Below are 922,746 nucleotides of genomic sequence, written 5' to 3'. Positions count from 1 at the left end.
GGTCCGGAGGGTCCCGACGCGACTCCGCCGGCCTGGGCGACGGTCGCTCTGCTGGACGATGCGATCAGGGCGGCTGCCGGGCGGGTCTCCGTGCCTGTGGCGGCCTCCGGGGACTTCCCGGCCCGGACGCTGCGGTGGGGGTCCCAGGTTGACGTGCAGCCGATCGGCGCCCTGGGCCAGGAGGAGCTGACGGAACAGGCGGTCGCCTCGTACGTGGCCAAGTACGCCACGAAGGCGGCCGAGACCACCGGGACCGTGGACCATCGGATCGGGGAGCTCTCCGAGCTCGACAAGCTGCCGCTGCCCGCGCACACCCGGCGTCTGATCGAAGCCTGCTGGGACCTGGACGACGCCTACCCGGAACGGATGCTGGCGCGCTGGGCTCACATGCTCGGTTTCCGCGGGCACTTCTCCACGAAGTCCCGCCGCTACTCGACCACCCTCGGCGCGCTACGCCAGGTGCGGGCCGACTACCGGGCCCGGCAGGAACGCCGCGAGCGCGGGCTCTCCGAGGACCTCGACGACGCGGAGGGCTCCACGTTGGTGCTCGCGCACTGGGTCTACGCCGGACAGGGCCACACGCCGGGAGAGTCCTGGCTGGCCGAATCGATCGCGAAGGAGATCCGACTGAACCGAGAGACCGCACGTGAAGCACTCGCCGACATGCCCGATCACGAGACAGAGGGGGAGTGGTGATGGCCGACCGGTTACTGACCGTGCAGCAGGTAGCCGAACTCCTCGGCACCGGGGTGCGGTTCCCCCGGCGTCTGATCGAGGAACGTCGGATCACGTTCGTCCGCGTTGGGCGGCACGTCCGCATCCCTGAGAGTGCGGTGTCGACCTACATCGCTGAGCACACCGTTCAGCCCGTGACCGTTCGGCCTGGAGCGCTTCGGAGGGTGGCCTGATGGCGAACAACCAAGGCAGGCGTCGCCGATTCGGTTCCGTCCGTCAACTCAAGTCGGGTCGTTGGCAGGCGCGTTTCCGTGATCCCGTCACGGGGCAGCTCCGTACGGCGGAGGAGACATACCCCACCAAGACTGACGCGGAAGTCGCGCTGACTCACATTGAGGCGGACATCACCCGTGGCCAATGGTCTGATCCCGACGCGGGCAAGGTCCAGTTCGGTCAGTACGCCACGGGGTGGCTCAATGATCGGAAGCTCGCTGCGCGTTCGCGGGAGCGGCACGAGTCAGTGATCCGGCTGCACCTGCTGCCGACCTTCGGTGAGCGTCCGCTGGCCACGATCACCACGGTGCAGGTGCGGGCCTGGCGTACGGCGTGCCTCGCGCGGACCGGTGAGCCGACCGTGGTCAAGGCGTACCAGATCATGAGGGCGATCCTGAACACGGCCGTCGATGACGAGCTGATCCGCCGCAATCCCTGCCGGATCAAGGGCGCCGATCGCTACGACGTGCCGGAGCGGCCCGTCCTCACCGTGGCGGAGGTGTACGCCGTGGCCGACTCGATCGTCCCGCGGTATCGGCTGCTCGTCCTCCTGGCCGCGTTCACCGGACTGCGATTCGGAGAGCTGGCCTCGCTCCGCCGGCGCGACGTCGACACCGAGAACGCTGCGCTCATGGTCCGCCGGTCGCAAGCTGAGATGCAGACCGGAGCTCTCTTCGACAAGGCGCCGAAGTCCGACGCCGGGGTCCGGCCCGTGGCTTTCCCGACCGAGCTTCTGCCGGATGTGAAGGCGCATCTTGACGGCTTCTCCGGGGCGGGGCGTGATGGGCACGTCTTTCTCGGTCCCCAAGGTGGCTGGCTCCGCCGGAGCAACTTCCGGGATGACTGGATCAATGCGCGGACGAAGGCAGGCGTCACGGCAGACGTGCACTTCCACGATCTTCGGCACACGGGCAACACGCTCGCTGCCTCCGGTGCGAGTCTGCGGGAGCTGATGACGAGGATGGGCCACAGCACCCCGCGCGCGGCGCTGATCTATCAGCACGTGGTGAGCGGTCGCGACCGTGAGATCGCTGATCGGCTCGGCTCGATGATCCGGGAGGCGGAAGGGAGACGCGCTTCTAGGGAAGGGGAGGAGTAGGGGCCGCTGCTCTTCTGAGGGATCGGCGCAGGGCTTGTCTGCTGTGTATGCGCAGCAAGTCGCTCGCTTCGAAGGCTTCCCGAAGGGCGGTCTCCGTCGATTCGAGTGTCTGCTGAAGGCGGGCTGCCTCGGCCCGCGTCTCGTCGGTCCAGTCACAGACCGGGCCATTCGCTCGGACGTAGTCAGCCATGGATAAGCGAGCCGCGTACGCAGCGGATTGCAGGGCCACAAGCGAGTCGGGAACCTGTATGTCGTCCACCTTCACATGCTAGGCACGGCCGGGGGAGTGCCATAGGGCAGTGGCAGGCTCCGGACGTAGTGGCACGCGAGTGGCACGGCATCGGAAACGGCAAAGGGCCAGCCTGGGAGGAAATCCCTCCTGAGCTGGCCCTTCATGCTGTGCCCCCGGCAGGATTCGAACCTGCGACACCCGCTTTAGGAGAGCGGTGCTCTATCCCCTGAGCTACGAAGGCGGGGGGATCTCGGTGGAGACCCGGCGACTAGCGTAGCGGATTCGGTGGGGTGGGGGTTCTGGCGTTCGGTCAGTGGGTGATTCGGGTTTCCAGGCCGTCCAGGACGCGGTCGAGGCCGTACTGGAAGTTCTCGTCGCGGGCGGTGCGGGGATCCTTGCCGCGTTGTTCGGCGTAGCCCTCGCGGAGGTGGGGGTAGGACTCGGCGGCCTGTTCGGCGGTGGGCCAGAGGCTTTCCACGTACTGCTGTTCGGTGTGGCCGCTGCGGGCGAGGACGTTGAGGTAGGCGGCCTCGCTGGTGGCCATGCCGGTGACGTAGGCGACGAGGGTCGAGGCGGCCTGGTCGGCCTCGGTGGTGGGCAGGCCCGCGCGGGTGAAGAGGGCGAGCAGGAACTCGGCCAGGCGCATCGCGTTCGGGCCGAGGTACGACATGCCCATCTCGCCGAGGACCGAGGCGATCCACGGGTGGCGCAGCATCGTCGCGCGCAGGCTCTGGGCGCAGTGGGTCGCGTCCGTGCGCCAGGTCGCGGGGTCGGTGGACCGGGGGATCTCGATTTCGCCGTAGATCTCGTCGATGGCCAGCTCGATGAGCTCGTCCTTGTTGGCCACGTGCCGGTAGAGCGAGGTGGCTCCGGCGCCGAGGCGGGTGCCGAGCTTGCGCATGCTCAGGGCGTCGATGCCGTCGGAGTCGAGCAGGCGTAGCGCCTCGGCGACGATCTGGTCCCGGCTCAGCGCCGGCTGTTCGCGACCGGCCCGGGGGCGGGTCCACACCGACTGGACGGGCGTCGGCGACCCCGCTTCGGCCTGCTCCTGGGGGGACATGCGGCTTCCTCTCTCCCGGTCCCGCCACCGTAGCGCACAGCATGCGCAGAGTGCGTACGGGTGGCCATGGAACGGTACGCCGTTCCCTCTTGCGTACGGTGTGCGCATCGCCGTACGGTGTTCCACGGAGCGCACGGTGTGTGCGGCTCAGTTCACCGTTCGAGAGGTTGTGAGATGGACCGTCATCCGCGTCGCTGGCTCATCCTGATCGTGTTGTGCCTCAGCACCCTGGTGCTGGTCGTCGACAACATGGTTCTCACCGTGGCGATCCCGACGATCGCCGAGGACCTGAAGGCCAGTGCCCAGGACCTCCAGTGGATCCTCGACTCGTACATGCTGGTCTTCGCCGGGCTGCTGCTGACCGCGGGCAGCCTCTCCGACAAGTTCGGGCGGCGGAAGGTGATGGTCATCGGGCTCGCGCTCTTCGGGGCGGCCTCGGTGGTGGCCATGGAGGCCGCCACGCCCGGGGCGCTGATCCTGGGGCGGGTGCTGATGGGCGTCGGGGGCGCGCTGATCATGCCCAGCACGCTGTCGATCCTGGTCACCGTCTTCGACGACGCCGAGCGGCCCAAGGCCATCGCCGCCTGGAGCGCCGTCGCCATGGTCGGGCTCGTCGGTGGTCCCGTCGTCGGCGGTGCGCTGCTGGCCCACTTCTGGTGGGGGGTCGTCTTCCTGCTCAACATCCCCATCGCCGGTCTCGCGATCGTCGCCGCGCTGGTCCTCATGCCCGAGTCCAAGGGGCCCTGGCGCAAGGCCGACCCGATCGGCATGGTGCTGTCGATGGTCGGCATGACCGCGCTCATCTGGACGATCATCGAGCTTCCCAAGGGCGGGCTGGGTCAGCAGGGCACGCAGCTCTCGCTCGGCGTCGCCGTGCTCGGGCTGGTCGGGTTCGGGGTGTGGGAGAGCCGCTGCTCCTCGCCGATGATCCCGGTCTCGCTCTACCGCAACCGTGTCTTCACCGGCGCGAGCTTCTCCCTCGTGCTGCTGACCCTGGCCCAGGGCGGCCTGATGCTGGTGCTGACCCAGTACCTGCAGTTCGTCCTCGGCTACTCCGCCACCCAGACCGGTCTCGCCTTCACCCCGCTGGCCCTCGCGACCCTCGCCTTCAACAGCGTCGGCGCCGCCCTGCTGCCGAAGACCGGCAACCGCGCCATGGTGGTCCTCGGACTCCTCGTCATCGCCTCCGGGTTCGGGCTGCTGTCCACGCTGAACCCGGAGAGCGGGTGGGGCGTCCTCGCCGGTGCCATGTGTCTCATGGGCGCCGGTGGCGGGTTGACGATGCCCGCGGCGATGGCGGCCATGATGGGCGCGATCCCGGACGAGCACGCCGGTGTGGGCTCCGCGCTCAACGACACCGTCCAGCAGGCCGGCGCCGCGCTCGGTGTCGCCGTCCTCGGCGCGGTCCTCTCCAGCACCTTCACCGGCCACATGCCCGCCGCCGCCCCGGCCGCCGCCCGTCACTCGATCGGCGACGCCCTCGCCGTGGCCGCCCGCACCGGCGACGGGTCCCTCCTCGCCTCCGCCCACCACGCCTTCACCAGCGCGATGTCGGCGAGCTTCCTGGCGGGCGGGGCGGGAGTCCTGGTCGCGGCCGTCCTCGCCGTCTTCCTGATGCGCGACGGCAGGCCCGCCGAAGCCTCGGACCAGAGTGCGCCCGAGGTCGCGCCGGAGAAGGGTGAGACGGAGAAGAGTGGGGCGAAGGGTCAGGCGGACGAGGGTGCGTGGGGCGAGGGGGTGGCGGAGGTCGTGTCGGCCGGGGGCGCGGAGGTCAGCCACTGACGCCCGGGGGGACCCCCCACACCTGCTCCCGCCCGTGTCCGGACCACGTTCCCGTGGCCCGGACACGGGCGTTCACGTGCTCAAACGGTCGTCACAAGGGGTACGCGCCGGCGCGTCACGTCCGAGGTACCCGGCGGAACCGTCCCGCCACCCACAGGTCCTCCTCGATCCGCCCCACCGCGGCCCGCAACTCCGGCAGCACCTCGGCGACGCACTCCTCGGGCGTACGGCGGCTGCTGTGCATCGCGACATTGACGGCGGCCACGACCCGCCCACCCCGCTCGCGCACCGGCACCGCGACCGAGCGCAGCCCCACCTCCAACTCCCCGTCGACCAGGGCGTATCCCTCTTCCCGTACGCGGTCCAGGACGGCCTTCAGCCGAGCGGGGTCCGTGATCGTGCGGGGGGTCAACGGGAGCAGTTCGGTGAGCGGGGGCTCGGGCAGGTCCGCCAGCATCACCCGGCCCAGCGCGGTGGGGTACGCGGGCAGGCGGGTGCCGACGGTGATGTGGACGCTCATGACGCGGCTGGTGGAGACGCGGCCCGTGTACTGGATCTCGTCGCCGGTCAGGACCGCCAGCGAGGCCGAGTCGTGCAGCCGCTGCGAGAGTTCGGTGAGGTGCGGGGCGGCGATCTCGGCGAGCGAGGTCCGCGAAAGGGGAGGGAAGCCGAGGCCCAGCACGCGGGGGGTGAGGCGGAAGACGCGGTCGTGCGCGGTGACGTATCCGAGGTGTTCCAGGGTGATCAGTGCGCGGCGGGCGGTCGCCCGGGCGAGTCCGGTGGCCTGGGCGACCTCGGTGAGGTTCAGTGCGGCGCGGCCCTCGCCGAAGGCGGTGATGACGGTGAGGCCCCGGGCCAGCGACTCGATGAACTCCCGGCCCAGTTCCTGCTTGGAGGCGCCGGTCCAGACGGCGAGACCGGAGGGGGCGGCGGTGGTGCGGGGCGTGGGCGTGGCGGATTCGGCGTGCTGTGCCTCGCGCAGTTCCCGTTCCATCGCGGCGACGGCCTCCCGTAGCCGGGGCAGCAGGGTGTCGCGCAGATCGGCCGCGGTGTGCCGGCTGGTGTGGCTGACCACGCTCACCACACAGGCGATGCGGCCCGCCTCCCGTACGGGCATGGAGAGCGCGACCAGACCTGGTTCGATCAACTGGTCGTCCAGCGCCCAGTCGGCCTCCCGCGCCTCGGCCGTACGCTGCTCGAAGTCCTCGCCGAGGGTGGGAAGTCGACGTGCGCTTCGCCCGGCGCCCGGCTCCTCCGGCCTGTCCGCCGCGAGGCCTTCCCCGACGGTGAGGTCCTTGGCGACGGTGGGATCCTTGCCGACGGTGAGGTCTTTGGGGACGGTGAGGTCTTTGCCGTTTCTGCGGTTCGTGCGGTTCGTGGGGTTCGCGCCGATCCTGTCCTTCTCGTCGTTTCGGTCGTCCTCGCCGTACTCGATCGGCCGGCTCCGCGCCGGGACCGCCGGAAACCCCCGGTCCTCCGGGTCGGCCGCGCGCCGCTCGTGCCACCGTGCCCACTCCCGATCGCCCCACTCGGTGGCGAACAGTGGGCCGGGCGCGGTGCGTTCGGCGGGCAGCAGGTCGCCGATGCGGAAGCTCAGCGACATGGCGCGGCGCCGGGTCGCCTGGTGGATGAAGCGGATGCCGTCCTGGTCGCCGACCGCGAGCGAGACGGACTCGTCGAGCTCGTCGGCGAGGGCGTCGGCGTGCGCGTCGAGGAGGCGGGGCAGGCGCAGGGCGGCCAGGTAGGCGTTGCCGAGTTCCATCAGACGGGGGGCCAGGACGGCGTCGCGGCCGTCGAGCCGTACGTACCCCCGGCGCGCCAGGGTCGCGGTGATCCGGTCGACGGTGGAGCGCGCGAGCCCGGTGGACCGCTCCAGACCGCTGAGGCTGGACACTCCGTCGGCGTCGGTCAGCCGCCGCAGTACGGCGATACCGCGGATGAGGGGGGTGACGGCCTCGGCGGGCACCGCGGCCTCGGCGCCTGCGGCGCTGCTGGTGCCGGTCCCGGGGGCCGGTGCGACATTCGATGGCATGGGCTCTCCGTTGCGGATCTCTGAAGAGACGCAGTCGCGGATCTCCGAAGAGACTCAGGACAGACACCGTAGTCCTTGCACGGCCAGGTCAGCAGGTCGGAGGCCGGGAGGGGCGGGTGAGAGAACGGTCGGGGGCCGGGGGAGCGGTCGGGCAGGGACCGAGGGGGCGGCCGGTGAGGGAAGGGGGGAGCGGACGGTCAGCGGCGGGTGACGGACACCCGGTAGTCACCGTGGGGATCCGACGCCGTCACCGCGATCGTGATGCCGGTCTTGGGGTCCTTGAAGGACTCGCCGGGGGTGAAGGGGGCGTCGGAGAGTTCCGCGTGGACGTTGGGGCTGCGGGTGCAGCCGCCGCTGTGGCGCTTGGAGTCGTAGACGGTGATGGGGCCGTTCCCGGTGTCCACGCCCGCGTCGACCTTGTAGATGAGGATGCCGGGGCGGCAGACGGCGGAGTCGTTGCCGTCGTGGGTGCGCAGTTCGAGGGCGTACCCCGTCTTGGTGCTGGTGGGTACGAAGACCAGCTTCTCGCCGCCGGGCCGGGACAGCGGGGTGAGGGTGTACTCCGTCGTCCCGGACGACGCGGCGCATCTGACCTGCGACTCGTCGAGCCAGCCCAGCTTCCACTTGTGCCAGCCGAGGAGGTCGTTGTCGGCTCCCCAGTCCTCGCTCATGATGTCCCAGTGGCCGACCGCGCCTCCGCCCTCCGGGGTGTAGAGGTCGGGCAGGCCGAAGGTGTGGCCGTTCTCGTGGGGGAGTACCCGGTAGCCGGTCTCGGCGTAGGAGCCGGAGCCGTCGTCCTGGCGGCTGTAGACGAAGGACGCGTTGGAGACGGGGACGCCGTCGGCTATGGGTGCCTCGGTGTTGCCGGCGAAGGTGACGGACAGGACGGTGTCCAGGGCGGAGGGTCCGGCGTTCGGCGTCACCAGCACGTTCAGGAGGTCGTACGAGCGGAAGTCCACCTCGGGGTCGGCCGTGGCCACTATGTCCTGGACCAGATCGCGGTAGCCGGGGTCGAAGGGGGCGCCGCGTTCTATGCCGTACGCCTTGAAGGGCTTGGGCATGCGCAGCCAGTGGTGGATGGGGGTCTCGGGGCGGTAGTCGAGACGGCCGTAGGAACTGGTGCGAAACCAGTTCTGGGTCTGCGGGAAGAACTCGGCGAGCCGGTCGAGTGCGCTGCCCGGGCCGGGCGCGTCGGAGAAGTCGACCATCAGGGTGAGGGCTCGGACGATGCCGGTGGAGCGGGCGTATCCGGGTTGGGTCGGTATGCCCTCGCCCATCTGTACGCCCATCGGGCCGGTGATCATGCAGGGACCGAGCGCCGTGGCGCGGGCCAGCGCGATGGAGCCCGCCGTCGTGGAGCCCGGCGGGAGGTGACCGGTGCCGGCGGAGGTGCTGACCGTCAGCGTCAGAAGGGTCACCGTGGCGAGGGCGGCCACGCGGCGCGAGCGTATCCGGCGGGTGGTGGGCTGCATCGGCTGCATGCAAGGGCCCTTCGCTCACGGCAGCCGCCCGGTCACCGGCTGCACCCTGTGCGATCACCCTGTGACGGGGGATGCGGGGGCGCGCGCTGGAAGAGCCCGAACGTGGGTTTCTTGCCGGGGGAAGGGTGAGGGGAACCGCGTCGGAGGTTTGGCCATGGGGCGGGGTGGGGCGGATGTGCGGGCGTGGGGTGGGGCCGCCCCCCGCCTCCAATGCTCAGTGACGCAGGTCACATCAGATCTCTGGGAATGCGGGAAATAACCGGGGACCGTTTCCCCGTTTAGCCATGTGTCCGAGCGAAACGGGGACGGATTCCCCGGATCGCGCCACAGTCTTCCTACACCTACGTCTGAGGAGTACGCCGTGGAGACCGCCACCCCCGTGAAGCGTCGCGTGCCCCGGCCCCGCGCCGATGCCCTGCGCAACCGGGAGCGGATCGTCGCCGCCGCGCGTGAGATGTTCGTCGAGTTCGGCCCCGACGTGCCGTTCGACGAGATCGCCCGCCGCGCCGGTGTCGGCAACGCCACGGTGTACCGCAACTTCCCGGACCGCGACGCGCTCGCGCGGGAGGTCGTCTGCTCGGTCATGGACCGCACGTCGGAGTGGATCGAGTCGGCTCTCATGGAGGGCGGCGACGCCTTCCAGGCGCTGAGCGACTTCGTGCACTTCGCGGCGGACGAGCGGATCGGCGCCCTGTGCCCCATGCTCTCCGAGGCCTTCGACCAGCACCACCCGGATCTGTTCGCCGCACGCGAGCGGACCATGGAGATGGTCGACGCGCTGATGAGGCGCGCCCGCGAGGCCGGACAGTTGCGGCCCGACGTCGAGTCGGGCGACCTCATGATCGCCGTCAGTCAGCTCACCCGGCCGCTGCCCGGCACCGCGTGCCAGGGCATCGACCGCTTCGTGCACCGTCATCTGCAGCTGTTCCTGGACGGTCTGCGGGCACCGGCCCGCTCCGTACTGCCCGGAGTGGCGGCCACCGTGGAGGATCTGCGAACAGCCTGACCAGCAGCCCGATCAGCCCGATCAGCCCGAACAGCCCGACCGATGAGATCAGCCCGACCGATGAGATCGGCGCACCGCGCCAGTCCTTAGTCCGACAAGCTTCCGGAGGCTTGCGGCCGTCGACGACGACGAGCCGCCGGCTCCCGTGACCTTCCCTCACCTTTTTCACTGCGAAGTACCGGAGTGGGTATCCCCATGTCTGAAACAGGCACCTCAGCCTCGGCGAAGTCGGCGGCCGAACTCGCCGACGCACACAGCAACCGCTGGAAAGCGCTCGCGTTCATCGCGCTCGCCCAGCTGATGGTCGTCCTCGACGCGACCATCGTGAACATCGCGCTGCCCTCCGCCCAGCAGGACCTGGGTATATCGGACGGCAACCGTCAGTGGGTCATCACGGCCTACGCCCTCGCCTTCGGCGGTCTGCTGCTCTTCGGCGGCCGTATCGCCGACCTGTGGGGCCGCAAGCGCACCTTCGTCACCGGTCTGATCGGCTTCGCGGGCGCCTCCGCCATCGGCGGCGCCGCGCAGAGCGAGGCGATGCTGCTCGGCGCCCGCGCCCTGCAGGGCGCCTTCGGTGCCCTCCTGGCCCCCGCCGCGCTCTCGCTGCTCGCGGTGATGTTCACCGACGCCAAGGAGCGCGCCAAGGCGTTCGGCATCTACGGTGCGATCGCCGGTGGCGGCGGCGCCGTCGGCCTGATCCTCGGCGGCTTCCTCACCGAGTACCTGAACTGGCGCTGGACGTTCTTCGTGAACATCCCGTTCGCGATCATCGCCGCCCTGGGCGCGTACTTCGTCATCCGTGAGCCGGCCGGCGGCCGCAACCGCTCGCCGCTCGACATCCCCGGTGTCATCCTCTCCACCCTGGGCCTGGTCTCCCTGGTCTACGGCTTCACCCGTGCCGAGTCCAACGGCTGGAGCAACTCCACCACCATCGGTCTGTTCGTCGCCTCGGCCGTGCTGCTCGCGGCCTTCGTGTTCACCGAGTCCAAGGTGAAGGCCCCGCTGCTGCCCCTGCGCGTCATCACCGAGCGCAACCGCGGCGGTGTCTACCTCTCGCTCGGCCTCGCGATCATCGCGATGTTCGGTCTGTTCCTGTTCCTGACCTACTACCTGCAGATCGTGAAGGGCTACTCGCCGGTCAAGACCGGCTTCGCCTTCCTGCCGATGATCGCGGGCATGATCACGGGCTCCACCCAGATCGGCGCCCGCCTGATGACCCGCGTCCCGCCGCGCCTGCTGATGGCACCGGGCTTCGCCCTGGCCGCCCTGGGCATGCTGCTGCTGACCCAGATGGAGATCAACTCCTCCTACGCGGGTCTGCTGCTCCCGGCCCAGCTGTTGCTCGGCCTCGGTATGGGCACGGCGTTCATGCCCGCCATGTCCCTGGCCACGTACGGTGTCCAGCCGAAGGACGCCGGTGTCGCCTCCGCGATGGTCAACACCTCGCAGCAGGTGGGCGGCGCGATCGGTACGGCCCTGCTGAACACGATCGCCGCCTCGGCGACCACCTCGTACATCAAGGACCACATCGCCGGTGCCACCTCCAAGCCGCAGCAGCAGCTCGTCCAGCTGCAGGGCATGGTGAACGGTTACACCAACGCCATCTGGTTCGCCGTCGGCATCCTGGTGGTCGCGGCCACGATCGCCGCGACCCTCGTCAACACCGGCCGCCCGGACATGTCCGCGGCCTCCGGCGCGGGCGACGGTGTCGAGGACGAGGTCAAGGTGCCGGTGATCGCCCACTGATCACCCGTACCGCCCGTACCGCCGCTGGTACCTCCGGTGCTTCAGGTGCTTGGAGTACGGGCGCGGGGTGGGGACGCCTCGCCCGTACGATTCCCAGGGTCCGCCCCGGTTCCGAGTTCATCGGGACCGGGGCGGACCCGCGTCCACCCGCCGGTCAACCCGGTCACCCCACCCCCCGGTCAACCCGTCCGCCCGGTCACCCCGTCAACCCGATCAACGCAGCCAAGGCAGGTCCGCGCCCGCGTCCTTCGGCTGCAGCCCCTCGGCGATGATCCGCATGGCCTCGCCGAGGGATTGGTGCTGTTCGGGCGTGAGCCGGTCGAAGAAGGCCTGCCGTACGGCGTCGACATGGCCCGGCGCGGCCTTGCTCAGCACCTCGTAACCGGCGTCGGTGAGGACGGCGAACTGGCCCCGCTTGTCGGAGGGGCAGTCCTCGCGGCGCACCCACCCGTTCTTCTCCAGGCGGGCGATCGCGTGCGAGAGGCGCGAGCGGGTGATCTTCGCGTTCATGGCCAGCTCGGTCATGCGCAGCCTTCTGCGCGGCGCCTCGACGAGCTGGACGAGCAGACCGTAGTAGACGTGCGGCATGCCCGCGTCGCGCTGCAGCTGACGGTCGAGATGGTCCTCGAGGAGGGTGGCGGCGTTCATGTACGCACGCCAGGTGCGCTGTTCCTCGTCGGTGAGCCAGCGCGGCTCTTCAGCGGATGCGGATGCCGTAGTCATGTACTCCACTGTACGAGCCCCTTCTTGAATATTAAACAAATCGGGAGTAGTGTTCTGGGTGGAAACTTGAGACTTCAAATAACTTCCCCATCGGTCTTACGATGGCCCCCCGGAGGGAGTAGCCGCCATGTCTGTCGCCACGTCTGCCGTCACCGAGGGGCGTGCCCCACAGGAGCGCATGCCCGCCCTCTACCTCAGTCATGGCGCCCCGCCGCTCGCCGACGACCCGATCTGGCCCGGAGAGCTGGCCGCCTGGTCCGCCGAACTGCCCCGTCCCAAGGCGATCCTGATGGTCTCCGCCCACTGGGAGGAGGCCCCGCTGGCCCTCGGAGCGGTCCAGACCGTACCGCTCGTCCACGACTTCTGGGGCTTTCCCGAGCACTACTACCAGGTCCGGTACGCGGCTCCCGGCGCCCCCCAACTCGCCGAGTCCGTAAGGAAGCTGCTGCGCGCCCCGGGCATTCCCGTCCAGGACGTCCCCGACCGCGGCCTCGACCACGGCGCCTACGTCCCCCTGGTCGAGATGTTCCCCGACGCCGACATCCCTGTCCTGCAGATCTCCATGCCGACCCTCGATCCGGTGAAGCTGATGGAGATCGGACGCAAGCTGGCGCCACTGCGCGACGAGGGCGTCCTGATCGTGGGCTCCGGCTTCTTCACCCACAACCTGGCCGCGCTGCGTCAGGGCGGCGTCCCCTCCTGGTCGGTCGAGTTCGACGACTGGGGGCACCGCGCCCTGGACGCCCGTGACTGGGACGCCCTGCTCGACTTCGGCCACAAGTCCCCGGCCGGCCTGCTCGCCCACCCCCGTACCGAGCACTTCGCCCCGCTCTTCGTGACGATGGGCGCGGCGGACGCCACGGGCGAGCTGGACGAGCAGCGGTCGGTGATCGACGGGTTCTGGCTGGGGCTGGCCAAGCGGTCGGTCCAGTTCGGTTAGAGGTCCTTCTCGTACCAGGCCACATCCCAGTACCGGCCGAACTTCCGGCCCACCTCCCGGTACGTACCGACGTACCGGAACCCGAAGCGTTCGTGCAGCCGCACGGACGCTTCGTTGGGTTGGGCGATGCCCGCGTAGGCGCGGTGCACGTCCTCGTGGGCGAGCGCCTCGAAGAGGGCCTTGTAGAGCAGCGTGCCGACGCCGTGGCCGCTCGCGTCCGGGGCGAGGTAGATGGTGACCTCGACGGAGGTGTCGTAGGCGGGCTTGGGGCGGAAGGGGCTGGAAGTGGCGTATCCCAGAATTCGCTGTGCGTTCCCGGGAACCCCCTGTGAGTCCGTGTCCGTGGCAACCATCAGGCGGTGCGAGCCGTCTTCAGGGTGGGAGAGCAGCCAAGGGCGGCGCTCTTCCGGGGTGAACACGGCGGTGTCGAAGGTGATGGGCGTCTCGCGAACGTAGTGGTTGTAGATGGCCGTGAGAGCGTCGAGGTCGGCCGCGACTCCTGGCCTGACCTGCGCCTCTGTACGTTCCGTTGACATCCGACCTCCCGCTGTGGCGGCACAGGGTACTGCATGATCAGAAAAATAGGAGGGCGGGTTGGGAATTCTGTCCGGATTCCAGTCGTTGTTTCCTTCGGATGCCGGGCACTCGGAAGAGTGTCCGAGCCGCCACTAGGACCCGCAAGCCCACCATCGCAAGGGAGCACGCATGGCAACCCGTGCCGTCGCCCGTCGTCAGTCCGCCACCGGCGAGACCACCGACGCGGCACGCAGTGTTCGCGCCGGAGGCGGCGAAATCGCCGACCGCGACCTGGTCGGCATGTACCTCGACGAGATCGCGCGTACGCCGCTGCTCGACGCCGCCAAGGAAGTCGAGCTGTCCCAGATCATCGAGGCGGGTGTGTTCGCTCGGCAGATCCTCGACGACGAGGTCGATGCCCCCCAGGCGGACGCGACCCGCGAGGAGCTCGAGGCGCTGGTCGCCGAGGGGGAGCGGGCCAAGGACGTCTTCATCCGCTCCAACCTGAGGCTGGTCGTCGCCGTGGCCCGGCGGTATCCCCGTAGCGGCCTGCCCCTGCTCGACCTGATCCAGGAGGGCAACGCGGGCCTGGTGCGCGCGGTCGAGAAGTTCGACTACCGCAAGGGCTTCAAGTTCTCGACGTACGCCACGTGGTGGATCCGTCAGGCCATCACCCGCTCCATCGCCGACCAGTCGCGCACGATCCGCCTCCCCGTGCACCTGGTCGAGGAGCTGGGCCGGATCCGTCGCGTGCAGCGCGAGTTCAACCGCAAGAACGGGCGCGAGCCCGAGCACGCGGAGATCGCCGCCGAGCTGGACTCGACCCCGGAGCGTGTGACGAACGTCCTGGACTGGGCCCGCGACCCGGTCTCGCTGAACATGTCGGTGGACGACGACGGTGACACCCAGTTCGGTGACCTCCTCGAGGACACCTCCGCGGTCTCGCCCGAGCAGTCCGTCCTCACCCTGCTGCGCAGCGAGGAGCTCGACGACCTGATCGGCCGCCTCGACCAGCGCACGGCCTCGATCATCAAGATGAGGTACGGCATCGACGACGGCCGGGAGCGCACGCTCACGGAGGTCGGCAAGGAGCACGGGCTCACCCGTGAGCGCATCCGACAGATCGAGAAGCACGCGCTGCTGGAGCTGAAGAAGCTGGCCCGCGACACCGGTTTTGACGCGGCGGCTTAAGAATGTCCGCGGTTCGTGCGGTTTGCGTGGTTCATGTGGTTGGTGTGCCACGTATGGTTCGTACGGGTTCGACGGATCTGACGGATCTGATGGCCCGAGGTCGGCCATAAGTCGACCGGACATGGCCATGTAACGCCGCTTAACTCGCTGGGCTCTGGGCACAAGACTTCAGGGCCCAGGGTTCAGGGTCCCGGGGCGCAGCCCCAAGACCCCCCCAGAACCGAGTCCCGACGCACTCCCCCCCGCGCCGGGACTCTCCAGAGCCGAGCTTCGGCGCCTTCCCCCTGGCGCCGGGGCTCGGCTCCTTTTTGTGCAGGGTTTCTGTGCAGGGTCCGGCGGGGTCGGTCGAGGCTCGTCCGGGGATGGGGCGGGGTTCGTTCGGGAGTGGTTCGGGCCTCGCTCCGGGGGAGCGGTGGTTTTCGGGCAGGCCGACGGGCCACCCCGTACCTGAACCCCGGGGTGACCCGGATGGCAGATTGTGCCACAGAGGCATAACCTGCCGTCCGTGACCGGTACCGACCGCGCGGCTGCCGCTCCCGGGCTCTCGCTCATGGAGCGACGCAAGGCCGCCACCCGGATGGAGATCGCGCGGGCCGCCGCCGGACTCTTCATGAGGCACGGTCTGCGCGCCACCCGAGCCGAGGACATCGCCCGCGCCGCCGGTGTCGCGCCACGCACCTTCTACCGCTACTTCGCCGGCAAGGAGGAGTGCCTCGCCCCGCTCTTCTCCGCGGGCGTCGAGAAGTGGGCCGAGGCCGTGCGCGACGCCCCGGCCGACCTGTCCGTGCCGGAGGCGCTTCGCCACGCCGTCGTCCAGACCCTCACCCCGGGCGTCGGGGTGCGGCCGGAGTCCATGGACTGGGTCCGCGCTCTGCTCCGGTTGGCCGAGGGGAGCCCGGCGCTGCTGAGGGTGTGGGGCGAGGCGTGTCGGGGGGCGGAGCGGACGCTGGCGCGGGTACTGGAGGCGAGGGCTTCCGTGACGGGCGGCGGGGCGGAGTTCCGGCTCGGCGCCGCCGTGGCCGGTGCGGCGGTTCGCGTGGCGGTGGAGGCCTGGGCCGCCGGTGACGAGCCGGCCGACGGTCCGGCCGGACCGGTCGCGCTCGCGGTACGGCATCTGGAAGCGCTGCGTGACTTCCCCTGGGGCGCCGCGTGACTTCCTCCGAGGAGCCGTATGAGCGCGCCGCGGACCGGTCAGGCCCGCGCGGGGCTCACCCGGCCCTGACGCCGCGCCCTTCCCGGCGACCGTCTCCCGCCCCGCCTTCCGCCCCGCCCTCCGCCCCGTCTTTCGCCCCGCCCGCCGCCCGAGTCAGGCGACCGCCCAACTCTCGTACGCACGCCACCAGTTCCGCCGGTCGTCGCACCGCGAACTCGCAGTCGACCATCGCGAGCCGTACCGCCAGCCACTCCACGGAGTCCCCGGCGGAGGAACGCAGCAGACAGTTGCGCTCGTCGATCGGCTCGGGCGCGCCGAACCACTTGGGCAGGCGGGCCGCGACGAACGCGGCGGGCGCGGCGAAGGCGACCTCGAAGTCGTACGTCTCCTGGCGTCCGTACATCGACTGCCGCAGGTACTCGGCCGCGTTCCCCGTCGGCAGCTCGCGTGGCGTGTAACGGACCCCGGTCGCGAAGGGCTCGGCGATCCGGTCGACGCGGAAGGTGCGCCAGTCGTCGCGGTCGAGGTCGTAGGCGACGAGGTACCAGCGACGGCCGGTGGAGACGAGGCGGTAGGGCTCGGCCAGGCGTCGTGAGGGGGTGTCGTCCCCCGAGCGGTAGGCGAACCGCAGCCGTTCCCGCCCGGTCACCGACGCGGCGATCACGGTCAGTGTCTCGGGCGCGATGCTCGCCCCGTCCCCGCTGGTCAGTGGGGTGGTCGCGGCCTGGAGCGTGGACACACGGTGGCGCAGCCGGGACGGCAGCACCTGCTCCAGTTTGGCGAGGGCCCGTACGGAGGCCTCGTCGACGCCCTCGACCGCGTGCCCGGCGCCGGCCCGCAGCCCCACCGCGATCGCCACCGCCTCCTCGTCGTCGAGCACGAGCGGCGGCATCGCCTTGCCCGCCACCAGCCGGTACCCGCCGTCGGCCCCCTTCGTCGCCTGCACGGGATAGCCCAGCTCCCGGAGCCGGTCGATGTCGCGGCGGACGGTACGCCGGGACACGCCCAGCCGCTCGGAGAGCTCGCCGCCGGGCCATTCGCGGGGCGTCTGGAGGAGGGAGAGGAGCTGGAGGAGCCGGGCCGGGGTGTCCGTCGTCATGTTTCCCAGAGTGCCGCACATCTAGGACGTGATCTGACCTAATGGGGGCCTACCTTCAAGCCATGACCTCCACCGAGACCACTCTCAGCAGCCCGGCCGAGCCGCCGCGGGGCCCGGCAGCCGGGGCCGACCGACGGCGCTGGTTCGCGCTCGCCATCGTGATGACCGCGGCCTTCATGGACCTGGTCGACGTCACGATCGTCAACATCGCGATTCCCTCGATCCAGCGGGACGAGGGCGCGTCCTTCAGCCAGATCCAGTGGATCACCGCCGGCTACGCGCTCGCCTTCGCCGCCGGGCTCATCACCGGTGGACGGCTCGGCGACATCCACGGCCGCAAGCGGCTCTTCCTGATCGGCATAGGCGGCTTCACGATCGCCTCCGCGCTGTGCGGCTTCGCCGCCAACCCGGAGATGCTCGTCGCCTCGCGCATCCTGCAGGGCGGGATGGCCGCGCTGATGGTGCCGCAGGTGCTGTCGATCGTGCACGCGACCTTCCCGGCGCACGAGCGGGGCAAGGTCTTCGGGCTCTTCGGCGCGATCGTCGGCCTGGGCGCCGTGTCCGGCCCGCTGCTCGGCGCGCTGCTCACCGAGTGGAACCTGTTCGGTCTGGAGTGGCGGCCGATCTTCCTCATCAACCTGCCGGTGGGCATCGCCGCGCTGATCCTGGGACGACGCTTCATCAGCGAGTCCAAGGCCCCCAAGGCCCTCAAGCTCGACCTCGTCGGCGTGGCCCTCGTGACGCTGGGCCTGCTGATGCTGCTCTACCCGCTGACGCGCGGGCGTGAGCTGGGCTGGCCGCTGTGGGGGTACGTGTCGATGGGCGGCGCCCTCCTGGTCTTCGCGGCGCTGGTGGCCTACGAGAAGCGCAAGGCGGCGCGGGACGGATCGCCGCTGGTCGAGCTGTCCCTGTTCAAGGTGAAGAGCTTCGCCGCGGGCATCGCCGTCCAGACCGTCTTCGGGGTCGGCCTCGGCATCTTCTTCCTGGTCTGGACGCTGTACATGCAGGTCGGCCTGGGCTGGAGCCCGCTGCGGGCGGGTCTGACCGGGGTCCCGTTCTCGATCGCGGTCTCGGCCGCGGCGGGCATGTCGGTGCAGCTGCTCGTCCCGCGCTTCGGGCGCAAGGTGCTCCAGGCGGGCGCGCTGATCATGGCGGTCGGGGTACTGCTCTACATCTGGGAGTCCGAGCGGTACGGCCTGTCCATCGCCTCCTGGCAGATGGCGCTTCCGCTGGTCGTCATGGGCGCGGGCATGGGCTTCATCGTGGCCCCGCTGACCGACGCGGTGCTGTCGGAGGTCCCGCGCGAACACTCCGGTTCGGCGTCCGGGCTCATCAACACCGTGCAGCAGATGGGCAACGCGCTCGGACTCGGCCTGGTGTCCGTGGTCTTCTTCGGCGAGATCGGCGACCGCCTGACCCCCGCCCAGGTGGGCCCTGCCTTCGTCAACGGCTTCCAGCACGCGTTGGGCTGGGTCGTGGCGGTGATGGTCGCGATCTTCCTGCTGATGTTCGCGCTGCCGAAGCGGCCGGCGCAGCATGTCGAGGGGGCGGAGGACACCGCGGTCGGCGAGCAGGAGAGCGCGAACCCGGCGGAGGGCGCCCCGGTGTCCGGCAGTGAGCCGGCGTTGATGGGCTGAGGTTCTGGTGCCGATGCCCTCGTGCTGACGGCCTGCTCCTGATGTCCCGGTGCTGACGTCCTGGTTGTGTGCCCGTCCTCCCGCTTTTGGAGGGCGGGCACACCGCGTTGGTGCCGTGGTTCAGCATTTCTTGAGAGCACACGTTGATATACGGTGACGCCATGTCATCGAGGGAACACGTCACCTCCCGTGAAGCGGCGGTGTCCGGGACGCCGCAATCCTGGCTTCCCACGTTGTCGGCACTGTCGCTCGAGGAGGTCGCGGCCCTTGATGACGCGGTTCTACGGCCGTCGATCGAGCGCCTGAGGCTTCGGGTCGGTCGCCCTCTCTCCACCATCGCGGGCAGCGACGGCAGTTAGGGCCCCGTCGCGATCCGCCGCGGAGTGCCCCAGTCACGGCCCTGTGAACAAGGAATCGTCGTGCCGATGCGCCGTCACCACCTTTCCGAACCCGTCCTGGACGCGCTGAACTCCGTCACAGAGGACGAGGAAGCCGTCGGTTTCCTGCTCGACGCGGAGTCGAGCCGACGCCTGTTGCTGTTGCGTGCGATCCGCGACGCGGCAGCGGACGCCGACGACGTACGGCGGGCCTGGCCGCTGCTCGAAGCCGCCGAGCGGGCGGACCCGGCGGTCTTCCGGACGGTGCTCCTCGACCCGCAGGTCGGTGTGTGGGCGGCGAGCCTGCTGCGCAGACTGTCCCGCCCGGATCCGGCGGCGACCGCGGATGAGCCTCCGCTGCGTGTGGAACTGGGGTTCCTCGGGCAGTTGGCGGCGGCCGTGTTCATCGCCGCCGGCGTCGACTTCCGCGCGCGCGTGCCGGTGCGGGACGGCCGGGTGTTCCTGCCGGGCCTCGGCCGGGCGACCGTCGGTGGCGAGTCCTGGGGCACCGCCGAGGTGTGGGGGCAGGATGGCACGATCCGGGTCGCCGCGGCCGACGTCACCGTGACGTTGCCGGACGACACCGAGAACGACGTCCCGGGGTGGGAGGGGCAGCGGCGGCTGCGCGCGGAGCACGCGGGCATGCGCCTGACCCTCACCCTCGACGACCTGGGACCCTACGCACCGGTGCCGGCGCTGGCGGTGCCGGGACGGCTCTCCTCCGCGCAGTTCGCTTCTTGGCAGAACTGGTTCGCCCGCCTGTGGCCGGTACTGGTGAACGATCACGTGGTCAGCGCCCGGGCCCTGGCCACGGGGTTGCGCTCCGTCGTTCCGCTGCCGCGGGGTGAGCGGCTGCGTGCGCGGGCGGCTTCGTCGAGCGACGCGTTCGGGTGCCTGTTGCTCTCCGAGCCCGACGAGGACGAGGATGTCCTCCCGGCGCAGCTGGGCGCCGCCGTCGTACATGAGTTCCGGCACACCCTGCTCAACGGCCTCATCTTCCTCATGCCCCTGTTCGAGGACTGTGACGAGCTGTTCTACGCCCCCTGGCGAGACGATCCGCGCCCTCTCGGCGGGCTTGTGCATGGGGCCTATGCCTTCTCCGGGGTCGCGCGCTACTGGCGCACACGAGGTGCGGAGGGGCTCGCGGGCTTCGAGTACGCGCTGTGGCGCAGCGCCGTGCGTGGGGTGCTCGGGACCCTGCGCGAGCACCCCACGCTCACCCCACCGGGGCACGCGCTGGTCGACAGCCTGGACGAACAGACGACCGGCTGGCACGCGGAGCCGGTGGGAGTACGCGAACAGCGCCTCGCGCACCTCGCGACGGTCCACCACCGTGCTACCTGGCGCGCACACCATCTTCAGGTGCCCACGGCGCATGCGGAGGAACTGGCGGAGGCCTGGTCCGCGCGCCAGCAGCGCGGGCACGCCGTCACGCGGCACCCCGAGCCCGCGCTGCGGGCCGATCCGCAGGCCTGCCGACTGGACACGCTCGCGTTGCTGGCGCGCCTCAGCCTTGTCGCTCCCGGGGAGTTCGACGCCCTGCGCGCGGCGGAGGACCCCGCGAGGACGGTGCCGGGTGTCGTCCCCGCCGATCTGGCGCTGGTGGACGGCGACGCCACGACGGCGGTCAAGCTGTACGGCGAGGAGCTCAGCGGTCCGGGCGCCAGGCCCGCTGCCTGGGCCGGTCTGGGCCTGGCGCTGACCGAGTGCGGCGAGCGAGCCGCCGGGAACGCCCTGACCAGACACCCCGAACTGGCCCTTGCCATCGGCCATGTGCTGCCCACCCCGCCGGATCCGGTGCTCCTGGCCCACTGGCTCGCGCAGTAGCGACGTCGGCACCGGCCGGGCCGGTGGCCGTGCTCGACGATCGCCGCGCGGGGTCCGTCACAGCGGCATCGGGTCGATGTCGCAGTCCGCTCGGTGGTCCCAGTCGAAGGCCTGGGCGACCGCCGGGTGGCCGCTGCCCAGGGTGCGCAGCAGACGGTTGTGGGTGTCGCCGTGCAGTGCCTCCGCCTCCTCGACGCGTCCCACGGCCCGCAGGTCCATCGCGAGGTTCGCGGCACAGGCCAGGGTGGAGGGGTGGTCGGCGTCGAAGACCTCCCGCGACCTGCCCACCGTTTCGGTGTCGAGGTCCAGTGCGCCGGCCGGGTCGCCGAGTGCGTAGCGGTCGCTCGCGAGATTGGTGCGGCACACCAGCGTCGAGGGGTGCGTCGCGCCCAGCATCTCCGTGAGCTGTTCCAGCGCCACGGCGTCTATGTACTGTGCGGCCGCCGCGTCGCCCAGCAGCCGGTAGGTGATCGCGAGATTCACGGCGGCGGACAGGGCATGCGGATGGTGCCTGCCGTAGGCGTCCTCGTAGCGACGGCAGATCTCGGTGCCCAGGCGCAGCGCCTCGTCCAGGTTTCCCCGGTGCCGCAGGTGGATGGTCAGCTCGAGCGTGGCGGCCATGGATTCGGGGTTGTGATCGCCGTAGCGGCGCACGAGCTCGGAGTGGATGTGTTCCGCCGTCGCTCCCGCCTCCTCGTGCTCGCCGGCCTTGCGCAGGGCGACGGCGAGGAGACGGACACAGGACAGGGTGAACGGATTGCTGTCGCCGAGCAGGGTGGTGGCCTGCTCCGTGATCTCGCGGTGGTAGGTCAACGCGGCGTCGTAGTCGCCGAGTTCACGCAGGTCGACGATCATCCCCAGCCAGGTGCGCAAGGAGTCGATGTGGTCCTGGCCGAAGGTCTGAATGCGGTTGTGCCGAGTCTGTTTGTCCAGTTCGTAGGCGCGCCCGAACTGGCCCACCAGGCGCAGGCTCACGCCCAGGTTGTGCGCGGCCCGCAGGGTCTCCGGGTCGTCCGGACCGATGAGTTGCACGTACTGCTGGTGCACGGAGTCGGAGAGCTGGAGGGCCTCGGCGAACGCGCCGCGCACGCGGTGGTCTATGGCGACGTTGCCGAGCGCGTCGAACGTGTCCTGGTGGTGGGGGCCCAGCGACCTGAGACAGGCCTCCAACGTCGTCGCGTTGAGCTCGGCGGCTTCCTTGTAACGGCCCATGTTGAACTGGAGGAATCCGAGCCAGCGGGCGACCTGCAAGGTCTGGGTGTGTTCCTCGCCCAGTCGGCGGGACCAGTTCTCGTAAGCGGAACGGGCGAGTTCCAGGCAGGACTCGTAGTCGCCCCAGCGAAGGAGGTACTTGACCTCGTTCACCACCAGCCTGCGCACCCAGGTCTCGTCGGACTGCACCGCGCCGGAGACCACCACGTGGGGGTAGAGCGCGCCGTACCGATCCCAGCGCAGCGCGTTGCTGGGGTCGTTGGGGTCGCTCGCCACCAGCAGCATGTGCGCCCCGTGCCGCATGGTGGACCGGTCCGCCTCCGTCATCCGGAACTGCAGGGCCGCCTGCACCAGCCGGTGCATCTGGAGGGAGTTGGTGCGGTGGTCGAAGCGGGCCAGGGAGTAGCGGCCGATGTCGCGGATGGCCTGGCCGAGCCGGATCGGATCTTCCAGGGCGGCGTCCAGCTCGGGGGTGATGGGACTGGGCGGCATCCGCATGAACATGGTCCGCGCGATGGGTTCGGGCGCGTAGAAGGAGCACACCTGAAGCAGCTGGTACGCGGCCGGGCTCTTGGCCTCCAGCCGGTCCAGGGAGATGTTCCAGGCCGCTATCACCGGATGCTGGTTTCCGAGCGGTGCGGTGCCGCGCAGCAGGTCCACGCGCTTCTCGTCGAGCAGCCGCAGATACTCGTCCACGGGCATGCCCGTCTCCGCGTGCCAGGCGGCGGCCTGCTCGATGGCGAGCGGCAGGTCACCGAGTGCCTCCGCGAGCCGGTCGGCCTCCGCGTCGCCGATCTCCGGGCCGCGTATGCGCAGCAGCTGTTTGCTCTCCTCGCGCATGAAGACGTCGACCTCCAGCGGCCGGGCGACGGAGGCCCATTGGGGATTGCGCGAGGTGACGAGAATGTTGCCCGGCCCTCCGGCCGGGAAGAACTGCCGTACGGATTCCGGGCTTTCGGCGTTGTCGAAGACCAGGATCCAGTTGGCGTGGGGCACGCCGATGCGCAGCGCCTCCAGGACCGAGGCGACGGTCGAGGAGACGTCGGACCCGGTCGGCAGGCCCAGGCGCGGGGCCAGTTCCACCAGGGACAGGGAGATCTGTGCGGTGCGCTCCGCGGAGATCCACCAGACCACGTCGTACTCCGCCATACGACGGTAGAGGTACTCGACGGCCAGCAGGCTCTTGCCGACGCCGCCCATACCGTGCAGCGTGTGGGGCAGCACGGCGGTCGCCTTCTCCCGCAGCAGCCGCTGGTGCAGCTTGTCGAGGAGTTCCTCGCGGCCCGTGAAGTTCGGATTCCTGGGCGGGATGTTTCCCCAGATCGTGGGCGTGCTCCTGGTACGTCCGTTGCCCACCGTGCTCGCCGGGGCCTGCTGCGGCATCACCGGCCTCCTCTTCCCCTGATCGGTCCGACGGTCGGCGTCGCCCGGGGGCCGGACGACGGCATCGCTGGGTGCTGTGGGTGCCATGGGTGGTGCGGGTGTGGTGGCGGTGCCGTGGTGCTGTGCGTGCTGCGGGCGGGTCCGATCGGCCGGGGCGGCCGCGAGGGCCTCGTCGACCTCCCTCGCCGGCTTCAGGAACGGCCCGGACAGGGCGTGGAGCACAGCGCTCTCCGCCATGAGCCACGGCCCGGACTCCGCGTCGACCGGCGGGAGTCGGTGCACGGCGGCCCCGCGCAGCAACCGGGGCAGTCGCCACAAGTGTTCCCCGCCGGATCCCCGGCGATCCCCGATCAACTCGACTACCCGCACCACATCGGTACGCCGTCCGGTGGCCAGCAACTCCTCGCGGATCCCGGGGGCGAACGCGAACGTGGTGTGCCCGCCGTCGGCCGGCCGGACCAGGCCGTGCACCAGCAGGTGTGCGACGTCGGTGAGGGAGGCGCCGGGCAGGAGCGCGCCCCGCACCTCCTCGATCAGCCCGGCGTCGAGGGGTATCGCGGAGAGCATGGTGGCGAGCGTGAACACGCTCCGGGGCACGGACGACTGGAAACGCGCCACCCGAACCGCCGGGGTGAGGTCGGGCTCCGCCTCCGGAGCGGCGGGTACGCGCGCGCGGGGGAACATCACCGTCATCGGCAGCCACGACGGCGGGCCCCCGCCCAGCAGACCGGACCAGGCGTCCAGCCAGCGGGGAGCGAGTTCGAGCACGGGCACCGCCACGTCGGGACGGTGGGCAGGCGGCAGGCCGTGGAGATCGGGGCCCAGGCCGCGGGGCCGCCACCGCATCCGGTGGTTGGCCGCGCCCGGGGCGGGCGAGCGCAGCAGCACCTGCCAGCCGCGCAGCCCCGTCGTGTGCCACACCGGGTGCGGCAGCACATGGATCAGCGCGAGCGGTCCGGACTGGCCCCAGCGGCGCAGCAGCGGTTCCACCTCGTGGGTGCGCCAGCGCGGGCCCGCGCCGTCGGTGAGGAGCAGGGTCAGCCGGGTGCCCGCACGGTGACGCGGCAGGGTCGCAGGGTCGGCACTGTGCCCGTACGGCAGCCTGTGCGTGGTGATCCGGCCGAAGGCCCCGCACCGATGCAGCGCCGTGGCGAACTCGTGGACCGTCCGGTGCCAGATCCCCATCGTCGGCCCCGCGTCGGCCACCACCGCCACGTCCCGGACAGCGGCGCGGCCGACCGTGGTGCCGAGCGCGGTGCCGATGTGCCGCAGGGACTCCGGGAGCCCCGGCGGGAGCGCCGCGGGAAACGGGCCGGCCCCCGTCATGGCTCCTCCGGCGCGGTCCACTGCCAAAGGGTGTCGACGGCCTCCTGCCAGTTGCCGCCCTCCGCCACTGCCTGGAGGACACCGTCGGCGGCCAGGCGGAGTGCGTCCAGGAACCGTTCCAGCACCGGTCCCTCGGTGGCGGTGGCCCGTTCGACGAAGGCGTCCACGGCGTCCGGCGCCGGGCCGGGACGGCCGGGCTCCGCAGGGAACCGGTTCGCGGCGATGGCGCGCAGCAGGTCCGGGCCGGGCCGCTGGGTCCGCAGGGTCACACAGCGGCGTACGAGATCCCATGGCAGATCCCGCTCACCCGTGGTGGTGATGACCACCACGGGGAAGGCTCGGCAGCGCACCGCTCCGCCCGGCAGGAAGAATCCTCCGGCCGTCAGTACGGTGCACAGGTCCTCGGGCAGACCGATCTCGGCCCGGTCCAGCCGGTCGATCAGCAGCACACGGGGCCTGCGGTACGGCAGGAAGGCGGTACCCAGGGGCCCGAGCCGGACCCCACCGTCGTGCCCGCCCTCGTCACGACCCTCGTGCGGGCCGTCGTACGTGGCGTCACGCGTGCCGCCGTACGTGGCGTCATGCGTGCCGTCGTACAGGCCCTCCCGCAGTGTGCTCACGGAAGTGATCTGCCAGCGCAGGACCGGACCGAGGCCGAGCTCCCCGCTGATGCGGTAGGCGAGGGACGACTTGCCGGTGCCGGGCTCGCCCGTGACGAGCAGGGGACGGCACAGGTGCAGCGCCACGTTCACCCGGGCCACCTCGTCAGGCGGAGCCGGCAGCGGCTGCCTGATGGTGCCCAGCACCGCGGGGGCGCACGGGTCCTCGACGGGTGGTGGGGGCAGCTCGGGGCCGCCGCCGAAGCTGCGCCAGGCCGGTGCCTGAGGCCATTCCTTCGGTGTCGCACCGGGCAGTCCCGTGCCTCGGTACAGTCCCCACGACTGGCTGTTCGGCGGCACGAACGGCCTCCCTCCGTACGACGACTGGGGTTGCGATGCCCGGACCGGTGGCGCCGGTCCGCACTGCTGGTCCGTGGTCACGTGGTCCGCGGTCACGGTGGCTCGGGGCGCACGGGTTTGCGGTCGGGGTCGTCCCACAGGACCGCGAGGTGGCGGCCGATGTGTGCGGCGTCCTCGTCGTCGGCGGCGTCGATCGCCGCACGGCGCCGGTAGGCGGCCACCTTGGCGGGAAACCGCGACAGGCCCTCGGTGAGGAGCCCGTCGAGGACACCCCGGAACTCCTTGGTGGAGCGGCCCGCGCGGTGCCAGATCACCACGGGCAGCCCGCTGCGCAGGGCCGCGTGCAGTTCCCGGCGGCCGTTGCCGTGGTCGGGCAGCGGCGGCTCGCTCAGCACCAGGGCCACGCAGTGCTCGTTGTCCCCGAGGCGGGCCTCCAGGCCGCGCAGATGGTTGCCGTTCTGGTGTGCGACGTTGACGTACACCGACTTCGACGGGTGTTCGTCGCGCGCCAGCTGCTGCCAGCGGGTGCGCCAGAACCGGTACCAGTCCCGGTTCTGCAGCCGGTCCAGGCTGCGCACGACCACCGGGTAGTCCACCGCGAGCGGCACGTTCGGTACTTCGGTGGTGTCCCGGGGCCACCAGTCGACGGGCAGGTTGAGCAGTTCGAAGGGGAGCACGAACTCCAGCCACACATGGGCCAGCCGGTCGCCGCCGCCCCCTTCGACCGCTTTGATGATGCGGGTCACGGCGTGCTGCAGCCCGTCGGTCGGCACCCGTTGCATCGGATCGCCGTGCTGCCAGTTCGGGCCGCCCGCGTCGGACATGAGGGAGTGCGAGACCGTGTAGCGCCCGTTCTCCAGCGGGTCCGGAGCGATGTGGATCGCCAGGTACTCCCGGCCCGGCCTGACCGCCGGCGGTGGCGCCGGAGTCCGGGCGCGGTCGAGGTCGAGCAGCTCGGCCAGGCCGCAGCTCAGGGCCCACTGCCGGTTGCGTGCGAGCAGCTCGACCGCGACGGGGTGGCCCATCGCGTCGGCGGTGCGGTCGAGGTAGACCATCCACGGTGGCAGCCCGCCCCGTGGAGCTCCCTGCCCGGCCATGTGCAGGAAGTCGTGCCAGCAGGTGTCGGCGTGCGGCGGCGGTGCGGAGACCCTGGCCTCGGTGGCCGTCCGGACGAGGGCCGTCCGCATGGCGTACGACATGGCCAGCGTGGTCAGGGTGGCTCCGAGGAACTGCCAGGAGCCGGTGACCTCAGGCAGGCCGTCGAGTGAGTCCACGGCCGTCCATTCGTCGGCGAGCCGTTGCACGACGGGTCCCTGCGGGCAGCCCGGCTCCAGCATCGGCAGTTTCCGCGCGAGCACCGACAGTCCGTCCTGGTGACGCGCGCAGAAACGGAACAGTTCCAGCAGCTGCAGCGGCACGGTGGACTGTTCCCGCAGGTCGGCCCGGTGCCCCAGCGCCTCGCCCACCAGATCGGTCAGCAGGGCGCGCGCGTAGCGGTCGTGGAGCGCGGGCACCGCGAGCAGTGCGTCGAGGGTCTCCTCGCCGATCCGCTCCCGTATCCGTAACGCCGGGTTGTGGCGGCCCGCGCCGCCCTGTCCCGTCAACGTCGGCCCGCCGGGTCGGGGAAGCGCGGAGGTGCGGCGTGCCTGGTGGGGGCGGTGCGGGTGACGCCGACGGCGTCGAGCAGCCGGGCGCGGGCCGCGTCCTCGCCGAGGCCCGTGAGGTCGGTGTACGCGACCGTGGACAGCGGCCATGGGGGCCGGCACGGCTCCACCATGACCGGCACCAGCAACTCGGCGATGCCCTCCGGGTTCCGACGGTGCACGGCCTGCCAGGCCTGCTGGACGGGGGCGGAGCCGACGTAGGCCGGGGACAGGACGGCGAGGACGCGTGCGCACTGCTCCGGACTCTGTTCCAGGCCTCTCTGCTCCAGGCCTCTCTGCTCCAGGCCTCTCCGCTCCGGACCTCTCTGTTCCAGACCGCTCAGCGGTCCGTCGAAGAGGCCGAGGCGTAAGCCGACGCCCGCGTCCTCCAGGTGCCAGGCGATCCAGGACGCCCATGCGAGGTCGGTGACGGCGCAGGAGAGGAACAGGTGAACAGGACGGTCGGTGTGCGAGGGGTCATGCGGTGGTCCGGCCCGTACGACGTTCTCCCGTACGGCGTGTTCCCGTACGGCGCGTTCCCGCACCAGCTCACTGACGGCGTCGGCCGTCCGGCTGTGGCCCTCCAGCAGTGACACCGCGTCGGCCAGCGCGGACAGTCCGTGGTTCGCCGCGATCTCCTCGCGGACGCAGAACCGCACCAGTTCGAGCAGCTGCAGCTGCGTGGTCGCCTGTTCCCGCAGGACCACCGGCCGCCCCAGCCGGTCGCCGATCAGCTCGGCCAGCATCGCGCGGGCGCCGCGGTCGCCCAGGACCGGGGAATCGCACAGCGCCTGGACCACGGACTGCTGCCAGTCATGGTCCGGGCGGGCGCGGAAACCGTCCCTGTCCACAACACCCCCCGAGAAGTTGTGTCCCACAGTCCAGGATACGGACGCGATGACACGGCGTCAGGGCTTCTGCGAGGCCGGAACGAGCGGGGTGGAGGGGCGCACGTCGATGCCCGTTTGTGTCCACCTGACACCCGAACCTGTTTACTTTCCGGAAATCTGGGCGTAGCCTCCGAGCGAAACCACAAGTTCGGGCATCGGCGCACAGGTAATCGGAGGCGAACGGGCATGTACGCACCGGAGCGGCAGCAGGAGATCCTCCGGCTCGCCCGTGACGGCGGTCGGGTGGACGTGCTCTCGCTGGCCGAGGAGTTCCAGGTCACCGCGGAGACCATCCGCCGCGATCTGAAGACCCTCGACCGTGCGGGACTCCTGCGGCGGGTGCACGGCGGTGCCATACCGGCCGGGCGGCTCGACTTCGAGCCCGACCTCGCCGAGCGCGAGTCCACCGCGGCCGACGAGAAGGACCGCATCGCACAGGCCGCCGTCGCCGAGCTGCCGGACCAGGGCACGATGATCCTCGACGCGGGCAGCACGGTCGCCCGGCTCGCCGGGGACCTTCCGCTGGAGGCGACGCTCACCGTCGTCACGCACAGCCTGCCGATCGCGGCCCGCCTCGCGGATCACCCCGGCATCCAGCTCCACCTGGTCGGAGGGCGCGTCCGACACCGTACGCGCGCCGCCGTGGACGCCTGGGCGCTGCGCGCGTACGCCGAGATCCGCGCCGACGTCCTGTTCGTCGCGGCCAACGGCTTCTCCGCCGAGCACGGACTGACCACCCCCGACCTGGCCGAGGCCGCCGTGAAGCGCGCGGCGATCCGCGCCGCGCGCCGCGTGGTGCTGCTCGCCGACTCCTCCAAGCACGGCCAGGAGCACTTCGCCCGCTTCGGCGACCTGAGCGACGTGGACCTGCTGATCACCGACAGCGGGCTGAGCCCCGAAGACGCCACCGACATCGAGCGCGGTGGCACGGAAGTAGTGCGCGCATGATCCTCACCGTCACCCCCAACCCCTCCCTCGACCGTACGTACGAGGTCCCGTCGCTCGATCGCGGCGAGGTCATCCGGGCCACCGGCGAACGCATGGACCCGGGCGGCAAGGGCGTGAACGTCTCGCGCGCGGTCGCGGCGGCGGGGCAGCGCACGATCGCCGTACTGCCGCTGGGCGGTGCGCCCGGCGCACTCGTCGCCGAGCTGCTCCACGCGCAGGGCATCGAGGTCGCGCCGGTCCCGGTCACCGGAGCCACCCGCTCGAACATCTCGATCGCCGAACCGGACGGCACGCTCACGAAGATCAACGCCCCCGGCCCCGAACTCACCGCCGCCGAGGCGGAGCTGCTCCTGGAGACGGTGCGTCAGCAGTATCGTTCCGGCGACACCGACTGGATCACCTGCTGCGGCAGCCTGCCGCGCGGACTCGGTCCTTCCTGGTACGCCGACCTCGTCGCCCGCGCCCACGCGGCCGGCGCCCGGATCGCCCTGGACACCTCCGGCCCCGCGCTGCTCGCGGCGCTGCGCGAGCGGCCCGACGTGGTGAAGCCCAACGCCGAGGAGCTCGCCGAAGCCGTCGGGCGCCCTCTCGTCACCGTCGGTGACGCGGTCAAGGCCGCCGAGGAGCTGCGTGAGATGGGCGCCGACGCGGTGCTCGCGAGCCTCGGCGCGGACGGGCAGCTGCTCGTGGACGGCGCGGGCGCCTGGTTCGGCAGCGCACGGGTGGATGCCGTACGCAGCAACGTGGGCGCCGGTGACTCCTCCCTCGCCGGATTCCTGATCGCCGGTGGCCGCGGCCCGGAGGCCCTGGCCTCCGCCGTCGCCCATGGCGCCGCGGCCGTACAACTGCCCGGCAGCGTGATGCCGGGCCCGGCCGACCTCGACCCCTCCGCCGTGACCGTCACGTCGGAGGTCCCCGCGGACCGCGTACTCACGGAGCCCGTGTCATGACGAACCAAGCTGTCCTGACGAACCCGGCCGTTCCGACGACCCCAGCCGTTCCGACGACCGGCGCCGCCGCACCCCCTGAGCAGGCCCTGATGAGGCGGGGTTTCCCCGGCCCCGCCTCCGCCACACCCGCAGACCCCGCCCTCCTTGAGTGCGACACCCCCGTCCCCACCCCCGCCCACGACTTCCCCCGGGCGATACGCGTGCGAAGGAGCCCGCGATGAGCGAGATGATCACCGCGGACCTGGTCGATCTCGACCTGTCCGCCGAGACCAAAGAGGCGGCGGCACGCGCCCTCGCCGAGCACATGGTGACCCTGGGGCGGGTGACCGACCTCGAAGGCTTCCTCGCCGACGTGGCCGCCCGCGAGGCCCAGATGCCCACCGGCCTTGACGGCGGGATCGGCATCCCGCACTGCCGGAGCGTTCACGTCACCGAGCCGACGCTCGGCTTCGGGCGCAGCGCGGCCGGGATCGACTTCGGCGCGCCGGACGGCCCCGCCGACCTGATCTTCCTGATCGCCGCCCCGGCGGGCGCCGACGACGCGCATCTGACGATCCTGTCGTCGCTGGCCCGTCAGCTCATGAACGCCGAGTTCACGTCCGCGCTGCGGGCCGTGGACGACGCGGCGGCCGCGGCCGCGCTCATCCGCGGGGACGAGTCCCCGGCGGCCGCGGCCTCGACCGCACCCGAGGGCACCGAGTCCGCTGACGGCTCCAAGAACTCCGTGGCGGTGTCGGCGGCGGCCTCCGCCGACACCGCCACGGGCACCACGAGCGACACCACCGCGGACGCCGGAGCCTCCGGTGAGCGTCCGTTCCGGATCGTCGCCGTCACCTCCTGCCCCACCGGCATCGCGCACACCTACATGGCGGCCGAGTCGCTGGAGAACGCGGGCCGCGAGGCGGGCGTCGAGGTCGTCGTCGAGACGCAGGGCTCGGCCGGCTTCACCCGGCTCGACCCGGCGGTCATCGCGGCCGCGGACGGTGTGATCTTCGCGCACGACGTGCCCGTACGGGACAAGGACCGGTTCGCCGGCAAGCCCACCGTCGACGTCGGCGTGAAGGCGGGCATCAACAAGCCCGCCGAGCTGATCACCGAGGTGCGTGGCAAGGCCGCGCGCGGCGAGGTCAGCGCGGGCTCCGCCCCCGGTACGCCGGTGGAGCGCTCCGGCGACTCCACCGAGGGATACGGCACCAAGCTCCGCAAGTGGCTGATGTCCGGCGTCAGTTACATGGTCCCGTTCGTCGCCGCGGGCGGTCTGCTGATCGCCCTCGGATTCGCGATCGGCGGCTACAAGATCAACAAGGCGCCGTCGGTCGTGGACCACTTCATGTGGCTGCAGGCGGACAGCTGGGGCGCGCTGTTCTTCCAGATCGGCGTCGTCTCCTTCGGCTTCCTCGTCCCGGTCCTGGCCGGCTACATCGCCTACGGCATGGCGGACCGCCCGGGTCTCGTGCCCGGCTTCGTCGGCGGCGCGATCTCCCTCACCATCAACGCGGGCTTCCTCGGAGGTCTGGCCGCCGGACTCATCGCCGGTGGTGTGGTGATCGGGATCCAGAAGGTGAAGATCCCGCCGGCGTTGCGCGGCATCATGCCGGTGGTGGTGATCCCGCTGATCTCCGCGGCGATCGTCGGGTTCCTGATGTTCGTGGTCATCGGCAAGCCCATCGCCTCCGCGCAGAAGGGCATGACCGACTGGCTCAACGGCCTCACCGGCACCAACGCCGTCCTGCTCGGCGCGCTGCTCGGCCTGATGATGTGCTTCGACCTCGGCGGCCCGGTCAACAAGGTCGCGTACACGTTCGCCACCGCCGGTATCGCGGTCGCGAGCCCCAGTGACTCGGCGATGAAGATCATGGCGGCCGTGATGGCGGCGGGCATGGTCCCGCCGCTGGCCATGGCGCTCGCCACGACCGTGCGCGGCAAGCTCTTCACCCGGACCGAGCGGGAGAACGGCAAGGCGGCCTGGGTCCTGGGCGCTTCCTTCATCACGGAGGGCGCGATCCCGTTCGCGGCGGCCGACCCGCTGCGCGTGATCCCCTCCGCCATGGTGGGCGGCGCGGTCACCGGCTCCCTGTCGATGGCCTTCGGCGCCACGCTGCGGGCCCCGCACGGCGGCATCTTCGTGGTCCCGCTGATCGGCAACCCGTTCCTCTACCTGATCGCCATCGCGGCCGGTGTCTGTGTCACCACCGCCCTGGTGGTCGTCCTGAAGGGCATGCGCAAGCAGGCCCCCGAGGGGACCGGTGCGGGGGTCGCCGACACCGCGATAGCGGCGAAGGTCGACTCCAAGGAGCCGGTCGCGGCCTGAACGGCCAACTACTCGCCCTTTTAGGGCATCTGCGAGATACGTCACGGTCCGGGGCCAAAGTCCCGGACCGTGGTGTCTACTGGAGGGCATGCCTGAGCATGTGTCGATCCTCCAGCTGATGGGCGTGGCCGTCCTCGCCCTCGCGACCGTCATCTGGGTCGTCGGCCTGTCCCGCCTGCTGCGCCGCGCGCGCACCGGGGCCGCCGTGCGCCACCATGGGCAGATGCTCCGCGCCATGCCGCGTCAGCGCCGGTCCGGCCCCGCCGCGGAGACCGTGGAACTCACCCCCGAGGAGCGCACCGCGTTCGCGGGCCTGGTACGTCAGTTCAGCGACAGCCGCCCCTGACGAACGGGGGCTCCCCTGAGGAACGAGGGCTCCGCCCCGACGAACGAGGGATCCCCCCGACGAAATGGGTGTTCGGCTCACTACGCCAGGCTCTAGGCGAGCCGCGCCGCCCGGCGTTCCATGGCGGCCCGCGCCGCGTGCTCCGTCGGATAGACCTCGCACATGTGCCGGCCGTCCGGCGTCGCCGTGTGCTCGACCTCCCACAGGGAGATCTCCTGGCCGTCGCGGAGCAGGAACGCGTGCTCGTAGAGCGAGAAGCACAGCCCGACCTGGCCCGCCCGGCAGGGGCGCCCGAAGGCCTGGGTGATCTGGTGCGCGAACGCGGTGCGCAGCAGCGGCGTCGTGATGTCGGCCCCCGGCCGGTCCGCGTTCTCCGCCCGCCGCAGCAGCCGCCGCGCGTGATCCGCCGAGTCGTCCGTCAGATAGACGTGCCGCGGCTCGGGGACCGGTGACGGATGGACCATCACGGGCAGTTCGAAGTCCGGCGCGTCCGGCGGCAGCGGCAGCCGGGCCGTGGCGGCGCGCAGCTCCTCCTCGTCGACATACACCTCGTGCTGCGGCTCGCTCCCGGGCGCCGTGTTGTGCACGAGCTCCCACAGCGTGACCGCCGAGCCGTCGGCGAGCAGCCAGGTGTGCCGGTACGTCTCGCGGTGCAGCCCCGCGCTGTGGTGCGCGGAGTGCAGCGAACTGTCGTGCGCCAGTGCGCAGTCGAGCCGCCTTATCGTCTCGTCGGGCAGCTCGAAGGAGTTCAGGGCACGGCCGAGGAGTCGCTCGAGGTGCTCCTCCGGAGACTCGGGCGACTCGGGTGGTTCGTACGCTGCTGTCTCGTACGGAACGCTCAAGGTTTCTCCCGGCGTTGCTGCATGTCACCTTGTGGGTGCATACCGTAGCCCCTCGGTCGGACATCAATCCCGCGAACCGAGAAAACGTACGGACAGAAAACGAGCGGGCCGCGCGGCAAGTTCCCGCGCGGCCCGCCGTGACGTCAACGGCCCCAGGTCAGACCGTACTTCCCGCGGTCCACGCACTCCAGGACATGTTCCAGCCGTTCAGTCCGTTGTCCGGCGAGACGGTCTTGTCGGGCGAGTTCTTCACCACCACGACGTCCCCGACGAGAGAGTTGTCGTAGAACCACTTCGCGCTGGTGTCGCCCTGCGCGCCCTGTACGTCGGCGAGACCGACACATCCGTGGCTGGTGCCCTGCTGCCCGAAGGGCGGGTTCCCGCGGTTGTACCAGTAGTTGCCGTGGATGAACGTTCCCGAAGACGTCAGTCGCATCGCGTGCGGCACGTCCGGGATGTCGTACTCGCCGCCGTAGCCCACCGTCGAGCCGTTCATCCGGGTCTGGACGAACTTCTCGGAGATCACCATCTGACCGTTGTACGTGGTGTGCTCCGGGCTGCCCGCCGAGATCGGCACCGTCTTGAGCGTCTTGCCGTCACGCACGACCGTCATGGTCTGCGTGTTGACGTCGACCGTGGAGACCTGGGAGCGGCCGACGGTGAAGGTGACCGTCTTCTTCTGCACCCCGAAGACACCGTTCGCGCCCTCGACGCCGTCCAGGTCGATCTTCATCGTGACCTTGGAACCGGCCTTCCAGTACGTCTCGGGCCGGAAGTCGAGCCGCTGCGAGCCGAACCAGTGCCCGGCCACCTGCTGCCCGCTGCTGGAAGTGACCGTGATGTGCGACTGCACGGCCTTCTGGTTGCTGATCACCTTGTCGAAGTTGAACGACACCGGCATTCCGACGCCGACCGTGGTGCCGTTGTCGGGCGTGTACGTGCCGATGAAGCTGTTGCTCGAGGAGACCGTCGTGAAGATGGAGTTGGCGGCGGCCGTGCGTCCGTTCGCGTCCTTCGCGGTCGCCGAGATCTGGTACTTCGTCCCGCGCTCCAACTGCGCCGTCGGCTTCCAGCCGGTCCCGTCCGCGGTGATCGCCCCCGCCACCGCCGTCCCGGACCCCGACACCGTCATCTTCACCTCGGTCAGCTTGCCGTCGCTGACCTTCACGCCGGTCGCGTTGATGGACGCGTCCGTCGCACCGTCCTTGGCCGAGATGACGATCTTCGCCGTGGACGTCTTGGCCGAGCTGCCGCTGTCCTTGCCGCCCTTGGCTTCGGCGCTGGCGTTGCCGCCGCAGCCGGTCAGGGTGAGGGCGCCGACCATCAGGGCGGCACAGGCCCCCAGTGCGCGCCGCGCTGTCATGTTCGGCGTTGTCACGGGCTACTCCAGTTTCTCGTGATGTGCGTGATCCGCTCCAGTGCGTGGATAGAGAGCGAGCGGTGCCGCGAAGGGTTCCCGCCGTCCCCGGCCCAACACCGTCGCGTGACAGAACCGGGACAATCACCCACCGGCCCACGACGAACTCCCCCTCCCCCTGGCGCGACTTGACGTCGGTGAGGGCAGTGGAACACCCGGAACCACGGACCAGGACCCGCCCTAGGCGCTCCCGTACAGCTCCCCGTACGACGGCCACACCCCGCCCGGTCCGTCCACCGGGTCGGCCGCTCGTACCGCGCGGACGATCGCCCGGGTCACCAGATCCGCGCCCGCCGCGAGGATCTCGTTGAGGGCCAGGGGATGGTCGGGAGTGAGCGGGCGGGCGCCCGTGGCCAGGGCGAAGACCGTGTCGCCGTCGTTCAGGAGGTGGACCGGGCGGACGGCGCGGGCGATGCCGTCATGGGCCGTGCCGGCGAGCTTGTGGGCCTGGGCGCGGGTGAGGTCGGCGTCGGTGGCGACGACGGCGAGCGTGGTGTTCAGCGGGGGAGGCGCGTTCTTCGCGGCGGCTTCGGCGAGCCGTTGCCGCGCCGCCTCGTGGACCTCGGCGGAGGGATAGGCCGTACGACCGTCTCGCAGCAACTCCCCGTACAACACCCCCGTCTCCGGATCCACCGCCGAACCCGCCGCGTTGGCCACCACCAGCGCGGCCACCGTGATCCCCGAGTCGAGCACGGCGCTCGCCGTCCCGATCCCCCCCTTGATCCGCCCCACCGCCGCCCCCGTCCCGGCGCCCACGCAACCCTCCGGCACCGGCGCACCCGGCCCGCTCGCGTCGGCAGCCTCGACCGCGGCCCGGCCCGTGGCCGCGTCCGGCCTCGCCCGGAAATCGCCGCCGCGGCCCAGGTCGAAGACACAGGCGGCGGGCACGACCGGCACGACGTGCGCCGGGTCGAGGCCCACCCGCACCCCCCGGCCCCGCTCCTCCAGCCAGGCCATCACCCCGGACGCGGAGTCCAGCCCGTACGCGCTGCCGCCGGTCAGTACGACCGCCTCCACCTTCTGCACCAGGTTGCGCGGGTCGAGCGCGTCGGTCTCCTTGGTGCCGGGTCCGCCACCGCGTACGTCCACGGCCGCGATGGCGCCGCCCGCAGGGGCGAGCACGACCGTGGTGCCGGTGAGCCAACCGTCGCCGGTACGCGTCGCGTGCCCCACGCGCAGCCCAGCGACATCCGTCAGAGCGTCAACTGTCATGTCTCCAGTGTTTCCCGCCCCGCGGTCCCCGCCCCCTTCGTTGTGACCATCCGTGCCGTCAGGGCGACTCCGACCGTCACCGACAGCGCCGCCACGACGCCGGCCGCGAGCACCGCCCAGCTGCGCAGGAAGGTGCACAGGATCACCAGCAACGCCGTCGTCGGCAGGACGAGTTGCTCTGTGATGCCCATCTTGAAATGGCGCGCGTGCAACAGCCACACCGTGAGGAAGTACAGCGCCGTCGGCAGTGTCACCGCGGCGGACGCGGCGAGCGTCGCGATCTGTGTCTTGCCGACCGCCTGCTCGACCGCGACCTCCAGGCCCGCGCCGATCGCGGCCGCCGACGCGAAGATCAGGTAGTGGCCGTATCCCCACAGGAACGCGTGGGCCTTGGACCGCAGGTGCCCGTGGATGGGTACCACGAAGTAGATCCACCAGGCGGAGAAGACGATCAGGAGTCCGCCTGCGGCGATCGGCAACAGCTCGCCCAGCGCGTCGTGCTCGTCCACCGCCGACTTCACGGCCATCGTCGACGCGGCGATCGTCTCGCCCAGCACGATGATCGTGAACAGGCCGAACCGCTCGGAGACGTGGTGCGGATGCCAGGAGGTGACGAAGTCCTTCTCCGCGTACGCGGGGACGCACATCTCGGCGATCGCCATCACCAGGAACACCCAGGGACGCCCGGGCTCCGGCAGGACCAGCAGCCCCAGCCAGCCGACCTGGCACAGCAGCACACCGCCCGCGTACCGCAGCGCCATGGTTCTCTCGGGGCCCTCCGTGCCGCGGGCCACCCGCAGCCACTGGGCGATCAGCGCGAAACGCATGATCGCGTAGCCGAGCCAGACGGCCAGGTACACATGGTTCTCGAATGCCCGCGACACCCCGGCGGCGAGGACCAGGACACCGGCGATCTGCACCAGCGTCACGACCCGGTAGAGCGCGTCGTCGTTGTCGTACGCCGAGGAGAACCAGGTGAAGTTCATCCACGCCCACCAGATGGCGAAGAAGATCATCGCGTAGTTGAGGATGCCCTCGCCCGCGTGTCCCGCCGCCACGGCGTGCACCAGCTCGCCGCCCGCCTGGGCGATGGCCACGACGAAGCACAAGTCGAAGAAGAGCTCCAGCGGCGACGCGACGCGGTGCGCCTCGTCCCTCCTCCGGGCGGTCATTCTGCGCAGGGGCCCGAGTCGGGCCGTCCTGGGCGTCGGGGTGGGTTCGGAAGCGGCGCTGGACGTCATACGGCCAAGCACAGCAGAAAAGAGTCCAGGTCGCTCGGGTTGACGGCCGCGGGACGCGGCCGCACCGGGGTGGGCCGGGGATCCCTCGGCGTACGCTGGTGCGCATGAGTACCGGCCCCGCCCCCGCCTCCGCCTCCGAACCGCGTGACGCGTCCGCACCGCGCGATCCGAAGTCCGCGCTGATCTTCGACGACCCGCTGAGCCAGCAGTCCTCGGACGACACGGACCGGGGATGGGGCGAGCAGTCCGGCGGTGACGGTGACAGCGTGGCGGACCTGAAGCGGTTCCTCGACGAGAAGCCGCCGCACCACCTCTGAGCCGCCGCACCTCGGCGCCGTCTGACGCCGAGCCCGGCATGGCGAGCGCCGGTCCCGAGGCTGCCGCGGCCGGATCCGCGGTCGTGGATCCCGGCCTGGAGAGAACGAAGGACGATTCCGAGCGTCCTCAGTCGGCCCGCGATCGTGCGGAGACGGCCCCCGAGAGTCTCAGGCCCGGCCCGGATCGTGCGGGGTCGACTTCCGAGCTTCCCGGGCGGGCGCCCGACTGTCCGGAGCGGACCTCCGAGCTTTCCGAGCCTGACGCCGACGGTCCGGGATCGGGCTGCGAGCCTCGGGAGCAGGCAGCCGGGCTTGCGTAGCCCTACGGCGACAGCCCGCCGCCGGCCCGGGCGTTTCCGGGGTCCGAGCCCGGCCCTCATTGCCTGGCGTCGGCCCCCGGGCTTCCGTAGGCCGTCCCCGGTCTTCTCCGTCAGTTCTGGCTGTTGCCCGAACCGCGCTGGGCCAGCAGCGCGTCGCGGATCTCCTTGAGCACCTCCAGTTCGGACACCTCGATGACCTCCTGGGTGCTCTCCTTCGCCTTCTGCCGGGCCGCCTGCCGGGCCAGGAACTTCGACATCGGCAGGACCATCAGGAAGTAGACGACGGCCGCGGTGGTCACGAAGCTGAGTGTGGCGCCCAGCACGGAGCCCCACATGATCCGTATGCCCGTCGCCGTGTCCCCGGTGCCGGTGCAGTGGGGTTTGAGGCAGGAGCTGTAGCTGTCGAGGTTCTGTGTGCCGATCGCACCCACCAGCGGGTTGATGATGCCCTTCACCACCGAGTTGACGATGTTGGTGAAGGCCGCGCCGATGACCACCGCGACGGCCAGGTCGATGACGTTGCCCCGCATCAGAAAGGCCTTGAAGCCCTCCCAGACACCGGGTTGCTTCTTCTCGCTCACCAAGAGGCCCCTCTGCACAAGTTGTGGAACAAACAGCTCCGCAACCTACGGCAGGGCCCGCCGGACCTGTCCAATTCGATAGCACGATCGAGCGAGTTGACACCGATTCGATATCGAGGAGGGCCGTCAGTACGGCATTGCGCACGGCGTTCAACACAGTGTCACCGCCAGCCGTGCCGTCGTGCCCGCGCCCGCCAGTCGCGCCGCCGTGGCCCGGGGCACGGAGAGGACGACCAGCGCCCCGCTCTCGGTGGCGGCGAAGTCCGGGACCTCGGCCACCCGCGCCCCGGCCGCGACCACGCGGCCCTCGCTGCCCCCGTCCGCCGCGATCACGTCGACCCGGTCGCCCGGCCTGAGCAGCCGCACCGTGGCCGCGTCGGCGATCCGCACCGGCGCCGCCACCGTCTCCACCGTGTCCCGCCCCCGCACGGACGCGGTAGCGGAAGGGGACGAGGGAGAAGGGGACATGGGGGCGGAAGCGGACGTGGACGGGGGAGCCGTCGTCGGATGGCCCCGTGCCCGCCCGGCGTCACCGGGGCCCGCAGCCACGAGAGCCGCCGCCGTGACGGCGAGTCCCGCGGCCACGGCCCGCCGCTTGTGACGGGTCAGGCGCCGCAGCCCGTACCGTCCGCCGCGCACGTGCACGGGGGCGAACTGCGGCACCTCGCGGATCGGAGGCGCGTCCACACCGGGCGGACGTACGGGATCCGCGCCGGGCGCCCGTACGAGATCAGTGTCCGGCGGGCGTACAAGAGGAGCGTGCTGTGCCATGGGACCACCACCTGCGACGAGAGATCGGCTTGCGATCCCACGATGAGGCCTCGCGGCGGAGCCCGTCGGAGCCGGTGGACTACCGACGAGTTGTGGACAACTCCCCCACCCGAACGGGAAGTTCCACGGCGTGGAAACGCCCGTCAGCGCCCGTCAGCGCCGGTCAGTGCCCCTCGGCGCCCGTCAGTGCCCACCGAGCGCCCGTCGAGGTCATCGTCACGGCAGCTCGAAACCCGGGTCCATGCCACCCAGCGCCGTCGTGCACAGACAGTCCCGCGTCCCGTTCCCCGGCAGGGCAGCCACCGCGTCGTACAGCACGTCCCGCAGTCGGTCCACGTTCGACGCGAACACCTTCAGCACGTCGTCGTGCGAGACGCCCTCGCCGGCCTCCGCGCCCGCGTCGAGGTCGGTGACCAAGGTCAACGAGGTGTAGCAGAGCTCGAGTTCACGAGCGAGCGCGGCCTCGGGGTGGCCGGTCATGCCCACCACGGACCAGCCCTGCGCCTGGTGCCACAGCGACTCGGCGCGGGTGGAGAACCGCGGTCCCTCGATCACCACGAGCGTGCCGCCGTCCACCGGCTCCCAGTCACGCCCGCGCGCCGCTTCGAGGGCGGCCTTGCGGCCGACGGGGCAGTAGGGGTCGGCCAGCGACACGTGCACGACGTTCGGCACGGTGCCGTCCGGCAGCGGCAGCCCGTCGAAGAACGTCTGCGTCCGCGTCTTCGTACGGTCGACCAGCTGGTCCGGCACGATCAGCGTTCCCGGCCCGTACTGGGGGCGCAGTCCGCCCACCGCGCACGGTCCGAGGATCTGACGGGCGCCTACGGAGCGCAGCGCCCAGAGGTTGGCCCGGTAGTTGATGCGGTGCGGCGGCAGATGGTGGCCGCGGCCGTGGCGGGGAAGGAAGGCGACCCGTCGCCCGGCGATCTCGCCGAGGAACAGGGAGTCGCTCGGCGGCCCGTAGGGGGTCTCGACTTGTATCTCGGTCACATCGTCGAGGAAGGAGTAGAAGCCCGAGCCGCCGATGACACCGATCTCTGCGTTCGCCATGACGATCACATTAGCGGGCTTCGAAGATCTGCCTCCGAAAACGGCGAGGCCCCTGTTTTCCGAAAGCGGCGAGGACTCCGTCGTCCGAAAGCGGCGAGGACTCCGTCGTCCGAAAGCGGCGAGGACTCCGTCGTCCGAAAGCGGCGAGGACCCCGTCGTCCGAAAGCGGCGAGGACCCCGTCGTCCGAAAGCGGCGAGGACCCCGTCGTCCGGAAACTCCGGGGAACCCGCCCTCGAAAAAGCCGAGGACCCCATCGTCGTACGACGACAGGGTCCCAGCGAGAAAGTCCTAGGCGGCCGAGCTGCTGCTCGACGAGCCGCTGCCCGACGACTTCGAGTCCGACGAGGACGACGAGCTCGTCGACGAGGACGGCGTCGAAGAGGTCGACGGCTTGGAGGCCGGCGAGCTGCTCGACGAGGAGCCACGGCTGTCGTTGCGGTAGAAGCCGGAGCCCTTGAAGACAATGCCGACGGCCGAGAACACCTTCTTGAGGCGTCCACCGCAGTTGGGGCACTCGGTCAGGGCATCGTCGGTGAACTTCTGCACCGCCTCGAGGCCCTCGCCACACTCGGTGCACTGGTACTGGTAGGTCGGCACTTGTCTTCCTCCTGGCACTCTCACTCAATGAGTGCTAACGACGATCCATAGTGACGTATTCCGCGAGATCAGTCCACTGTCAGCGGCACTCGGTGACCGACGCCACGTGCGACGGTGCGCCCGGTGGGCCGTGTGGCCAGCCGAGAACGCAGGGCCAGCAGGGTCACCAGCGCCAGTGCCGTACCGGCCATCGGCACCAGGAATCCGGCACCGTTCCACAGGCGGTCCTCCAGCTGTCCGGCGACCGTGACGGCTGCCGCCTGGCCGAGCGCGACGGCGCCGGTCAGCCACGTGAAGGCCTCGGTGCGGGCGCCCGCCGGGACCAGGCCCTCGACCAGCGTGTAGCCGGTGATCAGGGACGGAGCGATGCACATGCCGACCAGGAGGCCGATCGCGGCGAGTACGACCACGGAGTGCGCGGCCCACAGTCCGGACGCGACGAGCGCCAGGGCGGCGTAGCCGATGACGAGCCGCCGCTGCGGGGCCACCTTCCAGGCGACGGCGCCGCAGACGATGCCGGAGAGCATGTTGCCCGCGGCGAAGACGCCGTACAGGACGCCGTTCAGACCGGGCTCGCCGATCGACTCGCTGAACGCGGCGAGCGAGACCTGCATACCGCCGAAGACGGAGCCGATGCCCAGGAAGGTCACGATCAGCACGCGCACTCCGGGGACCCGCAGCGCGGAACCGTGCTCCACGCGCGTGTGCCCGGCGGCGGCGACAGCGGGCTGGGTGCTCTTCTGCGCGGCGAAGAGGAGACCACCGATCAGGGTCAGCCCGGCCTCGGCCAGCAGGCCCGCGGCCGGGTGGACGGCGGTGCACAGCGCCGTGGCGAGGAGCGGGCCGAACACGAAGGTCAGCTCGTCCGTGACGGACTCGAAGGCCGCCGCGGTGGTCATCAGGGGCGAGTCCTGGAGCTTCACGCCCCAGCGGGCGCGCACCATGGGCCCGACCTGGGGCACCGAGGCGCCGGTCGGCACGGCGGCGAGGAAAAGGGCCCACAAGGGGGCGTCCATCAGCGCCAGCGCCGTCAGGGAGAGGCCTGCCACGGTGTGCACCAGGACGCCGGGCAACAGGACGGCCCGCTGGCCGTGGCGGTCGGCGAGACGGCCGGTGAAGGGTGCGAACAGGGCCATGGAGACGCCGGTGACGGCGGCGACCGCGCCGGCGGCCCCGTACGAGCCGGTGGTGTGCTGGACGAGGAGTACGAGGGAGAGCGTCAACATCGCGAAGGGCTGACGTGCGGCGAAGCCGGGAAGCAGGAACGTCCAGGCGCCGCGGGTGCGCAGCAGCTGTCCGTATCCGGGGCGGGAGGTGACCGTGGATGCCACGGCCCGTGCCTTTCTGCCGCCTGGTAGCGCGGCCCCCTTTGTCGAGCGGTTCGCCTCCGGGGTGCTGTGGTCGGTGTCGGGAGGCCGACCGTGCTCAGCCCTTCGGGCCTCCGCGCGTTCGACCTCTCGACACCGTCGTACCCCTTTGGCCCACTCGCCCTGCGGGGGGCGCCGAGAGCTGTCCTCTTGCGCGGAACTGCGGTAGATGCCGCGCCGCCCACTGCGGGGGCGTCGCGACCGCCATACGGTCGCGCCAGCTCTGCTTCAGGCAGAGTTGGTTCGATCAAGGTGTGCCTTCATCGTACAGGGGCGAGTGCTGCGGTGCCTGTGAAAGTGAGCACCATGACGGTGTTCGCCTGCGAATGCACATCGCCCCTTCATGTCCCGTTTACTGTCCTGAATGTCGGGAGTGCGGTCCTGTGCCGTTGCCCGCGAGGCCCAGCCAGCCCGCCAGCTTGCCGCCCTGGCCCACCGCGCGCAGCCGTCGCTCGGCCGCGTCCCGGACCGGGTCGGTGGCCACCACGAGCAGCTCGTCGCCGCGTCGCAGGACGGTCGTGGGCAGCGGCACGAAGGAGGTCCCGTCGCGCACGACGAGGGTGACGGCGGCCCCCGAGGGCATGCGCAGCTCGGCCACCTCCACGCCGTGCATGCGGGAGCCCTTCGGGATCGCGACGGACAGCAGATGTCCGCGCAGTCGCTCCAGGGGTGCCGACTCGATCCCGAGGTCGGCGGCGCCCTCGGACTCGCCCAGCCGCAGCTTGCGGGCCAGCCAGGGCAGCGTGGGGCCCTGGATGAGGGTGTAGGCGACGACCAGGACGAAGACGATGTTGAAGATCCGGCGGCTCTCCGCGATGCCGCTCACCATCGGGATGGTCGCCAGGATGATGGGCACGGCGCCGCGTAGGCCGGCCCAGGACAGCAGCGTCTGCTCCTGCCACGGGATCCGGAAGGGCAGCAGGCTGACCACGACGCTCAGGGGGCGCGCCACCATGGTGAGCACCAGGCCGATGACGAGGGCCGGCATGATGTCGTCGCCCATGTCGTGCGGGGTGACGAGCAGTCCCAACAGGACGAACATGCCGATCTGGGCGATCCAGCCGAGCCCCTCGGCGAAGCCTCGGGTGGCGGGCCAGTGCGGCAGTTTGGCGTTGCCGAGCATCATCGCCGCGAGGTAGACGGCGAGGAAGCCGCTGCCGTGCGCGAGCGCGCCGGCGGCGTAGGCGGTGACCGCGATCGCCATCACGGCGATCGGGTAGAGGCCGGAGGCGGGCAGCGCCACGTGCCGCAGCCCCCAGGAGCCGAGCCAGCCCACCGCGAGGCCGATGGCCGCGCCGATGGCCAGTTCCAGCGTGATCTCGCCCAGCAGCACGTACCAGTGCTCCACGGGGCCCGCCGTGCAGAACGCGACGACGAGGATGACCACCGGGGCGTCGTTGAAGCCGGACTCGGCCTCCAGGATGCCCGTCACGCGCGCGGGGAGGGGTACTTTCCGCAGCACCGAGAAGACGGCCGCCGCGTCCGTCGAGGACACCACCGCGCCGATGATGAGCGCCTGCCGCCATTCCAGGCCGATCAGGTAGTGGGCGGCCGTGGCCGTCACTCCGACGCTCACCGCGATGCCGACCAGTGCCAGCGAGGTGGCCGCCGGCAGGGCCGGCTTGATTTCCTTCCACTTCGTGCCGAGGCCGCCCTCGGCCAGGATCACGACCAGGGCCGCGTACCCGATGACCTGCGTCAGTTCGGCGTTGTTGAAGTGGACGTTGCCGACCCCGTCCTGGCCCATGGCGACGCCTATGCCGAGGTAGACGAGCAGGCTGGGGAGCCCGCTGCGCGAAGAGATACGAACCGCTGCCACCGCGACTAGCAGAACGAGCGAGCAGACGAGCAGGAGCTGGTTGAGGTGGTGGACAGTCAGCGGCTGTTCCCTTCTCGCCAATCCGGGCACTGGATTCGAACGTGTGGATGTGAACGCGTCGATTCGATGTGATCGCGTCGAGGTCAACGCGTGGAATCGAGGTGAACGCGTGGATCCCAGCACGTCGATCCGAACACCCGAAGTCGGTACATGAGTCCAAGTACTTCGTTACCTTACCTAACTCTTGACGCTTTCTTGACACTCCAGGGGCCGAGATCGAACGCTCGTCCGTCCTGTACCCGACTCCGCGTCAAGGCGCGTCGGGCCCTGCGCCTATGGTTGCTCCAGCACTCCAGGACCGCCTGCCGCTCGCGTTAGGACAGCAAGGACAGCGATGCCCCCCAACACCACCGCCTCTTCCGGCCAGAAGCCGGGCAAGTCCGGCAGGAAGAAGGGGCGCAAGGCCCGACTGTTCCTGATCGTCCTGGTTCTGGCCCTCTTCGGAGGCGTTGCCTATGGCGGCTACTGGGGGGTCAGTACCGTCCGTGCCTCCTTCCCGCAGACCAAGGGCTCACTCACGCTCGACGGGCTGTCGGGTCCCGTGGACGTCAAGCGGGACGGCAACGGGATCCCGCAGATCTACGCCTCGTCCGACGAGGACCTGTTCATGGCGCAGGGTTACGTCCAGGCGCAGGACCGGTTCTACGAGATGGACGTACGCCGTCACATGACCTCGGGCCGGCTGTCCGAGATGTTCGGCTCGGGCCAGGTCAAGAACGACGAGTTCCTGCGCACGATGGGCTGGGACCGGGTCGCCAAGGAGGAGTACGACAAGAAGCTGTCGGCCTCCACGAAGAAGTACCTCCAGGCGTACGCCAAGGGAGTCAATGCCTACCTGAAGGGCAAGGACGGCAAGGACATCTCCCTGGAGTACGCGGCCCTTGGTTTCACCAACGACTACAAGCCCCAGGAGTGGACCCCGGTCGACTCGGTCGCGTGGCTGAAGGCGATGGCCTGGGACCTGCGCGGCAACATGCAGGACGAGATCGACCGCTCCCTGATGACCAGCCGCCTGGGCCCGAAGCAGATCGCCGACCTGTACCCGGAGTACCCCTACGGCCGGAACAAGACGATCACCCAGGAAGGCCAGTACGACAGCGTCACGGGGTCGTACGTCCAGGGCAGCAGCACGACGCTGGGCAGCGGGACGCAGTCCACGGCGGGCACCGGCCTCGCGGGGAACACCACCGCGCCCAACGGCCTGCAGAGCCAGCTCTCCAAGCTCTACAACGTGCTCGACAACGTACCCACCGCCGTCGGCGTGAACGGCAACGGCATCGGCTCGAACTCCTGGGTCGTCGCGGGCAAGTACACGATCACCGGTAAGCCGCTGCTGGCCAACGACCCGCACCTGTCGGCCTCGCTGCCCTCGGTCTGGTACCAGATGGGACTGCACTGCACGAGCGTCTCCAGCAAGTGCCAGTACGACGTCTCCGGCTACACCTTCGCGGGCATGCCCGGCGTGGTCATCGGCCACAACCAGGACATCGCCTGGGGCATGACCAACTCCGCGGTCGACGTCACCGACCTCTACCTGGAGAAGATCACCGGCGAGGGCTACGAGCGCGACGGCAAGGTGCTGCCCTTCACGACCCGCAGGGAAACGATCAAGGTCGCGGGCGGCGCCGACAAGACGATCGTCGTCCGGGAGACCAAGGACGGGATGCCGCTGCTCTCCGACCGCGACGACGAACTCGTCAAGGTCGGCAAGAAGGCCACCGTCGACAGCGGGGCGCCCGACCGCGGCGACGGCTACGCCATCGCGCTGCGCTGGACCGCCCTGGACCCGGGCAACTCCATGGACGCCGTCTTCCAGCTGGACAAGGCGTCGAACTGGACCGAGTTCCGCACGGCGGCCGCGTCCTTCGACGTGCCCTCGCAGAACCTGATCTACGCCGACACCAACAACCACATCGGCTACCAGCTGCCTGGCAAGATCCCGATCCGGGCCAAGGGCGACGACGGCTCGCTCCCGTCGCCCGGCTGGGACTCCAAGTACAAGTGGACCGGCTACATCAAGCAGTCCGAGCTGCCCTACGAGTACGACCCGAAGCGCGGTTACATCGTGACCGCCAACCAGGCGGTCGTCGACAAGGACAAGTACCCCTACACGCTCACCACGGACTGGGGCTACGGGACGCGCAGCCAGCGGATCACCGATCTCATCGAGGCGAAGATCAAGGGCGGCGGCAAGATCTCGACCGACGACATGCGCCAGATGCAGCTCGACGACAGCAGCGAGATCGCCAAGCTGATCGTGCCCAAGCTGCTCAAGATCGACGTCGCCGACAAGAACGTCCGCGACGCGCAGAAGCTCCTGGAGGGCTGGGACTACACCCAGGACGCCGACTCCGCGGCGGCCGCGTACTTCAACGCGACCTGGCGCAACATCCTCAAGCTCGCCTTCGGCAACAAGCTGCCCAAGGAGCTGCGGGTCAAGGGCCAGTGCCTGAACGTCGCCCCGGTCGACACCACCGGCCCCGCGGACGAGAACCAGACGGTGCGCGAGTGCGGCCAGCGTGAGGCGGACCAGGCGCAGCCGGACGGCGGCGACCGCTGGTTCGAGGTGGTCCGCAAGATCATTGACGACCCGAACAACGACTGGTGGAAGGCGCCCAAGACGCGCCTCGACAAGGCGGCCGACAACCGGGACGAGCTCTTCGCGCGGGCCATGAAGGACGCCCGCTGGGAGCTGACCGCCAAGCTCGGCAAGGACATGGACACCTGGAGCTGGGGCCGGCTGCACCGCCTGTTCCTGAAGAACCAGACCCTGGGCACCGAAGGTCCCGGCGTCCTGCAGTACATGCTCAACCGCGGCCCCTGGAAGCTCGGCGGCGGCGAGGCGACGGTCAACGCGACCGGCTGGAACGCCGCGGGCGGCTACGGAGTGGTCTGGGTGCCGTCCATGCGGATGGTGGTCAACCTCGACGACTTCGACAAGTCGAAGTGGATCAACCTCTCCGGCGCCTCCGGGCACGCCTACAGCGCCCACTACACCGACCAGACGGACAAGTGGGCCAAGGGCGAACTGCTGCCGTGGTCCTTCTCGGGCAACGCGGTCGACAAGAGCACGAGCGACACCCTGGTGCTCAAGCCGTGAGCCGATGACGGCGACCACGAGTGACTGAACGCGACCATGAGTCACTGAAGGCGACAGGTGAAAGGGCCCTCCACGCACGCATGGAGGGCCCTTTCGTCCACCCGGACCCGTCAGCCGAAGCGACGCACCCCCGAAGGCGTCACCACCGCGTGTACGGGACGGTCGTGAGGTTCCGCCGGGACGTGCTCCACGACCTCCGCGTCGTACAGCAGCACCACCAGTGCGGGATCGGCCCCCGCGCGCTCCAGGCGGGCCAGGACGCGGTCGTACGAGCCGCCGCCGCGCCCCAGACGCATTCCGCGCCGGTCCACGGCAAGGCCGGGCAACAGGACGGCGTCGGCCTCCTGGACGGCCTCGGGGCCGAGCCGCGCGCCCGCCGGCTCCAAGAGAGCCATCCTGCCGCCGTGTTGGACACGCTCCACAGAGCCCTCTCCGGCGTACGCGCCCCAGTCCAGGTCGTTGTCCGCCAGCAGGACCGGCAGCAGCACGCGCACCCCGCGCGTGTGGAGCGCGTCCAGGAGCGCGAGGGTGCCCGGCTCGCTCCCCATGGAGACGTACGCCGCCACCGTGCGCGCGTGCGCCAGCTCCGGCAGCTCCATCGCCCGCAGGGCCAGGGCCCCGGCGGATTCTCGCAGGTCGTAGGGTGTCAACCTGCTTCTCACCGCGAGGAATCCTCGCCGCAACATGCGCTTGTCAGGCTCTGCCGCACGTCCCACGTGGCTCACAGCTCACTCCGTACCGTTCCTTATGCGCTCATATGAGAGCTATTTAACGGGACCAACAGATTGCGCTCATAGCCACCGGATATGGTTACGCGCATGACTGAGTCGCACCCCAGGATCAGCAAGGCTGTCATCCCCGCAGCAGGCCTCGGAACCCGGTTCCTGCCGGCCACCAAAGCCACTCCCAAAGAGATGCTGCCGGTCGTCGACAAGCCGGCGATCCAGTACGTGGTCGAAGAGGCCGTGTCGGCGGGTCTCGATGACGTCCTGATGATCACGGGCCGCAACAAGCGCCCCCTCGAGGACCACTTCGACCGCAATTATGAGCTGGAGTCCGCCCTTCAGAAGAAGGGCGACGCCAACCGGCTCGCCAAGGTCCAGGAGTCCAGCGACCTGGCCACCATGCACTACGTGCGCCAGGGCGACCCCAAGGGCCTCGGCCACGCCGTCCTGTGTGCGGCGCCGCACGTCGGCCACGAGCCCTTCGCGGTGCTCCTCGGCGACGACCTGATCGACCCCCGCGACCCCCTCCTCGCCCGCATGGTCGAGGTCCAGGAGCAGCACGGCGGCAGCGTCATCGCGCTCATGGAGGTCGAGCCCGAGCAGATCCACCTCTACGGGTGCGCGGCCATCGAGACCACCGGCGAGGGCGACCTCGTCAAGGTGACGGGCCTGGTCGAGAAGCCGGACCCGGCGGACGCGCCCAGCAACTACGCGATCATCGGGCGTTATGTCCTCGACCCGCACATCTTCGACATACTCCGCAAGACCGAGCCGGGCCGCGGCGGCGAGATCCAGCTCACCGACGCCCTCCAGCAGCTCGCGCAGGACGAGAAGGTCGGCGGCCCCGTGCACGGCGTCGTCTTCAAGGGCCGCCGCTATGACACCGGCGACCGCGGCGACTACCTGCGTGCCATTGTCAGGCTCGCGTGCGAACGTGAGGACCTGGGCCCGGACTTCCGGACCTGGCTTCGCAGTTACGTAGCCGAGGAGATGTAGGAATTTGAGCAGCGCCGCGACCCGTGTCACCGGCCAGGGCCACCTCTGGTCGGTGACCGAGCACCTGGAGGACATCCTCGCGACCGTTCGCCCGCTCGAACCCATCGAGCTGCAACTCCTCGACGCCCAGGGCTGTGTCCTGGTCGAGGACGTCACGGTGCCGGTCTCCCTGCCGCCGTTCGACAACAGCTCGATGGACGGGTACGCGGTCCGGGTCGCCGATGTCGCGGGCGCGAGCGAGGAGTACCCGGCGGTCCTCACGGTCGTCGGCGACGTCGCGGCCGGCCAGGGCGAGCAGCCCCATGTGGGCCCCGGTGAGGCCGCCCGCATCATGACCGGCGCCCCGCTGCCGCCCGGCGCCGAGGCCGTCGTCCCGGTGGAGTGGACCGACGGCGGCCTGGGGGAGGGTCCCGTCTCCGGGATGCGAGCCCGCAGCGCGGCCCCCGACGGCGCCTCCGGCCAGGTGCACGTCCACCGCCCGGCCGAGGCACGCGCGCATGTGCGCGCGAAGGGCAGCGACGTGAAGGCGGGAGACCGCGCCCTCGAAGCAGGCACGATCCTCGGCCCGCCGCAGATCGGCCTGCTCGCCGCGATCGGCCGCGGCACCGTACGCGTGCGCCCGCGCCCGCGTGTGGTCGTCCTGTCCACCGGCAGCGAACTCGTCCAGCCCGACGAGCCGTTGGGCAGCGGTCAGATCTACGACTCCAACAGCTTCGCCCTGTGCGCCGCCGCCCGTGATGCAGGCGCCATCGCCTACCGGGTGGGCGCGGTCGCGGACGACGCCGAGACGCTTCGCGCCACCATCGAGGACCAGCTCATCCGCGCGGACCTGCTGGTCACCACGGGCGGCGTCAGCGTCGGCGCCTACGACGTCGTCAAGGAAGCCCTGTCCTCGGTGGGCGACGAGGACGAGGAGGGCAGCGGCATCGACTTCCGCAAGCTCGCCATGCAGCCCGGCAAGCCCCAGGGCTTCGGCACGATCGGCCCCGAGCACACCCCGCTGCTCGCGCTCCCCGGCAACCCCGTCTCGTCGTACGTCTCCTTCGAGCTGTTCGTCCGCCCCGCGATCCGCACCCTGTCGGGCCTGGACGACATCCACCGCCCCACCACCAGAGCGACCCTGGAGACGGACAAGGCGCTGACCTCGCCGGACGGCCGCCGGCAGTTCCTGCGCGGGAGGTACGCCGACGGCAAGGTGACCCCGGTCGGAGGCGCCGGATCCCACCTGGTCGCTGCCCTCGCCCACGCCGACGCGCTGATCGTCGTGCCGGAGGACGTCACCTCGGTCGAGCCCGGCACCGAGGTCGAAGTGGTCCTGCTCGGCTGAGTGCCCCGAGTGGCGGTACCGTGTCGCGCACAAGAGGCCCGACCGGGAGCGCCGCGCAGACATGAGTACGCAGGACCGACTGACCCACATCGACGAGGCGGGCGCCGCCCGTATGGTCGACGTCTCTGGGAAGGACGTGACCGCGCGCACCGCCCGCGCCAGCGGCCGTGTCCTGGTCTCGCCCCGTGTGATCGAACTGCTGCGCGGTGAGGGCGTCCCCAAGGGCGACGCCCTGGCCACCGCGCGCATCGCGGGCATCATGGGCGCCAAGCGCACCCCGGATCTGATCCCGCTCTGTCACCCGTTGTCGGTCTCGGGTGTCAAGCTTGATCTGTCGGTCGCGGACGACGCCGTCGAGATCCTCGCCACCGTGAAGACCACCGACCGTACGGGCGTCGAGATGGAGGCCCTCACCGCGGTCAGCGTGGCGGCCCTCACCGTGATCGACATGGTCAAGGCGGTCGACAAGGGGGCGGTCATCACGGACGTACGGGTGGAAGAGAAGACGGGCGGAAAGTCGGGCGACTGGAGCCGGACATGACGGCACCGTCCTACCGCGCGCTCGTGGTCACGGCCTCGAACAGAGCCGCCGCGGGGGTCTACGAGGACAGGGGCGGCCCCCTGATCGCCGAGGGGCTCACGGCGTACGGCTTCGAGGTCGACGGCCCCCGGGTGGTGCCGGACGGCGACCCCGTGGAAGCGGCACTGCGCGCGGGCGTCGACGCCGGGTACGACGTGATCGTGACGACGGGCGGTACGGGGATCTCGCCCACCGACCGGACGCCCGAGGCGACCCGGCGCGTACTCGATCACGAGGTGCCGGGCATTCCCGAGGCCATCAGGGCGTTGGGGAGAGAGAAGGTGCCCACGGCGGCGCTGTCCCGGGGGCTCGCCGGAGTCGCGGGACGGACGTTGATCGTCAACCTGCCGGGTTCCACCGGCGGGGTGAAGGACGGCCTGGCCGTTCTGGAGCCCCTTCTGATCCACGCCGTCGACCAGATCCGTGGCGGCGACCACCTCAGACCCAGCGGCAGTGGGGGTGCGAGCTGAACAGCCCATCCTGGCCCGTCGAGCTGGTGGACGGCGATGTCGTCCTTCGGCCGATAAAGGTGCGCGACCAGCGGGCCTGGCGCGAGGTGAACCGGCGCAACCGGGACTGGCTGCGGCCCTGGGAGGCGACGATTCCGCCCCCCACGCCCAGCGGTCCGATAGCGCACCGGCCGACCTACCGTCAGATGGTCCGGCATCTGCGCGCCGAGGCCAACGCGGGCCGGATGCTGCCCTTCGTCATCGAGTACCAGGGCCGTCTGGTCGGGCAGCTGACCGTCGCCGGGATCACCTGGGGATCGATGTGCTCCGGGCACATCGGCTACTGGGTGGACCAGTCGGTGGCGGGGCGCGGAGTGATGCCGACGGCCGTGGCGATGGTGACCGACCACTGCTTCCGCACGGTCGGACTGCACCGCATCGAAGTCTGCATTCGCCCGGAGAACGGGCCGAGCCGCCGGGTGGTGGAGAAACTCGGATTCCGCGAGGAAGGGCTCAGGCCGCGCTATCTGCACATCGACGGGGCCTGGCGGGACCATCTCGTCTTCGCGCTCACCGCGGAAGAGGTGCCGGAGGGGTTGTTGGGGCGTTGGCGGCGGGCACGATCGATGCAGGCCCGTTCGGAGAACCAGAGCAAGCCCGGCACTCAGTAAATGAAATGTATGTTCGAAATTGATCGGTGCGTGATCGGCTCGGGGCATTAAATTCGCGCTCCCTGCGGCCTGCTGATCGCATCGGTCACAAAAAAAGCTCGAAATATCAGCCGGATCGTGCGACACACCGGCCGAATTGGCAGATGGCCTCATGCAAACCCCTCTACCGTGTGAGACGTGAGCAGCAGCGGCCTCATCTACGCAGTCATCGTCGGGGCCTGGGCCGCCTACTTGGTGCCGATGTGGCTCCGTAGGCAGGACGAGCTGAACGAAGCCCGTCCGACGGAACGCTTCAGCACCGCCATCCGGCTGCTGTCCGGACGGGCGGGAATGGAGCGCCGGTACGCCAAGGACCTGCGGGCGCGCTCCGCCGAAGAGGGGGAGCCCAGCGCCGAGCCGGGCGCCGTCACCGATTCGGTGGACGTCCGGGCCTTCGCCATGCCTCCGGTCCGGCAGCAGACCAAGGCCCAACTCCCGCCGCCCGCCCAGCCCGAACCGCAGCAGGCGCCCCAGGCCGCCGCCCGGCAGGGTGCCCCACAGGGTTCCCCGGCCGCCGGCCGGGCGGTGCCGCAGCAGTCGGCCCAACCCGAGCCGAACTCGGGATCGGGCCCGGGATCTGGCGCGGGATCGGATTCAGGATCGGGTTCGGCCAACTCCCGGCCCTCCAGGGTTCCGGCCGCTCGGCGGGCCTCCGCGGCGGAGGCCGCAGCGCGCGCGCGGCGCTCGAAGGTGCTCGCGCGCCGACGGCGTACGACCGTGATGCTCTTCCTCGCCTTCACGCTCGGCGCGATCGTGGCGGCCGTCGGGGGACTCGCGTTCCTGTGGGCGCCCGGCGTGCCCGCCGTGATGCTGAGCTCGTACATCGTGTACCTGCGCGCCCAGGAGCGACGCCGCTTCACGTACACCATGGACCGCCGCCGGGCCGAGGCCGCGGCGCAGCGGCTCAGGGAGCGGCAGCCGCGCCGGCGGCCCACCCTCGACCCCGGTGCCGACGAGCCCGACGACAGCCCCGAGCCGGAGACCGACCCCGGTCTGTCCGCGCTCGCGGCCGACCGCCGCGCCCTCGTCGAGCAGACCGACCACGCCGAGTGGGTCGACCAGCAGCGTGAGCGTCAGCGGGGCCCCGGCCGGGGTGACAGCTGGGATCCGGTGCCGGTTCCGCTGCCTACGTACGTGACCGCGCCGGTCGCGCCCCGGGCCACCTCCAGTGTCGATCTGGGGGCGCCGGACGCGTGGAGTTCGGCGCGCTCCAGCGCCGCCGAGCCGAGCGAGCCGGAGGCGGAGCCCGCCGCCGAGGAGGGCCACGAAGCCGCCGAGACGGCCGAGGTCGCCGACGACGGTCGCAGTGACGCCCGGCGCGCCGCGTCCGCCCGGCGGGCCCGTGAGCGCGGTCGCACTCCGCTGTTTGACCAGTACGAGGACGGCGAACGGCCGCGCGCCGCCAACGAATGACCAGGCGCTCGGGAGCCCCGGCTGACCTGCCAGGAACGGATTTCCAAGCACCCCGACGGGGATGCTAGAGTTTCACTCGTTGCAAGGGCCTGTGGCGCAGTCCGGTAGCGCACCTCGTTCGCATCGAGGGGGCCAGGGGTTCAAATCCCCTCAGGTCCACTGCAATTCAGAACCCCGTCGGATTCGTCCGGCGGGGTTCTTGCCTGTTCGGCCGCACTCTCTCGTTCACTGAATGGTCAGCGGCTTGGCGTAGCAGAGGCTCAGTTCGTGGAAGCGGTAGTAGCCGAACTTGGCACAGGGCTCGTAGCCGCTGGAGAGGTAGAGGGCGACCGCCTCGGGCTGCTTGGCGCCGGTCTCCAGGACCATGCGGGTGCGACCGGCCGCGCGGGCGTCGTCCTCCAGGGCGGCCAGGATGCGGCGGGCGAGGCCGAGACCGCGGGCCTCCGGGGTCACGTACATGCGCTTGAGCTCGGCGTCGCCGTCCGCGTACCCCTCGTCGTTCCTGTCCTGGCCGCGCCAGCCGCCGGACGCGATCGGGCGGTCCCGCTCGTCGTAGGCGAGGAGGTACAGGCCGAGCGGCGGCTTGAACATCGACGCCTCGAGCGGTGTGACATCACCCTCATCGCCGTAGCGCTCGGCGTATTCGGCCTGCACTTGGTCGTTCAGTTTGACGGCGTCGGGGTGGTCGTACGGGACCGGGCGGATACTCATGCGAGGTATTGTACATCTATGCGCCCGCTGGGTGGAATGGATTAAGTATCGTGCCCGGGTGCTGACTGTTACCTCGGTGAATGTGAACGGGCTCCGGGCCGCCGCGAAGAAGGGCTTCGTGGAGTGGCTCGCGGAGACCTCCGCGGACGTGCTGTGCCTTCAGGAGGTGCGGGCCGAGCCCGGGCAGCTGCCCGAGGAGGTGCGGGCGCCGGTGGGGTGGCACGTCGTGCACGCCCCCGCGGCGGCCAAGGGGCGCGCGGGCGTCTCCCTGTACACCCGGCGCGAGCCCGACCGGGTACGGATCGGGTTCGGGTCCGAGGAGTTCGACTCCGGTGGACGCTACGTCGAGGCCGACCTGCCCGGTGTCACCGTCGCCAGCCTCTACCTGCCGTCCGGCGAGGTCGGAACCGAACGGCAGGACGAGAAGGTCCGGTTCATGGACGAGTTCCTCGCCCACCTGAAGGAGCTGCGTGAGCGCGCCGCCGCCGATGGGCGCGAGGTCGTCGTCTGCGGCGACTGGAACATCGCCCACCAGGAGGCCGACCTCAAGAACTGGCGTGCCAACAAGAAGAACTCCGGCTTCCTGCCCGAGGAGCGCGAGTGGCTGGGACGGGTCCTGGACGCGGACGACGGCGGGTACGTCGACGTCGTACGGGCACTGCACCCGGACGTCGAGGGGCCGTACTCGTGGTGGTCGTACCGGGGACGGGCCTTCGACAACGACAGCGGATGGCGCATCGACTACCACGTCTCGACGCCGGGGCTCGCGGGCAAGGCCGTGAAGGGGTTCGTGGAGCGGGCGGCGACGCACGCGGAGCGCTGGTCCGACCATGCGCCGGTGACGGTCGTCTACGAGTTGTAGTCCCGCAGCCGCCGGTGACGGCCGTCTACGAGTTGTAGTCCCGCAGCCGCCGGTCCAGAGCCATCGACAGTTCGGCCTCCACCACGCTCTTCGCCAGGGGGCGCAGGCGTTTGAGGTCTTCGGTGGTGCGGTTCTCCGTGAGGACGATGCCGGCGAAGAGGTCGGCGAGGGCGTCGGCGTGGTCGCGGACGCGGCGGGCGGCGGTGAGGACGTCGGCCAGGGGGATGCCCTCGCGGACCAGGGCCGCCGAGACGTCGAGCAGGCGGCGGCTGATGTGGACGATCTCGCCGCCGTCGGTGCCGAGATAGCCGAGGTCGAGGGCCGCGGCGAGGTTCTCCGGGGTGGCCTGGCCGGCGAAGACGTCGGCGAGTTCCTCGGGGGAGAGGCGGACGGGGGTCTCCTCGGTGGGCTCGCCCAGGCCGAGGAGTTCACCGACGTCACGGCCGTGGTCGAAGGCCTCGGCCAGCTCCGCGATGCCGTTGAGCGTGTGGCCGCGTTCGAGCAGCGCCGAGATCGTGCGCAGGCGGGCCAGGTGTGTGTGGTCGTACCAGGCGATACGGCCCTCGCGTCGGGGCGGCGGTATCAGCTTGCGTTCCCGGTAGAAGCGCAGGGTGCGCACGGTGATGCCGGCCTCCTTGGCCAGCTCCTCCATCCGGTACTCACGCTTCTCCGCCACGTGCGAAACCCTACGTCGTACCGTCGGTAACTTTCGTGGTCGCAAGCCTACCCATCAGTACGGAGCTGCTCTACGCTCCCATTGCGCCAGTGTTCACTGGCAGAGTCGGGCGGCTAGGGAGGCGTGGGATGGTCGGGATGACCGAGCACGAGCATGTGCGCGTCGCGGTGATCGGGTCCGGGTTCGGCGGTCTGGGGGCCGCGGTGCGGCTGCGCCGCGAAGGGATCACCGACTTCGTCGTCCTGGAACGGGCCGGAAGCGTCGGGGGTACGTGGCGGGACAACAGTTACCCGGGGTGCGCCTGTGACGTGCCCTCGCACCTGTACTCGTTCTCGTTCGCGCCCCACCCCGACTGGCCGCGCACCTTCTCGGGGCAGGAGCACATCCGGGCCTACCTGGAGCACGTCACCGACGTCTTCGGGCTGCGCCCGCATCTGCGCTTCGACTCCGAGGTGAAGATGATGACGTGGGACCAGGAGAAGCTCCGGTGGGGGATCGAGACCAGCCGTGGCTTCCTCACCGCCGACGTCGTCGTGTCCGCGACCGGACCGCTCTCCGATCCCAAGATCCCCGACATACCGGGGATCGACTCCTTCCCCGGCAAGGTCTTCCACTCGGCCCGCTGGGACCACGACTACGACCTGCGCGGCAAGCGCGTCGCCATGATCGGCACGGGCGCCTCCGCCATCCAGATCGTGCCCGCCATTCAGCCCGACGTGTCCCGGCTGACCCTCTTCCAGCGCACGCCGCCGTGGGTGATGCCCCGCGTCGACCGGGCCATCACCGGCGCCGAACGGTGGCTGCACCAGCAGCTGCCTTTCACCACACAGGCCCGGCGCGGACTGCTGTGGGGGATCAGGGAGCTGCAGGTCCAGGCGTTCACGAAGCGTCCCGACGAACTCGGCCTCGTCGAGCGGCTGGCCAGGCGGAACATGGCACGGGCCGTCCAGGATCCGGCGCTGCGGGCCAAGTTGACCCCCGACTACCGGATCGGGTGCAAGCGGATCCTGCTCTCCAACACCTACTATCCGGCGCTCACCCGGGCCAACGTCGACGTCGTGGCCTCCGGGCTCGCCAAGATCGACGGCTCCACGCTCGTCGCCGCCGACGGCAGCACGGCCGAGGTCGACGCGATCATCTTCGGTACGGGCTTCCACGTCACCGACATGCCGATCGCGGACCGGGTCGTCGGCACGGAGGGCAGGACGCTCGCGGAGGTGTGGCGCGGCGGCATGAAGTCGCTGCGCGGGGCCACCGCGGCGGGGTTCCCCAACTGGATGACGATCATCGGTCCGAACACCGGGCTCGGGAACTCCAGCATGATCCTGATGATCGAGTCCCAGCTGAACTACATGGCCGACTATGTGCGGCAGTTGGACGTCCTGGGCGGACGCGCGGCTCTCGACGCCCGCCCCGCCGCCGTGGAGGGCTGGAACGACAAGGTCCAGAAGCGGATGCTGCGCACGGTGTGGAACACCGGCGGCTGCACCAGCTGGTACCTCGACGCGAACGGCCGCAACACCACCATCTGGCCCGGCACGACGACCGAGTTCCGTAGCGCCACCCGGCGGGTGGACCTGGGAGAGTACGAGGTGCTGCGCGCCCCCAAGTCGAGCGCAACCGAACCGAGTGCAACCGAACCGAGTGCAACCGAACCGAGCACAGCCGAGCCGAGCACGCCCGAGTCGCGCACCAAGAACTCCGGCACAAAGGGCACCAAGAAGGTGGAGGCGGGAGCGTGAGTCGACTGACGCAGGTGGAGCACGGGGCGTACGCGCCGCCCGCGCCCGCGCGCGAACTGACCGCCGTCTCCGCCGACGGCGCCCGGTTGCACGTGGAGGTGCACGGACCCGAGGACAACCCGGCCGCGCCCGTCGTCGTCCTCGCGCACGGCTGGACCTGTTCGACCGCCTTCTGGGCGGCGCAGATACGGGACCTCGCCGTCGATCACCGGGTGATCGCGTACGACCAGCGCGGGCACGGCCGCAGTCCCGCGAGCGAGACGTGCACCGCGGACGCGCTCGCCGACGACCTGGAAGCCGTGCTCGCGGCCACGCTCGCGCCCGGCGAGAAGGCCGTGCTCGTCGGGCACTCCATGGGCGGGATGACGCTGATGGCGGCCTCGGCGCGGCCGCGTTTCCAGGAGCACGCGGTGGCGGCCCTGCTGTGCAGCACGGGCAGTTCGCGGCTGGTGGCCGAGGCGCGGGTGGTGCCGATGCCGGCCGGGTGGCTGCGGACCCAGGTGACCAAGAGGATCCTCGGGTCGGCCGCGCCGCTCGGGCCCGTCACACCGCTCGCCCGGCGGATCCTCAAGTACGCGACCATGGGCGCCGGTTCGTCACCGGGCATGGTGGAGGCGTGCGCGCGGATCGTGCACGCCTGTCCGCGCACGGTGCGACACGCCTGGTCGAAGGTGCTCGACCTGCTCGATCTCGACCACGGCGTCCGGGCGTTGACGGTGCCGACGGCCGTGGTGGTGGGTACGGCGGACCGGCTGACGCCCGTGGTGCACGCGCGCGCCCTGGTCGCGACCCTGCCGAACTGTGTCGGCGTCACCGAACTGACCGGGCTCGGGCACATGACACCGGTGGAGGCGCCGGAAATGGTCACCGCCCGCATACGCGAACTCGTCTCCACCTACGCAGAGATCAAGGAGGGCAGCGCATGAGCAAGGTGAGCCTGGAAGGGCAGGTCGCGGTCGTCACGGGGGCCGCGCGGGGCGTCGGCGAACTCCTCGCCCGCAAGCTCTCCGCGCGCGGTGCCAAGGTCGCGCTGGTCGGCCTGGAGCCGGACGCGCTCAAGCAGGTCTCGGACCGCCTGCACGGCGAAAGCGGCTTCTGGCACGCCGATGTCACCGACCACGAGGCGATGGCCCAGGTCGCGGCCGAGGTGAAGGAACGGTTCGGGAAGGTCGACATCGTCGTCGCCAACGCCGGTGTGGCGAACGGCGGTCCCTTCGTCGAGTCCGATCCCGTCGCCTGGCGGCGGGTCATCGAGGTCAACCTGATCGGATCGGCGGTCACCGCGCGGGCGTTCCTGCCCGTGCTCATGGAGAGCCGGGGGTATCTGCTGCAGATCGCCTCGCTCGCGGCCATCACCCCGGCGCCGATGATGACGGCGTACTGCGCGTCCAAGTCGGGCGTGGAGGCGTACGCGCACAGCCTGCGTGCCGAGGTCGGCCACAAGGGCGTACGGGTCGGGGTCGGTTACCTGTCCTGGACCGACACCGACATGGTGCGCGGGGCCGATCAGGACGAGGTGATGCGGGAGTTGAGGCAGCGGCTGCCGTGGCCGTCCAACAAGACGTATCCGCTGGGGCCGGCCGTCGACCGCATCGTCGCGGGGATCGAGCGGCGGTCCAGTCATGTGTACGCACAGTGGTGGCTGCGCGGGATGCAGGGCGTCCGGGGCTACCTCCCCGGGATCATCGGGGCGGTCGGACAGCGGGAGATGCGGCGGTTCGAGCCGCGGCTCAAGGGTGTGAGTACGGGGCTCGTGGGGGCCGGCGGGGCCGCCGACGAGCAGCGCCAGCAGGGGATATCACCGTGAGTGACTGATCGAAATGCGTGCGTAGTCCGTGCGTGTAAGTCTGGTCGAGCCCGATCCCCCTCACCCACAAATGGGAGTGAAACCTCATGGGCAAGAAGGACCAGATGCAGAACAAGGCCGAGCAGATGAAGCAGCAGGGCAAGAAGAAGATGGGCCAGGACATCGGCCACGAGAAGGCCCGTCCCGGCGAGCACTCCCCGCAGCCGGGTGCCCGCACCTCGCAGCAGGGTGCGCGTTCCCCGCAGTCGGGTGAGCGCTCCCCGCAGAGGGGCGACCGGACGATCCCGGAGGCCGAGCGCATGCAGCGTGAGGCGAAGGACCGGCTCGACCAGGACTACGACGTCTGACGGTTCGCTGCGCCGGCTTAGGCCGAGTTGTGGGGCGCCCCTGATTGTTGGGGGCGCCCCACGCTTTTGGTTGGCGTCGGGGTGCGTGTCTGGTGCGGTTTCTATGTGGCTGGTCGCGCAGTTCCCCGCGCCCCTGACGGGGCGCCTCCCCGCCCCCTATTGAGACAATGCCGTTGCTTTTGGGGTGTGCGTGGTGTTGAGCCATGCGTGTTGGTGTCGCGTCTGGAGCGGCTGGGGTTGGGCATCCTGACTCGGTCGTGTCCTGCTGAGCTGGTGGACCGGGTCGTTGCCGAGGCTGGGTGTGCGGAGAAACGCCGACGTGTGCTGTCGGCCCGGTTCACGGTGTACTTCGTGCTCGCACTGTGCCTGTTTCCGCAGGCCGACTACCTGGAGGTCCTGCGGCTGGTGAAGGCCGGCGAACCGACGCTTCGGCCTTGGGCGGGGGTGAACAAGTCATCTCTGACGCGTGCGAGGCAGAGGCTGGGCTGGCCGGTCATGCGAGAGCTGTTCCGGGCCGTGGCCCGACCGTTGGGCCACAGGACGGAACTCTTCCACGGGCTACGGGTCCTGGCCCTGGACGGAATGCTGCTGGCCGTCCCCGACTCGCCCGGCAACCGGGAAACGTTCGGCAAGTCCGGCTCGCAACGCAGTCCGATGGGCTATCCGCAGGCCCGGGTGGTCGCGGTGTCGGAGTGCTCGTCGCACGCGGTACTGGACGCGGTGATCGGCGGCTGGAAGGACTCCGAGCGGATCGTGTCCGACGAACTGGAAGCCCATATCGGGGCCGGGACACTGGTCTTGGCCGACCGCGGACTTTGGGGCCTGGCCCGCTGGCACCGCTTTCGCGACCGGGGCGCCCACCTGCTGTGGAGGATCGAGCGGCGGGCCGCCCGCAGGGTCCAGGACGTCCTGCCGGACGGAAGTTACCTGGCCCGGATCCAGGCGAACAAGCACGCCAAGGCTGCCGGAACCGTCAAAGCTCCACCAGCTCTGGTGAGAGTGATTGAGTACCGCGTCGACGGCCAGGCGGACGTGATCCGGCTTGTCACCAGCCTGACGGACCATGAGGAGTATCCGGCCGCCGAACTCGCCACCCTGTATGCCCGGCGCTGGGAGATCGAGATCGTCTTCGACGAGATCAAGACTCACCAGCGCGGCAGACCGGTCCTGCGATCGCAGACTCCGGACGGGGTCAGGCAGGAGATCTATGCCCACCTGATCGTCCACCACGCGACCCGCGACCTGCTCAACGAGGTGGCCCGGATCGCGCAGACTTCCGCCGATCGGACATCGTTTACCCGGGCCCTGCATGTGGTCCGCCGCTCGGTGATCGCGCCGTGCGGCTTTTCCCCCCTCAGCCCGAAATCACGACCGTCTGCTCGGCCTTGCCGAGATCCGCTGGTCTCTCCTGCCACGACGACGCTCACGCGACTGCCCCCGCAAACTGAAGTCGTCGATCACCCCGTTCAGCAGCAAGGCCCCCGACGAACCTGCTAGCCACCGCCGCCCATCAGCCGTCATCACGGTGAACCACAGATGGCAGTAACCACCAAAAGCAACGGCATTGCCCTATTGAGATCTGGGGGGGAGTTTTGGTCTTGATCTGTCGGGGGCGTTTGTGTAGTCGGGTGGGGAGGCCGCGTGGTGGGTGGTCAGGAGGTCGAGGGCCAGTTGGATGGCGGTGTCCATTTCGGTGTGGTGGCCCTCCGCCCAGTCCAGGGGGGTGCGCAGGACCGCCAGGTCCGGGGGGACGCCCTGGTTCTCGACGGACCAGCCGTACGCGTCGAACCAGGCCGCGTTCATCGGCACCGTGATCACCGTGCCGTCGCCGAGGCGGTGGCGACCGGTCATGCCGACGACTCCGCCCCAGGTGCGCTGGCCGACGACGGGGCCGAGCTTCAGCAGCTTGAACGCGGCGGTGATCATGTCGCCGTCGGAGGCGGTCGCCTCGTCGGCGAGGGCGACGATCGGGCCGCGCGGGGCGTTCGAGGCGTACGACACCGGCTGGGCGTTGCGTGTCAGGTCCCAGCCGAGGATCGTGCGGGTGAGCGTCTCCACGACGAGTTCGCTGATGTGGCCGCCCGCGTTGCCGCGCACGTCGACGATCAGCGCGGGGCGCGAGACCTCCAGGCGCAGGTCGCGGTTGAACTGGGCCCAGCCCGAGCCGCCCATGTCGGGGATGTGGAGGTAGCCGCACCGGCCCCCGCTCAACTCCCGGACGACCTCGCGGCGTTTGGCCACCCAGTCCTGGTAGCGCAGGGGGCGCTCGTCGATCAGCGGGACCACGGCCACCCGGCGTGAACGGCCCTCGCCCGCCTCAGGGGTGAACGTGAGCTCCACCGTCGTACCGCCCGCGCCCGCGAGGAGGGGATAGGGGCCGGTGACCGGGTCGACCGGGCGGCCGTCGACGTGGGTGAGGACCGCGCCCTCGCGGATGCCGGTACCGGCGAGCGGCGAGCGTGCCTTGGAGTCGGAGGAGTCGCCGGGAAGGATCCGCTTCAGCGTCCAGCTGCCGTCGCGCCGGACGAAGTTGGCGCCGAGCAGGCCCTGCCAGCGCTGGTACTGGGCCGGGCCCTCGTTGCGGCGGGCGGCGGCGACGTACGCGTGGGAGGTGCCGAGTTCACCGAGGACCTCGCGCAGGAGGTCGGCGAAGTCGTCGGGGGAGGCGACCCGTTCGACCAGCGGGCGGTACTGGGCGAGCACACCGTCCCAGTCGATGCCGCACATGTGGGGTTCCCAGAAGTAGGCGCGGGTGAGGCGGCCCGCCTCCGCGTAGGCCTGGCGCCATTCGGCGGGCGGGTCCACCTCGTGGATGATGCGCCGCAGATCGATCCAGACCGTCGAGTCGGAGTCACCGACCTCGGTCGAGGGGACCGCTCGCAGGTCGCCCTCGTCCACGACGACCAGCCGGGAGCCGTCGCCGCTGACCGCGAACCAGTCCAGGTGCTGGACGAGTTCGGACTTCTTCGCCTTGCTGATGTTGAAGAACTCCAGCGTCGGCCGGCCGGAGGTGTCGTCGGGGTTGACGAAGGTCTCGCCGAGGGCGCCCGAGATCGGCCAGCGCAGCCAGACCAGGCCGCCGCCCGCGACCGGGTGCAGCGCCGAGTACTTGGAGGCGGTGACCGGGAAGGGGGTCACCCGGCTCTCCAGGCCTTCCAGTTCGACGCTCACCGCGCCGTCCGCGCTCTCGTCCTCGATCGGGTCCAGGCCTCCGGCGACCGGCCGCCCGTCGGGGTTGAGCGCGAAGGGGGAGGGGGTGGCGGAGGACAGGGGGACGAGGTAGGGGCGGCAGCCGAGCGGGAAGGAGAGGTCGCCGGTGTGGACGTCGTACACCGGGTCGAAGCCGCGCCAGGAGAGGAAGGCGAGGTAGCGGCCGTCGCGGGTGAACACGGGGTTCTCGTCCTCGAAGCGGCCGTTGGTGACGTCGACGATGAGCCGGTCCTTTATACGCGCGATCTTGATCTGGCGCAGGGAGCGGCCGATCCCAGGGTGCGACCAGGTCAGCCAGGCCCCGTCCGGGGAGAAGGCGAGGTCCCGGACCGGTCCGTTGATCGACGTGATCAGCTCGGTGACCTCCCCTCCCTCGGCCCCGGTCGGCGAGGTGTCGCCGGGCTCTGTCCCGGCGGCTTCCTCGGCCCCCGTCTGCGAGGTCTCCTCGGACTCTGTCCGTGAGGTGTCCTCGGGCTCCGGCTCCGAGGTGGTGCTGTCGGGTTCTGTCGGGGAGGCTTCCTCGGGCTCCGTCCGGGACGTGGACGTGTCCCCGGCGGACTCCTCCGTCGCGTCGAGGATCAGCAGGCGTCCGTCGTTCGAGGCGATCGCGAGGCGTTCGCCCTGCGGGTCGGAGACCATCTCCAGTACGCGCCCCAGCTCGCCGGAGGCGAGGCGGCGCGGCTCGCGCTGGCCGGAGGCCCGGGGAGGAAGGCGATCTCGACGGCGTCCTCGCCGTCCGCGTCGGTGACGTAGGCGATCCGGCCGCCGGAGCCGAGCATCTCGGGGAGCCGGACGCGTACGCCGGGGGTGTCCGCGATGGTGCGCGCGGGGCCGTCGCGATGGGTGAGCCAGTGCAGGCTGCCGCGTACGACGACGGCGCTGGCCCGGCCCGTCTCGTCGACCGAGATGCCGTCCACGTGCTGCGCCGCGGGCACCTGGTACGTACGGCGTCCCGCCCGCGGACCGCCGAGGCGGACGTCGAGGCGGCGCGGGACCGAGTCCGGGGACAGGTCGTCGACGATCCACAGGTCCCCGGCGCACTGGTAGACGACGCGGGTGCCGTCGCTGGAGGCGTGCCGGGCGTAGAAGGCGTCGTGGTCGGTGTGGCGGCGCAGGTCCCCGCCGTCGTACGCGCACGAGTACAGGTTCCCGATGCCCTCGTGGTCGGAGAGGAAGGCGATACGGCCGCCGACGAACATGGGGGAGTCGAGTTGGCCGTCGAGATCGGCGAGCAGTCGCCGTCCGTGCAGCCAGAGCCGGCCGGTGGCGCCGCCCCGGTAGCGCTTCCAGGCGGCGGGTTCGTGCGGCGGGGTGCCGGTGAGCAGGAGCGTCTTGTGTTCGCCGTCGAGGTCGGCGACCTGGATGGCGGAAACCGGGCCCCAGGGGAGCGCGCCGCCGGGGTCGCCGTCGGTGGGGACCTTGTAGGCCCAGGTGAAGTACGAGAAGGGCTGGCCGTGGGAGGCGACGGCGAGGATGTCGCTGTGTCCGTCCTTCTCGGGCGGCGACCAGCCGCAGACCTGGGTGTCCGCGCTGCCCCAGTAGGTGAGCCGGCGGGAGGGGCCGCCGTCCACCGGTACCAGATGGATCTCCGGCACGAGGCTGCGCCAGCTCGTGTACGCGATGAGCCGGCCGTCGGGGGAGAAACGGGGGTGGCCGACCTTGGTCCGGTCGACGGTGAGCCGCCAGGCGCGGCCCGGCGCGTCGAGGGGGGCCATCCACAGGTCGTCCTCGGCGGCGAAGCAGAGGTGGTCGCCGCTGAGATGGGGGAAACGGAGGTAGCCGGCGTTGTCGTCCGTCTGCGGAGGGTGGGAGGTCCGCGGGTGGTCTGTGGCTGGTCGCGCGGTTCCCCGCGCCCCGGACGGGGCGCTGTGCGCCTTCTCGTACGCATCGCTCACCTACCCATGCTTTTCCTCCCGGAGGCGCCCGGCAACTTGTGAGTAGGTGTCTTTTCGGATTGCGTGACCCAGCACACGTACGAAACGGTTTCGTTTCTTTAAATCCCGGGGTATCTTCATGGGTGTACGAAACCGTGTCGTCCGGAGCAGAGAAGGTGAGTGGGATGGCTGAAGCCGCAACGGTGCGTCGCAGTCGGATCACCCCCGAGCGCGAGGCCGAGCTGTACGCGGCCGTGCTCGAACTGCTCCGAGAGGTCGGCTACGACGCCCTGACCATGGACGCCGTCGCCGCCCGCACCCGGTCGAGCAAGGCCACCCTCTACCGCCAGTGGGGCGGCAAGGCCGAGCTCGTCGTGAAGGCGCTGCGGCACGAGAAGCCGATCACCAGTGACATCGACACCGGGTCCCTGCGGGGCGACTTCCACGCCATGGTGAGGCGTGAGGACGACTGCCACATGGAGCAGAACTCCGCGCTGATGCGGGGTCTGGCCACGGCACTGCACGGGAACCCCGATCTCCTGCGCGCCTTCCGCGAGTGGATCATCGAGCCGGAGACCGAGATGCTCCGCGAGATCCTGCGGCGGGCCGTCGATCGAGGTGAGGTCCGGGCGGACAACCCCGCCCAGGACTACGTGCTGCACATGATGATCGGCGCCTTCGCGGTGCGCGGCATCGTCGACGAACTGCCACCCACCCAGGACTTCCTCACCTCGTACATGGACGCCGTGATCCTCCCCGCTCTCGGCGCCTGAGCCTGCCCGACCTTCAGTAACGCCTACGTGCACCTGACGCGACCGCTCACGTCGTCGGGCTGATCTCCCCTGCCCAGCTGCCAGCAAACGACCTGACCGGGAGTACGCCCTCGTGGCCACATTCCTTTACAAACTCGGCCGATTCGCCTTCAGGCGACGCCATTTCGTCGCCCTGATATGGGTGGCCCTGCTGACGCTGGCGGGTGTCGGCGCCGCCTCCGCGCCCACCGCGGGAGCGTCCTCTTCTCGATCCCCGGCACCGAGGCGCAGAAAGCTTTCGACCTGCTGGAACAGCGCTTCCCCGGGATGAGCGCCGACGGCGCGACCGCCCGTGTGGTCTTCAAGGCGCCCACCGGCGAGAAGATGGGCGACAAGACCCACAAGGCGACCGTCGAGAAGACCGTCAAGGCGCTCGGCGACGGCTCCGAGGTCACCTCCGTGTCCGACCCCTTCAAGTCCCACGCGGTGAGCAAGGACGGGTCGGTCGCCTACACCTCGGTCAAGTACAAGGTGTCCGGCATGGAGTTGAAGGACTCCTCGAAGACCGCCCTGGAGGAGGCCGCGCGGCAGGCGCGGGACGCCGGGCTGAGCGTGGAGGTCGGCGGTGACGCGCTCCAGGCGACGCCCGAGACCGGGTCGACCGAGGTCATCGGTATCGCGGTCGCCGCGGTCGTGCTCGTCATCACCTTCGGTTCGCTGATCGCGGCCGGGCTGCCGCTGCTGACCGCGCTGATCGGCGTCGGTATCGGCGTCTCGACGATCACGGCGCTGGCGAACGCACTGGACCTGGGCACCACCACCTCCACCCTGGCGATGATGATCGGCCTCGCGGTCGGCATCGACTACGCCCTGTTCATCGTCTCCCGCTACCGGGCCGAACTGGCCGAGGGCCGGGAGCGCGAGGAGGCGGCCGGACGGGCCGTCGGCACGGCGGGTTCGGCGGTCGTCTTCGCCGGTCTGACGGTCGTGATCGCGCTGGTCGGTCTGTCGGTCGTCAACATCCCGATGCTGACGAAGATGGGTGTCGCGGCGGCGGGCACCGTCGCCATCGCGGTACTGATCGCCCTGTCGCTGATTCCGGCCCTGCTGGGCTACGCGGGCCGCAAGGTCCAGCCCGCGGGCAAGAAGAGCAAGTTGCTCGGCGGCGGGCGGGCCGCGAAGAAGGAGGGCAAGCCCAACATGGGCACCCGCTGGGCGAGCTTCGTCGTGCGCCGGCCGCTCGCGGTGCTGGTGCTCGGCGTGATCGGCCTGGGCGCCGCCGCGCTCCCGGCGGCCTCGCTCCAACTGGGTCTGCCCGACGACGGTTCGCAGCCGACGTCGACCACGCAGCGCCGGGCGTACGACACGCTGTCCGACGGCTTCGGTCCCGGTTTCAACGGCCCCCTGATGCTCGTCGTGGACGGCAAGTCCAGCGACGACCCCAAGGCCGCGGCCACCAAGGTCACCGACACGGTCAAGGACATGAAGGACGTCGTGTCGGTCAGCCCGGCGGCGTTCAACAAGGCCGGGGACACCGCGACGATCACGGTCATCCCCGACTCCAAGCCGTCCTCCGTCAAGACCGAGGACCTGGTGCACGCCATCCGTGACGCGGGCGGCAGCATCACGACGGAGACCGACGCGAAGGTGCTGGTCACCGGTACCACCGCGATGAACATCGACTTCTCGCAGAAGCTGAACGACGCGCTGATCCCGTATCTCGCACTGGTCGTCGGCCTCGCCTTCCTCCTCCTGATCGTGGTCTTCCGCTCGATCCTGGTGCCGCTGAAGGCGGCGCTCGGCTTCCTGCTGAGCGTGATGGCGGCGCTCGGCGCGGTCGTCGCCGTCTTCCAGTGGGGCTGGCTGTCCGGCCTCCTGGGCGTCGAGGAAACCGGCCCGATCATGTCGATGATGCCGATCTTCATGGTGGGTGTCGTCTTCGGTCTCGCGATGGACTACGAGGTGTTCCTCGTGACCCGGATGCGCGAGGCGTACGTCCACGGGGAGAAGCCCCACCAGGCGATCGTGACCGGGTTCAGGCACGGCGCACGGGTCGTCACGGCGGCCGCGGTCATCATGATCGCCGTCTTCTCCGGCTTCATCGGCTCCAGCGAGTCGATGATCAAGATGATCGGCTTCGGCCTCGCGATCGCGGTCTTCTTCGACGCGTTCGTGGTCCGCATGGCGATCGTCCCGGCGGTGCTGGCCCTGCTCGGGAAGAAGGCCTGGTGGCTGCCGAGGTGGCTGGACCGGGCGCTTCCCAACGTGGACGTCGAGGGCGAGGGCCTGCGCACGGCGGAGGAGAAGGCCGGCGGAGGCCGGGACGAGGACCGGGAACTGGTACGGGTCTGAGGCCTGACCGCCTGGGCGTCCGGTTGGCCGGCTGAGGTGGTGAGGGGCACCCCGCGTTGCGGCGGGGTGCCCCTTCGCCATGTCGAGCGCGTGCCGGTGCGCACGGTGGCGAGGGCGTCGGCGTACAGGCCCAGGATGTCGGCGTCGCCCTCCGCCGGGACCCATTCGCGGATCGCGGCGTCCGAGCAGCCGAGGGCGGCGGTGACGAGGGCGCGGGCACGGGCGTCCGGGGGGCCGACGTCCGCGGCATGAACGGCTTGATCGAGTCGGCGAAGTACGAGGACGGGACGGCTGTGGGGCTCCGGCGGAGCCTTCAACGGCCGTCCGGTTTCGGACCTGAGGCAGCTCCGGGTCCTCGAATTGCGGTATGGCATCATCCGAGCTCAGGCTCTCTCGCCACGGGAGTCGCAAGCCTTCGTTGAGCAAGCGCTGGGGGAACTATGAGCACTCCGGAACTCCACTGGTTCAAGAGCGGCCACAGCAGCAGTGCGGGCGACGACTGCGTCGAGACGGCCGCTGCCCCCGTCTCCATTGACGTCCGCGACTCCAAAGCCCCCGAGGCACCCCACCTCACCGTCGCCCCCGCCACCTGGAGGCGGTTCGTGGCGCACGTGTCCGTCCGCTGATCGTGTTGCACGAGTCGGTCTTCAAAACCGCGGACCTGCCGGTCGGTGACCGGTTCGAGGCGTGGACGCAGCGCATGGGCCGTACGCACGCGCCCATGCAGCTGGCCAGCGACCGTGCGGCGGACTACCGCGCGCACCAGCGCATGATCGGGCTGGGGGAGGTCACGGTCTGGCCGGCGACCTTCGACCATCTGGTCTTCCGTCGGACGCCGAAGCTGATCCGCCAGTCCGATCCCGAGGTGTACCACCTCTCCCTCCTGCTGCGGGGAGAGGGAGCGGCGGCCTGGGGCAGACAGCAGGCCGCGTACCGGGTCAACGACATCCACACGAACTGTTCCTCGCGGTCGTACGAGATACACACCGGCGCCGAGCCCGTCAGCCTCGTGGGAGTCGAGATCCCGCGGTCGCTGGTGGCGCTGCCCGCGAACCGGGCCGACCTGGTGATCGGCAGCCGGATCTCGGGCCGGGAGGGAGTCGGCGCGCTCCTGGGGCAGTTCCTCGTCCAGCTGACCTCGGACACCGGTTCCTACCAGCCGTCGGACGGACCCCGACTGGGAACGGTCCTCGCCGACCTGGTCACGGCCGTCTTCGCGGGCGCCCTGGACGCCGAGGCCCTGCTGCCACCGGAGACCCGCGGCCGGACGCTGACCCTGCGCATCAAGGCGTTCATCCGCCGGAATCTGGGCGACCAGGAGCTGACCCCCGCCCGGATCGCCGCCGCGCACCACATCTCGCGCAGCCATCTGTACCGCCTCTTCCAGGCCGAGGGCCTCACCGTGGCCTCCTACGTCCGAGACCAGCGGCTGGAGAACGCCCGCCGCGACCTCGCCGACCCGGCGCTGCGCGCGATGCCGGTCCATGCCGTCGCCGCCCGCTGGGGTTTCCCCCGCGCCGCCGAGTTCACCCGGGCCTTCCGCGCCGCCCATGGCGTCCCGCCGAGTGAACTCCGGAGGCAGGCGGTGGCGGAGGAGCGTGCGGTACGTCCGGAAGGCCGTGGACCCTGCGCCAAGTAGGTGGCGACGGTGCGCCAACGACAGGCGGGCGGTCGGCCGCGCATTCTGGTGATCGCCGCGCGGCGAGGGACGGGCGGACCGGAAGGGGCGGGCCAGGATCGCGGGGGTGTCCTGGCACGGCCCCGGCCGGATCGACCACGACGCGGCCCCGGCCCGGTCGGCTCCGACATGTACCCGGCCCGGTCGGCCGGGACATGTACCCGGCCCGGTCGGCTACGACGACAGCGCCGACCGTACCGCCCGTACCAGCGCCTGCGCCCGTGGATCCGCCGTCACCGTCTTGCGGAAGCCGTTCGTGATGTAGCCGAAGGCGATGCCCGACTCGGGGTCCGCGAAGCCCAGTGGTCCGCCGCGGCCGGGGTGGCCGAACGAGGCCGGGCCCAGCAGCGGGGAGGCCGTGCCGTGGAGCATGTAGCCGAGGCCGAAACGCGTGGTGATGACCAGGGTGCGGTCCGGTCCCGCGGACGCCTCGGCGCGGGCCAGGTCGACCGTGGCCGGGGTGAACAGCCGGGTGCCGTCCGGCTCGCCGATCAGCGCGGCGTAGAAACGGGCGAGACCGTCGGCCGTGGCGATGCCGTTGGAGGCGGGGAGGGCCGCCGCGCGATAGGCGGGGTCGTTGTCGTCGGGGGGCGGGGTGATCGCGGCGAAGGCGCGGACGGTCGTCGAGTCCGGGTCGTTGTAGGCCTCGGCCACCGACCGCTTCGGGCGGGTGCGCAGGGCGCTCGACGGCTCGGGCGCATCGACTCGGCCCGCGCGGCCCACCCGGTGGGCCTCGGCCCCCGGCAGCCCGACCCAGAGGTCCAGGCCGAGCGGGGCGGCGATCTCCGTCGCGATGAACTCGCCCACGCCCCGGCCGCCGGTGACGCGGCGGACCAGTTCGGAGAGCATCCAGCCGAAGGTGTGGGGGTGGTAGCCGTGGTCCGTGCCCGGCTCCCAGAGGGGGGTCTGTGCCGCGATCGACTCGGCCGTACGGTCCGGGTCCGCCGCCTCGGCCGGGGTCAGCGGCGCGTCGACCACGGGCACGCCCGCCTGGTGCGACAACACATGCCGGACCAGGAGGTGTTCCTTTCCCAGAGCCTTGAACTCGGGCCAGTACTTCCCGACCGGAACGTCCAGGTCCAGCTCGCCGCGCTCGTGCAGCATCAGGAGTACGGCGGCCCCGACCCCCTTCGTCGCCGAGTGCATGACGTGGGCCGTGTCGTGCTCCCAGGGCGCCGAATCCGCCGTACCGTCCACGTCCCGCGTGCCGCCCCACAGGTCGACGACCTTGCGCCCGTGCCGGTACACGGAGACCGCCGCACCCCGTTCTCCGAGTGTCTCGAAGTTGCGTGCGAACGCCTCCCTGACCGGCTCGAAGCCCTCGGCCACTTCGCCGTTCACGTTCACGTCCGTACTCCCTGTCGCCCGGGCACTCCCCACAGGGGATGCAACACACACGCGGAAGGCTCGATTCCTAGCCGAGCAGGATCGTGACCTCGATGTTGTTCCGCGTCGCGTTCGAGTACGGGCAGACCTCGTGCGCCGCGTCCACGAGCTTGGTCGCGACGTCCTGGTCGAGGACGGGCAGCGAGACGCTCAGGGCGACCGCGAGGCCGTAGCCGTGCTGTTTGTTGGGTCCGATGCCGACCTTCGCGGCGACGGTGGAGCCGGTCAGGTCCAGTCCGGCGCGGCGGCCCACCAGCACCAGCGCGTTGTGGAAGCAGGCGCTGTACCCGGCCGCGAAGAGCTGCTCGGGGTTGGTGCCGTTGCCGTCACCCCCGAGCGCGGGCGGCATCGCGACCTTCAGCGCGATCTGGCCGTCCTGGCTGGTGACATAGCCGTCCCGGCCGCCGTGCGCGGTGGCCTCGGCGACGTACATGATTTTCGTCGGACGATTGTCGACGGCGGTGTCGCCGACAGCGGTGCCATCGATCATGGCGGGACCTCCCCCAGGACGGAAAACACAGAAGTGCGCAAGTACATCGTGCACAAAGTACCGGCCGGTACGGAAGGTGTGCTTAGCAGGGGGCAGAAACCGCCGGTAACCCCCGCTCCCCCCGGACGGGCGGGTCAGCGCCCGCGCCCCGCCGCACCCTCCGCGCGCTCGGCCAGCCCCCACAGCTCCTGTCGCATCCTGGCCACCTCGTCCTCGGTGAGCCCGGTCGACGCCAGCAGCGCCCGCGGCACGCCCGCCGCGCGCTCCCGCAGCGCCTCACCACGCCCGGTGACCGCCACCAGCACCGACCGCTCGTCGCGCGGCGAGCGTTCACGGCGGACCAGACCGGCCGACTCCAGACGCTTGAGCAGCGGCGACACCGTGCCGTAGTCCAGCCGCAGCGCGCCCGCCAGCTCCTTGACCGTGGTCTCGCCGCGCTCCCAGAGGAACAGCAGGACGAGGTACTGCGGGTAGGTGAGGCCGAGCTCCTCCAGCAGCGGGCGGTACGCGGCGGTCACCGCGCGCTGGGCCGCGTACAGCGCGAAGCACAACTGGTCGTCGAGGAACAGCGACCCGGCCGATCCGAAGTCCTCTTGGTCCCCTTGTTTCGTCACGCGCCCATTGTCACGGAGTACGCACAGCTGTCGAGCGCGGGTCGAAACCGAAGGGCAGCTCCAGGCGGTGGGTGCGCATCAGCTCGTCGTCGGAGAGCAGCTCGCCGGTCTTCCCGTCCGCCGCGATCACGCCGTCGCTCAGGATCAGCGCGCGGGGGCACAGTTCGAGGGCGTACGGCAGGTCGTGCGTGACCATGAGGACGGTCACGTCCAACGACCGCAGGATGTCGGCGAGTTCGCGGCGTGAAGCCGGGTCGAGGTTGGAGGACGGCTCGTCGAGGACGAGGATCTCCGGCTCCATGGCGAGGACGGTGGCGACGGCCACCCGGCGTCGCTGCCCGAACGACAGATGGTGCGGGGGGCGGTCGGCGAAGTCCGCCATGCCGACCCGCTCCAGGGCCGTGCGGACGCGTTCCTCCAGCTCGGCGCCCTTCAGGCCCGCCGCGGCCGGCCCGAAGGCCACGTCCTCGCGCACGGTCGGCATGAAGAGCTGGTCGTCCGGGTCCTGGAAGACGATGCCGACCTTGCGCCGGATCTCCGCCATGTGGCGCTTGCCGACCGGGAGTCCGGCCACCGTCACGGTTCCGGCGCCGCCGGTCAGGATGCCGTTGAGATGGAGGACGAGGGTGGTCTTGCCGGCACCGTTCGGGCCGAGCAGCGCGACACGCTCGCCACGCCCGACGGTGAAGTCGACGCCGAAGAGGGCCTGGTGGCCGTCGGGGTAGGCGAAGGCCAGTCCGGCCACTTCCAGAGAGGGGGTCACAGGGTCCATCCCAGCAGGCAGACGACAAGGGCGGCGAACGGGAGGGCGAGGGCGTACGACCACTGCGCCCGGGACGCGGTCACCTCGTCGATGACCGGCATCGAACCGGCGTACCCCCGGCTCACCATGGCGAGATGGACGCGCTCCCCGCGCTCGTAGGAGCGGATGAACAGCGCGCCCACCGACTTCGCGAGGACGCCCCAGTGCCGTACACCCCGGGCCTCGAAGCCCCGCGACTCGCGCGCGATCCGCATCCGTCGCATCTCGTCCGTGATGACATCGCCGTAGCGGATCATGAAGGAGGCGATCTGCACGAGGAGCGGGGGCAGCTTCAACCGCTGGAGCCCCAGCAGCAGTTCGCGCAGTTCGGTCGTCGAGGCGAGGAGCACGGAGGCGGCGACGCCGAGGGTGCCCTTGGCGAGGACGTTCCAGGCGCCCCACAGACCGTTCACGCTGAGCGACAGACCGAGGACGTCCACCCGCTCGCCCTGCGCCACGAACGGCATGAGCACGGCGAAGGCGACGAACGGGATCTCGATCAGCAGCCGTTTGAGCAGGAAGCCGGCCGGCACGCGGGCCTTGTACGCCACCGTCGCCAGGAGCGCGGCGTACAGCGCGAAGGCCCACATCGCCTCGCGCGGGGTGGAGACGACCACGACGACGAAGGCGAACGTCGCGGCGAGTTTCGTGTGCGGGGGCAGGGCGTGCACGGGGGAGTGCCCGTGCCGGTAGAGCCGGTGTGCGTGACCCGCGCCCACCTCAGGCCACCTGCGAGGGTGAGATGTCGGCGGTGCGGCGCCTGCGTACCGCCCAGAAGATCCCCGTGCCCGCGACGACGGTGACGCCGACGCCGATCACGCCCGCGAGACCGCCGGAGATCCGGGCGTCGGAGATGTCCTTGACGCCGTACCCGGCGAGCGGGGAGTCCTCGGTGTGGTGCTTCTTGGTGTTCTGGTCGATGCCCTGGTCCTTGGCGACCTTCTCCAGGCCGTCGGGGCTCGCGGAGGCGTAGAAGCTGACGAAGCCCGCGAGGACGAGGGAGGTGACGAGGCCGACCGCCCACACCTTGCGGCGGGAGGTCCGGGCGGCCACGGGGACGGCGGCGGGCGCGGGTGCGTCGACCAGGTCGCCGCCGACGCGCAGCTTCAGCCGCTGCTGCAGACCGCGCGCCCCGTACACGAGGTCCGGTCGTACGGCGACGACCGCGCCGACCGTGAGAGCGGTGATGGTGGCCTCGCCGATGCCGATGAGGACGTGCACGCCGATCATCGCGGTGGCGACCTTGGTGATCGGGACGTCGGTGGTGCCGCCGAGGGCGTAGATGAGGGTGAAGGCGACGGCGGCCGCCGGGACGGAGAGCAGCGCGGAGACGAAGGCCGCCACGGTGATGGAGCGCTTCTTGCGCGGCAGGACCTTCACCAGGCCCCGGAAGACGGCGTACGAGACGACCGTCGTGACGATCGCCATGTCGGTGATGTTCACGCCGAGCGCGGTCAGGCCGCCGTCGGCGAAGAGGATGCCCTGCATCAGCAGGACCACGGAGACGCAGAGGACCCCGGTGAAGGGGCCGACGAGTATCGCCGCGAGCGCGCCGCCGAGCAGATGTCCGCTGGTCCCGGCGGCGACCGGGAAGTTCAGCATCTGTACGGCGAAGATGAAGGCGGCGACCAGGCCGGCGAGCGGCGCGGTCTTCTCGTCGAGTTCGCGGCGGGCGCCCCGCAGGCTCACGGCGATGGCGCCGGCGGCGACCACTCCGGTGACCGCGGAGACCGGGGCGTTGATGAATCCGTCAGGCACATGCACCGTTCGATGATAGTGCCTTGTTGCGAACGACTTGCAAGAGAGAGGTGCCCATGAATAGCGGCGAGGCGGTGATGCATGGCGAGGGCCGATCCGGGAACCCGAGGGTTATGGGAGTCCGTGGGCGAAATCTCCGAAATGTGCGACATTGGAGAGGTGACGGATTCATCTATTCCACACAGGTAACGCAGCGCAAGGAGTCGGTTCATGTCTGCCGTCGAACAGTACGCACGCGCCCACATCGTCACCGACACGGCAGACTCCGCCGAGGACGAACACCAGGTCGTCCCGGTGGCCCTCAGCTACGACCCCGATGCTGATCCCCGCCAGGTTCACATGACGCTGCCCGGCCCCCACGAGTGGGCCTTCCCCCGAGAGCTCCTCGAACGAGGCCTGCGCGGTCCGGTCGAGTCCGGCGACGTACGCGTGTGGCCGTGCGGCCGGGTGCAGGCGGTCGTGGAGTTCCACTCCGCGCAAGGGGTGTCGGTGGTGCAGTTCGACTCGAAGGTTCTGATCCGCTTCCTGCGCCGTACCTACACAGCGGTGACCCCGGTGGCCCACTGACGGTCGGCCCACGCCGCGTGCGGTATCGCCCCGCTTGCGGCGCCACCCAGTGCGCGGCATCACTCCAGTCAGCCCGCGTGCACCATCAGACCGATCCCCACCACCAGCAGCCCCGCCGCGATCCGGGGCACCCCGAACCGCTCCTTGAAGAACACCAAGGACGAGGATCAGACCGGAGTCGACCGACAGGAACGCATCTGCGGGAGAGCGCCGAACGACTTCAGCTCCGCGTCGAGGCGACCCACATCTACGTGGACAACAACCGTTCGGCGTGGCAGCGCAACCGCAAGCGGCCCGGGTGGGAAGAGATGCTGAGGGCGATGGGGGAAGGAGAGATCCGGCGCGTCATCGTCCACCACCCCGACCGCCTCATGCGGCAGCCCAAGGACCTTGAAGAGCTGCTCTCCCTAGCCGACGACAAACGGGTTCTCTTGCATGGCGAGGCGAACCGGCGTGATCTCTCGGACCCCGACGACCGGTTCACCTGCGTATCGAGGTGGCCCACGCCTGCCGCTCCTCCGACGACTTGTCACGACGGCTGAAGGACGCCCTGAAGGACAAGACCCGCGAGGGCAAGCCGCATGTGGGCAACCGTCCCTACGGCTACACGGGCAACGGTCAGGCGATCATCGAGGAAGAAGCGGAGATCGTCCGCGAGGTCTTCCGTCGGTATCTGGACGGTGAGTCACCCTTGGGCATTGCCCAGGACCTGACCGCGCGGGGAGTGACGACATCCAAGGGCAAGACGTGGCAGCCGGAGAACGTCCGACATCTGTCGTCCAACTTCGTGGCGGGTGTCCGGATCCACCAGGGCGAGCAGGTGGGAACCGGGACGTGGCCCGCCATCATCGATCGCGGCCAGTGGGACGAGGTTCAGCGATTCAGGGAGTATCGGGCCGCGCCAACACGATCGGCAAGTTCGGAGAGAAGATATTCAGCGCGCCGGTCGCTGCGGTCGCGACGGGGATCGACTTCTCCCACACGCCCAACCAGCCCAGGACCCCGGGCGACACCCATGTGGACGCCCCGGCAGAACCGGGAAAGATGAGAATACCGATGACGCACTCCGCCGGCCCACCCACGCGTGGGCGCCGCCGCCCGGACCTGCGGCACTGGCTGAAACCCCAGGGTTCGCGGTTTCTAGCCCTCGGCATGAGCATGTCCGTCGGCGGACTCGCCGGTGGGGTGCGCTCTGCGTTGGACGGCAAGGGGATCTGGACGATCCTCGGCACCTTCGCCGTGGGGATTTTCGGCTTGCTCATTGTTGTGAGCTTCTTCGTCAACTACGAGGACCGGCGAGGCCGCCGCTGAACTCCTTGGAATCAATCATCTTCTAGGAATCCTTCCCTGCAGGGCCGAAAGCCGCGCGAGACGCGTAGCGCTTTTCGGCCCTATCCGTGTGGGGAACTGTACGAACTGGCTTCACCAGCGCCCTGACCAGCGACGTTATTACCGCAGGCCCGCGTCCATGGTTGTCGTCAGCGCCCCGACTCCCCGGCCCGCACCGCAGCCTCCTGATCGCGGTAGTACGAGCGCCAGATCAACCGGTGCACTCGCGTCCAGCGCGGGATGGACCGAACGCCGGGGATGAAGGGGACCAGCACCAGCCCCAGGCTGAGCAGCACCATCACGCCCCAGATCAGGGCGTCGGCGTTGCCGGACGACTTGAAGGGTTCGATCTGGTACCAGAACGTGAAGAGCCACAGCCATGCCTGGCCCGGGTAGTTGCCCGTCTCGTTCATCATTCCCCATTGGTCGCCGCCCAGGTGCTCGGTGCGTGCCAGGGACTCCAGGTAGGAGCCGTCGGAGAGGAAGAGCAGAGAGCGGGTGTAGTCGGTCTCGTAGAACTTGCCGCCGCCCGGCAACTCTCCGTCCAGGGCACCCGATCGGGCCAGGTCGAGAAGGCGCGCGGTGAGCACAGGGACCGGACCGTAGTCGCCCTTGGCCACCTTGGCGGGGTCGCCGCCGGGAGACTTGGCCAGTGCGTCGGAGTAGGCCTTGCTCCAGTCCTGGCGGCGGGAGACCGGGGCAGCGGCCCAGGCCGCGAGGGCGGCTCTGACGCCAGGCGGTTCGGGGGCATGGGCCAGGGGTCCGATGACGAAGTCGTTGGCGGTGTCCACCGGGATGCGTACGCCGGCGGCGTTCTGCAAGCCGACCGGGCCGAGCTTCTGCGCCGCGCCCGGCGTGTGGTTGTACGGGGGCCCGTACTCGGCGGTTCCGCTGGTGCCGGCGAGTTCGGCCACGGCGGTCGCTGTGAAGTCCGGGCCGGCCGCCCGGGACCAGGAAGCCAGGGTCACCGGTCTGACATCGGGCGAGGAGAGGACAGCGGCCAGACCCGCGGTGAGAAGTGCGACAGCCACCAGGGCGATCACGAACTCCTTGATCAGGTCGTACCGCCGGGCGGGGAAGGCGGCAGGGTCGGGCACTGCCGCCTTCCGGGATCGCCGGCCCGTCACCGCGCGTCCCGTGCCGCGGGCGCCGCCGCCCCGCCGGCCGCGGGGTCGGTCGCCCCGATGGGCGGGACGATTCCGCGCCACCGGACCAGCAGGATGTGCCCGGCGGTCAGCAGACCGAGGACGAACGGAAGCAGCACGATGTGCCACATCAGCATCTGCCCGAAGTTCATCACGTTGAAGAACGCGCCGATACCGACCGCGTTGAGCCCGTCCTTGGCCTGCCCCGCGATCCACTGTGAATCGAAGTTCTGCTGTACCAGATAACCGGTGAAGGCAGTGCCGATCGCGGTGAAGAAACAGACCGCGCCGGTGATCCATGTCAGTGCCCGACCGCCGCGCCAGGCAGCCATGAAGAACTTGCCCCACAGGTGGATGACCATGAAGAACATCAACAACTGGACGCTCAACAGGTGCAGGCTGTTCACGTATCTGCCGGTCGTCGAGACGTGCCACCAGCCGGGTCCCTTCAGCGCGAGCAGCCCGCCGCTGACGAGTGCCACGATCAGCGAGGACAGGGTGAGCACGCCGAAGACGTAGATCCATGAGGCCATGTACGCCGGCTGTGTGTCCGGCAGAAGTTTGGCCGGGGGCAGGGCCTTGACGGCCCTCCGACGCACCGCGCCGGTCCAGCCGCCGGAGGCTGACACGTTCGTGTAAGGCCCGGTGGCCGCGCCGTCCTCACCCGGAACGCTCATCTGCGGTCTCCCGGGAAGGGCAGGAGGAGGGCGGCGACAAAGACGATCACCATCAAGCCGATGACCACGAGGTTCGCGACGGACACCTGGATGACGCCCCAGTGCACATAGCGCCCGGCTCCGTTCAGATCGACGGGCGCGGCAAGCGCATGCCCGCCCGGCAGCAGTAGTCCCGTCATCGTCACGACCTGTCTTCCCATCCCTCGCCGTACCGCTGGCGACAAGCCAAGCGCCTCGTGGAGCTCTCGGCATCCGGGCCAGCACGGACCATGGGCTGAAAGGCCCAACCGGAACATGCTTCAGTGCGGGGCCCGGTGGGCTTCGGCCGCACTCCAGGCTGCCGAGGCCACCGTCCGTTCCCCGCGACGCCGCTCAACCGCACGTCTGACCAGGCCCGGCAGCGGCTTCCCTCGCCTCGGAGCGTCACGTCGAGGTGAGCAGTCGGCGACGGGCGGGTCACCTGTAACAGGGTTTGACCGAGGGCTCGCGCAGGGCGGCGATGGGGCCAGTTCCCCGCGTGCGCGGCCCAGTTGGGGCGCCGCCCGCGCATTCCCCGCAGCGCGACCCCGGTCAGTCCCGTGCACGACACCGCGATCCCCGCCGCCGCCCACGCGTTCGGCACCTCGTGCGCGAACATGGCCGCCAGCACGGTGACGACCAGCGGGGCGGTCCCGCGGGCGATCGGCTACGCCTGCCCGAAGTCGCCCAGCCGGAACGAGCGCATCAGCAGGACGTCGTACAGAACGTGGATCGCGGCCGACGAGCAAATACGGCCACGCCCCGGCCGCCGACGCCGCCACGAACGGCATCAGCGCCAGCCCGATCAGCACCCCGCCCCCCGCGATCAGCGTGAACTCGACGAGCTTGTCGGTGATGCGGTGCGCGATTGCGTTCCAACTGGCGTGGGTCACCGCGGCGAGCAGCACCGCCGCGGTGACCAGCGGGGTCACAGGTGCTGCTCGCGCACGTCCACCAGCGTGCCGCCCGCATGCGCGACCAGCGTCTTGGGGTCCATGGGGAACACGGTGTACGGGGTGCCGGCCGCGGCCCACACCACGTCGTGGTCGAGCAGCGAACGGTCCGCGAGCACCCGCGTCCTCGTACGGTGGCCGAAGGGCGGCACCCCGCCGATCGCGTACCCGGTCGTCTCCCGTACTCGACCCTGGCCCGTGTCACCTTCTCGGCCCCGAGCTCCCGCCGTACGAGCTCCACGTCCACGCGCGACGCCCCGTCCATCAGCACGAGCACCGGCACTCCTCCCCCACGCTCTCGACTCCCCTCGAGCAGGGGGACCCCCATGCGGCGAAGATCAGCGACTTGCAGATCTGGCTCAACTCGCACCCGATCGCGGCGGCGGCCTGGGTCCGGCGGAGGTTTGTCGGAGCGCCACATGACGGGGAGCCGTCGGGGACGGCACGGCCTGCGGGCAGTCCTGAGGGCACTCCCGCGGGCAGTCCCGCGGGAAGGGATAACGTCATGCGCGGAGCGTAGAGAGGCCCCACTGACATCGCTCCAGAGTCGCGTTCGAGTCGCGTCCGAGGCGCGTCCGAGTCGCGTCCGAGGCGCGTCCGAGTCGCTTCCGAGCCGACCCGCTCCCCGCTCGGAGAGGCTCTGGCCTCCTGCCCGGACAGGTCCCAGTTCCCCCGCCCGAACAGGTCCCGGTTCCCCGCCCGGCTAGCTTCCCGCCTTCAGGAGTGCCGCCACGATCGGGCCCGCCGTGTCGCCGCCGTGGCCGCCCTGTTGGACGACGCCCGCCGCGGCGAGGTCGCCCTTCCACGCGGTGAACCAGCCGTTGGGCTTCTTCTGGCCGTCGACCTCCGCGGAGCCGGTCTTCGCGCCGTAGTCGGGGCCGAGACCGGACATCGCCTGGGCGGCGGTGCCGTACGCCGCTGTGTACGTCATGAGTTCGCGGAGCTGGGCGAGGGTGGTGGCGGACAGGGTGCGGGAGGCCGTCGCCAGCTTGCGGTTGTCGACCGTCGGAGACACCAGGTACGGCTGGTGGAAGACGCCCGTCTTGACCGTGGAGGCGACCGAGGCCATGTTCAGCGGGTTCATGCGGACCCCGCCCTGGCCGATCAGCGAGGCCGCCATCTGGGCCGCCGACTGGACCGGGACCGAGCCGTCGAAGGACGGGACGCCGATGGCCCAGTTGTTCATGGACAGGCCGAAGTACTGCTGCGCCTGGTTCGTCAGGTCGGAGTTCGACAGCTTCTGGGCCTGGCTGATGAAAGCGGTGTTGCAGGAGCGCGCGAAGCTCGCCTTGAACGTGCCGCCCTTGATCTCGAACTTGTCGTCGTTCTGGAACTTCCAGCCGCCGTACGTCACGTACTTCGGGCACGGGTGCTGCTTGTCGGCCGAGGCGAGCCCCTTGTCGATGAGCAGCGACGACGTGATGACCTTCATGGTGGAGCCGGGGGCCAGCGAGCCCTGGAAGGCCGTGTTGAAGCCGTGGCTGGTGTTGGCGACCGCGAGGATCTCGCCCGTCGAGGGGCGCATCAGGACCACGGACGCCCGGTCCTTCTTGGCGACCTGCTGCTCGGCGTCGGCCTGGAGGGTCGGGCTGAGCGTGGTCTTCACGGTCCCCGGGGTGCCCTCGCTGAGGGTCACCAGGGTCTTGTCGGGCGTCTTCTGGGTGCCCTTGGTCGCGGCCTTGCGGACCACGCGCAGTTCGATGCCCGCCTTGCCGCCGGCGATCTTTCCGTACTTCTCGCGCAGCCCGTCCAGCACCGTGCCGAGCGAGGGGTACTTGGCCGTGGTGATCTCGCCGCCGTCGCGGTCGAGGGCGGTGACCGGGGCAGTGCCCGCCGGGCCGGTGACCAGGCGGTCGCCGTCCTGGAGGTCGGGGTGCACGACCGACGCCTTCCAGCCGACCAGCGCCGCACCGTCCTTGGCGCGCCGCACGACGGTCAGCTTCGAGTCGTACGCCAGGGGCTTGCTCTTGCCCTTGTACGTGACGGTGGCCTTGACGGAGAAGGGCACGGAGGCCCCGGACGCCGTGCCCGGCGTGAGCTTGACGCCGGTGATGTGGGCGTCCTTGCCGTAGCCGGTCAGCAAGGTCGTCGCGGCCGCCGAGTCGTCGGTGGCCGCGGCCGCCTTAGCGACGTCACCGCTCTGCCAGGCGGTCAGGAACCGCGTGGACAGCGCCGTGACCTCGGCCGCTGACGGCGGACCGGTCTTCACGGCCTTGTGGGCGGCGGTCTCCGACGTACGGTCCTCGGCCGACGCCCCGCCGCCGTACAGGCTGTAGGCGCCGAACGCCCCGCCGCCGACGACCACCGCGATCAGCCCGCCGACCACGGCGGGCTTCGTCTTTCGTCGCTCGGCGACGCGCCTTCTGTTCCCCACAGCTTTCGATCCTCCGCCTGTTCCCCAAGTCCCCCGGCACCCTCATGCTCCTCAACGAGAACCCCCACCCTAGGGTCCCGCCCTGTCAAGGGTGACTTCAGCCGCCCGTTCGTAGCACAGCTGCGACGATAGGACCGGCCGCGTCCACCCCGTGACCGCCTTGCTGGGTCATCGCGGCGGCCGCGATGTCGTTCCGATAGCCGGTGAACCAGCTGTTCGACTTGGACTGGGCGTCGACCTCGGCGGAGCCGGTCTTGGCGCCGATGTTCCCGCCGAGTCCCGCCATCACCTGGGCGGCGGTGCCGCTGGTCGCGGTGAGGTTCATCATCGCGCGCAGCTGCGCGGACGTACTGCTGGGCAGGCCCTTCGCCGTCGCCAGTTCCCGGTCGTCGAGCTTGGGCGAGACGATGACCGGCTGCCGGAAGGTGCCCGTCATCGCCGTCGCCGTGACCGACGCCATGTTCAGCGGGCTCATCTGGACCTGGCCCTGGCCGATCGCGTTCGCGGCGCGGTCCGGGCCGCCGGAGGCGGGGATGTTGCCGTCGAAGGAGGGGATGCCGGTCTTCCAGTTGTTCTGGCCGAGGCCGAAGCGGGTCTGTGCCTCGGTCGTCAGGGACTCGTCCGTGAGCGGCTTCTCGTCGATCAGTTTCACGAAGGCCGTGTTGCAGGACCGCATGAAACTGTTGGCGAGGCTCGCCTTCTCGTTCGGCGCGAGGTTGGTGAGGTTGTGGAAGGTCTGGCTCTGCCAGGTCGCGGTCGGCGGGCAGGGCGCCGGGCCGTTCATGGTGGTCACGCCGTTGTCGATGAGCATCGCCGCGGTGATGATCTTCATCGTGGAGCCGGGGGCCAGGGTGCCCTGGAAGGCCGCGTTGAATCCGTCCGCACGGTGGTTGGCGACCGCCAGCACCTCACCGCTGCTGGGCTGCACGGCCACCACGGAGGATTCGGCGTACCGGGCGACCGCCTTCTCCGCCGCGGCCTGCACGCTCGCGCTGAGGGTGGTGCGCAGCTTGCCGGCCTTGCCCTTGGCGAGGGTCACCAGGGCGGTGTCGCCCGCGCCCTCGGTCGCGTGATGGATCGCCAGTTCGACTCCGGCCGTACCGCCCGCCGTGTCGCCGTACTTCTCGCGCAGCGCGTCCAGGATCGGTCCCAGCGAGGGGTACTTCTCCTTCGTCAGGACAACGTTGTTCCGGTCCACGGCCTCGATGGGCGGGCTCGCCGACTCGCCCGTGACCAGGGTGTCCCCCTCCTGCATCTCGGGATGCAGGACGGACGGCTTCCAGTCGACCAGCGCCTTCCCGGTGGTCTCGCCGCGTACGACGGTCAGCCGCGAGTCGTACGCGAAGGGCTTGGACTTCCCTTCGAACGACACCGTCGCTTTGACGGAGAACGGCACGGTGGTTCCCGTCGCCGCCCCCGGGGTGATCTTCACACCGGTGAGGTGGGCGTCGTCGTGGTAACCGGCCAGCAACTCCTGCGCCTTCTGGGCGAAGTTGGTGTACGCGGCGGCCTTGGCGGCGTCCCCCTGCTCCCACGCGGCGAAGAACTTGGTCGAGGTCTCCTTGACCTCCGCGCCGCTCGGCGGCCCGGTCTTCACGGCCGCGGGTCCGCCGCTCCCCGAGCCCCCGCCCTCGCTCCCGCTGAGTGCCGACATCACATTGAAGGCGCCGTATCCGGCACCCCCCACCATCACGGCGAACACACTGCCGATGACGGCGGCCTTTGCCCCCTTGCGCATCGCGCGAAACCCTCCCCGTGGACCCCTCTCCCGAACTTCTGAACGCGTTCAGAAAAGCGGGTCTGCAGGGCACTGTATGCGGGAGGAGTGGTGGATGGGGCGGAGGTTCTCCGAATCGTTAGACCGGGTGTCCAGTCGCATCCGTGAACGCCGGTCAACAGCCGGGACGGTCCGGTGCGATCCACTCGTGGCCGGAGAGCTGGGCCACGGGGTCGGCCCGCTGTGACCGGGAGGAGGGGTTCGCTCCAACGCGCCCTGGACGGAACGGACTTGGGAAAGCCGAAGGCGGATTCGCCGAGCTCTCAGCCCACCCGGATGTCAGCGCTCGCATCAGCGGAGACGCACGTCGAGGTCGCGAGGGCCAGACCGGGACGCGGTCACGGGCGGGCCCGGCGGGAGCCGCACGCCGCGGCGGCGACCTGGACGCTGTACCGCCTCCCGCCCGAGGATGTGGAGTTCTTCCAGGGCGATACGGCCCGCAGGCACGTACGTCTGGCCTACCGTCGCAAGAACGACTCGGAGGGGTGGTCGCGGCAACTGCTGTGGCCCTGACGGGGCAACCCCGAAGGTGGGTCGGAGGTCTGAATCGGCATGCGCATGTACCGGACCGGCGCCTTTCTCGGCGCACTGCTCGTCGCTCTGCTCACCGTCACCGCGTGCTCGCCCCGGGCGGGGAGCGGGGGAAGGCCCCGGACCGGCCCACGCCGTGGACCATGCCGACCGGGCCGGGCGGTTACGGCGGGCGGCTCCTGGGCGCACGCTGGCGGGTCGACTGGGTCACGGTCGACGGGCGCAACATCGACGCACCGCCGGACGCCGGCGCGTGGGTCGAGTTCGGCTACGACAACACGGCCGTGGGCGACTACGGATGCACGCCGTTCAAGTCGTCGGCCACGGTCACCGCCACGACGCTCACCGTCGGTACGGACACGTCGGGGGCGACGCCGGACGACGCGTGTCCGGCGAAGGAGCGCGCCTTCGAGCAGCGGATGCGGAAGATCTTCACCGGCGGCCCCCTGGCGGTGGCCGAGCGGGTCGACGAGCTCTCGATGACCCTGAAGAACCAGAGGGGCGACTATGTCGCGCTGCAAATGCTGTGGCCTCAGGGGCTCTTCGGAGCGCCGTGGCGAATCGAATATCTGAACGTCGCCGACACCCCCGTCGACATGACGGCCGGCAAAGAGGTCTACTTCGTCTTCCACCGGGACGGCACGGTCACCGGAAAGGGAGGCTGCAACGGCTTCAAGGGCCGGGCCGCCTTCGCAGGCGAGCACGTCACGCTGTACCCGCTCACCCGCACCACGCACCGGACCTGCTCACGGAAGATCATGTCCCAGGAGGACGGCCTGCTCGACCAGGACCCGCGCACGTTCTCGGTCGTTGCCTCGCGCGACATTACCTTCGTAGACCGCACCCCCGGCCTCGACGGCCTCGCCTACAACTTCATCCGGGTGAGGTGACCGGCACACCGCCGCGCCCAGGGGGCTAGATTCACAGTCGGTGCGGCTCGCCGGCCGGCGGTCCGCACCCGAGCCTGAGGGAGCCTCTGGGGCATCCATGGGGAACCAGGGCTTTTCGGCCGAAGACCCTGCTCACGTTCTGACTGCCGCGCGGTCTGTAAATCTCCCGGGCCCAGAGCTGGGCCGTCCTCGGGCCGTGCGAGGGCGACCAACGACAACCGTCAACGGCCAACAACGACCAAGGGGGCGCGGCAGATTGCCGCGTCCCCTTGCTACGTCTGCCCAGCTAGACCCAGGTGTCCAGCCACATCCGCGACCGCCACTGGTCTATGGGGATCGCAGTGCCCATGTACAGGGGCCAGAAGTAGATGAAGTCTGCGCGATCCGGCCCCGGAGGGCCCCGACCAGGGCGTTCGGTACTGATCGGGGCCGTGTCAGGCTGCCTGGGCCGTCTCTGGGCCGTGATCTTGTGGAGTGGAGGCCAGATAGAGGCTGTCGACAGCCTTTCGCGTGCGTCCCTCGCTACTCGGCATCAGGTGCGTGTACGTCCTCAGCGTGAATCCCGGATCGCTGTGACCGAGGTACTGACTCAGGGCACGGATGTTCTCGCCCGCGTCCAGCAGCACTGACGCGTAGAAGTGCCTGAGCGCTGCTGCGACTGGCTGAACCAGGAGACATCGAAGAGGGCACCACGCGGTGCCTGGCTGAACGAGGCATCGAGCAGGTGAGCCTCAGCGAGAATCATTCCTGCCCAACCGGACGATGTGGCCAAGCTGCTTGCCTTCCGAGAGGAGGCGGCGGCTTGGCTCACTCGTCTCGGCATCGACCAGTGGCAGCGTCCGTACCCGGCTGACCGACTGCTCGCGACCATCAAGGCAGACACCGTCTTCATGGTTATGGAGGGTGACGAGACCGTGGCCACCATCACTCTCACGCCGGAAGCTGAGGAAGGGCCATGGACGGAGGCACAGTTGGATGAGCCGTCCCGGTTCATCAATAAGCTGACGGTGGCCCGCACCCATGTCGGCCAGAACATGGGCGGTCGGCTGCTCGACTGGGCGGGGGATCGCGCGTACCGCGAAGGGGCCAAATGGCTGCGGCTCGATGCGTGGACCGCGAACGAGGCTCTCCAGTGGTACTACTTTCCGCAGGGATTCGAGTATGTGCGCACGGTCCGCGAAGGGGGCGCGGTGAACGGGGGCCCTCGTGTCTCCGGCTGGCTCGCGCAGCGCCGAACTGCAGCCGCTGACCACGGCTTTGAGGATTCCACCCCTGACATCATCCGCTGACATCAACGACCACGTACCTCAGCGCACAAGCACGGACTGCCGTTCCCGCAGAACGCCGTAAGACGGCTACGGCGAGGCTGATGGGCGGCACCGGTAGGCGGGAGGAACGCGCCTACGGACAAGGGGCGTGGCGCTTGCTGCAGGCGGTCGATGGATGCTCCTGGAATCGAATGCATGAACGATAACTCGCCGTCCCGGCTCGAGGCCGGTCCGAAACGCTTTCGCCCTCACCGGTGACTGACCGGCGAGACCGTCGTCGCAGGCCTTCGAGGGTTGTTGTCGCCAAAGCCCTGCCGGATTGTCAGACAGATGTAGATTGCAGCGTTTCGCCGCGTTTTGTGTTCTTTTGTCAGGTTCCATTACCTGCGCGACAGCGGTGTTTGCGTGTCATCGCTCTATCGCCCCCGGGCCGTTTTCTGACGTAGCGGGGAATTGCTTCAGGAGAGGATCGGCGTGTTGTGACCAATGACGTTCACAGATCTCAAAGTTGGGGCGAGCGGGGCCTCTGGCGTGTCACTGGTCGTCGGGCGGCGCAAGTGTCGGCTTCAGCGGCATCGCCGGCCCGGCCCGGGCGGAGTTGGTGGCGTACGGGCGTCACCGTAGCGGTGTGTGCCGTGCTCACCGGTGCGGGGGTGCCGGCGGCCGTCGCCGACGCTCCGACGTCAGGTCATCGCAGCGGCAGTCGGGCAGCCGCGCCAGTCAGTCAGACCTTCACCTTCACCGGCGCTCCGCAGACCCTGACGGTTCCTGCGGGAATGGTGGTGACGATCACCGCGGACGGGGCCGGCGGTGCCGACAACACCGGCACCCCCTGTTCCGTCACGGGGACCGGTGGGACGGGGGCGCGGGTCGTCACCACGCTCCCGCAAACCGCCGCACCGACGGCCTTCACCATCGACGTCGGCGGCACCGGCGGCAAAGGCTGCAACGGCACCGGGACGCCGGGTGCCGGCGGGTTCAACGGCGGCGCCCCAGGTGGGAGTTATCCGCTCAGTGGTTTTCATTTTGAAGGGCCGGGTGGGGGCGGGGCCTCCAGCATCAGCACGGGCGGCTCCTTGCTGGTGGTCGCCGGGGGCGGCGGTGCCGCCGGCGGCACCGGAGCGGGCTCTAGGGGAGGGAACGGAGGCAACGGCGGGACAACGCCGGATGCCACCGGCGGTACCGCGGGAAGTGCCACCGGCCCTGGGGCTTCGCCGGGGCAGGGTGGGGGCGGTGGCAGCACCAGCACCAGCACCGGCGGTGCCGGCGGGGCCAGCGGGGCCGTTCCGTCCTGTGCGGTCATGAACGGCGGGCCAGGGAGCGGGTTTTCAGGTGCCACGGTCGGTACCGGTGGCACCGGCGGCAGCTTCGACGGCGGCTGCGCCGCCACTGCCATCGCTGGTGGTGGGGGCGGTGGTGGTGGGTACTTCGCCGGCGGGGGCGGCGGCAGCGGCGCCGTCAACAACACGGGCATCTCGGCGGGTGGGGGCGGTGGTGGTGGGGGCAGCAGCTTCGCCACCACGTCGAGCACCGGTACACACTATGCGCCGTCCACGATCGGGACGGCGAACAACAACGGCCAGGTGACCATCTCCTACGGCCCCCCTGGCCCGAGCTTGACCATCGGCAAGAGTCACAATGGCAGCTTTGGGCGGGGTCAGTCCGGCTCCTACACGCTCACGGTCGGTAACAACGGGATCGACGCGACCGATGGCACCGTCGTCACCGTGACCGACACTCTCCCGGCTGGGCTTACCGCGACGTCGTTGAGCGGTACCGGGTGGACGTGCACGCTGGCCACGCTGACCTGTACCCGCAGTGACGTCCTCCCCTCAGGGAGCAGCTACCCACCCATCACCCTCAAGGTGGAGGTCTCCTGCAAGGCCCCCAGCACCGTCACCAACAGCGCCTCGGCCATTGGCGGCGGGGACACCGCCACTCACACCGCGACCGATCCCACGACCGTCACCGGCGCCTGCCCGCCCACGCTGGCGATCAGCAAGAGTCACAGTGGCAGCTTTGGGCGGGGTCAGTCCGGCTCCTACACGCTCACGGTCGGTAACAACGGGATCGACGCGACCGATGGCACCGTCGTCACCGTGACCGACACTCTCCCGGCTGGGCTTACCGCGACGTCGTTGAGCGGTACCGGGTGGACGTGCACGCTGGCCACGCTGACCTGTACCCGCAGTGACGTCCTCCCCTCAGGGAGCAGCTACCCACCCATCACCCTCAAGGTGGAGGTCTCCTGCAAGGCCCCCAGCACCGTCACCAACAGCGCCTCGGCCATTGGCGGCGGGGACACCGCCACTCACACCGCGACCGATCCCACGACCATCACCGGCGCCTGCCCGCCCACGCTGGCGATCAGCAAGAGTCACAGTGGCAGCTTTGGGCGGGGTCAGTCCGGCTCCTACACGCTCACGGTCGGCAACGACGGGACCGGCGCGACCGATGGCACCGTCGTCACCGTGACCGACACTCTCCCGGCTGGGCTTACCGCGACGTCGTTGAGCGGTACCGGGTGGACGTGCACGCTGGCCACGCTGACCTGTACCCGCAGTGACGTCCTTGCGTCCGGTGGCAGCTATCCGGCGCTCACCCTCGCGGTCAACGTCGCCTGTACGGCCTCCGGTCAGGTCACCAACAGCGCCTCGGCCATTGGCGGCGGGGACACCGCCACTCACACCGCGACCGATCCCACGACCGTCACCGGCGCCTGCCCGCCCACGCTGGCGATCAGCAAGAGTCACAGTGGCAGCTTTGGGCGGGGTCAGTCCGGCTCCTACACGCTCACGGTCGGCAACGACGGGACCGGCGCGACCGATGGCACCGTCGTCACCGTGACCGACACTCTCCCGGCTGGGCTTACCGCGACGTCGTTGAGCGGTACCGGGTGGACGTGCACGCTGGCCACGCTGACCTGTACCCGCAGTGACGTCCTTGCGTCCGGTGGCAGCTATCCGGCGCTCACCCTCGCGGTCAACGTCGCCTGTACGGCCTCCGGTCAGGTCACCAACAGCGCCTCGGCCACTGGCGGCGGGGACACCGCCACTCACACCGCGACCGATCCCACGACCGTCACCGGCGCCTGCCCGCCCACGCTGGCGATCAGCAAGAGTCACAATGGCGCGTTCCGGCAGGGCAAGAGGGGCACCTACAGCATCACGGTCACCAACAGTGGCACCGGCCCGACCGACGGCACCACCGTCACTCTGACCGAAACCTTGCCCAAGGGACTCACCCTCGTCTCGCTCAGCGGCACTGGATGGGCCTGCAGCCGATCCACCCTCACCTGTACCCGCAGCGACGTCCTCCCCTCAGGGAGCAGCTACCCACCCATCACCCTCAAGGTGGAGGTCTCCTGCAAGGCCCCCAGCACCGTCACCAACACCGCCACTGTCACCGGAGGCGGCGACACGACCACCCACACCGCCACCGACCCCACCAAGATCAAGCGTCACCAGCACGACAAGCACTGCGATCACCACGACCACTGGTAGGGCGACTCCCCTTGATGAGATCCGGCTAGAGCTACGGATCAGAAGCTGCCCGTGCCCCATCCGCGCAACAACACGGCCCCCTGACCGTCTCGTCCGGTCAGGGGGCCGTGTTGTTGCGCGGTGGGTGTGGGATTTGAACCCAGGGTGGCTCGCGCACGACCGTTTTCAAGATCTGTCTGTCGTTGGCGGGCCGGATCTGGCGTCCGGCTGATCCGGCACCAGACTTGTGACTGGAGTCGCCCGATCCCGTTACCTTCACGTTCCTGCGCTGTGATGAGGTGCGGCAGAGGTTGCGCCGCTGGCCATGGACAAGGCCTGGACGGCAAGCGTTGCCCTTTGGTGAGAAGAACACGTTTCTACTGGTCAGACGAAGAGCGTTTGTGTCGACCTGGGAGGTCTGTATATCTCTCAGGGGCAAGAGCTGGGCCGTCATGGGGCCGTCCGAAGGTGACCAACGACACCCACTAACGACCAACAACGGCCAAGAGGGCGCGGCAGACTGCCGCGCCCTCTTGGTGTGTCTGTGCAGCTAGACCCAGGTGTCCAGCCACATCCGCGACCGCCACTGGTCTATGGGGATCGCGGTGCCCGTGTACAGGGGCCAGAAGTAGATGAAGTTCCAGGCGATCAGGAGGACCAGGACGCCCGCGCTCGCCGCGCCGATGACGCGGCGGCGTTCCGTGGAGCCGGGTGGGCCGAGGATCGCGCCGATCATCATGGCGACCGCCAGGCACAGGAACGGGACGAAGATGATGGCGTAGAAGAAGAAGATCGTGCGCTCCTGGTACATGAACCAGGGGAGGTAGCCGGCCGCGATGCCGCAGGCGATCGCGCCCGCCCGCCAGTCGCGGCGGAACGCCCAGCGCCACAGGACGTAGACGATCGCGAAGCAGGCGGCCCACCAGAGGAGGGGCGTGCCCAGGGCCAGGACCTCGCGGGCGCACTTGCCGCCCGCGTCCGCCGGGCAGCCGTCCTTGCCGGGCAGCGGGGACTCGTAGAAGTACGAGACCGGGCGGCCCAGGACGATCCAGCTCCACGGGTTCGACTGGTAGGTGTGCGGCGACGAGAGGCCGACGTGGAACTCGTACACCTCGTGCTCGTAGTGCCACAGGCTGCGCAGCCAGTCGGGCAGGAAGGTCCAGCTGCCGCCCTTGCCGTCGGTCGCGGCCCAGTTGCGGAAGTAGCCGCCCTTGCCGTTGGTGGGGGAGAGGATCCAGCCGGTCCAGGAGACGAAGTACGTGGCGATCGCCACCGGGACCGTTGCGAGGAACGTGATGCCCGTGTCGTGCTTGAGGGCCGCCATGTACGGGTGACGGGCGCCCGCGACCCGGCGCGCGCCGACGTCCCACAGGACCGCCATCAGGCAGAACGCGAAGAGCACGTACAGGCCGCTCCACTTGGTGCCGAGGGCCAGGCCCAGCAGCAGACCGGCCGTCCAGCGCCAGGGGCGCCAGCCGAGGCGGGTGGACTCGGCGATGTGCGCGTCGGGGCGTACGAGCCCGTCCGCGTCCGTCGGCAGGGCGCCCGCCAGTCGGGCGCGTGACCGGTCGCGGTCCACGATCAGGCAGCCGAAGGCCGCCAGGACGAAGAACATCAGCACACCGTCGAGCAGCGAGGTGCGGCTCATCACGAAGTGCAGCCCGTCCACCGCCATCAGCGCGCCCGCGAGACAGCCCAGGAACGTGGAGCGGAACATCCGGCGCCCGATCCGGCACAGCAGCAGCACCGACAGCGTGCCGAGCAGCGCCGTCATGAAACGCCAGCCGAACGGATTGAAGCCGAACATCCATTCGCCGAGCCCGATGACGTACTTGCCGACCGGGGGATGCACCACATAGGCGGCGTCCGAGGGGATGCCGACGTGCCCGCTGTTCTGCAGGATCAGGTCATTGGCGTTCTTGTCCCAGTTGACCTCGTACCCGCGGTGGATCAGCGCCCAGGCGTCCTTGGCGTAGTACGTCTCGTCGAATATCACCGCCTTCGGGCTGCCCAGGTTCCAGAACCGCATCAGCCCCGCCATCAGGGTCACGAGCAGCGGGCCGCCCCAGCCCGACCAGCGCGTGATGCGCTCCGCGACCTCGTGGCGCAGCCCGAACGCAGCCCAGATCCGGGGGCTGGGTTCGGCGTACGGCGGCACGAGCCGATCACGCACATCGCTTCTGGGTGGTGCGTTGTATCCGAAGCGGCGCAGCCGCTGCTGCCACGACGGCCGCCGTTCTTCGGCTGCCTGGCCCTGCCGGGTGTCCGTGGAGGACGCGGTACTGGTCACCGCGCCATCGTAGGGAACAGGTCTGTGGGAGTCCCGTGCACGGGCCTAATGGGTGGATGCGGCTGCCGCCGAATGCCCCTGCGAGGATGGAACCGTGACAGGAACCCTTGTTTTGGCCGGCACCCCCATCGGCGACGTGGCCGACGCCCCGCCCCGGCTCGCCCAGGAGCTGGCGGGCGCGGACGTCGTCGCCGCCGAGGACACCCGCAGGCTGCGCCGGCTGACCCAGGCGCTGGGCGTGCAGCCCACCGGGCGCGTGGTGTCGTACTTCGAGGGGAACGAGGCCGCCCGCACGCCCGAACTCGTCGAGGCGCTGGCCGGCGGGGCGCGCGTGCTGCTGGTGACCGACGCCGGGATGCCGTCCGTCTCCGACCCCGGGTACCGGCTGGTCGCCGCGGCCGTCGAGAAGGACATCAAGGTCACCGCCGTACCCGGCCCGTCCGCCGTGCTCACCGCGCTCGCGCTGTCCGGGCTGCCCGTCGACCGGTTCTGCTTCGAGGGGTTCCTGCCGAGGAAGGCGGGCGAGCGGCTGTCGCGGCTGCGGGAGGTCGAGGGCGAGCGCCGCACGATGGTCTACTTCGAGGCCCCGCACCGCCTCGACGACACCCTCGCGGCGATGGCCGAGGTCTTCGGGGACGAGCGGCGGGCCGCCGTCTGCCGGGAGCTGACCAAGACGTACGAGGAGGTCAAGCGCGGACCGCTGGGCGAGCTGGCGGCCTGGGCGGCGGAGGGCGTACGCGGGGAGATCACGGTGGTGGTCGAGGGCGCGCCGGAGAAGGGCGCCGAGGAACTGGACGCGGGCGAACTGGTGCGCAGGGTGCGGGTGCGGGAGGAGGCGGGAGAGCGCCGCAAGGAGGCCATCGCGGCGGTCGCGGCCGAGGCCAAAATTCCCAAGCGCGACGTCTTCGACGCGGTGGTCGCGGCAAAGAACGCGGCGCACAGCGCCCCATAGAAGAGCAAAGGGCCCGCACGGAAAGCAAAGCTCAGGCCGTGTCTCCGAGGCATTCCGACAAGGAAAGGCCAAAACGACTCCAATAGTCGACAGGCCTGATGCGTTCCCGCTCGGAGAAGCGTCCACTGGTTGAAGGGACGTACCCGTCCCTCGCCCCCGCCGACCGGGGGCGCTTGTCCAGCGGAACAGCAGGAGCTGGCATGAGTGAGATCGCAGGGCAGACCGGCAACCGCAGCGCGGCGACCGCCGTCGTCAACGAGTCGTATTCCTTCGCATGCATGCGCTGTGGGCACGGCTGGGAGCAGTCGTTCGAGATAGAGCACCACCGCGACGCCGAGGGCGGCGAGTTCGTGATGTACGTGGCGGACGGCCATGTCGTGCCGTCGCCGCTGAGCCGGCCCTCCTGCCAGAACTGCGACGGACACGTGGTGCGCATCATGCGCGCCGGACAGGTGTCCTCCGTCCAGAACTCCATGCACCAGCACACGCACCGACCGGTGCCGGCCCACCCCGAGCAGGCCCACGGCGAGCAGGCCCACGACGAGGCCGTCGACCAGCCGGCCCTGCCCAGGGAACCCCACCACTGGCACCTCTCCGACCTGCTGCACCCCTTCCACCACCGCAAGGCGGGCTGATCGCGGAAGTGCGGTGACCTCGCCCGGGTGAGGTCCGGTCCGGCGTGCCCCTTTCGTAGGATCGGGGCATGCCCTCCGACAAGACCGAAGCGCCACCGCTCCCCGAGCCGCTGCGCGTTCCCGTCGCCGACTCGCACACCCACCTCGACATGCAGTCCGGCACCGTCGAGGAAGGCCTCGCCAAGGCCGCCTCGGTCGGCGTGACCACGGTCGTCCAGGTCGGCTGCGACCTGAAGGGCTCCCGCTGGGCGGCCGAGACCGCCGCCGCGTACGAGGCCGTGCACGCCACCGTCGCCCTGCACCCCAACGAGGCGCCCCGTATCGTGCACGGCGACCCCGACGGCTGGTCCCGCCAGGGCGCACGGCAGCCCGGCGGCGACGGCGCCCTGGACGAGGCCCTCGCCGAGATCGACCGCCTCGCCGCCCTTCCCCAGGTCAAGGGCGTCGGCGAGACCGGGCTCGACTACTTCCGTACGGGCCCCGAAGGCAAGGCCGCCCAGGAGCGCTCCTTCCGCGCCCATATAGAGATCGCCAAGCGGCACGGAAAAGCCCTGGTCATTCACGACCGGGACGCGCACGCCGACGTGCTGCGCGTCCTGAAGGAGGAGGGCGCGCCCGAGCGGACCGTCTTCCACTGCTACTCCGGCGACGCGGTGATGGCCGAAATCTGCGCCCAGGCCGGGTACTACATGTCCTTCGCCGGAAACATGACCTTCAAGAACGCCCAGCCCCTGCGCGACGCGCTGGCCGTGGCCCCCCTGGAGCTCGTCCTCGTCGAGACCGACGCGCCCTTCCTGACCCCCGCCCCGTACCGCGGACGGCCTAACGCGCCCTATCTCATTCCGGTCACGGTGCGCGCCATGGCGGCCGTGCGGGGCATCGACGAGGAGACGCTGGCGACGGCGCTCTCGGCGAACACGGCGCGGGCCTTCGGTTACTGAGGGATAACGCTTCCGGCCATTTTTCGGGGTCACACCTCAGGGCAGTGTCGCGACACAGCGTAGCCGCGTTGCTTGGGAGAGTGACGGCCGCTCCGCTAGGTTCTGGTCGCCCGCCCGTCTCCCACCACCGCCCTGAACGAACCCTCCGGGCGCCCCTTTTACTCCACCGGACCCCCCTGGAGCGTGTTGTCGTGAGCAACTCGCAGTACGAGACGTTTGGCCTGACGGGAACGTCGTTCGAGGACCGAGGAACTGGTGGGCAGCCGCCGTACGGTGTCGGAATCCCGGACCGCGGCGGCTACGTGGACACCTACCGGCCCGCGTACGAGTCACTGGCGGTGTCCGAGGCGCCGACCGAGCCGATACTGCCCCGGCAGACGCCGACGTTGGTGCGGACGCAGGCGCTCGGGGATCCGGCGGAGGAGCCCCGGCCCGGCGGGCGGGCCGCCGCCCGGCGCGCGGCCCGGCGGCGGCGCACCGCCGAGCGTCCCGACCCGCTGCGGCTGCTGCCCCAGGCGCTGGTCGTCGCCTTCCTCGCCGGCGGCGCCTCCGCCTTCGTCGCCAGCGACAAGGCCATCGAGCTCAGTGTCGACGGGAAGGCGCGCACGCTGCACACCTTCGCCGACGACGTGACCGAACTGCTCGCCGAGGAGGGCGTGCGCGTCGGCGCGCACGACGTCGTCGCGCCCGCCCCCGGCGCCGAGCTGACCAGCGGTGACGAGATCGCGGTCCACTACGGGCGGCCCGTGCGGCTCACCCTCGACGGACAGCCGCACGAGGTGTGGACGACGGCGCACACGGTGGACGGGGCGCTCCAGCAGCTAGGGGTGCGCGCCGAGGGGGCGTACCTGTCGACCTCACGCTCCCAGCGCATCGGCCGTCAGGGCCTCGCGCTCGACGTCCGCACCGAGCGGGCGGTGACGATCATGGCGGACGGGCGGGCACGGACGATCCGGACGAACGCGGCGACCGTCGGCGAGGCCGTCGAGGAGGCCGGGATCACCCTCCACGGCGAGGACACGACGTCCGTCCCGTCAGGGAGCTTCCCCGGGACGGGCAGACGGTCAGCGTGATGCGGATCACCGGCTCCCAGGAGGTCCGCGAGGAGGCGATCCCCTTCCGGACGACACGGACGAACGACCCCTCGCTGTTCCACGGCACCGAGATCGTCGACCGGGCCGGGGAGCCCGGGACCCGGCGGGTCACCTACCAGGTGCGGACCGTCAACGGGGTCAGGCAGAAGCCGCGGAGGGTCGGGGACGAGGTGGTCCGGGAGCCGCGTGGACAGGTGGTGCGGGTCGGCACGAAGCCGCGGCCCGACTCCACGCAGGATGCGGACCATCTGAACTGGTCCGGGCTCGCGGCGTGCGAGTCCGGCGGCCGCCCCGGCGCCGTGGACCCCTCCGGCACCTACGGCGGCCTGTACCAGTTCGACACCCACACCTGGCACACGCTCGGGGGGTCCGGGCGGCCCCAGGACGCCCCGGCCGCGGAGCAGACCCGCCGGGCGAAGAAGCTGTACGTCCGCCGGGGCACGAGCCCGTGGCCCCACTGCGGAGCCCACCTCCACGACTGACCGGTTCATCGGCCCGAACGGCCTCGTCCTCAAAACGCCGGACGGACCGAAGACGCGCGCAGCGCCGCTTCAGGTGTGCGGGGAACTGCGTGGCTGGCCCCCGCACGCCCGCAGTCGAACCATGCACCCGGGGTCCGGGAAAACGGCTCGCGCCGTCGCACCCGTACGCTTGGGGCGTGAACAGCCCCCCCTCCGACGCCCTCCTGGGCCCCGCCGACGTCCGCGAGCTCGCGGGTGCCCTCGGTGTGCGGCCCACCAAGCAGCGCGGCCAGAACTTCGTGATCGACGCCAACACCGTGCGCCGCATCGTGCGTACCGCCGGCGTGCGGGCGGACGACGTGGTCGTCGAGGTAGGCCCCGGCCTCGGCTCGCTGACCCTCGCGCTGCTGGAGGCGGCCGACCGGGTCGTCGCCGTGGAGATCGACGACGTACTCGCGGGGGCGCTCCCGACGACCATCGCCGCCCGTACGCCGGCCCGCGCCGACCGCTTCGCACTCGTGCACTCCGACGCCATGCACGTGAACGAGCTCCCCGGCCCCGCCCCCACCGCCCTCGTCGCGAACCTCCCGTACAACGTCGCCGTCCCCGTGCTGCTGCACATGCTCGACACCTTCCCGACCATCGAGCGCACGCTGGTGATGGTGCAGGCCGAGGTCGCCGACCGGCTCGCCGCCGACCCCGGCTCGAAGGTGTACGGCGTGCCGAGCGTCAAGGCCAACTGGTACGCCGACGTGAAGCGGGCCGGCTCCATCGGACGGAATGTCTTCTGGCCCGCGCCGAACGTCGACAGCGGCCTCGTGTCGCTCGTCAGGCGCGCCGAGCCCATCAGGACCACGGCCTCCAAGCGCGAGGTCTTCGCGGTCGTCGACGCCGCCTTCGCCCAGCGGCGCAAGACGCTGCGCGCCGCCCTCGCCGGGTGGGCCGGGTCCGCGGCCGCCGCCGAGGTCGCGCTCGTCGCCGCCGGGGTCTCACCGCAGGCCCGCGGGGAGTCGCTGACGGTGGAGGAGTTCGCCCGTATCGCCGAGAACAAGGCCGAGAGCAAGGCCGAGAACAAGGAGAGCGCTCAGCCGTGACGGAGTCGAAGACCGAGCCCACGACGCACACGGGCAGGGGCACGGGCACGGACGTCGTGACCGTACGTGTCCCCGCCAAGGTCAACGTCCAGCTCGCCGTCGGCGCCGCCCGCCCCGACGGCTTCCACGACCTGGCCAACGTCTTCCTCGCCGTAGGGCTGTACGACGAGGTCACCGTGACGCCGGCGGACGAGCTGCGGATCACCTGCGAGGGCCCGGACGCCGACCAGGTCCCCCTCGACGCCACGAACCTGGCGGCCCGCGCGGCCCTCGAACTCGCCCGCCGGTACGGCGTCGAACCGGGGGTCCACCTCCACATCGCCAAGGACATCCCCGTCGCGGGCGGCATGGCGGGCGGCAGCGCCGACGGCGCCGGCGCGTTGCTCGCCTGCGACGCCCTGTGGGGGACGAACGCCTCCCGCGAGGAACTCCTCGACATCTGCGCCGAGTTGGGCAGTGACGTGCCGTTCAGCCTGGTGGGCGGGGCGGCGCTGGGTGTCGGACGGGGCGAGCAGCTGCGGACGCTGGAGGTCGGCGGGACCTTCCACTGGGTCTTCGCGATCGCCGAGCGCGGGCTGTCGACCCCGGCGGTCTTCCGGGAGTTCGACCGGATGAACGAGGGCGTGCGGATCCCGGAGCCGGTCGCCTCGCAGGAGCTGCTCGACGCGCTGGCCAAGGGGGATGCCGGGGCCCTCGCCCGCGCCGTCTCCAACGATCTCCAGCCCGCCGCGCTCTCCCTCTTCCCGGCCCTCGCCGACACGCTCGCCGCCGGGCGGAGCGCCGGTGCGCTCGCGGCCCTGGTCTCCGGCTCGGGGCCGACCACGGCCTTCCTCGCGGCGGACGCCGAGTCCGCGCGCGCGGTCGCCGACACACTGCGCGCCTCCGGCACCTGCCGGACGGTACGGGTCACCGACGGCCCCGCCCCCGGCGCGACGGTCGTCTGACCCGCACGGACACGTCACGGGCACCCGCTGCTGAGAAGCACGTGACGGGCACCCGGTACACGTCACGAGCGCCCGGTACTCAGAGGCGAATTGAGTACGGGCGCGCTGACGCCGTAGCGGCGGACGGCGCGACCGTACTCGTATGGCATCAAGCGCTCACGCCCTCGCCGAGGCCACACCCGCCTCGCGCGACAAGTACGTCGACCTGCTGCGGGTCGCCTCGCTCGGCACGGTGGTGCTCGGGCACTGGCTGATGGCCGCCGTGTCGGTGCGCGGCGACGGACGGGCCGAGGTCGGGAACCTGCTCGCCGTGGAGCCCCGCCTCCAACTGCTCACCTGGGCCCTCCAGGTCATGCCCGTCTTCTTCTTCGTCGGCGGCTTCTCGCACGCGCTGTCGTACCGCTCGCTGCGACGCAAGGCCGGGGAGAACGGGGAGAACGGAGGAGCGGCTCTCTACTCCGTGTTCCTGCGCGCCCGGTTGCAGCGGCTGCTGCGGCCGACCGTGGTGTTCATCGGCGTGTGGGGAGCGCTCGCGCTCGCTCTGCAACTCGTCGGCAGGGAGGGCGGGTTGCTGGACGTGACGCTGCGACTCGTCGCCCAGCCGCTGTGGTTCATAGGGATCTATCTGGCGATGGTGGCCTTCACCCCGCCGCTGCTACGGCTGCACGAGCGGTACGGGTGGGGCGCGTTCGGCGGGCTCGTCGCCGCGGCCGGGCTGGTGGACGTGCTGCGGTTCGGGTCCGGGGTGCCGTACGTCGAGTTCCTGAACTTCGCCTTCGTCTGGCTCGCCGTCCACCAGCTCGGATTCCTGCGCGCGGACGGGAAGCTGCGACGCCCCCACCTCCTCGCGGGCGCCGGGCTCGCCGGGGCGGTGCTGCTGGTGGCGTACGGGCCCTATCCACGGTCCATGGTGGGGATGCCCGGCGAGAAGATCTCCAACATGGCGCCACCTACCTTCGCGCTGCTGTGCCACGGGCTGTGGCTGGTCGGCGGGGTGGAGTCGCTGCGGGGCCCCGCGCAGCGGTGGCTGCGCCGGCCACGGGTGTGGCGTGCGGTCGTCGCGGCCAACGGCGTGTCCATGACCGCCTTCCTGTGGCACCTGACCGCGATGCTCGGTGTGTACGGGGCGCTGCTGGCCCTCGGCGTACGGCTGCCGGAGCCCGCGACGGGGGTGTGGTGGGCCCAGGTGCCGGTGCGGGTGGTGGTGGCCGGTGTGGTGACGGCCCTGCTCGTCACCGTGTTCCGGAGGTTCGAACAGCCCTCTGCCGTGGTCCTGGGGGAGTCGGGGGTGTCGCCCGCGGGTGTGCGGTCGGCCGCCGCGCTCGGCGTGACGCTGTGCCTCTTCGGGGTGCTGGGGCTCTCCATGGTCGGGTTCGGCGGGTTGCTGGAGGGGCGTACGGCGGTACTGATCGCGGTCCGGGTGACGGCTCCGGTCGCCGTGGCCATGACGCTCGCGGGGTGGCTGCTGGTGGAGCGGGCGGGACGCGGTCGGCCTGCGGCCGCGTAAGTATGTGGCGCGGTGCGTTGTCCGCGGGCCGGTGGGGGCCGGTCGCGGGGTTCCCCGCGCCCCTGGGGGCCGGGGCTGCGCCCAGGGCCCCGACCACCCGCAGCCGAGGGAGCCACCCGCAACCGCAGGACCCACCCGTGTGGCTCGGGAGGTGAGGGAGCCGGACTACCCTTGAGGGTCGATCGTCCCCCTTGTTCAGGAGAGAAATGGCCGTCAACCTGGTCAATGTCGAGTCCGTCAGCAAGGTGTACGGCACCCGTGCCCTGCTCGACGGAGTCTCCCTCGGCGTCAGCGAGGGCGACCGGATCGGTGTGGTCGGGCGGAACGGCGACGGCAAGACCACCCTCATCCGCATGCTCGCCAAGCTGGAGGAGGCCGACACCGGCCGTGTCACGCACTCCGGCGGGCTGCATCTGGGAGTGCTGACCCAGCACGACTCCCTCGATCCCAACGCCACCGTCCGGCACGAGGTCATCCGGGACCTCGCCGACCACGAGTGGGCGGGCAACGCCAAGATCAGGGACGTCCTGACGGGACTGTTCGGCGGCCTTGACCTGCCGGGGTTCCCGCAGGGGCTCGACACGGTGATCGGCCCGCTCTCCGGCGGTGAGCGCCGCCGTATCGCGCTCGCCAAACTGCTCATCGAGGAGCAGGACCTGATCATCCTCGACGAGCCCACCAACCACCTGGACGTGGAGGGCATCGCCTGGCTCGCCCAGCACCTGCGGGAGCGTCGGTCGGCGCTGGTGTGCGTGACCCACGACCGGTGGTTCCTCGATCAGGTCTGCACCCGTATGTGGGACGTGCAGAAGGGCGCGGTGTACGAGTACGAGGGCGGGTACTCCGACTACGTCTTCGCGCGCGCGGAGCGTGAGCGCATCGCCGCCACCGAGGAGGTCAAGCGGCAGAACCTGGTGCGCAAGGAGCTGGCCTGGCTGCGGCGCGGCGCCCCCGCCCGTACCTCCAAGCCGCGCTTCCGCGTCGAGGCCGCCAACGAGCTGATCGCGGACGTGCCGCCGCCCCGCGACAAGAGCGAACTGATGAAGTTCGCCAGCTCGCGCCTCGGCAAGACGGTCTTCGATCTCGAGGACGTGACGGTGCAGGCGGGCCCGAAGGTCCTGCTCAAACACCTCACCTGGCAGCTCGGGCCCGGCGACCGGGTCGGGCTCGTCGGTGTGAACGGAGCCGGCAAGACCTCCCTTCTGCGCGCCATGGCCGAGGCCGCCCGCAGCGAGGGGGAGACGCAGCCCGTCGCCGGGCGGATCAGCACCGGCAAGACCGTCAAGCTCGCCTATCTGTCGCAGGAGGTCGCCGAGCTCGACTCGACCTGGCGGGTGCTGCAGGCCGTGCAGGCCGTCCGCGACCGGGTCGACCTGGGCACGGGGCGCGAGCTGACCGCGGGGCAGCTGTGCGAGACGTTCGGCTTCAACAAGGAGAAGCAGTGGACGCCCGTCGGGGACCTCAGCGGTGGTGAGCGGCGGCGGCTTCAGCTGCTGCGGCTGCTCATGGACGAGCCCAACGTCCTCTTCCTCGACGAGCCCACCAACGACCTCGACATCGAGACGCTGACCCAGTTGGAGGACCTGCTCGACGGCTGGCCCGGCTCGATGATCGTGATCTCCCACGACCGGTTCTTCATCGAGCGCACGACGGACAACGTGTTCGCGCTTCTCGGCGACGGCACCCTGCGGATGCTGCCGCGCGGGATCGACGAGTACCTGGAGCGGCGCAAGCGCATGGAGGAGGTCGCCGCGGCCGCGGTACTCGCCGCCGCGCCCGCGCCGTCCGCCAGGGCCGCCTCCTCCGCCGACGCCCGCGCCGCGAAGAAGGAGCTGCAGAAGATCGAGCGTCAGCTCGACAAGATCTCCGAGAAGGAGAGCAAGCTCCACACCCAAATCGCCGACAACGCGACGGACTTCGAGAAGGTCGCCAAACTCGACGCCGAACTGCGTCAGTTGATCGGTGAGCGCGAGGAACTGGAGCTGCGCTGGCTGGAGCTCGCGGAGGACGCGTAAGCCCCTGGAAGGTGGCGCGCGCGTCCCGTGAAGGGCGCGTGAAGGCGCATAACGAGGGCGTCACGGGCCGGTCCTCCCTTGGGAACAGGGGGAGTACCGGCCCCTTGTTCGAGGTCTCCAGAGTGATAGAAAGGTCCGTCTGAGAACAGTCTGAGAACCACCGGTGTGGCGCGAAATCGGCGCCGCCGACCGCGCCGCCGGTGGGGCGCCACATCAGTGAACTAGGGGGAACGCGCTGATGAGTCAGCCGCCGAGTGAGCCGCCGCAGGGTGGCTTCGGAGCACCGCAGGACCAGCCACCGACGCCGTCGACGCCGCCGGTTCCACCGGCGGCACCGGCGCAGGGCGGGTTCGGCGCACCCCCCAACGCGCCCCAGGGCACGCCTCCTCCGCCCGCCGGTCCGCCGGCGCCCGGTTACGGATATCCGCAGCAGTCCGGGCCCTACGCCCAGCCCGGCCCGTACACACAGCCGCCGCAGCAGCCGGCGGGCCCGTACGCGCAGCCGCCGCAGCAGCCGGGGCCGTACGCCCAGCCCGGCCCGTACGGTCAGCAGCCCGCATACGGTCAGCAGCCCGGATACGGGTCCGGGTACGGCTATCCGGGCCAGGCGCAGTATCCCGGCGGCCCGGGTACCCCTCCGCCACCTCCCGGTGGTTCCAAGAGCCCCTTCAAGGGCCGCCCGGCCCTGGTCGTCGGCGCCGCCGTGGCCGCGCTGCTCGTCGTCGGCGGGACGGTCTGGGCCGTCAGCGGCGGGGGCGGCGACGACGGCAAGAAGCCGGTCGCCCAGGACAGCAAGGGCGGGAAGGCCTCCTCCTCCGCCGATCCGGTCAACCCCGGTGACGGCAGCGGCAACGGTGGCGGGGACCCCGAGAACCTCAACGCGGGCCGCCAGGCCGGTGAGGCGAAGGTGCTCTGGTACAAGCAGGCACCCGACGCCCCCGGTTCCGGCGCCGACGCCCCCGGCCTGTGGATCACCGACAAGGCGGCGGTGAAGGCCGCGTACAAGCAGGTGTTCGCGTACAACGTCGGGGACGGCAAGCCCGCTTGGGACCCGATCACGTTCCCGCAGCCGATCTGCGCGGTCACCCCGCAGAAGACGTCCGACGACAAGGTCGTCGTGGCGTACAAGAGCGGTGCCGGCGACAACGCCAAGTGCAACCAGCTCCAGCAGATAGACCTCGGCACCGGTGCCAAGGGCTGGAGCGGCAAGGTCGCCGACGGAGCGCTCTTCGACAGCACGCTCACCATCGAACTGTCGGTCACCGGCAAGACGCTGATGGTCGGTCGTTCGCAGTCCGGCACGGCGTACGACATCACCAGCGGCAAGAAGCTCTGGGACAAGACGAATTACGGCCAGGCCTGCTACCCGTCCGCGTTCGCGGGCGGCGCCAAGCTGCTGTCCGTCGCCTCCTGCGGTGCCGCCACCGACACCGAGCACGACGAGGTGCAGCAGCTGGACCCGGCCACCGGCAAGGCCCAGTGGACCACGAAGATCCCCAAGGGCTGGACGGTCGAGCGCACGTACTCCGTCGACCCCGTCGTCATCTACATGACCAACAAGGACCAGAAGAAGGTCAACGTCACCACGTTCAAGGACAACGGTGCCGTCCGTTCGCAGCTCAAGAGCAGCGACGCCTTCAGGCCCGAGTGCGGTTTCGCCATCCTCGACCGCGATCTGACGGGCTGTTTCGGCACCACCGCCGACGCGAACACGCTCTATCTGCCGACCGAGGCGAAGAGCGGCGCCAACGAGATCGTCGCCTTCGACCTGTCGACCGGCAAGGAGAAGTGGCGCGTCAAGTCCCCGGCCGACGAGTCGATGCTGCCGCTGAAGATGGACGGCACGCGGTTGATCGCGTACGTCGAGCCGTCGTACGACGCCGGTGGGCAGATCGTGTCGATCCCCACGACCGGAAGCAGTCACCGGCCCGCCAAGCTGCTGCAGAACCCGCAGGGCACGGCGTCGGTCGAGAACGGCTTCTTCTCGAAGGCGGTCGACTACGTGGACGGGCGCTTCTACCTCTCCACCACCCGGCTGACGGGCAACGACCAGTCGAAGGAGAAGTTGATGCTGGCCTACGGCAAGTGACGCACGCTCACGCCACCCTCGCTCCGTTCGCCACCTTCTTCGTCTCCCGCATCTCCGTCCCCAACGCATCCGCATCCGAGGTAGACACGTCATGAGCCAGCCGCCGCCCCCACCACCGCCGAACCAGCCCCCACAGGGTGGCTTCGGCGCGCCCCAGGACCCTCCGCCGGGCGGGTTCGGCGCGCCCCAGGCTCCGCCGCCCGGTGGGTTCGGCGCCCCGCAGCCTCCGCAGGGTCCCGGTTACGGCTACCCGCAGCAGGCGCCCCCGCCGGGGCCCCCGGCCCAGCCGGGCTACGGCTACCCCGGTCAGCAGCCCGCGCAGCCTCCGGGACCCCCGTACGGCTACGGCTATCCGCAGCAGCCGCCGACCTACCCGATGCAGCCCCAGGTTCCCCAGGGCGGGGGCGGCGGCCGGAAGCCGAACAGCCAGGTGGTCATCATCGTGGCGGCCGTCGTGGCCGTCGCGCTGATCATCGGTGGCGGGGTCTGGTACGCGAACTCCGGCAAGGACGACAGCAAGAACAACTCCTCCGGCAGGAGCGGCGGCACCGGAGGCAAGGGCGGCACGGGCGGCGACGGGACCACCGGTTCCACCGGCAAGGAGAAGGTCCCCGCCAACACCACCTCCAAGGTCCTCTTCCAGGTCCCCGCGCCCGCCGTGCCCGCCGAGAGCAGCGTGTCCACCGTCGGCTCCTGGCTCACCGACAAGGTGTACGCCAAGAGCGGCGACGCCGAGATCAACGGCTACGACCCCGACTCCGGCGCCAAGCTCTGGACGATCAAACTCCCCGGCCCGGTGTGCACGGCCAGCCGCCACACCACCGACTCCGGACGGACCGCGATCGTCTACGAGCCCGCCATGCCGACCAAGGCGAAGCCTTCCCACGGCTGCAGCGAGGTCTCCGCCCTCGACCTCGCCGCGGGCAAGCTGCTGTGGACGAAGTCGGTCAAGTCCGGTGACCAGAAGACCAGCCTCAACAACGTCACCACCAGCGCGAACACCGTCGCCGTGGGCAGCACCAACGGTGGCGCCGCGTTCGACATCTCCACCGGCAAGGCGCTGTGGGCACCCAAGCCCACGGACAGCTGCTACGACGCCGGATACGGCGGCGGCGACAAGCTGGTCGCGGTCCGCAAGTGCGGCGAGTACGGCAGTACGCGGCAGTTGCACATCCAGACCATCGACCCGACGTCCGGGAAGGTGATCTCGGAGTACAAGATGTCGCCCGGCATCGAGTACGCGAGCGTCGTGTCGACCAACCCGCTGGTGGTGGCCGCCGACGTCGGCGACTCCGCCGGTGACGGCAGCGGCATCTCGGACTTCTTCTCTATCGACAACAAGACCGGCCAGCTGCGCACCAGGATCTCCGCGCCGGGCAAGACCTACGCCGCCAAGTGCGACGGCATCACCAGGATCGAGGGCTGCGCGAAACTGGTGGTCGGCAACGACAGGCTCTACATCCCGACCGAGCAGCACGACGGCGGCCAGTCCGGCCGGATCAACGAGATCGTCGCCTTCGACCTGGGCACCGGCAAGCAGACCGGCCAGCGCGCGGACGCGGGCGACGGCTACGACATCTCCCCGCTGCGCATGGACGGCGGCAACCTCCTCGCGTACAAGCGTCCGCCCTACGACAAGGGCGGTCAGATCGTGAGCATCGACGGCACCTCCTTCAAGGAGACCAAGCTCCTGGAGAACCCGGCGACCCAGGCGGTCCGCGACGCGGAGACGAGCATGCTCCCGGACTACGCCGAGATCCTTTACAGCGAAGGTCACCTGTACATGTCCGCGATCTACGCCCACAAGCCGTACAGCACCTCCGAGAAGGAGTACCTGGCGATCGCGTTCGGCACGCAGTAGGTCAACTTCTTTTGACCATGGCCCCGTCCCAGCTCAGGGACGGGGCCGTTCGCTTACCCCTCATCACTCCCGAATGCGAGGAATTTCGATATTCCGGGGCACTTCTCACCAGTAGGGGAAGCGCAACGTCGAACAAGCGTGTAGCTTCCGGGGGATGGAGAGCCGGGGGGCTCCTAATCCACGGGGAACCAGTGGGGATGCTTGGGGGGACTGGGGGGTTGCTCGATGGGAGTGCGGCTCATGGTGGTCGACGACCACCGACTGCTCGCCGAGGCGTTGGCCTCGGCGTTGAAACTGCGGGGGCACCGGGTGCTCGCCGCGGCGGCGCCCGCCGCGGGAGCGGCGGAGCTGGTGATCACCAGGGCACCGGAGGTGTGCCTGATCGGCACGGCGACACCCGCCGAGCCGGGAATCTTCGACCCGGTGATCAGGATCAAGCGGGAGCGTCCGCAGGTAGCGGTCCTGGTTCTGGGGCCGGTCCCGAACCCGCGCGGCATCGCCGCCGCGTTCGCCGCGGGCGCGTCGGGCTACGTACGCCACGACGAGCGCATAGAGGGAGTCGAGCGCGCCATCATGAAGGCGAGGGCGGGTGAGGCGGCGGTGGCCCCCGCCCTGCTCCAGGGTGCCTTCAGTGAGCTGCTGAACCCCGCGGCCCAACCGGACGACGAGGGCCAGCGGCTCCTGCAGATGCTCACCCCACGCGAGGTGGAGGTCCTGGTGAGGGTCGCGGACGGGGAGGACACGAGGCTCATCGCGGCCGGTATGGGGATAGCCCCGTCGACCGCCAGGACCCATGTCCAGCGGGTGCTGATGAAGCTGGGGGTGGGGTCGCGGCTGGAGGCGGCAGCCCTGGCCGCGCGGACGGGCCTGCTGGACCGGGCGGGGCCGATGACGGCGGTGCTGGGCAGTACGGAAGACCCTCGGCCCACGTAGTCACCCTGTCGAGGGTGTGGCGAGTCGACCGCGTACGCAAAAGGCGTTGGGCTCGACGGTGAAGTACCGCCGAACCCAACGCCATACGTTCAGGCCGCGATGTCAGGCGTGTTCGTGAGTCGCCGACACGGCGTGCGGTGAACGACCGGTCACGTGCAGGCCTCGGAGAGCTGCGCATCGGTGGCGAGCACCGCGTTCAGCGCCGCGGTGATGTTGGCCGGGACCTGTGGGACGGCCGCCAGGGCGGCGGTGAGGACCTGCAGGTCCGCCTGCAGCTGCACGGCGAGGGTCGCGCAGGTCGGCCGCGTCGGAGGCGCTGCCGGGAGGCACCCGGCGGCGCGGAGCTGTGCGACCGTGGTCTGGGCTGCGGCGACTGCCGCCTGGGCCGCGGCGACGTCGGGCGTCGGCGTGGCGGCCAGAGCCGTCGCGGCGGCCTGCAACTGCGTGGCGAGCTCACCGCTCAGAGTGGCGCATGCCCTCGGGGGCGTCGGGGGCGTCGGGGGCTTCGGGCCCTTGGATTCCTGGACGACGGGCGTGACGGGCTGCGGGTTCGTGGCCGCCATGGCCGCCGGGGCTATGACCAGGGACAGGGATGCCAGGGCCGCGGCCGACGCGACAGCGGACCCGAAGCGCTTGAAATGGAACATTCCGCGCCTTTCTTTGTGTGTGAGTGAGGGAGTCGGGGAGGTGTCCCCCAGCTCAGGAGGCCTCGTGGCGTGGCCAGGGGCAACTCCATTTGTCCTATTCACTCCGGGTCGTGGCACCCGCCGACGCCCTCGATGGGAAGAAGAGTGCAGGTCGGAGGCGTGTGGCGGAGATGACCCGAACGCGGGTGCGCGCTACTGTGAACGGGCGACCACCTAGAGTGATCATTCCTCGTCGGGCAACGGCACGGGCGGAGCCAGCGGGCGCAGCCACAGCCACAGCAGGAAGAAGACGCCCAGGGCGAGCATGCCGAGGCCGGTCCAGAGGTTGATGTTGACGCCTTGGGCCTTGGCGAGTTCGGCCTTGGAGGCGGTCAGGCCCGCCAGGGTGACGATGACGCCGTAGACGACGAACAGGCCGCCGATGATGGTGCGGATGTCGAAGAGGCGGGTCGCGGTCGCGGACTGATGCTCCAGCTCCGTGACCTCGCGCTGGACATCACGGTCCGAATAGTGGTCGGACATGGTTGCTCAGGCCTCCTGCGTCAGAACGAGAACGGGATGTAGCAGGCCGCCGCCAGGATCAGCGCGCCCCAGCCCAGCAGTGCCGGCCTGCGGTACCACGCGTCGTCACCCACGGCGGGCGGCTCGGCCATGCCGGGGGAGACGGTGCCGTAGACCAGGCCCTGGAGGTCCTCCGCCGGTTTGGGGGCCGTGAAGAGGGAGACCGCGACCATCACCACCGCGCCGGCCACGAAGCCCGCGATCGCCGAGACGAAGTTGGCTCCCTGGTCGGAGGGGATGGCGATGATCCCCTGCTTGTAGATGACGAAGTAGTTGACCATCGCGGCCGTCGTGCCTGCCAGCAGTCCCCAGAATCCCGACTTCGCCGACGCGCGCTTCCAGAACATGCCGACGATGAAGGCCACGAACATCGGCACGTTGAAGAAGGAGAAGAGGGTCTGCAGGTAGGCCATGATGTTGGAGAAGGACGACGCCAGGAAGGCCGTGCCGATCGACGCCAGGACGCCGATCACCGTGATCAGGCGGCCGAAGCGGACGTAGTAGGAGTCCTCCCGGTCGGTCACGACGTACCGCCGCCAGATGTCCGACGTGAACACCGTGTTGAACGACGAGACGTTGGCCGCCATGCCCGCCATGAAGGCGGCCAGGAGCCCCGTCACCGCGATGCCCAGCACGCCGTTCGGCAGCAGTTCCTGCATCAGGTACGGGACCGCGTCGTTGTACTGGAGGTTCGAGCCGCTCGTACCGATCCTGGGCACCAGGACCGCCGCCACCAGGCCCGGGATCATCACCAGGAAGACGATGAAGATCTTGGGGAACGCCGCGATGAGCGGGGTGCGCTGGGCTGCCGACAGGTTCTTCGCCGAGAGCGCGCGCTGCACCTCGGCGAAGTTCGTCGTCCAGTAGCCGAAGGAGAGGACGAAGCCGAGGCCGAGGACGATGGTCAGCCAGTTCGCGCCCAGCGGGTTCACATGGCCGATGCCCGTACCGCCCCAGGCGGTGGTGAAGTCACTGCCGTGCGTCGTGTGGAGCGAGTGGGTCAGGCCGTCCCAGCCGCCGACGCGCTTCAGGCCGAGCGCGGCGATCGGGATCAGGGCCGCGAGGATCACGAAGAACTGCAGCACCTCGTTGTAGATCGCCGAGGACAGGCCGCCGAGCGTGATGTACGCCAGGACGAAGAACCCCGCGATCACGATCGCCACCCACTGCGGCCAGCCGAGCAGGGCCTCGACCACGATCGCCAGTGAGTACAGGTTGACGCCGGCGATCAGGATCGCCGCGAAGGCGAACAGGATCGAACTCAGCAGGTGCGCCGCCTTGTCGAAGCGCAGGAGCAGGAACTCCGGGACCGAGCGGACCTTCGAGCCGTAGTAGAACGGCATCATCACCAGGCCCAGGAACACCATGGCGGGGATCGCGCCGATCCAGTACCAGTGCACGGTGTAGACGCCGTACTGCGCGCTGTTCGCGGCCATCCCCAGGATCTCGGTCGCGCCGAGGTTGGCGGAGATGAACGCGAGGCCGGTGATCCAGGCGGGCAGCGACCGCCCGGAGAGGAAGAAGTCGAGGCTGGTTTTGACCGAGGCCTTGGCGGCGAAACCGATGCCGAGCACGACGACGAAGTAGATGCCGAGGATCGTGTAGTCGAGCCCGTTCGTGGGGAGCCGGAGCCCTGCGGCGAGGTATGTGGGGGCATGCATGCCCGTATCCATGCCCCGTGAGTCCCACGATGCTGCCCAAGCTTCACAGACACCCCCCAAACCCCCGAAGGCATTGACGTCCCTGTTGCTTTGTGGTTTGTTGTGTTCGGTTATGTTTGATGGTTGGGTGTGGTGTGGATGAGGAGTCCAGCGGTGAAGAAGACCTCGACCCGGCTCGCCGACGGTCGTGAGCTGATCTACTACGACTCACGCGACGACACGGTGCGCGACGCGGTGGACCGCCGCCCGCTGGAGCCCACCGTCACCAGCTCCCAGGTGCGCCGAGACCCGCTGCTCGGCGACTCGGTCGCGATCGCCTCGCACCGCCAGGGGCGCACCTACCACCCCCCGGCGAACGAGTGCCCCCTGTGCCCCTCGCAGGGCGACCGGCTGAGCGAGGTCCCGGACTCCTCGTACGACGTCGTCGTCTTCGAGAATCGTTTCCCCTCGCTCGCCGGCGACTCCGGGCGCTGCGAGGTCGTCTGCTTCACCTCCGACCACGACTCGTCCTTCGCCGACCTCACCGAGGAGCAGGCGGGGCTCGTCCTGGAGGCGTGGACGGACCGCACGGCGGAGCTGTCCCACCTCTCCTCCGTCGAACAGGTCTTCTGCTTCGAGAACCGCGGCGAGGAGATCGGCGTCACCCTCGGCCATCCGCACGGGCAGATCTACGGCTACCCGTTCACCACCCCGCGTACGGCCCTGATGCTGCGCTCGCTGGCCGCGCACAAGGAGGCCACCGGCGGCCAGAACCTCTTCGACGACGTCGTCGCACGCGAACTCGCCGAGGGCGACCGGATCGTCCTGGAGACCGAGCGATGGGTCGCCTTCGTGCCGTACGCCGCGCACTGGCCCTACGAGGTCCACCTCTACCCCAAGCGGCGCGTGCCCGACCTGCTCGGGCTCGACGAAGAGGCGCGCACAGAGTTCCCCCAGGTCTATCTGGAACTCTTGAGGCGCTTCGACCGGATCTTCGGTGAAGGGGAGCCTCCGACGCCGTACATCGCCGCCTGGCACCAGGCGCCGTTCGGCGCGCTGGCGGAGTTCGAGGGTGTGAACAGGGACGACTTCGCGCTTCACCTCGAGCTTTTCACCATTCGCCGCACTTCCGGCAAGCTGAAGTTCCTCGCGGGTTCCGAGTCCGGCATGAGCGTGTTCATCAACGACGTGCCGCCGGAAGCCGCGGCCCAGCGATTGCGAGAGGTAGCGAGTTCATGAGTGGGAAGTACCTGGTCACGGGTGGCGCGGGCTATGTCGGCAGCGTGGTCGCGCAGCATCTGATCGAGGCCGGTCACGAGGTGACGGTCCTCGACAACCTGTCGACGGGCTTCCGCGAGGCCGTCCCGGCGGGGGCTGCCTTCATCGAGGGCGACATCCGCGACGCCGGTAAGTGGCTGGACTCCTCGTACGACGCCGTGCTGCACTTCGCCGCGTTCTCGCAGGTCGGCGAGTCCGTCGTGAAGCCCGAGAAGTACTGGGACAACAACGTCGGCGGCACCATGGCACTGCTCGCGGCGATGCGCGAGGCGGGCGTGCGCAAGCTGGTCTTCTCCTCCACGGCCGCCACGTACGGCGAGCCGGAGCGGACCCCGATCGTCGAGTCCGCGCCGACGAGGCCCACCAGCCCCTACGGCGCCTCCAAGCTCGCCGTCGACCACATGATCACCGGCGAGGCGGCGGCCCACGGACTGGGCGCGGTGTCGCTGCGCTACTTCAACGTGGCCGGCGCCTACGGGGCGCAGGGCGAGCGCCACGACCCCGAGTCGCACCTCATCCCGCTCGTCCTCCAGGTCGCGCAGGGGCGGCGGGAGGCGATCTCCGTCTTCGGCGACGACTACCCAACGCCGGACGGCACCTGCGTCCGCGACTACATCCACGTGGCGGACCTGGCGGAGGCGCACCTGCTGGCGGTCGAGGCGGCCACCGCCGGTGAGCACCTCATCTGCAATCTCGGCAACGGCAACGGTTTCTCCGTCCGCGAGGTCATCGAGACCGTCCGCCAGGTCACGGGGCACCCGATCCCCGAGGTCATGGCCCCGCGCCGGGGCGGGGACCCGGCCGTGCTCGTCGCCTCGGCGGCGACCGCGCGCGAGCGGCTCGGCTGGAACCCGTCCCGCGCGGATCTCGCGGGGATCGTCGCGGACGCGTGGGCGTTCGCTCAGAACAAGGAGCGGTAGGTAATTCGGTGGGCGTTCGCGAGGGGTTCGAGGAGCTGTACGGGGCCGCACCGGAAGGCGTCTGGGCGGCGCCGGGGCGGGTCAACCTGATCGGCGAGTACACGGACTTCAACGAGGGGTTCGTGATGCCGCTCGCCCTGCCGCACACAGCGGTGGCGGCGGTGTCGCGGCGCACGGACGGGGTGCTGCGGCTGCACTCCGCCGACATCGAGGGCCCGGTCGTCGAACTGCATGTCGACGAGCTGGCGCCGCTGACCAACGCCAGCTGGGCCGCCTACCCGGCGGGCGTGGTGTGGGCGCTGCGCGAGGCGGGGCACGCGGTGACGGGCGCGGACGTGCACCTCGCCTCGACCGTGCCGACAGGGGCGGGCCTGTCCTCCTCCGCCGCTCTGGAGGTCGTGACCGCACTCGCTCTGAACGACCTGTACGAACTCGGCCTCACCGGGCCCGAACTGGCCCGGCTCGCCCAGCGCGCCGAGAACGACTTCGTCGGCGTGCCCTGCGGGATCATGGACCAGACGGCGTCCGCGTGCTGCACCGAGGGGCACGCCCTGCACCTCGACTGCCGCGATCTGTCCATCCGGCAGGTCCCCTTCGATCTGGCCTCCCAGGGGCTGGAGCTGCTGGTCGTCGACACGCGGGTGAAGCACGCGCTGGGCGACGGGGCGTACGCCGAGCGGCGCGAAGGGTGCGAGGAGGGCGCGCGGCAGCTCGGGGTCTCGCATCTGCGGGATGTCGCGTACGCGGAGCTCGACGCGGCGCTCGCGCGCCTGTCGGACGAGCGGGTACGCCGATACGTCCGCCATGTCGTCTCCGACGATCACCGAGTGGAACGGGTCATCGCGCTGCTGGACGCCGGGGATGTCCGGGCCATCGGTCCGGTCCTCACGGAGGGGCACGCCTCGCTCCGGGACGACCTGCGGATCTCCTGCGAGGAACTGGACCTGGTGGTCGCCACGGCCAACGCCGCGGGGGCGCTGGGTGCGCGGATGACCGGGGGCGGCTTCGGTGGCTCGGCGATCGTGCTGGTGGAGTCGGCGGATGTGGACACGGTGACGAAGGCGGTGACCGAGGCGTTCGGCAACGCCGGCCACACGGCTCCTCGGGTCTTTCCGGCGGTGCCTTCCGCGGGGGCCCGGCGCTTGAGCTGACGCTCGGGTGCGTTCTTTGTCTGCGGACCGTGGGGGCTGGGCGCGCAGTTCCCCGCGCCCCTGAAAGCTTCGGGGTGACCGGTGTTCGCAGGCGGGGGAGTCATGGTCAGGACAACGGCTTGGTCAGGGTGTATTCCGTGATTCCCGGGGGATAGTCGGGGATCACGCATACGACCTCGTAGCCGTGTTTCTTGTAGAAATCGGGAGCCTGGAAGTCCCAGGTTTCCAGGCGGGAGTCGCGGCAGCCGCGCTCCTCGTGGGCGAGGCGCTCGGCCTCGGCGAGGAGCCGGCCGCCGAGGCCCGCGCCGCGGTGGGGCGTGTCCACCCAGAGGTATGTCACGTGCAGCCATGTCGTCCAGGTGTGTCCGACGAGCCCGCCCGCGAGCGCCCCGTCGGCGGCCAAGGCCCAGACGTGGAGCGGAAGTTCCCGTTCGGCGGGGGTGCCGCGCAGAGCGCGGAGGATCGGGGACGCCTGTGTGTTCGTGTCGCGCAGTCGCCGGCGGAGCAGATCACGCCGGTCTTTGTCGTCTCCTGTCTCCATACGAAACATACGGCTCACCATAAACGCGTCGGCCAATCAGTTCTGCAAATTGCCTTCCGCTGCCCGCCCCCGGTCGTACCCTGTGAACAGCGCCGGTGGGGGCCGGTGCTGATCAGGGGGCGAGACAGTCGGGTACGACGCCCGAAGTGGGGGTAGCAGTTCCAGCACGGCGGCGGCCGTGCGGCTGCGGCACCCCGTTTTCCGAGTTCGAGCGGGCTCGGGATCACTTCGGGTGTCGTACCTGCGCCGGTCCGTCCCCCGACCAGTGGGGGTATCAGTGGTTCGCATCCGTGTCCTGGTCGTCGACGACCACCGCATCTTCGCCGAGTCGCTCGCCGCCGCCCTGGCCGCCGAGCCCGACGTCGACGTGTCCGCCGCGGGCAGCGGCCCGGCCGCGCTGCGCTGCCTGGAGCGGGCGTCCGCGGAGGGCCGCAGATTCGACGTGCTCCTCGTCGACGCCGACCTGGGCGGCAATCTGCCCGGCGCCCGTCCTGCCGTACCGGTCCAGGAGGGCAACGAGGACGGGCTCGTCGACGGCATCTCGCTGGTCGCGGGCGTCCGTTCGGGGCAGCCGAGCGTGCGCATCGTCGTCCTCGCCGAGAAGGACGATCCGCGCCGCGCCGCCCTCGCACTGCAGGCCGGCGCCTCGGGGTGGGTCGCCAAGGACTGTTCCCTGTCGCGGCTGCTCACCGTCATACGGGGTGTGCTGCGCGACGAGACACATCTGCCGCCCGCCCTGCTCACCGGCGTCCTGCGGGAGTTGACCGCCGCGCGCAAGCACCGCACCGAGAGCGAGCGGCTGGTCGAGTCGCTCACGCCGCGGGAGCGGGAAGTGCTGCGGTGCATGGTCGCGGGGCTGGGGCGCAAGGCCGTCGCGGAGAGGTTGTTCCTCTCCCCGCACACCGTCCGGACCCATATGCAGAACGTGCTGGGGAAGTTGGGCGTCCACTCGACGCTCGCCGCGGTCGCCCTCGCCCGCCGGGCCGGGGTCGGGCCCGTCGACCTAACCGGGGATGTTGTCGAACGGGGCGGTCAGCTGGCGTAGCAGGGACGCGAGCTCACCGCGCTGCGCCCTGCTGAGTTCGGCCAGGATCGCGCGCTCCTGGTCGAGGAGTCCGGCGAGCGCCTGGTCGGCGCGGTCGCGTCCCTCGTCCGTGAGGCGCACGAGTACGCCCCGGCGGTCGCTCGGGTCCGGGAGGCGCTCCACCAGGCCCTTCTTCGTCAGCCGGTCGATGCGGTTGGTCATCGTGCCGGAGGTGACGAGCGTCTGCGTGAGCAGCTGGCCGGGGGAGAGCTGGTACGGGGAGCCCGCGCGCCGCAGTGCGGTCAGCACGTCGAACTCCCAGGGCTCCAGGCTGTGCTCGGAGAACGCCAACCGTCGGGCGCGGTCCAGGTGCCGGGCGAGCCTGCTCACCCGGCTGAGTACCTCGAGCGGTTCCACGTCGAGGTCAGGGCGCTCCCGGCGCCATGCTGCGACCAGCCGATCGACCTCGTCCTCCATGACGATCAGTGTAGTGGTTGTGTCGACATGAAGTCTCTTGATATCAAGTCTCTTGACGTCGAGATATACGTGAGGGGAAAGTAGCAGACATGACCACTCCCACCTGGGACCCCGCCCAGTACCTGCGCCACGCCGGCCACCGCGCCCGCCCGTTCATCGACCTCCTCGCCCGGGTCCCCGACCTCCCCGGCACCCCGCCCCACATCGCCGACCTCGGCTGCGGCCCCGGCAACGTGACCGTCCTCCTCGCCGACCGCTGGCCCACCGCGCGCATCACCGGGTACGACAACTCACCCGAGATGCTCGCCAGGACACAGCCGTACGCGGGCCCCACGGCCGGCGGCGGACGCCTCGACTTCGCCCACGCGGACGCGGCGACCTGGACGCCCACGGAGACGTACGACCTGATCGTGTCGAACGCGGCGCTGCAGTGGGTGCCCGGGCATCTGGAACGGTTCCGCGACTGGATCGCCGCACTGGCGCCCGGCGGCACCTTCGCCTTCCAGGTCCCCGACAACATCGACGCGCCCCTGCACGCCCTGATGCGCGAGCTCGCCGCCTCCGCCCGCTGGAAGGACCGCCTCGAAGACGTCCTGCGACACGAGGACTCCGTCCACGAACCGCTGGTCTACCTGGACCGACTGGCCCGCCTCGGCTGCGAGACGGACGTCTGGCAGACGACGTACGAACAGATCCTGACCGGTGAGGATCCGGTACTGGACTGGGTGAAGGGCACAGGGCTGCGCCCGGTGCTGACGGCCCTCGCCGACGACCCGGAGGCCCGCGACGCCTTCGTCACCGCATACCGCGACCTGCTGCGCGACGCCTATCCGGCCGCCCCGTACGGCACGGTGCTGCCCTTCCGCCGCCTGTTCGCCGTGGCGCACAAGGGAGCGTGAGCGGATGCTCGCCGCCGTCCACCACGTCCAGCTCGCGGCCCCGCCCGGCTCGGAGGACCTCCTGCGCGGGTACTACGTCGAGGTGCTCGGCATGACCGAGATCCCCAAACCGCCCGTCCTCGCCGCCCGAGGCGGCTGCTGGTTCCGGGCGGGGGCCGTGCACCTGCACCTGGGGATCGAGAAGGACTTCCGGCCCGCGAAGAAGGCCCACCCCGGGCTGCGCGTCACCGGCATCGAGGAGTTCGCCGCCCGCCTGCGGGCCCACGAGGCCGAGGCCACCTGGGACGACAACCTCCCCGGCCACCGCCGCTTCTACTCCGAGGACCCCGTCGGCAACCGACTGGAGTTCCTGGAGCCACTCGGATCCGTGGAGCCGTTCGGATCCTGGGAGCGGCTCGGGTCCCTGGAGCCGTTCGGGTCCGTGGAGCAGCTCGGATCCATGGAACAGCCCGGGTCCTAGGACTTGCGATGCCCGATCAAACGCGGCTTCGGCTCCAGACCGTCCAGGCCGTGCCAGGCCAGGTTCACCAGATGGGCCGCCACCTCCGCCTTGCGGGGCTTGCGGACGTCCAGCCACCACTGACCCGTCAGAGCGACCATGCCGACCAGGGCCTGGGCGTACAGGGGAGCCAGTTTCGGGTCGAAGCCGCGCAGCTTGAACTCACGGCCCAGGATGTCCTCCACCTGGGTGGCGATGTCCGAGATCAGCGAGGCGAAGGAACCCGTCGACTGGGGAATGGGCGAGTCGCGGACCAGGATCCGGAAGCCGTCCGTGTACTCCTCGATGTAGTCCAGGAGGGCGAACGCGGCCTGCTCGCACAGCTCGCGGGGGTGACCGGCGGTGAGGGAACCGGTCACCATGTCCAGCAGACGGCGCATCTCGCGGTCCACCACCACCGCGTACAGCCCCTCCTTGCCGCCGAAGTGCTCGTAGACCACCGGTTTGGAGACGCCGGCCTTCGCCGCGATCTCCTCCACCGACGTCCCCTCGAAGCCCTTCGCCGCGAACAGGGTGCGACCGATCTCCAGCAGCTGCTGACGGCGCTCCGCACCGGTCATGCGGGTGCGGCGCGCACGCCGCGGCTTTTCACTGCTGCTCGGGGTGCTGCTGGAGTCGGTCGCCACGCTGTCAATCATGCCGCTTCAGCGGTTTCCGTCTTGCCCCGGGAGGCCGACCCCTCCGTGTTGCGCTTCGAATCGATACGCGAGCGTGACGGCCAGCGCACGTCGTACGCCCAGCCGAGCTGCTCGCACCAGCGGATGATCCGCGCCGAGGAGTCGACCTGGCCACGCTGTACGCCGTGCCGCGCCGAGGTCGGGTCGGCGTGGTGCAGGTTGTGCCAGGACTCACCGCAGGAGAGCACGGCCAGCCACCACACGTTGCCCGAGCGGTCCCGCGACTTGAAGGGCCGCTTGCCCACCGCGTGACAGATCGAGTTGATCGACCAGGTGACGTGGTGCAGCAGCGCCACCCGGACGAGCGAGCCCCAGAAGAAGCCGGTGAACGCGCCCCACCAGGACATCGTCGCCAGACCACCGATCAGCGGGGGGAGAGCGAGGGACAGCATCGTCCAGTAGATGAACTGGCGCGAGATCGCGCGGATCGCCGGGTCCTTGATCAGGTCCGGCGCGTACTTCTCCTGAGGGGTCCGCTCCTGGTCGAACATCCAGCCGATGTGCGCCCACCACAGGCCCTTCATCAGAGCCGGCACCGTCTCCCCGTAGCGCCACGGCGAGTGGGGGTCACCCTCGGCGTCGGAGAACTTGTGATGCTTGCGATGGTCGGCGACCCAACGGACCACAGGGCCCTCGACCGCCATCGAACCGGCGATCGCCAGCCCGATCCGCAGCGGGCGCTTCGCCTTGAAGGAGCCGTGCGTGAAATAGCGGTGGTAGCCGATCGTGACGCCGTGGCAACCCAGGTAGTAGAAGAAGACCAGCAGGCCGATGTCCAGCCAGCTCACCCCCCGGCCCCAGGCCAGCGGCACCGCTGCCACGAGGGCTACGAACGGAACAGCGATGAAGAGAAGCAGCGTGATCTGTTCGAGTGACCCCTTCCGCTCGCCACCCAGCGTGGCAGCGGGGAGCGAGGCGTCGTCGGGCGACCGCGGGGCGTCGTCGATCACGTCGGAACTCGTGGGCATGAGCATCCCCTGTGGGGTTCGAGGGCGGGGGAGGTGGCCGGTCACGGGATCTCAGAGTCCTCCTGTCAGCTGACGGGAGGTCCTACGCATCCGTAACTTACGGCGTCGTAAGTATGGCAGCGCGCAGCCTGGCGGCAAGAGCCCAACAGCCTGCGCGTCCGCATGGACACCTATCCTTGGATTCGGTCGGACAGCGCGGTCCGTTCTGTTTTCTTCCCGGATGCCACGTCCCTAAGCGGCACCCCGCCGCGCGACCACCATCCGGGTTCCCTCCCTGACGAGCTTCAGACGAGCTTCCACACTGCAAGGAGCCGCACCTGTGAGCAGTGCCGACGACCAGACCACGACGACCAGCAGCGAGCTGCGCGCCGACATCCGCCGCCTGGGCGACCTGCTCGGTGAGACCCTCGTCCGTCAGGAGGGCCCCGAGCTCCTGGAACTGGTCGAGAAGGTCCGCCGCCTGACCCGCGAGGACGGCGAGGCAGCCGCCGAGCTGCTGCGCGGCACCGAACTGGAGACCGCGGCCAAGCTGGTCCGCGCCTTCTCCACGTACTTCCATCTGGCGAACGTCACCGAGCAGGTGCACCGCGGCCGCGAGCTGCGCGCCAAGCGAGCCGCCGAGGGCGGACTCCTCGCCCGAACGGCGGACCGGCTCAAGGACGCCGACCCCGAACACCTGAAGCAGACCGTCAAGAACCTGAACGTCCGCCCGGTCTTCACCGCCCACCCGACGGAAGCCGCCCGCCGTTCGGTCCTCAACAAGCTGCGCCGTATCGCCGCGCTCCTCGAGACCCCCGTCATCGAGGCCGACCGCCGCCGCTACGACACCCGGCTGGCCGAGAACATCGACCTGGTGTGGCAGACGGACGAGCTGCGCGTGGTCCGCCCGGAGCCCGCGGACGAGGCCCGCAACGCCATCTACTACCTGGACGAGCTGCACGCCGGCGCGGTGGGCGACGTCCTGGAGGATCTCACCGCGGAGCTGGAACGCGTCGGTGTGCGACTCCCGGACGACACCCGGCCGCTCACCTTCGGCACCTGGATCGGCGGCGACCGCGACGGCAACCCGAACGTCACCCCGGCCGTCACCTGGGACGTCCTGATCCTCCAGCACGAACACGGCATCAACGACGCCCTGGACGTCATCGACGAACTCCGCGGCTTCCTCTCCAACTCCATCCGCTACACCGGCGCCACCGAGGAACTCCTCGAATCCCTCCAGAGCGACCTGGAACGCCTCCCCGAGATCAGCCCCCGCTACAAGCGCCTCAACGCCGAGGAGCCCTACCGGCTCAAGGCCACCTGCATCCGGCAGAAGCTGGAGAACACCAAGCAGCGCCTCGCCACGGGCACCCCGCACGACGAGGGCCGCGACTACCTCGGCACCGGCGAACTCCTGCGCGACCTCACCCTCATCCAGACCTCGCTGCGCGAGCACCGCGGCGCCCTGTTCGCCGACGGCCGGATGAACCGCACCATCCGCACCCTGGCCGCCTTCGGCCTCCAGCTCGCCACCATGGACGTACGCGAGCACGCCGACGCCCACCACCACGCCCTCGGCCAGCTGTTCGACCGCCTCGGCGAGGAATCCTGGCGTTACGTCGACATGCCCCGCGACTACCGCGCCAAGCTCCTCGCCAAGGAACTCCGCTCCCGTCGCCCGCTCGCCCCGACCCCCGCGCCCCTCGACGCCGCCGGTGAGAAGACCCTCGGAGTCTTCGGGACGGTCAAGAAGGCCCTGGAGATCTTCGGACCCGAGGTCATCGAGTCGTACATCATCTCGATGTGCCAGGGCGCCGACGACGTGTTCGCCGCGGCCGTACTCGCGCGGGAGGCCGGCCTGCTCGACCTGCACGCCGGCTGGGCCAAGATCGGCATCGTCCCGCTCCTGGAGACGACGGACGAGCTGAAGGCCGCCGACACGATCCTCGAGGACATGCTCTCCGACCCCTCCTACCGCCGCCTCGTGGCGCTGCGCGGGGACGTCCAGGAGGTCATGCTCGGCTACTCCGACTCCTCGAAGTTCGGCGGCATCACGACCAGCCAGTGGGAGATCCACCGCGCCCAGCGCCGCCTGCGCGACGTCGCCCACCGCTACGGCGTACGCCTGCGTCTCTTCCACGGCCGCGGCGGCACCGTCGGCCGCGGCGGCGGCCCCTCCCACGACGCGATCCTCGCGCAGCCCTGGGGCACGCTGGAGGGCGAGATCAAGGTGACCGAGCAGGGCGAGGTCATCTCCGACAAGTACCTCGTGCCCTCGCTCGCCCGCGAGAACCTGGAACTCACCGTCGCAGCCACCCTCCAGGCCTCCGCCCTGCACACCGCCCCCCGCCAGTCCGACGAGGCGCTGGCCCGCTGGGACGCGGCCATGGACGTCGTCTCCGACGCCGCCCACAACGCCTACCGACGACTCGTCGAGGACCCGGACCTCCCGGCGTACTTCTTCGCCGCCACCCCCGTCGACCAGCTCGCCGACCTGCACCTCGGCTCGCGGCCCTCCCGCCGCCCCGACAGCGGGGCCGGTCTCGACGGACTGAGGGCCATCCCCTGGGTCTTCGGCTGGACCCAGTCACGGCAGATCGTGCCCGGCTGGTTCGGCGTCGGCTCCGGCCTCAAGGCCCTGCGCGAGGCAGGCCTGCGGCAAGAAGGGGACGCCGTGCTCGACGAGATGCACGAGCAGTGGCACTTCTTCCAGAACTTCCTCTCCAACGTCGAGATGACCCTCGCGAAGACCGACCTGCGGATCGCCCGCCACTACGTCGACACCCTCGTCCCCGACGACCTCAAGCACGTCTTCGCCACCATCGAGGCCGAACACGAGCTGACCGTCCGCGAGGTACTGCGCGTCACCGGCGGCAAGGAGCTCCTGGACACCAACCCGGTCCTCCAGCAGACCTTCTCCATCCGCGACGCCTACCTGGACCCGATCTCCTACCTCCAGGTCGCGCTCCTCAAGCGCCAGCGCGACGAGGCCGCGGCCGGCGCCGAGCCGGACCCGCTGCTCTCACGCGCGCTGCTCCTGACGGTCAACGGAGTGGCGGCCGGACTGCGCAACACCGGCTGACGCCCGCGGGACCCACGCAAAAGCGGTGCCCCGCGTTCGTACGAACGCGGGGCACCGCTCATTTCAAGCAGCCTTGATTTCGAGCACCCGTCACTTCAGGACCAGGTCACAGAAGCAGGAACGTGGCCGTCAGCTGCGCGATCCCCGCCCCCGCCAGCACCCACGCCGCCCGCCGCAGTCGCAGGCCACCCGCCACCACCACCGAGGCGAGCAACAGAGCGCCACCCAAGGGGACCCAGGCGTAGAGAACGCCCGCCGGACCACTACGGACGACATCACTGCTGCCGGGTTTCACCGTCACCGTGTACGTCCGGCCCTTGCGCACCGCGACCGCCTCGTCGATGGTGACGCGCGCCCGCGCCCGCGACCCCGTCGAGGTCGGCGCGTACGTCCCCGTACAGACCTCGCCGGAGCACCCGGTCACGGTCATCGTCCCCTGCTCCCGGCCCTTGCTCAGCATCACGTGCTGAGCCGTGCCCCAGGAACCCCAGACGCCCGCGATCAGGATCAGCGCCGCGACCGTACCCATCGCCGCGAGCCGCCCGAACCGCAGCGCCGGATGTGTGCTCCGACGGGAGCCTCGATGTGCGGCGACGGCAGGCATGGCGGCGATCCTTGGCCATGGCTGTGCGCCCGGTCAACTCCGGTCGGTTCCGGTGGGCGACAAGTCGGCAGTTGTGCGCGTACATCGACCGCCCCGAAGATCACCCGGGGCACCGCCCCGGAGAGCCGCTCAGGAGTTGTACGTGCCCTGCGCCCGCTCCAGCCCCTCGATGACGAGGCACTCCACGGCGTCCGAGGCCCGGTCCACGAAGTAGTCGAGTTCCTTGCGCTCCGCCGAGGAGAAGTCCTTCAGGACGAAGTCGGCGACCTGCATCCGCCCCGGAGGCCGCCCGATGCCGAACCGCACCCGGTGGTAGTCGGAGCCCATCGCCTTCGTCATCGACTTCAGCCCGTTGTGGCCGTTGTCGCCACCACCGAGCTTCAGGCGCAGCACACCGTAGTCGATGTCCAGCTCGTCATGGATCGCGACGATGTTCGCCGTCGGCACCTTGTAGAAGTCCCGCAGCGCGGTCACCGGGCCGCCGGACAGGTTCATGTACGACATCGGCTTGGCCAGGATCACCCGGCGGTTCGCCGGGCCCGGCGGGCCGATACGCCCCTCGATCACCTGCGCCTGTGCCTTGCCGGCCCGCTTGAACCTGCCGCCGATCCGCTCCGCCAGCAGGTCGGCGACCATGAAGCCCACGTTGTGCCGGTTCATGGCGTACTCGGGGCCCGGGTTGCCGAGGCCCACGATCAGCCAGGGGGCGCCCGCATCGGTCGTCACGTCGGTGTCTCCCATGTGTCCTTGATACGCGGCAGCCGCCGCTCCTGAGGGGAGCGGCGGCTGACACAGATGAAGATTCCGGGGGAATCAGGCCGATCAGGCCTCGGCGGCCTCGTCGCCCGCGGCCTCGCCCTCGGAGGGCTCCTCCGCCTGGGCGGACAGGACCTGCAGGACGACCGCGTCCTCGTCGATCGCCAGCGTGGTGCCCTTGGGCAGCGGGATGTCCTTGGCGTGGATGGAGGCACCGGCCTCCAGGCCCGCGATGGAGACGGTGACCGACTCCGGGATGTGGGTGGCCTCGGCCTCGACCGTGAGGGTGTTCAGCACGTGCTCGAGCAGGAAGCTGCCCGGGGCCAGCTCGCCCTCGGTCTGCACGAAGACCTCGACGGTGACCTTCTCGCCGCGCTTCACGAGGAGCAGGTCGACGTGCTCGAGGAAGCCCTTGATGGCGTCGCGCTGGACGGCCTTCGGGATCGCCAGCTGGGTCTTGCCCTCGATGTCCAGGGAGAGCAGGACGTTCGGGGTGCGCAGGGCGAGCAGCAGCTCGTGGCCCGGCAGCGTGATGTGGACGGGCTCGGCACCGTGGCCGTAGACCACGGCGGGAACCTTGCTGTCACGGCGGATGCGGCGGGCGGCGCCCTTGCCGAACTCGGTGCGGGTCTCGGCGGCGAGCTTGACCTCGGACATGTGCACTCCTCGTAGAAATCTGGGGAAGGTGGTCACCCGGCCAAACAATCGGCCTGCTACGAAGAGCGCGTCGATAACGGACCGCCGCACAAAAAAGTGCGGCCTCCCTCGCCGAGCAACTTGGGCAGTCTACTCGGCAGGGAGGCCACACCCAAAAGGATCTTTACTGCTCCTCGAACAGGCTCGTCACCGAGCCGTCCTCGAAGACCTCACGGACCGCGTTGGCGATCGTCGGCGCGATCGACAGGACCGTGATCTTGTCGAGCTCCAGCTCGCCCGGGGTCGGCAGGGTGTCCGTGAAGATGAACTCGCTGACCTTGGAGTTCTTCAGACGGTCGGCCGCCGGGCCGGAGAGCACACCGTGCGTGGCCGTGACGATGACGTCCTCCGCGCCGTGCGCGAAGAGGGCGTCGGCGGCGGCGCAGATCGTGCCACCGGTGTCGATCATGTCGTCGACGAGGACACAGACGCGGCCCTTCACGTCACCCACGACCTCGTGGACGGTGACCTGGTTGGCGACGTCCTTGTCGCGGCGCTTGTGCACGATCGCCAGCGGCGCGTCCAGGCGGTCGCACCAGCGGTCGGCGACGCGCACCCGGCCGGCGTCCGGGGAGACGACGGTGAGCTTCGACTTGTCGACCTTCGCCCCGACGTAGTCCGCCAGGATCGGCAGCGCGAAGAGGTGGTCGACCGGGCCGTCGAAGAAGCCCTGGATCTGGTCGGTGTGCAGGTCGACCGTGAGGATCCGGTCGGCGCCCGCGGTCTTCATCAGATCGGCGATCAGACGCGCCGAGATCGGTTCACGTCCACGGTGCTTCTTGTCCTGCCGCGCGTAACCGTAGAAGGGCACGATCACGGTGATGCTCCGAGCGGAGGCCCGCTTCAGAGCGTCGATCATGATCAACTGCTCCATGATCCACTTGTTGATGGGAGCCGTGTGGCTCTGCATCAGGAAGCAGTCGGCGCCGCGCGCGGACTCCTGGTAGCGGACGTAGATCTCACCGTTGGCGAAGTCGAAGGCCTTCGTCGGGACAACCCCGACACCCAGCTTATGGGCGACCTCCTCGGCAAGCTCGGGGTGGGCGCGGCCGGAGAAGAACATCATCTTCTTCTCGCCGGTCGTCTTGAACCCGGTCACAGCACTGTCTCCTCAGAGGTGTCTCAGCTGGGGCGTGAGAAGCCTTCTCAACCGGAGTGCGAGAAGCCTTCTCAGCTGGGGGTACGGGTGCGCATTTATGCGAGGTGTGCACTTATCACGGTACGCCGTGTCAGACGCACCTGTTTCCGATCAGGCTTCGCCCTCCGGCTCCCGGGAGGCCGCCTCCGCCGCCTTCGCGGCCGCGCTTCCGGGACGCTTGCGGGCCACCCAACCCTCGATATTCCGCTGCTGGCCACGGGCCACGGCCAGCGAACCGGGGGGTACGTCCTTGGTGATCACGGAGCCCGCCGCGGTGTAGGCGCCGTCCCCGACAGTGACAGGAGCCACAAACATGTTGTCCGAACCGGTACGGCAGTGGGAGCCCACGGTGGTGTGGTGCTTCTCCTGCCCGTCGTAGTTCACGAAGACGCTCGCCGCACCGATGTTCGAGTACTCGCCGATCGTCGCGTCGCCCACGTAGGACAGGTGCGGGATCTTGGTGCCCTCGCCGATCGTGGCGTTCTTCGTCTCCACGTACGTGCCGATCTTGGCCTTCAGACCGAGGCGCGTGCCCGGACGGAGGTACGCGAACGGACCCACGCTCGCCCGCGGCCCGACCTCGGCGCTGTCGGCGACGGTGTTGTCGACGCGGGCCCCCGCGCCCACCGTGGTGTCCTTGAGGCGGGAGTTGGGGCCGACCTCGGCGCCCTCGGCGAGGTGTGTGGCGCCCTGGAGCTGGGTGCCCGGGTGGACGATCGCGTCCTGCTCGAAGGTGACGGTCACGTCGATCCAGGTCGAGGCGGGGTCGACGACGGTCACTCCGGCGAGCATGGCCTCGGTGAGCAGGCGGTCGTTGAGGATGCGGCGGGCCTCGGCGAGCTGGACGCGGTTGTTGATACCGGCGATCTCACGGTGGTCGCCGGCGACGGCCGCGCCGACCCGGTGCCCGGCCTCGCGCAGGATCCCGAGGACGTCGGTCAGGTACTCCTCACCCTGGCTGTTGTCCGTCCGCACCTTCCCGAGCGCGTCCGCGAGGAGCTGCCCGTCGAAGGCGAAGACCCCGGAGTTGATCTCACGGATCGCGCGCTGCGACTCGTTCGCGTCCTTGTGCTCGACGATCGCGGTGACCGCGCCGCTGGCACCGTCCCGCACGATGCGGCCGTAGCCGGTGGCGTCGGGGACCTCGGCGGTGAGCACCGTGACGGCGTTGCCGTCGGAGGTGTGGGTGGCGGCGAGCTGCCGCAGGGTCTCGCCGCTGAGCAGCGGGGTGTCGCCGCAGACCACGACGACCGTGCCGTCGACGACGCCGCCCAGCTCTTCCAGGCCCATCCGTACGGCGTGGCCGGTGCCGTTCTGTTCGGCCTGCACGGCCGTCCGTACGCCGGGGTCGATCTCGGCGAGGTGCGCGGTGACCTTCTCGCGGGCGTGACCCACCACGACGACCAGGTTCTCCGGCTCCAACGCGCGCGCGGCCGCGAGCACATGGCCGACCAGGGAGCGGCCGCACAGTTCGTGCAGGACCTTGGGTGTGGCCGACTTCATACGGGTGCCCTCACCCGCTGCGAGAACGACGACGGCTGCCGGAGGATTGACGCTCACTGGTATGCCCTTCGGCTTCGGATGGCTGGGGTGTGGACATCCGCAGGATACCGGGGCGTTTCAGGGGGGACATGAGAGCGGGCCCTGACAGAGCTGTCAGGGCCCGAACCAAGGCCTTGTGTGCTGTGGCTCCCCCGCAAGGATTCGAACCTTGTCCTACTGGTACCAAAAACCAGTGTGCTGCCAGTTACACCACGGGGGATGGCCCTTGAGACCTTACCCGAGTCGGGTCTGAGTCTGGGCCACGATTCTGCCCCACCAGCCTTCAATGCGGCAGTAGAGCTCGGCTCCTTGCAGAACCCGGACGACGAGGCAACCGCGGTACGCGTCGCCGACGTTCTTTCGGACGGTCTTCGGGTTGTGCTTCTTGAGCGTCGTCGGCTGGAGGGCGGCGGCGTCGATGTCGACGAGGTCGGCCCAGTACCGCTCGGCGGTGGTCACATCCGCGGTTTCGTGGATCATGACGCGGAAGTTCAGCCGTTCTCGTGGCACGTCCAGCAGATCCAGCCACGCGAGGTAGACCTGAATCACTCCGGGATCGCTGTTGATGAAGATCACGGCTTCTCGACGTTGATACGGCTTGCTCTTCTGCCCCTCGGCCCAGTAGAGGGCGACTCCGGCCATGAACAGTTCCCGGTCGGACAGTTCTCCGATGGATTCGGCAGCCTGGCGCTTGGTCTCCTCGCGTACCCGCTCCTGCTCGGCGCGCAGTCGTGCGAGCCCCGCGTTCATGCGGGCTCGCTGTTCCTCCGGGGTGCAGCGGGGTTCCGGGTGGGGCAGATCCCGCACCCACAGCGAAACCGAACTCTTCGAGCAGCCCAGCTCCGCCTGGATCTCGTTGTACGTCCAGCCCTGCCCCCGCAGCTCTCGGGCCCTGTCCCGCAGGTCGTCCTTCGCGTTCGGGCGCTTCGTCCACTCCGGGGGCGGCTCGCCCGCGACGAGGCGTTGGAGGGTCTCCTTGTTGTGGACCTGAAGTTCGTCCCGGATCTGCCGGAGGCTCAGTCCCGCCCGGCGCAGCGTGGTCGCTCGTTCGCGCAAGGTCTCGAAATCCGCGTACTTGTTCTGTGGATGTGCCATGGGCATACCGTCCGGGCTGAATGTGATCTTCCGTGGCCGAACGGGGAGTGAATCAGCAGTTCGAGGGATATTGGTGGGTTTCGCTTCTGTTCGATTGCGGGGTGTGGTGGAGGCCAGGAGGTGAAAGTCACCGGAAATGGGGCGGGGTGCGACCGTAGGCTGGAGGCATGACCACGACGGGGGAAGAGCACACCGCGGCCGGTATCGGGCCGTGGTGGTGGGTCAGATGGCGTAGTGCGGTGTTGGACGCGAGCCTCGCGTCGGCGTCGGCGGTGGAGTGCGCGGTCGAGGGGATTCCGTTCGCGCGCGACGCGGGCCTGCCGGTTCCGGTGGGTGTGGGGTTCGGACTGGTCGCCGGCTCCGTGCTGCTGTTGCGCCGGCGCTGGCCGATCGCGGTCGTGCTGGTGTCGATCGCCATCACGCCGGCCCAGATGGGGTTCCTGATGGGACTCGTCGGGCTGTACACGCTGGCCGCGTCCGAGCTGCCGCGCCGGATCATCGGGGCGCTCGCGGGGATGTCCTTCGCGGGGATGCTGATCGTCACGTTCGTGCGGGCGCACCAGGGCATGGTCCGCGGGGACGTGACGATGGGGGACTGGTTCGTTCCGTTCGTCTCCATCACGACCGCGATCGGGATGACCGCGCCGCCCGTGCTGCTCGGGTTGTACGTGGGGGCGCGGCGGCGGCTGATGGAGAGCCTGCGGGAGCGGGCGGACTCGTTGGAGCGGGAGTTGCAGCTGCTCGCCGAGCGGGCCGAGGAGCGGGCGGAGTGGGCGCGCAACGAGGAGCGGACACGGATCGCGCGGGAGATGCACGACGTGGTGGCGCACCGGGTGTCGTTGATGGTGGTGCACGCGGCGGCGTTGCAGGCCGTGGCGCGGAAGGATCCCGAGAAGGCCGTGAAGAACGCCGCGCTGGTGGGGGACATGGGGCGGCAGGCGTTGACGGAGTTGCGCGAGATGTTGGGTGTGCTGCGTACGGGGGACGGGTTGTCGTCCGTGCGGGTGCGGTCGGTGCCGTTGGCGGCCGTGGGGGTGGCGGCCGCGGTGGCGGCCTCGCGGGCGGTCGATGACGGGGCCGAGGGGCCGAGTCTTGCCGAGCTGGACGAGCTGGTCGGGCAGTCGGCGGCTGCGGGGATGGTGGTGGATCTCTCAGTGGAGGGTGACACCCGGGGGTATGCGGCGGAGATCGAGCAGACGGCGTACCGGGTGGTTCAGGAGGCTCTGACCAACGTGCACAAGCATGCGGCGGGGGCGAAGACGCATGTTCGGCTCGCTCATCGCGACGCGGAGATCGCGATGCAGGTGGAGAACGAGTGTCCGCCGGAGCCGGGGTCGGCGTCGGCCATGCATCTGCCCAGTGGTGGTAACGGTTTGGTGGGTATGAAGGAGCGGGTTGCCGCGCTGGGGGGAGTGTTCGTGTCCGGGCCGACGGATTCGGGTGGGTTCCGGGTGTCGGCGGTGATCCCGGCGTAGGCCCTTCGGGGGGTGCGGTCGTTGGGTGCGGGTGGGTGGGGGCTGAGCGCGCAGTTCCCCGCGCCCCTGGGGGCGGGGCTGCGCCCCGGCCCTCACTCACCCGCAGCGGAAGAACCCTCCCTGGGGGTGGCCGGCCGGCCGTCAGCCCGCGGTCAGGCGGACGGGGGCGATGCCGGACAGGAGGGTGGTGAGGGCGGTGTCGATCTCGGGGCCCAGGTACCAGTCGCCGGTGTGGTCGAGTGCGTAGACGCGGCCCTCGGAGTCGATGGCGAGCAGGGCGCGGGAGTCGGACTCCTCGCCGAGGGGGCAGACCTCGGTGTCCAGGGCGCGGCCGAGGTCGCCGAGGGTGCGGGCCATGTGGAGGCCGTGCAGGGGGTCGAAGTGGAGCGCGGTCGGCGCCAGCTGACGGCCGGGCCCGGAGGGCTTCACGTGCAGTCCGCCGAATTCCGCCCACGCCTCCACCGCCGCGGGGAACACGGCGTGCCGGTGTCCCGCGGACGACTCGTGGCTCCGCAGCGCGTCGGCCCAGTACTCGGCCTGCTTTATGTCCCAGCGCCCGGGTTGCCACCCCGCGGAGCGCAGCGCGGCGTCCACGGGTACGGGGAAGCGTGTGGTGGAGGAGCGGTCGGCGTGCATCTGCCCTTCGTTCGTCGAGGGTCGGGACATCGGCGCGCTGGCGGGGGCGCCGTACGTACGGGTGCGGGGATGGGGGAGGTCAGGAGCCGCCGGTCGTCGCGGTCGGGTCGACGACGCGGACGCCGAAGTGGTCGCTGAGCGCCGTGCAGGCGCGGCAGGGCGCGGCGAAGCTGCCGTGCAGCGGGTCGCCGTCCTCGCGGATCCGGCGTGCGGTGAGTTTGGCCTGTTTGAGGGCTTTGCGTGCCTCGCCGTTGGTCATCGGCTTGCGGGCGGCGCGTTTGCTGCGGGTGGCGTCGACGGTGGCGATGTGCCGGGAGATGAGGATCGCCTCGGCGCAGCGGCCGGTGAAGCGGTCGCGTTGCGCGCTGGTGAGGGTGTCGAGGAAGTCCTGGACCAGCGGGTGAAGGGCGGGCGGCTGGTCGCCGCGGGCGGCGGTGCCGGTGAGGGTGGCGCCGCGTACGGAGAGGGCGGCGGCGACGGTGGGAAGTATGCCGTCGCGGCGGTGCAGGAGGGTGGGTGCGTGGGCCGCTTCGGCGCTGCTCCAGCCGACGCGCGGGTCCCCGGACGTGCCCGTATGTGTCGCGTTCATGATCGTTCTTCCCTCCCATGCATCCCCCGATGCGGCTACAGACTGCCAAATGGCGTGGCGGGTGCGGTAGCTGGGGCGCGCGACACGCCCGGGCTTCGTCATACCGTCACGGCGGGGTGACGGCAGGTCACGGAACCGGAGGCCCGGTGACCGGTGTCTTCCCACCGCATAGGCTGTCGATATCCGCGATCCACACAGCCATTGAGAACGCCGCAGGGGGCAACCGCCATGACGACAGGTCGGCTCGGGCAGCAAGCCGCGCCGCCGAACGCGGCCTACGCCGGGCAGGTCGTGCATTTCCCGGATCCGGTCCGGGCCGCTCGCCACCCCAGGGGTGTGCGGGTCGACGCGCACGGCTACCCCGACTTCTCGCCGTACGCGCGTGCCGCCGCGGAGATCGCCGAGCCCCCGGAGGGTTTCGGCGTGGACGAACTGCGGTTGACGGACTATGTGTCGGCGAACGCCGCGCTCGCCACCGCGGGGCACGACCTGTGGGACACGATTCCGTCCGTGGCCACTCCGCATGGCTGGACCTGGCACCATGTGCGGGGCACACGGCGGATGGAGCTCGTCCCCGTGGAGGTCAAGGCGCTGTTGCGGCATCACGGCGGCATCGCGACGGCGGCCGTCGATCACGGCAAGCGGGGGACGCGTCCGTTGCAGGACACGCGGCCCGCGCACTTCGGGCTGCCGAAGTCGTCGGTCGCGGTGAGCGAGCAGCAGGTGCTCGGGGTCGAGGAGGATCTCGGCTATCGGCTGCCGGGCGCCTATCGGTCCTTCCTGAAGGCCGCGGGCGGGTGCGCGCCGGTCGGTGCCGCGCTCGACGCGGAACTGGGTCTGCTGGTGGACCAGCCGTTCTTCACGGTGCGCGAGGAAGCCGCCGTGAACGACCTCGTCTACATCAACAAGTGCCTGCGCGACCATCTGACCAAGGATTATCTGTGCGTCGGATTCGTGCAGGGCGGCCTGCTCGCCGTCAAGGTGAAGGGTGACGCGATCGGGTCGGTCTGGTTCTGCGCGTACGACGATGCCCGCGACCAGGACGCCTGGCCGCCGGCCGAGCGTGTGCAGCGGCTGTTGCTGCCCTGCGGCGCCGACTTCGACCAGTTCCTGTCCCGACTCGCGGGCAATCCGCCGGAGTTGGAGACGGTGGCGAACCTGATGGTGGACGGTGGCTTCGCGCGCGCCGTTCCTGTCTCTTCCCTGGGGGAGTGAACGTCCGATGGTGACCTTCGCGCAGGCGCAGGAGCGCGCGGAAGAGTGGATCAACGGCGAGGTGCCCGGGTACCAGCACCGTGAGGTGCGGGTGCGGGAGTTCGAACTCGGGTTCGTGGTGTGGGCCGAGGACCGCGTCGACGGTCCGCGTTCCGACGGGGGCGCGCAGCGGCTCGTCATCGCGCGGGACAGCGGGGAGGCGACGCTCTGGCCCGGGCTGCCGGTCGGTGAGGTGATCCGCCGGTACGAGGAGGAGTACGGGGTGCCGCAGGCGTCCCCGGAAGCGGCCCCGGCGCCTCCGGCCCGGGTCGATCTGAACCAGACGTCGTTCTTGCTGAGCCCTCCGGAGTGGTTGCAGGAGGCGGCGGACAAGCTGGGTATTCCGGATCGGCGGGCGGGTGCGACGGCCGGCGGTGCCCATGGCGCGGGTACCGGGGGCGGCGTCGGTGCGGGTTCCGGTGCGGGTTCCCACGCGGGTTCCCCTGCCAACCGGGCTTCCGCGGCGGGTGGTTCGATGCCCCCCTCCCCGTCTTCTCCTCCCGCTCCTTCTTCTCCTTCGGACGCGCCGCCGCCGTGGCCCGCCGCCGCGACCGGTGACGAGCGGGACGCGGGTCCGCGGGATGCTGTGGGGGCGCCGGGCGTGCCCGCTTCGGCGACTCCGTGGGCGGGAACGGACACCGCCGGGGACGGGGGCGAGGACCGTTCCGTGCCGCTGCCGGCGACCGTGTTCGCGCCGCCGCTGACCGACGCCGACGACAAGGCGGGTCCGGGTGCGCCGCCCGGTGTGACCCCGGACGCCAAGACGGCTCTGATGTCCGGCGGCAGTCAACTCCCGCGCACGGCACAGGCGCCCGCGGTCGACGACCGCACGGCCCCGCCGGCGTACGGCTACCCACAGGCAGGCCCGGGCGCACCGGGCATGCCGGGCACGCCGCCTCCTGGTGTGCCGGTTCCTGGTGTTCCGCAGGGCACGCCTCCTTCTGGACCGCCGGCCGCGTACGGCTACCCGCAGGGGCCCGGTGGCGCTCCCGGGACGCCTCCTCCTCCTCCGCCGCCCGGTGTTCCGCAGGGCTCGCCTCCGCCCGGTGGGCCCGGGTACGGGTACCCGCAGGGGCAGGCCCCCGTCGCGCCGCCGCGGCCGCTGCCGCCGAACGCCGGTGACATCGCCGACGCCGCGACGAGCAAGGCGCAGGCGCCGCCGAGGGGCGCGCGGGGTGGTGGCGTGAGCGCGCCGCCTCCGCCGAGCGCCCCGGGTGTTCCGGGTGTGCGGCCGGGGAGCGCCCCGCCGCCCCCGCCGCCGTCGTCCGGGCCCGGTGCTCCGGGCACCCCGGCGGGCGGGTACGTACCGACGCAGCTCGTCTCGCAGCTCGGCCCGAACGGGCCAGGGGCTCCTGGTGTGCCTGGCGCGCCCGGCGCTCCGCAGCCTCCGGGTGGTACGCCGCCCGGGGGTGTCCATCACGCCGCGACCATGTTGGCGGGTCCGCCCGCGGGTGCTCCCGGCGCGCCCCAGCCTCCCGGTACGCCCGGTACGCCCGGTGCACCCGGTGCACCCGGTGCGCCCGGTGCTCCGCAGCCTCCGGGCACCCCGCCCCCGGGCGGTGTCCACCACGCCGCCACCATGCTGGCCGGTCCTCCGGCCGGTCCTCCGGTCGTCGGTCCCGGCGTACCGCCGCCCCCGCAGGCCCCTGGCATGCCTCCGGGCGCGCCGCAGCCGATGCCGGGACAGCCCATGGCCGGACAGCCCATGCCCGGACAGCCCATGCCCGGTCAGCCGATGCCCCCGGGGCAGCAGCCTCCGGCGTACGGCTACCCGCAGGCAGGTCAGCCGACCGTCGGGCCGGGGTATCAGGCCGTACTGCGCTACCGCGCGCAGGACGGTTCCGAGCAGCAGTTGATCCGGCGCTCGGCGCCGGGGACCCCGCACCCGGAGTGGCAGATCCTGCACGAGCTGCGCGCGATGAACGTGCCGCCGCAGCAAGTTCTGGAGCTGCACACGGAGTTGGAGTCGTGCGAGCTGCCGGGCGCGTACTGCGCGCGGATGATCCGGGAGAGCTGGCCGCAGGCGCGGATCACCAGCATCGCGCCGTACGGCACGGATCACGCGAGCCGTCAGCAGGGTATGCACCAGCTCCTCGCGCATCAGGGCGAGTTGCACCAGGTGGCGGACGGTCCCGCGCGTCCGGCGCCGGTGCGGGCGCCGATTCCGCCGGTGCAGCCCGCACCGCCGGTTCCGCCGGAGGCGATCGGGCAGGAGCTGGCGGCGGCGTTCGGGCCTGGTCTGTTCCGGTTCGACCAGGCCGCGGTGTCGCGGCAGGGTGTGCCGAACATCGTGGCGCACACGCTGGTGGTGGCCGGACTGCCGGTCGACATGGGCCCGTTCTTCTGGGCGCAGGCGCAGCCGGGCCGTCCGGTGCCGACGCTCGCCGAGCTGGCGCAGGAGCGTGGGGTGCAGCCGGCCGCGGACGCGGGCTCGTACCTCGTCATGGGCAGTGACTTCGGCAAGGCGATCTGTGTCCAGTACGGCACCGCGAACATCGTGGCCGTGCCGGTGGAGGCGGGTCCGGGCGGTGCCTCGGTGCCGCCGCAGTTCGTGAACACGGGGCTGCCCGAGTTCGCGCGTTGTCTGGCTCTGCTCGGCCGGATGTGGCGGCTGCGGTTCGGGCTCAACCAGGAGCAGGCGGGCCGTTGGACCGTCGACTTCCAGGCGCAGCTCGCCTCGCTCGACCCGGCGGCGCTCGGCTCGCCGGAGAGTTGGTGGTCGGTGCTGCTGGAGCAGATGTGGGACGGCCTGCTGTGATGCGGCGCTGAGGGTCCGTCAGGGAGCCGAAAGGGTTGGACCCGGTCGTATGACCGGGTCCAACCCTTTTTACGCGACTGGCCGCTACGAATGCGCGGAGTGTCGCGTTATGAACACTTACGCCTGATCCACCAAGATGTGCGCCACATCGTGTTGTACGTCGCACAGTGGAGAGGGGCCCAGGGATGAGCAGCGCATCGGTGTCGCCGCACGGCTTCGTGACCGTACGGGGACGCGGTTACCGTCCCGAGCAGGTCGACGCGTACTTCGCTGCGCTCTCGCGGGTCCGCGACACCGCCTGGGAACGGGCCGCACGGCTGACCGTCCTGGCCAAGGAGATGGACGCTGAGGTCGGGCGGCTGCGGGAGGTCGTGGCGCGGCTGGCCCCGCAGACGTACGAGACGCTCGGCGAGCGCGCCTGCCGGATTCGCGAGCTCGGCGAGGAGGAGGCCGCGGCGGTGCGCGAGAACGCGCGGAGCGCGGCCCGGCTGGCCGTCGAGGAGGCCGAGGCGGAGGGGCGGCGCATGCGTGAGGCGGCGCAGGCGTACGCCGACGAGTTGCGCGGCGAGGCCGAGGAGCGCGCCCGGCACCGTCTCCTCGCCGCCCGCGCCGAGGCCGACGAGATGCGGATCGCCGCCCGTCGCGCGGTCAAGGAGGGCCGGGGGAGGCGCTGGCGGCGTTGCGCGAGGTGCGGCAGCGCACCGAAGGTTTCCTCGCCGAGCAGGAGAGGGAACACGCGGAGCGCTGGGAGGAGGCGGAGCGTGCGGCGGTGGAGCGGGCGGCCGGGCTCGACGCGCACCACGTGAAGCGGGGGGTGCGCGCCGAGGCCGCGTTGGCCGAGGCCGAGCGTGCCCTCTCCGAGGCCGAGGAGGCGGCCAGGCTCGAGCAGGAAGGTGCGATGGCGCGAGCCGCTGAGGTGGTGGCCGAGGCTCGTGTTCGTGAGGAGCGGATCGTTCGGGAGACGGAGCGGGTGCTGCGTGAGCACGGGGAGCGGTGGGACGACGTACGGGCGCAGATGGAACACGTGCGGAGGAGTCTCATGACGCTGACCGGGCGGACGCCGGTGGAGTAGTGGGCGAGGTGTGGGTCGTTCTTACGCTGCGGGCGGGTTGCGGCTGCTCGCGCCCACGCGGCGGAGCCGCACGACGTCAACGCCTCGCGCCCCTTGCGGGGCGTTGACCCTTACGGCGTTCTCCGTACCGCCCCCGCCAGGATCCACCCCTCCACCGCCTCGTACTGTCTGCGCTGTTCCTGCGCCTTGCGGCGCCCGGAGATCACCGTCCCCAGCCATCCGTAGGCGAAGCCCAGGGGAATGGACACGAGGCCGGTGGTGGTGAACGGGAACCAGTTGAAGTCGGCCTCGGGGAAGGCCGAGGTGGGGGAGCCGGAGACCAGGTTGGTGCCGGTCATGAGGATCAGGACGGTCAGCGTTCCGCCGATGAGGGTGCACAGGAGGCCCGTGCGGGTGTAGCGGCGCCAGAAGAGGCCGTAGACCAGCGCGGGCGCTATGGCCGAGGCGCCCAGGCAGAACGACAGCGTGACCAGGGGTTGCAGGCTGCGGTGCTGGACGAAGGTGGCGAGCAGGATCGCCGGTGCGCCGACCGCGAGCGCGGAGACGCGGGCGAGGGTCATCTCGCGGCGCGGGGACAGCTCCCGGATCCGCCCGGCGAACACGTCGTGGGCGAGGGAGTTGGCGCAGGCGAGGATCATCCCGGCGACCGAGGCGAGGAGCGTGAGGAAGATCGCTGTCGTCACGGTCGTGAAGAGGAGGGTCTCGGCCGTCGACACGTCCGGTCCGAACGCGGCCCTGGATCCCAGGAGGTACGCCGTGTTGCCCTGCGGGTCGGCGGCCGCGATCACGGTCCGTCCGATCAGCGCCGTGGCCCCGAACCCGACGACCGTGATGACCAGCACGAAGACGGCCACGCAGGGCACCGCCCAGGACATCGAGCGGCGGACCTGGCGGGCGCTGCCCGCGGTGTACATGCGCATGGTGATGTGCGGCAGGCAGGCGCCGCCGAGGACCACGGTCAGCTCCGAACTGATCATGTCGATACGGGGGTTGGGTCCGCCCGCGAACTGCAGGCCGGAGTGCAGGAACGCGGTTCCGACGCCGCTGTTGCGGGCCGCGGTGTCGAACAGGGCCCCGGGGTCCCAGCCGAAGCGCTGCAGGATGAGGGCGGAGACCACGGTGCCCGAGCCGAGCAGCATCACGATCTTCAGGATCTGGATGAGGGCGGTGCCCTTCATGCCGCCGATCGCCGCGTAGCTGATCATCAGTGTGCCGAGGCCGATGATGCAGCCGGTCTTGAGGGAGTCGCTGGAGAAGCCGAGGATGAAGGCCAGCAGATCGCCCGCGCCGGCGAGTTGGACCAGCATCAGCGGCAGCAGGGCGACGAGGGTCGCGGCGCACGCCGTGATGCGTACCGCGCGCCCCGGCATCCGTCGTGCGAGCGCGTCGCCCATGGTGAACCGGCCCGCGTTGCGCAGCGGTTCGGCCAGCAGGAACATCAGCAGCATCAGCGACAGGGCGGTGCTGAGGGCGAGGACGACACCGTCGTACCCGGCGAGGGCGATGACGCCGCCGGTGCCGAGGACGGTCGCGGCGGAGATGTAGTCCCCGGCGATGGCGAGGCCGTTGCGCATCGGCGACAGGGAGCCGTAGCCCGTGTAGAACTCGTCGAGGTCGTCGCGGTCCGGTCCGGTCATCACGCACAGCAGCAGCGTGATCGTGGCGACGGCCGTGAACGCCACCAGCGACATGGCCCGCGCGGAACTGCTGAACCCGACCATGCTCGTCAGGGCGGTCACCTCGGACACCTGGCTCATCGGGCCGCCTCCCGCTTCGCGTCCAGCTGGGTCTGCCGGCGGATCCGGTCCGCGATCGGGTCGACGCGCCGGCGCGCGGTGTACTCGTACAGCCCGATCGCCAGGCAGGTCACCGGCACCTGGAGCAGGCCGAGCAGCAGCCCGGTCGGCAGTCCGCCGGAGACTTCGCTCGCCATCAGCCCCGGCGCGAACGCCGACAGGAAGAGGAAGAGGGTGAAGTAGCCGAGCGCGGTGAGCGTCGCGACCCGTCGTTGCCGGCGGTAGGCGCCGCGCAGGACGCGGATGTCGCTGTGCCGGCCGAGTGCGTGGTGACGCGGTTGTCGCTTTCTCTCGGGCTCGGGTGGCTGGGGCTGCGGTTGCCAGGGATAGGTGAGGTACGCGGGCGACGTGTGGTGGGGGAACGGGTGCGGGGACGAGTGCGGCGGTGGGTGGAGCGGGTCGTACGGCGGCTGGTGCCGCCTCTGGTGCTCGGGGGACGAGAACGCGTCTTGCATCCCGTGATCTCCTTGCGTGGCTCGGGTCCGGTGCGGACCGCAGGGAGTTGGGGGGTGGGCGAGGCACGCACGCTACTCGCAGGTAGTCGGTATGCGTGAGGCTTTCACCAAACTGAGCGGTCGGTATGCGCTTACTTCGACGACCCGCGGTGTTACCCGTATGTGCACCGGGAGTTAACCGACAGTTCCACTCCGGCCCTGCCGCCCAGGGCGGCCGGCTCTTCTCAGTCCCCGGGATTCCCGAGGACCGGAAAACGCCGCGGTGCCACGAACAGCAGGACCAGGAAGGCGAGTGCGGCGGCGCCCGCCGCGCCGAGGTAGACGGCGTGGACCGCGTCGGCGACCGCGTGGCGCACATGCTCGGCGGGCGCGCCCGAGCCCAGCGCCCGCGTCACCGCGTCCAGGTCCCCGGCGCCGCCGAGCCGCGCGGCCAGCACCCCGTTGGCGATCGCGCCGAACAGGGTCGCGCCGATGGTCTGGCCGGTCTGGCGGCAGAAGAGGACCGACGCCGTCGTCGTGCCGCGCTCCTCCCAGCCGACCGTCGACTGGACTCCGATGATCAGGGGGAGTTGGAAGAGGCCCAGGGCGCCGCCCAGCAGGAGCATCAGCAGGGCCGGCTGCCAGGGCTCGCCGGGGTAGGGCAGGAAGGGGAAGGCGAGCAGGATCAGGGTCGCGGTGCCGATGCCGAGCATCGCGGTGTTGCGGAAACCGATCCGCCCGTAGACGTGCTGGCTGAACGCCGCCGACACCGGCCAGCTCAACGTCCATACGGAGAGCACGAATCCGGCGGCGACGGGCGCCAGGCCGAGGACCGCCTGCGCGTACGTGGGCAGGAACACCGTGGGGGCGACCATGAGCAACCCCAGTGCGCCGAGCGCCAGGTTGACGGCCGCGATCGTGCGGCGCCGCCACACCCAGCCGGGGATGATCGGCTCGGCCGCCCGGCGTTCGATCAGGACCACGGCACCGATCAGCGCGAGTCCCGTACCGAACAGGGCGAGCGACGGGGCCGACAGCCAGTCCCAGGCGACCCCGCCCTGCACCAGCGCGGTGAGCAGCACACCGCCGCAGGCGAAGACGGCCAGCGCGCCCGCCCAGTCGATCCGGGGGCGACGGCCGGAGGACTCCCGTACCGGCTCGTGCAGATGGCGGACGATCAGCCACAGCGCCAGCGCGCCGATCGGCAGGTTGATGAGAAAGATCCAGCGCCAGTCGGCGTACGCGGCGAGAACCCCGCCGAGGGAGGGGCCCGCGATCGCCGAGGTCGCCCACACCGTGGACAGCTTGGCCTGGATCTTGGGGCGCTCCTTGAGCGGGTAGAGGTCCGCGGCGAGCGTCTGCACCGTGCCCTGCAACGCGCCGCCGCCCAGGCCCTGCACGATCCGGAAGGCGATGAGCGCGGCCATGTTCCAGGCGGTGGCGCACAGCAGCGAACCGAGGAGGAAGACGGCGGCGCCCGCGACGAGGACCGGCTTGCGGCCGAAGGTGTCGGACAGCTTCCCGTACACCGGCAGGGTGACCGTCACCGCGAGCAGATAGCCCGAGAACAGCCAGGAGAAGACGGAGAAGCCGCCGAGGTCGCCGACGATCTGCGGTACGGCCGTGGAGACGATGGTGGAGTCGAGCGCGGCCAGCGCCATGGAGAGCATCAAGGCGGCGACGACGGCACCCCTGCGGCTGCGCGAGGCCGATGGGTGCTTCGTCGCCGCGGCCCGTATTCCGGTGTCCCCCTGGCCCACTGGAGCGCCTCCCCTGATCGGTTCCCCCTGCAACTATCCGCCGTCCCCCACCATCTCACTTGACCTTCACGTAGCGGGAGGGTGGAGGCTGACGGGCACCGAGGGTGGAGGCAACCCCGAGAGGGACTCCACCGAAGGGTGGACCGCCCCTAGGGGTCTCTCCCCACTAGGGCTCGGGGGGCGTTCGTACCGGCGGAGGACGAGACGGGGCGAGGCCGTCCTTAACCTGGCTTTATGCCGCTGAGGGCGGTGGGCCGAATCCACGGGGGTGGGGTTTTCCCCCGTAGAAGACTGCGCTGGGCACCAGCGCGCCGGACCACCCCCCGCCACCAGACTTACCGACGTAGCGAAGAGCACTTCATCCGCTGACCGACATAGGAGATACACCGTGACATCGGCTGTGACCATTCCCAGGCACGGGGGCACTGGAGGGCGTACGGCCGTTGCCGCGCGGGCGCGGCAGGTCGTCAAGGCGTACGGGTCCGGGGAGACCCGGGTCGTCGCCCTGGACCACGTCGACGTGGACATCGCGCGGGGGCAGTTCACCGCGATCATGGGCCCCTCGGGGTCCGGCAAGTCCACGCTGATGCACTGCCTCGCCGGACTCGACACCGTGACCAGTGGCCAGATCCACCTCGACGAGACCGAGATCACCGGGCTCAAGGACAAGAAACTCACACAGCTGCGCCGGGACCGCATCGGGTTCATCTTCCAGGCGTTCAACCTGCTGCCGACGCTGAACGCGATAGAGAACATCACGCTGCCGATGGACATCGCGGGCCGCAAGCCGGACAAGGGCTGGCTCGACCAGGTGGTGGAGACCGTCGGACTCGCCGGACGGCTCAAGCACCGGCCCAGCCAGCTCTCCGGCGGCCAGCAGCAGCGCGTCGCGGTGGCGCGGGCACTCGCCGCGCGGCCCGAGATCATCTTCGGGGACGAGCCGACCGGAAACCTCGACTCCCGGGCGGGCGCCGAGGTGCTGGGCTTCCTGCGCCGCTCGGTGGACGAGCTCGGCCAGACCATCGTGATCGTGACGCACGACCCGGTGGCGGCCTCGTACTCGGACCGCGTGCTGTACCTCGCCGACGGCCGGATCGTCGACGAGATGTACCAGCCGACGGCCGATCAGGTCCTCGACCGCATGAAGGACTTCGACGCGCGGGGGCGTACGTCATGACCGTCCTGAAGACCTCGATGCGCAACTTCTTCGCGCACAAGGGGCGGATGGCGCTGTCGGCGGTCGCGGTGCTGCTGTCCGTGGCCTTCGTCTGCGGCACGCTGGTGTTCACCGACACCATGAACACGACGTTCGACAAGCTGTTCGCCGCCACCTCCTCCGACGTGACCGTCTCGCCGAAGGCGGCCAAGAGCGACAACACCCCGCAGAACGGCAGGCCCGACTCGCTGCCCGCCTCGGTCCTGGAGCGGGCCAAGAAGGCGCAGGGCGTCAAGTACGCCGAGGGCGCGGTCAGTTCGATGAACGTGACCGTCGTCAACAGCGCCAACAAGAACATGGGGTCGAGCACCGGGGCCCCGACGATCGCCGGCAACTGGACGCGCAACGACCTGCGTTCCATGGAGATCACCTCCGGCCACGCCCCGCGCGGGCCGACCGAGACGATGGTCGACGCCGACACCGCCGACAAGCACCACCTCAAGCTCGGCGACGAACTGCGCACCATCGCCGTCACCGGTGACTTCAAGGCCCGGATCGTCGGCATCGCCACCTTCAAGGTGACCAACCCCGGCGCAGCCGTCGTCTACTTCGACACCGCCACCGCCCAGCGCGAACTGCTCGGCACCACCGGCCGGTTCACCCACATCAACCTCTCCACCGCCACCGGTGTCACCAACGACGCGCTCAAGCAGAGCGTCATCTCCTCGATCGGCGCCGGCGCGTACAAGGTGCAGACGCAGAAGGAGTACTCCGACGAGAACCGCTCCGGCGTCGGCTCCTTCATGGACGTCATCAAGTACGCCATGCTCGGCTTCGCCGGGATCGCCTTCCTGGTCGGCATCTTCCTGATCATCAACACCTTCTCCATGCTGGTCGCCCAGCGCACCCGCGAGATCGGTCTGATGCGGGCCATCGGCTCGTCCCGCAAGCAGGTCAACCGGTCCGTCCTGGTCGAGGCGACCCTGCTCGGCGTCTTCGGCTCGATCCTCGGCGTCGGCGCGGGCGTCGGCCTCGCGGTCGGCCTGATGAAGCTCATGTCGGCGGCGGGCATGGACCTGTCCACCCGCGATCTGACGGTCAAGGCGACGACCCCGGTCATCGGACTCGTGCTCGGTGTCGTGGTCACCGTCCTCGCCGCCTATCTGCCCGCCCGCCGGGCAGGCAAGGTCTCCCCGATGGCCGCGCTGCGCGACGCCGGTACACCGGCGGACGGCAAGGCCGGTCTCGTCCGCGGCATCATCGGCCTGGTCCTCACCGGCGCCGGAACCTTCGCGCTCTTCACGGCGGCGGGCGCCGACAAGGCGAGCGACGGCTCGCTGGTACTGGGCGCGGGAATCGTCCTGACCCTGATCGGGTTCGTCATCATCGGCCCGCTGCTCGCGGGCGGCGTCGTCCGGGTGATCAGCGCGGTGCTGCTGCGCTTCTTCGGCCCCGTCGGACGGATGGCGGAGCGCAACGCGCTGCGCAACCCGCGCCGCACCGGAGCCACCGGCGCGGCCCTGATGATCGGCCTCGCCCTGGTCGCCTGCCTGTCGGTCGTCGGCTCGTCCATGGTCGCCTCCGCGACCGACGAACTCGACAAGACGGTCGGCACCGACTTCATCATCCAGGGCAACCAGCGGATCGTCCCGCAGGCGGCGAAGGCCATCGAGACGACACCCGGCCTGGAACACGTCACGCACTACCGTGACATCGAGGCCAAGATCGTCGCCCCCGACGGTTCCTCGGACGGCGACGGCGTCACGGCCGCCGACCCCACCTACGCACAGGACCTGCACCGCAAGACGACGGCCGGTGAACTGACCGCCGCCTACGGCAAGGACTCCATGTCCGTCGGCTCGAAGTTCGCCACCAAGCACCACGTCAAGCTCGGCGACACCCTGACCGTCGCCTTCAAGGGCGGCAGCACGGCGAAGCTCAAGGTCGCCGCGATCACCGACGACAACGTGGCCATCGACCAGGGCGCGCGGTACCTCAGCACCGAGACCATGCGCAAGTACCTCCCGGCCGACCGGATCCCGCCGGACCAGATCATGTTCGCCAGCGCCAAGAACGGCCAGGAGAAGCAGGCGTACGCGGCCCTGAAGAAGTCCATGGAGCAGTACCCGCAGTACCAGGTCCGCGACCAGAGCGACTACAAGCAGGAGCTCAAGGACCAGATCGGCCAGCTCCTGAACATGGTCTACGGCCTGCTCGCCCTCGCGATCGTCGTCGCCGTCCTCGGCGTGATCAACACCCTCGCCCTGTCGGTGGTGGAGCGGACGCGCGAGATCGGCCTGATGCGCGCCATCGGGATGTCCCGCCGCCAGCTGCGCCGCATGATCCGCCTGGAGTCGGTCGTCATCGCCCTCTTCGGCGCGCTGCTCGGCCTCGGCCTGGGCATGGGCTGGGGTGCCACCGCCCAGAAGCTCCTCGCCCTGGAAGGCCTGAAGGTCCTGGAGATCCCCTGGCCGACCATCATCGGGGTCTTCATCGGCTCGGCGTTCGTGGGCCTGTTCGCCGCCCTGATCCCGGCGTTCCGGGCGGGCCGGATGAACGTACTGAACGCCATCGCCACCGACTAGCCGGCAGCAGCCGCCGCGAAGCCACCGTATACGGGGGTTACGGGGACGGGCCCGGCCCGGGAGGACATCACCTCCCGGGCCGGGCCCGCGGTCGTACGCGGTGCCTCAGGTCCGCCGCTCCAGGAGTACGTAGCCGTAGGCGGCGCCCACGACGTCGTACGCGGCGTGGGGGTGCAGACGGCCGGCGTACGCCTGGACGTCCTGGATCGCGTGGTCGGAGTCGTCGAGGGCGATGAAGTCCGGGGTGACGCCACCGGTGTCGCCCGTCCAGAAGACCCGGCAGCGCGCGACGAGCCGACTGCTCGGGCCGACGTTCGCCTCGACGCTCGCCCCGTCCGGGACACGCGCCAGCAGCCGTTCCACCGCACTCACGCGCGCGGGCTTGCGATACGCGGCGGACTCGCTCAGCACGGACAGCGGGAGCGAGGTCGTCAACGCGAACGCGGCCGCGACGACGGCCGTGGGCAGGTGCAGCGCGTACGAGCGCAGCCAGGGGCGCGGGCTCCAGCGGACCCGGGAGAGCGCGTCGGCGAGCGCGAGGGAGAGGACCGGCATCAGGACGGCGCTGTAGTGCCAGTCCGTTCCCCAGTAGTGCCGGTCGGAGGAGAGGAAACGCCAGCCCAGGGTCGGCAGGGCGACCAGGAGGAGCGGGGAGCGCGGGGCCAGCAGACCGGTGGTGGGGATCAGCAGCCAGGCGAGGGTGCGGAGTTTGGTGCCCAGGCCGTCGAGGGGATCACCGCCGGCCTTGTTCCAGTAGGCGTAGGTGTCCGCGGTGTTGAAGGCAGGGATCACCACCGCAAAGGTGAGCACCGCGACCAGCACACCGAGGACGGCGACCCCGAGCGCGCACAGGGCCGTACGCGGGGCGGGCTTCCGGGCCCGCACGGCCACGACCAGGGCGATCGCGGCCAGGGTGAGCCCGAGGTCCTCCTTGACGAGGACCAACGGCAACGCCCACAGCAGGGCCGCGCGCCACCGTCGCCCCAGGACCCCCTCCAGGGCGAAGGCGATCAGCGGGACGGCGAAACAGATCTCGTGGAAGTCGAAGTCGACGGCGCGCTGGATCCCCCACGACAGCCCGTACGCGAGACCCAGCGCGAGTCCCCGGGAGCGGCCGAGGAGCCGTGCGGCGGCACGGGTGACCGGGACCGCGGACAGGCCCAGCAGCGCGGCCTGGGCGACGAGGAGGGTGACCGGGGTGGGGAAGAGACGGTAGGCCGGCGCGAGGAGGGCGGTGACCGGGCTGAAGTGGTCGCCGAGAAGGTTGCTGCCCGGACCCCTGAGATCGGCGACGGGGGCCCGCAGGTGGGCGTAGGCGCGGACGGCCTGCTCGAAGATGCCGAGGTCCCAGGAACGGGTCGCCAGATGCCGCCAACGGCAGACCGACAGGGTCGCGTACGCGGTGAAGAACAGGACCGCCAGGAGCTGGGGGTCGCGGGAGCGCCGGTCACGGGCGGGGACTGCCGTGACCGGCGGGGGTATGGGGGCGCCGTCGGTTCTCGGGGCGCTGTCGGTGGCGGTGTCGGCGGGGGTCGGGTTCGAGCTCATGCGGCTCCCGGTACGTGATCACGTGTCACGGGGTATACGCCGGGGACGTGGGGTGTGGTTGACGTTCGGGGGTGGGGTGTGGCGCGGGTCACTCCCCGTGGGGTGGGGCGGGGGCTGGGTTGTCGGCTGCGGGGCGGTGGGGGCTGGTCGCGCCCCGCGGCGGAGCCGCATATGGACACAGCCTCGCGCCCCTGAGGGCGGGGTTGCGCCCCGATTCCCCCGACGGGCTGTCGAATCGGGACCGGGGCCGGGGCCCGTCCACCTCTTGCGTCTCACAGGGAGCGCGGCGCCGTCGTAGGCTGGACAACCCCGGCCCGTCGAGACGTGTCGGGCGGTTCGCGTTGCCCTCTCTCCGGGATGGAAGCCCTTCATGAGCCTGCACGGTCTGCTCGACGCCGTCGTCAAGGACGCCGCCCTCGCGGAAGCGGTGAAGGCCGCCACCGACGGCAACCGGATGCACATCGACCTGGTCGGCCCGCCCGCCGCCCGCCCCTTCGCGGTGGCGGCCCTGGCCCGCGACGCCGGCCGCCCCGTACTGGCCGTGACGGCGACGGGACGCGAGGCCGAGGACCTGGCCGCGGCGCTCAGGTCCCTCCTCCCGGCCGACACGGTCGCGGAGTACCCCTCGTGGGAGACGCTCCCGCACGAGCGGCTCTCCCCCCGCTCGGACACCGTCGGCCGCCGTCTCGCCGTGCTGCGCCGCCTGGCGCACCCGCGCCCCGACGACCCCGAGACCGGCCCGGTGTCGGTCGTCGTCGCCCCCGTACGCTCGGTGCTGCAACCGCAGGTCAAGGGCCTGGGGGACCTGGAGCCGGTCGCGCTGCGGACGGGCCAGAGCGCGGACCTGGGCCGGATCGTCGAGGCGCTCGCGGCAGCCGCGTACTCCCGGGTCGAGCTCGTCGAGAAGCGCGGCGAGTTCGCCGTGCGCGGCGGCATCCTGGACGTCTTCCCGCCCACCGAGGAGCACCCCCTCCGGGTGGAGTTCTGGGGCGACGACGTCGAGGAGATCCGCTACTTCAAGGTCGCCGACCAGCGCTCCCTCGAGGTCGCCGACCACGGACTGTGGGCGCCGCCCTGCCGCGAGCTGCTCCTGACGGACGAGGTGCGCCGGCGGGCGGCCCGGCTCGCCGAGGAACACCCCGAGCTGGGCGAACTGCTCGGCAAGATCGCCGAGGGCATCGCCGTGGAAGGCATGGAGTCACTGGCTCCGGTCCTCGTCGACGACATGGAACTGCTGCTCGACGTCCTGCCCAAGGGCTCGATGGCCGTCGTCTGCGACCCGGAGCGGGTGCGGACGCGGGCCGCGGACCTGGTGGCGACCTCGCAGGAGTTCCTGCAGGCGTCCTGGGCGGCGACGGCCGGGGGCGGCGAGGCCCCCATCGACGTCGGCGCGGCCTCCCTGTGGGCCATCGCGGACGTCCGCGACCGGGCCCGCGAGCTGGACATGATGTGGTGGTCGGTGTCGCCGTTCGCGGCCGACGACGAGCTGGACGCGGACACCCTCAAGCTCGGCATGCACGCCCCCGAGACCTACCGCGGCGACACGGCCAGGGCGCTCGCCGACACCAAGGGCTGGCTCGCGGACGGCTGGCGCACGGTGTACGTCACCGAGGCGCACGGCCCCGCCGCCCGCACCGTCGAGGTCCTCGGCGGCGAGGGCATCGCGGCCCGCCTCGACGCGGAGCTGACCGAGCTGACGCCCGCCGTGGTGCAGGTCGCCTGCGGTTCGATCGACTACGGCTTCGTGGACCCGGCGCTCAAGCTCGCCGTCCTCACGGAGACCGACCTCTCCGGCCAGAAGGCGGCCGGCAAGGACGGCGCGCGCATGCCGGCCCGCCGCCGCAAGACGATCGATCCCCTCACGCTCGAAGCGGGCGACTACATCGTGCACGAGCAGCACGGTGTCGGCCGCTACATCGAGATGGTGCAGCGGACCGTCCAGGGCGCGACGCGTGAATACCTGGTGGTGGAGTACGCCCCGGCCAAGCGTGGCCAGCCCGGCGACCGCCTCTACATCCCCACCGACCAGCTGGAACAGATCACCAAGTACGTCGGCGGCGAGGCCCCCACCCTGCACCGCCTGGGCGGTGCCGATTGGACGAAGACCAAGGCGCGCGCCAAGAAGGCGGTCAAGGAGATCGCGGCGGACCTGATCAAGCTGTACAGCGCGCGCATGGCGGCCCCCGGCCATGCCTTCGGATCCGACACCCCCTGGCAGCGCGAACTCGAGGACGCCTTCCCGTACGCGGAGACCCCCGACCAGCTCACGACCATCGCCGAGGTCAAGGAGGACATGGAGAAGACGGTCCCGATGGACCGCCTGATCTGCGGCGACGTCGGCTACGGCAAGACGGAGATCGCGGTCCGCGCGGCCTTCAAGGCGGTGCAGGACGGCAAGCAGGTCGCGGTTCTGGTGCCGACGACGCTGCTGGTGCAGCAGCACTTCGGGACCTTCTCCGAGCGCTACTCGCAGTTCCCGGTGAACGTCCGCGCCCTGTCCCGCTTCCAGACCGACACGGAGGCGAAGGCCGTCCTGGAGGGTCTGCGGGACGGCTCGGTGGACGTCGTCATCGGCACCCACCGGCTGTTCTCCGCCGAGACCAAGTTCAAGGACCTGGGCCTGGTCGTCGTCGACGAGGAGCAGCGCTTCGGCGTCGAGCACAAGGAGCAGCTGAAGAAGCTGCGCGCCAACGTGGACGTCCTGACGATGTCCGCCACCCCCATTCCCCGGACGCTCGAAATGGCGGTGACGGGCATCCGGGAGATGTCCACGATCACCACCCCGCCCGAGGAGCGGCACCCGGTGCTGACCTTCGTCGGCCCGTACGAGGAGAAGCAGATCGGCGCGGCCGTCCGCCGCGAACTGCTGCGCGAGGGCCAGGTCTTCTACATCCACAACCGGGTCGAGTCGATCGACCGGGCGGCGGCGCGGCTGCGTGAGATCGTCCCCGAGGCGCGTATCGCGACGGCGCACGGCCAGATGGGCGAGCAGGCTCTGGAGCAGGTGGTCGTCGACTTCTGGGAGAAGCGGTTCGACGTGCTCGTGTCGACCACGATCGTCGAATCCGGCATCGACATCTCCAACGCCAACACGCTGATCGTGGAGCGCGGCGACAACTTCGGCCTCTCGCAGCTGCATCAGCTGCGCGGCCGGGTGGGCCGAGGCCGTGAGCGCGGCTACGCCTACTTCCTCTACCCGCCGGAGAAGCCCCTGACGGAGACCGCGCACGAGCGGCTCGCGACCATCGCCCAGCACACGGAGATGGGCGCGGGCATGTACGTGGCGATGAAGGACCTGGAGATCCGCGGCGCGGGCAATCTGCTCGGCGGCGAGCAGTCGGGTCACATCGCGGGCGTCGGCTTCGACCTGTACGTCCGTATGGTCGGCGAGGCGGTCGCGGACTACCGGGCCTCCCTGGAAGGCGGAGTCGAGGAGGAGCCGCCCCTGGAGGTCAAGATCGAGCTGCCGGTCGACGCGCACGTCCCGCACGATTACGCGCCGGGTGAGCGGCTGCGTCTGCAGGCCTACCGCGCCATCGCCTCCGCCAACACGGAGGAGGACGTCAAGGCCGTACGCGAGGAACTCACCGACCGCTACGGCAAGCTGCCCGAGCCGGTGGAGAACCTGCTGCTCGTCGCGGGCCTGCGGATGCTCGCGCGGGCGTGCGGCGTCGGCGAGGTCGTGCTTCAGGGCAACAACATCCGCTTCGCGCCGGCGGAGTTGCGCGAGTCCCAGGAACTCCGCCTCAAGCGGCTCTACCCGGGCACGGTCATCAAGCCGGCCGCCCACCAGCTCCTGGTGCCCCGCCCGAAGACGGCGAAGGTGGGCGGCAAGCCGTTGGTCGGGCGGGAGTTGCTGGGGTGGACCGGGGAGTTCCTGGCGACGATTCTCGGGTCGTAGAGGTCGTGGGGGCCATAGAGGTCGTACGGAGTCGTCGCGGCTGGTGGTGGAGGCCGAGCTCACGTCGACGGTGGCTGGAACAGCATTCCCGTCAGGGTGCGGAAGACCTCCTCGGGGTCCTGGCCCCGACCGCGCCGTCCAGGTCAGTGGCCGAGGAGCAGCGTGGCGAAGCCGTGGGCCAGGGACCAGGCGGCGACTCCGGCGAGGCGGGGGTCGGTGCCGGGCCTTCGCGGCGATCGGTGCGGCCTCCGTCGAGCGCTTCGAGAGCCGCGGCTGGAGCCCGCAGGAGTGGAGCGCCGTTCGTGAACGCCTCGCCCCGCGCGGCCTGGTGACCGAATCCGGCACCGCCACACCCGCGGGCCGCGAGCTCCGCGCCGAGGTCGAACGCCACACGGACGAACTGGCCGCCGCCCCCTGGCTGGCCCTCACCCCGGCCGACCGGGGCCGACTGACCGAGCTGCTCGGCGAGTTCCGGGTCGCGGTGCTGGGTTCGGCGCTGCCGCCTTCGGAGTCCACGTTGGGGATCGGGAAGGTGTGAGGGGAGGACGTGGGGGTGTGGGGGTGTGGGGGTGCGGTCGTGAGAGCGGGCGACGCCGGGCGACGCAAGTGAAGCCGCCCGCGGGAGTGGGACTTCGCGGACGGCCTCGGTGTCACGGTCCATCAAAGGGTGTGTCGTGCCTCGCGCGCCTCCGCGGCCACGGCTGATCGGGGTCTACGGCTGATCGGGCCGGTCGGTCGGTTCGCGGTCCATGCCCGTCGCGCCCTCGATCTTCTGCTGGGCGTCGTCGACCCGGTCCGGGTACTTGTTGCCCGTCTTCTCGTTGATCTCCCGTTCCCCGGCGTCGGACATGTCCTTGCCTTTGGGCTTCGCCTGATCCTTGAATCTGTCGAAGATGCCCATGCAGGAACTCCTTCCGGAGGTGGGTCACCACCGACGATACGCCCGGCGTGCACCTATTGCCCGTTGGAGGAGGGTATGGGCTGGGCATGCCCGCCGCTACCGTGGGCACCAGGGAAACGCGCCCTGTGCAGGGCGGACCCGGGGAACAAAGGGGAGGGGCGTCGTGGTGCGTCTGAGGGGTGGGGCGGCGGCTGCCGCACTGGTGCTGTTCGTCGTCGGCGCGGGGGTCAGCGGCTGCAAGAAGGACACCACGGGCTCCGCCGGCCCGCAGGGCACGGCGGCCGGCGGCGGCGCCGCGCTCACCGCCGTGGACTCGCTGACCGTCAAGGGGCGCGCGCCCAAGACGGGCTACAGCAGGGCGAGGTTCGGCACGGCCTGGGCCGACACGGACTCCAACAAGTGCGACACCCGCGACGACATCCTCAAGCGGGACCTGAAGAACGTGAAGTTCACCGGCGGCACCTGCAAGGTGGTCTCCGGGGCGCTCGATCCTGACCCGTACTCCGGCAAGGAAGTGACGTACAAGCGCGGCCGCAGCCTGGTGGACATAGACCACCTCGTCGCACTCTCCGACGCCTGGCAGAAGGGCGCCAAGTACTGGGACGCCGGCAAGCGGATAGCGCTGGCCAACGACCCGCTCAACCTGCTGTCCGTCGACGCGAGCACCAACCGCAGCAAGGGCGACGGCGACACCGCGACCTGGCTCCCGCCCAACAAGGGGTATCGCTGCACATATGTGGCCGCGCAGGTGGCCGTGAAGAAGAAGTACGGGCTGTGGGTCACCGGCGGGGAGAAGGCCGCGATGAAGAAGGTGCTCTCCGAGTGCCCCGGCCAGAAGCTCCCCTCGGGGGGCAATCCGACCCAGGCGCCGAAGCGGTTCACCGCGAACTGACGTCATTTCATGCGCCGCGGCGCAAGGGCGAGATGACGAGAATCTGTCAAGAAGGTGAGGAGCCCGCAAAAGAGTTCACAAGAAGCAAAGGGGCGAGTCGAAACAAGTCGACTTGGTTCAGCAAGACCAGGTCAAGGTAAGGCCAAAAACGCTCCTCGTGCCTGTCCACGGCATGTTCACAACAGTCAAGATCAGCGGGTTTTCTGTGCTTCCCCTGCGCGTTCCCCCTGCCTGATCTCTCTTGACTGTTGGAGTCGAAGCCGTGCGCATTCGGCCTGCCCGCCTTTCCCGCCGTCCCGTCAGCCGCATGCACCGCATCCGGCGGCAGGTGGCCATGGTCGCCCTGACGGCGCTCGCGCTGATGCTGACGACCCAGCAGGCAGTGGCCGACGGCGCCGAGTTGGGCCGTGTGTCCCTCTCGATGCCGAGTCTGTCCTCCGTGGTGGCCTGGTTCCAGGACCCGCACTGGGGCCGGGTCCCGCACCAGAAGTCGGGCACCGCGGCCGGACACGCCCACCATGTCTCCGCGCAGACGACCGACGCCAAGCGCGGTGTGGGCAGGGCGCCGGGCAAGGGGAAGGGCGAGCTCGCCGCCTACCAGCCGCACAAGCCCGCCGTTCAGCAGGGCAAGAGCCGCGGCGGCACCTACAACCCCAGGACCAGCAAGCGCAACGCGGCCAAGTCCTCGCGCACCGACACGGTCTACGACAACGCCGACGGCAGCACCACCCGCCGAATATCCCCGACGCCCGTCAACTACCAGGTGGGGAAGGGGAGATGGGCGCCGATCGATGTGGACGTGAGAGCCGGTCCCGACGGCCGCTGGCACGAGAAGGCCAACTCCGTCGGTGTCGACTTCGGCGCCAAGGCCAGTGATTCCGGCCTCGTCTCCTTCGCCGCCGACAGCGCGCACTCCCTTTCCTATGGACTCAAGGGCGCCGCCTCCGTCAAGGGCACGGCGGACGGCTCGCGCGTCACGTACGAGAACGTCCTGACGGACACCGACCTCCAGGTCGCCCCCACCGCGACCGGGGTCAAGGACGCGGTCGTCCTGCGTTCCGCGGACGCGGCGAACAGCTGGACCTTCCCCCTGGACCTCAAGGGCCTCACGCCCGTCCGGACCAGGAGCGGGTCGATCGACCTGCGTGACTCCACCGGCAGGACCGTCGAGCGCATCCCCGCGTCGTACGCCTACGACTCGAAGGTGAACCCGCGCTCCGGGGACCCGGCCACCACCCACGACGTCAGCACCGAGCTCGTCCACGACAAGGACGGCTACGCGCTGAAGGTGACCCTCGACGACAGCTGGCTGCACGACCCGCGCCGCGTCTTCCCGGTCACCGTCGACCCGCAGGTCACGGACGGCTGGACCACCACCTACGCCGAGTCCGCTGCCGCGGGCGACCACTCCTACGAGCAGACCGTCAAGGTCGGCTCCTACGACTCCGGCACCCACTCCGCGGTCAGCTACGTCAACCACTGGGACACCGCCTGGGACGGCAGCGGTGTCACCGTCTCCTCCGCGACCCTGCACCTCTTCGACACCTGGGCCGCCACCTGCACCGCCGAGCGTTTCGACGTCGCGCTGGTGACGAAGGCCTGGACCCCGGAGGGCGTCACCAGTTACCCGGGGCCGACGTACGGCTCCTCGATCGGCAACGCGACGCCGAGCGTGCCCAACGCCTGCGCCAACACCGGCGCCGACCGCACCGTCGGCGACAACGTGACCGTCTCCCTGTCCACGTCCGCCATCCAGGGCTGGATGAACGGCACCACCGCCGACTACGGCCTCGCGCTCTACGCGTCGACGACCGACAACCTGCACTGGAAGCAGTTCGGCTCCTTCAACGACCCCGGGCTCGGCCCGTACATCGTGGTCACCTACACGGGCAACACGGCGCCGCAGCTGTACGAGCAGTTCCCCGCCGACAACGCGGTCGTGGGCACCACCACACCCGAGCTGACCGCCTGGGCCGGCGGCGCGAACTCCAGCGGCAGCGCCGGCCAGTACGTCTTCAAGGTCTACGACGCGACCAACACCCAGGTCGCCACGTCCGGTCTGATCTCCACCGGCGACTGGACGGTCCCGGCGGGCAAGCTGGCCTGGGGCAAGCAGTACACGTGGACCGCTCAGGCGTACGACTCCACCACCGCTCTGTACTCGACGGCGGAGCCGTACGCGCTCTCGGTCCAGGTGCCGCAACCCGTGATCACCTCGGGTCTGTCGCAGAACAGCAGTGACCACGGCTTCGACGCGTCGATCGGCAACTACACCACCTCCGACACCGACGCCTCGATCTCCACCGTCGGCCCCTCGCTGGACGTGGAGCGCGACTACAACTCCCGCGACCCGCGCTGGACCGGCGCGTTCGGGTCCGGCTGGTCGAGCATCTTCGACGCGCGGGCGACCGAGCAGTACACGGCGTCGGGCGCGGTCTCCAGTGTCGACGTCACCTACCCGGACGGTTCGCAGGTCGGGTACGGCAAGAACAGCGACGGCACGTTCGCGCCGGGCAACGGGCGGTTCGCCACCTTCACCACGGTCACGGGCGGCGGCTACAAGCTGACCGACAAGGACGACACGGTCTACACGTTCACCCAGTCCCTGGGGTCGGGCGCGTACGGTCTGCTCTCCGTGACGGACGCCAACGGGCGGTCCATCACCTTCACCTGGACCAGCGGCCACATCACGAAGATGACGTCCGGGGTCTCCAGCCGTTCCCTCAACCTGACCTGGTTCACGCCGTCCGGCGCGTCGGCCGCGCACGTCCAGACCGTCGTCACCGATCCGGTCACCGCGGGCGACTCCTCCACCGCGCAGACCTGGACGTACGGCTACACCGGCGACCAGCTCACCAAGGTGTGCTCGCCGCTGTCGTCGACGAAGTGCACGACGTACGGCTACACGAGCGGCTCGCAGTACCAGAACGCCTCGCTCGACCTCGACCCGCACGCCATGTGGCCGCTGTCGGAGGCCTCGGGCGCGACGACCGCCAAGGACGCCGTCCTCGCCAATGAGGGCACCGACAACGCGACCTACGAGAACGTGACGACGGGCCAGAGCGGTGGCCCGCTCACCGGCTCCTCCTCCACCGTCGCCACCTTCAACGGCACCTCCTCCGACGTCTCGCTGCCGAAGAACACCGGCAACGACACCGACTCCGGCGCGCTCTCGCTCTGGTTCAAGACCTCCGCGGGCCCCGGCGTCCTGTACTCGTACGCCTCCCAGCCCATCGGTTCCGGACAGGCCGCGGGCTTCTACACCCCCTCGATCTACGTCGGCACCGACGGCAAGCTGAACGCCGAGTTCTGGTACAGCGGCGGCATCAACCCGATCGTCACGACCGCGTCGGTCGCCGACGGCAAGTGGCACCACGTGGTGCTGTCGGCCGCGGGCAACTCGCAGACCCTGTACGTCGACAACGCGAAGATCGGCTCGCGCACCGGCACCGTCTCCATCCAGAGCGCGGTCGCCTTCGGCAAGAACCAGTCCTTCAACTATCTCGGCACCGGCTTCCTCGGCGGCAACTGGCCCGACGAGCCGCACCAGAGTTCCAGCGAGAAGTCCGGCTACGCCACCTACTTCAACGGCTCGGTCGCGGACGCCGCCTGGTACGGCCGCCCGCTGGTCGCCGCCGACGTCAACGCCCTCTACCAGTACGGCACCCACGCGGCGAGCCTGCTGACCTCCATCACCCGGCCGTCCGGCAAGACGTACGCGGCGATGCAGTACGACCCGGGCACCACCACCCTCACCCAGCTCACCGACGAGAACGGCGGCGTCTGGAAGCTCGGGGCGCCCACGGTCACCGGCTCCAGCCAGACCTACCGGGGCGCGGTCCTCGGCGCGGCGCCCGCCGGCTACTTCCGTCTCGGTGAGGCGGCCGGCGCGACCACCGCGGTCGACGAGGTGCGCGGCGGCAACGGCACGTACAGCGCGGTGACGCTCGGCGCGACGGGCCCGTTCAGCGACCAGAAGGCCGCGACGTTCGACGGCAGCACCTCGTCCATGGCGCTGCCCGGGGGCATCCTGCCCGGTACGGGCGCCGAGTCGGTCAGCATGTGGTTCAAGACCTCCACGGCGAACGGCGTGCTGCTCGGCGCGTCCAAGGACCCGCTGAGCTCAGGCACCACCACCGGCAACTACACGCCGGTCCTCTACGTCGGCAGCAGCGGAAAGCTGTACGGCGAGTTCTACTTCTCCGGCGGATCCACCAAACCCATCGGCTCCGCCGCCGCGGTGACCGACGGCAAGTGGCACCACGTCGTGCTGTCGACGGCATCCGACAGCCAGGCGCTGTACCTCGACGACGCGCTGGTGGCCTCGCAGACCGGCACGGCCGCGATGAGCGTCCAGACCAACCAGTACGTCGGCGCGGGTTTCATCGGCGGCAACTGGCCCGACGAGTCGCACGCCAGCACCACCAGCAACATCGGTTACGCCACCTACTTCAAGGGCTCCCTCGCCGAGGTCGCCGTCCACCGCTCCCAGCTGGCCGCGGCGGACGTGGCCCAGCAGTGGGAGGCCGCGAAGAACTCCACCGGCCTCCTCCCGGTGGAGACGGTCAAGGTGACCTCGCCGGCGAACGCCACGCTCACCTACACCTACGACGTCGACAACGGCAACCGGGCGCTGACCGAGACCGACGGGCTCGGCAACAAGACGAGCTTCGGCTACGACTCCGCCGGTTTCGAGCACACGGTCACCGACCCCAACGGCTCGATGAACATCACCGGTCACGACGTGCGCGGCAACATCGTCTCCTCGACCGCCTGCCAGGACGAGTCCGCGAACAAGTGCTCGACCGAGTACTACACGTACTACCCGGACGACACCACGGCCCAGCTGACGACGACCGACCCGCGCAACGACCAGCTGCTGACCGAGCGCGACGGCCGTTCGGCGTCGGCGACCGACAACACCTACCTCACCTCGTACGCGTACGACGCGCAGGGCAACCAGACCGGTATCACCGGCCCGGCCGTCCCCGGATTCCCCAAGGGCCGCACCACCACGACCGTCTACAGCGACGGCACCAGCACCTACCCGTCCGCCGACGGCGGAGTGGTGCCCAAGGGCCTGCCGGTGAAGACGATCAGCCCCGGCGGCGCGGTCAACCAGGTGGCGTACTTCAAGAACGGCGACGTCGCCTCCACCACCGACGCCATCGGTCTGGCGACGACGTACACCTACGACGGCCTCGGCCAGGTCCTCAGCCAGAAGGTCGTCTCGGACACCTACCCGAACGGTCTGACCACCTCGTACACGTACGACCTGAACGGCCAGGTCGTCGAGGAGCACGACCCGCAGCTCACCGACCGCGTCACCGGCGCCACCCACGCCGCCGTCTCCTCGACCGTCTACGACGAGGACGGCAACGTCACCTCGCAGACCGTCGCGGACGCGAGCGGCGGCGACACGGCGCGCACCGAGACGCAGACCTACGACGGCTACGACCACCTGCTGACCGAGTCGGACGCCAACGCGGTCGCGGGTGCGAGCAACGGCAACACGACCACGTACACCTACGACAACCAGGGCAACAAGACCAAGGAAGTCACCTCGGCGGGCAACGAGACCCGCTACACCTACGACGACAACGGCAACCTGCTCACGCAGGCCCTGATGTACACCGGTGACCCGGTCAACCCGGGGACCGCGACCGTGCTCACGGAGTCCTCGCGCGCCTACGACCCGGCGGGCCGCCTCCAGTCGGTGACCGACGCGATGGGCAACACCACCTCGTACACCTACCTGGACGACGGTCTGACCGCCTCGGTGAAGCGGACCAGCTCCGACGGCACGAAGAGCTACGTCCTGGAGTCGGACACCTACGACGCCGCCGGGAACCTGCTCACCTCGACCTCCGACAACGGCGAGACCGTCACCAACTACAAGGTCGACGCGGCCTCCCGCACCACCTCCACCACGGTCGACCCGACCGGCGTGGACCGCGTCTCCACGGTCTCGTACACCCCGGACGACCAGGTCGCGAGCCAGAACGACCACGACGCCACGGGCTACGACCGCACCACCACCAGCACGTACGACGCCATGGGCAACGTGCTCAGCGAGACGCTGTACGGGGACGCCTCCGGGCACCCGGCCGGCTGGTGGAAGCTCAACCAGGACTCCGGCACCAACATCACCGACTCCTCCGGCACCGGCAACACCGCCACCGCCGGATCGGGCGTGACCTGGTCGGACAGCGCGGCGAAGTTCGCGGGCACCACCACCGGCACCGGCAACGTCATCGACACCACCGGCCCGGTCCTGGACACCACCGCCTCCTACACGGTCTCCGCCTGGGTCAACCTCAGCGACACCTCCACCTACCGCACCTTCGTCGCGCAGGGCGGCACCAACCGGGCCTCCTTCTACCTGCAGTACTCGAAGGCGGACAACGCGTACCGCTTCCACGCGGCCAACGCCGACGTGGCCTCTCCGACCGCGTTCTACGACGCCACCGCCACCGCGGCACCCACGCTGAACACCTGGACACACCTGGTCGGCGTCTTCGACTCGACGACCGGCTCCATGAAGCTGTACGTCAACGGCGCCCAGGCGGGCTCGGGCACCGACACCGCGCCCTGGACCGGCACCGGACCGCTCTCCATCGGCGGCACCGAGAAGGCGGACGGCACGACGAGCGACGTCGTCGCCGGTTCGGTCGGCGACGTGCAGGTCTACCAGCGGGCCCTGTCCGCGACCGACGTCACCTCCCTCTACGGCAAGGGCCGCACGGGCGGCACGGTCGGCTCCTCCACCGAGCAGACCACCAAGTACACCTACGACAAGCGGGGCCTGCCGACGTCCACGACGGACGCCGAGCAGAACACCACGACGTACGCCTACGACGAGGCCGGCAACCTCGCGGTCTCCACCGCGCCCGCCGTCCAGTCCGAGCCGGACGGCACCACGGCGGCGACCGTCCACCCCGTCACCACCAGCGGCTTCAACACCTTCGGCGAGGGCGTCGAGGAGGAGGACCCGAACGGCCTGGTGACGACCACGGCGTACGACGCCAACGGCAACAAGGTCTCCGAGGCGCTCCCCTCGTACACCCCCGCGGGCGCCTCGACGCCCAACGCGGGCACCACGGTCTGGAAGTACGACAGCGAGGGCAACCAGACCGACGAGATCAGCCCGAGCGGCACGACCACCTCGTACCTGTACGACCAGATGGGCAACCTCGCCCAGATCACGGCGCCCGACGGCACCAAGACGCACGCGCTGTACGACACCAACGGCGAACAGCTGTCGGCGACGGACGCAGCGGGCGCGCAGACCCAGGCGACGTACGACTTCATGGGCCGCCGGCTGACCTCGACGACGATGGAGCGCTATCCGTCGACGAGGACGCTGACGACGACGAACTCGTACGCGGTCACGACCGGCAACCCGTACGGCGCCCACACCGCGTCGACGACCTCGCCGGGCGGTGTCACGAACACCTACGCCTACAACCGGGCCGGTGACATCACCTCGGTGACGGACGGCGCGGGCAACACGACCCGCTACGGCTACGACTTCGAGGGCAACACGACGAAGACGACGCTGGCGGACGGCACCTGGACCGAGACGGACTACAACGCCTCGGACGACCCGACGGCGACACGTGAGTACGACGCGAACGGCGCCGTGCTGTCGTCGACTTCGCAGCAGTACGACGGCGTGGGCGACCTGACCGCGTCGACCGACGCCAACCAGCACACCACCCGCTGGACGTACGACGCGTCGGGCGCGATCACGCAGCAGGTCGAGTCGGTGGACGCCTCGACGTCGATCACCACGACCTTCGGCTACGACGCGGCGGGCAACCGCACGCGCTTCACCGACGGCCGCGGCAACTCCTGGCGCTACACGTACACGCCGTGGGGTCAGCAGGAGAAGGTGATCGAGCCGACGACCGCCACGTACACCTCGGCCGCCGACTCGACGACGACCTTCGCCTACGACGCGGACGGTCAGCCGACGACGGCCACTCTTCCGGGCGGCGTCACGACGTCGATGACGTACGACGTCAACGGCCGGCTGAAGACGATGTCCGGCGCGGGAGCCGACGCGGCGACGGCGAAGCGCAGCTTCAACTACGACGCGGACGGCCGGGTCCTGTCGGCGGACACGGACGAGGCGGGCATCGCGGGCGCGGCGGACCACCAGGCCGCCACGCACGACGCGTTCACGTACGACGACAGGGGTGACGTCCTCACGGCCTCGGGCTCGGCAGGCTCCTCCAGCTTCACGTACAACAACGACGCGTCGATGCTGACGCGGACGGACGCGGCGGGCACCACGTCCTACGGCTACGACACGGCCGGCCGTCTGTCGTCCCTGAACGACGCGGCGACGGGCACCCAACTCACCTACACATATGGTCAGTTGAACGAAGTCAAGTCGGTCAAGTACGGCTCGACGGGCCAGACCCGCACGTTCGGCTACAACAGCTCCCACGAGCTGACGAGCGACGTACTGGTCCAGGGCGCGTCCACGCTGGCGAGCCTCTCGTACGGCTACGACAACAACGGCAACCTGACGTCGAAGGCGACGACGGGAGTCTCGGGCGCCTCGTCGAACACGTACACGTACGACTGGTCGGACCGCCTGACGTCGTGGAACAACGGTTCGACGACCAAGAGTTACGCGTACGACGCCTCGGGCAACCGCGTCCGCAACGGCTCGGACGTCTACACCTACGACGCCCGTGACGAGCTGACCTCGGACGGCACGCACACCTACGACTACTCCGCGCGCGGCACGATGACGCAGGAGTCGCAGACGTCGGGTTCGGTGGCGTACAAGACGGACGCGTTCGGCGGCCAGATCGCGGCCGGCACGCAGTCCTACACGCTGGACGCCCTGGGCCGGAACATCACCGACACGGACACGACGGCGCAGTCCACGCGCACGTTCGCCTACTCGGGCGCGGACAACACGATCGCGTCGGACGGCGACAACACGTACACGTACGACCCGGCGGGCGGCGTGATCGGCGTCACGCCTTCGGGCGGCAGCGGGGTGCTGGCCCTGACGGACCTGCACAGCGACGTGGTGGGCACGTTCACGTCGGGCGCCACCTCGCTGACGGGTTCGGCGTCGTACGACCCGTTGGGCAAGGTGGTCTCGCCGACGAACACGGTGACGGGCCATCTGGGCTTCCAGTCCGGCTGGACGGAACCAGGAACCGGCGATGTCGGCACGGCCTCGCGCTGGTACAGCCCGGACACAGGTCAGTTCCTGAACAAGGACAGCATCTCGCTGAACGCGGTGCCGAACTCGGTGGCGGCGAACCCGTTCGCCTACGTCGACGACAACCCGATGGCGGGCACGGACGAGTCGGGCAACTGCTCCTGGTACGACGTGGTGTGCGGTGCGAAGAAGGTCGCGCACAAGGTCAAGCACGCGGTCTCGCACGTGGCGCACAAGGTCTACCACGCGGCCAAGCACCTGGCCCGCAAGGTCGTCCACGCGGTGAAGCACGCTGCGCACAAGATCGTCCACCATGTGCGGGACGTGTACCACGCGACGGTGCGGGTGGTGCGGCGCGTGTACCACTACGCGGCGCGACATGTCAGACGCGTCTATCACGCGGCCGTCCATGCGGTGCATACGGCGTATCACAAGGCCTCACGTGTGGTGCATCGCGTGGTCCACGCGGTGAACAACGCGGCGCACAAGATCGCGAGCCATGTGAAGAGGGCCGCGAAGGCGGTCGCCCATGTCGCCCGGACCGCGTACCACGCGACGGTCAAGGCGGCGAAGGCGACGGCGACGTACGTCAAGCACCACGCGGCGGCGATCACCTCCTTCGTGGTGTCCACGGCGGTGTTCGCGGGCTGCGAGGCGTTCACGGCCGGCCTGGGCACGATCGGCTGTGCCGCTGCCGCGGGCGCGGCGGGCTCCCTGGTCGAACAGGGCTTCAAGTGCGCCGAGAACGGTGGCGGCGACTGCAGCGCGGGAGCGTTCGGCGAGTCCGCACTCGAGGGCGCGGTCTCCGGAGCGCTCGGCGGCGCGCTCGGCAGCCTCGGCGGCAAGATCCTGGCGAAGGTGGCGCCCAAGGCCATGAAGGTCGTGGGCGGGCTCTTCGGCAAGGGGGCGACCGAGGCCGGGGATTCGGCGGCGGCCGATGCCACGGACGAGGCGGCTTCGGCGGCGGAGTCGGAGGGGGCGGGGACCAACAGTCAGTCGGAGTCGGGCGGGAGTTGCAAGATCCCGGGGGCGAAGGCGCCGACGCACAGTTTCACGGGTTCGACCAGGGTGCTGATGGCCGATGGCCAGGCGAAGGCGATCGACCAGGTGCGGGTGGGCGACACGATCGCCAATTCGGTGCCGGGGGTTGCGGGTACTGAGGCGCACAAGGTCACCGCGGTGATCGTCACGCACACGGACCACGACTTCGTCGACCTCACCGTCAAGAAGGCTGCCAAGTCGGCGACGAAGCAGACAGCGAAGGGCGGGGCGAAGTCCCTGGGCCGGAAGGTGGCGCACAAGGCCGCGTTCGGGCTGGCGGCTTCGGCGGCGGTGCTCGGTGCGCTGGCGGCGAGTCACGGACACGGACACGGCCAGGAGCCGGCGGCGGCTCCGGTGGCGGCGGTCAGCACGGTTTCCACTCAGGACACCAAGGCCGTTGTCGGTACGGAGACTGCGCAGAACGCGCGTCTGACGACCACGTTCCACCACCCGTTCTACGACGAGACCCAGTCGGCGTTCGTCGACGCCAAGGATCTCCACACGGGGGATGTCCTCCAGACCCCGACCGGCACCACCAAGGTCACCGGTGTCCGTCTGTACCACGCGAACACCACCACGTACGACCTCACCATTGGCACCCTCCACACGTATTATGTGGAGGCTGGTGACACGCCGGTCCTCGTACACAACTGTCAAGTTGAATATGGCAGTACGGATCTCAGTGCTGCGACTGCCCAGGAGAGGCTGAGATTGGGAAAAACCGCGAATAACTTCGCGGCAGCACGATATAAGGACGCCGAAGGGGTTGAACGGATCGCAGTTCGATATTCCTCTGCAGGGCGCGGAAACCATGCTGAAGCGAAGTTGCTGCGGGACCTCGGAAAAGAAAATATTTCGGAGATCTATTCGGAGCTTCAACCTTGTCGTGGTCGAGAAAATTGCGCTGCAGCTGTCGGGTCTATTCCGACTTCATGGTCTTGGAATTGGACGACATCCGCTGAAGGTGCGGCGTCTCGCAAGTCCCAACTGGCGGCGGTGCGTGGGATGTTTGCTGATGCACTAGCGGGGAAATGGTAATTTTCCTAAGGGAGAGGGTGGCCGCTGACGATTTGCAGCGGCCACCTTCTCGTGAAGGATGGGAAGGAGTTCAAAGTGTCGGCTTACCACCTGTATGCTCCGCCAAGCGTCTCGTCCGTGCGTGACGTACACGCGCGAGAGTTTCTCCAGGACGTCGGCCTGCCCGTAGACCATCTCCTCTTTGCCTCTGCGGAACCGGAAACTCGAATTGTCGAGAGTGATGGCATCAAGCGGAATCTTCTCAAGATCGGGGAAGGTGGAGACTATGAAGAATTCTGCGTCGATATTGAATCGGGTGAGATTGTATCTCTCAGTACGTCGGATTCGAGCATCTGGCACGTAAACGATTCCCCGGTCATGTTTCAGAGATGCCTCGAAGAGTTTATGGCTCGCTTTCCGTACGGGGGTGAGGGTCTCGATCTCGCTGAGAGGGAGGCCCTGGCGGATGAATTGGGGAGAGCTCTGATCGGGATTGACGCTACGGCACTCAGAGATGATCCCGGGTTCTGGTGTGGCCTTCTTGGGGATGTTGCTATTGGCGATTATTCCGAAGAGTGACCATGACCGATTCGCGACCAGGACTATCTTGAAGTCGTACTCGACCATGAAACTGTATCTTGCGGAGCGCCTTACAGGTGATCCTGCGTCGAGTGGCGGGTGCCAGAGTTCCGGTAATTCCGCTCTGATGGGCAGTTGGCCACGGTAGTAACCCAGGCGCTTGACGGCAACGCTGGTGGGTTGCGGGGTGGGTCCCTCCTCGGCCGGACACCGGAGGCGTACCAGCCGAGGAGGGACCCACCCGCTCCGGCCTGTCGTATGCCGGCAGGCCGGTCGGCAACCCGCAGAACGAACAAGGTCGTTGACGGCAACGGTGACGGCAACCGGGACGCACTCCAGCACACATCGGCGGACGCCGACGCACCGTTGATTCGTCCCTCATCTGCGAAATCCCAGGCAGGAAAGGCCCGCCTTCCACACGTATTATGTGGAGGCTGGTGACACCCCGGTACTGGTGCACAACTGCGGACCAGGTGGCCCGGCGCTGGAGGGCGATCCATACCACCCGGACTCGGTGGCCGAGCGCAGCCAGCAGTTCAACGAGCAGTACCAGCCCGACTACGCTTTTCTGACCGGTGGAGAGGGGAATCGGGTTCCAGCTTCCGAGGGACTACTAGGGCCTCGTGAGTGCTTATGGACGAGGTGGTTTTGCTCGATTCATTCACGTGTTCCAGTCGGATTCTTCCCTCCCAGCCATCGATATCAGGACTGCGCCCGCTGAGATCCTCGAGACACTCGCTTGTCCCTCGGCTCGCTCGCTGGTTCCGTCACGAGGTCGGTGACGTGGGCTGGGCCGTCGGCGGCGAGGCCTTGTGGACGTCCCTGGACCGGCTGCGGAACGATCTCGTGTGAGCTGGTTGACGTCCGCGCGGCTTCTGGAAGGCGACTGAATGGCCGATGTCGTGACCGTCGAGGTGTGGAACCCCTCGTACCAGCACTCGGAGATCGATCTGTCAGCCCTCCCGGAGGTGTACAGGTCGATTCCGGAGAGTGCGTCCATCGGCCTGACTCTGGCCGATACGGAGGACGACTGCGTCATCGTGACCGTGGAGCCGGAGTTCTCCACCGTCACGAGGCTCAGGGACCGGACGTTCTACAACTTGCAGATCTCGACGACTCCGACGAGACCGTGATTCTCGTCGGCGACGGGGAGATCACCTGGCCAAAGGGGTGTCTCCTGCCCCGGCCGATGGGCGTCCGGGTCCTCTTGGAGGCCGAGGACCGGGAAGCGGTGTGGGCTCGGTACACATGGGTCGAACAGTGAGCATCGCCGGACCGACGCGGCGCCGGCTGCCGCGCTTGGCTCCACTGTTCCTGGGGCGAGGCCAGGAGAACGGCCCCGCGAGGGGAGTGCCTTCTGAACCCCGACGACCACCTTGGCGCCGCGTTGTGGGAGTTCCGCCGGGGTTCAGTCGAGAGTGGCCGCGGCCGACTCGTACTGTGCGGCCTGCTTCGGGGTGAGGTAGTGGGAGACGCGTACGAGTACCGAGCCGTGGACGTAGTCGTACTCGGCCAGGGCCGGGAGGGACTTGGCCACGCCGCGGATGTACGCCGCGCGTGCCTTGGCGTCCGCCGGGTTGGCGAACGCCTCGATGGCGCCGCCGCGTTCGACGTCGCCGGGGTCCGCGCCGGTGACCTGGACGGCTGGTACCCAGCTGTCCGAGAACGTGACTTTCGACGTGTATTCGTGGGGGCGGCCGAGCAGGTGGTTCGGGTCGTTCTCGGCGGTCACGGTGCCGGTGAGGTTCGCCGTGGGCACCGTCGTGGACATCTTCTGGAACGCGGCGCGGGCGGTGAGTGGTTTGCCCGCGAGCGTGCCGGGCCTGGCGGGTTCGTGGGCGTCGGTCGTGGAGTTCGAGGGGGCGTTGCCGCCGCCGCACGCGGTCAGGGAGAGCAGGAGGGCGACGACGGACGCGGTTGTGAAGGTTCGGTGCATGCCGGAGATGCTGACGTTCACGGAGGCGTGGTGGGTCCGTGTAGCGGAGCTGTGACGCGGTGTTCCCTTGTGGCGTGCCGTGTTCGAGCGTTTCTGTGACGCCGGCTACAGAGCCGCTTCCAGGGTCACCGACTGGGACGCGAAGCCGTTGCGCTCGTAGAAACGGATGGCCTCGGCGTTGGTCGCACAGGCCGTCACCTGTGCCGATCCGGCGCCCGATTCCTTTGCCCAGGCCCGGAATGCGTCGACCATGCGTCCGCCGATCCGATCGCGCCGGTATGCGGGTCGCACATACCTGCTCACCAGCGTCGCGACCTTCACCGGTTTCATCGCGGAGGGCTCCACCAGCGTGCCCGCGAGACAGCCGACCACTTCGCCGTCGTCGCCATCGGCGACAAGGAGCAGCCGGCCCGGGTCCGTCAGGCCGGACGAGAAGCGCTGCGGTCCGTGCTTGCGTGGCCAGTTGATGTCGACGCCCGGGTCGCGGGCACCGTCGTCCTCGGCGAACAGCGCGCTGCTGCGGGCGACAAGCCCGTCGATGTCGGTTTGTTCGGCCCTGCGGACGATCACCTCATGCCGTTGATCACTCATGGGTTGTGACACTAACGGCGGGTACTGACACGACCGACTGCATCCATGGGTGGGGGAGGGGCCGCGGGGAAAGGGTCCCGACCGGTTCCCTCGGCGACAATGCGTCAACGCGCCGCATGCCCGCTTTCGGGAGGGCTCGGGCGAACAGCTCCGGGTCCTCCCTGAAGATCTGATGCATCGCCTCAAGCGTTGAGCTGACCATGTGACGGAAGGTAGTGACTCGGATGCTTTCCGGCGGGGCGGCTTGGGGTCGGTTCAGCCGTTCGAGTGACTATGCCGCAGGTCTATGTCGCGAACCGACGAGGGAGAGGCGCGTCAGCGCGTCACCGGCAGGGCCGTCGCGAAGCGGTGGCCGTCGGTGCGGGTCTGGACCGGGAAGTCGACCTTGAGGGCGCCCTCCTGGCCCTCGACGGTCAGGTGGGTGACCACCTTGAGGCCGAGGAAGGTCTTCTTGGGCGCGCTCGCGGTGACGTACGGGCGCGGGAGGTTCATCAGCAGCTTGCCCGGCTTGCCGCCGCGGTTGCCGTCGAAGAACAGGATCCGCTGGTTCGTCAGGACGAGATACATCGGGCGCGGGGTGACCGTCGCCATCACCGTTCCCGCGCTGAGTACGCCGACCACCGCCGCGGTGAGGGCCTGCTTGCGCACCGAGACCGTTCCGATGCCGGCCAGGCTCGTGAGTTCGACCTGCTCGCCCTGGAGCAGCAAGGGGGCCGAGATCTCGAGCAGTTGTCTGGCGCGACGGGCGTTGAGTGCCACGGGTGGGCTCCTGGTGACGGTGGGGTGAGAGTGGCGAAGAGGTGGCGGTGACAGCGGTCGCATGGATTGTTCCAAGCCAGGGGCAAGGCGAGAGGTCACCTCACACAAGGCGAACTCAAGTTCGAGTCATGACACGGTCAAGATCAGTCATCGCATGGTCAAGGCGGTGCCCGTATGCGCTGTTTGGGCCTTGTGTTCCCACAACCTCCCCACACCTGGGCGAAAACCGTCTCCAACCCGCCACTTACCATCCGCTCCATGTCGACCGACGCATCCCTCCCACCCCCCGACTTCGAACTCGCCTCCGCCTTCCCCGAGGTCGGCTGGCTGCGGCAGGCCACCGCCGCGCGGGACTGGGCGGGAATCCGGCGGTACGCCGACGGGCTGCCGCAGGGCACCGACCGGGCGTTCCTCGTCCGGGTCGTCGCCGAGGTGCCCGGCGTCGAGCACTTCCTGCGGGAACTCGTCGCCGCCGCCCCCGACGACGTACTGGCCCTCACGACGCTCGGGACCCGCGAGATCGAGATCGGCTGGGAGATCCGGAGCAGCGCGCGCGCCGAGCACGTCAGCCGGGAACAGTTCCGGCAGCTGCACGAGCACCTGCGGCAGGCCGAGCAACTGCTCATCCGGGCCACCGCCCTCGACCCGTCCCACGACGCGGCCTGGGCCGCGCGCCTGACCACGGCCATGGGGCTGCAGCTCGGGCAGAACGAGGCGCGGCGGAGGTACGACCGACTGGCCGCGTACCACCCGCACCACTTGACCGGGCAGGCCCGGCTGCTCCAGCAGCTGTGTCCCAAGTGGAGCGGGAGCTGGGAGGCGGCACACGGGTTCGCCCGCGAGTGCCTGCTCAACTCGCCCGAAGGGTCGCTCAGTGGTGGTCTGGTGGCGGAGGCGCACCTGGAGCGCTGGCTCGATCTGCCGTCCGCGGGGAATGAGCGGACCGACTATCTGCGCCAGTCCCACGTCCACGCCGAACTCGTCGAGGCCGCCGAACGGTCCGTCCTGCACCCGCACTACCGACCCGCGTACGGGTGGGTCACCATCCAGGGCGTCTTTGCCGCGCTCTTCTCGCTGATCGGCGACACCGCACGCGCCGCCGCACACTTCCGCGCCCTGGGCAACCTGGCCTCCGAGTACCCGTGGAGTTACCTCGGCAAGCCCGCGGACGCGTACGTCAAACACCGTTCCGCCGCCCTCGGAAGAGGCTGAGCGGATGCCGCACAAGACAGGCAGAGGCAGACGATGAGCCAGGGCATCCATCACACCGAGGTCGACGGCATACCCACCCTCTTCGCGTACGCCGCCGGGCCGATGCGTGCCGGACTGGTCTTCCGCGTCGGCGTCGCCGACGAGACGCTCGCCGGGGCCGGGATCACCCACCTGGTGGAGCACCTGGCGCTGCACCGCCAGGGCCTGGCCGACTACCACTTCAACGGCGCGACCAAGGCCGCGTTCACACACTTCCACGTGGAGGGCGCCGAGCACGAGATCGTCGCCTACCTCGACGGCGTGTGCACCTCCCTCCTCGATCTGCCCATGGAACGGCTGGAGACCGAGAAGGAGATCCTGCGCACCGAGGAGGCCGGCCGGGAGCCCGGACAACTGCCGCTGTGGCGCTACGGGGCCCAGGGGTACGGGCTGGTCAGCTATCCGGAGTGGGGCGTACGGGGGTTGCGGCCGGACGACGTACGGGAATGGGCCGGGACCTGGTTCACCCGGGACAACGCCGTGCTGTGGATCGCGGGGGAGCGGCTGCCGGCCGGGCTGTCGCTCAAACTGCCCGCCGGTCGGCGGCGCCCGATGCCCGCCGTCACCTCAGCCCTCCCCACCGCCCCCGCCTACTTCTCCGACGGCAAGGGCGGCGTCCTGCTCGACGCCGTCGTCACCGACACCACCGCCGCCCGGCTCTACGCAGGTGTCCTGGAACGCGCCCTCTCCCGCTCCCTGCGCCAGGAGGGCGGCTACTCCTACACGGCGGCCAGCGACTACACCTCCCGCCGGGACGGTTTCGCGACCGTCACCGCCTTCGCGGACGCGCTGCCCGCCAAGCAGGACGCGGTCCTCGGCGGGTTCGTCGACGTACTCGCGGGCCTCCAGGTCGGCCGGATCGCGCAGGCCGACCTGGAGGCCGTACGCGGGCGCAGCGACGCCACGCTGACCGCGCCCGACGCGGCCGTACGGCGGCTGCCGGGCGCGGCGGAGGAACTGCTCGCCCACCGTCCGCCGCGCGGGCTCGACGAACTGCGCGCCGAGCTGTGGGCGATGACACCGCAGCATGTGCACGCGGTGGCGCTGGAGGCCGCCGGGACGGCGTTGCTGCAGGCTCCCTCGGGGCACCGGGCCGACTGGGCCGGGTACACGGCGGCCCCGACCACGTCGTCGTACGCCGTCACGGGCACGCGGTTCGAGGCCGTACGCAAGGACGGGCCGGCCATGGTCGTCGGGGGCGAGGGGGTCAGTCTGACGGCGGGTGGCGAGGCGGCCACCGTGCTCTATCGCGCGTGCGCCGCCCTGCTCAGCTGGCCCGACGGCGGGCGCCGGCTCATCGGCACCGACGGCCTGTCGGTGGAGGTGGAGCCGGGGGAGTACGGGATCGACGCACACACCATGGCGACCATCGACGCGGCGGTGCATCCGAGCGCGGTGGTGCAGTTGCCGCCCCGTCAACGGCAACAGCAGCAGCGGCGGCAGGGGGGTGCCGCTTCGGCGGGGCAGGCCGGAGGATCCGGTGCGGGTCAGCAGGCTCAGCGCAAGGCGTCGGCGCGGCGTACCGGCGGGCAGACGGCGATGCTCGTCATCTTCGGGCTCCTCGCGGGACTCTGGTCCCTCCTGGCGCTCTCGTACACCGTCTTCGGCGCCTCGGACCCGGAGACCAGCACCGGGGAATGGGCCGGTCTCACCGTCTTCCTGTGGGCTGTCGGGGCGCTGCTGGCCTGGCCGGCCGTCAGGGTCGTGCGAAGCACCCGGCGGGGGTGAACCGCCGGGTGCGTTGAGCGTGGACGAAGGCTTCCGGGTGACCTCAGCGTGGATACGGGCGACCCTCGGCGCAGATATGGGGGACCCTCAGCGCAGATACGGGTTGCCCGGCGCCGGGCCCGGCACGGGCCCGGGTGTCCGCCCCGCGTTCGCCGTGGCGTACTTCGGCGTGCGCTTGTCGAACAGCGCGAACAGCAGCAGCCACACCGCCATCGCCAGAGTGACGACGGCGACCGCGCCGAGGACGGGATCGCCCGCGTCCGACTGAACGGTCGCCCACGGCAGCGTCACCAGCTCGTACAGCAGGAACGCGGCGAAGGCGCCCCAGTCCGAGCCCCTGCCGCGGCGGATCGCGGCGTACAGGAACGGCACCCACACCAGCAGACCCAGCGACGCGACCACCAGGACCGACCACGCGATCCGCTGGGCCCAGCCGGCTTCCAGGCGCTTGTCCACGCTCATGCCCATGCCCCTCACACCCCCCGAGCACCCACGAGCGCCCTACGAGCCCCCCCGAGAGCTTTCTCGGGTCCCGAGAAACCTCTCGGGGGTGTCATGTTCCCATCTGGCGGGTCACACGCGCTGGTGTTCGCCCTTCAGGGACGTCACGATCCGGGTCGCCAGCTTCTTGGCCGTGGCGGCGCCGTTGTCGTGCCCGTCCGTGGACATGACGCTGACGACGTCGGTGCCCGCGCGCACGGCGATCAGGGTCGTGCCGTTCTGCCAGGCGCTGTTGGTCAGGGTGATGGTGTACGCGGAGTCGCCCAGGCCGGGCGTGGTGGCGCCGGTGACCTTCACCTTGGTGTGCGTGTCGGAGTCGGTGAAGGTCGCGCACGCGGTGGCGGTCTTCTCCAGGTCCGTCAGCACGGTCGTCGAGGTCGTGCCGCGGTAGGTGTCGATCTCCTGGGCGATGTCCTCGGAAGTGTTCTTGCTGATGTAGTCGTTCTGGGCGAAGGACACCCCCGAGTCGCCGGTGATCGTTATCCAGCTGGTGCCGCCCAGCAGGGAGCAGTCCGGCTTCGGTGCCGGGGAGGAGCTCGGCGGGGTGTACGTGGTGCCGGAGTCCCGCGCACCGCTGGGGTCGACCGCGAAGCCGGTGGCGAAGAAGGACGCGGGCGCCAGCGCCTTCTTGAGCTGCGCGCCCGTCAACAGACCGGCGTTGGGGTCCTTGGCCTGTTTCGTCTTGGCGGACGAGGGCTGGACGGTGGTGCCGGAGGAGCAGGCCGCCAGGGCCAGCGGGAGCACGGCTGCGGCGAGCAGCGCCTTGGCCGCGCGGGAGGGGTGACGCATCGGGATGTCTGAGTCCTTCTTTGAGAAGTGGTGCTGTTGAACCGAGCGGACTCTATGGGTGCACAGGCCCTGCACAGGCATCGGGGGGGTCCCAAAGATCGGTGAAAGAGGGGGTCCACCGGTCCGGGGTTCCACGGACTCCCCATGTTTTGCCGTGGCTTGAGGGATTCTTGTGGCGATTGAGGTACAGGGTTTCCCGATCAAGGGGGTGGCGTCGGTTACGGTGCGATCCGCCCCGCGCGCCGGGGGCCGGTCACCCTCTCTCGTCGGTGAGCCGGGATGGGCGCCGACGGGGCTCAACTGTCTTGAAGTGTCTTGAACTGTCTTGTTTCGATCTATATGTCCGCACGTCCCGCGCGCTGTGACGTGCGTGCGTCATGAATGGGGTGGGGATGTCCAGCCATCGGATGTCTAAGAAGGGCCGTTACCTCGCTTGGGCGACGGCAGGCGCGGCCGTGGTCGCCGGAGCCGGGATCGCGGCGCAGACGTCGATGGCGGCGACCACCTGGCCCGCCCAGCGGACGTTCACGGGCCGGGCCTTCGACACCTGCACCGCACCCTCGCTGACGGCGATGAAGGCCTGGCACACCGGCTTCTACGGAGCGGCCGCCGTCTACATCGGCGGCAAGAACCGCGGCTGCAACCAGCCCAACCTCACCGCTTCCTGGGTGAAGTCGGTCAGCACCCTGGGCTGGAAGCTCATCCCGCTGTACGTCGGCGCCCAGCCGTCCTGCCAGACCGGCTCCAACCCGGAGAAGCTCACCACCACCAACGCCGCCTCGCTCGGCGCCACCGACGCCGCGGACGCCGTGGCCAAGGCGTCCACGCTGGGCATGAAGGCGGGCAGTCCGATCTACCTGGACATGGAGTCGTACGACATCACGAACGCGGCGTGCAACAAGGCCACCCTGACGTACGTACGCGCCTTCGACAAGGTGCTGCACGCCAAGACGTACCGGACCGGTTTCTACGGCTTCACCAGCTCCAGCGCCAAGGCCATCGCGACCGCGACCGACAAGACGGACCTGCCGGGCAACCTCTGGTACGCGCTGTGGGACAAGGTCAACACGACGACCTCGGACTGGCCGTGGGGCTCCACCCAGTTCACCGGCCACAGCCGCGCCCACCAGTACATGGTCAACAGCAAGGAGACCATAGGCGGTGTCACGATCACCGTGGACCGCGACGCCTGGGACGCGCCGGTCGCCATCACCGGCTGACATCCGCACTCCTCCGGAGGACACCGCAAGATCCGGAGAACACCCCAAGAGGAGCAGGGCATGAGGGTCGAAAGGCTGCCGGCGGTCGTCGGACCGTCCGCCGTCCGTGCCGGGCTGGCGGCGCTTCCCGTCGTCAGCCTGGGGCTGTTGTGTCCTGTTCCGTCCCTCGTGATCGCCCTGCGGCGGGGCACCCGCGCGGACTGGGCGGTCTTCGGGGGGTTCTGCGCGGTGCTGGTGGCATGGGTCATGCAGCTCTCGCTCACCCCCGAGACCACCCACGGCCTCGAGTTCGCGGACGACGTGCTCCTGATCCTGGCGTCGATGGTCGGCGCGGCGGTGCACGCCTGGACGGTCTGGCCCCGGAGCGTCGGGTACTAGCGGCGCACCGGCCGGACGAAAGCACGGAAGAGCGGAAGTACGGGAACCACGTGGTCAAGCGGGTCAGGCAGGTGCCGCAGGCGCAGCGCGCGAAGGCGGCGCGCGACGCCACGCAGGAGTCGAGGCTCGCCGCCGGTGTGCGGGCGGTACTCCAATGGCCGCGTGTACTGGGCGGCAGGGGGGTCGCGATGGTGGCGGGTGCCGTGATCGTCGCGGTCGCGGTCGCCGTCACCGGCTACCTCCTCTCCCGTACCGACACGAAGCGACAGGTCCCCGACACCCGGGCCCGCCACTACAAGGACGTCGACGCCTGTCTGCTGACCGGCAAGGACGGGATCACGGCCGGGACCACCGCGGCCGAGGTCTGGCAGGGCATGCAGGACGCGTCCCTCAAGACGCACGCGCGCGTGAGCTATGTCCCGGTGACCGGTGACCAGTCCGCGGCCAACGCGCGGCCCTACCTCAACGGCCTGCTCCAGCGGTCCTGCGACGTGGTCGTCGCGACCGGAAAGCCCGAGGTCACGGCGGCGACGCAGACCGCCCCGCAGTACCAGAAGGTCGACTTCGTGCTGGTGGCGGACGCCGGAGCCGACTCCACGAGCGCCAAGAACATCACCGTGACGCGCGTCGGCGACGGACTGCGCGCCGAGGTCGCCGGGGTCGTCGAGCGCGAGGTCGAGGCGCGCGGTTGACCGGGGCCGGCACGCCAGGACGCGATCGGCCGTGCGCCCCGACGTGGCCGGTCGTGCGACCGGACCTGATCGGTCGCACGAGTCGACGCGATCGGTCGGACGAGCCGATGTGAACGGTCGTACGAGCGGACGGTGGCCGTCCCACTCGTCACGGCGGCCGCGCCGGTATCGGAAGTCTCCGCGAATCGTTGGTCGAATGGCTGGCCGAGAGCCGGGCCACTGCCTACCATCGATCACCGCAAGACTTTGTGCACCGTCGCACAATCTCCTCGGGAGGTTTCCTTGCACCGCCGCCGTCGCACCGCGTTCGTCCTCTCCGCTGCGATCGTCGCAGCGGCCCCCCTTCTCACGGCGTGCGGTGGCGAGGCGCACCCAGGCGCCGCCGCCGTCGTCGGTGGCCGGCGGATCACGGTCGCGCAGTTGGAGAGCCGGGTGAACGAGGTGCGCGCGGCACAGCGGGCCGCCGTCAAGGACGAGGCCCAGTACGAGCAGGCCATCGCCAAGACCGGCAGCCTCACCCGCGACACCCTGCACACCATGGTCCTCGACCAGGTTCTCGACCAGGCCGCCAAGGACGCGGGCGTGAGCGTCACCCGCGCGGACACCCAGCGGATGCGGGCGACGCTGGAGGGTCAGGCGGGCGGTGCGAAGGCGCTGGAGACGGCCTGGCTGCAGCAGTACGGGGTGGTGCCCCAGCGTCTCGACGACAACCTCCGTACCGAGATCGAGGCCCAGAAGCTCGCCGCCGCGCTCGGTGCCGACATGAACACCACCGACGGCAAGGCCGCGTTCTGGAAGGCCATGTCCGACGCGTCCAAGAAGCTGAACGTCGACCTGAACCCGCGCTACGGCGCCTGGGACGTGCAGAAGAGCAGCCGCGTCGATGTGAAGACGCCGTGGCTGCGGGAGGTCACGTCGACGGGGACGCAGCAGACGGCGTAGTAGCTCAGTGGGCCAGTAGCTCGGTGGGCCAGTAGGTCAGTAGGTCAGTGAGAGTCCAGTGGGCCGTAGGCCAACGCCAGGTTCTGGGCTGGGGGTGGGGCTGTGGACAAACGGTGCGACCCCCTCCCGGCCTGTGGACAACTCCTGGGGGCGTCGGTGGCGTGGGTTACGTTCGTGGGGTGAACGCAACCAGCTCCGACGCCACCGCCCAGGTTCCCGACCCCGGCCGTATCGTCCTGCTCACCACCAGCCACCGCGTCGCCCCCGGGCTGCTGTCCTGGCCCGCCTGGCAGGCGCTGCGCGCCGCCGACCAGGTGGTGTGCGCGGACGGCGCGCATCCGCAGCTGCCGTATCTGCGCGAGGCGGGCATCAGCGTCGACGAGGCTTCCCCCGATGCCCAGGACCTGGTGGACGCCTGCGTCGGTGGCCGCACGGTGGTCGTCGTCGCCACAGGGGAGGGCGAGCCGCGTCTCACCGACGGACTGGCCCGCCTCGCCGGCTCCGGCCGCATACAGATGCCCGACCTGGAGTTGCTCCCGGCCTCGTACGACCTGCCGGGCGCCCGACTCCTCGACCTCGTCCAGGTCATGGACCGCATCCGCGTCGAGTGCCCGTGGTCGTCCCAGCAGACCCACAAGGGCCTCGCGAAGTACGGGATCGAGGAGGCGTACGAGCTCGTCGAGGCGATCGAGGAGGGCGACCGGGACGAGCTCAGGGAAGAACTCGGCGACGTTCTGCTCCAGGTCGTCTTCCACGCCAGGATCGCGGAGGAGGACGCCGAGGCACCCTTCTCCATCGACGACGTGGCCGGCGGCATCGTCGCCAAGCTGATCCACCGCCACCCGCACGTGTTCGGCGACGAGACGGCCACGACCCCCGAGGAGGTCAAGGAGCACTGGCTGCGCACCAAGGCCGAGGAGAAGCGGCGGACGTCCGTGACGGAGGGGATACCACTGGGCCAGCCGGGCCTGGCCCTCGCGGCGAAGCTGGCATCGCGCGTGCGCGCGGCGGGACTTGATGTCGAACTCCCCCGAGGCGAAGGCGTCGGCTACGAGCTGCTGGCCATCGCCGCCCACGCGGAGGCCGGGGGAGTGGACCCGGAGGCGGCCCTGCGCGCGGCGGCGCGGGCCTACCGGGACGCGATCCGGGCGACGGAGACGGCCTGAGGAAGCGGAAACGGGGAGGGGGAGGGAGGGGGGAGGGGGAGGGCCCCAGGGCTACGTGTGAGGGGCGCGGCTTGTCGGGTTGTGCCAGTTGGGGTGGGGGCGGTCCAGGAGCCATTCCGCGGGGCCCAGGGGGCGGGGGCGGCTGGGGTCGGCGGGTGGCAGGAGATCGTGGAAGATCTGTTCCGGCGGGGTGCCGAGGGCGGGCAGAGACTCGGCGATCTCCTCGACGAGCTGGGGCGGCCCGGCGAGATAGACGTCGTGGCGTGCCCAGCCGGCGCGGTTGCCCAGCGCGGTCAGCAGTCGCTCGGTGGCCTGGGCCTTGGGGCGGCCGGGTGCGGGGGTGATGAAGGTGACGCCGAGGCGGGGTAACCGGGACTGGAGTCGTTCCACGGCCGACCGGTCGTAGAGGTACGAGGTGTCGCGGGCCACGAGGAACAGCCGGGCCTCGTGCGTGGCGTCGAGTTGCTGGAGCAGCGCCTTGACGGGAGCCCATCCGGTGCCGGCCGCGATGAAGGTCAGCGGCCGTTCCACCGGCACCCGCAGGGTCAGGGCGCCGCCCGGTGCGCCGAGCCGCAGGACATCGCCCTCCCGGGTCTGCCGGACCAGGGCAGTGGACAGCACCCCGCCCTCGACACGGCTGACGTGCAGGTCGACGGTGTGGTCGGCGCGGGGCGCGTTGCCGAGCGAGTACGGGCGCCAGATGCCCGGCAGGTGGGGGACGCTGACGCTGACGTACTGGCCGGGGGAGTGGCGCAGCCGGTGGTGCGGGCGGAGGGTCAGTACGACGAGGTCGTCGCCGTGCCGGGTCCGGGACACGACCTCGGCGTCCCACCAGGGCGGTTCACCCTCGTGCTGTGCCTCCCACGCGCCCTGGAGCATGACGTTCGTGATCGCCCCGTACGCCTCGGCCCAGGCCTTCTCGGCCTCCGCGTTCCACGCCGACCCCGCGACGGCGGCGAACGCGGCGATCAGGCTCGCCCCCACGGCGGCGTAGTGCTCCGGCTCGGCCAGGTACTTCCGGTGGTCTCGTCCCAGCTCCCGCAGGTACCCCGGCAGCGTCGGATCCTCCAGCCGCTCCATCACATAGGTGAGTGCCGCGAACAACCGGTCCCGCTGTCGCTCCATGTCCTCCGGGAAGTCCAGGGGGAAGAGCCCGCGGACGTCCGGGTTGTGCCGGAAGAGATGCGAGTAGAAGTACTTGACCGCGAACTCGGCCCGTCTTTCGACGACCGCGAAGCTGGATCTGAGTATTTCGGGGTCCACGGCGCGAATTTAGGGAGGAGGCGAGCCGTGGAGTCAAACAGCAGCCGATTTCGGGATGGCCCGGGATGAATGGGGCACGTTCTGCACCGCCCCCCGTGCACATGCCGCCCTCGCCCCCGCACCCCCGCGTCCCCCGCACCCACCCCGCCGCGGCCCGCCCCTCCGCTCCCTCCGGATACCGTCAGGGAGTGACCGATCAGCCGCCGCCGTTCAGCCCCGCCCCGGAACTCTTCACCTGGGAGTTCGCCAGCGATCCCTACCCCGCGTACGCCTGGCTGCGGGAGCACGCCCCCGTGCACAGGACGCGGCTGCCGAGTGGGGTGGAGGCCTGGCTGGTGACGCGGTACGCGGACGCCAAGCAGGCGCTCGCCGACGCGCGGCTCAGCAAGAATCCGGCGCACCACGACGAACCCGCCCACGCGAAGGGGAAGACGGGTATCCCGGGGGAGCGCAAGGCCGAGTTGATGACGCATCTGCTGAACATCGACCCGCCGGACCACACCCGGCTGCGGCGGCTGGTCTCGAAGGCGTTCACGCCGCGACGGGTGGCCGAGTTCGCGCCACGCGTGCAGGAGCTCACCGATCAACTGATCGACCAGTTCGCGGCGAAGGGTTCTGCGGATCTGATCCACGAGTTCGCGTTCCCACTTCCTATTTACGCCATTTGCGACCTGCTGGGCGTGCCCCGCGAGGACCAGGACGACTTCCGGGACTGGGCGGGGATGATGATCCGGCACGGTGGCGGACCGCGGGGCGGGGTCGCGCGGTCGGTCAAGAAGATGCGCGGGTATCTGCTCGAGCTCATTCACAAGAAGCGGGAAGGTCTCCCGGATACACCCGCGCCCGGTGAGGACCTCATTTCGGGCCTCATCCGCGCCTCCGACCACGGCGAGCACCTCACGGAGAACGAGGCCGCCGCCATGGCCTTCATCCTGCTCTTCGCCGGATTCGAGACGACCGTCAATCTCATCGGCAACGGCACGTACGCCCTCCTCACCCACCCCGAGCAGCGCGCGCGTCTCCAGCGGTCCCTCGCCGCCGGCGAACGCGGACTCCTCGAGACCGGCGTCGAGGAACTCCTCCGTTACGACGGGCCCGTGGAACTGGCCACGTGGCGGTTCGCGACCGAGGCCGTGTGCATCGGCGGTCGAGGCATCGCGCCCGGCGACCCCGTCCTCGTGGTCCTCGCGGCTGCGGACCGTGACCCCGCGCGGTTCGAACGACCGGACACGCTCGACCTCTCCCGCCGTGACAACCAACACCTCGGCTACGGGCACGGCCTCCACTACTGCCTCGGCGCCCCGCTCGCCCGCCTGGAGGGCCAGACCGCGCTCGCCACCCTTCTCACCCGTCTCCCCGACCTTCAACTCGCGGGAGATTCGGCCGATTTGCGCTGGCGCGGTGGGCTCATTATGCGTGGATTGCGCACGCTTCCAGTGGAGTTCACGCCTCCGGTACCGGGCGCGCGGTAGCGGGCGACCCTACACCTGTGGGCGCTCAAACCTGACGCGCACTCAACTCTGTGATCTTCACGTGATCTACGCTGCATCGACTTGTGACAAGTGTTCGGGTGCGGATACGTTCACTCGTCAACGCGACTCACACGTCGCGTAGTCACCTGCTGTCACGTGAAAGGCTTCCGCATGCTCTCCGGGAACGGCCGCCATCGTCGCCCCCGTCAGGCCCCGGCCCTCATCGTCGCGGCAGGAGTGACCGGATCCGCCATCGCGATCCCGTTGCTCGGTGCCACCAGCGCGAGCGCGGCCGACGGCACCACGTGGGACCGGGTCGCCGAGTGCGAGAGCGCCGGCCAGTGGAGTGCCGACAGCGGCAACGGGTATTACGGCGGGCTCCAGATCAGCCAGGCGGACTGGGAGAAGTACGGCGGCCTCACCTACGCGTCGAGCGCCGACGAGGCCAGCCGCTCGCAGCAGATAGCCATCGCCGAGAAGCTCCTCGACGACCAGGGCCTCACCCCCTGGCCGACCTGCGGACCGCTCTCCGGGCTGAGCAAGAACTCGGGCGACATCCTGGTCGACACGGGCGTGGCGAACGACTCGTCCAGTACACCGGATTCCTCCGGTTCATCCGGTTCGTCCACGAATTCGACTCCGTCCGCCTCTTCTGGCTCGAAGTCCGATTCGTCTTCGTCCGGTTCGTCCTCGAAGGCGACCGGGAACGCTGCCGGAAACACGACGAAGGCCGACATCAGCGGCGACGCCCAGGGGGCGGGCGGCTCCGGCACGGAAACGACGAAGAGCGGCAACTCGGGCAACTCCGGGCAGGGCGGCGACTCTTCCGGTACGTCCGAGAATGCAACGACCGGTGCGGGGCGCCACCGCGGCGGCACCGCGGCCGAGAACACCACTGACGGCGCCGTGGACGGCCGTGGCGACGACTCCACCGGGCGGCACGCCTCGCGTGGCGCGGGCGCCTCCCGCGATGTCGTCGACGGTTCCTACGTCGTGCGCGCCGGAGACAATCTCTGGACCATCGCGGACGCCCTTGACCTCCAAGGCGGATGGGCCGAGCTGTACGACGTGAACAAGAAGACGGTCGGCGTCGACCCGAACCTCATCCTCCCCGGTCAGAGCCTTGCAGTTGGTGCTGAATCGGGCGAAAAGTAGAGGCAGTTCGCGTCACGGTTCGCTGTGTAATGTCCGGTTTGGTGCGAGTGAGAGATGGATCTCAAAGGCCCTGATCGTCTTTGGAATTCAGCCGATCGACTGCTTACGGTCGTCACCGCTCGCCACAGCGGGCCCCGACGGTCGTCAACGCCGAATCCTGCCAACGGCCGTACGGGAACAGTCGACGCGTCAGCGCCGTAGGCAGGAGCGGGGGAACCAAGGTAGGCGCCGCGCCCGGTAGTTGACCGGGAGCGGCTTGGGGTGAAGCCGAGCGCTCAGTGCGTACGGCCGGGCACTCACCCGCCCGAACCCGACAGCTCACCTCGCAGGCGTCGGTGAGGGGATCTCTCCATGCTGTTTTCCAGCAAGGGCAAGCACCGCCGTCCGTCCAAGGCCACTCGTGTCGCCACGCTCGCCGGTGTCACCGGTGTCGCCATCGCCGCTCCGCTGATGGCGGCCGGCAACGCCTCCGCCGCCACCACTTCCGAGTGGGACGCCGTCGCCCAGTGCGAGTCCGGCGGGAACTGGTCCATCAACACCGGCAACGGCTACTACGGCGGTCTGCAGTTCTCTGCCTCCACCTGGGCCGCGTACGGCGGCACCGCGTACGCCGCGACCGCCAACCAGGCCTCCAAGTCCCAGCAGATCACCGTCGGCGAGAAGGTCCTCGCCGCGCAGGGCAAGGGCGCCTGGCCGACCTGTGGCACGGGTCTGTCGAGCGCCGCGTACACCGGTGGTGCGAGCGCCCCGTCGACCTCGTCCTCCTCGAACAGCTCCTCGTCGAACAGCTCGCCGAGCACCAGCACCACCACCCGCTCGACGGACACCGCGGCCTCCCGTTCGGCGTCCCGCCCGGCCGCCGAGAAGACCGTCTCCACCCCGACCGGCAAGAAGGTCAAGAAGGGTGACGGCGAGTACAAGGTCGTCAAGGGCGACAGCCTCAGCTCGATCGCCGAGAAGAAGAAGGTCAAGGGCGGCTGGCAGCGGCTGTTCAAGCTGAACAAGGACATCGTCGACGACGCCGACGTCATCTACCCGGGTCAGCAGCTGCACCTCAGCTGATGACCGGCTGTTTCACCCCAGCTGAATGACAGGTCCCTCATGAAAGGGGTCTCCACACCGGAGGCCCCGGTGAGGGCCACCCCCGTCCCCACGGGCTCCCCGCTCCGGTGCGTCTTCCCCGTACGCACCGGAGCGGGGTTTTTCGTATCCGGCATTTCGTACCGAGCGTTTCGTCCGAGCGTTTCGTCCGAGCGTTTCGTACCCAGATTTCCGTACCCGTTTTTGTTCCGTTCTGGAACAATGTGTACGTTCAGTTCTGCCCAAGGGGTGGGCGACCGGCTGGCCGATCCCCCCGGGGCGGTTAGGCTCATGTCGCGAAGCCATCACAGGCTCCGCGTACCCGCGTCACATCCCAGAAGGAGATGCTCGTGCCGTCCATCGACGTCGTCGTAGCCCGGGAAATCCTGGACTCCCGAGGCAACCCCACGGTCGAGGTCGAGGTCGGCCTCGACGACGGCAGCACCGGTCGTGCCGCCGTCCCGTCCGGCGCCTCCACGGGCGCCTTCGAGGCCATCGAGCTGCGTGACGGTGACCCCAACCGTTACGGCGGCAAGGGTGTCGAGAAGGCCGTCCTCGCCGTCATCGAGCAGATCGGCCCGGAGCTCGTCGGCTACGACGCCACCGAGCAGCGCCTGATCGACCAGGCGATGTTCGACCTGGACGCCACCGACAACAAGGGCTCGCTCGGCGCCAACGCCATCCTCGGCGTCTCGCTCGCCGTCGCGCACGCCGCCTCCGAGGCGTCCGACCTCCCCCTCTTCCGCTACCTGGGCGGCCCGAACGCGCACCTGCTGCCCGTTCCGATGATGAACATCCTGAACGGCGGCTCGCACGCCGACTCCAACGTGGACATCCAGGAGTTCATGATCGCCCCGATCGGCGCGGAGTCCTTCTCCGAGGCCCTGCGCTGGGGCGCCGAGGTCTACCACACCCTCAAGAAGGTGCTGAAGACCAAGGGCCTGTCCACCGGCCTGGGCGACGAGGGCGGCTTCGCCCCGAACCTGGAGTCGAACCGCGCCGCGCTCGACCTCATCCTCGAGGCCATCAAGCAGGCCGGCTACATCCCCGGTGAGCAGATCGCGCTCGCGCTCGACGTCGCCGCGTCCGAGTTCTACAAGGACGGCAAGTACGAGTTCGAGGGCAAGTCCCGCTCGGCCGCCGAGATGACCGAGTACTACGAGGAGCTCGTCTCCGCGTACCCGCTGGTCTCCATCGAGGACCCGCTGTACGAGGACGACTGGGCCGGCTGGAACGTCATCACCGAGAAGCTGGGCGACAAGGTCCAGATCGTCGGCGACGACCTCTTCGTCACCAACCCGGAGCGCCTGGCCCGCGGCATCGAGGAGGGCTCCGCGAACGCCCTGCTCGTCAAGGTCAACCAGATCGGCTCGCTGACCGAGACCCTGGACGCCGTCGAGATGGCCCAGCGCAACGGCTTCAAGTGCATGATGTCCCACCGCTCCGGCGAGACCGAGGACGTCACCATCGCCGACCTCGCCGTCGCGGTGAACTGCGGCCAGATCAAGACCGGCGCCCCGGCCCGCTCGGACCGCGTCGCCAAGTACAACCAGCTGCTGCGCATCGAGGAGATCCTCGACGACGCCGCGGTGTACGCGGGCCGCAGCGCGTTCCCGCGCTTCAAGGGCTGACACCCGCGGAGGGTCAAGCCTTAGCCAGTCGTACGTACGTCCCCGTCCCCGGTCCCGTACCGTGTCCGGGGACGTACGCGCGTGTGAACGGGAGGCGGGACATGGCCGTGAAGGACCGGGACCGGTTCTCCACCGCGACCAGGCTGAAGCTGCTCGGCGAGCAGACGGCGGCCCGGGTCTACCGCTCCCAGACCAAGCGTCAGGCCCGCCGCTCACGCCTGACCGGCCGTGCCGCGCTGCTGGCTCTCGTACTCTGTTCTCTGATCGTGGCCCTCGCGTACCCGATAAGGCAGTACGTGTCCCAGCGCGCCGCGATCGCCGATCTGGAGCGACAGCGGCAGCAGGCCCGCGCCCGGGTCGAGCAGCTCCGTGACCTCAAGGCGCGCTGGCAGGACGACGCGTACGCGAAGCAGCAGATCCGGGAACGGCTGCACTATGTGATGCCGGGCGAGACCGGATACGTCGTGATCGACCCGGACGCGGCGAAGCAGTCGCGTACGGATCTGGGGGTGGCAACCCGCCCCTGGTACGCCAACGTCTGGGACGGCGTCGACAAGTCGGACCACTCCGACCGGTGACCTGACGACCGACCTGACGACCGGTGACCTGACGACCGGTGAATCGAAGAAGAAAGAGACTTGAGCACAGGCATGGAAACGCCCCCGCCGCCCACCCCGCGCACCGAGCCGACCGACGCGGACGTCGAGGCCTTCAAGCAACAGCTCGGCCGGCCGCCGCGCGGGCTGCGGGCGATCGCGCACCGCTGTCCCTGCGGTCAGCCGGACGTGGTGGAGACGGCGCCCCGGCTGCCGGACGGTACGCCGTTCCCGACGACGTACTACCTCACGTGCCCGCGCGCGGCCTCCGCGATCGGCACGCTGGAGGCGAACGGCGTCATGAAGGAGATGACGGACCGGCTGGCGACCGATCCCGAACTGGCCGCCGCGTACCGGGCCGCCCACGAGGACTACATCGCGCGGCGCGACGCCATCGAGGTGCTGGCGGGCTTTCCGAGCGCCGGTGGGATGCCGGACCGGGTGAAGTGTCTGCATGTGCTGGTGGCGCACTCGCTGGCCGCGGGGCCCGGGGTGAATCCGCTGGGCGACGAGGCGATCGCGATGCTGCCGGAGTGGTGGCGCAAGGGTGCGTGCGTGGTGGCGGCGGAGCCGCCGTCCGAGGGGGAGTGAGAGGGCTGCGCCCCCTCCTCCCGGTGCGTGTCCTGTCTGCGGGGTGGTGGGGGTTGAGCGCGCGGTTCCCCGCGCCCCCCGAGGAAACGACTTCACGAGCAGGAGACAACAACCGATGACCAGGGTCGCCGCCATCGACTGCGGTACGAATTCGATCCGCCTCCTCGTCGCCGACGCGAACCCGGTGACGGGGGAACTCGTCGATCTGGACCGCCGGATGACGATCGTCCGGCTCGGCCAGGGCGTCGACCGCACCGGACGCCTCGCCCCCGAGGCCCTGGAGCGCACCTTCGAGGCCTGCCGCGAGTACGCGGCGATCATCAAGCGGCACGGCGCGGAGCGACTGCGCTTCGTGGCGACCTCCGCCTCCCGCGACGCGGAGAACCGGGACGAGTTCGTGCGCGGCGTGCTGGACATCCTGGGCGTCGAGCCCGAGGTCATCACCGGCGACGAGGAGGCCGAGTTCTCCTTCATCGGCGCGACCAAGGAACTGACGGGCCGGGACGACCTCGCCAAGCCCTACCTGGTCGTGGACATCGGCGGCGGGTCCACCGAACTGGTCGTCGGTGACGACCACGTGCGCGCCGCCCGCTCCGTGGACATCGGTTGCGTACGGATGACCGAGCGGCACCTCGTGCACGACGCGGTCGTCAGCGACCCGCCGACCCCCGCCGAGATCGAGGCCATCCGCGCCGACATCGAGGCGGCCCTCGACCTCGCCGAGCGGACGGTCCCGTTGCGCGAGGCCCACACGCTCGTCGGCCTCGCGGGTTCGGTCACCACGGTCGCGGCCATCGCGCTGGACCTCCCCGCCTACGATTCGGCCGCCATCCACCACTCCCGCTTCCCGTACGAGAAGGTGCGCGAGATCACCGACCGGCTGCTGGCCTCCACCCACGCCGAGCGCGCCGCGATCCCTTCCATGCACCCGGGGCGCGTCGACGTCATCGCCGCCGGTGCCCTCGTCCTGCTCGCGATCATGGAGCGGATCGGTGCGGCGGAGGTCGTGGTGAGCGAACACGACATCCTGGACGGGATCGCGTGGTCCATCGCGTGAGGGGCTGACCGGAGGGGGCCGCGGGCTGCCGTTTCCGAGTGCGGCTTCTGCAGCGAGGAAGCCTTTACTACCCGCTGGTAGCCTCCCTTGAGCAGGTCGGATAACGTATGAGCGCGCCCTGGGGGCCATTCGGACCCTCTCGGCGACGCGCCGCCGGAAAACTTCGTGAAGTTCTTCACAAGGAATTCGGCCCAGTAGGGGGACGATGGGCCCCCTTGAGTGCTCTTAGGGGCCTCACCAGGCTCGGGAGGGTGCTCGACGGAGTGTTCCAGGAGCGTTTCCGGCGGGTGAAGCGGAGGGGTGGTTCGACCGGTTCGGACACCCGGAGCGGCAGCTCACGCGGTGTTGACAACGGTCGCCACTACACGGTGGTTCCCTCTCGCCGCCATGACCTGGGTCACGTGAGCGGCGCAGTGTAGCAGAGGCCCCACCCAAGCTTGTGAAGGGGCGCACGAGCGACCCTCCAGGGGCGGGTGGATACTCGATGGCATGAGCACCACGGAGCGTCCCAGGATCCTCGTAGTAGGCGGTGGGTACGTAGGCCTGTACGCAGCTCGGCGCATTCTCAAGAAGATGCGCTACGGCGAGGCGACCGTCACGGTCGTCGACCCCCGGTCGTACATGACCTACCAGCCCTTCCTCCCCGAAGCCGCCGCCGGCAGCATCTCCCCTCGGCACGTCGTCGTCCCGTTGCGACGCGTCCTGCCCAAGGCGGAGGTCCTCACCGGCCGGGTCACCACCATCGACCAGGACCGCAAGGTCGCCACGATCGCCCCCCTCGTGGGCGAGGCGTACGAGCTGCCTTTCGACTACCTCGTCATCGCGATGGGCGCGGTCTCCCGCACCTTCCCGATCCCCGGCCTCGCCGAACAGGGCATCGGTATGAAGGGCATCGAGGAGTCCATCGGCCTGCGCAACCACGTCCTCGAGCAGCTCGACAAGGCTGACTCGACCACGGACGAGGACATCCGCCGCAAGGCGCTCACCTTCGTCTTCGTGGGGGGTGGCTTCGCGGGTGCGGAGACCATCGGCGAGGTCGAGGACATGGCCCGCGACGCGTCGAAGTACTACACCAACGTGTCCCGCGAGGACATGCGCTTCATCCTCGTCGACGCCGCGGACAAGATCCTCCCCGAGGTCGGCCCCAAGCTCGGCCAGTACGGCAAGGAGCACCTGGAGGGCCGTGGTGTGGAGATCTACCTCTCCACCTCCATGGACTCCTGCGTCGACGGCCACGTCGTACTGAAGAACGGCCTCGAGGTCGACTCCAACACCATCGTGTGGACGGCCGGCGTCAAGCCGAACCCCGTCCTCTCCCGCTTCGGTCTGCCGCTCGGCCCGCGTGGTCACGTGGACACCCAGACCACCCTCCAGGTGCAGGGCACGGACTACATCTGGGCCGCCGGCGACAACGCCCAGGTGCCGGACGTCGCCGCGCGCAAGGCCGGGGTCGAGAACGCCTGGTGCCCGCCGAACGCGCAGCACGCGCTCCGTCAGGCGAAGGTCCTCGGCGACAACGTGGTCTCCGGCATGCGGGGCTTCCCGCAGAAGGAGTACTCGCACTCCAACAAGGGCGCTGTCGCGGGTCTCGGCCTGCACAAGGGCGTCGCGATGATCGTCATGGGCAAGATGAAGATCAAGCTCAAGGGTCGTCTGGCGTGGTACATGCACCGCGGCTACCACGGGCTGGCGATGCCGACGTGGAACCGTAAGATCCGCGTCTTCGCCGACTGGACGCTCGCGATGTTCCTCAAGCGTGAGGTCGTCTCGCTCGGTGCGATGGAGACTCCTCGTGAGGAGTTCTACGAGGCTGCGAAGCCGGCTCCGGCTCCGGCTCCGGCAGCCGCCGCGGCTCCGGCCGCCGCCAAGACCGAGGAGAAGGCCAAGGCCTCCTGACCTCCGGTCACCTGCTCGTCCCTGAGGGACCTTCCGCCATCCGTGGTGCGGGGGGTCCCTTTGGCATTGTTCGGCCGCGGGCCGGTGCGGGCTGGTCGCGCAGTGCCCCGCACCCCTGAAAGCCTGGGGAAGTCCGGCGTTCCGGAGCGCGCGATCCTCCCGCCCCCGCGAAAGAACGTGGTGGGTACAGGTATTTTGCCCAGCCGTAACGCGGAAGGGGGACTGCGCGCGAGGCCGGTTGGTGTTTACGTGGTGTTGGAGCGTTCGGGAGTGTTGTCTCGGAGGTGTACGCCATGCAGGACGCCGCGCCGCGGCTGAAGAGCCTTGTCGAACAGTTGGTGGGAGCCCCGCTCCCGATCCGCGTCCGCGCCTGGGACGGCTCGGAAGCGGGCCCTCCCGGCGCCCCCGCCGTTGTCGTCCGCAACCGGCGCGCCCTGCGCCGGCTGTTGTGGAAACCGGGTGAGGTGGGGCTCGCCCGGGCCTGGGTCGCCGGGGACCTGGGGGTGGAGGGCGACCTCTACACCGCGCTCGACCTGCTGTCGGGGCTCGTCTGGGACCGGGGCGAGGACGCGCGGGGCGTCGCGGAGGCCCTGCGCGATCCGGAGGTACGGGCCGCCGTCCGCGGACTGGTGAAGATGGGCGGCCTCCCGTTGCCGCCCAGCCCGCCCCAGGAAGAGATGCGCAGGCGCCGCCGCCACCTCCACACCAAGCGCAGCGACCAGCGCGCCATCAGCCACCACTACGACGTGGGCAACGACTTCTACGAGATCGTCCTCGGGCCCTCGATGGTCTACTCGTGCGCCTACTGGGAGGACGGCGGCACCCTTGAGGACGCCCAGCGCGACAAGCTGGAACTCATCGCGCAGAAGCTCGATCTGAGGCCGGGTCAACGGCTCCTCGACGTCGGCTGCGGCTGGGGCTCGATGGCGATCCACGCGGCCCGCGAGCACGGCGTGAGCGTCGTCGGGGTCACGCTCTCGCACGAACAGGCCGCGTACGCCCGTAAGCGGGTCGCGGACGAGGGGCTGACCGACCGGGTGGAGATCCGGGTGCAGGACTACCGGGACGTCGCCGACGGGCCGTACGACGCGATCTCCTCCATCGGTATGGCCGAACACGTGGGCGCCGAGCGCTACCTGGAGTACGCCGAGGTGCTGTACAGCCTCCTCAAGCCGGGCGGACGGTTGCTCAACCACCAGATCGCACGGCCGCCCCGGCGCGACGAGTCGGCCTACGACGTCGACGAGTTCATCGACGCCTACGTCTTCCCGGACGGCGAGCTCGCGCCCATCGGCACGACCGTCACCCAGTTGGAACGCGCCGGGTTCGAGGTCCGCGACGTCGAGTCGATCCGCGAGCACTACGCCCTCACGCTGCGCCGCTGGGTCACCAACCTGGAGGCGCAGTGGGCGCGGGCCGTGGCGCTCACCGGTCCGGGCCGGGCCCGCGTCTGGCGTCTCTACATGGCGGCCTCCGCGGTCGCCTTCGAGCGCAACCGCATCGGCGTCAACCAGGTACTGGCGATCAGGACCCCCGAGCCCTCCGGCGCCTCCGGAATGCCCCTGCGGGCCAGAACCTGGAACCCGGCCCACTGACAGTGGTCCGCCGACGACCGGGGCCCCGTTCCGATCCGGAACGGGGCCCCGATGTTCGTCACCGCTTCTTCGCTACTCCGACTTGATCGCCGACAGCATGTTCAGGCGGGACGCCCGGCGGGCCGGCCACAGCGCGGCCAGCACGCCGACCGTCCCCGCGAGGAGCAGGAACAGAGCCATCCGGTCCCAGGGCAGGACCAGTTCGTACGTCGACATCTTGCTGCCGACGAGCTCGCCGGCCGCCCAGCCGAAGAACACGCCCAGGCCGATGCCGAGCACGCCGCCGAAGAGCGAGATGACCAGGGACTCCAGGCGGACCATCCGCTTGATGCCCTTGCGGTCGAGGCCGATCGCGCGGAGCATCCCGATCTCCTGGGAGCGCTCGAAGACCGACATGGCCAGGGTGTTGATGACACCGAGGACGGCGACGACGACCGCCATGGCGAGCAGGCCGTAGAGCATGTTCAGAAGCAGGGTGAACATCTGAGCGATGTTGTTGGAGATGTCCTTCTTGTCCTGGACCTGGACGGCCGGGTTGTTGCCGAGGGCCTTCTCCAGCTTGTTCTTGGTCGCGTCGGACGTGCCGTCGGCCGTCTTCAGCATGACCTGCATGTCGGCGACGTCCGTCAGGTGCGGGGAGAGCGTCGCGTTGTCGACCATGATGCCGTTGATCATCATGTTGCCGTGGTAGATCCCGGCGACGGTGAGGCGCTGCTTCTTGCCGTCCTCGTAGGAGACCGTGAGGTCCGAACCGGCCTTCCATCCGTGCGACTTGGCGGTGTCGTCGTCCACGACGACCTGGGTGCCGCCGACCTTGAAGGCGCCCTCGTCGAGCGTGAGGTCGGTGAGCTTGGCGATGGACTCGCCGTTGACGCCCGCCAGCATCTCGGACGTGCCGTCGATGCGCGAGGGGGAGGTGCGCAGGGGGCTGGTGTCGGTGACACCGTCGAGGCCGGCGAGGGTCTTCGCGACCTGCGGGGAGAGGGGGACGCCGTTCGCCATCGACACGACGTAGTCCGCCTTGATCGCGGAGCTGGCCATCTTGTCGATCGACTTCTGCAGGCTGCCCGCCATCACCGTCATACCGGTGATCAGGGTGAGCCCGATCATCAGGGCGGAGGCGGTGGCGGCCGTGCGGCGCGGGTTGCGCACCGAGTTCTGGCGGGCCAGCTTGCCGGAGACCCCGAAGACACGGAGCACCGGGGCCGCGGCCGCGATCAGGGGGCGGGAGAGCAGCGGGGTCAGCACGAAGACGCCGATGATGAGGAGGACCGCGCCGAGACCCATCGGGGCCTGGCCGTCCGAGCCGCTCATGGTCGTCGCGTACAGGACGACGGCGACGCCGGCCGCGGCGAACAGGGCGCCGATCGTGTTCCGCACGACCAGGGACTTCGTCGTCGCCTGCGCGTGCACGCTGCTCATCGCGGCGACCGGCGGGATCTTCGCGGCGCGACGGCCGGGCAGCCAGGCGGCCAGCATGGTGATGAGGATGCCGACGAGCAGGGCCGTGGCGATCGTGCCGGGCGAGATCAGCAGCGGGCCGTCCGGGACGGTGGCGCCGAGCGAACCCATCAGCGAGCGCATGCCCGCGCCGATGCCGATGCCCGCGAGCAGACCCGCCACCGCGGCGACCGTGCCGACGACGAAGGCCTCGACGAGCACGGAGCGGGTGACCTGGCGGCGGGAGGCGCCGACGGCGCGCAGCAGGGCGAGTTCCTTGGTGCGCTGGGCGACCAGCATGGTGAAGGTGTTGGCGATGATGAACGTACCGACGAACAGCGCGATGCCCGCGAAGACCAGCAGGCCGGTCTTCATGCCGCTCATCGCGGAGGCGATCGCGCTCGCCTGGTCGTCGGCGAGCTGCTGGCCGGTGGTGGTGGTGGCGACGCCCTTCGGGATGACCTGGTCGAGGGCGGCGCGCAGGGCGGTCTGGCTGGTGCCGGACGCGGCCTTCACGTCGATCTCGTCGTACTCGCCTACGCGGTGGAAGAGCTGCTGCGCGGTCGCGGTGTCGAAGAGGGCGAGGCTGCCGCCGGCCGCGACGTTGCCGTCGTCGGTGGTGAACACGCCGGCGACGGTGGGGGCGAGGACGGGGCCGTCGACGGACAGCCGTACGGTGTCGCCGACCTTGTAGCCCGCGCGCCTCGCGGTCTCCGAGTCGATCGCGACCTCGTTCTTGCCCTTGGGCGCGTGGCCGCTGGTCAGCGGGTAGCGGGCGTCCTTGGTGCCCCAGTAGTTGCCGCCCTGCGACTGGAAGCCGCTGCCGACGAGTTTGCCGTCCTTGTCGGCTATCGCGGTGAAGCCGGTCACGACGCCCGTGGTGGCGCCGGCGCCGGGGACCGTGGAGGCCTTCTCGAGCAGTGCCTGCGTGAGCTTCTGCTCCTTGCCGACCTTGTCGCCCTTGTCGTCCTGGGCCTTGGGCTGGATGGCGACGTCGACCTGGTCGAAGCCCTTGGCGGAGCTCTTCTGGTAGGCGTCGGAGATGGTGTTGGTGAAGACCAGGGTGCCCGATACGAACGCCACGCCGAGCATTACGGCGAGCACGGTCATCAGGAGCCTGGCCTTGTGCGCGAGCACGTTGCGCAAGGCGGTTCGGAACATGGGGTTTCTCAGTCCAGGAGGGTGAGGCGGTCGGCAGGCGGAGGGTGTGGCTGTCTCTGCGGTGAGTCCGTCGGACGCGGGCCGGTGGGGGCTGGGCGCGTAGTTACCCGCGCCCCTTGAGAGCGCCGGCGCGCGTCTTTCTCGGTCAGCTGGTGCGGCCCTTGGCGTCGAACTGCTTCATGCGGTCCAGGACGGAGTCCGCCGTCGGTCCGTACACCTCGTCCACGATCCGTCCGTCCGCGAGGAAGACCACCCGGTCCGCGTAGGCCGCCGCCACCGGGTCGTGGGTCACCATCACCACGGTCTGCCCCAACTCCCGTACCGAGTTGCGCAGGAAGCCCAGCACCTCGGCACCTGAGCGCGAGTCGAGGTTTCCGGTCGGCTCGTCGCCGAAGATGATGTCGGGCCGGGAGGCGAGCGCGCGGGCGACGGCGACGCGCTGCTGCTGGCCGCCGGAGAGCTGGGAGGGCCGGTGGCTGAGGCGGTCGGAGAGACCGATCATCGTGATGACCTTGTCCAGCCACTCGCGGTCGGGCTTGCGGCCCGCGATGTCCATCGGGAGGGTGATGTTCTCCAGGGCCGTCAGCGTCGGCAGCAGGTTGAACGCCTGGAAGATGAAGCCGATCTTGTCCCGGCGGAGCTTGGTGAGCTGCTTGTCCTTGAGGGAGCCGAGCTCGGTCTCCCCGATGCGCACGGAGCCGGAGGAGAAGGTGTCGAGGCCCGCCACGCAGTGCATCAGCGTGGACTTGCCGGACCCCGAGGGGCCCATGATCGCGGTGAACTCGGCCTGCCGGAAGTCGACGGAGACCCGGTCGAGGGCGACCACCTGGGTCTCGCCCTGTCCGTAGACCTTCGACAGTTCCGTGGCGCGGGCGGCCACGGTGGTGGCCCGGTCGGCGAGGGGCGTGCTGGTCACGGGAGGGTGCTCCTGTCGGGACGACGGCGTTTCTGGGGACGTGTCCCATCCTCGCGGCCGTTCGGCGCCTTGGAGTCAGCCGCTGTTCCGGTTCCGGGGGCAGCCTCGGGTCGGACCGCGGACGGTCTTGTCATACCTGGGGATGAGGGCGCGCCCTGAGTGCTCCCTGAGTGCTTCCCGAGCGCCGTCCGGGTCCGACTCCTGTGGGTGCGTCCGTTCGGACGGTGAAATTCCGTCATTCCGTATACGCGGGTCTGTGCCGCCCGAAAGCCTATTGGCAAGTGCGGATGGCCCGTACCGGGGGCTGATGCACCCTCAGACGTCAATAAAATAAGACAACATCGGTTCGCTCGCCCACAGTTCGAGGGATGCGCCCCGATAGGCTCGGATCCTCAATGCGGAGCCCATGGCCTGCCCGGATGGTGGAATGCAGACACGGCGAGCTTAAACCTCGCTGCCCCTCGCGGGCGTACCGGTTCAAGTCCGGTTCCGGGCACCTCCTCTCATATGACACCTGACCCGACAAAACGGCAGAAGGCCCCATACCTCTTTCGTGTCGCGGGAACACCGCGGGAACGCATCGTGTTCGTCCTTCACCTCGACGGCTGCCGTTTCGCGGGTTCCTGGAATCGCGTCGACCGCGACCTGGTCGCGGCGAAATGGAGCCCCCGGCGGCGAGGCGCTCCCGCTGCCGCGCGCCGTCGTCGCCAACGGCGACTTCGAGCAGTGCCGACGGTTCCACGTCCACCGTGAACACCGGCGCATCAGCGCGACGCTCTTCAGGGGCAACTCGGCATCGCCGCATGGCCGTTCGAGCTTCGCCCACAGGAAGAAACACGGCCCTTATGATCTCCATCTGACATGTCATGTTCCGAACGGAGGCATGCTCCGTTCATCCGATGGAAGGGTGCGTGTGGCACTCATACGGACACTGAGACCGCTGGCGGTCCTCGCGGCGACGGCAGCCCTGTTCGGCGGGCTCACGGTGCAGCCCGCGACCGCGGACGATCCCGTGGTGTCGAAACTGACGCTCGGCACCGACCAGTTCAAGATGACCGACACGAGCTACGAGTCGGCCACGAACAACCTCTACAACAACGTCCTGACGAACCACGTCGACCTCACGGACGTCGTCACCACCGACTTCACGAAGAACTCGTCCGGGGCCACCGACACCTGGATGAATCTGCGTTCCATGCGCGCGTGCGCCGGCGACGAGACGAAGGCGCTGCCGCCGGTGACCAAGAAGGTCGCCTGGTGCTGGTCCTCGGCGCATGCCGACGACAACACGCCGCGCTGGTTCCCGCAGGGCATGAGCACCACCGGAACCGCCGACGGGGGTGACGGCGCCATCCAGGGCAAGCACGTCACAGCGGTCGCCTGGCACTACAAGACGTTCAAGACCGACTCGGCCGGCGACCTCGAGGCCAACGACGGCTGCAAGACGAACAACCTGCTCAAGCTCACCTTCATCGACAGGGACACCGGCAAGTACCGCCACGTCCTGCTCGCCGAGCCGACCAGCACCTCGTCCAGCGCCTCGAACTTCAAGTTCGTCACCGGTCACGGCGGCGGCATCGCCTGGTACGCGAACTACATCTACGTCACCGACACGGCCCACGGCATCCGGGTCTTCGACATCAACAAGATGGCGAAGGTCGACACCTATGGCTCCGGCCTCAACTCGTACGGGGTCAGCGGCGGCACGTCCAGCGCCTGCGGTTACCCGTACGTGCTGCCCGAGGTGCACTACTACCAGCAGTCGGGCACGCCGGACTCGTGCGCTACCGACGCGGGCGACGGCACGCCCGACGCGCAGCAGCTCTGCTACTCCTGGCTCTCCCTCGACAAGACCGGCGGCAGCCCCTACAAGCTGGTCACGGGCGAGTGGTACGGCTCGGCGGCAGGCGGCCGCGTGGTGCGCTACCAGCTCAACCCGACGAGCGCCTCGACCTACCCGGGGCTGCTGAACATGTCCGGCGGCAAGACCGTGATCCAGGACGCCTACACGCTCCCCGGCTACTGGGGTCTGCAGGGCGGCATGACCTGGACCGACAGCGCCGGCCTGCTGAACTTCGCCTTCAGCAAGGGCTGCGGCACCAAGCCCGCGGTGTTCTCCCACACCTGGGTGGGTGACACCCGGGCTGTGACCAGCTGCGCCTCCGGCGGCAACTGGGCGGTCGGCTCGCCGCAGGCCCTCAGCTACTGGCCAAAGCTCGACGCCACCCAGGTGGACGAGCTGTGGGGGCTGACGGAGGGCATCTGCGCCGGCACCTCGCTGCGGGCCTCGTACCCGTACGAGTTCCCGGCCATCTCCGAGAACGGCAACGCCTGCGACGGCTACAACGGTACGGACAATCTGTCGCTCCGCTCGGTCTTCGCCGTCGGTTTCACCGACTCGGCTGTCCAGAACCTGCATTGACGTACGGCGGGCACGCCTGACGCACACCGGGGCGGGACCCGGACCCAGGCGCCGCTCGGCGCTCCGGGCCCCGCTCCGGATTTCTTCGTGAACCGTTGACAGTGAGCGTGTGCGATCGGAGACTCTTGCGAAGATGGTGAAGTAAATTTCACCAGACGAACAAGCTGCGCAAGACGAGCAACATGAACCACCGTGCGGCGAAGTCGAACACCGCGAACACGTCATGGGTTGAGCGGAACGCGAAGGGGCGTGCCGAATGCGTACCACCGTAGGAATCATCGGAGCCGGGCCGGCCGGCCTGCTGCTGGCGCGGTTGCTGCGCAACGCGGGGATCGACTCCGTCGTGCTGGAGAGCCGAGACCGGGCGTACGTCGAGCAGCGCCAACGCGCCGGGATCCTGGAGCAGGGGACGGTGGACGTGCTGCGGGCCGCCGGGGCCGGCGGGCGGATGGACCGGGAGGGGCTGCGGCACGACGGGATCGAGCTACGGTTCGCGCGGGAGCGGCACCGGGTCGACTTCCCCGCCCTGACCGGCGGCAGCTCCGTGATGGTGTACGCCCAGACGGAGGTGTGCAAGGACCTCATCGCGCTCCAGCTCAAGGAGGGTGGCCCGCTGCTCTTCGGGGCCGAGGCGCTGGCGGTGGAGGGGCCGGAGAGCGAGCGGCCGCGGGTCCGCTTCCGGCACGAGGGGCGCGAGGACGTGCTGGAGTGCGATTACGTCGTCGGCTGCGACGGGTTCTGGGGGGTGGCCCGGCGGGCGATACCCGCCGAGCGCTCCCGCGTATTCGAACGGACGTACCCCTTCGGCTGGCTCGGGATCCTCGCGGACGTGCCGCCCTCCCACGGCGAACTGGTCTACGCCCGCCACGACCGCGGCTTCGCCCTGCTCAGCATGCGCTCGCCCGTCGTCTCCCGGCTCTACCTCCAGGTGCCCGAGGGCACGGACGCCGGTTCGTGGGCGGACGAGGAGATCTGGGACGAGCTGGAGCGGCGCTTGGAGACCGCGGACGGATGGAGTCTGGAGCGCGGGACCATCACCTCCAAGTCCGTCACCCCGATGCGCAGTCACGTCCACGAGCCCATGCGGCACGGGCGGCTCTTCCTCGCCGGGGACGCCGCCCACATCGTTCCGCCGACCGGCGCCAAGGGACTCAACCTCGCCGTCGGCGACGTGGTGACGTTCGCCCGCGCGTTGGTCCACCTGGAGGAGACCGGATCGGCGGAACGTCTCGACGCGTACTCCGAGACCTGCCTGCGCCGCGTCTGGCAGGCCGAGCGGTTCTCGTACGACATGACCACCCTGCTGCACCGTGCCCCGGACGCGACCCCCTTCGAGGACCGCGTCCAGCTGGCCCGGCTGCGCCGGATCGTCACGTCACGGGCGGCGGAGACGGACCTGGCGGAGGGTTACACCGGGTTTCCCCTGGACTGATCGCCGCGGACTCCCGAGACCCCCGCCGGGCAGGGCGCAAGGGGCCTGTCACGGCTTGGTACCAGTGCGCGCGGGCCGGGAGACACACGCGTACCTTGGCAGCGTGAGGGAAAGATCCTCCTCAAGCAGTAGGGTCGATCCTTTGCCTACCCATTACCCTTGAGCCAAGGCCCACGCACGGTGGCCATGGAGGAGTGAAATGAGGAGCAGCAACCCGGTCTTCTCGCGACGGGGGTTCAGCCGCGACAACGGCTACGCGGGATTCAACGCGGCGCCGCAGGCCGGGGGACCCGCTGTCGGCACGCAGGCCAATCCGTACGCGCAGGGTGGCAACCCCTACGCGCAGAACCCTTACGCCCAGCAGGACCTGCAGCAGGGTGCCCCGCCGCAGGCCCCGGTCTCCACCGGCCGGATGACGATGGACGACGTCGTCATGCGCTCGGCCATGACGCTCGGCATCGTCACCGTGGGCGCGATCCTCGCCTGGGCGCTGCTTCCGGTGTCCAGCACCAGCTACGGGCTCGCCATCGGCGCCGCGCTCGTCGCGTTCGTCCTCGCGATGGTGCAGTCCTTCAAGCGCACGGCCTCGCCCGCGCTGATCCTCGGTTACGCCGCCTTCGAGGGCGTCTTCCTCGGGGTCATCAGCGAGATGTACAACAGCCGGTGGAGCGGCGCGCCCTTCCAGGCCGTGCTCGGCACCATGGCGGTGGCCGGAGCGACCCTACTCGTCTACAAGGCGGGCTGGATCCGGGTGACCGCGCGGTACGCGCGCATCGGTATGGCCATCGCGATCGCCTTCGTGGTCGTCATGGCGGTCAACCTGCTGCTCGTCGTCTTCGGCGTTGCGGGCGACGGCGGACTGCGCAGCATGGGCCCGCTGGGCGCGATCGTCGGCATCCTGGCGATCCTGATCGGCGCGTTCTTCCTGACCCTCGACTTCAAGCAGATCGAGGACGGCATCGCGTACGGGGCGCCGAAGGAGGAGGCCTGGCTGGCCGCGTTCGGCCTGACCATGACCCTCGTGTGGATCTACGTCGAGATGCTGCGGCTGGTCGCCATCTTCAGCGGCGACGACTAGCCGACCCCGCCGGCCGAACGGGCCGGTGAGCGACCTGAAGGGCCCGCGAACCGACGGTTCGCGGGCCCTTTGCCATGGGGATGCCTGGTCCTGGTGGTGGTGCGCGCTCAGAGCAGTTTGCGCGCGGCCCTCCTCAAGTCGTACTCATGAATGATCGCCTTGGCGTGGCCGTACGCGAGGTTGTGCTCGGCGCGGAGCCAGCTGACCTTCTCCTCGAAGCGGAAGAGAGCGGGGCCTTCGTCGACGGTGCGCAACCAGTCGGACACTTCACGACCGGTGCATTGGGGAATGCGGGCGAGCAGATTGCGATGGGTCTCCTGGGAGAACACTTGGGACATCGGCGCCTCCGGACGCAATGGGGTGTAAGCCGGTCCTTCACGCCACGGTGCCTGAGGGTTCGGTTGTTGGCAACAGTCCCGTCGCGGCGCGTAGTCTCGCGGCGTGCTTGATACGACGCCGCTGACCCGAGCCGTGGACCACTTCGCCGACCGGTTGCGGGCCGCGCCGCAGAGCCGGCTGCAACGGGGGGCCGCCGCGGAGGCGCTGGGGCTGGCCAGGGAGTTGGCGCGGTGGGCGCAGCGTGTGGAGGACCCCGCGACTGAGCCCTTGGAGATGCCGGACGCGGGGATGTTCGCCGTCGCCGATCAAATCACCGTCGCGGCGCATGATTTGGCGGTCGTCCTGAGGAACGAGGGGGAGCTCGCGGAGGCGTTGATGTTGGTGGAGGAGGCGCAGAAGAGAGCCGGGGTGTGAAGCCGGCACAGGGACCTACAGCGACGCTATGACCCTGTCCGCCAGGATGTAGATGCTCTCCTCGCCGCAGGCGAAGGTCAGGGCGTAGGCGCCGGAGACGCCGGAGCCGCCGAGGAGGACCGGAGTCTCGCCGGCGCGCAGGGCCGCGGCCAGCCGTTCCGCGGTTTCGCGGTGGCCGGGGGTCATGCACAGGGTCGTACCGTCGGCGAAGACGTAGACGTCGAGGGTACCGAGCGGCCCGGGGCGGACGTCGGTCAGCTCCGTGCGGGACTCGGCGAGCTCCTCCAGGCAGGAGACCGTGCGCTCGTGGTCGTTCACGACGGGTGACTGGACCGGGACGAAGTCCGGGTGCGAGGGGTGACGGCGACGGGCCGCGGCCAGTTCGGGCGAGTCACCCGCGTACTCGTCGGCGTCGAGGCCCGCCTCGGTGACCGGCTCCAGGGGCTCCAGGCTCAAGAAGTCCGACTCGCGGGGCATGAACAGTTCGCTGTCGGGCAGACCGAGCAGCGAGGGCGCGTCCGAGACGTCACGCGCCTCCTGGGCGGCCCAGAACGCCCGTGCCTCGGCGAGTTCCCGCTCCCGCTCCTCGGCGAGCGCCTCGGCGACGGCAGCGCGTATCTCGTCCGTGTCGGAGGCCGAGCGCGCCGCCGGTACGAGGCCGTGCGGGACGGTCGCGGCGCGGCTCTCGGCCAGCTCGTTGTGCAGGGCCGCGACCTGCCGGCGCAGACCCTGCAGGGTGCGCAGAACGGCGACGCCCACGGCCGCGGTCGCGGCGGTGGTGAGCAGCAGAGCAATTGGCATGGCGCTCACTGACGTACTCCCGGTTCAAAGTCGACCCCCCGACTTCCTACATCAGCTTGAAGGGCGGACCATCCTGCTGTCAGTGCGTAACGTCACGAATAGGACAGGACTTTGGCCCTGGGGTTTAGTCGCGCAGCGGCTCTGACCTGCGTAAATCGCTCTCCGAGGGGAGATAGGTCACATCTTGGGGGGGATTGGATCACAAATCGGCCCAGAGTCCCGGTGGTTACCGGGCTCTGGGCCGATTCGGTCACGCTGGGCTCAGCGTTGGTTACCCGTACGGACTAGCTGAGGCGCTCGATGACCATCGCCATGCCCTGGCCGCCGCCCACGCACATCGTCTCCAGGCCGAACTGCTTGTCATGGAACTGGAGGGAGTTGATGAGCGTGCCGGTGATGCGGGCGCCGGTCATGCCGAAGGGGTGGCCGACGGCGATGGCGCCGCCGTTCACGTTCAGCTTGTCCAGCGGGATGTTCAGGTCGCGGTAGGAGGGGATCACCTGGGCGGCGAAGGCCTCGTTGATCTCGAAGAGGTCGATGTCGTCGACGGTCAGGCCGGCGCGCTGGAGGGCCTGCTTGCTGGCCTCCACCGGGCCGAGGCCCATGATCTCGGGGGAGAGGCCGGTGACGCCGGTCGACACGATGCGGGCGAGCGGGGTGAGGCCGAGCTCGCGGGCCTTCGTGTCGGACATGATCACGAGGGCGGCGGCGCCGTCGTTGAGGGGGCAGCAGTTGCCGGCCGTGACCATGCCGTCGGGGCGGAAGACGGGCTTGAGGCCCTGGACGCCCTCCAGCGTCACGCCCGCGCGCGGGCCGTCGTCCTTGCCGACGACCGTGCCGTCGGGGGTGGTGACCGGGGTGATCTCACGCTCCCAGAAGCCGTTCTTGATGGCCTCCTCGGCGAGGTTCTGGGAGCGGACGCCGAACTCGTCCATGTCCTGGCGGGTGACGCCCTTGATGCGGGCGAGGTTCTCGGCGGTCTGGCCCATGGCGATGTAGGCGTCCGGGACGAGGCCGTCCTCGCGCGGGTCGTGCCAGGTCGAGCCCTCGGACTGGGCGACGGCCTCGGTGCGGGCCTCGGCCTCCGCGAAGAAGGGGTTGCGCGTGTCGGGGAGGGAGTCGGAGTTGCCCTTGGTGAAGCGGGAGACCAGCTCGACGCCGGCCGAGATGAAGACGTCGCCCTCGCCGGCCTTGATGGCGTGCAGGGCCATGCGGCTCGTCTGGAGGGACGAGGAACAGTAACGGGTGATGGTGCAGCCCGGGAGGTGGTCCATGCCCATCTGCACGGCGACGATGCGGCCGAGGTTGTTGCCCTGCTCGCCGCCGGGGAGGCCGCAGCCGAGCATCAGGTCGTCGATGTCCTTGGGGTCCAGCTCGGGGACCTTGGCGAGGGCGGCCTGAATGATCGTGGCGGTGAGGTCGTCCGGGCGGAGATCCTTGAGGGAGCCCTTGAAAGCGCGGCCGATGGGAGAACGGGCGGTCGAGACGATCACGGCTTCGGGCATCACGGCTCCATGGGCGCTATGGGGAGGACGGGCAGGGCTGCTTGGGAAGTTACCCGCCCGTACCGCCCGGGTCACCGCTCCGACGGTGTGACTAGGACCGCATTTCTAAGCGCTTGCTTTCCTCGCCTCGGTTGCTGGAGGCATCCAGGGCGCCGGGATCCGGGGCGCAGCCCCGGCCCAGGGGCGCGGGAACTGCGCGACCAACCCCCACCCACCCGCAGCGGCAGGACATACCCTCGGCGCCCGGCGTCGCACGCGCCCGGCGTCGCACGCGCCCGGCGTCGCACGCGCCCGGCGTCCCACGCGCCCGCCGTCTCACGCGGACGGCGTCGGCGCGGGAGCCGGGTCCGTGGCGGGGACACGCCGGCGCCGGCGGCGCTTGAGGAGGGCCCACGGGCCCCGCGGCCCCGTGGGCATGGCGGCCGTGACCTCCGTGCCCGGCTCGGACGCCGCCTCCGCCGCGGCCCGCGCGACCGGCAGGAAGCCCTCGCGACGGGAGACGTCCGGGCGTTCCTCATCGGCCGGCCAGAGGCCCAGCGCCGCGCAGACGGTGGGCAGGACGGCCATCGCCGCCGTCGCGTACCCCTCCGCCGAGGGGTGGTAGTTGTCGGGGCCGAACAGCTCGCGCGGATTCGCCTCGAACTCGGGTCCCAGCAGGTCGCCCAATGAGACGGTACGGCCGCCCTGCTCGACCGTGCCGATGGTCTGCGCGGCGGCGAGCTGGCGCGAGGCGCGGCGGGCCAGCCAGCGCAGCGGCTGCTGGACCTGCTCCACCGTGCCCAGGTCGGGGCAGGTCCCGACGACCACCTCCGCCCCCGCCGTACGCAGCCGTCGCACCGCGGCCGACAGATGGCGGACCGACCGCGTCGGGGGCATCCGGTGGGTGACATCGTTGGCGCCGATCATGATCACGCAGACGTCCGGCACCCGCGAGGTGTCCGCGAGGGCGATCGCGACCTGCCGGTCGAGGTCGTCGGACTGGGCACCGGGCAGTGCGACGTTGCACATCTCCACGGGGCGTTCGGCGACCGCCGCGAGCCCGGACGCCAGCAGCGCGCCGGGCGTCTGGCGGGCCCGGTGCACGCCCTGCCCGGCCGCCGTCGAGTCACCCAGCATGGTCAGCCGCAGCGGCGGCCCGTCCTGCACGGCGTACGCGTACCCGTAGAGACCGTCCGCGCGGGGCGCGTGCGCGTGCCCGTTGCCCACATGGCGCTTCGCCAGCTGCACCTCGGCCAGCACCAGCCCGACCGCCGCGGCACCCACCAGCCCGATCCCGCCGCCGCCGTACGCCGCGCCCGCCGCGATCCGCCGTGCCACCCTCGCCCTCGACAAGCTCGACATACGTCGCCGCCACCTCCTCGTAGCCGTACAAACACTGCTTGCCCCGTGGAGCAGGTCGGCCAATCTCAACGGCGAGTGAACCGTCACCCAGGGCCTTAGGCTGACGGGACCATTCCTGTTAAAACGCAGCTCCGGAGACAACGGTGCAATTCCACGACTCGATGATCAGTCTCGTCGGCAACACCCCGCTGGTGAGGCTCAACAACGTGACCGCGGGTATCCAGGCGACCGTCCTGGCGAAGGTTGAGTACTTCAACCCCGGCGGGTCCGTGAAGGACCGCATCGCCCTGCGCATGATCGAGGCCGCGGAGGAGAGCGGCGCCCTCAAGCCCGGCGGCACGATCGTCGAGCCCACCAGCGGAAACACCGGGGTCGGGCTGGCCATCGTGGCCCAGCAGAAGGGCTACAAGTGCATCTTCGTCTGCCCCGACAAGGTGAGCACTGACAAGATCAACGTGCTGCGGGCGTACGGCGCCGAGGTCGTCGTCTGCCCCACGGCCGTCGACCCGGAGCACCCGGACTCGTACTACAACGTCTCCGACCGGCTGGTCCGCGAGACGCCCGGCGCCTGGAAGCCCGACCAGTACTCCAACCCGAACAACCCCCTCTCGCACTATCACTCCACCGGCCCCGAGCTGTGGGAGCAGACGGAGGGGAGGATCACCCATTTCGTGGCCGGCGTCGGCACCGGCGGCACGATCTCCGGGACCGGGCGCTATCTGAAGGACGCGAGCGACGGCAAGGTCAAGGTCGTCGGCGCCGACCCGGAGGGGTCCGTGTACTCCGGCGGGTCCGGGCGGCCGTACCTCGTCGAGGGCGTCGGTGAGGACTTCTGGCCGACGGCGTACGACCGTACGGTCGCGGACGAGATCGTGGCCGTGTCCGACAAGGACTCCTTCCAGATGACGCGGCGGCTCGCGAAGGAGGAGGGCCTGCTCGTCGGCGGCTCCTGCGGGATGGCCGTGGTCGCCGCGCTGCGGGTGGCCGAGCGGCTCGGACCCGACGACGTCGTGGTCGTGCTCCTCCCCGACAGCGGGCGCGGGTACCTCAGCAAGATCTTCAACGACGAGTGGATGGCCGACTACGGGTTCCTGGAGGACTCCGGCCCGAGCGCGCGCGTCGCGGACGTGCTCAACGACAAAGTGTCCGGCGCCATCCCCTCCCTCGTCCACATGCACCCGGACGAGACGGTCGGCGAGGCCATCGAGGTGCTGCGCGAGTACGGCGTTTCGCAGATGCCGATCGTCAAGCCGGGCGCCGGTCACCCGGACGTGATGGCCGCCGAGGTCGTCGGGTCCGTCGTCGAACGGGAGCTGCTCGACGCCCTGTTCACCCAGCGGGCCTCGTTGCAGGACCCGCTGGAGAAGCACATGTCGGCGCCGCTGCCGCAGGTCGGTTCCGGCGAACCGGTCGGCGACCTGATGTCCGTGCTCGGCAGCGCCGACGCGGCGATCGTGCTCGTCGAGGGCAAGCCCACCGGTGTCGTCAGCCGCCAGGACCTGCTGTCCTTCCTCGCCAAGGGCGGCGCCAAGCAGTAGGCGCCGACGGGCGGCCCGCGGGCAAGAAGGCGCCGGTCGGGGCGCTTTCCGCAGGTGGCAGGAGGATATTTCCCGAAGTTCCCCTCCTGAGGGGGATCTTCCTGCCTTTCGGCAGGGAACTTCGCGGAAGTGGTACGAGCGCGTCACGTCCGCGCAGCACCCGCTTAACACGGGTCCGGCACATTAGTGGGTGTCGGCAGGGCGGGAGCGGCTCCCCGCCCCGGCCGACGCCAAAACGGCGCCAAGGACCTCCGGAGCGGCTCCCGGACCTCCATGGACGCCACGGACGCGCAAGCCCGGCCCTGACCCGGCCCGCGTCCCTCGCGGGGACCGCCGTCGTCCCGCCCCCCGGTAACGGGGGTGCGGCGGTCCCCGCGCAACACGTGGAGAGGGCCCGGCACCTGTCACAGGTGCCGGGCCCTCTCCAGGTGCACGACGATGGACCGCGCTGCAGGCCCCGGTCCTCCCAGTCGGAGTCCCTAGTCCTCCCAGTCGGAGTCCGACTTTGCCCTGCGGCGGCCGAAGAAGTTCGGGGTGACGCGCGCGGCCTGGACCACGTTGACGCCCACGATGCCGGCCCAGGCGACCAACAGGCCGGGCAGATGCGCCACGCCGCCGATCGCGGACAGAGGGACCGCCAGGACCAGCGACACGATCCCGAAACCGAAGCGCTCCCCCCACGAGTCGGTTGTCCCCTGCGGAGAGCGCGTACCGCGGGCCACCACCATCTGCTGCTCGGCCAGCTGCCGCCGTACCCGGCGGTCCACCGCGCCGTCGAGGCGCTGTTCGACCTTCTCCAGGAACGAGTCGACGAGCGCGGACTCGTACTCCTCGCCCAATTCCCTGCGCGCGTGCAGGGTGGCGTCGAGTTCCTTCTTCAGTTCGGCGTCGCCGCCCGCTTCCCTACCGGTCATGCCGTTCACGTTAGGGAGTGACGGCCCCCGTGGCACTGGGGATAGCCCCCCTGTTGGGACTGGGCTGCACCCCCGGGGGACATCCGGCCCGACACCCGCCGGACAGGCCCTAGGGGAGGAGGGTGACCAGGCTGGAGTCGAGGTCGAACCGTGCGGCGGCCACATGCGCCGCGGTGAAGGCCGGGTCCGCCCGGATCGCGTCCCGGACCCAGGCCGCCTGCGCCCGTACGGTGTGGTCGGCCCAGTCCCCGGGCACCGCCCGGGTACGGAGCGCCGCGGGCGTGATCTCGTCCACCAGGAGGGCGAGATGGCCGGGCGCGGGTTCCCCCGTACGGAGGTGTTCGAGCGTCGCCGTGACGGCCCCGCAGCGCTCGTGCCCCAGCACCAGCACCAGGGGAACGCCCAGCTCCTCCACCCCGTACTGGACGGATGCGAGGACCGCCTCGTCGAGCACCTGTCCGGCGGTCCTTATGCACAGCAGGTCCCCGATCCCCTGGTCGAAGACCAGCTCGGGCGGGACGCGGGAGTCGATGCAGCCGACGACGACCGCGAACGGGTGCTGCCCGGCGGCGAGGACATGCCGCCGGGCGCGCTCCTCGTGCGGATGACGGGGTTGCCCGGCGGCGTACCGCCGGTTGCCCGCGAGGAGTTCGTCGAGCGCAGCGCGGGCGGTCGCCGGCCGGGAGCGGGGAGCGGCGACGGCGGGAGTCGATGCGGTGGTGGTGAGTACGGAGGCGGTGGTCGCCGCCAGAAAAGCCCTGCGGTTCGGGGGCATGACGCTCCCTCAGGAGGTGTGCTTGTAGCGCTCGACCACCGTACGCACACGCACACTCACCCTGAGTGTCGATTTAATGATCCTTGGTTGAATCGTCGTCGGATCATCGCTGCCGCGATACCGCCCCTTGATCAGGCGGCCGAGCTGTCCACGGGGAGGTCCAGGGGTCGCAGCTCGTCCGCGTACGAGACGGAGATCCGGCGCATCAGGCCGTCCTCGGTGATGTCGTACTGGCCCAGGCGCCACAGCGGCGGCGAGTACGCGTGGATCGACACCGCGTCGTCGGTGGCGCCGGTCAGGCGGTGGATGTGCTCGGGGCCGAAACAGAAGGACTCGCCCGCGCCGACGGTGACGGACAGGTGGCTGCCGCCGATGCGCGGGTTGGACTCGGTCAGCGCGCCCTGGACGACGCCGACCGCGCCGGAGGAGATGTCGTGGTCGTGCCAGCCGGTGTCGTTGCGCCGGGTCCAGCACAGCAGCCAGACATCGACGTACTCGTCGCGGTACAGCGACGCGTAGTGGCGCTCCTCGTCGGAGAACGCGACCTGCTCGCGCCAGAGTTCGGGGCGGGTGGCGAGGTCGTCGACGAGGGCCTGGAGCTCGCGCTTGTCGAGCGTGCGGTCCGGCAGGGCCTCGTACGTCATGGGGTGGCTCCCTTCAGGAGGCGGGCGGGGTTGACGGTGCGCAGGGCGTGGACGGCGGCGGCCGCGCCGAGGTCGGGGACGGTGGGCGAGGCGTAGGGGCGGTCACTGCCGCTGACGACCACGTCGATGCCGACGGCCCGTACGAGCGCGTCCACGGCACGCGTCCCGTACGACGAGGTCTCGTAGAAGGCGTCGAAGTCGACCTCGCCACGCCCGCCGCCGCGCGCCGCGAACCGTTCGCCGTGCAGCGGCGCGAGTCCCGCGAGGGCGGCGAAACAGACGCGCAGGCGTGGGTGACGGGCGCGGCCGAAGGCGCGGAAGGCGAACCAGGACGCGTGCATCTGGTGGACGTAGGGGACCAGCGCGGGCCACCAGGGCGGGGTGCCCGGGGTGGGCGGGGCCGTGCCCGGGTGGACGAACAGCGGCGTGTCGTGGCGGGTGAGGACATCGAGGAGGGGTGCGCAGAAGTCCCAGCCGGCCGCGTCCAGCAGGGCGGTGGCGGGGAGCTGGAGGCCCGCGCAGCCCCGGCGGAGTTCGCGCTCGACCGCGCCCGGGGCTGTCTCCGGTGCCGACAGGCAGGGCGAGGCCCAGACGCCGAAGGGGGCCGGGAGTGCGAGAGCGCCGTCATGGAAGGCGGCGAGCAGCGGGGCGGCCTCGGCGGGCGGCAGGTGCTCGATGCCGAGCGGGCTGGAGAGGGAGACCAGGGCCAGGTCCAGGCCGTCGGCGTGGGCGAGTGCGGTACGGGCCGCGACGTCGTGGTCGGCCGGGTCGACCTCGTACGGCGGCTCGCCCGCCAGGTGCAGGGTCCAGCCGTCGAGGTACGGCGGTGCGGTGCGGGCGCGCAGCAGCTCGACGAAGGCGGGCGGCCAGATGTGCTGGTGGACGTCGGTGGGCACGCGGCGGTCCTCGCTGGGTGTACTGAGGTTAAGCGCTTCACTGATGCGATTAACTTAAGCGGTTAACAAGGGGGCGTCAAGCGGTCGGACGAGGTGGGGGCGGGGCTGGGCGGGAGCGGGGTGCGGCAGGGGTGGGGACGGAGTGTGGGTGGGGGGCGGCCGGGGGTCGGCCGGGCCTTGCGCTCACAAGGTGGACGTGTCCCGGTAGGCTTCCCGGCATGGCCAGGCCCAATAAGCGCACCACCCTCCGGGAGGTGGCCGAGGCCACTGGTCTCTCCACCGCCGCCGTCTCCTACGCCCTGCGTGGCAAGCACGTCTCGAAGGAGACCGAGGAACGGGTGCGCAAGGCCGCCGCCGAGCTCGGCTACGAGGCCGACCCCATCGCCCGCGCCCTCGCCAGCGGGCGCACCAGCATGGTCGGTGTCCTCGCGGGCGACCTTCAGGATCTCTGGCAGCAGCAGCTGATGGCCGCCATCGGCCGGGAGCTGCTGGCCGGCGACCGCTACGCGCTGATCCTCGACGCGGGCGGTGACCCCGACCGTGAGCTGAAGCTCGCCAAGCAGCTGCGCGACCAGCGTGTCGACGCGTTGCTGGTGTCGCCGGTGAACCCCGCGGCCGAGGAGTGGGCGGCGATCGCCGACGCGTTGCCGGTGGTGGCCGTCGGGGACTCGCTCAGCACGGCCCGTACCGCCGGGCAGGTCATCTTCGACAACCGGGCCGGCATCGACTCCGTCCTGGAATATCTGTACGGGCTCGGCCACCGCCGGGTGACCGTGCTGACCCCGACCCGGCCGAGCACGCCCGACCGGCCCGCCGACGTGTACGTCCGCGAGGCCGCCGAACGGCTCGGGTTGCGTGCCGAACTGGTTCCGTGCCCGCAGGAGTTGGGCGAGGCCACGGTCGTCGCCCGGCGCCTCCTGGACGGGCCCCGGCCCGCGACCGCCGTCTTCTGCTTCTCCGACTCGCTGGCGTACGGGGTGTACGCCGCCGCCGCCGAGGCCTCGCTGTCCGTCGGCCGGGACGTCTCGGTGGTCGGCTTCGACGACCATCCCGTGTCCCGGGTCCTCACCCCGCCGCTGACCACGGTGGACTGGGGTCTCCCGGAGATCGCCGCGGAGGCGGCACGCCTGACCGTCGCGGCGATCGAGGGGAAACGGGTGCGGAAGAAGCGGATCCTGTGCGCGCCGAGGATGAGCGAACGGGGCTCAGCGGTCCGGGTATAGCCCCCAGATCTCCCGCCCCCGCCGCCGCCCCTACCCTCCCCCAAGTTCTCGACTTGGCTCGAGCAGGGGGACCCCCATCATCCCTGGGGCTCCGCCCCAGGCCCCGGACACCCGTAGTCGTTCGGCTGCCGCCCGGTGGGGGCCGGCCGCGCAGTTCCCCGCGCCCCTGAAGACCTCGGCCCGACCGGTGTCCGAAGACGAGGCCGACAGCCGTACCCCGCGCTACCGGCTACGCCCACCCCGGCCCACACCTCCAGCCCGACGACTGGCCCCGACGACTTCCGACCGCTCACGCCAGCTTCTTGGTCTTCAGCCAGGTGTTGGCGACCGCGTCCGGGTCCTTCTTCTCCTTGTCCACCAGGCGGTTGAGCTTGGTCAGTTCCTCGGAGGTGAGGACGTTGCCGAGGGTGGCCAGGGCCTTGCGGACCTTCGCGTCGGCCTTGCGGGAGGCGATGAGGGGGACGACGTGCTGGGAGGGGATCAGGTTGAGGGGGTCGGTGAGGACGACCCAGCCGTTCTCGATGACGTCCACGTCCGTGGTGAAGACGTTGGCGACGTCGATGTCGCCCTTCTTCAGTGCGCCCTTGACCAGCGGGCCCGAGGAGTCGAGGGACTTGAACTCCTTGAACTCCACCCCGTAGCGGTCCTTGAGGCCCACGACACCGACGACCCGCTTCTTCATCTCGGCGGCGGCACCCAGGACCAGTTCGCCGTTGGCCTTGCGCAGGTCGGCGAGCGAGGTCAGACCGTACTTGGCCGCCGTCTCCTTGGTGACGGCGAAGCTGTCGCGGTCCTCGGCCGCCGCGTAGGGGAGGACCTCGAGGCCGCTGGGGAGCACGGTCGTCAGCGTGTTCTGCATCGCCCCGGCCTCGGTGTCCGTGGCCTTGTCGTCCAGGTACAGGAGCAGGCTGCCCTGGTATTCGGGGAGGAGGTCGATGTCGCCGCCCTCCAGCGCGGGCACGACGATCTCGCGTGAGCCGAGGTTGGGGCGGACCTTCGTCTTGATGCCCGCGGCGCCCAGGACACCCGCGTACAGGTAGCCGAGGATCTGGTTCTCGCTGAAGTTGGCGGTGCCGATGGTCAGCCCGCCGGCGCTCGATCCGGAGCCGCCACCGCTGCCGCCGCCGGAACTGTCGAGCGAGGTGATGCCGCTGCTGCAGGCGGCCAGGGCGGGGACGGAGGCCGCGGCGAAGAGGCCGCCGAGCAGAGTCCTACGGTTCATGGTTCTTCGGCTCCTCAGTGGGCGGCGGTGCGGCGGTGACGGAACAGGTGGCGCTGGAGTCCGGCCAGCGCGAGGTCGAGCACGACGGCGACGATCGCGACCAGCGCCGCCCCGCCGAGGACCTGGACGAGATCGCGCTGCGCCAGGCCGTCGAAGACGTACCGGCCGAGGCCGCCGAAGCTGACGTACGCGGCGATCGTGGCGGTGGACACCACCTGGATGAGGGAGAGGCGCAGGCCTGTCATGATCAGCGGAAGGGCCAGCGGGATCTCGACCTGGAACAGGACCTGGTGGCCGCGCATGCCCTGGCCCCGCGCCGCGTCCTTCACCTCCGGGTCGACGGCGCTCATGCCGGCGTAGGTGTTGGTGACGATGGCGGGTACCGCGAGGACGACGAGGGCCACGTACACCGACCACAGCGACAGGCCGCTCACCAGGAAGACCAGGACGACCAGGCCCACGGTCGGCAGCGCCCGGCCGAAGGAGGACAGGTTGATGGCGAGGAAGGCGCCCTTGCCGGTGTGACCGATCAGCAGGCCGAGCGGGAGCGCGATCGCGGCCGCGATGAGGGTGGCGAGGAGCGAGTACTCCAGGTGCTCGGCGATCCGGTGCGCGATGCCGTCGGTGCCGGCCCACTGATCGCCGCTGACCAGCCACTTGGCGAGGTTCTTGAAGAGTTCGTACATGTCAGGCTCGCCGCCTCGTCCACGGAGTGAGTACGTACTGGATCGCGACCAGCAGCGCGTCCGCGACCAGCGCAAGCAGCAGGGTCAGGACCACGCCGACGATCACCGGTGTCGGGAAGTTGCGCTGGAAACCGTCCGTGAAGAGCTGGCCGAGTCCGCCGTCGCCGATGTAGGTGGCGACGGAGACCAGGGAGATCGACATGACCGTCGCGATCCGCACGCCCGCCATGATCACGGGGAGGGCGAGCGGGAGTTCGACGGTGAGCAGGGTCCGCAGCGGGCGGGTGCCCATCGCCTTGGCGGCTTCCTTGGTCTTCGCGGGGACCGAGTCGAGGCCCTCGACCGTGTTCCGGAGCAGCACGACCAGGGTGTAGACCGTCAGGCCGATGACCGTGGTGGTGCGGGTCAGGCCGCTCACCGGGAGCAGGAGGACGAAGATCGCGATCGACGGGATCGTGAAGAGGACGTTCGAGAGGCCGAGGAGCACGCCGCGCAGGGCGCGCACCCGGTGGGCCACGACGGCCAGCGGGAGGGAGATCAGCAGGCCGAAGAAGACGGCCAGCAGCGCGGCCTGGAGGTGGGAGAGGGCGAGGGAGGTGAGGTCGTGGGTGTGGTCACCCATCCAGGACCAGTCGACGGTCATATCGCCACGCTCGCGGTGCCGGGGGTGCCGTGCGTCTTGCTCGCGTGCTCGTGGATGTCGTCGCGGGAGGTGACGCCGGTGAGTACGCCGTCGGCGTCTACACGTGCCACCAGTCCGGTGGGCGAGGCGATCGACTCGTTGAGCGCCGCGAGCAGGGAGTCGGTGTCCTTGAGCGGTCGTACGGGGAGTTCGGCGTCGTCCGCCGTCGCGCGCCAGTGCCGCGGCTTGCGGGCCTCGTCGAGGACGAGGGTCCAGGCGCCGCCCTCGGGGGCCGGGCCCTGCGGCACGTCGGTGAGGTGCTGGAGCGAGAGGAGCTTGAGGCCCCGCTCGGCGCCGAGGAAGTCGGCGACGAAGTCGTCCGCGGGGCGGGCGAGCAGGTCGGCCGGGGTCGCGCACTGCACCAGATGGCCGCCGGTGCGGAAGATCGCGATCTGGTCGCCGAGCCGGACGGCCTCGTCGATGTCGTGGGTGACGAAGACGATGGTCTTGCTGAGCTCCTTCTGGAGGCGGAGCAGTTCGTCCTGGAGCTGGGTGCGGACGACGGGGTCGACCGCGCCGAAAGGCTCGTCCATGAGCAGGACGGGCGGGTCGGCGGCGAGCGCGCGGGCCACGCCGACGCGCTGCTGCTGGCCGCCCGAGAGCTGGTGCGGGTAGCGCTTGCCGGCGTCGGCGGCGAGACCGACGGTCTCCAGGAGCTCGGCCGCCCGTGCCCTGGCCTTCTTGCGGCCCCAGCCCAGCAGCAGCGGCACGGTGGCGACGTTGTCGAGCACCGTGCGGTGCGGGAAGAGGCCGGCCTGCTGGATGACGTACCCGATGGAGCGGCGCAGGTCGGCCGCGTCCTGCTCGAGGACGTCCTTGCCGCCGACGCGAATGGTGCCGGAGGTCGGATCGACCATCCGGTTGATCATCCGGAGGGTGGTGGTCTTACCGCAACCGGAAGATCCGACGAGGACGGTCACGCCGCCTTCCGGCATCTCCAGAGAGAGGTCGTGGACTGCGGTGGTGCCGTTGGGGAAGCGCTTGTGGACCGTGTCGAACTGGATCATGAGGTGTCCCTTGCCCGGTCTGCATATCGTCATGCAGAGTTCTCTGTACCTGAATAGGTTGTCAACGGTCCGGTGTTAATCGCTGGTTACTTATGGCCACCAGGCAAGATCCAATGTCCGGATTGAGGGGAGTTTTTGCTCTATGTCGTCTCGGAATGCGGACACGTCGCGTGCGGTGGTGGCCGGTCTCACCGCCGGTCTCGTGGTGCTCGACGGGCGCAGCACCGGTGTCACCGACATCGTGCGGCTCGCCGACGGGGCCGCGCGGCCCGTTCCCGGCACCGAGGCGATGAAGCGCGTCGAGCAGTCCTGGGACGCCGCCCGGCAGATCGCCGCCACCGGTCGCGTCTACGGGCGTTCCACCGGCGTCGGCGCCAACCGGAACGAGGACGTGCCGACCGAGGCCGCCGCCGAGCACGGGCTGCGCCTGCTGCGCAGCCACGCCGGTGCCATCGGCGAGGAGCTGCCCGCCCGCCAGGTCCGGGCCATGCTCGCCGTCCGCGCCAACCAGCTCCTGGCGGGCGGAGCGGGCCTGCGGCCCACCGTCGTCACGGCACTGTGCGAGGCCCTGGAGACCGGCGCGTACCCGGTCGTGAACGAGTTCGGGTCGGTGGGTACCGGGGACATCGCGGCACTGGCCCAGGTGGGCCTTGCGCTGGTGGGGGAGCATCCCTGGCGGGGGCCGGACGCCTCGCGGACGCCGCCCGTGCCGGCCGCACCGTCCGGGCCGCGGTCCCCGGAGCAGGGCGTGCCGCCCCGGGTACAGGCTCCGTCGGTCCAGGCCCAGGGGCCGTCGCCGCTCGGTCTCGGGGAGAGGGTGACGTCCTTCGGGGAGGAGGTGTCGTCCGGGGGGCAGGGCCTGCCCCCCGAACCCCAGCCCCTCGACAACAACGACGCCCTCGCCCTCATCAGCAGCAACGCCCTCACCCTCGGGCAGTCCGCGCTCGCCCTGGACGAGCTGCGGGGGCTGATCGAGGCCACCCAGGTCGTCGCCGCGCTGTCCCTGCTGGCCGTCGACGGATCGCACGAGGCGTACGCGGCTCCCGTGCACGCCGCACGCCCGCACCAGGGCTCGGTCGAAGTCGCGCGTCGGATGCGGGAGTTGATCGGAGCCGCGGACCGGCCCACCCCGCCGCTCGGGCGGATCCAGGACCCGTACGGCTTCCGGTGCGTCCCGCAGATCCACGGGCCCGCGCAGGACGCCGCGGACGCCCTCGAAGAGGTCCTGGTCGTCGAGATCAACGCCGCCGCCGAGAACCCCCTCATCTCGCCCGAGGACATGGCCGCGTACCACCACGGCGGCTTCTACCAGGCCCAACTCGCCCTTGCCCTGGATCACTTCAGGCTCGCCGTCACACAGGTGGCGCGGCTGTCGACCTCCCGGCTCTCCACCCTCAACGAACCCGCCTACACCCGCCTGCGCCCCTTCCTCGCCGACCACGAGCCCGCGTCCTCCGGCGTGATGATCCTGGAGTACGCCGCCGCGGCCGCCCTCGGCGACCTGCGCGCCTTCTCCGCGCCCGCCTCGCTCGGCCACGCTGTACTCTCCCGGGGCGTCGAGGAACAGGCGAGCTTCGCCTCGCTCGCCGCACGGCAGACACTGCGGGCGTGCGGTGCCTACCGTCTCGTCGTGGGCTGCGAACTGGTCTCCGCCGTAAGGGCGCTGCGTCAGCGCGATCTGCGGCCCGACCCGGAGTTGCCGGTCGGACGGGCGATGGAACTGGCCGAGTCCGTGCTCGGCCTGGACCAGACCGACCGGCCGCTGACGGACGACGTGACGGCGGCGGCCGCGCTGCTCGACCGGTTCACGGACATCTGGAGGGGGAGCGAGTCATGAGCGTGGACAGGAGCACGGACGTGGGCGCGGAGGCGAAGGCCGGCATGAAGGCCGACGTGAAGGCCGACGTGAACGACGGCGTGAAGGCCGGCATGAACGTGACGGCAGGCGTGAAGGCCGGCCTGAATGCCGACGAGAGCGTGATGGACAGTCCCGCCGGGCGCCTGCAGGCGCTCTTCGAGGGGCACCGGCTGACGCCCACCCAACGGCGCATCGCGCACAGCATGGTGCGCAGCGCCGCCGACGTGCCGTTCCTCTCCAGCGTCGAACTCGCCGAACTCGCCGGGGTCAGCCAGCCCTCCGTCACCCGCTTCGCGGTCGCGCTCGGCTTCGACGGCTACCCGGCGCTGCGCAAGCACCTGCGCGAGGTCGCGCCCAGCGAACAGACGGCGGCTCCGGGCTCGTACAACGAGTACCAGCAGGCCGTCGAGGCCGAGATCGAGAACCTCAAGCACCTCGCCGAGGTGCTCGCCGACCCGCGCCCGGTGCAGCGTGCGGGACGGCTGCTCGCCGCCTCCCGTCCGCTCCCGGTGCTCGGGCTGCGCGCCGCCGCCTCCCAGGCGTACGGCTTCGCGTACTTCGCCGCCAAGGTCCACCCGGACGTACGGCTGCTGCACGAGGGCGGCACCATGCTGCACGACCGCATCGACGCGGCCGTCCACGCCGGAGCCACCGCCCTGCTCTGCTTCGCGCTGCCCCGCCACCCGCGCGAGGTCGTGGACTCGCTCGCCTACGCCAAGGAGGCCGGGCTGACGGTGGTGACGGTCGCGGACTCCGCGTTCGCGCCGGTCGCCAAGGTCTCGGACCTCCTCCTGCCCGCCGCCGTCGGCACCGGGCTCGCCTTCGACACGGCCTGCTCCCCGATGCTCCTCGGGCGCGTCCTGCTGGAGGCGATGTGCGACGACATCCCGGACGCCCAGACGCGGCTGGAGGAGTTCGACGCGCGGGCGGCGGCCAGAGGCCTGTTCGTGGAGTAGTCACGATTCGGTGGAGTGGCCCCGCTTCTCAGACTCGTCTCACCTTCGCTCGTTAGCGTGCGCGCCCAAAGACGCTGAAGACGCAAGCACGGGAGGCGGAGAACGTGGCGCGCGGAGGGCAGGGGCTGGCTCGGGTGGCCGTCGTGGTGAGAGCGGGGGCGGCACCGCTGTGGTGGTTCGGGGTGTTCGCGGCCGGTATCGGGGTGCTGTTGCCGGGGCTGACCGGACGCCGGATCGGGGTCATGGCCGGGGCCGCGCTGTTCATCCTCGCGGCCGTCGTGGTGGCGTACACCCGCAGGAAGCGGTACGCCGCGCTCGTCCGCTCGGCCGCACGCGCGAGCAAGCAGGACGTGCTCCAGGATCGGGCCGTGACGGTACGCAACTGGCGCCGGGGCCACCGCTGGTGGCTGCTGCTCGCCTTCGTGGCCGCGCTCGGCAGCTCCTTCGCGGTGCCCGCCGCGGGTGGCATGCTGCTCGCCGGTGCGGGCGTCGGGCTGTGGCTCAAGGCCGGCTGGCTCGGGCGCCGGGAACGCGCCGAGGAGGCGCTGATCTGGGTGCGCGTCGACTGGCTCGGCCGACGTGCCGGGGCTCCCGCCGGAAAGCCGGTCAAGGCCTGCCGGGCCACCGGAGTGGCGGCCGGCGACGCCGCGCCCGGCGGAGCGCGACGCCGCTGACCCGAGGCGGCGACAGGGGGTCGCTACACCTCGAGGTCCGCCTCGATCCTCTTCAGCTGGTGCCGGGCCATCGCCAGGTTGGACCGTTTGGCGTCGAGCACCAGGTACAGGAAGAGCCCGTTGCCGCCGCGCCCCTTGATCAGCCGGATCAGGTGGTACTGGTCGGACAGCGTGATCAGGATGTCCTCGATCTCGCCCTTCAGTCCGAGGTGCTCCATGGTGCGGATCTTGGCGCGGACGACGTCGGTGTTGCCCGCCGCCGCCACGGTGAGGTCGAAGCCCTTGCTGCCGCCGATCGTGCCCAGCGCCATTCCGCTGGTGTAGTCGACGAGGGCGGCTCCGGTCGCGCCCTCGATCGAGGCGAGTGCTTCCTTCAGCGCGGTTTCGGTGTTGGTCATGGTGTGGTTCTTCCTTTCGGCTTGTCGGTCCGACTTTTCGGTCCGACTCTTCGGCCCGACCTTCGGTCCGACGTTGCGGTCCGACTTTTCGGTCAGCTTTCCGATGCGGTAGGGGTGTTGGGGGTGGGGGTCGAGGGCGTTCGGGGAGTGCCGCGCGCCGTACGGGTGCGCGTCGGCATGGAGGCCTGCCGCGCGGGAGCCCGCGCCGGGGCGACCGGTTCGCCGCGCGCCGTCGCGGCCTCCACGAGCTCGCCGATCCGGGTACCGGAACGGCGCCCCTCCAGATGCAGCCGGCCGACGTTGACCCGGTCCTGGGCCAGCAGCGTCAGCACGGCGGAGCCGCCCGCCGCGTACGTCGCGACATAGCCGTCGACGCCGCGCACCAACAGCTCGCGGAACTCGCCCTGCCCGGTGGCGTCCGCCATCCGCACGGCCACCCCCAGCGCGGCCGCGGTGAGCGCGGCCACGCCCTCGGGTTCCACTCCGGGTGTGTCGTGGGCGAGGACGAGTCCGTCGACGCTGGCCGCCAGCGCACCGGTCAACTGGGGCACGCGGGCCCTCAACCGGTGCAGCTCGTCGAGGACTTCGGGTTCCGCCGCCATCAGCAGTCTCCTCTCGGCACGCTGTCGCAGCGCGCGGATCACAGGGCCTCCAGCGCGTCTCGGAGCCGGCGCAACAACGCGACGTCGGGATCGGCGGAAGACTGGGTGAGCACCTTGGGCAACGGCGCACGCTCGGGCGCGTTCGCCGCCGTGACGAGCCCGGCCGCGGCCAGCCGGCGGACGTCGACGAGGGTGTGGAACGCGGGCCGCCCCAGGGCGAGCGAGATGTCCGACGCCGTCCGCAGACCGTCCACCCGGCCGAGTACGGCCCACTGGCGCAGGGGGACCGACGGTTCGGCGGCGCGCCGGGCGCGTGCCAACGGGGCGGTGTCCGTCGCCGGGTCGGGCCAGACCCGGTGCAGCAGCTGGCGGCGGCGCAGCGTCTCACGCTCCACCGCGGCCACGGGCACGGGACGCACGGGGCCGAGCCAGTGCGCGGCCCCGTACCGGAACCGGGCCGGAGTGCTGCTCGGCCCCAGCACGAAGTACGCCGCGTCGTACAGCGCCCCGAGATGGCACAGCTCCAGCGCGCCCTCGGCGATCCGCCCGCGCTCGACCAGGAATCGCCCGACCCGTCGCCGCGCCCCGGCCTCGGCGACCGCCTCCCGCCAGGACTCGGCCGCCAGCACTCCGCGGGCGGTGAGCAGCACGTCGAGCGAGGGGGTGGCGGGGCTCTCGGCGTGCACGACCTCTCCGTCACAGAGGTAGAGCACCCCGCGCTCGCGCACCAGCACTCCGGTGGCCCGCTCGGCGGCGAGTCGGCTGAGCATGGGCGAGAGGCCGACGGGGGCCGCCGCCCTGTCGTTGGCGTTGTTGCTGCCGTTGTTGCTGTCGTTGTCGTTGTCGTTGTCGCGGTCGTGGTCCTGGCCGCTGTCCCTGTGCACGGCGCGTTCGAGTGCGGGCGGTGTTCTGACCGTCGTCATCCCAGTACCAGCCGTCCGGCCATCTCGCCGAGCCGGATCCGGGCCAGCGCGAGATTGCCGTCAGCCCGGTCCAGCCACAGATGCAGGAACACGCTGCTGTCGAACGTGGTTCTGACGAACCGCAGCAGGTGGTAACTGTCACGGTTGCTGACGATCAGGTCCTCGACCGGGGTCTCCTGCTCGGACCAGTCGGACCCGTCGGACGGGGCGAACGCCTTGTGCTCCGCGGCGAGCCGGGCGAGCTCGGCCGCCTCCGCCGCGGTCGTCTCGTGGTCACCCCCCGGGGCGTCCCCGACCGTGCCCAGGGCCAGCCCGCTGGTCCAGTCGACCACCGCGGCGCCCCGGGCACCGGGCAGTCGCATGGCTTCCAGTAGGCACTCGTCGATTCCGGGCACCACGTATCCCCTCCCGCCAAAGGGTTCGGCCGAGTGACGCCGAAGTTACGCAACGTGTGCGCGACGGGTGAGCGATCTGGCATTTTCCTGTGGAACATGCGCGCGGTGACTAAGGTGGGTCAACTGACCATATTTTCAGTCCTCTTGAAGCTGTTCGGATGGCGGTCAGGGCGTTGCGATGGCGCGCCAGGGGGCGTTCGCAGGTCCGCGGGGGTGCGCGACGAGGCCGCGCACGCCGTGTTCTATTTCGGGGTGCCAGGTGCCAGGTGCCAGGTGCCAGGTGCCAGGTGCTAGGCGTCGGGTGCCGGGGGCTACAGCGCCGTGAGTGCCGTCGGCCGCGTGCCGCCCGACTCCGCGACGATCTCCTCCACGCCCTGCGGCTCCCGTACGACCGCGAACCGCACGTCCCCACCCCCGTTGCCGTTGCCGCCCTCGACCGACGCGAAGCCGTAAACGCCGGGCCGGGCCAGGGAGTTGTACGCGTAATGGTGGGCGAAGTAGTACGCGCCCGTGTCCAACGCCGCCGCGTAGTCACCCTGTTCGAGCAGCGGGAGCGCGCGCCCCTCGGCGAGCAGGTCGCCGGCGAAACAGGCGGGCCCCGCGATGTCCTGGACGACGTCCGGACCCGCCTTGGGGCGCCCCAACGCGTCGTACGCGGCGATCCGCAGCGGCCAGGACCCGGGCGCGTACACCGTACGCGTCGCGATCTGCACCCCGGCGTGCGTCACCGCGACCGGCCGACCCCCGGCGGACTTCGCGTACTCGACCCGCGCGACCACCGTCCCGTGCTTGGCCAGCAGTGACCGCCCGAACTCGGTGACCAGCCCGTACCGCCCGTCGAAGAGTCCCGGCACCGCCTCGGCGAGCAGCCGTGCGTACTGCGCGTACGTCGGGGTCGTGACGTCGGAGCCGAAGTTGACCGGCAGTCCGCCGCCGATGTCGAGTGTGTCGATCTGCCGCCGCCCGACACGCCGGTTGATCTCCTCGGCGAGCGCGTACGTCTCCGTGATCCCCCGCGCCATCAGCGAGAGCGGGATGCCCTGTGATCCGGTGTGCGCGTGCAGCCGGGTCAGCCACGGACGGTCGGCGTACGCCTGGACGATCCACTCCCGGGCACCCTCGTCGCGCAGCGCGACCCCGAACTTCGAGGTCGCCGTCGCCGTCGACAACGCCTCGATGGAACCCCCGCCGACCTGCGGGTTCACCCGGATTCCGATGGGGGAGCGGGGGGCGGGGACCCAGCGGGACCGCCGTTCGGCCGGTCGGGCAGGTCCCCCACCAGGCCGTCGATGCGGTCCAGCTCCTGCGGATTGTCCACGTTGACGGCGATGCCCAGCGCCAGCGCCTCGCGCAGCTCGGCGATCGTCTTGGCGGGTGAGTCGAGCACGGTCTCGGAGGGCGGCACTCCGGCCGCCCGTGCGAGGGCGAGCTCACCGGGGCTCGCGACCTCCGCGCCGATGCCGTGCTCGTGCAGCAGCCGCAGTACGGGCACCAGCGGGGTCGCCTTCACCGCGAAGGCGTGCAGCACGGGTGTGCCCGGCGCCGTCACCGCGTCGAAGGCGGCCCGCAGCTCCGCCACCGAGGCCTTGATGCCGGGAACGTCGAGGAGGGCGATGATGGGGGCCTCGGACCCCAGCAGTCCATGCTCCACGGCGGCCCGGACGGCATCGTCGCGTCGCGCCCCGCGGTCGGAGCCGGACTCGCCCGCCGTGGGCGCCTGACCCGAAGGCGCTCCGCCGGTCGAAGCCCCACCCGAAGGCGCTCCGCCGGTCGAAGCCCCACCCGAAGGCGCCGCCGCTGAAGACGTCCCGGTCGACGGCGTCCCCGTCGAAGGCACCCTGGTCCCCGCTGCCCCGTCGCTCACTGAATCCTCCGTCGTGTCCCTGTCTGTGCCCATACATCCCAGCCAAACATCCGCGCCACGCCCCCGCTGGCCCACTCATCTATTGACTAGCTCTATTCAAGAAGTCAGGATGTGAATATCTACTGCAACAGTCCGCTAGGAGGCAGACCATGTCAGGACCCCGCCCCGTCCGAGCGCCGCGCGGTACGGAACTGAGTGCCCTGGGATGGCAGCAGGAAGCCGCCCTGCGGATGCTGCAGAACAACCTCGACCCCGAGGTCGCCGAGCACCCCGACAAGCTCGTCGTCTACGGCGGCACCGGCAAGGCCGCCCGCGACTGGCGCTCCTTCGACGCCATGGTCCGCACGCTGCGGACCCTCAAGCAGGACGAGACGATGCTCGTCCAGTCCGGCCGTCCCGTCGGCGTGATGCAGACCCACGAGTGGGCCCCGCGCGTCCTCATCGCCAACTCCAACCTGGTCGGCGACTGGGCCAACTGGGAGGAGTTCCGCCGTCTGGAGGCCCTCGGCCTCACCATGTACGGCCAGATGACCGCCGGCTCCTGGATCTACATCGGCACCCAGGGCATCCTCCAGGGCACCTACGAGACCTTCGCCGCCGTCGCCGCCAAGAAGTTCAACGGCACGCTCGCGGGCACCATCACCCTGACCGCGGGCCTCGGCGGCATGGGCGGCGCCCAGCCGCTCGCCGTGACGATGAACGACGGTGTCGCGATCTGCATCGACGTCGACCCGCGCGCCATCGAGCGCCGCATCGAGCACCGCTACCTGGACGTGAAGGCAGACTCCCTGGAGCACGCCCTCCAGCTCGCCGTCGAGGCCCGCGACCAGCGCAAGCCGCTCTCCATCGGCCTCCTGGGCAACGCCGCCGAGCTGCTGCCCCGCATGCTCGCCGAGAGCGCCCCCATCGACATCGTGACCGACCAGACCTCGGCCCACGACCCGCTGGCCTACCTCCCCATCGGCATCGACTTCGACGACATGGCCGACGCGGCCGCCAAGGACCCGGCGGGCTTCACCACCCGCGCCCGTGAGTCCATGGCCAAGCACGTCGAGGCGATGGTCGGCTTCATGGACGCCGGCGCCGAGGTCTTCGACTACGGCAACTCGATCCGCGGCGAGGCCCAGCTCGCCGGGTACGAGCGGGCGTTCGCCTTCCCCGGCTTCGTCCCCGCCTACATCCGCCCCCTCTTCTCCGAGGGCAAGGGCCCCTTCCGCTGGGCGGCCCTCTCCGGCGAGGCGTCCGACATCGCCAAGACCGACAAGGCGATCCTCGACCTCTTCCCGGAGAACGAGTCCCTGCACCGCTGGATCAAGCTGGCCGGCGAGCGCGTCCACTTCCAGGGCCTGCCCGCCCGTATCTGCTGGCTCGGCTACGGCGAGCGCGACAAGGCCGGCGAGCGCTTCAACGACATGGTGGCGTCCGGCGAACTCGCCGCGCCCCTGGCCATCGGCCGCGACCACCTCGACTGCGGCTCCGTCGCCTCCCCGTACCGCGAGACCGAGGCCATGCTCGACGGCTCCGACGCGATCGCCGACTGGCCGCTGCTCAACGCCATGGTGAACGTCGCCTCCGGCGCCTCCTGGGTCTCCATCCACCACGGCGGCGGCGTCGGCATGGGCCGCTCCATCCACGCCGGGCAGGTGTCCGTCGCCGACGGCACCAAGCTGGCCGGCGAGAAGATCCGCCGCGTGCTCACCAACGACCCCGGCATGGGCGTCATCCGGCACGTCGACGCCGGCTACGACATCGCCGAGTCCGTCGCCCAGGAGCGCGGTGTGCGCATCCCGATGCGCGAAGGTGACGAGGGCGGCGCCGCGTGACCTTCCACAGCATGTGGGCGGAGCTGCTGCCGATCGGCCGCAGCTCCGCCTCCGGCGGCTACCGCCGCTTCGCCTGGACCGGGGCCGACGCCGACTGCCGGGCCTGGTTCCGGGCTCAGGCCGAGTCCCGCGGGCTGCGCTACGAGCTGGACCGCAACGGCAACCAGTGGGCCTGGCTCGGTGACCCCGCCGAGGGCGACGCCGTCGTCACCGGGTCCCACCTGGACTCCGTGCCCGACGGCGGGGCCTTCGACGGGCCCCTCGGCGTCGTGTCGTCCTTCGCCGCCCTGGACGAACTGCGCGCCAGGAAGGCCGAGTTCACCCGTCCCCTCGCCATCGTCAACTTCGGCGACGAGGAGGGCGCCCGCTTCGGACTCGCCTGCGTCGGCTCCCGGCTGGCCGCCGGACAGCTCACCGTCGAGCAGGCCCACCGGCTGACCGACGGCGACGGCATCACGCTCCCGCAGGCCATGGAGCGCGCCGGATACGACCCCGACACCATCGGTCCCGACCCCGAGCGCCTCGCCCGCATCGGCGCCTTCGTCGAACTGCACGTCGAGCAGGGCCGCGCCCTCGACCTCAGCGGCGACCAGGTCGGCATCGCCAGCGCCATCTGGCCGCACGGCCGCTGGCGCTTCGACTTCCGGGGCGAGGCCAACCACGCGGGCACCACCCGGCTCGTCGACCGCCGCGACCCGATGCTGTCGTACGCCGAGACCGTGCTCGCCGCCCGCCGGGAGGCCCAACTCGCCGGTGCCGTCGCCACCTTCGGCAAGATCTCCGTCGAGCCGAACGGCGTGAACGCCATCCCCTCCCTCGTGCGCGGCTGGCTCGACTCCCGCGCCGCCGACCAGGCGACCCTCGACACGGTCGTCACCGGCGTCGAGAAGGCCGCCCGCGAGTACGCGGAGGCCCAGGGCGTCGAACTCGACGTCGTCCGCGAGTCGTTCACCCCCGTCGTCGAGTTCGAGCACGCCCTGCGCGACGAGCTGGCCCGCATCCTGGGCAAGGACGGGGAAGGGGCCGCGGGACTCACGGTTCCCGTCCTGGGCACGGGCGCCGGACACGACGCCGGAATCCTCTCCGGGACCGTCCCGACCGCCATGCTGTTCGTACGCAACCCCACGGGTGTCTCGCACTCCCCGGCCGAGTACGCCGCCGAGGACGACTGCGTGGCCGGGGTGACCGCACTCGCCGACGTACTCGAAGGGCTGGCCTGCAGGTGACGCAGACGTACTGGCTTGAACACGCCTGGCTCGACACCCACGTCGAGCCGGGCGTGGCCCTGGACGTGACGGACGGGCGGATCACCGCCGTCCGCGAGAACACCGCCACCCCGCCCCCCGGCGCCGAGATCCTCCGCGGACTCACCCTCCCCGGCCTCGCCAACGCCCACTCGCACGCCTTCCACCGCGCCCTGCGCGGCACCGTCCAGGTCGGCTCCGGCACCTTCTGGACCTGGCGCGAGATCATGTACTCCTTCGCGGACAGGCTGACCCCGGACACCTACCACGCGCTCGCCCGCGCCGTGTACGCGGAGATGGCGCTCGCGGGCGTCACGGCCGTCGGCGAGTTCCACTACGTGCACCACACCCCCGGCGGTACCCCCTACGCCGACCCGAACGCGATGGGCGAGGCGCTCGTCGCGGCCGCGGACGAGGCCGGCATCCGGATCACCCTCCTCGACACGGCCTACGTGTCCTCCGGCTTCGGACAGCCGCCCAACCCCCACCAGCGCCGCTTCTCCGACGGCAGCGCGGAGGCCTGGGCGGAACGCTCTTCACTTCTCAAGGACCGTGATCACGCACGGATCGGTGCGGCCATCCACTCCGTACGGGCCGTGCCCGCCGGACAGCTGGCGACGGTAGCGCGCTGGGCCGAGGAGCGGCAGGCCCCGCTGCACGTGCATCTGTCGGAGCAGACGGCGGAGAACGACGCCTGCCAGGCCGCCCACGGGTGCACCCCGACGCGGCTGCTCGCCGACCACGGCGTGCTCGGCTCCCGCACGACCGGCGTCCACAACACGCACCTCACGGACGAGGACATCGCGCTGCTGGGCGACTCCCGGACGGGCACGTGCATGTGCCCGACGACGGAACGGGACCTGGCGGACGGCATCGGCCCCGCCGCCGCCCTCCAGCGAGCCGGCTCGCCCCTCTCCCTCGGCTCCGACAGCCACGCCGTCATCGACCTCCTCGAAGAGGCCCGCGCGATGGAGCTGAACGAGCGCCTGCGCACCCGCACCCGCGGTCACTGGACGGCGGCCGCCCTGCTGCGCGCCGCCTCCGCCGACGGCCACGCGGCCCTCGGCTGGCAGGACGCGGGCACCCTCGAAGCGGGCGCGCTCGCCGACTTCACGACGATCGCCCTCGACTCGGTCAGAACAGCGGGACCGGTGCCGCGCCTGGGCGCCGAGACGGCCGTATTCGCGGCGACGGCGGCCGACGTACGGCACACGGTCGTGGGCGGCCGGCACGTCGTACGCGACGGGGCGCACGCCCTTGTTCCCGAGGTGCCGCAGGCCCTCGCGCAGGCAGTCGAAGCCCTGCGCGCCTAGAGACGACCGCCGAACTCCGCCCCCACGAGGACGCCATGAGCAGCATCACCGGCACGACCACCGTCATCACCAACATCGCCAGTCTGGTCACCAACGATCCCTCCCTCGGCGACGGATCCCCCCTCGGTCTGATCCAGGACGCGGCCGTCGTCATCGAAGGCGACCGCATCGCGTGGACCGGTGACTCAAGAAAAGCACCCGCCACTGACAACCGGGTCGACGCCGGTGGCCGGGCCGTGATTCCGGGCTTCGTGGACTCCCACTCGCACCTCGTCTTCGCGGGCGACCGCACCCAGGAGTTCAACGCCCGCATGTCGGGCCGCGGCTACACTGCGGGCGGCATCCGCACCACCGTCGCCGCCACCCGCGCCGCCAGTGACGAGGACCTGGAGCGCAACCTCACGCACTACCTCCACGAGGCGCTGCGCCAGGGCACCACCACCTTCGAGACCAAGTCGGGCTACGGCCTCACCGTCGAGGACGAGGCCAGGGCGCTGCGCATCGCGGCGGCGCACACCGACGAGGTCACCTACCTCGGCGCGCACATCGTCTCCCCGGACTACGCCGACGACCCGGCCGCGTACGTGGCCCTGGTGACCGGCGAGATGCTCGACGCCTGCGCCCCGTACGCCCGTTGGATCGACGTCTTCTGCGAGAAGGGCGCCTTCGACGGCGACCAGGCCCGCGCGATCCTCACGGCGGGCAAGGCGAAGGGCCTGCACCCGCGCGTCCACGCCAACCAGCTCTCGTACGGCCCCGGCGTCCAGCTCGCCGTCGAACTCGACGCGGCGAGCGCCGACCACTGCACCCACCTCACGGACGCGGACGTCGAGGCCCTGGCGAACGGCCGCACGGTCGCGACCCTGCTCCCCGGCGCCGAGTTCTCCACCCGCGCCGAGTGGCCGGACGCCCGCCGCCTCCTGGACGCGGGCGTGACCGTCGCCCTCTCCACCGACTGCAACCCGGGCTCGTCCTTCACCTCCTCCGTCCCGTTCTGCATCGCGCTGGCGGTACGGGACATGGGGATGACCCCGGACGAGGCGCTCTGGTCGGCCACGGCGGGCGGCGCGGCGGCCCTGCGCCGCACGGACATCGGCCGCCTCACCGTCGGCGCCCGCGCCGACCTCGCCCTCCTGGACGCGCCCAGCCACGTCCACCTCGCCTACCGGCCGGGTGTACCGCTGGTCACCGGCGTCTGGCGGCGCGGCGCGCGCGAGGTCTGACGCCGGGGTCACGAGTCCGAGGCCGCGAGGCCGGGGTCAGGACGCGGGGGTCACGAGGCCCCCGCCCGCCACCGCTGACTCGTGCCCCCGTCGAGCGGCAGCAGGGACAGGCTGTCGCCGTCGCTCGGCGTGACCGCGGTCTCGACGGCGATGGCCGGGCGGATCACGCCGTCGTCGTCCACGGTGAACCTCAGGTTCTGGCCGTGGCTGCCGTCGATCGAGCCGCAGTCCCAGATCCCGACGCCGTTGTCGACGGAGCCGCGGCTGTCCAGACAGAAGTCGGAGTCGGCGTACGACTGCAGGACGCCGCGCCCGGAGTCGACCCGCCACCGCTGGGTGCGGGCCGAGGTGCAGGGGGCCGTGACGACGTCCGTGCCCTGTGTCAGATCACCGTCCCGGATGTCCAGGCACAGGCCCGAGGCGAGGTTCACGACCTGTGCGTAGTCGCTGCCCGGCGGGTGGGCCGGGGCGGGCGTGGGGGACGGCGTCGCACTGGCCGATCTCGACGGGGAGGGGCTCCGCGTCGGGGAAGGGGACTCGCTGGTCGCGGACGGCAGCGGGGCCGGGGGCGAGGGGGTCGCCGAGACGGTCGCCGTCACCGTCACCTGCGGCACGCTCGACGGGGTGGTGACCGAGCCCGCCGTGTTCTGGGACGGCGAGCCGCCCGACGACAGCACGACGAACAGCAGCGGCACCAGGGCGACGCCGAGGGCCGCCGCCGAGGTGAGGACGAAACGGCGGGACGGCGGCCAGGGCCCCGACGAGGCGGGGACGCCGGGCCGGGGTTCGCCCGCCTCGCTCATGACGTACGCCGTGCCCGACCACGGCAGCAGTCCCTCGGCCAGGGCGGTGCGCGGATGGTCGCGCAGGGCGGACAGCTCCTCGTACGCCGTCGTGCAGTGCGCGCAGTGCGCCATGTGGGCGTGCAGATCGGGGCTGGAACGGGGGTTGTCCGGCCGTAGCGACTCCTCGATCAGCCGTCGGAAGTCCCCGCAGCGCGGGTCGTCGGAGGCGGCGAGCCGGGACCTCAGACAGGCCTGGCCCAGGGCGTGCAGCGCGGGCTGCGCGCCGTACGTCACGTCCTCACGGGTGAGGCCGAGCAGGACGGCCGCCCGGTCGGCGGCTTCCTCTTCCACGACCCCGTACCAGAGCAGGCCCTGGGTGCGGGACGGGAGGGACCGGAACGGGGCGAGCATGGGCGGCACGGGCCCGCCGGGGCCGGCCGCGCTCAACACGAGGAGCAGACCGGGGTCGAGCCCCGCGGCCCGTTCGTCCCTCGCCCAGGAGGCGGCCACCCGCCCCGCCAGCAGCAGGAGCCGGTGGCGCCAGGGGACGCTCGGGTTCGAGCCGCGCGCCGTTTCCTGGGCCGCCAGGGTGAACGCCTGCGCCGCGAGCTGCCGCGCGGCCGACTCGCTGCGGGTGCACAGGCGCGCGTAGGCGAGGACGGACAGGCGGTGCCGCTCGCGGAGCTCCTGGAGGGCCGGATACGCGCTGGGGGTGTCGGCGCTCAGCAGTTCGGTGAGCCGCGTGTCGGACGCGCCCGCGTCGTCCTGAGCCATCTGCCGGCCTCCTCACATACCAGCCAGTTTGGAGTGCTCATAGTGACGGGAGTGGCCCTTTGAGGAAAGAGGGAGGAAGGAGACGCGAGAAAAAGCGGCCCGGCGCCGTCGGCGCCGGACCGCTCTCAGCTGAGAAGAGACGCCGGAGGGGGCGGGGAGCCTCACTCTCCGACCGTCACTCCCCGAGTGTCACTCCTCGACCGTCAGTCCCTTCCGCAGGCGCACCAGCGTCCGCGACAGCAGCCGCGACACGTGCATCTGCGAGATCCCGAGCTCGTCACCGATCTCGGACTGGGTCATGTTGGCGACGAAGCGCAGCGAGAGGATCTGCCGGTCGCGCGAGGGGAGTTCGGCGATCAGGGGCTTGAGGGACTCCACGTACTCGATGCCCTCGAGGTCGTGGTCCTCGTAGCCGATGCGGTCCGCGAGCGCGCCTTCGGAGTCGTCCTCCTCGGGCTGGGCGTCCAGCGAACTGGCCGTGTAGGCGTTCGAGGCGGCCATGCCCTCGACGACCTCGTCGTTGGAGATGCCCAGGCGCTCCGCCAACTCGCCCACCGTGGGCGCCCGGTCGAGCTGCTGGGCGAGTTCGTCGCCCGCCTTGGCCAGGTCGAGACGGAGTTCCTGCAGTCGGCGCGGTACACGCACGGACCAGGAGGTGTCGCGGAAGAAGCGCTTGATCTCGCCGATGATGGTTGGCATCGCGAAGGTGGGGAACTCGACCCCGCGGCTCAGTTCGAAGCGGTCGATCGCCTTGATCAGGCCGATCGTGCCGACCTGGATGATGTCCTCCATAGGCTCGCTGCGGGAGCGGAAGCGGGAGGCGGCGAACTTGACCAGCGCGAGGTTGAGCTCGACCAGCGTGTTGCGCACGTACGAGTAGTCGTGGGTGCCTTCTTCGAGGGACTCCAGCCGCTTGAAGAGGGTCTTGGACAGGGCCCGTGCGTCCACCGGTCCCACCTCGTCGTACGGGGGGATCTCGGGAAGTCCGTCGAGTCCGTCGAGTCCGCTGGTTCCGGGTTCGTCGAGACGCTCCGGGCGTTCCAGAGAAGGTGTCGACGTCGCCGTCTGGGTCTGCGATGCGTCGAGCCGGGGTGACATGGTGTCCTCCATCGTTCTCGGCATATGGCCGCCGATGCCAATGCGTGCACTGCGGTGTGCGGCGCCTCCGAAGCCGGCCGGGTCGAATAGGTGTCGCTACTAGCCCTACCCGCTTTCGCGCGCCGCCCGCAAGTGCGTTGCGTGCCGAAATGTCCATTTTCGGGGGGTTGTTCGGGTGTCGGGGATCGTGAGGAAGGCGTAGTGTTCGAGTGCGTACATCAGCAGTCGCGACGCTCGGGAGAGAGACGGCATGGACCGCCAGACGGTCGGCAGCGCACAGTCGGGCCGGCTTCTAGTCGAGGTGCGGGAAGAGGGCTCAAGCGCCGTCGTGACCCCCGCGGGTGAGTTGGATCACCACACGGCTGAATTGTTGCGTGAGCCACTCGAGGACTGCCTTGACAAGGGGCACTCGCGACTGGTTGTGGACTGCTCGCGACTGGAGTTCTGCGACTCCACCGGGCTGAACGTGCTGCTCGGCGCCCGGCTGAAGGCCGAGGCCGCGGGGGGCGGAGTCCACCTGGCGGGGATGTTGCCGGTGGTGGCCCGGGTCTTCGAGATCACCGGGGCCGAGGCCGTCTTCACCGTCCACGAGACGCTCGATGCGGCCCTGGCCGACTAGCCGGGGCGGTCGCGGCCCCGCCTCGGCATGCCCCGGAGTCCCCCCTGTGGTCGCCGCATCGCCGGCGTCACACGATCCCCGTCGCCCAAAGGGGGTGTTCCGACGGATCGGTCGGGCAGGAGACATCCTGACTATGTCGGCAGCAATCGGTGGGAACGTCGTAGGTGATCATCGTAGATATTCGTCCGGAACGCCCTGAGTGCGGAAGCGCGCGCGGTGCGTACCACATGGTGAGTACTGAGTCTTGAATCGTGAAACTGGTGAATCGGTGAGGTGAAGCGCTGATGAGCACCACCCGGCCTTACTCGCCGGGCGACCGCGGCCCGGAGTCGGGCGACGGCGGCGCTTCCGGGGCGCCTGGGGGCGGCGGCCTGGCCGTCCCGTCCGGGGGGCGTCAGGCCCGCAGACTGAGCTTCGACGGCGAGAGCGGCGTCGTGCCGCTGGCCCGCGACTTCGCGCGCCAGGCGCTGCACGCGTGGGGCTGGCTGCCCGCCGAGAGCGCCGACCGGCGGGCAGCCGCCGAGGACGTCCTGCTGGTCGTCTCCGAACTCGTCACCAACGCCTGCCTGCATGCCGAGGGCCCGGACGAGCTCCGGATCTCCTGCGACAACAAGGTGTTGCGCGTCGAGGTCTCCGACCGTGGCGCGGGCCAGCCCGCCCCGCGCACCCCGCACCGCGCCGGCCGCCCCGGCGGCCACGGCATGTTCATCGTGCAGCGGCTGTGTCTGGACTGGGGAGTCGTGCGCACTCCGGGGGCCACCGGCAAGACGGTGTGGGCGGAACTCGGGGCGCCCGCGTAGCCCCACCCGATCCCGGGTGCGACTCCCACCTCGGGTTACCCGCGGTTCGAACCCTTCTTCGTACGTGGCCGAACGCGCGCCGGATCTCCTCGGATCCGGCGCGCACTTTGTCTTCCCTCCACAAGGCACCGGGCGTACCTTGACGGCCGATCTGATGTTCCGTCAGGAATGAGGCCCCGAGGTGTCGTACCGGACGTACCAGAAACGAACCGCCGCGCTCGCGTTCGCCGCGGCCCTGGCCGGCTCGGCGGTGCTGATGGCCGCCCCCGTCGCCGAGGCCAGCGTGGTGAACGTCAACTACCAGTGCAAGACGCCGATCGGCGACAAGAGCGCCGTCTCGCCCATCGACATCAAGAGCGTCAAGAGCGGCAACGGCTACAAACTCACCATGTCCTGGCAGAAGGGCGTCTCGTCCAGCCCGGTGGAGCTCGGCAAGGGCGCGATGAGCCCGAGCGCCGTGATCAAGGTGGGCGGCGCGGACAGCGGCACGGTGGCCGTGAGCGGCCCCGCCAACGCGGCCGCGATCCCCGCCAACACCCCCATCAAAATCAGTGACTTGTCGGGTACGTACACGCCGGAGAAGACCGGCAAGGTCACCTTCACCGCGGGCGTGCTCACGATCAAGGCGCTCGGCACGACGACCACCTGCACCCCCACGAACAACCCCGGGCCGTCGCTGACCCTCGACGTCACGGCGGCGGGCGGTGGCTCTGGAAGCGGCGGATCCAGCGGATCCAGCAGCTCGGGCGGCTCGACCGGCACCGACTCCGGCGGCCGGCTCCCGCAGACCGGCCCCGCCGACTCGGCGATCGCCCTCGGCACGTTCGGCGGCACGGTGCTGCTCGCGGGCGCGGCGGGCACGCTGTGGCTGACCCGCAGGCATCAGACGACCCGCCGCTGAGGGCCGCCGCGCCTCCGTACGACGGTACGACCGTACGACCAGCAGGAGCCGCCGATGCCGTCCGCCCCCTTCCTCCGCTGTGCCGTCGCCGTGCTGCTGTCGGCCGCCGCCCCGGTGGCCGCGGCCGACGACGGCTGGTCCCTCGCGCCGTCCGCGAGCGCGCCGGGCGGGCGGCCGTACGTCTACGCGGAGGGCGCGCCCGGCACGGTGCTGCAGGACTCCGTGTCCGTGCTCAACCCGGGCGCACGGCCCGTGACCGTGCGGCTGCGCGGCGCGGACGCCGACAACACCGCGGACGGCGACCTCACCGTGCGCGCCGCCGGGAAGTCTACGGACACGGGCGCGTGGATCGCCTTCGCGGGAGACCGGGGCGGCCGCCGGGTCCCGGTGCGCACGCTCTCGCTGCGGGTGCCCGCGCACACCCGGGCCGACGTGCCGTTCACCGTGAGCGTTCCGGCGGGCGCGACGCCCGGCGACCACCCCGGCGCGGTCGTGGCGGGCGCCGGCGGCCGGTCCTCGGCGGTCCGGGTCCAGCTGCGGGTCGGCGGTCCCGCGGTGTCGGCGCTCACCGTCGAGCACGTCGCCGTGCACGGCGGGCGCATCTCGTACGAGCTGGTCAACCGTGGCAACACCGTGCTCACCCCGAAACTCGCGGTACGCGCCGACGGCGTCCTCGGCCGGGCCCTGGACCGTGCCCCGCGCACCCTGCCCCTCGACCTGCTGCCCGGCCGCCGCGTCACGCTCACCGAGCCCTGGCGCGACCCCCCGACGCTGGACGCGGTCGACGTACGGCTGACGGTGACGGCGGCGGGCGGGGCACGCGCCACGGCGTCCGCGTCGGTGCGGTTCGTGCCGTGGGGCGCGCTCGTGGCCACCACCGGGGCGGCGCTCGCGGCGCTGGGTGCCCGGTGGGGCGTACGACGTCACAGGCGTCGTACGACGGACGACGGGACGAGTGAACGGCCGCGTACGGAAGTCGAGTGGACGGGAGCGGTGTCGTGAGCGGAGTCCTGAGCGGCAAGGCGCGGATGTCGGCGCTGGTGGCGGCGCTCGCGCTCGTCCTGGCCCCGCTGGCGGGACCGGTGTCCCCGGCGTCCGCGGCCGGGAAACCCGGCGTGAGTCTGTCCAGGTCCGAGGCGGGGACGGGCGGTTCGATCACCGTGACCGGCAACGGATGGCGGCCGAAGACCCTGCTGATGATGCTGATCTGCGGGCAGGCCGTGCCGTCCCGGGGGGTGATCGGCGGCACCAACTCCTGCGCCAACGCCGACGGCCGGGCCGTCACCACCGACGCGCAGGGCCACTTCAGCAAGGAACTGCCGGTCACCGAGCCGCCCCAGCCGTGCCCGTGCGTGGTGCACGTCGCCACGGTCACGGGGGAGAAGGCGGAGGCCGACGCGATCTTCATGGTCGCCGGGCACTCGGTCGAACCACTGCCCAAGGAGGTGGGCGGGGGCGGCTCTCGGTGCTCACCGACACCCGCCTCGACGGGACGAGCGGGCTGCTGACCTGGTTCGGCGCGCCGCCCTCCCGCGGGCTCGTCTTCACCGTCGGCAACATCGGCACCGCCGCCGTCAAGGACCCCGTCTTCCAGATCGGCACCTCCCACGGCGTGTTCGCGCCGCAGTGGGAGGAACAGGACTGGCGCGGCACGATCGCACCCGGCAAGAAGGCGCAGATCAAGCTGCCGGTCGAGCTCGCGGCCGGGGCGCACGGCGACTACACGGTCTCGCTGCGGTACGGCGGCAAGGTCCTCGCCGAGCAGCCCTGGGGGGTGGGCCGTCCCTGGGGGGTGACCCTCTTCTGGATCCTGCTCGCCGTGGTGGTGCCGGCCGCGGTCTTCCGGGTCGGGATGGCCGTGGTGGACCGGGTGCGCCCGCGCAGGTCGGCGGGGCGGGCGGGGCGCCATCGGGGCCTGCGCCTGCCCGAACTCGCCTCCCGTGTGCCGAGGCCGGTCCCGTTCCGCATGGCCAAGGCGAGCCCGTCCCGTGTGCCCGGAGCGAGCGCGTCCGCGGCCACACCCGTGCCACCCGGCACCGTCATGAACCCGACCCTGCCCTGGTTCACGCCGGACAACGTTCCGGGGACCGCGGCGAACGGTCAGCTCTCCGCACCGCACGACACCGGTCCGACGACGAAGGGGAACACGTGAGCATGCGACGGAGAGTTGTGCCCGGAGGCCGCAGAACGAGTGCGGCCGGGATGGCGCTGATGCTCGGCGGCGCGGGCATCCTGTTGGGAGTGGCCGCGGTCCCGGCGCAGGCCGCCGAGGTGTCGTACAAGACGGAGTGCGTACCGCCCGCGGCCTCCGGCCTGGGCCCCGTCGAGGGCACCACCAAGGTGGAGATCACCGCACCGGCGACGGCGAAGGTGGGCGACGAGATCCAGGTCGTGTGGAAGTTCGTCCAGGCGGCGTCCAAGAATCCGGACCTCATCGTCCTGCCGAAGGACTCGGTCAAGCCCACGGGAACGCTCAAGGCGTCCGGTGCGCAGACCGCGGACATCGCGATGGAGGGGCCGCAGAAGAACCCGGAGATTCCCAAGGGCGGCGACATGGTGCTGTCCGACATGACGGGCAAGGTCAAGCTGACGACGGCGGGTGATGTCACGTTGACCCCGGACGCGTACACCATCACCGCCTACTCGACGGACACCAAGTGCACGCCCCAGGAGGCGGTGCCGGCCGCTGCCACCATCAAGGTGACGGCCGCCGAGGGCGGTTCGACGACCTCGGGCGGCTCGACCTCCGGCGGGACGACCACCTCCGGAGGCACGACGACCGGTGGTGACACCGGCGGCACGACTTCGGGGGGATCCACGACGTCGGGTGGCACGACGTCCGGTGGCACGACGTCCGGTGGCACGACGTCCGGTGGTTCGAGCTCCGGTGGTTCGACCTCCGGCGGCGATGGCGGTCAGACCGACTTCGCCGGCAAGACCGTGACCACGTCGTTCGCCTGCGCCTCGCCCGGCCCCGCCAAGATCGACTCCTCGGCGACGATCAACGCCAAGAAGAACGGCGGGAGTTACGACCTCACGGTGAAGACCGCCAAGGGCGTGATGAACAGCCCCGCCCCGCTGCCCGCGGGCGCGCTGAAGCCCTCCATGGTGATCACGGTCGGCGGCGATGACAGCGGCTCGCTCAAGGTCGAGGGCCCTGCCAACAAGGACGCCCTCAACACGGGCGACCCGGTCTCGCTCGGCGATATGACGGGTACGTACAAGCCCGGAGCGAACGGCAAGGCCACGCTCAGCCCAGGTGATCTGACGATCGTCGTGACGCTGAGTGCCGGATCCGACCCGATCACGATTCCCTGCAAGGCGACAAAGACCGCCGTCTCACTGGAGCTTGACGTCCAGAAGCAGGCGGGCGGCGTCTCCGGCGCGACGACGTCGGGCTCCGGGTCGTCCTCCGGGTCGTCCTCGTCCTCGTCGTCGTCTTCCGGCGGAGGCTTGGCCGAGACCGGCGCGAACGACCACGGCGGGCTTCGGGCACTCGGCTTCGTGGCCGGCACGGCGATCCTGCTCGGCGGAGCGGTCTTCACCTTCCTGCCGCACCGCCGCGTGCGCTGACGCCCCCCCTCGCACCGTCCGCACCCCGAGGTCCGCTTGACCGGGACCCTGGGGTGCGGGTTCGGCGTCGGGGCACGGCACGAGACTGGACCGGCTCCCCACCGGAGGTACGCGCTCAGCTCCGTCCCCCGACGAAGAGCACCGCAAGCAGCACGGACATGCTGAACAGCGTGAGGACCCCGCTCCAGAACGCGTCGTCGAGCGGGGTCCGCCGTCTCCTCCTCACCCGCCGTGCTCCTGCCGCAGATGCGCCCGCATCCGCACGTTCGCGTCGCTCACCGCGCTGTGGTCGAACACCGTGCGCGCCGCGTGGCGCCGCGCGTCGAACTCCCGGCAGGCCTCGCAACCGTCGACGGGAACGGGGGAGCGGCTCACGTCGTACGTCGGCCCGGTCATGGCGTACGCCCCTCTCCGTGTCCGCCGTGCGCCCGCAACTCCCGGTCGCATTCGGCGACCTCGCCCGTGCGGCCGGCCTCCCTCGCGGCCGTCCGCTGGGCGAGCAGCGCCGCGCACACGTCGCAGCCGGCGCCGGACGGGGGCCTGGGCGCCGCCACTGCCGTACGCGCGGTCACGCCGACCACTGCGCGAGCGCCGCCTCGATCGCCCGCAGCGCCGCGGGGGTCGGACGCGCCCAGCCGCCGGGCGGGGTCCAGGGGGAGGAGGTGGTGCCGTGGGTACGGGTGCGGCGGGGGAGTCGGGGGAGGGGCGTGGTGGTCATTGGGGCTCACTCCTTGGTTGGACGCGCCGCCGTTCCGCACCATCCTGTCCGAGGCTGTGCTGCGCACGCCGTTGCGGGACGCCACGGCGTGGAAGGAGCAGCTCGAACACCTAGCGGAGATGACAGAGCGCCCGAACATCACGCTTCAGGTACTGCCCCAGGGTTCCGGCCTGCACGGCTTGGTGAGCACCGACGTGATGTTCCTGAGGCTGCTCGACGGCCAGACAGTGGCCTACACCGAAACCGCCTACCACGGCGAACTGGTCGAAGAAAACAGGGAGGTTGAGCGTCTGCAACGTGCGTACGATTCGATGCGCGACCTGGCGCTGTCCCCGGCCGAGTCGCGGAAGTTCATCGGGCAGATGCTGGAGGAAGCACCATGCGATCCGTCGACCTGACAGCCGTGACATGGCGCAAGAGCAGCTACAGCAACCCGGACGGCGGCCAGTGCCTCGAAGTCGTCGACAACCTCCCCACCCCCAGCCCGCTCGTCCCCGTCCGCGACTCCAAGAACCCCCACGGGCCCGCCCTCGTACTCCCGGCGGCGGCCTGGGCGTCCTTCGTCACGGCCGTACGACGTGACGAGCTGCCCGGCGCCTGAGGCTCAGTGCTCGACGCAGAGGTTGGCCCGGACGTAGGCGACCGCGCGGGCCGTGCGCCCCCCAAGTGAATACCGAAGGTCGCCGGGAAACCCGAAGGGTCGCCGCACCCTTCGGTGCAGCGACCCTTCGGTGGAACGCCAGGTTCAGGCGTGCGTCAGTGGACGTCGCCCATCAGGACCTTGACCTTCTTGCGGTACATCCAGACCGCGACACCGGCGATCACGGCGAGCGTGGCCTCCAGGGCGACGATGCCCGTCTTGTTGAGGTCGACGTTGGCGATGGACAGCAGACCCGTCGTGGCGTCACCGGCGGTGACGGCCAGGAACCAGACACCCATCATCTGGGAGGCGTACTTCGCGGGAGCCATCTTCGTGGTGACGGAGAGGCCGACCGGCGAGAGCGTCAGCTCACCGACGGTCTGCACGAAGTAGATCGCGACCAGCCACATCGCGGCCGCCTTGTGACCACCCTCGGCGATCGTCAGCGGCGCAAGGAACAGGAAGAACGAGGCACCGATCAGGATCAGACCCGAAGCGAACTTGGTCGCCGTGCTCGGCTCCTTGCCGCGCTTGTTCAGCGCCAGCCACGCCCAGGCGAACACCGGCGCGAGCGCCATGATCATGACCGGGTTGACGGACTGGTACCAGGAGACCGGGAACTCCCAGCCGAAGATCGTGTTCTCGGCGGAGGAGTCGGCGAAGATCGACATGGTCGAGCCGCCCTGGTCGTAGATCATCCAGAAGACGGCCGCGGCGACGAAGAACCAGATGTACGCGGACATCTTCGACTGCTCGGCGCGGTCGAGGTCCTTGTCCCGCTTGATGCGCGCGATGACCATGACCGGGATGATCAGACCGGCGATGGTGATCGGGACCAGCAGCCAGTTCAGGGTGTAGTGACCCGAGAAGCCGACGATGCAGTAGAAGACCACCGCGACGGCCGCCCACAGCGCGGACTTGCGCAGCGTCGCGGCCTTCTCCGCGGCCGACAGCGGCGTGGGGACCTCGTGCGAGCGCGGGTTCAGGTGACGGCCGCCGAGCAGGTACTGGGCCAGACCCAGCGCCATGCCGAGCGCGGCGAGCGCGAAGCCCAGGTGCCAGTTGACGTTCTCGCCGACGGTGCCGATGACCAGCGGAGCGGCGAAGGCGCCGACGTTGATGCCGATGTAGAAGAGCGTGAAGCCACCGTCACGGCGCGGGTCGTCCGGACCGTCGTAGAGGTGACCGACCATCGTGGAGATGTTGGCCTTCAGCAGACCGGAGCCGATCGCGACGAGTCCGAGGCCGCCGTAGAACGTGCCGGACGACGGCAGGGCCAGCGTGAGGTGGCCCAGCATGATGATGACGCCCGCGACGGCGACCGTCTTGCGGGGGCCGAGGACACGGTCGGCGAACCAGCCACCCGGCAGGGCGAGCAGGTACACCAGCGACAGGTACACCGAGTAGATCGCGGTCGCGGTGGCCGCGCTCAGGTGCAGGCCGCCCGGTGCCACCAGGTACAGCGGGAGCAGAGCCTTCATGCCGTAGTAGGAGAATCGCTCCCACATCTCGGTCATGAAGAGAGTGGCCAGTCCGCGGGGGTGGCCGAAGAAGGTCCTCTCGGAACCGGGGGTGCCCGGAGTCACCGAGTCCTTCGTCAGGCTGGACGCCATGGTCGTTCCTTGCTGGTCGGGACGCGCTGCTTGAGCGTTACGCGCCCGGTGGGGGCGGCCGGCACCGGCGGGATTCGACCGTCCTTCCCCACGCCCACGGGGAGTCCGCTCCGGATTGCGAAGCGGTGGACGGCGACCACCGGGATCCACGCCCATCGCGCAGTGATGCGCTGGGCCCGGCCACAGGTCATTCCTTTCAAGGCTGGCGAACACCAGCCCGCACATGAAAGAGACCTTCAGCGTCAAGTACGCGCCAAAGGTCCCCTAGTGGTGCTACAGGCGTCTGGTCACCATACGACATCCCAATGCGGCATATGGAAGGACTTGAGACATGGATCACAGGTAATAATGGAACCACGGACACCTATTCGAAGGTGTCAGGCAAGATCGCTTCCCACAGCCGCAGGCAAGAAACCGTAAGGCCCCAGGTAAGAATTACGGTTGGCGATCACACCACAGGCGCTGTCCGCGGCGGACTACCATCACCCCATGACCCGTGTACTGCTCGCCGAGGACGACGCGTCCATCTCGGAGCCATTGGCCCGCGCCCTGCGCCGGGAGGGTTACGAGGTCGAAGTGCGCGAGGACGGACCCACCGCGCTCGACGCCGGAATGCAGGGCGGCGTCGACCTGGTCGTCCTGGACCTGGGCCTGCCCGGTATGGACGGCCTCGAAGTGGCCCGCCGCCTCCGTGCCGAAGGCCACACCGTCCCCATCCTCATCCTGACCGCGCGCGCCGACGAGGTGGACACCGTCGTCGGTCTCGACGCGGGCGCCGACGACTACGTCACCAAGCCCTTCCGCCTTGCCGAACTGCTCGCCCGTGTCCGGGCCCTCCTGCGGCGCGGCGCCGCGGAGCCGCAGCAGCCGCCCGCCACGCACGGGGTGCGCATCGACGTCGAGTCGCACCGGGCCTGGATGGGTGACGAGGAACTCCAGCTCACGGCGAAGGAGTTCGACCTGCTGCGGGTCCTCGTCCGCGATGCCGGCCGGGTCGTCACGCGTGACCAGCTGATGCGCGAGGTCTGGGACACCACGTGGTGGTCGTCCACCAAGACCCTCGACATGCACATCTCGTGGCTCCGCAAGAAGCTCGGCGACGACGCGGCGAACCCCCGCTACATCGCGACGGTACGAGGAGTCGGCTTCCGCTTCGAAAAGAGCTGAGGCCCCGCGGCGGCGGGTGGCGGAGGGACAGGGGGCGGCTCCGGGCGGGCCGGGGATGCGGGGCGAAGCCCCGCCCCAGGGGCGCGGGGAACTGCGCGCACAGCCCCCACCGGCCCGCGGACAGGCAACGACCTCACCTGCACCCCACCCACCCGCGCCGAAGAACCCCGGGTTACCCGAACGCCGTCCCCCGCCCCGGCCGAGCGCAGCGTCAAGGCACACTGGTCCACGTACAGCCACCCGCCCGGAGGACCCCGTGCGTCGCCGTCTCATCCAGTCCACGCTCGCCGTCGTGCTCGTCGTGATCGCCGTCTTCGGCGTCTCCCTCGTGATCGTCGAGACCCGCACGATCAGCAACAGCGCCCAGGAACGCGTGGACTCCGAGGCCCTGCGTCTGGCCAGCATCGTCGACAGCCGCATCCTCGGCGACGAGCACATCAACGCGGAGATCCTCAAGAACCAGATCGCGGAAGACCGGTACGCCGTGATCCGCATCCCCGGCCAGGCCCCCGTCGAGCTCGGCCTCCAGCCCAGCGGTGACGTCATCCACTCCACGGCCAAGGGCGAGGAGGGCGAGACGGTCACCGTCCAGGAGCCCCGCTCGGCCGTGACGCGCGAGGTCGGCCGCACCCTCCTGATCATCGCCTTGGTCGCGCTGCTCGCGATCGTCGCCGCGGTCCTGCTGGCCGTACGGCAGGCCAACCGCCTCGCCTCCCCGCTCACCGACCTCGCGGAGACCGCGGAGCGGCTCGGCTCCGGCGACCCCCGCCCGCGTCACAAGCGCTACGGCGTCCCGGAGCTGGATCGTGTCGCCGACGTGCTGGACGCCAGCGCGGAGCGGATCGCACGGATGCTCACCGCCGAGCGCCGCCTTGCCGCGGACGCCTCCCACCAGCTCCGTACGCCGCTGACGGCCCTCTCCATGCGCCTGGAGGAAATCACCCTCACGGATGACCCGGACAACGTGAAGGAGGAGGCGACGATCGCCCTGACCCAGGTCGAGCGCCTCACTGACGTGGTGGAGCGGCTGCTCACCAACGCCCGCGATCCCCGTACCGGCTCCGCCGTCACCTTCGACCTCGACGAGGTCATCAAGCAGCAGCTGGAGGAGTGGCGCCCGGCCTACCGCAGCGCGGGCCGCGCCATCGTCAGCTCGGGCAAGCGGCATCTGCAGGCCGTCGGCACCCCGGGCGCGGTCGCCCAGGTACTGGCCGCGCTCATCGAGAACTCGCTCATGCACGGGGGCGGCACGGTCGCCCTGCGCACCCGTGTCACGGGCAACCAGGCCGTCGTGGAGGTCACGGACGAGGGCCCCGGTGTCCCCACCGACCTGGGCGCCCGCATCTTCGAGCGCACGATCAGCGGTCGCAACTCCACGGGCATCGGCCTCGCGGTCGCCCGCGACCTCGCGGAGGCGGACGGGGGCCGTCTGGAGATGCTCCAGGCACAGCCGCCGGTGTTCGGCCTGTTCCTCTCCCGCACCCCGCTGAAGAGGCCACCCCTGGTGGACGAGGACGAGGAACGAACGGTCAGATAGCCCCGGCGGGCAGCCCCCGGGGGGCTCAGTTCGCCCGGGCCCGTGCGCGGGACCGTCGAGACTCCGGCTCCTCGTCGAGGAGCGCCTCGGCGCTCTCCAGGACCTCACGCGCCTCGTCCGGGACCGTACGGAACACCCACGTGCGGTACGACCAGAACCGGAACAGCGTCGCGATGCCGATGCCGAGGAACTTGAAGATGTTGCTCTGCAGCGGGCTGTCCCAGCCGAAGCCGTACGTCGCCACGTACAGCACGCCGTTCTCGATGACCAGCCCCACCGCGCTGAACAGCACGAAGAGGCCCATCTCCTTGGTGCGGCCACCACGGTCACGGTCCCGGTACGTGAAGTAGCGGAACCCGATGTAGTTGAAGACGATTGCGACGATCGTGGCGATGACACTCGCCCGTACGACCTGCAGCCCGGTCGCGCTGCGCACCAGGTTGAAGGTCACCAGGTTGACGAGAAGCCCCGCTCCGCCGACTGCCCCGAACTTCGCGATCTCCCGGAACAGCTGGTCGAACCGGCGGCGAACCGCGCTGCGGGGCCGTACGTGAAGCCCCGAAGAAGCACTGCCCATGGTGTCGCCAGCCCCCGTAGGTCGGACATCGGTCGAAAAATTCAACCCAGCCACTCTAACCAGCGGGCCGCCCTCGTGCCTGTGGAGGGCCTCACGGGACCGGAAAGAGCGGGTCACAGCGAGGGAAAACCGGGGCCGTGCCGGGATCACAGCCGGACCGCGGGCACGGAAACCGGCCCCATGGCGCGACCGATACCCTTGCAGCGTGACGTTCCCGGTAGTCGGCATGGTCGGCGGGGGCAGCTCGCTCGTATGACACACGAGGCGGGCATCCCGCTCGGCATCAAGTTCAAGCTCCTCAGTGACACCCCTCAGGATTCCGCGGCGCAGGTCGTCGGCGATGTCGTCATCGGCGACTACCGCGACCTCGACACGCTGCGTGAGTTCGCGCGGGGCTGCGACGTGATCACCTTCGATCACGAACACGTACCCACCGAGCATCTGCGTGCCCTGGAGGCGGACGGCATCCCCGTCCGCCCCGGCCCGGACGCGCTCGTGCACGCCCAGGACAAGGGCGTGATGCGCGCGAAGCTCGACGCGATCGGTGTGCCGTGCCCACGGCACCGGATCGTGACCGACGTCGAGGACGTGGCCGCGTTCGCGGCGGAGGGCCTCGCCGAAGGGGCCGGGGGCGACGGTTTCCCGATCATCCTCAAGACGGTCCGCGGCGGCTACGACGGCAAGGGCGTCTGGTTCGTCCGGTCGATCGAGGAGGCGGCCGAGCCCTTCCGGGCCGGCGTGCCCGTCCTCGCCGAGGAGAAGGTCGACTTCGTACGGGAACTCGCGGCGAACGTCGTCCGCTCCCCGCACGGCCAGGCGGTCGCGTACCCCGTGGTCGAGTCCCAGCAGGTCAACGGCGTCTGCGACACGGTGATCGCCCCCGCGCCCGGCATACCGGACGAGCTGGCCCTCCAGGCCGAGGAGCTCGCGCTGCGCATCGCCAAGGAACTCGGTGTCGTCGGTCACCTGGCCGTCGAGCTCTTCGAGACCACGGACGGCCGCATCCTGGTCAACGAGCTGGCCATGCGCCCGCACAACTCGGGCCACTGGACCCAGGACGGCGCGATCACCTCCCAGTTCGCCAACCACGTCCGCGCGGTCCTGGACCTCCCCCTCGGCGACCCGCGCCCGCGCGCCAGGTGGACGGTCATGGTCAACGTCCTGGGCGGCGACTACCCGGACATGTACTCCGCGTACCTGCACTGCATGGCCCGCGACCCCCAGCTGAAGATCCACATGTACGGCAAGGACGTGAAGCCCGGTCGCAAGGTCGGCCACGTCAACACCTACGGCGAGGACCTGGACGACGTCCTCGAGCGCGCCCGCCACGCAGCCGGTTACCTGAGAGGCACGATCACCGAATGAGCCCCGTCGTAGGCATTGTCATGGGGTCGGACTCCGACTGGCCCGTCATGGAAGCGGCCGCGCAGGCGCTGGACGAGTTCGAGATCCCCTACGAGGTGGATGTCGTCTCCGCGCACCGCATGCCGCACGAGATGATCACGTACGGCGAGCAGGCCGCGGAGCGCGGGCTCAAGGCGATCATCGCGGGCGCGGGCGGGGCGGCCCATCTGCCCGGCATGCTCGCGTCCGTGACCCCGCTGCCCGTCATCGGCGTGCCGGTCCCGCTGAAGTACCTCGACGGCATGGACTCGCTGCTCTCGATCGTGCAGATGCCGGCCGGCGTCCCGGTCGCGACCGTGTCCGTCGGCGGCGCGCGCAACGCGGGCCTGCTGGCCGCCCGGATGCTCGCCGCGCACGACGAGGAACTGCTCACCCGCATGCGGGAGTTCCAGCAGGAGCTGAACGACCAGGCCACCGAGAAGGGCAAGCGGCTGCGCGCCAAGGTCGAGGGCGCGGGCGGCGGCTTCGGCTTCGGCTCCGGGAAGTGACGCCCATGGCCTCCCCCACGTCGTCCGCCACGTCCACGGCATCCCTCGACGAGGCCCGCGCCCTCCTCGCCGACTTCCCCGTCGTCGACGGCCACAACGACCTCCCCTGGGCGCTGCGCGAACAGGTCCGCTACGACCTCGGTGCCCGCGACATCGCCGCCGACCAGAGCGCCCACCTGCACACCGACCTGGCCCGGCTGCGCGCCGGCGGCGTCGGCGCGCAGTTCTGGTCGGTGTACGTCCGCTCGGACCTGCCGGGCGCGGTCGCCGCGACGCTCGAACAGATCGACTGCGTACGGCGGTTGATCGACCGTCACCCCTCCGACCTGCGGGCCGCGCTGACCGCCGCCGACATGGAGGCGGCGCGCGCACAGGGCCGTATCGCCTCCCTGATGGGCGCGGAGGGCGGCCACTCCATCGACAACTCCCTCGCCGTGCTGCGGGGGTTGTACGCGCTGGGCGTGCGCTACATGACCCTCACCCACAACGACAACATCGCGTGGGCGGACTCGGCGACCGACGTGCCCACCGTGGGCGGTCTGTCGGCCTTCGGCCGTGAGGTCGTGCGGGAGATGAACCGCGAGGGCATGCTGGTCGACCTCTCGCACGTCGCGGCGACGACCATGCGGGACGCGCTCGACACGAGCTCCGCGCCGGTGATCTTCTCCCACTCCTCCTCGCGCGCGGTGTGCGACCACCCGCGCAACATCCCGGACGACGTCCTGGAGCGGCTGCCCGCCAACGGGGGAGTGGCGATGGTGACGTTCGTACCGAAGTTCGTCCTTCAGGCGGCGGTCGACTGGACGGCCGCGGCCGACGAGAACATGCGCGCGAACGGCTTCCACCACCTCGACACCACCCCCGACGGCATGAAGGTCCACCGCGCCTTCGAGGAGTCCCACCCGCGCCCCGTCGCCACGGTGTCGACGGTGGCGGACCACCTCGACCACATGCGCGAGGTCGCCGGTGTCGACCACCTCGGCATCGGCGGCGACTACGACGGCACGGCGTTCACCCCGGACGGCCTCGACGATGTCTCCGGCTACCCGAACCTGATCGCCGAGCTGCTGGACCGCGGCTGGTCGAAGACCGACCTCGCCAAGCTGACCTGGCAGAACGCGGTACGGGTGCTGGGTGCCGCGGAAGACGTGGCGCGCGGTCTTCAGGCCACCCGCGGTCCGTCCGTCGCGACGATCGAGTCCCTCGACGGCGACGGGGCCTGAGCGTCCAGGGCGGGGTAGTCGGTGTAGCCGTCCGCCCCGCCCACGTACATCAGGTACCGGTCCCGGACCGGGTTGAGCGGGGCGCCCAGGCGCAGCCGTCGCACCAGGTCCGGGTTGGCCAGGAACGGACGGCCGAGGGCGACCAGGTCCGCGCCGGCCGCCAGCATGTCCCGGGCGGCCCGGGTGACGGCCTCGGTGGTGAGGTCGGTCAGGACCGGGTTGCCGATCAGGACGCCGGGCCAGTCGGCGCGGATCCGCCGGTACACCGTCGTGTCCGGGTCGGCGTGCACGAGGTGCAGATAGGCGAGGTCCAGGTCCTTCAGCCGGGCCAGGAGCGCGGAGTAGAGGGCTTCGGTGTCGTCCTCCCGCACGCCGTTGACGGTGCTGCCGGGGGAGATCCGCACGCCCACCCGGTCGGCACCGATCGCGTCGGCCACCGCCTCGGTGACCTCCGCCGTGAACCGCACCCGTCGCCCGGCCGGGCCGCCGTACCCGTCCGTCCTGCGGTTGGTGTTGCCGGCGAGGAACTGGTGCAGCAGATGCCCGTTGGCCGAGTGCACCTCGACGCCCTCGAAGCCCGCCGCGACGGCGCGGCGGGCGGCCGCGGCGAAGTCGGCGGCGGTGGCGCGGATGTCGCCGCGGGTCATCTCCCGGGGCACGACGGCGGGCCGGTGCCCCCGCGGAGTGAAGATCGTCTCCGGCAGTGGCACGGAGGAGGGCGCGACCGGGGTCAGGCCGGTGGTCGCCGGATGACTGACCCGCCCACCGTGCTGGAGCTGCAGGAACATGTGCCCGCCCGCCGCCCGCACCGCCTCGGTGACCCGCCGCCACCCGACCTCGTGCCGGTCGGTGTGGATCGCGGTGATGTTCGGGTACGTCTGGCCGACCGCGTTCGGTGTCGACGCCTCACCGATGAGCAGACCGGCCGTGGCCCGCTGGGTGTAGTGGGTGACCATGAGGGGACCCGGGGTGCCGTCCGCCTCCGCGCGGTTGCGGGTGAGCGGGGCCATCACGAGGTGGTGGGGGAGCCCGAGCCGGCCGAGCCGGGCCGGGGCCAGGAAGTCCGTCGTCCGTGTCATGACGGTACGCTAGAACTTAACACTGATGTCAGATTCAAGCCCCGGAGGGCGGAGGCGGCATGCGGATCGGTGAACTCGCCCGGCGCACGGGCGTGAGCGAGCGGTCGCTGCGCTACTACGAGACCCAGGGGCTGCTGGCGTCCGAGCGCACGACCGGCGGACACCGCGCGTACCCCGAGGCGGCCGTCGACCGGGTGGTACGGATCCAGGAGCTGTACGCGGCCGGGCTGCACAGCGCGAAGATCCGGCAGCTGCTGCCGTGCATGCGCGACCAGGACGGCGGGCCCTCCGCGATCGCCACCCCGCGGCTGGTCGCCGATCTCACCGCGGAACGCGACCGCATCGACCGGATGATCGCCGACCTGGTCCGCTCCCGGGAGACGCTGGACGAGGTGATCGACGCGGCCGGAGACGCCTGACCGAGGTACCCCCGAACGCCCCACTCGCCAGGAGGGATCCGCGCGCTGCGTGCGACCGTGGCCGTACGCCGGCCGCAGCACGGCGTAGCCCGCGACCGACGCAGCTCACGACGACGTACGGAGCCCGCCATGGCCGACCTCCAGAACGGCATGCCTACGACCACCGAGGCAGGCGGGGGCGACGGTCTGCCGGACGACCCCTTCGTCGAAACGGCACACGCTCCGGACGAGGAGACCCTGGCCCGGGCGCACTGCCTGCTGGCCGGCCATCCCGTCGCCGATGGCTACAGCGGACTGCCGTGGGCCCTGCGCCATCTGCCCTGGTACGACCTGGAGCTGGGCGAGACGGCCGTCGACACCGACGTGCCGCGGATGCGCGAGGGCGGTGTGGGCGCGCTGTTCTGGTCGCTGCACCTGCCCGAGGGGCTCACCGGGGACCGGGCGGTGGGCGCCACGCTGGAGCAGCTGGACCTCGTCCACTCGGTGATCGACGCCCACCCGGAGGGCCTGCGGCCGGCGCGCACCGCCGGGCAGATCATCGACGCCCACCACTGCGGCCGGGTCGCCGTCGTGCTGGGCCCGGCCGGGGCGCCCGCGCTCGGCGACTCCCTGGGCATCCTGCGCATCCTGCACACCCTCGGCCTGCGCCTCCTCACCCTGACGGGTACCACCTGGGCGAGCGAGGCGGGGCTGACCCGGTTCGGCGAGGAGGTCATTCGCGAGATGAACCGCCTCGGCGTCCTCGCCGACCTCTCCGGGGCCTCGGACTCCACCGTCCGCCGGGCCACCGCCCTCTCCAAGACCCCCGTGCTGTGCACCCGGTCGGCCGCCCGCGCGCTGCGCCCGCACCCGGCCAACCTGTCCGACGACCTGCTCGCCGAGCTGGGCGCGGCGGGCGGCCTGTGCATGGTGCCGCTGACCGCCGAGCAGACCGGCCCGACCGTCCGGGACGTCGCCGACCACCTCGACCACGTCCGCGCCGTGGCCGGCCCCGAGTGCGTCGGCCTGTCCGGCACCTACGACTCCGGCGCCACCCACCCTCGCGACCTCGCCGACGCCTCCCGCTATCCCCATCTGGTCGCCGAGCTGCTCCGCCGTGGCTGGTCCGAGGCGGAACTGTCCCTGCTGACCTGGGGCAACGTCCAGCGCGTCCTGCGCAGCGCGGACTTCATGGCCCGCGCCGCGCAGTGCCGGCGGGAACCGTCGACCGCGAGGATCGCCGAACTGGACGGCTAGGCCCCCTCGGCCTCGCCCGCGTCCGTCTTTCCCGCTCGTCCTCAGCAGGCGCAGAGACAGAAGGGGTGTCCCGCCGGGTCGGCGTACACCCGCCAGGTGCGCGAGCGGTCCTCGGTGTCCAGCGGCTTCGCGCCCAGCGTCAGCACCTCCTTCTCGGCCGCGTCCAGATCCTCCACCACCAGGTCCAGGTGGAACTGCTGCGAGCCGTCCGGCGCGGGCCACCGCGGCGGGACGAAGCCGGGCGCCTGCTGGAAGGCGAGCGCCTGACCGCCCGGCACCTTCAGGTCCACCCACGAGCTGTCCCCGGGGTCCTCCTCCACGCTGCCGCCGAGCACCTGCGCGTAGAACCCGGCGAGCGCGCGCGGGTCGGAACAGTCCAGGACGACGACACCCAGCTTGGCGAGAGCCATGACTTCCTCCGAGGGGTTTACCAACGACACGACGAGTTACCTCAAGACCTCTTCAAGAGGTAACGGTTACTGCATGCTCCCGCATAAGAGGTAACGTCGCAACCATGAATGACCGTGCGCCCGCGCCCGGCGGTCTGGCTCTGATCCAGTCGCTGGTGAACACCCTGGACATCGAGTCGGGCGCGGACTCGCTGGACACCGCAGAGGGCCGGGCGACCTTCGGTCTCGCGGAGGGCGAGGCGGAGGCGGCCCGCGAGCTGCGCGAGTCGTTGCGCGCGGCCTGCCTGGCGCACGCGGGCCACCCGGCGCACCGCGCGGTGATCCCTCTTGGCGAGCTGCTGGCCCGGGCCCCGCTGCACGTGACGGTCGACGAGCACGACGGCGCGGCACGGCTCGTCCCCGCGGGCGACTCACTCGCGGCGCGCGTCGCGGGGGTCCTCGCGGACGCGCTCGTCGAGGGCACCTGGCTGCGGCTGAAGGCCTGTGAGGCACCGACCTGCCACTGGGCGTACTACGACCGCTCCCCGGCGGGCCGCGGCCGTTGGTGCTCGATGTCGGTCTGCGGGGCGCGCGCGAAGATGCGCCGGTACCGCGCGAAATAGCCCGTCCGTACGCGCGAAGTGGGACAACCGGCCGCACCGGTCGCCGGGAGCGTGGAGAATGTGTGGTGACGGCGGTCCGGCCGACTGAGCCTCGGCCGGACCGCCGTCACCTGCGAAGCGCTACGGGGTCACCTGCGAAGCCCCCTCCAGGGCCACTGGGGCCACTGGGGACTGTCCGGCCCTAGGCGTTCGGGCGGCCCATCGCCCGATACGTCCATCCGGCCCGGCGCCACACCTCGGGGTCGAGCGCGTTGCGGCCGTCCAGGAGCAGCCGGGCCGAGGCGGCCTCGCCCAGCACGGCCGGGTCCAGCTCGCGGAACTCCCGCCATTCGGTCAGGTGCAGGACGACGTCGGCGCCGCGCACGGCCTCGACTGCGGAGTCGGCGTACCCGAGCGTCGGGAAGAGGCGCTTGGCGTTCGCCATGCCCTTCGGGTCGTAGACGGTGACCTGGCCGCCCTGGAGGTGGATCTGCCCGGCGACGTTCAGTGCGGGCGAGTCCCGGACGTCGTCCGAGTCGGGCTTGAAGGTCGCGCCGAGCACGGCGACCCGCTTGCCGAGGAAGGATCCGCCGCCCAGCGCCTCCCGGGCCATCTCCACCATCTGGCCGCGACGGCGCATGTTGATGGAGTCGATCTCGCGCAGGAAGGTCAGCGCCTGGTCCGCGCCGAGCTCACCGGCCCGGGCCATGAAGGCGCGGATGTCCTTCGGCAGACAGCCGCCGCCGAATCCGATCCCCGCCCGCAGGAACTTCTTCCCGATCCGCTCGTCGTGGCCGATGGCCTCGGCCAGCAGGGCGACATCGCCGCCGGCGGCCTCGCAGACCTCGGCCATGGCGTTGATGAAGGAGATCTTGGTCGCGAGGAAGGAGTTCGCGGAGGTCTTCACCAGCTCGGCGGTCGGGAAGTCGGTGACGACGAAGGGCGAGCCCTCGGAGACGGGCGTCGCGTACACCTCGCGCAGGATCTTCTCGGCCCGCTCGCTGCGCACGCCGACCACGAGACGGTCGGGGTGCAGCGTGTCCTGGACGGCGAAGCCCTCGCGCAGGAACTCCGGGTTCCAGGCGAGTTCGGCGTCCTCACCGGCGGGGGAGAGCTCGGCGAGCGTGCGCGCCAGCCGCTCCGCGGAGCCCACCGGCACGGTGGACTTGCCGACGACGAGGGCGGGGCCCAACAGGTGCGGGGCGAGCGTCTCGAAGGCGGCGTCGACGTACGACATGTCGCACGCGTACTCCCCGTGCTTCTGCGGCGTGTTCACGCAGACGAAGTGGACGTCGCCGAACTCCCCCACCTCGGCCCAGTCCATGGTGAAGCGCAGCCGGCCGGTGGATCCCTCGATGCCCGCCACATGCTTGCGCAGCAGCTCCTCGAGCCCCGGCTCGTACATCGGGACCTCGCCCCGCTGCAGCATCTCGATCTTCTCGGGGACGACATCGAGCCCCAGCACCTCGAACCCGAGCTCGGCCATGGCCGCGGCGTGGGTGGCGCCGAGATAGCCGGTGCCGATCACGGTGATCTTGAGGGCCATGGGTACTCCTGGGATGAATGGGCTCGGTGCGCTGCCCGAGCATAGTCGGGGCATGTTCGGGCCCCTCGTCGGGCAGGCTCCCCCTGTCGCCAAGCTCACGTATCCCTCCCGTGGGCGGACCCCTAAAATTTGGGTTACTTAACGGTAATTAGCGTCCTTGGAGCGTGAGAGACCTTGGCCGGATCGGCTGATTTCGACCTGTACCGCCCGTCCGAGGAGCACGACATGCTCCGTGACGCGATCCGCTCGCTGGCCGAGGCGAAGATCGCGCCGTACGCGGCCGTGGTGGACGAGGAAGCCCGTTTCCCGCAGGAGGCCCTGGACGCACTGGTCTCCTCCGACCTGCACGCCGTGCATGTGCCGGAGTCGTACGGCGGCGCGGGTGCCGACGCGCTCGCCACGGTGATCGTGATCGAGGAGGTGGCGCGTGTGTGTGCCAGCTCCTCCCTGATCCCGGCCGTGAACAAGCTGGGCTCGCTCCCGGTGATCCTCTCCGGTTCGGAGGCCCTGAAGCAGAAGTACCTGACCCCGCTCGCCCAGGGCGACGGGATGTTCTCGTACTGCCTCTCGGAGCCGGACGCGGGTTCGGACGCCGCGGGCATGAAGACGAAGGCCGTCCGCGACGGCGACGACTACGTCCTCAACGGCGTGAAGCGCTGGATCACCAACGCGGGCGTCTCCGAGTACTACACGGTGATGGCGGTCACCGACCCCACCAAGCGCTCGAAGGGCATCTCGGCCTTCGTCGTCGAGAAGTCGGACGAGGGCGTCTCCTTCGGCGCTCCCGAGAAGAAGCTCGGCATCAAGGGCTCCCCGACGCGCGAGGTCTACCTCGACAACGTCCGCATCCCCGCCGACCGCATGATCGGCGAGGAGGGCACCGGCTTCGCCACGGCCATGAAGACCCTGGACCACACCCGCATCACGATCGCCGCGCAGGCGCTCGGCATCGCGCAGGGCGCCCTCGACTACGCCAAGGGCTATGTCCAGGAGCGCAAGCAGTTCGGCAAGGCGATCGCCGACTTCCAGGGCATCCAGTTCATGCTCGCCGACATGGCCATGAAGATCGAGGCCGCCCGCCAGCTGACGTACGCGGCGGCGGCCAAGTCGGAGCGCGGCGACAGCGACCTCACCTTCCAGGGCGCCGCGGCCAAGTGCTTCGCCTCGGACGTGGCGATGGAGGTCACCACGGACGCCGTCCAGCTCCTCGGCGGCTACGGCTACACCCGCGACTACCCGGTCGAGCGCATGATGCGCGACGCCAAGATCACCCAGATCTACGAGGGCACGAACCAGGTCCAGCGCATCGTGATGGCCCGCAACCTTCCGTAACCCACCCCCACCACGAACTCGAGGGGCACCCCACCGGGGTGCCCCTCGCTCTGGTCCCCGGTCCTTGTCCGCGGTCAGCCCACTCGCGCGCCAGTTGCGTGCCCCTGCTCGGCGTCGAACCATTCCTTCTGCGCGGCCCAGTGTCCGACCCACCCCGCGAACCCCGGTGCGGAGGTGGTGAACCCGAACTCGGCACCGAAGGGAACGGCGCCCTCCCCGGTGATGTGCCAGATGTGCCCCCGGTGCGGGCCCGTGACGACGAGATGCCAGTTGATTCCGCACCCGTCGGTGCCCAGCACGACGGACCCGTGGTCGAAGACCCGCTCGACGACCGGATCGATCTCCTCGGCCGGCCTCGGGTCGTCCTCCCACCGCCACGCCTCCGTGAGCGGGAACGGTCGGCTCAGGTCGCGCCCCTGCCCGTCGTCGCCCCCGTCCTCGGGCAGCTCGGCCAGGGACATCAGCCTGTACTCCGGCGGCCCGGAGTACGACCCGTCGGTCACCTCGGCGACGAACGTCCGGTAAGGCTCGGGCAGCACGATGCCGTGCTTCGCCTCGAAGGCGTGCACCGCCGCCCAGCCGAGCGCCGACTCCCCGTCGTCGTCCATGTCGAACGCCCCTCGCAGCGCCGCGAGTCCCGCCGGGGTGGCCTGATCGTTGTTCATGCGGACATGGATACCAGCCGGCTCCGACAGCGCCCGGTGCGGTCGGCCTCACAGGCCGTTCAGGGCGTTCAGGGCGTTCCCTAGATCCTCCGGCGTGCGGTAGTGGACGGTCCGCATACCGAGTGCGGCCGCCGCCTCCACGTTCTCCAGGGTGTCGTCCACGAACAGGCAGCGCTCGGCAGGGACGCCGGCCCGCGCGACGGCGATGTCGTAGATGCGCCGGTCGGGCTTGGCGATGCCCACCCGCGCGCTGCTGACCACGTGGTCGGCGAGGTCCGTCAGGCCCAGGGCCTCCAGGTCCTCCTCGAGCTGGACCGAGGTGTTGGTGACGAGGACCAGGGGCATGTGGGTACGGGCCCGGCGCAGCAGCGCCACCACCGTCTCGTCGGCGTGGAACGGCGAGCGTATGAGCGCGGTGCTCAGCTCCACCGCCGTCCCGTCGGCCACCAGTCCGGTCAGGCCCCGCAGGATCGACCCCGCCCACTCGTCCGGTGTGATCCGGCCCAGCACCAGCGGAAGCACCGTCTCCGGTGCGAAGGCCACCTTCATGGTGGTGCCCTCGGTCAGCCCGGCGGCGCGCTCCAGCGCGTACAGGTGGGCCGGTTCGTAGACGCGGATCACGTTGTCGACGTCACAGAGCACCGCGTCGAAGGGGCGTCCGCCGGAAGCGGACGGGGTGGCGGGGGAGAGGGTCATGACGTCACCCTGGCATCCGCCCCGGAGCCGCCCTCGGCCAGGGCCACCGGCCGGGGTGACTTCCCGCCCCGGCCCTCGGGCGTCCAGCATCGCCGAACCCCGACTGGTCCGGCCCCTCGCGTTCCTACTGGTCCGGCCCCTCGCGTCCCGACTTGTCCAGCCCCTCGCGTTCCTACTGGTCCAGCCCCTCGCATCCCGGCTAGTCCAGCCCCTCCGCCGCCCGCTTCTCCCGCAGTTCCATGATCGCCCGACGGCGTGCCAGCCGGTGGGTGCGCCGGATCTGGGCCTCCTGGTAGCGCCGCTCGTCGCGCTCGGTCTCCGGGAGCACGGGCGGCACGCGCCGCGGTTTGCCGTCGGCGTCGACCGCGGCGAAGACGAGATAGGCCGAACCGACCTGCTGGGGCGGCGTCGACTCGTTCCAGCGCTCGGCCAGCACGCGCACGCCGACCTCCATGGACGTCCGCCCCGTCCAGTTCACCTGGGCCTTCACATGGACGAGATCACCGACGCGGACCGGCTCCAGGAAGACCATCTCGTCCATGGAGGCGGTGACGGCGGGCCCGCCGGAGTGCCGCCCGGCCACCGCACCCGCCGCGTCGTCCACGAGCTTCATGATCACTCCGCCGTGCACCGTGCCCAGAAGGTTGGTGTCGTTGTGGGTCATGATGTGGCTGAGGGTGGTCCGGGACGCGAAGGTGGGCTTGCCCGGAATATCGGATTCCGGGTTGGGTGCCAGGTCTGTCATGCCGTCCACCCTATGCGGGGGCGTGCGAGAGTCGCTTTGCATCAGCTCTGCAACAGGCGTGACCCAGATCTCCCCGGGCTCTTGTTAGGCACACCGTGCGGACCTGCACACTGGTCCGCATGAACGATTGGCCCGACGGGTGGTCCGACAGCAACCGCAGCGACCGTTACGGACGCGGCAGCGCAGGCGCTCAGCCTGAGGGCGCCCGCGTCATGCGGCAGGTTCAGCGTGGCCCGGGAACGCCCGGTCCGCGCCCGTCCGCACCGCCGTACGGCGGGGTGCCCCAGCAGCCGACGTACGACGACGGCCAGGGGTACGACAACGGGTACGACTCCGGTTACAACACCGGGCAGGTCTACGGTTCGCCGGGCGGCCCCGGTGATCCGCAGGGTCCCGGCGGTCAGGGCGGCCGTGGCCCGCGCCCGGCGCCGAACTGGCGCCGGCGGATCAAGTGGATAGCGATCACGCTGGTCACGCTGTTGGTCGTGGTCTCCGTGGGCACCTACTTCTGGGCCGACTCCAAGCTCCACCGTGACGTGGATCTCTCGCAGGTCATCGACCGGCCCGACGCGGGCAAGGGCACGAACTACCTGATCGTCGGCTCCGACAGCCGCGCCGGCATGTCGGCCGAGGAGAAGAAGAAGCTGCACACCGGGTCCGCCGAGGGCAAGCGCACGGACTCGATGATGATCCTGCACGTCGGGAGCAACGGCGACACTCTGGTCTCCCTCCCCCGCGACTCGAACGTGACGATCCCGACGTACAAGGGATCCGCGTCCGGCAAGACCTTCCCCGGCACGGGTCGCCAGGTGAAGCTCAACGCGGCGTACGCGGAGGACGGGCCGACGCTGCTGGTCCGCACCATCGAGTACAACACCGGCCTGCACATCGACCACTACGTGGAGATCGGTTTCGCCGGGTTCGCGAACATCGTCGACGCGGTCGGCGGTGTGGAGATGACCCTCGACCAGGGCTTCAAGGACAAGTACTCCGGCGCCGACTTCAAGGCGGGCAAGCAGACCCTCAACGGTGAGCAGGCCCTCGCCTTCGTCCGTACCCGCCACGCCTTCGCGGCCTCGGACCTCCAGCGCACCAAGAACCAGCAGAAGTTCCTGTCCGCCCTGGCCCACCAGGTCGCGACCCCCGGAACCGTCCTGAACCCCTTCAAGCTGTACCCGACCATGGGCTCCGGCCTCGACAGCCTCACCGTCGACAAGGACATGAGCCTGTGGGACCTCGGCAGCATGTTCTGGGCGATGAAGGGCGTCACCGGCGGCAGCGGCAAGTCCATGAACATGCCGATCTCCGGCTCCACGGGCGGGAACCTCGTCTGGGACAAGGCCAAGGTCAAGACGCTCGTGGACGAGCTGAAGAACGACCAGACGGTGACGGTGTCGAGCAACTGACCCGCACCACCACGAGGGGCCCCGCCGGACGATACGGCGGGGCCCTGCGCGTGTCCCGTGGACGCGCGCGTCACCTACGTGCACACCACCTGATCCCCCGTCACCACCCGGGTCTCGGCCTGGTAGGGATCCTGCACCCGGACCCGTGTGACCTCCTTGAAGTCCGCCCCGGCGATCACCTTCAGCAGCGGCCCCCGCCCTTTGACCTCGCGCAGCTCGCTGCCCGGGAGCGCGGCGGCGAGGGACTTCGCGGAGCGGTCCCAGCGCGGGTCGTAGACGATGACGCTGTGCCGGGCGCCGCGGTCCTGGGCGTTGACGGGCCGGCCCGTCGTGCGGAACCCGGTGGCGGCCAGGGCGCCGTCCATGCGTTTGCCGAGGCCGTCCGTGGGCGTCCCGTTCTCCACCTGGACCTGGATCTGCTGCGGCGCCACCTCGACGCGCACGGTCTTGGCGTGCGCGGCCTTGTGCGGGGGAGCGAGCGGCTTGTCGTCACGCAGAGACTGGAAGAGCGCGGCGGCCTTGTTGTCGTCCCACTTCAGTGTGGAACCGATGCCCTTGACCATGTAGGCCATCTGTCCGATCGGCACGGTCGTGAACTCGGAGGAGGAAGGGGAGAAGTTCCGCATCGCCCGGCCGAGGTCCAGCAGCTCGTCCGTGCCGAACCCCTGGTCCGCGCGGACCGAACCGAGCACGGCCCGGGTGACATCACGGAACTTCATCGGGTTCAGCAGCACCCCCGACGACGTGGCCCGCTCGATCAGCGCCGCCAGGAACCGCTGCTGGCGCTGCATCCGGCCGATGTCGGAGGCGCCGTCGACATGCCGGGACCGTACGTACTGGAGTGCCTGCCCGCCGCTGAGCGTGTGCGTGCCGGCGCTCAGGTCGAGTCCGGTGTACGAGTCCTTGAGGGGCTGTGCGGTGCAGATGCTCACGCCGCCGAGCACGTCCACCGTCCGCATGAAGCTGGTGAAATCGACCTCCAAGTAGTGGTCGATCTTCACATGGGTCATGTTCTCGACGGTGCGCACGGTCAGCTGCGGGCCCCCCTCCGCGTACGCCGCGTTGAGCTTGATCGGGTGGGGGCCGTGCTCGGCGCCGGTGGTCTGGTCGGTGTGCGCGGGCACCTCGGCGTACGAGTCGCGCGGCAGGCTCACGACGCTGGCCCGCTCCCGGTTGGCGGCGATGTGCACGATCATCATCGTGTCGGTGCAGTGGCAGGGGGCACCGCCCAGACGGTACTTCCGCCGCTCCTCCTCCGTGATCTTGTCGCGGCCGTCGGTGCCGACCAGCAGCACGTTCATGCCGTGGCCCCCTGCGGGGCGGTTCTTCATGTCCTTGAAGGGGTCGACCCGGGCGATGTTCTCGCCCAGGCTGGTGACCACCGCGTGCCCGATGCCCGCCGAGGCGAGGACCACCACCGAGATCGTGGTGACCACCCGCATGGCCCAGCGCGGCTTCTTCCTCCGTACGGGGGGCCGTACGGTGGACCGCACCGGAGGCCGCCGGGAGCGGGGCGGCTGCGGGCGGCTCTGGGGACGGGGCTGCGGGCGTGCGGGGGAGCGGGGCGGCGTGGGCAAGGGGGACACCTCCGCGGGGGTGAACGTGGGGATCCGTGAGCACCGTAGGCCCATACGATCTGCTGCCCAGCCCGTGGACCGGGCGGCGCGCGCCCGTGTCCCCCATTCGCGGTAACGTGACGTCCGATGAGTGAGAAGTCTGACGTGCGGCCCCCCGCCGTTTCTGTGATCATGCCCGTCCTCAACGAGGAGCGGCATCTGCGCGGGGCCGTCCAAGCGATCCTGGCGCAGGAGTACGACGGCGAGATGGAGGTGGTCATCGCCATCGGTCCGTCCTCGGACCGTACGGACGAGATCGCCGCCGAACTCGTACGCGAAGACCCGCGCGTCCACACCGTCCCGAACCCCACCGGGCGCACCCCGGCCGCGCTGAACGCGGCGATCAAGGCGTCCCGGCATCCCGTCGTCGTGCGCGTCGACGGGCACGGCATGCTCTCCCCGAACTACATCGCGACCGCCGTGCGCCTCCTGGAGGAGACCGGCGCGCAGAACGTCGGCGGCATCATGCACGCCGAGGGCGAGAACGACTGGGAGCACGCGGTCGCCGCCGCGATGACCTCGAAGATCGGGGTCGGGAACGCCGCCTTCCACACGGGGGGCGAGGCCGCTCCCGCCGAGACCGTGTACCTCGGTGTCTTCCGGCGCGAGGCGCTGGAGCGCCAGGGCGGCTACAACGAGGAGTTCATCCGCGCCCAGGACTGGGAGCTGAACTTCCGGATCCGGGAGGCGGGTGGTCTCATCTGGTTCTCGCCCGAACTGAAGGTGTCGTACCGGCCCCGGCCCTCGGTCAAGGCGCTCGCCAAGCAGTACAAGGACTACGGGCGCTGGCGCCATGTCGTCGCCCGCTACCACGAGGGCTCCATCAACCTGCGCTACCTCGCCCCGCCGACCGCCCTGTGCGCGATCGCGGCGGGTGTCGTGGTGGGCGCGGCGCTGACGCCCTGGGGCTTCGTGATCCCCGGTGGCTATCTCGCGGCGATAGGGGTGGGCTCGCTGCCCGCGGGCAAGGGGCTCCCCCTGAAGGCCCGCCTGCAGATCCCCGTCGCCCTCGCGACCATGCACATGTCGTGGGGCTTCGGCTTCCTCACCAGCCCGAAGGCGCTGGCGAAGAAGGTCATCGCCTCCCGCCGCCCGGCGGTCCTCGGCTCCACGGAGCCCGCGAACTGAGCCTCATCCATGAGCAGTTGGGCCCCTCTCGACGTCGAGAGGGGCCCAACTGCTTTCTGCCGACCGGCCTACGGCCAGGTGCGGCTTCCTACGACCAGGTGTAGTCCTTGTTGACGTGCATGCAGGCGTCGGTCTTGGCGCCGTTGAGCACGTCCGCGGACGCCGGCGTCGTGTTGTCCTGCGCCTTCGCCTTGTACGCCGTGCCCTCGCGCCAGTCGGCGCCGACCACGAGCGTGACGCCCGAGACGTCCGTCGACTTCTTCACCGCGCTCAGCGGGACCCCCAGCGCCTTGGCGACCGCCTGGGCGTCGCCCTGCAGATCGGCGCTCGGGTAGCGGATCACCGTCGTCTCCTCGGCGGTCGCCGCCGAGGAGTCCGCCTCGGCCTTGGTGAAGCCCTTGCCGACGAGCAGCTGGGACACCGTGCGCGCGCGTCCGCCGACCGGGCCCAGCGCGGCCGTGCGGGTGCCGTTCTGCACGGTCACACCGATCTGGTCGTCGGCGGCGGCCGGGTCCGTGGAGGCCTTCACCGCGGTCACCGTCTTCTTCTTGTCCTTGCCGTCGAGCGCGATGTCCTCACGGACGAGACGGAACAGCTGCTCGGCCTCGACCGGCTTGGGCTCCACGCGGTTGCTGTCCGACACGGCCCACTGCCAGGGCATCGTGGTCATCGTGATGCGCTTCGGCTCGACCTTCTTGAGCTCGTTGCCGAGGTCGTAGAGCTTCAGCACGCTGCCCAGGCCCTTGTCGACGGTCAGTGCCTTGGTGGCCGTCTCCGCGAGGCTGCGCAGCTTGCCGGGGTTGCTGATCGTGGCGTTCTCGCGCAGCTGGCGGACCATCGAGTTCATGTACTGGTGCTGGGCCTTGGTCCGGCCGATGTCCGTGTTGTCCTCGAAGCCGTACCGCGTCCGCAGCCACGCCAGGGCCTGCGTGCCCTTGACGGGGGTCGTGCCCTTCTTCAGCTTCAGTCCGGAGCCGTGGCCCTGACTGTCCTTGGAGTAGATGTTGGCGTCCACGCAGACCGGCACACCGCCGATCGCGTCCGCCATCGACACCACACCCGAGAAGTCGATCTTCATGAAGTGGTCGATGTGGATCTTGGTGAGCTTCTCCCAGGTGGCCACCGTGCAGCCCGGACCGCCGCGCCCGAGCGAGATGTTGGTCATCACCAGCCCGACGGTCGCCGGGTAGACCTTCTTGGTGTCCGGGTCCGTGCACTTGGGCATCTTCAGCAGGGTGTCGCGCGGCATGCTGATCACCGACATGTTGCTGCGGTCGGCGGAGAGGTGCAGCAGCATCTGGACGTCCGCGAGCGGGGTACCGCCGAAGGTGTCCTTGGCGCCGCCGAGGGACTGGTTCTCCTTGGTGTCCCGGGCGTCCGAGCCGATCAGAAGGATGTTCAGGGGGGTCTGCCCGGCCGCGTTCGCCTTGCTCTTGGCCGCCCGGTCCTTCTCGTCGCCGAGGTTCAGGTCGTCCTTCTTGATGTTGTTGTTCAGGTGCTGGTAGTAGAGGTAACCGGCGCCCGCGGTGCCAAGTATCAGAAGCGCCAGGACCGACGCCGACCAGCGCAGTATGCGGCGTCTGCGCCGTGGGTGCCCGCCGTCGCCGCCCCCGCGCCGACGCCCGCCGCCACCGCCGTGCCGGCCCTGCCCCCGCGGTTCGGCCGACGCGTCGTCGCCGTCCTTGTCGACCGGACGCCCGTTGCGCCTGTCGCTCCCGGCGCCTCGGCCGTCGGCGTCGGCCGCATCGCGGCCTGTGCCGCTGGAGCCGCTGTCTCTCCTGGCGGAGCCACTGCCTTGACCGGTGGCATCGCCACCTCTGCCGCCGGAAGCTCCGCCTCCGTCGGCGGGATCGCCGTTCTCTTCGTACAGGCTGTCGTCCCAGCCCAGATCGTCGGCCTGCCGGACACGTGGTCGAGCCCCCTCCCCACGCACACCGCTTCGCGCCATCTCCCTGCCCCTCCCCACCCTGCGCCTGACAAACGGGTCCGTCCCGCGCCCGATCGGACGCGTACGTCTGGCCGGACACCCCTAGCGTCCGGCCCGGACGCCCCCGCGCCCTGTTAGACGTCTGACAGACCCGTTAGGTCATCAACTGGCGCACACTGTCTTGTCCGCCGTGGACTTGTCGACCTCGGGCGCCTTGGTCGGAGTGGTCAACGACACCCCTGCGCCCTTGAAGTCCTTGCCCAGGGTCAGCACGATCGCGGGCAGACCCTGTGAGTTCTTCTCGCTCTTGCCAGGCTTCAACGCCGAGGCGGACAGCCCCATGAGGTCCGCCAGTTTGCGCGCCTGATCGGCCTGGTCGGGAGAGTACTCCAGGGTCGTCTTGCTCAGTGGTGCGTCGGCGTTACCGAGCTGGCTGGACTTGGGCACGCCCTCAGTATTCTGCAGCCAGTTAAGAGTCTCCTGTGCGCTGCCGCCCGGGGCGCCGCCGTTGTAGATGTCCACGCGGATGTCGGCGGCGGCGGAACGGGTGCCCTTGAGGCGGGCGGCGACCTCGGCCTTCTCCTTCTTCTCCTTCTGCTTCACGGCGGTGAAGGAGACGTCGTTCTTGATCGCGTCGAAGACCGCGGGGGCCTGTGACTGGTTGACGACGACGGTCGCCTTGACCTTCTCGGCGGGGTTGTCGAGCACCGGCACCGTGGTGAAGGTGATGTTCTTCGTGGGCACCTTCTTCAGCTCCAGGGCCACGTCCTTGAGGGTGCTGACGTTTCCTATGCCGGTGTCCACGGTGAGCGCCTTGGTGGCGGCCTCGGCCAGGCTGATCAGCTTGGCCGGGTTGGTGAGGGTGTCGCTGGAGGACATCTTGCGCATCAGCGAGCCCAGGAACTGCTGCTGCACCTTGATGCGGTCGAGGTCGCCCTGGTTGCCGAAGCTGTGCCGGGTCCGTACGAACGCGAGAGCCTGCTCGCCCTCGACCTTGGACTTGCCTGCGGGCAGCTTGAGGTGCGACTCCTTGTCGTTGACGGCGTGCGCCACGCACACGTCGACGCCACCGACCGCGCTGGTCAGCGTTTTCACCGCGTTGAAGTCGGCCATCATGAAGTGGTCCACCGAGATCCCGGTGACCGCCTTGACCGTGCGCATGGTGCAGCCCGGGTCCCGGCCGTCCTGGCCGAGGCTCGTGTTGAAGCGGACGTTCTGCGTGCCGGGGACGACCTTCTCGCTGCCGTCCGGCTGCTTGGTAGGGCAGTCCGGCACATTGACGATCAGGTCACGCGGGATGCTCAACGCGGTCGCGTTCGTACGGTCCTTGGAGACGTGCAGCAGGATGTTGGTGTCGGCGTGCCCGACGCTGCCCTTGTCGCCGTAGCCCTCGTTGCCCTTGCCGGTGCGCTTGTCGGTGCCGATGATCAGGATGTTGAAGGCCTCATCCTTGCTGAAGCCCTTCTTGCCCGCGCTGCCGACGTCCGTCGTACTGACGTTGCCCTCAAGGTGCTTGAGGTAGAGATACCCCGCGGCGGAGACGGCGACCAGCACGAAGGCCATCGAGCCGCCGGTCCACAACAGTATCTTCTTCGCCTTCGACTTCTTCGGCTTCGTGCGCCCCTTGCGACGGCCCGGCGGTGGCTCGGCCGGCGCGCCGCGGCGCCGCCTTGGCCCGGGCACATCGGGGCCGGGCGTCGCCGGACTCTCCCGTTCCGGCGCCCGGCGCGCGCGTGTCCCCGCTCCCGGTCCCGCGTTCGCGGGGCTGCCCCGACGCGGTCTCGGGACTCCCGACTGCGGAGCGGAAGGAGTCAGTCGCAGTTCGTATTCACCGGTGTTCGGGTTGAGTACCCACTGGTCTGCGGGGTCGATGTTGTCCGCCCGCCCACGGCCTTGCGCGTCCACGGTTGTCTGAATCCTCCGTCGGGGCCACGCGGCGCTCTTCCCCCTCAAAGAGCGCTCGGGTCTCGGTCAGCAGTGCGCGACCCCCAGGACGGACCTCGTGGCCGGGTGCACCGGATCGCTCACACTATCCGGCCGGTTCGGGGTCAAGCGACGGTGGTGACAAATTCCACCTTCCTACAACTGGGCAATCCGCCCTATTTCTCAAAGACTTCTCAGCTCCGCAGTTCCCGCCTTGGCGCACGCTTTACCCGCAGACGTCCTCAGCCGCCGTGTTACCGCGAAAAGTCGGCGCGGATGTGGGAGCGTCGGGCCGCTTTCCCGTCGACTTCCCGTTGCCGCGCGACTCCTCTTCGTAGTCGAATGCCGAGTCGTGGCCGCTTGCCGGGTCCGTCGGGAGGTCCTTCGCGACCGCCACCGGAGCGTCCGCGCGCAGCAGGGCGAAGAGTTTGTCGGCCGCGGGTTTCACGAGCTGGTCGCGATTGGCGTTGTAGACGTACGACGTTCGGGGCACCGTCAGGAATTGGACACGTTCCGTGGGGATATTGCGCATGCCGCGGACCAGGTCGTACAACCCGCGCAGGCTCGCCAGATCCGGGTCCGTGGTGAGCGAGGAAGTGGCCGCGTCGAGCATGGGATAGAGCCGTGCCGGGTTGAGCAGTACGTCGTTGCTCTGCACCTTGTTGACGAGCGCGCCGAGGAACCGCTGCTGGCGCTCCATCCGGTCGGTGTCGCTGCCGTCCCCGATGCTCTTGCGGGCGCGGACGTAGCCGAGGGCCTGTTCGCCGTCGAGCATGACCTTGCCCGCGGGCAGCTTCAGCTTGGCCGCCTTGTCGTCGATGGGCTCCTTCAGGCACACCTCCACGCCGTCCACGGCGTCGACCATGTCCTTGAACCCGTGGAAGTCGACGACCACGTGGTGGTCGACACGGATGTTCGTGAGCTTCTCGACGGTCCGGATCGTGCACGCCGAACCGCCCACCTCGAAGGCGGAGTTGAACATCGCGAACACGGGCCGGCTACGGGTGCCGTCCGGACGCCGGCAACTCGGCACGTCCACCATCAGGTCGCGGGGCAGGGAGACGGCGGTGGCGCTGCTCCGGTTCGCGGACAGGTGCAGCAGGATCGTGGTGTCGGAGCGCTCGGTCCCGGAGTCCCGGCCGTACTTCTTGTTCCCGTCCCCCGACCGCGAGTCCGACCCGATCAGCAGGATGTTCTGCGCGTCGCGCACCAGCGCGGTGGGCCGCTCCTTCTCGTAGCGGGCGAGCTCGGCGGCGGCTTCCTCGTCGGCCGTGATGTTCCGGCTCAGCTTCTCGTACGCGACCAGACCGACGCCGACGGCACCGAGGACCACGACGGCGACACCGAGCGCCGAGTACTGCACCCAGCGTCGCCGTCGCCGTCGTGCGAGCCCGGCACCGGTGGGCGAAGCCCCCGTTCCCGGCCCTGTCCTGTCGGTCACGTCGGAGTCCACCCCTCATGGCGTGCGAGCGTGCGGTGCTCCTACGACCATGGCTCGGAGGCCCGGCGACGGCGGCAGATAAGGGGCCGAACGGGTGACGGGATCGGTCGGGGGGCGCGGAGCTCCGGCAGGTACGGATCCGCGGCGGGACGGCGGTCGCGACCGGCCCCACGGGCCCGCCCCGACAGGCGACCGGTCCCACGGGCCCGCCCCGACAGGCGACCGGCCCCACGGGCCCGCCCCGACAGGCGACCGGCCCCGACGGGCCGGCCCGGGCGGCGACGGCGACGGCGACTACCGAACCGTCGAAGTCACCCGCTCGCTCTCGATCCGCTTGGCCAACGCGTCCTCGCCCAGTCGCTCCAGATGACGACAGAGCACCACGGACCCCCCGGAGGCGAGCGGCGCGTACAACCCCGCGCTCAGCCCCTCCCAGGTGTCGTACGGCAGCGCGGACAGGATCCGCGACCCGGGTCCCGTCAGATCCAACGAGGCCGCCTCCGCCCGGGCCCGCTCGACGACCTCGGCCCCCGTGTGTTCGGCCCCGGCGACGATCAGCGCGGCCTCCTCCGGGTCCACCGGCGCGTACGGCTGGAAGCGGTCGCCCTGGCTCGGCACCTCGACGGCGTAGTCGGCGTACCCGGCGGGCGGTGTCGTAAAGCGGCGCCCCAGCGGCGCGAGCGAGAGGGCGACGCGCTCGCCGGAGCAGGCGAGCCCGGCCTCGAGCGCGTCGGGCCCCGCGACGACGAGATCAGCGGCACCGGGATCGCCCCCGACGTCCGCGACGACCCCCACCGAGGAACACGCGAGCAGCCACACCGCCGTCTGCCAGTGCGCGGGCAGCAGCAGCGCCACCCGGTCGCCGGGCTCGGCGGACAACTCGCCCTGGAGGAGGTTGGCGGTCTTGGCCACCCAATTGGCGAAGGTCGCGACGGACAATTCGACACGTTCGCCCGTGGCGTCGTCGTAGAAGGTCACCAGGGGGCGCGCGGGGTCCGCGGCGAGCGCGGATCGCAGCAGGTCGGCAGGGGTGCGGTCGGTGGCGTTCACGCGCGCAAGCGTACGCGGGGGCGCCCGGCGGGACGCGGCGCCCGCGCCACCGGTTCGGCCGAGCGCGACTCGACGGTCCGTCACATCCGCAATAGACAGATATGTATGATTATGTCCACGATCGGGGGCATGCATGGAATCCTTGCTTCCTCGGTCGGCGTCACCTGCGCGGCCGCACTCACCCTTCCGCTGGCCCTGTCCGCACCGGCACAGGCCCGACCCCAGGCGGCGAGGACCGAGCCCGCCGCGCCGGGCAGCACCCAGTCCCTCCCCTTGGTCCCGCTCTCAGGCGACCGCTCGCTCGGACCCGCCGCTCCCGAACAGGGCCTCGGCAGACGGAACGTACGGACGTTCTCGCTGGTCGGGGTCGTCTGGGACGACCCCGACACCGAACTGCGCGGCCGCGTCCAGGTTCGTACCCGCGCCACCGGAGCCAACCGCTGGTCCGGCTGGCAGGACATCGAGACCCACAACCACGAGCACGCGGCCGACCCGGACAGCGCCGAGGGCAACTCGGGCCGGGTGCGCGGCTCCACCGCGCCCCTGTGGGTGGGCGACTCGGACGGGGTCGAGGTCCGCGTCCAGGCGCAGGTGGACGAAAGAGCCACAGCAGCCGGCGAGTCGCCGCTCCCCAGAGGCATGCACCTCGAACTCGTCGACCCCGGCGCGGAACCCGCGCCCCGGGGCGCGCTGACGGGCGAGGGGAGCGCGGGCGCGGAGAGCGCCGAGACGTACGCCACCTTCGCCACGAACGCCGAGCTCGCCCCGTTCGGCGCGACCGAGATCCCGGCACTGTCCAGGGCCGAGACCGAGCGCGAGGCCCCGGCCCTCCGCGACGGCGCGCCGCTCGGGCAGCCGTACATCGGTGAGCGCCCACGCATCGTCACCCGGCGCGGCTGGGGCGCGGACGAGAGCCTGCGCGAGGGCGGCTTCGTGTACACCAAAAAGGTGAAGGCCGCCTTCGTGCACCACACGGCCTCGGGCAACAACTACCTTTGCTCCCAGGCCCCTTCGCTCATCCGCAGTATCTACCGCTACCACGTAGTGAGCAGTGGCTGGCGCGACATCGGCTACAACTTCCTCGTAGACAAGTGCGGAAACATCTACGAAGGCCGCGCCGGGGGTGTGGCGAAGCCCGTCATGGGTGCCCACACCCTCGGTTTCAACAACGACACCATGGGGATCGCGGTCCTCGGCAGCTTCGGCAAGACCAAGCCGGCCGCCGCCGCGGTGACCGCCATCGCGCGGCTCACGGCATGGAAGCTCGGTCTCTCCGGAGCCGATCCCCGTGGCAAGACATACCTGAAGTCCGGCGGTGGCAATCTCTACCGAAAAGGTAAGAACGTACGACTGAACGTGATCTCCGGCCATCGGGACGGGTTCGCCACGGAGTGCCCGGGGAAGCTTCTGTACGGCAAACTCGGCTCGGCCAGAACGGCCGCGGCCCGCTACCAGGGCCGCTGAGGTCTGCGCGGAGCCATCGAGGACACCCCACTGCCGTCGAAGGCCTCTTACTACGGACTGCATACACTGGCCGGCCGAATCATCCTTCGGCCGGTCCCGGCAGGAAGCAGAGACGACAGGTGACAGAAGCGATCCTCCTGGTCGGGGGCAAAGGCACCCGGCTGCGCCCGCTCACGGTGAACACCCCCAAGCCGATGGTCCCGGCGGCCGGTGTCCCGTTCCTCACGCACCAACTGGCGCGGGCGAGAGCGGCGGGCGTCGAGCACATCGTCTTGGCGACCTCCTACCTGGCCGAGGTCTTCGAGCCGTACTTCGGTGACGGTTCCGGGCTGGGCCTCCACATCGAGTACGTCACCGAGGAGGAGCCCCTCGGCACGGGCGGCGCGATCCGCAACGTGGCCGCGCGCCTGCGCTCCGGGCCCGACGAGCCGATCCTGATCTTCAACGGCGACATCCTGACGGGCCTGGACATCAGGGCCCTGGTGGCGACCCACGAGACGACCGGCGCGGACGTCTCCCTCCACCTCACCCGCGTCGAGGACCCACGGGCGTACGGCCTGGTCCCCACGGACGCGACGGGCCGCGTGACGGCCTTCCTGGAGAAGCCCCAGACCCCCGAGGAGATCGTCACCGACCAGATCAACGCCGGGGCGTACGTCTTCCGCCGCTCGGTCATCGACACGATCCCCGCCGGCCGCCCGGTCTCGGTGGAACGCGAGACCTTCCCCGAGCTCCTGGCCACCGGAGCCCACCTCCAGGGCATGGTGGATTCCACCTACTGGCTGGACCTGGGCACCCCCCAGGCCTTCGTACGAGGCTCCGCGGACCTCGTCCTGGGCCGCGCCCCCTCTCCGGCGGTCCCGGGCCGCTGCGGGGACCGTCTCGTGCTGCCCACGGCCAGGGTCGCCCCCGACGCCAAGCTGACCGGCGGCACGGTCGTCGGCGACGGCGCGCGCATCGGCGAGGGCGCCCGCATCACGGGCAGCACGATCCTGTCCGGCGCGGTCGTCGAACCCGGCGCCGTCATCACGGACTCCCTCATCGGCACCCGCGCCCACATCGGCGAACGCACCATCCTCTCCGGGGCGGTCATCGGCGACGGCGCGGTGGTCGGCCCCGACAACGAACTCCGCGAGGGCGTAAGAGTCTGGTGTGAGGCCAAGATCCCAGCGGGGGCGCTCCGCTTCTCGTCGGACCAGTAGAGCGGTTGGATCGGCTGCGGGCGGGCGGGGGCTGGTCGCGCAGTTCCCCGCGCCCCTGAAACCCCCGGTCGGTCAGAGGCCCTGCCTGGGTGTGTCCGGCTGCGGGTGGGTGGGGGCTGGTCGCGCAGTTCCCCGCGCCCCTGAAGGCCTCGGTCCGCACGGCGATGCGCCTGTCGGGTGTGTGAGGACGGGGCTGGGGGTCGATGCCCGCCCACCCCTCGGTCCACCCGCCCACTCGGGTCCGTATCAGTCGGCCTGTCGGGTGTGTGAGGACGGGGCTGGGGGTCGATGCCCGCCCACCCCTCGGTCCACCCGCCCACTCGGGTCCGTATCAGTCGGCCTGTCGGGTGTGTGAGGACGGGGCTGGGGGTCGATGCCCGCCCACCCCTCGGTCCACCCGCCCACTCCGGCCCGTGTCAGTCGGCCTGTCCGGCGTTTGAGGACGAGCCCTTTGGGCGGTCGGGGGTTCGGGGGCGGAGCCCCTGGCGGGGTTGAAGGGGCGGAGCCCCTGGGGATGGGACGGGTAGGGGCGGCGGGGGCGAGAGACTCCCGGCCCGCACCCGGGACGACTACAGCCGCCCGATATCCCCCCGCGGCATCCGCGGAACCCGCCGCGCGGGCGCCCGCCCCGACAACAGAATCAACCGAGCCGCCCGATGCCGCTGCCCGGCATACGGCTCCAACAGCGAAAGCATCACGGAGTCGTCCGCATCCCGATCCCCCGCCAGCGCATACCCCACGATCCCCGGCAGATGAAGATCCCCCACGGTCACCGAATCCGCCGCACCATGACTCCGCTGCACGGTCTCCGCCGAGGTCCACGGCCCGATCCCGGACACCAACTCCAACCGAGCCTGCGCAGCCCCCGGCTCCATCCCCACCGCCTCCTCAAGCCGCCCCGCCACCCGAACGGCCCGCAGAATCGTCGACGCCCGCTTGTTGTCGACCCCGGCCCGATGCCACTCCCAGGAGGGAATCAGCGCCCACGTCCGCGGCTCCGGCATGACGGACATCCGCTCCGGCGCGGGCCCCGGCGCAGGCTCCCCGAACTTCCGTACGAGCAACCGCCACGCCCGATACGCCTCGTCCGCCGTGACCTTCTGCTCCAGAACGGACGGAATGAGCGACTCCAGCACCAGCCCGGTACGCGTCAGCCGCAACCCCGGTCGCCGATGCCGCACCACGGCGACCAGCCGATGACGAGGCTCGAAGGCATCGGGATCGTCGGCCGCGCCGAGCATCTCGGGGAGCTGTTCGAGCAGCCATTCGCTCCCCGGCCCCCACGCCTCGCCCCGCACCACCCCACCCCGCGCCGAGACCCGCAGCGTCCCGGCCCCGGCGGGCGTCCGGCTGGTCCGCCACACGGCCCCGTCCGGCGTCGCACGGAAGGTCGGATCGCCGGGTCCACGGCGCAGCGGCCCGAGCACGAGCCCGAGATCGACCGGCCAGGGCGGCGTCCAGGTGCGCGTACGCCCAGGTGCGACCGCCTGTCGAGGCACCCCGCCGGAGGCGTCCGCGGGCACGGCGACATGCCCGCCGCGCACAGTCGTACGCGTCGGCCGAGGAGCGAAACGTCCAGCCACGAAAGGGGTCCTAGGAAACTCGGGGTGCCCTACGAGAGTAGGCGCTCACCCTCCCGAACACCCGACTCCCGACGTACGACGCACACACCTCTCACCACACCTGACGCACCACACCCGGCCCCAGACCCCCGCGCTCCTCGACAAGGACTGTCACCACCCCCCGGCAACCACTCTCACCGCACCTCGACAAACGCCCCGGCATCCCGCGAGGGCCGAGCCCGCGGCTCCTCCGCCGCATGTCCGACCGCCACGGCCCCCATCGGATCCCACCCCTCCGGCAGCTCCAGCACGTCCCGTACGACATCCCGGCAGAACATCGTCGACGACACCCACGCGGACCCGAGCCGCTCCCCGGCGAGTGCGACGAGGAAGTTCTGCACCCCCGCGCCGAGGGCGACCACGAACATCTCCCGCTCGGCCCCGTCCCGCCGCGGATCGCCGTACGTGTGCGACCCGTCCATGACGAGACACGGCACCACGAGGTAGGGAGCGTTGCGCAGCACATCACCGCGCCGCACCCGCTTGGCGATCGACTCCTCGCTCTTCCCGTCCCGCCGAAGATCCGCGATCCACGCGTCCCGCATGGCGTCGAGCAGCCGCGTACGCGACTCCTCGGACTCCAGGAGCACGAACCGCCAGGGAGTCGTGTGATGCGGCGCGGGAGCGGTGACCGCCGCGGCCACGGCCCGCCGCACGGCGCCCGGATCCACCGGCTCGTCGGTGAAGGCCCGTACGGTACGCCGCTGGGTCACGGCCTCTCGTACGGCCTCCGACGTGCCGAGCCGGAACATGTCGTCGCGCGCGCCCCGCACCATGGCCCGTGTCCCCTCGCCGTCGTCCTCGGCCACCACATGGGGCAGTCCGCGCACGACGGCGACGGGCAGCCCGGAGGCCTTGCCCTTGACCAGGTCACCGGCGGCGGCGAGCTCGTCGGCGGTGGCGACGACGGTGGCGCTCAGCGGATTGCCGTGCGCGTCGGTGCCGCCGCGCAGATCGTCCAGCACCCGTACGCCCGCGGCGCCGATGGCGACATCGGTGAGCCCGGTGCGCCAGGGCCGCCCGAACGTGTCGGTGATCACGACGCCGACATCGACCCCGAGGGTGTCGCGCAGCTCGTCCCGGATGGCGCGCGCGGACGCGTCGGCGTCCTCGGGCAGCAACAGGACGGTGCCGGCCGGGGTGTTGGAGGCGTCGACCCCGGCGGCGGCCATCACGAGCCCCTGCCGGTTCTCGACGATCCGCAGGGCCCCGCGGCGCGCCACGACCCGTACGGTCTCGGCGTCGATGGCGGCCTCCCGGTCGGCGGCCTCGACCAGGCGCCCCTCGGCCTTGGACACGATCTTCGAAGTGACGAGGAGAACGTCCCCGTCGACCAGCCCGGGCTCGGCGACGGCGATCAACTTGCCGAGATCGTCGCCCTGTCGAACCTCGGGGAGTCCGGGCAGCGCCCAGACCCGGTAACCGGGAGAGGCGACGAAGGCGTCCACCTCCTGGTCGCCCGCGCGCCCTCGTCCGGGAGCGTGTTCGGAAAGATCTTCCGGAGCCTGTTCCGGAGAAGCCGGAGAGAGCCGTCCGCTCATGACTCCCGCACCTCCTCCGCCAGCGTCAGCGCCTCGCGCGCCATCTGCGCCGCGGTGTCCAGGTCGGACATCATCAGCGGCACGGCCCGGCACCGGATCCCGGCCGCCTCGACCTGCTCCACGGCGGACGCGTCCACCGTGTCGACGAGCCAGCCGTCGAGGAGCCCCGAGCCGTAGTGCTCGGCGACCGCCGTGGCCGTGGACTCGACGCCGACCGCCGCCAGCACCTTGTCGGCCATGCCCCGCACGGGCGCGTCGCCGACGATGGGGGAGAGGCCCACGACGGGCACGCCCGCGTCGGCGATGGCCTCCCGGATGCCGGGCACGGCGAGGATCGTGCCGATGGACACGACCGGGTTGGACGGCGGGAAGAGGATGACGTCCGCCTCGGCGATGGCTTCCAGGACACCCGGTGCGGGCTTGGCCTGCTCGGCGCCGACCGGCACCACGGCCTCGGCCGGCACGGATGCCCGCAGCCGCACCCAGTACTCCTGGAAGTGGATCACCTTGCGCTGCCCGTCGATCTCGACGGCGACATGGGTCTCCACGCGGTCGTCGGACATCGGGATCAGCCGGACGCCCGGCTTCCAGCGGTCGCACAGGGCTTCCGTGACCGCGCTGAGCGGATAGCCCGCGCTCAGCATCTGCGTCCGCACGATGTGCGTCGCGAAGTCGCGGTCGCCGAGCCCGAACCACTCGGGGCCGACCCCGTAGGCCGCGAGCTCCTCCTTGAGGTGGAAGGTCTCGTCGGTCCGGCCCCAGCCCTGTTCCTCGTTGATGCCGCCGCCGAGCGTGTACATCACCGTGTCGAGGTCCGGGCAGACCTTCAGGCCGAAGAGATGGATGTCGTCGCCGGTGTTGCCGATGACCGTGATGTCCGCGTCCGGCACGGCCCGCTGGAGACCACGCAGGAACCGGGCACCACCGATACCGCCTGCCAGAACCACAATGCGCATGGGGTTCAGTCTGACAGGCGGGTACGACAACGCGTGAGGCGGTTACGAGACCGCGGGCGCCCTCAGGCCGTGACCACGGCCGCGGCGCACTGGGCCGAATGCATCGGCATCTCGGTAAGACCCGGGTAGTAGACGTGCAGGCTCACGGCCGGTTCCAGGGAGTCGTTCACGACCTCGTGGATGTACCCCGGCGCGAACACCCGCTGGGATCCTGCCCCCAACGCGCGGGTGTCGCGCTCCGTGCGCTCGGTCAACGCGCCCTCCAGGACGGTGAGTACGCCGGAGGAGCGCCCGTGGTCGTGGAGTCCGCTGCCCTGTCCGGGCACCCAGGACAGCAGCCACACCTCGTAGCCGGGTCCGGTGCGCAGCCGGTGGTACCAGCGGGAGGTCGCGTCGTACTGGACGAGGTGCTCCCACTGGGAGCGGTCGGCGGCGATGGAGCGGGCCAGGCCGACGAACTCGGACACGGTGGCGGGGTGCTCGCGCGGCGGCTGGAGCAGGTGCGGTACTTCGAGGATGTCGCCGGCGATCTGGAGGTCGCTGTCGCTGTTCATGGGTGCGGTGGTTCCTCGGCGGAGAGCTGGGGTGTCGCGGGGCCGTTTCCGTCCGGGTCACGGACGGGGAGGGTGCCCTGGTACGGGCGAGCGCCCCGGAAGCGGGGCGGGGATTCGCCTCAGTGGCGGCGAGGCAGCCGGAGCGCGGTACGGCTCAACAGCTGGGACAGCAACAACAGCTACAGCGAGCGCGGGCAGCACCGGGGGACCCGGCGGTGCGGGTCGAGGTGAGCGCCAAGTTCGCGAGCATGCCCATAAGCACATCGGTTCACACCTCGACTGTCAACTTCGTGTCCGCCATATGGGAAATGTTTCACCTCATCCGGTCCATCTGTGTGACGAAAGGTTTGCTCTGGAGCCACCCCGGACACATGGCGCACAACCGGGCGCGCAAACCTCGATGCGATCCCGTGATCCAAATGTGATCCGGTTCGCTTCGGAGTCCGCGTCGGAACGAGATCGAACTTCTGGGCGTCCTTCCCGGTAGCGGGTCGGGAGTCCGGACGGGCCCTTTGAGGCTGTCAGGGTTTATGCCGATTTGAACACTTTCCGCATAGCCTTGGTTCCGCAGAGTGAATAAGGGGCCCAATAGCAGATCTCGGCTTGACTGGCCCGTATCGGCACACTTGTAATTTCACTCGTGTCGTTCAGCCGAAATCGGGAACGGCAGCATCACGGGGACGCGAAAGACAGACGAGGGGCGCACATGACCGAGCTGGTGCAGCAACTGCTGGTCGACGACGCGGACGAGGAACTCGGCTGGCAGGAGCGCGCGCTGTGCGCCCAGACCGACCCCGAGTCCTTCTTCCCCGAGAAGGGCGGCTCCACCCGCGAGGCCAAGAAGGTCTGTCTCGCCTGTGAGGTCCGCTCCGAGTGCCTGGAATACGCGCTCGCCAACGACGAGCGGTTCGGCATCTGGGGCGGTCTGTCCGAGCGCGAGCGCCGAAGGCTGAAGAAGGCCGCCGTCTGACCGCACGGCGCGCACCCCTCGTACCGATACCGGCAGGTAAGAACGGCCCGTCGCAGGTGGGTTATCCACAGGCGGCGGGCCGCTGTGTTGCCCAGCCGTTAGTGTGGGCCCTCGTCCGAGACGTCCCGCTGTCCCCGCCGGACACAGGCGTCCACCGCAGTCCATCGAACCGGGGCCCGTACCTCGATGTCCGTGCACAGCCATTCGGCAGTCCCACACGACGCCGCCACACCTGAGTTCCCGCGCCACGTGGTGACCGCGGTCCTCGTCTCCCACGACGGCGCCCGCTGGCTGCCCGAAGCGCTCGCCGGGCTGCTCGGCCAGGAGCGCCCGGTGCAGAACGCCGTAGCGGCCGACACCGGCAGCGCGGACGACTCCGCCCAGCTGCTGACCGACGCACTCGGCGCCGACCGGGTGCTGCATCTCGCCCGGCGCACAGGCTTCGGCCAGGCCGTCGAGGAGGCCATCCGCGGGGCCCGCGTGCTCACCCCGGAGGACCTGCCCTATCTGAAGCGCCCCAGCGGCTGGGACCCGGTCACCCGGACCTGGCGCGACGACGCCTACGACATGCCGGAGCTCCCGCACGGCGAGCCCGAGCAGTGGCTCTGGCTGCTGCACGACGACAGCGCCCCCGAGCCCGACGCCCTGGCCCGGCTGCTCCGGGTCGTGGAGAGCGAGCAGGAGTTCGGCAGGGAAGTCGCCGTGGTCGGCCCCAAGCTGCGCGGCTGGTACGACCGGCGAGCGCTCCTGGAGATCGGCGTCACCATCGCCAACTCCGGCCGCCGCTGGACGGGCCTGGACCGCCGCGAGCAGGACCAGGGCCAGCACGACCACGTCCACCCCGTGCTCGCCGTGTCCACCGCCGGCATGCTGATCCGCCGCGACGTCTACGAGGAACTCGGCGGCTTCGACCGCCGACTGCCCCTGATGCGTGACGACGTCGACCTGTGCTGGCGCGCCCAGGCCGCCGGACACCGCGTCCTCGTTGCCCCCGAAGCGGTCGTCCGGCATGCCGAGGCCGCCTCCCGCGAGCGCCGCACGGTCGACTGCGTGGGCCGCACCGCCGCCTCCCCGCACAAGGTCGACAAGGCGGGTGCCGTCTACACCCTCCTCGTCAACGCCCGTACGGCACAGGTGCCCTGGATCCTGATCCGGCTCGTCCTCGGCACCCTGCTGCGCACCGTCGCCTACCTCGTGGGCAAGGTCCCCGGACAGGCCGTCGACGAGATCCGCGGCCTGCTGGGAACCCTGCTGCGCCCCGAGCGGATCCTCGCGGGCCGCCGCAGACGCGGTCGCCCCCAGGTCGACAAGGGCGAGCTGCGCCCGCTGTTCCCGCCGCCCGGCGCCACCGTGCGCGCCACGGTCGAGCAGATCGCGGGCAACTTCATGGGCGGTGACGACCCCGACGCCACCACCGGCGCCGGACGGCACGGCGGCGCCGTCGAGTCCGGACCCGGCGGCGACGACGCCGACTTCCTGCAGATCGAACAGTTCGCCCGGCTCAAGCGCATCGCCCGCAACCCCGGCCCGATGCTCTTCCTGGTGCTGCTGTTCGTCTCCCTCCTGGCCTGCCGCGGCCTGCTCGGCAGCGGGTCGCTCGCCGGTGGCGCGCTGCTGCCCGCGCCCGCCGACGCCTCCGAGCTCTGGTCGCGCTACGCCGACGGCTGGCACCCGGTGGGCGCCGGCGGCACGGAGACCGCGCCGCCGTACCTCGCGCTCGTCGCCCTGCTGTCCTCCCTGCTCCTCGGTTCCACCGGGCTCGCGGTCACCGTGCTCCTGGTGGCCTCCGTCCCGCTGGCCGGCTTCGCCGCGTACTTCGCCTCGCGCCCCCTCGTCGAGTCGCGCCTGCTGCGCGCCTGGTCGTCCGTGACGTACGCCTTCCTGCCCGCCGCCGCCGGCGCCCTCGCCGGCGGCCGCATCGGCACCGCCGTCCTCGCGATCCTGCTGCCGCTCATCGCGCGCGCGGGCGTCGCCGCCAGCGGGCTGACCCACTCCTCCGGCGCGCGCGGCAGCTGGCGCGCCACCTGGGCGTACGCCCTCCTGCTGACGTTCACCACCGCGTTCACGCCGATCGTGTGGCCCATCGCGCTGGTCCTCGGAATCGCCCTCCTCGTAGTGCGCCGAAGGGAAATCACCGCCTACGGGCCGCGTTTCCTGGCCCAGCTCGGCACCCCGCTGCTGGTCCTCGCCCCCTGGTCGCTGACGCTGCTCCCGTTCGGCTTCTTCAAGGAAGCCGGGATGCCCTACGGCGCGGGCGCGGCCTCCGCGCTCGACCTGCTCGGCGCCAGCCCCGGCGGTCCCGGCACGGTCAGCGGACTGATGCTCATCGGCATCGTGCTGGCGGCACTGGCCGCCCTGATGCGCAGCGAGCGGCAGCGCGCGGTGTGGGCCGCCTGGGTCGTCGCCCTGGTGGCGCTCGTCTTCGCCGTGCTGTCCAACAAGTCGGCCTGGGCGGGACCCGCCACCCTCGTCTACGGCCTCGCACTGCTCGCCGCCGCCACGCTCGGCGCAGACGGGGCACGCGCGCGGGTGGCCGAGCAGAGCTTCGGCTGGCGCCAGCCGGTCGCCGCGCTCATCGCGTTCGCCTCGGCCGCCGGCCCACTGCTGGTGGCCGCCGGATGGGTCCTCGGTGGCGCCGACGGCCCCGTGGAGCGCCGCGACCCGGTGCAGGTGCCCGCGTTCGTCGCCGAGGAGAGCGGCACCCGCGACCAGGCCCGCACCCTCGTCCTCGACAGCGACTCCGGCGCCCGCGTCGGCTACACCCTCGTCCGCGGCTCCGGCGCCCGCCTGGGCGACGGCGAACTCGCGGCCGAGGGCGGCGAGAACAAGAAGCTCGACAAGGTCGTCGCCAATCTCGTCGCGGGCTCCGGCGCCGACCAGGCCAACCAGCTCGGCGGCTTCGCCGTGCGCTACGTCCTGGTCCGCAAGGGCGCGCCCCGCGAGATGAGCCGCGTCCTGGACGCCACCCCGGGCCTGACGCGGCTCAGCCAGCAGGACGGCAGCGCCCTGTGGCGCCTGGACAGCCAGGTCTCGCGCGCCTCGATCGTCCCCAAGTCCGGCGAGGCCCTGTCCATCGCCGCCGGGCCGGTCGACCTGCACACCACCATCCCCTCCGGGGGAGAGGGCCGCGTGCTGCGCCTCGCCGACACGGCCGACGCGGGCTGGACGGCGACCCTGGACGGAAAGCCGCTCACCCGCACCACCGTCGACGGCTGGGCGCAGGGCTTCGAACTGCCCGCGAGCGGCGGCAGGCTGGACGTCACCTTCGACGCCCCGATGAGCCACACCGGCTGGCTGTGGGCCCAGGGCGCGCTCGCCGTCGTCCTGGTGGTCCTCGCCCTGCCCGGGCGGCGCCGTGACGTCGACGACGACCTCCCCGACGAGCCGGTCGTCCCCGCCCAGGACGTCACGGGCGAGGGCCGCCGCGCCCGCCGCCTGCGCGCCCAGGCCGAGGCGGAGCAGTCCGACCAGGCCGTCCAGGACGAGGGCGCCGCCCTTCCTCCTCCGGAGGAGGAGGCCGAGCAGACGCCCGTATCGGTCCCGCGGCAGCAGGCGTACGACGAGTGGGACGCGTCGACCTACGCGGGCGCCGAGTACGGCACCTACGGCGGCGAGCAGTACCAGGGCCAGCAGCAGTATCCGGCGGGCACCTACGAGCAGCAGCCGTACCAGGCGGACCCCTACCAGGCAGGCCAGTACGACCCGTACGCCTACGGGGGCACGGCACCGTACGACCCGATGCAGACCTACCAGGGCTACGACGGGACGGGCCAGGGCTACGACGCCTCCTACGACCCGAACACGCCCCCGCAGCCGCCGCACGGCACCGACAGTGAGCGCCCCGACGGGAGCCAGCAGTGAACCGCACCACCCTGTCCCTGATCGCCGGCGCGACCGCGCTCGCCGCCGTCACCGGATTCGCCTCGCTCAACGCGCCGGCCGCCTCCGGCGACAACACCGCCAAGGCGGCCACCCAGCAGCCCGTGGAGCGCACCAGCCTGCTCTGCCCGCAGCCCAGCACCTCCGAGATCGCGAATACGTCGTACACGTCGTACACGCCCGTCACCCAGGGCGCCGCCGACAGCGGGAAGGCCGAACTGCAGGCCGCGGCCGTGGAGTCGGCGGACTCCACGAGCGGCAAGAAGACCGGCAAGAAGACCGTCAAGCCCGCCCTGAAGCCGGCCGAGCCCGGCAAGCCGGCCACCGGTGACGGCTCCGGAGCCGAGCCGCCCGCCCTCGTCGGCACCGCCGAGGGCAAGTTCGCGCCCGGTTGGACCGTCCAGGAGACCACCGCGGTCGCCGCGGGCACCGGCCGCGGTCTGCTCGGCACCAACTGCGCGGCTCCGGACACCGAGTTCTGGTTCCCGGGCGTCAGTACCGCCACCGGCCGCACCGACTATGTGCACTTGACCAACCCCGACGACTCGGCGGCCGTCGTCGACGTCGAGATGTACGGCAAGGACGGCACCCTCAAGTCCACGGTGGGCGATGGCATCACGGTCCAGCCGCACGCCAGCGAGCCGATCCTGCTGAGCACGCTCGCGAGCGGGCAGCAGACCGACCTCACCGTCCACGTGACGGTCCGCAGCGGTCGTGTCGGCGCCGCCGTCCAGGCCCTGGACGACAAGATCGGCGGGGACTGGCTGGCCGCCTCCACCGACCCGGCGGGCAGCCTCGTCATGCCGGGCATCCCCAAGGACGCCACGGCCGTGCGGCTGGTGGCCTTCGCGCCCGGCGACCAGGACGCCGATCTGAAGGTCCGCCTCGCCTCGCCCTCGGGCCTGATCACACCGGCAGGCAACGAGACGCTGCACGTGAAGGCCGGCATGACCGCGGCGGCCGACCTCGGTGACGTCACGCGCGGCGAGGCGGGCTCCCTGGTGCTCACCTCCACCGGAACCTCGGCGCCGGTCGTCGCGGCCTTGCAGGTGGTGCGCGGCAAGGGCAGCAAGCAGGAGATGGCGTTCATCCCGGCCACCAGCCCGGTCGGCGCGCGCGCGACGGTCGCCGACAACAGCTCCAAGGGCACCACGCTCGCCGTGTCCGCCCCCGGCCAGAGCGCCCAGGTCAAGGTCACCGCGTCCGCCGGCAGCGAGGGTGGTACGGCGGCGACGAAGACGTACACGATCAAGGGCGGTACGACCCAGGACGTCGACGCACCGGTCCCGGCCGGTCTCAAGGGGACGTACGCCCTGACGGTCGAGCCCGTCTCCGGAGGCCCCGTCTACGCCTCCCGGACCCTCGCCTCCGCCCAGGAGGGCGTCCCCGGGTTCACGATCCAGACCCTTCCGGACGACCGCGGGACGGTGGCGGTGCCGGAGGCGGACCAGGATCTGTCGGTGCTGCTGAAGAAGTGATCCCGTACGGGTGATCCACCGGGTCCTCGAAGGGGACCCGGTGGCGCCGTGACCGTGCTCCCGGTACCGCTCGGGCGGGCCTCAGTCCTCGCCGTAGCGCGGGTCCACCGTCTCCGGTGTCAGCCCCAGCAGCTCCGCGACCTGCTCCACGACGACCTCGTGCACCAGCGCCGCGCGCTCGTCGCGGCCCTTGGTGCGGATCTCGACCGGGCGACGGTAGACGACCACGCGCGCGGGATGGCCCTCGTACGCCGGGATGGTGCCCCCCAGGGGCACCGCCTCGTCGCTCCAGCCCTCGCCGGAGCCGTCGAGGCGGGGCACTTCGAGGATCATGAAGTCGATGTCGGCGAGTTGGGGCCAGCGCCGCTCCAGCCGCTCCACGGAGTCCTGCACCAGGTCCGCGAAGACCTCGGCGCGGCTCGCGGCGAGCGGCACCTGGGGCGGCGCGACGGGGCCGCGCATGCCCCTTCCGTGGCGATCGCGACGGCGGGGCCCGGGTGCGGCGGCGGTGGGCGGTACGGGGGTGTCCATCACTGACGAAGAGTAGTCCCCACGAGGTCCGCGTGCCCGGCCCCCACGCGGCTGCCCGCGGCCCGGGGCAGGAAGCCCGGCGCATGTTCCGGATGTCGCAGGATGACCATTCCAGCCAAGCTTGGGCTCGATTCCGTATCCCTCCAGGACCGTCGCTCACATGGCAATTGACGTGGTTTGCACCAAGTGGTGACCGGATTCAGGTCTGTTCGGCGTCTCGGTGCGGGATGTCGCCCCAGGTCAGGGCGGGTGGTCCGAAGGCTTGTGTGGGCGGACTCACAGCACGACACGGTGGGGTGACCTGGGGGAGAGTCGTCGCGGCCCGCTCAAGAGTGCGGTACCGTCCAACGTCGTGAGCCCTGTACGTCGCTGTTCGCGAACCGCTTGCGGCCGTCCCGCCGTAGCGACGCTGACGTACGTCTACGCCGACTCGACCGCGGTCCTCGGCCCGCTCGCCACCTACGCCGAGCCCCACTGCTACGACCTGTGCGCCGAGCACTCCGAGCGTCTCACCGCGCCGCGCGGCTGGGAGGTCGTCCGGCTCGCCGACGCCTCCGCTCCTTCCCGCCCCAGCGGTGACGATCTGGAAGCGCTCGCCAACGCGGTGCGCGAGGCGGCCAGGCCGCAGCAGCGCGCCGCCGAGGCCGGTGGCGGCGCCCGCTCGGCGGACCCGATGGAGGTCGCACGCCGCGGCCACCTACGGGTGCTGCGCTCGCCGGACAACTGAGCGTCCGCCCCCTCCGTATCCAGGGTCGCCCCCGAGCTTCCTCCCTCGGCTCCACCGAGTCGTGCACGCCCATCGACGAGGGCTGGTCGCGAACACGACGATTTCCCACCCGTGAGAAGGTGCTTTCCGCATCGCGGAACCCCCCCGCGCGGCCTGATCCGGGGAGGCGTCCGGGTACGTCCAGGAGCTGGGACCCGTGGCCGACTCGCTCGCCCTCTTCGCGTCGAGGCCCTCCTCCGCCTTGCAGCTGCACGCACCAAGCCCCGTTCGCCTGTGCCGATAAGGCACCGCTGCTTTCCTCCGACGTGATCCGCCGGACAGGCTGCCCCCCAGTCGCGCCCCTGCCCCTCGCGATCTCCTCGTCCAGCTCGGCGGCGTCCGCACGGAGGCGCACCGGGCCGGCCTCCTAGGCCTCCTGGGCACCTCGCTGGTCGCCTGGCTCGCCTACGGCATGCCGGTCGGCCAGACACGGGAAGCCCTCGCGGGTTTCGGCGCGATGGGCACACCGGTCGTCACCCTCGTCCAAGTCGCCTGCCACCGGATCCACCGCCTCCGCAATGGGCCGTCAGACCCCGCTGCCGGCCCTCGTCGTGTTCCTGGTGCTCGTCGGACTGGTCGACGGCCGGCGCGGGTCGCGCGATGCCTGGGTGCCCGCCCTGGCGTGCGGAGTCACCTTCGCCGCCGCCCAGTTCGCCGCCTCGAACTAGGTCTCCGCGAATGGGCGGCGACGGTACGCGAGTTGAGGTTCGCGATCCTGACCGTGACGTCCGTGCCGGCCCTCGCCTCCGTCATGAACCTCTCCGGTCAGGCGGCCACGATCTGCCACTTCGTGGCGGCCGGAGCGGGGCTCGCCTTCATGTCACCCGTTCTGGGCTGGTTTCGGCGCGGCGGTGTCCGGCTCCGACACCTCGGCGAACGCCCTTTTCGGCGCCCTCCAGGACAGCGTGGCCCACGAGTCGCGGCTGCCTCCCGAACCGCTCGCCGCCGCCAACAGTGCGGGCGGAGTGCTCGGCGAGATGGTCTCGCCGCAGAGCCCGACCATCGCGTGCGCGCCGGTCGGGCTCGCGGGCCGTGAGGGCGACCTGCTGCGCGAAGTGCTCCCGTGGAGCGCCGGGCTGCTGTTGATCATGTGCCTGATCGTGCTGGGCCGGAGCTGACCCCTCCTCGACTGGATGCTGCCGTGACGGCCGGAGCCGCCCCCGTGCGTTACTCCCGGGTGACGGTTGGGGCTCCCAGGTGACGGGTGAGCGTCCGATCGGCCCCTTCACGGCGGGCTGTCAGCCGGTACGGGTAGTTTGGGGCGACCGAAGTGGACTTCTGGAAGGTTGGCCGTGACTGCTGATCTGTCGCAGCTCGTGAAGGCGTACGACGTACGCGGGGTGGTCCCGGACCAGTGGGACGAGTCGATGGCCGAGCTGTTCGGGGCGGCCTTCGTCCAGGTGACCGGAGCGGACGCCATCGTGATCGGACACGACATGCGGCCCTCGTCGCCCGGCCTGTCGCGTGCCTTCGCACGCGGGGCGGCGGCACGCGGTGTCGACGTGACCGAAATCGGCCTGTGCTCCACCGACCAGCTGTACTACGCGTCCGGTGCGTTCAACCTGCCGGGCGCCATGTTCACGGCCTCGCACAACCCCGCCCAGTACAACGGCATCAAGATGTGCCGCGCGGGCGCCGCCCCGGTCGGCCAGGACACCGGCCTGGCCGAGATCCGTGCACTCGTCGAGTCCTGGCTCGACTCGGGCCTCCCGGCCTCCGACGCGACACCGGGAACGATCACGCAGCGTGACACGTTGGAGGACTACTCGGCGTACCTCCGTTCGCTCGTCGACCTGACCGACATCCGCCCCCTGAAGGTCGTGGTCGACGCGGGCAACGGCATGGGCGGGCACACGGTGCCGACCGTCTTCGCGGGCCTCCCCCTCGACCTCGTACCCATGTACTTCGAACTGGACGGCACGTTCCCCAACCACGAGGCGAACCCGCTGGACCCGGCGAACATCGTGGACCTCCAGCAGCGCGTGCGCGAGGAGAGCGCCGACATCGGCATCGCGTTCGACGGCGACGCCGACCGCTGCTTCGTCGTCGACGAGAACGGGGACCCGGTCTCCCCGTCCGCGATCACGGCCCTGGTCGCCGCCCGCGAACTCGGCAAGCACGGCGGCGGCACGGTCATCCACAACCTCATCACCTCCTGGTCGGTGCCCGAGGTCGTCCGCGAGCACGGCGGCACCCCGGTGCGCACCCGCGTCGGCCATTCCTTCATCAAGGCCGAGATGGCCCGCTCCGGCGCGATCTTCGGCGGCGAGCACTCCGCGCACTACTACTTCCGCGACTTCTGGAACGCCGACACGGGCATGCTGGCCGCCCTGCACGTCCTCGCCGCCCTCGGCGGCCAGGACGGCACGCTCTCCCGGCTCGTCGCCGAGTACGACCGCTATGTCGGCTCCGGCGAGATCAACTCCACGGTCGACGACCAGGCGGCCCGCCTCGCCGCGATCAAGGCCGCGTACGAGGGTCGCGAGGGTGTCACCATCGACGAGCTCGACGGTCTGACCGTCACCTTGGACGACTCGTGGTTCAACGTCCGCCCCTCCAACACGGAACCCCTCCTCCGCCTGAACGCCGAGGCGAAGGACGAGCCGACGATGGCGAAGCTGCGGGACGAGATCCTGCTCATCATCAGGGGCTGACCCCCTCCCGGGGTGCCGTTTCCGTCCGCCGGTTGTCCGGCTGCGGGTGGGTGGGGGCTGGTCGCGCAGTTCCCCGCGCCCCTGAAAGGCCTCGGTCCGCACAGCGTCGCGAGGCCGGGGCCAGGGCGCCGAAAACCAGACCCCACCCACCCCAGGCCCACCCCCTCAGCCGGCCCGAAGGCCGCACCCCGCCCACTCTGCCCATCCCACCCACCCCGCCCCGCAATTCCGGCCTGTCGGGTGTCTGAGGCCGGAGGTGGGAGGCCGTACCCCACCGACCCCGGCCTGCACCTCCAGCCTGTCCGGCGTGTGAGGCCGAGGCTGGGGGTCGAAACCCGACCCACTCCCAGGGTCCACCGGGGGGTCGATGCCCCACCCACCCCCCGGTCCGCCCTCCCACTCGGGCCCGTATCAGTCAGCCTGTCCGGCGTGTGAGGACGAGGCTGGGGGTCGATGCCCCACCCACCCCCCGGTCCACCCACTCATCCCGGCCCGTATCACTCAGCCCGTCCGGCGATTGAGGACGAGCCCTTCGGGCGATGCGGGGGTCCGGGGGCGGAGCCCCTGGCCGGGTTGAAGGGGCGGAGCCCCTGGGGATGGGACGGGTAGGGGCGGCGGGGGCGAAATCACCACGCCCACACACCCCGCCACCCCACCCCCCACAGCGGTACGCTGACCAGGCCGCATCCACCCCGTTCGAAAGGACACCCCATGCCGCTCGAAGCCGGCCTCCTGGAGATCCTCGCCTGCCCGGCCTGCCACGCCCCGCTGAAGGAGCAGGAGAGCGAGCTGCTCTGCACGGGACAGGACTGCGGCCTCGCCTACCCCGTCCGCGACGGCATCCCCGTACTCCTCGTCGACGAGGCCCGCCGCCCCGGTTAAACACCCCACCGGCGACACGCGCCACACAGGCGCATCAGGCGACAGAGGCAACACACCGGCGATCGGGAGGCTGCCGACCCATGCTCGACGAATCGCTGCTCGACGACCCAGAGGCGCTCGCCCGCGCCGACCGTCGCGAGCTGCTCCGGGGCGCCGCGGAGGCGGGCGCCCGTGTGCGTACCGCAGTCCGGCACGCCACGGAAGCCGGAATCGCGGAACTGAAGCCGGACGGCCGCCCACGCGCCGTCCTGATCGCCGGCCCAGGCCTGGCCGCCACCGGCGTCGCCGAACTGCTCGGCACCCTCGCCGGAGCCAGCTGCCCCATCACCCGGCTCACCCCCACCGGCGTCGCCCCCGCGTCCGGCGCCCTCCGCTGGGAACTGCCCGGCTGGGCGGGCCCGGTGGACCTCCTGCTGATCGCCACCCCCGACGGCAGCGAACCAGGCCTCGAACTCCTGGTCGAGCAGGCGTACCGGCGCGGGTGCTCCGTCGTAGCGGTGGCCCCCGCCGGCACCCCGATCGTGGAAGAGGTGCAGGGCACGCACGGCCTGTTCGTACCGATGGCGACCGCCCCCTACGAGCCGACCGAACCCTTCGCTGCCTCCGCCCCCGGCGTCCTGTGGGCCCTGCTCACCCCCTTGCTCGCGCTGCTGGACCGCACCGGCCTGGTCTCCGCCCCGCCCGAGGCACTGGAGAAGGTCGCCGACCGCCTCGACCGCGTCGCCGAACGCTGCGGCCCGGCCATCGCGCCCTACAGCAACCCGGCCAAGACGCTCGCCGCCGAGCTCGCCGAAGCACTCCCGGTGATCTGGACGGAAGGCACCTCCGCGGGCCCCGCGGGCCGCCGCTTCACCGCCGCGCTCGCGGAACTGGCCGGCCGCCCCGCCCTCACCGCGGAACTCCCCGAGGCGCTCGCCGCCCACAGCGTGCTGCTCTCGGGCGCACTCGCCGCCGGCGCCGACCCCGACGACTTCTTCCGCGACCGTGTGGAAGAGGCCCAGGTCCTGCACGCGCGCGTGGTGCTCCTGCGCGACCGCCCGGCCGGCGGCCTCACCGCCGCCCCGGCCGCCCGCGAGCTCGCCCTCAGCCACGACACCGCTCTCAGCGAGCTCGAACCGGAGGAGGGCCCCGAACTGGAGACCCTCGCGGAACTGATCGCCGTCACGGATTTCGCCGCCGTTTACCTGGCGCTCGCTTCAGGGGCCTGATCTTGTAGCCAGGCACCCGGGTCGGCCTCGGCCGACCCGGGACTCTTGACCAGCGCAGCGCACGTACGGAGAGAACGACACACATGGACCGCCTCGACAACACCGTCCGCCCCTACGCCTGGGGCTCGACCACCGCCATCCCGCGGCTGCTCGGCGTCGAGCCGACCGGTGAACCCCAGGCGGAGATGTGGATGGGCGCCCACCCGGGCGCGCCCTCCCGCACGGCGCGCGGCCCCCTCGACGAGGTCATCGGCGAGGACCCCGAGAAGGAACTCGGTCGCGCGGCCGTCGCCAAGTTCGGCCCCCGCCTGCCGTTCCTGCTCAAGATCCTCGCCGCCGGTGCCCCCCTCTCCCTTCAGGTGCACCCCAACCTCGAACAGGCGAAGGAGGGGTACGAGGACGAGGAGTTCCGCGGCATCCCGATATCCGCCGCCCACCGCAACTACAAGGACGCCAACCACAAGCCCGAACTGATCTGCGCCCTCACCGAGTTCGACGGCCTGTGCGGCTTCCGCAGCCCCGACGAGACCGCCGAACTGCTCGCCGGCCTGGACGTCGACTCCCTCAAGCCGTACGTCGACCTCCTGCACGCCCACCCGGAGGACGCGGCGCTGCGCGAGGTCCTGACGGCGGTGCTGAGCGCGGATCCCGACGACATGGCCCACACGGTCACCGAGACCGCGGCCGCCTGCGCCCGTCTCGGCGGCGCCTACGCCCCCTATGCCGGCCTCGCCCACCACTACCCGGGCGACCCCGGCGTGATCGCCGCGATGCTCCTCAACTACGTCCAGCTCCAGCCCGGCGAGGCGTTGTTCCTGGGCGCCGGCGTCCCGCACGCCTATCTGAACGGCCTCGGCGTCGAAATCATGGCCAACAGCGACAACGTCCTGCGCTGCGGCCTGACGCCCAAGCACGTCGACGTCCCCGAACTCCTGCGCGTCGTCCGCTTCGAGGCGAGCGACCCCGGCGTCCTGCGCCCGGAGGCGTCCCCCGACGGCGAGGAGGTCTACGCGACCCCCATCGACGAGTTCCGCCTCTCCCGGTACGCCCTCGCGGAGGGCGCCGCCCCGCACGACCTCACGCGCGACACCCCGCAGATCCTGCTCTGCACGTCGGGTTCCGTACACGCCGACGGCAACACGCTCGCCCCCGGCGCGTCGGTCTTCGTACCGGCGGGCGAAAAGGCGGAGGTGTCCGGGTCCGGCACGATCTTCCGTGCGACAGTGGTGGCCTGACGAGGCGACTGTGGCGGCCAGACGTACCGCCGTCGGACCGGGCTGCAACAATGGCCCACCGCAAAGGGCGGGCAAAGCCCGGACCGGCGTACGAGCGTACGAACGGGGCCCGGACGGCGTACGAAGGGACAGCAGGAGCACATGAGCGCTTCAGGCGGCACCAGGGCGATCGTGGCGGCACTCGGCGCCAACCTCGCGATCGCGGCATCGAAGTTCGTGGCGTTCGCCTTCAGCGGCTCGTCCTCGATGCTCGCCGAGGGCGTCCACTCGCTCGCCGACTCCGGCAACCAGGCCCTGCTCCTGATCGGTGGCAAGAAGGCCCAGCGCGAGGCGACCCCCCAGCACCCCTTCGGCTACGGCCGTGAGCGCTACATCTACGCCTTCCTCGTCTCGATCGTCCTCTTCTCGGTCGGCGGCATGTTCGCCGTCTACGAGGGCTACGAGAAGATCAAGCACCCGCACCAGATCGAGCACTGGTACTGGCCGGTGGGCGTCCTGGTGTTCGCGATCATCGCCGAGGGCTTCTCCTTCCGTACGGCCATCAAGGAGTCCAACGAACTGCGGGGCGCGCACTCCTGGTCGCAGTTCATCCGCCGCGCCAAGGCCCCCGAGCTGCCGGTCGTCCTCCTGGAGGACTTCGGCGCGCTCATCGGTCTGGCCCTCGCCCTCGGCGGCGTCGGCCTCGCCCTGCTCACGGACGACGGCGTCTGGGACGGCATCGGCACGCTCTGCATCGGCATCCTGCTCATCCTGATCGCGCTGGTCCTCGCCGCCGAGACCAAGTCCCTCCTGCTGGGCGAGGCCGCAGGCGTCGAAGAGGTCAAGAAGATCGAGGCCTCCATCGTCGACGGCCACACGGTCACCGGCATCATCCACATGCGCACGCTCCACCTCGGCCCGGAGGAGCTCCTGGTCGCCGCGAAGATCGCAGTCCAGCACGACGACACGGCCGCCGAGGTCGCCACCGCGATCAACGCCGCCGAGTCCCGCATCCGCGCCGCCGTCCCGATCGCCCGCGTGATCTACCTGGAACCGGACATCTACAGCGAGGCGAAGGCCGCGAAGGGCCCGAACCCCGAGGCGACCCCCGGGGGCCCCGCCCAGACACCTTCCGAGCACTGACCCGCCCGGCACTGACCCACCGAACTCACCCGCCCGAAGACGAGCCGCACACCTTGCCCGGAACGACCGTTGGCCGGAGCCGGACTGGGGCGGCCCGGGGCGACCGGTGTAGCTTGGTGGCTGAGCCAGACGTCGCTGCTGATGGCGGTCGGGCGGTCCCCCCGCGGACCGGCCGAGGGAGAGAGGGCCTCCGACGGACTGCGCTGCGCGCACCAGGCACACCTGTGCCCTGCTGCGGGGCACGTCCGTGCCCCGCTCGGGCATGCGTATGCCCCGCGCCGCGCAGACAGCCGTATCCACCTCGCCCCAATCCAGACCCCGAGGAGCAGCTCTCAATGACGACTGTCGACAACCGACAGGACTTCAAGGTCGCCGACCTCTCCCTGGCCGAGTTCGGCCGCAAGGAGATCACCCTCGCCGAGCACGAGATGCCCGGCCTGATGTCGATCCGCAAGGAGTACGCCGCCACGCAGCCCCTCGCGGGCGCCCGCGTCACCGGCTCCCTGCACATGACGGTGCAGACCGCCGTCCTCATCGAGACCCTCGTCGCCCTCGGCGCCGAGGTCCGCTGGGCCTCCTGCAACATCTTCTCCACCCAGGACCACGCCGCCGCGGCCATCGCCGTCGGCCCGAACGGCACGCCCGACAACCCGCAGGGCGTCCCGGTCTTCGCCTGGAAGGGCGAGACCCTGGAGGAGTACTGGTGGTGCACGGAGCAGGCTCTGACCTGGCCGAACACCCCCACCGGCGGCCCGAACATGATCCTGGACGACGGCGGTGACGCCACCCTCCTCGTCCACAAGGGCGTCGAGTACGAGAAGGACGGCAAGGTCCCGTCCGTCGACACGGCCGAGTCCGAGGAGCACCGCTTCGTCCTCGAACTCCTGCACCGCACCATCACCGACGGCTCGCAGAAGTGGACCCAGCTCGCTTCGGAGATCCGCGGCGTGACCGAGGAGACCACGACCGGTGTTCACCGTCTCTACGAGATGCACCGCGACGGCACTCTCCTGTTCCCGGCGATCAACGTGAACGACGCCGTCACCAAGTCGAAGTTCGACAACAAGTACGGCTGCCGCCACTCCCTGATCGACGGCATCAACCGCGCCACCGACGTCCTCATCGGTGGCAAGACCGCAGTCGTCCTCGGCTACGGCGACGTGGGCAAGGGCTGCGCGGAGTCCCTGCGCGGCCAGGGCGCCCGGGTGATCATCACCGAGATCGACCCGATCTGCGCCCTGCAGGCGGCGATGGACGGTTACCAGGTCACGACCCTCGACGAGGTCGTCGACAAGGGCGACATCTTCGTCACCACGACCGGCAACAAGGACATCATCATGGCCTCGGACATGGCCAAGATGAAGCACCAGGCGATCGTCGGCAACATCGGTCACTTCGACAACGAGATCGACATGGCCGGCCTCGCGAAGATCCCGGGCATCGTCAAGGACGAGGTCAAGCCGCAGGTTCACACCTGGAAGTTCCCCGACGGCAAGGTGATCATCGTCCTGTCCGAGGGCCGCCTGCTGAACCTGGGCAACGCCACCGGCCACCCCTCGTTCGTGATGTCCAACTCGTTCGCGGACCAGACCCTGGCCCAGATCGAGCTGTTCACCAAGCCCGACGAGTACCCGACCGACGTCTATGTGCTGCCCAAGCACCTCGACGAGAAGGTCGCCCGCCTCCACCTCGACGCCCTCGGCGTCAAGCTCACCACGCTCCGCCCGGAGCAGGCCGCGTACATCGGCGTAGAGGTCGAGGGCCCGTACAAGTCGGACCACTACCGCTACTGAGCACCGCGCCGAGCAGCGGTACCACCGCTCGGCGTACGGATGTCAGCAGGCCCCCGCCCCCGTGGCGGGGGCCTGTCCCCGATGAGGACCTGAACGCCCATGCCCCGCGGTCGCTATTCGCTCCATGATCCGCACGATCACACCCCCCTCGCCGAAGAACACTTCCACTGCGCGCCCGGCCCCTCCGGCTGGCGCTACGTCTCACAACTGACCACCCCCTCCGGCGACCATGCCGGCTCGGTCGACCTCGCCCTCGACGAGCTCGGCCGCCCCATCCGTCTCGAACTGCACGCCGCGAGCTGGCAGGTCCGTGGCGCCGCCCTCGACGGCGTGACCTGGGTCCGCACCGACCCCACCGGCACCGAGGCCACCGAAGGCAATGTCCGCGCCCACGCCTTCACCGGCACATCCCCCGCCTTCCTCGTCGCCACCGCCCGTCTCCTGCGCCTGACCCCCGATGCCTCCGCAACCCGCGTACGCCTCGTCGCCTTCACCGACCCGGTCCTCGCCCCACGCACCGTCGACCAGTCCTGGGCCTTGATCTCGAGAGAAACACACGCCACTGACAACGGCCCCCTGACCGTGGACGAATACCAGGTCACAGCCCTGGACACGGGGGAGCAGCACGCCGTACACCTCGCGGGGGACGTGGTCCTGGCGGCGCCCGGCGTGGAGCTCGAGCACCTCGAATCCCCGCCGTCGTTCTTCGCCTGACGACGCCGGGGACACCGTTCGCAGCGGGTTCAGGCGGGCGGCGCGAACCCGGTCGACGGGTGTTCGACCGGCTCGTCCCGCGATGCCGCGGGCGGCGGCGTCTGCTGCGCCGACGCGGCCGGGCCCTCCGAGGCCGGGCCCTCCGAGGGATAGAGGTCCCGCGCCGAAGCGGGCGAGGAAGCACCTGCCTGCGGATAGGCCTGCGGATAGGAGTGCGCGCCTGGCTGCCCCAGGACGGGGCCGCCGCCCGCGCCGGGCATCCCGGCGACGAACCCGCCCGGGCCCCCCGGCACCGCCGGAGCGCTCCCGCCGCCGAAGGCCCGCCGAGCGTCCCGCGCCTGCCGTTCCTGCACCACGGCCGCCAGATAGGCGGCCGCCGGCACCCCCTGCGGCGCCGGAGCCCCCGTACGGGCGGCCAGATCGGACGCGAGCCGCTCCGCCATCGCCCCGCCGACCTGAGGGTCCAGCTGCCGCATCCGCGTCAGGTACTGACGAATGGCCAGCCACAGGCCGTCCGGCACGGCCGACAGATCAAGTCCGGAGAACCGCCCCGCCAGCCAGGGCGGCGGCGGAGGCACGAAGGCCGTATGTCCGACGGGAATCCGTTCCCGCACGACAAGGGTCCCCGCGAACACGTCACCGAGCCGCCGCCCCCGAGCCGACACCAGCGAGGCGATGCACGCGATGATCCCGAACGTCATCAGAATCTCGACCACACCGATCGCACCACGCACCAACGCGTGCCGGAACCGGATCGGCCCTCCGTCGTCCCGCACCACCCGCAGCCCGAAGGCCAGCTTCCCGAGCGAGCGGCCGTGACTCAGCGTCTCCACCGCGATCGGGCCGCCCACCAGCAGCAGAACGAAGCTCGCGATCGACACCGCGATCCGCGCCGCATCGTCCAGCGCCGCCGTCGCGGCCAGCAGGCCGATGGTGACGATCAAATAGGCGGTCATCGACACGGCCAGATCGAGCAGCACCGCCAGCGCCCGGCTCGGCAGTTTCGCGGGGCGCAGCTCCAGCGCCACCGCCTCGCCCGTCACTAGCTCACTCACACGCGCCGTCCTTCCCCTGACCTGCCCTGAGAACGGTCAGTCTGCCAAGCTGAGGGCACATCGCGCCGCAGTACGACAAGCTGACACGCAGTACGAGAGGACGAGGAGCAGCAGAACCGATGGACCTCGACGTCTTCGTGTCCGCCCACCGCGCCGAGTGGGACCGTCTCGATTCCCTGCTGCGCCGCCAACGCCGGCTCACCGGAGCCGAGGCCGACGAACTCGTCGCCTTGTATCAACGTACGGCCACGCACCTCTCCCTGATCCAGTCCAGCGCGCCGGATCCGCAGCTCACCGGTCGTCTGAGTCAACTGGTGGCACGCGCGCGTGGTGCCGTGACAGGCAACCGCCGCGCCTCCTGGCGCGATGTCACCCGCTTCCTCACGCAGGGTTTCCCGGCGGCGGTGTACCGCTCACGCCACTGGTGGGTCCCCACGGCGCTCCTGTCGACGCTGGTCGGCGTCGTCCTGGGGTGGTGGATAGGCACGCATCCCGAGGTCCAGTCCTCGATCGCGGCCCCCAGCGAGCTGCGCCAGCTCACACGCCCCGGCGGCGAGTACGAGACCTACTACTCGAGCCACCCGGCCGCGTCTTTCGCGGCCCAGGTCTGGACGAACAACGCCCAGGCCGCCGCGATGTGCCTGGTCCTGGGCATCTTCCTGGGGCTACCGGTTCTCTGGATCCTCTTCCAGAACATGCTCAACCTCGGCGTGGGCATAGGCCTGATGTCGTCGGCGGGCCGCCTCGACACCTTCCTGGGTCTGATCCTTCCGCACGGCCTCCTGGAACTGACTGCCGTCTTCGTGGCCGCGGGCACCGGTCTGCGACTGGGATGGACCCTGATAGACCCGGGCCCCCGCTCGCGCCGTACGGCACTCGCCGAAGAGGGCCGCGCCGCTCTCGGCATGGCGATCGGCCTGGCTCTGATCCTCTTCGTCTCGGGCGCCATCGAAGGCTTCGTCACCCCGTCCGGTCTCCCCACCTGGGCCCGCGTCGGCATAGGAATCGCCGCTGAACTGGCCTTCCTCACGTACGTCTATGTCCTGGGCGGTCGCGCGGTACGGGCCGGCGACACCGGTGACGTCGACGAGTCCGAGCGCAGCGCGACTCTTCCGACGGCCGCCTGATGTGCGTTCACCGCCGTTGACCTGCTAGTCTCCTCTTCGCCCCACAGGAGCCGTTGACACGGAGCCGATGGGGAGGTAGATTCAAACAGTTGCCTAGAGCTGGACAAGTCCAGACGGTGGCAGTGAGGATCTACCAGCTTCTTGTGAATGTGATTCCCGAGAAGCACCTCCCGATTATTCAGGACTGAGTGGCCGGTAAGGCCGGTCAAAAACTTCTGATAAAGTCGGACTCGCCGAAAGAGAGCCGGAAGGCAATCAAATAGGCAAAGGCCTTCCAACGGCCACCGGAAATGAATTCCGACCGGAAACGGAACGGAAAACGGATCTGGTAAGGTTGGAAACACAGAAGGGAAGCGCCCGGAGGAAAGCCCGAGAGGGTGAGTACAAAGGAAGCGTCCGTTCCTTGAGAACTCAACAGCGTGCCAAAAATCAACGCCAGATATGTTGATACCCCGTCTCCGGCCGATCGGCTGGGGCGAGGTTCCTTTGAAAAAGTCCTGCCGGGCATGGTCTCGGTGGGCGCACAGCGAGGATGCTGTGAACCGTGGGGATTATTCCTCCCTTCGGTTCCGCTCTCGTGGTGTCGTCCCGATTACGGGAAAACATTCACGGAGAGTTTGATCCTGGCTCAGGACGAACGCTGGCGGCGTGCTTAACACATGCAAGTCGAACGATGAAGCCCTTCGGGGTGGATTAGTGGCGAACGGGTGAGTAACACGTGGGCAATCTGCCCTTCACTCTGGGACAAGCCCTGGAAACGGGGTCTAATACCGGATAACACCTGCCCGGGCATCTGGGTGGGTTAAAAGCTCCGGCGGTGAAGGATGAGCCCGCGGCCTATCAGCTTGTTGGTGAGGTAGTGGCTCACCAAGGCGACGACGGGTAGCCGGCCTGAGAGGGCGACCGGCCACACTGGGACTGAGACACGGCCCAGACTCCTACGGGAGGCAGCAGTGGGGAATATTGCACAATGGGCGAAAGCCTGATGCAGCGACGCCGCGTGAGGGATGACGGCCTTCGGGTTGTAAACCTCTTTCAGCAGGGAAGAAGCGAAAGTGACGGTACCTGCAGAAGAAGCGCCGGCTAACTACGTGCCAGCAGCCGCGGTAATACGTAGGGCGCAAGCGTTGTCCGGAATTATTGGGCGTAAAGAGCTCGTAGGCGGCTTGTCACGTCGGGTGTGAAAGCCCGGGGCTTAACCCCGGGTCTGCATTCGATACGGGCTAGCTAGAGTGTGGTAGGGGAGATCGGAATTCCTGGTGTAGCGGTGAAATGCGCAGATATCAGGAGGAACACCGGTGGCGAAGGCGGATCTCTGGGCCATTACTGACGCTGAGGAGCGAAAGCGTGGGGAGCGAACAGGATTAGATACCCTGGTAGTCCACGCCGTAAACGGTGGGAACTAGGTGTTGGCGACATTCCACGTCGTCGGTGCCGCAGCTAACGCATTAAGTTCCCCGCCTGGGGAGTACGGCCGCAAGGCTAAAACTCAAAGGAATTGACGGGGGCCCGCACAAGCAGCGGAGCATGTGGCTTAATTCGACGCAACGCGAAGAACCTTACCAAGGCTTGACATACACCGGAAAGCATTAGAGATAGTGCCCCCCTTGTGGTCGGTGTACAGGTGGTGCATGGCTGTCGTCAGCTCGTGTCGTGAGATGTTGGGTTAAGTCCCGCAACGAGCGCAACCCTTGTTCTGTGTTGCCAGCATGCCCTTCGGGGTGATGGGGACTCACAGGAGACTGCCGGGGTCAACTCGGAGGAAGGTGGGGACGACGTCAAGTCATCATGCCCCTTATGTCTTGGGCTGCACACGTGCTACAATGGCAGGTACAATGAGCTGCGAAGCCGTGAGGCGGAGCGAATCTCAAAAAGCCTGTCTCAGTTCGGATTGGGGTCTGCAACTCGACCCCATGAAGTCGGAGTTGCTAGTAATCGCAGATCAGCATTGCTGCGGTGAATACGTTCCCGGGCCTTGTACACACCGCCCGTCACGTCACGAAAGTCGGTAACACCCGAAGCCGGTGGCCCAACCCCTTGTGGGAGGGAGCTGTCGAAGGTGGGACTGGCGATTGGGACGAAGTCGTAACAAGGTAGCCGTACCGGAAGGTGCGGCTGGATCACCTCCTTTCTAAGGAGCACTTCTTACCGATCCCTCCGGGGTGAGGTCAGAGGCCAGTACATCGGCGAATGTCTGATGCTGGTTGCTCATGGGTGGAACGTTGATTATTCGGCATCTTCAGTCATCTCAGGCTGTGAGTACTGCTCTTCGGGGCGTGGAAAGCTGATCATGAGTGGCGGGGGTTGCCGGGCACGCTGTTGGGTGTCTGAGGGCACGGCCGATTGTTGGCTGCCTTCAGTGCCGGCCCCAGTGCACTCGATCCGGAAGGTTCGGGGTGATGGGTGGTTGGTCGTTGTTTGAGAACTGCACAGTGGACGCGAGCATCTGTGGCCAAGTTTTTAAGGGCGCACGGTGGATGCCTTGGCACCAGGAACCGATGAAGGACGTGGGAGGCCACGATAGTCCCCGGGGAGTCGTCAACCAGGCTTTGATCCGGGGGTTTCCGAATGGGGAAACCCGGCAGTCGTCATGGGCTGTCACCCATACCTGAACACATAGGGTATGTGGAGGGAACGCGGGGAAGTGAAACATCTCAGTACCCGCAGGAAGAGAAAACAACCGTGATTCCGGGAGTAGTGGCGAGCGAAACTGGATGAGGCCAAACCATATGCGTGTGAGACCCGGCAGGGGTTGCGTATGTGGGGTTGTGGGATTTCTCTTTCACGGTCTGCCGGCCGTGAGACGAGTCAGAAACCGTTGATGTAGGCGAAGGACATGCGAAAGGTCCGGCGTAGAGGGTAAGACCCCCGTAGTCGAAACGTCAACGGCTCGTTTGAGAAACACCCAAGTAGCACGGGGCCCGAGAAATCCCGTGTGAATCTGGCGGGACCACCCGCTAAGCCTAAATATTCCCTGGTGACCGATAGCGGATAGTACCGTGAGGGAATGGTGAAAAGTACCGCGGGAGCGGAGTGAAATAGTACCTGAAACCGTGTGCCTACAAGCCGTGGGAGCGTCGCGCATTGAGTTTACTCAGTGCGTCGTGACTGCGTGCCTTTTGAAGAATGAGCCTGCGAGTTTGCGGTGTGTTGCGAGGTTAACCCGTGTGGGGAAGCCGTAGCGAAAGCGAGTCCGAATAGGGCGATTTAGTAGCGCGCTCAAGACCCGAAGCGGAGTGATCTAGCCATGGGCAGGTTGAAGCGGCTGTAAGAGGTCGTGGAGGACCGAACCCACCAGGGTTGAAAACCTGGGGGATGACCTGTGGTTAGGGGTGAAAGGCCAATCAAACTCCGTGATAGCTGGTTCTCCCCGAAATGCATTTAGGTGCAGCGTCGTGTGTTTCTTGCCGGAGGTAGAGCACTGGATAGGCGATGGGCCCTACCGGGTTACTGACCTTAGCCAAACTCCGAATGCCGGTAAGTGAGAGCGCGGCAGTGAGACTGTGGGGGATAAGCTCCATGGTCGAGAGGGAAACAGCCCAGAGCATCGACTAAGGCCCCTAAGCGTACGCTAAGTGGGAAAGGATGTGGAGTCGCACAGACAACCAGGAGGTTGGCTTAGAAGCAGCCACCCTTGAAAGAGTGCGTAATAGCTCACTGGTCTAGTGATTCCGCGCCGACAATGTAGCGGGGCTCAAGCGTACCGCCGAAGTCGTGTCATTGCAGCAATACGCCCAACGGCGGCTGTGATGGGTAGGGGAGCGTCGTGTGCCGGGTGAAGCCGCGCCGGAAGGCAGTGGTGGACGGTTCACGAGTGAGAATGCAGGCATGAGTAGCGATACACACGTGAGAAACGTGTGCGCCGATTGACTAAGGGTTCCTGGGTCAAGCTGATCTGCCCAGGGTAAGTCGGGACCTAAGGCGAGGCCGACAGGCGTAGTCGATGGATAACCGGTTGATATTCCGGTACCCGCTGTGAAGCGTCAAACATTGAACCAGGCGATGCTAAGTCCGTGAAGCCGCCCCGGAGCCTTCGGGCAAAGGGGAGTGGTGGAGCCGACGGACCAGACCTGCAGTAGGTGAGTGATGGGGTGACGCAGGAAGGTAGTCCATCCCGGGCGGTGGTTGTCCCGGGGTAAGGGTGTAGGCCGTGCGATAGGTAAATCCGTCGCACATCAAGGCTGAGACCTGATGCCGAGCCGATTGTGGTGAAGTGGATGATCCTATGCTGTCGAGAAAAGCCTCTAGCGAGTTTCATGGCGGCCCGTACCCTAAACCGACTCAGGTGGTCAGGTAGAGAATACCGAGGCGTTCGGGTGAACTATGGTTAAGGAACTCGGCAAAATGCCCCCGTAACTTCGGGAGAAGGGGGGCCATCACCGGTGATGAGTCTTGCACTCTGAGCTGGGGGTGGCCGCAGAGACCAGCGAGAAGCGACTGTTTACTAAAAACACAGGTCCGTGCGAAGCCGTAAGGCGATGTATACGGACTGACGCCTGCCCGGTGCTGGAACGTTAAGGGGACCGGTTAGTCACTCTTCGGGGTGGCGAAGCTGAGAACTTAAGCGCCAGTAAACGGCGGTGGTAACTATAACCATCCTAAGGTAGCGAAATTCCTTGTCGGGTAAGTTCCGACCTGCACGAATGGCGTAACGACTTCTCGACTGTCTCAACCATAGGCCCGGTGAAATTGCACTACGAGTAAAGATGCTCGTTTCGCGCAGCAGGACGGAAAGACCCCGGGACCTTTACTACAGTTTGATATTGGTGTTCGGTTCGGCTTGTGTAGGATAGGTGGGAGACTTTGAAGCGGCAGCGCCAGCTGTTGTGGAGTCGTCGTTGAAATACCACTCTGGTCGTGCTGGATGTCTAACCTGGGTCCGTGATCCGGATCAGGGACAGTGTCTGATGGGTAGTTTAACTGGGGCGGTTGCCTCCTAAAGAGTAACGGAGGCGCCCAAAGGTTCCCTCAGCCTGGTTGGTAATCAGGTGTTGAGTGTAAGTGCACAAGGGAGCTTGACTGTGAGACCGACGGGTCGAGCAGGGACGAAAGTCGGGACTAGTGATCCGGCGGTGGCTTGTGGAAGCGCCGTCGCTCAACGGATAAAAGGTACCCCGGGGATAACAGGCTGATCTTCCCCAAGAGTCCATATCGACGGGATGGTTTGGCACCTCGATGTCGGCTCGTCGCATCCTGGGGCTGGAGTCGGTCCCAAGGGTTGGGCTGTTCGCCCATTAAAGCGGTACGCGAGCTGGGTTTAGAACGTCGTGAGACAGTTCGGTCCCTATCCGCTGCGCGCGTAGGAATATTGAGAAGGGCTGTCCCTAGTACGAGAGGACCGGGACGGACGAACCTCTGGTGTGCCAGTTGTCCTGCCAAGGGCATGGCTGGTTGGCTACGTTCGGGAGGGATAACCGCTGAAAGCATCTAAGCGGGAAGCCTGCTTCGAGATGAGTATTCCCACCCCCTTTGAGGGGTTAAGGCTCCCAGTAGACGACTGGGTTGATAGGCCGGATCTGGAAGGCGGGTAACCGCTGGAGGTGACCGGTACTAATAGGCCGAGGGCTTGTCCTCAGTTGCTCGCGTCCACTGTGTTGGTTCTGAAACCACGAACAACCCCATTCCCAGGGCCACTGGGTGTGGTGCGGTATTCACAGTTTCATAGTGTTTCGGTGGTCATAGCGTGAGGGAAACGCCCGGTTACATTCCGAACCCGGAAGCTAAGCCTCACAGCGCCGATGGTACTGCAGGGGGGACCCTGTGGGAGAGTAGGACGCCGCCGAACTACTTGTAGGGAAAACCCCCGTACCGGGAAATCGGTACGGGGGTTTTCTGCGTTCGGGATCATTTTTGGGGCCTCTCGATTCGAGAGGCCCCTTTTTGTGCCGGCTTACAGCCGTCCCGCCGCCTTGAGTGCCAGATACGCATCCGCGAGGGCCGGGGCCAGGTTGTCCGGAACCGCGTCGACGACGGTTACTCCGTGGCGCTGGAGTTGTTCGGCCGTGCGATGGCGTTCCGTTTGGGCCTGGGCCGCGGCTGCCGCCTCGTACACCGCCTCGGCGCTTCCCCGAGCCGTAGCCATGTGTGCGATATGCGGGTCGGCCACTGAGGCCACGAGGACTGTGTGGCGGTGGGTGAGACCGGAGAGTACGGGGAGCAGGCCCTCTTCGATGGGGGCCGCGTCGAGGCTGGTCAGCAACACGATCAGGGAGCGGCGAGGGGCGGTACGCAGGGCCGTGGCGGTGAGGCCTCGGGCGTCCGTTTCGACGAGCTCCGGCTCCAGGGTCGCCATTGCGTTGACCAGGGAAGGGAGGACGTCGCCGGCCGAGCGGCCCTGGACCAGGGCGCGTACTCGGCGGTCGTACGCGAGGAGGTCCACGCGGTCGCCGGCCCGGGAAGCCAGGGCGGCCAGGAGGAGTGCCGCGTCCATGGAGGCGTCGAGACGGGGAGCGTCGCCCACGCGACCGGCTGAGGTTCGGCCCGTGTCGAGGACCAGAAGGATGTGGCGGTCGCGCTCGGGGCGCCAGGTGCGTACGGCGACCGTGGTCTGGCGGGCCGTGGCGCGCCAGTCGATGGAGCGGGTGTCGTCGCCGGGAACGTACTCGCGCAGGCTGTCGAATTCCGTGCCCTCGCCGCGGGTCAGGACGCTGGTGCGGCCGTCGAGTTCGCGTAGGCGGGCCAGTTTGGAGGGGAGGTGCTTGCGGCTGGTGAAGGGTGGCAGGACTCGTACGGTCCAGGGCACCTGGTGGCTGCCCTGGCGGGAGAAGAGACCGAGGGGGCCGTACGAGCGGATGGTGACGCGGTCCGCCCGGCGGTCGCCTCGGCGGGTGGGGCGCAGGCGGGTGGTCAGGCGTCGACGCTCACCGGCGGGGACCGTCAGACGGTGGCGGGAGGCGGCCACCTCGGTGCCCGGCTCCCAGCTGCTGGGAGGCCAGGCGTCACGGAGGCGGGCGCGCAGGAGGCGGCCGGAGGGATTGGTGACGGTCAGAGTGACATCGGCGGTCTCGCCGAGGCGTGCGGAAGTGTCGCCGGAGCGCGCCAGGCCGAGACGGCGTACGGGTGCGGCCAGGGCGGCGTCGCAGGCGCAGGCCAGGGCCAGGGGAGCATTCACGGCGAGGATGCCCGTCCAGCTCGGCTCCCAGATGCCGACGGGGAGTGTGCCGAGGGCCGCCAGCAGAGCGGCGCGTCCGGTGAGTGCCATCAGCGGGGGACGGGGACGTGGGCGAGGATCGCGTTGATGACCGAGTCGGCCGTCACGCCCTCCATCTCGGCTTCTGGGCGGAGCTGGATGCGGTGGCGGAGGGTGGGCAGGGCCAGGGCCTTCACGTCGTCGGGGATGACGTAGTCGCGGCCGGTCAGCCAGGCCCAGGCGCGGGCGGTGGCGAGGAGGGCGGTCGCGCCGCGCGGGGAGACGCCGAGGGTGAGGGACGGCGATTCGCGGGTGGCGCGGCAGATGTCGACGACGTAGCCGGTGATCTCGGGGGAGACCGATGTCTTGGCCACGGCGGCGCGGGCGGCCTCCAGGTCGGCCGGGCCCGCCACGGGGCGTAGGCCGGCGGCACGCAGGTCGCGCGGGTTGAAACCCTCGGCGTGGCGGGTGAGGACGTCGATCTCGTCCTGACGGGACGGAAGAGGGATCGTCAGTTTCAGGAGGAAGCGGTCCAGTTGGGCCTCGGGCAGAGGATACGTTCCCTCGTACTCGACCGGGTTCTGGGTCGCGGCGACCAGGAAGGGCTCCGGGAGCGGGCGGGGGGTGCCGTCGACGGTGACTTGACGCTCCTCCATCGCTTCGAGGAGGGACGACTGGGTCTTGGGCGGAGTGCGGTTGATCTCGTCGGCCAGCAGGAGGTTCGTGAAGACCGGGCCGGGCTGGAACGAGAACTCGGCGGTGCGGGCGTCGTAGACGAGAGAGCCGGTGATGTCGCTCGGCATCAGGTCGGGAGTGAACTGGACACGCTTGGTGTCGAGTTCGAGCGCGGAGGCGAGCGCGCGGACGAGCAACGTTTTGGCGACTCCGGGGACTCCTTCCAGCAGAACGTGTCCGCGGCAGAGGAGGGCGACGACGAGGCCGGTCACGGCGGGGTCCTGGCCGACCACGGCTTTGGCGATCTCGGTGCGCAGGGCTTCCAGGGAGGAGCGGGCGGTGCCCGGATCCCCGGCGTACCCGGCGTTGTCAGTGGTCGGGGCCATCATGGACGGCGTACCTCTCTTTCGAGGGCGTCGAGTTGGTCGGCGAGGGAGATGAGGGCCGCGTCGTCGCTGGGCGGCGGCCCGAAGAGGAGGGCGTGCAGGGCCTGTCCGTCGCCGTCGAGGCGGGCGGACAGGGCGGGGAGCAGCGCCTCGGGCGCGTGCGCCTGAGAGGGGGATACGCCGATGAGGGGGGCGAGTCGGGTGCGGGTGGTGGAGCGAAGAGCGATGGCCGCGCGGTCGCGGGCGTTGGCCTTGCGGTAGAGGCGGGCGCGGCCCTCGACGGTTTCGGAGGCGCGGATCGCGACGGGGAGGCGTTCGGGTACGAGGGGGCCGAGTCGGCGTGCCCGCCACAGGGCGGCCAGGCCTGCCGCGATGAAGAGCTGAAGGGTGCCCCAGAGCCAGCCCGAGGGGAGCAGGTCGAGGAAGGTCTTTTTGCCCGCGTCGGTGGCCGAGGTGTCGGAGAGGGAGGGGAGGTACCAGACCAAGTGGGGGCGGGAACCGAGCAGTTGGAGGGCGAGCGAGGCGTTGCCCTGCTTGTCGAGACGGTTGTTGTAGAGGATGTCGGGGGCGCCGAGGACGACGGTGTCGCCGTTCCCGGTGGCCGCCGGGATGCGCAGCAGGGTGGGCAGGCCGTCGCTGGGGTAGCAGACATCGGCGCCGGGGTCGCTGGTGCTGTAGCGGATGCCGCCGGTGTCGGCGCTGCCCGCGCGGCGGGCGGCGGGCAGGTCGCAGCTGGGGAAGAGCGTCGAGTGGAAGCTGATCGCGGGATCGGCGGTGACTCCGGGGGCGAGGGTGCCGAGGGAGGGCGAGTCGGGGGCGATCAGGATCGTGCGGCCGCCGGAGTTCTTGGTCGCCGCGCGGAGGTCGGCCTGCTGATGGTCGGTCAGCAGGTCCGGGGCGGCGACGAGGAGAGTGGTGTCGGCGCCGGCCGCGGAGCGGGCCTCGTCCAGGGTGGTGACCACGCGCGTGGAGACCCCGCGGTCTCCGAGGAGTTCGGCGGTGGCGCGGCTGCCGTAGGGGTCGGCGGAGCGTGGGTCCAGGCTGCCGTGTTGGGCGCCGGAGCGGATCACGGCGATCGCGACGGCGGCCGCCAGCAGGATCACGACGGCGAGGACGATGCCTCGGGTGCGGGTCCACACCTGGCGGGCGGTGGGCGACGTCGAGGTGGATGTGAGGGTGGCCTCGGTCATGAGGCGGCCCCCTGGCGGCTGTTGTGGTCCGTGCTCTGGGCGCTGCTGGTGAGTACGGGTTTGGTGCGCTCGAGGTCGCGGTCGAGTTCGGTGAGGCGGTGGTATGTGTCGGAGCCCGCGGACCGGCCGCCGTAGGTGACCTCGTCGAAGTCCCGGGCGGCGGCGCGCAGTCGGTCCGTGTGGGAGGGCAGTGTGCGGCCCGCTTCGGCCGCGGCCTCGTCCGCGGTGCGGCCGGGGCGTGCGTCGAGCAGAGCGCGCTCCTCGAGGGAGCGCACGACGGCCCGCATGCGTTCCTGGACGGCTTGGTTCCAGTGGCCCTGGGCGGCGTGTGCTTCGGCCGCCGCGCGGTGTTCGGCGGCGCTGCGGGGGCGGTCGTCGAAGAGCGTGGCGGAGGAGGTGGGGGTGCGGTGCGGGGTGCCGAGGCGCCACCAGAGGGCGGCCACGACCGCCAGCACCGCCACCACGATGACGACAAGGCCGAGCGTGCCGCCGGGAGTCGCCGTGGAGGCGGCGCTGAACAGTTTGTCGACCCAGTCCCAGAAGGCGTTCAGAGCGCGTTGCACCGGGCTGGGGTCGTTCTCGTGGTACATCCGTTTGGACAGTTCGCGCTTGGCCGCCTCCCGCGCGGGGTCGCGCGGGATCGTCACCGGTGGTTCGTCGTCGCGCGGCAGCGCGAGTACGGCCGTGGCGCCCGTGCGTGGCAGTGCCAGTACCGCTGTGAGAACTCCCCCCGCCGGACTCACCGCATCAGCTCCCCGGAGTGGTGCCGGGGGTGCTGGAGCCGTAGTCCTGGACACCGGCGGCGCGTGCCAGGTCGAGGTCGAGGGCCTCGCGGCGGATGCGCTGGTCGATGTAGAGGAGCACGGTGACGCCCGCGGAGATCGGGAAGGTGATCATGGAGCCGATCACCGAACCGATTCCGCTGACGATGAGGAACGTCCAGCCGGGGCTGCCGCCGCTGCCGAGGAAACCGGCGACGCCGTCGCCGCTCAAGGCGGAGGCGATGATCGCGAAGGGGATCACGACGATCGACGCCACGATGTTGGCGATGATCGTGGCGAGCAGCTGGATGCCGAAGACTCGCCACCAGGAGCCGCGGACGAGCTTCGCGGAGCGGCTCATCGACTTCAGGACGCCTTGCTTCTCCAGCATCAGGGCGGGCGAGGCGAGCGAGAAGCGGATCATCAGCCAGAGGGCGACGACGCCCGCGCCGAGCCCGCCGAGGACCGCGAGTGCGGCGCCCGCGCTGCTCGAGCCGGCGACGGCGACGAGCAGACCGGGAAGCGTGCCGACGGTGATGATCGCGACGGCGATGAGCGGCAGCAGGAAGGTCAGGGCGAACAGCTTCGGCAGCCGGGGTCTGGCGTCGCGCCAGGCCTCGGCGGTGGTCACCGACTTGCCGAGCACCGCGCGGCTGGTCACGGAGGTGAGCAGGGCCGTGGCGACGATGGTGCCGAGCAGGCCGATGACCACGACGACGCCGGAGCTCAGCAGGGTGTCGCCCAGGGCGCGGCTCAGCTCGCCGGCGGTGGCGCTCGGGTCGTTGAGGACGTCCGTGCTCGCGCTGTCGTCCAGGACCAGGCCCTGGAGCAGGATGACCGCGATCTGTGTGACGACGGCGACGGTGAGCGAGATGCCCAGAACGGTGCGCCAGTAGGTCCGCATCGTGGAGACCGCGCCGTCGAGGATCTCGCCGACGCCGAGCGGGCGCAGGGGGATCACGCCGGGCTTGGCGGCGGGCGGCGGCCCGCCCCAGTTGCCGCCCCAGCCACTGGGACCTCCTGGGCCTCCGTAGCCACGGCCTCCCCAGCCGCCGCCCTGGCCTCCGTAGCCGCCCGCGCCAGGGGGCTGCCGGACGCCCCAGCCGGGACCGGGGGGCGGTGGTGGCGGGGCCTGGCCGGGACCCTGTGGGCTGGGAGCGGACCACTGGCCGGGCGGGGGCTGCTCCTTGGACCACTTCGAGGGTGGCTCCGGCTGGTTCGTGCGACCTTGGTCCGCGGGCTGCTCCGGGGGCTCGGCGGTGCCGGAGTTGTCCGGCTCCTGCCCGTCGGAGGGGGCAGATCCGGGCGAGGCCCAGCCCGGAGTGTCTTTCATCGTCGCTCCTTCACGGTGCCCGTCCGCGGTCGCGGCGGCAGGTTGGCAGCCATCGTGCCACGGTGTGCCCGGCATGGGACCGGCCCCCGTATCGGGTGGACACCTTCAATTGTCCGCCTGCTACGGGGCAGACTGGGCGGATGGCTGATCAGTACGCGCAATTCCGCGAGGGCGACGGGCCACTGGAGATACCGGCGATCCGCTGGGACGAGCCGCCCGAAGGGCCGGTGCTGGTCCTCCTCGACCAGACTCGGTTGCCGGCCGAGGAAGTCGAGCTGGTGTGCACGGACGCTCCCGCGCTGGTGGAGGCGATCCGCACGCTGGCCGTGCGAGGGGCGCCGTTGCTGGGTATCGCCGGGGCGTACGGAGTCGCGCTCGCCGCCGTGCGCGGCTTCGACGTGGACGATGCCGCCCGGGCGCTGGCGGGCGCCCGGCCCACCGCGGTGAACCTCGCTGTCGGTGTGCGCCGGGCGCAGACGGCGTATCGTTCCGCGCTCTCCGGCGGCGGTGATCAGCGGCAGGCCGCCGGGGCGGCGCTCGAGGCGGCGCGGGCGTTGCACCGGGAGGATGCCGCGGCCAGCGCACGGATGGCCGGGCACGGGTTGGCGCTGCTCGACGAGCTGTTGCCGGGTGGTGGGCACCGGATTCTGACGCATTGCAACACCGGGGCGCTGGTGTCCGGCGGGGAGGGCACGGCCTTCGCGGTGGCCCTCGCGGCGCATCGGGCGGGGCAGCTGCGGAGGCTGTGGGTGGACGAAACGCGTCCGTTGCTGCAAGGTGCTCGCCTGACGGCTTATGAGGCGGCGCGCCGCGGAATGGCGTACACCTTGCTCACGGACAACGCGGCGGGATCACTGTTCGCGGCGGGGGAGGTGGACGCGGTGCTCATCGGGGCCGATCGGATTGCTGCCGACGGTTCGGTGGCGAACAAGGTGGGGAGCTATCCGCTCGCGGTGCTGGCCCGGTATCACCATGTGCCTTTCATCGTGGTGGCGCCGGTGACGACGGTGGACCCGGACACCCCGGATGGAGCATCCATCGAGGTCGAGCAGCGTCCCGGTCATGAAGTGACCGAGGTCACAGCACCCCAGGTGCCTGTGGCGGGAGTGGAAGCGGGAGGCGGGATACCGGTGGCACCCCTGGGGACCCAGGCGTACAACCCGGCATTCGATGTGACGCCCCCCGAGTTGGTGACGGCGATCGTGACCGAAGAGGGCGCTGTGTCGCCCGTGACAGCAGAGGCACTCGCTGAGCTGTGTGACAGGTCACGCCAGGTAACGATTTAGTTAATGGGATGATGTCGTTTATGAAGGGACGAGTCCTTGTCGTCGATGACGACACCGCACTGGCCGAGATGCTCGGCATTGTGTTGCGTGGTGAAGGTTTTGAGCCGTCTTTCGTAGCAGACGGCGACAAGGCGCTGGCCGCTTTCCGTGAGACCAAGCCCGATCTGGTGCTCCTGGACCTGATGCTTCCCGGCCGGGACGGTATCGAGGTGTGCCGCCTGATCAGGGCGGAGTCCGGGGTGCCGATCGTGATGCTCACCGCGAAGAGCGACACCGTCGATGTCGTGGTCGGCCTCGAGTCCGGCGCCGACGACTACATCGTGAAGCCGTTCAAGCCAAAGGAGCTGGTGGCGCGGATCAGGGCGCGGCTGCGTCGTTCCGAGGAACCGGCGCCCGAGCAGCTGGCCATCGGCGATCTTGTGATCGATGTGGCCGGTCACTCCGTGAAGCGGGAGGGGCAGTCGATCGCCCTGACGCCGCTGGAGTTCGATCTGCTCGTGGCACTGGCCCGCAAGCCGTGGCAGGTGTTCACACGGGAGGTGCTCCTCGAACAGGTGTGGGGCTACCGGCACGCGGCGGACACCCGACTGGTCAATGTCCACGTCCAGCGGCTGCGCTCCAAGGTCGAGAAGGACCCGGAGCGGCCGGAGATCGTGGTGACCGTCCGTGGTGTCGGCTACAAGGCCGGACCGAGCTGACATGTCCCGGGACAGTGCCGCTTCGGCGCCCGGTGAGTCGGGAGTCCGTTCGGGGCGGCCTGTCGGCCGGAAGGTGACGGGCTCCCGCTGGGGACGTTTCTTGGAGGGCGGGCTGCTGCAGGGCGGAGTCCAGGGCAGCCCGGTCCTTCGGTTGTTCATGCGCTGGGTGCGCCGTCCGTTGCTGCCCGTGATGCGGCTGTGGCGGCGCAACATCCAGCTCAAGATCGTCGTCACGACGTTGCTGATGTCGCTGGGTGTCGTGCTGCTGCTCGGCTTCGTTGTCATCGGGCAGGTGCGCAACGGTCTGCTGGACGCCAAGGTCAAGGCCTCGCAGAGTCAGGCCACGGGTGGCTTCTCGGTCGCCAAGCAGAAGGCGGACGCGGCAGCCACGGCCAACGGCGACGACGGTTCGACTGCGGACGGCCGTCCGTCCAAGAACGTCAGCCAGTGGATGAACGACCTCGTCGTCTCGCTTTCCAGCGGCGGCCAGGGCGCCTTCGACGTGGTGACGCTCAGCTCCACCGTGGCCGGCAACGGCGGTGCCGGGCGGGGTCCGCGTTCCTCGGGTGACGTCGATCCGACAGTGAGCATCCCGGAGGACCTGCGCGCCCGAGTCGACAGCAACACGATGGCGGCCCAGAGCTACACCAGGGTCGTCTACAAGGACGGCACGGAGTCGCAGGCCGCGCTGGTCATCGGCAAGCAGGTCCTCGACCCCAACGGAGACGCGTACCAGCTCTACTACCTCTTCCCGCTGACGCAGGAGGAGAAGTCGCTCAGCCTGGTCAAGGGGACGCTCGCGACCGCCGGACTGTTCGTCGTGGTGCTCCTGGGGGCCATCGCCTGGCTCGTGGTGCGCCAGGTCGTCACTCCGGTGCGGATGGCGGCCGGGATCGCCGAGCGGCTCTCCGCCGGGCGCCTGCAGGAACGGATGAAGGTCACCGGTGAGGACGACATCGCGCGGCTCGGCGAGGCCTTCAACAAGATGGCGCAGAACCTTCAGCTGAAGATCCAGCAGCTGGAGGACCTGTCGCGGATGCAGCGACGGTTCGTGTCCGACGTGTCGCACGAACTGCGTACGCCGCTCACGACCGTCCGGATGGCGGCCGACGTCATCCACGACGCGCGTGTGGACTTCGATCCGGTGACCGCTCGGTCGGCCGAGCTCCTCGCCGATCAGCTGGACCGGTTCGAGACGCTGCTCGCGGACCTGCTGGAGATCAGCCGGTTCGACGCGGGTGCGGCGGCGCTGGAGGCCGAGGCGATAGACCTCCGGGAAGTCGTACGGCGTGTCGTCAGCGGGGCCGAGCCACTCGCCGAGCGCAAGGGCTCGCAGATACGTGTCGTCGGCGACCAGCAGCCGGTGGTCGCCGAGGCGGATGCCCGGCGGGTGGAGCGGGTGCTGCGCAATCTCGTCGTCAACGCCGTGGAGCACGGCGACGGCAAGGAAGTGGTGGTCAAGCTCGCCACAGCGGGCGGCGCGGTCGCCATCGCGGTGCGTGACTACGGCGTCGGCCTCAAGCCCGGAGAGGCGACCCGGGTCTTCAGCCGCTTCTGGCGTGCCGACCCGGCACGCGCGCGTACCACCGGCGGCACGGGGCTCGGGCTGTCCATCGCCCTGGAGGACGCCCGGCTGCACGGCGGCTGGCTGCAGGCGTGGGGTGAGCCGGGCGGCGGTTCGCAGTTCCGGCTGACGCTGCCGCGTACCGCGGACGAGCCGCTGCGGGGGTCTCCGATACCTCTGGAGCCCATGGACTCGCGGCGCAATCGTGGACTTAATGACGCGGGACTGCCCTCCGGCGGCGGCGACAAGCTCGCCACGGTGCCGATGCAGGCCGCGGGCGGGAAGGCGGCACCGCCGATGCAGCGGACGTCCGTGGTGCCGCGACTGGCCGGGGCGTCGCCCACGGCCGATCCGACGGCGCTGCCGGGCAACGGCGCGCGTGTGGTGCCAAGGCCCTCCGGGGCCGTGCGGCGGCCGGACGACATGCCCACCGCGGGTGGGGAGCGGAGCGTGCAGGAACGTGGCCGGGACGGCGGCGGGCCTGAAGAACTCGGACAAGCAGAGCCCGAGGAACTCGGGCAAGGGGAGGCATTTCGTGGTCGCTGACCGCGAGGGGAGCGGCCGTCGGCGTCCCGCGCGCGTGGGGGTGTACATCGGCTGCGGCGCACTGCTGCTGACCGGGTGCGCCTCGATGCCGGACAGCGGAGATCTGCGCGGGGTCGAGTCCACGCCGAGGCAGGACTCGCAGGTCCGCGTCTTCGCGCTGCCGCCCCGCGAGGACGCCCCGCCGTCGGAGATCGTGCAGGGCTTCCTGGAGGCACTGACCAGTGACGACGCGCAGTACGAGACGGCGCGCAAATATCTGACGGCGAGCGCCCGCAAAACGTGGGATCCGTACCGCTCCACGACCGTCCTCGCGGACGGGCCCAACCCCGAGTCGGAGCGCTCGAGCACCAGGGAGGGCGACGACTCGTACACGCTCTCCGGCAGCAAGGTCGCCACGGTGGACGAGCAGCACGCGTACACGCCGGATGCCGGTTCGTACCGGACGACGGTGCACCTCACGCTGCAGAAGGACAGCAAGCAGTGGCGCATCGACGCGCTGCCGCAGGGTGTGGTGATGGGCAACTCCGACTTCCAGCGCAACTACGTGTCCGTCAACAAGTACTACTTCACCTCGAATGTGCCCTCCGGGTCGGGCGGGCCGCTCGGGACCGTCGCCGATCCCGTCTATGTGCGGGACAAGGTGGACCCGATGACGGAGATGGTCCGGTCGCTCCTGAAGGGGCCCACGCGCTGGCTTGATCCGGTGGTGACGTCGAGCTTCCCCTCCGACACGGAGCTGAAGAAGGGCGTCACGTCACTGTCGCCCGACGACCGCAACAGGGTGACGGTCCCGCTGAACAAGAAGGCCGACCGGGTCGGAGAGACCCAGTGCAACAAGATGGCCACCCAACTCCTCTTCACGCTCCAGGACCTGACGCCCACGGGCGTCGACGAGGTGGAGCTGCAGCGGTCGAACGGTTCGCAGTTGTGCGTGGTCACCGAGAGCCGGGCGGTGACCGTCGCTTCGCACGGCACGGCCAAGCACCCTGAGTACGAGTACTTCATCGACGCCAAGCAGCGGCTCGTACGGCTGCCCAGCGGCAACCGTGACAAGCAGCCCGAGCCGGTACCCGGTGCGCTGGGAGTGGGCGACAAGAAGCTGCGGTCGGCCGCGGTGTCCCGGACCGAGGACAGCGCGGCCGGTGTGTCGGCGGACGGGAGTTCGCTGTACGTCGGATCGCTGGTGTCGGGTGCCTCGCTGGGGGACGCGGTGCTGCACAGCCAGGGGGCGAAGGCGGACGACCGGCTGACGACGCCCAGTTGGGACGGGCAGGGCGACCTGTGGGTGGCCGACCGTGATCCGAAGAACCCTCGGCTGCTCCTGCTGGAGAAGGGCGCAGGTATCCCGCTGGCGGTCACGGCGCCGGGCATCGACGGCCGTGTCCAGGCAGTGCGGGTGGCCGCCGACGGGGTGCGGATCGCGCTGATCGTGCAGAAGGACGGCAAGAGCTCGCTGCAGATCGGGCGCATCCAACGCGACACCAAGACCGGCGGACGGCCCCTCATCTCGATCCTCGAGCTGAGCTCCGTGGCGCCGCAGCTGGAGGAGGTCACCGCCATGTCGTGGGCCGGGGACAGCCGGCTCGTCGTCGTCGGGCGCGAGTCCGGCGGGGTGCAGCAGATGCGCTACGTCCAGGTCGACGGCTCCACGCCGGTGGGCGCCGCGCCCTCCGCGCTGACGGGGGTGAAGGAGGTCGCCGCGTCCGAGGACGAACGGCTGCCCCTGGTGGCGCACTCGGAGGAGGACGGGATCGTGCGGCTGTCCTCCGGGGAGCAGTGGCAGAAGATCGTCAAGGACGGCACGGCACCGGTTTATCCCGGGTAGCGGCCTCTTTCTTCCGGGTACGGACTCGCCGGGCCTGCCTTTTCGGGCAGGCCCGGCTGCCGTACGGGTGGATCTGGCTGCCGTACGGGTGGATCTGGCTGCCGTACGGGTGGATCCGGCCGTCGTACGCGGCGGACCTGGCCGTCGTACGGGGCGGACCTGGCCGCCATTGCGCGCTGGGTCCCCCGGACGGGTGATGGCCGTGGAGTTGTCCACAGGCGGTTGTCCACAGGGGTGGCCGGTCGGCCCGCGCGTTGGCACAGTGGTGGGCATGCGGGGGTGGTGGCAGGACCTCACCGATCTGGTGCTGCCGGCCGAGTGCGGAGGTTGCGGAAGGCCTCGCACGGTGCTCTGCCCGGAGTGCCGTGCCGCCCTGAGCGGGGCCGCGCCGCGCCGGGTGCGACCGGATCCGGAGCCGCCCGGGCTGCCGGTGGTGCACGCGGCGGCGCCATACGAGGACGAGGTGCGCGCGACGCTCCTCGCTCACAAGGAACGGGGGGCACTGACACTTGCGAGACCTTTGGGGACGGCCCTGGCGGGGGCTGTACGGGCAGGGCTGGGGCACTTGTGCCTCCCGGTCCCGGAGGGGCTGCCCACGGCCTGGGACAGGCGCCTGAGGGGTGGCAACGGGCAATTGCGGCCCGGGGGTGGTCGGGGGTGCGCGCCGATTTCCGGCACGGGTTCTCTGCTGCTTGTTCCCCTGCCGTCCTCGCGGCAGGCGGTGCGGGCGCGCGGGCATGATCCGGCGCGGCGGATCGCGCTCGCGGCGGCGGGGGAGCTGCGGCGCACGGGGACACCGGCCCGGGTACTGGCCGTGCTGCGGCAGCGGCGCGCCGTGGCCGACCAGGCGGGGCTCAACTCGCGGCAGCGACTGGACAATCTCGCGGGCGCCCTGGAGGTGGCAGCCGGAGGTGCCCGGCTGTTGGCGAGCGGGGGCCGGGTCGTGCTTGTGGACGACCTGATGACGACGGGCGCCTCGATGACGGAGGCGGCCCGTGCCGTACGGGCGGCGGTGGCGGAGATTGATCCATACGTGGACGTCGATGCATGCGTCGCGGAAGCGGGGGAAGCAACGGGGGAACGGATGACCGAGGCAACGACAGTGGATACCGACCGGACACAAGGAGCCTGGGGAATGGCGGGTACGAGCGGAGTCGGCGACATGATCTGCGCGGCTGTGGTCGCGGCCCCGCCGGACTCTTTCGAAAGAAACCGGAACTGACCGGGAACTTCCATCGTTGCAGGTAATGACCAGGTCAATTCACCTGAACGGAGGTACACCGCAGGAGAGGGTGACGACATCCGTCCGGGCGAGATATGTTCGGTTGTGAGGCAATGGCGCAGGCCGTACCTCGCCCATCCGAATGCTGTGCTGCGGGTTTCTGAATCACCCGTAGCGATGGGGTGTAGATCTTGCCCATGGGGGAGGAGGAGGTGAAAGTCACCAAGTCCGAGGTTCCGGCACTCACCGGGGCCTGGTGCAAAAGGGAGATGCTCCGCCAGTGCAGCGGAGCAATCCGGGAACGGAGTTCTGCGTGGACATCGTCGTCAAGGGCCGCAAGACCGAGGTGCCCGAGCGGTTCCGCAAGCACGTGGCCGAGAAGCTGAAGCTGGAGAAGATCCAGAAGCTCGATGGCAAGGTGATCAGCCTCGACGTGGAGGTGTCCAAGGAGCCCAACCCCCGGCAGGCCGACCGTTGCGACCGAGTGGAGATCACGCTCCACTCCCGCGGTCCGGTGATCCGGGCGGAGGCGGCGGCGAGTGACCCGTATGCGGCACTCGACCTGGCGGCGGACAAACTCGAAGCCCGTCTGCGCAAGCAGCACGACAAGCGCTACACCCGCCGCGGCAACGGCCGGCTCTCGGCCGCGGAGGTCGCCGACCACGTTCCCGGCGCCGCGACGCTCAACGGGAACGGGGCCGTCGTCCACGAGGACGACACGGACAGCGTGCCGACAAAGAAGATCGGCTCCCTCGAGGTCATGGGCGAAGGCCCCCTCATCGTTCGCGAGAAGACCCACGTGGCCGCCCCGATGACGCTCGACCAGGCGCTCTATGAGATGGAGCTGGTCGGGCACGACTTCTATCTCTTCGTCGACTCCGAGACGAAGGAACCCAGTGTCGTCTACCGGCGGCACGCGTACGACTACGGCGTCATCCACCTCAGCACGGACCCCATGGTCACCCAGGCCGGACCGGACGCGCCGGGCGGTGCGCTCGGCGGCTGATCCGCCCCGATGACGGCTGAGCCGGTGCCCCTGGAGCGCGCGTGCGCCCCCAGGGGCACCGGTGTGCGACCACTTCGCGACCCGCTCTGTCACCCCACTGTCGTCCGGGCATGGAATCATGGCCGAACCGGCCCCAACCGGTGGGTCGTTGCCTCGGATTGGCAATGGCACAGGAACGCAGGCCACGGCCTTCAGGGGGAGGAACGATGGCGGACAGCTTCGGACCGATGCGTGACGGGGATGCCGACGGCGGCGTCGTCGGCATGGGCCCGGACGCGGGCTCTCCACGCAAGGAGCCCATTCGGGTCCTCGTCGTGGACGACCATGCCCTCTTCCGCCGCGGACTGGAGATCGTGCTCGCGGCCGAGGAGGACATCCAGGTCGTCGGCGAGGCGGGTGACGGGGCGGAGGCGGTCGACAAGGCGGCCGACCTGCTTCCCGACATCGTGCTGATGGACGTACGTATGCCGAAGCGGGGCGGCATCGAGGCGTGCACCTCCATCAAGGAGGTGGCTCCGAGCGCGAAGATCATCATGCTGACGATCAGCGACGAGGAAGCCGATCTCTACGACGCGATCAAGGCGGGCGCTACCGGTTATCTCCTCAAGGAGATCTCCACGGACGAGGTGGCCACGGCCATTCGCGCGGTGGCGGACGGGCAGTCGCAGATCAGCCCGTCGATGGCGTCGAAACTTCTCACCGAGTTCAAGTCGATGATTCAGCGGACGGACGAGCGCCGGCTCGTGCCCGCGCCCCGGCTCACGGATCGCGAGCTGGAGGTTCTCAAGCTCGTCGCGACCGGGATGAACAACCGGGATATCGCCAAGGAGTTGTTCATCTCCGAGAACACCGTGAAGAACCATGTGCGCAACATCCTGGAGAAGCTGCAGCTGCACTCCAGGATGGAGGCGGTGGTCTACGCGATGCGGGAGAAGATCCTCGAGATCCGGTGAGCCTGCGTGAGGCTGGTCAGGTCGGCCAGTCAGCCCGGCCGGTCAGGTCAGGCCAGTGCGCGGGTGAGTTCCTTCGTGAGGGGCTCGCGGAGGTCCGGGGCGTCCACCCGTTCCACGCGTACGTTTGTGCAGTCCACCCAGCTCGCTGCCTCCAGGAGGGCCTGGGCCACGGCAGGGACCGCCTTGGCGCCGTCCAGCGTGACCTGTTTGGCGACCAGGGTGCGGCCCTCGCGGGCGGGGTCCACGCGGCCGACGAGCCGGCCCCCGGCGAGGACCGGCATCGCGAAGTAGCCGTACACCCGCTTCGGCTTGGGCGTGTACGCCTCCAGGCGGTGGGTGAAGCCGAAGATCCGCTCCGTGCGGGCCCGCTCCCAGATGAGTGAGTCGAACGGGGACAGCAGCGTCGTACGGTGGCGGCCGCGCGGTGGTGTCTCCAGGGCCGCCGGGTCCGCCCACGCGGGCTTGCTCCAGCCCTCCACCGTCACCGGGACCAGGCCCGAGTCCGCGATCACCGCGTCGACCTGCTCGCCCTTGAGACGGTGATAGTCGGCGATGTCCGCGCGCGTGCCGACGCCCAGGGACTTGCCGGCCAGGCCGACCAGACGGCGCAGGCACTCCGTGTCGTCCAGCTCGTCATGGAGCAGGGCCTCGGGGACGGCGCGCTCGGCGAGGTCGTACACGCGCTTCCAGCCGCGGCGCTCCGTGCACACCACCTCGCCGTACATCAGCGCGCGCTCCACGGCCACCTTGGTGCCCGACCAGTCCCACCACTCGCTGGTCTTCTTCGCGCCGCCCAACTCCGTGGCCGTGAGGGGGCCTTCCGCGCGGAGCTGCTTGATGACCTGGTCGTAGGTGCCGTCCGGCAGGTCGTGGTTCCAGTGCGGGCGGGAGCGGTAGGCGCGGCGGCGGAAGGCGAAGTGGGGCCATTCCTCCACGGGGAGGATGCAGGCGGCGTGGGACCAGTACTCGAAGGCGTGGGTGTCGGTCCAGTAGGCCTGGTCGACGGTTTTGCGGCCCACCGCGCCCAGGCGGGCGTACGGGATGAGCTCGTGGGAGCGGGCCAGGACGGAGATCGTGTCGAGCTGGACCGCGCCGAGGTGTCGCAGGATTCCGCGGACGCCGGCCCTGCGGTCGGGGGCACCCAGGAAGCCCTGGGCCCGTAGGGCGATGCGGCGGGCTTCTTCGGCGGAGAGCTCGGTGGTGGGACGCGGGAGGCTCGTCATGTCCCACACGGTAGGCGGTGCCACTGACAGTGGACTCGCCCCCGCCGCCCCTACCCGACCCATCCCGGGGCTCCGCCCCCGGACCCCCGGCGGGGCTCCGCCCCCGGACCCCCGGCGGGGCTCCGCCCCCGCACCCCGTCAGGGGCTCCGGCCCTGGATCCCGGTGGGGCTGCGCCCTCGGATCCCGTCGGGGACTGCGGCCCTGGATCCCGGTGGGGCTGCGCCCCTGCACCCCGGTGGGGCTGCGCCCTCGGATCCCGTCAGGGGCTGCGGCCCTGGATCCCGGTGGGGCTGCGCCCCTGCACCCCGGCGGAGCTCCGCCCCGGACCCCGCCAGGCGCTCCGACCTCGGACCCTGGCGAGGCTGTGCCCCGCACCTCGGCGGGGCCGCACCTCTGTACCGCGTCACGGGCTCCGGCCCCGGACCCCGGCAGGGCCCGTGCCCGGACCCTGGAGGGGTTGCGCCCCTACACGCCGGCCGGGCCCCTGCATCCCTGGAACCCCGTGCGGCTTCGCCTCCGGATCCCGACGGGGGCTGTGTTTCGTGGACTGGGGCGGGGCTGTCGCACCAGATCATTGCTGGGCTTCGCGGCGCACCCTGCCAGGGCTGCCTCCGGGCTCCTGCCTGGTACCTCGCCAGGGTTGTGCCCCCGACCTCGCACCGAACCGCCGGGCTTCGCCTTACCCCAGCTCCCGCCAGGGCCAGTGCGCCCGCCCCCGCGGGGCCGCTATGCCGTGCAGCCTCCTGGGGAGCTACGGGGTGAAGGGTGGGGCGGGCAGGTACGGGGCCGTTGAGGGCAGGCCCAGGTCTGAGGGGAGTAGGGAGCCGATCCAGCAGTCTCGGCGTACGCCCTTGTTGTTGAGGGCGGAGCGGAGGGTGCCTTCCAGCGTGAAGCCGGCGCGTTCTGCGACCGCGCGGGAGCCCTTGTTGCCGACCTCGGCGCGCCATTCCAGGCGGTCGACGGCGAGGCTGGTGAAGGCCCAGCGGGCGGCGGTGAGGGTGGCCTCGGTGATGTAGCCGTTGCCGCGGTGCTTCTTGGCCGCCCAGAAGCCGACCTCGCCGACGCCCAGGGAACGCATGCTGATGGAGAGCATGCCCGCCAGGTCCCCCGACAGGAGGAAGGCACCGAAGGTGAACATGGAGCCGTCCGCCCAGCCCTCCGGCACTATCTGGTCCGTGAAGCCCGTCGCGTGCTCGCGGAGATAGGGGGAGGGGATCGTGGTCCAGCGCTGGATGTCGGGGTCCTGGACGGCTTCGTACACCGAGTCGGTGTCGTGTGAGTCCACGGCGCGTAGGAGCAGCCGGTCGGTGGTCAGCGTGACGGGGTCCATCGGCCGATTCTGCTAGGACCACCGAAAGGGCGCCATTCCTTTGCGGCGAGTGACGGTTCGGTTACTTTTCGCAGCGCGGACGCGGCACCTTCCGCAACCCCTGTCCGTTGTCCTAGTGGCTGTCACTGGCAGACCTCCCGGCGCGGTGGGGTCCTCGCTTACGATGGCCGTTGCTCAAGCTGTGATTTGAATCTGACATTGAACCCGACCGTCCCAGGCCCGACCGGCAAGGAGACAAACCCCCGTGTCCGTCCTCTCGAAGATCATGCGTGCAGGCGAAGGCAAGATCCTGCGCAAGCTGCACCGCATCGCGGACCAGGTCAACTCCATCGAAGAGGACTTCGTCGACCTCTCCGACGCCGAGCTGCGCGCCCTCACTGATGAGTACAAGCAGCGGTATGCGGATGGGGAGAGCCTGGACGACCTGCTCCCCGAGGCCTTCGCCACCGTGCGTGAGGCCGCCAAGCGTGTCCTCGGACAGCGTCACTACGACGTGCAGATGATGGGTGGCGCCGCGCTCCACCTCGGCTACGTCGCGGAGATGAAGACCGGCGAGGGCAAGACCCTCGTCGGCACGCTGCCCGCGTATCTGAACGCCCTCTCCGGAGACGGCGTTCACCTGATCACGGTCAACGACTATCTGGCCGAGCGCGACTCCGAGATGATGGGTCGCGTCCACAAGTTCCTGGGCCTGACCGTCGGCTGCATCCTCGCCAACATGACGCCGGCCCAGCGCCGTGAGCAGTACGCGTGCGACATCACGTACGGCACGAACAACGAGTTCGGCTTCGACTACCTGCGCGACAACATGGCCTGGTCGCAGGACGAACTCGTCCAGCGGGGCCACAACTTCGCGATCGTCGACGAGGTCGACTCCATCCTCGTCGACGAGGCCCGTACGCCGCTCATCATCTCCGGGCCGGCCGACCAGGCCACCAAGTGGTACGGGGACTTCGCCAAGCTGGTCACCCGGCTGAAGAAGGGCGAGGCCGGCAACCCCCTCAAGGGCCTCGAGGAGACCGGGGACTACGAGGTCGACGAGAAGAAGCGCACCGTCGCCATCCACGAGCCCGGCGTCTCCAAGGTCGAGGACTGGCTGGGCATCGACAACCTGTACGAGTCGGTGAACACGCCGCTGGTGGGCTACCTGAACAACGCCATCAAGGCCAAGGAGCTCTTCAAGAAGGACAAGGACTACGTCGTCATCGACGGCGAAGTCATGATCGTCGACGAGCACACCGGCCGTATCCTCGCCGGCCGCCGCTACAACGAGGGCATGCACCAGGCGATCGAGGCGAAGGAAGGGGTGGACATCAAGGACGAGAACCAGACGCTCGCCACGATCACCCTGCAGAACTTCTTCCGCCTCTACGGCAAGCTCTCCGGCATGACCGGTACGGCGATGACCGAGGCCGCCGAGTTCCACCAGATCTACAAGCTCGGCGTCGTCCCGATCCCGACCAACAAGCCGATGGTCCGCAAGGACCAGTCGGACCTGATCTACCGCACCGAGGTCGCCAAGTTCGACGCGGTGGTCGACGACATCGCCGAGAAGCACGAGAAGGGCCAGCCGATCCTCGTCGGTACGACGTCGGTCGAGAAGTCCGAGTACCTTTCGCAGCAGCTCTCGAAGCGGGGCATCCAGCACGAGGTGCTGAACGCGAAGCAGCACGACCGTGAGGCCCCGATCATCGCCCAGGCGGGCCGCCGGGGCGCTGTGACCGTCGCCACGAACATGGCCGGTCGAGGCACGGACATCAAGCTCGGCGGCAACCCCGATGACCTCGCCGAGGCGGAGCTGCGTCAGCGGGGCCTCGACCCCGAGGAGCACATCGAGGAGTGGGCCGCAGCCCTCCCCGCCGCCCTGGAGAAGGCCGAGCAGGCCGTCAAGGCGGAGTTCGAAGAGGTCAAGGAGCTCGGCGGGCTCTACGTGCTGGGCACCGAGCGCCACGAGTCGCGTCGTATCGACAACCAGCTGCGCGGTCGTTCCGGCCGTCAGGGCGACCCGGGCGAGTCCCGCTTCTACCTGTCGCTCGGTGACGACCTGATGCGCCTGTTCAAGGCCCAGATGGTCGAGCGCGTGATGTCGATGGCCAACGTGCCGGACGACGTGCCGATCGAGAACAAGATGGTCACGCGCGCGATCGCCTCCGCCCAGTCGCAGGTCGAGCAGCAGAACTTCGAGACGCGCAAGAACGTTCTGAAGTACGACGAGGTGCTCAACCGGCAGCGTGAGGTCATCTACGGCGAGCGCCGCCGTGTCCTGGAGGGCGAGGACCTCCAGGAGCAGATCCAGCACTTCATGGACGACACGATCGACGCCTACATCGCGGCCGAGACCGCCGAGGGCTTCGCCGAGGAGTGGGACCTGGACCGGCTGTGGGGCGCCTTCAAGCAGCTCTACCCGGTGAAGGTCACCGTCGACGAGCTGGAGGAGGCGGCCGGCGACCGTGCCGGTCTGACCGCCGAGTTCATCTCCGAGTCCATCAAGGACGACATCCACGAGCAGTACGCGGCCCGTGAGGAGCAGCTCGGCTCCGAGATCATGCGGGAGCTGGAGCGGCGGGTCGTCCTGTCGGTCCTCGACCGCAAGTGGCGCGAGCACCTCTACGAGATGGACTATCTCCAGGAGGGCATCGGCCTGCGCGCCATGGCGCAGAAGGACCCGCTGGTCGAGTACCAGCGCGAGGGCTTCGACATGTTCTCCGCCATGATGGACGGCATCAAGGAGGAGTCCGTCGGCTACCTGTTCAACCTGGAGGTTCAGGTCGAGCAGCAGGTCGAGGAGGTTCCGGTCGAGGACGCCGCGCCGTCGTTGGAGAAGAGGGAGGACGTCGTGCCCGCGGGTGCGCGTCCCGAGATTCGCGCCAAGGGGCTCGACGCCCCGCAGCGTCCCGACCGGCTGCACTTCTCCGCGCCGACCGTGGACGGTGAGGGCGGCATCGTCGAGGGCGACTTCGCCAACGACGACGACGAGCCCGTGCGTTCCGAGGCGGACGGCCTCACGCGCGCGGAGCGCCGCAAGCAGCAGAAGAGCAACGGGCGGCGCCGCAAGAAGTGACCGATCGGTTCGCGAGAGCCGATGAGCGCGGAGAAGCGGTGAAGGGCCGGGCACCTGTGGGTGTCCGGCCCTTCACGTTGGTCAGTGGGGTTCAGGGACCCAGGGGCTGCTCAGTCGTCGTCCGGGCGGGGCATGCGGGGGCCGCCCAGTTCCACCGCCGTGCAGCGCCAGCGGAGGTCGGGGCCCTGTTCCAGGCGGAAGGCCATCGCGCGGAGCCGGTCGCCCGCGCCGATGCGGGCGAAGGCCTCGATCGCGCCGGGCCGTGGCACGTAGTAGCCGATGTCGCGGACGACCGGGCGGGTGCCGCGGGTGCGCAGGGGGCCGCGTTCGGCGAGCCAGGCCAGCTCGTCGTAGGCCCGGCCCGCGGTGTGGCGCAGCATGCAGTGGACGGGGCGTCGGCCGCTGAGCACGGCGAGGAGGCGGTCGGCGAAGAGGTCGGTGGGGCGGGGCTGCGGCGGCGGTGAGGACGGCGGCGACGGCCGCGGGGACAGGAGGAGGGCGCGGGATGCGGCCTCCTCCGGGGGCGCCTGCGGTGGGCTGTCTCCCGGGGCCGGGCGGGGTGCGCCCGCGCCCGGGGTGCGCGGTGGGGTGGTGCCGGGGCGCCGGGTGTCGTGGCGGCCGGGTGGGCGGGTGCCCGGGCGGCGCTTCGTCCTGGTCATCACCTTGTTCATGCGTCGTCCCCGTTCATGCGTCGTCCCCGTTCGGCGTCGGCCCGCTCGGCCGCGACCGGCCGATACCGGGCGGTAACTTCGTGTTGGGGATCTTCTACGAGGCGGGAGCCGGTCCCCGCAAGGACGCCGGGTGCGCGCCGCGGCGGCAGGAAGGTTCACCTATCAGAGTGAGCGGGAGGGGTGGGAGGCCCGGCGGGGAAGGGATGTTCCGGGTGAATCGCGGGCCGGGGGTGGACACCGTACGGGGGAGGGACCGGGACCCGAAAGGGGACGCCCGCACGTATCCTGAAGGCCTTCCCGGGAGGCGCGGGACCGCCCTTCCGGGAGCCCTCCGACCCGGGAACCCTCCCGACTACGAAAGCGGCCAGCCATGCGCGTCTACGTCCCCCTGACCCTCTCCGGTCTCGCCGAGGCGTACAAGACGGGGGAGCTGGCGGCGGGACCGGTCGTCGCGTACGCCGTCACGCCCGCGTTGCGCGAGTGGTACCTCTCCGACGACATCGAGGAACTCGAGTACGCGGCGCTGAACCGGGCCGCGCTGGCTTCGCTGCGGCTGCTCACGGGGGAGCCGGGGGCCGTGCGGCGGCGGGTGGTCGTCGCGGTCGACGTTCCCGACCGGGCCGCGGTCGCCGATCCCGACCGGGGACTCGATCCGGTGGCGCTCGGTGAGGTGCGGGTGTCGGGGCCCGTGGCCCTGTCCAAGGCGGCCGCGGTGCACGTGGACGCCGATGACGCCGGGGAGGACGTCTCGGCCGCCGTGGACGCGCTCGGGGCGGCCGATCACGGGGACGACGACGCGCAGTTCATCGTGGACGGGGCCGAGGACCACGAGTTGTTGTGGTTCGCGACGCAGGAGATCCCCAACCTGGTGGGGCTGGAGGACTGAGCCTGCGCCGAGGGGCGTTGTCAGCGCGGGCGGGTAGTTTCTTGGTATGGGGAAGCAGGGCGCAGCAGCGCACATCGTGTGGGACTGGAACGGGACGCTGTTCCACGACAACGCCGCGATCATCGGAGCGACGAACGCGGCGTTCGCCGAGTTGGGGTTGGAGCCGCTCACGCTCGAGCGGTACCGGGAGTTGTACTGCGTGCCGGTGCCGAAGTTCTACGAGCGGCTGATGGGGCGGCTGCCGACCGATGCCGAGTGGGAGGTCATGGACGACACCTTTCATCGGTACTACGCGGAGCACCGCGTGACGTGCGAGCTCACCGAGGGGGCGTCGACCTTGCTCGCGGACTGGCGGTCGGCGGGGCGCAGCCAGTCGCTGTTGAGCATGTATGTGCACGAGGAACTGGTGCCGCTGGTCAGGGGGTTCGGGATCGAGCCGCACTTCGTGCGCGTGGAGGGGCGGGTCGGGCCGTCCGGCGGCAGCAAGGCCGAGCACATGGTGCGCCACATAGGCTCGCTCGCCGGCGTGGACCCGGAGCGCACGGTGGTGATCGGGGACGCCGCCGACGACGCGGTGGCCGCGCTGCACGTGGGGGCGCGCGCCGTGCTCTACACCGGCGGTTCGCACAGTCGCGCGAGCCTCGAAGGGGTCGGCGTGCCCGTGGTGGACAGCCTGGAGGAGGCGGTCGAGGAGGCCGAGCGACTGATGGCGGCGTAGGCCTGCCGTCCGCGCTCGCTGCGCGGGGTGTGCGGCGGCGCCCGGGGTGTGCGGCGCCCCTCGCCGGCGGGGCAGCCGCGTACCCGGCTCAGATCTCGCCGGTGCCGAGCCGCGTACCCGGCCGCCCCCCCGCGTCACCGCCCCCGAGCCGTTCAGCCCACCGGTGCCTTCGCCCTCAGTACCTTGAGGAACTCGCGCATCCAGGCCGGGTGGTCCGGCCAGGCGCGGGCGGACACGAGGGTGCCGTCGACCACCGCCTCCGCGTCCTGGAAGGTCGCTCCGGCGGCCTGCATGTCCAGTTCCAGTGCCGGGTACGCGGTGACGCGGCGGCCGCTCAGGGCGTCGGCGGCGGCCGTGAGGAGCGGGCCGTGGCAGATCTGGGCCACGGGCTTGTCGGCGTCGAAGAAGGACTTGAGGATCTTGCGGAGTTCGGGGTCGTTGCGGAGGTACTCGGGCGCGCGGCCGCCCGGGATCACCAGGGCGGCGTACTGGCCGGGGTCGACCTCGGAGAACGCGAGGTCGGCGGGCCAGGTGTAGCCGGGCTTCTCCGTGTACGTGTCGAAACCGGGTTCGAAGTCGTGGACCACGAAGCGGAGCTGCTTGCGGGTGGGGGCCGCGATATGGACCTCGTAGCCCTCCTCGCGCAGGCGCTGGTAGGGGTACAGGACCTCCAGTGATTCCGCCGCGTCGCCGGTGACCATCAGGATCTTCGGTGTCATGTCGGTGCCGCTCCCTTCGGTGGAGCTTCGGTGGAGCTTCAGCGGGCCTGGTGGGTCCCAGGAGCCCCAGCCGGACCCCGGTGGCCCCAGCGGGTCCCAACGGGACTTCAGAAGGACTTCAGCGGGCCCCAGCTCTATTCCGCCTCTGCCCCACCGTCCTCGTCAACGTGGTGCCGCAGGAGAGGGTTACCGGAGGACTGCACGTTCCCGTCCCTTTCGTCCCTGTGCATACTGTCAAAGTTCCACCCCCGGTTTTGTACACATACGGCTCATGACGGGCCCCGGGTAGGGAGCGATAGCCTGGTGGCGTGATCAGCGCGATATCTCGCGGGGGCCCAGTTGCCCCTGCCTCGCGCCCGGAGCGCACGGACGACATCCGTGACCGGGCGGCGATCGCTGATCTTCATGGGCGGGACGGAGCGGCGACCGCGGCAAGCACCAGCGGAAACGCGGGCGCAAGCGGAATCGCGAGCGTTCTCCGTAGGCCGCGGACACCCCGGGGACGGACGACGCAGAGATCAGCGTCACAGTCGCCGAGGGCGCCGAGAATGGCCGATACCCCCCCACTCATCTCTCCATGCGGCATAGCGTCGGACCAGACCGGACACCCCGCGTCACGGCGTTACGTCGGAGAAGAGACCGTACTTCCTTCTACGTCACGCAACGGCGCGCGACAGGAGCCAGAGGACAATGCAGACCAAGCTGGACGAAGCCAAGGCCGAGCTGCTCGAGAGGGCTGCCCGGGTAGCTGAGAACAGCCCGGTCGGGGGGCACCTACCGACTGGGACGACGAGCGAGGGCACTCCGGACAAGGACACCGTGCTCGCGTTCCTCCAGCGCTACTACCTGCACACCGCACCGGAGGACCTGACCGACCGCGACCCGGTCGATGTCTTCGGAGCCGCCTTCTCCCACTACCGACTGGCCGAGAACCGCCCCCAGGGCACGGCCAACGTCCGAGTGCACACGCCCACCGTCGAGGAGAACGGCTGGACCTGCAGCCACTCCGTCGTCGAGGTCGTGACCGACGACATGCCCTTCCTCGTCGACTCGGTCACCAACGAGCTGTCCCGCCAGAGCCGCGGCATCCACGTCGTCATCCACCCGCAGTTCGTCGTACGGCGCGATCTGACCGGCGAACTCATCGAGGTGCTGCCCGACCGCCCCACCATCGAGGGACTGCCGCACGACGCGCACGTCGAGTCCTGGATCCACGTCGAGATCGACCGTGAGACCGACCGCGCCGACCTGAAGCAGATCACCGCCGATCTGCTGCGCGTCCTGTCCGACGTCCGCGAGGCCGTCGAGGACTGGGAGAAGATGCGTGACGCCGCGCTGCGCATCGCCGAGGAACTGCCTACCGAGCCGACCGCCGACGACCTGCGCGACCAGGAGGTCGAGGAGGCCCGTGAGCTGCTGCGCTGGCTCTCGGACGACCACTTCACCTTCCTGGGGTTCCGCGAGTACGAGCTGCGCGACGACGACTCGCTGGCCGCCGTCCCCGGCACCGGACTCGGCATCCTGCGCTCCGACCCGCAGCACGGCGGTGACGACAGTCACCCGGTCAGCCCGTCCTTCGAGCGGCTGCCCGCCGACGCCCGCGCCAAGGCCCGTGAGCACAAGCTGCTCGTCCTCACCAAGGCCAACAGCCGCGCCACCGTGCACCGGCCGTCCTACCTCGACTACATCGGTGTGAAGAAGTTCGACGCCGAGGGCAACGTCGTCGGCGAGCGGCGCTTCCTGGGCCTGTTCTCCTCGGCCGCGTACACCGAGTCCGTGCGCCGTGTCCCCGTGGTCCGCCGCAAGGTCGAGGAGGTCCTCAAGGGCGCGGGCTTCTCGCCCAACAGCCACGACGGGCGCGACCTGCTCCAGATCCTGGAGACCTACCCCCGCGACGAGCTCTTCCAGACGCCCGCCGACGAGCTGCGTTCGATCGTCACCAGCGTCCTCTACCTCCAGGAACGGCGCCGGTTGCGCCTCTACCTGCGCCAGGACGAGTACGGCCGCTACTACTCGGCCCTCGTCTACCTCCCGCGCGACCGCTACACCACCGGGGTGCGCCTCAGGATCATCGACATCCTGAAGGAGGAGCTGAACGGCACCAGCGTCGACTTCACCGCCTGGAACACCGAGTCGATCCTCTCCCGACTGCACTTCGTGGTCCGGGTCCCGCAGGGCACCGAACTGACACAGCTCAGCGACGCCGACAAGGACAGGCTCGAGGTGCGGCTCGTCGAGGCCGCCCGCTCCTGGGCCGACGGTTTCGCCGAGGCGCTGAACGCCGAGTGCGGCGAGGAGCGCGCGGCCGAGCTGCTGCGCCGCTACGGCAGCGCCTTCCCCGAGGGCTACAAGGCCGACCACACCCCGCGTGCCGCGGTCGCCGACCTGGTCCACCTGGAGAAGCTCGCCCGCGACCGCAGCAAGGACTTCGCGCTCAGCCTGTACGAGCCGGTCGGCGCCGGTCCCGGCGAGCGTCGCTTCAAGATCTACCGCACCGGCGAGCAGGTCTCCCTCTCGGCGGTCCTGCCGGCCCTCAACCGCATGGGCGTCGAGGTCACCGACGAGCGCCCGTACGAGCTGCGCTGCTCGGACCGTACGACGGCCTGGATCTACGACTTCGGGCTGCGCCTGCCCAAGTCCCTGAACGGCAACGGCGACTACCTCGGCGACGACGGCCGTGAGCGCTTCCAGGAGGCCTTCGCCGCCACCTGGACCGGCGAGGCCGAGAACGACGGCTTCAACGCCCTCGTGCTGAGCGCCGGGCTGTCCTGGCGGCAGGCGATGGTGCTGCGCGCGTACGCCAAGTACCTGCGCCAGGCGGGCTCCACCTTCAGCCAGGACTACATGGAGGACACCCTCCGAAACAATGTCCACACCACCCGGCTGCTGGTCTCGCTCTTCGAGGCGCGGATGTCGCCGGAGCGCCAGCACGCGGGTGTCGAGCTGACCGACGCGCTGATGGAGGAGCTGGACGCCGCTCTCGACCAGGTGGCCAGCCTGGACGAGGACCGGATCCTGCGCTCCTTCCTCACCCTCATCAAGGCGACCCTGCGCACCAACTTCTTCCAGGAGGCGCTGGGCGGCAAGCCGCACGAGTACGTCTCCATGAAGTTCGACCCGCAGGCCATTCCGGACCTGCCGGCGCCGCGACCGGCGTACGAGATCTGGGTGTACTCGCCGAAGGTGGAGGGCGTGCACCTGCGCTTCGGCAAGGTCGCGCGCGGTGGTCTGCGCTGGTCCGACCGGCGTGAGGACTTCCGGACGGAGATCCTGGGCCTGGTCAAGGCGCAGATGGTGAAGAACACCGTCATCGTGCCCGTCGGCGCCAAGGGCGGCTTCGTCGCCAAGCAGCTGCCCGACCCGTCCGTGGACCGCGACGCCTGGCTCGCGGAGGGCATCCGCAGCTACCGGACCTTCATCTCGGCGCTGCTCGACATCACCGACAACCTGGTCGCCGGTGCGGTCGTGCCCCCGGTGGACGTGGTCCGGCACGACGGGGAGGACACCTATCTCGTCGTCGCCGCCGACAAGGGCACCGCGACCTTCTCCGACATCGCCAACGAGGTCGCCGAGAGCTACAACTTCTGGCTCGGGGACGCCTTCGCCTCCGGCGGCTCGGCCGGATACGACCACAAGAAGATGGGCATCACCGCGCGCGGTGCCTGGGAGTCCGTGAAGCGGCACTTCCGGGAGCTGGGCGTCAACACCCAGACCGAGGACTTCACCGTCGTCGGCGTCGGTGACATGTCCGGTGACGTGTTCGGCAACGGCATGCTGCTCTCCGAGCACATCCGCGTGGTCGCCGCCTTCGACCACCGGCACATCTTCCTCGACCCGACCCCGGACGCGGAGACCTCGTACGCCGAGCGGCGGCGCCTCTTCGAGCTGCCGCGCTCGTCCTGGGCCGACTACAACACCGAGCTGATCTCGGCCGGCGGCGGGGTCTTCCCGCGGACCGCGAAGGCGATCCCGGTCAACGCGCACGTCCGCGAGGCGCTCGGCATCGAGGCCGGTGTCATGAAGATGACCCCGGCCGACCTGATGAAGGCGATCCTGCGGGCGCCGGTCGACCTGTTGTGGAACGGCGGCATCGGTACGTACGTCAAGTCGTCCGCCGAGTCCCACGCGGACGTCGGCGACAAGGCCAACGACGCCATCCGCGTCGACGGCGCCGACCTGCGCGTCAAGGTCGTCGGCGAGGGCGGCAACCTCGGTCTGACCCAGCTGGGCCGGATCGAGTTCGCGCAGCACGGCGGCAAGATCAACACCGACGCGATCGACAACAGCGCGGGCGTGGACACCTCCGACCACGAGGTGAACATCAAGATCCTGCTCAACGCGGTCGTGAGCAACGGCGATCTGACGGTCAAGCAGCGCAACAAGCTGCTCGCCGAGATGACCGACGAGGTCGGCGCCCTGGTCCTGCGCAACAACTACGCGCAGAACGTGGCGATCGCCAACGCGCTGGCCCAGTCGCCGAGCATGCTCCACGCCCAGCAGCGCTTCCTGCGCTTCCTGGTCAGGGAGGGCCACCTCGACCGGGCGCTGGAGTTCCTGCCCAACGAGCGGCAGATCCGTGAGCGGCTCAACTCCGGGCAGGGTTTGACCGGTCCGGAGACGGCCGTGCTCCTCGCGTACACGAAGATCACGGTCTCCGACGAGCTGCTCGCCACCTCGCTGCCGGACGACCCGTATCTGCAGAGCCTGCTGTTCGCGTACTTCCCCACCGCGCTGCGTGAGAAGTTCCGCGAGCAGATCGAGGCGCACGCGCTGCGCCGTGAGATCGTGACGACCGTCCTGGTCAACGACACGGTCAACACGGGTGGTACGAGCTTCCTGCACCGCCTCCGTGAGGAGACGGGCGCGTCCCTGGAGGAGATCGTCCGGGCGCAGACCGCGGCCCGCGCGATCTTCGAGTCGAGCAAGGTGTGGGACGCGGTGGAGGCGCTCGACAATGTCGTCGCCGCCGACGTCCAGACCAGGATCCGGCTGCACTCGCGCCGTCTCGTCGAGCGGGGCACGCGCTGGCTGCTCAACAACCGGCCGCAGCCGCTCCAGCTCGCCGAGAACATCTCCTTCTTCCGCGAGGGGGTCGCGCAGGTCTGGGGCGAGCTGCCCAAGCTGCTGCGCGGTGCGGACCTGGAGTGGTACCAGCAGATCTTCGAGGAGCTGACGGGCGCCGGCGTCCCCGAGGAGCTGGCCACGCACGTGGCCGGGTTCTCCTCGGCCTTCCCGACGCTGGACATCGTCGCGGTGGCCGACCGCACCGGCAAGAACCCGATGTCCGTCGCCGAGGTCTACTACGACCTCGCCGACCGCCTGAACATCACCCAGCTCATGGACCGCATCATCGAGCTCCCGCGTGCCGACCGCTGGCAGTCCATGGCCCGCGCCTCGATCCGCGAGGACCTGTACGCGGCCCACGCGGCGCTCACCGCGGACGTGCTCGCCGTCGGCAACGGCACCTCGACCCCGGAGCAGCGCTTCAAGGCCTGGGAGGAGAAGAACGCGGCGATCCTGGGCCGCGCCCGCACCACCCTGGAGGAGATCCAGACCTCGGACTCGTTCGATCTGGCGAACCTGTCGGTGGCGATGCGCACGATGCGGACGCTGCTGCGGACGCACTCGTAGATCGCGGTGACGCGCGCGTGGGTCGAGGTGACCCACGCGTAGGTCACCTCCTGGGTGCGCTTGACCCAATCGTGAGTGCACTTGTTTCACTCGATCGGATGTACATCGACGGGGCAGCCCCGGCCGGGATGGCCGGGGCTGCCCCTGTTTGTGCAGGTAGGCGCAAGCGCCTTGGCCGCCCTCTTGCCTCGCTCTTGCGGATCTCTCGGGGAAACCGGAACTGGAATTTACCTATTGCTGATAAAAGGGACAATTGTGACTGTGAACCTCTCCGAGGGGCGGGCCCGTGTAGGCCGACAGGCCCCCGCACCGCCCCAGCCCGCGTCAGCCGCCACTCCTCCCGGGGCGATCGAAAGGACCCGGCGGATCGTCCTCGAAGTGGTGAAGTTCGGAGCCGTCGGCGGTAGCGGTATCGCAGTCAACTTCCTGGTCTTCAACCTTCTCCTGCACGGTCTGAAGTGGGCCCCGATGGCCGCCACGGTCATCGCCAGCTGTGTCGCCATGGGCAGCAACTACCTCGGCTTCCGCTTCTTCGCCTACCGTGACCGGGCCTCGCGCACCCGGCGCCAGATCGCCCTGTTCTTCGCCTTCAGCGGCATCGGCGTCATCATGGAGAGTGCGCTGTTCTACGTCGGTTACCACGGTCTGGGCATGGACACCCCGCTCGGATCCAACCTGGCCAAGGCGCTGTCGATCGTGCTGGCCTCGGCGTTCCGTTTCCTCGTGTACCGCACCTGGGTGTTCGAACAGGTGAAACACAGCCGCTAGACAGCCGCTCGCGCCCCCTTTGCGGGCGATCGGTATCCACCTAGGTGATACGCAAACGGACTAGATCGCCTAGGTTGGACCATCAGGAATGTCTAGCATTAATGGGATGAGTGTGGATCACCCCTGCCCGCCAGCAGAAACAGCAGCCGTGCCCGCCGTGTCCGTGGTCGTGATCGTCTACAACGACGCGTCCCGGCTGACGACGGCCGTGCGCTCCGTTCTCGACCAGACCCTGCGCGGTGTCGAGGTCGTCATCGTCGACGACCGCAGCACGGACGGCTCCTACGACGTGGCACAGCGACTGGCCGCCGCGCACCCGGACCGGGTCCGGGCCTTCCGGCTGCCCGAGAACAGCGGCGGCTGCGGCGCCCCCCGCAACCACGGCATCCAGCAGGCCCGCGGCGACTACGTCCTCTTCCTCGACAGTGACGACGTCCTGGAGCGCAATGCCTGCCGCAACATGCTGGAGGCCGCCGAGTCCACCGGCGCGGACCTCGTCTCGGGCCTGTGCGTGCGTGTGCACGTGGACTCGCGCACCGGCAAGGAGGTCAAGTGGTACCCCTGGCTGTACGACCGCACCCGCACCCTGGAGTCCATCTCCGAGCTGCCCGACCTGCTGGTCTTCGACACGCTGTCGACGAACAAGTGCTACCGCAGGCAGTTCCTGCTCGATGAGGGCCTTGAGTTCCCGGTCGGCATCCACTACGAGGACCTGCTGTTCTCCGCGCAGGCCTACGTGGCCGCCCGCCGCATCACGCTCATCCCGAACCGGGTGTACGAGTGGCGGATCGTGGACAAGCCGAAGACGGCCGTGAAGTCCATCAGCAACCGGCGTGACGAGATCGCCAACTTCACCCACCGCATGGAGATCCACCGCCGGGTCGACCAGCTCCTGGCCGACCACGGCCTGCTGGAGCTGAAGTTCGCCAAGGACGTCAAGTGGCTCAAGCACGACCTGGTGCTGCACCTGCGCGAGCTGCCCTTCCGTGACGAGACCTACCGCCAGGAGTTCGCGCAGATCGCGCGCACCTACCTGGAGTCGATCGACCGCATCGCCTTCGACGAGATCGAGCCGATCCACGCCATCTGCGCGTACCTCCTCCACGAGGCCGACTGGGACAACCTGCTGCCCGCCGTGGACACGCTCAGCAACCGCGACAAGATCTCCTCGCCGCTCGTCGAGCACGAGGGACGCGTGTACTGGTGCGCCGAGCACATCGAGCACGACGCCTTCGCCCGGCACGTCCTGGACGTCACCGAGCTCGGTTACCACACCAAGCCGGTCGAGAAGATGTTCCTGCGCAACGCGCTGACCGGATACGCGGAGGACGACGGCACCGTCCGGCTGGCCGGGCGCATCACCAACCCGCTCGGTGTGATCCCGCCCGACGCCCGGCTCTCCGCGCAGCTGGAGTTCTACGCCCGCCGTCCGGGCGTGCGCTTCCAGACCTTCCGCTTCCCGGTGGCCACCGTGCGGCACGAGGGCGAGGCCATCGTCTGGGAGACCTCGGCCGACCTCGCCAAGGGCCTGCGCCCGCTCGGCATCGTGGACGCGGTCTGGGACGTACGCCTCCACCTCGCCGTCGCCGGTGAGGGCGAGGGCGCGGGGACGGTCCGCACCACGACCCGGCTCACGGCCTCCGAGCCCGAGCTGGCCCAGGGGCACCTGCCCGTCCGGCCCCGCCTGACCCGGCTGGTCGCCGACCGCATCGAGCCCGAGGTCTCCTCCCGCGGCCACCTCTCCTTCCGGCTCGTGCCGGACAAGAAGGCCAACGCACTCGTCCAACGCGGTGTGCAGGGCCCGACCGGGCGGCTCGCCAAGATCGGCTACCGCAAGGCCAAGGCGCTGCGCAAGGAACTCGCCTCCGGGGACACCAAGCTCCGCGTCTACCACGACGTGTTCAGCCGCCTGCCCGTCAAGAAGGGCCTCGTCGTCTTCGAGAGCCACCTGGGCCGGCAGTACAGCGACAGCCCCAAGGCCATCTACGAGGAGATGCGTCGCCAGGGCCTCCAGTTCGAGGCCGTGTGGGCCTACGCGGACAGTCCCGAGGGCTTCCCGGACGACGCCACCCTCGTCCGCCGCTGGTCGCTGCAGTACCTCAAGACGCTCGCGCAGGCCGAGTACTGGGTCGACAACCAGAGCTACCCGCTGAAGGTCACCAAGCGGCCCGAGACGACGTACATCCAGACCTGGCACGGCTCGGCACTCAAGCGGATGGGCTTCGACGAGCCGGAGTGGAAGCTCAAGTCCCGCGAGGAGCAGGCCGAGCAGCAGCGCACCCTCGACCGCTTCGACCGCTTCCTGATCCGCTCCGAGCACGACGTGCGCACCCTCGCGCGGGCGTTCCGGCTCCAGGAGCGGACGCTGCTGCGGGTGGGCTACCCGCGCAACGACGCGCTCGTCCAGGCCAAGCAGCGCGAGGAGGACACCGGGCAGCGGGAGCGCGGCGCCCTGGCGGCCGAGTTCGGCATCCCGGAGGACAAGCAGATCCTGCTGTACGCGCCGACCTTCCGGCAGCGCGGCGGCAAGCGCCGGTTCGAGTTGCCCTTCGACGTGGAGCGCTTCGCCGACACCTTCGGCGACCGCTATGTCCTCCTGGTCCGCTCGCACTACCTCAACCACGTCGTGCTGCCGCCCTCCGTGCGCGGCCGGGTCATCGACGTGACGGACTACCACGACATGACCCCCCTGCTGGCGCTCGCCGACGGTCTGATCACCGACTACTCGTCCGTGATGTTCGACTACTCCCTCCTCGACCGCCCGATGTTCTTCTTCACGTACGACTACGACGAGTACGTGCACGAGGGCCGCGGAACCTACTTCGACCTGCTGGAGAGGGCCCCCGGCCCGGTCGTCCGCACCGAGGAAGAGTTGCACGCGGTCCTGGACTCGCTGGAGGAGCAGAAGGTGAAGTACGCGGCCCCGCGCGAGCGGTTCGTCGCCGACTTCGGCGAGTTCGACCAGGGCAACGCCGCGCAGAGCATCGTCGACCAGTTCTTCTCCCAGTGGAGGCGCGCGTGACCGCGTACAGCGAGCGGGACGTCTTCTTCGTCTCCAACAGCGTCGACGAGCTCGGCGGCGTGACCAGCTGGTCGCACCAGATGGCCCGGCTGTTCACCGAGCGCGGCCACCGCGTCCACGTCATCGGCATCACCGAGCCCGCGGTCGTCCAGGAGCTCGGCGAACTCCCTTACCCCACCACGACGTTGTACGACGTCCACCCGCCGCGTGTGGGCTCCGCGCGCGGCATCAAGGGGCGGCTCAACGTCGCCGAGCGCAGGCTGCGTGCCGAACGGGCCACCGGAATGCGCGAGCAGGCCGCCAAGCTGACCCGGCTGTTCCAGGCCGCGCGGCCCGGCGCCGTCGTGATCGTCACGCAGGTGTGGGCGATGGAGTGGGTGGAGCTCGCCGACACCACGGGCCTGACCGTCATCGGCATGAGCCACGAGTCCTTCGCGTACTCGAAGGCGACCTCGCGCTTCGGGCGGGTGCAGAAGCACTACAAGGACGTCGACCGGATGCTCGCGCTCACCCGCGAGGACGCCGACCTGTGGATCCGCCAGGGCCTCGACAACGCGTCCTTCATGCCGAACCCGATCCCCTTCATGCCCGAGGTGCCTTCCTCGCGGACCGAGAACGTCGTCGTCAGCGTCGGCCGGCTCTCGGACCAGAAGGGCATCGACATGCTCCTCGACACCTGGGCCGAGGTGGCGCCCCGCCATCCCGACTGGACCTTGCGGATCTTCGGCTCCGGCGAGGACGAGGAGATGCTCAAGAAGCAGTGCACCGCCCTCGGCCTCGACGACTCCGTCGAGTGGATGGGCCGTACCAGCGACGTACCCGGCGCCCTGCGCGGCGGCTCCGTCTTCGTCCTGTCCTCCCGCGGCGAGGGCTTCCCCCTCGCCCTCATGGAGGCCATGGCGACCGCCCTGCCGTGTGCCGCCTTCGACTGCGCGCCCGGCGTGCACGAGATCATCCAGGACGGCGAGGACGGTCTCCTCGCGGCCCTGGGCAACACCGGCGAACTGGCCCGCCGCCTCGACACCCTGATGTCCGACAAGGACCTGCGCGACCGCATGGGCGAGGCGGCCCGCGTCAACATCCAGCGCTACACGACGGGCGAGATCGTCCGCAGGTGGGAAGACCTCTTCACCTTCTTGGAGAGGTAGAGGCGAATTCGGTGGGCCGGTCGATTCCGGCCCACCGAGACGCGCCCCAAAGGGGCACGGGGAACTGCGCGCTCAGCCACGTACGACGCAGCCGACAGCACACAACTCCCCGCACCCCCTGAGTCCCCCTACTTCCCCGTGAACTTCTCGTACTCCCCGAGCACGTCCTCCGTGGGCCCGTCCATCCGCAGCACACCGCGCTCCAGCCAGAGCACGCGGTCGCAGGTGTCCCGGATCGACTTGTTGTTGTGGCTCACCAGGAACACGGTGCCCGCGTGCTTGCGCAGCTCCCGGATCCGCTCCTCGGAGCGCTTCTGGAAGGAGCGGTCTCCGGTGGCGAGGGCCTCGTCGATCATGAGGACGTCGTGGTCCTTGGCGGCCGCGATGGAGAAGCGCAGCCGCGCCGCCATGCCGGAGGAGTAGGTGCGCATCGGCAGGGTGATGAAGTCGCCCTTCTCGTTGATGCCCGAGAAGTCGACGATCTCCTGGTAGCGCTCCCTGACCTGCTCGCGGGACATACCCATGGCGAGCCCGCCGAGGTAGACGTTCCGCTCACCCGTGAGGTCGCTCATCAGGGCCGCGTTGACGCCGAGCAGCGAGGGCTGACCGTCGGTGTAGATCTTGCCGTTCTCCACGGGAAGGAGGCCGGCGACCGCCTTGAGCAGGGTGGACTTGCCCGAGCCGTTGGTGCCGATCAGACCGATGGCCTCGCCGCGGTAGGCGGTGAAGGACACGTCCTTGACGGCGTGCACCTTGCGTACGCCCGCGGCCTTCTCGGCCTGCTTGCGCCGCAGCATGCGGTTGAGCGCGGCGGTGGCGCTGCCCCGTCCCGCACCGGTGCCGTTGACCCGGTAGACGATGTCCACGTGGTCGGCGACGACGGTGGGGACGAGCGCCTCGGCGCTGCCGACCGCATCCTGGGGCCGGGCGTCCTGCGTGAGGGTGTCAGCCATGTCAGCCACGTCCGTACGTCTCCTCGGCCTTCCAGAAGTAGATGAAGCCGCCGACTCCGGCGAGCAGCGCCCAGCCGATCGCCAGCGCCCACACGTGGTGCGGCAGCTGGTGGGCGCCGAAGCTGTCGATCAGCGCGTAGCGCGTCAGGTCGATGTAGACGGCGGCCGGGTTGCTCTCCAGCGCGACCATCGCCCAGTGCGGCATGTTGCTGTGCTTGAGCGTCGAGGCGATGCTCCACATGACACCGGAGACGTACATCCAGGTGCGCAGCACGAACGGCATGAGCTGAGCGATGTCCGGCGTCTTGGCGCCCATCCGCGCCATGATCATCGCGACGCCCGCGTTGAAGACGAACTGCAGCGTCAGGATCGGCACGACGAGCAGCCACGACGTGCTCACCGGAATGCCGAAGCAGAGCAGGATGACGACCAGCGCGGCCATCGAGAACAGCAGCTGCTGGAGCTGCTGGATGGCGTACGACACCGGCAGCGCGGCCCGCGGGAAGTGCAGGGCTCGGACCAGGCCGAGGCTGCCGGAGATCGCCCGGGTGCCCGCCATGATCGAGCTCTGTGTGAAGGTCCAGATGAAGACACCGGTGACCAGGAACGGCACGAAGTCGCGCACGCCGTGCTTGGTGCCGAGCAGCACACCGAAGATGAAGTAGTAGACCGCCGCGTTCAGCAGCGGGTTCGCCACCTGCCAGACCTGGCCGAGCTTCGCCTGGCTGTACTGGGCGGTGAGCTTGGCCGTGGCGAAGGCGGTGATGAAGTGACGCCGTGCCCAGAGCTGGCGGACGTACTCCGGCAGGGTCGGGCGGGCGCCACTGACGGTGAGGCCGTACCGGGCGGCGAGCGCCGCGGGATCGTCGGTGGGGGATACCGACGTCGGCGGTGTGTGGAGGACCTGGCTCACATCCGCTGCTTTCGCTCGGGGGTGGGATGCGCGGGCCGTCCTTGACGTTTCTTAACTGCTGCTTTGCCAGCTTGTTACGTCGGGACGGGACCGTATCGTCGCAACGCGAGACTATGGCTTCTTGACGTCGGAACGCAACCGTTTCGTCGTCACGCCCTATGCTGAAGGCATGACGACGAACGCCGACACCACGAGTGCCGCCGCGAACGCGGGGAGTGCCGCCGGGAAGGCCCCGCGTCGTAGGGCTCCGGCGGGGGCGGCCGTGCTGCGCGAGGACGTGACCGAGGCGATCCGGGCCGCCGTCTTCGAGGAGCTCGCGGCCGTCGGCTACGCCCGGATGTCCATCGAGGGCATCGCGCGCCGCGCGGGCGTCGGCAAGACGGCGGTGTACCGGCGATGGCGTTCGAAGCTGCACCTGGTGCTCGACCTGGTCTCCGCCATAGCGGTCCAGGGACTGCCCGCCCCCGACACGGGCTCCCTGGAGGGCGACCTGCGCCTGCTGTACGAGGTCACCTCCCGTGCGCTGCGCCACCCCGTGGCCGGCCAGATCATCCCGGACCTCCAGGCGGAGGCGGCCCGCAACCCCGACATCGCGGACGCCATGCAGAAGGCGCTGCGGGAAGGCCAGCAGGGAGTGGCGAGCGGGATCGTCGCGGCGGCGGCCGCGCGGGGCGAGGTGCGCGAGGGGATCGACCAGGAACTCGCGCTCGACCTCATGTCGGGCCCGTTGTACTGGCGGGCGGTGGTGGTCCGCGGGCCCAAGCTGCCGAAGGGGTACCTGGCCAGCCTGGCCCGGGCCACGGCGGCGGCGCTGCGGGCGTTGTGAGGGCGCCTGTCCGACGGGCGGCGGGTTCACGCACCGGTCGAAGGCCCCTCAGGCGGCGTGCTGTCCCTCGTTGCGGCCCTTGAGGAGTGCGCTGCCCGCGCCGAGGGAGACGACTCCCATGCCGACCGCGGTCGCGACGCCCTGAGCGCCTTCGACGACGAACGGGGCGACCGCGGCGACGACGAGGTGGAACAGGAACAGGAACCAGAGGACCGGCGTCGACGACAGGAGCGCCTTCATGCGGATGTTTCCTTCCAGCGGGGCCTGGGGCGGCCTGTTTTCCGAGGCCAACGGGGTGTTTCCCGTTGAGATCAACTCTGCCGTCGCCTGATCGCCACCACGAGGGAGCGCCCTCCCGAACCTCTGGTGCAGGGGGCTACACCTCGCCACGGCGCCGTGACGACCCACTCGACACGCTCACGCCGCGCGAGCGCGAGGTCCTGAAGCCGATGGCCGAAGGCCGCGACAACACGACCATCGCCAAGACGCTGGTCGTCACGGAACGCCCGTCAGCCAACACATCGGCAACGCTGGGCCTGCCGCCGAGCGACAGCGGCCACCGCCGGGTGCTCGCGGTACTGGCGTACCTCAACAGGGACTCGTGAGCCGTACCCGGTACACACCGGGTACGCGTCGGCTCCCGGCGGCCGGCCCTCACCCCGCCAGCCGCCGGGCCAGGCCGACGAGTTCGGCCGCCCTCAGCACCCGCCCGCCGAACCCCGGCAACGGCACGTGCAGCGCCGCCACCCACGGCTCCGGAATCCCGCCCACCCCGTAGACGGCTCCGGCCAGCCCACCCGTGACGGCGGCGACCGTGTCCGTGTCGCCGCCGAGATCGACGGCGGCCCGCACGGCGTCCTCGTACGAGCCCGTGCTCCGCACCGCCCACAGGGCGGACCCGAGACAGGGCCACACCGCCCCGTTGAACTCTGTGGCCTGATCGGGGTGCCAGGCCTCAGCGAGAACGACGGCGTACCGAGCCCGGTGGTCGGGATGCACGGCCTCCAGGACATCCGGTACGGCGGTGCCCGGATCGCCGCCGTCGAGCGCGACCCGGATCAACTCGTGGAAGATCGCGGTGCCTTCCCACGCCGCGCGGTCGCCGTGGGTGAGCGCGGCGATCCGGCGGCCGGCCTCCATGGTGGCGTCCCGCCCCTGCCGCGCGAAGTACACGGCGGACGTGGCCGCCCGCATCAACGCCCCGTTCCCGGCCGCCCGTTGGCTGACCTGGAAGTGCAGGGCCGCGGCGAGGTCCCAGGGGTCTTTGCCGGTGAGCACGGCCTCGGTCTGCAGGCCGATGTCCTTGGGGTCGGCGGCGGCCCAGCGGCGGAATCTGCGGAAGATGTCGGGGAGTTCGAGGGCGTCGTGGTCCGTCAGGGACTCGCCGACCAGCACCGCCATCTGGGTGTCGTCGGTCGCCTCGCCCGGGTCCCAGCCGCCCCCTCCGCACATTTCCCCGCCCTGCCCGGCGGCGGGAAAGCGGGTCGAGAACGCCCCCTCGGGCCCGAACTCGAAGGGCGCGCCGAGGGCGTCCCCCACGGCGGAGCCGAGAACGGTGCCGACGGCGCGTTCCTGAGGGCGGGGCATGGGGTCAGCGCGGCGCGGGGGAGTCAGGGGCGCAGCCGCGGAGGGTGTGGGCGATGACGTGTTCCAGGTCCCTGTCGAGGGTCGCGCTGGGCAGGGTGACGCTGACCGCGAGCCGCGCGAAGCCGTTGAGGGTGCTGAAGATCGGGATGGCGATGGCTTCCAAGGGCCCTTCGCGGACCTCGCCCCGGCGCTGGGCGTCCGTGATGAGTTCCGCGGCCAGGCCCCCCATGCTCTGGGAGGCCTTGACCAGGGCCTCGGACGCCTCCGGGTCGTGCTTGACGGCGAACATGAGGTCGAGGAGTTCCGCGTTGGCGGTGGCGAAGCCCACGTAGGTGCGGGCCAGGGCGCCGAGCCGGTCGGCGAAGGACTCGCCCGCGGTGTCCTGCGACGCGGTCAGGGTGGCCAGGAGCCGTTCGAAGCCGGCCAGGGCCAGCGCGTCCAGCAGGGCCTGCTTGTCCTTGAAGTGCCGGCTCGGGGCCGCGTGGCTGACGCCCAGGTCGCGGGCCAGTTCGCGCAGGGACAGGGCGCCGGGGCCCTTCTCCGCGAGGGTTTCCTCGGCGCGGGTCAGCAGTGCGGCGCGCAGGTCTCCATGGTGGTAGCGGCGAGGGCGGGTCTGCATGCCCGACAGTCTATCCGGTATGTAACCGGCGACTACATTGTTGGCGCTGTCAGCTTTGTTGGCATCGTCATCATTGTTGTCGTTGACATCATTGTTGTCGACGTCTACATTCAGGGCATGGCTACCAAGCACTCGGCTGACCGGAACACCAAGTGGAACGCGAGCGACATCGGTGACCAGCGCGGCCGTACGGCCGTGGTCACCGGCGCCAACAGCGGGCTCGGCATCGCCACCGTCGACGCCTTCGCCCGGGCCGGCGCCCATGTCGTCCTCGCCGTACGGGACCCTGAGCGCGGCGAGGCCGCCGCCCGCACCGTCAACGGAAGCGTCGAGGTGCGCCGACTGGACCTCGCGGACCTCGCGTCCGTGCGCGAGTTCGCCGCGTCCTGGCGGGGCGAACTCGATCTGCTGATCAACAACGCGGGCGTCATGAACATCCCCGAGGCCGGCACGAAGGACGGCTTCGAGATGCAGTTCGGGACCAACCACCTGGGGCACTTCGCCCTGACGAACCTGCTGCTGCCGCACGTCACCGACCGGGTGGTCACCGTGTCCTCGGGGGCGCACAAGATGCCCGGCACCCCCCGCATCCACTTCGAGAACCTGAACCTGACCGGCGAGTACTCGCCCGTCGTCGCCTACAGCCAGTCCAAGCTCGCCAATCTGCTGTTCACCCTGGAGCTCCAGAGCCGGCTGGCCGCCGCGGGTTCGTCCGTACGGGCCCTCGCCGCGCACCCCGGCTGGGCCGCCACCGGTCTCCAGAGCCGGGACGCCAGCGTGCTGCGGCGCACACTGATGGCGGTGGGCAACCGGTTCATCGCCCAGGACAACAAGGCCGGCGCCCTGCCCACGCTGTACGCCGCGACGCAGGACCTGCCCGGCGCCAGCTATGTGGGACCCGACGGGTTCGGCGAGATGCGCGGCGCGCCGACACTGGTCGGGCGCTCGGCCGCGGCCAGCGACCCGGTGTCCGCGGTCCGCCTGTGGGCGGCCTCCGAGGAACTGACCGGCGTCACCTTTCCCCGGCTGGAATCCGAGCAGAGCCAGAGCCGGACCCCGCAGACCGTCTCCGTCTAGGTCCGGCCCGCCGCACAGGACACCGGACAAGGCCGACAAGGCCTCTGCCGACGGGGCCTGGGTCGGCAGAGGGCTGGGTCGACGGGGCCTGGGCCCACAGGTGCTACGAGCGGGCCGCGCCGGGGTGCAGCCGCACCCACCCCGCCCATGCCGACGTGATCATGTCCTGGACGTCGTACTTCGCCTTCCAGCCCAGTTCCACCGCGATGCGGTCGGCGGAGGCGACGACGCGCGCCGGGTCGCCGGGGCGGCGCGGTGTGGTCACCGCGGGACGGTCGTAGCCGGTGATCGCGTTGATCTTGTCGATCATCTCGCGGACGGAAACGCCTTCCCCGCGGCCGATGTTGAGGGTCAGGTCCCGCCCGGGCGAGGCCTCGAGGGCGCGAGCCGCGGCCACGTGGGCCTCCGCCAGGTCCACCACGTGGATGTAGTCCCGGACACACGTCCCGTCGGGCGTCGGGTAGTCGTCACCGAAGATGCGCGGCGGCGCGTCCTCCGTGAGCTTCTCGAAGACCATGGGGACGAGGTTGAAGACACCGACGTCGGCGAGTTCGGGGGTCGCCGCCCCCGCCACGTTGAAGTAGCGCAGCGACGCCGTCGACAGGCCCGTGGCGCGGCCCGTGGCACGGACCAGCCACTCGCCCGCCAGTTTCGTCTCGCCGTACGGGCTCATGGGGGCGCAGGGGGTCTCCTCCGTCACCAGGTTGACGTCCGGCATGCCGTAGACCGCGGCGGAGGACGAGAACACGAAGGAGCCGACGGACGTCGCCGTCGCCGCCTCCAGGAGAACCCGCAGGCCCTCGACGTTCTCGCGGTAGTAGTGCAGCGGGAGGTCGACGGACTCACCGACCTGCTTCTTCGCCGCGAGGTGGACCACGCCGGTGATCGCGTGCTCCTCGATCGTGCGGGCCAGCAGTTCGGCGTCCAGCGTCGAGCCGACCACCAGCGGTACGTCGGCGGGGACCCGCTCGGCGATGCCCGTGGACAGGTCGTCGTAGACCACGGCCTGCTCGCCCGCGTCCCGCATCGCGCGCACCACGTGCGCCCCGATGTAGCCGGCGCCGCCGGTGATCAGCCAGGTCATGAACGGTCGTCCCCTCGGGAGTGTGATCGGTCTGAGCTCGGTGTGAGGTCGGTGTGAGATCGATGTGTCGGTGTGACCTCAGTGAAGCAGGCGCTTGAGCCGACGGCGAACCACGTCGGTCATCCCGCGCAGTCCGGGCGCCAGACGCAGCGCCAGCGCCCCCGCATGGGTGCGGTACGGCTGCACCAGCAGGATGCCGTACCGCAGGTTCGGGACCGCGTGGCGGCGCAGCAGGCCCCCGCCGCCGACCGCGTGCGCGGTGACGTCCCGGCTCGAACCGTCACGGTAGTGGACCCGCAACCGCAGGTCCCAGGTGCCCGAGTCCAGCGCCGACAGGTCCACCGGCAGCTCGCCCGACCAGGTGGCCCGGTCCGCGTCCGGTGTCAGCTCGACCGGCAGGCTCAGCCCGGTCCGGCCCTCGTCCCGGTGCGTGAACTCCACGTCCGCCGAGGCCGGACCGGCCTCCGCGAGCCGTCCGTACAGGTCGTGCAGGCGCAGCCGCAGCCGTGCCGCACGCGCATGGGGATGCAGTTCCGCGTCGACCGCGGCGGGCAGCACATGCGCGGGGCGTCGCAGGTAGTGGTCCAGCGTGACCTGGGGGAGGGCGTCCGACCAGACGGGCGTGCCGTCGGCGGCACGGGCGTACGGCGGGCGCAACCGGGCTGGCCGGGCGGCGAGTTCCTTGAGGCGCGGCAGGTCGCGGGGCTCTTCGGAAGCGAGCACGACACGGGCGATCAGCCGGCCGGGGGCGGTCGGGTTGACGGTGAAGTCGCTTGCGTCGAACGTCGACAGGTACGTGCGCGTGAGCTCCCACCAGGCCTGCCGGTAGTCGGCGTCGCGCAGCTCCAACTCGCGCGCGTACATGCGCAGTTCATGGTCGAGGAACTTGGCGTTGGCGGCCCGGGCGAGCTGCTTCTCACCGGCGCCGAGCAGGATCTCGTAGGCGGTGTGGTGCGCCTCGGTGCGGGAGCGCCAGTTCTCGATGTCCGCGCGGTCCAGCGAGATCGACAACTGCTGGGCGCCGCGCCGCACATGCCACACGTACACCGTGTCGGGGATCAGCGCGATGCGCGGCCCGGCGGCCAGCACGCGCGCGGTGAACACGAAGTCCTCGTAGGGGTGACGGCCCTCGGGGAAGCGGATCGCGTGTTCACGAAGGAAGTCGGTTCGGTACAGCTTGTTGACGCACAGCGTGTCGTGGACCAGACGGGGCCGCTGCGTCGGGTGGGGGATCAGCGCGGGCTTCGCGTACAGGTCGCGCTCCCAGGGGACCTCGCGGCCCGAGGGCAGTTCGCGGCGTACGCACAGACCCGCCGCGACCTCCGTGCGCTGTTCCCGCGCCGCTTCGAGCAGCGCGTCCACGGCGCCGGGCGGCAGCACGTCGTCGCTGTCCAGGAACATCACGTACGGGGCGCTCGCCGCGTCGATCCCGTCGTTGCGGGGGCTCCCGCAGCCGCCGCTGTTCTCCGAGCGGCGTATGACCTTCACGCGCGGCTCATCGGCGGCGAGGCGGTCGAGGAGGTCGGCGCTGCCGTCGGTCGAGCGGTCGTCGACGGCGAGCACCTCCAGGACGGCCGGGCCCTGAGCGAGTGCCGAACGCACCGCGTCCGTCACGTGGGCGGCGTCGTTGTAACCGATGACGACGACGCAGACCTGCGAGTGGTGAGGTTTCATAGGATCCACGGGCCGAAATCGTAGGGCTTGACAGTTATTTTCCGTTAAGAGGTACTTAGTGTCCGGCCCGGAAGACGACGGGAAGCGGGCGTGGGTTCCTTTTCTCCGCGTCGTTTTTCGGCCGATCCACCACGACCACGGGAAGTCCGGAGTGCCAGAGCCGGGTGAAGGACAGCACCGCCGCGGCCGCCAGCAGACCGTTGCGGATGAGCATGAGCGAACAGCCCGTCCAGGTGCTGTCGATGACCTCCCTGTACAGGGCAGGGTAGGCCACGGAGCTGACCGCCGTCGCCGCGACGACGAGCGCCGCCACCGGGCGCTGTGTGGTGTGCCGCGAGGTCAGGCACACGGCGGCCAGACCGAGCAGCCACACCATGTACTGGGGGCTGATCACGCGGCTCGTCACCGTGAACATCAGCACGGCGGCCAGCGCGGCGTCGTACGGGGTCGCCGCCGTCCAGTGCCGTGCGCGCACCCGCCACAGCAGCAGGAGCGCGAAGGAGACGGCCGTCAGGCCGAGCGAGAGGGTCGCGACGGTCTGGACGTAGGGACCCACGAACTCCATCGCGCCGTACTGGTAGCGCACGCTGCCCGGCCAGCCCGCGTGGCGCGCGAAGCCGAGCACCGTGCCGCCGAGCGACTCGATCTGTACGCCCCGGCCGCCCTGCTGGCGCAGGAAGTCGAAGGGGTCGCTGAAGGCCGTCGCGAGGACGGTGAGCAGGGTGACCGCCGTGAGCGCCGCCGACGTCAAGGCCTCCCGGGTCGTACGGCCCCGGGGCGTACCGATGAGGACGAGCGCGGGCCAGACCTTCACCAGGGCGCCGAGCGCGGCGAACGCGCCGCCCACGCGCGGGGAGCGCTTCAGCGCCAGCAGGGAGACGACGGCGAACGCCGTGACCTGTACGTCGTAGCGGGCGAGCGGGATGTGCAGCAGCAACGGCAGGCCCAACGTCCACAGTGCCGCGCCGCGCAGGCTGCGGCCGGGTCTGCTGCCCGCGCGTGCCAGGGCCAGCACGATCACGGCGTCCGCGAGGAGCGTCAGGGCCACGAAGGCCTGCAGGTACGTCAGGCCCGGCAGCAGCCCGGGCGAAAGCAGTACGGGGCCCGCGCCCGGCGGGTACTGCCACAGCCGGTCGCCCGCCGGATAGGCGCCGTGCGACAGGGTCTCGTACCAGCGGAAGTAGAGGTGACTCGCCTCGCGGGAGACCCCGCCGCTGCCCAGCACGGAGAGGTCGTCGTGCGCGAGCAGCCACAGCATCAGGGCGCGGGTCGCCATCCAGGCGGCGGCGAGGGGGAGCAGACGGGATCGGCCTCGGGGGCTCAGGTAAGCGCTCATCAAGCCCGGATCGTAAGCTCTCGGATGCCTCACGAGAACTGATACGACATCAAAGGTTAACGAAGGTTAGATAATAGTAAGAAATGGGACATGGGGGTAAGCGTGTTAATGAAACGGTCCGGAGCCGGCCGTCAGGAGGCTCCGGAGGTCTCGGCCGAGCCCGTGGCGCGGGTCGTCGCCGTGGTCCTGCCCGTGCTCGTCATGCTCACGCTCGGGCTGTGGAGGCTCGACCGCGGGGGCATGTGGCGTGACGAGGCGGCCACCTATCAGGTCGCGCGGCGCTCGGTTCCGCAGATCTGGCATCTGTTGCATCACGTCGACGCGGTGCACGGCCTGTACTACCTCTTCATGCATCTCGTCCTCGCCCCGGCCCCCGGCGAGGTCGCTCTGCGCCTGCCCTCGGTCGTCGGCGCCGCCGCGACCGCGGGTCTCGTCGCCGCCCTCGGGATCCGTCTGTGCAACCCCCGCGTCGGCCTCTGGGCGGGACTGCTGTACGCGGTCACCCCCCTGACCGGGCACTTCGCCCAGGAGGGCCGCTCGTACGCCCTGGTCGCGGCCGGGGCGACGGCGGCGACCCTGCTCCTCGTACGGGCCCTGCGCGGGGGCAGGGGCTGGTGGGCGTACGGCGTGACCGTCGCCGTCACCTGCCTGCTGCACGAGTTCGCCCTACTCCTCCTGCTCGCGCACGGGACGACCCTGGCGCTGACACGGATGCCGTGGCGGGCGTGGTGGCGATGGGGCGTCGCGGCGGGGGCCACGTTGCTCGTCCTGGCGCCGCTCGCGCTCGTCTCCCACCGGCAGGCGGCGCAGGTGGCATGGCTGGCGGTGCCGAACCGCAAGAGCGTGGACCACCTGATGCACGCGTTTCTCAGCCAGGCCCAACTGGTGTTCGTGCCCTACGTGTTCCTGATCGCACTCGCCCTGTGGCGTCCGTTCCCGCGGCGCGGCGAGGTGAACCTCGTGTCGGTCGCCCTGCCGCTGCTGCTGGTCCCGCCGGCGGTCCTGATCGCGGTCTCCCGCTTCCGGCCGCTGTACGACGAGCGGTATGTGCTCTACGCGCTGGCGGGGGCGCCGCTGCTGGCCGCGGCGGGGGCGGAGCGGCTGGCCGGGTGGGTGTCCCGGTTGCCGAGCGCCGCGGTTCCCCGCCTCGTCGCCCTCGCCGGTGTCCTCGCCATCTCCCTCGTCCTCGCCGTCCAGTTCCCCCTGCTCCGCAAGGACCGCGACCCCGCGCACCGTCCCGACAACCTCGCCGCCGTCTCCGCCGCCGCCGGTCGCGAACTACGGCCCGGCGATCCGGTGTTGTACCTGCCGTCGCTCGCACGTCGCTCGGCGCTGGCCTATCCGGCGGGCTTCCGCGCGGTGCGCGACGTCGCCCTGAAGACGTCCGCCACAGCGTCCGGGACGCTGTACGGGACGGAAGTGGGCCCGCGCGAACTGCGCAGCCGGCTCGAGCGGCTCGACCGGGTGTGGCTCGTCTGTGAACCGTTCGTGTTCCGGCCGAACTGGCATCCGGACACCTCGGTCGCGACCGAGGAGACCAAACGCGCCGTACTCGCCAGGGAATTCACCCTGCGCGAGCAGATCGTCCGCAGGGGTGTCACCCTTCGTCTGTACGTGCGCCACCGCTAGGGCCTGTCCGGCGGATCGGGCCCTAGGAGACGTCCGCGCCGGCCGCGTCCAGGGCCGCGGGGTCGAGCGCCGCCGCGTCCAACGCCGCCGTGAGCCGGTCGAGCCGCGCCTGCAGCTCCCGGATCTCCTCGAGGTTCGCGCCCGTCGCCGCGGCGATCCGACGCGGCACGCGCAGCGCACGCTCGCGCAGGGCCGTGCCCTCGTCCGTGAGGTGGACGTGCACGGAGCGCTCGTCCACCGCACTGCGCTCCCGCCGCACCAGACCGGCCGTCTCCAGCCGCTTGAGCAGCGGGGACAGCGTCCCGGAGTCGAGCCGCAGATGCTCGCCGACCTTCTTCACGGGCAGCTCGCCGTGCTCCCACAGCACCAGCATCACCAGGTACTGGGGGTAGGTGAGCCCGAGGTCCTTGAGGATCACCCGGTACACGCCCCCGAAGGCGCGCGAGGCGGCGTTGAGGGAGAAGCAGATCTGCTGGTCGAGACGGAGGTAGTCCCCGTCGGACGGGGCCTGGGTGCTCGGGGTCGGCATGGCGGTCATGACTCCAGGATAGCTCTTGCCCGCCATTGAGTTGTGCGCAATTGAATTGCGTGCTCTAATTGGGGCCGTGAGGCGGTCGGACCGGTCGCCCCGGCAATACCTTGACTTGAGAGGGATGGTTTTCATGGACGCGCTCTACACCGCTGTCGCCACCGCCACCCACGGCCGCGAGGGTCGCGCCGTCAGCTCCGACGGCAAGCTCGACCTGCAGCTGGCCATCCCGGTGGAGATGGGTGGCAGTGGTCAGGGCACCAACCCCGAGCAGCTGTTCGCCGCCGGCTACGCCGCCTGTTTCGCCAGCGCCCTCGGCCTTGTCGGCCGCGCCGCGAAGGTCGACGTCAGCGAGGCCGCGGTGACCGGCGAGGTCGGCATCGGCAAGCAGGGCGAGGGCTTCGGCCTGGCCGTCACGCTCCGCGTCGAGCTCCCGGACTCCGTGGACGAGGCCACCGGCCGCAAGCTGGTCGAGCAGGCCCACCAGGTCTGCCCCTACTCCAACGCCACCCGCGGCAACATCCAGGTCGAGCTCGTCATCGAGTAGTTCGGGAGCGAGTGGTCCACAGGTGGTGACGCCGCTCAGTACCCGCGCCCCGTCCGGGGCGCGGGGCTGTGACATGTGCGGCTCCGCCGCGTGGGCCCGACCGGCCACGGGCGACGCGCACCCCGCGCATCACCCGCGGCCTTTCTGCCCACTCCGCGGAGCGACCCTCGCGAGGACCTCGCCCGTACGCCGGCTCCAATCCACCACCGTCGCCTCCTCCGGCACCCGACTCCACCGCGTCAGCAACAGCCATCGCACGTGATAACGCCGCACCACCGCGGAGCGCCGCGCCCGCGTCGACGCGGGGTCGAGGTACCCCCGGACGGCCGCGAGCCGCCGCACCCGCTCCCCTTCGTCCAGTCCCGCGTCCGGCCACACGGGCGCCGCCAGATTCGGGCCGTAGCCCGGGATCAGACGGGGGGCGTAGTACCCGTCGGCGATCACCACCTCGCCGGGCTTGATGTGCCGCGCCGCCCAGTCGTACGAGGGCCATCGCGGCGGCTGGTCGAAACTCACCGGATCGAGTGAACGCGGTACGACGGCACCGGCCTGCACCGTGAGGAAGCCGACGCAGGCGCCGACGGCCGCCACCGTCCCCAGCGCTCGCCGCCACACCGGCCACGGCCGCGCCGCCGCCAGCTCGATCGCGAGCGCGAACTGCGGCGCCACGAGCGCGAGTCCCAGGATCCTGCCGTAGGTGTAGTGCCCGCTGACCCAGCCGTACGCCACCGCCAGGCAGTCCAGCGCGAACATCAGCACCAGTGGGTCCCGCCAGGAGCGCCGCGCGCGCAGCCACAGTGCCGGTACCCCGATCAGCGCCAGCCAGTAGTGCCCGGGCACCCCCTCGTACAGCCGCCGGTGCATGGCGTCCATGCTGTGGTCCCCGGGCAGCGTGAGGACGTCGAAGTACGGCCAGAGGTGGGCGACCATCAGCGCGGCCGCCCCCGTGATCGCCCACCGGGCCGCCACGGCCGCCCGCCATCCCCGCTGCCACCCGGCCACGAACGCCACCGCCCCGAGCGCCGCCGCCGACGCGGTGATGGGGTGGACGAGCAGGATCAGGCCGTAGAGAACGCCGAGCCCCTTGTATCCGGACAGGCTCCGCAGCCCGCTCGGGCCGACGTACCGGACCGGGCCGCCGATCCCTCCCGCGAACGTGCCCGTGAGCGCCCAGGCCCAGAAGGTGAGTCCGATGGCGAACGTCGACGGATAGCCGAGGTTGCCCGTCATCGACATCAGTCCGAGGTAGCCGCTCGACCAGGCCCGCTCGGTGCCCCACAGCAGCACCATCGCGAGCAGCGCGCACACCGGTGTCCAGGGGCGGCGGGGCGCCAGGACGCGCACGAAGCGGCCGATCCCCGTCAGCAGCACCAACAGGTTCAGCGGCGCCGAGAGCCGGACCACCTCCCAGCCCGCGAGGCCCGTCAGCCGGGCGAAGGCGCCCTGGGCCACGGTGTACGGCGAGTAGAAGGGGCTGCCCTCGCCCGGCAGGTCCGCCGTCGGATGGGCCGGATGCAGGAGGTTCGCCTTGAGGCGCTCGACGACCGCCGCGTGCTGGCCGAAGTCGCAGCACATCGGCACCCGCCAGGAGGCGAGGCACAGCAGCAGCCAGAACAGCCCGCCGAACACCTGATAGGGCGTCGGGCGCCAGGGGGCGCCGCCGCGCAACGCGGTCGCGCCACGGGCGGTCCGCCGGACGGGGAGGCCGACCTCGGTCTGAGCTGTTCGGGTCATTTGTCGTATATGCCCACCGAAGCCCACGGCTTTGCCGAACTTCACCTCATCGAGCGACTCCGGCGTCCAGTCCGGCGCCCGTCCCGGCGTCCATCGCGGTCTTCGGCCCCGCGTCCGTCCTCGGCGGGCCCGGCACCGTGTCGGGCCCCCGCACCCGCGGCCGTACGACCTGTTCCAGCAGCAGCGGAAGTCCCACCACCGGCAGCACCCACGCCAGCACGATCAGCCGGTCGCCGTAGATGTTGATGTCGGGGTGTCCGGCCTGGTTGAGGACGCCGGTGAGCGCGCCCGCGACCAGGAACACCCCGAAGTCCGGACGCTGTCGCAGCGCGCCCCAGGCCCCGGCCAGCAGGGCCGTCGGGAAGAACGGCTGCCAGAGCTCGCGACGCAGCCACTCCACCCAGAAGTTGACCTCCAGGTGGAGGAGATCCGACCACGGACGGCTGCGGTCGGGCCGGGAGAAGTGGGCCGTGAGCAGGTCCTGGAGGGACTCCGACTCGGACGGGTAGCCCAGTACCTTCGCCGCGAGCAGGGTGACGGCGACCCCGCAGGCCGCCACCACCCCCACCTCCCGCAACGGCCGTGCGAGCCTCCGCAGCGCGCAGGCCCTGTTCCTCGGGCTGTGCCTGGCGGGCGCCTGCGCGGTGCTCGGCGTCCGGCGCGGCGGGCTACGGCAACCGTGCTTGACGGCGAAGAGCGCGGCCAGGGACCCGCCGACCAGCGCGGTCGCGGCCCGCGTCCGGCCCTCCAGAGCGAGTGCACAGCCCCACAGCGCGGCCAGTGTCAGGGTCAGCAGCAGGCCCTCGGCCATGGGTCGTATGGAGGTCGTGCCGCACGGCAGGACGTAGAAGAGGGCCTGTCCGGTCAGGGAGGCGACGGTGGGGGCGCGCAGGGTGCGCAGCACCAGGAAGGCGAGTACGCCCCCGGCGACCGTGATGAGGACGCTCGACGTCCACAGGCCCCACTTCACGCCGAGGACGGTGATGAAGGGGACCAGGAAGACCGGGTAGCCGGGGCGCGCCTCGAAGATCCGCATGAAGCGCGGCGGTATGAACGGCACGGTGTGGCCCGCCGTCTGCCCGGCGCTCAGCCGTTTCGACACCCACCCCCACTGGTCGCGCCGGCACTCCTCGACGACCCGCCGGGCGGGGCTCGGCTCGCGGAAGTGGACGACGTTGACGCTCTGGTCGCGGCGCGCGACGGACGCACGCCCGGCGCAGACGTAGTCGATGGTGGCCGCGGCCGCCTCGTGCTTGTTCGCGCCGCGCAGACTCAGGGCGTACGAGAGGTAGTTCTTGGTGTCGGGGGTGTCGCGGCCGGTGACGTTCGCGAGCTGGAGCAGGGCGAAGGCGGCGGCCAGGACGGCCACCCAGAACCGGGGCGGGCGCTGCTTCACGAACGGGCCGACGACGGTCATGAGGGCGCTCGCGACGACGTGAGGACGTCGTGTCCCGCCTGCGCGGGCACCACCGCCACCGGCACCGGGTGCTCCACGCGCTCGCCGAGCATCAGCGTCCGTACCACCCGCTCGGCCGCCCGCCCGTCGTCGAACGCGCAGAACCGCGCCCGGAACCCGGCCCGCAGCCGCGCCGACTCCTCGTCCCGCCAGGACCCGGACGCGAACAGCCACGCCAGCTCCCGGTAGGAGTGGGCCACATGGCCCGGCGCGTCGGCCGTGATGTCGAAATACGCGCCCCGGCTCGCGGCGTACGCGCCCCAGTCGTCCGCGTGGATCACGATCGGCCGGTCCAGGTTGGCGTAGTCGAACATCAGGGCCGAGTAGTCCGTGACCAGCACGTCGGAGGCGAGCATCAGGTCCTCGACGTGCGGCTCGTCGGTCGCGTCGAGCACGACCCCGCGCCGGTGCAGTTCGGACAGGCCCATCCCGCGCGAGGGGCCGTCCGTGAGCGAGGGGTGCAGCCGTACCAGGAGGGTGTGGCCCTCGCCGAGGTCGTCGGCGAACCGGGCGAGGTCGATCCGGTCGACGAGGCCGCCGCGGACGTAGTCGCGGCGCGTCGGCGCGTACAGCACCACCCGGTGGCCGGCCGGGATGCCGAGGCGGGCGCGGACCGCCGCACCGTCCTCGGGCCGGGCCCGTACGAGGACGTCGTTGCGGGGGCTGCCGGTGCGCAGCGAGGTGAAGTGGCACGGGTAGGCGCGGTCCCAGACCAGTTCGGAGTGGCGGTTGGCGACCAGGCTGTAGTCCCAGCGGTCGGCGCGGCGCAGCATCTGCGGCACGTCGAAGCCGTGCCGGGCGCCGGGCTTGTCGCGCAGGTCGGCCCCCATGTACTTCAGCGGGGTGCCCTGGTGGGTGTGCACATGGACGCTGCCCTCGCGCTTGACCAGGGTGCCGGGCCAGTTGACGTTGTTGATCAGGTACGTGGCGCGGGCGGTGACCCGGCGGTAGCCGAGCGAGTCCGGCAGGACGTACTCGACGCCGGGCGGCAGCTGCGTCGCCTGGTCCTCGCGCACCACCCACACCCCCCGGACGTGCGGGGCGAGTTCGCGCGCCGCGTGGTAGATCGCGCCCGGGTCGCCGAGCACGCCGCGGTGCGAGAACGCCGAGTACACCGCGAGATCGGGGTCCAGCGGCCGGTGTTCGTGCGCCGCGGACCAGCCGCTCTTGACCCGGGTGGCCGCCACCTTGCGCACCTGGAGCCCGCGCCGCCCGAGTTCCGTGCCGAGTCGGCCGGACTTGCTCCGGGCGAGGTAGGCCACGTAGCCGCCCTGGAGGACGCGCAGTTCGGGCGGCACCGGGCCACCGCCGTTGTGCTTGCGGAAGAGCGCGGCCGTGCGCCGGAAGAACTCGCCCTTGTCGGACGCGGGCAGCCGGTCCGGCTTGGCGAGGATGTCCAGACAGTGTTCGCCCATCTTGCGGTGCAGGAAAGGGCGCCAGCTCGACAGCCGCGGGCGGGAGTCGACGAAGGCGAAGACGCGCTCGTACTGGTCGTGGATGTCGAAGTGCTTGCGGCTGGTGGTGGACAGGATGTTGCCCTGGCGGCGCTGCCGGTAGTTCAGGCAGATCCGGTCCAGGGTGGCGATCCGCTCCGCGCTGAGCAGGACCGGGAAGGTCCAGGGGGTGTCCTCGTAGTAGCCGGGCGGGAAGGTGAAGCCCTCCCGCTCGACGAACGCGCGGCGGTGGACCTTGTTCCACGCGACCATCAACAGGTCGAGGATCTCCGGGTGTTCGGCGGCCGTGAAGCAGCCGTCGCCGCCCTCGGTCAGCACCTGCGCGAGGACGTTGCGGCGCGTGCCTCCCCACCAGTAGGTGCGCGCGTAGTCGAAGACCAGTACATCGGGGTCGGCCGTCTCGTCGAGGCGGTCGGCCATGGCGCGCAGGGCGCCCGGCGTGAGGGTGTCGTCACTGTCGAGGAAGAGGAGGTAGTCCCCCGTCGCGTACGGCATTCCGGCGTTGCGGGCGCGGCCGAGGCCCACGTTCTGCGGCAGGTGCAGCACCCGCAGGCGCGGCTCGCGGGCCGCGTACTCGTCGAGGATCGCGCCGCAGGCGTCCGGTGAGCAGTCGTCGACCGCGATCACCTCGATGTCGGTGTACGACTGGTCCAGGACCGAGTCGAGGCACTCGCGCAGAAAGCCCTGCACCCTGAAGACGGGGACGATGACGCTGAAGCGGGGCACGTCAGCTCCTTACGAGGGTGGACGCGGCGGGGGCCGGAAGGCGCTCGGCGAGCGGGATCACCGGCGGGATCGCCTCGGGCGGCCGTCCCAGCAGCACTCTGCGGACGACCCGCTCGGTGGCCTGTCCGTCGTCGAACTGGCAGAAGCGCTCACGGAAGGCGGCCCGCAGGGCTCGCGAGGAGTCGTCCGCGTAGGAGCGGTCGCGGAAGGCCCCCGCGAGCTCCCCCGGGGTGCGCACCACCGGGCCCGGCGGTGCCTCCATCAGGTCGAAGTAGACGCCCCGCGTCTCCCGGTAGACCTCCCAGTCGTCCGCGTACACGACGATCGGGCGGTCGAGGTTGGCGTAGTCGAACATGATCGACGAGTAGTCCGTGATCAACGCGTCGGCGGCCAGACAGACGTCCTCCGAGGACCGGTGCCGGGTCACGTCGATGATCCGGCCGCTGCCTCTGCGCCTGCCCTCGTCGTAGAAGTAGTGGGCGCGCAGCAGCACGACGAACTCGTCGCCGATCTCCTCGCAGAAGGCCTCCAGGTCGAGCCGGGACTCGAAGCCGGTGCTGTAGTCGCGGTGCGTGGGCGCGTAGAGGAGGGCGGTCCTGCCCTCGGGGACGCCCAGCCGGGCGCGGACGCGGGCCACGTCCTCGGCGGTCGCCGTGTAGTAGACGTCGTTGCGCGGATAGCCGTACTCCAGGGTCTCGTACGTACCCGGGAAGGCCCGCTCCCACATCTGGGTGGAGTGCCGGTTGGAGGAGAGGTTGTAGTCCCAGCGGTCCATCCGGGTCAGCAGCTTGGCGAAGCTGCCGGTCGCGGCGGCCACGATCGGATACGTCGACTGGTCGACGCCCATCGTCTTCAGTGGCGTGCCGTGCTGGGTCTGCAGATGCACGCTGCCGGGCCGCTTGACGACATCGTCCGCGAAATTGGCGTTGTTGACCAGGTACTTGGCACGGGCCAGCACCTCCCAGGCGCGCGGGCTTCCGATCACCGCGTGGTCGACACCGTCCGGGACCTGGTCCACCGCGTCGGCCTCGACCAGGAACACCGAGCGCAGATGCGGAGCGAGTTCGAGGGCCTTGGCGTGGATCGCGGCCGGGCTGCAGGCGTAACCGCGGCCCCAGTAGGCGCAGTACACGACGAGGTTCTCGTCGAGGGGGAGGCGCAGTTGCGCGGCGTACCGCGCGCGGGCGCTCAGCCGACGGGGGCGCGGCAGTTTTCCCCAAGCTCTCGACTTCGCTCGACCAGGGGGGACCCCCATTCCCGCCCTCGTCATCCGCCGGCTGACGCCGCGCAGCGCGCGGAAGGCGCTGTACGCCCCGGCCGCCAGGAGCCGGTACTGCACCCCGATCCGGCCCGGCGGCGGCCGGAACCCGGCGGGCCGGTGGCGCCGGTAGAGCCGGCCCGCACGCCGGAAGAAGGCCCGGCGCCGATGCAGCGGAAGCCGCTTCGGATGGGCGGCCGACTTCAGCACCGCCGCGAAGAGGTCACCGAACAGCGCCCGCGACCGCTCCACGGACAGCTGCTCCTCGGCCGCCCGGCTCAGCACCAGGTCGACCTGGTCGAGAAGCTGGAACTGGTGCTCGCCCGGCGTGTTCAGGAGGCTGCCCTGCCGCCGCAGCCGATGCCGTACGACGACCTGGCGCAGCACCGCCAGCCGGCCGGCGGCGACCGTCACCAGGCCGCCCCAGCCGAGATCCGTGAAGTGCCCCGGGGGGAAGGCGAGGCGCCGCTCCCGAAGGAACGCCCGGCGGTAGACCGCGCTCCACGCCGGAAGGCCCGCTCCGGTCAGCCGCGGCGCCCGGTCCGGGGTGAACACCCCCTCCGGGGCCTTCGGGAGGGGCGGTGTGCTGGTCTCGACGTCCCACCAGTGGACCCGTTCGTGTCCGAAGTAGAGGACGTCCGCCTCCACGGGCTCGTGCTGGAGTGTGCGGTCCAGGGCGGCCAGCGCGCCCGGCACCAGGACGTCGTCGCCGTCGAGGAAGAGCAGATACGTGCCGCTCGCCGCCCCGGTCCCGGTGTTGCGCGCCCCGCTCAGTCCGTCCGCGGGCGGTGAGTGGACCGGGGCCACCCGGGAGTCCCGCGCGGCGTACCCGGCGGCGACCTCGCCCGCCGGGGAGTCCGGCCCGTCGCAGACCGGGATCAGCTCGAAGTCGCCGAAGGACTGGTCGAGGACCGAGTCCAGTGCGAGGGCCAGTCGCCCGGCGACTCCATGAGTGGGGACGATGATGCTGAAGCGGGGCATTCTGCTCTTTCTCTGCTTACTTCTTTGGTTGCTTCTCGGGCTGCTGCCGGGGCGCCGGTCGGTGTCAGCGCCCGGGCCGCCCGGCGGGGCGCCAGGTGACGGGTCTCGTCGGTGTGGGCCGGGAGGGGCTGGAGGGCATGCCTGCTCCGGTTCAGAGGATCTCGGCGACGGGGACGGGGGTGCCGGGCGCGGGCACGGTGGCCAGGGGGGTCCGGGGACGGGCGGCGGCGGCCGACGGGACCGGGTGGCGCTGCGTGGGCGGCAGTACCCGTGGCAGCCCGGCGCTCTCGCCCAGCACGACATGGCGTACGACCCGCTCGGCGGCGCGCCCGTCCTCGTACGGGCAGAACCGCTCGCGGAACGCGGTCCGCAGCTGGGTCGAGCGGGAGCCGCGCCAGTGGCCGGTCGCGAAGATGTCGATCAGCTCGTCCTCGCTGCGCGCGACCGCGCCCGGCGGGAAGTCCCGCAGGTCGAAGTAGGTGCCCCGGGAGGCCTGGTACGCCTCCCAGTCGTCCGCGTGGATCACGATCGGCCGGTCCAGGACCGCGTAGTCGAACATCAGGGAGGAGTAGTCGGTGACCAGCGCGTCCGAGGCCAGGCAGAGGTTCTCGATGCTCGGGTGGTCGGAGACGTCGATGAGCCGGGCCCCGGAGCGGTTGCTCAGCGCGGCGGCGTACGAGTGGTGGGCGCGGGTCAGGACGACGAACCGGGGGCCGAGCCGGCGCAGGACGCGCTCCAGGTCGAGGGCGAGACGCTGGGTGCGGCGGTAGTCGCGGTAGGTCGGCGCGTACAGGACGGCGACCGTGCCCTCGGGGATGCCGAGGGACTGCCGCAGCCGGGTGACGTCCGTCGAGGTCGCCCGCTGGAACACGTCGTTGCGGGGGAGGCCGTACTCCAGCGTCGTGTACGCGGCGGGGAAGACGCGCTCCCAGATCAGGGTGGAGTGGCGGTTGCCCGACAGGCAGTAGTCCCACTTGTCGGCGCTGCGCAGCAGCTCGGCGAAGTCGGTGTCACGGGCGGCCGCCGGGCGGTCCTGGAGGTCGAGGCCCATGTACTTGAGCGGGGTGCCGTGCTGGGTCTGGATCATGATCTGGCCGGGGCGCTTGACCAGCCGGCGGTCGAAGTTGACATTGTTGACGAGGTACTTGGAGCGGGCGAGCGCCGTCCAGTACGCCGTCGTACCGGGCCGCAGACGGCGCGTCGAGGCCGGGATCGTGTGGTGGTACTCGGGGTGCGCGATCCACGCCGTACGGATGTGCGGGGCGAGTTCGCGGAACGCGGACTCCAGAGCGCCCGGGTTGCAGCCGTGGCCGCGCCCCCAGTAGCTGGAGAAGACGGCGCGGTCGGCGCGCAGCGGCAGGCGGAGCTGGACGCGGTAGTGGAACTGGAGGGCGCCGCCGCGGACCTTGCGCAGCAGTCCCTTGACGCCGCGCAGCGCCTTCTTGTGGGTACTCGTGGCCAGGCCGAGCAGTCGGTACGTGCGGTGGTTGCCGAGCCGTACCAGGGCGTGCCGGAGGCGGGTGCGGGGGCGGACGGCGGCGCCCGGCGCGCGGTAACGGCGGTAGTGGGTGCGGGCCTTGCGCAGGAACTCGGCGCGGGTGCCGCGCGGCAGCCGGCCCCGCTTGGTGAACACCGTGGAGAGGTGGTCGACCATGCGGCGGAACAGGACCGGACGCCACCGCGCCAGCTCCGGGTGCGCGTCGAGATGCGCGAAGACGCGGTCGTACTGCTCGAAGATGTCGAAGTGCTTGCGGCTGCTGGTGCCGAGGATGTTGCCCTGACGGCGCTGGCGGTAGTGCACACAGACCCGGTCGAGGGTGGCGATCGTCTCGGCGGAGATCAGCGCCGGGTAGGTCCAGGGGGTGTCCTCGTAGTAGCCGGGCGGGAAGGAGAGGCCCGCACGCTGGACGAACTCCCTTCGGTACGCCTTGTTCCACACCACCATCAGGACCCTGAGCAGCCCCGGCCGGTCGTCGAGCCGGAAGGGCGCGGGTCCCCGCTCGCTGAGCTGCTCCGCGAAGTGGTTGCGGACGATGTCCCCGTTCCAGTAGGTGCGCGCGTAGTCGTAGACCAGGACGTCCGGTTCGGAGGTCTCCTTCAGCCGGTCGGCGATCGCGCGCAGGGCGTCCGGGGTGAGGGTGTCGTCGCCGTCCAGGAAGAGCAGGTAGTCGCCGGTGGCGTGTTCGAGCCCCGCGTTGCGGGCACGCCCGAGGCCCACGTTCCCCGGCAGGCGGACGGGGCGGACCCGGGAGTCACGGGCGGCGAACTCGTCGATGATCGCACCGCAGGCGTCGGGCGAGCAGTCGTCGACGGCGATCAGTTCGAGGTCCGGATAGGACTGCTCCAGCACGGATTCGAGGCATTCGTGCAGGTACGCCTGAACCTTGTACGCGGGGACGATGACACTGAACCTGGGCAAGGGACATCCATGGGTCGGCGCGGGCATACTGCCCGGCAACGGCCGAAGGGGTGACTTGGTTACGCCAGATGTGGCATACGGGGGATTCTGAGTGAACGCCGAGGGGCGAGCCGGTGTCCGGCTCGCCCCTGATGTGGTTATTTGTCCGGCTACTTCACCGCGCCCGCCATCACCCCGGACACGAACTGGCGTTGGAACGCGAAGAACACGGCCAGCGGGATGACCATCGAGATGAAGGCGCCGGGCGCCAGCACGTCGATGTTGTTGCCGAACTGGCGTACCTGGGTCTGGAGTGCGACCGTGATCGGCTGGCTGCCCGCGTCGGAGAACACCAGCGCGACCAGCATGTCGTTCCACACCCACAGGAACTGGAAGATGCCGAGCGAGGCGATCGCGGGACCGCCGAGCGGCATCACGACCCGTAGGAACAGGCGCAGTTCACCCGCGCCGTCGAGCCGGGCCGCCTCCAGCAGCTCCCGGGGGATCTCCGCGAAGAAGTTCCGCAGCAGGAACACCGCGAAGGGCAGACCGAAGCCCACGTGGAAGAGGATCACCCCGAAGATCGTGCCGAAGATGCCGATCCTGCCGAAGAGTTCGGCGATCGGGATCAGCGCCACCTGCACGGGGACGACCAGCAGACCGACCACCGCCAGGAACCACCAGTCGCGGCCCGGGAACTCCATCCAGGCGAAGGCGTAGCCCGCGAGCGCGCCGATGACGACGACGAGGACGGTCGCCGGGACGGTGATCAGCACCGTGTTCCCCAGGGAACTCGTGATGTCACCGTTCTCCAGGAGCTTCTGGTAACTGTCCACGGTGAGCTGGGAGGGCTCGCTGAAGACCTTCCACCAGCCGGACGCGCTCATGTCCTCCGGTGCGCGCAGCGAGGACAGCAACAGCCCGATCGTCGGCACCAGCCAGAACAGGCCGACGAGAAGGAGGAAGACCCGGACGATCCCGCCGCTGACACCGCTCGCGAGCCGTGAGCCGAGCGACCCTCGGGCCTTGACGCCGGTGACGGGCGCGGGCTTCGTGAGACCGCCGACCTGGTTGGTCATCGTCGTACCTCCCGGCGCAGACGACGCACGTTGAACCACACCACCGGGATCACGAGCAGCAGCAGGAACACCGCGATCGCGCTCGCGATGCCCGGCTGGTCCTCGGAGAAGCCCTTCCGGTACAGCTCCAGGGCCAGCACGTTCGCGTCGTCCTGGGAGGAGCCCGGCGGGATGATGAAGACCAGGTCGAAGACCTTCAGCACGTTGATCATCAGCGTGACCAGGACGACGGCGAGGACGGGCGCGAGCAGCGGCACGGTGACCCTTCGGAACACCTGCCACTCGTTCGCCCCGTCCACCCGCGCCGCTTCGAGGAGCTCACGCGGCACGCCCGCGAGCCCCGCCGCGATGAGCACCATGGCGAAGCCGGCCCACATCCAGACGTAGGCTCCGATCACGGCCGGGGTGACGAGCGACGGGCCGAGCCAGTCGACGCCGTTGTACGGCTCACGGAAGTTGCTCGCCGGGAGCCGGAGTCGAGCCCCGTCGGCCTTGTCGGAGAGCGTGAAGGTGCCGTCGGCCCGAACCTTCGCCGAATCGACGACCTTGCCGTCCTTCACCGCCTCGATCTTCATGCCCGGGTAGCCGAGTTCGCCCGGGTCCACCTGACCGAGCCTGCCGACGCCCTTGCCCCGGGTGAAGTCCTGCCAGGTGGTGCCGGTGACCTTGCCGGGCTCGGACGGTGCCTGTACGGCCTTCTTCGCGCCGCCGGGCATCTTGTCGGGGGCGACGCCGACGAGGGGAAGGGAGACGGACTGCCCGGCGTGCACGGCCTGCTGGGTGAGGAAGCCGCCCTTCTCCGGCCGGAGCGGCGACTGCCGTCCAGGGTGGGCGTTCGGGAACGCCGACGACTCGGCGAAGGTGTCGTGCACCCCCACCCAGACCGCGTTCGCGACCCCCTTGTTCGGGTCCTGGTCGTACACCAGCCGGAAGATGATCCCCGCGGCGAGCATCGAGATCGCCATCGGCATGAAGACGACCAGCTTGAACGCCGTGCCCCAGCGGACCCGTTCGGTGAGGACCGCGAAGACGAGACCGAGCGCGGTCGCGACGGTGGGCGCGAACACGACCCAGATGACGTTGTTCTTGAGGGCGGTACGGATGCCGTCGTCGGTGAACAGCGCCTTGTAGTTGTCGACCCCGGCGAAACCGTCGCCGGACTGGTTGAGGAAGCTGCGGATCAGCGAGTACCCGATCGGGTAGACCACGAGCGCGCCGAGCAGCACGAGGCAGGGCAGCAGGAACAGCACCGCCACGGTCCTGCGGGTGCCGGTCACGCTCTTGCGTGTGCGGGCCGGAGGAACCGGAGCGGTTCCTCCGGCCGTTGCCGACGTCATCGCCGGATCAGCTTCCGCTGCCGTACGCAGCCGCCGCGTCCTTCTCCAGCGTCGCCTGGGTGCCCGCGACGTCGGTCGGGTTCTTCAGGAAGTCCTGGAGGTCCTTCCACTCACCCTTGCCGGGCGTGCCGCCGAAGGCCTGCGGGGCCTGGTCGGACATGTCGAAGCGGAAGTCGTCGCCCGACGCGATCAGGGACTTGGCGATCTTCTGCTGCACGGCGTTCGGGTACGCCGAGTTCGGCACGTTCTTGTTGGGGGAGAGGTAGCCGCCCAGCTTGGCCTGGATCGTCGCCGCGTCCGGGGAGGCCAGGAAGGTGGCCAGTGCCTGCGCCGCCTTGGAGTCCTTCAGGATGACGGCCGCGTCGCCGCCGGAGACCACGGGCGCCGCGCTGCCCACGGCCGGGAACGGGAACACCTTCGCGTCCGTGCCCACCTTGGCCTTGGTCTCGCCGATGTTGACCTGTGCGAAGTCGCCCTCGAAGACCATGCCCGCCTTGGGCTGGTCGCCGCCGGTGAAGGTCTGGGTGACGGAGCTCGGGAACTCCGTCTGCAGGGCGCCGTTCGCGCCGCCCGCGATGTAGTTCTTCTTGCCCCAGATCCCGGCGAGGGTGGTGAGGGCCTGCTTGACGGACGGATCCGTCCACTTGATCTTGTGCTGGCTCAGCTGGTCGTACTTCTCCGGGCCCGCCTGGGAGAGATACACGTTCTCGAACCAGTCGGTGAGGGTCCAGCCGTCGGCGCCGCCGACGGAGAACGGGGTGACACCGGAGTCGTAGACCGTCTGCGCGGTCGTCAGCAGGTCCTGCCAGGTCTGGGGCTCCTTCGCGCCCGCGTTCTCGAAGACCTTGGCGTTGTACCAGATCAGCGACTTGTTGGCGGCCTTGTAGTACACGCCGTACTGCTTGCCGCCCACCTTGCCGATGTCCTGCCAGCCCTGCGAGTAGTTCTTGGCGAGCTCGGCCAGGGCCTCGGGGCCGAGGGGTTTGGCCCACTTCTTGTCGACGGCCTGTTTGATGGCGCCGGGCTGCGGGAGCAGCGCGACGTCCGGCGGCTGGCCGCCCGCGATCTTCGAACCGAGGAAGTTGATGATCGGGTCCTGGGCCGCCACGAAGGTCACCTTCGCGCCGGTGCGCTTCTCGAACTCCGCGAGGACCGTCTTGAAGTTCTTCTGCTCCTCGCCGGTCCAGACGGCGGCGACTTCGAGGCTCTCGCCGTTGAGCTTGGGGAGGGTGACGGTGCCGCCGCTCGCACTGGCGCTGCTCGTACCACCGTTGCTGTTCTTGTCCTTGCTGCCACCGCCGCACGCGGTGAGGGCGAGCGCGACGGCGACGGCGGCTGCGGCGGCCTGCGCGGCCCTGGGTGACCTGCGGTGGTGTGCGGCTCCGCGTGACCTGTGCGTCGAGTGGTTGGGCGACTTGTGTGTACGAAGAGCTCTGTGCATCACTGCCCCGTTCTCGTTCTTCGTCGAACGTCCGGCGCTGTCCCGTGCGCTCTGGTCTACGCCTGGGACATCGAGGGCGGCAAGAGCGCCTGCGCTGTCAAGCGGGTGATCGTGATTGGGTCGTGACGTGGGCGGCTGTGCGAACGCGGTGCGGACTCTGTGCGGCGGGGGCGCTCCGGCGGTGGAATGGGAACAAGGAGGACTCGAAAGCCGGGTGATGGCGGGTCAGTCGGATGACGGCGGTTCAGTCGGGCGGCATGAGCTGGACGGGGCCGGTGTGGACAGCGCCGTCGAGGGGGCTGCCGTCGGTGCGGGTGCCCGCGCTGAAGGCGCCGTCGGTGAGCACGGGCACGGTCGTACTCGCGTCCACCTCGACCGCGATCGCCACGTCGTCGGCGAAGCCGCTCCGGACCAGTTCCAGAGCGGAGGAACATGCGGCCACGGCACCGGCCGCGTCGGGGGTCCCGGTGAAGGCGGTCCGGGCGGCCGCCGCCTCGGGCGACAGCGGTCCGGCGCCGCCCGCCGCCTGGAGTGCGGCGATGATCGCTCCGGCCCCCATCAGGTCCTCCACCCCCGGCCGCAGGCTGCCGTCCGGCCAGCGCTCGCCCGCGGCGATCACGGCGAGGGGCCGTTCCAGGGTTCCGTGACCATGGAGCGCCAGCCATCGGCCGACGGCCGACGCGTTGCGCAGACAGCCCGCGACCACGGTCGAGTCGCCCGCCGCCGCGGCGATGGCGGATCCGTTGGGCGAGGGGAGGACGAGCCGGGGGGTGAACGGGGCCCGCCGGAGCGCGGCGGGGGACAGCGACCAGGGAGAGGCCGCGGTGACCGCCCGCCGTCCGACCGCCAGTTCCGCGGCGTTGTCCCGGGCGAAGACGGACGCCGTCTCGTCCCGCCAGGCATAGGGGTGGACCCGGGTCCCCGCCTCGACGGCGACGTTCACGGAGGTGCTGAACGACAACACGTCCACCACCACGAGACACCCGACCCCGCCCGCGACCCGCTCCGCCCCACCGGCCCCCCACTCGAACCGGACCCCGTACTCCTGCTGCAGATACCAGTCACTCATGTCACTCATGTCCCTCATGGGGGCCGAGTGTCGCGTACGGGTGTCGAGGACCTACAGCAACGACGGCATCTCCACCGCCGCCACCGACTTCGCCGCCCGCTCCAGCGCGCTGGCCAGCAGGGCCAGGTCCGTGGGGCCGTTGCCGAGTTCGCGGACGGGGCGGCGGGCCGGGGGGTCGCCCATGCGGTGCCATTCGAGGGGGACGACCGTGGGGCGGAGGGTGGCCGTGCGGGGGATGCGGCCCGTGACCCGGCCGGCCTGGAAGGGCGTGAGGCGGCCGTCGGGAGTGGACAGACGGCCGCGGCCGGGGGCGGGTTCGTCCGCGCCGGGGGACACCGGGTCGAGGGAGATACGGAGCGAGGCGGCGCGGCCCAGTTCGGTGGTCGCCGTGCGGCCGTCGTCGGCGGCGGCTGCCACAAGGTGCACCCCGAGGCGGTCACCCTCGCGGGCGACGGCCTCCAGAGCCCGTACGACCGAACCGGCCGCCGGTCGTCCCGGGGAGCCCAGGGCGGGGGAGAGCAACGCGTCCAGGTCGTCGATGATGACGAAGAGACGGGCCAACGGGGGGCCCGGTTCCGCCCGTTCGCGGGCAGCCGCCGGGCGCAGCCGCAGGGTCGAACTGGGGGGCGCGTCGAGATCCGCGGCGCCGGAGGAGGAGGGGGAGCCGGAGCCGGGCTTCGCTCCCGGGGAGGGTTTGGGGGTGCGCTGGGCGACCATCCGGCCCGACATCTCGCCGCGCGTGTGCCACTCCGCGAAGTCGAGCCGACCCAGGAGCTCGGCCCGCCGCTTCAGCTCGGCGCTGAGCGCCTGGGCGAACTCCCGCATCCGTACGGGGTCGTTGGCGGTGAGGTGGGTGGTGACGTGGGGCAGGTCCGTACAGACCCGCAGCCCCTCCGCTCCTTGGCCCGCGCCGTGGCCCCCGGTGCCGTCCCGCCCGTCCATCAGCACGATCCCGAGCCGGTCGGGGCGCTCCGCGGCGGCCAGGGACGCGGCGATCGCGCGGAGCAGCTCCGTACGACCGCTGCCGGGCGGGCCCTCTATCAGCAGGTGCGGGCCCTCGGTGGGGAGGTCCACGGCGACCGGGCCGCGCGGGCCGGCGCCGAGGACGGCCCGGCCGCGGCCCCCAAGGGCCTCCGTGTCGTCCGCCGCGTCCGCCCAACGCGCCATGAGGGACGCCGGGGTGGCCCGGGCCAGTCCCAACTCGTCCAGCAGACGGGCCGCTTGAGGGAGCGGCGCGGACACGCGCGCGTGGCGGTCGGCGTGCGCCCCGTCCGTACGGAGGGGGGCCAGTGCGCGCGCGAAACGCTCCGCCCAGGCCAGTGACACCGCGTCCACCGCGGCGACCGTGCCGTGCCCCACGGGCCCGTCGGCTCCCACCCGCATCAGTCGCAGCGCCGTCGCCACATCCCCGCTGAGCAGCGCGACCGCCCCGCACTCCCGGAACGCCGGTGATGCCTCGCAGGCCGCCGCGTACGTTTCCGTCACCGGGGACGCGGGCGAGGCCGACACGGTCTCGGCCAGACACACCACGTGTATGCCCGCCCGCGCGCCCTCGTGCGTCAGCCGCAGCACCGTCTCCCGTACGTCGGCGCCTCCGGGGTCCCCGTCCACGACGAGCACGGTGAACGGCCCCTCGAAGTCCGGGTCGGCCCCCGTCGGGTCCTCTTCGCGGGCCCAGGACGGGCGCCGTGCGCCGCCCCGCGCGTCCACGGGGACGCGGTCGGCCTTGTCGTACGCGCCCCGGGCGCCGCCCGTTTCCGTCAGCTGGTCGTCCAGGCGGCGCAGGAGCTCGTCCGTGCGGGCCGTCGCCTGTTCACGGTCGTAGGCGAGGAGGAGACGGCAGTCCTGGCCGTGGGTGGGGCGCAGATGTGGGAGCCAGCCGAGCCAGGACCACTCGGCGGTGCGCTCCTCCACGGGGCGGGAGCGGTCCGCGCTGATCAGGACGATGTCGAGGGCGTCGGGGGAGTGCAGCGCGGCGAGCTGGGCGACCACCGAGCGGGTCAGTCCGGCCAGCCGCGCCCGCGGCCCCGCCAGGCCCAGCGAGCCGACCTCCCGCAGGCCCGCGGTCACCGGCACCGCGGGCACCAGCCCCGAACCGTCGGGGGCCGCACGGTCCGCCGTGCCCAGCCGCACCGTCAGCGTCTCCGGGTGGCCCGGGCCGCGCTCCCACAGCCGCGGTCCCGGACCCAGCGCGGTGAGCAGCAGCGTCGCGGGATCGGGCCAGCTCTCCGGGGCCTGTGGGGGCAGGGAGGCCGCCAGGAACTCCGCCGCCCCGTCATCCCCTTCCGTGTCGTACGGATCCCCCGGTCCGGTGCCCGGCAGTTCGTCCCGGGCGCCGGTCAGCCGACGCGCCCACGCGCCGAATCCGCTCCGCTTGCGCACTCCCGGCGGCACGTCGGTGCCCCGTGTGGGCGTGCCTTTGCGGGTGCCCGGCTCCTGACCGGCCGCGGCCCGGGGCGTGACTCCGTCCCCCGGCGTGTCGGGGCCGGACGGCCGCGCGGGCCTGCTCTCGATCCGGGGTGCCCGGCCCTGTTCGGGCACGACCGGGCCGTGCTCCTGTCCTCCGGGGACGCCGCCCGCAGCTCCCCACTCCGCCGATCCGAAGCCGTGATGTGTGTCACCGACGGGCGGCACGGGCAGCGCGCCGGCACCGGAGGCGCCCCCCACGCGCGCGTGGGGCACGACAGGAGCGGAAGGACCGGCGGGGGCGGTGGGACCGGCGTGGGACGACGAGGGGCCGGGGCCGGTGGGCGGCTTCGGGCGGGTGGCCGTGCCGGTGAGGGTGGTGACCCTGACGTGGCCCTCCCCGTCCGGCGTCGTGCCCACCGGATCCGCGCCACCGGGCGGAGCCAGTCGCAGGGCGGACTCGCCGACACGCAGCAGCGCGCCCTGCCCGAAGCGGACCGGGCGGGTGCCGACCTGGGTGCCGTCCAGCGTCGTGCCGTTCGTCGAGCCCAGGTCGGCGACCGAGACGCGGCCCTCGGGGGTGACCGTGACCGCGCAGTGCAGGCGGGAGACGTCGGGATCGTCCAGTGGGACATCCGCGTCGGCGGAGCGGCCGATGTCGATCCGGCCGCCGTGCAGCAGGTGGACGCCGCCCGCGTCGGGGCCCGCGACGACATGGAGCCGGGCCGCGACCCCGTCCACGTCGGGACCGGGTTCGGCGGGGCAGCCCAGGGACAGCACGGCGCCGTCGGTCAGGGGCGGCTCGCCCAGGGTGCAGCGCCGGCCGTCGAGGCGCTCGGCTCCCGCGTACAGCACGACGGGTCCTCCGCCGAGCTCTCGGCCGCGCTCGTGCTGGCCCGCGCCCTCACCGCCGACCGCCGAGGCCAGACCCGCCGCCACCGCCGCCAGCGCCGTCCCGGCGGGTGCGGTGACCAGCACATCGCAGGCCGCGGCTCGCCCCCGCGGCTCCGAGGGCGAGCCCAGCGGGTCTACGACGGTCAGCCGGATCTGCATCGCCGCCAGCGGTCCCTTCCGCGCAGGCGCCCGCGAGGAGGGCGAGGCTGTGCCGCGGTCCCCCACCGCAGATTCCCCCACCGCACACGGGCGCGTCGGCCAGTACTGAAGGCATCCTCGCACCTGTCACTGACAACACGCCCGCCCCCCACCGGCAAGTGATCTTGATTGGTCGGCTCTGCCCGTAAAAGTGCCTGACCAGTGCCCGACCGGTGCCCGCTTGAGATCGGTCACGTCGCCCCCGCGCACGCCGATCGGCAACCAACCGCCACATGCGAGCGTCTTTCCATCGAACATGTACGGGAACGCGTACGTGAGCGCTTATGCGAAGCACAGGTGCTTATGGGAAGCAGTGGGAAGCACAGGAACACGACAGTCCGGTGCCATGTGTCTCGGCACTACAGTGGAGCGGAAACCGCCACAGCACGCTGACGACGGCGGACGGACCAGGCAAGCAAGCAACAGGGAGCGCATGACGTGCGGCCGGTAGGGAGCAAGTACCTCCTTGAGGAGCCGCTTGGGCGCGGCGCCACAGGCACTGTCTGGCGAGCCCGCCAGCGGGAGACCGCGGGCGCCGAGGCGGCCGTCGCCGGCCAGCCCGGCGAGACCGTGGCGATCAAGGTCCTCAAGGAGGAGCTCGCCAACGACGCGGACATCGTGATGCGGTTCCTCCGGGAGCGCTCCGTCCTGCTGCGCCTGACCCACCCGAACATCGTGCGGGTACGGGACCTCGTCGTCGAGGGTGACCTGCTCGCCCTGGTCATGGACCTGGTCGACGGCCCCGACCTGCACCGCTATCTGCGCGAGAACGGCCCGTTCTCGCCCGTCGCCGCCGCCCTCCTCACCGCCCAGGTCGCCGACGCGCTCGCCGCCAGCCACGCCGACGGCGTCGTGCACCGCGACCTGAAGCCCGCGAACGTCCTGCTCAAGCAGGACGGCGGCCAGATGCACCCGATGCTCACCGACTTCGGCATCGCCCGGCTCGCCGACTCCCCGGGCCTCACCCGGACCCACGAGTTCGTCGGCACGCCCGCGTACGTGGCGCCGGAGTCCGCCGAGGGACGCCCGCAGACGTCCGCCGTGGACATCTATGGCGCGGGCATCCTGCTGTACGAGCTGGTCACCGGCCGTCCCCCGTTCGCCGGCGAGTCCGCCCTCGAAGTGCTGCACCAGCACCTGAGCGCCGAGCCGCGCCGCCCCTCCACGGTCCCGGACCCCCTGTGGACCGTCATAGAGCGCTGCCTGCGCAAGAACCCGGATCAGCGGCCCAGCGCCGAGAACCTCGCCCGCGGGCTGCGCACCGTCGCCCAGGGCATCGGTGTGCACGCCAACTCCGCGCAGATCGCCGCCGCGGAGGGCGTGGGCGCGCTGCTCGCCCCCGACCCGGCGCCGGCCGCGGTGCCGGGCGTGCCCGGCGCGGCCGACCCCACGCAGGTGCTGCCGCACAGCGCCCCGGGGGCCTACGACCCGAACGGCGCGACCAGCGTCCTGCCGCACACCGGCGCCCCCGGCATGCCCGGCGCCGCCGACCCCACCGCCGTACTGCCGCACCGCGGCGCCGCCGACCCGACCGCCGTGATGCCGCCGGTGCCCCCGCACCAGCCGGGGCAGCCGGGGCAGGGCGAGGACCCGCACCCCTGGCAGAGCCAGCTGCGCGCGGCCCGGGACCGCAACGAGCAGACCCAGGTCCAGTACCTCGACCCCGGCCAGGACCCGCTGCGCCGCCGTCCGCAGCGGCAGGTCGCGCGTCCGCAGCAGCGGCCCCAGCAACAGCAGCGCCCGCCGCAGGGGCAGCAGCCGCCGCCCGGATACGGGTATCCGCAGCAGCAACAGCCGCAGCAGTACGCGCCTCAGCAACAGCCTCAGCAGCCGCAGCGTCGTCAGAGGCAGCAGCAGGGGTACGCCCCCGCGCCCCAGCAGCAGGCGCAGCCTCAGCGGTACGCGCCCCCGCCGCAGCAGCCCGAGGCGCCGGCGCCCCGGCAGTCGCGCGAGCCGCGGCAGCGCAGCGCCAACCCGATGAAGATCCCGGGACTCGGCTGTCTCAAGGGCTGCCTGTTCACGATCGTCATCCTGTTCGTCGCCGGCTGGCTGGTCTGGGAGTTCAGCCCGCTCCAGCACTGGATCGGGACGACCAAGGGGTACTGGGGCATGCTGAAGGACGGGTTCAACACCGCCACCAAGTGGATCGGGGATCTCGGCGGTTCCGGTAATTAGCTCCCTCCGATTCCCTTTTGATTCCCGGTGAATCCCTCGCGGTTCTCTCGTGGCTCTGGGGATTTGTCGACATCTGACGGGTGATTTCCGTCTCCGGAGTGAAGGTTGGCTCTTCGGACGCGTACTTTTAGCGGCAACACGCGTCAGTAGGAGCAGTCTTGGCACGGAAGATCGGGAGCCGGTACACCGCCCACCAGATTCTGGGGCGGGGCAGCGCCGGCACGGTGTGGCTCGGTGAGGGACCTGAGGGGCCCGTCGCCATCAAGCTGCTGCGCGAGGACCTCGCGTCCGACCAGGAGCTGGTGGGCCGCTTCGTACAGGAGCGCACGGCTCTGCTCGGGCTCGATCACCCGCATGTCGTGGCGGTGCGGGACCTCGTCGTCGACGGCAATGACCTCGCGCTCGTCATGGACCTCGTGCGGGGCACGGATCTGCGCACCCGGCTCGACCGGGAACGGCGGCTGGCGCCCGAGGCCGCGGTCGCGATCGTGGCCGACGTCGCGGACGGGCTGGCGGCGGCGCACGCGGCCGGGGTCGTCCACCGGGACGTGAAGCCGGAGAACGTGCTGCTGGACATGCAGGGTCCGCTGGGCCCGGGGGGCTCGCACCCCGCGCTGCTCACGGACTTCGGTGTGGCCAAACTCATCGACTCGCCGCGGCGGACCCGGGCCACGAAGATCATCGGGACGCCGGACTATCTCGCGCCCGAGATCATCGAAGGGCTGCCGCCGCGGGCCGCCGTCGACATCTACGCCCTGGCCACCGTGCTGTACGAGCTCCTCGCCGGGTTCACGCCCTTCGGGGGCGGGCATCCCGGGGCGGTGCTGCGGCGGCACGTGACCGAGACGGTCGTACCGCTTCCCGGTATCCCCGAGGAGCTGTGGCAGCTGATCGTGCAGTGCCTGGCCAAGGCGCCGGCGTCGCGGTTGCGGGCCTCCGAGCTGGGGGCGCGGTTGCGGGAGCAGCTGCCGCTGCTGGCGGGGATGCCGCCGCTGGACGTCGACGAACCGGACGGGGAGTCGGCGGAGGACGTCCCCGAGGGGGGCGAGACGGCGGAGCCGACGGTGCCGGCCTCGCGGGTGCGGCGGGGGGCGGTGCCGTTGGTTCCGGGGGCTGCGCCGGACTCCAACCGGGACACGCACACGTCGATGCGGGTGCCGGGGCCGGACGAGCTGGCGGGTGGGGCGCGCGGGACGGCTCGGGCGCCGCGGGCGGCGGGGGCGCCTCGGCCGGGGTCGGCCCGGCACCGGGCGTCGGCGCGGCGACGCCGGATCACGTTGGGGGTGGCGGGGGCCGTTCTCGTCGCCGCGGTGGGGGTCGGTACATGGTTGGCCACGTCGGGTGACGACGCCGGGGCGACGCCGCACGACACGAAGAACTCGGCCCCGGCGTCCCCCTGACCCCCGCCCCGACCTGGGGCTCCGCCCCGGACCCCGGGTTGTCTGGCCGCGGGCCGGTGGGGGCTGATCGTGCGGTTCCCCGCGCCCCTGAGGGGCTGCGGCTTCGCCCCTGGCCTCGGGCTGGGGGTTGTGCGGCCGCGGGCCGGTGGGGGCTGATCGTGCGGTTCCCCGCGCCCCTGAGGGGCTGGGGCTTCGGCCCGAGCCCCCTGGTGGGTCTTTGTCTGCGGGCCGGTGGGGGTGGTCGTCGCCCCCGTCGGACGAGGGGCGAGCCTCGCTTGCGGCAGCCGTTACGCTGGAGGCGTGGCAGTCGTCGATGTATCCGAAGAGCTCAAGTCCCTCTCCTCGACCATGGAGTCGATCGAGGCCGTCCTGGACCTCGACAAGCTGAGGGCAGATGTCGCCGTGCTCGAGGAGCAGGCGGCCGCGCCGTCCCTGTGGGACGACCCCGACGAGGCGCAGAAGATCACCAGCAAGCTGAGCCACCTCCAGGCGGAGGTCAGGAAGGCCGAGGCGCTGCGCGGGCGTATCGACGATCTGAGCGTGCTCTTCGAGATGGCCGAGGAGGAGGACGACCCGGACACCCGTGCCGAGGCCGAGTCCGAGCTCGTCGCCGTCAAGAAGGCGCTGGACGAGATGGAAGTGCGGACGCTGCTCTCCGGGGAGTACGACTCCCGTGAGGCCGTCGTCACCATCCGTGCCGAGGCCGGCGGCGTCGACGCCTCCGACTTCGCCGAGAAGCTCCAGCGCATGTACCTGCGCTGGGCCGAGCGCCACGGATACAAGACCGAGCTCTACGAGACCTCGTACGCGGAAGAGGCGGGCATCAAGTCCACCACCTTCGCCGTCCACGTCCCGTACGCGTACGGAACGCTCTCCGTGGAGCAGGGCACCCACCGCCTCGTGCGCATCTCGCCGTTCGACAACCAGGGGCGCCGCCAGACGTCCTTCGCGGGTGTCGAGATCCTGCCCGTCGTCGAGCAGACCGATCACATCGAGATCGACGAGTCCGAGCTGCGCGTCGACGTGTACCGGTCGTCCGGCCCCGGCGGCCAGGGCGTCAACACCACCGACTCCGCGGTGCGCCTCACGCACCTCCCCACCGGAATCGTCGTCTCCTGCCAGAACGAGCGGTCGCAGATCCAGAACAAGGCGAGCGCGATGAACGTGCTCCAGGCCAAGCTGCTCGAGCGGCGCCGCCAGGAGGAGCAGGCCAAGATGAACGCCCTGAAGGGCGACGGCGGCAACTCCTGGGGAAACCAGATGCGTTCGTACGTCCTGCACCCCTACCAGATGGTCAAGGACCTGCGGACCGAGTTCGAAGTCGGCAACCCCGAGGCCGTTTTCGGCGGGGAGATCGACGGATTCATCGAGGCCGGAATTCGCTGGCGCAAGCAGCAGGAGAAGTAGTTCGAGGTATCAACATCACCTTGATGCCTCTTTGTCGACAAGGCAACTGCCGCCCATCGGGCGGCAGTTGCCTTTTGTGTGGGGGAATTCTGGGTTTTACGTCACAGTCACATGTCCGCACGGCAGGCAAATGTCACTGATCCGGACATCGCGTACGCAACGACCTTGACGTTGCTGTGAAAACTGGGAATGGTGGCGCGTGGCATGCGTATCTCCGGGGCGCATGTGAACCGGGGGGCTGAGCGAGCCACCTGTGACGCCGTGGCCCCGGGCGCTGCTCCATTGACGATCAGCTACTGGGGGTAGCAAGCAAATGACCATGAAGACGCGGATCCGCGTGGCACGCATAGCAGCCGGTGTGGTGATCGCCGCCGGTGCTTCGCTGACTGCCGCGGGTGTTGCCTCGGCTTCCGGCGGCGGTGGCGGTGTCGGTATCGGTGTCACGATCCCCGACGGAGACCCGAGCGCCACCCCGACCGAGACCGGCATTCCCAGCGGCCCGGCCACCCCGACGACGGAGCCGGGCACCACGCCCCCGACGACGCCCACCATCCCGAGCACGCCGACCGGCCCGGCCACGCCGACCACCACGCCGCCGACCGACGAGCCCACCGACCCCACCGAGAACCCCACCGAGCCCACCGACCCGACGGACAGTCCGACGGACGGTTCCGGCACCGGTGGCAATGACAGCAACCCGGACGGCGGCTCCAAGCCCGTCGAGCAGGGCAAGGGTTCCTCCGGTCTGACCGACACCGGCGCGAACACCTCGTCCGACACCTCCGCCCAGGGCAAGAAGGGACAGCTGGCCGAGACGGGTGCCGCCGAGACCGCGTTCCTGCTGGTCGGTGCCGCCACGATGATCGCGGGCGGTATCGGCTTCCGTCTGCTGCCGCGCCTCGTGAACGGCCGCGGCGCCGCTGCCTGACGCGGCTGAGCGCAGCGCGAGAGGGGCCCGGAGCAAGCTGCTCCGGGCCCCTCTCGTGTCAGACGCATCAGCGATGCTCGGGATGGTTCACAGGGTGACCGACCGTCTCGGACGGTGACCACCATGAAGAACACCGTGACGGTCATCATGACGATCATCATGGTGACCACCTGAGATGGTGACCGAGGTCACACCGCTGCTCTCAAGAGACTCATACCGTCTGGTGCGCCAGCAGCGCCACCGCCGCGATCAGCACGGCGAGCAGCGCGATCAGCGCCATCGGGTTCATTCCCGCGAAGGGGCTCTCCTGCTGCAGCCGCTCCCGGTTCGCGCGGCAGACCGGGCAGCGGCCCTCGCTGACGGGCGCCGCGCAGTTCGCGCACACCAATCGGTCGTACGTCATGCGCTAGCCCTCCTTGCGCCATCCTCCGCCGTTTACATAACGCTGCGGGGAACGCAACCGTTCCCCTTCCACTGTGCCAGGTTCCGCGGGAAACGGCGCGGCTCGCCTTATCCTGCCCTGTGCTCCGTGGGTTAGGCGGGGAAACGGACGCTTCCGGAGGGGCGGGCGGCGTCGGGTTCACGGCTGCCGACCGGTGGGGGCCGTACGGGCCCGTACAAAGACCCGTACAAAAGGGCCCCGCCAAAGACCTGTACAAAAACGCACAAGCCCCGCACAACCCCCGCGCAACCCTGACCGGCGACTGCGCTCGTGCACCCGGTTCGCGTATGGTCACGCTCACCTACCCCCGGCGACCCGTGGTGCATCCGTGATCCGATTCGACAGTGTCTCCAAGGTCTACCCCAAGCAGACCCGCCCCGCTCTCAGGGATGTCACCCTGGAGGTCGAGCGTGGTGAGTTCGTGTTCCTCGTGGGGTCCTCCGGCTCCGGAAAGTCCACCTTCCTGCGGCTGATCCTCCGCGAGGAGCGGACCAGCCACGGCCAGGTGCACGTCCTGGGCAAGGACCTCGCGCGCCTCTCCAACTGGAAGGTGCCGCAGATGCGCCGCCAGCTGGGGACCGTGTTCCAGGACTTCCGCCTGCTGCCGAACAAGACGGTCTCCGAGAACGTCGCCTTCGCGCAGGAGGTCATCGGCAAATCCCGCGGCGAGATCCGCAAGTCCGTGCCCCAGGTGCTCGACCTCGTCGGGCTCGGCGGCAAGGAGGACCGGATGCCCGGCGAGCTGTCCGGTGGTGAGCAGCAGCGCGTGGCCATCGCGAGAGCCTTCGTGAACCGGCCCAAGCTCCTCATCGCGGACGAGCCGACCGGTAACCTCGACCCGCAGACCTCCGTCGGCATCATGAAGCTGCTCGACCGCATCAACCGGACGGGCACCACCGTGCTGATGGCGACGCACGACCAGAACATCGTGGACCAGATGCGCAAGCGCGTCATCGAGCTGGAGCAGGGCCGCCTCGTCCGCGACCAGGCGCGCGGCGTCTACGGCTACCAGCACTGACGACGGTCCACGGAAAGGCTTAGCAGACGCCATGCGCGCCCAGTTCGTTCTGTCGGAGATCGGTGTCGGTCTCCGTCGCAATCTGACGATGACCTTCGCGGTCGTCGTCTCGGTCGCCCTCTCCCTCGCCCTGTTCGGCGGTTCGCTGCTGATGAGCGACCAGGTGAGCACCATGAAGGGCTACTGGTACGACAAGGTCAACGTCTCGATCTTCCTCTGCAACAAGAGTGACGCGGAGTCCGACCCCCACTGCGCCAAGGGGGCCGTGACCGCCGAGCAGAAGGACCAGATCCTCGGCGACCTCAAGAAGATGAGCGTCGTCGAGAAGGTCTCGTACGAGTCGTCGGACCAGGCGTACAAGCACTACAAGGAGCAGTTCGGCGACTCCCCGCTGGCCAGCTCCCTGACGCCGGACCAGATGCAGGAGTCGTACCGCATCAAGCTGAAGGACCCGCAGAAGTACCAGGTCATCGCGACCGCCTTCGACGGACGCGACGGCGTGCAGTCCGTGCAGGACCAGAAGGGCATTCTGGACAACCTCTTCGGGCTGCTCAACGGCATGAACTGGGCCGCGCGCGCGGTGATGGCGATGATGCTCGTCGTCGCCCTGATGCTGATCGTCAACACGGTGCGCGTCTCGGCGTTCAGCCGGCGCAGGGAAACCGGCATCATGCGGCTCGTGGGCGCCTCCGGGTTCTACATCCAGGCGCCGTTCATCATGGAGGCCGCGGTCGCCGGACTGATCGGCGGAGGCGTCGCCTGCGGGTTCCTGTTGGTCGCGCGGTACTTCATCATCGATCACGGCCTCGCGCTGTCCCAGAAGCTGAATCTGATCAACTTCATCGGCTGGGACGCCGTGCTCACCAAGCTGCCGCTCATCCTCGCGACGAGTCTGCTGATGCCCGCGCTTGCGGCGTTTTTCGCGTTGCGCAAGTACCTGAAGGTGTGACGCATGCCAAGGGGGCCGTACTGCCAACCGGCGGTACGGCCCCTTGCGTTGTCCTAGACTCACCGCCATGTCAGGCCGAGACCTGTTCTGCCAGCCCCGCCGTGCAGGCCGCGGGGCCGCCCTGACATTGCTTTTCGCGAGTGTCCTCGTCGCGGGGGCCGCGACCGGGTCCTTCGGTGATCCCGACCGGAAATCCCCGTCTCCCTCGGCGCGTTCGACCCCGGCCGCCCACCGTGAGACGGTCACCGACGCCGCCGCCGAGGCGATGGCCGACGGCAAGTCCCCCATGGAGGCCGCCGAGCGGGCCGTCAGCCGCAGCGGGGACCGCTGGGGCGCCGTCTACTCCCAGGGCGAGTACGAGGAGTTCGAGGAGGCCCTCGACGGTCAGTACACGGGCGTGGGGCTGTGGGCCCGGCGCCAGCGTGACGGCCGGATCGAGGTGACCCGGGTGCAGAGCGGCTCGCCGGCGGCCGCCGCCGGGATCCGCACGGGCGACCGGCTGCGCAGCGTCGACGGCGAGAAGGTGGACGGCCGGCCGGTCACCGAGGTCGTCTCGTTACTGCGCGGGGACGCGGACGACGCCGCCGCCGGTACGAAGGTCTCCCTCGGCCTGGAGCGCGGCACACGCGCGTGGAGCGAGACGCTGCGCCGGGCGAGGCTGTCCACGGACTCCGTGACCGTCCGCAAGCTCCCCGGCGGCGTCACCGTGATCAAGGTCGCCGCCTTCACCAAGGGCGTCGGTGACGCCGTACGGACCGCCGTCGCGCAGGCCCCGGGGCACGCCGGGATCGTCCTCGACCTGCGCGGCAACTCCGGCGGACTGGTCACCGAGGCCGTCACCGCCGCCTCCGCCTTCCTCGACGGCGGCCTCGTCGCCACCTACGACGTCAACGGCGCGCAGCGCTCCCTGCACGCCGATCCCGGCGGCGACACCACCAGCCCCCTGGTCGCGCTCGTCGACGGCGGCACGATGAGCGCGGCCGAACTGCTCACCGGGGCCCTCCAGGACCGTGGCCGTGCGGTCGTCGTGGGCTCCAGGACCTTCGGCAAGGGCTCGATCCAGATGCCGAGCCGGCTGCCCGACGGCTCCGTCGCCGAGCTGACCGTCGGCCACTACCGCACCCCGGCCGGGCACACCGTCGACGGGCGGGGCATCACCCCCGACCTGGAGGTGGACGCGGAGGCCCTGGAGCGGGCGGAGACCGTACTCAGCGGTCTCGGCGACCCTTCGTAGCCACCGGCTCGGCGCTCTTGTAATCGGCTTTCCCCCGGACCCCCCTGTAGTGCGAAAATGGTCAGCACTATGAGCAAGGGAATGTACGTACCGAAGGAGTCCCAGCCCAAGCAGGGCGGAGGGGCCGCGAAGGCCAAGGACGGCAAGCGCAAGATCGTCGCGCAGAACAAGAAGGCACGGCACGACTACGCGATCATCGACACCTACGAGGCCGGGCTCGTCCTGACCGGCACCGAGGTGAAGTCGCTGCGCCAGGGACGCGCCTCGCTGACCGACGGCTTCGTCCAGATCGACGGGAACGAGGCGTGGCTGCACAACGCCCACATTCCCGAGTACAGCCAGGGCACCTGGACCAACCACACGGTCCGCCGCAAGCGCAAGCTGCTCCTGCACCGCGAGGAGATCGACAAGCTGGCGTCGAAGTCGGAGGAGACGGGTCACACGATCGTGCCCCTCGCCCTGTACTTCAAGGACGGCCGCGCCAAGGCCGAGATCGCGCTCGCCCGCGGTAAGAAGGAGTACGACAAGCGGCAGACCCTGCGTGAGAAGCAGGACCGCCGGGAGTCGGACCGCGCGATCGCGGCGGCGAAGCGGAAGCAGCGGGGCGAGTAGCCACGGGGAATACGGTGGCATCGACGTGCGTTGTTCACGTACGATGGGACTGCACCTCACAGCGGGTGCGCAACCCTCTTCGGAGGGGCTTGAAAAAACAACATGGGGATGATCGGTTTCGACAGCGGCTGTCGAAGCAGGGGAAGCGTGTCGAGGAAGCGACAATGATCTCGTTAACCATATGTCGCAACCAATAATCGCCAATTCCAAGAGCGATTCCCAGTCCTTCGCCCTCGCTGCCTAATAACAGCGACTGAAGGACCCTAAATGGGTGTCAGCCCGGGGGTGTTCCCGACCCGGACCCTGGCATAATCTAGGGAACTAAACCATCGAGCCCGGTCACGGGGTTCGATGGGAAATCAAACAGTGGCTGGGCCCGTCGGCGACTTGTTCGCGTGATCGCCGGGGCCGAGAAAATCACAGCGAACTGCACACGGAGAAGCCCTGATTCTGCACCGGTGGACGCGGGTTCGATTCCCGCCATCTCCACGATCAGGAGGTCCTCCCGGACCTCCACATCCCATGTGGGCAAAGGCCTCGTCGCTTTCGAGCGGCGGGGCCTTTGTCATGCGTCATCATCCAGCTGAAGGACGTGGGCACGTCTCACCCGCCCGAACACCTCGCGAGGAACTCATGGCGGAACAACGGGAAGCACGCTTTTTGATCCACGACGAACCCCAGTACCTGCTCGTCCGAGCCGGAGGCGAGCCGTCTCCTTTGTACGGGCCGGCGGATCCCGAGGACCACGAGGACCTCGGCGCCTTCACCCGTAACGCCCCGCTGGACGATGACGGGCTGGTCCTCCCGGCGGACTTGGCGGATGCGCTGTGTTCCTGGTCGTTGTCCCGCCCATCGGACGGTTTCCCGTCCCGCCGGCACATGCGGAGGTACGTCGAACGGGGATTGGAGATCGCCCGGGCGGTGGCGAGGCGTCTGGGACCCGCTTGGGTGGTGCGGTACTGGGACGAGAGGCAGGGCGGGGCGAAGTTCGTGTGCTGGGGGTGCGGACGCCTGGACTGGGCCCTTGAGGAGCACGGCGAGCCCCCGCACCCGCTCCACATCGTGGTCGAGGGCGAGTTCACGTGGTACCCGCTCCGCGCGGAGGGGTTCGGAGACTTCGCGCCGGACGGTCCTGTCGGCAGTCTCCATCTGTCCGAGGAATTGGTGGCCGATCTGTACGCGTGGGCGAAGAGCATCGACGCCACGGTGAACCTGGACCTGCGGGACCGGGAGGACGGTAAGTACGACGACGAGTGGGAGCGGCTGTTCCACGAAGGGACGGAGCTGGCGAGACGTGTCGCGCACGAGCTCGGCCCCGCCCGGAAGGTCACCTACAAAGGCCTGGCGAACCGCGGTACGGCCGCCATGACGTCGGTCACCTGGCAGGGGGACCGGAGGGTGTGAACGTCCGCCGAACACGACGACCGGTGACGTGCGGTTCGTGTGCGCCGTGAGAGACCTGAAGGGCTGGAGGGGACGACTGTGACGGGACGGCAGGAGCCGTACTACGTGGACTACGACGCGGACTTCGGGCTCAGTGGGCTGGCCGAGGCGTTCACGCTCTCACCCGCTCCGGAGGACACCGGCGCGGCACTCGGGCTCGTCACGGCGAAGCTCGACGCGTATGACCGAGAGTGTCCCGTGGGCAGCGTCGATCATCTCAGCGCGGATGAGCGGAGCATCCTCGGCTATGACACCAGCCACGACGACTGGGGGTACGCCGACGAGCTGCGCGAGGACGTGCGCGGGCTCGTCGAGTCCCCGCTGCCGGACGAGGCGATCCGGGCCGTGTGGCGAGCCGCCGCCGGGGGAGGGTGGGATCCCGCGGCACACGGCATGAGCGCCCGTGACTGGCTGCGGCGCATCGACGAGATCTGCGCCGCACGCCCGCCCCGGAAGATCCCCGGGCGGCGCCCGGCACCTACCTCGTGGTGGGGCACCTGGCGGCCGGCGGGCGACGCAGTGCGTGACGACGTCGTCGCGGAGATCGCGGGGATCGCGGAGACACGGTCCTGTCGCGAGCGGTCGGGCGGTCCCCTCCCTTCCCCCGACACCCTGTCGGCCCTCGAAGAGGTGGCCGCCCGGGTGGATCCCGATCTCGGCTTCCGGCTCTTCCTCCGTGCGCTGAAGGTGTACTCCGTGCGGATCGAGAAGGCGCGGTACGACCGGTTCCAAGCGCTCGGCGAGAGGCTCAGCCACCCCGCCGCGCTCATCGACCTCGGTCTCGACATCGCGTGGCCGCCCATCGACACCGCCCGTCGCGATGCCACCTGGGACTTCGGGTTCTCCCACCTCGCCGGGCAGGCCCACCAGGACTGGCGTGAAAGCCGGGAGGAGATCCGGAAGGCAGCCGAGGGCGGCGACATCGGGCAGACCCCGGGCTCCGCGGCGGCCGCCCTCCTGGAGGACACGCTCCGGCTGCTGCGGTCCGCGCTGCCCGACGCCGCGGTCACCGCCCTGTGGGCCGGGGCCTCGAACAGGCCAGGAAGTACCGACGGCCGGGACTGGCTTCGGCTGATCGCGGACGTGTGCCGGGAGCGGCTGAGGGAGGCCGCCCCCGCGTACACACCCGTCGTGGCGCCCGCCCGCACCGAACTCGCCGACACGGTGCTGCGGGAAGTCCGGGAGACGGCGCCCGCCGTGGTGGACAAGGTCGTCAGCCCCCACTGGCATCCTGTTCCCGCCACGGACGTCATGGACGCGCTGGAACACGTGGTCACCCGGATCGATCCCGATCTCGGGTTCCGCTTGTTCCTCCGCGTCCTGAACACCCTGTCCGTGCCACTCACACAGGAGCAGTACGATCGGTACAAGGCGATCGGCGAGCGCTTCGGGTACGGCGAGTATCACGTCTTTGACGTGGATCACCTGATCGAGGCCGGCTGACCCGCCTCAGCGCAGGGTGAACGTGGACAGCCGCACACCCCCGCTCAGCACCAGATACACGCTCGTACGCCCCTTCGCCGCGCCGGTGAGGGCGGCGGTCACCGTCGTGTAGTCGTACGGGGATGCCGTGCCGCCCGTACGAGCGGTGCCGACGAGCGGGCCGGTCGGCGAGCCCAGCCGTACCTCGACCGTGCCGGACGATCCGGCGACGCGTGCGCCGAACTCGGACACTCCAGAACCAAGTCGGGCGTCCGAGAACTTCAGCCAGGCCCCGTCGGCCGTCGCGCCCACCGCCGTCCCGCGCGCCTTCGACTCGTCGACCAGTCGGACGGAACCGGGGGAGTAGTCGTCGAAGTTCTCCGCCCGGGTCACCTTCGTGAGGTCCCGGGGTGGGATCGTCTCGCCCCGTACCGTCCATGACGTCCGGGAGCGGATGTCGGCGGACGAGGCGCCGACCAGGATGTCGTACGTGCCGCTCTCCACCACCCACTGCGAGCGGGTGACGTCCCAGTGCGCGAGGTCCTTCGCCCGGACCTTCAGCCGGACCGTCTTCGTCTCGCCCGGCTTCAGGGACACCCTCGCGTACGCCTTCAGCTGCTTCAGGGGCTGCTTGTCCCTCGATGCCCGCTGGTGGGTGTAGAGCTGGACGACCTCGTCGCCCGCCCGCTTGCCCGTGTTCGTGACCGCCACCTCGTAGCCGCCGTCCACCCTCTTCGGCGCGCCGTAGCGGAACGTCGTGTACGACAGGCCGTAGCCGAACGGATAGAGCGGCCGCCCCTTGAAGTACTGGTAGGTGCGGTCGGACTTGATGATGTCGTAGTCGAGGATGGAGGCAAGGTCCGATGCCGACCGGTACCAGGTCTGGGTGAGGCGGCCCGCCGGGTTCGTGTCGCCGTAGAGGACGTCGGCGAGCGCGTTGCCCGTCTCCTGGCCCGCGTGGGTGGTCCACAGGAGGGCCGGGACCTCCTTCTGGAGGGTGCCGAGGGTGGTCGGGTAGCTGTTCTCCACCACCACGACCGTCTTCGGGTTCGCCGCGCGCACCGCCCTGACCAGGGCCTCCTGCGACGGGGCCAGACCCATGTCCGTACGGTCGTGGGCCTCGCGACCGTTGATCGCGGGCATCGAGCCGACCACGACCACCGCCGTGTCCTTGCCCCGCACCGCGGCCACGGCCTCGTCCACGCCGCTGCGGACGACATCCTTGGAGTAGTGGGCGGCCGCCGACTTCTCGACCAGACCCAGGGTGCCGTCGGGGCCCGTCGGGCCGAGGTAGACCGGGTTCGACCACCAGGACTCGGTGGTCTCGTATCCGGCGTACCGGAGCAGGTACGTCCCGTCGTCCTGCCGCTCCAGCTCGAACTGCTGCTGGACGTACCAACCGTTGGGCTGGACCTGGTCGTTGACGAAGTTCGACCAGTTGTAGCCGACGTACTTGCCGTTGGCGGCCGAGCGCAGGGTCACGATGCCGGAGCCCCAGTCGAACGCGTCGAACTGGGCCGACACCCCTGTCTCGGTGCTCTCCTTCAGGGCTCCACCGGCCTGAGACGCCCCCGCCGTCACGTACTTCCCCGTCGCCGTGTCCCTCAGCGCGATGCGGTCGACGCCCTCGCTGCTCCCCACCGAGGCGCCCAGCTTGGTGGCGATGCCGTCGGCGGGCGTGACCGCGTACGGCAGCGTGCCCGAGTACCAGTCCGTGTAGAGGGTGTCGGCGAGCGGACCGACCACGGCCACGTTCTTCGCCGAGGCCTTCAGGGGCAGTACGCCGTCGTTCTTGAGCAGGACCGCGCTCTTTGCCGCCGCCTCGCGGGCCAGTTTTCGGTGGGCCGGACTGTTGATGACCGACTGGTCGATCGAGCCGTACCTGCCGCCGTTCGGGTCGAACTCGCCGAGCCGGACGCGGACGGCGAGGATGTGGGAGACGGCCGTGTCGACGTCCGACTCCTTCAACAGGCCCGTACCCAAAGCGGACTTGACGGCCGTGGTCGTCGGGGCCGAGTCGCCGTTGTTGTCCGTGAAGCTGTCGATGCCTGCCTTGAGCGCCGCCGCGTCGCCCTCGGCGAGGGTGTCGTAGTAGTTCTGGGTGCCGGGGAGCAGGTTGCCCGGGGCGAAGGCGTCGGTGACGTTCAGGAGATCTCGGGAGGTCCACGTCCGTACGACGTCGTCCAGGTCCGGGTTCACCGTGTCGGGGCGGCCGTTGACCAGGTTGTACGACGCCATCACGCCCGTCGTCGCGTCCGCCTCGACGGCCGGTCTGAAGGCCGCCTCGTCGTACTCGTGCTGGACGCGTGGGCGCAGGTCGGAGGAGGTGGTCGCGCGGTTCACCTCGTTGTTGTTGGCGAGGTAGTGCTTGAGGGTGGGGGCCGTCTTGAGGTGGTCGGGGTCGCCGCCGGTCAGGCCCTCGCCGTACGCCGTGGAGATCGAACCGGTGAGATACGGGTCCTCGGAGTAGCCCTCCTCGTTGCGTCCCCAGCGCGGGTCGCGCAGCAGGTTGACCACGGGCGCCCACAGGTTGAGGCCCCAGCCGTCGGGGCGCTCCTGCTGGAAGCCGCGCGCCTCGTCGCCGACCGCCGAGCCGACCTGCTGGATGAGCGCCGGGTCCCAGGTGGACGCGAGACCGATCGCCTGCGGGAAGACGGTCGCCCTGCCGAGCCAGGCGACGCCGTGCAGGGCCTCGGTGCCGGTGCGGAAGGACTGGATGCCGAGGCGGGGGATCGCGGGCTCGTACTGGTGGAGGAGGGAGACCTTCTCGTCGAGGGTCAGCCTTCCCAGCAGGTCGTTCACGCGTTCGGTGACGGGGAGGCGGGGGTCACGGAAGGCGTACGCGGGGTCGTCCGCCCCTGCCGGAACGGTGGCTGTCAGACCGGCGGTCAGCGCCAGCGCCAGGACGAGGGAGGCCCGCTGTCTTGTCCTGCTTCCTCTGTTTCTCCTGCTTCTCTTGCCTTTCCTCATGTCACGGCTCCTCAAGAGATCAGCGTGCGCGGTGCGGTACTCGCGCGTTCCGTCAGCCGGGGTGCGAGGAGCGTGGCCTCGGGTACGTCGGTGCCGCCCAGCTTCTTCATCAGCAGTTCCACCGCCCGCGCGCCCACCTCGGTGGACGGGATGGCGACGGAGGTGACGGGGACGCGGACGTTCTCGGCGAGCTCGTCCGGGCAGATCGCGGTGACGGAGAGGTCGAGGGGCACGCGCAGACCGAGCTGCTCGAAGGCGTCGATCAGCGGTTCCAGGACCGGTTCGTTGTGCACGACGACGCCGGTGAGCGCCGGCTGTTCGCGCAGGAGCTGTTCGGCGACCCGGCGGGCGGCGGCGGGCGAGGCCTCGCAGGGGTGGACGGAGGACGCCAGCCCATTGCGGTCGGCGGCGGCGGTGAAGCCCTCCACCACGCGCTGGGCGAACGCCGTCCCCCGTACGTACACCTCCGGCGGCGACCCGACCAGCGCCACGACCCGGTGCCCGAGCCCCGCCAGCCGCTCGACGCACAGCTCGCCCGCCGCCTTGAAGTCCAGGTCGATGCAGGTCAGCCCGGCGGGCCCGGCAGGGAACCCGATGAGGACCGAGGGGCGGTCCAGGGCGCGCAGCAGTGGCAGCCTGGGGTCGTGGAGCTGGACGTCCATCACGATCAGCGCGTCCACCAGCGCGGTGTCCGCGACCCGCCGCAGCCCCTCCTCGCCCTCCTCCTGCGTCAGCAGCAGGACGTCGTGGTCGTGTTGCCGTGCCGCCGTCACCACCGACACCGCGAACTGCATCACCACCGGCACATGGATACCCGCCCGCAGCGGTACCACCAGGGCCAGGACGTTGGACCGGCTGCTCGCGAGGGCGCGCGCCCCGGCGTGCGGGCGGTAGCCCAGTTCGCGGATGCTGGCCTCGATGCGTCGGCGGGTCTCCTCGGAGATGGGGCGCTTGCCGCTGAGGGCGTAGGAGACGGTACTGGGGGAGACCCCGGCGTGCCGCGCCACATCGGTGATCTTCACCATCAGGCCGGCTCCACCGTGAGGAACCCGGTCCCCGCCCGTGCCCGCGCGGTCCGCTCCCCTGAGGCCAGCCCCCAGGGTGCCGAGGGATCACTGCAGGACGCCCGGAGCGTGTCTCCTTCCCGTACGACGGTGAAGGTCACATCGCCGACCCGCACCGTCGCCTGGGCGCCCCGCTCCAGGCCGTACGCCCTGAGCGTGACCCCGTCGGCGTGGACGTAGTCGGGCCGGTCGTCCACCGCGCCCACCGGGATCACCGCGCCCGGCCGCACGAGCAGCGGCACGCTCAGGAAGCCGTGCCGCTCGCGCACCCAGCGCGGACCGGTCACCGTGTGCTCCGTGAGGTAGTGGGTCCAGGTGCCGTCCGGAACGTAGTAGGAGACGTCTCCCTCGTCGCTGAACACCGGCGCGACCAGCAGGTCCGGGCCGAGCATGTACTGCCGTTCCAGGTGCGCGCACCCCGGATCGTCGGGGAATTCGAGGACCATCGCCCGCATCATCGGCACGCCCTCCGCGTGGGCGGCGCGGGCGACCTCGTACAGATAGGGCATGAGGCCGAGCTTCAGCCGGGTGAACAGCCGCAGCACGTCGACGGCCTCCTCGTCGAACAGCCACGGCACCCGGTAGGAGGACGAGCCGTGCAGTCGGCTGTGGGAGGAGAGGAGCCCGAAGGCGATCCACCGTTTGAAGAGGGCCGGTGTCGGTGTTCCCTCGAAGCCGCCGATGTCGTGGCTCCAGAACCCGAAGCCCGACATGCCGAGGCTGAGCCCGCCGCGCAGCGACTCCGCCATCGACGCGTACGTCGCCTCGCAGTCGCCGCCCCAGTGCACCGGGAACTGCTGGCTGCCGGCGGTCGCCGAGCGCGCGAAGACGACGGCCTCCGCCTCGCCCCGGTGCTTGCGCAGCACCTCGAAGACCGTGCGGTTGTAGAGGTAGGAGTAGTAGTTGTGCATGCGTTCCGGGTCGGCGCCGTCGGCGTACGCCACGTCGACGGGGACCCGCTCGCCGAAGTCGGTCTTGAAGCAGTCGACGCCCTGGTCGAGCAGTGCCTCCAGTTTCGAGGCGTACCAGTCGCGGGCGGCCGGGCTGGTGAAGTCGACCAGCGCCATGCCCGGCTGCCACAGGTCCCACTGCCACACACTTCCGTCGGGCTTCCTGAGCAGATGGCCCAGGGCCTTGCCCTCAGCGAAGAGCGGGGAGCGCTGTGCGATGTACGGGTTGATCCACACGCAGATGTGCAGGCCCTTGTCCTTCAGCCGGGTCAGCATGCCTTCGGGGTCGGGGAAGACGCGCGGGTCCCACTGGAAGTCGCACCAGTTGAACTCGCGCATCCAGAAACAGTCGAAGTGGAAGACGGAGAGCGGGAGTTCGCGCTCCCGCATGCCGTCGATGAAGGAGGTGACGGTGGCCTCGTCGTAGGAGGTGGTGAAGGACGTCGACAGCCACAGGCCGAAGGACCAGGCGGGCGGGAGGGCCGGGCGGCCGGTGAGCCGCGTGTACGTGCGCAGGATGTCCTTCGGGGTCGGCCCGTAGATCACGTAGTACGTCAACTGCTGTGTCTCGGCGCTGAACTGGACCCGGGAGACCGCTTCCGAGGCGACCTCGAAGGAGACACGGCCCGGGTGGTCGACGAAGACGCCGTAGCCCGCGTCCGTCAGATAGAAGGGGACGTTCTTGTAGGCCTGCTCGGTGGCGGTGCCGCCGTCGGCGTTCCACATGTCCACCACCTGGCCGTTCTTGACGAGCGGGCCGAAGCGCTCGCCGAGGCCGTAGACCTGGGTGCCGACCCCGAGGTTCAGCTGCTCGCGCAGATAGTGGGCGCCGGCCGCGTCCCGCATGATGCCCATGCCCTTGGGGCCGCTGGTGGTGAGGACGCGGCCGTGGGCGAGGAAGTCGACGTGCCAGGGGGTGGTGCGGGCGACCCGGACGGACAGGGCGCCCGCGGTGAGGGTCGCGTGCTCGTCGTCGTACTCCACGGTGGGGGTGCTGTGTTCTTCCGGGGGACCCCGGACCCCTGGACACGCCTGTGCAGCTCGAAGCGGGGGCCGCGCGGTTCCTCGCCCTGGAAGTGCGTGAACGTGACGCCGATGACGTCCGGCATCGGCGCGTGCGCGCTGATCGTCACGACTGGTCCCTTCAGCAGGTCGCCGCGGTGGCGGATGGGCTGGGTCGGCGCGTGGATGTCGAGGGTTCCGTCGGACGCGCTGACGTCGAGGACCTCGACCGGGTGGGCCGCGGTGACGCCTTCCCGCAGCAGCCAGTAGCCGTCGGTGAACTTCACGCCCACACCCCTTACTTGACCGCGCCCACGGCGATGCCGCGGGTCAGTGTCCGCTGGAAGACGAGGAAGAAGACGATCGCGGGGAGCACGCCCAGGAGAGCCGCCGCGTTGGTCATGGTCGCGTCCATCAGGCGTTGGCCCTGGAGGACGCCGAGCGCCACCGACACCGTCTGGTTGTCGTTGGAGATCAGCATGACCAGCGGCAGCAGGAACTCGTTCCAGGTCCAGATGAAGAAGAAGACCAGGAGGACGCCGATGGTGGGGCGGCTGACGGGGACCACGATCCGCCAGAGCACCTGCCACTTGTTCGCCCCGTCGATCCGGGCGGCCTCGATGATCTCGCGCGGGAACTGCCCGAGGACGGAGGACAGGAGATACGTGCCGAAGGCCGCCTGGACGACGGTGAACACGATGATCACGCTGAGCCGGGTGTCGTAGAGTCCCGCTTGCTTGCTCAGGTAGTAGATCGGGTAGACCAGCGCCTCCTGCGGCAGCATGTTCGCCAGTACGAAGAAGGCGAGGACCCAGGTGCGGCCCTTGATGCGGCCGATGCCGATCGCGTACGCGTTCAGGACGGACAGCATGGCGGCGCCGATCGCCACCGAGCCGGAGATCAGGATCGAGTTGACGAGCTTCTGGCCGTAGTCGACGCGCTGCCAGAAGTCCTTGAGGCCGTCGAGGTAGAGGCCGTGGGGCAGGCTGAGGGGTCCGTTCGACGAGTACTCGGTGGGGGACTTGACCGCGTTGATCGCGACGATGCCGAAGGGCAGCACCATGAACAGGGCCGCGATGATCAGGGCCACGAGGACGGGGTAGCGGCGTACGGCGGTCATGCGCGGAGTCCTTCCTCGGCGTCCTCGGCGCGGGTCTGGAGCTTCAGGCCGATCAGGGCGAGTACGAGGATGATCACGGTCAGCACGGTGGAGATCGCGGCGCCGTAGCCGACCTGGGTCTTCTCGAAGAAGGTGGTGAAGGAGAAGTAGGACGGCACGTCGGTCGCGCCGCCGGGACCGCCCTTGGTGAGGACGTACACCGCGCCGAACACCTTGAGCGCGGCGATCGTGCACCAGAGGAGGACGACGTAGATCTCCGGGCGGATCTGCGGCAGCGTGATGTGCCAGAAGCGGCGCCACCAGCCCGCGCCGTCCAGCTCCGCCGCCTCGTACAGCTGCGGGTCGACGCGCTGCAGCCCCGCCATGAAGACGACCAGTGGGAAGCCGATCTGGACCCACACCATCACGCCCATGACGCTGTAGAGGGCGAAGTCGGGGTCGCCGAGCCAGTCCCGCTGGAGCGAGCCGAGGCCCACCGCCTTCAGGAGCGCGTTCAGGGAGCCGTTGTCGGGGGCGAGGATCCAGCTCCAGACGATGCCGGCGACGGCGATGGGCAGGACCTGGGGGAGGTAGAAACAGGCGCGCAGGACGGCGGCGATCTTCGTGCCGAAGTGCTTGCCGACGAAGTCGAAGAGGGCGGCGGCCAGCACGAGTCCGAGGACCGTCGGTACGGCGGCCATGGCGACGACCATGAACAGGCTGTGCCGGAAGGACGCCCAGAACTCGGAGTCGTGCGTCAGCTCGCGGTAGTTGGCGAGCCCCGACCACGTCGGCGAGCCGACGCCCTGCCAGTCGGTGAAGCTCACACCGGTGTTCATCAGGAACGGCACGACGATCACCACGAGGAAGGCGAGGACCCCGGGGAGCAGGAAGAGGGCGTAGGAGGAGTGGGGGCGGCGCGGGCGCGTCGTACGGCCGTGGTGCCGGTGGTGCCTCCGGACGACCCGGCCGCCCCGTTCGACGGTGACCGTCATGTCTTCGGCGCGCCCTTGTCGTACGCCGTCTGCAGCGCGCTCAGATAGGCGTCCGGTTTCTCGCTCCCCGTGATCAGCTTCTGGGTCTCGGAGACGAGGACGTCGTAGAAGCCGGCGACCGGCCAGTCCGGGTAGAAGGCCAGCCCGTCCTTGCCGGAGAGCGTGTTGAAGTCGGCGATCAGGGTCTTGGCCTTCGGGTCGGTGATGGCGGCGGTGTCGGCGCCCACCGGGACCCCGCCCTTGTTGCCGAGCAGGTTCTGGATCTTCTGCGACATGGTGATGTCGATGAAGTCGTAGGCGAGGTCCTTGTTCTTGGCGCCCTTGGGGACGACCCAGAGGTTGCCGCCGGAGCCGAGGGTGAGATTGCTGCCGGGCCAGAGGAAGGTGCCCCAGTCGAACGTATTCTCCGTCTGGAAGCGCCCGTACCACCAGCTGCCGCTGAACAGGATCGGGCTCTTGCCCTGGATGAAGGAGACGCCCGCGTCCTCGGCCTTGAGCGAGGTGGACTTCTTGCTGATGTAGCCCTTCTTCACCCAGTCGGCGAAGGTCGTGGCGGCGTACGTCCAGGCGGCGTCGTGGAAGTCCGTCTTGCCCTTGTAGAGCTCGTACTTGTCGACCCAGGAACGGTCGGCCTGGGAGAGGGCGAGCTGGTACAGGTACTGCTGGGCCACGTACTCGGCGCCCGCGTTCGCCAACGGGGTGATGCCCTTCGACACGAACGTGTCCATGGCGGCGGTGAGCTGGTCGAGGGTGGTGGGCTCGGCGATGCCGTACCTCTTGAAGAGGTCCTTGTTGTAGAACACCATCGTGTACTCGGCGTAGTTGGGCACGCCGTACCACTTGCCGGAGCCCATGACCCCGTTGGTGTCGTACTGGCTGGTGGTGCGCACACCCGCGCTGAGCTTCTTGTCCCAGCCGCGCTTGGTCGCCTCGGCGGTCAGATCGGTGAGCAGCCCCTGCTTGGAGAGCAGTCCGGCCGTCGCGTTGCCCTTGTTGTACTCCATGATGTCGGGCGCGTCGTTCGAGTTGAGGACCATCGGGGCCGTCTTCTGGATCTGCTCGAAGCCCTTCTCCTCGAACTTCACCTTGACGCCGGGATGCTTCGCCTCGAACTCCTTGATGGCCTCGTTCCAGGCGACGCCCATCGCGCTGTCCGGCGCTTCGTAGTGCCACAGTTTCAGCGTCTTGCCGTCCGGGGAACCGCTGTCCGAGCTGCCGCAGGACGCCAGCAGCAGGGAGCCCGCCAGGGCCACCGCCGCCGTCGCCAGCGCACGCCTTCGTGTCGTCAACATCCATTGCCTCCAGGGGAGTTGGATGGGTTTCTGGACCGTCACGCGGCGTTCGTCGAATCGTTTCGATGCGTGACGTCGAAGCGCTTCGACGGGGGAAGGTATGTGGGGGGCCCGGGTGCGTCAATGGGGTGCGTCGGAATTGGGGCCGAGGGATTGGCGGCGGTTCGGCGGGTCGGACACCGGTGGGATCGTGAGGGAGATCGCGAGCGCGCTTCCCGCCGCCGCGATCGGCACCCCGTACCCCGCCGTCGCCGAGAGGTGTTCGACCAGCCAGCCGCCGGTCGCCGAGCCGCAGGCGATCCCGCCGAGCAGGCCCGTCACCGCGAGGGTCATGCCCTCGTTCAACCGGCCCTCGGGAGTGCGCCGCTGGACGAGGGCCATGCCGGTGACCATGGTCGGCGCGGTCGCGGCCCCGGCGAGCAGCAGCGCGCCCGCGAGGGCCGGGAGCGAGGCGGTCAGAGAGGCCGCGAGCAGGGGGAGGGTCATGAGGGCCGTCATGGCGGCGAGACACCATGGATGGCGCCGCTCGGCCGGACCGGTCGGCTTCCGCGCCCCGTACAGCAGCCCCGCCACGCACGACCCGGCCGCCTGGAGGGCGAGCACCGCGCCCGCCGCCGACCGATGCCCCTGTGCGTCCGCGAAGGCGATCGTGACGACCTCCATCGAACCGAAGACGGCACCGGTGGCGAGGAAACAGAGGAGCAGGGGTGGCATTCCGGCGGCCAGGAGGGGGGACTTGGAGGGCGTACGGGGCTGGGGCGGCGGCTCCGTCGAACGCTGGGCGGCGAAGATCAGCACGCCGGTCATCATCAGCACGCCGGCCACCAGCGTGCCCGCCTCCGGGAAGAACGTCCCGCACAGGAAGGCCGCGCACACCGGGCCCAGCATGAAACACAGCTCGTCCGCGGCCTGTTCGAAGGAGTTCGCGGTGTGCGCGGCGGCCGGGTCGTCCCGCAGGAGGTGGGCCCAGCGGGCGCGTGACATGCCGCCCGTGTTGGGGGTGGTGGCCGTGGCGGCGTACGCGGCGAACAGGGTCCAGTCCGGCGCCCCGAAGCGCACGCACAGGAGCAGCGCGACGCTTCCCAGCAGGGCGAAGGCGGTGGCCGGCACCGCGATCCGGGCCTGACCGTGGCGGTCGACGAGCCGTGCGGTCCAGGGAGCGACCAGCGCGGTCGCCGCGAGGCCGGTCGCCGTCACGGCACCGGCGAGGGCGTACGAACCACGCGAGCCCGCGATCATGATCACCGCGCTGACGCTGAACATCCCCATGGGGAGCCGGGCGAGCAGGTTCCCGACGGTGAAGGCGCGGGCGCCGGGGATGGTGAAGAGGCGGTGGTACGGGGTTGTCCGGCAGTGCGGGGCCTTTTGACGGCGTGGGGCCTTCTGGCGACGGGGGCGGAAGTCGGCGATCACCAGGCTGTCGCCGGTGGCGGTGAGCAGGGGCGGGAACGCGCGCTCGGAGGGCTGTTGCGGCATGGGCCAACCGTCGCCGGGTGGGGGGTGGGCGGTCCAACACTTAGTCCGTGGCCATTGACGCACTTGCGTTGTAAGTTCGCGTGATGCCTGCCCCTGTCGACGGCTCCCCCGACCGCTCCCCCGACCGTTCTGCCGGCCTCTCTCCCGGCCTCGCTCACCGCCATCTCGACCCGCGGCTCCTGCGCGGGTTCCTCGTCGTCGTCGAGGAGTTGCACTTCACGCGGGCCGCCACCCGGCTGTACGTCGCCCAACAGGCCCTCAGTCGTGACATCCGGCGACTGGAGCGCGAACTCGGGGCGGAGCTGTTCGTGCGTACGACCCGGCAGGTGACGCCGACCGCCGACGGTGAGCGGCTGGTGCCGTACGCGCGGCGGGTGCTGGAGGCGCAGGACGCGCTGCTGTCCGCGTTCGCGGGGGACGGCCCGGAGCGGCCGCTGCTCGTCGACGTCAACTCCCCGGGTCTCGTCTCCGGCCGCGTCCTGGACCGGGCCCGTGCGCTCGCGCCCGACTGCGAGCTGATGGCCCGCTTCGAGAGCGGGCTCACCGGCGCGGCGGGGGAGATCCTCGCGGGGCGCCTGGACGCGTCGTTCGGACGGTTCGCGGGCCTCGATCCGGCGGTCCGGGCGCGGCTCGAACAGCAGCCCGTACGGTACGAGCCGATGGCCGTCGTGCTGCCCGAGGACCATCACCTCGCCGGCCTGGACGCGGTGCCGCTCGACGCGCTCGCGGGCGAGACGGTGTACGCCGGGGCGGGGAACCCGCGGACGCGGGAGTGGACCGACTTGGCGCTTCACCTTTTCGAGGGGCGCGGTATCGCGCTGGCGCCACCCGCGCCGTTGGCCGTCGGAGCCGATGAGTTCCGGCGGGTCATGGCCAAGAAGCGGAACCCTGTCCTCGCTGTGGTGGATTTTCCGGCCATGCCTCAAACCGTGCGGAAACCTCTTGTTGGACCCGTTCCGTTGTCACCCGTGTCTTTGGTGTGGCGAAAGGGGCTGGTGCACCCCGGGATCGATGCCCTTCGACGAGCCGCCGGCGAGCTGGCTGCCGAGGAGGGGTGGCTTCGGCGCCCTGCGGACGGTTGGATTCCGGCCAGCGATGAGCTGGTGATGGCGGGGCAGGATTGACACATAAGCACACGGGTCTTCCGCATGCGCTACATTCATGGTCCGGGTGCAGTGTGGTAAAGGGGGGCGCTCGGGACGGGTGGGGGCTCGTTCCGAACGACATATACGTAATGCCCGGAGTCGTGCGCGCACCCGAAACCTGTCCCTGGGGGGATGTGCGTGCACGTGGAGAAGTGGCGAAAAGACGCCCAACCTGATCACCGAGATGTCGATCAGGTGGACGGGCGTGGAACCGGGGAGTCGGCTGCGCCGACCGTGCCGACGGGATCCGGAGTGTCGGTGGTATGGCCCGAGGCCGCTCGTGCGACGTCGACGTGGCCCCAGATCGCGGGGGCCGCCGCCGTGGGGCTCGCCGCGGAAGCGGAATCCGACACCGATGTCGAACGCGGTGTCGAAAGAGAGCCTGGGGCTGGCGGCGAAGGCCGACCGGGCGCCGATACGAGAACGGGCGCGGAACGTGGAGCGGGCGCCGAGGGTGCGTTCGGCGCGGGCCGGGTGCCGGGTGCGGGCCGTTCGTCCGGTTCCGAGGGGTTGCCCGGTGCGGGCCGATCGTCCGGCTCTGAAGGGCCGTCCGGTGCGGGCCGTGCGTCCGGTGTCGGTGGTCGGGCTGGGGTTGAGCGACGGTTCGATGGGGACCGTCGGGTGAGCGCGGACGACGACGGGGGCGCCGACCGCCCCGGCGCGGAGCGCCACGACGAGGCGAACCATGGAGACGAGGCGGACCTGCGGGCCGGGGTGGTCGGCCGTGCCGGGGTCGTCGACCGGGCGGGCCGACCGGACGGCGCTACCGGGGTGCCCGACGGGGCCGCTGGACCGGACGACCTCGCTGGGGTTCCCGATCAGCCCGCCGGGCCGCGTGACCGTACCGGAGTGGACCGGGGAGAAGAGGCTGCCCTGGGGGCCGGGTCGGCCGGGCGGGCCGGGGCGGTTCGCCGTGCTGGGTCGAACCGTCGTGCCGTGGTCGCCGACATGGCGGTCGGATCGGACGACGCCACCGGGGTGCCCGACGGGGCCGCTGGACCGGACGACCTCGCCGGGGTTCCCGATCAGCCCGCCGGGCCGCGCGACCGCGCCGGGGCGGATCGGCGTGCCGAGGCGTCCGACCAGCCCGCCGGACCGCGCGACCGGGCCGGAGCCGAGCGACGCGTCGGCAAGGACGATCGGCCGGCCACGGGTGGCTGGCCGGACGCGCGCAGGCGCCCCGACACTTTTGGTCGACCGGACACCCTCGGGCGATCCGACGCCTTCGGTCGGCCGGACACCCTCGGGCGATCCGACGCCCTCGGTCGACCCGACGCCTTCGGCCGGTTCGACACGCCCAGCGGATCCGACACCCTCGGTCGACCCGACACGCCCAGCCGACCCGAGCGGGGAGGCTGGCCGGTTGTGGAGCGCGGGGCGGACACGCTCGGGAGGGTCCATGGGGACGGTCGCACGACCGTGGGCCGTGGGGCCGACACGCCCGGCGGGTCCGCTGCCGTGTCCTGGGAGCAGTCCGGTGAGCCGGGACACACCCACGATCCGCACGAGGTGACGGTTCAACTCGACGGAGTCGGACGGCGGAAGACGGACGACTGGCTGGTTCAGCAGGCCAAGGACGCCCCGGGCGTCCAGGACGGCCCGGTGTTCGTCGACGAGTCCGGCCGCCGCAGCCGCAGGTTCCGCCGGCTCGGCATCCTCGTCGGCATCGCCTGCGCGGTGTACGCCGTCGTCATCGTCGCCACACTCCTGTCCGGCAACTCCAGCGCGCCCTGGCTGCCGGTACCGGGCCAGCAGGACGACACGCCGGCCGGGAAGGTCGACACCTCGCCGCTGCCCACCGACTCGGTGTCGCCGTCCGGCGCGAGCAGCGCCGCGCCCGGCGCGAGCGCCTCGGCGAGCGACGGTACGGCCCCCGCACCGGGCGTCAGCCCGACACCGGGCGCCTCCGCGAGCGCCACCGACCCGGGCACGTCCGCGGACCCGAAGCCCTCGACGTCCGCCACCACCAGGCCGAAACCGAGCACCAGCACCACCAAGGACCCCGTCACCCCGCCCTCCCTCCCGGTGTCCGGCCCGCCCGACCCCAGCCCCTCCGAGGACGGCGCCGCCTCGCCGAGCCCCTCGGAGAGCACGGTCGGTGCCGGCGGCGTCGGCACGGTCGCCGACAGCCCCGTAGAACCGGGCCCCATCGCCTCCGAGCCCGGCCTCACCAGCTCCTCGTCCCCGGAGAACCCGGTGAGCCCGGCGACCCCGCAGAACCTGGAGAACATCCTCTGATGGCATCCCGCACCCACGCGCACGGGACCGCTCCCCGTGCGCGGCGTCCGGCACCCGATGTCCGGCGCCGACGGCTGCCCATGCGCTGGCTGCTGCCCTCGCTGCTCCTCGTCGCGATGCTGGCGATGCTGATGCTGCGCGGCTATGTGCACAGCGAGATCCTCGCCGACCACCGCATCCAGCCCGAGGCCGCCACCGACAAGGTGCCGGACAAGATCCTCGACGGCGGCCCGGTCATCGACACCCGCGGTGGCCGCACGAACAGCCTGACCGTCCCCGACCACCGGCTCGTCCTCACCTTCGACGACGGCCCGGACCCCACGTGGACACCCAAGGTCCTCGACGTGCTGAAGAAGCACCACGCCCACGCCGTCTTCTTCGTCACCGGCACCATGACCTCGCGCTATCCGGAACTGGTGAAGCGCATGGTCGAGGAGGGCCACGAGGTAGGCCTGCACACCTTCAACCACCCCGACCTCTCCTTCCAGTCCACGAAGCGCATCGACTGGGAGCTCTCCCAGAACCAGCTGGCTCTGACCGGCGCGGCGGGCATCCGCACCTCGCTCTTCCGGCCCCCGTACTCGTCCTTCGCGGACGCCATGGACAACAAGTCCTGGCCGGTGACGGAGTACATCGGTACGCGCGGTTACATCACCGTCGTCAACAACACCGACAGTGAGGACTGGCAGAAGCCGGGCGTCGACCGGATCATCCGCAACGCCACGCCCAAGGGCGGCAAGGGCGCGATCGTCCTGATGCACGACTCCGGCGGCGACCGCCACCAGACCGTGCAGGCGTTGGACAAGTTCGTGCCGGAGCTTCAGGAGCGCGGGTACCGGTTCCAGAACCTCACCGAGGCCCTCGACGCGCCCAGCGCGCACACCCAGGTCACCGGCCTCGAACGGTGGAAGGGCAAGGCCTGGATCTACCTGGTGCGGGCCTCCGACGACGTCACCGACGTCCTGGTCGTCGGCATCGCGATCATCGGCGTGCTCGTCTTCACCCGCTTCGGCATGATGCTCCTGCTCTCCGCCCTGCATGCCCGCCGGGTGCGGCGCAAGGACTTCCGCTGGGGTCCGGCGCCGGTCACCGAACCGGTGTCGGTGCTCGTGCCGGCGTACAACGAGGCCAAGTGCATAGAGAACACGGTCCGTTCCCTGATGGCGAGCGAACACCCCGTCGAAGTGCTCGTCGTCGACGACGGTTCGAGCGACGGCACGGCGCGGATCGTCGAGGACCTGCTGCTGCCGAACGTCCGCGTCGTGCGCCAGCACAACGCCGGCAAGCCCGCGGCCCTCAACCGGGGCCTGGCCAACGCCCGTCACGACATCGTCGTGATGATGGACGGCGACACGGTCTTCGAACCGGCCACCGTCCGTGAACTCGTCCAGCCGTTCGCCGACCCGAGCGTCGGCGCGGTCGCGGGCAACGCCAAGGTCGGCAACCGCGACTCCCTCATCGGGGCCTGGCAGCACATCGAGTACGTGATGGGCTTCAACCTCGACCGCCGGATGTACGACATCCTCGGCTGCATGCCGACCATCCCCGGCGCGGTCGGCGCCTTCCGCCGCTCCGCGCTGGAGCGGGTCGGCGGCATGAGCGACGACACGCTCGCCGAGGACACCGACATCACGATGGCCCTGCACCGCGACGGCTGGCGGGTCGTCTACGCGGAGAAGGCACGCGCGTGGACGGAGGCGCCGGAGTCCGTCCAGCAGCTCTGGTCCCAGCGCTACCGCTGGTCGTACGGCACGATGCAGGCGATCTGGAAGCACCGCAGAGCGCTCGTCGAACGGGGCCCGTCGGGCCGCTTCGGCCGGGTGGGCCTGCCGCTGGTCTCGCTGTTCATGGTCCTGGCCCCGCTGCTGGCCCCGCTGATCGACGTCTTCCTGCTGTACGGGCTCGTCTTCGGCCCGACGCAGAAGACGGTCCTCGCGTGGCTGGGCGTCCTCGCCATCCAGACGGCCTGCGCGGCGTACGCGTTCCGGCTGGACCGTGAGCGCATGCGGTATCTCATCTCGCTCCCGCTCCAGCAGATCCTCTACAGGCAGTTGATGTACATGGTCCTCCTCCAGTCCTGGATCACCGCGCTCACCGGCGGCCGGCTGCGCTGGCAGAAGCTGCGGCGCACGGGCGTCGTGGAGGCACCGGGATCGATCCCGCGGCAGCGGACGGCACAGAGCGGGAACGATCGGAGGCCGGTCGCGTGACCACGCACGAGTACACGACGGGTGCGACACCGCCGCTGGGATCGGCCCGGATCCACCCCGAACCGGCACCATCGCCGACCTCCGCCCCCGCACCCGCGCCGACACCCACCCCGGGATCAGCCGCGCGGTCCGCTCCCGCGCCCAAGAAGCCCGGCCGTGACCGCTACCTGGACCTGCTGCGCTCGATCGCGCTGGTCCGTGTGGTCGTCTACCACCTCTTCGGCTGGGCATGGCTGACGGTCGTCTTCCCCTCCATGGGCGTGATGTTCGCGCTCGCGGGCTCGCTGATGGCCCGCTCGCTCAGCCGCCCGGCCCTCGGTGTGATCCGCGGCCGCGTCCGCCGTCTCCTGCCGCCCCTGTGGGCGTTCAGCGCGGTGGCCCTCGCGCTGATGTTCGCGGGTGGCTGGAACGTGATGAAGGACCCCGACAACGGCGGCACCTGGGGCCTCGTCAAGCTGATCGACTACGTCATTCCGATCGGCGCCCCGCCCTTCCCCTGGCACGTCGGCTCCAAGTCCGGCCTGCTGGAGGACACCTGGGCGGTCCAGGCGGCCGGCCCGCTCTGGTACCTGCGCGCCTATCTGTGGTTCGTGATCGCCTCGCCCCTGCTGCTGTGGGCCTTCCGCAGGGTGCCCTGGGCGACGCTGCTGGCCCCCCTCGCCCTGACGGCGGTCCTCGGCACCGGCCTGGTCACCATCCCCGGCGAGACGGGCAACGCGATCTCCGACTTCACGGTCTACGGCGGCTGCTGGGTCCTGGGCTTCGCCCACCACGAGGGCGTCCTGCGACGCGTCCCCCGCTATCTGGCGATCTCCTGCTCGGCCCTGCTCATGGCCTTCGGCCTGTGGTGGGCCTCGGGACACCTGGGTCCCGACGGCTGGGACCTGAACGACATCCCCCTCGCCCAGGCGGCCTGGTCCTTCGGCTTCGTCGTCATCCTGCTCCAGTACTCCCCGTCCTGGCAGGAACTCCCCGGCCGGCTGGCCCGCTGGGACAAGCTGATCACCCTGTCCAACAACCGGGCCGTCACGATCTACCTCTGGCACAACATGCTGATCATGGCCACGGTCCCGATCATCGACCAGGCCTACAACCTCCCGTTCATGCAGAGCGACAGCGCGGTGGCCGCGCTCGACTCCTCGTACATGGTGTGGATGTTTCTCCTGGTCTGGCCCCTCATCGGCCTGACGATCCTGGCCTTCGGCTGGATCGAGGACATCGCCGCCAAGCGCAGCCCGAGACTGTGGCCCAACGGCGCGAAGAGGAAGACGGGCGCCTCGCGGGGGAGCCACCGGGTCTAGACACAGGCAGGGGCGACGGCACCCCGGACGTCCTCACCCGGTCTTCACCGAGCCGTCCTCATCCGGAAGTCCTCACCGTCGCCCCCTCGCTCTCGTGAGAGCAACGTTCCTTTCCGGTCACTCACAGCCACAGCCTCGAAACGCGTCCTCCCTACCTTCGGGACTCAGTCAGTCGTTGTACGACACCTGGGCACCGCACCGGAGAACCGTGGAGGCGTCATGACAGCCCCTAATACAGCCCCCGCACCGAGCAGGGGAGGCCGCTGGATCCAGGAGTGGGACCCGGAGGACGAGACCTTCTGGAAAGAGACGGGTGAGAAGGTCGCCCGGCGGAACCTGCTCTTCTCCGTGCTCTCCGAGCACATCGGGTTCTCGATCTGGACCATGTGGTCGGTGATGGTGCTCTTCATGGGCCCCGAGTACGGGCTCACCCCGGCCGACAAGTTCATGCTCACCTCGATGGTGACGCTGGTCGGAGCCGTGGTGCGGGTGCCGTACACCTTCGCGGTGGCGATCTTCGGCGGCCGGAACTGGACCATCGTCTCGGCGAGCCTGCTGCTCGTCCCGAGCGTCGCCGCGTTCGTGGTGATGAAGCCGGGGACCTCGTTCGACACCTTCCTGCTCGTCGGTCTGCTCGCCGGCATCGGCGGCGGCAACTTCGCCTCCAGCATGACCAACATCAACGCCTTCTTCCCGCTGAGGAAGAAGGGCTGGGCGCTCGGTCTCAACGCGGGCGGCGGAAACATCGGCGTGCCCGTCATCCAGCTCGTGGCGCTCGCGATCATCGGCGCGAACGGGGGACCGAGGGTCCTGCTGGGGATCTACATCCCGCTGATCGTCGTCGCCGCCGTGCTCGCCGCCGTCTCCATGGACAACATCGCGTCCGTGAAGAACGACACCGGCGCCGCCAGGGACGCCGCGAAGGACGCCCACACCTGGATCATGTCCTTCCTCTACATCGGCACCTTCGGGTCGTTCATCGGCTACAGCTTCGCTTTCGGGCAGGTGCTCCAGAACCAGTTCGGCCGCACTCCGCTGCAGGCGGCCTACGTCACCTTCATCGGCCCGCTGCTCGGCTCGCTGATCCGCCCCGTGGGCGGCTGGCTCGCCGACCGCTACGGCGGCGCGCGCATCACGCTGTGGAACTTCGTCGCCATGGCCGGCGCGACCGGTGTCATCGTCGTCGCCTCCACCCAGAAGTCGCTTCCCCTGTTCACGATCGCGTTCATCGCGCTGTTCGTGCTCACCGGGCTCGGCAACGGCTCGACGTACAAGATGATCCCGGGCATCTTCCAGGCCAAGGCCGTCGCCAAGGGACTGGAAGGGGAGGCTGCCGCCTCCTACGGGCGGCGGCTGTCCGGCGCCTCCATGGGCCTCATCGGCGCGGTGGGCGCGCTCGGCGGCGTCGGCATCAACCTCGCCTTCCGGCAGTCCTTCCTGTCCTACGGCTCCGGCACCGGCGCCTTCGTGGCCTTCCTCGCCTTCTACGCGCTGTGCTTCCTGGTGACCTGGGCCGTATACCTTCGCGGCCCCGCCGCCCAGACCCGTACGGCCACTGCCGCAGAGGCGAAGCCGCAGCTCAGCTACGTCGAGGTCTGACGTAACACGGGTGACATCAAGGGGAACCGAGCCTGTCACGGGGCGTTGACAGGCTCGGTCGGCCGTGACCGTACGTAGACCCCCAGCGCGAGACGAGAGCCATGGACGACGAACAGCAGCGACCGGCCGGGCAGGACTGCGGCCCCCTCGCGGGGTTCACCGTGGGTGTGACGGCCGCGCGTCGGGCCGACGAACTCGGGGCTTTGCTCCAGCGACGCGGCGCCGTCGTCCAGCACGCGCCCGCCCTGCGCATCGTGCCGCTCGCCGACGACAGCGAACTCCTCGCCGCCACCAAGGAGCTGATCGACCAGGCGCCCGACATCGTGGTCGCCACCACCGCGATCGGCTTCCGCGGCTGGATCGAGGCCGCCGACGGGTGGGGGCTCGGCGAGGCCCTGCTCGGTCGGTTGCGCGGGGTCGAACTGCTGGCGCGTGGCCCCAAGGTGAAGGGCGCCGTACGGGCCCAGGGGCTGACCGAGGAGTGGTCGCCCTCCTCCGAGTCCATGGCCGAGGTGCTCGACCGGCTCCTGGAGGAGGGCGTCGAGGGCCGCCGTATCGCCGTACAGCTGCACGGCGAGCCGCTGCCCGGGTTCGTGGAGTCGCTGCGGGCCGCCGGAGCCGAGGTCGTGGGGGTCCCCGTCTACCGGTGGATGCCGCCGGAGGACATCGGTCCCGTCGACCGGCTCCTCGACGCCACCGTCACCCGCGGCCTGGACGCGCTCACCTTCACCAGCGCGCCCGCCGCCGCCTCCCTGCTGTCCAGGGCCGAGGCCCGCGGTCTGCTGTCCGAACTCCTCGCGGCCCTCCATCACGACGTCCTGCCCGCCTGCGTCGGCCCCGTCACCGCGCTCCCTCTGCAGGCGCACGGCATCGACACCGTCCAGCCCGAGCGCTTCCGGCTCGGCCCCCTCGTCCAGCTGCTCTGCCGGGAACTCCCCGGCCGGGCCCGCACGTTGCCCATCGCCGGCCACCGGGTCGAGATCCGCGGCCACGCCGTGATGGTCGACGGGGCGTTGCGGCCCGTACCGCCCGCCGGGATGTCGCTGCTGCGGGCCCTGTCCCGCCGCCCCGGCTGGGTGGTCGCCCGGGCCGAGCTGCTGCGGGCGCTGCCGGGCGCCGGGCGGGACGAGCACGCCGTCGAGACGGCCATGGCCCGGCTGCGTACGGCACTCGGCGCGCCCAAGCTCATCCAGACCGTCGTCAAGCGCGGCTACCGACTCGCGCTCGACCCGGCCGCCGACTCCAAGTACGCCGACGTGTAGGTGCGGTGGCGGTACAGGAGCAGGGCGCGGGTGAGGCAGGCCAGGGCGAGCGTCGACAGCAGGGCCCGTACGACGTTCCAGGCGACCCAGGTGTCCTCGAACCGTCGGCGTACGGCGGCCGGGTCGGCGATCGTCGCGGGGTTTCCGGCGTTCGCCAGGCGGTTGTTGAGCGGGACGTTCACGACGACCGTGAACAGGAAGGCCAGCGCGTACGCGGCGAGGGCGGCGAACACCCACCACCGGTGGAGGGACTTGCGCGACTGCCAGGCGGAGACCGCCGTGAGGACCAGCGCGCCCATGAAGCTCAGGAAGAACACCGGGTTCTGGATCACGTCGTTGATGTTCTGCATGACCTCGATGAAGACGCGGTCGTCACTGCGGGCCAGTGACGGCATGACGTCGCAGGCGAAAATGTAGAAGACCCCGGCGATCAGGCCCATCGCGACCGTGGCCGCACCCAGGACGCCTCCGGGGGTGCTACGCCGCCCCGTGCTGTTCTCTGTCATGTCATCGAGTCAACCGGCGTGGTCCGGCGCCGGACATGGCCGAGGCGCGCGGTCTCATAAGCGGACGTCCACCCCCCTGACCGGCACAGGTCTTCCGGTCGCGGGTGCGGCCATGCACTGTAGGGGGTACGACCCCCACCGGCCCTCACGGCGGTAACCCCAAGGCGGTGACAGGCGCATGGCATCGGGCATGGCCACGGCCTCGTACGAGCTGAGGTTCGACTCCGGGCGGATCTGCCTGGACCTCCTCGCGACCACCCACCCAGAGGAACGGCTCGACTCGGTGGACCGGCTGCGCGCCTGGATCACCCGCTCCGGGCTCGTCCCCCCGGGGACCCCGCTCGCGGCGGCCGACATCTCCTGGCTCGTGGGCTTTCGCGAACTACGTGGCCATGTCGCCCAATTGGTCCGCGGTGAGCTGGACGCGCGGCCCGCCGACACCGCGCTCGCCCGCGTCAACGCCGCCGCGCTCGCCGCCCCGCCCGCCCCCTGGGCCGTACGCGCCGACGACGGCTCGCTGCGGCGCCGACTGCACACCCCGCCCGGCCGCCCCGGGTTGCTCGCCGTCATCGCCCGCGACGCCCTCGAGCTGCTCACCGACCCGGTGGCGCGCGCGAGCCTCAGACAGTGCGAGGGGGACACCTGCCCGATCGTCTATCTCGACACCTCCCGGGGGCGGCGGCGACGGTGGTGTTCCAGCGAGGTGTGCGGAAACCGGGAGCGGGTGGCCCGGCATCGGCGCCGGGCGGCCCTCGCCCGCGCGTGAACCGTGTGTGACGCGCGTGAACCGAGTATGAAACGCGTCACAGCGCCCCGCGCTCGACGACTCGATCCGGAGCCTTCGCTTCATCCGTACGTGATGTGTCGATCGCTTGCAGTGATCAACAAACTTCCTTCACAACTCTTCCAAGAAATATGTCCCACCTCTTTGAACATGCGCACGCCCAGACACGTACTCCGGGACGAGCGACCGACTGGGGGATCCCCCGGACACCGGAGGTAGGCGTGCGCAAGGATTCCGCCGTGGCTGATGAACGAAGGTCAAGGGCCCGACATCGCATGAATCCGTCTGCGTCGGCTTCGTCGAACGAACCCGACGAGGAGCTGATGCGTGCGCTGTACCGGGAACACGCGGGTCCGTTGCTCGCGTACGTGCTGCGGCTGGTCGCGGGGGATCGGCAGCGTGCCGAGGACGTTGTGCAGGAAACACTCATCCGTGCCTGGAAGAACGCCGGTCAGCTCAATCGGGCGACCGGTTCGGTACGACCCTGGCTGGTGACGGTCGCCCGGCGCATCGTCATCGACGGCCACCGCAGCCGGCAGGCCCGGCCGCAGGAGGTGGACCCGTCACCGCTGGAGGTCATCCCCGCGGAGGACGAGATCGACAAGGCGTTGTGGCTGATGACACTGTCGGACGCGCTGGACGACCTGACCCCTGCTCACAGGGAAGTTCTGGTCGAAACGTACTTCAAAGGGCGTACGGTCAATGAGGCGGCCGAGACGCTCGGCATACCCAGCGGCACCGTGCGCTCCCGGGTGTTCTACGCCCTGCGGTCGATGAAGCTGGCGCTGGAGGAGCGGGGGGTGACGGCATGAACACATACGGGGGTTACGGAACGGGCGGTCCAGGAGCCATGCAGGGACCACGGGGACAGCAGAACCCCGGTGACAACATTCACGAAACCGTCGGCGCCTACGCCCTCGGTATCCTCGACGACGCCGAGGCGACAGCCTTCGAGGCCCATCTCGCCACCTGCGAATGGTGCGCCCAGCAGCTCGACGAGCTCGCCGGGATGGAACCGATGCTCGCCGCGCTCGCGGATCTGCCCGCCTCGCAGGGCACCCCAGCCATCGGCGAGTCGCTGGCCGCCCGCCCGAGCCCACGGCTCGCGGAACGGCTGGTCGACGAGGTGTCGGAGCGACGCGCGGTCAAGCGCCGGCGCGGCCTCTACCTCGTGGCCGCCGCGGCCGCGCTGATCATCGGCGGCCCGCTGACGGTGATGGCCGTCAACGGCGGCGGCACCACCACCACCGCGTCGCCCGACAGGGCGATGGCCACCAGCCCGGCCAAGGCCGCCTTCGACGTCATGACGGACAAGAAGTCGGCCACGGACCCGAGCACCAAGGTCAACGCGGTCGTCGCGATCGAGAAGAAGGACTGGGGCACCCACGCCGTCCTCCAGCTCAAGAACGTCAAGGGCCCGCTGAAGTGCTCCCTGATCGCCGTCGGCAAGAACGGCGAGCGCGAGACGGTGACCTCCTGGGCCGTCCCGAACTGGGGCTACGGCATCGCGAACGCCAAGACGGAAGAGGCGAAGAAACCCCTCTACGTCCACGGCGGCGCGGCCTTCAACCCGAACGAGATCGACCACTTCGAGGTCATGACCTTCGACGGGAAGCGGCTCGTCGAGGTGAACGTGTGAGCGATCTCAGGGCGCGCACGTAGCCTCACGGGGTCCCCTTCGCGTACGGTTGACGGCTGCCCAGCACGTCAGAAGGGGGCCCGGTGGCCGCTCAGGCTCAGCAGGAAACCGCGCTCGACCAGATCCACGATTCCGCACAGGACGATTCCGTACGGGATCGTGAGATCAGCGTCGAGCAGCAACATCTGGACCGGGTGTACCGGCGCCTCGAGGAGAAGATCCACGAGGCGGAGTTCCTGATGAACGACGCCGCCCAGCGCGGCCAGGTCGGTACACCGGGGGCGCTCGCGGAGCGCGACGCCCAGGTGTTCCGCGCGGGGATTCATCTGAATCGCCTGAACAACGAGTTCGAGGACTTCCTCTTCGGCCGGATCGACCTGCTCCTCGGGAAGGACGGCAAGAAGGGTCCGGACGGCGCCTACACGGCGGTCGAACCGGCCGAGGGTGTCGTACAGGTGGACGAGACCGGCCAGTACGCCTCCATCGCCGAGACGCTCCACATCGGCCGCATCGGGGTGCTCGACGCGGACTACGCGCCGCTGGTCATCGACTGGCGGGCGCCCGCCGCGGCCCCCTTCTACCGCTCGACACCGGTCGACCCGGGCCGCGTCGTACGCCGCCGGGTCATCCGCTCCAAGGGCCGCAAGGTCCTCGGCGTCGAGGACGACCTGATGCGCCCCGAGCTCAAGGCCACCCTCGACGGCCGGGAACTCCCGGTGATCGGCGACGGCGCCCTGATGGCCGCGCTCGGCCAGGCCCGCAGCCACACCATGCGGGACATCGTGGCGTCCATCCAGGCCGAACAGGACCTGGTGATCCGCGCCCCCGCCGCATCGGTGACCTACGTGGAGGGCGGCCCCGGCACCGGCAAGACGGCCGTGGCCCTGCACCGGGCGGCCTACCTCCTCTACCAGGACCGCCGCCGGTACGCGGGCGGCATCCTGATCGTCTCCCCGACCCCGCTCCTGGTCGCCTACACCGAGGGCGTGCTGCCCTCCCTCGGCGAGGAGGGCCAGGTCGCCATCCGTGCCATCGGCTCCCTCGTCGACGGCGCGGAGGCCACCCTGTACGACTCCCCGGCCGTCGCCCGGGCCAAGGGCTCGTACAGGATGCTCAAGGTGCTGCGGAAGGTCGCCAGGGGCGCGCTGGAGACGCCCGGCGGCAGCCCGGGCCGGTCCACCGCCGCCGGGGACCGGCCGGAGCAGCTCGCCTTCGGCGAGGAGGCCGCGCCGGCCCCCGCGGGCACCCCCACCCGCCTGCGTGTCGTCGCCTTCGGGCGGCGCCTGGAGCTGGAGGCCGCCGAGCTCGACCGCATCAAGCACAACACGCTGAGCGGGACCGCGCCGGTGAACCTGCTGCGCCCGCGCGCCCGCAAGCTGCTGCTGGACGCCCTGTGGGCGAAGTCCGGGGCCGGTACGCGGCACACGGACCCGGAGCTGGCCGCCGAGCTGCGGTCGTCCTTCGACGAGGACGTCGCCTCAGAGGACAGCTTCATCGACTTCCTGAACGCCTGGTGGCCCGAGCTGACCCCGCGGGGCGTCCTTGCCGCGATGGCCGACGAGCGGCGCCTCGGCCGCTGGGCGCGGCGGATCCTCAACCCCGGCGAGGTGCGCCGGGTCGCGCGCTCGCTCAAGCGGGACGGGCTGTCCGTCCACGACGTGGCGATGCTGGACGAGCTCCAGGCGATCCTGGGCATGCCCGTCCGGCCCCGCAAACGCCGGGAGCTGGACCCGCTGGACCAGCTCACCGGTCTCGAGGAGCTCATGCCCGTACGCGAGGAGTCGCAGCGCGAGCGGGCCGAGCGGCTGGCGCAGGAGCGCGTCGAGTACGCGCACGTCATCGTCGACGAGGCGCAGGACCTCACGCCCATGCAGTGGCGGATGGTGGGCAGACGCGGCCGGCAGGCCACCTGGACCGTCGTGGGCGACCCGGCGCAGTCCTCGTGGTCGGACCCCGACGAGGCCGCGGAGGCCCGTGACGAGGCCCTGGGAAGCCGTCCCCGGCGCCGCTTCGCCCTCACCGTCAACTACCGCAACCCCGCCGAGATCGCCGAGCTGGCCGCCAAGGTCCTCGCCCTGGCCATGCCCGGCTCCGAGTCCCCCTCAGCCGTACGGTCCACCGGGGTGGAGCCGCGTTTCGTGGCGACGAACCACGCGGGCGCCGGCACACGGGACTCGCTCGCGCAGACCGTGCGCGCCGAGGCCGCGCGTCTGCTGGACCGGGTGGACGGCACGGTGGGCGTCGTGGTGGCCATGAACCGGCGTGAGGAGGCCGCCCGCTGGCTCGCCGGGCTCGGCGAACGGGTGGTGGCGCTCGGGAGCCTGGAGGCGAAGGGACTGGAGTACGACGCGACGGTGGTCGTCTCTCCGGCGGAGATCGCCGACGAGTCGCCCGCGGGGCTGCGGGTGCTGTACGTCGCCCTCACCCGGGCCACGCAGCAGCTGACGATCGTCTCCGGCGACCGCGACGAACCCGACGCGAACGGGGTGCCGGATCTGCTCCGGGACTGACCCCCGCCGCGGCCGACGCCCCGAATGAACTCTCGGGGTGGGAATTGCCTTACGGGGATCGTTTGTTACGGTGGATGTGACACCGGCCCGATCCAAGCCCCCGGGCCCAACCTTCGTCGCTACGAGCGACCACTTGCCGCGAGGCGAGCATGGCGGGTCGGTGTCACTGAACGAGAAGAGGCTCACGTCATCTGACGTGAGCCTCCTTCGTTGTCCGGCTCACGGTGGCCGACCGTTTCCCCTGAGGTTCACGTACTCTCGTATGGTGGAAGTTGTCTTCCGAATTCGCCCGCCTCGCCTGCGAACAAAACGTTCGCAATCCGGGGCGGCTACCACGTACTGAGGGGTAGGTGCGACGATCGGACGGCATACCCGCGAGACAGCGCGACCCAGCAGTACACGGTGAAAGCAGAGGAAGTCGGCCATGGCAACGGCGCCCAGCGTCTCCTACTCGATTACGGTCCGACTGGAGGTGCCCGCGAGCGGAACCGCGGTCTCCCAGATCACCACGGCCGTAGAGTCCCACGGAGGCTCGGTGACCGGCCTCGACGTGACCGCCTCAGGCCACGAGAAGCTCCGGATCGACGTCACCATCGCGGCGAGCTCCACGGCCCACGCCGACGAGATCGTCCAGCAGCTGCGCGGCATCGAGGGCGTCACGCTGGGCAAGGTCTCCGACCGTACGTTCCTCATGCACCTCGGCGGCAAGATCGAGATGCAGTCGAAGCACCCGATCCGCAACCGTGACGACCTCTCCATGATCTACACCCCGGGCGTGGCCCGCGTGTGCATGGCGATCGCCGAGAACCCCGAGGACGCCCGTCGCCTCACCATCAAGCGCAACTCCGTTGCGGTCGTGACGGACGGCTCGGCCGTGCTCGGCCTCGGGAACATCGGCCCCAAGGCCGCCCTGCCGGTCATGGAGGGCAAGGCGGCCCTCTTCAAGCGCTTCGCCGGCATCGACGCCTGGCCGCTGTGCCTGGACACCCAGGACACCGACGCGATCGTCGAGATCGTCAAGGCCATCGCCCCCGGCTTCGCGGGCATCAACCTGGAGGACATCTCCGCGCCGCGCTGCTTCGAGATCGAGGCCCGGCTGCGCGAGGCCCTCGACATCCCCGTCTTCCACGACGACCAGCACGGCACCGCGATCGTCGTCCTCGCCGCCCTCACGAACGCCCTGCGTGTGGCGGGCAAGGCCATCGGTGACATCAGGATCGTCATGTCCGGCGCGGGCGCGGCCGGTACGGCCATCCTGAAGCTGCTCATCGCCGCGGGCGTCAAGAACGCCGTCGTCGCCGACATCCACGGTGTCGTGCACGCGGACCGCGCGGACCTCGTCGACGCGGCCTCCGATTCGCCCCTGCGGTGGATCGCCGACAACACCAACCCCGAGGGCCTCACGGGCACGTTGAAGGAGGCCGTGCGCGGCGCCGACGTGTTCATCGGCGTCTCCGCCCCGAACGTGCTCGACGGCGACGACGTGGCCGCCATGGCCGACGGTGCCATCGTGTTCGCGCTCGCGAACCCCGACCCCGAGGTCGACCCGGCAATCGCCCGCCAGACCGCGGCAGTTGTCGCCACCGGCCGCTCCGACTTCCCCAACCAGATCAACAACGTGCTGGTCTTCCCGGGCGTCTTCCGCGGCCTCCTGGACGCCCAGTCCCGCACGGTCAACACCGAGATGATGCTGGCCGCCGCGGCCGCGCTCGCGGACGTGGTGACCGAGGACGAGCTGAACCCGAACTACATCATCCCCAGCGTCTTCAACGACAAGGTCGCGGGCGCGGTCGCCGGAGCGGTGCGCTCCGCGGCGAAGGCGGCGGGTGTGACAGCGGCGGAGTAGGGCACTCGACACCGGCGCGGGCGTCGCCGGGGGCTCACCGCCCCCGGATCCGGCGGTGTGACTTGCTGTGACGATCGCCACGACCGCCGCGCGTCGGCGCGTCGCGGGATGCGGGGTCCCCGGCAGCCCTCTAGGGTGGCGGCCAGGCTCAGGCCTCCCAGGCCCTGCGGTCCGCTGCCGGGAGCGGACGGAGCGTCACCACACTGAGGCAGTGGCGCTTTTCGTGTGACTCCCAAGGGTGTTCGTGTGACTCCCAGGGGTGCCGGATTGGCTTTCCCGCCGCAGGTGGGGGCAGGATGCGTCTTCGGGCGCGAGGGTCTGGCTACGGACCCGGGTCCGGGGACCGACCGAGGGCCCTGGCAGCATCGGCTTCGCCGCATCCAACATGCGGCTCCGCCGCGTGGCACGCCTCAACGGCAAGAAGAACACGGGAGTAACAACATGAACCGCAGTGAGCTGGTGGCCGCGCTGGCCGACCGTGCCGAGGTGACCCGCAAGGACGCCGACGCCGTTCTGGCCGCGTTCGCCGAGACCGTCGGCGAGATCGTCGCCAAGGGCGACGAGAAGGTCACCATCCCCGGCTTCCTGACCTTCGAGCGCACCCACCGTGCCGCTCGCACCGCGCGCAACCCGCAGACCGGCGACCCGATCCAGATCCCGGCCGGCTACAGCGTGAAGGTCTCCGCGGGCAGCAAGCTCAAGGAAGCGGCCAAGGGCAAGTAAGCCGCGTTCGTGTGCCACGGGACGGCACACGAACCGCAGTAACGCCAATGGGGCGGCCCCCTTGACCGGGGGGCCGCCCCATCGTCGTACGCACGCCGCGCGCGGGGCGTGTTGCCCGCGCGCCGGCCGTGTTATCCGAGCGCCTTGCCCGGCAGTTCCACCTTGGCGCCCAGTTCCACGAGCTTCTCCATGAAGTTCTCGTAGCCGCGGTTGATCAGGTCGATGCCGTGGACGCGGGAGGTGCCCTGGGCCGCGAGGGCGGCGATCAGGTACGAGAAGCCGCCGCGGAGGTCGGGGATGACCAGGTCGGCGCCCTGGAGCTTGGTCGGGCCCGAAACGACGGCCGAGTGCAGGAAGTTGCGCTGGCCGAAGCGGCAGACCGAGCCGCCGAGGCACTCGCGGTAGAGCTGGATGTGCGCGCCCATCTGGTTCAGCGCGGAGGTGAAGCCGAGGCGGGACTCGTACACCGTCTCGTGGATGATCGACAGCCCCGTGGCCTGCGTCAGGGCGACCACCAGCGGCTGCTGCCAGTCGGTCTGGAAACCGGGGTGGACGTCCGTCTCCAGGGCGATGGACTTGAGCTGCGAGCCCGGGTGCCAGAAGCGGATGCCCTCGTCGTCGATCTCGAACGCGCCGCCCACCTTGCGGTAGGTGTTCAGGAACGTCATCATCGAGCGCTGCTGGGCACCGCGGACGTAGATGTTGCCTTCGGTCGCCAGCGCCGCGGAAGCCCAGGAGGCGGCCTCCAGGCGGTCCGGGAGGGCCGCGTGGGTGTAGCCGCCGAGCGAGTCCACACCGGTGATGCGGATCGTCCGGTCGGTGTCCATGGCGATGATCGCGCCCATCTTCTGCAGTACGCAGATGAGGTCCTCGATCTCGGGCTCCACGGCCGCGTTGGACAGCTCGGTGACGCCCTCCGCGAGCACCGCCGTCAGCAGCACCTGCTCGGTCGCGCCGACGGACGGGTACGGCAGCTGGATCTTCGTGCCGCGCAGCCGCTGCGGAGCCTCCAGGTACTGGCCGTCCGCCCGCTTCTCGATCCGCGCGCCGAACTGCCGCAGCACCTCGAAGTGGAAGTCGATCGGCCGGCCGCCGATGTCACAGCCGCCCAGACCCGGGATGAACGCGTGCCCCAGACGGTGCAGCAGCGGGCCGCAGAAGAGGATCGGGATGCGCGACGAGCCCGCGTGGGCATCGATGTCGGCGACGTTCGCGCTCTCCACGTGCGACGGGTCGAGGATCAGCTCGCCCGGCTCCTCACCCGGACGGACCGTCACGCCGTGCAGCTGCAGCAGCCCGCGCACGACGCGCACGTCGCGAATGTCGGGGACATTGCGCAGTCGGCTCGGAGCGCTGCCCAGCAGGGCGGCGACCATGGCCTTCGGTACGAGGTTCTTCGCACCGCGGACACGGATCTCGCCCTCGAGCGGGGTTCCGCCGTGGACAAGCAGTACATCGTCAGAGCCGTTGACGGTCATGTATCTCGCGTTCCGATGAGTTGGGCAGGAGTATGCGTCGGCAGACCGGTTGGGCGGGAGCCGAAGAGCAAGGGTAATCGCCGCCCACCCCCCTTAAGTAAGCCCAAGGACCGCCCAGCAACGTCATAGCTTTGCCACAACACGAACCGTTCCGCATCGGGCACACGGGGTCACCGACAACGGTGTGCGCGGGTGACGCTTCTCTGCGCCCTGAGCTGCATTCACTCGGGTACGGGTATTGGGTCCCCCTACCCGGGGAAGATGCGGGATCATGTCTGGCATGACCGAGGTGTCCTCGCTCACAGGGCGGCTGCTCGTGGCCACGCCCGCCCTGGCGGACCCGAACTTCGACCGCGCGGTGGTGCTGCTCCTCGACCACGACGAGGAGGGCTCGCTCGGTGTCGTCCTCAACCGGCCGACCCCGGTGGACGTCAGCGACATCCTGGAGGCCTGGGCCGACCTGGCCGGGGAGCCCGGCGTCGTCTTCCAGGGGGGCCCGGTGTCGCTGGACTCGGCGCTGGGCGTCGCGGTGATCCCGGGCGGCGTCGCCTCCGGGGAGCGCGCGCCACTCGGCTGGCGGCGGGTGCACGGCGCGATCGGCCTCGTCGACCTGGAGGCCCCGCCGGAACTCCTCGCCTCGGCCCTCGGCTCCCTGAGAATCTTCGCCGGGTACGCGGGCTGGGGCCCCGGCCAACTGGAGGACGAACTGACCGAGGGCGCCTGGTACGTGGTGGAATCCGAACCGGGAGACGTCTCCTCCCCGTCCCCGGAGCGCCTCTGGCGCGAGGTCCTGCGCCGCCAGCGCAACGAACTCGCGATGGTGGCGACGTATCCGGACGACCCTTCACTCAACTGATGTCCGTGACCTTCAGTACCCTTGGCCTTTATGAGCACTCTTGAGCCTGAGACCCAGCCCCAGCGAGGCACTGGGACGGGAACCCTCGTAGAGCCGACGCCGCAGGTGTCGCACGGCGACGGGGACCACGAGCGCTTCGCCCACTATGTCCAGAAGGACAAGATCATGGCGAGCGCCCTCGACGGCACGCCCGTCGTGGCCCTCTGCGGCAAGGTGTGGGTCCCGGGCCGCGACCCGAAGAAGTACCCCGTGTGTCCCATGTGCAAGGAGATCTACGAGTCCATGGGCGCCGGCGGCGACAAGGGCAAGGGCGGCCAGGACAAGTAACGGGCCCCGCCGAGGACCGGCGGCCCGACGATCACAAGGCCCTCGGGGCGCGTTCGGCGCGCCCCGAGGGCCTTTGCGTCGTGTGCGCCGGAGGTCCTCGCGCCGGGCGGCGTTGCACATGGTGCGCCCCGTGGTCACAGAGTGGTTGAGACCTCTTGTGGACATGTTCATGTAGTCCATAGCCTCCGATGTGTTGTGCAGAGCGAAACCGCCATTGCGTATGTTGCAACGCCCCCCATCGGAGGATGCTCGATGAAGCTCTCTGTGAAGCTGCCCGTGAAGCTCCCCGCCCGAACGGCCGTCGCCCTCGCCGCCCTTGTCGTCGCCACCGCCTGCGCCCCCCAGACCTCCGACAACTCCTCCTCCGGAAAGGACGAGAAGACCGGCACACTGCGGGTCTGGCTCTTCCAGGAGGTCAACAACGGGCCGAAGGAGAAGGTCGTCGACGCGGCCCTCAGCACCTTCAAGAAGGCCCACAAGGACACCAAGGTCACCATCGAGTACATCCCCGTGGAGACCCGCGCCCAGCGCATGAAGGCCGCCTTCAACGACCCGAAGAGCGCCCCGGACGTCATCGAGTACGGCAACACGGACACCGCCGGCTACGTCAAGGACGGCGGACTCGCCGACGTCACCGAGGAGTTCGCCGACTGGAGCGAGGCCAAGGACACCGACCCGACCGCCAAGCAGTCCGTGACGGTGGACGGGAAGATCTACGGCGCCCCGTTCTTCGTCGGCGTCCGCGCCCTCTACTACCGCACCGACATCCTCAAGGACCTCGGCCTCGAAGCCCCCAGGACCCAGGCCGAGTTGATCTCCACCGCCAAGAAGATCCGCGCGGCCGATCCCGACCTCTACGGACTCGTGGTCGGCGGCGCCTACACGTACGGCGCGATGCCCTTCATCTGGTCCCAGGGCGGCGAGATCGCCCAGGGCAAGGGCGGCTCCTACGCCGCGACCATCGACAGCGCGGCCGCCCAGAAGGGCATCAAGGCCTACACCTCGCTGTTCGGCGCCGACAACTGTCCCGCCGCCAAGTGCGCGGGCATGACCGGCAACGACACCGTCACCGCGTTCTCCTCCGGCAAGGCGGGCATGGCCATCGGCGGCGACTTCAGCCATGCCGCGATCGAGGCCGGGAAGATCAAGGGCAAGTACGAGGTCGTGCCGTTGCCCGGTGTGAAGCCGGGCTCGGTCGCCCCGGCCTTCGCGGGCGGCAACAACATCGGTGTCCTGAAGAGCACCTCGCACCGCACCCTCGCCGTCGGCCTGATGGAGCAACTGGCGAGCAAGAAGACCCAGAGCGAGCTCTTCGACGCCATGGGGTTCCTGCCCACGTACACCGACGTGCGGGACGCGGTCGCGAAGAAGCAGCCGTTCGTCGCGCCCTTCGTGAAGACCCTCGCCTCGGGCACCAGGTTCGTGCCCGCCTCGGCCGCCTGGTCCCAGATCGACGCCTCGCTCGTCCTGCCGACGATGTTCCAGGAGGTCATCAGCGGCAAGAAGGGCGTCGCGGCGGCCTCGAAGGACGCGGCGAAGAAGATGAACGACGCGTTCAGCTCCGTGGGGTGAACGGATGACCACGCAAGAGGCCGTCGCCCAACCGGTCACGGTCGCGAAGGCCGTGGCCGCCCTCCCCGGCCGCCGGCGCGCCCGCTGGACCCCCTGGCTCTACCTCGCCCCCGCCCTGGTCGTCCTCGGCGCCCTGCTCGTCTACCCCATCTACCAGCTCGGCCTGATCTCGCTCCTGAAGTACACCCAGGCACAGGTCAGCGGCGGCGAACCGACCGCCTTCGAAGGGTTCGGCAACTACACCACGCTCTTCGCCGACGACCAGTTCTGGCAGGTCCTGACCGCCACGCTGGTGTTCGCGGCGGCCTGCGTGCTCTCCACCCTGGCCGTCGGCTGCGCCCTCGCCGTGCTCCTCACCCGCGTACGGGCCCTGCCGAGGCTCGCGCTGATGCTGGCCGCGCTCGGCGCGTGGGCGACCCCGGCGGTCACCGGGTCCACGGTCTGGCTGTTCCTGTTCGACCCCGACTTCGGGCCCGTCAACCGGGTCCTCGGAATCGGCGACCACTCCTGGACGTACGGGCGCTACAGCGCCTTCGCGCTCGTCCTGCTCGAAGTGGTCTGGTGCTCCTTCCCGTTCGTGATGGTGACGGTCTACGCGGGGATCCGCGCCGTACCGTCCGACGTGCTGGAGGCGGCCGCCCTGGACGGCGCCTCGCAGTGGCGGATCTGGCGCTCGGTGCTCGCACCGCTGCTCCGCCCGATCCTGGTGGTCGTCACCATCCAGTCGGTCATCTGGGACTTCAAGGTCTTCACGCAGATCTACGTCATGACGAACGGCGGCGGCATCGCGGGCCAGAACCTCGTGCTGAACGTGTACGCCTACCAGAAGGCCTTCGCCTCCTCGCAGTACGGCCTCGGCTCGGCGATCGGCGTGGTCATGCTGGTGATCCTGCTGGCGGTCACGCTGGTGTACCTGCGGCTGCTGCGCAGGCAGGGGGAGGAACTGTGAGCCTGATACCCGGCTTCGTACGGCGTCCCCGGCGCCCCTGGCGGCTCGCCGCCGAGACGTCCGCGCTGCTGATCGCGGTGGTCGTCGCCTTCCCCCTCTACTGGATGGTGCTCGGCGCCTTCAAACCGGCCGGGGAGATCGAGTCCACCGAGCCCCGGCCGTGGACGCTTTCGCCCTCCCTGGATTCCTTCCGGCGCGTCTTCGGGCAGCAGGAATTCGGCCGTTACTTCGTCAACAGCCTTGTGGTGGCGGGGTCCGTGGTCGTCGTCTCGGCGCTGATCGCGTTTCTCGCGGCGACGGCGGTCACCCGATTCCGCTTCCGTTTCCGGACCACCCTGTTGATCATGTTCCTGGTCGCGCAGATGGTGCCCGTCGAGGCGCTGACGATCCCCCTCTTCTTCCTGATGCGGGACTTCGGCCGGCTGAACACGCTGGGCTCGCTGATCCTGCCGCACATCGCCTTGTCGCTGCCGTTCGCGATCTGGATGCTGAGAGGTTTTGTGAAGGCGGTTCCCGAGGCGCTGGAGGAGGCCGCGTACATCGACGGGGCGAGCCGTACGCGATTCCTCTGGCAGATCCTTTTCCCGCTCGTCTTCCCGGGGCTGGTGGCCACGAGCGTCTTTTCCTTCATCTCGGCCTGGAACGACTTCCTGTTCGCCAAGTCCTTCATCATCAGCGACACCTCGCAGTCGACCTTGCCGATGGCCCTCCTCGTCTTCTACAAGCCCGACGAGCCGGACTGGGGCGGCGTGATGGCGGCGTCCACGGTGATGACGATTCCGGTGCTCGTCTTCTTCGTACTCGTACAGCGACGCCTGGTCTCCGGCCTCGGCGGAGCGGTGAAGGACTGACGTGAACGATGTGATTCCGGCGCCCCGCGCCGTTAAGGGCCCCATGCGCTGCGGGGTCGAACTCGACGCGGAGACCACCCTGTGGGCCGCTCCCGGCACGGACACCACGGAGCGCTGGCTGCGCGCCACGCTCGGCGCCGCGCTCGGTCTGCCGCTGCGACCAGGGCCGCAGGACGCCCGCAACGCCGTACGGCTGCTCCTCGACGACACCCTGGAGCCGGAGGCGTACAAACTCAGCGTCGTCGTCAACTGGGGCATCGAGATCCGGGGCGGAGGCGCGGCCGGGGTCTTCTGGGGTGCGCAGACGCTGCGTCAACTCCTCGGCCCCGACGCCTTCCGCCGCGCCCCCGTCCGGCCGGGGAGGACGTACGGAATCGCGCACCAGATCATCGAGGACGCCCCTCGGTTCCCCTGGCGCGGTCTCATGCTGGACGTCTCCCGGCACTTCATGCCCAAGGACGGCGTCCTGCGTCATCTCGACCTCATGGCCGCCCACAAACTCAATGTCTTCCACTTCCACCTCACCGACGACCAAGGCTGGCGTGTTCAGATCAAGCGGTATCCGAAGCTGACGGAGGTCGGATCCTGGCGGGCGCGCACGAAATTCGGCCATCGTGCCTCGCCCCTGTGGGAGGAGAAGCCGCACGGGGGCTTCTACACGCAGGACGACATCCGCGAGATCGTCGCGTACGCGGCCGAGCGGCATATCGGTGTCGTCCCCGAGATAGACATCCCGGGGCACTCGCAGGCCGCCATCGCCGCGTATCCGGAACTGGGCAACACCGACGTCATCGACACGACCTCCCTGACCGTCTGGGACACCTGGGGCATCTCCAAAAACGTACTCGCCCCCACTGACAACACCCTGCGCTTCTACGAGGGGGTGTTCGAGGAACTCCTGGAGCTCTTCCCGGCGGACGCCGGTCCGTTCCCGGGGTTCTCGGGGTCCGCGCCGTTCTCGGGGTTTGTGCACATCGGCGGCGACGAGTGCGCCAAGGACCAGTGGAAGCGATCGCCCACCGCGCAGGCGCGCATCAGGGAACTGGGGCTCGCGGACGAGGACGAGTTGCAGTCCTGGTTCGTCCGGCACTTCGACAACTGGCTCTCCGCGCGCGGGCGTCGGCTGATCGGCTGGGACGAGATCCTGGAGGGCGGGCTGGCCGAGGGGGCGGCGGTGTCCTCGTGGCGGGGCTACCAGGGCGGCGTCACGGCCGCCCGCGCCGGCCACGACGTGGTCATGTGCCCCGAGCAGCAGGTGTACTTGGACCACCGTCAGGCCGCGGGCCCGGACGAGCCGGTACCGATCGGATATGTCCGCACCCTGGAGGACGTCTACCGCTTCGAACCCGTTCCCTCCGGGCTCACCGAGGCGGAGGCCCGGCATGTGCTGGGCACTCAGGCGAACGTGTGGACCGAGGTGATGGAGGACCCCGCGCGTGTGGACTACCAGACCTTCCCCCGGCTCGCGGCCTTCGCCGAGGTCGCCTGGAGCGCCCTGCCCGCCCCCGCCGAGCGGGACTTCGCCGACTTCGAGCGGCGGATGGCCGCCCACTACGGGCGACTCGACGCCCTGGGCGTGGCCTACCGCCCGCCCACGGGCCCCCTTCCGTGGCAGCGGCGCCCAGGTGTGCTCGGACGTCCGATCGAGGGGGCGCCCCCAAACGTGTGAGGTGACCCCCGACCGGCGTGTCCCGGCCCGTTCCCCCCGGCGCAGTGGCCCCACAAGGCAAAAGACACCCAAGGGCCACCGAAGAGTGGCAATTCGTACTGACCGGCGATGCCGTAGGAAAACGGACCATCTCGCTGGTGAGGGGGCGAATGCCTCCTAGCGGACCCCCGCGTCGAGGGCCGGGGAAGATGTGCCAGAGTTGCCACGTCCGCCCTGTCAGCACGTACCGTACGCGCAACACAGGTGGGACCAGGTGGGGCAGCGGGAAGGGGCAGCCGGTTTGACCACGCACGCACCGCAGGCGGCGCAGGCCGTGACGCTGCCCGCCTCGCTGGACGAGGCAGTGGCGGCGCTGGCCGCCGTGCCCGCCGCCGTCCCCGTGGCCGGCGGCACCGACCTCATGGCCGCCGTCAACTCCGGACAGCTGCGGCCCGCCGCGCTCGTCGGCCTCGGCCGGATCAGCGAGATCCGCGGCTGGCAGTACCAGGACGGCCACGCGCTGCTCGGCGCCGGCCTCACCCACGCCCGCATGGGGCGCCCCGACTTCGCGGCCCTCATCCCGGCGCTCGCCGCCGCCGCGCGCGCCGCGGGCCCGCCGCAGATCCGCAACGCGGGCACCCTGGGCGGCAACATCGCCTCGGCGGCCCCCACGGGGGACGCGCTGCCCGTGCTGGCCGCACTGGAAGCCACGCTGATCATCGCGGGCCAGGGCGGAGCCCGCCGCGAGATCCCGGTGTCGCACCTGCTCGCGGGCATGGAGATGCTCCGCGGCGGGGAACTCATCGGCTACGTGCGTGTGCCGCTGCTGCACGCGCCGCAGGTCTTCCTGAAGGCGACCGGACGCACCGGACCCGGGCGCGCCATCGCGTCCGTGGCGCTCGTCCTGGACCCGGCGCGGCGCGGTGTGCGGTGCGCCGTGGGTGCCATAGCGCCGATGCCGCTGCGGCCCCTGGACGCGGAGGCGTGGGTCGCCCAGCTGATCGACTGGGACAACAACCGGGCGATCGTGCCGGAGGCGCTCAACGCCTTCGGGGAGTACGTCGCCGCGGCCTGCATCCCCGACCCCGTCCCGGCCGAGGACGGCTCCGTACAACCGCTTCCGCCCGCTGTACTGCACCTGCGGCGCACCGTCGCCGCGCTGGCCCGACGAGCACTGGGGAGGGCACTGTCGTGACCGACGACCAGCACGGAGAGGGCACTCCGCGGACCCGCGGCAGGTGGGACCCCCTCCCACAGGGGGACTACGACGACGGCGCCACCGCCTTCGTCAAGCTCCCCGAGGGCGGAATCGACGCCCTTTTGGCGGAACGTGAGACGCCTCTCGCGGCGCCCGGCCACGGCTACGTGCCCCCCCGGATCACCACCGCGCCCCCGGCGGCCGACCCCGGGGCGACGGGCACCTGGGCCACGCCGGCCGAGGCCGTCCAGTGGCCGGACCCCAACGCCGCGCACCAGGAAGCCGTGCGGCACGAGCCCGGGCATCAGCAGGCCGCGCACGACGGGTTCTCGTACCACCCCGGCGCCACCGGGCAGTGGGACTTCGGGGAGGCCGCCCGGGAGGGCGCCTCCTCCGGTCACCAGCCGGCCGACGCGCCCGGACACGACGTCACCGGACAGTGGTCGATTCCCGTCGCCGGAGGTGATCTTCCGGACGAATCGGGCGAGTTCACCACGTCGGCCCTGGTCGAGCAGTGGGGCGGCACGCCGCCCGCCACGCTCCCGGGCGGCGCGGCGGCGCCCTGGGCGACCTCGGAGATCGGCGAGCCGTGGTCCGCCGCGCCGCGCGCGGCGACCCCCGAGGCCCCGGGGGCCTCCGAGGGCCCCGTGGAGCCCGCGCGACACATGCGTGCGGAATCGGCCGCCGAGGCCGCCCGGACGGCCGCGCAGGCCGCTCACGAGGCTCCTGAGCCGGTCGCCGGGCCCACGCCCGCGACGGCCGATGCGTACGGGACCCCGGACGGGGCCGGACCGGACCACGACCCGGCCACGCGAACTGCTCCGGCAGCGGTCCCGGAGGACTCCTCGGAGCACCTTTCGGAGCATCTCTCCGAGCACCCTTCGGAGCACCCGGAGACCCCGGCACCGGACGCCCCCGCCGCGCAGGCGGGCGACCCGGACACCCCCGCGCCGCCCCCGCATGACGAACACCCCCTGGCCTCCTACGTCCTGCGCGTCAACGGCGCCGACCGCCCCGTGACCGACGCCTGGATCGGCGAGTCGCTGCTCTACGTCCTGCGCGAGCGCCTCGGCCTCGCGGGCGCCAAGGACGGCTGCTCGCAGGGCGAGTGCGGAGCCTGCAACGTGCAGGTGGACGGGCGGCTCGTGGCGTCCTGCCTGGTGCCCGCCGTCACCGCCGCGAGCAGTGAGGTGCGTACGGTCGAAGGCCTCGCCGCCGACGGACAGCCCTCGGACGTGCAGCGCGCCCTCGCCAAGTGCGGCGCGGTGCAGTGCGGTTTCTGTGTCCCGGGCATGGCCATGACCGTGCACGACCTCCTCGAGGGCAACCCGGCCCCCACCGAACTCGAGTCCCGCCAGGCGCTGTGCGGCAACCTGTGCCGCTGCTCCGGCTACCGCGGGGTCCTGGACGCCGTACGCGAGGTCGTCGCCGAACGCCAGGCGCACAGCGCGGCAGCCGCCGAGGCCGCGCCGGACGCGGGCGAGCCGCGCATCCCGCACCAGGCGGGGCCCGGCGCGGGCGGCGTCAACCCCTCGGCGTTCGAGGACCCTTCTCCGTACGACTCCCAGGCGCCGCATGAGCAGCCGTACGGCCAGGACGGAGGCCAGGCGTGAGCAACGAGACCGCGACCGCGACTCCCGCGGCACCCGACACCGGCCCCGAGCCGCTGCCGCACGGGCTCGGCGTGTCGCTGCCCGCCGCGGAGGCCCGCGCCAAGACGGAGGGCACCTTCCCGTACGCGGCCGACCTGTGGGCCGAGGGCCTGCTGTGGGCGGCCGTGCTGCGCTCGCCGCACCCGCACGCGCGCATCGTGTCCATCGACACCAGCCACGCGCGCGAGATGCCCGGCGTACGGGCGGTCATCACCCACGAGGACGTGCCCGGCTCCGCCCTGCACGGCCGCGGCCGCGCGGACCGCCCGGTGTTCGCCTCCGAGGTCGTACGCCACCACGGCGAACCCATCGCGGCCGTCGCCGCCGATCACCCGGACACCGCGCGGATGGCCGCCGCGGCCGTCATCGTCGAGTTCGAAGTACTCGACCCGGTGACCGACCCCGAGCAGGCGTTCGAGGCCGAACCCCTGCACCCCGACGGCAACCTGATCCGGCACATCCCGCTGCGCCACGGCGACCCGGACGCGGTCGGTGAGGTCGTCGTCGAGGGCCTGTACCGCATCGGTCGCCAGGACCCGGCCCCGATCGGCGCCGAGGCCGGACTCGCCGTGCCCCGCCCGGACGGCGGTGTCGAGCTCTACGTCGCCTCCACCGACCCGCACACCGACCGCGACACCGCCGCCGCCTGCTACGGCCTGGAGCCCGAGCGGGTGAAGGTCGTCGTCACCGGAGTGCCCGGCGCCACCGCCGACCGCGAGGACCAGGGCTTCCAGCTCCCGCTCGGCCTGCTGGCCCTGCGGACCGGCTGCCCGGTGAAGATCACCGCGACCCGCGAGGAGTCCTTCCTCGGTCACGCCCACCGGCACCCCACCCTCCTGCGCTACCGCCACCACGCCGACACCGAGGGCAGGTTGGTGAAGGTCGAGGCGCAGATCCTGCTCGACGCGGGCGCCTACGCCGACACGTCCGCCGAGTCGCTGGCCGCCGCGGTCTCCTTCGCCTGCGGTCCCTACGTCGTCCCGAACGCCTTCATCGAGGGCTGGGCCGTGCGCACCAACAACCCGCCCTCCGGCCATGTGCGCGGCGAGGGCGCCATGCAGGTCTGCGCCGCCTACGAGGCGCAGATGGACAAGCTCGCCAAGAAGCTCGCCCTCGACCCCGCCGAACTGCGCCTGCAGAACGCGATGGCCACCGGGGATGTGCTGCCGACGGGCCAGACGGTGACCTGCCCGGCCCCGGTCGCCGAACTGCTCCAGGCCGTACGCGACTACCCCCTGCCCGCGCTCCCCAAGGACACCCCCGAGGACGAGTGGCTGCTCCCGGGCGGCCCCGAGGGCGCGGGCGAACCCGGCGCCGTACGCCGTGGGGTCGGCTACGGCCTCGGCATGGTCCACATGCTCGGCGCCGAGGGCGCGGACGAGGTCTCCACGGCCACGGTCAAGGTCCACGACGGCGTCGCCACGGTGCTGTGCGCGGCCGTCGAGACCGGCCAGGGCTTCACCACCCTGGCCCGCCAGATCGTCCAGGAGACCCTCGGCATCGACGAGGTGCACGTGGCACCGGTCGACACCGACCAGCCGCCCGCGGGCCCCAGCTGCCGGGGCCGCCACACCTGGGTGTCGGGCGGAGCGGTCGAACGCGCCGCGAAGATGGTCCGTACGCAGCTGCTGCAGCCCCTGGCGCACAAGTTCGGCATGTCCACGGAGCTCCTCCAGATCACCGACGGCAAGATCACCTCGTACGACGGCGTGCTCTCGACCACCGTCACGGAGGCGATGGACGGCAAGGAGCTGTGGGCCACCGCGCAGTGCCGCCCGCACCCGACCGAGCCGCTGGACGAGGCGGGCCAGGGCGACGCCTTCGTGGGCCTGGCCTTCTGCGCGATCCGCGCGGTGGTGGACGTGGACATCGAACTGGGCTCGGTACGGGTGGTGGAGCTGGCGCTCGCCCAGGACGTCGGCCGGATCCTCAACCCCGCCCAGCTCACGGCCCGCATCGAAGCGGGCGTCACCCAGGGCGTCGGTGCCGCGCTCACGGAGAACCTCCGCACCGCCCGCGGTCTGGTCCGTCACCCCGACCTCACCGGTTACGCCCTCCCGACCTCCCTGGACGCCCCCGACATCCGCATCGTCAAGCTCGTCGAGGAGCGCGACGTCGTCGCCCCCTTCGGCGCGAAAGCGGCCAGCGCGGTGCCGGTCGTGACGTCCCCGGCGGCCGTCGCGTCCGCCGTACGGGCGGCGACGGGCCGCCCCGTCAACCGTCTCCCGATCCGTCCGCAGGCCGCCGTGGTGACCACGTCATGAGTACCCCCGAGCCGACGACCCACGACCCCGAGCCGACGACCCACCTCCCCGAGCAGCCGCGCTACGAGCCCCCGCCGAGCGTCGGGAAGCTGGCGCTGGGGGTACTGCTGTTCGTCGTGGCGGCCGTGGTGGTCGTCCTGGGCGGCCTGTACCTCACCTGAGCCGGGCGGCAGCCGCGGCTGATCGTTGGTGTCGGCCACGACCGGGCCCCCCGATGGCTTGAACCCGCGTGTTTCCGGGCCGTACGTCCTGCGTGCCTGCGGGTTTCCGGCGTTGTCAGTGGGGCGGCGTATGGTTCTCGGTCAGTGGGGAACTGCCGCTGGGCGGCGGCGAGTTCCCCGCGGGAAGCACATATGCGTTCACATGCGCGGGGGAGCCATGAGCACGACTGACACCGATGTCGTCGGCGCGATCACGCTGACCGAGGACGAGCTGGATCCATACATCACGCACACGGACACACGGCAGTGGCTGACGGGCCCCGGGCTGCCGGCCGAGGGCACGCTGCTGGGCTTCGGGGCCCTGCGGGAGCACGGGCTGCGCAGGGTCGCGGACCTGGCCGGCGACGCCGACAAACTCGCCACGGAGCTCCAGGACCAGCTGGTCGTGGGAGCCCTGCGGACCTTCGACCGGGACCTGGAGTCGATCGTCCTGGACGGGGCGACGGGGAAGGTCGCCACGACGTACTTCTTCTCCGACCCGGCTCTGATGGACCTCGCGCCCCTGGCCCCCTCCCTGGAAGCCCTGGTGCGTTTTTCTGCGGCGACGGAGGAACTGACGGCGTCCCGCGGACGGTTCGCCTCCTACGAGGGCCGGTTCGGCGCGAAGGCGGTCACGGAGGCCTCCGAGTCCCTCGCCGCGGTCTTCGAGGCGGGCGCGGGAGGCGAGGTGGCGCCGTACTGGCGGATGGCCGCCCTGATCCGCCCCCTCGCCCGGATCGCGGGCCCCGGTGAGGGCCTCGTCCTCGACCTGCCCAAGCGGCTGCTGGACGAGGAGTTCGGCGCGGGCGCGATCATGCGCTTCGAGGACGTCGACTTCCCGCCCGCGCTCGTGCACGAGCCGACCCGTCGCTTCCTGCGCGAGACCGGCCTGCCCGAGGACGGCCTCCTCTTCCAGCTGGACACGGAAGTGCCCCTGCCGGCCCTCGCCGACTACTACGCGGACCAGCGCCCCGACGACTTCTCCGCCGACGAACTCCCCCCGACGGCCGGCCGCCTGATACGCCTCGGCTACCTCATCGAGGACACCAGCCTCGTGGTGGACGGCACCACGGGCGCGGTCCTCGCCTGGAGCGAGCCCGACATCACCCTGCGCCCCCTCAACGCCGACATCTCCACCCTCGCCTTCACCCTCTGGCTGCTCCACCGCGAGAAGGCCCTCGACGCGACCCACGACCTCACCGACTCCTACGAACAGCTGGCCGCGACCATGGCCCAGACCCTCGCCACGGTCGACCCGATCGCCTGCGACCCCACTCCCACGCTGAAGGGCGACGACGGCTGGCGCTACTGGCCGGAGATATTCGAGGACGAGGCGGGCGGCACCCTCCACGGCTAGCCGCCGGACGGCGACACCGCCCGCACCGCCCGCACGATGTCGTTCCGCCCGGTGGTGGATCGGGCCGCCGCACCCCGAGCCCGGGACCGAAGGTGCAGGTCAAGTGGCTGACCGGATCGGTCCGACGCGCTCTCGGTGCGGGAGAAGCGCACGCACGGTGTGAAGCGGCGGGGACTGGAAAGGGAGCGACAGCCACCGCTCCAGTCCCGACCCTGCGCGGGCCCGACGCCAACGTCGCCGAAGGGCAGTGCGCCTGAGGCGGCTGGATTTCTGCTTCTCCGGGTGGGACGTAACCCCGAGGCCACAGCGTCTTCAGAGTGTGGACGACGAACAGGATCTCGGATGAAGCGCCGGTACGAAGAGGAATTCATGGCGTTCGCCGCTGCGCGATCCGCACCTCTGTTCCGCTCCGCGTGTGTGCTCACCAGCGGTGATGTGCACCTCGCGGAGGACCTGGTGCAGGACACACTGGGCCGGACGTATGCCAACTGGCGCAAGATCGCGCAGGTGGACGACCCAGCGGCGTACACCCACACCGTCCTCGTACGGACCTACCTGTCCTACCGCCGCCGGCGCAGCAGCTCCGAGCAGCCCACCGACACCCTGCCGGACTCCGGTGCCGCCACCGAGCACGACGCCACGCTGCGGGTCACCTTGCTCGACGCTCTCGGTCGGCTCTCCGCCCGGGACCGGGCCGTGCTGCTCCTGCGCTACTGGGAGGACCGCAGCGTCGAGCAGACCGCCGCGATCCTTCAGGTCCGGCCGGGCGCGGTACGCAACCAGAGCATGCGCGCGCTCGCCAGGATCCGGGACCTTCTGGGCCACGACCTGTCCGAGCTCGTCAGCCCCTGACCCCGGTGCCGCGGCACCTACCTCGCCCTCTTCACCGACCCCCGAAACGCGGTGATCCGCCATGCCCATCGAAGAAGACTTCACCGAAGCCCTCCGCACCACCCTCCTGACCTTCGAGCCGCCCAACACCCCGTCACTTCTGCAGGCCGGCGTCCGCAACGGCCGGCGCAGGCGCCGCCGCCGCGCCACGGCCGTCGGCGTGAGCGCAGCGGCCGTACTCGCGCTCGTCGGGCTCGGCGCGGCGGTCGTTCCCGGACTGCTGTCCGACGGGCGAACCGCCGACCGCACGATCGCCGGTCCGGCGGCCTCGGCCACCACCGGCTCGGCCACGGCATCCGCCACTCCGAAGCCGACCTTCACCGGCACACTGCCCGCCGACCGCGCCCTTGCCACCCTGACCGCGCTGCTGCCGACCGGCCTGACGCATGCGAGCCCGCCCGGCGGCCGGCAGTCCGGGCAGCTGTGGGTGGACGACGGCCACGGCAAGTCGCTGCTCGAGGTGCACGTCTCCCGGCAGACCTCCACCACCGCGATCCGCGGCCACGTCTTCGCCGGCACCACACCCTTGGCCGACGGCACCCTGATCGAGTCCCGGCAGGCACCACCCGGAACGGACCCCGGGCACGAGACGGTGAACGTACTGCGTCCTGACGGGCTCTACGTCACCCTCATGGAGTGGCAGGCACCGAGCCAGAACGGCCCCTCGACCCGTACCACGCCGATCCTGACACCGGCCCAACTGCGAGCCATCGCAACCAGCTCGCAGTGGCAGTAACGCCCGCAGCGGCCGTGCGGCGGGCCGACACGATCACGGCGGGCAGATCACCTCGGTGTTCGGCGACTGGCCGGCCGCGCCCGCGTCGGCAGTACTGATCAGCCTTCAGCGGCCACACAGAGACCTTCTACGCGAAGAGGCAGGCCAACGGCAGCAGCCCGCGACCGCGGTTGTCCTGGTTTCCTTCGCGCAGGGTGGCGTAAGCCGACGCTGCCGACGCGCAGTCGACCCGCGGGTTCCCGGCGGGCACCGACTGCTCCAGGTGCTGCAGGACGCTGAATTCGTCCTCGTCGTTGACACCGTTTTTCTTCAGGTCCTCCAGCGTGGAGTTGACGATGGCTGTCAGGCGCGGGCGGTTCTCCGTGCAGCGTGGCGCCAATGCGTCGAGAACCTGCTGGTACACGCTGGCGGGCCGACCGATCCCATCGAGGTCGGCCAGCTTCTGCGCCGGCCCAGGCGTCGACGGGTGCGTGGCCGGGGCCCGCTTCTTCTTCGCTGACGGCCTTGCCGCCGGACTGCTGTGGCTCGCGCCAGGCGTCGCTGCTGCTGCCGAGGTGTCGTGTGTGGCGGCACCCTTGACTCCAGAGATCACGCCTGCGACGAGCGGCGGAGCTGCGATCAGCACCCCGATACCGATGGCAATCTTCTTTCCCCTGCTCAGTGGCTTCTTCGGCGCCGGAACGGGCTGCTGACTCACCATCCCCCATACAGGCCGGGCGCCCCTCATCTCGGCGCAGGATCGGGACCGTACACCTCACGTGCACCGATCCGTCACCAGGCCCCCCTCGTACCGGCCAACTGGGACGGGAACGGGGACGGACGACCAGAAGGGCGGCACCCGCGGAGGGTGCCGCCCTTCTGTCTTTGCCTGGTCAAGGCACTGGAGGCCGTGGCGGGAATTGAACCCGCGTAACTCGCTTTGCAGGCGAGCCCCTGAGCCACTCGGGCACACGGCCGTTCTCAGGTGCGGCACGGCTCACTCGTTCCGAACCTGATGGGTTGAACGTAGGCGGGGCGGAGGGTGGGCTCAAGAGGTGCGGGAGCGCTGCAACGGGACTGCCACACGCCGTTCATGAATGCCGGTTCCCGGACCTGTGGCGTACGACCAAAGACCCAGGCGATCACGGTCTTTGGACAGGAGTCACTGTCAGTCGTGGCTCTTACGCTGGCGGCCATGACAGCGCTGGAAGCACGTGATGCGGCGACCGCCCCGCCCGAGGGTAAGGGGAAGGGGGGTGTGCTGAGCCGTCCCTATCGGGCGCTCAGCATCGGGATCGTGTTCGTGGAGCTGCTGATCGCCTTCGAGGCGACGGCCGTCGGGACGGCGATGCCCGTCGCGGCGCGGGAGCTCGACGGGGTGTCGTTGTACGCGTTCGCGTTCTCGGCGTATTTCACGACGAGCCTGTTCGGGATGGTGTTCGCCGGACAGTGGGCGGACCGCGAGGGGCCCCTGGCACCGCTGACCACGGGGATCACGGCCTTCGCGGCGGGCCTGCTGCTGTCCGGGACGGCCGGGACCATGTGGCTGTTCCTTCTCGGGCGGGCGGTGCAGGGGCTCGGCGGCGGGCTGGTCGTCGTGGCGTTGTACGTCGTCGTGGTGCGGGCCTACCCGGAGCGGCTGCGCCCGGCGATCATGGCGGCGTTCGCGGCGAGCTGGGTGATTCCGTCCGTGGTCGGACCGTTGATCGCGGGCACGGTCACCGAGCACCTGGGCTGGCGCTGGGTGTTCACCGGGATACCGGTGCTGGTCGTGTTTCCGCTGGCGCTCGCGCTGCCGCGGATACGCCGGTTGTCGGCCGGGCGGTCGGCGGACGGGGGGACCGCCGGGCGCGAGCCCTTCGAGCGGCGGCGCATCCGGCTGGCGCTCGGGATCTCGCTCGGCTCCGGACTCCTCCAGTACGCCGCCCAGGACCTGGCCCCGCTCTCCCTCGTCCCTGGCCTCGCGGGCGCCGCGCTGCTCGTCCCGGCCGTCCTCGGGCTGCTGCCGCGCGGCACCTACCGGGCGGCGCGCGGGCTGCCGTCCGTGGTGCTGCTGCGCGGGCTGGCCGCCGGTGCCTTCATCGCCGCCGAGTCCTTTGTGCCCCTCATGCTGGTCACCCAGCGCGGGCTGTCGCCGACGCTCGCCGGGTTCTCCCTCGCGGCGGCCGGCGGGACCTGGGCGCTGGGGTCGTATGTGCAGTCGCGGCCACGCACGGAGCCGTACCGGGACCGGTTGATGTTCCTCGGGATGGTGCTGCTCGCTGCGGCCGTCGCCGTCGTGCCCAGCGTACTGATCCCCGCTGTGCCCGTGTGGATCGTCGCCGTCGCCTGGGGGTTCGGCTGCTTCGGGATGGGGCTGGTGATCGCCTCGACCAGCGTGCTGCTGCTGCGCCTGTCGACGCCGGAGGAGGTCGGCTCCAACTCCGCCGCGCTCCAGATCTCCGACGGCCTCTCCAACATCGTGCTCCTCGCGGCGGGCGGCGCGGCGTTCGCGGCGCTGGGCGGCGGCAAGGTCGCGGAGACGGCCACCTCGACGGCCGACGGCTCCCACCCCACCGCGTTCGCCGCCGTGTTCCTGCCGATGGCCGGGGTGGCGTTGGTGGGGGCCTGGGTGACGACGCGACTGCGAGAGCGGTGATCTGGAAGGAGAGCGGCGCTCCGGATCGGGCGAGTGCGGTCCCCGTGCACCGGCCGACCTCGTACTACCTGGTCATCGACGTGGCGGCCGGTGTGGAGCACGGCACCGGGGTGATCGGTGGGCGGTGGCGGGGTTTGTGAGGTGGGTCCCATCCGTGGGTGACCCGGCGTCGTCCGCGCGTTGACAGCTCCGGGGCGCCGGTAGGGTGGCCCGGTTGTCATACGTAGCCGAGCCGCTCGACCCCACCACGGAGACCGTGACTACCACCGCCGCCAGCGCATCCACCTCGCACCACCTCTCACCCGCCTTCCCCGGCCGCGCCCCCTGGGGTACCGCCAGCAAGCTGCGTGCCTGGCAGCAGGGGGCGCTGGAGAAGTACATCCAGGACCAGCCCCGCGACTTCCTGGCCGTCGCCACGCCCGGCGCCGGCAAGACGACGTTCGCGCTGACGCTCGCGTCCTGGCTGCTGCACCACCACGTCGTGCAGCAGGTGACCGTGGTCGCGCCGACCGAGCACCTGAAGAAGCAGTGGGCGGAGGCCGCCGCGCGGATCGGGATCAAGCTGGATCCCGAGTACAGCGCCGGTCCGCTCAGCAAGGAGTACCAGGGCGTCGCCGTGACGTACGCGGGTGTGGGCGTGCGGCCCATGCTCCACCGCAATCGCGTCGAGCAGCGCAAGACCCTCGTCATCCTCGACGAGATCCACCACGCCGGTGACTCGAAGTCCTGGGGCGAGGCCTGCCTCGAAGCGTTCGAGCCCGCCACGCGGCGGCTCGCGCTCACCGGTACGCCCTTCCGGTCCGACACCAATCCCATTCCCTTTGTCACGTATGAAGAGGGAAACGACGGGATTCGGCGGTCTTCCGCCGACTACACCTACGGGTACGGGTCCGCGCTGGGGGACGGCGTCGTGCGGCCCGTCATCTTCCTCTCCTACAGCGGCAACATGCGGTGGCGCACGAAGGCGGGGGACGAGATCGCGGCCCGGCTCGGCGAGCCGATGACCAAGGACGCCATCTCGCAGGCCTGGCGCACCGCGCTCGACCCGCGCGGCGAGTGGATGCCCAGTGTGCTGCGCGCCGCCGACCAGCGGCTGACCGAGGTCAGGAAGGGCATCCCGGACGCGGGTGCGCTGGTCATCGCCTCCGACCAGGACTCCGCGCGCGCGTACGCCAAGCTCATCCGTGAGATCACCGGGACGAAGGCGACCCTCGTCCTGTCCGACGACACCGGAGCGTCCAACAGGATCGACGAGTTCAGCCACAGCGAGGACCGGTGGATGGTCGCCGTCCGCATGGTGTCCGAGGGCGTCGACGTGCCGCGGCTCGCCGTCGGCGTGTACGCCACCACCATCTCCACGCCCCTCTTCTTCGCGCAGGCCGTCGGCCGTTTCGTACGGTCCCGGCGGCGCGGCGAGACCGCCTCCGTCTTCCTCCCGACCGTCCCCGACCTCCTCGGCTTCGCCAACGAGATGGAGGTCGAGCGCGACCACGTCCTCGACAAGCCGAAGAAGGAGGGCGAGGAGGACCCGTACGCCGAGTCCGAGCAGGAGATGGACGAGGCGAACCGGGAGCAGGACGAGGACACCGGCGAGCAGGAGCAGTTCTCCTTCGAGGCGCTGGAGTCCGAGGCCGTCTTCGACCGAGTGCTGTACGACGGCGCCGAGTTCGGGATGCAGGCCCACCCGGGGAGCGAGGAGGAGCAGGACTACCTCGGGATTCCGGGGCTGCTCGAACCCGACCAGGTGCAGCTGTTGCTCCAGAAGCGGCAGGCGCGGCAGATCGCGCACAGCCGCAAGAAGCCCGACGAGGAGGCCGACCTCCTCGAACTGCCCGCCGAGCGGCGGCCCGTGGTCTCGCACAGGGAGATGCTGGAGCTGCGCAAGCAGCTCAACACCATGGTCGGCGCGTACGTCCACCAGAGCGGCAAGCCGCACGGCGTGATCCACACCGAACTGCGCCGCGTGTGCGGGGGTCCGCCGAGCGCGGAGGCGACGGCGGGTCAGCTGCGGCAGCGGATCGCCAAGGTGCAGGAGTGGGCCACCCGTATGCGGTGACGCCGGCGCTGTGCCGGGGCGGTCGTGGTGCGGGGGGTGCTTGTTGTGTTTCGGCTGCGGATCGGCGGTGGCTGGTCGCGCCCACGCGGCGGAGCCGCATGGCGGCGCCCCGCGCCCCTTTCAGGGGCGCGTTCTTGTGCGTGTGCGCTGTACGTACGAGGACAAAGGCTCCGCAAAGGGGAAGAGTCCGTACCAGGTCATGACCGGATTCTGGACGGAGACTTCCGCTGAGCGAACCGGCTCGCTACTGTCCCGCTACGCACACGCCCCGTGGCAGCGCCGCCGCGGAGCGCAGCCGTGTAGCGACTCCGCCCGGGAAGAGCCCGGGTCGTCAGCCGACGGCGGCCTCTGAAGCGCGTCGCCGACGGGACTCGGAGACGCAACCGCCGCGAGGGGCCGCCGACCTCACCACTAAGGAGTGGGCGTCGTGACCGCGGAGACCTCTCAGACGCTCGACCGGGGACTGCGTGTCCTCAAGCTGCTCGCCGACACGGACCACGGGCTGACCGTCACCGAGCTCTCGAACAAACTGGGCGTCAACCGGACCGTTGTGTACCGCCTGCTCGCCACGCTGGAACAGCACGCGCTCGTACGCCGGGATCTGGGCGGTCGCGCCCGGGTCGGGCTGGGGGTGCTGCGGCTGGGGCGTCAGGTGCATCCGCTGGTACGGGAGGCCGCGCTGCCGGCGCTGCGCGCGCTGGCCGAGGACATAGGGGCCACGGCCCATCTGACGCTCGTCGACGGCACCGAGGCGCTTGCCGTCGCCGTCGTGGAGCCGACGTGGACGGACTATCACGTCGCCTACCGCGCCGGGTTCCGTCATCCGCTGGACCGGGGCGCCGCGGGCCGCGCGATCCTCGCCGCCCGGCAGCCCGGACCGGCGGACGCCCCGGGATACACGCTCACGCACGGTGAGTTGGAGGCGGGCGCGAGCGGGGCCGCCGCTCCCCTGATAGGGGTGACCGGGGTCGAGGGCAGCGTCGGTGTCGTCATGCTCGCGGACTCCGTGCCGGAACGGGTGGGGCCGAGGGTCGTGGACGCGGCGCGGGAGGTCGCGGACGCGCTGCGCTGAGCCCCCGGGGGCCCGCACGGTGCTGAGGTGACGCCCCGTACTCCGTTGCGCTGACGGCTCTTGTTTCCAGTCACTCCCTGGCTTTGGCCGACCCGCCAAACCGTCCCCGCCATCTCTGGCCGATGCTCCCACCGTCCGCCGCCCCGCCCTCCGCATGATCAGGGCACTGAAGGCGGATCGGTGAACGGCGCAGGGAGACAAGGCGTGGAGACGGAGACGGTACGTACACGGCCGGACGTCGGCCGAGGAGGCGGACGGGCGGCTCGGCTGACCCGGCGTCAGGACATCGGGTCGTTGGTCGCCGAGGCCTCCGGGAGCCCGCTCAGGCGGACGATGGGCGTCGGGCAGCTCACCCTGCTCAGCGTGGGCGCCACGCTCGGCACCGGGATCTTCGTGGTCCTCGGCCAGGCGGTGCCCGAGGCCGGTCCCGCCATCGTCGTGTCGTTCGTCCTGGCCGGTGTGACCGCGCTGTTCTCCGCGCTGTCGTACGCCGAACTGGCCGGCATGATCCCGGGCTCCGGCTCCTCCTACAGCTACGCGTACGCCACCCTCGGCGAGCTCGTCGCCTGGGTGTGCGGCTGGTGTCTGATCCTGGAGTACGGGGTGTCCGTGGCCGCCGTCGCGGTGGGCTGGGGGCAGTACGTCAACGAACTGCTCGACCTGACCGTCGGGGTCACCCTCCCCGACACGCTCAGCGCGCCGCCCGGCGCCGGCGGTGTCCTCAACATCCCCGCCGCCGCCATCGTCGTCCTCGCCATGGTCGTGCTGCTGCGCGGAGCGAAGGAGAGCGCCGTCGCCAACACCGTCATGGTCGGCGTGAAGATCGCCGCCCTGGTGATGTTCTGCGCGGTCGCCTTCACCGCCTTCCGCGCCGGGAACTTCACGCCCCTCTTCCCGCTCGGCACCGCCGGCATGAGCGCGGGCGCCGCCTCGCTCTTCTTCTCCTACATCGGCTTCGACGCCGCCTCGACGGCGGGGGAGGAGGCGAAGAACCCGCAGCGCGACCTGCCCCGCGCGATCATCCTCTCCCTCGTCCTCGTCACCGCCCTGTACGTCCTCGTCGCGGTCGCCGCGCTCGGCGCGATGCCGTGGAAGAGGTTCGCGGGCACGGAGGCCACGCTGAGCGAGGTGCTCGTGCAGTCCGTCGGCGGCGGCAGCCTGTGGCCGATCCTGCTGTCCGTCGGAGCGGTCGTCGCCACCACGAGTGTCGTGCTCACCGTCCAGTACGGGCAGATCCGCATCCTCTTCGCGATGTCGAGGGACGGGCTCGTGCCGCCGCTGTTCTCCAAGGTGCACCCCACCACCGGGGTGCCGCGCGCCAACACGGTCATCGTCTCCACCTTCATCGCCGTGCTCGCCGCGCTCGTCCCGCTGGGCGCGCTCGCCGACGCCACCAGCATCGGCACGCTCTTCGCCTTCATGCTGGTCAACCTGGCGGTCGTCCTGCTGCGCCGCCGCAGCCCGGAGGCACCCCGCTCCTTCCGGGTGCCCTTCTCGCCGGTGACGCCGATCCTGGGTGTGGGCTTCTGCGTCTCCATGCTGTTCAGCCTGGGGCCGGACACCTGGGCCGCGTTCGGCGCGTGGATGGCCGTCGGCCTGGTGATCTACTGGCTGTACGGGATCAAGCACTCCAAGCTCGGCGACAGACTCGGCTCCGGCGGCAAGGTCGGCTCCGGCGACAAGCTCGGCGACAAGGAAACGGCGTGAGCACCCTCGGCCACCCCCTCGATCTCACCGCCGACGTCGTCGCCCTCACCCGCGCCCTCGTCGACCTCCCCTCCGAGAGCGGCGAGGAGGCCCCGCTCGCGGACGCCGTCGAGGCGGCCCTCGCCACCCTCCCGCACCTCACCGTGGAGCGGATCGGCAACTCGGTGGTCGCCCGCACCGACCTCGGCCACCCCGAACGGATCCTGATCGCGGGCCACCTGGACACCGTGCCCGCCGCCGGGAACCTGCCGTCCCTCCTGCGGGGCGACCTCCTGTACGGGCTCGGCGCCTGCGACATGAAGGGCGGAGTCGCCGTCGCACTCCGGCTGGCGGCGACGGTCCCCGAGCCCACCCGCGACCTCACGTACGTCTTCTACGAGTGCGAGGAGGTCGAGGGCGACCGCAACGGGCTCGGCCGGATCGCCGCCGTACGGCCGGAGTTGCTGAACGCCGACCTCGCGATCCTCATGGAGCCGTCCGACGCCGGGGTCGAGGCGGGCTGCCAGGGCGTGCTGATGGCCGACATCACGGTCCGCGGCGAGCGCGCGCACACCGCGCGCGCCTGGCGGGGGGTGAACGCCGCGCACCGCGCCGGGGCCGTCCTCCAGCGCCTCGCCGACCACGCCCCGGAGCGGGTCGTGATCGACGGCCTGGAGTACCGGGAGGGGCTGAACGCCGTCGCCGTACGCGCCGGAGTCGCGGGCAACGTCGTCCCCGACGAGTGCGTGATCACCGTCAACTCCCGTTTCGCTCCGAGCCGTTCGGCGGAGGAGGCGGAGAAGTACGTACGGGATCTCTTCCCCGAGGACGAGTACGAGGTCGACGTCACGGAGGTCGTGCCGGGCGCGCCGCCCGGGCTCGACCGGCACGCGGTCGCCTCGCTCGTCCGCGTGCTGGGGGCCACGCCCCGTCCGAAGCTGGGCTGGACGGACGTGGCCCGTTTCGCCGCCCTCGGCACGCCCGCCCTCAACTACGGCCCCGGCGATCCGGTCCTCGCCCACACGGCGGGGGAGTACGTCCCCGTGGCGCAGCTGCGGGCGTGCGAGGAGCGGCTGGCGCGGTGGCTCAGGCGGGCAGGCCGCTGAGCCACTCCAGCAGGAACTCGGTGAACACGCGGGGCTGTTCCATGTTGGCGTAGTGGGCGGTGCCCTCGACGGTGGCGGTGCGGCCGTCGGCGACGGCGTCGACGAGCCGGTCGGCCATCGCGATCAGACCGGCCGCGTCCAGGGCGCCGTTGATGGCCAGGACGGGGACCGTGATGCTCTTGGCGCGCGCCGCGATGTCGGTCACGGGGACGGACCGGTCGGGTTCGTCGGGTGTGTGCTTGGAAATGGTCCCCCGCGCCATTTCCCGTACCCGCCGTACGACCTCCGGGTCCACCTCGTCGAGCGTGCGATGCGGGCCGGCCACGGCCGAGGCGAAGATGTCGACCCAGCCGTCGATGTCGCCGGCCGCCAGGGTGCCGTTCCAGCTGTTCTGGATGTCCAGGGTCCAGGCGTCGATGTCCTGCGGGTCGGCGATCCCGGCGCCGCTGACGACGAGCGCGCGGACGAGGTCCGGGTGCTCCAGCGTGGTGTCGACCGCGGTGGCGCCGCCCATCGACATTCCGACGAGGACCGCGGGACCCGTGCCGAGGTGGCGCAGGAGGGCGGCGAGGTCGTCGGTGGGACGGAAGGGCTTCGTCGCGTTGGCGGACCGGCCGTGGCCGCGGGCGTCGGGCGCGATCACCCGGTGGTCGGCCGCGAGGAGCGGCACCAGGTCGTCCCACATGCGGTGGTCGGTGAAGCCGCCGTGCAGCAGCACCAGCGGGGGACCGGTGCCGACGTCGCGGTAGGCGAGCGGACCGTCGGCGGACTCGAACATGAACACCTGTGCGGCATCGGTCATGACCACTCCTGAGAGGTATCCGAGAGGCATCAGCTATGACAACTAAGGTGTCATGTTGGCTCCGACTTGGCAACCAAGGTGTCATCCTGTTTCCGTGACCCACACCAGCAAGCCCGGCACCGGCAAGCCCGACGACCCAAAGCCGCTCCCGCCCGACGACCTCGCCCCCCGCCTCTACGAGGTGTTCGCCGTGCTGGGGCCCCTGTACCGGCGCGTGAGCCGCAAGGTCGAGCTGAACGAGCCGATCGAAGGCCTGTCCATCGGCGTGCGCGCCGTCCTGGATCTCCTGCGCGCGCAGGGGCCCCTGACGGTCCCCCAGATGGGGCGCGCGCAGGCGCTCAGCCGTCAGTTCGTGCAGCGGATGGTCAACGAGGCGGCGGCCCACGGCCTGGTCGAGGCCGTCGTCAACCCCGCGCACCAGCGGTCCTCGCTGATCCGGCTGACCGACGACGGTCGTACGGCCATCGACGCGGTGATCACCCGCGAGAGCGCGCTGCTGAAGCGGGTGGGCGGCGACCTCACCGGCGCGGACGTGGAGAGGTGCGTACGGGTGCTGACGCGCATGCTGGAGGTCTTCGAGGACGTGGACGTCAACTGACGGCCGGACCCGAAGGGCGGCTCAGCGGCGGCTGCCGAGCCCGCCCAGCGTCCTCAACTGGAGCCACAGCACCAGCCGTTCGTCGGGATCGTCGAGGTCGATGCCGAGCTGGTGTTGGGCCTGCCGGAGGCGGTAGCGGCAGGTGTTGGCGTGCACGGCGAGCAGCCGCGCCGCGCCCGCCATGTCGCAGCCCGCGTCCAGCCAGGCGACGAGGGTGCGCGCGTACTCGGTGCCGTGCTCGGCGTCGTGCGCGAGGACCCGCCGCCACCCGCCCACACTCAACTCCCGCCGCTCACCCAGGACTTCGGTCAGCCGCAGCAGGGTGACGCGCGGCCTCACCTCCTCCACCGTCGCCACCGGCAACTCGGGGCCCAGGACCCGCAGGACGAGGTCGGCGTCGTCCCGGGAGGCCCGCACCTCCGCGAGCCCGCCGACCACATCCCCCAGCCCGGCCCGCACGGGCACCCGCAACGCCTGCCCGGCCCGCGCGACGATGTCCTCCGCCAGCCCTCTGTGGCTGTTTGTTCGCCTCCGGGGCGCTCCGCCACGCTCCCCGGGCGCCGGCAGCAGCGCGTACACGACCCCGTCGACGAGGACGACCGCGTGCCGCCCGTAGCGCGCCTCGCACTGCAGGCGTACGAGGTCCAGGAGCCGTAGCGCGGTCTGTTCGACGTCCGCCGCCGAGACGCTGGAGTCCAGGACGAAGGCCGCCACGCGCACGGGCGCCGGGTTTCCGTCCGGGCCGAGGCCCATGCCCAGGCGGTGGGCGGCGCCCGCCGGATCGGCGGTGCCGTCGAGCAGGCGGCGCAGCAGGTCGCCGTTCTGGTGGCGGGCCAGCTCCTGCGCGGCGCGGGCCCGCAGCAGGAGCAGCGCCGCCGTGGACGCGCCCTGGGTGAGGGCCTCCTCGGCGTCCGGCGCGAGGCCGCCGTCGTCGACGACCCAGAGCGAGCCGAGGGTCTCGCCGCCGGCCCGCACGGCGACGGCGAGCCGCGGCAGGTTGTCGCTGCCCGCCAGCGCGGGCAGCCGGACCACGCCCTCGGCCGCGAACAGCACCCGGTACTGCTCCGAGTTGGCGGGGCTCCCGGGCACCTGGAGGCCGAGGATGCCCGTGCGGCGGTCCTCGTCGACCGGCTGTCCCGCAACCGTCGAGTAGGCGAGGATCCGCTGCCGAGGGTCCTCGATCGCGGTGGCGCCACCGACGGCCGCGGCCACCGCGTCGGCCAGCGCGAACAGGTCCCCCAGACCGCTCCCGGCGGCCGACGGCCGGGCGCCGATCGCGGAGGCCAGCAGCAGATGTACGTGGTGCCATGCGGCGTCCTCGTCCACGGACAGCAGGGCCACACCCGCCGACTCCGCCTCCGCGAGCGGGCCGTCCGGTCCGCGTACGACCAGCCCGCTCATCCCCGCCTCCGCCGCCGCCCGCGCCAGCGGCCCCGCCGCGGACGCCCGCACCCCGACCGCGAGCAGCAGCGCCCCGGGCGCACGGGTCAGCGGCGCGTGGGCGTCGTACAGCAGCGCCTCGGTGACGGGCACGGCGAGCCCGGCGGGCGCGGTCTGCAGTCGTACGGAGGGGCCGCCGACGACGTCCAGCAGGTCGCCGAGGGTACAGGCGTCCACGCGGCTCCTTCCCGAGGGGATGGGGATGGTGATGGGGATGACAAGGATGGTCTGCCGGTCTCGGCCGGGCGTGGTTGGCCGATCTCATCAGGAACGTACGCACGTGTTGTCCTGATGTACAACGCGGGCGCCGCCACGAGCTTCGACACTCGGTTCCATGACCGAAGAAGTGAGCATCCGTACCGTTCACGACGTCGCCGGGATCGCCGCGGTGGCCGACCTCTTCAGCGACGTCTGGCAGATGCCCCGCAGCAGCCCGCCCTATCCGGCGGAGGTGCTGCACAGCCTGGTGCACGCCGGGGGCGCGGTGCATGCCGCGTACGACGGGACACGGCTGGCCGGAGCCGCCGTCGCCGTGTTCGGGCAGCCGGGGCGGCAGGACACGTACTCCCTGGTCGCCGCGGCCGATCGCGGGCTCGGGTACGCCGTGAAGCAGGCCCAGCGTGGCTGGGCCATGGAACGCGGCGCCCGCACCATGCGCTGGACCTTCGATCCGCTGGTCGGCCGCAACGCCCGCTTCAACCTGGTCAAGCTGGGGGCCACCGGCACGGAGTACCTGGTCGACTTCTACGGGCCCATGGCGGACGGGGTGAACGACGGGGACGAGAGCGACCGGCTGACGGTGACGTGGGAGCTGACCGCGCCCCGCACGCCCCAGGAGACGGGTGACCGTGACGCCGCGCCCGCCACCCACCTCGCACCCGACGACGCCTTCCTCGCCCGCCGCGACACCTCCGACCGGCACATCTGGTGCCGGGTCCCGGACGACATCGTCAAGTTGCGCGCCGCCGACCCGACGCTCGCGCTGCGCTGGCGCCACGCCGTCCGCGCGGTCTTCACGGAGGCCTTCGCCGAGGGGTACGTCGCCACCGGGATGTCCCGCGACGGCTGGTACACCCTCACCCGCCCCGCCACGGAAGGCGCCGCATGAAACTCGAACGCGTCGAAGTCGTCCACATCGCGCTGCCCCTCGTCACCCCCTTCCGTACCTCCTTCGGGACCATGACGACGAAGGACACCTTTCTCCTGCATGTCGTCACGGACGCGGCCGAGGGCTGGTCGGAGTTCGCCGCCGACCCCGAGCCGCTGTACTGCTCGGAGTTCGTGGCCGGCGCCGAGATCGTGCTCCGCGACTTCCTGCTGCCGCGCGTGGCCGCCCTCCCGCACCTCACGGCCGCGGCGCTCGCCCCCGCGACGGCGAAGATCAAGGGGCACGAGCTGGCCAAGGCGGCCCTGGAGACGGCCGTCCTCGACGCCGAGCTGCGTGCCTACGGCGTGTCGCTCGCGACCTGGCTCGGAGCCGTCCGCGACCGCGTGCCCGCCGGGGTGTCGGTCGGCATCAAGGACTCCGTCCCGGCACTCCTCGACGACGTCGAGCGCTACCTCGCCGAGGGGTACGTCAGGATCAAGCTGAAGATCGAACCCGGCTGGGACCTGGAGCCCGTACGGGCCGTGCGCGAGCGCTTCGGGGACGCCCTGCCGCTCCAGGTGGACGCCAACACGGCGTACTCGCTCGCGGACGCCGAGCACCTGCGCCGGCTCGACGCGTTCGGACTGCTGCTCATCGAGGAACCGCTGGAGGAGAACAACCTCCACGCGCACGCACGGCTCCAGCGGCGCATCGCCACCCCGGTCTGCCTCGACGAGTCCCTGCACAGCGCCCGCGACACCGCCTCCGCGATCGCCATGGACGCCTGCCGGGTGGTCAACGTGAAGCCCGCCCGGGTCGGCGGCTACCTGGAGGCGCGCCGCATCCACGACGTCGCCCACGCGCACGGGGTACCGGTCTGGTGCGGCGGCATGCTGGAGACGGGCATCGGCCGGGCCCCGAACCTGGCCCTGGCGGCCCTGCCGGGCTTCACCCTCCCCGGTGACACCTCCGCCTCCAGCCGCTACTTCGCCGAGGACATCACCGAGCCCTTCGTCCTTCAGAACGGTCATCTGCCGGTGCCGCGCACCCCCGGCATCGGGACCGAGCCGCTGCCGGAGGCGCTGCGCCGCTTCACCACCGCCCGGCGGGACCTGTACGGAGGCCGCGCCGAGCGGTGACGTTAGATTGATCCTGTGCTCTCTCGCCTCACGCGCCTCCAGGCCATCACCGTCTGCGCCGTTCCCGTCGTGGCCCTGCTCGCCACGGCGGCGTTCGCGCCGCTGCCGTTCTCCGTGGCGCAGCCCGGCATGACGGCGAACGTCCTGGGCGAGAACAAGGGCGACCCCGTGATCACGATCAGCGGAGCGCCCACCCGGAAGACGAACGGGCAGCTGCGGATGACGACGATCGAGGCGACCGGGCCGGACGCGAGCGTCAGCCTGGGTGACGTGATCGACGGCTGGTTCCGTACGGACCGGGCCGTGATGCCGCGCGACTCGGTCTACCCGAGCGGGAACTCCGTCAAGGAGATCGAGCAGCACAACGCCGACCAGATGAAGCAGTCCCAGGACACGGCCACCAAAGCGGCCCTGTCCTATCTGCACGAGAAGAACGACGTCAAGGTCACGCTCAAGCTGGCCGACGTCGGCGGGCCCAGCGCCGGACTGCTCTTCACGCTCGGGATCATCGACAAGCTGGACGGCGACGGCAGTGGCGGCGACCTCACGGGCGGTCGCAACGTCGCGGGTACGGGGACGATCGACGCCGACGGCAAGGTCGGCGCGGTCGGCGGGGTCGCCCTGAAGACGCAGGCCGCCCGGCGCGACGGCGCGACGGTCTTCCTGGTCCCGAAGGCGGAGTGCTCGGACGCCAAGTCGGAACTGCCCAAGGGGCTGCGACTGGTTCCGGTGACCACGCTCAAGGGCGCGGTCGACGCGCTGGTGTCCCTGCAGAAGGAGAAGGGCTCGGTCCCCAGCTGCTAGGGCCTGTCCGGCCGATCATGCCGCAGGCGCGGGGTCTGGCACGCACTCCTCCAAGCTGCTTCGAGCAGGGGGTACCCCAGCGGCGTTGCAGTCGGCCAACGACTCCCCCAAGTTCTCGGCTTCGCTGAACAGGGGGACCCCCCTCGCGTCGCTTCCCTCCTCCGCCTTGCGGCTGCACGCACCCGACCCCGCTCACCGGCACTGCCGAGGCCCCGCCGCTTTTCTGCGACTTGATCGACCGGACAGGCCCCAGCCGGCGGGCCGTGTCAGTGCGCGACGGCGACGCGGGGCGCGGCGGCGAGCCGCAGGCCGACCTCCACGAGGGTCCAGCCGAGGCGCGTCCGCAGTTCACCGGGGCGCCGGGCGGAGGCGGCCAGGCGGTGGGTCTCGGCCTGGGCCCGGAGCTCGGCGGCGCGGGTGTGGTGCAGGACGAGGTGGGTTTCGGCGTGCGTCATGGGTGCGTCTCCGTTCGGTCCTGCGTGAGGGGGAAGGCGTGGGTGTGGAAGCGGACCTGTGCGGCCTCGGCGTCGTCCTCGGTGGCGGCCAGGTCGCGGTAGCTGTCGACGAGCGCGTGCATCTTCTCGACGAGTTCGCGGGTGAGTTCAGGGGTCAGCCGTAGCGTCGCGCTGCTCATGTCCCAGACGCGGGCCCATTCCTCCGGCCACTGGGCCCGGTTGCCCAGCCAGGTCGACAGGTCCCGGGTCTGCGCGGTCGCGACCTCGTGGAGGTACATGTCGGCGGCCCCGCGCACGACCGGGTCGGTGTCCGTGAGCAGAGAGTCGTCGAACCTCAGGCCCCGGTGGGCCGCCTTCCACCACCGCTCTCGCCCCTTGCCCCGCTCCGGGGCGTCCTCGACGAAGCCGTGGGCGGCGAGTTGTCGCAGGTGATAGCTGGTGGCACCGCTCGACTCGCCCAGCTTCTCGGCGAGCTGGGACGCGGTGGCCGGACCGCCGAAGCGCAGAGCGTCCAGGAGCTGCATGCGCAAGGGATGTGCGAGCCCGCGCAGCGAGCGGGCGTCGAGATTGCGGACCTGGGGATCCTGGGACTCTTCCATGCATCCAAAGGTAACGTTGCAAAGAAGTAGTTGCAAGGGTTTCTTTGCAACCACTTCTTTGGAAGCCGTCGCCCCGCTCACCCTCCCTTGACGAACCCCTCCTGCTTCCTCCAGTCCAGCGCCACCTGATGCGGATCCTGCCCGTCGACGTCCACCTTGGAGTTCAGGGTCTGGGCCACGTCGTTGTCGAGCTTCTTGGTGATCGGGTCCAGGACCTGGGCGCTCGCCGGGTACCTCTCCGGGTCTCCACGCAGATGCTGATGGGCATCGCGGCGATCGCGGCGTACGCCTCCGGCCCCGGCCTCGGCAACGAGATCTTCCGCGGCCTCGCGTCCCTGGGCAGCAGGAACGATGGTGGAGGTGGTGGTCGTGGCGACGCCGCCCGCCCAGTCGCTGTGATAGGTGACGACGCCGATCACCACACCGATGAGTGTCGCGACGACCATGCACTGGAAGACCACGCTGGTGTGCTGGTACGCGTCCGTGAGCAGCTGCTGATGGCGGCTGCTCAGGTACCGCCAGAAGTTCACGCCACCTCCCGGCTCCTCGGTCAGCGCTCGGTCGCCGCCTGCTCCACCAGCGGGATGATCCGCAGCGGAACGGGGTTCTCCATGACGATCGCCGTGGAGGCCCGGACGATGCCATCAAAACCGACGACCCGGTCGATCACACGTTGGAGATCGGCGTTCGAGCGGGCCACCAGGCGGCACAGCATGTCGCCGCTGCCGGTGGTCGTGTGCAGCTCCAGCACCTCGGGGACGGTCGCCAAGTGCGCCCGTACGTCGGTGCCTTGTCCCTGCCTGATCTGCAGCGTCGCGAAGGCCGTGACGGGGTAGCCGAGCGCGGCCGGGTCCACCTGCGGACCGAATCCCCGGATGACTCCATTCGATTGAAGGCGGTCCAGCCGGGCCTGCACGGTGCCGCGCGCGACCCCGAGCCGCCGGGACATCTCCAGCACGCCGATGCGCGGCTCCTCGGCCAACAGCACGATGAGTCGGCCGTCCAGGTGATCGATCGCCATGCCGCCCTCCCGGGGTGGTCATCATGTACAGAACGCCCGCTCAGGTGGACGTTTTGCTGAGCACATTGTCCAGCTCTCCCGCAAACTATTGCGCACCTTGTGGAACGGAGAGAGTCTGCGGCCATGACGCAGACCACACACCTCACTCCCGACACCGCCCGGCAGGCAGACCCCTTCCCGGTCAAGGGAATGGACGCGGTCGTCTTCGCCGTCGGCAACGCCAAGCAGGCCGCGCACTACTACTCCACGGCCTTCGGCATGCGGCTCGTCGCCTACTCCGGACCGGAGAACGGCAGCCGCGAGACGGCGTCGTACGTCCTCGAGAACGGCTCGGCACGCTTCGTCCTCACCTCCGTCATCAAGCCCACCACCACCTGGGGCCACTTCCTGGCCGAGCACGTGGCCGCGCACGGCGACGGGGTCGTCGACCTCGCCATCGAGGTCCCGGACGCGCGCGCCGCGTTCGCGTACGCCGTCGAGCACGGCGCCCGCCCGCTCGCCGAGCCCTACGAGCTCAAGGACGAGCACGGCACGGTCGTCCTCGCCGCGATCGCCACGTACGGCGAGACCCGGCACACGCTCGTCGAACGCACCGGCTACGACGGCCCGTACCTCCCCGGGTTCACCGCCGCCGCCCCGATCGTCGAACCGCCCGCCCACCGCACCTTCCAGGCCATCGACCACTGCGTCGGCAACGTCGAACTCGGCCGCATGAACGAATGGGTCGGCTTCTACAACAAGGTCATGGGCTTCACGAACATGAAGGAGTTCGTGGGCGACGACATCGCGACCGAGTACAGCGCGCTGATGTCGAAGGTCGTCGCCGACGGCACGCTCAAGGTCAAGTTCCCGATCAACGAGCCCGCCATCGCCAAGAAGAAGTCCCAGATCGACGAGTACCTGGAGTTCTACGGCGGCGCGGGCGTCCAGCACATCGCGCTGAACACCAACGACATCGTGCAGACCGTACGCACCATGCGCGCGGCCGGGGTCCAGTTCCTGGACACGCCCGACTCGTACTACGACACCCTCGGCGAGTGGGTCGGCGACACCCGGGTCCCCGTCGACACCCTGCGCGAGCTCAAGATCCTCGCCGACCGCGACGAGGACGGCTATCTGCTCCAGATCTTCACCAAGCCGGTCCAGGACCGGCCGACCGTCTTCTTCGAGATCATCGAGCGGCACGGCTCGATGGGCTTCGGCAAGGGCAACTTCAAGGCGCTCTTCGAGGCGATCGAGCGGGAGCAGGAAAAGCGCGGCAACCTGTAGGAATCATCTGCGGATATCTGTCATCCGTCATCTGTCATCCGTCATCCGTCATCCGTCATCTGTCATCCGTCATCCGTCATCCGTCATCCGTCATCCGTCATCCGTCAGCCGACGTCTGTCGCCAGCTATCGGTCGCCCGTCAGCGTGACGCCGAACGCTGCGGTGCCGGTGCCGGTGCCGGTGCCGGCGCCGATGGGTGTGGCCTGGGTTGACGGGTCGCCCGCGGAGCCACCGGGTTCGCCGGATTCACGGGAGTGCCCGGCGGCCCCGCCGCGCCCTCCGTTTCCGCCGGGGTCTCGTCCTTCGGCTCGGGCGGCGGCTCCGCGGGCGGCTCGCCGAGGGCGGCCAGGTCGTGCCGGGCCTGGGGGGCGAGGACGGGGGAGAAGTACGGGTTGATCTGGAGGGACTCCGCGAGGTGGCGGCGCGCGGGCGCGAGCAGGCCCAGCTCGCGTTCGATCTGCCCCCGGTGGTAGACGTACAGCGCGCTGCGGACGCCGCCGCCCTTCGTCTTGTCCGTCGCCTGCGTCGCGAACTTCAGTGCCTCCTCGTCCTTCTCCGCCCGGTGCAGCGCCCACCCCAGCGCGTCCGCGACGGCGACCCCGGGCTGGCGCGCCCACTCCTCGCGCAGCCGGCGCACCGCGTCCTCCGGATCGCCGTGGTCCGCCTCGAACAGCCCGAGGACCAGTTCGTCGTCGACACCGGCCGCGGCGTCGGTGCGCACCCGCTCCCGCAGCAGGGCGTACTGCGTCTGTGCCGCGTCGCGCACCCCCAGCGTCTCGTACAGCTCGCCCAGCTCCAGCGCGTACCGCGGATCGGGCTCCTGGGCGAGCGCCGTCCGGTACGCGCGCAGCGCCTCCGCGCTGCGCCCGAGTGCTGCCAGCGCACGCCCTTGTCCGGCGAGCGCGCCGTACTGGTCGGGGTCGATGCGAAGCGCGGCCTCGTAGTAGCGCAGCGACTCCTCGCGGTCCCCACGCTCCCAGGCGAGCCGGCCCGTCTGCGCCAGCCACGTCGCCCGCTCGGCCGGAGCGGTGGCGGCCGCCGCCGCGTCCGCGAGGGAGGCCACCGCGTCCTCGCGCCAGCCGCGGTCCCAGTACACCTGGGCGGCCTCGGCCAGCACCGGCGGCCCGTGGTGCAGCCCCTGGAGCTTCTCCAGCGCGCTGCGGCTCGCCTTGTAGTCACCGAGGCCGCTGCAGGAGTCGATCAGCAGCGGATACGCCGTCCACCGCTTCGGCGCCAGCTTCAGCGCCTCCTCGGCCCACTTCCGCCCGGTCCGGAAGTCGTTGCGGGCGTTGGCGAGCGCGGCCAGCCCCTCCAGCGCCGTCGGGTTCCCCTTCGGTTTCGTCTCCAGCGACGTGCGCAGCGCCTGCTCGGCCTTCGGGAAGTACGCGGATGCGGCCGTCCGCCGCCCCTGCTCCACGTACGCCGCGCCGAGCACCGCCCACGACCGCTCGTCGCGCGGATGGGCGCGCACCTGGGCCTCGTGGTCACCGATGAGCGCCATCAGATCGGGCAGCGCGGCGGGCACCCCGGCGACCACCGCCGTCGCCGCGCGTGCCGCCGGACCCGACGACGGCGGTGCCGCGGTCCGCCGATGCGGGGGCAGCAGCACCAGCACCCCGCCGAGGACGACAGACCCCGCCACCAGGCCGATCAGCACATGCTTGGCGACGGAGGGACGCCGCCCGGAGGGCCCCTGGGGCGCGAGCCCCGTGAGCACCGGCTGTCGCTCTTCGATCTCCATGCCGCTCACTGTGCGTCAATACGAAGACCACACCCCGGCACGCCAAGCCCCGCGCGGATGGGGTTCACACCGATGGCCCCGAGTGCGACGCTGTGATCATGAGCCGTATCGAAGCCCCGCGCGACGAAGTCACCGGCAACCTCGTGGACCGCCTGCTGAGCGGCCTGCCGGCCGAGGCCGTCCTCATCGACCCGGACGTCACGGCCTCGTACGCGAACGACATGGCGAGCTTCTGCGAGGCGGGCACCCCCGCCGTCGTCGTCCTGCCCCGTACCGTCGAACAGGTCCAGCACGTCATGCGGATCGCGACCGAGCTGCGTGTCCCGGTCGTCCCGCAGGGCGCCCGCACCGGCCTGTCCGGCGCCGCCAACGCCTCCGACGGCTGCATCGTGCTGTCGCTGGTGAAGATGGACGGCATCCTGGAGATCAACCCGGTCGACCGGATCGCCGTCGTGGAACCCGGCGTCATCAACGCCACCCTCTCCCGCGCCGTGAACGAACACGGTCTGTACTACCCGCCGGACCCCTCCAGTTGGGAGATGTGCACGATCGGCGGGAACATCGGCACGGCCTCCGGCGGCCTGTGCTGTGTGAAGTACGGCGTGACGGCCGAGTACGTCCTCGGCCTCGACGTGGTGCTGGCCGACGGACGGCTCATGTCCACCGGCCGCCGTACGGCGAAGGGGGTCGCCGGGTACGACCTCACCCGCCTCTTCGTCGGATCCGAGGGCTCGCTCGGCATCGTCGTACGGGCGATCCTGGCGCTCAAGCCGCAGCCGCCCCGGCAGTTGGTGCTGGCGGCGGAGTTCGGATCGGCGCGGGCCGCCTGCGACGCCGTGGTCCGGATCATGGAGGGCGGGCACGTCCCCTCCCTCCTCGAACTCATGGACCGTACGACGGTCAAGGCCGTCAACGACCTGGCCCACATGGGCCTCCCGGAGACCACCGAGGCGCTCCTCCTCGCCGCCTTCGACACCCACGACCCGGCCGCCGACCTGGCCGCCGTCGGCGTCCTGTGCGAGGCCGCGGGCGCGACGCAGGTGGTCCCCGCGGAGGACGCGGCGGAATCCGAACTGCTCCTCCAGGCACGGCGGTTGTCGCTCACCGCGCTCGAAGCGGTCAAGGGCACCACGATGATCGACGACGTGTGCGTGCCGCGCTCCCGGCTCGGCGACATGCTCGAAGGCATCGAACGGGTCGCCGAGAAGTACTCCCTGACCATCGGTGTCTGCGCGCACGCGGGCGACGGCAACACCCACCCCACCGTCTGCTTCGACGCCGACGATCCCGACGAGTCGCGGCGCGCCCGCGAGTCCTTCGACGAGATCATGGCCCTCGGTCTGGAACTCGGCGGCACCATCACCGGTGAACACGGCGTCGGAGTCCTGAAGAAGGAGTGGCTGGCCCGCGAGCTCGGACCGGTGGGCGTGGAGATGCAGCGCGGCATCAAGGCCGCCTTCGACCCCCTGGGCATCCTGAACCCGGGCAAGGTGCTGTAGAGCCCTGCCTCGGCGACCGCGCGACGCGGGCCCGGTCAGCGCGCACCGGGCCGGTATCGGAAACAGGGACGCGAACGGGTTCACTCGCCGTCCTTCGACTCGTCCGACGGCCACGGGTCGCGCAGCCACAGGTCGTCGGCCGGGGTCGGGGTCAGCAACTCGGCGAGGCCCTCGTCGATGCCGAGCCGTTCGGCCTCGAAGCCCGGCGGGACCGCTTGCAGGGTGCGCTCCAGCCAGGCGGACACCTGCGCGGTGGGCGCCTGGAGGAGGGCGTCCCCGTCCGGGGAGCTGAGCGCCATCAGGACGACGCTGCGGCCCGCGACCTTCGTCGGCCACACCCGTACGTCGCCGTGCCCGCACGGCCTGAACACCCCCTCGACGAGCAGTTCACGGGCGAAGGTCCAGCCGACGGGATGGGCGGAGCCGATGTGGAAGGTGACGTGGACGGCGTAGGGGTCGTCGGAGCGGTAGGTGAGCCGGGCCGGTACGGGGATGCTGCGTTCGGGCGACAGGACGAGGTCGATCTCGAGTTCGCGTTCCACCACGATGTGCATGTCGATGCGCTTCCTTTCGGGTACGGGGCCCTCAGGGCGGGCCCGTACGAGTGGAGAGCGCGATCACGCGGAACCATTACGCGGGTTCGAAGAAGTTTTTTGGCGGGCGTTCCGAGACCGTGTTCCGGACGGCGACCGCTTGTGGCGGAACCTTGCCCGAAAGAGGTGGGTACGGCGGGAGCGCCGCTGACAGGCGCGCCCGTCTGATAGATGTGGAACCCCCAAAAACCCCCGAGCAGATACGGGACGACGGACATGAGCGCCCCAACCCCGGCCCCCGGTGACGACCGGCCCCGTGAAGGGTATTACCCGGACCCCTCCATTCCTGGATATGTCCGGTACTGGAACGGTGCCTCCTGGGTACCGGGTACGAGCCGTCCCGCGCCCTCCGACGGCGTACCGCTCTCGCCGCCGTCCGGTACCCGGCCGACGGCCTCCGTCCCCGCGCCCGCTCCGGCCCCCGCCGAGGAGACCGGCCCGCACTTCTTCGACGAGGACCCGCGACCCGCCGCTGAGCCGCGCCGGGTGAGCCCGGCCGAGGCGCAGCACGGCAACAGGCCCGGGCCCGCGGCCGCGTGGGGCGCCGACCGCTCCCAGCAGTCCGGCTTCGGCGGCGAGCAGGACCGCCGAGTGTCCTGGGGCGCGCCCCCGACAGCCGACCCGCGGCTGGCGCGCGCGGCCGAACCGGGGGACGCCGTCGTCCAGCCGGACGGTGAGTCCGCCCGCGCCGACGGCACGGCGACGATCCCGCCCGCGGACCGGGGCGGCGCCGCGCAACCTCCCGCGTCCGGCGGCACCGTGGTGTTCCGTCGCCCCACGGGACCGGCGCGGGCCACCGGCGTCGAGGGTGCGTCCGCGGCCCCGGCGAGCGGCGCGCAGTTCGCCGGCACCGATCACCCCGACGGCGCCGCGGAGCCCGCCCCGTCCGAGGGCACCATGATCTTCCGCCCGTCCGCCCCGCGCACGGGGCCGCAACGGGGGGCGCAGACCGGGGGCACGGCTCCGGACACCGGCGCACCGGGGGCGGACACGCCAGCGGCGGGCGGCCCCGCCGGGGCCGGGGGAGGCTTCGGTGCCGGGCAGGCCGCCCAGGCCGCGGCGGAGGCGGCGCCCCAGTCGGCCCAGTCCGCCGCCCCGAGGCAGCCGGCCACCCCCGCACCCTCCACCCCCTCCGCTCCCTCTGTGCCCCAGCAGTCCACCGGCCCCGCCGCCACGCCCCTCACCAGTGGCCCCGGTGGGGGACAGCCGTCCTGGGCCCAGCAGGTGCACCGGCTCGCGGGTGACCAGGGTGCCGACGGGCAGCCCGTCGTGCCGTGGAAGCCGCCGGTGGACGACGTGTTCCAGGCCGCCGCCCGCAGACAGTCCGAGGCGCGCCCGGCGAGCCTCGGCAGGCGGCTGCTGGCCCGGATCGTGGACACCGCGGTACTGGCGACCGTCACCGCCGTGGCCGCCGTACCACTGGGCACCAAGGCGATCGACCACATCAACGAGAAGGTCGACGCGGCCAAGCGGTCCGGCCAGACCGTCACGGTGTGGCTGCTCGACGGCACGACCACGGGCTACCTCGGGATCGTCCTGACCGTCCTGCTCCTCTTCGGCGTCCTGTACGACGCGCTGCCCACCGCCAAGTGGGGCCGCACCCTCGGCAAGAAGGTGTGCGGCATCGAGGTCCGGGACATCGAGGGCCACGAACCACCGTCCTTCGGGCGGGCCCTGCGCCGCTGGCTCGTGTACGCGGTCCCCGGCGTCCTCGTCATCGGTGTCGTCGGCGTCCTGTGGTGCCTGTTCGACAGGCCCTGGCGCCAGTGCTGGCACGACAAGGCGGCCCACACCTTCGTGGCCGCGTAGCCGCCCGTACGCCGTCTTGGTGGCCTGACTCCCCGCGCGGCGGCGCGGCCGTCCGGGAGCCCGGTCCCCCGGACGGCCGCTCGCCGGATGCGCGGCGACGGGGTTCGCGGTCGACTCGGGCCATGAGCAGCGAACCGCCGCCCCCGGGTTCGGGTCAGCCACCGGACGAGGATCCGTTCAAGAAGCAGCCCCCGCCCGCCGAGGGCGGCGGCTCCCCCTACGACGGCCCTTCGCCGCCCACACCGCCCCAGGGCTCCCCGTACGACTCCCCGTACGGCGACCAGCCGCCCCCGCACGGCGGCGGCGACCCGTACGGCCCCGGCGGACCCTACGGCGGCGACCCGCTGGCCGGCATGCCCCCACTCGCCGACAGCGGCAAACGTACGGTGGCCAGGATCATCGACATGATCCTGGTGGGCATCGTGGTGTGGCTGCTGTCCTGGGCCTTCGGGGTCATGCAGTACAACATGAACGCCGACAAGATCGAGTACAGCAGGGGCTTCGGGCAGTCCGTGATCGCCGCGGTGCTCTACACCGGCTACGACACCATCATGATCAGCAGGTCGGGGCAGACCCTCGGCAAGAAGCTGTTCAACCTGAGGGTGGCCGACCTCGACAACGGCGCCACGCCCTCCGTGCAGACCACGCTGGTGCGCTCGCTGGTGCTCTGGATCCCGTTCGCGTTCTGCTGCGCGTGCGTCTGGACCGCGATCGCGGGCGGGTGGAGCTACTTCGACAAGCCCTACAAGCAGGGCCTGCACGACAAGGCGGCCAAGACGGTGGTGGTCAGCACGGGCTGACATACGCGATCAGCCGCACTCCACGAGGAGACGGCTGACCGGGAGAGCGGCGGGTTCGTGGAATCACGGGCCCGCCGGTTCGCGTACGGCGGAGACGGACGCCGACGACACGGACGACAAGGACGCAGAGACGGACGCGGTCTCGCGCTGTGCGGGCACCCGTTCCTGAACGGGGGCCGGCGCGGGAGCCGGTACGGCGGCCAAGGAGCCGGAACGCACGCGCTTCGGCAGCGGAACCGTTACGGCGACGAGCAGTCCGAGAGCGAGTGCCGAGAGGGTGATCACCGCGATCCCCAGGCCCGAACTCGTCTGAGACAGCAGCAGCATGGCGAGGGTGGAGAAGATCACGGTGCAGGAACCGTAGGCGAGCTGTGCGGCGGTCGGACGAGGCATGGCGATTCCTCGGGGTGGGGGTACTCCCCCCGTGCCTCTCGCGATGGGGGAGGATGCGGACAACAACGGGACCGGACGGCGACCGGGACGATCGACAACGGGAGTGGTGCCGCCGGTCAGGGTGGGGCTGCGAATCGCGGGACGACAACGGTGTCGACTTGTCGATCCGTTGACATTCCAACGTTCCGCCAATCGACTCTATTCGCCTGCATGCCCGAGTGGAACGTCCGGTAAGCGTGACCTTACCCACGGTGCCGGAGCACAGGGGGCGCACGGAGTCATCGCGTCCACCAAGTGGACGGATGGACGCGCCCGTTGAGGGGGCCGATCACCGTTCGGATACCGAACTGCCGCTCCGCATAATGCAGTTGCCAGGTTCAAGTCAAGATCTGTCTTTTCTTTGGTAACTCCGGTCGAATGTCGTCACTTGACACGCGTATAAGCGCGCGGACCTCCATCACCCCGGGATCCCCCCATCCGCGCGAACGGACGCAGGGGAGGACTTCAAGTGACCAGCAGACCATGGACGTTCAGAGCGGCCGCGGTGGGTGTCGCCCTCGCGGCGGCCACCGCCACGTTCTCGACGTTCGCCGTTGCGCAGGCAGACGATGCCGCTTCGGCGGCGGCCTCGGCGAGCGCGAACCGCCACGAGCCCCGGCCGGCCGGCAACGAGGCCGAACACGACCTCGACGGCCCGCTCAGCAAGACCCAGGAAGCACAGCGCGAAGAGGCCCTGAACCAGGTCATATCCGGGGACGCGAAGGTCCAGGACCGGAATGGTTCGCAGGTCGTCAAGCTCAAGGGCAAGAACAAGTACGTCGAGCTCGGCCGCGAGAAGACCGACAAGATCTTCACGATCCTGGTCGAGTTCGGCGACCAGGTCGACAGCCGCTACGGCGGCACCGTGGGCCCGCTGCACAACCAGATAGCCGCGCCCGACCGCACCCAGGACAACAGCACGGCCTGGCAGGCGGACTACAACCAGGCGCACTTCCAGGACCTCTACTTCGGCACCGGCAAGAACACCGAGTCGCTGAAGAAGTACTACGAGAAGCAGTCCTCGGGCCGCTACTCGGTCGACGGCGAGGTCACCGACTGGGTCAAGGTCCCCTACAACGAGGCCCGTTACGGCTCCAACAAGGCGTCCACGGGCGCCTGGTACGCGGTCCGGGACGGTGTCACCGCCTGGGTCGCCGACCAGAAGGCGGCCGGCAGGTCCGACGCGGACATCAAGGCGGACCTGGCCAAGTACGACCAGTGGGACCGCTACGACTACGACGGCGACGGCAACTTCAACGAGCCCGACGGCTACATCGACCACTTCCAGATCGTGCACGCCGGTGAGGACGAGTCCGCGGGCGGCGGCGCGCAGGGCGAGGACGCGATCTGGGCGCACCGCTGGTACGCGTTCGGCACCGACGCGGGCGCCACGGGTCCGGCCGGCAACAAGCTGGGCGGCGCCGCGATCGGCGACACCGGCATCTGGGTCGGCGACTACACCATCCAGCCGGAGAACGGCGGACTCGGCGTCTACGCGCACGAGTACGGCCACGACCTCGGTCTGCCGGACGAGTACGACACCACCAACTCGGCCGAGAACTCCACGGGATTCTGGACCCTGATGTCCTCCGGTTCCTGGCTCGGCACCGGCAGGAACGCCATCGGTGACCTGCCCGGCGACATGAACGCCTGGGACAAGCTGCAGCTCGGCTGGCTGAACTACGACACGGCCAAGGCCGCGACGAAGTCGAAGCACAAGCTGGGTGTCGCCGAGTACAACACCAGGAACAAGCAGGCCCTCGTGGTCTCGCTGCCGGACAAGGCGGTCACCACCGAGATCGTCGCCCCGGCACAGGGCTCGACCCAGTGGTGGAGCGGCAGCGGCAACGATCTCAAGAACACGCTGACGCGTTCCGTCGATCTCACCGGCAAGTCGTCGGCCGCCCTCACGCTCGACGGCTGGTACGACATCGAGGCCGACTACGATTACCTGTACACCGAGGTCTCCACCGACGGCGGCGCCAACTGGACCGCCATCGACGGCACGGTGGACGGGCAGCCGATCCCGCGCGACGGCAGTGGCAAGCCCGCGCTGACCGGCACGGTGGACGCGTACAAGAAGCTGTCGTTCCCGCTCGACGCCTACGCGGGCCAGAAGGTCGACCTGCGGTTCCGCTACCAGAGCGACGGCGGCGTGGCGCTGAAGGGCTTCGCGGCCGACGAGATCTCCGTGACCGCGGACGGTTCGGCGCTCTTCTCGGACAACGCCGAGACCGCGGACGCCGCGTGGACCGCCGCCGGCTTCTCCCGCGTCGGCGCGTCCTTCACCGACGACTACCCGCAGTACTACATCGCGGAGAACCGTCAGTACGTCTCGTACGACAAGACCCTCAAGACCGGTCCGTACAACTTCGGCTTCTCGACGACGCGTCCGTCCTGGGTGGAGCACTACCCCTACCAGAACGGCCTGTTGATCTGGAAGTGGGACACCTCGCAGAAGGACAACAACGTCAGCGCGCACGCGGGCTCCGGGCTGATCCTGCCGGTCGACTCGCACTCCACCGCGCTGAAATGGTCCGACGGAACGCTGATGCGCAGCCGGATCCAGTCGTACGACTCGCCGTTCAGCCTGTACCGCACGGACGGTCTGACGCTGCACAGCGCGGACGTGGCGACGAAGATCCCGTCGAAGCCGGGGGTGCCGGTCTTCAACGACCACACCAGCACCTACTACGACACGACGGCCCCGACCGCGGGTGTCAAGATCACTGACACCAACACCAAGATCAGGATCGCCAAGGAGGCCCGTGACGGGTCGACGATCTCGCTCGAAGTGGGCCCCGCGGTGAAGTAATCGGTATGTGTGCAGGTCAGAAGCGTATCGGCGGCGACCCTCTGGCGGGTTGCCGCCGATCGTGTTTAGGTGCGTCCTGTGGATTCCTTATTGACACCGGTGCGCACGGGGGTGTGACGGCATGGCCGCAGGAGGTTTTTGCAAGCTGCCGAACGGCAGCGTGGTAGTGGCGCTGAACCTGCCCAGCCCGGCGGGCCCGGGCCCCGGCTCCGTGCGCTTTCTGGTCCTGGCCCAGAACCGCGCCCGCGCCCTGACGCGCCTGCGCAACCTCGGCCTGCGCGCGGTCTACCTCCGCGGGAACGCGGCCCCGCCCACCCCCGACGAGATCACCGCCGTCCTGCACCACCCCGACGGCCTCATATGGCGCACCACCCCGGACAGCGGCGTCCAGGGCCCCGACCTCACCCAGGAACTGTGGCGCCCGTTCAAATCCCTCCTGAGACGCCCGGCACCCCAGGCCTGACCGGCGACGACTCGGCGGCACGGACGTAGGCACCGGGCGAGCCTGACAGCGGTTTCGGCCAGGACGGCTAGACGACCGGCTTTCCTGTCAGGTCCACGCCTGCTTCTCGGAGTTCTTCGAGGGCGCGGTCCGTGGTTTCCTCGGAGACCCCGGCCGTGAGGTCCAGGAGGACCTGGGTGCGGAAGCCGTTGCGGACGGAGTCCAGGGCGGTGGCGCGGACGCAGTGGTCGGTGGCGATGCCGACCACGTCCACCTCGTCGATCTCGCGGGCGCGCAGCCAGTCACCCAGCGCGACCCCGTTCTCGTCGGCGCCCTCGAAACCGCTGTACGCCGCCGCGTACGCGCCCTTGTCGAAGACGGCGTCGACCGCGCCGGAGGCGACCGCCGGTGCGAAGTTCGGGTGGAAGCCGACCCCCTCCGTGCCGGCCACACAGTGCGCGGGCCAGGAGTGGACGAAGTCGGGGTTGTCGGCGAAGTGGCCACCGGGAGCGATGTGGAGGTCACGCGTGGCGACGACATGCCGGTAGCCGGCGGGCGCCTGCCCGATCAGCTCCGTGATGGCGGCGGCCACATCGGCGCCTCCGGCCACCGCGAGGCTGCCCCCCTCGCAGAAGTCGTTCTGCACGTCTACGACGATCAAGGCGCGGCGCATGGTCGGTGTCCTTCGACTGTGTCGACTATGGGGTCGGTGAATGTGGCAGGGGGTGTGCGGGACCGGCCTGTGGAGCCGAGCCTAGAGACTTCACGTGCGGCGCGGGAGGGGTCATTCGGTTACGGCCCGTTGCGGCGGCCGGTGCGGTGTGCGTGTTGCCGTTGCATTCCCGCTGACCGCCCGTTCATTCGTGTTTGCCCAAGGGTGGCCGGAGCCGGTCGGAGCGCCGCCCGCGCGCGCTCCGGCGCACCCCGCGCGCATTGCGTGGGCCGTATCAGATGTATTCCGTCGGAATGACCGGTTCCCCGCGCGAGAGCTGTGTCGCCGACAACGGCAGGTTGGCGCGGGAGGCCGCGTGCCGGTCGCGCACGACGTCGAGGGGCTCGCGGGACAGGACCTGCCCGCCCTTGACGAGCTCCACCAGCAGTTGTCGGTCGGCGAGTGCCACGGGGACCACCCCGGTGCCGATCACCTCGGCCTCGGCGACCCCCCGCTCGTCGAGCCGCCGCGCGGCCCACTTGCGCCCGCCGATCGAGGTCTTGCCGCCGGTGGACCTCTTGGCCACGGGCTCCAGCGGAGCCTTCGGGTCCGCCGACTCGGCGCGGGCGACCAGCTTGTAGACCATCGAACAGGTGGGATGGCCGGAACCCGTCACCAACTGCGTACCGACGCCGTACGCGTCGACGGGCGCCGCCGCCAGCGAGGCGATCGCGTACTCGTCCAGGTCCGAGGTCACGATGATGCGCGTGTCCCTCGCGCCCAGCTCGTCCAGCTGCTGCCGCACCCGGTGCGCGACCAGCAGCAGGTCTCCGGAGTCGATCCGTACGGCCCCGAGTTCCGGCCCGGCGACCTCGACCGCCATCCGTACCGCCTCCGCGACGTCGTACGTGTCCACGAGCAGCGTCGTCCCCCGGCCCAGCGAGTTCACCTGGGCCTGGAAGGCGTCCCGCTCCTGGTCGTGCAGGAGGGTGAAGGCGTGTGCGGAGGTGCCGACGGTCGGGATGCCGTAGCGGAAGCCCGCGGCCAGGTCGGAGGTGGTCGTGAAGCCCCCGACGTACGCGGCCCGCGCCGCCGCCACCGCGGCCAGCTCGTGCGTCCGCCGGGCGCCCATCTCGATCAGCGGCCGGTCCCCGGCGGCGGAGGCCATCCGGGAGGCGGCGGCCGCGATGGCCGAGTCGTGGTTGAGGATGGAGAGGATCACGGTCTCCAGGAGCACACACTCCGCGAAGGACCCCTCGACCCGCAGGATCGGCGAGCCCGGGAAGTACACCTCGCCCTCGGGATAGCCCCAGATGTCCCCGCCGAAGCGGTACGAGGCGAGCCACTCCAGGGTCGGCTCGTCCACGACGGCGTTCTCGCGCAGGAAGCCGAGGACGTCGGCGTCGAAGCGGAAGTTCTCGACGGCGTCGAGAACCCGCCCGGTGCCCGCGACGACGCCGTAGCGCCGCCCCTCCGGCAGCCGCCGCGTGAAGACCTCGAAGACCGAGCGTCGCTCGGCGGTCCCCGCGGCCAGTGCGGCCTGCAGCATCGTCAGCTCGTACTGGTCCGTGAAGAGCGCCGTCGAGGGAACGTCCACCGGCAGCCCAAGGTCCGCTGTGTTCATAAGCCTGGATGGTACCCCCATCTCGTCACTCTGACGATTTATGGAGGTCGGTGTATTCCGGTTGTATCCCGTTGTATTCCGGGGGTCCGTTTGTGCGGGCCCCCCTCTCTGGTGGCAGCATGGGCCGTGTGACCGCTCCCGCACCCCTAGAGACCGAAAAGACCGAGTCGGCGGAGGAGGTCTTCGCCGTACCCGAGCCCGACGTCCCCTGGGTCACCATCGTGCACAACGACCCGGTCAACCTCATGAGCTATGTGACGTATGTCTTCCAGACGTACTTCGGCTACACGAAGGACAAGGCCACCAAGCTCATGCTCGACGTCCATCACAAGGGCCGTGCGGTCGTCTCCAGCGGCACGCGCGAGGAGATGGAGCGCGACGTACAGGCCATGCACGGCTACGGTCTGTGGGCCACCCTTCAGCAGGACCGGAAATAGCGGGACCGGAAGTCGTCGGACCGGCGGCCGTCGGACCGGCAGCATCCCGAGCCCTCCCTGTAAACCGCGAGCAGGACCGGAAGTAGCGAACTCACTCCATGCCAGGACACTTCGAACCGCTCCCCGGCGGCGGCGCGGCCGTCGCGCTCGACGAGGTCGAGATCTCCATCATCCGCTCCCTCGCCGTACAGCTCCTGGAGCTCATCGGTCCCGGCCCCGCGGAGAACGCCCCCGACGACCCGCTCGCCGAACTGTTCGCGGAAGGCCCCAGCGAACCGCCCTCCGACCCCGTGCTCCAGCGCCTCTTCCCGGACGCCTACAGCGGCCCCGACGTCGAGGCGTCCTCGCCGGAACAGGCGGAGGAGCAGCGGGCGTACTCCTCCGAGTTCCGCCGCTTCACCGAGAACGACCTGCGCGCCGGCAAGCGCGAGAACGCCCTCGCGGTGATCCGCTCGCTGGACGCCCTCACCACGGCGGGCGACGGCGGCGCGGTCCTCAAGCTCTCCCCGGGGAGTCCGAGCAGTGGCTGCGCGCCCTCAACGACCTGCGCCTGGCGATCGGGGCCCGGCTCGACGTCGTCGACGAGGAGGACACCGACCTCCTCTACCGCCTCCCGGACGAGGACCCGCGCAAGCCGATGGTGATGGCGTACCTGTGGCTGGGCGGTCTCCAGGAGACGCTCGTCGAGACGCTGATGCACTGATCGGACGCCGAGACGCCCTGGTCAGGGGTTGGTTCAGGGTTCAATCGGTGTTCGCTCAGAGGACGCTCAGATCCGGATAACGATCCCGTCACCGTCCTGGCCTGGTATGCACGCCTGAGTGCTGTTTGTCCGCTTCTCCCTGTGGCGTGCCTTACATCACCCGCGGGCTGCCCAGGTTGCGGCCGTGATAAATCTTCACGACCGCCCGACAGGACACCACCCATGTCCGGTCGGGTGCGCCACCGAGCCGGCGACCGCCGGCCAGGCACAGCTCCATCACATCCGGGGGGATCGGAACCCGATCCGAAGCCAAGTGACTGGCTCGGACCGGCATGGAGAAAGGCGCACCACACATGACCTCATCGCAGGTCGACAAGACCGACGAGCCGCGTAGCGGCAGTGAGGCCGTGGGCGGCGACGCCCCCGAAGAGGGGTACGAGCGCGGGCTCGGCAGTCGCCAGGTCCAGATGATCGCGATCGGCGGCGCCATCGGCGTCGGCCTCTTCCTGGGCGCCGGGGCGAACATCGCCAAGGCGGGGCCCAGCCTCATCTTCATGTACGCCCTCGCGGGCGTGATCATCTTCTTCATCATGCGGGCGCTCGGCGAGCTGCTCCTGTACCGCCCGGTCTCGGGCTCCTTCGCGGAGTACTCCCGCGAGTTCCTCGGCCCGTTCTTCGGCTACTTCACCGGCTGGACGTACTGGCTGATGTGGGTGGTCACCGGCATGGCGGAACTCACCGCCGCCGCGATCTACGTCCACTACTGGTTCCCGTCCATCCCCCAATGGGTGACGGCGCTGGTCTTCCTGGTCGTCCTCTTCGTGGCGAACCTGATCTCGGTGAAGCTCTTCGGAGAGATCGAGTTCTGGTTCTCGATGGTCAAGGTCACCGCCCTGATCGGCATGATCGTGATCGGCCTCGGCGTCCTCACCTTCGGCTTCAGCTCGGCCGGTGACACGGCCTCCGTCGCGAACCTCTGGCAGTTCGACGGCTTCTTCCCCAAGGGCATCGGCTCGTCCCTGATGACGCTCCAGGGCGTCATGTTCGCCTACCTCGCCGTCGAGCTCGTCGGCGTCACGGCGGGCGAGTCCGAGGACCCGGAGAAGACCCTCCCCAAGGCGATCAACACCCTCCCGTGGCGCATCGCGCTCTTCTACGTCGGCGCGCTCACGGTCATCCTCTGCGTCGTGAAGTGGACGGAGTTCGCCCCGGGCGTCAGCCCCTTCGTCGAGGCCTTCGCGAAGATCGGCATCCCGGCCGGCGCCGGCATCGTCAACTTCGTGGTCCTGACCGCCGCCCTGTCCTCCTGCAACTCCGGCATGTACTCCACGGGCCGCATGCTGCGCACCCTGGCGGACAACGGCGAGGCCCCCAAGGTCTTCAGCAGGCTCTCCTCGACCAAGACCCCGGCGATCGGCATCACCGTCTCCATGCTCTTCATGGGCATCGGCGTGATCCTGAACTACATCGTCCCGGAGAAGGCCTTCGGCTACGTCACCTCCGTGGCCACTGCCGCCGGCATCTGGACCTGGCTGATGATCCTGGTCAGCCACATCCTCTACCGCCGCGCGGTCGACGCCGGACGCCTGCCCGCCTCCTCCTTCCCGGCCCCGGGCGGAGCGAAGTGCAGCTGGATCGCGGTCGTCTTCCTGCTCTTCGTCACGGGCCTCATCGCCTACGACGCCGACTCCCGCGTCTGCCTGTATGTGATGGCCGGCTGGGCCGCGGCCCTGGCCATCGGCTGGTGGGTGCTCAAGGCACGCAACCCCCAGGTCACCGAGCGCCGCGAACCGGCGTTCGAGAAGGTCGGCTGACCTTCCCGGTTCAGCATGTGGGCCGCTCCGTACCACCCCTCGGTACGGAGCGGCCCGTCCGTCGCCCGCCGCCACCGTGCCTGACGCGCTGCGCGCGGCCCCTTTTGATTTCCTGCTTATCCTGACCGACATGCTGACCATCACCCAGGCCCTCGTCGACCAGATCGTCGCCCACGCGCGCCAGGACCATCCCGACGAGGCGTGCGGCGTCGTCGCGGGCCCGGCGGGCTCGGGCCGCCCCGAGCGCTTCATCCCGATGCTCAACGCCGCCCGCTCGCCCACGTTCTACGAGTTCGACTCCGGCGACCTGCTGAAGCTGTACCGCGACATGGACGACCGCGACGAGGAGCCGGTGATCATCTACCACTCCCACACGGCGACCGAGGCATACCCCTCCCGCACCGACATCTCGTACGCCAACGAGCCCGGCGCGCACTACGTCCTCGTCTCGACGGCGGACGCGGACGACGCGGGTCCCTTCCAGTTCCGCTCGTACCGGATCGTCGAGGGAGAGGTGACGGAGGAGGAGGTCACGGTCGTGGACGCGTACTGACACCGCTCCGACTGCGCCCCGACGCCGCTCCGATCCCCTGCTTCGACTCCGCTCCGATCCTGCCGGCTCCGCTCGGATCCCGGACTTCGGGCAGAATTCATCCACCATCTGAGATCACACTCCGGGACCCGGACCGGGAATCGATACGATGAGCCCATGGTTTCCCAGGACGTGAGCGACAAGACGCCGGGCATGCTGCTCGTGGCGCGGCTGCACGTCGACCTGTGCAGGCTGCAGAGCGCCATCTGTACGCGCTGAACCCTGCCGCCGTACGGCCGTGAGCCACGGCTCCGCGGGGCCGCCACCGGCGTCCCCCCCCCCCGCCACACCCGCGCCGCCGCGCGCCCACCGACCTGACTTTTCCTTCCGACAGGAGCCCGCAACCATGGCCATCGAGGTCCGCATCCCCACCATCCTCCGCACCTACACCGGCGGCGAGAAGGCCGTCGAGGGCGGCGGCGCGACCCTCGCCGAGCTCTTCGCCGACCTCGAGACCCGGCACGCGGGCATCCAGGCCCGGATCGTCGACGACGGCCAGCTGCGCCGCTTCGTCAACGTGTACCTGAACGACGAGGACGTCCGCTTCCTCGACGGCATCAACACCAAGCTCACCGACGGCGACAACGTGACGATCCTGCCGGCCGTGGCCGGCGGCATGGTCTGATCGGCTGCTGATCGCTGATGCGCTACGACTCCCCGCTCGCCGCGGTGGGCAACACCCCTCTGGTGCGCCTGCCACGCCTTTCGCCGTCCGCCGACGTCCGGATCTGGGCGAAGCTGGAGGACCGCAACCCGACCGGCTCGGTCAAGGACCGCCCGGCCCTGCACATGGTCGAACAGGCGGAGAAGGACGGCCGGTTGACGCCGGGCTGCACGATCCTGGAGCCGACGAGCGGGAACACCGGCATCTCGCTGGCCATGGCGGCGAAGCTCAAGGGCTACCGCATGGTGTGCGTGATGCCGGAGAACACCTCTCAGGAGCGGCGGGACCTGCTGGCCATGTGGGGCGCGGAGATCATCTCCAGCCCCGCGGCCGGCGGTTCCAACACCGCCGTGCGCGTCGCGAAGGAACTGTCGGCCGAGCACCCCGACTGGGTGATGCTCTACCAGTACGGGAACCCCGACAACGCGGGCGCGCACTACGCGACGACGGGTCCCGAGATCCTGGCGGACCTCCCCTCCATCACGCACTTCGTCGCCGGCCTCGGCACGACGGGCACCCTGATGGGCGTCGGCCGCTACCTCCGGGAGAACAAGCCGGACGTGAAGATCATCGCCGCGGAGCCGCGCTACGACGACCTCGTGTACGGCCTGCGCAACCTGGACGAGGGATTCGTTCCCGAGCTGTACGACGCGTCGGTCCTCACCTCCCGCTTCTCGGTCGGCTCCGCCGACGCGGTCACCCGCACCCGTGAGCTCCTCCAGCAGGAGGGCATCTTCGCGGGCGTCTCCACCGGGGCCGCGCTGCACGCCGCGATCGGCGTCGGCAAGAAGGCGCTCGCCGCCGGGGAGTCCGCCGACATCGCCTTCGTCGTCGCCGACGGCGGCTGGAAGTACCTGTCGACGGGCGTCTACACCGCCGCGACCACAGAAGAAGCCATCGAAACCCTCCAGGGCCAGCTCTGGGCGTAGGCCGCACGGGCGGCGGCGCGGATGTGTCTCGCCCCCGCCGCCCCTACCCGTCCCCTCCTCCTGGGGCTCCGCCCCGGACCCCGAGGGGTGGTCTTTCGGCTGCGGGCCGGTGGGGGTTGGGCGCGCAGTTCCCCGCGCCCCTAAAAGCTCTCAGCCCGTCCGGCGTTTGAGGACGAGGCCGTTCAGGCCGATGGGGGGCTCGGGGCGGAGCCCCCAGGTTGGGGACGGGACGGGTAGGGGCGGCGGGGGCGAGCGACGGTCTCAGCCGGCCAAGTAGCGGACCTGGTCCCAAAGGACCGGATCCACCACCCCCACCCGCCGCCGAAACTCCCACAAGGGCACCTCGCGCAGCTCATCCGTCTCCAGGAAGCTCGCCCGCCCATGGGCATCGCCGACGGCACCCGGCGGCAACGGAATCACCCCGGCCCGCTCGTCGTGGTACTTGCTCGTGATCTTCGCGACGGTCACCCGTTCGCCCCGCACGGCCAGCACCAGACACGGTCGGTCCTTCTCCCCGGGCCCGCCCTCGTACGGAACCTTCGCCCACCAGATCTCCGCCGGCCGCGGCCGAGGCACCCGGGGCCGCTTCCGCACCCCGGCCGGCGGCCGCCCGGGCGGCCGAGTCCGACCGACGGCCCGGTCCGGACGGCGCACTCGGCGCCCACGGCGCCCCCAGCCGTCCACCAGCGTCGCGACCAGCGCGAGCAGCACCACGGCCGCCAACGCGAGCCACCAGGACGTGTCCATACCAAAGAAGGTACCGGCGCGCACTCCGCCCCGCCCGCCGCCCGCGAGAACCAGGGATCCGACCTCCGGTCGACCGTCCATCCGAACCGGTGACACCACAGGTGAGTTCGCCCACAACAGCCCCTGGTGGAGGAGCGACCCGCCCTTTTGCGCCTTACGCTCGACGGACCGCACGACCCCCGTTCCCGTATCTGCACCCGAGTACCTGCACCCCGCATCTACTCTCTGCACTTCCTGTCAGCGCGGAGGTTCCAGCTCCTATGAAGCTCACCGTCGTCGGCTGCTCGGGGTCGTTCCCGTCCGCGGAATCGGCCTGCTCGAGCTACCTCGTCGAGGCCGACGGCTTCAGGCTGCTTCTCGACATGGGCAATGGTGCCCTTGGCGAGCTGCAGCGCCACTGCGGTCTCTACGACCTCGACGCGATCTTCCTCAGCCATCTGCACGCCGACCACTGCATCGACATGTGCGCGTACTTCGTCGCGCGCTACTACCGCCACGACGGTGGCCGCTGCGACCCGCTCCCCGTCTACGGACCCGAGGGCACGGAACAGCGACTGACCACCGCGTACGCGGACACTCCCACCGCCTCCTCGATGAGCGAGGTCTTCGACTTCCACACCGTGAAACCGGGCACGTTCGAGATCGGCCCGTTCACCGTGCACACGGAGCGGGTGCGCCACCCCGTGGAGGCGTACGCCATCCGCATCGAGCACGACGGGAAGTCGCTGACGTACTCCGGGGACACCGGTGTCACCGACGCGCTGGACGAACTCGCCCGGGACACCGACCTGTTCCTCTGCGAGGCCGCGTTCACGCACGGCAAGGAGAAGATCCCCGACCTGCACCTCAACGGCCGCGAAGCGGGCGAGAGCGCCGACCGCGCCGGCGCCCGTCGCCTGCTGCTCACCCACATCCCGCCGTGGACGGACCCCGCGGTCAACCTCGCCGACGCACGCGAGGTCTTCGACGGTCCGGTGGAGCTGGCGGTGCCGAGGGTGACGTACGAGATCTAGATCCTGGGGGGACCCGATCCGTGCAGGCGGCCCCAGGACCTGTCCGGGCATCGGGCATCGGGCAGCGGCTGCCGTCGATCCGTGCCGGCCGGCGGCGTCCGGGGCCTGCAACTACGGCTGTGGGATCAGAAGTTCGCGCCGGCGAGCGCGTTCAGGAAGACCTGCGGGTTCCAGTACTCCCGGTAGTCCACGATGAGACCGTCGCGGAAGGTCGCGAAGGTCGCGTAACTCATGTCGTAGGGATTGCCGTTGGACACCACGCCGCCCCTCACGCTCCACTCCGCGATCGCCACGTTCTCGTCGTCGGTCGGATAGACACGCGCAGCGCCGGGATCTCCCGCACGTCGTCCTGGCCTCCGAGGCCGCGGAGGCGCTGACCGGCCAGGTCCTGACCGTGGACGGCGGCAGCCTGCTGCGATGAGGGCGCCGACGTGACGAAGGCCCCTGTGGCCCAGCGATCGCTGGGCCACAGGGGCCTTCGGTCGTGTGCGGGGGCTACTTGGCCTCCGCCTTCAGCAGCTCCGCCAGCTCCTCGTCGGACTCGCGGCCCGGCGTGGGGAGGTTCCACTTGATGATCGCGAAGCGGAAGACCGCGTAGTAGACCACCCCGAAGCACAGACCCACCAGGACCAGGCCCCATGGATTGGTCGCGATGCCGAGGTTCAGACCGAAGTCGACCGCGCCCGCCGAGAAGCCGAAGCCGTCCTTCATGCCGAGCGCCCAGGTCAGCGCCAGCGAGACACCGGTGAGGACCGCGTGGATGGCGTACAGGGCCGGCGCGATGAACATGAACGTGAACTCGATCGGCTCGGTCACACCCGTCACGAACGAGGTCAGAGCGATCGAGAGCATCATGCCGCCGATGACCTTGCGGCGCTCGGGGCGGGCGCAGTGCACGATCGCCAGGCACGCGGCCGGGAGGCCGAACATCATGATCGGGAAGAAGCCGGTCATGAACTGGCCCGCGGTCGGGTCGCCGGCCAGGAAGCGCGCGATGTCACCGCTCTTGCCGTGGTAGTCGCCCGCCTGGAACCAGGGGTAGGAGTTCAGCAGGTGGTGCATGCCGATCGGGATCAGCGCACGGTTGGCGACACCGAAGATGCCGGCGCCGACGGCACCCGAACCGACCAGCTTCTCACCGAAGCTGTGCAGACCCGTGCCGAGGACCGGCCAGATGTAACCGAAGACGATGCCGATCAGCAGACCCGCGAAGGCGGACAGGATCGGGACGAGCCGGCGGCCGCCGAAGAAGCCTGCCCAGTCGGGCAGCTTGGTCCGGTAGAACTTCTGGTACAGCAGGGCGACGACTATGCCCATCACCACACCGCCCAGGACCTTGGCGTCCACGGGGGCGTTCACCATGACCACCTTGCCGTCGACGGCCGTGGCCACCTTCGGCAGGTTCTTGTCGGTGAACGTCGCCAGCACGTTCTTGAACACCAGGTAGCCGACCACCGCGGCGAGCGCCGTCGAGCCGTCCGACTTCTTCGCGAAGCCGATCGCGATGCCCACGGCGAACAGCAGTGCCATGTTGTCGAGGATCGCGTTGCCGCCGGCCGTCATGAAGCCGGCGATCTTGGTGAAGAACGTGGGGAAGGACGGGCGTCCCAGCATGTCCGTGTTGCCGAGACGCACGAGGAGCGCGGCGGCGGGCAGTACGGCGACCGGCAGCATCAGGCTGCGGCCGATGCGCTGCAGGACAGCCATCGCGCCGGAGCCCTTCTTCTTGTCGGCCGCGGGAGCGGCGCTGGCCGTGGTCACAACTTCCTCCAGTGGACAAGGCGCCGCCCAGAGGACAAGGAAGGGGGGTGGGGACGGCGTGGTCTACACCACTCAGTGGTGTAGACCTGTTGTAGCACGGTGAAGGTGAGATAAGGAACCCGCGAATTTTGTGGCCCGGGTCATAAGAGGACGAACCGGTTCCGGACACGCCGAAGCCGCGCCCCGAAAGAGGCGCGAGCCCGCGGCCCGTGAACGAACCGCCTACGGCTTGGTCGTGTCCTCGTGCTCCTCCTCCGGCTCCCTGCCCGGAGTCTTCAGGTCGAACTTCGTGATCGCGAACCGGAAGATCACGTAGTACACGACGGCGAAGCACAGCCCGATCGGCACGATCGCCCACGGCTTGGTCGCCAGGTGCCAGTTGATGACGTAGTCGATGACTCCGGCGGAGAAGCCGAAACCGTCATGCACGCCCAACCCCCAGGTCACCGCCATCGACACTCCCGTCAGCAGCGCGTGGATCACGTACAGCACGGGCGCGACGAACAGGAAGGAGTACTCGAGCGGTTCCGTGATGCCCGTGACGAACGAGGTCAGCGCGACCGACAGCATGAGCCCGCCGATCTCCTTGCGGCGCTCGGGCCGGGCGCAGTGCGTGATGGCCAGGGCCGCCGCCGGCAGCGCGAACATCATGATGGGGAAGAAGCCGGACGTGAACTGCCCGGCGTTCGGGTCGCCCGCCAGGAACATGGTGATGTCACCGTGCACGACCGTCCCGTCCGGCGCGGTGTAGCTGCCGAACTGGAACCAGACGGGCACGTTCAGGAACTGGTGCAGACCGACCACCAGCAGCGCCCGGTTGGCCACGCCGAAGACACCGGCACCCCAGGAACCCAGTCCCACCAGCCAGTCGCTGAAGTGCTCGAGGCCCCGCCCCACCGGCGGCCAGACCCACAGGCACAGCACGGCGAACGCGATCGCCACGAACGCCATGATGATCGGCACCAGCCGCCGCCCGTTGAAGAACCCGAGCCAGTCGACCAGCCTCGTGCGGTGGTAGCGCTGCCAGATGTACGCGGTCATCAGCCCCATGACGATGCCGCCGAAGACCCCCGGATTCTGGTACGTGAACGGGGCCACGGAGGAGTCCGCCGCCTGGCAGCCGATGTTCGTGAGAGCCTTCGCCCCGCCCGGGCAGCTCACCGGGAACTGGCGCAGCACGTTGTAGTAGACGAGGAAGCCGGCGACCGCCGCGAGCGCCGTCGACCCGTCCGACTTCTTCGCCATGCCGATGGCCACACCCACGCAGAACAGCATCGGCAGCCCGAGCTGGCCGTCGAGCAGCGCGCCGCCGGCACCTCTCATGATCTTGGAGACGTTGTCCCAGCCGAGCCCCTCGGCGCCGAACACGCCAGGCTGGCCGAGCCCGATGAGAAGGCCCGCGGCCGGCAGCACGGCGATCGGCAGCTGGAGGCTGCGGCCCATCTTCTGCAGCCCCTGGAACAGCTTGTTCCAGCGGGCCCGTGCGGGCGCGGGGGCGCTGTCGGCACTCATGGGCGTCCTCCGGGCGGGGCCGGGTTGGCGACTGTACGCCCACTGGTGTAGACCAGTCGACGAACGGTTGCGCTGTCGTGAACGCCATCATTCGGTACGCGCGACATGGCCGCTCGCAAAGATGGGCCAACTGTGGGTTACTGCGACAAAGCGGTTCTGATCAGGGAGTAGGACATGGCCACGAAGGCTGAGAAGATCGTCGCCGGGCTCGGCGGCATCGACAACATCGAAGAGGTCGAGGGCTGCATCACCCGTCTGCGTACCGAGGTCGTGGACCCGAGCAAGGTCGACGAGGCCGCCCTGAAGGCCGCCGGTGCCCACGGAGTCGTCAAGATGGGCACCGCCATCCAGGTCGTCATCGGCACGGACGCCGACCCCATCGCCGCGGACATCGAAGACATGATGTGAACCGAGAAGTCGCGATACGAAGCGACGCGAACCGATGTGAGTCGATGTGAGTCGATGTGAGTCGAAGGGGCACCCTTGAGCCCCCACCTCACCCTTGAGGGGCCGCTTCCGCAACCGGAGGCGGCCCCTCAGCCGTATGCGGCTAGGCTCAACGCCATGTCTCGAATCGACGGCCGCACCCCCGAACAACTGCGCCCCATCACCATCCAGCGCGGCTGGAGCAAGCACGCCGAGGGCTCCGTCCTCGTCTCCTTCGGCGACACCAAGGTGTTCTGCACCGCCTCCGTCACCGAGGGCGTCCCGCGCTGGCGCAAGGGCAGCGGAGAGGGCTGGGTCACCGCCGAGTACTCCATGCTTCCCCGCGCCACGAACACCCGCGGAGACCGCGAGTCGGTCCGCGGCAAGATCGGCGGCCGTACGCACGAGATCTCCCGCCTCATCGGCCGCTCCCTGCGCGCCGTCATCGACTACAAGGCGCTCGGCGAGAACACCATCGTCCTCGACTGCGACGTCCTCCAGGCCGACGGCGGCACGCGCACGGCGGCCATCACCGGCGCGTACGTGGCGCTGGCCGACGCGATCACCTGGGCGCAGGGCAAGAAGCTGGTCAAGCCCGGCCGCAAGCCCCTGACCGGCACCGTCTCCGCCGTCTCGGTCGGCATCGTCGGCGGGATCCCCCTCCTGGACCTCTGCTACGAGGAGGACGTGAAGGCCGACACCGACATGAACGTCGTCTGCACCGGCGACGGACGCTTCGTCGAGGTCCAGGGCACCGCGGAGGCCGAGCCCTTCGACCGCAAGGAGCTGAACGCCCTGCTCGACCTCGCCGTCGCCGGCTGCGACGAGCTCGCGACGATCCAGCGGGCGGCCCTCGAGGCAACCGCGGAATAACCCTTCGCGTTCTTAGGGGTACGGGCGTACGGTCCAGCCGTGCGCCCCCGTCGGCCCTCGCACGGGCCGAGCCGACCACGCCACGGGGTCGACCACATGTTTGTCCACGGGGAGGGACCGTTCCATGGCCGCGCGCCACCGACGCCGCACAGCCGCATTCGCCGTCGCCGCCGTACTCGTCGCCCTGCCGGCGGCCGTGGGCTGTGACGCCGTCAACAAGGCCCTGGACTGTGTCCAGACCGCCGACTCCATCGCCGACAGCGTCACCAGCCTCCAGCAGGCCGTGGAGAACGCGGCGAACGACCCGACGCAGACCGACGAGTCCCTCAACGCGATCGAGAACAACCTCGACAAGATCGGCGACAAGACGGACAACGCCGATGTCAACAAGGCGGTCGACGACCTGAACAAGGCCGTCGGCAACGTCCGTACGGCCATCAAGAACGGCGACAACACCCCCGACGTCAGCCCGGTCACCGACGCGGCCGGAGAGCTCACCAAGGTCTGCACGCCGTAACGACCACCGGGCGGACCCGGGAAAGGGACTCGGCGATACTGATGGCCATGACCCGCCTGATCCTCGCCACCCGCAACGCCGGAAAGATCACCGAGCTGAGGGCGATCCTCGCCGAAGCAGGTATCGTCCACGATCTCGTCGGCGCGGAGGCCTATCCGGACATCCCCGACGTCAAGGAAACCGGCGTCACCTTCGCCGAGAACGCCCTCCTCAAAGCACACGCCCTGGCCCAGGCCACCGGCCTGCCCGCCGTCGCCGACGACTCCGGCCTCTGCGTGGACGTCCTGAACGGCGCCCCCGGCATCTTCTCCGCCCGCTGGGCGGGACGGCACGGGGACGACCGCGCGAACCTGGACCTTCTCCTCGCCCAGCTCTCGGACATCTCCGAGGAACACCGGGGCGCCCACTTCGCCTGCGCGGCGGCGCTCGCCCTGCCGGACGGCACGGAGCGCGTCGTCGAGGGCCAACTGAGGGGCACCCTGCGCCACACCCCCACCGGCACCAACGGCTTCGGCTACGACCCCATCCTCCAGCCGGAGGGCGACACCCGAACCTGCGCCGAACTCTCCCCCGAGGAGAAGAACGCGATCAGCCACCGGGGGAGGGCGTTCCGGGGGCTGGTGCCGGTGGTTCGGGAGCTGTTGGGCTGAGAGCGCACACCAGAACGGCCTGCGCATCTTTCGATTCGCAGGCCGTTTGCTGTGCGGCGGAAGGGATTCGAACCCTCAAGCCGTTTCACGGGCCACAGATCCTAAGTCTGCTGCGTCGCCGTTGCGCCACCGCCGCTAGCCGCCTGCCATCGTACCGGGAGTCGCCCGCCGCTTCCCGCCTCCCCTGCGCCAGGTGCTCGTGCTCGCGTGGCAGTTGGGGCGCGGCAACCGCGGATTCCCGCGCTGGTTGTCATGCCAGGGCCGGCCCCCGCGGGATGTGGTCGCGGGGAGCGTTCGAGGGCTTGGTCCGGTGCTGGCGGGAGCCGATCGGTGCCGGTGACGGCTGTTCGTACGAGGAGTTGACCGAGGCCGAGTACCGGCTTCGATCGACGTTGCCGATCGCGTTGCGGGATGCGTACGGGTTGCTCGGGAGGCGTGCGGACCTGACCGGCGTGCAGGATCGGCCGCTTCCGCTGGAGCAACTGCGCATTCCCGGCGGTGCTTTGGTGTTCCGGTGGGAGAACCAGGCGGTCGCCGAGTGGGCCGTGCGGCAGGAGGACCGGGAGAAGGACCGGGAGAAGGACGATCCGCCCGTGGTCTTCCGGCTGGATCAACCGGCCGTGGTGAATCAACCGGCCGTGGTGAGGAGTCCGGTGCCCGGTCAGTGCCCCGACGTCATCTTCAGGCCCACCACCGCCACCAGGAGCAGGCAGACGAAGAAGACGCGGGCGGCGGTCACCGGTTCGCCGAGGACGAGCATGCCCAGTACCGCCGCGCCGGCCGCGCCGATGCCGACCCAGACACCGTAGGCGGTGCCGATGGGGAGGGACTTGGCGGCGTAGGAGAGCAGGACCATGCTCGCGATGATGCCCGTGCCGGTGAGGACGCTGGGGACGAGGCGGGTGAAGCCGTCGGTGTACTTCATGCCGATCGACCAGCCGACTTCGAGCAGACCGGCGACGAGCAGCAGGATCCAGGCCATGAGAGGCACCTCCGTGAGTGATCAACAGGGGTGCGTCGTCTTTGCCTGGGAGCGCGTTCGCTCTCCGCCCGGTACGGCGCGTCTCGTCGGGGTCCTTCAACGCCTTCCACGGTAGCAAAGCGCAGGCAAAAGGGGCTGGTGACCATGGTCACCAGCCCCGTCAGAGCGGCTACGCCCTACAAATACAAGCCGGTCGAGTCCTCGGAGCCCTCGAAGCGGTCCGCCGCCACGGCGTGCAGATCGCGCTCGCGCATCAGCACGTACGCGATTCCCCGCACCTCGACCTCGGCCCGGTCCTCGGGGTCGTAGAGGACGCGGTCGCCGGGTTCCACCGTCCGTACGTTCTGCCCGACCGCGACGACCTCGGCCCAGGCGAGGCGCCGCCCGACGGCCGCCGTCGCGGGGATCAGGATGCCGCCGCCGGAACGTCGCTCGCCCTCGGCGGCGTCCTGCCGGACCAGCACGCGGTCGTGCAGCATCCGGATGGGCAACTTGTCGTGGTGGGGGGTCTGCTTGTCCCGATTGGCGCTCACGTCCAGAACCTACCTGCCTTTGAGCCGTCCGTACGCAGCCGGGTCGCGCCCGGCCGGGTCGAGTCGAGCCGGGTTCGAGCCGAGTCGAGCCGGAGTCGAGTCGTTGTCAGCGCTTGCGGCGCCGTGAGCCCACGACGAGCAGGCTCACGACCCCGACCGCGACGAGCGCGAGGGGCACGATGCGCTCCAGGCGCGGCCCGCCGTCCTCGGTGACGAGCTGGCCCTTCGCGTCGCCGACGACCCGGTTGACGCCGACGTAGGCGCGGCCGAGCGTGTGGTCGATCTGGGAGGCGACCTTGGCCTTGGCGTCCCCGACGATCGTCTTCGGGTGGACCCGCACGCCGATCTCGTCGAGCGTCTCGGCGAGTGTTTCGCGGCGGCGCTTGATGTCCGCCTCGATCTGCGCCGGAGTCCTGGTATCCGACGTTCTCGACGTATCCGACACCGCGCTGCCTCCGTGGTCGTGTTCCGATCCTTGTCTCCGTGCCGCCGACAGTCTGTCAGCTCGGGCCGCCGCTCACCCCTCGGCACCCCCATTACGCTCGTTCCCGTAGTTCCGTAAGCATTCACCCCGGCCACGTGAGGTTCCGATGAGCGAGCGACTTCAGCCCGGCGACACCGCCCCCGCCTTCACCCTGCCCGACGCCGACGGCAACGAGGTCTCCCTCGCCGACCACAAGGGCCGCAAGGTCGTCGTCTACTTCTACCCGGCCGCCCTGACCCCCGGCTGCACGAAGCAGGCCTGCGACTTCACGGACAACCTCGACCTGCTGGCCGGTGCCGGGTACGACGTCATCGGCGTCTCCCCGGACAAGCCCGAGAAGCTCGCCAAGTTCCGCGAGAAGGAGTCCCTGAAGGTCACCCTGGTCGGCGACCCCGACAAGACCGTCCTGGAGGCGTACGGCGCCTTCGGTGAGAAGAAGCTGTACGGCAAGACGGTCGTCGGCGTCATCCGCTCCACGGTGATCGTGGACGAGGAGGGCAAGGTCGAGCGGGCGCTGTACAACGTCAAGGCGACCGGCCATGTGGCGAAGATCATCAAGGATCTGGGGATCTGAGGATCCGAGTTCGCCCAGGTCACTGTTGCGGGTCACTGTTTTCGTGACGTCAGTCCGCTCAGTGGCCCCGCTCCCGCGGTCGTCCCCGTCGTACCGCCGCCGTCCGTGGTCCCGCCCGACGGAGCAGCGGTGTCGCCACCGGTGGTGGTGCCCGCGTCCGTCGTGCCGCCGGTGGTCGTCCCGTCGGTCGTGCCACCCCCGGTGGTGGTGCCGCCGTCGGTCTGGCCCTGCGTCTGCCCTTGGGTCTGGCCGTCCGTCTGGCCCTGGGTCTGGCCGTCGGTCTGCCCCTGGGTCTGGCCCTGTGTCTGATCCGGGGGCGGGCTCTGGGAGGCCGTCCCGCCGGTGGTCTGGCCCCCGTTGTCCTGGCCACCGGTGCCGGGGGTCTGGTCGGTGGGGCCGGTACTCGGGAGCTGCTGCTCCTCCGCGCCCGGCTGGAGCCGCAGGTCGAAGTCCTTCGGGCTGCTGCCCTTGAGCGCGGACTTCGTGTACTGCGCCCAGATCTGGGCCGGGTAGCCGCCGCCGTTGACACGGACCTGGCCGAGGGCGCCGTAGAGGGACTCGTGGGTGCCGGTGTCGGGGTCCTGGCCCATGACGGAGACGACGGTGGCGAGGTCGGGGGTGTAGCCCGCGAACCAGGCCGCCTGGTCCTCCTCCGCGGTGCCGGTCTTGCCCGCGGCGGGCCGGCCGGCGGCCAGCGCGGCGGTACCGGTACCGCCCTCGACGACGCTCTGCAGGATGGACGTGGTGGTGTCGGCGGCCTCCCGGCTCACCGCCTGCCTGGTGTCCTGCTTGGGGAGGCTCACGGCCGACGTGCCGTCCTTGGTGACCTTCTCGACGAGCGTGTACGTGCCGTGCGTGCCGTGGTTGGCGAGTGTCGCGTACGCCTCCGCCATGTCGAGGACGCTGGCCGTGGACGGGCCGAGCGCGATGGACGGGGTGGCGGTCAGGTCGGGGGTGGTGGAGGGGACACCGAGGTCGACGGCGGTCTGCTTGACCTTGCTCGGGCCGACGTCCACGGCCATCTGCGCGTACACGGCGTTCACCGACTTGTCGGTGGCGGTGCGTACCGTGATGGGCCCGTACGAGCGGTTGTCCTCGTTCTCGGGCGCGTACGAGCCGCCGCTCCAGCCCTGCACGGGGCGCTTGTTGGTGCCGTCGTAGACGGTGTTCGGGGTGATCGTGCGGCCGTCCTGCGTCTGCGAGCCGTTCTGCACGGCCGAGGTGAAGACGAACGGCTTGAAGGTCGAGCCGACCTGGTAGTCACGGCGTGTCGCGTTGTTGACGTACTGCTTGGTGTAGTCGATGCCGCCGTACATCGCGACGACCTTGCCGGTGGCCGGGTCGATGGAGACGCCGCCGGCGCGGACGTACCGGTCGACCTTGCGGTTCTTCTTGTCGAGGTGCGACATCACCTGGTCGTCGACGGCCTTCACGAACGCGTTCTGCCGGGACTTCTGGAGCGTGGTCGTGATGCGGTAGCCGCCGGTGGTCAGGGTGTCCTCGTCGATGATCTTGTTCGAGACGAGGTAGTCCTTGACCGCCTGCACCAGGTAGCCGCGCTGGCCCGACATGGCGGCGGCGACCACTTCCTGCTTGGGCTGCGGGAACGTCACCTTGGCCCGGTCCGCCTGGGTCAGCCAGTTCTTCTTGACCATGCCGTCGAGGACGTAGTTCCAGCGGGCGACGGCCGCGGACTTGTTCTCGGGGTGCGCGACCACGTCGTACTCGCTCGGCGCGTTCAGGAGCGCGGCGAGGTAGGCACCCTGACCGACCGTCAGGTTCTTGGCGTCGACACCGTAGTACGCCTGGGCGGCGGCCTGGATGCCGTACGCGTTGCGGCCGTAGTAGCTGGTGTTGAGGTAGCCCTCGAGGATGTCGTCCTTGCTCTTCTGGCGGTCGAGCTTGATGGAGATGAAGAACTCCTTCACCTTCCGCGTGGCGGTCTGCTCCTGGCCCAGGTAGTAGTTCTTCACGTACTGCTGGGTGATCGTCGAACCGGACTGCTTGCCCTTGCCGGTGGCGGTGTTCCAGCCGGCGCGGATCATCGCCTTGGGGTCGACGGCCGACTCGGTGTAGAAGTCGCGGTCCTCGGCGGCGAGCGCCGCGTGCTGGGCGTCCTTCGAGATCTCCGCGAGCGCCACGTTCTCGCGGTTGACCTCGCCGTCGCGGGCGAGCTGGCTGCCGTCCGCGTACAGGTAGACGTTGCTCTGCTTGGTCGCGGCGGCGTTCGCGGGCGGGATCTTGACCAGGTAGTAGCCGAGTGCGAACAGGCCGATCACGAGCAGTATCGCGCCGAGGAACGTGCCGAGCACCATCCGCCAGGTCGGGATGAGCCGCCCCCAGCCCGTCCGCTTCCGCCTGGGCTTCTTCCCCGGCGCGTCCGTCCCGCCCGGATCGCCCGGTGCGCCGTCGCTGCCCGGCCCGCCCGGTGCCACTTGGGGCGCCGGTTCCGGCTCCTTCGGGGCCCAGCCCTGGCTGCTCTGCTGCGGCTGCGGCTTGTCACTCATCTGTTCGCCGGACTCCTGTTTCGCATCGTACGTTCCCGTACGCCCTCATACGCCTGGTGCGCCCCCTGATGAAGACTGTCGCACCAAGCGTTCCGTTCCCGGATCCCGGCACGTGTCGCGCCTGAAAATGCCTGGCAGGCGAAGCCGGGCGGGGCTAGGCTCCTGCGCTTCGGCCACAACGGCCCTTTTGACGCAAGGAGGGACATCCTCGTGGGGACAGGGCGGTTGTACACGGCCGTCGCGGTGGGCGGGTTCCGGCGCTACGCCACTTATCGGACGGCGACGGCGGCGGGAGTGTTCACCAACACCGTCTTCGGGCTGATCCTGGCGTACGTCTTCATGGCCCTGTGGGACGAGAAACCGCACCTCGGCGGCTATGACCAGGCCCAGGCGCTCACCTATGTGTGGCTCTCCCAGGCGCTGCTCATGGCGATGGCGACGATGGGCGGCGGCTTCGAGGACGAGTTGATCGAGCGCATCCGTACGGGTGACATCGCGATCGACCTGTACCGGCCCGCCGACCTCCAGCTGTGGTGGCTGTCCCAGGACGCGGGGCGGGCCATGTTCCATCTGCTGGGGCGCGGAGCGGTGCCCCTCGCGTTCGGCGCGCTCTTCTTCGAACTGGCGCTCCCCGCCGACCCGCTGACCTGGATCGCGTTCCTGATCGCGGTCGCGCTCGGAACGGTCGTCAGCTTCTCGCTCCGCTACCTGGTGGCCCTGTCCGCGTTCTGGCTGCTCGACGGGGCGGGCGTGGCGCAGATGTCCATGATCGCGGGTGTCTTCTGCTCGGGGATGCTGCTGCCGCTGAACGTCTTCCCGGGCGCGCTGGGCGAGGTCGTACGCGCCCTGCCCTGGTCGTCCCTGGTCCAGGGCCCCGCGGACGTCCTGCTCGGCACCGCGGACCCGCTCGGCACGTACGTCTTCCAGGCGTCCTGGGCGCTGGGGCTCCTGGCCCTGGGCCGACTGATCCAGTCAGTGGCGACAAGGAGGGTGGTGGTGCAGGGTGGCTGACTCGGCGGAGGTACCGCAGGCCGCACGGGGCTCCGGAGACTCGGTCACTTCCGGGGAGCGGCCGGCTTCGGCGGTGCCGGGTGCGCCGCAGGGGACGTATGCCCGAGTGCGGGACGGATTCCGCGCCTACCGGATGATCGCCGGGATGTGGATCCGCTCCACGATGGCCTACCGGGCCTCCTTCGTGATGACCACCTTCGGGAACTTCGCGGCGACCGCCCTCGACTTCGTGGCCGTCCTGCTGATGTTCTCGCGGGTCGACCGGATCGGCGGCTACAGCCTGCCCGAGGTCGCGTTCCTGTACGGCGTCTCGGCCACCTCCTTCGGGATCACGGACCTGGTGGTCGGCTCGATGGACCGGCTCGGGCGCCGGGTGCGCGACGGCACCCTCGACACCCTCCTCGTACGCCCCGTCCCCGTACTCGCCCAGGTCGCCGCCGACCGCTTCGCGCTGCGCCGCCTGGGCCGGGTCACCCAAGGGCTGCTGGTCCTCGCGTACGCGATCGCCGTGCTCGACATCGACTGGACGCCGCTCAGACTGCTCATGGTCCCGCTGATGCTGCTCTGCGGCGCCGCCATCTTCGCGGCCGTGTTCGTGGCGGGCGGAGCCTTCCAGTTCATCGCGCAGGACGCCTCCGAGGTGCAGAACTCCTTCACGTACGGCGGCACCACGCTCCTGCAGTACCCGCCGACCGTCTTCGCCAAGGACCTGGTGCGCGGGGTCACCTTCGTGCTCCCGCTGGCCTTCGTGAACTGGCTGCCCGGGCTGTACGTGCTGGGCCGGCCCTATCCGCTCGACCTGCCGACCTGGATCGCCTTCACCCCGCCCCTGATCGCGGCGGGCTGCTGCGCGCTGGCGGGGATCGCCTGGCGGGCGGGACTTCGTTCGTATCGCAGCACGGGGAGTTGAACCGACATGGAAACAGGCCTGATGACGGACCCGGTCAGGGATCCGGTGGGCGACTTCATCGAACTCGACGGCGTCGAGAAGGTCTTCGACGTCCGCAAGAAGACCGGCTTCCTGCGCAGCGAACGGCGCCAGGTGCGGGCCGTGGACTCCCTGTCCTTCACCGTGGCGCGCGGTGAGATGGTCGGCTACATCGGCCCGAACGGCGCGGGCAAGTCGACCACCATCAAGATGCTCACCGGCATCCTCACGCCGAGCGCCGGCCGGCTGCGGGTGGCGGGCATCGACCCCTCCCGCGAGCGGACCCGGCTCGCGCGGCGCATCGGGGTCGTCTTCGGGCAGCGTACGACCCTGTGGTGGGACCTTCCGCTGATCGACTCCTACCGGCTGATGCACCGCATGTACCGGATCCCGGACGCCCGTTACCGCGAGAACCTCGACCGCTGTGTCGAACTCCTCGACCTGGAAGCCCTGTTGGACGTGCCGGTGCGCCAGCTCTCGCTGGGGCAGCGGATGCGCGGCGACATCGGGGCGGCGCTGCTGCACGACCCCGAGGTCCTCTACCTCGACGAACCCACCATCGGCCTCGATGTGATCAGCAAGGCCAAGGTCCGTTCCTTCCTGCGGGACCTGAACGCCGAGCGCGGCACGACGGTGCTGCTGACCACGCACGACCTCACCGACATCGAGCAGTTGTGCCGGCGGGTGATGGTCATCGACCACGGGCGGCTGATGTACGACGGTCCGCTGACCGGGCTGCACGAGGTGGGGGAGAGCGAGCGGACCCTCGTGGTCGACCTGGAGCGGGAGCTCCCGCCGATCGAGGTGGACTCGGCGCGGGTGGTGAAGGTGGAGGGGCCCCGGCAGTGGCTCGCCTTCCCCGCGGCGGCGTCGGCGGCGGAGCTGGTGGCGCGGATCGCGGCCGAGTTCCCCCTGGTGGACCTCTCGGTGCGGGAGCCGGACATCGAGGCGGTCATCAGCCGCATGTACGCGGAGAAGGCTCTCTCGTAGGCTGAGTCCCATGACCGAGGATGCGCCTTCCAGGGGAAGCGACGACCAGCGACCGACGCCGCCGGACCCCGGATCCCCGAGCCCGGAACTGCGGGCCTCCGACGCCGATCGTGAACGAGTCGCCGAACAGCTGCGGGACGCCCTCGCGGAGGGCCGCCTCGACATGGAGGAGTTCGAGGAGCGGCTGGAAGCGGCGTTCAAGGCACGGACGTACAGGGAACTGGCGCCGCTCACCCGCGATCTGCCGGACGTGCACGCCGTGGCCCCGGTGTCCATGGTCAAGCAGCCCGAGGAGAGCGGGAGTTGGGCGGGGCGGATCGTCGGCGGCGAGGGCTCGTCCTCGTGGGGTGTCGCGATCCTGTCGGGCTTCGAGCGCAAGGGCCGCTGGACGGTCCCCAGGCGCTTCAACTCCGTCGCCTTCATGGGCGGCGGTGAGATCGACCTGCGCGAGGCGAACTTCGCGGACCGCGAGGTCGTCGTCAACGTCGTCGCCGTCATGGGCGGCGTGAACGTCATCGTGCCGCCCGGCGTCGAGGTCGTCGTCCGCGGCATCGGCATCATGGGCGGCTTCGACCACCGCGAGGAGGGGCGTGCCGGGGACCCGGGCGCCCCGCGCGTGATCGTCACGGGCTTCGCCTTCTGGGGTGGCGTCGGCGTGGAGCGCAAGCTGACCCGTGCCGAGCGGCTGCGCCTGAAGGAGGAGCGCCGCCAGGAGAAGCTGGAGCGCAAGAGCGCCCGCAAGGAACTGGAGGGTTCACGGCGGGACGGCCTCGGCGACATGTTCGACGCCCTCGACGACGCCCACGACCTCATCCGCGAACGCCACGAGGAACGCAGGGAGCGCCAGGAGGAGCGCCGGGAACGGCACCGGGAGCGCAGGGACGAGCGGCATCGGCGGAGGCACGGAGGCTATTAGTCTCCGGCCGAGTGGAGCGACCCGTAAGGGGCGCGAGGCTGTGACATCGTGCGGCTCCGCCACGTGGGCGCGACCAGCCACAGCGCTGCCGCAGCCGAAAAACGACCGGACCCTACAGCTCCGCAGGCGCCGCCCCCTTCAGATCCCCGAGCTCGAACACCTCCGCCATCCGCCTGTACCCCTTGTCACTGGGGTGCAGATGGTCCCCGGAGTCGTAATCGGCCCGCAGCCGCCGCGGATCGTAGGGATCCCGCAACGCCTCGTCGAAGTCGACGACGGCGTCGTAGACCTTCCCCGCCCGGATCTCCGCGTTGACGGCCCGGCGTACGGCGTCACGCGAGCGCGAGTACCCGCGGTGCCCCCCGAAGGGCATCAGCGTCGCCCCGACGACCCGCAGCCCGCGCGCATGCGCCCGCCGCACCATCTCCCGCAGCCCGTCGGTGACGGTCACCGGATCGACCTCGCCCTGGTTGCGCAGGATGTCGTTGACGCCGAGGTCGATGACGACGGCCTTGACGTGCGTACGGCCGAGCACGTCGCGCCCGAGACGGTTCAGGCCGCTCGGGTTGTCGGCGGGCCGGCCGAGGCCTTCGGCCAGGACCTGGTTGCCGCTGATGCCCTGGTTGACGACGCTGTAGCGAGGGACGTCCCCGGTGCCGGCCGCGGCGCGCAGCCGGTCGGCGAGGACGTCCGTCCAGCGGCGGTTGGCGCCCTCCGTGGAGGTGATGCCGTCGGTGATCGAGTCGCCCAGGGCGACGACGGTGCCGACGGATTCGTGGCTCAGTACGTCGAGCGCGGTGAGGTAGCGCCAACGCGGGGTCTGCTCGGTGTACGCGGTGGCGGTCACGTCCTCGGTGCGGTCGCCCCGGGCGGCGTAGGAGATCTGCCGTGCGTACGGGTGGTAGGTGACCGGGCCGGACGGGGTCGGGGAGTACGTGGTCACGAGGACGTCGGAGTCGCGCGGGACGCGCACGCGCACGGCGTCGCTCATGATCTGCTGTCCGGCCGGGACGGCCACGGCGGTGCTGCCGGAGAAGGTGAGGCGGCGCATGGTGCCGGCCACCGCCGCCGCGTCGTTCTCGGCCGCGGCGACGGCGAGCGAGGCGTGCGTGATGTTCAGCGGCTGCTGTCCGTAGAGGTTGGACAGGGTGATGCGGGCTTCGGTGCCGCCGACGTCCGTGTGCACGACGTTGCGCAGGGAGCGGCCCGCCATGCCGTTCGTCTCGGTGCCGGGCTCGGCTCCGGCGGGGAGGCCGACCAGGTGCCGACCCAGGTGCCGACGGAGGCGGGGGCGGCCGAGTCGCGCGGGGCGCGGTTGTCGGCGGTGGCGTTGCGGGTGCCGCCGGTGCCGTCGTCGGCGGCGACACCCACGTATATGGCTCCGGATATGGCCACGATCATGGCGATGACGGCGGCCAGCAGGGCATAACCATGACGCTTGGTCATGCGGTGCGTGTCTCCTCGGGCGAGGGGAGCCCGAGGCTCCGAAGTGATGATCACATCATGGGGTACACGGTGGGGAGGGAAACGACGGGACCCCCCTCCGCGGCCTCGAACGCCCCGGAGACGCCCCGGAGGTGCCCCTGAGACGCCCCCGAGACGGCCCCAGGACTCACCTGAGTTCCCCCGTCCGAACAGACGCAGGGAACTCCTGTTCCGTTCCGGGAGTCGGTCAGGAAGGGACAATGTGTACGGAGCCCTCGGACGGCTCGGCGAACGGGTGGAGTGAATGGAACGAACAGAACCGGAAGACGCGGGCACCGAAGAGCAGTCCGCCCGGCCCGGCGCCCCCGGCAACCGCGCGACGACCGCCGTCGACCAGGCCGAACGCACGACGACCGGCCCCGGCCGGGAGCGGCACACGACAACCGCCCCCGGTCCGACGAACCGCGCGATGACCTCGTTCAGCCCCGCCGACGAGGAGAAGCGCCGCGGTGTCCGCCAGATGAAACTGACGGCCACCGGCCTGCTGCTCTTCGTCGCCGTCGTGTACGTCCTCGCGACATGGGCCTCCCACGAGGGCGCCGGACCCTGGGCCGGTTATGTCGCGGCGGCCGCCGAGGCCGGCATGGTCGGCGCGCTCGCCGACTGGTTCGCGGTCACCGCCCTCTTCCGCCACCCGCTCGGCCTGCCCATCCCGCACACCGCGATCATCCCCACCAAGAAGGACCAGCTGGGCGTCTCGCTCGGCGAGTTCGTCGGCGAGAACTTCCTCTCCTCCGAGGTCGTACGACAGCGCCTGCGCGCCGTGGGCATCGGCAGCCGTCTCGGTGCCTGGCTCGCTGAACCGGAGCACGCCGACCGGGTCACCGCCGAGCTCGCCGCCGCGCTCAGAGGCGCCCTGACCGTGCTGCGCGACTCCGACGTGCAGGCGGTGGTCGGAGAGGCGATCACCCGCCGCGCCGACGCCCAGGAGATCGCGCCCGGCATAGGGAAGATGCTGGAGAAGATCGTCGGGGACGGCGGCCACAAGCGGGTCGTGGACCTGGTCTGCATCCGCGCCCACGACTGGCTGGTGCTCCACGACGAGCAGGTCATGGACGCGATCCAGGGCGGCGCGCCCGGCTGGACCCCGCGCTTCGTCGACAAGAAGGTCGGCGAGCGGGTCTACAAGGAGCTGCTCCGCTTCGTCACCGAGATGCGCGACGCCCCCTCCCATCCGGCCCGCGGCGCCCTCGACCGCTTCCTCACCGACTTCGCCTCCGACCTCCAGTCCGACACCGACACCCGCGCGCGCGTGGAGCGCCTGAAGGGCGAGGTGCTCGGCCGCGGCGAGGTCCAGGACCTGATCGCCTCCGCCTGGACGGCCGTACGGTCCATGATCGTGTCCGCCGCCGAGGACGAGCGCAGTGAGCTGCGGCTGCGCGTGCGGGCCTCCCTGCTCTCGTTGGGCGCCCGCATGGCCACCGATCCCAAGCTCCAGGCCAAGGTCGACCGGTGGGTCGAGGGCGCGGCGGTGTACGTCGTGACGACGTACCGGACCGAGATCACCTCCCTCATCACCGACACGGTGGCCGGCTGGGACGCCGAGCACACCACCAGGAAGATCGAGGCCCACATCGGCCGTGACCTGCAGTTCATCCGGATCAACGGCACGGTGGTGGGCTCGTTGGCCGGGTTGCTGATCTATACGGTGTCGCGGATCGTGGGGGCGTAGATCCCCTCTCGGGAGGGCGTGATCGCACTCGGGCGGGCGTAGGCCGTGCTCCGGAGGGAACCCGGGCAGGCGCCGCTCGACGAGGAGGGAGCCTCATGTCCGCCGTTGAGGAAAAGGGTCGGGGGAAGGCCGGGATCAAGCCGGGGGCCGGGTCACCAGCGCCGTTCCCGCCCGTCTTGACCGCCTCCCGTGGTCACGCTGGCACTGGACCGTGGTGATCGGCCTCGGCACGGTGTGGATCCTCGACGGTCTGGAAGTAACGATCGTCGGCAACATCGCCGGACGCCTCTCCGAGCCCGGCAGCGGCCTGCCGATCACCTCGGCGCAGGTCACCGGCACCGCGGCCGCCCTCTATGTCGCCGGCGCGTGCGTCGGGGCGCTGTTCTTCGGCCGCCTCACCGACCGCTTCGGCCGCAAGAAACTGTTCATGGTCACCCTGGCGGTGTATCTGGGGGCCACGGCCCTGACCGCCGTCTCCTTCGAGCCCTGGTGGTTCTTCACCTTCCGCTTCCTCACGGGCTTCGGCATCGGCGGCGAGTACGCGGCCATCAACTCCGCGATCGACGAGCTGATCCCCTCCCACTACCGTGGCCGGGTCGACCTGATCATCAACGGCAGCTTCTGGCTGGGCGCGATCGGCGGCTCCCTGCTGTCGATCGTCGCGCTGGACACCGCCTTCTTCCCGGCGAACATCGGCTGGCGGCTGACCTTCGCCCTCGGCGTGGTCCTCGGCCTGGCCATCCTCGTCGTACGCCGCAATGTCCCGGAGAGCCCACGATGGCTGCTCATCCACGGCAGGCAGGAGGAGGCCGAGCACCTGGTGGCGTCGGTGGAGGAACGGGTCCGCGCCGACCTCGGCGGCCGCGAACTGCCTCCCCCCGCCGGGGAGATCACCCTCCACCAGCGCAAGACCGTCGGCTTCCTCGCCATCGCCCGCACGGTCCTCGCGACCTACCGCAAGCGCGCCGTGTTCGGCCTCTCCCTCTTCATCGGCCAGGCGTTCCTCTACAACGCGATCACCTTCGGCTTCGGCGCGATCCTGACCAAGTTCTACGACGTCCCGACGGGCGCCACCGGCTACTACTTCGCCGTGATCGCCCTCGGCAACTTCCTCGGCCCGCTGCTGCTCGGCAAGCTCTTCGACACGGTCGGCCGCCGCCGGATGATCGCGTCGACGTATCTGCTCTCCGGGCTGCTGCTGTTCGGCACCGCCTGGCTGTTCGGCCGGGGTTCGCTGAGCGCGGTGACCCTGACGGCCTGCTGGTGCGTGGCCCTCTTCTTCGCCTCGGCGGGCGCGTCGAGCGCCTACCTCACGGTCTCCGAGATCTTCCCCATGGAGACCCGCGCGATGGCCATCGCCTTCTTCTACGCCATCGGCACGGCGGCCGGCGGCATCAGCGGACCGCTGGTCTTCGCGGACCTCACCCAGTCCGGCGTGGTCGGCGACACCGTGCTGGCCTTCCAGATCGGCGCGGGCCTGATGTGCGCGGCGGGCCTGGTCGCCGCGTTCCTGGCGGTGAACGCCGAACGGCGCTCGCTGGAGGACATCGCGGCCCCGATGTCGACGGTGGCACCCGCCGACTCTTGAGCACGGGAACGGAGTTCGGGTCGAGTCCGGGAACTGAGTACGGGAACCTGAGTACGCGTACTCTGTCGGGCCGCCGCCCGGGCGGCAACCCTCGTACGCATGACCGAGAAGCTGTTAGGCCCTCTGCGAACGCGCCCCTGGCCGGAACGCTGGCTGACGCGCGTGCTCGGCGCCGCCCTCTCCGGTGCGGCGTACCTCCTCTGCCTCCCCTGGGACCTGCGCAACCGCCCCGGGGCGACCGGGTCGATCACCGAAACGACCTCGGTGACCGTCCTCGGCGCCGTCCTCCTCGGCGTGGTCCTGCTGTTCCTGGCCGCCTACCTCGGCCGCCGGGACGCGCTGGCCTGGCCCCTACTGCTGGTGGCGGGACCACCGGCAGCACTCATGTACATCTCCTTCCACTCCCACCCGGAGCCCCCGGACGCGGCGGTCTGGCCGCTGACCTGGGCGTTCTTCACGCTGGTGGTCGCGGCGGGGGTGCTGGTCGCGACGGCGGTGGCGAGGCGGTACCGGGCGGCGGACTGGGCGGGTTCCTCGGGCTCCGGCGACTCCTGGGACTCGTCGGACGAGGCGCTCAGCCTCGCCCGGTGGTGGTGAACGTCCGGCGGGGGAGGACTCACGGACGACCGTTGAAGCGACGTTCGCGGACCGATGAAGTGATGATCCATGGGCCGTGGGAGCGACGATTCACGGACCGTAGAAGTACCGCGAGCCCTTCTCGATGAAGTACGTGGCGTAGACGCGCCCGAGGGCCGGCTTGCCGCGATACATGCCCACGTACGGGCGGGAGCTGTCGACCACGACGGGCCGTGTCATACAGGCGAACCGGACGCGCTGGCGCTCCTCCGCCCACCGCACGGCGGCCGGGTCGACGCGGTCGCTGACGAGGACGGGGAAGGCGCCGACCCCGTTCTGCAGACCGACGGGCAGGCCGCCCTTGGTGTCCTTGGCGTACTTCGTCACCTGTTCGGTGAAGCCCTCGACGACGGGCACGGTGATCTCCGGAACCGCCGCGGCCACGGTGAACAGATGGAGCTTCGTCGCCATCCAGCGCAGCCGGAAGTCCGACCGTCGCCCCACCAGCACGGGCACCCCGGCCCAGTCCTCCCAGCGGGTGGCGCATCCGTCGGCCGTCAGCCGGCCCTCCAGGGTGGCGAGGTAGGCCGTCGGGGCCGGGGGCGTCGACGGATCGTGTGGTCCGTACACCTGTTCATGCATGAGCCGGATCCTAGGGCTAGGCGCCCGTGGTGGACCCCGGTCGGACAATCATCAGGATCGTGACGGTGGCCCAGAGGAGGTTGAAGAGCCCGGTGAACATGGCGAGCCGGGCGGTGTCCCGCGGGCCGACACGGCTCGCTCCGGCGTACGCCGCACCCTGCCCGCCTCCCTCCACGCCGTCCTCTATGGACTCCTCCATGCCCTCCATGAGCGCGGTCTGCCGGGGCAGGACCAGCGCGGCGAGGACGACGGCGGCCAGGGCCGTCAGCGCGATCGAGACGATCAGCCAGGTGTCGCCGAGCACGCCCATGTTCTTGGCCGTGGCGAACCCGAACACGGGCACGGCGACGCCGACCGTCGCGTACACACGGCAGATGCGGTGCAGCACCCGCACGGTGGAGAGGGCCCGGGCGTCTCCCGGCTCGGCGAGTGCGTTGCGCGCGCTGGGCGGGAACATGCTGGCGGCGACGGTGACGGGCCCGACGGCGACGATCGCGGCGAGGACGTGCACGGCGAGAAGGAACGTGTTCACGGGCTGACGCTAGGGCCGCGCGCGATCTTGCAGAAGCGGCACTTCTGCCAGGGTCCAACGGATTCTCGCCACCCGCCGCACCACAGGCCGGAGGCACCCCGAACGCAGCCCTACGACGCTCTAGGCGCCCTCCGAGGCCACGATCCCCCCTTGGCCACAATCCGCCGTGTGCCTACGCTCTGGCCATGCACACCGTGGCCGTACTGGCGCTCGACCAGGTCATCCCGTTCGACCTCTCCGCCCCGATCGACACCTTCGGCTGGGCCCGGCTGCCGGACGGCCGGGAGCCCTACCGGATCCGGGTCTGCTCGCCGACGGCGGACGAGGAGGTGAGCGCGGGCCCGTTCACGATCCGCGCCCCCTATGGTCTGGAGGCGCTGGCCGAGGCCGACACGATCATCCTGCCCGGCGTCGCGAACCCGGCCGCCCCGCTCCCGCCGGGTGTGACGGAGGCGCTGCGCGCGGCGGCCGCGAACGGCACCCGGATCGCCTCGATCTGCGTGGGCGCCTTCGTCTTCGCCGCCACCGGCCTGCTGGACGGGCTGCGCGCCACCACCCACTGGGTCGCGGCGCAGAACCTGGCGGCCAGATACCCCGCCGTGACCGTCGACCCGAACGTCCTCTACGTCGACAACGGCCAGTTCCTCACCTCGGCGGGCGCGGCCGCCGCCCTCGACATGTGCCTGCACATGATCCGCAACGACCACGGTTCGGCGGTCGCCGCGCATGCGGCCCGGATGTCGGTCATGCCGCTCGAACGGGAGGGCGGCCAGGCCCAGTTCATCATCCACGACCAGCCCCCGGTACCGGCCGGCACCACGATGGAGCCCCTCCTCGCCTGGCTGGAGGAGAACGCGGAGCGCGAGCTGACCCTGGAGGACATCGCCGCCCACGCCGGCATGAGCACCCGTACGCTCAACCGCCGCTTCCGCGATCAGACCGGCACCACACCGCTCCAGTGGCTGCACCGCGCCCGGGTCCGCCGCGCCCAGTACCTCCTGGAGACGACCACGTACCCGGTCGAACGCATCGCGACCCAGGCGGGGTTCGGCTCACCGACGGCGTTCCGGGAGCGGTTCAAACGGGTGGTGGGAACGAGCCCGTACGCGTACCGCCGGGCGTTCCAGAGCCCGGGACCGACTCCGGTTCCGGTCCCGGTCCCCACCTCAGTCCCGGTCCCGGAATCCCTGTCCGCTGCCGCGGCCTCGTAGGCCCTCAGACTCTCAAGCCCTCAAGCCCTCAAGCCCTCAAGCCCTCAAGCCCTCAAGCCCTCGAGCCCGTGGTGCTCTGCGCTTGCTCAGGCCCGCCGGTCGGCCACGGCCCACGAGGCGAGGGCCACGGCACCGGCGACGCCGAACACGGAGGGCCAGGCGCCCACCTTCTTGGCCAGCGGGTGGGACCCCGCGAAGGCGGCGACGTACGCGACGGTCAGCGCCCCGGCGGCCTTCCCGCCGGCCTGCCGACGCCACTGCTGCGCGGCCGTGGCCCCGGCGGCCGCCAGCACCACCCCGCCGAGCTGCCGCTTCTTGGTCCACTTGGCCACGCCGTAGCCGCCGATGAGCCCACCCGCGGCCACCGCCGCGGCCGGTACCTTCGCCATTGCTGCCTCCCGCTCCTGCCTGCGTCTTTCGAACAAAACGAGGCTAACGCGCACGAACGGACGCCCGACGACCGCCCTGCCTCCGCCCTACCCCCGGGCGACTGTGCGGGGACTGTTGTAGGCGGACACGCTGAGCGCCGGACGGTTCGACGGCAGCGCGTGAGCCGGCCAGGACAGGGTGACCGTCCGCGACTCGCCGGGCAGCAGCCAGAGGTAGTTGTCGCTGTACAGCGTCGGCAGGACGCGCTCATCGCTGTGATCGTCCAGCAGCGACAGCCGGACCATCGGGGCGAGGGCCGACCCACGGTTCTTGACGACAGCGGTCAGTTCACGCCGGGTACCGGTACCGGTACCGGAGTGCGACACGCGGGTGATCGAGGCCGAGAGCCTGACCCGCGGGAGGTCGTTGAGTGCCTTCATCGCGGCCGGGGTCCGATGGCGCCAGTAGGTGTTGGCCGAGAGCGTACGACCCGCGTGGTCCTCGAGGGTCAGGCGCAGCAGGTGCAGATCGGGCAGGTCGTCGGTCCAGTCCACGGCGAAGGCGGGTGTGGTGGAGGCCGACGCGACATCGACCACGGCTTTCCTGGTCCCGCCGATCCGGCGACCGGCGAGGTCATGGAGTCGGGCGGTGACGGTCGCGCCCTCGACCTTCCCGCGTGTGTGGTTCACCACGAGAAGCTGCCATTTCCGCGGGTCGGCCTGGACGTGCAGGGGCTCGCAGGCGGTGCGGGCACCGTAGTAGGTGCCGTTGACGTCGAAGTCGTAGTCGTAGGTCTGCCAGACGGTGCTGTGCCAGGCGGGGTGGGACATCCACAGCATGAGGCCGCTGGCGTCGTCCCACAGGTGGGCGTTCCACGCCTCGAACATGCTGCGCGCGTTCTCGTAGTTGACGAACTGCGCCTTGCCGGCGAAGTCGTCGAGGTCCGTCGCGGTGCCCAGGCGCGCTTCGATCGCCGCCCGGTACTGCTGCGGAGCCTGATTCCCGTGTTCACTCCAGTCGTGGTAGTACCACGCTCCGCCTATCGGCCACTCCTTCTCGCCGCCCACGAGGTCGCGCATGCTCTCGGCGGTGGAGACGACCGGCATGCCGATCTCGGTGTGGAATCCGAAGCTGTTGCTGCCGTAGGTCGACGGGTCGTAGTACTTCTCGGGCTCCACCCAGTTGTAGGGGCCGCCGCCGGTGATGATGCCTCCGGCGGAGTTGTTCTGGTAGAGGATGCCGGGGGCCTGCTGCTCGACGGCGTCGCGCATGCCCTTGTCGATGGCGGCCGGCGGGTCGCCCTCGTTGGCGCCGCACCACACCACCACGCAGGGGTGGATGCGGTAGCGCAGCACGGTGTCGCGCGCGATCGCGTTGAACGCGTCATGGTCCGGCGGGTCCATGCCCCAGGCATTGGGGAAGTCGTTCCACACCAGGATGCCGTGTTCGTCGCAACTGGCGTAGAACTCCTCGCGGTTGACGCTGCCGACCCAGTTGCGGATCATCGTGAAGTTCATGTCGCGGTGCATGCGCACCGCCGCGTCCATCCGCTCGGCCGGCATCCGCCGCAGCAGTTCGTCCCAGCCCCAGTTGCCACCCCGGGCCAGCACCCGTACGCCGTTCACACTGATCTTCAGCGGCACCGGACTGTTGTCCACGGACTTCACATCCGTCCAGGTGTCACCGTCCGCCGACACCTGGATGACGTACGTCTTCGGATAGGCCTGTTCCCACAGGATGGCCACGCGGTCGAAACTCTCGGCGGAGCCGAGGTCGACCTGGATCCACTGGTGGTCCTCGTACTGCGACGACCACCGGCTGTCGGGGCTGCCGTCGGTCGCGGCGGCGGCCGGATGGTCGGACTCCTCCGTGGAGGCCGTGGCCGCCTTGTGCAATGCCAGGTCGGTGCCCGGACGGGAACGGTCGATCACCGAAAGGGACCAGAGGGAGTTGCCCCAACTGGTTTGGCGCACACCGCAGTTGATCCGCACGAAGCGGGCGGTGCGGGCGGTGAAGTCCTCCACCTGCAGGCTCGCCCGGTCGGTGTTGAACGGCAGCGGTACGGCGGTGTTGTCGACGGACTTCGCGTCCGTCCAGGTCGAGTCGTCCGTGGACACCTGGACCACGTACGTCCGGGCGTAGGCCTGCTCCCACACGAGGTCGACGCCGTCGAAGGACTGCTGGGAGCCCAGGTCCACGCGGATCCACTGATCGTCCTGGTAGGCCGAGGACCAGCGGGTGCCGGGATCACCGTCGGTGACGTTGCCGGGGCCGTGGTCGTCGCCGTCCGTCGTGGAGGAGGTGGCGCTCGCGTGCAGAGCGAGGTCGGTACCCGGTCTGCCGCTGTCGGTCACGGACAGGGTCCACAGGGAGTTGCCCCAGTCGGTGGCCCTGGTCAGGCACCTGACCCGTACATAGCGGGCCTGCTGCCTTCCGACCTCCAGCGACTGGGTGCAGGCGTCGCCGGACGAGGTGAAGGGGAGCGGCACGTCGTACTCGTAGCCGAACTGGCGGATACCGAAGCGAGTGGTGCGCCGGTCGCTCTCCGTCCCGTCGACCGAGGCGGCCAGGGTGAGGTCGTGCAGCGCGGGGCTGCCGAGCCCGTTGGGCCACCACAGTGCGGGGTTGCGCAGCCGCAACCGGCTGAAGGCGTCCGGGGCGAAGGTGACGTCGACGCTCCGGCTTGCCGGGACGGTGACGGCCTTGGTGACACGTACGTCGCCGAAGGACGCGGAGACGGTCGTGGTGTGCTCGACCGCGTCGGCGTTACGGACCGGGACGGTGAGGGTCAGTTCGGCGACCGAGGTGTCGGGCAGGTCCGGCAGAACCGTGTCCACCCGGGGGTCGCCGATGACCACGGGCCCCGTGGACCTCAGCCGGACATGGTTCCAGATCCCCGAGGCCCGGTCCCGCACGGCGGGCATCCAGTCCCACCCCGAAGCGGCCAGATACGTGGGCGAGTTGAGGTTCATCTGACCCGCGCCCGCGTCCACCCAGGACTCCCCGGCGGGACCCTTGTCCCCCGGGCTGCCGGGGACGGGCATCGGCGTGATCTTCACCGCCAGCGCGTTCTCGCCCTTCTCGGCGATCCACTCCGTCACGTCATGGGCCGAGCGGGCGAACGGGTAGGTGAGCCCACCCACCTGGTGGCCGTTGAGCCAGATGTCGGCCTGATGGTTGATGCCGTCGAACTCCAGCCAGACCCTGCGGCCATGGCCGGTGCGCAGACCGGACGGCAGGTCGAAGTCACGCTTGTACCACCAGGAATGGCGGGAGAGCGCCTCAGGGATGTGCAGATTGTTCAGGCCGGCGACCGGGTCCGGGAGCTTTCCCTGGTCGACGAGTGAGGCGAGGACCGTGCCGGGCACGGTGGCGGGCAGCCAGCCGCTGGTGTCCACGGTCGGCTTCGACAGGTCGGGACCCTCGCCGTCGGCCCAGTCGTCCAGGGTCAGCCGCCAGCCGGACTCCAACGGCACTGTGCCGTCCGCCGCGACAGCCAGCCCGGGAGCCTCGCCGGGGTGGCTACCCCAGTCGGTCCAGCCGGTGACCGGGGGACGCCGCCCGCCGGCCGTGCCGTACACCTCGAATCCGTTCAAGCCGAGCGGATTGGGACTGGACCGCCGCTGAGCCGTCATCCGCACCCACCGCGCCGTCACGGACCGGGTCAGCGGAATGTCCACCACCCCACCCGTACCGGCCGTCGTGCGGTACACGCTCGTCCAGGAGCTGCCGTCCCTGGACGTCTCGACCACGAAGGCGAGCGCGTAACTGGACAGGATCTCCTTGCCGGTGGTGCCATCCGCCTTGTTGCCGGTGGCGGGCGGCGTGAAAACCGGATCGCTCGCGTCGGCCTCGAAGGTGAGCCGGACCCGCGTCACCTGGCAGTCGGCCTGAAGATCGACCGAGATCCACTGCGGATCGTCCCCCGCCGCCGCACGCCATCCGCTTCCCCGGACTCCGGGCGACGCGAGACGGTCGACCACGAACTCGCCCGGAGTCGGCGCGTAGTCCGTCGAGGAGACCTCGACGGGGCGGTAGGCGGCGAGTTCACCGGACGACGCCGCCGCGGTGAGCGCGTCGCCGCGCCCGGCGGCCGTGCTCGTCGCCGGGAACAGAGCGCTTAGACCGAACCCGCCGAGGAGAGCCGAACCCGTAGTGACCACCGACCGCCGGGAAGGACCAGAAGGATCCCGCGGCGCATGTGACTGACCTGCCATGAACGTGAGTCCCATCAGAAAACAGCGCGGCCGACGAACACGCGGAGGCGCCGGAGGCGTGGCATGACAACGTTGCCAGAGGGTGTGACAACGTTGCCAAAGGTGGCCGCGCGCCCAAGCTCCTGTCAAGACCTCGCACACGATCACTGTTGCTCCACCGCGATACGGCCCACTGAGCGCAAGTCGCCCCAGGGGCGGGGGAGTCATGAAGCAAGTCGCGGAACTTCCGGCGTGCCGACTCAAGGCGCGGCCTCCATTGGAAGCTGCCCGCCGAACCGGCGAACCAGAACGGTTGATCACTGAGGCTTTCCCGCCGGAGATCATTTCCAGTTGCCGTTGTGGACAAGGGCGGCCCGCGCTAGGTCGCCAATCCGGCTCGGGCTGAGCGTGACGTGCTCGAGTGCGCGCCAGCGTTCCTTGCGCTCGGCGGCGGTGCGCTCGCCCAGTGCGCGCAGGTCTCTGAGTGCGACCTGGCCATGGGCCCGGATCGCAACACCGGGCAGATGCGCTCCCAAGCGAACGGCCGGAGGGAGTAGCGCCGTGGGCGCTACGAGCAGAAGGCACGTACTCGCCCTGGCTGCCAGTTGCTCTGTCGCACTGGGGCCGTCGGCAGCCATTGCGCGAACAGTCCCTGGCCAGGCATGATGCCCCGCGTCATTCGTGCGGCAGGGGTGGAACAGCTGTGAACCAGGAAGCCCGCAATGGCGGAGCGGAATCGTCGGAAATGGTCGGCCGAGTGCGCTATCGGGCTTCGTGGCAGCAGTCCCTGCCACTGGGCCTGATCCTCGGCGCCGCCGTGCTGATGCAGTTGTCGAACCCCTTGCTGTGGGCGCACCAGCGGCCCGGGCTGCCGTTCGAGTCGTGGGTCCTGGCCGTGGTGCTGCCGTTCTTCTTCACGCTCGAACTGTGGGTGCTGAGCCGCTACGTCGGGGTAACCCTGACCCCTGAGGCGGTCGTCGTCCACAACCTGCGCCGCCGGACCATCCCGTGGACCAACGTGGCCGAGGTCGCGGTCGAGCCCTTCACCGGCGGACGGCGGGTGGTCCTCTACGAGACGGATGGACGCCGCACCCCGCTACGAATGCCCAGCTCCGGTTTCCTGTCCCGCGACCGCCGGTTTGACGACAAGGTCGCGACCATCCGAAGCTGGTGGCTTGCCAACGGCGGCGCGGCCCAAGTCGAAGACACGGCTGGTGAACTCGGCGCCTGGGGGCATACCCACGGCCTGCTGCCCGAGCGACTGAGTATGCGACCTGCGCCAAGCCGGTCGGTGCCCACGGCCCTGCTGCTCGGCTGGCTTGCGGCTGATGCGGTGATGGCGGGGTTCGCCGAGGGGCCCGGCGCTGATCACCCGTCGCTCCTCGGCCGCACGCTCGGCGCACTCGTCGCGATCTCGCTGCTGCTGGGCGCGGGCTTCCTGAGCTTCGGCAGAGGCGTCATCCTCACTGCCGACCACCTGGTCATACGAGGGCTGCGGCCCCGAACCGTTCCCTGGGACGAGATTCAAGGGATCGCCGTCGAGCGCCACCGCGGCGGGCGCAGGCTAGTCATCCTTGAAGCGAGCAGTCGCCGAACGCCCTTGCCAGTACCGCGTGTCGGACGCGTGCTCTGGGACTCGGAGTTCGAAGCCAAGAGCGAAACGCTACGTCACTGGTGGCGCACCCGCGCGGAGATGGGCACGCCCCCGACCGAAGCGGCGCTCCAACCCTCGGACCAGCCACCGCTCCTTCCCTACCGCGGACCGCGTCTGTGGCAGAAGGGAGTGTTGGCCCTGGCCTGCATCGTCCTCGGCTATGAGATCCTCCTGTCAGTTCTAGTCGGAACTCTGTTCCTCACCGTCGGTCAGTGAGAAAACCTCACTCACTCCCGATAAACGGGCGGCGCATTCCTGTACGTATGCCCGGTAGGACTCGTCCAACTGGCAATCCCGGTATGCGGATCTCGTGTCACCCTCCACCCGGGATGGTGGGTCTTCAGCCGATGATGCCGCCGACACAACGGTTGAAGATTGTCGGGAATGGTCAACCCACCCGCTTCAGGACGCTCGTGATCGAACGGCTCGACGTGATCGACATCGCAGCGATGCGCAGGCATCCGACAACTGGGAAAGGCGCAGTACTGATCGCGGGCAATGACCTGCCGCTCGGCATCAGCTGTGGGTCGGTAGGTGGTCGGATCGACCTTCACGAGCAGCCCACTGCCAGGATCGGTGATGAGCCTCCGCCAGATCGTCCCCGGAGCAAAGGCGATCTCGCGCGCCTGCCCCGCGGTGATCGGCCCGTACCCCTTCAGCTCCGCAGGCCCGTCCTCGGCCCCCACCAGAACATCAAGAGGCACCGTGACCTGCACGACCGCAGCAGCCCGCCCCCGCACCGGACTCGCGCAATCTCCCACCACACCGTTCCGGTTGACCACAAGGTCGTACAACGCGTCGGCACGCTTCTGCGCCATAGTCCGCCCGTCATTGTCGAACGTGGCCGCGTGTGCATCGACGGCCTGTCCCATCTCGGCAGCCTGCTCAGCAGGCAGGACGGCGCCGAAGAGAGCCATTCCATCCTCTCGCGGATAAAGGACAGTCTCCCGATCCGTCTTGCGCCGCCGATGCCGCTCCTCAGCCCCGTCAGGATCGGCCTTATGAATCTGCCGACGCAACAAGGCCCGCGTCTGCCCGACGGCCAACTCCGGCATCTTCGCGACCACGACGGCCTCAACCTGCCCAGCCGTCTCCGGCTCGAGAACCGCACACAATTCCGTGACGGCTTCGGCCTGCAGATAAGAGATCTCCCCACGCTTCAGCAACTCCAGAGTCGCCGGATACCGAGCGCACAGCTGCTGCGCCACATCGAGCCGCCGCGAAGCGGTGCCGCCGGCCAGCCGCACGGCACAAGCCACTTCATCACTCGCGGCATCCCACTCCCGCAGCAGCCGAGCATCGAACGCCTCACCGGCTGCGGCAGCATCGGCCCCAGAATCCGTGTAATCCCCAATAGCTGCCAACACCTCGACCTGCATCCCCTGAATCCAGGCAAGATGCCTCTCGAACACGGCCAGGGCATCAATCCGCCCCCGCGCCGAAAGTCGCTCACCGGCCAACTCGACCAGCAACCCCAGGGTCTCCACCGAAGGCGCGCACGACCGCAATTCAGCGATCCACTCATCTGCCACCGCAGACGACACATCGACTTCGGACTCCACCACAACCGCCACCGCGCTCACCCCCGTCCCCCATGAGAGCGCCGAACCTCACCCACCCACCAATGGCCCGACACCTCCATTATCGCTCACGGAGAGTGATAATCCCAGCTCATTGCCGCATTTCATCCGTCAGAATGATCCACCTCGGAACTGGGAACTCTGTCTGTCGCTGGCCAGCTGCCAGCCCACGCAGCGCGTCATCGCAACCGGTGCCGCGCCAGACGACTGGCGTCCTGGTCCACCCGGACCACCCCAGACGTGCTCTCGTCCCACCCACCATCCGGAAGCCGTCATGCCAACCCGGCGTGCGCGGAAAGCCCAGGCGTCCCACAAGCCACAAATTCCCGGCACCCGGCAACGCGAAGAAACCCAACCCCCGCTTCCCCCGCCGCCCCCTTTCGGGCCGCCCTGCCAAGAGCACTCCGCGGTGGAGGGGTGAGGGTCAAGAGTGGAGCGAAGCGAAATCGGCGCAGCCGACGCCCGAAGGGCGCTCTTGACGCTCACCCCGGAACCGCCAAACTCAGCAAAACCGGGCGGCCTTGGGTGCCTTGATGCCAACGTCACGTGAGCCGACGTGATCGTCGCCGTGGCGACGGATCGATCAGTCGTGGCTCCAGAACACCAGGGCCTTGGTGATCAGATCCTTGGCGTGGTCGCCGTAATAGGCGGCACTACTCAGGGCATTGAAGGCCTTGTCATGGAGGGCGAGTTCATCCGGCTCGGTGACGTCCACACCGGTGGAGACGAGTTCGTAGTGAACTCTCGCGTCGTCGTACATGCTGAAGCCGGGCATGGGGACCACGCTCACCTCGGCGGTGGCGGCGAGGACGCCGAGGGAGAGCGAGGGCAGGTCGATATCCCTGAGAAGCCGTTCCATCTGCTCGCGCATCACCTCCGGCCCACCGATGTTCGTGTACAGAGCCTGTTCGCCGAGGATCACGTCGTAGTGGTGCTCACCGTCGTACAGCACCTGCTGCCGCTCCATCCGCTTGGCCACCCCTGCCGGCACATCGTCCGGAACCCCGAGGAAGTCAACGACCCGGCGGAGGATCACAGTCGCGTAGGCCTCGGTCTGGAGGGTGCCCCAGATCATCGTGGGGACGTACCCCTTGCCATGCCGAGTCTGTTGGTACCAGCGGATCACCTCGTCCTGGATATCTTCGGTACCACTGGACAGGCGCTGTTGCCACGGGACGGAATGGGTCACCGCCCCTCCCTTCAGCCGATGACAGTGAATCCGGGGAGTTCATACGTGGTGTGGCGCGGTGGTTCGTCAAGCCACCGCATCGTCCCCCGACCGCGCAGCGAGGCTCAACAGCGCGATCCGGCCGGTCATCAGGATGTCGTGATTGGCGAAGAGCGCGTCCAGATCGAAGCGTCGGCGGATGTACGCCGTCCACGTCGCGGCCAGCAGGTTTCTGTACGACGCGACGGTCCGGGCGCGGCTCGCCTGCGTCAGGATCCAGCGGGCCTGTTCCCCGCCGGAGTTGCGCCCACCGAGTTTGCGAGCCAGGCGCCACAGTTCGTCGCCGTCGCCCTGTTCGTCGACGACAGTGACGAGCCCGATGTCACCTAGACACCGCTCATCGCTGGACTGAGTGGTGTAGGCGATGGTGAGGCTCTCCAGAGGGAAGACGGTCACACGACTGGTTGCGGTGAGTTCGGTCAGGGGCATGGGGCGAGTCCGTTCTGACGCAGAGGAAGGCGGACGGGTCGGCCCAGGAGAAGGCCGACCCGCCTGTGCGAGGGGGAGTGGTTAGAGACTGCAGCTCAGCAGCAGGGACCGTCGCCGCAGCAGGCAGGCGGGTTGCAGTCGGCCGCCGTACCCCACAAGCGCTCGTCGACGTCGAATCCCGCCGCACGGAGCTTCCTGACGACGTCCGTCATCAGGCCGTGAGTACGGGTCTTGCTGTTCGGCTGGTGATGCAAGAAGTAGCCGAAGCTCCGGTCACACCAGTCGGCATACCAGTCGGTGTGCAGGATGAGTGTGTGCCAGCCTGGGTCCACCTGCTGGGATGGGGCCATGGCAGCGCCCTCGCCAGTCGAGCCCATCACGTAGACGAGCGCGAGTGCCTGGTCGACGACGCGGTCGGCAACGCAACGCTCGAGTCCGTACTCGTCGGCGCAGAACGCGGCGAGCATGTCGAACTCGGTGTCCATGACTAGGGAGCGGCCGGTACGGGTGCCTGCGCCGAGATCGGCCACAAGGGTGGTCGTCACCGCTGGGCCTCCTGCGGACTCGTGCTGCCCCTGGGCGGGGTCGGACCGGGCGGCCGTTCGGGCGGGCTTGTGTTGAACACGGCAATACCTCATATGTGGGGGAACTTTGGATGGCCTCTCCTCGAGTGCCGACTGCCTGTCGTGCGCTCGGAGACAGGGGACTCGGGCCCGCCGCGCGTCGCATGGCGCAGCCCCTTCGCGCAGCGGGAAGCGGTGGGGCCGGGGATCAGGCCGACGCGTACTCGATGAGCTGCCGGTACCCGGCGTCGACCAGATCTCGTACGGCCTGTGGCTTGCACAGGTTGCCGTCGTAGCGCGGTGGAACGACCCAGTAAGTTCCAGGCGGTTCTCGACGATCGATCCGGGGGACGCCGAGATAGGTGTCGTCTCGCAGGCACGGCGCACTGCGGTTGTAGTCCCAGACCAGACCGGCATGCCACTGAATGAGCGCGTAATACGTCTGGCCTGTGGTGCGGTGGTCGTGGATGACGGGACCCCGCAGTCGCGCAGACAAGCCCTCGGTCACCACGCCCGGGTCGTCCGAGTCGAGGGCGGCGTGCACCAGGGCGCCCGTCAGCCTAACTGCGGCGAACCGTCGGCCAAGGGGTAAGAGTGCTACGCCTTGATTCGACCACTCCGCTCGGGCTTGCTCAGGTACCGGGTGCGCTCGCGCGAGCCATTCGGTAATCGCTCTGTCCAAAGCCTCTTGTGTGTCCATGGCCTGCCCTTGCCTTCGTCCGTGGTCAGGTACGTCACACAGAGTCCATGAACTGTCGCTCTGCTTCGAGGACTCTGAAAGGCCTCCAATAGGACTTTGGGAGGACCTAGATGACGCCTTGAGAGTGAAAGCACGCCCCACATCGGACTTACTGTGGGAAGGTTGCAGCAGTCGCCACCAGGAGGTGTCCCGTGCCTCGACCCACAGGCAACGTCCGACTCAAGGCCGCCCGCGTAGCCGCTGGATTCAACTCACAGCAGGACTTGGCTGACGCCCTGACCGAGAACGCAAGACAGATGGGTATTCGAGGCCTGTCCGTCGGCGTGCGGCAGGTTCGGCGTTGGGAGTCGGACAACGCACCCTGGCCGCAACCGGACTGCCAGCGCGTACTCGTACATCTGTTGGGCCAAAGCATGGAGGCACTTGGTTTCACGCCACCGTGGGGATCGGACAGACCTCAGCCGAACCACGCCCGGCGCACGCTGGTGACCGGCGGCGCTGCAGTTCTCGGACTGGCGGCCGTACCCGGACGCGTCGTCGCGGCGCCTCAACCAGCCACCGCAGGCTTCGACTTCGAAGCCGTGACGCGCTCCCACCGCAGGCTCTATTGGTCCGTCGCACCGACCAAGCTGCACCCCGCCATCATCGCGCACGCGACGCTGGGCTGCGTGTTGCTCCCTGAGACCACGGACTCCACGCGCCGCACGGTCGCGGCCGCGCTGGCGGAGACGTACCTCCTCGCAGGTCGGATCGAGTTCTTCGACCTCCGTCAACCAAGCACGGCGAACGACACCCTCCTCCTGGCGCTGCAAGCCGCGGGTGAGGCCGACGATTCGCTGCTCGGCTCGGCGGTCATCGCGCACATGGCCTTCATCCCGGGCTGGGCGGCTGATCGTGACGCGGCATTGGAGCGAATGATCGCGGCACGCACGTACGCCCGCCGCGCCCCCGCTTCCGCGGAGTTCCTCGCATGGCTGGACGCGGTGGAAGCCGAATGTGAGACCCGGTGCGGCAACGCTCGCACCGCCCTGCATCTGATCGGGCACGCCGAGGACGTCCTGCATTCAGGCAACGACCACGCCTCACCGGAGTGGATGGACTGGTTCTCCCCGGCGCGGCTGGCGGCGTTCAAGGGAAACACCCAGATGATTGCGGGCCACCTTCCACAGGCTCGCGAGACACTCCTCGGCGTCCTGGACGCGATGTCCCCCGGCGAGGACAAACAGCGCACCGTCGTCTACGGCGACCTGGCTGCTGTCGAGGCAGCGTCCGGAAACCCGGAGCAGGCGTGCGAGTACTCGGGACGAGCTCTCGACCAACTTGCCATCACCTGGTACGCGACGGGCATGGAGCGCGTACGCGAGGTCCGCCGCACGCTGACCCCGCACCAGCATCAGCCCTGCGTTCGTGATCTCGACGACCGGCTCTACGACTGGTCGACGACCATCAGCGCACTGGGTCGTTGAACTCCCCGATTCGTTCGCTTAGTTCGAGCAGGTTGTTGATGCGGAAGGTCGGCAGCTCCCTGGCTTCGCGAGTGTTCCATTGGACCGTGGCCCACGGCCCGCGACGCATGAGTGCGGTGCGCATCCCGGCCTCGCGGGCCGGACGGATGTCGTTGTCGCATCGATCACCGACGTAAAGGATCTCGTCGACGGCGAAGGGCACCACGGCGGCGACCCGATTGAAGAACTCGGGGTCGGGTTTGTTGGCACCCCAGTCGTCCGACGTACCGATCAGGTCGACGTCGTCGGAGAAGAGCGCCCGCAGAATCCCACCCGCCCGCACGGTCTGGTTGCCCGCGATGCCGAGCCATAGCCCGTCGGCACGGAGCTGGGCGAGAGCCGGACGGACATCTACATACAGATCCTCTTCGCCGAATGTCTCCGGCTGACCGGCAGCAGCGCGCTTCTCGCGTTCCGCGTAGAGGTCGAAGCCGGGCTCGAACTCCTGAAAGGTCTCCCGGTAGTCGCGGCCCTGCGCGATGACAGCCCCGAACATCGCGTGAAAGGTGTGACGTGGCACCCCCAGCCAGTCGGCCCAGGTCCCATACTCGCGGGTCTCGTCCACGAGGCACTCACCGACGTCGAAGACCACTGCGCGAATCATGGGGGCAGGGTAGCGAGGCGTCATCCTGAGACCAGCCGGGAGGTTGGGCGCGCCACGTCGTGGAAAGGAGGCCTGACCCGACCATCCGGCGTCAGCACCGCGTCGAGTCCGCCCACGCCCGCCGGCGGACAGTGACCGCACCGCACCGCGCCGCATCTCATCGCCGTCGTCCGCGCCAGAGCGCTCTGCGAACGCGGGTGGAGCCTCGGGCTTGGGGCTACTACTTCACTGGAGACGCGCACAGGTCGACGGCGCATGTCGGCCGGCGAGCGGGGCGGAAAGCTACGTGCGAGAGAATGGCCTGCGCGGCGTGACGCGGCGGGGACTGGAAAGGGAGCTACAGCTGCCGCGCCAGTCCCCGGCCCTACCGAGACGTCGTGGTACAGGGCGCCGATCTGTGTCGTGCCCCACGGTCAGCTGGATGTCACTGCTCCAGTACGTTCGCGAAGAAGCCCAGATGAGGATCGTCCGGGGTACCGACGAGCAGCGCACGGTCCAACAGGCTGTTGTTGTGCTCGCAGCTCGTCTCCGGGAGCATCACGCAGGCGTGGCAGGCGGCGAGGTTGGTGCCGCCGGTGCCGGATGCCTCGGACTCGACGCAGAGCGGGTCGGAGGAACACCACTCGGCGCGACGCACAGCCGAGCGGATCGTCCGGGCGAGGCGGTCCGGTTCCCCTTGGGCGACGAGCCCACCGAGGCTGCCCACGGAGTCGCTCGTCGCGGTGTAGACGAGGATCCCTGCCATGTCGTCGTCGGCGTAGAGACGCTCGCGAAGCGCGGCGGCGGGGTAGCCGGCGTCGAGGCTCCATTCGTTGATGAGGACAGGCCAGGGTGTGGAGCAGCACCATCCGGGGGGCGCCGGGGAGGGCGGGACCCGGGTGGGGTCGGCTGCGCGCTGCTCCATGACCCTCCGGCGCGCGGTGCGTATCCGCTCGGCGCGCGCCGCCACGGCGGTCGCGCGTGACCAGGCGTCGAGTCGTTCGTCGACCAGCCGGAGGAAGACACCCTCGCTGCGGACTTCCATGGCGGGGAGCCAGGTCAGTTCCGAGGCGGAGAGCGCGGCCTCGTTGCCCTCGTTGCCCTCGTTGGTCGAGTTGGGGTCCGCGAGCCGGGTGAACGCCTTGAGGGCACGGACCTCGCGGAGTTTCTTCACCAACATAGGGCCGGCGACACCGAGAGGGCCGAGGGGGCCGAGTCGCCGAGCGGGGTCTCGCAGATGAACTGTTCGTCGCGGGAGCGCTCGCTCTCGTCGTTCCCGGAGCGGAGCCGTTCGTACTCCTTGTTGCGCAGGGCACGGTAGCGGTGGTCGAAGGTGGGGTCCTCCTCGCGTTCAGCGTCGAGGAGTGCCATCACCTCGTCGACCGGGACCGGGCTCTCGCCCTTGAACACGAACTTGAGGCATTTCGACCTCCGCGCGGCTGTTCAGCTTGCGCAGCTCGTCCCAGTGCTCGGCGAGCGGATCGGCGCGCCCGTCGCTCCACGGTGGGATGGAGAGCGCCGACTTCAGTACCGGTTGCCACATGGTGGAGGAACCGCGCTGGAGGGTGCGAGGGGTCAGGCCGCACGCGACGGCGCGCGGCGACCTCGCGCTGTTCCAGCAGCCCCACGACCGACGGCATCCACGACCTCCACGGGAGCTACGACACGACACGCCACCACTCCCACGGAAACGTCCGCCCTATGCCCGACCAGCGAAAACGCGGTCCTCAAGTTCGGAAAGACAGCAACTTCTAAGCGTGCGCCGCCCCGGACCGAGCCCGGTCACGCAACGGCGCCTCTGCGGCGAATCGCTCGAACATCCGCGACAGGACCTCGCAGGAGGAACGCCGGGCAGTGCCGTCGTCCGGCCCTCCGGGAAGCCGGTCCCACGGAACAGCCGGGGCCGATTCCGCATCGTCGATCCAGTCGGTGAGCGCGTGGTGGTCGGGCGCCTCGTCCGGAGCGATCACCTCGTACATGAGCGTGCTGCCAGCCGTATTGACTGCCGTACAGAGCGCGTTGACCCGATCCCCGAGTCGTGTGGCTCCCTCGTCGGCCAGCCCTTTGAGGACCCGCACCAGGGCCAGCGCGGTGGGCTTGTGATCGATGACAGCGAGCCGGAGCGCTGTGTTGGTCATGTCCTGATTGCGGCAGGCGATCTCCGCGGGGGTGTAATCGGGCCCGTCACGGAACATCTCGGCGGCCCACCACAGTCGGGCGAAGGCTTGGCTGTAGTGAGGACCTACGAACCTGGCGCTGTTGACCTTCCTGAGCGCGCCGTCGCCGGACTCCCCGGACGGCATGTGCCGCCACAAGACGAAGTCCGGCGCGACGGCCAGGGCCAGGAAGTTCCACAGACCGGGCTTCGCCGCCTCGGCTCGGGTCATTCGCAGGGTCGCGTGCAGCCGAGGCGCCAGCCAGGCATCGGCGTCGGTCCGCGCCGCATCGAACCTATGCATCGCCTCCTCTACGATCTCCCGCACCGGGGCAGCGTTCCATCGAGCGGAGTCGCTCTCGATCGGCGTGCTCGCCCGGAGGATCGCCACCTGCGGCAGGCCGTCCTGTCCCGCGCGTACCCCATGGGTGAGGAAGGCCGTGGCGACGTGACCGGGGAGCAACGCGAGCCGTTCGGGGGGCTCGATGCGGTGTCGGCTCATCGGCTCATTTCCTGGGCACGGGTTACGGCACGGATGGCCGCCGTCAGATTCTTGGGCACCTGGCCGCGTCTTCCGGCGGCGAACTGGATCCGCGACTGGACCTCTGCCCATCCTCGGCCGTCACCTCGGCGGCTGTGGGCCTCACCCAAGGCCTCGGAGAGGGGCAGCCCGGGAAACACCTCGGGAAGCATGGAGCGCAGCACCGACTCCCGCCATCCACCAGGAAAGCGCGGAGTGCCGTCCTCATCGAACTCGAGGTCGCTCAGCGCGGAGTGGAACATCGTCGCCCACGCCTCTCCCGCGATCTGCGCGGCCACGAGTCCCGCGGTTGCCTTCTCCAACGGGCCACGAGCACCGGACAGCAGCTCGGGAAGACCCTCGAAGGACGTGTTGAGCAGGACGGCCGGCACGTCTCCGGTGGCGTCGATCAACCAAGGCGCATCCATGAACGAACGCAGCCACTCCTGCGGACCGTCCCGGAAATCCTCCTCCAGGATCTCCAGATCGCGTTGTCTCGTGGGAGTACGGGCAAGCAGGTCCACGATCCAGGGCGTATCAGTGGTGCCGAGAACACGCCCGTCGACTCCACCGTGACTGCCGACGACGCTCACGTCCAGGACAGCGCGCGCCACGTGAGCGGAGCGGCGCACTCGGACCTCGCCTCGCCAGTGGGTGTCGTCACGACGGCGTTCCAGGCGACTCACCCTGCGGGTGTTGGTGGCTCCCTCGGACAGTACGGCGACGCAGGTGACTCTGGACCACGGCCCGTCGGCCAATTCGTCCATGGGGAGGGAGACTTCGAGATCGAGTACGCCTTCGGTCCAGTCGTCCCGCTCGATCTGATGGAGGGCGACGACCTGATCGCGTTGGGAGATCAGCGAGAGCTGCAGCGGCTTCCCGTCTATGGTCGCCCCTCGAACGGTGACCTCGATCTTCCCCACCAAGGTCGGATACGCGTACACGGCGCTCACGCCGAAGCCTCCCGTGCCTGCTGGATGTCCACGATCACACCGGCCATGGCGGCGGCCACCGGGTGGCTGCCGACAGCCGTGACGCCACCGAAGCGAGCCGACCGTACGTCCGGATCGACGAGCAGCCTGCCGTCGACGATCTCGCAGTTTTCCGTCGCGGACAGCTCCGCCCACTCCAATGAAGGACGTCCCCCTGATCGCACATCGAACTTGACCACCGGCAGTAGCAGCCAGCGGTCGTCGCGCTGCGGGACGGTCAGCGTCACGTCCAAGGTCCAGGCCCCGTCTTTGTCCACCTTCCCGACGACCCGGTCCACGAGCGGGTGTCTCTGGCCACGACGACCGCTCACTTCGGCGGGCACATCCAGGCGCAGCAGCTTCCGGAGGACCTCAGGGCCGGTCGACCCCTGACCGACAGTCCGCCGACCGATCACGCCCCGCAGCGCCGAGTCCATGGCCGCGTTGAACTCGGTCAATCGCCGAGGCGCGTTGGCATAGGCGGCGGTGAGTTCCTCCGTCGCCCCCCACCTGTCGTGCTCCGGCGGCTCGGCGGCTCGTAGGAACGCCTCGGCGGCGTGAGTCGCCGCGCCGTCGTCGCCAGTGGCGAAACCGGCGAGCAGGACGGCTTGGAAGGGGTCCACTCCCGGCCGCAGGCCGCGAGGACGTCGGGTCGTAACAGTCATGCGAGTCCCGCGCATACAGGTGATGCGGCTGTGCTCCTCGTCCTTGTCGGCGGCAGGAGTGACCAGGAGTACGGCACGGTGGCTGTGTCCTTCAGCCCTGCGCCCGGCGGCCCGCAGCGGCGGGACGGCAAGATCGACCTCCACGGCGGCGACCTGTCCGGTGGCCGTGAGCTCGTCGACCGTCTCGCCGTCGATGTACGCCCGGAGTGCGTGGGCCAGCGCCGGGTGCCGTTCGAGCGGATCGACCCGCTTCTCCGGAACCGCGAATTCACCATTGCGAAGAGCGCGGACCGATGCCTCCAGCGTGGCCGACGTCGAACGGCCGGAGGTCATGGCGGCCCAGAAATTGTCGGCCAGCGCCCGGCTGAGGGCTTCGTGCAGGTCCTCCAGGGTGTCGTTGTTGCCGCCCGCGTCGTGAGCACCGACGACGAGGAAGGAAGTTCCCGGATCATCGCTGTCCCGATCGAGTCGCAGATCGGCGACCACACGCTCGTCCGCCCACCAGGAGCGGGAGACACCTTCGTGCTCTTTCTCCGTGTCCGACTCACCGAGCCAGGCAGGTCCGGCGTAGGCGACTCCGTCGACCTCTCGCCAGGGAAGGTCGAGACGTCCGACCACCCGGCGGGCCGTCCGCCCCTCATACGTCTCGGACAGGGTGCTGTTGATCAGCACCAGACCGAGCCGACTGGCTGCCCACAGGGTGGCCTTCCCCAGCCCGTACGAACCACCGGCCCGGTCGTCGCTTTTGTGACTGTCGAGCTGCCGGCGGACCACAGCGGCGTACCGGCCGTCCCCGTACTCGGGCCCGGTAAGCCCTGAGGCGTTGTAGTCGTCCACCCGGAGAAGCAGAAGAGAGGAGTCCTCACGCAAGGCCCGAAGTCCCTCTGCGAGGACCCGGCCGACCTTCTGCCGGGACTGTGCCGCCGCCATGTAGTGGGGCTCCAGCTCGTCCCACTTCAGCGCGGACAGGAAGGAGTGCAGGTGTTCACCGGTCAGCTCGTGCAGGGTGAAGCGCACCCGCACCGGACGCCGCGGGTCCAGCCGCTCGTCCAAGGAGTTCTGCGTGACCTCCCGGGCCAGTACGGCCAGGTTCGCGTCGAAGGCGAAGGCGGCCGCGTTACCGTACTCCCGGCCGCCGTCATGGTGGGCGATCCGGTGATACCAGCCGATCGGTCGGGCCGATCCGGCGTCGGCGTCCCTGGTGACCAGGGTGGCGACGTCCGTCTCCAGGATCTCGGCGATCCTGACCATCACCTCCGCGCGTGGTTGCGCCCTGCCGGTGACCCACGCCGACACCGCCGCGCGCGTCAGGTCCAGCCGCTTGGCGAACTCCGCCTGCGAGATCCCCTTGCGGCGCAGCTGGCGCCCAAGCCACATGCCGAAGTCCTCGGTGTCGTCCTCCATAGCCCCACCTCCCCATCGGTTCCGGGCAGCGCCACGGTAGCACCCCGATTGACGTCGCCGACACTGTCAAATTTCAATAGACATGCGTGATCGATTCGAGCGCCAGCGGAGTGGATTGAATTTTCTTCCGATCTTCAGATCGGCAGATGAACCGCATGCTACGGTTCTCCTGGGCAACTCCCTACGCGGTCAAGGCTGTTGAGGATGCGCTTGCTCCGGGGGGCGGAGAGCTCTGTCCTCAGACCAGTTGCACAGCTTTCTTTGCATGCGTCATCCAGTCACGGGCGCTCGTTGACGCGCGCCCATAGGGAGGGGACCCACATGAACGACGATGAGGCCTGGATGGCGTGGTTCATCAAGGAGTACGACAAGACGGAGGACCCCGATCTCCGCGCCGAGCTTCTGATGTGTCACGGTATCCACCCCCAGATTCTGGCGTCGGAGCGGCGGCGTCTCGCCCGCCGCGCGCAGAGTCAGCCCACGGAGCAGCAGACGACCACCCCCTTCGTCCCGCACGTGCCCCGCACGTTCCGTACCCGTGCCACCCGCCGCCCCACCACCCCTCGGCGCGTCGGTAGCCCCCGCACCTACCGGATCAAGGTCACCCGCACCAAGAAGATCCGCACGGCCAAGCGAACCGCGACTGTCGTGACCGTGACGACGACCGTCACCACGGTCACGACCGTCACCACGGTCACCACCATCAACAGCTGATCCCCCTCTGCTTTTTCTCATAAGCTGTCCTGATTTGTTTCACCGGGGGTGCCGGCCTCATGCACCGGCACCCCCGATCCCCCACGTGTCCTCGGTTCGTTTCTCTCATTCGAGACAGGTGCCTCATGACCGACCGGCAGTTGGCCGACCCTTCGCTCCCGCCCGTGATCGACACCGTGATCCGACAGTCCTCGACCGTCCTGAAGACGTATCAGGTCGACCCGGGGCTGATACAGGAGCACGCCAACGGTGAGCGTCGTATCACCCAGGGCGGTTACGGCGAAAGGCAGTTGCTCGAACTCGTCCAGAACGCGGCGGACGAGATCGCGGCATCACCCGGCGGCAAGCTGCACGTCGTCCTGACCGAGAACCACCTCTACTGCGCGAACGAAGGCACTCCGGTCACGCCGGAGGGCGCCGAGACGATCCTGCGCATGAGTGTCTCGCGGAAGCGCGGGGGGCAGATCGGCCGCTTCGGCGTCGGCGTCAAGTCCGTGCTCTCCGTGAGCGACTCGCCCCAGTTCTTCAGCGGGAACGGTGCCTTCGGTTTCGGCTTCGACCGGGAATGGTCGGCCGCCGAGATCGCCCAGGCCATCGGCTGGCAGGGCGACATCGACATGGACACCCCGGTGCTCCGCATGGCCCGGCCCCTCGACGTCGAACAGGAACGTTCCGACGACAACGTGCTGGACAAGCTCCTGCGCTGGGCGACCACCGTCGTCCGCCTGCCCCTGATGCCCGGTGCCGCAGAGCGTCTCGGACGGGACATCAGCGGGTACAGGAGTCGCAGTGGGCGGGTGACGGAAGCCTTCCCTGCTCACTTCCAGCTGTTCTCCTCCCACGTCGGCCAGGTACTCCTGCACGACGAGCGCACCATGCCCCCCGCGCGCAGGGAGATCTCGATCGAACCCAAGGGCATCCACCGCACCCTCAAGGAAGTGGCACGCGGCGCCAAGCAGACCACCGAGCAGTGGAAGGTGTTCTCTGTGGCCCACTCCCCCACCGACAAGGTCGCGGACACCGCCGGCGAGTTGCACAACCGCCCGGTGCTGGAGATCTCCTGGGCGGTGCCCGAATACAGCGTCCGCAACGGCCTGTACACCACACCCGTCGGCAGGGGATCGTTCTGGGCGTTCTTCCCGACGAAGTACGAGGTGTCGCTGACCGGCATCCTGAACGCCCCATGGAAGACAAACGAGGACAGACAGCACCTTCTGGACGGCAGCCCCTTCAACCGGGAACTGCTGCAGGTCGCGGCCCGGTTGGTGATCGATACCCTGCCCCGGCTTGTGCCTGCCGAGGACCCCGCCGCATATCTTCCCCTGCTGCCGGGCCGCACCAAGGAGAAGCTCAACTGGGCCGACGATTACTTCCTCCGGCAAGTGTGGGAAATAGCTGCCCAGCGCCCCTCCCTGCCCGACCAGAACGGCGAACTCCAAGTCCCTCGCGACCTGTTCATCACGCCGTCGAATCTTGACAAGGAATGGGTCCGGATCTGGTCGGAGTACAGCGGCCGCCCCACCAACTGGGTGCACCCATCCGTCGATGCCTCCGACACCGCCCTCCGCCGCGGCAAGATGACGCACATCCTCGACGCGGCCGGGAAGACGCCCGAGAACGTCAAGGACTGGCTCGAGGCGCTCGTCGCCGACGGCTCCGCGGAGGCCTCGTGCCACGCCATCGAGATCCTGTCGCTGATGGTGCTCAAGGATCAGGCCGGACGCTTGCGCGGGGACTCCCCGCTCACCGCCGAGGCCCGCAAGGCCCGGATCGTGCTGACCGAGGAGCACGGGGTCGTCGCACCCGTAGCCGGTGAGATCTTCCACCGAACCGCCGCCGACACACTCCGCGACGACATGGTCTACGTCCACCCGTCGATCTCCGAGCGCTCCGAAATGGCGCGGCATCTGCACAACATCGGCATCAGGGTCGCCGATGCGCAGGGACGGTTCGAGGGCGTCCTCGATCAGGGGTTCGACAACTACGACGACAACTCGTGGTCGAACTTCTGGATCCTGCTGCGCAGCGCCGGCGGTAGCGCGAACGTCGACCGCATTCGTGCCAAGGTGCCCAAGCCGCTGGAGACGTTGCGCGTCCGTACCCTGGACGGTCGTTACAGGCTGATGCGCGACTGCCTCCTGCCCGGACCGGTGGTGCCCCGCGACGGAAACCGCGACAAGGCCATCGCCGTCGACCTGGATTTCCACGAGAGCGACAGACCGGTCTTCCGCGACCTAGGGCTGTTCGATCGCCCTACCGGCGGATACCGGCCCCACGAGGAAACGTGGTTCGAGGAGTACCGACAGGTCGTTCACGACTCGCACCTGCGCAGTCTGCCGAGCGCCGCCCCCCGGCCCAGCATTTCCCGCCTCTCGGTCGAGGGTGCTGCGACGTTGGGGCCGCTGCACCTGCTGCCCGCGCTGTCCGAGGAGGGCCGCGCTGCCTTCGTGGCGGCTCTGCCGGCGTCCGACATCTCGCAGCACTGGCAGATGCAGTACGGAGCCACCACCAGCACCCGCAAGGCCGTGATGTCCCCGCTGCGCTGGATGATCTCCAAGCATGGCCTCGTGAAGACTTCCTTGGGACTGACCCGGGTGTCCGAGGCCGTCGGTCCCCAGCTCAAGGCTTTCCGCGCCGTGCTCCCTGTCGCCGAGATCGCGGAGGAGACGGCGCGGAAGCTGAACATGCCCACGACCTCCGACGAGGTGCCCACCCGGCGCTGGGGCAAGCTGTTGGACCTCGTACTCGAGAGCGAGGACGACGCCTTCATCGGTCGTGCGTACGCCCTGCTGCACCGGGTCGGCTTCGAGTTCCCGGAAGACGTGCTCACCCGCTGCCGGGTGGGGTCCTCCTGGGAAGGACGCGCCGACAACGAGATCGCCGTCGCGCTGAACGAGGTGGAGTTCAAGGAGCTCGTCCGTGAGCGCCTCCCCGCGCTCCTGGTCACCGACAAGGCGGACGTGGCCACGGCGAAGGAGATGATCGAGGAATGGGGGATGCTCAAGGTCTCCGACGTCATCAGCAGAGAGATCGAGCCCGTCAAGACCGGGCGGGCCGTGTCCCTGTTCGAGGAGTTCACGACCGTCAAGGCGCGCCTCGGTCAGGCAGGCAGCAGCTACAAGATCCAGCGCTGCTCTGAGCTCGAGCAGGTGGTGCGCACGCCCATGGGCAGCAAGCGGAAGTCGCTCAAGTTCGCGAGGAAGGGCCAGACCTTGTTCGTACTGGACTCCCTCGACCGGCTGCAGGTTCTGCAGGCCGCGGATGAGGAGTTCAAGTGGGGCTTCGGCGTGGCCGGCTGCAACCAGGCCCTCGCTCTCCAGGACAGGCAGGAGCACGACCAGGCTCTGCTGGGGCGGCTGCGCGCTGTGCGGGAAAGCGAGAGCGTCATCGACAAGATCGCTCTGCTGATCGGTGAGGAGGCCTTGCGTGGCGAACTTCCGCCTGGCTTGATGGAGAGCGAGATCCAGGAGCAGGGCGCCGAACCGAACCCTCGGCGCATCGCCGAGATGGCCTTCAACGCCCACGGCGAAGCGATCCTTCGGGTCCACTCCCGGGATCTCGCTCTGGACTTCCCCACCCGCGCCCCCAGCTCCTTCACCGGGAACACGAAGGCCTTGCGCTTCGTCACCGACCTCGGGTTCCCGGACTCGTTCGCGGGCGCCCAGGTGCCCTCGCTGGAGCCCCGCCTCGAGGTCGACGGTCCGTCAGAGTTCCCTTCCCTGCACCCCTACCAGGAGGAACTCGCGCAGGCGCTGCTCGCTCTGCTGGAGAACTCGATGCCCCAGCGCGGCATGCTCAGCCTGCCGACCGGATCCGGCAAGACCCGCGTCACGGCGGAGGGAGTGATCCGGTGGATCCGTGATCGGAAGGATCTGCCCGGTCCGGTCCTGTGGATCGCCCAGACCGAAGAGCTGTGCGAGCAGGCCGTGCAGAGCTGGAAGTTCGTCTGGTCGAAGGTGGGTCCCGAGCTTCCCCTGGTCATCAGCCGGCTCTGGGCCTCGAACGAGGCGACCCCCGTCGACGGACGTCCGCACCTGGTCGTCGCCACCGACGCCAAACTGGACAGCTGCCTGGAAAAGGAGGACTACGCCTGGCTGAGGGAGGCTGCCGAACTCGTCATCATCGACGAGGCGCACACCGCGATGTCCCCGCGTTACACACGGCTGCTCGAACAGCTCGACCTCACGCACCGCCGCACCAGTCGTCACCTGATCGGACTCACCGCGACCCCGTACCGGAACAACGAGGAACTGACCCGGCTGCTGGTGCAGCGGTTCGGCAACCGCCTCGACACCGGCGTCTTCGACGGCGATCTGTCCGTCGCCATCAAGGGGTTGCAGCAGATCGGTGTCCTGGCCCAGGTCAAGCACCGAGAACTAGTGGGCGCCGACATCGCGCTGACGGCGGACGAGCGTGCCCAGTCCGAGAAATTCTCCACCTTGCCCAAGGGCGCCGAGCAGCGGCTGGCCGAGGACCACGGACGCAGCCAGCGCATCGTCGACGAGATCGCCGCCATGCCCTCCGACTGGCCGGTGCTGGTGTTCGCCACCTCCGTGGCTCACGCCAAGCTACTGGCCGCCAAGCTCGGTGACCGGGACATCAAGGCCGCCGCGATCGACTCGACCACGCCCCCCAATGAACGTCGTAAGCAGATCGACGACTTCCGCAAGGGCAGGATCCAGGTCCTGACCAACTACGGCGTGCTCACCCAGGGCTTCGACGCACCGGCCACCCGCGTCGTGGTCGTGGCTCGCCCGACGTACAGCCCGAACATCTACCAGCAGATGATCGGACGCGGTCTGCGCGGCCCGAAGAACGGTGGCAAGGAGAGCTGCCTGATCCTGAACGTGCGGGACAACATCACGAACTTCGGCGAGGAACTCGCCTTCACCGAGTTCGAGTACCTGTGGAGCGAGGGCCAGTGACCGTCACCCCGCTCACCGAGCATCGACTCACCGACGCGCAGCAGGCCGTGGTGGACCAGCCCTGGGACGCCCGGGTGCTGGTCACGGCCGGTGCCGGCGCCGGCAAGACGCACACCCTCGTGCGGCGGCTCGACGTGTTGGTGGAGCGCGAGGAACTGGAGGCCGGGGAGATCCTGGTGCTCAGCTTCTCCCGTGCCGCCGTGCGCGAACTCACCGAGCGGATCGAGCGGCATGCCGCCGCCGCGCAGCGGATTCGTGTGCAGACCTTCGACGCCTGGGCTGCAGCTCTGCTCAACCGCGCCTACCCGGACACGGACTGGGGGACGTACACCTTCGACGAGCGCATCGAGGCCGCCACCGAGGCGATCGACAAGGGGGCGGTCGAGGGCGGCGAGTACTTGCCCGCCCATGTGGTGATCGATGAGGTTCAGGACCTCGTGGGTGTCCGTCGGGAGATGGTCGAGGCACTGCTCGACCGGTTCCAGGAGAACAGCGGCTTCACCGTGGTGGGTGATTCGGCTCAGGCGGTGTACGGATTCCAGGTGTCCGATCCGGATCAGCGGGCCGAGGAGACCGACCGCTTCCTGGCCTGGGTGCGCGCCACCTTCGGTGAGGACCTGGTGGAAATCCATCTGGGCGACAATTTCCGGGCCCGCAGCGAGGCTGCCCGAATGGCCCTGCCCTACGGTGCCCAGTTGCAGCGGCTGCCCCGCGATCGGGCCGAGTCCGCCGCCGAGGCCGAGCGTATCCACGGCGACCTGCGTGCTCTGCTGCTCTCGGCACCGAACTTCGGGAGCCTGGAGGACGAGTTCGTGCGGGCAGCACTGCGCGACTATCCCGACACCACCACCATCCTGTGCCGCGACAACGGCCAGGCATTGACGTTGTCCGACATGTTGGCCGACGCCGATGTCCCCCACACACTGCAGCGGTCGGCGCGCGAGCGCTCGGCCCCTGTGTGGATCGCCGAACTCCTCGCCTCGACTGGCGCGTCCACTCTGAGTCGGGAGCGCTTCGAAGAACTGCTGGTCGACCTGAAGGGCCCAGCCGGCAGCACACCGGAGGCGCTGTGGCGGTCGGTGCGCAAGGTGGCGCGGGGCAGCGGCCGCGGCACCGTCGATGTCGTCGGGCTGCACCGGGCGCTCGCTGAGGGCCGGCTGCCCGACGAGCTCACCGCGGCCCAGTCGTCATCCCTCGTGATCTCGACCGTGCACCGGGCCAAGGGCCTGGAGTTCGACCGGGTCCTGATCGTCGAACCACGCGTGCTGAAGGAGCCGGCCCAAGTCCGGAAGAAGAAGTACGACTACGACCCGGCGGCGGAAGCCCGGCTGCTGTATGTGGCCATGACCCGGACCCGGGATGATCTGTACGTCCTGGACGCCCCCAACTCGTGGCTCCTCCGTAAGGACAAGAGGATCGACCGCTGGTACCTGGGTGGTCGCAGCACCTGGGCCCGCAACGGCATCGAGATGATCGGCTCGGACGTGTCCCACGAGCAGCCTCCGGGCACGGAGGGAATTCACCAGGACGCTGCGGAGGTGTCGCGGTACCTCCTGGCCGACGTCACCGCCGGTGCCGAGGCGGAACTCGTGCTGCTGCACGGCATCCCCGTCGCCGCCGACCAGTCCCCACCGTACGCGGTGGTGGTCGGTGGCCGACAGATCGCGGTGGTGTCGGAGCGCTTCCGCACCGACCTGCACCGAATGCTGCGCCGCACCGCGCACTCTGAGGTCGATCGCTGGCCGCCGCTGATCACCGGTCTCCGGGTCGAATGCGTGGAGAGCGTGGCGGGCATTCCTGCGGCGACCGAGGCCGCCGGGCTGGGTACACACGGCGCGTGGGTCGCACCCCGGTTGTGCGGTCTGGGGCGCTTCCAGTGGTACGCGGACGGACGGGAAGGGAACGAAGGATGAGCAGGTCGACTCACCAAGCACATTACGAGGTGCGCGACTCGCTCGTCGGCGCCCTGCGGCAAGACCTGCTCGGCCCCGTGGGTGGTCCGGACGAGGTTCTCACGGACGATGCGCCGATCACCATGTACCCGGTCGGTGTGCTCTTCCCGCGCTCGCAGGCGGACCGGTCCGGTATCTCGCCCCAGAGTGGTCCGGCCGAACAGGGGGATCTGGAGTCCGAGCGGGACGGGCCCGACGCGGTGCCACTCGGCACCCGTCGGGACCCCGAGGAAGGCCCCGGCGATCTGGGCGTCTCGCTGGCAAACGTCCGGATGCCGTCATCCATCGGTTTGACATTCGCCGTGGACCCGACCGAGTCCGCGCGGATTCGGCTGACCGTACACGCTGCCGTCTATGCTCCCGAGGACTCCGAGGGGAATCCGGTGTCCGCGAAGCGGACCGAGGCCCGAAGCACGAAGGCCCAGCGGGAACATTGGCGCCGTTCCGCCCTGCGGATCGAGCCCGTCGACGTGGACGTCACACAGCCCGGCCTGCTCAAGCCCTTCGACCTCCATCCCGGGCTGGAACTGCGTGTGCTGGTCCGCCCCCGGTCCGAGTCGGACCGGACGGTGACCGTGACGGCCACGGTCGTCAACAGTCTGAAGGTCGGCCAGTTCGACCTCCGGGACGCGCACTGCTTCTACCAACCGGAGCTGATCGTCACCGCTGAGGACGGCAGCAGCCCGGTGTTCGTGGCACGGCCGACCGCTCTGGACGCGGTCGACTCGGAACATGCGCTGAGCCGCCTCCTGTACCGCCATGCGCCGAGCTTCGCCACCGGCCATGGCTGTGCGGCGCATTGGGACTGGCCGCCACCTCCGGTGGGATCCGTATCGATCGATCCTCCGGCCGTCACCACCCTGCGGACCGAGTTCGTCCCCTCCCAGGAGGTGTTGCTGACGGACTCCAACCCGGAGATCGACGACAAGGCGCTGACCATGTACCGGCTGGGAACCGACCCGACCCACGAGGTCGTCTCGGCCCTTCGCACCTTGCTGAGCGGATACGAGCGGTGGATCGAGACCCAAGAGGGTCAGGCCCGCCTGTTGCACGACACGGAACACGGCAAAATCGCGGCCGAACAGGTCCAGCTCTGCCGGCGAGCACTGCGCCGGATGCGCGAAGGCGTGGATCTGCTGGAGGACACGGAGCAGCCGAACATTCTGCGCGCGTTCCGGCTGGCGAACCTCGCGATGGCCGACCAGCGGGCACGTACCGCGTGGATCAAGGGCGGCAGGTCGGGCGAACCGGATAGCCAGGCCGGGCGGTGGCGGCCCTTCCAAATCTCCTTCATCCTGCTCTGCCTGGCCGGGATCGTCGCTCCGGACCACGACGACCGAAAGGTCTCCGACCTGCTGTGGTTCCCCACAGGTGGTGGCAAGACGGAGGCGTACCTTGGCCTGATCGCCTTCACCACCTTCCTGAGGCGCCTGCGGGGCGGGGAGGACGGGGCCGGCGTCACGGTGCTCATGCGGTACACGCTCCGACTACTCACCCTCCAACAGTTCGAGCGCGCTGCGGCGCTCATCTGCGCGATGGAACTACTGCGGGCAGCCGATCCGGCGAGCCTGGGGCACGAGGAGATCTCCATCGGCATGTGGGTGGGTCGTTCGGCGACCCCCAACACGCTGGCCGTCGCCACGAGCAAGCTGGCCGATCTCGTGCGCAACGAAAATTTCCAGTTGGAGACCGAGAACCCGGTCCAACTGCGCAACTGCCCTTGGTGCGGCGAATCGTTGCGGGCGGCGGACTACTCGGTCGATGAGGACGCCGTACGCATGACCGTCAACTGCCCCTCCGGCACGTGCGACTTCCACTGGGGAGGGCTGCCGGTACACCTAATCGACGAAGCCATCTACGCCCATCGACCGACCTTGGTCATCGCAACGGTCGACAAGTTCGCCTCGATGCCGTGGCGACCCGCGTCGGCGGCCCTGTTCAACCGGGACGTGGACGGAGTGCCACCGCCCGAGCTCATCGTCCAGGACGAGCTCCATCTGATCTCGGGCCCGCTCGGCACGCTGACCGGCCTGTACGAGACGGCCGTGGACGCCTTGGCGGATCGTCCCAAGGTCGTCGCCTCGACTGCGACCATTCGACGCGCCGACGAGCAGGGCACCCGACTGTTCGCCCGTTCGGTGGAGCAGTTTCCGCCCTCGGGCCTCGACTCCCGGGATTCCTGGTTCGCCGTGGAGACGCCACGGGAGCGGAAGGCGGCCCGTCGCTACGTCGGCCTGCTGACCTCCAGCACCAGCCAGGCCACCTTGCTGATCCGCGTGTACGCGTCGCTGCTCCATCGGGCTCACACCCATGATGCTCCGCCTGAGGTGAAGGACGCGTATTGGACCCTGATTGGCTACTTCAACAGCCTGCGACTGCTTTCGGCGGCGGAGCTCCAGGTCCTCGACGATGTCCAGGAGCGTCTGGGACACCTCGCACTGCGTGACGGAATCAAGGTACGCCGCGCCGACGCCCTCACGGAGTTGAGCAGCCGGGCGAATTCCAGCGACATCTCCCGCCGGCTCAAGGCCGTGGAACGACAGCTCCCGATGCCGGACGTACTCGACGTGCTGCTCGCCACCAACATGATCTCCGTGGGAGTCGACGTGGACCGACTGGGGCTGATGGCAGTGATGGGTCAACCGCAGACCACTGCGGAGTACATCCAGGCGACGAGCCGGGTCGGCCGGCAACATCCCGGTCTCGTCGCGATCATGCTCAACTCCGCTCGCTCACGGGACCGTTCACACTACGAGGACTTCCAGAGCTTCCACTCAGCCCTGTACCGCGAGGTGGAGTCCACCAGCGTGACCCCCTTCTCCGCCCGGGCCCGCGACCGAGGACTGCACGCCGTGGTGGTGGCTCTGGCCCGGTTGATGCTGCCGGCCGCACGGGACAACGACGCCGCATCACGCGTAGAGGACTTCGTGATGGACCTCCGCGAGACCGTCGGTGCCCTCCTGCTCGACCGGGTGGCGGCGGTCGAGCCGGCCGAGCTCGAGTCCACCACAGCGGCCTTCGAGGACTTCGTCGGATGGTGGGAGGACGAGGCGCTGGCCAGCCCGAACCTCGTGTACGAGGCTCCGCGTGGCTCCCGCGTGCCCGCTCTGTTGGCCAATTACGACGACGAGTCGCCCGATGCCTCGCCGTGGAAGACCCTGTGGAGTCTGCGCGACGTCGACGCTTCGTCCACCTTCTTCGAGGAGCGCTGAAGCATGAGCCCCGTCCCGCCTCGCACTCGTCGCCGCGGCCTCCCGTCGACCCCGGCCCGTACCGCCCGCAAGCTCGGAGAGATCCGCCGGGCCCAGCTCATCACGACGTACGGTGTCGGAGCCATGATCGCGGTGGAGAACGAGTCCTTCCTCGTCCGCGGCATCGACTCGTGGGACATCTCCGAGGCTCCCGTCATCTCGGAGCCCCGTCTGGCCTGGCAGTTGGGCGTCTCCGGCTTCCGGATGCCACCGGCTCCCGATCCCGACAAGGCCCGGGACGGCGTACGGGCAGTGCGCTTCCCGGAGATGTACTCATGCCCCAACTGCCATCAACTGCAGCCCTTCCGCAAGTTCAACTCGCCCGCCGGCCGGGCCGAGTGCTCGACCTGTCAGGAGAACCTGGTCCCGTCCCGCTTCGTGATCGCGTGCACGCACGGCCATCTGGAGGACTTCCCCTACTGGAAGTGGCTCCATAGGGGCAACCGGACGACATCCGGGGCCTGCGGGGGGCAACTGACGTTCCGGGCCGACGGCTCGACCGCATCGCTGCGTGCCGTGTTGATCGGTTGCAGTTGCGGGGTGGAGGAGGTGTCCATGGAGGGGTCGTTCCGACGGCAGGCCCTCAAGGACCTCGGCATCCGGTGCGCCGGCCGTAGCCCCTGGCTCAAGGACGCTCCAGCCGTGAGCTGCCAGGAGCCACCGCGCACCCTCCAGCGCGGTTCCTCCTCGGTGTGGTTCCCGGTCATGTACTCGGCTCTCTCCATCCCCCCGTGGAGCCAGGGCATCGCCAAGCTCGTCGCGCCGTACTACGAAGTCTTCAAACATGAGGATGCCGCCTCGATCCAGGCGTACGTGCGCATGCAGAAACTGCTGCGTCACCACCCGGAGTACACCGGCAACGACGTGGTGGCCGAGGTCGAGCGGCGGCGCGCGGCCGAGGCCGCCGCGACGGAGCCGGCCGATGGAACGGAGCTTGCCAAGCGCGCACGCAACTACCGGCAGGAGATCTACGAGGGCGAGTACCAGAGCCTGTCCACGCCGCACCCCGAAGTCGCGGACCAGGAGCAGGAGTTCGTCTGCGAGCCCCCCACCACCCCGATCGGCGCTCTGCTCTCGTCCCATGGCTTGGCTCAGGTGATGCTGATCAAGCGACTGCGCGAGGTTAGGGCACTGCAGTCGTTCCGGCGCGTGGAGGAACCGAGTCCGGCGGACTCCCCACTGCGCGAGGCCGCGATCTCACTGGACCGGCCGAGTTGGCTGCCGGCTTTCGAAGTGAGCGGTGAAGGGGTGTTCGTTCGTCTCGACCCTGAGCGGCTGCGAGTCTGGGAGCAGGAACCGGGGCAAGTCGCTCGCGCCACCCTGATCCGGGAAAATCACGAGAGGCTGCTGGCAGCACGTATCGGCGACTCGGACAAGCCGGTTCCGCCCTCACCCGCCACGCCCCGTTTTCTCCTTCTGCATGCCCTGGCACACATATTGATCAACGAATGGAGTCTGGACGGCGGTTACCCGGCAGCTTCCCTTCGCGAGCGGATCTACGGCGAGGAAGGCATGGCAGGCGTACTCGTCTACACGGCCACCAGCGACTCCGCCGGCAGCCTCGGCGGCGTCGTCGCCCAGGGTGAACCGGACCGTCTCGAAGCCTCGCTCCGGGCTGCCCTGCATAGAGCGAGCTGGTGCTCGAACGACCCCCTGTGCATGGAGTCCGAGTCGAGCGGCGCGGACAGCCTGAACGTGGCCGCCTGCCATGCCTGTCTACTGCTCCCCGAGACGAGCTGCGAGAACAACAACATCCTGCTCGACCGGGCAGCCCTCGTCGGGACACCGGACGGTCGAGTGCCAGGCTTCTTCACTCGCTGACGCCCTGGCGGTCCGGGGCCGGCACGTACACCGGCCAGGCGAGAGGGGCTTGGCCGTACACTGCCCTCTTCCCGTCGGGCCTGCTGAGGAGCGTGCCCCCGAGGATTCGGTGGAGCGCCTGGCGGACCTTTTCGCGGACGCGCCCGTACGAAGGAAGGAAGAGAGCGAGGAGGGCCCGGAGGAGGAGTGATCCGCCTTTCGTCCTAGTCCTACAGGTGGGGAGGGCGCCAGGACTTCAGCGCCTCGATGGCTCGTTCCTTGCGGCTCTCGTCCAGCTCCAGTGCCGTGCACAGGACGTGCACGGCCAGGAGCGGCGGGATCGCGTTGCCGATCTGCTGCGCGACGTCGGTGCCTCGCCAGGGGTACTCGGCCGGAAAGGTCTGCAGCAGTCCGGCCTCGCGGAACGTGAACCGCTCCTGTTCCGGACCCAGTTCGGGCTCACCGTCCGCGTTGTAGCCCTTGAGGTCGTGCACTGTGTTTCGGCGCACCTTGCCGGTGACCGTGGCCGCCGGCGCGTCGGAGGCGCGGAGTCCTCGCTTCTTGGGATCACCCCCGACCCGTAGTTGGAGCGGACGACGAAGTCCGTTGAACGCGAGTCCTTGAGCGCGTCGCCCATGGAGACCCATGGCTTCACCGAGTGGGAGGCCGGGGCACCGAAGAGCGGGCTCTGCGGGAGGGCAGGTGTCTGCACCTCGGATTCCTCCACCGCGGAGAGGCGCTTCGCCCCCTTGCGATAGCGCTGATGCGTCAGCGGCGGGAACTCGACGCTGCGGCCTCTGCCAGCCCCCCGGTAACGGGCGATCAGCACCGCGCGACGACGTGTCTGTGGCACCCCGTATTCCTCGGTGTGCAGCATCTCGCAATCCGCGTCGTACCCGAGCTCGCGAAGGATCTCGCGGTACTTCTTCCATACGGGGAGGACGGTTGGGACCTGCTCCAGTACCACAACCTCATAGGGATCGGACTTGAGCTTCTTCTCGACGATCCACCGAAGCGGTTGGAGCACGAGTCCGGTGCGCTCGTCGGCCCATTCCAGGTCGACGGCTCTCCGCTCCACCTCCGCCCATGCCTTCTCCAGCTTCCCGACGGTCGTGCTGTCTCCCACGAGCTGGGCCAGGTCCAGCACCTCGTCGAGGGCTTTGTGTCCCTCTCGGTTACCCGCCACCGAGTAGGTCTGGCAGGGCGGACCTCCGGTGAGGACGCGGGCAGAGCGAACCTCGGGGTCGAGCGGGTTCAGCTTCGCCACGTCGCCCACCTCGGTGGTGCGTAGACCGGCGGCGTGCCGGGTCGCGCGGGTCGATTTCTCCCACTCCACACCGATAGCGCGTACTCCGAGCATCTCGGCTGCGATGTCCAGGCCACCCGGCCCCGCGAAGAGATCGACGATCACGGGTGGATCCTGGTTCGCGTTCATGAACGCGTCCGCGTCCGGATGTGGTGCTCGGGTCATGGGGTGCAAGTGTAGCCGGCCGGGCGTCCTGCGTTTGCGGGTATCAGGCAGACCTTCTGGCGCCCGCCATTTCTGCCCTGACCAGGAAAATCTTCGTTCAGGAACGCAGCGCGTGGGCTATGGCCAAGCCCAGTGCCTCGCCCACCGGCGGCGGAGAGGCGTGGCCGACCTGCCGGTAGCGGGCCGTCTTCTTTCCGGTGATCTCCCAGTCCTTCGGGAAGCTCTGGAGCAGGGCTGTCTGGTCCACCGTGAGCCGCACCATATGGTCCTTGCCGAGTTCCGGCGTCCACGTGAAGTCCCGTCCGGGGATCTCATCGCCCAGCGAGTGGCCGTTCACCCCCATTTTCTCCCACTTCCGCTTGGTTCCGGACGGGCCCAGGTCGGCCCCACCGCGATTCTTCGACCCGCCGACCAGCGTCGGAGCCACGGTGGCCGCTTGGGCCGCCCATCGGTCGGCGTCTTTCCAGCCACGCGACCGCATGGAGGGTGCCAGGGCTTCGCCGGCCGACACATGATCCGTCACGGTCCCAGAGGGCGGCCGAAAGGCCGGGAACCACCGCTTCTTGAGCGCCACCAGCACTCCCTGCTTGCGGTCCTGCGGCACTCCGAAGTCGGCGGCGTTGAGGACGAACCAGCTGAACTCGTAACCGAGATGCTCCAGTTCGGCGCGGGCGAACTCGCGGAAGTCGTGGAACCTGTCGGAGTCCGCGAGGGCGGGCACGTTCTCGACGACCATGGCCCGAGGCTTGACCGCGTGGGCGAGGTAGACGGCGGCCTTCAGCAGCCGCTCCTCCTCTCCCGACTCGGTCCGTGCGGCAGTGGCATTGGACTTCACCCGCGGCAGTCCCGCGGACAGCAGGTCCACGTCATAGCTCTCCGGGTGCTCGCTCGGGTCGAGGTCCAGAAGGTCCCCTTGAAGCACGTTCCAGTGCGGTCGGTTGGCCCGTAGGGTCCGGCAAGCATCGGCGTCCTCGTCCAGGAGCAGTGTCGGCTCGAAGCCGGCCTGCTCCAGTCCCAGGGCCAGTCCACCCGCCCCGGAGCACACGTCCACAAAGGTCAGCCCGCTCATCGATTCGTCCCCCGTCCCCGTTGGGCTCTGCGTCGCGTCACCGCCGCCGCGACGCGCAGGGCCACATCCTCCGGCGCTTCATGCTCCCAGAACCGCAGGACCTCCCACCCGGCGGCCACGAGGTGCTCGGTGGTCTCCGCGTCACGCGCCATGTTGCGGTCCAGCTTGTGCCGCCACCACTCTGCGTTCGACTTCGGCTGCGTCGCGTGCTCGGGGCACCCGTGCCAGAAGCACCCGTCGATCAGAACGGCCACCTTGGCCCGGGTGAAGGCCACGTCGATGCGCCGCCGCGCCATGCCCGGCACGGGGTACTCCACGCGATAGCGCAGGCCCGCCGCGTGCAGCAATTGCCGTACGGCCAGTTCGGCGCTCGTGTCCTTGCTGGCCTGTCGGGACATGCGTGCGGAGACGCCGGGAGAGGAGGGCCTTACGTTGTCCACTGCTGTCGAGCCTCAAGAACGTACGTCGTCTCGGTCGATGACCACTGCATCCTGCCGGCTCGAGTCGACCGCGCGGAACCAGCTGCTGATGCGCAGGGCGAGTGCGGCGTGTTCGGCCATGCGGACCGATTCGTGCACCAGCATCGTGTGGTGACGGAAGGGGTCGGAGGTCGGAGGTGACGCCGTGGTCGGCGCGGTAGAGCTTCAGAGCGCCCGTGAGGACGAAGGCGTCGAGGGCTTCCTGGAGGCGATCGCCCAAGGTCCTCCTCGTCGCCCGGGTCGATGAACACGTTGGCGAAGGGAGTCGCGGTGTAGCCGACGTACTGGGCGCGCGGCAGGAGCTTGAGGAGCTTGCTGATCTGGCCGTTGATCGCCGTGCGGGTGACCTTGCCGTCCTCCCACTTCTTCGGGTCCGTCGTGTTCACCGAAGCCTGGTCCGACTCGTCGTCGATGATCAGGGCCGGTATCTCGCCGAGGATCGGGCCCATCTTCTTGAGGTCCTTGACCAGATTCTCCAGGACCGACTTGTTCTTCTTCACGACCATGACGCGTGCGCGGGCCGCATGCAGGTTCGCCGGGTCGTGCAGGGGACGGGTGCGGTCCGGCTTCGATGAACGCCTTCACGGCGTCTCTCTGTAGGAGGGGGAACGTCCATTCGTGTCGGGATCACCGGGCATCGGGGTCTGAGCCGAGATGTTGAGCAGCAGGTTCGCCAGCTTCTCGAAGCGGCTGTTCGCGAAATCGATGCCGCTGAATTGGTGGGGGTCTCGTGCATCGCGGATGGCCCGGACGCATGGTTCGCGGAGGCCGTGCTGAAGCATGGCGGAGAGCTAGAAGTCGTCGTTCCCGCTGAGCAGTACCGCGAAGGTCTCTCGGAAAGTCACTGGCCGGTCTACGACGAGTTGATGCGTCGTGCGGCACGGGTGCACCACACGGGCAGGACGGCGTCGGACTCGGACGCGCACATGGCGGGCAGCGAGATCCTGGTGGGCTTGGCCGAGGAACTGTTCGCTGTCTGGGACGGGAAACCGGCGTGGGGGTACGGGGGCACTGCGGATGTGGTGGCGTACGCCGAACGGAACGGGGTCCCAGTCCGAGTGTTGTGGTCAGAAGGAGGAACACGCGAGTAGGACCGCTGTTCGTGCCATGCGCTTCAGGACCCGCGCCGACCCGCTGCTGCGGCGGCCGACTCTTTACCCGAGGCTAACTGGGCTGGCAAAGCAATGGCTTGGCCAGTTCGGCGCAGGGGCGGTCTCCGTGGGAGCGGATGATGTCCTTGCCGACCTCGTTGGCGAGGTAGCGCAGGAATCCCGCGGCGAGGGAGTTCGCGGGCGGCTCTCCGTAGGTGTAGGCGTACTCGGTCTGCCAGTACGGGTAGGCGCCCTCGTCCGCGCCTTCAAGGGTGGCCGGGTAGCCGTCGATGCGAATCTGCTGGACGTCGTCGTGTGCGGTGGCGGCGCGGACCTCGCTGTGGCCGAGGGCTCCGTGTGTTGAGGCCACGGTGCGGAGGAGGGTCTCCGTGTCGCTGACCTCGCAGCGGCCGGGCTTGTTCTCGTCCAGTGCCGTGCAGTCGTTCGCGGTGACGGCCAACAGGGGCTTTTCGTCCAGCACTTGGTGTTCCAGTGTGGTCCGGGTGCCCGAGCCGGGGTTGCGGCTGACGAGGTGGATGGGCACGTTGTTGCCCTTCACCTGGCTCCAGTTGGTGATCTTTCCGACGTAGATGTTCCTGATCTGTTTCAGGGACAGGTCCTGGACGCCGGCGTCCTTGTTGACGACCAGGGCGAACAGGGACAGGGCGACGGGTCTGGGGAGCAGTTGCGGACGGCCGTCGCTCTTGGGTCCGTCGCTGAACGCCAGCCGGTCGCCCAGGCCCTGGCTGCCCGTCGGTTTGGCCTTCCGGCCCGCCGCGGCGAGGGCGTCGAGCCCCGACACGCTGCCGTGGAACGTGTCGTTGGTGATGGGTATGAAGGCGTCGGGGCAGGTCCTGTGGTATTGCCTCGCCGCCTCCTGGAGCACTGGCGCGAACGCGGTGGAACCGGACAGGGTGAGCGTCCCCGTGGCGCAGTCCAGTGGTGCGGCCGTGGCATCGTGCCTGGTGAACGTGAGGATGGACTGGACGGCGCTGACCATGACGAGGAGGGCGAGCACCCACCTGACCGGCTTCGAGGCGAACGGGTAGTACTCGGTCTTCTTGATCTTCCCGCGGCGTACTCCGCCCACGATGCTCGCGACGACCTCGGGCTCGGGGAACTCGTCGTCCGTGAAGCTCTCCTCGCGTTCCAGGACCGCCAGCACCTTGTAGTGGTCGCCGCGGTTCAGTTTCACCTTGGGCAGTTCGATGACGCCGTCGGTGACCCCGAGGCCGGGGACGTGCGGTGTGGGGTGCTGGTCGTCGCTGCTCGGCGTGAAGAAGCCGCGCAGCTCGTTGCGGCTGAGTTCGGTCACGACCATGCCGACGACGCGGCGGCCCCGGCACTTGACCTGGATGCCCGCGTGGCCCCGGTCGGGCGCCAGGTAGCTGTGCTCCACGATGGGGGCCCAGCCGCTGTTCTCGATCCGCAGCAGCACGAACGACGGGTCACGCAGCGGCCCGCCGTTGGTCCGCTGCATCTGCTGAAGCACCCCGGCGTACGGCAAGGCGCGTTCGTCCCGGGCGGTCGTGTCCATCTGGACCCGGTAGCCGAGCCGTTTGCCGCCGACGAGGACGAACTCCCAGAGCGCCGCGATCCCGGGGAGGGCCAAGCCCAGTACGGCGAACGCGAGTTGCCAGGAACCGTTCACGGTCGACTCCCGCGGAAGAAGGGGCTGGGAGGGCCATGGTGGCGGGCGCGTTCCCGGGGTGCCGGGGGTGCTCGGATCCTTGCGATTGATTTCACCGGGGCGTCATCTGGGACACCTGGGGTTTGCCCAGTGGAGCGACGTCGGCCGAGCGAGTGACGTCAGCCGAACGGAGCGACGGCATGGCTTCGGGGGCCCGGAGGGCACGCTGATGACGCCCGGTCCCCCGGCCCCGAGGCCGGGGGAGCCGGGGAGAGAGGGGCGCGTTACTGGGCGGTGGTTCCGTGGCACTCCCCATAGCCCCGCTCCGACCCGCACCAGCACTCAACCCCCCGCTGCGGCGGCCAGGCCACCGCCAGCCCCCGTGCCGCCAGCGTCGTCGCGTACTGCGGGAGCAGGGTCGCGTCCGACGGGGAGGAGGCCTCCGAGGCGGCGAAGGCCTCGTAGGACGGGACGGTTCCCGTGACGATGCCGAGGTTCGGGGTGCCGGAGGTCGCCAGTTCCCGGAGCGAGGCCTCTATGGTCGCGAGGTGTTCCTCGTGGGACGGGTACTCCGAGGTGAGGGTGGGGTACGCCGTCAGGAGTTCCGTCAGTTCGGTGGTCGGCCAGTGCAGGATCGCCACCGGGAACGGGCGGGACAGCGCCTCCCTGAACGTGCCCAGCTCCGCCCGCAGGCGGGAGATCTCCGCCTGGAGTTCGGCGGGGTTGTCCGAGCCGAGGGACCAGACGCGCTTCGGGTCGTGGAGTTCGTCGAGGGAGACCGGGGACGAGTGGAGCGTGTCGGCCAGGGAGTCCCAGTCGTCGTGGGCCGCGCCCAGCATGCGGCGGACGCGGTGGCGGCCGAAGAGGAGCGGGTGGGTGGCGTACGGGGGCTCCGACGTCTCCGTGAGGAGGAGCTGCGCGGCCTGGGTGAACGTCTCCTGCGCCGCTTCCAGCTCGTCGTGGGACTCCAGGGCCTCGGCCACGATCACCCAGGGGGCCGGGTCACGGGGGGACGCGGCGCGGATGCCGTCGATGATCGCCCGGGCCTCGGCCTCGTGGCCGTACTCCCACAGGTTCGACGCCTTGAGGGCGCGGACCAGGTGGGGATGCTCCAGGGGCGTCGAGGACGACAGCAGGCGGTCGTAGAGCGCGGTGGCTCCGGGGCGGTCGCCGGCCAGTTCGAGGTGGGCCGCGGCCTGCACGAGCAGGTGTTCGGCGTCCTCGGGGTAGAGGCCTGCGGTCCGCTCCAGGCGCGCTGCTTCGGCGTGGTGGTCGACGTGCTCGGCAGACGTGTCGGGGCGCATGGGGGACACCGTACTGCCGATGCCGTTCGAGGGAGAGATACCTGCAGGCCAGAGGGTGGGATCTCTTCGGTGCCCTTGGGTACCGACGAACGGTTCGGGCGGTCATGGGGCTGGTGAGTTCGGGGCGCAGCCCTTATCTTGCGGGCCCGGTCAAGGAGGCGAGGCAGTCGAGGAGGCGAGGCATCGGTATGCGGGCTCCCGGCATCGTGCGGCGCGGCCTCGGGGCTCCCGGCGTCGTGGATCACGGCACTCGGCGGCGGCGGGCCGCGTACCGGCGGGTGGTGTGGGGCGGAGGCGAGGTGCTCGTCACCGTCGGTCTCCTTCTCCTGCTTCTCGTCGTGCATCAGCTCTGGTGGACCAATCGGCAGGCCCGGGAGGGCGCCGAGAGGAAGGTCCAGGCGTTGGAGAAGGAGTGGGGGAGTGGGGAGGCGGAGGGAAAGGGGGAGGGGCAGGAGCTGGGGGCGGGGGTGTCGGGTGCGGGGAGTGGCGCGTCCACCGGTGGTGCTTCCGGAGCGTCCGGCGGGGGTGGCTCCGGGGCGTCCACCGGGAGTGGGCGGGCTCGGGGAACGCCCCGGTCGTCCCAGGCGTACGCCGTGCTCTCCATTCCCCGGCTCGGTCTTCGTGTGCCGGTCGCGGAGGGGGTCGGCAAGCGGGATGTCCTCAACAAGGGGTACGTCGGGCACTACCCGCACACCCAACAGGCGGGGCAGGCGGGGAACTTCGCGCTCGCGGGGCATCGGAACACTCATGGGGAGCCGTTCCGGTACATCAACCGGCTGCGGCGGGGGGACGAGATCGATGTCGAGACGGCGGCGGGGCGCTACGTCTACGTCGTCGACAAGACGCTTGCGCAGACCTCCGCGCATGACGGAGGGGTCATTCGGGAGATGCCGCGCAGTACCGTTCGGCCCGCCTACGGATACAGCGCGCCGGGGTACTACATCACCCTCACCACCTGCACGCCCGAGTACACCTCCCGGTATCGGCTCGTGGTGTGGGGAAAGTTGACCTCCACGCGCCCGCGTTGACCACGGTCACCGGCCCGTGAGGGGAACGGTCCTGTGCGGGGAACGGTTCCGTGAGGGGAACCGTCGGGTGCGGGAACGGTCTGCGCGGGGATCCGTCCCGTCCGGGGGAACGGTCGCGCGCGGAGTGCGCCCCTGCCCGGAGAACACCCCGCCTGGAGAGCACCCCGCCCGGAGAGCACCCCGCCCGGAGAGCACCCCGCCTGGAGAACACCCCCGCCCGGAGATCCGTCCCCTCCGAGGAAACGGCCCCGCCAGGCCGGCGTCAGACCCGGTCCCGAAGGGCCAGCACGCTCGCGCCCGCCACCAGCGCCAGCCCCGCCGAGACCGCGATCGCGATGTCCGCGCCGTGCGCGAGCCCACCCGTGGAGGTGACGATCGCGATGGTCAGGGCCACGCCGGCGCACGAGCCGATGTAGCGGAACGTCTGCTGCGCGCCCGAGCCCATCGCGGCGCGGCTCGCGGGGACGGACTCGACCGCGACGAGCGGCAGCGCGGCGTTGAGGAGCCCGCTGCCGACGCCGGAGACGAGGAAGCCGGGCAGCAGACGGGTCCATGAACCGGCGTCGAGCGCGCCCAGCATCGTCAGGACGCCGACCGCGTGCAGCGCGAATCCGAGGGCGAGTTGGTGGCGCGGGGAGACCCGGCCCGCGAGGCGCCGCGCCTGCAGGGCGACCCCGAAGGACAGCCCGGACCAGAGCAGGAACAGCCACGCCGTGTCCAGCGCGGACAGGCCCAGGGTCTGCTGGAGCAGCGCCGGCAGGAAGCTGAACAGGCCGATCACCGCGAGGCCCGTGAACAGACCGCTCGCGGAGGAGGCGAGGAAGCGGCGGTGGCGGAGCAGGGAGAGGTCGATCATGGGCGTACGGGTGCGGTGTTCGACGAACACGAACGCCGTCGTCAGGACGACGAACGCGGTCAGCAGGAGGCCCACCGAGGGGCGCAGCCAGCCGTCCCGGCCCAGCGTGAGCGCGGCCACCAGGGCGACCAGCGCCAGGCCGAAGGTGAAGGCGCCGGCCAGGTCGGGACGACCGCCTCGGGAGGCCCGGGACTCGGTGAGGGCCCGGGTGCCCAGCAGGGCGACCAGGAGCGCGGCGGCGCCCAGGACGGCGTACGCGATCCGCCAGTTCAGGGTCTGGGCGATCGCGCCGGCGAGCAGCGGGCCCAGGGCTATGCCGCCGCTGACGAACGCGCCCCACACGCCGGTCGCGTGCAGCCTGCCGCGGGCGGTCGGGAAGGCGTGGACGAGCAGGCCCAGGCTGCTGGCGAGGATCGCGGCGCTCGCCGCGCCCTGCGCGACGCGGGCCAGTGTGAACAGCCAGGTGGAGGTCGCGAGCGCGCCGAGCGCGGTGGTGATGCCGAGGGCGATGGTGCCGGAGAGGAAGATCCGGCGGCGGCCGTAGTCGTCGGCGAGGCTGCCCGCGACCAGGAGCAGCGCGGCGAGGCCCAGCGGGGTGCCGTTGAGCAGCCAGGCCTGGGCGGAGACAGGGGTGTGCAGCGCGGCGGCGGTGTCGGGGAGCGTGACCATCGGCGCGGTGTACGTCATCAGGGCCACGGCGGTGGCGGCGCTGGTGACGGCGAGGGTGGCGGTCGCCCGCGGGGGCGTCTCGAGGGGCGTGCCGGGGGGTGTCGAGGACGCCTTCGCGGTGGTGGCGTGATCGAGCTGGGACATGGTCTGCCCTTCGGGCTCCGGAGCGGATCGGTGGAAGGGTAGGTTCAGTGAATGAACCGCCCCCGTGGGTCGACCGTAGCACTCCAGGTTCGTTCATTGAACCGACAGGTCGAAAAGTGGCTACAGTGGGGTCATGGCTCTCGGCAAGGACTACGCGACGCAGGAGTGCTCGATCGCCAGCGCGCTCGAGATCGTCGGCGAGCGGTGGACGCTCCTCGTCGTGCGCGACGCGCTCTACGGCGTACGGCGCTACAACGACTTCCTCGTCCACCTCGGCATCCCGCGCGCCGTTCTCGCGTCCCGCCTCCAGGCGCTGACCGCCGAGGGCATCCTCGAGAAGCGCCGCTACCAGGAGTCGCCGCCGCGCGACGAGTACGTCGTCACCGACCGTGGCATCGCCCTGTGGCCGACCCTGCGCTCGCTCGGGCGGTGGGGCCGCGAGCACCTCGGCGAGGCGCAGCTGCGCTACTTCCGGCACGCGACCTGCGGTACGGAGCTCGGCTCGTACGGCGAATGTGCCACGTGTGGAACCGTCGTACCCGTTCCGGACGTCGAAATGGTGCCGGGACCCGGACTCGATCCGGACCCGGCGGATCCGGTCAGCCGGGCGCTGCTCAAGCCGAGGCGGCTGCTGGAGCCGATCGACACCGGTCACGCAGAGACCGACAGCGGTCACGTGTAAGGCCGACGCCGGTCACGCATAAGACCGACACCGGTCATGCGTAAGCAGGTACGGGGGGACACGAGCTCACGTACGAGAAGGCGAGAGGAGAGGTGGTCCGTGGTCCGGAACTCGGCGAACGCGCGACTTCTGCGCCCTGCCGCCCTTCTGCTCGCGCTGCTCCTCGAACTCGCCGTGCTGGACGCCGGCAGCCTCCCGGCAGCCGTCGCCGTCGCGTTCACCGCGACCGCCGCGGCCGGGGCCGCGCTCGCCGTCTGCGCCCTCGTCGGCTCGCGCCGCGCGTCCGCAGTCCCGCGTACGCGGGTTCGTACGGCGATCCGCGACCGTGAGCACCGTACGGCGTTCCTGCCTCAACGTGATCCCGACGCCTCGGGGCGTCCGCGCCCCCGAGCGCCCGGGCGGGCCCTCCTGACGGCCGCCGCGTAGGGATCCCGGCAGGAACTCGCCAGCACTCGCCAGTCGTACAACCCCTGTCTGCGTACCCCACGCGGGTCGTCATGCCGATGCGTCATTTCTCATTCCGGCACGACGAGACCCCCGGAGGGCTCATCCATGTCCACGTTCATGTCCGCCTCCATGTCTGCCCCCCCGTCCGCTTTCACGCCCACACCCATGTCCGCTTTCGCCGGGCTGGTCGAGCGGCTCGCCGACCTGCTCGAACCGCTGTTCCACGCGTCCGCTGCCGCCGCCGCGATCGTCCTGTTCACCGCGCTCGTACGACTGCTCGTGCATCCCCTGTCCCGGGCGGCGGCGCGTGGACAGCGGGCGCGTGCCGCGTTGCGGCCGCGGGTCGCCGAACTGCGCAAGAAGCATCGGAAGGATCCCGAGAGGATGCGGAAGGCGGTGCTGGAACTGCACGAGAAGGAGAAGGTGTCGCCGCTGTCCGGGATTCTGCCCGGGCTCCTTCAGCTGCCGGCCTTCTTTCTTCTCTATCACCTGTTTTCCAGTTCCACCGTCGGCGGTGAGGCCAACGAGCTGCTGAGCCACCGGCTGTTCGCCGCACCGCTCGGCGGGCGGTGGCTGGACGTGCTCGGGGGCGGTGGGGTGTTCGGTGCCGCCGGGCTCGTCTACCTCACTCTGTTCGTGGCTGTCGGCGCCGTGACTGTCTTCAACTACCGGCGTACGAAGCGGACGATGGCCGCCTCGGCGCCTGCCGCCGACGCGGCGGAGATGCCCGGCCTCGGCGCGGTGAGCGCGTTCGTGCCGTTCCTGTCCTTCTTCACACTCGTCACCGTGGCGGTGGTGCCGCTGGCCGCCGCGTTGTACGTGGTGACCAGTACGGCCTGGAGTGCCGTGGAGCGGGCGGTCCTGTATCCCTGAGGGTGGGGCGGCGGTCCAGTCCGTGAACGGGGTATTGCGGAGTGGACGCGCAGCTTGGAGGATCGACCAGTCCTCCGATGGCTGCACCCGTCGGTGGCTGCCCGCGATCGAGGGAGACTGGGATCATGAAGCTGCTGCGAGTCGGTACGGCGGGATCGGAGCGGCCCGCGCTGCTCGACGCCGAAGGGATTCTCCGGGATCTGTCGGGCGTCGTGCCGGACATCGACGGGGCGCTGCTCGCCGACGACGCGGCGCTCGGGCGGGTTCGTGCGGCCGCCGAGTCGGGCGAACTGCCCGTGCTGGACGCGGACGGGCTGCGCGTCGGGCCGCCGCTCGCCCGGATCGGCAAGATCGTCTGCATCGGGCTCAACTACCACGACCACGCCCGCGAGACCGGGGCCGAGCCGCCTGCCGAGCCGGTGATCTTCTTCAAGGCGGCGGACACGGTGGTCGGGCCGGACGACACCGTGCTTCTGCCGCGTGGGTCGGTCAAGACCGACTGGGAGGTCGAACTCGCGGTCGTCATCGGGCGTACCGCCCGCTATCTGGAGTCGCACGAGGAGGCGCTCGCGCGTGTCGCCGGGTACGCGGTGGCGCACGACGTCTCCGAGCGGGAGTTCCAGATCGAGCGCGGGGGGACGTGGGACAAGGGCAAGAACTGCGAGACGTTCAATCCGCTGGGGCCGTGGCTGGTGACGGCGGACGAGGTTTCGGACCCGCAGGGTCTTTCGCTGAAGCTGTGGGTGAACGGTGAGCTGAAGCAGGACGGGACCACGGCCGAGCAGATCTTCTCGGTGGCGGAAGTGGTCCGGTACGTCAGTCAGTTCATGACGCTCTATCCGGGGGACGTCATCAACACGGGGACGCCGGCGGGGGTTGCCTTGGGGCAGCCGGAGCCGAAGCCGTATCTGCGGGCCGGGGATGTGGTGGAGCTGGAGATCGGGGGGTTGGGCAGGCAGCGGCAGGAGTTCAAACCCGCGTAGGCACTCCGTTGGGTTCGGCGGGGGGTGCGGGTGGGGGTCGGGGTGCTTTGTCGGGTGCCGGTTTGTTGTGGCTGGGCGCGCAGTTCCCCGCGCCCCTGAAAAGAAACAGGGGCGCGGGTGCGGGACCTACCTTCCCAGGAACTGGTGGAGCGCCTTGATGACCAGGGCGTGGTCTTCCAGTTGGGGGAGGCCCGAGACCACCACCGTGCCGATGACGCCCGCGCCCTCGACCGTGAGGGGGAACGCGCCGCCGTGGGCCGCGTAGGCGTCGGGGTCGAGGCGGGAGGACGCCTCGAAGGTGGTGCCCTTGGCGCGGAAGCGGGTGCCGACGAGGAGCGAGGAGCAGCCGTAGCGCTCGACGACGCGGCGCTTGCGGTCGATCCAGGCGTCGTTGTCCGGGGTCGAACCCGGCAGGGCCGCGTGGAAGAGCTGCTGGCCGCCGCGGCGGATGTCGACGGCGACCGGAGCGGCGGCCTCGCGGGCCATGCCCACGAGCAGGGTGCCCAGGGTCCACGCGTCGTCGTACGTGAAGTGGGGGAGGACCAGCTGCCGCTCCTGGGACTCCAGTTCCGTGATCTGTTCCGCGAGCTGCCGCGCGGTGTCCTCGCTGCTCACAGGGACACCGCCGTGCCCTCGGCGGCGGAGCGGCGGGCCGCCTCCAGGACGTCGAGGGCGGCCGCGGCCTCCCGCGCGGTGACCGGGTTCGGGGCGCCGTCGCGGAGGGCGGCGGCGATGGCCGCGTAGTACGCGGGGTAGGCGCCCGGGAGTGTGGGCTCGGGGCGTCCGCCACCCGTGAGCGGGGACTCGCCGGAGCCGACGCGGCCCCACAGGGACTCGGGCTCGGCGCCCCACTCGGCGGTCGTGTCGGGACGCTTGCCCTCGCGCAGGTCCGCCTCCTGCGGGTCGAGGCCGTACTTCACGTAACCCGCCTGCGAGCCCAGTACGCGCAGGCGCGGGCCGAGTTGGGCGGTCGTCGCGGAGACGTAGAGGTGGGAGCGGACGCCGTTCGTGTGCGTGATCGCGATGAAGGTGTCGTCGTCGGTCTGCGCGCCGGGGCGGCGGACGTCCGTCTCGGCGTACACCGAGGCCGCGGGGCCGAAGAGGACGAGGGCCTGGTCGACGACGTGGCTGCCGAGGTCGTAGAGGAGACCTCCGATCTCTGCCGGGTCACCGGACTCGCGCCAGCCGCCCTTGGGCTGCGGACGCCACCGCTCGAAACGGGACTCGAAGCGCCATACGTCGCCCAGCTCGCCCTCGTCGAGCAGCTTGCGGAGGGTCAGGAAGTCGTTGTCCCAGCGGCGGTTCTGGAAGACGGAGAGGAGCAGGCCGCGCTCTTCGGCCAGCGCGGCCAGCTCGCGGGCCTCCGCCGCCGTACCGGCGAGGGGCTTGTCGACGACGACCGGCAGGCCCGCCTCGAGGGCGGCGGTCGCGAGCGGGACGTGGGTCTTGTTCGGGGAGGCGATGACGATCAGGTCCAGCTCGTCGGCGCGCGCCCAGAGCTCTTCGGGCGTGGCGGCGAACGAGACGCCGCCGCCGAACTCGGCGCGGGCCTGCTCCCGCCGCTCCGGGTTCGCGGTGACGATCGTGTCCAGGGCCAGGCCCTCGGTCGCGGCGATCAGCGGGGCGTGGAAGACGGAGCCCGCGAGGCCGTAACCGATGAGGGCCACACGGAGGGGGGTGCCAGTCGTGCCAGTCGTACCAGTCATGACGTCCACTTTCGCAACGCTGTTGCCAAAGTGCAAGCGCGGGGGACAATGGCGTACGTGAACAGGACCAACGCCGAGTCGGGAGTCAATCTGCTCGCCCTGCGCAGCCACAACGCCGCGCTCGTGCTCGATCTGCTGCGCACGGCCGGGGAGGGCGGTATCAGCCGGCTCGAACTCGCCGAGCGCACCGGGCTGACCCCGCAGGCCGTCAGCAAGATCACCGCTCGGCTGCGGGCGGACGGGCTGGTGGCGGAGGCGGGGCGCCGTGCGTCGACCGGCGGCAAGCCGCGGACCGTGCTGCGGCTCGTGCCCGAGGCCGGGCACGCGGTCGGGCTCCACCTCGACCGCGACGAGGTGACGGTCGTGCTGTGCGACCTCACCGGCGCGGTGGTCGCCGAGCGGCGGGTTCCGCTCGATCTGGGGGCGGGGGCGGAGGCGGTCGTCGAGTCGGCGGCGGGGGAGGTCGAGGCGCTGCTCGCGGGGGCGGGGGTGTCCGTACTGGGCGTGGGCGTCGCCCTGCCGGGGCCGCTCGACCATGTCCGGGGTGTGCTGCATCGGGTGACCGGGTTTCCCGAGTGGGACGGGTTCCCGCTGCGGGACGCGCTGGCGGGGCGGCTCGGGGTGCCCGTGGTGGTGGACAAGGACACGAACGCGGCCGCGTTGGGGATCGCGGTGGTGGGGAGGGAGAGCGGCATCGGGAAGACGGGGGATGTGTCCCCCGGCCCCCTCGAATCCTTCGCCTATCTGCATCTCGGTACGGGGCTCGGGGCGGGGCTCGTGATCGGTGGGGGCGTGCACCGGGGGGCGCGTACCGGGGCGGGGGAGTTCGGGCATCAGGTCATCCAGCTGGACGGGCCCCCGTGCGGCTGCGGCAACCGTGGCTGCATCGAGGCGTTGTGCCTCGCCGCGGTGGACCGCGGTGCCGTGGGTGAGGCGGCGCGGGTGCTCGGGGTGGGCGCCGCGAATCTGGTGGGGCTGTTGGACATCGACCTCGTGCTCCTCGGCGGGCGTACCGTCGCCGCGCATGAGGAGGCCTTCGTACGGGGTGTCGGTGCCGTTCTTGAGGAACGGGCTCGGCTGGAGGGCGTGGACGACGGGGCGATTCCGGTGCGGGTGGCGCCCGGTGGGGCGCGTGGGGTCGCGGAGGGTGCGGCGCAGTTGCTGCTGGCGCCGTTGTTCGGGCGCGGGGAGGACTGACCGGCTCGGCTGTTCTGGGGCGGGGTTCCGGCCGGGTGACTCGGTTGTCCGGAGGGGCTTCGGGGGCCGGGTGACTCGGCTGTTCGGGGGACTTCAGGGGCCGGGCGGGGTGTGTCGCGGGGGTGGCGGCGCGGTGGGCGCAGGCCGGTGTGGGACGGTCACGGGGCCGTTGCCCTGTACGCCGTTGCCCTCACCGCCCGACGCTTCCGACCCCTTTCCCGACCCCCTCCCGCCGCCCTTGATCGGCAAAGGCCCCTCATGCGACTGCGCAAGACCAGCCCCTTCGCCCTGACCGCCGTTGCCCCCGCCCTGGGCCTCGGGCTCGCACCGCCGCCCGCCGTCCACGCGCTCATGCCGCTCGGGCCCACCGCGAGCCCCCGTCCCACCTGTGCCGCGCCCGACACCCGGGCCTTCCCGATCAAGACCCGGATCCACGGCGGGCCGGACGCCTACGACGTCGGCGGCGACTTCCGGACCTGGTACATCGACCTGACCAACACCACCGCGCACACCTGCGGAAACATCCACCCGATCGTCGTACTCGTGGACAGCAAGCGGACGCTGCGGCCGGAACAGGCGCGGCTGGAGTTCTACGAGGGGGAGCGCACGCATCCCGTCGAGTTCGAGAAGAGCGACCAGGACGAGAACGTCGGGGCGTTCGACGACGGGTTCCCGGGGTTCACGGTCGGACCCGGCCGCACGCTCACCGTGAAGGTCCGGCTCTCCGTGACCTCCGACGCCGCCGTGCCGAACGACGTCGTCGCCAACGCGGCCGTGGTGCAGCGCCACAACAACGACGGGGACTGGGTGGGGGAGTCGAACGCGTACCGCTTCCGGATCGACGACGAGAGCAAGACGAGCGACGGCGACGTCGTGGAAGCCGAGGGCACTGGGGGCACTGGGGACGGCGGGGGCAACGGGGGTACTGGGGACGGTGGCGATGGCGGAGGGGACAGCGGAGGCGGCGGCGGTACGAGCGCGGCTCCCGACGCCAGTGGCACCGGCACCGGCAACAGCACCGGCAGTAGCACGGACGGCGTCACCGGCACGGGCACCGGCAGTCCCAGCGGCAGCCCCACCGGTACCGGCGACGGTAGTGGCGGCGGTGGCGGCGGTCGTGACGGCGGTGACAGCGACGGTGACGCCGCGGGAAAGGAACGGGACGGGTCCTCGTCGGCGGACGAGGAGTCCTCGTCCGCAGACGAGCTGGCCATGACCGGACCGCGCGAAGCCGCCCTGGTGGTGGGCGTCGTCCTGCTCGCCGCCGGAGGCGTGCTGCTGGCGGCCTCCCGCTGGTCCCGGTTCCGGCGTCGCTGAGCCCTCCCACCGGCGCACCGCCCGTACCGCGTCTGCGACCATCCCCCCGTGGACTACCCGAACGACCAATCGCCCGGCGCCCCCGTCCGCTCCGGCATCCCGGAGCACGGCCGTATCCCGAAGTACTACGCGGTCAAGGCGCACATCGCCGTGCTGATCGAGGAGTTGGGCGAAGGGGGGCTCCTGCCCACCGAGCGCGATCTCGCCGAGAAGTACGAGGTGGCCCGCGAGACCGTACGGCAGGCCCTGCGGGAGTTGCTGCTCGAAGGCAAGCTGCGGCGGCAGGGGCGCGGCACGGTCGTCGCGGGGCCGAAACTGGAGCAGCCGCTCTCCCTCGCGAGCTACACCGAAGGCGTACGGCGGCAGGGGCGCACCCCCGGTCGTACGCTCATCTCGCTCGACCGCTTCCCCTGCCCGCAGGCGCTGGCCACCGAGGCGGGGCTGACGCGCGGCGAGCCCGTCTGGCACATGGAGCGCGTGCTGCTCGCCGACGACGAGCGGGTCGGACTGGAGAGTACGTACGTCGCCGTGGCCCGGGTGCCCGACCTCGACCGCGACTTCGACCCCGACTCCTCGTTCTACGCCTACCTCCACGACCGGCTCGGCATCGCGTTCGGTGACGCGGACGAGCGGATCGAGACGGTGCTGGCGACGCCGCGCGAGGCGCTGCTCATCGGTACGCCGCCCGCGCTGCCGATGCTGCTGATCCACCGGGTCTCGCGGGACGCGAAGGGGCGGCCGCTGGAGCGGGTGCGGACGCTGTACCGGGGGGACCGGTTCTCGTTCACGGCACACCTGGGCAGGTGACGTTCACGGCCCACCTCGGCGGCTGACGTTCCACGCACCTCGGCAGCTGACGCATGGACGGCCGGGGCGGGCTCGGGCTCGTCCTTTCGGCCAAGTATCGTCACAGGGAGATAACGGGTCTAGCCCAAATATGATGGGCGGTTCACCATCCGGTTGCTGTCCGGACCCCTTTGATTCCCCCTTCCCGAGGAGCGTGGCCGTCGTGAGAGTGATAGTCGTCGGAGCCGGCGTGGTGGGTACCCTGCACGCCTGGCACGCGGTGGAACGCGGCCACGAGGTCGTACAGATCGAGCGTGAGGCGGAGGCCCGCGGGGCCTCGCTGCGCAACTTCGGACAGATCTGGGTGAGTGGTCGCGCCGGAGGAGAGGAGCTGGAGACCGCCCTGCGGGCGCGGGAGCTGTGGGAGGAGATCGGGGCACGCGTCCCGGACCTCGGCTTCCGGGCGTGCGGATCGTTGACCCCCGTGCGCAACCCGCGCGAACGCGCCGTCGCCGAGGCCGCCCTGGCCCGCGAGGACGCCGCCGCTCGCGGCTACAAGCTGCTCGCCGCGGACGAGGCGCGCGCCGTGAACCCCGCCCTGCGGGGTGCCTTCGAAGCGGCCCTGTTCTGCGAGCGCGACGCGGCCGTCGAGCCGCGCACGGCCCAACTCGCCCTCCGCGCCGAGCTGTCGAAGTCCCCGAGCTACACGTTCCTGCCGGGCCGCGAGGTCCGTGACGTCGTCGGGGAACACGCCGTGCGCGACGACCACGGGGACGTCCACGCCGGTGACGTCGTCGTGCTGTGCACGGGCGCCTGGCTCGGTGGTCTCGTACGGGAGCTGGCCGGGCCCGAGCTGCCCGTACGGCGGGTGCGGCTGCAGATGATGCAGACCGAACCGCTGGGCGAGCCGCTCACCACCTCCGTCGCCGACGCCGACAGCTTCCGGTACTACCCCGCGTACCGCAGCGCCGCCCTCGACGAGTTCGACGCACACCGGCCGCAGGCGCCGATCGCCGCCGCGCACCGGATGCAGCTGCTCATGGTGCAGCGCGCGGACGGCGGGCTGACCATCGGCGACACCCACGAGTACGAGCACCCCTTCGCCTTCGACACCCTCGAAGACCCCTACGACCACCTCACCGAGGTCGTCGAGTCCTTCCTCGGCCGCCCGCTGCCGAAGGTCCGGCGCCGCTGGGCCGGGGTGTACGCGCAGTGCACCGACCCGAGCCGAGTCGTGCACCGGCAGCGGGTGCGGGACGGGGTGTGGCTGGTCACCGGGCCCGGCGGGCGCGGCATGACCTGTTCGCCCGCCATCGCCGAAACGACCGCCAACGAGCTGGGATGGTGAAAGAAATGACCGAGGACATACGACTCGTCGTGCTCGACATGGCGGGCACCACCGTCGCCGACGGCGGCCTGGTGGAGCAGGCCTTCGCCGTGGCCGCCGAGGAGCTGGGCGTCGAGCCCGGGTCCGCCGACCACGCCGAGAAGCTCGACCACGTCCGGGCCACCATGGGCGAGTCCAAGATCTCCGTCTTCCGGCACCTGTTCGGCGAGGAGTCCCTCGCCCGGCGGGCCAACGCCGCCTTCGAGAAGGCGTACGGGGAACTCGTCGACGGGGGGCGCCTCGCGCCGATCGCCGGGGCGCGCGAGGCGATCGAGGAGCTCCGGGCCGGCGGCCGCACCGTCGTCCTGACCACCGGGTTCGCCCGCGTCACCCGGGACGCCATCCTCGACGCCCTCGGCTGGCAGGGGCTGGTGCCGCTCACGCTGTGCCCGGCCGACGCCTCAGGCCGCGGGCGGCCGTACCCCGACATGGTCCTGGAGGCCTTCCTGCGCACCAAGGCGGCGGAGGGCGTCCAGCAGGTCGCGGTCGTGGGCGACACCTCGTCCGACATGCTCAGCGGCGTACGCGCCGGGGCGGGCGTGGTGGCCGGTGTGCTCACCGGGGCGCACGGCACCGAGGCGCTGCGCGCGGCCGGGGCCGGCCATGTGCTCGGCTCGGTGGCCGAACTTCCCGCCCTGCTCGACGGACCCACCGGAGCCGATCCGCATCCCGGAGCCGGGCGGTGAGCGGCGGCAGCGGTATCCGCTTCGACCGGGTGTCCGTCGGGTACGACGGCACCACGGTCCTCGACTCCCTCGACCTCACCGTCGAGCCCGGCGAGGTGATGGCGCTGCTCGGGCCGTCCGGGTCCGGGACGACCACCGCGCTACGGGCCGTCGCCGGGTTCGTACGGCCCGCCTCGGGCCGGGTGTTCATCGGCGACCGGGACATGACCGCTCTGCCGCCCCACCGGCGCGGCGTCGGCATGGTGGTGCAGCGGTACACGTTGTTCCCGCACATGCGGGTCGAGGACAACGTCGCCTTCGGGCTCAGGGCGCAGAAGGTCGCCAGGGGCAAGAGGCGCGGACGGGTCGCCGAGGCGCTGGAGATGACCGGGATGGCGGCCTACGCCCGGCGCCGCCCGCGGGGACTGTCCGGCGGGCAGCAGCTGGGTGTACCCCAGGCCCTTAAAGCACTGGGGGAGGGTCGCCATCGCGCGGGCGCTCGCCATCCGGCCCGGCGTCCTCCTCCTCGACGAGCCGCTGTCCGCGCTCGACGCGCAGCTGCGGTCGGGAATGCTGGCCGAACTCTCCCGGCTGCACCGGGAGTTGCGCTACGACAAGAAGGAGCTGAAGCAGGCCCCCACCACCTGGGAGGAGCTGCTCGGCGCGCGGTACAAGAACAGTCCTTGGACTGGGCGTAGTTCATTTGGACGTCGCCGGCCCTGACCAGGCTCATGGCCGGCGTCGCCCTTGTCGAGCCGGACTGGGCCGACATCGACAAGAACCTGACCTCGTACGTCGAGGACTGGAAGACGGCCACGGGAAGCTGACACTCCACCCTGACTAGGCTGGGGGCGTCGGCACATCGTCGTTCCGGCGCCCCCGGATCGTGTGCGTACGTACGCCAGGACGGCAGGAGAACCAGCACCATGGCAGAGCGCAAGCCCATCGAGTCGTGGCTCACCGACATGGACGGCGTCCTCATCCACGAGGGTGTGCCGATCCCCGGCGCGGACGCCTTCGTCAAGAGGCTGCGGGAGTCCGGGAAGCCGTTCCTGGTGCTCACCAACAACTCGATCTACACCGCTCGTGACCTGCACGCCAGGCTGCGGCGCATGGGCCTGGACGTGCCGGTCGAGAACATCTGGACCTCCGCGCTCGCCACCGCCAAGTTCCTGGACGACCAGCGGCCCGGCGGTACCGCGTACGTCATCGGCGAGGCGGGCCTGACCACGGCACTGCACGACATCGGGTACGTCCTGACCGACCACGAGCCGGACTACGTGGTCCTCGGCGAGACCCGAACGTACTCCTTCGAGGCCATGACCAAGGCGGTCCGGCTGATCAAGGGCGGCGCCCGGTTCATCGCCACCAACCCCGACGAGACCGGCCCGTCCGCCGAGGGCCCGCTGCCCGCGACCGGCGCGGTGGCCGCGCTGATCACCAAGGCGACCGGCAAGCAGCCCTACTTCGCAGGCAAGCCGAACCCGCTGATGATGCGGACGGGTCTCAACGCCATCGGGGCGCACTCCGAGACCAGCGCGATGATCGGCGACCGGATGGACACGGACGTCCTGGCCGGCCTCGAGGCGGGCATGGTGACCTATCTCGTCCTCACCGGGCTGACCACCCGCGAGGAGATCGAGCAGTACCCCTTCCGGCCCTCCAGGATCGTGGACTCGATCGCGGACCTCGTCGAGCGGATCTGACGCCGCCCGGACCGGAGGGCGGGCGACCGGCCCGCGCCAAACCTTTCGAGACCCGTTTGGAGCAGTCGGGGGCGTCTGAGGATGCGTCCGGCGGCCCGGAGGGGGAGTCTCCAGGTATCTGGAGGTTCACGATGGGTTCATGTCGACTCGCTCTCTGTGCGCGACTCACTCTCTGTGCCGGTGCGGTGCTCGCGGCGGCGTTCACTCCCGCCGCGTACGCGGCCGACGGCGGCGTCTCCGTCTCTCCCGTGTCCCCGGCCCCCGGCAGCGACGTCCAGCTGCGGGCGCTGGGCTGTACGGGGACGACCGGTACCGCGGTCTCGACGGCGTTCGTCGCGGACGCGCGGCTCACCGGCCAGGGCGGGGTGCTCGTCGGCGACACCCGTGTCCGCTCGTCGGCCACGCCCGGTGCCTACGAGGTCAAGGTCAGCTGTGACGGCCGCCAGAACCGGGTGAACGGCACGGTCACGGTCACCGCGCCGGGCGGCCCGACCTCCCTGAGGTCCGCCCTCGCCGTCCCGACCGCCTTGACATCCGCCCTGGCCCTACCGAACGGCCTGGCCTCGCCCGTCGCCCCCGTGCACGCGGGCGGCGGCGGCACCGCGCACTTCGCCTCCGTGGACGCCCGCTCGTCGAGCCCCGGCACCAAGCACGCGGTGATCGGCCTCGTCCTCGCGAGCGCCGCCGCGGTGGCGGTCGCGGTCCGCAGCGCGCGCCGGGGCCACGACACCCGAGACTGACATGTCCGACGACATGCCCGCACACGGGCGTTCCTCCGGCGCCGGCCGGCTGCTGACCGGTGTCGCCTGGGCGGTGCTGCTGCTCGGGCTGTGGCTGTGGGGCCGTGACCTGACCGACGTACGGCAGGGGATAGCGGCGCCGACGACGGGGGACATCGCGGCGGTCGGACGACCGCCCGAGGTACGGCTGCCACCCGCGCTGAAGCCGCTGACGAGCGCGGTGCCGCAGCGCATCGACATTCCCTCGATGGGGGTGCAGGCGCCGGTCGTGGGCCGCGGGCTCGACGGGCAGGGGGCGATCGATCCGCCGCCCTTCGACCAGCCGGGCGTGGTCGGCTGGTACGCCGCCGGGGTGCGGCCGGGGGCGGCCGGGACCGCGTTGTTCGTGGGGCACGTCGACACCGAGACCCGGCCCGCGGTCTTCTACAAACTCAGCACGGTACGGCCGGGGCAGACGGTCCGGGTGGTCCGCGACGACGGGACGGTCGCCGAGTTCACCGTGGACGACGTGCAGGTCTTCCCGCGCGACCACTTCGACGCCCGACAGGCCTACGGGCCACGGGAGTCGGGGCGGGCCGAGCTGCGGCTCGTCACCTGCGGCGGCACCTTCGACCGGGCCAGCCGCACCTACACCGCGAACGTGGTCGTGTCGGCGTACCTGACGGGCCACGGATGATGATGCGGGTGACCGCGGCCGGTGTCCCGGTGACCGGTTCCACCTGGCCCGGTCGGCGGCCCGCTCCCCCCGGAGCCGCCGACCGGGCTGGTCCTCGACCGCGCGCGCACGGGCTGCGGGAGTAACCCGGCGGTCGGCGCGGGAGGTTCGGGGTCCGTTTGAGGCAACTCTAGAACGTATGAGCGTTCTGGCCTAGGACCTGTCCCCGTGGGGGGCTGTAACAGCTCACCGACAAGGGGCGGGCGATCTCGTGGGCGAGGCGCCACCTATGTCACGATTGACCCCAAGGACAGTGCACCCGAGGGGGAGTTGCATGTACGGCAGCAAGGGGGCCGGGGCTCGGGCGTCCGTCGTGGTGGTGGGGGCGTTGCTGGTGCTCGCGGGGTGTTCCTCCGGGGGCGGCGGCGACAAGAGCGACGGTTCCGGTTCCAAGGTCACACAACAGCCCAAGAACTCCGACCCGTTCTGGGTCAACCCGGCGGGCAACGCGGCCGAGCAGGTCGCCGCGTACGTCAAGGCGGGCAAGAAGGACGACGCCGAGCAGATCCGCAAGATAGCCGAACAGCCGACCGGCGAGTGGATCGGGCCGGAGAATCCCGAGCGGGAGGCGCGCGGTTTCACCGAGGCGGCGCAGCAGGCCGACCGGGCGGCCATCCTGGTCCTCTACAACATCCCGCACCGCGACTGCGGCCAGTTCTCGCAGGGCGGCGCGGCGGACGGCGACGCCTACAAGGCCTGGATCGACGGGGTCGCCCGCGGCATCCAGGACCGGCCCGCCACGGTGATCCTGGAACCGGACGCCATTCTGCACCTGGTCAACCAGTGCACTCCGGCGCAGTTCCAGGAGGAGCGGTACTTCCTCCTCGAGACCGCGGTCACCAAGCTCAAGGCCCTGAAGAACACGAAGGTGTACCTCGACGCGGGCAACGCGGGCTGGGGTCACCCCGACCAGATCTTCCAGCCGCTGAAGCGGGCGGGCATCGACCGGGCCGACGGCTTCTCCGTCAACGTCTCCAATTTCTACTCGACCAAGGACTCCCTCGCGTACGGCAGGCAACTGTCCGCGAAGGTCGGCGGCAAGCATTTCGTCATCGACACCAGCCGCAACGGAAACGGCCCCTACACGGCCGGCGAGGCGGACGAGAACTGGTGCAATCCGCCGGGGCGCGCGCTGGGCGAGACCCCGACGACCAAGACCGCCGATCCGCTCGTCGACGCGTATCTCTGGGTCAAGCGGCCGGGTGAGTCGGACGGGGAGTGCAAGGGGGGTCCGAAGGCGGGCGAATGGTGGCCCGAGTACGCCCTGAAGCTGGCCAAGTCATCCAACTGACGCCAATTCCCCGCGCCCTATCTTTTAGGGGCGCGGGGCTCTGACATCATGCGGCTCCGCCGCGTGGGCGCGACCAGCCACAACGAACCCGCAGTCGAAACGGCCCAATCAGCGGAACGCTACGGCACCTTGACCCACTGCGCCTTGCTCGGCGTCCCCTGGTCGTCCGTCACGAACAGCATGTACCAGCCGGACTCCACGAGATTCCGGTTCTTCGGCACGGTCACCGTGACCCCGTTCTTCGTCTTCTTGAAGTCCAGCGCGATGGAACGCTGATCGACGTCGGTGACGTGCGTGGACGCGCTCGGCCGGATCAGCCGGGCCGTCCTGATGGTCGACGCGTGCTGCGAGGTGAACGTCGCCGAGCCGCCGCGCGCGATCGTCTTCGGACCGCCGGTCAGATCGGGCCGGGAGTCCCGGTAGAGGTACGGCGGCGTGTAGATCTCGATGCGCTGCTCGAACGTGGCCGGTTTGGTGTTGGCCTTGTCCGCGTAGAGCGAGTTGGAGCCGAAGAACATCACCCGGCCGTCGGGCAGCAGGATCGAGCCCGAGTGGTAGTTGCGGCCCACCAGCGGATCGGCGACCCGGTCGAAGGTGTTCGACTTGGTGTCGTAGATCCGCGCCTGGAGGATGTTGGAGGCGCTGCGCCCCCGGTAGTCCTCGGAGCCGCCGGACACCAGGACGGTGTCGTCCGGCAGGATCGAGGACTGCGGATAGCGGGTGCCCTTCTCCAGTTCGGGCCCGTCGACGAAGCTCGGGTTCTTGTCCTTGAGGTCGATCAGCCGGGTCTTCTTGCTGGACAGCTTGGACTCGCCGACCCCGCCGCCGCCGATCACCATGTACTTCTCGTCCTGCGCGGGCGGCAGCAGCACCGTGCCGGACGTCTCCATCATGTTGGGGTCGCTCAGGCCCGGCAGCTTGGTGAACTTGTTGGTGGCCACGTCCCAGATGCCGGGGTCGCGGCCCACGTTGTCCGGTCCGTAGCCCGCGTTCGAGCCCGAGTAGAACATCTCGCCGTTCTGCATCAGGGAGATCGCCGGGTAGGTCGGGAACTGGCGGATTCCCTTGGTGTACGTCCATTTCTTGGTCTTCGGGTCGAACACCTCGTTCTTGCCCGGGACCAGCTGGCCGATCTCGTCCAGACCGGAGAGGCTGAGGATCTTGCCGTCGCTCATGGTGGTGAGCGTCGGGTACCAGCGGGCCTCGTTCATCGGGTCGACCTTGATGTACTTCTCGGCGACCGGATCGAACTCGTATGCGTCCCGGATGCCCTGGAAGTCCTTCTTGTCCAGGGCGAGCTTCTGCGCGATGCCGTAGGTGTTGCGGGCGTCGGCTCCGGTCAGGCCCTGGATGCGGTAGTTGTCCTGGGTGCCCGTCTCGTACTTCTGGCCGCTCTGCTGTGCCTCGACGTAGATACGGCCGAGGCCCGGGTCGTTGCGCAGGAACCTGCCGGTCGCCTTGTCGAAGACCTTCGTCGCGCGCGGGACGAGCACCGGGTCCTTGGAGACGAACGTCTTGCCGTTCTCCTTGCCGGTGAACCTGGTGCCCGCGGGCAGCGTGATCGGCTTGTCCGGGTTCTCGTTGTGGACGACCATCAGGCCGCCCGCCTTGGTGACGTCACCCTTCAGCGTCTCGTACCGCTTCGTGCCGCCCGCGATCAGCAGATTGCCGTTGGCGAGCTGGGTGTGGCCCGTGCAGAACAGGTCGGCGGGCGTAGGGATCTTCTTGATGGTGCCCTTGACCGGGTCCCAGATCCGCGTGTCGAACTTCTTCGCGTCGAAGTTGTCCTGGTTGTTGCCCGAGCCCGCGATCAGCAGGATCTTGCCGGTGTGCAGCAGGGCCGCGTGGATGGTGTTCTGTCTGTACTCCTCGGGGAACTGGATGATGTCCCAGTGCCCGTTCTTGGCTTTGTACTCGGGCTTGTTGATCGTGTACTCGTGGTATTTCTCCGTGCTGAAGCGGTACACCCACGGCCCGTTCATCCCGGCCAGCGCGAGCACCACCGCCCCGCCTATCGCAAGTCGACGAGCACGGCGGCGACGGGCACCGTCTTTCATTTTTTACGTCCCCCAAGGGAAATCTGCATGGTCTGGTCATTGCCTCCGCCGCTGCCGCCGCCCTGTGCCGCCGCCCAGTTGGGCTTGTGCTGCGGGGCGTGCGGGGCATGCGGAGCGTGCTGCTCCTGCTGGGGCGCCGAGGCCTGAGCGGGCAGCGGCACCGTCTCCTCGGGTGAGGCGGGCGGCACCGACGGCTTCTTCTTCGCCTGGCGCAGGGCCCACTGCCAGGCGAGGATCGGCGAGGCGGTGATCAGCAGGGCGAAGGAGGCCCAGGTGATCATCGCGGGGTGGGAGTGCCCGAGCAGGAGTCCGGCGACGATCGAGCCGGCGAAGACCAGGATGAAGAACAGGTGGATCCGGAAGGTCCCGAACAGTGTGTCGGGGCTGGCCGAATCACCCTTGGGGGTCACTACGAACTTGCTCTTGCGGCGCAGCACCGCGTCCATCAGCGAGCGGGCGTAGATCGGCGCGGAGAGCGCCGACATGATCATGCCCGCCACGCCGCCCGAGCCCTCGGGCTCGTGCGGGGAGACGTTGTGGCGGCGGTTCCATACGTACAGGCCGATCTGCAGCGCGGAGGCGTTGCCGTACAGCATCAGCCAGACCGTCGGGTCGATGTTCACACCGGATGCGCCCAGGCCCAGGAAGAGTGCGCAGCTGAGGGCCGCGAGGATCCAGTTGAGGGCGGACATCGGGTAGAAGATGATCATCATGGTGTAGTTGAAGAGCTTGCTCGGCGGCAGCGAGAAGAAGCCCTTCCAGTACTGCTTGAGGATCGTCTCGTACGTGCCCCGGGACCAGCGCAGCTGCTGGGTGAAGAAGTCCGTCCAGGCGTTCGGGCCCTCACCGACCGCGAGAACGTCCGGGGTGTACACCGAGCGCCACTTCCTGCCCGTCGCCGGGTTCTTCGCGCGGTGCATCTCGAAGCCGGTCGCCATGTCCTCGGTGATCGAGTCGTACAGGCCGCCGATCTGCTTGAGCGCCTTGATGCGTACGGCGTTGGAGGTGCCCACGAACATCGGCGCGCCGTAGCGGTTGCCGGCCCGCTGGATCAGCGCGTGGAAGAGGAACTGCTGGGACTCGGCGGCCTTGGTGATGGGGTTGTCGTAGTTGCCGTAGACCTGCGGGCCGATGACGAAGCCGATGTCCGGGTCGCGGAAGAAGCCGAGCATCCGCTCCAGGTAGTTGGGCAGCGGCACGTGGTCGGTGTCGACCGAGGCGAAGAAGTCGTACTCGTCGCCGTGCGCCTCCAGCCAGGCGTTGTAGTTGCCGTGCTTGGTCTTGGCGCGGTGCGGGCCCTTGGCCTGGTTCCACTTCGCGACGCCCTTGCGGGAGAAGTGGTGCACGCCCAGGCGCTTGCAGACCTCCTTCACCTCCGGGTCGTCACCCTCGTCGAGGAGCCAGACGTGCAGAAGGCCCCGGTGGCGCAGCTTGACGGCCGCCTCCAGGGTCTTGGTCACCATGGCGAGGGGTTCCTTGCCGGGCACGAAGGAGGTGAGGAAGGCGACTCTGGTGCCGGTCTCCGGGACCACCGGGATCGGGTCGCGGGCGACCAGGGTGGCGTGCGCGTTCGACAGCACGTTCATGCAGCGGAAGAACTCGATCAGACCGATCGAGACCAGCATCACGATGTCCAGCACCGGCAGGAAGTCGTAGGCCGGGTAGTCGCGTTCGGTCCAGTGCTCCGGCTGGAGCAGCCAGCCCAGCAGGATCAGCGACAGCAGCGGCGCGGCGCCCAGCATCAGGGCGGCGCGGATGCGGTGCGGCTCCTGGGACAGCAACGAGCGGTACTGCACCTTGTACGGCTTGTTCGGATCGGGCTGTGTGAGGGGACCCGCGAGCCGGCTGTAGTGCTCGTAGTCGTATCTCGGCAGGGTCTTCTTGATCCTGCGGAAGTTGCTGCCGGTCCGGTGCGATGGCATCCGGAGCTGGGTCGTCTCAGACGGGTCGAAGTTCTGCCGGGCGCCCGTCGGCGTCGACGTCATGAGTCATTCCCCCCGCACGCACGTCCAGGTGCGTGTTCGTCGGTTCTTGTCGCCCGTTCGAGTCCCCCTTGACTGTCACGGACGCATGCTGGCAGGTCGGCATCACCACACCCTCCACACAAGGGAGACATAGAAATGCGACCTTCCGGTTGCATGATGCCCCCCTCGGCATCGGTTCATGAACGGGGCCCCCAACCCCCCATGGTCGCAACCGGCCATACCCCCAACTGTCAGATATCGACAGTCCCTTGAAGCCCAGGGTTCTACGGCGTTCATCATGATCGCAAGATGCGAAACGCGGTGTTAACCGGTCATACGCGCTAATTGGGACGCGTGTACGAAGATGGGGTCACCGCCCCATACGCCGGGCGCATATGCCTGGCCCGTATGCGGCTCTATGTGGCCGTTTACGCCGTTTGCGCCCATGGGGAGCCCGCCCCGCTCACAAGCCGAAGGGCCCCTCACGCTGGTGAGGAGCCCTTCGGTGTCGGTGCGCCGCCAGGGACTCGAACCCCGGACCCGCTGATTAAGAGTCAGCTGCTCTAACCAACTGAGCTAGCGGCGCCTGCTGACCCGAGAACTGTACCCGACCGGGGAGGGTGCTCCGGACCACGTGGGTGTCGTGAAGTGAGCAGTGAGGTGTCCCGAACCGGTCGGAAGTGGTCCCTGTACATCATTCGGACCGTCAACATGCGACAAGAGGCGACAGTTGCGAAACTGGCGACTGTGCAGAAGTGCGGAGACATGGACCTGTGGTGTGAGGGGAATCTCATGGACGCTCCGGTATTCGAGGAATTCGATCCCGCGAGCGACTGCGATTGCCCCGGATGCGTGCACCGGCGGCGCGTCATTCCCCCTTCCTCACTCCCCGGGCCCGTGGGACACCCGGCGGCGCGGGGCGCGCTGCTGCTGGCCGCGGCGGGCACCGTCCTCGCCGCGGGCCAGCCGGTGCCGGCCGTGGCCGCCGCGCACGGACCCGCCCGGCCGGGTGACCCCCGAGGTGACGAGCCCGACACCCCGCAGGGCGCCAAGATCCCGCTGCACGGCTCCGGCGGGGGCCCGGCGGGGCCCGCCAAGCCCGGGGCGGGGGCGAGCTCCCCGCGACCACGCGGGCGGCGATCATCAACCGGGCCAAGAAGTGGGTCGCCGCGCGGGTGCCGTACAGCAATACCGAGTACTGGCCGGACGGATACCGGCAGGACTGCTCGGGCCTCGTCTCGATGGCCTGGAACCTGCCGGGAAACGAATGGACGGGCAGCCTCGGCACGTTCGGCGTACGCGTTTCACGCGACCAGTTGCAGCCCGGCGACATGCTCCTCTTCCATAATGCGGCGGATCCGCAGAACGGCTCGCACGTCGTCCTTTTCGGCGGCTGGTCGGACTACACCCACACCTATTACCTCGCCTATGAACAGACCCGCCCGCACACCCGCGGGCAGTCCACTCCGTACGCCTACTGGAGCAACTCGGACCGCTATGTTCCCTACCGCTACAAGGGGCTGGCCGAGGAGACGAGCGGCGCGGGCGTCTCGGTGACGGGGGCGGCGAGCAGCCGCTACCCGGGCCGCTACCCGGGCCGGTCCTTCTTCGGCCCCGGCGCGGACAACCCCCATGTCACCCGGCTCGGCGAGCAACTCGTGAAGAAGGGGTTCGGCACGTACTACACGTCGGGTCCGGGGCCGCGCTGGGGCGAGGCGGACCGGCGGGGCGTCGAGGCGTTCCAGCGGGCGCAGGGCTGGCGCGGCGGCGCGGCGGACGGCTGCCCGGGGCCCGAGACCTGGCGCCGGCTCTTCTCGTGAAAGGCCGGGTGGCAGGGCTCGTACCGGGCAACGCGTCAGGGAGCACACCAAGGCTCGCACCAGGCATCGCACCAAGGCTCGCACCAGGCATCGCACCACGGCTCGTCACCCGGCCGGGATCACCCTTCCACGCGCGGAGGCATGGAGGCAGCTATGAGTACGACGACTTCACCCACCCCGGAGTCCGGGGGGACGCCGGAGGGCGGCGGCGCCTCCCGGTCCGCCCGGCTCATCCACAACGAGGCGACCACCGAGATCCCCGTCCATCTGCTCTTCCGTGACGACCCCGAGCCGGTGTCCGTGCCGCTCTCGCCCGCCGTGGTGGGGCGGCGGCGCGGGACGGGCGAACAGCCCCGGATCCGGCGCCCCGGGCTGGGCCGCGCCCCGCGCCCGGTGCCGGAGATCGACCCCGAACTGGTGGAGCGCCCCGCACGGGTGCTGCCCGGAGTGGCGGGTGTGCTGGCCGGGGCCTGCGGGGTGGCCGGATGTGTACTCACCACGTGGTGGTCGGGTGTGCTGCCGCACAGCGCGGCGAGAGTGATCGGGCTGCCCTGGTACGCGGGGGCCGGGGTCGGCCCCGCGCAGTGGGCCGCGTACGCCGGGGCCGGCGCGCTCGGGCTGTTCGGGTTCGGCGGGCTCTCCCGCGGCCGGACCGGGCGTGCCTGGGTGCTGGGCCTCTTCGGCCGCTACCGGGGCACGGTCCGGCGCACCGGGCTGTTGTGGATCAACCCGATGGTGCTGCGGCGCCGGGTCGACGTACGGCTGCGGCACTGGCGCAGTGAGCCGATGTCGGTGGTCGACGCGAACGGGGTCGCGCTGCGGGTGGTGGTGCTCGTGGTGTGGCGGGTCAAGGACACCGCGCGGGCCGTGCTCGGCGTCGAGGACCACGAGACGTATCTGCGCGAGTGTGTGGAGGCGGCGATGTCGCGGATGCTCTCGCAGCTGCCGGCCGAGGCGCCGCCCGCCGTCATCAAGGACGTGGCGACCCTGCGCAACACGGACGCGGTCGGCGAGGCGCTCACCGGGATGATCGCCGCGGACGCCGCGCCGGTCGGCCTGGAGGTGTTCTCGGCGCAGCCGACCCGGATCGAGTACGCCCCCGAGGTAGCGGCCGTGATGCAGCGCCGCCGGATCGCGACCCTGGACGCCCAGCACCGCGACACCGTGCTCACCTCCGTCGTCGACTCCGTCGAGGACACGGTGACCCGGCTGACCATGCGCGGGCTGGTCGAACTCGACGACTACGAGCGCAAGGCGCTGGTGAAGGATCTGACGGTGGCGTTCTACACGGGGCGCAGGGATTCCTCGCCGTGACGGGGACGGCCAGCGGAGCCGTGGCGGGGACCGACAGTGGGGCCCCGCCGGGGACGGAGAGCTTGGTTATTGGTCTGGACATGTTCAAGTCGCGGCAATAATCTGGGACTTGGTCTAGACCTGAAAATCGCGCGCACGGCTCACGAGAACCTCCCCCACGTCCTCCAGGAGCGGCAGCATGCGCATACGGACGACCAGGATCCCTGCGGCAAGGGTCCGTACCAGCAGGAAAGTCAAGCTGTACGCCGCTGTCGTGGGCCTCGCCACGGCGGGCACGTTCGTGCTCTCCACCGGCGGAGCCGACGCCCACGGCTACACCGACCAGCCCCTCAGCCGGCAGAAGTTGTGCGCCGCCAACGGCGGCAGTGTCGCGGGCTGCGGTGACATCCAGTGGGAGCCGCAGAGCGTCGAGGGCCCGAAGGGCTTCCCGGCGGCGGGTCCCGCGGACGGACAGATCTGCTCCGCGAACCACACCAACTTCAGCCAGCTCGACCAGCCCAAGACCCCCTCGGGCGCGGCCTGGCCGACGACCAAGGTCACCGGCGGGCAGAGCTACACCTTCCGCTGGCAGTTCACGGCCGTGCACGCCACGACCGACTTCAAGTACTTCGTCACCAAGTCCGGCTGGAACCAGAACCACGCACTGACCAGGGCGGACCTGAACACCACCCCGTTCCTGACCGTCCCGTACAACGGGCAGCGCCCGCCGTCCACGTTCAGTCACACCGGTACGCTGCCCTCCGGGCTGAGCGGTCACCACGTCATCCTCGGCGTGTGGACGATCGCCGACACCGCGAACGCGTTCTACTCGTGCGCGGACGTCACGTTCTGAACGTGCGGAACGTTCTGAGCGCGTGTGGACCGCACATGTTCTGAGCCTCTCTTGAGGAGCTCGCGCACCCCCCACGGGTAGGTTCCACGCACGTCGACATGACCATGACGGCGTGCGTGGAGCTGTACCGGACAACGGGGGAATGTCATGGACGTCTTCTTCTATGCCGTGCCGGCGGTGATCATGACCGGGGCGATCTTCATGGCGGTCGTGGTGGTCCGCCGGTCGCTGGACATGAGCCGGGCGTGGAACAGCGGTCTGATCGCCGAGGCCCGCTGTCTGCGGTCGTACACGACGACCAGTGGCGGCGGCGGTGACACGTCCGTGTCCACGACCCTGCACCACGTGTACGAGTTCATGACGCGCGACGGCCGCATGGTCCGCTTCGAGGAGCCGAACGGCCCGGCGACGATCGTCGAGGGCGACATCGTCCCCGTCCACTACACCGCCGAGCGTCCCGAGAAGGCGACGGCCCACGCGCCGCGCCGGGGGCTGCTGGCGGCGGGCACGGTCTTCACCCTGGTCTTCTGCACGGTGATCGTCCTCTTCTGCATCGGCTTCATGGTGGGCATCCACGGGTTCTTCTCGATGTGGGACTCGGCCGGGAGCGGAGGGGACGAGTTCGAAGGCACGGGGCTCCCCTTCTGACGGCCCGTCAATTATCGTGCGCCCCCATGGGGTCCATGAGGCGTACCGTCGCGGAACTCGTACAGGAACGGTGGGGCGACCACCGGCCGGGACTGTGGTTCGAGGGGCGGGTGCTGAGCCACCACCGGGTGGCGGCGGGCGCGGCGGCGCGGGCGGCGCTCCTCGCCGACCTGCTGCCGCCCGGCGCCGCACCGCACGTCGGGGCGCTACTCGACAACACCCCCGAGTATCCGCTGTGGTTGAGCGCGGCGGCCCTCTCCGGTGCCGCCGTGGCCGGGATCAACCCGACCCGGCGCGGCCCCGAACTGGCCCGCGACATCCTGCACACCGAGTGCCGTGTCCTGGTCACCGAGCGGATCCACCTGCCCCTCCTCGACGGCCTCGAACTGCCCGGCGTACGCGTTCTGGTCACCGACACCGAGGCGTACGAGGAACTCCTCGCGCCGTACGAGGGCGCGACGCCGGACACGGCGCCCTCCGTGTCGGCGGACGCCCGCCTCCTCCTCTACTTCACCTCCGGCTCGACCGGCGCCCCCAAGGCCGCGATCTGCACCCAGGGCCGGCTGGCCGCGGCCGGGCGCTCGCTCGTCGACCAGTTCGGGGTGCGCCCGGACGACACGCACTACATCTGCATGCCGATGTTCCACGGCAACGCGGTGATCGCCGACTGGGCGCCCGCCCTGGCGGCGGGCGCGGGGATCGCGCTGCGGCGGCGGTTCTCGGCGTCGGGGTTCCTCGCGGACGTGCGGGCCTGCGGGGCGACGTACTTCACCTATGTGGGCCGCGCGGTGCAGTACCTGCTGGCCACGCCCGCCCGCGGCGACGACCGCGACAACCCGCTGCGGATGGGCTTCGGGACGGAGGCCGGGGCCGTGGACGCGGCGGCCTTCGAGGAACGCTTCGGGGTGCGGCTGGTGGAGGGGTACGGCTCGTCCGAGGGCGGCGCCGCCATCCAGCGGACGCCCGGCGCCCCGGCGGGCGCGATCGGACGGGCGGCCCCCCGCGACGACCTCGCGGTGGTCGACCCGGGGACCCGGGCCGAGTGCCCGCCCGCCGTCTTCGCCGAGGACGGGAGGCTTGTCAACGGGGACGAGGCGATAGGGGAGTTGGTGAACCGCGGACCCAACCCCTTCGAGGGGTACTGGCGCAACCCCGCCGCCGACGCCGACCGCCGGCGCGACGGCTGGTACTGGACCGGCGACCTCTTCTACCGCGACACCGACGGCTTCCTCTACTTCGCCGGGCGGGCGGACGACCGGCTGCGCGTCGACAGCGAGAACCTCGCCGCCGCGATGATCGAGAACATCCTCGCCCGTCACGAGAACGCCGCCGCCGTGGCGGTGTACGCGGTCCCCGACCCGGTGGCCGGGGACCAGGTGATGGCGGCGATCGCGCCGCGCGAGGGGGCCGGCTTCGACCCGTCGGCCTTCGCGGAGTTCCTCCTCGCCCAGCCCGACCTCGGGACCAAGATGGCACCCCGTTTCGTCCGGATCGTGACGCGGATGCCGGTCACCGCCACCAACAAGATCCACCGGGTGGGGCTGCGCCGCGAGGGCTTCCGCTGCGCCGACCCGGTGTGGTGGCGGCCACCGGGGGAGTCCGTGTACCGCAGACTGCGCGCGCCGGACATCGAGGGGCTGCTGGCCGAGTACCGGGCGCGCGGACGCGAGAAGTTGCTGCCGACCGGGTAGGTTGCGGGCGCGCTTCCCGCGCGGGCGCTCGTCGGCCGGAACTTTCGGCGGCCCGGCGGACGTCCCGTCTCAGGGAGTCCCGGGACAGAGGAATCCCCTCCGCCCCACAGGGGGAGGATGCCTCCGGACACCTGTGCCGTCCGCGCCGAGGAAAGAGGGAACATGCGTCACCTGATCCGGGTCGTGAACATCGCCGATGCCGCACCGCCACGCGGCGGACGGGGGCGGCGGGCGGCGGTCCGGGGACGGCTCGTGGCGCGGCACCGGTGACGGCCGAGGGGCGCTACCGCGTCCTGGTCGCCGGCTACTCCGTCTCCTCGTACGGCACCTTCCTCAACATGGTGGCGCTCAACCTGTTCGTCTACGCCACCACCCACAGCGCGCTCGCCGTCGGACTGTTCATGGCGGTGCGGCTGGGCGCGGGGTTCCTGGCGGGGACGGTCGCGGGGCGCGTGCAGGCCCGGTTCGGGGTCAAGCCGGTCATGCTGTGGGCCAACATCGCCCAAGCCGTTGTCATGTTCCTGCTGGTAGTGACGCCGGACGGGGGACTGCGCACCGGCGTGCTGTTCACGGTGTCCGCGGCCGTCGGGGCGTGCAGCACGGTGTTCATGGTCGCGCTGCGCAGCTCCATCCCCGACCTGGTCGGCGCGGACCGGCGCGCCTGGGCCAACTCGCTGATGGTGGGCGGGCGTTCGCTGGCGATGGTCGCCGGGTTCGCCTCCTCCGGTGTGGTGGTGCCCTGGCTCGGCTTCACCGCCGCGTTCCTGGTGGACGCGGCGAGCTTCCTGGTGTGCGCGGCGGCGGTCGCGTGGCTGCCGGGCGTCGAACGCGCCCCCGAGCCGTCGCGGGCGCCCGACGAGCCCCGCGAGAAGCGCGGCGTGTGGGCCGCGACGACGGCGCTGGCCACTGTGCCCGCCCTCGGCCTCATGATGTGTCTGCGCACCGTCGACGCCCTCGGCTCCTCCTCGCACAACGCGGCCCTGCCCGTCTACTCCAGCACGCTCCACCCGGACGACCCGGCCGCGTTCGTCAGCCGCTTCTGGCTGTTCTGGGCCCTGGGCAACGTCCTGGCGCAACAGGTCATCCAACGCTGGGCCAAACGCTCCGGACGGGCCGTCGGCGCGCTCGGCTTCGGTCTCGGCACCATCGTCATGTCCTCCGCGTTCATCCTCGGCTTCGCCGGGTTCCCGATGGTGGCGACCGTGCTGATCGCCCTCGTCGCGGGCGCCGCGGACGGGCTCACCGAGGTGTCGTACACCTCGCATCTGCAGACCCTGCCGGAGACCCTGCGCGGCCACGCGTTCGGGCTCACGGCGACGGTCGAGAACCTCGGCTTCGGGATCGGCATGATCGGGGTGTCGGCGGCCCTCGAATCGTTCTCCGCGTTCACCGTCGTGGCCTGGTCGCACGGCCTCGCCATCGTCGTCGCGGGGATCTACCTGCTCCGTTTGTACGCGGTCCACGGCGCCGGCAAGGAGGGGACGAGCGGTGCGTACGGCAGTCGTCGGGATGGCGCTGAGGTTTCCGGGAGCTGACACCCCCGACGGGTACTGGCGGGACATCCGGGCGGGCGTGACGCACGTACGGCGGTTCACCGACGCCGAGCTGGCGGCGGCCGGGTTCGCCCCCGAGGAGTACGGCGCGCCCGACTTCGTGGCCGCGAGCGCCCCGCTGCCCGGCATCGACGGCTTCGACGCGGCCTTCTTCGGGATGAGCGCCCGCGAGGCCACGGTCACCGATCCGCAGCAACGCCTCTTCCTGGAGTGCGCCCACCACGCCCTGGAGGACGCGGGGTACGCACAGCCGCGCGCCGGAGTACGGATCGGGGTGTGCGGGAGCACCGGCTACCGGCTCTACTCCCTGCACAGTTACCTCGCCAACAACCTGCGGGAGGAGGCGGGTTCGGGGGACTGGCAGCGGCAGAAGCAGGCGCAGGTCGGCACCTACCCCGATTTCGCGGCCCCTCGGGCGGCCCACCGGCTCGCACTGACGGGCCCGGCCCTGAACGTGGCCACGGCCTGCTCGTCGTCCCTGGTGTCCGTCCATCTCGCCTGCCAGGCCCTGCACTTCGGCGACGCGGACCTCATGGTCGTCGCCTCGGCCGCCCTGCACGTGCCCCAGGTCACCGGGCACCGGCACGTACGCGGCTCGACGATCTCGCGCTCCGGGACCGTGCGCGCCTTCGACGCCGACGCGGACGGCACCGTCGGCGGCAACGGCGTCGCCGCCGTCGTCCTCAAACCGCTGGAGAGGGCGCTCGCCGACGGCGACACCGTGTACGCGGTGATCGCCGGGTCCGCCGTCACCAACGACGGCGCCGAACGAGCCGGGTTCGCCGCGCCGGGGTCCGCAGGCCAGCGCGACGCCGTGCTCGGCGCGCTGCGCGCGGCCGGGGTGCCCGCCGACTCCATCGGCTACCTGGAGGCGCACGGCACCGGCACGTTCAAGGGCGACCCGATCGAGTTCGCCGCCCTCACCGAGGCGTTCCGGCTGCACACCGACCGGACCGGCTTCTGCGCGCTGGGCTCCACGAAGGCGGCGATCGGCCACCTGGACAGCGCGGCCGGGCTGGCCGGGCTGATCAAGGCGGTGCTGGTGCTGCGCCACGGAGAGATACCGCCGCTGGTGAACCACACCCGCCCCAACCCGGCCCTGGACGTGACCGGGAGCCCCTTCGTCCTGCCCACCCACGCACTGCCCTGGCCCGCCGAGGAGGGCCGCCCGCGCCGGGCCGGGGTGCACTCCATCGGGATGGGCGGGACGAACGCCCACGTGATCCTGGAGGAGGCGCCGACCCCGTCCCCCGCCCACCGGACCGTGGGCAGGCCCCCGCGTTGCTGCCGCTGTCCGGCCACACTCCCGAGGCGCTCCTCGCCTCCGCACGGGCCTTCCGCGACCATCTCACCGAACACCCCGGGACCGACCCCGCCGACCTGCTCCTCACCACCGCGCTCGGGCGACGGCACCTGGAACACCGACTGGTGGTCACCGCGGAGGCAGGCGGCAAGGCGGCGGCGCTGGACGCCTTCGTACGGGGCGCGGCGGGGGCGTACGCGCACGGTGTCGCCGGGGCGGCGGCGGGCACGGGACCGGTGTTCCTCTTCACCGGCCAGGGCAGCGGGTACGACGGGATGGGCGCGGCGCTCGCCGGGCGGTTCCCGGTGGTGGCCCGCACGTTGGAGGAGTGCGCGGGGATCCACCGGGACGAGACGGGGGAGGAAGGATTCCTCGACCGGTTGCTGGGCGGCGCCGACGGTGGTCCTGCGGAGGGAGCGCGGTCCTGGGACCCGGAGGGAGCGCGGTCCTGGGACCCGGAAGGAGCGCGCCTCTGGGACCCGGAAGGAGCGCGCCTCTGGGACACCGCCTTCGCGCAGCCCGCGCTCTTCGCCCTGCAGGTCGCGCAGGCGCGGCTGTGGCGGCGGTTCGGTGTCGAACCGGTCGCGGTGGCCGGGCACAGCGCCGGGGAGTACGCGGCCCTGTGCGTGGCCGGGGCGCTCACGCTGGAGGACGGACTGCGGCTGGTCTGCAGGCGGGGGCGGCTGATGCGCGACGGCACCCCGGCCGGGGGCATGCTCGCGGTGTTCGCCGCCGAGGACGTCGTACGGGGGCTGGTCACCGAGGTCGACGGTCTCGAACTCGCCGTCGTCAACGGGCCCGGGCAGTACGTCGTGGGCGGACCGCCCGAGGCGGTGGCCGCCGCCCGCGCCCGGCTCGCGGCATGCGGCACGCCCGCGGAGTCCCTGCCGGTGGACCGCGCGTTCCACACCGCCCTGCTCGACCCCGTCCTGGCGGACTTCCGGGACGCCTGCGGAAAGGTACGACTGCGGCCCACCAGGACCGAGTTCGTGAGCGGTCCGGACGGGGTCCGGCACCCGGTGGGCTGGCTGCCGGACGCCGAGCACCTCGTACGGGGGACCCGACGGCCGGTGGACTTCGCCGCCGTACTGCGCACGCTGGAGCGGACACCCGGGCGGCCGGTCCATCTGGAGATCGGCCCCGACGCGCCCCTCACCGGGCTCGTCCGGCGTGCCCGGCCGGACACCGCCGCCGTGCCCACCCAGCGCCGCGGCGACCGTGGCCTCGGCACCCTCTGGGCGGCCGTGGCCCGGCTGCACTGCGCGGGCCACCGGCTCGACTGGGCGGCCCTGCTCGACGGCAGCGACGGCCGCCGGATCCCGCTGCCGCCGTATCCCTTCCAGCACCGCTCGTACTGGACAGGACCGCCGCCCACCCCCTTGGCCGACGACCGCAAAACGGAGGACGGCATGACCGAACAGGCGGTACTGGCACGGGTGCTGGCACTCAGCGCCCGTCATCTCGGATACGCGCCGGAGGAGATCACCGCGGAGCGTACGTTCGTCGGGCTCGGCGCGGACTCGCTCCAACTCATAGGAATGGTGCGACAGCTGGAGGCCGAGTTCGGGGTGGAGATCGGTATGCGGGAGATCCTGGAGGAGGCGGGGACCCCACGGCTCGCGGCCCGGTTGATAGCCGAGCGGACGGGGCGGAGGGCGGTCCCGGCCTCCGCGGACGTCACCCCGGACGACGAGCCCGTGCACATCACCCCGGACGACGAGCCCGTGCACATCACTCCCGACGACGAGCCCGTGCACGTCACCCCCGACGAGGAACCCGTCTACGCCACCCGTGCCGAGGTCGAGGAACTCGCCCGCCAGATTCGCCAACTCGCCGAGACCCAGACCAGGATGCTCGGTCAGCTCTCCGAGGCCGTGGCCCTGCTCGCCGAGGGCCGCAAGGAGGTCGGAGGATGACCACGGTGCGGACCAGCCCCGCGTCGCGCGCGAGCGCCGAGGCCGTCGCCCGAACCGTCGCCGTCTCCGGACGGCTCGACGAACTCCTGACGGCGGCCCGGCACCGCACCGAGTCTTCCGCCGGGCAACCCACCGCGGCTCCCGCCGGGCAACCCGCCGAGCCGCCCCTCCACCACGGCCCCCACGTCACCCTCCCGCCGGACTCCGGCATGTCAGGCACCGGTGCGAGTGAGGCCCAGCGGGCCCACGCCGACGACCTGGTCCGCCGCTTCACCGAGCGGACCCGCACGTCGAAGGAGCTGGCGCAGCGGCACCGAACGGTGCTGGCGGACAGCCGGGCGGTGGTCGGCTTCCGGCGGGCGACGAAGGAGATGCAGTACCCGATCGCGGCCCGCTCGGCGCACGGCTCCCGGCTGACGGACGTCGACGGCAACGACTACACCGACATCACCATGGGCTTCGGCGCGCTGCTGCTCGGCCACGAGCCCGCCCCGGTGACGGAGGCCGTCCGCCGGCACCTCGCCGACGGACTGCGCCTCGGACCGCGCTCCGAGGACACGGGCGTGGCCGCCGAACTGCTCGCGGAGCTCACCGGCATGGAGCGGGTGGCGTTCGCGAACTCCGGCACCGAGGCCAACTCCGCCGCCCTGCGGCTCGCCCGCGCGGCCACCGGACGCGACCGCGTGGTCATGTTCCGCGGCTCTTATCACGGCCACATCGACTCGGTCCTCGGCCGCCCCGGCCCCGACGGCCGCCACGCCGTCCCCGTCTCGCGCGGCGTCCCCGCGAGCGCGGTGTCCGAACTCCTCGTCCTCGAATACGGCAGCCAGGAGAGCCTGGACGTCATCGACGAACTCGGCGACACGATCGCCGCGGTCCTCGTCGAGCCGGTCCAGTGCCGCAATCCCGCCCTGCGGCCCGTCGCCTTCCTGCGCGCGCTGCGGGAGCTGACCGCCCGGCGCGCCATCGTCCTCCTCTTCGACGAGATGCTCACCGGCCTGCGCCCCCACCCCCGCGGCGCCCAGCACCACTACGGCGTCGTCCCCGACCTCGCCACCTACGGCAAGGCCCTCGGCAGCGGCCACCCCATCGGCGCGATCGCGGGCCGCGCCGACCTCATGGACGGCATCGACGGCGGCTTCTGGCGGTACGGGGACGACAGCCGCCCGACGCGCGACACGACCTTCTTCGGCGGCACGTACATCCAGCACCCCCTGTCGATGGCCGCCGCCCGCGCGGTCCTCACCCACCTCAAGGAGCGGGGCCCGGAGCTCCAGCAGACGCTGAACGCCCGCACCGACGCGCTCGCCGCGGACCTCGACGACTTCTTCCGCGCCGAGGAATTCCCCCTGGAAACGGCCCACTTCGGGTCCATGTTCCGCTTCACCCACCGCGCCGACACGGAGCTGCTCTACCACCACCTCCTCCTGCGCGGGATCTACGTCTGGGAGTGGCGCTCCTTCTACCTCTCCACCGCGCACACCGACACCGACGTCGAACGGATCACGGACGCGGTGAAGGACTCACTGCGGGAGCTGCGCGCGGGCGGCTACTTCCCGACGACGCCCCGCCACCGTCGGCGGCACGGTCACGGCGACGCCGCCGAGCGGCCCGCTCCCGACTTCGGCGTCTATTTCTTCGGCGACCACCCCGACGGCGAGGACAGCGCGCAGGCCTACGAACGGCTGATCGAGACCGCGCGCTTCGCCGACACCCACGACTTCAGCACGCTCTGGCTCCCCGAACGCCACTTCCACTCCTTCGGCGGCCTCTTCCCCAACCCGTCCGTCCTGGCCGCCGCGCTCGCCCGGGAGACCCACCGCATCCGTCTGCACGCGGGCTCGGTGGTCCTCCCGCTGCACGACCCCGTGCGGATCGCCGAGGAGTGGGCGGTGGCCGACAACCTCTCCGGCGGCCGGGTCGGCATCGGCTGCGCGAGCGGCTGGCACGCGAGCGACTTCGCCCTGCACCCCGACCGCTTCACCGACCGCACCGAGATCGCCTTCCGGCACCTGGAGGACGTACGGCGGCTGTGGCGGGGCGAGAGCGTCGCGCGCCGTACCGGTGAAGGGCACCCCGTCGACGTACGCCTGCATCCGCGGCCCGTGCAGGAGCTGCCGCCGATGTGTCTGGCGACGTCCGGGCGGCGTGCCTCGTACGAGGAGGCGGCCCGCCGCGACCTCGGGATCGTCACCAACCTCATGAACCAGACGGTCGAGCAGCTCGCGGCGAACATCCGCCACTACCGCCGGCTGCGCGCCGAGAGCGGCCTCGACCCCGACGCGGGCCGCGTCACCGTCCTGCTCCACACCCACCTCGCCGAGGACCACGCCGCCGCCCGGGTCGCCGCGCGCGAGCCGATGAGCCGCTATCTGCGCTCCTCCCTCCAGATGCGTTCCGCCGCGAGCGCCCTCGGGGCCCGCCCCGAGGACGTGGCCGACGCGAGCGAGGCCGACCTCGCCTACCTCTTCGACCGCGCCTACGACCGCTACTGCGACCAACGGGCCCTCATCGGCTCGCCGGACACCTGCGCGGCCACCGTCGACGCGCTGCGGGCCGCGGGCGTCGACGAGATCGCCGCCCTGGTCGACTTCGGGCTGCCGCCGGAGGAGATGAAGGCGGGCCTGGAGCAGCTGGACGTCCTGCGCCGTCGCTACCACGAGCCCCCGACGCAGCCGAAGAGGCCCGAACAACGGCGGGCTCCCGCGACTCCGGCCCAGCGCCGCCTGTGGCTCGCCGCCACGCTGATCGCCAACCCGGCCGCGTACAACGAGATCCAGGGCGTACGGCTGCGGGGCCCGCTGGACGTCGAGGCGCTGCGGACCGCCGTGGCCGGCCTCGTCCGCCGCCACGACGGGCTGCGGACCGCGTTCGTGGCCGGGGGAGACGGGGTCTTCCAGGTCGTACGGGAGGACAGGGACCGGGCATGTCCGGCCCTGATCGTCGACGACGTCCGGGGCCGGGACGCCGACGAGGTGATCCGGGCCGCCCTGCGGGAGGAGAGCACCCGCGCCTACGACCTCGCGGCGGGGCCGCTGTTCACGCCCCGGCTGCTGCGGCTCGCCGACGACGACCACGCGCTGATCCTCGGCATGCACCACCTCGTCACCGACGGCCACTCCGCGGGGCTGGTCGCCGCCGACCTCGGGGAGTTCTACCGGGCGGCGGCGGAGGGTCGCGCGCCCCGCTTCGAGCGGGCCGCCGGGAGCACGCTCGACACGATCGCGGTGACCGGGGTAGCGGACGACCTGGACTGGTGGCGCGCCCACCTCGGGGACGGGCCGGGCGCGCCCGCGCTGCCCACGGACCGGCCGCGCACCCGCACCGTCGCCGGACGCGGCGGTGCCGTGGGGCTGCGGCTCGGCCCGGAGCGGGCGGGGCGGCTGCGGGACTGGAGCGGGCGGCAAGGGGTCACCCTGTTCGCGACGCTGCTCACCGCCTGGCGGATCGTGCTGCGCCAGTACGCCGGACAGGACGACTTCGTCATCGGGTCCACCTTCGGCCGCCGCACTCCCGAGACGCGGGACACCGTCGGCTTCCACGTGTCCCTGCTGCCGCTGCGCGGGACCCTGACCGACCGCACGACACTCACCGACGCCGTACGCGCCACCCGGGACACGCTCTTCGCCGCCGACGCCCGCCAACACGTCGACCTGGACGCCCTGTCGGCGGCCCGCCACCCCGACCCGGGCAACCCGCGCCCCCTCGTCACCGTCTCCGCCGACCTCGACACCGCGCCCCTGACCTCCCTCGCCCTGCCCGGCCTGCGCGCCACGCCCCTCGACGGCGGCACCGAGTCCGCGCCCCTCGAACTCGCCCTCATGGCGACCCGGCTCCCCGACGGGGACCTCGACCTGCGCCTCCGCCACGACGCCGACCTGTTCGACGAGGCGACGGCACGGGGGTACCTGGACCGTCTGGAGAACGTGCTGGCCGCCATGACGGCGGGCGCCGCGGAGACGGTCGGCGACCTGACACCGGGTTCCGTCACCCCGGGCACCCCCGACGGCGCCCACCGCCTCCGCACCCTCTGGCAGCACACGCTCGGCCCGATCGGTGATCTCACTCCGGACGCCAACTTCTTCGAACTCGGGGGAACTCGATCGGCGCGATCAGACTGGTGAACCGGGTCCGGGACAGCTTCGGCGTGGAATACCCCTTGGCGGACTTCTTCGCCGACGCCACGCTGGGGGCGATGACCGCCCGGCTCGCGCCACCCCGGGGCGTGACCGTGGTGGACACGGCGCCCGTGAGCGACCAGCAGGCCCGCATGATCGCGGGCGTCCTGAGCATGCCCCGCCCCGAGGTGTGGAACATCCCGACCCGGATCCGTTTCACCGGCCCCCTGGACGTGGCCGCCCTGCGCACCGCGGTGGCCGGGCTGCTCGACCGGCACCACGGACTGCGGTGCCGCTTCGTACCCGCAGACGGGCGACCGGTGCCGTCGTACGGAACGGACGACGGCACCGGCTGGCGGCAGGAGGTTCTCGACGTGCCGCCCCCGCCACTTCCCGTCGAGGACCTGACCGGCATCGCGGCCGAGTCCGAACGGCACGCGCGCGCCGAGGAGTTGTGCCGGGAAGCCGCCGCGACGCCCATCACGGTGACCGACAGTGCCCTGCCGGTCCTGCCTGTCCTGCGGCTGCTGCGCCTCGCACCCGACCGGTGGACGCTGATGTTCGTCGTGCACCACATCTGTGTCGACGGCTGGTCCCTCTCCCTCCTCCTGAGCGAGCTCGCCGCGCTGTACACGGCCGCCGCCGCGGGCCGCCCGCACGGTCTGCCCGAACCGGCGGCGCAGTGCACGGACTACGCCCGCTGGCAGCGCGAGCACGCCGACCCCGCCGAGGAGGCCCGCAGGTCGGCGTACTGGACCCGGTACCTGGAGGGGATCCCGGCCGCGGTCGAGATCCCCGGCGACCGGGCCCGGCCCGCCGTACCGAGCGGAGACGGCGACACCCTGCGGGGCACCGCCTCAGGTGAACTGCGCAGGGCCGTCGAGGAGGTGGCCGCGGCCCGGCACACCACGCCCTTCGGGGTCGCGGCGACCGCGCTCGGCGTGCTGGTCGCCCGCCGGTCCGGGGCGCGGGACATCGTGATGGGCACGCCGTACGCCCACCGCGAGCGCAGCGCGTTCGAGTCGATGGTCGCGCTGACGTCGACCGGCGTGATCGTGCGGGTGACGCCCGACCCGGACGAGACGCGCGGCGCCCTCGTGGAGCGCACCGGCGCCGGCGCCCTGGAGGCGACGGCCCATGTCCTGCCGACCGCGCGGATCGTGCGCGCCCTGCGCGAGAGCGGTGCCCGCGCGGTGCCCGAGCGCTTTCCGCTGACCATCGCCTTCCAGAACTCCCTGGACACGGACATCGAGATCCCCGGACTCGACGTCGAGGTCGACGACCTCGCCCCGCCCGTGTCCCGCGGTGACCTCTCCTTCGGTCTCGCCCCGCGCCGCGACCCGGCCAAGGGCTACCGCACCTTCCTGGAGTACTCCGCCGATCTGTGGGACCCCGCCACGGCTCAGGAGCTGCTCGACGACTGGCAGGCCGTTCTCGCCGAACTGTGCACTCGGCCGGACGCGCCCGTCGCTTCACTCCTCAACCCTCTCCAGCCCCTCCGAAAGGCGTGAGCGCCCATGTCCCCCACACATGACCGCAGTCACAGCGACGATCTGCTCTCCTTCATCCGCTCCAGCCCCTCGCCGTACCACGTGGTCGCGCACGCGGCCCAGCGCCTGGAGAAGGCGGGCTTCCAGGAGCTGCGCGAGACGGACGACTGGACGGCCGGTGCCGAGGGCGGCCGGTACGTCGTCCGCGCCGGAGCGCTGCTCGCCTGGTACGTCCCTGCGGGCGCCCCGGCCCGCACCCCGTTCCGGATCGTCGGAGCCCACACCGACTCCCCGAACCTGCGGATCAAGCCCGAGCCCGACACCGGCTCCGCGGGCTGGCGGCAGATCGCCGTGGAGATCTACGGCGGCGTCCCCCACAACACCTGGCTCGACCGCGACCTCGGCATCTCGGGCCGGCTGACGCTGCGCGACGGATCCAGCCGCCTCGTCTGCGTCGACCAGCCGTTGCTGCGCGTACCCCAGCTCGCCATCCACCTCGACCGCGGCGTCAACGAAGGTGTCGTGCTCGACGCGCAGCAGCACATGACCCCGCTGTGGGGCCTCGGCCCCACCCGGCCCGGCGCTCTGCTCGCCCGGGTCGCCGCCGAGGCGGACACCGACGTCGCCGAGGTCCTCGGCTGGGACCTGATGCTGCACGACATCCAGCCGCCCGGCTACCTCGGCGCCGACCAGGAGTTCCTCGTCTCACCACGTCTGGACAACCAGATCTCCGTGCACGCGGGCGTCACCGCCCTGGTCTGCGCCGCCACCGCCGCCCGGCCGCCCGCCCACATCCCGGTGCTGGCCGCCTTCGACCACGAAGAGGTCGGCAGCGGCTCCCAGTCGGGCGCCCAGGGCCCCCTGCTGGAGCGGGTGCTCGGCCGGTCCGTCGCCGCGCGCGGCGGCAGCGCCGAGGACTTCAACCGGGCCCTGGCCGGCGCCTTCTGCGTCTCCGCCGACATGTCGCACGCCGTGCACCCCAACTACGCCGAACGCCACGACCCGGACCACCACCCCCTCCCCAACGGCGGCCCCGTCGTCAAGGTCAACGTCAACCAGCGGTACGCCACCGACGGCACCGGGGTCGCCGCCTTCGCCGCGGCCTGCGAGCGCGCCGAGGTGCCCTGGCAGCCGTTCGTCTCCCACAACGCCATGCCGTGCGGCACCTCGATCGGCCCGATCACCGCGGCCCGGCTGGGAGTCGCCACCGTCGACGTGGGCGTACCGGGGCTGTCGATGCACTCCGCGCGGGAGCTGTGCGGGGCGCAGGACCCCGGCCTGCTGGCCCGGGTCCTCACCGAGTTCGTCACCACGGGCTGAGCCCCGGCCCCTTTGTATCCGGAACCGAGACTCGGGAGCGATGCCAGCAGTGGAAGAGACCCACCTCGTCTGTCTGCCCTTCGCCGGGGCGGGCGCGTCCTTCTTCAAGCCGTGGCAGGACCGGGCACCGGCGGGCCTGCGTGTCCTGCCGGTGCAACTCCCCGGCCGTGAGGAGCGGTTCGTGGAGGCGCCCCACACGGACGCGGTGCGGGCGGCCGCCGAGGCGTACGCCCAGGTGACCCGGCAGCTCCCGGAGGGCGCGCGGGTGGCGGTGTTCGGGCACAGCCTCGGCGCGGTGCTCGGCTTCGAGCTGGCGCACCGGCTGGAGGCCGAGCCCGGCGTCCGCCTCGACGCCCTCGTCGTCAGCGGCGCGCCGGACCCGTGGACCGGCCGCGCGGACCGTGCGAGCGGTCTGCCCGACGCGGAGTTCCTGGCCCGGGTGCGCACCTTCGCGGGGTACGCGCACCCGGCCCTTGAGCACCCGGAGATGCGCGAGCTGCTGCTCCCGCTGCTGCGGGCCGACGTACGGATGCACGAGACGTACCGGCCCGCCTCCGACCGCCCGCTCGCCGCCCCGGTCCTCGCCCTGCGCGGCCGCGACGACGAGCTGGTGAGCGCGGCCGAGGCCGCCGAGTGGTCCCGCGCCACCACAGGGAAGCTCACCACGGCGGAGCTGGACGGCGGCCACATGTACCTGACGGAGAACCCGGGCGCCCTCCTGCGCCTGATCGGAGCCGAACTCCGCGCCGGACGCACGCGGTGAGCCCGGGGGGTCCGAGGCTCTCGGGCAAGGTCGCCCTCGTCACCGGGGCGGCCCGTGGCATCGGCCGGGCGACCGCCGTCGCGTTCGCCCGCGAGGGCGCCGATCTGATGCTCGTGGACATCGCGGCGGACCTCCCGGGTGTGCCGTATCCGCTGGGCTCCGAGAGCCAGTTGGCGCACACGGCGGAGCTCTGCCGGGAGACGGGCGCCGCCGTCCGTACGGCCCGGGTCGACGTACGGGACCTGGCCGCGGTGGAGACGGCGGTGAAGGAGACGACGGCCCGCTTCGGACGGCTCGACGTCCTCGTCAACAACGCCGGGATCGCCGCGCCCTCCGGCCGGGCCGCCCACGAGATCGAGGAGCACGAGTGGCAGCTGATGCTGGACGTGGACCTCTCCGGGGCCTGGCGCACGATCCGCGCGGCGGGCGCCCTGATGACCGCGCGGGGCGCCGGCTCGATCATCAACATCGCCTCCACGGCCGGTCTGGTCGGCTATCGCCACTTCGCCGGGTACGTCGCCGCCAAGCACGGCCTGATCGGCCTGACCAAGGCGGTCGCCCTCGACTACGCGCCCCGCCGGGTCCGCGTCAACGCCATCTGCCCCGGCTCGGTCCGCGACGACCCCCGCGTGGAGGGCCGGATGCTCGCCGAGATCGCCCGCGCCCTGGACGTGCCGGTCGCCGAGCACGAGCAGACGTTCGTCCAGGCCCAGCCCATGAACGCCCTCGTCGAACCGGACGACGTCGCCACCGCCGCCCTCTGGCTCGCCTCCGACGAGTCCCGCCAGGTGACCGGCACCGTCCTCACGGTCGACGGAGGCTTCTCGGCCCGCTAGGCCCGGGCGGACGACGGGAATTTGACGACAGGACCTAGGCCCTGTCCCCACGGTTGGAGACCGAACGTGACGTGTCACGCCCTCGCCGCGCGCCTTCCCGTCGCCGTCGATCCCGGGCCCCTCCTCGACGCGGCCGTACGCGGCTGGTGGCCCGAACTCCCGGACCGCTGGCCGGTGTTGTGGCGCGACCAGGTGCCCGCGCGGTTCGCCGAACACCGTCTGCGGGCCGAACTGCACCGGCCCGTCACCGAACGGGGCCCCGCGTTCCGCGCGGTCTTGTTGCGGTACGAGGACGGGGGCGCCCATCTGGTGCTGGTTTCGCACCACGCGCTGCTGACCCCGGGCGTGCTCCAGGACATCGCCCACGTCCTGCTCGGCCACCGCCCGGCCACCGACGTGACCGCTCCCCTCGGCTGCGACGAGCCCCCGAAAGGCCCGCACAGGCCCCGTATCGACTGGGCGACGGGCGAGAAGGGGGCCGGTGACCGGACGGGCGTGGTCACCGTCCCGGTACCGGCCGGGGCCCCTGCCGCGGCCCTGGTCCTCGCACGCTACGAGCACCGCGACCCGGGGGACGGACTACCCGCGTACGCCACGGTCCTCGACGAGGTGGGCCCGGTGGACCCCACCTTCAGTCACCGACTCCCGTTCCAGTCGGCCCCCTTCCCCCTCACCCTCGTCCCGCGCGGGACCACCGTCGAGCTGCACCACCAGCTCCGGCACATCGACGAAGCCTCCGCCCGGGCCTTCGTCCGCCACCTCACCCACGTGCACGGTCAGCTGGGCCACCGCCCCCTCGCGGAGATCGAACTGGTCCCCCGCGAAGAGGCGGGGCGCCTGCTCCCGCCGCCCGCCGGCATACGCGGGTCCGCTGTTCCCTCCCGTATCGACACCGCCTTCGACGCCCGCGCCGACCGCCACCCCGACGCCCCCGCCCTCACCCACGACGGCATCACGACGACGTACGGGGCACTGCGCGAGCGCGCCGAGCGGCTGGCCGCGGGACTGCGCGCCGCCGGGGTCCGCCCCGGTGACCGGGTCGGCATCCGGCTGGAGCGGGGCGCCGACCTGGTGGCGACGATGCTCGCGGTGCTGAAGGCGGGCGCGGCGTACGTACCGATGGATCCGGCGCACCCCGAGGAGCGCCTCGACCGCACGGCGCGCGACGCGGGCGTACGGCTGGTCGTCCGGGACACCGCGCCCTATCTAAGCGCCGCACGGACCGACCGGCCGCGGAACCTCACCCCGCGGAACCTCACCCCGAGGGATCCCGCCTACGTCATCCACACCTCCGGTTCGACCGGCCGTCCCAAGGGGGTCGTCGTCCCCCACGCCAATGTCCTCGCCCTCCTCGACGCCACCCGCGAGGACTTCGCCCTCACCGCCGCCGACACCTGGACGTTCTTCCACTCCGCCGCCTTCGACTTCTCGGTGTGGGAGATCTGGGGCGCCCTGCTGACCGGCGCCCGGCTGGTGGTCGTGGACCACTGGGTGGCGCGCTCGCCTGAGGACTTCCACGCGCTGCTGGTACGGGAGTCGGTGACCGTCCTCAGCCAGACCCCGTCGGCCTTCGGGCAGGTGCGGGTGGTGGACCGGAGCGCGAAGGAAGGGCTGTCGGTGCGGCTGGTGGTGCTGGGCGGGGAGGCGCTGGACACCCGGCCGCTGCTCGGCTGGTTCGACCGCCACCCGGAGGACCGCTGCCGCCTGGTCAACATGTACGGGATCACGGAGACCACCGTCCACGTCACCGCGGCGACCGTCACCCGGCGCGAGGCCCTGGCCGCCTCCCGCTCGGTGGGCCGCCCGCTGCCCGGCTGGTCGGTGTCGGTGCGCGACGAGCGGGGGCGCCCGCTGCCGACGGGCGCGGCGGGGGAGATCTGGGTGGGCGGGGCCGGACTCGCCCTCGGCTACCTGGGGCGGCCCGAGCTGACGGCCGAGCGGTTCGTGAACGATCCGTACGGCCCCGGCCGGTGGTACCGCAGCGGTGACCTGGGGCGGCTGCGCGCCGACGGTTCACTGGAGCACCTGGGGCGGATCGACAGCCAGGTGAAGGTGCGCGGATACCGGATCGAACCGGACGAGATCCGGGCGGTGCTGCTGGAGGACCCGGTGGTCACGGCGGCGGCGGTGGTGCTGAGCGGGGACGCCTTCGAGGACGCGGCGGGGGTGCGGATCGACGCGTATGTCGTGGCCGACGGGGACACCGGCGACGTACGCCGCCGGGCGGCGCGGCTGCTGCCCGACCACATGCTGCCGACGACCGTCACCGCCGTCCCCGCGCTGCCGCTGACCCCGAACGGCAAGCTGGACCGCGACCGTCTGCCGGCGCCGGGTAAGCCCCTATCGGTGCCCGCGCCCACCGGAGACCTGGTGACGGCCCTCACAGGGGTGTGGGAGGAGATCCTCGGTGTCCCCGTCGGCCCGGACGACAACTTCTTCGAGCTCGGCGGGAACTCGCTCTACGCGATCCGCGTCGGCACCGCCCTGCGCGAGCGCGGGCTGCCCGCGCTCTCCATGCGGCTGCTCTACACGCATCCGACGGTCCACGCCCTGTCGCTGGCCCTGACGGACGAATGAAGGCCCCTCACCGTGGTGAAGGGCCTTCTCATGTGCGCCGCCAGGGACTCGAACCCCGGACCCGCTGATTAAGAGTCAGCTGCTCTAACCAACTGAGCTAGCGGCGCATGACTCTCGCCTCCCGCTTCCGCGGTCGGCGACAAAAGAAATACTACCTGGTCCGGACGGGTGCTTCCGACCACCCAGGGCCTGATCCCAAGAGCGGGCCCTAGATGGCCAGGGAGAGCAGGACGGGGGTGGCGCCGCGGTTGAGTGTGTCCGCGGCGCGGCGCAGGCGGTGGGCGTGTTCGACCGGGAGGGAGAGGGCGAGGCAGCCGACCGAGGAGCCCGCGGTGATGGGGACGGCCGCGCAGACCGTGCCGATCGCGTACTCCTGGAGGTCGAGCACCGGCACCGTGGCGGGCTGGGCGTCGAGCCGGGACAGCAGCAGCCGCTCGTTGGTGATGGTCCGCGAGGTGAGGCGGGCCATCTTGTGGCGGGAGAGGTGGTCGCGCCGGGCGTTCAGGTCGAGCTGACCGAGAAGGCTCTTGCCGACCGCGCTGGCGTGGGCCGAGGAGCGGAAGTCCACCCATTCGTTGACCGCGGGGGTCGCGGGACCCTCGGCGCACTGGGTGACGTGCACCTCGCCGTCGATGTAGCGGCTGATGTAGATCGCGGCGCCGACCGAGTCGCGCAGCCGGTCGATGGTCTGCTGGAGTTTCTCGCGCAGTGCCTGGTCGCGGCCGTGGGCGGAGCCCAGCCGGCCGAGGGCGGCACCGGCGACGTACGCGCCGTCGACGACCTGCTCGACGTACCCCTCCCGGCGGAGCATCCGCAGCAGCACGGTCAGGCGCTCCGTGCCGAGGCCCGTCTGGCGGGCCAGCTCGACATCGGTGACACCGCCGGAGTGCCGGGCCACCGTCTCCAGGACGCGCAGGGCGTCCTGGGCCGAGTGGTACGGCGCGGTCGGCTCGTTCATCAGCGCCACGGTTTCCCCCTGCGCTTTTTGGGCCATCGATCCGGACAGCTGAGCTCCTCCACGATAACTGTCAAACGCTCGGTGGGGAGGGGCTGTTGGCGAGAAAGTCGGCGCGCTCCGGTTCGCTCAACAGGAGTGCGACACCCTGGCATATGCCGAGGTCATGGCTCGGTGGGCATGCCGCGTGGTCCGGACCTCGCACCTTGTCGCGTTCACTTTTTGTAGTCACAGGATCGCGCTGAGGAATTCCCGGGTCCTTTCGTGCTCCGGATCGGTGAAGATCCGGTCGGGCGAACCGGACTCGATGACATGGCCGGAATCGAACATCAGCACCTGGTCCGAGATGTCGCGGGCGAAATTCATCTCATGGGTCACACAGAGCATGGTGATGTCGGTGGTGTGGGCGATGTCACGGAGGACGTCGAGGACGCCCGTGACCAGCTCGGGGTCGAGCGCGGACGTCACCTCGTCCAGAAGCAGCACCTGGGGCCGCATCGCCAGTGCCCGTGCGATCGCCACCCGCTGCTGCTGTCCGCCGGACAACTGACTCGGGTAGGCGTCGCACTTGTCCGCGAGGCCCACCATCTCCAGCAGCTCCCGGGCCCGTGCCTCGGCCTCGTCCCCGGACAGCCCGAGGACGGTGACCGGTGCCTCGGTGATGTTGCGGAGCACCTTCATGTTCGGGAAGAGGTTGAACTGCTGGAAGACCATCCCGATCTTCTTGCGGACCTCCCGGATCTGCTTCTCGGGGGCCGGGTGGAGCCGCTCGCCGGCGACCGTGATCGTGCCCTCGTCGGGCTTGGCCAGGGTCATCAGCAGCCGCAGGATCGTCGTCTTGCCGGAGCCGGACGGGCCGATCAGCGTGACGTGCTTGCCGGAGTCGACGCGGAAGTCGAGGCCGTCGAGGACGGTGTTGTCCCCGAAGCGCTTGGTGACCTTGTCGAAACGGATCAGCTCGCCGCCGTCCACCGGCGGATTGGCCGTGTGGTCGGCCTTTTCCGCAGGGTTCGTATCGGCAGGGGTCGTGGAGGTGTCGAGGGGGATGTCAGCGGACAAGACGTCGCTCCAGGGCTCGCAGAAGGAGGGAAGCCGGATAGGAAATGAGGATGAAGGCCACGCCGATGACCGTGAGCGGCTCGGTGAACTGGAAGTGCTCCTGCGAGTACAGCCGCGCCTCACCGAGCATCTCCAGCACGGTGATCGCCATCAGCATCGGGGTGTCCTTGAGCATCGAGATGACGTAGTTGCCGAGTGCGGGCACCACCCGGCGGATCGCCTGCGGCAGGATCACCGCGGTCCAGGTGCGCCGCAGCGGCAGGTTGAGCGCCGTGGCCGCTTCCCACTGGCCGGCCGGCACGCCCTCGATGCCGGCCCGGTAGACCTGCATCGTGTACGTCGAGTAGTGCAGCCCGATCGCGACGACACCGGTGGTCAGCGCGGAGAACGTGATGTTCCACTCGGGCAGCACGTAGAAGAGGAAGAACAGCTGCACCAGCAGCGGGGTGTTGCGGATGAACTCCGTGACGACCCCGACCGGCCAGCGCACCCAGCGGGTCGGCGTGCGCATCAGCAGCGCCCACACCAGGCCCAGGGCGAAGGAGATCACCGAGCCGAGGGCCAGCGCCTGCAGGGTGACCAGCAGTCCGTCCCAGAAGTGCGGCATGAAGTCGCGCACCGCGCCCCAGTCCCAGTTCATGCGGCACCTCCCGTCGCACCGACGCCGGTGGCTTCCGTGCGCCGCGGCGTGGTCCTGGCGGGCTGCGGCGCCTTGCCGATCCCGGCCTTCAGCCGCCGCTCCAGTGCCCGCATCAGCCGGGTGATCACGAAGGCGATCGCGAAGTAGATCAGCAGGACGTACGCGTAGATCTCCGCGCTCTCCTGGAGCGCGAGCCGCACGAGGTTGCCGCTGAACGTCAGATCGCCCATGCCCATGATCGACACCAGGGCCGTGCCCTTGAGCAGTTCGACCAGCAGGTTGCAGAAGGAGGGGATCATCTCGGGCACCGCCTGCGGCAGCAGGATCAGCCGCATCCGCTGCCAGGGGGTGAAGCTGAGCGCGATGCCGCCCTCGCGCTGGGCGGGGTCGACGGCGTTCAGGGCGCCGCGCACGATCTCACTGCCGTACGCCCCGTAGGTCAGCCCCAGCGCCAGTGTGCCCGCCCACATCGGGACGAGCTGCCAGCCGAAGGCGAGCGGCAGCACGAAGTACACCCAGAAGATCATGATCAGGGCGGAGGTGCCGCGGAACACCTCGGTGTAGAGGCCCGCGAGGAAGCGGACGATCCACCGCCGCGACGTGCGCGCGACACCGACGGCGAACGAGACGGCCCCGGCCACCAGCGAGCTGAGGAACAGCAACTGGACGGTGACCCAGACACCTTTGAGTACGAGTTCCCAGAGTCCCGAGGTCATCCGCGGCAGAGCTCCTTCGCGGTCATGTCGGTCATCTCGGCCCGGGTGAACCCGAAGGGCCGCAGAATGCGGAACAACTCCCCGCTGGCCTTCAGCTTCTTCAGTTCCACGTTGAAGGCGTCACGCAGCCGCGTCTCGGCGGAACGGAACGCGAAGCCGCCGCCGTCGACGTGCGGCTTGCCCTTCACCAGAGGCGTGAAGGGCTTCGTGCTCTCGGCCTTGCTGGACTTCTTCGCCACCTCGCGCGTGGTCAGCGCGGTCCCGGCGAAGACGTCGACACGGCCCGCCTCGACCGCGTTCAGCCCGGCGACCTGGTCCGGCACGATCAGGATGTCGCTCTCCTTGTACCCGGCCTCGACGGCGTACTGGATCTCGGCGTACCCGGTGCCGGTCGCGAACCTGGCCTTCTTCGCCACGACGTCCTTGTAGTCGTGCAGGCCCTTCGGATTGCCCTTGCGCACGATGAAGGCGTCCAGCATCTGGTAGTCCGGGTCGGCGAAGACGACCTGCTGACAGCGTTCCGGGTTGATGTACATCCCGGCGGACACGACGTCGAACTGCTGCGAGTTGAGCCCGGGAATGAGCGAGCCGAACTCGGTCGGCACGGGTTGCACCCGGTCGACGCCCAGCCGTTTGAAGATCACCTTGGCGAGTTCGGGTGCCTCGCCGGTCAGTTCACCGTTCTTGTCGATGTAGCCGAACGGGATCTCACCGGCTATGCCCAGCCGTACGACGCCCTGCGCCTTGAGCCGGTCGAGGAGATCACCGCCGTTGTCGGACGCGGTGGCGACCCGGGTGCAGCCGGCGGCGCCCCACGCGCCGACGGCACCGAGCGCGGAGACACCCGCGAGCAGCGACCTCCGACTCGGACTTCGTTTCTCCGCGTCGGTCCCGTCATTCCCGTCATTCCTGAGTGGTGGAGCCATGGCCGCGCGGCTACCCGAGAGCATGCGAAGTATGCGGATCGATTTCGGCCCCGTACGACGTCGAGTGACGTCGAGGCGCCCTTGACTCCGGGGAGACCATGGAATGCATGGCTGATCGATTCATCGAGGTCTCGCTGGTCAAGCGCGGAATCCACTGCACCGCGAAACTGCTCGACGACCGGGCGCCGGTCACCTGCGCGGCGGTGTGGGACGCGCTTCCCCTGGGCGGCGACGTCTACCACGCGAAGTACGCGCGCAATGAGATCTACGCCCTTTTCCCGCCTTTCGCGAAATCGGAGCCACCACTGGAAAATCCGACAGTTACCCCCATTCCCGGAGACCTCTGCTATTTCGCCTTCGCGGGCACGGAACTGGGTACGAAGGCCTACGGCTACGACACCGACGTACGCCCCGGCACCACGGTCGTCGACCTCGCCCTCTTCTACGAACGCAACAACCTGCTGCTCAACGGGGACGTGGGCTGGGTCCCGGGCATCGTCTGGGGCCAGGTGACCGAGGGCCTGGAGGCGATGGCCGAGGCCTGCAACGACCTCTGGCGCTCGGGCGCCCAGGGCGAGACGCTCAGCTTCCGTAGGGCGTAGGGCAAGGGCGCGTAGGACACATGCGGCATGTGGGTGTGGGGCGTCGGGCTGTCCCTAGAACCCCGGCGGCGGAGCCACCCCCGCGGCGCCCGTCTCGTAGAGGGCGTGTGCCGTGCGCAGGACGAGGTCGTCGCGATGGCGGGCGGCGACGATCTGCAGGCCGACCGGGAGGCCGTCGCCGTCCGTGCCGACCGGGACGCTCGCGGCGGGCTGCTGGGTCATGTTGAAGGGGTACGTGAACGGGGTCCACCCCGTCCAGCGGCGGTGGCCGGAGCCCGGCGGCACCTCCACCCCCGCCGCGAACGCCGTCAGCGGCAGGGTCGGCGTCACCAGCACGTCGTACGACTCGTGGAAGCGCCCCATCCGCCGCCCGAGCTCCATCCGGACGTCCACCGCGGCCAGGTAGTCCAGCGCGCTGAACCGGGCGCCCCGCGCGCAGATCTCCCGCAGCCCCGGGTCCAGCGACTCCCGCTGCCGCGGCCCGAGCCGCTGGGCCACCCGGGCCGCACCGCTGAACCACAGGACGTGGAAGGCCTCCACCGGGTCGGTGAGATCGGGGTCGGCCTCGGTGACGTACGCGCCGAGCCCCGCGAGCCGCTCCACCGCCCGCCGCACCGCCGCCGCGACGGCCGGCTGGACCGCGACCTGCCCGCCGAGGGACGACGAGTACGCGACCCGCAGCCCGCGCACCCCACCCCCGAGGGCCTCGACGAAGGACCCGTCCACCGGCCCGAGCGCCGACCAGTCACGGGCGTCCGGCCCGCTGATCACGTCCATCATCAGCGCCGCGTCGGCCGCGTCCCGTGTCATCGGGCCCACGTGCGAGAGCGTCCCGAACGCGCTCGCGGGGTACAGCGGCACCCTCCCGTACGTGGGCTTCAGACCGAAGATCCCGCAGAACGCGGCCGGGATGCGCACACTGCCGCCCCCGTCCGTGCCCAGCGCCAGCGGCCCCGCCCCGAGCGCGACGGCCGCCGCGCTGCCGCCACTCGAGCCGCCCGCCGTGCGCGTGACGTCGTACGGATTGCGGGTGATCCCCGACAGCGGCGAATCCGTGACGCCCTTCCAGCCGAACTCGGGTGTCGTCGTCCTCCCGAGGAACACCGCCCCGTGCTCGCGCAGCCGGGCGACGGACGGCGCGTCCTCGTCCCAACTTCCCTGCGGATCAACGGTCTTGGAGCCGCGCAGGGTCGGTCCGCCGCGCAGCAGCAGGATGTCCTTGACGGAGACCGGAACCCCGTCCAGCAGCCCGGCGGGCTCACCCCGCCGCCAGCGGTCCGCGGACTGGGCCGCCCGCGCGAGGGCCGCGTCCGCGTCGAGACGTACGAACGCGTTCACGGCCGGCTGGATCTCCACAGCCCTGCGCAACGCCGCCCGCGTGGCGTCCACGGGGCTGAACTCGCCCTTGCGGTAGCCGTCGAGGAGTTGTACCGCGGTCAGCTCGACGAGTTCAGACATCGGCCCCTCCAGAGGAAGTCTCAGTGCCCCGGTACGTATCCGCGCTTCTTGTCGACCACGTTCGGCAGCGGTCTGCCCGCCTCCCAGCGCTCGTACATCTCCACGAACTGCGCCCCGAGTTCGTCCCGCCAGCCGACCGTGTCCCCGCTCATGTGCGGGGACACGATCAGCCCGGGGACACCCCACAGCGGGCTGTCCGGGCCGAGCGGCTCGTCCTGGAAGACATCGAGGGCCGCGCCCGCGATCCACCGCTTCGACAGTGCCTCGGCGAGCGCGTCCTCGACGACCAACTGCCCCCGGCCGACGTTGATGAAGCGTGCCGAGGGCTGCATCATCCCGAAGCGCCGCGCGTCGAACATGCCGTACGTGGCCTCGGTGAGCGGCGCCGCCGAGACCACCCAGTCGGCGCGCGCCATCAGCCGGTCGAGCTCCTCGGGCCCGTGGATCCCGGTGCGCGCGGTACGCCCCACCAGGGCCGTCGTCACCTCGAGCGCCTTGAGCGTCTTGACGATCGTCCGCCCGATCGGCCCGGAACCGACCACACACGCGCGGGTGCCCGCCACCCGCTGCGACTCCCGGTGCCGCCACTCCCGCTGCCGCTGAAGGTCCCACGTCCTCGGCAGGTCCTTGGCCATCGCGAGGACCAGCGCGGCGACGTACTCGGCGATCGGCCGGTCGAAGATCCCGCGCGCGTTGGTCACCACCGTGCCGGACTCGGCGAGTTCGGGGCACATGAGGTGGTCGACGCCCGCGCTCGCCGTGTGCACCCAGCGCGGCCGGGGACCCTCGCCGGGCCAGGCGCGGCGCACCGCGTGCGAGGTGAAGTCCCAGACCAGCAGTACGTCCGCGCGCGGCAGCCGCTCGGCCAGCGTCGACTCGTCGGCGTGCTCGATCCGCACCCGGCCGGTGAGTCTGCCGAGGCGGGGGAGCGGCTCGGCGTCCAGGACGAGGAGGGTGGTGCGGGATCCGGCGCCGGATCCGGAGGCCGGGGCCGAGGCGGATACGGGGCGGGGCGGGCGAGGGAAACCGTTTCGCAATGCGAGTCCGCTTTCCTGAGAGTTCCGAAGAGTCCGAAGAGTTCCGAAGGCTCCGAAGAGTCCCGGAGGCTCCCTGAGTTCCTGAGAGGACGAACCTGCGGGGTGGGCGGGGGCGGCCGGAGCCGTCTGAGATGCGCGGATTGACCACGCTCGCACCCGAACCTACCTTCGTCAACACGGACGCACACACGGTCCGTTGCCCCTTCGTCTCCCTTCGTGAGGCCGGTGCTGCCATGGACGTCTCCTTTCTCGGCGGCCCCCGCCCCCAGCGCGGGATCGGTGTCGTCGCCCCCTTCGACTTCGCCCTCGACCGCGAGCTGTGGCGCTGGGTCCCCGACGACGTCTCCCTGCATCTGACCCGCACCCCGTTCGTGCCGGTCGAGGTGAGCCTGGACCTGGCCCGCCTGGTCTCCGAGCACGAGACGCTCGGCGACGCGGTCCGCGCGCTGAACGCGGTCGCGCCCGAGGTCGTGGCGTACGCGTGCACCTCCGGCAGTTTCGTGGGCGGGGTCGCGGGCGAGCGGGCGATGTGCGAGGCCATGACACGGGCGGGGGAGGTGCGCTCGCTGACCACCTCCGGCGCCCTGCTGGAGGCGCTCACCGAGCTGGCCGCCCACCGCGTCGCTCTCGTCACCCCCTACACGGTCTCGGTGACCCAGTCCCTGGAGGAGTACCTCGCCGAGGCGGGCGTCCATGTCACCGGGCGCGCCTTCATGGGCCTGACCAGGCACATCTGGAAGGTTCCGTACCGTGATGTGGTCGACATGGCCCACCGCGCGGTGCGGGGCGAAGGTGCCGACGCCCTGTTCATCAGCTGCACCAACCTGCCGACGTACGACGTCATCCCCCAGCTGGAGGCGGAACTGCGCATACCGGTGATCTCGGCCAACCAGGTGACGATGTGGGCGGCACTGCGTCACCTGGGTACCCGGGCGGTGGGTCCCTATCAGCGGCTGATCGATCAGTCCGCCCGTGGGGGACCTGTACTGCCGGAAGAACAGGAAGGTTGGGCATGACCGCACTCGGATTCCTCTACCCGGGCCACTCGGCCGAGGACGACTACCCGCGCATCGAACAGCTCCTGGGCAGCGACGTCCGCCTCCAGCTGGTCCACACGGACATGGGGGAGGACGCCCACCGGGTCGACGCGCTGCGCGAGATGGGCTCGGCGGCCCGGCTCTCGGCGGGCGTCGAGGAGCTGCGGCTGTCCGGCGCGGAGGCCGTGGTCTGGGCGTGCACCAGCGGCAGCTTCGTGTACGGCTGGGAGGGCGCACACGAGCAGGTACGTGCCCTGGCCCGGGCCGCGGGGCTGCCCGCCTCCTCCACGTCCTTCGCGTTCGCGCACGCCGTCCGGGAGGTCGGGGCCCGGAGGGTCGCGATCGCGGCGACCTATCCGCAGGACGTGGCGGACCTCTTCGCCGCGTTCCTTCGGGACGCGGGGGTGGAGGTCGTGTCGAGCAGGGCCTCCGGGATCATCACGGCGGCGGAGGTCGGGACCTGGGGCGAGGGGGAGGTCCTCGAGCTCGCCCGGGCCGGCGACCACCCCGACGCGGACGCCGTCCTGCTCCCCGACACGGCCCTGCATACGGCGGCGCACCTTCCGGCCCTGGAGAAGGACCTCTCCAAGCCGGTCCTCACCGCCAACCAGGTCACGGTCTGGGAGGCCCTACGCCTCGCCGACCGCAAGGTGAACGCCCCCACCCTCGGCACCCTCTTCACAAAGGAGCCCATCATCCAGGCGTAACGCCTCGTCCGCGGGCCGGTGGGGGCTGGTCGCGCAGTTCCCCGAGCCCCTGAAAGCCCCGGTCGCCCGGCGTTCGAGGCCGGGGCCGCTGCCCACCCACCGCGGCCGGTGTCACTCAGCCCGTCCGGCGTTCGAGGACGAGGCCGTTCAGGCCGATGCGGGGGTGAGGGGGCGGAGCCCCCGGGGATGATGCGGGTGCCCCCTGCTCGAGCGAAGCCGAGAGCTTGGGGGCGGGTAGGGGCGGCGGGGGCGAGAGACCCTTCCCACGTGCCGGCGCGCGGTGGCGGGAATAAGCGGGGACTGTCTCCTGTTGGCGCCCTGAGGACAGCAACACGTACGCAACAGGAGGCACCCCGGTGGACGACACGGACGAGATCCGAGGCACCGCGCAAGGCACCGCGCCCGTACCCCTCTCCGTACTGGACCTGGTCACCGTAGGCGCCGGCCGCACAGCGACCGACGCCCTGCGCACCAGCGTCGCCATCTCCCGCCTCGCAGAGTCCCGCGGCTTCCACCGCTACTGGGTCGCCGAACACCACTCCATGCCGGGCGTGGCCTCCTCCTCACCCGCGGTGATCCTCGCCCACCTCGCCGCCCACACGACCCGCATCCGCCTGGGCTCGGGCGGCGTGATGCTCCCGAACCACGCCCCTCTGGTGATCGCGGAGCAGTTCGGCACGCTGGAAGCCATGGCCCCGGGCCGAGTGGACCTGGGCCTGGGCCGAGCCCCCGGCACGGACGGCGCCACCGCCGCCGCCCTCCGCCGCACCGAGCGTCTCCACGAGGGCGCCGACGACTTCCCCGAGCAGCTCGCGGAGCTGACCCGCTTCCTGGACGACGACTTCCCGTCCGGTCACCCCTACGCCCGCATCCACGCGGTCCCGGGCCCCGTCCAGTCGACCTCCCCGGGCGGCGTACAGTCCCCGCACCGCCCCCCGATCTGGCTCCTGGGATCCTCCGGGTTCAGCGCCCGCCTGGCCGGCGTCCTCGGCCTCCCCTTCGCCTTCGCGCACCACTTCTCGGCCCAGAACACGATCCCGGCGCTGGACCTCTACCGCGAGTCCTTCCGGCCGAGCGCCGTGCTGGACGCCCCGTACGCCCTGATCGGCGTCTCCGCCCTCGCGACGGACGACGAGAAGGAGGCCCGCCGCCAGGTCAGGGCCGCGGCCCTGAACATGGTCCGTCTGCGTACCGGCCGCCCGGGTCTCGTCCCGACCCCCGAGGAGGCGGAGGCGTACGACTTCAGCCCGATGGAACGTGAGTTCGTCGACTCCTGGAACGCCAACGTCATCCACGGCACCGCGGACGAGGTCCGCGCCGGCCTCGACGGCCTCCAGAAGCGCACCGGCGCCGACGAGCTGATGCTCACGGGCAACGCCCACGGCGGCGACGTACGCCTGCGCTCGTACGAACTGATCGCGGACGCGTACGGGCTGCCGAACGCGGACTAGGACTCGTTCGCGGTCAGGAACTCGCTGTCACGAGCTCGCCGTCAGGAACTCGCGGTCAAGAGGGCGGAGATACGATCCGGCGCCACCGGGCGGGAGTACAGCCAGCCCTGCCCGGTGTCGCAGCCGATCCCGCGCAGCCGGGTGGCCTGGGAAGCGGTCTCCACGCACTCGGCGGTGACCGTCAGGCCGAGCCGGTGGGCGAGTTGGATGAGGGCCTCGACGATGACCTCGTCGGCGGGGTTGGGGTGGGTGCCGTCGGCACCGCCGTCGGGCCCCTCGTACTGGAAGCCGCGCACGAAGGAGCCGTCCAGCTTCAGGACGGAGACCGGCAGGCGGCTGAGGTAGGCGAGGTTGGAGTACCCGGTGCCGAAGTCGTCGATGGCGATGCGGACGCCCATGTCGCTGAGGGCCTGAAGGGCCTGGAGGGGCCGCCCGGCCGAGCCCATCACCGCCGACTCCGTCAGCTCCAACTGGAGCAGATGCGGGGCGAGACCCGTCTCCGCGAGGATCTCCGCCACGTCCGCGACCAGGTCGGAGTCCCACACCTGCCGTACGGCGACGTTGACGCTGACGAAGATCGGCACCGCGTCGGGACGGTCCAGCTGCCAGCGGCGGGCCTGGCGGCAGGCCGTGGCCAGTACCCAACGGCCGAGCTGCACGATCGAACCGTCTTCCTCGGCCAATCCGATGAACCGATTCGGCGTCAGCGTGCCGAACTGCGGATGGTTCCAGCGGACCAACGCCTCGACCCCGCGCACCCCGCCGTCCTCCATGCCCACCAAGGGCTGGTACTCCAGGGCGAATTCGTTCCGTTCGATCGCCGCCCGGAGAGTGGAGGAGAGCGCCTGACGGGTCATCCGGTGGGCGTTGCGCTCCGGGTCGAACAGCGTCCAGCGGCCCTTGCCGTCCGCCTTCGCCCAGTACAACGTGGTGTCCGCGGCCTGCATCAGATGGGTCGCGCTCGTCCCGGCGGCGCGCCGCTCGACGACCCCGATCGACGCGGAGACCGACAGCCGCTGCCCGGAGAGGTCGAAGGGCACCTGCAGTGACTTCAGGACGGACTCGGCGAGGTCGGCCAACTGGTCCGTCCCGGTCGAGTCCTCGACCAGCAGCGCGAACTCGTCGCCGCCCAGCCGGGCGACCAGGGGAGTGGCCCCCCGGGCGTAACCCGCCTCGTCGGCGCAGCGCGTCAGCCGTTCGGCGACGGCCGCGAGCAGCCGGTCGCCGACCCGGTGGCCGAGCGTGTCGTTGACCGCCTTGAACCCGTCCAGGTCCAGATAGCAGAGCCCGATCCGGCCGGTGCCGCCCTCCTCGTACGCCTCCGCCTCCAGGGCGGACGAGAGCCGCTCGAAGAACAGCGTGCGGTTGGGCAGCCGGGTCACCGGGTCGTGCATCTGCAAGTGCCGCAGCCGCGCCTGGAGTTCACGGCGGGCGCTGATGTCCGCGATGGACAGCAGTACCGCCTCCTCCTGCGCGGACAGCGGAGCGATCGTCATCTGCACCCAGAGCGAGTGGCCGTCGGGGTGCTTGAGGCGACGGGCGCAGCGCAGCCGGGCCTGTCGGCCACGCAGCACCTCGCGGTACGCGTGCCAGGTGCGGGCGTCGGAGGCCAGATCCACCAGATCCGCGGCGATCCGTCCGACGAGCGCGTCCGATCCGGTGCCGAGCAGCGCGCCGAGCGACTCGTTGGCGGTGACGACCAGACCCTCGCGGTCGACCACGGCCATCGGTAGGGGCGCGGCGGCGAAGGCGGCACGGAACGCACCGGGAGACGTCGAGGTCCCGGCGGACGGGGTGAGCGCCGCATCGGGGACGGACGCGGAGACGCCGGGGACGGACTCGGGCGTGTCGGAGAGGGATCCGGGCGTGTCGAGGGGGGACTCAGGCGTGTCGAGGGGTGTTTCCGCCGGGGCGTACGTGCCGGGAGAGGCCCCGGCGCAAGGGGGTGCGCCGGGGGGTGAGACGGCGGGGACGGACGCGCTGGGAGGCACCTCGGCGTACGTACGAGGAGACGTACGCGGAGATGTGTCGATGTGACGCTCTGTTACGGCCGACCGGATGAGATCTGCCGTGGGCGTCGGCCCTTCGGACGTTCCGCTCACCGCTCGCTCCCGCAGTGCACTCGTTCTTCGTATGGGTCTCTCGGGTGGTCGGCCGGTGCTGGACGGCCGAACAAGCCGTGTCCGTGCAGGAAAGTGTGCCGATCATAGAGGCTGGTTCCGGAGCCTTCCAGCCGCAGTCCAGTGTCCCGGAACAACCACCGGTTCTGACAGATCGTTTCTGCCTGCATCTGGACCGGTTCCTGTGTCTGGCGATCGCATGTGACGTTCCGTGAGCGTTCGGGGTGTCGTTCGGGGTTTCGGCCGCGCATGGCCTCTCACCCGTCTGGTGCAGACAAACAGGGCGAAGCGTAATGAAGTGCCCCAGGCTGGGTGCCGGTGTCCCGAAAACCGCATCCGGAGGTCGACGTGCCGCGTCAGCGCTCCCCGAGGGGTCTCGCCCGAGAGGCTCGGCGGCGTCGAACCCGTGACCCTTCGCGGGTTCCTGACGTCCTGACGGTTCTCGGCGTGCCGCGGGTCCTCGCACGTCCGGGCGCGCAGGGGGCCCTCGCTCGTCCGGGTGTGCCGCGCTGGCGCAGCACCGCGGCCGTGTTCACCTCCATGTCGGCGCTGGCCGCGACCTCCCTGATCACGGGCCCCGCACTCGCCGAACCCCTCTTCTCCCCCTGCGCCCTGAAGCGGACCGGGGCCCACCATTCGGAGGGTCTGGACACCTGGAACGCCGACTATCCGCGCCCCACCCGCCCCCTCGACGCGGTGCTCGTCTATCTGTCCTTCCCGGACTCCCGGCCTCGCACCACGCCCGCCGAACTGGCCGCCGACTACTTCCCGGCCACCAGCCAGTTCTTCGAGCGCGCCTCGTACGGCAGGTTCACGCTGCGTCCGCATCCGCAGCGCGCCTGGATCCGGATGCCGCACACCTCCACCTCGTACGCCATAAAGCGCGACTGGAACGCCGCGCGGCGCGGCGCCTATCTGCGTGACGCGGTCGCCGCGGCCGACCGGCAGGTCGACTTCTCCCGCTACGACATCGTCTATTTCGTGGCCGACCCGGACGCGCCGGGTGTCGACTCCGACGCGACGAAGGTCGTCAACCTCGACACCCCCATCGAAGCCGACGGCAAGGACATCCGCCGTGTCGTCACGGTCTTCGAGAAGCACCCGCCGGACCGCCTCGTCCTCGCCCACGAGACGGGGCACGTCTTCGACCTGCCCGACCTCTACCATCGCCCCACCGACGGCAAGGGCGAGTGGGACACCTACGTCGGCGACTGGGACCTCATGGGCAGCCAGTTCGGCCTTGCCCCCGACCTGTTCGGCTGGCACAAGTGGAAACTGGGCTGGCTGGAAACTCGCCAGGTGGCGTGTCTGCGGGAGCACGGGACCACGAGGCTGACGTTGGAGCCGCTGGGGTCGGGTCCGGTGACGGGCGGGGCGGGGACGGCGGCATCGGGAGCGCCGGTTTCCGTTGCGAGCGACGCTGTCCAGGCCGGTCCGCCACCGGCTCCGGGCGCCGGGGGATCGACCTCGGACGCGGAGGGCTCCGCCGCGGGGTCCGGGGGGTCGGTTCCCGGTCCCGGGGTGCCCGGCTCCGGCTCCGGGGGCCCCGCCTCGGGCTCCCGGGCGCGGACCTCGGCCCCGGCCCTGTCGGCGTCGAGGGCGGTCCTGCCCACCTCGGTCCCAGGGGCGCGCATCTTCGGTTCCGGTCGCGGTACGAAGTTGGCGGTCGTCCGTACGGGTCCCGACAGCGCGCTGGCCTTCGAGGCGCGCACCTCGACGGGCAACGACGGCGCCACGTGCACCCAGGGCGTCCTGATCTACCGCATCCGCAGCGAGACCGACTCCGGGGGCGGCCCGGTCGAGGTCGTCGACGCCCACCCGCACTCCGAGTCCTGCTGGGGCGAATCGGTCTACCCGCCCCTGGCGGACGCGCCGGTCGGACTCGGGGAGAGTTTCACGGTCCCCGGCGAGAAGGTGCGCGTCGAGGTCGAGGACCGTACGGCGTCCGGGGCGTGGACGGTGAAGATCACGACCGGCTGAGCCCCTCGCCCGCGCGGAGCCGGACACGCAAGAAGCCCCTCGCTCTCGCGAGGGGCTTCCCACCGTCTGTGCGCCGCCAGGGACTCGAACCCCGGACCCGCTGATTAAGAGTCAGCTGCTCTAACCAACTGAGCTAGCGGCGCCTGCTGACGTCGTAGACCTTAGCATCCTGATCGGCGGGAGGAAAAATCGATATCCGCACCGCGGCGGAGGCGGCCGTGCGGGCCGCCCGGACGGCCGCCCACACCAGGATCTCGGGCCCCGGAAGCCACGGATGCCGGGTGTCGGGGGCCACCAGCCAGCGGGACGTGAGGTGGGCGACGGGGCTCAGGGCGGGCACGGTCACGGCGTCGCCCACCCCGTGGCAGAGCAGCGGAGGAATGGCGTCGACGCGCCCGGATCCCCCCGACTCGCCCGCCCCCCACTCCTCCCACTCCAGGAGCGACGGCAGGCGCTGTGCGGTGCCCGGCGCGCTGAACAGCAGCGTCCGTCCGCGGTGCACGGCCACCGGGCCCGAGCCCGGCCCCTCGTCCCACAACTGGTCGAGCATCCGCCGGCCGAAGATCGCGGGCACGTTGACGATGTCGAAGGCGGTGCCGCAGGGCAGGACGACCGGGGCGGTCGGGCGCTCCTCCCAGAGGGTGAGGGTGCTGCGCGGATACGTTCCTGCCGAGGCGAGCCAGGTGGCTCCGTCCGGGGTGACGCCGCAGACGTCGAACCGGTCGGGCAACGGGGCGGCGGAGCTTGCCGGATTCCGTGTGCTGCTCATGGCTATGAGATCTACCGTCGGTAAGCACCCGCCCCCCGAGAGTTGCGAAAACCCGGGACAGGACGCCGGGGGAGGAGTACCTTGCCCCGCGGCATATGCCAGGACTTCGAGGCCTTAGGGGCGCGGGCAACTGCGCGACAAGCCGGGCGGCGGGGGCGAGAGACCCCGCGGTTACACCGAACAGACCGGCTCACGCATGGTCGCCCACCCCATGCCCGAGCCCCCGCCCGTCCCCCTCGGCTCCCCGCAACAGATCCCGCCCGAACTCGATCATCTTCTTCGCGTAGTCCTCGGTCCACTCGGCCCGCTCGGCGATCGACGCCGGCGTAAGCCGATCGAACCGCCGAGGATCGGCCAGCTGCGCGGCGGCGATCGCCTGGAACTCGAGCGCCCGATCGGCCGCGGCGCGAAACGCGAGCGTCAGCTCCGTGGCCCGCGCCAGCAGCGCCCGAGGATCGTCGATGGACTCGAGATCGAAGAAGTGTTCCGGATCACCGGCCGCCTCCGCGGGCTCGAAGAGCAGGGGCGCGGGGCGTAGCCGCGGTTCGTTCCGACGCGGCGTGGGCTCCGCCATGTCTTCTCCTCCTCGTACGGTTCAGGGGCCCGCTTCGTGGGTGGGCCAACGTCCATTCTCCCCCGTCCGCGCAAGTAGGCCCGTGTGACCGGACCCGTACCACCGTGCCATCCGGGCCCACGGCCGCCACCTAGGGATCCGCCATGAATCCATGGACGGATCTACGGTTGCCACAGCTCCGTCCGGCGGATCGGGCGGCGCCGTGCTGATCGCCTGACGGGCAGGTGCCGGAGAGACGGTCAGGGGCGCCAGGCCACCCGGTGCTCGGACCAGTGGTCCCATGTGGACATCATTGCCTCCCAGCCGTCCGGAAACTTCACCGTGACCCCCAGCTGCACCGGCTCCGTCGACGGGTGGTCGTCCAGCAGTTCCGTCACCCCCGCCCGGCACACCACGATGCACGCGTGCCGATGCCGCGAGGCGAGAACGCACAGCCGCCCCGTCTCCAGGTGGAACGCGGTCGCGTCGGGGCGCCCGGACAGCGGATGCAGCACCACGGTGACGTCGAACTCCCGCCCCTGAAGCCGATTCGCCGTGTCGACGGTGACGTCCGCGACCCCGAGGTCGGCGAGCGCCGCCCGTACGGCCGCCGCCTGGTCCCGGTGCGCCGTGCCGACGGCGATCCGGTCGGCGGTCAGCGGCAGCGGTTCGTCCGCCCGCTCCGAGGTGGCCGCGCCGCCCCGGTCCAGCAGCCGTCGTACGACCTGGGCCACCGCCCGTACCGCCTCCGGGTCCGTACGCGGCGTGTGCCGGGCCGGCAGCTCCAGCAGCCCCCAACCGGCCTCCGCCGCCTCGTCGATGACCCGGTCGGGACCCGAACCGTCCGACGCCACAGCGAACTTCAGCCGCCGGTCACCATGGCTGGTACCGCTGCGGAACGGCGTGTACGGGTAGAACGCGTTCGAGACGAGCGGCGCCGCGGAGGCCGGCAGCCGCCAGGACACCGGGAGGCGGTGCTGCGGCAGTTCGGGGTTGTGGGCCAGCAGTGTCGTCACCGCGGACGCCGACGGGTCGTACGACAGTCCCGCCCACTGCTCCGAGCCGACGATCGCGAAGGGGTCCAACTGCCCGGGGTCGCCCACGAACAGCGCCTGCTCGAAGAGCCCCGCCACGGCCAGCAGCGCGTCCGACCGCATCTGGTAGGCCTCGTCGACGATCGCGTGCCGCCACGGCTCGACCCCCTTGACGTGGGCCCACTTGGCGGCGGTCGAGATGACCACGTCCAGGCCGGCCAGATCGCCGGCCTTGGTGGACTTGCGTACGTTCGGCAGGTCGTCCAGAGCCTTGTCATAGGGGTCGGGATCGCTGCTGTGCAAGCGCCCCACCGGCAGCTCCCCGTTCTTCTCGGCGAGTCGCAGCACCAGGTCGTCGACCTGGGCGTTGGTCTGCGCGATGACCATCAACGGGCGTCCCGCGGAGGCGAGTTCGAGCGCCGCGCGGACGACGAGGGTGGATTTCCCGGCACCCGGGGGCGAGTCGACCACGACACCGCGGTGCGTGCCGCGCAGGGTGTCGTCCAGGATCGCGTCGGTGGCGCGGCCGGCCGCGGCTGCGGGATCGAAGACCGTGGTCACAGGATGTCCTCCTCGGTCACCGGGTCCGGCTGCGGTACCGCGTCGGGCTCGCCCGGCGGTCCGCCGTGCGTCCACGGGGTGTCCTCCGGGTCGGGCAGCTTCGCGCCGCCCCGCTGCTCGTGCTCGAAGAGCGTGAAGCAGAGGAGGTCCCCCTTCTCCGGCACGGACCCGGTCTCGGGTTCCTTGCCGCGCCCCATCTTGTCGACGATCCGCAGGACCACCAGTCCGTCGCCCTCCGACGACTCCTCGTACCCGACGAACTCGGCCGCCTGCGGCTTCCCGCCCAGCGACCGGTACACCTTCGTCCGCTCCCCGAGGTGCGGCCGGTCGTCCGTGCGCACGGTCACCAGGGGACGGGGGCTCGGCCGCTTGCTCTCGCTGTACGCCATGACGACGTCCGTGACCTCACCCGCGAAGGCCTCCCCGACCAGCCGCCGCCCGGCCATGACCAGCGGATCGTCCAGGGCTTCCTGCGCGTCCAGGCGGGCCTGTTCGCGCTCGCGCGTGGCCAGCTTGTTCGCCGCGGTGACCGCGTCGTCACGGCGTGGCTGCGGCGGCTCGCCCGCGGTGATCCGGTCGCGGTGGCCGGTGAACGACCAGCGGTCGCGGGTCCACCGGTCGGCCGCGTGGGTGCCCTCGGGTAGCGTCCGCAGCAGGTCGAGGCCGCGCCACACCGCGTCCCAGGTGGGCCGGGTGACCTGCTCGACGAGAGCGCGGATCTCCCGCTCGGCGGCGGTGAGTTCACCGAGTCGGTCGTCCGCCTCCACGCCGTCCTCGGCGGCGGCGAGGGCGGTCCGCGCGCGGTCGTGGCGCTCGATGGCGGGAGCGAGCAGCTTGTTGTCGAAGGCGGGGTCGGTGGCCGGGCCCGCGGGCGGGCACACGAGCTGTCCCCGGGCATCCCGCCACAACTCGGCCCGCAGCGCGCCCGCCGCGCCCGACGCACCCTCCGGGGGGTCGATCCAGGCGAGCAGCGCCCCCAGGTGCTGGTCCTCCAGGCTGCTCTGGCCGGTCGCCCAGTGCCGGGACAGTACGTCGGTGAGGGCGAGCAGCAGGGCGGAGCCGGGCACCCGGGCCCGCTCCCCGAAGTGCGTCAGCCACCGCCCGAGCAACGGCACCCGGGGCGGCGCCGGATGGGGTGCCTCCGGCTCCTGCTCCGCGGTGCGCCGAAACCGCGTGGAGCGGCCGAGGAGCCGCACGAACTCCACACCCGCGCGGCTCGGCACGATCAGCTGCGGGGCGTCCGCGCACAGTTCGACCTCGACCTTGACGCGCTTGCCGGTCTCGGGATCGGTCTCGCTGCGCTCGGCCGCCTCCACGACGTCCGCGTACGTGTCCACATACGGCAGTACGACATCGGCCAGCTCCGCCAGGAACGCGAACCGCAGGTCCCGGTCCCGGGGCTGGGGCACGACCAGCAGGCGGGGCGCGTCCCGGTCCGTGCCCACCAACGCTCCGAGCGGGGCCCCGGCCTCACCTGCGGTGGTCAGCGGTACGAACACCAGGGGCCGCTCGGTCAGATGCCGGTGCCGCACGGTGGCGAGGGGCTGGGCCCGCCCGCTCTCGACGGCCTCCAGCCGGGCGAGGGTGGCGATCAGCGACAAGGGGCCACCTCCGGGAGGGCTTCGCCGGCCGGCTCCGGCCGGCCGGGGGAGGCGTCGCGCGCCCCCGCAGGGCCTCCGACCGCAGCGCCGCGGCCCTGCGCAGGGCCACGACCGCCGGATCGTCGGGGTCCCCGGCCGCGCCGTGGGCCGCCGCCAGGACCTCACCGATCGTCGTCAGTCCGCCCAGTTCGGAGCGGAGCGACCGCCCCAGGGCCGTCACCACGCCTTCGGCGCGGGAGCGGTCGCGGCAGTGGAAGGCGAGCTCGCAGGCGGCCAGGCACTCGGGGGCGTACGTCGCGGGGACGGACTCGACGGCGGTCGTCAGGTCGGCGGCCGGGAGGCCGGGGGCGAAGCAGGTGCCCTCGGGGAGGGTGTCCGCGATGTCCTCGACGCGGGTGAGGCGGGCCAGCTGGCGGCGGGTGACCGCGCGCTGCTTGCGGATGTCGACGGCGGACGCGGTGGGCAGGTTGGAGAAGTCCTTGGGGCAGACCAGCAGGACCCGGTGGCGGACGTCGGGGACGGTGCCGCCCTCCTCGGCGCCACGCCCCTTTGGCCCCGCCCCGAGGCGCGCGGCCACCTCCTCCAGGGCGAGCACGTAGACCGCGGACTGGCGGGCGGCGGCGCCCACCTTCGCCGGGTCCGCGGAGCCGTCCAGCATCGGGAAGGACTTGATCTCGACGACCGTCCAGCTTCCGTCGGGGTGGACGACGACGGCGTCCGGCTCGAGGAAGGCGGGGGAGCCCGCGACGTCGAGGGCGAGCATGGGGTGGTCGAGCAGGGTCCAGGCGGCGGCCGTGGTGGCCTCGCGCAGGGCGAGCGCCGTACGGGCCGCGCGCCCCTCGGGGCCGACCGCGCTCAGGTCGGGGACGACACCGGCGGCGGGCGGCTCGGCACCCGGGTCCAGCTTCTCGTGCACCAGCCGCAGCAGCTCCGCGCCGCCGTCGGCCTTGACCCGCGCCTCGAACGCGTTCCCCCGCATGAAGGCGAACTGGGACTGGCCGAAGGCGGACGGCGAGCCCAGCGCGTCCGCCAGCTGCGCCTTGTCGACGCCCGCGCCGTCCAGCAGGGCGCGCCGGTCGCACCCCGGGTTCGCGGCGAGCGCCGCGAGGGCCCGCGCGTCCAGCGCCTTCGGCGGTACGGCGGGACCGCGCAGCTCAGCGAGCCGCTGCCGTAGCACCTTCCCCGGCGTCCTTGGGGGAGGCACCCGGCTCGGCTTCGGGCCCGGTTCGGGACTCGCGCTGTCGGGGAATTCGCTCACCCGCGGAAGTCTGGCATCCGCCACTGACAATTGAGGAACGTGCGCCGGGCGAGGCGCCCGCGAGCCGCGGGACGCGGGCACTGAGCAGCCCCCGCACGCGGTCCGCGAGCCGCATCACGTACGGGGTCAGCAGCAGCCCGATCCCCATCACCGTGGCGCCCGCCGCCGCGTCGAGGAAGTAGTGGTTGGCGGTGCCCATCACGACGATCGTGGTCAGCAGCGGATAGGCGATGCCCGCGAGCCGGACGACGGGTGTGCGGCCGTAGCGCCACAGCATCACTCCGCACCACAGCGACCAGCCCACGTGCAGGCTGGGCATCGCCGCGTACTGGTTGGTCATGCCGCCGAGGCCGCGCGGCGCGCTCGCCTCGCCGCCCCACCAGCCGTACGAGCTGTACTGGGCCATCGTGTCGACGAAGCCGTGGCCCGCGGAGAGCAGCCGGGGCGGGCAGGTCGGCATCAGCGTGAAGCCGATCAACCCGATCAGCGTGGATGTCATCAGCCAGGTGCGGGCGGCGCGGTAGCGCACGGCCCGGGAGCGGAAGAGCCAGATCAGGATCGCGGGCGTCACCAGATAGTGCAGCGACGCGTACCAGAAGTCGGCGGGGACGCCGAGCCAGGCCTCGCGGGTGAACAACCGGTTCAGCGGGTGCTCGGCGTTGAGGTGGAGGGTCTTCTCGACGCGCAGGATCTCGAGGCCGTGGTCGACGGCGTCGTCGGTGTCGCCACGGGCGAGGAGCCGACCCGCCGAGTACGACGCGTACACCATCACGAGCAGCGGCAGCTCGGTCCACCAGCGCAGCCGGGTGGGCGATGCGGCGGTGCGCAGCTCGGTCCACCGGCGGAGCCGGGCGCGCGGTGCCGCCTCGGTTCGCCGTGCATCGGTCTGCGGCATCCGATCGCCCTCCCCCATCTGCTTGCGTGACCTGTGGTTGTTGCTCACGTGACCAGCCGATTGCGCTCCGGTGACGCGGCCATCCGATTTTACGGTGTATGTGAACGGCTCAAGGAGGCGCCCCCTGGTCGTCAAAGACGCAGAGATCGCCCGCCGGGTTGCCCGACGCGGGGGTGAGACATGATGGAACGACCCAACTCTCAGGTCCGCGTCTCCTCCTCGTCCCGCACGTCCTCCACGCGCACCGGAAAGGCTTCTCTCCATGGCACCGCGCATCCTGCTGGCCCGGCACGGCCAGACGGAGTGGTCACTGTCCGGCAAGCACACCGGCAGGACCGACATCCCGCTCCTGGAAGAGGGCCGACGCGGCGCCAAGGTGCTGGGGGAGCGACTGCACCGGGCGCCCTTCGACGGGCTCTCGGGGGTCGAGGTGCGCAGCAGTCCGCTCGCACGCGCGCGTGAGACGTGCGAACTGGCCGGCTTCGGCGAGCGTGCCACCACCTGGGACACGCTCATGGAGTGGGACTACGGCGCGTACGAGGGCATGACCCCGGCCGAGATCCAGGCGGTGCGCCCGGGCTGGTTCATCTGGCGCGACGGCGTGCCCGAGGGGGAGACCCTGGAGCAGGTCACCGCGCGCGCCGACGAGGTCGTCGCCTGGGCCCGCGCGGAGGACCGGGATGTGCTGGTCTTCGCGCATGGGCACATCCTGCGCTCGATCGGCGCCCGCTGGCTCGGCCTCCCGCTCGACTTCGCGGCCCGGATCCGCCTCAACCCGACCTCGCTGTCGGTGCTCGGCTGGGCCTACGGAGAGCCCGCGATCGAGGCGTGGAACGACTGCGGGCACCTGACCGCCTAGGCACCGGGCCGGCGGCCGGGGTCACGCGATGCGCGGCAGACTCGCGTGGCGCTCGAGGAACGCCGACACACCCGACGCCCGGCGGTGCGGCAGCAGTACGCGTGCGGTGCCCGCCAACATGGTCTGGATGCGCGACGACTGGACCTCGCCCAGCAGGTCGAGGACGCGCAGCCCCGCGAGGGCGGCCTCGTCGGGTCGGCCGCCGCGCGCGAGGTCGTCGGCGAGTTCGGCCGTGTAGAGGGCGATGTTGCGGGTGAAGTGCGGGTCCTGGAGGTGCGCGGCGCGCCGGGCGTGCCGGGCCGCGCGGGTCCAGTCGCCCAGCGTCGACCAGCACTGCGCCTCCAGACCCTCCAGTTCGGCCTCTCCGTAGAAGGTCATCCACTCGGGATCGGTCTCGGAGGGGCCGCGTTCGAAGAGCGTCTGCGCGCGGGCGAGCGCCTGCTCGCACCCCGGTCGGTCGGCGAGTCCGGCCCAGCCGCCCGCCTCGCGCAGCGAGAGCAGCGAGAGCAGCCGCGGGGAGCCGAGCGGGCGTGCCGCGCGCTGCGCCGCCTGCGCCGCGCGCACCGCCTCGCGCGGGCGCCCCGCGTCGCGTGCCAGGAACGCCGTGTTGCAGAAGGCGTGTGCCTCCAGGGCCGGGTCGCCGGACATCCGGGCGGTCGCCAGCGCCTCGGCGTAGTGCGAGCGCGCGTCTTCGAAGCGCCCGGAGTCGTGTGCCAACCAGCCCACCGAGATCGCCAGTTCGCCCGCCCCCGCGTACAGCCGGTCGGCGGTGGTCTGCCGGGTGGTGCCCGCGTCGAGCAGTTCGTAGGCCGTGCGCAGCGGCGCCGCGGCCCGCCGGTAGAGGCCGTCGGCCCCGTGCCGGTCGTCGAGCAGCCGGATCCGGCGGACGGCCTCTTCGAGGGCGCCCGCCTCGGACGTCCCCACCCGGTGGACACGACGGTCCGCGGCCGCGGCCGGAGCGCCGAAGGTGACCCCGAAGGGGCCCAGTGAGGCCGCCGCCACGGTGGCGGTGCCTCCCGTCATGAATGCGCGACGTTGCACGTCGCTCTCCTCGTGGTTCTCGTGCGTGTCATACGGGTCCTGCGTGTCATACGTCTCGTGCGTCTCCTCCGTCTCACCGGTGGCGTACGTCGGGCTCGTGGTGTGGGGAGGGGGCGCCTCGTCCGTGCCGCGCGCCCCTCGGCCGCGTACGGACGAGCGGGGCGAGAAGCCCAGGTCGGTCAGCGTGCGGCCGGGGAACATGTGCAGGAACACCCGTTCGTACGCGTAGTTGGGGCAGCGGATCTCGCCTGCCTCGACCCGCCCGATGTAGCGCGCGTCACAGCTGACCAGCTCTCCGATCTCGCGCGCGGCCCTCCGTACCGCCGCGGCGAACTCGCCCGGCGAGCGCTGTCCGCGCAGCCGCCGGAAGGCGAGATTCGGCCGTGGTGGCCGGGGGACTGGGACGAGGTCAACGCTGACGACGTCATGGCCGGGCCCTCTCTTGCGAACCGTCGAACCATGCCGGACTCAAGACGAGTTGTCCGTGTTGCGACGTGTGCCGCCTTGTCCCGGCGGAGCAAGAACGTACCTGCTGTGACGGTGTCGCCACGCTGGGTTTAGCTACAAAACGGATATCTCATCCACGATCTGCCATGAACTGCCATCCTTTGCGGCTGTGTTGTGCCGTAGCCGTTGACGTTCTGACGCGTTGAACCCGGTGGACCGGGAGCGCACCCGAACTCCCGACCCACTCGTGCAGGAGGAGGGGTTCCGCGTTGGAGGCCGGGATGGAGAGCACCGAGTTTCGTACGCCGCTGTCGACCGCCGAGCACCGGCCGTCTCCCGAGTGCGACGCCCCACCGGAGCCGGTCGCCGACTGCGACCTCGTGACCGTTCCGGCACGCCAGGGGCTGGAGGCGGTCGACATCCTGCGCCGCGGCGCCTGCGACTCCGTCGGGCCCGTCCTGCTCGACGACGGCTGCGACACCCTCGGCTTCCTGGTGCCGCCCGGCACCGCGGACGCCTGGGACATGCCGGGCAGCACCTGCACCCAGACCAACGGCCGAGGCCTCAGCCTGGTGGCACCCGAGCCCCCGGTCGAGGGCTCGGACTGGCTGCTGCCGCCCGGCACCGCGGACCTCGCGACCGACCCGGCCGTGCTGCGGGCGGCGCTGGGCGAGGCGGCCCGGCTGATCGAGGCCGCGGACAACTGCAGCTGACACCGGAAACACCGGGCGGCGCCCCCACGGGTTGCCGCTGCGCCGACCTCCCTGTACGCCCTGATAATGGCAGGATGGGAAGGTCGAGGAACAAGCGGTCCGACGACGCGCGGGGCGCGGCACGTGACGCGTCGCGCGGTTCGCGCCGCGGGCAGGCGTCGGCCGACGCCGTCGTCGAGACGGTCGAGGGCGGCCTCGCCGAGCTGATACCCGACCGGGACCGCCCGCGCGCCTGGACCCTCCTCATCGACGGCGCACCCCAGTCCCACGTCGACCTCGACGACCCCGCCCATCTGAGCTTCGAGTACCAGCGCCGCCTCGGCCATGTCATCGACCTCGTGGCCCCGCCCGGCAAGCCCGTGCACGCCGTCCACCTAGGCGGCGGCGCCCTCACCCTCGCCCGCTACACCGCCGCGACCCGCCCCCGCTCCACCCAGCAGGTCGTCGAACGCGACGCAGCGCTCGTCCAACTGGTCCGCCGCGAACTCCCCCTGGACCCGAACGCCCGCATCCGCGTGCGCTCCCTGGACGCCCGCGAAGGCCTCGCCAAGGTCCCCGACGGCTGGGCGGACCTGGTGATAGCGGACGTGTTCAGCGGTGCCCGCACCCCCGCACACCTCACCTCGGTCGAGTTCCTCACCGACGTTCGCAGAACCGTCAAACCCGGTGGCCTGTACGCCGCCAACCTCGCCGACGGCCCCCCACTGGCCCACCTGCGCGGCCAGATCGCCACGGCCGCCACCGTCTTCCCCGAGCTCGCCCTCATCGCCGACCCCACGGTCCTGCGCGGCAAACGCTTCGGCAACGCCGTCCTCGTGGCCTCCGGCCATCCCCTGCCCCTGGCCGAACTGACCCGCCGCGCCGCCTCGGACCCCCACCCGGCGAGACTCGAACACGGCAGACAGCTCACCGACTTCACCGGAGGAGCACTGCCGGTCCTGGACGCGGAGGCGGTGGCATCCCCGGCCCCGCCGGCTTCCGTGTTCCGGTGAGTGTGACGCGCCCCAAAGGGGCGCGGGGAACTGCGCGCCCAGCCACGACCCACCCGCACCCGACCCGCAAAGCCCGCGCAGCTAAAGCCCGCGCAGCTAAAGCCCGCGCAGCTAAAGCCCGCGCAGCTAATACGTGCCGATCTCCACCCGCGGCGGTCCGTCGTGCCACGTACAGAACACCGACACCCGATCCGCCCCCGAAGTGAACTCCACCCGAATCCACGACTCCGTCTTCCACACCTGCATCGACCACCCCGAACCCGGCGTCGCCGAGACGAGCGTCGCGGAGGTCGTGCCGAGATCGAAGACGGCCCGCCCCCCGGCGGTGTCGTAACTCTTGACCTGCCCCGCCGGTCCGGAGGCGCTCGGACTCGGGCCGGCGGAGGGCGACGTCGAGGCGGCCGGCGTCGCGCTCGGCCGCGGACTCGCCGTCGGCTTCGAGGCGGAGGGACTCGTCGAGGGCCGACTCGTCGACGAGGCAAGCGCCTTGGCCTCCTGCGTCGTCGCCCCGCCCACCATGATGGGCAGCGCGCGCGGCGGATCGTAGGCCGTCCCCGTCATGACCGTGTGGACGCCCCACCACGACAGCGTGACCGCCGCGCCCGTGGCGAGCGACCAAGCCAGTACGTGTACGAATCCTCTGAGCATCGCCAGTCATACTGCCTCACGCGCCCCATGGGTGTCTCCCGTGTCTCGGGACAGGACGGCGACCCGAGTTGTCCACAGGCACCGGACCGGCATCGCACAGATGGCGTACGGTGCGGCGCATGGCAAGTGTGCTCGTGGTCGAGGACGACCAGTTCGTACGCAGCGCTCTCATCCGGCATCTGACCGAAGCCGCGCACACGGTGCGCAGTGTCGGCACCGCCCTCGAGGCGCTGCGCGAGGTTGCCCATTTCTCCTTCGACGTCGTCATCCTGGACCTCGGACTGCCCGATCTGGACGGGGCCGAGGCGCTGAAGATGCTGCGCGGTATCACCGACGTCCCGGTGATCATCGCCACCGCGCGGGACGACGAGACGGAGATCGTCCGCCTGCTGAACGACGGGGCGGACGACTATCTGACCAAGCCGTTCTCGGTCGAGCACCTGTCCGCGCGGATGGCCGCCGTCCTGCGCCGCTCCCGGGCGACGGGGGACACCCCCGCCTCGCCGGTCATCCGGGTCGGCGGCCTGTCCATCGATCCGCTGCGCCGCCAGGCCGAGCTGGACGGCGCCCGACTGGACCTCACCCGGCGCGAGTTCGACCTGCTCGCGTTTCTCGCCGGGCGGCCCGGTGTCGTCGTCGCGCGCAAGGAACTGCTCGCCGAGGTGTGGCAGCAGTCGTACGGGGACGACCAGACCATAGACGTCCATCTGTCGTGGCTGCGCAGGAAACTGGGCGAGACGGCGGCGAGGCCGCGCTATCTGCACACGCTCCGCGGGGTCGGCGTGAAGCTGGAACCACCGGGCTTGGAGCCGCCGCGATGAGGTGGGCACTGGTCAAGGTGTGCGTGGCGGTGACCACGATGGTCGTGGTGGCCTTCGCGGTCCCCCTGGGGCTCGTCATCAAGGAGATGGCCAGGGACCGCGCCTTCTCGAACGCCGAGCGGCAGGCCGCGGCCATCGCGCCGGCGCTGTCCATCACCACCGACCGGGACCAGTTGGAGCGGGTCGTCGCCTCCGCCGGCTCGGACGACGGGATGGCCGTGCACATACCGGCGAGCGACGGCGCCAAGGCGGTCGACATCGGACGGCAGCGCGCCGCCGCCAAGGACATCGCGACCACACGCAGCATCGGCCGGGCCTCCACCACCGAGGTCCCCGGCGGCTCCACCCTGCTCCAGCCCACCGCGCTGAGCTCCGGCGAGATCGCGGTCGTCGAGGTGTACGTCCCCGAGTCCGAGGTCAGCAACGGCGTCGGCACCGCCTGGGCGGTGCTCGCCGCGGTCGGGATCGCGCTCATCATCGGCTCGGTCGCGGTCGCCGACCGGCTGGGAGTACGCATGGTGCAGCCGGCCCAGCGGCTGGTCGAGGGCGCGCACGAGCTGGGGGAGGGGAAGCTCGGCGCGAGGGTGCCCGAGGAGGGGCCGAACGAACTGCGGCTGGCGGCGGTGGCGTTCAACTCGATGGCGGACCAGGTCGTACAACTCCTGGCGAACGAGCGGGAGCTGGCCGCCGATCTCTCGCACCGCCTGCGCACCCCGCTGACCGTGCTGCGCCTCAACACGGCCTCGCTCGGTGACGGGCCGGCCGCCGAGCAGACGCGGGAGGCGGTGGCGCAGTTGGAGCGGGAGGTCGACACGATCATCCGGACGGCCCGGGAGGCCAAGCCGCGGACGGCGGCGATAGGCATCGGCGCCGGGTGCGACGCGTCCGAGGTCGTCCGCGAGCGGATGGACTTCTGGTCGGCGCTCGCCGAGGACGAGGGGCGCAAGGTGCGGCTCGCGGGAGTGGACCGTCCCGTACGGATACCCGTCGCACGGGCCGACCTCGTCGCCGCGCTCGACGCACTCCTCGGGAACGTGTTCCGGCACACCCCCGAGGGCACGGCCTTCGCCGTCGACGTGCACAACGGCGAGGACGCGGTGATCGTGCTGGTGTCGGACGCGGGACCCGGCATCGTGGACCCGGAGGCGGCGATGGCGCGAGGGAAGGGTTCCGGTAGCGACGGTTCGACCGGCCTCGGGCTGGACATCGTGCGCCGGCTCGCGGAGTCGACGGGCGGGGACGTGCGGATCGGTTCGTCGGTGCTGGGCGGCACCGAGGTGCGCATATGGATCCAGCTGGACGGGCGGGCTCCGGTGCGGCGCGGGCACCGGGGGTCCGTGCGGCGTCGTAGGCGGGGCGTGGGCGCGAGCCGGGTGTGAAGCGAATTGGTCTCTACCTTTAACCGTCCCCGATGCCTTCCTTAAGCGCACCATAAGATCGCCAACGGGTGTCCCGATCGGGCGTTTTGCCTGGTTTCGGATCGCTAGCGTGCTGCCGCACCCCACCCCCGTGAACGGCGAAGGCAGGCACACGCGATGAGCACTACGCACCGGCGCAAGGTCAGTGGCAGGAACAAGGCGATAGGCGGGATCGTCGCCGCGGCCGTGGTCGGTGGTGGCGCCTTCCTGTTCTCCGGGACCGCGCTGGCGGCCGGCGTCGGTGCCGCGTACACCAAGACCAGTGACTGGTCGACGGGTTACACCGCGCAGTACGTCATCACCAACGACACCGGCCAGGCGAAGGGGGACTGGACGCTGGAGTTCGACCTGCCGTCGGGCGCCGGGCTCAGCTCGCTGTGGAACGGAACGTCGACGGTGAGCGGGCAGCACGTCACCGTCAAACCGCCGTCCTGGGACAAGGACGGGCTGGCGGCCGGCGAGTCGGTCACCGTCGGCTTCGTCGTCAACGGCACCGCGGACCCGAAGGGCTGTGTCATCGACGGCGCCAAGTGCTCCGTGGACGACGGCGCGACGCCGGAGCCGAGCGGCCGCCCGACCCAGTCGCCGACCCCGACCCCGACACCCACCGCCACCCGGCCCCCCACGTCGACCCCGACCCCCACGTCCACCCCCACTCCCTCCGCCTCGCAGACCACCGGCAGTGGCACGACGACCGGCGCGGGCTTCGCGCCGTACGTCGACACCTCCCTCTACCCGGCCTTCGACCTGGTCGGCAGCGCCACGGCCACCGGCGTGAAGGACTACAACCTGGCCTTCATCACCGACGGCGGCGGCTGTACGCCGAAGTGGGGCGGGGTGACCGACCTCGCCAGCGACGGCGTGGCGTCGCAGATCGGCGCGCTGCGGGCGAAGGGCGGCGACGTCCGGGTGTCCTTCGGCGGCGCCTCGGGCTCGGAGCTGGCGACGACCTGCTCGTCGGCGGACGCGCTGGCGGCGGCGTACGGGAAGGCCGTGGACGCGTACAACCTGACCAAGGTCGACTTCGACGTCGAGGGCGGCGCGCTGCCGAACACGACCGCGAACGCGAACCGGGCGAAGGCGATCGCGAAGCTCCAGCAGCAACACCCGAACCTGGACGTGTCCTTCACCCTCCCGGTCATGCCCGAGGGCCTGACCCAGGACGGCGTGAACCTGCTGTCCAACGCCAAGTCGAACGGCGTGAAGATCTCCGCGGTCAACATCATGGCGATGGACTACGGCCCCTCCTACAACGGTGACATGGGCACCTACGCCGAGCAGGCCGCCACCGCCACCCAGGCCCAGGTGAAGAGTGTCCTCGGACTGTCGGACAGCGCGGCGTGGAAGTCCGTCGCCATCACCCCGATGATCGGGGTCAACGACGTCGCCGCCGAGACCTTCAAGGTCGACGACGCGACCCAACTGGTCGCCTTCGCCCAGTCGAAGGGCCTCGGCTGGCTCTCCATGTGGTCCGCCACCCGCGACAAGCAGTGCCCGGGCGGTGCGAAGAACTCCGCCGACGCGACCTGCAGCTCGATCGTGCAGGACGCGGGCGCGTTCTCGAAGGCGTTCGGCGCGTACAAGTAGCCGACCCCGCCAGGGGTCACCCGTCGCGGCGGAACAGGGCCGTCCAGAGGAAGGGCTCACCGAAGAGCCCGGACTCGGGCGGCTCGTCGCGCATGCGGCGCAGTTCGACCTCGGTCAGGTCGGCGAAGACCCAGCGCAGGGACTCCGGTGTGTAGGCGAGTCCGCCGTGCAGTGCGGACTGCCGGTAGAAGGCCTCGTCGGGGAGTTCGGAACCCATCGCGCCGGCGGCGAAGCAGGTGAGGGCGAGGTGGCCGCCCGGGGCGAGGACGCGGTCGAGCAGGGCGAGGTAGCTGATGCGGCGGTGCGGCGGCAGATGGTGGAAGCAGCCCGAGTCGTGGACGAGGTCGTACGGGCCGCCCCAGCCGCGGTCGGTGAGCGCGAACGCGTCACCGCAGTGGAAGCGGATCTCGGCCCCGGCCTCGCGCGCGCGGTCCTGTGCCCAGGCGATGGCCGTCGGGGAGAGGTCGACCGCGTCCACCTGGAAGCCCGCGGCGGCCAGATGAAGGGCGTTGCGCCCCGGCCCGCAGCCCAGATCGAGGGCGCGGCCCGGGGTGATCAGGTTCTTGTCGAGGTATCCGACCAGGCTCTCGTCCGGCTTCGCGACGAAGAACGGTACGGGCTTGGAGCGGTCGGCGTAGAAGCCGTCCCACCAGGCGGCGCCACCCGCCGTCCACCGATCGGCCCCCGGCGCGAACAGGCCGTCCAGCAGCTTCAGCACATCGTCGACGGTGCGTATGTTCCGGTCCATACGGTCCCCTTCCAGGATGAGGGAACGGTAGGCCCGAAGGCCACGAAAGGCCAGGTCAGGGCGTTTTCCGTGAGAGGCGTGAAGGGGTTTTGCGGGACCCGGGACGGCAGCCGCACCCATCCCGCCGGAGGTGCGCCGCACGGTCGCCCAGGCCCCCTTCGGCAGGCGTGCCGGGTGCATTCCCGAAGGCGCCGAGGCCGCTTTCCGGGAAGAAGCGGACCCGACCGCGTCGGGGGCGCGGCACCCCCCAGGTGCCGCGCCCCCTCCTCCGCTTCCCCCGGACAGAAGGACTCTGTGGCCTGCTCGCCCCAGAGCCGCGTGGCCCCAGGGCCGAGTGACCTGTTCGCCCCAGGGCCGAGTGACCTACTCGGCGCCGGCCGGCGCCGCCGGCGGCAGCGAACCCGTCCGCGCCACCTGCCCGTACCAGTGCGCGCTGGACTTGGGCGTACGGGCCAGGGTCGCGTAGTCGACGTACACCGCCCCGAACCGCTTGTCGTAGCCGTACGCCCACTCGAAGTTGTCCATCAGGGACCAGAGGTAGTAGCCCCGCACGTCCGCGCCGTCGGCGATCGCGCCGCGCACCGCCGCCAGATGGCCGTGCAGGTACGCGATGCGCTCGGGGTCGTGGACGCGGCCCTCCGGGTCCGGCTTGTCGTCGTAGGCCGCGCCGTTCTCCGTGATGTACAGCGGCACACCCGGGGCCTCCCGCGAGTAGCGCATGATCAGGTCGTGCAGGCCGGTCGGGTCGATCGTCCAGCCCATCTCCGTACGCTCGCCGGGGGTCTGGTGGAACGCGACATCGTCCGCACCCGGCCACGGCGAGTACGCACTCGCCCCGTGCCCGTCCGCGCGGGGCCCGTCCGCCGACTTCTCCGCCGCCGACACCAGCGCCGGGGTGTAGTAGTTCAGACCGAGCGCGTCGAGCGGCTGCTTGATCACCGCGAGGTCGCCGTCCAGGACGTACGACCAGTCCGTGATCGAGGAGGTCTCCGCGAACAGGCCCTCCGGGTAGGCGCCGTGCAGCATCGGGCCGTGGAAGACGCCGTTGGCCAGGTTGTCGATGCGCCGGACCGCCGCCAGGTCCGCCGGGGACAGGGAAAGGGGCCTGACCACCGACGAGTTCAGGCTGACCGCGACCGTGTTGCGGGCCGGCATCGCGGACCTCAGCGCGGTGGTGCCCAGGCCGTGCGCCAGGTTCAGGTGGTGGGCGGCCTTGAGCGAGGCCGCCGCGTCCGTGCGGCCCGGCGCGTGCACACCCGAGCCGTAGCCCAGGAACGCGCTGCACCACGGCTCGTTCAGGGTGATCCACTGCTCCACACGGTCGCCCAGCGCCTCGCCCACGATCTGCGCGTACTCGGCGAAACGAAACGCCGTGTCGCGCTCCGGCCAGCCGCCCGCGTCCTCCAGCTCCTGCGGGAGGTCCCAGTGGTAGAGGGTGACGGCCGGCTTGATGCCGTGCGAGAGCAGCTCGTCGACGAGGTTGCGGTAGAAGTCCAGGCCGCGCTGGACCGCGGGACCGCGGCCCGTCGGCTGCACCCGGGACCAGGAGACCGAGAAGCGGTACGCGGACAGGCCCAGCTCCGCCATCAGCGCCACGTCGTCTCGGTAGCGGTGGTAGTGGTCGACAGCGATGTCACCGGTCTCACCACCGGCCGTCTTGCCGGGCGTGTGGCTGAAGGTGTCCCAGATGGAGGGCGTACGGCCGTCCTCCCGTACCGCACCCTCGATCTGGTACGCGGAGGTCGCCGCGCCCCAGAGGAAGGCGGGGGAAAGGTCACGGGCGATGCGGACTCAGGCATGGAAGCGCTCCCATAGGAGGTCGTGGAGACCGACAGTAAGAAGAAGAGGGGGAGGGGCGAGGGGGGAGGGAAGAGGGGGAGGAGGGGCCGGGGCGGCAATGGCCCGGCTCCCCTTCTCCCACCGACGAACGAGGTCAGCCCTTGACGGCGCCCTGCATGATGCCGCCGACGATCTGCTTGCCGAACAGGGCGAAGACGAACAGCAGCGGCAGCGTGCCGAGCAACGCGCCCGCCATGATCAGGGACTGGTCGGGAGTGAAACCGCGGCCGAGGCCCGCGACCGCGACCTGCACGGTCGGGTTGCCGGTCTGGGTGAGTACCAGGAACGGCCACAGGAAGTCGTTCCACGTCTGCACGAACACCAGCATGCCGAGCACCGCCATGGCGGGCCGGGCGGCCGGGAACACCACGTGCCAGATCACCCGCCAGCTGCTCGCGCCGTCGACACGGGCCGCCTCGATCAGTTCGTCCGGCAGCGCCTGGATCAGGTACTGCCGCATGAAGAACACGCCGAACGCGCTCACCAGCGACGGGAAGATCACCGCCTGGAGCTGGTCCGTCCAGTCGAGCTTGGCGACCATCATGTAGAGCGGGATCACGCTGAGCTGCGGCGGCACCATCATCGTGCCGACGACGATCAGCATGAGGGCGCCCCGGCCCTTGAAGCGCAGCTTGGCGAAGGCGAACCCGGCGAGCGTCGACAGGAAGACCACCGTCACCGCTGAAACGCCCGCCACGAACGTGGTGTTGACGAAGGCCTCGCCCAGGTTGGCCTCCGTCCAGGCGACGTCGAGATTGTGGAAGAGGTTCGAGCCGAACCAGAACGGCGGCGGGGTCTGCGCCAGCCGGTTGGTGTCGCGGGAGGCGGCGATCGCGGTCCACACCAGCGGGCCCAGCGAGCCGATCGTGAACAGCGCGAGGATGACGTACGCGAGGGGTCCCGCGTGCATCTGCCCGCCCGCGCGCGCCGACTTGGAGCGCCGCAGACGCCTCGGCGGTTCGGGTACCGCGTCCGCCGGGGGTTTCGTCAGGGTCGTCGTCACGGCCGGTTCTCCTTAACTACTGGCGCGCAGCCGGCGCGAGATGACGTAATTGACGATCCCGATCACGATGAGGATCAGGAACATCGTCCAGGCGATCGCGGAGGCGCGACCCAGGTGCTGGTTCACCCAGCCCTGCTCGTAGAGGTACAGGCCGAGCGTCTGGAACTGGTGCTCGGCGCCGCCGGAGGCGCCCTTGTTGGCGTCGAACAGCAGCGGCTCGCCGAAGACCTGGCTCGCGCCGATGGTCGAGACGACGACGGTGAACAGGATCGTCGGCCGCAGCGACGGCAGGGTCACGTGGAAGAACTGCTGCCAGCGGTTGGCCCCGTCGAGGGCCGCCGACTCGTACAGGTCCTGCGGGATCGCCTGCATCGCCGCCAGGTAGATCAACGCGTTGTAGCCGGTCCAGCGCCAGATGACGATCGTCGAGACGGCGATCTGCGAGGGCCACTTGTCGTTCTGCCAGTCGATCTTGTCGAAACCGATGGCGTGCAGCGCCCAGTTGATCATGCCGTAGTCACGGCCGAACAGCAGCACGAACACCAGCGAGGCGGAAGCGATCGACGTCGCGTACGGCGCGAGCATCATGACCCGGTAGAAGATCGAGCCGCGCAGCTTGTAGTTGAGGATGTGGGCGAGGCCCATCGCCATCAGCAGCTGCGGGACGGTCGAGATGATCCCGATGGTCAGGGTGTTCTTCGCCGCGTTCCAGAAGAAGTCGTCGTCGAAGATACGGGTGTAGTTGCGCAGGCCCGCCCACTGCATGTCGGTGGGCGCCGTCAGCTCCACCGTGTGCAGCGAGGCCCAGCCCGTGTAGATCAGCGGGAACAGGCCGAACGCGAGGAACAGCAGGAAGAACGGTGAGACGAACGCGTACGGGCTCCACCGTATGTCCCGCTGCCAGCGGCGGGACAGCCGGCTGCGGCGCCGCTGTTCCTTCTCGTCGGGTACGGCGGCGGGCGGACGTCCCGGGGCCGCGCCCCCTCCTCGGTGGGGGGCGCGGCGGTGTCGTGCCGGGTGGCCATACCGGTCACTTCTCCAGGTTGTTGTCGATGGTCTTGGTGGCCGTCTTCCAGGCCTCCGCGGCCGACTTGCCCTTGGTGACGAGGATGACGCCGTTGTCGGTCAGACCCTGCTGGATGATCTGGTCCTTCGGGCCGATCACCTGGGTCGGGATGGCCTTGGCGGCCTCGGCGAAGACGGTGCCGATCGGGGTGTCACCGGTCATCGTGTTCTTCGCGCCGGTCACCAGGGGCAGGTTGTAGGCACCGGGTGCGCTCGGGAAGCTGCCCTGCACGCTGAACAGCTTGGCCTGCTGGGCGGGCGCGGTCAGCCAGGTCACCAGCTTCTCGGCCTCCGTGACGTGCTTGCCGTTCTTGGGCACGGCCAGGAAGGTGCCGCCCCAGTTGCCGGACTTGGGCGCTGTGGCCACGTCCCACTTGCCGGCGGCCTCCGGCTTCGACTTGCCCTTGAGGTAGCCGAGCATCCACGGCGGGCAGGCCACCGCGGCGAACTTGCTGTTGGCGATCGTCGTGTCCCAGGCGGGCTGGAACTGCGTCTGGGCGCCGACCAGTCCCTCCGATGCGGCCTTCGCCGTCAGGTCGAAGGCGGACTTGATGGCCGGGTTCGTCTTGTAGATGACCTTGCCGGAGGAGTCGTAGAACTTCTCCTGATTGCTGCTGATGATCGCGTTGAGCAGGCCACCGGGGGAGTCCATGAAGGTGGTGCCGCTGGGCGCCTTCTTCTTGTACGTCTCGCCCGCGGCGACGAGCTTGTTCCAGTCGCCCGCCCACAGCTGCCCGACCTTGTCGCGGTCGGTGGGCAGGCCGGCCTGCTGGAAGAGGTCCTTGCGGTAGCAGATCGCCATCGGACCGATGTCGGTGCCGAGTCCGATCGTCTGGCCGTCCTGGGTGGTGGCCTGCTGCCACTTCCAGTCCAGCCAGTTGGTCTTGCTCACGCCCGAGACCTTGGACAGGTCGACGAGCTTGCTCGCCTGGGTCTGCACGACCTCGGCGATGTTGCCGACTTCGACGGCCTGGACGTCCTGCAGGCCGCTGTTGGTGGTGAGGTGGTTGACGAGCGCCGGGTAGTAGTTCTCGTTGCGCTCGACCACGTTCTCGGCGATCTTGATGTTCGGGTTGAGCTTCTCGTACTCGGTGTAGAGACCGGCCTCCTTGAATCCCTGAGTGCCGAAGAGACCCAGGGTGATCGTGGTCTTGCCCTTGCCTCCGCCCGTGTCGCTGCTGCTCCCATCGCTGCTTCCACCACTGTCGTTGGCACAGCCGGCCAGCAGCCCTGTGGTCAGCGCGGCGACGGCCGCGAGGGCCCCCAGACTGCGGGACCGACGGGTGATCGTGCGCATTGCGTCCTCCTGTTGCCTGACGTGCCGACCCCCCGGCCAACTGCACTGTTGGGCCCGTTTTTTCTCGCTGCGGCTCGGGCGGGGAACGTGCGGGATGTGTATGTGTCAGGTACCGTGGGAGCGCTCCCACAGGTGATGTGTTGAAGAGTCGTCGGTTCGCGCGGGGGTGTCAAGGGAGCCGACGCGGAGAGATGCGTTCAGTTATCGGCCTGTTAGCTAACTCCGGGGGACGGGCGGGCGCGGCATCGCGGACGGTTGAAGTGGCTCGTGTCAGTGGGGTATTGGCCCCGGCGGGACGGTCGGTCGACGGTCCCTGGCCGGGAGGGGCGCAACCTCGTCCACGTACGGGTTGCCGAGGTCCGGGTGAGGAACGGGACTGTTAGATTCCAGGCCAGTCGCGGAGCGCGCGACGTCGACGGGAGGCGGACCATGGCAAGCCACGGAGCGCGGGGCCGGGGAGGCGGCCGGCCGACCTTGGAAGAGGTCGCGGCACGCGCGGGCGTGGGCCGCGGCACGGTGTCCCGGGTCATCAACGGCTCCCCGAGGGTCAGCGACGCGACCCGCGCGGCCGTCGAGGCGGCGGTCGCCGAACTCGGCTACGTCCCGAACACGGCGGCACGCGCCCTCGCCGCCAACCGCACCGACGCGATCGCCCTCGTCGTCCCCGAGCCGGAGACCCGCTTCTTCGCGGAACCGTACTTCTCGGACATGCTGCGGGGCGTCGGCGCGGAGCTCTCCGACACCGAGATGCAGCTGCTGCTGATCTTCGCGGGCAGCGACCGGGAGCGGCAGCGCCTCGCGCAGTACCTGGCCGCGCACCGCGTCGACGGCGTACTCCTCGTCTCCGTCCACGCCGACGACCCGCTGCCCGACCTCCTCTCCCAGCTGGAGATCCCGGCCGTGATCAGCGGTCGCCGCTCGGCGGACGAGACCCTGCCGTCCGTGGACTCCGACAACTACGGCGGCGGCCGCATGGCCGTCGAGCACCTGATCGCCCGGGGACGCCAGAGGATCGTCCACCTGGCGGGCCGCCTCGACGTCTTCGGTGCCCAGCGCCGTGTCGACGGCTACCGCGAGGGGCTGAGCGGGGCCGGACGCGAGGTGGACGACCGGCTGATCATTCCGGGCGACTTCACCGAGGAGGGCGGCCGGCGCGCGATGACCGAGCTGCTGGCCCGCTGCCCGGACCTGGACGCCGTGTTCGCGGGCTCGGACGTGATGGCGGCGGGTGCCCGCCAGGTCCTGCGCGAGCTGGGCCGCCGCATACCTGACGACGTCGCCCTCGTCGGCTACGACGACTCCGCCATCGCCCGCCACATGGACCCGCCCCTGACGAGCGTGCGCCAGCCGATCGAGGAGATGGGCCGCGCCATGATCGATCTGCTGCTGGGGGAGATCGCCGACCGGCGCCCCGCGGTCTCGCGCGGTCTGGAGAAGCGGCAGGTCGTGCTGCCGTCCGAACTGGTGGTACGGGCCTCGTCCTGACGCGCTGAAAGGCTTCGATAGGGCAATCTGATCGGTATGGTCCTCCACCCCTTGCTCGGAGTCGATGAAGTGCCCGCCATGGAGCCCTACCTGGGCAGGGTCGGGGAGGTGTTCCAAGCGTTCCGGGAACAGGACTCGGGGTGCGTGTCGTACGGCGTCCGGCTGCTCGACGGGGCGCGCTGGTTCGTCAAGGAGGCGGTGACCGACCGCGGCCGGCACTCGCTCGAACGGGCCTGGGCCTTCCACCGGGCCGTACGGCACCGGGCGATCGTCCCGCAGGTCCACCGCATCGCCGTGGGGAGCGACGGCGCGGCGGTGGTGATGCCCTGGCGGGAGGGCGAGGTGCTGTACCCGGCCATGGTGGGCGGACCGCGCGACCGTACGGGCCCCGGCAGCCCCATGGCCCGCTTCCGCGCCCTGCCGATCTCCCGCGTCCTCGCCGCCTTCGAACGCGTCCTCGACGCCCATCTCGCGGTGGAGGTCGCCGGGCATGTCGCGGTCGACTTCTACGACGGCGCGCTGCTCTACGACTTCGGGGGCGACGTCGTCCACCTGGTCGACCTCGACGAGTACCGGCCGGGCCCGTTCGTGGTCGATGAGGAACGCCTGCCGGGTTCGCGCCGGTTCATGGCCCCCGAGGAGTTCGTGTGCGGGGCCGTGATCGACACCCGTACGACGGTCTTCACCCTGGGCCGCACCGCCCGGCTCCTGCTGGACGCGGGCGACGAGGAACGCGCCTGGCGGGGCACCCCGGCCCAGCAGGCGGTGATCGTCCGGGCGACCCGGTCCGACCCCGAGGAACGCTTCGAGGACGTCCACCGGTTCGCCGACGCGTGGCGGGCCGCCAATCGCCCGCACGGAGGCTGAGGTCACCGCCGCAGCGGCAGCTCCCACCGGACTTCACCGTCCTGGTACCGGTCGGTCGGGGCCAGCCCGGCGGCCGTGGCGACGGCTGCGGAGGCCCGGTGATCGGGGTGGACGTGCGCGACGACCGTACGGACGCCGGGCTCCTCGCCCAACCGGCCGACCAGCCCCCGGGCCGCCTCCCCGGCGAACCCCCGACCCTGCCAGGGCGTGCCCACCACCCAGGCGATCTCCGCGACCTCCCCGGTGACCGTCGCCTGGACCGTACCGACGAGACATCCCTCCTCGCGCAGCCGCAGCACCCAGTTGCACCAGACGACGGCCGGGTCGGGGGAGCCCGCTACAAGGCGTTCATAGCGTGAACGCAAGGCCTCGGGAGTGGCGGGTGTGCCGCTGATGAACGTGTGCAGTGCCGCGTCGGACAGCACCTCGGCCATTTCCCCGGCGTGTTCGACACGAAGGGGAAGGAGATCGAGACGGGCGGTGCGCAGGATGTGGGCGGGCAGGTGGGGTGGGGGCATTGGGTGAGCCTAGAGGGCGCGCCGGACGCGCACGGACCCGCCCGCACGGCTCGACGGTATGACCCGACCGACCGTACGACCCGACCACACGACGGAGGCCCGGTCCGCTTGCGCGGATCGGGCCTCCGTCGATCAGGGTGAGTGACGGGACTTGAACCCGCGACATCCTGGACCACAACCAGGTGCTCTACCAGCTGAGCTACACCCACCACGACCGGTCTTGGTTTCCCTGACCGGCCGAGAAAAAGTGTACAGGGTCCGAAGGGGTGCTCGCGCCAGGCTTTCTCCGGGGTCCCTCGGGGCCCCGGACATGCGTCATTCGGTGGGCAGCACGTGCTTCGCCGCGATGGTGCGGGCGGTGTCCGAGTCGGGGCCGGGCTGCGGGACGAAGATCGCCTCGCGGTAGTAGCGGAGCTCCGCGATGGACTCGCGGATGTCGGCGAGGGCGCGGTGGTTGCCGTTCTTCTCCGGGCTGTTGAAGTAGGCCCGGGGGTACCAGCGGCGGGCCAGCTCCTTCACCGAGGAGACGTCCACGATGCGGTAGTGGAGGTAGTCCTCGAGGGCCGGCATGTCGCGCGACAGGAAACCCCGGTCCGTGCCGACCGAGTTTCCGCACAGCGGGGCCTTCCCCGGCTCCTTGACGTGCTCACGTACGTAGGCGAGGACCTGTGCCTCGGCGTCGGCCAGGGTCGTGCCCTCGGCCAGTTCGTCGAGGAGGCCGGAGGCCGTGTGCATCTGGCGCACCACGTCCGGCATCGTCTCCAGGGCCCGCTCCGGCGGGCGGATCACGATGTCCACCCCTTCGCCGAGCACGTTCAGTTCCGAGTCGGTGACCAGTGCGGCCACCTCGATGAGTGCGTCCTCCGACAGCGAGAGCCCGGTCATCTCGCAGTCGATCCACACCATGCGATCGTTCATGGCCCTAACCCTACGGCGCGCTCCGGCGCACGGGCAGATCCGGGACGGCGGTGACCTGCGTGGTGGCCTGGGACGGGGGCGGCCCGGAACCCTCGCCGGGTCCCGGGCCGCCCCCGTCTCGCGTCATCGCCTCAGGGCGCGCTGCGCTGCCCCGGCAGGCGCCCGGCCGCGTACAGCTCGGTGCCCGTCTTGCCCGGCTCCGTCGACAGGGACGTCGACGGGCCCAGGGCGGTGGCGGCCGCCGTGCGGCGGGTCTGCAGCGGCACCGGACTCTCCTGGTTCAGGACGGGCGACGGCCCGGCCTGGCCTGCGGAGCCGTCCACGTCCGACGGCCGTTCCGACTGCGGTCTGCGCGCGCGGTACGCCGCCCGGTACGCGGCCGGGGACGAGCCGAGCTGGCGCCGGAAGTGACCCCGCAGCGCGACCGGCGAACGGAAGCCGCAGCGTCCGGCGACCTCGTCGACCGAGTAGTCGGAGGTCTCCAGCAGCCGCTGCGCCTGCAGTACGCGCTGAGTGATCAGCCACTGCAGGGGAGCGCTCCCCGTGAGCGAGCGGAACCGGCGGTCGAAGGTGCGGCGGCTCATGTAGGCGCGTGCCGCCAGCGTCTCGACGTCGAACTGCTCGTGGAGGTGCTCCAGCGCCCAGGCGACGACCTCCGCGAGGGGGTCGGCGCCGATCTCCTCTGGTAAAGATCGATCGAGATAGCGCTCCTGACCGCCACTCCGGCGCGGGGGCACGACAAGTCGGCGGGCCAGCGCGCCGGCCGCCTCGTTGCCGTGGTCCGTCCGCACGATGTGGAGACAGAGATCGATTCCGGCCGCCGTACCCGCGGAGGTCAGGACGTCGCCGTCGTCCACGAAGAGTTCTCGCGGGTCGACGTGGACCGACGGGTAGCGCTTGGCCAGCGTCGGTGCGTACATCCAGTGGGTCGTCGCCGGTCGGCCGTCCAGCAGTCCGGCGGCGGCCAGCACGAAGGCGCCGGTGCACAGTCCGACTATGCGGGCTCCCTCCTCGTGCGCCCGGCGCAGCGCGTCGAGCGCCTCCTCCGGTGGCGGCGAGGTGATCGAACGCCAGGCCGGCACCACGACGGTGCCCGCCCGCGAGATCGCCTCCAGGCCATGCGGCGCTGTGAGTTCCAGGCCCCCTGTGGTCCGCAGCGGGCCTTCTTCGCCGCCGCACACCAGAAGTCGGTAGCGCGGCACGCCGGCGTCCTGGCGGTCAATCCCGAACACCGACAGCGGTATGGAACTCTCGAAGATGGGGCCGCCGCTGAACAGCAGCACCGCGACGATCTCCTTGCGGCGTCGCCCGGAAAGTTTCCGGGCCGCGGCTTCCGGCGCGGCAGTGGAGTCGTGGCTCATACTGCTAAGCCCCCCTCGGTGGTCGCGGCTCCTCGGTTGTGTCGCTCCTGCACGTTTCCCCTCGGTCCTGCACGAGTCCCCCGCCGTAAGACAGTCAAGATCGAATCTACTGTGTCCCGTGGCGCCAAGGTGACCAGTTCGGCAGTCGGCAGAATGTCGACATGGCAACTTGGCGTGAAGCATTCGATCACGAAGCGTTGCACTCGTGGGCCTTGCAGGGAAGTGCGCCTCGTGTCAGTGGCCAATCCCCATAGGGTGCGCGCGCCCTCCAGGGGGCTTTCGGTGCAGGTGGAACGCGGGTTGGGGGGTCGTTCGAGCAAGGGATGCGCGGGTGACCGAAGTTGGCTGAAAAGAAGCGGGGGCGTGCGCGCAAACCGGTCAGTCAACCGGCTTCTTTTCTCCGCCGTGACGCCCGCCCCTGTGCGCCCCCGAGCCACTGCTGCCCTGCAAGCCGTTCATGATGTGCGAGTCGGCCACATCCTGTGTGCCACGGTGTCGTGCGGGGTGCTCGGGCAGGACGTCGCCGCGCGGGGCGTCCCGCTGTCCCTCCTGGTCGCGCGTGTCCCGGCCCCCGGCGTCCTGGGCGCGGGTGTCCGGATCCTGTGTGTCCCGGTTCCCGTCGCCCGGGTCCCACGTGATCAGGTTCTGCGGGGCACGGTCCCAGGTGATCAGGTTCTCCGGGTGCCCGTCTCGTTCGGCCAGGTTTCCCGGGGTCCGGTCCCGTGCGGTCGGGTTCGCCGTGTCGTGGGCCTGAACGCCGGGATCGCGTCCGTCCGGGTTCCGTGTGTCCGGGTCTCGTGTGTCCCGGTCCCGGCCGTCCGGACTCCGTGTGTCCCGGTCCTGTCCGTTCCGGCCCTCCGCGTTCCGGTCCCGCGCGGCGCGGTTCCGGTCGCTCCGGGCCCCGGCGTCGGGGCTCCGTGCGCCCGGGGTGGTCCCCTCGGCCTGGGCCGTCACGCCGTGGGCCCCGCCACCGCCGTCCCGCGAACCGCCTCCCCTCTCCGCACCGCCCGTTCCTCGGTGGCTCCCGCGACTCCCGTGGCGCCCCTCGTCGCGATCCCGGGTGCCGGGGGCTCCGCCCCCGCGGGGCGCCTCGGTGCGACCTCGGCGGCCATGCCTGGGGCGGCCGTGGTGGTGGTGCGGGGCGCCGCCGTGGAGGGCGGTCCTGCTGTGCCGGGCCCGCGGCGGGGCCGGCTCATCCGCACGGAGACGGGCCGCGACGCGCTCGGACTGGCGCAGCAGGACCAGGCAGGCACTGGTCACGGCCGCCAGGCCCAGCGCCGTACCGGCCGCGCCGGCGATGGAGGTGCCGAACCCGACGAGGACGACGGGGACCAGGACGCAGCTGAAGGCCGCCCACCGCACCACCTCGCTCGCCGTGTCCGGCCCGGGGGACGCGGCGGGAGCCGGGGAGGAGGGGTGGGACGCGGCGGGAGCCGGGGAGGAGGGGTGGGACGCGGCGGGAGCCGGGGAGGAGGGGTGGGACGCGGTCTCTGGTCCTGGCACGGTCTGCTCCCTGGTTCCCTGGTACTCCAGTGCTCTCCATGGCGGTGGCTCATCGGTTCAACGCGTGTTCGACCCGCCGGTCACCTACGAAAGGCCTCGAGCCTGGGTGAACCCTGTGCAAACCGCCTGTACGGGGCAGCAACCATTGCGTTGCGGGCGCCTCTCATGCATGCTCCGGGGAACGCCGCGCAGCGCGCGCGAGATCTGGGCAGAGGAGGCGTGCCGCCGTACCCTTGGGGGTATGGGGTTGGGAAGATGATTCCCGGACACAGCTCTGCCGCACGTCGTCGTCCCCACCACGAGGATCTAAACGCCGAGATACCCATGGCCGGTCACGAATTCTTCGATCCCGCGGACCGCAAGCGCCCGCTCGCCGATCCCACGGCGGCCGAGCCCCTGGCGGCGGAAGAACCCCGCCAGTCCTGCGATCCTGCCTTCAAGCACGGCGTCGTCGTCGGTTTCGACGGCTCGACGTCCAGCGAGCGCGCCCTCGCCTACGCGATCGGCATGGCCCACCGCTCCGGCTCGGGCCTGATCATCGTGCACGTCGCGAACCGGCTGCCCACCACAGTGTGGGCGGGCTGTGAACCACCGGTCTTCGTCGACGTGCCCGACCACCGCACCGAGGTGCTCGGCCTCGAACTCGCGTGTGCCGAATATCTGGCCGAGGTGCCCTGGATCCTCGTCGAGCGCGGCGGTGACATCTGTCACGAACTCGAAGAGGTCGGACGGGAGTACGAGGCGGACGCGATCGTCGTCGGCTCCACGCACGGCATCGTCGGACGCATCTTCGGCTCGGTGGCCGGACGGCTCGCGAAGCGTGCGCAGCGCCCGGTGATCGTCATCCCCTGACGCATCCTCCGACGTGCTCCCTGACCTACCGTCAACTCCCTTTGGCGGGTGCCTGAACCGGCGTGAATCTACTCGCGCGTAGAGGTGGTTTGTGCCCTTGTGAAGGGTACATACCGGTCACCGGACCAACCGCACGGCCGGTACCACGCAGCACAACTGCACATGCATGAAGGGAGCCCGCCGTGGACAAAGACGTCTCCGCGGGAAGCATCACCTCGACCCTCGGCCACCTCGCGCTCGGCCTCACCCTGTTGCTCTTCGGCCTCGGTAACACCCAAGTGATCGACGGCGTGACAGCGGCCGACTCCGTCTCCCTCGCCACCTATGTCGGTGGCATCGCGCTCTTCGTAGCCGGGCTGTTCGCCTTCCGCGACCACGACGCCTTCACCGGTACGGCCTTCACGGCGCTCGGCGCGTTCTGGTTCACCTGGGGCGTCACGGCCGGCACGCAGATGTCCGCCAACGCGACCGGTCTCTTCCTGCTCCTGTTCGCGCTCGTCGCGCTCAGCCTGACCGCCGGCGCGAGCGGCGCGCCCCTTCTCACCCGAGGAACGTACGCGCTGCTCTTCGTCGCCCTTCTCCTGCTGGCCGTCGGGCAGTTCGGCGACAGCGGAGGTCTGGGGAAGGTCGGCGGCTGGTTCGCCGTCGCGAGCGGCGCGCTCGCCTGGTACGGGGCCACGGCGGCCATGGCTCACTGGCCCACCGCACTGCCCGGACGCGCCGCCGGCCGGGGGGTGACGGCCACCGGCTGACGTCGGCGCGGGCCGGGGCATGGGCGGCCCCGGCCCCCTGAAGGAACGGGTCCCTGTGCGCTGGTGGCGTGGCACAGGGACCCGTTCTCGTCCTTTGCGCCTAAACCGGCGCCGCTCTCGCGGAGGTGGTTGCGCGCCGCGGGGGTTCCTCGATCGTCGCTTCGGGGGCTGGTGGATTTTTACTCCACCGTCACCGACTTGGCCAGGTTGCGCGGCTTGTCGATGTCGCGGCCCAGGGCCAATGCCGTGTGGTAGGCGAGGAGTTGGAGCGGGATGCCCATGAGGATCGGGTCCAGCTCGTCCTCGTTCTTCGGGACGACGATCGTCTGGTCGGCCTTCTCCTGCTCCTGGTGCGCCACCGCGAGGATCCGGCCGCTGCGGGCCTTGATCTCCTCCAGGGCGGCGCGGTTCTTCTCCAGGAGGTCGTCGTCGGGCACGATCGCGACCGTGGGCAGCGCGGGCTCGATGAGCGCCAGCGGGCCGTGCTTGAGCTCGGAGGCCGGGTACGCCTCGGCGTGGATGTACGAGACCTCCTTGAGCTTCAGGGAGGCCTCACGGGCCACCGGGTAGCCCCGGACGCGGCCGATGAAGAGCATCGAGCGGGCCTCGGCGTACTCCTCGGCCAGCTTCTTGATCTCGTCCTCCTGCTCCAGGATCTCGGAGATCTGCGCGGGCAGCCTGCGCAGGCCCTCGATGATCCGCTTGCCGTCGCGGACCGACAGGTCACGGGTACGGCCGAGGTGCAGCGCGAGCAGCGCGAAGGCGACGGTCGTGTTGGTGAAGCACTTCGTCGAGACGACGCAGACCTCGGGGCCCGCGTGGACGTACATGCCGCCGTCCGCCTCGCGGGCGATCGCCGAACCGACGACGTTGACCACACCGAGCACCCGCGCGCCCTTGCGCTTCAGCTCCTGCACGGCGGCCAGTACGTCGTACGTCTCACCGGACTGGGACACGGCCACGTACAGGGTGTCGGGGTCGACGACCGCGTTGCGGTAACGGAACTCGGAGGCCGGCTCGGCGTCCGCGGGGATGCGGGCGAGCTCCTCGATCATCTGGGCGCCGATCATGCCCGCGTGGTACGAGGTGCCGCAGCCGAGGATCTTCACGCGGCGGATCTGGCGCGCCTCACGGGCGTCCAGGTTCAGGCCACCGAGGTGCACGGTGGAGAACCGGTCGTCGATGCGGCCGCGCAGCACCCGGTCCACGGCCTCGACCTGCTCGTGGATCTCCTTGTGCATGTACGTGTCGTGGCCGCCCATGTCGTACGAGGCCGCCTCCCACTCCACGGTGGTCGGCTCGGCCGTCGTACGGGTGCCCTCGGTGGTGTAGGTGCGGAAGTCGTCGGCCTTGAGGGTGGCCATCTCGCCGTCGTCCAGGGTCACTATCTGGCGGGTGTGGGTGACCAGGGCGGCGATGTCCGAGGCGACGAACATCTCCTTCTCGCCGATGCCGAGGACGACCGGGGAACCGTTGCGGGCCACCACGATGCGGTCGGGGAAGTCGGCGTGCAGGACCGCGATGCCGTACGTGCCCTCGATCACCCGGAGCGCGTCGCGGACCTTGTCCTCGAGCTTCTCGGCCTCGGAGTGGGCGATCAGGTGGGTGAGGACCTCGGTGTCGGTCTCCGAGAGGAACTCGACACCGTCCGCCTCGAGCTTCTTACGCAGGTCGGAGGCGTTGTCGATGATGCCGTTGTGGACGACCGCGACCTTGCTGTCGGCGGACATGTGGGGGTGCGCGTTCACGTCGGAGGGGGCGCCGTGGGTGGCCCAGCGGGTGTGGGCGATGCCGGTCGTGCCCTTGAAGCGTGCGGGGACCTTGGCCTCCAGGTCACGGACCCGGCCCTTGGCCTTGACCATCTTCAGACCGGCCGACTTCGGCGTCGTGACGACGATGCCCGCCGAGTCGTAGCCGCGGTACTCCAGGCGCTGGAGGCCTTCGAGCAGCAGCGGTGCCACGTCACGCCTGCCGATGTATCCGACGATTCCGCACATGTATATGTATTCCTCAGCCGTAGACAATGCGGCGCAGCTGCCTGAGCGTGAGCTCCGGCGGTGCGACCGCGCGGTACTTCAGGTCCGCCTCGATCCGTTCGAAGATCGTCGCGTTGACCAGGCCCTGGGCCTGGAGCTCGCGGTGGCGGCGACGGACGTAGTCCTCGGTCGTCTCGTCGAAGTAGGCGAGCACGTCCTGGATCACCCGCAGTGCCTCGCCCCGGTTCAGAGGGGTGGAGCGCGTCAGGTGATCAACAAGTTCGTCGTGCACCCGTTGATCCTGAGGTACCAGGAGCCGATTCGCAAGAATCTTGCCCGATATCGGGCAAGTGGCTGTTGAAGGTCTCATGGGGGGCTGTTAGCAAGCTGTCCATCCTGCGTCGTGTGTCGCGTCGATTGCCGGGAGCAACTTCTGTGGCCATGGACACTCCACGCATGGGCGTACCGGAGAAGCTCGCCGAGCGCATGACCATGGCAGAGCAGCACGAGTATCTCCGCGCCAAGTTCTCCCGGCGCAACATGATCAGAGGCGGAGCCGTGACCCTCGGCGCCGTCGCGGGGGGCGCCTTCGTGCCCGGCGCCGTCGCACAGGCCGCTGCCCCGACGCTGGCCACCACCTCCTCGACCGAGAAGGTCGACGGCGCCCTCGTCGCCCCCTTCGGCCGGCACCTCGCCTTCGGCAATGACCCGCGTACGGAGATCACGGTCTCCTGGCAGGTTCCGGCCGCGGTGAAGAAGCCGTTCATCCGCATCGGCGCCCACCCCTGGGACCTCTCCCGCAAGATCGAGGCCGAGGTCCGCACCGTCTACACCCCGGCGGGCGTCGGCGCGAGCGGCGACCACACGCAGTACTACCTGCACGCCAAGCTCACCCACCTGCGCCCCGGCAAGACGTACTACTACGGCGTCGGCCACGCGGGCTTCGACCCCTGCGCGCCCCACCTGCTGGGCACGCTCGGCACCTTCACCACCGCGCCCTCGCGCGCGGAGCCGTTCACCTTCACGGCCTTCGGCGACGAGGGTGTCGGCTACCACGGCCTCGCCAACGACGCCCTGCTGCTGGGCCAGAACCCGTCCTTCCACCTGCACGCCGGCGACATCGCGTACGCGGACCCGGCCGGTGCGGGCAAGAAGGAGGACACGGGCTTCGACTCGCGCATCTGGGACCAGTTCCTCGCCCAGACCGAGACGGTCGCCAAGCAGGTCCCGTGGATGCCCGCGTACGGCAACCACGACATGGAGGCCTGGTACTCGCCCAACGGCTACGGCGGCGAAGAGGCCCGCTGGACGCTTCCGGACAACGGGCCCGACAAGAAGAACCTGCCCGGCGTCTACTCCTTCGTCTACGGCAACACGGCGATCATCTCGCTGGACGCCAACGACATCTCCTTCGAGATCCCGGCGAACCTGGGCATCTCCGGAGGAACGCAGACGAAGTGGCTCGAGGGCCAGCTCAAGAAGTTCCGGGCGTCCAAGGACGTCGACTTCATCGTGATCTTCTTCCACCACTGCGCGTACTGCACCTCCACGGCGCACGCCTCGGAGGGGGGCGTGCGACAGGAGTGGGTGCCGCTGTTCGAGAAGTACACGGTGGACCTGGTCATCAACGGCCACAACCACCAGTACGAGCGCACGGACGTCATCAAGGGCGACGCGGTCACCAAGAAGCTGCCGATCGGCGGCACGGCGTACCCGGAGACCGACGGTGTCGTGTACGTGACGGCGGGCGCGGCGGGGCGCAGCCTGTACGCGTTCAGCGCCCCGGAGTCGTACGAGGGCCACGAGAACGAGGTCGACGCCGTCGCCTCCTTCGTCAACCTCAAGGACGGCAAGCAGAACGAGACGGTCGCCTGGTCCCGGGTGCGCTACCTCAACTACTCCTTCCTTCGGGTGGACGTCACGCCCGCGCACAAGGGTCGGCTGGCCACGCTGACGGTGCGGGGGATTGCCGAGACGGGTGCCGAGGTCGACCACTTCACGGTGGCTCGACGGGTTCGATAGCTGCGGGCCGGCCGGTGGGGGCTGGTCGCGCGGTTCCTCGCGCCCCTATAAGCACGGGGCCGCACGCCTGGAAGGCGAGGCGGGACGGCCGGCGAGCGGTCCTCGTCGCGGATTTCTACATCCGCTTGAGGACCGCCCGTTTGGCTGTGGCGAACTCCTCGTCCGTCAGAACGCCGGACTTGTGGAGGTCGCCCAGTTCGCGCAGGCGGCGGAGCAGGGCGTCGTGGTCGTCCTCCGGGGCGATCGCGGCCGGCTGCCCCGCCGCCCGCGCGGCTTCCGGGGAGGCCGTGGGATGTGGGAGCCGGGCCTGTACCGCCGCCGCGACCAGGGCCATCAGCAGGTCCTTCTTGAAGCCCCACAGTTCGACGGAGTTGGGGTCGTACTTCGGTGGGGCCTTGGTCTCCGCGCCGCGGACGGTGAAGCGCAGGTAGCCGTTCTCCAGGCCGACCGCGGGCTGCCACTCGACGGTGGTGAGGTCGGTGAGGGCGAGCGAGCGGGCTCCGGCGGCGGACTTGGAGTCCTCGGTCTTCCAGTTCCACTCCAGGCGCACGTGCTCGCCGTCGAAGCTCGCGGTGCCGTCGCCGGCGGAGACGGACAGCGGCACGGAGGGGCCCGGGAGCAGATAGCCGTCGACCGGGTCGGCCGGCACCCGGTCCAGGAGCAGCGCGTCCCGGACCTCGTCCACGACGTACTCGGCGACGCCGTAGCGGTCGGACTCCACGGTGAGCTGGTAGGGGTCGTTCGGCTCGGCGAGCCTGCCGCCGGTCGCCTGCAGCAGCGGGTCGGCACCGTCGCGCAGTCGGAGCCGCAACCGCCCGCTCTTCTTGCCCTGTTCGAAGGAAATCCCCGCCAACGCTCCCAGCGGGACGGTCAGTTCACCCAAGGTTCTGCGGAGCAGGCTCACGTTCTTGTCGCGCCCCGGAGCCAGCCGCAGCGCGTCGCCGTCGAAGGTCCACGTCCCGTCCTTCTGGATGATTTCCGCCATGAGGGGGATTGTTTCACCGGGTCTGCGGAAGAGTGGTCTACACCCATCCCCCATTGATGTGCAGGGTCCTTCGAAGGGAGCGCATGTGAGACAGCACAGAACGCCCCGTCTTCTCGGTACGCTGCTGCTCGTGGCGGCCGCCGGTGTCTCAGTCGCCGGTGCCGCACACTCCGAGTCGGGCCGCACCGCGACCCCGCTCGGGCAGGTGGTGCCGGCCCCCGCCTCGGTCCACGCGGGCGGATCCCCGTATCGCATCACCGACGGCACCCGTATCCGGGTCGAGGACTCGCCTCAGGCCCGCCGGGTCGGCGCGTATCTGGCCGACGTCCTGCGTCCCTCCACCGGGTACCGACTGCCCGTCACCACGCACGGTACGGGCGGTATCCGGCTGCGGATCGCGGCGGGGTCCACGGGCGCCGAGGGCTATCGCCTGGACAGCGGGCGAAGTGGCGTCACCATCACGGCCGCCGCGCCCGCCGGGCTCTTCCACGGCGTGCAGACGCTGCGCCAACTGCTGCCCGCCGCCGTCGAGAAGAACTCCGTGCAGGCCGGCCCCTGGCTCGTGGCGGGCGGCACCATCAAGGACAGCCCGCGCTACGGCTACCGCGGCGCGATGCTCGACGTCTCCCGGCACTTCTTCGGTGTCGCGCAAGTCAAGCGGTACATCGACGAGTTGGCCCTCTACAAGGTCAACAAGCTGCATCTGCACCTGAGTGACGACCAGGGCTGGCGCATCGCGATCGACTCCTGGCCGCGGCTCGCCACGTACGGAGGGTCCACGCAGGTCGGCGGCGGGCACGGGGGCTACTACACCAAGGCCGACTACAAGGAGATCGTGCGATACGCGGCCTCCCGCTATCTGGAGGTCGTCCCGGAGATCGACATGCCGGGTCACACCAACGCCGCGCTCGCCTCGTACGCCCAGCTGAACTGCAACGGGACCGCGCCCCCGCTCTACACGGGCACCGACGTCGGGTTCAGCTCGCTGTGCGTGGCGAAGCCGGTGACGTACGACTTCGTGGACGACGTCGTGCGGGAGCTGGCGGCCCTCACGCCGGGCAAGTACCTCCACATCGGCGGGGACGAGGCCCACTCCACCAGCCACGCCGACTACGTCACCTTCATGGACAAGGTGCAGCCGGTCGTCGCCAAGTACGGGAAGACCGTGATCGGCTGGCACCAGCTGACCGGGGCGCACCCGGTGAAGGGCGCGATCGCGCAGTACTGGGGGCTCGACGACACCAGTGCCACGGAGAAGGCGCAGGTCGCCGCGGCCGCGCGGAACGGGACGGGGCTCGTGCTGTCGCCCGCCGACCGGGTCTACCTCGACATGAAGTACACCGCCGACACCCCGCTCGGGCAGGACTGGGCGGGCCTGGTGGAGGTGAAGCGGTCCTACGACTGGGATCCGGGCGCCTACCTTCCGGGAGCGCCGGCTTCGGCGATCCGGGGCGTCGAGGCGCCGCTGTGGTCGGAGACCATCGTCACGGGGGCCGACATCGACTACATGACCTTCCCGCGGCTGCCCGGTGCGGCCGAGCTCGGCTGGTCGCCCGCCTCGACGCACGACTGGGACACCTACAAGGCGCGGCTCGCGGCGCAGGGGCCGCGTTGGGAGGCGCTGGGGATCGGCTACTACCGCTCGCCCCAGGTGCCCTGGCCCACGGCGTAAGCGGCGTCAACGGGAAAGACGGGGCTCAGGAGGACCGTACTCCTGAGCCCCACCGGTTCAGAGACCCGCGATCGGGTTCTTCAGGCTGCCGACCAGCCGGAGCGCGCCGGACGGATCGGCCAGGTCCACCATCTGCCTGTTGTCGCGCAGCTGGAGCCGGTTGAGGCAGGACAGCGCGAACTCGGGCGCGAACATGTCGTACTGCCGGAACTTGTCGGCGAGCTCCGGCGCCGACTCCTGGTACTCGCGTACGGACTCGGCGACCGTCCGCCAGAAGTCGTCCTCGTCGAGGATGCCCTCGCCCGCCAGGTCGGCCGCCAGGAAGCGGAAGAAGCAGTCGAAGACGTCCGTGAAGACGGACAGCAGTCTTTTGTCCTCGGGGACCTCGACGCGGATCCGCTCGACCACGGGCGGCAGCACCGCCTGCGGGTCCAGGACGGCGATCTCCTCGGCGATGTCCTTGTAGATCGCGCGCTGCACGGCGCCGTCCTTGAGGACGAGGATGACGTTCTCGCCGTGTGGCATGTAGACCAGGTCATAGGCGTAGAAGCTGTGCAGGAGGGGCGTGAAGTAGGCGCGCAGATAGCGGCGCAGCCACTCCACGGGGGTCAGCCCTGACTGCTCGATCAGCGCGCCCGCGAAGGAGGCACCCGCGTGGTCGACATGGAGGAGGGAGGCCATGGTGGCCAGGCTCTCGCCCTCCTGGAGCGAGGGGACCGGGCTCTCGCGCCACAGGGCCGCGAGCATTTTGCGGTACGGGGAGTAGCGGTCGGTGGCGGCCTCGTACTCCAGGTGGCGGTAGCCGACGGCGGCGCGCTCGCGGATGACCGACAGGCCGGTGGACTTGAACACCGGGTCGTTCTCGACGAGCTGGGCCAGCCAGTCGTTGATGGCCGGGGTCGCCTCCATGTAGGCGGCGGACAGACCGCGCATGAAGCCCATGTTGAGGACGCTCAGCGCCGTCTTCACATAGTGCTTCTTGGGGCTGGTGGTGTTGAAGAACGTCCGGATGGACTGCTGGGCCAGGTACGCGTCGTCGCCCTCGCCGAGGCAGACCAGATGGCGCTGGGCGACCTCGGCCGCGAAGGTCACCGAGAGCTTGTTCCACCACTGCCAGGGGTGGACGGGGATGAGCAGGTAGTCCTCGGGGTCGAGGCCCTGTTCGGTCAGGGTGGCGGCGAACCGCTCGACCGTCCCGGCGCCCAGCTCCGCGCGGACGAAGGACTCGTACGCGATGCCCACACCCGCGGTGAAGGCGGCCCGGGAGCGGTGCGCGGCCAGCCACACCAGCCGGATCGGGCTCGCGGTCTCGGGCGCGTACGAGAGGTACTCGTGCACGCCGAAGCCGAGCCGCCCGTTGTTGGCCACGAAGCAGGGGTGGCCCTCGGTCATGCCGGTCTCGATCTCCTGGAAGGAGGCCTTCGCGAGCTCGGCGGACGGGATCTGCGGCTTGGTGAGTTTGAAACAGGTGCCCGAGAGGGTGGAGGAGATCTCCTCCAGGTAGACCGGCAGCACCTCGTCGCTCAGGCCCAGCGACGTCTTCAGCTCGATGAAGAAGTCGAGTGCGGCGACCGGCAGTTCGGCCCCGTCGCGACGACGGGTGATCGACTCGGGGTCGACCTGCCAGTGGTCGAGGGAGCGCAGGGTGGCGGTGAAGCGGTAGCGGGTCACGCCGTCGTCGCTGCGGACGACGTACCCGCCGTCGCCCTCGGACTCCGGAGTGATGAGGCGCTCGTGCGCGAACTCGGCGAGGGCCTTGCGGACGAGGAGGCGGTTGGCGCGCTCCCAGCGCTCGGGGGAGAGGTGGGCCACGGCGTCGGCGAGGCTCATACGGTCACCCCCGCCGCCCGCTCGAACCGCTCCCGGGTGCAGAAGCTCAGCAACGCCCTTTTCTCCGGCTTCTGTATCTCGCGCTCGGGCACGAACCCGACCGCTTCGTTCAGCGCGTGCACGGCCGTGTTGCGCACGTCGGGCTCGACGACGACCCGCGCGGTCGTCGGGTCGGCGAACAGGTGCTCCATCACCGCGGTGATCACCGCCCGGGTGAACCCGTGCACCGGTGTGTCCGCCGGAGCGACCAGGAAGTGCATGCCGACGTCTCCGGGCGCGGGCTCGTACAGCCCGACCAGCTCCAGGTGCGCCGGGTCGTAGCGCTCCATCAGGAACACGGGTTCGCCGTCCAGCGAGCCCAGGAACGCGTCGTGGTACTCGCTGGCCGCGATGGCCATGTACGCGCGCTCCACGTCGTGCAGTTTCGCCTCCCGCATCATCCAGAAGGCGGCCTTGGGGTGCGTCACCCAGCCGTGCAGCAGCTCGGCGTCCTGGACGGGGTCGAGGGGGCGGATGGTGAAGGTGCCCACGTCGGTGGTCGTGTCTGTACGGCTCGTGGAGCTCATACGGCGAACTCCTGGAACGCGATCGTCTTCTCGACCGGGTAGTACTCGGTGCCGAGCAGCTCACGGATGATGGAGGCGTTGCGGTACGGGCCCATGCCCAGGTCGGGGCTGGTGATGCTGTGGGTGTGGACGCCCGCGTTCTGCAGGAAGACGCCGCGGCCCGTGGCGTCGATGGCGTAGTTGCGGGTCACGTCGAAGTTGCCGCGGGAGTCGTAGCGCAGCCGGCCCTGGACCGGCTTCAGGAACGCGGGCTCGGCGTACTTGTAGCCGGTGGCCAGGATCAGGCCCTCGGAGCTCAGCTCGTAATCCTTGCCCTGCTCCTCCTGGCGCAGGCCCAGGGTGTACGTGCCGTTCTCGTGGGCGGCCGAGTTCAGGGAGGAGTTGGTGAGCAGGCGCGTCGGGACGGGGCCGCCGAGTTTCTTCCGGTAGAGCAGATCGAAGATCGCGTCGATCAGCTCGCCGTCGATGCCCTTGAACAGGCCTTTCTGCTCCGTCTGGAGGCGGTAGCGGGTCGGCTCGGGCAGCGCGTGGAAGTAGTCGATGTACTCCGGGGAGGTCATCTCCAGCGTGAGTTTGGTGTACTCGAGCGGGAAGAAGCGCGGTGAGCGCGTGACCCAGTTCAGCCGGTAGCCGTGGACGTCGATCTCGCTGAGCAGGTCGTAGTAGATCTCGGCGGCGGACTGGCCGCTGCCGACGAGCGTGATCGACTTCTTCGCCTGGAGCTCCCGCTTGTGCCGGAGATACCGGGAGTTGTGGATGAAGTCGCCGCCGAGGTCCGCGCAGGCCTCGGGGATGTACGGGGGTGTTCCGGTGCCGAGGACCAGGTGACGGGCGCGCAGCACCTCGCCGGTTGCGGTCCGTACGTGGTACAGATCGCCCTCGTACGTCACTTCCTCGACCGTCGTGCTGAAGCGGACGCTGCTCAGTTTCGAGGCGGCCCAGCGGCAGTAGTCGTCGTACTCGACCCGCAGCGGGTAGAAGTTCTCGCGGATGTAGAAGGAGTACAGCCGCCCGGACTCCTTGAGGTAGTTGAGGAAGGAGTACGGGGAGGTCGGGTCGGCGAGGGTCACCAGGTCCGACATGAACGGGGTCTGGAGGTGCGCGCCCTCCAGGAACATCCCGGAGTGCCACTCGAAGTCCGGCTTGGACTCCAGGAAGACGCCGTCCAGTTCGGCGATCGGTTCGGTGAGGCAGGCGAGGCCGAGGTTGAAGGGCCCGAGCCCGATGCCCACGAAGTCGTAGGCCTTTCCAGTGGCTTCGACGGATTCAGGAAGCGCGGTCAAGGGACTCTCCCAGGTACTGCTCGGCGTGGCCGGCGATCAGGTCGAGCACGGCGGCGATGTCGTCGGCCGTGGTCTCGGGGTTGAGCAGGGTGAACTTCAGGTAGTGACGGCCGCCGACCTTGGTGCCCGCGACGACGGCGTCACCGGAGGCGAACAGGGCCTTGCGGGCGTAGAGGTTGGCGCGGTCGATCTCGGCCGGGTCGGTGACGGCGGCCGGGATGAAGCGGAGGACGAGGGTGGACAGGGACGGCTCGACCACCACGTCGAAGCGGGGATCGGCCACGAGCAGCTTCCAGCCCTCCTGGGCCAGGTCGCAGACCTCGTCGAAGAGTTCGCCGATGCCGTCGGCGCCCATCACACGCAGCGTCATCCACAGCTTGAGGGCGTCGAAGCGGCGGGTGGTCTGCAGGGACTTGTCGACCTGGTTGGGGATGCGCTCCTGGACCATGCGGAGCGGGTTCAGGTACTCCGCGTGGTAGGTGACGTGGCGCAGGGTGGCGGCGTCGCGGACCAGCACGGCGGACGAACTCACGGGCTGGAAGAAGGACTTGTGGTAGTCGACGGTGACGGAGTCGGCGCGCTCGATGCCCTCGAGGCGGTCCCGGTTCTTGAGGGAGGTGAGCAGTCCGCAGCCGTAGGCCGCGTCCACGTGCATCCAGGCGCCGAACTGGGCGCACAGCTCGGCGATCTCGGGCAGCGGGTCGATGGAGCCGAAGTCGGTGGTGCCGGCGGTGGCGACGACGGCCATCGGGACCAGGCCGCCGCGCTCGCAGCGCTCCAGCTCGTGGGCGAGGGCGAGCGTCTGCATGCGCTTGTCCTGGTCGACGGGGATCGAGACGACGGAGTCCGCGCCGAGGCCGAGGAGTTTGGCCGACTTCCTGACGCTGAAGTGGCTGACCTCGGAGGCGAAGATACGGAGTTCGGCCGCGTTGTCGCCCGGTTCACTCCCCGGCTTCGCCTCCTCGCGGGCCAGCAGCAGGGCCTGGAGGTTGGACTGGCTGCCGCCGCTGGTGAACACGCCGTCGGCGGCCGGGCCGAGGCCGATGCGCTCGTTGGTCCAGTCGATGAGCCGGCGCTCGATGAGGGTGCCGCCGGCCGACTGGTCCCAGGTGTCCAGGGAGGAGTTGACGGCGGACAGGACGGCCTCGCCGAGCACGGCGGGTATGACCACCGGGCAGTTGAGGTGGGCGAGGTAGCGCGGGTGGTGGAAGTAGATCGCGTCCCGGAGGTAGACCTCTTCGAGCTCGTCGAGGACGGCGCTGGTGTCGTGCAGCGGGCGGTCCAGGTCGATCCGCTCGATACGGGGAGCGAGGGCGTCGACCGTCACACCCGTGAACGGTCGGTCGGTGGCGGCGAGTTTGGCCGCCACCCGCTCGATTCCTTCGGTCACCGAGCGGCGGTACCGCTCCGCGGTCGTGTCATTGAGGAGGTGCGAGCGCATGTGGGGGTCCTCCGTGCGGGAGAGTCCGAGCGGGACGGGTGGAGCGAGGGCTGGGCCGGGACGAAAGAGGGGCGGGGCCAGTTCAACTTAGGTTAGCCTAACCTAAGTTGATCTGCGACCCCGCCCCACCTGTGTCTTTTCGTGAACGGTCACTCCTGTTCGCGCAGTTGCTCCTCGGTCAGCCCGCGCCGCCAGTAGCCGACGAAGGTGACCCGCCTGCGGTCGATGCCGCGCTCGCGCACGAGATGACGGCGCATCTCCTTCACGCACCCGGACTCGCCCGCGATCCAGGCGTACGGGCTCCCGGTGGGCGGAAGCCGGGAGGCGCGTACGGCGTCGACGGCCATGGGGGCCCCGTCGTCGCGCACGAGCCAGGTGATCTCCGCCTCGGCGGTGACCAGCAGGTCCTGGACGTCCTCGGCGTGCTGGACCTCCAGCCAGGCGCGGACGCGGGTGTCGGCGGGCAGGGACTCGAGGATCGCGGAGGCGGCGGGCAGCGCGGTCTCGTCCGCCCACAGGACGACCAGGTCGGTGTCGGCGGGCGGGCGGAAACGGATCGCCCGGTTGTCCTCGACCGCCGGGCCGAGCAGTACGACGCGGTCACCGGCCGCCGCACATGAGGCCCACTGGGACGCTGGACCCGCGGGGACCTCGGCGTCCGGCTCCACGCCGTGCAGGACGAAGTCGACGTCGATCTCGCTGGTACGGCCCCGGACGTCCCGGCGCAGCGCGCGCAGCGTGTACGAGCGCATCACCGCCCGTTCGGCGTCGGGGAGTTCGCGCCAGCCCTGCCACCAACTGTCGCCCAGTTCGTAGGGGACGGCCGGCTCGGTCTGGCCGGGGTGCGGCAGGAAGAGGGAGAGGCTCTGGTCTTGGCCGTGGGAGGCGAAGGCCACCAGGTCGTCGCCGGCGAAGCTGATCCGGACCAGCGACGGGCCGAGCCGCCTCGTCCGTACGACCTGGAGGGAGAAGAAACGGAACGGGGCGGCTGTGGCCGTCGTCATAAGCGCTCCTGAGTCATCGTCAGGTGGTCACGTCAGGGGTGTCAGGCGACCTTCTTGGCCCTCTCGATCGCCTCGGCGAGGTTGTCGAGGAGCGGGGTGCACTTGTCGTACGACACGATCGGCTCGGGGGAGCGGGCGATGACCTGGCCGGCCTTGACCGCGGGCAGTTTCTTCCAGGTGGCCTCGGTGATGTCGGCCGGCTGGATGGTCGCGCTGCGGTCGTCCATGATGATGATGTCCGCCGGATACTTGTCGACGTTCTCCCAGCTCAGGTTCTCGAACCAGCCGCCGCTGGCCTTCAGGGCCTTGGCGGAGGGCTCGACGATGTTCACGCCGAGCGCCTTGAAGTACTCCAGGTCGATGGAGAGGTTCGAGCCGGAGACGTAGAAGATGTCCTGGCTCGCGGAACCGGCGAGCACCTTGATCTCGGGGCGGGCCTTGGCCGCGGTGCGCAGCCGCTCGGCGGCCGTCTCGAACTTCTTCTTCGCCTCGGCGATCCTGGCGGACTTCTCGTCGGCGCCCAGCGACACGGCGAGCGCGAGCATGCGCTGCAACGACACGGGCATCTGACGGTCGTAGACGGAGATGCCGACGCTCGGGGCGAGCTTGAGAATCTTCGCCTTGGACTCCTCGGGGACGTACCAGAGGGTGCCCGCGGAGTCGAACATGGTGGAGATCAGCACGTCGGGCGCGAGGGCCGCGTACTTCTCGATGTTGAACTGGCCCCACTCGTTGCCGAGGACGGTCGGCTTGCTGACGTCCATGTCGCCGGCCTGGACGTCGGCCTTGCCGTCCTTGGTCGTGGTCGGGCCGAAGACGCCCTTGACCTCGACGCCGTAGTCGTGGAGGGCGGCGGCGACACCGGTGAAGGCGACGATGTTCGCCGGGATCCTGTCCAGCTTCACCGTCGTGCCGCGGTCGTCCTTGAAGGTCCAGGGACCGGACTTGGCGGCGGCCTTCGTCGACTCCGAGCCACCGCTTCTGCCGTCGTCGTCGCCACAGGCGGCGAGGACGGCACCGAGACCGAGGGCGCCGCCGGCGGCGAGGACGCCGCGTCGGGTGAGGTGGGTGGCACGGGCGTTGGACATGTGTGTGGCTGCTTTCGGCACGGGGCGGTAGCGCCCGCCGGACACGTTCGAAGATAGGTTAGCCTAACCTCACTACGTGTCCAGGGGTGGACGCCGACCGCCCGAACCTGTGGGCCGCCCGTGTGCCGACGGGCGGTCAGGCCTTGCCCTTGGACACCACCCACTCGCCGTGCACCCAGTTGCCGGCGGTCTCGTAGCCGGAGCGGAAGGAACCGAGCCGGTTCAGCGCCAGGTCGGCCTCGGCGGTGGACCTGACGGGCGTGTAACTGCCCGCGTCGTCCGCCGGGCCGCCCGTGGTGTTCTCGGCGACGTAGCGGAAGGGACAGACGGGGCGGGTGGCGGTGGTGCTCCCGCCGCTGTTCACGGACCTGGTCGTCAGGCTGCTCGGGGCCTCGCCCTTGGTGACCCAGTCGGTCATCGCGGTCAGCGCGTCGAAGGTGTCCGGGCCCTGGCCGCCGCCGCAGTGCGCGACGCCGGGGAGCAGGAACAGCCGGGCGAAGCTCTCCGTGGCCGCACGCCGACACCCGCCTGGTCGTCGTGGTCGGGCAGCCTCTGCCGGGCAACCGTAATGACTGCAAGGCGTGGGAGGAGTCCGGGGCCAAAGCGGCGGTCGGCCGGACGACCGTGACTGCTGATGGTGGCTGTCCAGGCACCGGGTTGATCATGCCGCACCGTCGCACCCAGGGCGAGGAGCTACCTGGCTGGAAGCAGGAGCACAACCGCTCGCACAAGCGGGTCCGTGCCCGTGTCGAGCACGTCTTCGCCCGAATGAAGACCTGGAATATCCTCCGCGACTGCCGCCTCAAAGGCGACGGCGTCCACCACGCCGTGAGCGGAATAGCCCGCCTGCGCAACCTCAACCTCGCCGGATAGGCGAACGGCCCACGGTCGAGACGGCCCATCCGCATCCACTCAGAGATCATTTACGGGACAGCCCTTAGCGGGCTGGTGTATGGATGGTGTGACAGGCGGCGCGCGTTCGCCTTGTTGCGGCGCATGTGGCATCAGGTTGTGCCCACGGCGCGTGCGCGGTGTCGGGCCGTCCGGGACGGTAATGGTACGGCTGCCTTGTTCGACCCCCCTCATCCTGTTGCATGCGGGTTGGTTGGCGTCCTGCGACAACAGCAGCGCTTCCATGACAGACCCTACTGCCGCAGAGCGGACAGCGGTCGCTCTGCGGCAGTGGCGTGTGGGGTGGGAGTGGGTCAGGCGCCAGTGCCCGCCTGGAAGGTCGTCAGGTTCGCGGCGGAGGAGACGGGTACCGGGCCGCCTGTCCAGTCCACCTTCACGGAGACCTTTTCGTCCGGCGGCGTGATCAGGATCCCTGTGGGCGTGGCCTTGCGGGCCCCACTGACCTCGGGGTTGCCGAAGCTCAGTCCGGCCCAGGCGCTCTTGCCCGGCGCCAGCGTGATCTTGGTGGGGCTGCTGGAGCCGCGCTTGGGGTCCGGTCCCAGCTGCTTGCCGGAGCCGTCCACGAAGGCGACGCCCGGGTAGCCGTCGATGGTGCACGTGCGGCCGGAGAAGTTGGTCACGACAAGCGGGAAGTTCTCCTGCCCGGCACCCGGGTTGTTCTCGCCGACGTTCCCGCGCAGTTGGGAGGCCGTGCAGCGAGTGCTCGTGGCGCCGCCCCCGGAGACCGACGTGCCGCCGGAGCCCTTCGACGCACCGGTGCCGGTGGAGGCGGCGCCCGTGTTCGTCGTGGTGTCGGCGGTGCTCGAGTCATCACCGGAGTCCTGCTGGCCCGACCCGGATGCCGTCTTCGGAGCGCTGGCGGTGCCCTGACCGTCGTTGCAGGCTGTGAGCAGGCTCAGGGCGGCTACTGCACCGAGCGCGGACATCACACGTCGTGCCGTCAGGAAGGTTGCCATGTCTGTTTGCTCCTTGAAACTTACAGCCCGAGACGAGCGTGTGAACGGCGCCGTGTGCCCCGTCATCCCTGTGTGATGCACGCCGGCGCGGAAAAGTTCGCGCGTATCTCCGGGTGTTGTGGGGGCGCCCCCGCACGGCCAGGGGCTGTCCGCCTAGCGAGGGCCGGTCGACGTCTTGAGGGTCCGTATCAGGGAGCCGAGGGCGGCGGGTGTGGTCGTGAGGATGGTTTCCGGGTCGTCGCTTTCGCGGAGGTGGACTGTTCCGGTGGGAGTGGCGGCGACGTAGACGCAGTTCGAGCCGTCGCCGCTGTACGTGGACTTTTGCCAGTGGATGGTGCGCACAGTTGGCCCTCCCACGTGTCTGGGATGAGGCGGTGGATGAAGTCGCGTGACTCGGCAGGGCTGAGGGCGCAGGACTCCATACGTTCCAGCACGGAACGGTACTTACCCAGCTGTGTCTCCGCGTCGAGGAAGTCGCAGGCACCGTGGTGTGAGCCCAGCTGAACGGTGTCGAGCTGCGGGACGGGCCCCTCGACGTAGTCGAACGACTGACCCGTGGTCGGGAAGTCGTCCGTACCGAAGGGGATCACCTTGAGGGTGACGTGGGGCAGTTCGCTCATGTCGATCAGGTGCTTGAGCTGGCCGCGGGCGATGACGGGGCCACCGAAGCCCATGCGGAGTGCTGTCTCGTGGATGATCGCCGAGTATGACGGCGGGTTCTTTTGGTGCAGTACGCCCTGCCGCTTGATGCGGAACGTGAGGCGGTGCTCGATCTCGTACTGCCGCATGGGTGGAGCCACTTGTTGGAAGAGGGTGCGTGCGTGGTCCGTGGTCTGCAGCAGGGCGGGGATGTGGACGATGAGTGCCGCGCGCAGCCCGGTGGCGTGATGTTCGAGTTCGGCGAGGTCGATCAACGCGGCGGGCAGGTGCTCGCGGTATGTCTCCCACCAGCCGCGAATCCGCCGCCCGGTCATTGCGGCCAGGGCGTCTACCAATTGCGCGTCTCCGCAGTCGTACAAGCCTGCCAGGGCGCGGACGCGGTCGGCGCTGAGCGAGCTGCGGCCGGTCTCGATCATGCTGACGCGGCCCTGGTTGACGCCGAGCAGCGTGGCGGCGCCGGTGACGGTCAGCCCTGCCCGTTCGCGGAGTTTGCGCAGTTCGGCGCCCATCCGACGCTGGCGCTGTATCTCCCCGATTCCACTAGCGTAGAGCCGTATCGCCAACCGCCCGCGCCCCTAAGCCGGAAGCGCACCAACCCAGGCATTGGCGCCGCACGGCGCCGACATTGAGCGAGCCCACGCCCCTTCCCTCCCGGAGATGTTCATGGTCACCGTATGCCCGCCCGATACCTGGGCGTACGCCCTTCGACTGCCCCCTGACCCCCGCGCAGCACGCGTCGCACGTATGACCGTGCGGGCCGCGCTCGGCGGGCATGGCCTGCACGAAGTCCTCGACGTGGTCGAGTTGTTGACGTCCGAGTTGGTCACCAATGCGTACGGGCCTACGAAAGGTCCCGCCTCCCTGCGACTGACCGCCTTGGGAGACGGGCGGTTACGGGTGGGGGTGTGGGACAGCAGCCCGTACATCCCGGCGCCCTTCGAGCAGTCGCCCGGGAGCCGGGGCGTTCCCGTCCCGGCGGACGCCGGCGGTGGGCGCGGGCTGCTCCTCGTGCAGGAGTACGCGGACTCGTGGGGCGGCTGGGCGCTCGGCGACGACCTCCTGGGGCGGGGTGCTGGGAAGCTGCTGTGGTTCGAGGTGGGCGGTGACGGGGCGGCGGCTCGGCAATCCATTGCCACCACCGGCGTATGAACGCCTGGCGTCAGCCCGTCAGCCCCAGCTCCCTCGCGATCAGCATCCGCTGTACCTCACTCGTGCCCTCGCCGATCTCCAGGATCTTGGAGTCGCGCCACATGCGGGCCACCGGGTACTCGTTCATGAAGCCGTAGCCGCCGTGGACCTGGGTGGCGTCGCGGGCGTTGTCGACGGCGATGGTGGAGGAGTAGAGCTTGGCGACCGCCGCCTCCTTCTTGAAGGGCTCGCCCGCGACGAGGCGGGACGCGGCGTCGCGCCAGCCGACGCGGGCCATGTGGGCCTTCATCTCCATGTCGGCGATCTTGAACTGGATGGCCTGGTTCGCGCCGATCGGGCGTCCGAACGCGTGCCGCTCCTTGGCGTACTTCACCGACTCGTCGACGCAGCCCTGCGCGAGCCCGGTCGCCAGGGCCGCGATGGCGATGCGGCCCTCGTCCAGGATGCGTAGGAACTGGGCGTAGCCGCGGCCCTCCTCGCCGAGCAGGTTCGCGGCCGGGACGCGGACGTCGGCGAAGGACAGCTCACGGGTGTCGGAGGCGTTCCAGCCGACCTTCGAGTACGGGGCGGCGACCGTGAAGCCGGGGGTGCCGGACGGGACGATGATCGCGGAGATCAGCGGCTTGCCGTCGGACGTGCGACCGGTGACCGCGGTGACCGTGACCAGGCCCGTGATGTCCGTGCCGGAGTTGGTGATGAAGCACTTGCTGCCGTTGATGACCCATTCGTTCGTGTCCGGGTCCAGACGGGCGGTCGTGCGGGTCGCGCCGGCGTCCGAGCCGCCGTCCGGCTCCGTCAGGCCGAAGGCGCCGAGGATCTCGCCGGAGCAGAGACGGGGGAGCCACTCCCGCTTCTGGGCCTCCGTGCCGAAGAGGTGGATCGGCATCGCGCCGAGCGAGACGCCCGCCTCCAGGGTGATGGCGACGGAGGAGTCCACCCGGGCGAGCTCCTCCAGGGCGATCCCGAGGGCGAGGTAGTCGCCGCCCATGCCGCCGTACTCCTCGGGGAAGGGCAGTCCGAACAGGCCCATGCGGCCCATCTCCCGCACGATCTCGTACGGGAACTCGTGCCGCTCGTAGAAGTCGCCGATCTTCGGGGCCACGACGTCGTGGGCGAACTCCTCGACCGTGCGGCGGAGTTCTTCGAGTTCGGGGAGAGGCGGTGGTCCAGGGACATGGGGATCATTCCTTGTGGGAGAGGGCTTTGACCGTGCGGGACGGGCTGGGTCGGCCCAGTCGCTCGGCCATCCACACGCTGGTGGCGGTGAGGCGGGCGAGGTCGACACCGGTGTCGATGCCGAGGCCCTGGAGCATCCATACGAGGTCTTCGGTGGCGAGGTTGCCGGTGGCGGACTTGGCGTAGGGGCAGCCGCCGAGGCCTCCCGCGGAGGCGTCGACGGTGCTGACGCCGTGCTGGAGGGCGGCCAGGGTGTTGGCGAGCGCCTGGCCGTAGGTGTCGTGGAAGTGCACGCCGAGCGCGCTGGTCGGCACGCCCTCCTCGTTCAGCTCGGCGAGGAGGGTCTGCACATGACCCGGTGTCGCCACGCCGATCGTGTCGCCGAGGCTCAGCTCGTCGCAGCCCATGTCCATCAGGGCCCTGCAGACGCGTACCACCTGGTGGATGGGGACGGGCCCCTCCCAGGGGTCACCGAAACACATCGAGATGTAGCTGCGGACGTGTACCTTGTCCGCCTTGGCCCGGGACACCACCGGCTCGAACATGGCCAGGGACTCGTCGACGGTCCGGTTGAGGTTCGCCTTCGCGAAGGACTCCGTCGCGCTGGCGAAGAGTGCGACATGGCGGGCGCCGAGGGCCAGCGCCCGGTCCAGACCCCGTTCGTTGGGCACGAGGACCGGGAGGTGGACCCCCGAGGACCTGCCCAGGTCGCTCACGAGCGGGAACAGCTGCTCCGCGTCCGCCAGCTGGGGCACCCACTTGGGGTGGACGAAGCTGGTGGCCTCGATGGTGGTCAGGCCCGAGTCCGCGAGGCGCCGGACGAACTCGGCCTTGACCTCCGTCGGCACGGTCGCCTTCTCGTTCTGCAGCCCGTCGCGCGCGCCGACCTCGTAGATCCGCACCCGCGCGGGCAGGTCCGGGGCCGGTACGACCATCGGGAGGCCGAGTTCGGGGGTGCTCATGTCGTCTCCTCGGACGGTGTCGTCTCCTCGTACGGCGTGATCACGGCCAGCACCTGGTCCATGGCGACCGTGGTGCCCGGAGTGACGTCCAGCTCGCTGACGGTCCCGGCGTGCGGGGCGGAGATGACGTGCTCCATCTTCATCGCCTCGACCACCAGCAGGCTCTGTCCCGCGGTCACTTCGTCGCCCACGGCCACCTTCACGACGGTCACCGTGCCGGGCATGGGGGCGGTGAGCGAGTCCACCCCGGCGTGCGCCGCGCCGGTGAGGGAGGCGGCCACGGGGTCGTGGTCGCGCACGTGCCAGGCGTCACCCTCGCGGCCGAGCCAGTCGCCGGCCCGGTGGAAGGTGTGGCGTACGCCGTCGAGGGTGACGGAGACCCGGCCGGGGGTGACGGTGCCCGTGCCTCGTGGGCGGTGAGCGACGGGTTCGAGTCCCGGCGCGCGCAGGTGGAACACCACGGGTGCGGGCTCGCCGCCCAGGCGCCAGCCACTCGGCACCGAGAAGGGGTCGGTCCAGCCGTCCTCCGCCGGGGCCAGCGACGACAGCCGTACCGCGGCAGCGGCGTCGTACACCTCCTCCGGTACGTCGCCGGAACCGGCGAGCAGTTCCTCCGCCTCCCGCTCCACCAACCCGGTGTCCAGGTCCCCCGCCACCACGGCCGGATGGGCCAGCAGCCGTCGCAGGAAACCGGCGTTGGTCTGCACGCCGAGCGTGACCGTCTCCGCGAGGGCGGCGCGCAGCTTCCGCAGCGCGGTCGCGCGGTCCGGCCCGTACGCGATGACCTTGGACAGCATCGGGTCGTAGAGCGAACCGACCTCGGTGCCCTCGCTCAGCCCCGAGTCGGTGCGCACTCCGTCGCCCTGGGGTTCGTGCAGGGCGAGCACCGTGCCGCCGGACGGCAGGAAGCCGCGTGCGGGGTCCTCGGCGCAGATGCGTGCCTCCACCGCGTGCCCGGTGAGGGTGATGTCCTCCTGCCCGTACGGCAGTCGCTCGCCCGCGGCGACCCGCAGCTGCCACTCCACCAGGTCGAGCCCCGTGATCAGTTCGGTGACCGGGTGCTCCACCTGGAGGCGGGTGTTCATCTCCATGAAGTAGTACGACGACGGGTCGGATCCGGGGACGATGAACTCGACCGTGCCCGCGCCCTCGTACCCGCAGGAGCGGGCCGCCTGGACGGCCGCCTCGCCCATCGCGACGCGGGTGCCGGCGTCGAGGAGCACGCTCGGCGCCTCTTCGATGATCTTCTGGTGGCGGCGCTGGAGGGAGCACTCGCGCTCGCCCAGGTGGACGACGTTGCCGTGGCCGTCGGCCAGGACCTGGATCTCGATGTGCCGGGGGCGGTCGACCCAGCGCTCGACGAGGAGGGTGTCGTCGCCGAAGGAGGCGCGGGCCTCGCGGCGGGCGGCGGCGATCTCCTCGCCCAGCGCCGACGCGTCCCGCACCAGCCGCATGCCCTTGCCGCCACCGCCCGCCGACGGCTTGAGTAGCACGGGCATGCCGATCTCCCGTGCGGCCTCGGCCAGCTGAGCGTCCGTGAGGCCGCTGCCGGACGAGCCGGGGACGACCGGGACCCCGGCCGCCTTCACCGTCTCCTTGGCGCGGATCTTGTCGCCCATCAGCGCGATCGCGTCCGCGGGCGGGCCGATGAAGACGAGCCCGGCCTCGGCGCACGCGCGCGCGAACGAGGCGTTCTCGGCGAGGAAGCCGTACCCGGGGTGCACCGCCTGGGCCCCGGTGCGAGCGGCGGCTTCGAGGAGCCGCTCCACCGACAGATAGCTCTCGGCGGCCGGCGCGGGACCGATCCGTACCGCCGTGTCCGCCTCGCGCACATGCCGGGCGTCGGCGTCCGCGTCGGAGAAGACGGCGACCGAGCGCACGCCGAGCGCGCGCAGGGTGCGGATGACGCGTACGGCGATCTCGCCCCGGTTGGCCACAAGGACTGTGTCGAACATCTCGGGCACCCTCATCACATCCGGAAGACGCCGAACTGGGGGTCGCCCAGTGGCGCGTTGGAGCAGGCGGTCAGTGCGAGCCCCAGCACCTGCCGGGTCTCCAGCGGGTCGATCACGCCGTCGTCCCAGAGGCGGGCCGTCGCGTAGTAGGCGCTGCCCTGCCGCTCGTACTGGGCGCGGATCGGGGCCTTGAAGGCGTCCTCGTCCTCGGCGGGCCAGGAGTCCCCGCGCGCCTCCAGCTGGTCGCGCTTGACGGTCGCGAGGACGGACGCGGCCTGCTCGCCGCCCATCACGGAGATCTTGGCGCCGGGCCACATCCACAGGAAGCGCGGCGAGTACGCCCGGCCGCACATCGAGTAGTTGCCCGCGCCGTACGAACCGCCGATCACCACGGTCAGCTTGGGCACGCGGGTGCAGGCGACGGCCGTGACCATCTTGGCGCCGTGCTTGGCGATGCCACCGGCCTCGTACTGACGCCCCACCATGAAGCCCGAGATGTTCTGCAGGAACACCAGGGGGATGCCGCGCTGGTCGCACAGCTCGATGAAGTGGGCGCCCTTCTGGGCGGACTCGGAGAACAGGATGCCGTTGTTGGCGACGATCCCGACCGGGTGACCGTGGATGCGGGCGAAGCCCGTGACCAGGGTCTGCCCGAACTCCGCCTTGAACTCGGCGAAGCGCGAACCGTCCACCACGCGCGCGATGACCTCGCGTACGTCGTAGGGGGTGCGGGAGTCGACGGGCACCGCGCCGTAGAGCCCGTACGGATCCACCTTGGGCTCGACGGACTGCTCGACCGCCCAGGGGAGGGGCCCGCGCGCGGGGAGCGTGGCCGCGATGTTCCGTACGATCCGCAGCGCGTGCGCGTCGTCCTCCGCGAGGTGGTCGGTGACGCCCGACACACGCGCGTGGACCTCGCCGCCGCCCAGCTCCTCGGCGGTGACGACCTCGCCGGTGGCGGCCTTCACCAACGGGGGCCCGCCGAGGAAGATCGTGCCCTGATTGCGCACGATCACGGCCTCGTCGCTCATCGCCGGGACATACGCGCCGCCGGCCGTGCACGACCCGAGGACCGCGGCGATCTGCGGGATCCCCGCCCCCGACATCCGCGCCTGGTTGTAGAAGATCCGCCCGAAGTGCTCGCGGTCCGGGAAGACCTCGTCCTGCATGGGCAGGAAGGCGCCTCCGGAGTCGACGAGATAGACACAGGGGAGGCGGTTCTCGAGCGCCACCTCCTGGGCGCGCAGGTGCTTCTTCACGGTCATCGGGTAGTACGTGCCGCCCTTGACGGTGGCGTCGTTGGCGACGATCACGCACTCGCGGCCGCTGACCCTGCCGATCCCGGCGATCACCCCCGCGGCCGGGGCCTGCCCGTCGTACATCCCGTGGGCGGCCAGCGGGGCCAGCTCCAGGAAGGGCGAGCCCGGGTCGAGGAGCGTGTCCACGCGCTCGCGCGGAAGCAGCTTCCCGCGCGCGGTGTGGCGCTCCCGGGCCCGCTCACCGCCCCCGAGGCGTGCCTCGGTGAGCTTGGCGCGCAGCTCCTCGCCGAGGGCGCGATGGGCCGCCTCGTTGGCCCGCCAGGCCTCCGACGCGGGATCTGCCGCGCTCGTCAGCTCCGGTGCTTCGTGCATGTCCCGCGGTCCCCTCACCAGTGGTCCACCAGTTAATGAGCGTTAACGCATGTCGTCCAGGTTAACGACCGCTAACCCCCCTGTCTAGAATTGCTTCCATGGCCACGAGAACCGACGCCCCCACCCGACGCGAGCAGATCCTCCGGGAGGCTGCCCGGCTCTTCGCCGAGCGCGGCTTCCACGGTGTCGGGGTGGACGAGATAGGAGCGGCGGTCGGCATCAGCGGCCCCGGTCTGTACCGGCACTTCGCGGGCAAGGACGCGATGCTCGCCGAGCTGCTGGTGGGGATCAGCGGGCAGCTGCTCACCGGCGGCAAGCGCCGGGTGGCGGAGGCCGACGGGGGTGCGGAGGCGGTCCTCGACTCGCTGGTCGAGGGGCACATCGACTTCGCGCTCGACGACCGCCCCCTGATCACCCTGCACGACCGCGAGCTGGACCGCCTGCGGGACAGTGACCGCAAGCTCGTGCGACAGTTGCAGCGGCAGTACGTCGAGCTGTGGGTGGAGGTCGTCCGCGAGGTGTATCCGGCCCTCACCGAGCCCACCGCCCGCTCGGCGGTGCACTCGGTCTTCGGCCTCCTGAACTCGACACCCCACCTCGGGCGGCCGGGGGCGCTGCCGGGGCGCGGCGTGACGGCGGCCCTGCTGCACCGGATGGCGCGGGGCGCCTTCGCGGCGGCGGCCGGGGACGCCGCTCTGTGATCCGGGCCTTCGATCCGGGCAATTCGTCCTTGCGGGCTCTTGTACATGCGGGTTCTTGTGCGTACGGGTTTTTGTGCGAGCGCCGGCTCTGCCCCCAGCGCCATGATGGCGGCCATGAACGGAGACATGGCCATGAGCGAACAGGCTTCCGACTGGGTGTCCCTCTTCCGCTTCGAGAACGTCCCCGGTCGCCCGCGGCCGGGGCGGCTGATGGCGGTTTGACTGCGGGACCGGGGCATCGACTGGGACCCCTTCGCCGTACGGGATGTACGGATCGACCTCATGTGCGGGGTCCGGGCGGACGGCCACTGGCACGGCGCGGTCTCGTCCGCGTGCGCGCCGACACCCTGCGCAGGCTCGGCCTCCATCCCGATCAGCCGGCTTCGGCACCGGCCGACCCGATGCCGCCCAAGTGGTGGGGTCCATGGGCGCGTTGATCCCCGATCCGTGATCGTGGGACAGGTCGACGACCTTCGCGCGCTCTCGCCCGAGCGGGCCGACCGGGCCGGGTGGGGCGTGACGAGCGTCATGGGGGAGGGCGGCCGATGACTCTGGACGGTCGTCGTGACCGACGGGTAACCTGAGTGCTGAGCAAGCGCTTAGCCAAGGGGTCGTAGCCATTCGTTGCGCAACCCCGGCGGCGAGCAACCACATCCGCGAGAGCGGCGCCGGTTCAGGCGCAGAGAGGGCCGGCGGTGCGCCGTACGGTGTTCAACGAGGACCACGAGGCGTTCCGGGAGACCCTGCGGGCCTTCATAGAGGCCGAGGTCGTTCCCGTCTACGACGAGTGGTTCGCCGCGGGCCAGGCGCCGCGCGACTTCTACTACAAGCTCGCCGAGCTCGGCGTCTTCGGCATCCGCGTGGACGAGGAGCACGGCGGCGCGGGCATCGACTCGTACAAGTTCGAAGCCGTGATGTACGAGGAGACGGCCCGCGCGGGTGTCCAGTTCGGCGGCTCCGGTGTGCACGTGCTGCTCGGTCTGCCGTACATCAAGATGCTCGCCACCGACGAGCAGAAGAAGCGGTTCCTGCCGAAGTTCGTCTCCGCCGAGGAGATGTGGGCCCTCGCGATGACCGAGCCGGGCACCGGCTCCGACCTCGCGGGCATGAAGACCACCGCGAAGCTCTCCGAGGACGGCACGCACTACGTCCTCAACGGCGCCAAGACCTTCATCACCGGTGGCGTGCACGCCGACCGCGTCATCGTCTGCGCCCGCACCTCCGCGCCGACCGCCGAGGACCGCCGCTTCGGCATCTCCCTCTTCGCCGTCGACACCAAGTCCGAGGGTTACTCCGTCGGCCGCAAGCTCGACAAGCTCGGCCTGAAGACCTCCGACACCGCCGAGCTGGCGTTCGTCGATGTGAAGGTCCCGGTCGAGGACCTGCTCGGCGAGGAGAACAAGGGCTTCTACTACCTCGGCCACAACCTCGCCTCCGAGCGCTGGGGCATCGCCTTCGGCGCCTACGCGCAGGCCAAGGCCGCCGTCCGGTTCGCCAAGGAGTACGTGCAGGAGCGCACCGTCTTCGGCAAGCCGGTCGCGCACTTCCAGAACACCAAGTTCGAGCTGGCCGCCTGCCAGGCCGAGGTGGACGCCGCCGAGGCCGTCGTCGACCGCGCGCTCGAAGCCCTCGACGCGGGTGAGCTCACCCCCGCCGAGGCCGCCAGCGCCAAGCTGTTCTGCACCGAGGTCGCGCACCGCGTCATCGACCGCTGCCTCCAGCTGCACGGCGGCTACGGCTTCATGAACGAGTACCCGATCGCCCGCCTGTACGCGGACAACCGCGTCAACCGTATCTACGGCGGCACCAGCGAGATCATGAAGTCGATCATCGCGAAGGACATGGGCCTGTAAGGCCCGCGAAAGATCACCGGAAACAACCGCACGATACAACTGACGCATGAGTCAGGCACTTGAGTCCCTGCTCGATCTGCTCGACCTGGAGCGGATCGAGCAGGACATCTTCCGCGGCCAGTCCCGCTCCGCCGTCGTCCCGCGGGTCTTCGGCGGGCAGGTGGCGGCGCAGGCCCTGGTGGCCGCCGGGCGCACGGTCCCCGAGGACCGGCACGCGCACTCCCTGCACGCGTACTTCCTGCGTCCGGGGGACCCCGGCGCACCCATCGTGTACACGGTGGACCGCATCCGCGACGGGCGCTCCTTCACCACCCGCCGCGTCGTCGCCATCCAGCACGGGCAGCCGATCTTCCACCTCTCCGCGTCCTTCCAGACGTACGAGGAGGGCATGGAGCACCAGGCCGCGATGCCGCCCGCGCCCGACCCGGAGACGCTGCCCACGGCCGCCGAACTGCTGCCGCTGTACGCCGATGTCATCAACGACCCGGTCGTCGTCGAACGGCTCCTCGAAGCGCGCGAGTCCGTCGACCTGCGCTACGTCGACGCACCTCCGTACGGCACGGTCGGCGAGATCCGCGAACCACACTCCCAGGTGTGGTTCCGCACCAACGGCAAACTGGCCGACGATCCCCTCCTCCATGTCGTCCTCGCCACCTACGTCTCCGACATGACGCTCCTCGACTCGATCCTGCTCGCGCACGGGCGCGGCGGCTGGGTGACCGGGGACGTCGTCGGGGCCTCGCTGGACCACGCGATGTGGTTCCACCGCCCCTTCCGCGCCGACGAATGGCTGCTGTACGACCAGGAGTCGCCGTCCGCCTCCGGAGGCCGCGGCCTCGGCCAGGCCCGCATCTACACCCAGGACGGACGGCTCGCCATCTCGGTGATCCAGGAGGGCGTGGTCCGCATCCCCCGGTAGGACCGGGCCCGCCCGGTGAGACTGACGGGGGCCGGCCCGGTAAGACTGGGGCATGGCCATGACTGAAGCGGGCGCCGGACGGCAGGACGACGACGGCGGCGGCGAGAGCACCATCACGGTGATCGTCGCCGCCCTCGCCAATCTCGGGATCGCGGTGGCCAAGGCGGTCGCGGGAGTCATCAGCGGATCGAGCGCGATGCTGTCCGAGGCCGCGCACTCGGTGGCCGACACGGTCACCGAACTGCTGCTGCTCACCGCGTTGAAGCGCAGCGAGAAACCGGCCGACGAGGACCACCCGCTCGGCTACGGCCCCGAGCGCTACATCTGGGCGATGCTCGCCGCCGTCGCCACCTTCGTCGGCGGCGCGGTGTTCTCCCTCTACGACGGCATCCACACCCTTGTCGCGGGCGAGGAGCCGGGCGACCCCCTGGTCTCGTACATCGTGCTCGCGGTCGCCTTCCTGCTGGAGAGCTACTCGCTGCGCACCGGCGTACGCCAGGCGCGCGGGGAGGCGGAACGCGTGGGGGCACCCTTCAAGCGCTACCTCCGGTACACCCCGGACACCGCAGTGAAGGCCGTGGTCCTGGAGGACTCGGCCGCCCTGATCGGCCTCGTCCTCGCGGCGGGCGGCCTGCTCGGCGGACAGCTCACCGGATCCGGAGTCTGGGACGGCATAGCCTCTCTCTGCATCGGTCTCCTTCTCCTGTACGTCGCCTGGGTCCTCGGCCGCTCCAACGCCGAGCTGCTGATCGGCCGCCCGCTCCCCCAACCGGTGCGGGAGCGGATCCGGGCCGAACTGCTCGCCGTGGAGCACGTCGAGGCCGTGCTGGAGCTCACGACCCTCGTACAGGGACCGCGCGAGGCGCTGGTCGCGGCCAAGGTCGACTTCAGGGACGTCTCGACCGCCGCCCAGATCGAATGGGCCTGCGAACAGGCGGAGGCCCGACTACGAGAGGCGTTCCCCGTGGTGAGCCGGGTCTACCTCGACCCGACACCGGGCTACGCCCAACGCCGCCAAGAGGGCCTGAACCCTTGGCCGTGAGGGTGCCCCGGGGTGCTCAGTCACGGCGGATCAACTCCGGGTTCACGCGGCGGCCGATCAGCGGGAGCGTGCCGAGCGCGGCCACCGCCACCGCGCCCACGGCGACGACAGCGAGCGGCGCGAGGCCGGCACCGTCCCAGAACACCGCACCGCCGCCGGTGACGAGATAGCTGGACTCGGCCAGTTTGCCCGCCACGAGTGCCAGAGCCAGGCCGATGCCCAGCGGCAGGACGACCTGGGCGCACTGCACGGCTCGCAGGGTTCTCGCACGGGCCCCGATCAGGGAGAGCGCGGTGATGTGCGCGCGGCGCTCCACGGCCCGGTCCGTCACGGAGACCAGGAACGCCGCGATGCCGATGGCCAGACCCATGACCATGCCGAGTGCCAGCAGCGTCTCGATGACGGCGATCTGCTGCAGCCCGTCGATGTTGACGCCGATCGGGTTGATGTCGGCGGTCGGTGCCACGGCTCCGATGCCGTCCAGCACGCGGCGGACGGTGTCGGGCTGCGAATCGCTGGTCAGCACGTACTGCGCCGAGGCCGGGCGCGCGTCGGCCTGCAGCGCGGACGGCGGGACGAGGACGGCGGCACCTCCGACCGCCGAGGGGTCGTACGCGCGATAGGCGATCGCGGCGGACGGCAGGGTGATCGACAAGGTCTTCTGCCGGCCACTCTGCTGGAAGCGGTAGGGGAAGGTGGCCCCGGCGCGCACGCCCGGGTCCGCGGCCGTGTCGGGATCGGTGAGCCGCAGCACCCGTCCGTCCACACAGCCCTCTGAGTGCCGTACCAGTTCCGTCAGTTGGGCGCAGGTGGCGACGAGGGCGGTCGCCCGTGACTGGACGGCGGAGCCGGAGTAGCGCGGGTCGGTCCAGGAGTCCATCGTCAGCGCGTGCGCGCGGACACCCGGCACCGAGGCGAGGTCGTGCTGCTGGCGGTCGGTGAGGCCGGACAGTGCGATCGAGTAGTCCTGCGCGGGGCTGTCCGGCCGGGTGACCTGGTTCTCCTCGATCAGGATGCCCTGGGCGAGGGAGGCGGCGTAGACGAGCAGGACGAGGCCGGTGACGACCCGCATGGTACTGCCGGGCTCCACCTCGTTGCGGCGCATCGCCAGGTTCAGGGTCAGGGAGCGGGTCCGGTCGGCGAGGCCCCGGGCGAGGGCGTACGTGAGGAGCGGCAGGGTCAGTACGAGGCCGGCGCCGGTCAGCAGGACGCCCGCCGGGACGAGCAACGCGGAGGGACCGTCGCTGGAGGCCGGGTGGGCGGTGAGGCCGGTCACGCAGTAGCCGCTGACGATGCCCAGGCCGGTGACGAGCAGCAGGCCGCCCCACTTCGACGGGGGGCGCGGGACGGCGGTGCGGCGTGCGGCCAGCGGGTTGGCGGCCGCGGTGCGCGCACTCGCCCGGCCGACGAACCAGGCGAGCGCCGGGCAGCCGAGCAGGCAGATGGCGATCGTGGACGCGGACAGGGCGCCGTCCGCCGGGTACCACTTCAGGTCGGGCAGCCCGGTCCTGGACATCACCTGGTTGAGGACCCAGTACTCGCCGAGCCCGAGCAGCGCGCCGAACAGGGCCGCGACGACGGTCTCCGCGGCGTTCACACGCTGGGTGCCCTTGGCGCTCAGGCCCAGCAGCCGCAGGGCGGCGAGACGCCGGGTGCGGCTGGCGGCGGAGAGCCGGGCGCAGACGGAGAGGAAGACGCCCAGGGGGAGCAGGACCAGGGTGGCGAGGGCGAAGCGGAGGATGGTGAGGGTGGAGGGGTCGACGGCGGGGGTCGGCGCGTAGCCGAGGTCGAAGCCGGTCAACGCCCGTCCTTTGTGGGCCAGTTCGGCGCGGGTGGTGCCGACGTACGCGTACAGCTCGTCGGGGTCGGTGAGGCCCGCGCCGCCGATCAGGCCTTTCTCGGTGCCCGGGAGCAGCCCTTTGAGGGCGGGTTCGGCACGCAGCAGGTCGTGGACGCGGGGGGAGACGAACACCTCGCCGGGGGCGGGGAGCCGGGGCAGCCCCGGAGGAGCCGCTGCCGCCGTGTCCTTCGCGGTGCCGGGAGCGACGAAGATGCGGGTGAACGCCTTGGAGCCGTGCGGGTCCGAGCGTTCCAGGACGAGGGGCGCGCTCGTCGTGCGGGCGGCGGAGGTCCGCAGGGCCCGGGCGGCGGCCCTTCCGTCGTGGGCGTCGAGGATCGCCGGGATGGTGAGAACCAGGGCCAGGCAGCACACGCCGAGGGAGCCGCCGGCCGCCATCAGCAGAAAACGTACGCGGTTGCCGCGACCGGCGCCGAGCAGCAGCCGCAGTCCGAGCAGGAACTCCCTCACGCCGCGCTCCGGGGGGTGAGGACGCCGTCGGACATCGTGTAGTGGCTGTCGGCCTGTGCCGCGACCGCGGGGTCGTGCGTCACCAGGACGACCGCGGTGCCCTGGGAGCGGGCCAGGTCGAGGAACTCCTTGAGGACGGCGGAGGCGTTGGCGCTGTCCAGGGAGCCGGTCGGCTCGTCCGCGAAGACGACGGCGGGGCGGTGGACCAGGGCCCGCGCGACGGCGACGCGCTGGCTCTGGCCGCCGGAGACCTGGGAGGGGCGGCGGCCGCGCAGCTCGCCGAGCCCGAGCCGTTCGAGGACGGCTCCCGCGGCGGCGAGGGCGGGCTGCTTGCGCTGCCCGGCGAGGCGCAGCGGCAGAGCGGTGTTCTCCTCGATGGTCAGCTCCGGCAGCAACTCGCCGTACTGGAAGACGAATCCGAAGCGTTCGCGGCGCAGTGCGCTGATCTCTTCGTCGCCGAGGTCACCGAGCGACCGTCCTTCGAAACGCACCTGCCCGCGCTGGGCGGGAAGCACCCCGGCCAGGCAGTACAGGAGCGAGGACTTGCCGGAACCGCTCTGTCCGGTGACGGCGGCGACCTCGCCGGGGGCGACGGAGAAGTGGGCGTCACGCACGGCGAGTTGATTGCCGTAGGAGAGGTCGACTCCCGTGGCGGAGAGGATCGCTGACGTACTGAGGATCTCTGACGTACTGATGGCTTCCCCCAAGAAGCGATCGGGCCCAGGTGTGCAACCTGGGCCCGGGTCAAGCGAGTTCGCTGCCTGGCCCGGCAGTGCCTGGTCTACCTGGCCAGTGCCGGGTCTACCGGCTGTAGTGCTTGGTCACCGAGCAGTTGTCCGGGTGCAGGGAGCCCCGGTCCCGGCACACGCGTATGTACGCGTCCTGCGTGTACAGCTCGTCGCCGCTCCAGTTGACGTAGTCGAGCGGAACGGACTTCTTCTGGGTGCCGTTGTAGCGGTTCCAGTCGTAGCCCTCGATGCGCACCTGCATGTAGACGTTGTGGCCGTCGCCGTTGTCGGCGTCCTTGAGGTTGCCCTTCCACTCGAAGCCACCGTGCTTCGTGCCCGAGGGCCAGAAGGTGTACTGGCCGGAATTGAACTCCGCGCCACCGGTGGTGAGCCTGGGGACGGTGTGCCACGAGGCGGCGATCGCGGATCCTGCCCCCATGGCGAAAAGGCCCGCTGCGAGGGCGCCTACTGCCAGCTTCCGCACTGTGTTCTCCCGTTTTTGTGTTCTGTTGTGAGCCCTGGCTGGTCAGGTCAGGGGCCTGGTGGGGCCCGGGTGGTCATGCCAAGGCCGCGGCGAAACGTAGCAACGGTGAACCAGCGGGTGTGGGTGGGGAGTTGGTGTTCTGTCACCTCTGTGACGTTTTGGCGTGCGGGGTATTTACGATGATCTTGCCGTCGCTTGGTGGTCGTTTGCCGATTTATTGCCGCTTATTTGACCTGGAAATGATCTCCGGATGTCCGGAATGGCTCAGATCAGACCGGCGGAAGTCAGCAGATACGCCGTCAGCGGGTCGTAGAACCGAGGGCTTGTGACGTGGTCGTCGAGGGGGACCGTCACCTGGACCGTGCCCTCCGACTCGGCGAGGAAGAGGGCCGGGTCGTTGCAGTCGGCGTAGCCGACCGAGTCGATGCCGAGCTGGCCCGCGCAGCCGGCCCAGCCGTGGTCCGCGACGACCAGGTCGGGCAGGGGGTGGCCCGCGCCCTCCAGGCCCTTGAGGATCGCGCGCATCGGCTCGCCCGAGTGCGTGTGCCACAGCGTGGCCCCGTGCTCCAGCACCGCCACGTCCGCGAACTGCATGACGTACCCCTCGTCCGTCTGCAGTCCGTCCGGAATGACGACGATCTCGCAGCCGGCGCCGCGCAACGCGGCGGCGGTGGCACGGTGCACGTCGAGCAGGCCGCCGGGGTGGCCGGTCGCGAACAGCACCCGCTGCTCACCGTCCGCCGCCTTGCGCAGCCGCGCCGCCATCCGGTCCAGGGCGTCGACGGTCAGCTCGGGGTCGATGGTGTCCTGGCCGTAGCGGTACTCCGGGTCGTCGTTCACACCGCACCGCTCCGCCATCACGGCGAGCACGTCCTGCTCGTCGGTCCAGCGGTCGCCGAGTTCCAGGCCGAGCCAGAAGTTGCGGTCGCCGTTGGCGAGCTTGCGGTAGTGGGAGAGGTTGTTCTCGCGGGGCGTGGCGACGTCGCCCGCGATACGGGTCTTCACGAGATGGTCGACGAGCTCGGCGCGGCTGGGGGTCCCGGATATCGGCATGCCACCCATTGTGCCGGGGTGCTCCGCCGGGAGGGCGGTTGTCCTGAACCGTGGGATGTGGGTCACGCGGGGGGTGTGTTTTCGGGGTTCTCACGATTCCCTCAGTGCGAACCACAACTCCATCCGTACGTCCGCGTCGTCGAGGTCCGCCTCCAGCAACGCCGCACACCGTGCGATGCGTTGGCGGACGGTGTTGCGGTGGACGGACAGGGCGACGGCCGTGCGGTCCCAACTGCCGTGCAGGGAGAGCCAGGTGCGGAGGGTCTCGGTGAGGGCCGGGGTGGCGGCGATGGGGGCGAGGAGGGCGCGCGCGTGGGCCGCGGCGTCGTCCGGCGGCACGAGGTCCGCCAGGGCGGGCCGCTCGCCGTGGCGGACGAGGGGCGTGCGGGTCGCCCGGGCCCGGGCCAGGGCGCGGGCCGCCTGCCCGTCGGCGGACGCCCACTCGTGCGGGCCGACCGCCGCGCTGACCCCGCAGATCCAGCCCTTCTGCGCGGCCGGCTCGCGGTCGCCGGGGACGAGGACGCGTACGACACTCCCCCCGGTGTCGATGAGCGCGGAGCCCAGGGCCGCCCCCAGCGCGGACGCGGCGACGGCGTCCGGCGTCGGGCCGTCCGCCGCGGGGCGGGCGTGCACGACGGTCCACCGGTCCCCGCCGAGCAGTGGGGCCACGTCCTCGGGCACGGCGCCCAGCAGGAGTCGTACGAGCGCCGCCGAGCGCGCCGAGCCGCTCCCGCTCTGCTGCTCGCCGGTGAGGAGGGAGAGGAGGACGGCCGCGACGGAGGCGATGGTGTGGTCCCCGGGGTCCCGGCGCGACGCCGCGACCCCCAGGACGAAGCCCCGCCCGCCGCCGAGGGCGTACGCGGCCAGGTGGGTGCCGCCCACGGTGTCGGTGGCGGAGGAGGGGGTGGGAGTGGGGGTGGGGGGCGGAGTGGGGCCCTGGGGGACCGCGGGACGGGTCGGCCCGGGGCGTACGACGGCGGCCAGGGCGCCGAGTGCGACCACGGGACCGTCCTCCGGTGTTCTTCCCGCGCGGGCCAGTTCCGCGCCCTCCGGGCCGTACAGCACCGCCCAGCCGCCCACCCGCTGGGCCAGCTGCCGCAGTACCGCCGCCACCGGGTCCGGGCGCGCGGCGGCCGCCGCCAGGCTCTGCTGGGCCTCCGTGACCCGCCGCAGCTCCGCCAGCCGGGCCTGCGCCATCAGCTGCCACACCGCGCGGGCCACGCCCGAGAAGGTGGTCTGGGGCGGGACCTCCAGCAGGGGCAGGCCGTAGGTGTCGCAGGCCGCGACCAGGGCGCGCGGCACCGTGTCGTGCACCGGCGCCAGGCCGAAGCCGAGCGCCGCGCCGCCCGCCGCCACGATCCGGGAGACGTAGTCGTCGAAGTAGGTGCCCGAGCCCGCCGCCTCCGGGATGTGCACCCCGGCGGTCAGCAGCAGCTCACCGCCCAGCAGATACGGGTACGGGTCCGCCATCTCCGACGTGTGCGCCCAGTGGATCACCGTGTCCTGTTCGTCGGGGCCCGCGATGTGGCGCAGGCCGAGGTCCTCCCGGGCCAGGAGGGCGGACAGCGGCACCGGTGGGGTGGGAGGGACCGGCGGGGCTGATGTGACGGATGTGGCGGATGTGTCCGGCACGGTGGACGTTCCCTCCATCGTGATCGGCTGTGATGGATGAAACGTACACTTCAGAGTCATCTTCCGGCCACCTAAGGTCAGTGCCGTCGGCAGCCGCGGGTACGGGCGTATGTCCCCGCGACCAGCTGCCGGACTCCCGGCCGGGTATCGCTCGCCCGGCCCGCGTCCCCACGTCCATCTGCACGACACGCCACCGATGAGTGCGCGAAGGAGGGCCCCCTATGGCCGTCGACTACACAGTGATCGTCGTCTATCTGGCCGGCATGCTGGCCATGGGCTGGTGGGGCATGCGCCGCGCCAAGTCGAAGAGTGAGTTCCTGGTGGCCGGACGGCGCCTGGGCCCCGCGATGTACTCCGGGACCATGGCCGCGATCGTCCTCGGCGGCGCGTCCACCATCGGCGGCGTCGGACTCGGATACCAGTACGGGCTCTCCGGCGCCTGGATGGTGTTCGCCATCGGCCTCGGGCTCCTCGCGCTCTCCGTCTTCTTCTCCGCCCGCATCGCCCGCCTGAAGGTCTACACCGTCTCCGAGATGCTCGACCTCCGCTACGGCGGCCGGGCCGGCGTCATCTCCGGTGTCGTCATGTGGGCGTACACCCTGATGCTCGCGGTCACCTCGACCATCGCGTACGCCACCATCTTCGACGTCCTGTTCGACATGAACCGGACGCTCGCCATCATCATCGGCGGCTCGATCGTCGTCGCGTACTCCACGCTCGGCGGCATGTGGTCGATCACCCTCACCGACATGGTGCAGTTCGTCGTGAAGACCGTCGGCGTGCTGCTGCTCCTGCTCCCCATCGCGGTGATCAAGGCCGGTGGGTTCAGCGAGATGAAGGCCAAGCTGCCCACGGAGTACTTCGACCCGCTGGGCATCGGCGGCGAGACGATCTTCACCTACGTGCTGATCTACACCTTCGGCATGCTCATCGGCCAGGACATCTGGCAGCGCGTGTTCACCGCCCGCAGCGACACGACCGCCAAGTGGGGCGGCACCGTCGCCGGCACCTACTGCCTGGTGTACGCCCTCGCCGGCGCCGTCATCGGCACGGCGGCGAAGGTGCTCTACCCGACGCTGCCCAGCGCCGACACCGCCTTCGCGACCATCGTCAAGGACGAGCTTCCGGTCGGCGTACGGGGCCTGGTGCTCGCCGCCGCCCTCGCCGCCGTGATGTCCACGTCCTCCGGTGCCCTCATCGCCTGCGCCACCGTCGCCAACAACGACATCTGGGCCAAGCTGCGCGGAGCCGTAAGGCCCCGAGGGGACGACCACGACGAGGTCAAGGGGAACCGGGTCTTCATCCTCGTCATGGGCATCGCCGTGATCTGTACCGCCATCGCCCTCAACAACGTCGTCGAGGCGCTGACCGTCGCGTACAACCTGCTCGTGGGTGGTCTGCTCGTCCCGATCCTCGGCGGACTGCTGTGGAAGCGCGGGACCGTGCACGGCGCGCTCGCCTCCGTCGTCGTCGGCGGGCTCGCGGTCGTCGGACTGATGGCGACGTACGGCATCCTTGCGAACGAGCCCGTCTACTACGGGCTGCTGTCCTCGCTGGTCGCCTACGTGATCGTCTCCCTGGCCACACCCGCGACCGACCCGGCGGTCCTGGCCGCCTGGCGCGAGCGGCTGGCCGGGCGCGGCGCGGATGCCGAGGCCGAGGCCGAGCCGGCGGCCGTGGTCGCCTAGCCGCCGTACGTCACCCCAGCCCCCGAAGAGCTTCGGCCCGGCCGCCGCACGGCGACCGGGCCGGGCGGCACCCCGGTCAGCGGGGTCCGCGACACTGGAAGACGCACCACCCGCACCACGCACCACACCGCACCACTCACCACTCGCACCACGTATCACCCGTACCACCTGGAGGAGTCCGACGATGAGCAGCACCGAGTACCCGGCAGCAGGCGACAGCCAGCCACGCGGCCCCGTCGACTCGTCCCGCGTCCCGCGGTACGCGGGCCCCGCGACCTTCGCCCGGCTGCCGCGCCTCGACGAGGTCGGCCGCGCCGACGTCGCCGTGGTCGGCGTGCCCTTCGACTCCGGGGTCTCCTACCGACCCGGCGCCCGCTTCGGCGGCAACGCCATCCGCGAGGCCTCCCGCCTGCTGCGCCCGTACAACCCGGCGCAGGACGCCTCCCCCTTCGCCCTCGCCCAGGTCGCCGACGCCGGTGACATCGCGGCGAACCCGTTCAACATCAACGAGGCCGTGGAGACGGTCGAGGCCGCGGCCGACGAGCTGCTCGGCACGGGCGCCCGCCTGATGACGCTGGGCGGCGACCACACCATCGCGCTCCCGCTCCTGCGCTCCGTGGCCAAGAAGCACGGCCCGGTGGCCCTGCTCCACTTCGACGCGCACCTCGACACCTGGGACACCTACTTCGGCGCCGAGTACACGCACGGCACCCCGTTCCGCCGGGCGGTGGAGGAGGGGATCCTGGACACGGAGGCCCTCTCCCACGTCGGCACCCGCGGCCCGCTGTACGGCAAGCAGGACCTCACCGACGACGAGAAGATGGGCTTCGGCATCGTCACCTCGGCGGACATCTACCGCCGAGGCGCCGACGAGGTCGCCGACCAGCTGCGCCAGCGCATCGGCGACCGCCCGCTGTACATCTCCATCGACATCGACTGCCTCGACCCGGCGCACGCCCCCGGCACGGGCACCCCGGAGGCCGGCGGCATGACCTCCCGCGAGCTGCTGGAGATCCTGCGCGGACTGTCCTCCTGCAACCTGGTCTCCGCGGACGTGGTCGAGGTCGCGCCCGCCTACGACCACGCCGAGATCACGGCGGTGGCCGCGTCCCACACGGCGTACGAACTGACGACGATCATGTCCCGCCAGATCGCGGCGGCCAGGGCTCAGGAGGCCGGGAACAAGTGACTCACGACCACGACCTGGTGCTCCGTCCGTCGGCGGCGCAGACGGAGGCCGCGCTGAATCCGCCCCCCGGCCGCAACGGCGGAGACCTGGTCGTGGAGACCCTCTCCGGTCTCGGCGCCACCACCGTCTTCGGCCTGCCCGGCCAGCACGCGCTCGGCATGTTCGACGCCCTGCGCCGCTCCTCGTTGCAGTACATCGGCCTGCGGGTGGAGAACAACGCGGGGTTCGCGGCCGACGCGTACGGCCGCATCACGGGTGAGGCCGCGCCCCTGCTGCTCTCCACCGGCCCGGGTGCGCTGACCTCCCTGGCCGCGCTCCAGGAGGCCGCCGCGGCCTCCGCCCCCGTCCTCGCCATCAGCAGCCAGGTCCCCACCGCGGGACTGGGCGGTGGACGTCACGGCTATCTGCACGAACTCCCCGACCAGCAGGCGTCGTTCAGGGGTGTCGTCAAGTCCGTCCACACGGTCCGTACGCAGTCGCAGATCCCCTCCGCGATCGCGGCGGCCTGGGAGTCGGCGCTGACCGTCCCGCACGGCCCGGTCTGGGTGGAGATCCCGCAGGACGTCCTGCTCGCCGAGACCCACCTGCCGCAGGTCACCGCGATGGACGCGACCCCGGAGGACGTCGTCCCGCGCCCCGAACTGACGGCGCTGGCCGCCCACCTGCTGTCCTCGGCGGCCCGCCCCGCGATCATCGCGGGCGGCGGGGTCGTACGGTCGGACGCGTCCGGCAAGCTGAAGGCGCTGGCGGAGAAGCTGAACGCGCCGGTCGTCACCACCTTCGGCGGCAAGGGCGCCTTCCCCTGGACCCACCCGCTCTCGCTCCAGTCCTGGCTGGAGGACCGGCACACCACGGACTTCCTGGAAGACGCGGACGTCCTGCTGGTCGTCGGCTCCGGCCTCGGTGAACTGTCCTCGAACTACCACACGTTCAAGCCCCGCGGCCGGGTCGTCCAGATCGAGGCCGACCTCGGCAAGCTGGAGTCCAACCACCCGGCGATCGGTATCCACGCGGACGCCAGGCTCGCGCTCTCCGCGCTCCTGGAGACCGTCGAGGAGCGCCCCGACCCGACGGCGGCGGACCGCGTCCGCACGCTGCTCGACCGGGTGGGGGAGCGCATCGCCGCACAGGAACTCACCCTGGAACAGGAGGTGCTGGCGTCCGTCCGCCGGGCCCTCCCGTCCACCTCCCCGTCCTTCTGGGACATGACCATCCTGGCGTACTGGGCGTGGTCCGCCTTCGACCCGCGCGGAAAGAACACCATGCACTCCGCCCAGGGCGCGGGCGGCCTCGGCTACGGCTTCCCGGCGGCCCTCGGCGCGGCGGCGGCCGATCCCACCCGTCCGGTCCTCGCGGTCTCCGGTGACGGCGGCGCGTTGTATTCGATCGCCGAACTCGCCACCGCGAGGCAGTACGACCTGAACGTCACCTGGCTCATCGTCGACGACGGCGGCTACGGCATCCTGCGCGAGTACATGACCGGCGCCTTCGGCCAGGCCACGGCGACGGAGCTGACCCGCCCCGACTACGTGGCGCTGGCCGAGTCCTTCGGTGTCCCGGGGGTCCGTACGACCCCCGAGACACTGGAGGAGGACCTGGCGAAGGCCTTCGCGAGCCCCGGCCCGTCCGTGGTGCTGCTCCCGGCGGTGCTGCGGATGTTCGCGCCGACCCATCTCGGGAGCTGACGGCACGGTCGACAGCCACGGTCCGGTGGCCCGGGCCGTAGCCGGTCGACCGCCATCGCGGCCGTCTACCAGATCGCCTCGACCCACTCCGGGTGGTCGATGAACGGGTTGCGGTTGTGCTGGTAGCTGTCGTAGATGACCTGGTTGCGCTTCTCCTCGAAGGCGCTCGGCGGGTCCTCGTCGTTCCACTCCTTGAGCACGGACAGCTTGCCTATGAACGGCGCGCTCCCGTTGTTGACCTTCTCGTCGGGCTCCAGGTCGGCGAAACCGTCGCCGCCGTCGTAGCGCACCGCCATGTAGAGGATCATGCGGGCCACGTCGCCCTTGTCCGCGTCGCGCGGCTCGAACGAGTCGGAGTCGGTGAGGCTTCCACCCCCGCCGCTGACCGTGCTGCCGCCGTTGTCGAAGTCCTTGTTGCCGCGGATGCTGTTGACCTGGACGTCCGCGGGACGCAGGTGGTGCAGGTCCGTGCCGGGACCGGTCACCTCGCCGAAGTCGCCGTGGGACTTGGCCCACACGTGCTCGCGGTTCCAGTCGCCCGTGTCACCGCCGTTGAGCGACTTGGCACGCGAGGTGCCGCTGTACAGCAGGATCACGTTGTTGCTGTTGTTCGGGTCCTGGTCGGTGACCATGAGCGCGTTCCAGACCGCGGAGTACGAGATCTTGGTCTGGCTGCTGATGATCGTGTGCAGCGAGGACTTCAGGCCGCTGCCGGTCTTGCCGACCGCGTTCTTGTAGTACGTGCTGTCGTACGCGGTCGTCGTGGCGCTCGCGGGAGTGGCGGTCATCGCCGGCAGGGTGAGGCCTACCAGGACGGCTGAGGTGGTCAGCGCCAGCGTCTTCCAGCGGCGTATGTGCGTGGCGGGCATGGTGGGGGCGTCCGTTCTACGCGGGTTGATCGAGCGGGCAACCGGAGCGTGACATGGACATGCGATTCAGGGAATGAACGGAGCGTGTCGGTTGGGTGACGGAAACCGGCAAGTCGCTTGTTGTGCGCGCGACATGACGCACCGGAAGGCCCCTGCCCATCAGTCACATGGGCGGGGGCCTTCCGGCACTTGAGGGGCGGTCAGTTCAGGTCGGACGGGTTCAGGCGGTAGAGCGCGGACGACGTCTGGCCGCTCTGCGCCTGGGAGCCGGACTCGGCCGAGGCCTCGGTCGAGGTCTTGGACGTCGGCGTGGTGGAGGTGCTCTTGCTGTAGGCGCTCTCCTTCACCACCGTGGCGTGCTTCTGCACCCAGGCCGTGACCTGCGAGCTGACGCTGTCGGAGCCGCCCTGGCCCATGCCGCCGCCCATGCCACCGCCGAGCTGGATGTAGTGCAGCTCGCCCTTCTTCACCAGCTCCTTGAGCTTGGCGAGGGTCATCGCCTTGTCCGTGCCGGACCAGCCCCACATCGAGATGACGGGCTGCCCGGTGCTGACGATCAGCTGCGCGGCGCTCTGTGAACTGGACACCGCGAGCAGCCACTTGGCGCCGTCCCGGTGCTTCTTCAGGTAGGCGACGAGTTCGCTGTCGGCGCCGCCGCCCATGCCGCCCATGCCACCGCCGCCGAAGCCGCCGCGCTGTCCGGTGGCGCCGGTGCCGTTCGGGGGCGTACCCGTCTCGCCGCCCGCCTGCCGGCCGCCGGGGAAGCCGCCGTTCTCGCCGCCGCCGGGCAGTTCGCCGTTGCGCTGCTGGGTGCCGCCGGGCATACCGCCGCCGGAGGCACCGCCGGGCGCGCCGCTCGGCACCGTACCCGTCTGGCCGCCCTGTTGCGTGCCACCCGGCATCTCGCCGTTGCCCGGACCGCCGGAACCGCCGGAACCGCCGGGGAAGCCGCCCGCGCGACCCCCGCCGCCGGGCCCGCCCATGCCGTTGCCCGTCGTCGGACCGGCCGTCGGGTTGGTGCCGCCCATGCCGCCGCCCGAGCCGGAGGGCACCGAGGCGGCGTACGCCGTCGGACCCGCCAGCGCGGCGACGATCGCCGCGGTCAGCGCGCCCGCCAGCAGCCGTACGCGCTGTCCGGACCGGAAGAGGAGGAGACCCACGATCGCCGCAGCCATCAGCACCGCGACCGTCGGCCACAGCCAGGTGTTCCAGCCGGAGGCCCGGCGCAGCAGCACGACCGACCAGATCGCGGTGGCGCCCAGGGCGAGGGGCAGTGCCCACACCCACCGCTTGTCGTCCCGGAAGGCCCGCAGCAGCATGACGCCGCCGCCTCCGCACAGGGCCGCGATGCCGGGGGCGAGCGCGGTCGTGTAGTACGGGTGCATGGTGCCCTCGGCCATGGCGAAGGTCAGGTAGTGGAAGAGGGTCCAGCCGCCCCAGAGAATCAGCGCGGCGCGGGTGAGGTCGGTGCGCGGGGCGCGGCCGCGCAGGATCAGACCGCCGACGAGGGCGATCGCGGCGAAGGGCAGCAGCCAGGAGATCTGGCCGCCGAGGATGTCGTTGAACATCCGGCCGAGACCGGCGGTGCCGGCGAAGTTGGCGCCCCCGCCGCCCCCGCCGCCCCCGCCGCCGTTGCCCTCGCCGCCGAAGACCCGGCCCAGGCCGTTGTAACCCGTGATCAGGTTCCAGGCGGTGCCGTCGGTCGAACCGCCGATGTACGGCCGTTCGGAGGCGGGCACCAGGGAGACGGCCGCCGCCCACCAGAAGCTGGAGACGGCCAGGGCCACGCCCGCGAGCAGCAGGTTGACGATCCGCTTCACCAGGGGGAGGCGGGCCGCGTACAGGTACATGGCGAAGACGGCGGGCAGGGCGATGTAGCCCTGGAGCATCTTGGTGTTGAAGGCGAGCCCGAAGCACACCGCGGAGCCGAGCAGCGGCAGCAGCCGGCCGTTGTGCGCGGAGCGCAGCGCCAGGGCCGCACCGCCCACCATCAGCAGCACCAGCAGGGAGTCGGGGTTGTTGTCACGGTTGATGGCGACGGTGATCGGGGTGAGCGCGAGCACCAGCGCGGCGATCGCGGCGGCGCCGTGCCCGAACACCCGCTTCACCGAGGAGTGCAGGATCCAGATCGTGCCGACCGCGGCGGCGATCAGCGGCAGCATCATCTGCCAGGTGCCGAAGCCGAAGACCCGGCAGAACAGGCCCATGACCATGAGGACGAGCGGCGGCTTGTCGACGGTCATGAAGTTGCCCGCGTCCAGCGAGCCGAAGAACCACGCCTCCCAGCTGTGCGTGCCACTGAGCACGGCGGCGCTGTAGAAGCTGTTCAGGCTGGAGGACGACAGGTTCCAGGAGTACAGCACCGTGGCCAGCGCCATGATCGCGATCAGGGCGGGGAGGGACCAGCGGGGCGCGGCGGGGGTGGGCGACGGCTCCTGGGGCGGCTCGGCGGCCGGTGCGCCGGGGGCCACGGAAGGGCCGGGAGCCGGGGGCAGTGGGTCGGTGGCAGATGTCACCAGTGCACCGTGCACACCGCCGGTGGGTACGGGCTGTGCTCTGTCTGGGGGCGAGCTGTGGATGGATGAGATGCGGGTAAGAGAGCCGCCCGCCCGCCGCTCCTCCGGCATCTCTCCGTGCCTTCAGGACGGCCCCCTCGCTACCCCGAACCTCCGTCCGCAGAAAACGCGTACAACTTTCGGCCACCCAAGTGAGTCATGAGAGGCGAGTGCGCCACAGGCGCGCTCGTATTGGTCGAAGGGGATGGGGAACCTCCATGACTCACCGGATATCCCGGCGTGCCCGTGTGCTCGCGGCGGGCCTCGGCGCCGGGGTGATCGTGCCGTTCGCGGCCGCCGCCGCACCGGCCGCTGCCGCCACGGCACCGCAGGTCAGCTGTACGTCGAGCAAGACGGGCCTGGCCACCAAGCTGCAGACGGACATCACCACGGCGCTCAAGGGCCGCGCCGGCACCGTCGCCGTCGGTCTCTACGACCGTTCGACGAAGACCACCTGCACCCTGCGGAGCAGCACCGCGTACGACTCCGCCAGCGTCGTCAAGGCCACCGTGCTGGCCACGCTGCTGTGGGACGCCAAGAAGCACAACCGGTATCTGACCACGCGTGAGCAGAGCCTCGCCACGGCCATGATCACCCAGTCGGACAACAACGCCACCAGCACGCTGTGGAAGCAGCTCGGTGTGACCAAGGTGAAAGGTTTCCTCGCCGCCGCCGGGATGACCCAGACCAAGCCGGGTGCCAACAACTACTGGGGTCTCACCCAGATCACCGTCCGGGACGAGCAGAAGCTGCTCGCGCTGCTCACCGCCAAGAACTCCGTGCTGAGCGACAACTCCCGCGCCTACGAGCTGAAGTTGATGGGCAAGGTCATCTCCTCGCAGCGCTGGGGCACCCCGGCCGGAGCGCCCTCCTCGGTCGCCGTGCACGTCAAGAACGGCTGGCTGTCGCGTGCCACGCACGGCTGGCGCGTGCACAGCATCGGCACGTTCAACGGCGCGGGCCACGACTACATGATCACCGTGCTGACACAGGACAACAGCACCATGCAGTACGGCGTCAACACCATCCAGGCCGTCGCCAAGGCCATCCACAAGGACCTGGTGCCGACCGCCTCCACGACCAGCGCGAGCGTGCTGCGCTACGTGCCCACGACCAACCCCCAGGAAGCGATCCCGGCGGTGCCGTCCGCGGGCTGACGCTTCACGAGGCGGTCTCCCGCGCGTCAGCCGGCCGTCCTACGGTGACCGGCATGCGCATGAGATCCGTACTCGCCACCGTCACCGCCGGCCTGGCGGCGGCCACCTGTGTGACCGCCGCCGCTCCGGCCGACGCCCACAGCGGCAAAGCCCCGGGCGTCCACGCCTGTTCGCCCGCCGTCTCGATCACGAGCTACTCCGACGTGCTCGACAAGACGACGTACGACGACACCTTCGTCGGCAACCTCTCCGCGCTCGCCGTCGACCGCGGCGGCCGGATCGCCGCGCTCTCCGACCGGTCCTCGCTCTTCACCCTGGACCGCGAGACGCTGAAGCCGACGAGCGTCGTGAACCTCGTCGACGAGAAGGGCGCCGCGCTCGACTCCGAGGGCCTGGCCGTGGACCTCCCCCACTCTCGGCTTCGCTCGAGCGGGGGGACCCCCACCGGCACCCGTCTCGTCACCTCCGAGACCGAGCCCTCCGTACGCCGCTACGAGCGCGACGGCACCCTCGTCGGGAGCCTTCCCGTGCCGGACGCGCTCAAGGTCGCTCCCGCGGGCCGCGCCACCTCCAACCTGACCTTCGAAGGGCTCACGCTCCTCCCCGGCGGCCGCACCCTGCTCGCCGCCATGGAGGGGTCACTGAGCGGTGACACCGCCGGCATCGTGCGCTTCCAGACCTGGGACCGCGCGACCCGCCAGGGTGACTTCCGGCTCTCCGCCCAGTACGGCTACCGCACCGACGCCGGCCTCGGCGTCTCCGAGGCACAGGCCACCCCCGACGGCCGCCTCCTCGTCCTGGAGCGCGGCTTCACCGCGGGCGTCGGCAACACCGTCCGCCTCTACCTCGCCGACCTCCGCCACGCCACGGACACCCGCCGTGTCGACACCCTGACCGGCCAGGAAGGTGTGCGGCTCGCCCGCAAGACGCTCCTCGCCGACCTCGTGAACTGTCCTTCACTGGGCGCCCGGGCCAAGCAGCCCCAGCCCAACCCCCTCCTCGACAACATCGAGGGCCTGACGATCACCGGCCGCGCCCCGGACGGCCGTCTCCAGCTCCTCCTGGTCAGCGACGACAACCAGAACGCCGTCCAGACCACCCGCCTGTACTCCCTGAGCGTCCGCCTGCCACACACGGTGAACGGCTGATGATTGCGGAGGGATGAAATCCGCTTGCTTCAGCGTTGGTGTCTTGCGGCGGAGTGAGATCTACGGAAGGCACCGGCGTGGCATTCGAGCAAGGGGACAAGGGCGGCTGGGCGCAGCGGCTCGCGGGGTACGCGTGGCGGTACCCGAAGTACGTCCTGCTCGCGCTCGGCTCCTCGCTCGGCGGCATGGCGGTCCTGGCGGTCGTCCCGCTGATCACCAAGGTGATCATCGACGACGTCATCGGGAACCACAGCAAGTCCATGGCGCCCTGGGCGGGCGCGCTCATAGCCGCCGCCGTCGTCGTGTACGTCCTCACCTACATCCGCCGCTACTACGGCGGCCGCCTCGCCCTCGACGTCCAGCACGACCTGCGGACCGAGATGTACGGGACGATCACCCGGCTCGACGGACGACGCCAGGACGAGCTGTCCACCGGCCAGGTCGTCGGCCGCGCCACCAGCGACCTCCAGCTGATCCAGGGCCTGCTCTTCATGCTCCCGATGACCATCGGGAACGTGCTGCTCTTCCTGATCTCCCTCGGGATCATGGCCTCGCTGTCCCTGCCCCTCACCCTGGTCGCGCTCGCCGTCGCCCCCGCCCTCTGGGTCGTCGCCAAGCGCAGCCGCTCCAAGCTGCACCCCGCCACCTGGTACGCGCAGGCGCAGGCCGCCGCCGTGGCGGGTGTGGTCGACGGCGCCGTCAGCGGCGTACGCGTGGTGAAGGGCTTCGGGCAGGAGGAGCAGGAGACCGGGAAGCTCCGGGAGGTCGGGCGGCGGCTCTTCGCGGGGCGGCTGCGGACCATCCGGCTCAACGCCAAGTACACCCCGGCCCTCCAGGCCGTGCCCGCCCTCGGCCAGGTCGCGATGCTGGCGCTGGGCGGCTGGCTCGCCGTACGGGGCCAGATCACGCTCGGCACCTTCGTCGCGTTCTCCTCGTACCTCTCCCAGCTCGTGGGACCCGTACGGATGCTCGCCGTGGTCCTCACCGTCGGGCAGCAGGCCCGCGCGGGCGCCGAGCGCGTTCTCGAGCTCATCGACACCGAGCCGTCGATCAAGGACGGCACCAAGACCCTCCCGGCCGACGCGCCCGCGACCGTCGAGTTCGACGACGTGTCCTTCGCCTACGAGGACGGGCGGCCGGTGCTCGACGGGCTGAGCTTCGAGATCCGTCCCGGCGAGACCCTCGCCGTGGTCGGCTCCTCCGGCTCCGGCAAGTCGACGGTCTCCCTCCTGATGCCCCGCTTCTACGACGTGACGCACGGTGCCGTCCTCATCGGGGGCCACGACGTCCGCGAGCTGACGCAGGAGTCACTGCGCGCCGCGATCGGCCTGGTCCCCGAGGACTCCTTCCTCTTCTCCGACACCGTGCGCGCCAACATCGCCTACGGCCGCCCGGACGCCACCCAGGAGGAGATCGAGACCGCGGCCCGCGCCGCACAGGCGGACCGTTTCATCGCCGAGCTGCCCGAGGGCTACGACACCAAGGTGGGCGAGCACGGCCTCACCCTCTCCGGCGGCCAGCGCCAGCGCGTCGCCCTCGCCCGCGCCATCCTCACCGACCCCCGCCTGCTCGTCCTGGACGACGCCACCTCCGCCGTGGACGCCCGCGTCGAGCACGAGATCCACGAGGCCCTCAAGGGGGTCATGGAGGGGCGCACCACCCTCCTCATCGCCCACCGCCGCTCCACCCTCAACCTCGCCGACCGCATCGCCGTCCTCGACGGCGGCCGCCTCGCCGACATCGGCACCCACGAGGAACTCCAGCAGCGCTCCCCGCTGTATCGCCGGCTCCTGACCGACCCGGACGAGCTGGGCGGCGTCTCGCCCGGCCACGTCCTGCCCGACGTGCCCCAGGAGGACACCTCCGTACGGGACGAGCTGGACGCCGAGTTCGACGCCGAGCGCGGGGTCACTCCCCATCTGTGGACCGGCGACCGGGAGCCCAAGGACAACGCCCTGTCCGGCATGCCCGCCACGCCCGAACTCCTCACGTTGGTCGAGGCGCTGCCTCCGGCCACCGACGCCCCCGGCATCGACGAGGCGCGTGCGGTCAGGCCCGAGGAGTCGTACGGGCTGCGCAGGCTGCTGCGCGGCTTCGGGCTCCCGCTGCTCGTGAGCCTGGGGCTCGTGGCCGTGGACGCGGGGATGAGTCTGCTGCTGCCGGTGCTGATCCGGCACGGCATCGACCAGGGCGTCACCCGGATGGCCATCGGCGCGGTGTGGGCCGCCGCCGCGCTGGCGCTGGTCACCGTGCTCATCCAGTGGGCCGCGCAGATCGGCGAGACCCGGATGACGGGCCGGACCGGCGAACGGGTCCTCTACTCCCTCCGCCTGAAGATCTTCGCGCAGCTCCAGCGCCTCGGGCTCGACTACTACGAGCGGGAGCTGACGGGCCGGATCATGACCCGGATGACGACGGACGTCGACGCGCTGTCGACGTTCCTCCAGACGGGCCTGGTCACCGCCTTCGTCTCGGTCGTCACCTTCTTCGGCATCATGGGCGCGCTGCTGGTGATCGACGTACAGCTCGCGCTGGTCGTCTTCATCACCCTTCCGCCGCTGGTCATCGGCACGTTCTTCTTCCGCCGGGCGAGCGTGAAGGCGTACGAACTCGCCCGCGAGCGGGTGTCGGCGGTCAACGCCGACCTCCAGGAGTCGGTCTCCGGACTGCTGATCCTGCAGGCGTTCCGGCGCGAGCGCTCGGGCGGGCAGCGGTTCGCGGAGGGCAGCGACAGCTACCGCAGGGCGCGCACCCGCGGCCAGTGGCTGATATCGATCTACTTCCCCTTCGTGCAACTGCTGTCGTCGGTCGCGTCGGCGGCCGTGCTGATCGTGGGCGCGCACCGGGTGGACGCAGGCACCCTCACGACGGGCGCGCTGGTCGCCTACCTCCTCTACATCGACCTGTTCTTCGCGCCCGTGCAGCAGCTCTCGCAGGTCTTCGACGGCTACCAGCAGGCCACGGTCTCGCTGGGCCGCATCCAGGAACTGCTCCAGGAGCCGACCTCGACGAAGGCGGCCGACGAACCGCTGGACGTCCTTTCCCTGCGGGGCGACATCGCCTTCGAGGACGTCGACTTCGCCTATGGTGACGACGAGGAGGCGCTCAGCGCCGTCTCGCTGAGCATCCCCGCCGGACAGACCGTCGCCTTCGTGGGCGAGACCGGTGCGGGCAAGTCGACGCTGGTGAAGCTGGTCGCCCGGTTCTACGACCCGACGGGCGGGCGGGTGACGGTCGACGGGACGGATCTGCGCTCGCTCGACCTGACCTCGTACCGGCACCGGCTCGGCGTCGTCCCCCAGGAGGCGTACCTCTTCCAGGGGACCGTCCGGGACGCCATCGCCTACGGGCGCCCCGACGCGACCGACGCCGAGGTGGAGGCCGCGGCCCGCGCGGTCGGCGCCCACGACATGATCGCCACGCTCGACGGCGGCTACCTCCACGAGGTCGCCGAGCGCGGTCGCAACCTCTCCGCCGGCCAGCGCCAGCTGATCGCGTTGGCCCGCGCCGAACTCGTGGACCCGGACGTGCTGCTCCTCGACGAGGCGACGGCGGCGCTGGACCTGGCGACGGAGGCCCTGGTCAACCAGGCCACCGACCGCCTCGCCGGCCGCCGTACGACCCTCGTCGTCGCCCACCGTCTGACGACGGCCGCCCGCGCCGACCGGGTCGTGGTCATGGACCACGGCCGCGTCGCCGAGGACGGCACCCACGACGAACTCCTCCAACAGGGCGGCCACTACGCGGAGTTGTGGAGGACGTTCGTCGGAGCCCCGGAGGAGGAGGAGCCGGTTCCCTCATCGGCGTGAGTGCCCGCACCGGTCTGAGTTCCCTCAACAGCGGGAGAGGGAGCGTGCCTCGGACCTCTCAGCTCTTCGCCTTGATGTCGGAGATCTTCTTCGTGGCCAGGTCCGACTGCACGGTCAGATAGGTGTACGTGGGGTGCTGGGCGGAGCCCCAGGTGAGGCGCACCGTCGACCAGGTGTGGCCCGCGCCGCTGTCGCCCGCCGTCACCTTCCACGCCCGCGGCACGTCCTGCGCGCGCAGCACCCCGTCGGCGTGCTCGCGGCTCTCCCACTTGGCCAGGCGGGTGCGGAGATCCTTGGTCAGGTAGAAGGTGCGCAGCTGGGAGCCGAGGTGACCGCTTCCCTCGTCGGTGACGGCGTCGATGTAGGCGCCGTAGAAGTTCGCCACCCGGTCGTAGGCGGGGCCGTTGGCGCCGCTGCGGACGGGCGGGGGCGTGCTGGAGCCGGCGAACGCGGGCACGGAGGCACCCGCCGTGGCGAGGAGCGCCGCGGCGACGAGCGCGCCGACGGCCGTACGTGAATGTGACGTGCGGGACATGGATGAGTACCTTTCGTCGGTTTTCTGACCGGTTGGACACCGAACAAAGGGGTGTGGTTGCCCCAAACGCGGAAGAAAACCTCTCTCGGATGAAGGCAACCATCCGATGTACGTCCTGCGTCCGTACACCAGTACGCTGAATGGCCGGGGGAGGACGACAGTGGACCGTGGTAGTGCGATACGCCGGCGCCTGGCGCTGGGCTTTGCGGTGTTGACCGCGGCCGGGCTGATGGCGTTGATGAGTCCGGGCAGCGCGCAGGCCGCCGACTCGTACTGCTCGGGTCGCAAGGTCAGAACGCTCAGCTTCTCGACCGGCTCCGTCCAGATCTACAAGCGCGACGGCTATGTCTGCGCGATGACCGTCCCGAAGGATCAGCAGTCGCGCAAACGGACGATGTCCGTCAGCGTGCAGGCGCGCGGCAGCCGACCCGTGGTCGACCGGGGCAGCTTCTCGCACCACGCCGGCCCCGTGACCGTCCACGCGGGCCACCGCTGCGTCCGCGTCCAGGGCTCGGTCGGCTCGGGTTCGGTGAGCTCGAGCTGGATCCTCTGCTGAACCGGTCGAGTGCTGAACCGGCCGAGTGCCGAGCCGGCCGAGACACCGCCTTCCCGCAGGGTTTTCCCCATCTCCCCTGGTGCGCCTGTGAGTTGCTCCGATAGCTTCCAGCGCACATCCGTTTCACAGGGGAGTGTGCATGCGCAAGGCGCTCAGATGGCTGCTGGCGCTCACGGTGCTCATAGGCACGTTGAGCACGGCCGGGGCGGCCACCGCCGCCCAGCCGGAGGCGGCACCAGGCACCACAAGCACGGACACCGACATCAAGGACAGGCTGCTCGCGATACCGGGCATGAGCCTGATCGAGGAGAAGCCGTACACCGGCTACCGCTTCTTCGTGCTGAACTACACCCAGCCGATCGACCACCGGCACCCGTCCAAGGGCACGTTCCAGCAGCGGATCACCGTGCTGCACAAGGACGTCTCCCGCCCGACCGTCTTCTACACCGGCGGCTACAACGTCTCCACGAACCCGGGCCGCCGTGAGCCCACCCAGATCGTGGACGGCAACCAGGTCTCGATGGAGTACCGCTTCTTCACTCCGTCCCGGCCCGATCCGGCCGACTGGTCGAAGCTCGACATCTGGCAGGCGGCGAGCGACCAGCACCGCATCTTCGAGGCTCTCAAGCCGATCTACCGCCAGAAGTGGCTCTCCACGGGCGGCTCGAAGGGCGGCATGACCGCCACGTACTACGAGCGCTTCTACCCGCGCGACATGGACGGCGTCGTCGCCTACGTCGCCCCGAACGACGTGGTGAACGACGAGGACTCGGCGTACGACCGCTTCTTCAGGAACGTCGGCACCAAGGAGTGCCGCGACAAGCTGAACGCCGTGCAGCGCGAGGCGCTGGTGCGGCGCGCACCGCTGGAGAAGAAGTACGAGGCGTACGCCGCCGACAACGGCTACACCTTCACCACCATCGGAAGCCTCGACAAGGCGTACGAGGCGGTCGTGCTCGACTACGTGTGGGGCTTCTGGCAGTACAGCCTGCTCACGGACTGCGCCTCGATCCCGGCCGACGCCGCCCACGCCACCGATGACGCGATCTGGGACTCCGTCGACACCATCTCCGGCTTCTCGGCCTACACCGACCAGGGCCTGAACACGTACACGCCGTACTACTACCAGGCGGGTACGCAGCTCGGCGCGCCCACGATCCACTTCCCGACCATCGAGAAGAAGTACATCCGCTACGGCTACCAGCCGCCGCGGAACTTCGTGCCGCGCTCGATCCCGATGAGGTTCCAGCCGTGGGCCATGGCGGACGTGGACTCCTGGGTCCGTCACCACGCCGACCACATGCTCTTCGTTTACGGCCAGAACGACCCCTGGGGCGCGGAACGCTTCCGGCTCGGCAAGGGCGCGCGCGACTCGTACGTCTTCACCGCCCCCGGTCTGAACCACGGTGCCAACGTCGCGGGCCTCGTCCCCGACGAGAAGGCCCTCGCGACGGCCCGCATCCTGGAGTGGGCGGGTGTCGCCCCGGCGACGGTCCAGGAGAACCCGTCGGCGGCGAGGCCGCTCGCGAAGTTCGACGCGAAGCTGGACCAGCGCGACATCGAGCGCGAGCCCGCGCTGCGACCGTAACCCGGTTCGCCGGCCGCAATACGATCCACCGGCTGCGTCCGCCCCTCGGCTACACGGGGCGGGCGCAGCCCACCGGTCTGCTGCCGCCCAGTTGGACGTAGAGGGCTGTGGACGACGGGCACTCGGCGCGGTCGACGACCGCCGAGGTCACCTTGTAGTCCGGGGGCTTCTTGCCCTTGCCGTCGCACGCGGTCTCCCGCACCTGCCCGTCACCGGAGTTGTAGACGCAGTCGCCGACGATGGTGCGGGGTCCGCCGCCTCCGCCCGGATCACCGGGGTGCGGGGCCTCCAGCTTGCGCATGCAGGCGTACCCCTGGGGGACGACCCCGTCGCCGTTCTCGTCGGAGGCGGGCCGGGTCTCGCTGATGTGCAGCACGAAGTCAGTGGTCGCGGGGCACAGCGGCCCGTCGGCCACCTTGCCGTCGTAACGGGCGATCACCCGCGCGGCGGCCCGTTCGCTGCTGCAGGGCACCTCGGTGAAGCTGGTCGTCCCGAAGGAACTGCACTCGTCGACCGCGAGGAACACCGCCCCGTAGCCCGAGGGTTGCGTCGATGTCGGCCCCGCGCCGGGCTCGGCGCTCCCCGAGTCCGACCAGCGGTCGCACCCCGCGAGCGCGGCGAGGACCAGCAGCAGCGCGCACACCACCCCAACGGAACGCCGACCCGACGAGCTGGCTCGCATGGCTTCCCCCGATACCCCCGTCCAGCGTGACCCGTCGCGACGGGCACACGCCAGACATCCGGGGTGCTTTGCGCCCTTTGGGGGTGGTGCGCCGGGTGTGCGGCGTAGGGCCGGTACGCCAAACCCCCAGCAGGGGTGGTACGTCAGCCCTTACCGGACCTAGTACGTCAATCCGTACCCGATCGGATACAGCGCCTTCGTCGGGTCGTCCGCCCGCTGCACCTCCACCGGCAGCCTCCCGCGGGGCCTCGCGCTGCCCGCGATCACTCGGGCGGCGGCGCGCAGTTCGACGTCCGTCCAGGAGTAGGTCGCCAAGTAGGCACGCACATCAGGGAGTTGCGCCACGTCGTACGGGTTGCGGATCGCGATCGCGACCACCGGGACGCCGGTGGCGACGAGCCGCTCGACGAGGGTCTTCTGCGACCCGGTCGCCGTCACGTTGTACGTGCCGACGACGACCGCGTCCACGCCTTTGGCCGCCGCCACCGCGTTGTCGATGGTCGCCGCGGAGGGTGCCGTTCCGGTGGACAGTGCCGTCGCCGTGAACCCCAGCTCGGTGAGGGCGGTCGCGAGGACGGTCGTGGGCGGTCCGTCGGTGCCGGACGGCGAGGCGGGATCGGCGCCGACGACGAGGACGCGCGGGGTGCTCCGGCGCGAGAGCGGGAGCAGGCGCTCCTGGTTGACGAGCAGTGTCGTCGTGCGCTCGGCGATCCGGTCGGCCGCCCTGCGGTGCGCGGCGGTGCCGACCGTGTGGTCGACGCCGGAGTCGCTGACGTACGGATTCTCCAGCAGGCCCAGCTTGGACTTCAGGCGCAGGACGCGCAGGACGGACTCGTCGAGCCGGGCCTCCGTGAGCTCGCCGCCGTGCACGGCGTTCAGGACCGCGTTCCAGGCCACGTGGATGGACGGCGGGTTGAGGAGCTGGTCGACACCGGCCTTGAGCGCCAGGACGGGGACGCGGTCGTCGCCGTACTTCGTCCGGACACCCTCCATGCCGAGCGAGTCGGTCACCACGAGCCCGTCGTAGCCGAGTTCCTCGCGCAGGATGCCGGTGAGGATCGGGTGGGAGAGGGTCGCGGGGTCCCCGGACGGGTCGAGGGCCGGAACCATGATGTGGGCGGTCATGACCGAGTCGATGCCGGCGCGGACGGCGGCCCGGAAGGGCACGGCGTCGAGGGACGACCACAGCTCGCGGCTGTGTGTGATGACGGGGAAGCCGAAGTGGCTGTCGACGGCGGTGTCCCCGTGCCCCGGGAAGTGCTTCGCCGTGGCCGCGACCCCGACGCTCTGATAGCCCTTCACCTCGGCCGTCACCAGCCCGGCCACGGCGTCCGGATCGGCGCCGAAGGAGCGTACGCCGATGACCGGGTTGGCCGGGTTGACGTTCACGTCGGCGACCGGGGAGTAGTCCTGTCGGATGCCGAGGGCGCGCAGCTCGGCGCCGCCGAGGCGCCCCACCGTACGGGCGTCCTCCCGCGATCCGCCCGCGCCCAGCGCCATCGCGCCCGGGAACAGCGTCGCGGGCTTGCCCACCCGGGCCACCGCTCCGTACTCCTGGTCGGTGGAGATGAGGACGGGCAGCCCGCGCGGCTGGTCGAGGGAGACCTTCTGGATGCCGTTCGAGAGGGCGGCGATCTGGTGCGGGTCACGGGTGTTGTGCGCCCAGGTGAAGTAGATGATCCCGCCGACGCGGTACCTGGCGATCAGCTCGGCGGCCGTCCTGACGCCGAGTTCCTCGAGGTTGGTGTCGATGTCGGCCTGGTCGGGCGCGGTGGCGGAGTGCCCGTAGACCCGCATCACGAAGAGCTGGCCGACCTTCTCCTCCAGCGTCATGCGGGAGACGAGCGCCCGGAGTGACGATTCGTCAGGTCTCTTCTCGGCCGCCCGGACGGAGGTGGTGCTCAAGGTCAGGGCCGCGGTGGTCCCGGCGGTGGCGGCGAGAACGGTACGTCTGGACGGTCTGGAAGAACTCGATGGCCCCACGTGCGCTCCTCCCTCATGAAGGAAACTTCCGAGGAATCACGAATATCCGGGAAGTTTCTTCCAGTCAAGGGTGTGCACAGTATCCCGAGGAGGGGCCGTCACCGGCGCAGTTGGAGGGGGGCGCGCCGGTGACGGCGTGCTGCCGGCCGCAGGCGGCGGAGAGGGTGGTCAGCGTTCGCAGCCAGCAGCGAGGCCGACACCGCTCTGCGGAGACTCATCCGGCAGTATGCGGATTGGACGAACCGGTGCGGGTCGAGGTTCCCCGGTTTTCGCCGGTTCGGGGAATTGGTGCGGGTGGGACGAATGGGTGGGACGGTTCGACGCCGGGCTCGCAGGGACAGGTCCATTTGGCGGACGTTCCCGCGCCGGAGCGGATCGGGGAGCCAGCATGAGGACATGGCCGTCGTCGACATCCCCGGTTCCAAGTCCATCACCGCGCGTGCGCTCTTCCTGGCGGCGGCGGCCGACGGGGTCACGACCCTCGTGCGGCCGCTCCGGTCGGACGACACGGAAGGTTTCACGGAAGGCCTGACCCGGCTCGGCTACCGCGTCGGCCGCACCCCGCACGCCTGGCAGATCGACGGCCGCCCCCAGGGCCCGGCGGCCACCGACGCCGACGTGTACTGCCGCGACGGCGCGACCACCGCCCGCTTCCTGCCGACCCTCGCCGCCGCCGGACACGGCACCTACCGCTTCGACGCCTCCCCGCAGATGCGCCGCCGCCCGCTGCTCCCGCTCACCCGCGCCCTGCGCGACCTCGGCGTCGACCTGCGGCACGACGAGGCGGAGGGCCACCATCCGCTGCGGATCGCGGCGGCCGGCGTGGAGGGCGGTGACGTGACGCTCGACGCGGGCCAGTCCTCGCAGTACCTGACCGCCCTCCTGCTGCTCGGCCCGCTGACCCGCAAGGGCCTGCGCATCACCGTCACCGACCTGGTCTCGGCGCCGTACGTCGAGATCACGCTCGCGATGATGCGGACGTTCGGCGCGTCCGTGCGCCGGGAGGGCGAGGTGTTCGTGGTCTCGCCCGGCGGCTACCGCGCCACCACCTACGCCGTCGAACCCGACGCCTCCACCGCGAGCTACTTCTTCGCCGCGGCCGCCCTGACCGGCCGCGAGGTGACGGTCCCCGGCCTGGGCGCCGGCGCGCTCCAGGGCGACCTGGGCTTCGTCGACGTACTGCGGCGGATGGGGGCGCGGGTGGAGGTCGGCTCCGGCGGGACGACGGTCGCCGGCACCGGCGAACTGCGCGGGCTCACGGTCAACATGCGGGACATCTCCGACACCATGCCGACGCTGGCCGCGATCGCGCCCTTCGCCTCGGGCCCGGTCCGCATCGAGGACGTCGCCAACACACGGGTGAAGGAGTGCGACCGCCTGGACGCCTGCGCGGAGAACCTCCGCCGGCTGGGCGTACGGGTGGAGACCGGGGCCGACTGGATCGAGATCCACCCCGGTGCGCAGCCCGTGCCGGGCGCGGAGATCAAGACGTACGGTGACCACCGCATCGTCATGTCCTTCGCGGTGACAGGACTCCGCGCGCCGGGCGGTGTCTCGTTCGACGACCCCGGCTGCGTACGGAAGACGTTCCCCGCCTTCCACGAGACCTTCGCCGCCTGGGCCGGCCCGCTGGGGTGATCAGTGAGGTGATCAGCGGGGGCGATCAGTGCGGGATGTCGTCGATCAGTTCGCGGGCGCCCTGACGCAACAGGGCGACGGCGACCGACGTGCCGAGCGTCGCGGCGTCGAGGCGGCCCGCCCACTCGTGGGCGTTCAGTACGGTCTTGCCGTCCGGGGTGAACACGCAGGCACGCAGGGACAGTTCGCCACTGCGGTCGGCCTTCGCGAAACCGGCGATCGGTGAGTTGCAGTGGCCCTGGAGGACGTGCAGGAACATCCGCTCCGCCGTGGCCTCGCGGTGCGTGTTCGGGTCGCCGAGGTCGCTGATCGTCTCGATGACGTCGGTGTCGCCCTCACGGCACTGGAGGGCCAGGATCCCCGCCCCGATCGGCGGCATCATCGTCTCGGGCGACAGGATCTCCGTGATCACGTCCGCCCGGCCGATCCGCTCCAGCCCCGACACCGCCAGCAGCAGCGCGTCCGCCTCACCGGCCGCCAGCTTCTCCAGCCGCCGGTTGGCGTTCCCCCGGAACGGCACGCACTCCAAGTGCGGGTGCGAGGCGGCCAGCTGAGCGCCCCGCCGTACCGACGAGGTGCCGATCCGGGCCCCCTGCGGCAGCTCGTCCAGCGTGAGGCCGCCCGGGTGCACGAGGGCGTCCCGGATGTCGTCCCGCGCCAGGAACGCGGCGAACATCGTCCCCGCCGGGAGGGGACGGTCCGCGGGGATGTCCTTGACGCAGTGCACCGCGAGATCGGCCTCACCGGCCAGCAGCGCCGCGTCGACCTCCTTGGTGAACGCGCCCTTCCCCTCGACCTTGGCCAGGTCGCCCATCCACTTGTCACCGGTCGTCCTCACGGGCACGACCTCGGTACGGATGTGCGGATGGAGCGCGCTCAACTCGGCACGGACACGCTCCACTTGGGCCAGGGCCATGGGCGAGTCGCGGGAGACGATACGGATCAGTTCCGGTGCCGACATGGCGTCCACGATAGCCCGTCGGCGAGGGGCGGGGAGCCGCGGGACGGCCGCCCGGGCGTGTGCGCGCGTCGCCGGAACCGGTCCTAGGCGGAGTCGTTCAGCAGGCGCCCGAGGTGCTCCCGACCCGGTCCCAGCAGCTCGGGCAGCGGTGCGGCCTCCTCGTACCACCGCTTCTCGTACTCCCAGCACAGCCAGCCGTCCCAGCCCTCCCGGGAGAGGAGTTCCACACAGTCGGCGAGGGGCAGGACGCCCGCGCCGAGGGGGAGCGGGGTGGTGTCCTCGGCGGAGGCGATGTCCTTGACCTGGAGGTAGCCGAGGTAGGTGCACAGGGCCGCGTAGGTCTCCGCCGGCTCCTCGCCGCCGAGCCAGGTGTGCATGACGTCCCACAGCGAGCCCACGTGGTGGTGGCCGACCAGGCCCAGGATCCTGATCGCGTCCGCGCCGGTGCGGTGCGAGTCATGGGTCTCCAGCAGGATCCGTACGCCCAGGTCGGCGGCGTACTCCGCGGCCGTGCCGAGCCGCCGTGCCGCCGTCGCGTCCGCCTCCTCGACGCTCTGCTCGGAACTCGCGCCCGGAAAGACGCGTACGAACGGGGCGCCCAGGTCGTGGGCGAGGTCGAGGAGCTCCTTGACCTCGGCGACGACGGTGTCGTCGTCGCCCGGCGCCGCCACCCGCGCGTAGCCCGCCACGCCCAGGATCTCGATGCCGCCCGCCTTGAACTCCGCGACCACCTCGGCCCGCTCGGCGGCCCCGATCCCGGGGTGCACCGGCTCCTCGGGATGCGCGCGCAGCTCCACGCCGTGGTAGCCGTGCGCGGCGGCGAGTCGTACGACGTCGGGGATGGGGAGCCCGGGTACGCCGAGCGTGGAGAAGGCCAGCTTCATGTGCATGGACCCTACTCGCGTGCCGATGTCGGCCGTCGTCGATCAAAAGGAGAGTCGAAGGGAAAAATCGGCTGCGGGTGGTCGAACGAGTTGGTGGCAGCTCACCGGGCCGGGCGCCGGGGCCGACGCCGGAACGCCGGATGCCGTCACGCCGGACCCCGGCGTGCTCGACCGAGGCATGCTCGACCGACCCCGGACATGACCGAAACCGCGACCGGCGGTGGCGCCTGGAAAGCCGAGTGAGCCAGACCGGTCACTCCTGCGGGGGGTGCAGATCCAACCGCCAGTCCTGGCCGGTCAGGTCCGCTCCGAACGAGCGGTGCGGTTTCTCGGCGACGAGGACGAAACCGTGGCGCTGGTAGATGCGGCGGGCGGCGGAGAGCACGTCGTTGGTCCACAGGACCAGGTCCCGGTAGCCACCGTCCCGCGCGAAGTCGATGACGGCCTCGACCAGCCGGTCGCCGATGCGCAGCCCGCGCGCGTCGGGCTCGACGAGGAGCAGGCGGAGGCGGGCGGTCCCGGGCGCGTCGTCGCGTACGCACATCACGCAGCCCACCGGCCGGCCGTCCAGCTCGGCGATCCACACCCGCTCCAGGTGCGGATCGTGGTCCTCGGCGAAGTCCGCCACGATCCGGGCGACCAGGCCCTCGTAGTCGGCGTTCCAGCCGTGCTCGGCGGCGTACAGCGCGGCGTTGCGCTGCACGATCCAGCCGAGGTCGCCGGGCCCGGGATCGCGCAGGACGACGTCCTCGCTGCGTGGTGGGCGCCCGGAGGAGAGCAGCGTGCGCACGGTCCGCATCGCCTCGGCGAGCCGGGGGCGGTCGTCGGCCGGCACGGTCGCCAGCAGCGCCCCCACCGATTCCCGTGAGCGCTCGTCCAGCAGGGCCGCCGTCTCCCTGCCCTGTGCCGTGAGCGTGATGCGGCGCCGCCGCGGGTCCCGCTCCGAGGGGGTCCGCTCGATCAGGCCGTCCTGCTCGAACTTGTTCAGGATGCGGCTCAGGTAACCGGCGTCCAGGGACAGTTCGCCGCGGAGGTCGGCGGCGTCGGTGCGGGGGGAGTGGGCGAGTTCGTACAGCACACGGGACTCGGTGAGGGTGTAGGGGGCGTAGAGGTGGCGGCCGTAGTCGAGGGCCCCGATGACGTTCGTGTAGAAGCGGTTGAAGGAGCGGATGTCCTGGACGGTCATGATCACTCAACCCCGGATGGTCGGCGCCGGTTGTTAGTCGGGCTGCGCGGGTCTGGCCCAGCGGCCTGGGTTACTCGGACCTGATAGTGGTTGCTCGGACCTGATAGTTGACTCAGTCAGAGGTATATGCCGAGCCTACGGCTTCAGCCAAGCGCGGGCAACGGTCGGGCAACTCCCCGGCAACCCGGTCATGACGTGGCCAACCCCTTTCCGCGCGGTGGCCACGAGTTCACCGCACGCCTCTGCCAACTCTCGGCCGCCCCTAGGAGAGTGAAGCGGCGGGCCCCGCCCCCGTGTGGCCCGCAGTTCGACTCCGAAGAGCTGACGAAGTCTCAAGAAGGGGTAGAAATGGCCGAGTTGACACGTCGTAGACTCCTGGGTTCGGCCGCGGGGGCGCTGGGCGGCGCCGCGGCGCTCTCCCTCCTCCCGCCGAGCGTCCAGAAGGCCGTCGCGGCCGGGCCGCCGAAGCACGGCTCGCTCCGCGACCTCGAGCACGTCGTCATGCTGATGCAGGAGAACCGGTCCTTCGACCACTACTTCGGCACCCTGTCCGGCGTACGCGGCTTCGCCGACCCGCACGCGCTGAGGCTCGACACCGGGCGGTCGGTGTTCTACCAGCCCGACGCCGTGAACCCGAAGGGGTATCTGCTCCCCTTCCATCTCGACACCCACACGTCCAGCGCCCAGGCGATCCCGTCCACGAGCCACGCGTGGGCGGTGCAGCACGAGGCGTGGAACGGCGGGAAGATGGACCGCTGGCTGCCGGCGCACCGCAAGGCGGACGGGGTCAACGGGCCGTACGTGATGGGCTACTACACGCGTGAGGACATCCCGTTCCAGTTCGCGCTGGCGGAGACGTTCACCGTCTGCGACCACTACTTCTGCTCGGTGTTCGGGCCGACCTGGCCCAACCGGCTGTACTGGATGACCGGCACGATCGACCCCGGCGGCACGCGGGGCGGCCCGGTCCTCGTCAACACGGCGCCGACGCCGTACCGGTGGACGACGTACGCGGAGCGGCTGCAGGCGGCCGGGGTCAGCTGGAAGGTGTACCAGCAGGACGACGACTACGGCTGCAACATGCTGGAGCAGTTCGCGAGCTTCCGCGGGGCGGCGCCGGGGTCCGAGCTGTACGAGCGTGGGGTGCGCCCGCAGCCGGAGGGCACGTTCGAGGACGACGCGCGGAACGACCGGCTGCCGGCGGTCTCCTGGATCGTGCCGACGAGCTTTCAGTCCGAGCACCCGGACTACCTGCCCGCCGCGGGCGCCGATTTCGTCGCGTCGAAGATCGAGGCGATCGCCTCCAGCCCGAAGGTGTGGAGCAAGACCGCCTTCATCCTGAACTACGACGAGAACGACGGCCTGTTCGACCATGTGCCGCCGCCGACGCCTCCGGCGGGTACGCCGGACGAGTTCGTCCAGGGGCTGCCCATCGGGGGCGGCTTCCGAGTGCCTGCGATCATCGTCTCGCCCTGGACGGTGGGGGGTTGGGTGGCGTCGGAGGCCTTCGACCACACCTCGGCGCTGCAGTTCCTCGAGCGGTTCACGGGGGTCGAGGAGCCCAACGTCAGTGACTGGCGGCGGTCGACGTTCGGTGACTTCACGTCGGCGTTCCGCTTCTCGCACGGGCGTCCGCGTCCGCCGCGGCTGCCGGACGACACGGCGGAGCAGCTGGAGAAGGCGAAGGAGGAGGTCGCGACCCTTCCGAAGCCGACGCTGCCCGGTGCCGACCAGTCGTTCCCCCGTCAGGAGAAGGGGCACCGTCCGCACGTGTGATCGCGGGCCCCGGCGGGTGGGTGGGTCGGGGCCGTGGCGGTACGTCGAGCCCGTCGCCGCCGGACCAGACGTGGACCGGGCAAGCGACCCGCTGCTCGATCCGAACGTAAGCGACGCGCTTGCGACGCACCGCCACGCCCCCTCCCGTGCGTCTTCGGCTGCGGGTGAGTAGGGGGAACTGCGCGACCAGCCCCCACCGGCTCGCGGGTAATGAGCCCACCCGGGGGTCTGGGGGCGGAGCCCCCAAGTTGAGGATGATGGGGGTCCCCCTGCTCGAGCGAAGTCGAGAGCTTGGGGGAGGGTAGGGGCGGCGGGGGCGAAAACCCCACGTTCAGACCCGCGGCACCCCTGTGGACCCCCGCACCATCAACTCCCCCCGCACCGTCGCGATCCCGCCCGGCGGCGGCTCCTCGCGGCCCATCGCGATACGCCCGGCCCGGGCCCCCGCCTCCGAGAGGGGCAACCGCACCGTCGTGAGCGCGGGGACGGCGTCGATGCTGAAGGGAAGGTCGTCGAAGCCGGCGACGGACACGTCGTCGGGGATACGCAGGCCCGCCTCCCGCAGCGCGGCACAGGCACCGAGCGCGACGGTGTCGTTGGCGGCGACGACAGCCGTCAACGACGGGTCACGGCGCAGGAGTTCGAGTGTCGCCTCGTAGCCGGCCCGACGGTCGTAGCGTCCATGCACCGTGCGCCGCGGATCGTCCTCGATGTCGTGCGCGGCGAGCGCGGCGCGGTGCCCCTCCAGGCGGTGCCGGGTCGTCGTCCGCTCCTCCGGGCCCGCGATGTAGCCGAGCCTGCGGTGGCCGAGCCCGATCAGATGCTCGGTGAGCTGCTGTCCGCCGCCCCGGTTGTCGAAGGTGAGCGCGATCGCCTCGGGGGCGTCGGGCGCGGGCGGCCGTCCGCACAGGACCACCTGGGTCCCCGCGTCCCCGAGCTTGCGCAGCTTCGCCGCGACCGCCGCCGCGTGCGGCGCGTCCTCGACGGCACCGCCCGTCAGGACGACCGCGGCGGCGCGCTGGCGCTGAAGGAGCGTGAGGTAGGTCAGCTCACGCTCCGGGGAGCCGCCGGTGTTGCACACGACCCCGAGCCGTTCGCCGCCCGCACGTCCCCCGGGCCCGCCGATCTCCGACTGGATCGCGGCCGCCATGATTCCGAAGAAGGGGTCGGCGATGTCGTTCACCAGGATGCCGACCAGGTCGGAGGTGGCGGCGGCCAGCGAACTCGCGGGTCCGTTCAGTACGTAGTCCAGGTCGTCCACCGCGCGCAGCACCCGCTCGCGCGTGGACGCCGCGACGGGATAGTTCCCGTTCAGCACCCGGGACACGGTCGCGGGCGAGACCTGCGCACGCGCCGCCACGTCCGCCAGGGTCACGGTCATCTCGTCGTCCTCCGGTCACGCATCTTGTAGCACCCCATCGTGCTTCTCGTGCTCGCTGTGCTCTTTGGCCTGCCGTACCCGTCGTACCCGTCGTACCCGTCGTGCCTGTCGTGCTCGTATTGCTCGTAGTGCTCCATCCGACCGTGCCACGCCCCCTACGTCCAGCCGTCCGGACGGTCGAACATCTCGTCGTCCGTATGGTCTTGTCCAATCGGCTCGACAGAGGCTAACTTCTTCTTGAGTAGAAAGCGCTTGCTGTCACGTTCACCAGTGGGGCGTACGCGGCGCGGAACCCGCGTACGAAGGGAATCACGTGACACGCAAGACGGTGCGAATCGCCATGAACGGCGTGACGGGGCGCATGGGCTACCGCCAGCACCTCGTCCGCTCGATTCTCGCCCTGCGCGACCAGGGCGGCCTCGACCTCGGTGACGGCACGGTGCTGTGGCCCGAGCCGGTCCTCCTCGGCCGCCGCGAGCACGCGCTGAAGGCGCTCGCCGAGCAGCACGGCCTGGAGCACTGGTCGACGGACGTGGACGAGGTCCTCGCCGACCCGACCGTCGACATCTACTTCGACGCCCAGGTGACCTCCGCCCGAGAGGAGGCCATCACGAAGGCCATCGCGGCGGGCAAGCACATCTACACCGAGAAGCCCACCGCCACCGGCCTCGACGGCGCCCTGGAGCTGGCCCGCCTCGCCCACGAGAAGGGCGTCAAGCACGGGGTCGTGCAGGACAAGCTCTTCCTCCCGGGGCTGCTGAAACTCAAGCGGCTCATCGACGGGGGCTTCTTCGGGCGGATCCTGTCCATCCGCGGGGAGTTCGGGTACTGGGTCTTCGAGGGCGACTGGCAGAGCGCCCAGCGGCCCTCCTGGAACTATCGCGCGGAGGACGGCGGCGGCATCGTCGTCGACATGTTCCCGCACTGGGAGTACGTGCTCCACGAGCTGTTCGGTCGGGTCACCTCGGTCCAGGCGCTCATCGCCACCCACATCCCGCAGCGCTGGGACGAGCAGGACAAGCCGTACGACGCCACGGCCGACGACGCCGCGTACGGCGTCTTCGAGCTGGAGGGCGGCGCCATCGCCCAGATCAACTCCTCCTGGGCGGTGCGCGTCAACCGCGACGAGCTGGTCGAGTTCCAGGTCGACGGGACGGAGGGGTCGGCCGTCGCCGGTCTGCGCAACTGCCGCGTCCAGCACCGGTCCGCCACCCCCAAGCCGGTCTGGAACCCCGACATCCCGGCCACGTACTCCTTCCGTGACCAGTGGCAGGAGATCCCCGACAACGCCGAGTTCGACAACGGCTTCAAGGCGCAGTGGGAGCTGTTCCTGCGGCACGTGTACGCCGACGCCCCCTACCACTGGGACCTCCTCGCCGGCGCCCGCGGCGTCCAGCTCGCCGAACTGGGGCTGAGGTCCTCGGCCGAGGGCCGCCGTCTCGACGTGCCGGAGATCTCGCTGTGACCCTTCGACTGCCGGACACGAACGGCGCGTTGAGGGTCTATGAGCCGCGTGCCGTCCCGCTCGCCCTCACCACCGGCGCGCCCTTCACCTCCCGTACGGTCTTCTCGGCCGCGCACGTCGTCGCCGACCCGTTCGCGGACGTCACGCCCGACTCGGCCGCCGCCGTCGACTGGGACGCCACCCTCGCCTTCCGCCGCCACCTGTGGTCGCACGGGCTCGGCGTCGCCGAGGCGATGGACACCGCGCAGCGCGGGATGGGCCTGGACTGGGCGGGCGCGGCCGAACTCATCCGCCGGTCCGCTGCGGAGGCGAAGGCGGTCGGGGGCCGTATCGCGTGCGGTGTCGGCACCGATCAGCTCACCGGTCCGGCATCCCTGGAAGAAGTGCGGACGGCCTACGAGGAGCAGCTCGCCCTCGTCGAGGAGTCGGGGGCGCAGGCCATCCTCATGGCCTCCCGGGCGCTGGCGGCGACCGCGAAGGGGCCCGAGGACTACCTGGAGGTCTACGGGCATCTGCTCCGTCAGGCGGTCGAGCCCGTGGTCCTGCACTGGCTCGGCCCCATGTTCGACCCCGCCCTTGAGGGCTACTGGGGGTCGGGCGACCTGGACGCGGCCACGGACGTGTTCCTGGAGGTCATCGCCGCCCACCCGGACAAGGTCGACGGCATCAAGGTCTCCCTCCTCGACGCCCGACGAGAGGTCGACCTGCGCCGCCGCCTGCCGCAGGGCGTCCGCTGCTACACGGGTGACGACTTCAACTACCCCGAGCTGATCGCGGGCGACGAGCAGGGCTTCAGCCACGCCCTGCTCGGCATCTTCGATCCGCTGGGCCCGCTCGCGGCGGAGGCGGTACGGGTGCTCGACACCGGTGACGTGAAGGGCTTCCGTGAGCTTCTCGACCCCACCGTCGAGCTCTCCCGCCATCTCTTCGAGGCGCCGACCCGGTTCTACAAGACGGGCGTCGTCCTGCTGGCGTGGCTGGCCGGGCACCAGGAGCACTTCACCATGGTCGGCGGGCTCCAGTCGGCCCGCTCGCTGCCGCACTTCGCGCGGGCGTACGAACTGGCGGACACCCTGGGCCTGTTCCCGAACCCGGAGCTCGCCGAGGCCCGGATGAAGACCCTGCTGGCTCTGTACGGAGTGACCTCATGAGCAGCCTCGCCCGTTTTTCCATCAACCAGATGACGGTCAAGCAGCTGTCGATGCCCGAACTGGTCGAGTCCTGCCTCGAGCTGGGGATCCCGGGCGTCGGACTCTGGCGTGAACCCGTCCAGTCGTACGGCCTGGACGCCACCGCCAAACTCGTCCGCGACGCCGGTCTGGCCGTCACCACGCTCTGCCGTGGCGGCTTCTTCACGGCGATCGACCCGCAGGAGCGGGCCCGCGCCCTGGACGACAACCGTGCGGCCGTCGACGAGGCCGCGACCCTCGGCACCGACACCCTGGTTCTGGTCTCCGGGGGGCTGCCCGCCGGCTCGAAGGACCTGCACGGCGCGCGGGAGCGGATCGCCGACGCGCTGGGGGAGCTGGGCCCGTACGCCGCCGAGCGGGGCGTGCGGCTGGCCATCGAGCCCCTCCACCCCATGTACGCCGCGGACCGTTGTGTGGTGTCCACCCTCGCCCAGGCCCTGGACCTCGCGGAACGCTTCCCGGCGGACCAGGTGGGCGTCACCGTCGACACGTACCACATCTGGTGGGACGACACGGCTCCCGCCCAGATCGCCCGCGCGGGCGCCGGCGGCCGTATCCACACCTTCCAGCTCGCGGACTGGACGACTCCGCTGCCCGAGGGCGTCCTCAACGGCCGCGGTCAGATCGGCGACGGTTCGATCGACATGCGGGAGTGGCGGGGGTACGTCGAGGCGGCGGGATACTCCGGGCCGATCGAGGTCGAGCTGTTCAACGACGGGCTGTGGGCGCGGGACGGGCGGGAGGTGCTGGCGGAGACGGCGGCGCGGTTCGTGGAGCACGCCGGGTAGCCCCGTCGGCGGCCGCTGTCACTTCTTGGTCATTTCTTGCGTGCCGCCCGCTTGGTGAGGACCGTCAGCACGACCGGGACGAGCATCTCGATGACACGGGTGACCGTGGCCACCGGGATGCCCGTCTTCTTGGCGATGGCGTTCGCGACCGGCTTGCTCACCTTGGCCAGCACCCCGGCCATCAGACCGCCGGTGGCGAACCCGCCCAGGGTGGACACGCCCTGGAGCGGGGCCTCCTCCTCGGGCGCAGCCGCGGCCTCCTCCTGTACGGGGCCGGCGAGTGCCGAGACCGTGGTCCCGACCACCTCCTGGGCGCCCGCCGTGTCGGTCCCCAGCAGCCCCGCGATCTCCTGGAGCTTGTCGTCGCCCAGTTCACCGAGCACGTCGTCCTCGAAGGAGGAAGCGGATTCACTCATGCCGGAAAGCATCCCGAAAGAATCTAGGAAGGCCGTGCAACCCTTCCCCCACCCCGCGTGTCGTACTTGGCATCAGGACTTCTGGAGGGGGATCTGGGGGGATCGCGGGGTTCTGATGTCGGAGGGGAAAACCGAGGGGCCCGGTCGACGGACCGGGCCCCTCGAAGCATGTCGAACACCGACTAGAAGAAGACCCCGCACCGCAGCAGCACATTCGCGTACGGCCGTGCCTCTCCCGTGCGGACGATCAGCTTCGCGCCCGCCGCCAGCGACTTCAGTTCCTCGTGCGAGACCGTCGACAGCGTGGGGAAACGGGCGTCCAGCAGGGCCGTCGCCTCCGGGTTCGCCCCGCGGACCTCGTGCGCGGCCGTGGCGCCCTCCACCACGAGTTCCGCCAGCAGCCCGTCGAGCACCTCCGCGAAGGACGGCACCCCGGCCCGGAAGGCCAGGTCCACGACGCGCGGCCCGGTGGGGATGGGCATCCCGGCATCGCAGACGAGCACCCCGTCCCCATGGCCCAGCTCGGCCAGCGCGCCCGACAGATGGCGGTTCAGGATTCCGGCCTTCTTCATAGCGACGCGACCTCTTCGGCCGTCGGGAAGGACTCCTGCGCCCCGGCGCGGGTGACCGCCGCCGCGCCGACGCGGGCGGCGTACGCGGCCGCCTCGGCGAGCGGCTCGTCGAGCCCGAGCCGCCACGCCAGCGCCGCCGTGAACGCGTCCCCCGCGCCCGTCGTGTCCACCGTCTCCACCTTCACCGACGGCACCCGCGCGGCGCCGTCGGCGGAGGCCACCAGCGCGCCCCGCGTGCCCAGCGTGATCACCACCGAGCGCGGGCCGAGGGCGAGCAGGGCGGACGCCCAGTCCTCCGGGGAGTCCCCGAGATCCGTGCCGACGATCACCCGCGCCTCGTGCTCGTTCACGATCAGCGGATCGCAGGCCGCGAGCACCTCGGCGGGCAGCGCTTGCGGCGGCGACGGGTTCAGTACGAAACGGCTGCCGGGAGCGAGATTCCGTACGACCTCCACGACCGTCTCCAACGGGATCTCCAGCTGCGCCGAGACCACGCGGGAGGCCGCCAGGAGGTTTCCGGCGGACCGCACGTCCTCGGGTGCGAGGCGGCCGTTGGCACCGGGCGAGACCACGATGCTGTTGTCCCCGGAGGGGTCCACCGTGATGAGCGCGACCCCGGTCGGCGCCCCGCCGACGAGCACGCCCGCCGTGTCGACCCCGGCCGCCCGCTGCGAGTCGAGCAGCAGTCGCCCGTGCGCGTCGTCGCCGACCCGGGCCAGCAGCGCCGTACGGGCTCCGAGGCGGCCGGCGGCGACGGCCTGGTTGGCGCCCTTGCCGCCCGGGTGGACGACGAGGTCGGAGCCGAGCACCGTCTCGCCGGCCGCGGGCCGCCGCTCGACCCCGATCACCAGGTCGGCGTTGGCCGATCCCACGACCAGCAGGTCGTAGTCGTACATGAACTTTCTCCCTATGAAGGTGAGTCGAAGCAACGGGGCGAGCCGCCCGGCGGCGCGCGGAGGTCGTCCGCGTCGCGCTGCCCGGGCGGCCCGCTCAGGTCATCCGCCGAAGCCGGCCACATTCTCCTTCGTGACCACCTTCACCGGCACCATCACCGTCTTCTCGACCGTCTTGCCCTCGGCGGCGTTCAGCGCGTTCTCCACCGCGATCCGGCCGAGCTCCTTCGGCTGCTGGGCCACGGACGCGTACATCGTGCCGTTCTTGACCGCCTTCAGGCCGTCCGGTTCGCCGTCGAAGCCGATGACCGAGACCGACGTGCCGGCCTTGGAGCCGAGCGCCTTGACCGCGCCGAGCGCCATCTCGTCGTTCTCGGCGAAGACGCCCTGGATGTCGGGGTGCGCCTGAAGCAGGTTCGTCATCACGTCGAGGCCCTTGGTGCGGTCGAAGTCCGCGGGCTGCCGGGCGACGACCTCGATACCCGGGTAGGCCTTCAGACCCTCGGCGAAGCCCGCGCCGCGTTCACGGCTCGCGGACGTTCCGGCCAGGCCCTGCAGGATCACGATCTTGCCCTTGCCGCCCAGCTTCTCGGCCATCGCCTTGGCGCCGAGCTTGCCGCCCGCGATGTTGTCGGAGGCGACCAGCGCGGCCGTGTCGGCCTTGTTCACGCCCCGGTCCACGCCGACGACGGGGATGCCGGCCTTGTTCGCGGAGCGGACCGCCGGGCCCGCCGCGTCCGAGTCCACCGGATTGACGATGATCGAACCGAGTCCCGAACTGGTGAAGTTCTGGAGCTGGTTGGCCTGTTGCGAGGCGTCGTTCTGCGCATCCGTGACCGTCAGGTCCACGCCGAGCTTCTTCGCCTCCTGCTGGGCACCCGACTTGATCTGCACGAAGAACGGGTTGTTCAGGGTGGAGAGGGACAGGCCCACCTTCTTCGTCGCCGACGAGGAGGAGCCGTTGTGCAGGAAGGACATCGCACCGACGACGGCCGCCGCGACCACGGCCGCGATGATGTACGTCGCCGCCTGCTTGCCCCTGCCGCCAGGCGCACCGGTCCCGGCGGCGACCGGAGTCGCCCCGGCCTTGCGCCGCAGCGTGTCCAGCAGCACCGCCAGCGCGATCACGACACCGATGACGACCTGCTGCCAGAAGGCGGAGACGGAGAGCAGGTTCAGACCGTTACGGAGCACCGCGAGGATCAGGGCGCCGATCAGCGTGCCGGACGCCTTGCCGGTGCCGCCCGCCAGCGAGGCGCCGCCGATGACGACCGCGGCGATCGCGTCCAGCTCGTAGCCCTGCGCGGCCTGCGGCTGCGCGGAGGAGAGCCGGGAGGCGAGCACGATGCCCGCGGCGGCCGCGAAGAGACCCGACAGGGCGTAGATCGCGAGCTTCTGCCTCTTCACCCGCAGACCCGAGAGGCGCGCGGCCTCCTCGTTGCCGCCGATCGCGTACATGGAGCGGCCGATGTAGGTACGGCCCAGGATCAGGGCGGTGATCAGACCCATGACGACCATCACCAGGACCGGGACCGGCAGCCAGCCGCCGAGCGTGTCACCGAGGTGCGAGACCGATTCGGGGAAGGCGATCGGCGAGCCCTGCGAGATCACCAGGGACAGACCGCGGCCCACCGACAGCATGGCGAGCGTCGCGATGAACGGCGGCAGCTTCCCGTAGGAGATCAGGACGCCGTTGACCAGGCCGCACGCTATGCCGGTCGCGACCGAGAGGATCACCGCCATCCAGACCGGGACGCCCTGGGAGGTCGCCATCCAGGCGAGGACGGTGGCGGACAGCGCGGCGACCGAGCCGACCGACAGGTCGATGCCCGCCGAGACGATCACGAAGGTCACACCGAAGGCGAGGATGGCGGTCACGGCCGCCTGGACGCCGATGTTGAGCAGGTTGTCCGTCGTCAGGAAGTCGCCGGACAGCGCCGACATCGCGATGACGAGGGCGATGAGCGCGGTGAGCGCCCCGTTGTCGAGCAGAAGGCGGCGGACCGCCGAGGCGCCACTCGCGCCCGTAGTGCTCTTGAGCGTGTCAGTGGCCACGGGAGCCCTCCACAGCGGTAACAGAGTTGGTGGTCGGTGTGCTGACGGCGAGTGCCATCACGGAGTCCTGGGTCGCTTCGTCGGCGGACAGTTCGCCCGCGATCCGGCCCTGGGCCATCACCAGCACCCGGTCGCTCATGCCGAGCACCTCGGGCAGATCGCTGGAGATCATCAGGACGGCCGCGCCGGCGGCCGTCAGTTCGTTGACGAGCTGGTAGATCTCGACCTTGGCGCCGACGTCGATGCCGCGGGTCGGCTCGTCGAGGATCAGGACCTTGGTGTCGGCCAGCAGCCACTTGCCGATGACGACCTTCTGCTGGTTGCCGCCGGAGAGTGTGCGCACGTGCTGGCCCAGACCGGCCATCCGGACGCCGAGCTGCTCGGCGATCCGCGCGGCGGCCGCCCGCTGACCCTTGAGGTCGACGAGCCCGCCATGGGTCGCCGCCCGCATGGTGACCAGGCCGAGGTTCTCCTCGACGGAGGCGTCCAGGAGCAGTCCCTGGCCCTTGCGGTCCTCGGGGATGAGCCCGATCCCGGCCGCCATCGCCGCGTTCACGTCGTGCCGCCGCAGCGCGGAACCGGCGACCTTGACGGTCCCCTTGTCGTACGGATCGGCCCCGAAGACGGCTCGTACGACCTCCGTGCGCCCGGCCCCCACGAGCCCCGCGATACCGACGACCTCACCGGCCCGCACCTCGAAACTCACATCGTGGAAGACCCCGTCACGGGTCAGTCCCTCGACGGTCAGCAGGGCCGTCCCGGAGCCGTCGTCACCGGCGGCCCGCACGCGTGGATACTGCTGCTCGATCGACCGCCCCACCATGAGCCGTACGAGTTCGTCCTCGGTGGTGGAGGCCGGGACCTGCCCGACGCTCCTGCCGTCCCGGATGACGGTGACCCGGTCCCCCAGGGCGGCGATCTCCTCCAAGTGGTGCGTGATGAAGACGATGCCGACACCGTCCTCGCGCAGCCTGCGCACGATGGAGAAGAGTTTTTCGACCTCTTCGGAGGTGAGCACCGCGGTCGGCTCGTCCATGATCAGCACACGGGCGTTCAGGCTCAGCGCCTTCGCGATCTCGACCATCTGGAGACGTGCGATACCGAGTTCACGCACCCGCGCGCGCGGGGAGACGCTGACACCCACCCGCTCCAGCAGCTCGGCGGCCTCGGCCTCCATCCTCTTCCGGTCGATCAGCCCGTAGCGGCGCGGCTGCCGCCCCAGGAAGATGTTCTCGGCGACCGTCAGATCGGGAACGAGGTTGAACTCCTGGTAGATGGTCGCGATCCCGAGGCGCTCGGAGTCCTGCGCGCCGTGGACGCGCACCTCCTCGCCGTCGACGAGGACACGCCCGGAGTCGGGCTGGTAGGCGCCCGAGAGCATCTTGATGAGCGTGCTCTTGCCGGCACCGTTCTCGCCGAGCAGCACATGCACCTCGCCGCGGCGCAGATCGAAGTCGACGCTGTCGAGCGCGACCACGCCGGGGAAGGTCTTTCGGATGCCCTCGATGCGCAGCAACTCGTCCTGGTTGCTCACGACTTACTCCTGTTCGTTACGGGGGAGTGCGGGGTGGGGGCCGGTTCGCCGCACGAGCGGCGGACGACGAGACGGGCGGCGAGGGTGACCGACTGCGGGGGCCGCCCCTCGATCCGGTCGACGAGCGCGCGTACGGCGGCCCGCCCCAGCTCGCCGGTCGGCTGGGCCACCGCGGTGATCGGCGGATCGGTGTGCACGAACCACGGGATGTCGTCGAACGCCGCGAGCGCGATGTCCTCGGGAACCCGCAGCCCGCGCGCGCGGACCGCGTCCAGCGCGCCGAGCGCCATCAGGTTGTCGGCGGCGAAGACGACCTCGGGCGGCTCGGGCAGGTCGAGGAAGCCCTCGGTGACCCGCCGTCCGCTCTCGGCCTGGAAGTCGCCCTGACCTATGTAGGCGTCCGGGAGCGGCAGTCCGTGTTCGGCCATGGCCTCCCGGAAGGCCTCGACGCGCTCGCTGCCGGTGGTGGTCGCTGCGGGCCCCGCGATGATCGCGAGCCGGCGGTGTCCCAGCCCGTGCAGATGCGCCACGAGATCCCGGACCGCCGTCCGGCCGTCCGCCCGTACGACGGGCACGTCCACGCCCGGGATCCAGCGGTCCACGAAGACCATCGGCGTCCCCGCACGCGCGGCGTCCAGCATCCCGGGGGAGCCGCCGTCGGCGGGGGAGACGAGCAGTCCGTCGATCCGGCGGTCCAGCAGGGTCCGTACGTGGTGGTCCTGGAGGTCCGGCCGTTCGTCGGCGTTGCCGATGATCACGCTGTAGCCGAGGGCGCGGGCCTCCTCCTCGACGGAGCGGGCCAGTTCGGTGAAGTACGGGTTGAGTACGTCGCTGATGACCAGGCCGAGGGTGCGGGTCTGGTCGGTGCGCAGAGAGCGGGCGACGGCGTTCGGGCGGTAGCCCAGGGTCTGTACCGCGGCCAGCACGCGGGTGCGTGCCTCTTCGCTGACCGACGGATGATCGTTCAGGACGCGCGAGACCGTGGCGACGGATACGCCGGCCTCGGCGGCAACGTCCTTGATGCTCGCCATCGCCGCTCCACCTCCTCGTGGAATCGATTACACGGAGGATTGGAATCGATTACACGAGCATTAATCAAGACCTCAACCACATGCCGAAACCGGATCGTGATGAACCGCGCTCGGATGAGCGGGGTGAGGTGGGGGGCGGGGCGGGGTTGGAATAGGTGGGGGAGCAGGTGGGGGAGCAGGTGGGGGAGCACCCGCCTCCTGCGGATCGCGGGTGCTCCCGTGGGGCTACTTCAGCCAGTCGGTGTAGTGCGTGGGGGCGATGCGGGCGCCCTTCTTGGTGGTGAGGACGTCGCCGTGGGCCGCGGCGAACATGCCGGCGGTGTCGTCGACGGTCACCGAGCGTTTGTCGCCCTTGAAGTCGAGGGTGATCCGACCCAGCTCGTCCAGCGGGTAGGTGTCGGGTCCGCCGACCTCGAGGGTGCCCCCCAGGGGTGATCCGGCCGCGACCTCGGCGACGGTCGCCGCGACGTCCGCCGCGGCGATCGGCTGGATGGGAGTGCGGGGCAGGCGGACGGTGTCGCCGTCGGCGGTCCAGGACAGGAGGGCGTCGACGAACTCCATGAACTGGGTGGCGCGGACGATGGAGTACGGGACGGGGCCGGCCTTGAGGATGTCTTCCTGGAGGGTCTTGGCGCGGTAGTAGTCGAGGTCCGGCACCTGGTCGGTGCCGACGATGGACAGGATGACGAAGTGTCCGACGCCCGCCCGCTGGGCCGCGGCCAGGAGGTGGTCCATCGAGGTCCGGAAGAACGCGGCGGAGGCGTCGTCGAAGGTCGGGGAGTTGGTCAGGTTGACGACCACGTCGGCGCCGGCCAGCGCCGCGTCCACGCCCTGACCGGTGAGGACGTCGACCCCGGTGGACAGCGAGTGCGGCACCGCCTCGTGTCCGGCCGCGTTCAGGTTCCGCACGACCTGTGACCCGATCAGCCCGGTCCCGCCGATGACTGCGATCTTCATGAGACGTCCCGCCCTTCGCTCGTTGATGCCCGTCGATCATGGTCCGTTATGAATCGTATGTACCTTTAGGGCGTTGTTGTGTCGTGCCGGCTTCGACGGAAGAACCCGTGCCGGACTCGTCCAGTCGGTCCAGGGCCAGGCGGGCGGCCACGTCCTCACCCGCTCGCCCGAGCTGATCACCGTGCTCGACGCCGTCGAGGCCGTCGCTGTCCGCCACGGCGCCCCGGCTGTCAGTCGTCACAGGTACCTTCGGATCATGTCCAATCAGGCGGAGAACCGGCAGGTGCAACTGGCGGTTGTCGAGGGCGTGCTCGAGCGCATCACGTACGCCAACGAGGAGAACGGGTACACGGTCGCGAGAGTGGACACCGGCCGCGGCGCCGGCGACCTGCTCACCGTCGTGGGCGCACTTCTCGGCGCCCAGGTGGGCGAGTCGCTCCGGATGGAGGGCCGTTGGGGCTCCCACCCGCAGTACGGCAAGCAGTTCACGGTGGAGAACTACACGACCGTCCTGCCCGCTACCGTCCAGGGCATCCGCCGCTATCTCGGCTCCGGTCTGGTCAAGGGCATCGGCCCGATCTTCGCCGACCGCATCACCCAGCACTTCGGGCTGGACACGCTCCAGATCATCGAGGAGGAGCCCAAGCGCCTCATCGAGGTCCCCGGCCTCGGCCCCAAGCGCACCAAGAAGATCGCCGACGCCTGGGAGGAGCAGAAGGCGATCAAGGAGGTCATGCTCTTCCTCCAGACCGTCGAGGTGTCGACGTCGATCGCGGTGCGCATCTACAAGAAGTACGGCGACGCGTCGATCTCGGTCGTCAAGAACCAGCCCTACCGCCTGGCCGCCGACGTCTGGGGCATCGGCTTCCTCACCGCGGACAAGATCGCCCAGTCCGTCGGCATCCCGCACGACAGCCCCGAGCGCGTCAAGGCGGGCCTCCAGTACGCCCTGTCGCAGTCCGCCGACCAGGGCCACTGCTTCCTCCCCGAGGAGCAGCTGATCGCCGACGCGGTGAAGCTGCTCCAGGTGGACACGGGCCTGGTCATCGAATGCCTGGCGGAACTGGCGGAGCCGACCCAGGACGAGGACGAGCCCGGTGGCGTACGGGAGCCGGGTGTCGTACGCGAGAAGGTCCCCGGTCCCGACGGCGGCCCGGACACGGTCACGGCCGTCTATCTGGTCCCCTTCCACCGCGCCGAACTCTCCCTCTCGGCCCAGCTGTTGCGCCTCCTGCGCACCACCGAGGACCGGATGCCCGGTTTCCACGACGTGGCCTGGGACAAGGCACTGACCTGGCTGAAGGGGCGTACGGGCGCGGAGTTGGCACCCGGGCAGGAGGAGGCCGTCCGGCTGGCGCTCACCAAGAAGGTCGCGGTGCTCACCGGGGGCCCCGGCTGCGGCAAGTCGTTCACGGTCCGCTCGATCGTGGAGCTGGCGCGCGCCAAGCGGGCGAAGGTGGTGCTCGCGGCGCCGACGGGCCGTGCCGCCAAGCGACTCGCCGAGCTGACCGGAGCGGACGCCTCCACCGTGCACCGGCTCCTGGAGCTCAAGCCGGGCGGGGACGCGGCGTACGACAAGGACCGGCCGCTGGACGCCGACCTGGTGGTCGTGGACGAGGCCTCCATGCTCGATCTCCTGCTCGCCAACAAGCTGGTCAAGGCGGTGCCGCCGGGCGCCCACCTGCTGTTCGTCGGGGACGTGGACCAACTCCCCAGCGTCGGCGCCGGCGAGGTCCTGCGCGACCTGCTCGCCGACCGGAGCCCCATCCCCTCCGTCCGTCTGACCCAGGTCTTCCGCCAGGCACAGCAGTCCGGAGTGGTGACGAACGCGCACCGGATCAACTCCGGGCAGCATCCCGTCACCGACGGCATGAAGGACTTCTTCCTCTTCGTCGAGGACGAGACCGAAGAGGCCGGGCGGCTCACCGTGGATGTGGCGGCACGGCGGATTCCCGCCAGGTTCGGGCTCGACCCACGCCGGGACATCCAGGTGCTGGCGCCCATGCACCGCGGTCCCGCGGGCGCGGGCACCCTCAACGGCCTGTTGCAGCAGGCGATTACGCCAGGCCGCCCCGACCTCCCGGAAAAACGCTTCGGTGGCCGGGTCTTCCGGGTCGGCGACAAGGTGACCCAAATCCGCAACAACTACGAAAAAGGGGAGAACGGCGTCTTCAACGGCACCGTGGGCGTGGTCACCTCACTCGACTCCGAGGAGCAGCGTCTGACGGTGCTGACGGACGAGGACGAGGAGGTGTCCTACGACTTCGACGAACTCGACGAGCTGGCCCACGCGTACGCGGTGACGATCCACCGCTCCCAGGGCAGTGAGTACCCCGCGGTGGTGATTCCGGTCACCACCGGCGCGTGGATGATGCTCCAGCGCAATCTGCTCTACACGGCGGTCACCCGCGCCAAGAAGCTCGTCGTCCTGGTGGGCTCCCGCAAGGCGATCGGCCAGGCGGTCCGCACGGTGTCGGCAGGCCGCCGTCACACATCCCTCGATCACCGCCTCACCACCTGACCCGCAGCCGAAAAGGACGCGTCACGGGGTCCGGGGCGGAGCCCCGCGGGGAGGGGACACCCGTTCCCGCCCCAGGCATCACAAAAAATGATCGATCAAACGAGTCGCAAAGGTCACACAGCACTTCCGGAACCTGGGCGAAGGGGGGCAGGATGAGCAGGTTGGCGGCACTGAGTGCCGCCGATAGGCCCAATGGTCGACCCCGAGTGCACTCTCCAGGGCCAAATGGGGGATGGTAGAGACAGTCAGGGCACCTCGAAGAAGAGGCACAACGTCGGTGAGGGATGACGTGAGCGACAACTCTGTAGTACTGCGGTACGGCGATGGCGAGTACACCTACCCGGTGATCGACAGCACCGTCGGCGACAAGGGCTTCGACATCGGGAAGCTCCGCGCCCAGACCGGGCTGGTGACGCTGGACAGCGGGTACGGCAACACCGCCGCGTATAAATCCGCGATCACCTACCTCGACGGTGAGCAGGGCATCCTCCGGTACCGCGGCTACCCGATCGAGCAGCTGGCCGAGCGCTCCACCTTCCTTGAGGTGGCCTCTCTGCTGATCAACGGTGAGCTGCCGAACGTGGACGAGCTCTCCACCTTCAAGAACGAGATCACGCAGCACACCCTGCTGCACGAGGACGTCAAGCGCTTCTTCCAGGGCTTCCCGCGCGACGCGCATCCGATGGCGATGCTGTCGTCGGTGGTCAGCGCCCTGTCGACGTTCTACCAGGACAGCCACAACCCGTTCGACGAGAAGCAGCGTCACCTTTCGACGATCCGCCTTCTCGCCAAGCTTCCGACGATCGCGGCGTACGCCTACAAGAAGTCGATCGGTCACCCCTTCGTCTACCCGCGCAACGACCTCGGGTACGTCGAGAACTTCCTGCGCATGACCTTCTCGGTCCCCGCGCAGGACTACGAGCTCGACCCGGTCGTCGTCGCCGCGCTCGACAAGCTGCTCATCCTGCACGCCGACCACGAGCAGAACTGTTCGACCTCCACCGTGCGCCTGGTGGGCTCGTCGCAGGCGAACATGTTCGCGTCGATCTCCGCCGGCATCAGCGCGCTGTGGGGCCCCCTGCACGGTGGCGCCAACCAGTCCGTGCTGGAGATGCTGGAGGGCATCCAGGCCTCCGGCGGCGACGTCGACTCCTTCATCCGCAAGGTGAAGAACAAGGAGGACGGCGTCCGTCTGATGGGGTTCGGCCACCGCGTCTACAAGAACTTCGACCCCCGGGCGAAGATCATCAAGGCGGCGGCGCACGACGTCCTCTCGGCGCTCGGCAAGTCCGACGAGCTGCTGGACATCGCGCTCAAGCTGGAGGAGCACGCGCTCTCCGACGACTACTTCGTCTCGCGCAGCCTCTACCCGAACGTGGACTTCTACACCGGTCTGATCTACCGCGCCATGGGCTTCCCGACCGAGATGTTCACGGTCCTGTTCGCCCTCGGCCGCCTCCCGGGCTGGATCGCCCAGTGGCACGAGATGATCAAGGAGCCCGGCTCCCGCATCGGCCGCCCGCGCCAGATCTACACGGGCGTCGTCGAGCGCGACTTCGTCCCGGTCGAGGCCCGCTAGGCCCAGGTCACTCCCAGGAAAAACGGAAAGCGCCCTGCTACCGGTCCCCCCACGGGCCGGCAGTCAGGGCGCTTTCCTTGTCCCGGTGCGGATTCCCCCCACGGGATCCGGCCGGGCGTCTGTGGGACAGCGCCTGAATCGCTGCGAGCGTGCTGACGCGTTGCTCCCGGCCGGCCGGGAGGGCCGGACCGGCCGTGAGCAAAACGAGCAAAACTCTCTGTACTGCTGCGGTGCTGATGTACTGCCGGGGTGCGGTCTGCCGGGACCCGTACCGACGGGAGGGCCGCTCAAAGCTCCCCGCTGCACGTGCCCCGGCAACGCAGTTCCGGGAACGTCCCCCAAGACATCCCCAGATGTCAGAGACGCCCCCCAAGACGTCTCCGGCATCGCCAACTTAGACTCACGAACCCCTTCGATGGTTACGTTCGCATCACTGTGATCTGCGTCTCTTGCGTATGTCCTGAAGATACGCAAGAGACTGATATGGCAAATCGAGACCCAAGCGTAAGGAAGATGCGCGAGCCTTGTGAAGAGCTTATGTGAGGCTCCCGTTCGACTCTAGGGGGACTCTTACTCCGTCGTCATGAGAATGTCCTGAGTCGAAGGCTGTTTGTCACCACGAACACCGACGAGAAGGCCATCGCGGCCCCGGCGATCATCGGGTTGAGGAGTCCGACCGCGGCGAGCGGCAGCGCCGCCACGTTGTATCCGAACGCCCACACCAGGTTCCCCTTGATCGTGGACAGGGTCTTGCGGGACAGCCGGATCGCGTCCGCCGCCACCCGCAGATCCCCCCGGACCAGCGTCAGGTCGCTCGCCTCGATCGCCGCGTCCGTGCCCGTCCCCATCGCGAGGCCGAGGTCGGCGGTGGCGAGGGCCGCCGCGTCGTTCACCCCGTCGCCGACCATCGCCACGGTCCGCCCCTCGCTCTGGAGGCGCTTGACGACGGCGACCTTGTCCTCGGGCAGCACCTCGGCGATCACATCCCCGGGGTCGATGCCGACGGCACGCGCCACGGACCGGGCGACCGCCTGGTTGTCCCCGGTCAGCAGGACCGGTGTGAGCCCCAGGCCGCGCAGTGCGCGCACCGCCTCGGCGCTGGTCTCCTTGATCGCGTCGGCGACGGTCACGACACCGAGTGCCACCCCGTCCCGGGTGACCACGACGGCCGTACGTCCGTCCGTCTGTGCCTCGGCCTTGGCGCGGGCCAGCGCCTCCGGGAGTTCGCCTTCGTGCAGCCGTCCCACCTGGACGTCGTGACCCTCCACGCGTCCGCGTACGCCGAGGCCGGGGACGTTCTCGAAGTGCTCCACCGGAGGAAGGGTGCCAGTCCGCTCCTGAGCGCCCGCGGCGATCGCCCGGGCCACCGGATGCTCGGAGGCGTGCTCCAGGGCGCCTGCGAGCCGCAGGACCTCCTTCTCGTCGGTGTCGGCGACGACGTACACCTCCCACAGTGTCATCCGTCCCGTCGTCACCGTGCCGGTCTTGTCCAGGACGACGGTGTCGACGCGGCGTGTGGACTCCAGGACCTCGGGGCCCTTGATGAGGATGCCGAGTTGGGCGCCGCGGCCCGTGCCGACCATCAGGGCGGTCGGCGTCGCGAGGCCGAGGGCGCAGGGGCAGGCGATGATCAGCACCGCGACGGCCGCGGTGAAGGCGGCGACCGTGTCGCCGGTGACACCGAGCCACACCCCGAAGGTGCCGAGCGCGATCACCAGCACCACCGGCACGAAGATCCCGGAGATCCGGTCGGCGAGGCGCTGGACCTCGGCCTTGCCGTTCTGCGCGTCCTCGACGAGGCGGGCCATCCGCGCGAGTTGGGTGTCGGCGCCGACCCGGGTCGCCTCGACGACGAGCCGTCCGCCGGCGTTCACGGTCGCGCCGGTGACGCCGGAACCCACCGTCACGTCCACCGGCACCGACTCGCCCGTCAGCATGGCGGCGTCGACGGCGGAGGAACCCTCCACCACCGTCCCGTCGGTGGCGATCTTCTCGCCGGGCCGTACGACGAAGCGGTCGCCCGTCGCCATCCGCGCGACCGGGATTCGGACCTCACGGCCGTCCCGTAGCACCGCGACGTCCTTGGCCCCCAGCTCCATCAGCGCCCGCAACGCGGCTCCGGCCCGCCGCTTGGAGCGGGCCTCCAGGTAGCGGCCCAGCAGGATGAAGGCGACGACACCCGCGGCGACTTCCAGATAGATCGTCGACGACCCCTCCGTACGCGAGACGGTGAGGTCGAACCCGTGCCGCATGCCCGGCATGCCCGCGTGCCCCCAGAACAGCGCCCACAGGGACCAGCCGAACGCGGCGAGCGTGCCGACCGAGACGAGGGTGTCCATGGTGGCCGCGCCGTGCCGCGCGTTGGTGAACGCGGCCCGGTGGAAGGGCAGCGCGCCCCAGACCACGACGGGTGCGGCGAGGGTCAGCGAGAGCCACTGCCAGTTGTCGAACTGCAGCGCCGGGACCATCGACATCAGGACGACGGGAAGGGCGAGCAGTGCCGACACGACGAGCCGTTCGCGCAGGGAGGCGAGTTCGGGGTCCTCGTCGGGGCCGACGGCGTCGGTGGCCCGTTCCGGCGTTTCGAGGCGCGGCGGCGGGGGTTCCTCGGCCGTGTATCCCGTCTTCACGACGGTGGCGATGAGGTCGGCGACCTGTACCCCCACCGGGTACGAGACCTTCGCCTTCTCCGTCGCGAAGTTGACCGTGGCGGTGACGCCGTCCATGCGGTTGAGCTTCTTCTCGACGCGGGCCGCGCAGGAGGCGCAGGTCATTCCGCCGATGGTGAGCTCCACCTCCGACGGCGCGGCCGGCGCGGTGATCGGGGTGGTCGCGGTGGTCTGGGCCGTCTCGGCTATGGCCGGCTCGGGTGCTGCGGTGGTCATGGTCGGGCTCCAGGGAATGAGCCGGGCCGTACGGAGCCAGTATCAGCTGGTCGGTACGGCCCGGTGTGGAGAGCTGCGTGAAGTGCTGAGTGGTGCGGGTGAAGTGCTGGGTGGTGCGGGGCGAACGGGTGATGCGCGTGATACGGGGAACTGGAAGGCGCGGGGGAGCGACTGCTGAGTGCGAGGCCGGTGACTCAGGCCTTGCCGGCGAGCTCGAAGCCCGCCTCGTCGACGGCGGCGCGCACGGCCTCCTCGTCGAGCGGCGCCGCGGAGACCACGGTCACCTCGCCGGTGGCGGCGACGGCCTTGACCGAGGTGACCCCGGGGATCTCGGAGATCTCGCCGGAGACGGAGCCCTCACAGTGCCCGCAGCTCATTCCGCTCACCTGATAGACGGTCGTGACGGAACCCGGGGTGTCGGTCTGCGTGGTCATGGCGTGCTCCTCGTCGAGGCGTGTGGGGTTCGGGTGGCTTGCTCAGGTGACCAACACTATACCCCTAGGGGGTATTTCTCCAAGCAAAGTCGTGGCGTGTCAGCGAACGCACCCAGCCGACCCCCGCGAGCGCGACGATGATCAGGCCACCCACCGAGAACAGCGTGAAGAGATGTTTCTGCTCGTCGGTGGGCCCCTGCAGGTACCCCAGTCCGAACAACGTCCGGTCGAGCCCCGTCGTGGTCAGCCGCGCGACCAGCCAGAGCGCGATGCCGTGTGTCGAGTCCCACAGGGCGTGCAACAGCGACACGCCGACATAGGTGCCCGCCACCGGGCCGGCGTACTGGAAGCGCCCGTGCGGATGGCGGTACGTGAGCAGCACCGCACCCGCGATCGCCGTCCACAGGCCGTGCCCGAAGGGGGTGAGCAGCCCGCGCGGGATCTCCGTCTCCAGCAGTGCGCGCAGATCGAGTCCCTTGAGGGAGACGGCGGCGTTGAACGCGTACCCCGCGCTCTCCAGCGCCGCGAAGCCGAAGCCGAGGCTCGCGCCGAGCACGAGGCCGGCCCGCAGTCCCCGGAGTCGGGGGTGGCGGCGCAGGACGAACGCCAGCGCGGTCAGTTTCGCCGCCTCCTCGACCAGTCCGACGCCGACGCACCTCGACAGCGAGGGGTGGAGCAGGTGGTTCTCCGCCACCGACGCGCCCAGCACCCCGAGGGTCCCGCCGGCCAGGAGGCAGCCGAGGATCACCTGCACGCCGAGGTCGCGGCCGTGGCGCTCGTAGGCCCAGAGTGTGAAGGCGACGGGGGTCAGGAAGCTGCCCAGCAGGAGCAAGGTGGGTAGCAGCGTGGTGTTCCCCGTCGTGTACGTGACGATCGCCGTCAGTGTCCAGAGTGCGAGCCCGCCGCCCAGGCAGCGTCGCCACAGTCCGGTGCGGATCTGGGGGTGCGACGGCGGGGGCTGCTGGGGTCCGGGAATGCGGGCCCGGGGCGCACCGGGCGGCTGATTCTGGGTCACGGCTTGCCCCTTGAGCTCGGTCTGATTTATCCGAATCTTATGGCAAATGTCCGCTATGTCGCAGTGTGGGGTACTCCACCACGATCGCGGTGCGAGTGGCCGCGTCCGACGGCCGGGTCGCCGTGCGCGGTCAGGGGGTTGGGCCGTGCGCGGTCAGGAGGTCGGTGCCGTGAACTCCGCGGGGCCGGCGGTGAGGTCCGCCGGGGTGAGTGTCCTGTCGCGGATCAACGGCTCCAGGTAGCGGAGCAGGACGTCCTTCAACTCTCGGACGTACGCCTCGCGCTCGGCTCCCTGGTTCGAGAGGACCAGCTCCAGGCCGGCCTTGTAGATGCCCAGGCACACGTGCGCGACGCGCGTGACCTCGGTGGCGGGCGCGTCGGACATGAGAGAGGAGAGCAGCCCCTCTATCCGCGAGACCAGGGTCGCGTGCAGGGCGTCGTGCTCCTCGGCGATCCGGCCCGGGATGTCGGGGCCGTGCATCAGCGCGAAGAAGACGGGGTGATCGCAGTTGAAGGCGATGAACCGGTCGACCGCGGCGCCCACGGCCTCCTCCAGCGGGGTCGTGGGGTCGACCGGGGCCAGTGCCTCGCCGTACGTGTCGCGCATCTCGTGCATGAGCCGGTCGCCCAGCTCGATCGCGATGGCCTCCTTGTTCGGGAAGAACTGGTACAGCGTGCCCGGTGAGACGCCCGCCTCGCGGGCGATGGCGTTGGTGCTGGCGGCGGTGTACCCGGTGGTGCAGAAGACGGAGGCGGCGGCCTCCAGCAGCTGGGCGATCCTGCGCTCACCGCGGGCCTGCCGTCGGCGGGGTCGCTCGTCGACGGTCTGCGCGTCGGCGGTCCGCGCGTCGACGGGGTGTCTGTCGACGGTCTGCGCGTCGGCGGTCCGCTGCGTCTCGGGCTTGTCGGGCACGAGTTATCCCCAGCTCTCCGAACGTGATTGACAAACACGAGCGGCCGCTCGCATTCTAGTGAAACGCGAGCGATCTCTCGTGTTTGCCATTCTATGGCAATGGTCGACCCCTGCCGCCTGCGCACACGACCGGATGGTCGGACGGAGGCCGCCGCGCGGACAGGGGGTCACGGTGAAGGGGACACCGCACGATGACCGAAGTCAACAGCGCGGATGACGGCCACGGGAGCGGCGCGGGGCGCGGGAGGAGCGCGAGCGTCGGCGCGAGCGCGGGCGACCAGCCGCGGGTGGGCGGAGGCCCGCCGGAGAGCGGAAGTCCGCCGGGGAAGAGCGGTCCGCGGGCGGGTGGCGGCCGACAAGCGGGCGACGGCCAACGGGTGAGTGACGGTCGACGGGTGAGCGGTAGTCGACGAGTAAGCGGTGGCCCGCCAACCGGTCGCGGTGTCCGGGTCGGTGGCTGGACCCGGTTCGTGACCGCGCGCCCCCGACTCTCCCTGTTCGTCGCGCTGCTGCTCACCGCGCTCGCCGTGGTCGCCGGCAGTGGGGTCGCCGACCGGCTGGGCAGCGGCGGCTGGCAGGACCCGACCGCCGAGTCGACGTACGCGACCAAGGCGCTGGAGCGGGAGTTCCCCGCCTCGCAGCCCAATCTGCTGCTCCTGGTCGACTCGGGGCGTGCCACGGTCGACACTCCCTCGGTCGCGGCCGAGGCGAAGCGGCTCGCGGCGCGGCTCGCCGGCGAGCGGGGCGTCACGGGAGTCGGTTCGTACTGGGCGTCGGGCGCACCGGCGCTGAAGGCGAAGGACGGCCACGAGGCGCTGATCGCCGCGCGGATCACGGGCGACGAGAAGACGGCGAGCGAGACCCTGGACCGTCTGGCGCCCTCCTACCGAGGGACGCACGGGCCGGTCGAGGTCAGGGTCGGCGGCCCGGTCGCGGTGCAGCACGAGATGCAGACGACCATCCGCGAGGACCTGACCCGGGCCGAGATGATCGCCCTGCCGGTGACCCTCGTGCTGCTGGTCATGGTCTTCGGCAGCGCGATCGCCGCCCTGCTGCCGCTCGGCGTGGGCATCGTCGCGATCCTGGGCACGAACGCGGTACTGCGCGGCCTCACCGAGTTCACCGACGTCTCGGTCTTCGCGATGAACCTCACCACGGCCCTGGGACTCGGCCTCGCCATCGACTACGCGCTGTTCATCGTCCGCAGGTACCGCGAGGAACTGGCCAAGGGCGCCGCGCCTTCCCCGAGTTCTCCAGCGCGTTCGAGCAGGGAAGACGTCATCGGGGCCATCGCCACGACCCTGCGCACCGCGGGCCGCACGGTCCTCTTCTCCTCCCTCACGGTCGCCGTCTGCCTGGCCGCGATGCTGCTCTTCCCGCAGTACTTCCTGCGCTCCTTCGCCTACGCGGGCATCGCCGTGGTGCTGCTGGCCGCGGCCGCCGCCCTCGTCCTGCTCCCGGCGGCGCTGGTGCTGCTCGGCCACCGGGTGAACTCGCTGGATCTGCGCCGCCTGTTCCGGCGCGGAAGGCCGGCGGCGAGCGCGGACGGGGCCGCCTGGGGACGCATGGCCGCACTCGTCATGCGCAGGGCGCCGGTCTTCGCCGTCGCCACCACCGTCGGGCTGATCGTGCTCGGACTGCCCTTCCTGGGCGTGAAGTTCGGCACCGCGGACGACCGCCAGCTGCCCTCGGGCGCCGAGTCCCACGCCGTCCAGCAGCACATACGGGACGGCTTCCCGGGCAGCCCCGGTGGTGCCCTGGAGGTGCTCGTGGAGGGCCGGGCGACCGAGGCCCAGTACACGGCCTACAAGGACCGGATCGCCGCGCTGCCCGAGGTGCTGCGGGTGGACGGGCCCCTGGCGCAGGGCGACTCGGCCTACCTCACGGTGCTGCCGAAGGGTGAGGCCGTCGGCGACGGAGCCCAGCGGCTGGTGCGCGAACTGAGGTCGACACAGGCCCCGTTCGACACGGCGGTGACCGGCACGGCGGCGGTCCTGGTCGACTCCAAGCACGCGATAGCCGACCGGCTCCCCTGGGCCGCGGCCTTCATAGCGATCGTCACCCTGCTCCTGGTCTTCCTCCTCACCGGCAGCGTGCTGATCCCGATCCAGGCGGTGCTGCTCAACGCGCTCAGCCTGACGGCGATGTTCGGCGCGGTGGTCTGGGTCTTCCAGGACGGCCATCTGTCGGGCCTGCTCGGCTTCACCAGCCCGGGATCGATAGAGACGACGCTCCCCGTCCTCATGTTCTGCGTCGCCTTCGGTCTCTCCATGGACTACGGAGTCTTCCTGCTCTCCCGGATAAAGGAGGAGTACGACCACACGGGCGACCACCGGGAGGCGGTCCGCTTCGGCCTCCAGCGCACCGGCGGACTGATCACCGCGGCCGCGGTCATCCTCGCCGTGGTGATGGTCGCGATCGGCACCTCACGCGTGACCAACACCAAGATGCTCGGCCTGGGCATCGCGCTCGCCGTGCTGATGGACGCGATGGTCGTCCGCAGCCTGCTGGTCCCGGCGGTCATGCGCCTCACGGGCCGCGCGACCTGGTGGGCGCCGGGGCCGCTGCGGCGCTTCCACGACCGGTTCGGACTGAGCGAGGGCGAGGCGGAGCCGGACGGCCCCGGGCAGGCGGACGGCGTGGAGGACGACCGGGAGCACGGCAGGGAGGGCTGCAGGGAGGACGACCGGGAGCGGGACAAGGTCGAGGCGCGCGGATAGCGTTCGCTCCGGAAGGGTGATCTTCGGGCGGAGGGGCGAGACGGATGCGGGCAGTGGTGTTCGAGCGGTACGAGGAGCCGGCCGAGGTGCGCGAGGTGGCGGACCCGGTGCCCGCGGAGCACGGGGTGGTGGTGCGGGTCGAGGCCACCGGGCTGTGCCGCAGCGACTGGCACGGCTGGATGGGGCACGACCCGGACATCACGCTGCCGCATGTGCCGGGCCACGAACTCGCGGGGACCGTCGAGGCGGTCGGTGCGCGGGTGGCCGGCTGGCGTCCCGGCGACCGGGTCACCGTCCCGTTCGTCTGCGCCTGCGGGACGTGTCCCTCCTGCGCGGCGGGTGACCAGCAGGTGTGCGAGCGGCAGACCCAGCCGGGGTTCACCCACTGGGGTTCCTTCGCCCAGTACGTGGCACTCGACCACGCCGAGGTGAACCTGGTGGCGGTGCCGGACGAGCTGTCCTTCGCGACGGCGGCGTCGCTGGGCTGCCGGTTCGCCACGGCGTTCCGCGCGGTGGTCGCGCAGGGCCGGGTGGCGGCGGGGGAGTGGGTCGCGGTGCACGGCTGCGGAGGCGTGGGACTGTCGGCGGTGATGATCGCGGCGGCGGCCGGGGCGCGGGTCGTGGCCGTGGACCTCTCACCCCAGGCCCTGGACCTGGCACGGAAGTTCGGCGCGGTGGAGGTCGTGGACGCCTCGCGGGTCGGGGACACGGCGGCGGCGGTCCGGGAGCTGACCGGCGGCGGTGCCCACCTCTCCCTCGACGCGCTCGGCTCCCCGGTCACCTGCGCGGCCTCGGTGAACGGCCTGCGCCGCCGGGGGCGCCACGTCCAGGTCGGTCTGCTGCCCGAGGACCCCGCGGTTCCGATGGCCCGGGTGATCGGCCTCGAACTCGAACTCCTGGGCAGCCACGGTATGCAGGCACACGCCTACCCCCGCATGCTCGAACTGGTCCGCGCCGGGGTGCTCCGCCCCGACCTCCTGGTCACCTCCACCATCCCGCTGGACGCGGTCCCCACGGCCCTGGCGGCGATGGGGACGGCGCCGGGGGCGGGGGTGACGGTCATCGAACCGTGGAGCTGAACCCGGACAGGGGCTGTGCCCCGCACCCGGGCGAGGGGCGGGGCACAGCGCGAGGGCGCGGCGAGTGGGCACCGTGAGTGCGTGGGGCGAGCGGGGCGGGGCCCGTGGTCAGTCCCTTCGGCCGCGGTTACCGGGGCGGGAGGCGACCCAGGCGCGGACGGTGTCCGCGTACCAGTAGGGCTTCCCGCTCTCCACGTGGTCGGGCGGCGGCAGCAGTCCGTGCTTGCGGTACGACCGCACGGTGTCCGGCTGCACCTTGATGTGCGCCGCGATCTCCTTGTACGACCAGAGCCTACGGTCGGTCATGAGTGGCACCTCCCTGCGCGCGTCGCGGCGGCGGCCGGGGGGTGGCCGTCGGGGGAGCCGGGCGCTGCGCTGGCGATCACAAAGCCTGCGCTCGTTGAACGACGCAGAGTGACCGCAGGGCAGGGCCTGTTGGCCGGGTGTGACACAAGACCTGCGTACACGCGACATGTGTGACAGGGCGGTGGTTTTTGTGACACGCGTGACGCATTCGCGCCGAGGGGACCGTAGAGCCGAGGGGACCGTCGAGACGTGTGCGCGGCGGGGGCCGGTGGCGGGCCGGGTGCGTCGTGCGTACGTGAGCGGTGGTCCGGACCCACTCCAGGTCCGGCCCACCAGCTCCCCGCATCCCCCTCGGAAGCCGTCCGCGTCCCCCCGTCGGATCAGCCGCCGGAAGTTCAGCCTGCAATCAACGGAGCCCACCGGTCTTGGAGAAAATCGCACCCCGGTCACTTTGACCGCTCGGGTCGGGGGAGAGCACCAGGCTGGTCGCCTCCCCGGCCATCCGATCGGCCCCCGGCGGACCGGGCCGTGGAACCGGCTGCGCTCCGCGGGCCGCTGTGAACTCCCGCGGTGTGCATCCCGTCATCGCCCGGAACTCGCCGCTGAGGTGGGCCTGGTCGTAGAACCCGCAGGTCGCCGCCGTCTCCGCCTGTGAGCGTCCCGCGGCGAGCAGCCGCCGGGCCCGTTCCAGGCGCAGCACCCGGGCCGCCGCCTTGGGGCCCAGCCCGATCTGCTCCCGGAAACGATTCTCCAACTGCCGTACGCTCCAGCCGACGTCCTCGGCGAGCCGGGCCACCGGCATCGCACCCCAGGTCCGTTGCAGCTGCGCCCACGCCCGCACCACCCGTGCCGAACCGGGCGTCCCCGCCGAGTGCCAGCGCACGAGGACATCGTCCAGCAGTTCGAAGCGTTCCGGCCATCCCGGCAACGCGGCCAGCGCGGCGGAGAGTTCACCGACGCTCCGCAGCCGGCGCCCGCCCGGGCCCGCGTCCCCCGAGCCCAGTCCATGCGGGAGCTCGTCGGGATCCAGGGTCCGGTCAGCGAGTTCGTACTGCGGTGTGCCGAAGAGCGTGAACGCGGCCCAGGGGGCGACCAGCACCTCGATGCCCGCCAGCCGTCCGTCGTGTTCGCCGACGGCCGCGGTGGTGGTCGGTCCCGAGAACACCGACCTGAGGGTGACGGGGGGACGGCCCACGCGTGAGATGCGCAGGGGCTGTTCGAAGCCCAGCAACAGGGTCGCCGCGCCGATCGGCGCCTCCAGCCTGCGCCGCGGCCGGTCGAGCGCGAGCCGGATCCCGCGGTAGCTGATCACCCCGGGCCGCAGTCGTGGATGCGGCCGTGCGAGGGCCGTCTCCCAGGCACCGCCGGGACCGTGCCCCGTCCGCGAGACGATACGCGTCACCATCGGCCCTCCCGCCGCCGCCCGCACCCGGGGAACCGCCATGGTGCAACGCGGCAGGGCGACGCCGGAAGGCCCGCCGAGCCCCGGGCTCTCGGCGGGCCCACGGCTCCCCGCGGAGGGTCAGGCTCCGCGGGACACTGTGAAGCGGTCACCTCGAACGGTCAGGCTCCGCAGGACCTCAGGAACGCCCGGGTGCGCTGGGCGATCGGCAGCGGCTTGTCCGGCGGGCACGGGTACATGTCCTGCTCGACGATGGCGAAGAGTTCGACGTCGAGCTTCTGGGCGGCGGCGAGGACGGGCTCCAGTGCCGGTACACCGGACGGCGGTTCGCACATCACGCCCTTGGCCACGGCGGGCCCGAACGGCACCTCGTTCGCCCGCACCTCGGCCAGGACCAGCGGATCCACCTGCTTGAGGTGGAGGTAGCCGATGCGTTCCCCGTAGGTCTCGATGAGCTTGACGCTGTCGCCGCCGCAGTACGCGTAGTGGCCGGTGTCCAGGCACAGCGACACCAGTGAGGAGTCGGTCGCGTCGAGGAAACGCGTGACGTTCTCCTCGCTGTCGATGTGCGTGTCCGCGTGCGGGTGGACGACGATCTTCAGCCCGTAGCGCTCCCGCACCTCATGGGCGAGCCGCTCGGTCTGAGCGGTCAGATTGCGCCACTGCGTCGGCGTCAGCGCGCTGTTCTCCAGCACCTCGCCCGTCTTGTCGTCCCGCCAGAACGCCGGGATGACGACGAGGTGCTCGGCGCCCATCGCCTGGGTGAGCGCGGCGATGTCCGAGACGTGCGCCCAGGTGGCGTCCCACACCTCGGGACCCCGGTGCAGTCCGGTGAAGACGGTGCCGGCCGACACGGTGAGCCCGCGCCGCGCGGTCTCCTCCTTGAGCACCGCCGGATCCGTGGGCAGATAACCGTAGGGACCCAGCTCGATCCACTCGTACCCGGACTGGGAGACCTCGTCGAGGAAGCGCTGCCAGGGGACCTGCTGAGGGTCGTCGGGGAACCAGACGCCCCAGGAGTCCGGAGCCGAACCGATCCGGATGCGGGACAGTGAGGACTGAGGTGATGCCTGCGGCGACAACGACGTCATGGGCGTCAGCTTCGGGCGGCACGAGGGAGGTGTCAAGGCCTGGTCCGAATGTCCGGACAAACTGTTGACAGGGCTCCCTGTGCGGCGCTAGACCTTGGGGGAGCCGAAGCGAAGGGAAGTCGATGGCGTACGACCTGATCACCATGGGGCGGATCGGTGTGGACCTCTACCCGTTGCAGACGGGGGTCCCGCTGGCGCAGGTGACGTCCTTCGGGAAGTTCCTGGGCGGCTCGGCGACGAACGTCGCGGTGGCCGCGTCCCGGCTCGGACGGCGTACGGCGGTGATCACGCGCACCGGTGACGACCCCTTCGGCGCGTACCTCCACGAGGCGCTGCGCGGCTTCGGCGTGGACGACCGCTGGGTCACCCCGGTCGCCTGGCTGCCCACCCCGGTGACGTTCTGCGAGATCTTCCCGCCCGACGACTTCCCGCTGTACTTCTACCGGCAGCCCAAGGCCCCGGACCTGGAGATCGACGCGCACGACCTCGACCTGGACGCCGTCCGCGAGGCGCGTATCTTCTGGGTGACCGGGACCGGCCTGAGCGAGGAGCCCAGCCGGACGGCGACGCTCGCCGCGCTCGCCCACCGCGCCAAGTCCGCCACGACGGTCTTCGACCTCGACTGGCGGCCCATGTTCTGGAAGAGCACGGCCGGGAACACCCCCGAGGACTCCGCCCGGGCCTTCTACGCCGAGGCCCTGCGCCACACCACCGTCGCCGTCGGCAACCTCGACGAGGTCGAGATCGCCACCGGCGTCCGTGAACCGCACGCGGCGGCCGAGGCCCTCCTCGAGGCGGGCGTCGAACTCGCCGTCGTCAAACAGGGCCCCAAGGGCGTCCTCGCCGTCCACCGCGACGGCACGTCGGCCGAGGTCCCGCCGCTCCCGGTGACGGTCCTCAACGGCCTCGGCGCCGGTGACGCGTTCGGCGGCTCCCTCTGTCACGGCCTGCTCGCCGGCTGGGACCTGGAGCGGATCATGCGGCACGCCAACGCGGCCGGTGCCCTCGTCGCCTCCCGGCTGGAGTGCTCCTCCGCGATGCCGACCCCCGAAGAGATCGAGGACGCGCTCACGGCGGGAGCGGTCCGATGAGGGCGGGACGCGTGGGACACGAGGGCGGAGACCCCGTCCTGCCCCAGGCTCCCTCCGCGCCGCTCGGAACCGTCGACACGGCGGAACTCGTCCGGCTCCGCGCTCACCGCCCCCAAGCCGTCGCCGAGGCCGCCGCGCGCCGCCCCCGCCGCCCCCTCGTGGGCGACAACGGGCGGCTGATGATCATCGCCGCGGACCATCCGGCCCGCGGGGCGCTCGCCGTCGGCGACCGCGAGTTCGCCATGGCGAACCGCGCGGACCTGCTGGAACGGCTCTGCCTCGCGCTCTCCCGCCCCGGTGTCGACGGCGTCCTCGCGACCGCCGACATCCTCGACGACCTGCTGCTCCTGGGCGCCCTCGATCACAAGGTGGTCCTCGGCTCGATGAACCGCGGCGGCCTCCAGGGCGCCTCGTACGAGCTGGACGACCGTTTCACCGGCCACCGCCCGCAGGACATCGAACGGCTCGGCTTCGACGCGGGCAAGCTGCTGCTGCGCATCGACTACGACGATCCGGGCTCGCTCAACACCCTCGAGTCCACCGCCCGCGCCATCGACGAGATGGCGGAGCGTCATCTCCCGGTCTTCGTCGAACCGTTCCTCAGTCGCCGCACCCCGGGGGCAGGCTGGTCAACGACCTGAGTGCCGAGGCCGTCATCAAGTCCATCGCCATCGCCAGTGGCCTGGGCGGCAGTTCGGCGTACACCTGGCTGAAGGTCCCCGTCAGCGACAACCCGGACGACATGGCCCGGGTCATGGAGACCTCCACCCTGCCCGCCGTACTGCTCGGCGGAGATGTCGGGGAGGACCGGGGAGCGCGTACGAGAAGTGGCGCGGCGCGCTCCAACTGCCCACCGTGCAGGGCCTGGTCGTCGGCCGCTCGCTGCTCTACCCGGCCGACGGGGACGTGACCGCCGCGGTGGACACCGCCGTAGGACTGCTGTGAGGACCCGATGACGGACCCCAGGACGCACTCGCCGACGGACGTGCCCCGGAGCAACGGCCTGTACGTTCCCAGGGGCGCCACCGCCGGCGGGCTGTACGCCGTCGACATCGATCCCAAGTACGCCGGCTGGACCCACAGCAGCCTGCGCGTGGTCGACCTCGGACCGGGCGGCACCCACACCTTCACCACCGGCGACAGCGAGTGGATCGTGCTTCCGCTGGGTGGCGCCTGTACGGTGCGCATAGAGGACGAAGAGTTCCAAATCCTGGGCAGGGAAAGCGTGTTCGCGGAGGTCTCCGACTTCGCGTACGTGCCCCGTGACGCCCGGGCCCAGATCGCCTCCGGTGCGGGAGGCCGCTTCGCCCTGGCAGGAGCGAAGTGCGAGCGCCGACTCCCCGCCCGCTACGGCCCCGCGCCGGAGGTCCCCGTCGAAGACCGAGGCAGTGGCAACTGCGCACGTCAGGTGCGCAATTTCGCCTCCGCCGACGCCTTCGAGTGCGACCAGCTCATCGCCGTCGAGGTCATCACCCCCGGCGGCAACTGGTCCTCGTATCCGCCGCACAAGCACGACGAGCACCGGCCCGGTGTCGAGTCGGAGCTGGAGGAGATCTACTACTTCGAGATCGACGGCCCGAACGGATTCGGCTATCAGCGCGTATTCCCTTCGCGCGAGGGCGGATCCGACGTCCTCGCCGAGGTCCGCACCGGCGATGCCGTCCTCGTCCCCGACGGATGGCACGGCCCGTCCATCGCCCAGCCCGGCCACACCATGTACTACCTGAACGTGATGGCCGGACCGGGCGAGGAGAGGGAGTGGCGGATCTGCTTCCACCCGGGACATCTAGAGAGCACAGAGGGATACCGATGACCTCAACGACGAGGCTGACGGTCGCACAGGCGCTGGTGCGCTTCCTGGCCGCCCAGTACACGGAGCGGGACGGCGAGCGGCGGCGGCTGATCGGCGCCACCTGGGGCATTTTCGGTCACGGCAACGTCGCCGGACTCGGCCAGGCGCTGATCGAGTACGCCGACGAGATGCCCTACCACCAGGGCCGTAACGAGCAGTCGATGGTGCACGCGGCGGTCGGCTTCGCACGCCAGTCCAACCGGCTGTCGGCGCACGCCGTGACCACCTCCATCGGACCCGGCGCCACCAACCTCGTCACCGGCGCCGCCCTCGCGACGATCAACCACCTCCCGGTGCTCCTGCTGCCCGGCGACATCTTCGCGACCCGCCCCGCCGACCCGGTCCTCCAGCAGCTCGAAGTCCCCTACGCCGGCGACATGTCGGTCAACGACTGTCTGCGCCCGGTGTCGAAGTACTTCGACCGCGTCACCCGGCCCGAGGCGCTGATCCCCGCCGCCCTGCAGGCCATGCGCGTGCTCACCGACCCGGTCGAGACCGGCGCCGTCACGCTCGCGCTGCCGCAGGACGTGCAGGCGGAGGCGTACGACTGGCCGGAGGAGTTCTTCCAGGAGCGGATCTGGACCGTGCGCCGTCCGGCGGCCGACGCCTCCGAGCTGGCCGCCGCCGTCACGGCGATCCGCGAGGCCCGGCGCCCGCTGATCGTCGCGGGCGGCGGGGTCCACCACAGCCGCGCCGAGGACGTGCTCGCCGAACTCGCCGCCACCACCCGCATCCCCGTCGCCTCCACACAGGCGGGCAAGGGATCACTGAAGTGGGACCACCCGCAGGACGTCGGCGGAGTCGGACACACCGGCACGGCGACCGCGAACGAGCTCGCCCGCACCGCCGACCTGGTGATCGGCGTCGGCACCCGCTACACCGACTTCACCACCGCCTCCGGCACCCTCTTCACCGCCTCGAACGTCCGCTTCCTGAACCTCAACACCGCGCCGTACGACGGCCACAAGCTGTCGGGGATCCCGCTGATCGCGGACGCGCGGGCCGGGCTAGAAGCGCTCACCGAGGCGCTGCTGCTGCACGGGCACCGCGTGGAGCCCGCGTACGCCACCGAGTACACGGACGACAAGGAGCGCTGGGAGTACCGCGTCGACGCGGCGTACGAGGCCGAGGACATCGACATCCGGCCCACCCAGCCGCAGGTCCTCGGCGTTCTCGACGAGCTCGTCACCGAGGACGACATCCTGATCAACGCGGCCGGCTCGCTCCCCGGTGACCTGCACAAACTGTGGCGGGCCCGGTCCCGCGACCAGTACCACGTCGAGTACGGCTACTCGTGCATGGGCTACGAGATCCCGGCCGCGATCGGCGTCCGGATGGCGGCCCCCGACCGGCCCGTGTGGGCGCTGGTCGGCGACGGCACCTACCTGATGATGCCGACCGAGATCGTCACCGCCGTGCAGGAGGGCGTCGCGATCAAGGTCCTCATACTCCAGAACCACGGGTACGCCTCCATCGGCGGCCTCTCCGAGTCCGTGGGCGCCGAGCGGTACGGCACCGCCTACCGCTACCGCTCCGAGGACCGTACGTACACGGGGGCGCCGCTGCCCGTCGATCTCGCCGCCAACGCGGCCAGCCTCGGCATGCGGGTGCTGCGCGCGAAGACCGTCCGTGACCTGCGGGCGGCCCTTGCCGAGGCGCGCGCCGCGGACACTCCCACATGTGTCTACGTGGAGACCGAAACGGCAGACACAGTGTCGGGCGCGCCCCCGGCCCAAGCCTGGTGGGATGTACCTGTGGCCGAGACCGCGACCCGATCGTCGGCGGTCAAGGCACGTGAGGAGTACGACCGGCACGTCGCCGCCCGACGCCGCCATCTGTGAAGGAGTTTTTGGCCATGACGAAGACCGTCAACCACTGGATCGGTGGCAAGACTGTCGAGGGTGCGTCGGGTACGTACGGGCCGGTCACCGACCCGGCGACCGGCGCCGTGACCACACGGGTCGCCTTCGCGACCGTCGACGAGGTGGACGCCGCGGTCGCCGCGGCCAAGGACGCCTACGCGACCTGGGGCCAGTCCTCACTGGCCAAGCGGTCCACGATCCTCTTCAAGTTCCGGGCGCTGCTCGACGCGAACCGGGACGCGATCGCCGAGCTGATCACCGCCGAGCACGGCAAGGTGCACTCGGACGCGCTCGGCGAGGTGGCGCGCGGTCTGGAGATCGTCGACCTGGCGTGCGGGATCACCGTGCAGCTGAAGGGCGAGCTGTCGACCGAGGTGGCCTCCAAGGTCGACGTGGCGTCGATCCGGCAGCCGCTGGGCGTCGTCGCGGGCATCACGCCGTTCAACTTCCCGGCCATGGTGCCGATGTGGATGTTCCCGATCGCCATCGCGTGCGGCAACACCTTCGTGCTGAAGCCGTCGGAGAAGGACCCGTCGGCCGCCATGAAGGTCGCCGAGCTGCTCGCCGAGGCCGGTCTGCCCGACGGTGTCTTCAACGTCGTCCACGGTGACAAGGTGGCCGTCGACCGCCTCCTGGAGCACCCGGACGTCAAGGCGGTGTCCTTCGTCGGCTCGACCCCGATCGCCCGCTACATCCACACCACCGCCTCCGCGAACGGCAAGCGCGTGCAGGCCCTGGGCGGCGCCAAGAACCACATGCTGGTCCTCCCGGACGCCGACCTGGACGCGGCCGCGGACGCCGCCGTGTCGGCCGCCTACGGCTCCGCCGGCGAGCGCTGCATGGCCATCTCCGCCGTCGTCGCGGTCGGCTCGGTCGGCGACGCGCTGGTGGAGAAGATCCGCGAGCGCGCCGAGAAGATCAAGATCGGCCCCGGCAACGACCCGACCTCCGAGATGGGCCCGCTGATCACGGCCGTGCACCGCGACAAGGTGGCGTCCTACGTCAAGGGCGCGGCGGCGCAGGGCTCCGAGGTCGTCCTCGACGGCACCGGGTACACGGTCGAGGGGTACGAGGACGGCCACTGGATCGGCCTCTCGCTGCTCGACAGGGTGCCGGTGACCTCGGACGCGTACAAGGACGAGATCTTCGGCCCGGTGCTGTGCGTGCTGCGCGTGGACACCTACGAGGAGGGTGTCGCCCTCATCAACGCGTCGCCGTTCGGCAACGGCACCGCGATCTTCACCCGGGACGGCGGCGCCGCCCGCCGCTTCCAGCTGGAGGTCGAGGCGGGCATGGTCGGCGTGAACGTGCCGATCCCGGTGCCCGTCGGGTACCACTCCTTCGGCGGCTGGAAGGACTCCCTCTTCGGGGACCACCACATCTACGGCAACGACGGCACGCACTTCTACACCCGCGGCAAGGTCGTCACCACCCGCTGGCCCGACCCGGCCGACGCCCCGACGGGCGTGGACCTGGGCTTCCCGCGCAACCACTGAGTGACCCCCTGGTGCCCCGTCCCCCGTCCCGGGGGGCGGGGCACCGCCATGCCCGGCTCCCCTATTCGCCGGGCGTCCCGGAGTGCGGACCAATCCTGGTGAATTTCAAGGCCTCGACTGCGGTTCTCGTCATGAGGTGATGAAACGGATAGCTGAGGCAGTTTGCTGTCGTTGCCTTTGATAGCAAGGTCACAGTCCGATGATTCCTGATGATTGCAACATGTAGGCGTCGGGGCCTGGGAAAGCGATGTGACGTGCGTCGCTTCGGTGGTGCGGATTCCGTAGGTAAACGGCCATTGACGCAACGGTTTCCGTCAAGGTTCCATCAACGCGGGAGCGGACGACGAGACGAACGACGCGAGCCGCCGGAGGCGATAGCGCTCCCGACCCAATCACCTGACGCACGAGTCGTCTTCTGACGCATGAGTCGATCGGAACCGCTTCATGACCGACACGCTCCGCCCTGTCGAGCAGGCCCTCCCGGACGCCGCCCCCACGGCCTCCGGGAGCCCCCAAAAGCTCAAGCGCTCCATCGGCATCGTCGGCGGCACCCTGCTGACGCTCTCGTGCGTGACGCCCGCCTCCACGCTCTTCGTGGTCGTACCCGACCTGTTCTCGTCCCTCGGCACGGCGACCGCGCTCACCATTGCCATCGGCTCGCTGCTCTGTATCGCCGTGGCGTTCTGCTACTCGGAGCTGGGCACCCTCATCCCCAGCGCGGGCGGCGAGTACGCCATGGTGTCGACGATGGCCGGACGACTCGCGGGCTGGCTGGTCTTCGTGCTCTCCCTCCTCGTCGTCATGATCGTGCCGCCGGTGATCGCGATGGGCACCGCGGACTACCTGGCGCCGATCGTGCACCTCAACCCGTCGATGGCAGGCGCGGGCGTGATGCTCCTGGCCACCCTCGCGGGCCTGCTCGACCTGCGGGCCAACGCCTGGATCACCGGCGTCTTCCTCGTCCTTGAGGTCATCGCGGCGGCCGTCGTGGCGGTGCTGGGCTTCACGCACAGCCAGCGCGGCGTGGGCAGCCTCACCTCGATGCAGGTGGCGGGCTCCGGCGGCCACACGGACACCGTGACGGCCATGCTGGTGGTCTCGGGGCTCGCGATCGCCCTCTTCATCACCCAGGGCTTCTCGACCGCGGTCTACCTCTCCGAGGAACTGGAGAACCCGCGTCGCAACGTCGCGCGTACGGTCCTGGCCACCCTCGCCATCTCGACCGTGATCATCCTGGTCCCGGTCGTCGCGATCACCATGGGCGCCTCGGACCTGTCCACCCTCACCGGCGGCGACATCAGCAGCATGGTCACCGCCTGGTCCAACTCCGCCGTCGGCACCTTCGTCAGCCTGTGCGTCGCCCTCGCGATCATCAACGCGGGCATCGTCATGGTCATCCAGAACTCCCGGGTGCTGTTCGCCTCCGCCCGTGACAAGGCCTGGCCCGAGCCGATCAACCAGAGCCTCTCCCGCCTCGGCCGCTTCGGCTCCCCGTGGGTCGCCACCCTCCTGGTGGGCGTCCCCGGCGCCCTCCTCTGCTTCGTCAACCTGGACACCCTGTACGGCGTCACGGGCGTCTCGGTGACGGCCATGTACCTGCTCGTCGCGGTCGCCGCCCTGCTCGCCCGGCGCGGCCAGCACCGCCACACCCCGGCCTGGCGCATGCCGCTGTGGCCCGCGATGCCGGTGCTCCTGATCGCGGTCCTCGCCTACATCCTGAGCCAGCAGGAGATGACGTACCTGCTGTGGACCGGCGGCATCACAGCCGTCGCCACCCTCTACTGGGCCTTCTACCTCCGCCCGCGCCGCGAGACCCGCTGGCTGGTGTCGATCCCGGAGGACGTCCAGGCCTGAGCCCTCCGGGGTGCACGCGAAGTCCCACGTGACCACCGCGCTCGTGAAGACGCCCGAGCGGGCTCGTACCACGGGCGCGGTATACGGGAGGGGCCTCGTACGCCCGGAGGAGGGGCGCGGGTTCAGACCGACGGCTGCCTTCGTTGTCGGTGGCGGCCCGTACCGTTGACCCATGGATCTTCGACTGCCCCGACTGCGCGGGCCCGCACGGCGAGGACGCCGACGGTGGTTCGCCGCCGCGGCCGCCGTGGTCGTGCTCGCCGGCGCCGGTACGTGGACCGCTGTCGCCTCGGACGACGGTCCGGCCGTCCACCGCACCGACCGTGTGATGACCACGGGCGCCGGGGTGAACATCGACACGTCGTTCTTCACCGCGGGCTCCGGCCGCCGCCCCGCCGTGCTCCTCGGGCACGGCTTCGGCGGCAGCAAGGACGACATGCGGCGGGAGGCGGAGCAACTCGCCCGCGACGGGTACGCGGTGATGACCTGGTCGGCGCGCGGCTTCGGCCGTTCCACCGGCAAGATCGGCCTGAACGACCCCAAGGGCGAGGTCGCCGACGTCTCCAAGCTCATCGACTGGCTGGCCGAGCGGCCCGAGGTCCGGCTCGACAAGAGCGGCGACCCACGTGTGGGAGTCGCCGGAGGCTCGTACGGCGGAGCGATCTCCCTGCTGGCCGCCGGGTACGACAAGAGGGTCGACGCGATCGCCCCCTCGATCACGTACTGGAACCTGGCGGACGCGCTCTTCCCGAACGACGTGTTCAAGAAGCTCTGGGCCGGCATCTTCATCAACTCCGGCGGCGGCTGCGACCACTTCGAGGCGCAGCTGTGCGCGATGTACAACCGGGTGGCGGAGTCGGGGAAGCCGGACGCCCAGGCGCGCGCCCTGCTGGAGCAGCGCTCGCCGTCCGCCGTCGGCGACCGCATCAAGGTGCCCACGCTCATCCTGCAGGGCCAGACCGACTCCCTCTTCCCGCTCGGCCAGGCCGACGCGATGGCCAAGGCGATCCGGGCGGGCGGCGCGCCCGTGGACGTCGACTGGATCGCCGGCGGGCACGACGGCGGCGACCCGGAGACGAGCCGCGTCGAGGCCCGCGTCGGCTCCTGGTTCGACCGCTATCTGAAGGACGACAAGAACGCCGACACCGGTCCCGCCTTCCGCATCACCCGCACCGGCGGCATCGACTCCACCGACGGCGCCGCGCAGCTGCGGGGCGCGAGCGGGGACGTCTACCCCGGCCTGGAGAGCGGCGAGCACGCCATCGCGCTGAGCGACGGCCGACGCGAGCAGACCTTCCAGAACCCCGCGGGCGCGAGTCCGCCCGCGATCTCCGCCCTCCCCGGACTCGGCGGCACCGGCGGCCTGTCCCAGCTGTCCGCGCTCGGGCTCGGAGTGTCCCTCGACTTCCCGGGACAGTACGCGCAGTTCGACTCTGCGGCGCTCCGCGGCGACCTGCGGATCACCGGCTCGCCGACCGTGACCGTCCACGTCCGGTCGAGCACCGACGAGGCGGTCCTCTTCGGGAAGGTGTACGACGTCGGGCCGGGCACCACCCAGCCGGTACTGCCCTCGCAACTGGTGGCGCCCGTGCGGGTGACCGGCGCGAAGGCGGGCAAGGACGTCACGATCGTGCTGCCCGCGGTCGACCACGAGGTCCAGAAGGGCCACCGGCTGCGCCTGGTCCTCGCCTCGACGGACCTCGGCTACGCCTCACCGGCGGCCCCGGCGACGTACACGGTCTCCCTGAAGAGCGACCTGCTCGTGCCCACCGCGCCCGGTGTGAAGACCGCCGCCGCCGTGCTGCCCTCCTGGGTGTGGTGGCTGCCCCTGGCCGGCGCGCTCGCCGCCGCCGCACTCCTGCTGACCGGCCGTCGTCGTACGGCCCCGGTCGCGCCCGACCCCGAGCTCGCCGAAGTCCCCCTCCAGATCACCGACCTGAGCAAGCGGTACGCGAAGTCGGCGGACCGGTACGCGGTACGGGACCTGTCGTTCCGCGTGGAGAAGGGCCAGGTCCTGGGCCTGCTGGGGCCGAACGGCGCGGGCAAGACGACCACGCTGCGCATGCTGATGGGCCTCATCAAGCCCGACGGCGGCGAGATCCGCGTCTTCGGGCACGCGATCCGGCCCGGCGCCCCGGTGCTCTCCCGGGTCGGAGCGTTCGTCGAGGGCGCCGGCTTCCTCCCGCACCTCTCGGGCCGCGAGAACCTGGAGCTGTACTGGCAGGCGACGGGCCGTCCGGCCGAGGACGCCCACATGGAGGAGGCGCTGGAGATCGCGGGCCTGGGCGACGCGCTGGCCCGCGCGGTCCGCACCCACTCCCAGGGCATGCGCCAGCGCCTGGCCATCGCCCAGGCGATGCTGGGCCTCCCTGACCTCCTCATCCTCGACGAACCGACCAACGGTCTCGACCCGCCCCAGATCCGCGAGATGCGCGAGGTCATGATCCGCTACGCCGCCGCGGGCCGCACGGTCATCGTCTCCAGCCACCTGCTGGCCGAGGTCGAGCAGTCCTGCACCCACCTGGTGGTCATGGACCGCGGCCGGCTGATCCAGGCCGGCCCGGTGAGCGAGATCATCGGATCCGGCGACACCCTCCTCGTCGGTACGGGCGCGCCCGTGGAGGGGCCGGTCGTCGAGAAGATCGGCGCGCTGCCCGGCGTGGCCTCGGCCGTCGCAGCCGAGGGCGGGCTGCTGGTCCGCCTCGACGAGGGCGGCAGCGCCGAACGCCTGCTCGTGGAACTCGTACGGCTGGAAGTCCCCGTGCGGTCGGTGGGCCCCCACCGTCGGCTGGAGGACGCGTTCCTCACCCTGATCGGAGGTGCCGCATGAGCACGCTCGTCGAACGGGCCGAGACGGCGGACGGGTACCGGGCACGGCACACGCTGCCGCTCCGCGTGGAGCTCCTGCGGCAGTTGAAGCGGCGCCGCACGCTCGTCATGGGCGCGATCCTCGCCGTGCTGCCCTTCGTGCTCGTCATCGCCTTCGCGATCGGCGGTGACCCGGGCTCGCGCAACGGGCAGGTCACCCTGATGGACACGGCGACCGCGTCGGGCGCCAACTTCGCCGCGGTGAACCTCTTCGTGTCCGCGGGCTTCCTGCTGGTCATCCCCGTCGCGCTGTTCTGCGGGGACACGATCGCCTCCGAGGCGAGCTGGTCCTCGCTGCGCTATCTGCTCGCGGCCCCCGTACCGCGGGCCCGGCTGCTGTGGTCCAAGCTCACCGTAGCCCTCGGCCTCAGTCTCGCCGCGATGGTGCTGCTGCCCATCGTCGCCATAGCGGTGGGCACGGCGGCGTACGGCTGGGGGCCGCTGGAGATCCCCACCGGCGGCGCACTCTCCGCCGGCACCGCGGCCCAGCGGCTCCTCGTGGTCATCGCGTACGTCTTCGTGTCCCAACTCGTCACGGCGGGGCTCGCGTTCTGGCTGTCCACCAAGACGGACGCGCCCCTGGGCGCGGTCGGCGGCGCGGTCGGCCTGACGATCGTGGGGAACGTCCTGGACGCGGTCACCGCCCTCGGCCACTGGCGCGACTTCCTGCCCGCACACTGGCAGTTCGCCTGGGCCGATGCCATCCAGCCCAACCCGGAGTGGGGCGGCATGATCCAGGGCACCGCGATTTCGATAACGTACGCCCTCGTCCTGTTCGCCCTGGCCTTCCGGGGTTTCCGGCGCAAGGACATCGTGTCGTAGATCTCCGGAGCGTCACCTACCGGTCTCGACGACCGCCCTTCGTGGCCGCTTCGAGATCCATCCGCAACGCTCCGTAGCGCACATCCGGGCCCCCTCGGGCGTCACAGTCACAGACGTCGGCCCAATGACGTCGGCAGACAGTCGGCGGACAGGCGACTCACCGAGGGGGCACGGATGACACTGACGGGGAACGACGAACACACAGGGCGACCGCGGCGGCCGAGGACCGGTCGACGGCGGCGACCGGTCGCCATCCTGATCGGGCTGTCGCTCGCGGGCGGCCTGCTCCTCACCGGCTGCGGCGCGAGCGACAGCAACGGCTCCTCGACGGACGGTTCGAACAAGTCCGGCGGACGCGGGTTCCCGCAGCCCGCCCCGAACCGGACCTCCGGGACCTCCCAGGGCGAGCGGAAGAACACTCCGACGGGCGACGCGAGCCGCGAGTTCGCGCCGTCCCCCGACTACCTCTCCACCTTCGCCCTCGACGTCGACACCGCCTCCTACGGCTACGCCCGCCGCGCCCTCGCCGACGGCCGGCTGCCCGAGGCGTCGACGGTCCGCCCCGAGGAGTTCGTCAACAGCTTCCGGCAGGACTACCGGCGTCCCGACGGCAACGGCTTCTCGGTCACCGTCGACGGTGCCCGCACCCGGGAGAAGGACTGGTCGCTGGTCCGCGTCGGCCTCGCCACCCGCGACGCCGCGCAGAGCGGTGAGCGCCCGCCCGCCGCGCTCACCTTCGTCATCGACATATCCGGCTCCATGGGCGAGCCCGGCCGACTCGACCTCGCCAAGGACGCCCTCGGCGTGATGACGGACCGGCTGCGCGACGACGACTCGATAGCCGTGGTCACCTTCAGCGACGAGGCCCGGACCGTGCTCCCGATGACCCGCCTCGGCCACCATCGCGACCGCATCTACGACGCGATCAGGGGACTGGAACCGACGGAGTCGACCAACCTCGGTGCGGGCGTGCGCACCGGGTACGCCACGGCCGTCAAGGGCCTGCGCGAGGGCGCCACCAACCGCGTCGTGCTGATCTCCGACGCCCTCGCCAACACCGGCGAGACCGACGCGGACGCCATCCTCGAGAGCATCTCCACCGCCCGCCGCGAACACGGCATCACCCTCTTCGGCGTCGGCGTGGGCAGCGAGTACGGCGACGCCCTCATGGAGCGCCTCGCCGACAAGGGCGACGGCCACACGACGTACGTCTCGACCATCGAGGACGCCCGCAAGGTCTTCTGCGAGCAGCTTCCGCAGAACATCGACCTCACGGCCCGCGACGCCAAGGCACAGGTCGCCTTCGACCCGGAGACCGTCAAGCAGTTCCGGCTGATCGGATACGACGACCGTCAGGTCGCCGACGAGGACTTCCGCAACGACCGGGTGGACGGCGGCGAGGTGGGACCCGGCCACACGGTCACGGCCCTCTACGCGGTCCGCACCAGGCCCGGCGCCTCCGGCCACCTCGCCACCGCGAGCGTCCGCTGGCTCGACCCCGACACCCGCGCCCCGCACGAGGAGTCCGGCCAACTGGAGACCGGCTCCCTCGACGAGGACCTGTGGACCTCCTCCACCCGTCTCCAGGTCGACGCCGTGGCCGCGTACTTCGCCGACGACCTGCGCACGGGCGACGACAAGGCGAACCCGCTCCCCGGCGCCCTCCCGCTGGGCGAACTCGCCGACCGTGCCCACCGGGTGGCGTCCGCCGCGGAGGACAAGGCGGTGGACGACCTGGCGAACGCGGTGGAGCGGGCGAGTGGACTCATGGGATAGCGGAGGCGGTGGGTGGTTCGCCGCGTACGCCAAGAGGGCCACCGCGTACGCCAAGAGGGCCACCGCGTACGCGAAGAGCGGGCCGCCGAGGTGCTCGGCGGCCCGCTCTCGCGGTGCTGGGATCAGCTGTTGTTCGTGCCGTTGCCCGACAGGACCGGGATGTTGTCCAGGATGTGCGACAGCGGTTCGTCGCCCTTGGCCTGGGTGGAGTTCTCGACGCACTGCTGGTTCTGCGGGGACGACAGGACCGGGACGTCCTGGACGGCGATCGGGACGACGCCGACGAGCGAGCCCACGTTGGCCTTCGCGGGCAGGCCGACGCAGGGCTTGTTCAGCGAGCCCTGGATGAGCGCCATCTGCGGGCTCATGCTGCCGTAGGTCGCCGAGTTGCCGAACGACTGCGAGGCGCCGTAGCCGCTGACGGACGTCGTGCCACCGTCATCGCCGATCGCCAGAGCCTGGGGGGCGGCCGCGGCCGAGATACCGGCGACAGAAGCGGCGATAGCCGCGGTTGCCCACAGCTTCTTCATGTTCATTCCCTTCGGAAAGCGGACTCCTGTTGGGGAGCTGCATGATCATCAACTGGGCAGACCGCCCAAGGGTTGCGGGTAGTGCCCCATTTGGCCCAGCATGCGGGGCGTTCGCCCCGTCACCCGACACGCCAGTGGGCTCCTCTGAGCCGACACGGCGTGGTCGATCTGGCCGACGCGTGGCGGATCGCTCGGCCGGGGCCGCTCCCTGAGCGGGAACGGCGCCTCGCGCGGCTTCCAGACGGGCGCCAGGTCCATCGGCGTCTCGATGCGGAAACCCCGGCCGGTCCGGGGGGCCTCTTCGACACGTGACTCGTGACGTGCACTCGGCAAGTGAGCGATCACGCAAAGAAGATGGGCCCGGCGGGCCGCCGAGAGAGCTGCGGCCCGCCGGCGGAGAGTGCTACTTGTTGCCGACACCGTTGCCGGACAGGACCGGGATCTGGTCCAGGACGTGCGACAGCGGTTCGTCGCCCTTGGCCTGGGTGGAGTTCTCGACGCACTGCTGGTTCTGCGGGGACGACAGGACCGGGACGTCCTGGACGGCGATCGGGACGACGCCGACGAGCGAGCCCACGTTGGCCTTCGCGGGCAGGCCGACGCAGGGCTTGTTCAGCGAGCCCTGGATGAGCCCCATCTGCGGGCTCATGTCCCCCGTGGTCGCCGAGTTGCCGAACGACTGGGTGGCACCGACGCCGCTGACGGAGGTCGTCCCACCGTCATTCCCGATCGCCAGCGCCTGCGGCGCGGCAGCAGCGGAAGCGCCGACGGCGCAAACGGTGACCGCGGCGGCGGTCATAACCTTCTTGATCACTGGCTGGATCCATTCTGAAGAAACCCCGTCCATCGGAGCGTTTTGGTTCAACCGCCGCAGACGCCCTTGGTTGCTCCCATTCACCCTGATGGCCCAATAGGGCCGATCGGGTGAATCACCGAAACCAGTCCAGGACCGCCGGGTTGATGCGAGAGCAGGAACATATGTCTCTGCGAGGAAGGGAATGGCCGGGCACTTGCGATCGGTGACGTCCGCGGCACCACGCCCGGCGGTGGGCGCGACGTCGAGCAGTCGTTCAGGTCCTGTCCTCACCGCGGAACGTATTTTAAGGGAGCCGTTCCTTCCCGTATGGGTGTTCGTGTGCATCTCGGTGCCGATTCGAATGTGGGGCGATTCGAGTGAATTCCCAAGCGGCGCACGTTCTTTAGTTTCTTCGGACGGTCCTCCATCGTTTACAGACTGCAGGTCGTGGTGCGGGCCGCTCAAGGTGTGCTCGCTCGGTTTCGGCCGTCATAGGACCACGACCGCAGAGAAGGGAAATTACGTGAAGCACAAGAAGAGCGCTGCTGTTGTCGCCGGCGCGATCATGGCCCTGGGGATGGGCGCCCCGGCCTTCGCGGACGCCGGCGCCGAGGGTTCCGCCGTCGGCTCGCCGGGTGTCCTCTCGGGCAATGTGATTCAGGTCCCCATTCACGTCCCCGTCAACGTGTGCGGCAACACGGTCGACGTCGTCGCCCTGCTGAACCCGGCGTTCGGCAACAGCTGCGCCAACGGCTGACGCGACAGCACCAGCCTTCCCGGCTGCATCACGGTCGGCCTTGGGTCGCTCTTTCGGCTCCAAGGCCGGCTTTCCTCACTTCTTTCAAGCAGGAAGACAACGAGATTGCGACAGAACCTGAGTAGGGGAATGGTCGTGGCCGCGGCCGCGACGAGCATCCTGTCCCTGTACGGCACCCCCGTGTTCGCTGACTCGCACGCGGACGCCAGCGCTATGGACTCACCCGGCGTCGCGTCGGGCAACAGCGTTCAGGTTCCGGTGCACGTGCCGGTGAACGCCTGCGGCAACACTGTCAACGTGATCGGCGCGCTCAACCCGACCTTCGGGAACTCCTGCGCCAACGGCTCGGGTTCGCAGGGCAACTCCTCCGGCTCCCTGGCGTCCGGCAGGACCCAGGGCTCGCCCGGCGTCTTGTCGGGCAACCATGCCCAGGCCCCGGTGGACGTTCCGGTGAACGCGTGCGGCAACTCGGTCGACGTCGTCGCCCTGCTGAACCCGGCGTTCGGCAACAGGTGCGGGAACGAGCACGGGGGCAGCGTCAACACCCCGCCGGTGACGCCTCCGACTGTCCCGCCGGTGACGCCTCCGACCGTTCCGCCGGTGACGCCTCCGACCGTTCCGCCGGTGACGCCTCCGACCGTTCCGCCGGTGACGCCTCCGACCGTTCCGCCGGTGACGCCTCCGACCGTTCCGCCGGTGACGCCTCCGACTGTCCCGCCGGTGACGCCTCCGACCGTTCCGCCGGTGACGCCTCCGACTGTCCCGCCGGTGACGCCTCCGACCGTTCCGCCGGTGACGCCTGTCACCCCCTCGCGGACCGTCGGGCAGCCGGTCCTGCCCGTTTCTCCCTCCGAGAATCCGCCCACCCTGGCGCACACCGGCAGTGAGAACGTGCTCGGGGCCTCCGCCGCCGGCGCCGCGCTGCTGCTCGGCGGAGCCGTCCTGTACCGACGAGGTCGAGTCGCCTCCCGCCGGTAGTACGACGCTCTGGGTGCCGGACGCTTCGCCGCGCCCGGCACCCAATTGTGCTGTCCTCTACGTCCTTCCGCCCCTTGGCGCCGGCTTGGATGCGCATGGCCGCGTCCCGCCCGCGCCGGCCTGTGGGTGCTGGGACCCGCTCGCCGCCCGGGCCCGCGCGCAGCCGCCGCCGGGCTCCTGCGCAGTTCGTCGGCCGACAGTCCGAGCTGCTCGCAGCTCGCCCCGAACCGCGAGGCTGCGACGAGGCGTTCGGTCTTCAGGTGGCCCGGTACGCCTGCCACCTCCTACGCGGGGTCCAACTCCCGTTGGGTGGCCGAGGCCCGATTCCAGGTCGGTATTCCGATCCTGATTCCGGCATCCCCTTGGCGAGGAGCTGCGGGAGGTTTTCGGCTCCAGTCACTCACTGCGTTTGTCAGTTAAATCTCATGAATGTATCGGAATGGTGGAGTTCGGTGATGGTGGGATCACTCCTTTGGAGGCGCAACTCGTGCGTGTCCTGCGCGTTGATTCCAGCACCGGGCATCTCGCCCGGACGTTGTGACGATTCCAAGGAGCACTTCTCCATGTCGCGTATCGCGAAGGGCCTGGCCCTGACCTCCGTTGCCGCCGCTGCTGTGGCGGGCACCGCCGGCATCGCTGCCGCCGACAGCGGCGCAACCGGCTCGGCGGCCCAATCCCCTGGTGTCCTGTCGGGCAACGTTCTGCAGGTGCCCATCCACGTTCCGGTCAACGTCTGCGGGAACACCGTGAACGTCATCGGTCTGCTGAACCCCGCGTTCGGCAACACCTGCGCCAACGGCTGACGTCAGCGCCAACCTTCTGCCGGCCGCCTTCCCCAACGGGAGGGCGGCCGGTCCGCGTTGTCCCGATTGGGGAAAGCGGGTTCAAGGCCCTTGCGCGGCTCCTCGTCGGTGACGACCGGGTCACCGTGGCGCTGCCGACGGTCAACGCTGTGGTGCCGGCCCTTGTCTACGTCGTCGCCGGGGTCACGCCGGAGCGCGCCCTGGGCCGTCGCCAAGGAGAGCCACCCCTGCTCTCCGCGAGTGGGTGCGCCGGCTGTCCTGACACGGGGCGCCCGAACCGGGGAGCGCGCCGGGCCGCGGCCCTGGACGAGTCGCCGACCACACGCTGTTCATCGCGGGTTGGACGTTCGGGTGGGGTGCGGGAATCGTCCGCACAGGGTTTCCTTCGCGTCCGGGTCTCGTTAGTCAGTCCGGAAAAAGCGGAAATTCCCTCCGGTGGCACCTGTCACCGAAGAAAGGAGCACGATGAAGTCCCTGAATGCCGCCGCTGTCGTTGCCGGGTCCGTGATCATCGCTGGTGTCGCCGCGCCCGCCTTTGCCGTCGAGGCCTCCGACCTCACGCCCACCAGTCTCAACAGCGCACTGGAGACCATCGCCAGCCAGCGCTCGCTCAGCCTGAAGGATGTGCAGCCCCTGCAGCATCAGTCGAACGCGCTCGACACCGAGAACAAGAGTTCGGTGCTCAATGCCCTGAGTGGCGCGACGAAGGCGCTCAACACGACCGGCGGGCCCGCGCGGCTCCTCGGCGGACTGCCTCTTCGGAGCTGATCGGTTCCCTCCGCAGCCAGTCGCTTCAGGGAAAGGGAATCACTTCATCGCGTGTCTTCCCGAAAGGCCTGCGAACTCATCCCTAGGCTGAAGCAAGTCGCCAAGGAAAGGACGGACGATGAACCTTGCCAAGAAGGCCGCTCTCATTTTCGCCACCGCCGGAATGGCCGCGGGTGCCGCCGCGGGCAGTGCCGTCGCCGATACCGGCGCGCAGGGCGCGGCGGCCAATTCCCCCGGTGTCGCCTCCGGCAACGTCATTCAGGTACCCGTGGACGTTCCGGTGAACGCCTGTGGCCTCAGCGTCAACGTCATCGGCGCGTTGAACCCGGCGTTTGGGAACGCGTGCGACAACAAGTGACGTCGTGCCTCCTCGATTGACGTCGCACGCGGACTGAAAGGGCTGATTCCGTACCCGCGGAGTCGGCCCTTCGCGTTGTTCGAGGAGCGTCCCCCATTCGTGTGGTCGCCCGTCGGTCATCGGCCATTCGGGTGAGAAATCGGCCGGGCCCGTTCGGGCGCGTCGATAAGGTTCCGCGGTGACCTCAACCTCAAGCCAAGCGCGTCCTTTCCGGGCCGTCGACCTCGGCACGCTCGCCGTCATCGCCTTCAGCGGTGAAGTGCCCGACGGCGACATGCCCTATCTCCTCGCCTACTCCCTGGGCGACGGTGAAGGCGGCCCAGAGGCCGCCACGGCCGCCATCGAGCAGTTGCTGCGGAACAACGGTCTGCCCGTCGGCGACTCGCTACTCGACGGGACCCGGCAGCCGAGCCTGCCCCTCACCCTCCTTGTCGAGGCGGGCCAGGCCGTCGTCACGATGCCGTACCTCAACGCTCAGTGCGTCGTGCCGCCCGAGTGGCTCGCGGCAGTCGGTGAACGGGGCTACGCCTACTTTCTGTTCGCCACCCGCGCCTGGCCCGAGGCCGAGCCCGGCAAGCCCGTCGAGCCGGAGAGCCTGGCGGCCTTCGCGGGCAACGAGGAGATCCTGCTCAGCGCGGCCCACGTACTCCTGCCCGCGCACAGTTTGCGCGGCTGATGACACGGACCGCGGGCGGCGCCGCGAGGGTGCGGACCGCGGGGGGCAGCCCTGCGTTCGCCCTTCTGCTCGTGATCACCGGTGCGGCCGGTCTGCTCGCCGCGTGGGTCATCACGATCGACAAGTTCAAGCTGCTGGAGAACCCGAACTTCGTGCCGGGATGCAGCCTCAACCCGGTCGTCTCCTGCGGCAACATCATGAAGAGCAAGCAGGCCGCGGCCTTCGGGTTCCCCAACCCGATGCTCGGCCTGGTGGCGTACGGCATCGTGATCTGCGTCGGGATGAGTCTGCTCGCGCGGGCCACCTACCCGCGCTGGTACTGGCTGACCTTCAACGCGGGCACCCTCTTCGGCGTCGGATTCTGCACCTGGCTGCAGTTCCAGTCGCTGTACCGGATCAACTCCCTGTGCCTGTGGTGCTCGCTGGCCTGGGTCGCCACGATCATCATGTTCTGGTACGTGACGTCGTTCAACGTACGGCATGAGTTTCTGCCCGCGCCCGGCTGGTTGCGGGGATTCCTCGGAGAATTCACCTGGGTCCTGCCGGTCGCGCACATCGGGATCATCGGGATGCTGATCCTGACCCGCTGGTGGAATTTCTGGACGAGCTGACTATTGGGTCCGTCAGGGGAATCCTGAACTGGAGGCGTTCTCAGGATCGTTACCCGGTATGGACACAGATCCACTGATTCCTGAAAGGGACCGTACCTGAGATGAAGTCGACCACTCGAGGAACTCTTGTCGCCGTCGTCACCGGCGTGGCGGCAGCGATGGGTGTCGCCGCCGTGACGCCGGCCGTCGCGGCCGAAAAGGTTCCCGTCCCCGTACCTCTGGACGGCGTGGGGCGCGCCCTCAACCTGCAGACGCCCAAGATCGCCGGGGAGCTTCCGGTGCCGATGCCGGGCGGACCCGAGGGACCGCGGTACGTCGAGGGCCGACTGCTCCCCGACCGGGCGGTGCCGCGACTTCCGCTCGACGCCGGACTGCCCGGGGCGGGTTTGCGCACGCCCCTTCCGAACCTCCTCGGGCACGGCTTCGATCACCTCGGGGCGGACGCGCCCGCCGCCGATCTGACCACGTTGACGCCGGGGCTGGCCGCGGACACCCCGCTCGGCGCACCCAACCCCGACCACTACGGTCTGCCGGACCTGAAGCTCCCTCAGGTCGCCGTCCTCGGACCACTTCTGACGACGGTGCCCGGGGCGAACGTCGGCATGGCAGAGGGGGAGTAGCACTCCGGTTGTGCTTCTCCACCTGTCCTGGTCGGCGTGCCCGTTTCGCATCCAGCGGGCTGATGCTGCGTCAGGGCGGTGGTGGTCCGCGACCTGCTCGATCGGGGTGCGTTGAGACGGCCATGGAGTCGGATATCGCAGGGGGATGTGGGCCACCCGGTCGAAGGCGTGCCGCTGTGGGTGGGCCGGCGGTTCGGGCGCAACGAACCGGGGACGGTGTGATGCCACCAGCGAGGCTGCTGTGGGGGGGTGAGCGATGCTGAAAACAGTGGCGTGCCGTTGAGGGCGCTCACCGCGCTGCCGATCGCCGATGCGACCTAGGAGCATGGTGGGTCCCGGCGCGGTGGTCGGGTTCTCCAACGTCGGCCGGGTTGCGGGCGGTCAGGGGTTTGCCGGTCGGCCGACGGGCGCGACCTCCACGTCGGCCGCCACCGGCGACCCATCGGCGACCTCGGTCGCTATGCCCGGGTAGTCGTCGAGCACGACACAGCGAAGCGCTATGTCAGGTTCCTCCCTCCCTCCCCGGGTCGATCGGCCCCTGCCCGAGTGGCGTTTCGTGGCCCCCGGACGGCCTCGGAGGAAGCAGCTGCTGGGGAAGCCGCGACGGCCGTTCGCCCGCCATGGCAGTATCTGGGCTTCATGAGTGCGTCCCCAGAGGTACGGAGCCTGCGCGCGGCGGTGTTCGCCGTGCTGTGCGTGCTGCTGGCCGCCGGAGGGCACAGGCTCGCCACCGGTCAGGCGCCTCCGCTGTGGGCGGACGGCGCCGGACTCCTCGCCGTCTTCTCGGCCGGCTGGGTGCTGGGCGGACGCGAACGCTCGCTCGTCGGGATCGGCGGCGGGATGCTGGCCGCCCAGGCCGGACTGCATCTCGCCTTCGAGGCGGCCGGCCCGCGGATGGCGATGGACACGCACGGCGCGCACATGGCGAACCCGGCAGGGCACGCCATGACACCGCACGCCACCGCCGCCCACGTCGTCGCCGCGCTCCTCGCGACCTGGTGGCTGCGGCGCGGTGAAGCCGCGTTCTGGTCCGTGCTGCGACGGGCCGCGACGCTCGTAGCGGGGCTCGCCGCCTGGTGGCGGGTGCGCGCGGGGTGGTCCGCCGTACCGACCCGGCCGGCCGTCGTACGCCGGACCGCGCGGGAACCCCGGCCGCTTCGGCAACTGCTGCTGCGCCACGCGGTCTCCCGTCGGGGACCGCCGGCAGGGCTCGCGTACACGCCCTGACCGCATCCCCACCAGTACGGAGTTCCGCTGATGTCCCCGATTCGCACCACCCTGCGCCGCGCCGGCCTTGTCGCAGCCTTCACCACCGCCGGTGTCCTGGCCGCCGCGGGCGTCGCCTTCGCGCATGTGACGGTCCACCCCGAGACCTACGCCAAGGGAGCCACGGACGGTGTTCTCACCTTCCGCGTCCCCAACGAGGAGGACACCGCCAGCACCACGAAGGTGCAGGTCTTCCTGCCGACGGACCACCCGGTCCTCGGCGTGCTCGTCACCCCTCAGGAGGGCTGGACGGCGCAGGTGACGACCACGAAGCTCAAGACCCCCGTCAAGACCGACGACGGCACCATCACCGAGGCCGTCTCGGAGGTCACCTGGACCGGCGGCCGGATCCGGCACGGCCAGTACCAGGACTTCAACGTCGCCTTCGGCCAGCTGCCCGACGACACCGACCAGTTGAGCTTCAAGACCCTGCAGACCTACTCGGACGGCAACGTCGTCCGCTGGATCGAGGAGGCGAAGAAGGGCGCGGACGAGCCGGAGAACCCGGCGCCGGTGCTCACCCTGACCGCCCAGGACGCGGGGAAGGGTTCCGACGGGACCTCGGACTCGGCGTCGGGCTCTGCCTCGTCCTCGTCGTCGAGCTCGGCGCCGGCCGTCGCGGCCGACTCGACGTCGAGCAGTGACTCCACGGCCCGTGGCTTGGGCATCGCCGGACTGGTCGTGGGCCTCCTGGGCCTGGCCGCGGCCGGCTACACCCTGGCGCGCGGCCGGGGTGCCCGCTCCGAGTAGGCGAGCGCCCTCTCACCGGTTCTCGCCGGTTCTCACCGGCTCCCATTGGCTCTCACCGGCCGATGACCACCCGCTGAGCGGTTGCCGTCCCGCCGACCTCGCCCTCCGTCGGCGGGACGGATTCGCCCACCAGCTCGCTCGTGAACACCGCGCGTCCGACGAGAGTTGAGCCCGCGCATGAGTGGGGGGTGAGAAATTTCCGTACCCTCCCATGAAGCCTGTTGCCCGGATGCGAGGATGAGCCCGCCATGACTGCTGGGTGGTGTTCTCGCACGGTACGGGCCGCGGTGTTCGCGGTCGTCTGTGTGCTGCTCGCCGCCCTGGGGCACGTGATGATGTCCGGCGGCACGGTGCCCTGGTGGGCGTTGGGCGCCTCGGGCGCGGTGATCGGCGGCGCGGGCTGGTATCTGGCCAGCCGGGAACGCGGACTGCCCCTGATCGTGTCCGCGGTGGTCGCGGCGCAGGCGGCACTCCACTCGGTGTTCTCGCTCGCGCAGTCGTCGGGCTCCCTGGGAGTGTGGGGTGCGGCGGCCTCGGTCTTCACCGGCCACGACATGAACTCCATGCCCACGGGTCCCATGTCCATGAGTTCTATGTCCCCGAACTCCCTGCCCATGGACTCGACGCGCATGGACGCCATGGACATGGGCGCCATGGATCACCTGGGTCACGCGGCGGACGGCACGTCGTCCTCGCTCGGCATGCTCGCCGCCCACCTGCTGGCCGCCCTGCTCTGCGGCCTCTGGCTCGCGCACGGAGAGCGCGCCGTCTTCCGTGTCCTGCGCGCCCTCGCCGGCCTGTTGGCAGCCCCGCTGCGGCTGCCGCTCGCGCTGCCCGCGCCGGTCAGCCGCCCGCGTCCGCGCGCCCGCCGCGACCGCTCCGTCCGCGCGCCGCGCCGGCTCCTTCTCGTCCACGCGATCACTTCTCGGGGTCCGCCCGCCGGGACCGCTGTCGTCTGAAGACAGCCGGTTCCCCGAGGCCGCCCCTGTGCGCCCCGGGCCTCGGCCGCACGCCCTCGTGCGGCCGGTTTCGCTCACCGGACCCTCGGGCCGCCCTCGCGCGCCGGGTCCGGATCCCGGATGACCCGAGAAGGACACCAGGTGACCACTCCTGCCCTGCCCACCTCACGTGACGCGTCGCTGACGGCCTGGGCGCTGGCCGCCCGCGCCGGTGACCCCGACGCCGTCGACCAGTTCGTGCGCGCCCTGCACCGCGACGTACGCCGTTACGTCACCTATCTGGGCGCGGACCCGCAGACCGCCGACGACCTGGCCCAGGACACCTTCCTGCGCGCCCTCGGCAGCCTGCACCGCTTCGAGGGCCGTTCCTCGGCCCGTACCTGGCTGCTGGCCATCGCGCGCCGGGCCGTGATCGACAGTTTCCGCACCGCGGCGGCCCGGCCCCGGCTGGCCGACTCCGACGACTGGCAGCTCGCCGCCGAACGCGCCCAGCCGCGCGGCCTGCCGGGCTTCGACGACGGCATCGCACTCGACGAACTGCTGGCCGAACTGCCCGAGGAACGGCGCGAGGCCTTCGTGCTGACCCAGCTTCTCGGACTGCCGTACGCGGAGGCGGCCCTGGTGAGCGACTGCCCCATAGGTACGGTCCGCTCACGCGTGGCCCGTGCCCGCAGCGCCCTGATCGCCTCGCTGTCCGACGCCGAACGCTGTGGACTGCCCGAGCGGCGCGAGCTGGTCGGCGCGATGGCCTGACGGGCGCGGCAGGAAGGGGACGCGGCCCCGGTCGCCTGGGGGCGGGCCGGGGCCGCGGCTCACTGAGTCACCGTGTCGCGGTCACTCACTGTTGAGTTGCCAAGGTGCGGTGTCGCCGTGCTCAGTTCTGCGCCGGTGCCTTCTTCTTGCGGAGGAGGAACACCGCCGCGCCGCCGATCACGACCAGGGCGACGGCGATGCCCGCGATGATCGGGGTCGCGCCGGAGCCACCGGTCTCGGCGAGGTTGGTGCCCCCGGTGGAGTCGGCGCTCGCCAGGGCCGGGCTCGGCTCACCGACGGTCTGGGTCGTGATGCCACTCGTGCTGCCCTGTGTCTTGCAGTCGAGCATGCCGGTGAAGTGCTTCTCGAAACCGTTCGGACCCGTCAGCGTGAAGTCGTACGCCTGGTCCTCCTGCAGCGGGACCGTCACCGTCAGGGACTTGCCCGCGGCGACGGTGTGCTCGGCCCCCATCAGCTCGAAGGTGAACGGCGCGTCGCCCGTGACGGTCGCCGTGACGTCCACGCCGCCCTTGGCACAGTTCGTCGTGGCGGACAGTGCCGGTATCGGGCCTGCCTTGGCCCAGTTCGCGGTCGCCGTCGCCGAGACCGTCGACTCGCTGGAACCCGCGAGGATCTGTGTCTGGCTGCGGGTCCCCGAGGCGAAGGCCCGGCCGACCGGCACGGTCGTCGACGCCTGCACGGTCAGCGCCGCCGAGCCGTCCGTGCCGTCCTTCGGCACGTCGAAGTAGAGCCGGCTGCCGTCCGTCGCCGAGGTGATCGCCTTGCCGTCCTTGCCGACGACCTTCACCCCACTGGCGGCGGCGTCCGCGGGCGGCGTCACCGTCACGCTGTCCGCGTCGGTGTGCACCGTGATCGGGCCGAGCCTCTCGCCGGCGTGACCGGAGACCGCGGGCGGGTCGAGGGTCAGCGAGGCCTTGGGCTCCGCCACGTTCCGTGCGTTCTTCTGCAGGTAGTCGGCAAGCTTCTCCGCCTGCGGGTCCAGCGCGTCCACGTCGGCGCCGTCCGAGTACCGCCAGATGGCCACCTGGGTGCCAGCCGCCGCGTCCTGCTCGGTGAGGCCGTGCGCGCCGGCCATGTCGGCCAGCGCCGCGAGGTCGTTCACCTGTGGGTAGGAGTGCTGCAGGATCCAGAGGATCTTGCCGGCGTCCTTGTTGCCGTTCAGCGAGGTGCCGCTCCAGGAGGTCTCCTGGTACTGGGCGTCCCGCTGGGTCGGGTTGTGGAGGTCGATGCAGTACGTCTGCAGCATGCCGCCGCCGTCGACGGACATCTCGAACAGGCCGGCGGACACCTGCTGGTCCACGCCGTTGTCGTGGACCACCGCGGCCCCGTACGTCTTCAGACCGCCGATGGTCGCGGTCGCGCCGCCCTGACTCCGCGGGGCATCGTCGGCGGCGGCCGCACCGGCGGTGGCCAACGCCCCCGCGGCGACGAGCCCCGACACCAACGTCGCGGCGGCGAGGCGAGTGGCCCCTCGCCTGCGCGCGGACCACGCAGAGAACGAAGAAAACACAGAATTCCCCTTCGAGCAGGACCCGTTGACATGGGGGGACGGTCCCGCCAGCAGAATCAGAAGCCCCGTGAGCTATGCCCGGCATCCTAAGGACGTGGGCGCACCGCGCTTCCCGGTCCTGCCGTCGGATAACCGATCCGAATCGGAATCGTTATCGGTCGGCGAGCCTGTGAGCTGCGCTTATCGACAAATCAACGGGGACTGTCCGGAACGGATTTGTCGATAAGCCGCAGTTCGGTCAGGTCGTCCGGCCAGTGCGATCTCACATCTGACGTCAGGTCACTCCGGCGGGTTCCGGCTGCTGTTGGGAGACGTCCAGGGAACGACTCTCCGGCTCCGTCTCCCAGTTGGGCTCGGGCCGGGGGGACGCAGTTGTGTCCCCTTCCTTGTTCGGGCGCCGGAAGGCCGAGGTGCCGCGCGAGAGGTCGTGGCCGATGGCCACCGCGTCGATGTCCGCCGACGTCCAGCTCTGCCCTTCGCGTACCTCGGTACGCACCTTCAACCTGCCCTGCACGATGACGGGATCGCCCACCGACAGCGATGCCCCCACGTTGGTGGCGAGCGCGCGGTTCGCCCACACGGTGAAGAAATTGGTGTGCCCGTCCGTCCAGGCGCTCTTCTCGCGGTCCCAGTACCGCGCCGTCACCGCCAGGCGGAACCTCGCCGACGCGCCGTTCGCCAAGTCTCGGTAGACCGGCTGTGTCGCCACGTTCCCCACCGCGCACACCATCGTCTCGTTCATGCCCGACCCCTCTCCCGTACGAATGCGTCTGTCGCGGCGCTCGCATGCGCTGCGATCGCCGCGAGTTCAGACTGCCTTCGTCGGGCCGGGCCTGCTGAGCCCTGTGCGCTACCGGCGGGTTGTGGACAACCGCGTCACCCGAAGGGGTGGAGGCTCTTCAGCCCGTGGAGTGGTTCCTCGTCATCCGACCGGCGCCGACGCCCCCGTGACCCGCCCGTACTGCTCACGTACCTCCCGATATCGCAGCAACTCCGCCGCCACCGGATCGAGTACCCGCGCCCTCCCGCACCCGGCGGCTGCCTCGCGCAGTCGCCGTTCCGCTTCGAGCCCGTACCGCTTGGCCGGTCCGCGCGCCGCCATCCTGCTGCCCCACTCGACGGCGGGGCCGCCGATGATGCCCGCCAACATCAGCAGCACCGGCACCCCGAGGTTCGGCGCCATGAATCCGATGATCTGCCCCAGCAGCCACAGCCCGCCGATGATCTGAAGAATCGTCATCGAGGCCTGTGCGAGCACGGCGGCCGGCCACCAACCGGGCCGCGGCGGCCGCCCCACCGGTGTCGTGGCGCGCGTCGCCATCTCGTCCAGCGCCTCCGACAGCCCCTGCGCACCGCGCACGGCCGCCTCACGCACCGCCTGCGCCCAGGGCGCGGGCAGCCCGCGGGCCGCGCGGTCCGCCACCGTGCGCACCGCCTGTTCGACGCGCTGCCGGGCCGTGGCCTCCTCGTCCGCGGGTGCCCGTACCGACAGACGGCCCGTCGTCGAGTCCTCGCGGTCCTGGACCCAGCGCCACAGCCGCAGCCAGGGGGTGCCGCACGCGCGGTTGGCGTTGCGGCGCCACGCGCGCTCGGCCGCCTGGCCGGCCGCCGTGGCGCCCACCGCGTCCGCGAGCCGGTCCGCGAACTCGTCGCGCGCCTCCTCGCTGAGCCCCGTACGCCGTCCGGTCGAGTAGACGGGACGCAGGCGCGCGGCGGCCGCGTCGAGATCGGCCGAAATCCGACGGGCGGCGGCGCCCCGCTCGGCCAGGAACTGGCCGAGCGACTCGCGCAGTTCGCCGATGCCGTCCCCGGTGAGCGCGGACAGCGCCATCACGGTCGCGCCCGGTTCGCCGTACTCGCCCAGTGCGATCCCGTCCTCGTCGAGCAGTCGTCGCAGATCGTCGAGGACCTGGTCGGCGGCCTCGCCGGGCAGCCGGTCCACCTGGTTGAGGACCACGAAGGTGACCTCCCCGTGGCCCGCCATGGGCCGCAGATACCGCTCGTGGAGCATGGCGTCCGCGTACTTCTCGGGGTCGACGACCCAGATGACCGCGTCGACGAGCGCCAGGATGCGGTCCACCTGCTCCCGGTGCTGGACGGCCGCGGAGTCGTGGTCGGGCAGGTCGACCAGGACGAGGCCGCGCAGTTGCGCCTCCGCCTCGGGGCTCTGCAGGGGACGTCTGCGCAGTCGTCCCGGGATGCCGAGCCGGTCGATGAGGGTCGCCGCGCCGTCGCTCCAGCTGCACGCGATGGGCGCCGCGGTGGTGGGCCGGCGCACGCCCGTCTCCGAGATGGCCACCCCGGCGAGCGCGTTGAAGAGCTGCGACTTGCCGCTGCCGGTGGCTCCGGCGATGGCGACCACAGTGTGCTCACCGGACAGTTTGCGGCGCGCCGTCGCCTCGTCGAGGACCCGGCTCGCCTCGGCGAGCGTCCTGCTGTCCAGCCGGGTGCGCGACGACCCCACCAGCTCGCGGAGCGCGTCAAGGCGCGACCTCAGGGGTGCGTCGTACGCGAGCGGGAGCGGCGGGGCCTGTACGGCGGTCTTGGTCTCCAGGACCAGGGACGGGGCGTGTGCCTCCTGGCCGGGGGCCGTCTCGGACACGCGGCGGGCGATCAGCCCGTCGTCCCAGGCGGTCTCCGACTCGGCACGGGTACCGCCGTCGTCGGTCTTCACCCGTGGGTGCCCGGCGTCGTCCTTCACGCGTGTGTGCGCGCCGCCCCGCGGGGCATCGAAGGCGGACTCCTGGGCCCGCTCGGCGTCCTCCGCCTCTGTCTCCGTCCCCGCCTTCGCTTCCGTCTCCGTCCCGGCTTTTCCCTCCGGCTGCGCCTTCGTCACGGACTCCGGGGGAGCCGCCCTCGCGGCCTCCTCGGCGGCGGGCTCGGCGTCCCCGGCCTCCGTGGCGAAGGCCTCCGGGGAGTCGGTCTCGGAACGAGAGGCTTCAGGGCGCCCGTTTTCGGAACTTCCCTGGTCGGACGCGTCGTGACCGGACATTCCGTGATCGGACGTGCCGTCTTCGGGGGAATCGTCTCCGGTGTGGTCGGCGTGATCCGTGTGGTCTGTGACGGCAGTCACCGCGGTCACCTCTCCTTCTGCAGTACGGACAGCGCGGCGATGAGTTCGGCCTGGGGCTCTGGGTGCACGTCGAGGGCGTCGAGCGGGGCGAGACGGCGCTCGCGCTCGGTGTGCAGGGCCCTGTCGAGGTACTCGGCAAGGAGGCGCCCGCCCCTCTCGCGCAGCCGCAGGGCGCCGTGCGCGCCGAGCCGCTCGGCGAGCCCCTCGCCCGCGTTGCGTGCCCTGTGGCCGCCCAGGAGCGCGGTGGCCACCAGCGCGGCGACGACCTCGGCGTCCGGTGCCACGCTCTTGTCGAGGCGGCCGACCTCTTCCTCGGCGTACTCCTCCAGGACCCGCCGCCAACGCCGTACGGACACCCCGATCCGGTGCTCGGCGCTCTCCAGCGTCGGATCACGGTCCGTCAGCCCCGGAGCACCCGAGGCCGGTTCGCGCCGCCAGGCGTCGTCCACGCGCTCGTCGGCGGCCGTGACGGCGCACAGCAGGAGTGCGGCCAGGCTCTCGACGAGCGAGTCGAGCAGTTCACCCGCGGTGCAGTCGAGCGGGTAGGCGCGCCACCGCTTGAGCGCGTCCCCGGAGAGCACGGCACCGGTTTGCAGACGCCCCTTCACGCGCGCGTGCTCGCTGTCGTACGCCCCGTCGACGGCGGCGGTGAGCCGCAGCGCGGCCGCGTACTGCGCGGCGGCCGCACCGGCGAGCTCAGGCATCCGGGCCTTGAGCGAGTCGAGGAGTCCTTGGGCCGTACGGGCCATCGTCGCGTGTCGGGCGCCGGGGTCCTGCGCCTGGTGGACGAGCCACGTGCGCAGCGGCGCGACGGCCGTGGCGGGCAGCAGGCCGCCGCCCCACGCGGACTCGGGCAGTTCCGGCACGGTGAAGCGGGGCACCTCGCCGAGCCCGGCCTTGGTGAGCAGGGCGCCGTACTGCCGCGACACCTCGGATACCACCTGGTGGGGCACCCGGTCGAGAACGGTCACCAGGGTCGCCTTGTGCTCCTTGGCCGTACGCAGCAGGTGCCACGGCACGGCGTCGGCGTACCGCGCGGCCGTGGTCACCATGACCCAGATGTCGGCAGCGCAGATCAGTTCGGCGGCAAGTACGCGGTTGTCGGCGACCAGGGAGTCGATGTCGGGCGCGTCGAGCAGGGCGAGGCCCCGGGGGAGGGTGTCGGCGGTTTCGATACGCAGCACCCGTTCCCCGTGCTCCATGAGGGCCTGAAGGTCGTCGCCGGGTTCCTGGTGGGGCACCCACGCGCGCGTGAGGTCGGGCAGCACCCGCATTCCACTGAACCAGTGATGGTCCTCCGGATGGCACACCAGTACCGGCGTCCGGGTCGTCGGCCGCAAGACGCCGGCCTCGCTGACCCGGCGTCCGACGAGGGAGTTGACGAGAGTGGACTTCCCCGCTCCCGTCGACCCGCCGATCACGGCGAGAAGCGGTGCTTCGGGTTCCCTCAACCGGGGCACCAAATAGTCGTCTAGTTGTGCGAGCAGTTCGTCGCGATTGGCACGCGCGCGTGGAGCCCCCGCCAGGGGCAGCGGGAAGCGTGCGGCGGCGACACGGTCGCGCAGGGCGGAGAGTGCGTCGAGCAGCTGAGGCCGTACGTCCAAGGTCACCACATGCGAAGAATGCCCAATTTTGGAGCCTTTCTGAAGCATATGGCTATGTCTGCGCGCCGACAGGACACACAGGGCGGAAGGGACGACTGGGGCGCAGGCATAACGAGTGCACAACACCCGATGCGCGAGAGGCCAAAAGCGGTGCACGATTCGTACCTGCCTGCGATTATCAGGACCGCTTCACTGAACCTCCACATTGAGCCACGGAGGCGAAGCGCCAGGGACAAGGACCCGGGAGCCCTATCCTTGTCCCCGGCAAGGTCACGGATCGGCCCACACCCGGGCACCACGAAACCGGCCACCACACCTGGCCCCCGTAGCTCAGTGGATAGAGCAGGCGCCTTCTAAGCGCTTGGCCGCAGGTTCGAGTCCTGCCGGGGGCGCCACTGAGAGCCCTCCCTCTGGGAGGGCCTTTTTGCTGGTCAGGGGCGACTTGACGAGCCTGGCAGAGTGGTTGTGCCGGACCCCCTGGCCGAGTCGGCGACAGTGTGGCTGGAGCCGCTTTTGTCCGGTCTCTGCGCGGGTGGCCTTCCCGAAAACTTCCCGAAAATCGGGAAGCGGTCGCTCTGGGACGGGAGTGTCGTCGGCAGCCGCTGAGGCGCTTCGACGCGCTGCTGGAGCTCGGCGAGCCGGCTGACGATGCAGCGGGCGCAGGTCGGGAGCAGGACGGGGACGCTGTCGCCGGCCGCGCCTGGGCCGCCGACTGGAAACCCGGGCTACCTGCCACGTCTTCACGCCGTCGAGCCCTCGACGACGCCAAGGCCTTGTAGGAAGCCTTGTGGATGCGCTGCGTTAGAGGCCGCGAGGGTACATCCAGGGCACATGCGCCGCGGAAGCTCCATAGACCTGCGAGAACTGGCGCGAGGTGCTTCCGCTGGTCGACGAACATCGCACCAAGGAATCCCAGGTTGGCCCCCCACCTCGTCCAATCGCTGTACGAGTGGCAGGACTTCTCACACCGGCTTCATGCGGCAGGGCATCAGCCGTACTGCCTCGTCCGGCCGTGCCCCGGAATTTCGTGGTGTGCGGGGCGGGTTCTCGGTCCCTGCCCTCGCCCTGTCCCTGGAGGGGCCGTCGGGCGGCTGCCGTCTCGTGGTTTCCCTGGCTGCGCCGCCCAGCACCCCACGACGACTCGGCCGAGCACGTCGTCGGCCGATGCCGGTACGTGCCGTCGGCCCTACGCGTCGCGGCTGCGGCCGGTTCGCAGCCGCGCCCAGTGGACGGCGGTGAGGGCGACGAATCGGGTGTTGCCCACCGCGTAGCGCAGGAACATACGCCGCGGCTCCTGGGCCATCCGGTGGAACCATTCGAGGCCGGTCCGCTGCATCCACCGTGGGGCCCTGCTGCGGAGCCCCGCCACCACGTCGAAAGATCCGCCGACACCGACCACCAGGGCACAACCCAGCTCCTTCTGCCGGCGCGCGAGGAAGTACTCCTTGCGCGGGCTGGGCACGGCGAGGAACAGAATGTCCGGACGGGCTTCGCGGACGCCCGCCACCACCTGGGGCTCCTTGCGCTCGTCCCAGTAGCCGTCCCGGTGCCCGACGACCTCGACGCCCTGCCCGGTGGCGATACGCGCCGTCTCCTCGACCACGGCCGCTTCGGCGCCCAGGAGGTACACGCGGTATCCGTTGCGTGCGGCGCTCCGCCACAGCGCCAGTATGAAGTCGATGCCGGCGACTCGTTCGGGCACGGGCGTCTTGAGGAGACGACTCGCCCAGACGACGGCCTGGCCGTCGGCGTTGACGAGTGAGCACGAGCGGATGATCCGCGCCAGTTCCGGGTCGTCGTGAGCCTGGACGATCTTGGCCGCGTTCAACACGACGTGCTGGTGGGGGCCGCCGTCCGCGATCAGCGCCTCGGCGGACGCCACCGACTCCTCCAGAGTGAGCGGATGGACGGGCAGCCCGCACACCATCGCGGGCCGACTCGGGCAGATGCGCTTGGTCGCGGCCTCCTCATCGTGCGGCCGTGGCATACGCAAATGGCGCCTCCTGAACTCGTCAATCGGCTGGAAGCAGGTCAGAAACTGGTGTCGCGCCAGAAGCCGACGAACGACTCCTCGACTCGTTGAGGTGCGTAGAGGGGGCGAAGTTCCTCCCAGGCCCTCTGCTGACGCCGACGGATGCCCTGCAGGTCGGCCACGCAGTGCTCGAGGAACGCGGCGACGGAGTCCGCGGTGCTCTCGATCCGCTCCACGCAACCGCGGCTGAAGAGTTCGCCGCTTCCCGGAGACGGCGTGGCAGCCACGGCGCAGCCGGCCTGCAGCGCTTCGAGGAGCACGAAGGGAAGCCCTTCGACCCAACGGGACGGAAGGACGAAGACATCGGTCCGGGACCAGAAGGACGAGGCACTCCGGGGGGCGAGGACGCCGAAGTCCTCGTCCACGGATGCCATGTGGGCATCAGGTACGTCCATACGCATTCCCGCCGCTGAGAACTGAACGTCGGTGCCACGGTCCTTGAGTCGGCCCACCGCACCGCAGAGGAGGTCGAAGCCCTTGGCCCGGCACCTCGTGCCGAGCCAGCCGATACGCAGCACATGGGGGCGTGCGGGCACGCGCCCCGACGTGGCAGCGGCGGGCGCCGGGTTGCGGACCACGGTCACCGATCGTGCGCGGCACCCGCTGGCGCGCAGTTCCGTCGCGACGGTGTCGCTCAGCACGATCCAGTGTGCTCCGGCCAGTGCTCTGCGCAGTACCCCGCTTGCGGCCAGCCGGCCCGGCAACTGCGCGCCGTGCAGGTGCAGTACCGGTGTACACCCCGTGACTCTGGCGAGCGTGATCACCAGGACGTCCCGGACGAGGGGTAGGCCCCATTGCGAGATCGGCAGGTAGACGGCATCCGGTGACCTCACTGTGAGCAGAAACGCGCATCGTCCCAAGGCCGCCGCCGTGGCACGGGCCTTGGCTGTCCACGAAGCCTCGAACCTGTCCGACCCGGTGCGGTCCGCGGTCAGGGGGACGACGGCTACAACGCGGCACTGGCTCTCGAGGAGCGGCGTGAAGAAGTCGGCGGCCCTGCCCATTCCGCCGAGCTCCGGACCGTGTCGGAGAACCAGGACCCGAGGGCACGAGTTCGGCGTGCACCGGCCCGGGGAGGCGGAACAGCCCGCGTCTGTGAGTACCGGAACAGGATGGTGCTGCGGTACACGGCGGATCCGGGTACGCCGACGAAGAATCCGCACCGTACTTGGAATCCCTTCGGTGGCGCAAACGAAACTGAATGGAATGCATGACACCATTCACAAGGCCGGGCGTCCAGGGCAACACGTCGTAGGCTGCCCGAAAGTCAATGGGTGTCACGGGTGCAATCAGCGGTCGGTAACCCTCCGCTGAGCCTCCCCCAAGCGTCTTCCCGCTGTGTCACTCTGGGCACGGTGAGTAAAACAACGGGGTCCGGGATGAATCCCCTGGGTCCCCTGTTATTGAAAATATATTAATCTGTTGGGGAGCTCTGTGGAGGAAGTAGAAATCCAGGGTTTCTGGTCCAGTCATCCGTGCGGTGATCAGCTCCTGGGTGCACCGGAGGGCAGGGAGAGACAGGATTACGAAGCGTTCTTCCACCGGTACGACACAGCCAAGTACCGGCTGGAACCCCACATTCCCCGATGCCTGGACGGCTTGGACCTCCGAGGGCGTCACGTACTGGAGATCGGTCTCGGTCAGGGAGCCGAGGCGGAGCAGCTGATCCGGCGCGGCGCCCGGTGGACCGGAGTGGACCTGACGGAGACGGCGGTCCGGCGGACAGGGATGCGCCTGGCCCTGCGAGAACTGCCCTTCGAGGGTCTCCACCAGGCGAGTGTCCTCGACCTGCCCCTCCCGGACGAGTCCTTCGACGTCGTCTTCAGCCACGGGGTCCTCCATCACGTCCCCGACATCCAGCGGGCCCAGAAGGAGATCCACCGCGTCCTGAAGCCCGGCGGGGAGCTGGTGGTCATGCTGTACGCCCGCTGGTCGCTCAACTACCTCGTCTCGATCGGGCTGCTGCGGCGGGCCGCGCTTCTGGCAGCCCACTCCCTGGAGCGGCTGGGCGCGCTCTCCGAACCGGGGAACTCCTTGGCGCGCACTTGGACAACGCGCGCAAGACCGGGCTCATGCGATATCTGCGCATGTCGAAATTCATCCACCGCAACACCGACGGCCCGCACAACCCATATTCGCAGGTCTACGACGTACGGCGCGTCCGGCGTGACTTCCCGTATTTCGATGTCCGGCACACCGAGAAGCACTTCCTGCACGCCCCACCGCTGCCTCTTCACGGACTGGGCAGCGGAAAATTAATGGGCTGGCATCTGTGGGTGCGTTTGACACCGCATGCTCGTTGACCAGAACTCTTTGCCACAAGGAGTACGTGTGACAGTAAAAACGGCACTCATCACCGGAATCACCGGCCAGGACGGCTCTTACCTCGCCGAACTACTCCTGGAGAAGGGTTACACCGTCCACGGGATCGTTCGGCGTGCTTCTACGTTCACCACCTGTCGCATCGACCATCTCTACCAGGATCCGCACGATCCGGAAGCCCGGCTGTTCCTGCACTACGGCGATCTCACGGACGGCAGCAGGGTCGCCGGTCTCCTCGAGCGCGTACAGCCCGACGAGGTGTACCACCTGGCCGCCCAGTCGCATGTGCGCGTCTCCTTCGACGAGCCTTTGTTCACTGGGGACACGACCGCGCTGGGCGCCACGCGACTGCTGGAGGCCATTCGGAACACCGGCCTGCCCTGTCGCTTCTACCAGGCGTCCAGTTCCGAGATGTTCGGCGCGTCGCCTCCGCCGCAGCACGAAGGGACCCCGTTCCATCCGCGCTCCCCGTACGGAGTGGCGAAGGTCTACGCGTACTGGATCACACGCAACTACCGTGAGGCATACGGGCTCTACGCGGTCAACGGCATCCTCTTCAACCACGAGTCGCCGCGTCGGGGGCCCACGTTCGTCACCCGCAAGGTGGCCATGGCGGCGGCCCGAATCAAAGCCGGGCTCCAGGACAACCTGTACCTCGGCAACCTGGATGCGCGCCGTGACTGGGGATACGCGGCGGAGTACGTCGAGGCCATGTGGCTGATGCTGCAGCAGGACAGCCCGGACGACTACGTGATCGCCACCGGCACCAGTTACAGCGTGCGGGACTTCGTCGAGCACTGCTTCACCCATGTGGGCCTCGACTGGCGCGACCACGTGCGCTTCGACGAGAGGTACCTGCGCCCCACCGAGGTCGACGACCTGATGGGGGACACGTCGAAGGCCGCACGGGTTCTCGGCTGGCAGGCGAGGGTGCACACACCCGAGTTGGCCGGCCTGATGATCGACGCGGAACTCCAGGCACTCCTGGGGAAGGGCGAAGTCACGGCGCCTGTCGTCCCCCCTCCCACTCACCCACTCGCTCGGCGCTGACCCGTTCGGGTGGCTGGAGAGGCCATCCCCTCCCGCAAAGGTGGTCACCATGATCAAACTGATCAAGTCCAGCTTCTACCACGAAGCCGAGACCAAGCGCGCCCTGGCCGACTTCGTCCTCAACCAGGACGTGCTCAGCATGAGCGAGCAGTGCCGCGCGTTCGAGATGGCGTTCGCCGAGAAGCAGGAGCGGGCACATGCCGTCTTCGTCACGAACGGAAGCGCGGCCAACCTGCTGCTGATCCAGGCCCTGTTGAACCAGGGGAGGGTCCAGCGGGGGGTGCGTGTCGGCTTCTCCGCCCTCACTTGGCCGACCAACGTCATGCCGCTGATTCAACTCGGGCTGGAACCGGTCGCGATCGACTGCGAGTTGGACACCTTGAACGTCTCCCCCAGGACCTTCGAGGCGCACATCTCCCGATGCCAGGCGCTGTTCCTGACGAACGTCGTGGGGTTCTGCGACGACCTTCCGGAACTGAAGCGCATGTGCGAGGAGCGCGGCGTCCTCCTGATCGAGGACAACTGTGAGGCGCTCGGCTCGAAAGCAAATCGCACCTTGCTCGGCAATTTCGGCGTCGCCTCGACGTTCTCCTTCTTCGTAGGTCACCATCTGTCGACCATCGAGGGCGGGATGGTGTGCACCGACGACAAGGAGTTGTACGAGCACCTGGTCATCTCCCGCGCACACGGCTGGGACCGCAATCTGCCGACGGCAACACAGCGGAGACTGCGGGCCGAGGCCGGAGTGGACGACTTCTACGCCAGGTACACGTTCCATGATCTCGCCTTCAACTTCCGGCCCACCGAGATCAATGGGTTCATCGGCAACCAGCAGATCCGCCACTGGGACGAGATCGTGGACGCGCGCGCGGCCAACTTCGACCGCTTCTGTGCGGCGATGGCCGGCAACGACGACTTCCACCAGTACGACCTGGCACACATGGACTCCGTGTCCAACTTCGCCATGCCGGTCGTCTGCAGGTCCGCGGAGCTGGGCGAGAAGTACCGTGCCGAGTTCGAGGCGGCGGGCGTGGAGATCCGCCCCGTGATCGCCGGCGACGTTCCTCAGCAGCCGTTCTACCGGAAGTACGTCCAGGACACGTCCGAGCAGCCGAACGCGCGGATCGTCCACACGAACGGCTTCTACTTCGGCAACAACCCCGAGATGACCGAGGAAGAGCTGACAACGCTGTGTGGCCTGCTGAGCGGCTGAGGAGGGTCGAGAGGACAAGCGTGATGGAGCGGCGAGCAAAGATCTATGTGGCAGGGCACACCGGCATGGTTGGCGCGGCGATCGTCCGGCGGCTGCGCGCCGAGGGATGCGAGAACCTGCTCTTGGCCACGCGCGCGGAACTCGACCTCACGGATCAACGGGCCGTACGGGACTTCGTCATGACGGAGCGGCCCCGCTACATCGTTGACAGTGCCGCGCGGGTCGGCGGCATCAAGGCCAACATGAGCCATCCCGCCGAGTTCCTCCATGAGAACCTGCAGATTCAGAACAACCTCATCTGGTCGGCCAAGGACGCGGGCGTGGAGACGTTCCTGTTCCTGGGCAGCTCCTGTATCTACCCCCGCGCGTGCCCGCAGCCGATGCGGGAGGAGTACCTCATGGAGGGAAAGCCGGAACCCACCAACGAGGCTTACGCCTACGCCAAGATCGCCGGGATGAAACTGTGCGAGTACATCCACACCCAGTACGGGATGAACTTCATCTCCTGTATGCCGACCAACGTCTATGGGGAAGGCGACAACTTCGATCCCGAGACGTCCCATGTGATCCCCGCTCTGCTGCGCAGGATCCACCAGGCAAAGGGAGCAGGCTCTCCCGACGTCACCATTTGGGGCACTGGATCGAGCCGGCGTGAGTTCCTGTATGTGGACGACTTGGCCGATGCTGCTGTTTGGCTGCTCCGCAGCTATAAGGACAGGCAATTTCTCAACGTCGGAACAGGAGAGGACATCTCGATCCGAGACCTGGCCGAGCATATCCGCAGTCTGGTGGGCTACGAAGGAAGACTGCTGTTCGACCCTGCGAAGCCGGACGGGATGCCGAGAAAACTGCTGGATGTCACTCGGCTGCACAAGGCCGGTTGGCATCATCGCATCGGGTTCGATGAAGGACTGAAGCGCACCTACGGCTGGTATTTGAACAATCTGTTCTGAGCGTGCATATGAGGGTGCATTAATGGCAGCGAGCCTGCCGTCCAGCAGAAGAGGTGAGATTGTGCATCAGCGGAGAATCACCATTGTGCAACCGTATCTTTCGCACTATCGAGTGCCGTTCTTCCGCAGACTCGCAGCTGATCTCCACAAGCAACTGGGAGCGGAGTTGGTTGTCGCACACAGTTCGCCGCCTCCGGACGCGGGTGAGGACCGCGATCGGGGAAGTGCCGAGTTGGAATGCGCCGTCCGGCTGGTCCAGCACTCCTGGCGGATCGCCGGGTTCCCGGTTCATGTGAGGCGGCTCGGAGATCTTCCCCGTAGGTCGGACGTGGTGGTCGTAGAACAGGCTCTCCACAATCTGGAGACGTTCCCCTTGCTCGCCAGGGAGGTGTGGCGGCAGGCACGGGGCGGATCCGGCCCTGCCGTGGCAATGTGGGGCAACGGCCGGACTTGCGACAAGGAAGTGGGACCTCTGCTGCAGACAGCGAAGCGTGTCCTGACCCGGCAGGCGAAATGGTTCTTCGCCTATACGGCGGGAGGCGCGGACCACGTAGCTGCACAGGGATTTCCGCGCGATCGCATCACTGTGGTGCGGAATGCCACGGACACCACAGCTCTGGCGGAGGCCCGGAAGCGGGTCACGGATGAGCAGGTCGCCGAGTTCTCCTCCCGGCATGGGCTGGTACCCGGACGTACTGGGCTCTACCTCGGGCGCTTTCATACGACCAAACGGATTCCGTTTCTCTTGGAAGCCGTGGCTCACATCGTCAAGCGAATGCCCGAGTTCAAGCTTCTCGTCGCGGGTGACGGCGAGTGCCGGTCATTGATCGAGGCGTCGGCTGCGCGCGGAGAGGGCGTGGTGTACCTGGGGCCCGTCCACGACGAGCGGCGCGCGTTGCTGGGCGCCGCGTCGCAGCTCATGCTCATGCCTGGGATGGTTGGACTCTGCGCGGTCGATTCGTTCGCACTGCGCACCCCAGTGATGACGGCCGCCTGGGCCTATCGCAGCCCGGAGTCCGCCGAGTACCTGGACCACGGCCGTAACTCCCTGGTGGTTGAGGGCGGGCCGGAGGAGTATGCGGAAGCAGTGGTGAAGACCCTGTCCAGCCCCAGGCTGATGACCCGGCTCAAGGGAGGCTGCGCGTCGGATGCCGACAGGTACACAGTGGAGGGGATGAGTGCCCGATTCACGGAAGGTGTGGCCGGGTTGCTTGAGGCACGCTTTCCTCTCACTTCCAGCGGCTGATCGCGGTGCGGGGCAAAGCAGCGACGAGCGTCGTGATCCAGCCGCATACGAAGGCAATGTCCAGCATGCCCCGCACGCAGTCGATCGGGCGCCAGAGTACCGTACCGGAAAGGATCCAGTAGAGCGCCCGAGTGAATTTACCCGCTCTCCGAATCACGCGAGTGTGCATCGGAATATCCATGATCTTGGACTCCACGACGGCTGAGGTACGTCCCCTGCCGTAGGATCGGCGGACGAGCCCCTGCAGGGTCATCCTGTCCTGGTCTTGGATTTCAAAAACAAGTGCTGCGCGGGTGAAGAAGACCCTTGCTCCGCATTTGGTCAGCTCGTGAAAGAAGACCGAGTCCTCGCCGCCGGTCACGTCGAACGCGGAGTTGAAGCGCAGGCCCATTCGGCGGACCGTAGACATGCGCACCAAGGTGTTGCCGGATGCGGCGAACCCTTCCAACGGCCCGTCTTCCTGGGACCGTACCTGGCGAATCAGCCGGCCTCCGTCGAGCCAGCGAGGCGCGTTGGGAGGCAGGCGGACCACGACAGGGCCCACGACAACGTCGGCGGTGTTGGCCTCGGCACTGGTCACCAGCGCGCAGAGCCATCCGGGGGCCGGCCGTTCGTCGTCATCGATGAAGACCAGTGCGTCGTACTGTCCGGCCGCATCCATTGCCGCATTGCGGACCTGGGAGAAACCGGGAGCCGGTACCCGAACGTACTCGACTCCACAGGCCGCTGCACCCATGCGGGCCGACTCCGAGCCAGCCGCCGAGTTGTCGAGCAGGACGACCGAAACGGTGCGGCCACCGGCGCTCTCTGCGGCGCGCGCCTGGTCGACGAGCTCGTAGAGCAGAGGACGCACGGGCCGTCCACCTGTCGTCGGCACGGTGATGAGGATGGTCTTCAGCGTGCCGGGAACGGAGGCTGGTTGGCTGGCGATCAATTCTTTCATCTCGAAGTGTGCTCGCTACGGTTCATTAATTCATTTTTCTTGCCACCAGGGACTTAGGAAGCCCAGCGAAACGTTCGAACCAGATCTGTGAGCCGGGGAAATAGGAGCGCATCTCTGTCGCGGAGAGCAACTCCACGTCGGCAACGTCCGCTGCGGCCTTCCGGATATTATCGTGGGAGGACGGGCCGTGCGGCCAGTACTGGGAGATCGCAACCCTGGTCCGGAACGGAAACCACTGCATTCCGGGGAAAAGCCAGTGAGGTTCGACCGGGAAGTAACGATAAGGAGTCTGGACCCAGTGATGGTCGGCCTTGGCATGCACGGCGTCCGCGAAGCGCTTGCGCCGATCATGGCCCCCTACGTGCTCCATCAGTGAGTTCGAGTACACGAGGTCGAAGTGCTCGGACCTGAAGGTGTCCGGCAGATCGCAGGCGTCGGCGACGAACCCGGTCACCGGCCCATGGATGGTGGCGTGCTTCGGGTGGATATTGACACACACCACCTGGGCCGGCAGCACGGGTGCATGGTTCCAGGATTCGGGTGTTCCTCCCAGATCCAGTACCCTCATCTCGGCCAGCTCGGGAAAGCATCGCATCATTTCCGCCCATCGGCGTGCGCGAGCCGAGTGGGAAATTGACCCCGGCGTTGCATAGTCGGTGATCGCTGATTTGAGCATGACTTTCTCCGAGGGGCAATTTGGACAAGACGGGTTTCTGGCAGCGTATTAACAGAGGGCGTTGAAAGCTAATATGGCTAGGTGGAAAATTTGTAAAAACAGCCCTGCTTCCCCTCACGCCAGCCGGTGAAAGAATAGCGCAGTCAACCGGATGGCGCGCCTCATTTCCGCCCAAGCTGCGTGTCACACGAGGCACTGCTCCCGGTGAAGGCCCGTCACAGAAGTCCGATTATGCGGATTCTCTCCAGGGCTGCGCGGACCCGTACACTCCAGTCTCCGACCTCCTGCAGTCGGCTCAGTGCTCTGTCCACGGCAGGCTGCCATCTGCTCGGTGAAGCCAGAATGTCCAGCACTTGTTGAACCGGGTCGCGCCAGTCGATCTCGACGACCGGATTGAATCCCATCAGTGACACCAGCTCCGGAGGGGCCTGTCCGAGAACGAGACATCCCGACGCCATGCTTTCCAGGTAGCGTTGGGTCATCGTCTCCACAGTTCCCGATCGCTGCGGGTGGGTGAGCGATGAGGGGAAGCAGACGGAGATCATCGCCTGCGACAGACCGCGCCGCAGGGCGTGCTCATCCGGGTACACAAGTCGGCCTGGTCCTGCTTCATACAAGTGGGGAAGGGATGAACGGCACCGCAGAGGTTCCGTCACCGCCTTGTGCCAAACCGGATGCCGACGTCCGAGCTCCAGGACACCGACCGTCCTTGCCGCCAGGCATGTACCGGAATCGTGCCGGTCCAACCGTGTGGCCTCGGGGAGATGGATTACCTGAGACTGAGGCAGAGCATCGCCGAGGAATCGGGCCGACTGCTGTGCCGTGACAAAGACGGCCGGAGGGCGAAGTGCCCGCAGCCGGCGGGCCCACAAGGGCCAGGACGGTTCCCACACGTCCCAGCAGTAGGGCACGACATCTCCCTTGAGGCCGGCTGCGTAGAGCTGATCGAATCGGGCTCCCATCATGGGAACAATTACCGGCTCCTGACGGCGACGCCATCGACGGGGGAGTGAGACCTGGGCCTTGGCGATCGCCCGACTGATCAGCGGCGGCGTCGTGATTGGCCTCCCAACGGCGCCTTGACTGATAAGTTCCGAAACGAGATCCCTCACTGCGTAGTGCGAGGGGTGTTCCCGCGACACGGGGACAGCCACGCGTAGCCCGGTCGCGGGAAAGTCATGACGGTCGACGGAAGTCGGTCCCACTCTGCGCACTCCTCAAGATGAAACGGTCATACGTCCGAATTCCTTTTCCTTTCAGCACGGGTGAACATACATCACCTTTCGACAACGGTGACGTAGCATGTCGACGCGCTTCTCCATGAAGGGACGTCCGCACATGGTTTTCCACTCTCATAGTTCAGTAAGGCCGGCCGCATCGTGATCCAGGGGAGACAGCCCGACACCGCAAAGGAGAAGGCATCGATCCCGTCGCCCGGACCGAAGGAAACTCAGTCGGATCGAACTCGGTCAGCGCCTGAGGCGAGCAGCTTCCGGCACACGCCCCATGCTGTCCTCACTCCTCACCTGCGTGCGGCTGGTCGCTCGTTCGGCGTCAAAGCGGCGAACCTTCCCATCGCCGCGATCTCCACGCTCGTCGCGACCCGGACAGTGGTTGATACTCTCGGCCCTTCAGGATTCGCTTTCTTTGCGCTCGTCACCACACTGCCATCTCTGTTGCCCCTCAGTGATCTCGGGACAGGCGCAGCGATTATGGGGGCCATGGAGAGGGGACGTGGGGCCCATTACCGGGAATTGCAGGGCGCGGTTATCACCAGCGCACGCGCGCTGACGTGCGTGGGACTCCTGAGTGCCCTTGTGGGCATTGTTCCTGCCTGCCTGGGCCTGTGGGGCACGCTGCTCAGTTCCGAGTCGCAGCCATCTGTTGAGGCATCGGTCGCGGTCGCGTTCACGTTGTTCGGATGCAGTCTTCCGCTGAACCTGGGAAATTCAGTGTTGATTGCACTGAACCGGACTCATATTTCGCTGATCGTCCAGACGGTGGGCAGTGTGCTCACGTTGGGGCTCATCTGCCTGTCCGGCGCCGTGCATGCACCGCCCACGGCCTTCATCGCGTCGGGCTTCGCTTCGCAGTGTCTGGTGGGCGCGACCTGCCTGCTGCTGGCCGGGCGCACGCTCGGTATCCCCTTGTTCGGCCTGGTGCTGCGAAGTCTTGGTCAGCGGCACGCCGCCACACGCATCTGGCATCTTGCGGCGCCCATGGCAGCCGTCAATATCGCCTTGGCCGTGGCCTTCGCGACCGACCGGTTGGTCCTCGTCCATGTGGCCGACCCTGATGCCGTCGCCGCCTACTCGGCCGGTGCGCGCCTGTTCGCACCCGCCGTCGCCCTGGCCAGCACGACCGGTCTTCCCCTGTGGGCCATCTTCGCCCGGCAACGTGATACCCCGGAGGCACCGTCCCCACGGGATGTCACCCGCTTGACCGTGTACTTCGCAGTCGGCGGCGCGGTCATCGGCGCGGGGCTGATCCTCTTCGGCCCCGCCGTCACCTCATGGATGCTGCACGGTCAGGTCGAGGTCGGTGTCGGTCTCATGGCTGCCTTCGCGGCCCTGCTGCTGGTCCAGGCCGCTGCCTACCCGAGCAGCATGTGGTTGACCGACGCCGCCGGGCTCAAGTTCCAGGCGAAGAGGGCCGGAGTCATGGCTGGGGTGAATCTCGCGCTCTCGATCGTCCTGACACGACATGTCGGTGCGAGCGGGCCTGTCATCGGATCGGTCATCGCCGTCACGACCTGCCTTTTCCTCCCCAATTTCCGGAGGTCCATGTCCCATGCATGACACGGAGACGTCGTCCCTGACCAGCTCGAGAAACGGCGGTGCAAGGGTACAGAGGGTGCTCCTCAAGGAGTCGGAGCCGCTGCGCTCGTCACGCAAGGACAGCAGCTCCCTGATTGTGGCAGCGGCTATCGGCCTGGGCAATGCATGGGGGCCTTACCAGCAGGCCGGTGTAACCGTCGGGCACGCCGTTGTGCTGGTGATGGCACCTGTCGCCCTCGCCGCTGCGTGGCGCTGGAAAATGGCACGCTGGAACCTTCTTATCCTGCTTGTCTGGCTACTCGGTGCAACTTTCACCGAAGCCGCGGTGGGCGACTCGGCTCATGACATGGTCCTTGTCCTGTCCCGCCCGCTTGCCGTTCTTGTGAGTCTCTGCGGTGCAATGTGGGCTCTCCAGTGCAGGCCCGCTGTCGTCCGCGTGTACGTTGTCGCGTTCGTCGCCGGACTGACATTGAACATCTTTATTTGGCTGAGAATCCACCCCACCGCCGATGCATGGAAATACGGATACGGCCCTGTGGTCAGCCTGGTGGCTGTCCTTGCCGCCTTTGCGCTTCTTGCTCGGCGGAAGCGTGCCATCGCCACTCTCTTGGTGATCTCCGTGGCACTGGTGAGTCTTTTTCTGGGGTTCCGCTCAGAATTTCTGATCGTCTGCTTGGCCGGCGTGGTGGCAATGCTGGCCGGGCGACGTGAAGCAAGGATCAGTTGGAAGAGGACCCTGCTGGTCGTCGTCGGCTTGATCTCGCTTGTTGCTGCCGTCGCAAGCACTTACGGATACCTCGCCTCCAGTGGAAAGTTGGGGGCGGAGCAGCAATATCGATGGGAAGGGCAGAGCCAGGTGGAAGGCGGGGTGCTCTTGGGGGCACGCCCGGAAATTGCCGCATCATATGTGATCATCAAGGAGTCTCCGCTCATGGGCCGGGGCCTGGTACCCGACGTGAGTCACAAGACTCGGAGTGAGTTCCTGGGGCAACTGCGTGCCGGGGATGTCGATTTCAACGAGCGCCGAGAGAACTACTATTTCGGTAGGGGACTCTATCTGCACTCGGTTCTTTTTCAGCTCTGGGCAGAGACCGGCATCATTGCGCTTCCCGGAATTCTTCTTCCTGTCCTGCTCGTTCTGCTGGCCCTGGTTGCCGCGGTCAAGGGCGGTTCCGGGGCGTACGCATTGCTCTTCGCGTTCTTGTTCGCGCAACTTGGCTGGGACCTCTTGTTCTCTCCGTGGCCCAGGCTCGAGGGTCTCTATCTCGGCACCGCTGCAACGGCGGCTGTGCTTTATCGCGGGACTTGGATGTGGTCCCGCTTCGACGCTCCCTAAAACTCGGTGAAGCAGGAGGCCAAACTGATGCAGGTTGGAATGGTGGTACCCACACTCGGTGAGCGCCCTGCGCTGCTGGAGGAGTGCCTGAATTCACTGACCGGGCAGGAGTATGCCGGACTCCGTCTCGTCGTCGCATCATCTCCCAGTGCGGTGATCGACGTGAAGAGAGCAACATCTCCCCATATCGCCGTGATCCCCCAGAACGGTTCTGGGATTGTGGACGCTGTCATGACGGGCTGGAGACATTTCGGTGACAGTGTCGACGTCCTGGGCTGGCTGGGTGACGACGACCGGCTGCCATCGGGTTCGATTGTCGCGGCACTTCGTGCCCTCGAGCGTTATCCTGAAGCCGCGATGGCATACGGTCAGGTGCGGTATATCGATGCCGGTGGCAAAGCCTTCAAGGCCATGCGCCCTGGACGAGTGGGTTCCCTGTTGTTGCACCTGGGGCACAACATGGTTTTCCAACCCGGTTGCCTTTACCGGCGCACAGCGGTCGAGGCTGTCGGAGGGCTGGACAACAGCTTCCGGCTTGCATTCGATGTCGATTTCCACCGGAGGCTCGCCGCCCATGGAAGGTTGCGCTATGTCGCCTCAGTTCTCGGTGAAATCCGCTATCACCCCGGGTCACTGACGGTCCGAAGTCGCTCGGAGTCGCAACGCGAAGCCGAGTTGGCCCTCAGTCGGCAGATGCCGGATTGGCTGCGTCTGACGAGGCCGATCTGGCGGCCGCCAGCCAAGGGTTTCGTTCGGGTGGCAGCGAAGGTTGCCGGGCGGACACTGACCACGGCACCGTGAGGCCTTTCCAAGTTGCGTGCCGAGTGGGCGGTCGGGTGTCAACACGACGAACATCCTGGCCAGATGGACTGCGCCTGAGAACGGGTGCGTTTGCGGGCCAGGGCATTTCCTCCGGGTGCGAGTGTTCGAGGGGCTGGTGCAAATTATTCCGTTCTCGCCAGGAGCGTAGTGCATTACGTACCGGCCTCTCCCATTCACTTGGGGTATTCATTAATTCTGCCATTGGCCGGACGATGTGCAACCCTTATACCCTTATACAGGTGCGGAAATCTCCTACGCCGAGTACCCGGATGGGGTGATTTTCTCACCTAAGGGAAGCGCAGAGCCCCGACAGGCTCTCTGCGGGCGTTCCCACCAGCGCGAATCAAGATCGCGACGGTGAACTGCTCATCGAGATTCCTGATGAACGGATGGGCGAGGACGCCTCCGCATGCCTCTCGGGCGGTTGGTGATCGTGTCCTCAGAAGAACGGTAATGTAATCCGGAAGCATAAATTCTCTCCACAGTCACTCGTGGTGTGTCAGTCCGCAACGGTGCGATGAATCATCGCTACTCTCCGGGTGAAGCGTGAGCGGTGAAGAGGAGAGACGTCGTGCCGAAAACTGGATTCTTTTCTCAACAGCTTGTCAGTGCGCCGGTGATGAGAGATCGCGACGATCTGCTGCTGAACCTCTGTGCTGGACGCCGTGTCCTCCACGTCGGCTGCGCCGATTCCCCGTTGACCGCCGAGAAACTGAAGTGCGCATCACTTCTGCACACCAAGCTCTTGCTGGCGGCATCGGCTGTGCACGGTGTGGATGTCGACCGCGCCGGCGTCGAGCTCCTGCGTGAGCACCTGGGCGGTGAATACTCGGTCGCCGACGTGGCAGATCCGAGCGACAGAGGCGATCTGATCAAGTTCAGGCCTGAGGTCGTACTGGCCGGTGATGTCATCGAACATGTGCGGGATGCCGCCTCGTTCCTGCACGGCCTCGCAGCCCTCATGCGGGAAGCGGGCGACGGTGTCGAGCTGATCCTCTCGACTCCCAACGGCTTGGCTGCCAAGAACATGATCAACACGTTGGTGGGCCTGGAGATCATCCATCCGGACCATGTCTATGTTTTCACACCGGCTTCGCTGGCCCGCCTCGTCTCGGACTGCGGGCTGCGCCCGAAGCGCTGGTTCTTTTATCACGTCGACTCCGGCAAGGGCGCCCGGGCGCGCTTCTACGATGCCGTCTCCCGGGTCGCGGCCCACGTACGGCCGGGCTTCTCCGAGGGACAAGTCCTGGTCTGCCAAACCGTCACCTGAAGGGCCGGGGCGCCGTACCGGTGTGGTTCGCCCAGGTCTGCCATCAGTCCATTCACCCGTGGCACGTCCGGAAAGGTATTTCTCCTGGTGTTCTCCCGTATCTGCATCGTCGGCCTCGGTTACATCGGTCTGCCCACCGCCGCCGCACTCGCCACCAACGGAATCGATGTCATCGGAGTCGACGTCAATCCGGCCACGGTCGAGCTCATCAATGCGGGCCGGGCCCCCTTTGTCGAACCTGACCTGGCGGTGGCCGTCAGCGGTGCCGTGGCCATGGGACGGTTGCGGGCTACGAGCGCGCCCGAACCCGCGGACGCCTTCATCATCGCCGTCCCCACCCCGCTTCGGGAGGACCGCACGGCCGACCTCTCCTATGTGCGCAGTGCTGCGGCCTCGGTGGCCGAGGTACTCAAGGAGGGTGATCTGGTCATCCTCGAGTCCACCTCGCCTCCCGGTACGACCGTGGAGCTGTCCCGGTGGCTGGGCAAGCACCGGCCCGACCTGTCCTTCCCGCATGAGCCGGGGGACGCGCCCGACGTGCAGGTCGCCCACTGCCCCGAACGCGTCCTGCCGGGGCGGACGATGATCGAGATCGTGACGAACGACCGCGTCATCGGCGGTGTCGGAGACGGCTGCGCCGAGCGGGCACGGATGCTCTACGAGGTGTTCACCAAGGGGGAGTGCCACCTCACCGACGCCACGACGGCGGAGCTGGCCAAGCTCAGCGAGAACGCCTTCCGGGACGTCAACATCGCCTTCGCCAACGAGTTGTCCATGGTCTGCGACCACCTCGGCATCGATGCCAGTGACGTCTTCGCCCTGGCCAACCGTCACCCCCGTGTCAACATCCTGCAGCCTGGCCCGGGTGTCGGCGGTCACTGCATCGCCGTGGACCCCTGGTTCATCGTGGACACGGCTCCGCAGCATGCGCGTCTCATCCGGCTGGCCCGCGAGGTCAACGACGCGAGGCCGGACTACGTCATCGAGGAGGTCGTCCGGACGGCGAGCCGGTTCAGGGATCCCCTGATCGCCTGCCTGGGCCTATCGTTCAAGGCGAACATCGACGACCTGCGGGAGAGCCCCGCGCTGCACATCACGGCCCAGCTGGCCGAGCGTCAGGTCGGCCGTATGCTGGTCGCCGAGCCGCACATCACCGAGTTGCCGGCCTCACTGTCTGGTACGGGCAGGGTCGAACTCGTCGACGTCGCCACCGCCGTGCGCGACGCGGACGTCGTCGTGCTGCTCGTCGACCACGACGCCTTCCGGGGCATCAAGCGGAGCGTGCTGCGCGGCAAGGCCGTTTTCGACACCCGCGGGTTCTGGCGCTGACGCGGAGCCGAACTCGTCCGGGCGTCCGCACAGCCCCATCCAGTGGCCGATCGCCCGTACGACCCGTTCGGCGGCCCGGCCGTCGCCGAACGGGTTGATCGCCCTCGCCATCGAGGCGTAGGCCTCCCGGTCGTGCAGGAGCTCGCGCACCTGTTTCACGATGTGGTCGCGGTCGGTCCCGACCAGCCGGCTCGTGCCCGCCTGGACGGCCTCCGGACGCTCCGTGGTGTCCCGCATGACCAGTACCGGTTTGCCGAGGCCCGGCCCCTCCTCCTGGAGCCCACCGCTGTCGGTCAGGATGAGGTGCGAGCGGTTCATCAGCCGGGCGAATGCGCCGTACGCCAGCGGCTCCGTGAGCCGTACGTTCTCGATGCGCTCCACCTGCGGCAGGATCGCCGCCCGCACCACTGGGTTGGGATGCAGTGGGAACACGATGAGCAACTCGGGCTCGGCGCGGGCCAGATCGGCCAGGGCACCGCCGACGGACTCCATTCCACTGCCCCACGACTCACGGCGATGAGCCGTCACCAGCAGGACCCGGCGGGCCGTGTCGTCCAGATCGGCCAGTGCCAGGTCCTCATAGTGCGCCTTCCGCTCGACCGCCCAGTGCAGGGCGTCGATCACCGTGTTCCCGGTCACCACGACAGACGAGGGGGCGACGCCGTCCCGGATCAGGTTGTCCCGAGCGTGGGGGGTGGGCGCCAGATGGAGGGTGGCCAGCTGGGTTGCCAGCCGACGGTTGATCTCCTCAGGAAAGGGCGCGTACCTGTCGTCGGTGCGCAGTCCCGCCTCCAGATGGACGATGGGAATCCGGTGGTAGAAGGCGGCGAGGGCTCCGGCGAAGACCGTGGTCGTGTCCCCCTGGACCAGCACCGCGTCCGGGCGCTCACTGCGCAGCAGCGGACAAAGGCCGTTCAGGACCCGCACGGTGATGTCGGAAAGCGTCTGGTGCTTACGCAGAATGTCCAGGTCGTGATCGGGCCGGATACCGAAAAGGGAATGGACCTGGTCGAGCAGTTCACGGTGCTGGGCGGTAACCGTCACCGTCGGTTCGAAATGCGGGGAGCGGTGGAGCGCCTCGATGACGGGAGCCATCTTGATGGCCTCCGGTCTGGTTCCGTAGACGACCATCAATCGTTTCACCAGGGTCTCCTTCCGGGCATGCGCCGGGCGTGGACGCTTGCCGATCACCAGCGAAACGGGTTTCTGTGCGCATGCCCGACACGTCCCCGGCATGTTCACTCCTGCGCATGAAGATGTTCGTCCGGCTGGCCCTTTTCCAGAAAGTGCGCGGTTGCCGGGTAAATTTCCCTCCCTACAGTGCGTCGCGCGCCTGTCTCTCTTCCGAAAAGGCAAGAAATGAAAGCAGTGCTCCTGTCCCCGCGTACCGGGTCCATCACGGTGGGAGAAATTCCCGCTCCTGGAGCAGCCGCCGGGACGGTGGTGATTCGCAACGACTACTCACTCATCAGTGCGGGTACGGAGCGAGCCACAGTCTCAACCGGTGCGCAGAGTCTTGTGGGCAAGGCGCGGCAGCGCCCTGAGCAGGTGAGGCAGGTTCTCGACACCCTTAAGCAGACCGGGTTCGTCGACACCTACCGGATGGTCCAGGACCGGCTGGATCGGCCCATGCAGCTTGGATACTCCTGCGCGGGAACGGTCCTCGAGACGGGCCAGGGCGTCGACGACATCCGTCCCGGAATGCGCGTCGCTGCCGCCGGGGCCCGCTACGCATCGCACGCGGAGATCGTCGCCGTGCCCCGCAACCTCGTGGTGCCGGTACCGGAAGGAGTCGAGACCCAGTGGGCGGCCTTCGCCACGGTCGGAGCGGTCGCGCTCCAGGGCATCCACCAGGCCGACACGGTGCCGGGCTCGCGGATCGCAGTCATCGGCCTGGGGCTGGTCGGCCAGATCACACTCCACCTGCTGCGCGCCTACGGGTACGACGCGCTCGGTATCGATCCCAACCCGGCCATGGTGGCGCTCGCCGATTCGGCAGGGCTGGTGGCGTATCCGCGTGCGGCGGCCGACCTGTCCAGGGTGCTGTCCCGGCGCTGGGGAGGCGCCGGCGCGGACGCGGTCCTCATCACGGCGGCGACCACCAGCTCCGATCCGGTCGAGTTCGCCGGCCGCCTGGCCCGCGACCGCGCCACCGTGGTGGTCGTCGGCGACGTGCACGTCGTCCCGCCCCGGGCGTCGTACTACGGGAAGGAATTGACGACCCGTTACGCCCGGTCCTACGGTCCGGGCCGCTACGACCCGCGCTTCGAGGAAGGCGGCCAGCCCTATCCCGAGGGGTACGTACCGTGGACGGAGCGGCGCAACCTCGCGGAGGTGCTCCGTCTCCTGGCGACGGGCGCGCTGGACTTCACGGACCTGAAGCCCCGCGTCTTCCCGATCGAGGAGGCGGCCGACGCGTACGAGGCCCTGAAGGCGTCGGACACCGGCCGGAGCGTGGCCCTGCTGCTGCGCTATCCCGGCACCGCGCAGCTCGCGCCCCCACCTGCACCGCCGACGGGCCCGCGCACCTGGACCGTCCCGAGCAGCACACTGCGGATCGCCGCCATCGGCGCGGGCAACTTCGCCACGAAGATGCTCTTCCCCCAGCTGAAGCGGGAGTCCGGCGTCGAGTTCTCGTGGGTTGCGAGTGGACGCGGACTGTCCGCCGCCCACCAGGGCAGGCGCTGGGGTTTCCGTACAATCGCGGAAAACACCGACACCGGCCTCGCCTCCGGCGACGCCGACTGTGTGATGGTGCTCAGCCGCCACGACAGCCACGGCCGGTACGCGGCGCAGGTCCTGCGCGGCGGCGCCGCCCTGTACTGCGAGAAGCCGCTGGGCCTCACGGAGGCGGAGCTGGAGGACCTCGCGGACGCGTGGCTGGCCTCCGGTGCCCCGGCGATGGCCGGGTTCAACCGGCGGTTCGCCCCCGCGATGCGAGTCCTTCGGGCCGCGCTCCCGGCGGGCGCGCCCCTCCAGATCAACTACCGGGTCTTCGCCGGTCGTCTCCCGCCCGGCCACTGGTACTTCGACCCCCTGCAGGGCGGTCGGCTGCTCGGCGAGGTGTGCCACTTCATCGACGCGGTGGGCTTCCTCATTCCCGGGCGGCCGGTAGACGTGCGGGCCACCGGGGTGGATGTGCGGGACCCGGGCACCGCGCAGAGCGTCACCCTTCAGCTCACCTACGACGACGCCTCGACCGCGTCGATCGTGTACGGAGGGCTGACACCGTCCGGCGCTCCCAAGGAACTCCTCGAGGTCGCCACCGACGGCCTGGCCGCCAGGATCGACGACTTCCGCTCGCTCACCGTGTGGAACGGGGGCAGACCCGCCACCACGAAGTACCGCGGCGCACCGAAGGGGCACGCCGCTCAGATGCGCGCCCTCGTCCGTCTGGTCCGGAACCGGACCGTTGACGAGGAGTCCGCCCGTGAGGCGGACTTCGCCTCGGCGCTGTGGAGTTCGCTGGTGGCCTGCCGCGCCGCCCAGGCGGTCACGGCCGACCGCGCGGTGGAGGCGGCTCCTTCCACACCGGCCCTGGCCAGGGCACTGGGCTGCCCAGTTCCCGGCACCGCCGGCGCCACCGCCGTACCGAGGCCGTCCAGCGGCTCCTCCTCCGCCGCCACGATCTGATGTGCGGCTTCGTCGTCCTCCTCAATCGGAGTGCACAGTTCCCGTCGTCGGGCGCCGATCCGTGCACGGCGCTCGCGCATCGGGGACCCGACGCGAGCGGCCACTTGAACATCCACGGGCCGGACTGGCACGCAGCGCTGCACTTCCGCCGTCTGGCCGTGGTGGACCTCGATCAGAGGAGTGATCAGCCCTTCGGCTGCCCTGACCGTGGCGTGATGGTCTACAACGGCGAGATCTACAACGCCCCGCAGCTGCGCGAGACGCTGCGGAAGCGGCACGTGGCATTCAGGACCGAGGGCGACACCGAAGTCCTCTACGAGCTGCTCCTGCAGCCGGACGCGTCGCGGCTGCTCGACCAGGTGGACGGGATGTTCGCCTTCGTCCTCGTTCTGCCCGACGGAGAGCTGCGCTACGGGCGGGACCGGCTGGGCGTCAAACCGCTGTACGCCGCGTCGGACGGCGCGGGCCGCCTGGCGGCGCTCGCCAGTGAGATCGAACCGCTGCGGGCAGCCCGGCTGGCGGGCGATGCCGACGCGGTCGCGGTGGCGCAGGGTGCCATGTTCCTGTGGACGCCGCCACCGCGGACGGGCTGGCAGCGTGTGCGGGTGGTGCCGGCTGGAACTGTGCTGGCCCAGCGGCCTCCGCGGTACGTGCACACGTCACCGTGGTGGCAGGCCGGGCCCGTGACACCGGCCGGGAACATCGGTGCCGCGGTCCAGGAGTCGGTCGCTCGGCAAGTGCACGCGGACGTTCCGGTGGGACTGTTGCTCAGCGGAGGCCTGGACAGCACCTGGCTGGGCGTCGAGATGGCAAGGAAGGGCTTCACCGGGCCGGCCTTCGCGGCCAGGTCGGGCCGCGGCGCGGCGGCCTCCGCCGAGCCGTTCGAGGACGATGCCCCGTACGCCGCCCGGGTCGCCCGATGGCTGGGCCTGCCGCTGACATGGGTCGACCTGGACGTCGATGTGCTGCGCCGTATTCCGGAGCTGGTCACCACGATGGAGCTGCCTTTCGGCGACCCCGCCGCCTTCGCCCTGATGCAACTCTCCCGCGCCGCACGCAGCGAGGCGACCGTGCTGCTGTCGGGGCTCGGGGTCGAGGAACTGTTCCTCGGATACGAGCGCTACCAGGCCGTGCAGTTGCTGCAGCGGCTCCCCGGCTGGGCGCGCCCCGCCTTCGGCGCCACCGCCGTCGTGCCTCGGCCGCGGCGCTACCGGGGACGTGCCGACAAGTTCGGACGTCTGCTCCAGCTCGGTCCCCGCGACTGGTCCTGGGCGACGCAGGCGTACTACTCCGGGCAGGAGTGGATGGCCCTCTCGCCCCTCGTGGGGCTGGAGGCGGTCACCGAACGGCACCGCGAAGTGGCGGGCGCTGTGCTCGACGACGGTGGGACGCCCCTCGCGGCGCTCGCGGAATGCGACCGGCGGCTGTTCCTGCCGGGCCTGAATCTGCTGTACGGCGACCGTGCCTCGATGCGCGCGAGCGTGGAGCTGCGGGTTCCGTTCCTGGGTGAGCCGGTGGTGGCCTGCGCCCTGGGCGCCGTCGCGGAGGACCAGCTACGGCTCGGCAACGGCAAGGCGCGCTTCCGCGCGGCGGCGGTCGCGTCCGGGGTTCCCGAGTTCGTCGCCCGGCGTCCCAAGACGGGGTTCGGAGCGCCGGTGCGGTCGCTGCTGCGTGAGCACGGCGCCCGGTTGTGGCCCGAGGTGCGGCGGTCCCCGGTGTTCGACGACGTGTTCGACCGGCGGGTCGCCGACCGGCTCGTCACCGAACACGTCCGGGGCGTCCGTGACCGGGGCCTCGCGGTGTTCGGGCTGTTCTGCGCTGCTGTCTGGTGGGAGTGCAACGTCACCGGAGGCCCGGGCCGGGCCTCGGACGTCCTGTCCGGCTACACGGTCCGCGCGCTCGGCTGATCGGCCGACGGCCGACGCGGACTGGGCGGCGTGTCCCGGGCCGGCAGAACGGTGTGCAGGGCGGTCAGCGCGTCCAGCAGGGGCGCGACGCTCCAACGGGGCGACTCCCACAGGGGCCGGTTGCCCGAGGCGGCACCTGTGGGCGTGCCCGTGCCGAGGCCCGGGTAGCGGTCCACCACGGCCGCCAGCACGGCGTACGCGAAGTCGGTCGCGGCGAAGCCGCGTTCGGCCGCCCACGCCGCCATTCGTACCGCTGTCGCGTCGTTGTTCGGGTCCCGTCTGGTCCGCCCGCCCGCGAAGTAGCGGGGAAGGGGGCCGTCGAACAGGTCCCGCAGGTAGTGGTTCGCCCCCCGTTCGAGAGGGACCCGGACATCCATGCCGAGCAGCGTCCCCGCTCGTTCGAGGCGCAGCAGCACGTATCCGGTGTGGAAGCCGTCCACCCAGTCCAGTCGCGGGCCACGTCCGTATGGCCACGAGCCGTCGGGGCGCTGACTGTTCAGGCTCACCTCGACCGCACCACGGGCGGCATCGACCAGGCGGTCCGCCAGTCCTCCGGGCAGCGTCCCGGTGCGGGCCAGGCGGGCGGCGAGCGCGGCACCCATGAGGTTGGCGTTGTGGACGAGGACGTCGCTGGCCGGTGTGTAGGTGAAGAACTCGCCGTTGTGGAGGTGTTCCAGGAGCCCGTGAGCGAGGGTCCGTACCGACTCGTCGCCGAGCGTCCCGGTGTCCAGACAGCCGTCCGCGCAGAAGGTGGTGGCCACGAGGTTCGGGAGGGAGGCGGGGTAGTACGCCCAGCGGGTCTGCACGTCGAACTCGTAACGCCACAGGCCGGCGTAGCGCCCGGACAGCTGCTCGGCGGCCGACGACCGGCCCAGTCGGCGGGCGCGCTCCCGCCACACGGGGGAGGCCGAGAGCCTGGCGCAGGCGCCGGCCGCGGTTCCGGCGGCCGTCGCGGTGCGCAGCGGGTGAATGCCCAGGACCGGACGCAGGTCGATCCGGCTGCGTTTGACGGTCTGCAGGAGCACCTGCCGAAGCACACGGTGCACGGCCAGCCGTCCCAGCGGGCCGGTCAGCCCGTCGTACGGGTCCGGGCCCGCCCAGTCGCGGGCGTCGGCCCACCGGAAGAGCCGGTCCGCCAGGGCGAGCACGTCCGTGGCCTCCAGCGGCGAGCTGAGGCGGTCCCCCGGGGTGTGGTGGTCAGGTCCGAAGCGGTCCCCGGGTGAGTGGTCGGTGGGGGTTCCGGGCGGCATGAGCCCTCCAGGGGGATCGCCGGTGCTGGTGGATGCGGTGGACATCAGCGGCTGTCGTCGGTGCTGTCGGGCGTGTTGGCGGGGCGGGCAGTTGCTCAGTAGGCGCCTCTGCCCGCTACTACGGCGCCCACCGTCCGGCACAGCACCTCGAGGTCCCCCGACGGCGACCAGTTGTCCACGTACCTGAGGTCCAGGGCGACCGTCTCGGCCCAGGAGAGGTCGGAGCGGCCGCTGACCTGCCACAGGCCGGTGAGTCCGGGCTTGACGGCCAGCCGGCGCCGCTCCACCTCGTCGTAACCGGCGGCCTCGTCGGGCAGCGGCGGTCGCGGACCGACCAGGGACATGTGTCCCCGCACCACGTTGAACAGCTGGGGCAGTTCGTCCAGGGAGGAGCGGCGCAGCACCCGGCCGACGCGGGTGATCCGCGGATCACGGCGGATCTTGAACATGCGGCCGTCCTGCTCGTTGGTCCCGGTCAGCTGATGCCTCAGCCGCTCCGCGTCGACGACCATGGTGCGGAACTTGGCCATGGTGAACGGTTTTCCGTCGCGTCCGATGCGCGTCTGCCGGTGCACGGCGGGGCCCGGGGAGTCCATCCGTACGGCGAGGGCCACCGCCACGAACACCGGGGCGAGCAGCACGATCAGCAGCGCCGCGCCCAGCCGGTCCGTCACCGACTTGAGCAGCGTCGCGACCCCCCGACTCAGGGGCGGGGCCACGGCCAGCATGGTGAGCCCGGCCACGGAGAGGACGCCCACCCGGCGCCCGGCGACCTCGGTCAGACCCGGTACGACCACGAGCGGGCACTCTTCGCCGTGCAGGGCCCACGACAGCCTCCGCAGGCGCGTTCCGTTCATGTACGGTCCCGGCACGACCAGGACCACGTCCGCGTAGAGCCGCCGGGCCGCGTCCAGTACCGGGGCGGAGTCGGCAGACGGGTGCGGCGGTGCCTGTCGGCCGATACGGGTGGCGACCGGGGCCAGTGTGTGCGGGTCCTCGTCGCCGATCGGGCACACCCCGACGACGACGAACTCGTGGTCGGTCCGCTTCGCGAGGTGGCTCACCAGACCGTCGACGGCGTCGGCCTCCCCGATCACCAGGGCCCTGCGGACGGTCCGGCCGTCGCGGCGCCGGGCGACCAGGTGACGGTGGATCAGATTGTGTACGACGGCGCTCGTCGGGGCGCAGGGCACCAGGGCGGCCAGTGCAAGGAGGAACGGGGACTCCTCGCCTGTCGCCGCCCGCACCACCGCGAGCAGTCCGACCAGCACCAGCCAGTCCTGCGTCGCGGGGCCGATGTTGTCGCGCTCACCGAGACGGCGCTCGCCGTAGCGGTCCCGTGCGCCGCGCACGAGCAGCCATGCTGCGGCCGCCACTATCGCGTAGGCCACGGCATGCGTGCCGCCGGTCAGCGCGAAGGCCAGATACACCGGCACGGCTGCGCCGGTCACGTCGCCGATGACGGCGGCCGGCGCGTACCAGACGGGCTTGCCGGTGCGGCGCCCGGTCGGCCGCTCCCGGATGACCTGTGTCTGCGCAGGTCTTGCCACTGGTACGTGGGGCATCGTCTCCCCGAACAGCCACATTCGCCCTCCAAGCGCATCAAAAAAGGACTATTCGAGTGTGAACGGCTGTCCGGTGAACAGCGGGGCGCGACGCTGGGCTTCGAGCAACTCTCACCCGATGAGCAGAGCTCCATGCCTCGCGCATATGCGGACAGCCCGGGCCGGGAGGCGAGGGGTCCACGGGAGGGCACTGAAAAGGTGGGCGGGGTCGCCCGTCCGTCAGGCCGGGGCCAGCGCGACGCGGAACATTCTGGGCCAGAACTTCCCGGTGATCAGGAACTGATGGGTGCCGGGGACCGCCGCGATACCGTTCAGCGCGGACCCCGGGACGAGTTCGTCGTCGCGCAGCAGGCCCGAGGCGTCGATGCTCGCCGTCACCGCTCCGGTGACGGGATCGATGCGCACGATCCGGTCGGTGAAGAGCACGTTCGCATAAACAGCGGCACCGACGCACTCCAACTCGTTCAGCTCCGTCACCGGCTGGCCCCCTTCGGTCACGGCGACCTCGCCCGTCTTCGCGAGCGACCTGGGGTCACGGAACGTCAGCCGTGACGAGCCGTCGCTGGTCACCAGCCGGTGCCGGGCCCGCTCGAGGCACACGCCCCAGCCGTCGTCCGGGTACGGGACGCGACGCAGTTCCCTGAGTGTCCTGGCGTCGCGCTCGATGGCGATCCGGTTCCGCCAGGTGAGCTGCCACAGGGTTCGGCCGAGCACGGTGATGCCCTCACCGAACAAGGGCGCGGGGAGTGCCGTGCGGACCGTGGGCTTCTTGCCCAAAGGCCCTGCCCGCACCGAGGACCGGCCGGAGATGCCGGTGCCTTCGTAGAGCGTGTCGCCGGCCATCTCGAGTCCCTGGGTGAACGCTCGCGGGTCGTGCGGAAAGGACTTGAGCACCTTGACCCGCAGGTGCTCGACCCGGTGCGCGGCGACCCGCCGCCCACCCGCGGCCCCGCCTGCCGGATCGTCCGGGGCGTACTCTCCCGTCGCGCACGACGCGAGCAGCAGCACCCCCAGGAGCACCGCCCCGGTGCGGCGCAGGCGCTCAGACACGGCAGGCACCGCCCGGTTTCAGCGTGGCTCGCAGTGGCGTCACCAGGGACTGTCGCAGAAGGACCGGGGTGCGGTCCGCGTGCGGCTCCAGCAGGTGCAGTACCAGCGTGCGGCTGGAGTGGGCGGGCAGTTCCAGGTCCAGCGTGTACACGGAGTGGCCGCGTTCGACGCCGGGTGCGAGCTGCGCCGGGCGGCCGTCCAGGGTGGCGCCGGTCAGGGAGGCGCCGACGCCCGCGTAGTACGACACCAGGAGCCGGTTGTCACCCGGCCGGGTGCGGTAGGGCGGGGAGTCCTCCCGCAAGGTGACGTAACCGGGCAGCCCGGAGACCGGGGCCCGGTTGGTCAGGGTCACCGTCGCGGTGACCGGGCGGTCGTCGAGGGAGCAGCCGTTCGCTTCCCAGACCAGGCTTCGGTCGAGGTAGTAGTCCAGTTTGGAGCCGGCGGCGTTGTTCACCACCAGCCCCGCGAAGGGGCCGGGAGTGTCCGGGAGAGCGCCCGAGTAGGAGCGCGACTCGAGGAGACGTTGCTCCGCGGCATGCGCGCTCCACACCTTCAGCCGTCCGTCCCGCTGGGCGTCGTTCAGGGCGACGAGCAGGGCGGGCAGCCGGCGCATGTCGCCGGTCGCGGAGATCAGGGGCCCGGCGGCGGCGCGGGCCGCCTCGACGAAGAACGCCTTGCGCCGGGCGACGTCGTCGTACATCGCGTAGCTGGCCCGTTCGGTGAGGTCCACGACGTTGTCGGCGGTCAGCTCGGTGCCGCCCGCCATGCGGGCCGGTCCGGTGACGCGCAGCAGACGGCTCAGCGTGGCGGGGTCGACGGCGAACGCGCCGTCCACGCGCTCGCCGGTGTGTTCGCGCCACGCCGCGGCCCAGATGCGGGCCGCGTAGGGGAAGTGCGGGCTCATGTTGGAGTTGGCCCACACGCGAGTGGGCTCGCTGCCCTGGTAGCGGGCCGTGAAGTCGGCTCCCAGGTCGAGGTCCGTCTTCGTCGTGGCCATCTCGGTGTTGTTGCCGAAGCGCTCGAAGGACAGATGACCCCGGTCGGCCGACAGCACGGCGAAAGCCCCCGGAACGCCCCCGGTGCCACGCGCCTCGGCGATGTTCTGGAACGCGAGGAAGTAACGCCGTTCCCCTCCAGCGCCGAGCAGGGACGGCAGGACGCGGGCCGCCAGGGAGGCGTCGGTCATCACCGGGCCGAGGCGGTCGATCTGCCGCGCGAGCCCCGCCCGGGCCCGGTCGGCCGCCGGCAACCAGGTGGACCGGGGCAGCCCGTGCACGTAGGCCTGCACCTCGACCGCGGCGCGGGCGGCCCGGACGACTTCCGGCGCGTGCTTCTGCAGGGTCATCAGCGCCTCGGACATCCCGTCACCGCGGCCGTCCGGCGTGGCCGGTGGCAGGGCCCGCACCAGCGGGGACAGCACATCGCCGGCCAGCCGGTCGGCCGCGTACGCGGCTCCGCGCACGGTCCTGACCGGGCCGCCGAAGAAGGGCAGCGCGGCTGCGGGGTACCAGGCCGGGCCGGTGGTGAGGCGATGCGCCCGAGCGGCGTGGGCGGCGGCGGACCGCACCTCCCGTTCCCGCTCCTGGACGGACGCGGGCACGGCACCGGAGGGGGCGCCGGGCACGGGCGCCAGCGACTGCCGCAGCGCGTCGAGGTCCCGCCCGGCCGCGATCAACTCCGAACGGGCGAGCAGCCCGGTGACACCGATCCAGACGGCGCCGGCCAGGGGGAGCGCCGCGGCGGCCAGCACGGTGTTCCTGAGTACACGACGGCGGCCCGGTGCCCCCTCGCGGGAGTGGCCGGGCCTGCGCATGCGGAAGGCGCCTCGGCCGGGGCCGGGACGCCTTGGTTCCGCCGTGCCGCTGTCCCGCTCCGTCATGAACTGCGGCGACGGCGCACGGCCAGCATCGTGCCCCCGCCCGCCGCGATCAGCCCCGCCGCGGTGCCGCCCAGTGCCAGGGCCTTTTCGCTGCCTGTTTCCGCGAGGTCCGGGCGGTGATGGGGGTTCCCCGAGCCGCCGGGTCGGCTGCCTGGCTGACCGAGCCTGCCCTGCACGCTGATGTTGACGGAAAGCGTCAGGTTGGGGTGGCGGGCGGTCAGTTTGAACGTGTGGCCGCCCAGCACGGTGCGCCTGGGGATGGTCACCTTGCCTGTGACGACTCCTGTCCTGGTCGCCCTGTACCTGCCCAGGACGACTTCCTTCGAGAGCACCGACACGGTGACCAGTTGCCTGGCGGCGAAGCCGGTGCCGACGAAGGTCAGTGCACCTCCGGCGGGCAGCGTGGTGCGGCTGAGGGTGAGGCTCGGGGGCGGTGGCGGGTATTGCGCATGGGCGGTCTGCGCCCCCAAAAGCGGTGCCGCGACGAGCACGGCAGCCGATGCTGCCGATGCCAGAGCAACCCGCCATCTTGGCGATGTCGTCATCTTCTTCACTCTCCTCGACTTCAGTCCGGGCCAAGCCGCAGCGTCGGCCGTGAGCAAGATCTGGGTACCAACCATCTAGATACATGGAATAAATGGGATATATAGGTACCGACTGGCGTGACGCCGACCAGAACTCACCGGATGGTGGAGCACTTGCTTCCCAATGGCCCTCGTTCGGCGGGCCGACACAGGGGCGGCTCCCCCGGTTGACGTGCGTGAGTCCCTATCGTCGGCTGCACACATAGGGAACAGAACATTCCATTTCGGGTGGTTCCCTCGGTCCTATGAGGGGTGCAGCTTGGATCTCCACGGATTCCTGAAGGCTCTTGTCAGACGCTGGCCGACCGTCGTGGTCTGTCTCGTTCTCGCGACCGGGGCGGCGCTCGCCGTGACGAGCTTGAGCACACCCGTCTACGAGGCCAGGACCCAGCTCTTCGTCGCCACCCACACCGGTGAGGACACCGTCCAGCTGAACCAGGGGCAGAGCTTCTCGCAGGCGCGCGTTCAGTCGTACGCCGCGATCGTGACCACCCGTCAGGTGACCCGGCCTGTGGTGAAGGAGCTGCGGCTGCGTACCACCCCGGAGGAACTGGCGTCCCGGATCACCGCCGTCGCCCCGCTCAACACCGTGCTCATCGACATCACCGTCCGGGACACCGAGCCCAGGCGTGCGGCACGCATCGCCAACGCGGTGGCGGAGCGGTTCAGCGCGGTCGTCGAGAGGCTGGAGACGCCCAAGCGCGCCGTCCAGCGGTCCGGAAAGAACCACGCGGACGATGCCCCGCCCGCCTCGCCCGTCTCCCTGGGCGTCACCCAGGAAGCTGTCGCCCCCGTAGGCCCGGTCTCACCTCGCCCGCTGCTGAACCTGGCCGCAGGAGTGTTCGGCGGCCTGCTGCTCGGTGCCGGCCTCGTCGCCCTGCGCGAGACCCTCGACACCACGCTCAAGACCAGCGAGGCGCTGGGAGAGTTCACCGCGCTGCCGGGTCTCGGCACCATCCCGTACGACAGGAACGTCCCCAAGCAACCGCTCGTCAGCGCCGACGTGCACTCCCACCGTGCCGAGGCCTTCCGCAAGCTGCGCACCAACCTGCAGTTCTCGCAGGTCGACGAGCCGCCCCGGATCATCGCGGTGACAAGTTCGGTGCCTGGTGAGGGCAAGACCAACACCGCGGTGAACCTCGCCCTCTCGCTCGCCGAGACAGGTCTCTCCACCTGCCTCGTGGACGGCGACCTGCGCCGACCGTGTGTGGCGTCGACCTTCGGTCTCGTCCAGGACGCCGGTCTGACCACCGTGCTCATCGGACAGGCCCGCATCGAGGACGTGATGCAGCAGGCCGGCGGCCGGCTCTCGGTTCTCGCCAGCGGCGCCGTACCGCCGAATCCCACGGAGCTGCTCGCCTCGGCGCGCATGGAAGAGGTGCTGCGCGAACTGGCGGACACCTACGAGGTCGTGATCGTCGACACCGCGCCGCTGCTGCCGGTCGCCGACACGCTCGGACTGGCCTCCTTCGCCCAGGGCGCACTGCTCGTCGTGCGCGCCGCGAAGACCAGCCGGGATCAGGTCCGCACCGCCGCGGAATCGCTGGACCGCGTGAGTGTCCGCGTCCTCGGCACCGTCTTCAACATGGCTCCGGTGCCCAGGGGCGATCGCTACGGCACCTACGGGTCGTACGGCGAGCTGCCCGCTCCTCGTGTGTCGGACCCCGGGAAGGAGGCCGCCGCGACGACACGTCTCGCGGGCGGGAAATGACCCGGGTCCTGTTCGTCTGCACGGGCAACGTGCACCGCTCGGTGCTCGCCGAGCGGCTGCTGGCCGCGAGGCTTCCGCCCGGTTCGGCCGTACGGCCGGAGAGCGCCGGAACGCAGGCGCGGCCCTGGTCCGGCATGGAGGCCTCCACCCGGTCGGTGCTGGAGGAACTGGGCGGTGACGGCTCCGGCTTCGCGGCCCGCCCGCTCAGCGCACAGCTCGTCGCGGAAGCAGCGCTGGTCCTCGGGCTCGCGCACGAACACCGGGAGGCCGCCGTACGGCTCGTGCCGACGGCGCTGCGGCGCTGCTTCACCCTGAAGGAGTTCGTACGTCTCGCTGCGGGGGGAGTCGGCACGGTGCGGGGCGGGGAAGGTACGGCGACCACGCACGGCGACGTACCGGACGGGCAAGTCCCGCCGGTCGTGGACGGTTTCGACGTCGTGGTCGCGGCCGCCGCCCGCCGTCGGGGTGCCGTCGCCCCGGTCCCGCCGGCCGGGGACGACATCTCGGACCCGTGGGGGAGGCCCCCCTCCGTGCTGTACGAGTGCGCCCGCGAGATCGACGGAACGGTGAGCGCACTCGCCCGGTTGCTGGGCGGCGGAGCGAGCCTCTGAGCCGGAGTCCGCGACCTCGCAGGTCCTCACCAAGGACCAGTGAGTACGCGCGAGTCATCCCGCACTCGCCCTGCGGCACCGGGCGGTGGAAAAGACGGGTGCCCGGGAGTGACGCCCAGTGCCTTCCCGTGCCGCTACGCGGAGGTCCGCGACGTGCCGCTACGCGGAGGTTCGCGCGGTGGTCGCGGCGATGGTTTCCAGCGAGCCGATGAGCAGGTCCCACAGGCGCTCGGTCTGCAGCTTCGTCGCCACGGAGGTGTTCGCCGGGCCGGAGCGGCCGCGGAAGTCGGTGACCGTCATGCCGTAGGTCGCCGTACCCCGCAGCTCGACCTCGACATGGGCCGGCGTGACCTCCATCAGGCTCGGGTCGATGGCCCGGCCGACCGCGCACGCGTCGTGGATGGTGGCCATCGCGCCGTGCACCTGGCCGACGTTGGCGTTGTAGTGGTCGAGGAGGTCGACGACGAACCTGGACACGGGTGTGCCCAACGCCCCGATGCGGGACAGCAGTTCAGGTGTGGCGGCGGCCTGAGCCGTCAGATCGAGGCCGACCATGGTCAGGGGCCAGCCCGCGGAGAAGACGATCGCGGCCGCCTCGGGGTCGGCGTGGATGTTGAACTCGGCCGCCGGTGTGATGTTGCCGCGGGTGTACGACCCGCCCATCAGGACGACCTCCTTGACCAGTTCGGCGATACGGGGCTCCCGGCGCAGCGCCAGCGCGATGTTGGTCAGGGGTGCGGTGGGGACGAGGGTGATCTCACCGGGGTGGGCGAGGACCGTCTCGATGATCAGATCGACGGCGTGCCGGGGGTCGGTCTCCATGGCCGGAGGGATGAAGGCGGGGCCGTCCATCCCGGTGTCCCCGTGGATCTCGGCGGCGAGGGTCTGGTCCCGGACGAGGGGACCGGCGGCACCGGCCGCGACCGGTACGCCGCGCAGGCCCGCCAGGGTGCAGACCTGCCGGGCGTTCAGGGTGACCTTCTCGATGGTCTGGTTGCCCGCGACGGTCGTGATGGCGACGATCTCGACGTCGGGGTTCCCGGCGGCGAGCAGGATGGCGATGGCGTCGTCGAGCCCGGGGTCGCAGTCGATGACGATCTTCTTGGGCATGGGCGTCCTTCGGGGTGGGACGGGGATGCGGACCGGATCGCTGAGAACAGCATGCGCCAGGCCCACACTGCCCTGGTCGGCCACACGCCACTCCTGCCGGCCCCACCCCGCCCCTGTCGCGAAGGCTCACCTCAGCCGTTACGAGAGGTGGCTCACCTCAGCGGATGCGAGGTCCTTCCCGACGCCTCGTCGATCTCGTCGTGCGCCTTGGTCAACAGCTTCATCGCCAGTTCGTTGAGCGCCCGCGCGCCCGCGACCTCCTCGCCGACTCTCGGCTGGTTGGAGTCGGAGGGGTGGCGGCTGGCGTACCCGTGAGCGCGTACCTCGTTCCCGTCGGGGAGCCGGAGGAGAGCGGCGGCGCGGGTGCGGTGGTCGTCCTCCTCGAACTCGATCTCGACGTGCCAGCCGACCGCGGTCCGTGCCTGCGCGGCGGCCGGTTGCGACTGTGTCATCTGTGTCATTGCGATCACCTCCGAGGCGGGCCCCGGTCCCTGATACGGGCCTCGGCCCCTACTACCAGAGTGTGCTTCTTCCCCCGACTCCGCACGGGATGACGCCCGGTGGCGACAAGGAGTGATCGAACGACTACGAACCGCCTGTGCCAAGCCCGTTGAACCAGTGACAGGCCGGCTGTCGGCGCGGTCGTGCTCCGCGAGGCTCAGGAATCATCGCCTCTGGCGCTGCGCCGATAAGGACGGATGATCGCGAGCGTGGCGAAAAGCATGAGGACCAGAGCCATCGATGCCGAGATGATTCTCCAGTTCAGCGGGCTTTGCTGATCAGGATGCGAAAGGACTGCCGCGGCCATGCCCGGCCCCTTCGGGAAGGTGATCCGAGCTTCATGCGTCACCTCCAACAACCCGCTTTTCAACGTGAGGGAGACGTCCCACGGGCCGTCCGTGACCTGATCGGTCACGATGACGTTCACCGACGTGGACTGGCCGGGCGCCAAGCTCTTTCCGGAGTCGACCGGGTAGGGCCCGGCGCTGATGCTTCCGGATACCTGGGACATCTTCAGGGCGCCGGTGAGGTCCAGAGCGCGGCCACCGGTGTTGTGGACCTTGGCGTGTACGACGGCGCGCCCACTGGCATCACGCCCAGCCGTCATGTCGTCCACCGTGAAGCGGGCACGCGGGGGATTGTTGCCGCCCACTGAGAGGTAGAGCCGGATTCCGGTGCGGCTGACCAAGGTGATGCCGCTGCCCAGGTCGCGACCGCTGACCTGCGCCCACACCACGCCGTATCGCTCGCCGGGGGCAGCGTCCTTCGGAATGGCGATGGTCACGGTGTCACGGGCTCTGGAGTGAGCGGGGATGTCCAGGCTCAGCTGACCGGGCTTGATCCAGGTGGTGAGCTCGTTACCGGTGTTGCCGGCAGCACCGACGAAGGAACCCCGGCGGATATCGGCGGCGCCGGGGTAGACCGCGACATGCAAGGCGTCGGCCGACTTGTTCGACACCTCGATGCGCCGCCTGACGGTGACACCGGGTTTCAGGCTGTCGACGATGTACTGCCGTGCCCGTGGGTCTTTGATGAGGTCGGCGGGGACATCGACGAGCCGAATTCCCACGGCGTCCGGGGGGTTCGGTCGCTGTACCGGGTCCGATACGAGGGATGTGGCCGAAGCGGTGCCGGTGGCCACGGCAAGCGCCGTGGCCAAGAGCACCGCAAGGGAGAAGAACCTGGGCACAGGGCTTTACGGTTTCCTTTTTTGCGGTAAGGACGTACGAGGTCTCAGGCGACGGAGTGAGTGATCGTCGAGTTGTACGTTCCCGCCAGCGCGTTCGCGGGGATGGTGAGATGGATCGTCGGGTTCCAGGTGGCCGAGTTGATGCCGCTCACGCCGGTGGCCACCTGGACGGGGCCGGGGGGATAGAGCGGGTTCAAGTCGCTCGCGGTGACAGTGGCGGTGCCGCTGACCGAGGCCGACGGTGTGGTGTAACTGCTGGAGCCGGGAGCGGATACGGAGATGTTCTGAGGGCCGGTGAAGTCGACCGCGCTTGCCGTGGCGGTCCAGCCCGCGGTGCCGCCTCGACCGTCGGTCACCGTGACGTTGCCCAGCTGGCTGGAGACCGACTGCGGACTGCCGCTCACGCCGACGGTGCCGAGGTTTACGGGACCCGCCGGGACACTGATGTCGAGCGTCCCTGACGAGACCTGGACGGTCACCGGCGTGTCCGCCGCCGAAGCCGGCGTCGGGGATGCCAGCACTGCCACCGCCGCTCCGGCGATCAAGGGGCTGATGACGCTACGAATTCTCATGGGTGCGACCTCGCTTGGTGACCGGGGGAGTTGGGGCGGCACGGCAGGGGCCGATGCGCAACTTCACGCTAGAGGGAGCATGATCAACAAGCGCACGGACTCCATTGCGTGGAGGCTTGATCCACTCGAACGGCGGAGTTTGGGGGGCGCATGACGCGGTCATGACTGCGATCACCCCAAGGACGGTCCCGACGCCGGTCGCCGCCATCGACGGGGGAGGCGCATTCGATGCCGCCCCCACACGGTGCCCACGGGCCCCGGAGTGCCGACAGGTGACGCCGTTTCTGTCCGGACGACGACCGACGAGTGATCATCTCTGGGCCGTTCCCAGGTTCCTGGGCCGTGCGAGGTCGCTCGGCAGTGACCGGCGACGACAACCAGTGACAGGACAGCTACCGAGGCGGTCGGTGAAAGGCCAGGTCACGGCCCCCCGGCCGAACGGGTTTCCCCCCAGGGGTGGCGGTCAGGCAAGATGGGGTGTATCTGCCCACTGCCGATTTCAAGCGTCCGGACGGTTTCTCTTGGCTGAGTTCATTTACACCATGCGCAAGACGCGCAAGGCGCACGGCGACAAGGTGATTCTCGACGACGTCACCTTGAGCTTCCTGCCGGGTGCGAAGATCGGTGTGGTCGGTCCGAACGGTGCTGGTAAGTCCACCGTTCTCAAGATCATGGCGGGGCTCGAGCAGCCCTCCAACGGTGACGCGTTCCTGTCGCCCGGCTACAGCGTCGGGATGCTGCTGCAGGAGCCCCCGCTCGACGAGTCCAAGACCGTCCTGGAGAACGTCCAGGACGGTGCCGCCGAGATCATGGGCAAGCTCAAGCGCTTCAACGAGGTCGCCGAGCTGATGGCGACCGACTACTCGGACGCGCTGCTGGACGAGATGGGCAAGCTCCAGGAGGACCTGGACCACGCCAACGCGTGGGACCTGGACGCCCAGCTGGAGCAGGCCATGGACGCCCTGGGCTGCCCGCCCGGCGACTGGCCGGTCACCAACCTCTCCGGTGGTGAGAAGCGCCGCGTCGCGCTGTGCAAGCTGCTGATCGAGGCGCCCGACCTGCTGCTCCTCGACGAGCCCACCAACCACCTGGACGCCGAGTCCGTGCAGTGGCTGGAGCAGCACCTCGCGAAGTACCCCGGCACCGTCGTCGCCGTCACCCACGACCGGTACTTCCTCGACAACGTCGCCGAGTGGATCCTCGAGCTCGACCGTGGTCGCGCGCACCCCTACGAGGGCAACTACTCCACGTACCTCGACAAGAAGGCCTCCCGCCTCAAGGTCGAGGGCCAGAAGGACGCCAAGCGGGCGAAGCGACTCAAGGAAGAGCTCGAGTGGGTGCGGTCGAACGCCAAGGGGCGTCAGGCCAAGTCCAAGGCGCGTCTGTCCCGCTACGAGGAGATGGCGGCCGAGGCCGACAAGATGCGGAAGCTGGACTTCGAGGAGATCCAGATCCCGCCGGGCCCGCGTCTGGGCTCCATCGTCGTCGAGGTCAACAACCTCTCCAAGGCCTTCGGGGAGAAGGTCCTCATCGACGACCTCTCCTTCACGCTGCCGCGCAACGGGATCGTCGGCGTCATCGGCCCGAACGGCGCCGGCAAGACCACGCTCTTCAAGATGATCCAGGGACTCGAGACGCCGGACTCCGGCACGATCAAGGTCGGCGAGACCGTCAAGATCTCGTACGTCGACCAGAGCCGCGAGAACATCGACCCGAAGAAGTCGCTGTGGGCCGTCGTCTCGGACGAGCTGGACTACATCAACGTGGGCCAGGTCGAGATGCCGTCGCGCGCGTACGTCTCCGCCTTCGGCTTCAAGGGCCCCGACCAGCAGAAGCCGGCCGGCGTCCTCTCCGGTGGTGAGCGCAACCGGCTCAACCTCGCCCTCACCCTCAAGCAGGGCGGCAACCTGCTGCTCCTCGACGAGCCGACCAACGACCTCGACGTCGAGACGCTGTCCTCGCTCGAGAACGCGCTGCTGGAGTTCCCGGGTGCGGCCGTGGTCGTCTCCCACGACCGCTGGTTCCTGGACCGGGTCGCGACGCACATCCTCGCCTACGAGGGTGACTCGAAGTGGTTCTGGTTCGAGGGGAACTTCGAGTCGTACGAGAAGAACAAGATCGAGCGCCTCGGCGCGGACGCCGCGCGCCCGCACCGTGCCACCTACAAGAAGCTGACCCGGGGCTGATCGATCTTGCGGCACATCTACCGCTGCCCGCTGCGCTGGGCGGACATGGACGCGTACGGCCACGTCAACAACGCGGTCTTCCTCCGCTACCTGGAGGAAGCACGTATCGACTTCCTGACCCGCCCGGACAAGCAGTTCAAGCAGGGGTCCGTGGTGGCGCGCCACGAGATCGACTACAAGCGGCAGCTCGTCCACCGGCGCGAGCCGGTGGACATCGAGCTGTGGATCACCCAGATAAGGGCCGCGGCGTTCACGATCACGTACGAGGTCAAGGACGCGGACCAGCTCTACGTCCGGGCCGCGACCGTGGTCGTGCCGTTCGACTTCGAGGCCCAGCGCCCGCGCCGCCTCACCGCCGAGGAGCGCGAGTTCCTGGAGGAGTACCGGGACGACCAGGCTGACGAGGCCGTCGCGGCATGACCGTGACCGCGCTGCACCTCACCGACGACGGGGAGGCGGCGGACCTCGCCGCCTTCCTCGCCCGGCTGATCCACTACGACCGCGCCGCCGCCGTACGCCTCCAGGCGTCCGGCACCGCGCTCGCGGTCTTCGGCCGGCCGCCGTCGTTCGAGGTCCTCGCGATCCGTACGGCGCGGCTCGCCAAGCCGTACGAGAACGGTCTCGACGTCACCCTCGACGTGACCGTCTCCGCCGGTGAACTCCTGGAGTCCATCGACGAGTCGGCGGCCACCGTCAGCGTTCCCGGGGCCGTCACCGGACCGCCGTGGGCCGGGGTCCTCCCGCCCCGCGGAGGCTGGCAGCCGGAGCCGGGACTGCCCGGTCCGGATGCCGTACGCGCGATGGTCGCCACCGCAGTCGCCGAATTCCGCTCCCGTACAAGGGAGTTGGCGCCCGAGGCCCGTACCCGCGCCGAACTCGACCGCATAGGACGGGAGATCTGGTCCCGGCCGATCGGTGACACCGGCCTTCAGGTGCGGGCCGTGCACGCGGCGCAGTCGCTCGGTTTCCTGCTGCCGGTGCGTCAGGCCGACCCGGGCGAGAGTCCGTTGGGGCTGTACTCGTCCGGGGCGTGGCTGCGGCTGCGTACGCCCTACGGATCGATCGCCGTCCGCAGGGCGGGACTCGGGGCACTGGACGTCAGCGTCCGCTGATCCCCGTCTTCGAGCGAGGGATTGCCCGGCCCCGATCGACTCGATCCTCCCGGCCCCGATCGACTCGATCCCCCTGGCTCCGATCGGCCCGATCTTCCCCGGGCCGCGACCGGCTCGATCCCCCGGCCCCCGACCGCTCTCAGCCGGCCGTGTTGATCATCGACGCCGCCGCGTACGTCAGGTAGTTCCACAGCGTGTGCTCGTGCTCCTCGGAGAGGCCGAGTTCGTCGACGGCCACCCGCATGTGCGCCAGCCAGGCATCGTGTGCCGCCTGGTCGACGGCGAACGGGGCGTGCCGCATCCGCAGCCGGGGGTGACCGCGGTTGTCGCTGTACGTGGTCGGGCCGCCCCAGTACTGGATCAGGAACAGCGTGAAGCGTTCCTCGGCCGGGCCCAGGTCCTCCTCGGGGTACATGGCTCGCAGCAGCGGGTCTTCGGCCACTCCCTCGTAGAAACGATGCACGAGGCGCCGGAAGGTCTCCTCGCCGCCGACCTGCTCGTAGAAGGTCTGCTCCTGAAGCGTGCCGCGCCGAATCTCTTTCACCTCACCATCGTCTCAGACCGGGTGACCGAGGACGCAAGGCTTAGGACCAGCGGCCCAGCGGCCCGGCGGGTGCGGCACTCGCCTCGCGGCCCGTCCCGCCGCACAGTGGAGGTATGAGCGCGCACGCTCTCGATCACGACCTCGACCACCTCGCCGCCCTGGCGCGGGCCGCCCTGGTGCGCGAGATCGACCGGAGTGGGGCCTGGGCCGCCGACCCGGTGTGGCGGGCGGCGTTCGAGGAGGTCCCGCGCCACCTCTTCGTGCCGTACTACTACGTCGGTGCCGTGGGCGGCTTCGAGCGGGTGTGGGGCGAGGACCCCGACCCGCGCAGCCGGGAGCGCTGGGTGCGCGGCGCCTACGCGGACGCTCCGCTGGCCACCCGGGTGCGCGACGGCGAGTTGGTCTCCTCCAGCAGCCAGCCGTCGCTGATGGCGATGATGCTGACCGCGCTGGAGGTACGGGAGGGGAACGCCGTCCTCGAGATCGGCGCCGGCACCGGCTACAACGCGGCGCTGCTCGCCCACCGTCTCGGCGACCGCCTGGTGACCACGGTCGACCTCGACCCGGAGATCACCGAGTCCGCGCGCCGGCACCTGGCCGCCGCCGGGTACCACCCGACCGTCGTCACCGGGGACGGAGCCCGCGGGGTCCCCGAGCGCGCCCCCTTCGACCGGATCATCGCCACCTGCACGCTGATCTCGATCCCGCGGCCGTGGCTCGCCCAGTGCCGTCCCGGCGCCCGCATCCTGGCGCCGCTGGCCACCGGCCTGATCGCGCTGCGCGTCCGGGACGCCGAACACGCCGAGGGGCGCTTCCTGCACACGCCGGCCTACTTCGTGCCCCTGCGCGGCGCGAGCCGACCCGAGGAGTCGGAGCCGCAGGACCTGCGCGAGCTGCCGCGTCGGGCCCGCGGCGACGAGCTGTTCCGGTTCCTGCTGACCCTGGCAGGGAGCGGCCTCGACCCGTACGAGGCGTACGAGCTGTGGGAGCGCGAGAGCCGGCCCGTGCGCGAGCGGTACGGGGTCACGGTCGACGGCGCGGACGCCTGGGCGTGGCTGGACGACCCCGAGGGGCCGTACGCCTGGCCGCTGCCGTGACTCCGGCCGTGACTTCTGTCGCGGCCTCCGCCGTCAGCCTCGCCTGATGGTGATCGTCGTCCAGGCGCCGACGTGCACCCGGTCGCCGTCCTGGAGCGGGACCGGCACGAAGGGCTGGATGGGCTCCTCGCCGCCGTTGACCGTGGTGCCGTTGGTCGAGTTCTGGTCGACGACCGCCCAGCTGCCGTCCGGCTGCTGGACCAGGACCGCGTGCTGGTGCGAGACGCCCGGGTCCTCCGGGGGCACCGAGAGGTCGATGTCGGGGGTGTCGCCGGTGGAGTGCCGACGGCGGCCGATCGTCATCTGGTTGCCGGTGAGCGGGCGCTGCTGCTCCGGTGAGTACGCGGGCAGGTTCAGGCCCGCGGCCTCGGGGCCGGAGCGCTGCATCATCGCCATGAAGTACTCGCGGTCGGGACCGATCGTCGCGCTCCAGGACAGCGGCTGGCGCTGCTGCTGGTAGTCGGGACCGGGGCCGGGCGGGGCCTGCGTCGCGCCGGGCTGCGGATAGCCGTAGCCGCCGCCCTGCCCCGCACCGGGACCACCGGGACCACTGGGGCGTCCGCCGGGGCCACCCGGTCCGCCGGGCGAATTGCCCGACGGCGGGGAGATCACCCAGTCGTCCTCACCGCCACCGAAGGACGGGCCCCCGGACTGCGGACCGCCGGGCCCGGGCGGGCCCTGCTGCGGGAAGGTGGGAGCGGCCGGCTGCTGGGTGAAGGCCTGCGGGGCGCCGGGACCGCCGGGCGTGGGCCCGGGCGGCGGCGGAACCGGACGCGACGGGTCCGCACCGAAGCCGCCGGGACCAGGACCAGGACCGCCGAAGCCACCGGGACCACCGGGACCACCGGGGCCGGAAGGACTACCTTGCCGGGACGGGTCGCCGCGGAAGCCCGACGGGTCCTGCCCGTAGGGCGGAATCGGTTCCGCGGGGCGGTTCATCTGCGAGGGCCGCGAGCTCTGGTAGTCGAACGGGTCGTGACCGGGACCGGTCGCGGGACCGCCCGGCTGCCCCTGACCCTGCGGAGGCTGCTGGAAGCGCAGCGCCGGATTGGGCATTCCGGGCGCGGGCGACTGCGGACGCGGCGCCGCCGGGGTGTACGAGGTCGCCGTGTTCGTCAGGAAGTTCCACCGGCACTCCTCGCAGAACGGCGCACCGCCCTCACGGGGCGTACGGCACTGCGGGCAGAGCTCCGGCTCGGGATTGGGCACGGCGGACAGGTGCGGGCGCCCACCGGGGACGCCGGGTCCACCCGGGCCCCCGGGACCGGACGGCGGGGGCGAGCCGGGCGGCGGATAGCCGTAACCGGCGGCGGGCGGCGGCGGTGGAGGGGGCGGAGGCACGGCACCGGCCATGCGGTGACCGCAGACCTCGCACCAGTCGTCGGAACCCGACTGGTGTCCGTTCGGGCAGGTCGGCATGTCGGCGCTTCCCCCTCTCCTTGTCCGGCCGTTATGACCGGGTTTCTCCAGTTCCCAGCGGGAACCGGGCTCGCTACTTCTTTACACGAACAGTCTTTGTGGACCGTGTCTCAAGGGTCATTTCGTCAGCCTCTTCGACCCTTGCCTTCAATCGCACAGTACCTGCCGCGGCATCGACCACGTCCACCACCTTCGCAAGCAGTTTCGCAGTATCGGCGTTGCCCGACGCACTCGCGAGCTGAACGGCCCGGCCCAGCTTGGCCGTTGCTCCGTCGACATCTCCCGATTTGCGCAGATCCAGACCCTGTTGGATGACTTGCGCCAGTTCCGCCTGACCTGTGTAGTGCGCTACCTGGGCGTTGATCCTCGTCGAGGCCACCATGTCGTCGGTCCACACCGCCTTGATGAGCCCCTGGGCGCCGAGGTTGCGCACGCCGCCGTCGCCCTGCGGCACGACGAGCGAGACCCGGGCCGCCAGCATCTCCTGGCCCACTCCGGCCGAGGGGACCTCGACACACACGTGGTAGTCGCGGGACTCGTCGCCCCAGGACCCGGTGGGGTAGTCGCCGGCGCGCGGGCCCGCCTCGGTGCGACGGCCGGTCAGCTCCTCGACCGTGGGGGCCACTTGCTTGACGAACTTGATCTCGGTTCCGACCGGCGTCCACAGGCGCAGCGCGACGTCCGCGACCTCCTTGCCCATCGCCGTCTCCATCATCTGTGTGAAGTCGGCGGACAGGGCGGCCGGGTCCGCGACGATGTCGGCGGTGCCGAGCAGGGCCGAGGCGATCCCGGTGACCTCCTTGACCTCCCAGTCCGTACCCACTCCACGCGCGTCACAGGTGAAACGTCCGGCACAGGAGTCGAGGGCGGCCTTGAGGTCCTGCGGCGACTCGTGTTCGTTGCGGCCGTCGGTGAGCAGGATGCCGTGCCGGATCGACACGTCGGCCGAGGACAGCAGCCGGTCGGCGAGACGCAGCCAGGTGCCGATCGCCGTACCGCCGCCCGCGCTCAGCCTGCGCAGTGCCTCCTTGGCCTGGCCGCGGGTCGCCGCGTCGGCCACCGCGAGGCGCCCATTGCCGGGGTAGACCTCCTTGGCGATGTGCGTGCCGCCGATCACCGCGAAGTGCACGCCGTCGCGCAGGGTGTCGATCGCGGCGGCCGTGGCCTCGCGGGCATTGCGCATCTTGGTCGGCGGGTAGTCCATCGAGCCGGAGCAGTCGACCATGATCGCCACGGCGGCGTCCGGGCCCCGGCCCGCCGCGTACAGGTGGGGCGCGCCGACCGCGCTCCCGACGGTGCCGCCGCCGGTGGCACTCACCGTGACGATCGCGTTGACCTCGCGGCCGCCCTCGGGCAGGTACTCGTTCTGGTACACGTCGACCGAGAACTGCGGCACGTTCGACTTCGAGAAATTGGCCATGCCTTCTTCGTCCCCCTCAAGACCTCCGTCGGTTGGCGGAGGTGATGACTGTATGCGGACCGGTCCCCTCCGGTCCGAGGCCGTCCCCGTGGGCACGGATTGCGCCTTTTCGCGGCCTCAGGCCGATCCTGCCCCCTGCGGCGGGGCGGGGAACGGCACGACGGCCACTGTTACGTTGTCGTGGCCCCCGCCGTCCAGGGCATGACCCACCAGGACCTGGGCGCTGTGCAGGGGCCTTTCGGCGGCGTCCAGCGGCACCACCTCGGCCATCTCCTCGGCCGCCTCCGCGTAGTTCCACAGCCCGTCGGTGCACACCACCACCACACCCGGCCGGTCCGGCTTGAAGGAAGCGGTGTGCGGCTCCAGTTCGTACGCGTCCGCGCCGAGCCAGCCCGTGATGGCGTGGGCGCGCTCGTCGGCGTACGCCTGTGCCTCGCTCATCAGGCCCGCGGCGACCATCTGCGCGGCCCAGGAGTCGTCCTCGGTGAGCCGGGCGGGGGGTGAACTCCGGTCTACGGGGACCCAGTAGGCGCGGCTGTCGCCGACCCAGCCGACGATCAGCAGGGCGGGGGTGACGACGGCACCGACGAGGGTGCAGGCGGGCGCGTTCTGGTGCGGAGCGTGTTCCTCGTGCGCGGGGGGCGCCTCGGCCAGCGAGTTGACGGCCTCGGCGGCCGCGAGGATCGCCTCGTGCATGGCCTGCTGCGGGTGGGTGCCGAGCGGCAGCGCCGCCAACAGCGCCTCGCCCGCGGCCCGGGACGCGGCGAGCGAGGCCTCGTCGGGGCGGGTCGCCGAGGAGACCCCGTCGCAGACGATCGCGACGACCGCGGGGGAGCCGTCCGGCAGCGCGGTCGAGGAGATCGCGAACGCGTCCTCGTTGCGGTGGTGGCGCAGACCCCGGTCACTGACCGCGGCAACCGCACCCAATTCCTGCTCCATGTGGTCCCGTTCGCGCGGCTGGGCGTGCCCGCAGTTCTCGCAGTAGCCGTCGCTGTCCACATGGCCGGAGCGGCAGGCGACGCACAGTTTGGTGCCCGCGGGGGGCGTGACGGGTGAGCCGAGGTCCGCGGTCCGCGGATCGACGACGGGCCCGGCGGGGGCTCCGGCCGGCGGGGCGAGCGGGTACTCGTCGGGCTCCGGGGGCCGGTCGAACCGTACGCCCGAAGGCTGCCCACCCGAGGGCTGGTCGCCCGGATGCTGGGCCGCCGCGGACTCCGTGTCCGGGTGGGGGAGTTCGGAGCCGCCCGAGTCCGTGCCCCGGATGTCGGTCGCCCGGTGCACCGGCGCGGACGTGTCGGAGCTCGCCGGCTCCGGCGCGAGCGGCCAGTCCAGGGACGCGGCGGCCTCGGAGGGGCGTGTCGACGAGCCGTTCATGGCGATCGTGGGGTGGTCCTGGGGCGGTGCGGGCACCGCCGACAGGTCGTACCCGCACGCACCGCAGAAACGGTCACCCGCCTCCAGGGGCTCCTCGCAACTGGGGCACCGCGAAAGGGCCGTCGGCTGGGGCATCTGGGACATCAATCACACCCACGTCCGGGGGCGGTAACGGTTGGCACGTTCCACCAGGTCGATCCTCTCCTCGCCGCCCCGCGCGAGGCGGGCCAGCGTGCGGTACGAACGCTCCAGTGCGAAACGCAGACCGCGCTCGTCCACCTCACTGCCGAGCAGTACCGGTCCGCCGCCGGAGTACGGGGCGGAACTCCGGCTACCGGAGAGTACCCAGTCCAGGGCGCAGCCCAGGACCTCCGTCGACAACTGCTCGCGCCGCACCGCGTCCAGACCGTATCCGTCCAGAGCCTCGACCTGTCCGGCCGCCGCTGTCAGATCGTCCAGGAACGCCGCTGCCGCCGCCTCCTCGGCCAGCCGCTGCCGCAGCCGCGCCCGCACCGCCGCGACCCGCGCCGCCGTGTAGTGGATCGACGACTCCGGTACGGACTCCAGTGTGCGTACGGAGCCGCGGCGGTCGCCCGCCGCGAGCTGCACGCGGGCCAGGCCGAACGCCGAGCTGACATAGCTGGGGTCGGTCGTCCACACCAGGCGGTAGTACTCGCCCGCGTTGTCCAGCTGACCGAGCACCTCCGCGCACAGGCCGAGGGCCAGCTTCGGCGCGGGCTCGCCCGGGAAGGCGTCGTAGATCGCGTCGAAGGACAGCGCCGCGGTCTCGTGCTCCCCGGTCGCCAGGGCCGCGACGCCCCGGTACCAGACCACCCGCCAGTCGTCGGGGTGGTCCGCCTCCAGCGCCTCCAATGCCCTGTTCGCACTGGCCAGTTCGCCCATCTCCAGCCGGGCCCGCAGCTCGCGCAGGCGCAGCTCCAGGGAGCCGATGGGCGCCGCGTGCAGCGCGGTGATCAGCTCCGCGGGAGCCGAGGCCATCAGACCCGCGAGGAAACCGGCGTTGGGGTCGCCCGGGTCGACCCGGGGGACCGGCAGCGCGAGCGCGGTCGCCGCGGCGTTCAGCGGCTTGACCAGAGCGGCCGGGACCGGAGCGGGTGCCAGGGGGAGCGGCGGGGTCCCGTTCACCCCCGTTCCGTTGCTGCCGGGGGGCGGCGCGGGCGCGCGCCTTCTCCCCGCAGGGGCACCGCGCGTGCCCCCAGCCGTGACACGTCCCCGTCCAGCTTCCCGAACAACTCCGTGTCGGTGACCTTCAGTTCCGGCCCGAACAGGGTGGACAGGGCCGGGCGCGCCCGCCCCGTCTGGAGGGACACGACCTCCCTGAGCACACCCGTCAGCTGCTCCGCCATCTCCTGCGCGGACGCGAACCGGCGCGCCGGATCGGGGTCGGTGGCGCGCACCAGGAGCCGGTAGAAGGACTCGTACGTCCGGAAGACCTCGATGGTGTCCGGGTCCGGCAGGGAGTCCACGAAGATGTTCGTGTACCCCTGGAAGTCGAAGGTCAGCACGGCCAGGGTGCGGGCGACCGTGTAGAGGTCACTCGCCACCGAGGGACCGACCTCGGCCACCTCCGGCGCCTGGTAGCCCACCGTGCCGTAGATGGCCGACTCGTCGTCGTCCATCCTGCGCACCGCGCCCATGTCGATCAGCTTGAGCTGGTCCTCGGTCTGGATCGCGTTGTCGACCTTGAAGTCGCAGTAGAGCAGATTGCGGCTGTGCAGATGGCCGAGCGCCTCCAGTGCCTCGATGCCGTACGCGCAGGCCTGCTCCACCGGCAGCGGATCGCGCTTGCCGTCCGCTGTCCGACGGTCGTTGGCGATCTCCTTCAGCGACTTGCCGCCGACGTACTCCATGACGATGTACCCGTCCAGCGAGCCCGTCCGCTGGTCCAGGTGCTCCACGAAGTTGTAGATCCGCACGATGTTGGCGTGCTCGATCTCCGCGAGGAAGCGCCGCTCGGAGATCGCCGCCGCCATCGCGTCCTGGTCGCCGGTGTCGAGCAGGCCCTTGAGGACCACCCAGCGGTCGGAGACGGCGCGGTCGACGGCGAGGTAGACCCAGCCGAGCCCGCCGTGCGCGAGACAGCCCACCACCTCGTACTGGCCGTGCACGATGTCGCCCGTGTGCAGCTTCGGCACGAACGAGTACGGGTGACCGCACTTGGTGCAGAACCCCTCGGTGCGCCCCACCCGCTCACCGCGCGAACGGCCCACCGGCGCCCCGCAGTCGGAGCGCGAGCAGAACCGCTTCCGCTCGGGTACCTCCGGGTTCTCCTGCACCATCGCGCGCGGGTCGGGCCGCGGCACGTCCGGCACCTGCACCAGCCCGACGCCGAGCCGTCCGCGGCCACTGGAGGCGGCGGTCGAGCCCGAACTGCGCACCGACACCGAGCGGCTGCTCGCGTTGCCGGACAGCGAGCGCGACAGACGTCCGGAGACCGAGCGCCGCGACTGTGATGAGCGCGAGGACGTACGGGAACTGGAACTGCGAGAACTCGCCCGCGAACTGCTGCCGGAGCCGCGCGAGCCCTTGCCGCCCGCGGTGAGTCCGGTCGGGGGCGAGCCCACCATGCCGTTCGCCGAGACGACGGGTGCGAGACCGCACGTGTCGCAGTACAGCTCGCCGCCGCCCACGTCCTCGTACGACCCCGGGCAACCGGGCCGCTGGCACTTCTGCTGCTCACTCACACTGCATCACCTTCAACGCTCACGCGTGTGGCCCCCTACGGTCGGTGGGCCCGCCCTGTTCGGGCACCCGCGGGCTGAGCAGATCGACGGCGGCCCGCTGATAGCGCAGCACCGCGTCCTCCGCCACCCGCAGATCGCAGGGCGCGCTCCACAGCATGCGTCGGGCCGCGTCGTAGCGCTCGATGAGGAACGGGTCCTCCGCGAGGCCGTGCCGGGCCACCTTCGCCTTGTACGCGTCGAGGCGGCCGCGCAGCTCCGCGCGGACCGCGAGCGGCGCGGTGACCGCGGTCAACGACTCGCGGGCGCGCAGCAGCTCGTCCTCGGCCTTCTCCTCCAGTGCCTCCAGGAGGGGCGACAGACGGTGCCACTGGGCGTGTCTGCGGTACTCCGCGGCCGTCGCCAACTGCTCCTGCAGCACCGTCGGCGGTCCGCTGACGGCCGGCACCTCGGACGCGGCGATCTTCGCCAGTACCTCACCGCGGGCGCTCCTCGCCTCCGCGAGCGTGCGGTCGGCGCGACTGAGCACGTCCCGCAGCCGCACGAGACGGGCCTCCGCGTCCTGGCGGACGGTGAGCACCGCGTCGATCTCCCGGCGCACGTCCTCCAGGGCGCGCGCCTCGCGGTCGTACGTCGTCGTGTCGGGACGTCCACCGCCGGGTGCCGAACTGCCCTTCGTGGGCACCCAGAAGGCCAGCGGGTCGGAGACGACCTGCTGACGCAGGGTGCTGAGCGTCCGGGTGATCCGCTCCAGGTCGTCGCCCGCCGGGTGCTCACCGGGGCGTACGCCCACGGAGTGCGCGAGCTGGCGGGTGCGCTGGAGCTCCGCGGCCAGTAAATCGATCCGGGCGGGCAGTGCGGACCAGACGGCGTCCGCTGCGACGACCATGTCGAGCGAGGACGCGTACAGCTCGTTCATCCGCTCCACCAGCGCCACCAGGGAGAAACGCTCGCTGAGCTTTCCGGTGCCGGAGAGCGTCGGCGCGTTCGCCGCGGCGGTCGTCGAACCGGCGACCGTGATGCCCGCGCCGCGCAGCAGTTCGGTCAGCTCGACCAGGTCCTCACGGCTCGACCAGCGTCGCCGGGAACGGATGTCGCGGGCGGAGCGCAGCGCGTCCGTGTACGCGTCGAAGTACGCCCACAGCAGCGTGATCGACGCGTCCGCGGTCGACCAGCGCTCCTTGGTCGTGCCCGTGAGCTCGGCGCCTTCGAGGAGTCTGCGGCCCGCGTGGTCCTGGAGGGCGAGGAGCGAGGTCTCGATGGCCTCGTGCTCCGCGCCGAGCCGCGCCAGCGCACGGTCCACCTCGTCCCGGTCCATCACCGGCTCGGGGGGTCCCGTGACGCCCATCGATCACCTCTCGCTCTCGATCGTGCCCGTTGCTTGCGTTCCCGTCGGCCGCGTCGTCCGCGCCGCCGTTACCCGGTTTCCGTTACTTGTAGTGCGCCGTGGGCGGAGTCGCCGACGGGGAGTCCGCCTTCAGGGTCGCGGACAGCCACTTGGTGTACGAGGCCTGCCAGCCGCCGCTCTTGCGGTAGTCCACGAGTACCTGGTTGACCCGGCGTACCAGATCGTCGGCGCCCAACTTCATCGCCACGCCGTAGTAGTCCTCGGTGAAGGTCCTGCCCTTCAGCTCGACCGTGGGGTCCTGCGCCGCCTGGCTGGCGGCGAGCGCGCCGTCGGTCACCACGGCGTCGACCTGACCGAGCTGCAGCCGCACCAGGCAGTCGAGTTGGTTGGGCACGGTGGTGGTGATGTCCGCGGAGGAGGCGAGCGTGCCCGCCTTCTTGTCGGCCGACAGCTTGTCGTACGCCGTCGAGCCCGCCGCCGAGCAGATCCGCTTGCCCGCCAGCGTCTTGTCGTACCCCTTGATGTCCGAGGTCTTGGGGGCCAGGACCTGCTGCCCGGTCAGGAAGTAGGGGGCCGAGAAGGCCACGTCCTCGAGGCGGGAGCAGGTGATCGTCATGGTGCGCACCACCATGTCGACCTGACCGGACTTGATCGCGGGGATGCGCTGGTTGGTGGGGATGGCGTGGAAACGGACGGCGTTCGGGTCGCCGAGGATGTCCCTCGCGATCTCGTGCGCGAGATCGATGTCGAAGCCCTCCAGGTCGCTGCTCTTCGCCGTGTTGTTCGGATCGCGGTAGCCCCAGCGGTAGCTGTTCTGGTCGACGCCCACCGACAGATAGCCGCGCTGCTTGATGGCCGTGATCGTCTTGCCGCTGTCGTCGGAGGACGGGGAGGGGCTCTGGTTCTGCGGGTCGGTGCACGTGTCGGCCCTGGCCTGGATGCCCTGGCCCACGCCCTGGCCGCCGGTGCCCGTGCTGCCGTCCCCGCGGGCGCTGCTCAGCGGCAGCAACAGGGCGAAGAGCGCGGTGACGGCCAGGGCGAGGGCCATCGCACCCACGCCGCCCCAGCCCTTCAGGCTCGCCCTCAGACGTCGTGCGGTCATCGCCATGCCCCCTTTCACCACTCCCCCTCTCACCGGTACTCCGAAAGCCTGCGTCCGATGCCCAGCAGGGCGCCCGCCGCGGCCAGCGCCGCGAGGACGCCCGCGCCCGCGGGGAGCCCGCTCATCGCGTCCCGGCCGTTGCCCGCCGCCTGCTTGAACTCAGTCTCCTCGTGCGTCAGCGCCGCCGCGAGGTTGGTGTCCACGCCGTCGAAGCACTCACCGGTCGGCTTGTCGGCCGCCGAACCGATCACCTTGTTCAAAGCGCCCTGGTAGTCGCCCGAGTCGTCGGCCGTGCGGGCCTCCTGGTGGCGGGACTTCCAGACCTTCATGTTGGCCGTCGCGGCCGCGACGGGCTTCTTGCCCGCCGTGTCGTCGGCGAGGCCCTCGGCCAGCGCCAGGCCCTTGGTGAGGGTCTTCATGTCCTGCTGGAAGTCGTAGTCGTAGAGGTCCATGACCTCCGTCGCGGACACCTGCTTGGTCTCCGCGCCCCGACTGACCAGTGTGAGGTTCTCGTTGCCGCGCGCCTTCAGGGAGGCGATCCGGGCGTCGTGCAGCACGTTCAGCGAGCGGACCCCGTGTTCGTACGAGGAGTTCAGCCCGGCCCGGGCCACGCTGTGTCCGACCACCAGCCAGAGCAGCACCACCGCGGAGGCGGCCGTGGCGGCGACCAGTCCCTGGTTCAACACCCGGTTCGTACGGCGGTAGTGGCGTCGCTGGGCCCAGACGAGCCCGCCGAGCGCGAGGACGCCGAGACCGATCGCGGCCCACGGGTAGGGCTTCGCGTCGGCGTAGTCGGCGCTCAGCCGGGCGTTCTCCCGCTTGTAGAGATCCTCGGCCGCGGGGAGCATCTGCTGCTGCATCTTCTCGTTCGCGTACCGCAGGTAGGCGCCGCCGAGCGGGTAGCCCTGCCGGTTGTTGGCGCGGGCCCGCTCGATCAGGCCCTTGTACTCCGGCAGCAGCTTGTTGAGTTTGGCGATCGTGTCCGTGGACGGGGATCCCGGATCGGAGTTGGCGGCGGCGGTGATGAGCCCCTGCGCGGCCGTCCGGATGTCCTTCTCGTACCGGTCGCGGGTGTCCGCGCTCTCCTGGCCGCCCGCGAGGAAGCCGCTGGAGGCCGCGGTGTTGGCGTCCGCGAGCGAACGGTAGATGTCCGCGGCGCCGGCGCTCAGGGGCTGGCTGCTGTGCAGCACGTCGTCCGCCGCGCTCGAACGTTCGGTCATCTGCCAGGCGGTGACCGTGCCGAACGCGATGACCAGGAGGGCGAGGACGGCGCCGATGAGGCGCAGCCGGCCCGGTTCCGTCGTCGCCGCGGCACGCAGGCGGTCCACCCCCTCCGCCCAGGCGGTGCGGCGTGCGGGGGCGGTGTCGGGCGTGGCGGGTCTGCCCGGCGGCGAGGCGGGCCCGGACCGCGGCGCCGTCGCTGTCGCGCCGTACTGGGCCGCTGTCGCGCCGGACTGCGGCGGGACGGCCGGCATCGTGGGCGTGGCCGGCTGCCCCGGTGGCGCCGTGCCCTTCGGCGGCTGTGTCACTTGACCTCCCCCATGGTCATCCGTCGGTCACCTCCCCCGCGTACGCGGGAGCACGAAAAGAGGTGCACGGCCGCAAGTATCGCCGCCGGGACTGACATCCGCACAGGCCTTGACTCGATCTTGTTCGGATTGCAGCCCATCCTTCGTACAGCGGTGGCCCGTTCGGACGGCAGCGCGACCGCGGCGCTCCGCGCCACCCCCCTTGACCATGAATACGCGGCCGGTGTGTGTTCGGTTCCCTTTCGAATGCGCCGGTACGCGGGGTATGTGCGAGGGGTGGTCTTTTCGGGTGCGGGCCGGTGGGGGCCGGTCGCGCGGTTCCCCGCGCCCCTGAAAGCCTGGGGTCGTCCGGCGTTCGAGGACGAGGCCCCTCAACCTCCCTCGTAGAAGGCCCGTACGCGGGTGTGGACCTCGGTGGGGGCGTGGACGTGGTCCAGGCCCAGGAGGGCGGCGCCCAGCACGGGGCGGGACGAGATCACCTGGGGGACCGCCTTGGGGGCCTGGGCCGACAGGAGCTCGCGGATCCGGTCGTCGAGTTGGGGATGGCGGGCGGCAAGGACACCACCCCCGAGGAGGACGGGGGTCTCCTCGGTGAGGAGGTCGAGGCGGGTCAGAGCGACCGTGGCCATCGCGACGACCTCGTCCGCGAGCCGGTCCACGAGAGCGCGAGCGACCTCATCACCCTCCGCCGCCGTCGCGAACAGCACCGGGGTCAGTTCATGCCGGCGGTCGTGCTCGATGTGCTCCAGGTGCAGCGCCTCGATCAGGGCGTACATGGAGGACAGACCGAAGTGGGCCGGAAGGGTGTGGGCCAGGGCCGTGGGCCCGCCCCGGCCGTCCTCCGCGCGGGCCGCGTACCACAGGGCCTCCTCCGCCAGGCCCCAACCACCGCCCCAGTCACCGGAGATCCGACCGAGCGCCGGGAAACGGGCGGTGCGGCCGTCGGGACGCATGCCGACGCAGTTGATACCCGCGCCGCACACGACGGCGACCCCACGCGGCTCCGCTATCCCGGCGCGCAGGATCGCGAACGTGTCGTTGCGCACCTCCACGCTCGTGCCCCACGCGCGCGCGTGCAGCGCGACCGCCAACTGCTCCTCCTCCACGGGAAGATCGGCGTTGGCGAGACAGGCCGAGACATGGGCCACGGAGTCGACGCCCGCCTCGGCGAAGGCGCGGGCGACGGCCTCGCCCACGGTGTCCACGGCCGTGGCGACCCCGACCACCGGCGGCCGGAATCCCCCGCCGCGCGCGGCCCCGACCACCCGTCCGTCCACGGACACGACCGCGACGTCGGTCTTGCTGTTCCCCGCGTCGATGGCCAGGACCATGCCCGCCGGGTCGGATCCGGCGGCCGTCCCGGCGCCGGGTCCGGATGACGTCATGCCCACGCGAGGTGCTCCCGGTTGTGCGCGATCAGTTGGTCGGTCAGGGCGTCGGCGTACTCGTACTGGCCGATGAGGGGGTGGGCGAGGAGGGTCCGGAAGACCCGGTCGCGGCCACCGCGCAGAGCGGCTTCCAGGGCCAGGTCCTCGTAGGACGTCACGGCCGCCATGAGCCCCGCGTACAGGGGGTCGACCGGCAGGACCGGCAGTGGTGTCGGGCCGTGCGGACCGACGGCCGCCTGCACCTCGATCACCGCGTCGTCCGGGAGGAAGGGCAAGGTGCCCTTGTTGTAGGTGTTGACCACCTGATAGGGGCTGCCGCTCCCGCCGAGCAGCGCGGCGGCGAGGTCGACGGCCGCCTCGGAGTAGTACGCGCCGCCCCGCTTGGCGAGCAGCTCCGGCTTCTCGTCGAGCGCCGGATCGCCGTACATCGTCAGCAACTCCCGCTCCATCGCCGCGACCTCCGCCGCCCGTGACGGCTTCGTCCGCAGTTCTCGTACGACCTCGTCGTGCGCGTAGAAGTAGCGCAGGTAGTAGGAGGGGACCACGCCCAGGCGGTCCACGAGGGTGCGCGGCAGGCGCAGGTCGTCGGCGATCGTGTCGCCGTGTTCGGCCAGCAGCTTCGGCAGGACGTTCTCGCCCTCGGGGCCGCCGAGGCGCACCCCGGTCTCCCAGCTGAGGTGGTTGAGACCCACGTGGTCCAGATGGACGTCCACGGGGGCGACCCCGAGCATCCCGGCGAACTTCCGCTGGAAGCCGATCGCCACGTTGCACAGCCCGACCGTCCTGTGGCCCGCCTGGAGCAGTGCGCGCGTCACGATCCCGACCGGGTTGGTGAAGTCGATGATCCAGGCGGCGGGGTTGGTACGGCGGACGCGCTCCGCGATGTCCAGTACCACCGGCACCGTGCGCAGCGCTTTGGCCAGACCGCCCGCGCCCGTCGTCTCCTGGCCGATGCAGCCGCACTCCAGCGGCCAGGTCTCGTCCTGCTCGCGGGCCGCCTGGCCGCCGACGCGCAGCTGGAGCAGGACCGCGTCGGCGCCTTCGACCCCCTTGTCCAGGTCGGAGGTCGTGACGATCCGGCCGGGGTGTTCCTGCTTGGCGAAGATGCGTCGTGCCAGGCCGCCCACCAGCTCCAGGCGGTCGGCGGCCGGGTCGACGAGGACCAGTTCCTCGACCGGCAGGGTGTCCCGCAACCGGGCGAAGCCGTCGATGAGTTCGGGCGTGTAGGTCGACCCTCCGCCGACCACGGTGAGTTTCATGTGTGTCAACCCTTCACTCCGGTGAGCGTGACGCCCTCGACGAACGCCTTCTGTGCGAAGAAGAACACGAGGATCACGGGGGCCATGACCAGCACGGTCGCGGCCATGGTGAGGTTCCAGTCGGTGTGGTGCGCGCCCTTGAACGACTCCAGGCCGTAGGAGAGGGTCCAGGCGCCGGGGTTCTCGGAGGCGTAGATCTGCGGGCCGAAGTAGTCGTTCCAGGCGTAGAAGAACTGGAAGAGGCCCACGGCTGCGATCCCCGGCTTCGCCATCGGCAGGACGACCTTCAGCAGGGTCTTCAGGTCCCCGCAGCCGTCGACCTTCGCCGCGTCGAGGTACTCGTTCGGGATGGTCATCAGGAACTGGCGGAGCAGGAAGATGGAGAACGCGTCGCCGAAGGCCATCGGGATGATCAGCGGCCACAGCGTGCCGGACAGGTCCAGCTGTTTCGCCCAAAAGAGGTACATCGGGATGATGACGACCTGCGGCGGCAGCATCATCATCGAGATGACCAGCATCAGTGACAGGTTCCGGCCGCGGAAGCGGAACTTGGCGAGGGCGTAGGCGACGGGGATCGACGACACGACCGTCAGGACGGTGCCGGCACCGGCGTACAGCAGTGTGTTCTTCCACCAGGTGAGGAAGCCCGGGGTGTCGAAGACCTTCTTGTAGTTGCCCCACTCCCAGGTGTGCGGGATGAGGTCGCGGCTGAGTGCCTGCGAGTCGCTCATCAGGGAGGTCAGGAAGACGAAGACGAAGGGGAGGACGAAGAAGAGGGCGGCGGCGACGCCCAGGGCGTGGATCGCGACCCACTCCAGGAGCGCCTTGCGACGGGCGGTGCGCTCGGCGGGCGAGACCGGGGCCCGCAACTCCACGGGCTTGTCGAGTACTTGTGTCATGGCTGTCAGTCACCTGCCTGGATGAGACCGCCCCGGCGCCGCATCAGGAACGCGGTGAACACCATGGACAGGGCGAAGAGCACGAGCGCGACCACACAGGCGGAGCCGTAGTCGAAGCGCTGGAAGCCGAGGTTGTAGACGAGCTGCGGCAGGGTGAGCGTCGACTTGTCGGGGTAGCCGGGCTCGAACTGCGTACCGGCGCCCTGGATGACGCCTGAGGCGACCTTCCCGGCGATCAGTGGCTGGGTGTAGTACTGCATGGTCTGGATCACGCCGGTGACCACGGCGAACATCACGATCGGCGAGATGTTGGGCAGCGTGACGTACCGGAACCGCTGCCAGGCCGAGGCGCCGTCCAGCTCCGCCGCCTCGTACTGCTCCGTCGGCACGTCGAGCAGCGCGGCCATGAAGATGACCATCAGGTCGCCGATCCCCCACAGGGCCAGCAGGGTGAGGGCCGGCTTGGACCAGCTGGGGTCGTTGAACCAGCCGGGGGCCGGGATGCCGACCTTCTCCAGGAGCGAGTTGACCGGTCCCGTACCGGGGTTGAGGAGGAAGGCGAAGGCCATCGTCGCGGCGACGGGCGGGGCGAGGTAGGGGAGGTAGAAGAAGGTGCGGAAGACGCCCGTGCCCGTCTTGATCTTCGTGATCAGCAGGCCCACGCCGAGTCCGAAGACGACCCGCAGGCTGACCATGACCAGCACCAGCCACAGGGTGTTGCGCAGCGCGGGCCAGAACAGCGGGTAGTGCTCGAAGACGTAGGTCCAGTTCTTGGTCCCGCTCCACGTCGGCGGTTTGAAGCCGTCGTAGTGCATGAACGAGAAATAGACGGTCGACAGCAGCGGATAGGCGAAGAAGACCGCGAAGCCGATCAGCCACGGCGACATGAAGGCGAGGGTGCGCAGCGCCGATCGGCGCCGCTTCGAAGCGAGTGTGACGGTGCTCATGTCCGTGCCCGTCTGCTACTTCGCCTGCGCGATGTCCGTGTCGATCTGAGCGGCGGTCGTCTGCAGACCCGCCTTCAGATCCTTCGCCTTGCCGCTCTCGTAGTCGTATCCGAACTGCTGGATCGTCACGAGGTAGGTGCCGCCGTTGATGGACGCGGGAGTCGTCGTCGAGTTCGGGTTCGAGGCGATGTCCAGGAACGTCTTGAAGCGCGGGTCGTACTTCAGCTTCGGCGACTTGAGCGCGGCCAGCGTCGAGGGCACGTTGTGAATGGCGTTGGCGAAACCGACCACCGCGTCCGTGTCCGTGGTCATGTATTTGACCAGTTCCCAGGCCGCGTTCTGCTTCTTGCTGGTGGCCGCGATGCCCGCGATGGTGCCGGTGATGTAGCCCTTGCCGTACTGGTCGGCCTGGTCGTCGGGAACGGGCAGCGGGGCGACGCCGATCTCGAAGTTCGGCTTGGCGTCCTCGGCCATGCCGAGCCGCCATTCGCCGTCCAGCTGCATGGCGACCTGGCCGGTGTGGAAGGGGTGCTTGGGGCCCCATTCGTCACCGAGCTTGGAGCGGTACTTCTCCAGCTTCTGGTAGCCGCCGAGTTCGTCGACGAGCTTCTTCTGGAGGGTGAATCCGGCGGTGAATGCGGGGTCCTTGGCGAGGTTCGACTTGCCGCTGCTGTCGAAGTACGTCGGGGAGAACTGGCCGAAGTAGTGCTCGGTGGTGGACTCCCAGCCGTGGTAGTTCGGCATGAAGCCCAGCTGGGAGTAGGAGTCGCCCTGGGAGACGGTGAGCTTCTTCGCGTCCGCCTCGAATTCGGACCAGGTCTTCGGGGGGCTGGAGATCCCGGCCTTCTTGAACGCGTCCTTGTTGTAGTAGAGGCCGTAGGCGTCACCGAGCAGCGGAACCGTACAGCGGTTGCCGTCGAACTGGGTGTACTCGTTCATCGCCTTCGGGAAGGTCGTCGCCGGGTCGATTCCCGCCTTCTTGAAGAAGGGGTTGAGATCGACAAGGGCGCCGGAGGAGCAGAACTTGCCCACGTTGTTGGTGGTGAACGAGGAGATCACGTCGGGAGCCTTGTCGCCGCCGGAGCGCAGGGCCTGGTTGATCTTGTCGTCGGTCATGTTGGCGACGATGTTGACGTGGATGTTGGGGTGCGTCTTCTCGAAGCCCGCGACCAGGGCCTTCACGCCCGCGATCTCGCCGGGCGCGCTCCAGGCGTGCCAGAAGTTGATCGTCGTGTCCTTGGAGGCGTCGTCGCTCGCGCCCGAGGACGACTGGCCGGTACAGGCGGTGGTGAGGAGGACGAGCGAGGCGGAAGCGGCGAGAGCAGTGGCGACTTTCCTGGATATTCCGGGCATGGCGGGGTCTCCCTACGGCAGGGCGGCGGTGGTGGTGTTCGCGGGACGGTTCGCGGGACGGGGAGTCGGTCGAGGGGTGGGACTCAGCGGGAGGTGTCGAAGACCTCGTCGCGGGTGGCCGCCAGCGCGCTCTCCAACGCGCCGCGCAGCACGGGGTGTTCGTGTACGTCGCCGACCACGAGACGCGGTCGGGAGGCGGCCAGCTCCTCCAGTTCGGCCTGCACCAGGACGCGCAGCGGTTCACCGCCGGCGGTGAGTGAGGCGCCGCTGAGCACGACGAGTTCGGGGTCGAGCACGGAGACGAGTGAGGCGAGACCGGTGGCGAGACCGGTCGCGTACGTCTCCAGGAGCCGCAGGTGCGGCCCCTCGTTGATGCGGGCGGCCTGTTCGACGAGGGCGGCGGCGACCTCGGCGTAGGGCCCGGTCGGCACCGGCTGGATGCCCAGCTCGCGGGCGAGCTTGGGAATGGCCTGGGAGCCGGCCAGCTCCTGGTAACCACCGCTGTTGGCCTTGGTCACCTGGCGTACGAGGGGTGCGCCGGGCACGGGCAGGAAGCCGACCTCGCCGGCACCGCCGGTCCAGCCGCGGTGCAGTCGGCCGCCGAGGACGAGGGCGGCGCCGAGGCCGCCCTCGTTCCAGAGCAGCACGAAGTCCTCGTGTCCGCGCGCCGCGCCGAGCCGCTGCTCGGCGATGGCCACCAGGTTGACGTCGTTCTCGTACTCGACGGGCATCGGCAGCGCGGCCGCGAGCTCGTCGAGGAGGCTGGGGGAGTGCCAGCCGGGCAGGTGGGAGGCGTACCGCAGGCGGCCGGTGTTGGGGTCGAAGGCGCCGGGTGTACCGATGACGAGCCGGTGGACGTCGCCGCGGGCCAGCCCCGCCGCCTTCACCGCGCCGTCGAGGGCGTCGGCGACCTGGCGTACGACGGGCTGCGCGGGGTGCCGGCCCGGGGTGGGCAGCTCGTACTCGCCCACGGTGCGGCCGGTGACATCGGCGACGGCGGCGAGGATGCGCTCGGGCGTGACGTCCAGGCCCGCCGCGTGGGCGGCCCTCGGATTGACGGCGTACAACTGGGCGTTGGGGCCCGGCCGCCCCTCGCTCGTGCCGGTGGCCAGCACGAGTCCGGCGGCCTCCAGCCGGGCGAGGAGCTGGGAGGCGGTGGGCTTGGACAGCCCGGTCAGCTTTCCGATCCTGGTCCGCGAGAGCGGTCCGTGCGCGAGCAGCAGATCGAGGGCGGCGCGGTCGTTCATGGCGCGCAGGACGCGCGGGGTGCCCGGCGTACCGGCGGATCCTGCCATGTTGGTCGACACCTGCCTTTCAACTGCCCAGTCGCTCAGCTTCCCAGGGTGGCCGTGGGGAAGTCCACTGCAAGATCATTGTTAGGAAAGTTTCCTATTGGTGGGAGGAAGGTAGGCCGCGGGCCGCGGAGGCGTCAAGAGAAACCACCCCCGAGGCAACAGAGTCGTTACCTGGGGCGGAGTCCGCATCCTCGCCCCGGACTTCCCCCAGACGCGCGAAGCCGCCCCCGCCGCAGACGAATCCGTCTGCGGCGGGGGCGACTTGGGGTGAGTCGGGGGAGGGCCTGTCCTCGGTCACACGTCGACGTGGTCGCCCGTGGCCGTGCCCGTGCCCGTGGCGGTCGTGGACGTCGTGGTGCAGCTCGAGGCGTCGTCCGGCCCCATGTCGTTGCGCATTTCGAGGGCGCGCCCCGGACGCATCACGGCCTCGTCACGATCGGCAGATGTACAGGTGGGAGGGGGTGCGGAGCTCTGGGGTGATCTGCGCCGTTGGGACGGTGATGCGACGCCGGAGGGGGATGGCGGCGGGGTCGATACGCGGTCACCTTCGCAGGTTGTTGTTCATAGTGCGGTCGCTGCGGCGCCGGGCCGGTGCGGTCGGCATCCCGCTCTCCGCCGAGGCGCTGGACGACCGGCAGACGCACGTCCTGCGCCCGGTGCCGGTCTCGGACGGGTGGCAGGAGCGGGTCCGCGAAAAGCTGGCGGCATCGGAGCGGGCGTTCCTCGTGGCCGAGAAGGGCCAGGAGGAGATCCACTTCCGGTGGCGTCCCGGGTGGGGGAAGCAGTCCGTCTGGGGCTCGATGTCCTTCGACGCGCCCTCGGGGGACGTCGTCCGGGACGGTGAGGACTTCTGGGGGTGGCCGGACTGGGCAAGGGGTCCTCGTTCGCCGCGGTGTGCCAGACAGCCGGGGCGACCGGGCTGGAGTCCGGGACCGTCCGTGGATGAGCGGTCGTGGTACGGCGTTCGGTGTGTCTTCCGCCATCGTGAACTGGGTGTCTACGAGGAGCGGGTGACGCTGTGGACCGCCGGCTCCCCGGACGAGGCCATCGGCTGCGCGGAGGCCGAGGCGGGCGAGTACCGCGCGGCGCTGGGGGAGACCGAGTACACCGGCTTCGCCGAGGCGTTCCGGAACGGCGGGGCGCCGGGGGAGGGGGCCGAGGTCTTCGCGCTCATGCGGGAGAGCGACCTTCCTTCCGGCGCCTATGTGGGGAAGTTCTACGCGAGGGGCGTGAGCGGACCGGCTGACGGCTGAGCATGTGAGGTCGAGCGGCCGGTCGACGAGATCGCCGTACGTGAATCGACGGCTGATGCCGGAGCTGTGGACCTGCTCCTACGTGAGCGGGGGCGGCGCCCGGAACACCCGGGTGCCGCCCCCTGTCACGTACGGCCGGGGCCTACTTCGGCGCGCTCGACGTGGCGGGGGCCGAGGCGGGGGCCGGGATGGGGGCGGTCGCCTCCGACTGGGGGGAGGCGGGGTTGCCGAGGACCGACGGGGCCGCCACCGCGGCGGACGGGTCGACGGGCTCCTCCTCCGGGGGCACCGTGGGGCCCCCGACGATGCGGATGTCCGCGGCGTCGAAGGCGCGCTTGACGCGCCAGCGGAGTTCGCGTTCGACGGAGAGGGACTTGCCGGGCATGGTCTTCGCCGAGAGGCGGACGACCATCGAGTCGAGCAGGACGCTGTCCAGGCCGAGGACCTCGATGGGGCCCCACAGGCGCTCGTTCCAGGGCTCTTCCTTGGTCATCGCCTCGGCGACCTCGTCGAGGGTGCGCTTCACCTTGTCCAGGTCCTCGTGCGAGCGGACCGTGACGTCGACGCCGGCCGTGGCCCAGCCCTGGGAGAGGTTGCCGATGCGTTTGACCTCGCCGTTGCGGACGTACCAGATCTCGCCGTTGTCGCCGCGCAGCTTCGTCACGCGCAGGCCCACCTCTATGACCTCGCCGGAGGCGACCCCCGCGTCGATCGTGTCGCCGACGCCGTACTGGTCCTCAAGGATCATGAAGACGCCGGAGAGGAAGTCCGTGACCAGGTTGCGGGCGCCGAAACCGATCGCCACACCCGCGACACCGGCGGAGGCCAGCAGCGGGGCCAGGTTGATCTGGAACGTGCCCAGGATCATCAGCGCGGCGGTGCCCATGATCAGGAAGGACGCGACCGAGCGGAGGACCGAGCCGATCGCCTGCGAGCGCTGCCGGCGGCGCTCGACGTTCACCAGCAGGCCGCCCAGGGCCGTGCCGTCGACCGCCTGGACCGTGCGGGTCATGCGATCTATCAGCTTGGTGATCGCCCGCCGCACCACCACTCTCAGTACCCCAGCGATCACCAGGATCAACAGGACGCGCAGACCGATCGCCAGCCACGTGGACCAGTTCTGCTCGACCCAGCTGGCGGCGTTGGTCGCGCTCTGCTGGGCGTCCTGAAGCGTGGCGGTCGTCGGGTCCGTCGTCGCCGAGGGGGACGGCGACGGGGTGGACCCCGAGGCCAACAGGGCGGTCAAGAACACGGCAGGTACCTCCAGGCGTAGCGGTCCGCCCGCGGCTCGGGGACATGTGAGGACAGCGGCGGGCAGAACCACCACACTAACGGGGCATCGTGTGTGGATCGTTGCAATGTTCCAGGGAGAGACCGTACTCACCTGGGGATGAAAGAGGGTGTGGTCGAAAACACTCCCAGCCCGTTACCGGGACATGGTGGCGCTTCCACCAGGCAAGAGGGGAGACTGACTGCAGATCGTCCCGGCGCGAGCCACGCGCCGCCGGCGTACAAGGAGGCATCCGTGCCGCACGTCCTGGTCCTCAACGCGTCGTACGAGCCACTCGGCGTCGTACCGCTCCGCCGCGCGCTCGTCCTCGTCCTTGAGAACAAGGCCATCTGCCTCGAGGAATCCGGCGCCTTCATGCACAGCGAGACCGTTACTGTCCCCGCACCCAGCGTGGTCCGGCTGAAGAGGTTCGTACGGGTCCCTTACAGGGGGCCCGTTCCGCTGACCCGTCGGGCACTGTTCGCCCGCGACGGCGGCCGGTGCATGTACTGCGGTGGCGTCGCAACCAGCGTCGACCACGTCATCCCGCGCTCCCGCGGAGGTCAGCACGCCTGGGACAACGTGGTGGCGTCATGCCGCCGCTGCAACCACACCAAGGCCGACCGCCACCTGGTCGAGATCGGCTGGCGCCTGCGCCACAAACCCGCCCCGCCGACGGGGCTCGCCTGGCGCATCATCGGAACGGGGCATAGGGACCCGCGCTGGCTGCCCTACCTGCAGCCGTACGGCGCGGAGGATGCGATGGCCCGGATCGACGGCATTTCCGCCTGACGATCCGGGCCTTCGTGTTGCTTGTACGGCCCACAAGGCCTGGTGCGTCGTACGGCAGCCCGGATATCCCCGCCGCCCCGTTTCCGCTCCCCAGGAGGACCCCGTGCCTCCCGGGGAACCGGCCGTGTCCGCAGGGCGGGACGGCCGTGTGCGCAGGGCGGGACGGCCGTGTGGCAGGGCAGGGCGGCCGTGTCCCGCAGGTCGGGCGTAGCGCGGCTGTGCCGGGTGCACCGAGCGCCGCAGCAGTGGCAGGGCCGATTTCAGGAGCTGGGCCCGGCCGAGTAACGGCCCGCGGCACCCTGGCGGCGATCTGCGTGGCCGGCCCCCGGCGGCGGGTGGACAGGGGCACGGCGGCGGTCACGGCGGGTGCGTCGGCCGGGACGAGTACGGTTCGAAGATCCTTTTGATCATGGAGCGGACCGCTGCGTCCCCCTCCGTCGGAATCGCGCGGGCGAACCGGCGTGACGTCCACCTGGGGCCATGGTTGTGCCGGCCGTCGACGCCTTCACTGTCGCTATGAGTGCAAAGTCGAACTTTGCTCCGCCATTACCAGCATTGATCGCTCCCTCTTTGCTGCCGCAGACTCGCCGACGGGGATTGCTTCGACCCGCCGCGGCTGCTGGGGCATCAAGGTCAATGTGGACTACCTCGGCATATTTCTGGCCACGAATCCAAACCCGTACGCACATGGACGAGGCGAATGCAACCACCGTGAGGCAAACGGAAGGTTGACCGTTCATGATCAGCGCTGATAACTTTGGATCTCGGGCGGTAGCCCTGAAGACGCACGGGGGAGGACGTTTTCTACTTTACGATTACCTTTCCCCGTGCTTTACGAGGAGAGAATAAAAAATGAAGCGTGGTGCACGTATATCCATGGTGGCCGGCACGGCGGCTGTGATCACCCTTGCCCTGGCCCCCATCGCCGAGGCCAACTGGGAGAGCTCCATCACGGGCGCGAGCGTGGGCTTCGAGTCCCGTCGCTGGTCGGACGAGCTGTACTCGCAGATCACCTTCCACGGCTGCACGACCGACGGCTCGAAGAGCACCGACGTGCAGGTCTGGAACGACATCTCTCTCGCGCCCGACAAGGCGTACGACAACAAGACGTACACCGCCTGCTTCAACGGTGGCGTCAGCAACGGCGAGTGGACCGACCTGCCGTCCGGCAAGAGAGACTACTACTTCCAGATCATGAAGATCGGTGGATCCACCTTCGGGCCGCAGCTCAGCGTGAGCAAGCTCGTCGTGGACACCACCAAGGTCGACGGCTGACATCACAGCTCTGAGGGGTGCCCTGTCAGGGCACCCCTGTCCGGCCGACGAGTGGTTCAGTGAGACTCAATGAAATTCAGCACCAGTCTGCGCAGCGGTAGCGTGCGATGGGCTGCCCCCGTCATTCTCCTATTGACGTTCCTTTACTATGTGGTAGGAGAAACGGCCCCTCTCTCAAGCTATTACCATTATGCGCCGAGCCTTGTCGCGGAGCCGCTGCAAACTCTCTATGCGTTGGCTTACGCGGCGGCAGCGGGACTTGCCTGCTGGGAGAGTGGACGTCTGAGGAGCGCCCGGATATGGGCGCTGGCGCCGGCCCGTTCGCGTTACCGCATCGCGGCCAATGCCCTTGCTCCGGTGATCGTGCTGTCCTGGCTCGTCCTGCTGCTCCCCCCGGCGGTCTCACTGGCGCGATCGGCGACCGCGCCGACCCTCGACAGCCTGCGGCTGCCGCTCGCCGGGATGGTTCTGTGCGTCGCGCACGCCGTCCTCGGATTCGCCGTCGGCTGCTGGATCCCCCGCGTCATCGCCACGCCGATCCTGGCCGTGGCCGACTGGATCACCGTCGCCTTCACCAGGGCGGTGCTGCCCTACTGGCCCCGCCATGTTTCCGGACAGTTCGACACCCTCGGTTTCGGAGAGGTGCCCAGCCTCGTCACGGCGGCGGTGCCCGTGCTGCTGGCCGGCGGCATAGCCGTCGGGCTGATGATCCTGTGGCTGCCCTACGGGTGGCGCGCGCTGCGGGTCGTGGTCGCCGCCGTGGTGGCCGTCGGCGGTGTCCTCGGGGCCTACCGCACAGCCGTCGACTGGTCGGCCACTCCGCCCCTCACCGGTGGGCACGTGGAGATGAAGTGCGTGGGCGGCGCGCCGCGCATGTGTGTACCGGAGTTCGACTCGCGAGCGCTTCCGCAGGTTCAGCGCGACACCGCGAACGCGCTGCGCGTGCTGCGTGACGCCGGGGCGACCTCGGCGCAACCCCGTCTGATCACCGACAGCTACGTCGACGGGCGTCGGCAGAAGCCCTCCACGGACACGGTGTGGCGCATGGAGCTGACCGGCCCGGTGCAGAGCGGTGACGCGGTGTATCAGATCATGGTGCGAACCCTGCATTTCCGCTGTGAGCAGGTCCCTGCCCTTTCCGCCCACTCGGCCTGGCTGTGGGGGGCCCTGAAGACCGGCCAGGAGCAGGCCTACCGGAAACGCCGGGAGCAGGAGGGCCTGGATCCCCTGGCCCAGAAGCTGGAGAAGCAGGTAGAGGCCACCGTCACCAAGGTGCTGGCCGAGCCGCGGGCCGATCAGGCCAAGTGGATCAGGCAGACGCTCGACACCTGTGAGGCGAAGGCCTCGTGACGTGGTGGTTCAAGGCCCGCCGGGGACACCTGCTGCTGCCGCTCGCCCTGCTTGTCTTCGGCGCCGGACTGTACGTGGTGCAGGGCACCACGGTGCTGCTGCCGTCCCTCGTCGGCAGCCCCCGGGTCGCGCTCTCGCTGTTCGTCCCCGTCCCGCTGCTCGCCTTCCTGATGGCGGTTCTGGAATCGAGGCTTCCCGCGGCCGAGGTTTCCGGCGTCCGGTCCCTGACGCGGCTCGACAACGGGCTCGTCGCCACGGTCATGGCCGCGGCCGTGCTGTGCGGCGTTCTCATCGCCGCCGTGCAGGGTTCGGCCGCGGCCACGGCCGGGGGCCGCAACGCGGTGTTCCTGACCGGCCTGATGCTGCTCGGACGGGCATGGGCGGGTCAGACGGCGGTGATGATCCCAGTGGGCTGGCTGCTCACCGTCGTACTCGTGGGGTTCCGAGGGAACGTGCCGCACCTCTGGACCGTCATCGCGCTCCCCGCGGACAACCCGTATGCGGCAGCCGCCTCCCTGGCGGTGTTCGCCATCGGCCTTGCCGCCCAGATCCGTTCGTCGAGGAAAACAGCGTGACACTCGAACTCAGCAACTGCACCTACGGCTACCGGCGCTGGAAGCGGCCGGTCCTGGAGGACTTCTCCTACGCCCTGCCGGACGGCCTCACCGTCCTGCTCGGTCCCAACGGCGCCGGCAAATCCACCCTGCTGAAGCTCGCGGCCTCGGTGACCACACCGCAGAAGGGACGCGTGACCCTGGACGGCGGGTCGGCGGGCACGTCGGCGTACCGGCGGGCTGTCGCCTGGATGCCGCAGGACATCGTGCCCATGCCCACGCTCACGGCGCGTGAGTACGTCGCCTACATCGGCTGGCTCAAGGGCATGAACCGTGCCGACGCCTGGAAGCAGGCCCGCAAGGCCCTCCTGAAGGTGGAGCTGGCCGACCAGACCGACACCCGCACGAACCGGCTCTCCGGCGGCCAGTTGCGGCGTGTCGGCGTCGCGGGGGCGCTCGTGCACGGAGCGCAGGTCCTGTTGCTGGACGAGCCCACCGCCGGCATGGACCCCTACCAGCGCCGCGTGTTCCGCGACATCCTGCGCGGCCTGACCGGCGACGTGCGGGTCCTGCTGTCCACGCACGACGTCGCCGACCTCGCCGAGGAGGCGGACCACGTCACCGTCATGTACGGGGGGACGGTCCTCCACCACGGGAACACCGACACCTTCCTGACCCACACCCCGCCCGGAACCCTCGCCGGACGCGCCGCCGAAGCCGCGTACACCGAACTGCTCAGAAGCCGGGGCGTCGCCGCTTGACCCTCCGGCGGCGACAGCCGCTTGCGACCGCCCCCTTCCCGCGGGCGGGATAGGTCGATTCAAGTCAATTCAATAGGGGATATGTGGGGCGAATTGGACGCGTCACGCCGGCGGCCTCGCGCGGGGGCGGAATGTGACCAGAAGCACGTTGTTCGTCCGTGTACGTCTGTCGTGGCGCCCGCTGGGTAGGGCTGCGGTAACCCGCCCGTCCCGTACGCGACGTACACGACAAGGAGGCCACCGTGGCCGCATCGGCACACCTTCTGCTCTCGGCCCTTTCCAAACGCCCGACGGAGCCCCCCGTCGAGCCCCACGCGTGCGTCTTCAGCGCCGAGGGCGCCTCCGTCGAACCGCCGCTGACCAGCGAACCTCCCCTCCCCGACGCCGAGCCGCTGACCAGTGAACCGCCGCTGGCCGACGCCGCGCACCTGACCAGCGAGCCCGTCTCCACCGGCGCCGCCACGGACATCTCGGGGGTATAGATGGCGCCTCGCCCGCCCGCGGACCCGTCGCCCACCGGCTCCTCGCCGGCCGGCCCTCCCGACCCGCACACACCGCTGGCGCGGCTCGCCGCACTGCACGGCGTCGCCACCTCCTACAGCCCCTCCCCCGACCGTACGGTCGCGGCCACGGACACCGCGGTCGTCGCGGCCCTGGCGGCGCTCGGCGTCGACGCGAGCACCCCGGACGCCGTCCGCGCGGCCCTCGCCGCCAGCGAGGCCGAGACACGGGAGCGGCTGCTGCCGCCGACGGTGGTGTGCTGGGGCGCCAGCCCGCCCGCCGCGCTCGCCGGACTGCCGACCGGCACCCGCCTGCGCATCACCACCGAACAGGGCGAGACCCGCGCCGCCGCCGAGCAGCTTCCGCCCGGCGTCCACACGCTGCACGCCACCGCCCCCGACGGCCGCACCGCCGAGGCCCACCTCGTCGCCGCCCCCGCCCGGCTGCCCGCGCCGCCCGGACGCACGTACGGACTTCTCGTCCAGCTCTACTCCCTCCTCTCCCGGCGCTCCTGGGGCATGGGCGACCTCGGCGACCTCGCCGAACTCACCGCCTGGGCCGGCCGGGCGCTCGGCGCCGGATTCGTGCAGGTCAACCCCCTGCACGCGGCCGTACCCGGCACCCCCACCGACCCCTCCCCGTACCGGCCCTCCTCCCGCCGCTTCCCCGACCCGGTCCATCTGCGGGTCGAGGACATCCCCGAGTTCGCCCACGTCGACGACCCGGGCCGGGTAGGGACGCTGCTGGAGCGCGCCGAGCGGCTGCGCGAATCCGTGCTCCACAAGGGTGCGTTGATCGACCGCGACGCCGTGTGGGAGCTCAAGCGCGAAGCGCTGGAACTGGTGCACGAAGTGTCGCTCGGCCCCGGCCGACGCGCCGCCTACGTCGACTTCCTCGCCGAGGAGGGCGAGGCGCTGGAGGACCACGCCACCTGGTGCGCGCTCGCCGAGGTGTACGGCCCCGAGTGGCAACGGTGGCCGGTGGGCCTGCGTGACCCGCGTTCACCCGCGACGGCCCGCGCCCGCGGCGAGTTGATGGACCGCGTCGACTTCCACAGCCGCCTCGCCTGGCTCACCGACGCCCAGCTCGCCACCGCCCAGCGCTCCGCGCGTGACGCCGGGATGGCGGTGGGTCTCGTGCACGACCTCGCGGTCGGAGTGCATCCCGGCGGAGCCGACGCCTGGGCGCAGCAGGAGTACTTCGCGGCGGGCATGTCCGTCGGCGCGCCCCCGGACGCCTTCAATGCACGCGGCCAGGACTGGGGCCTGCCGCCCTGGCGCCCGGACCGCCTCGCCGCCTCGGGCTACGCCCCGTACCGCCGCCTCCTGCGCGCCCTCCTCCGGCACGCGGGCGCCCTGCGCATCGACCATGTGATGGGCCTGTTCCGGCTCTGGTGGGTGCCGCAGGGACAGCCGCCCACCGAGGGCACGTACGTCCGCTACGACGCCGAGGCGATGCTCGCGATCCTGACCCTGGAGGCCTCGCGGGCCGGGGCCCTGGTGATCGGCGAGGACCTCGGCACGGTCGAGCCCGGCGTACGCGAGACGCTGCACGAGCGCGGGGTGCTCGGCACCTCGGTGCTGTGGTTCGAACGGGACTGGGACGGCGACGGGAAGCCCCTGCCCCCCGAGCGCTGGCGCCCCGACTGCCTGGCCACCGCCACCACCCACGACCTGCCGCCCACCGCCTCCCGGCTCACCGGCGACCACGTCGAACTCCGCGACCGGCTCGGCCTGCTGACCGGCTCCCTGGAGGACGAGCGGACCGCGGCCACGGCGGACACGGCGGAGTGGCTGGCGCTGCTCGCCCGCCTCGGGCTGCTGCACGGGGCGGGCGACGCGGGTTCGGCGGTGTCGGAGGAGGCCGAGATCCAGGCCGTGCACCGCTTCCTGCTGCGCACCCCGGCCCGCATGATCGGCGTGTGGCTCCCGGACACGGTCGGCGACCGGCGTCCGCAGAACCTGCCGGGCACGTGGGACCAGTACCCGAACTGGCGGCTGCCCATCGCCGACGCCGAGGGCCGCCCGGTGACCCTGGAGGAACTGGCGGCCTCGCCCCGGCTGTACGCGCTGATCGACGTGCTGCGGGGACGGTCCGCGGGTCGCGGTGGACGTGACGGCCTCGGGAGCGATGGCCGCCGGAGCGATGGCCGGGGTGAGGGTGGGAGTGCGGGTGGGCGTGGCGGAGGCGTGTGAGCGGGCGGGAGCGGGGCGTCCGGGCGGGGGTGCGGCCTCCGTACGGCACCCCGGGCGCGCGACTCATTCAGGTGTTCGCTACGTTTGCACCGTGGACAAGAAGAACGCCCTGCGCGCCGGCGCCCTGGCTTCCGGTACGACGCTGATGATGCTGCTCATGTCGTCCCCCGCGCTCGCGCTGACCCGCGACGACGGTGACGACCCCGGCAAGGGCCTGAGCGTGATCGAAACGCTCGGCCTCTACGTCGTGACGCCGATCGTCCTGTTCCTGGTCATCGCGGGCCTCGTGATGGTCCTGGACAAGTCCGACAAGCAGCCGAAGCGGACCTGATTCCGGGTCGCTTCCTGGAGCCCCGGTCGCGCGCCGAGGCCTGGATCCTTCTCGATCGAGGGAGTCCGCGCACCCACCGGGTGCGGGGACTCCCTCGACGTGTTTTCGGAGTCCCCCGACGTGTTTTCGGGGCCCGTTACGGATGCGGCGCCGTGAGATACCGCTGCACCGTCGGCGCCAGCCACGCCACGACCTCCTCGCGGGGCAGTGCGACGGCGGGCGGGAACCGCAGGACGTAGCGGGCCATCGCCATGCCCAGCACCTGTGAGGCGGTCAGCGCGGCCCGTGCCGGCGCCTGCTCCGGGTCGGGGCACACGCGCAGCGCGACCGGCATGAGCTGGTCCCGGAAGATGCCCTGCATGCGCGCGGCGCCGTCCGGATTGGTCACGCCGACCCGGAGCAGCACGGTGAGGACCTCGTTCTCCTCCCAGAGGTCGAGGAAGTGGCCCACCAGGACGCGGCCCGCCTCGTGCGGGTCCAGCCCGACCGGGTCCGGCAGCCGCAGGTCGACGTCGAGGACCGCGGCGAACAGTCCTTCCTTCGAGCCGTAGTACCGCATCACCATCGACGGATCGATCCGTGCGTCCTTGGCGATCGAGCGGATCGTGGCGCGCTCGTAGCCGTCGGCCGCGAAGCGTTCGCGCGCGGCGGTGAGGATGGCGGTGCGGGTGGTGTCCGAACGGCGGGCCGCGGGGGACGCGGCGGGGGCGGGGAGTTCCTTGTCGGGCATGCCAACAACCGTAGGCCAACAGTTGTTGACAGTCCAGAGTGGGCTCCCTATCTTGGTAAACAAGCGTTGGCCAACAAATGTTGACCAGCGGGTGCCGGCATCAGGAGGCCGCCATGAACGGCAAGACGAACGGCAAGGTGAACGGCACCACCGGGTCCCGGAACGTGATCGTCGTCGGCGCCGGCCCCACCGGCCTCCTGCTGGCCGGGGACCTCGCCGCCGCCGGTGTCCCCGTGACCCTCGTCGAGAAGCGCCCGCACGGGATCAGCAACCTCTCCCGCGCCTTCGTCCTGCACGCCCGCACCCTGGAGCAGCTCGACGCCCGCGGTCTCGCCGACGAGCTGGAGAGTCACGGCCGGACCGTCGACCGCATCCGCCTCTTCGGCCGGCTCTCCGTCGCCCTCGACACGCTCCCCTCCCGCTTCAACCACCTGCTCGTGATCCCGCAGTACGAGGTGGAGCGGGCGTTGGAGCGGCGGGCGGTCGAGGCCGGGGTGCGGTTCGTGTACGAGACCGAGGTGACCGGACTGCGCCAGGACGCGGCGGGCGTCACGCTCGAAGTCCGCGGTGCGGACGGGGCGGCGGGAGAGCTGGCGGCCGCGTACGTGGTCGGGGCGGACGGGATGCGCAGCGCGGTGCGTGAGGCGGTGGGGCTGCCGTTCCCCGGGAAGTCGGTCATCCGGTCCGTCGTCCTCGCCGACGTCCTGCTCGCCGAGGAGCCGGAGTCGATCCTCACCGCCAACGCCGTCGGCGAGGCCTTCGCCTTCATGGTGCCCTTCGGCGACGGCTACTACCGCGTGATCGGCTGGCACCGCGGTCGCGACGTCCCCGACAGCGCGCCGCTCGAACTCGACGAGGTCAAGGAGATCGTCCGGCTCTCCCTCGGCCATGACTACGGCATGCACGACGCCCGCTGGATGTCCCGCTTCCACAGCGACGAGCGCCAGGCACCCGCGTACCGGGTCGGCCGGGTCTTTCTCGCCGGTGACGCCGCCCATGTCCACACCCCGGCCGGCGGGCAGGGCATGAACACCGGCCTCCAGGACGCGGCGAACCTCAGCTGGAAGCTCGCGCTGGTCGTCAACGGCCACGCGGACACGGACCTGTTGGACACCTACCAGGCCGAGCGCCACCCCGTCGGCAAGGCGGTGCTGCGCAGCAGCGGCGGGATCGTCCGGCTCGCGATGGCCAAGTACCCCTGGACGCTGGCGCTGCGCTCCGCGTTCACCACGGTCCTCGACGGCGTCGGCCCCGTGCGCCGGAAGGCGGCGGGTCAGATCACCGGCATCGGCTTCGCCTACCGGGCCCCGCGCGGCTCGCACGCCCTCGTCGGCACCCGGGTCCCCGATGTCACTCTGAAGGGCGGCCGCCTCTACGAGGCCCTGCGCGGCGGCCGGTTCGTCCTCGTCGCACCGACGGCGGTCGTCCGGGCGTACGGCCTGGACGACCTCAAGGGCCGCAAGGACCGTCTCGCCGTGGAGAGCTGGGCGAGCGACCGGCGTACGACCCTGCTGGTGCGGCCCGACGGATACGTGGCCTGGGCCGCCGAATCCCCCGACGCGGCGGCCGTCGAGCGGGCGTTGGCGGCGGCGCTGGGCGAGGATCCGCCTTCGAACTGACCTTGCCCGGGGCGGGAGTGACGCGAGGGTGACCGCCCGATTGGGTGGGGAGGAACAACGTGTCGCGGTTCGACGCGATGCGCGACGGCGAGGGCAGGGTCGTCCTCGTGAGCAAGGACGGGAAGGTCTTGGTTCCGACGAATTACAGGTACCGGCCGTGAGCGCGTTCCGGATGTACCTGAGAGTGGTCAGCGAGTCCCTGCAACCGGAGGAGATCTCCGCGCGACTGGGGACCGGGCCCGACGAAGCCACCGCGATCGGCAGCCGTAGACGCCCCCGGTCCCCGCCGCGCGCGCATGCCACCTGGATCCGGCACGTCTCGGCCGCGGGCGGCCCGGGGCGGCCGGAGGATCTCGCACCGGTGGTTCTCGGCTGGGGGCCGGAGTTCGCCGCGGCCCTGGGGCGACTGGCCGGCTCCGGAGACGCCGACGTCTCCCTGGTAATCGTCCAGGAGCTCACCGATCCCGATGACCCGCGGCAGAAGGGCATCTTCCTGGGCGTGACCCTGCTGGCCTGGCTTGCCCGGGCCGGGGCGTCCCTGGACATCGATCAGTACGTGTACTACGACGGCGACGACCAGCGGGGCGACGGCGACCCCGGCCAGTAGCGCCGCCATCGTCCAAGGATCACTGAAGACGGATCCCGGATCTCAACCCGTGGGTTGAGGCGGAAACCCACCCTCGGCTCCACCCTGGAGCCGAGGTGGTTCCGCGTCGTGAAGCGCAAGCTCATGGGCATGACGACGACCGACTACGTGATCTCCGCATCCCTCATCCTCCTCGTAATCCCGCAGATCCGAGGCGTCCGGCAGACGCTGCATCACACGCTGCTGCCGCTCGTGGCCGTCGCCGCCGCAGCCGCCTATTACCTCAAGTCCTTCCCGACCCAAGGGCACGACCTCGGACTCGACATCGCCGGTGTCGTCGCCGGCGCGGCCCTGGGCGTCGCCTGCGGCGCGGCCACCCGGCTGAGCCGCGCCTCGGACGGGATCGCGTTCGCCCGCGCCGGGGTACTCGCCGCGCTCCTGTGGATCGTCGGCATGGCCTCGCGCGCCGGATTCGAGTACTGGGCCACTCATGGTGGTTCCGGGAGCCTGGCGCGGTTCAGCCAGGACAACCTGATCACCGGTTCCGCCGCCTGGACCGCCGCGCTGCTGCTGATGGCACTGGCTCAGGTCCTGGGCCGGCTCGCCGTGATACGCGTCAGGTCGAGCCGGGTCGCCACGGCGGGCTGAGGCTCTCAGGGCCGGGCTCGGGGGCTCGCCGAGAACCTACGCGCCGACGCCCGTCAGCAACTCGCGCAACAGGGCGGCCAGTTGACCGGCTCGTTCCTCGTCGAGGTGGGCCAGGGCCTCCGTCTGGACGGCGAGCCCCGCGCCGACGGCCTCGTCGATGAGTCGCAGCCCCTTGTCCGTGAGCGTCACCTGGAGTCCGCGCCGGTCGTGCGGGTCGGGGGAGCGTCGTAGCAGCCCCGCGCGTTCCAGCTTGTCCAGGCGCCCGGTCATGCCGCCGGTGGTGAGCATGAGCGTCGCCGAGAGCTGCCGGGGCGAGAGGGTGTACGGGGCGTCCGAGCGACGCAGGGTCGCGAGCACGTCGAACTCCCCGCGCGAGATCCCGTAGGGCGCGTACGCCTTCTCCATCCGGTCGCCCATCGTGCGGGCGAGCCGGAAGACGCGGCCGAAGACCTCCATCGCGGCGGTGTCGAGGTCCGGCCGGACGGTGGCCCACTGCTCGATGATCGCGTCGACCGGGTCCTGGGGCGTCTTCATGGGGGCGAGTATCCGCTGAGGGGTCGGTTGCCTGCAAGAAAGTAGCTGACGAGAAAGTAGCTTGACCAAAAGCTACTTAGAGCTAAGCTACTTTCCATTGACCTACTTTGGAATCGGGTGCCCACCATGGCCGCGAACGCGAACCGTCCCGCCCTCATAGCCCTGACCGCGCTGGCCCCCCTCTCCTGGGGCAGCACCTACGCCGTCACCACGGAGTTCCTCCCCGCCGACCGCCCTCTGTTCACCGGGGTGATGCGAGCCCTGCCCGCCGGGCTGCTGCTCCTCGCGCTGGCCCGGGTGCTGCCGCGCGGCGCCTGGTGGGGGAAGGCGGCGGTGCTGGGCGCGCTGAACATCGGCGCCTTCTTTCCGCTGCTGTTCCTCTCCGCGTATCGGCTGCCCGGCGGCATGGCGGCGGTCGTCGGCTCGGTCGGGCCGCTGTTCGTCGCGGGCCTCGCGGCGCTGCTGCTCGGTGACCGCCCGACCCTGCGGACGCTCCTCACCGGTATCGGCGCGGCCCTCGGTGTCAGCCTCGTCGTGCTGAAGGCGGCGGGCGCGCTGGACGCGGTCGGGGTTCTCGCCGCGCTCGCCGCGACCGCGTCGATGTCCACCGGCACGGTGCTCACCAAGCGGTGGGGCCGCCCGGACGGGGTCGGTCCGTTCGCGCTCACCGCCTGGCAGTTGACGGCGGGCGGGCTGCTGATCGTCCCGGTCGCCCTCCTGGTCGAGGGCGCGCCGCCCGCGCTGGACGGCCGGGCGGTCGGCGGATACCTGTACCTCGCGCTGGCGAACACGGCGGTGGCGTACTGGCTCTGGTTCCGGGGCATCGGCCGACTCGGCGCCACCCAGGTCACCTTCCTCGGCCCGCTGTCGCCGCTGACCGCGGCCGTCATCGGCTGGGCGGCGCTGGGGCAGTCGCTGACGCCGGTGCAGGTGGCGGGGATGGCACTGGCGTTCGGGGCGACGGTGCTCGGCCAGGCCGGCCCGCGTGGCGGGCGGCCGGCTCCCGCCGGAGGCTTTGCGGGAGGCGGCCGCGGGGCGGGGGGAGCGGCGATAGCGTCACGTCGTCCGCGCGTGACGTGATTCCCTGATTCCCAAGGCCCCAATTCCCCAATTCCTGGAGGTTCCTGTGGTCGACGGCGTGTGTCCTGGGTGCGGGAAGCCGCCGGCCGGGGGGACCGGGCGCAAGGGGCGGCATTCCGTGTACTGCTCGGCCGCCTGTCGGCAGAGGGCGTACCGGAAGCGCCGGGCGGCGCCCTCGGACACCGCCCAGGAGCTCATCGAGGAGGTCGGGCGGCAGGTCCGTGAGCTGGTCCCGGCGCCGCCCGCCGTCTTCTATTCCGGGGTGAGCGAGCTGGCCACCTCCGTGGGACGGCTGCGGCGCATCGCCCCCTCCCCGGGATCGCCGCGACCGCCGCCTTCCTCGCCTCCGACCACGCGGGCGGCATCACCGGCACGTTCGTCAACGTCACCGGCGGGATGTTCCCGGGCTAGGACGACCGGTGACCGGCTGGGAGGACCGGCTACGAGGACCGACGGCCGCGGCGGTCGCGCCACCACGTGCGGGCCCACAACACATGCACCCCGCCGAGCGCGACCACGACGGCCGTCGCGTCGAGACGCACGGCGGGGGAGTGACCGGGGCCCAGGTGCGCCACCGCGCGGGCGAACAGCGTGATGTCCGCGGGCAGGGTGACGGTCGCGAGGAACGCGAGACACAGCGTGGTGCCGACGACGAGCACCACGCTGTACGCGCGCACCGCCCGCCGTTCGTGAGCGGGGAGTTCGAGGCTGGGGTCCGGGGCGGTGGTACGGCGCAGCGCCCGCCGTGCCGCGTACTTCGTGTACGCCACCCCGTCCCCGTACAGATCACGGCAGCGCGTCACGTCCTGGAGCACGAAGTACAGGTCCGTACGCATGAAGACCATGAGCTGGAAGGGAAGGGGGAGCAGGGCGAGCAGGGCGACGGCGGCCAGGATCCGGCGGGGGGTGCCGTGCGTGGCGCCCGCGGCGAGGGCGGCCAGGGAGGCGACGGTGAGGTTGGTCGCGATCCCGGCGAGGTAGGCGGTCAACCGGTGGCGGCGCGGGGCGAGTTCGATGCCACTGATGTCCGTCTGCATGACCAGGAACTGCAGGCGCGTGCCGAGGCGCATCCGGCCGGGCACGCCGGTCGCCCGGGCGGTCACCAGGTGCGCGCACTCGTGGAGCAGCAGGAGCGTCCAGCCGAAGCCCGCGCCGAGCGCGATCACCGCGCTGCCGTGCGGGCTCCAGAGGAGGGTGCGGTAGCCGAGGGGAACGGGTGGGCGGGTGAGCAGGGTGGTGGTGATCAGCAGGGCGATGAGGACGGGCAGGGCCGGGCTGAGGACCCAGCGCACATGGCGGGGACCGATCCGGGCGAGCGTCGGCTTGGGCGGGGGCGGCGAGGCCACTTCCCGTCCGTCCACCTCGGCGACGAACCCGAGGTCCACCAGCGCCTCGACGAAGTCGGGTACGTCGATGTCGTCGCCGGTGGCCTCCCGCAGCCGTTCCTCGACCTCGGTGGTGCTCAGCCCCTGCCCGAGCAGGTCCAGCGCCTGCTTGCCGACCTCGGGCAGCGCGACGAACCGGCCCGTCGCCAGCCGGCCGACGATCCACTCGTCGCCGTCGGGGCGGGAGTCGAGGGCGTGCAGGCGCACGTGGTTCACGCGCGCTCCCCGGCCGGGCCGGTCGCTCCGCCCGCGCCGGCGGCTCCGTCGTCGGGTCTGTCGCCGCACGCCGGGCAGTCGGGCCGCCGGGGGAATCTCTGCAGCACCGGGTCACCCGGCAGCATCAGGTTCATCCCGAAACGGAAGCCGGGGTCGAGCGCCGGGACGCCGGTCAGCAGGGCCAGGGCCGCGTGGGCGAGCAGTCCGCCGGACAGGCCCGCGGTGACCGCGGTCGCGGGGTTCCACGGCAGGTGCGGGGAGGCGACCCCGTCGTCCTGGCCGGGCGCCAGGCGCAGCTCGCGGCGGGCCACCTCACCGGCCCGCAGACACTCCCAGCAGGCACCCCGGCCGGGTACGTGGACCCCGGCCGTCACCAGCGGACCGCGGTAGCCGGCGTCGACCCAGGGCAGGTCCGCGGCCAGACAGACACGGTTCGCCCAGCGGCGGATGTCGTCGGGACGGTCGGCGGCGAGGACGAGAAGATCGTACGAGCTCCGCGACGAGTACGGGACTTCGGGTGTCCCGGCCTGTTTCGGTTCGCTCGGGGCTTCGGGTGCCCCGGTCCGTATCAGCCTCGCCAGGTCCGCCGGGTGTCGTATCTCCCGGCGTTCCCCGGTCACCGTCACGTCCGAGTTCAGCGCCCGCAGGGTGGCGAGCGCGGCCGTCACCTTCGGGCGGCCGAGGTCGGACTCGCGGAAGAGGGGCTGGCGGTTGAGGTTGGACAGCTCCACCACGTCCGGGTCCACGCAGTGCAGACGGCCGACCCCGGAGGCGACCAGGCTCTGCGCCGCGTACCCGCCCGTGCCGCCGACGCCGACCAGCAGCACCCGGGCCCGGCGCAGCCGGAGCTGAGCGTCCCAGGGACTCGTCCGGGGGCCGAGGTCCATCCAGCGCAGCAGCGGCACCCCCCGGCTGTAGCGCAGCCGTTCCCGCTCGGACACCGGCACGGGCGCCGCCGCGTCCTCCACGAAGCCGGCGTCGAGCAGGTCCGCCATCGCCTGCCGAGCGTCCTCGGGCGTGAGGTCGGGAAGTTCGGGATGCGCCCTCAGCACCTCGCCGACCACCGCCGACGGCTCCCGCGTTCCGTCCATCGTCTCGACCAGCGTCCAGACCCAGCCCTGCGGGTCCTCGATCTCGGCGCCGATGCCGTGGATGACGCTGCCGATGCGGACGTTGCCGTCGATCGTGCGGTACGGCCGGTGCTCGGGCTTGATCCGGGGCCTGCGGAGCGTGTCGACCGGCACCGTCACCAGGACCCCTTCCCGTTACAGGTACATGCCTTGACACTCTGGTCCCCCGAGTCGAGCCTTGACAAGACGCGGTCGGCGATCGCGCCCGCAACGCTCAACGTCCCTACTGACGAGAGGAGTTGGGGTGCCCACCAAGATTGTGATCCGCCCGTTGGACAAGAAGGAGACCACGGGCGACAGCAGCGGAGGCAACGGCGGCTGATCCGTTTCGCCGGACAGGAACTCGGCCACCGCAGAGCCCACACAGAGAGGGGGCCACATGGCCGCCAAGATCGTGATCCGTCCGCTGGACAAGAAGGAGACCACCGGGGACAGCAACGCGAACGGCACCTGACCGGAGCCCGGCATGCGGGGAACCCCGTATCCCACCCTCGGTGAGCTGCTGCGACGCGCTCGCGCGACGGTGGCGGCACGGCCCGGCGCACTGCGGTTGCGTGCCGTCGGGACCTCGCGTGCCGGCCGACCGCTGTGGCTGCTGTCGGCCGGACACGGCCCCCGGCACATCCTCACGGTCGCCGGCGCGCACGCCAACGAACCGGTGGGCGGGGTCACCTCGCTCTCCCTGGCCGAGAGGTTCGCGCGGGAGCCCGCGCTGCTGCAGGAGTCCGGCTGCACCTGGAACTTCCTGCTCTGCCTCGACCCCGACGGCGCGAGCCTCGCCGGGCGCTGGCTGACCGGGCGGCCCGGCGAGGGTCGGGCGGCGGCCGAGGCCTCGCCGACCCTCCGGGGCTACTACCGGCGCTTCTACCGGCCCGCCTTCGCCGCGCAGCCCGAGTTTCCGCCCGTCACGAGTGACCCGCGTCCGGTGATGCCGGAGTCCGAGGCGCTGGTGCGGCTCATCGACGAACTGCGCCCGGTCGTGCAGTTCTCGCTCCACGGCGTCGAAGTGGGCGGATCCTTTCTGCAGTTGACTCGCGCGGTGCCGGGGGCGGCGGCCGCCTACCGTCGGATCGCGGCGGACCTCGGCATTCCCCTGGAACACCGGCCGTTCGACGGCATGGGATGGCTGGCCGAGAGCCCGGGCGTGCTCGTCCTGCCGGACAGCAGCCCCACCGAGGAACGGGACCCGTCCGGCTTCACCTCACAGGCGACCTGGCTGTACGCGATGCGGCACGGAACCGTGTCGGCGGTCGTCGAGGCGCCCTTCTGGAGCGTGGCCGGCGTCAGCGATCCTCGGCCCGTCGCCGAGCCCCGGCGCGAGATCGCGGAGGCGAGCGAGATCCTGCTCGGCCGGGCCAAACAACTGGAGGCGGTGGTCGGGGAGCTGGGGCCCAGGGCACCTGAGACCCCCGAGGAGATCGCCCACTTCACCGCCGCCCGTGAGCTCATGGACATCGGCCCCGGAGTCGTGGACACCTGGAACTCCGCCGAACTCGCCACCACCGTGGGCAACGCCGTCTCGCTCGGCGTCGCCGCCCGGCGCATCCCGCTGCGCGCGGCGGCCATGATGCGGCAGGCCCTGGGCGGCGCCCCCGCGCTGGACGCCCTCGTGGAGGCCTGGGCGCGTGAGCTGGCGAGCACCTTCGACGCCCGCTGGGTCCCCGTGACCGACCAGACCGAGCTCCAGATCCGCACGATGCTCGCACTCGCCCGCGCCCTGGTGTGACCCCGGGGGCCCACACGCGCCCACGCGCACTCACACACGCCCACACGGGCGCTCATGCGAAAGGGGGCTCCCGGCACGACGCCGGGAGCCCCCGCTCACGTACGACCGACTACGCGGAGGCCGCCGCCGCGTCCGCCGCCTGGGCCTTCAGCGCGCGCTCGACCCCGGAGCGGGACTCCGAGATCAGGCGCCGCAGGGCCGGGGCGGGCTCGGCCGCGGCCAGCCACGCGTCCGTCTTGGCGAGGGTCTCCTCGGAGACCTGGACGGACGGGTAGAGACCGACCACGATCTGCTGGGCGATCTCGTGCGAACGGGCGTCCCAGATGTCCTTCACCACGGAGAAGTACTTGTCCGTGTACGGGGCGAGCAGTTCGCGCTGGTCGGTCTGCGCGAAGCCGCCGATCACCGCTTCCTGCACGGCGTTCGGGAGCTTGTCGGACTCGACCACCGCGGCCCAGGCCTCCGCCTTCGCCTCCTCGGTGGGACGCGAGGCCCGGGCCGTCTCGGCGTGCCGCTCACCGGCCGCCGTCTTGTCGCGCTCCGCCTCGGCGCCGATCTCCGCCTCGTCGTAGCGCCCGACTGCCGCGAGACGCTGGACGAACGCCCAGCGCAGCTCGGTGTCGACGGCGAGGCCCTCGATGCTCTCCCGGTCCTCCAACAGGCCCTCCAGGAGGTCCAGCTGCTCCGGCGTACGGGCGGTCGCCGAGAAGGCACGCGCCCAGGCGAGCTGGTGGTCGCTGCCGGGCTCGGCGGCGCGCAGGTGCGCGAGCGTCGCGTCCGTCCAGCGGGTCAGCAGCGCCTCGCGGGCCATCGGGTCGGCGTACAGCTCGATCGCCAGCTTCACCTGGCGCTGCAGCGACTGCACGACACCGATGTCGGACTCCTTGCCGATGCCCGACAGGACCAGGGACAGGTAGTCGCGGGTGGCGAGCTCACCGTCGCGGGTCATGTCCCAGGCCGAGGCCCAGCACAGGGCACGGGGCAGGGACGACTCGAAGTCGCCGAGGTGCTCGGTGACGAAGGCGAGCGAGTCCTCGTCGAGGCGGACCTTGGCGTACGACAGGTCGTCGTCGTTGAGCAGGAAGACCGCCGGGCGGCGCTTCCCGACCAGCTCCGGTACGGCCGTCAGCTCGCCGTCGACGTCCAGCTCGACGCGCTGGTCGCGCACCAGCCTGCCGCTGTCGTCGTCGAGGTTGTAGAGGCCGATCGCGATGCGGTGCGGGCGCAGGGTCGGCTCACCCTTGGCACCCTCCGGGAGCGCCGGAGCCTCCTGACGGATCGCGAAGGAGGTGATGACCCCGTTCGCGTCCGTCTCGAGCTCCGGCCGCAGGATGTTGATGCCGGCGGTCTGGAGCCACTTCTCCGACCAGGTCTTCAGGTCACGCCCGGAGGTCTCCTCCAGGGCGCCCAGCAGATCGCTGAGGCGCGTGTTGCCGTAGGCGTGCCGCTTGAAGTACGCCTGCACGCCCTTGAAGAACTCGTCCATGCCGACGTAGGCGACGAGCTGCTTCAAGACGCTCGCCCCCTTCGCGTAGGTGATGCCGTCGAAGTTGACGAGGACGTCGTCCAGGTCGTTGATCTCGGCCATGATCGGGTGGGTGGAGGGCAGCTGGTCCTGCCGGTACGCCCACGTCTTCATGGAGTTGGCGAAGGTCGTCCAGGAGTGCGGCCAGCGCGACTGGGGGGCATAGGCCTGGCAGGCCGCCTCGGCGTAGGTGGCGAACGACTCGTTCAGCCACAGGTCGTTCCACCACTCCATGGTGACCAGGTCGCCGAACCACATGTGGGCCAGCTCGTGCAGGATCGTGGCGGCCCGCACCTCGTACGCGGCGTCGGTCACCTTGGACCGGAACACGTACTGGTCGCGGATCGTCACCGCGCCCGCGTTCTCCATCGCACCGGCGTTGAACTCCGGCACGAAGAGCTGGTCGTACTTCTTGAACGGGTACGCGTAGTCGAACTTCTCCTGGAACCACTCGAAGCCCTGCCGGGTGACCTCGAAGATCGCGTCCGAGTCGAGGAACTCGGCGAGCGAGGGCCGACAGTAGATGCCGAGCGGCACGCTCTGTCCGTCCTTCTCGTACACGCTGTGCACGGAGTGGTACGGCCCGACGATCAGCGCGGTGATGTACGTGGAGATCCGCGGCGTCGGCTCGAAGACCCAGGTGTCGTCCTTGGGCTCGGGCGTCGGGGAGTTGGAGATCACGGTCCAGCCCGTCGGCGCCTTCACGGTGAACTGGAAGGTGGCCTTCAGATCGGGCTGCTCGAAGGACGCGAACACCCGGCGCGCGTCCGGGACCTCGAACTGGGTGTAGAGGTAGGCCTGCTGGTCGACGGGGTCGACGAAGCGGTGCAGGCCCTCACCGGTGTTGGTGTACGCGCAGTCGGCCACGACACGCAGGACGTTGCGGCCCTCCAGGAGCCCGGGAAGCGCGATCCGCGAGTCCTTGAAGACCTCGGCCGGGTCGAGGGGGTCCCCGTTCAGGGTCACCTCGTGAACGGCGGGAGCCACCAGGTCGATGAAGGTCTCCGAGCCGTTCTCCTCGACGTCGAAGCGCACCGTGGTAACGGACCGGTAGGTGCCGCCCTCCTGCGCGCCCGAGAGGTCGAGATCGATCTCGTACGAGTCAACGGTGAGCAGCTTCGCGCGCTGCTGCGCCTCTTCGCGGGTCAGGTTTGTGCCAGGCACGCGGTCATCTCCTCGTTATGCGACGGTTGCGCCATCCTTCCATGGGACCTGCACGGATGCGATGTCCGTTTCCCGCCGGTGCCCGGCACGCGCGGGCGCGAGCCTGAATGCATGACGCACACGACGGACGCGACGACGGACATGACGACATACGCGACGACGTACACGGCACGTCCCATCGACCCGGCGGTCCTGAAGGATCTCCGCACAGCTGACGATGCGGACCGTCCGATGGTTCCCTTCGCGGACGAGGAAGGCGGCGCGCCGCTGCGCTGCTGTCTGCGGCGCAGTGAACCGGGGGAGCGGATCGCCCTCGTCTCCTACGCGCCGCTGCGCCGCTGGGCCGCCGGGACGGGCGTCGACCCGGGCGCGTACGACGAACAGGGCCCGGTCTTCCTCCACGCCGACGACTGCCCGGGCCCCGACCTGCGCGGCCACCCCTTCCCGGGCGCTCACCGCACGGTCCGCCGCTACTCCGCCGAGGGTCACATCCTGGGCGGCCGTCTGGTCGAGAACCCCGAGGCCTTCGACGACGCCTTCGACGAGACCTTCGCGGAGGCCTTCGCCGACCCGGAGGTGGCGCTCGTCCACGTACGGGCCGTGGAGTACGGGTGCTTCCTCTACGAGGTGCGGCGGGCGTGAGAAGGGGCGGTCACCGTGCGGTGACCGCCCCCGGGGCGCGTGGCGCGGGCGTCAGCCCTTGAGCTCCGCCGCCACCAGCTCCGCGATCTGGACCGCGTTTAGTGCGGCGCCCTTGCGGAGGTTGTCGTTGGAGACGAAGAGGGCGAGGCCGTGCTCGGCCGTCTCGTCGGCGCGGATGCGGCCCACGTAGGACGCGTCCTTGCCGGCGGCCTCGAGCGGGTTCGGGATCTCGGAGAGGGTGACGCCCGGGGCACCGGCCAGCAACTCGGTCGCGCGCTCCACGCTCAGCGGACGCGCGAAGCGGGCGTTCACCTGGAGGGAGTGGCCGCTGAACACCGGGACGCGGACACAGGTGCCGGAGACCTTGAGGGCGGGGATCTCCAGGATCTTGCGGGACTCGTTACGGAGCTTCTGCTCCTCGTCCGTCTCGTGCAGACCGTCGTCGACGATCGACCCCGCGAGCGGGAGCACGTTGAAGGCGATGGGGCGCTTGTAGACCCCCGGCTCGGGGAAGTCGACCGCGCCGCCGTCATGGGTCAGCTTGTCGGCGTCCGCGGCGACCTTCAGTACCTGGCCGTGCAGCTCGGCCACGCCCGCGAGGCCGGAACCGGACACCGCCTGGTATGTCGCGACGACCAGCGCCTCGAGCCCCGCCTCCTCGTGCAGCGGCTTCAGGACCGGCATCGCGGCCATCGTCGTGCAGTTCGGGTTGGCGATGATGCCCTTGGGGCGGTCGGCGATCGCGTGCGGGTTCACCTCGGAGACGACCAGGGGCACCTGCGGGTCCTTGCGCCACGCCGAGGAGTTGTCGATCACGACCGCGCCCTGCGCGGCGACCTTCTCGGCCAGTGCCTTGGAGGTCGCGCCGCCCGCGGAGAACAGCACGATGTCCAGGCCGGAGTAGTCCGCCGTCGCCGCGTCCTCCACCGTCACACCGTCGAGCACGGTCCCGGCCGAACGCGCCGAGGCGAACAGCCGCAGCTCCTCGACCGGGAACTTCCGCTCGACGAGGATCCTGCGCATGACTGTGCCGACCTGACCGGTGGCTCCGACGATTCCGACCCTCACGGCGACTCCCTTAGCGTGCGTTTTACGTGGTCCAGCGCTTCCATCATGCGTCTGACCCGGGCCCGCGTGTCCAATCCTTAGCCCGTGCCGCCCGAGGAATGGGACACGTCCGCCCTTCGGCATTCCTGCGGCATCCGAAAGAAAACCGTCTGTCGGCCGCCGGGAACCGCAAGCCGTACGGCGTGGGCGTCCTCACCGGCCCCGGCCCGGTGTGACGTACGACTCCTTCGCGGGCGGCCGAACGTTTTGGCCCGCACCGGCGTCGTAGAGGAAACGCGGGAGGGGAGGGGCGGAGTGCTGCGCAGAAAGGCACGCCGGGTCCAGGGGGCGGACGATCCCCTGGACGCGGCCCAGGAACGCCGGGTGCGGGCGGTGCTCGCGCTCGGTGGCGTACCGCAGGCGGACCTGCCGGACGGGGTGCAGCAGGTTCGCCTGCGGTTGCTGGAACGCGCGGCGAAGGGGGACGAGGCGCCGCGTGACGTGTCCGCGTGGGCGGCGGTCGTCGCCTCGAACCTGGCGATGGACTGGCACCGGGCCAAGCGGCGCCAGGAGCGGCTCGGCGAGCGGCTGGCCTCGCTGCGGCAGCCCGCGGACGCCCGTGACGAGGACTCCAGCGTGCTCTCGCTCGCCGTGGCGCGGGGTTTGGACGAGCTGCCCGACGCCCAGCGTCAGGTCCTCGTCCTGCGTTTCTACGCCGATCTGTCCGTGCGCGGGATCGCCGAGGAGCTCGGCATCCCGGAGGGCACGGTCAAGAGCAGGCTGCACGCGGCGGTCCGCGCCCTGCGCGCCCGCCTGCACGAGGACGAGGTGGTGTGACGTGGCCGAGTATGAGGGAGTGGACGCGCTGTTGGCCGCGATCACTGACGAGGCTCTGCCCGAAGGGGCCCTCGACGACCCGGAGTTCATGGCCGAGCACCGGTCGGCGGTGGCCGACGTGGCGCTGCTGCGGGAGCAGTTGGCGGTCATCGGGGACGCGCTGGCGGACCGTGCGGAGGAAGTGAAGCCGGTTCCGGTACGGGCCCCCAGAAAGCGCGCCCGCCGGCCCGAAGGCGCCCCCAGGAACCGCGGGCGCCGTCCCCTAGCCCTGGTCCTGGGCACCCTCGTCGCGGCCACCGTGGCCGCGATGGTCGTCGGCATGGGCTGGATCCTCGGGCACGACGGGGCAGGCGCGTCGGATTCCAGCGGGGCCAAGGCGGCCGACAGCGGGACCGCGGGCGGCAGTGCCTCGCTGAGCGCCCCCGGCTATCTGGCCTGCGCCCGGCTCGTGGCGGAGGGCACGGTCGCCCACGTCGAGCCGCTCCCCGGCACCACGGAGAACCGGATCACCCTCCACGTGGACCGCTACTACAAGCCCGAGAAGGGGAGGGCCGAGGTCGTCCTCGTCCTGGACGAGCAGGTGGCTCCCCGGCCGCGCGAGGGCGAGCGGGTACTCGTCGCCGTCCAGGACGGCCCGGCGACACCGACCGGCTGGACCACGGGGGAGAAGGCCATCGCCGACGAACGGGCGTGGATCGTGAAGGCGCTGCCCGCGTCCCGCACCCTCACGTGCCCGTGATGAAGGCACGTGCCTGTGATGAAGGCACGTGCTCGTGATGAAGGCACGTGCTCGTGATGAAGGCACGTGCCCGTGAAGAAGGGCGGGCGCCCGTTTCCGGACGCCCGCCCCTCGAATGTCAGCCGGTTGCTACGGCGTGACCTTCTCGATCTTCACGCTGCCGAGGCCGGCGGCCGTGCCGCGGGCGTTCACCAGCTGGACCCGGCCGAAGAACTCGCGTCCCTCGGGGGCCGGCGCGGCCGCGGTGACCTCGCCGGACACCGTCGCCGTACCGCCCGTGGCGAGCTTCACCGGCGCCGACTCGTCGACCTTGACCGAGCCGAGCGCGGAGGAGAAGAACACGTCACGGTAGTCGTACGCGGTCGACCCCGACGGGACCGAGTAGCCCACGACCTCGATGGTGTACGTCCCGGCGGCGGGGTTGGGGATGGAGACCGCCTCCTCCGAGTCGCCGTCCGCGGACTGCGCGACCTGCTTGCCTGCGGAGTCGTACACCGTCAGGTCCAGGTCGGCGGCCGTGTCCGAGACGTTGCCGATGGCGACGTCGAGCGACGCGGCGCCGGCCGGCACCTCGACCGTGCTGGTCTGGGTGGCGCCGCCCGCGATGGTCGGCCGGGCCGTCTTCGAGGAGCCGAGCGGGCCGCCCTTCAGGGTGCCGTCGAGCGCCGCGAAACCGTTCGTCACCTTCCAGGAGGCGGTGACCGGCGTGCCGACCTTCGCCTCGGGGACCGTCACCACGGCCGGGTCGAAGGCCGCGCCGAGCACGGTGGCCTCCAGCTTGTACGGGTTGTCGAGCAGCGGTGAGGTACGGCGCGCCTCGACCTCGACCTCCCAGACACCGGGCTGCGGGTCCGCGTACGCACGCACGTCGGGCTTGCAGCCGTTGGTGTTCGGGTAGTTGCTGTAGCAGTACGGCGTGCCGGTGTCCTCGACCGGGACACCGTAGGGGTGGATGGAGATGAACCGGGTCTGGCTCAGGTCCTTCAGCCCGCCGATCGCGACCTCCAGCGCCTTCGCGCCCTCGGGCACGGTCAGGAAGTACGACCGCGTGCTGTTGCGCTGCACCGAACTGGACGCGGAGTAGCTGTACTTGAGCGGCGTGGAGACCACGACCGTCGTCAGGATCTGCTTGTCCAGGCCCTCGGTCCGCGGGTCGTCGACCTCGAGGATCGCGCTCTTGATGCCGGCCGAGGAGGCCTTCGCGGCGACCTTGACGGTGACCGGCTTGTTCAGTTCGAGCCTGACCTCGTCGGAGCCGACGATCCGGAAGGTGTCACCGGCGTTGTTCTCGAAGTGCAGCTCGTGGCGGATCGCCTTGTCCGGGCCGGACGTACGCGTGATGGTGATGTCGTACGACTTCTTCACGCCGACCTTGAGGCCGCCCTCGCGGTCGTAGAGGCCGGTGCCGAAGCCCGGGGTCTTCAGGGCGTAGTCGATCGCGGTGTCGACGGGGGCCTTGACGGTGTAGTCGTGGGCGGTCACGTCGTCCTTGATCGACTTCCACGCGTCCACGATGTTGATGAGGCCCGCGCCCTCCTCGTACGCCTGCACACCCTTGATGTGGTCGGCGGTCGAGGTGAGGGCCGTGCGCAGCTTGGCGGGCGTCAGGTCGATGCCCCTCTGCTTGGCGGCGCTCAGCAGCAGCGCGGACGCGCCGGCGGCCTGCGGGGAGGCCATCGAGGTGCCCTGGAGCATCGAGTAGCCGGCCGGCAGGGAGTAGCCGGCCTGGGCGACCGGGGAGCCCGGCAGCCAGGTCTGCGTGGTGTTGATCGCGGCGCCGGGCGCCGTCAGCGTCGGCGTGAAGCCGCCGTCCTCACGCGGACCGCGCGACGAGAACGGCATCATCGCGTACTTCTTCTCCACGACGGAGCCGTAGTTGGCGGCCCAGGTGTCCTTGGAGATGGACGCGCCGACCGAGATGACCTTGTCGGCCAGGCCGGGGTCGCCGATGGTGTTGGCGCCGGGGCCGGAGTTGCCCGCGGAGATCACCAGCTGGACACCGTAGGTGTCGATGAGACGCGTGTAGAGCTCGGAGCGCGCGTTGTTGCCGTCGTTCAGCGCGGGCAGGCCGCCGATGGACATGTTCACGATGTCGACGCCGTGGTTGACGACGAGGTCGATCATGCCCTCGGTGAGCGCGACGTTGGTGCAGCTCGGGCCGAACACGCAGGCGCGCGACGAGACGATCTTCGCGCCGGGGGCGGCGCCGTTCATCTTGCCGCCGAACAGGCCGTTCGCGGAGGTGATGCCGGCGACGTGCGTGCCGTGCTCGCTCGCGATCAGACCGATGTTGACGAAGTCGGCCTTCTTGCCGACCCAGGACCCGCCGTAAGGGTCCATCGGCACGTCCTTGCGGATCTGCACGACGAACGGCTGGCTCTCGACGACGTCGGTGGCCGGGTTGTCGGTCCCGAAGTGACCGATCTGGTAACCGTCCTTGTACGGCTTCATCGCGGTGTCGTCGCTGAAGTCGTGGTTGTTGTTCACGTCGACGGTGACGGTGCCGGCCGCCGGGTCGTACAGGACGCCCCACGCGTCCGTGGTGTCGCCGTCACGGTTCACGTCGCCCGCGGCGTCGCCGCCCGCGGTCGCGGACTCCCGGAACGTGCTGATCTCGTACGAGCCCGCCGGGGACGTCCAGGTCTGGCCGCCGTAGGTGAAGGTGGGCCCGGAGACCGCGCTGACCATGGGGCGCCAGCTCAGGTCGTTGTCGAGGATCGGGTCGGTCGAGGTGACCCAGTCGACGATCTTGCGCTCGCCGGTGGTGGTCTTCTGCAGCGCCGGGTGGCTCAGGTCCACACCCGAGTCGAGGATGCCGATGGTGACACCCCGGCCGTCCGCCTTCGGGTTCTTCTTCACGAAGTCGACGGCGCCCGTCTCGAAGGACGGGTTGTACGGGTTCGCGGCGGGGGTGTTCTTGTCGGGCGCGGCGTAGGTCTTCGTGGCCTTCGAAGAGGCGCCCTTGGCCGTGTCGGCGCTCGGCGTCGGGTCGTCGAGCGCGATGTCCTGGCGCAGGTCGATGCCGTGCACCGAGGTCAGCTTGGCGGCGGCGGCGATGGCCGCGTCGGCCTTGGCGGTCGGGACCGTGGCCCGGACGTAACCGACCTTGTCGTACGTCTGGCCGACGGAGCCGCCCTTGACCGCGTCCATCTCCTGGGCGACCTGCTCGGTCTGCCCGGGAGCGGTGGCGATCATCATCGTGACGTTCTTGGCGCCGTCGGCCTTGGCCTCGGCGAGGAGGTCCGCGTCGTCCGAACCGAGCTTGGCGCTCGCGGACTTGGTGCCCGGATCGGGCGTGGCGGGTGCGTGGTCCGCGGAGAAGGCCATGGGTATCGGCCCGGCCGCGGAGAGCGCGGCCACCAGGCCTGCGGCCACGGCGATGCGGGCCACGCGTCTCGCGCCCGATATCGGTGCGCGCTGAGGATCGGTCATCAGCATCCCTTGTAGGTAAAGGAACGAGCGTGGAGTGACCGGTCCCGACGTTCCCACGGGACGCGATCACATCAGTCCGGTATGTGGACCCGGATGACCGCTCAGCTTTACCTAAGGGGCAGTTGTTTGGGGAGAGTTGACCGGGGCGGGATGGAACCATGGCGTACTTCCGCCATGCGTCACGACGGTCAAAGCGCCATATGACGGGACATCGACTATCAAGGTCAACCCATCCCCGCCCGCCTGTAGCCCGCTCCCGGCCGCTCAGGCCTCCCGCGTGCGCGCGTAGTGGCGGGACGCCTTCGCGCGGTTACCGCAGGCCGCCATCGAGCACCAGCGGCGGGTGCCGTTCCGCGAGGTGTCGAAGAAATGCAGGATGCAGGTGTCGTGGGCGCAGCGGCGGATGCGGTCGGGGGCGGTGGCGAGCAGCCCGAGGTAGTCGCGGGCGGCGAGCCAGGCGGGCCCCCAGGACGGGTCGGCGAACTCCGCTTCCTCGCCCGGTCCCCGGCCGGTCAGCGTCAGGCGCACGCGGCCGTGCGCGAGGACGGCGTCGATCCGGGCGGCGGCTTCCTCCAGGGTGCCGTCGACGGCCGAGCGCAGGGCGTCACGGGCTTCCCGTGCGTGCAGCAGTACGGCGTCGTCGGCCGGGAAGTCCAGTCCGTTCGCCGCCAGCCACACCGTCAGGCCCTCGGTGTCCGTGAGCAGGTCCTGCGTCACTCCCTCGCGGTTCCAGCGGGTGTTGAGCAGGTCGAGCGAGACCGGTTCCCCGGTGAGCGGGCGGGGATCGGCGGTGGTGGACATGAGGAGCTCCCTTCGGTGCTAACCGCTCAAGAGTAGGTCACTGGTTGACGCCTCCCAGTCTAACCCTTAATGTTGATGACAGGGGTTAGCTCCTCTGTGGGGCGGCCAACGACAGACGGGACTGTCATGACCTTGCGCACCGGCCACATCGGCCTGAACGTCACCGACCTCGACCGCTCGCTCGCCTTCTACCGCGACGTCCTCGGCTTCGGAGTGATCGCCGAGGGCAAGGAGGAGGAACGGCGGTACGCGTTCCTCGGCTCCCTCGCCGGAGACGGCCGCCCGGTGCTCACCCTCTGGCAGCAGGCACAGGGGGCGTACGACAAGGCCCGCGCCGGCCTGCACCACCTCGCCCTCGAAGTGGACTCGGTCGACCGGGTCGGGGAGTACGAGAGGGCCCTGCGGGACTACGGCGTCGACTTCGCGTACGAGGGCGTGGTCGCCCACCGTGAGGGCTCGGCGTCCGGCGGCATCTTCTTCCACGACCCCGACGGCACCCGCCTCGAGATCTACGCGCCGAGCGGGGCTGAGGGGGCCCCGGTGCCGTCCGCCACCGCCCCCACCTGCGGATTCTTCTAGGGGCTGTGGAGAGCGGGGCGCGTCATGACGTATCACTCCGGCTCACGGGCCGTACAGGAGCGGATGGGTGTGCGCGAGGTCGCCGACCACGTGGGGCGGTCCGTCGGCCAGGGCATCCGCCCCGTGGCCGCCGCCTTCCTCGAACTCCAGCCGATGCTGGTGCTGGGCGCGGCCGACCCGGTGGGCGGAGCGGTGTGGGCCTCGCTGCTCACCGGCGAGCCCGGGTTCGTACGGGCGACGGGTGTCCGGCAGATCTCGGTCACGGGCGGCGGTCTGCGCGAGAGCGACCCACTGGCGCGGGCGCTCGCCACCCCGGGCACCTCCGTCGGCACGATCGCGCTCGACCCGCGCACCCGCCGTCGCATGCGGCTCAACGGCCGGGCCCGCCCGACCTCCCGCGGCTTCGCCGTCGAGGCGGACCAGGTCTTCTCCAACTGCCCGAAGTACCTGCAGAAGAGGGAGTCGTACGAGAACGCCGAGCGTCCGCCCGGCACGCCCCGCCGGTCCGCCGAACTCTCCCCCGGGCAGCGGCGGTTCGTCGAGTCCGCCGACACCTTCTTCCTGGCCACCGTCCACGCGCACGGCGCCGACGCCAGCCACCGGGGCGGCAACCCCGGTTTCGTCCACGTCACCTCACCGCATGAACTGCACTGGCGCGACTACCCCGGCAACTCCATGTTCCTGACCCTCGGCAACCTGGAGACGGACCCGAGGGCGGGGCTGCTCTTCCTGGACTGGGCGGCGGGGACGGTGCTGCAACTGACGGGCACGGCGCGCACGGAGTACGCGGCCGACGGGGAGCGCACGGTCGGCTTCACCGTCACCGAGGTCGTGCAGACACCTGCCGCCAGCCCGATCCGCTGGTCGCCGCCGGAGTACTCGCCGGCCAACCCGTCCCTGCCGTAGGCGACTTGACCTGGCCCCGTGCCGTAACGTCTGGGCATGCCGAAGCAGTTGAGGGTGGCGGCCTACGCCGTATGCGTGCGGGACGGGCGGATGCTGCTGGCCCGCTGGGTCGCGGGTGACGGAAGCAGGCGGTGGACCCTGCCGGGCGGCGGCATGGACCATGGCGAGGACCCCTACGACACCGTCATCCGCGAGGCCGAGGAGGAGACGGGCTACGCCGTCGAGCCCCTCGCGCTGCTGGGCGTCGACTCCGTACTGCGTTCGCACCCGCGCCGACTCGGTTCGCCCAACGACTTCCACGCCCTGCGGATCGTCTACGAGGCCCGCGTCACCGGCGGCGAACTGCGCCACGAGACGAACGGCTCCACCGACATGGCGGCCTGGCACCCGCTCGACGAGGTACCCGCCCTCGACCGGGTCGCGCTGGTCGACGTGGGACTGCGGCTGTGGCGGGAACGACCGCCCCTCGGCCGCGTCGGCTCCTAGGGCCTGTCCGGCGGATCAGGTTGCAGGAAACGGGCGGTGCCTCGTCGCCGCAGATGGGCGTGCCAAGCCCCGCGTCTGCGGCATGATCCGCCGGACAGTCCTAAGAGGCGGGGAAGCAGCAGCGGCGGGGAACTGGTTCCCTACCCCGGAAGATGAACACGGAGTGACCGCGTCCCGGCCGTCCGGAGAGGGGTCATGGACGCGCAGGGTGTTCCAAGATCCACATACGGTGATGGGCGTCGGGCGTTGCCGCCTCGTTAACGTCCAGGTCATCCCGGGTGCCAACGATCCAGTATGAGCGGGGAGTCTCCGTAACGAGCCCCCCGCGACCACTGCCGACGCGTTCGCACTCGGGGAGATCGCGCCATGTCGCGCATACGCTCTGTCGCCACTTCCGCCGCCATGAACCGCCGTACCCTGCTCGCCGCCACCGGGGCGGTGACCCTCTCCGCGGGCATCGGCTGCGCCCTGCGGCCCGACGCCGAGGCGCACGCCGCCACCACCGGCACCGGTGAGGCCGCCGTCGCCGTGTCCCTCCCCCACTCTCGGCTTCGCTCGAGCAGGGGGACCCCCATGGCGCCCGCCGCACCCCTCGCTCCCTACGAGCGCGGCACCACCCTGGAGAGCGTGGCCGCGCCGCGCTCCGGCTCGGGCGGCTACCGGCGGCTCGGTGACGGCCCCGCCTGGAAGCGGGTCGTACGCGGCGACCTGGCCGCGGCCACGTCGGGCCGGGCCGACCGGCGCACCGCGCTCGCCGCGTTCGTGCAGTTCACCGACCTGCACCTGATCGACGTCCAGCACCCGCTGCGGCTCGAGTACCTGCGCACCGGCGCCGCGGGCGCCTGGCGCCCGCACGAGTCGCTGACCGTGGCCGGCGCCGTCTCGCTCGTCGAGCGGGTCAACGCGCTGCGGGGCGCCCCCGTCACCGGCTCCCCGCTGCACTTCGTCATGACCACCGGGGACAACACGGACAACAACTCCAATACGGAGCTGGACTGGTTCCTGAAGGTCATGAGCGGCGGCCGGATCAGCCCCAACAGCGGCGACCCGCGCCACTACGAGGGCGTCCAGAACAGCGGCCTCAAGCTGTACTGGCAGCCGGACGCGGCCCTGCGCGACGCCGACAAGCAGCGCGGCTTCCCGCATCTGCACGGCTTCCTCGCCGCCGCCATCCGTGAGCTGCGCAGCCCCGGCCTCGGCCTGCCCTGGTACTCCACGGTCGGCAACCACGACGCGCTGCCGCTGGGCTGCTACCGGCACGGCGACTCCTTCCTCGCCGAGTTCGCCGTCGGCGGCAAGAAGCTGATGACGCTGCCCGCCTCGGTGAGCGCCGCCCTGCGCGCCGCCATCAAGAACGACAAGGACCCCAAGGGCGCCCAGCTCAGGGACCTCCTCAAGACGCACGCGAGGGAGCTGCGCCCGGTCACCCCGGACGAGTCGCGCGCCCCCTTCACGCCCGCCGATTACCTCAAGGCGCACCTCGACCCCGCGTACACCGGCCCCGGCCCGATCGGCCACGGCTATTCACCGGCCAACCTCGCCGCGGGCACCCAGTACTACGCCTTCCGCATCTCCGACGACATCATCGGCGTCAGCATCGACACCACCGACCCGGGCGGCCACTACATGGGTTCCATCGGGACGACCCAGCTGCGCTGGCTGGACAAGACGCTGAGCGACAACAAGGACTCGTACGCCATCGTCTTCAGCCACCACACCAGCACGTCGATGACCAACCGCCGCACCGACCCCGCGCACCCGAGCGACAAGCGCCACGGCGGCGAGGACGTGGTCGCCACGCTCGCCAAGCACCGCAACGTGCTGGCCTGGGTGAACGGCCACACCCACAAGAACGAGATCCTCGCGCACTCCGCGCCGAACCACGGCTCCTTCTGGGAGATCAACACCGCCTCCCACGTCGACTTCCCGCACCTCGCCCGCATCATCGAGGTCGTCGACAACAAGGACGGCACCCTCTCCCTCTTCACCACCCTCATCGAGTCCGCGGCCCCGCACCGCACGGACTTCTCCGACCTCAGCCAGACCGGCCTCGCGGCCCTCTACCGCGAGCTCGCCTTCAACGCCCCGGGCCGCAACACCGAACTGGCCGGCGCCTCACGGGACCGCAACACGGAGCTCGTACTGAAGAAAGCCTGAGGAGACCAGAAGAACGGCCGAAATCCACTCAACTGGCTCACAGGCGGGCAACCTTCACATCGGGCCGCCGAGTCCCTCCCCCGACCAGGGTTCACCGGTGAAGGGGGAACGACATGTCAGTGCGTACGGGACTGGTGGCGGCGACGGCGGTGGCGCTTGCGGCCGCTCTGGCGGGGCCCGCGGTGGCGGCTCCCGCCGGGGCAGGCCACCACGGCGCGACCCGCGCCGCCATGGACGCCGCGGTGAAGGCCGGGGTGCCGGGCGTGACGGCGACGGCGCGGGACACCGGCGGCACGTGGTCGGCCACGACGGGCGTGGGCGACGTGCGGACGCTCGCGCCGCGCGGCGCGGCCGACCGCTACCGCGTGGGCAGCATCACGAAGACGTTCGTGTCGACGGTGCTGTTGCAACTGGAGGCGGAGCGGCGGCTGTCGCTGGACGACGAGGTGGAGAAGTGGCTCCCGGGCGTGGTCCGGGGTCATGGCCACGACGGACGCCGGATCACCGTCCGTCAGCTCCTCCACCACACCAGCGGCATCTTCAACTACACGACGGACGACGACTTCGCCCGCACGTACTTCCTGAAGGACGGCTTCCTCGAACACCGATACGACACGAAGACACCCGAGCAGCTCGTGGCGATCGCGATGGCCCACGCACCGCTCTTCGCGCCGGGCACGTCCTGGAGCTACTCCAACACCAACTACGTGCTGGCCGGCATGGTGGTCGAGAAGGTCACCGGCCACTCCTACGCCACGGAGATCCGCCGCCGCGTCATCGAACCGCTCGGCCTGCGCGCCACGTCCGTCCCCGGCACCAGGACGACGCTCCCACGGCCCAGCAGCCACGCGTACTCGAAACTGTCCCGGGCGACGACGGGCCCGACGTACGACGTCACGCGGCTCAACCCCTCCCTGGCCTCCTCCGCCGGGGAGATGATCTCCGACTCCGCCGACCTGAACCGCTTCTACGCGGCCCTGATGGGCGGCCGGCTCCTTCCGCCGAAGCAGCTGAAGGAGATGAGGACGACGGTGAAGGCCGACGAGATCCCGGGCGCTCGCTACGGCCTGGGTCTCATCGACCGCAAGCTCAGCTGCGGGGTCCATGTGTGGGGCCACGACGGCGGCATCCACGGCTCGACGTCCTCCGCCGTGACGACGGCGGACGGCCGCCACTCCCTGGCCTTCAACTTCAACGGGGACTGGTCGGGGGACAGCGACGCGGTGATCGAGGGGGAGTTCTGCGGCAAGTAGGCCCTGGACGGCCCTCTTGGCGCCGGTCCGAGCCCGAGGTTCCCCGCGGGCGCACGCACGAGGAGGGGCCGCCGGATGGCCGACGGCCCCTCCTCTCCCCTCCTGGTACCGCCCCGGTCCGTCACTACCGGGGCAGGACCACGACATACGCCGCCGGATCCCGGTCGTTCGCCGCCATCAACGCGGTGCGGACCACCGCCGCCTGCTGCTCCATCGCGACGCGCAGCTTCCGCGGGGTGACGTGGACGACCGTGATGCCCAGCCGCTCCAGGTGCTCGCGCTTGCGGGCGTACTCCGACCAGAGGGCGTCGTCCTCCTGCCCATGGCCTTGCCGATGTCCCGGCCGGGGCGCCCGGGTGTCCAGCTCCAGGGCCACCGCCTGCTCGGGCCAGTACGCGTCGAGGCCGCCCAGGTGGGGCCCGCCCGGCAGACGCAGGTCGACGTTCCAGACCGGATCGGGCAGGCCGTACTCCCGCACCATCCGATAGAGCCGGTCCTCCGCGACCGCCCGGCCCTCCGCCAGCAGCGAGTCCACCGCGTCCACCACGTGCGGCCGGCTCAGCAGCCGTGCCTGAGTCAACTCACGTACCACCGTGGCCGGTTCGCAGTGCCCGGCGCGGACCGCCTCCGTCAGCAGCCGCCGTACCGCGCCCGCGTCCGACAACTCCGCCACCGCGTCGGCGAGGGCGCGCGGCACCGGGGCGACCGGGACACCCGTGAGGTACGAGGGGGCCGGCAGCGAAGCCGTTCGGACGATGCGGGCGCAGCCGTGCGAGCGCAGCCGGCGCAGTCGGGGGACCAGGACGTCGATCTTGTCGAGGGCGGTCAGCGGCGGCGACGAGGTGAATCCGTGCAGGGTCAGCGCCGCCAGGCCCGTGATCAGCGCGTCCGCGTACGGCCGCGGGGCGTGCGGTTCCTCGGCGCCCGGCTGGACGGGGATGCCCGGCGCCGGCTCGGCTGCGGGGGTGCGGCTCGCGAACAGCAGGACGGCGTGGAGGCGTTCCTCGGAGGTGGGCGGCCCCGGGTGGAGGAGGAAGACGCCGGGGAGGATCTGCTGCCAGGGGCCGCCCGGCCGGCACTGCTCGGTGGTGTCGGCGCCCGTGATGCCGTGGGCGCGCAGCTGAGCGGCGGTCAGGACCCGTCGCTGCGTGCGGGACAGGTGACGGAGGGGGCGGGGGAGAGTGGGGTGTTGTGGTTCATGACCGGGGGTTTCCCGCGTCCGATCCGTCCCCTAACCGCTGTTACACGCCCGTCGACAAATCCGGACAAGCTCGCCCTAAAGTACGAGCGTTCGACTGCCGAAAGACGCTGGTCCGGATCGGGGTTACGGGGCCCGGTGCGCGGGTTCGGTAACGGGGCTCCGGGCGGCCGCATGGGCGACCCGGGGCCCTGTCACTTCCCGGCCGTTGTCGCTACGAGCCCGCCGCCGTGTCGCACGCCTGCCCGCGCAGGGTGCGCGCCAGGTCGTCCCGTGCCTCCAGGACCAGACGGCGCAGGGCCGGTGCCGCGTCCTCGTGGGCGGTGAGCCAGGCGTCCGCCGCGTCCAGGGTCTCCTGGGAGTCCCGCAGGGACGGGAACAGGCCCTTGACCACGTCCATGCCGATCTGGATGGACCGCTCGGCCCAGACGCGCTCGATGGCCGCGAAGTACTTCGCGGCGTAGGGAGCCAGCAGCTCCCGCTGGGAGGGCTGCGTGAAGCCCGCGATGGTCGCCTCGACCAGGGCGTTGGACAGCGCGTCCGACTCGACGACCTGCGCCCAGGCCTGGGCCTTGACCGCCGCCGAGGGGCGGGCGGCGAGGCAGCGGACCTGGTGGCGCTTGCCGGAGGCCGTGTCGTCGCGGGCCAGTTCGGCCGCGAGGAGGGACTCGTCGGCGATGCCGTGCGCGGCCAGCGGTTCCAGGAACGCCCAGCGCAGCTCCTGGTCGACGTCCAGGCCGTCGACCTTGGCGGTGCCCTCGAGGAGGTGCAGCAGCAGGTGCAGATCGGCCTGGTCGGAGGCGACCGTCGCGAAGAAACGGGCCCAGGTCAGCTGGTGCTGGCTGCCGGGCTCGGCGAGCCGCAGCTCCTTCAGGGCGCCCTGGGCGAGCAGCCGGCCGCCCTCCGCACGCCAGTCGGGGGCCGCGTAGTGGACGAGCGCCGAGTGCGCCCAGGCGTGCAGCATCTGCAGGACGCCGATGTCGGACTCGCGGCCCGCGAAGCGCAGCACCAGGCCCACGAAGTCCCGGGCCGGCATCAGCGCGTCCCGGGTGAGGTTCCACAGCGCCGACCAGCACAGCGCGCGGGCGAGCGGGTCGGTGATGTCGCCGAGCCTCTCGCGCAGCGTGGCCAGCGAGTTCTCGTCGAAGCGGATCTTGCAGTACGTGAGGTCGTCGTCGTTGACGAGGACCAGCTCGGGGGCGTCCACGCCGACCAGCTCCTCGACCACCGTACGGGGGCCGACGACGTCGACCTCGGCGCGCGCGTACCGCACCAGGGAGCCGTCGGCGTCCTCACGCCGGTACAAACCCACCGCGACGCGGTGCGGGCGGAGTTCGGGGTGCGACTCGGGGGCCTCCTGGAGCACGGCCAGCTCCGTGATGCGGCCCTCGGCGCTCAGGATCACCTGCGGGGTCAGGGAGTTCACCCCGGCCGTCTGGAGCCAGGCCCGCGACCAGGTGGCCAGATCGCGCCCGCTGGTCTCCTCCAGCGCCGACAGCAGATCGCCGAGGCGTGTGTTGCCGTACGCGTTCCGCTTGAAGTAGCGGCGCGCGCCCTCCAGGAACGCGTCCTGGCCGACGTACGCGACGAGCTGCTTGAGCACGCTCGCCCCCTTCGCGTACGTGATCCCGTCGAAGTTGAGCTTGGCGTCCTGGAGGTCACGGATGTCGGCCGTGATGGGGTGGGTGGAGGGCAGCTGGTCGGCACGGTACGCCCAGGCCTTGCGGCGATTGGCGAAGGTGATCCAGCCGTTCTCGAAGCGGGTCGCCCCGACCAGCGCGAACGCGCCCATGAAGTCGGCGAAGGACTCCTTGAGCCACAGGTCGTCCCACCACTCCATGGTGACGAGGTCGCCGAACCACATGTGCGCCATCTCGTGCAGGATGACGTTGGCCCGGCCCTCGTACGACGCCTGCGTCACCTTGCCGCGGAAGATGAACTCCTCGCGGAAGGTGACGAGCCCCGGGTTCTCCATCGCGCCGAGGTTGTACTCGGGCACGAACGCCTGGTCGTACTTCCCGAACGGATAGGGGAAGTCGAAGTGGTCGTGGAAGAAGTCGAGCCCCTGCTTGGTCACGAGGAACACGTCGTCGGAGTCGAAGTGGGGCGCAAGACCCTTGCGGCACATCGCGCCGAGCGGGATCTCCAGCGTCGTACCGTCCTCGAAGGTGCGCGCGTAGCTGTCCGTGACGTAGTGGTACGGGCCCGCCACGAACGCGGTGATGTACGTGGAGATCGGCTTGGTCTCGGCGAACCTCCACACACCGTCGACGAGTTCACCGACGCCGTTGCTCCAGACCGTCCACCCCTCCGGGGCCCGCACCTCGCAGCGGAAGGGGGCCTTGAGGTCCGGCTGCTCGAAGTTCGCGAAGACGCGCCGCGAGTCGGCGGGCTCGTACTGGGTGTAGAGGTAGACCTCGCCGTCCTCGGGGTCGACGAAGCGGTGCATGCCCTCGCCGGTGCGGGAGTAGGCGCACTGCGCGTCGACGACCAGCTCGTTGTCGGCCCGGAGGTCCTCCAGCCGGATGCGGGAGCCGTCGAAGACCTCGCCGGGGTCCAGGTCCTTGCCGTTGAGCGACACGGCCGTGACGCTCGGTGCGAGCAGATCGGCGAAGCTCGCGGCGCCCGGCTCCGCGCAACGGAAGCGGATCGTGGTCACCGAGCGGAACGTGCGCGGCTCGGCCTCGATGTCGCCCAGAGCGGAGCGCAGGTCGAGGGAGACCTCGTACCCGTCCACGGACAGCAGCGCTGCCCGCTCCTGGGCCTCGTCGCGGGTCAGATTCTCACCGGGCACGGGCGGCACTCCCTCGGGGCGTCATGGAATGGACACGGATACAGCGAAACGGACAGGAGCGATCCTGCCATGTGCCCCTGACGCGGGACACCCGGGAATGAGGCGTGACACCCGGGAATGAGGCGAGCGGCCTCCGGCGTTGCTGCCGGAAAGACCGCTTTCCGAGGAGAACCATGCCCGAGACCGCCTCCACCAAGACCCCCGTCGACTTCTGGTTCGACCCGCTGTGCCCCTGGGCCTGGATGACCTCGCGCTGGGTGCTGGAAGTGGAGAAGGTCCGGGACATCGAGGTCCGCTGGCACATCATGAGCCTCGCGGTCCTCAACGAGGACAAGCTGGACCAGCTGCCCGAGGAGTACCGGGACATGCTCGCCACCAAGGCCTGGAAGCCGATCCGGGTGGTCACCGCCGCCTGGCAGAAGCACGGCGAGGACGTCCTCGGCCCGCTCTACACCGCGCTCGGCACCCGTATCCACAACCAGGGCGAGGGCGCGACCATCGAGGCGATCGCGGGCGCGCTCGAGGACGTCGGCCTCCCGGCCTCCCTGCTCGACTACGCCGACCAGGAGGACTTCGAGTTCGACGCCGAGCTGCGCGCCTCCCACAAGGAGGGCATCGACAAGGTCGGCCAGGAGGTCGGCACCCCGGTGATCGCGCTCCCCGGCGACGACGGCGAGCAGATCGCCTTCTTCGGCCCGGTCGTCACGCCCACCCCGCAGGGCGAGGCCGCGGCCAGGCTGTGGGACGGCACGCTGCTGGTCGCCTCGACCCCCGGCTTCTACGAGATCAAGCGGACCCGCACGAAGGGCCCGGACTTCAGCAACCTGTAAGGGGCACCAGGAGTCATTCCGGGTCGGGCATCTTCTGGGGCGGGTCGAACGGCTTGACCCTCAACGCCGTACGGATGTTGCGGCAGTCGAAGTCGGTTCGCCCGCAGATCCAGTAGTCGTCCACATACGCGTTCGGCTTCTGGAGGTTCGCCAGCTTGCGGATGATGTCCCGCTCCCGGTCGTCCCGGGGCTGGCGGTGCGGCTGGTAGGACCCACACGTGTAGCAGGGGTACGTCATTTCCCTCGGCATCCCGCAACGATGCCCCGGAAGCCCGCATACCGTAAGGCCCCGTGAGGCTCCTTTTCGCTCCTCACGGGGCCTTCGCCGCACAGCCGGCCAGACCCGGACGGAGGGCTTCCGCCTGAGCGCGCACGCGAGGGCGCCCCGACCGGAATACTGGCGGGTCATGAGTACGACGAGCATGACCCACAGCGCCGTGAGTCCCGCAGCCTCAGTGAGCACGACCCTGCTGCTCGCCCGGCACGGCCGGACCGTCTGGCATGCCGAGAACCGCTACGCCGGAGTGAGCGACGTCCCCCTCGCCGACGAGGGCCACGCCCAGGCCGAGGCGCTCGGCCGCTGGGCCGCCGCGCACCCCGTGGACGCCGTCTGGACGTCGACCCTCTCGCGCGCCGTCGCCACGGCCGAGCCCGCCTGCCGCGCCCTCGGTCTCACCGCGCTCCGCGAACCCGCCCTGCGCGAATGCGACTTCGGGGTGGTGGAGGGCCGTACCCTCGCCGAGTTCGAGGCCGAGAACCCGGCCCGGGCGAAGGCGTTCCGGGTCGACCCGGTGTCGTACCCCTTCCCGGAGGCGGAGGACCCGCGCACCGCGGCGGCCCGCGGGGCGGCCGTCCTGCGCCGGATCGCGGCCGCGCACCACGGCGAACGCGTCCTGGTCGTCGCCCACAACACGCTGCTCCGGCTGGTGCTCTGCTCGCTGCTGTCCATCCCCCTGGGCGAGTACCGCAGGGTCCTTCCGCGGCTGCGCAACGCCGCGATCACCGAACTCCGCATGACGGACGGGGCCGCCGCGCTGCTGTCGCTCAACGTGCCCTGCGGGTGACGCGGGCCGTGTACACAGGAGGGCCCCCGCGAGTCACGTCCTCGCGGGGGCCCTCCGTTTCTCCGCCTGCCACGTGAAAGGTGAGAAGACGATCACGAGCAGGACGTTTCTTACCCGCCTCAGGGGGTCGGCAGCAAGACGTTCGCGCGGGCCGTGGCCGCCTCGTAACGCCTGGCCGCGTCCTGCCAGTCGACGACCTGCCACATCGCGTCGATGAAGTCGACCTTCTGGTTGCGGTACTGCAGGTAGAAGGCGTGCTCCCAGGCGTCGAACACCAGGATCGGCACCGACCCCTGCCCGACGTTGCCCTGGTGGTCGTAGATCTGCTCGACGACGAGGCGACCGCTGAGCGGCTCGTGGGCGAGGACGCCCCAGCCGGAGCCCTGGGTGGTCGCGGCGGCCTTCGTCAGCTGCGCCTTGAACCCGGTGAAGGAGCCGAACGACTCGGTGATCGCGTCCGCGAGCTCTCCCACACCGTCCACGGCGAGGGGCTCACCGCCGCCGTTCCCGCTCATGTTCGTCCAGTAGATGCTGTGCAGGATGTGGCCGGAGAGATGGAAGGCCAGGTTCTTCTCCAGACCGTTGACCGCTCCCCACGACTCCTTGTCACGCGCCTCCGCGAGCTGCTCCAGCGTGTCGTTGGCCCCCTTCACATACGCCGCGTGGTGCTTGTCGTGGTGCAGCTCGATGATCTCGGGGCTGATCACGGGTGCGAGCGCGGCGTAGTCGTACGGCAGCTCAGGGAGTGTGTAGACGGGCATGGCGGAGTCCCCTCCGGCCTCGTAAGACCTTATTGCGCATTACTTGCAACTGCACGTTAGCAACAAAAAGGCCCTCGCGCGGGTCGCACGAGGGCCTTTCGGGGGAGTGGGAGCGGCAGCGGTCGGCGGGCCGGAGAACGGGAAACGGTCAGCGGGCCACGCGTGCCCGCTGCCAGGCGTATCCGACGGCCGCCAGGAACAGCGTCATCCCGCCCGTCGAGTACAGCTGCACCCGGGTGTCGGGCTGCCGGGCCATCAGGACGAAGATCGCGGCCATGCCGGCCAGCGCCACCCAGGTCAGCGCCGGGAACAGCCACATCCGCACGACCAGCTTCTCCGGTGCCTCGCGCTCCACCCGGCGCCGCAGCAGCAGCTGCGAGACCGCGATGAAGATCCACACGACCAGGATCACCGCGCCGATCATGTTCAGCAGCCAGGGGAAGACGTCGTCCGGCCGCCAGTAGCTCAGCAGCACGCACACGAAGCCGAAGACGCAGGAGACGAGCACCGCGACGCGCGGGACCCCGGCCGAGACCCTGCCGAGGGCCTTCGGGCCCTGGCCGCGCTGCACCAGCGAGTAGGCGATGCGCGAGGAGCCGTAGATGTTGGCGTTCATCGCCGAGAGCAGCGCGACGAACACGACCACGTTCATCAGCTGACCGGCGCCGGGGATGCCCAGGTGGTCGAGGGCGGCGACGTAGGGGCCCTTCTCGACGACCTCCTTCGAGTCCCAGGGGACCAGCGTGACGATGACCGCCATGGAGCCGATGTAGAAGAGCGCGATGCGCCACATCGCCGTACGGACGGCGCGCGCCACGCCCTGGACCGGGTTCCGCGACTCGGCCGCCGCGATGGTGACCGTCTCCAGACCGCCGTACGCGAAGACCGACGCGAGCAGACCGACGACCAGCCCCTCGCTGCCGTGCGGGAGGAAGCCGCCCTGGCCGGTGAGGTTCGAGGTGCCGGGGGAGTCCGTGCCGGGGAGCACACCCGCGACGGCCAGCACACCCAGCACCAGGAACAGGCTGATCGCGCCGACCTTCAGCGCGGCGAACCAGAACTCGAACTCGCCGAAGTTCTTCACGGCGGCGAGGTTCGCGACACAGAAGACCACCATGAACAGGGCGACCCAGGCCCACTCGGGCGTACCCGGCAGCCAGCCGGTGACGATCTTCGCCGCCCCGATCCCCTCCAGCCCGACGGCCGTGCAGAGCAGCACCCAGAAGGACCACCCCGCGGTGAAGCCCGCCCACGGTCCGATCGCCCGCTCGGCGTGCGCCGAGAACGAGCCCGAGGACGGATACGCGGCAGACATCTCGCCGAGCATCCGCATCACCAGCATGACCAGCAGACCGGAGACCGCGTACGCGATCACGATCGACGGTCCGGCGGCGGCGATCCCCGCGCCGGACCCCACGAACAGACCGGCGCCGATCACACCGCCGAGGGCGATCATCGACAGATGGCGCTGCTTGAGGCCGTGGGACAGCGGGGCGTGTGCGTCGGGAGCGGCGGGTGGGGTGTCGAGGGTGGTGCGGGACATGAGAGCGGGTGGTCCCTTACGTGCGCGTGGGCAAAAACGCCCACAGTCTGGGCAGCCTCTCCGTTCAGGGGAGAGGCTGCCCACTATGCGGACACCCGCGGTACGGAGCGTGAGACTCCCTTTACTCGGCCACGGACGTGCGGTGCGTGTTACTCGGCCACGGACGTGTAGTGCGAGGCGTCGCCCTCGATCGAGTAGCTCTCCTTGCCCTCGATGCCGACCGGCACGTCACCGGCGACGGTCACCCGGTGCAGGCGGCGCGGCCGGCCGTCGTAGTTGTCGACCGCGTAGTGCTGGGTGATCCGGTTGTCGAACAGGACCAGCTGGTTCGGGGACCAGCGCCAGCGCAGGATGTTCTCCGGCCGGGTGACGTACGACTGGAACAGGTCGAGCAGCGTGCGGGACTCGCCCACCGACAGCCCGACGATCCGCTGCGCGAACCCGCCGATGAACAGCCCGCGCTCACCGGTCAGCGGGTGGACCCGGACGACGGGATGGGCGGTACGGAACTTGATGGACGTGAACTGGGCGCGCTGGGCGGCCTGTTCCTCGTCGATCTGCTCGTCCGGCACCGCGTAGTCGTAGTCGTTGGTGTGCTCGGCCCACAGGGTGTCGGCGAGCGCGCGCAGCGGGGCGGGCAGGTCCCGGTAGGCGGCCGCCGAACTGGCGATCAGGGTCTCGCCGCCGTACGGCGGGATCGTGATGCTGCGCAGGGTGCTGGCCTGGGGCGGGTTGAGGACGAAGGTCACGTCGGTGTGCCAGTGGTTGGCGCGCCCGCGCTCGCTGTCGACGGGGAGCACGTTCGGGGCGCCGTCGACGGCGGCCACCGTCGGGTGGGCGGTGGTGAGGTCGCCGAAGTGGCGGGCGAAGGCCTGCTGGCCCTCGTCGTCGAGGTGCACGTCGTCGAAGGCCAGGGCCTTGTGGACGTCGAGGGCCTCGCGGATCGCGGTGACCTGTTCCTCGTCGAGCGGCTTGGAGATGTCTACGCCGGAGACCCGGGCGCCTATGTGCGCGGTGACCTTGCTGATCTCGATGGACATGCGGGGTCGTCCTTTCAGGCCGTGGCGAGTGCGGGAGTGAGGTACTGGTTGGCGGGGCGGGGGAGGCCGTAGCGCTCCCGGAGGGTCCGGCGCGGTCCGTACTCCGTGCGGAGCAGGCCGCGGGCGCGCAGGATCGGGACGACGTGGTCGACGAACAGACCGAGGCCGGAGGGAAGTACGGCGGGCATGATGTTGAAGCCGTCGGCGGCGCCGCGCGTGAACCACTCCTCGATCGCGTCGGCGACCTGCTCCGGCGTGCCGGCGAAGGTGAGGTGCCCGCGCCCGCCGCCGAGCCGCCCGATCAGCTGCCGCACGGTGAGCCGTTCGCGGCGGGCGAGTTCGACGACGAGGGTGTAGCGGCTCTTGGCGCCCTCGATGACGTCCTCGGGAGGCAGGTCCGCGGGCAGCTGGGCGTCCAACTCCAGGGTTCCGGACTCCAGCTGCAGCAGGTGCTCCAGACGTTCCACGCCGTGCGTGTACACGAGGTGGTCCTCCAGGACCTGCTCGTTCGCCCGCGCCTCGGCCTGCGTCGAGCCGAGCACCGGGACGATGCCGGGCAGCACCTTGATGTGCTCGGGGTCCCGGCCGGCCGCCGCCGTACGGGACTTGAGGTCCGCGTAGAAGGCCTGGGCGTCGGCGAGGGTCTGCTGCGCGGTGAACACCGCCTCCGCGTAGCGCGCCGCGAACGTCTTGCCGTCCTCGCTCGACCCCGCCTGCACGAGCAGTGGGTAACCCTGTGGTGAGCGGGGCACGTTGAGGGCGCCCTCGACACGGAAGTACGTGCCCTGGTGGCGCGGCGGGTGGATCTTGGCGTCGTCGCCCCACACACCGGCCGCCTTGTCGGCGACGATCGCGTCGTCCTCCCAGCTGTCCCAGAGCTTGAGCGAGACGTCCAGGAACTCGGCGGCGCGCGCGTACCGTTCGGCGTGCGCGGGCTCGGCGTCGAGGCCGAAGTTGCGAGCGGCCTCCGCACCAGCCGTCGTGACGATGTTCCAGCCCGCCCGACCGCCGCTGATGATGTCGAGAGAGGCGAACTTGCGGGCCAGGTTGTAGGGGGAGTTGTAGGACGTGGACGCCGTGGCGATCAGGCCGATGTGCTCGGTGACCGTCGCCAGTGCGGTGAGCAGGGTGAGCGGTTCCAGGGCGCCGGCCGGGCGTTGGGCCAGGTTGCTCCACAGCTGCGGTCCGTCGGCCAGGAAGAGGGAGTCGAAGGTGCCGCGTTCGGCGATCCGGGCCAGCTCGACGTAGTGGGCGAGGGCGACATGGGCGTACGGGTCGCTCTCCGGCAGCCGCCACGATGCCTCGTGATGGCCGGTGTTCATCAAAAACGCGTTGAGGTGGAGTCGGCGGGTCATGCGGGGTCCTCCGTCACACCGAGGGCGGCAAGGAGGCGCTCCCGGTATTCACCCAGGACCGGCTCCCGGTAGGAGCGCGGATGGGGGCGGTCGATGGTCAGGTCGAGGCCGATCCGGCCCCGGTCGAGCACCAGGACGCGGTCGGCGAGCACGATCGCCTCGTCCACGTCGTGGGTGACGAGCAGCACGGAGGGCCGGTGGCGCTCCCACAGCTCGCGCAGCAGGACGTGCATCCGGATCCGGGTCAGCGCGTCCAGCGCGCCGAACGGCTCGTCGGCCAGCAGGAGTTCGGGCTCACGGACGAGCGAGCGGGCCAGGGCGGCGCGCTGGGCCTCGCCGCCGGACAACTCGTTGGGCCACGCCCGTTCGCGGTCTTTCAGGCCCACCTCGGCGAGTGCTTCGCGGCCCTTGTCGGCCGCTTCCTTGCCGTTCGTGCCGAGCAGCACGTTGTCGAGGACCCGCCGCCAGGGCAGCAGCCGGGAGTCCTGGAAGACGACCGACACCCGCTCCGGGGCCGTGAGCCGGCCGCTTCCGGCGACCTCGTGGTCCAGGCCCGCGATGGCCCGCAGCAGCGTGCTCTTGCCGGAACCGCTGTGCCCGAGCAGGGCCGTGAACTGTCCGGCGGGCAGGTCGAGGTCGATGCCGTCGAGGACGGTACGGCCCTCGAACGACCGTGTGAGGCCTCGTAGGCGGACGGCCGGGGCGGCGGTCAGCTGCTGAGTGTGCGGCGCCATGACAGCACCCTCCGTTCGGCGAGACGGACCGCGCTGTCGGAGACCAGGCCGAAGACGCCGTAGATCAGCAGGCCGACCAGGATGACGTCCGACTGGCCGTAGTTCTGGGCCTGGAACATCATGTAGCCGAGGCCGCTGGTGGCGTTGATCTGCTCCAGGACCACCAGGCTCAGCCAGGAGCCGGTCACCCCGAGGCGCAGTCCGACGAAGAAGCCGGGCAACGCGCCGGGGATGACGATCTGGCGGACGAACTGGAGCCTCGACAGGCCCTGGACCTCGGCGAGTTCGACGTAACGGTGGTCGATGCCGGACAGCGCGGCGTGCAGGTTGAGATAGATCGGGATGTAGACGACGATCGCGATGATGGCGATCTTGAAGGTCTCGCCGATGCCCAGCCAGAGAATGAACAGCGGGATGAGGCCCAGGGTCGGGATCGCCCGGTTGAGCTGCACGGTCCCGTCGATGAGCGCCTCGCCGATCCGGCTGAGCCCGGCCGCCAGCGCGAGGACCACACCGGCGGTCAGGCCCAGCGCGAAGCCGTATCCCGCGCGTTCCAGGGAGGTGCGGACGTCGGTGGGGAGCGTGCCGTCCGTCCACAGGTGGCCGGCGGTCTTCAGGACCGTCCAGGGCGCCGGGATCGCGCCCGGGTCCAGCCGTCCGGCGGCGGAGGCGGCCGCCCACAGGACGAGGAAGAGGGCGGGGCCGATGAGCCGGGAGGCGGGCAGGCGCTTGCCGGGAGCGAGGCCGCGGCGCCGCCTGCGCCGTACGGCAGGCGTGTCCTCGGCGGCGGGCACCGACTCGGTGGTCGTGGCCGTGGTTGTCGTCATGGCCGTCACTTCCGGTACTCCGCCGGGACGGCCTTCGCCGCGATGCCCTCGAAGCGCCGGTCGAAGAGCGAGCCGACCTTGAACGCCTTCACGAATCCGCCCGCGGCCAGCAGATCGGCGGTCTCCTGCTCCCACTTCACCGCCTCGTCCCAGCTCGGCGGGAACAGCGGCTTGTTGGCGAGCTCGGTGATCGACCGGGCCTGCGCGAGCGTGAGGTTCTGCGTCTTGACGTAGAACTCCTCGTTCCAGGCGTCCGGGTGTTCGTACGCCCACACCTGCCCCTGCGCCCAGCGCGGGATGTACGCGGCGACGGCCGCCGCCTTCGCCGGGTCGGCCAGCACGGAGGTGGGCGCCCACAGCAGGTTGAGCAGGTCGACCACGTCGGTGGTGACAGCGCGGGCGCCCTTCGACTCGTACTGCTTGAGGTACGCCGGTGCCTGGCTGTTGGCGAGCGGGGCGATGTCGACCTGGCCCGACTGCAGGGCCGTGAAGAACTGGTTGCTGGTCAGCGGGACCAGCTTCACCTCGTCGTAGGCGAGCCCGGCCTCCTTCAACGCCCTGAGCAGGACGACGCCCTGGGCCTGCCCCTGGGAGAACGCCAGCTTCTTGCCCTTGAAGTCCGCGACGGTGTGGATGTCGCTGCCGGGCTTGGTCGCGAAGAGGTAGTTGGGCTTGCGGGTGATGTCGATCGCGACGATCTTGGCGTCATAGCCCTGGTAGTGCGCCTGGATCGGCGGGATGCCCGCGTTGTTGGCGACGTCGAGGGACTTGGCGCGGAAGGCGTTGATGACATCGGGTCCGGCTCCGATGTTCACCCAGCTGGAAATGGTGAACGGCAGGTCGGTGAGGCCCGCGAGCTCGAACTGGAGCTGCTGGACGTTCTGGTACGAGGCGATCTTGAGGCTCGTACCGGAGGGGACCCTGGCGGACAGCGGGGCGGACAGGGACCGCTTGGACGTGCTGTCGGCGGCACTGGCCCCCGCACAACCGCTCAGTCCGGCCGCGGCGGCCACGCCGAGCAGGGAGGAGAGGAACAGCCGCCGGTCCACACCGGGCGCGAAAGGGGACGACGAAGGAGACAGTGGTGGCATGGGAGGACTCCGGGGATCCAAGTGGCGGAAATGCGCGCGGAATTCCGGGCAGGGGGAATTCACCAGGGGAAGGAGGTGAAAGAAGTGACATACGCGCGCACGAGGAGAGGGGAGGCGCACGCCGAGGGCGCGGCAGAAGAAACCGGGGATCGTCTACGCGTCTACGCGTCGATGCGTCAACGCGTCAGCAGGTCAAGGCGCCGACGCGGCAGTGACCCGGCGTCAGCAACAACGCGTGCGTGCGACCCGCATAAGGTCGACGACGCGGCACTTGGTCAGCGGAACCTGCACCCGCGAGCTGCTCATGAGGAGGATGCTCCTGTCCTCGTACGACCGCTGTCAACATTCCGAGTTTCTGAATTAATTCGTCCCCGGTGACAGGCTCAGCGGATCCCGGTACACCACGTCGAGTGCCACCGATCCACCCGCCACGGCGAGCACGGATTCCGGGAAACTGGTCGGCAGGACGGAAGCCGCCCGGTCCGCACCCACCTCCGCGCGCAGCGCCGCGAGGCAGTCCTCCCGATGCACGGTCCCGACCTCCGCGACGACGACCGTGTCCGGGTTCAGCACGTCCAGCAGCAGCCGGGCCGCCCGCCCGACGGTCCGTGCCCGCTCCAGCAGCAGACGTACGGCGACGGGGTCGCCGTCGGCCGCGGCGCCGACCACGTGCATCGGGTCGGCGGTGGTGATGACCCCCGCCTCCCGCGCCCGCCGGCACAGCGTCCGCTCGCTCAACTCGGCCTGAAGGCAGCCGGTCCGGCCGCAGTCGCACCGCTCCGAGCCGCCCGGCAACGGCAGATGGGCGATCGCCCCGGCCTGGGAGCGGGGACCGCGGTGCACCTCGTCGTGGGTGGCGAAGGCGGCGTCCACCACGTTGCCGACGAACAGGTGCAGCACGCTGAGGCTGCCGCGCGCCCGCCCGAACAGCCGCTCTCCGTTGACCAACGCCCGCGCGTGCCCGTCCACATGGACCGCCAGACCGGTCCGCGTGCCGAGCGCGCCCCGGACGTCGACGTCACGCCAGCCGAGCAGCGCGTGCTCCACGATCGTCCCGGAGTCGCGGTCCACCCAGCCGCCTGCCGCGACGCCGATGCCGAGGGGGGTGCGGCCGGGGTGGTCGGTGAGCAGGGTGGCCAGCCCGGCGGCGGCGTTCGCGAGTACGCGGTCGGGCTCCGCGCCGTCGTCGTGGGCGAGCCGTCGCTCCATGACGACCCGGCCGCGCAGGTCGAGCAGGGCGACGGTGGTGTACGGGACGGCCACGTGGACCCCGCCGACCACGAACCGGGAGTCGTCCAGATGGATGGGGAGGTGGGGACGTCCGACGCCGTTCGACTGCCGGGGCGTCGGAGCCTCCCGTATCAGGCCGAGCGCGGTGAACCGGGCGCAGTAGTCGGTCACCGAGGCAGGGGAGAGGCCGGTCAGCCGGGCGACGGTGCTGCGGGCGACCGGGCCGTGCTCCAGGACGGAGCGCAGGATGGCGCTGGCGCTGGTGCGGCGGCGGTCGTCGGCGGTGGCGCGGTGGAGTGTCGTGGGCGGGGCGGGGGTCAGGGAGGTACGAGGCATGGCGCTTCCTGGGGAGCGTGTCCGAAACGGTCGCGTCTCGGCGAGCCGGATGCGCTCCGCCCGCCCTACCCGTGGCGACAGGTGGCGGTGCCCTGGCGTCGCAGGTCGACATAGCGACGCGACGCGAAGTTCTCAGCCTGGGCAACCATGCCCTGAAGGGTAGGTCCTACCCTCTATTCCGGCCAGAGGAGCCGTCTCTCGACCGTCGGTCGGCCCGAGCTCTCAGGGGCGCGGGGAACAGCGCGACCGGCCCCCACCCGCCCGCGGCCGAACGAAGACGACCAGAGGGGCGAGTTGGCGGGACCCTACAGGCCGCGTTCGAACCTTCCCGTTGACAAAACCATCCCACCTCAGTGACCAGCATCACGTCCCGATAGGTGTACGTGGCCCCCTTTGTAAGGGCTCCACCAAGTCCCGGATCCCCGCTTTGTCGATCGCACACGGTGATCCACCCGCCCCCCTGGGATAGCGTCACCGTGTCCCGCCCCCCCGTCACACGCCGGAGTCCCCATGAGCACCGTTGCCGCCACCCCCCGCCAAGGCATCCGCCCCGGCGAGGTCCTCGCCGACCTGCTCCCGGCCTCCCGCGTCAGGGACATCACCCTCGTACTCGGCGGAGCCGCCCTCACCGGCCTCGCCGCCCAGATCTCCCTGCCCGTACCGGGCTCTCCGGTCCCGGTGACCGGCCAGACGTTCGCCGCCCTCCTCGTCGGCACGGCCCTCGGCGCGGGCCGCGGCTTCCTCTCGCTCGCGCTCTATGCCCTCGTCGGCATGGCCGGCATGCCGTGGTTCGCCGACGGCGGCTCCGGCACCGCCGCCCCGTCCCTCGGCTACATCCTCGGCATGATGGTGGCCTCCGCTGCCGTGGGCGCCCTCGCCCGCCGCGGCGCCGACCGCTCGTTCCTGCGCACCGCGGGCACGATGCTGCTGGGCGAGGCGATCATCTACGCGGTCGGCCTCCCGTACCTGGCCGCCGCCACCGGCATGTCGCTGAGCGCGACCCTCGCGGCGGGGTTCACCCCGTTCCTGATCGGCGACGCCCTGAAGGCGGCGCTGGCGATGGGCGTCCTGCCGACCGCCTGGAAGTTCCTCAACCGCTGAGGTCGCAGTCCCCTGGGAAGAGGTTCGCAGTCCCCTCGCAAGAGGCTCGCCGGGTCGTACTCCGACTCCGACCCGGCGAGCCTCTTCCGCGTTCCGGGCCCGTACAGCCCCGCCGCACTGTCCCCGCAGGACGTGTGCGTGCGTGGAAGCAGAAGCAGAAGCAGAAGCAGAAGCAGAAGCAGAAGGCGGGCCGGGACGCCGCGCACACGGCGTCCCGGCCCGCCCGGTCACGACTGCGGCTGACGGCGGGGCCGCCGCTGGGCCCACCACACTCCCGCCGCCCCGACGGAGACGAGCGCCGCTCCCGCCACGCCGAGCGGCAGCAGGTCACTGCCGGCGCCGGTCTTGGGCAACTGGTCGCCGCCGGGTGTCACCGGCTTGTTCTCGGTGTCGAGCAGCAGCGGAGTGGCCGGAGCGTTCGGCGACGGGTTCGTCGTACCGAACGGCACCGGACCCTGCTGCCAGAACGTCTTCTTTCCGTCGCTGTCCTGCACCGGCAGGCAGATCTTTCCGGTCTTGCTCAGATCGAAGGTCGCGGCGACGGCGTACGACTGCGACTTTCCGGCCGCGAGATGGCCGATATCGCACACGAATCCACTGTTCGAACCCTTGGGCAGATCCTTGTCCGCCATGGCGGAACAGCCCTTGACGCTCTTGACCTGTAGGCCGTCGAATCCGACCACCAAAAGCCGGATCTTTCCGCTGTCCTTGGTTCCCTCATTCTTCACCGTGGCGGTCAGCGCCGTTTCGTGCGAGCTGTTGTCCACCGAGATCTTCTCCGGCAGCAGCGTGGTCAGCCGCACCCCGGCCGGCGCCGGGTCCATGGCTTTTCCCCCTTGCTGCTCCCCGGTCCCTGGTCGTCCGCGACGGCGGTGAAGGAAAGGATCATCACGGCCGAGAAAGATGCCGTGAGCAGCGATCCCGCGATGGTCGTCGTGTGACGAGAACTCATGTTCGCCCCCCTTGGCTGCGCCTGAATTCGCAGTACTTGAAGAGGTACCACAAGATTTCTCCGCACTATGCTGGTACGGCATGAAGTGTGACCATTGTGTTTCTGTTGTGGCGGACGATTGTGGCGGGTGTTGAGGGGGTGCAGGGGATTGACGGGGAATGCGAGTGGCGGTGTTCCGGGATTATTGGTGACGGGTCGATATCGACTGGCCGAGAGTATTGGCCAGGGGGAATGGGAAGGGTGTGGCGAGCCACCGACGAAATGCTCGACCGGCAGGTCGCCGTCAAGGAAATGCGGATCGACGGACTCGACCCGGAGGACACCCGAACCCGCCGCGAACGCACCCTGCGCGAAGCCAGGGCCACGGCTCGGATCGACCATCCCAATGTCGTGCGCATCTACGACGTCGTGGACCAGGGCGAGCGGCTGTGGATCGTCATGGAACTCGTCGCCGGCCGCTCCCTCGAACAACTCGTGATCGAGGACGGACCGCTCGACCCGCCCACCGCGGCCCGTATCGGGCTCGAACTGGTCGCGGCCCTGCGCCAGGTGCACGCCGGGGGAGTGCTCCACCGGGACATCAAGCCGGGCAACGTCCTGGTCGAACGGCGCGGACACCGTGTCGTCCTCACCGACTTCGGCATCGCCGCGCTCCAGGACGCGGAGGCGCTCACCATGGTCGGGATGCTGGTCGGCTCCCCGGACTACATGGCACCCGAGCGTGTCTCCGGACGCCCCCAGGGCCCGCCGTCCGACGTCTGGTCGCTGGGAGCGACGCTCTGTGCGGCCCTCGGCCGCCGCTCCCCGTTCTCCCGTTCGACCACCCTGGCGACGTTGCACGCGGTCCTTTACGAGGAGCCCGAACTTCCGTCCACGGCCGGTGAGCTGGGGGAGATTCTGGCCGCCCTGCTGGAGAAGGAGCCGTCGACCCGACCGGGTCTGCCGGAGCTCGAGACGGCGTTGCGCCCGATCGCGTTCCCCCGACCGGAGGGGACCGAGTCTTCGGAAACGGGGCTCGTACCCCAACCAGCGGCGGAATCACCGGAATCACCGGAAGTGGCAGAGACACGGGAACGATCGGAGGCGTCAGAGGCACGGGAGATACCCGAGGCGTCGGAGGCTTCCGAGAGGTCGGAGGCTTCCGGGACGTCGGGGGCGTCCGAGACGTCAGAGGTGGGAGGGACGGCCGAGGCTCCGGATGCACTGGGGATGCCGGAGACACCGGAACCCACGCCGCCCCCGGTCCCCCCGTTCCACCAGGAGTCGCCCACGCGCGCGCTCCTGGACGTGAGTCTCATACGCGCGGCGCAACACCTCCCGCCCCAGCGGGCCCCCGAACCGACCCCCGAACCAGCTTCCGAGCCGGACCCCATACAGGACGCCATCCCGGAGCACGCCCCCACACCCGATCCAACCCCCGACCCCTCACCCCCACCCCCACCCGCGCCCGACCCCGAACCCCCACCCCCACCCGCGCCCGCCCCTGCCCCCTCACCCCCACCCCCACCCACACCCGCCCTCGCCCCCGAACCAGCCCCCGAGCCCAGCGCACCCCCGCCGCTTCCCGAACCCCCCTCCCTCGCCACGCACACCACGGTCTCCCGCGTGGTGGTCATGCCGCCGGGCGAACTTCCCGGCCCCGCCGTGCCCTCCGTCCCACGGCGGGGCCGGCGCCGGATGGGCCTGGCCGCCGCCGGTGGCGTGCTGATCGTGGGAACCGTCGTCGGGCTCGTCATGACGCAGACGGGCGGCTCCTCCCACGACACGTCCGGCGCGTCCACTTCGACCTCGACCTCGACCTCGACCTCGCCATCGGCGTCGTCGACGTCGCCGAACTCCGCGCAGACCTCATCCACCACCGACCCCTCCTCCCCACCCCCCACCGTCGACGGCACGTCACGCCCGCCGAGCCTGCCTGCCGGCGCCCGGAAGGAGGCCGGACTGTACGCGTGGGTGCCGCCGCAGGGCTGGCAGCGGGTGGCGCAGAGTGGTTCCGAGGTGCACTACACCTCGCCCGACCGCGCGCAGGAGATCGTGGCCAACGCGACCCCGGCCCGGGGTGACCTGCTCGCGCAGTGGGAGCAGGCGGAGGTGGGCACCAGCAAGGGCCTGAACTACCACCGGATCCGTCTGGAGCGCACCACGTTCCGCGGCGCGTCCGCGGTCGTCTGGGAGTACACCGTCACGGCCCGGGGCCGGCTCTGGCACGTCCGACTGCTCGGCTTCCGCTCCGGCGGCACGTCGTACGAGATCAGCACCTGGTACCACCCCGACATCGAGGCGACCGCGCTCCCCGTCTACGACGCGGTCAAGAAGAGCTTCACGCCGCTGTGAACGGGGAGGGGCCCGGCGGCAACTGCCGCCGGGCCCCTCCCCGTTACCGATTCCGCCGGAATCCGCGTCCGCGTGCTCAGGCCTCCGACGCGGCGTCGACCGGCTCCTTGGCGCCCACCGGCGCGCCGACGCCCGCGGGCTCGGTCGCAGCGGAGCCGCCGAGCTTCTGCTTCACGAAGGCGATCACGAGCACGATCGCGGCGACGAGCAGCGACAGCAGTACGGTCTCGCGTCCGTCGTGTTCCGTGTCGGTCAGCATGTAGCCGAGGACGAAGACGATCAGCGCGGCCGTCGCCCAGGTCAGGTAGGGGTACAGCCACATCTTCACGACCAGCTTCTCCGGCGCCTCGCGCTGGATGATCTTCCGCATCCGCAGCTGCGAGAAGCAGATGACCAGCCAGACGAACAGGGCGACCGCGCCGGAGGAGTTGACGAGGAAGAGGAAGACCGAGTCCGGGAACTTGTAGTTGAAGAAGACGGCGACGAAGCCGAAGACGACCGAGACGACGATCGCGGCCATCGGCACACCGCGCGAGGTGGTCTTCGCGAACACCTTGGGCGCGTCGCCGCGCTCGCCGAGCGAGAACGCCATCCGTGAGGCCGTGTAGAGCCCGGAGTTCAGGCAGGACAGCACGGAGGTCAGCACGATGAAGTTCATGATCTCACCGGCGTGCGCGATGCCGAGGGAGTCGAGGGCGGCGACGTAGGAGCCCTTGTCCTTGATGGAGGGGTCGTTCCACGGCAGCAGGGACACGACGACGAGGATCGAGCCCAGGTAGAAGACGCCGATGCGCCAGATGATGCTGTTGGTGGACTTGGTGACGGCCCGCTGCGGGTCCTCGGACTCACCGGCGGCGAGGGTCGCGATCTCGCTGCCCATGAAGGAGAAGACGACCAGGAGCACACCGGTGAGGATGGCGCCGGGCCCGTGCGGCAGGAAGCCGCCGTGCTGGGTCAGATTCCCCAGGCCGGCCTTCGGGGCGTCGACACCCGGCAGCACGCCGAAGATCGCGAGGCCGCCGACGATGATGAACGCGCCGATCGCCACGACCTTGATCCCGGCGAACCAGAACTCGAACTCGCCGTACGAGCCGACGGAGACCAGGTTGGTCGCGGTGAGCACGATCATCACGATGAGCGCCCAGCCCCACTGCGGTACTCCGGGCATCCACCCTTCGAGGATCTTGGCTCCCGCGGTCGCCTCGACGGCCAGCACGACCACCCAGAAGAACCAGTACAGCCAGCCGATCGAGAAACCGGCCCAGCGCCCGAGTGCGCGGTCCGCGTGCGCGGAGAACGAACCGGAGGTGGGGTTCGCGGCGGACATCTCGCCCAGCATCCGCATCACCAGCACCACGAGCGTGCCGACGAGGGCGTAGGAGAGGAGGATTCCGGGGCCCGCGGTGGCGATACCGGAGCTGGAGCCCACGAAGAGGCCGGCTCCGATGACGCCACCAATGGCGATCATGGTCAGATGACGGTTCTTGAGTCCTGCCTGGAGGCCCGAACCGGGTTCTCCGGGGCCTCCGGGGCCGCTTGCGGCCTTTGTGGGGGTCGGCTGCGAGGTCATGAGGGGGATTCCTTTGCGCCGGGTGAGCAGATTCCCGTACGAGCGGTGTACGGACCCGAACGGGCCCTTGTAGGGACCCTGTAACGAGCCGGTCCAGTGAATCGGAGGCAAAGGGATTCGTGAACCTTTGAATCCAGATCGTTACTTGAGGTTTCCTTGAGGTTTGTAGTGTTGCTCACAGTTTTCGCTGGCGACACCCGGCGACGCCGATCCGAAACGGCCGTGTCACACTCGGACCATGCGCGTGTATCTCGGCTCCGATCATGCCGGTTTCGAACTCAAGAACCACCTCGTCGAGTGGCTCAAGGCCGCCGGGCACGAGCCCGTCGACTGCGGGCCCCTCATCTACGACGCCCAGGACGACTACCCGCCGTTCTGCCTCCGCGCGGCGGAGCGTACGGCGGCCGATCCCGAGGCCCTCGGCATCGTGATCGGCGGCTCCGGCAACGGGGAGCAGATCGCGGCGAACAAGGTGGACGGGGTTCGTGCCGCGCTCGCCTGGAGCGAGGAGACTGCGTCGCTGGGGCGGCAGCACAACGACGCCAACGTGGTGGCGGTGGGTGCGCGGATGCACTCCGAGGAGGAGGCGACGAAGTTCGTGGAGGTCTTCCTCTCCACGCCCTTCTCCGGTGACGAGCGCCACGTTCGCCGCATCGACATGCTCTCGGCCTACGAAAAGACCGGCGACCTCCCGCCCGTCCCGCCCCACCACCCCCAGCAGGTCTGAGCCTTCGACCGCGGATGGGCAGGGGTTGCTCGCGCACCGGGCTCCGCCCCGGATCCCCGGCCGCGTGGAGTTCTTCGGCCGCGGGTGGGTGGGGCTGGTCGCGCAGTTCCCCGCGCCCCTAGGAGATCGGGGCTGCGCCCCGGATCCCTGGCCCGGTGTCGTTCTTCGGCCGCCGGCCGGTGGGGGCTGGTCGCGCAGTTCCCCGCGTCCCTGAAAGCTCTCACCCCGGCCCGCACTTCCAGCCTGTCCCATGTTTGAGGACGAGGCCGTTCAGGCCGATGCGGGAGGTCCGGGGCGGATGCCCGCAGGGGTTCGGGGGCGGCAGCCCCCGGTGGGGTGCAGCGGCGGAGCCTCGCAGCGTCCAGGGACGGAGCCTCGCAGGGTTCGGGGGCGTAACCCCCGGTGGGGTTGAAGGGGCGGAGCCCCTGGGGATGGGACGGGTAGGGGCGGCGGGGGCGAAACACCCCCCGAGCCGTCGACGCCGTAGAAGACACTGCCGCACGAGGAGGACCCCGTGCCCGAGGGGCACACGATTCACCGGCTGGCCGAGGACTACGAGGCCAGGTTCGCAGGCGGGCCCACCCGCGTCACCAGCCCCCAGGGCAAGTTCACCGACGCCGCCGCCCTCCTCGACGGCACCCCCCTCGAACACGCCGACGCCCACGGCAAACACCTCTTCCTCGCCTTCCGCACCGCCGACTGGATCCACATCCACCTCGGCCTCTTCGGCAAGGTGACCTTCGGCGACGCCCCCGCCCCACCCCCCACCGACACGGTCCGCCTCCGCCTCGCGAACGCCACGTCGTACGTCGACCTCCGAGGCCCCACCACCTGCGCCCTGATCACGGACGACGAGAAGCAGGCGATACACGCCCGCCTCGGCCCGGACCCCCTCCGCGCCGACGCGGACCCGTCGGCGGCGTACCACCGCGTCTCCCGCAGCCGTACGACGATCGCCGCCCTCCTCATGGACCAGAAGATCATCGCGGGCGTCGGGAACGTCTACCGCGCAGAAGTCCTCTTCCGACACGGCATCGATCCGTACCGCACGGGGAAGGACATCACCCCGGCGCAGTGGGACGCGATCTGGACGGACCTGGCGGCACTCATGCGCGAGGGCGTCCGCAACAACCGCATCGACACCGTCCGCCCGGAACACACCCCGGAGGTCATGGGCCGCCCACCGCGCGTGGACGACCACGGCGGCGAGGTGTACGTGTACCGCAGGGCCGACCTGCCCTGCCACATCTGTGGCGGCGAGATCCGCACCGCCGATCTCGCCGCCCGCAACCTCTTCTGGTGCCCGACCTGCCAGAACGGCTGAACCAGGGTCGCTCTCCCCGGGGGGGCTAGAACCCGTGCGGCAACCAGGGCGCGACCGCCGACGAGAAGCCCACCGAGGCCTCCGCGAGCGCGCCCTGCCGCAACTCCCGCACCCGCCCCGCCGCCGCGAGCGAGACCAGGGACACCCCGCCGAGATACGCCGCCCCCAACTCCCGTACGGACAGCGCGAGATCAGCGGCGTCCGACGTACGCACACAGGTCGCGCCCTTGGTGTCCCCGGTGAGTCGCCAACGCCCCTCGTTCCAGGGACAGAACACGTCCTCCACCTCGAACACCACGTCCACCGGCGCCTGATACGTCCGCGCCTCCAGCGCGGCACCGACGTCCACGAGCCGCACGTGCAGCGCGTCCCGCATCCGCACCGCGCAGCGGCGGATGTCGGACACCATGTGCTGCCACGCCTCGTCGACGGGGCGACCGAGGGCGTGCAGCGTGGACGTCAGGTCGATCTCGAAGAGGAACCGCCACAGCGCCGCGTGCGTCGCCGGGTCGAGCGCCTCCAGTTGGTCGAGGCGGACGGTGAAGCCGGCCCCGCGGTGGTCGCCGTCCCGCTTGATCCGGTACCGGGCGTAGCCCACGACCTCGTCGTCCCGCTCGGCGACCACGCACTGCAACGGCGACGCCCCGTCCCGCTCGCTCTCCGGGTCGAGCAGCATCGCCCGGTCCCAGCCGGGCCGCCGCGCCAGCATCCCGGGCCGGCCCGGCACCGACCGCGCGTACACCGCCTCGCAGGCGTCGAGTACGTCGGCAGGCGCGGCGTACCGCAGACGTACGTCATCGGTGCCGGGCGGGACGGACAGACGTACTCGGGTCGTGTCGATCTCGACGTTGTACTGGTGGGTCGCGACGCCGTAGCCGAACCGGCCGTAGATCACCGGCTCCGACGCGGTCAGTACGGCCAGCGGTTCGCCCCATGAGCGGATGTCGTCCAACTGCCGCCGCATCATCGACCTCAGCAGCCCGCGCCGCCGGTGGGTGGCCGCGACGCTCACCATCGTGATGCCCGCGGCCGGTACGGAAGTGCCGCCGGGGACGGTGACCCGGAACGAGAACGCCCCCGCGGTGCCCACACACTGGTCGCCGTCCCAGATCCCCAGGAAACGGTCGTACTCTGTGAGCGCCTTCATCACCTCGCGCTCCTCGGACGACTCCGGTACGCCCCCGAACGCGCGGACCAGGTTGTCGTACCACGTGTCCCACTCGGGCTGCCGCAACACCCGCAAGTCAGTCGTCATACGCCATGCCTACCAGGGCAATGCGGTACGAGCGAGGGAATTTCCCCCACCTCCGAAGGCACCGTTCACTGTGATGTTGAGCGCTCGGACGGGGGACAAGTGGGACCTCCCGTGCCAAGCACCTGGTCCGATGGATAGGGTCCCGAACTAATGGCAGCAGGACGAGAGCGGCGCGCGGAAGCCGAGACGTTCACGGCCCGGTTGAAGAAGCAGTGGCACCGGGCTCGCACCGGCGTGCGCAGATCCGCCGTGGACTACTTCCGCGGCGACGGTTCTGACTGGATCGCACTGGCCGGTCTGCTGCTGACCATCCCCGTGATCGCGGGCACGACGCTGATGAACTCGGTCTGGTGTTCCCCGGCCGCGCTGGTCCTGCCGATCGTCGCGGGCGGCCTGCTGCTGCGCCCCGCCAGCCTGCTCGGCCTGTACGCGGCCGCCGCCACCGCACTGATAGTGGAGTCCGTGAAGCTGGGCCCGTACACCGAGGGCCCCTCCCGGGTCACCCCGGGCGTGGTCCTGGTGGTCGCGGCCTGCGGCTTCTTCGGTCTGCTGATCGCCCAGTTCCGCAGCCGGGTCGGCGTGCCCTGGCGGCGCGGCGGCACCATGCTCTTCGACCTGCGCGAACGTATCCGGGTGCAGAGCAAGCTGCCGGGCCTGCCGCTGGGCTGGCACCGGGAGATGGCGTTGCGCCCGGCGGGCGGTCAGTCGTTCTCGGGGGACTTCGTCGTGGCCGCACGTACGAACAGCGGCCGAACCCTCGAAGTCGTCCTGACCGATGTGTCCGGGAAAGGCATGGATGCGGGGTCGCGCGCCCTGCTCCTCTCCGGAGCCTTCGGCGGCTTGCTGGGATCGCTGCCACCCCACGCCTTCCTGCCCGCCGCGAACGGCTACCTGCTGCGCCAGGACTGGGACGAGGGCTTCGCCACGTCGATCCACCTGGTCCTGGACCTGGACTCCGGCGACTACGAACTCTTCTCCGCCGGGCACCCGCCGGGCCTTCAGCTCAGCGCGGGCAGCGGGCGCTGGGAGGAGAAGGCCGCGGAGGGTCCGCTCCTCGGGGTGTACGACGGTGCCCAGTTCGACCCCGTCAAGGGTTCCCTGCGCCCCGGGGACGTCCTGATGCTCTTCACGGACGGTCTGGTGGAAACCTCCGACCGTGACATCGTCGAGGGTATCGACCGCCTCACCGGCGAGGCGGACCGCTATGTCGCGGGCGGATTCCACGGCGCCGCGTGGCACCTCATCGAGGCGGTCGCCAAGGACGTCAACGACGACCGGGCCCTCCTCCTGATCTGCCGAGACGGCACCACGGCAACCCGCTGACGACGGCGCCGGGTCCGGCCACGCGAGGGGCGAGAAACCGTGGCGGCGGTGAGGTGGGGTTCGGCGTCGTCCTCGGCACGGCCATCGCGCTCACCACGTCGGTGCCGACGATGAAGGGGCTGGCCGGGCAGGGACCGTACTTCCCGCCCCTTTTGTACGTCCTTCGCCTCGTACGGGCCCTTCGCCGGGGCGGTTGACATGCTCGGCCTGACGGCGGTCACCGTCCCCGCCCGCGCGGTGCTGCGGCGGGAGACACTGGAGGGGTGACGCAGACTCTCCTGACCCTGGCCGAAATAGAGGCCCTCGCCCGTACGGCGCACGCCGCCCAGACCGACAAGGCGGGGCGACCGTACACCGAGCACCTGCAGGCCGTCGTGGACGGGGTCCGTGAGCGCGGGGGCGACGACGAGCAGATCGCGGCGGCCTGGCTGCACGACGCCGTCGAGGACGACGTGCTCTCCGAGGACTGGCTGCGCGAGGCCGCGCTGACCGGGCGGACGAAGGACATCGTGCTGGCGCTGACCAAACGCGAGGGAGAGCCCCCGGAGTCCTACGCGAAACGCATTCGTACGACTCCGGGAGCTCTCGTGGTCAAGGCCTCGGACCTGGCGCACAACGCCGACCCGGCCCGGCTCGCGGTCCTCGACGAGCACACCCGCGCGCGGCTGACGAAGAAGTACGCCGCGATGCGGGCGCTGCTGGGACTGCCGCCGGGCTGACGGTGGCCGTACCGGTCCGAAGGTGGTTACGCCGGAGTCTTGGCCCATCCGCGGGCCGGCTCTGTGGCGTCCCGCTTGAAGGCCCACTCCATGCTGGGCTCCATCGCGAAGCGGAAGACCCGCCGGACCGGCGCCGTGCACAGCAGGATGACGGCCACGCCCGCGACGAGGGTCACGAAGATCTCGCCGAGCGGCCGGTGCAGCCACTTGTGGTCGAACCAGCCCCGGTAGTCGCCGCCCTTGACCAGGAAACCGTGCAGCAGATAGCCGTACAGCGTGCCCGCGCCGAGCGCCGTGAACCACATCCTGCGGCGCGGCACCCAGGCGAAGAAGCACGCGGTGAGCAGCAGTGAGCAGCCGAACAGGGCGAGCACCATCACGGGGCCGACCCACCAGGGGGCACCCAGCTCCTGGGCGCTGTCGCGGTGGTAGAACCAGCCGGGGTTCATCCGCGGTACCGCCCACCAGCTCACGACCAGCGCGGCGGCGAACACCGGCACCGACAGGATGCGCACCTCGCGGCGGCGCACCAGCTGGAAGTGCTCGGGCTTCATGCACAGACCCAGCACGAAGAACGGCAGGAACTGGAGCGTCCGCTGCAGATCCAGGTCGTCACCGATGGACGGCGAGGTGGTCGCGAGCATGGCCACGAGGAGAGCGAGCGGAAGCGGCCGGCGGACCAGCTTCCACAGCGGCGTCGTCAGCCGCCAGATGAACAGCGCGCACAGGAACCAGGTGAGGAACCAGGGGTCGAGCAGGCTGACCGGCAGCGACGGATCGTCGTCGGCCCAGCGCTTGAAGAGGACGTACGCCACTTCGAAGACGACGTACGGCACGGCGACACCGGTGACCAGGCGCTTCAGCCGGTCGGCGCGCATGTCGAAACTGCGGGAGAAGTAGCCGGAGATGATGATGAAGGCCGGCATGTGGAAGGCGTACACGACCATGTACGCGGCTTCGAGGACACGGCTTTGACCCTTCAGGGGCTCCCAGGCATGGCCCATGGCCACGAGCACGATCGCCAGGTACTTGGCGTTGTCGAAGAAGGCGTCACGCGGTTTGCCGGGCTGGGTGGCCGTGGCGTCCGCGGGGGCGGTGGTGGCCGCGGCGCCGGCCGGCTCCGAAGTCCGGTCGGACGGCCGGCTCGGGGCCGAGCGCGCGGTCGGCACCCCCGCCACCGGCCGCTCCGCAGGGGGAGCGGCGTTCGACGGGGACCGTTCGGGTGGAGCGAGTTCGTCACGAAGCCTCCCACCAGGAACCGCGGGGAGCGGAGGGAGCGGGGGAGACGATCCGGGACCTTGCTGCTCTTGCGGGGGACGAGGCGGCGTGGAACATCCGAGGCACCCTAGCCTTGTCCGTGTGCCCTCGTAAAACTCCTGACGTCATTCCTGCTTACCGCATGTGAGTTCGTCCGTGAGCAACGTTTCGAGTACCCGGGAATTAAGGATTTCCCCTTACCGCGTACGACAGTTGTGGCGTCGTTCTGTCCGCATTCGTCACGACTAATTGGTGCATAACACTCGCGGGTGACTCTGGTGAAATGTCCAGCCTTCGGTGCCCTCGGTGTCTTCGCGGGCACCTTACGGGCGTCACCGGGGGTTTCTTCGCCGCGCCTGTGGCGGCAATTGGGAATTCCTGCGAACGGGATGTGTGGACACGGCGACGGTCCCTCGGAATTCCCCGTGAGGGAGCACGGTCGAATGACCGTACGGGGTCGCACGGTTGGTCCGTCGCGGGAGGGTGGGGGAGTGCGGTTCCCGGGCGGTTCCGACCGACGATGTGTCACCTGCGGCATACGGGGGCCGCGTTGGTGGCACGATGGTTCTGGCGGGGGTGTGCGGGGCTGCACCCCCGGGCCGGGAGAGCGGACCGACCGTAGGGTGTGATCAGTTGTGGCCATTTCGCTGTCAGTGGTACTGCTGTTGGCGATCATCCTCGTGGTGCTGATCCGAGGGGGATCGATCAAGGCGGGGCCCGCCATCGTCGCGGTGCTCTTCGGCTTCTTCCTCGCATCGACCGGAATGGCTCCGTCCATCCAGCGGTTCCTGGACTCGATAGCGCAGACGATCAACTCGATCAGTTTCTGATCTCCGGTTCTGATCTCCGGGCGGGACGGGCCGGCGTCTCCGCGCCCCCATTCGTGGACGCGGCCCCGACGGCCGCGCCCCGGGCCGACCGCGCTCTCCATGTCGGCTCGATCAGCGATCCGTCCGACCGGGAAATTCATCGGCGATCCGGCCGGTCGGTGAAACGACCGGCGTTCCGACCGGGCGTAGCCGGTCCGGAAGATCGCGTATGCGGATCGGGCCTGCGCCGCCCAGACGCTGACGTGCGGGGTCTCGCGCTGCTCGCCGTGATCCATGACTCACCGCAGTCGGGGGCGCGCATCATGCGGCGAGGCTGACCCGCCGATCGTAGTCGGCGGAACGAAAGTGGATCATTGCGCCGCATCCCCGACGTGTGAGGCTCCCGTGCCGTCCAGGGAGGTGTGCGAAGTCTCAACCCACCGGCGCGGGAGCATCGTTGGTCCCCTGTCCTGTCGCACTCGATGTGCCTCACGCCCCGGTCGGCCTGGTGTACCTCGTACGACGTTCCGCAATAGTCACCCATCCACAGTCGAAGCCGCACAAACCATGACCAATGCGCGATGGTCAGGGCATAACGCCCTACCGTCGTCGACATGACGGAGCCAGTGACGGAGACGCACCCACACGAGAGAGACCCGGGCGCGGCACGCCTGATCGCTCTGTCCGACGGCATCTACGCCATCGCGATGACCCTGCTCGTCATCAACGTGGCGATCCCCGCACATCTGGACGACGCCGCATTCCACAGGGCCCTGAGCGATGCGCTTCCCCACCTCGGCGCCTTCGCCCTCAGCTTCACCCTCATCGCCGGATTCTGGCGCGACCACCGCCGCATCCTCACCGTACGGCCCACCGAGCCGGCCGTGATCACCCGCCTGACCCTCCTCGGCCTCGGCCTGGTCGCCCTGCTGCCCTTCCCCACCGCGCTCCTGGCCGAGTACGCCTCCCAGCCCGAAACCGTCACCCTCTACGCGGTCGCCATGGCAGCGATCCATGCGGTGCACGCGACCCTGCTGCTGCTCACGCAACGCCAAGTGCACCCCTCGCCGGCGTCATCCGCCGCCGCGGCCCGTCGCCGCTTCACCGCCCAACTCGGTTCCAGCGTTCTGATCTTCGGCCTCTCTGTTCCCCTGGCCTTCGTCAACACGGCAGCGGCCATGTGGTTCTGGCTCACGCTCGTCCCCGCCCACCACATCCTCGGCCGCCACCCCCGCCCACTCCCGCAACGGTGAACTCTCCGGCCCGTGACCTGCGGCGAAGCTCCTCAAGAGCAACACGCTGTTACTGCGTGATCAACTGAACCTCGGCCGTCCTGCGGCGAGGGAGTGATCCCTGGAGGCCGCCTCGATCCGCCTTCGTCCGCTGCTGTTGGCGCCAGACGCCGATGTCGTGACCCTCCAGACCCGCGGGACCTCGTCCGTCCACGATCGGCGCATCCAGCAGGGTGGTTTTGCCTCCTGCCTCAAGGGCACACGACCAGTGAGACGGTGCGGAGGTGCCGAGATGAGCGCCGGAGAACGAGCCAAGGCAAAGGCCGAACAGGTCGTCGGGAAGACCGTGCGGAAGGCGGCCCACGCGGTGCACAAAGAAACCCTCGCTGCGAAAGGTGCCGCACTCGAAGCACGGGGCATGATGCGGGGTGCGAAGGAACGGTCCAAGGGTTCCTTCAAGAACTGACAAGTTCATGGCATTGGCGCACCCGTGGTCGTGCGGCGCCGAACCTCCACAAGGCAGTGGCCATCCGGCGAGCCGCGGTATCAGGGGCGGTTTCGCGCGCGAGCCGACTTCGGCTCCTTTGGGCGGGGTGGCTGAAACCTTGGGGTGAAATGGCTCTGACCAGGTGAATCCGTCCAGGTCGGACGCGCGTGCCCGGGCCGCGCCCAAGAGCGCTGCGGGCAAGCGCACGAGGGGGACACACGGGACCGGTCGGAGTCCCGGAAAGCGATCAGGGCCAGGTGGAGGAATGAACCTCCGACCTGGCCCGGATGCGTATGGAGCGGGCGACGGGAATCGAACCCGCGTAGCTAGTTTGGAAGACTAGGGCTCTACCATTGAGCTACGCCCGCACAAAGAGCACCGCAGGTCAGTGACCCCGGCACAGGAGGCATCGTAGCGGGTCGCACCCCGTCCCCGCACACCCCGTTCCGCGACCCCGCGGACGCTCGTGAAATGCGGCAGCCGCGCTGTCTCCGGGCATGTACCCTACGTGTCGCACCGACGGGGTGTGGCGCAGCTTGGTAGCGCGTCCGCTTTGGGAGCGGAAGGCCGTGGGTTCAAATCCCGCCACCCCGACCACCAGCCGGTTCCGGCGACACGTCAGGCGACGGATCAGGCGAGAGAACAGACGCCCGACGGCCGATGGCCGGGATCGCAAGATCGCCTTTTGGGGCGTGTACCGCCTGCGGTTACTATGCAGGTTGCGCGCCCGTGTGTCTGCACTGTTACGTCTCTCAAGGGCCGCGAATCCGCTGAGGCTTTGCCTGATCTCGGCAGAAACAAACAGCAGAACCCCGCAGCAGTACCCCCAAGAAGTCAGCCACAAGGAGACCGAACCGTGAAGAGCGCCGTGGAGAACCTGAACCCGACTCGGGTTCGGCTCACTGTTGAGGTGCCCTTCGAGGAGCTCAAGGACAGCCTCGACGCGGCGTACAAGAAGATCAACCAGCAGGTCACGGTGAAGGGCTTCCGGAAGGGCAAGATCCCGGCGCGCATCATCGACCAGCGGTTCGGTCGCGGTGCCGTGCTCGAAGAGGCCGTCAACGACGCGCTCCCGAAGTTCTACACCGAAGCGGTCAACGAGGCTGAGCTGAACGTCCTCGGCCAGCCCGAGGTCGACATCACGGAGCTGAAGGACGGCGAAACGCTGAACTTCACCGCCGAGGTCGACGTCCGCCCGACCATCGAGATCCCGGACTACTCCGGCATCGAGGTCGAGGTCGACGCAGTCGAGGTCGCCGACGAGGACGTCGAGAAGGCCGTCGAGGAGCTCCGTGAGCGCTTCGCGTCCACCTCGCCGGTCGAGCGCGCCGCCCAGGACGGCGACGTCGTCACGATCGACCTCGAAGCCAAGGTCGACGGAGAGGTGCTGGAGGACGGCGTCGCAGCCGACGTCTCCTACACCATCGGCTCCGGTGAGCTGCTGGACGGCATCGACGAGGCCGTGAAGGGCCTGGAGGCCGGTGGCGAGGCCACCTTCGCCTCCGAGCTCAAGGGCGGCTCGGCGGCCGGCAAGGAGGCCGAGGTCACCGTCAAGGTCACCCAGGTCGCCGCGCGCGAACTGCCCGAGCTCGACGACGACTTCGCGCAGCTCGCCTCCGAGTTCGACACCCTCGACGAGCTCAAGGCGGACAGCCGCAAGCGCCTCGAGAACATGAAGCAGTACGACCAGGCCACGCAGGCCCAGGAGCGTGTCCTGGAGAAGCTGCTCGAGCTGGTCGAGGTCCCGGTCCCCGAGAAGCTGCTCGAGGACGAGATCAACACCCGTAAGCACAACCTCGAGCACCACCAGCTCGGCCAGATGGGCCTCGACCTCGCGAAGTACCTGGAGATCCAGGGCAAGACCGAGGAGGAGTTCGACGCCGAGACCGAGGAAGCGGCGATCAAGGGCATCAAGACCCAGTTCGTCCTGGACGAGCTCGTCAACAAGGAGAAGCTGAACGTCAACCAGGAGGAGCTCACCGAGCACCTCATGCGGCGCGCGGCCTCCTCCGGCATGTCCCCCGACCAGTTCGCCCAGGCGGTCGTCGAAGGCGGCCAGGTCCCGATGCTGGTCGGCGAGGTCGCCCGCGGCAAGGCCCTCGCGGTCGTCGTCGAGGCCGCCACGGTCAAGGACACCAACGGCGAGGTCGTCGACCTCGACGACGAGGAGGACGAGACCGAGTCGGCCACCGAGGTCGTCGCCGAGGTCACCGACGGTGACGAGGCCTCCACCGAGGCCTCCGAGGAGAAGCCCGAGGCGTAAGCCCACGGCACTTCAGCAGCTGTACGACGGGCCCCCGGGGACTTCTTGTCCCTGGGGGCCCGTCGGCCTTTGGGGGCGCGAGGAACTGCGCGAGCAACCCACGACGAGCCGCACTCGCCATTGGACCGCCCGTGGCAGACGCGGGCGCGACTTTGTGCGCGGCGGGGGGAGGGGGTGGATCGCGCCGTTCCCCGCGCCCCCGACGGGGCGCAGCCCCGCCGAACCCCCTGTCCGACCCAGCGGAGCGCATGCGCTCACAGCGAACAGTTCCTTCTGCGGGATTCCCCGGAGGGACCCGCGCGTTAGGGTCCATGAATACGAGGGCAGGGGAGTCCCCGAAGCCGCCCCGGGCGGTTGTCGCACCGGGGTCCCACGCCCCCAGCAGAAGACGTGAGACGGCCCGGCGCCGTCGTAAGACGAGCAGGTGGATACGTGACGAATCTGATGCCCACAGCTGCCGGCGAACCCTTCGGTGGTGGCCTCGGCGACCAGGTCTACAACCGACTGCTCGGCGAGCGGATCATCTTCCTCGGCCAGGCGGTCGACGATGACATCGCCAACAAGATCACGGCGCAGCTGCTGCTCCTTGCCGCCGACCCGGACAAGGACATCTACCTCTACATCAACAGCCCCGGCGGATCGATCACGGCCGGCATGGCGATCTACGACACCATGCAGTTCATCAAGAACGACGTGGTGACGATCGCCATGGGCATGGCGGCCTCGATGGGTCAGTTCCTGCTCAGCGCGGGCACCCCCGGCAAGCGCTTCGCCCTGCCGAACGCCGAGATCCTGATCCACCAGCCCTCGGCCGGCCTCGCGGGTTCCGCGTCGGACATCAAGATCCACGCCGAGCGGCTGCTGCACACCAAGAAGCGGATGGCCGAGCTGACCTCCTTCCACACCGGTCAGACGGTCGAGCAGATCACTCGTGACTCGGACCGCGACCGTTGGTTCGACCCGATCGAGGCCAAGGAGTACGGCCTCATCGACGACATCGTGCCCACCGCTGCTGGTATGCCGGGCGGTGGCGGCACCGGGGCGTCGTAAGCCCCTCAGTGCCCCCCAGGGCGGCGCGTGGCCCCTCTGTCGCTCTCCGGGCGCACCCAGTGCCCCGGAGCGGCGCAGGCGGCCCTCCAGCGCCCCCAGCCGACCGCCCCAGGCTCTTACAGGCTCTTCAGGAGACACAGTGAACGACTTCCCCGGCAGCGGCATCTACGCCCGCACGCAGGCCGAGTACACCGGTCCTCGTGCGGAGTCCCGCTACGTCATCCCGCGCTTCGTCGAGCGCACCTCGCAGGGCGTGCGTGAGTACGACCCGTACGCGAAGCTGTTCGAGGAGCGCGTGATCTTCCTCGGCGTGCAGATCGACGACGCCTCCGCCAACGACGTCATGGCGCAGCTGCTGTGCCTGGAGTCGATGGACCCCGACCGTGACATCTCGGTCTACATCAACAGCCCCGGTGGCTCGTTTACGGCCCTCACGGCCATTTACGACACGATGCAGTTCGTGAAGCCCGACATCCAGACGGTCTGCATGGGGCAGGCGGCCTCCGCCGCCGCGATCCTGCTGGCCGCCGGCACGCCGGGCAAGCGCATGGCGCTTCCGAACGCCCGCGTGCTGATCCACCAGCCCTACAGCGAGACCGGCCGCGGCCAGGTCTCGGACCTCGAAATCGCCGCGAACGAGATCCTTCGGATGCGCGCGCAGCTGGAAGACATGCTGGCCAAGCACTCGACCACGCCGATCGAGAAGATCCGCGAGGACATCGAGCGCGACAAGATCCTCACCGCTGAGGACGCGCTCGCGTACGGCCTGATCGACCAGATCATCTCCACCCGCAAGATGAACAATTCCGCGGTCGTCTGACGTATCGCTGTATCGTCTGCCGCTCGTCTGTCGCCCGTTGGCGCGGTTCACGACAAAGTGAACCGCGCCAAGGGGGGCCCGAACGGGGGGCTCGGCAAGGTACCGTCGGACATAAGGCAGCACCAGGAGCCGCTGGACCTAGGCGTCTCCCAGGCGAAGGGGAAGCACACCGTGGCACGCATCGGTGACGGCGGCGATCTGCTCAAGTGCTCGTTCTGTGGCAAGAGCCAGAAGCAGGTCAAGAAGCTCATCGCAGGCCCCGGTGTGTACATCTGCGACGAGTGCATCGATCTCTGCAACGAGATCATCGAAGAAGAACTCGCGGAAACGAGCGAGGTCCGCTGGGAGGAGCTCCCGAAGCCCCGCGAGATCTACGAGTTCCTCGAGGGGTACGTGGTCGGCCAGGAGTCGGCCAAGAAAGCCCTCTCGGTCGCGGTGTACAACCACTACAAGCGGGTCCAGGCCGGTGAGAACGGCGGCGGTCAGAACCGGGACGACGCCATCGAGTTGGCGAAGTCCAACATCCTCCTGCTGGGCCCCACGGGCTCCGGCAAGACTCTGCTCGCCCAGACGCTCGCGCGCATGCTCAACGTCCCGTTCGCCATCGCCGACGCGACGGCGCTGACGGAGGCGGGGTACGTCGGCGAGGACGTCGAGAACATCCTGCTGAAGCTCATCCAGGCGGCCGACTACGACGTCAAGAAGGCCGAGACGGGCATCATCTACATCGACGAGATCGACAAGGTGGCCCGTAAGAGCGAAAACCCGTCGATCACGCGAGACGTGTCCGGCGAGGGCGTCCAGCAGGCGCTGCTCAAGATCCTGGAGGGCACGACGGCCTCCGTTCCGCCCCAGGGCGGACGCAAGCACCCCCACCAGGAGTTCATCCAGATCGACACGACGAACGTCCTGTTCATCGTGGGCGGCGCCTTCGCGGGCCTGGAGAAGCTCATCGAGTCGAGGGCGGGTGCCAAGGGCATCGGCTTCGGCGCGACGATCCGCTCCAAGCGCGAGCTCGAGTCCAAGGACCAGTTCGAGGCCGTCATGCCCGAGGACCTGGTGAAGTTCGGCATGATCCCCGAGTTCATCGGCCGGCTGCCCGTCATCACCTCGGTCCACAACCTCGACCGGCCGGCGCTCCTCCAGATCCTCGTGGAGCCGCGCAACGCGCTCGTGAAGCAGTACCAGCGCCTGTTCGAACTCGACGGCGTGGAGCTGGACTTCGAGCGCGAGGCCCTGGAAGCCATCGCCGACCAGGCGATCCTCCGCCAGACCGGCGCGCGCGGCCTGCGCGCCATCATGGAGGAGGTCCTCCAGGCGGTGATGTACGAGGTTCCCTCGCGCAAGGACGTGGCGAGGGTCGTCATCACGGCGGACGTCGTCCTGTCCAACGTCAACCCGACGCTGATCCCGCGCGACGCCCGCGGTCGCGGCCCGGGCGAGCAGAAGACGGCATAGGCGGTACGTATACGCGAAGAGGGGCGCCCGGCGGATATCGTCGGGCGCCCCTCTTTTGCCGTACGAGGTACGGGTGCGTACCCCTACCTCGTTGGGGAGCGGGAAGCAGCCCATGATGTCCGACGCGAACATCCGTTTCTCCGCCGAGGTGTGCGATCGGCTCGCTGAGACAGCGGCTGCCTACGGATTTTCGCCCCGCGCCTGCCTGGCCCGCCTCGCCCACACCCTGCTCACTCCCGACGAGCGGGCCGAGCGAGCGGCGGCCCGCTGAGTCCCGTCAGCTGCCCTTGCGGTTGTGCAGGAAGACACCTGGGTAACCGCACATACCCGGTATCGGGCCGAACCGACCCCTGACCGCCCTGACGGCGCGATCGTCGTCACCGCCGATCCGGAACGCTGGAAGGGCCTGCCCGTCCGGATGCTCGACCTCGCTCCCAGGGTTTCGCAGGAGGGAGGGGAGTGAGGCTTGGCAGCCTTGGCGTGTGACCGCCGACTTCCTCGCTCCGATGGGGGCGAAGCTCCGCGTTGGCGTCCGATACGCCGCTGTAGTTCGTGGCGGATCTCGTGGCGTACTTCGCCGGACTGGTCGCAATGGAGAGATTGCGCCAGGTTCACGGTAAATCCTGGAATCGGACTCTGTCTCGTGATCTAGTGGCGCCGACCGCATCGGTCATTCGTTCGCATGGCCGGTGAGCTGAAAACGGGAGGGTGCTACATGAGGATGCGCATGATCTAGCGGGTTCTGGTAGCGGCAAGTGTGGTTATGGCAGCCGGGGTTGTGCCGCTGGTGACGGCGACGTCGGCAAGCGCCGACCAGAGCCGGTGCGTGCACTACATAGGTGACCACGGCTACTTGGTTGGCCCCAAGGTCAAGGGAGCATGCAGCCATGCCGCGTGGCATGCGGGCAGCGTGGTGGCGAACCCGGCCTGCCTCTCGGGGCTGGTGAACATACACGTCGATCTGTCAGACGCACAGGCTGCCTGTCTCCGCGCCTGACAACGGCGGAGCGGCAGGAGTAGGGGCGCCCGGCAACGCTCGCCGGGCGCCCCCATCGTGGTTCAGCAGCTACTTTGCGACGCGCACGTCGTTGCGGAGCTTGGCGGCGAGGGACGCCACGTCATCGGTCGAGCCCCCGTTGCCGGAGGCCAGGCCGGCGAGGCTGAATGCCGACACCTGTGCGACGGTGCTGTGGTCGCCCCAAATGCAGAAAGGCACCGTGATGGTCTTCGCGGCGCCGGCGCCTGTGGACGACGAGTTGGTGTTGTCGATCTGGGCCACCTGGCACTTCATGATGCCGTTGGAGAAGCCTGACGGGTTGACCGTCTCCGGGCTGCCGAGCAGCTTGCCCTTGGTGCTGTCACCGCTCTGGTTCTTCTCGGACTCCGACTTGACCTTGGCGAACATGGCGTCCACGGCGGCCTCGGGGTCGTCGATGGTGCCGTAGACGCCCTTGAAGGACAGGCTCTTCTGGGACAGGCCGGTGCCGTTCGTGTAGCTCCCGTTGGCGCCCTTCGCGTTCTTCACGCCGAACTTCTGGAAGTCCGCGACATCGCTGTCGCTGACGGTGTCAGAAGAGGATTCGCTTTCCGCCTTCTTGTACGTACCGTTGATCACCGTCGCCTGCGCGACCAGCTTGTGCGGGCCGTCGTCCGCGACCGAACCACTGCCGCTGCTGCTACCGCCGATGACGAGATACGCCGCCACGGCGATCGCGGCGACGACCGCGACCGAGCCGATGATGAGCGCCGTCTTCTTCTTGCCGCCGCCGGGCGCGGGCGGCGGCGGGGCGCCGTAGGGCTGCTGGCCGTAGGGAGGCTGCTGGCCGTAAGGGGGCTGCTGGCCGTACGCGGGCTGCTGACCGTACGGGGGAGTCTGCGGCGGGACGCCCTGGGGAGCCTGCTGGGGGTAGCCGTAGCCGGGCTGCGGAGGAGCCTGCTGCGGATAGCCGTAACCGGGCTGGGGCGCCTGCGGCGGCTGGCCGTAGGGGCCTTGCTGCCCCGGCTGACCGTACGGCCCGGGCTGCTGGGGCGGCCCACCGTACGGGCCCGGCTGGTTGTAGCTCATCTCTGGGTTCCCCTCCAGATGCTTATGTGTTCCTGACATCTTGACGGAAGGGCGAAGGGTGCGGGACACGTGGGGTCTATTGATGCCTAGTTGTTGACAGGCTGTTCCAGACGTTCGACGTACTGGTCGAACGTGGCGGACGAGTGCGCGCCGACGGAAGCGGCGTAGTACGTCTTCGACCACACATGTCCTTTTATGTCTCGTGAACGCCGTATAGCCCTAGCTTTAGCTCCTCTGAGTTGCCTGGCCAGGTTTGCCACGGAAATGCACGCCGGATAGCTGACGGTTGCGTGGATGAGGTCGGCCTGGCCGTGAAACTCTCGCAGACATGCGGTGTCTGCCACCTTTGGGACCCTGCGTCGCGCGTCAGCCGCGGCAGGTTCACCGGGTGCGGGCACACCGACGACGCGGATCACAATGCCTCGGTCGTCATTCTCCGTCGTGCCCTTCGTGGTCCGGCGGGCACCACCAGTGCCGCAGGACATTGCGATGAACAGCACGCACCCGCAGGCCATGCCCGGCCTCCGATGCCCCGCACCCGTGCCGGGCGCACGCGTGAACCCCTGAACCCCTCATCCGGGACGGCCCGCCTTCCAGTGGATATCGAGGGCTACAAGGAGTCCCAGCAGGTCACTGCAGGGAGGATGTCAAGAAAGAATCGCGTTTCGGGACACGGGCGCGGCACCTCTAAACTGACCCCGTGACCGAGAACTCTCAGCAGCCGCAATCAGCGCCCACTTCCGAACTGCCGACCCAGTACGCGCCGGCCGAGGTAGAGGGGAAGCTGTACGAGCGCTGGGTAGAACGGGGTTACTTCGCGGCCGACGCGAAGAGCGACAAGCCCGCGTACACCATTGTCATCCCGCCGCCGAACGTCACCGGGTCGCTGCACCTGGGCCATGCCTTCCAGCACACGCTCATGGACGCCCTGACGCGCCGCAAGCGCATGCAGGGATACGAGTCGCTGTGGCTGCCGGGCATGGACCACGCCGGTATCGCGACCCAGAACGTCGTCGAGCGCGAGCTCGGCAAGGAGGGCAAGTCCCGCCACGATTTGGGTCGTGAGGCGTTCGTCGAGCGCGTGTGGCAGTGGAAGGAAGAGTACGGCGGCAAGATCCTCGGCCAGATGCGCCGGCTCGGCGACGGCGTGGACTGGTCCCGCGAGCGGTTCACCATGGACGAAGGGCTCTCGCAGGCCGTCCAGACCATCTTCAAGAAGCTGTACGACGACGAGCTGATCTACCGCGCCGAGCGCATCATCAACTGGTGCCCGCGCTGCCTCACGGCCATCTCGGACATCGAGGTCGAGTACCAGGACGACGACGGCGAGCTGGTCTCCATGAAGTACGGGGAGGGGGATGACACGATCGTCGTCGCCACCACCCGTGCCGAGACGATGCTCGGTGACACTGCTGTCGCCGTCCACCCCGACGACGAGCGCTACCGGCACCTGGTCGGCCGACGGATCAAGCTGCCGCTGACGGACCGCACCATCCCCGTCGTCGCGGACACCCACGTCGACCCGGAGTTCGGCACCGGCGCCGTCAAGGTGACCCCGGCCCACGACCCGAACGACTTCGCCATCGGCCAGCGCCACGACCTGGAGTCGCTGACCGTCATGGACGAGCGCGGCGTCATCACCGTGCACGGCCCGTTCCAGGGCCTCGACCGCTTCGAGGCCCGCTCCGCGATCGTCGCCGCGCTGCGCGCGGAGGGCCGCATCGTCGCCGAGAAGCGCCCGTACGTCCACTCGGTGGGTCACTGCTCGCGCTGCAAGACGACGCTGGAGCCGCGTCTGTCCATGCAGTGGTGGGTCAAGGTCGGCCCGCTGGCCAAGGCTGCCGGCGACGCCGTCCGGGACGGCCGGGTCACCATCCACCCCGCCGACATGTCGAAGCGCTACTTCGACTGGGTCGACAACATGCACGACTGGTGCATCTCGCGCCAGCTGTGGTGGGGCCACCGGATCCCCGTCTGGTACGGCCCCGAGGGCGAGGTTGTCTGCGTCGGCCCGGACGAGGAGCCCCCGGGCACCGAAGCCGAGGGCTGGAAGCAGGACCCCGACGTCCTGGACACCTGGTTCTCCTCGGGCCTGTGGCCCTTCTCGACCCTCGGCTGGCCCGAACGGACCCCGGACCTCGAGAAGTTCTACTCGACCGACGTCCTCCTCACGGGCCACGACATCATCTTCTTCTGGGTCGCCCGGATGATGATGTTCGGCCTGTACGCGATGGACGGCGAGGTGCCCTTCAAGACCATCGCACTCACCGGACTCGTTCGTGACCAGTTCGGCAAGAAGATGTCGAAGTCCTCGGGCACGGCCGTCGACCCGCTCGACTGGATGAACGCGTACGGCTCCGACGCCGTCCGCTTCACCCTCGCCCGCGGCGCCAACCCCGGTACGGACGTGCCGATCGGTGAGGACTGGGTCCAGGCGTCCCGGAACTTCGCCAACAAGATCTGGAACGCCACCCGCTTCGCGCTGATGAACGGCGCGACGGTCGCGGGCCCGCTGCCGGACCCGTCCGAGATGACGGCGACGGACCGCTGGATCCTCTCCCGCCTGAACAAGACGGTGGCCGAAGTCGACGCGTTCTACGACGACTTCCAGTTCGCCAAGCTGTCCGACGCCCTCTACCACTTCGCGTGGGACGAGGTCTTCGACTGGTACGTCGAGCTGTCCAAGACGACGTTCATGGCGGGCGGCGAGCCGGCGAAGGTCTCCGGGCGTGTCCTGGGCGAGGTCCTCGACGTCACCCTGCGCCTCCTGCACCCGATCGTCCCCTTCGTCACCGAGACGCTGTGGACGACGCTGACCGGCGGCGAGTCGGTCGTCGTCGCCGAGTGGCCGACCGACTCCGGTTTCCGCGACGCGGGCGCCGAGCGTGAGATCGAGACGCTTCAGCAGGTCATCACGGAGGTCCGCCGCTTCCGTGCCGACCAGGGTCTCCAGCCCGGCCAGCGCGTCCCGGCCCGCCTCACGCTGGACGGCACCGCCCTCGCCCCGCACGAGGCGGCCATCCGCCAGCTGCTGCGGCTGCAGCCGGAGGGCGAGGCCTTCGCGGCGACGGCGACGCTTCCCGTCGCCGGGGCCACGGTGGCGCTCGACCTCTCCGGCACGATCGATGTCGCGGCCGAGCGCAAGCGGCTCGCCAAGGACCTCGCCGCCGCGGAGAAGGAGAAGGCCCAGGCGAACGCCAAGCTCGGCAACGAGGCGTTCCTCGCCAAGGCGCCGGACCAGGTCGTGGACAAGATCCGTACGCGGCTCGCCAAGGCGGACGAGGACATCGCCCGCATCCAGGCCCAACTGGAACGCCTCCCGGAGGCGTAACGGCTCTGTCGTAGCTGAACGAAGGCCCCCGGGACCTCCCTGGTCCCGGGGGCCTTCGACGTCTGTGGTCTGCGGGTGGGTGGGGGGTGGTCGCGCAGTTCCCCGCGCCCCTGAGGCGGGGGCTTCGCCCCGCATCCCCCGCCCACCCGGATTCGTTGGCTGCGGGCCGGTGGGGGCTTGGCGCGCAGTTCCCACGGGGCTGCGCCCCAGCGCCCCCAAAAGCCTGGGGCGCTGGGGCGCAGCCCCGTGCCCAGGGGCGCGGGGAACTGCGCGACCGGCCCCCACTCGCCCGCAGCCGAAGAACCCACCCGGGGGTCCGGGGGCGGAGCCCCCGGGGACGGGACGGGCAGGGGCGGCGGGGGCGAGAGACCCGGGGCGGGCTCGGCTCCGTAGACTGGCAGCGTGAGTGAGCTCCCCGCACGACAGCAGCGAGCCGGACGAGCCGGACCCCAGCGACCCGCACGCCCTCTTCGACGAGATCATCGCGGCCGAGACCGACCGCGACCCCGACCTCGCGGTGATCGAGGCCGGCAGCCGCACCCTGCGCACCCGGGGCGCCGACGCGGGCCGGCAGGCCGACGTGCCCGGCCGCCCCGCCGACCCCGAGGTCGACAAGGCGCTGCGCGCGGTGGAGTCCGAGCTCGCCGGCCGCTGGGGCGAGACCAAACTGGAGCCCTCCGTCAGCCGGATCGCCGCGCTGATGGACGTCCTGGGCGAGCCCCAGCGCGCGTACCCCTCGATCCACATCACGGGCACGAACGGCAAGACCTCCACCGCCCGCATGATCGAGGCCCTCCTCGGCGCCTTCGACCTGCGCACCGGCCGGTACACCAGCCCCCACGTCCAGTCGATCACCGAGCGGATCAGCCTCGACGGCGACCCGATCTCCGCCGAGCGGTTCATCGAGACGTACAACGACATCAAGCCGTACATCGAGATGGTCGACGGCCAGCAGGAGTACCGGCTGTCGTTCTTCGAGGTGCTCACCGGCATGGCGTACGCCGCCTTCGCGGACAGCCCCGTCGACGTCGCCGTCGTCGAGGTCGGCATGGGCGGCAGCTGGGACGCCACCAACGTGATCGACGGGGACGTCGCCGTCGTCACCCCGATCGACCTCGACCACACCGACCGGCTCGGCGAGACGCCCGGCGAGATCGCCACCGAGAAGGCCGGCATCATCAAGCAGGACGCGACGGTGATCCTGGCGCAGCAGCCGGTGGACGCCGCTCAGGTGCTGTTGAAGAAGGCCGTGGAAGTCGACGCGACCGTGGCCCGTGAGGGCCTGGAGTTCGGGGTCGTCGCCCGGCAGGTCGCCGTCGGCGGGCAGCTGATCACACTGCGCGGGCTCGGCGGGGAGTACGAGGAGATCTTCCTGCCGCTGCACGGCCCCTACCAGGCGCACAACGCCGCCGTGGCGCTCGCAGCGGTCGAGGCGTTCTTCGGCGTCGGCGCGGCGCACGCCCAGCGGCTCGACATCGACACCGTGCGGAAGGCGTTCGCCGCCGTCACCTCGCCGGGCCGCCTCGAGGTCGTACGGCGCTCACCGACCGTCGTCCTGGACGCCGCGCACAACCCGGCGGGCGCCCGTGCCACCGCCGAGGCCGTGGGCGAGGCCTTCGACTTCAGCCGGCTGATCGGGGTCGTCGGCGCGAGCGGCGACAAGAACGTACAGGGGCTGCTCGAGGCCTTCGAGCCGATCTTCGCCGAGGTCGTGATCACCCAGAACTCCAGCCATCGCGCGATGGACGCCGACGAACTCGCCGGGATCGCCGTCGAGATCTTCGGCGACGAGCGGGTGCAGGTGGAGCCGCGGCTCGACGACGCGATCGAGGCGGCGATCACGCTGGCCGAGGAGGAGGGCGAGTACGCGGGCGGCGGCGTTCTCGTGACCGGCTCCGTCATCACCGTCGGCGAGGCCCGACTGCTCCTGGGGAGGGGCTGACCGCTGTGCGTACGCTCTGTGCTTCCACTCTGATCGGCGAGTTCTTCGTCATCGGCTTCGCCGGGCTCGTCGCCATGAAGGATCCCGATCTGTCCATGGCCACGGTGTGGACGGTCAGCGGGATCTTCATGGCGGTGAGTGTGCTGCTCTGCGGGATGATCACCCGGCCCGGGGGTGTCCAGCTCGGCTGGGCCCTGCAGATCGCGCTGATCGCCAGCGGGTTCGTCGTGGGGTCGATGTTCTTCCTGGGGGCGATCTTCGCCGCGCTGTGGTGGGCTTCGGTGCACTACGGGCGGAAGATCGACGAGGCCAAGGCGAGGTTCGCTGCGCAGGCGGAGGCGGGCGGGAACCCGGCATAGGGTTCTTCGCCCCGCCCCCTGGGGGCTCGGCCCCCAGTCCCCCGAAAGGTCGCGCAGTTCCCCGCGCCCCTGACAGGGAGCGCGGGGCCCGTAGTCGGAGAGCCCCGAAGAGCCCCGAAGAACCCCGTCCACCTGACTCTGCGTGACACCCACCCAGACACGCCCTGTAGCCTCGGTCACCCGCACACTTGTGACCTGAAGGAGCCACCACCGTGAGCCAGCGCACCCTCGTCCTCCTCAAGCCCGACGCCGTCCGTCGCGGTCTGACCGGCGAGATCATCAGCCGTATCGAGCGCAAGGCCGGCTGGCAGATCACCGCGCTGGAGCTGCGCACGCTGGACCAGGACACGCTGGAGCAGCACTACGGCGAGCACAAGGGCAAGCCGTTCTACGAGCCGCTGGTGGAGTTCATGGCGTCCGGCCCGGTCGTGGCGCTGGTCGTCGAGGGCGAGCGGGTCATCGAGGGCGTGCGCGCGCTCGCCGGCCCCACCGACCCCATCGCCGCCGCCCCCGGTTCCATCCGCGGCGACTACGGTGTGATCGTCCGCGAGAACCTGATCCACGCCTCCGACTCCGAGGAGTCCGCCGAGCGCGAGCTGAAGATCTTCTTCCCCGGCCGCGTCTGACCCCTCCTCGCAGTCGCGTCCGAGCTGCGCCCAAGCCGCCGGCGAGTCGCTTCCAAGTCGCCTCCGAGCCAGGTCCAGGTCAGGTCCAGGTCGCGGCAGACCCGCACAGACATCACGATTCCAAGATGTTCTTGTAACGGCTTGCAAAGGCTTGGAAAGGACTTGCGTCCCCAGCCTGATGTCCGACCGGGGACGGCCGTGGAAATTCCGGCCGTCCCGCGGCATATGCGTGCCGATCGGGGGAACGCGTGCCCCCGTTGGGTCGTCTCCACAAGCGGGGCGACGCCACGCATGCTGACAATGGCGAAGACCCTCGCGCAGTGTTCGTGTGGGCGCGTCTACGATGGAGACCTTCACGTCACTGCACCCACCTCGCCGTTCCTAAAAAGCCGTCAAAGCTCCGCTTGGGAAGGCCAGACGAATCCTGATGGGGAACTCAATGTCGTTCATCGGCCGTGACATGGCTGTCGACCTCGGGACCGCCAACACGCTGGTGTACGTCAGGGGTCGCGGGATTGTACTCAACGAGCCGTCCGTCGTCGCGATCAACACCAACACCGGTGGCATCCTCGCGGTCGGCGCGGAGGCGAAGAAGATGATCGGGCGGACCCCCGGCAACATCGTTGCCGTGCGCCCGCTGAAGGACGGTGTCATCGCCGACTTCGAGATCACCGAGCGCATGCTCCGCTATTTCATCCTGAAGATCCACAAGCGGCGCTATCTCGCCCGCCCCCGTGTCGTCGTCTGTGTGCCCTCGGGCATCACGGGTGTCGAGCGCCGTGCCGTCATCGAGGCGTCGTCCCAGGCCGGCGCCCGCCAGGTGCACATCATCGAGGAGCCCATGGCCGCGGCCATCGGGTCCGGCCTGCCGGTCCACGAGGCCACGGGCAACATGGTGGTGGACATCGGCGGCGGCACCACGGAGGTCGCGGTCATCTCGCTCGGCGGCATCGTCACCGCCCAGTCCATCCGCGTCGCGGGCGACGAGCTGGACAACGCGATCATCCAGCACATCAAGAAGGAGTACAGCCTCCTCCTCGGTGAGCGCACCGCCGAACAGATCAAGATCACGATCGGTTCGGCGTACGACCTGGACAACGACGAGCACACCGAAATCCGCGGCCGGGATCTCGTCTCCGGGCTGCCCAAGACCGTTGTCATCTCCGCGGCCGAGGTCCGCAAGGCGATCGAGGAACCGGTCAACGCGATCGTCGACGCAGTGAAGACGACGCTCGACAAGTGCCCGCCGGAGCTTTCGGGTGACGTGATGGACCGCGGAATCGTTCTGACGGGCGGCGGGGCGCTGCTGCGCGGGCTCGACGAGCGCCTGCGCCGCGAGACCGGTATGCCGATCCACATCGCCGAGGATCCGCTGGACAGCGTGGCGCTCGGGTCCGGCAAGTGTGTCGAGGAATTCGAGGCGCTCCAGCAGGTTCTGGACGCCCAGCCGCGCAGATGAGGTAACTCTTCGATTCCGCCGTAACGGGATGATCGCTTCTCGTACGGCGGATCGTTGATATCGAGGCATAAGCTCCCCCATAACACCCTTGGGCGTCAGCACTCGCTCGGGGTGCGTTCCTGTTGACACCGACGAGGAAGGCACGGCCGCCGCACGTGAGGGACACACGAGAGAGCCGGCTGCTCCTGGTGCTGCTGATCGCCATCGCGTTCGCTCTGATCACGGTGGACATCCGTGGTGGACAGGACTCACCGGTCCAGGGTGCCCGCCAAGCCGCCGCGGCGGCCTTCGGCCCGATCGAGAACGGGGTGTCCTCCGCGGTCAACCCCGTCGGCAACGCGATCGCCGCGGTCCGCGACTCGGACAGCCGGCACGATCGCATCGCCCAACTCGAGCACGACAACACGGCGCTGAAGGCCAAGCTCGGCAGCGGCGACCGCAATCGCAGCCGTCTGAACCAGCTCGACAAGATGCTGAAGATGGCCGGCGCCGGGCAGTACGGCATCAAGGGCGCCGAGGTCATCGCCATAGGAGCCGCCCAGGGCTTCTCCTGGACCGTGACCATCGACGTCGGCAGCAAGGACGGCATCCAGCGCGACATGACGGTCCTGAACGGCGACGGACTCGTCGGCCGCGTGACCACCGTCGGTCCGGACACCGCCACGGTGCTGCTCGCCAACGACCCCGATTTCACCGTCGGTACGCGGATGGAGTCCAGCGACGAGCTCGGCTTCGCCTCCGGTCAGGGCGACCGCCCGCTGCGGGTGGAGATGCTCAACGGCAAGGCGAAGATCAAGAAGGGGGACCGGCTGGTCACCTTCGGCTCGCAGGCCGACAAGCCCTTCGTGCCCGGCGTCCCGGTCGGCGTGGTGTCCCGTGTCGACCCGTCAGGCGGCGACCTGACCCGCACGATCTACGTCACGTCGTACGTCGCGTTCTCGAAGCTCGACATCGTCGGTGTCGTCGTAGAGGCCCCCCGCAAGGACCCACGTGACACGGTGCTGCCGGCCAAGCCCAAACCGACGCCCACGCCGACCGTGACCGTGACGGTCACCCCCTCGGCGTCCGCGCCCGTCACCGGCCAGACGCCGTAGGAGCTGAATCCCCATGCGTTTCAATCGGATGCTGCTCTCCGCCACCCTGGTGGTGGTCGCCCTGGTGATCCAGGTGAGCGTCCTCGCCCGTCTCCATCTCCCGGGTGCCGTCCCGGACCTCGTCCTGCTCACCGTGCTGGCCCTCGCCATGGTCTACGGCCATGTCGGCGGCGCCCTCATCGGCTTCGGCGCCGGCCTGCTCGCCGACCTCGCCCCGCCCGCCGACCACGCCGCCGGGCGCTACGCCCTCGTGCTGTGCGTCATCGGCTATCTCGCGGGGCTGGCGAAGCCGGAGAACGGCCAGCTCAAGTCGGCGACCGGCCCGATGGCCGTGGTCGTCGCCGCCGCGGTCGGCTCCACCCTGCTGTACGCCGGTGTCGGCGCCCTCGTCGGTGACACCGCCGCCCGCCATGTGGGCCTGGGCAGCCTGCTGTTCACGGCCGCCCTGTACGACCTGCTGCTCGCGCCGTTCGTGGTCCCGGGGCTGATGGCCCTGGCCCGGCGCTCCGAGAGCAATCCGCTCGCCGATTCCAACAGCGCCAAGGCCGCCGACGTCTCCTCGGGCTGGCTGGCCTCCGGTACCGGCCTGCGCATCGGCAGCCAGCGCGGCCACCGGGTCAAGGCCGCCCGCGCCCGCGTCGCCCGCGCGGGGCGCATCAAGGGGGTCAAGCGCCTGTGAGCACACGTCGGTTGACCGACCCCGGGGTCAAGTCCCCCAGGTTCGCCGTGTACTCGTATGACCTGTATGACTCGTACGCATGTGGCGCCCCGTACGCACACGGCTCGCGCGCCCGTGTCCCGTACCCACTCTGAGAGGGGGAGGCAGCACCAGTGACCAACATTCCCGAGACCGGCAGGACCCCACGGGTACAGATCCGGCTCGTCGTCATCCAGATCCTCGTGCTCTCCCTCCTCGGTACCCTCGGCGGCCGTCTGTGGTACCTCCAGATCCGCAACGGCCAGGAGTACGCCAAGGAAGCCTCCGGCAACCACGTCCAGCAGGTCGTCCAGCCCGCCGTACGCGGCTCGATCCTCGACGCGCGCGGGGTGCCGATCGCCGACAACGAGACCCGGCTCGTGGTCTCCGCCTCGCGCACCGACCTGATGAAGATGAAGGACGACGGCAAGGCGGTCCTGACGAAGCTGGCCGGCGTGCTGGACATGAAGCCCGAGGACGTCATCCAGAAGGTCCGGCTGTGTGACGCGAAGACGCCGCAGCCCTGCTGGAACGGCTCCCCGTACCAGCCCATCCCCATCACCGACGAGGCCACCGCCAAGCAGGCCCTGCAGATCCGTGAGCGTTCCGAGGACTTCCCCGGCATCAGCGCCGAGCCCGAGGCCGTACGTCGCTACGCCGCCCCCGGCAAGGCCAACACCGCTCAGGTCCTCGGCTATCTCTCACCCGTCACGGACGCCGAGATCACCCAGGCCAAGGACAGCAGCTCGCCCTACCTCCGGTCCGACCAGGTCGGCCGCTCCGGCCTCGAGCGCCAGTACGACAAGGAGTTGCGCGGCAAGGCCGGCGTCACCCGTTACGAGGTCGACAACCTCGGCCGCGTGATCGGCAAGGCCAAGAGCGACGCGGCCCAGTCCGGCTCCAACCTCGTCACCAGCATCGACTCCCGCGTCCAGCGGGTCGCCGAGTACGAGCTGGACACGGCGATGAAGACCGCCCGCCAGCAGTTCGACAAGATCACCGGCGAGAACTACAAGGCCGACTCGGGCGCCGTCGTGGTGATGGAGGCCAAGACCGGCCGGATCGTCTCCATGGCGTCCGCCCCGACGTACGACCCGAACGCCTGGGTCGGCGGCATCTCCGCCAAGGACTACAAGGCCCTCACCGGAAAGAACTCCGACTACCCGCTCCTGAACAGGGCCATACAGGGTCAGTCCGCGCCCGGTTCGACCTTCAAGGTGGTCTCCACGGCCGCCGCGGTCGAGGCCGGCTACGAGTGGGACGGCGGCTACCCCTGCACCAGCTCGTACTCGGTGGGCGGCCAGGTCTTCAAGAACTTCGAGGGCGAGAACTTCGGCCCCATCTCGCTCGGCCGGGCCCTCGAGGTCTCGTGCGACACCGTCTTCTACGGCCTCGCGGACAACGAGTGGAAGAAGGACGGCGGCATCAACCCCAAGAAGGGGGAGCCGAAGGACTACTTCTTCAAGGCCGCCCACCAGTTCGGCCTCGGCAAGGAGACCGGCGTCGACCTGCCCAACGAGGTCACCGGCCGCGTCCCGGACCGCCAGTGGAAGCAGAACTACTGGAAGGCCAACAAGGACGTCTGGTGCAAGTCCGGCAAGAAGGACGGTGACTACGTCCAGAAGATCGCGTACGAGAACTGCCTCGAGGGCAACAAGATGCGCGAGGGTGACGAGATCAACTACTCCATCGGTCAGGGCGACACCCTCGTCACCCCGATCCAGGAGGCCATGATCTACGGGGCGCTCGCCAACGGCGGCACCATCCACACGCCGACCATCGGCAAGGCGATCGTCAGCGCCGACGGCAAGACCGTCCAGGAGATCAAGCCCAAGGTCAAGGGCAGGCTGCCGATCAGCGAGGCCACGCTCAAGGGCATGGACTCGGCCCTGGAAGGCGTCGTCACCCGTGGTACCGCCGCCTGGAAGTTCGGCGGCTGGCCGCAGGACAAGATCGCGCTGCACGCCAAGACCGGTACCGCCGAGGTCTACGGCAAGCAGACCACGTCCTGGTTCGCCACGTACACCAAGGACTACACGGTCGTCATGACCATCGCCCAGGCCGGTACGGGCTCCGGCGCCTCCGGTGAGGCCGTGCGCAACATCTACAACGCGCTGTACGGCGTCCAGGCCGACGGCTCCATCGACAACTCGAAGGCCCTCCTCCCCACCCCCCAGAAGGGCCTCCCGAAGATCCAGACGGACGGTTCGATCGACACCCCGGAGATCTCCAAGGACCCCGTCAAGGACCTCCAGGCCAGCGAGTCGCCCTCGCCCGGAGCCACCGACCAGCAGCTGCCCGCGGGCACCACGCCGTCCCCGACGGCCAGTAACCGGAACACCCGAAGGCGTACGGACCGTCCGAAGAAGCGGCGGGGGACGAGGATCCTGACATGACCGGAGCGAACAACTTCTCCGTCTCCGGCTACGGCCCCGCCCGCGGCGGGATGTCACGGCTCCTGGCCCGTGACTCCCTGGCCCGCCGCCTCGACTGGCCGATACTGCTCTCGGCCATGGCGCTCTCCCTGATCGGCTCGGCCCTCGTCTACTCGGCGACCCGCAACCGCACCGAGATCAACCAGGGCGACCCGTACTACTTCCTCATCCGCCACCTCATGAACACCGGCATCGGCTTGGGGCTGATGGTCGGCACGATCTGGCTGGGCCACCGCACCCTGCGCACGGCGGTCCCGATCCTGTACGGCCTCTCGGTCTTCATGATCCTGCTGGTGCTGACCCCGCTCGGCGCGACGATCAACGGCCAGCGCAACTGGCTCGTCGCGGGCGGTCTGTCGCTCCAGCCCGCCGAGTTCATCAAGATCACGATCATCCTGGGCATGGCGATGCTGTTGGCCACCCGGGTGGACGCGGGCGACAAGCAGTACCCCGACCACCGCACGGTGCTGCAGGCGCTGGGCCTCGCGGCCGTCCCGATGATGATCGTGATGCTCATGCCCGACCTGGGCACGATCATGGTCGCGGTCATCATCGTGCTCGGCGTGCTGCTCGCCTCCGGCGCCTCCAACCGCTGGGTGTTCGGTCTGCTCGGCGCCGGTGCGCTGGGCGCGGTGGCGATCTGGCAGCTCAAGATCCTCGACGAGTACCAGATCAACCGCTTCGCCGCCTTCGCCAACCCCGACCTCGACCCGGCAGGCGTCGGCTACAACACCAACCAGGCCCGTATCGCCATCGGCTCCGGCGGCCTCTTCGGCACGGGCCTGGGCCACGGCTCCCAGACCACGGGCCAGTTCGTCCCGGAACAGCAGACGGACTTCGTCTTCACGGTCGCGGGCGAGGAACTGGGCTTCGTGGGCGCCGGCCTGATCCTGCTCCTGCTGGGCGTCGTCCTGTGGCGGGCCTGCCGCATCGCCCGCGAGACCACCGAGCTGTACGGCACGATCGTCGCCGCCGGCATCATCGCCTGGTTCGCCTTCCAGGCCTTCGAGAACATCGGCATGACCCTGGGCATCATGCCGGTCGCGGGCCTTCCCCTGCCCTTCGTCTCCTACGGCGGTTCGTCGATGTTCGCGGTGTGGGTGGCGGTGGGGTTGTTGCAGTCGATCAGAGTCCAGCGCCCCATGTCGGCGTAGGCCTCCGGCGGTTGGGCGGGAGGGGGTGCGTCTTCGGGTGCGGCCCGGTGGGGGTTGGTCGCGCAGTTCCTCGCGCCACTGAAGGCCATGGGCGGCCGGTGTTCGAGGGGCGTGTCCGATCCAGCCCCTCCGCCAGCGCACCTCGCGCGTCCGGCGTTTGAGGACGAGGCCGTTCAGCCCGTACCCCACCCACCCCGCCCATCCCACCCGCCCGGCCTGCGTCGGCAGGCCAGGGTGGGGGTCGGGGGCGGAGCCCCGCCGGGGTCCAAGGGGCGGCGGCTCCCAATGGGGTGCAGGGGCGGAGCCCCGCGGGGGGTTCGGGGGCGTAGCCCACGGCGGGTGTTGAAGGGGCGGAGCCCCTGGGGATGATGCGGGTCCCCCTGCTCGAGCGAAGCCGAGAGCTTGGGGGAGGGTAGGGGCGGCGGGGGCGAGATCCGGTCGTTCCCGGAGGTCCTGGAAGGGGCTGGTACTGCCGTCCCGGCCCGACAGCCACTAGATTCAGTTCATGGCGGACACCAAGCGCGAAATCGAGCGAAAGTACGAGGGTCCCCCGGCCGAGGGCGACGCGCCACTCCCGGACCTGACCGACGTCCCAGGAGTCTCCGTCGTCATCGACAAGGGTGTGGCCGAACTGGACGCCACCTACTACGACACGGCCGACCAGCGGCTCGCCACCGCCTCCCTCACCCTCCGCCGCCGCACCGGCGGCGACGACGCGGGCTGGCACCTCAAACTCCCCGTTTCCGAGGGCGTCCGCGACGAAATCCGCGCCCCGCTCTCCGACACCGTCCCCGAAGACCTGACCGCCCTCGTCCGCTCCCGCATCCGCGAGGCCGAACTGGTCCCCGTCGTACGTCTCCTGTCGGTCCGAGACATCCGCCACCTCGTCGACGCCTCCGGCACCCTCCTGGCCGAGGTCAGCGTCGACCGCGTCCGCGCGGAGCGCCTCAGCGGCGGTGCGGGCAGCGCGGAATGGACCGAGATCGAGGTGGAACTCGCCGACGACGGCGATCCGGCGTTCCTCGACAAGGTCGAGAAGAAGCTCCGCAAGGCGGGCATCAAACGCTCCGCCTCCGCGTCCAAACTGGCCAAGGCCCTCGACGACACGGCCCCCCGCAAGCCGGAGAAGGCGGAGAAGGTAGGCAAGGCAGGCAAGACGGGGAAGGCGGGGAAGGCGGGCGAGCCGGGGAAGGGTGACAACGCGGGGACGACCGGCAAGGTCGCTGACGTGTCGAAGGCGACGACGAAGGCCGCGAGGCCCGAACCCCCCGACTCGACCCCGCGCACCGCAGGCGACCACATCCTCACCTTCGTCCGCGCCCAACGCGACGCGATCGTCGAGCTCGACCCCGCCGTCCGCCGCGACGTGCCCGACTCCGTGCACCGGATGCGCGTCGCCACCCGCCGCCTCCGCAGCACCTTCCGCTCGTACGGCAAGATCCTCGACCGCACCGTCACCGACCCGATCGGCGTCGAGCTGAAGTGGCTCGCCGCCGAGCTGGGCGTCGACCGCGACCAGGAGGTCCTCACCGAGCACCTGACGTCGGCGCTCGACGACCTCCCGTCCGACCTGGTCACGGGCCCCGTCCAGGCCCGTCTGAGCACCTGGTCGGGGGCCCGCCGCTCCGGCTCCCGGCAGCACCTGATCGCCGTACTGGACGGCAAGCGCTACCTGGACCTGCTGACGACGCTGGACACCCTGGTGGCCGGGCCGCCCCTGCGGGAAGCGGCCTCGAAGAAACCTGCGAAGGTGATCGCCAAGGCCGTACGGAAGGGCTTCAAGAAGGTCGCCGACCTGGTCGGCGAGGCCCTGGAACTGCCGCCCGGCTCCGAGCGCGACCTCGCGATGCACGACGCCCGCAAGAAGGCCAAGCGCACGCGCTACGCGGCCGAGGCGGCGACCCCCGCCCTCGGTGACCCCGCCGCCGACCTGGTCAAGTCGATGAAGTCCCTGCAGACGCTGCTGGGCGACCATCAGGACAGCGTGATGGTCCGCGGGGCCCTGCGGGAGCTGGCGACGGAGGCGCACGCGGCGGGTGAGAACGCGTTCACGTACGGGGTGCTGTACGGCCGCGCGGAGCAGCGCGCGGCGGCGGTGGAGGCGGAGCTGCCGGGGGAGTGGGAGGCGATCGAGGACAAGGGCGCCGTCTGAGGCGTACGGGAGCCGGCCACGGCCGCGTTAGGCTGGATGGTCAACCCTGTCTGTACCTCCCAGCTCACGAAGGTTCGCGAGATGCCTGCCGAAGCCGCTGTATCGGTGTTTCCACAGCTCGAAGCTCTGCTCCCGCATGTGCAGAAGCCGATCCAGTACGTCGGCGGCGAGCTCAACTCCACGGTCAAGGCCTGGGACGCCTGTGACGTCCGCTGGGCGCTGATGTACCCGGACGCGTACGAGGTCGGGCTGCCCAACCAGGGCGTCATGATCCTTTACGAGGTGCTGAACGAGCGCGAGGGCGTCCTCGCCGAGCGCACGTACAGCGTCTGGCCGGACCTGGAGGAGCTGATGCGCGAGCACCGGGTCCCCCAGTTCACGGTGGACAGCCACCGCCCGGTGAAGGCCTTCGACGTCTTCGGTCTGTCCTTCTCCACGGAGCTGGGCTACACGAACATGCTGACGGCCCTGGACCTGGCCGGGATCCCGCTGGAGTCCAAGGACCGTACGCTCGACGACCCGATCGTCCTGGCCGGCGGCCACGCGGCGTTCAACCCCGAGCCGATCGCCGACTTCATCGACGCGGCGATCATCGGTGACGGCGAGCAGGCCGTGCTCGACATGACGGAGATCATCCGCGCCTGGAAGGCGGAGGGCCGCCCGGGCGGCCGCGAGGAGGTCCTCTTCCGCCTGGCGAAGACGGGCAACGTCTACATCCCGGCGTTCTACGACGTCGAGTACCTCTCCGACGGCCGTATCGCCCGTGTCGTGCCCAACAAGTCGGGTGTCCCGTGGCGTGTGTCCAAGCACACGGTCATGGACCTCGACGAGTGGCCGTACCCCAAGCAGCCGCTGGTCCCGCTGGCCGAGACGGTCCACGAGCGGATGTCGGTGGAGATCTTCCGCGGCTGTACGCGCGGCTGCCGCTTCTGCCAGGCGGGCATGATCACCCGCCCGGTGCGCGAGCGCTCGATCACGGGCATCGGCGAGATGGTGGAGAAGGGCCTGAAGGCGACGGGCTTCGAGGAGGTCGGCCTGCTGTCCCTCTCCTCCGCCGACCACTCGGAGATCGGTGACATCGCCAAGGGCCTGGCGGACCGCTACGAGGAGGACAAGATCGGCCTGTCCCTCCCCTCGACCCGTGTGGACGCCTTCAACGTCGACCTGGCGAACGAGCTGACGAGGAACGGCCGTCGCTCCGGTCTGACCTTCGCGCCGGAGGGCGGCTCCGAGCGCATGCGCAAAGTCATCAACAAGATGGTCTCGGAGGAGGACCTCATCCGGACCGTCTCCACGGCGTACGGCAACGGCTGGCGGCAGGTGAAGCTGTACTTCATGTGCGGCCTGCCGACGGAGACGGACGAGGACGTCCTGCAGATCGCCGACATGGCGATGAACGTGATCGCCGAGGGCCGCAAGGTCTCCGGCCAGAACGACATCCGCTGCACGGTGTCCATCGGCGGCTTCGTCCCCAAGCCGCACACCCCCTTCCAGTGGGCGCCCCAGCTCTCCGCCGAGGAGACGGACGCCCGCCTGGAGAAGCTCCGTGACAAGATCCGCGGCGACAAGAAGTACGGCCGTTCCATCGGCTTCCGCTACCACGATGGCAAGCCCGGCATCGTCGAGGGCCTGCTCTCCCGCGGTGACCGCCGCATCGGCGCCGTCATCCGCGCGGTCTACGAGGACGGCGGCCGCTTCGACGGCTGGCGCGAGCACTTCTCGTACGACCGTTGGATGGCCTGCGCCGAGAAGACCCTCCCGGCCTTCGGCGTGGACGTCGACTGGTACACGACCCGCGAGAAGACCTACGAGGAGGTCCTTCCCTGGGACCACCTCGACTCCGGCCTCGACAAGGACTGGCTCTGGGAGGACTGGCAGGACGCCCTCGACGAGACGGAGGTCGAGGACTGCCGCTGGACCCCGTGCTTCGACTGCGGCGTCTGCCCGCAGATGGACACCAGCATTCAGATCGGCCCGACGGGCAAGAAGCTGCTGCCGCTGACGGTCAAGAACGCGGCGCCGGCGCCTGCTTCGGGCGGTCACGCGCACTGAGGTGGGTGAGGCGGCTGCGTGGGCGGCGATCGGCGCTTCGCCGATGGCGCTCTCGCGGGCGCCGCTGCCGGGTCCTGGACGGTACCCGCACATCGCCTCCGAGGTGGAGTGGGCCTGAAGGTCTTACAGGCATGTGCGCGGCTGCGTGACCAGTTGAGCCCCTTCCCGGATCGGGAGGGGGCTCGGTGCTGTCTTTCTGTGCGTGTCGGCCCGGGGGGACCCCGACGGTGCGCCATGGCCGAATTAGTGTCGACCGGTATGCGACGAAGCACACGAGGCGCTTCGGTGTCATCCGCTGAGTCACCTACCAACTCGACGACCCTGCGGATCATCGTGGCCCTCGCCATCGCCTTCACCGTCACCGTCGTCGACCCCTTGGTGCTCGGCCTGAATCTGCCGCAGGTGAGCCGGGCCCTCCATGTGCCGCCGCAAGTCGTCGGGTTGCTCGGCGGCGCAGCGACGCTGGTGATGGCCACCTCCGTTCTCGCCGCGGGCAGGCTCGGGGACTCCGTCGGGCTCAAGCGGCTGCTGATGCTGGGACTGGTCCTCGTCACGGTCGCCGACCTGCTCTCCGTGTTCTCGCCCGGCTATGGGTTCCTGCTGGCGATGCGCTTTCTGGCCGGGCTGGGTATGACCGCGCTACTGGCAGTGCCGCTGGCCCTGCTGAAGGTGTCCGTGGCGCCGGAGAGGCGGCCGCTCGCCATCGGTGGCCTTATGGCCGTCGATGTGCTCCTGTGCGGGCTGATCCCCGCGTTCACGGGCTGGGCGGTGGCGGACGTCGGCTGGCGGTTCCTGTTCCTGATCGCTCCCCTGCTGTGCCTGGTGTCGCTGTGGTTGACGGCCCGGTACGTGCCGGAGTCACCCGTCCAGCAGGGCCGTCGCCTCGACGTGGTGGGTGTCGCCCTGATCGGGGCGACTCTCCTGGCCCTCGTCCTCGGCCTCGCCGCGGCGCAGAACGGCATTCTCCGGCCCGAGACATGGGTGCCGTTGGTGATCAGCCCGGTCCTCGCCGTGCTCTTCGTGCTTCATGCACGCCGCACTCCGGACCCCGCCCTGGACCTGGCACTGTTCCGCAACGCATCGTTCAAGGTGGCCTTGGCGGCGACCCTTACGCTGAACTTCCTGATCGCGGGGCTCGGCATCGTCCTGGGGCAGTTCGGCACCGTTGTGCTGTCGCTCTCACCCGAGTCCGTCGGCCTGCTATACCTGCCCGGCACACTGCTGATCGCCGGTACCGTGATCCTGGCCGGGAGCCTGATCGGGAAGTGCGGCCCGCGGCCGGTGATGATCGCCGGCCTGCTGGTGATGGCGGCAAGCGGACTGCTGCTGGCGGGCACCGCCAGCCCCGCTATGGCGCTGTGGCTGCTCGTGCCGACCACATGGCTGTGCAACCTCGGGTCGGTGGTCACTTCCGCATCGGTGTCCGAGACGGTCCTCTCCCAGGCACCGCCCGGGCACTCCGGCACGGTGGCCTCCGTCCAGATGGCCTTCGCGATGACCGGCGCCGCTTTCGGGCCCACCGTCTATGTTCTGCTTCTCAATCTCTTCTTCCGGCGGCAGTGGCTGGTGGACGCGAAGTCACGCGGGCTGTCGGTGGCCCGGGCCGGGCGGGCCGTGGATGCCGTGCGCAGCGGACTGGCGCAGAGTCCGGGCAGCACCGTGTACGACTCCAACCTGCTCCGTCAGGCCTCGGGACTGGACCTCGGGCTGGACTTCGCCGATGGTCTACGGCTCACCATGCTGATCGTCAGCATCCTGCCGCTCGTGGTGGCGGTGTTGGCCCTTCTGCTGATGCCCCGTCGCGAAGAGCCCATGGTCTAGGGGGTACCCAGGGTGTGTGCCGAGCCTGTCGCCGACCGCGCCGTGACGGCTCGGCGGTGCCGTCGGCCGACGCGGTTGATCGGCGGTTGTAGGGAAATGGTCGGACTTCCGCCTCCGTCGGTGTGCAGTCCCCAGGAGCGGCAAATCGGCCTTGGTCCACTCGGCCTCAACTCTGCCGACTGCCCCCCGTTGCCACGCGAGTTGCTCCCTCTGACGGTCAAGAACGCCAGTCCGACGCCGTTTTCGAGTGGTCACGCGCACGGACGTGAGCGAGGCACTCGATCGGGTGATTGAGGCGCTGGCGGGAGCGAGAGAGGAAGAGGTGCGGCGGCGCTGGCTGCGGTCGGCGCCCTCGCCCGCCGGTGCCGCCAAGCGGTTGATCCGTGTGGCGTGGTCGAGGAACCCCGGCCGGGGCGGCTGAGATGCTGCGCGCATGATTCCCGGGGCAGGCACTGCCGAGAGCTCGGCAGGAGCGCGGCTCGTTCTGCTGACACTCGCTGCCGGTCAGTTTCTGATGGCGCTCGACAGCTCCGTCATGAACGTCTCGATCGCGGCGGTGGCCGCCGACGTCGGCACGACCGTGACAGGGATCCAAGGCGCCATCACGGCGTACACGCTTGTGATGGCGATGTTCATGATTCCCGGCGGCAAGGTCGGGGCGCTGATCGGCCGAAGGCGCGCCTTCATGATCGGCTGCTGCATCTACGGATGCGGCTCCCTCACCACAGCGCTCGCGCCGAACCTCGCCGTGCTGCTGGTCGGCTGGTCACTCCTGGAGGGCATCGGGGCGGTGCTCATCCTGCCCGCGGTCGTGGCGCTCGTGGCCGGCAACTTCGCCGCTGAACGACGTGCCGCCGCCTATGGACTCGTCGCGGCCGCAGGTGCCGTGGCGATCGCGCTCGGACCGCTCATCGGAGGTTTCGCAGCGACGTACCTTTCCTGGCGATGGGTGTTCGCCGGTGAGGTCCTGGTGGTGACCGGCATCCTGTTGCTCGCCCGCCGTCTTGCTGACGTGTCGAGTGGCAAGCGTCCGCACATCGATCTCGTCGGCACTGTGCTGTCCGCGCTCGGGATCGGGACTTTCGTCTACGGTGTGCTCCGCTCGGACGAATGGGGCTGGTTCCGGCCGAAGCCCGATGCGCCGGCGTGGCTCGGTGTTTCGCTGGTCGTGTGGCTGATACTGACGGGCGTGCTGTTGATCTGGCTGTTCGTCGCGTGGGGGGCCCACCTCGTGGAGCGGCGGCGGGAGCCGCTCATCGACCCGGCCCTGCTGCACAACCAGCAGCTCAGCGGCGGTTTGACCATGTTCTTCTTCCAGTACCTCGTCATGATGGGCGTGTTCTTCGTCGTACCGCTCTATCTGTCGGTCGCTCTGGGCCTGTCCGCGCTCGCGACCGGCGTGCGACTTCTGCCGTTGTCACTGACCTTGGTGGCAGCCGCGACCCTCATCCCACGGCTCCTCCCGGACATCTCACCGAGGCGGGTGGTTCGGCTCGGGATCGTCGCGATGTTCGCCGGCGCGGTGATCCTCATGGCTGCCCTCGACACGGGTGCCGGAGCGGAGATCGTCACTGTCCCCCTCCTGTTCATCGGGGTCGGCATGGGCGCGCTGGCATCCCAGCTCGGCTCCGTCACCGTCTCCGCGGTGCCGGACGAACGGAGTGCGGAGGTCGGCGGCGTGCAGAACGCCGTGACCAACCTCGGCTCCTCCATCGGCACGGCACTGGCGGGATCGATTCTGCTCGCCGCACTCACCTCCTCGTTCTTGACGAACGTCGAGCAGAATCCGGCCGTCCCGGTCAAGGTGAAGAACGAGGCGGCGATCGGACTTCAGAGTGGTGCGACTTTCCTGTCGGACGCCCAGCTCAAGACCGCTCTCGAGGAAGCGGGCACGAATCAGAAGGTGGCCCAGGCCGCGCTGGAGGCCAACGCCGACGCCAGGTTGGACGGCCTGCGCGCCGCGCTCGCGATCCTCGCGTTCGCCTCTGTCCTGGCGATGTACTTCACCTCAAGGCTCCCCACTGCTCAGCCTCGCTCGGCGTAGCCCTGGTCGGAACGTCGCCGATGTCCGTGTCCGCTGTGGGGCGGATGGACATGGTGAGCGGTGGCTCCTCACGCATCCACTGAGCGGTTGAGTGGGCCTGACCCTGTCGAGCCTTCAGAAGTGGCCCGTACGAGCTTGAAGCCCCTCTCGATCGGGAGGGGCCGCAAGGCTGTCCGGGTCAGTTCTGGCAGCCGCAGCCGGATGCTGTCTTGGCCTCTGTGACGGTGACGTCGGGGTCGGCGGAGGTCTCGGCGGGTGTGCAACAGGCGTTGACGCCGCAGCACGCATCGGCCGATCCGGTCGTCCGGGACGCCTGCGGCTCGGTCCGGGGCTTGGTGGCGCGGATGATGGCGGAGTGCATGCCGTCGGCCACGGGGTGCGTGGGGGTGATCTCGACGTTCACGAACCCTGCCGCCTCAAGGCCTTCGCGGTACTCGGTGAACGACAGGGCGCCCGCGATGCAACCGACGTAGTCGCCGCGCTCGGCGCGCTGGGCGGGGGAGAGGGCGTCGTCGGCGACCACGTCCGAGACGCCGATGCGGCCGTGGGGGGTCAGGACGCGGAACGTCTCGGCGAAAACCGCCGCCTTGTCGGTCGACAGGTTGATCACACAGTTGGAGATCACCACGTCGATGGTGCCCGCGGGGAGCGGGATCGCCTCGATGGTGCCCTTGAGGAACTCGACGTTCGTCGCGCCCGCCTTCTTCGCGTTGGTGAGGGCCAGGGCGAGCATCTCGTCGGTCATGTCGAGGCCGTACGCCCTGCCCGTGGGGCCGACGCGGCGGGCGGAGAGCAGGACGTCGATGCCGCCGCCGGAGCCGAGGTCCAGGACGCGTTCGCCCTCGTGGAGATCGGCCACGGCGGTCGGGTTGCCGCAGCCCAGAGAGGCGGCGACGGCGTCGGCGGGCAGGGCGTCGCGCTCGGCGACGGCGTAGAGGGTGGAGCCGAAGTTCTCGTCGACCTCGACCGGTTGCGGCCCGCAACACGCGGTGCCACCCTCGGTCACCTTCACGGCCGCGGCGGCGTACCGCTGTCGGACGGTCTCGCGCAGTTCGGTGGACTGCTCGCTCATGGCTGACTCCTGGTGACGGGGCATGGCAGGCCCCGGAACGGCTTGCATTGACGTTCATTGATGCAACCTTGCGTCTTGTATCGAAGAACGTCAACATAGAGGCATGTCGAAACAAGAGCTTGAGGTGCTCGGCCAGGACGCGGACGGCGCCTGCTGCCAGGGACTGGCCTCCGCCCCGCTGGCCGAGGACCAGGCCGTCGAACTGGCGAAGGCGTTCAAGGCACTGGGCGACCCGGTCCGGCTGCGGCTGCTCTCGATGATCGCTTCGCGGGAGGGCGGCGAGGTGTGCGTGTGCGAGCTGACGCCCGCGTTCGAGCTGTCGCAACCGACGATCTCCCACCATCTCAAGCTGCTCCGGCAGGCCGGACTCATCGACTGCGAGCGACGTGGGACCTGGGTCTACTACTGGGCGCTGCCCGGCGTACTGGACCGGCTGGGCGCGTTCCTGGCCACTCCTGAGCCCGTTGGGGTGACCGCGTGAGCCCTTCGCTCGGCCGGCGTGCGGTGGCCGAGCTGGTCGGGACGGCCGCGCTGGTCGCGGTGGTGGTCGGCTCGGGCATCCAGGCGACGGAGCTGTCACGGGACGTCGGCGTGCAGTTGCTCGCGAACTCGCTCGCCACCGTCTTCGGCCTGGCCGTGCTGATCACGTTGTTCGGGCCGGTGTCGGGGGCCCACTTCAATCCGGCCGTCACCCTGGCCGCCTGGTTCACGGGGCGCAGCAGCGGCGACGGAATGACCGCACGCGAAGCAGCCGTGTACGTCCCCGCCCAGACCCTGGGTGCGATCGGCGGTGCGGTGCTGGCCGATGCGATGTTCGCCGAACCGTTGGTGAAGTGGTCCACGCACGACCGCTCCGCCGGCCACCTGTGGCTGGGTGAGATCGTGGCCACGGCCGGGCTCGTCCTGCTGGTCTTCGGCCTGACCCGGACCGATCGCGCCCACCTCGCCTCAGCTGCCGTGGCGTCCTACATCGGGGCCGCGTACTGGTTCACGTCCTCCACGTCGTTCGCGAACCCGGCGGTGACGGTCGGCCGGGCCTTCACCGACACGTTCGCGGGGATCGCCCCGGCTTCCGTCGCCCCGTTCATCGCCGCGCAACTGGCCGGTGCCGCCGTGGGCCTGGGCCTGCTGGCGGTGGTGTTCGGCCGACCGGCGCCCGCCGAGACAGACGTCGTCGTCCCTCACGGTGAGCCCGAACTCGCCCCGACCGCTTCCTGAGCCCACCTCTTCCCCGGAAAGACACCTGCCATGAGCACTGCCACCCCGCGCCCGTCCGTGCTGTTCGTCTGCGTCCACAACGCCGGGCGCTCCCAGATGGCCGCCGCGTTCCTCACCCACTTCGCGGGCGATCGGGTGGAAGTCCGCTCGGCGGGCTCCACTCCCGCCGACACGGTCAACCCGGCGGTCGTCGACGCGATGAAGGAAGTCGGCATCGACATCTCCGCCGAGACTCCGAAGGTGCTGACTGTCGAAGCGGTGCAGACGTCCGACGTCGTGATCACCATGGGGTGCGGCGACACGTGCCCGGTCTTCCCCGGGAAGCGGTACCTGGATTGGCAGCTCGACGATCCGGCCGGGCAGGGAGTCGACGCGGTCCGCCCGATCCGAGACGAGATCGAGCGGCGCATCCGCGGCCTGGTGGCCGAACTTGCCGGGTGATCGAGAGGGGAGCGACTTGCGGTCGGCGGCAAGGGCCCTCGTGCCCATGCCCACGGCCTCTTCCATGTCCCCGGTACGTGCGGCGACGACTCCGAGCGTGAGCCGGGCCTCTGCCGCACGCATAGGAGAGATTTCGGTTCCGTCGGGCCGTGCTGATGCGGATCGCGGATCGGGCGTGGGCGGCGGCACGTGCCTTGTCGTCGTCCACGATCACCGTCTCGCTTTCGATCACGATGGCTGTGCTGCACTCCCTGTCCCCCGGCAAGGACAAGGGGCTGACGTGCTGAGCCTGGTGGTCGAGCCGGAGAGATGGTCGGTGCGGGTGTCGTAGCGCTGGATGATCTCGCCGGTTGTGCCGTGCAGGGCGGACCGGACCCATTCCGTCGGCGCATGCAGCTCTACGCCCAGGTGAAGTGGGATCGTCCGCCGTCGCGGTGGTGTCGCGAGCTGTGGGTCTGCACATGGTGCTATGCGGTGACCCAGATCGGAACTCCGGCTATGAGATCAGCCGCCCCGGACACTGCCCTGGGAAATCCGGTGGGAAGCGGCGTGGACGGACATGCTGCCGGACGTCGGCCGGCACGCATACGGCTACTTCCACAAGACGCTCTGCGGGATCGAGAAGCCGGACATGACCGGCCCCCCGTTCGGCATGTGGGGCGGTGGTTACCGTGATGAATGCCCTGACTGCACGGCCGCGGCCCTCGCCATCGACGCGCGCTGGCCCGAGGAACGACGTGACGGCTTCCGAGTGGACGTCCCAGCGGGCACCTCGGCCCCGGCCCGAGGACGATCCCGGTTACGTCCGGCCGGTGGACGAACTCGGCCGGCTGGACATCCGGCTACCGCAGACGCCGACGAGCCCGAAGACGCGCGTCCTTGGGGCGCGACCTCGAAGCCCGCCTGGCGGACCCCGGCGTGGAAGTGAACCAGCTCTCCGATCCACAGTCCGGTCCGATGGGGGTCAGTCCCGTAGGTCGCCTGGTTGGTTGCCACGGCGAGGATCCGCCTCATCGCCATCACGACTCCGTGTGTGCTGCGGAGTTGGCCACGGGCTCGGTGTTCAGGCCTGCTCGGTGGGGCGTACGAGCAACTCGGCGACGGCCACGTGCCGGGGGCGGGTGACGATGTAGCCGACGGTGTCGGCGATGTCCCGGCTCTGCAGCCGCTCGATGTCGCCCAGGGCGGCGACGATGTGCTGCTGGATGACGTCGGGGTTGTGCGTACGCAGTTCGGTGTCGACGCTGCCCGGCTCGATGACGGACACGCGGACGTGCTGGCGTGCCAGTTCCTGACGCAGTGCCTCGCTGAAGGCACCGACGCCGAACTTGGTGGCGCTGTACACGGCGGACATGGCGTAGGCGTTGCGGCCGGCGAGCGAGCCGATGTTGACGATGTCGGCGACCTGACGCGGCTCCTCGGCGGCAGCCTTGACCAGGTGGGGGACGGCTGCGTGGGCGGTGTACATCAGGCCCATGAGGTTGATGTCGATCATGCGCCGCCAGTCGTTCAGGTCCGCGCTGGGGGCGGGGCCGAGCAGCATCAGGCCGGCGTTGTTGACCAGCGTGTCCAGGCGGCCCAGGCCCTCGACGGTCCGCTCGACCGCTTCCGCGGCGGCCTGGGCGGTGGTGATGTCGGCGGGCACGACCAGGGCCTTGCCGCCGGCGCCGGTGATTTCCGCGGCGAGGTCGGTGAGCCGTTCCTCGCGCCGACCGACCAGGGCCACGGAGGCGCCCTCGCGGGCAACTTTCAGAGGTAGGAAGACCGGTCGTTCTCCCTGTCGACGGTAGCCCCCTCGGCGTTCGCGCGCCACTGGTCGGCCCCATGTGTGGCGTCCCTCACCGGTCCGCAACGGCTGTGCCCGGAGGTGCCTCGGACATTGGCTCAGTGGTGCCTCGGACTTCCGCTCAGCGGTGGACTTCCACTCCCCGGTGGAGTGGGTCCGAGTCCGGTACGGGCCTTTCGGTTGGCCCCGCGCTGTTGCGGAGGGGAGCGGCCCGGCGTTGGAATCAAGTGTGAGGCACTTTGGCGGCGCCGAGTCCGCCGGCCGCCCCGCTCCCGGGACGGGGTGCGGCCGGAAGGGGCTCAAGAACGACGCCCTGGGCATGTTCTCCTCGGTGGCCATGGGCCTGGCCTCGACCGGCCCGGCGTTCAGCCTGGCCGCCACGCTGGGCCTCATCGTGGCCGGGGTCGGGCTGCAGGCCCCGATCGTCACCATGCTGGCGTTCATCCCGATGCTGCTGGTCGCGTACGCCTTCCGGGAACTGAACGCGAGCAACGCCGACTGCGGGACCACCTTCACCTGGGCCACCCGCGCCTTCGGACCGCGCACCGGCTGGATGGGCGGCTGGGGCCTCATCGTCGCCAACATCATCGTCATGGCGAGCCTCGCCGAGGTCGCCGCCGCCTACGGCTTCCGGCTGGTGGGCCTGGACGGACTGGCGGAGAACCGGCTGTGGACCACCGTGGCGGGCATCGCCTGGATCGTCGTGCTGACCGCGATCTGCTACGTCGGCATCGAGTTCTCGGCGGCTGTCCAGCGCTGGCTGCTGTGCCTGGAAGTGGTGATGCTCGTCCTGTTCGCCGTCGCCGCGCTGGTCAAGGTCTACACCGACCCTCCCCCGACGGCGATCCACGTCTCCGCCTCCTGGTTCAATCCGTTCGAGGTGCCCTCGGCAACGGCGCTGACCTCGGGCATCCTCGCGGGGGTCTTCATCTACTGGGGGTGGGACACCGCGTTCGCGGTCAACGAGGAAACCGTCGACAGCAGGTGTGTCCCCGGGCGCGCCGCGGTCATGTCCACCGTGCTTCTCGTGATCATGTACGGGCTGGTGTCCACTTCGGCGCAGGCGTTCGCGGGAGTCGGCACCTCGGGCATCGGGCTCGGCAACACGCGCAACGAGAACGACGTGTTCTCCGGACTGGGCGCGGCCGTGTTCGGGAGCGACGAGACGGGGCTGTTCCTGTCGAGACTGCTGATCCTGATGGTGCTGACCTCGGCGTTGGCCTCCGCGGAGACCACCATCCTGCCCCTGGCCAGGACCGTCTTCTCCATGGCGGTCCACAAGGCCGTCCCCGCCCGGTTCGCCCGGGTCCACCGCAGGTTCCTCACCCCGACCTGGGGAACCGTCGGCATGGGCGTGGTGTCGATCGCCGTGCTGGTCCTGCTGGCGTCGTTCAGCCATAACGTCCTGGCCGACTCGATCGACGCAGTCGGTCTCGCGATCGCGTTCCAGTACGGTCTGACCGGCTTCGCCTGCGTCTGGTACCACCGCAAGGTCCTCACCCGCAGCGCCAGAGACCTGGTCTTCAAGGGTGTGTTGCCTGGGCTCGGCGGGCTGATCATGCTCCTGTTGTTCCTCTACGCCGCCTTCGTCGTCTACGCGGACCCCGGATACGGCATGACCAGCGTCGACCTGCCGCTGATCGGGAGGACGGGCGGGGTCACCGTCCTGGGCCTGGGCGCCCTGCTGCTCGGTCTCCTGCTGATGCCGCTGGTCACCCGTGGCCATGCCGTGGCCCTCAAACTCCAGCGGAGCCTGCTGCCGGGCCGCCTGCCGCCGCACGCCGCCGTGGACGCGGCGAGCCGTTACCTGCCCGCCGACAGCGGGTCCGGCGTGGGCGGCGACTGGTACGACCTCATCCCCCTGTCGGGCACCCGGGTCGGCCTGGTCGTCGGGGACGTGCTCGGTCACGGCCTGCGCGCCGCGGCCACCATGGGCCGCTTGCGCACGGGGGTGCGCGTCCTGGCCCGGCTGGACCTGAGCCCGGACGAGCTCCTGTCCCGCCTGGACGACCTGGTCGAGCAGACCGCGCACGAGCGCGGGGCCGGCCAGGGACCGGGCCACCTGAGGCCGCAGGCCGACGAGGCCCTGGGCGTGACCTGCCTGTACGCGGTGTACGACCCCGTCTCGGGGAAGTGCAGTCTGGCGCGTGCCGGGGAGTCGGTACTGGTGGTCGTCGAGCCGCACACGGGTGCCGTCGACCATCCGGAGCTGCCCCCGGACCGCCGCTGGGAATCGGTGGCCTGCCCTACCAGAGCACGGACCTGGAGCTTCCGCCGGGCAGTCTCGTCGCCCTCTTCACGGGTGGCCTCCTCCAGGCGGCCGACAGCCCTGCCGCCGGACTCGCGCAGCTGTCCCAGGTCCTCGCCGACTGCGGAGCGTCTCTGGAAGAGCTGTGCGACCGGGCGGTGACCACCCTGCTGCCCGGGGCCGTGGACGAGGACGCGACGCTGCTGGTCGCCCGCACACGCCTGCTCGACCGGAACCAGTTCACCCAGTGGGAGCTGCCCCCGGACCCGGCGGCGGTGGCCACCATCCGCACCGCCGTCGGCAAGCAGCTCCGCGACTGGGGGCTGGACGACCTGACGTTCGCCAGCGAGCTCATCGTCAGTGAACTGGTCACCAACGCCATCCGCTACGTCGGCGGCCCGATCCAGGTGCGCCTGATCCGCGACCGGACCCTGATCTGCGAAGTCTCCGACACCGGCCACACCACGCCCAATCTGCGGCACGCCGCGAACGACGACGAGGGCGGCCGGGGGCTGTTCATCATCGCCCAGATGACCCACCACTGGGGTACGCGCTACACACCCACCGGCAAGACGATCTGGACCGAGCAGGACCTGCCGCCGGCGGACGGCCCGTAGCACCTCCCGAGGTCCGAAGAGGCCGAGCCGGTGCCTGTCGGTCACATCGGCCTACGCTGCCCGGCATGGGCGGGATCGATGTGGCGCTCCTGCACCTTTCTCGCCGCTCAGCAGCTCGACCGCACGTAGTACCCGGGGTCCTGTAGGACCCCGGGTACTGCATCCCACGTACTGATGGCGGACTACTTGCTGACGGCGAAGCGCATCAGGGCGTGCTCGTCACCCTGCTTGATCTTCCCGGTCACGTTGATGACCTCGAGCTTCCAGCTGCCGTCGACCCGAACGGCCTTGGCCACGGCGCACCCGTTGTCCTGGGTGAGCATGCTCGGCCAGATGTCGGCGACCTGCTGAGTGGTGCCGCCGGTCGCGTCGTACACCTTGAAGCTGATGTTGCGGGCCTTCTGGAAGGAGCTGCCCTTCTTGAAGGCGGCGGCGATGAACACGATCGACGTGATGTTGGACGGTATGCGGGCGAACTCGACCGTCAACGTCTCGTCGTCGCCCTCCCCGCGCCCGGTCTGGTTGTCACCGCTGTGGACCAGGGAGCCGTTGCCCATGGGGTCGAGTGAGTCGAGGCCCGCCAGGCGCACCGGGTCCATGCCCTGCATCGCGATGGCGATCAGGTCCAGGTCGGTGCCGGTTTTGCGGCGGAGTACGCCCATCACTCCACCGCTGCTGCCCGCGGTGGGATCCCAGGACACTCCGATGGACAGATGAGTGACTCCGTCCAGATCCGCCGGGCCGTCTTCTTTGGTGAGCGTAATCATGCGTGGATCATCCTCTTGGAGGCGGGACTGCGACAGGCAAAGTGTGCATGCAGCTTGCGGTGTTCCCTCGGCAGGGGTCCCTTCATAAGCGGACAAGGGGATACATGAGGCACTGATCGCCGACTAGAGTCGTGTGATCACTGCTGGTTGTGGGGCCGGGGCGGTGCGGTGGCAGGGCGCCGAAGTTCCGGGGGAGGGCCTGTAGAGCATGAGTCGTCGCTCCAGTGGGTTGGTCGGTATCTGGGCTGAGGCACAGCGTCAGCAGCAGCGCCAGTTGGCGGCGCAGTCCAGACAGCAGCGGGATCAGGAGCGACAAGAGCGCTCCTTCCAGAGGGAGTTGGCGCGCGGCCGACAGGAACAGCGGGCGGCCTACCGACAGCAGCGGGAGGCCGATGCGCGGCGGCGGACCGAGGAGTTGGAGGCCCGGGTCGCCTCCTTGCAGGGCGTGCTGGCCGCCGGATGCCGGGCGCCCGCGTTCCGGGCCGCCATACTCACCCGTTCCCAGCGGGTCGAGCCCTTCGCTCCGGGACCGCTGGCGCATCCGACGCCCATGCCTGATCCGAACCACTACCAGGCCCAGGGCGGTTGGGGGCTCGGCGCCGGTCGGCGTGCCCAGGCTCAGGCGGACGCGCGGGCCCGCTTCGAGCGTGACCGGGAGGCCGCGCAGGCGGCGGAAGCCCGTCGGCAGCAGCAACTGGCGGCCTACCAGCGGGAGTACCAGCGGCGGGCCGAGGCCCAGCAGGCGGAGGTCGGCCGGCACAACGCCGCCGTGTCCGAGATGACGGCGGGGCTGCGCGACGGCGACCCCGACGCCACGGTGGAGTACTTCTCCGCGGCCCTCTACGCCTCCTCCGCGTGGCCCGCGGACCTGCCCCGGCAGGTTTCCGCGGCCTACGACCCGGCCGCACGCCAACTGGTGCTGAACTGGGAGCTGCCCACGTACGGCGTCGTCCCCGAGGTGAAGTCGGTGCGGTACATGCCCACCGCGGACCAGGACAAGGAGACGCCGCGGTCGGCGGCGCAGAGCCGTGCTTTGTACAGGGACGTACTGGCGCAGTGCGTTCTCCTGGTGCTGCACGCGCTCTTCGCGGCGGACGAGTTCGGGGTGCTGGAGTCGGTGGCGCTGAACGGGTTCGTGGACGATCACGATCCGGCGACCGGCAGGGAGGCGCGGATCTTCCTCGCCACCGTCATGGCTCCGCGTTCCGTCTTCGCGCGACTGCGGCTGGAGCAGGTCAACGCCGTCGACTGTCTGGTGGACGGGCTCCGGGGGCAGCTGTCGGCACGCCCCGACCAGCGCGCGGCGGTACGTCCGGGCCGCCACCCCGAGGACATCGGCAACGGCGTCGTCACCCACGGGGGTGCGCAGGGGGCGAACCTGGACGGGTCGGACCTGAACGCGCCGGACCTGGACGAGCCGGATCTGTACGAGATGGATCCGATCGCCTTCGAGGCGCTGGTCGCGGAGCTGTTCCGCGCGATGGGCATGCGGGCGGTGACGACCCAGCGTTCGAACGACGGCGGTGTGGACGTCGACGCGCTGGATCCGACCCCGATCCGCGGCGGCAAGATCGTCGTCCAGGTGAAGCGTTATCGCAACACCGTGCCTCCGACCGCCGTCCGGGACCTGTTCGGCACGGTCCAGGACGCGGGCGCCAACAAGGGGGTTCTCGTCACGACCTCCGGCTTCGGCCCGGGATCGCACGCCTTCGCCAGCGGTAAGCCCCTGGAACTCGTGGCGGGCGGCGAACTCGTCGACCTGCTGCACCGCCACGGGCTGCGCGGGCGGCTCGGAAACGCCGGCCGCCCGGTTCCCGCTCCCCGCACGCCCGACGCGGTGGACGAGAGGGAAGGCGGGGACGAGAGGGACGGCGGGGACGACTGGAACAGGCTCGGCATGTTCTGGGCCGGCCAGGTCGCCCTGGACGTGTGCGCGCTCGTCTGCCACGGCAACCGGGCCCTGAGCGACGACCACTTCGTCTTCTTCAACAATCCCCGGACCCCCGACGGCACGGTCCGCGCTCTCGACGCCACCGCACCGGACAAGGCGGCCGTCCGGGTGTCGTTCGACACCCTGCCGGAGCGGGCCGACCGGCTCGTGCTCGTCGCGGCGGTCGACCCGGAGGCCAACCCCGGAGCCGATCTGTCCGGCTTCACCGAGGCGGGCATCCGGCTGCTGGACCGATCGGGGACCGAGCTCGGTCGACTCGACGTGTCCGACGGCCGCGCCCACGAGACCGCGCTGGTCCTCGGGTCCTTCCGCCGTCGTACGGGCGGCGACTGGGACTTCGTGGTCGGCGGCAAGGGGTACACGGGCGGCCTGGAAGAGCTCATCAGGGAGTACGGCATCGAAGTGGACTGAACCCCGACTGTTTCCGGACCGGGCACGACGGCGCGATCGCCAGGAGCTTCGACGGGAGCGCAACCGGCCTCAGGAGCGTGCATCCAGATGGCGCCCTGACGCGTCTACGTCGGTATGGATCTGGAAAAGTCGCCTGCTGGGCGACCCGCAGTACCGGCCGAGGGGTGCCTCACGGTCGCGATCCGCCTGCCCGTGCGGATCGTCGTCCTCGTGCTCGTCGTGCCGGTGCGCATGCTGTGGGACGCCCTGGTGGTCGGCGGAAGGTTTCTGCGGGACGTCGTGCTGCGCCCCGTGGGGCGGGTGCTCCAGTGGGTGGCGTGGGCGGTGTTCGTCTGGCCGTGGGTGACGCTGTGGCGGTACGCCGTGGTGCCGGTCGGCAAGGCGCTGGCGTGGCTCGGGTACGTGTTGCTCGTCGTGCCCGCCGTGTGGATGTACGAGACGGTGCTCACGCCGGTCGGACACGCGATCGCCTGGGTGGCGCGTGGCATCGGCGCCGGGTTCGCCTGGGTCCTCCGAGGTCTCGGCGCCGGGTTCGCCTGGGTCCTCCGTGGCATCGGCGCGGTAATCGCCTGGGTGTACGCCCGCGTGCTGACCCCTCTCGGGCGGGCCGTCGCCTGGCTGCTCAGGGGCCTGGGGATCGGGTTCGGGACGGTCGCGCTCGGGGTGTACCGGGTCATGGCCTGGCTGGTCCGCCATCTGATCGTCGTACCGGCACTGTGGTTGTACGAGTGGATCCTCGCGCCCGCCGGGCGGGCGATCGCGTGGGCGGCGCGCGGACTCGGGTGGCTCGTACGGATGATCTTCACCGGGATCGGCGCCGCGCTCTACTGGACCCTGCGCGTCCTGCTCGTGCTGCCCGCGCTCGCCCTGTGGCGCTGGGTGCTCGTGCCGGTGGGGCGGGTCCTCGCCGTCGTCGCGCGGGAGGTCGGGGACGCACTCGGACACGCCTGGCGGGTGGCCGGACACCTTTCGCTCGCCGTCGGCCGGTTCCTCGGACGACTCTTCCGGTGGATCTTCGTGGAGCCCGTGCGTTGGGTGTACCGCAGCGTGCTGACGCCGGTCGGACACATCGTCCGGGACACGGCCCTGCGGCCCGCCGCCGAGGCCGCGCGCGGCGTGGGCCGTGTGACACGGCAGGCCCTGGCCGCCGCCCGCGAGTCGGCGCGGCAGACCCGCGCGGACATCCGCCGCATGCTCTTCGGTACGCCCCGGGAGCCCGAGCGGGTGCCCCTGGCGAAGGACCGGCGGGAACCTGGAGCCGCCGGGACACGTACTCTAGGTAGCAGTACGACCGCTCTCACGAAGGACTGAACGACACTGGGCAAGCGACAGCCCGAAGGCCCGCCGCCCGCACCCGCGGTGCAGCGCATCCGACTGCGCTACACCAAGCGCGGCCGCCTCCGGTTCACCAGCCACCGTGACTTCCAGCGCGCCTTCGAGCGTGCGTTGCGCCGTGCCGAGGTGCCGATGGCGTACTCGGCGGGGTTCACACCGCATCCGAAGGTGTCGTACGCCAATGCCGCACCCACCGGCACAGGCAGCGAGGCGGAGTACCTGGAGATCGCGCTCACCCAGACGCGTGACCCACAGAAGCTGCGTGAGCTCCTCGACGAGTCGATGCCCGTGGGGCTCGACATCATCGAGGCGGTCGAGGCCCGCACCTCGGGTCTCGCCGACCGGCTCACCGCGTCCGTGTGGGAGCTGCGCCTCGACGGCGTGGCGCCCGAGGACGCGGAGCGCGCGGTCGACGCCTTCAAGTCGGCCGACACGGTGGAAGTCCAACGCAGGACCAAGAACGGGATGCGCACCTTCGACGCCCGCGGTGCCGTGGCGAGCCTCGAGGCGCACAGTCCGCAGGCTGATAGGCCGACCGACCAGCCCTGTGCGATACTGCGCCTGGTTGTTCGGCACGTGACGCCTGCCGTACGACCCGACGACGTCCTGTCCGGTCTTCGCGCCGTGGCCGACCTGGCGCCGCCGGTCGCCGCAGCGGTGACCAGGCTGGCGCAGGGGCTGTTCGATGAAGAGACCGGCACGGTGACCGACCCGCTCGCGCCCGACCGCGAGGCAGTCATGGCCGCCCCAGCCGATCGCACAGGGGCCGCCGAAACTGCCGCCGCGAAGGCGTCGGCGTAAGGAAGGTCCCGCGTAAGGACGGACGTCGTAGCGCCGCCCTCGGATCCGGGAGCCACCTGGGTCGGGCAGCGCACCGACCAGAAGACTTTCGCCAGGCCGTACGCACACATGGCGTACGGAACCGGCGAGACAGGACACAGAGAGCTCCCGTGCGGCGCCCGCGCCCCGGACGGCGGCACCGCGCATCGCGCGAGCCGCGGACGTCACCGGCACTGCCGGACCAGGCGCGGCGCCCGGGAGCCTGACGGGAGATCCACCCGCATGCTCGAGCCGACCGAACCCACTGAGGGTTCCGACAACAACAACAACACTCCGAGCGACACCCTGCCGCCGCGGCGCCGCCGCCGTGCGGCGTCGCGTCCGGCCGGCCCGCCCACGGGCGCGGCCGAGTCCCCGTCCGTGGCCGAGACCACGGCTCCGGCCATACCGCCGGTGGCATCCGCCGAGGCCATGGCCGCCGCCGAGGTCGTCGAGACCCCCGAGGCTCTCGAGACCGAAGAAACCCAAGAGACGGTGGAGGAAGCGGTGGCTCAGGCCGCTGCCGCCGAGCCGGTCGAGCCCGCCGAGGACGCCGCTCCGCGCCGTACGCGTCGCCGCGCCACCCGCCGGGCGTCCGCGCCCGCCGGTGCGCCGGTGACGGCCGAGGCGGCCCGGGCCGCGGAGACCGTGGTGCCCGAGCCCGCCGAGGCCGAGGCCCAGGTCGAAGAGGCCCCCGCTGCCGAAGCGGCCCCCGCCGTCGAGGAGGAGGCGGCGCCCGCCGGGCGTCCGCGTCGTCGTGCGACCCGTCGTGCCTCCGCGCCGACCGGTGCGCCCAAGGCGGCCGAGACCGCTCAGACCCCCGAGGCCCCTGAGGTCACTGAGACCCCTGAGGTCGTCAGGGAGCCCGTCGAGGCGCAGGCCCAAGAGGCCCCCGCCGCCGAGGACGCCGCACCCCGCCGCACCACCCGTCGTCGCGCCACCCGGCGCGTCTCCGCGCCCGCCGGTGCGCCCGAGGGCGACGCCGCCGACGAGCGTGTGGAGGCGCCCGTGACCAGCGAGACCAGCCCCAGCGAGAGCAAGCCCGAGGCCGAGGCCGAGACCAGGCCCGCCGCGGAGTCCGAGACCAAGCCCGCGGGCGAGGCCGAGACCGCCGAGGACGGCGCCCCGCGCCGGACCCGCCGCCGTGCCACGCGCAAGGCCGCTGTCGGTTTCTCCGCCCCCGCGCCGAAGGAGGCCGAGTCCGCGCGACGGCCCGCGCGTCCGGCCGTCGCCGTGTTCCAGGCGCCCGTGTTCACCGAGCCGATGTTCCAGACGCCGGAGCGGGCCGCCGCCGCGGCTGCCGCCGAGGCGGCGGAAGTGGCCGCCGAGACCGCCGAGGCCCCCCAGGCCGAAGAGGTCGTCGAGGCACCCGTGGCCGTCGAGGAGGAGACCGGCGGACGCCGTCGCCGTCGCCGCCGGGCCGTCGAGGAGGCGCCCGCGGCCCCGGCCGCGGAGCCCGTCGACGAGGTGGAGGAGCCCGACGAGTCCGCCGAGGACGTCGAGGACGGCGCCGAGGACGACGAGTCCGAGGAGGAGTCCGCGGGCTCGCGCCGCCGTCGCCGTCGTGGTGGCCGTCGCCGTCGCCGCGGCGAGTCCGCCGAGGCGGACGGTGAGGCCGGTGACGACGAGTACGCCGCCGAGCAGGCCGCGCAGGACGCCGAGGACACCGCCGAGCAGGCCGAGGAGGACGCCGAGGAGGCGGACGAGCGCGACGAGCCGGGCGGTTCCGGCTCCAGCAGCAGCCGTCGCCGCCGTCGGCGCCGTCGTCGCGCCGGTGACTCCGGCCCCGAGGCCGAGCCCGGTGAGAACGACCCCGAGCGCACGGTCGTCAAGGTCCGCGAGCCGCGCGGCAAGAAGGACGAGCACCCGTCCGACGAGGTGCAGTCCATCAAGGGCTCGACCCGCCTGGAGGCCAAGAAGCAGCGCCGCCGGGAAGGGCGCGAGCAGGGCCGCCGTCGTGTTCCGATCATCACCGAGGCCGAGTTCCTGGCCCGCCGTGAGGCCGTCGAGCGCGTGATGGTCGTCCGCCAGAGCGGCGAGCGCACCCAGATCGGCGTCCTCGAGGACAACGTGCTCGTCGAGCACTACGTCAACAAGGAGCAGTCGACCTCGTACGTCGGCAACGTCTACCTGGGCAAGGTCCAGAACGTGCTGCCGTCGATGGAGGCCGCCTTCATCGACATCGGCAAGGGCCGCAACGCCGTGCTCTACGCCGGTGAGGTCAACTTCGAGGCGCTCGGCATGGCCAACGGGCCGCGCCGCATCGAGAGCGCGCTGAAGTCCGGCCAGTCGGTCCTCGTGCAGGTCACCAAGGACCCGATCGGTCACAAGGGCGCCCGCCTCACCAGCCAGGTCTCCCTGCCCGGCCGCTACCTGGTCTACGTGCCCGAGGGCTCGATGACCGGCATCAGCCGCAAGCTGCCCGACACCGAGCGCGCGCGCCTGAAGACCATCCTCAAGAAGATCGTCCCCGAGGACGCGGGCGTCATCGTGCGCACCGCCGCCGAGGGAGCGAGCGAGGACGAGCTGAGCCGCGATGTCGAGCGCCTGCAGGCGCAGTGGGAGGACATCCAGAAGAAGGCGAAGAGCGGCGGCAGCTCGAACGCGCCGTCCCTGCTGTACGGCGAGCCGGACATGACCGTCCGTGTCGTCCGCGACATCTTCAACGAGGACTTCACCAAGGTCATCGTCAGCGGCGACGAGGCGTGGGACACCATCCACGGTTACGTGTCCCACGTCGCGCCCGACCTGGCCGACCGCCTGTCGAAGTGGACCTCCGAGGTCGACGTCTTCGCGACGTACCGCATCGACGAGCAGCTGATGAAGGCCCTGGACCGCAAGGTCTGGCTGCCCAGCGGCGGTTCGCTGGTGATCGACAAGACCGAGGCCATGGTCGTGGTCGACGTCAACACCGGCAAGTTCACCGGTCAGGGCGGCAACCTCGAAGAGACCGTGACCAGGAACAACCTGGAGGCGGCCGAGGAGATCGTGCGCCAGCTGCGGCTGCGCGACCTGGGCGGCATCGTCGTCATCGACTTCATCGACATGGTCCTGGAGTCCAACCGGGACCTGGTGCTGCGGCGCCTCCTGGAGTGCCTGGGACGCGACCGTACGAAGCACCAGGTCGCCGAGGTGACCTCGCTGGGCCTGGTGCAGATGACGCGCAAGCGTGTCGGCCAGGGTCTGCTGGAGTCCTTCTCGGAGACCTGCGTCCACTGCAACGGCCGTGGCGTGATCGTGCACATGGAGCAGCCGACCTCGGTCGGAGGCGGCGGCAAGCGCAAGAAGCGCGGCCGTGGTGGTGCCGAGCAGCCCGACCACGAGCTCGAGCACACGCACGAGATCGCGGAGGAGCCGGAGACGGTCGAGAGCGAGGCCGAGGTGGCCGCCGAGGTCGCCGCGCCCGTGGCTCTGGTCGAGCAGGAGTTCCAGCCGGACGAGGAGCTGTACAGCAGCGCCGCCGAGGCGGAGGCCGCGGCTTCCCGTGGCGGCCGTTCGCGGCGCCGGGCGACCCGGCGCGTGTCGGCTCCCGCGGGTGCGCCGAAGGCCGAGGAGCGTGCTCCCCGGGGCCGCCGTGAGGAGCGGGCCGAGCGGACCGAGCGGGCTCTGACGTCCCACGAGGCCGCCGAGTCCGAGCCGGTCGCGGTCGAGGACCCGGTCGTCGCGGCGCCGGTCGCCGAGGCTCCCGAGGTCGCGCCGGCTGCTGAGGCCGCTCCGGCCCCCGTGGTCGCCGTACCGGAGGACGAGGCCGCTCCCAAGGGCCGTACGCGCCGTCGCGCCACCCGCAAGGTGTCGGCTCCGGCCGGTTCCCCGAAGGCGGCGGAAGAGGCCGTGGTGACGGTCACGGAGCCGGTCGCGGCTCCCGTGCCGGAGGCCGCCGCCGAGGTCGTCGAGCCGCAGCCCGAGCCGGTCGCCGAGAGCGCCGCGCCGGCCCGCCCGCGTCGTCGTGCCGTCCGCAAGGCCACCGCGCCCACCGCGTCCGAGGAGGCGGCCGTCGTGGTCGTCCCGTCGGCCTCGGCGGAGCCGGTCGAGGCCCCTGAGGCGGTCGAGACGGCGGCCGGGACCGCGGTCGAGACGGACGCCGAGGCCCCGGCCAAGAAGACGGCCGCCCGCAAGACGGCCAAGAAGGCGACGGCGAAGAAGGCCGCCGCCAAGAAGACCGCTGCCAAGAAGACGGTCGCCAAGAAGGCCACGGCCAAGAAGGCGACCGCGAAGAAGACGGCCGCCAAGACCACCGCGAAGAAGACCGCGGCGGCCGAGCAGCAGGACCGTTCGACGGTCTCGGCGCCCACCGAGGACTGACGCGGAACCGGCGGAGGGCTGACGGAAGTCGGTCCCTCCGCTGCTCCGACCGCATGACGGTGGCCCGGTTTGACCCCTCAAGCCGGGCCCCGTAACCTAGACCGTCGGCGTGTCCCCTGACGCGCCGCACCCCGTAAACCTCTTCCTCCCGGAATTCTGCGTGTCGTGCGTGTTCGCATGCCGTGCGCTTCGGGAGAGGCCGCTCGCGCAGCGCGTGGCTGGACTGCGGGGTTCCGTTCCGAGCGAGAGAGAGATCCGCGTGTACGCCATCGTGCGCAGCGGTGGTCGCCAGCACAAGGTTGCTGTCGGCGACATCGTTGAGGTTGACAAGATTCCCACTGCCAAGGTTGGCGACACGGTCGAGCTCTCGACCCTGCTCGTTGTCGACGGCGACGCCGTGACCAGCGACCCGTGGGTCCTTGCCGGCATCAAGGTCCAGGCCGAGATCGTGGACCACCACAAGGGCGTCAAGATCGACATCCTTCGCTACAAGAACAAGACCGGTTACCGCCGTCGTCAGGGCCACCGCCAGCAGTACACGGCGATCAAGGTCACTGAGATCCCCGCGGCTGCGAAGTAAGGGACTGAGGAGAGATGGCACACAAGAAGGGCGCATCGTCCACTCGGAACGGTCGCGACTCCAATGCTCAGCGGCTCGGCGTGAAGCGCTTCGGCGGTCAGGTCGTCAACGCCGGTGAGATCCTGGTCCGCCAGCGCGGCACCCACTTCCACCCGGGCAACGGCGTCGGCCGTGGCAAGGACGACACGCTGTTCGCCCTTGACGCCGGTGCGGTGGAGTTCGGTACCCACCGTGGCCGCAAGGTCGTGAACATCGTTCCGGTCGCCTGACCGGTTCTTTCGCGAGGCGGACCTCACTTCCCGTACGGGAAGCGGGTCCGCCTTTCGCGTGTTTTGAATAGAAGCGGCTCTGTGGCATACAGGGCTGCGCAGGACTTTCGTACGTAACTGGAGGCACATCCCATGACCACCTTCGTGGACCGCGTCGAGCTGAACGTCGCCGCGGGTAGCGGAGGCCACGGCTGTGCCTCCGTACACCGGGAGAAGTTCAAGCCGCTCGGCGGCCCGGACGGCGGCAACGGCGGCCGGGGCGGTGACGTGATCCTGGTCGTCGACCAGTCCGTGACCACGCTGCTCGACTACCACCACAAGCCGCACCGCAGCGCCACCAACGGCAAGCCCGGTGAGGGCGGCAACCGCTCCGGCAAGGACGGCCAGGACCTGATCCTGCCGGTGCCGGACGGCACGGTCGTGCTGGACAAGGCGGGCAACGTCCTCGCGGACCTCGTCGGCCACGGCACGTCGTACGTTGCCGCACAGGGCGGTCGCGGTGGCCTCGGCAACGCGGCGCTGTCCTCGGCCCGCCGCAAGGCGCCCGGCTTCGCGCTGCTCGGTGTCCCCGGTGACTTCCAGGACATCGTCCTGGAGCTGAAGACCGTCGCGGACGTGGCCCTCGTCGGCTACCCGAGCGCCGGCAAGTCGTCCCTCATCTCGGTTCTGTCGGCCGCCAAGCCGAAGATCGCGGACTACCCCTTCACGACCCTCGTCCCCAACCTGGGCGTGGTGACGGCGGGCGAGACGGTCTACACGATCGCGGACGTGCCCGGCCTCATCCCCGGCGCGAGCCAGGGCAAGGGCCTCGGTCTCGAGTTCCTCCGCCACGTCGAGCGCTGCAGCGTGCTGGTCCACGTGCTGGACACGGCGACCCTGGAGTCCGAGCGCGACCCGGTCACCGACCTCGACATCATCGAGGAAGAGCTGAAGCAGTACGGCGGCCTCGGCAACCGTCCGCGCATCGTCGTCCTCAACAAGATCGACGTGCCGGACGGCAAGGACCTCGCCGAGATGGTCCGTCCCGACCTGGAGGCCCGCGGCTACCGCGTCTTCGAGGTGTCGGCGGTTGCGCACATGGGCCTGAAGGAGCTGTCCTTCGCGCTCGCGGAGCTGGTCGGCACGGCGCGCGGCGCCAGGCCCAAGGAGGAGGCGACCCGGATCGTCATCCGCCCGAAGGCGGTCGACGACGCCGGCTTCACCGTGGTCCAGGAGGAGGACGGCCTCTACCGCGTGCGCGGCGAGAAGCCCGAACGCTGGGTCCGCCAGACCGACTTCAACAACGACGAGGCCGTCGGTTACCTCGCCGACCGTCTCAACCGCCTCGGCGTCGAGGCGGAGCTGATGAAGGCGGGCGCCCGCTCGGGCGACGGTGTCGCCATCGGCCCCGAGGAGAACGCGGTCGTCTTCGACTGGGAGCCCACCGTCATGGCCGGCGCGGAGATGCTCGGCCGCCGTGGTGAGGATCACCGCCTCGACGTCCCGCGGCCCGCCGCGCAGCGCCGCCGCGACAAGCAGGCGGAGCGGGACGACGCGGACAAGGAGTACGACGACTTCGAGCCGTTCTGAGGGGCGCCGGATGCCTGGACGGGCCAAGGGAGCCGCGCTTGCCGCCGGCACCTTGGCCCGTCCGTCGGCTCACGGGTGCCGGTGCTGCCACCCCTGCCACGCGGACTCGATCATCTCGTCCAAGCCGTGGCGGGCAGACCATCCGAGTTCCTGGTGAATACGGTCGGCGGAGGCCACGACCCGGGCGGGGTCGCCGGGGCGGCGTTCCGTGACCTCGGGGACCGCGTCGTCATGGCCGGTGAGCTTGAGGATGCGGTCCACCATCTCGCGGACGGAACTGCCCTCGCCCCGGCCGATGTTGAGGACGAGTGAGGTTGCCGCGGGAGCGTCCTGAAGACGGCGGGCCGCCGCGAGGTGGGCGGAGGCGATGTCCTGGACGTGGATGTAGTCACGCACGCAGGTGCCGTCGGGCGTGTTGTAGTCGGCGCCGAAGATCCGCGGGGCCTCACCGGCCTCCAGGCGTTCGAAGACCATGGGGATGAGGTTGAAGACGCCGGTGTCGGCGAGTTCGGGACCGGCCGCCCCGGCGACGTTGAAGTAGCGCAGCGAGGCGGCCCGGATCCCGTGGGCGCGTGCGGCGGCGCCGATCAGCCACTCGCCGATCAACTTGCTCTCCCCGTACGGGCTCATGGGCACGCAGGGAGTGTCCTCGGTGACGAGGTCCACGTCCGGCATGCCGTAGACCGCGGCGGACGAGGAGAAGACGAGCCGGGCGACCCCGGTGGCGGTCATGACCTCCAGCAGGGTCTGGAGTCCGGTGACGTTCTCGCGGTAGTAGTGAAGCGGTCGTTCCACGGATTCGCCGACCTGCTTCTTGGCCGCGATGTGCACCACCCCGGTCACAGCATGGTCACGAATCGTCTTCTCGAGCCGGGTGGCGTCCAGCACACTGCCGACGACCAGCGGAACGCCGGCGGGCACGCGGTCGGCACTGCCGGTCGACAGATCGTCGTACACCACGACGCGCTCACCGCCCTCGATCAGGGCGCGTGTGACGTGCGCGCCGATGTATCCGGCGCCACCTGTTACCAGCCAGCTCATCGTCACATCTCCTTCGCTGTGGTCAGTGTGTTCAGACTGGTCTCTGGGGCCGGGAAAATCGAGTCAGGCAAATGGGGCGCCAATGCAGAAGGGAGGACAAGACGGTTAAGGCGTGGGAGCGGTACGCGACCACCGTCTTCACGGAAACATCTCGTGAATCCTTTACTCTATTGGGCGGTGCGTCCCACGGTCGGTATCGGCCGTGCGTGCCGGCCAGCACGCGCTCTCGAGGTTCGCCCCGGAAACAGGTTGCAAAAGGATGCCAAGACTCTCCCTCGTCGTCCCCGTCTACAAGGTGCAGGGGTATCTCTCCGAGTGTCTTGAATCCGTCCTGGGGCAGGACTACGCGGACTTCGAAATAGTCGCGGTCGACGACTGCTCTCCGGACGGGTCGGGCGCCATCCTCGACGAGTACGCCGCACAGGACGACCGAATTCGTGTGATTCACCTCACCGAGAACGTCGGGCTCGGACGTGCGCGGAATGCCGCGCTGGAAAAGGCCCGGGGCGATTACGTGTTGTTCCTCGACAGCGACGACACGTTGTCTCCGGGGGCGCTCGCGGCGATAGCCGGGCGGCTGGAGGCCACCGGGGACCCCGAGATACTCATCTACGACTACGTCCGCACCTACTGGAACGGCGAGGTCCGCCCGAACCAGCGGAGGGACCTGCTCACGAGCGCCGGCCCGGACGTGTTCTCCCTCGCCGACCGGCCGCAACTGCTCGACCTGTTGCAGATCGTCTGCAACAAGGCCTACCGCCGGGACTTCATCGCCCGCCAGGGCCTCGCCTTCCCGCCGGGCTACTACGAGGACGCCCCCTGGACGTTCTGCTCCCTGATCAGCGCCGATCGCATCGCCGTACTGGACCGCGTCTGCCTGCTGTACCGGCAGCGGCGCGAGGGCGGCAACATTCTCGGGACGGTCAGCCGCAAGCACTTCGACGTCTTCGACCAGTACCGCCGCATCTTCGACTTCGTCGACGCCCGTGAGGACCGCGCGCGGTGGCGCGCACCGCTGTTCCGCAAGATGGTCAACCAGTACCTGACCATCCTGGAGCGCCCCGGCCGCCTGCCGCAGGACGTCCGGGCGGAGTTCTTCCACCGTGCCGCCGCCGACTACCGCGCCCGCCTTCCCGAGGGCTTCACGCGGCCGGCCGGCGACCGCGGTCACAAGTTCGCGATGCTCGAGCGCGACGCGTACGCCCAGATGGTGAGCGCCATGGCCGCGGTGAAGATCCGCAACACGGTCAGGGGGCGGGCACGCACCGCCCTCCACCGCTCCAAGCGCGGCGCGATGAGCCTCTTCTACCAGTCCCAACTGAGGCTGCCGCGCGACGAGAACCTCGCGGTGTTCTCCGCGTTCTGGAGCCGCGGTGTCTCCTGCAACCCCGCGGCCATCGACGCCGAACTCGCCCGCCGCACCCCGGGCATACGCCGCGTGTGGGCCGTCCACCCGGACGCGGTGGACACGGTGCCCGAGGGCGTTGAGCACGTGCGGGTGGGGTCGCGCGAGTACTGGGCGGCGCTCGCCCGTGCCACTTACCTGGTCAACAACGTGAACTTCGCGAACACCGTGGTGAAGCGGGAGGGCCAGATCCATGTGCAGACGCACCACGGCACCCCGCTGAAGACCATGGGCCTGGACCAGCAGAAGTACCCGGCCTCGACGAGCATGGACTTCGCCGAACTTCTCGAGCGCTGCGATCGCTGGGACTTCAGCCTCGTCTCCAACCGGTTCTCGAGCGCCGTGTGGGAGCGGGCGTACCCCTGCGCGTACACCTCCCTGGAGACCGGCTACCCACGCAACGACGTCCTGCTCAACTCCACGGCTCAGGACGTCCGCGAGGCCCGTCGCGACCTCGGGCTGGACGACGGCACGACAGCGTTCCTCTACATGCCGACGCACCGCGAGTACCAGCCCGGCTTCGTGCCCCGTCTCGACCTCGAGAAGCTCGCCGAGCGGCTGGGGCCGGAGGCCACGCTGCTCGTGCGCGGGCACTACTTCCACAACCGGTCCGACCGGCTCGCCGAGCTGCGGTCCGAGGGCCGGATCCTCGACGTGTCCGCCCACCCCGCGGCCGAGCGCCTCTATCTCGCTGCCGACTGTCTGATCACGGACTACTCGTCGGCGATGTTCGACTACGCCAACCTGGACCGCCCGATCGTGATCTTCGCCGACGACTGGGACACGTACTCCGTCGTCCGTGGCACGTACTTCGACGTGGTCACCCAGGCCCCGGGCGCCGTCGCCACCACTGAGGAGGAGCTGGCCGAGGTACTCTGCTCCGACGGTTGGCGCGGCGAGCGGGCCGCCCGGGCCCGGGACGGTTTCCGGCGCCGCTTCTGCGACTTCGACGACGGTCGCGCGGCGGAGCGTGTCGTGCGCCACATCTTCCTCGGCGAGCCCCTCGAGGCCATGCCACCCGTCGTGCCGCTGGACGAACGGATCCCCGCTCCGCCACCCGGAACGGCCCACGAAGCATCGGCCCCGATATCCACCTACTCGAGCCAGAGGTAGCTGCTGCAGTGTCCCAGCACCCCGACACAACGCCCGACATCAGCGTCGTCGTCATCGTCTTCAATGACGCGGAACGCCTTCCGACAGCCGTGCAGTCAGTCCTCGACCAGACCCTGCAGAGCGTCGAGGTGATCATCGCCGACGACCACTCCACCGACGGCTCGTACGAGGTCGCGCAGCAATTGGCCGTCCGGTCCGACCGCGTGCGGGCGATCCAGTTGGCCGAGAACAGCGGTGGCTGCGGCGAGCCGCGCAACCAGGGCGTGGCCGTCGCCCGTGGTCGCTACGTGATGTTCCTCGACAGCGACGACACCCTCGAGCTCAACGCCTGCCGCAACATGCTGGACGCGGCGGAGAGCACCGGGGCCGACCTTGTCTCCGGGCTGTGCGTGCGCGTCCACACGGACAACAGGCACGGCAAGACGGTCAAGTGGTACCCGTGGCTGTACCGGGAGACCCGTACCTTCGACTCCGTCGCGGAGATACCGGACCTGCTGGTCTTCGACACCCTGTCGACGAACAAGTGCTACCGGCGCGAGTTCCTGCTCGAGAACGGGCTGACCTTCCCCCGAGGCATCCACTACGAGGACCTGCTCTTCTCGGCGCAGGCGTACCTGGCCGCGACTCGGATCACCCTCATCCCGAACACGGTCTACTACTGGAACGTGGTCGAGAAGGCCGTCGAGAAGTCGATCAGCAACCGGCGTCACGAGATCAGCAACTTCGCCGACCGAGTGGAGATCCACCGCCGGATCGACCGCATCCTCGCCGAGCTGGGCCACGACGAGCTGAAGCTCCACAAGGACCGCAAGTTCCTCAAGAACGACCTCGTGCTGTACCTGCGGGACCTGCCCTTCCTGGACGACGACTACCGGCACCGCTTCGCCGAGATGACCCGGGGTTACATCCGGGACTTCCCCCAGGCGGCCTACGACGAGCTGTCCCCGATCCACCGGATCTGCGCCTACCTTCTGCTGCAGGAGGACTGGGCGAACCTCTCCCCGGCGATCGACACGCTCATCAACACCAACAAGGTGTCCAGCCCGCTGCTGGAGCGCGACGGCCGGGTCTACTGGTGCACGGAACACCTCGACGACCCGCTGGGCCGCGAGGTCCTCGACGTGACCGACCTCGGCTACCACGCCAAGCCGGTGCAGCGCCTCAGCCTGCGCAACCAGGTGACCGACTACGCGGAGAGCCCCTCGGGCGTCACGCTGGCCGGAGCGCTCGTGAACCCGCTCGGTGTGATCCCGCCGGACGCCAAGCTCAAGGCCGAACTGGAGTTCCGCGCCCGCCGCAGGAGCCTGCAGACGTTCCGGTTCCCGGTGGAGAGCCTGAAGCACGAGGGCGAGTCCGTGACCTGGCGGGCCGCCCTGCCGCTGGCCGCTACGCTCCGTCCCGTCGGCATCGTCGACGACGTGTGGGACGTGCGCCTGCACCTGACCGTCAACGGCGAGCGGACGACCAGCCGCCTGACGGTCAGTCAGATCTCACTGGAGGATTCGGGAGCCGTCCGCATCCGTCCCCGGCTCGGCCGGATGATGGCCGACCGCCTCCAGCCGCACGCCTCAGCCAAGGGCCACCTCGCCTTCCGCCTGACCCAGCACGGCAGGCTCGCCCGGCGCACCTCGATGCTGGTGCAGCGCAACATGCAGAGCCCGCCCGCCGAGCTGGCGAAGAAGATGGCGCGCAAGGTCGTCTCGGTGCGCAAGGACCTGCATTCGGGCCCCCGGAAGATCGAGGCGTACCAGCGGATGATCCGGCTCCTGCCCGTCCGCAAGGGCACGGTCGTCTTCGAGAGCCACCTCGGCAAGCAGTACAGCGACAGCCCACGGGCGATCTACGAGGAGATGTGCCGCCGCGGCGTGCCCTTCAAGGCCATCTGGTCGTACGCCGGTGAGCGTCCCACGGGCTACCCGAAGGACGTCGAGCTGGTCCGGCGCTGGTCCTGGTCCTACCTCAAGGCGCTGGCGCAGGCCGAGTTCTGGATCGACAACCAGGGCTTCCCGCTCAAGCTGAGCAAGCGCCCCGAGACCACGTACATCCAGACCTGGCACGGCTCCGCCCTCAAGCGCATGGGATTCGACGAGCCGAAGTACCGCATCCAGTCGGAGCACGAGCAGCGCGCCTACCAGGAGGCGATCGACCGGTTCGACCACTTCGTGGTGCGCGGCCGGCACGACGAGGAGACCCTGGCCCCCGCCTACCGGATTCCGGAGGAGAAGCTCCTGCGCACGGGCTACCCGCGCAACGACGCCCTGGTGCGGGCCAAGGACGCCGAGACCCTCGACCCGGCGGCGCGGGAACTCGCCGAGCGGCTCGGTATCCGCCGGGACCGTCCGATCGTCCTGTACGCGCCGACGTTCCGGGAGCAGGCCAACGGAGGCGTGCGGAAGTTCGAGTTCCCGTTCGACGTCGATGCGTTCGCGGACCGTTTCGGTGACCGCTTCACCCTGCTGATCCGGACCCACTACCTCAACAACGTGACGCTCCCGCCGTCCGTGGCCGGCCGGGTGGTCAACGTCAGCGAGGAGCCGGACATCACCCCCGTCCTCCTGCTCGCGGACGCGATGATCACCGACTACTCCTCGGTGATGTTCGACTACGCGCTGCTGCAGCGCCCGATGGTCTTCTTCACCTACGACTGGGAGGAGTACGTCAACAACAGCCGTGGCACGTACTTCGACCTGTCCGAACAGGCCCCCGGCCCCGTCGCGCGGACCGCCGAGGAGCTCTTCGACGTCCTGACGGATCTGGATGCCCTCGCGTCCGACCAGGAGGGACGCCTCAAGGAATTCGTGACCCAGTACGGCGAGTACGACCGCGGCGACGCCGCCGCGCAGATTGTCGACCGCTTCTTCGGAAACCGGGGAGACGCCCGATGACACAGCGTGACATCATCTTTGTGGCCAACGAGGTCAACGAACTCGGTGGCGTGGCACGCTGGCAGGCGCTGATGGCCAGGCTGTTCGCCGAGCGCGGTCACCGGGTGACCATCGTGGGCATCGCGCCGCCCGAAGTGCCCATGGACCTCGGCGACAACCCTCCGTTCGCCACGGTGACGCTCTACGACGAGCGCCCGCCGGGGCGTTGGCAGGCGCGCACCCTGCGGAGCCGTGCCAACCTCGCGGCGCGGCGGCGTGAGGCCGCCCGCGAGACGGGCATGCGGGAGGCCACCGAGCGGCTGTCGCGCATCTTCCGCGCCGCCGAGCCCGGTGCGTTGATCATCGTGACCCAGGTGTGGGCCATGGAGTGGGTGGCCATCGCGGACACGGCCGGGCATCCGGTCATCGGCATGAGCCACGAGTCCTACGAGTACTCGCGCGGCTCCTCCCGATTCCAGCGCGTCGAGCGGTACTACAAGGACGTCGACCGCCTGCTGCTGCTGACCCGCGAGGACGCCGACCTGTGGATAGGCCGCGGCCTCAACAACGTCGGGTACATGCCGAACCCGCTGCCGATGATGCCGGAGGCCCCCTCTCAGCGCACTGAGAAGGTCGTCGCGAGCATCGGCCGGCTGGGGCACCAGAAGGGCATCGACATGCTCCTGGACGCCTGGGCCGAGGCGGCGCCGAAGCACCCCGGCTGGCTCCTGCGCGTCTACGGCTCAGGCCCCGACGAGCAGGCGCTGCGGCAGCAGTGCACCCGGCTGGGTCTGGACGGATCGGTGGAGTGGGCCGGCCAGACCGACGACGTCGCCGCCGCACTGCGCGGGGCGTCCGTGTTCGTGCAGTCGTCCCGCGGTGAGGGCTTTCCCCTGGCCCTGCTGGAGGCGATGGCCTGCGCCGTGCCGTGTGCCGCCTTCGACTGCGCCCCCGGCGTGCACGAGATCATCCGGCACGAGGAGGACGGACTCCTCGCCCACCCCGGCAACACCACCGAACTCGCCCACCAGCTGGGCCGGTTGATGGAGGACGCCGACCTCCGCGACGCGATGGGGGAGCGGGCGCGGAAGAACGTCCAGCGCTACTCGCCCGCCGCCATCACCGACCGGTGGGAGGAACTGTTCGCGTTCCTGGAGCGCTGAACATCGCTGCGTCCCGCGCCGGTTGCGGAGGTGAAAGGGGGGCTTCCCCGGCTGAGTGCCGGGGAAGCCCCCCTTCGTATTCTGGTGCTTACCGCAGCCGGACCAGCGGACGACGTGGCCGAAGCGTGCGCCGGCGGCCGGGAGACCACCCTGGCCGGGCTGGTAGGTGGTGATCGCCGCCCGCAGGACGCGACGACGAACGCGGCTACCTGTGGCCGGTCCTCCGACAGCGTGACTCACAGCGCTCAGCGTGACCCACGGCGCGAAGAGGCGGCGTACGCGCGGTGGCTACGCCTGGGCCGGCTTGTCGCCGTCGTCGGTGGGCTTGGCTTCCAGCTCCGCGGAAGCCTTGCGCTCCACGAGGAACGCGGCCGTCAGCCGCTCGCACTCGTCGCCGGCCCATCGGTTGTCCAGGACGACCCGGCCCTCAACGGACCCCTGCCGCCCCTCTTGCGGACGTCCGGAGACTGACTGGCTCCTTCGGCGTTGCGGCTCTCCGCCGCTCGTCCGCGTACTGGACGACCGCGCGGCGACCGCCCCGCCTCGCGTAGATTCGGCACGTGGACACGGGCGTGCAGCGGGATCGGCGTGAGGAGACGGACAGCAAGGTGGCAAAGGCAAGGCAGGCCGTGCACGAGGCCCACAGAATCGTCGTCAAGGTGGGTTCCTCGTCGCTGACCACGGCCACCGGCGGACTCGACGCCGACCGTGTCGACGCGCTCGTCGACGTCCTCGCCAAGCACCGCAGCGGCGGCGAGAAGGAGATCGTCCTCGTCTCGTCCGGCGCCATCGCGGCCGGCCTCGCCCCGCTCGGGCTGCGCCGCCGCCCCAAGGACCTGGCCCGGCAGCAGGCCGCCGCCAGCGTCGGCCAGGGCCTCCTGGTCGCCCGCTACACCGCCTCCTGTGCCCGCCACGGCGTCCGTGTCGGCCAGGTGCTGCTCACCTCCGACGACACCAGTCGGCGCGCCCACCACCGCAACGCAGCCCGCACCCTCGACAAGCTCCTCGCGATGGGCGCCCTGCCGGTCGTCAACGAGAACGACACCGTCGCCACGGACGAGATCCGCTTCGGCGACAACGACCGGCTCGCCGCGCTCGTCGCCCACCTCGTCCGGGCCGACCTGCTGGTCCTGCTCTCCGACGTGGACGGCGTGTACGACGGCGACCCCAGCAAGCCCGGCACCTCGCGGATAGTGGAGGTCCGCGCACCCGGGGACCTCGCGCACGTCGACATCGGCACCGCGGGCAAGGCGGGCGTCGGCACCGGCGGCATGGTCACCAAGGTCGAGGCGGCCCGGATCGCGGCGGCCGCGGGCATCCCCGTGGTGCTCACCTCCGCCGTGCACGCCGCCGAGGCCCTCGCGGGCGGCGACACCGGCACGTACTTCCACCCCACCGGCAAGCGCTCCGCCGACCGGCTGCTGTGGCTGCAGCACGCCTCGACCCCGCAGGGTGCGCTCGTGCTGGACGACGGGGCCGTGCGCGCGGTCGTCGACCGGCGCACCTCGCTGCTGCCGGCGGGTATCGCGGCCGTCGAGGGCGACTTCACCGCGGGCGACCCCGTCGAGCTGCGCGACAGCACGGGACGGGCGGTCGCACGGGGTCTGGTGAACTTCGACGCCAAGGAGATTCCCCAGCTCATCGGGCGCTCGACCCGCGAGCTGGCCCGCGAACTGGGCCCGGAGTACGAACGCGAGGTCGTACACAGGGACGACCTCGTGCTCCTGCATCCGTAAGACGCCTGTTCCGCGCCACCTCCGAAACAGCTGTCCAGTACACCCGTAAAAGGCCGATTCCGAGGCCCCCGCCGGGGGACGTTGTGTAAAAGCGCCACACGGCGGCTCCCCACCTGCTCAACTTTGTTGCGGGGAGACCCCTGATGCAGCCCGATGCAGTACGACCAATGCGGACCATTGCGGACCATTGCGAGAAGGAGGCCGTCGTGAGACGAGTGCGCCCTGGGGCGGCGGCGTCCCGCGGCGGTGCCGCCTCCCGGGCGGGTGGTCCGGCTTCCCGCGCGGCGGGCGACGAACGGGCCCTGACGAGCGTCGCGGCCGGTGACACCTACCAGCGCGGGAAGCCGGCCGACCAGCCCCGGCTGTGGCACGTCACGCTGAGCGTCTCGGGCGGCGAGGCCCCGCTGAAGGAGGTCAGGCGTGCCCTCGAACAGCTGGCCCACGACCACCCGTTCCTGCTGACCAGCCGCTACGCCAACGACCACGCGGAGATCCGCTACTGGGAAGAGGCCCGCGACCTGCACGACGCGGCGGCCGTCGCCCTGCGCCTGTGGGGCGAACACCGCCAGACCGCCAAGCTCCCGCCCTGGGAGATCGTCGGCCTGGAGGTCATCGACCGCGAGACGTACCACCAGCGGATCGCGGAGGGGTATGGGCCACTTCCGGCCACTCCGGTCGGAGTCCATCCCTTTTGACCCTGTCTCGGGGTGTGGGACAGCCGCTGGACGGGTCCGTCCGGCGCACTACCCTTCCGATATGACCACGCTCTCGCCGTACGACTCGATGTCCCCGGTCACCCAGGCCGCCTACCGCGCCAAGGCCGCCGCCGCCGATCTCGCACCCCTGCCGCGGGCCGAGAAGGACGACGCGCTGCTCGCGATCGCGGACGCGCTGGAAGTCCGTACGAGCGAGATCGTCGCGGCCAACGCCAAGGACATCGCGCGCGCCCGCGAGGCCGGCACCAGCGAGACCGTCATCGACCGGCTCACGCTCACGCCCGAGCGCGTGCGCGCCATCGCCTCGGACGTGCGGGACGTCGTCGCGCTGCCCGACCCGGTCGGCGAGGTCGTACGCGGCTCCACCCTCCCGAACGGCATCGACCTGCGCCAGGTCCGTGTCCCGCTCGGCGTCGTCGGGATCATCTACGAGGCTCGCCCGAACGTCACGGTCGACGCCGCCGCCCTCTGCCTGAAGTCGGGCAACGCCGTCCTGCTGCGCGGCTCCTCCTCGGCCTTCGAGTCGAACACCGCGCTGGTCCGGGTGCTGCGCGACGCCGTGGGCGGCGCCGGGCTGCCCGCCGACGCCATTCAGCTGGTGCCCGGCGAGGGCCGCGAGTCGGTGCGCGAGCTGATGCGTGCCCGCGGTCTGGTCGACGTGCTCATCCCGCGCGGCGGCGCCTCGCTGATCCGCACGGTGGTCCAGGAATCCACCGTCCCCGTCATCGAGACCGGCACGGGCAACTGCCACGTGTACGTCGACGCCAACGCCGACCTCGACATGGCGATCGACATCCTGATCAACTCCAAGGCGCAGCGGCCCAGCGTCTGCAACTCCGCCGAGACGCTCCTCGTGCACCAGGACATCGCCCCCGAGTTCCTGCCGCGCGCCCTGGACGCCCTCGCGGCCGCCGGGGTCACCGTGCACGCCGACGAGCGCGTCCTCGCCTACGCCAAGGACTCCAAGGCCACCGTCGTCGAGGCCACGCCCGAGGACTGGGAGACCGAGTACCTCTCGTACGACATCGCCGCCGCCGTCGTCGACTCGCTCGACCGGGCCGTCGAACACATCCGGCTGTGGACCTCCGGCCACACCGAGGCCATCGTCACCACCTCGCAGCAGGCCGCCCGCCGCTTCACCCAGTTGGTGGACTCCACCACGGTCGCCGTGAACGCCTCGACCCGCTTCACCGACGGCGGCCAGTTCGGCTTCGGCGCCGAGATCGGCATCTCCACGCAGAAGCTGCACGCGCGGGGGCCGATGGGGCTGCCGGAGCTGACGAGCACCAAGTACATCGTCACGGGCGACGGACACATCCGACGCTGAGCCCGCGCTCCGCGTGAGCCGCGTCTCGTCAGGCGGATGAATTTCCATACCGTCTGCCCAAAATGACCCCCCAGGTCTACTCTGGATCCGTGCCGGAGGACGTGGGGGGCACGCCGTTCCCTGACGGCTGGGAGCCCGACGACGACCGCGACCGCGGGGGTGCGGACGAAGAGTTCGCCTCCGTGGTCTTCGACGAGGACTTCGTACGTGCGGCGGTGATTCATGAGCCGACCGCCGTCGAGCGCCTCCTAGCAGCCGCGCAGGCCCGCGCGGAGGCCTCAGAGGCCGAGGCGCGCCGGGCGCACTCCCGGGGTGCCCGCGGCGACGACGAGCGCTACGAGGACGGGTTCGGGCCCGACGGCCCTGGCGATTTCGGCCATGACCCGGATCTGGACGACCTCGACGACACCGAGATCCTCGAAGGCCGCTACGGAGCGCCGGGCTCGTACGGCAGATACGGCCGGGCCTACGGAAAACAGGCCCGCTGGCACCGCCCCGTCGCCTGGGTGCTCGCCCTCGTGATGGGCGTGGGCATGGTCGCCCTGGCCTTCACAGCGGTCTACCGGGGAGCCTCCTCGGGCCGCCAGGACCAGGTCCCGCCACCCGCCTCCACGGGCCTTGAACAAGGCCAGGACAAGGTCACCGGCCCCGGCCCCTCCGCTTCGGCCGAGTACTCCCATTCGGCCGTGTCAGCGGTTCCCAAAACGCCCTGACACCCATGGCGCCCGCGCCACCTCTGACGGCCATTCGAACATTCTGACGATCGCGACGGTCCTTGGCGATCCTGGTGAGAACCTGTCAGAAGTTGTCGTGTACCACGGCGTTTACCTGGGCCCCCGGAGACCTACCCTGAAGGTATGGGCGGGCCTGGAGACCCACCTGAGGGGACACCCGAGGGCGCCCCCGCCGGTGGAGAGGACGAATACCGATCCGTCGTCTTCGACGAGTCGTTCGTCCGTGCTGCACGCCTCCAGGAGTTCTCCGCGCAGGAGCGGATGGCCGACCACGCCCCGGCCGTGCGCCGCCGCCCCACCCTCCAGCGCGGTCTGCCCCGGCAGGCGCTGATCCTGGTCCTGCTGATCGCCGTCGCCTTCGGCACCGCGATCTACATGGGTGTACGGCACCCGTACCAGACCCCGGCCGCCCAGCCCCCCGAACCGCTGCGGATGACCGTCATACCCCTCGCGCCCCAGACCGCCGTACCGGGGGCCACGAGCGCCGAGCAGTTGTACGCGCACAGCCCGGCCGCCCAGTTCGCCGTCGGCGCCGACGGCATCGCGCTGCCCGCCTACCGACGCACCGCGCACTTCTCCGACAGCCAGGTCGTGGCCGCCCTGACCACCGCCAAGGACTACCTCGTGAAGTCCTCGCTCGACCCGGAGGTGCTCACCGGCGTCACCAACCGGCCGGTGCGGATCCTGCTCGCCCCCCAGCAGCTCGACCAGTTCGACCAGAGCTTCGACCACCCGGCCGCCGACGGTCGGCACGCGCCCACCGGCTGGCTGGTCCGCTTCGACCCCACCCGCGCCCAGCTCGCCGACTCCAGGATCAGGGTGCAGGGCACGCTTCAGGCCGCCGAGTTCGACTCCAGCACCCTTGAGGTCATCGCCGACCACACCTTCGTGTACGCCCTGAAGCCGGCCGGCTCGGACGCCAACGCGAAGGCCTCGCTGTTCACCGTCCGGCGCGAGCTGCAGTTCCGCTTCGACCGCGACGACCTGCGCATGCACCAGGCCCAGGTGGTCGTCTCCTACGTCCAGGCCGGACCGCTCGCCTGCTCCGAGGACTCGGTGACCCATCTGCACCCGCTGCTCGCGGGCCAGACGGCGAAGGCGGGCGGCCCGGCCGGCACCGACCCGTACGCGACGGGCAGCGCGACGGCACTGTGCGGCTCACTGGCGACGAGCTCGCAGCCGAGCGTCTGACGGCCGAGGGTCTGGCGATCGAGGGTCTGGCGGCCGTCAGACTGACGGCCGCTGGATGGTCCGACAGCCGCAGGTCCGACGCCCACAGTTTCGACCGTGACCGTCGTGTCCCCGGCTTCCTTGCGTGTCAGTCGTCGTCCTCGGGGGTGCTCTCCCGGGGCGGCTGGTCCTTCGGCGAGGTCCGGTCCTCGGGGGTGGTCTGGTCGTTCGGGGCGGTCTGGTCCTTCGGGGTGCCGCCGGCGAAGCCTCCGAACCCGCGCCGCACCCGCCCGCCGAGGTCGCCCGCGCCCCCCGCGATGTCGCTGACCAGCTTCATCAGCGGGTCCTTGGAGTTCTTGACGTCCGTGGCGTAGCTCGCCGCCGACTGCCGGAAGGAGTCCGAGACCGAGGTCTCCTTGTCCTCGGCGCGCCGCGGATAGTGACCGTCCATGATCCGCTGGTAGTCGCGGGACTCGGCCCACTTCTTCAGCTCGGCGGCGCGCACGGTGGTGAAGGGGTGTGTGCGGGGGAGGGTGTTGAGGATCTTGAGCACGGAGTCGCGCAGGTCGCCCCCGGCCTCGTACTCCTCGGCCTGTTCGAGGAACGCGTCCACGTTCATCTCGTGCAGGTGATTTCCTCCCGCGAGCTTCATCAGGCCGCGCATCGAAGCCTTCAGGTCCTGCCCGACGAGGAGCCCCGCCCGGTCGGCCGACAGTTCCGACTTGCGGAACCACTCGCGCAGCGCGGTCACGATCGTCATGATCGCGATGTTGCCCAGCGGGATCCAGGCGACCCGGAGCGCCAGATTGGTCAGGAAGAGCAGGATCGTGCGGTAGACGGCGTGCCCGGAGAGCGCGTGGCCGACCTCGTGCCCGACGACGGCCCGCATCTCCTCCTCGTCCAGCAGTTCGACGAGTCCGGTCGTCACGACGATGATCGGCTCGTCCAGGCCGATACACATCGCGTTCGGCTGCGGGTCCTGGGCGACGTACATCGGCGGGACCTTCTCCAGGTCCAGGATGTGGCAGGCGTCCCGCAGCATCGTGTTGAGGTGCGCGAACTGGGCGTCCGAGACGCGCACCGAGTCGGACAGGAACAGCAGCCGCAGGCTGCGCTCGGGCAGCAGGCCGCTCAGGGCCTTGAAGACCGTGTCGAAGCCGCTGAGCTTGCGCAGGGCCACCAGGGCCGAGCGGTCCGCCGGGTGTTCGTAGGTGCGTGAGGAGATCCCCTCGAAGCGCCTGCGCTGCCTGCTCGGCACGTTCTCGTGCCCGTCCTGCTGGTGGCCGTTGTCGGACATGTGTTCCCCCATGTGCGTCAGAGTGCCCTTTGTGCCCCCAAGGCACGGACCAGCCTAGGCGGAGATAACGTGGACGGGCAGTACAGAGAAGGAGTCCATCACCATGGAGCACATCCCCGCAGCCGCCTGGCTCACCGAGGCCGCGAACGCGGCAGACAAGCAAGGCCCGGGCAATCTGCTCCGTGTCGTGCTGATCGTGATGATCGTCGGGGTGGGCCTGACCGCCTGGTTCCTGCTGCGTGGGTACAAGCGGGACGACTGACACCCGGACGGGCGGCACGGCTGAGGCGGGGACAAGCCGGACGACCGAGGCTGTGTCGGCCGGGGAGGCCGGAGCAACCGGCGTCCCCAACGGCGGAGTCGGCGTGATCGCGACCGAGGCCCCCGCATACGATGGGCCGACGTCTTTATCCCGCCCACACCGGATAGGTCCTGCCGAGATGAGCTTCCACAGCACCGCTGCACAGTTGGTCACCGTTGCCGCCGAGGGCGAGCAGGGGGGCAACCACGAGAGCCTCAACCCGTTCCTGACCGGCGGTGGCGCGCTGTTCGTGCTGCTCCTGCTGCTGTGGATCACCACGCGGTTCAACCGCGACCGCTGAGCCTTTTCGGCCGTTCGGAGCTGTCCCGGGGACCCCTGTCGGGCGGAGCCCGTCGACCGGGCCGGTAGGGTCTGCTCGCATGGGAGAGCAGGACATGCCTACCGGTCCGGCGAGTGACACGGAGAGCGGCGCCGTCGGCGGCGCCGCGGGTGACGCGCTCGGCGGCCCAGTGAGAGGCGGGACGAGTCGGTTGACGACCGGCCCCGGGAACGGCCCCTCGAATCCGGGCAAGCGCCGCCTCGGTGTCATGGGCGGAACCTTCGACCCGATCCACCACGGGCACCTCGTGGCGGCCAGCGAGGTCGCCGCGCAGTTCCACCTCGACGAGGTGGTGTTCGTGCCGACCGGGCAGCCGTGGCAGAAGTCGGACCGGAAGGTCTCACCTGCCGAGGACCGCTACCTGATGACGGTCATCGCCACCGCCGAGAACCCGCAGTTCTCGGTGAGCCGCATCGACATCGACCGCGGCGGCCCGACCTACACCACGGACACCCTGCGCGATCTGCGCGCCCTCAACCCCGACACCGATCTGTTCTTCATCACCGGTGCCGACGCGCTCGGTCAGATCCTCACCTGGCGGTACGCGGAGGAGCTGTTCTCCCTCGCGCACTTCATCGGAGTCACCCGGCCCGGTCACACCCTGACCGATCCGGGCCTGCCGGAGGGCGGCGTCTCGCTGGTCGAGGTTCCCGCGCTGGCCATCTCCTCCACAGACTGCCGTGCGAGAGTCGCCAAGGGCGACCCCGTCTGGTACCTGGTACCGGACGGTGTGGTGCGCTACATCGACAAGCGCGAGCTGTACCGCGGCGAGTGACGCGAGTGAGCCGAGAGGGGCACCGGTGAACGACCGATACGACGGATACGCGGGCGGCGACCAGTATGAGCTCGTCGGCTACGACGAGTTCGGGCAGCCTGTGTACCGACAGGTGCCCCCCCAGGGGTCCCAACAGGGCTACGACCCGTACGCGCAGCAGCAGCAGCCCCAACAGCACCAGGGCTACGGCTACGACCCGTACGCGACCGGCGCGGGGGGCTACGACACCGGTCAGCAGCAGCCCGTGTCCTCGTACGACACCGGTCAGCAGACCGCGGTCCCCGCCTACGACCCCTACGACCCGTACGGAGCCGGTACGTCCGGTACCACCGGGGCGACGCCGTCGTACGACCCCTACGGGCAGACGGTGCACACGGGGCAGGCTGGTCAGGCCGGGCGGACGGGGCGGGGCGGGCAGACGGAGCGGGCCGGGCAGGCGGGTCAGTCCCGGAGCGGGACCGGCGCCGCGGGCACGAGCACTGGGCAGCAGCCCCGGGTCGCCGAGCAGACCGCGTACATCCCGCAGCAGGCGCGCCGCGCGGAGGAGAACGAGCCGCGGGCCGACCGGGACTACCGCACCGAGCAGTTCGCCTTCGTCGAAGAGCAGGAAGCCGAGCCCGAAGACGTCATCGACTGGCTCAACTTCACCGAGAACCGTACCGAGCGCCGCGAGGAGGCCAAGCGCCGCGCCCGCAGCAGGGTCGTCGCCCTGGTCGTGGTGCTCGCCCTGGTCGTGGTCGGCGGCGTCGGCTACCTCTGGTACGCGGGGAAGCTGCCCGGCACCTCCTCGGGCGGCAAGTCCGCCGCGACGACGGCCACGGGTGCCCAGAACCGTGACGTGATCGTCGTCCACCTGCACAACACGAAGGGCGGCGGCACCTCCACGGCCCTGCTCGTCGACAACACCACCACCAAGCAGGGCACCACCGTCCTGCTGCCCAACTCCCTTGCTCTGACGGACGACAGCGGCTCGACGACCACGCTCGCCAAGTCCGTCGGCGACGACGGCTCCTCCGGGACCCGGGACGCGATCGACACGGTGCTCGGGACCAACATCCAGGGCACCTGGCGCCTCGACACCCCCTACCTCAACAACCTCGTCGACCTCGTCGGCAACATCGACCTGACCACCAACGCCGATGTGCCGGACCCCGATGCGAAGAAGAAGGGCGAGGCGCCCCTCGTGAAGAAGGGCGAGAACCAGACGCTCAGCGGCAAGATGGCCGTCGCCTACGCCACCTACCGGGCCTCCGGTGAAGCCCAGAACGCTCAGTTGGAGCGTTTCGGACAGGTCATGCAGGGCGTGCTGCGCAAGCTGTCCTCGGACAAGCAGGCCGCGACCACCACCGTGCAGACCCTGGCGCAGATCCTCGACCCCTCCCTGACCGACCAGGACCTCGGCGCCTTCCTCGCCAAGCTCGCCGACCTCGCCAAGGGCGGCGACTACAAAACGGCGCTGCTGCCCGTGCAGCAGGACGGCACCCTGAGCGAGAGCGCCACCAACAGCGTGGTCAAGGACGTCCTCGGCGGCACCGCCAAGAGTCCCGACGCCGGCGCCGCCGTCCGTGTCGGCATCAAGAACGCCACCGGGAACAAGGACGCCACCGAGAAGGCCCGCGTCGTCCTGGTCAACGGCGGCTACACCTTCCTGGACTCAGGCACCGCCGCCACCGCCCAGAGCGTGACCCAGATCACGTACACCGATGCCGCCAGGAAGAACGACGCCATCGAGGTCGCGAAGACCCTCGGTCTGCCCACCAGCACCGTGAAGAAGGGCAGTGGCTCGTCCAACGCGGACGTCTCGGTGGTCCTCGGCCAGGACTACAAGGTGACCACTTCCACCGGGTGATCACGGTGACCGCTCCACTGGGTGATCACGCGGAGTGGTCACGGGTGACCCTCCGGAGTGGTCGGCGCCACGTCCCGGGGCCCCCGGGATGTGGCCACGTAAACGCGTGGGGTGCCGTCGGCGGTCCGTGAGACCCTTGAGTCATTACTGACCGCCGACGGAAAGCCGCGTAGTGACCGCCACGGACCGCTCCATCGAGCTCATCACCACCGCCGCGCAGGCGGCCGCAGACAAGCTCGCGCACGACATCATCGCTTACGACGTCAGCGACGTTCTCTCGATCACCGACGCCTTCCTGCTGGCGTCCGCCCCCAACGACCGCCAGGTCAAGTCGATCGTCGACGAGATCGAGGAGCGGCTCAACAAGGAGCTCGGCGTCAAGCCGGTGCGCCGCGAGGGCGACCGCGAGGCCCGCTGGGTACTGCTCGACTACGTCGACATCGTGGTGCACGTGCAGCACAGCGAGGAGCGTGTCTTCTACGCTCTGGAGCGGCTGTGGAAGGACTGCCCGGAGCTTGACCTGCCCGCCGACGCCAAGGCCACCCGCGGCAAGGCCGCCGAGCACGCCAAGCTGCAGGCCGAGGAGGACTCCGTCGAATTCGGGGAGCTGCGGTGACCGCGGCGGGCGCCGAGGCGGCCGGGACATCCGCCACGGGTGACGCCCAGGCGGGGCGGCAGCCGACCGTCGCGGGCGTCGAGGCCGGGGAGAAGCCGGGCCGCGGTCGCCGCGTCATCCTGTGGCGGCACGGCCAGACCTCCTGGAACGTGGATCGCCGCTTCCAGGGCACCACGGACGTCGAGCTCACCGAGACGGGCATCGGCCAGGCCCGCCGCGCCGCCCGGCTGCTCGCCTCGCTGAAGCCCGACGTGATCGTCGCCTCGGACCTCCAGCGCGCCGCGAACACGGCCGCCGAACTGTCCACGCTCACCAGCATCGACGTCATCCACGACGAAGGCCTGCGCGAGACCTACGCGGGCGTCTGGCAGGGGCTGACGCACGAGGAGATCATCGCCCAGTACGGCGACGAGTACGCCGCCTGGAAGCGTGGTGAGCCGGTGCGCCGCGGTGGTGGCGAACTGGAGACCGAGGTCGCCGACCGCGCCGCCCCCGTGGTGCTGCGCCACGCCGACAAGCTCCCCGAGGACGGCACCCTCGTGGTCGTCAGCCACGGCGGCACCATCCGCACCACCATCGGGCGCCTGCTCGGCCTGGAGTCCCGGCACTGGGAGAGCCTGGGTGGCCTCTCCAACTGCTGCTGGTCCGTCCTCGGAGAGGGCGCGCGGGGCTGGCGGCTGCTCGAGCACAACGCCGGCACACTGCCGGAGCCGGTGCTCGGCGACGACGACTGAGCGGCCCCCTGTCCGGTCCCGGGGGCCGGGCGGGACCGGATTTCACTTTCTGGCAGGTCGCAGGCTAAAGTTCTTCTTGTTCGCCCCGCCGGGCGGGAAGAACGCAAGGGGCTATAGCTCAGTTGGTAGAGCGCCTGCATGGCATGCAGGAGGTCAGGAGTTCAATTCTCCTTAGCTCCACAGATCAACTCTCTTGAGTTGTCAAAGATCAGCACAGATCAGTGATGAGAATCCCGTTCCTTTCGAGGGGCGGGATTCTTTCATGTCCCCCAGGTTGTCGGTGACGTGGGCGACTTCGACCGCAGGGATGCCGCGGCGGCCTGGAGTGACGGTGGCCACAACCGCTCCCGCCGCTCGCGCAGAACCGCCAGCCCCTTGCGCGCCTTCTCGTCGTCCGGGGTGTAGGCGACGATCCGGCACTCCGGCATCCCGTCGATGGACAGCGACACCGAGGTCATCCGCAGTTCGCCCACCGCCTCATGGCGGAACGTCTTCACGCGCGGTCCCGGCGGGAGGACGTCCCCGCCCGCCCACAACTCGGCGAAGCGCGGGCTGGCGGCCGACAACCCGCGTATGTAGTCCTCCCAGGCGGGCTCGCCGACGTGTCTGCCGTACGCGGAGCGCAGCGTCGCCACCATCAACGGCAGTTCGCTGTCCCGGAACACCACGGGGCAGCCCGGCTCGGGCACGGTGAACAGGGTCCACAGCACGTTGGGAACGCCGATGTCGAGCGTCTGCGGTACGAAGAACAGGTCGCGGTAAGGGGGGGTTGGCGGCCAGGATGTCGTACCGCGAGTTGTAGACCGCCGCCGGGCGCGGATCGAAGGCGTCGATGATGCCCTGGATCTCCGCGCTCACGGTCTGCGCGGGGAGCTCCGGCTCGGACTCGTAGGGCACTTCGGCCAAGTGGTACAGATGCTCCCGCTCGGTCTGGTCCAGGCGCAGGGTGCGCGCCACCGCGTCCAGCACCTGAGGAGAGGCGTTGATGGGGCGGCCCTGCTCCAGCCAGGTGTACCAGGTCACACCGACCCCGGAGAGCTGTGCGACCTCTTCGCGGCGCAGACCCGGCGTGCGGCGCCGCACGCCCGGGGGCATCCCGACGTCGGCGGGTGTCACCCGCGCCCGCCGACCGCGCAGAAAGCCGGCCAGCTCCGGCCTGCGACGTTGTGTCGTGTTCATCGGCTTCACTTCCCCCGTCTTCCATCGTCCGCGCCGAAACCCGCCCGCTGCCAGGTGCTGTCAGTACCAGCATCGGCGGGCTCTCGGCACCCGTATCCGGCCGCCGCCAGGCTCGGAGTCATGACGACGACAACCCCCGCGGGCCCAGGTCCCGCAGCGGATTCAAGTCCTGCGACCAGTAAAGCCCCCGGCACTGACAATCGCCCCGGACGGCTGCTCGCGGTCGTGCTCACAGCCCAGTTCATGGCACTGCTAGACGTTTTCATCGTGAACGTCGCCGTGCCCACGATCGGTTCCGAACTCCACGCGTCCGGCGCCGGAATGCAGTTGGTGGTCGCCGGATACTCCATCGCGTACGCCGTACTGCTGATCACCGGCGCGCGCCTCGGTGACCTGCTCGGCCACCGCCGCGTCCACCTCGCCGGGCTCGCGCTGTTCACCGCGGCCTCGCTGGCGTGCGGACTCGCCCGGGGAACCGGGGAGTTGATCGCCTTCCGGCTGGTGCAGGGAGCCGGTGCGGCCGTGATGATTCCGCAGGTGCTCAGCCTGATCCAGCGCCACTTCACCGGCGAGGCCCGGGCCCGTGCCCTCGGCGCGTACTCCGCCGTCGTCGCGACGGGAGCCGCGGCCGGACAGGTGCTGGGCGGCGTCCTGGTCAGCGCCGACCTGCTCGGCACCGGCTGGCGGCCGGTGTTCCTGGTCAACGTGCCCGTGGGCCTCGTACTCCTGGCCGTCGGCCACCGCGTCCTGCCCCGGGACGCCCCGGGAGCCGTGGAGCGCTCACGCGGCCTCGACCTGCCGGGCCTCGGCCTGCTCGGCGCCGCCGTGTCGCTGCTCACCGTGCCGCTCGTGCTCGGTCAGGAAGAGGGCTGGCCGCTGTGGTCCTGGCTGTCGCTCGGCGCGGCCGTGGTCTTCTTCACCCTTTTCCGTCTGTACGAGTCCCGGCTCGCCCGGCGGGGTGGAGCGCCGCTGATTTCACCCCGGGTGCTGCGCCACCCCGGCATGGGCCTCGCGGTCTTCCGCCTGCTCGCGGTGATGGCGGTCAATGCGGGTTTCCTGTTCGCTCTGACCCTGCATGTCCAGGGCGGCCTCGGGTACAGCGCGCTGCGCGCCGGACTCACCTTCGCGCCGACCGCGGTGGTCTTCGGCCTGGTCGGTCTGACCTGGCGCGACTGGCCGGCCGCACTGCAAGGTGTCCTGATCCCGGTCGGCTTCGCCGTCGCCGCCGTTTCCGTGGCCTGTGTCGGAGCCGTGCTGAAGGGCGGGGGCGACGGCGGATTCTGGCTGTACGTGGCGTTCGCGGGCATGGGGACCGGTCTCGCGCTGGGCTTCAGCCCCACGCTGACCAGGGCTCTGGCCACGGTGCGGCCCGAGGACGCGGCGGACGCCAGCGGCCTGCTCGCGACGGTCGCGCAGCTCGGTCAGCTGATCGGCGTCGCGGCTTTCGGCACACTCTTCTTGAACCGACTTGAGTCACTTGGGGCTCCGGGGGCGTATACCTCTGCGGACGCGCTCCTCATGTGCACGTATGCGCTGGCCGCGACGGCCACGTCGGGTGCTGTGTCCGGACTGGTACGAAGGCGTCGCTGACCGTATTGCTCCGGCCGTGGCAGAATCAAACGGCCGGAAGGGGGCGCGGCCCGACGGGAGGGAGAAGCGATGCCTGCGAGCATCCTCGAGAAGGTCGACGATCTCCTCGATGTGGCACAGACACGTAGAAGAGCCACCCTCCTCGACTGTCCTTCCTGCGGATCGGTCCACGTCGCCCAGGTCCTCGGCGACAACGGCGGGATCTCCTACGTGTGCACGGCCTGCGGCCACAGCTGGAGCTGATCGATGGGTGCACACAGGCGGAAGTGCGATTGGTGCGGCAGTGGTACGCCGATCGTCCGCGACATGGAGCCGGTCAACCACGACTACCAGTACTGGTGCGAGGAGTGCGCGCGGGCGTTGATCATAAAAGGCGACCCGATCGAGACGTACCGCGAGCTGGAGGGCGAGCCGATCTACGGCCGGCTCCTCGACGAGCACTGCACGCTCAAACGGTTCTATTCGTTCGCCACAGCCTGACCCCGATCAGGGTCAGGAAGACGAGACCGGCTCCTTCGTAGAGGGCCGACAACGTCAACTGGGCGCCCGTCTGACGCAGTTCGAGCCGTCCCGGGCCATGTGGCACCCACCACAGCGCGTACGAGCAGAAGACCAGCGACGTACCGGCGGCGGTCACCAGTGCCGTACGGGCGGCGGCCACCTGTGCTGCGCCGACGGCGGCCGCCCGGCCGCGCGTGCCCAGGATCAGCACCATCGGCACGCACCACACCCAGTGGTGCGACCACGACACCGGGCTGATCAGCAGCGCCGTGACCGCGCAGGCGGCCACCGCCCAGGCGCGCCGCTCGCGCAGCTCCGCCGTCACGGCGACCCCGAGGCCCAGGGAGCCCGCCACGGCCGCCGTGGCGACCCACCAGAGGCCCGGCTGAGTGGTGTGCAGCAGCCGGGCCAGTGCCCCGCGCAGTGACTGGTTCGCGGTGTCCTCCACGAGCCCGACCCGACCCGTTTCGAAGACCATGCGGCTCCAGAAGCTCCATGAGTCGTAGGGCAGGGTGCAGGCCGCCAGCAGGGTTGCCCCGGCGAACGCGACGGCCGACCCGCGCACGTGCCGCAACCAGGGGCCTCCGGGGCCCCGCCGTGCGTATGCCACGACGCCGGTGACCAGCAGGAACACCGCGAAGAGCGCCGGTGTCAGCTTGATCGCCGCCGCGAGCCCGATACCCACTCCGGCCCACCGGTGCCCGGGCCGCCGCGTCAGGTCCCACAGCACCAACACGCCGAGCAGCAGATTGATCTGCCCGTAGCGCACGGTCGTCCACACCGGCTCGCACCACACGGCCGCCGCGGACGCCCACCAGACCCCCTCCACGCGCGCGTGGTCGACGAGCCGTAGCGACAGGGCCACGAACACCACAAGAAGGGCCAGATTTCCGGCCGTCGCCAGAGTCCGCATGGTCGACGTGTCCAGCAGCGTCAGCGGCGTGAACAGCAACGCCGCGAACGGCGGGTAGGTGGTCGGCAGATGGGCCTCGGTCGTACGCAGCGCGTAGAGGTCGCCGCCCGCGCGGACGGTCTCGCCCTCCGCCCGGTACACCATCAGGTCGATCATCGACACGTGCGCGGCCCGCTGTGCCCACCAGAAGGCGGCGAAGGACAACAGGCACGCCCCCAGGGCGACAGGCGCACGGTGGCGGACACGGGGGAGCGCGATCACGGTCACGAAGGCCGACACTATCCCTCATGTCCGCATTGTCCGCACAGCGCGGAATCGATTTGGTGGTCCATGGGGAGGACCGTGTAATGTTGGCGTCGCCGCCGGGGAAACCGGGCGACACGGTCGATATGCGGCTTCGCCGCATGGCCACAAGGGGCTATAGCTCAGTTGGTAGAGCGCCTGCATGGCATGCAGGAGGTCAGGAGTTCAATTCTCCTTAGCTCCACACATATTGAAGGCGGGTCACCCGGTCAGGGTGACCCGCCTTCGTCGTGTTCAGCGGCCGCTGCCGAGCGCCCGACGACCACGGCGCTGGGAGAGGACCGGAAGGTTGTTGCGGGCCGGGGCGGAGGAGCGGCTGTCCTCCTCGATGCGCAGGGCGAGCGCCGGGCAGCGGCGTACGGCCCGCAGCGCCTTCGCCTCCGCGTACCGGGGCACCTGGGCCTGTGCGACGGTGGGGAAGCCGTCGGCGCCCAGTTCGAAGACCTCGGGAAGGATGTCCGCGCACAGGCCGTGACCGCGGCACAGTGTCCAGTCGACGAAGATCTTCTGGCGGCTGGGGCCGGCCTCCTCGACCGCCTGGCCGCCGGGGATGCCGGTGGGCAGCTGGCCGCCCTCGAAGAGCGGCAGAACGCCCTCCACGGGCCTTCCGCAGCCATTGCCGAGGACGTGAGCGGCCAGGTCGTCCGTGAACGCCTTGATGGTCGACTCGATGAACATCGCCGAGCCGTCGGGATGCGAGCAGGCGCCGCGTCTTTTCACGGCCTTGGCGACCTGCTTCACGGCCTCCAGGGCGGCCGGTCCGCCGCCGTTGAGGATGTCCTCCAGGCCGCGTGCCGCGGCGGGCAGGCCTAGGTAGCAGGGACCGCACTGTCCCGCGCTCTCCTCCGCCAGCCACTGGGCCACCCGGAGAGACTCGCCCAGCGGGCACGTCTCCTGGGTGATCGGGAGGATCGCGCCGGCGCCGAGCGCGCCGCCCACCGCGTCCAGGGAGTTGCGCGAGACGATCGCCTCGTTGACCGTCGCCGCGTCCAGCCACTTGCCGTGGTAGCCGCCGGTCAGCACGCCCTGCGGCATCGGCGGGGCGCCGGCCAGCTGGAGCACGTAACGCAGCGGCACACCGGTGGGGACCTCGATCACCATGGGGCGGGCGACCGCCCCGGAGATGGTGAGCATGACGGTGCCGGGCTCGTCGTACAGACCGGTGTTGCGGTAGCGGTCGGGGCCGATACGGGCGGCGATGGCCAGCTGCGCGTACGTCTCGGCGTTCGACAGCAGGGTGGGCGCGCCGCCGACGCCGCTCTGCGACGCGCTGATCTTGCGACCCGGCGGGATGGCCGGGCCGCCGTCGATGGAGCGGATGAGCGAAGCGGCCGCTCCGGTCACCATCCGCACCGGATTGCGTTGCACGCGCGCGCGGAGCGGCGATCCGCGCCGGTCGCTGAGGCCGCGCTCGGCCAGCGCGGCCTCCATGGACCGCTGGGTCGACTCGCGGGTCACCCCGATGACCAGGGTGCGGGCACCCATGGCCTCCGCGGCCAGCAGGGCGCCGTCCAGGATGAGGTGCGGGGCACGGTTGATGAGCACCGTGTCCTTGCGGCAGGCGGGTTCGTCCTCACTTCCATTGACGACCACGACGGGTCGGATGCCCTTGCTGATGGCCGACTCGGCGACCGAGCGCAGTTTCTTGGCGAAGGGGAAGCCCGCGCCGCCGCGGCCCTTCAGGCCGATCGCCTCGGCGAGGCCCGCGAGCTGTTCACCGCCCATCGGCTCGAGCGGCCCGTGCACCTTGAGGTGCATGGGCAGATCGAGCCGTTCAACCAGGTCGAAGCCCGACGTGAGCTGCGGAAGCCCGACGACGCGGACCTCCGGGACGTCGGGCAGGGCCTCGTTCACTTAAAGCCTCCGGAAGGGGCGTTCCATGGTTCACCGGAGCCAGGAGCGTCGAAGGCGCCCGGCAGTACGTCAGTCGTGGGACCGCTGTCGTACGTGTCGTTGGTGTTGTACGTACCGAAGGCGGGGTTCGTCTCACCGTTGTTGTACACATCACTCGTGCCGTACCCACCGGTGGCCGAATTGTCATAGACGGGGATGTTGTATCCCGTGTCGGCGAGCGGGTCGTACGCGGAGCGGGGCGCCTCACCGACCGGCGGCGGCGAGGGGATGGGCCAACTGCCCGACGTGCTGCCACCGGCGTCGGCGCGGGGGAACGTCTCCGTCGGCTGCATGTTCATGGGCATCTGGACGCGCTCGGTCGGGGCCGCGCCTGCGGGGTTCGCGCCGGGCGTGCCCGAGACGGCGCGGTAGGCAGCCGCGAAACCGGACGTGGCGTCCGTGGCGGCGGGGTCGGCCGGGGTCTGGTACAGCGACTGCTCGGGGGACGGCGTGCGCTGCGGGGGTACGAAGGGGGCGCCCGAGGACTGCTGCGCGGGGCGCGGGGCGAAGCCCGGCAGGGAGTTCTCCGCGAGGGCGGCACGGGATGCCGTCAGGTCCTCGCGGGCCATGCGGCCACCGGCGCCGCCGCCCTCGCCGAGGATCGCCAGGATCCGGTCGGCGACCTTGCGCTTGAAGGGGTGCGGAGCCGCACGCAGGGCGAGGGCCCCGCCGACCGCGACCAGGCACAGCTCGTACGACACCATGAAGAACGGCTTTGCCGCCCGTCCCGCGAAGAGACCGTGGATCAGCGCCGCGCACAGGGCCGGATACGCCAGCATGTGCATCGCGCGCCAGCGTGCCGCGACCGGTGCCGGGGCCGCGAACTGGTTGCGCAGTGCGCCGGTGATGCCTACGAAGATCATGAGCAGTCCGGCCAGGGAGCCGAGGCCGATGAGTCCGGCGCTGCCCTTGACACCCAGGCTGAAGGGGATCAGCGCGGCGATCAGGACGGTGTGGTCCAGCGCCAGTTTGATGGTGATGTGCACCAGGAGGAACGCGATCGAGCCGACGGCCGTCACTCGGTGGATGCCCTGTGCCACGATCCGCTGACGCGTGTTGAGGATGAGCCGGTCCTGGGCGATGAGGCCCCAGATGACGGAACACGTGAGGGAGACGAGCGACAGGACGCCCGCACCGAAGTTGAGGAAGTCCTGGACTCGGTTGCCTCCGGTCAGCACGACCACGGGTATGAGCAGCAGGACGGCAGCCGTCGCCACCCCGTAGGCCGAGCGGCCCGGTCGGGGAAGCGTGCTGCCACTGCGACGAGGGTTCATAGGGGGTTACTCCCAACGGTTCGGGGAAGCGGTCCCGAAGCCGAACTCTAAGTCGAGCCATACCGATGGGTACGAGGTTTGAGTTATTGCGTTGTTATCAAAGTGCGACCAGGTCCTTGTGTTGTCCCGTAGCGTCCCCTTACGCGAAGTAATATTTGAATATTGTTCAGTTTTTTTGGCGTGATTGTGACGAGCGGCACGGCGTGTCCGACCCCGTCCCAAGCTCGTCGCGGCGCGCGCGGGGGCTGCGGTACCCTGACGCCATGCGTGCCGTACGCCTTCTGCTTAGCGAGCCGCGCTGATCAGTCCCGACCACTGACGACCCGTGGTCGGCATCGGCGCGGCGTCCCCTCCTGTGCGAGGGGATTTTTCATTTCTAAGCCGCCGGCAGAGACGATCGATGGAGCTTTGAGGATCATGAGCGAGACGAACCCCGCTGCCGCCTCCGAGGTGGCAGCGCCGCACCGCTACACGGCCGCGATGGCCGCTGAGATCGAGGCACGCTGGCAGGACTTCTGGGACGCCGAGGGCACGTACGAGGCGCCGAACCCCAGCGGTGACCTGGCGGGCGACCCCGAGCTGGCCGCCAAGCCCAAGAAGTTCATCATGGACATGTTCCCGTACCCCTCGGGAGCGGGTCTGCACGTCGGCCACCCGCTGGGCTACATCGCCACCGATGTATTCGCCCGGTTCCAGCGCATGACGGGCCACAACGTCCTGCACACCCTGGGCTTCGACGCCTTCGGACTGCCCGCCGAGCAGTACGCCGTGCAGACGGGCACCCACCCGCGCGTGTCCACCGAGGCCAACATCGAGAACATGAAGGCCCAGCTGCGCGCGCTGGGCCTGGGCCACGACAAGCGCCGGTCGTTCGCCACGATCGACCCGGAGTACTACAAGTGGACCCAGTGGATCTTCCTGCAGATCTTCAACTCCTGGTACGACGACGAGGCGGACAAGGCCCGTCCGATCTCCGTGCTGATCGCCCAGTTCGAGAGCGGCGAGCGCGCCGTACCGAGCGTTGACGGCGCCACACGCGCGTGGAACGAGCTGACCGCCACCGAGCGCGCCGACATCCTGAGCGAGTACCGGCTGGCGTACGCCTCCGACGCGCCCGTCAACTGGTCCCCGGGTCTGGGCACGGTGCTGGCCAACGAGGAGGTCACCGCCGACGGCCGCTCCGAGCGCGGGAACTTCCCCGTCTTCAAGGCCAAGCTGCGCCAGTGGAACATGCGCATCACGGCGTACGCCGACCGGCTGCTGGACGACCTGGAGGCGCTGGACTGGCCCGAGGCGATCAAGCTGCAGCAGCGCAACTGGATCGGCCGCTCCGAGGGTGCCCGCGTCGACTTCCCGATTGACGGTGAAGCCATCACGGTCTTCACCACACGCCCGGACACCCTGTTCGGCGCCACCTACATGGTGCTGGCGCCCGAGCACCCGCTGGTCGACAAGTTCGTCCCCGAAGCCTGGCCCGAGGGCAGCCACGAGGTGTGGACCGGCGGTCACGCCACGCCCGCCGAGGCCGTCGCCGCCTACCGGGTGCAGGCCGCCTCGAAGTCCGACGTCGAACGGCAGGCCGAGGCCAAGGACAAGACCGGTGTCTTCACCGGCGCCTACGCGACCAACCCGGTCAACGGCGAGCAGGTCCCGGTCTTCATCGCCGACTACGTCCTGATGGGCTACGGCACCGGCGCGATCATGGCCGTCCCCGCCGGTGACCAGCGCGACTTCGAGTTCGCGCGCGCCTTCGAGCTGCCGATCCGCTGCATCGTCGAGCCGGTCGACGGCCGCGGCACCGACACGTCGACGTGGGAGAACGCCTTCGGGTCGTACGACGCGAAGATCATCAACTCCTCGAACGACGACATCTCGCTGGACGGCCTGGCGGTGGCCGAGGCGAAGGAGCGCATCACCGAGTGGCTGGCACGCAAGGGCATCGGTGAGGGCACCGTCAACTTCCGTCTGCGCGACTGGCTGTTCAGCCGCCAGCGCTACTGGGGCGAGCCCTTCCCGATCGTCTACGACGAGGACGGCGTCGCGCACGCGCTGCCCGAGTCGATGCTGCCCCTGGAGCTGCCGGAGGTCGAGGACTACTCGCCGCGCACCTTCGACCCGGACGACGCGAACACCTCTCCCGAGACGCCGCTGTCCCGCAACGAGGACTGGGTCAACGTCACCCTGGACCTGGGTGACGGCCGCGGCCCGCAGAAGTACCGCCGCGAGACCAACACCATGCCCAACTGGGCCGGTTCCTGCTGGTACGAGCTGCGCTACCTGGACCCGCACAACGACCAGAAGCTGGTCGACCCGGCCATCGAGCAGTACTGGATGGGTCCGCGCGAGGGCCAGCCGCACGGTGGCGTCGACCTGTACGTCGGCGGCGCCGAGCACGCCGTGCTGCACCTGCTGTACGCGCGTTTCTGGTCGAAGGTGCTGTACGACCTGGGGTATGTCTCCTCGGTCGAGCCGTTCCACAAGCTGTTCAACCAGGGCATGATCCAGGCCTTCGTGTACCGCGACAGCCGTGGCATCGCGGTGCCGGCCGCCGAGGTGGAGGAGCGCGACGGCGCGTACTACTACCAGGGCGAGAAGGTCTCCCGACTGCTGGGCAAGATGGGCAAGTCCCTGAAGAACGCGGTCACTCCGGACGAGATCTGCGCCGAGTACGGCGCGGACACCCTGCGCCTGTACGAGATGGCGATGGGTCCACTGGACGTGTCGCGGCCGTGGGACACGCGCGCGGTGGTGGGCCAGTACCGGCTGCTGCAGCGGCTGTGGCGCAACGTCGTCGACGAGACCACGGGCGAGGTCACGGTCGTCGACACCCCGGCCGACGAGGACACCCTGCGGGCGCTGCACAAGGCGATCGACGGCGTGCGCCAGGACCTGGAGGGCCTGCGCTTCAACACCGCCATCGCCAAGGTCACCGAGCTGAACAACCACCTGACCAAGGTCGGCGGCCCCGTGGCGCGCACGGTCGCCGAGTCCCTGGTGCTGCTGGTCGCGCCGCTGGCCCCGCACATCGCCGAGGAGCTGTGGCGCAAGCTGGGCCACACCGACTCGGTCGTCCACCAGGACTTCCCGGTCGCCGACCCGGCGTACGTCGTGGACGAGGCGGTGACCTGCGTCGTGCAGATCAAGGGCAAGGTCAAGGCCCGCCTGGAGGTCTCCCCGTCGATCTCCGACGCGGACCTGGAGAAGATCGCGCTGGCCGACGAGAAGGTCGTCGCCGCGCTGGACGGCGCGGGCATCCGCAAGGTGATCGTCCGGGCGCCGAAGCTGGTGAACATCGTCACGGCGTAGTCGATTGCCCCGGTCCGGCACGGATGGGTGGCTTGACTAGGGGTAGTCCCCTACGGGCAGGTTCGGGGTTCTTCTGGAACTCCGGACCTGCCCGTTGCGTTTACCGTTGAAGAGCGACGCGGCGGCTGCCGCGACCGTCCGAGGAGGAGGAGCGTGGTGGAAGCCGTGATCACAGTGATCGCCCTGCTCTTCCTGCTGTTCGTGGTGCTGGGCGCATACGCCACCGTGAAGGTGATCGGCGCCGCCAAGCGCGGTGTGGACCGCACGATCTCCCAGGCCCGCCGCACGGTCGAGGACACCACCCTGCGTGCCAAGACCATCACTCAGCCGGGCCCGGCGGGGGAGATCGCCCAGCTGAGATTGACGCTGCGCACCTCGATGCGGGCCACGCAGGACGCGCTGCACTCGGGCGTGGTCGAGGACGAGTCCCTGAAGGAGTCCCTGGGGCTGTTCGAGCGGCTCAGTGTGCACGGGCGCGAGCTGGACGACGAGCTGAGGCGCCTGGAGAGCGAACCGGACAAGAGGACGCTCTCCACGCGGCTGCCCGAGCTGCGCGAGCGCACCGAACGGATCACGCAGTCCGCGGACTCACTGCGCTGGGCCGCGCGCGACCGGGCCCGCCGGTTCGCCGCCGACGACCTGGATTCGCTGAGTGAGCAGATCGACGTGGAGGCGGGCGCCCTGCGGCACTGGACGACCGAGCCGGGACCCACTGCCTCCTGGCCCGAGGCACCGGTACCGGACATGGCCACTTCCAGCGGCCAGACCTGGCCGGAGCCTCCGCAATCCCGCCCGGCCGACGAGCCGCCGCCCTCCGCGATCACCCCGCCGGTACAGCGGCCCACCTACCCCTGGCAGAAGAAACCCCGTCCCGAGAGCACGACTTGACCTGACCTGGACCGCAGGTGAAAGGGGCCGGGCTGCCGTCCGCGCTCCCCGGCAGGTAACCTCCAGCTCATGTCCCGCCATGTCGCGATCGTCACCGATTCCACGGCCTACCTGCCGCCCCGGACGATGGAGCGCCACGGCATCACCGCGGTGCCCCTGACCGTGGTTCTCGGTGATCAGGCGCTCGAAGAGGGCACCGAGATCTCGGCCCGCTCCCTGGCACAGGCACTCCAGAAGCGGCGCCCCGTCACCACGTCCCGGCCCAGCCCCGAGGACTTCGCCGCGGCCTACCGCAGGGTCGCCGAGTCGGGCGCGACCGACATCGTCTCGCTCCATCTGTCCGCCGAGCTCTCCGGTACCTACGACGCCGCCGTCATCGCGGCCCGTGAGGCCCCGGTCCCCGTGCGGGTGGTGGACACCGGGATGATCGCGATGGCCCTCGGGTTCTGCGCACTGGCCGCGGCCGAGTCCGCGGAGGCGGGGGGCACCGCCGACGAGGCGGTCACGGCCGCGGAGAAGCGGGCCGCCGGCACCTACGCGTACTTCTACGTCGACACACTCGACTATCTGCGCCGTGGCGGCCGGATCGGCGCCGCGCAGGCGCTGTTGGGCTCCGCGCTCGCGGTGAAGCCGCTGCTCCAGCTCGACGGGGGCCGGATCGAACCTCTGGAGAAGGTACGGACGGCGTCCAAGGCGATCGCCCGGCTCGAGGAGATCGTGGCCGAACGCGCGGGCAGTGCCCAGGTCGACATCGCCGTCCACCATCTCGCCGCCCCCGAGCGGGCGTCCGCACTCGCGGACCGGTTGCGGGCGCGGGTGCCGGGCGTGGTCGATCTGCATGTGAGCGAGGTCGGTGCGGTGATCGGGGCGCACACGGGCCCCGGGCTGCTGGGAGCGGTCGTCTCGCCTCGATGAGGCTGAGGAATCCGGTGGGGGCGGGGTGGGGGCGCCTGTGTCTGGTGGGACGGCTGCGTGTGCTGTGTCCACCGTGCCTGCTGGGCCTGGTGTGACTCGTGTGAGTGACGGAGTTATCCACAACTGGGTAGTTTTCCCGGAATTTGAGCAAGATCATCGCGAGGGTCGCGAGTTGCCCGATCCTCGACGCATGGCACTTCGATCACGCTCACGCACCGCCACACCGACCAGCGGCCCGGGCCGCGGCCCCGTCTCCGACGGCCGCACCCGCCATCGCCGCCATCGCTCGCCAAGCCGCGCAGACGCAGGTGTAGGCACAAACGCCGGTACGGGTACAGGTACAGGTACAGGCACGGGCACGGGTACGGATACAGGCGCCCGCGCCCGACGCCGCGATGCCTCGGCCGAGGCGCTCCGTCTGCGTGCACAGGCACTCTTCTCCGAAAGGCCCGGCACGCGAGGGGAGTTGGGGGACGGGCCGCCGGGCGTGGACCGGGATGTGGGAGGCCCAAGGGGGAGCACCTCGGCGGGGGTCGGGGTCGCCGTAGTTCGGGGAAGTGGCGGCTCTTCGCCCACCGGGGTCCTGGACCATGACGAACCGAGCCGAAGCCCAGGTGCGCGTGCGAGTGCGGGCGACCATGCCGAGCATGGCGCTCCCGCCCCCGGGGCCACGGCGGCATGGCGAGAGCGGGCCGGGCTTGCCGTGCGGGAGCGGATGCCGCTGTGGCTGCAGTCGAGGTGTGGTCTGGAGCGCAGGAGTGTGGCCGCACTCGGTGTGCTGCTCGTTGTCGCCGTGGTCTTCGCCGTGCAGCAGTTCTGGGGTGGCCGGACGCAGTCGGTGCGGGCCCCTGAGGTGGTGCGGGCAGTGGCGCCGTACGGAGGGCAGAGCGGCGCGGCGGAGCGGAAGCCGGCGGAGTCGGGAGGCGCGGGCGGGGCGCCGCCGAGCCCGGCTGGTTCGACCGGTTCGGCCGCTTCGACCGGGACCGCGATCGTGGTGGACGTCAGCGGCAAGGTGCGCAGTCCCGGGCTGCAACGACTGCCGGCCGGGTCGCGGGTCGAGGACGCGCTACGGGCCGCGGGTGGGGTGCGACCGGGTGCGAACACCGAGGGGCTCAACCGAGCCCGCCTCCTGATGGACGGCGAACAGGTTCTGGTGGGCGTCCCCGTCGGCGTGACCGGACCGGCCACGGGTGGCGGCTCCAGTGCCAC

The 922,746-nt window shown here is 70.3% G+C and carries 724 protein-coding genes, 15 tRNA genes, 3 rRNA genes, 1 other RNA gene, 42 pseudogenes and 1 riboswitch (2 of these 786 running past the window's edge); of the genes and pseudogenes, 439 read left to right on the top strand and 346 right to left on the bottom strand.

What is annotated here, in order from left to right; genetic code table 11:
* The 3 genes in view from repSA to AAFF41_RS21595 are tightly spaced (each overlapping or abutting the next) and all read left to right on the top strand, a layout consistent with a single transcriptional unit that may run on beyond the window.
* On the top strand, window positions 1-696 hold the 3' portion of the coding sequence (gene repSA, locus AAFF41_RS21605) for a replication initiator protein RepSA (RefSeq protein ID WP_343326325.1). Its footprint begins 678 nt before the window's first position; 696 of the gene's 1,374 nt are visible here — the last part of the coding sequence; its start codon lies off the left edge, out of view; it ends in the stop codon at window positions 694-696.
* On the top strand, window positions 696-908 hold the full coding sequence (locus AAFF41_RS21600; RefSeq protein ID WP_343324451.1) for a helix-turn-helix domain-containing protein: 213 nt from the start codon (window positions 696-698) through the stop codon (window positions 906-908). Before repSA ends, AAFF41_RS21600 begins: the two co-directional genes overlap by 1 nt.
* The gene (locus tag AAFF41_RS21595; RefSeq protein WP_343324450.1) at window positions 908-2,047 is read left to right on the top strand and encodes a tyrosine-type recombinase/integrase; all 1,140 of its coding nucleotides are present in this window, start codon (window positions 908-910) and stop codon (window positions 2,045-2,047) included. Before AAFF41_RS21600 ends, AAFF41_RS21595 begins: the two co-directional genes overlap by 1 nt.
* 400 nt (window positions 2,048-2,447) lie before the next feature.
* Here AAFF41_RS21595 and AAFF41_RS21590 read toward each other — a convergent pair.
* Window positions 2,448-2,520 (bottom strand) — tRNA-Arg (locus AAFF41_RS21590).
* 69 nt (window positions 2,521-2,589) lie between these two features.
* Window positions 2,590-3,339, bottom strand: a complete 750-nt coding sequence (locus AAFF41_RS21585; protein WP_060900503.1) for a TetR/AcrR family transcriptional regulator — start codon at window positions 3,337-3,339, stop codon at window positions 2,590-2,592.
* A 174-nt stretch (window positions 3,340-3,513) separates the two neighbouring features.
* On the opposite strand from AAFF41_RS21585, the gene AAFF41_RS21580 reads away from it, so the two are divergent.
* The gene (locus tag AAFF41_RS21580; protein WP_319749052.1) at window positions 3,514-5,121 is read left to right on the top strand and encodes an MFS transporter; all 1,608 of its coding nucleotides are present in this window, start codon (window positions 3,514-3,516) and stop codon (window positions 5,119-5,121) included.
* A gap of 115 nt (window positions 5,122-5,236) precedes the next feature.
* Here the strand turns inward: AAFF41_RS21580 and AAFF41_RS21575 are convergent, their stop codons facing one another.
* A complete protein-coding gene (locus tag AAFF41_RS21575; protein WP_319749051.1) occupies window positions 5,237-7,153 on the bottom strand; it encodes an IclR family transcriptional regulator domain-containing protein in 1,917 nt (638 codons plus the stop codon).
* A 197-nt stretch (window positions 7,154-7,350) separates the two neighbouring features.
* Window positions 7,351-8,634, bottom strand: a complete 1,284-nt coding sequence (locus AAFF41_RS21570) for a M6 family metalloprotease domain-containing protein (RefSeq protein ID WP_319749050.1) — start codon at window positions 8,632-8,634, stop codon at window positions 7,351-7,353.
* A 361-nt stretch (window positions 8,635-8,995) separates the two neighbouring features.
* On the opposite strand from AAFF41_RS21570, the gene AAFF41_RS21565 reads away from it, so the two are divergent.
* A complete protein-coding gene (locus tag AAFF41_RS21565) occupies window positions 8,996-9,640 on the top strand; it encodes a TetR/AcrR family transcriptional regulator (RefSeq protein ID WP_319749049.1) in 645 nt (214 codons plus the stop codon).
* A gap of 195 nt (window positions 9,641-9,835) precedes the next feature.
* Entirely contained in the window at window positions 9,836-11,386 is a 1,551-nt protein-coding gene (locus AAFF41_RS21560; RefSeq protein ID WP_343324449.1) for an MFS transporter, read from the top strand.
* A 213-nt stretch (window positions 11,387-11,599) separates the two neighbouring features.
* Here the strand turns inward: AAFF41_RS21560 and AAFF41_RS21555 are convergent, their stop codons facing one another.
* On the bottom strand, window positions 11,600-12,109 hold the full coding sequence (locus AAFF41_RS21555) for a MarR family winged helix-turn-helix transcriptional regulator (RefSeq protein WP_319749048.1): 510 nt from the start codon (window positions 12,107-12,109) through the stop codon (window positions 11,600-11,602).
* Between the two features lie 127 nt (window positions 12,110-12,236).
* Here AAFF41_RS21555 and AAFF41_RS21550 point away from each other — a divergent pair, with 127 nt between their 5' ends.
* Entirely contained in the window at window positions 12,237-13,049 is an 813-nt protein-coding gene (locus tag AAFF41_RS21550; protein ID WP_319749047.1) for a dioxygenase family protein, read from the top strand.
* Here AAFF41_RS21550 and AAFF41_RS21545 read toward each other — a convergent pair.
* A complete protein-coding gene (locus AAFF41_RS21545) occupies window positions 13,046-13,585 on the bottom strand; it encodes a GNAT family N-acetyltransferase (RefSeq protein ID WP_319749046.1) in 540 nt (179 codons plus the stop codon). The genes AAFF41_RS21550 and AAFF41_RS21545 overlap by 4 nt on opposite strands.
* 169 nt (window positions 13,586-13,754) lie before the next feature.
* On the opposite strand from AAFF41_RS21545, the gene AAFF41_RS21540 reads away from it, so the two are divergent.
* Both AAFF41_RS21540 and AAFF41_RS21535 read left to right on the top strand, forming a co-directional pair.
* The gene (locus AAFF41_RS21540; protein ID WP_343324448.1) at window positions 13,755-14,756 is read left to right on the top strand and encodes a sigma-70 family RNA polymerase sigma factor; all 1,002 of its coding nucleotides are present in this window, start codon (window positions 13,755-13,757) and stop codon (window positions 14,754-14,756) included.
* A 550-nt stretch (window positions 14,757-15,306) separates the two neighbouring features.
* Window positions 15,307-15,909: a TetR family transcriptional regulator gene (locus AAFF41_RS21535; protein WP_425526248.1), complete on the top strand. Its 603-nt coding sequence runs from the start codon at window positions 15,307-15,309 to the stop codon at window positions 15,907-15,909.
* Between the two features lie 55 nt (window positions 15,910-15,964).
* Here AAFF41_RS21535 and AAFF41_RS21530 read toward each other — a convergent pair whose 3' ends face one another.
* Window positions 15,965-17,008: a helix-turn-helix transcriptional regulator gene (locus tag AAFF41_RS21530; protein ID WP_343324447.1), complete on the bottom strand. Its 1,044-nt coding sequence runs from the start codon at window positions 17,006-17,008 to the stop codon at window positions 15,965-15,967.
* A 62-nt stretch (window positions 17,009-17,070) separates the two neighbouring features.
* Between AAFF41_RS21530 and AAFF41_RS21525 the strand changes: the two genes are divergently transcribed.
* The gene (locus tag AAFF41_RS21525) at window positions 17,071-18,645 is read left to right on the top strand and encodes an MFS transporter (RefSeq protein WP_343324446.1); all 1,575 of its coding nucleotides are present in this window, start codon (window positions 17,071-17,073) and stop codon (window positions 18,643-18,645) included.
* A gap of 425 nt (window positions 18,646-19,070) precedes the next feature.
* A complete protein-coding gene (locus tag AAFF41_RS21520; protein WP_343326323.1) occupies window positions 19,071-20,849 on the top strand; it encodes an HEXXH motif domain-containing protein in 1,779 nt (592 codons plus the stop codon).
* A 57-nt stretch (window positions 20,850-20,906) separates the two neighbouring features.
* Here AAFF41_RS21520 and fxsT read toward each other — a convergent pair whose 3' ends face one another.
* From fxsT to AAFF41_RS21500, 4 genes are all read right to left on the bottom strand, one after another.
* On the bottom strand, window positions 20,907-24,770 hold the full coding sequence (gene fxsT, locus AAFF41_RS21515; RefSeq protein ID WP_343324445.1) for an FxSxx-COOH system tetratricopeptide repeat protein: 3,864 nt from the start codon (window positions 24,768-24,770) through the stop codon (window positions 20,907-20,909).
* Window positions 24,767-25,729, bottom strand: coding sequence for a MoxR family ATPase (locus AAFF41_RS21510; RefSeq protein ID WP_343324444.1), 963 nt, complete (start codon window positions 25,727-25,729; stop codon window positions 24,767-24,769). The genes fxsT and AAFF41_RS21510 overlap by 4 nt, the downstream gene beginning before the upstream one ends.
* Window positions 25,730-25,821: 92 nt before the next feature.
* Window positions 25,822-27,333 (bottom strand): VMAP-C domain-containing protein, encoded by a 1,512-nt coding sequence (locus tag AAFF41_RS21505; RefSeq protein ID WP_343324443.1) that lies wholly within the window; start codon window positions 27,331-27,333, stop codon window positions 25,822-25,824.
* Window positions 27,330-28,223: a toll/interleukin-1 receptor domain-containing protein gene (locus AAFF41_RS21500; protein WP_319749039.1), complete on the bottom strand. Its 894-nt coding sequence runs from the start codon at window positions 28,221-28,223 to the stop codon at window positions 27,330-27,332. The genes AAFF41_RS21505 and AAFF41_RS21500 overlap by 4 nt, the downstream gene beginning before the upstream one ends.
* 225 nt (window positions 28,224-28,448) lie before the next feature.
* Here AAFF41_RS21500 and AAFF41_RS21495 point away from each other — a divergent pair, with 225 nt between their 5' ends.
* The 4 genes from AAFF41_RS21495 (at window position 28,449) to AAFF41_RS21480 (ending at window position 32,817) form a co-directional block, all read left to right on the top strand.
* Window positions 28,449-29,210 (top strand): DeoR/GlpR family DNA-binding transcription regulator, encoded by a 762-nt coding sequence (locus AAFF41_RS21495; protein ID WP_054233089.1) that lies wholly within the window; start codon window positions 28,449-28,451, stop codon window positions 29,208-29,210.
* The gene (pfkB, locus tag AAFF41_RS21490; protein WP_319749038.1) at window positions 29,207-30,160 is read left to right on the top strand and encodes a 1-phosphofructokinase; all 954 of its coding nucleotides are present in this window, start codon (window positions 29,207-29,209) and stop codon (window positions 30,158-30,160) included. Before AAFF41_RS21495 ends, pfkB begins: the two co-directional genes overlap by 4 nt.
* 217 nt (window positions 30,161-30,377) lie before the next feature.
* On the top strand, window positions 30,378-32,471 hold the full coding sequence (locus AAFF41_RS21485; protein WP_343324442.1) for a PTS fructose transporter subunit IIABC: 2,094 nt from the start codon (window positions 30,378-30,380) through the stop codon (window positions 32,469-32,471).
* 88 nt (window positions 32,472-32,559) lie between these two features.
* Window positions 32,560-32,817, top strand: a complete 258-nt coding sequence (locus AAFF41_RS21480) for a hypothetical protein (protein ID WP_319749036.1) — start codon at window positions 32,560-32,562, stop codon at window positions 32,815-32,817.
* Window positions 32,818-32,909: 92 nt separating this feature from the next.
* On the opposite strand, the gene AAFF41_RS21475 is transcribed toward AAFF41_RS21480, so the two are convergent.
* The 4 genes from AAFF41_RS21475 to AAFF41_RS21460 all read right to left on the bottom strand — a co-directional run bounded on the left by AAFF41_RS21475 (window position 32,910) and on the right by AAFF41_RS21460 (window position 37,529).
* The gene (locus tag AAFF41_RS21475; protein WP_054233085.1) at window positions 32,910-33,659 is read right to left on the bottom strand and encodes a DUF6227 family protein; all 750 of its coding nucleotides are present in this window, start codon (window positions 33,657-33,659) and stop codon (window positions 32,910-32,912) included.
* A gap of 157 nt (window positions 33,660-33,816) precedes the next feature.
* On the bottom strand, window positions 33,817-35,022 hold the full coding sequence (locus AAFF41_RS21470) for a L,D-transpeptidase (RefSeq protein WP_415925889.1): 1,206 nt from the start codon (window positions 35,020-35,022) through the stop codon (window positions 33,817-33,819).
* Between the two features lie 234 nt (window positions 35,023-35,256).
* Window positions 35,257-36,288 (bottom strand): P1 family peptidase, encoded by a 1,032-nt coding sequence (locus AAFF41_RS21465; protein WP_319749034.1) that lies wholly within the window; start codon window positions 36,286-36,288, stop codon window positions 35,257-35,259.
* The gene (locus AAFF41_RS21460) at window positions 36,285-37,529 is read right to left on the bottom strand and encodes a low temperature requirement protein A (protein ID WP_319749033.1); all 1,245 of its coding nucleotides are present in this window, start codon (window positions 37,527-37,529) and stop codon (window positions 36,285-36,287) included. The genes AAFF41_RS21465 and AAFF41_RS21460 overlap by 4 nt, the downstream gene beginning before the upstream one ends.
* Before the next feature lie 104 nt (window positions 37,530-37,633).
* Here AAFF41_RS21460 and AAFF41_RS21455 point away from each other — a divergent pair, with 104 nt between their 5' ends.
* Window positions 37,634-37,846 carry a hypothetical protein gene (locus AAFF41_RS21455; protein ID WP_319749031.1) on the top strand — a complete coding sequence of 71 codons (213 nt, stop codon included), beginning with the start codon at window positions 37,634-37,636 and terminating at the stop codon, window positions 37,844-37,846.
* A gap of 430 nt (window positions 37,847-38,276) precedes the next feature.
* Here AAFF41_RS21455 and mscL read toward each other — a convergent pair whose 3' ends face one another.
* From mscL to AAFF41_RS21425, 6 genes are all read right to left on the bottom strand, one after another.
* Window positions 38,277-38,747: a large conductance mechanosensitive channel protein MscL gene (gene mscL / locus AAFF41_RS21450; RefSeq protein WP_319749030.1), complete on the bottom strand. Its 471-nt coding sequence runs from the start codon at window positions 38,745-38,747 to the stop codon at window positions 38,277-38,279.
* A gap of 150 nt (window positions 38,748-38,897) precedes the next feature.
* Window positions 38,898-39,518 (bottom strand): CpaB family protein, encoded by a 621-nt coding sequence (locus tag AAFF41_RS21445; RefSeq protein WP_319749029.1) that lies wholly within the window; start codon window positions 39,516-39,518, stop codon window positions 38,898-38,900.
* Window positions 39,519-39,734: 216 nt separating this feature from the next.
* On the bottom strand, window positions 39,735-40,568 hold the full coding sequence (locus tag AAFF41_RS21440; RefSeq protein WP_319749028.1) for an S-methyl-5'-thioadenosine phosphorylase: 834 nt from the start codon (window positions 40,566-40,568) through the stop codon (window positions 39,735-39,737).
* Window positions 40,569-40,857: 289 nt separating this feature from the next.
* On the bottom strand, window positions 40,858-41,166 hold the full coding sequence (locus AAFF41_RS21435; protein WP_319749027.1) for an FmdB family zinc ribbon protein: 309 nt from the start codon (window positions 41,164-41,166) through the stop codon (window positions 40,858-40,860).
* Between the two features lie 68 nt (window positions 41,167-41,234).
* Window positions 41,235-42,497 (bottom strand): MFS transporter, encoded by a 1,263-nt coding sequence (locus tag AAFF41_RS21430; RefSeq protein WP_343324441.1) that lies wholly within the window; start codon window positions 42,495-42,497, stop codon window positions 41,235-41,237.
* Window positions 42,498-42,885: 388 nt separating this feature from the next.
* The gene (locus AAFF41_RS21425) at window positions 42,886-44,442 is read right to left on the bottom strand and encodes a potassium/proton antiporter (RefSeq protein WP_388406776.1); all 1,557 of its coding nucleotides are present in this window, start codon (window positions 44,440-44,442) and stop codon (window positions 42,886-42,888) included.
* Window positions 44,443-44,746: 304 nt separating this feature from the next.
* On the opposite strand from AAFF41_RS21425, the gene AAFF41_RS21420 reads away from it, so the two are divergent.
* Window positions 44,747-47,512 (top strand): penicillin acylase family protein, encoded by a 2,766-nt coding sequence (locus AAFF41_RS21420; RefSeq protein ID WP_319749025.1) that lies wholly within the window; start codon window positions 44,747-44,749, stop codon window positions 47,510-47,512.
* A 110-nt stretch (window positions 47,513-47,622) separates the two neighbouring features.
* On the opposite strand, the gene AAFF41_RS21415 is transcribed toward AAFF41_RS21420, so the two are convergent.
* Complete coding sequence (locus AAFF41_RS21415) at window positions 47,623-48,198, bottom strand: 5-formyltetrahydrofolate cyclo-ligase (protein WP_415925890.1); 576 nt, start codon at window positions 48,196-48,198, stop codon at window positions 47,623-47,625.
* Window positions 48,199-48,330: 132 nt separating this feature from the next.
* On the opposite strand from AAFF41_RS21415, the gene galU reads away from it, so the two are divergent.
* From galU to AAFF41_RS21380, 7 genes are all read left to right on the top strand, one after another.
* A complete protein-coding gene (gene galU / locus AAFF41_RS21410; protein ID WP_319749023.1) occupies window positions 48,331-49,233 on the top strand; it encodes a UTP--glucose-1-phosphate uridylyltransferase GalU in 903 nt (300 codons plus the stop codon).
* Between the two features lie 4 nt (window positions 49,234-49,237).
* Window positions 49,238-50,560 (top strand): molybdotransferase-like divisome protein Glp, encoded by a 1,323-nt coding sequence (gene glp, locus AAFF41_RS21405; RefSeq protein WP_343324440.1) that lies wholly within the window; start codon window positions 49,238-49,240, stop codon window positions 50,558-50,560.
* Window positions 50,561-50,621: 61 nt separating this feature from the next.
* On the top strand, window positions 50,622-51,101 hold the full coding sequence (gene moaC, locus AAFF41_RS21400) for a cyclic pyranopterin monophosphate synthase MoaC (RefSeq protein ID WP_054233073.1): 480 nt from the start codon (window positions 50,622-50,624) through the stop codon (window positions 51,099-51,101).
* Window positions 51,098-51,610, top strand: a complete 513-nt coding sequence (locus AAFF41_RS21395) for a MogA/MoaB family molybdenum cofactor biosynthesis protein (protein ID WP_319749021.1) — start codon at window positions 51,098-51,100, stop codon at window positions 51,608-51,610. The genes moaC and AAFF41_RS21395 overlap by 4 nt, the downstream gene beginning before the upstream one ends.
* Window positions 51,607-52,260 carry a GNAT family N-acetyltransferase gene (locus AAFF41_RS21390; RefSeq protein ID WP_054233071.1) on the top strand — a complete coding sequence of 218 codons (654 nt, stop codon included), beginning with the start codon at window positions 51,607-51,609 and terminating at the stop codon, window positions 52,258-52,260. The genes AAFF41_RS21395 and AAFF41_RS21390 overlap by 4 nt, the downstream gene beginning before the upstream one ends.
* Before the next feature lie 177 nt (window positions 52,261-52,437).
* Window positions 52,438-53,712, top strand: coding sequence for a divisome protein SepX/GlpR (sepX, locus tag AAFF41_RS21385; RefSeq protein WP_343324439.1), 1,275 nt, complete (start codon window positions 52,438-52,440; stop codon window positions 53,710-53,712).
* A gap of 85 nt (window positions 53,713-53,797) precedes the next feature.
* Window positions 53,798-53,871 (top strand) — tRNA-Ala (locus tag AAFF41_RS21380).
* A gap of 66 nt (window positions 53,872-53,937) precedes the next feature.
* On the opposite strand, the gene AAFF41_RS21375 is transcribed toward AAFF41_RS21380, so the two are convergent.
* The gene (locus AAFF41_RS21375) at window positions 53,938-54,423 is read right to left on the bottom strand and encodes a GNAT family N-acetyltransferase (RefSeq protein WP_319749019.1); all 486 of its coding nucleotides are present in this window, start codon (window positions 54,421-54,423) and stop codon (window positions 53,938-53,940) included.
* Window positions 54,424-54,481: 58 nt separating this feature from the next.
* Here AAFF41_RS21375 and AAFF41_RS21370 point away from each other — a divergent pair, with 58 nt between their 5' ends.
* Window positions 54,482-55,285 (top strand): exodeoxyribonuclease III, encoded by an 804-nt coding sequence (locus tag AAFF41_RS21370; RefSeq protein WP_319749018.1) that lies wholly within the window; start codon window positions 54,482-54,484, stop codon window positions 55,283-55,285.
* Between the two features lie 25 nt (window positions 55,286-55,310).
* Here AAFF41_RS21370 and AAFF41_RS21365 read toward each other — a convergent pair whose 3' ends face one another.
* Window positions 55,311-55,937, bottom strand: coding sequence for a MerR family transcriptional regulator (locus tag AAFF41_RS21365; RefSeq protein ID WP_319749061.1), 627 nt, complete (start codon window positions 55,935-55,937; stop codon window positions 55,311-55,313).
* Window positions 55,938-56,098: 161 nt separating this feature from the next.
* Between AAFF41_RS21365 and AAFF41_RS21360 the strand changes: the two genes are divergently transcribed.
* The 5 genes from AAFF41_RS21360 to AAFF41_RS21340 all read left to right on the top strand — a co-directional run bounded on the left by AAFF41_RS21360 (window position 56,099) and on the right by AAFF41_RS21340 (window position 61,354).
* Window positions 56,099-57,703 (top strand): flavin-containing monooxygenase, encoded by a 1,605-nt coding sequence (locus AAFF41_RS21360; RefSeq protein WP_343326322.1) that lies wholly within the window; start codon window positions 56,099-56,101, stop codon window positions 57,701-57,703.
* Window positions 57,700-58,629 (top strand): alpha/beta fold hydrolase, encoded by a 930-nt coding sequence (locus AAFF41_RS21355; RefSeq protein ID WP_319749016.1) that lies wholly within the window; start codon window positions 57,700-57,702, stop codon window positions 58,627-58,629. Before AAFF41_RS21360 ends, AAFF41_RS21355 begins: the two co-directional genes overlap by 4 nt.
* The gene (locus AAFF41_RS21350) at window positions 58,626-59,510 is read left to right on the top strand and encodes an SDR family oxidoreductase (RefSeq protein WP_319749015.1); all 885 of its coding nucleotides are present in this window, start codon (window positions 58,626-58,628) and stop codon (window positions 59,508-59,510) included. Before AAFF41_RS21355 ends, AAFF41_RS21350 begins: the two co-directional genes overlap by 4 nt.
* An 86-nt stretch (window positions 59,511-59,596) precedes the next feature.
* Window positions 59,597-59,857, top strand: a complete 261-nt coding sequence (locus AAFF41_RS21345; RefSeq protein WP_319749014.1) for a hypothetical protein — start codon at window positions 59,597-59,599, stop codon at window positions 59,855-59,857.
* Window positions 59,858-60,070: 213 nt separating this feature from the next.
* On the top strand, window positions 60,071-61,354 hold the full coding sequence (locus AAFF41_RS21340; RefSeq protein WP_343324438.1) for an IS4 family transposase: 1,284 nt from the start codon (window positions 60,071-60,073) through the stop codon (window positions 61,352-61,354).
* Between the two features lie 72 nt (window positions 61,355-61,426).
* On the opposite strand, the pseudogene AAFF41_RS21335 reads toward AAFF41_RS21340, so the two are convergent.
* Window positions 61,427-64,788: pseudogene (locus AAFF41_RS21335) on the bottom strand (S41 family peptidase).
* 338 nt (window positions 64,789-65,126) lie between these two features.
* Between AAFF41_RS21335 and AAFF41_RS21330 the strand changes: the two are divergent.
* The 5 genes and pseudogenes from AAFF41_RS21330 to AAFF41_RS21310 all read left to right on the top strand — a co-directional run bounded on the left by AAFF41_RS21330 (window position 65,127) and on the right by AAFF41_RS21310 (window position 69,684).
* Window positions 65,127-65,714: a TetR/AcrR family transcriptional regulator gene (locus tag AAFF41_RS21330; RefSeq protein ID WP_319749013.1), complete on the top strand. Its 588-nt coding sequence runs from the start codon at window positions 65,127-65,129 to the stop codon at window positions 65,712-65,714.
* A gap of 112 nt (window positions 65,715-65,826) precedes the next feature.
* Window positions 65,827-68,045 (top strand): annotated as a pseudogene (locus AAFF41_RS21325) (MMPL family transporter).
* A 245-nt stretch (window positions 68,046-68,290) separates the two neighbouring features.
* Window positions 68,291-68,489, top strand: a pseudogene (locus tag AAFF41_RS21320) (transcriptional regulator); the annotation flags it as partial.
* A complete protein-coding gene (locus AAFF41_RS21315; RefSeq protein ID WP_319749011.1) occupies window positions 68,486-68,671 on the top strand; it encodes a DUF397 domain-containing protein in 186 nt (61 codons plus the stop codon). The pseudogene AAFF41_RS21320 and the gene AAFF41_RS21315, both read left to right, overlap by 4 nt.
* A gap of 2 nt (window positions 68,672-68,673) precedes the next feature.
* Window positions 68,674-69,684 (top strand): helix-turn-helix domain-containing protein, encoded by a 1,011-nt coding sequence (locus AAFF41_RS21310; RefSeq protein ID WP_319749010.1) that lies wholly within the window; start codon window positions 68,674-68,676, stop codon window positions 69,682-69,684.
* Window positions 69,685-69,897: 213 nt separating this feature from the next.
* On the opposite strand, the gene AAFF41_RS21305 is transcribed toward AAFF41_RS21310, so the two are convergent.
* The 6 genes from AAFF41_RS21305 to AAFF41_RS21280 form a co-directional block, all read right to left on the bottom strand.
* Window positions 69,898-71,070, bottom strand: coding sequence for a serine hydrolase domain-containing protein (locus AAFF41_RS21305; RefSeq protein ID WP_343324437.1), 1,173 nt, complete (start codon window positions 71,068-71,070; stop codon window positions 69,898-69,900).
* A gap of 67 nt (window positions 71,071-71,137) precedes the next feature.
* Complete coding sequence (locus tag AAFF41_RS21300) at window positions 71,138-71,599, bottom strand: organic hydroperoxide resistance protein (protein WP_319749007.1); 462 nt, start codon at window positions 71,597-71,599, stop codon at window positions 71,138-71,140.
* Window positions 71,600-71,733: 134 nt separating this feature from the next.
* Complete coding sequence (locus tag AAFF41_RS21295) at window positions 71,734-72,213, bottom strand: MarR family winged helix-turn-helix transcriptional regulator (RefSeq protein ID WP_097285075.1); 480 nt, start codon at window positions 72,211-72,213, stop codon at window positions 71,734-71,736.
* A 10-nt stretch (window positions 72,214-72,223) separates the two neighbouring features.
* Window positions 72,224-72,985 carry an energy-coupling factor ABC transporter ATP-binding protein gene (locus AAFF41_RS21290; RefSeq protein WP_079089439.1) on the bottom strand — a complete coding sequence of 254 codons (762 nt, stop codon included), beginning with the start codon at window positions 72,983-72,985 and terminating at the stop codon, window positions 72,224-72,226.
* Window positions 72,973-73,734 (bottom strand): cobalt ECF transporter T component CbiQ, encoded by a 762-nt coding sequence (cbiQ, locus tag AAFF41_RS21285; protein WP_343324436.1) that lies wholly within the window; start codon window positions 73,732-73,734, stop codon window positions 72,973-72,975. Before cbiQ ends, AAFF41_RS21290 begins: the two co-directional genes overlap by 13 nt.
* A gap of 1 nt (window position 73,735) precedes the next feature.
* Window positions 73,736-74,779, bottom strand: coding sequence for an energy-coupling factor ABC transporter permease (locus AAFF41_RS21280; protein ID WP_343324435.1), 1,044 nt, complete (start codon window positions 74,777-74,779; stop codon window positions 73,736-73,738).
* Window positions 74,780-74,983: 204 nt separating this feature from the next.
* On the opposite strand from AAFF41_RS21280, the gene AAFF41_RS21275 reads away from it, so the two are divergent.
* The 4 genes from AAFF41_RS21275 to AAFF41_RS21260 all read left to right on the top strand — a co-directional run bounded on the left by AAFF41_RS21275 (window position 74,984) and on the right by AAFF41_RS21260 (window position 76,651).
* A complete protein-coding gene (locus tag AAFF41_RS21275) occupies window positions 74,984-75,340 on the top strand; it encodes an SsgA family sporulation/cell division regulator (protein ID WP_319749004.1) in 357 nt (118 codons plus the stop codon).
* A 251-nt stretch (window positions 75,341-75,591) separates the two neighbouring features.
* Window positions 75,592-75,882: a recombinase family protein gene (locus AAFF41_RS21270; protein ID WP_343324434.1), complete on the top strand. Its 291-nt coding sequence runs from the start codon at window positions 75,592-75,594 to the stop codon at window positions 75,880-75,882.
* Window positions 75,867-76,388: a recombinase family protein gene (locus tag AAFF41_RS21265; RefSeq protein ID WP_343324433.1), complete on the top strand. Its 522-nt coding sequence runs from the start codon at window positions 75,867-75,869 to the stop codon at window positions 76,386-76,388. The genes AAFF41_RS21270 and AAFF41_RS21265 overlap by 16 nt, the downstream gene beginning before the upstream one ends.
* 104 nt (window positions 76,389-76,492) lie before the next feature.
* A complete protein-coding gene (locus AAFF41_RS21260) occupies window positions 76,493-76,651 on the top strand; it encodes a hypothetical protein (RefSeq protein ID WP_248001964.1) in 159 nt (52 codons plus the stop codon).
* A 167-nt stretch (window positions 76,652-76,818) separates the two neighbouring features.
* Here AAFF41_RS21260 and AAFF41_RS21255 read toward each other — a convergent pair whose 3' ends face one another.
* The 7 genes and pseudogenes from AAFF41_RS21255 to AAFF41_RS21225 form a co-directional block, all read right to left on the bottom strand.
* The gene (locus AAFF41_RS21255; protein ID WP_343324432.1) at window positions 76,819-77,766 is read right to left on the bottom strand and encodes a hypothetical protein; all 948 of its coding nucleotides are present in this window, start codon (window positions 77,764-77,766) and stop codon (window positions 76,819-76,821) included.
* A gap of 26 nt (window positions 77,767-77,792) precedes the next feature.
* A complete protein-coding gene (locus AAFF41_RS21250; RefSeq protein ID WP_319748999.1) occupies window positions 77,793-78,491 on the bottom strand; it encodes a cytochrome b N-terminal domain-containing protein in 699 nt (232 codons plus the stop codon).
* Window positions 78,488-78,670, bottom strand: a complete 183-nt coding sequence (locus tag AAFF41_RS21245; protein ID WP_319748998.1) for a hypothetical protein — start codon at window positions 78,668-78,670, stop codon at window positions 78,488-78,490. The genes AAFF41_RS21250 and AAFF41_RS21245 overlap by 4 nt, the downstream gene beginning before the upstream one ends.
* 341 nt (window positions 78,671-79,011) lie before the next feature.
* Window positions 79,012-79,441, bottom strand: a pseudogene (locus tag AAFF41_RS21240) (EamA family transporter); the annotation flags it as partial.
* Window positions 79,438-79,969, bottom strand: a pseudogene (locus AAFF41_RS21235) (YbaK/EbsC family protein). The pseudogenes AAFF41_RS21235 and AAFF41_RS21240, both read right to left, overlap by 4 nt.
* Window positions 79,970-80,165: 196 nt before the next feature.
* Window positions 80,166-81,836, bottom strand: coding sequence for a penicillin-binding transpeptidase domain-containing protein (locus AAFF41_RS21230; protein ID WP_343324431.1), 1,671 nt, complete (start codon window positions 81,834-81,836; stop codon window positions 80,166-80,168).
* Window positions 81,837-81,933: 97 nt separating this feature from the next.
* Window positions 81,934-83,574 carry a penicillin-binding transpeptidase domain-containing protein gene (locus tag AAFF41_RS21225; RefSeq protein ID WP_343324430.1) on the bottom strand — a complete coding sequence of 547 codons (1,641 nt, stop codon included), beginning with the start codon at window positions 83,572-83,574 and terminating at the stop codon, window positions 81,934-81,936.
* Window positions 83,575-83,889: 315 nt separating this feature from the next.
* On the opposite strand from AAFF41_RS21225, the gene AAFF41_RS21220 reads away from it, so the two are divergent.
* Both AAFF41_RS21220 and AAFF41_RS21215 read left to right on the top strand, forming a co-directional pair.
* Entirely contained in the window at window positions 83,890-84,126 is a 237-nt protein-coding gene (locus AAFF41_RS21220; protein WP_097285064.1) for a pyridoxine 5'-phosphate oxidase C-terminal domain-containing protein, read from the top strand.
* 104 nt (window positions 84,127-84,230) lie between these two features.
* A complete protein-coding gene (locus AAFF41_RS21215; protein ID WP_343324429.1) occupies window positions 84,231-85,034 on the top strand; it encodes an META domain-containing protein in 804 nt (267 codons plus the stop codon).
* Between the two features lie 434 nt (window positions 85,035-85,468).
* Here the strand turns inward: AAFF41_RS21215 and AAFF41_RS21210 are convergent.
* Window positions 85,469-85,684 (bottom strand): annotated as a pseudogene (locus AAFF41_RS21210) (site-specific integrase); the annotation flags it as partial.
* 114 nt (window positions 85,685-85,798) lie between these two features.
* Here AAFF41_RS21210 and AAFF41_RS21205 point away from each other — a divergent pair.
* Together AAFF41_RS21205 and AAFF41_RS21200 are read left to right on the top strand one after the other, a co-directional pair.
* Window positions 85,799-86,323, top strand: a complete 525-nt coding sequence (locus tag AAFF41_RS21205) for a GNAT family N-acetyltransferase (RefSeq protein ID WP_343324428.1) — start codon at window positions 85,799-85,801, stop codon at window positions 86,321-86,323.
* A gap of 761 nt (window positions 86,324-87,084) precedes the next feature.
* Complete coding sequence (locus tag AAFF41_RS21200) at window positions 87,085-89,805, top strand: beta strand repeat-containing protein (protein ID WP_343324427.1); 2,721 nt, start codon at window positions 87,085-87,087, stop codon at window positions 89,803-89,805.
* Between the two features lie 529 nt (window positions 89,806-90,334).
* On the opposite strand, the gene AAFF41_RS21195 is transcribed toward AAFF41_RS21200, so the two are convergent.
* A complete protein-coding gene (locus tag AAFF41_RS21195; protein ID WP_343324426.1) occupies window positions 90,335-92,074 on the bottom strand; it encodes a dolichyl-phosphate-mannose--protein mannosyltransferase in 1,740 nt (579 codons plus the stop codon).
* A 94-nt stretch (window positions 92,075-92,168) separates the two neighbouring features.
* On the opposite strand from AAFF41_RS21195, the gene rsmI reads away from it, so the two are divergent.
* From rsmI to AAFF41_RS21140, 11 genes and pseudogenes are all read left to right on the top strand, one after another.
* Window positions 92,169-93,026 carry a 16S rRNA (cytidine(1402)-2'-O)-methyltransferase gene (gene rsmI, locus AAFF41_RS21190; RefSeq protein WP_319748992.1) on the top strand — a complete coding sequence of 286 codons (858 nt, stop codon included), beginning with the start codon at window positions 92,169-92,171 and terminating at the stop codon, window positions 93,024-93,026.
* Between the two features lie 200 nt (window positions 93,027-93,226).
* The gene (locus AAFF41_RS21185; RefSeq protein ID WP_054233043.1) at window positions 93,227-93,661 is read left to right on the top strand and encodes a hypothetical protein; all 435 of its coding nucleotides are present in this window, start codon (window positions 93,227-93,229) and stop codon (window positions 93,659-93,661) included.
* Between the two features lie 68 nt (window positions 93,662-93,729).
* Complete coding sequence (locus tag AAFF41_RS21180; protein ID WP_343324425.1) at window positions 93,730-94,602, top strand: TatD family hydrolase; 873 nt, start codon at window positions 93,730-93,732, stop codon at window positions 94,600-94,602.
* A 191-nt stretch (window positions 94,603-94,793) separates the two neighbouring features.
* Window positions 94,794-96,178: pseudogene (locus tag AAFF41_RS21175) on the top strand (resuscitation-promoting factor).
* A 176-nt stretch (window positions 96,179-96,354) separates the two neighbouring features.
* A complete protein-coding gene (gene rsmA / locus AAFF41_RS21170; RefSeq protein WP_319748989.1) occupies window positions 96,355-97,251 on the top strand; it encodes a 16S rRNA (adenine(1518)-N(6)/adenine(1519)-N(6))-dimethyltransferase RsmA in 897 nt (298 codons plus the stop codon).
* A complete protein-coding gene (locus AAFF41_RS21165; protein ID WP_343324424.1) occupies window positions 97,248-98,195 on the top strand; it encodes a 4-(cytidine 5'-diphospho)-2-C-methyl-D-erythritol kinase in 948 nt (315 codons plus the stop codon). Before rsmA ends, AAFF41_RS21165 begins: the two co-directional genes overlap by 4 nt.
* A gap of 142 nt (window positions 98,196-98,337) precedes the next feature.
* Window positions 98,338-99,702, top strand: coding sequence for an acyltransferase family protein (locus AAFF41_RS21160; protein ID WP_343324423.1), 1,365 nt, complete (start codon window positions 98,338-98,340; stop codon window positions 99,700-99,702).
* Window positions 99,703-99,908: 206 nt separating this feature from the next.
* Entirely contained in the window at window positions 99,909-101,717 is a 1,809-nt protein-coding gene (locus tag AAFF41_RS21155; protein ID WP_343324422.1) for an ABC-F family ATP-binding cassette domain-containing protein, read from the top strand.
* A gap of 238 nt (window positions 101,718-101,955) precedes the next feature.
* The gene (locus AAFF41_RS21150) at window positions 101,956-103,806 is read left to right on the top strand and encodes an outer membrane protein assembly factor BamB family protein (protein WP_343324421.1); all 1,851 of its coding nucleotides are present in this window, start codon (window positions 101,956-101,958) and stop codon (window positions 103,804-103,806) included.
* Between the two features lie 91 nt (window positions 103,807-103,897).
* Window positions 103,898-105,667: an outer membrane protein assembly factor BamB family protein gene (locus AAFF41_RS21145; RefSeq protein WP_343324420.1), complete on the top strand. Its 1,770-nt coding sequence runs from the start codon at window positions 103,898-103,900 to the stop codon at window positions 105,665-105,667.
* Window positions 105,668-105,892: 225 nt separating this feature from the next.
* Window positions 105,893-106,600: a helix-turn-helix transcriptional regulator gene (locus AAFF41_RS21140; protein WP_079090104.1), complete on the top strand. Its 708-nt coding sequence runs from the start codon at window positions 105,893-105,895 to the stop codon at window positions 106,598-106,600.
* A gap of 149 nt (window positions 106,601-106,749) precedes the next feature.
* Here AAFF41_RS21140 and AAFF41_RS21135 read toward each other — a convergent pair whose 3' ends face one another.
* The 3 genes from AAFF41_RS21135 to AAFF41_RS21125 all read right to left on the bottom strand — a co-directional run bounded on the left by AAFF41_RS21135 (window position 106,750) and on the right by AAFF41_RS21125 (window position 109,469).
* A complete protein-coding gene (locus AAFF41_RS21135; RefSeq protein WP_319748983.1) occupies window positions 106,750-107,247 on the bottom strand; it encodes a hypothetical protein in 498 nt (165 codons plus the stop codon).
* A gap of 222 nt (window positions 107,248-107,469) precedes the next feature.
* Window positions 107,470-107,769 carry a hypothetical protein gene (locus AAFF41_RS21130; RefSeq protein ID WP_319748982.1) on the bottom strand — a complete coding sequence of 100 codons (300 nt, stop codon included), beginning with the start codon at window positions 107,767-107,769 and terminating at the stop codon, window positions 107,470-107,472.
* 20 nt (window positions 107,770-107,789) lie between these two features.
* Entirely contained in the window at window positions 107,790-109,469 is a 1,680-nt protein-coding gene (locus tag AAFF41_RS21125; protein ID WP_343324419.1) for a sodium:solute symporter family protein, read from the bottom strand.
* Between the two features lie 153 nt (window positions 109,470-109,622).
* Between AAFF41_RS21125 and galT the strand changes: the two genes are divergently transcribed.
* From galT to galK, 3 genes are read left to right on the top strand one after another with little or no spacing between them, the layout of a single operon-like run.
* Complete coding sequence (galT, locus tag AAFF41_RS21120; protein WP_319748980.1) at window positions 109,623-110,687, top strand: galactose-1-phosphate uridylyltransferase; 1,065 nt, start codon at window positions 109,623-109,625, stop codon at window positions 110,685-110,687.
* Window positions 110,684-111,646 carry a UDP-glucose 4-epimerase GalE gene (galE, locus tag AAFF41_RS21115; RefSeq protein WP_343324418.1) on the top strand — a complete coding sequence of 321 codons (963 nt, stop codon included), beginning with the start codon at window positions 110,684-110,686 and terminating at the stop codon, window positions 111,644-111,646. Before galT ends, galE (AAFF41_RS21115) begins: the two co-directional genes overlap by 4 nt.
* 8 nt (window positions 111,647-111,654) lie before the next feature.
* Complete coding sequence (gene galK / locus AAFF41_RS21110; protein WP_319748978.1) at window positions 111,655-112,797, top strand: galactokinase; 1,143 nt, start codon at window positions 111,655-111,657, stop codon at window positions 112,795-112,797.
* Window positions 112,798-112,903: 106 nt separating this feature from the next.
* Here galK and AAFF41_RS21105 read toward each other — a convergent pair whose 3' ends face one another.
* Window positions 112,904-113,359, bottom strand: coding sequence for a GNAT family N-acetyltransferase (locus AAFF41_RS21105; protein WP_319749059.1), 456 nt, complete (start codon window positions 113,357-113,359; stop codon window positions 112,904-112,906).
* A 256-nt stretch (window positions 113,360-113,615) separates the two neighbouring features.
* On the opposite strand from AAFF41_RS21105, the gene AAFF41_RS21100 reads away from it, so the two are divergent.
* On the top strand, window positions 113,616-114,383 hold the full coding sequence (locus AAFF41_RS21100) for a LuxR C-terminal-related transcriptional regulator (protein ID WP_267062053.1): 768 nt from the start codon (window positions 113,616-113,618) through the stop codon (window positions 114,381-114,383).
* On the opposite strand, the gene tamR is transcribed toward AAFF41_RS21100, so the two are convergent.
* A complete protein-coding gene (gene tamR, locus AAFF41_RS21095; protein ID WP_060901813.1) occupies window positions 114,342-114,839 on the bottom strand; it encodes a MarR family transcriptional regulator TamR in 498 nt (165 codons plus the stop codon). The two genes, AAFF41_RS21100 and tamR, sit on opposite strands and share 42 nt — an antisense overlap.
* A gap of 89 nt (window positions 114,840-114,928) precedes the next feature.
* Between tamR and AAFF41_RS21090 the strand changes: the two genes are divergently transcribed.
* Window positions 114,929-115,738 carry a trans-aconitate 2-methyltransferase gene (locus AAFF41_RS21090; RefSeq protein ID WP_319748977.1) on the top strand — a complete coding sequence of 270 codons (810 nt, stop codon included), beginning with the start codon at window positions 114,929-114,931 and terminating at the stop codon, window positions 115,736-115,738.
* Window positions 115,739-115,742: 4 nt separating this feature from the next.
* On the top strand, window positions 115,743-116,198 hold the full coding sequence (locus AAFF41_RS21085) for a VOC family protein (protein ID WP_343324417.1): 456 nt from the start codon (window positions 115,743-115,745) through the stop codon (window positions 116,196-116,198).
* Here the strand turns inward: AAFF41_RS21085 and AAFF41_RS21080 are convergent.
* Entirely contained in the window at window positions 116,195-116,875 is a 681-nt protein-coding gene (locus AAFF41_RS21080; protein WP_075027284.1) for a TetR/AcrR family transcriptional regulator, read from the bottom strand. The genes AAFF41_RS21085 and AAFF41_RS21080 overlap by 4 nt on opposite strands.
* On the bottom strand, window positions 116,872-117,882 hold the full coding sequence (locus tag AAFF41_RS21075) for an acyl-CoA desaturase (RefSeq protein ID WP_343324416.1): 1,011 nt from the start codon (window positions 117,880-117,882) through the stop codon (window positions 116,872-116,874). Before AAFF41_RS21075 ends, AAFF41_RS21080 begins: the two co-directional genes overlap by 4 nt.
* A 319-nt stretch (window positions 117,883-118,201) precedes the next feature.
* Here AAFF41_RS21075 and ppc point away from each other — a divergent pair, with 319 nt between their 5' ends.
* Window positions 118,202-120,946: a phosphoenolpyruvate carboxylase gene (gene ppc / locus AAFF41_RS21070; protein ID WP_319748974.1), complete on the top strand. Its 2,745-nt coding sequence runs from the start codon at window positions 118,202-118,204 to the stop codon at window positions 120,944-120,946.
* A gap of 106 nt (window positions 120,947-121,052) precedes the next feature.
* Here the strand turns inward: ppc and AAFF41_RS21065 are convergent, their stop codons facing one another.
* From AAFF41_RS21065 to AAFF41_RS21035, 7 genes are all read right to left on the bottom strand, one after another.
* Window positions 121,053-121,550 (bottom strand): hypothetical protein, encoded by a 498-nt coding sequence (locus tag AAFF41_RS21065; RefSeq protein WP_319748973.1) that lies wholly within the window; start codon window positions 121,548-121,550, stop codon window positions 121,053-121,055.
* Window positions 121,551-121,679: 129 nt separating this feature from the next.
* The gene (pth, locus tag AAFF41_RS21060; protein ID WP_067376219.1) at window positions 121,680-122,291 is read right to left on the bottom strand and encodes an aminoacyl-tRNA hydrolase; all 612 of its coding nucleotides are present in this window, start codon (window positions 122,289-122,291) and stop codon (window positions 121,680-121,682) included.
* Window positions 122,292-122,372: 81 nt separating this feature from the next.
* A complete protein-coding gene (locus tag AAFF41_RS21055; RefSeq protein ID WP_060901807.1) occupies window positions 122,373-122,963 on the bottom strand; it encodes a 50S ribosomal protein L25/general stress protein Ctc in 591 nt (196 codons plus the stop codon).
* 163 nt (window positions 122,964-123,126) lie between these two features.
* Window positions 123,127-124,101, bottom strand: a complete 975-nt coding sequence (locus tag AAFF41_RS21050) for a ribose-phosphate diphosphokinase (RefSeq protein ID WP_054233019.1) — start codon at window positions 124,099-124,101, stop codon at window positions 123,127-123,129.
* 150 nt (window positions 124,102-124,251) lie between these two features.
* Window positions 124,252-125,700, bottom strand: coding sequence for a bifunctional UDP-N-acetylglucosamine diphosphorylase/glucosamine-1-phosphate N-acetyltransferase GlmU (gene glmU / locus AAFF41_RS21045; RefSeq protein WP_079090348.1), 1,449 nt, complete (start codon window positions 125,698-125,700; stop codon window positions 124,252-124,254).
* Window positions 125,701-125,826: 126 nt separating this feature from the next.
* Window positions 125,827-125,902: transfer RNA gene (locus AAFF41_RS21040), tRNA-Gln, on the bottom strand.
* Window positions 125,903-125,916: 14 nt separating this feature from the next.
* Window positions 125,917-126,777: a hypothetical protein gene (locus tag AAFF41_RS21035; protein WP_319748972.1), complete on the bottom strand. Its 861-nt coding sequence runs from the start codon at window positions 126,775-126,777 to the stop codon at window positions 125,917-125,919.
* 167 nt (window positions 126,778-126,944) lie between these two features.
* On the opposite strand from AAFF41_RS21035, the gene AAFF41_RS21030 reads away from it, so the two are divergent.
* Window positions 126,945-128,252, top strand: coding sequence for a sensor histidine kinase (locus AAFF41_RS21030; protein WP_343324415.1), 1,308 nt, complete (start codon window positions 126,945-126,947; stop codon window positions 128,250-128,252).
* Between the two features lie 141 nt (window positions 128,253-128,393).
* Here the strand turns inward: AAFF41_RS21030 and AAFF41_RS21025 are convergent, their stop codons facing one another.
* Together AAFF41_RS21025 and AAFF41_RS21020 are read right to left on the bottom strand one after the other, a co-directional pair.
* Window positions 128,394-128,888: an SUKH-3 domain-containing protein gene (locus tag AAFF41_RS21025; protein WP_319748970.1), complete on the bottom strand. Its 495-nt coding sequence runs from the start codon at window positions 128,886-128,888 to the stop codon at window positions 128,394-128,396.
* A 79-nt stretch (window positions 128,889-128,967) separates the two neighbouring features.
* Window positions 128,968-129,477, bottom strand: coding sequence for a YwqJ-related putative deaminase (locus tag AAFF41_RS21020; protein ID WP_319748969.1), 510 nt, complete (start codon window positions 129,475-129,477; stop codon window positions 128,968-128,970).
* 228 nt (window positions 129,478-129,705) lie between these two features.
* Here AAFF41_RS21020 and AAFF41_RS21015 point away from each other — a divergent pair, with 228 nt between their 5' ends.
* The 3 genes and pseudogenes from AAFF41_RS21015 (at window position 129,706) to AAFF41_RS21005 (ending at window position 134,561) form a co-directional block, all read left to right on the top strand.
* Window positions 129,706-130,692, top strand: coding sequence for an SMI1/KNR4 family protein (locus AAFF41_RS21015; RefSeq protein WP_319748968.1), 987 nt, complete (start codon window positions 129,706-129,708; stop codon window positions 130,690-130,692).
* 7 nt (window positions 130,693-130,699) lie between these two features.
* On the top strand, window positions 130,700-133,489 hold the full coding sequence (locus tag AAFF41_RS21010; RefSeq protein WP_343324414.1) for an SUKH-4 family immunity protein: 2,790 nt from the start codon (window positions 130,700-130,702) through the stop codon (window positions 133,487-133,489).
* Window positions 133,490-133,674: 185 nt separating this feature from the next.
* Window positions 133,675-134,561: pseudogene (locus AAFF41_RS21005) on the top strand (cellulose-binding protein).
* 110 nt (window positions 134,562-134,671) lie between these two features.
* On the opposite strand, the gene AAFF41_RS21000 reads toward AAFF41_RS21005, so the two are convergent.
* From AAFF41_RS21000 to AAFF41_RS20990, 3 genes are all read right to left on the bottom strand, one after another.
* Complete coding sequence (locus AAFF41_RS21000; RefSeq protein WP_319749058.1) at window positions 134,672-136,282, bottom strand: sodium/solute symporter; 1,611 nt, start codon at window positions 136,280-136,282, stop codon at window positions 134,672-134,674.
* A gap of 32 nt (window positions 136,283-136,314) precedes the next feature.
* Complete coding sequence (locus AAFF41_RS20995) at window positions 136,315-136,812, bottom strand: DUF485 domain-containing protein (protein WP_319748965.1); 498 nt, start codon at window positions 136,810-136,812, stop codon at window positions 136,315-136,317.
* Window positions 136,813-137,036: 224 nt separating this feature from the next.
* Window positions 137,037-138,530: an MFS transporter gene (locus tag AAFF41_RS20990; RefSeq protein WP_319749057.1), complete on the bottom strand. Its 1,494-nt coding sequence runs from the start codon at window positions 138,528-138,530 to the stop codon at window positions 137,037-137,039.
* Window positions 138,531-138,939: 409 nt separating this feature from the next.
* On the opposite strand from AAFF41_RS20990, the gene AAFF41_RS20985 reads away from it, so the two are divergent.
* Window positions 138,940-139,728, top strand: coding sequence for an ABC transporter ATP-binding protein (locus tag AAFF41_RS20985; protein WP_319748964.1), 789 nt, complete (start codon window positions 138,940-138,942; stop codon window positions 139,726-139,728).
* Complete coding sequence (locus AAFF41_RS20980) at window positions 139,725-142,292, top strand: ABC transporter permease (RefSeq protein ID WP_319748963.1); 2,568 nt, start codon at window positions 139,725-139,727, stop codon at window positions 142,290-142,292. The genes AAFF41_RS20985 and AAFF41_RS20980 overlap by 4 nt, the downstream gene beginning before the upstream one ends.
* A 105-nt stretch (window positions 142,293-142,397) precedes the next feature.
* On the opposite strand, the gene AAFF41_RS20975 is transcribed toward AAFF41_RS20980, so the two are convergent.
* Window positions 142,398-143,840: a DUF2079 domain-containing protein gene (locus tag AAFF41_RS20975; RefSeq protein WP_319748962.1), complete on the bottom strand. Its 1,443-nt coding sequence runs from the start codon at window positions 143,838-143,840 to the stop codon at window positions 142,398-142,400.
* Between the two features lie 370 nt (window positions 143,841-144,210).
* Between AAFF41_RS20975 and mfd the strand changes: the two genes are divergently transcribed.
* Window positions 144,211-147,741 carry a transcription-repair coupling factor gene (mfd, locus tag AAFF41_RS20970; protein WP_319748961.1) on the top strand — a complete coding sequence of 1,177 codons (3,531 nt, stop codon included), beginning with the start codon at window positions 144,211-144,213 and terminating at the stop codon, window positions 147,739-147,741.
* Between the two features lie 59 nt (window positions 147,742-147,800).
* Here the strand turns inward: mfd and AAFF41_RS20965 are convergent.
* Window positions 147,801-147,962, bottom strand: a pseudogene (locus tag AAFF41_RS20965) (TetR family transcriptional regulator); the annotation flags it as partial.
* 2 nt (window positions 147,963-147,964) lie between these two features.
* Between AAFF41_RS20965 and AAFF41_RS20960 the strand changes: the two are divergent.
* Window positions 147,965-148,279 (top strand): annotated as a pseudogene (locus tag AAFF41_RS20960) (helix-turn-helix domain-containing protein); the annotation flags it as partial.
* A gap of 174 nt (window positions 148,280-148,453) precedes the next feature.
* On the opposite strand, the gene AAFF41_RS20955 reads toward AAFF41_RS20960, so the two are convergent.
* Window positions 148,454-148,642: an antitoxin gene (locus AAFF41_RS20955; protein ID WP_319748960.1), complete on the bottom strand. Its 189-nt coding sequence runs from the start codon at window positions 148,640-148,642 to the stop codon at window positions 148,454-148,456.
* Between the two features lie 163 nt (window positions 148,643-148,805).
* Between AAFF41_RS20955 and AAFF41_RS20950 the strand changes: the two genes are divergently transcribed.
* The 4 genes from AAFF41_RS20950 to AAFF41_RS20935 all read left to right on the top strand — a co-directional run bounded on the left by AAFF41_RS20950 (window position 148,806) and on the right by AAFF41_RS20935 (window position 162,494).
* Complete coding sequence (locus AAFF41_RS20950; RefSeq protein ID WP_319748959.1) at window positions 148,806-149,534, top strand: HNH endonuclease family protein; 729 nt, start codon at window positions 148,806-148,808, stop codon at window positions 149,532-149,534.
* Between the two features lie 307 nt (window positions 149,535-149,841).
* On the top strand, window positions 149,842-160,803 hold the full coding sequence (locus tag AAFF41_RS20945; RefSeq protein WP_343324413.1) for a LamG-like jellyroll fold domain-containing protein: 10,962 nt from the start codon (window positions 149,842-149,844) through the stop codon (window positions 160,801-160,803).
* Window positions 160,804-160,854: 51 nt separating this feature from the next.
* Entirely contained in the window at window positions 160,855-161,361 is a 507-nt protein-coding gene (locus AAFF41_RS51620; RefSeq protein WP_351516005.1) for an SUKH-4 family immunity protein, read from the top strand.
* 902 nt (window positions 161,362-162,263) lie between these two features.
* Window positions 162,264-162,494 (top strand): hypothetical protein, encoded by a 231-nt coding sequence (locus tag AAFF41_RS20935; RefSeq protein WP_343324411.1) that lies wholly within the window; start codon window positions 162,264-162,266, stop codon window positions 162,492-162,494.
* Between the two features lie 275 nt (window positions 162,495-162,769).
* Here AAFF41_RS20935 and AAFF41_RS20930 read toward each other — a convergent pair whose 3' ends face one another.
* The 3 genes from AAFF41_RS20930 to AAFF41_RS20920 all read right to left on the bottom strand — a co-directional run bounded on the left by AAFF41_RS20930 (window position 162,770) and on the right by AAFF41_RS20920 (window position 164,647).
* Window positions 162,770-163,297: a hypothetical protein gene (locus tag AAFF41_RS20930; protein ID WP_319748955.1), complete on the bottom strand. Its 528-nt coding sequence runs from the start codon at window positions 163,295-163,297 to the stop codon at window positions 162,770-162,772.
* Window positions 163,298-163,402: 105 nt separating this feature from the next.
* A complete protein-coding gene (locus AAFF41_RS20925) occupies window positions 163,403-163,888 on the bottom strand; it encodes a GNAT family N-acetyltransferase (protein ID WP_343324410.1) in 486 nt (161 codons plus the stop codon).
* A 315-nt stretch (window positions 163,889-164,203) separates the two neighbouring features.
* On the bottom strand, window positions 164,204-164,647 hold the full coding sequence (locus tag AAFF41_RS20920; RefSeq protein ID WP_054232999.1) for a hypothetical protein: 444 nt from the start codon (window positions 164,645-164,647) through the stop codon (window positions 164,204-164,206).
* A gap of 258 nt (window positions 164,648-164,905) precedes the next feature.
* Here AAFF41_RS20920 and AAFF41_RS20915 point away from each other — a divergent pair, with 258 nt between their 5' ends.
* Both AAFF41_RS20915 and AAFF41_RS20910 read left to right on the top strand, forming a co-directional pair.
* Window positions 164,906-165,859, top strand: a complete 954-nt coding sequence (locus AAFF41_RS20915) for a hypothetical protein (protein ID WP_343324409.1) — start codon at window positions 164,906-164,908, stop codon at window positions 165,857-165,859.
* A 33-nt stretch (window positions 165,860-165,892) separates the two neighbouring features.
* A complete protein-coding gene (locus AAFF41_RS20910; RefSeq protein WP_319748952.1) occupies window positions 165,893-167,626 on the top strand; it encodes a peptidase M16 family protein in 1,734 nt (577 codons plus the stop codon).
* An 87-nt stretch (window positions 167,627-167,713) separates the two neighbouring features.
* On the opposite strand, the gene AAFF41_RS20905 is transcribed toward AAFF41_RS20910, so the two are convergent.
* On the bottom strand, window positions 167,714-168,088 hold the full coding sequence (locus AAFF41_RS20905) for a hypothetical protein (protein WP_343324408.1): 375 nt from the start codon (window positions 168,086-168,088) through the stop codon (window positions 167,714-167,716).
* 111 nt (window positions 168,089-168,199) lie between these two features.
* Window positions 168,200-168,916 carry a hypothetical protein gene (locus AAFF41_RS20900; protein ID WP_319748950.1) on the bottom strand — a complete coding sequence of 239 codons (717 nt, stop codon included), beginning with the start codon at window positions 168,914-168,916 and terminating at the stop codon, window positions 168,200-168,202.
* Between the two features lie 392 nt (window positions 168,917-169,308).
* Between AAFF41_RS20900 and AAFF41_RS20895 the strand changes: the two genes are divergently transcribed.
* From AAFF41_RS20895 to AAFF41_RS20875, 5 genes are all read left to right on the top strand, one after another.
* Complete coding sequence (locus tag AAFF41_RS20895; RefSeq protein ID WP_343324407.1) at window positions 169,309-170,136, top strand: glycoside hydrolase domain-containing protein; 828 nt, start codon at window positions 169,309-169,311, stop codon at window positions 170,134-170,136.
* Window positions 170,137-170,196: 60 nt separating this feature from the next.
* The gene (locus AAFF41_RS20890; protein ID WP_343324406.1) at window positions 170,197-170,514 is read left to right on the top strand and encodes a hypothetical protein; all 318 of its coding nucleotides are present in this window, start codon (window positions 170,197-170,199) and stop codon (window positions 170,512-170,514) included.
* A gap of 50 nt (window positions 170,515-170,564) precedes the next feature.
* Window positions 170,565-171,206: a hypothetical protein gene (locus AAFF41_RS20885; RefSeq protein ID WP_319748945.1), complete on the top strand. Its 642-nt coding sequence runs from the start codon at window positions 170,565-170,567 to the stop codon at window positions 171,204-171,206.
* Window positions 171,207-171,488: 282 nt separating this feature from the next.
* Entirely contained in the window at window positions 171,489-172,148 is a 660-nt protein-coding gene (locus AAFF41_RS20880; RefSeq protein ID WP_319748943.1) for a SurA N-terminal domain-containing protein, read from the top strand.
* Between the two features lie 179 nt (window positions 172,149-172,327).
* A complete protein-coding gene (locus AAFF41_RS20875; protein WP_319748942.1) occupies window positions 172,328-173,314 on the top strand; it encodes a nucleoside triphosphate pyrophosphohydrolase in 987 nt (328 codons plus the stop codon).
* 51 nt (window positions 173,315-173,365) lie between these two features.
* Here AAFF41_RS20875 and AAFF41_RS20870 read toward each other — a convergent pair whose 3' ends face one another.
* Complete coding sequence (locus AAFF41_RS20870) at window positions 173,366-174,577, bottom strand: globin domain-containing protein (protein WP_343324405.1); 1,212 nt, start codon at window positions 174,575-174,577, stop codon at window positions 173,366-173,368.
* A gap of 188 nt (window positions 174,578-174,765) precedes the next feature.
* On the opposite strand from AAFF41_RS20870, the gene AAFF41_RS20865 reads away from it, so the two are divergent.
* The 9 genes from AAFF41_RS20865 to AAFF41_RS20825 all read left to right on the top strand — a co-directional run bounded on the left by AAFF41_RS20865 (window position 174,766) and on the right by AAFF41_RS20825 (window position 185,650).
* Window positions 174,766-176,049: a cytochrome P450 family protein gene (locus tag AAFF41_RS20865; protein WP_319748939.1), complete on the top strand. Its 1,284-nt coding sequence runs from the start codon at window positions 174,766-174,768 to the stop codon at window positions 176,047-176,049.
* A gap of 171 nt (window positions 176,050-176,220) precedes the next feature.
* Window positions 176,221-177,204, top strand: a complete 984-nt coding sequence (locus AAFF41_RS20860; protein WP_343324404.1) for a LysM peptidoglycan-binding domain-containing protein — start codon at window positions 176,221-176,223, stop codon at window positions 177,202-177,204.
* Between the two features lie 183 nt (window positions 177,205-177,387).
* A riboswitch (cyclic di-AMP (ydaO/yuaA leader) is annotated at window positions 177,388-177,551 on the top strand.
* Between the two features lie 4 nt (window positions 177,552-177,555).
* Window positions 177,556-178,266 (top strand): transglycosylase family protein, encoded by a 711-nt coding sequence (locus tag AAFF41_RS20855; RefSeq protein WP_319748937.1) that lies wholly within the window; start codon window positions 177,556-177,558, stop codon window positions 178,264-178,266.
* 362 nt (window positions 178,267-178,628) lie between these two features.
* Window positions 178,629-179,915, top strand: a complete 1,287-nt coding sequence (gene eno, locus AAFF41_RS20850) for a phosphopyruvate hydratase (protein ID WP_060897729.1) — start codon at window positions 178,629-178,631, stop codon at window positions 179,913-179,915.
* A 101-nt stretch (window positions 179,916-180,016) separates the two neighbouring features.
* A complete protein-coding gene (locus AAFF41_RS20845) occupies window positions 180,017-180,493 on the top strand; it encodes an FtsB family cell division protein (protein ID WP_319748936.1) in 477 nt (158 codons plus the stop codon).
* 72 nt (window positions 180,494-180,565) lie between these two features.
* Complete coding sequence (locus AAFF41_RS20840) at window positions 180,566-181,102, top strand: DUF501 domain-containing protein (protein WP_054237267.1); 537 nt, start codon at window positions 180,566-180,568, stop codon at window positions 181,100-181,102.
* A 115-nt stretch (window positions 181,103-181,217) separates the two neighbouring features.
* Complete coding sequence (locus AAFF41_RS20835) at window positions 181,218-182,159, top strand: Ppx/GppA phosphatase family protein (RefSeq protein WP_319748935.1); 942 nt, start codon at window positions 181,218-181,220, stop codon at window positions 182,157-182,159.
* 489 nt (window positions 182,160-182,648) lie between these two features.
* Complete coding sequence (locus AAFF41_RS20830; protein ID WP_319748934.1) at window positions 182,649-184,055, top strand: NAD(P)/FAD-dependent oxidoreductase; 1,407 nt, start codon at window positions 182,649-182,651, stop codon at window positions 184,053-184,055.
* A gap of 293 nt (window positions 184,056-184,348) precedes the next feature.
* Window positions 184,349-185,650 carry a cyclopropane-fatty-acyl-phospholipid synthase family protein gene (locus AAFF41_RS20825; RefSeq protein ID WP_319748932.1) on the top strand — a complete coding sequence of 434 codons (1,302 nt, stop codon included), beginning with the start codon at window positions 184,349-184,351 and terminating at the stop codon, window positions 185,648-185,650.
* 72 nt (window positions 185,651-185,722) lie between these two features.
* On the opposite strand, the gene AAFF41_RS20820 is transcribed toward AAFF41_RS20825, so the two are convergent.
* Together AAFF41_RS20820 and AAFF41_RS20815 are read right to left on the bottom strand one after the other, a co-directional pair.
* The gene (locus tag AAFF41_RS20820) at window positions 185,723-188,251 is read right to left on the bottom strand and encodes an ABC transporter permease (RefSeq protein WP_343324403.1); all 2,529 of its coding nucleotides are present in this window, start codon (window positions 188,249-188,251) and stop codon (window positions 185,723-185,725) included.
* A gap of 145 nt (window positions 188,252-188,396) precedes the next feature.
* Window positions 188,397-189,167, bottom strand: a complete 771-nt coding sequence (locus AAFF41_RS20815) for an ABC transporter ATP-binding protein (protein ID WP_054237271.1) — start codon at window positions 189,165-189,167, stop codon at window positions 188,397-188,399.
* A gap of 413 nt (window positions 189,168-189,580) precedes the next feature.
* Between AAFF41_RS20815 and AAFF41_RS20810 the strand changes: the two genes are divergently transcribed.
* From AAFF41_RS20810 to AAFF41_RS20795, 4 genes are all read left to right on the top strand, one after another.
* A tRNA-Leu gene (locus AAFF41_RS20810) sits at window positions 189,581-189,663 on the top strand.
* A 417-nt stretch (window positions 189,664-190,080) separates the two neighbouring features.
* Window positions 190,081-191,589 (top strand): hypothetical protein, encoded by a 1,509-nt coding sequence (locus tag AAFF41_RS20805; protein ID WP_240362270.1) that lies wholly within the window; start codon window positions 190,081-190,083, stop codon window positions 191,587-191,589.
* Window positions 191,590-191,845: 256 nt separating this feature from the next.
* A complete protein-coding gene (locus AAFF41_RS20800; RefSeq protein WP_343324402.1) occupies window positions 191,846-193,021 on the top strand; it encodes a 4-hydroxybenzoate 3-monooxygenase in 1,176 nt (391 codons plus the stop codon).
* 199 nt (window positions 193,022-193,220) lie between these two features.
* Window positions 193,221-194,099: a Bax inhibitor-1/YccA family protein gene (locus tag AAFF41_RS20795; RefSeq protein WP_319748928.1), complete on the top strand. Its 879-nt coding sequence runs from the start codon at window positions 193,221-193,223 to the stop codon at window positions 194,097-194,099.
* Window positions 194,100-194,206: 107 nt separating this feature from the next.
* On the opposite strand, the gene AAFF41_RS20790 is transcribed toward AAFF41_RS20795, so the two are convergent.
* Complete coding sequence (locus AAFF41_RS20790) at window positions 194,207-194,437, bottom strand: DUF4287 domain-containing protein (protein WP_343324401.1); 231 nt, start codon at window positions 194,435-194,437, stop codon at window positions 194,207-194,209.
* A 103-nt stretch (window positions 194,438-194,540) separates the two neighbouring features.
* Between AAFF41_RS20790 and AAFF41_RS20785 the strand changes: the two genes are divergently transcribed.
* Window positions 194,541-194,852, top strand: coding sequence for a hypothetical protein (locus AAFF41_RS20785; RefSeq protein WP_319748927.1), 312 nt, complete (start codon window positions 194,541-194,543; stop codon window positions 194,850-194,852).
* 15 nt (window positions 194,853-194,867) lie between these two features.
* On the opposite strand, the gene AAFF41_RS20780 is transcribed toward AAFF41_RS20785, so the two are convergent.
* The 3 genes from AAFF41_RS20780 to AAFF41_RS20770 all read right to left on the bottom strand — a co-directional run bounded on the left by AAFF41_RS20780 (window position 194,868) and on the right by AAFF41_RS20770 (window position 198,499).
* The gene (locus AAFF41_RS20780; protein WP_319748926.1) at window positions 194,868-195,653 is read right to left on the bottom strand and encodes a hypothetical protein; all 786 of its coding nucleotides are present in this window, start codon (window positions 195,651-195,653) and stop codon (window positions 194,868-194,870) included.
* Between the two features lie 284 nt (window positions 195,654-195,937).
* A complete protein-coding gene (locus AAFF41_RS20775) occupies window positions 195,938-197,158 on the bottom strand; it encodes an acetyl-CoA C-acetyltransferase (protein WP_343324400.1) in 1,221 nt (406 codons plus the stop codon).
* A gap of 315 nt (window positions 197,159-197,473) precedes the next feature.
* Complete coding sequence (locus tag AAFF41_RS20770; protein WP_343324399.1) at window positions 197,474-198,499, bottom strand: SGNH/GDSL hydrolase family protein; 1,026 nt, start codon at window positions 198,497-198,499, stop codon at window positions 197,474-197,476.
* 143 nt (window positions 198,500-198,642) lie between these two features.
* On the opposite strand from AAFF41_RS20770, the gene AAFF41_RS20765 reads away from it, so the two are divergent.
* Complete coding sequence (locus AAFF41_RS20765) at window positions 198,643-200,037, top strand: cystathionine beta-synthase (protein ID WP_054237278.1); 1,395 nt, start codon at window positions 198,643-198,645, stop codon at window positions 200,035-200,037.
* A 479-nt stretch (window positions 200,038-200,516) separates the two neighbouring features.
* On the opposite strand, the gene AAFF41_RS20760 is transcribed toward AAFF41_RS20765, so the two are convergent.
* The 4 genes from AAFF41_RS20760 to AAFF41_RS20745 form a co-directional block, all read right to left on the bottom strand.
* Window positions 200,517-200,951 carry a hypothetical protein gene (locus tag AAFF41_RS20760; protein WP_319748924.1) on the bottom strand — a complete coding sequence of 145 codons (435 nt, stop codon included), beginning with the start codon at window positions 200,949-200,951 and terminating at the stop codon, window positions 200,517-200,519.
* A gap of 109 nt (window positions 200,952-201,060) precedes the next feature.
* Window positions 201,061-201,726, bottom strand: coding sequence for a carbonic anhydrase (locus AAFF41_RS20755; protein WP_343324398.1), 666 nt, complete (start codon window positions 201,724-201,726; stop codon window positions 201,061-201,063).
* Between the two features lie 131 nt (window positions 201,727-201,857).
* Window positions 201,858-202,370, bottom strand: a complete 513-nt coding sequence (locus tag AAFF41_RS20750; protein ID WP_054237280.1) for a cysteine dioxygenase — start codon at window positions 202,368-202,370, stop codon at window positions 201,858-201,860.
* Complete coding sequence (locus AAFF41_RS20745; RefSeq protein ID WP_343324397.1) at window positions 202,367-203,266, bottom strand: amidohydrolase family protein; 900 nt, start codon at window positions 203,264-203,266, stop codon at window positions 202,367-202,369. Before AAFF41_RS20745 ends, AAFF41_RS20750 begins: the two co-directional genes overlap by 4 nt.
* A 218-nt stretch (window positions 203,267-203,484) precedes the next feature.
* Between AAFF41_RS20745 and AAFF41_RS20740 the strand changes: the two genes are divergently transcribed.
* Complete coding sequence (locus AAFF41_RS20740) at window positions 203,485-204,489, top strand: LacI family DNA-binding transcriptional regulator (RefSeq protein ID WP_319748920.1); 1,005 nt, start codon at window positions 203,485-203,487, stop codon at window positions 204,487-204,489.
* Between the two features lie 289 nt (window positions 204,490-204,778).
* On the opposite strand, the gene AAFF41_RS20735 is transcribed toward AAFF41_RS20740, so the two are convergent.
* Genes AAFF41_RS20735 through AAFF41_RS20720 form a run of 4 tightly spaced genes read right to left on the bottom strand, consistent with a single transcriptional unit; the run spans window position 204,779 to window position 208,086 of the window.
* Window positions 204,779-205,711: an ABC transporter substrate-binding protein gene (locus AAFF41_RS20735; protein WP_343324396.1), complete on the bottom strand. Its 933-nt coding sequence runs from the start codon at window positions 205,709-205,711 to the stop codon at window positions 204,779-204,781.
* A gap of 14 nt (window positions 205,712-205,725) precedes the next feature.
* The gene (locus AAFF41_RS20730) at window positions 205,726-206,397 is read right to left on the bottom strand and encodes an ABC transporter permease (RefSeq protein WP_319748918.1); all 672 of its coding nucleotides are present in this window, start codon (window positions 206,395-206,397) and stop codon (window positions 205,726-205,728) included.
* A 1-nt stretch (window position 206,398) separates the two neighbouring features.
* On the bottom strand, window positions 206,399-207,040 hold the full coding sequence (locus AAFF41_RS20725; protein WP_319748917.1) for an ABC transporter permease: 642 nt from the start codon (window positions 207,038-207,040) through the stop codon (window positions 206,399-206,401).
* Window positions 207,037-208,086, bottom strand: a complete 1,050-nt coding sequence (locus tag AAFF41_RS20720) for an ABC transporter ATP-binding protein (protein ID WP_319748916.1) — start codon at window positions 208,084-208,086, stop codon at window positions 207,037-207,039. Before AAFF41_RS20720 ends, AAFF41_RS20725 begins: the two co-directional genes overlap by 4 nt.
* A 142-nt stretch (window positions 208,087-208,228) precedes the next feature.
* On the opposite strand from AAFF41_RS20720, the gene AAFF41_RS20715 reads away from it, so the two are divergent.
* The 3 genes from AAFF41_RS20715 (at window position 208,229) to AAFF41_RS20705 (ending at window position 211,574) form a co-directional block, all read left to right on the top strand.
* Window positions 208,229-209,923, top strand: coding sequence for an aromatic amino acid ammonia-lyase (locus AAFF41_RS20715; RefSeq protein ID WP_319748915.1), 1,695 nt, complete (start codon window positions 208,229-208,231; stop codon window positions 209,921-209,923).
* 143 nt (window positions 209,924-210,066) lie between these two features.
* Window positions 210,067-210,900: a MurR/RpiR family transcriptional regulator gene (locus AAFF41_RS20710; RefSeq protein ID WP_319749056.1), complete on the top strand. Its 834-nt coding sequence runs from the start codon at window positions 210,067-210,069 to the stop codon at window positions 210,898-210,900.
* A 104-nt stretch (window positions 210,901-211,004) separates the two neighbouring features.
* Complete coding sequence (locus AAFF41_RS20705) at window positions 211,005-211,574, top strand: hypothetical protein (RefSeq protein ID WP_099941738.1); 570 nt, start codon at window positions 211,005-211,007, stop codon at window positions 211,572-211,574.
* 23 nt (window positions 211,575-211,597) lie between these two features.
* Here the strand turns inward: AAFF41_RS20705 and AAFF41_RS20700 are convergent, their stop codons facing one another.
* From AAFF41_RS20700 to AAFF41_RS20680, 5 genes and pseudogenes are all read right to left on the bottom strand, one after another.
* Complete coding sequence (locus tag AAFF41_RS20700; protein ID WP_054231414.1) at window positions 211,598-211,972, bottom strand: roadblock/LC7 domain-containing protein; 375 nt, start codon at window positions 211,970-211,972, stop codon at window positions 211,598-211,600.
* Between the two features lie 92 nt (window positions 211,973-212,064).
* Window positions 212,065-212,574, bottom strand: coding sequence for a roadblock/LC7 domain-containing protein (locus AAFF41_RS20695; protein ID WP_319748914.1), 510 nt, complete (start codon window positions 212,572-212,574; stop codon window positions 212,065-212,067).
* A 38-nt stretch (window positions 212,575-212,612) separates the two neighbouring features.
* Window positions 212,613-213,344: a hypothetical protein gene (locus AAFF41_RS20690; protein WP_067376518.1), complete on the bottom strand. Its 732-nt coding sequence runs from the start codon at window positions 213,342-213,344 to the stop codon at window positions 212,613-212,615.
* 149 nt (window positions 213,345-213,493) lie between these two features.
* Window positions 213,494-213,892: a hypothetical protein gene (locus AAFF41_RS20685; protein ID WP_054236907.1), complete on the bottom strand. Its 399-nt coding sequence runs from the start codon at window positions 213,890-213,892 to the stop codon at window positions 213,494-213,496.
* Window positions 213,893-214,203: 311 nt separating this feature from the next.
* Window positions 214,204-215,543 (bottom strand): annotated as a pseudogene (locus tag AAFF41_RS20680) (type III PLP-dependent enzyme domain-containing protein).
* Between the two features lie 362 nt (window positions 215,544-215,905).
* Between AAFF41_RS20680 and hutU the strand changes: the two are divergent.
* The 4 genes from hutU to hutI are packed head-to-tail and all read left to right on the top strand — an operon-like array spanning window position 215,906 to window position 221,359.
* Window positions 215,906-217,579: a urocanate hydratase gene (gene hutU / locus AAFF41_RS20675; protein ID WP_060901824.1), complete on the top strand. Its 1,674-nt coding sequence runs from the start codon at window positions 215,906-215,908 to the stop codon at window positions 217,577-217,579.
* Complete coding sequence (locus AAFF41_RS20670) at window positions 217,576-218,805, top strand: allantoate amidohydrolase (protein WP_143601861.1); 1,230 nt, start codon at window positions 217,576-217,578, stop codon at window positions 218,803-218,805. Before hutU ends, AAFF41_RS20670 begins: the two co-directional genes overlap by 4 nt.
* Window positions 218,796-220,136 carry a formimidoylglutamate deiminase gene (locus AAFF41_RS20665; protein WP_388407106.1) on the top strand — a complete coding sequence of 447 codons (1,341 nt, stop codon included), beginning with the start codon at window positions 218,796-218,798 and terminating at the stop codon, window positions 220,134-220,136. Before AAFF41_RS20670 ends, AAFF41_RS20665 begins: the two co-directional genes overlap by 10 nt.
* 35 nt (window positions 220,137-220,171) lie before the next feature.
* The gene (gene hutI, locus AAFF41_RS20660) at window positions 220,172-221,359 is read left to right on the top strand and encodes an imidazolonepropionase (protein WP_319748911.1); all 1,188 of its coding nucleotides are present in this window, start codon (window positions 220,172-220,174) and stop codon (window positions 221,357-221,359) included.
* 50 nt (window positions 221,360-221,409) lie between these two features.
* Here hutI and AAFF41_RS20655 read toward each other — a convergent pair whose 3' ends face one another.
* Window positions 221,410-222,918, bottom strand: a complete 1,509-nt coding sequence (locus AAFF41_RS20655; RefSeq protein ID WP_319748910.1) for an RICIN domain-containing protein — start codon at window positions 222,916-222,918, stop codon at window positions 221,410-221,412.
* A gap of 189 nt (window positions 222,919-223,107) precedes the next feature.
* A complete protein-coding gene (locus tag AAFF41_RS20650) occupies window positions 223,108-224,016 on the bottom strand; it encodes an RNA polymerase sigma factor SigF (RefSeq protein WP_319749055.1) in 909 nt (302 codons plus the stop codon).
* Between the two features lie 250 nt (window positions 224,017-224,266).
* Between AAFF41_RS20650 and AAFF41_RS20645 the strand changes: the two genes are divergently transcribed.
* The 6 genes and pseudogenes from AAFF41_RS20645 to AAFF41_RS20620 all read left to right on the top strand — a co-directional run bounded on the left by AAFF41_RS20645 (window position 224,267) and on the right by AAFF41_RS20620 (window position 229,909).
* Window positions 224,267-224,635 (top strand): STAS domain-containing protein, encoded by a 369-nt coding sequence (locus AAFF41_RS20645; protein WP_054236877.1) that lies wholly within the window; start codon window positions 224,267-224,269, stop codon window positions 224,633-224,635.
* 284 nt (window positions 224,636-224,919) lie between these two features.
* On the top strand, window positions 224,920-225,435 hold the full coding sequence (locus AAFF41_RS20640; RefSeq protein WP_319748909.1) for an ATP-binding protein: 516 nt from the start codon (window positions 224,920-224,922) through the stop codon (window positions 225,433-225,435).
* A gap of 181 nt (window positions 225,436-225,616) precedes the next feature.
* A complete protein-coding gene (locus AAFF41_RS20635) occupies window positions 225,617-226,336 on the top strand; it encodes an LPXTG cell wall anchor domain-containing protein (RefSeq protein ID WP_343324395.1) in 720 nt (239 codons plus the stop codon).
* A 54-nt stretch (window positions 226,337-226,390) separates the two neighbouring features.
* Entirely contained in the window at window positions 226,391-227,338 is a 948-nt protein-coding gene (locus tag AAFF41_RS20630; protein ID WP_343324394.1) for a COG1470 family protein, read from the top strand.
* A gap of 26 nt (window positions 227,339-227,364) precedes the next feature.
* A pseudogene (locus AAFF41_RS20625) lies at window positions 227,365-228,488 on the top strand (hypothetical protein).
* Between the two features lie 2 nt (window positions 228,489-228,490).
* A complete protein-coding gene (locus AAFF41_RS20620) occupies window positions 228,491-229,909 on the top strand; it encodes a hypothetical protein (RefSeq protein WP_343324393.1) in 1,419 nt (472 codons plus the stop codon).
* Between the two features lie 222 nt (window positions 229,910-230,131).
* On the opposite strand, the gene AAFF41_RS20615 is transcribed toward AAFF41_RS20620, so the two are convergent.
* Genes AAFF41_RS20615 through AAFF41_RS20605 form a run of 3 tightly spaced genes read right to left on the bottom strand, consistent with a single transcriptional unit; the run spans window position 230,132 to window position 230,627 of the window.
* Window positions 230,132-230,305, bottom strand: coding sequence for a hypothetical protein (locus AAFF41_RS20615; RefSeq protein ID WP_319748905.1), 174 nt, complete (start codon window positions 230,303-230,305; stop codon window positions 230,132-230,134).
* Entirely contained in the window at window positions 230,302-230,481 is a 180-nt protein-coding gene (locus AAFF41_RS20610) for a CysS/YqeB C-terminal domain-containing protein (RefSeq protein ID WP_343324392.1), read from the bottom strand. Before AAFF41_RS20610 ends, AAFF41_RS20615 begins: the two co-directional genes overlap by 4 nt.
* On the bottom strand, window positions 230,478-230,627 hold the full coding sequence (locus AAFF41_RS20605; protein ID WP_343324391.1) for a hypothetical protein: 150 nt from the start codon (window positions 230,625-230,627) through the stop codon (window positions 230,478-230,480). Before AAFF41_RS20605 ends, AAFF41_RS20610 begins: the two co-directional genes overlap by 4 nt.
* A 20-nt stretch (window positions 230,628-230,647) precedes the next feature.
* On the opposite strand from AAFF41_RS20605, the pseudogene AAFF41_RS20600 reads away from it, so the two are divergent.
* Window positions 230,648-231,025 (top strand): annotated as a pseudogene (locus AAFF41_RS20600) (DUF5753 domain-containing protein); the annotation flags it as partial.
* The gene (locus AAFF41_RS20595) at window positions 231,007-231,228 is read left to right on the top strand and encodes a DUF397 domain-containing protein (protein ID WP_343324390.1); all 222 of its coding nucleotides are present in this window, start codon (window positions 231,007-231,009) and stop codon (window positions 231,226-231,228) included. The pseudogene AAFF41_RS20600 and the gene AAFF41_RS20595, both read left to right, overlap by 19 nt.
* 155 nt (window positions 231,229-231,383) lie before the next feature.
* Here the strand turns inward: AAFF41_RS20595 and AAFF41_RS20590 are convergent, their stop codons facing one another.
* Window positions 231,384-232,880: an oligopeptide:H+ symporter gene (locus tag AAFF41_RS20590; protein ID WP_054236884.1), complete on the bottom strand. Its 1,497-nt coding sequence runs from the start codon at window positions 232,878-232,880 to the stop codon at window positions 231,384-231,386.
* Between the two features lie 489 nt (window positions 232,881-233,369).
* Here AAFF41_RS20590 and AAFF41_RS20585 point away from each other — a divergent pair, with 489 nt between their 5' ends.
* The gene (locus tag AAFF41_RS20585; protein WP_018566970.1) at window positions 233,370-234,047 is read left to right on the top strand and encodes a response regulator transcription factor; all 678 of its coding nucleotides are present in this window, start codon (window positions 233,370-233,372) and stop codon (window positions 234,045-234,047) included.
* A gap of 256 nt (window positions 234,048-234,303) precedes the next feature.
* The gene (locus AAFF41_RS20580; RefSeq protein ID WP_097284993.1) at window positions 234,304-235,584 is read left to right on the top strand and encodes an ATP-binding protein; all 1,281 of its coding nucleotides are present in this window, start codon (window positions 234,304-234,306) and stop codon (window positions 235,582-235,584) included.
* A 25-nt stretch (window positions 235,585-235,609) separates the two neighbouring features.
* Here AAFF41_RS20580 and AAFF41_RS20575 read toward each other — a convergent pair whose 3' ends face one another.
* The gene (locus AAFF41_RS20575; protein ID WP_319748902.1) at window positions 235,610-236,161 is read right to left on the bottom strand and encodes a GtrA family protein; all 552 of its coding nucleotides are present in this window, start codon (window positions 236,159-236,161) and stop codon (window positions 235,610-235,612) included.
* Between the two features lie 205 nt (window positions 236,162-236,366).
* Between AAFF41_RS20575 and AAFF41_RS20570 the strand changes: the two are divergent.
* From AAFF41_RS20570 to AAFF41_RS20560, 3 genes and pseudogenes are all read left to right on the top strand, one after another.
* Window positions 236,367-237,526 (top strand): annotated as a pseudogene (locus tag AAFF41_RS20570) (5-(carboxyamino)imidazole ribonucleotide synthase).
* Window positions 237,523-238,053 carry a 5-(carboxyamino)imidazole ribonucleotide mutase gene (purE, locus tag AAFF41_RS20565; protein WP_075027355.1) on the top strand — a complete coding sequence of 177 codons (531 nt, stop codon included), beginning with the start codon at window positions 237,523-237,525 and terminating at the stop codon, window positions 238,051-238,053. Before AAFF41_RS20570 ends, purE begins: the two are co-directional and overlap by 4 nt.
* Before the next feature lie 5 nt (window positions 238,054-238,058).
* Complete coding sequence (locus AAFF41_RS20560) at window positions 238,059-239,276, top strand: dipeptidase (RefSeq protein ID WP_343324389.1); 1,218 nt, start codon at window positions 238,059-238,061, stop codon at window positions 239,274-239,276.
* On the opposite strand, the gene AAFF41_RS20555 is transcribed toward AAFF41_RS20560, so the two are convergent.
* A complete protein-coding gene (locus AAFF41_RS20555) occupies window positions 239,216-240,355 on the bottom strand; it encodes an alkene reductase (protein ID WP_343324388.1) in 1,140 nt (379 codons plus the stop codon). The genes AAFF41_RS20560 and AAFF41_RS20555 overlap by 61 nt on opposite strands.
* A gap of 59 nt (window positions 240,356-240,414) precedes the next feature.
* Here AAFF41_RS20555 and AAFF41_RS20550 point away from each other — a divergent pair, with 59 nt between their 5' ends.
* The gene (locus AAFF41_RS20550; protein WP_319748898.1) at window positions 240,415-240,774 is read left to right on the top strand and encodes a MerR family transcriptional regulator; all 360 of its coding nucleotides are present in this window, start codon (window positions 240,415-240,417) and stop codon (window positions 240,772-240,774) included.
* A gap of 129 nt (window positions 240,775-240,903) precedes the next feature.
* A complete protein-coding gene (locus AAFF41_RS20545; protein ID WP_319748897.1) occupies window positions 240,904-242,010 on the top strand; it encodes a dipeptidase in 1,107 nt (368 codons plus the stop codon).
* Between the two features lie 41 nt (window positions 242,011-242,051).
* Here the strand turns inward: AAFF41_RS20545 and AAFF41_RS20540 are convergent, their stop codons facing one another.
* Window positions 242,052-242,420 (bottom strand): VOC family protein, encoded by a 369-nt coding sequence (locus AAFF41_RS20540; protein ID WP_319748896.1) that lies wholly within the window; start codon window positions 242,418-242,420, stop codon window positions 242,052-242,054.
* A gap of 104 nt (window positions 242,421-242,524) precedes the next feature.
* On the opposite strand from AAFF41_RS20540, the gene AAFF41_RS20535 reads away from it, so the two are divergent.
* Window positions 242,525-243,022, top strand: a complete 498-nt coding sequence (locus AAFF41_RS20535; RefSeq protein ID WP_319748895.1) for a CGNR zinc finger domain-containing protein — start codon at window positions 242,525-242,527, stop codon at window positions 243,020-243,022.
* 181 nt (window positions 243,023-243,203) lie between these two features.
* On the opposite strand, the gene AAFF41_RS20530 is transcribed toward AAFF41_RS20535, so the two are convergent.
* Complete coding sequence (locus tag AAFF41_RS20530) at window positions 243,204-244,547, bottom strand: UDP-glucose dehydrogenase family protein (RefSeq protein WP_319748894.1); 1,344 nt, start codon at window positions 244,545-244,547, stop codon at window positions 243,204-243,206.
* A 174-nt stretch (window positions 244,548-244,721) separates the two neighbouring features.
* Here AAFF41_RS20530 and AAFF41_RS20525 point away from each other — a divergent pair, with 174 nt between their 5' ends.
* Window positions 244,722-245,879 carry an acyl-CoA dehydrogenase gene (locus AAFF41_RS20525; protein ID WP_319748893.1) on the top strand — a complete coding sequence of 386 codons (1,158 nt, stop codon included), beginning with the start codon at window positions 244,722-244,724 and terminating at the stop codon, window positions 245,877-245,879.
* A gap of 74 nt (window positions 245,880-245,953) precedes the next feature.
* Here the strand turns inward: AAFF41_RS20525 and AAFF41_RS20520 are convergent, their stop codons facing one another.
* The 3 genes from AAFF41_RS20520 to AAFF41_RS20510 all read right to left on the bottom strand — a co-directional run bounded on the left by AAFF41_RS20520 (window position 245,954) and on the right by AAFF41_RS20510 (window position 247,985).
* A complete protein-coding gene (locus tag AAFF41_RS20520; protein WP_343324387.1) occupies window positions 245,954-246,544 on the bottom strand; it encodes an SMI1/KNR4 family protein in 591 nt (196 codons plus the stop codon).
* Between the two features lie 48 nt (window positions 246,545-246,592).
* Window positions 246,593-247,240 carry an HAD family hydrolase gene (locus AAFF41_RS20515; protein WP_343324386.1) on the bottom strand — a complete coding sequence of 216 codons (648 nt, stop codon included), beginning with the start codon at window positions 247,238-247,240 and terminating at the stop codon, window positions 246,593-246,595.
* Between the two features lie 199 nt (window positions 247,241-247,439).
* Complete coding sequence (locus tag AAFF41_RS20510) at window positions 247,440-247,985, bottom strand: acyl-CoA thioesterase (RefSeq protein ID WP_054236896.1); 546 nt, start codon at window positions 247,983-247,985, stop codon at window positions 247,440-247,442.
* A 119-nt stretch (window positions 247,986-248,104) separates the two neighbouring features.
* Here AAFF41_RS20510 and AAFF41_RS20505 point away from each other — a divergent pair, with 119 nt between their 5' ends.
* Complete coding sequence (locus tag AAFF41_RS20505; protein WP_319748890.1) at window positions 248,105-249,391, top strand: LCP family protein; 1,287 nt, start codon at window positions 248,105-248,107, stop codon at window positions 249,389-249,391.
* A 74-nt stretch (window positions 249,392-249,465) separates the two neighbouring features.
* Here AAFF41_RS20505 and AAFF41_RS20500 read toward each other — a convergent pair whose 3' ends face one another.
* Window positions 249,466-250,968, bottom strand: coding sequence for an LCP family protein (locus AAFF41_RS20500; RefSeq protein WP_450532964.1), 1,503 nt, complete (start codon window positions 250,966-250,968; stop codon window positions 249,466-249,468).
* A 126-nt stretch (window positions 250,969-251,094) separates the two neighbouring features.
* On the opposite strand from AAFF41_RS20500, the gene AAFF41_RS20495 reads away from it, so the two are divergent.
* Window positions 251,095-252,135 carry a glycosyltransferase family 2 protein gene (locus tag AAFF41_RS20495; protein WP_319748888.1) on the top strand — a complete coding sequence of 347 codons (1,041 nt, stop codon included), beginning with the start codon at window positions 251,095-251,097 and terminating at the stop codon, window positions 252,133-252,135.
* Window positions 252,136-252,223: 88 nt separating this feature from the next.
* On the opposite strand, the gene AAFF41_RS20490 is transcribed toward AAFF41_RS20495, so the two are convergent.
* From AAFF41_RS20490 to AAFF41_RS20475, 4 genes are all read right to left on the bottom strand, one after another.
* Window positions 252,224-254,083: an LCP family protein gene (locus AAFF41_RS20490; RefSeq protein ID WP_319748887.1), complete on the bottom strand. Its 1,860-nt coding sequence runs from the start codon at window positions 254,081-254,083 to the stop codon at window positions 252,224-252,226.
* A 141-nt stretch (window positions 254,084-254,224) separates the two neighbouring features.
* The gene (locus AAFF41_RS20485; RefSeq protein WP_319748886.1) at window positions 254,225-255,967 is read right to left on the bottom strand and encodes an LCP family protein; all 1,743 of its coding nucleotides are present in this window, start codon (window positions 255,965-255,967) and stop codon (window positions 254,225-254,227) included.
* A gap of 244 nt (window positions 255,968-256,211) precedes the next feature.
* On the bottom strand, window positions 256,212-257,426 hold the full coding sequence (locus AAFF41_RS20480) for an LCP family protein (RefSeq protein ID WP_319748885.1): 1,215 nt from the start codon (window positions 257,424-257,426) through the stop codon (window positions 256,212-256,214).
* A 294-nt stretch (window positions 257,427-257,720) separates the two neighbouring features.
* Window positions 257,721-258,476, bottom strand: coding sequence for a TIGR03089 family protein (locus AAFF41_RS20475; RefSeq protein ID WP_343324384.1), 756 nt, complete (start codon window positions 258,474-258,476; stop codon window positions 257,721-257,723).
* 129 nt (window positions 258,477-258,605) lie between these two features.
* Here AAFF41_RS20475 and AAFF41_RS20470 point away from each other — a divergent pair, with 129 nt between their 5' ends.
* Both AAFF41_RS20470 and manB read left to right on the top strand, forming a co-directional pair.
* Window positions 258,606-259,940: a peptidoglycan recognition protein family protein gene (locus AAFF41_RS20470; protein ID WP_319748882.1), complete on the top strand. Its 1,335-nt coding sequence runs from the start codon at window positions 258,606-258,608 to the stop codon at window positions 259,938-259,940.
* Between the two features lie 119 nt (window positions 259,941-260,059).
* Window positions 260,060-261,142 (top strand): mannose-1-phosphate guanylyltransferase, encoded by a 1,083-nt coding sequence (gene manB, locus AAFF41_RS20465; RefSeq protein WP_319748881.1) that lies wholly within the window; start codon window positions 260,060-260,062, stop codon window positions 261,140-261,142.
* A 569-nt stretch (window positions 261,143-261,711) separates the two neighbouring features.
* Here manB and AAFF41_RS20460 read toward each other — a convergent pair.
* From AAFF41_RS20460 to AAFF41_RS20445, 4 genes are all read right to left on the bottom strand, one after another.
* Complete coding sequence (locus tag AAFF41_RS20460; protein WP_319748880.1) at window positions 261,712-262,725, bottom strand: DNA-3-methyladenine glycosylase family protein; 1,014 nt, start codon at window positions 262,723-262,725, stop codon at window positions 261,712-261,714.
* Window positions 262,726-262,898: 173 nt separating this feature from the next.
* Window positions 262,899-264,305 carry a coenzyme F420-0:L-glutamate ligase gene (locus AAFF41_RS20455; RefSeq protein WP_343324383.1) on the bottom strand — a complete coding sequence of 469 codons (1,407 nt, stop codon included), beginning with the start codon at window positions 264,303-264,305 and terminating at the stop codon, window positions 262,899-262,901.
* On the bottom strand, window positions 264,302-265,261 hold the full coding sequence (gene cofD / locus AAFF41_RS20450; RefSeq protein ID WP_060901833.1) for a 2-phospho-L-lactate transferase: 960 nt from the start codon (window positions 265,259-265,261) through the stop codon (window positions 264,302-264,304). The genes AAFF41_RS20455 and cofD overlap by 4 nt, the downstream gene beginning before the upstream one ends.
* Window positions 265,262-265,323: 62 nt before the next feature.
* Entirely contained in the window at window positions 265,324-265,815 is a 492-nt protein-coding gene (locus AAFF41_RS20445; RefSeq protein WP_343324382.1) for a cysteine dioxygenase, read from the bottom strand.
* 706 nt (window positions 265,816-266,521) lie between these two features.
* On the opposite strand from AAFF41_RS20445, the gene AAFF41_RS20440 reads away from it, so the two are divergent.
* From AAFF41_RS20440 to AAFF41_RS20430, 3 genes are all read left to right on the top strand, one after another.
* Window positions 266,522-266,785 carry a WhiB family transcriptional regulator gene (locus tag AAFF41_RS20440; RefSeq protein ID WP_003975777.1) on the top strand — a complete coding sequence of 88 codons (264 nt, stop codon included), beginning with the start codon at window positions 266,522-266,524 and terminating at the stop codon, window positions 266,783-266,785.
* A gap of 186 nt (window positions 266,786-266,971) precedes the next feature.
* Window positions 266,972-270,646 (top strand): glycosyltransferase family 2 protein, encoded by a 3,675-nt coding sequence (locus tag AAFF41_RS20435; RefSeq protein WP_343324381.1) that lies wholly within the window; start codon window positions 266,972-266,974, stop codon window positions 270,644-270,646.
* Window positions 270,643-272,142, top strand: coding sequence for a DUF5719 family protein (locus AAFF41_RS20430; protein WP_343324380.1), 1,500 nt, complete (start codon window positions 270,643-270,645; stop codon window positions 272,140-272,142). The genes AAFF41_RS20435 and AAFF41_RS20430 overlap by 4 nt, the downstream gene beginning before the upstream one ends.
* Before the next feature lie 81 nt (window positions 272,143-272,223).
* On the opposite strand, the gene AAFF41_RS20425 is transcribed toward AAFF41_RS20430, so the two are convergent.
* Window positions 272,224-272,673 carry a metallopeptidase family protein gene (locus AAFF41_RS20425; protein ID WP_319749053.1) on the bottom strand — a complete coding sequence of 150 codons (450 nt, stop codon included), beginning with the start codon at window positions 272,671-272,673 and terminating at the stop codon, window positions 272,224-272,226.
* Between the two features lie 352 nt (window positions 272,674-273,025).
* Between AAFF41_RS20425 and AAFF41_RS20420 the strand changes: the two genes are divergently transcribed.
* The 9 genes and pseudogenes from AAFF41_RS20420 to AAFF41_RS20380 all read left to right on the top strand — a co-directional run bounded on the left by AAFF41_RS20420 (window position 273,026) and on the right by AAFF41_RS20380 (window position 283,047).
* Entirely contained in the window at window positions 273,026-273,400 is a 375-nt protein-coding gene (locus AAFF41_RS20420) for a DUF3499 domain-containing protein (protein ID WP_054229213.1), read from the top strand.
* A 290-nt stretch (window positions 273,401-273,690) separates the two neighbouring features.
* A pseudogene (locus AAFF41_RS20415) lies at window positions 273,691-274,557 on the top strand (L-lactate permease).
* Between the two features lie 174 nt (window positions 274,558-274,731).
* Entirely contained in the window at window positions 274,732-276,093 is a 1,362-nt protein-coding gene (locus AAFF41_RS20410) for a phosphomannomutase/phosphoglucomutase (protein WP_343324379.1), read from the top strand.
* A 711-nt stretch (window positions 276,094-276,804) separates the two neighbouring features.
* Window positions 276,805-276,975: a Trm112 family protein gene (locus AAFF41_RS20405; protein ID WP_075027380.1), complete on the top strand. Its 171-nt coding sequence runs from the start codon at window positions 276,805-276,807 to the stop codon at window positions 276,973-276,975.
* Window positions 276,976-277,055: 80 nt separating this feature from the next.
* Complete coding sequence (locus tag AAFF41_RS20400; protein WP_319748875.1) at window positions 277,056-278,183, top strand: SIS domain-containing protein; 1,128 nt, start codon at window positions 277,056-277,058, stop codon at window positions 278,181-278,183.
* 83 nt (window positions 278,184-278,266) lie between these two features.
* Window positions 278,267-279,418, top strand: coding sequence for a mannose-6-phosphate isomerase, class I (gene manA, locus AAFF41_RS20395; RefSeq protein WP_343324378.1), 1,152 nt, complete (start codon window positions 278,267-278,269; stop codon window positions 279,416-279,418).
* A 141-nt stretch (window positions 279,419-279,559) separates the two neighbouring features.
* The gene (locus AAFF41_RS20390; protein ID WP_319748873.1) at window positions 279,560-280,540 is read left to right on the top strand and encodes a cation diffusion facilitator family transporter; all 981 of its coding nucleotides are present in this window, start codon (window positions 279,560-279,562) and stop codon (window positions 280,538-280,540) included.
* Window positions 280,541-280,875: 335 nt separating this feature from the next.
* Entirely contained in the window at window positions 280,876-282,333 is a 1,458-nt protein-coding gene (gene ahcY / locus AAFF41_RS20385) for an adenosylhomocysteinase (RefSeq protein WP_054230216.1), read from the top strand.
* Window positions 282,334-282,432: 99 nt separating this feature from the next.
* The gene (locus tag AAFF41_RS20380) at window positions 282,433-283,047 is read left to right on the top strand and encodes a hypothetical protein (RefSeq protein WP_097284975.1); all 615 of its coding nucleotides are present in this window, start codon (window positions 282,433-282,435) and stop codon (window positions 283,045-283,047) included.
* 29 nt (window positions 283,048-283,076) lie between these two features.
* On the opposite strand, the gene AAFF41_RS20375 is transcribed toward AAFF41_RS20380, so the two are convergent.
* Entirely contained in the window at window positions 283,077-284,102 is a 1,026-nt protein-coding gene (locus AAFF41_RS20375) for an RDD family protein (RefSeq protein WP_343324377.1), read from the bottom strand.
* 119 nt (window positions 284,103-284,221) lie between these two features.
* Between AAFF41_RS20375 and AAFF41_RS20370 the strand changes: the two genes are divergently transcribed.
* The 4 genes from AAFF41_RS20370 (at window position 284,222) to rrf (ending at window position 291,014) form a co-directional block, all read left to right on the top strand.
* Window positions 284,222-285,229 carry a stage II sporulation protein M gene (locus AAFF41_RS20370; RefSeq protein ID WP_343324376.1) on the top strand — a complete coding sequence of 336 codons (1,008 nt, stop codon included), beginning with the start codon at window positions 284,222-284,224 and terminating at the stop codon, window positions 285,227-285,229.
* A gap of 605 nt (window positions 285,230-285,834) precedes the next feature.
* Window positions 285,835-287,360 (top strand): 16S ribosomal RNA (locus AAFF41_RS20365).
* A gap of 319 nt (window positions 287,361-287,679) precedes the next feature.
* Window positions 287,680-290,803, top strand: a 23S ribosomal RNA gene (locus tag AAFF41_RS20360).
* A 94-nt stretch (window positions 290,804-290,897) separates the two neighbouring features.
* Window positions 290,898-291,014: ribosomal RNA gene (rrf, locus tag AAFF41_RS20355) — 5S ribosomal RNA — on the top strand.
* The 16S, 23S and 5S rRNA genes sit together here, the layout of an rRNA operon.
* Window positions 291,015-291,119: 105 nt before the next feature.
* Here the strand turns inward: rrf and AAFF41_RS20350 are convergent.
* The 5 genes from AAFF41_RS20350 to AAFF41_RS20330 are packed head-to-tail and all read right to left on the bottom strand — an operon-like array spanning window position 291,120 to window position 296,703.
* Window positions 291,120-292,430, bottom strand: a complete 1,311-nt coding sequence (locus AAFF41_RS20350; protein WP_319747440.1) for a DUF58 domain-containing protein — start codon at window positions 292,428-292,430, stop codon at window positions 291,120-291,122.
* Window positions 292,430-293,419 (bottom strand): AAA family ATPase, encoded by a 990-nt coding sequence (locus tag AAFF41_RS20345; RefSeq protein ID WP_319748000.1) that lies wholly within the window; start codon window positions 293,417-293,419, stop codon window positions 292,430-292,432. The genes AAFF41_RS20350 and AAFF41_RS20345 overlap by 1 nt, the downstream gene beginning before the upstream one ends.
* Window positions 293,419-294,609: a DUF4350 domain-containing protein gene (locus tag AAFF41_RS20340; protein ID WP_343324375.1), complete on the bottom strand. Its 1,191-nt coding sequence runs from the start codon at window positions 294,607-294,609 to the stop codon at window positions 293,419-293,421. The genes AAFF41_RS20345 and AAFF41_RS20340 overlap by 1 nt, the downstream gene beginning before the upstream one ends.
* Window positions 294,606-295,352 carry a DUF4129 domain-containing protein gene (locus tag AAFF41_RS20335; RefSeq protein ID WP_319747444.1) on the bottom strand — a complete coding sequence of 249 codons (747 nt, stop codon included), beginning with the start codon at window positions 295,350-295,352 and terminating at the stop codon, window positions 294,606-294,608. The genes AAFF41_RS20340 and AAFF41_RS20335 overlap by 4 nt, the downstream gene beginning before the upstream one ends.
* 4 nt (window positions 295,353-295,356) lie before the next feature.
* Window positions 295,357-296,703 carry a DUF7847 domain-containing protein gene (locus tag AAFF41_RS20330; protein WP_319747446.1) on the bottom strand — a complete coding sequence of 449 codons (1,347 nt, stop codon included), beginning with the start codon at window positions 296,701-296,703 and terminating at the stop codon, window positions 295,357-295,359.
* Between the two features lie 140 nt (window positions 296,704-296,843).
* Between AAFF41_RS20330 and mtnA the strand changes: the two genes are divergently transcribed.
* The 7 genes from mtnA to AAFF41_RS20295 all read left to right on the top strand — a co-directional run bounded on the left by mtnA (window position 296,844) and on the right by AAFF41_RS20295 (window position 305,803).
* Entirely contained in the window at window positions 296,844-297,989 is a 1,146-nt protein-coding gene (gene mtnA / locus AAFF41_RS20325; protein ID WP_343326321.1) for an S-methyl-5-thioribose-1-phosphate isomerase, read from the top strand.
* 8 nt (window positions 297,990-297,997) lie between these two features.
* Window positions 297,998-298,687 (top strand): two-component system response regulator MtrA, encoded by a 690-nt coding sequence (mtrA, locus tag AAFF41_RS20320; RefSeq protein ID WP_150136091.1) that lies wholly within the window; start codon window positions 297,998-298,000, stop codon window positions 298,685-298,687.
* Window position 298,688: 1 nt separating this feature from the next.
* Window positions 298,689-300,797, top strand: a complete 2,109-nt coding sequence (gene mtrB / locus AAFF41_RS20315; RefSeq protein ID WP_343324374.1) for an MtrAB system histidine kinase MtrB — start codon at window positions 298,689-298,691, stop codon at window positions 300,795-300,797.
* Window positions 300,787-302,622 (top strand): LpqB family beta-propeller domain-containing protein, encoded by a 1,836-nt coding sequence (locus tag AAFF41_RS20310; protein ID WP_343324373.1) that lies wholly within the window; start codon window positions 300,787-300,789, stop codon window positions 302,620-302,622. Before mtrB ends, AAFF41_RS20310 begins: the two co-directional genes overlap by 11 nt.
* A gap of 271 nt (window positions 302,623-302,893) precedes the next feature.
* Complete coding sequence (locus tag AAFF41_RS20305) at window positions 302,894-303,844, top strand: ComF family protein (RefSeq protein WP_319747454.1); 951 nt, start codon at window positions 302,894-302,896, stop codon at window positions 303,842-303,844.
* A gap of 313 nt (window positions 303,845-304,157) precedes the next feature.
* Window positions 304,158-304,850: a ribosome hibernation-promoting factor, HPF/YfiA family gene (gene hpf, locus AAFF41_RS20300; protein WP_371647066.1), complete on the top strand. Its 693-nt coding sequence runs from the start codon at window positions 304,158-304,160 to the stop codon at window positions 304,848-304,850.
* A gap of 206 nt (window positions 304,851-305,056) precedes the next feature.
* The gene (locus AAFF41_RS20295) at window positions 305,057-305,803 is read left to right on the top strand and encodes a response regulator (RefSeq protein ID WP_067380003.1); all 747 of its coding nucleotides are present in this window, start codon (window positions 305,057-305,059) and stop codon (window positions 305,801-305,803) included.
* Window positions 305,804-305,850: 47 nt separating this feature from the next.
* On the opposite strand, the gene AAFF41_RS20290 is transcribed toward AAFF41_RS20295, so the two are convergent.
* Window positions 305,851-307,026 (bottom strand): winged helix-turn-helix domain-containing protein, encoded by a 1,176-nt coding sequence (locus AAFF41_RS20290; RefSeq protein ID WP_319747458.1) that lies wholly within the window; start codon window positions 307,024-307,026, stop codon window positions 305,851-305,853.
* Window positions 307,027-307,778: 752 nt separating this feature from the next.
* Entirely contained in the window at window positions 307,779-308,357 is a 579-nt protein-coding gene (locus tag AAFF41_RS20285; RefSeq protein WP_319747460.1) for a GNAT family N-acetyltransferase, read from the bottom strand.
* 244 nt (window positions 308,358-308,601) lie between these two features.
* On the opposite strand from AAFF41_RS20285, the gene secA reads away from it, so the two are divergent.
* Complete coding sequence (gene secA / locus AAFF41_RS20280; protein WP_075029013.1) at window positions 308,602-311,418, top strand: preprotein translocase subunit SecA; 2,817 nt, start codon at window positions 308,602-308,604, stop codon at window positions 311,416-311,418.
* Between the two features lie 110 nt (window positions 311,419-311,528).
* Here the strand turns inward: secA and AAFF41_RS20275 are convergent, their stop codons facing one another.
* Entirely contained in the window at window positions 311,529-312,089 is a 561-nt protein-coding gene (locus AAFF41_RS20275) for an Rv3235 family protein (RefSeq protein WP_343324372.1), read from the bottom strand.
* A 370-nt stretch (window positions 312,090-312,459) separates the two neighbouring features.
* Here AAFF41_RS20275 and AAFF41_RS20270 point away from each other — a divergent pair, with 370 nt between their 5' ends.
* On the top strand, window positions 312,460-312,975 hold the full coding sequence (locus AAFF41_RS20270) for a DUF6912 family protein (protein ID WP_343324371.1): 516 nt from the start codon (window positions 312,460-312,462) through the stop codon (window positions 312,973-312,975).
* Between the two features lie 46 nt (window positions 312,976-313,021).
* Window positions 313,022-313,693, top strand: coding sequence for an HAD family hydrolase (locus tag AAFF41_RS20265; protein ID WP_054229600.1), 672 nt, complete (start codon window positions 313,022-313,024; stop codon window positions 313,691-313,693).
* Window positions 313,694-313,845: 152 nt separating this feature from the next.
* Here the strand turns inward: AAFF41_RS20265 and AAFF41_RS20260 are convergent, their stop codons facing one another.
* The gene (locus AAFF41_RS20260; protein ID WP_319747465.1) at window positions 313,846-314,412 is read right to left on the bottom strand and encodes a DJ-1/PfpI family protein; all 567 of its coding nucleotides are present in this window, start codon (window positions 314,410-314,412) and stop codon (window positions 313,846-313,848) included.
* A gap of 690 nt (window positions 314,413-315,102) precedes the next feature.
* On the opposite strand from AAFF41_RS20260, the gene AAFF41_RS20255 reads away from it, so the two are divergent.
* The 4 genes from AAFF41_RS20255 (at window position 315,103) to AAFF41_RS20240 (ending at window position 324,981) form a co-directional block, all read left to right on the top strand.
* Window positions 315,103-320,043 (top strand): NAD-glutamate dehydrogenase, encoded by a 4,941-nt coding sequence (locus tag AAFF41_RS20255; RefSeq protein ID WP_319747467.1) that lies wholly within the window; start codon window positions 315,103-315,105, stop codon window positions 320,041-320,043.
* 378 nt (window positions 320,044-320,421) lie between these two features.
* Window positions 320,422-320,811, top strand: coding sequence for a GtrA family protein (locus AAFF41_RS20250; RefSeq protein ID WP_319747469.1), 390 nt, complete (start codon window positions 320,422-320,424; stop codon window positions 320,809-320,811).
* Window positions 320,812-320,917: 106 nt separating this feature from the next.
* The gene (locus tag AAFF41_RS20245) at window positions 320,918-323,833 is read left to right on the top strand and encodes a bifunctional glycosyltransferase/CDP-glycerol:glycerophosphate glycerophosphotransferase (RefSeq protein WP_343324370.1); all 2,916 of its coding nucleotides are present in this window, start codon (window positions 320,918-320,920) and stop codon (window positions 323,831-323,833) included.
* Window positions 323,830-324,981: a glycosyltransferase gene (locus tag AAFF41_RS20240; protein WP_343324369.1), complete on the top strand. Its 1,152-nt coding sequence runs from the start codon at window positions 323,830-323,832 to the stop codon at window positions 324,979-324,981. Before AAFF41_RS20245 ends, AAFF41_RS20240 begins: the two co-directional genes overlap by 4 nt.
* A gap of 128 nt (window positions 324,982-325,109) precedes the next feature.
* Here AAFF41_RS20240 and AAFF41_RS20235 read toward each other — a convergent pair whose 3' ends face one another.
* Together AAFF41_RS20235 and AAFF41_RS20230 are read right to left on the bottom strand one after the other, a co-directional pair.
* The gene (locus tag AAFF41_RS20235; RefSeq protein WP_343326320.1) at window positions 325,110-325,934 is read right to left on the bottom strand and encodes an ABC transporter ATP-binding protein; all 825 of its coding nucleotides are present in this window, start codon (window positions 325,932-325,934) and stop codon (window positions 325,110-325,112) included.
* Window position 325,935: 1 nt separating this feature from the next.
* On the bottom strand, window positions 325,936-326,847 hold the full coding sequence (locus tag AAFF41_RS20230; RefSeq protein WP_054229607.1) for an ABC transporter permease: 912 nt from the start codon (window positions 326,845-326,847) through the stop codon (window positions 325,936-325,938).
* 169 nt (window positions 326,848-327,016) lie between these two features.
* Here AAFF41_RS20230 and AAFF41_RS20225 point away from each other — a divergent pair, with 169 nt between their 5' ends.
* Window positions 327,017-327,673 (top strand): TetR/AcrR family transcriptional regulator, encoded by a 657-nt coding sequence (locus tag AAFF41_RS20225; RefSeq protein WP_225900326.1) that lies wholly within the window; start codon window positions 327,017-327,019, stop codon window positions 327,671-327,673.
* A 48-nt stretch (window positions 327,674-327,721) separates the two neighbouring features.
* Here AAFF41_RS20225 and AAFF41_RS20220 read toward each other — a convergent pair whose 3' ends face one another.
* Window positions 327,722-327,913 (bottom strand): hypothetical protein, encoded by a 192-nt coding sequence (locus AAFF41_RS20220; protein ID WP_319747477.1) that lies wholly within the window; start codon window positions 327,911-327,913, stop codon window positions 327,722-327,724.
* A gap of 149 nt (window positions 327,914-328,062) precedes the next feature.
* Between AAFF41_RS20220 and AAFF41_RS20215 the strand changes: the two are divergent.
* Window positions 328,063-328,278, top strand: a pseudogene (locus AAFF41_RS20215) (LuxR C-terminal-related transcriptional regulator); the annotation flags it as partial.
* A gap of 49 nt (window positions 328,279-328,327) precedes the next feature.
* On the opposite strand, the gene AAFF41_RS20210 reads toward AAFF41_RS20215, so the two are convergent.
* Together AAFF41_RS20210 and AAFF41_RS20205 are read right to left on the bottom strand one after the other, a co-directional pair.
* Window positions 328,328-329,260, bottom strand: a complete 933-nt coding sequence (locus AAFF41_RS20210) for an ADP-ribosylglycohydrolase family protein (protein WP_319747479.1) — start codon at window positions 329,258-329,260, stop codon at window positions 328,328-328,330.
* A gap of 4 nt (window positions 329,261-329,264) precedes the next feature.
* On the bottom strand, window positions 329,265-329,879 hold the full coding sequence (locus AAFF41_RS20205) for a TetR/AcrR family transcriptional regulator (protein ID WP_054229613.1): 615 nt from the start codon (window positions 329,877-329,879) through the stop codon (window positions 329,265-329,267).
* A 117-nt stretch (window positions 329,880-329,996) separates the two neighbouring features.
* On the opposite strand from AAFF41_RS20205, the gene AAFF41_RS20200 reads away from it, so the two are divergent.
* The gene (locus tag AAFF41_RS20200) at window positions 329,997-330,956 is read left to right on the top strand and encodes an oxidoreductase (protein ID WP_319747481.1); all 960 of its coding nucleotides are present in this window, start codon (window positions 329,997-329,999) and stop codon (window positions 330,954-330,956) included.
* A 103-nt stretch (window positions 330,957-331,059) separates the two neighbouring features.
* Here the strand turns inward: AAFF41_RS20200 and galE (AAFF41_RS20195) are convergent, their stop codons facing one another.
* The 3 genes from galE (AAFF41_RS20195) to AAFF41_RS20185 all read right to left on the bottom strand — a co-directional run bounded on the left by galE (AAFF41_RS20195) (window position 331,060) and on the right by AAFF41_RS20185 (window position 335,050).
* Entirely contained in the window at window positions 331,060-332,040 is a 981-nt protein-coding gene (gene galE / locus AAFF41_RS20195) for a UDP-glucose 4-epimerase GalE (protein ID WP_319747483.1), read from the bottom strand.
* Window positions 332,041-332,118: 78 nt separating this feature from the next.
* Window positions 332,119-333,714 (bottom strand): glycosyltransferase, encoded by a 1,596-nt coding sequence (locus tag AAFF41_RS20190; RefSeq protein WP_343326319.1) that lies wholly within the window; start codon window positions 333,712-333,714, stop codon window positions 332,119-332,121.
* Between the two features lie 55 nt (window positions 333,715-333,769).
* Window positions 333,770-335,050 carry a glycosyltransferase family 87 protein gene (locus tag AAFF41_RS20185; protein ID WP_319748008.1) on the bottom strand — a complete coding sequence of 427 codons (1,281 nt, stop codon included), beginning with the start codon at window positions 335,048-335,050 and terminating at the stop codon, window positions 333,770-333,772.
* Between the two features lie 108 nt (window positions 335,051-335,158).
* On the opposite strand from AAFF41_RS20185, the gene AAFF41_RS20180 reads away from it, so the two are divergent.
* Entirely contained in the window at window positions 335,159-336,679 is a 1,521-nt protein-coding gene (locus AAFF41_RS20180) for a glycosyltransferase family 39 protein (RefSeq protein ID WP_319747485.1), read from the top strand.
* Between the two features lie 22 nt (window positions 336,680-336,701).
* Here the strand turns inward: AAFF41_RS20180 and AAFF41_RS20175 are convergent, their stop codons facing one another.
* Entirely contained in the window at window positions 336,702-337,217 is a 516-nt protein-coding gene (locus AAFF41_RS20175; RefSeq protein ID WP_054229617.1) for a MarR family winged helix-turn-helix transcriptional regulator, read from the bottom strand.
* Between the two features lie 124 nt (window positions 337,218-337,341).
* On the opposite strand from AAFF41_RS20175, the gene AAFF41_RS20170 reads away from it, so the two are divergent.
* Complete coding sequence (locus AAFF41_RS20170; RefSeq protein WP_319747488.1) at window positions 337,342-337,755, top strand: organic hydroperoxide resistance protein; 414 nt, start codon at window positions 337,342-337,344, stop codon at window positions 337,753-337,755.
* A 129-nt stretch (window positions 337,756-337,884) separates the two neighbouring features.
* Here the strand turns inward: AAFF41_RS20170 and AAFF41_RS20165 are convergent, their stop codons facing one another.
* From AAFF41_RS20165 to AAFF41_RS20120, 10 genes are all read right to left on the bottom strand, one after another.
* A complete protein-coding gene (locus tag AAFF41_RS20165; RefSeq protein ID WP_319747490.1) occupies window positions 337,885-339,489 on the bottom strand; it encodes a hypothetical protein in 1,605 nt (534 codons plus the stop codon).
* A gap of 46 nt (window positions 339,490-339,535) precedes the next feature.
* On the bottom strand, window positions 339,536-340,906 hold the full coding sequence (locus AAFF41_RS20160) for a hypothetical protein (protein WP_343324368.1): 1,371 nt from the start codon (window positions 340,904-340,906) through the stop codon (window positions 339,536-339,538).
* Window positions 340,903-343,125, bottom strand: a complete 2,223-nt coding sequence (locus tag AAFF41_RS20155) for a bifunctional glycosyltransferase/CDP-glycerol:glycerophosphate glycerophosphotransferase (RefSeq protein WP_319747495.1) — start codon at window positions 343,123-343,125, stop codon at window positions 340,903-340,905. Before AAFF41_RS20155 ends, AAFF41_RS20160 begins: the two co-directional genes overlap by 4 nt.
* Window position 343,126: 1 nt before the next feature.
* Window positions 343,127-345,364, bottom strand: coding sequence for a bifunctional glycosyltransferase/CDP-glycerol:glycerophosphate glycerophosphotransferase (locus AAFF41_RS20150; RefSeq protein ID WP_343324367.1), 2,238 nt, complete (start codon window positions 345,362-345,364; stop codon window positions 343,127-343,129).
* Window positions 345,365-345,515: 151 nt separating this feature from the next.
* Window positions 345,516-347,783: a bifunctional glycosyltransferase/CDP-glycerol:glycerophosphate glycerophosphotransferase gene (locus AAFF41_RS20145; protein WP_319747499.1), complete on the bottom strand. Its 2,268-nt coding sequence runs from the start codon at window positions 347,781-347,783 to the stop codon at window positions 345,516-345,518.
* 149 nt (window positions 347,784-347,932) lie between these two features.
* Window positions 347,933-348,841: a carbohydrate ABC transporter permease gene (locus AAFF41_RS20140; protein WP_319747501.1), complete on the bottom strand. Its 909-nt coding sequence runs from the start codon at window positions 348,839-348,841 to the stop codon at window positions 347,933-347,935.
* Window positions 348,838-350,178 (bottom strand): carbohydrate ABC transporter permease, encoded by a 1,341-nt coding sequence (locus tag AAFF41_RS20135; RefSeq protein ID WP_319747502.1) that lies wholly within the window; start codon window positions 350,176-350,178, stop codon window positions 348,838-348,840. The genes AAFF41_RS20140 and AAFF41_RS20135 overlap by 4 nt, the downstream gene beginning before the upstream one ends.
* A gap of 7 nt (window positions 350,179-350,185) precedes the next feature.
* A complete protein-coding gene (locus AAFF41_RS20130; RefSeq protein WP_343324366.1) occupies window positions 350,186-351,619 on the bottom strand; it encodes an ABC transporter substrate-binding protein in 1,434 nt (477 codons plus the stop codon).
* A gap of 244 nt (window positions 351,620-351,863) precedes the next feature.
* Complete coding sequence (locus tag AAFF41_RS20125; protein WP_319747507.1) at window positions 351,864-352,697, bottom strand: 2-phosphosulfolactate phosphatase; 834 nt, start codon at window positions 352,695-352,697, stop codon at window positions 351,864-351,866.
* Window positions 352,698-352,739: 42 nt separating this feature from the next.
* Window positions 352,740-356,147 carry an FHA domain-containing protein gene (locus tag AAFF41_RS20120; protein ID WP_319747509.1) on the bottom strand — a complete coding sequence of 1,136 codons (3,408 nt, stop codon included), beginning with the start codon at window positions 356,145-356,147 and terminating at the stop codon, window positions 352,740-352,742.
* Window positions 356,148-356,624: 477 nt separating this feature from the next.
* Between AAFF41_RS20120 and AAFF41_RS20115 the strand changes: the two genes are divergently transcribed.
* From AAFF41_RS20115 to AAFF41_RS20100, 4 genes are all read left to right on the top strand, one after another.
* Complete coding sequence (locus AAFF41_RS20115; protein ID WP_319747511.1) at window positions 356,625-358,361, top strand: serine/threonine-protein kinase; 1,737 nt, start codon at window positions 356,625-356,627, stop codon at window positions 358,359-358,361.
* Between the two features lie 158 nt (window positions 358,362-358,519).
* Window positions 358,520-359,761, top strand: a complete 1,242-nt coding sequence (locus tag AAFF41_RS20110) for a serine/threonine-protein kinase (RefSeq protein ID WP_075029041.1) — start codon at window positions 358,520-358,522, stop codon at window positions 359,759-359,761.
* A 300-nt stretch (window positions 359,762-360,061) separates the two neighbouring features.
* Window positions 360,062-361,168 carry a peptide chain release factor 2 gene (gene prfB, locus AAFF41_RS20105; RefSeq protein WP_054229629.1) on the top strand — a complete coding sequence of 369 codons (1,107 nt, stop codon included), beginning with the start codon at window positions 360,062-360,064 and terminating at the stop codon, window positions 361,166-361,168.
* A 313-nt stretch (window positions 361,169-361,481) separates the two neighbouring features.
* The gene (locus tag AAFF41_RS20100) at window positions 361,482-362,096 is read left to right on the top strand and encodes an LPXTG cell wall anchor domain-containing protein (protein ID WP_319747513.1); all 615 of its coding nucleotides are present in this window, start codon (window positions 361,482-361,484) and stop codon (window positions 362,094-362,096) included.
* A gap of 211 nt (window positions 362,097-362,307) precedes the next feature.
* Here the strand turns inward: AAFF41_RS20100 and AAFF41_RS20095 are convergent, their stop codons facing one another.
* On the bottom strand, window positions 362,308-362,499 hold the full coding sequence (locus AAFF41_RS20095; RefSeq protein ID WP_054229631.1) for a hypothetical protein: 192 nt from the start codon (window positions 362,497-362,499) through the stop codon (window positions 362,308-362,310).
* Window positions 362,500-362,866: 367 nt separating this feature from the next.
* On the opposite strand from AAFF41_RS20095, the gene ftsE reads away from it, so the two are divergent.
* The 7 genes from ftsE (at window position 362,867) to AAFF41_RS20060 (ending at window position 369,237) form a co-directional block, all read left to right on the top strand.
* Window positions 362,867-363,556 (top strand): cell division ATP-binding protein FtsE, encoded by a 690-nt coding sequence (gene ftsE / locus AAFF41_RS20090; RefSeq protein WP_054229632.1) that lies wholly within the window; start codon window positions 362,867-362,869, stop codon window positions 363,554-363,556.
* A gap of 31 nt (window positions 363,557-363,587) precedes the next feature.
* Window positions 363,588-364,505 (top strand): permease-like cell division protein FtsX, encoded by a 918-nt coding sequence (gene ftsX, locus AAFF41_RS20085; protein ID WP_319747515.1) that lies wholly within the window; start codon window positions 363,588-363,590, stop codon window positions 364,503-364,505.
* A gap of 67 nt (window positions 364,506-364,572) precedes the next feature.
* The gene (locus AAFF41_RS20080) at window positions 364,573-365,739 is read left to right on the top strand and encodes a S41 family peptidase (RefSeq protein ID WP_319747518.1); all 1,167 of its coding nucleotides are present in this window, start codon (window positions 364,573-364,575) and stop codon (window positions 365,737-365,739) included.
* 69 nt (window positions 365,740-365,808) lie between these two features.
* On the top strand, window positions 365,809-366,351 hold the full coding sequence (smpB, locus tag AAFF41_RS20075; RefSeq protein WP_054229635.1) for an SsrA-binding protein SmpB: 543 nt from the start codon (window positions 365,809-365,811) through the stop codon (window positions 366,349-366,351).
* A gap of 104 nt (window positions 366,352-366,455) precedes the next feature.
* Window positions 366,456-366,843, top strand: a transfer-messenger RNA (tmRNA) gene (gene ssrA, locus AAFF41_RS20070).
* 141 nt (window positions 366,844-366,984) lie between these two features.
* Window positions 366,985-367,755 carry a hypothetical protein gene (locus AAFF41_RS20065; protein WP_343324365.1) on the top strand — a complete coding sequence of 257 codons (771 nt, stop codon included), beginning with the start codon at window positions 366,985-366,987 and terminating at the stop codon, window positions 367,753-367,755.
* 78 nt (window positions 367,756-367,833) lie between these two features.
* Window positions 367,834-369,237 (top strand): hypothetical protein, encoded by a 1,404-nt coding sequence (locus tag AAFF41_RS20060; protein WP_343324364.1) that lies wholly within the window; start codon window positions 367,834-367,836, stop codon window positions 369,235-369,237.
* 6 nt (window positions 369,238-369,243) lie between these two features.
* Here the strand turns inward: AAFF41_RS20060 and AAFF41_RS20055 are convergent, their stop codons facing one another.
* The 7 genes and pseudogenes from AAFF41_RS20055 to AAFF41_RS20025 form a co-directional block, all read right to left on the bottom strand.
* Window positions 369,244-372,186, bottom strand: a complete 2,943-nt coding sequence (locus AAFF41_RS20055; protein WP_343324363.1) for a glycoside hydrolase family 3 protein — start codon at window positions 372,184-372,186, stop codon at window positions 369,244-369,246.
* Between the two features lie 11 nt (window positions 372,187-372,197).
* Window positions 372,198-373,211 carry a LacI family DNA-binding transcriptional regulator gene (locus AAFF41_RS20050; protein WP_319747526.1) on the bottom strand — a complete coding sequence of 338 codons (1,014 nt, stop codon included), beginning with the start codon at window positions 373,209-373,211 and terminating at the stop codon, window positions 372,198-372,200.
* A pseudogene (yicI, locus tag AAFF41_RS20045) lies at window positions 373,211-375,489 on the bottom strand (alpha-xylosidase). The gene AAFF41_RS20050 and the pseudogene yicI overlap by 1 nt, the downstream one beginning before the upstream one ends.
* Before the next feature lie 11 nt (window positions 375,490-375,500).
* Entirely contained in the window at window positions 375,501-376,322 is an 822-nt protein-coding gene (locus tag AAFF41_RS20040; RefSeq protein ID WP_343324362.1) for a carbohydrate ABC transporter permease, read from the bottom strand.
* Window positions 376,319-377,296, bottom strand: coding sequence for a carbohydrate ABC transporter permease (locus tag AAFF41_RS20035; RefSeq protein WP_319747531.1), 978 nt, complete (start codon window positions 377,294-377,296; stop codon window positions 376,319-376,321). Before AAFF41_RS20035 ends, AAFF41_RS20040 begins: the two co-directional genes overlap by 4 nt.
* Complete coding sequence (locus AAFF41_RS20030; protein WP_343324361.1) at window positions 377,293-378,588, bottom strand: ABC transporter substrate-binding protein; 1,296 nt, start codon at window positions 378,586-378,588, stop codon at window positions 377,293-377,295. The genes AAFF41_RS20035 and AAFF41_RS20030 overlap by 4 nt, the downstream gene beginning before the upstream one ends.
* A 120-nt stretch (window positions 378,589-378,708) precedes the next feature.
* Window positions 378,709-380,064 carry an MFS transporter gene (locus AAFF41_RS20025; protein WP_343324360.1) on the bottom strand — a complete coding sequence of 452 codons (1,356 nt, stop codon included), beginning with the start codon at window positions 380,062-380,064 and terminating at the stop codon, window positions 378,709-378,711.
* An 83-nt stretch (window positions 380,065-380,147) separates the two neighbouring features.
* On the opposite strand from AAFF41_RS20025, the gene AAFF41_RS20020 reads away from it, so the two are divergent.
* The 6 genes from AAFF41_RS20020 (at window position 380,148) to AAFF41_RS19995 (ending at window position 389,819) form a co-directional block, all read left to right on the top strand.
* Window positions 380,148-381,188 (top strand): LysR family transcriptional regulator, encoded by a 1,041-nt coding sequence (locus AAFF41_RS20020; protein ID WP_319747538.1) that lies wholly within the window; start codon window positions 380,148-380,150, stop codon window positions 381,186-381,188.
* Window positions 381,189-381,830: 642 nt separating this feature from the next.
* Window positions 381,831-383,447 (top strand): collagen-like domain-containing protein, encoded by a 1,617-nt coding sequence (locus AAFF41_RS20015; protein WP_343324359.1) that lies wholly within the window; start codon window positions 381,831-381,833, stop codon window positions 383,445-383,447.
* Window positions 383,447-385,657, top strand: a complete 2,211-nt coding sequence (locus tag AAFF41_RS20010) for a bifunctional polysaccharide deacetylase/glycosyltransferase family 2 protein (RefSeq protein WP_319747542.1) — start codon at window positions 383,447-383,449, stop codon at window positions 385,655-385,657. Before AAFF41_RS20015 ends, AAFF41_RS20010 begins: the two co-directional genes overlap by 1 nt.
* Before the next feature lie 50 nt (window positions 385,658-385,707).
* On the top strand, window positions 385,708-386,958 hold the full coding sequence (locus AAFF41_RS20005; RefSeq protein WP_388412139.1) for an acyltransferase family protein: 1,251 nt from the start codon (window positions 385,708-385,710) through the stop codon (window positions 386,956-386,958).
* A gap of 219 nt (window positions 386,959-387,177) precedes the next feature.
* The gene (locus AAFF41_RS20000) at window positions 387,178-388,557 is read left to right on the top strand and encodes a nitrate/nitrite transporter (protein ID WP_319747544.1); all 1,380 of its coding nucleotides are present in this window, start codon (window positions 387,178-387,180) and stop codon (window positions 388,555-388,557) included.
* 101 nt (window positions 388,558-388,658) lie between these two features.
* Window positions 388,659-389,819, top strand: coding sequence for a uroporphyrinogen-III synthase (locus AAFF41_RS19995; RefSeq protein WP_319747546.1), 1,161 nt, complete (start codon window positions 388,659-388,661; stop codon window positions 389,817-389,819).
* Here the strand turns inward: AAFF41_RS19995 and AAFF41_RS19990 are convergent.
* A complete protein-coding gene (locus AAFF41_RS19990; protein WP_319747548.1) occupies window positions 389,768-390,325 on the bottom strand; it encodes an anthrone oxygenase family protein in 558 nt (185 codons plus the stop codon). The two genes, AAFF41_RS19995 and AAFF41_RS19990, sit on opposite strands and share 52 nt — an antisense overlap.
* Window positions 390,326-390,503: 178 nt before the next feature.
* Here AAFF41_RS19990 and AAFF41_RS19985 point away from each other — a divergent pair, with 178 nt between their 5' ends.
* The 6 genes from AAFF41_RS19985 (at window position 390,504) to AAFF41_RS19960 (ending at window position 397,827) form a co-directional block, all read left to right on the top strand.
* Window positions 390,504-391,091, top strand: a complete 588-nt coding sequence (locus AAFF41_RS19985; RefSeq protein WP_343324358.1) for a CGNR zinc finger domain-containing protein — start codon at window positions 390,504-390,506, stop codon at window positions 391,089-391,091.
* A 293-nt stretch (window positions 391,092-391,384) separates the two neighbouring features.
* The gene (locus tag AAFF41_RS19980; protein ID WP_054229655.1) at window positions 391,385-391,921 is read left to right on the top strand and encodes a sigma-70 family RNA polymerase sigma factor; all 537 of its coding nucleotides are present in this window, start codon (window positions 391,385-391,387) and stop codon (window positions 391,919-391,921) included.
* Between the two features lie 38 nt (window positions 391,922-391,959).
* On the top strand, window positions 391,960-392,748 hold the full coding sequence (locus AAFF41_RS19975; protein WP_319747555.1) for an anti-sigma factor family protein: 789 nt from the start codon (window positions 391,960-391,962) through the stop codon (window positions 392,746-392,748).
* A gap of 83 nt (window positions 392,749-392,831) precedes the next feature.
* Entirely contained in the window at window positions 392,832-395,258 is a 2,427-nt protein-coding gene (locus AAFF41_RS19970) for a HelD family protein (protein WP_343324357.1), read from the top strand.
* Between the two features lie 424 nt (window positions 395,259-395,682).
* Window positions 395,683-397,104, top strand: coding sequence for an NAD-dependent malic enzyme (locus AAFF41_RS19965; RefSeq protein ID WP_319747559.1), 1,422 nt, complete (start codon window positions 395,683-395,685; stop codon window positions 397,102-397,104).
* A gap of 441 nt (window positions 397,105-397,545) precedes the next feature.
* Window positions 397,546-397,827 (top strand): HU family DNA-binding protein, encoded by a 282-nt coding sequence (locus AAFF41_RS19960; protein WP_007382399.1) that lies wholly within the window; start codon window positions 397,546-397,548, stop codon window positions 397,825-397,827.
* Window positions 397,828-397,958: 131 nt separating this feature from the next.
* Here the strand turns inward: AAFF41_RS19960 and murA are convergent, their stop codons facing one another.
* Window positions 397,959-399,305, bottom strand: coding sequence for a UDP-N-acetylglucosamine 1-carboxyvinyltransferase (gene murA, locus AAFF41_RS19955; protein WP_054229659.1), 1,347 nt, complete (start codon window positions 399,303-399,305; stop codon window positions 397,959-397,961).
* A gap of 280 nt (window positions 399,306-399,585) precedes the next feature.
* Here murA and AAFF41_RS19950 point away from each other — a divergent pair, with 280 nt between their 5' ends.
* The 13 genes from AAFF41_RS19950 (at window position 399,586) to AAFF41_RS19890 (ending at window position 413,806) form a co-directional block, all read left to right on the top strand.
* Window positions 399,586-400,161 carry a YqgE/AlgH family protein gene (locus AAFF41_RS19950; RefSeq protein ID WP_054229660.1) on the top strand — a complete coding sequence of 192 codons (576 nt, stop codon included), beginning with the start codon at window positions 399,586-399,588 and terminating at the stop codon, window positions 400,159-400,161.
* 30 nt (window positions 400,162-400,191) lie between these two features.
* Window positions 400,192-400,488, top strand: a complete 297-nt coding sequence (locus AAFF41_RS19945) for a DUF3039 domain-containing protein (protein ID WP_075029065.1) — start codon at window positions 400,192-400,194, stop codon at window positions 400,486-400,488.
* Between the two features lie 276 nt (window positions 400,489-400,764).
* Window positions 400,765-402,060: an extracellular solute-binding protein gene (locus AAFF41_RS19940; protein ID WP_319748013.1), complete on the top strand. Its 1,296-nt coding sequence runs from the start codon at window positions 400,765-400,767 to the stop codon at window positions 402,058-402,060.
* 4 nt (window positions 402,061-402,064) lie between these two features.
* Window positions 402,065-403,009: a carbohydrate ABC transporter permease gene (locus tag AAFF41_RS19935; RefSeq protein ID WP_319747561.1), complete on the top strand. Its 945-nt coding sequence runs from the start codon at window positions 402,065-402,067 to the stop codon at window positions 403,007-403,009.
* Between the two features lie 2 nt (window positions 403,010-403,011).
* The gene (locus tag AAFF41_RS19930) at window positions 403,012-403,860 is read left to right on the top strand and encodes a carbohydrate ABC transporter permease (RefSeq protein ID WP_388412137.1); all 849 of its coding nucleotides are present in this window, start codon (window positions 403,012-403,014) and stop codon (window positions 403,858-403,860) included.
* A 1-nt stretch (window position 403,861) separates the two neighbouring features.
* Window positions 403,862-405,529, top strand: a complete 1,668-nt coding sequence (locus AAFF41_RS19925; protein WP_319747565.1) for a beta-N-acetylhexosaminidase — start codon at window positions 403,862-403,864, stop codon at window positions 405,527-405,529.
* Window positions 405,530-405,809: 280 nt separating this feature from the next.
* Complete coding sequence (locus AAFF41_RS19920) at window positions 405,810-406,703, top strand: FAD binding domain-containing protein (protein WP_343324355.1); 894 nt, start codon at window positions 405,810-405,812, stop codon at window positions 406,701-406,703.
* Window positions 406,700-408,319, top strand: coding sequence for a 2Fe-2S iron-sulfur cluster-binding protein (locus tag AAFF41_RS19915; RefSeq protein WP_343324354.1), 1,620 nt, complete (start codon window positions 406,700-406,702; stop codon window positions 408,317-408,319). The genes AAFF41_RS19920 and AAFF41_RS19915 overlap by 4 nt, the downstream gene beginning before the upstream one ends.
* Window positions 408,316-410,622, top strand: coding sequence for a xanthine dehydrogenase family protein molybdopterin-binding subunit (locus AAFF41_RS19910; protein ID WP_319747571.1), 2,307 nt, complete (start codon window positions 408,316-408,318; stop codon window positions 410,620-410,622). Before AAFF41_RS19915 ends, AAFF41_RS19910 begins: the two co-directional genes overlap by 4 nt.
* A complete protein-coding gene (locus AAFF41_RS19905; protein WP_319747573.1) occupies window positions 410,619-410,783 on the top strand; it encodes a hypothetical protein in 165 nt (54 codons plus the stop codon). Before AAFF41_RS19910 ends, AAFF41_RS19905 begins: the two co-directional genes overlap by 4 nt.
* Window positions 410,784-411,000: 217 nt before the next feature.
* Entirely contained in the window at window positions 411,001-412,179 is a 1,179-nt protein-coding gene (locus AAFF41_RS19900) for an SUKH-4 family immunity protein (protein WP_319747575.1), read from the top strand.
* A 342-nt stretch (window positions 412,180-412,521) separates the two neighbouring features.
* On the top strand, window positions 412,522-413,031 hold the full coding sequence (locus AAFF41_RS19895) for a SigE family RNA polymerase sigma factor (RefSeq protein WP_319747577.1): 510 nt from the start codon (window positions 412,522-412,524) through the stop codon (window positions 413,029-413,031).
* 61 nt (window positions 413,032-413,092) lie between these two features.
* Window positions 413,093-413,806 (top strand): hypothetical protein, encoded by a 714-nt coding sequence (locus AAFF41_RS19890; RefSeq protein ID WP_319747579.1) that lies wholly within the window; start codon window positions 413,093-413,095, stop codon window positions 413,804-413,806.
* A gap of 127 nt (window positions 413,807-413,933) precedes the next feature.
* Here the strand turns inward: AAFF41_RS19890 and AAFF41_RS19885 are convergent, their stop codons facing one another.
* A complete protein-coding gene (locus tag AAFF41_RS19885; RefSeq protein ID WP_343324353.1) occupies window positions 413,934-414,506 on the bottom strand; it encodes a hypothetical protein in 573 nt (190 codons plus the stop codon).
* 181 nt (window positions 414,507-414,687) lie between these two features.
* A tRNA-Cys gene (locus AAFF41_RS19880) sits at window positions 414,688-414,762 on the bottom strand.
* A gap of 218 nt (window positions 414,763-414,980) precedes the next feature.
* Here AAFF41_RS19880 and AAFF41_RS19875 point away from each other — a divergent pair.
* The 6 genes from AAFF41_RS19875 (at window position 414,981) to dapE (ending at window position 422,343) form a co-directional block, all read left to right on the top strand.
* A complete protein-coding gene (locus tag AAFF41_RS19875; protein WP_319747621.1) occupies window positions 414,981-416,423 on the top strand; it encodes an MFS transporter in 1,443 nt (480 codons plus the stop codon).
* A complete protein-coding gene (locus AAFF41_RS19870) occupies window positions 416,420-416,563 on the top strand; it encodes a hypothetical protein (RefSeq protein ID WP_319747623.1) in 144 nt (47 codons plus the stop codon). Before AAFF41_RS19875 ends, AAFF41_RS19870 begins: the two co-directional genes overlap by 4 nt.
* A 116-nt stretch (window positions 416,564-416,679) precedes the next feature.
* Window positions 416,680-418,479 (top strand): DEAD/DEAH box helicase, encoded by a 1,800-nt coding sequence (locus AAFF41_RS19865; protein WP_319748024.1) that lies wholly within the window; start codon window positions 416,680-416,682, stop codon window positions 418,477-418,479.
* 427 nt (window positions 418,480-418,906) lie between these two features.
* Window positions 418,907-419,551, top strand: coding sequence for an IclR family transcriptional regulator (locus AAFF41_RS19860; RefSeq protein WP_054229670.1), 645 nt, complete (start codon window positions 418,907-418,909; stop codon window positions 419,549-419,551).
* A 204-nt stretch (window positions 419,552-419,755) separates the two neighbouring features.
* The gene (locus AAFF41_RS19855) at window positions 419,756-421,258 is read left to right on the top strand and encodes an amino acid permease (protein WP_319747626.1); all 1,503 of its coding nucleotides are present in this window, start codon (window positions 419,756-419,758) and stop codon (window positions 421,256-421,258) included.
* The gene (gene dapE, locus AAFF41_RS19850) at window positions 421,255-422,343 is read left to right on the top strand and encodes a succinyl-diaminopimelate desuccinylase (protein WP_319747629.1); all 1,089 of its coding nucleotides are present in this window, start codon (window positions 421,255-421,257) and stop codon (window positions 422,341-422,343) included. Before AAFF41_RS19855 ends, dapE begins: the two co-directional genes overlap by 4 nt.
* On the opposite strand, the gene AAFF41_RS19845 is transcribed toward dapE, so the two are convergent.
* Window positions 422,324-423,145, bottom strand: coding sequence for an alpha/beta fold hydrolase (locus tag AAFF41_RS19845; protein ID WP_319747631.1), 822 nt, complete (start codon window positions 423,143-423,145; stop codon window positions 422,324-422,326). The two genes, dapE and AAFF41_RS19845, sit on opposite strands and share 20 nt — an antisense overlap.
* 94 nt (window positions 423,146-423,239) lie before the next feature.
* Here AAFF41_RS19845 and AAFF41_RS19840 point away from each other — a divergent pair, with 94 nt between their 5' ends.
* On the top strand, window positions 423,240-423,743 hold the full coding sequence (locus AAFF41_RS19840; RefSeq protein ID WP_343324352.1) for a MarR family winged helix-turn-helix transcriptional regulator: 504 nt from the start codon (window positions 423,240-423,242) through the stop codon (window positions 423,741-423,743).
* A 21-nt stretch (window positions 423,744-423,764) separates the two neighbouring features.
* On the opposite strand, the gene AAFF41_RS19835 is transcribed toward AAFF41_RS19840, so the two are convergent.
* On the bottom strand, window positions 423,765-425,360 hold the full coding sequence (locus tag AAFF41_RS19835) for a PucR family transcriptional regulator (RefSeq protein WP_319747637.1): 1,596 nt from the start codon (window positions 425,358-425,360) through the stop codon (window positions 423,765-423,767).
* A 157-nt stretch (window positions 425,361-425,517) separates the two neighbouring features.
* Here AAFF41_RS19835 and AAFF41_RS19830 point away from each other — a divergent pair, with 157 nt between their 5' ends.
* The 3 genes from AAFF41_RS19830 to AAFF41_RS19820 are packed head-to-tail and all read left to right on the top strand — an operon-like array spanning window position 425,518 to window position 428,213.
* Window positions 425,518-426,291, top strand: coding sequence for a chorismate synthase (locus AAFF41_RS19830; protein ID WP_319747639.1), 774 nt, complete (start codon window positions 425,518-425,520; stop codon window positions 426,289-426,291).
* Window positions 426,288-427,409, top strand: a complete 1,122-nt coding sequence (gene menC, locus AAFF41_RS19825; protein ID WP_319747641.1) for an o-succinylbenzoate synthase — start codon at window positions 426,288-426,290, stop codon at window positions 427,407-427,409. Before AAFF41_RS19830 ends, menC begins: the two co-directional genes overlap by 4 nt.
* A gap of 15 nt (window positions 427,410-427,424) precedes the next feature.
* Window positions 427,425-428,213, top strand: coding sequence for a YlbL family protein (locus tag AAFF41_RS19820; protein WP_319747643.1), 789 nt, complete (start codon window positions 427,425-427,427; stop codon window positions 428,211-428,213).
* Between the two features lie 266 nt (window positions 428,214-428,479).
* On the opposite strand, the gene AAFF41_RS19815 is transcribed toward AAFF41_RS19820, so the two are convergent.
* From AAFF41_RS19815 to AAFF41_RS19805, 3 genes and pseudogenes are all read right to left on the bottom strand, one after another.
* Complete coding sequence (locus AAFF41_RS19815; protein ID WP_319747645.1) at window positions 428,480-428,668, bottom strand: hypothetical protein; 189 nt, start codon at window positions 428,666-428,668, stop codon at window positions 428,480-428,482.
* Window positions 428,665-429,267 (bottom strand): ArsR/SmtB family transcription factor, encoded by a 603-nt coding sequence (locus AAFF41_RS19810; RefSeq protein ID WP_319747647.1) that lies wholly within the window; start codon window positions 429,265-429,267, stop codon window positions 428,665-428,667. Before AAFF41_RS19810 ends, AAFF41_RS19815 begins: the two co-directional genes overlap by 4 nt.
* 77 nt (window positions 429,268-429,344) lie before the next feature.
* A pseudogene (locus AAFF41_RS19805) lies at window positions 429,345-429,506 on the bottom strand (glycine betaine ABC transporter substrate-binding protein); the annotation flags it as partial.
* On the opposite strand from AAFF41_RS19805, the pseudogene AAFF41_RS19800 reads away from it, so the two are divergent.
* Window positions 429,504-429,617, top strand: a pseudogene (locus tag AAFF41_RS19800) (ABC transporter permease); the annotation flags it as partial. The pseudogenes AAFF41_RS19805 and AAFF41_RS19800 sit on opposite strands and share 3 nt — an antisense overlap.
* Here AAFF41_RS19800 and AAFF41_RS19795 read toward each other — a convergent pair.
* Window positions 429,615-429,797: pseudogene (locus tag AAFF41_RS19795) on the bottom strand (ABC transporter permease); the annotation flags it as partial. The pseudogenes AAFF41_RS19800 and AAFF41_RS19795 sit on opposite strands and share 3 nt — an antisense overlap.
* A gap of 20 nt (window positions 429,798-429,817) precedes the next feature.
* Entirely contained in the window at window positions 429,818-430,288 is a 471-nt protein-coding gene (locus AAFF41_RS19790) for an Lrp/AsnC family transcriptional regulator (RefSeq protein WP_319747649.1), read from the bottom strand.
* 123 nt (window positions 430,289-430,411) lie between these two features.
* On the opposite strand from AAFF41_RS19790, the gene hppD reads away from it, so the two are divergent.
* Window positions 430,412-431,557 (top strand): 4-hydroxyphenylpyruvate dioxygenase, encoded by a 1,146-nt coding sequence (gene hppD, locus AAFF41_RS19785; RefSeq protein ID WP_319747652.1) that lies wholly within the window; start codon window positions 430,412-430,414, stop codon window positions 431,555-431,557.
* A gap of 139 nt (window positions 431,558-431,696) precedes the next feature.
* Here hppD and AAFF41_RS19780 read toward each other — a convergent pair whose 3' ends face one another.
* On the bottom strand, window positions 431,697-433,298 hold the full coding sequence (locus AAFF41_RS19780; RefSeq protein ID WP_343324351.1) for a tetratricopeptide repeat protein: 1,602 nt from the start codon (window positions 433,296-433,298) through the stop codon (window positions 431,697-431,699).
* Window positions 433,299-433,390: 92 nt separating this feature from the next.
* Here AAFF41_RS19780 and AAFF41_RS19775 point away from each other — a divergent pair, with 92 nt between their 5' ends.
* On the top strand, window positions 433,391-434,797 hold the full coding sequence (locus tag AAFF41_RS19775) for an FAD-binding oxidoreductase (RefSeq protein ID WP_319747657.1): 1,407 nt from the start codon (window positions 433,391-433,393) through the stop codon (window positions 434,795-434,797).
* Between the two features lie 80 nt (window positions 434,798-434,877).
* Here the strand turns inward: AAFF41_RS19775 and AAFF41_RS19770 are convergent, their stop codons facing one another.
* Window positions 434,878-435,351 (bottom strand): SsgA family sporulation/cell division regulator, encoded by a 474-nt coding sequence (locus tag AAFF41_RS19770; RefSeq protein WP_319747659.1) that lies wholly within the window; start codon window positions 435,349-435,351, stop codon window positions 434,878-434,880.
* Between the two features lie 255 nt (window positions 435,352-435,606).
* Here AAFF41_RS19770 and AAFF41_RS19765 point away from each other — a divergent pair, with 255 nt between their 5' ends.
* A complete protein-coding gene (locus AAFF41_RS19765; RefSeq protein ID WP_319747661.1) occupies window positions 435,607-437,199 on the top strand; it encodes an RDD family protein in 1,593 nt (530 codons plus the stop codon).
* A 122-nt stretch (window positions 437,200-437,321) separates the two neighbouring features.
* Complete coding sequence (locus AAFF41_RS19760) at window positions 437,322-437,999, top strand: RDD family protein (protein ID WP_319747663.1); 678 nt, start codon at window positions 437,322-437,324, stop codon at window positions 437,997-437,999.
* A 63-nt stretch (window positions 438,000-438,062) separates the two neighbouring features.
* On the opposite strand, the gene AAFF41_RS19755 is transcribed toward AAFF41_RS19760, so the two are convergent.
* Window positions 438,063-438,392 (bottom strand): hypothetical protein, encoded by a 330-nt coding sequence (locus tag AAFF41_RS19755; RefSeq protein ID WP_343324350.1) that lies wholly within the window; start codon window positions 438,390-438,392, stop codon window positions 438,063-438,065.
* A gap of 508 nt (window positions 438,393-438,900) precedes the next feature.
* Between AAFF41_RS19755 and AAFF41_RS19750 the strand changes: the two genes are divergently transcribed.
* Complete coding sequence (locus AAFF41_RS19750) at window positions 438,901-441,246, top strand: immune inhibitor A domain-containing protein (protein WP_343324349.1); 2,346 nt, start codon at window positions 438,901-438,903, stop codon at window positions 441,244-441,246.
* 121 nt (window positions 441,247-441,367) lie between these two features.
* On the top strand, window positions 441,368-441,709 hold the full coding sequence (locus AAFF41_RS19745) for a hypothetical protein (protein WP_095854392.1): 342 nt from the start codon (window positions 441,368-441,370) through the stop codon (window positions 441,707-441,709).
* Between the two features lie 67 nt (window positions 441,710-441,776).
* On the opposite strand, the gene AAFF41_RS19740 is transcribed toward AAFF41_RS19745, so the two are convergent.
* Both AAFF41_RS19740 and AAFF41_RS19735 read right to left on the bottom strand, forming a co-directional pair.
* Window positions 441,777-442,361, bottom strand: a complete 585-nt coding sequence (locus AAFF41_RS19740; RefSeq protein WP_054229690.1) for an isochorismatase family protein — start codon at window positions 442,359-442,361, stop codon at window positions 441,777-441,779.
* 274 nt (window positions 442,362-442,635) lie between these two features.
* Complete coding sequence (locus AAFF41_RS19735) at window positions 442,636-443,964, bottom strand: nicotinate phosphoribosyltransferase (RefSeq protein ID WP_319747670.1); 1,329 nt, start codon at window positions 443,962-443,964, stop codon at window positions 442,636-442,638.
* Between the two features lie 119 nt (window positions 443,965-444,083).
* Here AAFF41_RS19735 and clpS point away from each other — a divergent pair, with 119 nt between their 5' ends.
* The 7 genes and pseudogenes from clpS (at window position 444,084) to AAFF41_RS19700 (ending at window position 449,103) form a co-directional block, all read left to right on the top strand.
* Window positions 444,084-444,401, top strand: coding sequence for an ATP-dependent Clp protease adapter ClpS (clpS, locus tag AAFF41_RS19730; RefSeq protein ID WP_148008615.1), 318 nt, complete (start codon window positions 444,084-444,086; stop codon window positions 444,399-444,401).
* Between the two features lie 98 nt (window positions 444,402-444,499).
* A pseudogene (locus tag AAFF41_RS19725) lies at window positions 444,500-445,104 on the top strand (DUF2017 domain-containing protein).
* Between the two features lie 353 nt (window positions 445,105-445,457).
* Window positions 445,458-446,918 (top strand): amino acid permease, encoded by a 1,461-nt coding sequence (locus tag AAFF41_RS19720; RefSeq protein WP_343324348.1) that lies wholly within the window; start codon window positions 445,458-445,460, stop codon window positions 446,916-446,918.
* 130 nt (window positions 446,919-447,048) lie between these two features.
* Window positions 447,049-447,471: a M67 family metallopeptidase gene (locus tag AAFF41_RS19715; protein ID WP_054229695.1), complete on the top strand. Its 423-nt coding sequence runs from the start codon at window positions 447,049-447,051 to the stop codon at window positions 447,469-447,471.
* A gap of 156 nt (window positions 447,472-447,627) precedes the next feature.
* The gene (locus AAFF41_RS19710) at window positions 447,628-447,729 is read left to right on the top strand and encodes a putative leader peptide (protein WP_312638615.1); all 102 of its coding nucleotides are present in this window, start codon (window positions 447,628-447,630) and stop codon (window positions 447,727-447,729) included.
* Between the two features lie 127 nt (window positions 447,730-447,856).
* On the top strand, window positions 447,857-448,135 hold the full coding sequence (locus tag AAFF41_RS19705; protein ID WP_054229696.1) for a MoaD/ThiS family protein: 279 nt from the start codon (window positions 447,857-447,859) through the stop codon (window positions 448,133-448,135).
* Between the two features lie 17 nt (window positions 448,136-448,152).
* A complete protein-coding gene (locus AAFF41_RS19700; protein WP_343324347.1) occupies window positions 448,153-449,103 on the top strand; it encodes a PLP-dependent cysteine synthase family protein in 951 nt (316 codons plus the stop codon).
* Window positions 449,104-449,364: 261 nt separating this feature from the next.
* Here the strand turns inward: AAFF41_RS19700 and AAFF41_RS19695 are convergent, their stop codons facing one another.
* Window positions 449,365-449,850, bottom strand: a complete 486-nt coding sequence (locus AAFF41_RS19695) for a type II toxin-antitoxin system PemK/MazF family toxin (RefSeq protein ID WP_343324346.1) — start codon at window positions 449,848-449,850, stop codon at window positions 449,365-449,367.
* A gap of 260 nt (window positions 449,851-450,110) precedes the next feature.
* On the opposite strand from AAFF41_RS19695, the gene AAFF41_RS19690 reads away from it, so the two are divergent.
* On the top strand, window positions 450,111-450,863 hold the full coding sequence (locus tag AAFF41_RS19690; RefSeq protein WP_319747679.1) for an MBL fold metallo-hydrolase: 753 nt from the start codon (window positions 450,111-450,113) through the stop codon (window positions 450,861-450,863).
* Window positions 450,864-450,988: 125 nt separating this feature from the next.
* Here the strand turns inward: AAFF41_RS19690 and AAFF41_RS19685 are convergent, their stop codons facing one another.
* The 3 genes from AAFF41_RS19685 to AAFF41_RS19675 form a co-directional block, all read right to left on the bottom strand.
* Window positions 450,989-451,156, bottom strand: coding sequence for a nuclear transport factor 2 family protein (locus tag AAFF41_RS19685; protein WP_343324345.1), 168 nt, complete (start codon window positions 451,154-451,156; stop codon window positions 450,989-450,991).
* A gap of 202 nt (window positions 451,157-451,358) precedes the next feature.
* Complete coding sequence (locus AAFF41_RS19680) at window positions 451,359-452,624, bottom strand: PTS transporter subunit EIIC (protein WP_319747682.1); 1,266 nt, start codon at window positions 452,622-452,624, stop codon at window positions 451,359-451,361.
* A 222-nt stretch (window positions 452,625-452,846) separates the two neighbouring features.
* Complete coding sequence (locus tag AAFF41_RS19675) at window positions 452,847-454,136, bottom strand: PTS transporter subunit EIIC (protein ID WP_319747684.1); 1,290 nt, start codon at window positions 454,134-454,136, stop codon at window positions 452,847-452,849.
* Between the two features lie 174 nt (window positions 454,137-454,310).
* Between AAFF41_RS19675 and AAFF41_RS19670 the strand changes: the two genes are divergently transcribed.
* The 4 genes from AAFF41_RS19670 to rdgB all read left to right on the top strand — a co-directional run bounded on the left by AAFF41_RS19670 (window position 454,311) and on the right by rdgB (window position 456,602).
* A complete protein-coding gene (locus tag AAFF41_RS19670; protein ID WP_030569190.1) occupies window positions 454,311-454,544 on the top strand; it encodes a PTS sugar transporter subunit IIB in 234 nt (77 codons plus the stop codon).
* A gap of 156 nt (window positions 454,545-454,700) precedes the next feature.
* On the top strand, window positions 454,701-455,435 hold the full coding sequence (gene rph, locus AAFF41_RS19665) for a ribonuclease PH (protein ID WP_319747686.1): 735 nt from the start codon (window positions 454,701-454,703) through the stop codon (window positions 455,433-455,435).
* A gap of 124 nt (window positions 455,436-455,559) precedes the next feature.
* Window positions 455,560-455,952: a hypothetical protein gene (locus AAFF41_RS19660; protein WP_054229707.1), complete on the top strand. Its 393-nt coding sequence runs from the start codon at window positions 455,560-455,562 to the stop codon at window positions 455,950-455,952.
* Between the two features lie 47 nt (window positions 455,953-455,999).
* Complete coding sequence (gene rdgB, locus AAFF41_RS19655; protein ID WP_319747688.1) at window positions 456,000-456,602, top strand: RdgB/HAM1 family non-canonical purine NTP pyrophosphatase; 603 nt, start codon at window positions 456,000-456,002, stop codon at window positions 456,600-456,602.
* A gap of 52 nt (window positions 456,603-456,654) precedes the next feature.
* Here rdgB and AAFF41_RS19650 read toward each other — a convergent pair.
* The 4 genes from AAFF41_RS19650 to AAFF41_RS19635 all read right to left on the bottom strand — a co-directional run bounded on the left by AAFF41_RS19650 (window position 456,655) and on the right by AAFF41_RS19635 (window position 458,562).
* Window positions 456,655-456,738, bottom strand: a tRNA-Leu gene (locus AAFF41_RS19650).
* 525 nt (window positions 456,739-457,263) lie between these two features.
* Complete coding sequence (gene sugE, locus AAFF41_RS19645) at window positions 457,264-457,584, bottom strand: quaternary ammonium compound efflux SMR transporter SugE (protein WP_319747690.1); 321 nt, start codon at window positions 457,582-457,584, stop codon at window positions 457,264-457,266.
* A gap of 176 nt (window positions 457,585-457,760) precedes the next feature.
* Window positions 457,761-458,063, bottom strand: coding sequence for a GroES family chaperonin (locus AAFF41_RS19640; RefSeq protein WP_187285621.1), 303 nt, complete (start codon window positions 458,061-458,063; stop codon window positions 457,761-457,763).
* Between the two features lie 160 nt (window positions 458,064-458,223).
* Window positions 458,224-458,562 (bottom strand): DUF3618 domain-containing protein, encoded by a 339-nt coding sequence (locus AAFF41_RS19635; RefSeq protein ID WP_343324344.1) that lies wholly within the window; start codon window positions 458,560-458,562, stop codon window positions 458,224-458,226.
* 145 nt (window positions 458,563-458,707) lie between these two features.
* Between AAFF41_RS19635 and bcp the strand changes: the two genes are divergently transcribed.
* Window positions 458,708-459,175 (top strand): thioredoxin-dependent thiol peroxidase, encoded by a 468-nt coding sequence (bcp, locus tag AAFF41_RS19630; protein ID WP_319747694.1) that lies wholly within the window; start codon window positions 458,708-458,710, stop codon window positions 459,173-459,175.
* Window positions 459,176-459,207: 32 nt separating this feature from the next.
* On the opposite strand, the gene AAFF41_RS19625 is transcribed toward bcp, so the two are convergent.
* Window positions 459,208-461,682, bottom strand: a complete 2,475-nt coding sequence (locus AAFF41_RS19625; protein ID WP_343324343.1) for a transglycosylase domain-containing protein — start codon at window positions 461,680-461,682, stop codon at window positions 459,208-459,210.
* A 210-nt stretch (window positions 461,683-461,892) separates the two neighbouring features.
* Between AAFF41_RS19625 and AAFF41_RS19620 the strand changes: the two genes are divergently transcribed.
* The 4 genes from AAFF41_RS19620 to AAFF41_RS19605 all read left to right on the top strand — a co-directional run bounded on the left by AAFF41_RS19620 (window position 461,893) and on the right by AAFF41_RS19605 (window position 465,527).
* Window positions 461,893-462,693: an ABC transporter permease gene (locus tag AAFF41_RS19620; RefSeq protein ID WP_164404877.1), complete on the top strand. Its 801-nt coding sequence runs from the start codon at window positions 461,893-461,895 to the stop codon at window positions 462,691-462,693.
* Between the two features lie 133 nt (window positions 462,694-462,826).
* Window positions 462,827-463,603, top strand: a complete 777-nt coding sequence (locus AAFF41_RS19615) for an ABC transporter permease (RefSeq protein WP_079090136.1) — start codon at window positions 462,827-462,829, stop codon at window positions 463,601-463,603.
* 6 nt (window positions 463,604-463,609) lie between these two features.
* Window positions 463,610-464,611: an ABC transporter ATP-binding protein gene (locus AAFF41_RS19610; RefSeq protein ID WP_179858186.1), complete on the top strand. Its 1,002-nt coding sequence runs from the start codon at window positions 463,610-463,612 to the stop codon at window positions 464,609-464,611.
* Between the two features lie 10 nt (window positions 464,612-464,621).
* Window positions 464,622-465,527 carry a DUF1707 SHOCT-like domain-containing protein gene (locus tag AAFF41_RS19605; protein WP_319747700.1) on the top strand — a complete coding sequence of 302 codons (906 nt, stop codon included), beginning with the start codon at window positions 464,622-464,624 and terminating at the stop codon, window positions 465,525-465,527.
* Between the two features lie 112 nt (window positions 465,528-465,639).
* Here AAFF41_RS19605 and AAFF41_RS19600 read toward each other — a convergent pair.
* Window positions 465,640-466,973 (bottom strand): annotated as a pseudogene (locus AAFF41_RS19600) (SGNH/GDSL hydrolase family protein).
* A 283-nt stretch (window positions 466,974-467,256) separates the two neighbouring features.
* Here AAFF41_RS19600 and AAFF41_RS19595 point away from each other — a divergent pair.
* From AAFF41_RS19595 to AAFF41_RS19585, 3 genes are all read left to right on the top strand, one after another.
* Window positions 467,257-468,684, top strand: coding sequence for a DUF445 domain-containing protein (locus AAFF41_RS19595; RefSeq protein ID WP_319747704.1), 1,428 nt, complete (start codon window positions 467,257-467,259; stop codon window positions 468,682-468,684).
* Window positions 468,685-468,895: 211 nt separating this feature from the next.
* Entirely contained in the window at window positions 468,896-470,272 is a 1,377-nt protein-coding gene (locus tag AAFF41_RS19590) for an MFS transporter (protein ID WP_343324342.1), read from the top strand.
* 99 nt (window positions 470,273-470,371) lie between these two features.
* Entirely contained in the window at window positions 470,372-470,869 is a 498-nt protein-coding gene (locus tag AAFF41_RS19585; RefSeq protein WP_343324341.1) for a hypothetical protein, read from the top strand.
* A gap of 90 nt (window positions 470,870-470,959) precedes the next feature.
* Here AAFF41_RS19585 and AAFF41_RS19580 read toward each other — a convergent pair whose 3' ends face one another.
* Both AAFF41_RS19580 and AAFF41_RS19575 read right to left on the bottom strand, forming a co-directional pair.
* Window positions 470,960-471,490, bottom strand: a complete 531-nt coding sequence (locus tag AAFF41_RS19580) for a levansucrase (RefSeq protein ID WP_319747710.1) — start codon at window positions 471,488-471,490, stop codon at window positions 470,960-470,962.
* 16 nt (window positions 471,491-471,506) lie between these two features.
* Window positions 471,507-472,022 carry a hypothetical protein gene (locus AAFF41_RS19575; protein ID WP_319747712.1) on the bottom strand — a complete coding sequence of 172 codons (516 nt, stop codon included), beginning with the start codon at window positions 472,020-472,022 and terminating at the stop codon, window positions 471,507-471,509.
* 185 nt (window positions 472,023-472,207) lie between these two features.
* On the opposite strand from AAFF41_RS19575, the gene AAFF41_RS19570 reads away from it, so the two are divergent.
* The gene (locus tag AAFF41_RS19570) at window positions 472,208-473,233 is read left to right on the top strand and encodes a GlxA family transcriptional regulator (RefSeq protein ID WP_319747714.1); all 1,026 of its coding nucleotides are present in this window, start codon (window positions 472,208-472,210) and stop codon (window positions 473,231-473,233) included.
* 86 nt (window positions 473,234-473,319) lie between these two features.
* Here the strand turns inward: AAFF41_RS19570 and AAFF41_RS19565 are convergent, their stop codons facing one another.
* On the bottom strand, window positions 473,320-473,622 hold the full coding sequence (locus AAFF41_RS19565; RefSeq protein ID WP_343324340.1) for a hypothetical protein: 303 nt from the start codon (window positions 473,620-473,622) through the stop codon (window positions 473,320-473,322).
* Window positions 473,623-473,709: 87 nt separating this feature from the next.
* Window positions 473,710-477,819, bottom strand: a complete 4,110-nt coding sequence (locus tag AAFF41_RS19560; RefSeq protein ID WP_343324339.1) for a discoidin domain-containing protein — start codon at window positions 477,817-477,819, stop codon at window positions 473,710-473,712.
* A 682-nt stretch (window positions 477,820-478,501) separates the two neighbouring features.
* On the opposite strand from AAFF41_RS19560, the gene AAFF41_RS19555 reads away from it, so the two are divergent.
* Window positions 478,502-479,668 carry a hypothetical protein gene (locus tag AAFF41_RS19555; protein WP_343324338.1) on the top strand — a complete coding sequence of 389 codons (1,167 nt, stop codon included), beginning with the start codon at window positions 478,502-478,504 and terminating at the stop codon, window positions 479,666-479,668.
* A gap of 11 nt (window positions 479,669-479,679) precedes the next feature.
* Here AAFF41_RS19555 and AAFF41_RS19550 read toward each other — a convergent pair whose 3' ends face one another.
* The 5 genes from AAFF41_RS19550 to AAFF41_RS19530 all read right to left on the bottom strand — a co-directional run bounded on the left by AAFF41_RS19550 (window position 479,680) and on the right by AAFF41_RS19530 (window position 483,796).
* On the bottom strand, window positions 479,680-481,035 hold the full coding sequence (locus AAFF41_RS19550) for an HNH endonuclease signature motif containing protein (protein WP_343324337.1): 1,356 nt from the start codon (window positions 481,033-481,035) through the stop codon (window positions 479,680-479,682).
* A 580-nt stretch (window positions 481,036-481,615) separates the two neighbouring features.
* On the bottom strand, window positions 481,616-482,221 hold the full coding sequence (locus AAFF41_RS19545) for a DUF5753 domain-containing protein (protein WP_343324336.1): 606 nt from the start codon (window positions 482,219-482,221) through the stop codon (window positions 481,616-481,618).
* A 66-nt stretch (window positions 482,222-482,287) separates the two neighbouring features.
* Window positions 482,288-482,689 (bottom strand): hypothetical protein, encoded by a 402-nt coding sequence (locus AAFF41_RS19540; RefSeq protein WP_095854427.1) that lies wholly within the window; start codon window positions 482,687-482,689, stop codon window positions 482,288-482,290.
* A 95-nt stretch (window positions 482,690-482,784) separates the two neighbouring features.
* Complete coding sequence (locus AAFF41_RS19535; RefSeq protein ID WP_382325662.1) at window positions 482,785-483,234, bottom strand: glycine-rich domain-containing protein; 450 nt, start codon at window positions 483,232-483,234, stop codon at window positions 482,785-482,787.
* A 226-nt stretch (window positions 483,235-483,460) separates the two neighbouring features.
* Entirely contained in the window at window positions 483,461-483,796 is a 336-nt protein-coding gene (locus AAFF41_RS19530) for a hypothetical protein (protein ID WP_343324335.1), read from the bottom strand.
* A gap of 347 nt (window positions 483,797-484,143) precedes the next feature.
* Between AAFF41_RS19530 and AAFF41_RS19525 the strand changes: the two genes are divergently transcribed.
* On the top strand, window positions 484,144-485,418 hold the full coding sequence (locus AAFF41_RS19525; RefSeq protein ID WP_343324334.1) for an NsdA family TPR-like regulatory protein: 1,275 nt from the start codon (window positions 484,144-484,146) through the stop codon (window positions 485,416-485,418).
* Here the strand turns inward: AAFF41_RS19525 and AAFF41_RS19520 are convergent.
* The 6 genes from AAFF41_RS19520 to AAFF41_RS19495 all read right to left on the bottom strand — a co-directional run bounded on the left by AAFF41_RS19520 (window position 485,399) and on the right by AAFF41_RS19495 (window position 491,755).
* Window positions 485,399-486,061, bottom strand: coding sequence for an HAD family hydrolase (locus AAFF41_RS19520; RefSeq protein ID WP_343326317.1), 663 nt, complete (start codon window positions 486,059-486,061; stop codon window positions 485,399-485,401). The genes AAFF41_RS19525 and AAFF41_RS19520 overlap by 20 nt on opposite strands.
* A 424-nt stretch (window positions 486,062-486,485) precedes the next feature.
* Complete coding sequence (gene drmB, locus AAFF41_RS19515) at window positions 486,486-487,214, bottom strand: DrmB family protein (protein WP_343324333.1); 729 nt, start codon at window positions 487,212-487,214, stop codon at window positions 486,486-486,488.
* The gene (locus AAFF41_RS19510) at window positions 487,211-487,450 is read right to left on the bottom strand and encodes a hypothetical protein (protein ID WP_343324332.1); all 240 of its coding nucleotides are present in this window, start codon (window positions 487,448-487,450) and stop codon (window positions 487,211-487,213) included. Before AAFF41_RS19510 ends, drmB (AAFF41_RS19515) begins: the two co-directional genes overlap by 4 nt.
* Before the next feature lie 341 nt (window positions 487,451-487,791).
* Window positions 487,792-488,697: a DUF6339 family protein gene (locus tag AAFF41_RS19505; RefSeq protein ID WP_382325654.1), complete on the bottom strand. Its 906-nt coding sequence runs from the start codon at window positions 488,695-488,697 to the stop codon at window positions 487,792-487,794.
* Window positions 488,694-489,668: a hypothetical protein gene (locus tag AAFF41_RS19500; RefSeq protein WP_343324330.1), complete on the bottom strand. Its 975-nt coding sequence runs from the start codon at window positions 489,666-489,668 to the stop codon at window positions 488,694-488,696. Before AAFF41_RS19500 ends, AAFF41_RS19505 begins: the two co-directional genes overlap by 4 nt.
* Window positions 489,665-491,755, bottom strand: coding sequence for a helix-turn-helix domain-containing protein (locus AAFF41_RS19495; RefSeq protein ID WP_343324329.1), 2,091 nt, complete (start codon window positions 491,753-491,755; stop codon window positions 489,665-489,667). Before AAFF41_RS19495 ends, AAFF41_RS19500 begins: the two co-directional genes overlap by 4 nt.
* 321 nt (window positions 491,756-492,076) lie before the next feature.
* Between AAFF41_RS19495 and AAFF41_RS19490 the strand changes: the two genes are divergently transcribed.
* The 5 genes from AAFF41_RS19490 (at window position 492,077) to drmB (AAFF41_RS19470) (ending at window position 504,418) form a co-directional block, all read left to right on the top strand.
* The gene (locus AAFF41_RS19490; protein ID WP_343324328.1) at window positions 492,077-492,469 is read left to right on the top strand and encodes a hypothetical protein; all 393 of its coding nucleotides are present in this window, start codon (window positions 492,077-492,079) and stop codon (window positions 492,467-492,469) included.
* Window positions 492,470-492,594: 125 nt separating this feature from the next.
* Window positions 492,595-497,394, top strand: coding sequence for a DEAD/DEAH box helicase (locus tag AAFF41_RS19485; protein ID WP_343324327.1), 4,800 nt, complete (start codon window positions 492,595-492,597; stop codon window positions 497,392-497,394).
* On the top strand, window positions 497,391-499,307 hold the full coding sequence (locus tag AAFF41_RS19480) for a UvrD-helicase domain-containing protein (protein ID WP_343324326.1): 1,917 nt from the start codon (window positions 497,391-497,393) through the stop codon (window positions 499,305-499,307). The genes AAFF41_RS19485 and AAFF41_RS19480 overlap by 4 nt, the downstream gene beginning before the upstream one ends.
* Window positions 499,304-502,558 (top strand): helicase-related protein, encoded by a 3,255-nt coding sequence (locus AAFF41_RS19475; protein ID WP_343324325.1) that lies wholly within the window; start codon window positions 499,304-499,306, stop codon window positions 502,556-502,558. The genes AAFF41_RS19480 and AAFF41_RS19475 overlap by 4 nt, the downstream gene beginning before the upstream one ends.
* A 3-nt stretch (window positions 502,559-502,561) precedes the next feature.
* Window positions 502,562-504,418 (top strand): DrmB family protein, encoded by a 1,857-nt coding sequence (gene drmB, locus AAFF41_RS19470; RefSeq protein WP_343324324.1) that lies wholly within the window; start codon window positions 502,562-502,564, stop codon window positions 504,416-504,418.
* 209 nt (window positions 504,419-504,627) lie between these two features.
* Here the strand turns inward: drmB (AAFF41_RS19470) and AAFF41_RS51615 are convergent, their stop codons facing one another.
* The 5 genes and pseudogenes from AAFF41_RS51615 to AAFF41_RS19450 form a co-directional block, all read right to left on the bottom strand.
* Window positions 504,628-504,891, bottom strand: a complete 264-nt coding sequence (locus AAFF41_RS51615) for a DNA cytosine methyltransferase (protein WP_425526138.1) — start codon at window positions 504,889-504,891, stop codon at window positions 504,628-504,630.
* 380 nt (window positions 504,892-505,271) lie between these two features.
* A pseudogene (locus AAFF41_RS51610) lies at window positions 505,272-505,757 on the bottom strand (DNA cytosine methyltransferase); the annotation flags it as partial.
* 208 nt (window positions 505,758-505,965) lie between these two features.
* Window positions 505,966-506,937 carry a DNA cytosine methyltransferase gene (locus AAFF41_RS19460; protein WP_343324323.1) on the bottom strand — a complete coding sequence of 324 codons (972 nt, stop codon included), beginning with the start codon at window positions 506,935-506,937 and terminating at the stop codon, window positions 505,966-505,968.
* On the bottom strand, window positions 506,934-507,335 hold the full coding sequence (locus AAFF41_RS19455; protein WP_267061926.1) for a very short patch repair endonuclease: 402 nt from the start codon (window positions 507,333-507,335) through the stop codon (window positions 506,934-506,936). Before AAFF41_RS19455 ends, AAFF41_RS19460 begins: the two co-directional genes overlap by 4 nt.
* A gap of 99 nt (window positions 507,336-507,434) precedes the next feature.
* Window positions 507,435-507,985, bottom strand: a pseudogene (locus AAFF41_RS19450) (Z1 domain-containing protein); the annotation flags it as partial.
* A gap of 45 nt (window positions 507,986-508,030) precedes the next feature.
* On the opposite strand from AAFF41_RS19450, the gene AAFF41_RS19445 reads away from it, so the two are divergent.
* Window positions 508,031-508,507 carry a hypothetical protein gene (locus AAFF41_RS19445; RefSeq protein ID WP_343326316.1) on the top strand — a complete coding sequence of 159 codons (477 nt, stop codon included), beginning with the start codon at window positions 508,031-508,033 and terminating at the stop codon, window positions 508,505-508,507.
* Window positions 508,508-508,580: 73 nt separating this feature from the next.
* On the opposite strand, the gene AAFF41_RS19440 is transcribed toward AAFF41_RS19445, so the two are convergent.
* The gene (locus AAFF41_RS19440) at window positions 508,581-510,158 is read right to left on the bottom strand and encodes a substrate-binding domain-containing protein (protein WP_343324322.1); all 1,578 of its coding nucleotides are present in this window, start codon (window positions 510,156-510,158) and stop codon (window positions 508,581-508,583) included.
* Between the two features lie 263 nt (window positions 510,159-510,421).
* The gene (locus AAFF41_RS19435; RefSeq protein WP_343324321.1) at window positions 510,422-511,441 is read right to left on the bottom strand and encodes an SEC-C metal-binding domain-containing protein; all 1,020 of its coding nucleotides are present in this window, start codon (window positions 511,439-511,441) and stop codon (window positions 510,422-510,424) included.
* Between the two features lie 188 nt (window positions 511,442-511,629).
* Here AAFF41_RS19435 and AAFF41_RS19430 point away from each other — a divergent pair, with 188 nt between their 5' ends.
* Complete coding sequence (locus tag AAFF41_RS19430) at window positions 511,630-512,469, top strand: class E sortase (RefSeq protein ID WP_319747752.1); 840 nt, start codon at window positions 511,630-511,632, stop codon at window positions 512,467-512,469.
* 262 nt (window positions 512,470-512,731) lie between these two features.
* On the opposite strand, the gene AAFF41_RS19425 is transcribed toward AAFF41_RS19430, so the two are convergent.
* Entirely contained in the window at window positions 512,732-514,138 is a 1,407-nt protein-coding gene (locus tag AAFF41_RS19425; protein ID WP_319747754.1) for an MFS transporter, read from the bottom strand.
* Window positions 514,139-514,271: 133 nt separating this feature from the next.
* Between AAFF41_RS19425 and AAFF41_RS19420 the strand changes: the two genes are divergently transcribed.
* From AAFF41_RS19420 to AAFF41_RS19405, 4 genes are all read left to right on the top strand, one after another.
* Window positions 514,272-514,820, top strand: coding sequence for a winged helix-turn-helix transcriptional regulator (locus tag AAFF41_RS19420; RefSeq protein WP_319747756.1), 549 nt, complete (start codon window positions 514,272-514,274; stop codon window positions 514,818-514,820).
* A gap of 99 nt (window positions 514,821-514,919) precedes the next feature.
* Entirely contained in the window at window positions 514,920-515,246 is a 327-nt protein-coding gene (locus AAFF41_RS19415; protein ID WP_319747759.1) for a DUF6412 domain-containing protein, read from the top strand.
* A 186-nt stretch (window positions 515,247-515,432) separates the two neighbouring features.
* The gene (gene yidC, locus AAFF41_RS19410) at window positions 515,433-516,140 is read left to right on the top strand and encodes a membrane protein insertase YidC (RefSeq protein WP_343324320.1); all 708 of its coding nucleotides are present in this window, start codon (window positions 515,433-515,435) and stop codon (window positions 516,138-516,140) included.
* 125 nt (window positions 516,141-516,265) lie between these two features.
* The gene (locus AAFF41_RS19405; RefSeq protein ID WP_343324319.1) at window positions 516,266-517,123 is read left to right on the top strand and encodes a fumarylacetoacetate hydrolase family protein; all 858 of its coding nucleotides are present in this window, start codon (window positions 516,266-516,268) and stop codon (window positions 517,121-517,123) included.
* 126 nt (window positions 517,124-517,249) lie between these two features.
* On the opposite strand, the gene AAFF41_RS19400 is transcribed toward AAFF41_RS19405, so the two are convergent.
* Window positions 517,250-517,738: a heme-degrading domain-containing protein gene (locus AAFF41_RS19400; RefSeq protein ID WP_319747766.1), complete on the bottom strand. Its 489-nt coding sequence runs from the start codon at window positions 517,736-517,738 to the stop codon at window positions 517,250-517,252.
* Window positions 517,735-518,829 (bottom strand): Gfo/Idh/MocA family oxidoreductase, encoded by a 1,095-nt coding sequence (locus AAFF41_RS19395; protein WP_319747768.1) that lies wholly within the window; start codon window positions 518,827-518,829, stop codon window positions 517,735-517,737. The genes AAFF41_RS19400 and AAFF41_RS19395 overlap by 4 nt, the downstream gene beginning before the upstream one ends.
* Window positions 518,830-518,877: 48 nt before the next feature.
* Between AAFF41_RS19395 and AAFF41_RS19390 the strand changes: the two genes are divergently transcribed.
* The 11 genes and pseudogenes from AAFF41_RS19390 to AAFF41_RS19340 all read left to right on the top strand — a co-directional run bounded on the left by AAFF41_RS19390 (window position 518,878) and on the right by AAFF41_RS19340 (window position 528,633).
* On the top strand, window positions 518,878-520,026 hold the full coding sequence (locus AAFF41_RS19390; RefSeq protein ID WP_097284874.1) for an ROK family transcriptional regulator: 1,149 nt from the start codon (window positions 518,878-518,880) through the stop codon (window positions 520,024-520,026).
* Window positions 520,027-520,284: 258 nt separating this feature from the next.
* Window positions 520,285-521,343, top strand: a complete 1,059-nt coding sequence (locus AAFF41_RS19385) for a hypothetical protein (protein WP_343324318.1) — start codon at window positions 520,285-520,287, stop codon at window positions 521,341-521,343.
* A gap of 48 nt (window positions 521,344-521,391) precedes the next feature.
* Window positions 521,392-522,150 (top strand): GntR family transcriptional regulator, encoded by a 759-nt coding sequence (locus tag AAFF41_RS19380; protein ID WP_343324317.1) that lies wholly within the window; start codon window positions 521,392-521,394, stop codon window positions 522,148-522,150.
* A gap of 202 nt (window positions 522,151-522,352) precedes the next feature.
* Window positions 522,353-523,477, top strand: coding sequence for a TIGR03364 family FAD-dependent oxidoreductase (locus AAFF41_RS19375; RefSeq protein ID WP_343324316.1), 1,125 nt, complete (start codon window positions 522,353-522,355; stop codon window positions 523,475-523,477).
* 5 nt (window positions 523,478-523,482) lie between these two features.
* Complete coding sequence (locus AAFF41_RS19370; RefSeq protein WP_343324315.1) at window positions 523,483-524,202, top strand: HAD family hydrolase; 720 nt, start codon at window positions 523,483-523,485, stop codon at window positions 524,200-524,202.
* Window positions 524,199-524,787: pseudogene (locus tag AAFF41_RS19365) on the top strand (ABC transporter ATP-binding protein); the annotation flags it as partial. The gene AAFF41_RS19370 and the pseudogene AAFF41_RS19365, both read left to right, overlap by 4 nt.
* A 110-nt stretch (window positions 524,788-524,897) precedes the next feature.
* Window positions 524,898-525,008, top strand: a pseudogene (locus AAFF41_RS19360) (2-aminoethylphosphonate ABC transporter substrate-binding protein); the annotation flags it as partial.
* 99 nt (window positions 525,009-525,107) lie between these two features.
* Window positions 525,108-525,887 carry an HAD-IIA family hydrolase gene (locus AAFF41_RS19355; RefSeq protein WP_054235562.1) on the top strand — a complete coding sequence of 260 codons (780 nt, stop codon included), beginning with the start codon at window positions 525,108-525,110 and terminating at the stop codon, window positions 525,885-525,887.
* A gap of 185 nt (window positions 525,888-526,072) precedes the next feature.
* The gene (locus AAFF41_RS19350; protein WP_388411946.1) at window positions 526,073-526,627 is read left to right on the top strand and encodes a hypothetical protein; all 555 of its coding nucleotides are present in this window, start codon (window positions 526,073-526,075) and stop codon (window positions 526,625-526,627) included.
* A gap of 1 nt (window position 526,628) precedes the next feature.
* A complete protein-coding gene (locus AAFF41_RS19345) occupies window positions 526,629-527,303 on the top strand; it encodes a class F sortase (RefSeq protein WP_319747780.1) in 675 nt (224 codons plus the stop codon).
* A 313-nt stretch (window positions 527,304-527,616) separates the two neighbouring features.
* Window positions 527,617-528,633 carry a glycoside hydrolase family 6 protein gene (locus AAFF41_RS19340; RefSeq protein ID WP_319747782.1) on the top strand — a complete coding sequence of 339 codons (1,017 nt, stop codon included), beginning with the start codon at window positions 527,617-527,619 and terminating at the stop codon, window positions 528,631-528,633.
* A gap of 119 nt (window positions 528,634-528,752) precedes the next feature.
* Here the strand turns inward: AAFF41_RS19340 and glxA are convergent, their stop codons facing one another.
* The 4 genes from glxA to AAFF41_RS19320 form a co-directional block, all read right to left on the bottom strand.
* On the bottom strand, window positions 528,753-530,690 hold the full coding sequence (gene glxA, locus AAFF41_RS19335; RefSeq protein ID WP_343324313.1) for a radical copper oxidase GlxA: 1,938 nt from the start codon (window positions 530,688-530,690) through the stop codon (window positions 528,753-528,755).
* Entirely contained in the window at window positions 530,687-532,675 is a 1,989-nt protein-coding gene (locus tag AAFF41_RS19330) for a glycosyltransferase family 2 protein (protein ID WP_343324312.1), read from the bottom strand. Before AAFF41_RS19330 ends, glxA begins: the two co-directional genes overlap by 4 nt.
* Window positions 532,676-533,166: 491 nt before the next feature.
* Window positions 533,167-533,240, bottom strand: a tRNA-Lys gene (locus AAFF41_RS19325).
* A gap of 296 nt (window positions 533,241-533,536) precedes the next feature.
* Entirely contained in the window at window positions 533,537-533,719 is a 183-nt protein-coding gene (locus AAFF41_RS19320) for a hypothetical protein (RefSeq protein WP_343324311.1), read from the bottom strand.
* 110 nt (window positions 533,720-533,829) lie between these two features.
* Between AAFF41_RS19320 and AAFF41_RS19315 the strand changes: the two genes are divergently transcribed.
* From AAFF41_RS19315 to AAFF41_RS19250, 14 genes and pseudogenes are all read left to right on the top strand, one after another.
* A complete protein-coding gene (locus tag AAFF41_RS19315) occupies window positions 533,830-534,474 on the top strand; it encodes a peptidoglycan-binding protein (protein WP_343324310.1) in 645 nt (214 codons plus the stop codon).
* Between the two features lie 153 nt (window positions 534,475-534,627).
* Window positions 534,628-535,788: an SPFH domain-containing protein gene (locus AAFF41_RS19310; protein ID WP_319747791.1), complete on the top strand. Its 1,161-nt coding sequence runs from the start codon at window positions 534,628-534,630 to the stop codon at window positions 535,786-535,788.
* 178 nt (window positions 535,789-535,966) lie between these two features.
* Window positions 535,967-536,620 carry a lytic polysaccharide monooxygenase auxiliary activity family 9 protein gene (locus AAFF41_RS19305; RefSeq protein ID WP_054235554.1) on the top strand — a complete coding sequence of 218 codons (654 nt, stop codon included), beginning with the start codon at window positions 535,967-535,969 and terminating at the stop codon, window positions 536,618-536,620.
* A 147-nt stretch (window positions 536,621-536,767) separates the two neighbouring features.
* A complete protein-coding gene (locus tag AAFF41_RS19300; RefSeq protein ID WP_343324309.1) occupies window positions 536,768-537,268 on the top strand; it encodes a DUF3592 domain-containing protein in 501 nt (166 codons plus the stop codon).
* Between the two features lie 26 nt (window positions 537,269-537,294).
* On the top strand, window positions 537,295-538,959 hold the full coding sequence (locus tag AAFF41_RS19295) for an AMP-binding protein (protein ID WP_319747795.1): 1,665 nt from the start codon (window positions 537,295-537,297) through the stop codon (window positions 538,957-538,959).
* A 338-nt stretch (window positions 538,960-539,297) separates the two neighbouring features.
* Entirely contained in the window at window positions 539,298-540,494 is a 1,197-nt protein-coding gene (locus tag AAFF41_RS19290) for an MFS transporter (RefSeq protein WP_388412129.1), read from the top strand.
* Window positions 540,469-541,716 (top strand): annotated as a pseudogene (locus tag AAFF41_RS19285) (beta-ketoacyl [acyl carrier protein] synthase domain-containing protein); the annotation flags it as partial. The gene AAFF41_RS19290 and the pseudogene AAFF41_RS19285, both read left to right, overlap by 26 nt.
* A gap of 77 nt (window positions 541,717-541,793) precedes the next feature.
* On the top strand, window positions 541,794-543,731 hold the full coding sequence (locus AAFF41_RS19280; protein ID WP_425526137.1) for an acyltransferase domain-containing protein: 1,938 nt from the start codon (window positions 541,794-541,796) through the stop codon (window positions 543,729-543,731).
* Window positions 543,728-547,855: a MupA/Atu3671 family FMN-dependent luciferase-like monooxygenase gene (locus AAFF41_RS19275; RefSeq protein ID WP_343324306.1), complete on the top strand. Its 4,128-nt coding sequence runs from the start codon at window positions 543,728-543,730 to the stop codon at window positions 547,853-547,855. Before AAFF41_RS19280 ends, AAFF41_RS19275 begins: the two co-directional genes overlap by 4 nt.
* 23 nt (window positions 547,856-547,878) lie before the next feature.
* Entirely contained in the window at window positions 547,879-549,360 is a 1,482-nt protein-coding gene (locus AAFF41_RS19270; RefSeq protein ID WP_343324304.1) for a condensation domain-containing protein, read from the top strand.
* Between the two features lie 6 nt (window positions 549,361-549,366).
* Window positions 549,367-550,659: a M18 family aminopeptidase gene (locus tag AAFF41_RS19265; RefSeq protein ID WP_319747803.1), complete on the top strand. Its 1,293-nt coding sequence runs from the start codon at window positions 549,367-549,369 to the stop codon at window positions 550,657-550,659.
* A gap of 40 nt (window positions 550,660-550,699) precedes the next feature.
* Window positions 550,700-551,422: a thioesterase II family protein gene (locus tag AAFF41_RS19260; RefSeq protein WP_343324303.1), complete on the top strand. Its 723-nt coding sequence runs from the start codon at window positions 550,700-550,702 to the stop codon at window positions 551,420-551,422.
* Window positions 551,419-552,258 carry a mycofactocin-coupled SDR family oxidoreductase gene (locus AAFF41_RS19255; protein WP_067381147.1) on the top strand — a complete coding sequence of 280 codons (840 nt, stop codon included), beginning with the start codon at window positions 551,419-551,421 and terminating at the stop codon, window positions 552,256-552,258. The genes AAFF41_RS19260 and AAFF41_RS19255 overlap by 4 nt, the downstream gene beginning before the upstream one ends.
* Window positions 552,259-552,324: 66 nt before the next feature.
* The gene (locus AAFF41_RS19250) at window positions 552,325-554,835 is read left to right on the top strand and encodes an amino acid adenylation domain-containing protein (protein WP_343324302.1); all 2,511 of its coding nucleotides are present in this window, start codon (window positions 552,325-552,327) and stop codon (window positions 554,833-554,835) included.
* Window positions 554,836-554,868: 33 nt separating this feature from the next.
* Here the strand turns inward: AAFF41_RS19250 and AAFF41_RS19245 are convergent.
* The 6 genes from AAFF41_RS19245 to ehuB form a co-directional block, all read right to left on the bottom strand.
* Window positions 554,869-554,942: transfer RNA gene (locus AAFF41_RS19245), tRNA-Lys, on the bottom strand.
* A gap of 101 nt (window positions 554,943-555,043) precedes the next feature.
* Window positions 555,044-555,802 (bottom strand): IclR family transcriptional regulator, encoded by a 759-nt coding sequence (locus tag AAFF41_RS19240; protein ID WP_343324301.1) that lies wholly within the window; start codon window positions 555,800-555,802, stop codon window positions 555,044-555,046.
* Window positions 555,803-556,018: 216 nt separating this feature from the next.
* Window positions 556,019-556,762: an ectoine/hydroxyectoine ABC transporter ATP-binding protein EhuA gene (ehuA, locus tag AAFF41_RS19235; RefSeq protein ID WP_054235582.1), complete on the bottom strand. Its 744-nt coding sequence runs from the start codon at window positions 556,760-556,762 to the stop codon at window positions 556,019-556,021.
* A gap of 76 nt (window positions 556,763-556,838) precedes the next feature.
* A complete protein-coding gene (gene ehuD / locus AAFF41_RS19230) occupies window positions 556,839-557,489 on the bottom strand; it encodes an ectoine/hydroxyectoine ABC transporter permease subunit EhuD (protein ID WP_060898408.1) in 651 nt (216 codons plus the stop codon).
* On the bottom strand, window positions 557,486-558,205 hold the full coding sequence (gene ehuC / locus AAFF41_RS19225; RefSeq protein ID WP_319747818.1) for an ectoine/hydroxyectoine ABC transporter permease subunit EhuC: 720 nt from the start codon (window positions 558,203-558,205) through the stop codon (window positions 557,486-557,488). The genes ehuD and ehuC overlap by 4 nt, the downstream gene beginning before the upstream one ends.
* Window positions 558,202-559,131 carry an ectoine/hydroxyectoine ABC transporter substrate-binding protein EhuB gene (gene ehuB, locus AAFF41_RS19220; RefSeq protein WP_319747820.1) on the bottom strand — a complete coding sequence of 310 codons (930 nt, stop codon included), beginning with the start codon at window positions 559,129-559,131 and terminating at the stop codon, window positions 558,202-558,204. The genes ehuC and ehuB overlap by 4 nt, the downstream gene beginning before the upstream one ends.
* Before the next feature lie 107 nt (window positions 559,132-559,238).
* Between ehuB and AAFF41_RS19215 the strand changes: the two genes are divergently transcribed.
* Window positions 559,239-559,733, top strand: coding sequence for a DUF3830 family protein (locus AAFF41_RS19215; protein ID WP_054235541.1), 495 nt, complete (start codon window positions 559,239-559,241; stop codon window positions 559,731-559,733).
* Window positions 559,734-559,787: 54 nt separating this feature from the next.
* Here the strand turns inward: AAFF41_RS19215 and AAFF41_RS19210 are convergent, their stop codons facing one another.
* Window positions 559,788-561,191 carry an amidase gene (locus tag AAFF41_RS19210; protein ID WP_319747823.1) on the bottom strand — a complete coding sequence of 468 codons (1,404 nt, stop codon included), beginning with the start codon at window positions 561,189-561,191 and terminating at the stop codon, window positions 559,788-559,790.
* A 20-nt stretch (window positions 561,192-561,211) separates the two neighbouring features.
* On the bottom strand, window positions 561,212-562,135 hold the full coding sequence (locus AAFF41_RS19205; protein WP_319748030.1) for a D-2-hydroxyacid dehydrogenase: 924 nt from the start codon (window positions 562,133-562,135) through the stop codon (window positions 561,212-561,214).
* Window positions 562,136-562,461: 326 nt separating this feature from the next.
* Here AAFF41_RS19205 and AAFF41_RS19200 point away from each other — a divergent pair, with 326 nt between their 5' ends.
* The 3 genes from AAFF41_RS19200 (at window position 562,462) to AAFF41_RS19190 (ending at window position 565,423) form a co-directional block, all read left to right on the top strand.
* Window positions 562,462-563,244: a maleate cis-trans isomerase family protein gene (locus AAFF41_RS19200; protein WP_319747825.1), complete on the top strand. Its 783-nt coding sequence runs from the start codon at window positions 562,462-562,464 to the stop codon at window positions 563,242-563,244.
* Complete coding sequence (locus AAFF41_RS19195) at window positions 563,241-563,972, top strand: maleate cis-trans isomerase family protein (protein WP_319747828.1); 732 nt, start codon at window positions 563,241-563,243, stop codon at window positions 563,970-563,972. The genes AAFF41_RS19200 and AAFF41_RS19195 overlap by 4 nt, the downstream gene beginning before the upstream one ends.
* Window positions 563,973-564,328: 356 nt before the next feature.
* Window positions 564,329-565,423: an LLM class flavin-dependent oxidoreductase gene (locus AAFF41_RS19190; protein WP_343324298.1), complete on the top strand. Its 1,095-nt coding sequence runs from the start codon at window positions 564,329-564,331 to the stop codon at window positions 565,421-565,423.
* A gap of 41 nt (window positions 565,424-565,464) precedes the next feature.
* Here the strand turns inward: AAFF41_RS19190 and AAFF41_RS19185 are convergent, their stop codons facing one another.
* Window positions 565,465-567,525: an EAL domain-containing protein gene (locus AAFF41_RS19185; protein ID WP_343324297.1), complete on the bottom strand. Its 2,061-nt coding sequence runs from the start codon at window positions 567,523-567,525 to the stop codon at window positions 565,465-565,467.
* A 465-nt stretch (window positions 567,526-567,990) separates the two neighbouring features.
* On the opposite strand from AAFF41_RS19185, the gene AAFF41_RS19180 reads away from it, so the two are divergent.
* The gene (locus tag AAFF41_RS19180) at window positions 567,991-569,523 is read left to right on the top strand and encodes a M6 family metalloprotease domain-containing protein (RefSeq protein WP_425526136.1); all 1,533 of its coding nucleotides are present in this window, start codon (window positions 567,991-567,993) and stop codon (window positions 569,521-569,523) included.
* Window positions 569,524-569,592: 69 nt separating this feature from the next.
* Here AAFF41_RS19180 and AAFF41_RS19175 read toward each other — a convergent pair.
* From AAFF41_RS19175 to AAFF41_RS19145, 7 genes are all read right to left on the bottom strand, one after another.
* Window positions 569,593-569,666: transfer RNA gene (locus AAFF41_RS19175), tRNA-Lys, on the bottom strand.
* Window positions 569,657-570,292 carry a bifunctional DNA primase/polymerase gene (locus tag AAFF41_RS19170; protein WP_319747836.1) on the bottom strand — a complete coding sequence of 212 codons (636 nt, stop codon included), beginning with the start codon at window positions 570,290-570,292 and terminating at the stop codon, window positions 569,657-569,659. Before AAFF41_RS19170 ends, AAFF41_RS19175 begins: the two co-directional genes overlap by 10 nt.
* Window positions 570,293-570,482: 190 nt before the next feature.
* Window positions 570,483-570,866, bottom strand: coding sequence for a hypothetical protein (locus AAFF41_RS19165; RefSeq protein ID WP_054232844.1), 384 nt, complete (start codon window positions 570,864-570,866; stop codon window positions 570,483-570,485).
* Window positions 570,867-571,105: 239 nt separating this feature from the next.
* Window positions 571,106-572,440, bottom strand: coding sequence for an AAA domain-containing protein (locus tag AAFF41_RS19160; RefSeq protein WP_319747838.1), 1,335 nt, complete (start codon window positions 572,438-572,440; stop codon window positions 571,106-571,108).
* Window positions 572,437-574,014, bottom strand: a complete 1,578-nt coding sequence (locus tag AAFF41_RS19155; protein ID WP_343326315.1) for a hypothetical protein — start codon at window positions 574,012-574,014, stop codon at window positions 572,437-572,439. The genes AAFF41_RS19160 and AAFF41_RS19155 overlap by 4 nt, the downstream gene beginning before the upstream one ends.
* Window positions 573,911-575,245 (bottom strand): hypothetical protein, encoded by a 1,335-nt coding sequence (locus tag AAFF41_RS19150; RefSeq protein ID WP_343326314.1) that lies wholly within the window; start codon window positions 575,243-575,245, stop codon window positions 573,911-573,913. The genes AAFF41_RS19155 and AAFF41_RS19150 overlap by 104 nt, the downstream gene beginning before the upstream one ends.
* A complete protein-coding gene (locus AAFF41_RS19145) occupies window positions 575,196-576,194 on the bottom strand; it encodes a phosphatase PAP2 family protein (protein ID WP_319747845.1) in 999 nt (332 codons plus the stop codon). The genes AAFF41_RS19150 and AAFF41_RS19145 overlap by 50 nt, the downstream gene beginning before the upstream one ends.
* A 262-nt stretch (window positions 576,195-576,456) precedes the next feature.
* Between AAFF41_RS19145 and AAFF41_RS19140 the strand changes: the two genes are divergently transcribed.
* Entirely contained in the window at window positions 576,457-577,053 is a 597-nt protein-coding gene (locus AAFF41_RS19140) for a histidine phosphatase family protein (RefSeq protein ID WP_343324295.1), read from the top strand.
* 21 nt (window positions 577,054-577,074) lie between these two features.
* Here AAFF41_RS19140 and AAFF41_RS19135 read toward each other — a convergent pair whose 3' ends face one another.
* A complete protein-coding gene (locus AAFF41_RS19135; protein ID WP_487007385.1) occupies window positions 577,075-578,454 on the bottom strand; it encodes an NsdA family TPR-like regulatory protein in 1,380 nt (459 codons plus the stop codon).
* Between the two features lie 368 nt (window positions 578,455-578,822).
* Here AAFF41_RS19135 and AAFF41_RS19130 point away from each other — a divergent pair, with 368 nt between their 5' ends.
* Complete coding sequence (locus AAFF41_RS19130; RefSeq protein WP_319747846.1) at window positions 578,823-579,254, top strand: hypothetical protein; 432 nt, start codon at window positions 578,823-578,825, stop codon at window positions 579,252-579,254.
* Between the two features lie 74 nt (window positions 579,255-579,328).
* Window positions 579,329-580,246, top strand: coding sequence for a spermidine synthase (locus AAFF41_RS19125; protein WP_343324293.1), 918 nt, complete (start codon window positions 579,329-579,331; stop codon window positions 580,244-580,246).
* A gap of 126 nt (window positions 580,247-580,372) precedes the next feature.
* Here the strand turns inward: AAFF41_RS19125 and AAFF41_RS19120 are convergent, their stop codons facing one another.
* Window positions 580,373-580,894, bottom strand: coding sequence for a hypothetical protein (locus AAFF41_RS19120; RefSeq protein ID WP_319747850.1), 522 nt, complete (start codon window positions 580,892-580,894; stop codon window positions 580,373-580,375).
* A 119-nt stretch (window positions 580,895-581,013) separates the two neighbouring features.
* On the opposite strand from AAFF41_RS19120, the gene AAFF41_RS19115 reads away from it, so the two are divergent.
* The 3 genes from AAFF41_RS19115 to AAFF41_RS19105 all read left to right on the top strand — a co-directional run bounded on the left by AAFF41_RS19115 (window position 581,014) and on the right by AAFF41_RS19105 (window position 584,720).
* Entirely contained in the window at window positions 581,014-581,715 is a 702-nt protein-coding gene (locus tag AAFF41_RS19115; protein WP_319747852.1) for a response regulator transcription factor, read from the top strand.
* Complete coding sequence (locus AAFF41_RS19110) at window positions 581,712-583,094, top strand: sensor histidine kinase (protein ID WP_343324291.1); 1,383 nt, start codon at window positions 581,712-581,714, stop codon at window positions 583,092-583,094. Before AAFF41_RS19115 ends, AAFF41_RS19110 begins: the two co-directional genes overlap by 4 nt.
* Window positions 583,095-583,250: 156 nt before the next feature.
* Window positions 583,251-584,720 (top strand): glycoside hydrolase family 18 protein, encoded by a 1,470-nt coding sequence (locus AAFF41_RS19105; RefSeq protein ID WP_319747855.1) that lies wholly within the window; start codon window positions 583,251-583,253, stop codon window positions 584,718-584,720.
* 16 nt (window positions 584,721-584,736) lie between these two features.
* Here the strand turns inward: AAFF41_RS19105 and AAFF41_RS19100 are convergent, their stop codons facing one another.
* The 5 genes and pseudogenes from AAFF41_RS19100 to AAFF41_RS19080 all read right to left on the bottom strand — a co-directional run bounded on the left by AAFF41_RS19100 (window position 584,737) and on the right by AAFF41_RS19080 (window position 590,672).
* The gene (locus AAFF41_RS19100; RefSeq protein ID WP_319747857.1) at window positions 584,737-585,468 is read right to left on the bottom strand and encodes a class I SAM-dependent methyltransferase; all 732 of its coding nucleotides are present in this window, start codon (window positions 585,466-585,468) and stop codon (window positions 584,737-584,739) included.
* Window positions 585,469-585,831: 363 nt separating this feature from the next.
* Window positions 585,832-587,267 (bottom strand): annotated as a pseudogene (locus tag AAFF41_RS19095) (GH1 family beta-glucosidase).
* Between the two features lie 134 nt (window positions 587,268-587,401).
* Window positions 587,402-588,310, bottom strand: a complete 909-nt coding sequence (locus AAFF41_RS19090; protein ID WP_319747861.1) for a carbohydrate ABC transporter permease — start codon at window positions 588,308-588,310, stop codon at window positions 587,402-587,404.
* A gap of 12 nt (window positions 588,311-588,322) precedes the next feature.
* Window positions 588,323-589,335: pseudogene (locus AAFF41_RS19085) on the bottom strand (carbohydrate ABC transporter permease).
* A gap of 5 nt (window positions 589,336-589,340) precedes the next feature.
* Complete coding sequence (locus AAFF41_RS19080; RefSeq protein WP_319747863.1) at window positions 589,341-590,672, bottom strand: ABC transporter substrate-binding protein; 1,332 nt, start codon at window positions 590,670-590,672, stop codon at window positions 589,341-589,343.
* 429 nt (window positions 590,673-591,101) lie between these two features.
* On the opposite strand from AAFF41_RS19080, the gene AAFF41_RS19075 reads away from it, so the two are divergent.
* Window positions 591,102-592,157: a LacI family DNA-binding transcriptional regulator gene (locus AAFF41_RS19075; protein WP_054232860.1), complete on the top strand. Its 1,056-nt coding sequence runs from the start codon at window positions 591,102-591,104 to the stop codon at window positions 592,155-592,157.
* Between the two features lie 36 nt (window positions 592,158-592,193).
* The gene (locus AAFF41_RS19070) at window positions 592,194-593,024 is read left to right on the top strand and encodes a serine/threonine protein kinase (RefSeq protein WP_319747865.1); all 831 of its coding nucleotides are present in this window, start codon (window positions 592,194-592,196) and stop codon (window positions 593,022-593,024) included.
* A 2-nt stretch (window positions 593,025-593,026) separates the two neighbouring features.
* Here the strand turns inward: AAFF41_RS19070 and AAFF41_RS19065 are convergent, their stop codons facing one another.
* From AAFF41_RS19065 to AAFF41_RS51605, 5 genes are all read right to left on the bottom strand, one after another.
* Window positions 593,027-593,542, bottom strand: a complete 516-nt coding sequence (locus AAFF41_RS19065) for a GNAT family N-acetyltransferase (RefSeq protein WP_319747867.1) — start codon at window positions 593,540-593,542, stop codon at window positions 593,027-593,029.
* Window positions 593,543-593,678: 136 nt separating this feature from the next.
* Window positions 593,679-593,751: transfer RNA gene (locus AAFF41_RS19060), tRNA-His, on the bottom strand.
* Between the two features lie 106 nt (window positions 593,752-593,857).
* Window positions 593,858-594,460 carry an oligoribonuclease gene (gene orn / locus AAFF41_RS19055; RefSeq protein WP_319747870.1) on the bottom strand — a complete coding sequence of 201 codons (603 nt, stop codon included), beginning with the start codon at window positions 594,458-594,460 and terminating at the stop codon, window positions 593,858-593,860.
* Window positions 594,461-594,591: 131 nt separating this feature from the next.
* On the bottom strand, window positions 594,592-595,821 hold the full coding sequence (locus tag AAFF41_RS19050; protein WP_075029202.1) for a helix-turn-helix domain-containing protein: 1,230 nt from the start codon (window positions 595,819-595,821) through the stop codon (window positions 594,592-594,594).
* A 378-nt stretch (window positions 595,822-596,199) separates the two neighbouring features.
* Window positions 596,200-597,324, bottom strand: a complete 1,125-nt coding sequence (locus AAFF41_RS51605; RefSeq protein WP_425526135.1) for a hypothetical protein — start codon at window positions 597,322-597,324, stop codon at window positions 596,200-596,202.
* Window positions 597,325-597,648: 324 nt separating this feature from the next.
* Here AAFF41_RS51605 and AAFF41_RS19040 point away from each other — a divergent pair, with 324 nt between their 5' ends.
* Complete coding sequence (locus tag AAFF41_RS19040) at window positions 597,649-598,176, top strand: universal stress protein (protein ID WP_054232865.1); 528 nt, start codon at window positions 597,649-597,651, stop codon at window positions 598,174-598,176.
* 182 nt (window positions 598,177-598,358) lie between these two features.
* Window positions 598,359-598,928, top strand: a complete 570-nt coding sequence (locus AAFF41_RS19035) for an acetate uptake transporter (protein WP_319747874.1) — start codon at window positions 598,359-598,361, stop codon at window positions 598,926-598,928.
* A gap of 179 nt (window positions 598,929-599,107) precedes the next feature.
* Here the strand turns inward: AAFF41_RS19035 and glmS are convergent, their stop codons facing one another.
* Both glmS and AAFF41_RS19025 read right to left on the bottom strand, forming a co-directional pair.
* Complete coding sequence (gene glmS, locus AAFF41_RS19030) at window positions 599,108-600,925, bottom strand: glutamine--fructose-6-phosphate transaminase (isomerizing) (RefSeq protein WP_319747876.1); 1,818 nt, start codon at window positions 600,923-600,925, stop codon at window positions 599,108-599,110.
* A gap of 13 nt (window positions 600,926-600,938) precedes the next feature.
* A complete protein-coding gene (locus AAFF41_RS19025; protein ID WP_054232868.1) occupies window positions 600,939-601,196 on the bottom strand; it encodes a hypothetical protein in 258 nt (85 codons plus the stop codon).
* Between the two features lie 164 nt (window positions 601,197-601,360).
* On the opposite strand from AAFF41_RS19025, the gene AAFF41_RS19020 reads away from it, so the two are divergent.
* Window positions 601,361-602,926, top strand: a complete 1,566-nt coding sequence (locus AAFF41_RS19020) for a purple acid phosphatase family protein (protein WP_343326313.1) — start codon at window positions 601,361-601,363, stop codon at window positions 602,924-602,926.
* A gap of 115 nt (window positions 602,927-603,041) precedes the next feature.
* Here AAFF41_RS19020 and AAFF41_RS19015 read toward each other — a convergent pair whose 3' ends face one another.
* A complete protein-coding gene (locus AAFF41_RS19015) occupies window positions 603,042-603,911 on the bottom strand; it encodes a DUF4429 domain-containing protein (RefSeq protein ID WP_319747878.1) in 870 nt (289 codons plus the stop codon).
* A gap of 85 nt (window positions 603,912-603,996) precedes the next feature.
* Between AAFF41_RS19015 and AAFF41_RS19010 the strand changes: the two genes are divergently transcribed.
* Window positions 603,997-605,583: a beta-N-acetylhexosaminidase gene (locus tag AAFF41_RS19010; protein ID WP_319747880.1), complete on the top strand. Its 1,587-nt coding sequence runs from the start codon at window positions 603,997-603,999 to the stop codon at window positions 605,581-605,583.
* 57 nt (window positions 605,584-605,640) lie between these two features.
* On the opposite strand, the gene AAFF41_RS19005 is transcribed toward AAFF41_RS19010, so the two are convergent.
* The 7 genes and pseudogenes from AAFF41_RS19005 to AAFF41_RS18975 all read right to left on the bottom strand — a co-directional run.
* The gene (locus AAFF41_RS19005) at window positions 605,641-607,413 is read right to left on the bottom strand and encodes an IucA/IucC family protein (RefSeq protein ID WP_343324287.1); all 1,773 of its coding nucleotides are present in this window, start codon (window positions 607,411-607,413) and stop codon (window positions 605,641-605,643) included.
* Entirely contained in the window at window positions 607,410-607,979 is a 570-nt protein-coding gene (locus AAFF41_RS19000) for a GNAT family N-acetyltransferase (RefSeq protein ID WP_319747884.1), read from the bottom strand. The genes AAFF41_RS19005 and AAFF41_RS19000 overlap by 4 nt, the downstream gene beginning before the upstream one ends.
* Complete coding sequence (locus tag AAFF41_RS18995; protein WP_343324286.1) at window positions 607,976-609,262, bottom strand: lysine N(6)-hydroxylase/L-ornithine N(5)-oxygenase family protein; 1,287 nt, start codon at window positions 609,260-609,262, stop codon at window positions 607,976-607,978. The genes AAFF41_RS19000 and AAFF41_RS18995 overlap by 4 nt, the downstream gene beginning before the upstream one ends.
* Entirely contained in the window at window positions 609,246-610,703 is a 1,458-nt protein-coding gene (gene desA, locus AAFF41_RS18990) for a lysine decarboxylase DesA (RefSeq protein WP_319747888.1), read from the bottom strand. The genes AAFF41_RS18995 and desA overlap by 17 nt, the downstream gene beginning before the upstream one ends.
* A 149-nt stretch (window positions 610,704-610,852) precedes the next feature.
* Window positions 610,853-611,707: a siderophore-interacting protein gene (locus AAFF41_RS18985; protein WP_319747890.1), complete on the bottom strand. Its 855-nt coding sequence runs from the start codon at window positions 611,705-611,707 to the stop codon at window positions 610,853-610,855.
* Between the two features lie 41 nt (window positions 611,708-611,748).
* A complete protein-coding gene (locus AAFF41_RS18980) occupies window positions 611,749-612,795 on the bottom strand; it encodes an ABC transporter substrate-binding protein (protein WP_319747892.1) in 1,047 nt (348 codons plus the stop codon).
* Between the two features lie 136 nt (window positions 612,796-612,931).
* Window positions 612,932-613,297, bottom strand: a pseudogene (locus AAFF41_RS18975) (tannase/feruloyl esterase family alpha/beta hydrolase); the annotation flags it as partial.
* A 14-nt stretch (window positions 613,298-613,311) separates the two neighbouring features.
* Here AAFF41_RS18975 and AAFF41_RS18970 point away from each other — a divergent pair.
* Window positions 613,312-613,668: pseudogene (locus tag AAFF41_RS18970) on the top strand (transposase); the annotation flags it as partial.
* A 332-nt stretch (window positions 613,669-614,000) separates the two neighbouring features.
* Here AAFF41_RS18970 and AAFF41_RS18965 read toward each other — a convergent pair.
* From AAFF41_RS18965 to AAFF41_RS18955, 3 genes and pseudogenes are all read right to left on the bottom strand, one after another.
* Window positions 614,001-614,663, bottom strand: coding sequence for a DUF4232 domain-containing protein (locus AAFF41_RS18965; protein ID WP_319747894.1), 663 nt, complete (start codon window positions 614,661-614,663; stop codon window positions 614,001-614,003).
* A 153-nt stretch (window positions 614,664-614,816) separates the two neighbouring features.
* A complete protein-coding gene (locus AAFF41_RS18960; protein WP_343324284.1) occupies window positions 614,817-615,005 on the bottom strand; it encodes a DUF397 domain-containing protein in 189 nt (62 codons plus the stop codon).
* 23 nt (window positions 615,006-615,028) lie between these two features.
* Window positions 615,029-615,832: pseudogene (locus tag AAFF41_RS18955) on the bottom strand (helix-turn-helix domain-containing protein); the annotation flags it as partial.
* A gap of 154 nt (window positions 615,833-615,986) precedes the next feature.
* Here AAFF41_RS18955 and AAFF41_RS18950 point away from each other — a divergent pair.
* Window positions 615,987-616,472: an ATP-binding protein gene (locus AAFF41_RS18950; protein ID WP_319747897.1), complete on the top strand. Its 486-nt coding sequence runs from the start codon at window positions 615,987-615,989 to the stop codon at window positions 616,470-616,472.
* 10 nt (window positions 616,473-616,482) lie between these two features.
* Here the strand turns inward: AAFF41_RS18950 and AAFF41_RS18945 are convergent.
* From AAFF41_RS18945 to AAFF41_RS18930, 4 genes and pseudogenes are all read right to left on the bottom strand, one after another.
* Window positions 616,483-617,642 (bottom strand): annotated as a pseudogene (locus AAFF41_RS18945) (acyl-CoA dehydrogenase family protein).
* Window positions 617,643-617,653: 11 nt separating this feature from the next.
* A complete protein-coding gene (locus tag AAFF41_RS18940) occupies window positions 617,654-618,610 on the bottom strand; it encodes a hydroxymethylglutaryl-CoA lyase (protein WP_319747899.1) in 957 nt (318 codons plus the stop codon).
* Entirely contained in the window at window positions 618,607-620,565 is a 1,959-nt protein-coding gene (locus tag AAFF41_RS18935; protein WP_343324283.1) for an acetyl-CoA carboxylase biotin carboxylase subunit, read from the bottom strand. Before AAFF41_RS18935 ends, AAFF41_RS18940 begins: the two co-directional genes overlap by 4 nt.
* A 14-nt stretch (window positions 620,566-620,579) precedes the next feature.
* Window positions 620,580-622,196, bottom strand: coding sequence for a carboxyl transferase domain-containing protein (locus tag AAFF41_RS18930; protein WP_319747904.1), 1,617 nt, complete (start codon window positions 622,194-622,196; stop codon window positions 620,580-620,582).
* A 98-nt stretch (window positions 622,197-622,294) separates the two neighbouring features.
* Here AAFF41_RS18930 and AAFF41_RS18925 point away from each other — a divergent pair, with 98 nt between their 5' ends.
* The 4 genes from AAFF41_RS18925 to AAFF41_RS18910 all read left to right on the top strand — a co-directional run bounded on the left by AAFF41_RS18925 (window position 622,295) and on the right by AAFF41_RS18910 (window position 626,711).
* A complete protein-coding gene (locus tag AAFF41_RS18925; RefSeq protein ID WP_054232883.1) occupies window positions 622,295-622,897 on the top strand; it encodes an SACE_7040 family transcriptional regulator in 603 nt (200 codons plus the stop codon).
* A gap of 695 nt (window positions 622,898-623,592) precedes the next feature.
* The gene (locus AAFF41_RS18920; RefSeq protein WP_319747908.1) at window positions 623,593-624,750 is read left to right on the top strand and encodes an acyl-CoA dehydrogenase family protein; all 1,158 of its coding nucleotides are present in this window, start codon (window positions 623,593-623,595) and stop codon (window positions 624,748-624,750) included.
* A gap of 46 nt (window positions 624,751-624,796) precedes the next feature.
* A complete protein-coding gene (tesB, locus tag AAFF41_RS18915; RefSeq protein WP_319747911.1) occupies window positions 624,797-625,669 on the top strand; it encodes an acyl-CoA thioesterase II in 873 nt (290 codons plus the stop codon).
* Between the two features lie 52 nt (window positions 625,670-625,721).
* Window positions 625,722-626,711: a cation diffusion facilitator family transporter gene (locus tag AAFF41_RS18910; RefSeq protein WP_388411866.1), complete on the top strand. Its 990-nt coding sequence runs from the start codon at window positions 625,722-625,724 to the stop codon at window positions 626,709-626,711.
* A 16-nt stretch (window positions 626,712-626,727) separates the two neighbouring features.
* Here the strand turns inward: AAFF41_RS18910 and AAFF41_RS18905 are convergent, their stop codons facing one another.
* The 5 genes from AAFF41_RS18905 to AAFF41_RS18885 all read right to left on the bottom strand — a co-directional run bounded on the left by AAFF41_RS18905 (window position 626,728) and on the right by AAFF41_RS18885 (window position 632,934).
* On the bottom strand, window positions 626,728-629,019 hold the full coding sequence (locus tag AAFF41_RS18905) for an FtsX-like permease family protein (RefSeq protein WP_343324281.1): 2,292 nt from the start codon (window positions 629,017-629,019) through the stop codon (window positions 626,728-626,730).
* Window positions 629,016-629,726 carry an ABC transporter ATP-binding protein gene (locus tag AAFF41_RS18900; protein WP_229888821.1) on the bottom strand — a complete coding sequence of 237 codons (711 nt, stop codon included), beginning with the start codon at window positions 629,724-629,726 and terminating at the stop codon, window positions 629,016-629,018. The genes AAFF41_RS18905 and AAFF41_RS18900 overlap by 4 nt, the downstream gene beginning before the upstream one ends.
* Before the next feature lie 94 nt (window positions 629,727-629,820).
* A complete protein-coding gene (locus AAFF41_RS18895; RefSeq protein ID WP_319747915.1) occupies window positions 629,821-630,186 on the bottom strand; it encodes a hypothetical protein in 366 nt (121 codons plus the stop codon).
* Window positions 630,187-630,495: 309 nt separating this feature from the next.
* Entirely contained in the window at window positions 630,496-631,284 is a 789-nt protein-coding gene (locus tag AAFF41_RS18890) for a phosphatase (RefSeq protein WP_343324280.1), read from the bottom strand.
* Between the two features lie 90 nt (window positions 631,285-631,374).
* Complete coding sequence (locus AAFF41_RS18885) at window positions 631,375-632,934, bottom strand: PucR family transcriptional regulator ligand-binding domain-containing protein (protein WP_319747919.1); 1,560 nt, start codon at window positions 632,932-632,934, stop codon at window positions 631,375-631,377.
* A gap of 203 nt (window positions 632,935-633,137) precedes the next feature.
* Here AAFF41_RS18885 and AAFF41_RS18880 point away from each other — a divergent pair, with 203 nt between their 5' ends.
* From AAFF41_RS18880 to AAFF41_RS18870, 3 genes are all read left to right on the top strand, one after another.
* Complete coding sequence (locus AAFF41_RS18880; RefSeq protein ID WP_319747921.1) at window positions 633,138-634,604, top strand: sodium:solute symporter family protein; 1,467 nt, start codon at window positions 633,138-633,140, stop codon at window positions 634,602-634,604.
* Window positions 634,605-634,788: 184 nt separating this feature from the next.
* A complete protein-coding gene (speB, locus tag AAFF41_RS18875) occupies window positions 634,789-635,793 on the top strand; it encodes an agmatinase (RefSeq protein ID WP_060901913.1) in 1,005 nt (334 codons plus the stop codon).
* Window positions 635,790-637,478, top strand: a complete 1,689-nt coding sequence (locus AAFF41_RS18870) for a thiamine pyrophosphate-binding protein (protein ID WP_319747923.1) — start codon at window positions 635,790-635,792, stop codon at window positions 637,476-637,478. The genes speB and AAFF41_RS18870 overlap by 4 nt, the downstream gene beginning before the upstream one ends.
* Window positions 637,479-637,543: 65 nt before the next feature.
* Here AAFF41_RS18870 and AAFF41_RS18865 read toward each other — a convergent pair whose 3' ends face one another.
* Together AAFF41_RS18865 and AAFF41_RS18860 are read right to left on the bottom strand one after the other, a co-directional pair.
* Window positions 637,544-638,347 (bottom strand): endonuclease I family protein, encoded by an 804-nt coding sequence (locus AAFF41_RS18865; protein WP_343324279.1) that lies wholly within the window; start codon window positions 638,345-638,347, stop codon window positions 637,544-637,546.
* Between the two features lie 200 nt (window positions 638,348-638,547).
* The gene (locus tag AAFF41_RS18860; protein ID WP_343324278.1) at window positions 638,548-640,863 is read right to left on the bottom strand and encodes a glycosyltransferase family 39 protein; all 2,316 of its coding nucleotides are present in this window, start codon (window positions 640,861-640,863) and stop codon (window positions 638,548-638,550) included.
* A 257-nt stretch (window positions 640,864-641,120) separates the two neighbouring features.
* Here AAFF41_RS18860 and AAFF41_RS18855 point away from each other — a divergent pair, with 257 nt between their 5' ends.
* The 3 genes from AAFF41_RS18855 (at window position 641,121) to AAFF41_RS18845 (ending at window position 647,016) form a co-directional block, all read left to right on the top strand.
* Window positions 641,121-642,059 (top strand): serine hydrolase, encoded by a 939-nt coding sequence (locus AAFF41_RS18855; RefSeq protein WP_319747930.1) that lies wholly within the window; start codon window positions 641,121-641,123, stop codon window positions 642,057-642,059.
* A 53-nt stretch (window positions 642,060-642,112) separates the two neighbouring features.
* Window positions 642,113-643,207 carry an esterase-like activity of phytase family protein gene (locus tag AAFF41_RS18850; protein ID WP_343324277.1) on the top strand — a complete coding sequence of 365 codons (1,095 nt, stop codon included), beginning with the start codon at window positions 642,113-642,115 and terminating at the stop codon, window positions 643,205-643,207.
* A 77-nt stretch (window positions 643,208-643,284) separates the two neighbouring features.
* A complete protein-coding gene (locus AAFF41_RS18845; RefSeq protein WP_343324276.1) occupies window positions 643,285-647,016 on the top strand; it encodes an ABC transporter ATP-binding protein in 3,732 nt (1,243 codons plus the stop codon).
* Between the two features lie 58 nt (window positions 647,017-647,074).
* On the opposite strand, the gene AAFF41_RS18840 is transcribed toward AAFF41_RS18845, so the two are convergent.
* On the bottom strand, window positions 647,075-647,551 hold the full coding sequence (locus tag AAFF41_RS18840) for a hypothetical protein (RefSeq protein WP_319747936.1): 477 nt from the start codon (window positions 647,549-647,551) through the stop codon (window positions 647,075-647,077).
* Between the two features lie 160 nt (window positions 647,552-647,711).
* Between AAFF41_RS18840 and AAFF41_RS18835 the strand changes: the two genes are divergently transcribed.
* Window positions 647,712-648,107 (top strand): hypothetical protein, encoded by a 396-nt coding sequence (locus tag AAFF41_RS18835; protein ID WP_319747938.1) that lies wholly within the window; start codon window positions 647,712-647,714, stop codon window positions 648,105-648,107.
* Window positions 648,108-648,246: 139 nt separating this feature from the next.
* Window positions 648,247-649,695 (top strand): S28 family serine protease, encoded by a 1,449-nt coding sequence (locus AAFF41_RS18830; RefSeq protein ID WP_319747940.1) that lies wholly within the window; start codon window positions 648,247-648,249, stop codon window positions 649,693-649,695.
* Between the two features lie 49 nt (window positions 649,696-649,744).
* Here the strand turns inward: AAFF41_RS18830 and AAFF41_RS18825 are convergent, their stop codons facing one another.
* Complete coding sequence (locus tag AAFF41_RS18825) at window positions 649,745-650,338, bottom strand: hypothetical protein (RefSeq protein WP_425526134.1); 594 nt, start codon at window positions 650,336-650,338, stop codon at window positions 649,745-649,747.
* A 198-nt stretch (window positions 650,339-650,536) separates the two neighbouring features.
* Window positions 650,537-652,360, bottom strand: a complete 1,824-nt coding sequence (locus tag AAFF41_RS18820) for a glycoside hydrolase family 3 protein (protein WP_343324275.1) — start codon at window positions 652,358-652,360, stop codon at window positions 650,537-650,539.
* Between the two features lie 396 nt (window positions 652,361-652,756).
* Between AAFF41_RS18820 and aroA the strand changes: the two genes are divergently transcribed.
* Window positions 652,757-653,998, top strand: a complete 1,242-nt coding sequence (aroA, locus tag AAFF41_RS18815) for a 3-phosphoshikimate 1-carboxyvinyltransferase (RefSeq protein ID WP_054230789.1) — start codon at window positions 652,757-652,759, stop codon at window positions 653,996-653,998.
* 25 nt (window positions 653,999-654,023) lie between these two features.
* Here the strand turns inward: aroA and hemC are convergent, their stop codons facing one another.
* From hemC to AAFF41_RS18800, 3 genes are all read right to left on the bottom strand, one after another.
* The gene (gene hemC, locus AAFF41_RS18810) at window positions 654,024-654,959 is read right to left on the bottom strand and encodes a hydroxymethylbilane synthase (RefSeq protein ID WP_319747946.1); all 936 of its coding nucleotides are present in this window, start codon (window positions 654,957-654,959) and stop codon (window positions 654,024-654,026) included.
* A gap of 83 nt (window positions 654,960-655,042) precedes the next feature.
* Window positions 655,043-655,843, bottom strand: coding sequence for a sugar phosphate isomerase/epimerase family protein (locus tag AAFF41_RS18805; protein WP_097288976.1), 801 nt, complete (start codon window positions 655,841-655,843; stop codon window positions 655,043-655,045).
* A 253-nt stretch (window positions 655,844-656,096) separates the two neighbouring features.
* Window positions 656,097-657,029, bottom strand: a complete 933-nt coding sequence (locus AAFF41_RS18800) for a bifunctional helix-turn-helix transcriptional regulator/GNAT family N-acetyltransferase (protein WP_319747948.1) — start codon at window positions 657,027-657,029, stop codon at window positions 656,097-656,099.
* 348 nt (window positions 657,030-657,377) lie between these two features.
* Here AAFF41_RS18800 and AAFF41_RS18795 point away from each other — a divergent pair, with 348 nt between their 5' ends.
* Window positions 657,378-658,805 carry an alkaline phosphatase family protein gene (locus tag AAFF41_RS18795; RefSeq protein ID WP_319747950.1) on the top strand — a complete coding sequence of 476 codons (1,428 nt, stop codon included), beginning with the start codon at window positions 657,378-657,380 and terminating at the stop codon, window positions 658,803-658,805.
* A gap of 331 nt (window positions 658,806-659,136) precedes the next feature.
* On the opposite strand, the gene AAFF41_RS18790 is transcribed toward AAFF41_RS18795, so the two are convergent.
* Window positions 659,137-660,186, bottom strand: coding sequence for a LacI family DNA-binding transcriptional regulator (locus tag AAFF41_RS18790; RefSeq protein ID WP_054231851.1), 1,050 nt, complete (start codon window positions 660,184-660,186; stop codon window positions 659,137-659,139).
* A 313-nt stretch (window positions 660,187-660,499) separates the two neighbouring features.
* Between AAFF41_RS18790 and AAFF41_RS18785 the strand changes: the two genes are divergently transcribed.
* From AAFF41_RS18785 to AAFF41_RS18775, 3 genes are read left to right on the top strand one after another with little or no spacing between them, the layout of a single operon-like run.
* A complete protein-coding gene (locus AAFF41_RS18785) occupies window positions 660,500-661,651 on the top strand; it encodes a Gfo/Idh/MocA family protein (protein ID WP_319747952.1) in 1,152 nt (383 codons plus the stop codon).
* Window positions 661,648-662,802, top strand: a complete 1,155-nt coding sequence (locus tag AAFF41_RS18780; protein ID WP_343324274.1) for a dihydrodipicolinate synthase family protein — start codon at window positions 661,648-661,650, stop codon at window positions 662,800-662,802. The genes AAFF41_RS18785 and AAFF41_RS18780 overlap by 4 nt, the downstream gene beginning before the upstream one ends.
* The gene (locus AAFF41_RS18775; protein ID WP_054231848.1) at window positions 662,799-663,629 is read left to right on the top strand and encodes a sugar phosphate isomerase/epimerase family protein; all 831 of its coding nucleotides are present in this window, start codon (window positions 662,799-662,801) and stop codon (window positions 663,627-663,629) included. Before AAFF41_RS18780 ends, AAFF41_RS18775 begins: the two co-directional genes overlap by 4 nt.
* Window positions 663,630-663,658: 29 nt before the next feature.
* Here AAFF41_RS18775 and AAFF41_RS18770 read toward each other — a convergent pair whose 3' ends face one another.
* The 7 genes from AAFF41_RS18770 to AAFF41_RS18740 form a co-directional block, all read right to left on the bottom strand.
* Entirely contained in the window at window positions 663,659-664,045 is a 387-nt protein-coding gene (locus AAFF41_RS18770) for a DUF937 domain-containing protein (protein WP_319747954.1), read from the bottom strand.
* A 182-nt stretch (window positions 664,046-664,227) separates the two neighbouring features.
* Window positions 664,228-664,617: a D-ribose pyranase gene (rbsD, locus tag AAFF41_RS18765; RefSeq protein ID WP_319747957.1), complete on the bottom strand. Its 390-nt coding sequence runs from the start codon at window positions 664,615-664,617 to the stop codon at window positions 664,228-664,230.
* Window positions 664,614-665,513, bottom strand: coding sequence for a ribokinase (locus AAFF41_RS18760; protein ID WP_343324273.1), 900 nt, complete (start codon window positions 665,511-665,513; stop codon window positions 664,614-664,616). The genes rbsD and AAFF41_RS18760 overlap by 4 nt, the downstream gene beginning before the upstream one ends.
* A gap of 99 nt (window positions 665,514-665,612) precedes the next feature.
* The gene (locus tag AAFF41_RS18755) at window positions 665,613-667,565 is read right to left on the bottom strand and encodes an ABC transporter permease/substrate-binding protein (protein WP_319747961.1); all 1,953 of its coding nucleotides are present in this window, start codon (window positions 667,563-667,565) and stop codon (window positions 665,613-665,615) included.
* Window positions 667,555-669,099 carry a sugar ABC transporter ATP-binding protein gene (locus AAFF41_RS18750; RefSeq protein ID WP_319747963.1) on the bottom strand — a complete coding sequence of 515 codons (1,545 nt, stop codon included), beginning with the start codon at window positions 669,097-669,099 and terminating at the stop codon, window positions 667,555-667,557. The genes AAFF41_RS18755 and AAFF41_RS18750 overlap by 11 nt, the downstream gene beginning before the upstream one ends.
* Entirely contained in the window at window positions 669,096-670,130 is a 1,035-nt protein-coding gene (locus AAFF41_RS18745; RefSeq protein ID WP_319747965.1) for a LacI family DNA-binding transcriptional regulator, read from the bottom strand. Before AAFF41_RS18745 ends, AAFF41_RS18750 begins: the two co-directional genes overlap by 4 nt.
* A gap of 225 nt (window positions 670,131-670,355) precedes the next feature.
* On the bottom strand, window positions 670,356-671,087 hold the full coding sequence (locus AAFF41_RS18740; protein ID WP_343324272.1) for an SDR family oxidoreductase: 732 nt from the start codon (window positions 671,085-671,087) through the stop codon (window positions 670,356-670,358).
* Window positions 671,088-671,343: 256 nt separating this feature from the next.
* On the opposite strand from AAFF41_RS18740, the gene recD2 reads away from it, so the two are divergent.
* Both recD2 and AAFF41_RS18730 read left to right on the top strand, forming a co-directional pair.
* Window positions 671,344-673,608 carry an SF1B family DNA helicase RecD2 gene (recD2, locus tag AAFF41_RS18735; protein ID WP_319748040.1) on the top strand — a complete coding sequence of 755 codons (2,265 nt, stop codon included), beginning with the start codon at window positions 671,344-671,346 and terminating at the stop codon, window positions 673,606-673,608.
* Window positions 673,609-673,897: 289 nt separating this feature from the next.
* On the top strand, window positions 673,898-675,187 hold the full coding sequence (locus AAFF41_RS18730) for a citrate synthase (RefSeq protein WP_054231840.1): 1,290 nt from the start codon (window positions 673,898-673,900) through the stop codon (window positions 675,185-675,187).
* A 581-nt stretch (window positions 675,188-675,768) separates the two neighbouring features.
* Here AAFF41_RS18730 and AAFF41_RS18725 read toward each other — a convergent pair.
* The 4 genes from AAFF41_RS18725 to AAFF41_RS18710 form a co-directional block, all read right to left on the bottom strand.
* Complete coding sequence (locus AAFF41_RS18725) at window positions 675,769-678,072, bottom strand: heavy metal translocating P-type ATPase (protein WP_343324271.1); 2,304 nt, start codon at window positions 678,070-678,072, stop codon at window positions 675,769-675,771.
* Window positions 678,073-678,266: 194 nt separating this feature from the next.
* Window positions 678,267-678,506 (bottom strand): heavy-metal-associated domain-containing protein, encoded by a 240-nt coding sequence (locus AAFF41_RS18720; protein WP_054231838.1) that lies wholly within the window; start codon window positions 678,504-678,506, stop codon window positions 678,267-678,269.
* Between the two features lie 64 nt (window positions 678,507-678,570).
* A complete protein-coding gene (locus tag AAFF41_RS18715) occupies window positions 678,571-679,521 on the bottom strand; it encodes a PrsW family intramembrane metalloprotease (protein WP_343324270.1) in 951 nt (316 codons plus the stop codon).
* Window positions 679,522-679,674: 153 nt separating this feature from the next.
* Window positions 679,675-680,298: a TetR/AcrR family transcriptional regulator gene (locus AAFF41_RS18710; protein WP_319748043.1), complete on the bottom strand. Its 624-nt coding sequence runs from the start codon at window positions 680,296-680,298 to the stop codon at window positions 679,675-679,677.
* Window positions 680,299-680,903: 605 nt separating this feature from the next.
* On the opposite strand from AAFF41_RS18710, the gene AAFF41_RS18705 reads away from it, so the two are divergent.
* Entirely contained in the window at window positions 680,904-683,153 is a 2,250-nt protein-coding gene (locus AAFF41_RS18705) for an MMPL family transporter (RefSeq protein WP_343324269.1), read from the top strand.
* 44 nt (window positions 683,154-683,197) lie between these two features.
* Window positions 683,198-684,232 (top strand): zinc-dependent alcohol dehydrogenase family protein, encoded by a 1,035-nt coding sequence (locus AAFF41_RS18700; protein ID WP_343324268.1) that lies wholly within the window; start codon window positions 683,198-683,200, stop codon window positions 684,230-684,232.
* Window positions 684,233-684,340: 108 nt separating this feature from the next.
* On the opposite strand, the gene AAFF41_RS18695 is transcribed toward AAFF41_RS18700, so the two are convergent.
* The 3 genes from AAFF41_RS18695 to AAFF41_RS18685 form a co-directional block, all read right to left on the bottom strand.
* Window positions 684,341-684,538 carry a helix-turn-helix transcriptional regulator gene (locus tag AAFF41_RS18695; protein WP_054231835.1) on the bottom strand — a complete coding sequence of 66 codons (198 nt, stop codon included), beginning with the start codon at window positions 684,536-684,538 and terminating at the stop codon, window positions 684,341-684,343.
* 406 nt (window positions 684,539-684,944) lie between these two features.
* A complete protein-coding gene (locus AAFF41_RS18690; protein WP_319747979.1) occupies window positions 684,945-685,943 on the bottom strand; it encodes a helix-turn-helix domain-containing protein in 999 nt (332 codons plus the stop codon).
* Between the two features lie 158 nt (window positions 685,944-686,101).
* Window positions 686,102-687,031, bottom strand: coding sequence for a sugar phosphate isomerase/epimerase family protein (locus AAFF41_RS18685; RefSeq protein WP_319747981.1), 930 nt, complete (start codon window positions 687,029-687,031; stop codon window positions 686,102-686,104).
* Between the two features lie 122 nt (window positions 687,032-687,153).
* Here AAFF41_RS18685 and iolC point away from each other — a divergent pair, with 122 nt between their 5' ends.
* From iolC to AAFF41_RS18640, 9 genes and pseudogenes are all read left to right on the top strand, one after another.
* A complete protein-coding gene (gene iolC, locus AAFF41_RS18680) occupies window positions 687,154-688,122 on the top strand; it encodes a 5-dehydro-2-deoxygluconokinase (protein WP_319747983.1) in 969 nt (322 codons plus the stop codon).
* Window positions 688,119-689,067, top strand: a pseudogene (locus AAFF41_RS18675) (Cgl0159 family (beta/alpha)8-fold protein). The gene iolC and the pseudogene AAFF41_RS18675 overlap by 4 nt, the downstream one beginning before the upstream one ends.
* Before the next feature lie 7 nt (window positions 689,068-689,074).
* Window positions 689,075-689,935: a 5-deoxy-glucuronate isomerase gene (iolB, locus tag AAFF41_RS18670; protein ID WP_343324267.1), complete on the top strand. Its 861-nt coding sequence runs from the start codon at window positions 689,075-689,077 to the stop codon at window positions 689,933-689,935.
* On the top strand, window positions 689,932-691,815 hold the full coding sequence (iolD, locus tag AAFF41_RS18665) for a 3D-(3,5/4)-trihydroxycyclohexane-1,2-dione acylhydrolase (decyclizing) (protein ID WP_343324266.1): 1,884 nt from the start codon (window positions 689,932-689,934) through the stop codon (window positions 691,813-691,815). The genes iolB and iolD overlap by 4 nt, the downstream gene beginning before the upstream one ends.
* Window positions 691,816-691,829: 14 nt before the next feature.
* Window positions 691,830-693,332 (top strand): CoA-acylating methylmalonate-semialdehyde dehydrogenase, encoded by a 1,503-nt coding sequence (mmsA, locus tag AAFF41_RS18660; RefSeq protein ID WP_319747993.1) that lies wholly within the window; start codon window positions 691,830-691,832, stop codon window positions 693,330-693,332.
* Window positions 693,333-693,776: 444 nt separating this feature from the next.
* A complete protein-coding gene (locus tag AAFF41_RS18655; RefSeq protein WP_097284799.1) occupies window positions 693,777-695,186 on the top strand; it encodes an APC family permease in 1,410 nt (469 codons plus the stop codon).
* 172 nt (window positions 695,187-695,358) lie between these two features.
* Window positions 695,359-698,016: an alpha/beta fold hydrolase gene (locus AAFF41_RS18650; RefSeq protein WP_343324265.1), complete on the top strand. Its 2,658-nt coding sequence runs from the start codon at window positions 695,359-695,361 to the stop codon at window positions 698,014-698,016.
* Window positions 698,013-698,876, top strand: coding sequence for an ABC transporter permease (locus AAFF41_RS18645; protein ID WP_054231827.1), 864 nt, complete (start codon window positions 698,013-698,015; stop codon window positions 698,874-698,876). Before AAFF41_RS18650 ends, AAFF41_RS18645 begins: the two co-directional genes overlap by 4 nt.
* Before the next feature lie 174 nt (window positions 698,877-699,050).
* Window positions 699,051-700,652 carry a vWA domain-containing protein gene (locus AAFF41_RS18640; protein ID WP_343324264.1) on the top strand — a complete coding sequence of 534 codons (1,602 nt, stop codon included), beginning with the start codon at window positions 699,051-699,053 and terminating at the stop codon, window positions 700,650-700,652.
* A 122-nt stretch (window positions 700,653-700,774) separates the two neighbouring features.
* Here AAFF41_RS18640 and AAFF41_RS18635 read toward each other — a convergent pair whose 3' ends face one another.
* On the bottom strand, window positions 700,775-701,182 hold the full coding sequence (locus AAFF41_RS18635) for a rodlin (protein WP_054231869.1): 408 nt from the start codon (window positions 701,180-701,182) through the stop codon (window positions 700,775-700,777).
* Between the two features lie 403 nt (window positions 701,183-701,585).
* Complete coding sequence (locus AAFF41_RS18630; protein ID WP_343324263.1) at window positions 701,586-701,996, bottom strand: rodlin; 411 nt, start codon at window positions 701,994-701,996, stop codon at window positions 701,586-701,588.
* A gap of 547 nt (window positions 701,997-702,543) precedes the next feature.
* Between AAFF41_RS18630 and AAFF41_RS18625 the strand changes: the two genes are divergently transcribed.
* The 12 genes from AAFF41_RS18625 (at window position 702,544) to AAFF41_RS18570 (ending at window position 711,277) form a co-directional block, all read left to right on the top strand.
* Window positions 702,544-702,735, top strand: coding sequence for a chaplin (locus tag AAFF41_RS18625; protein ID WP_343326312.1), 192 nt, complete (start codon window positions 702,544-702,546; stop codon window positions 702,733-702,735).
* Between the two features lie 105 nt (window positions 702,736-702,840).
* Window positions 702,841-703,713 (top strand): chaplin, encoded by an 873-nt coding sequence (locus tag AAFF41_RS18620; RefSeq protein WP_388416390.1) that lies wholly within the window; start codon window positions 702,841-702,843, stop codon window positions 703,711-703,713.
* Between the two features lie 563 nt (window positions 703,714-704,276).
* Window positions 704,277-704,516 (top strand): chaplin, encoded by a 240-nt coding sequence (locus AAFF41_RS18615; protein WP_060900577.1) that lies wholly within the window; start codon window positions 704,277-704,279, stop codon window positions 704,514-704,516.
* A gap of 465 nt (window positions 704,517-704,981) precedes the next feature.
* Complete coding sequence (locus AAFF41_RS18610; protein ID WP_343324262.1) at window positions 704,982-705,284, top strand: hypothetical protein; 303 nt, start codon at window positions 704,982-704,984, stop codon at window positions 705,282-705,284.
* A 118-nt stretch (window positions 705,285-705,402) separates the two neighbouring features.
* The gene (locus AAFF41_RS18605; RefSeq protein ID WP_343324261.1) at window positions 705,403-705,642 is read left to right on the top strand and encodes a chaplin; all 240 of its coding nucleotides are present in this window, start codon (window positions 705,403-705,405) and stop codon (window positions 705,640-705,642) included.
* A gap of 178 nt (window positions 705,643-705,820) precedes the next feature.
* The gene (locus AAFF41_RS18600; RefSeq protein WP_099922571.1) at window positions 705,821-706,318 is read left to right on the top strand and encodes a DUF5949 family protein; all 498 of its coding nucleotides are present in this window, start codon (window positions 705,821-705,823) and stop codon (window positions 706,316-706,318) included.
* Window positions 706,318-706,929, top strand: coding sequence for a vitamin K epoxide reductase family protein (locus AAFF41_RS18595; RefSeq protein ID WP_343324260.1), 612 nt, complete (start codon window positions 706,318-706,320; stop codon window positions 706,927-706,929). The genes AAFF41_RS18600 and AAFF41_RS18595 overlap by 1 nt, the downstream gene beginning before the upstream one ends.
* Window positions 706,930-707,030: 101 nt before the next feature.
* Window positions 707,031-707,549 (top strand): hypothetical protein, encoded by a 519-nt coding sequence (locus AAFF41_RS18590; protein WP_343324259.1) that lies wholly within the window; start codon window positions 707,031-707,033, stop codon window positions 707,547-707,549.
* A gap of 639 nt (window positions 707,550-708,188) precedes the next feature.
* Window positions 708,189-708,776 (top strand): hypothetical protein, encoded by a 588-nt coding sequence (locus AAFF41_RS18585; RefSeq protein WP_343324258.1) that lies wholly within the window; start codon window positions 708,189-708,191, stop codon window positions 708,774-708,776.
* Window positions 708,777-708,806: 30 nt separating this feature from the next.
* Window positions 708,807-709,565 (top strand): YcnI family copper-binding membrane protein, encoded by a 759-nt coding sequence (locus tag AAFF41_RS18580; RefSeq protein ID WP_343324257.1) that lies wholly within the window; start codon window positions 708,807-708,809, stop codon window positions 709,563-709,565.
* A gap of 248 nt (window positions 709,566-709,813) precedes the next feature.
* A complete protein-coding gene (locus tag AAFF41_RS18575; protein ID WP_343324256.1) occupies window positions 709,814-710,524 on the top strand; it encodes a hypothetical protein in 711 nt (236 codons plus the stop codon).
* Between the two features lie 120 nt (window positions 710,525-710,644).
* On the top strand, window positions 710,645-711,277 hold the full coding sequence (locus tag AAFF41_RS18570; protein WP_060901944.1) for a sigma-70 family RNA polymerase sigma factor: 633 nt from the start codon (window positions 710,645-710,647) through the stop codon (window positions 711,275-711,277).
* A 121-nt stretch (window positions 711,278-711,398) separates the two neighbouring features.
* Here AAFF41_RS18570 and AAFF41_RS18565 read toward each other — a convergent pair whose 3' ends face one another.
* The 4 genes from AAFF41_RS18565 to AAFF41_RS18550 all read right to left on the bottom strand — a co-directional run bounded on the left by AAFF41_RS18565 (window position 711,399) and on the right by AAFF41_RS18550 (window position 717,494).
* Window positions 711,399-712,808, bottom strand: coding sequence for a Cys-Gln thioester bond-forming surface protein (locus AAFF41_RS18565; protein ID WP_343324255.1), 1,410 nt, complete (start codon window positions 712,806-712,808; stop codon window positions 711,399-711,401).
* A 274-nt stretch (window positions 712,809-713,082) separates the two neighbouring features.
* Window positions 713,083-713,550, bottom strand: coding sequence for a single-stranded DNA-binding protein (locus AAFF41_RS18560; protein ID WP_060901942.1), 468 nt, complete (start codon window positions 713,548-713,550; stop codon window positions 713,083-713,085).
* Between the two features lie 180 nt (window positions 713,551-713,730).
* The gene (locus tag AAFF41_RS18555) at window positions 713,731-715,881 is read right to left on the bottom strand and encodes a GTPase (protein WP_343324254.1); all 2,151 of its coding nucleotides are present in this window, start codon (window positions 715,879-715,881) and stop codon (window positions 713,731-713,733) included.
* A gap of 5 nt (window positions 715,882-715,886) precedes the next feature.
* Entirely contained in the window at window positions 715,887-717,494 is a 1,608-nt protein-coding gene (locus tag AAFF41_RS18550; protein ID WP_343324253.1) for a dynamin family protein, read from the bottom strand.
* A gap of 310 nt (window positions 717,495-717,804) precedes the next feature.
* Here AAFF41_RS18550 and AAFF41_RS18545 point away from each other — a divergent pair.
* A tRNA-Arg gene (locus tag AAFF41_RS18545) sits at window positions 717,805-717,880 on the top strand.
* Between the two features lie 791 nt (window positions 717,881-718,671).
* Here AAFF41_RS18545 and AAFF41_RS18540 read toward each other — a convergent pair.
* Window positions 718,672-719,472: a WecB/TagA/CpsF family glycosyltransferase gene (locus tag AAFF41_RS18540; protein ID WP_319744471.1), complete on the bottom strand. Its 801-nt coding sequence runs from the start codon at window positions 719,470-719,472 to the stop codon at window positions 718,672-718,674.
* 44 nt (window positions 719,473-719,516) lie between these two features.
* Window positions 719,517-720,350, bottom strand: a complete 834-nt coding sequence (locus AAFF41_RS18535; protein WP_319744469.1) for a glycosyltransferase family 4 protein — start codon at window positions 720,348-720,350, stop codon at window positions 719,517-719,519.
* Between the two features lie 601 nt (window positions 720,351-720,951).
* Here AAFF41_RS18535 and AAFF41_RS18530 point away from each other — a divergent pair.
* The 6 genes and pseudogenes from AAFF41_RS18530 to AAFF41_RS18505 all read left to right on the top strand — a co-directional run.
* Window positions 720,952-721,392 (top strand): annotated as a pseudogene (locus AAFF41_RS18530) (class I SAM-dependent methyltransferase); the annotation flags it as partial.
* Window positions 721,393-721,604: 212 nt separating this feature from the next.
* Window positions 721,605-721,820, top strand: a complete 216-nt coding sequence (locus tag AAFF41_RS18525) for a hypothetical protein (RefSeq protein ID WP_343326498.1) — start codon at window positions 721,605-721,607, stop codon at window positions 721,818-721,820.
* Between the two features lie 28 nt (window positions 721,821-721,848).
* Window positions 721,849-722,889 carry a GDP-mannose 4,6-dehydratase gene (gene gmd / locus AAFF41_RS18520; protein ID WP_319744465.1) on the top strand — a complete coding sequence of 347 codons (1,041 nt, stop codon included), beginning with the start codon at window positions 721,849-721,851 and terminating at the stop codon, window positions 722,887-722,889.
* Between the two features lie 49 nt (window positions 722,890-722,938).
* A complete protein-coding gene (locus tag AAFF41_RS18515; RefSeq protein ID WP_343324252.1) occupies window positions 722,939-724,102 on the top strand; it encodes a DegT/DnrJ/EryC1/StrS family aminotransferase in 1,164 nt (387 codons plus the stop codon).
* Between the two features lie 23 nt (window positions 724,103-724,125).
* Window positions 724,126-725,055: a GDP-L-fucose synthase family protein gene (locus AAFF41_RS18510; RefSeq protein ID WP_319744461.1), complete on the top strand. Its 930-nt coding sequence runs from the start codon at window positions 724,126-724,128 to the stop codon at window positions 725,053-725,055.
* A 328-nt stretch (window positions 725,056-725,383) separates the two neighbouring features.
* On the top strand, window positions 725,384-726,301 hold the full coding sequence (locus tag AAFF41_RS18505; protein WP_343324251.1) for a glycosyltransferase family 4 protein: 918 nt from the start codon (window positions 725,384-725,386) through the stop codon (window positions 726,299-726,301).
* Here AAFF41_RS18505 and AAFF41_RS18500 read toward each other — a convergent pair.
* Together AAFF41_RS18500 and AAFF41_RS18495 are read right to left on the bottom strand one after the other, a co-directional pair.
* Window positions 726,285-727,244, bottom strand: a complete 960-nt coding sequence (locus tag AAFF41_RS18500; RefSeq protein ID WP_343324250.1) for a glycosyltransferase family 2 protein — start codon at window positions 727,242-727,244, stop codon at window positions 726,285-726,287. The genes AAFF41_RS18505 and AAFF41_RS18500 overlap by 17 nt on opposite strands.
* Before the next feature lie 25 nt (window positions 727,245-727,269).
* On the bottom strand, window positions 727,270-727,920 hold the full coding sequence (locus AAFF41_RS18495; protein ID WP_343324249.1) for a methyltransferase domain-containing protein: 651 nt from the start codon (window positions 727,918-727,920) through the stop codon (window positions 727,270-727,272).
* A 1,721-nt stretch (window positions 727,921-729,641) separates the two neighbouring features.
* Here AAFF41_RS18495 and AAFF41_RS18490 point away from each other — a divergent pair.
* From AAFF41_RS18490 to wecC, 5 genes and pseudogenes are all read left to right on the top strand, one after another.
* Complete coding sequence (locus AAFF41_RS18490) at window positions 729,642-730,718, top strand: lipopolysaccharide biosynthesis protein (RefSeq protein ID WP_319744452.1); 1,077 nt, start codon at window positions 729,642-729,644, stop codon at window positions 730,716-730,718.
* Between the two features lie 55 nt (window positions 730,719-730,773).
* Window positions 730,774-732,033, top strand: a complete 1,260-nt coding sequence (locus tag AAFF41_RS18485; protein ID WP_343324248.1) for a hypothetical protein — start codon at window positions 730,774-730,776, stop codon at window positions 732,031-732,033.
* 6 nt (window positions 732,034-732,039) lie between these two features.
* Window positions 732,040-732,834: a glycosyltransferase gene (locus AAFF41_RS18480; protein ID WP_319744448.1), complete on the top strand. Its 795-nt coding sequence runs from the start codon at window positions 732,040-732,042 to the stop codon at window positions 732,832-732,834.
* A 592-nt stretch (window positions 732,835-733,426) separates the two neighbouring features.
* Window positions 733,427-734,125, top strand: a complete 699-nt coding sequence (locus tag AAFF41_RS18475) for a class I SAM-dependent methyltransferase (protein ID WP_319744446.1) — start codon at window positions 733,427-733,429, stop codon at window positions 734,123-734,125.
* A gap of 87 nt (window positions 734,126-734,212) precedes the next feature.
* A pseudogene (wecC, locus tag AAFF41_RS18470) lies at window positions 734,213-735,391 on the top strand (UDP-N-acetyl-D-mannosamine dehydrogenase); the annotation flags it as partial.
* Here wecC and wecB read toward each other — a convergent pair.
* Complete coding sequence (gene wecB, locus AAFF41_RS18465; RefSeq protein WP_319744444.1) at window positions 735,293-736,597, bottom strand: non-hydrolyzing UDP-N-acetylglucosamine 2-epimerase; 1,305 nt, start codon at window positions 736,595-736,597, stop codon at window positions 735,293-735,295. The pseudogene wecC and the gene wecB overlap by 99 nt on opposite strands.
* A 405-nt stretch (window positions 736,598-737,002) precedes the next feature.
* Between wecB and AAFF41_RS18460 the strand changes: the two genes are divergently transcribed.
* Both AAFF41_RS18460 and asnB read left to right on the top strand, forming a co-directional pair.
* Window positions 737,003-739,087 (top strand): bi-domain-containing oxidoreductase, encoded by a 2,085-nt coding sequence (locus AAFF41_RS18460; RefSeq protein WP_343324247.1) that lies wholly within the window; start codon window positions 737,003-737,005, stop codon window positions 739,085-739,087.
* Entirely contained in the window at window positions 739,087-740,994 is a 1,908-nt protein-coding gene (asnB, locus tag AAFF41_RS18455; protein WP_343324246.1) for an asparagine synthase (glutamine-hydrolyzing), read from the top strand. Before AAFF41_RS18460 ends, asnB begins: the two co-directional genes overlap by 1 nt.
* Here asnB and AAFF41_RS18450 read toward each other — a convergent pair.
* The 5 genes from AAFF41_RS18450 to AAFF41_RS18430 all read right to left on the bottom strand — a co-directional run bounded on the left by AAFF41_RS18450 (window position 740,970) and on the right by AAFF41_RS18430 (window position 747,292).
* Window positions 740,970-742,244 carry a hypothetical protein gene (locus AAFF41_RS18450; RefSeq protein WP_343324245.1) on the bottom strand — a complete coding sequence of 425 codons (1,275 nt, stop codon included), beginning with the start codon at window positions 742,242-742,244 and terminating at the stop codon, window positions 740,970-740,972. The two genes, asnB and AAFF41_RS18450, sit on opposite strands and share 25 nt — an antisense overlap.
* Before the next feature lie 95 nt (window positions 742,245-742,339).
* Window positions 742,340-743,809: a sugar transferase gene (locus AAFF41_RS18445; protein ID WP_319744435.1), complete on the bottom strand. Its 1,470-nt coding sequence runs from the start codon at window positions 743,807-743,809 to the stop codon at window positions 742,340-742,342.
* Between the two features lie 219 nt (window positions 743,810-744,028).
* Window positions 744,029-744,859 (bottom strand): glutaminyl-peptide cyclotransferase, encoded by an 831-nt coding sequence (locus AAFF41_RS18440; protein WP_343324244.1) that lies wholly within the window; start codon window positions 744,857-744,859, stop codon window positions 744,029-744,031.
* Window positions 744,852-746,672 carry a DUF4012 domain-containing protein gene (locus tag AAFF41_RS18435; protein ID WP_319744431.1) on the bottom strand — a complete coding sequence of 607 codons (1,821 nt, stop codon included), beginning with the start codon at window positions 746,670-746,672 and terminating at the stop codon, window positions 744,852-744,854. Before AAFF41_RS18435 ends, AAFF41_RS18440 begins: the two co-directional genes overlap by 8 nt.
* A gap of 62 nt (window positions 746,673-746,734) precedes the next feature.
* A complete protein-coding gene (locus tag AAFF41_RS18430; protein ID WP_319744429.1) occupies window positions 746,735-747,292 on the bottom strand; it encodes a hypothetical protein in 558 nt (185 codons plus the stop codon).
* A gap of 289 nt (window positions 747,293-747,581) precedes the next feature.
* Here AAFF41_RS18430 and AAFF41_RS18425 point away from each other — a divergent pair, with 289 nt between their 5' ends.
* Together AAFF41_RS18425 and AAFF41_RS18420 are read left to right on the top strand one after the other, a co-directional pair.
* Window positions 747,582-749,033, top strand: coding sequence for a tyrosine-protein kinase domain-containing protein (locus tag AAFF41_RS18425; RefSeq protein ID WP_343324243.1), 1,452 nt, complete (start codon window positions 747,582-747,584; stop codon window positions 749,031-749,033).
* Complete coding sequence (locus AAFF41_RS18420; RefSeq protein WP_319744424.1) at window positions 749,030-749,644, top strand: arsenate reductase/protein-tyrosine-phosphatase family protein; 615 nt, start codon at window positions 749,030-749,032, stop codon at window positions 749,642-749,644. Before AAFF41_RS18425 ends, AAFF41_RS18420 begins: the two co-directional genes overlap by 4 nt.
* A 159-nt stretch (window positions 749,645-749,803) precedes the next feature.
* Here AAFF41_RS18420 and AAFF41_RS18415 read toward each other — a convergent pair whose 3' ends face one another.
* The 4 genes from AAFF41_RS18415 to AAFF41_RS18400 form a co-directional block, all read right to left on the bottom strand.
* On the bottom strand, window positions 749,804-750,754 hold the full coding sequence (locus AAFF41_RS18415; RefSeq protein ID WP_343324242.1) for a nucleoside hydrolase: 951 nt from the start codon (window positions 750,752-750,754) through the stop codon (window positions 749,804-749,806).
* A gap of 152 nt (window positions 750,755-750,906) precedes the next feature.
* A complete protein-coding gene (locus tag AAFF41_RS18410) occupies window positions 750,907-751,215 on the bottom strand; it encodes a DUF1876 domain-containing protein (protein ID WP_225900309.1) in 309 nt (102 codons plus the stop codon).
* 197 nt (window positions 751,216-751,412) lie between these two features.
* A complete protein-coding gene (locus AAFF41_RS18405; protein ID WP_319744420.1) occupies window positions 751,413-752,444 on the bottom strand; it encodes a hypothetical protein in 1,032 nt (343 codons plus the stop codon).
* A gap of 44 nt (window positions 752,445-752,488) precedes the next feature.
* Entirely contained in the window at window positions 752,489-753,016 is a 528-nt protein-coding gene (locus AAFF41_RS18400) for a hypothetical protein (RefSeq protein WP_319744418.1), read from the bottom strand.
* 521 nt (window positions 753,017-753,537) lie between these two features.
* Here AAFF41_RS18400 and ettA point away from each other — a divergent pair.
* Genes ettA through AAFF41_RS18385 form a run of 3 tightly spaced genes read left to right on the top strand, consistent with a single transcriptional unit; the run spans window position 753,538 to window position 756,314 of the window.
* Window positions 753,538-755,202 (top strand): energy-dependent translational throttle protein EttA, encoded by a 1,665-nt coding sequence (gene ettA / locus AAFF41_RS18395; RefSeq protein WP_261684721.1) that lies wholly within the window; start codon window positions 753,538-753,540, stop codon window positions 755,200-755,202.
* 6 nt (window positions 755,203-755,208) lie between these two features.
* Window positions 755,209-755,622, top strand: coding sequence for an acyl-CoA thioesterase (locus AAFF41_RS18390; protein ID WP_075031882.1), 414 nt, complete (start codon window positions 755,209-755,211; stop codon window positions 755,620-755,622).
* 2 nt (window positions 755,623-755,624) lie between these two features.
* Complete coding sequence (locus AAFF41_RS18385; protein ID WP_343326310.1) at window positions 755,625-756,314, top strand: DUF8010 domain-containing protein; 690 nt, start codon at window positions 755,625-755,627, stop codon at window positions 756,312-756,314.
* 139 nt (window positions 756,315-756,453) lie between these two features.
* On the opposite strand, the gene AAFF41_RS18380 is transcribed toward AAFF41_RS18385, so the two are convergent.
* Window positions 756,454-756,858, bottom strand: coding sequence for a globin (locus tag AAFF41_RS18380; RefSeq protein WP_054231791.1), 405 nt, complete (start codon window positions 756,856-756,858; stop codon window positions 756,454-756,456).
* Window positions 756,859-756,971: 113 nt separating this feature from the next.
* On the opposite strand from AAFF41_RS18380, the gene AAFF41_RS18375 reads away from it, so the two are divergent.
* Window positions 756,972-757,955, top strand: a complete 984-nt coding sequence (locus AAFF41_RS18375) for a methyltransferase domain-containing protein (protein WP_319744416.1) — start codon at window positions 756,972-756,974, stop codon at window positions 757,953-757,955.
* Window positions 757,956-757,988: 33 nt separating this feature from the next.
* Here AAFF41_RS18375 and AAFF41_RS18370 read toward each other — a convergent pair whose 3' ends face one another.
* The 14 genes and pseudogenes from AAFF41_RS18370 to AAFF41_RS18305 form a co-directional block, all read right to left on the bottom strand.
* Window positions 757,989-759,374: an FHA domain-containing protein gene (locus AAFF41_RS18370; RefSeq protein ID WP_343324241.1), complete on the bottom strand. Its 1,386-nt coding sequence runs from the start codon at window positions 759,372-759,374 to the stop codon at window positions 757,989-757,991.
* Window positions 759,375-759,447: 73 nt separating this feature from the next.
* Complete coding sequence (locus tag AAFF41_RS18365) at window positions 759,448-760,794, bottom strand: vWA domain-containing protein (protein ID WP_343324240.1); 1,347 nt, start codon at window positions 760,792-760,794, stop codon at window positions 759,448-759,450.
* 117 nt (window positions 760,795-760,911) lie between these two features.
* Window positions 760,912-762,315: a PP2C family protein-serine/threonine phosphatase gene (locus AAFF41_RS18360; RefSeq protein WP_343324239.1), complete on the bottom strand. Its 1,404-nt coding sequence runs from the start codon at window positions 762,313-762,315 to the stop codon at window positions 760,912-760,914.
* Window positions 762,316-764,873, bottom strand: a pseudogene (locus AAFF41_RS18355) (serine/threonine-protein kinase).
* A gap of 19 nt (window positions 764,874-764,892) precedes the next feature.
* Complete coding sequence (locus tag AAFF41_RS18350; protein WP_060901947.1) at window positions 764,893-766,218, bottom strand: hypothetical protein; 1,326 nt, start codon at window positions 766,216-766,218, stop codon at window positions 764,893-764,895.
* A gap of 82 nt (window positions 766,219-766,300) precedes the next feature.
* The gene (locus AAFF41_RS18345; protein WP_319744404.1) at window positions 766,301-767,320 is read right to left on the bottom strand and encodes a glutamate ABC transporter substrate-binding protein; all 1,020 of its coding nucleotides are present in this window, start codon (window positions 767,318-767,320) and stop codon (window positions 766,301-766,303) included.
* Between the two features lie 29 nt (window positions 767,321-767,349).
* Window positions 767,350-768,795: a hypothetical protein gene (locus tag AAFF41_RS18340; RefSeq protein WP_319744561.1), complete on the bottom strand. Its 1,446-nt coding sequence runs from the start codon at window positions 768,793-768,795 to the stop codon at window positions 767,350-767,352.
* A 425-nt stretch (window positions 768,796-769,220) separates the two neighbouring features.
* Window positions 769,221-770,234 (bottom strand): N-acetylglucosamine kinase, encoded by a 1,014-nt coding sequence (locus tag AAFF41_RS18335; protein ID WP_343324238.1) that lies wholly within the window; start codon window positions 770,232-770,234, stop codon window positions 769,221-769,223.
* Window positions 770,231-771,496: a 6-phospho-beta-glucosidase gene (locus tag AAFF41_RS18330; RefSeq protein WP_319744400.1), complete on the bottom strand. Its 1,266-nt coding sequence runs from the start codon at window positions 771,494-771,496 to the stop codon at window positions 770,231-770,233. The genes AAFF41_RS18335 and AAFF41_RS18330 overlap by 4 nt, the downstream gene beginning before the upstream one ends.
* Window positions 771,497-771,501: 5 nt before the next feature.
* Window positions 771,502-772,395, bottom strand: coding sequence for a carbohydrate ABC transporter permease (locus tag AAFF41_RS18325; protein ID WP_054231783.1), 894 nt, complete (start codon window positions 772,393-772,395; stop codon window positions 771,502-771,504).
* A gap of 5 nt (window positions 772,396-772,400) precedes the next feature.
* Window positions 772,401-773,342: a carbohydrate ABC transporter permease gene (locus AAFF41_RS18320; RefSeq protein ID WP_319744398.1), complete on the bottom strand. Its 942-nt coding sequence runs from the start codon at window positions 773,340-773,342 to the stop codon at window positions 772,401-772,403.
* Window positions 773,343-773,357: 15 nt separating this feature from the next.
* Entirely contained in the window at window positions 773,358-774,695 is a 1,338-nt protein-coding gene (locus AAFF41_RS18315; protein WP_343324237.1) for an ABC transporter substrate-binding protein, read from the bottom strand.
* Between the two features lie 83 nt (window positions 774,696-774,778).
* Window positions 774,779-775,990, bottom strand: a complete 1,212-nt coding sequence (locus tag AAFF41_RS18310; RefSeq protein ID WP_319744394.1) for an ROK family transcriptional regulator — start codon at window positions 775,988-775,990, stop codon at window positions 774,779-774,781.
* Between the two features lie 294 nt (window positions 775,991-776,284).
* Window positions 776,285-776,410, bottom strand: a complete 126-nt coding sequence (locus tag AAFF41_RS18305) for a hypothetical protein (protein WP_319744392.1) — start codon at window positions 776,408-776,410, stop codon at window positions 776,285-776,287.
* 134 nt (window positions 776,411-776,544) lie between these two features.
* Here AAFF41_RS18305 and AAFF41_RS18300 point away from each other — a divergent pair, with 134 nt between their 5' ends.
* Window positions 776,545-777,243 (top strand): hypothetical protein, encoded by a 699-nt coding sequence (locus AAFF41_RS18300; protein WP_319744390.1) that lies wholly within the window; start codon window positions 776,545-776,547, stop codon window positions 777,241-777,243.
* Between the two features lie 142 nt (window positions 777,244-777,385).
* On the opposite strand, the gene AAFF41_RS18295 is transcribed toward AAFF41_RS18300, so the two are convergent.
* Window positions 777,386-778,510 (bottom strand): mechanosensitive ion channel family protein, encoded by a 1,125-nt coding sequence (locus tag AAFF41_RS18295; RefSeq protein ID WP_415925822.1) that lies wholly within the window; start codon window positions 778,508-778,510, stop codon window positions 777,386-777,388.
* Window positions 778,511-778,768: 258 nt separating this feature from the next.
* Between AAFF41_RS18295 and AAFF41_RS18290 the strand changes: the two genes are divergently transcribed.
* From AAFF41_RS18290 to AAFF41_RS18255, 8 genes are all read left to right on the top strand, one after another.
* Window positions 778,769-779,305 (top strand): HNH endonuclease, encoded by a 537-nt coding sequence (locus AAFF41_RS18290; protein ID WP_054231776.1) that lies wholly within the window; start codon window positions 778,769-778,771, stop codon window positions 779,303-779,305.
* Window positions 779,306-780,157: 852 nt separating this feature from the next.
* Entirely contained in the window at window positions 780,158-780,580 is a 423-nt protein-coding gene (locus AAFF41_RS18285) for a hypothetical protein (RefSeq protein WP_319744386.1), read from the top strand.
* A gap of 357 nt (window positions 780,581-780,937) precedes the next feature.
* Window positions 780,938-781,930 (top strand): hypothetical protein, encoded by a 993-nt coding sequence (locus AAFF41_RS18280; RefSeq protein ID WP_343324236.1) that lies wholly within the window; start codon window positions 780,938-780,940, stop codon window positions 781,928-781,930.
* Complete coding sequence (locus AAFF41_RS18275; protein ID WP_343324235.1) at window positions 781,927-782,505, top strand: hypothetical protein; 579 nt, start codon at window positions 781,927-781,929, stop codon at window positions 782,503-782,505. The genes AAFF41_RS18280 and AAFF41_RS18275 overlap by 4 nt, the downstream gene beginning before the upstream one ends.
* Window positions 782,502-783,245, top strand: coding sequence for an ATP-binding cassette domain-containing protein (locus AAFF41_RS18270; RefSeq protein WP_319744379.1), 744 nt, complete (start codon window positions 782,502-782,504; stop codon window positions 783,243-783,245). Before AAFF41_RS18275 ends, AAFF41_RS18270 begins: the two co-directional genes overlap by 4 nt.
* Window positions 783,246-783,487: 242 nt before the next feature.
* On the top strand, window positions 783,488-783,727 hold the full coding sequence (locus AAFF41_RS18265; RefSeq protein ID WP_319744377.1) for a hypothetical protein: 240 nt from the start codon (window positions 783,488-783,490) through the stop codon (window positions 783,725-783,727).
* Window positions 783,728-785,941, top strand: coding sequence for a 4-alpha-glucanotransferase (malQ, locus tag AAFF41_RS18260; RefSeq protein ID WP_343324234.1), 2,214 nt, complete (start codon window positions 783,728-783,730; stop codon window positions 785,939-785,941).
* A 91-nt stretch (window positions 785,942-786,032) separates the two neighbouring features.
* Window positions 786,033-786,272 (top strand): hypothetical protein, encoded by a 240-nt coding sequence (locus AAFF41_RS18255; RefSeq protein ID WP_054231770.1) that lies wholly within the window; start codon window positions 786,033-786,035, stop codon window positions 786,270-786,272.
* Window positions 786,273-786,408: 136 nt separating this feature from the next.
* Here AAFF41_RS18255 and AAFF41_RS18250 read toward each other — a convergent pair whose 3' ends face one another.
* Window positions 786,409-787,002 (bottom strand): TetR/AcrR family transcriptional regulator, encoded by a 594-nt coding sequence (locus AAFF41_RS18250; RefSeq protein WP_343324233.1) that lies wholly within the window; start codon window positions 787,000-787,002, stop codon window positions 786,409-786,411.
* A 113-nt stretch (window positions 787,003-787,115) separates the two neighbouring features.
* Between AAFF41_RS18250 and AAFF41_RS18245 the strand changes: the two genes are divergently transcribed.
* The 3 genes from AAFF41_RS18245 (at window position 787,116) to AAFF41_RS18235 (ending at window position 789,855) form a co-directional block, all read left to right on the top strand.
* Window positions 787,116-788,621 carry an FAD-dependent monooxygenase gene (locus tag AAFF41_RS18245; protein ID WP_343324232.1) on the top strand — a complete coding sequence of 502 codons (1,506 nt, stop codon included), beginning with the start codon at window positions 787,116-787,118 and terminating at the stop codon, window positions 788,619-788,621.
* Between the two features lie 157 nt (window positions 788,622-788,778).
* Window positions 788,779-789,228 carry a DUF4279 domain-containing protein gene (locus AAFF41_RS18240; protein WP_343324231.1) on the top strand — a complete coding sequence of 150 codons (450 nt, stop codon included), beginning with the start codon at window positions 788,779-788,781 and terminating at the stop codon, window positions 789,226-789,228.
* 108 nt (window positions 789,229-789,336) lie between these two features.
* Window positions 789,337-789,855, top strand: a complete 519-nt coding sequence (locus AAFF41_RS18235; protein WP_319744368.1) for a hypothetical protein — start codon at window positions 789,337-789,339, stop codon at window positions 789,853-789,855.
* Between the two features lie 36 nt (window positions 789,856-789,891).
* Here AAFF41_RS18235 and AAFF41_RS18230 read toward each other — a convergent pair whose 3' ends face one another.
* Entirely contained in the window at window positions 789,892-790,389 is a 498-nt protein-coding gene (locus AAFF41_RS18230; protein ID WP_319744366.1) for a MarR family winged helix-turn-helix transcriptional regulator, read from the bottom strand.
* 126 nt (window positions 790,390-790,515) lie between these two features.
* On the opposite strand from AAFF41_RS18230, the gene AAFF41_RS18225 reads away from it, so the two are divergent.
* Window positions 790,516-791,469 (top strand): EamA family transporter, encoded by a 954-nt coding sequence (locus AAFF41_RS18225; protein WP_343324230.1) that lies wholly within the window; start codon window positions 790,516-790,518, stop codon window positions 791,467-791,469.
* 440 nt (window positions 791,470-791,909) lie between these two features.
* Here AAFF41_RS18225 and AAFF41_RS18215 read toward each other — a convergent pair whose 3' ends face one another.
* Window positions 791,910-793,070 carry a hypothetical protein gene (locus tag AAFF41_RS18215; protein WP_319744362.1) on the bottom strand — a complete coding sequence of 387 codons (1,161 nt, stop codon included), beginning with the start codon at window positions 793,068-793,070 and terminating at the stop codon, window positions 791,910-791,912.
* The gene (locus tag AAFF41_RS18210) at window positions 793,067-794,314 is read right to left on the bottom strand and encodes a HesA/MoeB/ThiF family protein (protein ID WP_319744559.1); all 1,248 of its coding nucleotides are present in this window, start codon (window positions 794,312-794,314) and stop codon (window positions 793,067-793,069) included. Before AAFF41_RS18210 ends, AAFF41_RS18215 begins: the two co-directional genes overlap by 4 nt.
* 352 nt (window positions 794,315-794,666) lie before the next feature.
* On the opposite strand from AAFF41_RS18210, the gene AAFF41_RS18205 reads away from it, so the two are divergent.
* The gene (locus tag AAFF41_RS18205; RefSeq protein WP_343324229.1) at window positions 794,667-795,926 is read left to right on the top strand and encodes a M14 family zinc carboxypeptidase; all 1,260 of its coding nucleotides are present in this window, start codon (window positions 794,667-794,669) and stop codon (window positions 795,924-795,926) included.
* 109 nt (window positions 795,927-796,035) lie between these two features.
* Here AAFF41_RS18205 and pepN (AAFF41_RS18200) read toward each other — a convergent pair whose 3' ends face one another.
* Window positions 796,036-798,615, bottom strand: coding sequence for an aminopeptidase N (gene pepN / locus AAFF41_RS18200; protein WP_343324228.1), 2,580 nt, complete (start codon window positions 798,613-798,615; stop codon window positions 796,036-796,038).
* 111 nt (window positions 798,616-798,726) lie between these two features.
* Here pepN (AAFF41_RS18200) and AAFF41_RS18195 point away from each other — a divergent pair, with 111 nt between their 5' ends.
* Window positions 798,727-799,257: a DUF1203 domain-containing protein gene (locus AAFF41_RS18195; RefSeq protein WP_319744356.1), complete on the top strand. Its 531-nt coding sequence runs from the start codon at window positions 798,727-798,729 to the stop codon at window positions 799,255-799,257.
* A 51-nt stretch (window positions 799,258-799,308) separates the two neighbouring features.
* Here AAFF41_RS18195 and AAFF41_RS18190 read toward each other — a convergent pair whose 3' ends face one another.
* Window positions 799,309-800,325, bottom strand: coding sequence for an aspartate-semialdehyde dehydrogenase (locus AAFF41_RS18190; RefSeq protein WP_099922633.1), 1,017 nt, complete (start codon window positions 800,323-800,325; stop codon window positions 799,309-799,311).
* A gap of 294 nt (window positions 800,326-800,619) precedes the next feature.
* Here AAFF41_RS18190 and AAFF41_RS18185 point away from each other — a divergent pair, with 294 nt between their 5' ends.
* Together AAFF41_RS18185 and AAFF41_RS18180 are read left to right on the top strand one after the other, a co-directional pair.
* Window positions 800,620-801,141, top strand: coding sequence for an RNA polymerase sigma factor (locus tag AAFF41_RS18185; protein WP_319744354.1), 522 nt, complete (start codon window positions 800,620-800,622; stop codon window positions 801,139-801,141).
* 1 nt (window position 801,142) lies between these two features.
* Window positions 801,143-801,880 (top strand): hypothetical protein, encoded by a 738-nt coding sequence (locus AAFF41_RS18180; protein ID WP_319744351.1) that lies wholly within the window; start codon window positions 801,143-801,145, stop codon window positions 801,878-801,880.
* A 129-nt stretch (window positions 801,881-802,009) separates the two neighbouring features.
* Here AAFF41_RS18180 and AAFF41_RS18175 read toward each other — a convergent pair whose 3' ends face one another.
* The gene (locus tag AAFF41_RS18175; RefSeq protein ID WP_319744349.1) at window positions 802,010-805,312 is read right to left on the bottom strand and encodes a S8 family serine peptidase; all 3,303 of its coding nucleotides are present in this window, start codon (window positions 805,310-805,312) and stop codon (window positions 802,010-802,012) included.
* A 264-nt stretch (window positions 805,313-805,576) separates the two neighbouring features.
* Window positions 805,577-806,113 carry a CGNR zinc finger domain-containing protein gene (locus AAFF41_RS18170; protein ID WP_075031845.1) on the bottom strand — a complete coding sequence of 179 codons (537 nt, stop codon included), beginning with the start codon at window positions 806,111-806,113 and terminating at the stop codon, window positions 805,577-805,579.
* 126 nt (window positions 806,114-806,239) lie between these two features.
* Between AAFF41_RS18170 and AAFF41_RS18165 the strand changes: the two genes are divergently transcribed.
* The 5 genes from AAFF41_RS18165 to AAFF41_RS18145 all read left to right on the top strand — a co-directional run bounded on the left by AAFF41_RS18165 (window position 806,240) and on the right by AAFF41_RS18145 (window position 811,494).
* Window positions 806,240-806,692 carry a VOC family protein gene (locus AAFF41_RS18165; RefSeq protein ID WP_319744348.1) on the top strand — a complete coding sequence of 151 codons (453 nt, stop codon included), beginning with the start codon at window positions 806,240-806,242 and terminating at the stop codon, window positions 806,690-806,692.
* A 24-nt stretch (window positions 806,693-806,716) separates the two neighbouring features.
* Window positions 806,717-807,598 (top strand): pyridoxamine 5'-phosphate oxidase family protein, encoded by an 882-nt coding sequence (locus AAFF41_RS18160; protein ID WP_319744346.1) that lies wholly within the window; start codon window positions 806,717-806,719, stop codon window positions 807,596-807,598.
* Between the two features lie 36 nt (window positions 807,599-807,634).
* Window positions 807,635-808,084 carry an NUDIX hydrolase gene (locus tag AAFF41_RS18155; RefSeq protein WP_319744344.1) on the top strand — a complete coding sequence of 150 codons (450 nt, stop codon included), beginning with the start codon at window positions 807,635-807,637 and terminating at the stop codon, window positions 808,082-808,084.
* Between the two features lie 366 nt (window positions 808,085-808,450).
* Window positions 808,451-810,241, top strand: a complete 1,791-nt coding sequence (locus tag AAFF41_RS18150) for a TIGR03767 family metallophosphoesterase (RefSeq protein ID WP_343324227.1) — start codon at window positions 808,451-808,453, stop codon at window positions 810,239-810,241.
* Window positions 810,242-810,354: 113 nt separating this feature from the next.
* Window positions 810,355-811,494: a serine hydrolase domain-containing protein gene (locus AAFF41_RS18145; protein WP_319744340.1), complete on the top strand. Its 1,140-nt coding sequence runs from the start codon at window positions 810,355-810,357 to the stop codon at window positions 811,492-811,494.
* A 124-nt stretch (window positions 811,495-811,618) separates the two neighbouring features.
* On the opposite strand, the pseudogene AAFF41_RS18140 reads toward AAFF41_RS18145, so the two are convergent.
* A pseudogene (locus AAFF41_RS18140) lies at window positions 811,619-812,694 on the bottom strand (hypothetical protein).
* Window positions 812,695-812,906: 212 nt separating this feature from the next.
* The gene (gene pepN, locus AAFF41_RS18135; RefSeq protein WP_319744336.1) at window positions 812,907-815,486 is read right to left on the bottom strand and encodes an aminopeptidase N; all 2,580 of its coding nucleotides are present in this window, start codon (window positions 815,484-815,486) and stop codon (window positions 812,907-812,909) included.
* A gap of 173 nt (window positions 815,487-815,659) precedes the next feature.
* Here pepN (AAFF41_RS18135) and AAFF41_RS18130 point away from each other — a divergent pair, with 173 nt between their 5' ends.
* Complete coding sequence (locus AAFF41_RS18130) at window positions 815,660-816,316, top strand: mycothiol-dependent nitroreductase Rv2466c family protein (protein ID WP_075031838.1); 657 nt, start codon at window positions 815,660-815,662, stop codon at window positions 816,314-816,316.
* A 13-nt stretch (window positions 816,317-816,329) separates the two neighbouring features.
* On the opposite strand, the gene AAFF41_RS18125 is transcribed toward AAFF41_RS18130, so the two are convergent.
* Window positions 816,330-816,566: a hypothetical protein gene (locus AAFF41_RS18125; protein ID WP_143601643.1), complete on the bottom strand. Its 237-nt coding sequence runs from the start codon at window positions 816,564-816,566 to the stop codon at window positions 816,330-816,332.
* Between the two features lie 157 nt (window positions 816,567-816,723).
* Between AAFF41_RS18125 and AAFF41_RS18120 the strand changes: the two genes are divergently transcribed.
* Window positions 816,724-817,380 (top strand): histidine phosphatase family protein, encoded by a 657-nt coding sequence (locus AAFF41_RS18120; RefSeq protein WP_060895920.1) that lies wholly within the window; start codon window positions 816,724-816,726, stop codon window positions 817,378-817,380.
* 119 nt (window positions 817,381-817,499) lie between these two features.
* On the opposite strand, the gene AAFF41_RS18115 is transcribed toward AAFF41_RS18120, so the two are convergent.
* The 8 genes from AAFF41_RS18115 to AAFF41_RS18080 form a co-directional block, all read right to left on the bottom strand.
* Window positions 817,500-818,141: a superoxide dismutase gene (locus AAFF41_RS18115; RefSeq protein ID WP_319744334.1), complete on the bottom strand. Its 642-nt coding sequence runs from the start codon at window positions 818,139-818,141 to the stop codon at window positions 817,500-817,502.
* 148 nt (window positions 818,142-818,289) lie between these two features.
* Complete coding sequence (locus tag AAFF41_RS18110; RefSeq protein WP_343324226.1) at window positions 818,290-819,684, bottom strand: amino acid permease; 1,395 nt, start codon at window positions 819,682-819,684, stop codon at window positions 818,290-818,292.
* 149 nt (window positions 819,685-819,833) lie between these two features.
* On the bottom strand, window positions 819,834-820,724 hold the full coding sequence (locus tag AAFF41_RS18105; protein WP_343324225.1) for a TauD/TfdA dioxygenase family protein: 891 nt from the start codon (window positions 820,722-820,724) through the stop codon (window positions 819,834-819,836).
* A gap of 14 nt (window positions 820,725-820,738) precedes the next feature.
* On the bottom strand, window positions 820,739-822,079 hold the full coding sequence (locus AAFF41_RS18100) for an LLM class flavin-dependent oxidoreductase (protein WP_319744328.1): 1,341 nt from the start codon (window positions 822,077-822,079) through the stop codon (window positions 820,739-820,741).
* Complete coding sequence (locus AAFF41_RS18095; RefSeq protein ID WP_319744326.1) at window positions 822,076-822,813, bottom strand: ABC transporter ATP-binding protein; 738 nt, start codon at window positions 822,811-822,813, stop codon at window positions 822,076-822,078. Before AAFF41_RS18095 ends, AAFF41_RS18100 begins: the two co-directional genes overlap by 4 nt.
* On the bottom strand, window positions 822,789-823,640 hold the full coding sequence (locus AAFF41_RS18090) for an ABC transporter permease (protein ID WP_388405079.1): 852 nt from the start codon (window positions 823,638-823,640) through the stop codon (window positions 822,789-822,791). Before AAFF41_RS18090 ends, AAFF41_RS18095 begins: the two co-directional genes overlap by 25 nt.
* 5 nt (window positions 823,641-823,645) lie before the next feature.
* The gene (locus AAFF41_RS18085) at window positions 823,646-824,731 is read right to left on the bottom strand and encodes an ABC transporter substrate-binding protein (protein WP_343324223.1); all 1,086 of its coding nucleotides are present in this window, start codon (window positions 824,729-824,731) and stop codon (window positions 823,646-823,648) included.
* A gap of 360 nt (window positions 824,732-825,091) precedes the next feature.
* Window positions 825,092-826,297 (bottom strand): ROK family transcriptional regulator, encoded by a 1,206-nt coding sequence (locus AAFF41_RS18080; RefSeq protein WP_343324222.1) that lies wholly within the window; start codon window positions 826,295-826,297, stop codon window positions 825,092-825,094.
* Window positions 826,298-826,807: 510 nt separating this feature from the next.
* On the opposite strand from AAFF41_RS18080, the gene AAFF41_RS18075 reads away from it, so the two are divergent.
* Complete coding sequence (locus AAFF41_RS18075; RefSeq protein WP_319744317.1) at window positions 826,808-827,398, top strand: biotin transporter BioY; 591 nt, start codon at window positions 826,808-826,810, stop codon at window positions 827,396-827,398.
* 227 nt (window positions 827,399-827,625) lie between these two features.
* Here the strand turns inward: AAFF41_RS18075 and AAFF41_RS18070 are convergent.
* Window positions 827,626-828,350: pseudogene (locus AAFF41_RS18070) on the bottom strand (LPXTG cell wall anchor domain-containing protein).
* 231 nt (window positions 828,351-828,581) lie between these two features.
* Between AAFF41_RS18070 and AAFF41_RS18065 the strand changes: the two are divergent.
* Complete coding sequence (locus AAFF41_RS18065) at window positions 828,582-830,684, top strand: serine/threonine-protein kinase (protein ID WP_343324221.1); 2,103 nt, start codon at window positions 828,582-828,584, stop codon at window positions 830,682-830,684.
* A 76-nt stretch (window positions 830,685-830,760) separates the two neighbouring features.
* Here AAFF41_RS18065 and AAFF41_RS18060 read toward each other — a convergent pair whose 3' ends face one another.
* Window positions 830,761-832,254 (bottom strand): amino acid permease, encoded by a 1,494-nt coding sequence (locus tag AAFF41_RS18060; RefSeq protein ID WP_319744310.1) that lies wholly within the window; start codon window positions 832,252-832,254, stop codon window positions 830,761-830,763.
* 238 nt (window positions 832,255-832,492) lie between these two features.
* Between AAFF41_RS18060 and AAFF41_RS18055 the strand changes: the two genes are divergently transcribed.
* Window positions 832,493-832,981, top strand: a complete 489-nt coding sequence (locus AAFF41_RS18055; RefSeq protein ID WP_319744308.1) for a ribose-5-phosphate isomerase — start codon at window positions 832,493-832,495, stop codon at window positions 832,979-832,981.
* 514 nt (window positions 832,982-833,495) lie between these two features.
* Window positions 833,496-834,305: an Fpg/Nei family DNA glycosylase gene (locus AAFF41_RS18050; protein ID WP_319744306.1), complete on the top strand. Its 810-nt coding sequence runs from the start codon at window positions 833,496-833,498 to the stop codon at window positions 834,303-834,305.
* Window positions 834,306-834,330: 25 nt separating this feature from the next.
* Here the strand turns inward: AAFF41_RS18050 and AAFF41_RS18045 are convergent, their stop codons facing one another.
* Window positions 834,331-835,560 carry a GNAT family N-acetyltransferase gene (locus AAFF41_RS18045; protein ID WP_319744305.1) on the bottom strand — a complete coding sequence of 410 codons (1,230 nt, stop codon included), beginning with the start codon at window positions 835,558-835,560 and terminating at the stop codon, window positions 834,331-834,333.
* Between the two features lie 150 nt (window positions 835,561-835,710).
* On the opposite strand from AAFF41_RS18045, the gene AAFF41_RS18040 reads away from it, so the two are divergent.
* Window positions 835,711-836,883 (top strand): PP2C family protein-serine/threonine phosphatase, encoded by a 1,173-nt coding sequence (locus AAFF41_RS18040; RefSeq protein ID WP_319744304.1) that lies wholly within the window; start codon window positions 835,711-835,713, stop codon window positions 836,881-836,883.
* 263 nt (window positions 836,884-837,146) lie between these two features.
* Entirely contained in the window at window positions 837,147-837,602 is a 456-nt protein-coding gene (locus AAFF41_RS18035) for an HD domain-containing protein (protein WP_241757314.1), read from the top strand.
* 26 nt (window positions 837,603-837,628) lie between these two features.
* Here AAFF41_RS18035 and AAFF41_RS18030 read toward each other — a convergent pair whose 3' ends face one another.
* Entirely contained in the window at window positions 837,629-838,780 is a 1,152-nt protein-coding gene (locus AAFF41_RS18030) for an acyltransferase family protein (protein ID WP_343324220.1), read from the bottom strand.
* Between the two features lie 714 nt (window positions 838,781-839,494).
* Here AAFF41_RS18030 and AAFF41_RS18025 point away from each other — a divergent pair.
* From AAFF41_RS18025 to AAFF41_RS18015, 3 genes are all read left to right on the top strand, one after another.
* On the top strand, window positions 839,495-839,689 hold the full coding sequence (locus AAFF41_RS18025) for a hypothetical protein (protein ID WP_054231893.1): 195 nt from the start codon (window positions 839,495-839,497) through the stop codon (window positions 839,687-839,689).
* 593 nt (window positions 839,690-840,282) lie between these two features.
* Window positions 840,283-840,921: a TMEM175 family protein gene (locus tag AAFF41_RS18020; protein WP_343324219.1), complete on the top strand. Its 639-nt coding sequence runs from the start codon at window positions 840,283-840,285 to the stop codon at window positions 840,919-840,921.
* 271 nt (window positions 840,922-841,192) lie between these two features.
* Window positions 841,193-841,366, top strand: coding sequence for a hypothetical protein (locus AAFF41_RS18015; RefSeq protein ID WP_177324252.1), 174 nt, complete (start codon window positions 841,193-841,195; stop codon window positions 841,364-841,366).
* Window positions 841,367-841,681: 315 nt separating this feature from the next.
* Here the strand turns inward: AAFF41_RS18015 and AAFF41_RS18010 are convergent.
* Window positions 841,682-841,755: transfer RNA gene (locus AAFF41_RS18010), tRNA-Gly, on the bottom strand.
* A gap of 152 nt (window positions 841,756-841,907) precedes the next feature.
* Between AAFF41_RS18010 and AAFF41_RS18005 the strand changes: the two genes are divergently transcribed.
* The 6 genes from AAFF41_RS18005 to AAFF41_RS17980 all read left to right on the top strand — a co-directional run bounded on the left by AAFF41_RS18005 (window position 841,908) and on the right by AAFF41_RS17980 (window position 847,249).
* Window positions 841,908-841,984: transfer RNA gene (locus AAFF41_RS18005), tRNA-Pro, on the top strand.
* 259 nt (window positions 841,985-842,243) lie between these two features.
* Window positions 842,244-843,650: a trigger factor gene (gene tig, locus AAFF41_RS18000; RefSeq protein WP_343324218.1), complete on the top strand. Its 1,407-nt coding sequence runs from the start codon at window positions 842,244-842,246 to the stop codon at window positions 843,648-843,650.
* A 444-nt stretch (window positions 843,651-844,094) separates the two neighbouring features.
* Window positions 844,095-844,700 carry an ATP-dependent Clp protease proteolytic subunit gene (locus AAFF41_RS17995; RefSeq protein WP_054231895.1) on the top strand — a complete coding sequence of 202 codons (606 nt, stop codon included), beginning with the start codon at window positions 844,095-844,097 and terminating at the stop codon, window positions 844,698-844,700.
* Between the two features lie 139 nt (window positions 844,701-844,839).
* A complete protein-coding gene (locus tag AAFF41_RS17990; protein ID WP_319744297.1) occupies window positions 844,840-845,520 on the top strand; it encodes an ATP-dependent Clp protease proteolytic subunit in 681 nt (226 codons plus the stop codon).
* A gap of 171 nt (window positions 845,521-845,691) precedes the next feature.
* A complete protein-coding gene (clpX, locus tag AAFF41_RS17985; protein ID WP_054231969.1) occupies window positions 845,692-846,978 on the top strand; it encodes an ATP-dependent Clp protease ATP-binding subunit ClpX in 1,287 nt (428 codons plus the stop codon).
* Between the two features lie 112 nt (window positions 846,979-847,090).
* On the top strand, window positions 847,091-847,249 hold the full coding sequence (locus AAFF41_RS17980) for a hypothetical protein (protein ID WP_319744294.1): 159 nt from the start codon (window positions 847,091-847,093) through the stop codon (window positions 847,247-847,249).
* 795 nt (window positions 847,250-848,044) lie between these two features.
* On the opposite strand, the gene AAFF41_RS17975 is transcribed toward AAFF41_RS17980, so the two are convergent.
* Window positions 848,045-849,043: a hypothetical protein gene (locus AAFF41_RS17975; RefSeq protein WP_319744292.1), complete on the bottom strand. Its 999-nt coding sequence runs from the start codon at window positions 849,041-849,043 to the stop codon at window positions 848,045-848,047.
* A gap of 86 nt (window positions 849,044-849,129) precedes the next feature.
* The gene (locus AAFF41_RS17970) at window positions 849,130-849,528 is read right to left on the bottom strand and encodes a transposase (protein WP_343326309.1); all 399 of its coding nucleotides are present in this window, start codon (window positions 849,526-849,528) and stop codon (window positions 849,130-849,132) included.
* A gap of 215 nt (window positions 849,529-849,743) precedes the next feature.
* Between AAFF41_RS17970 and AAFF41_RS17965 the strand changes: the two genes are divergently transcribed.
* The 13 genes from AAFF41_RS17965 to AAFF41_RS17905 all read left to right on the top strand — a co-directional run bounded on the left by AAFF41_RS17965 (window position 849,744) and on the right by AAFF41_RS17905 (window position 870,209).
* Complete coding sequence (locus tag AAFF41_RS17965; RefSeq protein WP_343324217.1) at window positions 849,744-852,374, top strand: valine--tRNA ligase; 2,631 nt, start codon at window positions 849,744-849,746, stop codon at window positions 852,372-852,374.
* Between the two features lie 406 nt (window positions 852,375-852,780).
* Complete coding sequence (gene folC, locus AAFF41_RS17960; protein ID WP_425526133.1) at window positions 852,781-854,316, top strand: bifunctional tetrahydrofolate synthase/dihydrofolate synthase; 1,536 nt, start codon at window positions 852,781-852,783, stop codon at window positions 854,314-854,316.
* Window positions 854,317-854,321: 5 nt separating this feature from the next.
* Complete coding sequence (locus AAFF41_RS17955; RefSeq protein WP_054231900.1) at window positions 854,322-854,675, top strand: DUF4233 domain-containing protein; 354 nt, start codon at window positions 854,322-854,324, stop codon at window positions 854,673-854,675.
* A gap of 212 nt (window positions 854,676-854,887) precedes the next feature.
* Complete coding sequence (gene ndk, locus AAFF41_RS17950) at window positions 854,888-855,301, top strand: nucleoside-diphosphate kinase (protein ID WP_054231901.1); 414 nt, start codon at window positions 854,888-854,890, stop codon at window positions 855,299-855,301.
* 439 nt (window positions 855,302-855,740) lie between these two features.
* Window positions 855,741-856,760, top strand: a complete 1,020-nt coding sequence (locus AAFF41_RS17945) for a rod shape-determining protein (RefSeq protein ID WP_037747701.1) — start codon at window positions 855,741-855,743, stop codon at window positions 856,758-856,760.
* Between the two features lie 155 nt (window positions 856,761-856,915).
* On the top strand, window positions 856,916-857,854 hold the full coding sequence (gene mreC, locus AAFF41_RS17940) for a rod shape-determining protein MreC (RefSeq protein WP_319744287.1): 939 nt from the start codon (window positions 856,916-856,918) through the stop codon (window positions 857,852-857,854).
* 13 nt (window positions 857,855-857,867) lie between these two features.
* On the top strand, window positions 857,868-858,533 hold the full coding sequence (gene mreD, locus AAFF41_RS17935; protein WP_319744286.1) for a rod shape-determining protein MreD: 666 nt from the start codon (window positions 857,868-857,870) through the stop codon (window positions 858,531-858,533).
* A 152-nt stretch (window positions 858,534-858,685) separates the two neighbouring features.
* Entirely contained in the window at window positions 858,686-860,947 is a 2,262-nt protein-coding gene (mrdA, locus tag AAFF41_RS17930; RefSeq protein WP_319744284.1) for a penicillin-binding protein 2, read from the top strand.
* Window positions 860,944-862,140 carry a rod shape-determining protein RodA gene (gene rodA, locus AAFF41_RS17925; protein ID WP_319744281.1) on the top strand — a complete coding sequence of 399 codons (1,197 nt, stop codon included), beginning with the start codon at window positions 860,944-860,946 and terminating at the stop codon, window positions 862,138-862,140. Before mrdA ends, rodA begins: the two co-directional genes overlap by 4 nt.
* A gap of 505 nt (window positions 862,141-862,645) precedes the next feature.
* On the top strand, window positions 862,646-864,292 hold the full coding sequence (locus AAFF41_RS17920; protein ID WP_343324216.1) for a CYTH and CHAD domain-containing protein: 1,647 nt from the start codon (window positions 862,646-862,648) through the stop codon (window positions 864,290-864,292).
* Between the two features lie 81 nt (window positions 864,293-864,373).
* Complete coding sequence (locus AAFF41_RS17915) at window positions 864,374-866,344, top strand: TIGR03960 family B12-binding radical SAM protein (protein WP_343324215.1); 1,971 nt, start codon at window positions 864,374-864,376, stop codon at window positions 866,342-866,344.
* Window positions 866,345-866,629: 285 nt separating this feature from the next.
* Complete coding sequence (locus tag AAFF41_RS17910; RefSeq protein ID WP_343324214.1) at window positions 866,630-868,165, top strand: MFS transporter; 1,536 nt, start codon at window positions 866,630-866,632, stop codon at window positions 868,163-868,165.
* 433 nt (window positions 868,166-868,598) lie between these two features.
* Window positions 868,599-870,209, top strand: a complete 1,611-nt coding sequence (locus AAFF41_RS17905; RefSeq protein WP_343324213.1) for an MFS transporter — start codon at window positions 868,599-868,601, stop codon at window positions 870,207-870,209.
* Window positions 870,210-870,387: 178 nt separating this feature from the next.
* Here AAFF41_RS17905 and arsM read toward each other — a convergent pair whose 3' ends face one another.
* Window positions 870,388-871,281 (bottom strand): arsenite methyltransferase, encoded by an 894-nt coding sequence (gene arsM, locus AAFF41_RS17900; RefSeq protein ID WP_319744266.1) that lies wholly within the window; start codon window positions 871,279-871,281, stop codon window positions 870,388-870,390.
* Window positions 871,282-871,384: 103 nt separating this feature from the next.
* Between arsM and AAFF41_RS17895 the strand changes: the two genes are divergently transcribed.
* Genes AAFF41_RS17895 through AAFF41_RS17885 form a run of 3 tightly spaced genes read left to right on the top strand, consistent with a single transcriptional unit; the run spans window position 871,385 to window position 872,940 of the window.
* Complete coding sequence (locus AAFF41_RS17895) at window positions 871,385-871,762, top strand: ArsR/SmtB family transcription factor (protein ID WP_319744264.1); 378 nt, start codon at window positions 871,385-871,387, stop codon at window positions 871,760-871,762.
* Window positions 871,759-872,499, top strand: a complete 741-nt coding sequence (locus tag AAFF41_RS17890; protein ID WP_319744262.1) for an MIP/aquaporin family protein — start codon at window positions 871,759-871,761, stop codon at window positions 872,497-872,499. Before AAFF41_RS17895 ends, AAFF41_RS17890 begins: the two co-directional genes overlap by 4 nt.
* A gap of 30 nt (window positions 872,500-872,529) precedes the next feature.
* On the top strand, window positions 872,530-872,940 hold the full coding sequence (locus AAFF41_RS17885; protein ID WP_319744260.1) for an arsenate reductase ArsC: 411 nt from the start codon (window positions 872,530-872,532) through the stop codon (window positions 872,938-872,940).
* Window positions 872,941-874,003: 1,063 nt separating this feature from the next.
* Here AAFF41_RS17885 and AAFF41_RS51600 read toward each other — a convergent pair.
* Window positions 874,004-875,047 carry an SDR family NAD(P)-dependent oxidoreductase gene (locus AAFF41_RS51600; protein ID WP_425526247.1) on the bottom strand — a complete coding sequence of 348 codons (1,044 nt, stop codon included), beginning with the start codon at window positions 875,045-875,047 and terminating at the stop codon, window positions 874,004-874,006.
* Between AAFF41_RS51600 and AAFF41_RS17875 the strand changes: the two are divergent.
* From AAFF41_RS17875 to AAFF41_RS17865, 3 genes and pseudogenes are all read left to right on the top strand, one after another.
* A pseudogene (locus AAFF41_RS17875) lies at window positions 875,046-876,863 on the top strand (amino acid permease); the annotation flags it as partial. The gene AAFF41_RS51600 and the pseudogene AAFF41_RS17875 overlap by 2 nt on opposite strands.
* Window positions 876,860-877,132, top strand: a pseudogene (locus tag AAFF41_RS17870) (SpoIIE family protein phosphatase); the annotation flags it as partial. The pseudogenes AAFF41_RS17875 and AAFF41_RS17870, both read left to right, overlap by 4 nt.
* Window positions 877,133-877,591 carry an ATP-binding protein gene (locus AAFF41_RS17865; protein ID WP_343326307.1) on the top strand — a complete coding sequence of 153 codons (459 nt, stop codon included), beginning with the start codon at window positions 877,133-877,135 and terminating at the stop codon, window positions 877,589-877,591.
* Between the two features lie 182 nt (window positions 877,592-877,773).
* On the opposite strand, the gene AAFF41_RS17860 is transcribed toward AAFF41_RS17865, so the two are convergent.
* Window positions 877,774-878,358 carry a TerD family protein gene (locus tag AAFF41_RS17860; RefSeq protein WP_190168847.1) on the bottom strand — a complete coding sequence of 195 codons (585 nt, stop codon included), beginning with the start codon at window positions 878,356-878,358 and terminating at the stop codon, window positions 877,774-877,776.
* A gap of 208 nt (window positions 878,359-878,566) precedes the next feature.
* Here AAFF41_RS17860 and AAFF41_RS17855 point away from each other — a divergent pair, with 208 nt between their 5' ends.
* The 7 genes from AAFF41_RS17855 (at window position 878,567) to obgE (ending at window position 889,594) form a co-directional block, all read left to right on the top strand.
* Window positions 878,567-880,720, top strand: a complete 2,154-nt coding sequence (locus AAFF41_RS17855) for a restriction endonuclease (RefSeq protein WP_343324211.1) — start codon at window positions 878,567-878,569, stop codon at window positions 880,718-880,720.
* Between the two features lie 114 nt (window positions 880,721-880,834).
* Window positions 880,835-882,031, top strand: coding sequence for a hypothetical protein (locus AAFF41_RS17850; protein ID WP_343324210.1), 1,197 nt, complete (start codon window positions 880,835-880,837; stop codon window positions 882,029-882,031).
* 48 nt (window positions 882,032-882,079) lie between these two features.
* The gene (locus tag AAFF41_RS17845) at window positions 882,080-882,856 is read left to right on the top strand and encodes a TIGR03936 family radical SAM-associated protein (RefSeq protein WP_054231926.1); all 777 of its coding nucleotides are present in this window, start codon (window positions 882,080-882,082) and stop codon (window positions 882,854-882,856) included.
* 261 nt (window positions 882,857-883,117) lie between these two features.
* Window positions 883,118-887,176 (top strand): Rne/Rng family ribonuclease, encoded by a 4,059-nt coding sequence (locus AAFF41_RS17840; protein WP_343324209.1) that lies wholly within the window; start codon window positions 883,118-883,120, stop codon window positions 887,174-887,176.
* Window positions 887,177-887,435: 259 nt separating this feature from the next.
* Window positions 887,436-887,756 carry a 50S ribosomal protein L21 gene (gene rplU, locus AAFF41_RS17835; protein ID WP_054231928.1) on the top strand — a complete coding sequence of 107 codons (321 nt, stop codon included), beginning with the start codon at window positions 887,436-887,438 and terminating at the stop codon, window positions 887,754-887,756.
* A 14-nt stretch (window positions 887,757-887,770) separates the two neighbouring features.
* Window positions 887,771-888,025 (top strand): 50S ribosomal protein L27, encoded by a 255-nt coding sequence (gene rpmA, locus AAFF41_RS17830; protein ID WP_028802588.1) that lies wholly within the window; start codon window positions 887,771-887,773, stop codon window positions 888,023-888,025.
* Between the two features lie 132 nt (window positions 888,026-888,157).
* Window positions 888,158-889,594 carry a GTPase ObgE gene (gene obgE / locus AAFF41_RS17825; RefSeq protein ID WP_343324208.1) on the top strand — a complete coding sequence of 479 codons (1,437 nt, stop codon included), beginning with the start codon at window positions 888,158-888,160 and terminating at the stop codon, window positions 889,592-889,594.
* Window positions 889,595-889,663: 69 nt separating this feature from the next.
* Here obgE and galE (AAFF41_RS17820) read toward each other — a convergent pair whose 3' ends face one another.
* Window positions 889,664-890,635 carry a UDP-glucose 4-epimerase GalE gene (gene galE / locus AAFF41_RS17820; protein WP_343324207.1) on the bottom strand — a complete coding sequence of 324 codons (972 nt, stop codon included), beginning with the start codon at window positions 890,633-890,635 and terminating at the stop codon, window positions 889,664-889,666.
* A gap of 259 nt (window positions 890,636-890,894) precedes the next feature.
* Between galE (AAFF41_RS17820) and AAFF41_RS17815 the strand changes: the two genes are divergently transcribed.
* The 8 genes from AAFF41_RS17815 to AAFF41_RS17780 all read left to right on the top strand — a co-directional run bounded on the left by AAFF41_RS17815 (window position 890,895) and on the right by AAFF41_RS17780 (window position 902,884).
* The gene (locus AAFF41_RS17815; protein WP_319744244.1) at window positions 890,895-893,153 is read left to right on the top strand and encodes a bifunctional glycosyltransferase/CDP-glycerol:glycerophosphate glycerophosphotransferase; all 2,259 of its coding nucleotides are present in this window, start codon (window positions 890,895-890,897) and stop codon (window positions 893,151-893,153) included.
* 8 nt (window positions 893,154-893,161) lie between these two features.
* Complete coding sequence (locus AAFF41_RS17810; protein WP_343324206.1) at window positions 893,162-896,038, top strand: bifunctional glycosyltransferase/CDP-glycerol:glycerophosphate glycerophosphotransferase; 2,877 nt, start codon at window positions 893,162-893,164, stop codon at window positions 896,036-896,038.
* Entirely contained in the window at window positions 896,035-897,180 is a 1,146-nt protein-coding gene (locus AAFF41_RS17805; protein WP_319744240.1) for a glycosyltransferase family 4 protein, read from the top strand. The genes AAFF41_RS17810 and AAFF41_RS17805 overlap by 4 nt, the downstream gene beginning before the upstream one ends.
* Before the next feature lie 629 nt (window positions 897,181-897,809).
* Window positions 897,810-898,916 (top strand): glutamate 5-kinase, encoded by a 1,107-nt coding sequence (gene proB / locus AAFF41_RS17800; protein WP_319744555.1) that lies wholly within the window; start codon window positions 897,810-897,812, stop codon window positions 898,914-898,916.
* Between the two features lie 215 nt (window positions 898,917-899,131).
* The gene (locus AAFF41_RS17795) at window positions 899,132-899,611 is read left to right on the top strand and encodes a hypothetical protein (protein ID WP_319744553.1); all 480 of its coding nucleotides are present in this window, start codon (window positions 899,132-899,134) and stop codon (window positions 899,609-899,611) included.
* A gap of 61 nt (window positions 899,612-899,672) precedes the next feature.
* On the top strand, window positions 899,673-900,959 hold the full coding sequence (locus AAFF41_RS17790) for a glutamate-5-semialdehyde dehydrogenase (RefSeq protein WP_319744238.1): 1,287 nt from the start codon (window positions 899,673-899,675) through the stop codon (window positions 900,957-900,959).
* 89 nt (window positions 900,960-901,048) lie between these two features.
* On the top strand, window positions 901,049-901,672 hold the full coding sequence (locus tag AAFF41_RS17785; protein ID WP_382205599.1) for an SCO2584 family spore wall biosynthesis protein: 624 nt from the start codon (window positions 901,049-901,051) through the stop codon (window positions 901,670-901,672).
* 144 nt (window positions 901,673-901,816) lie between these two features.
* Window positions 901,817-902,884, top strand: a complete 1,068-nt coding sequence (locus AAFF41_RS17780) for an SCO2583 family membrane protein (RefSeq protein ID WP_319744236.1) — start codon at window positions 901,817-901,819, stop codon at window positions 902,882-902,884.
* Between the two features lie 127 nt (window positions 902,885-903,011).
* Here the strand turns inward: AAFF41_RS17780 and AAFF41_RS17775 are convergent, their stop codons facing one another.
* Entirely contained in the window at window positions 903,012-904,160 is a 1,149-nt protein-coding gene (locus tag AAFF41_RS17775) for a M48 family metallopeptidase (protein WP_319744550.1), read from the bottom strand.
* Window positions 904,161-904,263: 103 nt separating this feature from the next.
* On the opposite strand from AAFF41_RS17775, the gene AAFF41_RS17770 reads away from it, so the two are divergent.
* The 7 genes from AAFF41_RS17770 (at window position 904,264) to AAFF41_RS17740 (ending at window position 908,955) form a co-directional block, all read left to right on the top strand.
* On the top strand, window positions 904,264-904,422 hold the full coding sequence (locus AAFF41_RS17770; protein WP_095854716.1) for a hypothetical protein: 159 nt from the start codon (window positions 904,264-904,266) through the stop codon (window positions 904,420-904,422).
* 178 nt (window positions 904,423-904,600) lie between these two features.
* Entirely contained in the window at window positions 904,601-904,762 is a 162-nt protein-coding gene (locus tag AAFF41_RS17765) for a hypothetical protein (protein ID WP_095854717.1), read from the top strand.
* Window positions 904,763-905,009: 247 nt separating this feature from the next.
* Window positions 905,010-905,576, top strand: a complete 567-nt coding sequence (nadD, locus tag AAFF41_RS17760) for a nicotinate-nucleotide adenylyltransferase (RefSeq protein WP_248297702.1) — start codon at window positions 905,010-905,012, stop codon at window positions 905,574-905,576.
* Between the two features lie 25 nt (window positions 905,577-905,601).
* On the top strand, window positions 905,602-907,425 hold the full coding sequence (locus AAFF41_RS17755) for a LytR C-terminal domain-containing protein (protein ID WP_343324205.1): 1,824 nt from the start codon (window positions 905,602-905,604) through the stop codon (window positions 907,423-907,425).
* 172 nt (window positions 907,426-907,597) lie between these two features.
* Window positions 907,598-908,041 carry a ribosome silencing factor gene (rsfS, locus tag AAFF41_RS17750; RefSeq protein ID WP_054231941.1) on the top strand — a complete coding sequence of 148 codons (444 nt, stop codon included), beginning with the start codon at window positions 907,598-907,600 and terminating at the stop codon, window positions 908,039-908,041.
* Between the two features lie 116 nt (window positions 908,042-908,157).
* Window positions 908,158-908,775, top strand: a complete 618-nt coding sequence (locus AAFF41_RS17745; RefSeq protein WP_319744548.1) for a histidine phosphatase family protein — start codon at window positions 908,158-908,160, stop codon at window positions 908,773-908,775.
* 107 nt (window positions 908,776-908,882) lie between these two features.
* Window positions 908,883-908,955, top strand: a tRNA-Ala gene (locus tag AAFF41_RS17740).
* Between the two features lie 80 nt (window positions 908,956-909,035).
* Here AAFF41_RS17740 and AAFF41_RS17735 read toward each other — a convergent pair.
* Window positions 909,036-909,954: pseudogene (locus AAFF41_RS17735) on the bottom strand (helix-turn-helix transcriptional regulator).
* Window positions 909,955-910,074: 120 nt separating this feature from the next.
* On the opposite strand from AAFF41_RS17735, the gene AAFF41_RS17730 reads away from it, so the two are divergent.
* Together AAFF41_RS17730 and AAFF41_RS17725 are read left to right on the top strand one after the other, a co-directional pair.
* Entirely contained in the window at window positions 910,075-911,544 is a 1,470-nt protein-coding gene (locus AAFF41_RS17730; protein WP_415925814.1) for an MFS transporter, read from the top strand.
* Between the two features lie 246 nt (window positions 911,545-911,790).
* Window positions 911,791-912,024 (top strand): hypothetical protein, encoded by a 234-nt coding sequence (locus tag AAFF41_RS17725; RefSeq protein ID WP_010986886.1) that lies wholly within the window; start codon window positions 911,791-911,793, stop codon window positions 912,022-912,024.
* Here the strand turns inward: AAFF41_RS17725 and AAFF41_RS17720 are convergent.
* Window positions 911,993-913,225, bottom strand: coding sequence for a glycosyltransferase 87 family protein (locus tag AAFF41_RS17720; protein ID WP_343324204.1), 1,233 nt, complete (start codon window positions 913,223-913,225; stop codon window positions 911,993-911,995). The two genes, AAFF41_RS17725 and AAFF41_RS17720, sit on opposite strands and share 32 nt — an antisense overlap.
* 147 nt (window positions 913,226-913,372) lie before the next feature.
* Between AAFF41_RS17720 and AAFF41_RS17715 the strand changes: the two genes are divergently transcribed.
* Window positions 913,373-913,445 (top strand) — tRNA-Ala (locus AAFF41_RS17715).
* Window positions 913,446-913,495: 50 nt separating this feature from the next.
* Here AAFF41_RS17715 and AAFF41_RS17710 read toward each other — a convergent pair.
* Both AAFF41_RS17710 and AAFF41_RS17705 read right to left on the bottom strand, forming a co-directional pair.
* Entirely contained in the window at window positions 913,496-915,115 is a 1,620-nt protein-coding gene (locus AAFF41_RS17710) for an NADH-ubiquinone oxidoreductase-F iron-sulfur binding region domain-containing protein (protein ID WP_319744225.1), read from the bottom strand.
* On the bottom strand, window positions 915,112-916,428 hold the full coding sequence (locus AAFF41_RS17705) for a cytochrome b/b6 domain-containing protein (protein ID WP_319744223.1): 1,317 nt from the start codon (window positions 916,426-916,428) through the stop codon (window positions 915,112-915,114). Before AAFF41_RS17705 ends, AAFF41_RS17710 begins: the two co-directional genes overlap by 4 nt.
* A gap of 417 nt (window positions 916,429-916,845) precedes the next feature.
* Between AAFF41_RS17705 and leuS the strand changes: the two genes are divergently transcribed.
* The 4 genes from leuS to AAFF41_RS17685 all read left to right on the top strand — a co-directional run.
* The gene (leuS, locus tag AAFF41_RS17700) at window positions 916,846-919,734 is read left to right on the top strand and encodes a leucine--tRNA ligase (protein ID WP_319744221.1); all 2,889 of its coding nucleotides are present in this window, start codon (window positions 916,846-916,848) and stop codon (window positions 919,732-919,734) included.
* A 156-nt stretch (window positions 919,735-919,890) separates the two neighbouring features.
* A complete protein-coding gene (locus tag AAFF41_RS17695; protein ID WP_319744546.1) occupies window positions 919,891-920,622 on the top strand; it encodes a hypothetical protein in 732 nt (243 codons plus the stop codon).
* A 69-nt stretch (window positions 920,623-920,691) separates the two neighbouring features.
* On the top strand, window positions 920,692-921,537 hold the full coding sequence (locus tag AAFF41_RS17690; RefSeq protein WP_319744219.1) for a DegV family protein: 846 nt from the start codon (window positions 920,692-920,694) through the stop codon (window positions 921,535-921,537).
* Between the two features lie 190 nt (window positions 921,538-921,727).
* A protein-coding gene (locus AAFF41_RS17685; RefSeq protein WP_343324203.1) for a ComEA family DNA-binding protein crosses the window boundary here: on the top strand, window positions 921,728-922,746 show its 5' portion. 229 nt of this gene lie beyond the right edge of the window; the window shows 1,019 of its 1,248 coding nt (coding positions 1-1,019); its start codon is at window positions 921,728-921,730; its stop codon lies off the right edge, out of view.

The sequence above is a fragment of the Streptomyces mirabilis genome, assembly GCF_039503195.1.
In the GTDB taxonomy this organism is placed as follows: domain Bacteria; phylum Actinomycetota; class Actinomycetes; order Streptomycetales; family Streptomycetaceae; genus Streptomyces; species Streptomyces mirabilis_D.
The sequence above is the reverse complement of the archived record's forward strand: the minus strand, read 5'-3'. Positions and strand labels throughout refer to the sequence as shown.

Excerpts from the sequence above, each read along its gene's own strand:
- AAFF41_RS19540 (WP_095854427.1), bottom strand. The coding sequence starts at position 482,689 with ATGCCCCTGACCGAACTCACCGCAACCAGTCGTGTGACCGTCTTCCCT.
- mreD (WP_319744286.1), top strand. The coding sequence starts at position 857,868 with ATGCGTTTCAATCGGATGCTGCTCTCCGCCACCCTGGTGGTGGTCGCC.
- AAFF41_RS20845 (WP_319748936.1), top strand. The coding sequence starts at position 180,017 with ATGGCCGTGAAGGACCGGGACCGGTTCTCCACCGCGACCAGGCTGAAG.
- tesB (WP_319747911.1), top strand. The coding sequence starts at position 624,797 with ATGAGTCAGGCACTTGAGTCCCTGCTCGATCTGCTCGACCTGGAGCGG.
- AAFF41_RS20975 (WP_319748962.1), bottom strand. The coding sequence starts at position 143,840 with ATGAGCTCGAACCCGACCCCCGCCGACACCGCCACCGACAGCGCCCCG.
- AAFF41_RS18165 (WP_319744348.1), top strand. The coding sequence starts at position 806,240 with ATGACCTTGCGCACCGGCCACATCGGCCTGAACGTCACCGACCTCGAC.
- AAFF41_RS18965 (WP_319747894.1), bottom strand. The coding sequence starts at position 614,663 with ATGGCAACCTTCCTGACGGCACGACGTGTGATGTCCGCGCTCGGTGCA.
- AAFF41_RS21275 (WP_319749004.1), top strand. The coding sequence starts at position 74,984 with ATGTCTGCCGTCGAACAGTACGCACGCGCCCACATCGTCACCGACACG.
- AAFF41_RS17730 (WP_415925814.1), top strand. The coding sequence starts at position 910,075 with ATGACGACGACAACCCCCGCGGGCCCAGGTCCCGCAGCGGATTCAAGT.
- AAFF41_RS20755 (WP_343324398.1), bottom strand. The coding sequence starts at position 201,726 with ATGCCCCCGAACCGCAGGGCTTTTCTGGCGGCGACCACCGCCTCCGTA.
- AAFF41_RS18775 (WP_054231848.1), top strand. The coding sequence starts at position 662,799 with ATGAGCAGCCTCGCCCGTTTTTCCATCAACCAGATGACGGTCAAGCAG.
- AAFF41_RS18575 (WP_343324256.1), top strand. The coding sequence starts at position 709,814 with ATGACTGCTGGGTGGTGTTCTCGCACGGTACGGGCCGCGGTGTTCGCG.
- AAFF41_RS21225 (WP_343324430.1), bottom strand. The coding sequence starts at position 83,574 with ATGCGCAAGGGGGCAAAGGCCGCCGTCATCGGCAGTGTGTTCGCCGTG.
- AAFF41_RS18285 (WP_319744386.1), top strand. The coding sequence starts at position 780,158 with ATGAAGCGTGGTGCACGTATATCCATGGTGGCCGGCACGGCGGCTGTG.
- iolC (WP_319747983.1), top strand. The coding sequence starts at position 687,154 with ATGGCGTACGACCTGATCACCATGGGGCGGATCGGTGTGGACCTCTAC.
- AAFF41_RS20330 (WP_319747446.1), bottom strand. The coding sequence starts at position 296,703 with ATGAAAGACACTCCGGGCTGGGCCTCGCCCGGATCTGCCCCCTCCGAC.
- AAFF41_RS21020 (WP_319748969.1), bottom strand. The coding sequence starts at position 129,477 with ATGAACGCGACACATACGGGCACGTCCGGGGACCCGCGCGTCGGCTGG.
- AAFF41_RS20615 (WP_319748905.1), bottom strand. The coding sequence starts at position 230,305 with ATGACCGGGCCGACGTACGACGTGAGCCGCTCCCCCGTTCCCGTCGAC.
- AAFF41_RS18330 (WP_319744400.1), bottom strand. The coding sequence starts at position 771,496 with ATGAAACTCACCGTGGTCGGCGGAGGGTCGACCTACACGCCCGAACTC.
- AAFF41_RS17790 (WP_319744238.1), top strand. The coding sequence starts at position 899,673 with ATGACCACGCTCTCGCCGTACGACTCGATGTCCCCGGTCACCCAGGCC.
- AAFF41_RS19740 (WP_054229690.1), bottom strand. The coding sequence starts at position 442,361 with ATGCGCCGCGCCTTGATCGTCGTAGACGTGCAGAACGACTTCTGCGAG.
- AAFF41_RS18895 (WP_319747915.1), bottom strand. The coding sequence starts at position 630,186 with ATGGGGGCAGGATCCGCGATCGCCGCCTCGTGGCACACCGTCCCCAGG.
- AAFF41_RS20760 (WP_319748924.1), bottom strand. The coding sequence starts at position 200,951 with ATGACCGGTAGGGAAGCGGGCGGCGACGCCGAACTGAAGAAGGAACTC.
- galE (WP_343324418.1), top strand. The coding sequence starts at position 110,684 with ATGAGTGGGAAGTACCTGGTCACGGGTGGCGCGGGCTATGTCGGCAGC.
- asnB (WP_343324246.1), top strand. The coding sequence starts at position 739,087 with ATGTGCGGCTTCGTCGTCCTCCTCAATCGGAGTGCACAGTTCCCGTCG.
- AAFF41_RS19560 (WP_343324339.1), bottom strand. The coding sequence starts at position 477,819 with ATGGCAGGTCAGTCACATGCGCCGCGGGATCCTTCTGGTCCTTCCCGG.
- AAFF41_RS21440 (WP_319749028.1), bottom strand. The coding sequence starts at position 40,568 with ATGGCGAACGCAGAGATCGGTGTCATCGGCGGCTCGGGCTTCTACTCC.
- AAFF41_RS18745 (WP_319747965.1), bottom strand. The coding sequence starts at position 670,130 with ATGGCGAGCATCAAGGACGTTGCCGCCGAGGCCGGCGTATCCGTCGCC.
- AAFF41_RS21300 (WP_319749007.1), bottom strand. The coding sequence starts at position 71,599 with ATGATCGATGGCACCGCTGTCGGCGACACCGCCGTCGACAATCGTCCG.
- AAFF41_RS20020 (WP_319747538.1), top strand. The coding sequence starts at position 380,148 with ATGCCTGCCCCTGTCGACGGCTCCCCCGACCGCTCCCCCGACCGTTCT.
- mtrB (WP_343324374.1), top strand. The coding sequence starts at position 298,689 with ATGTCCCGGGACAGTGCCGCTTCGGCGCCCGGTGAGTCGGGAGTCCGT.
- AAFF41_RS18805 (WP_097288976.1), bottom strand. The coding sequence starts at position 655,843 with ATGAAGCTGGCCTTCTCCACGCTCGGCGTACCCGGGCTCCCCATCCCC.
- AAFF41_RS21525 (WP_343324446.1), top strand. The coding sequence starts at position 17,071 with ATGACCTCCACCGAGACCACTCTCAGCAGCCCGGCCGAGCCGCCGCGG.
- AAFF41_RS20265 (WP_054229600.1), top strand. The coding sequence starts at position 313,022 with ATGGGGAAGCAGGGCGCAGCAGCGCACATCGTGTGGGACTGGAACGGG.
- AAFF41_RS21415 (WP_415925890.1), bottom strand. The coding sequence starts at position 48,198 with ATGTTGCGGCGAGGATTCCTCGCGGTGAGAAGCAGGTTGACACCCTAC.
- AAFF41_RS19975 (WP_319747555.1), top strand. The coding sequence starts at position 391,960 with ATGCAGGGACCACGGGGACAGCAGAACCCCGGTGACAACATTCACGAA.
- AAFF41_RS17725 (WP_010986886.1), top strand. The coding sequence starts at position 911,791 with ATGGGTGCACACAGGCGGAAGTGCGATTGGTGCGGCAGTGGTACGCCG.
- AAFF41_RS21135 (WP_319748983.1), bottom strand. The coding sequence starts at position 107,247 with ATGTTCCATTTCAAGCGCTTCGGGTCCGCTGTCGCGTCGGCCGCGGCC.
- AAFF41_RS20275 (WP_343324372.1), bottom strand. The coding sequence starts at position 312,089 with ATGAACAAGGTGATGACCAGGACGAAGCGCCGCCCGGGCACCCGCCCA.
- AAFF41_RS19570 (WP_319747714.1), top strand. The coding sequence starts at position 472,208 with ATGCACACCGTGGCCGTACTGGCGCTCGACCAGGTCATCCCGTTCGAC.
- speB (WP_060901913.1), top strand. The coding sequence starts at position 634,789 with ATGAGCAGCACCGAGTACCCGGCAGCAGGCGACAGCCAGCCACGCGGC.
- AAFF41_RS17705 (WP_319744223.1), bottom strand. The coding sequence starts at position 916,428 with ATGAACCCTCGTCGCAGTGGCAGCACGCTTCCCCGACCGGGCCGCTCG.
- AAFF41_RS20860 (WP_343324404.1), top strand. The coding sequence starts at position 176,221 with ATGCTCTCCGGGAACGGCCGCCATCGTCGCCCCCGTCAGGCCCCGGCC.
- AAFF41_RS18145 (WP_319744340.1), top strand. The coding sequence starts at position 810,355 with ATGTCAGTGCGTACGGGACTGGTGGCGGCGACGGCGGTGGCGCTTGCG.
- AAFF41_RS17915 (WP_343324215.1), top strand. The coding sequence starts at position 864,374 with ATGCCTGCCGAAGCCGCTGTATCGGTGTTTCCACAGCTCGAAGCTCTG.
- AAFF41_RS21155 (WP_343324422.1), top strand. The coding sequence starts at position 99,909 with ATGGCCGTCAACCTGGTCAATGTCGAGTCCGTCAGCAAGGTGTACGGC.
- AAFF41_RS20955 (WP_319748960.1), bottom strand. The coding sequence starts at position 148,642 with ATGGGCATCTTCGACAGATTCAAGGATCAGGCGAAGCCCAAAGGCAAG.
- AAFF41_RS18305 (WP_319744392.1), bottom strand. The coding sequence starts at position 776,410 with ATGCGTCCGGGGCGCGCCCTCGAAATGCGCAACGACATGGGGCCGGAC.
- AAFF41_RS19890 (WP_319747579.1), top strand. The coding sequence starts at position 413,093 with ATGCCCATCGAAGAAGACTTCACCGAAGCCCTCCGCACCACCCTCCTG.
- AAFF41_RS19435 (WP_343324321.1), bottom strand. The coding sequence starts at position 511,441 with ATGCGCCCCGACACGTCTGCCGAGCACGTCGACCACCACGCCGAAGCA.
- AAFF41_RS19610 (WP_179858186.1), top strand. The coding sequence starts at position 463,610 with ATGGAAACAGGCCTGATGACGGACCCGGTCAGGGATCCGGTGGGCGAC.
- AAFF41_RS19885 (WP_343324353.1), bottom strand. The coding sequence starts at position 414,506 with ATGGTGAGTCAGCAGCCCGTTCCGGCGCCGAAGAAGCCACTGAGCAGG.
- AAFF41_RS18435 (WP_319744431.1), bottom strand. The coding sequence starts at position 746,672 with ATGCGCAGGCCCGGCCACTCCCGCGAGGGGGCACCGGGCCGCCGTCGT.
- AAFF41_RS19700 (WP_343324347.1), top strand. The coding sequence starts at position 448,153 with ATGCGCTACGACTCCCCGCTCGCCGCGGTGGGCAACACCCCTCTGGTG.
- AAFF41_RS19005 (WP_343324287.1), bottom strand. The coding sequence starts at position 607,413 with ATGAGCCTCGCCGACGCCGTGGCCCACCTCTCCCCCGAGCGCTGGGAG.
- AAFF41_RS20170 (WP_319747488.1), top strand. The coding sequence starts at position 337,342 with ATGGACGCGCTCTACACCGCTGTCGCCACCGCCACCCACGGCCGCGAG.
- AAFF41_RS19735 (WP_319747670.1), bottom strand. The coding sequence starts at position 443,964 with ATGAACACAGCGGACCTTGGGCTGCCGGTGGACGTTCCCTCGACGGCG.
- AAFF41_RS18850 (WP_343324277.1), top strand. The coding sequence starts at position 642,113 with ATGCGCATGAGATCCGTACTCGCCACCGTCACCGCCGGCCTGGCGGCG.
- AAFF41_RS20790 (WP_343324401.1), bottom strand. The coding sequence starts at position 194,437 with ATGTCCCAAGTGTTCTCCCAGGAGACCCATCGCAATCTGCTCGCCCGC.
- rpmA (WP_028802588.1), top strand. The coding sequence starts at position 887,771 with ATGGCACACAAGAAGGGCGCATCGTCCACTCGGAACGGTCGCGACTCC.
- AAFF41_RS20595 (WP_343324390.1), top strand. The coding sequence starts at position 231,007 with ATGCGATCCGTCGACCTGACAGCCGTGACATGGCGCAAGAGCAGCTAC.
- AAFF41_RS19935 (WP_319747561.1), top strand. The coding sequence starts at position 402,065 with ATGACCACGCAAGAGGCCGTCGCCCAACCGGTCACGGTCGCGAAGGCC.
- AAFF41_RS20545 (WP_319748897.1), top strand. The coding sequence starts at position 240,904 with ATGGCCGACCTCCAGAACGGCATGCCTACGACCACCGAGGCAGGCGGG.
- AAFF41_RS20260 (WP_319747465.1), bottom strand. The coding sequence starts at position 314,412 with ATGACACCGAAGATCCTGATGGTCACCGGCGACGCGGCGGAATCACTG.
- AAFF41_RS21480 (WP_319749036.1), top strand. The coding sequence starts at position 32,560 with ATGCCTGAGCATGTGTCGATCCTCCAGCTGATGGGCGTGGCCGTCCTC.
- AAFF41_RS20585 (WP_018566970.1), top strand. The coding sequence starts at position 233,370 with ATGACCCGTGTACTGCTCGCCGAGGACGACGCGTCCATCTCGGAGCCA.
- AAFF41_RS19195 (WP_319747828.1), top strand. The coding sequence starts at position 563,241 with ATGACCGCACTCGGATTCCTCTACCCGGGCCACTCGGCCGAGGACGAC.
- AAFF41_RS20530 (WP_319748894.1), bottom strand. The coding sequence starts at position 244,547 with ATGGCCCTCAAGATCACCGTGATCGGCACCGGCTATCTCGGCGCCACC.
- AAFF41_RS18315 (WP_343324237.1), bottom strand. The coding sequence starts at position 774,695 with ATGCCCGGAATATCCAGGAAAGTCGCCACTGCTCTCGCCGCTTCCGCC.
- AAFF41_RS20095 (WP_054229631.1), bottom strand. The coding sequence starts at position 362,499 with ATGACGTACGACCGATTGGTGTGCGCGAACTGCGCGGCGCCCGTCAGC.
- AAFF41_RS18865 (WP_343324279.1), bottom strand. The coding sequence starts at position 638,347 with ATGCCCGCCACGCACATACGCCGCTGGAAGACGCTGGCGCTGACCACC.
- AAFF41_RS20140 (WP_319747501.1), bottom strand. The coding sequence starts at position 348,841 with ATGACCAACCAGGTCGGCGGTCTCACGAAGCCCGCGCCCGTCACCGGC.
- AAFF41_RS20125 (WP_319747507.1), bottom strand. The coding sequence starts at position 352,697 with ATGAGTGACATGAGTGACTGGTATCTGCAGCAGGAGTACGGGGTCCGG.
- AAFF41_RS20165 (WP_319747490.1), bottom strand. The coding sequence starts at position 339,489 with ATGACCCGAACAGCTCAGACCGAGGTCGGCCTCCCCGTCCGGCGGACC.
- AAFF41_RS18700 (WP_343324268.1), top strand. The coding sequence starts at position 683,198 with ATGCGGGCAGTGGTGTTCGAGCGGTACGAGGAGCCGGCCGAGGTGCGC.
- AAFF41_RS20175 (WP_054229617.1), bottom strand. The coding sequence starts at position 337,217 with ATGACCGCCATGCCGACCCCGAGCACCCAGGCCCCGTCCGACGGGGAC.
- AAFF41_RS20555 (WP_343324388.1), bottom strand. The coding sequence starts at position 240,355 with ATGACACGGACGACGGACTTCCTGGCCCCGGCCCGGCTCGGCCGGCTC.
- AAFF41_RS17905 (WP_343324213.1), top strand. The coding sequence starts at position 868,599 with ATGATTCCCGGGGCAGGCACTGCCGAGAGCTCGGCAGGAGCGCGGCTC.
- menC (WP_319747641.1), top strand. The coding sequence starts at position 426,288 with ATGAAACTCGAACGCGTCGAAGTCGTCCACATCGCGCTGCCCCTCGTC.
- AAFF41_RS17840 (WP_343324209.1), top strand. The coding sequence starts at position 883,118 with ATGCTCGAGCCGACCGAACCCACTGAGGGTTCCGACAACAACAACAAC.
- AAFF41_RS19715 (WP_054229695.1), top strand. The coding sequence starts at position 447,049 with ATGCTGACCATCACCCAGGCCCTCGTCGACCAGATCGTCGCCCACGCG.
- AAFF41_RS18500 (WP_343324250.1), bottom strand. The coding sequence starts at position 727,244 with ATGAAAGAATTGATCGCCAGCCAACCAGCCTCCGTTCCCGGCACGCTG.
- AAFF41_RS21365 (WP_319749061.1), bottom strand. The coding sequence starts at position 55,937 with ATGGAGGAGCTGGCCAAGGAGGCCGGCATCACCGTGCGCACCCTGCGC.
- AAFF41_RS18020 (WP_343324219.1), top strand. The coding sequence starts at position 840,283 with ATGACGGAGCCAGTGACGGAGACGCACCCACACGAGAGAGACCCGGGC.
- AAFF41_RS18595 (WP_343324260.1), top strand. The coding sequence starts at position 706,318 with ATGACACGGACCGCGGGCGGCGCCGCGAGGGTGCGGACCGCGGGGGGC.
- yidC (WP_343324320.1), top strand. The coding sequence starts at position 515,433 with ATGTCCGCTTTCGCCGGGCTGGTCGAGCGGCTCGCCGACCTGCTCGAA.
- AAFF41_RS20470 (WP_319748882.1), top strand. The coding sequence starts at position 258,606 with ATGCATGGAATCCTTGCTTCCTCGGTCGGCGTCACCTGCGCGGCCGCA.
- AAFF41_RS20185 (WP_319748008.1), bottom strand. The coding sequence starts at position 335,050 with ATGAGCGCTTACCTGAGCCCCCGAGGCCGATCCCGTCTGCTCCCCCTC.
- AAFF41_RS18695 (WP_054231835.1), bottom strand. The coding sequence starts at position 684,538 with ATGACCGACCGTAGGCTCTGGTCGTACAAGGAGATCGCGGCGCACATC.
- AAFF41_RS18350 (WP_060901947.1), bottom strand. The coding sequence starts at position 766,218 with ATGGGCGTCACGGGACCCCCCGAGCCGGTGATGGACCGGGACGAGGTG.
- AAFF41_RS21495 (WP_054233089.1), top strand. The coding sequence starts at position 28,449 with ATGTACGCACCGGAGCGGCAGCAGGAGATCCTCCGGCTCGCCCGTGAC.
- AAFF41_RS18090 (WP_388405079.1), bottom strand. The coding sequence starts at position 823,640 with ATGACGACAACCACGGCCACGACCACCGAGTCGGTGCCCGCCGCCGAG.
- rdgB (WP_319747688.1), top strand. The coding sequence starts at position 456,000 with ATGACCCGCCTGATCCTCGCCACCCGCAACGCCGGAAAGATCACCGAG.
- AAFF41_RS21075 (WP_343324416.1), bottom strand. The coding sequence starts at position 117,882 with ATGCCCACGAGTTCCGACGTGATCGACGACGCCCCGCGGTCGCCCGAC.
- AAFF41_RS17780 (WP_319744236.1), top strand. The coding sequence starts at position 901,817 with ATGGGCGGGCCTGGAGACCCACCTGAGGGGACACCCGAGGGCGCCCCC.
- AAFF41_RS17970 (WP_343326309.1), bottom strand. The coding sequence starts at position 849,528 with ATGTCCTGCGGCACTGGTGGTGCCCGCCGGACCACGAAGGGCACGACG.
- AAFF41_RS20210 (WP_319747479.1), bottom strand. The coding sequence starts at position 329,260 with ATGCCCCGCCCTCAGGAACGCGCCGTCGGCACCGTTCTCGGCTCCGCC.
- AAFF41_RS18625 (WP_343326312.1), top strand. The coding sequence starts at position 702,544 with ATGGCCCTGGGGATGGGCGCCCCGGCCTTCGCGGACGCCGGCGCCGAG.
- AAFF41_RS19810 (WP_319747647.1), bottom strand. The coding sequence starts at position 429,267 with ATGGAAGAGTCCCAGGATCCCCAGGTCCGCAATCTCGACGCCCGCTCG.
- AAFF41_RS21465 (WP_319749034.1), bottom strand. The coding sequence starts at position 36,288 with ATGACAGTTGACGCTCTGACGGATGTCGCTGGGCTGCGCGTGGGGCAC.
- AAFF41_RS19670 (WP_030569190.1), top strand. The coding sequence starts at position 454,311 with ATGGCCACGAAGGCTGAGAAGATCGTCGCCGGGCTCGGCGGCATCGAC.
- AAFF41_RS18335 (WP_343324238.1), bottom strand. The coding sequence starts at position 770,234 with ATGACGTCATCCGGACCCGGCGCCGGGACGGCCGCCGGATCCGACCCG.
- AAFF41_RS18940 (WP_319747899.1), bottom strand. The coding sequence starts at position 618,610 with ATGAGCACCCCCGAACTCGGCCTCCCGATGGTCGTACCGGCCCCGGAC.
- smpB (WP_054229635.1), top strand. The coding sequence starts at position 365,809 with ATGAGCAAGGGAATGTACGTACCGAAGGAGTCCCAGCCCAAGCAGGGC.
- AAFF41_RS19905 (WP_319747573.1), top strand. The coding sequence starts at position 410,619 with ATGAGTACCCCCGAGCCGACGACCCACGACCCCGAGCCGACGACCCAC.
- AAFF41_RS19275 (WP_343324306.1), top strand. The coding sequence starts at position 543,728 with ATGACCACGGTGCGGACCAGCCCCGCGTCGCGCGCGAGCGCCGAGGCC.
- AAFF41_RS19340 (WP_319747782.1), top strand. The coding sequence starts at position 527,617 with ATGTACGGCAGCAAGGGGGCCGGGGCTCGGGCGTCCGTCGTGGTGGTG.
- AAFF41_RS20130 (WP_343324366.1), bottom strand. The coding sequence starts at position 351,619 with ATGCACAGAGCTCTTCGTACACACAAGTCGCCCAACCACTCGACGCAC.
- AAFF41_RS21560 (WP_343324449.1), top strand. The coding sequence starts at position 9,836 with ATGTCTGAAACAGGCACCTCAGCCTCGGCGAAGTCGGCGGCCGAACTC.
- AAFF41_RS18150 (WP_343324227.1), top strand. The coding sequence starts at position 808,451 with ATGTCGCGCATACGCTCTGTCGCCACTTCCGCCGCCATGAACCGCCGT.
- AAFF41_RS18605 (WP_343324261.1), top strand. The coding sequence starts at position 705,403 with ATGAACCTTGCCAAGAAGGCCGCTCTCATTTTCGCCACCGCCGGAATG.
- obgE (WP_343324208.1), top strand. The coding sequence starts at position 888,158 with ATGACCACCTTCGTGGACCGCGTCGAGCTGAACGTCGCCGCGGGTAGC.
- AAFF41_RS18230 (WP_319744366.1), bottom strand. The coding sequence starts at position 790,389 with ATGAAGACGCCCCAGGACCCGGTCGACGCGATCATCGAGCAGTGGGCC.
- AAFF41_RS20575 (WP_319748902.1), bottom strand. The coding sequence starts at position 236,161 with ATGGGCAGTGCTTCTTCGGGGCTTCACGTACGGCCCCGCAGCGCGGTT.
- AAFF41_RS18410 (WP_225900309.1), bottom strand. The coding sequence starts at position 751,215 with ATGACACAGATGACACAGTCGCAACCGGCCGCCGCGCAGGCACGGACC.
- AAFF41_RS18065 (WP_343324221.1), top strand. The coding sequence starts at position 828,582 with ATGGGAAGGGTGTGGCGAGCCACCGACGAAATGCTCGACCGGCAGGTC.
- AAFF41_RS18840 (WP_319747936.1), bottom strand. The coding sequence starts at position 647,551 with ATGTCCCGCACGTCACATTCACGTACGGCCGTCGGCGCGCTCGTCGCC.
- AAFF41_RS19140 (WP_343324295.1), top strand. The coding sequence starts at position 576,457 with ATGGCACCGCGCATCCTGCTGGCCCGGCACGGCCAGACGGAGTGGTCA.
- AAFF41_RS19210 (WP_319747823.1), bottom strand. The coding sequence starts at position 561,191 with ATGTCTGAACTCGTCGAGCTGACCGCGGTACAACTCCTCGACGGCTAC.
- AAFF41_RS18420 (WP_319744424.1), top strand. The coding sequence starts at position 749,030 with ATGACCCGGGTCCTGTTCGTCTGCACGGGCAACGTGCACCGCTCGGTG.
- AAFF41_RS20830 (WP_319748934.1), top strand. The coding sequence starts at position 182,649 with ATGAGCACCACGGAGCGTCCCAGGATCCTCGTAGTAGGCGGTGGGTAC.
- AAFF41_RS21420 (WP_319749025.1), top strand. The coding sequence starts at position 44,747 with ATGCCCCCCAACACCACCGCCTCTTCCGGCCAGAAGCCGGGCAAGTCC.
- clpS (WP_148008615.1), top strand. The coding sequence starts at position 444,084 with ATGGGCCGTGTGACCGCTCCCGCACCCCTAGAGACCGAAAAGACCGAG.
- AAFF41_RS17775 (WP_319744550.1), bottom strand. The coding sequence starts at position 904,160 with ATGTCCGACAACGGCCACCAGCAGGACGGGCACGAGAACGTGCCGAGC.
- AAFF41_RS19660 (WP_054229707.1), top strand. The coding sequence starts at position 455,560 with ATGGCCGCGCGCCACCGACGCCGCACAGCCGCATTCGCCGTCGCCGCC.
- AAFF41_RS21145 (WP_343324420.1), top strand. The coding sequence starts at position 103,898 with ATGAGCCAGCCGCCGCCCCCACCACCGCCGAACCAGCCCCCACAGGGT.
- AAFF41_RS21580 (WP_319749052.1), top strand. The coding sequence starts at position 3,514 with ATGGACCGTCATCCGCGTCGCTGGCTCATCCTGATCGTGTTGTGCCTC.
- AAFF41_RS19830 (WP_319747639.1), top strand. The coding sequence starts at position 425,518 with ATGACCGAAGAAGTGAGCATCCGTACCGTTCACGACGTCGCCGGGATC.
- AAFF41_RS18590 (WP_343324259.1), top strand. The coding sequence starts at position 707,031 with ATGAAGTCGACCACTCGAGGAACTCTTGTCGCCGTCGTCACCGGCGTG.
- AAFF41_RS19020 (WP_343326313.1), top strand. The coding sequence starts at position 601,361 with ATGGGCGTACCGGAGAAGCTCGCCGAGCGCATGACCATGGCAGAGCAG.
- AAFF41_RS21055 (WP_060901807.1), bottom strand. The coding sequence starts at position 122,963 with ATGTCCGAGGTCAAGCTCGCCGCCGAGACCCGCACCGAGTTCGGCAAG.
- AAFF41_RS18925 (WP_054232883.1), top strand. The coding sequence starts at position 622,295 with ATGGCCACGAGAACCGACGCCCCCACCCGACGCGAGCAGATCCTCCGG.
- AAFF41_RS21080 (WP_075027284.1), bottom strand. The coding sequence starts at position 116,875 with ATGATTGACAGCGTGGCGACCGACTCCAGCAGCACCCCGAGCAGCAGT.
- AAFF41_RS20560 (WP_343324389.1), top strand. The coding sequence starts at position 238,059 with ATGGCCTCCCCCACGTCGTCCGCCACGTCCACGGCATCCCTCGACGAG.
- AAFF41_RS21245 (WP_319748998.1), bottom strand. The coding sequence starts at position 78,670 with ATGACGGGACTACTGCTGCCGGGCGGGCATGCGCTTGCCGCGCCCGTC.
- AAFF41_RS19215 (WP_054235541.1), top strand. The coding sequence starts at position 559,239 with ATGGCTGATCGATTCATCGAGGTCTCGCTGGTCAAGCGCGGAATCCAC.
- AAFF41_RS18370 (WP_343324241.1), bottom strand. The coding sequence starts at position 759,374 with ATGCCGACCTGCCCGAACGGACACCAGTCGGGTTCCGACGACTGGTGC.
- AAFF41_RS18320 (WP_319744398.1), bottom strand. The coding sequence starts at position 773,342 with ATGAGCACCGTCACACTCGCTTCGAAGCGGCGCCGATCGGCGCTGCGC.
- AAFF41_RS19125 (WP_343324293.1), top strand. The coding sequence starts at position 579,329 with ATGGGAAGGTCGAGGAACAAGCGGTCCGACGACGCGCGGGGCGCGGCA.
- AAFF41_RS20995 (WP_319748965.1), bottom strand. The coding sequence starts at position 136,812 with ATGCAAGACGCGTTCTCGTCCCCCGAGCACCAGAGGCGGCACCAGCCG.
- AAFF41_RS20945 (WP_343324413.1), top strand. The coding sequence starts at position 149,842 with ATGCACCGCATCCGGCGGCAGGTGGCCATGGTCGCCCTGACGGCGCTC.
- AAFF41_RS19475 (WP_343324325.1), top strand. The coding sequence starts at position 499,304 with ATGAGCAGGTCGACTCACCAAGCACATTACGAGGTGCGCGACTCGCTC.
- AAFF41_RS19200 (WP_319747825.1), top strand. The coding sequence starts at position 562,462 with ATGGACGTCTCCTTTCTCGGCGGCCCCCGCCCCCAGCGCGGGATCGGT.
- AAFF41_RS20435 (WP_343324381.1), top strand. The coding sequence starts at position 266,972 with ATGTCCGTGCACAGCCATTCGGCAGTCCCACACGACGCCGCCACACCT.
- AAFF41_RS17980 (WP_319744294.1), top strand. The coding sequence starts at position 847,091 with ATGATGTCCGACGCGAACATCCGTTTCTCCGCCGAGGTGTGCGATCGG.
- AAFF41_RS20535 (WP_319748895.1), top strand. The coding sequence starts at position 242,525 with ATGAATGACCGTGCGCCCGCGCCCGGCGGTCTGGCTCTGATCCAGTCG.
- AAFF41_RS19015 (WP_319747878.1), bottom strand. The coding sequence starts at position 603,911 with ATGGCGGAAATCATCCAGAAGGACGGGACGTGGACCTTCGACGGCGAC.
- recD2 (WP_319748040.1), top strand. The coding sequence starts at position 671,344 with ATGTCCAATCAGGCGGAGAACCGGCAGGTGCAACTGGCGGTTGTCGAG.
- AAFF41_RS18910 (WP_388411866.1), top strand. The coding sequence starts at position 625,722 with ATGGCCATGACTGAAGCGGGCGCCGGACGGCAGGACGACGACGGCGGC.
- AAFF41_RS20840 (WP_054237267.1), top strand. The coding sequence starts at position 180,566 with ATGGAAACGCCCCCGCCGCCCACCCCGCGCACCGAGCCGACCGACGCG.
- AAFF41_RS19745 (WP_095854392.1), top strand. The coding sequence starts at position 441,368 with ATGGCCGCAGGAGGTTTTTGCAAGCTGCCGAACGGCAGCGTGGTAGTG.
- AAFF41_RS17975 (WP_319744292.1), bottom strand. The coding sequence starts at position 849,043 with ATGAGCTACAACCAGCCGGGCCCGTACGGTGGGCCGCCCCAGCAGCCC.
- galU (WP_319749023.1), top strand. The coding sequence starts at position 48,331 with ATGACTGAGTCGCACCCCAGGATCAGCAAGGCTGTCATCCCCGCAGCA.
- ftsX (WP_319747515.1), top strand. The coding sequence starts at position 363,588 with ATGCGCGCCCAGTTCGTTCTGTCGGAGATCGGTGTCGGTCTCCGTCGC.
- ahcY (WP_054230216.1), top strand. The coding sequence starts at position 280,876 with ATGACGACTGTCGACAACCGACAGGACTTCAAGGTCGCCGACCTCTCC.
- aroA (WP_054230789.1), top strand. The coding sequence starts at position 652,757 with ATGGCCGTCGTCGACATCCCCGGTTCCAAGTCCATCACCGCGCGTGCG.
- AAFF41_RS20980 (WP_319748963.1), top strand. The coding sequence starts at position 139,725 with ATGACCGTCCTGAAGACCTCGATGCGCAACTTCTTCGCGCACAAGGGG.
- AAFF41_RS20710 (WP_319749056.1), top strand. The coding sequence starts at position 210,067 with ATGGACAGTCCCGCCGGGCGCCTGCAGGCGCTCTTCGAGGGGCACCGG.
- AAFF41_RS20510 (WP_054236896.1), bottom strand. The coding sequence starts at position 247,985 with ATGACAGACCTGGCACCCAACCCGGAATCCGATATTCCGGGCAAGCCC.
- AAFF41_RS21595 (WP_343324450.1), top strand. The coding sequence starts at position 908 with ATGGCGAACAACCAAGGCAGGCGTCGCCGATTCGGTTCCGTCCGTCAA.
- AAFF41_RS18155 (WP_319744344.1), top strand. The coding sequence starts at position 807,635 with ATGCCGAAGCAGTTGAGGGTGGCGGCCTACGCCGTATGCGTGCGGGAC.
- AAFF41_RS20645 (WP_054236877.1), top strand. The coding sequence starts at position 224,267 with ATGGACCGCCAGACGGTCGGCAGCGCACAGTCGGGCCGGCTTCTAGTC.
- AAFF41_RS18950 (WP_319747897.1), top strand. The coding sequence starts at position 615,987 with ATGGTCACCGTATGCCCGCCCGATACCTGGGCGTACGCCCTTCGACTG.
- AAFF41_RS18495 (WP_343324249.1), bottom strand. The coding sequence starts at position 727,920 with ATGCTCAAATCAGCGATCACCGACTATGCAACGCCGGGGTCAATTTCC.
- AAFF41_RS20285 (WP_319747460.1), bottom strand. The coding sequence starts at position 308,357 with ATGGACCCCGTCACGCTGACCACCGACCGGCTGCTCCTACGCGCCGTG.
- AAFF41_RS19170 (WP_319747836.1), bottom strand. The coding sequence starts at position 570,292 with ATGAGCAGCACACGGAATCCGGCAAGCTCCGCCGCCCCGTTGCCCGAC.
- AAFF41_RS18540 (WP_319744471.1), bottom strand. The coding sequence starts at position 719,472 with ATGCCACGGCCGCACGATGAGGAGGCCGCGACCAAGCGCATCTGCCCG.
- pfkB (WP_319749038.1), top strand. The coding sequence starts at position 29,207 with ATGATCCTCACCGTCACCCCCAACCCCTCCCTCGACCGTACGTACGAG.
- AAFF41_RS20135 (WP_319747502.1), bottom strand. The coding sequence starts at position 350,178 with ATGACGTCGGCAACGGCCGGAGGAACCGCTCCGGTTCCTCCGGCCCGC.
- AAFF41_RS18585 (WP_343324258.1), top strand. The coding sequence starts at position 708,189 with ATGAGTGCGTCCCCAGAGGTACGGAGCCTGCGCGCGGCGGTGTTCGCC.
- purE (WP_075027355.1), top strand. The coding sequence starts at position 237,523 with ATGAGCCCCGTCGTAGGCATTGTCATGGGGTCGGACTCCGACTGGCCC.
- AAFF41_RS20000 (WP_319747544.1), top strand. The coding sequence starts at position 387,178 with ATGACAGCCCCTAATACAGCCCCCGCACCGAGCAGGGGAGGCCGCTGG.
- AAFF41_RS20770 (WP_343324399.1), bottom strand. The coding sequence starts at position 198,499 with ATGTCGAGCTTGTCGAGGGCGAGGGTGGCACGGCGGATCGCGGCGGGC.
- AAFF41_RS18720 (WP_054231838.1), bottom strand. The coding sequence starts at position 678,506 with ATGACCACGCAGACCGACACCCCGGGTTCCGTCACGACCGTCTATCAG.
- AAFF41_RS19080 (WP_319747863.1), bottom strand. The coding sequence starts at position 590,672 with ATGCGCACGATCACCCGTCGGTCCCGCAGTCTGGGGGCCCTCGCGGCC.
- AAFF41_RS19305 (WP_054235554.1), top strand. The coding sequence starts at position 535,967 with ATGCGCATACGGACGACCAGGATCCCTGCGGCAAGGGTCCGTACCAGC.
- hemC (WP_319747946.1), bottom strand. The coding sequence starts at position 654,959 with ATGTCGGCACCGGAACTGATCCGTATCGTCTCCCGCGACTCGCCCATG.
- AAFF41_RS19990 (WP_319747548.1), bottom strand. The coding sequence starts at position 390,325 with ATGACAGAGAACAGCACGGGGCGGCGTAGCACCCCCGGAGGCGTCCTG.
- AAFF41_RS21555 (WP_319749048.1), bottom strand. The coding sequence starts at position 12,109 with ATGACTACGGCATCCGCATCCGCTGAAGAGCCGCGCTGGCTCACCGAC.
- AAFF41_RS18045 (WP_319744305.1), bottom strand. The coding sequence starts at position 835,560 with ATGACGACTGACTTGCGGGTGTTGCGGCAGCCCGAGTGGGACACGTGG.
- AAFF41_RS18400 (WP_319744418.1), bottom strand. The coding sequence starts at position 753,016 with ATGAGAATTCGTAGCGTCATCAGCCCCTTGATCGCCGGAGCGGCGGTG.
- AAFF41_RS20505 (WP_319748890.1), top strand. The coding sequence starts at position 248,105 with ATGAACGATTGGCCCGACGGGTGGTCCGACAGCAACCGCAGCGACCGT.
- glmS (WP_319747876.1), bottom strand. The coding sequence starts at position 600,925 with ATGTGCGGAATCGTCGGATACATCGGCAGGCGTGACGTGGCACCGCTG.
- AAFF41_RS19565 (WP_343324340.1), bottom strand. The coding sequence starts at position 473,622 with ATGGCGAAGGTACCGGCCGCGGCGGTGGCCGCGGGTGGGCTCATCGGC.
- AAFF41_RS18880 (WP_319747921.1), top strand. The coding sequence starts at position 633,138 with ATGGCCGTCGACTACACAGTGATCGTCGTCTATCTGGCCGGCATGCTG.
- AAFF41_RS17690 (WP_319744219.1), top strand. The coding sequence starts at position 920,692 with ATGTCCCGCCATGTCGCGATCGTCACCGATTCCACGGCCTACCTGCCG.
- AAFF41_RS20405 (WP_075027380.1), top strand. The coding sequence starts at position 276,805 with ATGCCGCTCGAAGCCGGCCTCCTGGAGATCCTCGCCTGCCCGGCCTGC.
- AAFF41_RS17995 (WP_054231895.1), top strand. The coding sequence starts at position 844,095 with ATGCCCACAGCTGCCGGCGAACCCTTCGGTGGTGGCCTCGGCGACCAG.
- AAFF41_RS19615 (WP_079090136.1), top strand. The coding sequence starts at position 462,827 with ATGATCGCCGGGATGTGGATCCGCTCCACGATGGCCTACCGGGCCTCC.
- AAFF41_RS20370 (WP_343324376.1), top strand. The coding sequence starts at position 284,222 with ATGGACCTCGACGTCTTCGTGTCCGCCCACCGCGCCGAGTGGGACCGT.
- AAFF41_RS20780 (WP_319748926.1), bottom strand. The coding sequence starts at position 195,653 with ATGCCAATTGCTCTGCTGCTCACCACCGCCGCGACCGCGGCCGTGGGC.
- AAFF41_RS21015 (WP_319748968.1), top strand. The coding sequence starts at position 129,706 with ATGACGACAGGTCGGCTCGGGCAGCAAGCCGCGCCGCCGAACGCGGCC.
- AAFF41_RS20100 (WP_319747513.1), top strand. The coding sequence starts at position 361,482 with ATGACCATGAAGACGCGGATCCGCGTGGCACGCATAGCAGCCGGTGTG.
- AAFF41_RS21185 (WP_054233043.1), top strand. The coding sequence starts at position 93,227 with ATGAGTGAGATCGCAGGGCAGACCGGCAACCGCAGCGCGGCGACCGCC.
- AAFF41_RS20650 (WP_319749055.1), bottom strand. The coding sequence starts at position 224,016 with ATGTCACCCCGGCTCGACGCATCGCAGACCCAGACGGCGACGTCGACA.
- AAFF41_RS20040 (WP_343324362.1), bottom strand. The coding sequence starts at position 376,322 with ATGACCGCCGTACGCCGCTACCCCGTCCTCGTGGCCCTGATCATCGCG.
- AAFF41_RS20350 (WP_319747440.1), bottom strand. The coding sequence starts at position 292,430 with ATGGCACTCACCGGACGCGCCGCTCTGCTGGCGGCCCTCGGCACACTC.
- AAFF41_RS21260 (WP_248001964.1), top strand. The coding sequence starts at position 76,493 with ATGAGCATGTCCGTCGGCGGACTCGCCGGTGGGGTGCGCTCTGCGTTG.
- AAFF41_RS20380 (WP_097284975.1), top strand. The coding sequence starts at position 282,433 with ATGCCCCGCGGTCGCTATTCGCTCCATGATCCGCACGATCACACCCCC.
- AAFF41_RS21315 (WP_319749011.1), top strand. The coding sequence starts at position 68,486 with ATGAGCACTCCGGAACTCCACTGGTTCAAGAGCGGCCACAGCAGCAGT.
- AAFF41_RS18445 (WP_319744435.1), bottom strand. The coding sequence starts at position 743,809 with ATGCCCCACGTACCAGTGGCAAGACCTGCGCAGACACAGGTCATCCGG.
- fxsT (WP_343324445.1), bottom strand. The coding sequence starts at position 24,770 with ATGACGGGGGCCGGCCCGTTTCCCGCGGCGCTCCCGCCGGGGCTCCCG.
- sugE (WP_319747690.1), bottom strand. The coding sequence starts at position 457,584 with ATGGCCTGGATCCTGCTGCTCGTCGCCGGTCTGCTCGAAGTCGGCTGG.
- AAFF41_RS20795 (WP_319748928.1), top strand. The coding sequence starts at position 193,221 with ATGAGGAGCAGCAACCCGGTCTTCTCGCGACGGGGGTTCAGCCGCGAC.
- desA (WP_319747888.1), bottom strand. The coding sequence starts at position 610,703 with ATGCGCTCGCACCTCCTCAATGACACGACCGCGGAGCGGTACCGCCGC.
- AAFF41_RS20425 (WP_319749053.1), bottom strand. The coding sequence starts at position 272,673 with ATGGACACCCCCGTACCGCCCACCGCCGCCGCACCCGGGCCCCGCCGT.
- AAFF41_RS20305 (WP_319747454.1), top strand. The coding sequence starts at position 302,894 with ATGCGGGGGTGGTGGCAGGACCTCACCGATCTGGTGCTGCCGGCCGAG.
- moaC (WP_054233073.1), top strand. The coding sequence starts at position 50,622 with ATGAGTACGCAGGACCGACTGACCCACATCGACGAGGCGGGCGCCGCC.
- AAFF41_RS19895 (WP_319747577.1), top strand. The coding sequence starts at position 412,522 with ATGAAGCGCCGGTACGAAGAGGAATTCATGGCGTTCGCCGCTGCGCGA.
- AAFF41_RS18110 (WP_343324226.1), bottom strand. The coding sequence starts at position 819,684 with ATGTCCCGCACCACCCTCGACACCCCACCCGCCGCTCCCGACGCACAC.
- AAFF41_RS18790 (WP_054231851.1), bottom strand. The coding sequence starts at position 660,186 with ATGACCGTGACCCTGGCGGACGTGGCGGCGCGTGCGCAGGTCTCGCCC.
- AAFF41_RS20255 (WP_319747467.1), top strand. The coding sequence starts at position 315,103 with ATGCAGACCAAGCTGGACGAAGCCAAGGCCGAGCTGCTCGAGAGGGCT.
- AAFF41_RS21575 (WP_319749051.1), bottom strand. The coding sequence starts at position 7,153 with ATGCCATCGAATGTCGCACCGGCCCCCGGGACCGGCACCAGCAGCGCC.
- AAFF41_RS19710 (WP_312638615.1), top strand. The coding sequence starts at position 447,628 with ATGGTTTCCCAGGACGTGAGCGACAAGACGCCGGGCATGCTGCTCGTG.
- AAFF41_RS20225 (WP_225900326.1), top strand. The coding sequence starts at position 327,017 with ATGACGACGAACGCCGACACCACGAGTGCCGCCGCGAACGCGGGGAGT.
- AAFF41_RS19100 (WP_319747857.1), bottom strand. The coding sequence starts at position 585,468 with ATGGACCGGAACATACGCACCGTCGACGATGTGCTGAAGCTGCTGGAC.
- AAFF41_RS20735 (WP_343324396.1), bottom strand. The coding sequence starts at position 205,711 with ATGAACCGTAGGACTCTGCTCGGCGGCCTCTTCGCCGCGGCCTCCGTC.
- iolB (WP_343324267.1), top strand. The coding sequence starts at position 689,075 with ATGACGGACCCCAGGACGCACTCGCCGACGGACGTGCCCCGGAGCAAC.
- AAFF41_RS21220 (WP_097285064.1), top strand. The coding sequence starts at position 83,890 with ATGTCAGCGCTCGCATCAGCGGAGACGCACGTCGAGGTCGCGAGGGCC.
- AAFF41_RS18075 (WP_319744317.1), top strand. The coding sequence starts at position 826,808 with ATGAGCACCGTTGCCGCCACCCCCCGCCAAGGCATCCGCCCCGGCGAG.
- AAFF41_RS17765 (WP_095854717.1), top strand. The coding sequence starts at position 904,601 with ATGAGCTTCCACAGCACCGCTGCACAGTTGGTCACCGTTGCCGCCGAG.
- AAFF41_RS18615 (WP_060900577.1), top strand. The coding sequence starts at position 704,277 with ATGTCGCGTATCGCGAAGGGCCTGGCCCTGACCTCCGTTGCCGCCGCT.
- AAFF41_RS18340 (WP_319744561.1), bottom strand. The coding sequence starts at position 768,795 with ATGCCGGCCGTCCCGCCGCAGTCCGGCGCGACAGCGGCCCAGTACGGC.
- AAFF41_RS20150 (WP_343324367.1), bottom strand. The coding sequence starts at position 345,364 with ATGCCCCGCTTCAGCATCATCGTCCCCACTCATGGAGTCGCCGGGCGA.
- AAFF41_RS19950 (WP_054229660.1), top strand. The coding sequence starts at position 399,586 with ATGACCGAGGTGTCCTCGCTCACAGGGCGGCTGCTCGTGGCCACGCCC.
- AAFF41_RS20400 (WP_319748875.1), top strand. The coding sequence starts at position 277,056 with ATGCTCGACGAATCGCTGCTCGACGACCCAGAGGCGCTCGCCCGCGCC.
- AAFF41_RS17895 (WP_319744264.1), top strand. The coding sequence starts at position 871,385 with ATGTCGAAACAAGAGCTTGAGGTGCTCGGCCAGGACGCGGACGGCGCC.
- AAFF41_RS20495 (WP_319748888.1), top strand. The coding sequence starts at position 251,095 with ATGAGTGAGAAGTCTGACGTGCGGCCCCCCGCCGTTTCTGTGATCATG.
- AAFF41_RS20550 (WP_319748898.1), top strand. The coding sequence starts at position 240,415 with ATGCGGATCGGTGAACTCGCCCGGCGCACGGGCGTGAGCGAGCGGTCG.
- AAFF41_RS19420 (WP_319747756.1), top strand. The coding sequence starts at position 514,272 with ATGGCTCTCGGCAAGGACTACGCGACGCAGGAGTGCTCGATCGCCAGC.
- leuS (WP_319744221.1), top strand. The coding sequence starts at position 916,846 with ATGAGCGAGACGAACCCCGCTGCCGCCTCCGAGGTGGCAGCGCCGCAC.
- AAFF41_RS19290 (WP_388412129.1), top strand. The coding sequence starts at position 539,298 with ATGGTGGCGCTCAACCTGTTCGTCTACGCCACCACCCACAGCGCGCTC.
- AAFF41_RS19000 (WP_319747884.1), bottom strand. The coding sequence starts at position 607,979 with ATGAGCTCCACGAGCCGTACAGACACGACCACCGACGTGGGCACCTTC.
- AAFF41_RS20695 (WP_319748914.1), bottom strand. The coding sequence starts at position 212,574 with ATGGCGGCGGAACCCGAAGTCCTCGACGAGCTGCACCGGTTGAGGGCC.
- AAFF41_RS20270 (WP_343324371.1), top strand. The coding sequence starts at position 312,460 with ATGCGCGTCTACGTCCCCCTGACCCTCTCCGGTCTCGCCGAGGCGTAC.
- AAFF41_RS21125 (WP_343324419.1), bottom strand. The coding sequence starts at position 109,469 with ATGCATGCCCCCACATACCTCGCCGCAGGGCTCCGGCTCCCCACGAAC.
- AAFF41_RS21025 (WP_319748970.1), bottom strand. The coding sequence starts at position 128,888 with ATGCACGCCGACCGCTCCTCCACCACACGCTTCCCCGTACCCGTGGAC.
- AAFF41_RS18130 (WP_075031838.1), top strand. The coding sequence starts at position 815,660 with ATGCCCGAGACCGCCTCCACCAAGACCCCCGTCGACTTCTGGTTCGAC.
- AAFF41_RS19485 (WP_343324327.1), top strand. The coding sequence starts at position 492,595 with ATGACCGACCGGCAGTTGGCCGACCCTTCGCTCCCGCCCGTGATCGAC.
- AAFF41_RS19345 (WP_319747780.1), top strand. The coding sequence starts at position 526,629 with ATGTCCGACGACATGCCCGCACACGGGCGTTCCTCCGGCGCCGGCCGG.
- AAFF41_RS20835 (WP_319748935.1), top strand. The coding sequence starts at position 181,218 with ATGACCAGGGTCGCCGCCATCGACTGCGGTACGAATTCGATCCGCCTC.
- AAFF41_RS20080 (WP_319747518.1), top strand. The coding sequence starts at position 364,573 with ATGTCAGGCCGAGACCTGTTCTGCCAGCCCCGCCGTGCAGGCCGCGGG.
- AAFF41_RS17770 (WP_095854716.1), top strand. The coding sequence starts at position 904,264 with ATGGAGCACATCCCCGCAGCCGCCTGGCTCACCGAGGCCGCGAACGCG.
- AAFF41_RS21460 (WP_319749033.1), bottom strand. The coding sequence starts at position 37,529 with ATGACGTCCAGCGCCGCTTCCGAACCCACCCCGACGCCCAGGACGGCC.
- AAFF41_RS19390 (WP_097284874.1), top strand. The coding sequence starts at position 518,878 with ATGGCGTACGTGAACAGGACCAACGCCGAGTCGGGAGTCAATCTGCTC.
- AAFF41_RS18890 (WP_343324280.1), bottom strand. The coding sequence starts at position 631,284 with ATGCCGATATCCGGGACCCCCAGCCGCGCCGAGCTCGTCGACCATCTC.
- AAFF41_RS18055 (WP_319744308.1), top strand. The coding sequence starts at position 832,493 with ATGCGCGTGTATCTCGGCTCCGATCATGCCGGTTTCGAACTCAAGAAC.
- AAFF41_RS51600 (WP_425526247.1), bottom strand. The coding sequence starts at position 875,047 with ATGCCCAGGGCGTCGTTCTTGAGCCCCTTCCGGCCGCACCCCGTCCCG.
- ehuB (WP_319747820.1), bottom strand. The coding sequence starts at position 559,131 with ATGGCTCCACCACTCAGGAATGACGGGAATGACGGGACCGACGCGGAG.
- AAFF41_RS21090 (WP_319748977.1), top strand. The coding sequence starts at position 114,929 with ATGACCACTCCCACCTGGGACCCCGCCCAGTACCTGCGCCACGCCGGC.
- AAFF41_RS19385 (WP_343324318.1), top strand. The coding sequence starts at position 520,285 with ATGCGACTGCGCAAGACCAGCCCCTTCGCCCTGACCGCCGTTGCCCCC.
- AAFF41_RS19580 (WP_319747710.1), bottom strand. The coding sequence starts at position 471,490 with ATGCATGAACAGGTGTACGGACCACACGATCCGTCGACGCCCCCGGCC.
- AAFF41_RS20775 (WP_343324400.1), bottom strand. The coding sequence starts at position 197,158 with ATGCCCGAAGCCGTGATCGTCTCGACCGCCCGTTCTCCCATCGGCCGC.
- AAFF41_RS18080 (WP_343324222.1), bottom strand. The coding sequence starts at position 826,297 with ATGCCTCGTACCTCCCTGACCCCCGCCCCGCCCACGACACTCCACCGC.
- AAFF41_RS18635 (WP_054231869.1), bottom strand. The coding sequence starts at position 701,182 with ATGAAGAAGCTGTGGGCAACCGCGGCTATCGCCGCTTCTGTCGCCGGT.
- AAFF41_RS18690 (WP_319747979.1), bottom strand. The coding sequence starts at position 685,943 with ATGGTGACGCGTATCGTCTCGCGGACGGGGCACGGTCCCGGCGGTGCC.
- AAFF41_RS17860 (WP_190168847.1), bottom strand. The coding sequence starts at position 878,358 with ATGATTACGCTCACCAAAGAAGACGGCCCGGCGGATCTGGACGGAGTC.
- AAFF41_RS21445 (WP_319749029.1), bottom strand. The coding sequence starts at position 39,518 with ATGGCACAGCACGCTCCTCTTGTACGCCCGCCGGACACTGATCTCGTA.
- AAFF41_RS21550 (WP_319749047.1), top strand. The coding sequence starts at position 12,237 with ATGTCTGTCGCCACGTCTGCCGTCACCGAGGGGCGTGCCCCACAGGAG.
- AAFF41_RS19110 (WP_343324291.1), top strand. The coding sequence starts at position 581,712 with ATGAGGTGGGCACTGGTCAAGGTGTGCGTGGCGGTGACCACGATGGTC.
- AAFF41_RS18195 (WP_319744356.1), top strand. The coding sequence starts at position 798,727 with ATGACGCACACGACGGACGCGACGACGGACATGACGACATACGCGACG.
- AAFF41_RS19985 (WP_343324358.1), top strand. The coding sequence starts at position 390,504 with ATGGCATCGGGCATGGCCACGGCCTCGTACGAGCTGAGGTTCGACTCC.
- AAFF41_RS18250 (WP_343324233.1), bottom strand. The coding sequence starts at position 787,002 with ATGCCCGACAAGGAACTCCCCGCCCCCGCCGCGTCCCCCGCGGCCCGC.
- AAFF41_RS19765 (WP_319747661.1), top strand. The coding sequence starts at position 435,607 with ATGAGCGCCCCAACCCCGGCCCCCGGTGACGACCGGCCCCGTGAAGGG.
- AAFF41_RS20245 (WP_343324370.1), top strand. The coding sequence starts at position 320,918 with ATGAGTGTGGATCACCCCTGCCCGCCAGCAGAAACAGCAGCCGTGCCC.
- AAFF41_RS19430 (WP_319747752.1), top strand. The coding sequence starts at position 511,630 with ATGCGGGCTCCCGGCATCGTGCGGCGCGGCCTCGGGGCTCCCGGCGTC.
- rodA (WP_319744281.1), top strand. The coding sequence starts at position 860,944 with ATGACCGGAGCGAACAACTTCTCCGTCTCCGGCTACGGCCCCGCCCGC.
- AAFF41_RS17805 (WP_319744240.1), top strand. The coding sequence starts at position 896,035 with ATGACACAGCGTGACATCATCTTTGTGGCCAACGAGGTCAACGAACTC.
- AAFF41_RS21485 (WP_343324442.1), top strand. The coding sequence starts at position 30,378 with ATGAGCGAGATGATCACCGCGGACCTGGTCGATCTCGACCTGTCCGCC.
- AAFF41_RS18610 (WP_343324262.1), top strand. The coding sequence starts at position 704,982 with ATGAAGTCCCTGAATGCCGCCGCTGTCGTTGCCGGGTCCGTGATCATC.
- bcp (WP_319747694.1), top strand. The coding sequence starts at position 458,708 with ATGAGCGAGCGACTTCAGCCCGGCGACACCGCCCCCGCCTTCACCCTG.
- AAFF41_RS17850 (WP_343324210.1), top strand. The coding sequence starts at position 880,835 with ATGGATCTGGAAAAGTCGCCTGCTGGGCGACCCGCAGTACCGGCCGAG.
- AAFF41_RS17945 (WP_037747701.1), top strand. The coding sequence starts at position 855,741 with ATGTCGTTCATCGGCCGTGACATGGCTGTCGACCTCGGGACCGCCAAC.
- AAFF41_RS21535 (WP_425526248.1), top strand. The coding sequence starts at position 15,307 with ATGGAGCGACGCAAGGCCGCCACCCGGATGGAGATCGCGCGGGCCGCC.
- AAFF41_RS20235 (WP_343326320.1), bottom strand. The coding sequence starts at position 325,934 with ATGGCTGACACCCTCACGCAGGACGCCCGGCCCCAGGATGCGGTCGGC.
- AAFF41_RS20905 (WP_343324408.1), bottom strand. The coding sequence starts at position 168,088 with ATGAGCGTGGACAAGCGCCTGGAAGCCGGCTGGGCCCAGCGGATCGCG.
- AAFF41_RS20540 (WP_319748896.1), bottom strand. The coding sequence starts at position 242,420 with ATGGCTCTCGCCAAGCTGGGTGTCGTCGTCCTGGACTGTTCCGACCCG.
- AAFF41_RS20340 (WP_343324375.1), bottom strand. The coding sequence starts at position 294,609 with ATGACCGAGGCCACCCTCACATCCACCTCGACGTCGCCCACCGCCCGC.
- AAFF41_RS21330 (WP_319749013.1), top strand. The coding sequence starts at position 65,127 with ATGGCTGAAGCCGCAACGGTGCGTCGCAGTCGGATCACCCCCGAGCGC.
- AAFF41_RS20445 (WP_343324382.1), bottom strand. The coding sequence starts at position 265,815 with ATGAACAGCGACAGCGACCTCCAGATCGCCGGCGACATCCTCGAAGTA.
- AAFF41_RS18060 (WP_319744310.1), bottom strand. The coding sequence starts at position 832,254 with ATGACCTCGCAGCCGACCCCCACAAAGGCCGCAAGCGGCCCCGGAGGC.
- AAFF41_RS19300 (WP_343324309.1), top strand. The coding sequence starts at position 536,768 with ATGGACGTCTTCTTCTATGCCGTGCCGGCGGTGATCATGACCGGGGCG.
- AAFF41_RS20890 (WP_343324406.1), top strand. The coding sequence starts at position 170,197 with ATGAGGGTCGAAAGGCTGCCGGCGGTCGTCGGACCGTCCGCCGTCCGT.
- AAFF41_RS21570 (WP_319749050.1), bottom strand. The coding sequence starts at position 8,634 with ATGCAGCCGATGCAGCCCACCACCCGCCGGATACGCTCGCGCCGCGTG.
- AAFF41_RS20290 (WP_319747458.1), bottom strand. The coding sequence starts at position 307,026 with ATGACGAGCCTCCCGCGTCCCACCACCGAGCTCTCCGCCGAAGAAGCC.
- mtrA (WP_150136091.1), top strand. The coding sequence starts at position 297,998 with ATGATGTCGTTTATGAAGGGACGAGTCCTTGTCGTCGATGACGACACC.
- AAFF41_RS18740 (WP_343324272.1), bottom strand. The coding sequence starts at position 671,087 with ATGAAGATCGCAGTCATCGGCGGGACCGGGCTGATCGGGTCACAGGTC.
- AAFF41_RS19875 (WP_319747621.1), top strand. The coding sequence starts at position 414,981 with ATGACAGCGCTGGAAGCACGTGATGCGGCGACCGCCCCGCCCGAGGGT.
- AAFF41_RS18980 (WP_319747892.1), bottom strand. The coding sequence starts at position 612,795 with ATGTCCAACGCCCGTGCCACCCACCTCACCCGACGCGGCGTCCTCGCC.
- AAFF41_RS20030 (WP_343324361.1), bottom strand. The coding sequence starts at position 378,588 with ATGTTGACGACACGAAGGCGTGCGCTGGCGACGGCGGCGGTGGCCCTG.
- AAFF41_RS18120 (WP_060895920.1), top strand. The coding sequence starts at position 816,724 with ATGAGTACGACGAGCATGACCCACAGCGCCGTGAGTCCCGCAGCCTCA.
- AAFF41_RS18490 (WP_319744452.1), top strand. The coding sequence starts at position 729,642 with ATGGAGAGGGGACGTGGGGCCCATTACCGGGAATTGCAGGGCGCGGTT.
- AAFF41_RS18985 (WP_319747890.1), bottom strand. The coding sequence starts at position 611,707 with ATGACGACGGCCACAGCCGCCCCGTTCCGTTTCTTCTCCCTCCAGGTC.
- AAFF41_RS20025 (WP_343324360.1), bottom strand. The coding sequence starts at position 380,064 with ATGCCGCAACAGCCCTCCGAGCGCGCGTTCCCGCCCCTGCTCACCGCC.
- AAFF41_RS18100 (WP_319744328.1), bottom strand. The coding sequence starts at position 822,079 with ATGACCCGCCGACTCCACCTCAACGCGTTTTTGATGAACACCGGCCAT.
- AAFF41_RS19965 (WP_319747559.1), top strand. The coding sequence starts at position 395,683 with ATGGCAACGGCGCCCAGCGTCTCCTACTCGATTACGGTCCGACTGGAG.
- AAFF41_RS20915 (WP_343324409.1), top strand. The coding sequence starts at position 164,906 with ATGTCGACCGACGCATCCCTCCCACCCCCCGACTTCGAACTCGCCTCC.
- ehuD (WP_060898408.1), bottom strand. The coding sequence starts at position 557,489 with ATGAACTGGGACTGGGGCGCGGTGCGCGACTTCATGCCGCACTTCTGG.
- AAFF41_RS18515 (WP_343324252.1), top strand. The coding sequence starts at position 722,939 with ATGATCAAACTGATCAAGTCCAGCTTCTACCACGAAGCCGAGACCAAG.
- eno (WP_060897729.1), top strand. The coding sequence starts at position 178,629 with ATGCTCGTGCCGTCCATCGACGTCGTCGTAGCCCGGGAAATCCTGGAC.
- iolD (WP_343324266.1), top strand. The coding sequence starts at position 689,932 with ATGACCTCAACGACGAGGCTGACGGTCGCACAGGCGCTGGTGCGCTTC.
- AAFF41_RS21470 (WP_415925889.1), bottom strand. The coding sequence starts at position 35,022 with ATGACAGCGCGGCGCGCACTGGGGGCCTGTGCCGCCCTGATGGTCGGC.
- AAFF41_RS19455 (WP_267061926.1), bottom strand. The coding sequence starts at position 507,335 with ATGTCCCGACAGGCCAGCAAGGACACGAGCGCCGAACTGGCCGTACGG.
- AAFF41_RS19770 (WP_319747659.1), bottom strand. The coding sequence starts at position 435,351 with ATGCACATCGTGGTGGAACGCGAACTCGAGATCGACCTCGTCCTGTCG.
- AAFF41_RS20740 (WP_319748920.1), top strand. The coding sequence starts at position 203,485 with ATGGCCAGGCCCAATAAGCGCACCACCCTCCGGGAGGTGGCCGAGGCC.
- rph (WP_319747686.1), top strand. The coding sequence starts at position 454,701 with ATGTCTCGAATCGACGGCCGCACCCCCGAACAACTGCGCCCCATCACC.
- AAFF41_RS21545 (WP_319749046.1), bottom strand. The coding sequence starts at position 13,585 with ATGTCAACGGAACGTACAGAGGCGCAGGTCAGGCCAGGAGTCGCGGCC.
- AAFF41_RS19490 (WP_343324328.1), top strand. The coding sequence starts at position 492,077 with ATGAACGACGATGAGGCCTGGATGGCGTGGTTCATCAAGGAGTACGAC.
- AAFF41_RS20895 (WP_343324407.1), top strand. The coding sequence starts at position 169,309 with ATGTCCAGCCATCGGATGTCTAAGAAGGGCCGTTACCTCGCTTGGGCG.
- AAFF41_RS20620 (WP_343324393.1), top strand. The coding sequence starts at position 228,491 with ATGCGACGGAGAGTTGTGCCCGGAGGCCGCAGAACGAGTGCGGCCGGG.
- AAFF41_RS19845 (WP_319747631.1), bottom strand. The coding sequence starts at position 423,145 with ATGACCGATGCCGCACAGGTGTTCATGTTCGAGTCCGCCGACGGTCCG.
- AAFF41_RS18095 (WP_319744326.1), bottom strand. The coding sequence starts at position 822,813 with ATGGCGCCGCACACTCAGCAGCTGACCGCCGCCCCGGCCGTCCGCCTA.
- AAFF41_RS21065 (WP_319748973.1), bottom strand. The coding sequence starts at position 121,550 with ATGCCTGCCGTCGCCGCACATCGAGGCTCCCGTCGGAGCACACATCCG.
- AAFF41_RS20065 (WP_343324365.1), top strand. The coding sequence starts at position 366,985 with ATGGCGGAACAACGGGAAGCACGCTTTTTGATCCACGACGAACCCCAG.
- AAFF41_RS20750 (WP_054237280.1), bottom strand. The coding sequence starts at position 202,370 with ATGACGTACGAGGCCCTGCCGGACCGCACGCTCGACAAGCGCGAGCTC.
- AAFF41_RS20925 (WP_343324410.1), bottom strand. The coding sequence starts at position 163,888 with ATGAGTGATCAACGGCATGAGGTGATCGTCCGCAGGGCCGAACAAACC.
- AAFF41_RS20640 (WP_319748909.1), top strand. The coding sequence starts at position 224,920 with ATGAGCACCACCCGGCCTTACTCGCCGGGCGACCGCGGCCCGGAGTCG.
- AAFF41_RS18760 (WP_343324273.1), bottom strand. The coding sequence starts at position 665,513 with ATGTACGACTACGACCTGCTGGTCGTGGGATCGGCCAACGCCGACCTG.
- AAFF41_RS21180 (WP_343324425.1), top strand. The coding sequence starts at position 93,730 with ATGCCCTCCGACAAGACCGAAGCGCCACCGCTCCCCGAGCCGCTGCGC.
- AAFF41_RS20200 (WP_319747481.1), top strand. The coding sequence starts at position 329,997 with ATGGCTACCAAGCACTCGGCTGACCGGAACACCAAGTGGAACGCGAGC.
- AAFF41_RS18830 (WP_319747940.1), top strand. The coding sequence starts at position 648,247 with ATGCGCAAGGCGCTCAGATGGCTGCTGGCGCTCACGGTGCTCATAGGC.
- AAFF41_RS21360 (WP_343326322.1), top strand. The coding sequence starts at position 56,099 with ATGACCGAGCACGAGCATGTGCGCGTCGCGGTGATCGGGTCCGGGTTC.
- AAFF41_RS20490 (WP_319748887.1), bottom strand. The coding sequence starts at position 254,083 with ATGGCGCGAAGCGGTGTGCGTGGGGAGGGGGCTCGACCACGTGTCCGG.
- AAFF41_RS20930 (WP_319748955.1), bottom strand. The coding sequence starts at position 163,297 with ATGCACCGAACCTTCACAACCGCGTCCGTCGTCGCCCTCCTGCTCTCC.
- AAFF41_RS18345 (WP_319744404.1), bottom strand. The coding sequence starts at position 767,320 with ATGACCGCACGACGTCTGAGGGCGAGCCTGAAGGGCTGGGGCGGCGTG.
- AAFF41_RS18365 (WP_343324240.1), bottom strand. The coding sequence starts at position 760,794 with ATGGCCAATTTCTCGAAGTCGAACGTGCCGCAGTTCTCGGTCGACGTG.
- AAFF41_RS19265 (WP_319747803.1), top strand. The coding sequence starts at position 549,367 with ATGTCCCCCACACATGACCGCAGTCACAGCGACGATCTGCTCTCCTTC.
- AAFF41_RS21150 (WP_343324421.1), top strand. The coding sequence starts at position 101,956 with ATGAGTCAGCCGCCGAGTGAGCCGCCGCAGGGTGGCTTCGGAGCACCG.
- AAFF41_RS19070 (WP_319747865.1), top strand. The coding sequence starts at position 592,194 with ATGGTCCTCCACCCCTTGCTCGGAGTCGATGAAGTGCCCGCCATGGAG.
- AAFF41_RS19780 (WP_343324351.1), bottom strand. The coding sequence starts at position 433,298 with ATGGAGATCGAAGAGCGACAGCCGGTGCTCACGGGGCTCGCGCCCCAG.
- AAFF41_RS19075 (WP_054232860.1), top strand. The coding sequence starts at position 591,102 with ATGGCAAGCCACGGAGCGCGGGGCCGGGGAGGCGGCCGGCCGACCTTG.
- AAFF41_RS21455 (WP_319749031.1), top strand. The coding sequence starts at position 37,634 with ATGAGTACCGGCCCCGCCCCCGCCTCCGCCTCCGAACCGCGTGACGCG.
- arsM (WP_319744266.1), bottom strand. The coding sequence starts at position 871,281 with ATGAGCGAGCAGTCCACCGAACTGCGCGAGACCGTCCGACAGCGGTAC.
- AAFF41_RS20390 (WP_319748873.1), top strand. The coding sequence starts at position 279,560 with ATGAGCGCTTCAGGCGGCACCAGGGCGATCGTGGCGGCACTCGGCGCC.
- AAFF41_RS20910 (WP_319748952.1), top strand. The coding sequence starts at position 165,893 with ATGAGCCAGGGCATCCATCACACCGAGGTCGACGGCATACCCACCCTC.
- AAFF41_RS18375 (WP_319744416.1), top strand. The coding sequence starts at position 756,972 with ATGAGCGCGCACGCTCTCGATCACGACCTCGACCACCTCGCCGCCCTG.
- AAFF41_RS19395 (WP_319747768.1), bottom strand. The coding sequence starts at position 518,829 with ATGACTGGTACGACTGGCACGACTGGCACCCCCCTCCGTGTGGCCCTC.
- AAFF41_RS19295 (WP_319747795.1), top strand. The coding sequence starts at position 537,295 with ATGGGGTCCATGAGGCGTACCGTCGCGGAACTCGTACAGGAACGGTGG.
- AAFF41_RS19790 (WP_319747649.1), bottom strand. The coding sequence starts at position 430,288 with ATGGCGATCGATCACCTGGACGGCCGACTCATCGTGCTGTTGGCCGAG.
- AAFF41_RS19355 (WP_054235562.1), top strand. The coding sequence starts at position 525,108 with ATGGCAGAGCGCAAGCCCATCGAGTCGTGGCTCACCGACATGGACGGC.
- AAFF41_RS19065 (WP_319747867.1), bottom strand. The coding sequence starts at position 593,542 with ATGCCCCCACCCCACCTGCCCGCCCACATCCTGCGCACCGCCCGTCTC.
- AAFF41_RS21160 (WP_343324423.1), top strand. The coding sequence starts at position 98,338 with ATGGCATCAAGCGCTCACGCCCTCGCCGAGGCCACACCCGCCTCGCGC.
- AAFF41_RS18800 (WP_319747948.1), bottom strand. The coding sequence starts at position 657,029 with ATGACCGTCCAGGACATCCGCTCCTTCAACCGCTTCTACACGAACGTC.
- AAFF41_RS19755 (WP_343324350.1), bottom strand. The coding sequence starts at position 438,392 with ATGCCTCGTCCGACCGCCGCACAGCTCGCCTACGGTTCCTGCACCGTG.
- AAFF41_RS20630 (WP_343324394.1), top strand. The coding sequence starts at position 226,391 with ATGCCGTCCGCCCCCTTCCTCCGCTGTGCCGTCGCCGTGCTGCTGTCG.
- AAFF41_RS20730 (WP_319748918.1), bottom strand. The coding sequence starts at position 206,397 with ATGTACGAACTCTTCAAGAACCTCGCCAAGTGGCTGGTCAGCGGCGAT.
- AAFF41_RS18510 (WP_319744461.1), top strand. The coding sequence starts at position 724,126 with ATGGAGCGGCGAGCAAAGATCTATGTGGCAGGGCACACCGGCATGGTT.
- AAFF41_RS18930 (WP_319747904.1), bottom strand. The coding sequence starts at position 622,196 with ATGCACGAAGCACCGGAGCTGACGAGCGCGGCAGATCCCGCGTCGGAG.
- AAFF41_RS19115 (WP_319747852.1), top strand. The coding sequence starts at position 581,014 with ATGGCAAGTGTGCTCGTGGTCGAGGACGACCAGTTCGTACGCAGCGCT.
- AAFF41_RS20855 (WP_319748937.1), top strand. The coding sequence starts at position 177,556 with ATGCTGTTTTCCAGCAAGGGCAAGCACCGCCGTCCGTCCAAGGCCACT.
- hppD (WP_319747652.1), top strand. The coding sequence starts at position 430,412 with ATGACGCAGACCACACACCTCACTCCCGACACCGCCCGGCAGGCAGAC.
- AAFF41_RS19675 (WP_319747684.1), bottom strand. The coding sequence starts at position 454,136 with ATGAGTGCCGACAGCGCCCCCGCGCCCGCACGGGCCCGCTGGAACAAG.
- AAFF41_RS19405 (WP_343324319.1), top strand. The coding sequence starts at position 516,266 with ATGAAGCTGCTGCGAGTCGGTACGGCGGGATCGGAGCGGCCCGCGCTG.
- orn (WP_319747870.1), bottom strand. The coding sequence starts at position 594,460 with ATGAACGATCGCATGGTGTGGATCGACTGCGAGATGACCGGGCTCTCG.
- AAFF41_RS18655 (WP_097284799.1), top strand. The coding sequence starts at position 693,777 with ATGACCGACACGCTCCGCCCTGTCGAGCAGGCCCTCCCGGACGCCGCC.
- AAFF41_RS18560 (WP_060901942.1), bottom strand. The coding sequence starts at position 713,550 with ATGAACGAGACGATGGTGTGCGCGGTGGGGAACGTGGCGACACAGCCG.
- AAFF41_RS18935 (WP_343324283.1), bottom strand. The coding sequence starts at position 620,565 with ATGTTCGACACAGTCCTTGTGGCCAACCGGGGCGAGATCGCCGTACGC.
- AAFF41_RS19370 (WP_343324315.1), top strand. The coding sequence starts at position 523,483 with ATGACCGAGGACATACGACTCGTCGTGCTCGACATGGCGGGCACCACC.
- AAFF41_RS18310 (WP_319744394.1), bottom strand. The coding sequence starts at position 775,990 with ATGGCAGGATCCGCCGGTACGCCGGGCACCCCGCGCGTCCTGCGCGCC.
- AAFF41_RS21250 (WP_319748999.1), bottom strand. The coding sequence starts at position 78,491 with ATGAGCGTTCCGGGTGAGGACGGCGCGGCCACCGGGCCTTACACGAAC.
- cofD (WP_060901833.1), bottom strand. The coding sequence starts at position 265,261 with ATGCGCATTGTGGTTCTGGCAGGCGGTATCGGTGGTGCCCGGTTCCTG.
- AAFF41_RS18725 (WP_343324271.1), bottom strand. The coding sequence starts at position 678,072 with ATGACCACCGCAGCACCCGAGCCGGCCATAGCCGAGACGGCCCAGACC.
- AAFF41_RS18795 (WP_319747950.1), top strand. The coding sequence starts at position 657,378 with ATGGCCGAGTTGACACGTCGTAGACTCCTGGGTTCGGCCGCGGGGGCG.
- AAFF41_RS21140 (WP_079090104.1), top strand. The coding sequence starts at position 105,893 with ATGGGAGTGCGGCTCATGGTGGTCGACGACCACCGACTGCTCGCCGAG.
- AAFF41_RS18115 (WP_319744334.1), bottom strand. The coding sequence starts at position 818,141 with ATGCCCGTCTACACACTCCCTGAGCTGCCGTACGACTACGCCGCGCTC.
- AAFF41_RS21345 (WP_319749014.1), top strand. The coding sequence starts at position 59,597 with ATGGGCAAGAAGGACCAGATGCAGAACAAGGCCGAGCAGATGAAGCAG.
- AAFF41_RS18855 (WP_319747930.1), top strand. The coding sequence starts at position 641,121 with ATGACTCACCGGATATCCCGGCGTGCCCGTGTGCTCGCGGCGGGCCTC.
- mtnA (WP_343326321.1), top strand. The coding sequence starts at position 296,844 with ATGGCTGATCAGTACGCGCAATTCCGCGAGGGCGACGGGCCACTGGAG.
- drmB (WP_343324324.1), top strand. The coding sequence starts at position 502,562 with ATGAGCCCCGTCCCGCCTCGCACTCGTCGCCGCGGCCTCCCGTCGACC.
- AAFF41_RS21030 (WP_343324415.1), top strand. The coding sequence starts at position 126,945 with ATGACCACGACGGGGGAAGAGCACACCGCGGCCGGTATCGGGCCGTGG.
- AAFF41_RS19585 (WP_343324341.1), top strand. The coding sequence starts at position 470,372 with ATGACCGAGAAGCTGTTAGGCCCTCTGCGAACGCGCCCCTGGCCGGAA.
- AAFF41_RS20205 (WP_054229613.1), bottom strand. The coding sequence starts at position 329,879 with ATGCAGACCCGCCCTCGCCGCTACCACCATGGAGACCTGCGCGCCGCA.
- AAFF41_RS19640 (WP_187285621.1), bottom strand. The coding sequence starts at position 458,063 with ATGCTGCACGACCGCGTGCTGGTCCGGCAGGACGCCGCCGAGGGCGAG.
- AAFF41_RS19460 (WP_343324323.1), bottom strand. The coding sequence starts at position 506,937 with ATGAGCGGGCTGACCTTTGTGGACGTGTGCTCCGGGGCGGGTGGACTG.
- AAFF41_RS18685 (WP_319747981.1), bottom strand. The coding sequence starts at position 687,031 with ATGACGTCGTTGTCGCCGCAGGCATCACCTCAGTCCTCACTGTCCCGC.
- AAFF41_RS19980 (WP_054229655.1), top strand. The coding sequence starts at position 391,385 with ATGAATCCGTCTGCGTCGGCTTCGTCGAACGAACCCGACGAGGAGCTG.
- AAFF41_RS19040 (WP_054232865.1), top strand. The coding sequence starts at position 597,649 with ATGGCCGGTCACGAATTCTTCGATCCCGCGGACCGCAAGCGCCCGCTC.
- AAFF41_RS19330 (WP_343324312.1), bottom strand. The coding sequence starts at position 532,675 with ATGACGTCGACGCCGACGGGCGCCCGGCAGAACTTCGACCCGTCTGAG.
- AAFF41_RS19900 (WP_319747575.1), top strand. The coding sequence starts at position 411,001 with ATGAGCACGACTGACACCGATGTCGTCGGCGCGATCACGCTGACCGAG.
- AAFF41_RS20190 (WP_343326319.1), bottom strand. The coding sequence starts at position 333,714 with ATGAAACCTCACCACTCGCAGGTCTGCGTCGTCGTCATCGGTTACAAC.
- AAFF41_RS19960 (WP_007382399.1), top strand. The coding sequence starts at position 397,546 with ATGAACCGCAGTGAGCTGGTGGCCGCGCTGGCCGACCGTGCCGAGGTG.
- AAFF41_RS20010 (WP_319747542.1), top strand. The coding sequence starts at position 383,447 with ATGGCATCCCGCACCCACGCGCACGGGACCGCTCCCCGTGCGCGGCGT.
- rbsD (WP_319747957.1), bottom strand. The coding sequence starts at position 664,617 with ATGAAGAAGGCCGGAATCCTGAACCGCCATCTGTCGGGCGCGCTGGCC.
- murA (WP_054229659.1), bottom strand. The coding sequence starts at position 399,305 with ATGACCGTCAACGGCTCTGACGATGTACTGCTTGTCCACGGCGGAACC.
- AAFF41_RS20605 (WP_343324391.1), bottom strand. The coding sequence starts at position 230,627 with ATGACCACCACGCCCCTCCCCCGACTCCCCCGCCGCACCCGTACCCAC.
- manA (WP_343324378.1), top strand. The coding sequence starts at position 278,267 with ATGGACCGCCTCGACAACACCGTCCGCCCCTACGCCTGGGGCTCGACC.
- AAFF41_RS20820 (WP_343324403.1), bottom strand. The coding sequence starts at position 188,251 with ATGTTCCGAACCGCCTTGCGCAACGTGCTCGCGCACAAGGCCAGGCTC.
- AAFF41_RS19520 (WP_343326317.1), bottom strand. The coding sequence starts at position 486,061 with ATGATTCGCGCAGTGGTCTTCGACGTCGGTGAGTGCCTCGTGGACGAG.
- hutI (WP_319748911.1), top strand. The coding sequence starts at position 220,172 with ATGAGCAGCATCACCGGCACGACCACCGTCATCACCAACATCGCCAGT.
- nadD (WP_248297702.1), top strand. The coding sequence starts at position 905,010 with ATGGGCGGAACCTTCGACCCGATCCACCACGGGCACCTCGTGGCGGCC.
- AAFF41_RS20520 (WP_343324387.1), bottom strand. The coding sequence starts at position 246,544 with ATGAACAACGATCAGGCCACCCCGGCGGGACTCGCGGCGCTGCGAGGG.
- AAFF41_RS18570 (WP_060901944.1), top strand. The coding sequence starts at position 710,645 with ATGACCCGAGAAGGACACCAGGTGACCACTCCTGCCCTGCCCACCTCA.
- AAFF41_RS21375 (WP_319749019.1), bottom strand. The coding sequence starts at position 54,423 with ATGAGTATCCGCCCGGTCCCGTACGACCACCCCGACGCCGTCAAACTG.
- AAFF41_RS20220 (WP_319747477.1), bottom strand. The coding sequence starts at position 327,913 with ATGAAGGCGCTCCTGTCGTCGACGCCGGTCCTCTGGTTCCTGTTCCTG.
- AAFF41_RS21105 (WP_319749059.1), bottom strand. The coding sequence starts at position 113,359 with ATGGTGAGCCGTATGTTTCGTATGGAGACAGGAGACGACAAAGACCGG.
- AAFF41_RS21600 (WP_343324451.1), top strand. The coding sequence starts at position 696 with ATGGCCGACCGGTTACTGACCGTGCAGCAGGTAGCCGAACTCCTCGGC.
- AAFF41_RS21585 (WP_060900503.1), bottom strand. The coding sequence starts at position 3,339 with ATGTCCCCCCAGGAGCAGGCCGAAGCGGGGTCGCCGACGCCCGTCCAG.
- AAFF41_RS19130 (WP_319747846.1), top strand. The coding sequence starts at position 578,823 with ATGGAGAGCACCGAGTTTCGTACGCCGCTGTCGACCGCCGAGCACCGG.
- AAFF41_RS19165 (WP_054232844.1), bottom strand. The coding sequence starts at position 570,866 with ATGGCGGAGCCCACGCCGCGTCGGAACGAACCGCGGCTACGCCCCGCG.
- AAFF41_RS21035 (WP_319748972.1), bottom strand. The coding sequence starts at position 126,777 with ATGGCACATCCACAGAACAAGTACGCGGATTTCGAGACCTTGCGCGAA.
- AAFF41_RS18450 (WP_343324245.1), bottom strand. The coding sequence starts at position 742,244 with ATGCCGCCCGGAACCCCCACCGACCACTCACCCGGGGACCGCTTCGGA.
- AAFF41_RS20050 (WP_319747526.1), bottom strand. The coding sequence starts at position 373,211 with ATGGTGAAGATCACCGATGTGGCGCGGCACGCCGGGGTCTCCCCCAGT.
- AAFF41_RS19695 (WP_343324346.1), bottom strand. The coding sequence starts at position 449,850 with ATGGACACGTCCTGGTGGCTCGCGTTGGCGGCCGTGGTGCTGCTCGCG.
- AAFF41_RS19425 (WP_319747754.1), bottom strand. The coding sequence starts at position 514,138 with ATGTCCCAGCTCGATCACGCCACCACCGCGAAGGCGTCCTCGACACCC.
- malQ (WP_343324234.1), top strand. The coding sequence starts at position 783,728 with ATGGCGCCTCGCCCGCCCGCGGACCCGTCGCCCACCGGCTCCTCGCCG.
- AAFF41_RS21000 (WP_319749058.1), bottom strand. The coding sequence starts at position 136,282 with ATGGTCGGGTTCAGCAGTTCCGCGCGGGCCATGTCGCTGGTGGCGTTC.
- AAFF41_RS19105 (WP_319747855.1), top strand. The coding sequence starts at position 583,251 with ATGAGCACTACGCACCGGCGCAAGGTCAGTGGCAGGAACAAGGCGATA.
- AAFF41_RS18160 (WP_319744346.1), top strand. The coding sequence starts at position 806,717 with ATGACGTATCACTCCGGCTCACGGGCCGTACAGGAGCGGATGGGTGTG.
- AAFF41_RS20690 (WP_067376518.1), bottom strand. The coding sequence starts at position 213,344 with ATGCTCAGCCGACTCGCCGCCGAGCGGGCCACCGGAGTGCTGGTGCGC.
- glxA (WP_343324313.1), bottom strand. The coding sequence starts at position 530,690 with ATGAAAGACGGTGCCCGTCGCCGCCGTGCTCGTCGACTTGCGATAGGC.
- AAFF41_RS19945 (WP_075029065.1), top strand. The coding sequence starts at position 400,192 with ATGAGCACTCTTGAGCCTGAGACCCAGCCCCAGCGAGGCACTGGGACG.
- AAFF41_RS20900 (WP_319748950.1), bottom strand. The coding sequence starts at position 168,916 with ATGCGTCACCCCTCCCGCGCGGCCAAGGCGCTGCTCGCCGCAGCCGTG.
- AAFF41_RS18105 (WP_343324225.1), bottom strand. The coding sequence starts at position 820,724 with ATGTCCATCGAGATCAGCAAGGTCACCGCGCACATAGGCGCCCGGGTC.
- AAFF41_RS19625 (WP_343324343.1), bottom strand. The coding sequence starts at position 461,682 with ATGAGTGACAAGCCGCAGCCGCAGCAGAGCAGCCAGGGCTGGGCCCCG.
- AAFF41_RS20035 (WP_319747531.1), bottom strand. The coding sequence starts at position 377,296 with ATGACGGTCACCGTCGAACGGGGCGGCCGGGTCGTCCGGAGGCACCAC.
- AAFF41_RS18245 (WP_343324232.1), top strand. The coding sequence starts at position 787,116 with ATGAACGGCAAGACGAACGGCAAGGTGAACGGCACCACCGGGTCCCGG.
- AAFF41_RS19705 (WP_054229696.1), top strand. The coding sequence starts at position 447,857 with ATGGCCATCGAGGTCCGCATCCCCACCATCCTCCGCACCTACACCGGC.
- galE (WP_319747483.1), bottom strand. The coding sequence starts at position 332,040 with ATGACCTGGCTGATCACCGGCGGCGCCGGCTACATCGGGGCGCACGTG.
- AAFF41_RS21085 (WP_343324417.1), top strand. The coding sequence starts at position 115,743 with ATGCTCGCCGCCGTCCACCACGTCCAGCTCGCGGCCCCGCCCGGCTCG.
- mfd (WP_319748961.1), top strand. The coding sequence starts at position 144,211 with ATGAGCCTGCACGGTCTGCTCGACGCCGTCGTCAAGGACGCCGCCCTC.
- AAFF41_RS20345 (WP_319748000.1), bottom strand. The coding sequence starts at position 293,419 with ATGGCCCCGACCACTGACAACGCCGGGTACGCCGGGGATCCGGGCACC.
- ehuC (WP_319747818.1), bottom strand. The coding sequence starts at position 558,205 with ATGACCTCGGGACTCTGGGAACTCGTACTCAAAGGTGTCTGGGTCACC.
- galE (WP_343324207.1), bottom strand. The coding sequence starts at position 890,635 with ATGAGCTGGCTGGTAACAGGTGGCGCCGGATACATCGGCGCGCACGTC.
- AAFF41_RS20800 (WP_343324402.1), top strand. The coding sequence starts at position 191,846 with ATGCGTACCACCGTAGGAATCATCGGAGCCGGGCCGGCCGGCCTGCTG.
- AAFF41_RS19815 (WP_319747645.1), bottom strand. The coding sequence starts at position 428,668 with ATGACGCACGCCGAAACCCACCTCGTCCTGCACCACACCCGCGCCGCC.
- AAFF41_RS20700 (WP_054231414.1), bottom strand. The coding sequence starts at position 211,972 with ATGACCAACACCGAAACCGCGCTGAAGGAAGCACTCGCCTCGATCGAG.
- AAFF41_RS18885 (WP_319747919.1), bottom strand. The coding sequence starts at position 632,934 with ATGGAGGGAACGTCCACCGTGCCGGACACATCCGCCACATCCGTCACA.
- AAFF41_RS21010 (WP_343324414.1), top strand. The coding sequence starts at position 130,700 with ATGGTGACCTTCGCGCAGGCGCAGGAGCGCGCGGAAGAGTGGATCAAC.
- AAFF41_RS21350 (WP_319749015.1), top strand. The coding sequence starts at position 58,626 with ATGAGCAAGGTGAGCCTGGAAGGGCAGGTCGCGGTCGTCACGGGGGCC.
- AAFF41_RS20120 (WP_319747509.1), bottom strand. The coding sequence starts at position 356,147 with ATGCAGATCCGGCTGACCGTCGTAGACCCGCTGGGCTCGCCCTCGGAG.
- AAFF41_RS20440 (WP_003975777.1), top strand. The coding sequence starts at position 266,522 with ATGACCGAGCTGGTGCAGCAACTGCTGGTCGACGACGCGGACGAGGAA.
- AAFF41_RS21530 (WP_343324447.1), bottom strand. The coding sequence starts at position 17,008 with ATGACGACGGACACCCCGGCCCGGCTCCTCCAGCTCCTCTCCCTCCTC.
- AAFF41_RS20180 (WP_319747485.1), top strand. The coding sequence starts at position 335,159 with ATGAAACGGTCCGGAGCCGGCCGTCAGGAGGCTCCGGAGGTCTCGGCC.
- AAFF41_RS18640 (WP_343324264.1), top strand. The coding sequence starts at position 699,051 with ATGACACTGACGGGGAACGACGAACACACAGGGCGACCGCGGCGGCCG.
- AAFF41_RS18085 (WP_343324223.1), bottom strand. The coding sequence starts at position 824,731 with ATGCCACCACTGTCTCCTTCGTCGTCCCCTTTCGCGCCCGGTGTGGAC.
- AAFF41_RS19760 (WP_319747663.1), top strand. The coding sequence starts at position 437,322 with ATGAGCAGCGAACCGCCGCCCCCGGGTTCGGGTCAGCCACCGGACGAG.
- AAFF41_RS17920 (WP_343324216.1), top strand. The coding sequence starts at position 862,646 with ATGGCGGACACCAAGCGCGAAATCGAGCGAAAGTACGAGGGTCCCCCG.
- AAFF41_RS19720 (WP_343324348.1), top strand. The coding sequence starts at position 445,458 with ATGACCTCATCGCAGGTCGACAAGACCGACGAGCCGCGTAGCGGCAGT.
- AAFF41_RS18650 (WP_343324265.1), top strand. The coding sequence starts at position 695,359 with ATGGATCTTCGACTGCCCCGACTGCGCGGGCCCGCACGGCGAGGACGC.
- AAFF41_RS18770 (WP_319747954.1), bottom strand. The coding sequence starts at position 664,045 with ATGAGTGAATCCGCTTCCTCCTTCGAGGACGACGTGCTCGGTGAACTG.
- AAFF41_RS18205 (WP_343324229.1), top strand. The coding sequence starts at position 794,667 with ATGCGGGGAACCCCGTATCCCACCCTCGGTGAGCTGCTGCGACGCGCT.
- hutU (WP_060901824.1), top strand. The coding sequence starts at position 215,906 with ATGTCAGGACCCCGCCCCGTCCGAGCGCCGCGCGGTACGGAACTGAGT.
- AAFF41_RS19145 (WP_319747845.1), bottom strand. The coding sequence starts at position 576,194 with ATGCCGCAGACCGATGCACGGCGAACCGAGGCGGCACCGCGCGCCCGG.
- AAFF41_RS20455 (WP_343324383.1), bottom strand. The coding sequence starts at position 264,305 with ATGAGCGGACGGCTCTCTCCGGCTTCTCCGGAACAGGCTCCGGAAGAT.
- AAFF41_RS21520 (WP_343326323.1), top strand. The coding sequence starts at position 19,071 with ATGCGCCGTCACCACCTTTCCGAACCCGTCCTGGACGCGCTGAACTCC.
- AAFF41_RS19595 (WP_319747704.1), top strand. The coding sequence starts at position 467,257 with ATGGAACGAACAGAACCGGAAGACGCGGGCACCGAAGAGCAGTCCGCC.
- AAFF41_RS20160 (WP_343324368.1), bottom strand. The coding sequence starts at position 340,906 with ATGACCGTCGTCGGCCCGTTCGTGAAGCAGCGCCCGCCCCGGTTCTGG.
- AAFF41_RS17855 (WP_343324211.1), top strand. The coding sequence starts at position 878,567 with ATGAGTCGTCGCTCCAGTGGGTTGGTCGGTATCTGGGCTGAGGCACAG.
- AAFF41_RS20720 (WP_319748916.1), bottom strand. The coding sequence starts at position 208,086 with ATGATCCAGTTCGACACGGTCCACAAGCGCTTCCCCAACGGCACCACC.
- AAFF41_RS17815 (WP_319744244.1), top strand. The coding sequence starts at position 890,895 with ATGCCAAGACTCTCCCTCGTCGTCCCCGTCTACAAGGTGCAGGGGTAT.
- AAFF41_RS20055 (WP_343324363.1), bottom strand. The coding sequence starts at position 372,186 with ATGAGGAAAGGCAAGAGAAGCAGGAGAAACAGAGGAAGCAGGACAAGA.
- AAFF41_RS18580 (WP_343324257.1), top strand. The coding sequence starts at position 708,807 with ATGTCCCCGATTCGCACCACCCTGCGCCGCGCCGGCCTTGTCGCAGCC.
- AAFF41_RS19260 (WP_343324303.1), top strand. The coding sequence starts at position 550,700 with ATGCCAGCAGTGGAAGAGACCCACCTCGTCTGTCTGCCCTTCGCCGGG.
- AAFF41_RS18040 (WP_319744304.1), top strand. The coding sequence starts at position 835,711 with ATGGCAGCAGGACGAGAGCGGCGCGCGGAAGCCGAGACGTTCACGGCC.
- AAFF41_RS21290 (WP_079089439.1), bottom strand. The coding sequence starts at position 72,985 with ATGGACCCTGTGACCCCCTCTCTGGAAGTGGCCGGACTGGCCTTCGCC.
- AAFF41_RS19050 (WP_075029202.1), bottom strand. The coding sequence starts at position 595,821 with ATGAGCCACGACTCCACTGCCGCGCCGGAAGCCGCGGCCCGGAAACTT.
- AAFF41_RS19505 (WP_382325654.1), bottom strand. The coding sequence starts at position 488,697 with ATGAGCCGACACCGCATCGAGCCCCCCGAACGGCTCGCGTTGCTCCCC.
- mmsA (WP_319747993.1), top strand. The coding sequence starts at position 691,830 with ATGACGAAGACCGTCAACCACTGGATCGGTGGCAAGACTGTCGAGGGT.
- AAFF41_RS20590 (WP_054236884.1), bottom strand. The coding sequence starts at position 232,880 with ATGGCGTCCAGCCTGACGAAGGACTCGGTGACTCCGGGCACCCCCGGT.
- AAFF41_RS20715 (WP_319748915.1), top strand. The coding sequence starts at position 208,229 with ATGTCGTCTCGGAATGCGGACACGTCGCGTGCGGTGGTGGCCGGTCTC.
- AAFF41_RS19120 (WP_319747850.1), bottom strand. The coding sequence starts at position 580,894 with ATGCTCAGAGGATTCGTACACGTACTGGCTTGGTCGCTCGCCACGGGC.
- AAFF41_RS18175 (WP_319744349.1), bottom strand. The coding sequence starts at position 805,312 with ATGACCGATCCTCAGCGCGCACCGATATCGGGCGCGAGACGCGTGGCC.
- AAFF41_RS18125 (WP_143601643.1), bottom strand. The coding sequence starts at position 816,566 with ATGCCGAGGGAAATGACGTACCCCTGCTACACGTGTGGGTCCTACCAG.
- AAFF41_RS20655 (WP_319748910.1), bottom strand. The coding sequence starts at position 222,918 with ATGGCTCAGGACGACGCGGGCGCGTCCGACACGCGGCTCACCGAACTG.
- AAFF41_RS21540 (WP_343324448.1), top strand. The coding sequence starts at position 13,755 with ATGGCAACCCGTGCCGTCGCCCGTCGTCAGTCCGCCACCGGCGAGACC.
- AAFF41_RS19495 (WP_343324329.1), bottom strand. The coding sequence starts at position 491,755 with ATGGAGGACGACACCGAGGACTTCGGCATGTGGCTTGGGCGCCAGCTG.
- AAFF41_RS21130 (WP_319748982.1), bottom strand. The coding sequence starts at position 107,769 with ATGTCCGACCACTATTCGGACCGTGATGTCCAGCGCGAGGTCACGGAG.
- AAFF41_RS18015 (WP_177324252.1), top strand. The coding sequence starts at position 841,193 with ATGAGCGCCGGAGAACGAGCCAAGGCAAAGGCCGAACAGGTCGTCGGG.
- AAFF41_RS18525 (WP_343326498.1), top strand. The coding sequence starts at position 721,605 with ATGTCGAAATTCATCCACCGCAACACCGACGGCCCGCACAACCCATAT.
- AAFF41_RS20295 (WP_067380003.1), top strand. The coding sequence starts at position 305,057 with ATGGCGGACAGCTTCGGACCGATGCGTGACGGGGATGCCGACGGCGGC.
- AAFF41_RS18325 (WP_054231783.1), bottom strand. The coding sequence starts at position 772,395 with ATGACACAAGTACTCGACAAGCCCGTGGAGTTGCGGGCCCCGGTCTCG.
- AAFF41_RS18170 (WP_075031845.1), bottom strand. The coding sequence starts at position 806,113 with ATGTCCACCACCGCCGATCCCCGCCCGCTCACCGGGGAACCGGTCTCG.
- AAFF41_RS18645 (WP_054231827.1), top strand. The coding sequence starts at position 698,013 with ATGAGCACGCTCGTCGAACGGGCCGAGACGGCGGACGGGTACCGGGCA.
- AAFF41_RS20725 (WP_319748917.1), bottom strand. The coding sequence starts at position 207,040 with ATGACCGTCGACTGGTCCTGGATGGGTGACCACACCCACGACCTCACC.
- pth (WP_067376219.1), bottom strand. The coding sequence starts at position 122,291 with ATGGGAGACACCGACGTGACGACCGATGCGGGCGCCCCCTGGCTGATC.
- AAFF41_RS18415 (WP_343324242.1), bottom strand. The coding sequence starts at position 750,754 with ATGCCCAAGAAGATCGTCATCGACTGCGACCCCGGGCTCGACGACGCC.
- AAFF41_RS19690 (WP_319747679.1), top strand. The coding sequence starts at position 450,111 with ATGAAGCTCACCGTCGTCGGCTGCTCGGGGTCGTTCCCGTCCGCGGAA.
- AAFF41_RS19310 (WP_319747791.1), top strand. The coding sequence starts at position 534,628 with ATGAGTACGACGACTTCACCCACCCCGGAGTCCGGGGGGACGCCGGAG.
- AAFF41_RS18225 (WP_343324230.1), top strand. The coding sequence starts at position 790,516 with ATGGCCGCGAACGCGAACCGTCCCGCCCTCATAGCCCTGACCGCGCTG.
- AAFF41_RS20825 (WP_319748932.1), top strand. The coding sequence starts at position 184,349 with ATGCAGGACGCCGCGCCGCGGCTGAAGAGCCTTGTCGAACAGTTGGTG.
- tamR (WP_060901813.1), bottom strand. The coding sequence starts at position 114,839 with ATGGAGGACGAGGTCGATCGGCTGGTCGCAGCATGGCGCCGGGAGCGC.
- AAFF41_RS19995 (WP_319747546.1), top strand. The coding sequence starts at position 388,659 with ATGGACGACGAACAGCAGCGACCGGCCGGGCAGGACTGCGGCCCCCTC.
- AAFF41_RS17885 (WP_319744260.1), top strand. The coding sequence starts at position 872,530 with ATGAGCACTGCCACCCCGCGCCCGTCCGTGCTGTTCGTCTGCGTCCAC.
- AAFF41_RS21395 (WP_319749021.1), top strand. The coding sequence starts at position 51,098 with ATGACGGCACCGTCCTACCGCGCGCTCGTGGTCACGGCCTCGAACAGA.
- AAFF41_RS19605 (WP_319747700.1), top strand. The coding sequence starts at position 464,622 with ATGACCGAGGATGCGCCTTCCAGGGGAAGCGACGACCAGCGACCGACG.
- AAFF41_RS20515 (WP_343324386.1), bottom strand. The coding sequence starts at position 247,240 with ATGACCCTCTCCCCCGCCACCCCGTCCGCTTCCGGCGGACGCCCCTTC.